This window comes from Methanosarcina subterranea, assembly GCF_055385895.1.
On the sequence record NZ_AP042426.1, the window covers coordinates 4,382,842 to 5,061,919 of the forward strand.

General features: G+C 41.8%; 550 protein-coding genes, 6 tRNA genes and 13 pseudogenes (1 of these 569 cut by a window edge). 293 read left to right on the plus strand and 276 right to left on the minus strand.

The features are described 5' to 3' along the window. On the minus strand, positions 1-956 hold the 5' portion of the coding sequence (locus tag ACZ5A8_RS19150; RefSeq protein WP_464530948.1) for a Single-stranded DNA binding protein. It extends 406 nt beyond the left edge of the window; 956 of the gene's 1,362 nt are visible here — the first part of the coding sequence; its start codon is at positions 954-956; its stop codon lies off the left edge, out of view. A 508-nt stretch (positions 957-1,464) separates the two neighbouring features. Here ACZ5A8_RS19150 and ACZ5A8_RS19155 point away from each other — a divergent pair. Beyond that, on the plus strand, positions 1,465-2,571 hold the full coding sequence (locus ACZ5A8_RS19155; protein ID WP_464530949.1) for a NosD domain-containing protein: 1,107 nt from the start codon (positions 1,465-1,467) through the stop codon (positions 2,569-2,571). Positions 2,572-2,720: 149 nt separating this feature from the next. Here the strand turns inward: ACZ5A8_RS19155 and ACZ5A8_RS19160 are convergent, their stop codons facing one another. From ACZ5A8_RS19160 to ACZ5A8_RS19230, 15 genes are all read right to left on the minus strand, one after another. Then, a complete protein-coding gene (locus tag ACZ5A8_RS19160) occupies positions 2,721-3,689 on the minus strand; it encodes a glycosyl hydrolase family 28-related protein (protein WP_464530951.1) in 969 nt (322 codons plus the stop codon). Positions 3,690-4,647: 958 nt separating this feature from the next. Next, positions 4,648-6,363, minus strand: a complete 1,716-nt coding sequence (locus ACZ5A8_RS19165; RefSeq protein ID WP_464530953.1) for a glutamate--tRNA ligase — start codon at positions 6,361-6,363, stop codon at positions 4,648-4,650. A 254-nt stretch (positions 6,364-6,617) separates the two neighbouring features. Further along, the gene (locus tag ACZ5A8_RS19170; RefSeq protein WP_229390789.1) at positions 6,618-6,923 is read right to left on the minus strand and encodes a hypothetical protein; all 306 of its coding nucleotides are present in this window, start codon (positions 6,921-6,923) and stop codon (positions 6,618-6,620) included. Next, a complete protein-coding gene (locus tag ACZ5A8_RS19175) occupies positions 6,923-7,657 on the minus strand; it encodes a fumarylacetoacetate hydrolase family protein (protein WP_464530954.1) in 735 nt (244 codons plus the stop codon). Before ACZ5A8_RS19175 ends, ACZ5A8_RS19170 begins: the two co-directional genes overlap by 1 nt. A gap of 77 nt (positions 7,658-7,734) precedes the next feature. Further along, positions 7,735-8,514, minus strand: coding sequence for a dihydroorotate dehydrogenase electron transfer subunit (locus ACZ5A8_RS19180; protein WP_464530956.1), 780 nt, complete (start codon positions 8,512-8,514; stop codon positions 7,735-7,737). After that, complete coding sequence (locus ACZ5A8_RS19185; RefSeq protein ID WP_464534208.1) at positions 8,514-9,419, minus strand: dihydroorotate dehydrogenase; 906 nt, start codon at positions 9,417-9,419, stop codon at positions 8,514-8,516. Before ACZ5A8_RS19185 ends, ACZ5A8_RS19180 begins: the two co-directional genes overlap by 1 nt. A 37-nt stretch (positions 9,420-9,456) precedes the next feature. Then, positions 9,457-10,410 (minus strand): hydroxymethylbilane synthase, encoded by a 954-nt coding sequence (hemC, locus tag ACZ5A8_RS19190; RefSeq protein WP_464530957.1) that lies wholly within the window; start codon positions 10,408-10,410, stop codon positions 9,457-9,459. Between the two features lie 51 nt (positions 10,411-10,461). Next, positions 10,462-11,736: a glutamate-1-semialdehyde 2,1-aminomutase gene (gene hemL / locus ACZ5A8_RS19195; protein WP_464530959.1), complete on the minus strand. Its 1,275-nt coding sequence runs from the start codon at positions 11,734-11,736 to the stop codon at positions 10,462-10,464. Between the two features lie 431 nt (positions 11,737-12,167). Further along, positions 12,168-13,142, minus strand: a complete 975-nt coding sequence (gene hemB / locus ACZ5A8_RS19200; RefSeq protein WP_464530960.1) for a porphobilinogen synthase — start codon at positions 13,140-13,142, stop codon at positions 12,168-12,170. Positions 13,143-13,306: 164 nt separating this feature from the next. Further along, positions 13,307-14,647: a glutamyl-tRNA reductase gene (gene hemA / locus ACZ5A8_RS19205; protein WP_464530961.1), complete on the minus strand. Its 1,341-nt coding sequence runs from the start codon at positions 14,645-14,647 to the stop codon at positions 13,307-13,309. 346 nt (positions 14,648-14,993) lie between these two features. Further along, complete coding sequence (locus ACZ5A8_RS19210; protein WP_464530963.1) at positions 14,994-15,665, minus strand: precorrin-2 dehydrogenase/sirohydrochlorin ferrochelatase family protein; 672 nt, start codon at positions 15,663-15,665, stop codon at positions 14,994-14,996. A gap of 143 nt (positions 15,666-15,808) precedes the next feature. Next, on the minus strand, positions 15,809-16,267 hold the full coding sequence (gene ahbB, locus ACZ5A8_RS19215; protein WP_322225017.1) for a siroheme decarboxylase subunit beta: 459 nt from the start codon (positions 16,265-16,267) through the stop codon (positions 15,809-15,811). Positions 16,268-16,271: 4 nt separating this feature from the next. Then, positions 16,272-16,835, minus strand: coding sequence for a siroheme decarboxylase subunit alpha (gene ahbA, locus ACZ5A8_RS19220; protein ID WP_464530964.1), 564 nt, complete (start codon positions 16,833-16,835; stop codon positions 16,272-16,274). Beyond that, a complete protein-coding gene (gene ahbD / locus ACZ5A8_RS19225) occupies positions 16,832-17,881 on the minus strand; it encodes a heme b synthase (protein ID WP_464530966.1) in 1,050 nt (349 codons plus the stop codon). The genes ahbA and ahbD overlap by 4 nt, the downstream gene beginning before the upstream one ends. A 371-nt stretch (positions 17,882-18,252) precedes the next feature. After that, a complete protein-coding gene (locus tag ACZ5A8_RS19230) occupies positions 18,253-18,591 on the minus strand; it encodes a hypothetical protein (RefSeq protein ID WP_464530967.1) in 339 nt (112 codons plus the stop codon). 153 nt (positions 18,592-18,744) lie between these two features. Here ACZ5A8_RS19230 and ACZ5A8_RS19235 point away from each other — a divergent pair, with 153 nt between their 5' ends. Further along, positions 18,745-18,885 carry a hypothetical protein gene (locus tag ACZ5A8_RS19235; RefSeq protein ID WP_464534270.1) on the plus strand — a complete coding sequence of 47 codons (141 nt, stop codon included), beginning with the start codon at positions 18,745-18,747 and terminating at the stop codon, positions 18,883-18,885. Positions 18,886-19,119: 234 nt separating this feature from the next. On the opposite strand, the gene ACZ5A8_RS19240 is transcribed toward ACZ5A8_RS19235, so the two are convergent. The 14 genes from ACZ5A8_RS19240 to ACZ5A8_RS19305 form a co-directional block, all read right to left on the minus strand. After that, complete coding sequence (locus ACZ5A8_RS19240) at positions 19,120-19,785, minus strand: hypothetical protein (RefSeq protein WP_464530968.1); 666 nt, start codon at positions 19,783-19,785, stop codon at positions 19,120-19,122. 112 nt (positions 19,786-19,897) lie between these two features. Beyond that, positions 19,898-20,953, minus strand: a complete 1,056-nt coding sequence (locus tag ACZ5A8_RS19245; protein ID WP_464530970.1) for a C39 family peptidase — start codon at positions 20,951-20,953, stop codon at positions 19,898-19,900. Then, positions 20,950-21,168 (minus strand): hypothetical protein, encoded by a 219-nt coding sequence (locus tag ACZ5A8_RS19250; RefSeq protein ID WP_464530972.1) that lies wholly within the window; start codon positions 21,166-21,168, stop codon positions 20,950-20,952. Before ACZ5A8_RS19250 ends, ACZ5A8_RS19245 begins: the two co-directional genes overlap by 4 nt. A 924-nt stretch (positions 21,169-22,092) precedes the next feature. After that, positions 22,093-22,431, minus strand: a complete 339-nt coding sequence (locus ACZ5A8_RS19255; RefSeq protein WP_461651376.1) for a hypothetical protein — start codon at positions 22,429-22,431, stop codon at positions 22,093-22,095. A 238-nt stretch (positions 22,432-22,669) separates the two neighbouring features. Continuing rightward, entirely contained in the window at positions 22,670-23,080 is a 411-nt protein-coding gene (locus tag ACZ5A8_RS19260) for a hypothetical protein (RefSeq protein WP_461651377.1), read from the minus strand. Positions 23,081-23,580: 500 nt separating this feature from the next. Next, a complete protein-coding gene (locus ACZ5A8_RS19265; RefSeq protein WP_464530974.1) occupies positions 23,581-24,375 on the minus strand; it encodes a M12 family metallo-peptidase in 795 nt (264 codons plus the stop codon). Then, on the minus strand, positions 24,372-24,668 hold the full coding sequence (locus ACZ5A8_RS19270) for a hypothetical protein (RefSeq protein WP_464530975.1): 297 nt from the start codon (positions 24,666-24,668) through the stop codon (positions 24,372-24,374). The genes ACZ5A8_RS19265 and ACZ5A8_RS19270 overlap by 4 nt, the downstream gene beginning before the upstream one ends. 607 nt (positions 24,669-25,275) lie before the next feature. Beyond that, positions 25,276-25,683, minus strand: a complete 408-nt coding sequence (locus ACZ5A8_RS19275) for a hypothetical protein (protein ID WP_464530977.1) — start codon at positions 25,681-25,683, stop codon at positions 25,276-25,278. Positions 25,684-25,895: 212 nt separating this feature from the next. Further along, positions 25,896-28,175, minus strand: coding sequence for a DUF3160 domain-containing protein (locus ACZ5A8_RS19280; RefSeq protein ID WP_464530978.1), 2,280 nt, complete (start codon positions 28,173-28,175; stop codon positions 25,896-25,898). A 109-nt stretch (positions 28,176-28,284) separates the two neighbouring features. Then, positions 28,285-29,454 carry a hypothetical protein gene (locus ACZ5A8_RS19285; protein ID WP_464530979.1) on the minus strand — a complete coding sequence of 390 codons (1,170 nt, stop codon included), beginning with the start codon at positions 29,452-29,454 and terminating at the stop codon, positions 28,285-28,287. 729 nt (positions 29,455-30,183) lie between these two features. Continuing rightward, positions 30,184-31,281, minus strand: a complete 1,098-nt coding sequence (gene aroC, locus ACZ5A8_RS19290) for a chorismate synthase (protein ID WP_464530981.1) — start codon at positions 31,279-31,281, stop codon at positions 30,184-30,186. Positions 31,282-31,286: 5 nt separating this feature from the next. Then, the gene (locus ACZ5A8_RS19295) at positions 31,287-32,177 is read right to left on the minus strand and encodes a cation diffusion facilitator family transporter (RefSeq protein ID WP_464530982.1); all 891 of its coding nucleotides are present in this window, start codon (positions 32,175-32,177) and stop codon (positions 31,287-31,289) included. Positions 32,178-32,684: 507 nt separating this feature from the next. Then, entirely contained in the window at positions 32,685-33,428 is a 744-nt protein-coding gene (gene ribB / locus ACZ5A8_RS19300; RefSeq protein WP_229390807.1) for a 3,4-dihydroxy-2-butanone-4-phosphate synthase, read from the minus strand. After that, positions 33,425-34,138, minus strand: coding sequence for a winged helix-turn-helix domain-containing protein/riboflavin kinase (locus ACZ5A8_RS19305; RefSeq protein WP_464534210.1), 714 nt, complete (start codon positions 34,136-34,138; stop codon positions 33,425-33,427). Before ACZ5A8_RS19305 ends, ribB begins: the two co-directional genes overlap by 4 nt. A gap of 474 nt (positions 34,139-34,612) precedes the next feature. On the opposite strand from ACZ5A8_RS19305, the gene ACZ5A8_RS19310 reads away from it, so the two are divergent. The 11 genes from ACZ5A8_RS19310 (at position 34,613) to ACZ5A8_RS19360 (ending at position 44,347) form a co-directional block, all read left to right on the plus strand. After that, positions 34,613-34,789 (plus strand): hypothetical protein, encoded by a 177-nt coding sequence (locus ACZ5A8_RS19310; protein WP_464530983.1) that lies wholly within the window; start codon positions 34,613-34,615, stop codon positions 34,787-34,789. A gap of 421 nt (positions 34,790-35,210) precedes the next feature. Beyond that, positions 35,211-35,849: an HVO_0476 family zinc finger protein gene (locus ACZ5A8_RS19315; protein WP_229390809.1), complete on the plus strand. Its 639-nt coding sequence runs from the start codon at positions 35,211-35,213 to the stop codon at positions 35,847-35,849. Next, positions 35,788-36,543, plus strand: a complete 756-nt coding sequence (locus ACZ5A8_RS19320; RefSeq protein WP_464530985.1) for a protein-L-isoaspartate O-methyltransferase — start codon at positions 35,788-35,790, stop codon at positions 36,541-36,543. The genes ACZ5A8_RS19315 and ACZ5A8_RS19320 overlap by 62 nt, the downstream gene beginning before the upstream one ends. Positions 36,544-36,691: 148 nt before the next feature. Next, a complete protein-coding gene (locus ACZ5A8_RS19325; protein WP_464534212.1) occupies positions 36,692-37,408 on the plus strand; it encodes a protein-L-isoaspartate O-methyltransferase in 717 nt (238 codons plus the stop codon). Positions 37,409-37,521: 113 nt separating this feature from the next. Continuing rightward, positions 37,522-37,986, plus strand: a complete 465-nt coding sequence (locus ACZ5A8_RS19330; protein ID WP_229390811.1) for a bifunctional nuclease family protein — start codon at positions 37,522-37,524, stop codon at positions 37,984-37,986. Positions 37,987-38,646: 660 nt separating this feature from the next. Continuing rightward, positions 38,647-39,468, plus strand: a complete 822-nt coding sequence (gene hisF / locus ACZ5A8_RS19335) for an imidazole glycerol phosphate synthase subunit HisF (protein WP_464530987.1) — start codon at positions 38,647-38,649, stop codon at positions 39,466-39,468. A gap of 148 nt (positions 39,469-39,616) precedes the next feature. Then, positions 39,617-39,904 carry a MazG nucleotide pyrophosphohydrolase domain-containing protein gene (locus ACZ5A8_RS19340; RefSeq protein WP_464530988.1) on the plus strand — a complete coding sequence of 96 codons (288 nt, stop codon included), beginning with the start codon at positions 39,617-39,619 and terminating at the stop codon, positions 39,902-39,904. Between the two features lie 313 nt (positions 39,905-40,217). Continuing rightward, entirely contained in the window at positions 40,218-40,619 is a 402-nt protein-coding gene (locus ACZ5A8_RS19345; RefSeq protein WP_229390814.1) for a hypothetical protein, read from the plus strand. Positions 40,620-40,802: 183 nt separating this feature from the next. Continuing rightward, positions 40,803-43,397 carry a U32 family peptidase gene (locus ACZ5A8_RS19350; protein WP_464530990.1) on the plus strand — a complete coding sequence of 865 codons (2,595 nt, stop codon included), beginning with the start codon at positions 40,803-40,805 and terminating at the stop codon, positions 43,395-43,397. A 92-nt stretch (positions 43,398-43,489) separates the two neighbouring features. Beyond that, a complete protein-coding gene (locus ACZ5A8_RS19355) occupies positions 43,490-43,939 on the plus strand; it encodes a nucleoside 2-deoxyribosyltransferase (RefSeq protein WP_464530992.1) in 450 nt (149 codons plus the stop codon). Between the two features lie 150 nt (positions 43,940-44,089). Further along, positions 44,090-44,347, plus strand: a complete 258-nt coding sequence (locus ACZ5A8_RS19360) for a pro-sigmaK processing inhibitor BofA family protein (protein WP_464530994.1) — start codon at positions 44,090-44,092, stop codon at positions 44,345-44,347. Between the two features lie 96 nt (positions 44,348-44,443). Here the strand turns inward: ACZ5A8_RS19360 and ACZ5A8_RS19365 are convergent, their stop codons facing one another. Further along, the gene (locus ACZ5A8_RS19365; protein ID WP_464530996.1) at positions 44,444-45,214 is read right to left on the minus strand and encodes a class I SAM-dependent methyltransferase; all 771 of its coding nucleotides are present in this window, start codon (positions 45,212-45,214) and stop codon (positions 44,444-44,446) included. Positions 45,215-45,471: 257 nt separating this feature from the next. Here ACZ5A8_RS19365 and ACZ5A8_RS19370 point away from each other — a divergent pair, with 257 nt between their 5' ends. Further along, a complete protein-coding gene (locus ACZ5A8_RS19370; RefSeq protein ID WP_464530933.1) occupies positions 45,472-46,587 on the plus strand; it encodes an RNA-guided endonuclease TnpB family protein in 1,116 nt (371 codons plus the stop codon). 32 nt (positions 46,588-46,619) lie between these two features. On the opposite strand, the gene lysS is transcribed toward ACZ5A8_RS19370, so the two are convergent. From lysS to ACZ5A8_RS19430, 12 genes and pseudogenes are all read right to left on the minus strand, one after another. Continuing rightward, positions 46,620-48,233: a lysine--tRNA ligase gene (gene lysS / locus ACZ5A8_RS19375; RefSeq protein WP_464530998.1), complete on the minus strand. Its 1,614-nt coding sequence runs from the start codon at positions 48,231-48,233 to the stop codon at positions 46,620-46,622. 938 nt (positions 48,234-49,171) lie between these two features. Then, positions 49,172-49,384 carry a PepSY domain-containing protein gene (locus ACZ5A8_RS19380; RefSeq protein ID WP_464530999.1) on the minus strand — a complete coding sequence of 71 codons (213 nt, stop codon included), beginning with the start codon at positions 49,382-49,384 and terminating at the stop codon, positions 49,172-49,174. Positions 49,385-49,654: 270 nt separating this feature from the next. Next, a complete protein-coding gene (locus ACZ5A8_RS19385) occupies positions 49,655-49,819 on the minus strand; it encodes a hypothetical protein (RefSeq protein WP_464531000.1) in 165 nt (54 codons plus the stop codon). 434 nt (positions 49,820-50,253) lie between these two features. Beyond that, complete coding sequence (locus ACZ5A8_RS19390) at positions 50,254-50,436, minus strand: hypothetical protein (RefSeq protein WP_464531002.1); 183 nt, start codon at positions 50,434-50,436, stop codon at positions 50,254-50,256. Between the two features lies 1 nt (position 50,437). Further along, a pseudogene (mtbB, locus tag ACZ5A8_RS19395) lies at positions 50,438-51,841 on the minus strand ([dimethylamine--corrinoid protein] Co-methyltransferase). 61 nt (positions 51,842-51,902) lie between these two features. Further along, positions 51,903-52,052, minus strand: a complete 150-nt coding sequence (locus tag ACZ5A8_RS19400; protein WP_229390823.1) for a hypothetical protein — start codon at positions 52,050-52,052, stop codon at positions 51,903-51,905. A 17-nt stretch (positions 52,053-52,069) separates the two neighbouring features. Beyond that, positions 52,070-52,366: a hypothetical protein gene (locus ACZ5A8_RS19405; RefSeq protein WP_229390824.1), complete on the minus strand. Its 297-nt coding sequence runs from the start codon at positions 52,364-52,366 to the stop codon at positions 52,070-52,072. 1 nt (position 52,367) lies between these two features. Beyond that, entirely contained in the window at positions 52,368-53,429 is a 1,062-nt protein-coding gene (locus ACZ5A8_RS19410; RefSeq protein WP_322222305.1) for a DMT family transporter, read from the minus strand. Positions 53,430-53,938: 509 nt separating this feature from the next. Next, a complete protein-coding gene (locus ACZ5A8_RS19415; protein WP_464531004.1) occupies positions 53,939-54,589 on the minus strand; it encodes a methyltransferase cognate corrinoid protein in 651 nt (216 codons plus the stop codon). A gap of 28 nt (positions 54,590-54,617) precedes the next feature. Then, positions 54,618-56,105: pseudogene (gene mttB / locus ACZ5A8_RS19420) on the minus strand ([trimethylamine--corrinoid protein] Co-methyltransferase). Between the two features lie 26 nt (positions 56,106-56,131). Next, complete coding sequence (gene mtbC / locus ACZ5A8_RS19425) at positions 56,132-56,776, minus strand: dimethylamine corrinoid protein MtbC (protein WP_229390953.1); 645 nt, start codon at positions 56,774-56,776, stop codon at positions 56,132-56,134. Between the two features lie 906 nt (positions 56,777-57,682). Further along, positions 57,683-58,831: a (Fe-S)-binding protein gene (locus tag ACZ5A8_RS19430; RefSeq protein WP_464531005.1), complete on the minus strand. Its 1,149-nt coding sequence runs from the start codon at positions 58,829-58,831 to the stop codon at positions 57,683-57,685. Positions 58,832-59,171: 340 nt separating this feature from the next. Here ACZ5A8_RS19430 and ACZ5A8_RS19435 point away from each other — a divergent pair, with 340 nt between their 5' ends. Beyond that, on the plus strand, positions 59,172-59,705 hold the full coding sequence (locus tag ACZ5A8_RS19435) for a CDP-alcohol phosphatidyltransferase family protein (RefSeq protein ID WP_464534214.1): 534 nt from the start codon (positions 59,172-59,174) through the stop codon (positions 59,703-59,705). A 182-nt stretch (positions 59,706-59,887) separates the two neighbouring features. Further along, positions 59,888-59,965, plus strand: a tRNA-Pro gene (locus tag ACZ5A8_RS19440). A gap of 229 nt (positions 59,966-60,194) precedes the next feature. On the opposite strand, the gene ACZ5A8_RS19445 is transcribed toward ACZ5A8_RS19440, so the two are convergent. Beyond that, the gene (locus tag ACZ5A8_RS19445; protein WP_464531006.1) at positions 60,195-62,249 is read right to left on the minus strand and encodes an MASE3 domain-containing protein; all 2,055 of its coding nucleotides are present in this window, start codon (positions 62,247-62,249) and stop codon (positions 60,195-60,197) included. 255 nt (positions 62,250-62,504) lie between these two features. Between ACZ5A8_RS19445 and ACZ5A8_RS19450 the strand changes: the two genes are divergently transcribed. The 6 genes from ACZ5A8_RS19450 (at position 62,505) to ACZ5A8_RS19475 (ending at position 72,371) form a co-directional block, all read left to right on the plus strand. Next, positions 62,505-62,657, plus strand: a complete 153-nt coding sequence (locus ACZ5A8_RS19450) for a hypothetical protein (RefSeq protein ID WP_464531008.1) — start codon at positions 62,505-62,507, stop codon at positions 62,655-62,657. Positions 62,658-62,839: 182 nt separating this feature from the next. After that, complete coding sequence (locus tag ACZ5A8_RS19455) at positions 62,840-63,994, plus strand: acyltransferase family protein (protein WP_464531010.1); 1,155 nt, start codon at positions 62,840-62,842, stop codon at positions 63,992-63,994. Between the two features lie 720 nt (positions 63,995-64,714). After that, complete coding sequence (gene mutS, locus ACZ5A8_RS19460; RefSeq protein ID WP_464531011.1) at positions 64,715-67,423, plus strand: DNA mismatch repair protein MutS; 2,709 nt, start codon at positions 64,715-64,717, stop codon at positions 67,421-67,423. Positions 67,424-67,675: 252 nt separating this feature from the next. Then, positions 67,676-69,814: a DNA mismatch repair endonuclease MutL gene (gene mutL, locus ACZ5A8_RS19465; protein ID WP_464534216.1), complete on the plus strand. Its 2,139-nt coding sequence runs from the start codon at positions 67,676-67,678 to the stop codon at positions 69,812-69,814. A gap of 819 nt (positions 69,815-70,633) precedes the next feature. Further along, complete coding sequence (locus ACZ5A8_RS19470) at positions 70,634-71,653, plus strand: cobalt-precorrin-5B (C(1))-methyltransferase (protein WP_464531012.1); 1,020 nt, start codon at positions 70,634-70,636, stop codon at positions 71,651-71,653. Positions 71,654-71,783: 130 nt separating this feature from the next. Next, entirely contained in the window at positions 71,784-72,371 is a 588-nt protein-coding gene (locus ACZ5A8_RS19475) for a cobalt-precorrin-7 (C(5))-methyltransferase (protein ID WP_322222286.1), read from the plus strand. An 81-nt stretch (positions 72,372-72,452) separates the two neighbouring features. Here ACZ5A8_RS19475 and ACZ5A8_RS19480 read toward each other — a convergent pair whose 3' ends face one another. Continuing rightward, the gene (locus ACZ5A8_RS19480; RefSeq protein WP_464531014.1) at positions 72,453-73,217 is read right to left on the minus strand and encodes an A24 family peptidase C-terminal domain-containing protein; all 765 of its coding nucleotides are present in this window, start codon (positions 73,215-73,217) and stop codon (positions 72,453-72,455) included. A gap of 318 nt (positions 73,218-73,535) precedes the next feature. On the opposite strand from ACZ5A8_RS19480, the gene ACZ5A8_RS19485 reads away from it, so the two are divergent. From ACZ5A8_RS19485 to ACZ5A8_RS19495, 3 genes are all read left to right on the plus strand, one after another. Further along, positions 73,536-73,609 (plus strand) — tRNA-Val (locus ACZ5A8_RS19485). A 298-nt stretch (positions 73,610-73,907) separates the two neighbouring features. After that, the gene (locus ACZ5A8_RS19490) at positions 73,908-75,602 is read left to right on the plus strand and encodes a zinc ribbon domain-containing protein (RefSeq protein WP_464531016.1); all 1,695 of its coding nucleotides are present in this window, start codon (positions 73,908-73,910) and stop codon (positions 75,600-75,602) included. Then, positions 75,599-76,453, plus strand: a complete 855-nt coding sequence (locus ACZ5A8_RS19495) for a hypothetical protein (protein ID WP_464531017.1) — start codon at positions 75,599-75,601, stop codon at positions 76,451-76,453. Before ACZ5A8_RS19490 ends, ACZ5A8_RS19495 begins: the two co-directional genes overlap by 4 nt. Before the next feature lie 168 nt (positions 76,454-76,621). Here ACZ5A8_RS19495 and ACZ5A8_RS19500 read toward each other — a convergent pair whose 3' ends face one another. Beyond that, positions 76,622-77,944, minus strand: coding sequence for a pentapeptide repeat-containing protein (locus ACZ5A8_RS19500; protein WP_464531018.1), 1,323 nt, complete (start codon positions 77,942-77,944; stop codon positions 76,622-76,624). 274 nt (positions 77,945-78,218) lie between these two features. Continuing rightward, entirely contained in the window at positions 78,219-78,707 is a 489-nt protein-coding gene (locus ACZ5A8_RS19505) for a hypothetical protein (RefSeq protein ID WP_464531019.1), read from the minus strand. A gap of 690 nt (positions 78,708-79,397) precedes the next feature. On the opposite strand from ACZ5A8_RS19505, the gene ACZ5A8_RS19510 reads away from it, so the two are divergent. Continuing rightward, positions 79,398-81,347, plus strand: coding sequence for an AAA family ATPase (locus ACZ5A8_RS19510; RefSeq protein WP_464531020.1), 1,950 nt, complete (start codon positions 79,398-79,400; stop codon positions 81,345-81,347). Next, the gene (locus ACZ5A8_RS19515) at positions 81,316-82,080 is read left to right on the plus strand and encodes an AAA family ATPase (RefSeq protein ID WP_464531021.1); all 765 of its coding nucleotides are present in this window, start codon (positions 81,316-81,318) and stop codon (positions 82,078-82,080) included. The genes ACZ5A8_RS19510 and ACZ5A8_RS19515 overlap by 32 nt, the downstream gene beginning before the upstream one ends. Before the next feature lie 480 nt (positions 82,081-82,560). Here ACZ5A8_RS19515 and ACZ5A8_RS19520 read toward each other — a convergent pair whose 3' ends face one another. From ACZ5A8_RS19520 to ACZ5A8_RS19535, 4 genes are all read right to left on the minus strand, one after another. Continuing rightward, a complete protein-coding gene (locus tag ACZ5A8_RS19520) occupies positions 82,561-83,598 on the minus strand; it encodes a pentapeptide repeat-containing protein (protein ID WP_464531023.1) in 1,038 nt (345 codons plus the stop codon). A gap of 62 nt (positions 83,599-83,660) precedes the next feature. Beyond that, on the minus strand, positions 83,661-84,695 hold the full coding sequence (locus ACZ5A8_RS19525; RefSeq protein WP_464531024.1) for a pentapeptide repeat-containing protein: 1,035 nt from the start codon (positions 84,693-84,695) through the stop codon (positions 83,661-83,663). 268 nt (positions 84,696-84,963) lie between these two features. Beyond that, positions 84,964-85,344, minus strand: a complete 381-nt coding sequence (locus ACZ5A8_RS19530) for a DUF2283 domain-containing protein (RefSeq protein ID WP_322223036.1) — start codon at positions 85,342-85,344, stop codon at positions 84,964-84,966. Then, the gene (locus tag ACZ5A8_RS19535) at positions 85,341-85,682 is read right to left on the minus strand and encodes a hypothetical protein (RefSeq protein ID WP_464531026.1); all 342 of its coding nucleotides are present in this window, start codon (positions 85,680-85,682) and stop codon (positions 85,341-85,343) included. The genes ACZ5A8_RS19530 and ACZ5A8_RS19535 overlap by 4 nt, the downstream gene beginning before the upstream one ends. 1,184 nt (positions 85,683-86,866) lie before the next feature. On the opposite strand from ACZ5A8_RS19535, the gene ACZ5A8_RS19540 reads away from it, so the two are divergent. After that, a complete protein-coding gene (locus ACZ5A8_RS19540) occupies positions 86,867-87,451 on the plus strand; it encodes a sugar O-acetyltransferase (RefSeq protein ID WP_229390840.1) in 585 nt (194 codons plus the stop codon). A 239-nt stretch (positions 87,452-87,690) separates the two neighbouring features. On the opposite strand, the gene ACZ5A8_RS19545 is transcribed toward ACZ5A8_RS19540, so the two are convergent. The 3 genes from ACZ5A8_RS19545 to ACZ5A8_RS19555 all read right to left on the minus strand — a co-directional run bounded on the left by ACZ5A8_RS19545 (position 87,691) and on the right by ACZ5A8_RS19555 (position 88,748). Beyond that, positions 87,691-88,041: a hypothetical protein gene (locus ACZ5A8_RS19545; RefSeq protein WP_464531027.1), complete on the minus strand. Its 351-nt coding sequence runs from the start codon at positions 88,039-88,041 to the stop codon at positions 87,691-87,693. Beyond that, positions 88,038-88,316 (minus strand): hypothetical protein, encoded by a 279-nt coding sequence (locus ACZ5A8_RS19550; RefSeq protein WP_464531029.1) that lies wholly within the window; start codon positions 88,314-88,316, stop codon positions 88,038-88,040. Before ACZ5A8_RS19550 ends, ACZ5A8_RS19545 begins: the two co-directional genes overlap by 4 nt. Before the next feature lie 213 nt (positions 88,317-88,529). Next, a complete protein-coding gene (locus ACZ5A8_RS19555) occupies positions 88,530-88,748 on the minus strand; it encodes a hypothetical protein (protein WP_464531030.1) in 219 nt (72 codons plus the stop codon). A gap of 70 nt (positions 88,749-88,818) precedes the next feature. On the opposite strand from ACZ5A8_RS19555, the gene ACZ5A8_RS19560 reads away from it, so the two are divergent. Continuing rightward, positions 88,819-90,882, plus strand: a complete 2,064-nt coding sequence (locus tag ACZ5A8_RS19560) for a carboxypeptidase-like regulatory domain-containing protein (RefSeq protein ID WP_464531031.1) — start codon at positions 88,819-88,821, stop codon at positions 90,880-90,882. Between the two features lie 238 nt (positions 90,883-91,120). Here ACZ5A8_RS19560 and ACZ5A8_RS19565 read toward each other — a convergent pair whose 3' ends face one another. From ACZ5A8_RS19565 to ACZ5A8_RS19575, 3 genes are all read right to left on the minus strand, one after another. Further along, complete coding sequence (locus ACZ5A8_RS19565) at positions 91,121-91,771, minus strand: YggS family pyridoxal phosphate-dependent enzyme (protein WP_464531032.1); 651 nt, start codon at positions 91,769-91,771, stop codon at positions 91,121-91,123. Positions 91,772-92,325: 554 nt separating this feature from the next. Next, positions 92,326-93,573: a YVTN family beta-propeller repeat protein gene (locus ACZ5A8_RS19570; RefSeq protein ID WP_464531034.1), complete on the minus strand. Its 1,248-nt coding sequence runs from the start codon at positions 93,571-93,573 to the stop codon at positions 92,326-92,328. 228 nt (positions 93,574-93,801) lie between these two features. Continuing rightward, a complete protein-coding gene (locus ACZ5A8_RS19575) occupies positions 93,802-94,011 on the minus strand; it encodes a hypothetical protein (RefSeq protein WP_464531035.1) in 210 nt (69 codons plus the stop codon). A gap of 341 nt (positions 94,012-94,352) precedes the next feature. On the opposite strand from ACZ5A8_RS19575, the gene ACZ5A8_RS19580 reads away from it, so the two are divergent. Continuing rightward, the gene (locus ACZ5A8_RS19580) at positions 94,353-94,559 is read left to right on the plus strand and encodes a hypothetical protein (protein WP_464531036.1); all 207 of its coding nucleotides are present in this window, start codon (positions 94,353-94,355) and stop codon (positions 94,557-94,559) included. A gap of 723 nt (positions 94,560-95,282) precedes the next feature. Here ACZ5A8_RS19580 and tnpC (ACZ5A8_RS19585) read toward each other — a convergent pair. Next, a pseudogene (gene tnpC / locus ACZ5A8_RS19585) lies at positions 95,283-96,740 on the minus strand (IS66 family transposase). A 304-nt stretch (positions 96,741-97,044) separates the two neighbouring features. Between tnpC (ACZ5A8_RS19585) and ACZ5A8_RS19590 the strand changes: the two are divergent. The 5 genes from ACZ5A8_RS19590 (at position 97,045) to ACZ5A8_RS19610 (ending at position 106,293) form a co-directional block, all read left to right on the plus strand. Beyond that, positions 97,045-97,203, plus strand: coding sequence for a hypothetical protein (locus ACZ5A8_RS19590; protein WP_322223028.1), 159 nt, complete (start codon positions 97,045-97,047; stop codon positions 97,201-97,203). 1,291 nt (positions 97,204-98,494) lie between these two features. Continuing rightward, a complete protein-coding gene (locus ACZ5A8_RS19595; protein WP_229390850.1) occupies positions 98,495-98,896 on the plus strand; it encodes a PRC-barrel domain-containing protein in 402 nt (133 codons plus the stop codon). Positions 98,897-99,294: 398 nt separating this feature from the next. Beyond that, positions 99,295-99,402 (plus strand): DUF1328 family protein, encoded by a 108-nt coding sequence (locus ACZ5A8_RS19600; RefSeq protein WP_464534218.1) that lies wholly within the window; start codon positions 99,295-99,297, stop codon positions 99,400-99,402. 1,711 nt (positions 99,403-101,113) lie between these two features. Beyond that, complete coding sequence (locus ACZ5A8_RS19605) at positions 101,114-101,563, plus strand: hypothetical protein (protein WP_464531038.1); 450 nt, start codon at positions 101,114-101,116, stop codon at positions 101,561-101,563. Between the two features lie 1,139 nt (positions 101,564-102,702). Continuing rightward, positions 102,703-106,293: a PAS domain S-box protein gene (locus ACZ5A8_RS19610; protein WP_464531039.1), complete on the plus strand. Its 3,591-nt coding sequence runs from the start codon at positions 102,703-102,705 to the stop codon at positions 106,291-106,293. Positions 106,294-107,564: 1,271 nt separating this feature from the next. On the opposite strand, the gene ACZ5A8_RS19615 is transcribed toward ACZ5A8_RS19610, so the two are convergent. Beyond that, positions 107,565-110,120 (minus strand): PocR ligand-binding domain-containing protein, encoded by a 2,556-nt coding sequence (locus ACZ5A8_RS19615; protein WP_464531041.1) that lies wholly within the window; start codon positions 110,118-110,120, stop codon positions 107,565-107,567. A gap of 483 nt (positions 110,121-110,603) precedes the next feature. Then, positions 110,604-111,404, minus strand: coding sequence for an acetoacetate decarboxylase family protein (locus tag ACZ5A8_RS19620; protein ID WP_464531042.1), 801 nt, complete (start codon positions 111,402-111,404; stop codon positions 110,604-110,606). Positions 111,405-111,751: 347 nt separating this feature from the next. Between ACZ5A8_RS19620 and ACZ5A8_RS19625 the strand changes: the two genes are divergently transcribed. The 3 genes from ACZ5A8_RS19625 to ACZ5A8_RS19635 all read left to right on the plus strand — a co-directional run bounded on the left by ACZ5A8_RS19625 (position 111,752) and on the right by ACZ5A8_RS19635 (position 115,552). After that, on the plus strand, positions 111,752-114,163 hold the full coding sequence (locus ACZ5A8_RS19625; RefSeq protein WP_464531044.1) for a DUF362 domain-containing protein: 2,412 nt from the start codon (positions 111,752-111,754) through the stop codon (positions 114,161-114,163). A gap of 158 nt (positions 114,164-114,321) precedes the next feature. Beyond that, positions 114,322-114,633 (plus strand): hypothetical protein, encoded by a 312-nt coding sequence (locus ACZ5A8_RS19630; protein ID WP_464531045.1) that lies wholly within the window; start codon positions 114,322-114,324, stop codon positions 114,631-114,633. 85 nt (positions 114,634-114,718) lie between these two features. After that, a complete protein-coding gene (locus ACZ5A8_RS19635) occupies positions 114,719-115,552 on the plus strand; it encodes an SDR family NAD(P)-dependent oxidoreductase (protein WP_464531046.1) in 834 nt (277 codons plus the stop codon). A 374-nt stretch (positions 115,553-115,926) separates the two neighbouring features. Here the strand turns inward: ACZ5A8_RS19635 and ACZ5A8_RS19640 are convergent, their stop codons facing one another. Continuing rightward, entirely contained in the window at positions 115,927-117,153 is a 1,227-nt protein-coding gene (locus ACZ5A8_RS19640) for a hypothetical protein (RefSeq protein ID WP_464531048.1), read from the minus strand. Between the two features lie 793 nt (positions 117,154-117,946). Here ACZ5A8_RS19640 and ACZ5A8_RS19645 point away from each other — a divergent pair. Next, complete coding sequence (locus tag ACZ5A8_RS19645; RefSeq protein ID WP_464531050.1) at positions 117,947-118,960, plus strand: hypothetical protein; 1,014 nt, start codon at positions 117,947-117,949, stop codon at positions 118,958-118,960. A gap of 151 nt (positions 118,961-119,111) precedes the next feature. Here ACZ5A8_RS19645 and ACZ5A8_RS19650 read toward each other — a convergent pair. The 6 genes and pseudogenes from ACZ5A8_RS19650 to ACZ5A8_RS19675 form a co-directional block, all read right to left on the minus strand. Then, positions 119,112-119,462: pseudogene (locus tag ACZ5A8_RS19650) on the minus strand (SAM-dependent DNA methyltransferase); the annotation flags it as partial. 389 nt (positions 119,463-119,851) lie between these two features. Further along, a pseudogene (locus ACZ5A8_RS19655) lies at positions 119,852-121,002 on the minus strand (type I restriction-modification system subunit M); the annotation flags it as partial. Next, positions 120,995-122,512 carry an RNA-binding domain-containing protein gene (locus ACZ5A8_RS19660; RefSeq protein ID WP_464531051.1) on the minus strand — a complete coding sequence of 506 codons (1,518 nt, stop codon included), beginning with the start codon at positions 122,510-122,512 and terminating at the stop codon, positions 120,995-120,997. The gene ACZ5A8_RS19660 and the pseudogene ACZ5A8_RS19655, both read right to left, overlap by 8 nt. Positions 122,513-122,518: 6 nt before the next feature. Further along, a complete protein-coding gene (locus tag ACZ5A8_RS19665) occupies positions 122,519-122,890 on the minus strand; it encodes a restriction endonuclease subunit S domain-containing protein (RefSeq protein ID WP_464531053.1) in 372 nt (123 codons plus the stop codon). A 57-nt stretch (positions 122,891-122,947) separates the two neighbouring features. After that, positions 122,948-124,254: pseudogene (locus ACZ5A8_RS19670) on the minus strand (IS4 family transposase). A 60-nt stretch (positions 124,255-124,314) separates the two neighbouring features. Then, positions 124,315-125,118: a restriction endonuclease subunit S gene (locus ACZ5A8_RS19675; protein WP_464531054.1), complete on the minus strand. Its 804-nt coding sequence runs from the start codon at positions 125,116-125,118 to the stop codon at positions 124,315-124,317. On the opposite strand from ACZ5A8_RS19675, the gene ACZ5A8_RS19680 reads away from it, so the two are divergent. Next, positions 125,105-126,256: an ISH3 family transposase gene (locus ACZ5A8_RS19680; RefSeq protein WP_464530343.1), complete on the plus strand. Its 1,152-nt coding sequence runs from the start codon at positions 125,105-125,107 to the stop codon at positions 126,254-126,256. The genes ACZ5A8_RS19675 and ACZ5A8_RS19680 overlap by 14 nt on opposite strands. Here the strand turns inward: ACZ5A8_RS19680 and ACZ5A8_RS19685 are convergent. Together ACZ5A8_RS19685 and tnpC (ACZ5A8_RS19690) are read right to left on the minus strand one after the other, a co-directional pair. Beyond that, a complete protein-coding gene (locus ACZ5A8_RS19685) occupies positions 126,148-126,747 on the minus strand; it encodes a restriction endonuclease subunit S (RefSeq protein ID WP_464531056.1) in 600 nt (199 codons plus the stop codon). The two genes, ACZ5A8_RS19680 and ACZ5A8_RS19685, sit on opposite strands and share 109 nt — an antisense overlap. A gap of 411 nt (positions 126,748-127,158) precedes the next feature. Continuing rightward, a pseudogene (tnpC, locus tag ACZ5A8_RS19690) lies at positions 127,159-128,616 on the minus strand (IS66 family transposase). 338 nt (positions 128,617-128,954) lie between these two features. Here tnpC (ACZ5A8_RS19690) and ACZ5A8_RS19695 point away from each other — a divergent pair. The 3 genes from ACZ5A8_RS19695 to ACZ5A8_RS19705 are packed head-to-tail and all read left to right on the plus strand — an operon-like array spanning position 128,955 to position 131,124. Then, complete coding sequence (locus ACZ5A8_RS19695) at positions 128,955-129,461, plus strand: hypothetical protein (RefSeq protein ID WP_464531057.1); 507 nt, start codon at positions 128,955-128,957, stop codon at positions 129,459-129,461. Positions 129,462-129,466: 5 nt separating this feature from the next. Continuing rightward, entirely contained in the window at positions 129,467-129,964 is a 498-nt protein-coding gene (locus ACZ5A8_RS19700) for a PIN domain-containing protein (protein ID WP_322222994.1), read from the plus strand. Next, a complete protein-coding gene (locus ACZ5A8_RS19705; RefSeq protein ID WP_464531058.1) occupies positions 129,961-131,124 on the plus strand; it encodes a hypothetical protein in 1,164 nt (387 codons plus the stop codon). The genes ACZ5A8_RS19700 and ACZ5A8_RS19705 overlap by 4 nt, the downstream gene beginning before the upstream one ends. 76 nt (positions 131,125-131,200) lie before the next feature. On the opposite strand, the gene ACZ5A8_RS19710 is transcribed toward ACZ5A8_RS19705, so the two are convergent. Further along, entirely contained in the window at positions 131,201-131,425 is a 225-nt protein-coding gene (locus ACZ5A8_RS19710) for a winged helix-turn-helix transcriptional regulator (protein ID WP_464531060.1), read from the minus strand. A 145-nt stretch (positions 131,426-131,570) separates the two neighbouring features. Then, on the minus strand, positions 131,571-132,893 hold the full coding sequence (locus ACZ5A8_RS19715; RefSeq protein ID WP_464531061.1) for an RNA-binding domain-containing protein: 1,323 nt from the start codon (positions 132,891-132,893) through the stop codon (positions 131,571-131,573). Between the two features lie 425 nt (positions 132,894-133,318). On the opposite strand from ACZ5A8_RS19715, the gene ACZ5A8_RS19720 reads away from it, so the two are divergent. After that, positions 133,319-133,729: an ester cyclase gene (locus ACZ5A8_RS19720; RefSeq protein ID WP_229390863.1), complete on the plus strand. Its 411-nt coding sequence runs from the start codon at positions 133,319-133,321 to the stop codon at positions 133,727-133,729. Between the two features lie 216 nt (positions 133,730-133,945). On the opposite strand, the gene ACZ5A8_RS19725 is transcribed toward ACZ5A8_RS19720, so the two are convergent. The 4 genes from ACZ5A8_RS19725 to ACZ5A8_RS19740 all read right to left on the minus strand — a co-directional run bounded on the left by ACZ5A8_RS19725 (position 133,946) and on the right by ACZ5A8_RS19740 (position 141,033). Next, positions 133,946-134,119, minus strand: coding sequence for a hypothetical protein (locus tag ACZ5A8_RS19725; RefSeq protein ID WP_464531062.1), 174 nt, complete (start codon positions 134,117-134,119; stop codon positions 133,946-133,948). Positions 134,120-134,679: 560 nt separating this feature from the next. Next, positions 134,680-137,433, minus strand: coding sequence for a type I restriction endonuclease subunit R (locus ACZ5A8_RS19730; RefSeq protein ID WP_464531064.1), 2,754 nt, complete (start codon positions 137,431-137,433; stop codon positions 134,680-134,682). 335 nt (positions 137,434-137,768) lie between these two features. Beyond that, positions 137,769-139,775, minus strand: a complete 2,007-nt coding sequence (locus ACZ5A8_RS19735; protein ID WP_464531065.1) for a methyl-accepting chemotaxis protein — start codon at positions 139,773-139,775, stop codon at positions 137,769-137,771. A 199-nt stretch (positions 139,776-139,974) separates the two neighbouring features. Further along, positions 139,975-141,033: a transposase gene (locus ACZ5A8_RS19740; RefSeq protein WP_464529690.1), complete on the minus strand. Its 1,059-nt coding sequence runs from the start codon at positions 141,031-141,033 to the stop codon at positions 139,975-139,977. 711 nt (positions 141,034-141,744) lie between these two features. Between ACZ5A8_RS19740 and ACZ5A8_RS19745 the strand changes: the two genes are divergently transcribed. Next, a complete protein-coding gene (locus ACZ5A8_RS19745; RefSeq protein WP_464531067.1) occupies positions 141,745-142,215 on the plus strand; it encodes a hypothetical protein in 471 nt (156 codons plus the stop codon). A gap of 158 nt (positions 142,216-142,373) precedes the next feature. Here ACZ5A8_RS19745 and ACZ5A8_RS19750 read toward each other — a convergent pair whose 3' ends face one another. Beyond that, positions 142,374-144,395: a PAS domain S-box protein gene (locus tag ACZ5A8_RS19750; protein ID WP_464531068.1), complete on the minus strand. Its 2,022-nt coding sequence runs from the start codon at positions 144,393-144,395 to the stop codon at positions 142,374-142,376. A 727-nt stretch (positions 144,396-145,122) separates the two neighbouring features. Then, positions 145,123-146,196, minus strand: a complete 1,074-nt coding sequence (locus tag ACZ5A8_RS19755) for an AAA family ATPase (RefSeq protein ID WP_464531069.1) — start codon at positions 146,194-146,196, stop codon at positions 145,123-145,125. 390 nt (positions 146,197-146,586) lie between these two features. Between ACZ5A8_RS19755 and ACZ5A8_RS19760 the strand changes: the two genes are divergently transcribed. The 4 genes and pseudogenes from ACZ5A8_RS19760 to ACZ5A8_RS19775 all read left to right on the plus strand — a co-directional run bounded on the left by ACZ5A8_RS19760 (position 146,587) and on the right by ACZ5A8_RS19775 (position 152,215). Further along, entirely contained in the window at positions 146,587-148,131 is a 1,545-nt protein-coding gene (locus ACZ5A8_RS19760) for an FAD-dependent oxidoreductase (protein ID WP_464531070.1), read from the plus strand. 139 nt (positions 148,132-148,270) lie between these two features. Next, positions 148,271-149,776, plus strand: a pseudogene (locus ACZ5A8_RS19765) (FAD-dependent oxidoreductase). 51 nt (positions 149,777-149,827) lie between these two features. After that, complete coding sequence (locus ACZ5A8_RS19770) at positions 149,828-151,786, plus strand: SWIM zinc finger family protein (RefSeq protein WP_464531072.1); 1,959 nt, start codon at positions 149,828-149,830, stop codon at positions 151,784-151,786. 249 nt (positions 151,787-152,035) lie between these two features. Next, positions 152,036-152,215 (plus strand): DUF362 domain-containing protein, encoded by a 180-nt coding sequence (locus tag ACZ5A8_RS19775; RefSeq protein WP_464531073.1) that lies wholly within the window; start codon positions 152,036-152,038, stop codon positions 152,213-152,215. Positions 152,216-152,310: 95 nt separating this feature from the next. On the opposite strand, the gene ACZ5A8_RS19780 is transcribed toward ACZ5A8_RS19775, so the two are convergent. Continuing rightward, entirely contained in the window at positions 152,311-152,787 is a 477-nt protein-coding gene (locus ACZ5A8_RS19780; protein WP_464531075.1) for a DNA-deoxyinosine glycosylase, read from the minus strand. 173 nt (positions 152,788-152,960) lie between these two features. Between ACZ5A8_RS19780 and ACZ5A8_RS19785 the strand changes: the two genes are divergently transcribed. Both ACZ5A8_RS19785 and ACZ5A8_RS19790 read left to right on the plus strand, forming a co-directional pair. Next, positions 152,961-154,883, plus strand: a complete 1,923-nt coding sequence (locus tag ACZ5A8_RS19785; RefSeq protein ID WP_464531076.1) for an SWIM zinc finger family protein — start codon at positions 152,961-152,963, stop codon at positions 154,881-154,883. After that, the gene (locus ACZ5A8_RS19790) at positions 154,880-156,847 is read left to right on the plus strand and encodes an SWIM zinc finger family protein (RefSeq protein ID WP_464531077.1); all 1,968 of its coding nucleotides are present in this window, start codon (positions 154,880-154,882) and stop codon (positions 156,845-156,847) included. The genes ACZ5A8_RS19785 and ACZ5A8_RS19790 overlap by 4 nt, the downstream gene beginning before the upstream one ends. Before the next feature lie 57 nt (positions 156,848-156,904). On the opposite strand, the gene ACZ5A8_RS19795 is transcribed toward ACZ5A8_RS19790, so the two are convergent. Both ACZ5A8_RS19795 and ACZ5A8_RS19800 read right to left on the minus strand, forming a co-directional pair. Beyond that, positions 156,905-157,696 (minus strand): helix-turn-helix transcriptional regulator, encoded by a 792-nt coding sequence (locus ACZ5A8_RS19795; protein WP_464531079.1) that lies wholly within the window; start codon positions 157,694-157,696, stop codon positions 156,905-156,907. 273 nt (positions 157,697-157,969) lie between these two features. After that, positions 157,970-158,824, minus strand: coding sequence for a helix-turn-helix transcriptional regulator (locus ACZ5A8_RS19800; protein ID WP_464531080.1), 855 nt, complete (start codon positions 158,822-158,824; stop codon positions 157,970-157,972). Between the two features lie 902 nt (positions 158,825-159,726). Between ACZ5A8_RS19800 and mtaC the strand changes: the two genes are divergently transcribed. Both mtaC and mtaB read left to right on the plus strand, forming a co-directional pair. Then, positions 159,727-160,503 carry a methanol--corrinoid protein MtaC gene (gene mtaC / locus ACZ5A8_RS19805; RefSeq protein WP_464531081.1) on the plus strand — a complete coding sequence of 259 codons (777 nt, stop codon included), beginning with the start codon at positions 159,727-159,729 and terminating at the stop codon, positions 160,501-160,503. Between the two features lie 10 nt (positions 160,504-160,513). Continuing rightward, the gene (gene mtaB, locus ACZ5A8_RS19810; RefSeq protein ID WP_464531083.1) at positions 160,514-161,899 is read left to right on the plus strand and encodes a methanol--corrinoid protein co-methyltransferase MtaB; all 1,386 of its coding nucleotides are present in this window, start codon (positions 160,514-160,516) and stop codon (positions 161,897-161,899) included. Positions 161,900-162,034: 135 nt separating this feature from the next. Here the strand turns inward: mtaB and ACZ5A8_RS19815 are convergent, their stop codons facing one another. After that, positions 162,035-162,727, minus strand: a complete 693-nt coding sequence (locus tag ACZ5A8_RS19815) for a metallophosphoesterase family protein (RefSeq protein WP_464531084.1) — start codon at positions 162,725-162,727, stop codon at positions 162,035-162,037. Positions 162,728-163,712: 985 nt separating this feature from the next. On the opposite strand from ACZ5A8_RS19815, the gene ACZ5A8_RS19820 reads away from it, so the two are divergent. The 3 genes from ACZ5A8_RS19820 to ACZ5A8_RS19830 all read left to right on the plus strand — a co-directional run bounded on the left by ACZ5A8_RS19820 (position 163,713) and on the right by ACZ5A8_RS19830 (position 165,860). Then, positions 163,713-164,717, plus strand: coding sequence for a PhoU domain-containing protein (locus ACZ5A8_RS19820; RefSeq protein ID WP_464534219.1), 1,005 nt, complete (start codon positions 163,713-163,715; stop codon positions 164,715-164,717). Between the two features lie 400 nt (positions 164,718-165,117). Next, positions 165,118-165,312: a hypothetical protein gene (locus ACZ5A8_RS19825; RefSeq protein ID WP_464531085.1), complete on the plus strand. Its 195-nt coding sequence runs from the start codon at positions 165,118-165,120 to the stop codon at positions 165,310-165,312. Next, positions 165,297-165,860, plus strand: coding sequence for a phosphotransferase (locus tag ACZ5A8_RS19830; RefSeq protein WP_464534221.1), 564 nt, complete (start codon positions 165,297-165,299; stop codon positions 165,858-165,860). The genes ACZ5A8_RS19825 and ACZ5A8_RS19830 overlap by 16 nt, the downstream gene beginning before the upstream one ends. 807 nt (positions 165,861-166,667) lie before the next feature. Here ACZ5A8_RS19830 and ACZ5A8_RS19835 read toward each other — a convergent pair. After that, on the minus strand, positions 166,668-167,120 hold the full coding sequence (locus tag ACZ5A8_RS19835; RefSeq protein ID WP_464531087.1) for an arsenate reductase ArsC: 453 nt from the start codon (positions 167,118-167,120) through the stop codon (positions 166,668-166,670). Between the two features lie 1,428 nt (positions 167,121-168,548). Continuing rightward, positions 168,549-170,330, minus strand: coding sequence for an alkaline phosphatase (locus ACZ5A8_RS19840; protein ID WP_464531088.1), 1,782 nt, complete (start codon positions 170,328-170,330; stop codon positions 168,549-168,551). 611 nt (positions 170,331-170,941) lie between these two features. Between ACZ5A8_RS19840 and ACZ5A8_RS19845 the strand changes: the two genes are divergently transcribed. Both ACZ5A8_RS19845 and ACZ5A8_RS19850 read left to right on the plus strand, forming a co-directional pair. Beyond that, positions 170,942-171,442: a phosphate-starvation-inducible PsiE family protein gene (locus ACZ5A8_RS19845; protein ID WP_464531089.1), complete on the plus strand. Its 501-nt coding sequence runs from the start codon at positions 170,942-170,944 to the stop codon at positions 171,440-171,442. 40 nt (positions 171,443-171,482) lie between these two features. Then, positions 171,483-171,689, plus strand: a complete 207-nt coding sequence (locus tag ACZ5A8_RS19850) for a hypothetical protein (RefSeq protein WP_464531091.1) — start codon at positions 171,483-171,485, stop codon at positions 171,687-171,689. Between the two features lie 329 nt (positions 171,690-172,018). On the opposite strand, the gene ACZ5A8_RS19855 is transcribed toward ACZ5A8_RS19850, so the two are convergent. From ACZ5A8_RS19855 to ACZ5A8_RS19900, 10 genes and pseudogenes are all read right to left on the minus strand, one after another. Next, positions 172,019-172,231: a hypothetical protein gene (locus ACZ5A8_RS19855; protein ID WP_464531092.1), complete on the minus strand. Its 213-nt coding sequence runs from the start codon at positions 172,229-172,231 to the stop codon at positions 172,019-172,021. A 313-nt stretch (positions 172,232-172,544) separates the two neighbouring features. Next, positions 172,545-172,708 (minus strand): annotated as a pseudogene (locus tag ACZ5A8_RS19860) (IS630 family transposase); the annotation flags it as partial. 51 nt (positions 172,709-172,759) lie between these two features. After that, positions 172,760-173,410 (minus strand): phosphate signaling complex protein PhoU, encoded by a 651-nt coding sequence (gene phoU, locus ACZ5A8_RS19865; RefSeq protein ID WP_464531093.1) that lies wholly within the window; start codon positions 173,408-173,410, stop codon positions 172,760-172,762. Between the two features lie 5 nt (positions 173,411-173,415). Continuing rightward, on the minus strand, positions 173,416-174,192 hold the full coding sequence (pstB, locus tag ACZ5A8_RS19870) for a phosphate ABC transporter ATP-binding protein PstB (RefSeq protein WP_464531095.1): 777 nt from the start codon (positions 174,190-174,192) through the stop codon (positions 173,416-173,418). A 50-nt stretch (positions 174,193-174,242) separates the two neighbouring features. After that, positions 174,243-175,119: pseudogene (gene pstA / locus ACZ5A8_RS19875) on the minus strand (phosphate ABC transporter permease PstA). A gap of 50 nt (positions 175,120-175,169) precedes the next feature. Beyond that, on the minus strand, positions 175,170-176,060 hold the full coding sequence (gene pstC, locus ACZ5A8_RS19880; RefSeq protein WP_464531096.1) for a phosphate ABC transporter permease subunit PstC: 891 nt from the start codon (positions 176,058-176,060) through the stop codon (positions 175,170-175,172). A 47-nt stretch (positions 176,061-176,107) separates the two neighbouring features. Continuing rightward, positions 176,108-177,031, minus strand: a complete 924-nt coding sequence (locus ACZ5A8_RS19885; RefSeq protein WP_464531097.1) for a PstS family phosphate ABC transporter substrate-binding protein — start codon at positions 177,029-177,031, stop codon at positions 176,108-176,110. 824 nt (positions 177,032-177,855) lie between these two features. After that, positions 177,856-178,935 carry an RNA-guided endonuclease InsQ/TnpB family protein gene (locus ACZ5A8_RS19890; RefSeq protein WP_464531099.1) on the minus strand — a complete coding sequence of 360 codons (1,080 nt, stop codon included), beginning with the start codon at positions 178,933-178,935 and terminating at the stop codon, positions 177,856-177,858. Positions 178,936-179,293: 358 nt separating this feature from the next. Continuing rightward, positions 179,294-179,947, minus strand: a complete 654-nt coding sequence (locus tag ACZ5A8_RS19895; protein WP_464531100.1) for an HAD family hydrolase — start codon at positions 179,945-179,947, stop codon at positions 179,294-179,296. A gap of 349 nt (positions 179,948-180,296) precedes the next feature. Next, on the minus strand, positions 180,297-181,295 hold the full coding sequence (locus ACZ5A8_RS19900) for a PHP domain-containing protein (protein ID WP_464531102.1): 999 nt from the start codon (positions 181,293-181,295) through the stop codon (positions 180,297-180,299). A gap of 835 nt (positions 181,296-182,130) precedes the next feature. Between ACZ5A8_RS19900 and ACZ5A8_RS19905 the strand changes: the two are divergent. Together ACZ5A8_RS19905 and ACZ5A8_RS19910 are read left to right on the plus strand one after the other, a co-directional pair. Continuing rightward, positions 182,131-183,260: pseudogene (locus ACZ5A8_RS19905) on the plus strand (UDP-N-acetylglucosamine--N-acetylmuramyl-(pentapeptide) pyrophosphoryl-undecaprenol N-acetylglucosamine transferase). Between the two features lie 33 nt (positions 183,261-183,293). After that, the gene (locus ACZ5A8_RS19910; protein WP_464531103.1) at positions 183,294-184,433 is read left to right on the plus strand and encodes a UDP-N-acetylglucosamine--N-acetylmuramyl-(pentapeptide) pyrophosphoryl-undecaprenol N-acetylglucosamine transferase; all 1,140 of its coding nucleotides are present in this window, start codon (positions 183,294-183,296) and stop codon (positions 184,431-184,433) included. A gap of 94 nt (positions 184,434-184,527) precedes the next feature. On the opposite strand, the gene ACZ5A8_RS19915 is transcribed toward ACZ5A8_RS19910, so the two are convergent. Continuing rightward, positions 184,528-185,187 carry an HAD family hydrolase gene (locus ACZ5A8_RS19915; protein ID WP_464531104.1) on the minus strand — a complete coding sequence of 220 codons (660 nt, stop codon included), beginning with the start codon at positions 185,185-185,187 and terminating at the stop codon, positions 184,528-184,530. A gap of 534 nt (positions 185,188-185,721) precedes the next feature. Beyond that, positions 185,722-186,144 carry a peptide-methionine (R)-S-oxide reductase MsrB gene (gene msrB, locus ACZ5A8_RS19920; protein WP_322223047.1) on the minus strand — a complete coding sequence of 141 codons (423 nt, stop codon included), beginning with the start codon at positions 186,142-186,144 and terminating at the stop codon, positions 185,722-185,724. A gap of 200 nt (positions 186,145-186,344) precedes the next feature. Between msrB and ACZ5A8_RS19925 the strand changes: the two genes are divergently transcribed. Next, positions 186,345-186,791: a hypothetical protein gene (locus tag ACZ5A8_RS19925; RefSeq protein WP_229391868.1), complete on the plus strand. Its 447-nt coding sequence runs from the start codon at positions 186,345-186,347 to the stop codon at positions 186,789-186,791. 38 nt (positions 186,792-186,829) lie between these two features. Here the strand turns inward: ACZ5A8_RS19925 and ACZ5A8_RS19930 are convergent, their stop codons facing one another. Beyond that, positions 186,830-188,041: an ABC transporter permease gene (locus ACZ5A8_RS19930; protein ID WP_464531105.1), complete on the minus strand. Its 1,212-nt coding sequence runs from the start codon at positions 188,039-188,041 to the stop codon at positions 186,830-186,832. Between the two features lie 249 nt (positions 188,042-188,290). On the opposite strand from ACZ5A8_RS19930, the gene ACZ5A8_RS19935 reads away from it, so the two are divergent. After that, positions 188,291-188,458, plus strand: a complete 168-nt coding sequence (locus ACZ5A8_RS19935) for a hypothetical protein (protein WP_464531107.1) — start codon at positions 188,291-188,293, stop codon at positions 188,456-188,458. Positions 188,459-188,623: 165 nt separating this feature from the next. Here the strand turns inward: ACZ5A8_RS19935 and ACZ5A8_RS19940 are convergent, their stop codons facing one another. Both ACZ5A8_RS19940 and ACZ5A8_RS19945 read right to left on the minus strand, forming a co-directional pair. Beyond that, complete coding sequence (locus ACZ5A8_RS19940) at positions 188,624-190,696, minus strand: amylo-alpha-1,6-glucosidase (RefSeq protein ID WP_464531108.1); 2,073 nt, start codon at positions 190,694-190,696, stop codon at positions 188,624-188,626. Between the two features lie 627 nt (positions 190,697-191,323). After that, positions 191,324-192,310: a TIGR03885 family FMN-dependent LLM class oxidoreductase gene (locus tag ACZ5A8_RS19945; protein WP_464531109.1), complete on the minus strand. Its 987-nt coding sequence runs from the start codon at positions 192,308-192,310 to the stop codon at positions 191,324-191,326. A gap of 100 nt (positions 192,311-192,410) precedes the next feature. Here ACZ5A8_RS19945 and ACZ5A8_RS19950 point away from each other — a divergent pair, with 100 nt between their 5' ends. Next, the gene (locus tag ACZ5A8_RS19950) at positions 192,411-192,932 is read left to right on the plus strand and encodes a GNAT family N-acetyltransferase (RefSeq protein ID WP_464531111.1); all 522 of its coding nucleotides are present in this window, start codon (positions 192,411-192,413) and stop codon (positions 192,930-192,932) included. Between the two features lie 57 nt (positions 192,933-192,989). Here ACZ5A8_RS19950 and ACZ5A8_RS19955 read toward each other — a convergent pair whose 3' ends face one another. The 3 genes from ACZ5A8_RS19955 to ACZ5A8_RS19965 form a co-directional block, all read right to left on the minus strand. After that, complete coding sequence (locus ACZ5A8_RS19955; protein ID WP_464534222.1) at positions 192,990-193,595, minus strand: flavodoxin family protein; 606 nt, start codon at positions 193,593-193,595, stop codon at positions 192,990-192,992. Between the two features lie 213 nt (positions 193,596-193,808). Further along, a complete protein-coding gene (locus ACZ5A8_RS19960) occupies positions 193,809-194,564 on the minus strand; it encodes a hypothetical protein (protein WP_464531112.1) in 756 nt (251 codons plus the stop codon). A gap of 664 nt (positions 194,565-195,228) precedes the next feature. After that, entirely contained in the window at positions 195,229-197,355 is a 2,127-nt protein-coding gene (locus tag ACZ5A8_RS19965; RefSeq protein ID WP_464531113.1) for a DUF2341 domain-containing protein, read from the minus strand. An 828-nt stretch (positions 197,356-198,183) separates the two neighbouring features. Between ACZ5A8_RS19965 and ACZ5A8_RS19970 the strand changes: the two genes are divergently transcribed. Both ACZ5A8_RS19970 and ACZ5A8_RS19975 read left to right on the plus strand, forming a co-directional pair. Then, positions 198,184-198,699, plus strand: a complete 516-nt coding sequence (locus ACZ5A8_RS19970; protein ID WP_464531115.1) for a deoxyuridine 5'-triphosphate nucleotidohydrolase — start codon at positions 198,184-198,186, stop codon at positions 198,697-198,699. A gap of 97 nt (positions 198,700-198,796) precedes the next feature. Then, a complete protein-coding gene (locus ACZ5A8_RS19975) occupies positions 198,797-199,600 on the plus strand; it encodes a 2-amino-3,7-dideoxy-D-threo-hept-6-ulosonate synthase (RefSeq protein ID WP_464531116.1) in 804 nt (267 codons plus the stop codon). Between the two features lie 1,555 nt (positions 199,601-201,155). Here the strand turns inward: ACZ5A8_RS19975 and ACZ5A8_RS19980 are convergent. Then, on the minus strand, positions 201,156-202,151 hold the full coding sequence (locus tag ACZ5A8_RS19980) for a radical SAM protein (protein ID WP_464531117.1): 996 nt from the start codon (positions 202,149-202,151) through the stop codon (positions 201,156-201,158). 261 nt (positions 202,152-202,412) lie between these two features. On the opposite strand from ACZ5A8_RS19980, the gene ACZ5A8_RS19985 reads away from it, so the two are divergent. Both ACZ5A8_RS19985 and ACZ5A8_RS19990 read left to right on the plus strand, forming a co-directional pair. Beyond that, complete coding sequence (locus tag ACZ5A8_RS19985; RefSeq protein WP_464531119.1) at positions 202,413-202,916, plus strand: hypothetical protein; 504 nt, start codon at positions 202,413-202,415, stop codon at positions 202,914-202,916. A 1,034-nt stretch (positions 202,917-203,950) separates the two neighbouring features. Beyond that, positions 203,951-204,256 carry a hypothetical protein gene (locus ACZ5A8_RS19990; RefSeq protein WP_464531120.1) on the plus strand — a complete coding sequence of 102 codons (306 nt, stop codon included), beginning with the start codon at positions 203,951-203,953 and terminating at the stop codon, positions 204,254-204,256. Between the two features lie 29 nt (positions 204,257-204,285). Here ACZ5A8_RS19990 and ACZ5A8_RS19995 read toward each other — a convergent pair whose 3' ends face one another. Next, positions 204,286-204,429, minus strand: coding sequence for a hypothetical protein (locus ACZ5A8_RS19995; RefSeq protein WP_464531122.1), 144 nt, complete (start codon positions 204,427-204,429; stop codon positions 204,286-204,288). A 366-nt stretch (positions 204,430-204,795) separates the two neighbouring features. Here ACZ5A8_RS19995 and ACZ5A8_RS20000 point away from each other — a divergent pair, with 366 nt between their 5' ends. The 4 genes from ACZ5A8_RS20000 (at position 204,796) to asd (ending at position 207,834) form a co-directional block, all read left to right on the plus strand. After that, positions 204,796-205,854 (plus strand): CobW family GTP-binding protein, encoded by a 1,059-nt coding sequence (locus tag ACZ5A8_RS20000; protein WP_464531123.1) that lies wholly within the window; start codon positions 204,796-204,798, stop codon positions 205,852-205,854. A gap of 127 nt (positions 205,855-205,981) precedes the next feature. Continuing rightward, the gene (locus ACZ5A8_RS20005) at positions 205,982-206,290 is read left to right on the plus strand and encodes a hypothetical protein (protein ID WP_464531124.1); all 309 of its coding nucleotides are present in this window, start codon (positions 205,982-205,984) and stop codon (positions 206,288-206,290) included. 239 nt (positions 206,291-206,529) lie between these two features. Next, complete coding sequence (locus ACZ5A8_RS20010) at positions 206,530-206,712, plus strand: indolepyruvate ferredoxin oxidoreductase subunit alpha (RefSeq protein ID WP_229389720.1); 183 nt, start codon at positions 206,530-206,532, stop codon at positions 206,710-206,712. 93 nt (positions 206,713-206,805) lie between these two features. Further along, complete coding sequence (asd, locus tag ACZ5A8_RS20015; RefSeq protein WP_464531126.1) at positions 206,806-207,834, plus strand: aspartate-semialdehyde dehydrogenase; 1,029 nt, start codon at positions 206,806-206,808, stop codon at positions 207,832-207,834. A 340-nt stretch (positions 207,835-208,174) separates the two neighbouring features. Here asd and larC read toward each other — a convergent pair whose 3' ends face one another. From larC to ACZ5A8_RS20060, 9 genes are all read right to left on the minus strand, one after another. Continuing rightward, positions 208,175-209,365 carry a nickel pincer cofactor biosynthesis protein LarC gene (larC, locus tag ACZ5A8_RS20020; protein WP_464531127.1) on the minus strand — a complete coding sequence of 397 codons (1,191 nt, stop codon included), beginning with the start codon at positions 209,363-209,365 and terminating at the stop codon, positions 208,175-208,177. A 39-nt stretch (positions 209,366-209,404) separates the two neighbouring features. Beyond that, positions 209,405-210,238: a nickel pincer cofactor biosynthesis protein LarB gene (larB, locus tag ACZ5A8_RS20025; protein WP_464531129.1), complete on the minus strand. Its 834-nt coding sequence runs from the start codon at positions 210,236-210,238 to the stop codon at positions 209,405-209,407. 928 nt (positions 210,239-211,166) lie between these two features. Beyond that, entirely contained in the window at positions 211,167-212,306 is a 1,140-nt protein-coding gene (locus tag ACZ5A8_RS20030) for a toxic anion resistance protein (protein WP_464531130.1), read from the minus strand. 17 nt (positions 212,307-212,323) lie between these two features. After that, complete coding sequence (locus tag ACZ5A8_RS20035) at positions 212,324-214,009, minus strand: vWA domain-containing protein (protein WP_464531131.1); 1,686 nt, start codon at positions 214,007-214,009, stop codon at positions 212,324-212,326. Positions 214,010-214,078: 69 nt separating this feature from the next. Continuing rightward, positions 214,079-214,822, minus strand: a complete 744-nt coding sequence (locus ACZ5A8_RS20040) for a hypothetical protein (protein WP_464531133.1) — start codon at positions 214,820-214,822, stop codon at positions 214,079-214,081. Between the two features lie 409 nt (positions 214,823-215,231). Then, a complete protein-coding gene (locus ACZ5A8_RS20045; protein WP_464531134.1) occupies positions 215,232-216,431 on the minus strand; it encodes an aldo/keto reductase in 1,200 nt (399 codons plus the stop codon). Between the two features lie 220 nt (positions 216,432-216,651). After that, positions 216,652-217,191, minus strand: coding sequence for a flavodoxin family protein (locus tag ACZ5A8_RS20050; protein WP_464531135.1), 540 nt, complete (start codon positions 217,189-217,191; stop codon positions 216,652-216,654). A 172-nt stretch (positions 217,192-217,363) separates the two neighbouring features. After that, positions 217,364-217,903, minus strand: coding sequence for a flavodoxin (locus ACZ5A8_RS20055; protein ID WP_464531136.1), 540 nt, complete (start codon positions 217,901-217,903; stop codon positions 217,364-217,366). Positions 217,904-217,945: 42 nt separating this feature from the next. Next, entirely contained in the window at positions 217,946-218,263 is a 318-nt protein-coding gene (locus ACZ5A8_RS20060) for a cupin domain-containing protein (RefSeq protein WP_464531138.1), read from the minus strand. Between the two features lie 582 nt (positions 218,264-218,845). Here ACZ5A8_RS20060 and ACZ5A8_RS20065 point away from each other — a divergent pair. Further along, positions 218,846-219,910, plus strand: coding sequence for a phosphoribosyltransferase (locus ACZ5A8_RS20065; protein WP_464531139.1), 1,065 nt, complete (start codon positions 218,846-218,848; stop codon positions 219,908-219,910). 109 nt (positions 219,911-220,019) lie between these two features. Here the strand turns inward: ACZ5A8_RS20065 and ACZ5A8_RS20070 are convergent, their stop codons facing one another. From ACZ5A8_RS20070 to ACZ5A8_RS20080, 3 genes are all read right to left on the minus strand, one after another. After that, positions 220,020-220,325 carry a hypothetical protein gene (locus ACZ5A8_RS20070; RefSeq protein WP_464531140.1) on the minus strand — a complete coding sequence of 102 codons (306 nt, stop codon included), beginning with the start codon at positions 220,323-220,325 and terminating at the stop codon, positions 220,020-220,022. Positions 220,326-220,660: 335 nt separating this feature from the next. Continuing rightward, positions 220,661-222,073: a DUF2254 family protein gene (locus tag ACZ5A8_RS20075; protein ID WP_464531141.1), complete on the minus strand. Its 1,413-nt coding sequence runs from the start codon at positions 222,071-222,073 to the stop codon at positions 220,661-220,663. A 384-nt stretch (positions 222,074-222,457) separates the two neighbouring features. After that, positions 222,458-223,036, minus strand: coding sequence for a TetR/AcrR family transcriptional regulator (locus tag ACZ5A8_RS20080; RefSeq protein ID WP_464531143.1), 579 nt, complete (start codon positions 223,034-223,036; stop codon positions 222,458-222,460). A gap of 186 nt (positions 223,037-223,222) precedes the next feature. On the opposite strand from ACZ5A8_RS20080, the gene pyrH reads away from it, so the two are divergent. The 4 genes from pyrH to ACZ5A8_RS20100 all read left to right on the plus strand — a co-directional run bounded on the left by pyrH (position 223,223) and on the right by ACZ5A8_RS20100 (position 227,295). Then, positions 223,223-223,924 carry a UMP kinase gene (gene pyrH / locus ACZ5A8_RS20085; RefSeq protein ID WP_464531144.1) on the plus strand — a complete coding sequence of 234 codons (702 nt, stop codon included), beginning with the start codon at positions 223,223-223,225 and terminating at the stop codon, positions 223,922-223,924. A gap of 98 nt (positions 223,925-224,022) precedes the next feature. Then, complete coding sequence (locus ACZ5A8_RS20090; RefSeq protein WP_464531145.1) at positions 224,023-225,324, plus strand: hypothetical protein; 1,302 nt, start codon at positions 224,023-224,025, stop codon at positions 225,322-225,324. Positions 225,325-225,422: 98 nt separating this feature from the next. Then, on the plus strand, positions 225,423-226,538 hold the full coding sequence (locus ACZ5A8_RS20095; protein ID WP_464531146.1) for an ABC transporter permease: 1,116 nt from the start codon (positions 225,423-225,425) through the stop codon (positions 226,536-226,538). 94 nt (positions 226,539-226,632) lie between these two features. After that, positions 226,633-227,295, plus strand: coding sequence for an ABC transporter ATP-binding protein (locus ACZ5A8_RS20100; protein ID WP_464534224.1), 663 nt, complete (start codon positions 226,633-226,635; stop codon positions 227,293-227,295). 179 nt (positions 227,296-227,474) lie between these two features. Here ACZ5A8_RS20100 and ACZ5A8_RS20105 read toward each other — a convergent pair whose 3' ends face one another. The 3 genes from ACZ5A8_RS20105 to ACZ5A8_RS20115 form a co-directional block, all read right to left on the minus strand. Then, positions 227,475-228,398, minus strand: coding sequence for a ribose 1,5-bisphosphate isomerase (locus ACZ5A8_RS20105; RefSeq protein WP_464531148.1), 924 nt, complete (start codon positions 228,396-228,398; stop codon positions 227,475-227,477). A 106-nt stretch (positions 228,399-228,504) separates the two neighbouring features. Then, positions 228,505-229,293, minus strand: a complete 789-nt coding sequence (locus ACZ5A8_RS20110; RefSeq protein ID WP_464531149.1) for a helix-turn-helix transcriptional regulator — start codon at positions 229,291-229,293, stop codon at positions 228,505-228,507. A 1,175-nt stretch (positions 229,294-230,468) separates the two neighbouring features. After that, on the minus strand, positions 230,469-232,106 hold the full coding sequence (locus ACZ5A8_RS20115) for an IS1634 family transposase (protein ID WP_464531151.1): 1,638 nt from the start codon (positions 232,104-232,106) through the stop codon (positions 230,469-230,471). A gap of 651 nt (positions 232,107-232,757) precedes the next feature. On the opposite strand from ACZ5A8_RS20115, the gene ACZ5A8_RS20120 reads away from it, so the two are divergent. Together ACZ5A8_RS20120 and tsaA are read left to right on the plus strand one after the other, a co-directional pair. Beyond that, on the plus strand, positions 232,758-233,378 hold the full coding sequence (locus ACZ5A8_RS20120; RefSeq protein WP_464531152.1) for an FmdE family protein: 621 nt from the start codon (positions 232,758-232,760) through the stop codon (positions 233,376-233,378). Further along, entirely contained in the window at positions 233,371-233,808 is a 438-nt protein-coding gene (gene tsaA / locus ACZ5A8_RS20125) for a tRNA (N6-threonylcarbamoyladenosine(37)-N6)-methyltransferase TrmO (protein WP_464531153.1), read from the plus strand. Before ACZ5A8_RS20120 ends, tsaA begins: the two co-directional genes overlap by 8 nt. A 152-nt stretch (positions 233,809-233,960) precedes the next feature. Here tsaA and cobN read toward each other — a convergent pair whose 3' ends face one another. The 4 genes from cobN to ACZ5A8_RS20145 all read right to left on the minus strand — a co-directional run bounded on the left by cobN (position 233,961) and on the right by ACZ5A8_RS20145 (position 245,261). Beyond that, entirely contained in the window at positions 233,961-238,499 is a 4,539-nt protein-coding gene (cobN, locus tag ACZ5A8_RS20130; protein ID WP_464531155.1) for a cobaltochelatase subunit CobN, read from the minus strand. Between the two features lie 551 nt (positions 238,500-239,050). Next, positions 239,051-243,373, minus strand: a complete 4,323-nt coding sequence (locus ACZ5A8_RS20135; RefSeq protein ID WP_464531156.1) for a cobaltochelatase subunit CobN — start codon at positions 243,371-243,373, stop codon at positions 239,051-239,053. A 1,064-nt stretch (positions 243,374-244,437) separates the two neighbouring features. Further along, positions 244,438-244,587, minus strand: coding sequence for a hypothetical protein (locus tag ACZ5A8_RS20140; RefSeq protein WP_464531157.1), 150 nt, complete (start codon positions 244,585-244,587; stop codon positions 244,438-244,440). A gap of 392 nt (positions 244,588-244,979) precedes the next feature. Then, complete coding sequence (locus tag ACZ5A8_RS20145) at positions 244,980-245,261, minus strand: ZIP family metal transporter (RefSeq protein ID WP_464531159.1); 282 nt, start codon at positions 245,259-245,261, stop codon at positions 244,980-244,982. Positions 245,262-245,329: 68 nt separating this feature from the next. On the opposite strand from ACZ5A8_RS20145, the gene ACZ5A8_RS20150 reads away from it, so the two are divergent. Continuing rightward, positions 245,330-245,638, plus strand: coding sequence for a hypothetical protein (locus ACZ5A8_RS20150; protein WP_464531160.1), 309 nt, complete (start codon positions 245,330-245,332; stop codon positions 245,636-245,638). 120 nt (positions 245,639-245,758) lie between these two features. On the opposite strand, the gene ACZ5A8_RS20155 is transcribed toward ACZ5A8_RS20150, so the two are convergent. From ACZ5A8_RS20155 to ACZ5A8_RS20170, 4 genes are all read right to left on the minus strand, one after another. After that, complete coding sequence (locus tag ACZ5A8_RS20155; protein WP_464531161.1) at positions 245,759-250,483, minus strand: cobaltochelatase subunit CobN; 4,725 nt, start codon at positions 250,481-250,483, stop codon at positions 245,759-245,761. A gap of 401 nt (positions 250,484-250,884) precedes the next feature. Next, positions 250,885-251,280 (minus strand): DUF2149 domain-containing protein, encoded by a 396-nt coding sequence (locus ACZ5A8_RS20160; RefSeq protein ID WP_464531162.1) that lies wholly within the window; start codon positions 251,278-251,280, stop codon positions 250,885-250,887. A gap of 13 nt (positions 251,281-251,293) precedes the next feature. Then, the gene (locus ACZ5A8_RS20165; protein ID WP_322222897.1) at positions 251,294-251,923 is read right to left on the minus strand and encodes a MotA/TolQ/ExbB proton channel family protein; all 630 of its coding nucleotides are present in this window, start codon (positions 251,921-251,923) and stop codon (positions 251,294-251,296) included. Beyond that, complete coding sequence (locus tag ACZ5A8_RS20170) at positions 251,920-252,609, minus strand: DUF2162 domain-containing protein (protein WP_464531164.1); 690 nt, start codon at positions 252,607-252,609, stop codon at positions 251,920-251,922. The genes ACZ5A8_RS20165 and ACZ5A8_RS20170 overlap by 4 nt, the downstream gene beginning before the upstream one ends. A gap of 467 nt (positions 252,610-253,076) precedes the next feature. On the opposite strand from ACZ5A8_RS20170, the gene ACZ5A8_RS20175 reads away from it, so the two are divergent. Continuing rightward, positions 253,077-253,592 carry a winged helix-turn-helix domain-containing protein gene (locus ACZ5A8_RS20175; protein WP_322222893.1) on the plus strand — a complete coding sequence of 172 codons (516 nt, stop codon included), beginning with the start codon at positions 253,077-253,079 and terminating at the stop codon, positions 253,590-253,592. 260 nt (positions 253,593-253,852) lie between these two features. On the opposite strand, the gene ACZ5A8_RS20180 is transcribed toward ACZ5A8_RS20175, so the two are convergent. The 5 genes from ACZ5A8_RS20180 to ACZ5A8_RS20200 form a co-directional block, all read right to left on the minus strand. After that, positions 253,853-254,536, minus strand: coding sequence for a fibrillarin-like rRNA/tRNA 2'-O-methyltransferase (locus ACZ5A8_RS20180; protein WP_464531165.1), 684 nt, complete (start codon positions 254,534-254,536; stop codon positions 253,853-253,855). Next, positions 254,537-255,547 carry an NOP5/NOP56 family protein gene (locus ACZ5A8_RS20185; RefSeq protein WP_464531166.1) on the minus strand — a complete coding sequence of 337 codons (1,011 nt, stop codon included), beginning with the start codon at positions 255,545-255,547 and terminating at the stop codon, positions 254,537-254,539. Then, complete coding sequence (locus tag ACZ5A8_RS20190) at positions 255,544-256,509, minus strand: beta-ribofuranosylaminobenzene 5'-phosphate synthase (RefSeq protein ID WP_464534226.1); 966 nt, start codon at positions 256,507-256,509, stop codon at positions 255,544-255,546. The genes ACZ5A8_RS20185 and ACZ5A8_RS20190 overlap by 4 nt, the downstream gene beginning before the upstream one ends. Positions 256,510-256,543: 34 nt before the next feature. Continuing rightward, positions 256,544-257,554, minus strand: a complete 1,011-nt coding sequence (locus ACZ5A8_RS20195; protein ID WP_464531168.1) for a DUF2953 domain-containing protein — start codon at positions 257,552-257,554, stop codon at positions 256,544-256,546. Positions 257,555-257,660: 106 nt separating this feature from the next. After that, positions 257,661-258,128: a GerW family sporulation protein gene (locus tag ACZ5A8_RS20200; protein ID WP_464531169.1), complete on the minus strand. Its 468-nt coding sequence runs from the start codon at positions 258,126-258,128 to the stop codon at positions 257,661-257,663. 750 nt (positions 258,129-258,878) lie between these two features. Between ACZ5A8_RS20200 and ACZ5A8_RS20205 the strand changes: the two genes are divergently transcribed. Next, complete coding sequence (locus tag ACZ5A8_RS20205) at positions 258,879-261,554, plus strand: PGF-pre-PGF domain-containing protein (RefSeq protein ID WP_464531170.1); 2,676 nt, start codon at positions 258,879-258,881, stop codon at positions 261,552-261,554. Between the two features lie 326 nt (positions 261,555-261,880). Here ACZ5A8_RS20205 and ACZ5A8_RS20210 read toward each other — a convergent pair whose 3' ends face one another. Continuing rightward, a complete protein-coding gene (locus ACZ5A8_RS20210) occupies positions 261,881-263,167 on the minus strand; it encodes a transposase (RefSeq protein WP_464529292.1) in 1,287 nt (428 codons plus the stop codon). 701 nt (positions 263,168-263,868) lie between these two features. On the opposite strand from ACZ5A8_RS20210, the gene ACZ5A8_RS20215 reads away from it, so the two are divergent. Next, positions 263,869-266,844: a right-handed parallel beta-helix repeat-containing protein gene (locus ACZ5A8_RS20215; RefSeq protein WP_464531172.1), complete on the plus strand. Its 2,976-nt coding sequence runs from the start codon at positions 263,869-263,871 to the stop codon at positions 266,842-266,844. Between the two features lie 134 nt (positions 266,845-266,978). Here ACZ5A8_RS20215 and ACZ5A8_RS20220 read toward each other — a convergent pair whose 3' ends face one another. Further along, positions 266,979-269,333: an ATP-dependent DNA helicase gene (locus tag ACZ5A8_RS20220; protein ID WP_464534228.1), complete on the minus strand. Its 2,355-nt coding sequence runs from the start codon at positions 269,331-269,333 to the stop codon at positions 266,979-266,981. Between the two features lie 653 nt (positions 269,334-269,986). Here ACZ5A8_RS20220 and ACZ5A8_RS20225 point away from each other — a divergent pair. After that, positions 269,987-271,390, plus strand: a complete 1,404-nt coding sequence (locus ACZ5A8_RS20225; RefSeq protein WP_464531173.1) for an MATE family efflux transporter — start codon at positions 269,987-269,989, stop codon at positions 271,388-271,390. A 93-nt stretch (positions 271,391-271,483) separates the two neighbouring features. Here the strand turns inward: ACZ5A8_RS20225 and ACZ5A8_RS20230 are convergent, their stop codons facing one another. Continuing rightward, the gene (locus ACZ5A8_RS20230) at positions 271,484-271,834 is read right to left on the minus strand and encodes a winged helix-turn-helix transcriptional regulator (RefSeq protein WP_464531174.1); all 351 of its coding nucleotides are present in this window, start codon (positions 271,832-271,834) and stop codon (positions 271,484-271,486) included. A 160-nt stretch (positions 271,835-271,994) separates the two neighbouring features. Here ACZ5A8_RS20230 and ACZ5A8_RS20235 point away from each other — a divergent pair, with 160 nt between their 5' ends. The 11 genes from ACZ5A8_RS20235 (at position 271,995) to ACZ5A8_RS20285 (ending at position 280,672) form a co-directional block, all read left to right on the plus strand. Next, the gene (locus ACZ5A8_RS20235) at positions 271,995-272,552 is read left to right on the plus strand and encodes a flavodoxin family protein (protein ID WP_464531175.1); all 558 of its coding nucleotides are present in this window, start codon (positions 271,995-271,997) and stop codon (positions 272,550-272,552) included. 148 nt (positions 272,553-272,700) lie between these two features. After that, positions 272,701-273,225 (plus strand): nitroreductase family protein, encoded by a 525-nt coding sequence (locus ACZ5A8_RS20240; protein WP_464531177.1) that lies wholly within the window; start codon positions 272,701-272,703, stop codon positions 273,223-273,225. A 38-nt stretch (positions 273,226-273,263) separates the two neighbouring features. Beyond that, a complete protein-coding gene (locus ACZ5A8_RS20245) occupies positions 273,264-273,563 on the plus strand; it encodes a putative quinol monooxygenase (protein ID WP_464534230.1) in 300 nt (99 codons plus the stop codon). A gap of 115 nt (positions 273,564-273,678) precedes the next feature. Then, entirely contained in the window at positions 273,679-274,236 is a 558-nt protein-coding gene (locus tag ACZ5A8_RS20250) for a flavin reductase family protein (RefSeq protein WP_464531178.1), read from the plus strand. Positions 274,237-274,359: 123 nt separating this feature from the next. Then, positions 274,360-274,935, plus strand: a complete 576-nt coding sequence (locus tag ACZ5A8_RS20255) for a flavodoxin family protein (protein WP_464531179.1) — start codon at positions 274,360-274,362, stop codon at positions 274,933-274,935. Positions 274,936-275,283: 348 nt separating this feature from the next. Next, the gene (locus tag ACZ5A8_RS20260; protein ID WP_464531181.1) at positions 275,284-275,925 is read left to right on the plus strand and encodes an NAD(P)H-dependent oxidoreductase; all 642 of its coding nucleotides are present in this window, start codon (positions 275,284-275,286) and stop codon (positions 275,923-275,925) included. A gap of 171 nt (positions 275,926-276,096) precedes the next feature. Next, positions 276,097-276,915, plus strand: a complete 819-nt coding sequence (modA, locus tag ACZ5A8_RS20265) for a molybdate ABC transporter substrate-binding protein (RefSeq protein WP_464531182.1) — start codon at positions 276,097-276,099, stop codon at positions 276,913-276,915. Further along, on the plus strand, positions 276,903-277,709 hold the full coding sequence (locus ACZ5A8_RS20270; RefSeq protein WP_464531183.1) for an ABC transporter permease: 807 nt from the start codon (positions 276,903-276,905) through the stop codon (positions 277,707-277,709). Before modA ends, ACZ5A8_RS20270 begins: the two co-directional genes overlap by 13 nt. Further along, positions 277,706-278,767 (plus strand): ATP-binding cassette domain-containing protein, encoded by a 1,062-nt coding sequence (locus tag ACZ5A8_RS20275; RefSeq protein ID WP_464531184.1) that lies wholly within the window; start codon positions 277,706-277,708, stop codon positions 278,765-278,767. The genes ACZ5A8_RS20270 and ACZ5A8_RS20275 overlap by 4 nt, the downstream gene beginning before the upstream one ends. 176 nt (positions 278,768-278,943) lie before the next feature. After that, on the plus strand, positions 278,944-279,735 hold the full coding sequence (locus ACZ5A8_RS20280) for a beta/alpha barrel domain-containing protein (RefSeq protein ID WP_464531186.1): 792 nt from the start codon (positions 278,944-278,946) through the stop codon (positions 279,733-279,735). Between the two features lie 25 nt (positions 279,736-279,760). After that, positions 279,761-280,672: a Rossmann-like domain-containing protein gene (locus tag ACZ5A8_RS20285; RefSeq protein ID WP_464531187.1), complete on the plus strand. Its 912-nt coding sequence runs from the start codon at positions 279,761-279,763 to the stop codon at positions 280,670-280,672. A 68-nt stretch (positions 280,673-280,740) separates the two neighbouring features. On the opposite strand, the gene ACZ5A8_RS20290 is transcribed toward ACZ5A8_RS20285, so the two are convergent. The 3 genes from ACZ5A8_RS20290 to ACZ5A8_RS20300 form a co-directional block, all read right to left on the minus strand. Then, positions 280,741-281,016, minus strand: a complete 276-nt coding sequence (locus ACZ5A8_RS20290; protein ID WP_464531188.1) for a hypothetical protein — start codon at positions 281,014-281,016, stop codon at positions 280,741-280,743. A gap of 218 nt (positions 281,017-281,234) precedes the next feature. After that, a complete protein-coding gene (locus ACZ5A8_RS20295; protein WP_464530109.1) occupies positions 281,235-282,521 on the minus strand; it encodes a transposase in 1,287 nt (428 codons plus the stop codon). Between the two features lie 33 nt (positions 282,522-282,554). After that, a complete protein-coding gene (locus tag ACZ5A8_RS20300) occupies positions 282,555-283,340 on the minus strand; it encodes a hypothetical protein (RefSeq protein WP_464531190.1) in 786 nt (261 codons plus the stop codon). A 614-nt stretch (positions 283,341-283,954) separates the two neighbouring features. Here ACZ5A8_RS20300 and ACZ5A8_RS20305 point away from each other — a divergent pair. Together ACZ5A8_RS20305 and ACZ5A8_RS20310 are read left to right on the plus strand one after the other, a co-directional pair. Beyond that, positions 283,955-284,125 (plus strand): hypothetical protein, encoded by a 171-nt coding sequence (locus ACZ5A8_RS20305; RefSeq protein ID WP_464531191.1) that lies wholly within the window; start codon positions 283,955-283,957, stop codon positions 284,123-284,125. Positions 284,126-284,280: 155 nt separating this feature from the next. Continuing rightward, positions 284,281-285,288 carry a GNAT family N-acetyltransferase gene (locus ACZ5A8_RS20310; RefSeq protein ID WP_464531192.1) on the plus strand — a complete coding sequence of 336 codons (1,008 nt, stop codon included), beginning with the start codon at positions 284,281-284,283 and terminating at the stop codon, positions 285,286-285,288. A gap of 166 nt (positions 285,289-285,454) precedes the next feature. Here the strand turns inward: ACZ5A8_RS20310 and ACZ5A8_RS20315 are convergent, their stop codons facing one another. The 11 genes from ACZ5A8_RS20315 to ACZ5A8_RS20365 form a co-directional block, all read right to left on the minus strand. Continuing rightward, positions 285,455-286,204 (minus strand): SIMPL domain-containing protein, encoded by a 750-nt coding sequence (locus tag ACZ5A8_RS20315; protein ID WP_464531194.1) that lies wholly within the window; start codon positions 286,202-286,204, stop codon positions 285,455-285,457. Between the two features lie 267 nt (positions 286,205-286,471). Beyond that, positions 286,472-287,773, minus strand: a complete 1,302-nt coding sequence (locus ACZ5A8_RS20320; RefSeq protein WP_464531195.1) for a formylmethanofuran dehydrogenase subunit B — start codon at positions 287,771-287,773, stop codon at positions 286,472-286,474. A gap of 2 nt (positions 287,774-287,775) precedes the next feature. Then, positions 287,776-288,165, minus strand: coding sequence for a molybdopterin dinucleotide binding domain-containing protein (locus tag ACZ5A8_RS20325; RefSeq protein ID WP_464531196.1), 390 nt, complete (start codon positions 288,163-288,165; stop codon positions 287,776-287,778). Between the two features lie 10 nt (positions 288,166-288,175). Further along, positions 288,176-289,042, minus strand: a complete 867-nt coding sequence (locus tag ACZ5A8_RS20330) for a formylmethanofuran dehydrogenase subunit C (protein ID WP_464531197.1) — start codon at positions 289,040-289,042, stop codon at positions 288,176-288,178. Positions 289,043-289,046: 4 nt separating this feature from the next. Then, positions 289,047-290,801 (minus strand): formylmethanofuran dehydrogenase subunit A, encoded by a 1,755-nt coding sequence (locus tag ACZ5A8_RS20335; RefSeq protein ID WP_464531199.1) that lies wholly within the window; start codon positions 290,799-290,801, stop codon positions 289,047-289,049. 1 nt (position 290,802) lies between these two features. After that, the gene (locus tag ACZ5A8_RS20340; protein ID WP_464531200.1) at positions 290,803-291,843 is read right to left on the minus strand and encodes a 4Fe-4S binding protein; all 1,041 of its coding nucleotides are present in this window, start codon (positions 291,841-291,843) and stop codon (positions 290,803-290,805) included. Between the two features lie 18 nt (positions 291,844-291,861). Then, the gene (locus tag ACZ5A8_RS20345) at positions 291,862-292,464 is read right to left on the minus strand and encodes an FmdE family protein (RefSeq protein WP_464531201.1); all 603 of its coding nucleotides are present in this window, start codon (positions 292,462-292,464) and stop codon (positions 291,862-291,864) included. 667 nt (positions 292,465-293,131) lie between these two features. Then, on the minus strand, positions 293,132-293,410 hold the full coding sequence (locus ACZ5A8_RS20350; protein ID WP_464534232.1) for a TOBE domain-containing protein: 279 nt from the start codon (positions 293,408-293,410) through the stop codon (positions 293,132-293,134). 359 nt (positions 293,411-293,769) lie between these two features. Further along, positions 293,770-294,579, minus strand: a complete 810-nt coding sequence (locus tag ACZ5A8_RS20355) for an ABC transporter ATP-binding protein (RefSeq protein ID WP_464531203.1) — start codon at positions 294,577-294,579, stop codon at positions 293,770-293,772. A gap of 38 nt (positions 294,580-294,617) precedes the next feature. Next, positions 294,618-295,307 carry an ABC transporter permease gene (locus ACZ5A8_RS20360; protein WP_464531204.1) on the minus strand — a complete coding sequence of 230 codons (690 nt, stop codon included), beginning with the start codon at positions 295,305-295,307 and terminating at the stop codon, positions 294,618-294,620. Positions 295,308-295,434: 127 nt separating this feature from the next. Next, positions 295,435-296,643 (minus strand): IS1634 family transposase, encoded by a 1,209-nt coding sequence (locus ACZ5A8_RS20365; RefSeq protein ID WP_464531205.1) that lies wholly within the window; start codon positions 296,641-296,643, stop codon positions 295,435-295,437. Between ACZ5A8_RS20365 and ACZ5A8_RS20370 the strand changes: the two genes are divergently transcribed. After that, the gene (locus ACZ5A8_RS20370) at positions 296,630-297,781 is read left to right on the plus strand and encodes an ISH3 family transposase (RefSeq protein WP_464530343.1); all 1,152 of its coding nucleotides are present in this window, start codon (positions 296,630-296,632) and stop codon (positions 297,779-297,781) included. The genes ACZ5A8_RS20365 and ACZ5A8_RS20370 overlap by 14 nt on opposite strands. Before the next feature lie 840 nt (positions 297,782-298,621). On the opposite strand, the gene ACZ5A8_RS20375 is transcribed toward ACZ5A8_RS20370, so the two are convergent. Then, positions 298,622-299,506: an ABC transporter substrate-binding protein gene (locus tag ACZ5A8_RS20375; RefSeq protein WP_464531207.1), complete on the minus strand. Its 885-nt coding sequence runs from the start codon at positions 299,504-299,506 to the stop codon at positions 298,622-298,624. Between the two features lie 286 nt (positions 299,507-299,792). On the opposite strand from ACZ5A8_RS20375, the gene ACZ5A8_RS20380 reads away from it, so the two are divergent. From ACZ5A8_RS20380 to ACZ5A8_RS20415, 8 genes are all read left to right on the plus strand, one after another. Continuing rightward, the gene (locus ACZ5A8_RS20380) at positions 299,793-301,148 is read left to right on the plus strand and encodes a hypothetical protein (RefSeq protein ID WP_464531208.1); all 1,356 of its coding nucleotides are present in this window, start codon (positions 299,793-299,795) and stop codon (positions 301,146-301,148) included. Positions 301,149-301,351: 203 nt separating this feature from the next. Next, positions 301,352-302,119 (plus strand): class I SAM-dependent methyltransferase, encoded by a 768-nt coding sequence (locus ACZ5A8_RS20385; RefSeq protein ID WP_464531209.1) that lies wholly within the window; start codon positions 301,352-301,354, stop codon positions 302,117-302,119. A 29-nt stretch (positions 302,120-302,148) separates the two neighbouring features. Further along, entirely contained in the window at positions 302,149-303,801 is a 1,653-nt protein-coding gene (locus tag ACZ5A8_RS20390) for an ABC transporter substrate-binding protein (protein ID WP_464531211.1), read from the plus strand. A 131-nt stretch (positions 303,802-303,932) separates the two neighbouring features. After that, entirely contained in the window at positions 303,933-304,874 is a 942-nt protein-coding gene (locus tag ACZ5A8_RS20395) for an ABC transporter permease (protein WP_464531212.1), read from the plus strand. 4 nt (positions 304,875-304,878) lie between these two features. Next, positions 304,879-305,781 (plus strand): ABC transporter permease, encoded by a 903-nt coding sequence (locus ACZ5A8_RS20400; RefSeq protein WP_464531213.1) that lies wholly within the window; start codon positions 304,879-304,881, stop codon positions 305,779-305,781. Beyond that, a complete protein-coding gene (locus ACZ5A8_RS20405) occupies positions 305,778-306,710 on the plus strand; it encodes an ABC transporter ATP-binding protein (protein WP_464531214.1) in 933 nt (310 codons plus the stop codon). The genes ACZ5A8_RS20400 and ACZ5A8_RS20405 overlap by 4 nt, the downstream gene beginning before the upstream one ends. Continuing rightward, positions 306,695-307,402: an ABC transporter ATP-binding protein gene (locus ACZ5A8_RS20410; protein WP_464531216.1), complete on the plus strand. Its 708-nt coding sequence runs from the start codon at positions 306,695-306,697 to the stop codon at positions 307,400-307,402. Before ACZ5A8_RS20405 ends, ACZ5A8_RS20410 begins: the two co-directional genes overlap by 16 nt. Then, positions 307,399-308,160, plus strand: a complete 762-nt coding sequence (locus ACZ5A8_RS20415) for a class I SAM-dependent methyltransferase (RefSeq protein ID WP_464531217.1) — start codon at positions 307,399-307,401, stop codon at positions 308,158-308,160. The genes ACZ5A8_RS20410 and ACZ5A8_RS20415 overlap by 4 nt, the downstream gene beginning before the upstream one ends. Before the next feature lie 248 nt (positions 308,161-308,408). Here ACZ5A8_RS20415 and ACZ5A8_RS20420 read toward each other — a convergent pair whose 3' ends face one another. The 4 genes from ACZ5A8_RS20420 to ACZ5A8_RS20435 all read right to left on the minus strand — a co-directional run bounded on the left by ACZ5A8_RS20420 (position 308,409) and on the right by ACZ5A8_RS20435 (position 311,862). After that, complete coding sequence (locus ACZ5A8_RS20420) at positions 308,409-308,798, minus strand: hypothetical protein (protein WP_464531218.1); 390 nt, start codon at positions 308,796-308,798, stop codon at positions 308,409-308,411. 953 nt (positions 308,799-309,751) lie between these two features. Then, positions 309,752-310,438, minus strand: coding sequence for a type IV pilin domain-containing protein (locus ACZ5A8_RS20425; protein WP_464531220.1), 687 nt, complete (start codon positions 310,436-310,438; stop codon positions 309,752-309,754). A gap of 110 nt (positions 310,439-310,548) precedes the next feature. Beyond that, on the minus strand, positions 310,549-311,409 hold the full coding sequence (locus tag ACZ5A8_RS20430; protein WP_464534233.1) for a DUF5803 family protein: 861 nt from the start codon (positions 311,407-311,409) through the stop codon (positions 310,549-310,551). A 195-nt stretch (positions 311,410-311,604) separates the two neighbouring features. Further along, positions 311,605-311,862, minus strand: coding sequence for a hypothetical protein (locus tag ACZ5A8_RS20435; protein WP_464531221.1), 258 nt, complete (start codon positions 311,860-311,862; stop codon positions 311,605-311,607). A 166-nt stretch (positions 311,863-312,028) separates the two neighbouring features. On the opposite strand from ACZ5A8_RS20435, the gene ACZ5A8_RS20440 reads away from it, so the two are divergent. Continuing rightward, positions 312,029-312,334 (plus strand): signal recognition particle protein Srp19, encoded by a 306-nt coding sequence (locus ACZ5A8_RS20440; RefSeq protein WP_322225383.1) that lies wholly within the window; start codon positions 312,029-312,031, stop codon positions 312,332-312,334. A gap of 494 nt (positions 312,335-312,828) precedes the next feature. Further along, positions 312,829-313,098: a hypothetical protein gene (locus tag ACZ5A8_RS20445; RefSeq protein WP_464531222.1), complete on the plus strand. Its 270-nt coding sequence runs from the start codon at positions 312,829-312,831 to the stop codon at positions 313,096-313,098. Between the two features lie 32 nt (positions 313,099-313,130). On the opposite strand, the gene ACZ5A8_RS20450 is transcribed toward ACZ5A8_RS20445, so the two are convergent. From ACZ5A8_RS20450 to ACZ5A8_RS20460, 3 genes are all read right to left on the minus strand, one after another. Continuing rightward, positions 313,131-313,454: a ribonuclease P protein component 4 gene (locus ACZ5A8_RS20450; protein ID WP_464531224.1), complete on the minus strand. Its 324-nt coding sequence runs from the start codon at positions 313,452-313,454 to the stop codon at positions 313,131-313,133. A gap of 98 nt (positions 313,455-313,552) precedes the next feature. After that, positions 313,553-314,212: an MBL fold metallo-hydrolase gene (locus tag ACZ5A8_RS20455; RefSeq protein WP_322225361.1), complete on the minus strand. Its 660-nt coding sequence runs from the start codon at positions 314,210-314,212 to the stop codon at positions 313,553-313,555. 209 nt (positions 314,213-314,421) lie between these two features. Next, entirely contained in the window at positions 314,422-315,201 is a 780-nt protein-coding gene (locus ACZ5A8_RS20460) for a TrmB family transcriptional regulator (protein ID WP_464531225.1), read from the minus strand. A gap of 226 nt (positions 315,202-315,427) precedes the next feature. Between ACZ5A8_RS20460 and ACZ5A8_RS20465 the strand changes: the two genes are divergently transcribed. The 3 genes from ACZ5A8_RS20465 to ACZ5A8_RS20475 are packed head-to-tail and all read left to right on the plus strand — an operon-like array spanning position 315,428 to position 319,990. Then, the gene (locus tag ACZ5A8_RS20465) at positions 315,428-317,782 is read left to right on the plus strand and encodes a hydrophobe/amphiphile efflux-3 (HAE3) family transporter (protein WP_464534235.1); all 2,355 of its coding nucleotides are present in this window, start codon (positions 315,428-315,430) and stop codon (positions 317,780-317,782) included. Then, on the plus strand, positions 317,779-318,936 hold the full coding sequence (locus tag ACZ5A8_RS20470) for a COG1361 S-layer family protein (RefSeq protein ID WP_464531226.1): 1,158 nt from the start codon (positions 317,779-317,781) through the stop codon (positions 318,934-318,936). The genes ACZ5A8_RS20465 and ACZ5A8_RS20470 overlap by 4 nt, the downstream gene beginning before the upstream one ends. Continuing rightward, on the plus strand, positions 318,929-319,990 hold the full coding sequence (locus ACZ5A8_RS20475) for a COG1361 S-layer family protein (protein WP_464531228.1): 1,062 nt from the start codon (positions 318,929-318,931) through the stop codon (positions 319,988-319,990). Before ACZ5A8_RS20470 ends, ACZ5A8_RS20475 begins: the two co-directional genes overlap by 8 nt. Positions 319,991-320,248: 258 nt before the next feature. Here ACZ5A8_RS20475 and ACZ5A8_RS20480 read toward each other — a convergent pair whose 3' ends face one another. From ACZ5A8_RS20480 to wtpA, 4 genes are all read right to left on the minus strand, one after another. Further along, the gene (locus ACZ5A8_RS20480; protein WP_464531229.1) at positions 320,249-320,836 is read right to left on the minus strand and encodes a TOBE domain-containing protein; all 588 of its coding nucleotides are present in this window, start codon (positions 320,834-320,836) and stop codon (positions 320,249-320,251) included. A gap of 14 nt (positions 320,837-320,850) precedes the next feature. Further along, entirely contained in the window at positions 320,851-321,897 is a 1,047-nt protein-coding gene (locus tag ACZ5A8_RS20485; protein WP_464531230.1) for an ATP-binding cassette domain-containing protein, read from the minus strand. Next, complete coding sequence (locus ACZ5A8_RS20490) at positions 321,884-322,702, minus strand: ABC transporter permease subunit (RefSeq protein WP_464531232.1); 819 nt, start codon at positions 322,700-322,702, stop codon at positions 321,884-321,886. Before ACZ5A8_RS20490 ends, ACZ5A8_RS20485 begins: the two co-directional genes overlap by 14 nt. A 138-nt stretch (positions 322,703-322,840) precedes the next feature. Continuing rightward, entirely contained in the window at positions 322,841-323,932 is a 1,092-nt protein-coding gene (wtpA, locus tag ACZ5A8_RS20495) for a tungstate ABC transporter substrate-binding protein WtpA (RefSeq protein ID WP_464531233.1), read from the minus strand. A 529-nt stretch (positions 323,933-324,461) separates the two neighbouring features. Between wtpA and ACZ5A8_RS20500 the strand changes: the two genes are divergently transcribed. Beyond that, on the plus strand, positions 324,462-326,381 hold the full coding sequence (locus tag ACZ5A8_RS20500) for a sodium:solute symporter family protein (protein WP_322225369.1): 1,920 nt from the start codon (positions 324,462-324,464) through the stop codon (positions 326,379-326,381). Positions 326,382-326,517: 136 nt separating this feature from the next. On the opposite strand, the gene ACZ5A8_RS20505 is transcribed toward ACZ5A8_RS20500, so the two are convergent. Beyond that, entirely contained in the window at positions 326,518-327,324 is an 807-nt protein-coding gene (locus tag ACZ5A8_RS20505) for a sugar phosphate isomerase/epimerase family protein (RefSeq protein WP_464531234.1), read from the minus strand. A gap of 779 nt (positions 327,325-328,103) precedes the next feature. On the opposite strand from ACZ5A8_RS20505, the gene mtrE reads away from it, so the two are divergent. The 9 genes from mtrE to ACZ5A8_RS20550 all read left to right on the plus strand — a co-directional run bounded on the left by mtrE (position 328,104) and on the right by ACZ5A8_RS20550 (position 335,390). Then, the gene (gene mtrE, locus ACZ5A8_RS20510; protein WP_229389593.1) at positions 328,104-329,018 is read left to right on the plus strand and encodes a tetrahydromethanopterin S-methyltransferase subunit E; all 915 of its coding nucleotides are present in this window, start codon (positions 328,104-328,106) and stop codon (positions 329,016-329,018) included. Next, positions 329,015-329,764, plus strand: coding sequence for a tetrahydromethanopterin S-methyltransferase subunit D (gene mtrD, locus ACZ5A8_RS20515; protein ID WP_464531236.1), 750 nt, complete (start codon positions 329,015-329,017; stop codon positions 329,762-329,764). The genes mtrE and mtrD overlap by 4 nt, the downstream gene beginning before the upstream one ends. A gap of 1 nt (position 329,765) precedes the next feature. After that, positions 329,766-330,569, plus strand: a complete 804-nt coding sequence (gene mtrC, locus ACZ5A8_RS20520; protein WP_464531237.1) for a tetrahydromethanopterin S-methyltransferase subunit MtrC — start codon at positions 329,766-329,768, stop codon at positions 330,567-330,569. Further along, positions 330,566-330,892, plus strand: coding sequence for a tetrahydromethanopterin S-methyltransferase subunit B (locus ACZ5A8_RS20525; RefSeq protein WP_229389587.1), 327 nt, complete (start codon positions 330,566-330,568; stop codon positions 330,890-330,892). The genes mtrC and ACZ5A8_RS20525 overlap by 4 nt, the downstream gene beginning before the upstream one ends. 1 nt (position 330,893) lies before the next feature. After that, entirely contained in the window at positions 330,894-331,616 is a 723-nt protein-coding gene (mtrA, locus tag ACZ5A8_RS20530; RefSeq protein WP_229389585.1) for a tetrahydromethanopterin S-methyltransferase subunit A, read from the plus strand. Next, positions 331,616-331,840: a tetrahydromethanopterin S-methyltransferase subunit F gene (locus ACZ5A8_RS20535; protein WP_229389583.1), complete on the plus strand. Its 225-nt coding sequence runs from the start codon at positions 331,616-331,618 to the stop codon at positions 331,838-331,840. The genes mtrA and ACZ5A8_RS20535 overlap by 1 nt, the downstream gene beginning before the upstream one ends. A 17-nt stretch (positions 331,841-331,857) precedes the next feature. Next, positions 331,858-332,079 carry a tetrahydromethanopterin S-methyltransferase subunit MtrG gene (mtrG, locus tag ACZ5A8_RS20540; protein WP_229389581.1) on the plus strand — a complete coding sequence of 74 codons (222 nt, stop codon included), beginning with the start codon at positions 331,858-331,860 and terminating at the stop codon, positions 332,077-332,079. A gap of 12 nt (positions 332,080-332,091) precedes the next feature. Then, on the plus strand, positions 332,092-333,042 hold the full coding sequence (mtrH, locus tag ACZ5A8_RS20545) for a tetrahydromethanopterin S-methyltransferase subunit H (RefSeq protein WP_322225376.1): 951 nt from the start codon (positions 332,092-332,094) through the stop codon (positions 333,040-333,042). Positions 333,043-334,259: 1,217 nt separating this feature from the next. After that, entirely contained in the window at positions 334,260-335,390 is a 1,131-nt protein-coding gene (locus ACZ5A8_RS20550) for a hypothetical protein (RefSeq protein WP_464531239.1), read from the plus strand. A 71-nt stretch (positions 335,391-335,461) separates the two neighbouring features. Here the strand turns inward: ACZ5A8_RS20550 and ACZ5A8_RS20555 are convergent, their stop codons facing one another. From ACZ5A8_RS20555 to ACZ5A8_RS20570, 4 genes are all read right to left on the minus strand, one after another. Beyond that, the gene (locus ACZ5A8_RS20555; protein ID WP_464531240.1) at positions 335,462-336,964 is read right to left on the minus strand and encodes an RtcB family protein; all 1,503 of its coding nucleotides are present in this window, start codon (positions 336,962-336,964) and stop codon (positions 335,462-335,464) included. Positions 336,965-337,214: 250 nt separating this feature from the next. Then, complete coding sequence (locus tag ACZ5A8_RS20560; RefSeq protein ID WP_464531241.1) at positions 337,215-337,655, minus strand: archease; 441 nt, start codon at positions 337,653-337,655, stop codon at positions 337,215-337,217. A 133-nt stretch (positions 337,656-337,788) separates the two neighbouring features. Next, positions 337,789-338,400, minus strand: coding sequence for an archaetidylinositol phosphate synthase (gene pgsA / locus ACZ5A8_RS20565; RefSeq protein ID WP_464531243.1), 612 nt, complete (start codon positions 338,398-338,400; stop codon positions 337,789-337,791). A 215-nt stretch (positions 338,401-338,615) separates the two neighbouring features. Beyond that, positions 338,616-339,206, minus strand: coding sequence for an aldolase (locus tag ACZ5A8_RS20570; protein WP_464531244.1), 591 nt, complete (start codon positions 339,204-339,206; stop codon positions 338,616-338,618). Positions 339,207-339,360: 154 nt separating this feature from the next. Between ACZ5A8_RS20570 and ACZ5A8_RS20575 the strand changes: the two genes are divergently transcribed. The 4 genes from ACZ5A8_RS20575 (at position 339,361) to ACZ5A8_RS20590 (ending at position 346,573) form a co-directional block, all read left to right on the plus strand. Further along, a tRNA-Thr gene (locus tag ACZ5A8_RS20575) sits at positions 339,361-339,434 on the plus strand. Positions 339,435-340,133: 699 nt separating this feature from the next. Next, positions 340,134-342,605: an MEDS domain-containing protein gene (locus ACZ5A8_RS20580; protein ID WP_464531245.1), complete on the plus strand. Its 2,472-nt coding sequence runs from the start codon at positions 340,134-340,136 to the stop codon at positions 342,603-342,605. Positions 342,606-342,730: 125 nt separating this feature from the next. Continuing rightward, positions 342,731-344,359 carry an IS1634 family transposase gene (locus ACZ5A8_RS20585; protein WP_464531247.1) on the plus strand — a complete coding sequence of 543 codons (1,629 nt, stop codon included), beginning with the start codon at positions 342,731-342,733 and terminating at the stop codon, positions 344,357-344,359. Between the two features lie 345 nt (positions 344,360-344,704). Then, positions 344,705-346,573 (plus strand): PAS domain S-box protein, encoded by a 1,869-nt coding sequence (locus ACZ5A8_RS20590; RefSeq protein WP_464531248.1) that lies wholly within the window; start codon positions 344,705-344,707, stop codon positions 346,571-346,573. Positions 346,574-346,813: 240 nt separating this feature from the next. Here the strand turns inward: ACZ5A8_RS20590 and ACZ5A8_RS20595 are convergent, their stop codons facing one another. Both ACZ5A8_RS20595 and ACZ5A8_RS20600 read right to left on the minus strand, forming a co-directional pair. After that, positions 346,814-347,758, minus strand: a complete 945-nt coding sequence (locus tag ACZ5A8_RS20595; RefSeq protein ID WP_464531249.1) for a hypothetical protein — start codon at positions 347,756-347,758, stop codon at positions 346,814-346,816. Positions 347,759-347,903: 145 nt separating this feature from the next. Then, positions 347,904-348,629, minus strand: coding sequence for a HesA/MoeB/ThiF family protein (locus ACZ5A8_RS20600; RefSeq protein WP_464531250.1), 726 nt, complete (start codon positions 348,627-348,629; stop codon positions 347,904-347,906). Between the two features lie 748 nt (positions 348,630-349,377). Between ACZ5A8_RS20600 and ACZ5A8_RS20605 the strand changes: the two genes are divergently transcribed. Both ACZ5A8_RS20605 and ACZ5A8_RS20610 read left to right on the plus strand, forming a co-directional pair. Beyond that, positions 349,378-350,889, plus strand: a complete 1,512-nt coding sequence (locus tag ACZ5A8_RS20605) for an AAA family ATPase (RefSeq protein WP_464534237.1) — start codon at positions 349,378-349,380, stop codon at positions 350,887-350,889. A 40-nt stretch (positions 350,890-350,929) separates the two neighbouring features. Continuing rightward, positions 350,930-352,660: a vWA domain-containing protein gene (locus ACZ5A8_RS20610; RefSeq protein ID WP_464531252.1), complete on the plus strand. Its 1,731-nt coding sequence runs from the start codon at positions 350,930-350,932 to the stop codon at positions 352,658-352,660. A 129-nt stretch (positions 352,661-352,789) separates the two neighbouring features. Here the strand turns inward: ACZ5A8_RS20610 and ACZ5A8_RS20615 are convergent, their stop codons facing one another. After that, complete coding sequence (locus ACZ5A8_RS20615; RefSeq protein ID WP_464534238.1) at positions 352,790-353,521, minus strand: hypothetical protein; 732 nt, start codon at positions 353,519-353,521, stop codon at positions 352,790-352,792. A 433-nt stretch (positions 353,522-353,954) separates the two neighbouring features. On the opposite strand from ACZ5A8_RS20615, the gene ACZ5A8_RS20620 reads away from it, so the two are divergent. The 8 genes from ACZ5A8_RS20620 (at position 353,955) to ACZ5A8_RS20655 (ending at position 366,394) form a co-directional block, all read left to right on the plus strand. Continuing rightward, positions 353,955-355,319 carry a COG1470 family protein gene (locus tag ACZ5A8_RS20620; RefSeq protein ID WP_464531253.1) on the plus strand — a complete coding sequence of 455 codons (1,365 nt, stop codon included), beginning with the start codon at positions 353,955-353,957 and terminating at the stop codon, positions 355,317-355,319. A 751-nt stretch (positions 355,320-356,070) separates the two neighbouring features. Then, entirely contained in the window at positions 356,071-358,878 is a 2,808-nt protein-coding gene (acnA, locus tag ACZ5A8_RS20625; RefSeq protein ID WP_464531254.1) for an aconitate hydratase AcnA, read from the plus strand. A gap of 411 nt (positions 358,879-359,289) precedes the next feature. Further along, positions 359,290-360,357, plus strand: a complete 1,068-nt coding sequence (locus ACZ5A8_RS20630) for a citrate/2-methylcitrate synthase (protein WP_229389552.1) — start codon at positions 359,290-359,292, stop codon at positions 360,355-360,357. A gap of 360 nt (positions 360,358-360,717) precedes the next feature. Further along, on the plus strand, positions 360,718-361,986 hold the full coding sequence (locus ACZ5A8_RS20635) for an anhydromevalonate phosphate decarboxylase (protein WP_464531256.1): 1,269 nt from the start codon (positions 360,718-360,720) through the stop codon (positions 361,984-361,986). 232 nt (positions 361,987-362,218) lie between these two features. After that, complete coding sequence (locus ACZ5A8_RS20640; RefSeq protein ID WP_464531257.1) at positions 362,219-363,424, plus strand: phosphomevalonate dehydratase large subunit; 1,206 nt, start codon at positions 362,219-362,221, stop codon at positions 363,422-363,424. Beyond that, on the plus strand, positions 363,411-363,845 hold the full coding sequence (locus ACZ5A8_RS20645; protein WP_464531258.1) for a phosphomevalonate dehydratase small subunit: 435 nt from the start codon (positions 363,411-363,413) through the stop codon (positions 363,843-363,845). The genes ACZ5A8_RS20640 and ACZ5A8_RS20645 overlap by 14 nt, the downstream gene beginning before the upstream one ends. Positions 363,846-364,087: 242 nt before the next feature. Further along, entirely contained in the window at positions 364,088-365,206 is a 1,119-nt protein-coding gene (locus ACZ5A8_RS20650; RefSeq protein WP_464531259.1) for a site-2 protease family protein, read from the plus strand. A gap of 63 nt (positions 365,207-365,269) precedes the next feature. After that, entirely contained in the window at positions 365,270-366,394 is a 1,125-nt protein-coding gene (locus ACZ5A8_RS20655) for a TIGR04013 family B12-binding domain/radical SAM domain-containing protein (protein WP_464531261.1), read from the plus strand. A gap of 879 nt (positions 366,395-367,273) precedes the next feature. Here ACZ5A8_RS20655 and glmM read toward each other — a convergent pair. Beyond that, positions 367,274-368,620, minus strand: coding sequence for a phosphoglucosamine mutase (gene glmM / locus ACZ5A8_RS20660; RefSeq protein ID WP_464531262.1), 1,347 nt, complete (start codon positions 368,618-368,620; stop codon positions 367,274-367,276). Between the two features lie 311 nt (positions 368,621-368,931). Between glmM and larE the strand changes: the two genes are divergently transcribed. The 12 genes from larE (at position 368,932) to ACZ5A8_RS20720 (ending at position 382,233) form a co-directional block, all read left to right on the plus strand. Beyond that, positions 368,932-369,777, plus strand: coding sequence for an ATP-dependent sacrificial sulfur transferase LarE (gene larE, locus ACZ5A8_RS20665; RefSeq protein ID WP_464531263.1), 846 nt, complete (start codon positions 368,932-368,934; stop codon positions 369,775-369,777). An 82-nt stretch (positions 369,778-369,859) separates the two neighbouring features. Then, positions 369,860-370,321 (plus strand): GNAT family N-acetyltransferase, encoded by a 462-nt coding sequence (locus ACZ5A8_RS20670; protein ID WP_464531265.1) that lies wholly within the window; start codon positions 369,860-369,862, stop codon positions 370,319-370,321. 49 nt (positions 370,322-370,370) lie between these two features. Further along, positions 370,371-370,919 carry a DUF531 family protein gene (locus tag ACZ5A8_RS20675; protein ID WP_464531266.1) on the plus strand — a complete coding sequence of 183 codons (549 nt, stop codon included), beginning with the start codon at positions 370,371-370,373 and terminating at the stop codon, positions 370,917-370,919. Between the two features lie 413 nt (positions 370,920-371,332). Beyond that, entirely contained in the window at positions 371,333-371,491 is a 159-nt protein-coding gene (locus ACZ5A8_RS20680; RefSeq protein WP_229389532.1) for a hypothetical protein, read from the plus strand. A 42-nt stretch (positions 371,492-371,533) separates the two neighbouring features. Next, positions 371,534-372,715, plus strand: a complete 1,182-nt coding sequence (locus tag ACZ5A8_RS20685; protein WP_464531267.1) for a cysteine desulfurase — start codon at positions 371,534-371,536, stop codon at positions 372,713-372,715. A 224-nt stretch (positions 372,716-372,939) separates the two neighbouring features. Then, on the plus strand, positions 372,940-373,644 hold the full coding sequence (locus ACZ5A8_RS20690; protein ID WP_464531268.1) for an RAD55 family ATPase: 705 nt from the start codon (positions 372,940-372,942) through the stop codon (positions 373,642-373,644). Positions 373,645-374,383: 739 nt separating this feature from the next. Further along, positions 374,384-376,060, plus strand: coding sequence for a type II/IV secretion system ATPase subunit (locus tag ACZ5A8_RS20695; protein ID WP_464531270.1), 1,677 nt, complete (start codon positions 374,384-374,386; stop codon positions 376,058-376,060). 315 nt (positions 376,061-376,375) lie between these two features. Continuing rightward, positions 376,376-377,620: an IS110 family RNA-guided transposase gene (locus tag ACZ5A8_RS20700; RefSeq protein ID WP_464529342.1), complete on the plus strand. Its 1,245-nt coding sequence runs from the start codon at positions 376,376-376,378 to the stop codon at positions 377,618-377,620. A 23-nt stretch (positions 377,621-377,643) separates the two neighbouring features. After that, on the plus strand, positions 377,644-379,578 hold the full coding sequence (locus ACZ5A8_RS20705) for a type II secretion system F family protein (protein ID WP_464531271.1): 1,935 nt from the start codon (positions 377,644-377,646) through the stop codon (positions 379,576-379,578). Between the two features lie 9 nt (positions 379,579-379,587). Then, on the plus strand, positions 379,588-380,580 hold the full coding sequence (locus tag ACZ5A8_RS20710; protein WP_464531272.1) for a type IV pilin N-terminal domain-containing protein: 993 nt from the start codon (positions 379,588-379,590) through the stop codon (positions 380,578-380,580). A 124-nt stretch (positions 380,581-380,704) separates the two neighbouring features. Then, positions 380,705-381,178 (plus strand): type IV pilin N-terminal domain-containing protein, encoded by a 474-nt coding sequence (locus ACZ5A8_RS20715; protein ID WP_464531274.1) that lies wholly within the window; start codon positions 380,705-380,707, stop codon positions 381,176-381,178. Between the two features lie 98 nt (positions 381,179-381,276). Beyond that, complete coding sequence (locus ACZ5A8_RS20720) at positions 381,277-382,233, plus strand: DUF7289 family protein (protein ID WP_464531275.1); 957 nt, start codon at positions 381,277-381,279, stop codon at positions 382,231-382,233. 648 nt (positions 382,234-382,881) lie between these two features. Here the strand turns inward: ACZ5A8_RS20720 and ACZ5A8_RS20725 are convergent. Continuing rightward, the gene (locus ACZ5A8_RS20725) at positions 382,882-383,334 is read right to left on the minus strand and encodes a type IV pilin domain-containing protein (protein ID WP_464531276.1); all 453 of its coding nucleotides are present in this window, start codon (positions 383,332-383,334) and stop codon (positions 382,882-382,884) included. A 298-nt stretch (positions 383,335-383,632) separates the two neighbouring features. On the opposite strand from ACZ5A8_RS20725, the gene ACZ5A8_RS20730 reads away from it, so the two are divergent. The 5 genes from ACZ5A8_RS20730 (at position 383,633) to fdhD (ending at position 388,766) form a co-directional block, all read left to right on the plus strand. Further along, positions 383,633-384,124, plus strand: coding sequence for a type IV pilin N-terminal domain-containing protein (locus tag ACZ5A8_RS20730; protein ID WP_464531278.1), 492 nt, complete (start codon positions 383,633-383,635; stop codon positions 384,122-384,124). 273 nt (positions 384,125-384,397) lie between these two features. After that, positions 384,398-385,402: a type IV pilin N-terminal domain-containing protein gene (locus ACZ5A8_RS20735; RefSeq protein WP_464531279.1), complete on the plus strand. Its 1,005-nt coding sequence runs from the start codon at positions 384,398-384,400 to the stop codon at positions 385,400-385,402. A gap of 38 nt (positions 385,403-385,440) precedes the next feature. Further along, complete coding sequence (locus ACZ5A8_RS20740) at positions 385,441-386,388, plus strand: DUF7289 family protein (protein ID WP_464531280.1); 948 nt, start codon at positions 385,441-385,443, stop codon at positions 386,386-386,388. Positions 386,389-386,424: 36 nt separating this feature from the next. Next, complete coding sequence (locus ACZ5A8_RS20745; protein ID WP_464531281.1) at positions 386,425-387,918, plus strand: DUF7289 family protein; 1,494 nt, start codon at positions 386,425-386,427, stop codon at positions 387,916-387,918. Positions 387,919-388,028: 110 nt separating this feature from the next. Next, positions 388,029-388,766 (plus strand): formate dehydrogenase accessory sulfurtransferase FdhD, encoded by a 738-nt coding sequence (fdhD, locus tag ACZ5A8_RS20750; protein WP_464531283.1) that lies wholly within the window; start codon positions 388,029-388,031, stop codon positions 388,764-388,766. Positions 388,767-388,827: 61 nt separating this feature from the next. On the opposite strand, the gene hisB is transcribed toward fdhD, so the two are convergent. From hisB to hisG, 3 genes are all read right to left on the minus strand, one after another. Then, the gene (gene hisB / locus ACZ5A8_RS20755) at positions 388,828-389,403 is read right to left on the minus strand and encodes an imidazoleglycerol-phosphate dehydratase HisB (RefSeq protein WP_464531284.1); all 576 of its coding nucleotides are present in this window, start codon (positions 389,401-389,403) and stop codon (positions 388,828-388,830) included. A gap of 173 nt (positions 389,404-389,576) precedes the next feature. Continuing rightward, positions 389,577-390,314 carry a 1-(5-phosphoribosyl)-5-[(5-phosphoribosylamino)methylideneamino]imidazole-4-carboxamide isomerase gene (gene hisA / locus ACZ5A8_RS20760; RefSeq protein WP_464531285.1) on the minus strand — a complete coding sequence of 246 codons (738 nt, stop codon included), beginning with the start codon at positions 390,312-390,314 and terminating at the stop codon, positions 389,577-389,579. A 207-nt stretch (positions 390,315-390,521) separates the two neighbouring features. Beyond that, positions 390,522-391,391, minus strand: coding sequence for an ATP phosphoribosyltransferase (hisG, locus tag ACZ5A8_RS20765; RefSeq protein ID WP_464531286.1), 870 nt, complete (start codon positions 391,389-391,391; stop codon positions 390,522-390,524). 598 nt (positions 391,392-391,989) lie between these two features. On the opposite strand from hisG, the gene ACZ5A8_RS20770 reads away from it, so the two are divergent. Further along, the gene (locus tag ACZ5A8_RS20770; RefSeq protein ID WP_464531288.1) at positions 391,990-393,186 is read left to right on the plus strand and encodes a methionine adenosyltransferase; all 1,197 of its coding nucleotides are present in this window, start codon (positions 391,990-391,992) and stop codon (positions 393,184-393,186) included. Positions 393,187-393,892: 706 nt separating this feature from the next. Here ACZ5A8_RS20770 and ACZ5A8_RS20775 read toward each other — a convergent pair. Beyond that, entirely contained in the window at positions 393,893-394,231 is a 339-nt protein-coding gene (locus tag ACZ5A8_RS20775) for a protease inhibitor I42 family protein (RefSeq protein WP_229389492.1), read from the minus strand. 135 nt (positions 394,232-394,366) lie between these two features. On the opposite strand from ACZ5A8_RS20775, the gene ACZ5A8_RS20780 reads away from it, so the two are divergent. From ACZ5A8_RS20780 to ACZ5A8_RS20790, 3 genes are all read left to right on the plus strand, one after another. Beyond that, positions 394,367-394,504 (plus strand): hypothetical protein, encoded by a 138-nt coding sequence (locus ACZ5A8_RS20780; protein WP_464531289.1) that lies wholly within the window; start codon positions 394,367-394,369, stop codon positions 394,502-394,504. Beyond that, positions 394,495-394,608 (plus strand) — tRNA-Tyr (locus tag ACZ5A8_RS20785). Before ACZ5A8_RS20780 ends, ACZ5A8_RS20785 begins: the two co-directional genes overlap by 10 nt. A gap of 111 nt (positions 394,609-394,719) precedes the next feature. Continuing rightward, positions 394,720-394,792: transfer RNA gene (locus ACZ5A8_RS20790), tRNA-Asp, on the plus strand. A 101-nt stretch (positions 394,793-394,893) separates the two neighbouring features. Here ACZ5A8_RS20790 and ACZ5A8_RS20795 read toward each other — a convergent pair. Further along, the gene (locus ACZ5A8_RS20795) at positions 394,894-395,046 is read right to left on the minus strand and encodes a hypothetical protein (RefSeq protein WP_464531290.1); all 153 of its coding nucleotides are present in this window, start codon (positions 395,044-395,046) and stop codon (positions 394,894-394,896) included. A gap of 123 nt (positions 395,047-395,169) precedes the next feature. Here ACZ5A8_RS20795 and ACZ5A8_RS20800 point away from each other — a divergent pair, with 123 nt between their 5' ends. From ACZ5A8_RS20800 to ACZ5A8_RS20825, 6 genes are all read left to right on the plus strand, one after another. Next, positions 395,170-395,808, plus strand: coding sequence for a hypothetical protein (locus tag ACZ5A8_RS20800; RefSeq protein ID WP_464531292.1), 639 nt, complete (start codon positions 395,170-395,172; stop codon positions 395,806-395,808). Positions 395,809-395,987: 179 nt separating this feature from the next. Beyond that, positions 395,988-397,169, plus strand: coding sequence for a M24 family metallopeptidase (locus ACZ5A8_RS20805; RefSeq protein WP_464531293.1), 1,182 nt, complete (start codon positions 395,988-395,990; stop codon positions 397,167-397,169). Positions 397,170-397,376: 207 nt separating this feature from the next. Next, a complete protein-coding gene (map, locus tag ACZ5A8_RS20810) occupies positions 397,377-398,267 on the plus strand; it encodes a type II methionyl aminopeptidase (RefSeq protein WP_464531294.1) in 891 nt (296 codons plus the stop codon). A gap of 40 nt (positions 398,268-398,307) precedes the next feature. Beyond that, positions 398,308-399,153, plus strand: coding sequence for a hypothetical protein (locus tag ACZ5A8_RS20815; protein ID WP_464531295.1), 846 nt, complete (start codon positions 398,308-398,310; stop codon positions 399,151-399,153). 45 nt (positions 399,154-399,198) lie between these two features. After that, the gene (locus ACZ5A8_RS20820) at positions 399,199-399,486 is read left to right on the plus strand and encodes a YunC family protein (RefSeq protein ID WP_464531297.1); all 288 of its coding nucleotides are present in this window, start codon (positions 399,199-399,201) and stop codon (positions 399,484-399,486) included. A 481-nt stretch (positions 399,487-399,967) separates the two neighbouring features. Beyond that, a complete protein-coding gene (locus ACZ5A8_RS20825) occupies positions 399,968-401,038 on the plus strand; it encodes a methyltransferase domain-containing protein (protein WP_464531298.1) in 1,071 nt (356 codons plus the stop codon). A gap of 142 nt (positions 401,039-401,180) precedes the next feature. Here ACZ5A8_RS20825 and truA read toward each other — a convergent pair whose 3' ends face one another. After that, complete coding sequence (truA, locus tag ACZ5A8_RS20830; RefSeq protein ID WP_464531299.1) at positions 401,181-401,990, minus strand: tRNA pseudouridine(38-40) synthase TruA; 810 nt, start codon at positions 401,988-401,990, stop codon at positions 401,181-401,183. Positions 401,991-402,001: 11 nt separating this feature from the next. After that, positions 402,002-402,952 (minus strand): ArsR/SmtB family transcription factor, encoded by a 951-nt coding sequence (locus tag ACZ5A8_RS20835; protein WP_464531301.1) that lies wholly within the window; start codon positions 402,950-402,952, stop codon positions 402,002-402,004. Positions 402,953-403,151: 199 nt separating this feature from the next. Between ACZ5A8_RS20835 and ACZ5A8_RS20840 the strand changes: the two genes are divergently transcribed. After that, complete coding sequence (locus ACZ5A8_RS20840) at positions 403,152-404,222, plus strand: formate--phosphoribosylaminoimidazolecarboxamide ligase (protein WP_464531302.1); 1,071 nt, start codon at positions 403,152-403,154, stop codon at positions 404,220-404,222. Positions 404,223-404,416: 194 nt separating this feature from the next. On the opposite strand, the gene ACZ5A8_RS20845 is transcribed toward ACZ5A8_RS20840, so the two are convergent. Further along, the gene (locus ACZ5A8_RS20845; protein WP_464531303.1) at positions 404,417-405,280 is read right to left on the minus strand and encodes a helix-turn-helix transcriptional regulator; all 864 of its coding nucleotides are present in this window, start codon (positions 405,278-405,280) and stop codon (positions 404,417-404,419) included. 575 nt (positions 405,281-405,855) lie between these two features. Here ACZ5A8_RS20845 and ACZ5A8_RS20850 point away from each other — a divergent pair. The 7 genes from ACZ5A8_RS20850 to ACZ5A8_RS20880 all read left to right on the plus strand — a co-directional run bounded on the left by ACZ5A8_RS20850 (position 405,856) and on the right by ACZ5A8_RS20880 (position 412,637). Then, positions 405,856-407,199 carry an ATP-binding protein gene (locus tag ACZ5A8_RS20850; RefSeq protein WP_464531305.1) on the plus strand — a complete coding sequence of 448 codons (1,344 nt, stop codon included), beginning with the start codon at positions 405,856-405,858 and terminating at the stop codon, positions 407,197-407,199. Between the two features lie 211 nt (positions 407,200-407,410). Then, positions 407,411-407,899 (plus strand): 3-isopropylmalate dehydratase small subunit, encoded by a 489-nt coding sequence (locus ACZ5A8_RS20855; protein ID WP_229389466.1) that lies wholly within the window; start codon positions 407,411-407,413, stop codon positions 407,897-407,899. A gap of 95 nt (positions 407,900-407,994) precedes the next feature. After that, positions 407,995-409,122 carry an isocitrate/isopropylmalate dehydrogenase family protein gene (locus ACZ5A8_RS20860; protein WP_229389464.1) on the plus strand — a complete coding sequence of 376 codons (1,128 nt, stop codon included), beginning with the start codon at positions 407,995-407,997 and terminating at the stop codon, positions 409,120-409,122. Positions 409,123-409,618: 496 nt separating this feature from the next. Next, positions 409,619-409,990, plus strand: a complete 372-nt coding sequence (locus ACZ5A8_RS20865; RefSeq protein WP_464531306.1) for a DUF190 domain-containing protein — start codon at positions 409,619-409,621, stop codon at positions 409,988-409,990. A 57-nt stretch (positions 409,991-410,047) separates the two neighbouring features. Continuing rightward, a complete protein-coding gene (locus ACZ5A8_RS20870) occupies positions 410,048-410,746 on the plus strand; it encodes a ferredoxin--NADP reductase (RefSeq protein WP_464531308.1) in 699 nt (232 codons plus the stop codon). Between the two features lie 213 nt (positions 410,747-410,959). Then, on the plus strand, positions 410,960-411,277 hold the full coding sequence (locus tag ACZ5A8_RS20875) for a hypothetical protein (protein WP_322224298.1): 318 nt from the start codon (positions 410,960-410,962) through the stop codon (positions 411,275-411,277). 319 nt (positions 411,278-411,596) lie between these two features. Continuing rightward, on the plus strand, positions 411,597-412,637 hold the full coding sequence (locus ACZ5A8_RS20880) for a class I SAM-dependent methyltransferase (RefSeq protein ID WP_464531309.1): 1,041 nt from the start codon (positions 411,597-411,599) through the stop codon (positions 412,635-412,637). Between the two features lie 228 nt (positions 412,638-412,865). On the opposite strand, the gene alaS is transcribed toward ACZ5A8_RS20880, so the two are convergent. Further along, positions 412,866-415,643: an alanine--tRNA ligase gene (gene alaS / locus ACZ5A8_RS20885; RefSeq protein WP_464531310.1), complete on the minus strand. Its 2,778-nt coding sequence runs from the start codon at positions 415,641-415,643 to the stop codon at positions 412,866-412,868. Positions 415,644-416,329: 686 nt separating this feature from the next. Continuing rightward, positions 416,330-416,590: a YhbY family RNA-binding protein gene (locus tag ACZ5A8_RS20890; protein WP_464531312.1), complete on the minus strand. Its 261-nt coding sequence runs from the start codon at positions 416,588-416,590 to the stop codon at positions 416,330-416,332. Between the two features lie 387 nt (positions 416,591-416,977). Here ACZ5A8_RS20890 and ACZ5A8_RS20895 point away from each other — a divergent pair, with 387 nt between their 5' ends. The 4 genes from ACZ5A8_RS20895 (at position 416,978) to ACZ5A8_RS20910 (ending at position 420,621) form a co-directional block, all read left to right on the plus strand. Then, positions 416,978-417,775, plus strand: a complete 798-nt coding sequence (locus tag ACZ5A8_RS20895) for a helix-turn-helix transcriptional regulator (RefSeq protein WP_464531313.1) — start codon at positions 416,978-416,980, stop codon at positions 417,773-417,775. Positions 417,776-418,070: 295 nt separating this feature from the next. Then, positions 418,071-420,200, plus strand: a complete 2,130-nt coding sequence (gene feoB / locus ACZ5A8_RS20900; protein WP_464531314.1) for a ferrous iron transport protein B — start codon at positions 418,071-418,073, stop codon at positions 420,198-420,200. Further along, positions 420,197-420,361 carry a toprim domain-containing protein gene (locus ACZ5A8_RS20905; protein WP_229389446.1) on the plus strand — a complete coding sequence of 55 codons (165 nt, stop codon included), beginning with the start codon at positions 420,197-420,199 and terminating at the stop codon, positions 420,359-420,361. The genes feoB and ACZ5A8_RS20905 overlap by 4 nt, the downstream gene beginning before the upstream one ends. Further along, positions 420,358-420,621 (plus strand): FeoA family protein, encoded by a 264-nt coding sequence (locus ACZ5A8_RS20910; protein WP_464531316.1) that lies wholly within the window; start codon positions 420,358-420,360, stop codon positions 420,619-420,621. Before ACZ5A8_RS20905 ends, ACZ5A8_RS20910 begins: the two co-directional genes overlap by 4 nt. A gap of 244 nt (positions 420,622-420,865) precedes the next feature. On the opposite strand, the gene ACZ5A8_RS20915 is transcribed toward ACZ5A8_RS20910, so the two are convergent. Together ACZ5A8_RS20915 and ACZ5A8_RS20920 are read right to left on the minus strand one after the other, a co-directional pair. Then, on the minus strand, positions 420,866-421,804 hold the full coding sequence (locus tag ACZ5A8_RS20915; RefSeq protein ID WP_464534240.1) for an SWIM zinc finger family protein: 939 nt from the start codon (positions 421,802-421,804) through the stop codon (positions 420,866-420,868). A gap of 1 nt (position 421,805) precedes the next feature. After that, positions 421,806-424,997, minus strand: coding sequence for a DEAD/DEAH box helicase (locus tag ACZ5A8_RS20920; protein ID WP_464531317.1), 3,192 nt, complete (start codon positions 424,995-424,997; stop codon positions 421,806-421,808). A gap of 238 nt (positions 424,998-425,235) precedes the next feature. Here ACZ5A8_RS20920 and ACZ5A8_RS20925 point away from each other — a divergent pair, with 238 nt between their 5' ends. The 4 genes from ACZ5A8_RS20925 to ACZ5A8_RS20940 all read left to right on the plus strand — a co-directional run bounded on the left by ACZ5A8_RS20925 (position 425,236) and on the right by ACZ5A8_RS20940 (position 428,683). Next, positions 425,236-426,561 carry a hypothetical protein gene (locus tag ACZ5A8_RS20925; protein WP_464531319.1) on the plus strand — a complete coding sequence of 442 codons (1,326 nt, stop codon included), beginning with the start codon at positions 425,236-425,238 and terminating at the stop codon, positions 426,559-426,561. After that, complete coding sequence (locus tag ACZ5A8_RS20930; RefSeq protein ID WP_464531320.1) at positions 426,534-426,779, plus strand: hypothetical protein; 246 nt, start codon at positions 426,534-426,536, stop codon at positions 426,777-426,779. Before ACZ5A8_RS20925 ends, ACZ5A8_RS20930 begins: the two co-directional genes overlap by 28 nt. A gap of 54 nt (positions 426,780-426,833) precedes the next feature. Beyond that, positions 426,834-427,965 (plus strand): IS630 family transposase gene (locus ACZ5A8_RS20935; RefSeq protein ID WP_464531321.1). Its coding sequence is split into 2 segments (ribosomal slippage): positions 426,834-427,267 and positions 427,266-427,965, totalling 1,134 coding nucleotides; the frame shifts between segments, so codons are not numbered across the junction. Continuing rightward, positions 427,955-428,683 carry a tetratricopeptide repeat protein gene (locus ACZ5A8_RS20940; RefSeq protein WP_464531322.1) on the plus strand — a complete coding sequence of 243 codons (729 nt, stop codon included), beginning with the start codon at positions 427,955-427,957 and terminating at the stop codon, positions 428,681-428,683. Before ACZ5A8_RS20935 ends, ACZ5A8_RS20940 begins: the two co-directional genes overlap by 11 nt. Before the next feature lie 89 nt (positions 428,684-428,772). Here the strand turns inward: ACZ5A8_RS20940 and ACZ5A8_RS20945 are convergent, their stop codons facing one another. Continuing rightward, positions 428,773-429,312, minus strand: a complete 540-nt coding sequence (locus tag ACZ5A8_RS20945; protein ID WP_464531324.1) for a MogA/MoaB family molybdenum cofactor biosynthesis protein — start codon at positions 429,310-429,312, stop codon at positions 428,773-428,775. Positions 429,313-429,532: 220 nt separating this feature from the next. On the opposite strand from ACZ5A8_RS20945, the gene ACZ5A8_RS20950 reads away from it, so the two are divergent. The 10 genes from ACZ5A8_RS20950 to ACZ5A8_RS20995 all read left to right on the plus strand — a co-directional run bounded on the left by ACZ5A8_RS20950 (position 429,533) and on the right by ACZ5A8_RS20995 (position 440,529). Then, entirely contained in the window at positions 429,533-430,654 is a 1,122-nt protein-coding gene (locus tag ACZ5A8_RS20950) for a DUF1786 domain-containing protein (protein ID WP_464531325.1), read from the plus strand. Between the two features lie 611 nt (positions 430,655-431,265). Then, entirely contained in the window at positions 431,266-431,787 is a 522-nt protein-coding gene (locus ACZ5A8_RS20955; protein ID WP_229389436.1) for a 50S ribosomal protein L16, read from the plus strand. A 35-nt stretch (positions 431,788-431,822) separates the two neighbouring features. Then, positions 431,823-432,434, plus strand: a complete 612-nt coding sequence (locus ACZ5A8_RS20960; protein WP_229389434.1) for a translation initiation factor IF-2 subunit beta — start codon at positions 431,823-431,825, stop codon at positions 432,432-432,434. A gap of 393 nt (positions 432,435-432,827) precedes the next feature. Then, entirely contained in the window at positions 432,828-434,042 is a 1,215-nt protein-coding gene (locus ACZ5A8_RS20965; RefSeq protein WP_464531326.1) for a radical SAM/SPASM domain-containing protein, read from the plus strand. Between the two features lie 307 nt (positions 434,043-434,349). After that, positions 434,350-435,663 carry a tryptophan--tRNA ligase gene (locus tag ACZ5A8_RS20970; protein WP_464531328.1) on the plus strand — a complete coding sequence of 438 codons (1,314 nt, stop codon included), beginning with the start codon at positions 434,350-434,352 and terminating at the stop codon, positions 435,661-435,663. A gap of 120 nt (positions 435,664-435,783) precedes the next feature. Further along, a complete protein-coding gene (pheS, locus tag ACZ5A8_RS20975; RefSeq protein ID WP_464531329.1) occupies positions 435,784-437,262 on the plus strand; it encodes a phenylalanine--tRNA ligase subunit alpha in 1,479 nt (492 codons plus the stop codon). A gap of 364 nt (positions 437,263-437,626) precedes the next feature. Continuing rightward, positions 437,627-437,767: a hypothetical protein gene (locus ACZ5A8_RS20980; RefSeq protein WP_464531330.1), complete on the plus strand. Its 141-nt coding sequence runs from the start codon at positions 437,627-437,629 to the stop codon at positions 437,765-437,767. A 391-nt stretch (positions 437,768-438,158) separates the two neighbouring features. Then, complete coding sequence (locus ACZ5A8_RS20985; protein ID WP_464534241.1) at positions 438,159-439,481, plus strand: MFS transporter; 1,323 nt, start codon at positions 438,159-438,161, stop codon at positions 439,479-439,481. Positions 439,482-439,586: 105 nt separating this feature from the next. Continuing rightward, the gene (locus ACZ5A8_RS20990) at positions 439,587-440,039 is read left to right on the plus strand and encodes a hypothetical protein (RefSeq protein WP_464531331.1); all 453 of its coding nucleotides are present in this window, start codon (positions 439,587-439,589) and stop codon (positions 440,037-440,039) included. Positions 440,040-440,310: 271 nt separating this feature from the next. Next, positions 440,311-440,529, plus strand: coding sequence for a PLDc N-terminal domain-containing protein (locus ACZ5A8_RS20995; protein ID WP_229389424.1), 219 nt, complete (start codon positions 440,311-440,313; stop codon positions 440,527-440,529). Positions 440,530-440,680: 151 nt separating this feature from the next. Here ACZ5A8_RS20995 and ACZ5A8_RS21000 read toward each other — a convergent pair whose 3' ends face one another. Together ACZ5A8_RS21000 and ACZ5A8_RS21005 are read right to left on the minus strand one after the other, a co-directional pair. Beyond that, complete coding sequence (locus ACZ5A8_RS21000; RefSeq protein WP_464531333.1) at positions 440,681-441,214, minus strand: c-type cytochrome; 534 nt, start codon at positions 441,212-441,214, stop codon at positions 440,681-440,683. 321 nt (positions 441,215-441,535) lie between these two features. Continuing rightward, complete coding sequence (locus ACZ5A8_RS21005) at positions 441,536-443,842, minus strand: heavy metal translocating P-type ATPase (protein WP_464531334.1); 2,307 nt, start codon at positions 443,840-443,842, stop codon at positions 441,536-441,538. A gap of 526 nt (positions 443,843-444,368) precedes the next feature. Between ACZ5A8_RS21005 and ACZ5A8_RS21010 the strand changes: the two genes are divergently transcribed. Further along, positions 444,369-444,917 carry a hypothetical protein gene (locus ACZ5A8_RS21010; protein WP_464531335.1) on the plus strand — a complete coding sequence of 183 codons (549 nt, stop codon included), beginning with the start codon at positions 444,369-444,371 and terminating at the stop codon, positions 444,915-444,917. A 383-nt stretch (positions 444,918-445,300) separates the two neighbouring features. On the opposite strand, the gene ACZ5A8_RS21015 is transcribed toward ACZ5A8_RS21010, so the two are convergent. Next, complete coding sequence (locus tag ACZ5A8_RS21015; RefSeq protein WP_464531337.1) at positions 445,301-445,489, minus strand: hypothetical protein; 189 nt, start codon at positions 445,487-445,489, stop codon at positions 445,301-445,303. Between the two features lie 76 nt (positions 445,490-445,565). On the opposite strand from ACZ5A8_RS21015, the gene ACZ5A8_RS21020 reads away from it, so the two are divergent. From ACZ5A8_RS21020 to ACZ5A8_RS21040, 5 genes are all read left to right on the plus strand, one after another. Beyond that, positions 445,566-445,694 carry a hypothetical protein gene (locus tag ACZ5A8_RS21020; RefSeq protein ID WP_464531338.1) on the plus strand — a complete coding sequence of 43 codons (129 nt, stop codon included), beginning with the start codon at positions 445,566-445,568 and terminating at the stop codon, positions 445,692-445,694. 2,063 nt (positions 445,695-447,757) lie between these two features. After that, entirely contained in the window at positions 447,758-448,030 is a 273-nt protein-coding gene (locus ACZ5A8_RS21025; protein ID WP_464531339.1) for a cysteine hydrolase family protein, read from the plus strand. Continuing rightward, entirely contained in the window at positions 447,997-448,200 is a 204-nt protein-coding gene (locus tag ACZ5A8_RS21030; RefSeq protein WP_464531340.1) for a hypothetical protein, read from the plus strand. Before ACZ5A8_RS21025 ends, ACZ5A8_RS21030 begins: the two co-directional genes overlap by 34 nt. Before the next feature lie 101 nt (positions 448,201-448,301). Then, a complete protein-coding gene (locus ACZ5A8_RS21035; RefSeq protein WP_464531342.1) occupies positions 448,302-449,222 on the plus strand; it encodes a pirin family protein in 921 nt (306 codons plus the stop codon). A 263-nt stretch (positions 449,223-449,485) separates the two neighbouring features. Further along, complete coding sequence (locus ACZ5A8_RS21040) at positions 449,486-449,893, plus strand: cysteine hydrolase family protein (RefSeq protein ID WP_464534243.1); 408 nt, start codon at positions 449,486-449,488, stop codon at positions 449,891-449,893. 277 nt (positions 449,894-450,170) lie between these two features. Here ACZ5A8_RS21040 and ACZ5A8_RS21045 read toward each other — a convergent pair whose 3' ends face one another. Both ACZ5A8_RS21045 and ACZ5A8_RS21050 read right to left on the minus strand, forming a co-directional pair. Beyond that, positions 450,171-450,407, minus strand: a complete 237-nt coding sequence (locus ACZ5A8_RS21045) for a hypothetical protein (protein ID WP_229389405.1) — start codon at positions 450,405-450,407, stop codon at positions 450,171-450,173. A gap of 317 nt (positions 450,408-450,724) precedes the next feature. Beyond that, positions 450,725-450,952, minus strand: coding sequence for a YgaP family membrane protein (locus ACZ5A8_RS21050; protein ID WP_464531343.1), 228 nt, complete (start codon positions 450,950-450,952; stop codon positions 450,725-450,727). A gap of 200 nt (positions 450,953-451,152) precedes the next feature. On the opposite strand from ACZ5A8_RS21050, the gene ACZ5A8_RS21055 reads away from it, so the two are divergent. Together ACZ5A8_RS21055 and ACZ5A8_RS21060 are read left to right on the plus strand one after the other, a co-directional pair. Continuing rightward, on the plus strand, positions 451,153-452,427 hold the full coding sequence (locus ACZ5A8_RS21055) for a YcaO-related McrA-glycine thioamidation protein (protein WP_464531344.1): 1,275 nt from the start codon (positions 451,153-451,155) through the stop codon (positions 452,425-452,427). Further along, the gene (locus tag ACZ5A8_RS21060; protein ID WP_464534245.1) at positions 452,424-453,089 is read left to right on the plus strand and encodes a TfuA-related McrA-glycine thioamidation protein; all 666 of its coding nucleotides are present in this window, start codon (positions 452,424-452,426) and stop codon (positions 453,087-453,089) included. The genes ACZ5A8_RS21055 and ACZ5A8_RS21060 overlap by 4 nt, the downstream gene beginning before the upstream one ends. 138 nt (positions 453,090-453,227) lie before the next feature. Here the strand turns inward: ACZ5A8_RS21060 and ACZ5A8_RS21065 are convergent, their stop codons facing one another. From ACZ5A8_RS21065 to ACZ5A8_RS21075, 3 genes are all read right to left on the minus strand, one after another. Continuing rightward, positions 453,228-453,503, minus strand: a complete 276-nt coding sequence (locus ACZ5A8_RS21065; protein WP_464531346.1) for a hypothetical protein — start codon at positions 453,501-453,503, stop codon at positions 453,228-453,230. Next, the gene (locus tag ACZ5A8_RS21070; RefSeq protein WP_464531347.1) at positions 453,500-454,462 is read right to left on the minus strand and encodes a DUF7490 domain-containing protein; all 963 of its coding nucleotides are present in this window, start codon (positions 454,460-454,462) and stop codon (positions 453,500-453,502) included. Before ACZ5A8_RS21070 ends, ACZ5A8_RS21065 begins: the two co-directional genes overlap by 4 nt. Positions 454,463-454,875: 413 nt before the next feature. After that, positions 454,876-455,097 carry a hypothetical protein gene (locus tag ACZ5A8_RS21075; RefSeq protein WP_464531348.1) on the minus strand — a complete coding sequence of 74 codons (222 nt, stop codon included), beginning with the start codon at positions 455,095-455,097 and terminating at the stop codon, positions 454,876-454,878. A gap of 152 nt (positions 455,098-455,249) precedes the next feature. On the opposite strand from ACZ5A8_RS21075, the gene ACZ5A8_RS21080 reads away from it, so the two are divergent. From ACZ5A8_RS21080 to pylD, 5 genes are all read left to right on the plus strand, one after another. Next, positions 455,250-455,990, plus strand: a complete 741-nt coding sequence (locus ACZ5A8_RS21080) for a prenyltransferase/squalene oxidase repeat-containing protein (protein WP_464531349.1) — start codon at positions 455,250-455,252, stop codon at positions 455,988-455,990. Positions 455,991-456,572: 582 nt separating this feature from the next. Further along, the gene (gene pylS, locus ACZ5A8_RS21085; RefSeq protein ID WP_464531351.1) at positions 456,573-457,955 is read left to right on the plus strand and encodes a pyrrolysine--tRNA(Pyl) ligase; all 1,383 of its coding nucleotides are present in this window, start codon (positions 456,573-456,575) and stop codon (positions 457,953-457,955) included. 288 nt (positions 457,956-458,243) lie between these two features. Continuing rightward, entirely contained in the window at positions 458,244-459,296 is a 1,053-nt protein-coding gene (gene pylB, locus ACZ5A8_RS21090) for a methylornithine synthase PylB (protein ID WP_464531352.1), read from the plus strand. Continuing rightward, positions 459,274-460,389, plus strand: a complete 1,116-nt coding sequence (gene pylC / locus ACZ5A8_RS21095) for a 3-methylornithine--L-lysine ligase PylC (protein ID WP_464531353.1) — start codon at positions 459,274-459,276, stop codon at positions 460,387-460,389. The genes pylB and pylC overlap by 23 nt, the downstream gene beginning before the upstream one ends. A gap of 57 nt (positions 460,390-460,446) precedes the next feature. After that, on the plus strand, positions 460,447-461,226 hold the full coding sequence (gene pylD, locus ACZ5A8_RS21100; RefSeq protein ID WP_229389381.1) for a 3-methylornithyl-N6-L-lysine dehydrogenase PylD: 780 nt from the start codon (positions 460,447-460,449) through the stop codon (positions 461,224-461,226). 233 nt (positions 461,227-461,459) lie between these two features. Here pylD and ACZ5A8_RS21105 read toward each other — a convergent pair whose 3' ends face one another. Further along, positions 461,460-463,082 (minus strand): methylamine methyltransferase corrinoid protein reductive activase, encoded by a 1,623-nt coding sequence (locus ACZ5A8_RS21105; RefSeq protein ID WP_464531355.1) that lies wholly within the window; start codon positions 463,080-463,082, stop codon positions 461,460-461,462. 1,187 nt (positions 463,083-464,269) lie between these two features. On the opposite strand from ACZ5A8_RS21105, the gene mtbA reads away from it, so the two are divergent. The 20 genes and pseudogenes from mtbA to ACZ5A8_RS21205 all read left to right on the plus strand — a co-directional run bounded on the left by mtbA (position 464,270) and on the right by ACZ5A8_RS21205 (position 485,968). Next, a complete protein-coding gene (gene mtbA / locus ACZ5A8_RS21110; protein ID WP_229389375.1) occupies positions 464,270-465,289 on the plus strand; it encodes a methylcobamide:CoM methyltransferase MtbA in 1,020 nt (339 codons plus the stop codon). A gap of 939 nt (positions 465,290-466,228) precedes the next feature. After that, the gene (locus ACZ5A8_RS21115; protein ID WP_464531356.1) at positions 466,229-466,885 is read left to right on the plus strand and encodes a methyltransferase cognate corrinoid protein; all 657 of its coding nucleotides are present in this window, start codon (positions 466,229-466,231) and stop codon (positions 466,883-466,885) included. 19 nt (positions 466,886-466,904) lie between these two features. After that, positions 466,905-468,281: pseudogene (locus tag ACZ5A8_RS21120) on the plus strand (monomethylamine:corrinoid methyltransferase). A gap of 298 nt (positions 468,282-468,579) precedes the next feature. Continuing rightward, positions 468,580-469,986 carry an APC family permease gene (locus ACZ5A8_RS21125; protein ID WP_464531357.1) on the plus strand — a complete coding sequence of 469 codons (1,407 nt, stop codon included), beginning with the start codon at positions 468,580-468,582 and terminating at the stop codon, positions 469,984-469,986. Then, positions 469,973-470,242, plus strand: coding sequence for a monomethylamine permease (locus ACZ5A8_RS21130; protein ID WP_464531359.1), 270 nt, complete (start codon positions 469,973-469,975; stop codon positions 470,240-470,242). Before ACZ5A8_RS21125 ends, ACZ5A8_RS21130 begins: the two co-directional genes overlap by 14 nt. A 13-nt stretch (positions 470,243-470,255) precedes the next feature. Beyond that, the gene (locus ACZ5A8_RS21135) at positions 470,256-470,492 is read left to right on the plus strand and encodes an AcrB/AcrD/AcrF family protein (RefSeq protein ID WP_464531360.1); all 237 of its coding nucleotides are present in this window, start codon (positions 470,256-470,258) and stop codon (positions 470,490-470,492) included. A gap of 180 nt (positions 470,493-470,672) precedes the next feature. Further along, entirely contained in the window at positions 470,673-470,825 is a 153-nt protein-coding gene (locus ACZ5A8_RS21140) for a hypothetical protein (RefSeq protein ID WP_464531361.1), read from the plus strand. 654 nt (positions 470,826-471,479) lie between these two features. Next, positions 471,480-472,937 (plus strand): annotated as a pseudogene (gene tnpC, locus ACZ5A8_RS21145) (IS66 family transposase). Positions 472,938-473,308: 371 nt separating this feature from the next. Beyond that, positions 473,309-473,761 carry a hypothetical protein gene (locus ACZ5A8_RS21150; RefSeq protein ID WP_464531362.1) on the plus strand — a complete coding sequence of 151 codons (453 nt, stop codon included), beginning with the start codon at positions 473,309-473,311 and terminating at the stop codon, positions 473,759-473,761. A gap of 244 nt (positions 473,762-474,005) precedes the next feature. After that, positions 474,006-474,383, plus strand: coding sequence for a hypothetical protein (locus ACZ5A8_RS21155; RefSeq protein ID WP_464531364.1), 378 nt, complete (start codon positions 474,006-474,008; stop codon positions 474,381-474,383). A 215-nt stretch (positions 474,384-474,598) separates the two neighbouring features. After that, positions 474,599-475,132, plus strand: coding sequence for an ABC transporter permease (locus ACZ5A8_RS21160; RefSeq protein ID WP_464534246.1), 534 nt, complete (start codon positions 474,599-474,601; stop codon positions 475,130-475,132). Positions 475,133-475,188: 56 nt separating this feature from the next. Then, positions 475,189-476,064 carry an ABC transporter ATP-binding protein gene (locus ACZ5A8_RS21165; RefSeq protein ID WP_464534248.1) on the plus strand — a complete coding sequence of 292 codons (876 nt, stop codon included), beginning with the start codon at positions 475,189-475,191 and terminating at the stop codon, positions 476,062-476,064. A gap of 366 nt (positions 476,065-476,430) precedes the next feature. Next, positions 476,431-476,640, plus strand: coding sequence for a hypothetical protein (locus tag ACZ5A8_RS21170; protein ID WP_464531365.1), 210 nt, complete (start codon positions 476,431-476,433; stop codon positions 476,638-476,640). Between the two features lie 549 nt (positions 476,641-477,189). Next, positions 477,190-477,621, plus strand: coding sequence for a hypothetical protein (locus ACZ5A8_RS21175; RefSeq protein WP_464531366.1), 432 nt, complete (start codon positions 477,190-477,192; stop codon positions 477,619-477,621). Positions 477,622-477,658: 37 nt separating this feature from the next. Beyond that, a complete protein-coding gene (locus ACZ5A8_RS21180; protein ID WP_464531367.1) occupies positions 477,659-478,273 on the plus strand; it encodes a phospholipase C/P1 nuclease family protein in 615 nt (204 codons plus the stop codon). A gap of 211 nt (positions 478,274-478,484) precedes the next feature. Continuing rightward, positions 478,485-479,363 (plus strand): hypothetical protein, encoded by an 879-nt coding sequence (locus tag ACZ5A8_RS21185; protein WP_464531369.1) that lies wholly within the window; start codon positions 478,485-478,487, stop codon positions 479,361-479,363. A 557-nt stretch (positions 479,364-479,920) separates the two neighbouring features. Next, on the plus strand, positions 479,921-480,811 hold the full coding sequence (locus tag ACZ5A8_RS21190) for a hypothetical protein (protein WP_464531370.1): 891 nt from the start codon (positions 479,921-479,923) through the stop codon (positions 480,809-480,811). 917 nt (positions 480,812-481,728) lie between these two features. After that, positions 481,729-482,748, plus strand: a complete 1,020-nt coding sequence (locus ACZ5A8_RS21195) for a phospholipase C/P1 nuclease family protein (RefSeq protein WP_464531371.1) — start codon at positions 481,729-481,731, stop codon at positions 482,746-482,748. 40 nt (positions 482,749-482,788) lie between these two features. Next, a complete protein-coding gene (locus ACZ5A8_RS21200) occupies positions 482,789-483,679 on the plus strand; it encodes a hypothetical protein (RefSeq protein ID WP_464531372.1) in 891 nt (296 codons plus the stop codon). 330 nt (positions 483,680-484,009) lie between these two features. Then, complete coding sequence (locus ACZ5A8_RS21205; protein ID WP_464531374.1) at positions 484,010-485,968, plus strand: S8 family serine peptidase; 1,959 nt, start codon at positions 484,010-484,012, stop codon at positions 485,966-485,968. A gap of 456 nt (positions 485,969-486,424) precedes the next feature. On the opposite strand, the gene ACZ5A8_RS21210 is transcribed toward ACZ5A8_RS21205, so the two are convergent. From ACZ5A8_RS21210 to ACZ5A8_RS21220, 3 genes are all read right to left on the minus strand, one after another. Further along, positions 486,425-487,450, minus strand: coding sequence for an AAA family ATPase (locus ACZ5A8_RS21210; RefSeq protein ID WP_464531375.1), 1,026 nt, complete (start codon positions 487,448-487,450; stop codon positions 486,425-486,427). 68 nt (positions 487,451-487,518) lie between these two features. Further along, positions 487,519-489,237 (minus strand): preprotein translocase subunit SecD, encoded by a 1,719-nt coding sequence (locus ACZ5A8_RS21215; RefSeq protein WP_464531376.1) that lies wholly within the window; start codon positions 489,235-489,237, stop codon positions 487,519-487,521. Continuing rightward, positions 489,234-490,139 (minus strand): protein translocase subunit SecF, encoded by a 906-nt coding sequence (locus ACZ5A8_RS21220; protein WP_464531378.1) that lies wholly within the window; start codon positions 490,137-490,139, stop codon positions 489,234-489,236. Before ACZ5A8_RS21220 ends, ACZ5A8_RS21215 begins: the two co-directional genes overlap by 4 nt. Positions 490,140-490,534: 395 nt before the next feature. On the opposite strand from ACZ5A8_RS21220, the gene ACZ5A8_RS21225 reads away from it, so the two are divergent. Continuing rightward, positions 490,535-490,996, plus strand: coding sequence for a deoxycytidylate deaminase (locus tag ACZ5A8_RS21225; protein ID WP_464531379.1), 462 nt, complete (start codon positions 490,535-490,537; stop codon positions 490,994-490,996). A 60-nt stretch (positions 490,997-491,056) separates the two neighbouring features. Further along, a complete protein-coding gene (locus tag ACZ5A8_RS21230; RefSeq protein ID WP_464531381.1) occupies positions 491,057-491,380 on the plus strand; it encodes a cupin domain-containing protein in 324 nt (107 codons plus the stop codon). Positions 491,381-491,564: 184 nt separating this feature from the next. Here ACZ5A8_RS21230 and ACZ5A8_RS21235 read toward each other — a convergent pair whose 3' ends face one another. The 3 genes from ACZ5A8_RS21235 to ACZ5A8_RS21245 all read right to left on the minus strand — a co-directional run bounded on the left by ACZ5A8_RS21235 (position 491,565) and on the right by ACZ5A8_RS21245 (position 493,066). After that, positions 491,565-492,329 carry a coenzyme F420-0:L-glutamate ligase gene (locus ACZ5A8_RS21235; RefSeq protein ID WP_464531382.1) on the minus strand — a complete coding sequence of 255 codons (765 nt, stop codon included), beginning with the start codon at positions 492,327-492,329 and terminating at the stop codon, positions 491,565-491,567. 18 nt (positions 492,330-492,347) lie between these two features. Next, positions 492,348-492,710, minus strand: a complete 363-nt coding sequence (locus ACZ5A8_RS21240; protein WP_464531384.1) for a hypothetical protein — start codon at positions 492,708-492,710, stop codon at positions 492,348-492,350. Between the two features lie 92 nt (positions 492,711-492,802). Beyond that, positions 492,803-493,066: a hypothetical protein gene (locus ACZ5A8_RS21245; protein WP_464531386.1), complete on the minus strand. Its 264-nt coding sequence runs from the start codon at positions 493,064-493,066 to the stop codon at positions 492,803-492,805. 15 nt (positions 493,067-493,081) lie between these two features. Between ACZ5A8_RS21245 and ACZ5A8_RS21250 the strand changes: the two genes are divergently transcribed. Continuing rightward, positions 493,082-493,231 (plus strand): hypothetical protein, encoded by a 150-nt coding sequence (locus ACZ5A8_RS21250; RefSeq protein WP_464531387.1) that lies wholly within the window; start codon positions 493,082-493,084, stop codon positions 493,229-493,231. 212 nt (positions 493,232-493,443) lie between these two features. On the opposite strand, the gene ACZ5A8_RS21255 is transcribed toward ACZ5A8_RS21250, so the two are convergent. Beyond that, on the minus strand, positions 493,444-493,905 hold the full coding sequence (locus ACZ5A8_RS21255; RefSeq protein WP_229389346.1) for an Hsp20/alpha crystallin family protein: 462 nt from the start codon (positions 493,903-493,905) through the stop codon (positions 493,444-493,446). Positions 493,906-494,263: 358 nt separating this feature from the next. Continuing rightward, on the minus strand, positions 494,264-495,457 hold the full coding sequence (locus ACZ5A8_RS21260; protein WP_464534250.1) for a cofactor-independent phosphoglycerate mutase: 1,194 nt from the start codon (positions 495,455-495,457) through the stop codon (positions 494,264-494,266). Positions 495,458-495,899: 442 nt separating this feature from the next. Here ACZ5A8_RS21260 and ACZ5A8_RS21265 point away from each other — a divergent pair, with 442 nt between their 5' ends. After that, entirely contained in the window at positions 495,900-497,318 is a 1,419-nt protein-coding gene (locus ACZ5A8_RS21265; protein WP_322225527.1) for an aspartate kinase, read from the plus strand. Positions 497,319-497,340: 22 nt separating this feature from the next. Then, a complete protein-coding gene (purM, locus tag ACZ5A8_RS21270; RefSeq protein ID WP_464534252.1) occupies positions 497,341-498,342 on the plus strand; it encodes a phosphoribosylformylglycinamidine cyclo-ligase in 1,002 nt (333 codons plus the stop codon). Between the two features lie 245 nt (positions 498,343-498,587). Here the strand turns inward: purM and ACZ5A8_RS21275 are convergent, their stop codons facing one another. Continuing rightward, positions 498,588-498,962 carry a DUF1894 domain-containing protein gene (locus ACZ5A8_RS21275; protein ID WP_464531389.1) on the minus strand — a complete coding sequence of 125 codons (375 nt, stop codon included), beginning with the start codon at positions 498,960-498,962 and terminating at the stop codon, positions 498,588-498,590. After that, positions 498,959-499,417, minus strand: coding sequence for a DUF1890 family protein (locus ACZ5A8_RS21280; protein ID WP_464531391.1), 459 nt, complete (start codon positions 499,415-499,417; stop codon positions 498,959-498,961). The genes ACZ5A8_RS21275 and ACZ5A8_RS21280 overlap by 4 nt, the downstream gene beginning before the upstream one ends. A 613-nt stretch (positions 499,418-500,030) precedes the next feature. On the opposite strand from ACZ5A8_RS21280, the gene ACZ5A8_RS21285 reads away from it, so the two are divergent. Next, complete coding sequence (locus tag ACZ5A8_RS21285) at positions 500,031-500,333, plus strand: DUF1894 domain-containing protein (RefSeq protein WP_464531393.1); 303 nt, start codon at positions 500,031-500,033, stop codon at positions 500,331-500,333. Positions 500,334-500,506: 173 nt separating this feature from the next. Here the strand turns inward: ACZ5A8_RS21285 and ACZ5A8_RS21290 are convergent, their stop codons facing one another. From ACZ5A8_RS21290 to ACZ5A8_RS21310, 5 genes are all read right to left on the minus strand, one after another. Further along, complete coding sequence (locus ACZ5A8_RS21290) at positions 500,507-501,073, minus strand: hypothetical protein (RefSeq protein ID WP_464531395.1); 567 nt, start codon at positions 501,071-501,073, stop codon at positions 500,507-500,509. Positions 501,074-501,124: 51 nt separating this feature from the next. Further along, positions 501,125-502,258, minus strand: coding sequence for a hypothetical protein (locus ACZ5A8_RS21295; RefSeq protein ID WP_464531396.1), 1,134 nt, complete (start codon positions 502,256-502,258; stop codon positions 501,125-501,127). Between the two features lie 361 nt (positions 502,259-502,619). Then, positions 502,620-503,237, minus strand: coding sequence for a hypothetical protein (locus ACZ5A8_RS21300; RefSeq protein ID WP_322225505.1), 618 nt, complete (start codon positions 503,235-503,237; stop codon positions 502,620-502,622). A gap of 21 nt (positions 503,238-503,258) precedes the next feature. After that, positions 503,259-503,648, minus strand: coding sequence for a hypothetical protein (locus ACZ5A8_RS21305; protein WP_464531399.1), 390 nt, complete (start codon positions 503,646-503,648; stop codon positions 503,259-503,261). A 148-nt stretch (positions 503,649-503,796) separates the two neighbouring features. Next, positions 503,797-504,903, minus strand: coding sequence for a hypothetical protein (locus ACZ5A8_RS21310; protein ID WP_464531401.1), 1,107 nt, complete (start codon positions 504,901-504,903; stop codon positions 503,797-503,799). A gap of 316 nt (positions 504,904-505,219) precedes the next feature. Between ACZ5A8_RS21310 and ACZ5A8_RS21315 the strand changes: the two genes are divergently transcribed. The 4 genes from ACZ5A8_RS21315 (at position 505,220) to hisC (ending at position 510,139) form a co-directional block, all read left to right on the plus strand. Next, entirely contained in the window at positions 505,220-505,702 is a 483-nt protein-coding gene (locus ACZ5A8_RS21315; RefSeq protein WP_464531403.1) for a PUA domain-containing protein, read from the plus strand. Between the two features lie 411 nt (positions 505,703-506,113). Further along, a complete protein-coding gene (locus tag ACZ5A8_RS21320) occupies positions 506,114-507,262 on the plus strand; it encodes a polymer-forming cytoskeletal protein (protein ID WP_464531405.1) in 1,149 nt (382 codons plus the stop codon). Positions 507,263-507,870: 608 nt separating this feature from the next. Beyond that, entirely contained in the window at positions 507,871-509,058 is a 1,188-nt protein-coding gene (locus ACZ5A8_RS21325; protein ID WP_464531407.1) for an acetylornithine transaminase, read from the plus strand. After that, positions 509,039-510,139 (plus strand): histidinol-phosphate transaminase, encoded by a 1,101-nt coding sequence (gene hisC / locus ACZ5A8_RS21330; protein WP_464531409.1) that lies wholly within the window; start codon positions 509,039-509,041, stop codon positions 510,137-510,139. Before ACZ5A8_RS21325 ends, hisC begins: the two co-directional genes overlap by 20 nt. A gap of 50 nt (positions 510,140-510,189) precedes the next feature. Here the strand turns inward: hisC and ACZ5A8_RS21335 are convergent, their stop codons facing one another. From ACZ5A8_RS21335 to artA, 4 genes are all read right to left on the minus strand, one after another. Next, positions 510,190-510,546, minus strand: coding sequence for a dihydroneopterin aldolase family protein (locus ACZ5A8_RS21335; RefSeq protein ID WP_464531411.1), 357 nt, complete (start codon positions 510,544-510,546; stop codon positions 510,190-510,192). Positions 510,547-510,607: 61 nt separating this feature from the next. Further along, the gene (locus ACZ5A8_RS21340) at positions 510,608-511,336 is read right to left on the minus strand and encodes an archaetidylserine synthase (RefSeq protein WP_416182833.1); all 729 of its coding nucleotides are present in this window, start codon (positions 511,334-511,336) and stop codon (positions 510,608-510,610) included. Positions 511,337-511,353: 17 nt separating this feature from the next. Then, entirely contained in the window at positions 511,354-511,980 is a 627-nt protein-coding gene (locus tag ACZ5A8_RS21345; protein WP_464531413.1) for a phosphatidylserine decarboxylase, read from the minus strand. Between the two features lie 5 nt (positions 511,981-511,985). Next, positions 511,986-512,855 carry an archaeosortase A gene (gene artA, locus ACZ5A8_RS21350; protein WP_464531415.1) on the minus strand — a complete coding sequence of 290 codons (870 nt, stop codon included), beginning with the start codon at positions 512,853-512,855 and terminating at the stop codon, positions 511,986-511,988. Positions 512,856-513,696: 841 nt separating this feature from the next. Between artA and ACZ5A8_RS21355 the strand changes: the two genes are divergently transcribed. The 4 genes from ACZ5A8_RS21355 to priL all read left to right on the plus strand — a co-directional run bounded on the left by ACZ5A8_RS21355 (position 513,697) and on the right by priL (position 516,588). Beyond that, positions 513,697-514,131, plus strand: coding sequence for an NUDIX domain-containing protein (locus tag ACZ5A8_RS21355; protein WP_464531417.1), 435 nt, complete (start codon positions 513,697-513,699; stop codon positions 514,129-514,131). Then, complete coding sequence (locus ACZ5A8_RS21360; RefSeq protein WP_229389308.1) at positions 514,091-514,405, plus strand: transcription factor S; 315 nt, start codon at positions 514,091-514,093, stop codon at positions 514,403-514,405. The genes ACZ5A8_RS21355 and ACZ5A8_RS21360 overlap by 41 nt, the downstream gene beginning before the upstream one ends. A gap of 328 nt (positions 514,406-514,733) precedes the next feature. Next, on the plus strand, positions 514,734-515,471 hold the full coding sequence (locus ACZ5A8_RS21365) for a DNA polymerase sliding clamp (RefSeq protein WP_229389306.1): 738 nt from the start codon (positions 514,734-514,736) through the stop codon (positions 515,469-515,471). Between the two features lie 7 nt (positions 515,472-515,478). Further along, entirely contained in the window at positions 515,479-516,588 is a 1,110-nt protein-coding gene (gene priL / locus ACZ5A8_RS21370) for a DNA primase regulatory subunit PriL (RefSeq protein ID WP_464531418.1), read from the plus strand. A 43-nt stretch (positions 516,589-516,631) separates the two neighbouring features. Here the strand turns inward: priL and ACZ5A8_RS21375 are convergent, their stop codons facing one another. Both ACZ5A8_RS21375 and ACZ5A8_RS21380 read right to left on the minus strand, forming a co-directional pair. Next, positions 516,632-517,096: a glyoxalase/bleomycin resistance/dioxygenase family protein gene (locus ACZ5A8_RS21375; protein WP_464531419.1), complete on the minus strand. Its 465-nt coding sequence runs from the start codon at positions 517,094-517,096 to the stop codon at positions 516,632-516,634. Between the two features lie 393 nt (positions 517,097-517,489). Further along, positions 517,490-518,809, minus strand: coding sequence for a cobyrinate a,c-diamide synthase (locus ACZ5A8_RS21380; protein ID WP_464531421.1), 1,320 nt, complete (start codon positions 518,807-518,809; stop codon positions 517,490-517,492). Between the two features lie 485 nt (positions 518,810-519,294). Here ACZ5A8_RS21380 and ACZ5A8_RS21385 point away from each other — a divergent pair, with 485 nt between their 5' ends. The 3 genes from ACZ5A8_RS21385 (at position 519,295) to ACZ5A8_RS21395 (ending at position 522,997) form a co-directional block, all read left to right on the plus strand. Continuing rightward, positions 519,295-520,884 carry a hypothetical protein gene (locus tag ACZ5A8_RS21385; protein WP_464531423.1) on the plus strand — a complete coding sequence of 530 codons (1,590 nt, stop codon included), beginning with the start codon at positions 519,295-519,297 and terminating at the stop codon, positions 520,882-520,884. A gap of 917 nt (positions 520,885-521,801) precedes the next feature. Next, positions 521,802-522,806, plus strand: coding sequence for a GTP 3',8-cyclase MoaA (moaA, locus tag ACZ5A8_RS21390; RefSeq protein WP_464531425.1), 1,005 nt, complete (start codon positions 521,802-521,804; stop codon positions 522,804-522,806). A 29-nt stretch (positions 522,807-522,835) separates the two neighbouring features. After that, positions 522,836-522,997, plus strand: coding sequence for a hypothetical protein (locus tag ACZ5A8_RS21395; RefSeq protein WP_464531427.1), 162 nt, complete (start codon positions 522,836-522,838; stop codon positions 522,995-522,997). A gap of 112 nt (positions 522,998-523,109) precedes the next feature. Here ACZ5A8_RS21395 and surE read toward each other — a convergent pair whose 3' ends face one another. Next, complete coding sequence (gene surE / locus ACZ5A8_RS21400; protein WP_464531428.1) at positions 523,110-523,913, minus strand: 5'/3'-nucleotidase SurE; 804 nt, start codon at positions 523,911-523,913, stop codon at positions 523,110-523,112. A gap of 484 nt (positions 523,914-524,397) precedes the next feature. Here surE and ACZ5A8_RS21405 point away from each other — a divergent pair, with 484 nt between their 5' ends. After that, positions 524,398-524,988 (plus strand): acetate uptake transporter, encoded by a 591-nt coding sequence (locus ACZ5A8_RS21405; RefSeq protein WP_464531429.1) that lies wholly within the window; start codon positions 524,398-524,400, stop codon positions 524,986-524,988. 306 nt (positions 524,989-525,294) lie between these two features. Then, the gene (locus ACZ5A8_RS21410) at positions 525,295-525,453 is read left to right on the plus strand and encodes a hypothetical protein (RefSeq protein ID WP_464531430.1); all 159 of its coding nucleotides are present in this window, start codon (positions 525,295-525,297) and stop codon (positions 525,451-525,453) included. 486 nt (positions 525,454-525,939) lie between these two features. Here ACZ5A8_RS21410 and ACZ5A8_RS21415 read toward each other — a convergent pair whose 3' ends face one another. After that, the gene (locus ACZ5A8_RS21415) at positions 525,940-526,086 is read right to left on the minus strand and encodes a hypothetical protein (protein ID WP_464531432.1); all 147 of its coding nucleotides are present in this window, start codon (positions 526,084-526,086) and stop codon (positions 525,940-525,942) included. A gap of 547 nt (positions 526,087-526,633) precedes the next feature. On the opposite strand from ACZ5A8_RS21415, the gene ACZ5A8_RS21420 reads away from it, so the two are divergent. The 3 genes from ACZ5A8_RS21420 to ACZ5A8_RS21430 all read left to right on the plus strand — a co-directional run bounded on the left by ACZ5A8_RS21420 (position 526,634) and on the right by ACZ5A8_RS21430 (position 532,106). Next, positions 526,634-526,918: a non-histone chromosomal MC1 family protein gene (locus tag ACZ5A8_RS21420; RefSeq protein ID WP_229389283.1), complete on the plus strand. Its 285-nt coding sequence runs from the start codon at positions 526,634-526,636 to the stop codon at positions 526,916-526,918. A gap of 571 nt (positions 526,919-527,489) precedes the next feature. Next, positions 527,490-529,337, plus strand: coding sequence for a glycine--tRNA ligase (gene glyS / locus ACZ5A8_RS21425; protein WP_464531434.1), 1,848 nt, complete (start codon positions 527,490-527,492; stop codon positions 529,335-529,337). 240 nt (positions 529,338-529,577) lie between these two features. Then, positions 529,578-532,106, plus strand: a complete 2,529-nt coding sequence (locus tag ACZ5A8_RS21430) for a DEAD/DEAH box helicase (RefSeq protein ID WP_464531435.1) — start codon at positions 529,578-529,580, stop codon at positions 532,104-532,106. Between the two features lie 83 nt (positions 532,107-532,189). Here ACZ5A8_RS21430 and ACZ5A8_RS21435 read toward each other — a convergent pair whose 3' ends face one another. From ACZ5A8_RS21435 to ACZ5A8_RS21445, 3 genes are all read right to left on the minus strand, one after another. Beyond that, positions 532,190-533,182, minus strand: a complete 993-nt coding sequence (locus ACZ5A8_RS21435; RefSeq protein WP_464531437.1) for an IS701 family transposase — start codon at positions 533,180-533,182, stop codon at positions 532,190-532,192. Between the two features lie 595 nt (positions 533,183-533,777). Further along, positions 533,778-533,960: a hypothetical protein gene (locus ACZ5A8_RS21440; RefSeq protein ID WP_229389277.1), complete on the minus strand. Its 183-nt coding sequence runs from the start codon at positions 533,958-533,960 to the stop codon at positions 533,778-533,780. Between the two features lie 1,003 nt (positions 533,961-534,963). Beyond that, positions 534,964-535,575 carry an Sjogren's syndrome/scleroderma autoantigen 1 family protein gene (locus tag ACZ5A8_RS21445; RefSeq protein WP_464531438.1) on the minus strand — a complete coding sequence of 204 codons (612 nt, stop codon included), beginning with the start codon at positions 535,573-535,575 and terminating at the stop codon, positions 534,964-534,966. Between the two features lie 243 nt (positions 535,576-535,818). On the opposite strand from ACZ5A8_RS21445, the gene ACZ5A8_RS21450 reads away from it, so the two are divergent. The 4 genes from ACZ5A8_RS21450 to ACZ5A8_RS21465 all read left to right on the plus strand — a co-directional run bounded on the left by ACZ5A8_RS21450 (position 535,819) and on the right by ACZ5A8_RS21465 (position 540,240). After that, positions 535,819-536,091, plus strand: a complete 273-nt coding sequence (locus ACZ5A8_RS21450) for a UPF0147 family protein (protein ID WP_322225262.1) — start codon at positions 535,819-535,821, stop codon at positions 536,089-536,091. Positions 536,092-536,855: 764 nt separating this feature from the next. Further along, complete coding sequence (locus ACZ5A8_RS21455; protein ID WP_464531440.1) at positions 536,856-537,488, plus strand: translin family protein; 633 nt, start codon at positions 536,856-536,858, stop codon at positions 537,486-537,488. A 317-nt stretch (positions 537,489-537,805) separates the two neighbouring features. Further along, positions 537,806-539,425, plus strand: a complete 1,620-nt coding sequence (gene sepS / locus ACZ5A8_RS21460; protein WP_464531441.1) for an O-phosphoserine--tRNA ligase — start codon at positions 537,806-537,808, stop codon at positions 539,423-539,425. A gap of 38 nt (positions 539,426-539,463) precedes the next feature. Then, positions 539,464-540,240, plus strand: a complete 777-nt coding sequence (locus tag ACZ5A8_RS21465) for a DUF169 domain-containing protein (protein WP_464531442.1) — start codon at positions 539,464-539,466, stop codon at positions 540,238-540,240. A 113-nt stretch (positions 540,241-540,353) separates the two neighbouring features. Here ACZ5A8_RS21465 and ACZ5A8_RS21470 read toward each other — a convergent pair whose 3' ends face one another. Together ACZ5A8_RS21470 and dnaK are read right to left on the minus strand one after the other, a co-directional pair. Continuing rightward, positions 540,354-541,067 carry a J domain-containing protein gene (locus ACZ5A8_RS21470; protein ID WP_464531444.1) on the minus strand — a complete coding sequence of 238 codons (714 nt, stop codon included), beginning with the start codon at positions 541,065-541,067 and terminating at the stop codon, positions 540,354-540,356. Positions 541,068-541,185: 118 nt separating this feature from the next. Then, a complete protein-coding gene (gene dnaK / locus ACZ5A8_RS21475; protein ID WP_464531445.1) occupies positions 541,186-542,664 on the minus strand; it encodes a molecular chaperone DnaK in 1,479 nt (492 codons plus the stop codon). Between the two features lie 1,063 nt (positions 542,665-543,727). Between dnaK and thsB the strand changes: the two genes are divergently transcribed. Further along, entirely contained in the window at positions 543,728-545,383 is a 1,656-nt protein-coding gene (gene thsB, locus ACZ5A8_RS21480; protein ID WP_464531446.1) for a thermosome subunit beta, read from the plus strand. A 296-nt stretch (positions 545,384-545,679) separates the two neighbouring features. Here the strand turns inward: thsB and ACZ5A8_RS21485 are convergent, their stop codons facing one another. Next, a complete protein-coding gene (locus tag ACZ5A8_RS21485; protein ID WP_464531448.1) occupies positions 545,680-546,801 on the minus strand; it encodes an ORC1-type DNA replication protein in 1,122 nt (373 codons plus the stop codon). Positions 546,802-547,540: 739 nt separating this feature from the next. Here ACZ5A8_RS21485 and ACZ5A8_RS21490 point away from each other — a divergent pair. Together ACZ5A8_RS21490 and ACZ5A8_RS21495 are read left to right on the plus strand one after the other, a co-directional pair. Next, positions 547,541-550,180, plus strand: a complete 2,640-nt coding sequence (locus ACZ5A8_RS21490) for a CYTH and CHAD domain-containing protein (RefSeq protein WP_464531449.1) — start codon at positions 547,541-547,543, stop codon at positions 550,178-550,180. Further along, entirely contained in the window at positions 550,167-550,292 is a 126-nt protein-coding gene (locus ACZ5A8_RS21495) for a hypothetical protein (protein WP_464531450.1), read from the plus strand. The genes ACZ5A8_RS21490 and ACZ5A8_RS21495 overlap by 14 nt, the downstream gene beginning before the upstream one ends. A 25-nt stretch (positions 550,293-550,317) precedes the next feature. On the opposite strand, the gene ACZ5A8_RS21500 is transcribed toward ACZ5A8_RS21495, so the two are convergent. From ACZ5A8_RS21500 to ACZ5A8_RS21530, 7 genes are all read right to left on the minus strand, one after another. Next, positions 550,318-551,949, minus strand: coding sequence for a Ppx/GppA phosphatase family protein (locus tag ACZ5A8_RS21500; RefSeq protein WP_464531452.1), 1,632 nt, complete (start codon positions 551,947-551,949; stop codon positions 550,318-550,320). A 427-nt stretch (positions 551,950-552,376) separates the two neighbouring features. Continuing rightward, positions 552,377-554,566: a polyphosphate kinase 1 gene (ppk1, locus tag ACZ5A8_RS21505; protein WP_464534254.1), complete on the minus strand. Its 2,190-nt coding sequence runs from the start codon at positions 554,564-554,566 to the stop codon at positions 552,377-552,379. Positions 554,567-555,258: 692 nt separating this feature from the next. Further along, the gene (locus tag ACZ5A8_RS21510) at positions 555,259-557,382 is read right to left on the minus strand and encodes a MutS-related protein (RefSeq protein ID WP_464531453.1); all 2,124 of its coding nucleotides are present in this window, start codon (positions 557,380-557,382) and stop codon (positions 555,259-555,261) included. Between the two features lie 62 nt (positions 557,383-557,444). Then, positions 557,445-558,419: an alpha/beta hydrolase gene (locus ACZ5A8_RS21515; RefSeq protein ID WP_464531454.1), complete on the minus strand. Its 975-nt coding sequence runs from the start codon at positions 558,417-558,419 to the stop codon at positions 557,445-557,447. A gap of 24 nt (positions 558,420-558,443) precedes the next feature. Then, positions 558,444-558,611, minus strand: a complete 168-nt coding sequence (locus ACZ5A8_RS21520; RefSeq protein ID WP_229391584.1) for a preprotein translocase subunit Sec61beta — start codon at positions 558,609-558,611, stop codon at positions 558,444-558,446. A gap of 472 nt (positions 558,612-559,083) precedes the next feature. Continuing rightward, a complete protein-coding gene (locus tag ACZ5A8_RS21525; protein ID WP_464531456.1) occupies positions 559,084-560,103 on the minus strand; it encodes an S-methyl-5-thioribose-1-phosphate isomerase in 1,020 nt (339 codons plus the stop codon). A 109-nt stretch (positions 560,104-560,212) separates the two neighbouring features. Next, entirely contained in the window at positions 560,213-561,382 is a 1,170-nt protein-coding gene (locus tag ACZ5A8_RS21530) for an RNA-guided endonuclease TnpB family protein (RefSeq protein WP_464531457.1), read from the minus strand. A gap of 667 nt (positions 561,383-562,049) precedes the next feature. On the opposite strand from ACZ5A8_RS21530, the gene ACZ5A8_RS21535 reads away from it, so the two are divergent. Next, complete coding sequence (locus ACZ5A8_RS21535) at positions 562,050-563,150, plus strand: inositol-3-phosphate synthase (protein WP_464531458.1); 1,101 nt, start codon at positions 562,050-562,052, stop codon at positions 563,148-563,150. A 209-nt stretch (positions 563,151-563,359) separates the two neighbouring features. On the opposite strand, the gene radB is transcribed toward ACZ5A8_RS21535, so the two are convergent. Beyond that, positions 563,360-564,028: a DNA repair and recombination protein RadB gene (gene radB, locus ACZ5A8_RS21540; protein ID WP_464534256.1), complete on the minus strand. Its 669-nt coding sequence runs from the start codon at positions 564,026-564,028 to the stop codon at positions 563,360-563,362. A gap of 1,037 nt (positions 564,029-565,065) precedes the next feature. Between radB and ACZ5A8_RS21545 the strand changes: the two genes are divergently transcribed. The 3 genes from ACZ5A8_RS21545 (at position 565,066) to ACZ5A8_RS21555 (ending at position 568,636) form a co-directional block, all read left to right on the plus strand. Further along, on the plus strand, positions 565,066-565,320 hold the full coding sequence (locus tag ACZ5A8_RS21545; RefSeq protein ID WP_464531460.1) for a glutaredoxin family protein: 255 nt from the start codon (positions 565,066-565,068) through the stop codon (positions 565,318-565,320). Between the two features lie 80 nt (positions 565,321-565,400). Continuing rightward, on the plus strand, positions 565,401-567,785 hold the full coding sequence (gene nrdD, locus ACZ5A8_RS21550; RefSeq protein ID WP_464534258.1) for an anaerobic ribonucleoside-triphosphate reductase: 2,385 nt from the start codon (positions 565,401-565,403) through the stop codon (positions 567,783-567,785). Positions 567,786-567,853: 68 nt separating this feature from the next. Then, positions 567,854-568,636 (plus strand): anaerobic ribonucleoside-triphosphate reductase activating protein, encoded by a 783-nt coding sequence (locus tag ACZ5A8_RS21555; protein ID WP_464531461.1) that lies wholly within the window; start codon positions 567,854-567,856, stop codon positions 568,634-568,636. Between the two features lie 358 nt (positions 568,637-568,994). Here the strand turns inward: ACZ5A8_RS21555 and ACZ5A8_RS21560 are convergent, their stop codons facing one another. Continuing rightward, complete coding sequence (locus ACZ5A8_RS21560) at positions 568,995-569,135, minus strand: hypothetical protein (protein ID WP_464531462.1); 141 nt, start codon at positions 569,133-569,135, stop codon at positions 568,995-568,997. 134 nt (positions 569,136-569,269) lie between these two features. Here ACZ5A8_RS21560 and thiL point away from each other — a divergent pair, with 134 nt between their 5' ends. Together thiL and ACZ5A8_RS21570 are read left to right on the plus strand one after the other, a co-directional pair. Further along, the gene (gene thiL / locus ACZ5A8_RS21565; RefSeq protein WP_464531464.1) at positions 569,270-570,283 is read left to right on the plus strand and encodes a thiamine-phosphate kinase; all 1,014 of its coding nucleotides are present in this window, start codon (positions 569,270-569,272) and stop codon (positions 570,281-570,283) included. Positions 570,284-570,460: 177 nt separating this feature from the next. Next, complete coding sequence (locus tag ACZ5A8_RS21570; protein ID WP_464531465.1) at positions 570,461-573,958, plus strand: S-layer protein domain-containing protein; 3,498 nt, start codon at positions 570,461-570,463, stop codon at positions 573,956-573,958. A gap of 171 nt (positions 573,959-574,129) precedes the next feature. Here ACZ5A8_RS21570 and ACZ5A8_RS21575 read toward each other — a convergent pair whose 3' ends face one another. Next, complete coding sequence (locus ACZ5A8_RS21575; RefSeq protein ID WP_229390757.1) at positions 574,130-574,651, minus strand: helix-turn-helix domain-containing protein; 522 nt, start codon at positions 574,649-574,651, stop codon at positions 574,130-574,132. Positions 574,652-575,046: 395 nt separating this feature from the next. On the opposite strand from ACZ5A8_RS21575, the gene ACZ5A8_RS21580 reads away from it, so the two are divergent. From ACZ5A8_RS21580 to ACZ5A8_RS21590, 3 genes are all read left to right on the plus strand, one after another. Beyond that, complete coding sequence (locus ACZ5A8_RS21580; RefSeq protein ID WP_464531466.1) at positions 575,047-576,069, plus strand: ABC transporter substrate-binding protein; 1,023 nt, start codon at positions 575,047-575,049, stop codon at positions 576,067-576,069. Between the two features lie 144 nt (positions 576,070-576,213). Next, positions 576,214-577,002 carry an ABC transporter permease gene (locus ACZ5A8_RS21585; protein ID WP_229390759.1) on the plus strand — a complete coding sequence of 263 codons (789 nt, stop codon included), beginning with the start codon at positions 576,214-576,216 and terminating at the stop codon, positions 577,000-577,002. Between the two features lies 1 nt (position 577,003). Then, entirely contained in the window at positions 577,004-577,768 is a 765-nt protein-coding gene (locus tag ACZ5A8_RS21590) for an ABC transporter ATP-binding protein (protein WP_229390760.1), read from the plus strand. Between the two features lie 312 nt (positions 577,769-578,080). On the opposite strand, the gene ACZ5A8_RS21595 is transcribed toward ACZ5A8_RS21590, so the two are convergent. From ACZ5A8_RS21595 to ACZ5A8_RS21615, 5 genes are all read right to left on the minus strand, one after another. Further along, positions 578,081-578,509, minus strand: a complete 429-nt coding sequence (locus tag ACZ5A8_RS21595; protein ID WP_229390761.1) for a bactofilin family protein — start codon at positions 578,507-578,509, stop codon at positions 578,081-578,083. A 382-nt stretch (positions 578,510-578,891) separates the two neighbouring features. Beyond that, on the minus strand, positions 578,892-579,098 hold the full coding sequence (locus ACZ5A8_RS21600) for a TRAM domain-containing protein (protein WP_229390762.1): 207 nt from the start codon (positions 579,096-579,098) through the stop codon (positions 578,892-578,894). A gap of 59 nt (positions 579,099-579,157) precedes the next feature. After that, complete coding sequence (locus ACZ5A8_RS21605) at positions 579,158-579,364, minus strand: TRAM domain-containing protein (RefSeq protein WP_011033303.1); 207 nt, start codon at positions 579,362-579,364, stop codon at positions 579,158-579,160. Positions 579,365-579,428: 64 nt separating this feature from the next. Then, positions 579,429-579,635 (minus strand): TRAM domain-containing protein, encoded by a 207-nt coding sequence (locus tag ACZ5A8_RS21610; protein WP_048130082.1) that lies wholly within the window; start codon positions 579,633-579,635, stop codon positions 579,429-579,431. A gap of 64 nt (positions 579,636-579,699) precedes the next feature. Further along, on the minus strand, positions 579,700-579,906 hold the full coding sequence (locus ACZ5A8_RS21615) for a TRAM domain-containing protein (protein ID WP_229390786.1): 207 nt from the start codon (positions 579,904-579,906) through the stop codon (positions 579,700-579,702). A gap of 553 nt (positions 579,907-580,459) precedes the next feature. Here ACZ5A8_RS21615 and ACZ5A8_RS21620 point away from each other — a divergent pair. Both ACZ5A8_RS21620 and ACZ5A8_RS21625 read left to right on the plus strand, forming a co-directional pair. Further along, positions 580,460-580,533 (plus strand) — tRNA-Lys (locus tag ACZ5A8_RS21620). Positions 580,534-580,968: 435 nt separating this feature from the next. Beyond that, positions 580,969-581,139 (plus strand): ribbon-helix-helix domain-containing protein, encoded by a 171-nt coding sequence (locus ACZ5A8_RS21625; protein ID WP_048128601.1) that lies wholly within the window; start codon positions 580,969-580,971, stop codon positions 581,137-581,139. Between the two features lie 335 nt (positions 581,140-581,474). Here ACZ5A8_RS21625 and ACZ5A8_RS21630 read toward each other — a convergent pair whose 3' ends face one another. Together ACZ5A8_RS21630 and ACZ5A8_RS21635 are read right to left on the minus strand one after the other, a co-directional pair. Next, on the minus strand, positions 581,475-582,515 hold the full coding sequence (locus ACZ5A8_RS21630; RefSeq protein ID WP_464531469.1) for a methionine synthase: 1,041 nt from the start codon (positions 582,513-582,515) through the stop codon (positions 581,475-581,477). 166 nt (positions 582,516-582,681) lie between these two features. Beyond that, positions 582,682-583,725: a methionine synthase gene (locus tag ACZ5A8_RS21635; RefSeq protein ID WP_464531470.1), complete on the minus strand. Its 1,044-nt coding sequence runs from the start codon at positions 583,723-583,725 to the stop codon at positions 582,682-582,684. A gap of 662 nt (positions 583,726-584,387) precedes the next feature. Here ACZ5A8_RS21635 and ACZ5A8_RS21640 point away from each other — a divergent pair. Both ACZ5A8_RS21640 and ACZ5A8_RS21645 read left to right on the plus strand, forming a co-directional pair. Further along, a complete protein-coding gene (locus ACZ5A8_RS21640; protein ID WP_464531471.1) occupies positions 584,388-586,157 on the plus strand; it encodes an asparagine synthase-related protein in 1,770 nt (589 codons plus the stop codon). Between the two features lie 906 nt (positions 586,158-587,063). Beyond that, complete coding sequence (locus ACZ5A8_RS21645; RefSeq protein WP_464529078.1) at positions 587,064-588,059, plus strand: hypothetical protein; 996 nt, start codon at positions 587,064-587,066, stop codon at positions 588,057-588,059. Positions 588,060-588,537: 478 nt separating this feature from the next. On the opposite strand, the gene ACZ5A8_RS21650 is transcribed toward ACZ5A8_RS21645, so the two are convergent. From ACZ5A8_RS21650 to ACZ5A8_RS21670, 5 genes are all read right to left on the minus strand, one after another. Further along, a complete protein-coding gene (locus tag ACZ5A8_RS21650; RefSeq protein WP_464531473.1) occupies positions 588,538-588,948 on the minus strand; it encodes a hypothetical protein in 411 nt (136 codons plus the stop codon). Between the two features lie 488 nt (positions 588,949-589,436). Beyond that, positions 589,437-591,146, minus strand: coding sequence for an arginine--tRNA ligase (gene argS / locus ACZ5A8_RS21655; RefSeq protein ID WP_464531474.1), 1,710 nt, complete (start codon positions 591,144-591,146; stop codon positions 589,437-589,439). A gap of 253 nt (positions 591,147-591,399) precedes the next feature. Further along, the gene (gene prf1 / locus ACZ5A8_RS21660) at positions 591,400-592,647 is read right to left on the minus strand and encodes a peptide chain release factor aRF-1 (RefSeq protein ID WP_464531475.1); all 1,248 of its coding nucleotides are present in this window, start codon (positions 592,645-592,647) and stop codon (positions 591,400-591,402) included. An 880-nt stretch (positions 592,648-593,527) separates the two neighbouring features. After that, positions 593,528-594,574 carry a 4-demethylwyosine synthase TYW1 gene (gene twy1, locus ACZ5A8_RS21665; protein ID WP_464531477.1) on the minus strand — a complete coding sequence of 349 codons (1,047 nt, stop codon included), beginning with the start codon at positions 594,572-594,574 and terminating at the stop codon, positions 593,528-593,530. Between the two features lie 188 nt (positions 594,575-594,762). Beyond that, entirely contained in the window at positions 594,763-596,733 is a 1,971-nt protein-coding gene (locus tag ACZ5A8_RS21670) for a DNA-directed DNA polymerase II small subunit (RefSeq protein WP_464531478.1), read from the minus strand. 957 nt (positions 596,734-597,690) lie between these two features. On the opposite strand from ACZ5A8_RS21670, the gene ACZ5A8_RS21675 reads away from it, so the two are divergent. Further along, positions 597,691-598,248 carry a S26 family signal peptidase gene (locus tag ACZ5A8_RS21675; protein ID WP_464531479.1) on the plus strand — a complete coding sequence of 186 codons (558 nt, stop codon included), beginning with the start codon at positions 597,691-597,693 and terminating at the stop codon, positions 598,246-598,248. Positions 598,249-598,361: 113 nt separating this feature from the next. On the opposite strand, the gene ACZ5A8_RS21680 is transcribed toward ACZ5A8_RS21675, so the two are convergent. Next, positions 598,362-598,508: a hypothetical protein gene (locus ACZ5A8_RS21680; protein WP_464531481.1), complete on the minus strand. Its 147-nt coding sequence runs from the start codon at positions 598,506-598,508 to the stop codon at positions 598,362-598,364. 164 nt (positions 598,509-598,672) lie between these two features. After that, positions 598,673-598,801 (minus strand): hypothetical protein, encoded by a 129-nt coding sequence (locus ACZ5A8_RS21685; protein ID WP_255679860.1) that lies wholly within the window; start codon positions 598,799-598,801, stop codon positions 598,673-598,675. Positions 598,802-599,220: 419 nt separating this feature from the next. On the opposite strand from ACZ5A8_RS21685, the gene ACZ5A8_RS21690 reads away from it, so the two are divergent. From ACZ5A8_RS21690 to ACZ5A8_RS21725, 8 genes are all read left to right on the plus strand, one after another. Continuing rightward, on the plus strand, positions 599,221-600,036 hold the full coding sequence (locus tag ACZ5A8_RS21690) for an IS5 family transposase (RefSeq protein ID WP_464531482.1): 816 nt from the start codon (positions 599,221-599,223) through the stop codon (positions 600,034-600,036). A 304-nt stretch (positions 600,037-600,340) separates the two neighbouring features. Then, positions 600,341-601,312, plus strand: coding sequence for a tRNA dihydrouridine synthase (locus tag ACZ5A8_RS21695; protein ID WP_464531484.1), 972 nt, complete (start codon positions 600,341-600,343; stop codon positions 601,310-601,312). Between the two features lie 577 nt (positions 601,313-601,889). Next, positions 601,890-602,438, plus strand: a complete 549-nt coding sequence (locus tag ACZ5A8_RS21700) for a pyruvate ferredoxin oxidoreductase subunit gamma (RefSeq protein WP_322222412.1) — start codon at positions 601,890-601,892, stop codon at positions 602,436-602,438. Between the two features lie 41 nt (positions 602,439-602,479). Beyond that, positions 602,480-602,767, plus strand: coding sequence for a pyruvate synthase subunit PorD (porD, locus tag ACZ5A8_RS21705; protein WP_229390787.1), 288 nt, complete (start codon positions 602,480-602,482; stop codon positions 602,765-602,767). After that, complete coding sequence (porA, locus tag ACZ5A8_RS21710) at positions 602,768-603,976, plus strand: pyruvate synthase subunit PorA (protein ID WP_322222410.1); 1,209 nt, start codon at positions 602,768-602,770, stop codon at positions 603,974-603,976. It begins immediately after the preceding gene. Then, a complete protein-coding gene (locus ACZ5A8_RS21715) occupies positions 603,973-604,863 on the plus strand; it encodes a thiamine pyrophosphate-dependent enzyme (protein ID WP_464531486.1) in 891 nt (296 codons plus the stop codon). The genes porA and ACZ5A8_RS21715 overlap by 4 nt, the downstream gene beginning before the upstream one ends. 766 nt (positions 604,864-605,629) lie before the next feature. Then, a complete protein-coding gene (locus tag ACZ5A8_RS21720) occupies positions 605,630-607,354 on the plus strand; it encodes a DUF7507 domain-containing protein (RefSeq protein WP_464531487.1) in 1,725 nt (574 codons plus the stop codon). Between the two features lie 389 nt (positions 607,355-607,743). Then, entirely contained in the window at positions 607,744-609,705 is a 1,962-nt protein-coding gene (locus ACZ5A8_RS21725; protein ID WP_464531488.1) for a DUF7507 domain-containing protein, read from the plus strand. Positions 609,706-610,604: 899 nt separating this feature from the next. Here the strand turns inward: ACZ5A8_RS21725 and ACZ5A8_RS21730 are convergent. The 9 genes from ACZ5A8_RS21730 to ACZ5A8_RS21770 form a co-directional block, all read right to left on the minus strand. Then, positions 610,605-611,060: a hypothetical protein gene (locus ACZ5A8_RS21730; protein ID WP_229392182.1), complete on the minus strand. Its 456-nt coding sequence runs from the start codon at positions 611,058-611,060 to the stop codon at positions 610,605-610,607. A 776-nt stretch (positions 611,061-611,836) separates the two neighbouring features. Further along, on the minus strand, positions 611,837-612,661 hold the full coding sequence (locus ACZ5A8_RS21735) for a metal ABC transporter permease (RefSeq protein ID WP_229392184.1): 825 nt from the start codon (positions 612,659-612,661) through the stop codon (positions 611,837-611,839). 48 nt (positions 612,662-612,709) lie between these two features. Continuing rightward, positions 612,710-613,474, minus strand: coding sequence for a metal ABC transporter ATP-binding protein (locus tag ACZ5A8_RS21740; RefSeq protein ID WP_229392185.1), 765 nt, complete (start codon positions 613,472-613,474; stop codon positions 612,710-612,712). Positions 613,475-613,558: 84 nt separating this feature from the next. Then, entirely contained in the window at positions 613,559-614,524 is a 966-nt protein-coding gene (locus tag ACZ5A8_RS21745) for a metal ABC transporter solute-binding protein, Zn/Mn family (protein ID WP_464531491.1), read from the minus strand. Positions 614,525-614,748: 224 nt separating this feature from the next. Further along, entirely contained in the window at positions 614,749-615,198 is a 450-nt protein-coding gene (locus ACZ5A8_RS21750) for a metal-dependent transcriptional regulator (protein WP_464531492.1), read from the minus strand. 55 nt (positions 615,199-615,253) lie between these two features. Continuing rightward, a complete protein-coding gene (locus ACZ5A8_RS21755; protein WP_464531493.1) occupies positions 615,254-615,544 on the minus strand; it encodes a GntT/GntP/DsdX family permease in 291 nt (96 codons plus the stop codon). A gap of 518 nt (positions 615,545-616,062) precedes the next feature. Then, positions 616,063-616,626 carry a chemotaxis protein CheW gene (locus ACZ5A8_RS21760; RefSeq protein ID WP_464531494.1) on the minus strand — a complete coding sequence of 188 codons (564 nt, stop codon included), beginning with the start codon at positions 616,624-616,626 and terminating at the stop codon, positions 616,063-616,065. Positions 616,627-616,809: 183 nt separating this feature from the next. Then, positions 616,810-618,879, minus strand: coding sequence for a methyl-accepting chemotaxis protein (locus tag ACZ5A8_RS21765; RefSeq protein ID WP_464531496.1), 2,070 nt, complete (start codon positions 618,877-618,879; stop codon positions 616,810-616,812). A gap of 296 nt (positions 618,880-619,175) precedes the next feature. Continuing rightward, the gene (locus ACZ5A8_RS21770) at positions 619,176-619,565 is read right to left on the minus strand and encodes a response regulator (protein WP_322222047.1); all 390 of its coding nucleotides are present in this window, start codon (positions 619,563-619,565) and stop codon (positions 619,176-619,178) included. Positions 619,566-620,778: 1,213 nt separating this feature from the next. Here ACZ5A8_RS21770 and ACZ5A8_RS21775 point away from each other — a divergent pair. The 8 genes from ACZ5A8_RS21775 (at position 620,779) to ACZ5A8_RS21810 (ending at position 629,988) form a co-directional block, all read left to right on the plus strand. Beyond that, a complete protein-coding gene (locus tag ACZ5A8_RS21775) occupies positions 620,779-621,144 on the plus strand; it encodes a response regulator (RefSeq protein WP_229392192.1) in 366 nt (121 codons plus the stop codon). 387 nt (positions 621,145-621,531) lie between these two features. Continuing rightward, positions 621,532-622,602, plus strand: coding sequence for a protein-glutamate methylesterase/protein-glutamine glutaminase (locus ACZ5A8_RS21780; RefSeq protein WP_464534260.1), 1,071 nt, complete (start codon positions 621,532-621,534; stop codon positions 622,600-622,602). Positions 622,603-622,794: 192 nt separating this feature from the next. After that, positions 622,795-624,786: a chemotaxis protein CheA gene (locus ACZ5A8_RS21785; protein ID WP_464531497.1), complete on the plus strand. Its 1,992-nt coding sequence runs from the start codon at positions 622,795-622,797 to the stop codon at positions 624,784-624,786. A gap of 28 nt (positions 624,787-624,814) precedes the next feature. Continuing rightward, positions 624,815-625,912, plus strand: a complete 1,098-nt coding sequence (locus tag ACZ5A8_RS21790; RefSeq protein ID WP_464531499.1) for a CheR family methyltransferase — start codon at positions 624,815-624,817, stop codon at positions 625,910-625,912. 470 nt (positions 625,913-626,382) lie between these two features. After that, positions 626,383-627,009 carry a chemotaxis protein CheC gene (locus ACZ5A8_RS21795; protein WP_464531500.1) on the plus strand — a complete coding sequence of 209 codons (627 nt, stop codon included), beginning with the start codon at positions 626,383-626,385 and terminating at the stop codon, positions 627,007-627,009. Positions 627,010-627,074: 65 nt separating this feature from the next. Beyond that, the gene (locus ACZ5A8_RS21800) at positions 627,075-627,554 is read left to right on the plus strand and encodes a chemotaxis protein CheD (protein WP_464531502.1); all 480 of its coding nucleotides are present in this window, start codon (positions 627,075-627,077) and stop codon (positions 627,552-627,554) included. Between the two features lie 638 nt (positions 627,555-628,192). Next, positions 628,193-629,086, plus strand: coding sequence for a formylmethanofuran--tetrahydromethanopterin N-formyltransferase (gene fhcD, locus ACZ5A8_RS21805; protein WP_464531503.1), 894 nt, complete (start codon positions 628,193-628,195; stop codon positions 629,084-629,086). A gap of 701 nt (positions 629,087-629,787) precedes the next feature. After that, on the plus strand, positions 629,788-629,988 hold the full coding sequence (locus ACZ5A8_RS21810; RefSeq protein ID WP_322222058.1) for a DUF4405 domain-containing protein: 201 nt from the start codon (positions 629,788-629,790) through the stop codon (positions 629,986-629,988). Positions 629,989-630,162: 174 nt separating this feature from the next. Here the strand turns inward: ACZ5A8_RS21810 and ACZ5A8_RS21815 are convergent, their stop codons facing one another. The 3 genes from ACZ5A8_RS21815 to mfnA form a co-directional block, all read right to left on the minus strand. After that, positions 630,163-631,707, minus strand: a complete 1,545-nt coding sequence (locus ACZ5A8_RS21815; RefSeq protein WP_464531505.1) for a TraB/GumN family protein — start codon at positions 631,705-631,707, stop codon at positions 630,163-630,165. A gap of 1,159 nt (positions 631,708-632,866) precedes the next feature. Beyond that, a complete protein-coding gene (locus ACZ5A8_RS21820; protein ID WP_464531507.1) occupies positions 632,867-633,961 on the minus strand; it encodes a CBS domain-containing protein in 1,095 nt (364 codons plus the stop codon). A 504-nt stretch (positions 633,962-634,465) separates the two neighbouring features. Then, the gene (gene mfnA, locus ACZ5A8_RS21825; protein ID WP_464531508.1) at positions 634,466-635,653 is read right to left on the minus strand and encodes a tyrosine decarboxylase MfnA; all 1,188 of its coding nucleotides are present in this window, start codon (positions 635,651-635,653) and stop codon (positions 634,466-634,468) included. Between the two features lie 331 nt (positions 635,654-635,984). On the opposite strand from mfnA, the gene ACZ5A8_RS21830 reads away from it, so the two are divergent. After that, entirely contained in the window at positions 635,985-636,134 is a 150-nt protein-coding gene (locus tag ACZ5A8_RS21830) for a hypothetical protein (protein ID WP_464531509.1), read from the plus strand. Positions 636,135-637,444: 1,310 nt separating this feature from the next. Here ACZ5A8_RS21830 and putP read toward each other — a convergent pair. Beyond that, the gene (putP, locus tag ACZ5A8_RS21835; protein ID WP_464531511.1) at positions 637,445-638,974 is read right to left on the minus strand and encodes a sodium/proline symporter PutP; all 1,530 of its coding nucleotides are present in this window, start codon (positions 638,972-638,974) and stop codon (positions 637,445-637,447) included. Between the two features lie 726 nt (positions 638,975-639,700). After that, positions 639,701-639,829: a hypothetical protein gene (locus ACZ5A8_RS21840; protein WP_464531512.1), complete on the minus strand. Its 129-nt coding sequence runs from the start codon at positions 639,827-639,829 to the stop codon at positions 639,701-639,703. A 1,287-nt stretch (positions 639,830-641,116) separates the two neighbouring features. On the opposite strand from ACZ5A8_RS21840, the gene ACZ5A8_RS21845 reads away from it, so the two are divergent. The 4 genes from ACZ5A8_RS21845 (at position 641,117) to ACZ5A8_RS21860 (ending at position 645,123) form a co-directional block, all read left to right on the plus strand. Next, entirely contained in the window at positions 641,117-642,361 is a 1,245-nt protein-coding gene (locus ACZ5A8_RS21845; RefSeq protein ID WP_229392203.1) for an ORC1-type DNA replication protein, read from the plus strand. A gap of 488 nt (positions 642,362-642,849) precedes the next feature. Next, positions 642,850-643,395, plus strand: coding sequence for a dephospho-CoA kinase (locus tag ACZ5A8_RS21850; RefSeq protein ID WP_229392205.1), 546 nt, complete (start codon positions 642,850-642,852; stop codon positions 643,393-643,395). A gap of 209 nt (positions 643,396-643,604) precedes the next feature. Continuing rightward, on the plus strand, positions 643,605-644,084 hold the full coding sequence (locus ACZ5A8_RS21855; RefSeq protein WP_229392206.1) for an RNA-binding domain-containing protein: 480 nt from the start codon (positions 643,605-643,607) through the stop codon (positions 644,082-644,084). A gap of 265 nt (positions 644,085-644,349) precedes the next feature. Beyond that, a complete protein-coding gene (locus ACZ5A8_RS21860; protein WP_464531514.1) occupies positions 644,350-645,123 on the plus strand; it encodes a sugar phosphate isomerase/epimerase family protein in 774 nt (257 codons plus the stop codon). A 108-nt stretch (positions 645,124-645,231) separates the two neighbouring features. On the opposite strand, the gene ACZ5A8_RS21865 is transcribed toward ACZ5A8_RS21860, so the two are convergent. The 3 genes from ACZ5A8_RS21865 to ACZ5A8_RS21875 all read right to left on the minus strand — a co-directional run bounded on the left by ACZ5A8_RS21865 (position 645,232) and on the right by ACZ5A8_RS21875 (position 648,388). Continuing rightward, the gene (locus tag ACZ5A8_RS21865) at positions 645,232-645,720 is read right to left on the minus strand and encodes a gamma-glutamylcyclotransferase family protein (protein WP_464531515.1); all 489 of its coding nucleotides are present in this window, start codon (positions 645,718-645,720) and stop codon (positions 645,232-645,234) included. Between the two features lie 109 nt (positions 645,721-645,829). Next, positions 645,830-646,882 (minus strand): elongation factor Tu, encoded by a 1,053-nt coding sequence (locus ACZ5A8_RS21870; protein ID WP_464531517.1) that lies wholly within the window; start codon positions 646,880-646,882, stop codon positions 645,830-645,832. A gap of 333 nt (positions 646,883-647,215) precedes the next feature. Further along, complete coding sequence (locus tag ACZ5A8_RS21875; protein WP_464531518.1) at positions 647,216-648,388, minus strand: RNA ligase; 1,173 nt, start codon at positions 648,386-648,388, stop codon at positions 647,216-647,218. A gap of 182 nt (positions 648,389-648,570) precedes the next feature. Between ACZ5A8_RS21875 and ACZ5A8_RS21880 the strand changes: the two genes are divergently transcribed. Further along, entirely contained in the window at positions 648,571-649,362 is a 792-nt protein-coding gene (locus ACZ5A8_RS21880; protein ID WP_464531519.1) for a TIGR00266 family protein, read from the plus strand. 271 nt (positions 649,363-649,633) lie between these two features. Here ACZ5A8_RS21880 and ACZ5A8_RS21885 read toward each other — a convergent pair whose 3' ends face one another. The 6 genes from ACZ5A8_RS21885 to ACZ5A8_RS21910 all read right to left on the minus strand — a co-directional run bounded on the left by ACZ5A8_RS21885 (position 649,634) and on the right by ACZ5A8_RS21910 (position 657,479). Next, complete coding sequence (locus ACZ5A8_RS21885) at positions 649,634-650,410, minus strand: CBS domain-containing protein (protein ID WP_229392212.1); 777 nt, start codon at positions 650,408-650,410, stop codon at positions 649,634-649,636. 330 nt (positions 650,411-650,740) lie between these two features. Further along, a complete protein-coding gene (locus ACZ5A8_RS21890) occupies positions 650,741-651,586 on the minus strand; it encodes a CBS domain-containing protein (RefSeq protein WP_229392214.1) in 846 nt (281 codons plus the stop codon). A gap of 332 nt (positions 651,587-651,918) precedes the next feature. Beyond that, positions 651,919-652,920, minus strand: coding sequence for a CBS domain-containing protein (locus tag ACZ5A8_RS21895; RefSeq protein ID WP_464531521.1), 1,002 nt, complete (start codon positions 652,918-652,920; stop codon positions 651,919-651,921). 270 nt (positions 652,921-653,190) lie between these two features. After that, positions 653,191-653,985, minus strand: a complete 795-nt coding sequence (locus tag ACZ5A8_RS21900; protein WP_464531522.1) for a CBS domain-containing protein — start codon at positions 653,983-653,985, stop codon at positions 653,191-653,193. A 79-nt stretch (positions 653,986-654,064) separates the two neighbouring features. Next, a complete protein-coding gene (locus ACZ5A8_RS21905) occupies positions 654,065-654,823 on the minus strand; it encodes a CBS domain-containing protein (protein WP_464531524.1) in 759 nt (252 codons plus the stop codon). Positions 654,824-656,024: 1,201 nt separating this feature from the next. Beyond that, complete coding sequence (locus ACZ5A8_RS21910) at positions 656,025-657,479, minus strand: OB-fold nucleic acid binding domain-containing protein (protein ID WP_464531525.1); 1,455 nt, start codon at positions 657,477-657,479, stop codon at positions 656,025-656,027. 596 nt (positions 657,480-658,075) lie between these two features. Between ACZ5A8_RS21910 and ACZ5A8_RS21915 the strand changes: the two genes are divergently transcribed. Further along, a complete protein-coding gene (locus tag ACZ5A8_RS21915; RefSeq protein WP_464531526.1) occupies positions 658,076-659,158 on the plus strand; it encodes an MFS transporter in 1,083 nt (360 codons plus the stop codon). A 128-nt stretch (positions 659,159-659,286) separates the two neighbouring features. After that, positions 659,287-659,910, plus strand: coding sequence for an RNA 2'-phosphotransferase (locus tag ACZ5A8_RS21920; RefSeq protein ID WP_322221984.1), 624 nt, complete (start codon positions 659,287-659,289; stop codon positions 659,908-659,910). Between the two features lie 159 nt (positions 659,911-660,069). Here ACZ5A8_RS21920 and rtcA read toward each other — a convergent pair whose 3' ends face one another. Together rtcA and ACZ5A8_RS21930 are read right to left on the minus strand one after the other, a co-directional pair. After that, positions 660,070-661,131 (minus strand): RNA 3'-terminal phosphate cyclase, encoded by a 1,062-nt coding sequence (rtcA, locus tag ACZ5A8_RS21925; protein ID WP_464531528.1) that lies wholly within the window; start codon positions 661,129-661,131, stop codon positions 660,070-660,072. A 120-nt stretch (positions 661,132-661,251) separates the two neighbouring features. Continuing rightward, complete coding sequence (locus ACZ5A8_RS21930; protein WP_464531529.1) at positions 661,252-662,718, minus strand: NAD(P)/FAD-dependent oxidoreductase; 1,467 nt, start codon at positions 662,716-662,718, stop codon at positions 661,252-661,254. Positions 662,719-664,415: 1,697 nt separating this feature from the next. Between ACZ5A8_RS21930 and dnaG the strand changes: the two genes are divergently transcribed. Beyond that, positions 664,416-665,960, plus strand: a complete 1,545-nt coding sequence (gene dnaG, locus ACZ5A8_RS21935) for a DNA primase DnaG (protein ID WP_464531530.1) — start codon at positions 664,416-664,418, stop codon at positions 665,958-665,960. Between the two features lie 362 nt (positions 665,961-666,322). Next, positions 666,323-666,601 (plus strand): UPF0058 family protein, encoded by a 279-nt coding sequence (locus tag ACZ5A8_RS21940; protein ID WP_011024502.1) that lies wholly within the window; start codon positions 666,323-666,325, stop codon positions 666,599-666,601. Here the strand turns inward: ACZ5A8_RS21940 and rimI are convergent. Together rimI and arcS are read right to left on the minus strand one after the other, a co-directional pair. Then, positions 666,585-667,271 carry a ribosomal protein S18-alanine N-acetyltransferase gene (gene rimI / locus ACZ5A8_RS21945; RefSeq protein ID WP_464531532.1) on the minus strand — a complete coding sequence of 229 codons (687 nt, stop codon included), beginning with the start codon at positions 667,269-667,271 and terminating at the stop codon, positions 666,585-666,587. The two genes, ACZ5A8_RS21940 and rimI, sit on opposite strands and share 17 nt — an antisense overlap. Before the next feature lie 2 nt (positions 667,272-667,273). Then, positions 667,274-669,151, minus strand: coding sequence for an archaeosine synthase subunit alpha (gene arcS, locus ACZ5A8_RS21950; RefSeq protein WP_464531533.1), 1,878 nt, complete (start codon positions 669,149-669,151; stop codon positions 667,274-667,276). A 277-nt stretch (positions 669,152-669,428) separates the two neighbouring features. Here arcS and ACZ5A8_RS21955 point away from each other — a divergent pair, with 277 nt between their 5' ends. The 4 genes from ACZ5A8_RS21955 (at position 669,429) to ACZ5A8_RS21970 (ending at position 672,762) form a co-directional block, all read left to right on the plus strand. Next, the gene (locus tag ACZ5A8_RS21955) at positions 669,429-670,799 is read left to right on the plus strand and encodes an FAD-binding oxidoreductase (RefSeq protein ID WP_464531534.1); all 1,371 of its coding nucleotides are present in this window, start codon (positions 669,429-669,431) and stop codon (positions 670,797-670,799) included. A 5-nt stretch (positions 670,800-670,804) separates the two neighbouring features. Next, a complete protein-coding gene (locus ACZ5A8_RS21960) occupies positions 670,805-671,956 on the plus strand; it encodes a (Fe-S)-binding protein (RefSeq protein WP_464531536.1) in 1,152 nt (383 codons plus the stop codon). Between the two features lie 248 nt (positions 671,957-672,204). Continuing rightward, positions 672,205-672,477: a hypothetical protein gene (locus tag ACZ5A8_RS21965; protein WP_464531537.1), complete on the plus strand. Its 273-nt coding sequence runs from the start codon at positions 672,205-672,207 to the stop codon at positions 672,475-672,477. Between the two features lie 3 nt (positions 672,478-672,480). Continuing rightward, on the plus strand, positions 672,481-672,762 hold the full coding sequence (locus ACZ5A8_RS21970; protein ID WP_464531538.1) for a hypothetical protein: 282 nt from the start codon (positions 672,481-672,483) through the stop codon (positions 672,760-672,762). A 66-nt stretch (positions 672,763-672,828) separates the two neighbouring features. Here ACZ5A8_RS21970 and ACZ5A8_RS21975 read toward each other — a convergent pair whose 3' ends face one another. The 4 genes from ACZ5A8_RS21975 to ACZ5A8_RS21990 all read right to left on the minus strand — a co-directional run bounded on the left by ACZ5A8_RS21975 (position 672,829) and on the right by ACZ5A8_RS21990 (position 678,400). Next, positions 672,829-674,760: a YgiQ family radical SAM protein gene (locus tag ACZ5A8_RS21975; protein WP_464534262.1), complete on the minus strand. Its 1,932-nt coding sequence runs from the start codon at positions 674,758-674,760 to the stop codon at positions 672,829-672,831. A 385-nt stretch (positions 674,761-675,145) separates the two neighbouring features. Next, complete coding sequence (locus tag ACZ5A8_RS21980; RefSeq protein WP_464531540.1) at positions 675,146-675,787, minus strand: MBL fold metallo-hydrolase; 642 nt, start codon at positions 675,785-675,787, stop codon at positions 675,146-675,148. Positions 675,788-675,922: 135 nt separating this feature from the next. Beyond that, a complete protein-coding gene (locus ACZ5A8_RS21985; protein WP_464531541.1) occupies positions 675,923-676,705 on the minus strand; it encodes a TatD family hydrolase in 783 nt (260 codons plus the stop codon). Positions 676,706-676,891: 186 nt separating this feature from the next. Continuing rightward, positions 676,892-678,400 carry a 2-isopropylmalate synthase gene (locus tag ACZ5A8_RS21990; protein ID WP_464531542.1) on the minus strand — a complete coding sequence of 503 codons (1,509 nt, stop codon included), beginning with the start codon at positions 678,398-678,400 and terminating at the stop codon, positions 676,892-676,894. Positions 678,401-679,078: the final 678 nt, after the last annotated feature.

Consider the following 679,078-nt stretch of genomic DNA (forward strand, 5'->3'; position numbering starts at 1 on the left):
ACACGGCTGCACTCCGGACAGCGGGAAATAATTCCTGAGCCCGGCCTGACAGAAACGACATTGCCTGCGGCAGCTATATCGAACATGCTGTCTTTTGAGGCTATTTCTTCAATTTTCATGGGGGCAGGATCTTTTGCTACGGACTCGAAAGTGAAAGCAAGCTTTTCAGCTTCTTCAGGCCCCACTGAAGAGACTTTAGTACTGCTGAGGATATTGATCGAAGGCATTCCTCTGAACATGCGGATCTGAGCCCCTTCGATCCTGATTATGCTTCCTATATCAATGCCCGGAAGTTCTACCCAGGCAGTAAAGGGCAATCTGGCAGTCTCATCTCCAAGCACGCCGGAAATCACTTTTGACTGTCTGCCCCTGACCAGGACTTCCCTGTGAGAGAGTTGAAGTATGCAGGCTACGGTGCCTATAGAGAAATCTGCAGCACCTACACCAATCAGTTTCTTTGCAGGGCTCTGGGAAAGCTCGGAAAGCTGGGGGAGTGAAGAGTCCGAAACTTTAGATACCAGAGATTGTTCCCCTATGGAAAGCCTGATCCTGTTCTGCCAGAGGCGAGTATAGGCATTTCTGATATTGATTACATCCCCAACTGAGCCTGGCAGTTCTTTCCAGGAAGAAAACACGACTGAACCCGTTTCGTCTGCAAGAACCCCGGTATACAGTTTTGAAGGGCCCTCCTTAACTCCCTCCTGAGGGCGGATTGCCTTTTCCCCGATATCCAGGATTCTGCCTGTTATTTCAAAATTCTTAAGGGCAGCTGAAAGGTCTTTTACCTTCAGAATTTTTCTTTTTCCACCAAACTTACGGAGTATGCTCTCCTTCGCAACCTCCGGCGGGACACGAAAAGCAAGAAGTTTGTCGAATTCTGCACGGATGCCAGTCTTTTCAATATCTCCAAGCGCCCTGGTTAGCTCTTCAAGATGGGGCGCAATTTTTTCATCCATTTTAAGCCTCCATTCGAGACAATAATAAAACAATTCAAATATAAGGGTTTTAGGTTTACTTTACGATTGCAGTAATTTACAACTGCGGGCATTTATAGGTAGTCAGGGTTCAGGACTTTATATTTCCGGTACCTGACATAGACAGATACTTGATTCATAGCAATAAGATATTAGAAAATCATTAACGGTTAGATTAAACAAATTTCGTCCCAGTTAATCTTTTCTTTTATCTTAGTCTATTATTTAATCTTTTAAACATCACTTTTAAAGGACAATTGTTCAGAAATTGTGATCCCAAAGATATATCTCTTCAGGACAAAATCTTTTCCCTGACAAAATATTGAAAGAATTATCTTTGAAAAAACAAACAAGATTCGTGCCAGAAAAACAGATAAGATCCGTTCCTGAAAAGCAGATAAAATCCGAAAAATAGAAATTAACGGCTTCCAAAAAGATAGAACCGAATAAAAAGTCGGAAAGAAATAGAAGAGTAAAAGGGGAACTAAGTATGGAAAGTATAAAAGAAAGGGATTTACAGGTATTAAAAATAGCGACAGCTACATTTATGCTGGCAGTCATATTCACATGCTCTGCAGGTTCTGCAGCAAATCTACAGGTGAACCCTGCAGCAGACGGAGGCTATACCACAATACAGGCTGCAGTAGACGCCGCAAATGCCGGAGATACTATTTTTGTAAGCCAGGGAACTTATGTTGAAAACCTCAAAATAGACAGAGAGATGAGAATCTGGTCTGACTCGAGAAACCCTGAGAATACGATTGTAAAGGCAGCCGACCCTGCCGAAAGTACCGTTGAAATAACTGCTGCCCGGGTAACCTTCAGCGGATTTGGGGTTGAAGATTCGGATAAAGCAGGGATTTTGCTGACAGGAACTAATTACTGTTATATCAACAATAACCGGGCCAGAAACACAGAAAACGGGATTCTTCTGCAGGATGCGGGAAGTAATAACATAAACGGCAACATTATAACCCTGAATGAAATCGGGATAAGGCTCGAAGGCTCAGACTCAAACACAATCCAGGACAATCTCGTTGCTTATAATTACGGACCCGGGATCTCACTTGAAGAAAGCAGCAGGAACATTATCTTTAACAATTACTTCAAGAATGCCGAAAATGTAGAAGACAACGCCGTAAACGCGGATAACACCTGGCAGAGCACCCTCACAACAAAAATCAACCTCGTCCGCGGTCCCTTTATAGGCGGGAATTTCTGGGCAGACCTTGAAGGCACAGGTTACAGCGAGACCTGCGTGGATGAAAACAGTAATGGGATATGTGATTCCGCATACTCCGTAACCGGAGGCGGGTCCGATAACTCCCCGCTTTTCCCGAGAGTTCCGGGTGCAATTACAGCCCTCGATAACAAATTAGATGCCGAAGCTTATGAACAGGGCATGGCAGCCAGAGAAGAGGCAGGAAATGAGACTGAAACCCCTCTGGAAGAAGCAACAGAAGAAGCAACAGAACCCACTGAAGGAGAAGAAACTCCCGAAACTGAGCCTGAAGAAGAAAACGGAGCTCCAGCACCAGGTCTCGGATTTACGGTTCTTGCAGCAGGAGCGGCTTACTTACTGAAGAGGAGAAAGTGAAGAGAAGAGAAAAATAAGGAGTAAAAAGCTCTTAAATATTAAAAAGAGATAAGAAGAACGGCCAGTTAGAGCCGTTCTTTTTACTCGTGAACTTATTTTACTATATTTGGTTTTTTTAATATTGAATGTATTCCATCGCGCTTTTTGAATTAGTTGCTAATAGAGCCATATCCATAGCCCTGCGCTACCCAGTTTTCAACATTGTGATCAGACGGTCCCAATGTGTTTGAGCCTGAGCCTACCTCAACGTAAGGGGATACGTTCCACATAACGTTATCACGAACACTGATCGACCCTTTTGCATTCCAGTTACCAATGCCTGCACTGCTGCTTGATCCTTTGTAATCATGCATAATGTTGTGATGGACATCCACGTTCGTCAGTGTATTTTCCAGCTCAACACAGCACCAGCCAGAGCCTGCACTGCCTGTGAAGGTGTTATGGTCAACCTCAATATTTGCACAGTTGTCCACCCTGACACCTGTGTTGGTCTGAACCTCAACATAACAGTTGTACATTCTGGAGTCTTTAGTGCCGGACAAAAATGACACGCCATCATGTCCTGAGGACTGCATTCTGCAGTTATAGACCTCTATTCCGGAACTTTTACTGATTCTGACACCGTCACTATACAGATAGCGAGTTAGTAAGATATCGTGTACTTTACTATTGGTTACGGATGTGAATTTTATGCAGTTTCGATATGCTCCGTGACCTCCATCTTTAGGTCCGGTTGCTGTACTTTGGAATTGAAGATGAGATACTTCAACGTTAGAAACACCTGACCCGAATATATATGCAGGTGATCCCTCGGAGTTGCAGACTGAACCGGTAGCATAGATTATTGTATCGTCACCTGCACCTTTCAGTACTACATTAGATTTCAAAATTATAGGTGCACTTATCTTATAAGTGCCAGCAGTAAGGAGAACAACTCCCGGGTTACTTGCTGTTGCTCCTGATGCTGCAGAATTTATTGCATTGTTAATTGCAGTCTGGGCATCTGATCCAGATGTCGGACTTACGGTTATTGTATTTTGTGCGCCTAATGCCGCGGGTACGGTTGTTAAAATAAGGCATGCTGCTAGGAATAGGGTTCCTATCTGTCTTTTTAGCATCGTATCACCTTTGGGTTGGATTGGAACTTGAGTAGACTCAAAAAATCATAGAGTTAGAGTCTATTTTTCCCAAAAGCATACACAGCTGTTAAACTAAGACATGTGGTCAGGAATAGGGTTTCCTGTTTGACTTTTAGCATCGTATCACCTTTGGGTTGGATTCAGAATTTTGGGTAAACTCAAAAACTATGGCAGTTATAGCTCTCCAAAAGTTGATACGGTTGTCATAATAAGACATGCTGTCAGGAATAGGGTTCCTAAATTCGTTTTAAGCATCGTATCGCCTCTGGATTGGATTTAGAATTTGAGTAAACTCAAAAACTCCAGGAAAATCGTAAATCTTCCAGGATATTCTCAAAATTCCATATTACGTCGTACTCGTAATGTTTTTTCCGAACTATCTAATTAGACCGAGTATATTCCAAATATCTAATTATGTCGGATCTATACGGTAATTCAAAAATTCTAATTACGTCTGCGTAATATTTTTGAATCTATCCAATTCTATTCTCTGCGTTTTGTGGGACGAACACGGTGCAGAGGATTTTCCACTCTCCAATTACTTATAGGGATCAGTCACTGGAGTAGAGTCGAACATAAAATTTTGCCTTAAAGCATTCAAACTTCGATGCTGATCACAGGATGCTGCTCCTTCTGATCAATACTGTCTATTCACTAAATATAGCGTCTAGCCAGGTCAACTCTTGTGAGGAATTTTCGCTATTTACTATTCATTGTTTAATTGCTGAGTTGACATCTAAGATTCATAAGGGTTATATTATAAAAGATTTTGCATTAATAGACAGAACGTTGAGAAAAATAGTACTTAATATTAAAATGTGTTTAAAAAATAACAGGTTTTAAGTAAATAACTGAAAAAAACGAAAAAGCTAACGAAAAAGCTAACGAAAGTAGATAAAAGAAAAAGGGCAGTTCTCCACCCTTTTCTTTCTGAGAATCATTTGTGGGCAAAATAAGCCACTACTTTTTCTCCATCTACGGCGTCAATCCTGCAGAAGCCGAAACGTTCGAACTGAACTATTTTGTCAAGTTCAGTTGCAATTCCGTGTTCTCCAATTCCTTCAATATCGCCTTCAGGACCACGTACCTTAACAGATATACCGTCAACAGGAGCCCAGTGGATAATTTTTGCCTTTGCTTTTTTAAGGGCTTCAAGCGAAATATCAGAGTGTTTTGCCTGAAGTGGAGAAAGGGAAGTGATTTCAATGTTGCAGAAATCTTTTAAGCGGAGGATGGAGCCAACTTCCAGCTTTTCGATATCATCCTTACAGACAAGCACCTTATTTCTTACGGCAATTTCCCGAACCCCTCTGGAATGGTCAGTAGGGTGGAGAGAAAGTTTAGCAACTGTAGGCTCGGCATCTATAAGTTCTAATTCTACCGGGTCCCAGACAAAGAAGTACCTGTTTGCAATGGGATCTACAATCTTGCGGTTTTCTGCATAGAGGGACTCCATGCTTATACTTACGTCAGTCATCCCGACTCCCATCTCTATCATGAACTTCCTGAGAGCTTCAGCCATTATTCCGCGGCGCCTGATTGCCCGGATTGTTGGCAGGCGAGGGTCATCCCAGCCGCTGTATTCTCCGGCTTCAATGGATTTGCGCAGGGTGCTTGTGCTGAACTTTCCGAACTCGTGGATCTTGACCCTCCCCCAGTGGGTTGTTTTCGGGTACGTCCAACCGAAATACTTATAGATATATGTCTGCCTCTTTTCACTATCTATAAGATCTTTACCCCGGATGATGTGAGTCATGCCGAGCTCGTGGTCTTCGATAGCGCCTGCAAAATCCAGGAGGGGCCAGACAATGTATTTATTTCCAATTTCAGAGCGGGGATGGGACATTTTTCTAATCCTGAATGCCCCCCAGTCCCTCAGAGCAGGGTCTTTATGGTCTATATCTGTCTTTATACGCAGTACAGCCTGCTGGTCTTCATATTCCCCGGCAAGCATCTTTTCCCAGTGCCTGAGGTTTTCTTCCGGGCTTTCATCCCTGTGCGGGCAGGACTGTTTGGCATCCTTTAACTGCTTGAAGTCCTCTCCTTTACAGAAACAGACATAGGCTTTGCCCATCTCGATCAGCTTTTTTGCATAATCGTAATAGATAGGGAAATGGTCAGAGGCATAGACAACCTGATCAGGCACAACTCCGAGCCATTTGAAGTCATCCAGGTACCATTCGTAGGCTTCAAGCATAGGGCGCTTTATATCAGGATCGGTATCGTCAAAGCGCAGGATAAACTTGCCTTTATATATTTTTACATATTCGGAATTGACTACCATGCCCCTTGCGCTGCCTATAGTTGCGGGTCCGTTAGGGTTAGGGGCAAAGCGCATCACGACTTTACCGGTCTCTGCCCCTTCGAGGGGTTTTAAACCTTTGTCAGGTTCCTTCTTCACACTCAGGGCTTCTATAAGCTCGGGAGCAATTTCTGACAGCCGGGTTTCCCAGGCTTCTGGATTCCCTTTAGTAATTTCGGAAACAATAGTTTCAAGGGCAATGGATACTCCATTGGGGTCAGCCCTTAGCTGGGGATATTCCCCCATTACTTTGCCCATTACAGCTTTGGGCTGAGGGGCTTTTCCGTATTTTACAGCGTTTTGAAGGGCGTATTTTTCGATTATTTTAATATCTTCAGGATCTAAGGTCATAGAAGCTTCTCCAGAGGTAAACCTTGATTAAATCACCATTGATAAGATGAGAATATTACACGAGTCAGACTGTATGGATAAACCTACGGTAAGGTAGACAGCTCCATGAGCTGCACTGAATTCGAGGATTGCAGGAAAAACATGTAAATAGGGTTATAAAAAGCCACCGAAGCCCGGAACTCCACAGAAAGAACCGAGAAAAAAATATGATAACAAAAAAGCACATCCGTAAAAGGCTTTTAAGGGCAAAGCCTTTACTTCGGAATGGAGGCTTCAATTTCCCGGATGAGAATTATTTTTTCATTGATTTTGCCCAGATCTCGTTCAAAGTCCTGCAGGAATTTAGGGACAGCATCTCCTGGCACGGCGCCCTGAGCTGAAGGCTTGATAAGATTTGCCTGTTCAAGGACTCTAAGGGAATAACGTACCTTATGGTTCTGCATCCCTGTAACCTCTGCAAGTTTAAGGATTCCTATGGGACCTTCTTCAATTACCTTTTTGAGCACAATCAGGTGGCGCTCTGTAAGGTCAAGTTCAGTTCCAATATGCTCAAGAAGCATCAGACAACCTCGTTTCTAAGTGTTCCGATTCCCTGGATCTCGACTTCCACGGTATCTCCCCTTTGCAGTTCTCCAACTCCGGGGGGAGTACCGGTAGCGATTACATCTCCTACTTCCAAGGTCATAATCTCGGTGATGAATTCAATAAGGTGAGGAATGTCAAAAATAAGGTTTGAAGTGTTAGATTCCTGCCTGGTTTCCCCGTTTACTCTACAGACGATCTTTGCATCGCTAACATCAATCTCTTCTGCAGAGACGATATAGGGCCCGAATGCCGCAAAGGTATCAAAACTCTTTGCCCTCGTCCACTGCCCGTCCTTTTGCTGGATATCACGTGCAGTCACATCATTAAAGCACGTATAACCTGCAATCACGTCCTCAGCCTTTTCAGCTGAAATATTCTTGCAGCGCTTTCCGATTACGACCGCGAGTTCGGCTTCATAATCCACCCTCGAACTGGATGCAGGGTAGATTATCTTATCTCCATGCCCTATAACTGCAGACGGAGGCTTTAAAAAGAGAATAGGGGTTTCAGGAACTTCCATGTAAAGCTCCCCGGCATGGTCCTTATAGTTCAGGCCAACACAGACGATTTTAGAGGGAAAAGAGGGCGGTAGAACGCGAAGTTCCGAAAGTTCAAATGTCCCGGCAGAGATCCCTCCATTGGGATACACCTTCCCGTCTTCGATTTCTCCATAAAAAATATTATCTCCCGACCTGAACCTTCCAATCATAGCTTTGCCTTCCTTATTCTATTTTCGAGGAGCTTTTTACCTGCTCTCTTTCATTTTTTAAAAGGATATATCGAAACTTAAATTTTAACTCTTCGCCCACTGGCATCCCGTGAATATTTTCCGAGCTCAGAACCAATGAGTTGAACCCCGGAAAACACAGGCCCGTCCTTGCAAACCCGAAGACCGGACTGGTCTATGCAGCATGCCCCGCAGACTCCGATGCCGCATTTAAAATAGCGGTGGAGGCTGAACTCTGACTTTTCCAGAACCTGTCTCTCTTCCAGGAGCCTGAAAACCGAAGACATCATTATTTCAGGACCACAGACTGCAATTCTGTCATAGGCTGCGACATCAAGGTTTTTGAGGACATCGGTCACAAATCCTTTAACTCCTTTTGAGCCGTCATCGGTAGAGACATAAACCTTTCCAAGGGCTTCAAATCTACCCTCAAAAAGCAGGTCTCCGGCGCTCCGTGCCCCAAGAATTGTATTCACTTCAGCACCTGCAGCACAGGCTGCCTCGGCATAGGGAGACAGGGGAGCAGCTCCGACCCCTCCAGCTATAACAAGTACTTTTTCACCTTTAGCAGGAAGGGTAAAGCCCTTTCCGAATGGGCCCCTGAGCCCGAAAGAGTCTCCTTCTTTTAACTCAAAGAGCTTTAAGGTTGCCTCCCCTACCTTCTGGACAGTTATGGAGTTATTTCTGGAGAGGCCCATGGGAACTTCGTCCACGCCCCTGATCCAGACCATCACAAACTGGCCTGGCTCCATGTCCTCAAACATGTGGTTAAAGAAAAAAGTCCTGACAGCAGGAGATTCTTCAGTTATCTGTGTTATTGTAGCATTAAGAGGAAGCATCAGACCATCTCATGGGCAAGCCCTATAATTTTCTTTATATCCGAATAACCTTTCCTCTCGAGGAAAGCTTCTATCCCTGCACCGATTTCAGAGAATACATCCACCCTGTTGTATACCGCAGACCCGACCTGAACAGCTGCTGCTCCTGCCATCATCATTTCCACAGCGTCTTCCCAGGAAGAAATCCCTCCAACTCCGATTACCGGAATTTCGAGGGCGGTGTAGAGGTCATAAACGCATTTGACAGCTACTGGCTTGACAGCTTTTCCGGAAAGCCCTCCTGAGCGGTTTCCAAGAACAGGGTATCCTGATTCAATGTCAATAGCCATTCCTTTTAAAGTATTGATTGCAACGACAGCATCCGCGCCCCCGGATTCTGCTGCATTTCCGATGCATGTGATATCTGCAACATTGGGCGTCAGCTTAACCCAGACAGGAACATTAACAACATCCTTAACCGCCGCTGTAACTGCCTCTACCAGGCAGGGGTTCGAACCTATTGCAGCCCCATACCCTTCGGCATGCGGGCAACTCACATTAAGCTCGAAAGCGTCAGGCTTTGCAGGAAGCAGGCCCTCTGCAACTTCAGCAAACTCAGAGGGATTTCCGCCGAAAATGCTTGCAATTACAGGCGCTTCAGAGTTTTTTTTTGCAAACTCGAGCTCCTGCAGGAAGCCGGGATAGGAAGGGTTCGGAAGCCCCATTGCATTTAAAAAGCCGCAGTCCAGCCTGACCATGCTGGGGTTGGGGTGTCCGGTCTTGGGAGCAGGACCTATGGATTTGGTCACAACTGCGCCTGCTCCCCCTTCACGCGCGACTCTGTAGAGGGAAGCGCCGGTGGTCCCGAGCACCCCGGCTGCAAGAATGGTCGAGTTTTTTAATTTAAGTCCGGTGAGAGTATACATTGAATAACTCCGTTTCCTGCCCGCAGGCAGTTTTGTATCAATAATCGTAAGAATCCCCGGAATCGCACGCATCTCTGGAGATCTGAAGGAGCGCTTCTTCAGCCAGCCTCTTGCCGCCCATTTTCACAAGCCTGTGCCCGAGTTCCCTGGCTTTTTCAACACCACCCCTCATCGGGATAAACTCATCAATCCGAACATCTTCCCTGCCGTCAAGGGAAAGGACTTCAGCCCGGACATGGATTTCTTTCCTATCAGGTGTAAGCTCTGCATAGGAACCAATAGGAGTTGTACAGCCCCCTCCTAGTTCGGAAATAAGGATGCGTTCAATTTCAGTAACAATCCGGCTCTCGGTATGGTCAAGCCTGGCAACGGCGGCTTCAGCTTCAGTACCTGCTCTTGTTACAACTGCAACCGTGCCCTGGTTCGGGGAGGGGCAGAAAAAGTCAGGGGAAAGAATTTCTCCTTCAAGCTCCCAGCCCATGCGTTCAAGCCCTGCTTTTGCAAGCAGGATACCATCATACAGTCCCTCTTTAAGCTTCCTGAGCCTGGTATCGATATTGCCTCTGAGGTCCTGGGTGATAAGGTCAGGCCTGTAACGCCTGATCTGTGCAGTCCTTCTCAGGGAACTGGTGCCTATAATGGCCTGGTCGGGCAATTCGTCAAGAGTACTCCCATCGTACGTAAGCAGGATATCAAAAGGGGTATCCCGTTTCAGAACTGCAACAGTAGGAAGTACTGGCGGGCGGATCGTGGGCATATCCTTCATCGAATGGACAGCGATGTCGATTTCTCCTGCAAGCATGACATCATCCAGTTCCCGGACAAAAGCCCCGACTCCTCCGGATACGGCATGCAGAGGGCGGTCAGTAAACCGGTCTCCGCTTGTTTTTATTATCTTAATACTGGTTTCAACGCCCTGCTCTTTAAGAAGGCGGGCGACATTCTCGGTCTGGGCAAGCGCAAGCTGGCTGCCCCGGGTACCTATGATCATGTGGAATCCTCAAACGTTTTCAAAGATAAATCTTGAGAGAAGATAAAATCCTCAGAGATTTTCCATATAAGCTTCAAGGGTCTTTTCAATGTCCTCTTCGCTGTGGGCTGCAGATATGAAGTTGGTCTCAAACTGGGACGGAGGCAGGAAGACCCCGCTTGCAAGCATCCTGTGGAAGAAAGCAAGGTAACCTTCCTTATCGCACTTCAGGACCTCCTGGTAGTTGTGAGGCTCTGCCCCGAAGAAGATCTTGAACATGGAAGCAATTCCGCATACATTATAGTCAAGCCCTTCGTCCTCAACGATTTCTGAGAGTACAGCCCTCATGTAATCTCCGGTTGAATTCAGCTTCGCGTGAATATTTGCCTCTTTCAGGTAATCAAGCACGGCAATGCCCGCAGCCACAGAACATGGGCTCCCGCTGAAGGTCCCTGCCTGATAAACAGCTCCGGAAGGTGAGATCATTTCCATAATTTCGCGGCGGCCGCCAAAGACCCCTATAGGTAGACCTCCGCCCACAATCTTTCCAAGGGTGGTCATGTCAGGCACTACCCCGAAATATTCCTGCGCCCCACCCATTGCAAGCCTGAAACCGGTAATAACCTCGTCGAAAATGAGAAGTACATCATTTTCTTCCGTGAGTTTTCTGAGCTCTTTAAGGTATCCAGGTAGCGGGAGAACAGGACCTATATTCCCGAGTACGGGCTCTATTATCACTGCTGCAAGGTCGTCCCTGTTCTTTTCCACAAGCGTGGCCATTGTTTCCATATCGTTATATGGGGCCTGCAGGGTATGTTTGGTAAAATCTGCAGGGATGCCGAGGGAATCAGGCTCTCCAAGGGTAGTAGCTCCTGAACCTGCCTTTACGAGCACAGCATCATGGGCGCCGTGAAACCCTCCTTCAATCTTGATGAATTTATTCTTGCGTGTAAAGCCGCGAGCGAGGCGGAGGGCGCTCATAGTAGCTTCCGTGCCTGTGGACACGAAACGGAGCATATCAATGCTGGGATAATAGCTTGCAATTTTTTCTGCAAGGGTCACCTCAAGCTCGGTAGGAGTTCCGTAGAGCCAGCCTTTATCGAGCTGCTGTTTGATTGCCTCCTTTATTACAGGATGGTTGTGCCCGAGGATAGCAGGACCGTAGGCAAGACAATAGTCAATATATTCATTTCCGTCAAGGTCCCTTATCTTCGAACCATCCGCAGAAGCGGTATAGAAAGGATAGGGTTTGATTGCTCTCACCGGACTGCTAACCCCGCCCGGAATAAGGGTCTTTGCTTTCTCATACATCTGTCTGGACTTATCAAGTGTTACCTCAAACGTCATGGGAATCTCACCGGATGGACTTAAATGTTCGATAAAGGACTGTAAGTAGATTAAATTGATTAGATTTTAGTAAATTAAATTGATTAAGCAAATTGGAACAGGTTTTGACTTAACCGGAAATTGAATTAAACGGAGATTTGTTAATGTTAATATATGAATGACATGAACTCCCGGGTTAATATGTAAACCTTGAAGTGAAGCAAGCTTTCGTTTTCCAGTGAGCTTCTGGATTAAGATAATGCTCTTTTCTGTGCTTCTTATTTATCTTTATAACAGAGCCTTCACCTATTAAGCAGTTATTGATGGAAACAACCATTGAAGATAGCATACAGGCAAAAGACAGGCTTAAAAACAAAAGGTAAGAAAGGGATGCGGGAAAGAAAGCCCTGACTGAATCCCCTTAAAAGCAGAAGTGCCTGGAAAGAAAGCAGTTACTTAAGCATTCGGGCAGCATCCTTCGCAAAGTAGGTAATAATGAAATCCGCCCCTGCCCTTTTGATCGAGATCAGGGACTCGTAAATAGCTTTATTCTCATCAATCCATCCATTAGCTGCAGCTGCCTTGATCATAGAATACTCCCCGCTTACATTGTATGCTGCTGTTGGCATTCCAAATTCACTCTTGACCCTGTATATGATATCCAGGTAGGGGAGGGCAGGCTTTACCATAAGGATATCTGCCCCTTCTGCCACATCAAGGGTTACTTCCCTGAGAGCTTCGTCGCTGTTTGCAGGGTCCATCTGGTAGGTCGAGCGGTCCCCGAAGGAATACCCCGATTCGGCAGCTTCCCTGAAAGGTCCGTAGAAACAGGAATGGTACTTTGCGGCATAGGACATAATGGGAATGTTTTCAAATCCGCTGAAATCAAGCGCCTGTCGGATTGCGTCTACCATCCCGTCCATCATTCCCGAAGGAGCCACCATATCAGCTCCGGCTTTTGCATGGCTGATGGCAATTTTTCCCAGGACTTCAAGAGTAGGGTCGTTAAGGACTTCCTTAGTCTCAAAGTCGATTATCCCACAGTGCCCGTGGCTTGTATATTCACACATGCAGATGTCAGTGATCACTACAAGCCTGTCTCCGAGTTCGGCTTTGATTCTCCTTACAGCTTCCTGAACGACATCTGTTTCCCCACAGGAAGAGCTGCCCTCAGCATCTTTAAATGCTGGCACTCCGAAAAGAATCACTGCAGGAATCCCGAGCTCTGCAATCTCTCTTGCCTCTTTTACAACCTCTGAGAGAGGAAGATTATATATTCCCGGCATGGAAGAAATCTCAACAGGGGAATCAATATTCTCGTTCACAAAAATAGGCTGGACCAGGTCATCCACGGATAAAGTGGTCTCCCGCATAAGGTCCCTGATCTTTCCCCTTCTCAACCTTCTTAACCTGACTTCTGGAAACATGTGATCACTCCTGATTAGAAACTATTTTTGAAATATGAACTGCTTTATTTGTGAATAGATTTATCCGTGAATTGATTTATCCGTGAATTGATTTATCCGTGAATTGATTTAATCTGGAAATTCTTCTGCCTGTAAATTGTTTCTTTTTTCCCGTGCGCCTCAGCTTAATCTTTTACAGCGTAATGTTCTTTAACTGTTGTCTGTTCTTTAACGGTAGTCTGCTCTTTGTTACATCCGGGCTTTATTTTCTCAACCCTTACTCTGTCTTTATCGAGACAAAAGACTCTTGAAACCACATCAAGAAACTCTTCATTTCCGAGTTCTGCAGCCTGGCGGAGAACTTTGGTAGGCTCTGCCAGGATCTTGTTAACGATTGAATGAGTGAGATCGTCAAGCACCTCGGTTTCGATCTCCCCGATAGTATGATAGGCACAGAGCCTGTTGACTGCTTTTTCCCTTTCCCTTACGCGGACATCGTAGACCTGCCGGTAAAGCTCGGAAATCAAACGGTCAGCTTTCTGGCGCTTGTACTGGAGGTTTAAGAGCCTGATTTCTTCCTGGATAATAGCTTCAGCTTTTTTTGCTTCTTCTTTTCGCATCTTAAGGGTTCTTTCACTTATGACCCTGAGATTATCGATATTGCAGAGCTCGACACTTTCCAGTTCCACAACAGATTCCTCGATATCCCTGGGATTTGCAATATCGATAAGAAGGAGCTTTCTATCTCTACCCCGAATAGCTTCTTCAACTATCTCTCGTGTAAGGATATAATGGGGAGCTCCAGTGCCACTGATCACGACATCCGCACCCGGTAGATAGCCCCTGATATCATCAAGCCTGACCGCGTGCCCTCCGAGCTCGTAGGCGATTTCTTCGGCTTTCTTAAAAGTGCGGTTTGCAATGTAAATAGCTTCGATATCCTTTTCGGCAAGAGCTTTTGCGACCAGGACTCCTATTTCTCCGGCTCCGATTACAAGCACGGATTTTCCTGTGAGCCCCCCGAAAATATCTTCGGCGAGGTCCACAGCCGCAGAGCCTATGGAGACCGAACCCTTATTGATCCGGGTCTCGTTCCTGATCCTTTTGCCTACCTGAATGGCCTTTTCAAAAGCCGTATCAAGGATCTTGCCAGTTGTTCCGGCTTTCTTTGAATAGGCGTAGAGGTCTTTTATCTGCCCGAGGATCTGGTCTTCTCCTACAATCATGGACTCAAGCCCACCTGAAAGCCTGAGCAGGTGCTCCAGGGACTCATCGTGCCCGTAAAAGTCAATGATATGGGTGGAAGCTCCCATTTCCTTTGCAAAAGAGAAAAGTACACTGCTGCTCTTGGGGGAAACAACGTAGATTTCAACACGGTTGCATGTTTTTAAGACAACGCACTCGTACACATACTCACGGCTGTACAGGTTATGGAGCAGCCCGTCCAGATCTCCGTGCCAGGCGGACTCCATTTCCTCAACCTTCGCTTTTTTATGGGATATAACCATACTTGAGATTTCTGTCACAGAGAGCCTCCGGATAGAATGAATACAGGAAATAGAATGAATAATATAAGGAGTTATAAATTAAACTTTGTCCAGAAATCCTCAGCCATTTTTCACTAAAGGGTTTCCATTTAATGGTTAGTTATTCAAGGTTAATCACTCAAGATTAATTATTCAAGGGAAGATATTAATGAGTAATTATTAAAAGGTAGTTATTAAAGAGGATTATTACAAACATTTTTATCACAGAAGGTTTATTTTCATAGATTAATTATTTTCCTTTCAATATGCTCTGCATGTTACTCTGCATAGGCCTTTGAGCCTCCAGCCAGATTTTACAGTTGGAAGTTCCCGAAATTGTCCTAGATTATCCGAATTGTCCTAGATTATCCGAAATTATTGCATATGCTTCTTCTGTTGCCTTTTCATACGATTCAGAAAAGCCACTCCAGACACTTTCGCTTTCAAGGACTTTCCAGAGAAGGGCTTTTCTTTTTCTCTGTTCTTTCACATGCAACTTGAGGTAACTCCTCAATTCGTCCTGAAGCCTGATCATATCGGAATATGCAGGAGTTATCACCCCTTCGATCCGCCTGCGAGTGTATTTCGAGACCGCAGGGCTATGCCCAAGGGTAGAGATCCCTATTACCAGGTCTCCTCTTTTGATGACTGATGGGATTACAACACTACCTAAAGCATCCACCTGATTAATCAAAATATCGCTTTCCCCTGCAATATCAGTGATTTTCCGGTTAAGTTCGGAACTGCTGGTTGCAGGAATAACAAGAAAAGCCCCTGAAATGATTTCCCTGAGTTCGGAGTCCGCTGCTGCCGTGAGGTCAAGCATAAGCAGCCGAACCTGTCCCGAGACCTCAAGTTCCTGCAGCCTTTCGGAAAAGCCGAGGCTGACAACAACAGTGTCTGCGCAGCCGCAGAAAAGTTCAGCCTTGCGTTCCCCGACAGAGCCACCCCCGAAAATTACGATTTTCCTGCCTGAAAGGTCAAGCATGAGGGGGAGAAAGTTATTAGTTCCAGTCATTTCCAGGGACCTCGCAAATTAAAGTTTAAATAAACGCTTAATAAATGGGCGATAAACGCCTAATAAATACCTGATAGACGATTAATGATTGATAACAAACGATAATAGATGCCTTAAAAGCAGTTTTTACAGCCATCGCATCCTTAAAGCCTAACTCCTGTTTTCTTGAACTCTCTGTCACTGAAGAAAAGGGTATAATCCTTAACTCCGGTAGCTTCCGAGATCCTTTCAGCCACTCTTTCACAGTCTTCGGGGTTATAGGAATGGACCATTGTAAACAGGTTATACTGCCAGTCAGGATAGCGGGGGCGTTCATAACAGTGCGTAACTTCGGGAAATTCAGCCATGATATTCCCTATCTTTTCGATCTGCTCATCAGGAACGTTCCAAACGCACATTGCATTTGCTGTTATGCCTATAGCCCTATGCCCGATTGAAGCCGCAAAGCGACGGATCTTCCCAGCTTTCTGGAGGTTTTTAAGCCTGTCAACAACCTCCTGTTCACTAATTCCAAGCTCAGAAGCAAACCCTTTGAAAGGAGAATGAGTGATTGGAATTCCGTCCTGCACGAGTTTTAGCAGTTTTACATCCGTTTTGTCCATAATTTCACCTGATATCAAACTTTACCTGAATCTTAAAGAGGTGCTTTGTAGGAAGATCAAGAAGAGGACAGCCTGTTTTCTCTCTAATCTCGCTGAGAATCTCCTCAAGCCTATTTTTGCTTGGAGCAGAAAGCGTGAACCAGAGATTATATTGCGCAGCACTTCTGAGATAATTATGGGAAACTTCGGGATACTCGTTAACAAAAATAGCAATTTCCTCTATGCGGGATTCGGGCACTTTCAGGGCTACAAGAGTACTTACGCCCCCCATATTTCTCGTGCTGAGGACCGGGCCTACCCTTCTTACTGCCCCTTTCCTGTTGAGTTCACGCAGCCTTTCAATTACCTCAATTTCCGGAAGCCCGAGAATCTCGCCTAACCTTGCAAAAGGTTCGATATCAAGGGGGACTTCCTGCTGGATAAGGTTGAGGATTCTTTTGTCGGTCTCATCAAGTTCTATTACCGGAATTTCCCTGTCATTAGGATCCATATCACAGGAAAAATCGACAGCCTCTTTCCGGAGCTGATCTTTTAAATTATCAATGCCAATCATCTCGATCACTATCATTTTTTTCCGGGACTGTATATACAGTAAGGCTCTTCTCCGAGATAGTCGCCTGTAGCAGCATAGGCTCTTGCCCTGCAGCCTGCGCAGACCTTTTTATATTCACATATCCCGCACTTACCTTTAAGCTCTTCGGGATCTCTCAACTTTCTGAAGACCTCAGAGTTTTCCCAGACGTCCTTAAAAGGCTGTTCCCTTATATTTCCGGCAAGCATGGGAAGGTAGCCGCATGGATAGACCTCACCAACGCTTGATACGAAGCAGAAACCAGTCCCCCCAAGGCAACCCTTTGTCATGGCTTCATAGCCGTGGGTCTTTACGGAGAGCTCGATGCCTTCTTTTTTTGCCCGCTGGCGCATGATTCTGAAATAATGAGGAGCACAGGTCGCTTTCAGCTGGATTTCCGATTCTTTCTGCATATCGTAGAACCAGTGAAGGAGACGCTCGTAGTCTGCAGGGGAAACCTCATCGGATTCTTCTCCCCTGCCTGTGGGTACAAGGAAAAAGACATGGTAAGCAACTGCCCCGAGCTCTTTTGCAAGCTCAAAGGTCTTCGGGATTTCCTCAAGGTTGCGCCTTGAAATCGTTGTGTTGATCTGGAAGGGAAAATCTGTTTTCCTGAGGACTTCGATGCCTGCAAGCGTCCTTTCAAAAGCCCCGGGCATGCCCCTGAACTCATCGTGAGTCTTTGCAACCGCTCCGTCAAGGCTGATGCTAAGCCGCTGGACTCCTGAAGCTTTCAGCTTTTCAACAATCTCAGGGGTTAGAAGAGTGCCGTTTGTTGCGAGCACAACTCTGAGCCCGGCATCAGTCCCATATCTGGCAATCTCGAAGACATCCGCTCTGGTGAGAGGTTCGCCTCCGCTCAGGATGAGGATGGGCTTTCCAAGCTCTACAACCTCATCGATGAAATGCTTAGCTTCTTCGGTTGTAAGCTCCCCTTCGGGAACCGAGGAAGTGGAAGACCCCCTGCAGTGCACGCAGTTCAGGTTGCAGCCCGCAGTAAGTTCCCATGCGATAAGCCTTGGTGCATTTGTCATGGTAATCATAAATTAAGGGTTTCTGTTAATAGAAATCAGAGTTTATGAGATTTATAAATTAACGATTCAGGGATTTGCACTACTATCAGATAACTGAGTATAGGTCAGAACCAATATTACTTAAAGTTAGTATAATTGAAATGTGACAGGTCATATTAATAAAGTAATATTAATATTCTGCCATTTCAAACGAGAACCTATAAAAAGAGAAGAGGAAGTAAAGCTTGTCTTGCCGGAAAATTGAAGATTTTTGATGAGATCTTATTAAGCAGCAGAGAAAATTTCAAATCTACTGACGACTTTTATCCTGAAAATTATGCTTTATATTTAAGTAGTTAAGGAGTGAGATTTCCCGATTTTAGCAACTCTCCACCATTCAATTAATCAGCAGATTCATAATGCATGTCATAATACTCATTATTAACTTTTATATAATTAGTTCCGTTATTGGATGTTATTTCGCCGAATTCCGATACACTTTCACGATAATCGGAAGGAACCTTAATATTTTCCCCAGGGTTCATTACTGCTTCTTTAACATAAGGATACTTCTCAAGATCTGCTAAACTGAATTCCACATATTTCTCTGGCGTTTCTTGAAGTTTATCTACTCTAATGTACATACCAGCTCCAGGCTGATAAATCACTAAAAAGAAAACGAGAAGTAGTGCTAAAAAGGCAAAAGAAATAATCATTAAAGCTGTTGTTCTTGAGTTCATATAACACTCTCTCCAAACATACCATAAAAATAAAGTACAGGATTTAATCCTGCACAAAATAATTTAAAAATGATTCCATACGTCATCGGTTAAGCGTCAGGGGATCACTCTCGTATTTGTTTTGATAATAATAATCTAAATATTAGTGCATCTATGTCTCCTCGTCCCCCACCTACTCTTGAAGACTCTCTTCGGGAAATGTTTCCCGAAGAGTGGTTAAGACAAACTGCCAAAGAAACTGGCCTTATAAAACGTGAACGTAAAATTGATCCTCATGCGTCTTCGGTTAAGTAAGGAATCGTGATATATTGCATCCATTTCCACAACAGGTGTTCAAAATTTTAACGTATAAGGAGATGAAACAGGGGTCGATTTTAGGAAAAAATTGGGCAAAATTGAGGCAGACTTCTGGTACAAAATCGATAGCTTTCGGGCAAGAAAATTCCTTAGCTGATGACCAATGAAGTCATATATTGAATTTTGGGATATGCTCATCGAAAAAAATGCAAGTGAGGACTAACCTTTTTGTTAAAACCATGGAAGTAACGAATTGCCTGTTCCTTTTTTATTCCCCATCTTTAAACCGTCAACTTTTCCTTCTTCATTAGACATATAATAGGATTTTGCAATCAATTTTTTCAGCGCAGGTGCTTCTTCAGTGAGATTTGTTGTACCCATGATTCCGTAATAAACTATGAAATAGTCTTCTCTACCTTTAAGGAAGGGCCTCTCATACACTAGAAAGTATCCAGATGTTTCAGGGCTTTCATACCCTGTTGAGTTAAAAGATGTGAGATTAGGGAAATTTTCAACTTCACGTCTTTCAGTTTCTTCTTGAAGTTCTGTACTAATATTCAGTTCCCGATGGAACATATTACCGTTTTCTTCCAGATGGCGATAAAGCAGATCTTCTCCTTTTAAAAATTCAGATTCATCATCAAAATACCAAACATTTATAAATTTTCCTCCAGAATAGTTTCCTGCATTACAATAAGGTGAAATTTCCGGAAAAGATGAAGTACAGTTCTCTACATTTCCTTGCCAGGCTCCAGGGATGTACCATCCTGGCATGCCCTCTGAGGAGGGCAGTCCTGGGCCTATTTTAATGAGGTCAAGCACAAGCCATACTCCGATAAGAACAACTATCAAAAATATTAAAAATATTATCTTTTTATTCACTTTCTTATAAAACATTTACATTCCCCATTCAAAAAAATATAATGGGCGATTAAGGTCTCACCCTTATTGTCATATCTTCCAGTCTAGCCCCCAAACGGCATCTAGTGAGTTCATGAACTCACACACTTCACCCAGTCACATACTTGACCCATGTTGCCATAGCTCCGGTCCAGCTTCCAAAAGCCAGGTAGCGTGTAGTGGTTGTACTCCATGTATCATGTAAAAGTACGTAATCAGTACTCCCCTCATAATATCCCATACAAGTAACACTATGCTCACCATAGTCCTGACTGCAACCAATAGCTGTCCCGCCGTTTAACATGCTAAGTACGAAAGGTCTATTTGCATTCACTTCGGTTTTTACCTCGCTCCATGAGACATAATAATCATTACTTGCCTGAAACCTGGGATAATTGTACGTATCACAAACCGTCTCTATGCCATCATCAATATTCCATGGCCAAGTTGCTCCATTTCCTGGCCAATCTGTACCCATTGCTTCCGCTAATTCATCTATTAGAGAATCTCTTGATGGGAAATTAGAATACCCATGAGTATCCCAATATCCTAATACCATTCCAGCCGCAGTTGGAGAACAGCCATCGCGCCAGGGATAATATGGCACACCACTGATCGAGTATTCTACACTGGAAGAGGCAGAATAACTTGAGGAATCAACCATTTCTTTTTCTAAGGCAGTCCATTGTGCATTTGCATTTTGTATTCTCATTTCTTGTTGCTGTTGTAAATATGTGTTGTTAAAAAAGTAGTCTTCACCTACAGGAACATTCACATTTGATTCATTAAAGTTTACTATAGTCGAAAATGGCAAATCCACTATTACTTTTTCTTTGATATTACCTTTAGTATCGGTTAGGGTATACTCTGCATAGTAAAATGTTGGGCCTAAGTAAAGAGGTTTCATCTTTCCAATAGTCAGCTCTTCTTTAGAATTATTTTCAGATATTAGTTTGTTAGCATGTTCTTGTACCAGTGATTCAGAACGAGTTGTAAATTCTGGAATTTCATTAGGTATCTTACCTTTTGAAAACTCCAGAACTGGGCAATTATCCTTTGTCGCTGAAATAAAAATATGACCTATTTGTTGCTTATTTTCCATAATATTAAATGAATAGGCTGACTTTTTACCATCAAGATCGTAGTAGACAGTAGAAAGATTCACTGTTGCATCCCCCATTCTGAAAAATTAGATAAAGATCCAGAAATCTCTTTTATAGAGAAAGACGCAACTTCCTCAGCTTGTTTTACGCTGACTACATTTAATGTGTCAGTCCCATTTAATGATTCTTCCTGTGCACTCGCAGCCGACACAATCGCCATGCTCACCAGCAGCATTGCCAAAATTAGCGTTCCTATTCCAAATTTCTTTGTTATCATCGATTTCTCTCCGGTTCATTTCCCAGGAGACAGAATCAGGCAAGCCTTAAATAACCGCAAAGCTAACACTAACCATGCCTCCGGGCACAATGGGGTTCAAATCTACTCTGGAAGGTTCGTTTGAACTCTATAAAGTATTCTAGCATATCCTATATAAACCGTAAAGTTTTTAGACACATCATCAAACAATTCATGCTTAATTTGTGATCATTTTTTTCAGTAGTAATACTTCATATAACGAATTGCTTGATATCCTGACAGAAAGAACAGTGCACCTATAGCTACGGCCAGTATTTTCTAAGAAAGAAAAAAGCGTTTGGAGACTTTACAATCCTCTACCTTGAAATCCCAAATAACCAATCTGAAACCTGAACGGTGCATCTGGATCTGGCAGATCGATTCAAATTTGAGAATCTTTACAGATGGCACTCCTCCTGAAAATTATACATCATAATTACGCACTTCAGGAATGAAACTCCTCACTCTTGTTTGTATTATCAACAGATTCATAAAAAGAAAAAGTGGATGAAAAAGATAATTATCCAGGATAGCATCTTTTACGCCTTAAAAGACTCTACCCATTCCGGCCTTTCAGGAGCATTGCTTTTCATACTCATTTCGAGTACGCAGTTATTCCCTGATCTTTTATTTGAGACTTTGGATAGGAAGTTTATATTAACCATACCTGCCGCATGTATTTTCCACTATTTGGATAAAAAAGGCCTACGAGACCTGCCATCCTTTGAATCGGCACCCTTACCAGTCCATAGAAATTTGGACGGCTAAATAAAGGATAGCTATCACTCTCAAGTTGGGTTCATGGGAGAATCATTAATCGGACCTTAAAAGTAGCACATTCTCCATGTTTGGATAAAAGAAGAGGAATTCTTGTACTTATGGTTTTTAGTTACTCCCATCATTCAATTAATCAGCAGATTCATAATGGATATCATAGTATTCATTATTAACTTTTATATAATTAGTTCCGTTATTGGATGTTATTTCGCCAAATTCTGATACACTTTCATGATAATCGGAAGGAACCTTAATATTTTTCCCAGGGTTCATTACTGCTTCTTTAACATAAGAATATTTCTCAAGATCAGCTAAACTAAATTCAATATACTCCTCAGGCGGATGCTGAAGTTTATCTGCTCTAATATACATACCAGCTCCAGACTGGTAAATCACTAAAAAGAACACTAGAAGTAATGCTAAAACAGCAAAAGAAATAATCATTAAAGCTGTTGTTCTTGAGTTCATATAACACTCTCTCCAAACATACCATAAAAATAAAGAATTCGGGAGTGAGATTTCTCACTTTTATTTGTATTATCAACGCGGATACTTAAAAAGAAAAAATATACAGTTGTGACTTCAGGTTTATGTCACCAGTAGGGTTTGAGAAAACTACATTTTTGGAAGAGCTAGTTCCCTGTCACGCAAAAATATAATTCCAATGATGTAAAAACTGTCAGAGAATACCTGGATAAGTTTCCTCTCAAACCGTTTCTATCATAATCATTATTGGATCCTCATTTTCCGAATTTATATCTATGACAGCGGTGCTCCAACGATGTAAGGATACTGAAATGGTTTTTTCTTCAATTCCGTTATCCAGTGTAATCTTGAACGTATATTTTTTCATTCCAATAGAATATAGAAGACCGGACGGTTTTGCTTCTGAAGCTCCTTCACCCGGATAAAGCTTGTATGATTCTTTGAGCATAGAACTGTTGTGTGAGTCCAATATTTCTACAGTTACTTCATGGGTCCCTGCATCATTATTTCTGATTTCAAAAAAATTAGGTAAGGCTGGACCGCCTAGAAGAAATATCAATGCATAATAACCCACAATTGCAACTATGGGTATGATCATCAAGAAGAGAAGTATTTTTCTGATATTTTGCATTTGAAATCCCTCTATAATAGAAAGAGATTAGTAAATCTCCTTCTTAGCCAGTATTCATTTTGTGGATAATTCTTGTTACTCTGCGAATATATTCCTGTTGATTTCTCGGATACCATTGATCGGCAATTTTGGAATACGATCAATCAACATTTTTATACCGAGGTTATCCCAAAACCAATTTTGTTCCTATCCCAATAAGAATTTTAGAACCATTTCCAAGAGGGACTCAAATTATTATTTGAAAGTAGATATTTTGAGTTGAATACATTGGTCATCGGTTAAGGAATTTTCTTGCCTGAAAGCTATCGATTTTACACCAAAAGGCTGCCTTAAATTTTGGCCTTTTTACAGAAATCGATACCCAGTTCCAGCCCACAACACATTAAAATTATTGGCAACTGTTGTGAGAATGGAGGCAATTTATCACGATTCCTCACTTAACCGAAGACGCATTGAGTTGAATATTGAGTTTTGGGATTTGCTCACTTAGAACTGAAGACTCAGTTGTATATGCCATTATTTACTGTATTCCAGCACGAATTGCACCATATATTTGTTCCAGCATAAGCCCATGCATAATTCATAATACACTGTGGGTGAACAGGAGAGTTTTGATCGAGGGCATCAAAATTATGAGATACTTCATGTTGAACAATACTGTCGTGCGGCCACTCGACACTACTTGCATATACAGTGTCAGCACATACCGCATAAGCCCCTCCCCGATAGGTATCATCATCAATTTTATACATTAGAGCTATGCCATTATGGTTTAATTCATGTGCCCAACCTAATACTAAATCACTTGCCGAGTAGCGAACCCAGCTCTCATCTTCTCGAAGATCTGTAAGAACAGCTGATGCATCCCAGGATGGAGATACATCACTTGCATCCCAAGAGCTCCAGTACCACCATGTATAGACATCGATTCCAAAATCTTCAAATCTGGATAACGCATTAGCAGTATCTTGTTGAAATGATTCTGTTGGTTCATGGGCACTGTCTGTTGCTACAAAAATATGGACATCTATAGCATCATTTATTGCGTAAGGATTAGTCGTTACACGTGTAGATGTCTTGAGCTCGGCTACACCTTCTGATCCACACGACAAAATTCCTTTTTCAACCAGTTTTTTCACTTCTTCTTTGGGTATAAGATACCCATTTACTTTCTCTAATATAGGATTTCCTGGATCCACGCCATATAATTCTATGTATTTTTGCCTTGCATTGTCTATGATATCAAACATTTCCTCAGTGGTTATTAAAAGATCATAGTTTTCACCTTTTATCATACCTCATGAGGTCTGCCAGTATCACTCGCTACAACTCTTTTATCGCTACGCAAAATAGTTCCTTCTAAGTAGTTTGGAAGTTCATCATTTGCAAATTTTATATCGTTTTCACTTATGTTGTATTTGATATACAAATCTTGCAATTCTGCATCTGTATAAGTGATACTGTTTTCTAATGAAACTTCATTAAAATTCTTTTCAGTTTGAGCGTTCACAGCCGGCACAAACGCCATGCTCACAATAAATATTGCAGCAAGTAACGCGCCAATCCCAAATTTTCTGTTTGCAATCATTCTTTTACCTCTTTACTTTACTCCAGAGGTAGAATCAGGCAAGCCTTAAATAATCGCAAAGCTAACACTAACTCATGCCTCCGGGCACAATGGGGTTCAAATCTACTCTGGAGGGTTCGTTTGAACTCCATAAATTACTACTAACACATCCTATATAAACCATAAAGTTTTTAGACACATCATCAAACAATTCATGCTTAATTTATGATTTCGTTTTTCAATAATAATACTTAATATGACGAATTAGTTGATACCCTGGACAGAAAGATTATATGCTCCTAAATGCTGCCAGTATTTTTTCCACACTGAAAAACACTAAAATCTTTGTATTTTACCGCCCTTTAATCCGATTTATCACGAAAATTAATCAGAAGCTTGGAGAGCTTACACCAGCCCAATAATTCGAACTCTAGCAGGACAGAATTTCCTAGACAGCGCCCCCGGAAAGCGAGATTACTGGCAAGAACCTAAGCATAGGTGGGGAGGTCAGCCTCGGAGTTACTAAAAAGTTTGCAAAGAAATAGCCTGCAAGAAAACAGGAAAAGTTACTTTAAAATAGTTTTTAATTGAAGTCTATCCCCATCTTTATTCTTTATTTTTCCTGCTTTTACGTAATTTCTGTAATGGACACGTTGAATTCTCCACTTTCATTGATTAGTTCAAAGATTACAGTGTTTGTAAGGTGTGGAGTTGAATAATAGATTGCTGACATATTTTCAGATACAATATGGTAATGATAATCCCCAGATGCGTAATACAAATACCCATCTTTAAATGGGTTTGACCATTTTAGTAAAAGCTTTTTTGGTTTTTCTACACTTACAGTTTGTCCTGAATTGAGCTGATAATCTGTTTCTTCAAAATACTCTCCATTATATCCAGTAATTCTGACAGTTGCATTATGTGGGTGTTCATCATAATTCTTGATTGTATAAAGTGGTTCTATCGTCGTGAACGCCAATGGTGCTATAATAAGAAACATCATAAAGAAAAAGAAAATTAAAACTACTGCCATTATTTTATTAAATAGATTCACCTTATCACTCCTTTGTAAAGTAGCAAAATAACAATTTTTGTTCGGTATATGTGCGAAGGCGTTCCTTCTGAAAATTATGCTTCATAATTGCATACTTCAGGAGAGATTCCTCGCTTTGTTTGTATTATCAACGCGTATTCTTAACAAGAAAAAAATGGATGAAAAAGATAAGCTATCCAGTATAGCATCTTTTACACCTTAAAAGACTCAACCCATTCCGGCCTTTCAGGAGGATCATTTGTCAGCATTTCTCTCCATTCTTCATCCGTTAACCGTTCCCCCGAGGGCTGCCAGAATTCGTAATAACTCATTACAGGGCCTGCCCCTAGCACGATCCTGCCATCAGGCTGTTTGTAGGCTACAATTAGAAGGTCCAGTTTTCCGGTCCCTTCTTCCAGCACTCCAGCAGGAGAGGTGTAAACATCCGCAACCAGAATGGAGCTCTGGGACTTTATATCCACGTTTTCAAGCATTGGAGATATGTTCTGGCCGAAATTTCTGATGAACTCATACTCTTCATCTGTCAGCTCTTTGTTTTCAAGCTCTTTAATTGAGATTTTCAGCACCTTTTCAAGGGTATTTTCAAGAGTTATAAAATCTCTATCTGATTGTTCATCGAGAACTTCCATTTCAGCCAGCCCGCTATGCGCCATTTTTGTAAGGGCAAGCATTCTGGCATAGAACTCAGGTACTGGCTCAACATATCCCTGAACAGGCTTTTCTTCCGGAATATGGGGAGCACCCATGAAGTAGGTCTGCTTTGCATAGAGGATAGTATCGTGTCTGAGCTCGGTCCAGGAAGCAAGGGCCGTGTTAAGCTGTTTATCTTCCCAGGCTTCGGTCTGCATAAAGGTAGGATAACCCTCTGGATAGCTTACAAGGAGAGGCTTTAGAGCGTATAACTGTGCCCAATAAAGGTTTTTATTCCAATCCTCTTCATCAAAAGCTCCAAATTCATTTTCCAGAGATAGGTGACGCTCTCTGTATTCTTCATTTTCGGAAATGTTCAGGTTTTTCAGGTGTTCTTTGGCTCTTTCAGAGCCGAGAAGATCCATGATATTCAGGGCGGGAGGGTTGAGCTGCTGGAGGATATACGAGTCAGGAGTGTAGCGTTGACCCATGAACCTGAAACCTTTTGTGGCATCAAGGATTTTGCTTTCAGTTTCAGAGCCTGCAGGAATTATTTCCCCTGTTCCGCCGTAGATTTTCGGACTTTCATATCTTTCCAGCTCTGTTTCCAGTTCTGCCAGGCTTTCGTTATCGAAACTCACTCCGTATCTCTTATCCCCAAAGACGGAATCCAGGGCTTTTGCATATTCATAAGGCCCGAGGTCGTCGGAATAACCGACGTAAAAAGCCGTCACCTCATAAATTATGTCCCATTTGGCCCGGAGCTCTTTATCCCTGTCAAAATGGTCGGAAATTAAAAAGGCCTGAATAGTCTGAATTTGTGCTTCCTTTTCCGGGGCTTCTGCAGAAACCAGGTCCATTTGGAGCAGCATGCTCATTCTGCCGTGCCACATCATGGCCTTAAAATAGTTCTTAAGTTTCTCTGATCGAGTGTAATGCCCCCTCGGAGTGTACTGAGAGTAATCTTCCCCGTACTTGAAAATTGGAGATATTCCTCCTTCCTGAGCTTCTATTAAACGTAGTTCAGCATCTACATCGGTCTTTACAAAAGAGGGGACTTCGACACTGTATTGTTTTGCTTCCTGAGAATCAAAGAGTATGATTTTCCCCAAATCTTCCCGTGATTGCCCTATCTGATCAGGTTCCGGTTCAAGAAGTCGCAAAGCCACTGCAAAGTATGCAACATTTCTTCTTGCGGCTTCCTTTTCTTGCCCTGAGGCGCTGTCATAATCTTCTATGGAGGCTTCAAGGAGAGCTTTGTCAAGATTCCAGAGATCGTCGTAAAATTCCTTTTCCTCTACCTGCTTCAAGGTCTCATCAAACTGGATATGGTAAAGGTGAAGAAGAGAATCGGATGTAATGAAGATAGGAACATCAGCTGTTTTCAGATCCCTGTAAGTATAATTTACCAGTATCTGCCCTGCTGTATATAGGTTTTCAGTAGTTCCATTTTCAATCACAACAAACCCATTTTTGTACAATAAATCCTTGCTTGCGTTCGTAAGGGGAACTTTTTGGGTGAAATTGTCATAATTTGCAATTTCGGAGGCCTGTAGAGGTAAAGAATAAGGGGAAACATTTGCTTCAAACCGTAGATTTTCTTTACTATAATATTTGGAAAAAGAGCTTTGTCTTTCAGGTTCGAGGGTATCTTTGCTCTTTTCGAAGTAATTCTCTACAGGAGCTATTTCTACTGTAGCATTGAGTGAACTGTCCTGATTGTCTGTTACTTCATCAAGTTTAGCTTCTTTTACTGGTTCGCTGCTGCTATCAATACAGCCTGATCCAGGTATTAGTGATACTGCCAGCAAGCAGATTACTATCAATGCCTTTATTTTCAAGTCAAATCCCTCACATTTTGATTTTGGTTTTAGCAGGTAAATTCATAAAAAATTAGAAAATTTAAGAACTGAGAAATTTAAGGTATACGGCAACCGGAGAATGTAAGGTTTAATTTTTTACTATTATAATTCCAAAAATTACCAATAATGTTGCGCATAACCCAATCGCTGCGACATGATGAATATCTTCTATTGGAAAAATAGTATGTCCTACTGGAAATGTCGTACTTTCCGTATTGTTTAATTCAGTAGAGCTGTTTAATGTAGAATTCTCTATTCTGCCATTACTCCCTGATGTCGGACCACTGGGCAGGAAATATGTTTCGTTATAATAATTATCAAAACGTACTGTACCTTCCTGGTTGTAAAACAGAACCGAGACGCCCCCAAGACCGGCTTTATCCGCATATCCTTTCACGATGTTGCAGATTTCGTCAAGTTCGCTCAGGGAATAAACTGTTTCGTTTTCTTGATAATAGAGTTCTATCAAAAAAGTTTGCTCCATAGTTTCGGAACCGTATTTAATTATAGGTCCTTCTGGATAGAGATAAGGTTGTATTTCATTGAGAGAACCGTTTTTTATAATTTGTAAAGATGACGAATTGGATATATAGTAAAAACACGTCGGGAATTCAACATCTACTAACTGGACAACGTCTTTGTTGAATCGAGGTTTATTTTCAGGAAAATAAAACATTGCTGTCTTATCCCAGAGACAGAATATGACCGGGATTTCATCAACCCCAGCTTTAATTGCATTCTTTTCCACAACCCTGTAGATTTCATTTAACTCGGTTTCGGAATAGACAGTTTTGTTACCTCCATAGTCATAGAGTTTGATCAAAAAGTACCCGGGCATAGGACCGACACCGTAGTTAACTATCGGGCCATCAGGATAAAGATAAGGCTTTACATCACGGATAGAACTGTCTCTTATAACCTGCAGGGTTGAACTGAATTCAGACAGCTGGGAAGCGTTTTTAACTGCCGGAACACTTCCATACGCTTTTAGTACATTGGGGTCATATACAGGACTTTCAGGATTTGTACAGTTTTTAAGGGATTCTTCATTTAATTTTGAGAGCAGAGAGATTGTTTCCTCCGGATTATTATGCCAGGCATAGTATGGCACATCATATACGGGTATCTCTGACCAGCCAATCGTTTTCTCTATAATTTCATTCTTGTCAGGCAAATGGAAACTATCTGCAAGTACGGTTCCTGAAAGCAGGACTAAAATCAAAAAAAAGATAAGTAGCTTTACTGGCTTTCTACTCATATTATCACCAAGATTCCTCAAAAATTGTAATGTTATAAAGTGAAAAAAGGCACGACTAGCAACTATTCAAATAGCGACCATTCAAATTTACAAAATTTCCTCCACCGGTAATCCCTCTGCTTCAGTAATCATCCATGGCTTCGTAACTACCATAACGGTTGTTTTTCAGTTAGTATTTCAGCACCCGAAAAACGGCACAAATATATTTTAGCAATATTGCCGAAATTAGCGTCTCGATTCCAAGTTTATTCTTTGTTATCACGCCTTTGATCTTTCTTACTCCAGAGACAGGACTATGCAAGCCTAAGAACCCTCAAAACTGGCATAATCATGCCCCGGAAGCGTGGAGTTCAGGCGAGTCTGGAAAGTATATTTGAACTCCATAATTGACTTTGAATAGACTCTATATAAGTTTTCTAGCCAGATCATCAAACTGACATTCTTTCATACTCTTTTGGAGTATACAATTATTCTCTGACCTTTGATTGTTTGATACCCTGGACAGAAAACTTATAAGGCTACAGTTGCCACAGTTGTTTTCCACAATATAAAAAAACGAACCTTATCACTCTACAAGTATCTACATCGAAATTCAAGCCAGTTCATCTGGATTCGGATGATTACATACCTGATCGCTCTTTAATAGAATTAAAAAAAAGTGATTTGCGGCGGCAGTATTTATGATTGGGATGGATTCCAGGGAGAGAAGCCGCACTCGCTGTATTTCCTTTATTTCAGCAGGGTTCTGGGATTGATAAAGCCGCTCCTGAGCATATGGTCTGCAAGCACAAGGGCAACCATGGCTTCGGCAACCGGCACCATACGCGGGGGAATCGTCGGGTCATGCCTTCCTTTAATTGAGATTTCAGCATTTTCATGGGTTATAAGGTCGACAGTTTGCTGGAGTTTCCCTATGGAAGGGGTGGGTTTTACTGCTGCACGGCAAACAATATCCAGGCCTGTTGAAATTCCTCCAAGGACCCCGCCTGCATTATTGCTCGGACAGGTTACTTCTCCTTCTTCAATGCGGAAGGAATCATTCATTTCACTTCCGCGCATGCGGGCAGCCTCAAACCCTGCTCCGATTTCAAAGCCTTTGACTGCCGGGATACTCATAAGAGCTTTTGCAAGGTCTGCATCAAGTCTGTCAAATACGGGTTCTCCGAGGCCTGCAGGCGCGCCTTTCACAATAACCTCGACAATTCCGCCGACACTGTCCCCTTCCTGCCGCAGGTTTGCAACCTTTTCAAGCATTTTCTTTGCAGCTTCAGTGTCTGCGCAGCGAACAGGGGTTTTTTCAACATTTTCAAGGATTTCTTCAAAAGAGAGAGGTTTTGCCCGGATTCCGCCAAGTTCCAGGACATGCCCTGCTATCCGGACTCCGGAGTGAGAAAGCAAAAGCTTTGCCAGGGCTCCACCTGCAACCCTGCCTATTGTCTCCCTCGCAGAGGATCTCCCTCCTCCGCGGTGGTCTCTTATTCCATAGCGGATCATGTACGTAAAATCAGCGTGTCCGGGGCGGGGATTATTTTTAATGGCATCATAAGAAGAAGATTTGGCATCCGAATTCCAGACCAGCATGGAAATGGGAGTGCCTGTACTCATGCCTTCGAAAATTCCGGAAAGTATCTCCACCCTGTCAGCTTCATTTCTAGGTGTGGAGACTTCACTCTGTCCGGGGCGCCGCCTGTCCAGTTCTTTCTGGATATCGGCTTCAGAAAAAGGAAGTCCTGCAGGCAATCCGTCGACAACAACACCTACAGCCCTGCCGTGAGACTCGCCCCATGTCGTGATACGAAACATCTGCCCGAAAACGTTTCCAGCCATGCATCTTAACTGGTTTTTTTGCTATTTGATCCTTGGGGTAAGGCGGGCTCGAGGTGCACAACCACATCAGTAACGTCTTTATATTCAGCCTTCAGCATTTTGCTTACCCTGTGAGCGATAAGGTGTGCTTCTTCAAGAGGCAAGTCAGGCTGCACAAGCACGTGCATATCTATCCGAATATCGCCCATGCCGCCGCGCGTCCGGATCTTATGGCAGCCGATTACTCCTTCAACTCCTATAACAAGGTTGCAGATCTCCTCTTCTTCAAGCCGGGACATATCGAGCAGAATCTTTGAATTCTCCTTCATAATCCTGAACCCGGCTCTGAAGATAATAAAAGATATGAGAAGAGCGATTAAAGGGTCCAGAAGAGGAAAACCCAGTTTTATAGCAACCAGGCTTACTATTACCGAAAGAGAGACATAAATATCGCTTTTCGTGTGCAGAGAGTCTGCAATAAGAACCTGGCTTCTCAGGGATATGCCCTGCCTGTATTCATAGTGAGTGACCAGATAGTTAATGCACATCGTGCCCAGGATTACGAGGAAACTGATAGCTGTAACTTCAGGCACGCTCCGGATAAGAAAACGGTCAAGTGCATGCCGGAAAATCTCAAAACCTACATAAAGTAGAAGTAAGGCAATAAAAATAGAGGCTACGGTTTCATACTTCTGATGGCCGTAAGGGTGTTCTTTGTCTGGAGGGCGCGCTGCAATAAAACTTCCCACAAGCCCCACAATGTTCGAGACCCCGTCAAATAAGGAGTGGTAGCCGTCCGCGGTCATACTGAGGGTATTGGTAAAAGTGCCGTAAATGATTTTAGCAAAAGCTACGGCGAGATTCAGGAAAAGTACAAGGACAAGGACTCGCTGGACTTTTTTAAACCTGTGTATCACCGGACGACACTCCTAACTGCAACCTGCGAAATATCAGGACAGAAAATGAAAAAATCAAAGGCTATGTAAGTCAGAATAATGCTATTATTGTATACTAACTTGCGTTGTTTGATATTATAATATTCTGCTGTCTTTAACATGCAGATTATCCAAGGTCAAGAAGTAATACTTTGTCACTCTATTTTTCCAGTGCGGTTGAAAATGGATCCGTATTTTGATTGAAGCCGACCTGCCAAGCCGCGCTCGACGTTTACAAAAAAAGGTTGAAATATGCCATTCAGGCTGCCCTATAGTAATATCAACCAGCTAACTATGGACCGCCAGCGTTCAAATAAGAGAAAAAGAAAAATGAAAAAGAAAAAGAAAAATGAAAAAGAAAAAGAAAAATGAAAAAGAAAAAGAAAAATGAAAAAGAAAAAGAAAAATGAAAAAGAAAAAGAAAAATGAAAAAGAAATCAAAAGCAAAAAAGAAAAGACAAAAAGAGAAATAAAAAGGAAAGATGGATTTCAGCACTCTGAGCCTGTCCAGATCATGTAGGCTTCAACTATTTCCTGCCCTTCGAGAAAGATAAGCCCGTGTTCTTCGCCGTACTCTTTTGACATTTCTTTTGAGAGGGCCTTCCCGCTCTCATCGTCCAGCATTTCACAGACAACCATTGCAGGGGTGATTCCTGCCATGCGGGCAAGTGCGACTGAAAGCTCTGTCTGGCCCATGCGCTCTTCGAGAAGTCCTTCGGCAGCCCTGAGGAGAGCTACATGACCAGGAGTCCTGAATTCGTTTCCAAAACGGACTCCGTTTCCGGAAAGGGAGTTTTCCGTGATTTCCCCGATTTTCCTGATTGTAAGGGCTCTTTCAAGGTCAGGGATGCCTGTTCTTGTATCCCTGTGGTTGACCCAGAGGGAAAAAGATGAGTGTGAATCGTACTTAAGATCCCCGTCCTTTTCAACAACTTCTCCGAGAGACTCACTGGTTTTGCTGGCCTCCCGGACAAGGTCTGCCATAAAAGGCAGCCTGAGCTGTTTTGACGCCACAGGATCTACTGCCACGCAGATAAGCCCGCCTGCATCTTTTCGCATCCACTTAACATCCGTGTAAGTAACAACCTTTGCAGGGATCACAAGATCTGTTTCTCCTTCCCTGGAGTCAGAGTCATAGATCTGGATCATTTTTCCGGCACGCAGGGCTTCCAGTGCCCTGTTGATGTTCTCATTACCATACTTCAGGCATTCATATACCATGCTCTCGCTCATTCCTGTCCCTCCATACCCTGTTTTTTTACCCGTGTCACAATTCTATCTCCATCTTTCAATTTCAGGGCATCCCTGAGTTTTAGCGGTGCAATAATCTCAATTAAATCCAAGGGGTAATGTGTCCTGTCAGGGACGATCACAGCAGCTTCTATACCCCCTACTCTGATAGGATAACAGTTCCCGCCTCCGAAGGTGCGTTCCCCGTCATTGAAACCGTCTATCCGGACAGCAGGCATTTCTCGAAGCCGGTTTCTAAGAGCCGAGCTACTTTCCGAAAGCTGCACATTCAGTGTACCCGGGAAAGGTACAAAGTGCAGTTTTTCTTCAAATTGTTTCCGGTATCCTGGAATGTTTATATAGTACTGACCTTCGCCAAGGCCTTTAAGCACATTTCCTTCGAGTTCCAGAGTATCGGGTTCTGAGGAAAAGATCCTGCTGTATTCAACGTATTCGTTCTTTAGGATTTCAATCCCTTTTTCTGTCATTTTTATCAACTGGCCACCGGGAACTATCTTTCTTTCGATTAACCGCTCTTCCTCAAGCTGTTTTAGCTTTCGTGCTGCGGTTTTAGAGCTGTCCCCCGTATGCTTGTGAAACTCACTAGAAGAGACCTTAACAGTTTTATTCACTGCCCCTATAAGGGCAAGTTTCTTCAGATATTCAATGTCCGGCACTGTCGGCACCTGTATTGCCTTAATTTTGAGACGCATCTCATAATTGAGATGTAAGACTACGCATTTCATTATAATAAAACTTTTGATATCGGGCGGGGACAGAGGAGAACGGAAGAAGTTTTCCTAATAATATTATAAAAGGTTTTACCAAACAATTAAGTAGAATAAAGAGAATTAGAAAACGGACCTGCCATAACACAGCATATCAATATCGAATGCCCCTCATGTTCGCCTGAGGAAGAAGTCTTGCATGAACTGGTAAAATTTGAGAAAAGTCCTATAGTGCACTGTCTTGAGTGAGGGCTTGTCTATGTTGTCTCAGGAATAAAAATCCCGAACAAAATAAGCGTAAGGGTTTTTGTAAACAGGATAGAATACCCTTTCACCCAATGGGAAAAACTGGACACAGGAGAGCTTCTTTACGAAAACGAGGAGATAGTTCTGGATACGCGAAAAACCAGTGAAGAAAATCCATTTATTATAACCTTGCTGCAGGCAGGAGTCAGACGCGTGTCTTCTGCTTTTGCTGAGGAACTTGATACAATCCGGGCAAGGCCTCTTGAAGAAATCACCTTCGGAAAGAAAAGGAAAATGAGACAAAAACACCCTGTATCCCCAGAGAATATGAAACCCGCAATTGAAGTTTCTGCTTCTTCAAAAGGTTTCAAAGCAGTTCAGGAAACATGATTTGCAGGCCCACAAAAAAAATTAGTTGGTGTTGTCCAAAACACCGGTAAATGGTGTATAGCGCCTTCTTTCCCGTACGCCAAATGAATCTTGGGTCTGCTGGATATAGTAAAAAAACAAATCATTAGCCGGGCTGGAAAAACTTAAATTCAGTCTACTAACCATAAAACCGGAGATGGTTGATTTCCAGGATAATGGATGATAAATGGATGATAGTAGGATAACAGTGTCCAGATTCCGGGCTCAATCGCAGGAACCATTTGCTTTTTTACTCTTTTCTGAGCCTTTTATTTTTATCTCGAATTTATTTTAAATGGGGCTTTTTTGTCCGGACTTATTCTGAAAGTAAAGATATGGCAGGCGAAGACGTCACCGGAGAAGTTAAGTATTTAGTATCTTGAATCCATGTACTGATTAGACCATGACAAGAGAAATTGATATTGAGTGCCCTTCCTGTTCCCCGCGGGAGGAAGTTGCGCACGAAGTTCTGAAAGAAGGACAGAGCCCGCTTGTCCGCTGTATGAAGTGCGGCCAGGTGCACCCTGCAAAGATGAAAACCCCGAAAAACGTCAGCTTGAGGGTCATTGTTAGCAAGATGGACGTCTCAAATACCTTCAAAACCGATCTGGACTCCGAGACCGTCCTTCATGTGGATGACGAGCTCGTCGTTGATGACGAGGAAACGGGAATGGTATGCCCTATCCTGATCACCTCCATTGAAGCAGGGGGAAAACGTGTCAATGCAGGCAAGGCAGAAGGAATAGAAACAGTGTGGGGCAGGGCAATTGATGAAGTAACTGTAAAATTTTCCGCACAGGAAGGTACTGACAAAACGGAAGTAATAGAAAAACGTGTTCCCGGAGACTATGAGTTTGTAGTGGGAGCAGAGGAGAAAGTTGGAAACACCAGGCTTTTCATCACCAAAATAAAGGTAAGGGATGGACTGTTCAGGTCAAGAAAAGGCGATGTTGTATTTGCAAAATATGTAAAACGTATATTTGCCAGAAAGGGAAGAAGAGAAGGGTCAATACAGGGTGGGATCAGAAGAGGACCGTGGTAAAGAAAGCCACATCGAAAAAAAGGGAAGAAAAAAACAGGAAGACAAGGAAGAACTGCATAAACTCGAAGAGATGCGCGAGCGTCTCATAAGAGGGCTTGAGATCCAGGGAACGAGCGAAAGAGTCCTCAAAGCCATGCTCAGGGTCCCAAGGCATATGTTTGTACCTGAATACGCGAAAAAGGGGGCTTACATTGATACGCCTCTGGATATCGGTTTCGGACAAACTATTTCTGCCCCTCATATGGTTGCCATCATGTGTGATCTCCTCGAACTTTCGGAAGGACATAAAGTCCTGGAGATAGGGACAGGATCGGGATATAACGCAGCTGTAATGGGGGAACTTGTAGGGAAGAGTGGGCATGTATACACTATTGAACGAATAGAATCACTTGTTAATTTTGCAAGGGAAAACCTGAATAAAGCAGGCTACGAAAATGTTACCGTACTGCTCGAAGACGGGTCCATTGGCTATTCCGGATATGCCCCTTACGACAGGGTAGCTGTGACATGCGCAGCTCCCGATATACCCAAACCTCTACTTGAGCAGTTGAAACCCGGAGGGATAATGGTAATTCCTGTTGGGAATTATGTTCAGGATCTTATACGGATTAAAAAAGATAACGAAGGCAATGTACACAAAGAGACAAGAGGCGGGGTTGTTTTCGTACCGTTGAGAGGCAAATTCGGATTCTAAAAAACCGAGGATATGGTTCAGACAGAAAAAATTGGAATACATGCCTTTTAATTAATAAAATAAAAGTTAGGGTGGGGTACTGAGGTCCAGAAAAGGCGACATTGTGCTTACAAAATATGTGAAACGAATCTTTGCCAGAAAGAAGGGGATGGTTCTGGTCAATACGATTTCTGAAAAGGACTATGGTAGGGACAGCAAGAGAAGAAAAAAAGAAGAAAAAGAATTCGAAAAGCTTCGCAAACTCCTTGTAGAAAGGCTTAAGGATATCGTATTGGAAGAAAAAGTGCTCAAGGCTATGCTCCGTGTTCCCAGGCACAGGTTCGTTCCGGAGTATGAGCAAAGAGCAGCTTATACGGACAGACCTCTGGAAATCGGCTACGGGCAAACAATATCTGCCCCTCATATGGTTGCTATTATGTGTAAAATCCTGGAGCTTTCCGAAGGACATAAAGTCCTGGAAATTGGGGCAGGCTCCGGATATAATGCTGCAGTGATGGCAGAGCTCGTAGGAAAAACCGGACATGTATACACCGTGGAACGTATAGAACCTCTTGTAAATTTCGCAAGGAAGAACCTGGAGGGTACAGGGTACGATAATGTTACAGTATTACTTAAGAATGGATTAATGGGTTATCCCAGGTATGCGCCTTATGACAGGATAGCTGTAACGTGTGCAGCTCCATCTATCCCTGAGACTCTGCTGGAACAGTTGAAGCCCGGGGGCATAATGGTGATTCCTGTAGGGAACTATTCTCAGGAACTTATAAGGGTTAAAAAAGACAGCAATGGCAATATACATAAAAAAAGAAAAGGTGAAGTTATCTTCGTGCCTATGCTCGGTAAACATGGCTTTCCAAAAAATTGAGAATGCAAAAATTTGATATTAGAAAAAGTCTGAAGCAAGGCTATAAGCATCTCTTTTAATAATCTTTAAAGAATTAAATAAGGTATTAATATATGTGAAATTAACTACTGGATATGGACATCGATAACTACGAGGATTTTGAAGAGATTCATGTCAAGGATGTCTATATAGTCGATGTTTTCAGTGACCCTACCCCTGTTGTACTTCTAGAGAATTTGAAAGGCGAGATGCTTCCCATATATATTGGACATCTGGAGGCTCTTTCAATAGGAAACGTGCTTAAGAATATATCTCCTCCTCGCCCGATGGCCCACGACCTCATGGTCAATATTTTCGACCGCCTGGAAATAAAGGTAGAGGGCGTAATGATCGATGATAAGGTGGACAAGGTTTATTATGCACGTCTCCTGGTAAGAAAGGACAATAACATAATGCAGTTCGATGCAAGACCAAGCGACTGCATTGCCCTCGCCCTCAGGGTGGGAGCTCCAATAAGGATTAGAAAAAAAGTGCTTGAATGTTCCGAAATAGAGATGTCCAGACTTGAAGGCGCACGTGTGATGAATATTTTCGGTTAGATCTCCCGAGTTTCGCTTCGGGATCGCAGGAAATCGGAGATTTTCTAGGAGTTGCACTGCACGTGCAACAGCCCGCCGTCCTTTTCGCCCCACTTCGTTTCGTTCAAGAAGATTAACTTATGGATGAGTAACGTTACTTTTCTCTTCGCTCAGAGGGACTAAATTATAGATATTTTTACACGTGCAATTATTCACTACCATGTGTTGTTCCTATCACGCTCGACGCAGGAAAGTGATCTTTCCCCAAGGTAAAAAAAGAAGAAAATAAAGAGAATAAAGAAAATAAAAGCAGGAAAGTAAAAACTGCTGAGGACTTTTGTGTAAGAACGATAATTTAACATATCAAATCGGCATAAATTTAGGTCTAATCTCTCTTTCAAATCTGTTTTTCTTCTTTTTTCGATTCTTCAGACAAGCTGGTGGAGGTGCTGATGTTTACCTGAATTAAAAACGGTTTCCGGGGTAAAGGAAAATATTCTCCTGGTTCGGAAGATATTCCTCCAGTATCCGTCTTTTAATTACGGTGCCGTCCTTTGGATCGCTTTTTATCTGGCTGGCAGGTCGGCCCAAGCCCGAGCGGCGCGAAAGAGAAATACGAAATCTCTTCTTCCGTTCAATTTCAATAAGCTTTTAATAACAGTTAACTTCATTATCCCTTAGATGCTCACCAAAAGAATCATACCATGCCTTGATGTGACCCTTGACAGGGCAGGCGGCTGTGTTGTCAAGGGCGTGGAGTTTGTGGACCTGAAAGAGGCCGGAGACCCTGTGGAGCTCGCCAAGCGCTATAATGAAGACGGCGCAGACGAACTTGTTTTCCTGGACATCACAGCTTCAGCTCACGGCAGGGAAACCATGATCGATGTGATTGAAAGGACTGCAGATGAGGTCTTTATCCCTCTTACAGTGGGAGGCGGGATCGGTTCGATTGATGCTATCCGCCAGATCCTCAGGGCAGGCGCGGATAAAGTTTCGGTCAACACTTCAGCAGTAAAGAACCCTGATTTTATCAAAGAGTCTTCTGACATATTTGGAGCCCAATGTATTGTTACTGCTATTGACTGCAGGCGAAATACAGATATAAAGAACAATCCCGGAAAAACTGTTCTGGAGCTGGAAGACGGGACCCCTGCCTGGTATGAAGTGGTAATTTATGGAGGCAGGGAAGCTACAGGGATTGATGCCGTGCAGTGGGCAAAAAGAGCAGAAGAACTGGGCTCGGGAGAAATCCTGCTTACAAGTATGGACAGAGATGGAACCTGTGCAGGCTACGATCTCCCCATTACAAGAAAGCTCTCTGAAGAGCTGGATGTACCAATCATCGCCTCTGGCGGAGTTGGAAACCCACAGCACATCTATGAAGGTTTTTCAAAAGGAAAAGCAGATGCCGCCCTTGCAGCAAGCATATTCCACTTCAGCGAATATTCAATACATCAAGTAAAAGAATACTTGAAAGAGAGGGAAATCCCTGTAAGGCTCTGAATTCGGAGAAAAAAACAGCAGGACACTTATCCGGCAGGATACTTTATTCAGAGGATACTTTATTCAGAGGATACTTTATTCAGAGGATACTTTATTCAGGTTGTCGGTTCGCTTTAACAGAATAGAGGCAGGAAACAGGAGAGAGAATATGGAAATTTCTGAGTTTCAGAAGCTTATGTATGAACTCTACGCCCATAACGACAAAAGGAGAGGTGGAAAGGCTACGATGCTCTGGTTGGTTGAGGAAGTAGGAGAACTTGCCGAAGCTATTCGCAGAGAAGAACCTGAAAATATAGAGGAGGAACTTGCGGACTGCTTTGCCTGGATAGGGGCTCTTGCCAACCTCTATGGAGTCGATCTTGAAGAAGCCTTCCTTAAAAAGTATCCCGGTGTCTGCCCTACTTGCAGGCAAAAGCCCTGCGTCTGCATTGACTGAGTACGCATAAATGCAGAGTGGGGTATTTTCAAGCATTTATTTTGTTCAAGCAGAAGATCCTGATAATTGGAACCTTGCAGTCAAGAGCAATAATCCGATAATTCCTATGACTATAATCTTTCAAGGTCCCTGATTATCCAGGAAATATATTTTTAAGAACTTTAGTTTATCCGGCGCCTCTATTATTTCAACTGTTACGTATTCTATCAGGTAGAGGCTCACTTTCAGATATTTTGAGATACTTTTTTATTTATTAGAGGCAATCTCTTGTTCGGAATTTATCTGGATTGTTTATTTATCGGGGTAATCGAAGATGTCAGAAACAGAAACTATCGAAACTCTTGAAGGGTTGCAGTTGAAGATCCTGAACAACACCGGTGAGAACTTTGTGCTTCAGGCTCAGAAAATTGAGAAGGGAAAATACAAAAAAGGCCACCTTGCTCCGGAAAAAGTCGGATCTTATGAGGAAGAGATCTTTGAACTCATTGCATGCGAAGGAAGTTGTGAGGGTGGGGCGGATATCGAAGGCTGGATTAAATACGGGATAGGGTGCTCAGAAGGGTTCTTCAAGATACACTTCAAGTACATTGGAAAGCAAGATAAAGTCAGCTATTCCTGTGAATCCCATATGCACGATGGAAAAATACTTTGCGAAACCTCAAAAGATAAGAAGAGCGATAGGATTGTGACCTGGATAATAGGACCAAAGGCATAACTCGAAAAAACGTTATATCGGACTTGTCCGGTAATTCTTTAATCTACACCTGTTATTATTTTTTCCTTTTATTATTTTTCCTTTTCATTTTTTATCTTCCCAATTTTAATTTCAGTACCTTAAATCTTCCAGCAGGAAAGGATGCCAAAGATTAATTAAGAGCATACTCTGTAATCCCATCTGATGAAGCCTGCAAAACCTGAACTGCTGGCTCCAGCCGGCGGCATGGAAGCCCTTATGGCAGCCGTAGAAAACGGAGCCGATGCTGTGTATCTCGGAGCCAGGGCTTTTAGCGCCCGGGGATATGCATCCAATTTTTCAGAGGAAGAACTTGAAAAAGTCATTGATTATGCCCATCTAAGGGGCGTGAAAATATACGTAACTGTAAACACCCTCCTCAAAGAAAGTGAAATGGAAAGTGCTCTTATATTGCTTTCCCGTCTGAGAGAAATGGGGACAGATGCGATTATCATTCAGGACATTGGGCTTATTTCCCTTTCCCAAAAATACCTGCCTGACCTTCCCCTGCACGCAAGTACACAGATGACTTTGCACAATAGCGAAGGAATCGGGTTTGTAAAAGAGCTGGGAATCGAAAGGGTTGTGCTCTCAAGGGAAGTTTCGCTTGAAGACATAAGAAAGATAAAAGAAAAAAATGATGTGGAGATAGAGGTTTTCGTACACGGAGCCCTCTGCATTTCCTATTCAGGGCAGTGCCTCCTGAGCAGCCTTATAGGGGGAAGAAGCGGAAACAGGGGATACTGTGCCCAGCCGTGCCGCAAAAAGTACAGGCTGTACTGTGCAGGAAAGCAGATAAAAACAGCCGGCAGTTATCTTTTAAGCCCTAAGGACCTTAACACGACCTCAGGCCTCGGAGCCCTTATAGAAGCCGGGATAGAGTCCTTCAAAATAGAGGGTAGGATGAAAAGGCCGGAATATGTTGCAGGTGTTGTCAGGATCTACAGCCGCCTGATTGACAGTTATCTGAAAAACCCTGCCGATTATTCGGTTTCTGAAGACGAGCAGGAAACCCTTACCCAGCTTTTTAACCGCGGCTTTACCTCAGGATATTTTTTTGGAAACCCGCGCGGAAAACTTATGAGTCGGGAAAATCCACATAACCGCGGCATTCCTGCAGGCACGGTTATTAGCTATGACAGGCGTACGGAACGCATCCGTGTAAAACTTTCGAACTCCCTTCGACTGGGAGACGGTATAATGGTCGAAAATGCCGAGACAAGGCCTGAAGACAAAGGAAAAATAATATCCTCAATGTATTCTGAAAAGGGCCCTGTATACAGTGCAGGAAAAGGAGAAGTCATAGAGATCCCCTTTGATTCGAGGGCGCCATCAGGAAGCATGGTTTACAGGACCCATGACAAGAAGCTTATGGATTCCCTTAAAAAAGAAAGCGAATCCGGATCTTTGAGGCCCAGGATTCCGTTATCTCTCACGGTAACCCTTTCCCCGGGAAAACCTGCCAGGCTCGAGATAAAGGACAGCGATTCAAATACAGTGACAGTTGAATCCGAATATCTGGTCGAGAAGGCTGAGAAACTGCCAACCTCAAAAGCCCAGGTAGAAAAACAGCTTACAAAACTTGGAAATACGATTTTTGAGGCATCAGAACTTAATGTGAATATGGATAAGGATATTTTTATTCCAGTAGGGAAGCTGAACGATCTGAGGACGAAAGCGGTTTTACAGCTTGAAAACCTGCGCGTATCAAAGTGGAAGCGGAAACCTCTCGAAAATCTGCAGCTCCTTGCACCTGGAGAAAGAAAGGCAAAGGAAACAGAGGGAACAACGGAGACAGAGGAAATAGAGGAAATAAAGGAATTAAAATCCCAAAAACTTCCGGGAAAGCCTTTGCTCTCAGTTTCCGTTTATTCCCTCGAAGGGCTTGAAGGGGCTCTTGCAGGCGGAGCAGACTGCGTTTACTTCGGAGAGGGGCTTTTTAGAAGGCCACAAACAACAGGAAAAGAGAAAAACTCCGAAGTGGAGGAATCCTCCTTTAGATGCCTTGATTCCAGATTTGAAAGTGCTGTTCTGAAAGCCAAATCTGCAGGCAGAAAAATCTATTTCAATACTCCTAAAATAGCGAAGGATTCCGAGATGAAGCAGGTTGATGAAACCCTTTCCAATGTCTTAAAGTTAGGAGCTGACGGTGTCCTTGTTTCAAACCTGGGTACATTTAACCTCGCAAAAGAAAAAAAGATCCCGTTTATTGCAGACAGTCCCCTGAATATCTATAACGGTCATACCTTTGCCCTTCTCTTGCAGAAAGGAGCAGAAATGGCTGTGATTTCTCCAGAATTGACGCTTGAAGAGCTCAAAGAAGTGGCTCCTCACGGACCTGCAGAGTGTGTTGTCCACGGCCGTCTCGAACTGATGGAATCCGAACACTGCCTCCCAGACGGGCTGCTCGGGAAAGAAGGAAATCATTGCAGTGCTCCCTGCACCTCAGGAGATTTTACGCTAGTAGATGAGAAGAATTACGAATTTCCCTTGCTCATGGACTATCAGTGCAGAACCCATCTCCTGAACTCAAGATCCCTCTGCATGCTTGAATATATCCCTGCATTTATAGAAAGTGGAATCTCAAGCCTGAGAATTGAGACTCTCGGAATGGATAATGCAGAAGAAATCAGGAGAATTACAGGAAAATACAGGAAAGCAATTGATGCATTTAGTGAGACCGGAGATAGGGCAAAGGAAAAATGTGAGGATATCGGAAAAGGTTTTACCACAGGACATTACTTCAGAGGCGTGCAATAAGAGGACTGAAACAGATAAAAAACAAACAAAAACAATCCGAAAAACAGACAAAAAAGCTGTGTGGTATAGCAGATAAAAAGGGTGGTAGGATAATGGAAAAAAAGAAAGTTGCAGAACGGCAGAGCCCGAAAATTTTCCTGTCAGGCTCGATCAGGGGAGGAAGACAGCTTCTTGAGACATACCGGTTTATGTACGCTGCCCTCGAGGAAGCAGGAGCAGAAGTACTTAGCTGGCATGTTGCAGATCCCGATCTGGAAGAAAACGAATCAAAAATGACTGAACAGGACATTTATGATAGAGATATGGGGCTGCTTGCAAAAAGCGATGCTCTGATTGCAGAGGTGACAGTACCATCTACGGGCGTGGGCTATGAAATATGCAGGGCGCTTGACCGGAAAATTCCTGTGCTCTGCCTGCATAGGCCCGATGCTGTAGTCTCTGCAATGGTGCTTGGGAACCCTTACCCTTCGCTGGATATACGAGCTTATTCAAACGAGTCAGTACTTAATGAAATTATTATAAAATTTGTCCGGGCTCTATGAAGGAAAAAATGCCGTAAAATAGTGTACCTCTCTCAAATAAAAAAGATCAGTAGCCTTTTCAAGTATGTCTGGCACAAATTCCCAAAAAGCCATAACTGGTTCAGAAAACTCAGTGATAAATATAAATAATTTGAACACTATGTATAATCTATGGTAGTCGGAGTTCCCGAAATCTCAGTATTGATCCTGGCAGCTGTAGTAGCGTTTGTGCTGTACAAAATGCTCAAGACTGCCACCAGCCTTGCAATAAATGCAGTGCTTGGGATCTTAGCCCTGATAGTAGCAAAATTTTTGCTAGGACTTGAAATCGCAATCACCTGGGTAGCAGTCCTGGTCTGCGCAATAGGAGGTATCTTCGGAGCCCTTGTAATAATTGTGCTTAATTACCTTAAGCTAGCTTTTATATGAAAATAAAAATAAAGTATTCAGGTTGTTTTTAAAGTTGTATAGAGGGTCTGGAACGGCAAAAAACAGATGAGTAGAAAGATTCAGAGAAAGTATGAGTTAAGTTCGAAGTTTCCGGAAAACTCCCCTGACCATATGCCGTTGATAAGATTTCCCTCTAAAAGTTTTCTCTTTTATTACATTTTCCAGTTCAAGGACTTCAAACCCGCAGAAAAGTTCCTTTACCTCTTCTTCGGTAAAATAATGGTAAATTATCCCGTTTTGACGGACAAAAGTTTTTTCTTCAAATGGGCTTGAAGGCTCTCCTCCACAGCGCATATCCTCACAGCCGAACGCCTCGAAAAAAACGAAACCTTCACAGCAGAGAAGGCGCAAGAATTCCCTGACAGCAGCTTGCCGCTCTCCTTTAAAAAGATGTTGGAGTACACCATAACAGAGAATTCCGTCAAATGAGCCGGATTTGAAAGGAAGAGCATGCACACTTGCTCCAAGATGTTCTGCAAACCTGCCGCTTCTTGCAAGCTGCGTACGGGAACTTCCGAGAGCGGTTAAGGAAATATCAGCCCCGACCGCAGTATAATGCCTCGAAAGCTCTCCAAGGTACCTTCCATTCCCCGAACCTGCATCCAGGACTCTCACTTCTGGCGCAAGATAAGCCTGCAGACTCCGGATAGATGCTGGGCCCCCCCATTTTAGGTGGACATATTCCTTATCCCATGCAAGGAAGTGCTCTTTTGAAGAGCCTGCAGGCTTTTTCACCGGTTCATCTGTATTATTTGGTTCATCTGTATCCTTTGTATCTACCGTGCCGGTCATCTCTGTGTCCGTAATACCCATATCTTTTATGATCTCTGCATCATCTATTTCCATATTTGCCTGTCTTTTTCCACGTTTACCTTTCTTTTTTCATACCCATCTGACTTTATTTATCTCGTAAGGCGAGAAGACCCCCTCCTCAGGAGATCCGGTTTACCGGATCGAACAGATGTGGGATGGAAGCCGTCAACTTCCAGATATTATATCGATAGTAAATCTGTTAATCTTAACATAGTTTCAAAACATATATAATGCCAATGAAACGAGGAAACCGATACAGGATTTACCCTAACAAAGAACAAAAAGTTCTTATGGAAAAACACTTCGGTAGTACTCGGTTCGTCTATAACAAACTTCTAAATATTAAATCTACATTATATAGAAAGTGTAGAATAAGTATTTCTGAATTTGATCTTAATAATCACTTGTTAGTTCTAAAAGAAATATATCCCTGGCTAAAAGAGATTAACGCCGGGGCACTTCAGCAAGCAAGCCGAAATCTAAATAAAGCTTTCACAAACTTTTTCAATTTCGGATTCGGTTATCCTCAAAGAAAAAGCAAAAAGGATCATCATTTTTCTTTCCAGCTTCCACAACATTATGATCTTAATGTAGAAAAGTTAGAAATTAAGTTGCCTAAATTCGGTTGGATAAAAGTTAAGATGCACAGAGACATTTTTCAAGGAAAGATGAAAACATTAACAGTATCGAGAACTCCTACTGGAAAATACTATATAAGCGTCTTAACGGATGATGGAATAGAACTACCAGAACCCGAACCTTTTTCTCATGCTACTCTCATCGGAGTAGACGTAGGACTCAAAACATTTGCTGCACTATCAACAGGAGAGAAAATTGATAATCCTAAATTCCTGAAGAATTCTCTTGAAAGGCTGAAGTGTTTGCAGAGGAGAGTTTCGGGAAAAGTAATCGGTTCTAAAAACAGAAGAAAGGCAGTATATAAGCTTGCTAAACTGCACGAACTAATCTCAACTCAAAGACATGACTTCCAACACAATGTCTCAAAAAAGCTCATAAGCAACAACCAAGCGATAGCTATTGAGACATTGAATATCAAGGGAATGATGAAAAACCACAATCGTGCTCAATCAACCGGAGATGCAGGTTGGTATAGTTTTGTCCTGAAATTACAGTATAAAGCAGAATGGTTAGGAAAAACTATATTGAAGATAGGGCAATGGGAACCTTCATCAAAGACCTGTAACGTTTGTGGATACAAATATCAAGATCTAACTGAAGAAATAAGAGAGTGGCAGTGTCCCGATTGCGGAACTAACCACGATCGAGACATTAATGCCGCTATTAACATCAAAAAATTTGCACTCCTGGGACAAGAGGTAGAGCCTGTGGACTCGCAGAGGTTGCTCTGGAGAATGAAGCAGGAAGCACCTTCCTCAAAAGCTTGAGCCATTAGGCCAGAGCTTTAGGGAGGGGTAGTTCACGAGCGTTTTTCAGGGATGTATGTTGAAGCTTCTCTGAACCGGGTTATAAGGAAGTCCTTCTCAAAAGAAGATAAGAACCAGCCTGCTTTTGGGCCCGAGCTCTGCCCGAGAATTGAGGTATAGATCGCTTTGAAAAGGTCTTTAGGGTCTACCTGTGGGACCGGTTCATTTAACTTTTCCGTGATCAGCCCGTTCAGTTCAGAACCTTCATCTTTTGCGGAATATACCAGCATATGGTATTCCTCTCCGCTGATCTCTCCTCTCGCTTCAATAAGGTCTGCAAAAGCCCCAAGGAAGGCTTTCTGGAGTTCCGAAAGGGTAGCTGCCTGCACAGACACTCTCTCTTTTACACTGAACCTGGCAAAAGGCGGAGCATAGAGTTCAAGCCATCTGGAGACATTATCTACAAGTTCCCTGATACACTTTTCATCTTCAATTGAAAAGCCTGAACGTTTTACGATCTTCAGCACCTGCTCGAAATCCCCCCTGGCAACCTGGTAGATTGTTACCATCTGCTTGAAAGGAATTTCCGGATGGCAGATGCCAGTTGCCCTGGAGAGTTCGTAAATCTTCTTTTCAAAGTCTCCAAGGGAGGGGTCATTTTCCCGGAACTTCTCTCTGAGCCGCTCGTATTCGTCCACCATTGTAAGGAGAGGCTGCCCGGGGTCGAACTGGATATGTTTTTCAGGTTTTGTACGGATAATCAGGTAACGGAGGACTTCGGGAGGCACCACCTCAAGCATATCAGAAATCGAGACAACCACTCCCGTAGAAGAAGACATAGCCCCTTGCTTTCCAAGCATTATCCACTCGTAGACTATAGGATAGGGAGGTTCGTGTCCGTAGATTTCCCTTACTATTCTCTTTCCTGTATCATAGGAGCCGCCTCTTGAGGCGTGGTCTTTTCCAAAAGGCTCAACAGTTACCCCGAGAACAGCCCAGCGGGCAGGCCAGTCCACTCTCCAGGTAAGCTTTCCCCCTCCTGTCATCGGCACCGTCCCTGAGTGCCCGCAGGCACAGACGTAGTCCACAGTTTCGGCTTCCAGATCAAACCCTGTGACTTTTGTGGTCGTTATTTTCCCGCACTCGTTACAGCGGGGGTTAAAAGGGCTCCATTCTTCTGCGACTGTTTTTCCAGAAACCTCTTCAAGGATTTTTGCAATTTCGTCCCTTTTCACAAGGGCGGACTTTATCGCTCCGGTATACATTCCTGCCCTGTACATTTCGGCCGCCCTGTAGACCTCGGGGTTGATGCCAAGGCGTCTGAGTGCTTCAAGGAAAGGCTTCAGGAAATGCTCAGCGTAATTTGCACATTCCCCGCATGGGCAGGGAACCTCGGAAATGGGTTTTCCCACATGCTCGGCATAACTTTCTGGAAGGAAAGGATAAACCTTACGCAGCGGGTCATAATTATCGGCAATGTAGATAAAACGGGCATCTGCTCCCCTGTCAAGGAGAGCACGATAAGCAGCATCAGCAGTCACTACCTCCCTCATATTGCCTATATGGATGTGTCCGGAGGGAGTGATTCCAGTGGCAACAAGGTGCTTGCCACTCTTATTTAACGCGTCTTCGGCTATGACGTCTGCCCAGTGAATTGTATCAGCCATGGTTCTCACCAAAATATAAGATAAACCGTAGAATCAGGTATGAAGACAAGAAATCAGGATCTTTTCATGCATATCTACAGGTTTGGATTTCCTGCATAATTATCGTATCAACGGATAAACTTTGGGCTGGCAATGAAAACCCTGAAAGTACTTGATTTCTTTCCATTTCAAGACACAGGGAACCAAAGAGAATGAAAGACAGAAAAACAGAAAAAAGGTAGAGACTGGTAAATTAAAGAAGGAAAGGATGAAACAGGGAAAAAAGGAAGAGAGAATCAACTCAGGGAGACAAAAAAAGGAAAAAAAGTAATGGAGGTTCAAAGGCAAATTGTTTCAGGAGTCTACAGAATTACGGAGATTTAAAATGGCGCTTTACAAGGCAAATCAAGTAAATTTGATTTACCAATAAATAAAAGCACGTATAAATATATAAATTTATCGCATTTAGTCGATTACGTCCTTAAAAAAAAGATAATTACAGAACAACCAGACTAAAAACAACTAAAACGGAAATCCGAAATGAAAACTGTTCAGACCTGAAAGAAAAACTGCAAATTGGAAAAACAAAGAAGAATGACTGCAAAAAAATAAAATGGGTTTGAAATATAATAATCCGTTGAAATAGCAGTTTCTAAAACCCGGGCTTCAGTACAGTTTTATAAAAAAACTCTGTTGAAACCAATCAAATCGTGGTGCTTTCTTTTTTAACTCTCAGTTAAGCAGTGTAAACCTATTTTACCATTAATGCAGAAAGATAACCGTTCCTGTAAAAAATAAGGCTAAAAAACAGCACTTAAGGCTAAAAACAGCATTTTTTCAAAGAAAAGAACATATACAGGCGTAAATCTCCCATAATGCCCCAATTAACCGTTTATGCGCATGAATCGTCCTGCCAGATCCTTTATTTACAATTAAAAGTTATATTTTTCCCCTGAGAATCAATCATCAAAAACGGATTCGGCATTCCAACTAACAATTGTTCCAGTAGCCGCATCAATTTCAAATTCATATTCCATATTGTCAAAAATGATAGACCCTTCATATACTGCTATTCCATCTTCATAATCCAGATAAAGACGAACGTTGGATTCAGTTGCTCCATAAACTTTTGCAAGTGCTGTGGATTTTGCCTTTTCTTGACCAGTATACATATTGTTATCACCTGACTGTGTACTGGAATGCCGCATAGTTTTCCGCATCATAGTCGTAGCTTAAAATTCTCCCGTAGATGCATCAATATCATAATCATATTCATTTGTATTCGGTTAAGGATTTTGAGCTGCGGATCTCGATTTCGACGGAAAAACTCAAACCCAAATGTTTAGTGTTTAAATTGAAATCGATATCAGATTCCAGTTTTGCATTTGATGAATAATTTAACAAATTTTATGAAAATCAATGCAAGTGATAACGATTTTTCCTTAACCGATGACCAATGTAATCATATTCAGTGTTACACCATAAAACTCGATTTCATACTCCGGTCTGCCATCATCTGCGTCAGGTTTTACCGTGAAAAAAGTGACATTAGCTTCTGCAAGTCCGGCATGAACAGGAGCGATTTCCTTTGCGCTGTCTGCAGTCATACTACCCGTACTGTTAATATTTTCATATATATAGGAGTTTATAGAAACTATAGGGAATATTACTTCATCAGCAGTGCCGGGGTCGTATCGTCTGTAGCCGCACAACCAGCAGCACTTATTGCTAATACACTGACCATTAATATCGTAAATAGTGTTTTTTCACTAAAATACTTCGAGATATAATTTTGTTTTCGTAGAAAGAGTAGTTTTTAATTTTAGAAACATAAGTGTTACTATTTAAATCAAAATTTGTACTTCAAGATCAAAAATCAATTGTTATCTGATACCTGTCGAAAGCAGTATGTGAACATGAAGACCTGTTTTCAAAAGAAAAAGGCATGAACCAGGAGCCCTTTCCTCGCTTCAGAAGGAAGCAGGCAGGAGTAAGTCACCAGAGATCAAAAGAAACAAGCGAAAAGAATCCAATAAGACATTCAATAAAAAGAAAATGGAAAGAACGGCAGAGATTCATCCCCGGAATACGGATCGGGAAGGAAATTTCCAGAGCGGTTTTCCGGAGATATGGAAGCATTTTCGAGGGCTGTTCCCGTTTTTTGCTTCCTGCCGTTTTTCCATTTCATGGACGAAGGTACAGGCCAGAGCCTGAACCAGTCCATCTTAAGCAATCTGTCTTCTGAAAAGATTACAGGAGTTTATCTTGACATCAAGAACCTTCTCGATATTCATTTTTGCAGCAATGCCCTTTGCGGCACCCGGGACTGAGGTGATCACGCCAATATCGAGCTCTTCACGGAGTTCGCGCATAACGTGCTCATCTGAGAGATCCATTGTGTCAACACTGAGCTTCTTTGCCACATACTCTTTTGCTTCTTTTATCCTCATGTTCTTTGAGAATTCCATCCTTGCTACAAGGTCTCCGGCTGCTCTCATACCTGTCATACCTGAAGCCATTATGTGGGAGATCGGCATACCCAGAGGGTCGCCGACCCCGACCTATATGCCGTCTACGCCGGCAATCTCGACCATTGCCTTGCTTGCCCTTGTAACGGCATCGATTGGAGGAGTCTCAAGCATCGGAATTCCGCCTACACCCATACCCATATCAACGTGACAGGGGATAGTGGAGGCTTCAACCGCTGCCTTCATGAAAGTTACTGCCCGTGCCAGGTTCCATGGAGAAGTCTTGCTGGTGTTTGTGTTGCATACAGGCCCAAAGACATTTGCGCCTGCTTTTGCAACAAGTGGAGCCTGCTGGTGTGGCCAGAGCCCTGCAAGGGTCACGCCGTCATACTGCAGGTTCCCGTGCATCCCAAGCACCATTTCTCCAGCCATACCGGCTTCGATGTACATGTCAGGGAATTCCTTCCTGAGAGCTTCGATTGCGTGCAGGGTCCCGTACATGTCAGCGTCGCCTGCTGCAGCTGTTGTGTCAAAGTTAATACCATCCGCACCCGAGGCAAAGAGCTTCTGCATAACCCAGACAGTGTCCCTTGTAAGGTGCTCGGCTGCATGTTCCATGGAGTCCCAGGCTTCCTGAATTTTGAAAGCCTTCATCAAGTCACCGGGGTTTTCGAAAGGCCCGTCAGGAGTATAATAAAGCCCCATGTTAGGCATTGCACCGTAGAAGAGAGGGATAACCATGTTCTGCTGGCAGACTTCCATTGCCTGGCATTCGTTTGAGACCACGGGTTTTACAGGTTTGTAGCTGTAGTCAATATGCCCGAGTTCCATGGTGTCGGCACCAAAAGCCCTCTCGTGCATCATGCAGCCGACAAGCCGGCTTGAGGGAATACCTACACCACTGTTACCCTGGTCGCCGTCAAGCCTCAGAGTCCCGATATCGTGAGTTACAGGCACTTCCATGCCGTGTTCCACACTGACTGCCTTTCCGGGCATCATAAGGATTTCTGCAAGCTTGTCGACTTCATCGGCACTCAGACCGGAGATCTCACCAAGGTCGGCGGCATTTGCCACACCTGCCTCAAGTTCCTCAATGATCTTTTCTTTCGTAAGGAAGATACGTTTCCCGTCTCCCATTCTCAAAGCATATTCAGTTGCCATTTCTTCACCATTTATGTTGTTTATTAGTATTAGATCTGGAATAGCTATATTCTGTTGGGGTTCAGAACTTAGATACGAAAGTCCTTGCCTGCCATAGAGCAATTACTGCCAGAACCAGAATCAGGACCATCCACATGACATGCCCGGCGGGTATGAAGGAATTTGCCCAGTAAGCGTTGTAAGCTTCAAGAGCTGCTGCTGTTTGTGTCATTTTTTATCCTCCGTTGATTACACATACCTCAGGCAGGCGTCAGAGCCACGGGCTTTTCCAAAATCGGTGATCATATATTTGTGCAGTAGGAAATCTTTTTTGTAGACCCCTGCCTCATCGACTTTCTGCTCGACATCTTTTAGCATCCCTCCGGATGCCAGTTCAATAATATCGAAGTTGATGCTGTCCCTGCCATATGCACTCTTCATATTGTATTCTTCCTGGATCTTTGAGACAATCTCATAGTTCCAGTGTTCCTTTCCATCCAGCAAAAGTTCCAGGATCCTGAACTTAATAGGTCGGTTTCCACTCATCTTATTCGCCTCTTAGAGTTTCGAGTTCACTTGCATCTTCAGTGAACATAATGAAGCTGCCAGCAATACAGAGCGTGCCGCCGACAAGAATAGTCCACTGCGGAACATCCCCGAAGAAGAGGAAAATAAATATGACCGCGCAGAACCCGTAAAGGTTTCCTATACCCTGACCTCTTCCAACCCCGATAAGTGGGAAAGATTTGTACCAGGTAACATAACAGAAACCAAATGTTATACCTGCAAAGACCAGGACCAGCAGAGTTAGAGGTTCAAAAGCCTGGAATGCAAAGGAATACATAGGGAACCCAATAAGTGCCAGGATAGGCACAATAATGATCCACCAGATGACATTTTCTCCGAGGAAACGTAGAGTCAATCCTGCATCAGGCTCTGCAATATCAAGCCCTTTGCCTGCGATAGCGCCTTCAATGCCCCAGCCAGCAGCGGCCATCAAACCTCCGAGGTATCCGATCCACTGAACGTTGCCCGACGAAAGTTCTGTAAGAAGTCCGCCACCGTAGATAGAAATACCTCCGAGGACAATAACCCCGATACCGATTGCTGCCCTCTTTGAAATCTTTTCTCCATACCAGTAGTAGGCAAGAATCGAGCCCACGACAGGGTAAAGAAGTCCGGCAACAGCTGCAAATGCTCCACCTATAAATCCCATGGCAATAAAAGAACCGAGGATTGCCAGAGGACCGCCGAAAATAGAGGCAAGGAAGAACCATTTGGAACACGGGTGGAATTCCTTGAGAGTTCGGCCAAGTTCCCCGTATTTACCAAGCACTCCGTTCCAGAGCATAAGAGCGACCATAACGGCAAGCGCATTGAAAGCAGTAATCAGCACAGCAGTTACAACCAGGGATACACCGTCCCCATTTGTTGCGGCAATAGCACTGTACATTTCATCGAACGGGTTAAGAACCCACACAACGGTCCCTGGCAAATACCAGACACCCCAGAATAAAGCACAGAAAAAGGCCCACATGTACCCTTTACTGATCTTTCGTTTATTTTCCTGTTTTTTTAAGGCTTTTAAATCCACGGAAAATCCCTCCATTTTTCAAAGTGCTGTAGAATTCCCTCAGGGCAGGAGTCCGTCTCAGCCCTATTCCACAGCCTGAAAGCACAGTTTGCGAACCCTTTACGGGCATATTATATCTCAGGGAATTATACTTACTGTAATATTTAATTTAGGAACTATACTCTCTGGCTTACTGCATATAAATTTAACTACAGTATTTGCTTGCCATTTTTTATTCCGTTTTTTATCCGTTTTAACTGCAGTTTTCAGGCATTTTGACAATTGCTTTAAGCTTTCATTTTAAACAATTGTTAATAGCTTTAAAATCGTCAGTTTGTTGCCGCAGATCAGCATATCTACCTGATATAATAATTAACAGGCTCACTGCACAGCCTTTTCATAATTGCTTATTCCCGTGAGTTATGACCGGATTTGCAGAGTTTTTTGCCTATATCCTCAGCTATCGGTTTCGCAAAACTGTACAAAATAAAATGGACAGAAAATGCAAAAGATTTGATCTTTTGCATTTCTGCTTATTGAGCCTTTTAAAGTAAGGCTGCTTTTACCTTGCTGACGACATCAGTGGCACTTTCCCCATAGAGATCTGCGCCGATCTTGTCAGCCCAGTCCTGAGTAACGGGTGCGCCTCCGACCATGGTCTTGATCTGTCCGCGGATACCTGCTTCTTTCAGCTGTTCCTCGATCTGGATCTGGTTGACCATGGTTGTGGTCATAAGGGCGGAGGATGCGACTATCTGTGGTTTGAGTTCCTTTGCCTTCTCGACAAATGTCTTTATTGGGACGTCTCTTCCGAGGTCCACTACTTTGAAACCTGCAATATTGAGCATGGAAGCAACAATATCCTTTCCGATGGAGTGGATGTCACCTTCGATGGTCCCGATGACAACTGTTCCGAGGCTCTTGGTCTGGGATTTGCGCCTTTCCATTTCCGGCTTGATGACTTCCATGCCTGCATTCATTGCTTCTGCGGCTGCGAGCACGTGAGGAAGGAAAAGGGTTCCCTGTTCGAACTGCTCTCCTACTTCCTGCATGCCTGCGGTAAAGCCCTTTTCAATGAGCTCTACGGGGTCGATTCCTGCGACAAGGGCTTCCTCTGCAACTTCTGCTGCGAGTTCATCATCAAAATCTGTAATTGCGTCTTTTGCTCTTGCAATAATGTCTTCTTTGCTTGCCATTTTTAGATCTCCTGATATCCTGATATAATTACTCGCCTCTGAAAGCTTTGTCAGCTCTGTCAACGACGGCCTTCATGTTCTTGAGGGTGTCTGCATCAACCGGTTTGACTACATGGTTCTTGAGAACATCTACTACTTTGTCATGTGCAGCGGCTGCGAGGTCCTTTGATCCGGCTGCTGCCCAGTCCCCGAACATGCGCCTGTCTATGAGCATTGGGTCAGACGGATAGTTCACAAGCATCCTGGTCTGTTTGAGTGCAAGGAAGTTGTTTCCGATGCCTACTTTCTGGATAGACTCGACTGCAAGGGTTTCCTCATTTACAGGGACTCCCTGAAGGACTTTTTTGGTCATCTTGATGATGTCGTTGTCAATAACGAGCTGTTCCATGGAGAAAGTCATACCAAGCTCAAGCATCCCGGCGCCGTAGAGGGTGTTTGCCCCTGCGAGGGCGGGAAGGAGGCAGGTAAGAGTCTTCTCGTGTCCAGCCTGGCTGTCCGGGACCTTTGCATCAGACTAGGTGCCTGCCACGAATGCGGGGAGGCCATAGAACTGGGCGAGCTTTGCGACGGATGCGCTAATCAGACCGAGTTCGGGAGATCCAACGGGAGCAGTACCCTTCTTCAGGTCGAAGGTGGTAGTGGAACTTCCGTACCATACTTTGGTTCCGGGTACTGTAAGCTGAGCGAGAGTGATACCTGAGAGTACTTCGGCGTTGTGGGTAACAAGGGTTCCTGCAAGGTATACAGGAGAAGAACCACCTGACATTGCCATACTCAGGACGTTTACAGGCATTCCGAAACGTGCGCCTTTGATAATGACCTGGCATGCGTTAACGCTGAGCTCAAGGGGGCTTGTCGGGCAGACCAGCATGGAGAAGATTGGCTTTTTCCTTGCTTCTTCTTCATTGCCGCCGTAATAGGCATTTACGATGTCCCGGTAGTATTCGACATTTTCGCCGACAGGGTCAATGTGGTGGAAGTGTTTTGAAGTGTTGGTGATAGAGGTGAAGGTCTCGTGAACATCCTGGGCACCCTGACCTGCAATATCTCTTGCAGAGACCGGGAGAGAGAAGTAGTCGATATTTTCTGCCCAGTCACAGAGCTTTGCAATGTCTGCAATATCCTGTTCCACGGAGTCAACAGTTACGTATTTGCCGTCTTCGTACTTGCACATCTTAACGCCAGTACCGAAACAGGTCCAGTGCACTTTACCGCCGGCTTCCTGGACGGTATTGTGCTTCTTGTCGCGGCCCCAGAGGACAAACCTGGAGGGGGCGAGCTGAAGAGCTCTTCTTACAAGATATTCAGGGATTTTTACAATATTGGTCTGTTCGTTTACTTCACAGCCATTTTCCTTGAAGATCTGCCTTGCCTCGGGGTCAGAGACCTGGATACCGGGGTCCATCAGAACTTCCATTGTGGCGTAGTGAATCGCTTTGAGTTCGTCAGTAGTAAAAAGATTTAATTCCACACCGTTAAGTGCGTTAAATCCTGCAACTGCATTACATTTTGCCATTTTTGTAACCTCCGAATAAGAATAATTTAGACGAGCAGTTCTTTTGCCTTTGCAACGGCTTCACTTGCGTTTTCTGCATAGCAATCTGCGCCGATCTTGTCAGCCCATGCCTGGGTTGCGGGTGCGCCTCCGATCATGACCTTTACTTTTTCTCTCATACCTTCTTCTTTGAGGAGTTCAATAACTCCTCTCTGACCTGGAAGAGTTGTGGTCATAAGGGCAGAAAGTCCGATCATGTTAGCATTGACTTCTTTTGCCTTCTGGACAAAGTTCTTGATCGGGACATCACGGCCGATGTCATGCACTTCAAAACCGGCAGACTGGAGCATTGTGGACACAATAGATTTGCCAATGTCATGGACATCGCCTTCTACGGTACCGTTCACAATGACGCCCATCTTTGAGCTGGCAGAGCTTTCAGGCATAAGATCCTTAAGGGCTGCAACTCCGGCAGTCATTGCATCGGCAGCCATCATCACATGGGGTAAGAAAAGTTTGCCTCTTTCAAAGAGGACCCCAACCTGGTTCATGCCTGCTGCAAGTCCGTTTTCAATTATTTCGGAGGGATCCAGTTCTCCTTTTGCCTTTTCGACGGCAGCGAGTACCGCATCCTTTTTACAGGTGATAACAGCGCCTGCAAGTTCCTGAAGCAATTCTTCTTTGCTAATAATGCATCCTCCGTGTTAGTTTTTAAACTATGGAGACCTCTCGACCAAAACTATCACGAATAACCATGATCATTTGGACTGCAAGCTCACGCTATATGAGTCATGAGATGCACGAGAAGTAACTCATGATTACCATGGGTGGGAAACCAGGATTACCACAAGCGAAACTACAAAATCATGAAGGATTCATGATTGTCATGATTGGGGTTCATGAGTATTTTAGCAGAGGGAGTATTTTTGGTGCCATTTTAAATCCCGTCTGTTTAACTCATCTTCACAGATGTCTCCAGATTAAACTTCTCTTTACTGGTATAAATATTTTGTTAAAAAAGAGAACTCAAAACCAAGGGTTCTATATATAATTTTTGGTTTTAACTTTTTGAAAGGAGTATTTGGGAAAGAATTTAAGAGAATAAACGAAAAATATAAATATCAAACATTAAAGATGGCCTTTTAAAGGTATATGAAAGAAGGAAAATGAAGGAAATCATTGTAAGAGATTAGAGAAACTACAAACATAATATAATTTTCGTTCTTCGATGTACAAGATAAAAATTAAGGCTACTGAGATTGTTTTCTACAAGAAATTCAAACAATATGTTAGATTGGCGATTAATTATTTCTTTTTTTGAATATTGTTTTTTTATTTCCCGGAGTCTGAACACAATTGAGGTAAGGGAACAGGAAGAAAGAGAAAATAATATATAATAGAAATTTTACTGAGCCAGATTTTGATTACAATTCGTGCCTATAGGAGAAAAGAACGATCTAAAACTCTGGTATGCCAGAAAGGAATACTTTACCAATAAAAAGTAGAAGACAGACGAAATAATGAATGGAAGAAATAATGACTTGAAACCCAGGTGTATAAAATAAGAGGAAAATTTGAAAGAAAAGAGTAAAGAGGACTTATGAAAAGTCCGGTTCTTTATAATCCGAAATACATAAGCTGTAAGCCCTATTTACAAACTCGGACATTTTCTGATCTTCCCGTCGTATTTTTACACCGCAAGCAAGGGCAAGGTATTCAGCAAGGTCAAAGACCTTTGTTTTCCCATCCTTTCCGGCTTCGATAAGGTTCTGCATGCAACCCCCGCAGTTAGTTATGATCACGTCACACCCTAGTTTCTCGGCAACTCGGTAGCGGTCCGAAGCCACTGACAGGGACTCGGAAGAATAATTTACCCTTACCCCTCCACCAAAACCGCAGCAGGCTGAATTTTCAGGGGTTTTATTTGAAAGCTCAGTGCCCGGGATATTCTCGAGAACGTTTCTTGCTTCCCTGTAGACCCCCATGCCCCTGGTAAGGTGACAGGGATCATGGTAAAAAGCTCTGTGTTTGAGAGTAGTTTCCGGAATAAGTTTGCCCTCCTTTAAAAGACGTGCTAGGTACTGCGAGACCTGCAGCACCTCAAAGTCCAGTTCCCCAAACATCCTGGGGTAGATATCCTTAAAAGCCCTGAAACATCCCGGACAGGCAGTGATAAGGATTTTCGCCCCTCTTCTCCTGACCTCATCGATATTTTGCTGCCCGTGCCTGCGGATAGGGCCCGAATCTCCTGTGCCTGCAGATACTGCCCCGCAGCAGTACTCAAGCCCGCTAAGGACAGTGTAATTGATCCCTGCCTTTTCTAGAAGAGCAACTGAAGCCTGTGCCATGCATTTGTTAATATAGGTGCCTGCGCAACCAGGGAAATACACAACAGAGCCCGGACCACTCCTGTGTTCGGGTATTTCATCCATTTCTGCAATTTTTTTGAAGATATTATTTTCAGCCTCAGGATCCACTATAGTCTGCCTGTCCGTAAGGCCATTTTCACTTACCCATTTCTGCCGGGCAGGAGAGATCAGTGGCTTGATTCCCAGTTCTTCAGGGCAGGCAGAAACACAGAGCCCACAGGTAAGGCAGCGCAGCAGAGATTCGGGATCGATATTTGAAGATCCGTCCAGATACCTGTAAAGTCGGTCAAGCAAACTGAAGTCATCATACCGAGGGCAGACTTCAAAGCACTGCCTGCATTGCGTGCATTTTTCCCTGTGTTCTTCCACTATATTCATATTTTAACTCCATATCATTTTAAACTCATGAGACTTTATTCTTATAGCGATCCTTAAAACCTCTTTCTGGAGAATTCCATCCCTGCAGACCATTAAATCCTGAAAGCCGCCCTGGAAAAACATAAAGGAACCTCTCAATAGAACTCAGAGCCCCGGAATTGAACTTAGAACCCGGAGTCGAGAGATCTTTCAAAAGAAGATAAGACTAATATCCAAAGGCGCAGTAACAATAGCCAGATAAAAGGAAGGGATTGAAATATTTGACGACTTAAAAAACAGTGCAAGAGAAATTGTAATTCCTCTAGCCCGTACAATACCACTCTCTCCAAACACCCTTACCCTGCTGGGTTTTGCAGTAAGCGTAGCTGCCGGAGCTGCATTTGCCCTGGGAAAACCTTTTGAAGGAGGGCTCCTGATCCTCTTCAGCGGAGTTTTTGACATCCTTGACGGGGGAGTCGCAAGAGCAAAAGGCAGGATCACTCCTTTCGGAGGCGTTCTTGACTCGGTATGCGACCGTTATTCAGACGGGCTCATGTTTCTCGGAATAATGGCAGGAGCGATAAACGGGAGGCTTATACTTCCCCAGATCATGGGAATTGACGGATGGCTCTGGTCAGGTTATGCCCTCATAGGTTCTTTTCTGGTAAGCTACACTCGCGCCCGTGCCGAATCCGCAGGCTGCAGGAAGCTGTCTGTCGGAATTGCCGAACGCACGGAAAGGATGCTCATCCTGGCTTTCGGCGCCCTTTCAGGATTTCTTGGTTGGGCGCTTCTTATGATAGCGATATTCTCGCACATCACCATGATCCAGAGAGTCCTGCGGGCAAAAAGCATATTGAGCAAGCCGTTGGAACCCGGTATCCAGAAACCATAAGCTGAAAAATCCCTGAAAGAGCTCGTGTAAAAAACACAGGTTAATAATTGGAAAAACAGCAAGAGTAAAATGCTGGCTATTCTCTACCGATACTCATTTATACTACATGTTTAATTACAATAGTTGGTTGATGGCAAGTAAGGTAAAATCCTTTGTCATCGAAGAAATATAATCTGCTCTGCGGGGCCGTAGGGTAGCTTGGTCCATCCTGCAAGACTGGGGGTCTTGCGACTTGAGTTCGAATCTCAACGGCCCCACCAAACTCCATTCCGCTATTTTAGATATTCTGTTCTAGACACCATTACATATTTTACTCCAGATTTTACAATTACCTTTCCTTTTATGCAATTATTATCCTATTATGCAATTTCATTTTTCAGAATCCACCTCTTATTGTACTTCATAGTCAGCTTTTTGTATCAGCATAAATGTTTGAAAAACGGAAAAAAAGAGCAATTATATTTAAGTGAAATTATATTTGAAGCTGAATCAAGGATTTGAACTTAGTATGCTGTTGAAGCTAATTTTGAATTCAGCCCCGTTCTCTTTTTTAAGCTCCAGATAGCCTTCTATCTGGCTTACAAGAACATCTATAAGTTGAAGCCCGAGAGAATCCGTATTTTCGAGATCTATTTCTTTCGGAATTCCAGGACCATTATCAGCTACTATCAAAGTGTACTTAAACTGCTTTTTACTTTCGCTTTTTCTTGTTACGGTTTCTGCAGGACTTTCGTGCATTATGTCGTAGTTTTCATTTTCGTAGAGACTTATGCGAATTTCTCCTTCCTGTCCTGGCTGAAAGGCATGTTTCAAAGAATTTGATATTAATTCGTTTACAATGATGCCCAAAGGTATTGCGGTATCCACACCAAAGTAAACCTGCTCGGTGCTCAATTTCAGGTTTATATTATCTTGGTCCACAGTATACGAATTGACAATGTCTGCAGTTAGTTTCTGGAGGTAAGCGCCAAAATCTAAAGTAGCCATATCTTTGGATTTGTATAGTTCTTCATGAATGAGAGCCATAGAAATTACACGGTTCTGGCTTTCCCTGAAAGCTTCGATAACTTTCGAGGTGTCACATACTTTGAGGTCAGAGAATGTTCCTGCCTGAAGGTCAAGCAGGGATGAAATTACCTGCAGATTATTTTTTATTCTATGATGAATCTCTTTTATCCGGGCCTCTTCATGCTTTTTCACGGATTCTTCAATCATTTTGCGCTCAGTAATATCATAAATCAAACCCTGGAATTTTTCCCTTTTACTGGAGTTTTCGTTAATTTTCGGAATTGTCACCCTTACCCATCTTACCTCTCCATCTTTCTTCCTTATACGATATTCCAGCTCCATAGACGATTTGCGACCGGATAGGAAATCAGCCGTCTTTTTAGAGACATATGGAAAGTCCTCAGGTTCGATAAGCTCCTCCCATTTCACATTTCCCGAAAGAAAGTCCTCCCTGTTATAACCCGTAATATCCTGTGATCCCTCTGTAAAAATTGGTGAAAGGTTTTTATCCAGTTGAAACAGTCTTCCACTAAAATGTGTTATAAGCGACTGATACTCTTCATTTTCTCTCTGTAAATCTTCTATTACAATCTTTTTTTTAAAAGTGCTTTTATTTACTCCAAGAATAGTATAGATGAGCATCTGTTCACTCGTAAGGAAAGTTGTTTCTTCTGTTAAAGCTTTTTCTTTTTGTTTAAGTTCCCTGAAAAGAATGCTGTAAGGCTCTTCAAAACCGGTCACTACAATTGCTCTATAAATAAAGTAATAGGACAGAACTTTAAACAGGTGGCCCATAGAACTTGGAAAAATATCCATATGACTATAAACCATAAAAGGCAGTCCTTCGAGAATTGCCAGGAATATGGATACTGCAATTAAAATGAAAACGCCTTTGTCGAACCTTTCTCTTTTTGCATATAGAATAACCAGTGAGAGAATGAAGATTAAAGTTACAACTTGCTCGCTTATTAATTTAAAAGAAGTAGGACCTGAACCTTCGATATGAGAAGCGGGAAAATTTTTAAAGTGCAGAACTGAGGTAAGAAGATATGCGGCAATTAGAGCATATATAAAGAATGTTCTCCTGGCAAATCGATAACTATCAAAGGGTATTGAGCTATTCTTTTCATTTTTTCTACCCTGAACCAGGAACAATGAGGCTATTAGAAAAGAAAAGCCTTCTATGTACCTTCCAATTATCCAGAATTGAATAGGGAGATTTGAATCAAATCCAGGGAATAGCCCGAATTCTTCGAATGATAGAGTATGCAAGAGGTCAAAGCTTCCTATAAAAAGATAGGAGGTCCCTATTAAAAGCAAATATCTATTTAATAGAGAATTTTTTGATTTCCATATTACAAGAAAGACAATATATGCGATTAGAACATTGAATAACTCCGCAAGTGTATGAGAAAGAAGATGGTTTTCAAGACTAATTATGTAAAGTGAAAATGTAATAACTGCCCCGACTATTAGATCGTTTAAGTCTAATCCATATCTTGTTTTTCCTGTTTCTTCTATTTTTACACAACCCAATTATGGTAGTATTCTTCTATGTGTCCTTTCTCATATAATAATTTACAAAATACTCAGTCTGCTATTAAGAATTTCAGAATTCCTGTTTACAGGAATGACACGAAGATGCCAAGCAGGTTACTCAGGAAAATAGATCGATTAACCATGAAATATCAGGTGTTTTACATATTTTGCAAACGTCTGTTTTGTTGCGTAATTCCATTTTTCAGCCTCTTTCATTTTTTGAGTTTATAACTTAAAGTTGGGGTCACATTTTTGAATTCGCTTTTTAGTCTTCGGGCTCTCAACGACTACGAAGCAGGCGGCCTTTCCAAAACAGAACATAAGAATGAAACAGGATACAGGCAATTTATGACCAGCAAACACAACGACGGAGAATATACGGAAGCTAAAGAAGAACATGCATAAACAATTGCCAGATTCAGATCTTTATTCAGGAGAACAGAGGGTTAAATATCCGGCTGTTGACGGAGAAACTGGAAAGCAAGAAATCAGCGCACAAGTTCGGATAACGTCCAAAAATAACATTAACTGAAGGCAGGTACCAAACCTATTTTATAATGTAAACACTGTTTACATTTGGGGTTAATATGAGGCTTCACTGGATTGACGCTTTAAAAGGTATTGGGATTATTCTTGTAGTGTTTGCACACCACAGCTTGCCGGTAGAGCTTGACACTTACATATTTTCATTTCATATGCCACTCTTCTTTTTCATTTCCGGATTTCTATTTGACTTTGGGAAATATGCAGGATCAGCTGCAGATTTTGTTAGAGGGAGGTTCAGGTCTCTTATCGTGCCTTACTTTGCTTTTGCAGTGCTTACCTGCCTGTTCTACTTTTTGCTGGATACGGGATTTCAGCCAGGGGTCACAAATATCGAGTTTTTCGAAGCTACTGCTCTTTATGGCATTTATTCCATCCTGTATGCATTAGGACCCCTTGTCTCCTATAATCCGCCTCTCTGGTTCCTGACCTGCCTTTTCGTAACAGAACTTCTCTTTTACGGACTTGCGAAGAACTACTACGGGAAATCGGGTAAGCTTGTATTCTGGCTTACTGCAGCCGGAGTGATCGGGTATCTTTATTCGGTATATATACCTTTCAGGCTGCCCTGGAATGCTGATGTGGCTCTCTCTGCGGTGGTATTTTACGGAGCTGGAAATCTATTTAGAAAATTTACAGAGCCGGAAAAAGAGTCAGGATCAGGTTTCAATCCGGAGGTAGATTCGGTTATGGAGCCGGGTTCGAGGTTCAGGGAAGGGTTCGCCAGAGCTGAGAGATTTTTCCCTGGAGTATTTATCCTTTTGAACCTGCTTTATTTAGTTTACCTCCTGGAGTTTCCTGCATTGGATAAGGTCAATATGAACGTGCTGAAATATAGGGGTTTCTTCTCGTATTACTTCTTTGCTTTCTCGGGGACTTTTGCCTTTGTTTACCTTTTCAAAAAAATCGGAAGTTCAAAGATCCTGGAATATTACGGGAGAAACAGCCTGATTGTGCTTGCGTTTCACTTTCCTATCAAGGATATCCTGACAAAACTGGCAGTTCTCAGTTTCGGGGTCGAGATTGAGTATTTCTATTACAATACCGCTTTTGCTCTGAGCTTAACGGTGCTGAACCTCCTGCTCCTGGTACCTGTGATTTTCCTTACCAACAATTATTTTCCCTTCCTGCTTGGAAAAAAGAGAACTTCTGCGAAACTTGAAGGTTTTAAAGCTCGCTTCAGAAGAACCGTAAATTAATAAGGCTGATATCTGATCAAAGAAAAATAGCAGATTAAATACCCGGATATCATGTGAAAACACGGCGGGTAAAAGTGAATATTCGGGTAGTCCTCCAACGTAGGAGATAGTAAAACTTCTGCAGCAGATGATCTAAAATTGTGGAAAAATAAGACAGGTTCCCAAAAGTAATTTAAAGAATTAAAGCATATATAAAATACAAAATACAATTAACTTTATTGCTCTTCTTTCTCTCTTTCACGCTTATATTTTTCCTTGATTTTCTCAATCATTTCTTCATTGGCTTCAATAACAAAAGCTCCAACATACCCACATTCTTTACAGTGGTAGACCGCGCCTGCGTACCCGCCAACTTCATAGTATATATCCGAATTCCCGCAGACAGGACAGACTTCAACTAACTTTTCCCGACTCAGGCAATTCCCTCCTTTGATAAGGCTTACAATGCCGAATTATTAAATTATATATAAGAAGCATGAATCAAGATAAAGACATAGTATTTTAAACGGATATTCAAACAGTATACAGACTGATATTCAGACTGATATTCAAACTGTATACAAAATGATATTCAAATTGTGCAAAATGATACTAAAACTGATATACAACTGACACGCGGAAAGAAATATCACTGGCCAGTTGAAACAACAAGCCGTTTATTCACACTCTCCCGACCCAGATTCAGATATTAAAAAGTTAAGGCTTAAAGTGAGTTAAAAAATGACTGAAATGATGACACCTGCAATGCGCCAGTACTACGAAGCCAAACAGGCATACCCTGACACCCTGATCTTCTTCCGGATGGGAGATTTTTACGAATCCTTTGGAGAAGACGCAAAAACCATTGCAAAAGAACTCGGAATTACCCTGACAGCCAGGGGAAAGGACAAATCAGGGGAAAGAATGCCACTTGCAGGAATTCCCTACCATGCTATTGACACATACCTGCCCAGGCTAATAAATAAGGGGTACAAGGTAGCCATCTGCGAACAACTCGAAGACCCGAAGCAGGCAAAAGGGGTTGTGAAACGGGGAGTTGTCAGGGTGGTAACCCCGGGAACAGCAATAGACTCATCCATGTTTTCGGATGCCTCAAACAATTACCTTATGGCAGTTGCAGGAAAGGAAACAGGAAAGACCGGAAAAAGTGGGGAAAAGGAAAAGGAAATGGAGTTCGGGCTTTCCTTCCTGGATATCTCGACAGGAGAGTTCCTAACAACCCAGTTTACGGACTCTGAAAACTTTGAAAAGCTCCTTAGCGAACTTGCCCGTATGCACCCTGCAGAATGCATCCTGCCCCCGTCCCTGTATGGAAATTCGCAACTGGTGGACAGATTAAAGGACCAGACAATTGTGCAGGAATTTGCTCCTGAGATTTTCGGAACCGAGGAAGCCGGGGAAAAACTGAAATCCCATTTCGGAGTCGCAACTCTCGAGGGTATGGGCTGCGAAAAACTGGAGTTTGCAGTTTACTCTGCCTGGACTGCCCTTGAGTATGCAAAGACTACCCAGATGAGAGACCTTGACCATATCAATACCCTCAGGACTTACTCAAACACCGAATTTATGGTTCTCGATTCTGTTACCCTGCGCAACCTTGAAATCGTGAAAAACGTGAGGGATGAAGGAGATCAAAATTCCCTTTACAGGACCCTGAACTGTACACGGACACCTATGGGGAGCCGGATCCTGAAAAAATGGCTCCTAAAACCGCTCCTCTCCGTAGAAAAAATCAACCTGAGGTTGAATGCAGTAGAAGAGCTGGCAGAAACACCTCTGCTCCGCTACGATATACGGGACTGGCTCTCAGACGTGAGGGACATCGAACGCCTGGTAGGCAGGATAGTTTACGGAAACGCAAATGCAAGGGACCTCATAGCCCTGAAAAAATCCCTTGATGCCATACCCTCTATTCGGGACTGTCTTCTGGAAAAGGCCGGGGCAGAGATTTTAAAAGAGATTGCGGAAGGACTTGCAACTTTTTCGGAACTTGAAAACCTGGCTGAAATAATTGAAAAGGCAATTGTTGAAGAGCCTCCTTTAACTGTCCGGGAAGGGGGAATGATAAAGCCCGGATACAGTGCAGAACTTGACGAGCTCCGCGATATTGCAAGCAACAGCAAGCAGTGGATTGCGGCTTTTCAGCAAAAAGAAAAAGAGAGAAGCGGGATCAAGTCCCTTAAAGTCGGATACAATAAGGTCTTTGGATATTATATCGAGATTACCAATGCAAACAGCAGCCAGGTGCCTGAAGATTACATAAGAAAGCAGACCATGACAAATGCCGAGCGCTTCTTTACGCCGGAACTTAAAGAAAAAGAAAGCCTGATCCTGACAGCAAATGATAAAGCTGTGGCTCTGGAATATGAAATCTTCACTGAAATTACACAGGCCCTTTCAGAGCATTCAAGGGAACTCCAGGAAACAGCAGAAAGAATAGGAACCCTAGATGTCCTGGCAGACCTTGCCGAGGTTGCAGAAAATAACAACTATACACGTCCGCAGCTCACGGAGGATTGCATCATCCTTGTCAGGGACGGAAGGCATCCGGTAGTTGAAAGTACTGTATCAGGAGGCTTTGTTCCAAACGATACTGAAATGGACTGCAAGGAAGACCAATTTTTACTGGTAACAGGCCCGAACATGGCAGGAAAGTCCACCTATATGCGCCAGACTGCCCTCATTGCAATTATGGCTCAGGCAGGCTCCTTTGTCCCGGCATCCTATGCCTCCATAGGCGTTATTGACCAGGTCTTTACAAGGATAGGGGCTTTTGATGACCTTGCAAGCGGACAGAGCACTTTTATGGTCGAGATGGTAGAACTTGCAAATATCCTGAACAATGCAAGTCCGAAAAGCCTTGTACTGCTCGACGAAATCGGCAGGGGGACCAGCACTTATGACGGATACAGCATTGCAAAAGCTGTTGTTGAGTTTCTGCATAACAGGGGAAAGGTCGGTGTAAGGGCTCTTTTTGCAACTCATTACCACCAGCTCACAGCCCTTGAAGAGAAATTAAAAAGGGTAAAAAATTATCATATTGCAGTAAAAGAAGAAGGTCACGAGTTAATTTTCCTGCGGAAAATAGTGCCGGGAGCAACCGACAGGAGTTACGGGATCCAGGTTGCAAGGCTTGCAGGAGTTCCGGAAAAGGTTATAGAAAGGGCAAACGAGATCCTCAAGGAACTGGAAAGGGAAAACGTGCTTGAGGAAGCAGAAGACAGCGAAAACGGAAAAAAAAGGAAAAGCAAAGTAAGTGCACGCTACACCCAGATGATGCTTTTCGATCCCGGGAATGGCAGTGGGAATTCGGAGAGGGCAAAAGGGTTGAGCCCTGTGGAAGTAGCCCTTAAAAAAATAGATGTGGACGAGATGACGCCAATAGAAGCCATGAACAAGCTCCATGAGCTGAAAAAGCTGCTTGGTTAAAGGCAACAGATAGAAAAACGGATAGAAGAAGAGACGGGAAGTCGGGTAAAAAAGCAGATAGAAAGGAAGATGGAAGGGCAGATGAAAGAGCTAGTTGAAGAAAAGCTGGAAAAGCAGATGAAGAAGCGATCTGAAGAAAAGTTGGAAGAAGAGCTAGAAGAACTGGAAAAGAAGATGAAGAAGCAATCTGAAGAAAAGTTGGAAGAAGAGCTAGAAGAACTGGAAGAGCTGCAAGAAGAGCTGGAAGAGAAAATGGAAAAGCAGGTAAATAAAATCCGGATCCTTGACAGGGACACGATAAATAAGATCGCAGCCGGGGAAGTAATAGAACGTCCTGCGTCCGTGGTAAAGGAACTTGTGGACAACTCAATAGATGCCGGAGCAACGGAAATCCGCATCGAAATTGAAAAAGGAGGAAAACATTCGATCCTTATCCGCGACAACGGCAGTGGAATGAGCAGAGCTGATGCTCTCCTTGCGTATAAAAAACACGCAACCAGCAAACTTACACGGATAGAAGATCTGGATACGATCTCTACGATGGGCTTCAGGGGAGAAGCTCTTGCTTCCATAACTGCTATTGCAAAGGTAGAAATCCTTACCCGCCCTCCGGAAGAAATTGCAGGCACGAAAATTGTAATTCACGGAGGAAAAGTAGAGGAGACATCGGATGCAGGCACGGCTCCGGGAACATCAGTGCATGTAAAAGAACTATTCTATAACACACCTGCAAGGCGCAAGTACCTGAAAACCGACCGTACCGAACTTGCCCATATCACTGACACCATTATGAGACTGGCTCTGGCAAATCCGGGAATTTCTTTTACCCTGCTCAACGAAGGAAAGCCAGTTCTCAGAAACACGGGCTCAAATGACCTATTTAACAGTATGGTAAACCTGCTCGGGCCTGATACTGCGCGTTCAATGCTTCCTCTTGAGTACCGGACAGAAGATTTTCAGATCCTGGGCTATGTCTCTAAACCTGAACTGAATAGAGGAGATAGTGACCAGCTCTTCCTTTTCGTAAATACCCGTCCTGTAACTTCAAACACTATCAATAAAGCCATCCGGGAAGGGTATTACACAAAAATGCCTAAGGGCCGCTATCCCGTTGCAGTTCTTGCTCTTGCCCTCGATCCGGGAGAAGTGGATGTAAATGTACACCCCCGCAAAGCCGAAGTCCGCTTCAGCCGGGAAAAGGAGGTCGGGGATGCAGTCGTTCATGCAGTTGAGAAGGTTCTCTCGGAACACGGACTTGCCCCCGAGATAAGGGAAAAAGAGGGAAAAAGGTTTCAGAAAACCTTTGAGGAACCCGGATCATCAGGAAAAATTCAGGTATCGGATATCCCGGGAGCACTGCCTGAGAAGGGAGTGGCAGAGGGAATTGGGAAAGTAGCCGGAAAAGAAGTCGGAAAAGAAACTGGAAACGAAGCAGAGGTTCCAGCGGAAGTGAGGGTTCAGGAAAGCGGGGTCAGATTCCTGAGAGATAAGTCCGAAACTTACACTTACCCGATAAAGGATACTGAGAGAAGGCTAAAGAAATCCGAGCGCCTCCTGGATTTTAAAGAAAAGTCAGGAACGGTGGAAGCCCCGGAAACCCTGCAGGAAAAAGGGCAGGACAGTAAAAAGAGAGAAGAGAAGAAAGGAGAACGTGAAGAGAAGAAGACAGGAGAGAGTGAAGAGAGAAAGGCGGGAGAGAAAGAGGAAAAGAGAGAAGGAGAGCTGCTAAGCAAAAAGACAGTTGAGAAGGCAAGTGAAAGAATAAACATAGAGGAAACACAAATCCAGAAGCCGAAGCAAAAAGCAAATACTGACCTTCTCGAAGACTTGCGGATTATAGGTCAGGTTTCCAGAATGTATATCCTTGCCGAAAAAGGAGAAGACCTTATAATTATCGACCAGCATGCAGCCCATGAGCGTGTTCTTTACGAGCAGGTTCTCAAAACTAAAAAATCCAGGGTGCAGGAATTGATTACCCCTGTAATGATAGAACTTACCCCCAAAGAAAAGGTGCTTATGGAGGAATATATCCCCTGCCTGGAAGAGTACGGCTTCGGAATCTCGGAATTTGGGGACAACACCTATGTCGTTACCTTTGTCCCCGAGGTTTTCGGACGGCTCGAGGATACGAGTGTAATCCATGATGTGATATCTGACCTGCTTGCTGAAGGAAAGGTCAAAAAAGATACAGGGATCTCGGAAAAGGTAAGCAAGACCCTTGCCTGCAGGGCAGCAATCAAAGGAGGGGCAGCCTGTAACGCAAGGCAGATGGAAGAGCTGATAGAACAGCTCAAAGCAGCTGAAAACCCTTACTCCTGTCCGCACGGAAGGCCAACGATTATAACCTTTACGAAAGGCGAACTGGACCGCATGTTTGCAAGGACTCAGTAAACAGTGTTCACTAAAAAAAGAAAATTCTGAAAAAAATCCGGAAAAAAAGGCTGTTCAAGACAGTGGAAATCCTCATGAAAACCGCGATCTGTCAAGAGAATAAATAGAAAAAATACCTATTTATTATTCAGTAAGGAATAAAAAGGGTTTCCATTAGAAATCCACCTTTAGTTTCCTATAGTTTTATATAATATAACTGAAATGTAGAGTAGGTGTCAGGCGAGTACTGACATCTAAGAGGCATCATTCCACAAGGCTATTTTTCACACACCAACCCCCAAACCCCAACAAAGAATGGTAACCCCCCATTCAAACCCCAAGAGAAATACCCCAACTTCCAGAAAAACGAAAAAATCCCCACTCCTGGAATGATGCCACTCTTTTCTATTATTGTTCTTTTTCTATTATTGTTCTGTTATTTTTACGCCGCTTAATGATGCTTCTATCTCGATAAGTCGAGAGGACTCCTTCCTCGGAGCGGAAGCGAAAGAGAGGGTAGTTCACAGCGCACTGACTGTTTACTATTACCCGCTGACTTTTCTAGATTGAGTAACCTTCTTTCCGGAGTCCAGCACTCTTTTTTCCCGGAGCCTTGCAGTCTGTTAGAACTCCGCAGTCTCTTTTCCAGAAACCGTTCTTTTACCATGGTTTATCCTGATTTATCCTGGTTTATCCTAATTCTTATGGCGGCTATACAGGTTCTGAGTATACGGGTCCTGAGTAAGTATAGGTGGTGTTTTGGTGAGGCTTTGTTTTTCTAATTCTTTTCCGGTTTTCAGGTCAATACATTTATAATAAAAAACCTCCGAGTATTCTTCCATGATAGATCCTGTTAACAATTTCAAGATCCCTGAAGAATGGATTGCCCGGACAGGGCTGCTCAGGGAAGAGCTTGAAAAAAACGTATCATCCGGGATGATCGTGGTCCTGAGCGACGGGTCCGTACTCAAGAGAGGATATACTACAGGAACCACAGCCAGTGCCGCTGCAAAAGCCGCTGTCCTTTCCCTTAAAAAAACAGTTGACAGCGTATCCGTCCCTACCCCGGTCGGACTAAGAGCCTACCTTGAAGTCAGCGAGTCCTCTCCAGGGCGTGCAGTCGTAAAGAAGATTCCTAACGACCATGAATCCGATATTACGCGAGGGCTTGAATTTGTTGGCGAAGCCAGGGAAGCCGAAGGAGTCAGTGTTCTCGGAGGAAAGGGCATAGGTGTTGTAAGAAGGGACGGACTTCAGGTTTCGAAGGGCAATCCAGCCATCAACCCAAAACCCATGGAACAGATCCGGGCTGCAGTGCAGGAAGCTGTTGAGGAACTGGGCTTACAGGGAGCCGAGGTCACAATATCAATCCCTGAAGGTGAAAGGATAGGAAAAGAGACTCTAAACAGCAGGATAGGAGTCGAAGGCGGAATTTCCGTCCTCGGGAGTACAGGCTTTGTCGAGCCCTGGAACGACCACCTCGGAGAGATGAGAGGAGACCTGATCCGCTGCACGGATAAAGTGGTCCTGACTACAGGCAGAATAGGGATGCGCTACTCCCACATGCTCTTCCCTGACTACACCGTTGTTATGGTCGGGAGCAGGATTTCAGAAGGGCTTAATAACGCTTCAGGCGATGTAGTTATCTGTGGGCTTCCCGGCCTTGTCCTGAAATGGGGAAACCCTGAGATGCTTGAGGGCAGCGGGTATGCAACCGTTGTTGAAATGCTTGAAAAGGCTCCGGATCACGAGCGCCTGAAAGAAGCCTTTGAGATGGCAGTTGAAAAAGGTAAGGGTGCGAGAATCGTTGTAATTGATAGGGATGGGTCTGTCCTTATGGACAGCAAACCTGGGAAGTAAAAGTGGATTAAACTGAAGAAACGGACCAAAAGTGAAATTCAAGTATTGAAATCAAAAATGTAAAAATTCAAAAATGTAAAATTTAAAATTGAAATTTAAGAGATTTAACCGTATAAGGGGACGAAAAACTATGATAGTGGTAGGAGTCGGGGTCGGACCCGGAATGCTTACGGAAGAAGGGATAAAGGCAATAAGGAAGGCTTCAGTGGTTTACGGGGCAAAGCGAGCCCTTGAACTCGCACAGGAACATATTACCTGCGAAGCAAAGACTATTAAGGACTATAAGTCTCTCCACCTCCTGCCCGCAGACGCTGTTATCCTGTCCACAGGAGACCCAATGTTTTCGGGGCTCGGGAAATTTGCAGGGGAAAAAGATACCGTAATTCCCGGAATTTCCTCAATGCAGGCAGCCTGTGCCCGCACGAAGGTAAACCTGACCAACCTCTGTGCAATAACAGCCCACGGAAGGGACTTTGAGCCTGCAAAAGCCGAGCTGATCCAGGAGTTGAAGAACGGAAGAAATATATTCCTGCTGCCGGAAGAAACATTTGGCTCCCGCGAAGTTGCGGAAGTTCTTAAAGAACTCGGAGTAGAAGCCAAGCTTTATACCTGCGAAAACCTCGGCTATCCGGAAGAAAGGATCGCAGAAGGTACACCTGATAACCCTCCGATTGCGGAAACTATTCTCTACGGGCTGCTTGTCGTGCAGAAAAGATAAAAAAGTTAAAAGAGAAAATTCTTACAGGCTTTCGGTTTATTTCAGAGGTTTTCGGTTTACTCCGTAACCGTAAATTTTCGGTTAGCCCCCGATAAAGCTAAAGACGGCATAAAAGATCAAATCCCCGAAAACGACTGCGGTTATAAAGCCTGCTGTAATTGAGAGCATAAAAGGCAGGCCAGGAGTAACCCAGACTTCTTTTTCAATTAACCCTTTTTTTGCATATTCCTCAAGTTCTGGCTTCAGGTTCGCATCAAAATCGAGCCCTGTCCGCGCAAACTTCCTGATAACCGTTCCGTTTTCGTTAAGCTCGAACTTTTCAAGCAGACCGAGATGTTCTTTATTTTTCAAGGAGGAAACTTCAGTCCTGTACCCGATAAACATGTAGAAGGGTTTTTTGAGCATTTCAGGCGAGTAATGCAGGAGGTTGTAGCAAAACATCCCGAGAGGCACAAGGACAGTTACAAGGAGAGCGTTTTCCAGCACTGTGAAAGTAAAGAGCCCTATCGGAGGCAGCCCGAGCAGAGGATAGACTTCTCCCGAGAACAGAAAAACCGGATAGAGAGGAAATAAAATGGAAAGCACTATCAGCCCTTTTGCATCCCCGCCCCCGAAGGCCCCAAGCTGGAAAAGGATATAAATCGAGATGAAAACAATAACTCCGGAAAAAATAAGAGATTTAAGGTAAGGAATCCCTCCGGTAAAAACTTCGTAAGCTACAAATACCGAACCCGATGCAAGCATGTATTTCCACACCTTATTTGAGACTCTACGTTCCTTCAGGTCGGTATAGCATGCATAGAGCAAAAACGGCATGGTGAAAAGGATTTTCAGGATTTCTATCATACAAACCAGGCAATTAAATTATTTCTATAGTTATTTACATTATTACTTCTCTACTTTTTTACCTTATCGCCTGAATGAAAATTCTCGATATAAAACTGGAAATTTCAGCCGTGGACTGAAAAATTCAGGTTGGCGGCTCTCCCCCCTTCAAAACCCCAAAAATATACAAAAAAACTGAAAGTCCTGCGGCAAAAACACGAAAATCAATTACATAACAGGTCCGGGTAAGCCCAAAATCAGCCCGCAAGCGATAAGCTTATACATAAGAAGTTCTATTTTATGGTTGCTTAACCCTATTAATTTTCAAATGCAATCCATGGGCTCGTGGTCTAGACGGTTATGACGTCGCCTTCACACGGCGGAGGTCCTGAGTTCGAATCTCAGCGGGCCCACCTTTATTTTTCTGATTCTAAACGTATATAGAGTTTTTTCTAATAATTCTATTCTACGATCTCACAAAATCTTGTTTTGAATATTGCGACCCAAGTGATTTCACTGAATAGAAAGTAAACAGCATTAAAAGGCAAAGTTAGGGACTTACTTCTAAAGATTATTTATGTAAGAGATTAAAAGACAATTTTCTTATAAGTTCCCAATGAATGATTGTTAAATTTCGTTCTCTGTAGAGAGTATTAGCTTTACTCTAACGTTCAAATTCATTTATTTTTCTTAACTTTAGGGATGTCGTTCATGGATCATGATAATCTATTTGTTGAACAGGCAGAATATAATCAATTTGTTGAACAGGCAGAATATATAGAGAGCGACTTATTTAACAAGTTGAGTATAGAACATCCAGAGGAAGAAGCAATAATCAAAAAATTGTCTCAGGGTGGAGCTAAACTGATTATTGGACCTCGAGGATGTGGCAAAACAACACTAATGCTTAAAACTTACCATAAGCTATGCTCTTCAAAGAGCTCTAAGACACTTCCAATATATGTAAACTTTAAATCATCTCTAAAACTCGAGCCATTTTATGTTAAAGATGTGAATGCTGTCTTTTGGTTTAAACAATGGTTATTGCTTAAAATTTATCTCGGTTTGTTTGATACGTTAAATGAAATTATAAATGATCCTCCAACTAATTTAATTTACTCTTATGAATACATAAAAAGAATCACTGATCAATTAGAAATGAGTAGGACTGTAGAAGAAGGCGAGTTATTATCAATCTCTATCTTAGAAGATGAAGTTAATAAAGTTTTGAAAGCTCTTAACAGAAAAAGGTGTGTATTACTTTTGGATGATGCCGCACATTCTTTTTCACCTGAGCAACAAAGAGATTTTTTTGATTTTTTCAGGCAGATAAAAAGTAGATCTATTTCGCCAAAGGCTGCGATTTATCCCGGAGTAACAACTTATTCTTCAACATTCCATGCTGGACACGATGCGGAAGAAATTGATGTATGGATAAAGCCAGATTCGCCTAAATATATAGAATTTATGTTCAGCTTGTTAGAGAAGCGTTTATCAGATGAAAATTACCGCAAACTCCGCTCTGAAGAACACCTGCTTAAACTGATGTGCTTTGCAGCATTTGGAATTCCAAGAGCCCTTCTAAATATGATTAGAGATCTAATAAAGAAAGATGGATCAGTTGATGTCAAAAGAAGTTCAGTGTTAAGATCAATTAACAGAAATTATGAACAAACAATGAAAATTTATACTTCTCTAAAGGTTAAACTTCCTCTTTACGAACGTTTCGTAATTGAAGGAAATACTATTTTTATCAAAATCATAGAGAGCCTAAAAGAGTATAATAAAAATAAACAAGTTAGTAATCAAAGTGTTATGACAGCTATAAAACAGCCTTTAGCCCCAGAGATCTCCAAAGTAATAGGTTTTTTCCAATATTGTGGTCTTTTGCTTCCAAAAGGAGAAATTAGTAAAGGGGAAAAAGGTGTTTTTGAACAATATGTTGTACACTATGCGGCTTTAATTAATCGAAATGTACTATTAGGGACAACAAGCGTTAACGCGGCTAATTACGTTGAAGCTTTTGAAAAAAGAAATGCTCATGAATACAATCGTGTTTCATTAGATAGATTAATACCCTCAGAAGAAATCCGAGGGAAATTTTCCTTATCTCTCCCTCCTTGTAAAAAATGTTCGGCTCCTCGAATTTCTGAACATGCTAAGTTTTGTTCAAACTGTGGTGCTGCACTCCAGAGTGGATCCATCTATGAGGCTTTATTAAATACAGATATTTCCGTACTTAATCTGACTGAGAATCGGGTTAAAAGTATAAAGAAATATTCGAAGATCAGAACTATAAAAGATATTATAATGGATACTGATAACCGTGAACTGAGAAGTGTACCTCGCATAGGTCCGTATTGGGCAGGGACAATAACTTCTTACGCAAAGGAGTTTATTGAATGAATTGGAAAGATTGCGTTAACCAAAAATTAGGACCTGCAAGAATTTCGGATCTTTATTCGTATATACAACCTTCTCATTTACCTGAAAATTATTCCGCAATAGATAGGTTTTATTCAAATACCCAAGAATTACTAAAGGTATCAACTCCCGATTTTTTAGAAAATAATCCTCTGATAGGACCTTTAATTCTCGTTGGATTTATTTCGGCAACAGAAGACTATTTTAGGGAGATTTTTTCTCGATTAATTCACATTTGTCCAGTTGAAAAAGATAATTTTACAGATAGAAAAGTTAGTATAGCTTCTGCTCTTTGGTGCGGAAGAAATTCTATGGCAAGGGCAGCTTTTGAAGATTACTCATTTGCTAGTACAAATGCAATAACAAAAACTTGTAAAGAGTATATTGGTTACGACATTATATGTGCAAAAAATGAAGATTCAATTTTCAAAGAGTTTGACAAAATTTGTGAGTTAAGGCATTGCATAGTTCATTCAAGCTCGATTATGGCTGGTAAGAATGCAATTAAACTAGGGTTAAAAAATAAAAAAGATAAACCTATTGAAATCTCGATAGATTATCCAAAACTTCAAGAGTGTGGACTTATTTGTACTTGCCTTGTAACTAGCGTAAACTTAGAATTGTTTGAATATATTATCACTAGATGGGCGGTAAGTTGGCCTAATTTGCCCTCTTGGGATCCGAAAGATGAGTATGCCCTTTTTAAAAAGATTTGGAACTTATTCCATTCTGAAAAAGATTCCAAAAATAATCCCATTGAATGTGTACTAACTTTAAGAAAACGTATGAATCTTGCAAAGAAAACATTCCAAAATAAGAACCCTAGAAAATGATTTCCTTTTTTAAATTCACAGCAGAAGTACTGAGTTCAAAGTTGGCAAACAAATAAACATTGTCATTTTACTCAAAGGAGAGCAAAAGTATATAAAAGGTAAAATAAGTTAGCGAAGATAGCATTTTCTTATAAAGTAATGAATTTACGGATTGACAAATGAAATTTATCATGGTTTATCCTTTGGTTCTTCAAAAAGGGCAGGAAACTTTTCTCTTAATTCTTTTCCTAGCTCGGGGTCTAGTTTAGGTTCATCCAAAAGGTAAGAGTAGTTATTCGCTCTTAATTCTTCTTCTAGCTCTGGGTCTAATTCTGCCTCGTAAAGTGTTTCCGCTTTGGAAAGCTGATCAACTGTTAAGTTCTTTGCTCCGATAAGGATAGCTTCTTCAAGATTTGCTTTTGTAAGATTAGCACCTGAAAGGTCTGATCCTTCCATATTAGCTCTAATTAATATAGCATTTTCAAGATTAGCTTCCATAAGGTAAGCTCCTGAAAGGTCAGCATCCTCTAGATGAGCCATGTAAAGATAAGCTCCTTCAAGATGAGCCTCCACAAAGTCAGCGTCAAGGTAAGCTCCATGAAGGTAAGCCTTTTTGAGGTTAGCTCCATCAAGGCAAGCTCCTGAAAAGTAAGCCCCTAGAAGGACCGCTTCTTGAAGTTTAGATCTATCAAGGCGAGCCAATTCAAGGTGAGCTTCCATAAGGTTAGCTCTATCAAGATGAGCGTCTATAAGGTTAGCCATTTCGAGATGAACATATGCAAGGTCAGCATCTTCAAAATGAGCCTTCCTAAGGTAAGCTCCTTCAAGACGTGTTCCGTGCAAATTAATACAATTTGATTCTTCATTTTTAAAATGATTTTTTTGTTTCCCGAGGACTGCAAGAATTGCTTGAATGTCTAATGATACTGTTCTTACGTTAGAAACTTCGCATTTCGTGCTCTCATTAGCTTGAATATCCATTGATATATGAGTAACTTTGTTATTATCACCGACTTCGATACTTGAGTTTTTCCGAACATAAGCTGTTAAAATTTCCATAATGGGCCAGTAGTCTTTATCAGATTCATTTGCTATTCTTTCAAGGGCGTATATTCCACCTAATCTAATCTCTATTGCTGGATTTCCTGATTGATCAATAGCTCCTAATTGATCTACAGCTCTAGTAAAACGTTCGGTAATCTGGCCTTCTCTAGCAGTTACGAGATTTCCCCAAGCAAAATAAATTCCAATCCCTACAGCAACCCCACCCAGTATTTGAGCAAGAGTAGCACGATAGCTATTTTCGGCATTAGCTAAGTCCTTAGGATCCGTTATTCCAAAATGAGCTACTTGCAAGTAGGGAATATATTGCAGTGCTAAAGCCAAAAGCACTACAAAAATAACAACAATAAGCAGACACGTTTTTGAGTATTGACCTGCCTTCTCACAAATTATAGATAAAGAAGGAATCTTAGATTGTTTATATTTTTCAATCGCTTCTCTTAAATCCATATACTTTTTCCTTTACCATGAAGTGTTTATCTGTCCTTAATCAAATTTGAACTAAAATAAACATTATCATTTATACTCAAAGGATAACCTGGTCGAGAAGCTAAACGAGAATATGCATAAACAGGCGGTCCACATTCAAACCTTAATCCACGAGAATAGCAGGTTAAACATCAAACTGCTTTCAGAGAATACGGAAAGTAGTAAACCTTGGTGGAAATTTTGGTGATTTATGGAGGATCTTAGATTTCTGCTTCTCTGGTTATCTAAGTTATTCTTATTTGGTTAGGACTGTTGAATTTCCATTGAAGGCTTTTGTTGATCGTTCTTCTTTTGCTTCAAGTGGTTGACTTATTTTGTTTTCCTTAGTTATCGTGTTTACATAAATGATTGTGATTATAAGAATGATTATTCCTAGAAGTGTCCAGTAAATATCTTTTGTTATCATTATTACAATACTGTATGAGATTGCCATTATTCCTATCATGAGCGATGTATGTGATAATTCTAGCAATTTTTCAGGGTTATTGTTCCCGATGCCTATTTGATGTATTTTAGCAAATGCTAGTGTTCCGCATATGACGCATGTTGTGATACCGAGAGTGGATACTAAAAACATGATTTTTAAGGCATTTTTTAGGCCATTTTCCATTGCAAGGTTGTCGATATTGATTGTGCTTATTGTATTTGCCAATATGCCGAGTAATACTCCTGCGAACCCTGTGATTGTTGTTATTTTGATTTGTGTTGTTTTCTTTGTCATCATAATTTATAAGTTTGCATTTGGCTATCAATCTATGGGCATTTTATTATACTGTTGTGTTTCTGGGATGGTGTGTTCCAAAGGAATATGCTGCGAGTATGCAGTTAATCTGGCATGCCTTCAGGCAATTTGGCTTAACTGTGCACGAGCCGTTTTATTTGAAAAGTATTTAATTCTTCGGCGTTGTAAAGGTAGCTCATTTCCATTCAGTCGACATTATATTATTAGGACTTACGCACTTGAAGTACAAAATCAAGAACAATAGACGTTGATACCAAAGGCTTGATTTATACCGATGAAGGTTCATTGCTATTGACTCTCAGTTCAACCGCGTAAGTCCTAGTGAATAATCTATTTTTTTGACCACAATGGAAAATATGCTCCTAACGATAAAAAAGGTTTTTAGATCACTCTTACTTCACAGAGCGAAATACAAAAGAAAACATTTATAACTGCCACTTCCTTAATTTTTCATTATTTAATGAACTATTGTTGAAATTTTGGAAAAACCATGAATAATTATCGTTGTGTAAATCAAGAAGACTATAGAGTATGGGAAATATTCGGCAACCTTATAAGGATTTAAATTAAGAAAATAAATGTAAAAAATTTAAGTCATTGTAGGTTTGGAAGATAGTTATTGATTAATAAAAATCGAACGTTTCTAAATAGTGTTTCTCGCTGGTGGGAATAATGCAAGAAATAGAAATCCATAGTAATACTATTATAGGAGAAGTGACCGAAGTTAACAATTTTGAGATAGGAGCTGAATATTTAAAAGCGGATTTTCATTTGCATACTAAATCAGACAAAGAATTCAAGACTAGTATTAAAGACGAAAATGAATTTATTGAGAAATATATTGATGAATTGAAAAAAAAGGGAATAAAGATAGGGGCAATAACAAATCATAATAAATTCAATAGAGACGAGTTCAAACTGCTTAAAGAAGCCGCAATTAAAGAAAACATATTTTTATTGCCTGGAATAGAGCTCTCGATTCAAGATGGAAAAAGAGGACTACATGCATTAATAATTTTTTCATCTGAAGATTGTGAACATACCGAGTCTAACCAGTCGAAAATAGATGTATTTCTCAATATAGCTTTTGGAACCGACTCTCGTTTTGATAGTGATGGAAACCCAGCCAGATGTAACTTGAATTTAGAAGAAACAATCGAAAAATTACAAGACTTAAAGTGCCATCACTTTATAATTCTTGCACATGTTGATAATAACTGTGGATTCTTCCAAGAATTCAAGGGAGGAAGAATTACAGATTACTTAAAAAAAGGTTTTTTTAGGAACCAAATATTAGCTTGTCAAGACGCAAACGAAAGCACGAAAAGCACTTTTTTGAATAATTGGGTAAAAAAGGTTGCAAAAGAAACGGGCAAGCCCGAAAAAAATTATATTCCAGCTTTTATTTCAGCATCAGATCCAAAAAGTATTGATCAAGTTGGAAATAAGTATACTTGTCTGAAAATCGGAAATCTCGATTTTGATGCAATAAGGTTTTCACTTATAAATCACGAGATACGTGTAAGAAATGAACTTTTAGAGTTTAACCATCCTCGTATCGCTAGACTTCTCGTTGAGACTAAACTATCCATGTCCAATATTGACATCAATCTAAATAGTGATATGACTAATTTAATCGGAATACGAGGTTCAGGAAAATCAGCATTTATAGAAGCGATAAGGTATGCTTTGGAACTGAGCCCAAAAGAGGATTCAGAGTATAAAGAAAACCTTGTGAGTCATGTCGTAGGATCAGGTGGGAAAATTGTTCTGGAAGTACGAACCTCTACACAGAGCTACAGAATTGAGAGAATTTTTAATGAGAAACCGAAAATATATCGAGACGGTGAATATAAGCCTGATCTTCTCCCCTCTTCAATCTTCCGTGTCATATATTATGGACAGAAAGATATTCAAAAACAATCAATGGAAAGGGGAACTCAAATAGAATTAATAGATCAGTTTATAGGAGAAGAATTACGACATCTCCAAGAAAAAATAGATGAAAAAGAAACTGAAATTAAAAATATATTAAAAAAATCTAGTGAGCTTCAAGGACAAATAGATAGAGAAGATTATTACAAAACAAAAAAAGCGGCTTTAGATGACAAAATACGCACCTTTGAAGAAATGAAGATAGCAGAAAAACTTCAAAAAGAGGCAAACTTCAAAAAAGATGAAGTTTTACTCCAGAAGATTAATTCATCACTAAATAATTCAAAAAATCATGTATCTGGATTCAAAGACAAAATTACAAATGAGTTCTCCTTTATAAGTTCGATAACTTCTGAAGAAAATCCAATTATATTCAATTCGATAAAAGATAATCTAGAAGAATTAAAAGCTACTTGGTTAAATGAAATACAAGATATAGAGAATGCTGAGGAGAATTCGTCTGAAATAATAAAACAGTTCGAAAACAAATTTATTGAAGAAAAAAATAAAGTGGAAGAAGAAATAGCAAGAATTAAGCGTGAAATTAACGTCACTGAAGTATCTCCCGATGATTATGGAAAGCATATTCAAGAAATTGAAGAAACAAAATTAAAGATCTCAGAACTTGAACAGCATAAAAGAGAAACTATAGTCGTTGAACAAAAGAAAAAAAATTCTTTACTCTAGTCTGCAAGATTTATGGCACCAACAGTGGTGTATAAGGGAACAAAAGAAAGAAGAAATTAACTCTTCACAAGAATTAGTTCATATTGATATTAAATATAAACAATCAAAGAAGCGTTATGAAGAATTCATGATAGAGTTTTTCAAAGGAAGTAGATTAAAATCAAAACTTCAAAAGTTAACCCAGATATTTCAAGATAACATCGAATTATTTAATTCTTTAGAAGACAACGAAAAATTCCAATCTGTTGGTTTTACTGATAATGAATGGACAAAATTCAAAGAGAAAATTTTTGAGTCCGAAGCTGAATTTTGCCTTTTTAGGGTTCCTGACTTAATTGAAATTAAATACAAAGAAAAGTGCATACAAAATCTCTCGTTAGGTCAGAGAGCTTCAGCATTACTGATGCTACTTCTCACCCAGGAAAATATACCAGTGATAATGGATCAACCAGAAGACGATCTTGATAATCAAACGATATATGAAGGTTTGATTAAGAGAATCATTGAATTAAAAGGAAAACGACAGATAATTTTTGCAACGCATAATCCAAATATTCCAGTTCTTGGAGACTGTGAAAAAATTATCGTTTTCGCAAATGAAACAGATAAAATCGAAACTGAATTTGGAAGTATAGACAAAGTTCAAATACAAAAGAAAATCGTAGATATTATGGAAGGGGGAGAAGAAGCTTTCAATAGGCGTAAGAAAATTTATAATCAATGGATTGTTTAATCCGCTTAATGTATCGAGATTTCATAAACGAGCTCATCAGAAAACCAATTTTTACTTCCACATAAATAAGGATTTCAGAACCATTTTGGGATCAGAAATTCGATTGATTATTCGGAATGCATAACCAAGAGAAGCAGTTTTAAGTTTTGGGATCAGCTCAACCAGTAATTTATTTAGAAAACTCTTTGGCGGTAAATAGTTTTAATTTGAAAAATATTGATTAAAGGCATAGCGTCCGTCTTCCCCGCTGTTTAACTAACGCACTGAACCAAGCCTTCACGCGGCAAAGATCCTAAGTTCGAATCTCAGCGGGCCCACTTTCTATTAATCTTTTTTCTGAATTCGAAGATTTAGAAACTTCCTTTTTCTAATTTTTCAAGTCTTATTCAAGGTCGGATTTTAATACAGCTATCATTAATCAGAAATCTATAGAGGCACCCGAAGCAAAGAAACAATAGTGGAAGTTCTGGTAATATCTGATCACTCGTCTTTATCAGGTTTCTCAAAAAGGGCAGGATACTTCTCTTTTAATGGTATAAGAAGTTCTTCGTCTAATTGTGCCTCATAAAGCGTTTTCACTTTAGAGAGCTGGTCAATTGTTAGGTTCTTAGCTCCTTTAAGGTTAGCACCTCTTAGATCCGCTCCTTCAAGATGGATTCCTTCAAGATTAGCTATTTCAAGATGAATTCCTTTGAGGTGAGCATCATTAAGGTAAGCTCCTTTGAGGTGAGAATATTCAAGGTGAGCTCCTTCAAGGTAGGCTCTATCAAGGTGAGTTTCTTCAAGGAATGCTCTTACAAGAACAGAATTTTCAAGATGGGCATCTTCAAGATGAGCATCTATAAGAGTAGCATCTTTAAGATCAATTCCTTGAAGAGAAGCTCTTTCAAGATGTGCTTCTAGCATGTCAGCGTTTTCAAGATGAGCCCTTATAAGGATGGCATCTTCAAGATGAGCCTTATATAATTGAGTGGATTCAAGGTGAGCCTCTACAAGGTCAGCTCCCCAAATGTCAGCCCCACTAAGATCAGCCCACTCAAGGTGAGCTCTAATAAGTCGGGCTTTCCGTATATTTGAGTTTCGTAGATCCAATTTCTCATTGAAGGAGTGCTCGCGATTACATATAACTTCAAGAATGGTTTGAATATCAGTAGAGAGTGTCTTATCCTTCTCTTGCTTCTCAGAATCTTTAGTTTCCGTATTTTCCCTTTTAACAGGTGATTTTTCCCTAATATACGCAGCTAGAATTTTCATTATTGGCCAGTAGTCTTTCTCAGATTTGTCTGCAATTCTTGCAAGTGAAGATATAGCACCTAATCGAATCTCTATTTTCTCGCTTCCTAACTGATCAATAGCCCGACTATAACTTTCAGTAATCTGTCCTTCCTGTGCAATACTTACACTTTTCTCAGCAGCAGAGGCTTGATTCACCGAAACAATAGTTTGTTTATGAGAATAATATAAAGTGATAACAGCTACTATGACACTTATGATGCCTATTATTAAACTCAAATCCATATTTGTATCTCTGAATCCACATCTCTTTTAGTAAAGTTAGCATTTTTTAAGGAGGGATAAATTCAAGTTTCATCTATGAAGTCTTCTAATGTTATAGGATATCTAGGGAATTTAAAAAGGTGAGGATACTTAGTTTTTAATTCTTCTTCTAGTTCTTCATCTAATTTAGCAGCATGGAGTGTTTTAGCTTTGGAAAGCTGTTTAACTGTTAGACATTCAGTTTCTTTAAGGTTAGCCCCATAAAAGTCAGCTCCTTCAAGATTAGCTCCCCCAAAGTTTGCTCCTTCAAAGTTAGCCCCTTTAAGATCAGCCCAATTAAGGTAAGCCCCATCGAGGGGAGCTTCTTTAAGGTTAGCTTTTTCGAGATCAGCTCCTATAAGGTCAGTATTTTGTAGATAAGCTCCTTCCAAGTGAGCCCCTTTAAAATTAACCATTCTTAAATGTGTATCATTTATTTTTAAACCAATTAGTTCTCCAGATTTAAAGGAATATTTACGTCTTCCAATAATAGTCAGAATAGCTTGCGTATCGGGGAGCACTGCAAATTTATTATCAAAAGACTCTTCATTTAGGTTTTTAATCTCTTGAATTTTTATATGTCTATTTTCTATGCGTGAGTTTTTCCTAACATAAGCCGTTAAAATTTCCATAATCGGCCAGTAATCTTTTTCAGATTCATTTGAAATTCTTTCAAGGGCATATATTCCACCTAATCGAATCTCTGTTGCTGGATTTCCTGATTGATCAATTGCTCCTAACTGGTCGATAGCTCTAGTAAAACGTTCAGTAATCTGGCCTTCTCTAGCAATTGTGAGATTTCCCCAAGCGAAATAAATTCCAATCCCGACAGCAATGCCACCTAATATTTGGGCTAATGTAGCAATGAATTGAATTGAAGTTGTACGATATTGATTAATTAAATTAGCTTTTTCTGTTGCATTAGTTATTCCATATTGAGATACTTGATTTACAGGATATGTGAATACTAAATAACTAAGGAATAAGGCAATAAGTACAAAAGAAACAGCAAAAACAATAGTAACCCAGATCAATAATTTATGTTGTCTTGCCTTTTCATATGCATCCCTTAGTGCCATAACCTATGTCCTTTATTTGAAATATTAAATTGTCCTTAAACGATTGTAAACTAAAATAAACATTATCATTTATACGCAAAGGATGACCAGATTGAGAAGTTAAACGAGAACATACACAAACAAGCTGTCCACATTCAAACCTTGATTCAGAAAAATAGCAGGTTAAATATTAAGTTGCTTCCGGAAAATACGGAAAATAGAAAAGCCATGGTGAAAGTTTTGGTAATGTCTAAACAGAAAAGTAAGAATATAAAATGAATTCAAAGAATTAATAAGCCATGGCTATCTGCGCAGAAGGAATGTTTATATCATTGATTCCCTGTGAAACGGCTATCTTCTCCGTCTTACGATTTCTTAAAGGAACAGTGATAGTACATTTTATTTCAATAACTTCTTCTGAAATAGAAATATCTGCACCGAATTTTACGAAATTCTTAATCGCGGATTTTGGTACACCAAACATTCTTGAAACGTGGAGCAGTTCAAATCCCATAGGTCTGCCGTCTACATCCATATCCAATATTATGTTTCCCAAATCAATCGAAGATTCGTATTGTAAGCCCTTACAATTAAAGAGAAGACTATCGTTCTCAAAATCGTAGTCATAAAAATCTATTGGAATTGGACTAGAATTAACTCCTTCTGTCATCTACTCAACCTTCTATTCACATTCTGTTGATATAATGTTATAAATTTAATTTTTATAGGGCTGCAGGAAACCAACGATAAAACAACAACGAGATCATATTTTTCAGTAATGTTATAGAATACTCTATATTCGTTTTCATCTTTAAGTTCATTGTTCTCTTGATAATCTACATATACAGGACATCTATTTAAGAGTATTTTCTTGAATTCTGCTATATCATTAGGTATAATATCACTAATTCTTGCTCGTGTTTCAAGTCTTTTTACAAAATGTACCCTATATTCAATGTTTTTCTCGTTTGTTATACATAATAATTCGTAAATTTCTTCTGCAGTCAACAAACACGACCATTTCCTTCATAATTTATTTTTGTGAATAGAAGTGAAGATATAAAAGGATTTCAAAATTGATTTATATCAGATTGCTCTTCAAAAATCTGCATATCAGAACGCGTTTTACTATAAAACTTTAGATAAATATATAGCTTTAGTTATTTTTGAATTGGGAAGCTAATAGAGCCCATTTAAACTATTCTTAGACTTAAGACTGTTATTGGAGAAAAAAAGCCTTAGAAAGGCAGGAATTTTGATGCAAAATACGTATAGTTTTGAATAAACAAATTTGATAGGTTCTTATGATGCTGTTTTTCCAATTATATTTTTTATTTTATTTATATATTTAGTATAAGACATATTTTTATTTTAATAAGTTTCCACTGGATAATAATGATCAGAAATTGAAGGCATGTCAAGCCAATGAATTTAATCTTATTCTGATTAGATTATGAAAGCCATTTGTTTACTCAATCATTACAAACATGTAGGAATAGACAGTACTCCATTGATTACATAGATGGAATGCAAAAACCATTAACTATCCAGTCTGGGAAAAACAACATCTATAGACATTTTTATTAAGATTCATTAAGCAAAGCTACATATTTTTTTCATTTCTTTGTACATGCAACATCCCGCAAAAAAGTTATGGAAGGGCCTGCAAGCGGATAGGTGTTTAATCATTCGAGAACACGTCCGTTATTTGATTCCAAAATTACGATACCTTTAGTCATAATGGTCGAGGCTCAAGATAGACTGATAGAGCGGTCAAAAAGGAAGAAGACACGAAGGAAGAGAAGAGGTGAGGAAAACCGTGCCATACCCTATAGAAAGATCTGTTTTCTTGACACTGACATAGTTATTAAGATAGTAAATTTTTGAGAAATCACCGGTTTCGAGAGATTAAAAATATAATATTCGCTCTATACAGGCTCTTTTTCGAAATATACGGGCTTAAAATCGCCTTCACACGGCGGAGGTCCTGAGTTCGAATCTCAGCGGGCCCACTCCCTTTATTTTATTTCATTTCGGATTCTAAGAGCGTAGATAGCTTCTTTTCTAATGCTTCAAGTCTTGCTTCAAGATCAGATTTCATTTCTTGTTGTACAACTTTAAATTTCGCATTAGTTCTTGATCAAGAGCAATTAAATAAACAGGTTCACTATTTTACTAAGAGGAAAACAACAATGACTGAAATGACTGAAAAAGAAAAAGCAGCCCAGGGTTTATTATATAATGCAATCTATGATAAAGAGCTGAACGATGAACGAGATTATTGTAAAGCCCTTTGCTACGAATATAATCAGCTTCATCCAGCAAAAATTGGGGAAAGGACATCTTTAATTCAGAAACTTTTTGGCAAAACCAGGGGTTCTTTTCTTATTGAGCCGCCATTTATATGCGACTATGGTTACAACATCGAAATAGGAAGCAATTTCTTTGCAAATCACAACTGTATCATCCTTGACGGAGCAAAGGTTGTTTTTGGTGATAATGTGATGATTGCTCCACACTGTGGCTTCTATACAGATGGACATCCGCTTGATGCAGAACGTCGTAACGCAGGACTGGAGTATGCTTATCCCATTAAAGTCGGTAGCAATGTATGGATAGGCGGCAATGTTGTTGTACTGCCTGGAATAACTATCGGAGATAATACTGTTATCGGCGCTGGAAGTGTTGTGACAAAAGATATTCCGCCTGGCGTTGTCGCCGTTGGGAATCCTTGCAGGGTTATTCGTGAGATTATCGATGAAGATAAGAAGTTTTAATCCTTATTTTTGTGTATTTCAGACTCTGTTTCTTTTATATTTGTGACAATGGCAATATACAGAATATTGTCCTTTCTGCCTCTGTACAGCCTTCACACGGCGGAGGTCCTGAGTTCGAATCTCAGCGGGCCCACTTTGTTTTAGTCTTATTTTTTGGTTTTAGAGTATATAGAGCATCTTTTCTGACTTTTTGAAAAAATTAGACCGGATTATAGAATCCTATAAATCACAGCTAAAACTTACTTTTTATAACCGAATTTTTTATCGTACTTTCTATGGTCAATTATGTCAAGCACCAATACGATAATCTCAATACCTGAACTTCCTGCTGTAAGCGTGTAAAGCATTCTCCAAAAATTAGGAAGCTCAACTCTAAAAAGATTCACTATCCCGTACCTTGTTTTGTATTCCGCAGGAATCAGTTTTTTGGCAATTGGTTGTCCATAGTGGATATTTTCCTTTATCAGTTCCACTTTTTGAAGAAAAGCATTAAAGATTATCTCTTCCTGCTTTGATTGTTGTGCTTTATTCATGAGAGAATTATATGTATCTGCGGCTTCCGGTGATAAGATCACTCGAACATGTTTCATAGTTCAAGTCCCTGAACCACTGCCTTTCTCAGGTTTTCATTCCTGCTGTGAATCCAGGTTATTCCCTTAAGCCCGACAGCAATTTTATTACTCTGCTCCAGATAGTCCAGAATAACCATCAGAGTATTATGATTTACCTGTCTTGGCAACATTTTTTTGAGTTCGGCAATTGTTACAACACTGTTCGGGCTGTTTTTCAGAGTGTCTTCGACCATAAGAATAGTATTAAGAGTTGGGGAAGGCTTTGCTTTATCAGAACTTAATGCTTCTGTCATTTCTGCGTCTCCAGTAGATTTGTAACAGCTCTTAGTGTTTTGAATTTCATAAATGATTACGTAATAAAAAGTTATTGATTAATAACTAATTGATATTTATAGATACTTATGTTTTCTGGAGTAAGATTTTTTTGGGTTACTACAACCTTGAACAGAATTCAAGAGCTCATATTTTATTTACATTGCTAAAATTGAAATTTTGAAACCTTTCTTTTAACTTTGAGAATAAAAGGGTGGATACAAAAAATAGAATAAATTATAAATGTAAAAGAGTTTAGTGATAAATATGAATACTAAAACTCTTTTCATTTCTTTTATTTTATTTATCTGTTTTTTTTCAGCAAATTGTTCAGGTGCGGTTATCAATGTAGGCCCAGGAACTTCCTTTAACCCTACAGGCTCAAATGACCAGAATGTCATTAATGCTGCCATACAATCAGCGAATTCAGGTGACACTGTACAGCTTGCACCGACTATGTTTCACATAAGTTCGCCAATAATCATGAAATCAGGGGTAACCCTTAATGGAAATGGGATTGGTGCGACTGTTATCTATTGTGACAATCCGAGCTCTAATTTTGCAACTCAAAATATTATTCTCTGTGAAGGTATTTCTGATATTGAAATTTCAAATTTCTTAATTGATGGTGGTTGGGAATCTTTAAGTAAAATGCATGCGGCAAGCAACAAGTATCGGGAGTATGAAAAAGGAGTTTATTTGTCTGGCTGCTCAAATGTAGATATTCACGACTTAAAAATGCAGTACAGTATGGGTGACTTTATTTTCTGTAAAAAAAATACCAGCAATGTTCAGGTTTATAATACAGTCTGTAAACCCGGTCATGACAGTTTTGATGCGTGGTCTGCCGGTAATGGAATTTCAATATTTAATAATTGCTGGGGCACTTTCATAAATTCTTGCATTAAAATTCATAATACGAAAAACGTTCAAATTTACAGGAATACTTTCTACTCTGATGCTGGTTCTGGTAATGCTGGCGTAGAAGTAATGGGAGGAGATGTAACAGGTCTTAATATTCATAATAATATATTTTCAGCACTTCAATTAAATACAGTCTACCAAGATCCGGCTGATGGTGCCTGTTCAGGCAGAGGTACTGTTTCGAATAACATATTCTATAACAGCCCTGCATATAATGGAATTAATGGAATGTATATTGCATCGACTGGCAATATTGTAACCAGCTCCTATTCAAGCTCCAGGGGCACAAAAGATTATGGATATGTTGCAGAAAATGGTACAAGAAATTTACCTGTTTACAACGGTTCTGAGGTACCTTCCGTTACTTTTCCAGCTAATGGCAGTACAATTTCAACTGTTAACGGATACGTAAGCATAAGCTGGACTTATTTAAATGCAACCAGTTATTCTATCAATGTATATAACAGTACATCGAAATTCGATTCTTTTCACTTAATATATAGTCTTAACACTTCACAAACATCTGCAAATGTACCGATAAACCACAACGGGTTGTTTGCTATTAAAATCGGGGCACGCGATGACGTTCATAATTTATGGGTATACAGCAGTCCTGCACGTTCGTTCACAGTAAATGGCAGAAAATCGGCTACAGTTAATTCTGGTATATTTGGATATTTAACAGATGCAACTACGGGTCAACCTGTTCAGAGTGCTGTAATAACATTATCAAATAATACGTGGGATAGTACTCAGATTACCGATGTTGATGGGCTTTATCAATTCAATATGGACAGTGGAAAAGGCACGTACTGTTTAACTGCTTTAGCAATAGGCTATCTTAACAGTCCTGAATTACCAGTAAATTTGACAGGTATAAATACAGAAATAAATTTGAAAATGGCAAAAGCACCTGATTATTTAGAACCGCACTATGTACGGTTATATGTCTGTACTAATTCAAACGAGAAGGTACCTGGGTGCGAAGTTCAGATTTATACGCCAAATAATGACCCAAGTAATGAAAAACCGAATTTTTGTGCCTGGACAAATAACGACGGTAGAGCAAATTTCCATTTGACTAAAGATGTCACATATAAAATTGTAACAATTACTTTAGATGGACAAAAGTACACCAGCACATTGACACCTAATCTGGATCAATATACTATCACAATACCTGCAGGTGACACATCTGCAATACCTGCAATGCAGACTGTGATTAGTGCAAATTGTACATATAAACAGATAAACAATACAGCAACTTATATTAATGCAAGCTATTATGATTCTTCATCACAGTCTAGCAACCTAACTTTTGTCCTGGGGACTATGAGTGGTGGAAAAACGTTTGTACCTTCTGGAATCTCAGGTACTAATGACAACATAAGTAACCCTACAGGAGTAGTAACTGACTCTTTTATGGTCACTAATTATTCTGGAAAAACATACATTGTCAGAATTACTGCTCAGTCTCAAACTTATGGTTCTGTGTGTAAAACTGTTAATGTATCATTTCCAGGTAGTAATGTACCGGATGTAGGGTCTAATATGAGTTATTTCTGTGTTTTAATCTTAGTTATTGCAGGACTCATATTGTCAAAAACCCGTAAGGCGCATTAATCATCTGCGCCTTATTCTGGATTTTTCATTTTATAGAACAGTGTTCTGGTGATTTGACCTCGTTTAATGAAAAAGAAAGGTCTACCGCATTTGACTAGTCATAACGATGCATACGTCGTATGTTCCAGCCTTCACACGGCGGAGGTCATGAGTTCGAATCTCAGCGGGCCCACCATACATTTCACTCTTCTTCTTCGCCTTTTTTTGAGTGATGGGTTTTTTCCACAAACCAGCACTTTCAGTACTTTCTCTTCCCGAATATGGCAGAACCCACACGTATCGTTGTGGCACCTTCCTCGATGGCAATCCTGTAGTCACTGGACATGCCCATGGATAGCGTCCTGATATCGATGTTGTCCCGGTTTTCCTGCTTCATTTCATCAAAAAGGGCCTTCATCTTCCTGAAATAGGAACGGGTTTGTTCAGGGGGTACAAAAGGAGGGATGCACATGAGACCTTCCACACGGACATTCCTTAAAGAGCGAATCTCTGTTATTGCATTTTTTATCTCATCAGGTCGGAATCCATATTTTTGTGGCTCATTGCCGATGTTAACCTGAAGATAGACCCTCTGTACTTTGCCAATATCCCTGGCTATCCTGTCAATATTCCTTATCAACTTCAGGGAGTCAATTGACTGAATAACATCAAATAGATGTGCGGCTTTTTTGATTTTATTTGTCTGTAGATGGCCTATAAAGTGTGTCTCACAGGGCAGTATATCATCACGTTTATCCTCGTACTCCTGAACCCGGTTCTCTCCAATGATAGTGGCTCCGGCCCGAATGGCTTCGTTTATCCGTTCAGGTTCAATCGTCTTTGTAATGCAAACCAGTGTTGTGCTTCCGATCTTTTCAAGGATAAACTTTGTATTTTCATAGACTGGCATTGCTGTCCCTAAATCTGTTTTTATTCAAAAGTAGTTGTATTTAAATGATTCCAATTATGGCTTTATGGAGTGAGAATATAATCCATCCTATAGACTATGCTGAGATATTTTTCAGGCTGTTTTTTACTTTTGTCTTAGCTTTCTTTTTCGGGTTGAAAAGCAGAGATCACATAAACCGATTGGCTTTGGCACTTTTGTATATGTGTCTGTGAGCGCTTGCTATCACTGCTACGATAAATTGTTAAGAGCCTGACCTTTTTGTTCGTCAGTATTCTGTTGATTAAATTGCTCATTCAATAAAAAGGAAGACTGATCGAAGTTGGCTCGTCATTTACGGTGCATATCTCATTTTCCAGCCTTCACACGGCGGAGGTCCTGAGTTCGAATCTCAGCGAACCCACTTAATTTCTCAGCTTTTTTTCTAAATTCGAGTCTTTATAATCTCCTTTTCTAATGCTTCAATTCCTGCTTCAAGATCAGATTTGGCATTTGGTTTTACTTTGTGTTTTATAACTTTAGACTTCCCTAATAGTTTCATTTTTCATTTTGTTGTCTTAATTACCTTTCCTACTTTCTCTTCGTAGAAACACGGCAAGTAAGCTAACTATCCCACCAATCGCTTCAAAGCCAGGTGTATTTGTACTTTGAGTTTTCTCAGGCTTCGGTTCAAAGTTTGCTACGGTAGTTACATTCTTTTGTTCAAGATCCTGAGTGCCATTTTCAGGCTTTATTGAAGTCTCGACTTCAGTGTTCTTATCCATTGAGTTGCCGGTTGTATTAGTGCTGACAATGATTGTACTATTGTCTTTGCTATGAGAGGCAGGAACTATAAACTGCCCAAATCCACAAGGCCAGGTTCCGACTTCCACAGTGGCTGTAACAGTGTTTGTAGCCGTGTCAATTACAGAGACAGTATGGCTTGCAGAGTTCGCTACATATACCTTTGTTCCATCTGGAGTGACTGCAATACCCTCGGGCCATATTCCTACATCTATCATAGCTGTAACAGTGTCCGTTGCTATGTCAATTATAGAAACAGTGTTAAAGTTCGTCACATATGCCTTTTTCCCATCTGGAGTGACTGTAACCCCAACAGGATCTACTACATCCATTGTGGTTATGACGGTATCTGTGTTTGTGTCAATTACGGAGACAGTTGTGCGCGCAAAGTTCGCCACATATACCTTTTTCCCATCTGGAGTAACTGCAATACCCCGAGGACTACGTCCTACTTTCACTGTGGCTATAACAGTGTTTGTTGCTGTATCAATTACAGAGATAGTGTTTCTGTTAGCATTCGATACATATACCTTTGTTCCATCAGGGGTGACTGCAACCCCAAAGGGTCCATCACCTGCATTTATCGTGGCTACAACAGTACTGGCTTCAGTGTCAATTACAGAGATAGTATTATCCCCGTAGTTCGCCACATACGCCTTTACCCCATCAGAGATGAATGCAATTCCCCGAGGATTTGCTCCTACTTTCACCGTGGTTGTCACAGTGTTTGTTGCTGTGTCGATCACATAGACAGTATTACTGTCTCTATTAGCAACATATGCCTTTGTTCCATCAGGAGTGACCGCAACTCCATCAGGTGTGTCTCCTACTTTCACCGTGGCTGTAACAGTGTCTGTTACGGTGTCAATTACAGAAACATCGTTGGTGCGTGAGTTTGTAATATATGCAAATGGCTCCGCTCCTGCGATACTCACCAGTGTTAAAAGCACCAGCAACACCACTCCTAAAACTCTAGTGAAAGCACAATCTCTTCTTGTTTTGTCACGTTTCATTTCTCTCATTTTAAACCTCAGTAAATGAAATTTTTGTACTTCTAATGGAAAAAAGTTAAAAATGTGACATAATATAATGTGTTTCTAAAAAGAGAATTCTTAGTATAAAAACGGTATTTTTCGATATGATTAGAAAATTTTTAGATTATTTTCAATCGCTTCTATAATAGAAACATTCTCTGACTTATCAAAAATTACAAGGCCTCAGAAACATACACAGTAACCACCTCAATATCATCAAACTGCAGGGAGAAGGTCCCTAGTTCGAATCTCAGCGAACCCACTCTTCTTTTTTGTCTTTAGTTTCTTTGTTTTCGGACTTAGAGGTTCATAGAGATTCATTTCTAATGCTTCAAATCTTGTTTCGAGGTCAAATTTTGCTTCTGGTTGTGTAACTTTAAGTTCACATTTAAGCTTTTCATCAAAGACGGTTACATAAACAGGCATTCCTTTTCTCTTAAACTTGAAGGAATAGCCTCAGTAAAGGCTGAAGATAAATGAAGAAACTGATCAAAGTTATTAATTAAAACATTAAAAATAATTTTTGAAAAAATATTCATTAGACATTGTAGCGAAGACCAAAAAATAATACATAAATGAGCTGTCGTCATTTATTTTTCCGGCTTTTATACCCATCTGACTAATATGATATCACCAATATCTCAGAAATACCGTTTAACTAATATTAGTTCAATGAGATAACTATTTATAGAAAGTATTTGTACTTACTATCAAAGAAGTACAATCAAAAAGAACTTTACAGTGGGGAAAAACAGTAGGGGAAATATATGAAACAGAATGAGACATATTTCAGGCAGTTTGACAGCGCAATATGTTATGATGGTACTGTAATCCGCGGGGGAAACAGCATTGAAGTTCGGATGATGAGAGGTCTGAGCTCGCTTGGATTTTTTCTGTACATGTTTCTAGCATCATTGCCAATAGCTTACGTGCTGATAAAAATAACCTCAATGATCTTTGGAAAAATAATGTAAATATATGTTTCCAAGTAAAAAGGTGTGAATCTTGAGACCACACTGGAGATTGGATTGCACAACTCATCGATTCCAAATCACCTTTATCTGATCTCCAACTTAACATTTTTTTATGGCTTTTAGGAGTGTCCATTCTTTGAATTTGTCTTTATGCTCAGCCCATATATTGTTAAGAGCATTACCCTTTTGTTCATCATTGTTCTGTTGATTTAATCATTCGATCAAAGAGAAAGAAAGTGCTATCATACTTGGCTCATCAAACACGGTGCTTGTGTCCTTATTCCCCAACCTTCACACGGCGGAGGTCCTGAGTTCGAATCTCAGCGGACCCAATTTTCTTTTTTGTCTTTTACTCTGATTTTAAGAATGTATTGAGCCTCTTTTCCAGCTATTTATTTTATTTCGAGATAAGATTTTATTCCTTGATGGCAACACTATTTAGTTTATTATTCATTCTCAATTATCTTGAGGTTTGCATGCAATCAAACTTGGAATCAACCTGAGCTCAGGATGAACGAGATATTCTGGATATAATTTCATTTACTAAAAATATTCATGAGTATAGATTACATTAAAATTAAAAGAGTACTTTTTTAAAAAACTTATTAATTATTCAGGATTTATATTATCAAATATATGAAGAGAGGAACATAAAGAATAGATGGGATATTTCTAGTATTTAATCCACAGGAGGAATGAAAATATATGATATATCGTAACTACTCAGGGTATAGTTAGCGGTGCTCCGCTGAGCGCCGCGAGAATACCTTCTATAACAGGTAAATCGTTCTTTTTAATGGTCGAAATATAAGCTCTAATTCTGCAGAAAGCTTCCGCTCCTTGTATAGTTCTGAAAGTTCCTGATATTTTCTGCTGTAATTTCATCATCCTTATGTCTCTTTCTGCCTGGTTATTTTCAAATGGAACTCTCAAATCATTGAGGAATCTCAGGATCTGTTCTTTGTTTTCTATAAACCTGTCAAGTAGGTTCCTTGCTTTTGTTTTTGGATTTTTACCACGTTTTCCATGTTTTTCAGGGTTTAGAGAAGGTGGATTTTCTTCAATCCCTTTCATGACGATAGCATTGAACCTCTCTTCCAACGCTTTAATTTGTTCAAAATCCAGATCTTTGACTTGCTCTTTGCATTCATCAGTATACTTTTTCATTTCTGTTAACAGTTCATTCATCTCTTTAGCCCATTGCTGTTTATAGTTCTCCTCAATTCCAGTAAGTTCTCTCTGGAGATGAGCGTTGCAAAGAGCATGATCACATTCATAACTGTTATAGGGTTTCCATCCGTCATGAACTGCTATTCCTTTAAACTCTGGAAGAATTCCCATGGCATTAATTGCTTTTGATCCTCTTTTTGAGTGAGCAAAATAACAGGTGTATTTGTCATTAGAAGCTACATGAAGCCAATGCCTTTTTCCTTCAATTTTCATCCCAGTTTCATCACAATGGATAACAGGAGAAGTTATTAACTTCTCCTTACTCATATTTTCAAACTCCTCTAAATTCCGGAAGCATTCTTTTTCTGCTCTGATTATCGTAGCAGAACAGATTTTTATCCCCATAACGTCATCAAAAAACTCTAAAATCCTTTTATAGGGAATAAACTGGTAGTTTTTACAGTAAATTGCTGAAGCTAAAATATTAGGACCATACTGGACGGGATATTTCACAGATTCTGGAAAAGAAGCTTTATTTGATTTTCCACAGTGAGTACAGGTCTTAATCTGACTTCGATGTTCCGTAACAATTAGATTTACAGGAGGAATATCAAAAATTTGTCTTCTCTCATAAGCTTCAACTTCAACATCCTCAAGAGTATGTCCACATTCTTTGCAGCAGGTCAAAGAATGTTCAATTACCTAATCAGGATCATTAACCATATCAAGAGTTGTGCCTGGATGACCTTCTTGACCTCCAGGTTTCTTCCCACTCTTTTTCCGGAGACTCTTGGGATTAGGTTTTTCTTTGACTAAAAAGTCAGTAGAAGGAGGTTTACTGCTGTTTCTGCTATTTTGATTTAAGCGAGATTCTAAAATCCTTACACGTTCTTCTAGTTCAGCAATTCGAATAGCTTGTTCTTCTATGATAGTTTCAAGTCTCTGGATTACAGAAATTACAGCTTCAGGACCAGCTTCATAGATAACGAGGATCTCTTCACGTGTAAGCATAATAACGAAACAAAATAGGATTTAATTTATATGCAATTTTTCCTCGAAAAGAGGAAAAATTGTAGCCTTTCAAAGGCCACCTGAATTGTTACGATATATCTTTTCTTTTTCTCCTCTTCTGTATTTACGCTATTTCTTAAAAGTGTTATAACTGTTCCAAATGCTCCCGATTAATTTTGAGATCTTCCTTTCTCTGGCATGTTAATGAATAGATCTAGTATCAATAAATAGAATATGTAACGATTGATACTTAAAAAAAATATGTATATATTTCAACAACCATGTTAGTAATGGGAGGTCCAAAATGATATTCGAAAAAGGATATACGGTTAGAAAAGTGAAAACCTCGCATGGCCTGGATATGTACATCTCCAGATTTGGTGAGATTGTAAGCATTCTGCCATACAATCCAAGAGCTAATATTTCTAACTTGATTAAAAGAATAGAATCAATGAATTATTAAAAGTCGAGTATGCGAAGTTAACAAAACTTCAGCTATCTCTTTTTTCCTCTGGATGTCTCTATAACCTTTTGATTCATTAATGTCTGAACCTGCATAAAATAACCATTATATATGGTCCTAAGGTCCTCTTTGTCCGGCTCTGCTTTACCCATCTCTTTTTATGCATAAGCAAGCTGCCCATATTTAAACCCTGATTCAGGAAAATAGCAGGTTAAACGCAAGCTGCTTCCGGATAATACGGAAAATAAAAGCCCCAGTGGAGAATCTGGTGATATCTAGAAGGTCTTATTTTTAGGATATGATTTATGGATTGAGCCGGCTTTTATTTATCCGAATATTAATATTAATATTTAAAATAAGCCAGTATTTTGGCATCATAACGATTTTTTTGGCACCATAACGGTATATAGTTTTTTGCATTGACCCTATAATGGGTCCCAAAGGTTCGGATCGGGGCCACATTTTCTGCTACGCCTTTCACCTTTTTCATTACATCTTAACCACTAAATTTTGATTGTTTTATACATATGAAATAAGTTTGAAATATACATGCCTATTTATAGGTTTAAATACTGTTATGTCATGCAGGATATTTGGGGAATACAAGTATATAACTCACCTGCATGAAAGGTGATATGGAATATGGGAGAAAGCTGAAATATATTTGGAGAGCTAAATTTATAGATCACCTGTCTGAAAAATATAAAGAGGTGAAGCCATGAGTGAAACAGACAAAATTATTGCACCGGAAGCTGCAGACAAAACTAATGCAGCGCTAAAAGACGAGAAAGTACCAAATCCAGAAATCAAAATGAAAACACCTAAATAATTCATGACTCATCCGCATAAAAAGATAAAGAGGTAAAAACCATGAGTAAAACAGACAAAATTATTGCACCAGAAGTTATTAAAGAAGCAGTAAAAGACGAGAAAGTATCAAATCCGGATGTCAAAGTAGAGATATCTAAATAATAATTCTTGTCTGTGAGTTATTAATTAAATCTGGAAAACCAGGCACAATTTACATGTTTGGGGAATATAAAAAGATTCTTATGTTCATGGTTTTCAGTAACTCACCCACTACCCGATTTTGGTAATTGCCGTTGATAAAAGTCAGGGTAGTCATCCTACAAAACTGAAAATTGCTGTTATCTTATTTTGATCTGGAATTTTATCTGGATCCAGATTCTGGTAGTAATGGGGAAGGAGATTTTGAAGTTGTGCTGAGAGCACAGGCTTTAATATATCTCCTGAAATTTGAGGAGTTAGAAAAATTATAGGAGCTGGAAATATGGAAAGTACAGAGAATTCGCATTTTTTGTCAGCAAGCACGATAAAAGGGGATAAGGTAGTCAATAGAGCCGGAGAGGACCTCGGGAAGATTGAAGAGTTAATGATCGATCTCGAAGATGGAAGAGTAGCATATGCAGTACTCTCTTTTGGCGGATTCCTGGGTATGGGTAACAAACTATTCGCTATTCCCTGGAAGGCTCTTTCACTGAAGCCGCATGAGCACTCCTTCATCCTTAATGTCGATAAAGAAATCCTGGAAAAGGCAGAGGGTTTTGATAAAGACCATTGGCCTGTAATTGACCGCGGGTGGCTTGGCAGCATGTACATTTATTATGGCCACAAACCTTACTGGCAGGTAGAGTTGCCAGAGCAGACAGAGATCACACAACCGCTTAATTAAAAAGGAAAATATCTTTAGGAAGCTGTTTTAAAGTTCAAGTCATTCGTACAATTGGGTAATGAACAATATCAACTTTAAAAATCGTACTGTAAATTTTTTTCGAAATTCAGGTACATGTCGCCCTTAAAGATAGTATTTTATTTCATAGGAATTACGCACTCGATATATGAAATCAAATGCATTAACCATTGTGGTTTAAATTTGCATTTCAGACATTTGACAGCTTAATGAGACTATTTTTCGGTTCAAATGCGTAAATTCTATCCCAATTGTATCCTCAAATTAAATTTTAATACGGGCGCTAAATTATCGGTTAAATACCACTGGGGGAATGAAACATAATTGACTTGATAGGACTTGCAATATTCTTTTTAATATTAGCATTGATTGCATATATATTGGGCGCAAGAGGAATTGCCGGTTTCTCTATGCAGATTGCAAAATGGCTCATCATAATCTTTGTCATACTCGCTATTATCTCGATTTTATTTATCTCGAATTTATGAGGCGTGTTTAAAAAACTAAACCTTCAATTTTTGATAAGTTCGGGAAGTTCCTATTGTATAAAGAACTAAAGAATATAAAATCTCCAAAATCAATTTTAGAAGCAGATAATTTGAGAGCAGAACTTACCATAACATATTCTTCCAGAAAGTAATCTGAAAAATTAATTGGCAATACAATCTTCACTCAGTAAATCTGCTAAGAAAGTGCATAAAAATAAACACTCTTAAAATTAAATAAACACTCTTAAAATTAGATCAAATTGAACGAAAATTAGAACTAAAGATACAATAGGATAACAACTGAATAGGATAATGACTGATGGGAAATAAAATATTTGACAGAATTAAAAAGGTACTGACTGCTAAAAAGATGCTGAGTATTTTTGTGGTGCCTTTTTTTGTAGCGTCAATAACAGCTATAGTAGTAATCTCATTGACATATAACATGGGAATAAAATTTGCCAATAATCTATTCTTCCAAAAATGAATCTGGAAGATTAATTGTAAAAATAATCTCTACATTTAAGTTTTTTATCCATCAATAATTTCTGTGTTCAACTCATTGAGAACAGCAACGTTTTACCTAAAATGGTACTATTTCCTAGTTTTCAGGTTTTTTTTGGAATTAAAGGCTTTCGATACTTCCTTTTCGAACGCTTTAACTTTTGTTTCAAGATAAGATTCGCTTCCGGTTTGCACAACTTTAAGTTCGCCATTAAATTCTTCATTAAGGGAAATCACAGACAAAGACTTGCCATTATATTTTGTTTTGAAAACATAAGCAGTTTCTCCGACAAGATTAATTTCCGATTGCTGTAAACTTATAAAAGGGTATTTGATATGTGGTTTTGCCCTGTGTTTTATGGCTCTTCGTAGTATTTTGAATCCATTATGTTTACTTTAAATATCATTCGTACAGTACGAAAACTATAAATAGTATACGTCTGGATGGTCAGATAGACATAGTAATTATATTAAAACAAAAAAGAACTCGCAAGAATCAAAGTGAACCAAATAAACTTTATTGTTAAAGATGAGGGAGACCCATATTTTTTATTTAACCGGTTTGTGGGCAAGGGTATCGGTTATCATGGGTAAAGGTATTGGTTATATGAGTAATACAAGGAGATATTAAGAAAATGATAGAAGATATATCTTTTTTTGGATACTTTATTTTCTTTTTTTTATTCAGTAGGGTCATACTTCAAATTGTGTCAAGTATTATTCGGCTGCTTTTGAAAAAAGGCGGAACCCCCGTAGAAAATGAATACCACAAATTGTATGAAGAAAGTATGGAATGGGTAAGGAAATCATGAGCTCAAAACTTTCAAATAAACCTAGCAAAACGGGAGTACAAAAAGAATACCTCCCTAAATAAAAGAATATCCCCTGAATAACAGAATGTCTCTCTAAATAAGAGAATATCCCCTAAATAATCCTTTGGATTTTTTTCGAAACTCTGACTATTGTGCTCCTGTGATCACAGAAAATGTTACAACATAGTACATGCGATTGGCGAAGGATTCGTCAATACTTCTGATTTTCACGTAACCAAAATTATGATTAATTGAAGTTCTGATTAATCTCAAGAGACTGCTTGAATACGTAGAGATTGAAATGATTGGTTGAAATGATTGATTGAAATGATTGATTGAAATGATTGATTGAAATGATTGATAGATACCTGGGAATAGATACATGGAGTTAAAAAATGAGTGAAAAACCGTCAAACAAACCATCAAAATCGGTTTTATGGCCGGTTAATCACTGGCGGATTATCATTATTCTTGAATCAGTTAACGAAGTGCTCCATCGAACTGTGATGGCGAGGGGAATACCCACAAATGTAGGTATCGCTAATGCAGGAAAACATTGTATAGTGATTTTAGGGCATAAAGAGATAAAGGATCACAAAATAGAATTGCTTGCAGATGATACGGTTTATACTTGTGTGGCTGATTCGAAGGGGAGATTATCATCTATAGGGCCTAAGAACGTGGGAAAGGATGTTACTGTTCTCTTGGGTTTGGAATTACATAAAGAGGATAAAAAGGGCACAGGGAAAGAAGAAAAATTGAAGAATCTTAAAGAGGATCTGGCTGAAAAACAAGAACAGCTTAACTGGCTGGCAAAGCAGACTGAAGAATTAGAGAGGGAATGATGATAAAACCCAAAATCGATGACCAAAAGTAAGATATATCGATCTATCATTATTATATATGGTAATTGGAGTGTATGAACTAGGAAGAGTTCGAGTAAGAATTGGCCCGGTCATACTCAACCTTTTGATTCTTTTATTTTTGGTACTGCTTGGGTTGTTTACAGCTGAGTTGGTTCTCAAAAGTTTGATAATTTATAGTTTTTTTTGAAAAGCCTCGGCTTTTCTTTTGTTTTTCTTATTTTTCTCTTATTTTTCTCTTATTCTTCTCTTATTCTTCTCTTATTTTACTATTTTTTCATATTTTTTAATCTAGCTTAATTTCAGTCTCTACATTCGACTTTCTCAGGTATTCCTTTGTTCCCGTATTCAAAAAAAAAGACAGTCTAAAATATCATAATTAACTCCTAAAATCAAGTTATGCGCGGTCACCCCGCAAAAAAGGCAGAAGATATGGAGAAAGAGAAGTGGCGAGGAAAACTGTGCCATGCCCTGTGAGAACTACCTGTTTTCTGCACAATGGCATGGTTACTCGAGAGTAATTTTGAGGAAATACCTATTTTGAGAAATTAAAAATATAATATTCACCCGATACCGGGCTTTTTTTGAAATCTATGAATTTAACGTCGCCTTCAAACGGAGGAGGTCCTGAGTTCGAATCTCAGCGGACCCATCATGCTTGTTTTACGATTTTAATGTTAAAGAGAGGTTCTGTTCTACAACTTCAAGCCTTGATTCAAAGTTGATGGTTCTTCAAACTGTGCTAGATTTGTGTTATTATCAATCTGAGTGTTGCATATTGATCACATTCCAGTTCCTTAGAACAGTTTAAATTCAAAATTTATTATATTAATAGAGTGGCCTTTGCATAGTATTTGTGAGGTCATCCCGCCCTGTAGATACGTTTACAATACTACTGTTATCCGGAATTTCATTAGAATGCCTGGGGAACACAGTTAATCAAAAGCAAAAACTTATGAGAGACAGCAATTAAAACGAAGGAAATTATGGCAAAATCTAATGAACTAAAAAACAGAAACAAAAATAATTTAATAAAATATATATATTACATTATACTAAAATAATAATGAAAGCTATCCACAATATATGGTATTTTGATCACTGGAATTTAACTGAAAAACATGACCGAAGAGTATCACAACCATACCACTGAGCCTTCAGACCTGTCGGCAAAACACCACGAATGTTTTGAGAACCTCATTGACGACCTACCCCTTGGAATACTTTCATGTGATAGAGAAGGAAATATTACCGCACTAAATGATTTTCTGTTGAATCTACTTGGGTCCCCTTCCGCGGATTTCACAAAGCAATTCAACTTATTGACTTTTCTACCTCTGGTTGAATGTGGCATATCAGCTGCTATTGAAGAAACATTTACAACAGGCAGGAACTCTTCGATAGAAACGCTTTACAGATCGGTCCGGAATAAGGAACTTTTTCTAAGTTTTAAGGTCTTTCCCCGAAAAGATGAGAAAGGATTCGTTTACGGATGTCATGCGATTATTGAAGACCTTACTACTAAAAAAAGAGAAAGAGCTGAACTTGAGCAAAGTACACGCAAGGACAAACTGATATCACAGATATCTGATCGTTTTATAAATAGTAACTTTAAAAATATCGACAGGGACATCAATAAGACTTTAAAAGACCTGGCGGATTTCATAGGTGCAGATCGAGCGTTTCTGTTCAATGTTGCTGAAAACATAGACTACATCATCAAAACACATGAGTGGTGTGCAGATGGTGCAATTTCCAAAATACAACTTAACGAGAAATCGGATACTAAAAAGCTTGTATTTGAACGACTGAGTAATTTTCAGATTATTAATATTCCTGACATTGATAAAATTCCGAAAGAAAAAGAGTATCTACAGAAGATACTACAGGATCTGAATATTAAATCCGTTGCAATGATTCCTCTTTCACGCTACGGCACTTTTAAAGGCTTTATCGGAATCGGTTCGAAAAGTAAAAGGTGTAATTGGGATAATAAAGAACTTAATGTTATGAAGATTGCCGGGGGTATGATAGCAAATATCCTCGAACGCAAAAATACAGAGTCGATGCTACTTAAAAGGGAAAAGGAATATGAAGAGATTGTTAATTCCCTGGATGCAGCGATCTGGAAAGCTACCTTTGACAAAGAAGGAAATGTACTGAATACCTATATTTCCAAACCTGTGAATAAAGTACTGAGACTCCCGGATGGCACCATAGAAGATGACTGGGATAAGCTTTTTGCGCATATCGATCCGGAAGATATGGCGAAAGTAATGGAAGCACTTGAACAGTCTTTTAAGCAACCTGATACTCCTCTGAGTATAGATTACAGAATGGCCTCTAACGACGGCAGACCCATCTGGATAAACACCATAGGATCTTCTCACCGCCTTGATGATGGAACCTATATTACATACGGAACATCGGTGAACATTACCGATAAGAAAATGGTTGAGGAAGAAGTCATTCGTAGCGAGAAACGATACAGATTTCTAATAGAACAATTAAACGATGCTGTTTTTATAAATACTCTCGAAGGGCAGATACTGGAAGTGAACGATAGCGCCTCTAAGATGCTCGGATATTCAAAGGAAGAATTACAAAAAATGAATGTTCATGACCTGTTGATCCCGGAAAATCTGAAGAAAGGTCAGGAGGTAATGAAAAGATTAGAAATTGAAAGGGCTGTACGGGGTGATACTAAATGTCTCACTGCAAATGGGGATATTCTAGATGTAGAGATAAGTGCCAGACTCCTTGAAGGATATCATGGCATAGCCCAGGCGGTTGTCAGAGATATTACACATCGCAAGCAGACAGAAAATAAACTGCGTGAAAGTGAGGCTCTTCTGAGTGAAGTCGGCAGAATAGCCAAAATCGGAGGATGGGAGCTTGATATAGTGTCCGGTGTGATTATATGGACACCTGAAATTGCAAGGCTCCATGGAAGAGACGAGTCTGCTAATCCAGAGGACAGGTTGTATAGTTTTCCCTCCGGCTCAAGAGAAATCTTTGGAAAAGCAATTAATGATGCTGTGAAAAAAGGTAAATCATTTGATCAGGAACTGGAATTCATTTCAGCAAAAGGTAAACATAAATGGGTAAGGACAATTGTCAGTCCGGTAATAAAAGATGATAAAGTTATAAAATTAGTTGGTACACTGCAGGATGTAACAGAGCGTAGAGAAGCCCAGGAAGAACTGAAGCGCAATGAGGAAAGATACAGGGCACTTTTCGAACAATCAAATGACGCCATATTCCTGAATCGGCTTGACGGCCAGATAGTGGAAGTAAGTAAGAAAACATGTGAGATGTTTGGATATACAGGGGAAGAACTTCAGGCAATGAATGTGGTAGATCTCTTGCCTCCTGACCAGAGAGATGCCGGTACTCTGGCAATGGAGAGATTAAGAAAAAAGAGGTTTATTCATATCAATACAGTGTACGAAAAAGCAGATGGTGAGACCTTTGATGCAGAAGGCAGTTCCAAGGTGCTTGAGGGACACCCTAACCTTGCCCTTGCCGTGGTGAGAAATGTCAGTGAGCAGAAGAAAGCAGAAGAAAAAATAGCCAGAAGTGAAATTAAATACAGGAGCGTTTTTGAGAAGTCGAATGACGCCATAATAATCCATAACTTTATCGGACGGATACTTGAAGCAAACAAAATGACCTGTGAAATATTGGGTTATAGTGAAGAAGAATTAAAACAAAAATCAATAAAAGAACTGATTTCCCCAGAAGAAAGGGAAGAAGCCAGATCCGAAATGATAAAAGTAAGGACAACAGGTTCCACACGTAAGGAATTCAGAATGATACGATCAGACGGATCTTTTATCTTTACGGATATTAGTGCTTCACTACTCCAGACGCAAAATAATACCATCCAGACTGTGATAAGAGATATAACCGACCGTATACAGGCAGAAGCAGCTATGCTCAATGCCAGGATAGAAGCAGAAACTGCCAACCGCACAAAGAGTGAGTTCCTTGCTAATATGAGTCACGAACTGCGGACGCCTCTGAATTCCATCATCGGTTTTTCGGATATTCTCATTGAGAGAATTTTTGGGGAACTCAACGAAAAACAGCTGAAGTACATTAAGAATATATCTGTAAGCGGAAGACACCTCCTGGGACTTATAAACGATATTCTTGACCTCTCAAAAGTGGAAGCTGGAAAAATGGAGATACATTACAGTGAGTTTTCTGTTGTCTCGGTTTTCGAAGAGGTGAACTCCACTCTCTTTCCCCTTGCCCAGGACAAATCCCTTGAAATAGACTTTAAAGTAGAACCGGGCTCTGGAGATATTCAGGCTGATAGAAACTATCTTATCCAGATCCTTTATAATCTTGTTAGCAATGCAATTAAGTTTACTCCGGAAGGAGGCAGGGTCTCGGCCCACTGTGAAAAGAGCGGAAACAGAGCTCTTTTTTCCGTAAAGGATACGGGAATAGGTATTTCTTCTGAGGACCAGAAAAAACTTTTTCAATCATTTACTCAGATCGACTCCTCATCCGCCAGGCAGTACTGCGGGACAGGGCTTGGGCTTGTTCTCGTGAAGAAACTTGTAGAACTTCACGGTGGGAAGATCTGGATTGAAAGCGAAGTTGGACAGGGAAGCAGTTTCACATTTGAATTACCAGTAGGAAATGAAGACGACATCAAATTAGAATTTGATTTTAAAAATTTAACCAGTGCACAAAAATAATCACGAATCGCGACTTTTAGAGATATTTTTAGAATAGAGCCAATCCTTAAATGAATCAATGCGCTGTAACCGGGTGTCATTAAGAGTTGGATTGTCGTTTTTTTCCTGATCTGCCTGAGATATTTCTCATGGCATTGCTGTTGCAATTACATTGGCCTTCACATGTCGGAGGTCCTGAGTTCAAATCTTAGCGGGACCATAATTACGTACTTTTTCAACGTACTTTTTTTAAGGAAATATATCATAAGACTAAATATGGTCCGGAAAATGGACATAATATGATTTTCTTTCAGAAAAAATGAAAATTTGATCCACATACACCAGTAGATGAAGAAGTTGGGATGTTTATGTCAGCGGGAGAGACATTAGAGTATTGTCCGGGAAATTGAATTGCCCTTTATCACACGCGATGGAAACCCTGAACTTGCCGGGGGTTATGAATATTTAGAGCCAAAAAATGTATTTTTTTCCTAACAAACATTTCCTGAATGAACCAGATAATAAATACTTATTGAAAGGCGAAAAAGTGCCTACACTGCGATGTAAATGTGTGACTCTGGCGGTTTCCATCCACTCCATACAAAGATCACTGTCCAGAAAGACAGGGTAATATGGAGTAATTTTGAAAACCCATGGAATAGATCAGAATAGATGAAAGAGTTCTGGGATTACTCCACTTTATACTTTATTTTCAATAGGGACCAGTACGAAACCCAGCTATTCGTAATAGGAAAAGAGTGTTAACGTTCCAGTTATTGCTGACATCTAAAGTTATTGCTGACATCTAAAGTTGTTGCTGGCATCTAAAGCTTGAACGTCAAAAACATTAAAAAGAAAGGCTCTTTGCTGTTTTTAATGGGTAGCTTACATCCGTTTCCAAATATCATATTCAATCTCTTTATTTTCTTTATTTCTCTTTTTTGATTGGAAACTTACGACGATCAATATTCAAAAGTTGATCTAAGATAACAGCAGGTTAAGCATCAATCTGCTTCCGGAGAATACAGAGAATAAAAAGCTATAATGGAAGTATTGGTAAACAATTCCACAATTTCAAGATTCCACAATTTCAAGAATCGAAAATATTACCATCAGGGTTTTCCACTCAAATACTGCATCTCTGCAGTTGGTCTATTTGAGTTAAACCAAACGAATTAACATAGCCACTTCGAGTATATATCACGCTTTGAAGCTAAAAACAAGTTCCTTTAAACCCGACAGCAATTTTATTGCTCTGGTTCGCTTCCGATTCAAGTAGACATGACTCAAGTTTATACATTTCCAAACCGGATAGCGAATTTTGTTCCACGATTCTTTTTGAGTTCTATACAACCATTTATTTGCTCAACAAGAAGATTTACAAGCTGAAGTCCAAGGGAGTCCGTGTTTGAAAACTCAATTTCTTCGGGAATGCCTTTTCCGTTATCCTCTACAGTGAGTATGTAATGTAAACCGTTTTTTCCCATGCAAGAAGTGCACGGACCTGGGGTGTCAGAGTTTGCGGCAAAACTTTCTTTTTTGAAGAAGCTTATGTGAATTTCGTCTGCTTTTCCAGAGGGGAAGGCATGTTTCAGGGAATTTGAGACCAGCTCGTTTACAATAATGCCAAGGGGTATTGCAATATCCATATCAAGATGGATATTCTCAAGGTCCAGCTTCAGGCTGATACTACTATTTCTAAGATTATATGAATCGAAAAGATCTGCAGTCAGCTTCTGAAGATAAGCTGCAAAATCAAGGGTATCGATTTCGTTTCCCTTATAAAGCTCTTCGTGGATAAGAGCCATCGAAGCTACACGGTTCCGACTTTCCCTGAAGGCTTCAAGTATTTTTGCATCGCTAAACTTATCAGCTTCAAGACTAAGCAGGGAAGAGATTACCTGCAGGTTATTTTTAATCCGGTGGTGTATTTCTTTTATGTAGGTTTCCTGTATTTTTTCCAGAGCTTCTTCGGCTTTTTTGCGCTCAGTAATATCCTGAATTATCCCCTTGGCTCGAACAGGGATATTATTCTGATCAAAAATAATTTCTCTCTCCGCATGAACTGTGCGTTCTTCCCCATTATCCAAGACGATTCGATAATCAATACCATGGCGCTCCCCTGTTAATTTTCCCTTAATTATATTAATCACATAATCTCGGTCATCGGGGTGCACATAGTTTAAAAGCTCGTCATAACTTGCACCGGGCTCTTGAGGGTCACGTCCGAAAATATTGTAAAGTTCGTCAGACCAGTGCACTTTACCGGTCATAAGGTCCCAGTCCCAGTTTCCAATGTGTGCCATTTTTTGAGCTTCAGAGAGGCTTTTCTCGTTTTCTTTCAATAATTTATAAGCGCATTCAAGCTGTCTTGTTCGTTCTTCAACTAATTTTTCTAAATTATCATGTGCTTTTTTTAGAGCTTTTTCTGCCCTTTTAAGTTTGGTGATATCACGTGCAGCAGCAAAGACTCCGATAACCTCACCGGATTCGCCCTTATAAACCGAAGCATTATACAAAACAGGAGTTATGTGTCCGTCCTTATGCTGAATCTCGAGAGGATAATCCCGTACAAATCCTTCCTGGAATACATGCCGATAACCTTCTTTTGCTTTCTCAGGCTCAGTAAAATAGTCTGAGAAATCGGTACCTATGAGTTCGTCTCGGGAATAGCCGGTAACTGTTTCAGTAGAATTATTGACATCGGTTATTTTTCCGTCCTGCCCGATGGTTACAAGGGGATCCGGACTGGCTTCAATCAAACTGCGGTTATAAATATTTGATATTCTCAGAGCTTCTTCTGCTTTTTTGCGCTTGGTGATGTCCTGCGTTATGCCAAAACCACCGATCAGCGTTCCGTCTTTTTCAAATTCAAGATATGCTTTTTCACGTACCCACTTGATCTTACCGTCCACGATAATACGGTGCTCTATGTCGTATGGTTCCCCCTCCAACCCTGCCTTCCATTCCTTGTCGACATATTCCCTGTCATCCGGATGAATCGTTGAAAGAAAAGTCTCATAGTTCAAAGGGGTACCTTTTGGGATGCCGAAGATAAGATGATTTTCATCGGACCACGTCAATTTATTTTTACGCACATCCAGACGCCAGCTTCCGATATTTCCCACAGCTTGGGCACGATTGAAATCTTCCCTATTTTCTTCCAGCGCATTCACAAGGGCGTCGCGTTCCGTCAGCGCCTGGGCCAGTTTGATGTTGCTGTAGCTTAGCTGTGAGAGCATATTGGCAAAGGTCATGAAGAAGCCCATGCCAGTGTCCACAGCCTCCCTGCTTAACCGAGGAACTTTTTCAAGCGCTTCTATGTATTCCTCTTCATTGAAACCGTATCGTTTAGCCTGAGACCGGAAAAGCTCATAGTCAAGAGGCTCGTCCTCAAAAAAGAATTGCCCTGCGAAGACATAGCCGACGTGCCGCCCGCCCACGATGATAGGGGTTACTACGTCCCACATATTGTTCCTGCACCTGTACAGCTTGAACTCTCCCGGAGAAATGCCCTCCGAGAGCTTTATGTTGCTTTCTACGCAATGTTTGCAGGTTTCGGGATGAACCCTGTGGAATCTGGTGCAGATATCCTGCCATCCAACGCCTACCAGAACATTGCCTTTGAGATCGTTTAAGCCCATGGGGATGTGAGTAAGTTTATAAAAATTATCCATCAGGGGCTGGATAGCCTCGACATCAAGGATCTCGGCCAGCTCCAGGTTCTCTATCGTCCGGGCAGGAGAGAGACTGTTCTTCGACTTCAGCCTGAAACATTGTTCACTCTGGCTCAGAACTTCCTCTACTCGCTTTCTATCCACGCCAGAATTATTCAGTTTTTCTCTCATTTCATATCTTCTCCAACCAGGAAGAGTTAACTTGTCTGTCGCGTCAAGCAGGAAGATCCAACCATATATTTTCCTATTTTCCAGGAAGATTGTGTCTGCCTGCGATTGTCACAATATATTATTAATAGGTTTTTATATAAAAATTGCATATAAGTTTTCTCAGGCAATTGATAATCTAAAAGCTATTACAATAAGTAGTATGTGTTTTCGATGAATGATATTAAACACAGAATTGTTTTCTGATCAAGTATAAGATATGACAGAAAACACGGTTTTGTGAATCAACTTAAATTAATGTCTCGTACCTTAAAAAAAGTAGGCAGTCAGAAGTCAGAAACACCAAAGACATGGAACTAAATTTTGAAAACCCTGAAAAAAAACTGATCCTGGAATTGCCATTGAATACCTGAGTGTGACTTTGACTACATCATCCCACAAAAAAAGATTATGAAAAAACCTGCAGACTGCAGGACAGGCGTTGAATTACTCCAGAACACGTCCGCTACTGGGTTTCAAAATAACGACCCCTTTCGTCATTATGGCTGGAGCCACCTCGAGCATGGGCAATTCAGCAAGTGCCTTGATGATATGCCACTGTCCAGGGTTCTGTTCCCAGCTCAGTTGTGTCCATTTGACAGTGCCACTGCCTGCCCAGGCGCTGTGGATCTCGGCACCCTGGGGATAAAGTATAGGCTGGCTCAAATCCGCTCCTGAACCACCGACTTTTGGAATATAGCGCCACCCAAGGGCATTGATTGTGGCTGCAGAAGCCTGCATCTCCGCCAATCTCTGCCTGTCCACAGGTTCTGCCCCGAGCATTTCCAGACGCAAAAATGTGCTTCCTTCGTAGCTGGCGTTGGTATAGTAGTTTGGTTGGATGGTGTGCAGGTCCTCGATATCGGCATAGATTTTTGGGATACCGGTCTCTTCCCTTCCCCCAAGGATCGGCCAGGTCTTATTCTCCCAGACTACCAGAATAAACTGCCCTTCCAACTGGTCACGTTTGCCGTTGAAACGGGCTGGCACACTGACCTGGACGAGATTATACGCCCCTCCCGCCATCCAGTCGATTTCTCGAAACTGATTGTAGGAGATGTTTAATTCAGGTCTTAACAGCTCAAAACCTTCGGGAACATAGCTTTCCAGCTGGTTTTCATCCGTAGTATATGCAAAGGTTACAGAAACTGCATCCCTATAATACAGCGCTGCGTCAGGGCCAGGACAGTCAAAACCGCCAAAATGGGCCGGCATTCTATAACATTTATTTTCTTCAAATCGGAACATGGTTAAACCCCCCAATATTCGGATTATAACATATGATACAATAGAATATATACGATATTGGTAATAAATATAAGATACATTGTTTGTATTATATGATATTTAAATAAAGTTTAGAATATAATATAAAACCAGGAACATTGGGCATCGCGAGTATACAGCAAAAAAGGGTCAAAAAAGGGTCAAAAAAGGTCAAAAAAAGGTCAAAAAAAGGGTTAAAAATATCACAACAGGCACGGAAAGCACGGAATCTACCGTTTTATTAAGGAGCTTTTATTGAGGAATGTTTATCGTTTTATTGAAGAATTTTTGATGCCGCCTTGTCCGGTTCGCATGAATGGGGGAAAAAGATGAGCGCCATAAATGAAGATTACTCAAACGGTGCAGTTGTAGATTCACATCTGGGGAAGAGGGAGATTGATTCAGAGGGATCGCCTGTCGCTGGCAGCAGGATGGATGTCTCAAAGGCATATTCCGGAGTTCCAGGTTTGCTCCAGAAAGTAATTAATGAAAATGATACCGCAGCCTGGACAGAGATAGTCGAAAAAATCGATTATATTTACTCCAAGCTGGATTATTCTCTGGGTGGGCTGGACCGGGAGACGGGGTTTGCCAGCCAGGTGAAATCACAAATACGAGCCGGTAAGAAATTGTTATTCAAACCTAACCTGGTAGGCCCTGTCGCCATTGACGCAGGGACTCATTGTGAAGGTCTGGGTGCTTCTATCTGTACCGAATGGCCCCTGATGGCCGCTCTGATAAGGTGGTTCCACGACAGGCTTGACGTACACTATTATCAGATGGCTCTGGGGGAGGCTTCAACTTCCGCCCTGCTGATGACAGTCTCTTTCAGGTTAACCTCTGGAAAAGACATCACCACGGAAGCCCTTTTTGAAGGACGGAGTGAAGATTTCTACGGTGGCTGGGGTTTTTTCTTCGTCCGCAGGTACCTGTCAGAACGTCATCTCCCCTCCCATGAAGATGACCCCATGAAAGGGTACGAGGACAGCGTTGCCGGAAGGTACCTCCCTCCAGGCAAATCCGGAGACAGGTTGATGGTCTACGACCTGAATAAACTTGACGAAGATGTATCCAGAGGAAGAACGGTTGAAGTTCCTGATGGAGCCAACTACAAAGAGATTACATTGCACAAAGTGATAGTCGGTGGGGACCCTGGCGACAGTGAAGACCTGAAAGACTACCCCGGCTGCGTCCTTGTCAATGTCCCCAAGCTGAAGATCCATGCTCAGGACCTTATCACAAACGCTATCAAGAACCTGGGTATTGGCCTTTATCCCACGCAGGCCCCCTGCGAGGAGAAGGGCAGCGGAGATGATATGAAATGGAAATATGCATGCCCTTCCAGATCAGTCCCATCTTACAAAGGTGAATTGCCGCATATGCCGTGGGTTACAAAGATGGACGACGATACCAACCTGCCTTTGAAAGATGAGAACGGAGAGTACATCACAACAAAAACAGCAGGAATGCCGGGGACTCAGGCGGATATCATCAGGGCAGTGCAGAACCAGAACGTGTTCATGGTGCATGTCAGTGATGGAATCGATATGGTCAATATCTGCCATAATCCGGACGGCAGAGCTGTCAGAGTTCCTGAAGGCTACGTCTGGGCGTCCCTGGACTGTGTGGCACTCGACCTCCTCTGTGCCAGATACTGTTTCAAGACGGTCCCTATGCATGAAGCATTGAAGCTCAAGGAAGAGAAAGGCTGGCCTACAGAGTTTGTCCACCACGTACCTGTGGCAAGAATTGACGGGACAAATATCACAACCGAAGAAGGCATCGATTCACCTCTTTTCAGGTATAACCTGTACCGTTATGCTGAAGCGAGAGGTGTGGGACAGCAGAAATATCATGTCATCGGCTGGGACGCCCTGACGGAAACGCCAATGGCTTCCCTGGAAGGTCATCTGGGCAGGATAGAGGATGGGAAATTCCTGGAGATGATGACGAAAACGATGTATTATAACCCTTCATGCATGCTCTGGGACATGCAGAAGACCCTCTTGAGCTATGCAGAAGCCCACGATAAGCTGACCGGTTCCTCAATTTTAAAGGAATTTATGGACGGCTTCGACGAGAACAATGACGGGATAATAGATTACGACGAGAACGGACGGAAGGGATTCTGGACCCCGGGTTTCAGAATACTGAATCGTTCCTATGACATTATGCTAACCGAAGAGTACGGCCAGCTCAGAGGGACTTTTTATTCCATTGCCGATTTCGGCCTCAAACCTTCCCGTAAAAATTGGAATCCTCAGGGGCATGATTTCGGGCAGGAGTATGCGCTCGTGACGATAGCTACTCAGGCTTTTGACATGTCACGGTCTGAAAAGGAAGGTGAAGATCCTTTCGTCCCGGGAATGAACTGGGGCAAAGGCATGTGGCCGAGCTGGCAGCTGGCTACCTATATCCAGCTCACTAACGGGATCTATGGTTCTCAGTCACCTGAGAGTATCAACTTCCCATCTCTATACGGCGCAGCATTCCAGTACGCAGATAAAACTCGAAACGAAGGAAAGTATACCGGAAGCACGGACCAGATGGCAAGCAATCCCGCATCTATTAAAAATTATTTCCATGCCGTCTCCGAGGGTGCAAAACCTCTCGATTTTACACTGTATGTTCCTGCAGGATACGGGAACCTGGAAGCATACAGGATACCGAACGTACAGGAGACAGACGACCCGGGCAAGGTCTTCACTGCCCACTTTGGCAGTGGAGCGGAGGTCTGGTAAGCCTGAGCTCGATTGATTCATATATTCACAAACAGGCCCTGACAGCTGCCCTTATTAATATGGTGGTAAACCCCCTCCTGGCATTTCTCATCAACAGGAATGTGGACAGCGTTGCTTTATCCGGGATTCTGGTTGATACAATAATCACTTCAATCGTAATGACCTGGCTTGTGACAGTCTTCTCGGCAGCTGATATAAATCGCCAGCTTCGTGCCGGCCGTTTCAAAGGTGAAGATTTGCCCCAGCCAGGGCCAATACTGTCGCGGTTGCCGAGACGAGGGGTATTACTGGGTACTGTACTGTTTATCTGTGCGGTATTGATCATGGTGACTTTAACCGTTTCTGTTTTCTCGCTATTCGGCATTGAAGAGCTTTCGGTGGACAGCCTGGCACTGTTCAAGGTAATTTATACCGGGCCGGTTGCCTATGTCGTCGCCCGGCTGGCGATAATTAAACAGCTCGGATTTTAATCCAGAGATAAAAGAAAGTAAATCAAAAAGAGTCAGAAAGAATCAATTAAAACGGAACCGATAAAAAGTATAAGGGGGAATGAAAATGGGGGCTGAAGAGTATTTCAAGGATAAACGCTGTCTGGTAACCGGTGCAAACTCCGGAATCGGTTATGCGATAAGTGAAGCGCTGCTGGAGAAGGGAGCAATAGTTTTCATGGCTGGCCGGAGTGCAGAAAGCCTGGAATCAGCAGCTAAGAGTCTTGATGCATATTCCGGACAGATTCATATTCTACTTGTTGATGTGACAAAACAGCCGGAAGTGGATAAGGCTATTCAGGACATGATTGCCCTGGAAGGCAGAATTGACTTCTTATTTAATAATGCAGGGATCGGGGGTACGATGCCGACTGTCGAGGCCACACTTGAACACTGGCAGTCTATCATTGATGTCAACCTCTGGAGTGTAATTTACGGAATTAACGCCGCGCTGCCAGTTATGCTCCTCCAGGGCAGAGGACATATCGTTAATACGGCTTCCATTGCAGGACTGATACCGTTCCCGTTCCAGGCTCTATATTGCGCCACCAAATATGCAGTGGTCGGGATGAGTGAAAGCATGAGGTACGAATTTGCAGAAGAGGGCATTCATTTCTCAGTGGCATGTCCTGCAGCTGTCGTTTCGCGCATCTGGAAAAAGCCGATACTCGGCCCTGTTCATGAAGAAGTAGAAGCCCCTGAAGATGCAATTCCAGCAGAAGAAGCCGCGAGGATAATCCTTGAGGGTGTTGCAGAGAAAAAAGGAATCATTGTGGTACCAGAAGAGCCGGGGGGCTGGCTCTGGCATGAATATTGTATTTCTTCTGAAGCTGCAGAGGACTTCCTGATGAAAATGGCTCGCGAGCGGCGGATAGAATGGTCAAAAAAACAGAAAGTATGAAGGAGAAGGTGTGAAGAAATAGAAACGCGGCACCTGATTGCTTTCGGAATCCGGGGGTTTAAAACCACCTTCACATGGAGGAGGGCGGGAGTTCAAGTCTCAACGAGCCCTTTTCTATTTAATCTTTGTTCATTATTTTCCGGCTTTTTATTTTCCGGTTTTTTCGTGCTTAATCATTTCATAAATAAGTATAGTAGTGGAGAAGTCACTGAATTTGATCAATAACTCTCCAATACTTATTATAATTCAATCTGTTTTTTAATCTGTTTTTCAATCTGTTATTCAATGTGTTTTTTAATATGTTTTTTAATATGTTATTCAATGTGTTATTCAATGTGTTTTTAAATATGTTTTTTAATATATTTCGATCTGTTTTACCTTCTCCTATCAAGGACACACCAAGCAAACCGATGATAAGAAATAATTTCAAACCCTGTGATATTTTTGCTTGTGCTTTCTTCCCTCTCCGGCTCGGGGTTAACCTCTAATCCAGATGCCGGGTTAACTTCTGACCTTATTTCGGGTTCAACTTCTGACTTTGCATCCTTCCCTGAAACAGTACACACATAGATGTCATTGTTTCCATTGCGGTGGTCCCGCCACATGATCCTGTTCCCCCAGATATCAAGCTTCCCCCATTGGTTTGATTCGTTGGTTGTTATCTGAGTTTCAGTGGAGGTGAAAAGGTCATACATGTAGATATCCAGGTTTTCCCACCCTTTGCGATAATCCACCCACACTATCCTGTCTCCGTAGACTGCAGGCCCATAATCCACTGATCCGCTTGCGGTTATTTGAGATTCGACGGAGTTGGAAACATTATACATGTATATGTCTGCTTTTCCGTTGCGGGCATCAGTCCAGATTATTCTGTCCCCGTAGATGGCAGGAGAGTACTGTGCTGCAGGGTCGGTGGTGATTTGAGTCTCTCTGGAAGTTGAGAGGTCGTAAAGGTAAATATCCAGATTTCCATTGCGGGAATCCTGCCACACTATCCTGTCCTCGTAGATGGCAGGGTATTCCTGCATTGACTCATTGGTGGTAATCTGGTATTCAGTGGAGGTGGAAAGGTCATACATGTAGATATCCCAATTTCCAGCCCTGTTACCCTCTTTATCCCAACCTCCTCCGTTGCGTGTATCCTCCCAAACTATCCTATCCTCATAAATGTCGGGGGCATATTGACCTGACATGTTTGTTGTAATTTGAGTTTCAGTGGAAGTGGTTAGATAATACATGCAAATATCCGCATTTTGATAGCTATTGCATGTATCCTCCCATACTATTCGATTCCCGTAAATAACAGGGTTCCTGTGATCGAAACTACTATTTGTAATCCGGGTTTCCTCTTGAGTCGAAAGATTGTACATGTAGATGTCCCAGTTCTTCCCGTTGCGCAAATCCTGCCACACTACCCTGTCCTCGTAGATTGAAGGACAGGCTTCATCCGAAATGTTTGTGGTGATTTGAGTCTCATTTATGGTAAGCCGATTACTGTGTAGAGAAAATGCTAGCGCCACAGGTAAAGTGGAAATAAACAAAACAAAAACCAGAGCTGTTAAAGCTAAAAATATTAGGTACCGATCTTCCCTATTTTCCATTTACTATTCCCCTTAACAATGTAATATCTGAACTTCAGGTAATTTTAAATGTTTTCATTTGAATCCAGATTTTATAGAAGTCCTCTATTTTAGGACGATTTGCAGGGGATAGTGAGCGGATTAAAGATTTCCGGAATAAAAAAGAGTGTTAACGTTCCCGGTCATTGCTGGAATCTGATTTTGTCGCTGATATCCCTGTAGTAGGATTCAGCATAAAAATATGAGTGTCAACTTTTTTGTGGAGAGATAATTTACGCATGGTTTCCATGAAGTGTATATTGTTTGTATTGTTTGAGACTAAAAATATGAAAAAAATACTGAGAGAAAGTAAGATATATTTAAAAAAATAAAAATGTGTCTTCATAGGCAGAAATTGTTTCAATAAAGTTTTCCAGGTCTGAAAACTTCATCGGATTTTTCTTCAATGTATGGTGCACATTGGTGAGGTAGTCGTAGGTCCACACTTTTTTGTCCAGGGTTCTTTAGCCGCAGATTTTGCTTCCAAGAAGATCACATTTGCTTTTACGCCGTTTGCGAATTGAAGTCTGCAATTTTACTTAATAACAAAAATTTATATGTAACAAAGGTTGGAAAATATTTTATTCGCAAAATTATATAATTGCTTAGTCTCTTTACTAATATATCACATAATTTATTGGGTAAATAGTCCAGATTTGGATTAATATGCCTTTAGTAATAAATGATTCAGATATTATTACAGAATCTGAAAAATATCCGAGTCATATAAACTGTACATTAACTTTGAAAAATAAAGCTACCTGGGGGAAAATAAATGAAAAATAAGGGGAAGCTATGTTCAATAACTTTAGCTTCATTATTTCTGGTTTTTGTTTTTTTGATTTTAATTTCAGCCGCAGCTTCAGCGGCTCAAGTTACGAAAATTGGCACAGGATACGATCCTGCTGTTTATGGTAACGAGGTAGTATGGACAAATGGGGTTGTTATTCATCTATACAACCTGACCGACGGGACAGACATTAAGGTTAGCTCTTCTGGAGCATCCAGTCCAGATATTTACGACAACAAATTAGTGTGGCATGATGAAAGCAGCGGAGCACCAAGGCTTGCTGTGTATGATATTCCTACAGCCACAAAAAGTTACATCACGCAGGATGTAGACCAATATAGTAAACCTGCTATTTACGGCGACAGAATCGTCTGGAGTGCAAATGATAGTGTATATCTGATGAACATGTCTACATCCACACAGACAAAAATAGGAAACGGTAGTAATCCTGACATATATGACACAAAAGTGGTGTATTACTCATATTCAGAAGACCCGGAAGCGGATATAACTATCAGAATGTATGACATCAATACCGGGGAAAGAATAACTGTCGGTTCATATGGAGATCCAAACATACCGCGTATATGGGACACCAAGGTCATCTGGTCTGACGTATATAATCATCTGGGATATGTTGTGATGTACGATACGTCAACAAATGAAACTATAGACGTCACACGTCCACTTGACACCGATCCAGATGGAAATGAATATGGCGCCAGTACAGGGACACATATTGCCATACAAAATGATAAAATTGTATACAATAAAGTTGTTGATGATTATGAAGGCAAACCTGGAGTATATGTATATAACATAACTACAGGACAAAGCACACTGATATATGGCTATCTTGAAGATGTTTATACGACACCAGAAATATACAATAACACTGTTGTATGGGGAATGGATAAGAACTACGTTGATGGTTCGGAAAGCAATGACATCTATTTATACAACTTTTCAGAACAACCCGAAAATCTCACAGTAAGGTGAGTGGTGGACATCCACCACAACATTTTACTGAAAAACATCTGAATTTTTGGATTTGGCGAGGATAGAAAAGGATATTAGAATATTCTATAATCTGCAGACAAAAGAATATCAGAACTTCTTTTTATCTTCAGACATATTCGGAATTTATTTTTTAATTCTCTTCACTTTCACCGTTAATAGTAACCATAATCTCCTTAAAACTCGCTAGTGAAGCTTCCATATTTTCTATTATTTCATTTGCAAGAATATCAGGGTCAGGCAGATTGTCCAGGTCAGCGAGGCTTTTGTCTTTGAGCCAGAAGATATCCAGGTTAGTTTTATCCCTTGATACAATTTCGTCATAGCCGAATTTTCGGAACCTGCCTTCGGGAGTTTCTTCACTCCATGTTTCTTTGCGGCTGTGGCGGTTTTCGGGGTTGTAGCATTTGATGAAGTCTTCCAGATCTGAAAATTTCATTGGGTTTTTCTTCAATGTGTGGTGCACATTTGTGCGGTAGTCATACCGGAGTTTATACTTTATAGTATAAAGCCACATCAAGCGACATGATCTACTTAGGGTCTAACAAAAAATTAATTATGTTGGGTAACAATTCCAAGCATTTTAATATAAAACCGACAAATATAGAACCAATTAAATAAATCGGTGTGGCACAAAAATAGTTAATTTCCCACTATATGGGGTCTAACACAGGATCTCTGTAACAAGACGCCCTATTATGGTTTCTTTAGTATAATATGGTGAAAATCATATAAGTATCAATCGGTGAGCTAGTTCAATATGTGGTGACGCCAAAATTGAACGAAACGAGTTTGGAACTTAATTAATTTCTTGTTAGACCTACATAATATCCATAGCTGTACCACGATTTTTATGAGATCTTATAAACTCCGGTCATAGATCCATACCTCTTTTGTCCAGGGTTCTTTAGCTGCGGATTTAGCTTCAAAGAAAAGCACGTTTGCCTTTACACCATTTGCATAGAAAATGCCTGTCGGCAGGCGCAGAATTATGTGCAGGTCGGTAGTTTCAAGAAGCTTTTTGCGGATAGTCTCTCCTGCCCCGCCTTCAAACAGGACATTATCCGGCAAAACTACTGCTGCCTGCCCACCTGTTTAGAGGATGGTATGGATGTGCTGCACAAAATTGAGCTGCTTGTTGCTTGTGGTTGTCCAGAAGTCCTGCCGGTTGTAGGTAAGATCTTCTTTTCCTGCGCGCCTTCTTCGTTGGTGAAGGTCATGCTGCTCTTTTTTCCAAAAGGCGGGTTTGTGAGGATGTAATCGTAACGATAACCCGGATCGGCTATGAGAGCATCGGAATTAGAGATCATGGGTTCCCCGTCTATTTCCCCGATGTTGTGCAGGAACATGTTCATCAAAGCAAGCCGTCGGGTCCCTGCGACGATTTCATTCCCACCAAAAGTTTTGTTTTTCAGGAAGCGGCTCTGTTCCCGGTCCAGCCTGTGGTGTGATGTAAGGAAATCATAAGCTGCTAAAAAGAACCCGCCTGTGCCGCAGCAGGGGTCTCCGATTGTCTTCAGGGGTTCGGGCTGAAGGCACTGCACCATTGCCCTGATGAGCGGCCTTGGGGTAAAGTACTGCCCGGCTCCGCTTTTTGTGTCCTCTGCATTCTTTTGCAGGAGCCCTTCGTATATTTCTCCTTTCGTATCCACACCCATCATGACCCAGCTTTCTTTGTCGATCATATCAATGACCTTGTACAGCATGGCAGGGTCGCTGACCTTGTTCTGAGCTTTGAGGAAGATCTGCCCGAGCATCCCCGGCTTTTTCCCGAGCTCTTCTAACAGCTTCTTGTAGTGAATATCGAGTTCTGCTCCACGCTGCTGTTTCAATCTATCCCAGGTATATTCCTCCGGGATGCCGATATCTCTGTTATACGGCGGCTTCCTGTACTCTTCAGCCATTTTCAGGAATATAAGGTAGGTCAATTGTTCCAGATAATCGCCATAGCTCACGCCCCCATCCCTCAGGACGTTGCAGAAGCTCCAGACTTTTGAAACAATGGATGAGGTGTTTTCAGACATGGTTTGGATCCTTGAGATGAGAGTAATATTTTTGATTCGGGCTTGTTGGTTTTTCAGGGATTGTAAGTAAGAGTTTTCCTTCTTGAATGAGCGGATTCAGAATTTCCAGCCTGAAGTATTCTCTGTCTTTCAATCCCATAAACTCTTGAATTTCAATTCTGCTTCTTGGTTCAATGCAATATTCCAAGAGTGCAGCGATTTTATTTGTTTCATTTTCCGGAGTAGCTTGCGAGGTAGCTTGCGGGGTGGCTTGCGGGGTGGCTTGCGGGGTAGCTTGCGGGGTAGCTTGCGGGGTGGCTTGCGGGGTAGCTTGCGGGGTAACTTGCGGGGTAGCTTGCGGGGTAACAGGAACAATTATCTTAAAAATATCTCCTTCAAGAAGCTGCGGGTCAGCTCCACCGGAATAAATTCTTGTGTAGTTGTAGAGGTTCCTGACACCTGAGCCTAACTCATCCGCCCTCCCGATTTCTTTGAAAAATCGAGCAATCACCGGATTCTTAGGATACGGTGTGAAATTGGAAGGATTTATTCTGCCATGTCCATGTGGACGGTTCGCATTCTCTGTAAGAACCTGATTATTTCCTATTATGAACTTTGCAGGAAAGCCGTTTGTATACTCTCTGTGGATGAGCATGTTTGCAACGACTTCTCTGAAAACATGATCTCTCAGGCTGATTCTCTGATCCTTTTCCAGATAGAACGGATCTGGCAGATGTTTTGCAACAAAAGCCATCAACCTGTCATAGCTTTCTATCAGGTTGGTCCGGATGTCGTCCCTGTCGTCATAACGGTCAAGGTTTATTCTGCGAAGGATGGCATCAGTTTTGAAATGCGGCAGTATGATCTGGATAACTTCGTCTTTGCCCAGCAAAAGAACAGCAGCAAGAGTATACCCTTCTTTACCGGTCTGGTAGTCATGCTGATATAATCTGGCACTACTTAAGAATTCCTCATCGGTCATTATTCCCCATGGGTGGTTGGGGTTTTCGGCGCGGACCATTTTCCGTACCCTCTGGATAAGGTCGCCCCTGAGGTCTTCAAGCCTGACATAGGGGTAAATGCGGCTCTCGGAAAAAGAGCTCTGTTTTCGAATATAGAGATGAGCCACAGCATCAGGATGGTTGGTTATATCGAGATCCCCATCTTCATTTCTGTCAAATATCTTACCATTACAGCGGTGAACCTGAGAGCTTTCAGGAATGCTGAGATAAAGAAGGGTTTTTCCTTCAATGATCATTGTTTCCGGCAAGATGTACAAAGGCGGATTGATCTTTTGGGAGTTATTCAGTGTAGTGACCAGGTCCTTTTTGATTTGCAGCAGAGCATCCGCATCAATTCCTGTAATATTTCCATTGTCATCAACCCCAAGGACAATATGCCCTCCACTGCGATTTAAGAAAGCGCAGACAGTCTCGTACACATCCTTGTTCACCTGATCCCTGCACTCCTTGAATTCCACAGTCAGCCCTTCACCATCCCGGATGATGCTTTTCAATTGTTCAGAGATCATGTTTCTTCACTTTTTCCCATTCTCTGCTCTTTCCGCCCTTATTCTTTCCAGCAAAACCTCAGCTGGTTCCCAATCCTCTGCCCTTCGAACCTCTGCCAGCTCCCTTTCATTAAGCAACTTCCCCTCAAACGCCTTTTTCAAAATACTCTGCCGCAGTGCTTCGGCTTTTTCCAGATTCTCTTTTATATCCTGCTCTATCTTATCGCAGACTGAAAGGCGGGTCTCGATTTCCTGAACGATGGCTTGTTGTTCAGGAGGGGAACAAATAGGAATTATTAAAGATTGTAATTCCCCTGAATTGATGTTATTAACTCCACTTGTTGATTTTGCTTTTGACTCTATTTGATGACGTAAATCTATTGAGGAAAGACAATTCATTGGTCATCGGTTAAGAACTTACTTCCCTCTACCAATAGTGTTTTTCATTTTATTTTTTCATTCAAACCATTCTTCCCTGAACCTCTCTCTGTTTACATGTGGGTCCAATGCTTGACTTTCGTATACACTCATTATAGTTTCAAAAGTTCTTTGAATTCCACATCTCTGAAGAATTACTGTCAATAAATCTGATGCATTCTCCGCAAATATTGTGCTCCAACGTAACTGCGTATATTGAGCCATTTTTTCAGGATGAGCTATTGAGTTTCTTACAAGAGAATAAGTTCTTCTGCTAACGATTAGTGTTAACATTGCTGTCCATATTAGAGCCTCAATTACCTGCACATTCTTTGTTTCAAGAACGTCAAGAGCGTATTTGCTTTTTAACTCCTTAAACAACAGTTCTATGTCCCATCTTGCACCATATAATTTTGCAATATCTTTTGCATTCAAAACATCTTTAGGAATATTTGTGATATATATGTGATGCTTTTCGTCCTCATCATTATATACCGCAACAAGACGTACAAGCATCTCATCCTGCTTTTGTTTGCCTTTATATGCTCTTCTTTTGAATGATATTTTTACAACTGCATCAATATCTTTTCCAGAAAGTTGCTTAATGCATTCACTAACAGGTTTTTCTATGAAATCTTTGCACTTGTTATAGGTACTCCTTCCTCGATTGAAACAACAACAGGATCCATATTCTTCCTTATTCTTGAAACAAAATATCTTCCATTTTCCTCAACCCTTGCAAACATTTGAGTTTTGTAAAAACCAAGATCAACAAGAAGAATACGGTCTTTGATCCAGGGACCGATTTTCAATGTTTTGATCTCAGCTGTTTTTTCAGAGTATAAAGCAACGGTTTTAGGTCCGTTAGCAACTGCACTTACCATAACTCCCACTTTTATGCCAGCAGCTACTGTTCTTGCTCTTGCTGCTGGAAACTTGTCTGCTAAAGAGGAGTGAAGACGAACAATTGTGCTGTCTTGAATGAGAACATCCTGGAAGTTTTCGAGTTTTTTGCTAAGTTTTCTACCAGGTTCTTTTGCAAGTTCTTCTATGCCGTGAATTACACATCGATGAAGAAACTCGACAAGTTCTGGAGTGAATCTATAGTACCAGCTGCTATCACTTATGGTTTTACTGGATTCGGTTTCATATTCTCGTTTCAAACTGGCAAGTGTACGCTGTAAGCGTACACCAAAACCAAGAGTTAAAACCCAAAAGATTGTGACAGGGTCAATTTTACGCTCACGTACTATTAGATCAGTTTCTTTGGCAGTTTGCCTTAACCACTCTTCGGGAAACATTTCCCGAAGAGAGTCTTCAAGAGTAGGTGGGGGACGAGGAGACATAGATGCACTAATATTTAGATTATTAATATAAAAACACATACAAGAGTAGCTCTCTAAAGCTTAACCGATGACGCATGAAAGACAATTTAACAGGTACTTTGAATTAATTAATGAGCTGATGGGTCTGAGTTTAATTAAATAACCTGCATACAGATACTTTTCATCTTTTGTGCTAACCAATGCACATTTCCCAACTAAATCAACACTTCCATTAGACCGAATTGTAAGAATGTCCCCAGTTTTCAATCGGTAATTTTCAATTTCAGTAGAATCAAATTGGGCATATTTCAGGTCAGAATCATTAACTAAACCATTTGAAATATTTGGTATACGAAGTACTCCTATGCCATTTACGTTGTAGTCACATTTTTTTGAAGTTCCATATTTAGGTTCTTCAACTAAATTACCCAACCTAATCCAACCCCATCCTTTAGGTAAATTTAGCAATTCAGCTTCTGTGAGTGGCTTAATGGATTTCTGTTTTTTACCAGTTTTTGCAGTTTCTTCTCTTTCCTTCCGGATCTGTTCCAGCAAATCCCCTGCATCCGGCAAACCAATCTGCTGCTCCCGCCATTTTTTCGTGAGTTCTCCCTCAAATGCTTTCTTCAACACCGCCTGCCGGTAAACTTTGAGCTGTTCCTGTGTCAGTTTGAGATTGGCAATGCCGTTGTCCAGTTCGCTGAAGAGAAGCTCGATTTTGGAGACTATGGCACGTTGTTCGGGTAGAGGAGGGAATGGAATATTTATTTGCTTTATTCTAAACAAAGCTAATTTCAGTACTTCGCTAATTTTGATTTCCTCATTACGGAAGCTTCTCGATACCTTTATATGTAATGAAAAATGCCTCTCTATGTCTTTTTTCACAAATAAGTTCAGAAATAGGTTTAAAATCGAATTAAAGTCAAAGTACTGTATTGATTCTGTATTACAACCTCTCACATCTCATGTAATCCTCAAGATCAATGGTTCACTTACAAGTGAAGACATTATTCGTACTGTTGTGAGTTTGGCAGTCGATAAGAGTTCAGTCCATTCTGTCTCAAAACAGTATTCTGCTGTTGCTTGTGAAACATCTTTACGTTACCATCTTAAGAAACTAAACATGGACGAATTGATCCTATCCAATGAAAAGATTCTTCTTCAAAATCCCCTAAAAACTCTCAAAACAGGTAAGAGCTATGAGTTTGCCATTGATTTAACCAACGATCCTTATTACGGGAAAACAGATTCGTCTAACGAGAAATATGTAATTCGTAGCCAAGCTAAAAAGTCAACAAACTCTTTTTACTCATATATCTCCCTCTACATCACTAACAAGAACGAAAGGTTTACTGTATCTGTTCTTCCTGTAGAAAAGAAAAAACCAATGGTTGAATACCTCTCCTATTTTCTCTATCTCATCAAAAGACTGAATTTTAAAATCAAGGTTCTCTGCCTTGATAGAGAGTTTTATTCTATAGATGTGTTTGAATTTTTGCAAAGTAATGGTGTTCCTCACATAGTTCCTGTTGTCAAGAAAGGAGAGAAGATGAAGCAACTTATGAATGGGAATAAGGCTCGGAGTACACAATATGTCATGAAGAATTCTAAGAAAAAGATTCTTTTAGACATTATCATTGATGTTAAGTATCTGAAAGGAAAGAGAGGTAAAAAGGGATGTGAGAACCTTGGTTTTGTTGTTTTTGGAGTTAAATGGTCTCCAAGAAAGGTCAGTACAGTTTACAGAAGAAGATTTGCTATTGAATCGTCATACAGGATGAGGAATGTGGTTAGACCAAAGACATCATCTAAAAACGCAACTATAAGGTACTTTTATGCATTGGTATCCTTTCTACTAAAAAATATATGGCTATACATTCAGAATAAACATTTTACTATTGTCAAAAGAGGACCTCAGGTCATAGATGAGGATAAGTTCAGATTTGAAGTATTTATACTTATTATTAAGGAATGGATAAGAAGAAAGTTAAGAGTGAGGACAACAGTGTGGTGTTTGAGATAAATGAAGGTAGAGTAAAAGTGGAGGAAAGATTTTAGCGAACTACTGAATTTGGGTTGATTTGATGAAATAGTGAATTTTGTAATTTGTTCTTGGGATGCTAAAGAAGTGAGAACATAACACAAAAACTTCCTATCTATGCTTTCGATATCAGTAATTTTGGCTGCATTTTCGGTTAAATTTGACCCATTTAATTTTTCAGGAATTAGCCCGACTTTCCCAATTGATCCTGCAATGGAAATGTAGATATCATTTTTTGAAATTGTATAATTACTGATATGCTTTTGGGTAGAAGGATTCAAAAATTTTAGAGATTCCAGATTGATACTAATATTTTCAAAATCTGTAACTCTTATATATGGAAAAAGTGTAGGAGTTTCAGAATAGTCATGTCCTTTTGGTAGACGTTTACCACCTTTTACCTCACTAATATCTCCAATGGTTGTCCAGCACCACCCCATAGGGGGCGTCTGTAGGTTTTCAGTATCAGTCATCTGAGTTCTCCGTGAGTTTTTAAAAGAACTTAATTTATATAACAGTTCTCTTTTGGGAAATTTCACTGAACTAACAATGGTTTTACTATCAACTTGGGAGTAGTTTCAAGATTGTCAGTTGATCGAGCTCATCCCAAAAACAATTTTACTTTCGCATTAATAAGAGTTTCAGAATCAGTTTCAGGATCAGAAACTCGATTAATTGTTCGAACTACATGATCAAGAGAAGCAACTTTGAGTTTTGGGATGAGCTCGATTAAATAATTGTCTACTTGTGCCTTTCAGAGACTTAATAAAAAATTTAAACTGGATAAGAAATATTATGTCTGTATTAGAACCGTAAATGAAAAACATCTTGAAAGTAGAGTGAAATCAGTATTCATAGTGAAATAATAGAAAATTTGTAACTACTCAGGGTATAGTTAGCGGTGCTCCGCTGAGCGCCGCGAGAATACCTTCTATAACAGGTAAATCGTTCTTTTTAATGGTCGAAATATAAGCTCTAATTCTGCAGAAAGCTTCCGCTCCTTGTATAGTTCTGAAAGTTCCTGATATTTTCTGCTGTAATTTCATCATCCTTATGTCTCTTTCTGCCTGGTTATTTTCAAATGGAACTCTCAAATCATTGAGGAATCTCAGGATCTGTTCTTTGTTTTCTATAAACCTGTCAAGTAGGTTCCTTGCTTTTGTTTTTGGATTTTTACCACGTTTTCCATGTTTTTCAGGGTTTAGAGAAGGTGGATTTTCTTCAATCCCTTTCATGACGATAGCATTGAACCTCTCTTCCAACGCTTTAATTTGTTCAAAATCCAGATCTTTGACTTGCTCTTTGCATTCATCAGTATACTTTTTCATTTCTGTTAACAGTTCATTCATCTCTTTAGCCCATTGCTGTTTATAGTTCTCCTCAATTCCAGTAAGTTCTCTCTGGAGATGAGCGTTGCAAAGAGCATGATCACATTCATAACTGTTATAGGGTTTCCATCCGTCATGAACTGCTATTCCTTTAAACTCTGGAAGAATTCCCATGGCATTAATTGCTTTTGATCCTCTTTTTGAGTGAGCAAAATAACAGGTGTATTTGTCATTAGAAGCTACATGAAGCCAATGCCTTTTTCCTTCAATTTTCATCCCAGTTTCATCACAATGGATAACAGGAGAAGTTATTAACTTCTCCTTACTCATATTTTCAAACTCCTCTAAATTCCGGAAGCATTCTTTTTCTGCTCTGATTATCGTAGCAGAACAGATTTTTATCCCCATAACGTCATCAAAAAACTCTAAAATCCTTTTATAGGGAATAAACTGGTAGTTTTTACAGTAAATTGCTGAAGCTAAAATATTAGGACCATACTGGACGGGATATTTCACAGATTCTGGAAAAGAAGCTTTATTTGATTTTCCACAGTGAGTACAGGTCTTAATCTGACTTCGATGTTCCGTAACAATTAGATTTACAGGAGGAATATCAAAAATTTGTCTTCTCTCATAAGCTTCAACTTCAACATCCTCAAGAGTATGTCCACATTCTTTGCAGCAGGTCAAAGAATGTTCAATTACCTAATCAGGACCATTAACCATATCAAGAGTTGTGCCTGGATGACCTTCTTGACCTCCAGGTTTCTTCCCACTCTTTTTCCGGAGACTCTTGGGATTAGGTTTTTCTTTGACTAAAAAGTCAGTAGAAGGAGGTTTACTGCTGTTTCTGCTATTTTGATTTAAGCGAGATTCTAAAATCCTTACACGTTCTTCTAGTTCAGCAATTCGAATAGCTTGTTCTTCTATGATAGTTTCAAGTCTCTGGATTACAGAAATTACAGCTTCAGGACCAGCTTCATAGATAACGAGGATCTCTTCACGTGTAAGCATAATAACGAAACAAAATAGGATTTAATTTATATGCAATTTTTCCTCGAAAAGAGGAAAAATTGTAGCCTTTCAAAGGCCACCTGAATTGTTACGAAAATTTTTGGAAAACAAATAATTTATAATTCTAGAATATTTGATTTTGTTTCCGTTCAAGAGTTTATGAGAGATATTATAATAAGAAGTGTTATACAATATAGTTGCATATCCTTTGAAAAAAGAACATTATTCCACATAGCAGCAAGTATTGAATTAAAAGCTAAGGGGGAAACAGACTGAGATTTTCATTAGATAATATTGCAGAGGACCTTTCTCCTTTAAGCGTTGCTATACTTGAATTATTGAAAGTAAATGATGAGAAACCTGTAAAGGGAAAGGTTGCTTTTCAAAAAGAGATGTTTCTGATATCAAATTACATTGATAAAGTGGATGAACGGGCGGAATTCATTCCTCATTCCCTCGGCCCATATAGTGAAGCTTCAGAGGTTAGTATGGATAACCTAGTATCAATGGGTCTTGTTGAAAAAAAAGAGGGCAATACTTACAAAATTACTTTTTCAGGTATCAAGGTATTGGGACTAAAGCAGGACATTTTCTCTTCAGAAGAAAAAGAATCAATTGCCGACTTTAAAGAATTTATCAGTAATCTTACCAATGACGAAATTCTTCTTTTTATCTATACATCATATCCGGAATATACTATTGAATCAACTGAATATCGCAGAATAATGAAATCAAGGGTTAAAAACTCGATTTCCATCTACAAAAAAGGCATCGTCAGTTTAGAAAAAGCTGCTTCTCTTGCAGGTGTAAATATAGAGACTTTTCTTGATTTGCAGAGGAGGTAAAAAGATTGAAAATATTTGATGCCTCCTCAATTGTCTGTTTGCTTCGGGAAGCTAACTTTCCTAAAGCTTTTGAAATCTGCAAAAAACATGGCTATGATTTATCCGTCACAAAACAGGTATATGAAGAGCTTGAAAAAAATCCTGAAACATTCGAGTCATTTAAGGCTTGCAAAGGTTTTTCGGTAATAGATAATGTTGATGAGCAGTGTTTATCAAGAATTTCGAAACGGTATCCCTGGTTGCATGAAGGGGAAATCAGTGTTCTCTGTGCCGGCATAGAAAAAGAACAATCCGGAGACAATTATCGCTGTATCATTGATGAAAGAGCAAGGCAGTTGAAGTCAAAGTATGGCATAAAAGTAAATGGGACTATTGGCTTACTTTTATGGCAAAAAGAAAAACTTAAGGAACTCACAAGTACCGATTGTAATGAAATATATAATAGCATAAAATGTTCTTCTTTCTGGATAAAAGAAGATATCCTCAAGGAACTGTTAAGATGACCAAAGAAACTAAAATACATCTTTGTTCAATTGCAGATGATACTGATCTAAGAAGTTTACAGGTGCAAATAGGGAACAAAGAACTGAAAACACCAACTAAAGCGATTGCAACAAACAGTTTCTATAAAGATACTTCTTTCCCAAAAGAACTCTGTGACTTACAGGAGCTTTTTTTGAAATTTGATGAAGGATCTCTAATAAAAAAAGACCAGGACTTAAAATTTTCATCAGACAAAAACAAGCAATTAAAAAGGGAGAAAGAAAAAGCTAATGGCTGTCCTTACTTTTGTCTGTTGGAATTTAAGAATAAGGGAGAAAATTGGAGATACCCCACAGAGAAAGAAATTGACATCTTGACTAACGTTGCATATTCACATTCGGATATTACTCCAGTTCCTTCAGTTCCTAAAGTAGCCAGGAATTTGAACGTTGAAAACTTTGATGCCTTTATAAAATATTTGGATTCATGTTACAACAGCATAGAAATCAGAAACAAGAAAAATATTATGGGATATATACCTGCAACCGTCCCTCTGTTCGGCAGGGAACTCATAAATTATTACCTTGACAAAGGAATCAATGCTTACTATGTTGATTTTGACGGCAACATGATTACAACTCATATAGATATGTTAAATGCAATGAAAAGAGAACTTGCTAAAAGAGGATACGAAGAGAATCATCTATTTCATTTTGTAAATGTTAGTTATGGCAAATCGATTAATGACCAGAAAGTGATGTCAGCAAGGGATATTTTAGGATTTGGTTATGGTCTGGATAGTCTCGGAGGAATCCATTCCGGTCCCAAAAGAAGCCCCGAATTTTACGAAAAACTCAAAGCTATGAAGGATATTTCAAGAAACACAAAGAGATTACTGAATGTGGATGATTACGGATACTATCGTTTTGATTCAGTGAAAGATAATTTGCAAAGCATTTATCCAGCTGATGCTTTAATCTCGATAGATGAGCTTAATACCATTACTGAGAGCAGGTTAGAAAAATATCTAAAAATTGTCAATTTGCAGCAGCAATGTATTGAAGCTGATAAACTTGCACAAGTCACAACTGAAGAACCGGATAAGTCCTTGGAATATTTTAAATCAAAGAAAAATGTGCTGAAGAACGATTTGAAGTATCTTTCCAAATCAAGTAACTAATTTTCACCCAACCTTTCACGCAATCTTTCTCCGAACTTTTCTCCGACCTTCACAATTCCGACGCGTCGTCAATATTTTAATTCATTGACTCATTAATTATTTCCCAATGGCCGCCTTTAGCAGGACCTACACGCTTCAAAATGCCTTTTTCTTTGAATTTTGCGATGTTGTTTTCAATAGCTGTGGTACCGAGTCCTATTCTTTGGCTTAGTTCCACAATTGAGATCTGCGGGTCGTTTATTATCTCTCTAATTATTTCCAATTGTGTTTCTCCCCACTTTTCACCCCACTTTTCTCCCAACCTGTTTTCCTCATTTATACCAAGTTTTCAACAGCATGCTGCTTATGTTTTTACATTTCCCCCAACTTTTCTCCCAACTTTTCTCCCAACTTTTCTCCCAACTTACCCTCAGGAATTAAGTTCTGTTAAGGGCGGTTGCAAGTTCTTAATCAACTTCCCAATATCCGCCTTTATCTGGCCCAATCCTCTTCAAAATACCTTTTTCTTTTAGTTTCGCTATGTTGTTTTCAATGGCAGTAGTGCTAATTCCTACAATTTGACTTAACTCTGCAATTGTTACATTTGGATCGTTACTTATTTCTTTTACAATTGCCAATTCATTTTCTCCCAACTTTTCTCCCAACCCCATTTCTGGAGTTATTTCATGTTTTCGGAAAATAACGGAAAAGCCACTATTAAATGAGAATTCCACCGAGGATTTATCACTTTCAGCCACAGCTTGTTTAATACGGTTTATTCCGGTCCCGACCTTTTCGATGTAATTTATGCGATTTAAGAGGGAGGCAGTAAGAGGATTGCGGGCAACGCTCTTGCGTCCGAAATCAGAAGGTTTTAAGCCGCTGGGCAATCCGCCAGGATTGGATATTTCAACCCTGTCGTCAAAAACTTCAATAAGCACATTTGCGCTCTTATCAAAATAATCGCGGTGACAAACGGCATTTATAATAGCTTCCCTGAGTGCTACGTCCGGAATATCGGGAATCTCTTCCCGCTGCAATTTCTCAATCTTGTACTGCACGTTTGTGTGCCGTTTGACGAAAAGAATGGCATTGTTGATGTTTTCAACAATATTCCCCTTGAAATCCTTTTTGTCAAGGATATTCACTTTTTCTATTCCCTTATACAAAACACAGACAACAATGGCATGGTTTAACAGGAAATCGATATCTCTGGCAAAGAACAAAACTCCGGCATTGGTGAACTTGTTATCATCAGTGATGCAATCTAAATTCCTCAGCAAAGACATCTTGTCAATAGAATGAGTGATTCCTGCCAGATTCAGGAAATTCTCAAATGCCCTCTCATCAAAATCGTTTTCAAAAATCGCTTTATCATTTTTCAGCTCATCAAAACGAACCCGACCTTCTTTCTGGAAAAACTTAATAATCTCATTGCGGGTAAGTTTCTGGGAGTTTGCTCCGTTTCGAATAAAGAACCCTCTGGAACAGGCGTAAGGTTTGTCATTACCATCCGGCACGTCAACTACGATAAGATTGTCTTTGATTTCCATACCAACATCAATATAGGGTTGCAATTGCCGTAGGGAATCCTGAACTCTTGATCTAAAACTGTTATCGGTATTTATTCCCTTTATAATTCCTTTATCGGAGACTCCGAGGATAACCTTACCTCCGCTGGAATTGGCAAAAGCACAAACCTCCTCGATAAATGATTTATCAAGAGATTCTTTAAACTCTATGTGATACCCTTCTCCAGCTTCAATAATTTCCTCTATCCATTTATTCATATTCACGCCGCCAGTGGCTCATTTAATTTTGTATTCAAACTTTCTCTGAATATTTATCCTAACTTTCTCCAAACCTTTTATTATCAGCTTTGGAGTACTTTTAAGATGTCAGTGGATTAAATAATTGTCTACTTGTGCTCTTCTGGATCATCTTCTATAAATTGGTTGATGCTGTTTCAGAAAAGCCCTTTATGTCGTCTCAATACCTTTCTTCTGCGCTTCAATGGGGTTGTCGCGGATTCTATTATCAAGATACGCACATTAATTTATACTTCAAAATTAGATACTATTCTGATCGAATCGGGGAAATTTTTGAGCGGTGGCTAAAAAAATATTGCGACTATTTTGAGCTGTTTTTCATCGTATCGGAGATCAAAAAGACTCAGAGGCATAGAATCAAAGAGTATAGGATCAGGAGGTATAGTATGTCAGCCGAAGAAAATAAAGCATCAGATCGTCGTTTCTGGGAAGAGGTCTTCAATGGGAGGAAGCTTTCTCTGATGGACGAATTTATAGCCCCTGACTGGGTCTATCACGGGCCAGCAGGTCAGGAGATGCACGGGCCTGAAGAGCTCAAGCAGTTGTTTTCCATGTATTTCAATGCTTTTCCCGACTTACATGCTGACATCGAAGATATCATTGCCGAAGGGGATAAAGTAGCTATCAGAGTAATGTGCCGTGGAACACATAAAGGAGAAATCATGGGGATAGCTCCGACCGGCAGGCAAATAAAAGTTCCTTTGATGGGCATCAATCGTTTTAAAGACCATCAGGCGGTAGAAACCTTTGAGCTTATTGACATATTTGGGATGCTACAGCAGCTGGGGTCAGCCTGACAGCCGGGCAGAGCTAAAGTTTGTTAAACATAAAATGAAAAGAGGAGAAAAGCAGTAAAAGAAGAGAGAACAATATCTATACGCTTTAACTTTGATTGAAAGAACGAATAAAGGGTTCACAAGGTTTGGCCTGCAACAATGAAGTTTATTGCGGGATCAGATTTCACCCGTTCCTGAATCTGCTTCATTTTACAGCTTAATATATCAATGAAGGTATCACGGAATCAGATTTACTCTGTCCTGAATTTGCTTCATTTTAAGCTCGTACATCAATGAAGTAATTACGGGATCAGCTTTCGGACTGTCCTGAATTTGCTTCATCTCGCAGTTCACGCCATAAATGAAGGATACTACGGGATCGGTTTTCAAGCCGTCCTGAATTTGCTCCACCTTATAGCTACGCGTCAATGAAGTATATTGGATCAGCTTTCAAACTGTCCTGAATTTGCTCCATTTTAAGCTTACACGTCAATGAAGTAGATTTCGAGATCGGTTCTCAAGCCGTCTTGAATTTGCTTCATTTTAAGCTCGTACGTCAATGAAGTTCATTACGGGATCAGGTTTTACTCTGTCCTGAATTTGCTTCATTTTACAGCTTAGTTCCTTGTGAACAATATATAATATGTAAGTTCTTGTATAAAACACTGGTGGTTATATTACTCCGGGTAATATAAACAGTTCGTTTTTTTGCTAAGTCTGCCTGTAAATCATCAGTCATATACTATGTAGATACTTTTCCCCGCAATTTCCCCGCAATTTCCCCGCAATTTCCCCACAGTTTCCCACCGTTTTCTCCGAACTTATCTCCGAACATTCCTCTTAATTGTTCTCCGAACCTTATTTCGAGCTTTTACTCGTGATTTCACCCAGTTTTTCACCAGAGATTTCACCAAACTTTTTATCCGACCGCTACCCAAATTTTCACCAAGCCAATTCGTCTCATTATATTTTCATGCCGCCAGCGCCTCGTTTAATTCGCTGAGAACCACATTCATCTCGTCCCCGAAAAGCTGGTACATCCTGCCGCGCCCGCCGAGAGCATCAAAGGGAGTGTAATCAAGGTCATCTATTTCCAGGTGGAAACTGTTAGCCACATAATCTTTTATCATGCGGAGCCAGTTCATCTGGTCATCATTGAATTTCAGGGTTCCTGCCTGTTTTTTAAATACCCAGTCCTGGAAGTTGCGGTTTACGGTCTGGTCGTAGGAGGTCAGCACAGGGTCGATTTCGGTTATCCTGCGTATCAAGGAAACCAGGGCTGTGAGTTCGTTTTTCGGAGAATTTCCGTTCACTTTTTCCAGCTGCTCGTAAGCCTGCCATATCCTGAAGGGTGCGAAATATGGCTTTTCCAGTTTCAGTTTATCCAGCACTTCTTTTATCATCGTAAAGGTAACTTCCCTGCGCTGGTAGGGCTGGTTGTAGAAGAGTCTCAGGGCTGTGATCTCGTCTTTGTTAGCTTCCATATATGCTTTAAAGTCGTTGACCAGCTCATCTGCCTTTACAACAGCGTCTTTGTCCCATTCGGCTCTGAGAAGGACATCGGTGTTTACGGTATCAATTATCTGCTCATGGACTCTGCGGACATTTTCGATATAATCATTCAGCTCTCCGGAAAAAGTGGACCTGGCAACATCAAGCAGGTTCTCCTGTGCCTTTTTCTTTGCATCGGCTTCCTGAATTTCCGGCTGGCTCTGTTTAAGCTCAAAAGCCCCGGAATCAATGATATCTGGGTTATATGCACTGAGCAAATCCTTCACGGTCTGATTGATAGTTTTTCCGTTAGCCTTCTCAGCAAAAGTGGCTCTTTCATCCTCACTTATCTGCCGGTTCAGCCTTGCCAGTCGGGAAGCCAGGGAAATGTAAAGGTCTTCGTCCTGAGCACCAAAGGTTACTGCTGCCAGCAGGTCTTTCAGCGGCGTATTTTTCTTGCGTTCCAGAGGCCGGCTGTCGGTTTTCATCGTTTTTGTAACGCCCACGGCATCCACAATCACAAAATGTGTCTTAGCCGAAACAGCCGATTCAGTCACCTTTTTCAGGTCATCATAGCCCAGTGTCCGTGTGCCTCGCCCCTTCATCTGCTCAAAATAGTTCAGACTCTTGACGTCCCTCATAAACAGCAGGCATTCCAATGGCTTAACGTCCGTTCCCGTGGCAATCATATCCACTGTAACTGCTATCCTGGGATTGTAATCATTGCGAAAAGCTGACAACACTGATTTTGGATCTTCTTCCGCTTTATAGGTAACTTTCTTGCAAAAAGCATTGCCTTCTCCAAACTCTTCCCGCAGTATATTGATAATATCATCTGCATGGCTGTCATTCTTGGCAAAGACCAGGGTTTTTGGAACTTCTCTTCTGCCGGGGAAAATCTCGGGCAGCTTTTCCTTGAATGTCCGTATCACATGGCGTATCTGGCTGGGATTGACCACATCCCTGTCCAGCTTTTTGGAAGTATAGGTGAAATCTTCGTCAAGCTGTTCCCAGCGTTTTTTGCGGGTAAGTTTCTCCCTTCTGTCCACGAACTCCCGCGCATTTATTTTTGCCCCGTTTTTGCTAATTTCAGTCTCGATTGTATAGACGTCATAACCCACATTCACGCCATCTGCCACTGCTTCTTCGTGGCTGTACTCGCTCACCACATTTTCATTGAAAAACCCGAAAGTACGTTTATCAGGTGTCGCTGTCAGACCTATCAAAAATGCATCGAAATAGTCCAGTACCTGCTGCCACAGGTTGTATATGGAGCGGTGGCACTCGTCTATGACTACAAAATCAAACTCTTCAATGGGAATCTTCTCATTATACACAACAGGAAGCGGTTCCTTTGGTTGCCAGCCCCTCTCAGCAGGGTTTTCTTCCTCGATTTTTTCGTCCAGCTCCTCGCCCTTCAAAATCGAGTAAAGCCGCTGGATTGTGGAAATGCACACCTGGCTATCCGAGGAGATGTAACTGGAACGCAGGCGCTGCACGTTGTACAGCTCGGTAAATTTGCGGTTATCATCATTCGGCACATAAGCCATGAATTCCTGCTCTGCCTGCTCGCCCAGGTTTCTGGTATCGACAAGGAACAGCACTTTTTTAGCATCCGCAAATTTTAGTAAGCGGTAAATGAAGGTTATGGCAGTATAGGTTTTTCCAGAGCCCGTTGCCATCTGGACCAGAGCCCTTGGGCGGTTTTCCTTAAACGATTTTTCAAGGTTTGAAATCGCTATTATTTGGCAGTCCCGCAGCCTTTCGGCCCGCAATTCCGGAATATTAAGTAACCTTTCCCTCAAAGGTTTCTTTCTGAGCCATTCCTCAAAAGTCTCAGGTCGGAGAAAAGAAAAAACAGGTTTTGACCTTGGCTTCGGGTCACGGAAGTCTGTAAAGCGTGTAAGTGCGCCGGTGCTCTCGTATACAAAAGGAAGCGGGTCATTATTCAGGTACTTTAGCTTGCTTGCAGCGTATTCGGCTGATTGTTCTTCAACAACGGTTAACCGGTGGCCTTCTTCGTCCCTTTTCGCCTCAATAATCCCGACGGGTCTTTTATCAACAAATAATACATAATCAGCCGGCCCCACATCAGTCAGGTATTCTTTAATTGCAATACCCCTGGAAGCGCTCCAATCGATCCTGCTCTTTTCCTGAACTACCCAGCCAGAGTCATTTAGTTTTCCATCGATTCCATTTCTGGCTTTTTGCTCCGGGGTCTGGTTGTTGCTCATTATTTTTACCCACAATTCATTTTCATCTTTCTGTTCCTGGATTAGAATGTCGAGGCTGCATTCTTATTGTAACAAAAACTGGAGATTCACAAAGAATAGAGAGATCTTTTCATAGTCACTGCACCTTGAATTTAATTATCGCAACCTGCTAATAATATTCCAATCCATCATTTATAATTTTGTTTTTAATCTTTCAATTTTAGAAGAGCCTTACTAAAGTAACCTAAAAACGACTTAAAGAAACTTATTAATAATTTACATCGTACTAAATAAAAAGAGTATTTTCAGGACACGATGGAGGGAGTATCATATCCTGATATCGCAGGACTTAATATTCAACGCATTTTAGAATTCTTAAGATTCTTTTTCCCGTGGAAATTTTGTGGTTTTCCAGAAGAGGGTTGATTGTTTTTCTCTTCTCCTGAGATTTCGAAATTTTCGAAGAGGGTGTGGACTGTCTTCTGGGCAAGCTCGCTGACGTCCTGTACGGCACTACTTACTTGCTGCATGGCGGCGGTCTGTTCTTCGATTGCGGCAGAGGTTTCTTCACTGCTTGCTGCGTTTTCTTCAGCTGTGGATGCGGTTTCACTGATGCTTCTTTCGACGTTTTCGATTTTGTTCAGGCCTTCTTCTGCAAGCCTATCCAGTTCGGCAAGCATGGAGTTTATAGTGGCAACAGCAGTGGCAATTTCATGGCCTTTATTCAAAGCCTGTTTAATGCTCTTGCTGCCATTTTTAGCCTGACTGTCAGCGGTATTGATGGCTTCGGTCACTTTCTTGGTCTCTTTCTGAACGTTTGTAACAATCTCATTTATTTCATCAGTACTTTTCCTTGAATCGGCAGCAAGTTTTCGGACCTCATCGGCAACAACGGCAAATCCCCTGCCGTATTCACCTGCTCGTGCAGCTTCAATGGCAGCATTCAATGCGAGAAGGTTGGTCTGGTCAGCAATAGATTTGATTTTCCCTGTAACAGCACCTATGTTGTTGACAGCGTCATCCAGAGAGTGAACTATGTCTCCAAGTTTGGAGATTTCTGCAACAAGCTGCTCGACTTCTTCCAGAGCCATATTACTGAGACCCTGGGCTTCTTCGCTTGTTTTGCCTGCCTGGAAAGCATAGCTGGAAGATTTGGTGGAAGATTCGCTGAGCTTTTTGAAAATTTCTTCGGAAGCTTTTATGTCAGAAGCTGCTGTGCCTGCATGCCTCGAAAGGTTCTCTGAACCGGTTGCGATCTGTTCTGCTGCGGTTGAAATCTGCTGCATGCCGGTATTCATCTGCCCGACAGCTTCTTCGGACTGCTGGGCTTCCTCAAGGGTTGTAAGCATGTCTGCGAGGATGTCCTCGATAACTGATTTCAGGTTAATAACAAGCCTGTTGAACTCGTCAAAGGTGTCACCAAAATCATCGTCCTTGATCTTTTCCAGATGAGCGTCAAGTTTCCCCTCACTGATTTGCCTGATGCCTCCGCCAAGCTCCTCCAGACAGCTATTAGTATAATTTAAAAGATCCTCAACTTCTTTTTCTCTATCTTTCATTTCGGTCATGTCAGTTATAACAGTGAGGCTGCCAGCAATAACGCCATTCTCATCTGTTATTGGCACAGCTGAGAGGACTGTGAAGAGTGGTTTGTCTAAAGCCTTAAATTTGAATGACTTTTCAAGATTGTAAACACCTTCTCCGGTTTCCATCACTTTCTCAGCAAGCGTTTTTTTGGAATTTGTCTCCAGTAATTCGGAAGGGGATTTTCCGACTGCTTCGTCCATATTTTTAAACTTACAGACTTTCGCAAAGTAATCATTAATGTATTTTATTTTTCCAGAAGAATCTACGTAAAGTGCAAGTGACGGAGCAGGTATACTGCTGACAATTACCCTTTGAGATTCTTCTCGTCGTTTAACCTGCAGAGTTACATCCAGAAATGTACCGTCAATATAAGCCATGTTTCCGTGATCATCGTTCACCAGGCTAGCCTGCTCCTGAATGAATACTGTCTCGCCATCGGATTTTTTGATTCTATATTCAACCTGATAAGGGGTTCTGTTTCTTACCGCTGTCTCTATAACCTTATCGATTACAGGAACGTCCTCCGGAAAAACAATATCTGACCAGGATAACCTTTGAGAAATAAAATCCGTTGTAGAATAACCGGTGAGTTCTTCCACATTTTTATTTATGTAACGTATAGGCCACGAAGAGTCATTCGAGATTCTGAAAACAGTTACTGGAAGATTATCTATTATCCAGCTTATCTCTTTTGCTGCTAGGCCTATACCTTCAACAAATTTTTTACTGGAGTCCACCGACTCCATCTGTTTTAAATCGGAATCTACTAAAGCCATAAGCAATCTAGTCCCTATTTAGATATATAATGACTATGATTATAAATGCAAGGAGTATTTAAGTGTATAGGGGAAGTACAGGAAATCTTTAACCCGCCATTAAGAACGTAGACTGAGTAAATATTTATAGAAAGAGAGCCTATTCTAAGTATGTTTCAACTTGATACCGAATCAAAGGTATTTATGGTGCTTTTTTTTCTTAACTCTCAGCCAAGCGTTGTAATCCCTTTTTATCGCTAATAAAGAAAGCTGTAACTGCCCCTGTCAAAAATACAGCCAAAGAACAGTACTTTTTTACAGAACGCATCGTATATCTGTGTAAATTCTCCATATTGCATGCTTTTTTGGCTAATTTAAATACGTCCTCAATGAGAGATCTAATAGACTTAAGTGCTCCCCAATTTTCCATCAAAGATTTAAATTTTGCTACAAGTCTTTTATATATTTTCTTTTCCTCTTCCGTATTTCTTTTTGAATCAAATATGTTCAAAGGATAGCTTAGCATGTCGAAAAGTTTATTGTAATTGCAATTTATCCTTGGAAAAATAATCGGAACTATTTTGTATTTTGCTATTCCTATTACATAATTTTCATATGAAAAATAACCTTTATCGAAATAAAGTACATCTCCTGGTCTTATTTTCTTTCTTCTCTTTAGCTCTTCTAGAATCTGGGGATAAACCGTGTATTCACTAACATTTGCTTCATTAACGACGAAAGCTAACGGTTTTAAGCTTGGATATTCCATGGCAAGACTCAGTTTCATCCCTATGAAATAACCTCGATGTTTAGAGTGTCCCCATTTAAATTCTCGATCTTCTAACATCTTTTTGCTAATTTTTCTCTTAAACCAATTAAGATCAAGATTGATGTCTGTGCTATCGATTATGATATGATTTAAACCTCTTTTACGCCGAGAACAAACGCTGTTAAGTAATACGATAATGAAGTTGATAAACTGCTCCGGATCAAAGCTGCTCATAATACTGTATACTTCATTTTCAGAAGGTACTGACTTTATTCTCATAAATTTTCGTAATTTTTTCTTTTCTTCCAGTTCTCTGACTACATAGGAAATTTCAAGGCAAAAATACATGCTTAGAATGACGATTTTCAGAACAGGTATTGATTTCTCAAGAGGTAAGATTCCATATTGTGAAAGGATTTGCCTGGTAGATCGTAAATCAAAAACGTTTAATATCTCTGAAAGCAATTTCCATTTGTAATCTTCGTTTATTGGGATAAGCGGAGGTTTCACAAACAAACACCAGAGGAGGATTATACGCCCTCCTCAATAAATTTTACGATTTTTAACGAGGTAAAATTGAATTTTAGACAAAAATATGCTGTATTTTTTAAAGGGGAACTAAATTTAATGTCATTTGATTGAATAAAACACTTATATCACTTATTTTTTTCATAAAATTTTTCAGGTCCCTAAAAGGTATTAGCAATCTGTATACTTATTCTAATTACGTATATTGTATACAGGCTCATTCCGATCATATAATAATTCTGATTTTAGTATAATACTGTTCTTATAATAATTCTGATCTTATAGTAACAGTTAAAAGCATTCAGCCAAATGTATTACTTTTTCTAAGAAGTTAATTACTTTTTTGACAATTACATTTCTTTTATAAGTAATATTTACTATCACCAGATAGGTATACAGTGCAAAATCAAAATTCGAAACGTACAGGAATTGAGAGAGTTCACTGAGTTATTTTCCTCTGGTCCCAAGTATTCTTTAAATTCCCTTGGATAACCAGTAGAAATACTGATTACAAAGAAATCCTGGCAATTTAGAAGATTGAGCTATCTCATCATAAATTCTGGCACAAAAATCAATCCCGGAACTGAAGAGAAAAACCGAGAGACCTGAATATTACTGATCCGTCAGTATCAAGCAGGACAAAAATTACATAATTACCTGAAAGCATAGTAGGAGATAGGGGAAGTATATTTTATGCCTACTATAAGTGAAATGTATCCTGTTCCTGCTGAGATGAAGAAGCTCCATGTGTTTCTGGGGGAATGGAGTGTGGAAGGAACTATTAAAACCGGGGGCAGCGTGATGAGACTGAAAGGGGAATGGAATTTTGGCACAGCTGCAGGTGGCTGGGGCCTGAAGTCATCAAATAAGTTTGAAGTGAAAGAACTTGGTACCTATGAGCTGGACAACTTATTTGGCTTCGATAAGGAGACTGGAAGACTGCATATCTATAGCATCACCAATATGGCAGAAACACATGACCATACGGCTGCCTGGTCTGACGAAAATACGCTGAAAGGGGAATATGACGGGCTCAAGGACGGCAAAAAATTTCGGGAAGATTTTACAATTAAGCTGGTGAACCCCGAGGAGATTACAATTGATTATGTAGAGAAGGTAAATGGGCAGATAGATTCGATTATGAACCTGAAATTAAGGAAGTAATCCTGGGGACAGCTGATAGAGACAAATCAGGCAGAAAGAGATGAGGAGAGGGAAAAATAAAAGGGAAAAGAAATAGAGAGGGAAAAACAAGGAGGGAAGAAATAAAGGGGGAAAAAATAATAAAACTGTTTAAACTTCAGGTTCTTAAAGTCCGGATCTTAAAGTAATTTACTGCAGTCCTGCGCAGTAAATTCGATGATGAACTCTGTCCCATTTTCCCTGTTAAGCTTGACCTTTCCATCCAGCTGGTCTATAAGGACATGTATGAGTTGAAGCCCCAGGCTGTCAGATTTTTCGATATTGAAAGTTTCGGGAATACCCACTCCATTATCAGAGATAGTAAGAATAAACCTGGTACCTCCTTCCAGACCTTTGTTTTTTCTTTCATGCAGGGAATTACTCTCAAACTTTCCTGGATTTTTCCTTACAAGGCTGATACGAATCTCTCCGGGTTTTCTATCCGGAAAAGCGTACTTCAAGGAGTTGGAAAAGATCTCATTGATTATAATGCCCAGCGGGACTGCAGTGTCGATATCAAGGAGAACATTTTCTTCGAGATCTATGTACAGAATGACTCTGGAATCACCAATTTTGTAAGTTTCCAGAAGATTTTCAGCCAGTTCCCGAAGGTAGGTCGAGAAATTCACATTATTCGTTCCCCTGTCCCTGTAAAGCTCTCTATGGATAAGAGCAATTGACATTATTCGGTTCTGGCTTTCCCTGAGGATTTCTTTTACCTGTTCATCGTCCAGATTATCAGCCTGGAGGTCAAGCAGAGATGAAATTACCTGCAGGTTGTTTTTTATCCTGTGGTGAACTTCTTTTTTTCGAGCCATCTCAACCTTTGAAAGGGTTTCTTCAGCTTCTTTTTTCTCAGTGATGTCGTATATTAGACCATTATATACGTCCTGCTTTCCGTCTTTGGCCGGGACTTTCCGATAAGTCTCATGCACCCATTTTATTTTCCCGTCCCTACACCTGATCCTGTAGTTAATCTCTCCCTGGCAGTTAATATCCGGACATTGCTTTGCTTTAGTCTCTTCTTCAAGAAAGACAGGGAGATCTTCAGGTTCGATAAGTTTTGTCCATAGTCTTGAAGAGACCAGTTCCTCTTCGCTATATCCGGTTATTTCCTCAACAGCGCCATGCATGAATTTCAGTTTAAAGTCCCTGTCAAACTGGAAAGCGATTCCTTTAAGATTATGCACAAAAGAACGGTACTTATCCTCACTTTCCTGGATCTTCTCTTCAGCGATTTTCCTTTCAGTGATATCTTTCATTGCACCGAGAGATCTGACAGGCTTACCTGATTTATCCGTAAGGTAAATACCATTGTTTTCCAGATAGATGTATGATCCGTCTTTTCTTCTGACCCTGAACTCTACCCGGTAGCTTTTCCCATTCTTCCTGGTTTCCATAAATTCTTTTATCACAGGGTCCCTGTCAGCAGGGTGGATATTTTTGACCCAGGCATCTCTGCCCATATTCTGGAATTCTTCTTTACAATACCCTGTAACTTTTTCTATGGCACCAGCCCAGCTGCCCTCATCCGTTGTTAAATCAAAATCGTAAACGAGCTGTCCGGTCTGCTCTGTAACAATTCTATATTTTTCATCGTCTTCTTCAAGGGCATTTTCCGATTCTCTGAGTTCGGTAATGTCCTGCAGAACAGTAACCAGTCCTTGAATTTCCTCATTTTTATCATTGAAAGCAGAAAGGTTTACAAGAAAAACCCTTTTTATTCCATCTGCACATTCTATTTCCTGCTCAAAGATCCTGGCACCTTCAGAAGCGAAGGATTCCGTATCAATGCGGTCCCATTCGTCAAAGGTTTGCTGGAAATAGCCTTCGAAATATCCTTCTTTTATAGCAGTTATTTTCTGAGCTTTTTCATAAATCTTTTTGGCTATCTCAGGCCTGATACATCCTATAATTTCTTTGGCCGGGAGCCCAACAAGTTTTTCAAAAGCCCTGTTTACGAAAAGGTACATGCCGTTTTTATCCTTACATACAACAGGATTTACCATTACATTGAGAACTCTATTAAAAAAGAAATTTTCCTGCAGTATATTCTCGAATCTGTGATTTCCATAAACCTGACTGCAGAATTTAGGCGTGCTTTTAATATTTACAGTGCTTTTATTCTCCTGCTTGCCGGATCCATGACAGCCTTTACTCATTTTTGTTCCTCTATCTCCCACCGACCATAAACACTTAAAAGATAATTAATATCCAGGTTTAATGCCCATGTTTAATATTCGGATAGCCTACCTTATCCTGATAGTCATAATATAAACCTGCGATTAAAGAAAACTTCATAAGCCTCTACAGGCTATAAATTTCCGCGTTTTATATAAATTGAAGATTATTAAATCAGATAGCCTAAAGAAAGATTCAATGGTATAATTTATTAAAGGTACTAATAATACTTATTTTTAATCAGCTAAAGAAAATACATGAATGAAGAAATCCGCCGGGGCAATCTTCAAGCCTTCGATACATTATCAGAAGGCTTAAAACTCTCGACCTACCTGGCAGGGGATATAAAAATGTTTGAATATATTGAGTAAGATGCCGGGACAGGGTACTGAACTCATTAGAATTTTTTTACTTAGATGAACTGAAGCTACTTTATAAATTTGAGAAAACACTATTCAATCCAGCAGGCTCAGAATATTGGACCTGTAGCTTTCGGAATGTGGGCCTGTAACTAGACTAAGTGAACCTGAACTAGATTAAGGGAACCTGAACTAGATTAAGGGAACCTGAACTAGACTAAGTGAACCTGTAACTCGACTAACTTTCTTTCCGGATATAATGATCATGAAACCCTTCATTATTCAGAGTAAGGACTCGAAGGGATTTTCCGTTCTGGTTTTCATCGCATAAATTGAACGTTCTGCCATTTTAAACCGGGAGGTTTTCAGGATTCCTGTGGCTGTGAATTTGAAATGTATTCTCACTCGTGTTTTTATTAAAACTCTCAGCAATCAGAGATGCATCTTCAGGCTCACCCACACCTTTAATCATTTGTTCGGTCCCTATGAATACCAGGTTTTCAGGAAGGCTGCTCAGCCCTCCGTGCGTTACGAGCACATGTTCTGTATGGAATTTATAATAAATGCAAGGTACCGTTTTCCGGTATAATTCAAGGATATCATTCTTTGTAATTCCTGCCTGATCGAGTTCTGGCATGAGGTATAAGGTATCTCCAAACTCTGAGATATGGGTTTGTTCTTCACCAGTCGGATTGCAAAGGCACTTTTCATTGTCCCCTTCGAGCAGGACCACATTATCTCTGCACATGACTGAGATCAGGAACTTAATGACCCTGGCATTTTCAGCCCCGCTACCTGCGTAATCTCCAAGGAAAATATACAGGTCTCTGTCGTTCAGTCCGCATGCCAGGTATTTCATCAGCGCTGTATAACTGCCGTTTATATCTCCGATGTGATGAATTGTTCTGTAGTAAGAAAAGTCAGTGACTCTGTACTGCAGTTTCTCATGGAATTCGTAAGGCTTTATTACCGAAACAAATGACGGCACACTCTGCCTGCTTATTATACAGTGCATATCTTCAATTACAGCCTCCGGCACAACCTCGTATACAGGCCTTTTCATGTTTCTTTCTTTTGCAACCTCAAGAGGCACATCCGAAAAATCAACACAGAACGCTTTATACCTGTAAGCTTTGACGAGCTGCCTGTACTTTGCTAGATCTGCATTTCCCGCATTGGTCGCATCAAGGATTGTGAATTCCCCCTCTTCCATACGGCATTTAATAAGCGAGTAAATAAGCCCCCAGACTCTGCGGTTGATTTTCTGGGAGATTGTGGTTTGTCCGGTAACGGAGAGTACCGGAGGCTTTAAGAGAAGCCTGACCTGGTCTGAGGAAATTGTATAGGGCTCGAGCCTGTTTTCTTTAACGAAAGTTGATTTGCCGGATCCGGGTATTCCTCTCAAAAATACTAAATACCTCATATGATGCCCCATAGCTAATTTTGAAACATAGCTCAATCCCTATCAACAGGTATGATAATCTCTGTCAACAGGCATGGTAAATCTCTATCAACAGGCATGGCTTGAGCAAACCTGTCCAGAGACAGATAATCCTGAAATTCCAATCTTTTTGGTTAATTCTGCTTAAACGAAGAATACCTGAGTTAATATTACTATTGATTTTTATAATATTTAGTTGGATAAATTTATAATATTTACTCGAGGACATGCTCGAGAATATGTACGGGGGAGAGTTGTGAGTGGGGGTGCCGTACTGACTTGAGCGAGCTCCTGGAGACTTGCCTTTAGAGTTAGTCAATAAGAAAAGGCTCAAGGAAGAGGGAACCCTGAAAATTAATATTGGTGAAAGCTATGGCAAACCAGAAGGAATTCGATTATATCCTGCCCGGCAGGGCAGAATCATACTGGCTGGCAACTACACCTGAGTCCAATTATCCTGCACTTCACGGAGACATTCACGTTGACATTGCGATAATTGGAGGGGGAATAGTTGGGCTCACTACGGCTTACCTGTTAAAAGAAGCAGGGTTTTCGTCAATTGCAATTATTGAAGCAGGTCGTATCCTGAGAGGTGTTACAGGGCACACTACAGCCAAAGTTACATCCCAGCACCACCTGATCTATGACCGCCTGATCTCAAAGTTCGGAAAAAGGCAGGCACAGCAGTACGCAGAATCCAATCAGGCAGCCATAGAGAAGATAGATTCTATAGTAAACTCAAGGCAGATAGACTGTGACTTTGTCCGTAAGCCTGCCTATGTTTATGCAGGCTCTGGAGATTCGACCGGGAAAATTCGAAACGAGGTGCAGGCAGCCCGACAACTCGGGCTTCCGGCTTCTTTTGAAGAGAAACTGCCCCTGCCCTTTGAAACATATGGCGCAGTCCGTTTCAGTAATCAGGCGCAATTCCATCCCACAAAGTACCTCAATGCACTGGCAGGGGAGATTCATGGGGACGGATGCCATATATTTGAGAAGACAAGGGCATTGAAGATAGAAGGGGAAAATCCCACAACCGTAACAACGGATAAAGGAACCGTGACAGCACAGAAGGTTATCCAGGCAACGCATTATCCGATTCATGACAAGCCCGGGATGTTTTTCCAGCGCCTTTACCAGTCCCGTTCATATGTACTTGGCATTCGAATTCGGGATCCTTTCCCTGACGGGATGTTCATAAATGTCGAAGAGCCTGCCAGATCCCTGCGCTCGCAGCGTACAGATGGAGGAGAACTTGTCCTTGTAACCGGGGAGGGACACCGAACAGGTGAAGAAGAAAACGAAACTGTTCGTTATCAAAACCTTGAGAAATGGGTGAGGTCAGTCTATTCTGTCAATTCCGTCGATTACCGCTGGTCTACCCAGGATACTATAAGCGTTGATCACGTCCCCTATATTGGCAGGTTAACTTCAGGTAATGATAATATATTCCTTGCAACGGGATTCAAAAAATGGGGTATGACCACAGGTACGGTTGCAGCAATGATCATTACGGATATGATCCTCGGAAGGTCAAACCCCTGGGAGGAGGTATATGACCCTTCACGATTCAAACCGGTAGAGTCAGCAAAGACTTTTGTTTCACAGGCCATTGAGGCTACTAAAGGTCTTGTGGGTGACCGTATACTCCCCACTCATAAAGAGGCATCAGATATTGCGCCGGGGGGAGGTGCGATTGTCAAAATAGAAGGCGAAAGAGTGGCAGCCTACAGAGACCAGAATGGGGCGCTTCATACTCTTGACCCCTCCTGCAAGCACATGGGATGTATCGTTTCTTGGAACGATGCGGAAAGGACATGGGATTGTCCCTGTCACGGTTCTCGTTATAACGCAACAGGAGAGGTCATTCACAGTCCTGCCGTTTCCGGGCTTTCGGAAAAGAAAGTTAAAAAATGAGAGCCTGCGCGAAAAATAGAGAGTTCAGGGGCAGAGAACAGTCAGTTGAAAGGGTTCCGGTAAAAGAATCCCGAGCTGGTAGCTGGTGATGATTCTACAAGTAAAGGAAAAAAGCAAAGTAAATGAAGAGGGAATAGTGATGCCAGATCAGAATAAAACTGATTATGCCCTGCCTGGAAAGGCGAAATCTTACTGGGTGGCAACCACCCCGGAATCCAATTATCCTGCTCTTTCTGGAGACATCAGGGTTGATGTGGCAATAATTGGAGGAGGAATAGCTGGAATTACCTCAGCTTTTCTTTTAAAGGAAGCCGGAGTGTCTGTTGCAGTTATCGAAGCAGACAGAATCATCACAGGGACAACCGGGAACACGACTGCAAAAATAACCTCCCAGCACAGCCTTATCTATGACCGTCTTATATCGGAATTTGGGAGAGGGCAGGCAAAACAGTAAGCTGACTCCAATCAGGCAGCAATCGATAAGATTGAGTATATAGTCCGTTCATGGGACATTGACTGCGACTTTTCTCACAAACCCGCTTATGTGTATGCAGGCTCTGAGGATTCTGCACAAAAGATCCTGGACGAAGTTCGAGCAGCCCGGAGCCTGGGCCTTCCAGCTTCATTTGAAGGAGATCTGCCACTTCCTTTTAAAACCTACGGTTCAGTCCGGTTCAGCCATCAGGCACAGTTTCATCCCAGAAAATACCTATGTGCCCTTGCAAAAGAGATTCCGGGAAATGGCTGCCACATCTTTGAGAAGACCAGGGCTCTCGGAATCGAAGGAGGGGACCCCGCTGTTGTAAAAACGGACAAAGGAACCGTAATTACAGAAAACGTAATCCAGGCAACAAATTTCCCTATTATTGATAAGCCCGGAGAGTTATTCAAAAAGCTGAAACAATCGATGTCATACGTGCTCGGAACATACATTGAAGAGCCATTCCCTGAGGGGATATTCATTAACGCTGAGGAACCTGTGAGGTCTCTGCGCTCGCAGCCCACGGAAAGAGGCGAAATGGTACTGGTAGTTGGGGATGGGCATCCTACCGGGAACGGAAACCCCACGCATGAGCACTACAGGCACCTTGAGGACTGGGTAAGGTCAATCTATAAAGTACGCTCCATTGACTACCACTGGTTGACCGAGGATGTTATATCTGAAGATAAAATTCCGCTTATAGGCAGGCTTACCCCGGAAAGTGAGCACCTGTATCTGGCAACCGGCTTTAAGAAATGGGGCATGACTGCAGGCACTGCCGCAGCAATGATTCTCACGGATACGATCCTTGGAAGGGATAACCCATGGACTGAAGTATATGACCCTTCAAGATCCGGACAGGGACCTCAGTTTTCCATGGAAAATGTATCCGGAATTGAACCGGGGCAGGGGACTATTATTGAGAAAGGGGAAGAAGAGAAGGTAGCAGTATACAGGGATCAGCAGGGCGTACTCTATACTCTCAATCCAGCCTGCAGGCATATGGGCTGTTTTGTCTCCTGGAATGATGCTGAGAAAACCTGGGACTGCCACTGCCATGGTTCCCGCTATAATGCTCGAGGAGAAGTTATTCAGAGCCCTGCAGTATACGGGCTCCTTGAGAAGAAAGTAAGGGGGCAGGACGAAAACCATATTCGTACATAAAAAAAGGTTCGTAATTCCTATTTTTATATTACGTAGTCGAAATGATAGTTTATGCAATTAAAAAGTGAAAATTCTGATCCCTTTAAAGAATTAAAGTGGAGTGACCTGCAGGACTGGGCAGGAGGAAAGGCGACTGCAAAGGGGATAAAGTACCAGGAAGACGAGCGGGTAAAAGAGCTTAAGCGAACCCAGGAAGGCAGCCTCGTAGCCCGGGTAGAAGGAACAAAAGAATATTTCACAGAAATTTTGATGGAAAACGGAAACTTGAGCTCAATCTGTACCTGCCCTGTAGGGCACGACTGTAAGCATGGGGTTGCAGCCGTGCTCGAATATTTGGAACTGACAGAGCAGGGAGAGGAAATTCCCGTTATTTCCGAGGGAGATACACTCATTGCGAGAGCCAGGCAGGGGTATACGGAAGCTGAAACCGCAGGCGCTGGCAAAGGTGAGGAATCCTCAACCCGGGCTCTCCGTGAATACCTGGGACAGCTGACAAAACCGGAACTGATCGAGGTACTGGTGGCGTTTGCAGAGAAAGATACCATGCTTGGCAGGTACCTCAGAGACCGGCAGAACCTTGCAGCAGAAAGCGTGGAAGGAATTATCGAAGGAGTTTACTCCGAACTTGACGAGCTCCTGGAAGAAGCCGGTCACCCTGACTATCCGGGTTATGAAAATGATGTACCAGATTTTTTAGACGTGCAGGTCAGGCTGGAAAGCCTGCTTGATGCGGGACATCCTGATGAGTTGCTTGATATCGGAAAAGAGCTCATGGACAGATACGAAGGAATAGCAGAATACGATAAAGAAGGGGATATAGGAACAAAAATATCCTTCTGCATGGATGTGGTGTTTGAAGCTCTGTCCCGATCTTCCCTCCCTGCTCATGAGAAAATGCTCTATATGTTTGAAATCGAGTTAAGAGATAACTACAATATTCTTGATGAAACCACTTTCTGGGAAGAAGATTTCACTCCCGAAGAATGGAGACGTTTTGCAGAAGCCCTGAAAGTTAAATTACAGGAAACTGATCGGGCAGAAGATACCTTCTATAGCTCCTCCTGGCAGAGGGATTACGCCGTTGACAGGCTGATTGATGCCCTTCTAAAAGCCGGGCTTTCTGAAGAGATAATCCCGATCTGTGAACGCGAAGCCGAAAAAACAGGCAATTATGCCCGGCTTGTCAATGTGCTGCTTGACTCCGGACAAAAGAAGAAAGCAGAAGAATGGATTTACAGGGGAATCAAAGAAACAAGGGAATACCAGCCCGGAATCGCCCGCGAGCTCTGGCAGATCCTGCTTGAGACCAGAGAAGAAGAAGGAAACTGGCTTTTTGCAGCTGCCCTTGAAGCAGAAGAGTTCTTCAGGGCTCCTGATATGGCTCATTATCTTGGCATGCGGGAAGCAGCCAGAAATTCAGGAAAATGGCAGGAAGTCCGGGAGGCTGCACTCAGATACCTGAAAACAGGAGAGCTGCCAGCTGTTCAGGCTAAAGCCGGCCAGGTAAAAAATAAAGAAGAAATCTCAGGTAAAGAAGAAATTTCAATTCTTCCCGGTGTTCTCCCGAAAACAGGGCTTCTGGAGCCAGACTCAATACAGAAAATCAAGGCTCCTGCCCTTGACCTTTTAATAAAAGTAGCAATTCAGGAAGAAGACCCAGAAGAAGTGGTTCACTGGTATAAAGAGCTTAAAACAGGCGGAGAGGAAGCTGAAAGGTACTGGCATTCGATTTCTGAAAGTGAAGTTGCAAACGCAGTGAAAGAGAAACATCCGGAAATTGCGCTTGAGATATGGAAAAAACTTGTAGAGAGGTTGATTTCCGAAACGAAAGTAAGCTCATATGAAGAGGCGTCTACATACCTCCGAAAGATAAAGGAAACACTCGAAACCAGAGGGAAAAAAGAAAACTGGGAAGCCTATTTATCAGGGATAAAGGAAGCAAATAGACGCAAAAGAAGGCTGCTTGAGATTCTGGACATGCTTGGAGAAGACAGGATCATAAGTGAGTAAGGAGAGAATGGGTCGTCAGCGAGTGAGAAATTTAGGGTGAGAGATCAGAGAATAGGAAAAATGATCGTAAGGAAAGGAAGAATGGGAAAGAAAAGTAGAATTGGGAAAGACAAAAACAAATTTTTATATATAAAAAGAGATAAATAAAAATAGAGTTTGGTGAGATACCTGTATCCTGAGCTCTAACTTCGCTTCAAAATACGGATACAAATACGGTAGACAGAAAAATGAAATAGGGAGTTGAAACCAATGCCACCTAAAATCAACAAAGAAGAATGTACAGGCTGCGGGACCTGCGTAGAAGAGTGCCCTGTAGAAGCAATTACTATTGATGAGGATGAAAGTTGTGCGGTTGTGGATGAAGACGAATGTGTGGACTGCGGAGCCTGTGAAGAAGCCTGTCCTATAGGTGCAATAAAGAACGAATGATCCGGGGAACTGGAATTCACAGCTTAAGGTCCGTTCTTAAACGAAAACTACTACTTGAAAAGGGGAAAGAGTGAGAGGGCTGAAAAGGATAGCTTTTATTGCTTTAGAGTGGCTTCCCACTCCTCTTCCCTGATTTTTACAGATCTTCGGTTTATTCCACTTGAAGAGGGCAGGACTTTTGTCTTATAGCCCATTGCTCTCAGAAGCGGTTCATATTTTCCTGATTTTTTGCCGTTAAAACAGACCAGCTTCAGCCCCGGAGCTATCTCTTTTAATATCGAAAACTGGTTTACCTCTTCTTCCCTGATTTTTGAGTCCTCGCTTCCTTCTCTTTTTCCGGCTTTAAACACATCCCAGAGTCCGATTCGGTTGCGTTTCAAAGTCTCAAGCCTCGTTTCATAATCCGTGTCCTGAAGATTCTCTCCGATGGCGCGGCCGACCAGCCTCCAGAAATCATTGCCAGGGTGCCCGTAGTACTGCTGCCTCCTTATTGACTCGTCGCCGGGAAGCGAGCCCAGAATAAGGATCTCAGTATTTTCATCAAGAACAGGAGGAAAACCTCGCTTTATCATGTGGAGGAAACTGGGTTTGAGGCTATTTCAAGTTATGGAAAGCAAAAGCTCCTTTCGCTGAAACGGGTTTCTGGAAGAGAGAGTCAAGATAGAGGGAAGGCCAGAGAAAAAAAATCTTTCAGAGTTAGGGATTTTTCTGCTGTTATTTATAATAATTCTCCCAATAGTTATTCATGGTTTCAGAGAGAGAAAACGCCGACTCGTTCCGAGCCCTCAAATGGAGCGAACTCGATAAATGGGCCGGCTCAAGGACCACTTCAAAGGGAAAGGACTACCAGCAAACAGGGCGGGTAAAGGAGATAAAACGTACCCCGGAAAGAAAACTGCTTGCAATGGTGCAGGGAAGAAAGGAATATTTCACAGAGGTCACTCTGGAAAACGGGGTACTTAGCTCTATATGCACCTGTCCTGTGGGCCGCGACTGTAAACATGGGGTTGCAGTTGTCCTGGAGTATCTTGAGCTCCTGAAACAGGGAAAAGAAGTCCCTGTCCTTTCCGAGGGAGACCCGTTCCTCCTGAGGGTCAGGCGCATGCAGGAGGGAACCGAAACTTTTGAAAGCCTCAAACCCGGTAAAAGCCCCCGACCGCCCCTGCGGGAATGGCTCGAAGGATTGAATAAAGGGGAATTGATAGATATCCTGATGGAGTTTTCGGAAAAAAGTCCCGTTCTCGGCAGCTACTTCCGGGACAGGCAAGACCTTGAAGTGGAAAACATAGGGGGAATTCTCGAAAGCATCCTTTCCGAACTAGATGTACTCTGGGAAGAAGCGCAGGAGTACGACCCATGGGGTTATGAAAGTAAAAGACCTGATTTTTCAAAAGTGCAGGTCAGGATGGAAATCCTGCTTGATGCAGAGCACTACAATGAGCTGATAAGTATCGGGAAAGAAATCATGGACCGGTATGAATACATTGTGGAGTATGATTCGGAAGGGGAAATCGGAATGGAAATTTCCGACTGTATGAGCATTGTATTCGAAGCCCTTTCCGCGTCCTCTCGCCCGGCCCACAAAAGGATGCTTGAAGCCTTAGAGTTTGAATTAAAGGACGAATACGACATCATTGGCGAGAATGAGTTCTGGGAAGAGAAATTTTCCCCGGAAGAGTGGAAAAGCTTTGCAGAGATCCTGAAAACTCGCCTGCATGAAATTGAAGAAGGGTACTTCCCTGACTATTCAAGATCGGATAGGGACTACGTGATTGACCGGCTGGTTCAGGCCCTGCAAAACGCAGAGCTTTTTGAAGAAATTATCCCTCTTTGTGAACGCGAAGCCGAAGAGAAGGGAAGCTATGTCCGATTGGTGGGAGTGCTGCTCGAATCAGGACAAAAAGAGAAGGCAAAAGAATGGATCTACCGGGGAATCAGGGAAACCCGGAAAGAAAAACCCAGAATTGCCAGACAACTCCGTCAGACCCTTCTCGAAATCAAAGAAAAAGAAGGAGATCTCTATTTTGTAGCGGCCCTTCAGGCGGAAGATTTTTTCAGAGCTCCGGAACTTTCTTCCTATCTTGACATGTGGATAGCAGCCGAAAAAGCCGGGATCTGGCAGGAAGTCAGGAAAAAAGCTCATAGATACCTTGAAAATGGAGAAATGCCCTTAATCAGGCTCAAAAACCTTGCCGAAATTTCAATCATCCCCGGGACTCTTCCCGCAACAGGGCTTCTTGATCCCGACGACTTCAGAGAGATTAAACCTCCTGTTCTTGACCTGCTGATCAAAATATCTATCGAAGAAAAAGCTCCGGATGAGGTTGTCAGGTGGTACGGAGAACTAAAAAAGGGAGGGGAAGCAGCAAAACGCTACGCATATCATATCGACGAAAACAAAATCGCAAACACCGTGCATGAGAAATACCCCGATATTGCGATAGAAATATGGAAAAAGCTTGCTGAAGAGCTTATTTCAAAAACAAATGTGAATGCTTACGGAGAGGCTGCCATACACCTCCGGAAGATCAAAGAGACCATGGAAGCCGTGGGACAAAAAAGAGAATGGGAAATATATCTCCGTGGGATCAGGGAGGAAAATAAACGCAAAAAGAGACTTATTGAAATCCTTGATACGCTGGGAAAAGACCGAATTATGGAGGGATGACAGACCCCCTTATTTATATCACCTCCTCGAAACACTATTCTATGCCATCAAAAAGCAAAAACGCCGACCCGTTCAGGGCCCTCAAGTGGAGCGACCTCCAGGCCTGGGCGGGAGAGAAAGCCACCGCGAAGGGAATGAAGTACCAGGACGAAGAAAGGGTAAAGGACATAAAACGCACTCCTGAAGGAGGGCTGGTTGCCCGGGTGCTGGGGACAAAGCCATATCTCACGGAAGTTTCCCTGGAAAGCGGAAAACTGAGTTCCACCTGCACATGTCCGGTTGGAGGGGACTGCAAACACGGAGTTGCAGTCGTGCTTGAATATCTGGAACTTGCAGAGCAGGGAAAAGAAGTACCCATTGCTACCGAAGGGGACATACTCCTTATAATGGCCAGACAAAGCCCTGCCCTGAAAGGAAAGGAGGCCCCGGACTCTTATCAGGTTTTCCGGAAAGAACTGAGGGAGTACCTGGAACTGATGAAAAAAGAGGAGCTTATCGACCTTTTGATGAATTTGTCAGATAGGGACTCCCTGCTTTCCAGACACCTCTGGGACATGCTGAACCTTGCATCGGGAGATACGAAGGGGACGGTCGCGGACATATATTCAGAATTGGAAGAGCTCTGGGAGGAAGCCAGAAGCTATGATTACAGGGATTATGAATCCACACCTCCTGATTTTTCGGATATAAAGAACCGCCTGGAAAGCCTTCTTGAAGCAGGACATGCGGGGGAGGTTGCAGACCTGGGGATGAGAATTCTGGAAGGGTATGAAGAAATAGCCCCTTATGATGAAGAGGGAGACATCGGCATGAAAGTTGGCGAATGCATGGGGGTTGTGATCAAAGCCCTTCTGCAATCCGGAAGCCCGGCCCACGAAAAGATGCTCAGGGTCCTGGGCTTTGAATCAAAAGACGAATACGGGATTTTTGACGAAGAAACCTTCTGGAATTCGGATTTTCCTGTTGAGGAATGGCGCCGCTTCTCCGAAATCCTTAAAGACAAGCTGGATACAAGCGATAGCGAGAAAACTCCTTCAGATTCCAGCTGGGACCGGGAACATCTTGTTGAACGGCTTGCCCTGTCGCTCGAAAAAGCCGGTAATTATGAAGAAGCTATTTCTCTTTGCGAAGAGGAAGCAGAAGCTGGAGCTGATTGGAGCTACATCCGGCTGGTCAAAGTGTTGCTTGCCGCGGGGCAAAAAGAAAAAGCTGAAGAATATATCTACCGGGAAATAAAAGAAACCAGAAGTTCATACCCCGGAATTGCCTATGAACTCTTCCGGATCCTCCTTGAAATCAAGGAAAAAGAAGGAAACTGGCTTTTTGCAACAGCCCTGCAAGCCGAAGAGTTTTTCAGGCACCCTTCGCTGCAAATTTACACGGACCTGCGGGAATCGGCAAAAAAAGCTGGGGTCTGGGAAGAAGTAAGGGAAGCTGTCCATGAGTACCTGGAAAGCGGGAACCTTCCCGCGGACAGGGCCAGGCTTGGCGAAGAACCCTCGAGCCTGCCCGGGATCCTCCCAAAGACAGGCCTGACAGACAGAGATTCTTTCAAAAAAATTGATGCACTTGACTTTGAACTCTTGATCGACATCGCCATTGAAGAAAAGAATCCCGATGAAGTGGCCAGGTGGTACAACAAGTTAAAAATAAGGGGAAAAAAGGGGGAAGACAGGTATTTTACCAGGAGAGATAAAATTGCCCGCACCGTACAGGAGAAATATCCGGAAATTGCGATCGATATATGGAAAACGATTGCAGAGGAACTCATCTCCAGGACAAAGGTAGATGCGTACGAATCGGCTTCCATCTATCTCAGGATGGTCAGAAATGCTATGGAATCCCGGGGACAAAAAGCCGGATGGGAGTCTTATTTAAGGAAAATCCGGGAAAAGAATAAGCTCAAAAGAAAGCTGCTTGAAATCCTTGATATGCTGGGAAAAGAGCGGATCATTGAGGAGTAAGGGCAGATTCCCCTAAACAAAATTTCCTTTACCTCTCTCAGATCTCCTTTACTTTCCTTAGATTTCCGTTATCTCTTCCGACATGTCCCTGTAATAGGTGTAAAGTTCCTGCCCCCATTCAAGGGCGCTTTTTTCAAAGCTTACCATTTCATGGTTGTAGTATCTTCCGTCCTTAGATATCATGGATATCGAGATAAAGCGGTCAGTAACAAGGCTGGAAGCAAGTTCGATTTTATTGTCGCAGACAAATATCTGTGTATTTCCCATGTTTATGAATTCTTCTACTTCCTGCCTGTAATCAGTGATCAACTTCCTGTATATGGGTCTTTCAAGAACCAGAGAGACTTCTATTCCCTTATTTGCAAGATCCAGATAGAGTCCAGGATATCCGGGGCGGAAAAATGAAGAGACTTCCATCACAGTTTTTGACCTGTAGAGTGGATCCATTATTTCGGGAGGGTAGTCAAAAATATGAGTTCTATCAGGCACGAGTTCCATGCACTTGCCGAGCTCCCCGATCCGGTCAAGCAGGTGCGGAGGAAGGGTGCGAAGGTCCTGCCTTGCCCAGTAATCATGGTTTTCATCAAAGACCCGGAATGTGGAGAGGAGGGGTTCCATTTTGGGAACTATAAGTTTACCTTTTACAGAAAGTTCGTAACTGTCATCTTTCTGTACTAGCAGACCGTCTTTAAGCAGAATGCGGATCTGAGCCATTATAGGACTGGAACTGACTTCAAGTTCGGTCTTGATTTCTTCAATTGTCTTTGGTCCGTTCTTCAGGAATAAAAGCAAATTTTTCCTTTTGTCCGAAAAAAAAATAGTATCTATTAACTGCAGTTCCATACTCATTCGATTCAGCCTCCCTCCGGAAAAGAGTTTGAGATTAAATAAGGCGTTAATAAAGATTATCTGAGTTATTTTGAATTGAAGAGCAATTTTCCAGCTAATAGAATAACTTCAGTTACTCGAACAATTTTAGCTACTCCGGATAATCTTAATTGCTTCAGTTACTTCGGATTAAACCTCAAACCTATCTTAAATCTGTTGATACATAGTATTATCAGTATGTCAGTAAATGTTGGTGTATCAGCAAATATCAGTATATCAGTAAATATTAGTATATCAGTGAAGGCTCAACAGTAGAGATTCTGAGAAAGCTCTGTTTTCGGACGTGCATGTAAAATTGTCAATGCTCTTCTCGCCTTCAACTTTTAATGCCCTTGATTTATAGAAATCAAAGAGCTCTCTTGCCCAGGAAATAGCTTGAGGTTCGGAACAGCACATATACTCATGATAGAACCTGCCCTGGCTGTCAAAGAGGGAGACCATCATCCCGAGATCAGAAACAATAAGTTCGGCAATTTTTGCACCATCCTTACAGACAGACAGTTCGGTATTCTTCATTGTTGAAAGTTTCCTTATTTTCCGTTCATAGTTGTACAGGAACTTCTCGAGTACCGATTCCGTAAAAATAAGGGAGACCTCTGACTCAAGTCTTCCGAGCTTTGAATAAAGGGGCAGGAACTCAGGCCTGTAGAAGGATGAAAAAACCATGAGATAACGTGAAGAGGAAAAGAATTTCAAAAGCTCAGTACTGGGTTCGAATATCTGGCTGGGATCGGCTTTGACCCGATTGCAGTCCTTAAGGTCCCCTATCCTGTCAAGAAGATACTGCGGGATTCCGCCCAAGTCGTGTTCGGTCCAGTAGTCATTTTTTTCAACAAGAGTAAGAACATCGACAAGGGACCTGACTTTTTTGAATACCTGCTCTCCCATATCTGTCAGTTCATAGCTGCCATTTTTTTGAATAACCAGGTTGCTGTCTGTAAGCCTTTTGATCTGGGGTAAGATAGCTGTGGGAGAAACATCGAGGAGGATTTTAATGTCTTCAATTGTTCTGGGTTCTTCTCCCAGGAGTAAGAGAAGGTCTCTTCTTTTCTGGGAACGAAATACTATATCTATTAACTCAGGTTGCATTAAACCACTTCTATCTCTTTTTTTTGTAAATATAGGATATCTGCGTTACGCGGTACTAACAGATTCGCACAAGAGCGAATAAAAATTTGAGTTCTGTTCAGGTCATGTAAGACCCTAATTAAAGGAAGAGCTTGCGCCATATACTGGAGGTAACCGATATGTACATTTATATAAAAGGGTTTGGATGAATAATTTAAAACGTAAGATGGTCTCAGTAATATGATTTTGTAAGTTAGGAAGTGAGCAAAATTTAAGAGGAAAACAATACCATTAGCCAGAGTCCAGCAAGGCAACGACTTTCCCAGTTTCTGAATAAATATAATATGTTAAGCTAAAAAAGGAAATATGAACATTGAAATTTTTGACAGGCTTTATCTAAATAATGTCATTGTTCAAAAAAAGTAAGGCTGTTCAAAAATAAAAAAGTGGTAAAAAATGTTGAGGAGGATACCCCATATTTGCCTCAAAAATTTGCAGCTCTTTTATCAGGAAAGAGGGACTAAAAAAATCAGAAGCCAGAAAGTCAAATAATAGCCTCAAAAATTTAGACCCCATATTGCCCCGTAAAAATCAGGAAAAAATTTCCGTCGGTTATGGTATATGTGATGATTTCCCCTAATTAAGCTGTAAAGACATGTCAGCATGCAGGCATGAAATACACTAAAAAAGGAAAAGTTCCGGTAACAGGAGAAAGAAATTCTTTTACCGGTATGTATTGCAGAAATCTGAATTTATGCCTTCAAAACTAAATAAACTTCAGATTTATCTCAGAATACTACCACAAAAAGAAAAAGCTTTACAAAGGCAAAACCGGAACCTCCCCCACGCCTTATAAATCCGGAAAACTACAGATCCGGAGTGGCAAGGACCTTTTTATCTAATCTAAATGGAGGTTTAGAAATATGTTGGACTTTACAGAGGCAAGTCTGAAAAAGGTATTAACAAGATACAATGTGGCTCTGGAAAAGGCAATGACGCCTGAAGACGCCGCAGAAGAGCTCTATCCTAAAGACGAACTTATTTACCCGATTGCAAAAGCCATCTTCGAAGGAGAAGAAGATGACGTAGTCGAGGGTCTCCAGGCAGCAATGGATGCAGGCAAGGACCCGATCACCCTCATCGACGATGCCCTCATGGTCGGTATGGGCGTTGTCACCAAGCTCTACGATGAAGGTATAATTTTCCTCCCCAATGTCATGATGTCTGCTGACGCCATGCTCAATGGTATCGAATTCTGTAAGGAAAACTCCGAAACTGCCCCTGTAACAAAGGGAACCGTTGTCTGCCACGTCGCAGAAGGTGACGTTCACGACATCGGAAAGAACATTGTTACCGCTCTCCTCAGGGCAAACGGCTATGATGTTGTTGACCTTGGAAGGGATGTCCCTATTGACGAAGTTGTTGCATCAGTTGTTGCAAACAAGCCCCTCATGGTCACAGGTACTGCACTCATGACCACCACCATGTACGCATTCAAGGAAGTTAACGACAAGCTCCTTGAGAAGGGAATAAAGATCCCATTCGCATGCGGTGGCGGCGCAGTTAACCAGGACTTCGTGTCCCAGTATGCACTCGGTGTGTACGGTGAAGAAGCAGCTGACGCACCCAAGATTGCTGACGCAATCATTGCAGGTACCACAGATATTGCAGCATTAAGAAACAAATTCCACAAGCACTGAGGTGAGTGAAATGGCAGCAACAAGATTCACTAAGATGGCATATGCAAGCGCAGACGAAATGAGCTTCGGCGTATCCAAGCACCCCGTAAAAGCAGGCCTTGGCCTTGAGATCGGTGCTGGCTACACAATTCCTGAAGTTAACTATGCCCCGAGACCTGAAGCAGGTGCATCCAAGGAAAAACTCGTAAAGGAATACGAGAGGATCACAACCGACATTATGTCAAGAATGGTCCAGGTCGGTTTCCCGGCAGTTATCCTTGAAACAGAACACGTTCAGCAGATGTCCAACAACCCCTCCTGGGGAGCAGAAGTTGCACACGCCCAGAAAACCATCATGGAAGAATACCACGATGAATACGGCATAAAGTGCGCACTCCGCCACACAATCGGTGACATCCGTGAGAACAGAGACTTCCTCCAGCTCAGAGGCGACAAGTATTCCGTCTTCCTCGAAGCCTTCGAGCAGTGTGCAAAGTCCGGTGCAGACCTGCTTTCCGTAGAGAGCATGGGTGGTAAGGAAGTATTCGACCACGCAGTTCTCAGGAACGACATCCCCGGTATGCTCTACGCAATCGGCTGCCTCGGTTCAATGGACATGGAAATGATCTGGTCCGACATTGCAGCAATTGCAAAGAAGACCGGCACTGTAGCAGCTGGTGACACCGACTGCGCCCAGGCAAACACAGCAATGTTCATTGCAGGCGGTCTGCTTGACAAAAACCTAGCCCACACCCTCGCAATCCTCGCAAGGGCAATCTCCGCCCCCAGGTCCCTCGTTGCATACGAATGCGGCGCAATGGGCCCGGGTAAGGACTGCGGCTATGAAAACATCATCATCAAAGCCATCACAGGCAAGCCGATGACTCAGGAAGGTAAGACTTCCACCTGCGCTCACTCTGACGTAATGGGCAACCTCATTATGCAGTGCTGTGACTGCTGGTCCAACGAGTCTGTCGAATACCACGGTGAATTCGGTGGTACCACAGTTCAGTGCTGGTCCGAGACCCTCGCATACGACTGTGCCCTCATGAACACAGCTCTTGAAACCAAGAACGAAAAAGTTCTCAGGGACCTTTTCATGCTCTCCGACAGGTACAGAGACCCCCAGTCCTACGTGCTTGCATACGACAACGCATACAAGGTCGGCCAGGCAATTGTTAAAGACGGGAACAACATCTACCTCAGAGCAAAGAACGCTGCAATCGCATGCTGCGACATCGTCAGCGAAGGTGCTGCAGGCAAGCTCGAGCTCTCCAGGTTCGAAACCAAAGCCCTCGCAGACGCAAAGGCATCCCTGGACTCCCTTACGGACGACATGGACAAATTCATGGACGACAGCCTCACAAAGTACAAGAGTGAAGTTAAAGTCTTCCTTCCGGAGAACTACGGCCTCTGAGCCCTCGGTTCTCTTTTTATTTTTTCGTTAACTTCACGTACTGCACTTTTATCCTCACTTTTTTAGTTTAGAATTATAGGTAATGGACGTGAGTTATTGAAACCAAATTAATGAGCATACGTTAGACTCAATCCTTTAGATTATATTGTCAACAGCTAGTTCTTTTCCTCCAGATGAGAAAATTCTAGTGATTCGCAGGTGCCAGCGCGTACATTCAGACTCAGGCATGTCAAGCTCAATCAAGTTGTAACATTGAGAGATCTTTCCACGAATTTTGGAAGAGCAAACAGTTCCCGCACTGACGATAAACATATCGTTTAATCTCCACACCCAAGGGATGTGCCAGTGCCCGCAGAGCACAAGGTTCACACCTGAGCGGTCCAGAAGTTCCAGAACGTCTCCTGCATCTACAAGCACATTATTTCCTCTACCAGTCTTTGGTATTGGGATAAGGTGGTGGTGCAGGGCAAAAACCTTGAAACTGCCTACTGAGAAAGTACTCTCTATCCAGCCGTAGTTTTCCCTTCCGATGTGCCCCTCTTCAAGTTCCGGCTGGGAAGAATCAAGCCCTACCACAGTAACCTCACCAAAGTGCTCAAAGGAAGATCTGGCCTTGAAAATGTCCTCAAAGAAAAGGTAACCTGCGTTTCTGGAGTCATGGTTTCCCGGAACTACTACCTTGTTTTTACATTCGATCCTGTCGATGAAATTTTTTGCTCCGTTATACTCGGCTGCAAGCCCGTTTTCTGTAAAGTCGCCTGTAATTACAACAATATCCGGGTTATCCTGATTTATTTTTTCAATCATTGAATCTGCAATCTCAGGCATGTAATATTCTTCTGAGAAATGAATATCTGAAAAATGTGCCATTTTTATAATATCTAATTCCTCCGTCCTGCTAATTTGCTATTTTGACTTTTCTCAGAATCAAGATGGATTAAGCAACGTATATAGTTATTCGATTTAGTCTATATAAATATGATTAAATAAATGATTAGTAAATAATCTATATTTTTATATGCAAAAAGCACCTTGAAACAAAAAACTAAAAAATTAGGTAATGGAGATGAGTTATCGAAAAATGCAAGAATTAGAATCTCTCTACATTTACTCAAACATGATGTGTACACTCATTAGTTAGAATTGACTAATGACTCAAGGACACGACCCAGAATCCAAATGAATTATAATAAATTTTGTTGGCAGCAGCGTAGCTGAAAAGAGTATGCCTGAAGCCAATGTTTTTTGTTCTAAATTCTTGTACACTATATATAAGATATTATCGGCTCTTCGTCATTCCCTATGGATAAGATGATTTTCACTTCCAGCCCGCGTTGGTTTTTATGAGAATATCCACACAAAACAACGAAGAGCCATATTCACATTCGAATACACAATTACAATAATTCTTTTTTTCCAGGACTTACATAATGTGCAGTTATGGATCAAGAGCTGCCAACTATATCTGTGGAGTAATCCAGATTGAAAATAATTTATTAGTCAAACAGCTGCCCATCCATTGAAATTATCGAACTTGAATGTGGTTTTCAACAACAAATATTTTTAAATATTATGCATGTTACTCATATTAGAAATAGATTTAAATTACGGATTCGAAATATCTAAGAGACCTCTACATTTTAACATAACTATATGTTTCTATATGATTCAATGACTGATTCTATACACTATATTTAAACTAGATTATCAAAGATTATATCATTCGTTAGCTTTATATCTACAAGATATATGTATATATTACTTCTATATATATAGCTCAAAATAAATTAGAACATTTTCAGGGGAGTTATTTATTATCAAGGATAAAAGAAAAGTTCAGTTTACAGGAAATTCTACTTATATTGTATCCCTTCCCATAAAATGGGTCCGGGATATAGGGCTTGCAGCAGGAGATACACTTACTCTCACACCCATGCCTAACAAAACCATGCTTATTTCTTCCAGTTCGGTTTCAAAGGAATCTTCTGTTTCCAGGGCAACAATAGATTATGTCCATTCGGATAGTGCAGAAAACAACCTCAGAATTCTTATTTCTTATTATCTTGTGGGTTGTGACTCAATCAGGCTGACTGCTAAAGAGGGCTTCAGTGCTTATGACCGCAAGTTTATCAAGGATTCTGTACGTCAGAAATTGATAGGTCTTGAACTTGTGGAAGAGTCAAGGAATGAACTGGTCTTCCAGTGCTTGCTTAATTACGATGATCTTCCTCTTGACAGAGTAATAAAAAATACGTATGGACTTGTCCTCTCCATGCTTGAGGACTCCATGACCGCCCTTAAGGACCACAATCTGGAAATCGCCGAAGACGTTATCCAGAGAGATGACGATGTAGATCGCTTCTACCTTCTTGCTGTCCGCCAGCTCAAAGCCGCAATCGAGGATATCGAAATCTCTGAAAAGATAGGGATGAGGAGTCCACGAGATTGCCTGGGATACAGGATTATTACAAAGAGTATCGAGCGCGTAGGGGATCACGCGGTCAAGATAGCTAGAAACGTTCTGAAAATGGACAATGGAGTCAGTGCTGATGACCCCATTTTCAAGATGGCTGAACTCTCTCGAAAAGTTTTTGAAAGCTCAATATACTCAATGGCAGAAGAAGACCTGCAGGCGATCAACAAAATTGTTGTGGAGGCCAAAAAAGTTTCCCAGTTTGGAATTTCCCTAGAGTCAAAGGATGTTGAAAACGAAGACAGTACCGAACTCAGCATGGTTCTTGAAAGCCTGCGAAGAGTAGCCGAATACAGCGCCGATATCGCAGAAGTTTCAATCAATATGAATGTAAAGAAGATCTAATAAATTTTGGGATTAGCTTGTTATATTGGAAAATAATTCATATAGGTTTATTTGAAGTGCATAATCGTTATGATTTAGTTCATTAAATTAATGTCTTATACAGTTGGGGGTTTAATGCTGTCGATTTATCAGTTTGAGCGCGTATAGTCCTATGGGGATTTAAGTTTTATCAAGAATCACGGGAGGGGGATTTGTAGCATCTTTTGAATATGTTCGGACAGTAAAGCCAGGTGATACTTTCAGTAACTGGCTTGTCGAGGTACTTGGGGATAGGATTCAGAACAAGGACTATAAAGTTCGTGTATTTAAATTAAGTCATGCATCGCATAGGGTCTGCAGATATGAATTCAAAGGGGAAAGATTCAGTGTTATAGCTAAATTTTTCGGGATACCCACGGGAATGATCGAAAAATACGATAGATACAGTTTGATGAAAAAGGAATATGAATATCTTAAAAAAGCTCGAAAGATAATTGATGTCCCAGAACCTATCGCGATAAATAAAGATTTTAAATATGTCCTGGTACCGAGTACGTACCTGGAAAGTCCCTTTTCTGGTATTTTAAGCACAGGGAGAAGCTGGATGAAAAGTTGAAACTCGTGGCTTTAATGCTCAGAAAGCTTCACAAAAATACCCAGACATATTATGATAGGGAGAATGAATTTTCAAAGTTTTATTATGTTTTAAATCACGTTAAGATCAGCCATCGAAGAAAAAAAGAGTATAAAATCTTACTTGAGAAATGGTGGCACAGTTCCCTTCTGGACAAAAAACACGGCTGTATGATTCACAACGATGCTACTCCCGTAAACTATATATTCCATAAGGGGAAGCCTTTTGCCCTTGATTTTGAGCTTGCTTCCTACCATGGGAATCCAGTTTGCGACCTCGGGATACTTTGCGCCGAGCTTAAACATTATTTTGCACGGGAAGGAGCAGACTGGGAATCAGAGCCCTACATCCGTCACTTCCTCTACTGTTACTGCAGGGATGAAAAGGAGTTCCTTGAAATTACCCGGATTCTTCCATTTTACATGGCTTACGACCTTTTGAGAATTGCAGTATTGAAATGGGATCCAGGTTACAAGAACTATCTTCTAAGGGAAGCCATAAAGTGTTTAGAGTCAATAGAGAAAATCTAAAGTCTGGAAAAACAATATTTTTTCCATCGGCCATTACAAGATTAAACCTACTTTCCACACCATTTTTTCACACAGAGCCTACCTCGAAACTGGTGCATCGATTCCGAAATAGGAAGATCAATAAAGATAGATTGGGACGAGTTCAAAAAGAAGAGCACAATAGAAAGGTTTTTTAGAATAATTTAATATATTTATACTATAAAAAACCTATAGAGCACTAAAAATATATAGTAAACACATATCGAATTCAAAACCCCTTCATTTCCATTGGAAATTCCATATGCGTTTCACCTTTGATATATTTATTGCGATAAAGCTAAACAAGAAATGCATAAGCATTCGGTCGCAGCAGGTTAAATAGCAAGTTGTTTCCGAAGAGTTTGGAAAATAAAAAGCCTTAGCATTTGGACTCAACTAAGGTCAAAAACGTCAAAAAGTGTTATTTTTATGCTATATAAGAATTATATTGGGAAAACGCCACAATGATATTCGGAGTTGTGCATAAAATTCGTTAACATTGCAAAAGCAGAGAGTTAAGAGATTTTATAAGCCTTCGGGGCTTAGAGTTTTTTAGGCTACCATCGAACCTATGGAATTATCCATTTCCTTAAGGCCAAGGACTTACATACTTAAAGTACAAAAACAAGTGTAACATACATTATAGTTTTAAATTCATATTATGGACAGCGAACGGTTTGATATTATTTATCATTTCAACTGCATAAGTCCTATAAAGAAAAAGATCAAATAAAAGAGGTTTAATCCTAAATCTTTAAAGTTGTCATTTATATCATCTTGAAAGTAGAGTTATTCCCCGAATATCTGCAAGATCCAATCTTTTATCTCATCTCTGACCCGTCGAAAGATCTTGACCTGTTCTTCCTCTGGTCCCACAGCTGCAGCAGGGTCCTCAAAACTTTTGTGAATTACTTCTCTTGCTCTGGGAGATTCGGTAAGAAGCTCTAGATTCGTGCTGCAGATAGGACATGACACTTTAGCCCGATCGCAAACTGTGACCGCCATATCAAAAATGGTATCCTGAAATTCCTGGGGAGTTTTGGAGTGCTGACCGGAGATATCGATACCTATTTCCTTCATGACCAGAACAGCGTAAGGGTTAACAGTTGTGGCTTTGACGCCGGCGCTGTAAGCCTCGTATCGATCTCCGTAAATAGTCCTCAAAAGCCCTTCGGCCATCTGGGACCTGGCTGAGTTGTGGGTGCATAGAAAGAGAACCTTCTTCTTTTCTTGTGATATCATGCTATTACCATCTTATTACGCTCTAATAAACTATTATGGTATTTGTTTTGATACTCTTTTCCTTCTCGTTATACTGGATAGGATAACATTCATGCACACGATCATGACCATGTTCATCTACTACCAGTTAGTTTAAAACTTTAATATATAGAATATATGCAGAAACTATATAAATGATCGTATTCATTTAGATTCTTACTAATATTGGTAGTAAATCACAATGATATAAAAGTAAAAAAGCGACAAGTTTGGTTATGCATATGAATTCGGATAGTGTAACTATGTTTCAATCAATGGTTCCAACGATTCCACAACGCGTTTTAGACGATCTTGAGAGGTTCATATCTGAAAATTACCACAAGGCTTTACCACATTCCCTAATTATTTCACAAGCTTTTTGTTTGAGGTTTCAAGATTATGGAAAACTTTTTGGTATGCCTGCAATAACCTGTGCGGTAGAATATATGAAAACTTATCAATCTTAAGTTCTACTGTTTACTTTTCTTTTGGGCTAGGACTACTAACTTTTATATATTATAGTTTAAATTAATTCCATATAAAAGATATAAGAGTAATCCAACAGTTCCTGTCCAGTTATTGCTTAGCCGATATAGTTATTACTTAGAGTTTTTCACTACTTTCAAACAGACCTTAGGGCCGCAACTCACAAGAATTCACTAATGTTTTCTGTTCTAATCAAGAGTGTAAATTTTATAGTATTCCTAGAAAAATATCATAGGAAAAGATAAATATCAAATCAAAAGCAAGAGCGTTCAAAAATATATCTGCTATAAATACTGCAAAATGTTCAATGATCGAACCAACACCTTTTCTTTAATCATCTCAAAGATGAATTCATTATCCACTTAGCTTAAAAATGGCTATCAAGGAAATGTCAATATAAGCCATTGTGGAAATACTAGAAGTTCAACCAGCTACAGTTGGTAACTGGTCGTTTCGCTGCACGAGACAGCGTCATATGTAGTGGCTAACAAAAAACTGAGATATGCTCAAGTAATCAACAATAGACAAGTAAGGAAGCTCCAGAAAGTTGAAAACAGAGTCATCTTTGGTTAAATAGATTAAAGTAAGATCTGGATGAGTTTACTTGAGAGATAGGATCTTAACTTTAGACCGGATAACACCAGAACCTAAGAAAGACAATAAATTTTTTTCAAAAAAGTTAAATAATTGTATAATCAAATGAGGCTTTACTGCACTCAACTTAACTTTTTCGTGAGTTCTAGAGAATTAACAAAAAAATTGAGGTTTGAAAAAGAAAATACCTGAAAAAGAATGTGGAATTGCTAAGAATAAATGGACATTAACAGATTTGTTAAATTACGTTTTTTCTAAAAATGAAGACTAATTAATGAGGGAGCACCAAAAATAAGAAAAGGAAATAATCCCTTTTAATTAACTCAAATTTTAGGCAGCTTTTGCCTCCTTAGTTCTATTTACTTTTGTCCCATTAACAAGTGAAAGCACTTCAGAGGGAATATAGACCTTATTGGTTACTGGAGCATAGATAACTGTTCCTTTAAGTTTATGGGTTATGCCGTCTTTAATTAGAATGTTCTTGCTCACCGGTAATTCGGCACTTCCGATCTTCAGAACAGGATTTGAGGAGTCTGCCATGTCCAGTAAATACTCTTTTTCGTCCAGCTGATCGTCTCTATTGTCTATAGAGAAAACCTCACCTACTTCTACAAATAGACACGAATTGGTCTCGTTAAGGTCAAATCCGAGTTCTTCAGCGATATACCCCGCAATCTCGGTATTGTCTATGTGGCCTGCAGGATAATCAGGGCCATAAGCCCACAGAGGAACGTCTTCCCCACAATGCCCATGAGTGGTCCATCCAATAACGGTATGATTTCGACTGATTACTTCGCTGATTGCATAGTCGAGGGAGAGACCTTCTCCATTGTTATACAGCTCAAGAATTTCAGTTACATCATCATCAGTTGCATCAATCCCCCACCAGGTTTTTAGCTGGGATTTAATGTTTTCGGAGGAGACATCTGTTCCTATTTTTTCCGCAACACCTGCAGAGCTGAGCTTCATACCTTTGAGAGGATCAATGACGTCTTCTACGGTTGTAGAAGTATAATTGGCATCAGAATCACTGCCAATGGTCATCCCGCCGGTATTGTGGTCAGGGAAAGTCAGGACAAGGGTATGTCTATCTTTTTCTGCAAATTCGACTGCAACCTTAACAGCTTCGTCAAAAGCCAGGAAATCCGTGACAGCATAAGCAGGGTCATTAGCATGATTTGCCCAATCTACCTGGCTCCCTTCTACCATGAGGAAGAAGCCATCTTTGTCCTGAGAAAGCAGTTCAATGGCTTTTCCGGTCATCTCTGCAAGAGAAGGTTCTTCAGGTGCAAGTTCGGCACGGTCGATATCCGGTGCCATGTGACTGCTAGCAAAAAGTCCCCATGTTTTTCCCGAGGACAGATTCAACATTTCATCTCTGCTGTCAACATACTGGTAGCCCCTATCAAGAAGCACTTCTGTCAGGTTTTCTCCATCAGTCCTTTTTCCACCTTCGGCTTCAGGCACGAGATGGCGGGAACCTCCTCCAAAGACTACATCAATATCTTCATAGACCATCTGTTCCATAATCTCGTTTTCATTATCCCTATTATCTACATGAGAAGCAAAAGCCGCAGGTGTGGCATGGGTAACTCGGGAAGTTGCTACAAGCCCTGTAGCCTTGCCTTCAAGTTTTGACCCTTCAAGCACGGTTGCAAGCGGGCTGTATTGCAAGTCTTCAGAAGGGCTTTCTAGTATACTTAAAACAGAAGCATTACTTGGCCCGACACTTACAAAGCCGTTAGTTGTCTTATATCCGGTGGCAAAAGCAGTTGCAGCTGATGAAGAATCGGTAATAACCGAGTCTGTGCTGTAAGTAGAGACCAGTCCAGCTACCATTTCGTCAAGCATCAGAGGATTTCCACTGTACCATCGGGCAAGGGTCTGGACACTCTGAGAACATCCATCAGGGACTAGAATAATCACGTTTTTAATTTTAGCTTCCGACCCTGGACAAGATTTGCAGTTTACGGAATCAGTGAAATCAGTATAATTACCTGAGTAATCTTCATTACTCAAATCAACTTCCACAGCTACTGCAGAACCAATATTTCCCAGCAGCAGAAGCCCTACGACGAGGGTTAGTAGAACGTTTGTTTCTTTAGTATCCATGAAAACTACCTCAAATTGAGAACAGATTTTGAAGAGCAGGCCCAATATCAAACCATACTCCAATTTTTAATCTCAATTTTGAAGAGGTAGCCAGACTATATGAATTTTTCACATATAAAATATGTATCACTGCATATTTAATATGTAAAAAGTATGACTATATAACACTATTTTTGGTACCAGCAGTTTGCCAAAATATTTACCGTATATATTTCACTTATATAGCGGATCTCAAAACTGATCCATTTTCAATGAGTAAGAGTTTTCAGAACTGTTTTTCATGATCAGAAACTCAATTCATTATTCCGAAAAACAGGATTTAGAGAGGCGATTTTGAGTTTTGGGATAAGCTTTATAATAAAAGATAATGGATAAAGAATCATTTATGTTTCAGATTTTTTTCGGTATGTTGCCGAACAGTATAATTTCATAAATTATTGAAGTAGCAATTGTACAACAGTAAGAACAAATTTCACATTGAGCAAATAACAAAGAATTAAGTTATTTATACATAAAATACAGTACTTAGAGTTATACTATATAGACTAATACGAAAAACTATATATGCTTTGAAAAAATAGAGATAGAGCAGTCGATATTAGGAGGAAGAGATGGATAGCATAAAGTTATTCAAAAAAGCCACAGATACAATTAGTACAATCTTTCTTTATATATTGCTGCTGGCGTTAATTGTAGGAATGGCAAAAACCTTACTCGACATTCGCTTTATTATTTTTGAGTCCCTTGAAAGCGGCTTCAACCACATGGTAACAAGTGTGTTAACGGTCTTTATTGTTATTGACCTTTTCAAAGCTTTTGTTGATTATCACGAACATGACAGAATCAAGCTTACGGATATAACGGATGCTACAATTTTAATAGTCCTGCGTGAGATCGCTGTGGGCCTTTATTCCCAAGAGTTTGAATATGAATTTGTTTTAAGTTTGGCGACTTTACTGCTCGTACTGGGTATAATGAGAGTACTTGCTGTTAAATATTCTCCAGCAAAAACCCAAGCATCTTATATTTTTGATCAGGGAGAAGGGCAACCTTCAAAAGCAGGCTTGAAAACCATATTTGATTATTGCAGTCCTGTTCATGACAATAATTAACCTTTTATAATCCCAGAACTGCTGGCTTTAACCAAACTCCATGAAAGTGGAAGAACAAATCCCACAAAATACGTTCTTTCAAGATGAAACGTTGTTGTTAAGGCTTATTATTCCATTTAAGAAGAGAAATATGGAAATTATGTTTAATGCGGCAAATAAAAAAGAGATTTCAAAGTTTCAATGCCAGATAATTAGGGTTAATTCATCTAAAATTTGGAACGTATCAGGGGGTATTATGTTCTTGTGAAAGATAGCAAAAGACATAATCAGAAAAAAGGACATCTATGAAAAATACTTATTTTTTGAAATTGCAGGATTAAAAGATTTTAAGGGAAAAAGAAGTTGGTTACTGGCGAAATTTCAGATGAAACTCTCGCAATGTATCTCTTTATCCTGTTTAAACACTCGGCTCAGTGGCCGATACTTAATCAAAGGACTGAACATTCGGTTATATTCTTAAACACTCAGTCAAATTCAGCATTTCTGAATAATTTTTGATGTATCAATTTAATTCTTTATGTCGTTATGCAGTGTTTCGTGATTTCCAGTTTATTTTTTTGCTGAACAGCAATATTCTTATAAGATCTTTATTCCATCCCAATCAGAAAGTTCTGCATCAAGAACTCCTTCGTGGACCATCTTCTCGATTTCATTTTCGACCTGGCAGTAAGTGAACTGGTAGTCATGTGAGATCGCGGAAATGACATCTGGGCTATGGCAGAACCTATTGGGAAAGGCTGCATTAAACATTGCTACGTTTTCAATAATCAAACTTCTCAGTTGTTCCATTTTTTATCACCTCTTTTAAAGTCTGTATTTAGTTTGTTATTATTTCTATTTCTGTTTGTTCTCTTCGACACACTATAGTTATCTGCCAGCTATTTATAGCTTTTCGCTATAAAATATATAGAAAATGTATTTATAAATAATCATGTGCAACTTGGATTCAAACGTTAGCTCTCTAGAAGTCCTGTTCTTGTTTAGATTTTCGAATTCTCAAACAAATTCATAAAGAAAAATAAGTTAGTGATAAGCTTGTTCCAAAACTGCCTGCATTTCCTTCGAGCTGGTACTCCTCTGAAATAAATCAAGGTTAATCGTATTCGAGATCCATCATATTGATCTCTATTTGCACGGCATTAAGCCAACTTGAGTGTTTTCGCACATGATGAAATTCTATCTTGTTAAGAATCTACTTTGCCTCATATTCATTGAATGTTTCATAGAATGACTTTTCTTCATGGATATGAGATTGTCCGTAATTAATATGTTAAAAATAATTAAATTGCTGAGACACTAGGTGATCAAAAAATCTGTTTAGTTAAGTTTGACATGCTCAGCCGTTGTAAGGTAAACAACGCTTTCACAGATATTACAGCAATGATCTGCAATCCTCTCAATATAACGAATCAGGAAAAGCAAATATGTGGCTCTGGAAATAATGTTTGTATCTTTTGCCATCATTTCTATCAGCTCAACCCAGACTGCGTAAAAGAGCTTGTCGACCTCATCATCTCGGGCTGCTGTCGCTCTTGCAAGTTCTGCATCCTGAGTCAAGAAGGCTTTCATAGAGTTTTCAATCATATATGCTGCAATATCAGCCATTCTTTTTGTATCTATAAGTGGCTTTATATGGCCACCTTCAATCTTTCCGGGTATTTTGGCAATATTGATTGAGAGTCCTACGATTCTTTTAAGATCTGCTTCAATCTTAAGTGCAGACACGACAAGCCGAAGATCACTTGCCATAGGCTGCTGAAGCGCAAGAAGATCAAAAATTGAAGCCTCAATTCCCTCCTCAAGCTTGTCCACTCCAGGTTCAAGGGCAAGAGTCTTATTGGCAAGCACAACATTGAGGTCTATAACTGCTTCCATTGAGTCTTTGAATATCAGTTCAGACATTTCCCCTAGAGAAAGTACGGACCCTTTGAGAAGGCCCAGTTGCTGAAGGTATCGTTCTTGAACCATTTTAATCACCCAAACCTGCCAGTAATGTAACCCTCAGTACTTTTTTCCCTGGGATTTTGAAAAATCTGCCTTGTCTGACCGAACTCAATCAGTTTTCCCATAAGGAAAAATCCCGTATAGTCCGAAATCCTTGCTGCCTGCTGCATATTATGAGTTACAATTACTATTGTATAGTCATTTTTAAGGTTCATGATAAGATCTTCAATCCTTGAAGTGGAAATCGGGTCAAGAGCGCTACAGGGCTCATCAAAAAGAATGATTTCGGGTTTTACTGCCAGAGTCCTGGCAATGCAAAGTCTCTGCTGCTGCCCACCGCTCAGGGAAAGAGCAGAAGACTCGAGCCGATCTGAGACTTCATTCCAGATAGCAGCCGAACGAAGGGCACCCTCAACAACCCCATCCATATCCTTTTTACTCACACCATGGAGACGCGGTCCGTAGGCAATATTATCATAAATGGACATAGGGAAAGGATTTGGCTTCTGGAAAACCATTCCCACATGTCTTCGAAGGTTAACTACATCTACGTCTTTTCCGTAGAGATTCTTACCTTCAATTGAAACTTTACCTTCGACCCTGCAGTTTTTTACAAGATCATTCATCCTGTTTAAACACCGGATGAAGGTGGATTTACCGCAGCCAGAGGGACCTATAAGAGCAGTTACGCTGTTTTTGGGGATATGCATTGAGATATTATTAAGAGCCTGTTTTTCCCCATACCACAGATTTAGATTTTCTACTATTATATGAGGCTGAGTTACGTTTTGAACAATTTCAGTCATTTATGGACCTCAATTATCACATAAGCATTGAAAGATTAGTAAAAAGTCAGTCAGATTTTCAATTTTTGCCTGTAATGCCTGCGGATCAAAACCGCGATGATGTTTAATCCCAGCACAATCATCAAAAGAACAAGAGCTGTCCCATACTGAAGATGTCGGGTTTGAGTGATGTTTGTCCCAGAAGTAGCCAGCACGAAGAGGTGGTAAGGGAGAGCCATAAATTCAGAATAAATCGAGTCAGGTAGTCTTGGCAGGAAGTAGGCCGCACCTGTTAGAAGGATAGGAGCGGTTTCACCTGCAACTCTTCCGATACTCAGAATAGAACCTGTAACAATTCCGAGGATAGCCGAAGGCAGTACCACATGCCTTATAGTCTGCCATTTGCTGATCCCAAGTGCAAGTGAAGAATCTCGATATTCATTTGGAACTGCGATCAGTGCTTCCTGGGTAGAACGGATAATTACCGGGATAATTAGAAGGGAAAGGGTGAGGCAAGCCGACAGTAAAGAAGAACCAAAACCAAAGTACTTAACAAATAGAGCCAGCCCAAAAAGCCCGAACACTACAGAAGGAGTTCCTGCAAGGTTATTGATTGCCATTTCTATAAGCCAGGTGGTGCGGGTTTCTCCTGCGTACTCGTTAAGATAGATGGCAGCCATAATCCCGGTAGGAAGAGCTACACCCATTGACCCTATGATGAGGAAAACAGTACCTACAATTGCCAGATAAATCCCTCCCCTGAGTCATCCTCATACGGGGCATTTCAGTAAGAAACTTAACGCTAATTGCACTGTACCCATTATAAATAATGTAAGCGAGGATAACGACCACAAACCCGGCTACAGTCATTGCTGAAAGGGTGAGCAGTGCAAAGGCGACTTTTTCAGCTGTTTTTGCACTCAATCCTATGCTAAGTCCACCCTGCATCCAAATAGATTTATGATCATTTTCATTTACTTTTGAACTTAGTTCCACGCTCAGTCCACCTTAAATCTGTATCGTTTTTTGATCATATCCGCAATCAGGTTAATCAGAAAAGTTATGATGAAAAGAACGGTTCCGACTGCAAAGAGGGCATGAAAATGAGCACTTCCCTGAGGGACCTCTCCCATTTCAAGTGCGATTGTGGCAGTCATTGTCCTTACAGGATCCAGAATGCCTCCGGGAAAAGAAGGAATTACTGCAGTATTTCCGGTTACCATCATGAGAGTCATTGTCTCCCCTATAGCCCTTCCTATGCCGAGCATTACGGCGGCCGAAATTCCGGAAAGGGCTGCAGGGACTATGACCTTGTATATAGTTTGCCATCTTGTGGCGCCCAGAGCAAGTGAACCCTGCTTGATAGTGCTGGAAACCGCACTTATGGCATCCTCGGAAATCGTAATTATCGTGGGAAGCGCCATAATTCCAAGCATAATGGAACCTGTAAGAGCAGTTTGTCCGGTAGGCAGGTTAAAGGTATTCTGCACAACCGGAACCAGAATAACAAGCCCGAAAAACCCGAATACAACAGAGGGAATCCCTGCCAGGATCTCGATAAAGGGTTTCAGGGCATCTGCAACCTTCGGGTGTGCAATTTCAGAAATATAAATAGCAGAAGCAATCCCCAGAGGTACTGCAAAAAGAATTGCTCCGGCAGTAACAATAAGAGAACCGAAAAACAGAGGCAATAGCCCGAACTGTCTGTTCACGGATGTTGGGTACCAGAATTTCCCTGTGAGAAAGTCCAGAAGGGACGTGTCTTTAAAGAGAAGTAAACTATCCCTGAATAAAAATAGGCATATAAGGAAAAGGATGACAACCGTAAGGGCGCTTACTGAGAAAAGCACCGATTCGATTGTTTTTTCCTTATAGTTCCTGTTAAACATGTTTTTACCTTGAAATAACTTTTACCGCCACTACTGATTTACCTTTATTACTGATCTACCGGGAAGTATCCGACTTCAGTGACCAGACTCTGTCCTGTTTCGCTGAGTACAAAGTCTATGAATTCCTTTGTGAGACCTGCGGGTTCCCCGTTGGTGTAGAAGTAGAGAGATCTCGAAAGCGGGTATGCACCGCTGAGAATGTTTTCAGAGCTTGGAGCTTCAGAGCCGTTTCCGGCATCCAGACTTAAGGCTTTTACACTCTCATCAAGATATGCAACACCTATGTAACCGATTGCATTGGGATTTTGAGAAACCTCCCCCACAATTCCGCCCGTTGCAGGTTGTGTAAGTGCATCAGGCCGATATTCGTCCCCCTGTAAAACTTCTTCCTTGAAGTATTCATAAGTCCCGGAACTGCTGTCCCTGGAAATTACTACAATTTCTAAATCCTTACCGCCAACATCCTTCCAGTTGCTGATGCTTCCGTTATAGATGCCGCGCAGCTGATCAAATGTAAGTTCAGAAACAGAGTTTTCGGGGTTTACAACAACTGAAATGCCGTCATAAGCAATAGTAGTCTCCACCGGATTGATGCCGTTAGCTTGAGCAGCTTCTATTTCTTCAGCTTTCATTTCTCTGGATGCCGTAGCAATATCCACCTCACCGTCAATGAGAGCTGTAATCCCAACACCTGATTCGCCACCGGTAACGGTTACACTTTTATCAGAATTTTCAAGCATAAATTCTTCAGCTTCAGCCTGAGCAAGGGGGAGAACCGTATCTGAACCTTTCAGAGTAATACTCTGCGATTCGGCTACAGGGGCTTCGGCTGCAGGAGCTCCATCGGAGGAGGTTTCCTCAACCTGGGAAGAACCTTCACTATTTTCATTTCCAGTACATCCAATTCCCAGAAATACAAGTCCAAGCACCAGTAGCGTGAGGACCGCGTATGTTTTGAAATTATTTACCATGTCACACATACTCCTTTAAAAAATGCAACTAATCAATGATCTACATCCTAACTGATACAGTACAATACACAATTAAAAAAAGCGTATATAAAGATTATCAACATAATCTATTTGGAACCACATATGAGTATAGGCATATATAGTCAAACCGTATAATATATAGTTACTGTGTAAAGAATATAACGATTAGTTGCAGTATGAAAAGATCATTATAATATTCTTTAATATTAGACTATCCCAAACCCATTTATGTTCTCATATCCACAAGAGTCTCACAACTGCTTTTCTGACCAGTAACTCGATTGATTAGTTATAAATCGAGATCTAAAGAAATAGTTTTTGACTTTTTTGGATCAGCTTATGAAATCCTTACTCTAAGATTAACTTCAATATAACTTTATTATTTGTCCTTAAACTTCTTTAATTCATATTACGATAAAATAGATTGAGTATTTAGATGTACACAGTACTATGACGGAAATATATAGATATTTGGACAATATACAAATACAAGAAAAAACCATCCCTTTATGCAAGAAGAATTTAACCCATTAACGCCCTCACCACACCACAAACCCATCTAGAATTCTCTGCCCTGAAATAGTACCCTTCTTATAAGTAACGGGTGAAAACCGGGCTTTTTTCTTCTTCTAACTAAGTAGCTACCTATTGTTGAAATTTTGCTATATCCTAAAAACTTTGAAGGCGAATCTCCGCTGAAAGAAAAAGAAATTCTCGAATCTCGGTTAATATGCTTATTTCTTCAACTTGAAACCTTACAGGCTCAAGAGGTTCGCAAGCTTCAATTTACAAGAGGTAAGGTCTTAAGTTAAAAACTGACATACTTCCCATGCAAACTGTGGAGAAGTTTTTTCTCTGACTGCACGTTTACTGAAGATAGTACGAGCCAGGATCTTTTGAGGGGTATCAGTGCACCCTTTCCCTGCATCTCTTTCTACAGAGAATTGACCACTGTCTTTTGGCGTCAACGCTATGTTAAAGGCAGCATTGGCATCGGCATGGTCAACGTGCCCGCAATCTGGGCACTCAAATCGCTTGCTGTGTCGGTTGCCTGTATGTCCGCAGCGACTGCACTTCTTGCTTGTCGCATAGGGATCAATATAGACTACCTCTACTCCCCGCAACCTGGCCTTATATTCGATAAACTGCTGGAGCTGGTGAAAAGACCAGTTGTTCAAAGAGTATTCATTTGAACAAGTAAGTTTTTTGTCTTTGTTTTTATTTGGCTTACATTTTCCTGAGCCATTGGTCTTACTATTGAGTTTCCGAATTCCTTTTAGATTTTCGAGTTTAATCCCACATCCGTTATACAGAGCAATGTCTACAATCTTTCGGCTTATTTTATGGTTCAAGTCTTTTACAATATTCTTTTCTCTTTGTTTGACAGCTTCTAGTTGTTTGTTTTTGCCTCTATTCTTGAGCCGGTTTTTTATATTCTCGTATTTTTTATGTGTGTGGTAGCGCATTTTTCCCAACTTCCAAATTTTACCGGAATTTGGGTCAGCTACAACTGCTATATGCCCCCTGGTATTTCGATCGACACCTATATAGCGTCCGGTGCTTTCTGGCTCTTCGTCTGGAAAGACAACCGCTACGTAAGCATAGATGTTGTCGATTTCAATCTGGGAGACCTTTTTAAAGTTGTTAGAAAACTTATAATTCAACAGGAGTTTCAAGCAGGAAATGAAAAGGGTTCTTTCATCCCTATTGACAATTATTGCTCTCGAAGGTATGATTAATTTCATACTTTTTGCGGATCTGAGGTTCTGGTTCTGAGAATATTTCTTGAGAATCTGACTAGAAATAATTGATTTCAAACCTATATGCTTGACATCTTCAGGAGAAAGAGATCCAGAAGCATGAGAAGAATCATTTGTGGGCAAAGAATCGCGAATAGGAGGAACAGAGTAAGCAGTTGAGAATTCATGAAAGGTCTCAAAAGAGGTAGAAAACGAGGGTGATAGCGAAGACAAAGGAGAAGAAATGGAGAAATGAGGATAAGAGGGAACAGTTTTTTGTGCAGGAGGCGGATTAAAGCTAGGTTTTTGAGTCCGAGATTTAATACAGAACTCAGCAACCTTTTGTGCCTTTTTTAACTCCTCTGAAAAGTTTCTATTATGTTTGACTTTATAAGTCAGTATCATTCAGTTTACTGCTCCAAGGTCGATATTTATTATTCATATTTCAGGTTTGTAAGTCCTATGGCATTCAGATTTTAAAAAAATCAGCTCTGCAGTAAGATTATACACATCTCCAAGCATCACGGATATGCATTGCATTCATCCCAAGGCTTTGAGGGGCATATATATCATTTTCTGGGGTGTCTCCAATTGATAGCACTTCCCAGGGTTCAAGTCCAAGACCATCGAGAGCCATTTTGAAAAGCCTTGTATCAGGTTTTTTGATTCTGTGGTCTGAAGACATTATAACAAAATTGAAGCGATCATATAAGCCCAGGAAGCGGAGTTCCTGTTCAGTAAAAACTCTCTGGGCATTCGAAACAATGCACTTAGGAATATTTCTGTATTTCTCAAGCAGGCGAAGGCTCTGAGGGTAAGCCTCAAGTTTCTTTAAAGATGCAGTTCTAAAAACCTTTGCGGTTTCAATGCCAAGCCAGAATGGATCGATTTTCCTGAAAGCATTTTCTGCACAGATCTCGGCAAAAATTTCTTCTATACGGATATCAGGGTACTTCTGACCCGAATTGCCCAGTCTGCTTATTACTTTCCACTTATATTCTTCTCTTAGCCTACCAGGTTCGATCCTTACTCCCTGATAGAGTAACCATTTGCTGACCTTTTCATTTGTTTCCCAGCTTCCCTCATCAGTTTTAATATCAATGAGAGTTTTATAACAGTCAAAGATTAAACCTTTAATGTTTCCATTTTGGAGCATGGGAAGTCTCCTATTTAGCTATTAATTACATAGATTTTTATTTATGTATAAGATATTTCATTAATACTAGAATTAACCTTCAATTATATATACATTATCTCAATATGTATAGTATGTGCAATAATATCTATATAGAAGGGGATTCTACATATAAAAGAATAATTAAGAACTAAAATATTAAAAAGGAGAAGATACAAGCCTAATTGTTTATTAGCCGTCGCATATTATCCTTCCAAGGCACTTATATTTCCCAGCTTTTTGAAGTGAGAGATGTATAGGATTTCAGCGCCAGACTTTAGCCAGGCAAGTCTAGATTTCTCATCTTATTTTCGAATATTGGGTAATAGCTTTACGCCGTCAGGTTAACTACTTTTTCTATTCTGGAAACCAGTAACTTTTCAGATCTAATATACATATAAGCAGGAAACCCCGATCTCGAAAAATTCTGGAAAAACTTCATTGCCAGACTATTAATTCTGGGAAACTCTCTAATCCTCTCATTTGCAAAGAAACCTATCAGCTTGTCAAAAGTCTTTACATTTGTGGTAAAATCCCTTTCTTCCCTCGCATTCCGATCCATTGAAAAAACCAGCTCTACCCAGGCATTCAGCTCTTTTGTAAGGTGGCGCTGGGCTCCTCCTTCAATTACCATATAGGACCTGCCATTTTTGATATTATCAAAATACTCTCTGAAAGAATCTCCTTTTGCAAGGGTATATACTGCACCCATACCTCCTGTATGGCTGTCCGTAGTGGCAGCAAGACCTTTCCCATATTTTCGAGCAAGAGCAGAAGTAATCAGGTTCTTTTCCGTTAAGTCCTGCATGTTATATTCAATAACAGGAAACTGCTTTATAAGCTCAGGCACAGCCCAGAGATTGGGACGGTCTCCTATGGCAAACCAGAAGGGATGGTTGTATATGTGCGGGAGGTCGTGAACCCTGAGGTAACGGATAAAACTTTTGAAATCATGTTCCTGGCTGGCTATAGACTCAAGTTCTCCGAACTCTTCCGAGTCAAGCTCAAAAACATTAACATGAAGGGTATGCCCTGCATTTTCGAGGTCTTTGATTGAAATCTCAACCCCCGGAACCAGCCCCTCTTTATCCCAGCCGAGAAGGTCATATGCTTTGACAGTATCATGGTCGGTAAAGGTCACATAATCAAGTCCTTTAGCCTTCGTTTTTTCAAAAAGAACTGCAGGATGCATCGCCTTTGCCGGAGGGACGTCATAGGAACAGGAGGAGTGAACGTGCAGGTCCATCTTTTTCCATCCTTCCCGAAGCAGAGTTTCTGCAAGCTCAGAACTTACCGTTGCTTTAGGATTATTTTCGGGTTTTTCTCGCATTAACAAGCACGACCATTTTATTCTGATTTCTTTATGTGCGAAATATTCGAGAAATTCTTATCCAGTTAAAAGGACGTCGGCAGAAATATAAAGATATTTCGCTAAAAAACTATTTTTTTACAATAAATCCATATGTTATTGGACAAATAAAAAGTTAGCTCGAAAAAAATAGAGACAAGAAATTCATAGGAAAAAAGACCCTTAAAAAGAAAAAATCAGAAAAGGGAGGAAAAATAAGCCCTTAAAGCATTATTTTTAAGTTTGTATGAATGAAATAAACAAAATAAAAAGAAAAGAAATATAGAGCATATAAATCCTCCTTTTGTAAAAATCATCTTTTTGAAGGGCAAAATACTTTGAAAAATAACCGAAGCGGAAGGACCAGAGAAAAATCAGAAGTATAGATATATAAAACAAATAACAATACTTAAGAGAATTGACACATAGAAAAAAGAAAAAATATATATACATGAGATGAGTATCTACTAACTAGTAGCGTGGGACCAAAAAAGAACAACTGGAATATACGAACACCCAAATTATACGAACAGACCAAAAAGCGTGCCATCAGTAAAAAGTTTATCAAAGTCTCCCTCCCATGTTACTTCCCTTTAAACGGATTTTACCTCAAATCTCTTCTTTTTATTTTTCAATTCACACAGATTGTTTTTGAAGCTTTTAGACTCATTTTTGAAGCTTTTATAAATCTGCAGGAAAGTGTTTAACTTAAAAAAGATATTTATCCCTATAAATTACGGCAGGGAAGAGCGATAGGTATATGAAAATCTTACTGTTCATATGAGAAGGGCTTGGACATACAGGCCGCTGCCTTGCGCTGGGGAAAGAACTGCTTGCTGCAGGACATGAAGTGAGCTTTGGAGCTTATGGTTACTCAAAGGAACTGGTGAAAAAAACAGGCTATTCGGCATATGAGACCCATCCGGAAATCAAGCTGATTGGAAAGACCGGGACCTTTGACATCGGAAAATCCATCAAAGAATCCCTGAGTAATCTCTCCCCCGCAGGGTTCAGGCGGCTCCTTAAGCTGATTGAAGACCTGAAGCCCGATGTTGTACTTTCGGACGGGTACTACTCAGGCATCCTTGCTACCCGGTTAAAGAAAGTCCCTGTTTACTTCATAGGGCACCAATTCAATATGGAAGAGTTTTTTCAGAAAAAGGGCTCTCTTGTAGGAGCGGCAGGAAAGCTTGTCAAAAGATTTTACAAATACATATTTAGCAGCGTTGACGGGATGATAGTTCCCGATTATCCGCTCCCTTATTCAGTAAACCGGAAAAATTTTACCATTTCAAGGAATATCAATAATAATATCTTTTTCAGCGGCCCCCTCATCCGGTGCAGATACCGGGAAGTCAAGGCAAAACCCTTCAAGCACCCGAATGTCCTTTCAACAATCGGAGCCTTCGGGTACAGGGCAGCCATATTCCGAAAAGTTCTTGAGGCTGCGAAACTGGACCAGGACATTCACTATACTTTTATTTCAGGACCCGAAATCGATCCCGAACAGTTTCCTGAAATCCTTGACAACGTGGAGTTTACTGGTTTTACGATAACCCCTTTCCTTACTACAGAGGCTCGGACCTGGTAATTACTGCCGGAGGGCACGGAACTATTATGGAGAGCCTTGCCTTCGGGCTTCCTGTGCTTTCCTTTCCGGACGAAAAACATACAGAGCAGGAAAATAATGCCACCGTGCTCGAAGAGGCAGGATACGGAAAGCGGATGAGTTACCTGACGCCCCCAGAGGTTATCCTTGCCTGTATCCGGGAAGTCCTGGAAGATGAGAATTACAGTAAAAAAACCCGGAGGCTAATGGAACTTGCCGAAGTGCTGGACGGGCCTGCAGCTGTCAGAAAATTTCTTGAAGAAAAGATTGAAGGCAGACATGATGGAGAAGAAAACTCAAAGGAAGAAGAATCGAGGTCAAGGAGAAAAAGCAAATAGAAGTAAACACATCCTAAAAATGAGGGATAAAGGATGAAAATAATGATTTTTATATGCGGGGAAGGGCTTGGCCATACCAGCCGCTGCCTTGCGCTGGGAAAAGAGCTTCTTAATACAGGGCATGAGATTAAATTCGGGGCTTACGGTTACTCGAAGGACCTGGTCGAAAAGACTGGGTATACTGCACAGGAAATACCCTCGGAAATAAAACTGGTTGGGAAGGCTGGGGGCCTTGATTTGACAGGATCAATCGAAGCAACCTTCAAAAACGCCCAGCTTCTCGGAGGCCCGAAGGTCCTGAAGCTTATCAGGGACTTTGGACCGGATGTGGTGGTTTCGGACAGCTATTACCTGGGGGCTCTTGCTGCTATGGTCCTTAAGATTCCTGTGTATCTTATTATCAACCAGTCAAATATGGAAGAGTTTTTCAAGGACCGGGGAGTTCCAATCAGGATTCTCGGAGGGCTGACAAAAAAGTTCTACAAAGGGGTCTTTGAAAAAACCGATAAAATAATTATTCCGGATTATCCCCTGCCCTACACAGTCTGCAAGAAAAATCTGGATTTTGCTCCCAAACTCCGGGAAAAGCTGTTTTATAGCGGCCCGCTTTTAAGGGAAAAATATGAAGACGTAGACAGAATCCCTCTGGAAAAACCTCATGTCGCTTCCCTTATCGGAGGCTTCGGATACAGGGAGCCAATTTTCAGGAATGTGCTCACAACTGCTATGCTTGATCCCGGAATTAACTATACACTCATTTCAGGCCCTAACCTTGATCCTTCAAAGTTCAGAGACACTCCGAAAAATGTTCAGCTTCTCAGGTTTGTAGAAGATACTTATCCGTATATCAGGAGTTCGGATGCCGTGATAGCTCCTGGCGGGCACAGCACGATCATGGAAGCTTTAAGCTTCGGGGTTCCTGTCCTCTCTTTCCCGGACGAAGGGCACAACGAGCAGGAGAATAATGCTGCAGTAATTGAAGAGGAAGGCTACGGAAGAATGCTCAGTTACTCCACCCCACCCGAGGTCATCCTCGAATGCATACGTGAGGTCCTTGAAGATGAAGAGTATAGAAATAAAGTAGAAAGGCTGCAGAGGCTTGCAACTGAGCTGGACGGCCCAAAAGCTATCAGAGAAATGCTGGAAAAAGAAATTGGAAAAAAGGCTCCCTGAAAAACTTCTTCAGCGTCCTTTCAGTATCCTTTTGAGTGCCACTGTAAAATTCCTGCAGGTTATGCAGGCTAGGGTTATCAGAAAAATCCGAAGCTTATTTCGCTTGCGATTCCTCAGATATGAGGCTTTTAAGGTAGTCGAGCAGGGCAGCATGGTCTTCGAGTACGAGATCTGCGTGTTGCACCTTATCCGGTTCAAGCATGCTTGCAACTGCAACGCAGTAAAGCCCCGCCCTTTTGGCAGCCGTAATGCCGAGAGGTGCATTTTCAATTACAATGCATTCGTTTTTTGTCAGGTCAAGCATCTCAAGCGCTTTGAGATAAGGGTCAGGATCAGGTTTCCCACGCTCCAGATCACTCCCGTTAATAATGACGTCAAAATAGCCTGGAAAAAATTTGTCTACTATTTTTCCGACTGTCTTGCGGTTTGACCCTGAAACCATGGCAAGCTTGAAATGCCGTTTCAACTCATCGAGGCAGTCCGGAATGCCTTCAAAGGGTTTTATGCTATCGAATTCCAGAGCCTCGCGCTTTCTTTCAGGCAGCTCCTCAAAGTACTCGGGCTCAGGCTCTTTTTCGGATTTTTCGAAAATCGATTTGATCAATCTTTTATCGTTTGAACCTTCGAGCTCGTAGATATCTTCCCTGCTTATAGTAATACCGACATCCTGAAAAGCTTTTGCCCATGCGTCGGCCTGGAAACGCATGGAGTCCACAAGAACCCCATCCACATCGAAAATGATTGCTTTTAACATATATTCAATAGATTGTTATGATTTATGATAAATATTATGAAAAATTGAACTTACTAAAATTTATATAGAGAGATGTCCAGGCCTCAATAAACTTTAACAAAGTTCAGAAAGTTATTTCCTTTTTTCTCCCTTCCCTTTTACCACTACCAAAATTTTCATCTCAGATACTTATCATAGAAATATCCGCCCAGCCAGTACCCGAAAAAAGCAAATATAAGAGTTCCGGGAGCGTAAATAGGATATCCGGATCCTTCAAATCGGAAAAAAAGATTGAAAAAAATAAGATAGAGGAACAGAAAAACTAAAAATCCCCCGATTTCAGCCTGCTTTTTCGTGAAGTTCAAACTTACCAGGACCTCCTTGATTTAACCCTTTTCTTGATCTGGGACTAATCTGATCGGGACTAATCTGATCGGGACTAATCTGAAACTTCCCTGAACTCCGGATTCTGTGTATGCTTTAGGGTTTTACAGCTTGATCAGAAAACCTTTAGACAAACTTTATCTTCTCCATATGCTTTCGGATTTCACTTTTTTACTCTTTTTCCCCTCCTGTTTTTTCGTCCTTATTGAAACCAAGAGAAACGGAATTGATGCAGTAACGTTTTCCAGTTGGCCCGGGCCCGTCTTCAAAAACATGCCCAAGGTGGCTTCCGCAGCGAGAACAGACCACTTCGATCCTGTTCATAAAATGGCTGGTATCCTCCTGAAGCCTGACTTTGTCACTGGAAATCACATCAGAAAAACTTGGCCACCCGGTGCCGGACTCGAATTTGGTATCGGAAGAAAAGAGTTCCTGCCCGCAGGCAGCACAGGTATAGACCCCTTTTTCTTTGTTATAATAAAGGTTGCCGGAAAAGGGCCTTTCCGTGCCTTTCTGTCTCAAGACTTGATATTGCTCGGGAGTGAGAACCTTTTTCCACTCTTCTTCGGACTTCTCAATTTTATTCTGTTCCAGATATAAACCCCCTTTATGTATATAATTGAATTATGCAGGAAATATTATTATCCTTCGGGTCAGAGTAAATTTTGACTTTCCCTCAAGGTGGAGTATTGAGTGCTATTAGAGCATTGCGTGCCAAATAATTATAAAGAAGAATATATAATATTCAACAGGAATAAATTGTAAGAATAAGAACTCTTTATTCTGAGGGCGTCATGGAGGAAAACTGGGAGAAAAGAAAAGACCACAGCATAATAACAGCTGCCCTTGTGTTTCTTCTTCTTGCGGCGGTATTTGCCCTGGTAGTTTCCATGCAGATCCACCTGGGAAAGTTTACTCTCCCATTTTATATCGTTGTCTCAGGAATGTTTCTTTTTGCTACTTCCCTGGAAACAGAAAGTCGTATTGGAGAATGGATTGCTTCCCTTGGCTGGACTCTTAACATGTTTGGCCTGCTCCTTTTTTACCAGTATGGAACTGGAAACTGGGAAAGCTGGGCTTACGCCTGGCCTCTTGTATTCCCTGTCGGACCCGGACTGGGACAGCTGAGCTACGGGGTGGTAAAAGCCCGGAGAGATCCTTTTGAACGGGGAAAGGTTCTTCTCCAGCTTGGACTTGGGCTTTTTGTTCTAATCCTGATAGTTTTCAAGCTCTTTTTTTAATAATCCGGAAATTCCATTCGGAATGGGTTCCAGCAGTCTTAGTCGTACCTTAATGAGTCCACGGGTTTCATTTTTGCGGCTTTTCGTGCAGGGTAGACGCCAGAAACAAAACCGACAGCGACCGCAACGATAAATCCGGCAGCTATCAGGCTTATCGGGAAGACCACAGGCAGGTTAAGGAGGCTTTCTACACTGTATGCGCCTGCAATTCCAACAGCACTTCCGAGAATGCCTCCGAAAACTCCAAGCATGATTGACTCGATCATGAAAAGGAAAAGGATATCAAAGCCTGTGAACCCAAGGGACTTGAGCACCCCTATCTCCCTTGTCCTTTCGGTCACGCTTACGAGCATAATGTTCATGATCCCTATTGAACCTACCAGAAGAGAAATCAGGGCAACTGCTGTCAGGAAAGAACTGAGTGCAGCTGCCATCATGTCAGTCTGCTCTAAAATCTCAGCCTGGTTTATGAGCATGTAGGGCCTTGAATCTTTGTCCTCAAGATCCCTTTCTGAAATCCCGAAGCTTCGCGCAAGGCGCCTGTCCACCTCATCCGAGATATCCTGAATAGCTGCAGGGTCATCAGCCATTGCAAAAGCCCCTCCGTAGTCCTTTTCACCAAGAACATCATTCATAACGTCGATAGGGATCAGGACAGCTTCGTTGTCATCATACGCCTGAACCATGGTATTTTCCGGGTTCTCGATTATTCCCTTAACCTTGAAAGTCTTTGTAATTTTCTCGTCTTCCCCTATCCTGAAGGTTATATCTATGGAGTTTCGGGCCGAGATGTTCCTGCCGAACTTCTCATCTGCAATATCATGTCCTATAACTGCAACATACCCGTCATTGTCATTAATAAAGGTGCCTTCCCGGAGCTGGGTATTTGCAACTTCATCATATGCTTTTCCCACCCCGCTTACCATGACATTTTTGGTCTCGGACATATACGTAACTTCAGCAGTCTGTGACTTCAAAGGCGAAACTCCCGAGATTCCAGGCGTATTCTCAATTATCTTCAGCTGGTTGTCGTAAAAGAGCTTTGGCTGCATCCCCTGAATATAAATGAAATTTGAGCCGAGGTTGGACACCTCATTTGTAAAATGCTGGTTGAAACTTGCCCCAAGGGACACATTTGCAATCACAGCCGCAACTCCGATAACGATTCCAAGCACTGTAAGGGTTGAACGCATTTTTGCACTTTTAATGCTTCCAAGAGCTATTTTTCCTGCATTGAAAAAGGGGATCATGAATGGGGACTCCGTTTTGAACCGGATTTCAGCGGTACGGATAAAACTAAGAATTAAAGATCAAAACTCATTTGCTTAAACTTTATTTAGATGAATACATCAAGCATATAAATTCTGCTAAGGAAGAAGGAAGAATATACTCTGATAAAGAGAATTTTAAGAAAAGAATTTTGAATTTATTCCCTGAAAGTGTCCATAAAGCCGACTGTCTTATACCTGTAATCTCTAAAGAGGTTGGAGGCTATATTATTGTCAATTAACATTAATGGTACTTGCAGGATTCTTAACAACAGAATTAGCTATTATGAAGGTGAACTTTGCAATGGCATTGGAAGGCTTATAGCGGTTCTTCTCGAAATCACACTTCTTGTTAATCTGTTCCCTGATACTGTAATTTACGGCTTATTCAAGAATTGAATGTTTATTCATGAATTGAATGATTATTCAGGAATTGAATGATTATTCAGGAATTGAATGATTATTCAGGAATTGAATGATTATTCAGGAATTACATGCTTGCTCGGAAACTATGTGTCTATTGGGAATTGTACATTAACAGGATCAAAACTGGTTAATCCGCGACTATTGGTCTGATAATTCAACTTCTGAATGGCCTTTTCGCACATATATTGAAAAATTTTTATTGAACAGCCTAACGTTTTCCACGCAAATATCCTCAATCGCTGCAGGGAGATATGGATTTATTATTATATTCTGGTTTTTATGGTCGGGTTCCAGTCCTAAAATCATCCGTAAAAATAATACGCTTGCACCGGCAGCCCATGCCTGTGGTGAGGATGAAGTCGGATAGGGCACGGGAAAATCAACTTCGGTTCTCTGGTAACCTGCAAATACCTCAGGAAATCTGTTATCGAAATATTGAGATGCTTCTAACAGATTTATTATTATTTGATTTGCTTCATCTTTATATCCGTACTTTATGAGTCCCTCTGCAATTAAACTATTATCATGCGGCCATACCGTTCCATTGTGATATTCTATAGGATTGTATCCTCTATCCTGAACAGATAATGTGCGAATTCCCCAGCCACTATAAAGGTGACTGCTCATTAATTGTTTAACAATAATATCAGCCTTATCATCATTTACGATTCCGCTCCAGAGAAGATGTCCCATATTTGAGGTCATAGAATCAATTTTTTTCTTGTTTTTATCCAGTCCAAGAGCAAAATAGCCTCCTCTATCTTCAATCCAGAAATCCTTATTAAAGTGCCGTTTTAACTCTTTAGCCTGATTCCTCAGTTTTTCTGCAAGGGCGGGATCATTCCAGACTTCTTCTGCCAGTTCAGCAAGCCTTAGCTTTGCATCATAAACATATCCCTGGAACTCAACCGTAGCTATAGGGGCTTCGGCAAGACTTGCATCACTGAAGATCATACTTGTCCCTGAATCTTTCCAGCAGTGATTACCAAGTCCTTCTTTTGATCTTTTTTGATATTCTATGTACCCGTCCCCATCCATATCTCCGTAATTGTCAATCCAGTCAAGGGCTTTTAACGCTGGCTCCTTAAGCTCATTAACTAATTCTCTGTTATCCGTCCACTTAAACGCTTCATGGAGCAGAATAAGGAATAACTGGCAGGAATCAGCAGTTCCGAAATACGGGCTGTACGGTTTTTCTCCCAATAGGGTTTTCTCTCCAAACCTCAGTTCATGAAGGATTTTTCCGGGCTCTTCATCTCTAAAATCATTATATTCTTTTCCCTGAAGCCTTGCTAGATTCCTTAATGTAGTAAACGCAATATCCGGAGCAATAAAACAGCATTGATAAGCTGTAATTAAACTATCACGGCCGAATAAAGCCATATACCAAGGCATGCCTGCTGCAATTACAGGTTTATTTTCCGAGTCTATGTAAAACCTGAGTGCGGCTAAATCCATTAAACTATGTTCATATGTTTTCGATAATATGCTGCAATGTCCGGTTAACCTTGGGACCTGATTTTTCCATTGTTGCAGAGGTTTATGTATAACTGGTTTATTTTTATCAAGATCTTCACATAAATATTCTGGCTCTTTAACTTGATCTTCCCAAACAGGCCGAATTGTCAGGCAGGTTTTCCAGACATCTTTTGCAGGAATATTGATTTTAAAACTTACCTTTTTATTTTCTATTTGTGCTCCGGCTTCACATTGAATTATAGTTTTCCTGCACATTCCATTAACCTGGTATACGAAAATATGCTGATTTTCTTCGGAATTAATCTCAATAACAGGTTTTCCTTCCGCGCCCTGTGCTCTTTTTAACTCAATTATATCTACAAAATCAGCATCAAGCTGTATTGATAAGGTTAAATCTATAGACTCAGTTTTATAATTATGTATTACAATTTCTTCTCTGGCTCCGTTACCTGCTGCACGTTTTCTAATAATTGTAATAGGATGAGCTTCAAATATAGATTCAAATGGGAGAGTAGCATAATGGGTTGACCAGAAATAGTTTATCTCTTTTGCGCTAAGTATAGATAAATCCTGATCATTTATTTTCAAAATTAGCTCCGATAAAAATCGTGTGTCTCTGAAGAAAAAACCAAAATTACCCGTATTCTCCTGATGTATATTCCCAACAGCATCTGAGATAATGAATGTTTCTCCGTTGACGATTCGTATTTCAGATTTTGTTTGATAGGTCATAGTTCTGTCTCCTTACAGTCCTAATCTTTATTAATGGTTCAATATGCAGTGAAAAGCAAAGCGGAATTCCGGCAAAAGAGTTTTACCACTCAGGGTCACCTGAATCATAAGCCTGAGCAAATCTTTTCACTTTATCATTCCGGGCTTTTTCCGGAATTCTTCCTTTATTGGCTGTTGAGTTTCAGACATTCGTCATCTTTATCCGGCTTACAGAAGATCTAAAACTTTTACTTTCCTTATTACCCCCCTCTACGAACTGCAATCCACTCATTACTTTCAAGAAAAACATTATGGAGAAATCCTGACGGAATTCCCAATGACGGATTCCTAAATTTCGATAAAAGATAGTAAAATCATTTAGCCGGTATAAAAAATTGAATAATGACAGGTATAATAAACAAATTTATATAAGCAATTATTATCTTGCCTTTTAACGTTTAATATTTAACCTGATCTCTAAACCGAAGCAAAAATAAGGAGCTCATCCCAAAAACAATTTTATTCTCAAAAATAAGTAAAGTTTCAGAACTGCTTTCCATGATCTTAAACTCGATTGATTACTCGGAATACTGGATTCAGAGAAGCAATTTTGAGTTTTGGGATCTGCTCAAGAATAATCTAAATATTTTATGAGCTGAATTCTTTTTTAAGTACAGGAAGAACTTTCTCTCCAAAATCCTTAATAAATCTCTCCTGTTCAACATTGGCATTATGCAGAATAATATTACTGAAGCCAAGCTCGATATCTTTTCGAATCCAGTCTATATGATTTTTCGGCTCGGAAGAAATCCTGATATGGTCATCCAGGTCATCGGGTCTTATGTACTTTGCAGCTGCATCAAACTGTTCAGGAGTATAGATCTCTTCTTCAACAATACTTTCAATAGTATTGTTTTTCCATTGTTCATAAGCCCCTTTACGAGCTCTTTCATCAGTATTGGAATATGAAAGGTGAACCTGCAGATACATGGGTTTGCCTTCCCCACCGCCTGCATGAAAAGCATCCACCATTTTCCGAAGTTTTTCATAAGGCTGGGATACTGTTACCATTCCATCTGCCCAGCTACCTACCCATTTTGCAGTCTCGGGAGTGAGAGCCGCACCAAAAATTTGTGGTACAGTTTCAGGTTGAACGTACAGCTTTGCTTCTTCTACAGTTATATAGGACCCGTAATAAGTCACTGCCTCTCCTGCAAACAATGATCTAATTACATCTACGCATTCCTGTAGCCTTTTATTTCTTTCAAATTTGATCGGATATAAATCTCCGGTTATTCGCTCATTTAAAGCCTGACCGCTTCCAAGCGCCATCCAGAACCTCCCAGGAAACATTTCAGCTAAAGTTGTTGCAGCCTGTGCAATAATTGCAGGATGATACCTTTGTCCGGGAGCATTTACAACTCCAAATTCAAGTGATGTAGCTTGCATAGCTGCTCCCAGCCAGGACCATGCAAAACCATTTCCACCCTGTTCAGCCTGCTTACAACTCCAGGGTTTAAAATGATCCGAAGATAAAGCTCCGGTAAATCCGGCTTTTTCAGCTAATTGAACCCAATTTAAAAGCTCACGAGGCTTAAACTGCTCATGAGAAACATGATACGAGAACCCCACCATAAAAATATCCTTATTGCTTATTACTGATATAGGTAACTATTCAGAGTATAATTATCTGCACTCTTTTAAGCGCCATAAAAATACACAGGAAGATTTATAGATGCCCCTTAAAATTCACCCTGAAACCCCTTCCGACTACCCGGCAATAACCGAAGTAAACGACCTTGCCTTCGGGCAGCCTGCTGAAGGAAAACTCGTTGAAAACCTCAGGAAAAACCCGGAATTTGTTCCCGAACTTTCGCTTGTAGCTGAAGCTGACGGAAAAATTGTGGGCCATATCCTGTTTTTCCCGATAAAAATCAAATCTGCGGAAGGAAAAGAAAAAGAGACCATCTCGCTTGCTCCGGTCGCAGTCATGTCTGAGTTTCAGAAACAGGGCATCGGAGGCGAACTTATAAGAGAAGGGTTCAAAGCCTGCGGAAAAATAGGATACGATTCGGTCATAGTCCTCGGGCATCCTGAATATTATCCGAAATTCGGATTTGAGCCGACAGGAAAGTGGAGAATAAAAGATCCTTTTGGCGCGCCGGCTGAGGCTTTCATGCCGCTGGAATTGAAGAAAGGAGCGCTCGAAGGTGCCGGCGGGGTTGTGGAGTATCCAGATGAGTTCCTTGACGTTTAAAAAAGAAAGAAGATTTAAAAAAGGAAAAAAAATGGAAGAAAAAGGAAACAGGAAAACTTAGAGAGACGGTGTCAGGCTTGATTCGGCTCTTCTATACTCCGGGCCCGGAAGGTGCGAAACCGATATCAAGTTCCCGAAATCCCTAGCTTTTTCCAACAACTGTGGCCTGAATGTAACTTCAAGTTTATCCGTGCCTGCTGCAACAATTGTATCCAGGACATCAAAGCCCAGATAGTAAAGAAGACCTGCTGTGTATTCGAAATACGGTTTAAAGGCATCTCTGTCAGGAACTCCCTGAGTAAATACAAGAATTAGTTTTTTATGGTCAAGCCTGCTCGAGAAATTCGGCCTTAAGAAAGCGGTCATGCGGTCAATAAGTAGTTTTGTCTGGGCTGTCATCTGCCACATATATACAGGAGATCCGAGTACAACAGCATCTGCTTCCTGAATTTCTTGATAAAGTTTTTGCATATCATCATCTATAACGCAGCAGCCATGCTCATGGCACCTGCCGCAGGCATCACAGCCTTTGATGTCAAGAGAAGCAAGGTTATAGATTACAGTTTCTGCCCCTTTTTCCGCTGCTCCCTCAAGAAATGCATTTACAAGTTTTGAGGTATTACCATCAACTTTAGGACTACCCACCAATCCGAGAACTTTAATGTTAGAACCCCCATTCAAATTTTAAATACACGATATAAAACATTTTACACAAAGGTATAAACGTCTGATCAGAATAAATACGTTTCTCTTATAGAAAAAAGTAAGCCAGTTTGTATAGAATAGCCAGGAAAAGTAAATAAAGAGAAAAAGAAAAAGAGAAAAATAATTCTGCTGATTTAGTTTTACCGGTTAGTCTGTTAGCTGGCTTGCTGGTCACCTTCTAGCTACCATGAATGCACCAAAAAGAGCTGCAATAAAAACCAATGCTGTGAAGACTGTTGAATGACCTGCATCTTCAGCACCTTCAGCACCTTCAGCACCTTCAATACCCTCTGCCCCTTCAGCATCCTCAACATTTTCACTTTCCTCATCATCTTCTTGAGAGACAGGGCCTTGTGCATGGACAATTCCATCTTCCTCTTCATCATTAACATCTGCATCAGAATAATCGTCAGCCTCTTCAGGGGCTTCAGATCCGGCAGTGCCTTTTTTCACGACCCTGGCTTCACCTTTTGCATCATTACTGCTACCTGAACTTGGGGCTCCCTCACTGGAGGAAGTAGAGGATGCTATGTCAACTTCAGCAATCGAGCCAGGCGTTTTGTCCCCAATTGTCTCCATCTGAGAAGCAGGGATCTCAAAACTGGCTTGATCGCCGTTGATATAAAGCTCCATGTTCTCAATATTAGAATAATTCTCAGGAGTGAGATTCAGGTTCAAGTTATATTTACCATCTTCTCCTACGGTGCTTTTTGCGATTAGCTCTCCTTCATAATATGCAAGAATCTCAGAGCCTTCAGAAACAGGCTCTCCGTTTACGTCCAGCCCGCCATGCAGTACGAGCGGCAGGTCGGGCACGTCTCCAATCGAATCATTTTCTTCAGATAAAGCAGTCACACTTACCGCTGCAAACACAGACAGTATCATCAGGCTTAAAATAAGCACTCCGAACTTTCGATACTTAGTCAAAACTATTCCCCCTACTCCATTTAGGTTAATGTGAAACTTACAAAACCACTATTCAGATTGGATTCCTGCCCTGTCCAGACAATAGCTACAACAGCCGCAGTTTTCTATTAAGAAATGGTTTTGTTTACAGGTATTTTTTGTCCCCTTTTGTTTGGCAGGATGTTCCCACCTACAAACCCAACAAATACTTGATTTGAAAATATTTCCTGCCCAGCAGTGTAAGAAGGCAAGAATTATTGAAATATAATATTATTAGATATTATATATATCAATATATTGAAAAATATTAATTATTGAATAATAATCAGCTCAGTCTCAAGTCAAAGTCAATATCAACCGGATTAATCCAGAATATTTAAAGCCCTGTCTTAATATCAAAATTTTAAAATACCTGTTTTAACAACAGTACATCAGTTTTAAATTTGAAATGATCAAACACGTCGCGCAATGAAAGAATCTAAATGACGTAAATACTGGTTAATATAAAAAGGTATAAAGGAAAAAATTTAAAAAAGGGAAGAAGAAAAAGGGAAGAAGAAAAAGGAAAAAAGAAAAAGGGAAAAAAGGGGACAGATTTCTTTACGCTTGTTTCTCTTACTCTTTTTTCGCTTTATTCTTTATTTTTACATCATTTTTTACCAGGTTTCTATCTCCCGATTTTGTTTCACTTTTTCTTCGCCTTAAGAAAAGCAAATGCTCCAAGCCCTGCAAACAGCACGGAAAGTGTTTCAAATCCTGGTAATGCTTTCTGTTCTTTGGGCTCAGCCTTCACAGGCAGGTCTTTGTAGGTATCATAATTGGAAATTGAAACTCCCACAAAAGCTGAGTCTTCAGCATAATATTCTGCCATGGTAGCAAAGAGATCCTGTATCGAATATTTGTCTTCGAAGCCTTCTTCTACGGAAATTTCTATAATTCCTTTTGAGTTTACACCTCTTATTTCACCCATCTCGAGTGCAACAGAGTCAACAATAACCGATCCAGAGTTAAGGTTTTTAGTTTCACGGTCATAAGCCCTGATAATAAAGAAGTCTACTGAAGGGGCAATTTTTTCAATATTTGATGCAGCATATCCGGGTGGAAGACTTGCCGAAATGGACAATTTGTCTCCGGCTTTTTCCCGGGAAGACACAAAAAGGGTTACATAGTCCATGCAATCATTTTCGGAGTAGGAATCATTAGAAGCTGTCACGTAGATATTGATTCCATCAAAGGGTGCAAGTGACTTTTCATTATAGTCAATGATAGTGTTCAAGGAAGAACGGGAGGTGTTCATAGCACCTTCTGCTGTGCAGTTGAGATCTTCAAAAAGTACTGCATGCACTGTCATTCCTTCCTGATGAGCCATTTTTACAAAGCGTTCATACTGCCAGACATCTTCACCATTCATGCTCAGGAAGATAGTGTCAATTCTTGAAGATTCAAGATCTTTTACCAGTACAGGAAAATCGAATCTGTATGGAGAAGAGAGCTTAACTCCGGAAACATTGACACTGTACCTGGGAAACAGAATTTCCGGGGCTTTAATCTCATTTCCACTCTGGTTTTCCTGTATCTGTACTGGTATTTCAGGGGTTTCCTCTGTAACTGAAACCTCAGGGATAGGAGTTTCAATCTCAGGAGTGGCTTGAGAGTCGGAAATGACTTCAGAGTCGGAAGTGGAATCAGAATCGGAAATGGAATCAGAGTCGGAAGTGGAATTTTCTGTAGAGATTTCAGTTTTAATCTGATCCGACATGAACTTGACAGTTGGCTCGGATTCAACAAATTTGCGGACAAAAGCATAGTCTACAGCCATATAGCCTGTGTTCTTCGAGGCGTCGGAATAAGAGGCTGCATAAAGGTAAACATGCATCGGGAGGGTTGTAATATAATCATTTGAAGCGTAATCCATCTTTGTATCCCGAATTCCATTCTTAAACCAGGACACCTTACGCGTATCGTTTTCTTCGTACCAGGCAACTCCCGACGTATACCATTCCCCTTCAGAAACGCGGACATTGGTCAGGTCAAAGGAATTATACCTTTCCTTCCTGTAAGATGTCTCCCAGCGCACACGGCTCTCATTAGCAAATTCGGTCTCGTGCTTAATTTCATTTTTCCTGCTGCTTATCTGATCTATAAAACCCTGCCTCAGCAGAGGACCTCTCTCATCCGTTCCTGTGGTAACTTTCATTCTTTTGACAACGAACATGGAATTAATGTCAAAACTATCTTTGCTGTAGATCAGAGAAGAGTCATAAGCATGAACCTTAGGAGCTGACACTTTACATATGCCGCTTTTGACTTCAACGAGACCTCCACCTGCGCTTTCGGAGTTCCATACAAGCCCCTGGAGTTTATCTCCTTCAAAATCATCGAAAAATTCGAAGGTCTTGCCTCCATTACTCACTGCCGTAGCCGTCGAATTTCCGTACTTCATAAGAAGCGTACTATTTCCGTTTGCAGACAGGAAAGGAATCCTGACCCAGATAAGAGCTTCTTCAGCTTCTGCGTCCCAGGTCTCAATCCAGTAACTGAGTATTTTTCCTCCGGAAAAGAAACGAAGATCAGATCCATCTGTTTTCGCCTGTGAAAAATTAAAGTTAGAATAATTCAGGTTGATAGGAACCTGATAGCCGGTCAGATTTTTTCCGGAATTTTCAGTAATTACTATCTTCTGGGAATAGGTTCCCGTATCATTTATTGTAGATAGAGCCCCTAGATCATTCGCTGTAGCCAGAGCAAAGCCTGTGATCAAAACCAGGAAAAAAATAGAAACAATCCCATACGTGAGCAGTCTCTTTTTCATTTTTAGCAGCCTCTTTTAAGCTCTTTTATCAAAGACGATAAAAAATATTATTCAGACATTATCAAAATTATAGGTATAACTCAGAGGAAAAAGTGTGAAACCTGTAGATCTTTAGCCCAGAGGTATTAATGCTAACTTTCTCCCAATTTTTTGCTAATATTAAATATCACATACATTCGATTCAATACTCTATTGGTCGCTGGTTTTGAAAACCAGAAAGCCAGTAAAGTGTATTCAACCCTCAGGCTCACGAGGTCGTGAATATGTTTTTTTCTTGCTCGAAACCACGTAAAGCCGAATCGAGATGAAAACGAAGACATAGTAGGGCAGAGACTGCCCGATTTCAAGCCTGTAGAGATGCCGAGGGTAATCTGTGGAGCAGGAAACCGCAAATCTTTAGATTTAGCGGACAGTTCACTTTACCTACTTATTAACCCACAAACAATAAAGCTTTTCATAAGTACATGTTCAAAATAATAATTATAATATAATAGCAATTTGGATAAAAATGAAGGAAAAGAGAAAAGACCTCAAGTTCAAAAAAATCTGATCAATTTCTCAGTTGAAAAAATATTGCTGGTACACCAGTAAAATGCAGACGTGGTAATGAGAAATTACTGTAAAAGTGAGAAAAATTGTTAAATTGAGGAGAAAATTGTTAAAGAAATGAGAAAATTTTAAAGAAATAAGAAAATTGTTGAAGAAATAAGAAAATTGCTATAGAAGTAAGTAAATTGCTATTTTAAAAAACAGAAAAATAAAAAGTATACGTAGAGAAAGTAGAGAGTCCGAAACTGTAATAAAGACTCTTTACAATTACAGTTTCCAATGACTCTTTTATCCAGCAATGAACTGAAAAAACTTATACGGGCAAACCCTCCTTTGCTTGAAAACGCAGTTGATATCGAAACCCAGATCCAGCCAAACGGGCTTGAGCTTACTCTGAAAGAGATAAAAACAATAGAAGGCGTTGGAGCTGTCGACTTTGACAACTCAGAAAGAAAGGTTCCTGATGCAGAGCTTCTTGAGTTCGGGAGCGACGACTGGGTTCACCTTCCCCAGGGGATTTATAAAGTAATATTTAATGAAATTGTAAATATTCCCAGGAACCTGGCTGCAATTGCAAAGCCCAGATCAAGTCTTATTCGCTGTGGGGCAACCCTTGAGACTGCAGTATGGGATGCTGGTTATAGTGGACGCAGCGAATCTATGCTTGTAGTCTATAATTCAGCGGGTTTCAGGTTGAAGAAAAACGCCAGAATTATGCAACTCCTTTTCTATACCCTTAACAGCGAAGTAGAAAAAGGATATTCCGGAATCTACCAGAACGAAAATACAAAGTGAATTATGGAAAAAAGAATGTATTTTGAAGTCCGAAGAGAGGTATCTTTTGAAAATATATAGATAAAGTATATATTACCTGATCCGTATATCACAGCCTATGAGTACTATAGGAAAATCCGTTAGGATGGAGCGTATTTTCAACAGAAATACAGGTAATGCCATTATTATCCCCATGGACCATGGAGTAGGTGCAGGTCCCATCTCAGGGCTTACAAACCTTCAGGACGCTGTAAATAGAGTTGCCGAGGGTGGAGCAAATGCCGTACTGGGGCATATGGGGCTTGCCAAACACGGACATAGAGGATACGGGCATGATGTGGGCCTGATAATCCACCTTTCAGCCTCAACCTCGCTTGCCCTTGATCCTAACCATAAAGTTCTTGTAACTACTGTGGAAGAAGCCATAAAAGTAGGAGCTGACGCTGTATCTGTTCACATTAACATAGGAGCTGAAGATGAATTTGAGATGCTGCAGGGGCTTGGATATGTTGCAGGAAAATGCGATGAATGGGGAATTCCTCTCCTTGCAATGATGTATCCGCGCGGAAAGAAGGTCCGTTCCGAATACGATGTAGACGTAGTAAAGCATGCAGCAAGGATCGGAGCTGAGCTCGGGGCAGATATTGTCAAAACAAACTATACAGGAAACCCGGAAACTTTCAAAGAAGTTGTCAATGGATGTCCTGTACCTGTAATTATCGCAGGCGGCCCCAAGATGGGCTCGGAAAAAGAACTGCTGGAAATGATTGAAGGTTCCCTTGAATCAGGCGGTCGTGGTGTTGCGATAGGAAGAAACGTATTCCAGGCGGAAGACCCTACAGGTCTTGTGCGGAGAATTGCAAAAATCGTCCACGAAGGTATGACTGCCGAAGAAGTGACAAAACTGGGTAAAAATGCCTGAAACCCGGAAACTTAAAGAGAGTAAGTTAAGTAAATAAGTTAAGCAAATAAGTTAGGTGAATAAGCTAATTAAGTTAAAGGCTAAATAATAACTTAAAAAAATAATGGGCTTAATTAAGGCTTCAGTTTCAGACTGACAGAGCGGGAAATTTACTTTTCAGGAAATTTCCCATCACCTTTTCCATTGGAAATGGAGAAGGAGCCATTTTTAGAAGAAATAATCCTTTAGAAACATGAAGAACAAAACTTAGGGGTTGACGTCTGACTTCAACTAAGTTTTAGAAAAAAATAATACTTAAGCAGAATTTTAATTTTAAGCTCAGAATACATTCAGGTGCCCCTAACCTGATAGTAGTTTCCAATGCTTTTTTGCTTATCTTTTCCTTTGCTTTTCTATTCCTTTGCTTTTCTATTCTTTTATTTTTCTATTCCTTTATTTTTCTATTCCTTTATTTTTCTATTCCTTTATTTTTCTATTCCTTTAATATAAATCTTGAGTAATAATAAATGGAACTATATTGGAGGCATTTTCGGGATCATGCTAATGCATTGATATCAAAACAAATATCTTGTTTAGCGGGAAATTCATTGATCTATGAGTCTATTCAAAAGCCAGGATTGCGAACATACTTTAGAATTGTAGTACTAAATGCATATACGAGATTATATTAGATAGACTCTTAAATAAAATTGAGAACTTATTAACCATACTTGTGCCTAATCAAAATAGGTAGATGATCGTCCCCTAAAAGTCTTAACTTATTTCCAGAATAAAGTCCCAATCCATTGAAAGATTGCAGATTGAAGATATATTCCTGTATATACCAGTCAAAGAAAACTCTGTTTACATATAGATTCCAGTGGAAATAAAAGTGTTTGTGGATTTGTACCAGCAAGAGAAAAAATATTAGATTGACATCTATGGAGAGGATTGAGAAGAGATAAATTTCAAATCCATTTGAAAAGCATGAGCAGGACAATAAAATTAATACCGGATAGCAAAGAGCCGGATAAGATAAAGCGGGTAAATAAAGGACAGCTAACTGGGCAAAGCAATAAAATTGACTAAATAAGGAATGTACAAAGCTACGGTAAAAAAGTAAAATAAATAAAATAAATAAAAATAAATAAAATAAAATAAAATAAAATAGACTAGCACAAAGCATGGATATCCTAGAAATACGGCTGTGAGGAAGAACTTCAATACCGTAAATCAATACAAAAAAAGAGAAAAGGGGGTTCAATTTCATAGAGATAAAATCAAGAAAATGATTAAAAGTATATAGGAAAAAATAAAAAGATATAAATTAAAAAGAAATATTAATAGTAAAAAATTTCCCCACAAATGTTTCCAGTGGAAACGAAGGGGTTCCTGTTTAGAGAACAGCAGGAATTGAAAAACACAAAAAAAGGACTCTTAGAATTATAAAAGCAAACGAATTTTCAAAACCGCAAAAATTAATAACCTGATTCTGGAACTAAAGGAAGACTGCCCTCTGACCAGAAACATATTCGGCATAAAAAATTATACTTTTACATGAGAGGTCATGCCTTAATCAGAAGTCCACAAATGGCACAAGGTCACAACCTGTGCATTTGAGGCACATTGTCATTGCAAGCGAAGTGTCAAGCCCATACTTCCGGAGGATTTCTGCCTCCATTTTTGCGAGTTTTAAAAGTCGCTCAGGAGACGGACGTTCGGTAAAACAGTCTCCGGACCTGAGGGGATGCGGGTTTACAGGGCGCAGGACGGGAATTACTCCTATCTTTGCAAGGGTTTCAACTCCTTCCCGGACAGAAGTATCGCTTTCACCAAGCCCGATTATGAAGTTGCTGAAGACCCTGTTTTTTCCAAAAATCTCCACAGCTTCTTTAAGCCTGTCCAGGATATATTCAAGGGAAAGATCCCCACAGACCTTCTGAAAAATCTCCCTGTCCATGGTTTCAACGTTATATTTGACTTCGACAACCCCGGCATCATAGAATTTCCTGGAACAGCCTTCTGTCGGATATACCGAAACACCTATGGGGACATCATACTTTTTGAGGATGGGGAGCAGTTTGAGCACTCTTTCCACCTCTCCTTCGATTGAGTCTTCGACGCCTGAGGTAAGGGAGATAGCTTTGAGAGTTCCTGCCCGCAGGACATCATCCACTATCTTCAGGACTTCCTCTTCATTCTTGACATGACCCTGAAGTTTGGGTACAGGACAGTATTTGCAGTCAAAAATGCACCTCTCACAGAGCGTAATAAAAGCCTGTTCAGGGCAGTGGGCAGGGGCAGGCTCAAGTTTTCCCCTGGCAAGTTCCCTTCCTTCGTGCAAAAGCGTGACTGTCCTGTCTTCTCCTGCTGCTTCAATGGAAAGGGGAGAGTTCTTACTTACACTGAGCCTGACCCGCCTCTCCCCTGACCTGAAAAAAACGGAGCTGGTACCTGCCCCTGGACCTGCAGTAGAACCTCTAGCCCTGGGAATAAGTAACGGGTCCACAGAAACAGAACCTATTGAGATAAGGAAAGCTTTTAATTCCGGCGTGATTGGTGTGTCTTGCATCTAAATGTCCCTCAAAGAGAATATTTCCTTGTAGTTCCGGCCTTTTTTCATCTTCGTCAGATAGTATATAAATTCTTCTGAAAATATAATTTAAACAGTTCGAATCTGACTTCGAAATAAGGAAGTTTTTTTCTTTACACATTAATTTATTTTTTCAAAACGTAAAAAAAGCCTTTTCATCCCGAAAAAGCCAAAATAAGCACATATAAATAAAAGAAATACGATTTAAAGTTTAAAATTAATCAAGGAGGAATAGGAGTTATGTTGAATAAATGGTTTGCAATACTTGTAATACTCATATTTGCTATTTCTGCTGCTTCTTCAGGTTGCAGTGAAAACAGCGAAGAGGACATGAATGTCCCTGAAGAGCAAGTTGAAGTCGACGAAGAAGAGATTTCTGCTGAGGGTGCGGGAGAAGAGGAAGTTAAAGTGGAAATGGTATCCACCGGAAGTTCCAGTGACTGGTGCCCTGTAGGTTCATCCTGGAAATCAACAAACCCCCAGACAGGCGAAGAGGTCATAATGAAGATCACGGGGACCGAAACAGTTGATGGAGTTCCGATGTGCAAAGCTGTTTATGAGACAAACCTTGAAGATGAGGAATTCTCTAAAATTGAATATTTGTGGTCCGAAAATGGAGAAACCTATTTCTGGACTGCTTATGACATGTCAGGAGAAATCGTTTCCAAGATGAGTATGAAAGACGGAAACATGAAAATCGTTGATGAAGAAGGCAATGTAATGGAATATTCTCAGGGTCAATGAAATAAAGACAGGGATCCTAAAATAAGGCAAGGGACCATAAATTCTGCTGGGTTTTCCAGCATGCTCCGTTTTTTTTCTGAGATTCTTTTCCTGAGATTCTTTTCCTGAGATTCTTTTCCTGAGATTCTTTTTCTGAGATTCTGTATCTATAAGTTATTCTGCACCTGCCCGGTTCCTGGGTACGTGTTTCAAGAGCTCCACCCTTCTTATACCTAACTTTACCTGACAACTTCTAAATTTAAAGAGAAGTGTTGTGTAGAGGGAACACGGTTCTGATTGCTGAAGGTATTTCAGGGGTATTATACAGGTTCTGTTATGTTAGTTATGTGGATTAAAGTTAGAATAATGATATAATAATGCACAAATAAAATAACATTATGTGTTACATAAATTTACAAAAGTGTTATATACATGAAATGCATAGTATAATTTGCGTTCTCATCCCTTCAACACCCCTCAAATACAAGATCTACTCCACACAAGTAAAGGGATAAAGAAGAAAATAGAGAAATTAAGCTAAAACTCGCAACCCGTGAGTCCAGTGACCTCAATATCTCTTCCCAGACAAAAAGAAAAGCATCTCTTAATGCCGTTCGGAACTTCCAGGTTTTTGGATGGGAACGCAAATCTATTTTTCAAAAGATTTTTTCAGGGAAAGGAAATTTTTGGTACTTTCTGGTAATTTACTTGTATCTGGTAATTAGTGGTATTTTTCCCGGATTATTGGATATTGTTTTCGTGATTTCTTTACATGCCCCGCATGACACTTGAGCCTGCCTGCTATATTGAAAGAAAAAATGAAAGCGTAGCCTCGGGAACTATGGTATCAGCATATCAACCGCATGCTTAGAGAAATACATGCTTCTGGACAAAAATTAATTTATAGACAAAAGAATATTGCCTGGATTACCAATTATACGTACATTTTAAAAAAGATATCCTTAAACCCAGAGCCCGGAAAACAAAATCAAAATAATTATATATTTACCCTTCTAATTTTTAAAAATTAGTTTTTACGGCGAAGGAGGTTGTTAATGATAGAAGAGAAAGATGAAATTGACCTTTTTCTGGATTCACAGGTAAAAACCGAAAAAGAGCTGCTGCAGGAAAAATGTGAGAGGATTTACTATGTAGCATCCAGCCAGATTCGCAGGGATATAATGCGAGCGGTTTGCTTTCTCGGAAAAAGAAAAGAAGAGCTCCTTAAAGAAACTGGCCTTGACGAAGTCGCTTTAAAATTCCATACCGAAATTCTGATAAGCACTGATTTTCTTCTCCTGGACGAAAAAGATGTAGACAGACTGACAGAACTCGGACTTCAGGTGCTTCCGAAGCTTTAAAAGATTTTTGTGCGGAATGGAAAAATAGGTTAGTCCGAAATAGAAATTATGTTAATTTCTGCTGTAATTTCTGCTGTAATTTCTGCTGTAATTTCTGCTGTAATTTCTGCTGTAATTTCTGCTATAATTTCTGCTATTATTTGCGGCGCACAATTAGAATTAATAATATTCAATCAATAATATTTGGGCTAAACCTATTTATCTCTTCGTAAAGGCCATAAACAATTATATTTTGGAACTCTAAAGAACCTACCTTAAAAAATATCTCCTGAAAATTCACATATTTCCAGAGGTATTCAGTTTTGAAATCTTATCAAATAGTCTCTATTCTGCGGGTTAAAAAACTGAAATATTCTCCTGATGCAGATCCCTAGCAGACCTGTCAAATCCCATGGCTGGAAGAGGAAAAGTCCTTTGCAGAAGCATTCATAAAATAAGCTTCGGATAGAAGGCTTTGCCAATTTTATATATACAAGTAAATATTATATTTGTCAGCCCGACATAGAATTTTTTTTCAGGACAATAAGGACAGGAAAAACATGAAAGTCATGATCATAGGAGGTTTTCTCGGAAGCGGGAAAACAACAGCCATTAAAAAGATCAGCAGGCAGCTTAGCGATGCCGGAAAACGGACTGCGATTATTGTAAACGAGATTGGGGAAATAGGGCTTGACGGAGAGACGCTCAAAAGCCCTGGAATCATAACTGAAGAATTGACAAGCGGCTGTATCTGCTGTACACTCAGAATCAGCATGCAGTATACGCTTCAGACCCTTGAAGAAGAATTCAAGCCCGATATTGTAATTATCGAGCCAACAGGAATTGCTTTTCCCGGGCAGATAAGAGAAGAAATCGAAGTGATGGGGCTTTCCGAGCTATCCTTTGCTCCGGTTGTGACCCTTGTAGACCCCGGGCGCTTCGGCACTGAGGCAAAAGAAATTCCAAGGTTTATCGAGACCCAGGTGAAGGAAGCTGAAATCCTCGGCATAAACAAGGTGGATGTAGTGCCTGCAGGAATAGTCACGGCAACAGAACAGATGCTTGCTGAACTGAACCCTGAAGCCAGGATCCTGAAATTTTCAGCAAAGCTAGGAGATGAACAGTTCGAAAACCTCCTCATCCACCTTGCAGTTCCAGGGATTGAGAAGCCTCCTCAGAAAAAGAAAAATTCTGTTGAGATCTCTGAAGTCTCAGCTCACTCAGTCCTCTACACCCTCGCGTCCTGCAACCTTAATCCTGAAAAAGGCGCGCTCCTTGTAGAAGAGAGCCTTCAAACCATAAGGGACCAGATGAAGGGAATTAACCCTGATTTTATAGGGCATGTTAAACTATCCCTGAAACTCCCGGACTTCATGGTCAAGGGCAGTGTGACTTCATCAGAAGAAGCTCCGCAGGTGGAATTTATTCCCCGCAAAAATGAAAAGCTCGAACTCAGACTGCTTTCCGCAATTACAAAGGTCCCTAAAGATAGGCTTATAGGAATAGTAGAGAGTACACTTGAAGAGAAGTTGAGGGGAACAGATACTTCTTTTGAGAAAAAAGAACAGCAGCATCAAGACACGCTTACAAAAATAAGCGGGATCACGAAAAGGAAATAAGTGTGGAGATAAATACTGGCACAAACGTGGGAAAAATGAATACAAATAAGAGTCCGGTTTCAGTCAGTAAAGAAAACAAAATATTAGAAAACTGAGATATTAAAGGATAAAGAAGCGGAGTTTCAATATGCATGATGAAATTGACGAACTTGATGCCTACTTCTCCTCGAAGGGAGAAACTACGGAAGGCGAAGCTGTCAAGCTGGAACATATGATGATGGAAAAGGTTTCCATAAACCCTGCGAGAAGGAAACTTCTCAGAGTAGTCGGCATCTTCGGGAAAACTGAAAAACAGCTAAAGGAAGAGTCAGGATTAAACGATTTCTTCTTTAAGTTTCACATGGATTTCCTGCTCAAAGAAGGGTTTCTCAAGTTAGAAGACGGGATGTACCGCCTTACTGACCAGGGTATTGCAATGCATGATTCCGTATGTTAAAAATCATATTTTCTCATATTCCTACTTCTTTTTGAATATATTCAAAAAATTAATTTAGGAATTTGAGCCTTGACTCCTTCCGATTCATAAAATGGATATTTGCTAAAAAGCGATAAGTTTTTATGTTTATCTGAGTAATGGCGTTATGACCAAACTTTTCGATATTCTATGGAAGTTTCAAAACGCCCCGATATAATTTCCTGGTACATATCGAGCAAACAAAAGGAGTGTGAAAAAATATGCCAGCATTAGTTAACGCAGATGAATGTTCCGGATGTGGAAGCTGTGTCGATGAATGTCCTTCTGAAGCAATCACCCTTGATGAAGAAAAGGGCTGTGCAGTTGTCGACCAGGACGAATGTGTAGAGTGCGGTGCATGTGAAGAAGCATGCCCGAACCAGGCAATCAAAGTACAAGAGTAAAAACAGAGATCAAGATGGAATAATTTTTTATTCCATTTTTTCTTTTTCCCTTTTATAAAATTATTCCTTATCTCTCCGGAGGTAGCTTTTTAGATGGCAGCAGTTAAAGCGGGTATTTTAGGCGCTACAGGCGCTGTAGGGCAGAGATTTGTAGAAGCACTTGCAAACCATCCCTGGTTTGAGATTACAGCCCTTGCAGCGTCCGAAAGAAGCGCCGGCAAAACGTATAGAGAAGCGGCAGGATGGAGGCTGGATACAGCCATGCCGGAAAGTGTCGAAAACATAGAGGTTGTCCCTGTAGACCCAAAAGCCGTTGATGCGGATGTGGTCTTTTCGGCTCTTCCTGCAGATCTTGCCCTTACAGTGGAACCCGAGTTTGCAAAAGCCGGGTTTGCAGTTGCAAGTAATGCATCGTCCTACAGGATGGAAAAGGATATACCTCTGGTAATCCCTGAAGTCAACCCCGAGCACCTGGGACTTATCGAGGTCCAGCAGGACACCAGGGGCTGGGACGGATACATTATTACAAACCCTAACTGCTCCACAATTGTCATGACAATTACCTTAAAGCCCCTCATGGGGTTCGGGCTCGAAACCATACAGGTAGCTACAATGCAGGCGATTTCCGGAGCAGGATTTTCCGGAGTTTCAGCCATGGCAATTTACGATAATGTAATCCCCTACATAGGGAGCGAAGAAAAGAAGATGGAGACTGAAACCTTAAAACTCCTAGGGGAATTTAACGGCTCCGAAATTGTGCCTGCGGATATAAAGGTCAGTGCTTCCTGTCACAGGGTGCCTGTGATTGATGGGCACACGGAAGCTATCTGGGCAGGCATGAGGAATAAACCCACGCCTGAAGAGGTAAGGGAAGCTTTCCTCAAATTCGATCCTAAGCTTGGAGAACTCCCATCAGAGCCGGGTAAAGCCCTTATAGTGCGGGACGAAGTTGACAGGCCCCAGCCGCGCCTTGACCGTAATATGGGAAAAGGCATGAGTGTTTCCGTGGGCAGAATCAGAGAAGGAATTCGTTACATTGCAATGGGGCACAATACAATCCGAGGAGCTGCAGGTGCAAGTGTCCTGAATGCAGAACTCCTGCACTCTATAGGCAAGATCTGAGTTTAAGATAAACGCTTCAGCAATAATAAATAGCAAGAAATAAATAGCAAGATTAGAGGTGTGGAGCTCAGTAAAAAATAGTAAAGAACAGGAATGAGAAGTAAAAAGTCTGAAACCTGGACTTTTACTTTTCTTTAAAACTCCTTGTTTTAGTTTAGTTTAGTTTAGTTTAGTTTAGGTTATTTTATTTTGAGTTTTGAATCTCTTTTTCCTGAGCTGTTTTGCGTTTTAGCCTGGAGAGCTATTTTTTTCAGGCACTCCCGCTTTTAAGCCATATGTTTTCAGACAATTTTCAGGCAATTTTCAGGCAATTTTCAGGCAATATCATTTTCAGCAGTTATCAGGAGAACAGTTTTCTTGCAACCTCTTCTGCCCTGCGCATGACCTCTCTTACAGGAACTCCGCTGTATTTTGCAATCTTTTTGCAGTCCTCAAACTCCGCAGAGATATTGAGCAGAACCCCTTCCGAGTCCCTGGCAATCTTGACCGCGGTTTCAAACTCCTGACCTTCAATCTCTATTTTTATCCTTTCGATGTTTCGGGCAGCCATGAGCCTGTGTCGCGCAGGCATAACCCTAACTCCAAGAGACCCTGTTTCAATAATGATTTTCCGGGCGAGTTTTGCACTGTCTTCAGGCTTTGCAATGACCTTGATAATATGGGCAGGCCTTCCTTTTTTCATGGTTGCGGGTATGATCGCAACATCCCTGGCTCCCATCGAGAGCAGTTCCTCAAAAAGGTTGCCCAGGACTTCCCCACTTACATCGTCGGCATTGGTCTCGAGCACCTCGATTATATCCGAAATCAGGTGGGCGTCAGGTTCAAGAAGCACTCCCTGAAGCACATTGGGACCCTGAAGTTCGGCATCTCCTGCCCCATATCCAACAGCAATTGCCCTGCCCTGAGGAAAAGCCTCAACAGGCTTTGCAAAATGTGAGAGAATTGCAGCCCCGGTAGGGGTGAGCAGCTCCTTGTTCACATTTCCTCCCCTGAAATAGAGTTTCCCCCTCCTGAGAATTTCAAGGGTTGCAGGAGCAGGCACAGGAAGGGTACCGTGGGCACATTCTATTGTGCCGCTGCCCACGCTGATAGGGGTGCAGAAAATCGAATCACAATGAAGGGAATTAATGGCTGCAGAAGAACCTATGACATCAGCAAGGGCATCGCTCTGCCCCACTTCATGAAAATGAAGCTTTTCAAGATCGGGCTGACCATGGACTGCGGCTTCGGCTTCTGCCACTTTCAAAAAGATATCAAGAGTGCTTGCCTCCACTTTAGAGGGCAATTTTGCAGCCTTCACAAGGTCCACGATTTCAGAGTATGTTCGGACATGCTCTTTTTCAGGCACGTTTATACGAACATCCAGGGCTCTTATTCCCTTTTTCATCACTTCCCTGATATCCACGGACACGGGTGCCGAAGCTTCAATCAATTCCTTTACCGCTTCTCTGTCAGCTCCGAGATCGAGAGCACATGCCATAATCATATCCCCAGCTGCCCCTGAAAATGGATTAAAAACCAGTGTTTTCATAAAGTTCCTCCCTGATTCCTGCTTTGAACTTATCCACAGTTATTTTTCTTCCAGTCCTGTTTCCTGTCCTTCTTCCGGCCCCACCTCTTCAGTTTTTTTCTTTGTTCCAGCAGCTGCAGCAATCATATTGGCAATCCTGGCTGCATAAGCCCCTGCAACAAATCCTGCATCAATATTTACCACAGCAAGGGTCGAGCAGGACTGAAGCATTGACAATAGAGCGGCTTTTCCTCCGCCACCTGCCCCGTAACCGGTGGATACGGGAAGTCCTATTACCGGCACATCGACAAGCCCGGAGACTATGGTTGGAAGCGTCCCCTCTCTTCCGGCTGCAACAACGATTGCTCCGGGGTTCCTGAGTTTGAGTTTATGGAGTTCAGGGATCAGCCTGTGGATGCCGGCAACCCCAACATCGTACACGGCAACGGTTTCACATCCCATTTCGGAAGCAATAACCCTTGCTTCTTCTGCAGCAGGGATATCTGCCGTACCTGCCGATATGACACCAACAACCCCGCCTGTAATTGGGGCAGGAGTGCCGTCGTGGATAACCACCGTACGTGCCCGGCTGTTCCATTCGAGTTTATCAGGACCAAAAGCCTTCCTTAAGGCTTCAAGATGTGAGGCAGAAACACGGGTAATCAGAGCCCTTTTACTTTCTCCTGCCATTGTCCTTGCAATCTCCACCACATCTTCAGGTTCCTTGCAGTCAGCAAGAATAGCTTCGATTACTCCAGTTCTGCTTTTCCTGTGGGAGTCAAGTTTTGCAATGTTCGAATAGGAAACAAAACCCAGACTGCATACCTGCTTTTCTGCAGTTTCAAGATCAATTTTTCCTTCTTTAACAGCCTTTAATATATGAGTAAGATCCATGCGCCACCCTTAATCGAGAAGAATTGAATGCTTTATCAATAAACGGCTTAAATACAAGGTTACCGAGAAATAATTATTAGTTTGGAGGCTCTTTAGAGTTTCGTGCCATACTCATATAGATTTGATTTATAATTATTTGGGTTATTGCTTTACAATTGAGAGAAAATTCAAAATTTTAAAGCTGCATGAATGTAATTAACTGAATTTGAGGATAAGCAGCGGAAAATGAGATATTGTTTAATCTTTCAATAAAAGTCAGCCTAAACAATATCTTCATTTTGCTTTTTTGGCGCTTCGAATCGTTCTCGCGGCAGTGTACCAAAATTTCTGTAATTTTTTGTCAACTCCGCAATTAATTACATCTTTAAACCAGTTTATCGCTTAAAATCATTAAATTTTAAAGTTAGCACTAATCGTGTTTTTTGTCAATACAAACTTTTTCTTCTGTAATCCCAAGTTCACACAGCTACCTGGGTACCTGATTCTGCGCATTTTTTACGTCTCTGTCCCTGACTGCAAGACTATCCAGAATGGTTGACTTTGGGCAAAGCTTGGCCATATCCGTAACGCTTTGCCCCAGACAGCTTCCCTAGTGTATACAAAACGGTAAAATGGTTTTCCCGGAGAAACCTTCATGACTTAAGGTCGCCCATGAGAATGAAAATGGGCAAAGCCTATCTAGCCTTAATCCGTTTCCATAATTATGAGGCGAATGACTCCGGTCAGTGTTTATTTGGCGGTTGATACTAATCCCGAGGAAAAACTGACCTGGCAACCTTAAGCACCCATGATTGTTGCTCCAGCAAGAGAGCACGTGTACCAAATTTTGCTTTCTCACAGTTGTTCACTCGCCTCAAGGAGCTTACATATTGCATATCTACCCACCCATTCAAGCCTGAGCAGCCCAGCATGCATCGGCTTTCTTCAGTTACATCTCCAGTTTACGACCCTTCTCTAGCTGCTGAATCTGTTCTTCGCTTTTGGCGGCCAATTCCTTGAACTGATTGATAGTATCCCGCATTTTGGGCAGAGCTTCCTGCTTATAGGTGCTGATGGAATCCAGCGCTTCCATGACATCGGCAAAGGCAGTCTTTAGCGTCTCGACAGATATATTGGCTTCCATTGATTGCGCCTGGATTTCCGCCCCTTGTTCCTTCAACATTTTCGAGGTGCTGCTGATGATATCATTCGTGGTCTCATTGAGCATTTGAATCTTCTTCAGGACAATCTTCTGATTATAGAGAGCGCCAGCAACCATCACTGAGGTCTTCAAAGCGGAAATAGTTACATTTTTGGCCCTTTCCACCCCGCGCATCAGTTCCTTATTATTTCTTATCACAAGCTCTGTCGCCATTACGCCCTGCTGATTGACAACGATCATCTGCTGCATATCCATAATCCGCTGCCGCAGCGGAAATAGGACTTCTTCAGTGACAAATTTAACGTTTTCCGGGTCTTCGTTCCTGGCTTTGGCCTCTTCGATTTGCGTTTCAATCAATTCATCCATTAGGGTACCTAGCTGGACCTCTTTCATCAGCTTTTTAGTCAAATTGCGCAATGCCTGCTGTTCGATCTCCAGAGTAGTATTATCGTTTTTCAGAATTGTTTTCCCTTTGTCAAGAGAGATAATGATATCCGCAATCGCCGAATCTGCTTTCTGGTATCTGGCAAAATAATCCCTGACCGGGTTGAACACCTTGCCTAAGATGCCGGTCTTGGTGAAATCAATCAGGCTGGGGTCCAGGTCTTTTAATTCCCTGTTCAAATCGATTAAACTTTCTGCCGCAACACCGCCTTCGTCGCCATCTTTGGACAGTTTCCCGACTGTCACCTGCAGCAAAGAATTTTTAGCTGCCGAGCTTTTCATCGAGGCAGCCCCAAAAGACTCGATCGACTGAAGGATATACTTCTTTTTGGCAAACTCATCGATATCCAGGGTCAGAATTTCCGCAACATTTCTCTCCGCTACAGCCTGAAGCTGGGCTATTTCCTCCGATACCGGTTTTACTTGCTCCTCTACCTCACTCTTGATCGCCGCTTCATCGGGCACTTCCATAGTAAAAGCCATCTTAGCCCCTCATGTATTTACATTTCAGCATTGAACAGATTGCCCAGCTTATAAACAACGTCATCAGTATCGGCGTTAATGCTGGCAGCCTCATTGATGCTGGAGATAGCCTGCAGGGCCGGGATATCCGCATTATAGCCAATTGTGTATATAGGTATTCCAAGGTCCTCCACGATATCTTTAATATCGTTCAGCGAATGGCCTTCATTGGTCTCGCCATCGCTGAGAACAAAGATAATCGGTCTCAGATTGGGATCTGTAGCCTGCTGATCCTGGATCATTTTCATAGCGACAGCAATCCCATCAAAGGTTGCTGTGCCACCGTTGGCCTGCAAATCATTAACCGCTCCGGCAAATGAAGCTCTCTGGTCCAGATCGAATTTGGCAATCGGCAGATCGATATTGACATTACTGGAATATGATACCAGGCCAACCATATTGTCCTCGCCGATGTAGTATTGACCTTTGAGCAATGAATCTTTCAAATTGTTCAGCGGCTCGCCCATCATGCTGCCGGAGACATCAACCACAAATACTGCGCAAATACCGACATTTTTCTTTTCTTTCCAGAGCTTTTGGGCCTGGATGATCACATCGCCGCTGACCGGTCCAGCTTCGGATTGGTATTCATTAAAGCCGTTAAAACCATATTCGGTAGCCAGGATCTGGTACTTTTCCTGCTGGGAGAATTCAACGAATTCGTTCAGGATTTTCACTTTCTCTGCAGATAGTTCGCCGATCGCATACATCGGACTGTCATGTCTGGATCCAAAGGGAGTAAATTCGTAATATCTGATATCCGGTGTATTCACATAGGTCTGGTATTCCAGGACAAAACCGTCCAGAACACCTGATTTGGCAGATTCCCTCATTTGCAGAGTAGTATAGGCGACCACGGGAATATTGGCCTGGAAGCTCTCAAATCCTGCTTTTGCTTTGTCGCTCAATAAGTTGCTGCTGTCAAAGGTATATAAAGCTGAGATCAGGAAGTTCAGCCCGGTGGAACTGGCAAAAGGATTGGTGTAGCCCATATCCAGTTCGTCGTTCGCGACAGCATCGGTAATCGTCTTGGTATTGATTGCCCCGTATTTGTTTACCAGCTCGTCTTTCTTATCTTTAGTGAGCAGGATTCCGGCCGCATTGCCGGCAAGTCTTTTTTGCACTAAATCGGCTTTAACCCCTCGGGAGATGATCATCTCGCCCCAGAGTTCATTGGACGGCGTATAGGCATCCGGCAAATACTTCCCGGAAGTAATGTAATCGGCGCCTTCCCCGGAGGGGATTCCTCTGAGCCTTACCGAGATCTGCTTGCCGTCAATCTTTATGCCCTCGTTATTGAAGTCTCTGGCCACTTCTGTCAGCCAGCCATCAGTACCGCTGCCAGCTTTCTCCGTTGAGGAAAATATTTCGATGTAGCTGGATGTGCTTTCCTCAACCTGCGGCGGGTAATTGGAGATATCGGGCAGGATATCTTCCGGGTTCATGGGCGTAATATCAACCGGAACCTTAGAATGCGTGACTGTATTGACATCGATTTCTTTGATGATGGACTGCAGCGATTCATTCGCATTTTCAATGATAATCTCACCTGGGGGTTTATCCCAATCTGTGGTTAACTTAATCCCCAGATAAACTAGGATAAATACTACAACTGCTGCTCCGATTATCTTCAAAATTACTTTTTTGTTGCTTTCGTTCAGCATGCCGATACTTCCCTCTTCAATTCTATTACTTTTTTGTTACTTTCGTTCAGCATGCCGATGCTCCCCTCTTCAATTCTTATAGTATTTTGCCTGTTTGATCAGATTATCGATCTCGATCATGCCGGACATTTGCTCCAGTTGGCCACTCTCTACACTGTTTAAGCCTGAGATCTCCAGCAGCAACTTATCAAGCTTTAGCAGGATCTGCTCATTATCTTCAGTGGCAGCTTTCACAAAATTAATATACTCACTAAAAATTTTAAACTTTTCTTCTATAAATTGCTGTGAAAAGGCCCCTTCTTCGTATTTCTTTCTAACGAAATTATAGTCTTCTTCATCGAATGCATCCAATTTATTGAGGATGCTGCGGACATTAATGAAGAATATCTTCTCCACCTCGGCGATGACCGTATCAAATTTCTTATAGCTCATCTCTGAGGCACTGAAGATCTGCAGAAGGATATCCCGAATAGTTTTATTCTTTTTCTGCAGCCGCTCAATCTGATCGAGCAGCAAGTCAACGGTTTTTTTGAATGTTTTGAGCTCCCTGTAAATATTCAGTGCTTCAATATAATCTTCCACCGTCCTGATTTTATTGGTTTGAATCCCTTTCTTCGGTCCGGTAAGGAGCTCATAATTACCGTAGGTTAACCCGGCGCCGCTTAAGAAGATGAATGTGATACTAAGGGCTGTTTCCAATGCACTTGCCCCTAAAAACTCTAGTCCGATCAATCCTGGAGAGAAGGTAATTATGTTGGCGGCGGCAATGCCTAAATTCAGACCCGATAGTTTAATCAGCTTTTTTCTGTCCATGTACTCTTACCCCCAGATTCGGGGAACGCCTTGAAGGAGTTGAGCGCAAACTCGGTGTGAGCCTCCAATCCGATCTGGTCGGGCTGCGCGGAGCATGAACGATGACGTCTTTCGTATGCCGATTCGCAAAAATCTTTAGGTCCTGTGCATTCCAGGCATCATCCGCCGTCTGAAACAACATCATGTTGTACTGTTCAGTTCCCATGTTCTACCCTCCGTTTATTTCGATTTCATTCTCAGTAGAACGTTAACATATATGAACAGTTTACTAATAAACCTTGTGAAGTGGGCCAAGTATCTTTTGAAGCCTTACCTCTTAATCAGTAGGGAATAATTAAGTTTCAGCCTTCTTCTCAAGCTCGACTAAATTCGCCTCTGTTATATTCAGCACTTTGAATCGTTCTAGCTTTTAAGTCCGCTTAAATATCTGTTTTGCCATGGCAACTCTCTTCTCAAAGTCGGGTCCTTCCAGTTCTTTTACAACGGATTCGAGCATCGTTGGTATATCAATGTGCTGAGGACATTTTTCAAGGCACTGTCCGCACTGGACGCACAGGGATGCAAATTCAGGCTCTCCGCCGGATAAGATGCCCCCCAACCTTGCAGCATACATGAACTTTGTCTCGTCTGCGTTACCGGACATGTACAGGTTATTGTATGTTTCGAAACATAATGGAATATTCACCCCTCCTGGACAGGGCGTACAGTATCTGCAGCCTGTACAGCCTACTTTCATCAGTTCACGGTACTTCCGCTCTACTTTCTTTATTAGCTGTAGTTCAGCTTCAGTCAGAGAATCCGGGTATGCTTTGTTTGCTACTGCAAGGTTTTCCTCAATATGTGTTTCTTCATTCATGCCGGAAAGGACGACCGTGACCTCCGGGTGGTTCCATACCCAGCGAAGAGCCCATTCTGCAGCGGTCCTCTTCGTCGGGGCCTCATCCCAGATCTCTTTCACGGCAGGAGGCACGGGGCTTGCGAGGTTCCCTCCACGGAGCGGCTCCATAATGATTACTCCAAGGCCTTTTGAAGCTGCATATTCCAAACCCTCGGTACAAGCCTGGTTCTTTTCGTCCAGGAAGTTGTACTGGATCTGGCAAAAGTCCCAGTCATAGGCATCCACTATCCGATTGAAATCCTCTCCCGAGCCGTGGAAGGAAAAACCTGCGTTAATTATTCGGCCGTCAGCTTTGGCTTTGTCAAGGAAATCGGCTACATCTAGCTTTTCAACATTGTCCCACAGTTCACCAACGAGAGCATGGATTAGATAATAGTCGATATGGTCTGTATTGAGTTTCTCCAGCTGAGCATTCAGAAACTTATCCATATCCTCCCGGCTCTCTATAAGCCAGGATGGGAGTTTCGTAGCGAGTTTAACCTTTTCTCGATACCCGTCAGCAAGAGCACGACCTAAAAAAGGCTCGCTCTGCTCCATATGATAAGGCCAGGCCGTATCAATATAGTTTACTCCGTAATCAATTGCATAGCGTACCTGCCTGGTAGCTCTCTCTTCATCTATAGTACCATATTCTTTTATGGGAAGGCGCATACACCCAAATCCAAGTATCGAAAGTTCGTCTCCTTTCGTAGGCATTTTTCTATACAGCATTTTTCTTTCTCCTGAATTTTTGAATTGTTTTACTTGCTCTTGATTGATCTATCATTGGCTGCTTATTTTTGCGAGAGATCAATAAGTTATCTACGGAATATGATTGACCAATCACTCACAAAAAGAGTGAAAAAATTAGTTTTTAGTTAGACCTCTCCAGATAATTCTTCAAATCCCTGTTCGCATGATTCTGCTCTGCTCATTGCATCTTATCCCTCGATCAAACCGCTTTTCCCATATCATATGCCTGTTCTATTGCTTTGCTTCCTTTGATGTCTCCAATGTTCCAGGCACCGGTTCCATAAATAATACCCTTTTCCTTTGCTCCCTCAAGGCAGGAAGTAAATCCCCGGAATCCTTCAAATGTTCTCTCCATAGCCTGCTTACTATCGTCGGCTGCCGTTGCAATAAAATAAAAATCCTTATCGTTGATTTCTGTGTAACGGGAGCAGGTGCGGTCAATTAGAGTCTTCATTTGTCCATTCATCGTGTAGAAGTACACCGGCGTTGCCATTACGATCGCATCTGCCGCAATCATTTTCTCTAAGACTTCAGCCATATCATCTTCTTGAGGGCAGCTATTTCCCATGCTATTACAGGTTCCACATCCTGTACAGTAATTGATTTCCTTGTCCCTCAAGAATATCTTCTCTACGGTATGTCCGGCTTCTTTTGCTCCAAGCATAAACTGATCGCACAGCAGGTCGGAGTTTCCGCCTTTTCTCGGGCTGCCGGAAAGTATCAATACTTTTTTACTCACTTGTATCATCCTCATATTTTGAGTTACGCGAATTTATCAAAATAATTTGTTTTGTTTCCAGCATCCTGCTTTCACTCTAAGAGGACATTGCCTATCCACCTATCTAATCCTCATAACTATATTCATCTTTATTTATCAAGCAAAGATGCTAAAAAAATGCTACTCGAATAGCTTATGAAATCATGCCAAGTTTGTTCAACCAATCTGCAACATCTTTTTTCGCTGCACTTACATGAAAGCCACGGATAGGGAGCCCTTTCAAAAGTATTGCCTTCGGACAAAGTTTTGCAATGTCTTTTTCACTGCGGCCTAATCCGCTTCCTTCATGTGTACAAAACGGAACAATAGTTTTTCCGGAAAAATCATATTCTTCCAGAAATGTAAACACCGGCGTCGGCATCGTTCCCCACCAGTTAGGATATCCCAGAAATATCACATCATAAGAGTCCATATTTTCCACATGGCTGGAAAGCTCCGGTCTGGAATTGTCATTCAATTCTTTTTTTGCCACGTTGGTGGTTTCCGTATACTCCTCAGGATAAGACTTTACGGTATCAATACGGAAAAGATCGCCTCCTGTTATTTCCCGGATCATGTCAGCTATTACTTTTGTGTTACCGATTGGCAAATTCACAATCTTTCCACTGACATAGTTATCTCTCTCACGTGAAAAATAGGCTATCAGACATTTCTTTTCTTTTAAATTCGTCATTTCTTGTCCCTTCCCTTTCATAAGTTGTTGCTACCTTATTTTTCAAAGCAAGGTATTCTTCATCCGTACGGGTTCCAGCCATTCGGCCGGACCTGTGTTAGCATTTGTCTCAACGGAAAGATATACAAACCAGCTGTCAGATGCTGCTCCATGCCAGTGTTTCACATTCGGATGAATTTTTACTACATCACCTGGATTAAGTTCCTGTGCCGGCTTTCCTTCTTCTTGATAGTAACCACGCCCACCTGTTACTAACAGAATCTGTCCACCAGGATGCCTATGCCAGTTATTCCGACAGCCTGGCTCAAATGTAACATTGCCTGTTGGACAATTAAACTCATTATCCCTCGGCACCAGCATACTAAGCTATGCATTACCTGTAAAATACTTACGAACTTGTTCCGGAAGTTTTTCACCTTTCGGGAAAATAACACTTTTACTTAAATTGTTTGATTTGTCCATATTTTGCGCTCCCTTAGAATTTTCCATGATACCTAATTTCTTGAATGTCTAATATTCTTACTGAAAAGTCTACTAGCTGTGGACTGTCGTTAATACCGATAACTTTCATAATGGTATCTCTGATTTTATTTCCTTCAAAATTTTCACGATATTCTTTCTTAATTGTATACTCGATCAATTTTTATGATTGACTGATCAGTCAGCATATAAGATTTGATGTATATAAAATTAAGCCATACCAAGAAAGGCAGAATGTAAAAAAATTGAAAACCATTTCTAACATGCCTAAGATTCTTCTCCTTTGATCAAACTGCTTTTCCTATCTCTTATGCTTGTTTCCTTTGATGTCCTTAATATTTCTAGGCAGCAGTTCTGTAGATGATTTTTTCTCCTCAGCTCTCCCAGGGAGCAAGCAAATTTACGAAAAAAATCGAATAATATTGTGAAACATGTCGTTAAATACGATATTTATTTTCTTAAATGGAAAAAGCTTTAAATGAAGCTTTATTTATTGCATATATGAGTCCCCTTACTCGATTAAAAAAACAAATAACTATAGATCAGCTACGTGAATTTAGAGCTCAGCTATTAGACTTTATTGATGAAGAAATTGTAGAGCTTTTTGAAAGTTCATATCGCTGGGATATAATAGTAACCATTCATCGAAAAGGGGGGTTTGTTTTTAAAGATTTAACCTCAAATTCAAGATTCTCAACAAATTTATTAGTAATTGGAGATCATCAAGTTAGTGAATATAAAAGTTACTTTGAAGATAAAAATGTCCTGTTATTTGATGATTCTATAAATACAACTGAAACAATTCAAAACATGATAAATAAAATTAAAACTTACAATATCAATTCTCTCTCAGTTGCTACAATATTAGTCAATGCAAATACTTATCAGAAACTCATTGAAACTAATAAAAATATAAAATTTATAGCCTACGAAATTTCCTATGATTATATGAATTATTTTTTAAAATTTATGTGCCCTTATTTTGATTATATATGTTTACCAGCAACAAAAGACTTAATAGTAGAGAAAATTACTATCTTTAAAAAATTGTCTTGTCTAGAAATAATTGAATTATTTAGTACCAATTACTTCATTTTAGAAAGAGAAGAATCTTTATTTCAATATAAAGATCGATTCAAATTAATACTTGATTTATTTAATGAACCTTACAGTTCAAGCACTTTATTCTCAGAATTCCTCGCTCGTTATGATCTCCCAGAACAAAGTATAGGTCAAGCTAAAATCCGATTTTTTGTTCATATGTCAGATTCAATTACTCAAATATATGTAGAGTATATTGTTGAGCCAGTAAGACCAAATTTTGAAAAATGTATTAAGAATTTTGAACGGATTTGGTGTAATCAAAGTCAAGATAAACAAACCAACTGTTTAGTATGTCTCCAATATAATTTAACGGAATTTCTGAAGAATTATATAAGGAATAGCTTAATGTCTAATAATATGGCTTATGAATTAGATTCGCTCCCATGGATATTTTGTGGACTTCAGATTAATACAGAAATATAAAAAGAGATCTATAGGCCGTATAGATAACTATTTAAATCAACGCCAAGGAAAAAAGTTGGATAAGCAATAATACCTCATACTATATTTCAGAAGTTTCTACAAACCCGCTTTATTCTGTCTGATATAAATTTTCGTATAAATTTTTAAAAAATTCTTTATACTCTCCAGAGATATAAAGTGATCTTATCCATCCATCTTGATTTTCCCATTGAGCGTTAATCATCCCAAGATCAAATAACTTATCTATAATTTTGCTAACTGTAGAACGGCTAATTTTACCTTCTAATTGTCCTACAAGTTTAGAGAAGTAGATTGGCTTTTTTTCAATATAGTTATATTTATAGATCTCTAGGACAACTTTTTCTTCTTGAGATAGTATATTTTCTTGATTTAATATAATTTCTTGAGGTTGCATGAATACCAACTCACTAACATTTTATAAAATTATCAACATAAGTTCAAAAATTCACAGTTTTCCTTTAAGATATCAGCTTGAACTCAGTCCACTTTTAATAAAGTTGTTTGACAAATATATAAGTAAAGTGCTATATTTTTGGATAAGTGTAGAATACGGGTTCCACGATACATCTCTTTTTTATAGAAAATACCCGTGTATAACTTCTATACTGCAATATACTAAACTATGTCATATTTAAATCATTCGAATCTCTGTTGCTTATAGAAGGGAATTGTTCTAAAGTAATAAAGTTTTCAGAATTTAGTTGCTTTTCAAGAATCAAACTTTAAATTTTAGAGCGAACTTTTTATAGAACATTTCCATGCTTCCACTTTTCGAATAATCTTTTTTTTGTTTAATTTTGATTCTTCTTCTTTGTTAATTATCTCTTCAAAAGTATCATATGATTTAAGTGTCGTTATTACACAGTGTTTAAATCCATTACTCGAACATAAGATAGCCATTTTTCCTATTATGTCTATTGTCAAATCTGTTATATTGTGTTCTTTTTGGTTCATTGTTTCTATTAATATTCTAAAGAGAACTGCTAAGGTTTTTTCACATGGGATTTCTAGCCTATTTTCAGCACAATTTAGACCTATAACACCTATTTTTGTCAATAACTTCATATTTATTTCGTTTTTATTAGCTATTATATCTTTAATTATATCATCTATAAATGTTATAGCATAGCTCGTAGATTTTTCGAGTTTCATCTCTGAAGAAATTTTTCCAATATTCGCTAATGCACCTAGCATATTAGTTTGATCTACTATATTGGATTCTATGTTCGAAAAAATGTTGTATAATCGTGTTATTCCTAAAATTGTAGTTCTTTCAAGTTCATTTCTTGTGCAATAAGCTATAAACTCGGATGTCTGGTCTAAGGTATTTAAGAAATAGTTTCTTTCATTATTTTTATTTTGGAAAATTAGAAATATATCGAAAATAGTATCTACTAAATATAAAGTGGCCACGTCATTTTTTGCTGAACTAGTAATATTTCCCACTAGAATAAATTCTGAAACTATATTATTAAATTCATCCTCAAAAGTTTCTTTATTTATTTCATTGTTACTATCTTCATTTATTCTCTTGTTAATATAATCATTGTTTAACTTATTATTATAATATAATGATAGTCCTTTTTTATATGAATTATAATCATATCTGTTTAACGAACCAACAATAAAATCGAAAATTTCAACATTTATATTATTATCATTTTCATTTTCACCCTTACCATTATGACTCTCACTTAATTTACTTATAAGCGTTATTGGGTCTAAAAAAATAGTGATTTTATCCTGAATATATTTGACCATATAATTGTAAGCAAACATAGCAAAAACTATTGCAAGCATCACAGGAACATAATGAATTCTTTCGAAAGAATTAGGCAGCACAGTTAATAGAATAAGATCATAAAATATTGAAAATCCAAAAAGTCCCCATAAAAATTTAGTGTCTTCTGTGAAAATCTTTGTTACCCTAGAAGAGTAGTTTGTAGCTGTTTGTTGTAATGCTATTGAGTTCAATCCAATTACTATAGCAAAAACAGCTGCTTGACTTTGAGCTAATGAACTCAGTAGATATAGTGAAGGGTCGGCAGATTTAGAAAATGTAAGAGAATATGTTGAAAGCAAAAAGACTATCAATATTCCCATTAAGACTGGATAAGTCCAATCTTCTCTACTTTTCTTCATGTATCTTTAACTGAATAATAAATATTTAAAATCTTTTAGTTTATGAGTCTATCCCAAAACCAATTTTTATTTCTCAATTCGTAAGAGTTTCAGAACTATTTCCAAATCGGTAGCCCGGCTAATTATTTGAGCTCATCCCAAAACTCAGTTTTAATCTCAATTCTCAGAATTATTCAGGATTGGTTTCATAATTAGATGCTTTATTGACCACAAAAAATACGCGATTCAAAGAAGCAAATTTTGAGTTTTGGGATTGGCTCATAAATATAAATCCTTCAAGTAATGCCCAATAAGATGCCTTTGATTTCCTGTTTATTTTTTAGATAGCAGATTTCTTAATTCAATATCTGATTGACTGGTCACTCATGTGCGGAGTGAAAAAAATTATTCTTTAGCCAGACCTCTCCAAATAATCTGGAATCCATCCTCTGAAACCTGATTTATATCCTGTGATGGATCTGAATCAAGGATAAAATTCACTATCGTCCTGCTACCCTGATAAAACATTGCAATGATCAGCTCCGCAGGAAGTTCTCTGATTTCTCCCGTTTTAATTCCTTCATCCACTAGATTATGAAGGAAGACATACTCTTTCATCACTTCTTCACGAGTAAATTTTGTGATATAAGGGGATGAACAGAACTGCCCGACAAAAAGGAATTCTTCCTGATCTTCCACACCCCAATTAATTAAATTTGACCAGAGTTTTTTCAACTTGTCCTGGAAAGTGTTTTCGGTCTCAATCCCTTTTCCCATATTGCGGCTTAACTTTCCTTTTACCTCAAAATACAGACTATTGATAAGATCTTCTTTCGTAGGAAAATAGTTGAAAAGGGTGCCTGTGGCTACACCTGCATCTTTTGAGATTTGTGCAGTGGAGGTGCCGTGGAAGCCTTTTTCGGTGAAGAGCTTCAGGGCTGCTTTCATAATGGCTGTTTTTTTGTCTTTGACCTGTTCTTTCATGCATTATCTCTACTATTGACTGATTAGTCAGTGATGTTGTAATATTAAGTTATTATAAATACTTTATGGCATTTTATTCTTGGCTCTCAGCCAGGTATTGTAATACATAATGGATTTTTGGGAACTTATGGAAAAAATACCAGCGATACATTTAAAAATCCGCATTGTTAATGTGTAGAGATCATCATGCTCATAGTACTCTCATTAGGCGGTTCAATTCTCGCAAAAGATCTTGACTCGGCTCGTTTTTTAAAATACGCAAAAGTCCTGCAAGACATATCGAAAAAACATACACTGCTTGTAGTAACTGGCGGGGGAGAAGCAGCACGGAACTACATAGAGGCTGCGCGGGCCATGGGAGCAGATGAAGTAACCTGCGACTACATAGGCATTGAGATTACCCGTCTGAATGCGAGATTGCTTATTGCGGCTCTCGGATCCGATGGGTACCCTGAGGTTCCTTCAAACTATCTTGAAGCTTCAAAGGCTATGAACTCAGGAAAAGTTGTGGTAATGGGAGGAGTTACACCAGGCCAGACAACTGATGCCGTAGCTGCAATCCTTGCCGAGTACCTGCGCGCAGACCTGCTGACAATTGCAACCTCAATTGACGGAGTTTATTCCTCAGACCCTAACTGCGACCCGAGCGCAATCAAATATGACACGATATCTCCTGAAAAACTCATAAACATAGTTATGGCAATCGAGATGAAAGCAGGCTCGAAATCTCCGGTGGACCCTGTAGCCGCAAAAATAATAGAACGCTGCAAGCTAGACGCCCTTGTCATGGATGCCCGGGACCCTTCCCTACTTGGAGAAATTCTGGGCGGAGAGGCAGCCAAAAAATCTCCGGTATCCTGCGGAACCTGGATTACAAAAAGAAAATAAAAACCTGAAGCAGGGTTACAGCCTTTCTCCGGCATATTAAAACTGAAAAATGTAGAAAACATAAAAACTTAAACATAGAGGTTCCTACATACTTCATATTGCAGAGAGCCAGATCAGGTTACCAGCTCTGGTTCCAGGCAGTTTTTGGAAATAAGGAGGAACCGGGCTTGAGCCTGCCAGAAAAAAAGAACTGTTTAAAGCAGAGAGAGTTTACCTTCCATTTATTTTCTTTAATTTTATTCCTGATTTTCTTATGTGTTCAGGCAAGTCCTGTTTCAGGGGCGATGAACGGGACAACTGCCGGAGAAGAGAATAAAAGTATAATTATTATTGACTTTTTTTCAGACCATGACCTGAGTGATGCAACGGTCAGGTTTGAGCAGCCCTTTAAAAATGTTTCTCTTGTTTTTACCCTGAGCTCGGGAAAAGAAATTTTGAAATCAGAAACCTTTAATCTGGGCTCCGTAAATGAAGGGCAGGAAATCGCAAAAATCCTTTTCTGGGGGCTTGAAGAGGACTTTGGAAAAGATAGGGATTCTTATACAGCACAGCTTCTTGTAAAGGACGGCAGCCAGACCATTGAGTCCCGGAAACTTTCTTTTTCTTACCGAAACCCGCATCTTTCAAACCTCAAAGTTGTGGATTTCTCTGCAGACTCCGAAAAAGCTTCCGTTCTGATAACCCTTACGAGCTCCGCAAACCTCAGACTCGTTCAGGTACCTGAGCCGGGAATGGCAGATATGGACCTTAAGCTCCTTTCCGGCACAGATATCATATACTCCGAAAATATGGAAAATGTCCCTGTAACGGATGCCTATTATAAAGCGATGTACTGGCCTTTCCTTCTCGAAAAAGACAGAAATTATACGGCTCTCCTGAAAGTGCGTTCCCATTCCCCTGCTCTTACTACAGCTTATACATCGAAATTCAGAGCAGAAGAAAAAGTAGAAATCCTTGATGCGGACATCGACGTGGATGAATACGGGGCAAGCGTTACAGTCATTGGAAAATCCCAGGTGCCTTTCAATGGAATTATCAGGGTTGTGTTGACTCCTGAGAAAGGAGAGGTACAGGTTTTTGAAGAAACTGCCGATATCCTGACCGCAGGGAAGGAAGACACTGTAGGAATTATCTGGCAGGGGGTTCCCAGGGGGGACTATAATGTAAAGGTTTATGCAGTAAACCTGGAAGATGAAGTCCTTGACAGCCATGAAACGGTTCTGCGAGTTTTTGAGCCCGTAGCCGAGATAAATCCCTCTGAGGAATCACCAGCCTTTAGCTTTCAGGCAGCACTTGGGATTTTCCTGTGTTTTGCGGTTTTGAGGGGAGAAAAAAGAGAGAGAAAAAAGAAGTGCGCTAATTGTCTCAATAAGCTCAAAGTCAATATTCCACGCCAGTAGCCTAAGCCGATAGCTTAAAAGACAATAACCTCAAAATCAACAACCTCAAAGCTATTTAAAGTTAGCCGGGATTAGACGCATTCGCACGTGGGATCACTATGTTTGACCTGATCATCCGAAACATAACGAACAGGAAAGTCCGGAGCGCACTGACAATTTGTGGAATAGCCCTCGGGATTTTTGCAGTTATAGTTATGGGCGCCATGTCTGAGAATTTCCACCAGACTTTTGAACGTTCCATGAGTGTGACCAGTGACAAGATCCGGGTCTTTGCCGAAAGCGGGGTTTTTGGAGGAGGGCTTACAGATAATAAGGTAAGTGATGTCTTGAGAGTAGCCGGGGTAAAAGATGCCTACGGGCTTTTAATGACTACCTTTGATGAAGATAAGATGGGCATGACAGGAAAACAGATCCTTGGTGTCCCTCCTGAAAAGTCCAGCGTTGCCCTTAACCCTGTGGAGCTGAAAGCAGGTCGCTTCCTCAATCCGGGAGATTCCTATAGCGTTGTCGTCGGGAACAATATCAAAAGAGAATATGGACTTGAGGTAGGCAGCAAATTTGAAATCCATGACAAATATTTTACCGTTGTCGGAATCCTTGAGTATACAGGTTCCATCTTTGATAATGCCGTAATTATTCCCCTTGAAACTGCCCAGGGCCTGTATAATGTGGGGGATTCGATATCCTATATCTTTGCCGTGCCTGATGAGAGGGTGGATGCTGAGATGCTATCCAAGCGTATAGAGTTAAGCGTAAAAGGCACAAGCACCCTTTCTCCAGGGGAACTTGAGGTGCAGGCAAGGCAGTCCTTTATGATTTTCAGTGTAATAACCATCAGTTCCGGGCTCCTTGCAGCAATTATAGGCGGGCTTTGTGTGATGAATACAATGCTCATGTCCGTTGCCGAGAGGACAAGGGAGTTTGGGATTTTGAAAGCAATAGGCGCAGAAACACGGGATATCCTGCTCCTGACATTGGGGGAAGCTTCATTCATGGGTTTATTAGGTGGAATTCTCGGAATTCTGGTTGGCGTTGGGGCAGTCTATATCATGAATGCTTGGCTTGCAACGACAAGGATCGTCCTTTTCCTGATAACTCCCAGGCTTCTTATAATTGCCATGGTTTTTGCTCTGCTGATTGGCGCTCTTTCCGGGCTTTATCCTGCGTACAGGGCTTCGAAGATGAGTCCTATGGAGGCTTTGAAGCATGCATGAAATGGGAATTGAAGAAAAAAGACTTGAAACTGCGGAAAAGCCGAAAAAAGAAGGAAATAAGCCCAATTTGGGAAACGAAGGGCAGAAAGTCATAATGCAGGTTGAAAATCTTTCCAAGACCTATATACAGGGTAAAATTCCAGTTCATGCCCTTCGCTGCGCCTGCATAACCGTAAGAAAAGGGGAACTTCTTGCGATAATGGGGCCTTCGGGTTCAGGGAAATCAACTCTGCTTGCCCTGATCGGCACGCTTGAAAAAGCCACGGAAGGCAAAATAATTCTCGACGGGACAGACCTTACCTCAGTGCCCGAAAAGCTGCTTCCGGAAGTTAGAAGAGAGAAAATAGGTTTTATTTTCCAGCACTACAACCTGATACCTACACTTTCAGCTCTTGAGAACGTTGAACTTGCTATGCGCTTTTCCGGGGTGCCAAAAAAAGAGAGAAAAGAAAGAGCAAAAGCCCTGCTTGATGACCTGGGCCTTGGAGACCGCCTCAATCATAAACCTACGGAGTTATCCGGGGGAGAGCAGCAGCGGGTCTCTATTGCCAGGGCGCTTGCGAACAGGCCTGCCCTGATTCTTGCAGATGAGCCAACAGGCGAGGTGGACAGTAAAACCCGGGACTCTATTGTCCGTACATTCAAGGAATTGAGCGAAAAAGGACAAACAATTCTTGTGGTTACCCACGACCCAGAGGTTGCAAAAGAATGTTCAAGGGTACTCAGGATCACGGACGGGATGATAAAAGATTATTAAAGACACTATCAACCAGGAAAATTAAAAAGAAGGAATTATAAGCAGATGCATCCAGGCTGAGAAAGATTTATTTTGATCAGGAAGCCGGCTTTCCATTCACATTCGATAAGATATGCACCAGCTTACCCGGACCCGCCAAAAGAAACAAAGCAGGGGACAGAGACCAGAAAGTATGTTCTTTAAATTTCCCCAAACTCCCATCCAAGGTGCTCTTTTATTACGGTATATGCCATGGCGGGCGGAATAATTCCGATATCTGTTACGATCATATCGATGTACTCAGCAGGGGTAAAATCAAAAGCCGGATTTTTTACCTGCACATGAGAGAGGTCTGCAATAATCGCAGGATCGACTATTTCATCTGTATTCCTTTCTTCGATTTCTATAGGGTTTCCCACAATCGTGCTCGGGCTGAACTTGAAGGTCTCGGCGGCTACCATAAAACTCTTTCTGGCTTCATGGGCAGCAAGGGCAAGCTGAGACGTCCCGATCTTATTAACAAGAGCTCCGTTGGCTGCAATCGCATCAGCTCCGACTATTACCTTATCCACTTCTTTCATGTAGTAGCGTACAGCAGAGTCTACAATCAGGGTTGAAGGGATGCCAAAGCTGTTAAGGTGCCGGACAGTTAACAAACCCTGGCGCCGGGGCCGGCTCTCAGTGGCAATAACCGATATGTCCTTTCCTTCTTCAAAAGCTGCTGTAATGATGGAAAGGGCAGCGTGGGAGTTGCAGTGAGTCATTATTACGTCCCCGTCCCGAACTCTTCTTGACCCTATTTTACCTATTCTTCCAAGGGCCTTATCTGCTTTCTCGATAAAGGAATTTGCGTTTTCGATAACTTCCTGTCTTGCTTCTTCTACATTTCCTGAAGAATACCTCGAAGCAAGTTTTACAGCATTCGGAAGGGAAACAGCTGTAGGGCGGGTACTGATAAGAAAACTCGAAACTTCCTGGATACCGGCACTAAATTCCTCCATTGAAGCTGCCTCCAGACCTGCAGCATAATCTCTGATGGCTTCTGAAGCAGCTTTTGCAATCCTGCCTGCGCCCCGGATTTCCATCGTTCGAATCTTTTCTGCGGTTTCCTTAACTTTTTCCATAATATAAAGGATAGTCAGAGCTCGATTTATAGCTATCTTTCCCCGATTTATAGCCAGCCCCCGGAAGTTCCCGAATTCAGGCGATAAAGACTGAATTTAGTTAAATTCAGATTTCAGTTATTTCTTCGGATCTGTCCCTGTAGTAAACAAAAAGGTCTTCTCCCCACCGAAGGGCACCCAGGTCGAAACACATGACGTCCTGCTTATGGTCAAAAATGCCGTCAGAAAAAGGAAGGCTTAGAGAGAGGAACCTGTCAGTAACAACATGAGAAAATTCTATTTTTTCGTCACATACATAGAAACATGTATTCTCTAAATTCAGAAATTCTCTAAATTCAGTTCGATATTCCTCTTTTATCCTCTCATAAACCGGACGGGTTACAAGAAGAGAGATGTCAGCTCCTTTTTTTGCGAAAGAAAGAAAAAGAGACGGGTAAAGAGGATGGAAAATGGAGGCAGTACCTTTTATTCGTCTTGATATCGCAAGGTTTTCCACAAATTCCCTGTGAGGTTCAAAAAGGCGTGTCCTGTCAGGAGGTTCGGAGAATGTACAGTTTTTCAGATCTCCAATCCTGCTCCTCAAAAGGGTAGGTATGCACTCAATTGAATGGTTTGCCCAGTACTTATAGCAGTTACCAAAAACGTTTAACAAACTGACCATTGCCTGCATTCTCCCAGCTACAGCTATACCAAGAGGAGACAGGATGTAAACATCTTCAGTCCTGAATACCAGAGAGTCATCCCTTAGCTTTTTTAACTGAGGAAGGACAGCTACAGCACTGGCATTTAAATGTATTTTTATTTCGTTGATAGTTTTTGGCCCTTCCTTTAAAAATAAAAGAAGATCTTTTCTTTTCTCAGAGAGGAAAATTAATTCGAGAAGCTGGCTGTTCATGTTTTTGAGATATACGTAAGCACTTGATAAGTATCTTTCGTATTTTTCAGTATCTTTCCTTCCAAAAATATTCAATTAGTTAACATTTTCCATTAATCTGTATGAAAAAAATTTAACACATTGCACCGATGGAAAAGTATAAATTTGAATAAATATTACAGAGTAAAAAATCATAGAAATTGAGAATGTAAGAAATCGCTTTTAAGTCAGAGTAACTTGATTTTGAGGCAGCTAAATAATTTAATGGGAAGTAAATTTTAAGGTCGTATAGGTTATATACCTCTATAACATAAAGAGGAAGTTGACGATTAAGAGTTAAGGGGTTTTTCTCTTAATCGTAGGGGTTGAATCACACAATTGGGAGCCAAATCAGAGGTGGCAAAAGGCTCCCAATTCTAATACCAGTATTTTTGAAGAGTTTTCATCCGTAAAAAATATTTAATCCCGAATTATTCGGACATCTAACTTTTAAAAAATTGTTTAGTTTGATTCCAATAATTTTAGGTAGTGACGTCCAGATTGGAGAGGTTATGAATTGGGAAGGCTCTGATTGAAAAAATTGTAAGCCAAAAAACCAGATTTGAACTTCATGAATTGAAAAAAACTTGATTGTAGATTTTCAGATCCTGAAATAAATTTTCAGGAGGATAAAAGAAATGAAGAAATGAGGCATCTTTTGATCTTCTCTGAAAGTTTTAACGTAGATGAAATATATAATGTGAACAAATTTTTCAAAGCCATATAAGAAAAATAAGAACGTCCATAATTTGAATCATAACCAATATTTCATGTCGTTTATGTTATATAATTAGAAACCGTAAAAAGTGATAGAGATTGAGAGTAAAGGGTTTCCTCTCAGTCCAATGGGGTTGGATCATCAGTAGGGACCTCTGGACAAATATGGTCCCTATTATCCTTATAGAAAATAATCATAAAGCTTGAATTCTCTGAAAGTCTGATTCTCTCAAAATCTAATTTTCTTAAAGTCTGAGTTTTCTTTTAAAGACTGATTCTTTTAAAACCTGAATTTTCTTTTCTAAAAGGAAAATATTTCTTAACTGCTGGTTTTAAATAGTCAACTGATTCTCAAACCGGAGTTTCTAAGATATTAAAAAAGAAAGGCTCTTGGCTATGATTATTCACAGTCTAACAAAAAATTAATTAAGTTGACGACTTCAACTTGGGATATACTCCCCAAGTTGAAGTTTTGTAAAGATCTCCGCAGTTTCTTTGTTCATTTCCTCTACGACAAACTCTGCGTTTTCCCCTCCTTTTCCATTGTATACTAATCCTATTCTTATCTTTTCAAGATTCTCGGCCAGCTTTTGAATTGTTAGCTCCTGGTCATCGATCAAATGAAGCAAATAATTGTGTAGCAGTAACCCCATTACACAGAGAAACACATGGGCTCTGATCTTCATATCCTTTCTGACATACACAGGCTTTACCGGTATCAGTAACTTGTCTTTCAGCCACTTTATATCCTCTTCAATCATGTTTCGGGAATCGTACATGTCCACAATTTCTTTTGTTGCAATATTATCCTTATCAGTAAACACAACAGTCTTTCCCATCCCTAAAAGAAACTCTTTTTCCTGATCATCATTTAAACTGAAATAAAGTTGTAACTCTCCCTCTTTTTCAACGACATTGTAATCAAAGAGACCTCTATATTGCTTTGGAATTGTATCAACAATACGATTCATGAGACCTTTTGATGTCATTTTTCTGCCTTTTCCTTTACGGTTAAGTTTTGAGCTTATTTCTCCAATCTTCTCCAGGATATCAAATTTTTTAACTTCCCACTCATGCATCTGTTTTCGACTAGTAATTTCAGTGTATTTTATGACTCCAGTAAATTCTTTATCATACCAGTTTCCGTTTACACGATGAGCTTTGATGATATTCTTTTTTCCATTCTCCCATTTTTCTTCAAAATCGGACAAAGGAACATGGAATAAATCTTTGCACATCGAAGAAGGTAAAGCCCCAACAACGTGCATTTTATCCAAAATATGTTCTATGTTATCTGTAGAGTTCATTCCTCTATCAAAAACAATTGTTATTTCCTTAAGAGGAATCCCTATCTCTTCTATACGTTTGCAGATACTGTCAATCAGATCGGAGAACAGAGTTACATCAGGAACGTTTGCTGGATACGTAATTGTCTGAAAAGGAAGGTTTCCGTTTGAAGTTGTCAAACCAACTCCGATGAGGTTCTTATCATATCGTTTATCTTTGGAAAAACCTTTTTTTGGAAGATCCTCCCCATGCTCGATGTGAGTATAAAAGTTAGTTGTATCAAATGTTAGCTTCGTTGGCCTTATTCCTTTTTTGATCAATGTTTGAGAGATATCAAGTTCGATTTTGCGGATTGTTTCTTCATCCAATTTTTCCATGTAATTCAGGAAGTTCTGACTTGAGAGTTTGTACTTTGGCTTCATGAAAAATTGAAGTGAACTTTCTTTAAAATAGTCATCAAGAACGTTTCTGCTTAAGGAATGTTCGGATCTACCAATGATGATTAGGAGAATATATTCTGCTGGGGTGAGACCTTTTATGTTTTTCCGATCAATGTGTTTGTTCAGACTTTTGATTAACCCCACGTCTTCAGCTGCCTTGAGTAAGGCAGCTGGTTTACCAAAAGAGTAGGAAGCTACCTTTTTTTCAGTGTTTTTTGTTATGAGCTCATAAACATGGTCCGCGGTTCCAACATATTTTTGAATTGTTTGAACTACTTTTCCATCGATCCATTCATTCTTGATGACATAAAGATATTTATTGCCTTTTATAGTTTTGATCTTGAAATGCATGAGATTTATTAGACCCTAAATACATATAAATTCTTTGAATTATTCTATTATTAATTTTGCCATAAATAATCCTATTGATATTTTTATTTTTTATGTAATATGAGTAAGATTTGGTGACAAATAATTAAAATTAGTTAGACCCTATGAAAAATAAGCCGAATGATATCACTTTTAATCATAAAGTATAAACTCCGGTCAAATGAGTCTTTGTATGTTGGTTTTTGGACGGTTTTTGGATGGTTTTTAGATGGTTTAGATTTCTGAGAATAATTATTACAGGCAGCAGGCAAGCTGCCTGTAAAAGGATTTACGTCGTTTACTATCTGGTTTTCACTTCGTTTGTACTTTGAAGGCTGAACTTACTTTGAAGGTAAAACTGATTATCCGTAGAGCATCATAATATAAATATTAATTTAGATAGAAAAAGATTGAGGGAAGGTTTGATGACCTGATATCTGCAGCATATGGAGAAAAGAATAAGAGAGACAAATTAATATCATAACTTTACAGCTTTTTAAAATAATACCGATGTCGATCCGTGGTTAATACTTCAGATTTTTTTTGTAATAATAATTAAATACAAAATTTATAAATAGTATTCGAAGAATATGAAACTGAGTAATTAAATTAATCTGATATATCAGAAATGTATTGGAAGTAGGAGCTGAGAACCTGGATTTCAATAATGCTAATTTCGATACCGCTGTAAAGTTCCACGGACACGTCTGCCCCGGCCTTTCTTTAGGGTACAGAGTGGCTATGCTGGCTGCCGAGCGTTTCAGGGACCGGAGCGAAGATGAAGAACTTGTTGCAGTTGTGGAAAACAGATCATGTGCAGTAGATGCAATTCAGGCAATCAACGGCTGCACCTGCGGGAAAGGAAATCTCATATTTAAAGAACACGGGAAGCATGTATACACATTTTTCAAGAGAGGGGACAAAAAAGCCCTGAGAATTTCCCTGAAACCTGACGTTCTCCCACAGGACGAAAAACACACTGCGCTCTTCGCAAAACTGAGGGCAGGCACTGCAAACCCCGAAGAAGCAAAAGAGTTTCGGGCTTCGCATGAAGCAAAAAGTCAGAGAGTACTGGAAATGCCAGAAGAGAAACTCTTCAGTATCAGTGAAGTGGAAATCGAGCCTCCGGAAAAAGCCATAATCTATCCTACCCTCATCTGCAGCAAGTGCGGAGAAGGCTTTATGGAACCCCTGGGAAGAGTGAAAAAGGGGGAAATCGTCTGCATCTCCTGTTTTGAGGCAAAAGATGAATGAAAATGCGGAGATAATCCCCAAAAAAGTAGAGTTTACCCCTATAGGCTATGTTGAGAATGACTACCTTGAGCCGAAGCATAATGAAGAGATCTACGAAAAGGTTTCAAAAATTATCATTAAAAAAGACCTGATGGACGGGCTTTACAGAGTAGAAGAGCTTGAAAAACTGTATATCCTCTTTTATTTCAGCAAATCAAAAGGATACAAACTAATCCACCGCCGCCGCTATGACGGGGAGATGTCAGGAGTTTTTGCAAGCAGGAGCCCGTACCGCCCTAACGGGATAGGACTCACCCTTGTAGAGCTCTTGAAAGTAGAGGGCAACGTGCTCCATGTAAAAGGCCTTGATGCCATCAACGGGACGCCTGTGCTGGATATTAAGCCATATATGAAAGATATAGAAGAAAAGGAAGAAGAAAGTACGGACTGAAAAAAGGTCTTAACAACCAGAAAAATCAGGTATTCAGGAGCAAAACATAGGACTGGAAAAGACCTGACCTGTATAAAAAAGAAAGGAAAGAGGGAACCCCCCTTTTTCCAGACATTAAAGCTGTTTTTAAGAATTCAAGCTATTATATATCGTTAAAACTTTTTCTTCCGCATTCCCAGATAAATTCCGCCGGCTGCGACCACCACAAAGAGGGTCCCTAAGATATCGGCGCCAGAGAAGGACATGCCTCCACTTTCGGTTTCCTCGACAGGCTCTTTCTGCATCTCATAGCCCTCTACATAATTGGAATCTGCAGCTTGTCGGACCTCCGGAGCGGGTTCCGGAGAATCCACACCATAACCGGCATCTGAATTCTGGACAGTCTGGTTGCTAGCTGATTCCCCGGTGCTTGCAGTCTGGTTGAGTTTTTCGGCAACACTCGTCTGGTGCCCTTTGCTGCTGCTGTGCTTTTCAGGCTCCTTCTGCTCAAGAGATTCCTGCGTAGCTTCTTCAATTGCTTCGGTGAAACCGGGTACTGAGACCATGCCTGATACGTAGCTGTTGAGGAGAGGATTCCCACAGGTGTGATGGCAGCAGGTGACCCCTTCTTCGACCACGGACTCTGCGTATTCCGCAGCCAGGCTTTCAAGTACCTCGTCCGAGGCGTCCCAGTTGCCCTTGCGGGAGGTCTCCAGCATCCGGGCTGTCATGGACTGGTACGCATAGGGGTTGTTTTGTTTTATCCAGGCGCTTAATTCCTGGTCTGCCATATAGGTCTGATATACCTGATTCCACATCTTATCACTGATCAAATCCGGGTTTGTGGCTTCCCAGCCCCAGAGGTTCTCAATGAAGTCCGACATTTCCCTGGCCCCTGCATAACCATGCCCCTGCATACCGTCGATCCATCTGGGGTTGAAATAGCGGGAATAAGTTTCCCTTGTTAGGAACTCTGCCAGAGTTTCGACTTGCTCGTCTCCTCCGGTCAGCATGTTCGTTATAAACGAATCCGGATATTCTCCTCCCGAAACGGAGCTGACTGCGAGATTCAGCCCTCCCAGGTACTGGAAGAAGTCGTCGTTGTCCAGAGTCCCGTAGAGGTTTGTGCTCCGGCTGTGCACTGTGGCTTCAACCCCTTCAAGGTTCTTTTCGAAAAGCTCCCTCAGGTTTTCGCCCCAGACGTATTCTCCGTAGGCATTGCACATCTTGCTGATGTAAAGCTCTGCAAGCTCGTCGTTGCTCTCCCAGGTATTACTTGCAGAGACCGCGTTGGGAAGGCCTGTCCCGTAAGCTCCGTCCGAAGACCCGAAAATCCTGAGCAGGGCCAGGTCCAGAGCCTCACTTTCATTCAGTGAACCTTCACTCATCAAAGAGGCTTTCAGGACATCAGCATTTTCCCGCACATAGTTAGGAGAGTCTTCCTGGGCGTAAGCCAGTTTTACAGCTTTGTCCAGCAGGCGCACCTTGTCAGGATACATGTCCCTGTAAAGGCCTGAGATCTGGACCACAACATCAACTCTGGGTCTGCCCAGGGTCTCCATGGGGATAGCTTCCACATCAACTACCCTGCCGCTGTTCCACACAGGCTTGACCCCGAGCAGGTAGAGGATCTCTGCCTCCATAACCCCTTCGTGCCTTGTGGTTTCCCCTGCCCAGAGGACATAAGCCACCTTTCTCGGGTAGGTCCCATGTTCGGCAACATAGGCATCAAGCATCTGGTCCGCCATCTCCTGCCCTAAAGTCCAGGCAGCCTCTGTTGGCACTATCCGCTGGTCAAAAGCGTAGAAGTTTCTTCCCGAAGGCAGTGCTTCCGGATTTCTAACAGGGTCGCCTCCCGGGTTTCCGGGGATGAACCTGCCGTCCAGGGCATTAAGGACCTGCTGGATTTCCTCTTCCCCAAGAGCCAGGTTTGCAGCGTATTCTTCCGCACTGGAAAGGAAGGTACTGACAGTTTCATTGCCTGCTCCGAGCACCTGCGTCTGAGCCTCCGTGGAATTGCCTCCCTGGTTCAGGACCAGGTCAAGCAGATAGAGCTGGGCACCTTCGGTTCCATTGAATTCATGAACCGAATCGGCAAAGTCAGCGCCTAGCATGGAATTTACCATACCCACAAGCTGCTCTCCTTTCGGGCTTGTGCCCAGGGTGTGCAGCCCGTAAGGCATGGACTGGCTCTTATATTCATCCAGAAGCTCTTCAAGCCCTTCCAGGAAAACGGTATTAAAGTAAGTCTCGTTGTTTTCCGCCTCTGTCATGTTGAATTCTTTATCCAGGGAAAGGGACAGGGTCAGGTTTAAAACTTCAGACCTGTGAGCCGCTTTAAGGGAAGCGTCTACCTCTGCCTGTTCATAGTTCTGTATAGCTTCGCTCAGGTTTGCATAGTCCCCGTAGCTTCCTGCTGAAATAATCGGTGGGACAAGGTGGTCGACGATGACTGCCCCACCTCTGCGTTTTGCCTCATTGCCTTCTCCAAGCCCGTCCATAACGTAAGGGTAAATCACGGGCAGGTCCCCGATCATCAGGGAAGGCCAGTCGTACCTCGAAAGCCCGAACTCTTTTCCAGGCAGCCATTCCTGAGTCCCATGCCTGCCGAAATGGACCAGAGCATCACTGCCAAACCCGCCTTCCTCTTCAGAATGCTGGAGCCAGAGATAGAAAGCAATATACTGGTGGTGGGGAGGCAGTTCTGAATCATGATAAAGAGCCTCACTGTCATCAAGCCAGCCTCTCGAAGGCTGCGGAGCCAGAAGCACGTTCTCCCCAACCTCGATTCTGGGGATCACGAGGTATTTTCCACTCTCGTTTTCCCAGACCATGATCTCCCCCGGAGCCGGGCCCCACTGGTCAGTAACCTCCTGCTGCCTCTCTTCAGGGAGTCCAAGGAACCATTCTTCATAGGTACTTTCAGGAAGGAGAATGACCTTGCCTGTAGCAACCATCTTCTCGAGTTCCCCCGGAGCCCAGGTCCCTATATTGATGCCCTGAGTAAGCATCAGGTTAAGGAGTTCGGTCTCGTTCGGGGCCTGGCTTTCATTCAGGGCATATCCGCCGACAGCCATAGCGTCAAGCAGGCTGGACAGACTGGGGACGATATCAAGATAGGAAGCCCCTATGTTGTCCTTTCCCCCTCCGTGGTTATAATAAATTATAGCAATTTTTTTATCGGATTCAGGAATTTCCCCGAGATTCACCCAGCTTTCGACCCGGTCAATGAGCCAGCCTACCTGGTAATCTATGGAAACTGAAGTCTCGGTCTCAGTTTCGGGATCTATTTCCGTTGCAGCCATTATTACCGGGTCAATAGCCCCCCAGAGTTCCTGCAAATCGAGTTTCATCATCTTATCCGCAGGAAGCGGTCTGCTGCTGGCTTCGTACTCGGTCCTGTTCATGTAATTGTTAACAATGCCGTTGATTATAGGCACATCAAGCTCTTCGGCATCAAACTTGTTGCCAAAGTACGTAAAAGAGATGATTGCGTCCACAAGGACTTCGTCTCCCTGCTTGAAAAAGTCTCCAGAGGAAAGGGAATCCGACCCGTAAGTGGCAATAACATTGTAGTCCCTTGCTTCCAGTTCCGAAATCAAAGCGTCAATGGGCTCAATCTGAAAGGGGAAATAGCTCTGGTACATGGTAATTGCAACTGTGGGCTTTGCCGGATCGTAGACGTGTCCTCCGTCGCTTCTGTTCGAGTACCAGGCAATGTAGGCATCAAGGGAATCGGTGAAGTAACCTGTCATGTTCGTATGGTAGATCGCCCTTTCTGGAAGCGTATGAGGGTCTTCGTACAGGAGGTCAGACCTGTCGCAGCAGTCGCTGGCGATGCAGAATACAAGGTTTTTCAGGTTGCTCTGGTCGTAAGCCCCGTTAAGCCAGTAATTGTTTAGTTTTTCTCTGTAGCTCTCTATCTGGTCTTCAGAAAGCGGGATGCTCTCGTTCAGCAGAGTATCGTCATCAATAACCACACATCCATTAGCAATCGCCACATCCACCGTGGGTGTGAGCTTCTGGACAGTTGACGGGCTTAGCATGTTGATGTAAATAATGTCCATCCCACTCAGGTCAACGTCATTTTCCATCACGTAGTCAGCCATAAAACAGCTGAGAGTAAGGTTCAGGCTACTGTTACTGTTGATATCCTGTACAAGGTTTTTGAGGGGGAGCTCATGGCTCCGGTATCCTGTAACAATAGCAATATCCAGATGCTGGCCGGTGCTGGAATTCACCGGAGTTTCTGTTACCACTTCCCTCAACAAAAGAACATCTGTGTATCCCAGAGATATAGGGTCCCCGTTCATCTGTTTCTGGCGGGTGAGCCCGCTGATTGTAGCACTGCCGTCAACTCCACTGCCCTTAAGGTCAAGAATAGCCTGGGACCCATTTGCATCGACATCTCTGCTTGAAGTATCAAGATTAATCGAAAGGTCCGTCCCCTGGACCTGGATTTGTTCGTCAGCGCGGCGCCATTTGTCCTCGCTGTAAAGAGCGACAAGCGTATAGTTTCCGTCCGGAATCCCGGAAAGCAGGTAATTACCTTCAGCATCACTGGTAGTGTTGGCAACAAGTTCATACTGAAATGCTTCACTTCCTGCCGCCGGGGAGGCAGAAAACAGCATTAAAAGAATTAAAATTGTCAATCCGGAAGCTTTAATTTTTTTATTCAAAGGGTCTATTTCTTTATTCGACTGTTCTTTCATAATCCCTACTCCAGAAAATTATTAAGTTCAGCGCTGTGAAAACCCCGCATATTAATCTTGCTTCTGTATGCTGCTTTCAGGAAACTCCTGAAATTTCAACTTTGAAGTTCCACCAGCAGACACGGCAAATCAAATCAACAGAGAAAATAAAATTACACAGCGAACCAATAACAAAAGTAAACTTTACTTATTAATGCAGAGAAAAAACATCATTCGATATGAATTATTGAATGATGTTTTAGATAGCTATAGCCTTAATAAACCATCAGCCTTTCACCTCAAAATATAAACAATACCAGATTATTCGAACGCAATTTTACTTTATTTACATAAAAACCTGCGATTTTTGATAATAGTTATTAGCCATAAAGATAACAAAAATAGGGGAGCAGTAGAAAGGACGGAATAAGGTGCCTTATTATTCGATCCAAATATTAGAAAAAATTGAACTACAGGTTAAAAAAAGGAAGAGAACAAAAAAGGAAGAGAACAAAAAGGAGGGAAATGAGAAGAAAAGAGCATGAAATAAAAGCTCCCTTCTTCCACCGTATTTACATTTTCTTTTTACGGAACCCGAGATAGATACCTCCAACTGCCACTATCACGAAGAGAATTCCGACAATATCAGAGCCCGAGAAGGACATACCTCCAGTTTCGGCTTCTTCGACGGATTCTTTCTGCATTTCATAGCCTTCCACATAATCAGATTCAGAACTCTGCCGGACCTCAGGAGCAGGTTCTGGAGAATCTGTTCCGTATCCCGTGTTAGAGTCCTGAACAGTCTGATTGCTGTCCTGGGATTCGGAATTTGCTCTGGCTGTCTGGTTCAGTTTTTCGTCAACACTCGTCTGATGCCCTTTACTGCTACTGCTGCTGCTCTGAGTCTCTTCAGTTGTTTTCTGAGTTTCGACCTGGGTTGCAGCTTCTATTTGCTCAGAGTAGCCCGGAACAGATACCATTCCGCTTACGAACTCATGAAGCAGGGGATTTCCGCAGGTATGGTGACAGCATGAAGCCCCATTCTCAGCCACGGACTCTTCATATGCTGTTGCAAGGCTCTCGATAACCTCGTCCGAAGGTGTCCAGTAATCGTGCCTGACAGCTTCAAGCATCCTGGCAGTGATTGACTGGTAAGCGTCCGGATTATTCTGTTTGAACCACTCTCTCATAGAAGCATCACTGGCATAGGTCTCGTACACCTGCTGCCAGACAGTGTCGTCTACAAGGTCAGGATCACTGACTTCCCATCCAAAGAGGTTGTCCACAAATTCTGACATCATGCTGCCGCCTGAATATCCTGAGCTTTGCATCCCCTCGATCCATTTGTCATTGAAATATCTGGCCCGCAGGTCCTTGCTGAGGTACTCCTGCATTCCCACCATCTGAGCCCCGTCCAGGTCACTTGTGTCCGAGATATACATCTCCGGAGTGTTGCCGCTAATATACCTTGTTGCCAGGTTCATGCCGCCGAAATACTGGAAAAGGTCATCATTGTCAAGGGAGTCGTAAAGATTTGAAGAGGACGAATGCACGGAAGCTTCAACGTTTTTCAGGTTGCCTTCAAGGAGTTCTCTGGACTGTATGCCCCAGAAATCCTCTCCGTAAGCGTATCCCATTTTGTCCAGGTATACATTTGCAATAGCTTCTTCGTCGTCCCATGTCCCGCTTGCACTGACCGCATCTGAGACTCCGATATCATAAGTACCGTCCATTACCGCAAAGCAGCGCATTGTAGAGAGTTTTGCTGCAGTTTCACTGTCATACCCTGCGGAGACAAGGGTATCGTAGAGTGTAAGGGAACTCTGATTAACGTAGTTGGAGTAGTTTTCGCCAGGAAGAGAACTTGCAAGTTTTACAGCGCTATCTACCATCTTAATCTTATCCGGGAAAGCATCCCTCATTCCTGCGGTTGTGTAGACAATATCAATACGCGGTCTCCCCGGTTTTGACGTATCATAGTTTGGCAGCAATTCTTCTTCAGGGATAGCTTCAACTCCGGTCACATACCCGTACTCGTCCCAGACAGGCTGTACTCCGAGCATGTAAAGCACTTCTGCTTCCAGAGTTCCGTGGTCTGCAATAAACTCCACCCCGAACCTTGAGAATGAAACCTTTTCAGGATATTCCCCATGCTCGCTATAGTAGTCCTCAAGCATCTGGATTGCAAGAGATTTTCCGATCTCCCATGTTGCTTTTGAAGGATAGAGCTTCGAATTTATGCTGTAATAGTTGCGCCCTGTAGGCACAGCATCCGGATTCATTATCGGGTCCAGTCCAGAACCTGGAGAGATGAAGCCTCCGTTTAAGGCTGAAAGAATTTTGTCAATTTCCACATCACAGTCAAGAAGCCGGTCCCTGTATTCCAGTCCAAGTTCAAGGTCGAGTGTAACCGAACTGTTTGTTTCTCCGTAAACTTCAAGCTGCGCCGCGGAAACGCCAGTATTATTGGTTACGACCTCCCAGACAAGTCTGGTAACTTTTGTATCATTTAACGGAATTCCGAGAGGATAAACAGATTCCGGATAGAAGGCAGTAACATTATTCTCAAAGCTTCCTTCAAGCATAGCCCTTACCATTGCAGAGAGTTCATCTTTTTCAGGATCTGTCATGTTCGTTCCGGGAACACGGCTGAGAACGTGCATCCCGTATGGAATATTTTCATTTCCTACATCTTCCAGATACTCATGAAGGACATTTTTGACGAAATTTTCAAATTCCTCTTCACTGTAATTCTGGAGAGCGGTTACATTCTCCATTCCAAGATCGACACCAAGGTTAAGTGCCGTTATCTCATCGATTATTGCCTGCCTGTATCCTGCCCTCGTCTGGGAAGTAATGCTGGGATCGTAGTACTGCTGGACATCAATTGAGAGGTTCAGCAAGCCTCCATAAAGCCCGCTGCGTTCGAGAGTTGGAGTCAGGTGATCAATGATCAGGGCATTGCCCCTGTACTCCGCAGTTATTCCTTCTCCCACGTTGGCAACTATATAGGGGTAGATATTCGGAAGGTCCTGAAGAAGCAGAGGAGACCAGTCAGAAGTCCTATTCATACCATAAGTAGAACCCGGAAGCCATTCATGCGTACCGTGAGTACCCATATGAATAAGCGCATCAGGCTGCCAGTCATGATTCAGCCAGAGGTAGAAAGCTATGTACTGGTGTGTTGGAGGTACAACACTGCTGTGGTAAAGGGTGTCATTGTTTTGCCCTGTCCCCCTGGCAGGCTGAGGCATGAGCCAGACGTCTCCGAAACGCACTGCAGGAATTACAATGTACTTTCCGGTTTCATTCTCATAGACCATAACACTCTTATCCTGAGGCAGATCTTCAGACCAGGGTTCTCCCCATTCGGCTGTTACGTTGGCTCTCAGGTCTTCCGGAATTTCAGACTCAAACCACCCTCTGTAGGTCTCCATGGGTATGAGGTGAACTCCCCACTCCGTCTTATTTTCTACCATTTCATTCAAAGCACCCGGAGCCCAGGAACCGATATTGATACCCTGAGCCTGAAGCATTTCCATGAGTGCACTGCTATTATCAGGAATTCCGGAGACCTCATACCCGCTTTCATTCATTGAATTGAGAAGATCAAGCATGCTCTGGGTGGTGTTGAGGTAATTTGCCACTATATTGTCTTTTCCTGAAGGGTAATTGTAATAGATGACAGCTACTTTCTTGTCTTCATTCTCTTTTAGCTTCAGTTCTGCCCAGTTGATCGACCTATTTGCCATCCAGTCGACCTGTACAGGCAGTGGCTCATAATTGCTTTCTCCGGTTTCGGAGTCGTAATTATCAAACCCTATTACAATGTATTCAAAAATCCCATCAATACTCGGAAGCAGGGTCTTATACACAACTTCACTGCTGGGAATACCCCTGTTGTTGTCAGCTATGTCTGTAGAATCAGCAGGGTTTGAAACAACCAATCCCGTGAGGACAGGAACGTCAAGGTCTTCAAGCTCCTGTACACCTTTATCAGGATCTTCGTAATTCAAACGGAAGCTCTTAAGAGAAATTACACACTGGACAAGAGGTTCTCCATTTTCGTCAAAGTAAAACTTGTGGATATCATTGAAGGTATCAAAGCCTGCAATTACATTGCAGCCCTTTCCTTCCAGATCACGAATAAGGGCGTCTATGACTTCAAGGTTATCACCTGTATAATCGGAAGCGTGGAACCAGATCCCTATAGTGGGCTTACTCTTGTCGTAAATATGTCGTGACTCAGTTGTGTTAGAGTACCATTCAAGGTAATCGGTGGTATTTTCAAACCAATCGGGCTGAGATTCGTTTGTAGAAGAACGAGCATCCGGATGATAGAGCGCAGCTTCGGGGAATTCTACAGGGTCCTGATAAACCCAGCTGTCAGTAAGTTCGGGTTTATCTCCGTAAGTTTTTGCGAGATAAATAAGGAAGTTTTCAGCGTTTTTCTTCAGGACTCCCCTAGAACCCATATTGTAGAAGAATTTCTCTTCAGTAGAATTATATGGGCTAGTTCCGGTAAAGATCTGATCATAAGTTGAAGTGTTAATATATGTCGGATCCATCATTGATGTAATGTCTATTAGTGCAGTCCCATTTTCATGAGCACTTTCAAGGTCATCCCCGATATCTTCGAACTGCGACCAGAGCATGTAAGAAAATATTACATCCTGGTTTTCAAAGGTGATGTCAGTGAAGTTGGCATACCCGGAAATATATGTTACATTTATACTTGCATTGTATGGATTGGACTGCTCTGCCGCAGCAAGGGCGCTCCCATCATAACAGATAAAAGTGAGATTCACCTGATTTTCATCAGCCGATACATTCTGTGCCAGCAGTAGAAGAACCACCGCACATAAAACCAATAACCTGCTTTGTGCCGTACGCATCTTATCCCCAGTCAATCTATCATGAAATCTGGGGCACCCCGGGAGAAAAATAATCAGGATGCCCAGCTCATCAGACTATTTTATTTTAAAAGTTTGCGAATTTTCGGAACTTACATTAAAACAGCCGTCAAGTTTTGAATCTGAGATTGGAAGCTCTCGATCATAACTCTTAATTCAACCTCAGAACTTCCACAAATAAATGAGCAGCCGATTCTGTTTAATACCTTCAACATTCGGAGCATAAGGGAATAAAATACATAAAAGACGGTTTTTGGCTCACAATTGTTAGCTATTCGGGTAAAATGAAAAGAAAATAGATTTTTAGATAAGAAAGAAATAAAAATGGGATACATTGGTCATCGGTTAAGGAAAAATCGTTATCACTTGCATTGATTTTCATAAAATTTGTTAAATTATTCATCAAATGCAAAACTGGAATCTGATATCGATTTCAATTTAAACACTAAACATTTGGGTTTGAGTTTTTCCGTCGAAATCGAGATCCGCAGCTCAAAATCCTTAACCGAATACAAATGAAATGGGATATAATTCCAGAAAAACCAGATTAAGTATTCTTTCTAAAAAAGAGTCACATTAACCAAAAAATGAAGTATATTGTTTTGTACCTATTTTTAAAAACAATTTTAAAATTCTTAGTTCTGAATCCGAGGCAACCTCCACCAGTACAGGATGTTCGATAACGATGTCAATAAGAACAGAACAAAAACCACTATCATTATAAATTTTTCTTGCATTTTTATCCCCGGATCGTTCATCGTGAACCCTGGAACCCAGGAGAAAAAGTGCCCAGGATTCTGGCTCATCAGCCTGTTTTAGTCAAAAAATTTACAAATTTTAGGAAATTACAGAGAAATAACTTTTAAGACTAGCAGTGGAATTAAAAGTTCTCAATTCTAATTTTTAATTCAAACCGGAAATCTCCTGAAATATAGGAGCTTCCGGTGCTGTTTAAATGGCTCAGCACCGAATAAGGAGAGAAAATATATAAAATAAGGTTTTTAGCTCATGATTATTAGCTTTTTGGATAAAAAGTCTCAAAAACCTCAATGGATAAGATAGAGGCTCAGGGCAATCACAACCATTCCCGAAAGCACCCCCAGAAAAGTGAGATGCTCGTTTCCATACTTTATGGAGATTGGCAGCAGCTCATCAAAACATATAAAGACCATGACCCCGCCGACCGAAGCGAGCATAAGAAAGAGTGTCTCAGTACTCAGGCCGGAGTTTATACTTTATAGTATAAAGCCACATCAAGCGACATGATCTACTTAGGGTCTAACAAAAAATTAATTATGTTGGGTAACAATTCCAAGCATTTTAATATAAAACCGACAAATATAGAACCAATTAAATAAATCGGTGTGGCACAAAAATAGTTAATTTCCCACTATATGGGGTCTAACACAGGATCTCTGTAACAAGACGCCCTATTATGGTTTCTTTAGTATAATATGGTGAAAATCATATAAGTATCAATCGGTGAGCTAGTTCAATATGTGGTGACGCCAAAATTGAACGAAACGAGTTTGGAACTTAATTAATTTCTTGTTAGACCTACATAATATCCATAGCTGTACCACGATTTTTATGAGATCTTATAAACTCCGGTCAGGAAGCGGAAAAGAAGAAAATATCCGAACCCTGCACCCAGAGGTTTGGTAAGCCCTACAAAGACGGAATAAACAAAAGCTTTTTTTCTGTTGCCACTGGCACAATAGATAGGGATCGAAACCGCAATCCCTTCAGGAATGTTATGGATTGCTATAGCTATTGCAATCGAAAAACCTAGATAAGGTGAAATGAGAGATGAAACCAGAACCGCCATTCCTTCTGGGAAATTATGCATTGCAATCCCTATCGCAGTCAACAGGCCGGTTTTCTGAAGATTACGGTTTTCACATGTGAAAAAGAGCTTTCATCAGGAAGGGTATCCATATGGATGTGCTCAACCGCGCAATCCAGAAGCCCCATCCCGAACATCCCAGGAAAAAAACGGTATTTGCCTGGAAAAAACCCACAACTTCAATAGACTCAGCAAGTAGTTCCACGAACGATAGATATGTCATGGCACCTGCCGCAAAACCAAGAAGCAGAGACAGCCACGTAAACTTCAGATTGGGAACTAAAAAGGCTATAAGACTGCCAAGCCCGGTGGAAATTCCTGCAAATGTTGTAAGAAAAAAGCAATTGTTACATCCCCCATGCCGCTTCCCCAATAAAGAAAATATGCGGGATAAGATTTAAAATACGTAGAAAAAAGATCAAGGACTCAATATTCTGTAGATATGCGCAGATGAAGAATTAATTTGCCTTATCCCAAAAAAAAATACGGCGTTTATATTGCGCCGTATTTCACACAGGAACTTAAAACTTTTTTTTCCGGAACCCCATATAAATTCCACCAGCTGCCACTAACACGAATAGGGTCCCCAGGATGTCAGCGCCTGAGAACGACATGCCACCACTTTCACTTTTCTCGACAGGCTCTTTCTGCATCTCATACCCTTCCACGTAATTGGAATCTGCAGCTTGTCGGGCCTCTGGAGCAGGTTCTGGAGAATCCACGCCATACCCTGCGTCGGAATCCTGAACAGTCTGGTTGCTGACTGATTCTTCGGTGTTTGTAGCAGTCTGGTTGAGTTTTTCTTCAACACTTGTCTGGTGCCCTTTACTTCTATGGCTGCTGCTCTCACTGGACTGCTGCTGAGAAGATTCCGTAGCTTCCTGCATCAGTTTCGTATATTCGTCTGCAGTCTCCTGGTCAACAACACCCGGAACAGATATTACACCCTGGACGTACTCGTTAAGAAGGGCATTTCCACATGTGTGGTGACAGCAGGTTACACCATTTTCGGCCACAGATTCAACATACTCTTTGACCAGGTTCTGCAGCACCCCATCTGAAGCATCCCAGGATTCTTTCCTTATGGTTTCGATCATCCTCGCTGTTATGGACTGGTACTGGTATGCATTTTCTTTAAGGAATTCGTCCACACCAACATCCTGTGAGTCCAGTATCATGGTCTCATACATTTTATCCCAGTCCGAATCCGTTACCAGGTCAGGGGTAGTTGCTTCCCAGCCCCACATATACTCAACAGCCTTCATCATTTCCCTGGCACCGGCATAATCGTACTCCATCATTCCGTTAAGCCAGTTCGGATTGAGGTATCTGGCTGTCAGTTCTTTACTGAAGGCCTCTCCAAGGGTGATTATCTCAGGGTTATCAACACTTGTAAAGTCTGCAACAAACATTGAAGGGGACACACCACTCAGCGTTTTTACGGCAAGCCCGAGCCCGCCGAGATACTGATAGTAATCATCGTTGTCCATGAGACCATAGAGATTAGATGTATCACTATGAATAGCTGCATTTACGTCCACCAGGTTGAGCTTGAACACATCCTCATAATTGTCTCCCCACACATCCGCTCCATAAACATTTGACATCCTGGAAATGAACAGGTCAGCAACCTTGGAGGTATTTTCCCATGTATCGCTTGCTTCTACGGCTTCCGTCACTCCGGTACCGTAAGTGCCTGGGGCTTCACTGAAGATTCTGGATCTTGAGATATTATGAGTTACATTTTCATCATAGCCGCTTTCCAGCATTGCAGCTTCAATTTTTAGGGAATTCATCCTGACGTAATTTGTCTCATTCGTCTCATTGAGGTCGGCAACCATGCGGACCGCAGTGTCCATCAGTTCGAGCTGGTACGGGAAGGTGTCGCGGTACAGGCCAGACGGCACAAGCAACACATCAATTCTCGGGTGTGTCATCTCTTCCTCAGGAATAACTTCAAATCCTGTTATCCTTCCACTGGTTCTATTGAGTTTCACACCCAGTAGCTCGTAAATCTGTGCTTCCATCAGTCCTTCATGGCGCATGGTTTCAACAGACCAGAGGACAAAGGCCACCTTGTTGGGATAGGTGCCGTTTTCTGCATAATATGAGTCAAGCCATGTGTTGATAACTGCACGCCCCATGGCTTCGGTCTCTTCATCCGGAATGGTCCTCTGGTCAAAGCTGTAGAAGTTCTTTCCTGTGGGCAGCGCATCAGGATTACGTATCGGATCGTTACCGGTTCCAGGTTCAATGTATTCCGAATTGAGTGCTCTCAGGGTCTGATCTATCTCCCTAGTCGTCTGGGCCAGATTATTGGCATACACTGTTGCCAGTTCAAGGTCCGATGTGATGGTATCATTGGTAAGGCCGAGAATTCCAAGCTGGGCTTCTGACACGTTTGTCCCGTTGAGCAAAGTAGCGTTAAGAAGTAAAAGAGCATCTGAGTTAGCTTTGCTTTCCCGCTTTTCTTCATCTTCGGGTAATACAGTATAGATATGGTCTGTGAAGTCACCACCAAGCATGGATTTGACCATGCAGACAAGTTTCTCGTCTTCCGGTGCAACACCAAATACATGAAGGCCGTAAGGTATGAGTTCTGATTTCAGTTCATCAAGGTACTCTTCCAGCACGCTCTCCAGGAAGTTCTCAAACTCATCGTCTGTCATGGCAGACAATTCTGCGGTTGAAACGTCTAGGTCTTCTCCGAGGGTGAGGTTTTCATATAGCTCTATTGTACTGTTGCGGTAGAGTGCCATCATTCCGGTATCATTGTCTGCTTTTGCATCAAGATAGTTTCCAGTCTTCTCCTGCATTGTAGCAAGGTCGCCATAGAGGCCGGCTTCAACAATTGGCGGCGTCAGGTGGTCGATTATAACTGCATTCCCGCGGCGTTTTGCCTGCGTACCTTCTCCGACGTTATCCATGATATATGGATAAACAACCGGTGTTTCATTTACCATGATAGAAGGATAGTCATATCTCCACAGGCCTACTTCACTGCCCGGTAACCATTCCTGTGTACCGTGGGTACCGAAGTGGATCATGGCGTCTGCATCATATATGTTGTTGATCCAGAAGTAAGCTGCAAGGTACTGGTGTGTCGGAGGTATCGAGGAATTATGATAGGTGAGCGATTCCTCGGAAAGTTTTGACCTTGTTGGCTGGGGAATGAAATTGATGTTGCCAAGCTGTATTGTAGGTATTACAAAATATTGCCCGCTTTCGTTCTCATAGGTCATGACGTCCCCGGGCGCTTCTCCCCATGTTTCCTCAACTTCTGCGCGGACACTTTCAGGCAGCGTGCTGTACCATTCAAGGTATTCCTCTGCAGGGAGAAGGGTTACATAGCCCGACTCTACGACTTTCTCAAGTTCTCCGGGCGCCCATGTTCCTACGTTTCTGCTTGTTATGAAAAGGTCAATAAACTCGCTGCCATTTGGAATGCTGTTATTTCCAAGGTCATACCCGGCTGCCTGCATATCCTCTAACAGGAGAGTGAAGCTTGAACTTATGTCAAGGTAGCTGGCGCCGATGTTATTCTTACCGCCTTCATGATTGTAGTAAATGATAGTGATTTTTTTATCAGAATTATCCATTTCTCCAAGTTCTGCCCAGGAAATTGCTCTATCGCATATCCATTCGACCTGACACATGAGAGGTTCATAGTAATATGTTCCTTCATCGTTTTGAGTCCTTCCTGCTATCCATATGTAGTCTGTTAGTCCGTCTATTTCCGGTTGTGTGACCTGGGAAGGTATGGAAGTGGAGCTAAGTCCCTGTACATTCTCAAGGTATTCTCCAGGAGATTGATAATAATCAGTGATAGCTTTTAATACAGGGACATTGTACGTTTCCTGCAGGTATTCCACTGCTTTCTCATGGTCATCATAATTGAGGTAGAAACCTTTCATTGAAATGATTGCATCAACCAGCACTTCTCCGTCTCTTGTAAAAATATCCATATTTCCGGCGCAAACATCATCTGTCGTGTGAATGACATTGCATCCTCTTGACTCGAGTTCCCGGATGAGCGCATTCTCAGCTGTGAAAGAAATATTAGTCTGTCCAAAATCGTTACTGATAATACCTATTGTGATGGCAGAAGGATCATATCCATTCTCAGCATACCATTCAAGGTATTCCGTACAGTTCTCAAATATCATTGGGAAGGCATCCGGGTGGTATATACCGTTCTTCGGAACGTCAGGTGACTGTGCAGGAGCGTATTGTATATAAACATCCTCAAGCATCGCACCGGTACACCTGATCCAGTTCTCCATATTCGCGTACCCGCTGTTTACGCGATATTCTTTCAACACATCATATGGCGATGCTTCCATGTCGAACGTTGCTATCCCGTACACATCCGCCAGCATTCCGAACATCCCTATCTGTGCACCGTTTGCCTGTGCTTCAAGAAGTTTATCTTTCAGTTCAGGAAGTTCGTTCGCCCCCACCATGTAGAGTATTATTACATCATCGTTTGATACGTCAGTATCATTGTTTATGGCTCCCATGCCTGTCATAACTTTGACATTGAACCTGTCTGTTATCACCTGTCTTTCGGCAAGGACATCTTCCATGAAAGATATTTCAACGTCTGAATTGATGATGTAAGTTAAATTCGTCTTTGGTTGCACTATCTCTGGTGTAAAGGTATCAGTTGTCCATAAACCTGCGAACTTCTGGCCCATGAATTTGAGCATGTTCACCATGTTTGTTTCGCCGCCCTGCACCCAGTACCTTTCGATTTCTGTGTAGTTCTCAGAATACAGGTCAACATTGGAGAAGGTGAAATTGGACGAGAGGTTGTAGCCTATGACCATGGAGCCGTTTGCTTCGGCAGAAGCCAGGCTTGTCCCCCAACCTTCCATTGCGGACTCTCCCTGAGACTCGATAAAGATCACTGAATATTCGGAGAAATCAAACCCCTCAGGAACCGAATTGTTCTTTGCGAAAATAGTTAGATCCAGTTCCGATAAAATGTCGGAGTTCGATGCAGCATTGCTAAGGGCAGGTTCATTAAAGTCCGTACCCAGGATGAATAAAAACATATTGCCCGTGCCAGCTTTTGTACTGTTAGACTCGGTAGCGGGATCAGTATTATTCTCAAGAGAAGAGTCACTGCTAGAGTTTGTATTTGTGTAATTTATGTCACTCGTAATTTCATCAGCAGCCAATGCATTTTGTGCCAGCAGTAAAAGAACCACTGCACATAAAACCAGTAACCTACTTCGTGTCATAAGCATCTTATCCCTAGACAATATAATGAACCCGGGAACAGCCAAGGAAAAAAAATAACCAGGATATCGGGCTCACAATATAATTCTAATTTTAAATTATCCTAATATCAGAACTTGCACAGAAACGGCCTTCATTTTTTAAAACTGGAAGTGAAGCTCTCGACTTTGACATTTAATTCTGGCAAGGAACTTCCTCAAATAAATGAGCCGTTGACTCTGTTTAATAGATTTAATATTCGGAGCATTAGGGGATAAAACAGATAAAATGAAGTTTTTGAGTCACAGTTATTAGCCATCCAGGTAAAAAGGAAATTTTATAGTGTTTTTATTGAGTTCAGGACGATGTATATCTCAACTCGAAAAAACAAGAAACAATTAAACTTATGAAAATGTTTAAAAAATTAATCGGAAGCAGATGCATCAGTTGATGTGGATGTATCATTTCCTTCAGAACCTTCGGGCACGTAAATCACCCTGCCGTCAGCCAGCTTATAAGCCGTACCCAGAGCTTCTCCTGTACCTCCTCCGATATTGTCGGTCATGTTCAGGACCTCTATTGGCTTCCCCTGATCCTTGATGATTATCTTCATATCCTCGGCTCCGGGATTCTTTACAATTGTAATATCCTCGTTCGAGCTCAAAAGTTCGGGGAGATGGTATGACATCACAAGGGCTACAAGTAGCGCCACGGAAAAGACCATTGCAACGTCAAAAAGATTGGCAACCCCGGTCATGGGGTTTTGCTCATCAGGGTCATTTAAAAGTCCGGTTCGCCTGTACCGTCTAGGTTTTCTCATAATATTCCTCCTGTCAATTTCCGCTCTTCTCCTCGATTATATCCAGGATGTAATCGATATCCGACATATCCTCCCAGTACCAGCGCCTTCTGACCTGGGTTAATACGTAGGCTATTCCGGCAGAAAAGAGACCTACGACAGTAGTTGCAAAAGCAATCATCAGGTTCTGTGCAAGGGTTTCGAGGTCTCCCTGTGAAAGCCCTATCAGTGCAGGTCCGAGAGGGATAAGGGTCCCCATAAGTCCGAGCATGGGAGCGACCGTCGAACTGATCTTTGTATTCTCAAGCCGCTTTGCCATTTTTATCTCGTATTCCTCAGAGAGTTTCTCGATTGCAGGAAAATTTCGCTCCTCGAGGTATTTTGCAGCTTCTTTTGCAAAAGATGTGACCAGATAATTCTGTTTTATATTCTGAAGAGCCCCTGATGCTTCCGAAAAAGTCGAATTCAGAAGACTGTGCCGAATTTTATTGCAATTCGTTTCCAGGCTGTGCAGGTCCCTATTCCTTTTCGAATATTCGGAAAGGAATTCCCCTAACTGAATAAGTGATAGAAAGGCAAGAAGAGTCAGAAGGATCATTACCGGATACAGCAAAGCCGATGAAAAGACGTACATCGTTTGTGATAAAAGGTCCATATTACTCATTGATTAGACCTCACGTGCCCAAGGAAAAAACCTGCAAGGACTAAAATCCCGAGAACCAGAAGGGGAAAAATGTCTGTTTCTCCAGTTTGCATAGGAGCCAGGTTCATCTGTTTTGTTTTCATATATGCAGGAATGAGCAGAGCCCCTAAAAGATAATAAATCCCGAGAAGCATCATGGCACTTCCCATAGTTTCGGGGGTCTTTCCCAACCGGGTCTTCCCAAACCTGAAAAGAAAAGAAGAAGCTACCACTGCAGTAAAAAAAGAAATCCCTACAAGAAGCCCTATTGTTATCCCGGAAAAGTTGAGGCTTTCTGAAAGCAGCATACAGGATACCGCAAGAGCTCCAAGGCAGACAGGACAGGGCATGGATATAGCCAGGAAAGTATGTCTGGAAACATCCTTTCCGGAATTCCATTTTTTCTGGGTGTAGATACCTGCCCATATAAGCAAAATAGATACAAGAACATGAATTCCCATGCCCATCGAAGAAAGACGCTCAAAGACTTCCAGGCTCATGTGGTCAGCAACACTTCCGAATAAAATGGCAAGAAAAAAATAACTGCCGGCAATTGTAAGAATTTCTCGCTTATTAATATTTGAAAATCCACAACCTAATCCTGTTTTAATCCCGAAGATAAGAATACCTATCATAATTCCAATAACAGTTAATGTCGAAGAGTCCATAGTACCTTCTGAGCATCTATAGTAGAATTAAATAAAAACTGGTTTTTGGGTAATAATCGTTATCTTTCAGGATAACAAGCCTATTGATGACATTTTTTGGAATAAGAAAAAAATTCCCGGCTCTCAGTCACAAGAGTACAGCGAAAATAATTATAGAAGTGAAGTAATAGTCATGAAAGTGTGCTAATATAGAACCAATTAAAAATAAGATTGCGCAGGTTGAATAACAAATAAAAAGCAGAATTTAACAAAAATTATGCAATAATTCACTCTGTTAACTAAGAAATATTTTTGAAAAAAAGGAAACAATGAACAAGAAGTAAAGTTAATTTGTTAGAATAATAAATAAAAAGAGCAACTCTAAGACAGGATAATATATGTTACTTGTTTTAGATAAGGCAATAATTATAAGTAATGGAGGTAAAATAGAGAACCACCATGGTAGTAAGTATTAGAGGGATCAAGGAATGAATTGCGGCGGAGAAAACCTCTTCAAGGCGATCTCAAGCGACACACGCCTTTCTATTCTCGAAAGCCTGACTGAAGGAGATAAGCATATCTCCGGTCTTGCAAGAGAAATAGGAATATCCGTGCCCGTAGCTGCAAAACATGTGAAAGTCCTGGAAAAAGCCGAGCTTATAGAGAGGAAAAAGTTCGGAAATACTCATATGATAGGCATAAAAATGAACAATGTCTATTCTTTTCTGGACCGCTTTGCAGAAAACAGGAAGCTTGAGGTAGAGAAGGGTACTAGTCTGCTTGAAGCCCTGAAAAGTGTAGCCGCTGTCGAGGTAAGGAAAATGGGAGACAGGGTAAAAGTTGTCTCTACGGACGGAGAAGAGGGCTTTTATGTATATGAAGTGGACGGCAAATTCTCGGATAAGACTGTGGAAGAGTACACATTTTACGAAGATGCCATCGTTGAGTGGAAGAAGCTAATTCCGATCACGAAAAAAAGGTTGTTTGTGAATATAAAGAGATAAAGCAATTCTTACCAGAGCAACTTTTACTAGAGCTTATCAGAGCAGCTTTAACTAAAATTTACCAGAGCAACTTTAACTCAAGTTTACCAGAGCAACTTTTACTAAAGGTTACCAGAGCAACTTTTACTAAAGGTTACCAGAAAAGCTTTTACTAAAATAATCTTCATGAAAGTAACCTCTGTGAAAGTAACTTATACTATCATTCAGAGAATCCCGATCAAATGAATTCTCGAAAAATTCAGCTTCCTGAAGAGAAGGATTTACTCCTTTAACTTTGCCAGGACTCCAAGGTGGTCTTCATGGTAAGGCACAAGGTCCCTGGCAGTCAGGATTTCGAATCCGGGTTCGAAAGCCTTCTCAAGCTTTTTTACTTCTTCGGTGAAAATCTCTTTTGGGCTTGCCGCAGTGTCAATACTGCGAGCTTTGATAGAAAGCAGGAGATAACCATCTCTTTTCAAAAACCGGATAGCATTTCTTGCAGCGATTTCTGCCTGGTTGGGCTGGGCAACGTCCTGAAAAATGAGATCCACAGGCTCAACAATATGGGCGTAACTGTCCGGTTTTCCCGCGTCAGCAAGAATAGGGAAAATGTTTTTCCGCCTGGAAGCAAGCCCTACAAAGTCGCGCATGCTTCTTGGAGCAAATTCAACAGAGTATACTGCCCCTTCAGAGACGATATCAGAGACGTGGCTGACCGTTGTACCTGAAGCAGCGCCCAGATAGAGAACCTTTGAATCCTTTCTCAAAGGGATATTGAATTTTTTGAGAACCATGGCTCCAAGCTTGCTTCTGCGAGGGTCCCAGGTCCTGTATTCCGTCCCTTCAACAGAGATAAGCTTTTCTCCGTAAACCACCTTTCCGGGATCAAGGTTAGGGGTAGCAAGCTGCCTTTTATCTTTTGTGATCTCGAAAATCCCTTCGGAAAGCAGCCTTATTTCAGCCATTTACTTCCTCCTTTTCTTTTGTGGCTTTGCCCCACCTTCCTGACGCTTTTGAGGAGGTCTGGGGTTTGCAGCCCTGATCTTCCGGATTTTTTCTTCCAGTGCACCTTCAAGGGAAATGTCTTTTTTTGCAGAATAAAAGTCAATTCTTGCAGCAAGAGAAAGTTTTGCTGCGAGGGCTCTTGCGACTTTTCCCCGCACCCACCAGGGTGAAGTGTTGATAAGAGGATGACTGAAGATTACACCATGCTTTGGGGACGGAGCCCGGGAACGCAGGTGTTTGAAGAGGGCTTTACTTGCCCCAATTACCTGAATGGTACTTGAAGGAAAAGCAGCGAGTTTTTCGAGGCTTCCAGCAATGCTTATGAGCCTTGCCCCTAGCATGGGTCCCGCTATCGTGGTAAGGTTGGGAGCAAGGGCTTCCATGCTGCCTTCGATGTAAGCTTCAATCTGCTTCCTCCGGTCATAGAGACTGCATACGCTCTCTGCAAAACATTTAAGAAGCATTTCATCTTCAGCTTCAAGTTTTGCGCCCATAGAATCCCTGGATTTTAAGTAAAGGAGATCATCAGGAGTAACATTTTCACGGGAGCCGTATTTTACGATAAAAAGTGCAAGAGCTTCACCATTGAGCCCGCTTTCAGGAAAATAGCCCCCATACCACTCAAAAAGTCTTTCTGAGAGAGAATTTGTGGTTTCATTGATGTCATCAAGAGCTTCTACTGCCTGAATGATGCGCTGGTCAGGGGTAAGAGACCCCGAAATCTGAATTTTTACAGTATCTAGAGTTACTTCATGTAAAAGAGAATAATATTCCGAAAGAGAATCTACAAACCTGCACTCGACAGCTGCAGTTTTCAGGTCAAAACCTTCGGGAGGGAGATTTTGCCTGCTGTCCCTCAGGGAAAGAGAATGGAGTGCAAGCTCTCTTATATCTTTTGGAAAAAGCTCGGAGGCAAGGACTTCTCCTTTACCGCCTATCTCAAGGACTCCAAACCAGGTACTGATTTTCAAGAGGAGCCTCCGAAAATATCCGCGCCCCGATTCTTTGCCTTCGTAAGCAGTACTTCTCCGCCAAGGGATTCGTTAAGCATACGTTGGACTTCTTTCTGGAGCTTTTTGCCTTCTTCCGGACTTCCGACAATCCCGTAAACAACAGGCCCGAAAGAACTGACTCCTGAACCGCTGGCTCCGTTGTCCTGCATATATTTCATGGCATCGAGTACAGCTTGGGGCTGAAGTTCAACTTCCCGCTTTTTGAAACCTACAGTCTGAAAATGGTTGACTGCCCTGCCGAAACTTTCCAAATCTTCTTCGATAAGCGCAGGGAGCATCTGCATAAGGATTACATGAGATATTTCCTGAACTTCCTTAAGAGGGATGGGACAGACTTTTTTGAAAATATCGACTTCTTCTGCATCATGAACACCTTTGGTATTGGGAATTGCAAGCACAATATTCCAGTCAGGGAAGTCCTTCCTGAAAAGCACAGGACCCGGAGGCATATGGCTGGCTGCGGAAGGAGAAAATGCACCTTTATCCCTGAACCTGTGCCCTCCATCCAGGATAAAGCCTCCTTTTTCAAAGGCAGCAACTCCTATTCCGGAAGTTCCTCCTCTACCCACGGCAACTGCCAGTTCCCGGACACTTTTTCCGAGCCCGTAAATCTCATTTACGGCTGCTGCAACCGAAAGAGCGGCCTGGGTTCCGGAGCCAAGCCCTACATGGTCAGGAAGGTCCCTTTTAATATGAATCCTGATACCTTTCCCTGCCGGAAGCAGAGCTTTTGCTGCTTTTCGCATTCTGCCTGCGAGAAGAGAATCCCCCACCACTTCGACAGCATCCGCTTCCGCTGCCGAAATTTCCAGGCTGGGTGACTCGAGAGTAATTCCTACTCCCCCATCGACCCTGCCGATCTCTGCATTGAGATCAATAAGGGTGAGATGCAGTCTGGACGGAGACACTACATTAATCATATTCATTTGTATCCTCATTGCTTATTCATAAAGCTTAGGAGTTAACCTTCGAACTACCCCGAAGTTTTTCCTTAACAATCGAATAAGTAAAAGATAAAGTTTTCCCGTTAAATATAAATTTAATGAATGGGAAAATCAGCGAATATATTTTTATACGGATCTCCGCACTCCCCCGGAAATCCAGCAGTGATTCCATAAACACAGGACATACAGAAAAACTGCAACTCCGACAGCGGCTGTAAACCATCCCCAGAATAGCATGTATAAATCCGCAAAGCATCCCTGTATCTGCAGGATCGGAAAGCCCGAAGGTAAGGTCAGCTTTCAGATTTTTGATTTTTATTGCATTAAGCATATCGGAAAACAGACGAAATAGAGGCTTTCGAAGGGCTTTATAAGCTTCCAGACCCCAGTGAAGTTTTTCCCTGGTGGTCATTCCCTTCTTTCTCTCCACCTCACCTTCCGTATTAACTTTTTCTTCCGTACTAACTCTTTTTTTTCCTCTTATCCAGTCAAATATCCCTCTTTTCTTTTTACCCTGAGATTTTTCTTTAACCTCAATTCTCTCTTTACCCTCAATAATTATTGTTTCCTCTCCAGGTCTCTGTTCTTCGGGTCTCCTGCATTCTTCTACCTGCATTTTTTGTTCTGCTTTGTATTCTGCTTCGGATTCTACTTCGGATTCTACTTCGGATTCTGCTTCGGATTCTGCTTCGGATTCTGCTTCGGATTCTGCTTTTAGGAGGTCCAAGTCTCTGTTTTCAGTTTGCTCAGATCCTTTTCTGTCCCGCTGAGCTCCTGTTTCCACTATAATTTCGTTTTCCTTTTCTGTTCTGGCTGATTCCTCAAGAATAGGTTTTTTTTCATTCGGCTCGCCGATTAAAAAAGTATGAGAAAAAAACAGCCATTTTACAGTAAATATGCCCCCCAGTTCTTTCTTTTCTTCTACACTCAGGACCTTGAGCTTGAAGGTGAGGACTATAGCTGTAAAAAGTATGAATAAGACAAGCAGAAAAATCAGAATGATTAGATATATGGCAAGCATGCTAAACAAGTTGAGGGAAAAAGGATAGTCTTGACTATCCTGAAGACCCTGACCTTTTATTTCCGCTTCCTGGAAAATCCCTTAAACGGGTTTAACCCGAAGGAATTTAGTGGAAACAGCCCCCTTTCTCAGAGTAGGTTTCCGTGTGCTCTTTGACTTCCGTTTCGCGGATTTCCGGCTCTTTACTCTCTTTTTCTTCCGGTTTTTCTTCTTTTTTATGTTTACCTTTCATGCCTTTGATTTTATCTATAACATCAGGCATGACATCCTGTATGGAACTGAAGATTGATCCAACATCGCCTTTTTCAGAGATCCGGAAGATTCTGGCTTCATCTTCGGAGATCATAATAAAAGCTACAGGCTCGATCTTCGCACCTGCACCTCCACCTCCACCATATCCGGACTCGTGTTCCTTTTTGCCTTCTCCGCCTCCGCCTCCAAAGCCCATTGTAAGTTTAGAAACGGGAATAATTGTTTTTCCGGCAGCTGTAATAGGCTCTCCAACAACAGTTTTTGTAGTTGCAATTTTTTCAAGTTCGCTTGCAATTTGTCTAATGGTTTCTTCTACACCCATCTATTTTATCCCCCGATGTGTATGGTATCATTTGTTTATATGGATAATAAATGTTATCTATCTTCTTCTATATTTCCAGTCCTGTTTTATTAAATATTAGCTTCATTATATTTGAGTAATCCTGTATTCACAGTTTCAGGCGTAACACCCACCATTCAAAACATGGTTCTTTGAACTAGTGTCCTGCCAACCAAGTAATGTCGTATGAAATAGATTACAGTAATTCATTACTATTCAATACTTGGTGATTGACTCAACACTAGGGCTATACTTCTTTTTTTGGATAAACTCTTAGAGTCAGTATTTGTCTCTCTATCTCCTCCCCTGGTTTCTAATTAATACCGGCATCACTTTTAATGGATTTCTTTCGAAGATATGGTGCTCTTTTTATTATTAAACATAGACAGTAAGAAACAGCTAAAAAAATGAAGTGAAACGACGAAGTAATATCTTTCGGCAGGTCGACATTATGAATTAGAATATATTACTTGAAATCATTAGTCCTTTTTTATATCTATTTAAAAGTATTAATCTAAATCAGTATATTTATATTGTTTCACATTTTCTCCAATCTAGTTAAAATAAGTTTTATAAATAATTAAACCTGAGATAATAAATTCATTTATTAGATATTTATACTTATAGTTATATATTTTTTTGAGTATGGAAAAAAATGAAAGTTAATTATTGGTAAATTAATTTCATCCGTGATCCAGATTTTACCCCTACTTTCTTGAATGGACGGAGGAATTGGAAATTAGAAATAAATCCATCACTTTACCAGGAATTTTTCTCATTTTAGTATTAATTTCAGGTATTGGAGCAGCGGCTGAGATTACTGTCGAGCCGGGGAATTCAATACAGGATGCCGTAAATAATGCAAGTTCAGGGGATACAATAATCATAAAGCCCGGAACTTATACCGAAAATGTCAAAATATATACAGATAGCCTCGCTATCAGGTCGGCGTCCGGAAACCCTGATGATACAATGATTAAAGCTAAAAACACAATAGACAACGCGATTTTAGTGAAGGCGGCTAATGTCAAAATTAGCGGCGTTAAAGCTGTTGCAGCAACCGGGTCCAGCGCTTCAGGGATCTGCCTTTCCGGATGCAATAACTGTATAGTCGAGAATAACAAGCTCACGAGCAATGGGCAAGGAATTTATCTCGTGAGTTCTACAGGGTGCACGGTCTCAGGTAATACAGTTATAAATTGCGGTTATTTTGGAATTGTGCTTGGAAGTTCCAAAAACAATACCATTACCGGAAATACAGTTACCAATTCCGCACGTGGCATCTATATAGGCAACTCTGACGATAATACCGTTTCAGGCAATACTGTCACTTTGAACAATGTTTTAGGGTACTATAGTTGTAGTTTGTGTGACCGAAACCGGATTTATAATAACTACTTCAATAACACCGAGATATCCGTTAAAAGCGGATCAGGAAATTCCTATAATACTACAAAAACCCCAGGCACAAATATCATTGGCGGCTCTTATATCGGAGGGAACTACTGGGGAAAACCAGATAGAACAGGCTTCTCCGACACAGCAGTAGATAAGGATGGAGATGGAATTTCCGACTCCGCATACAGTCTGCCGGGCAGCTCATACTTAGATTACCTGCCTCTTGTATACCCGTCCAATTCTCCTGAGCCTGTACTCCCTGTTGCGGACTTCAGCAGCGATGTTACTTCAGGGAATGCACCGCTGACTGTAACCTTTAAAGACAGAAGCACAGGAGATCCCACTGAATGGGACTGGGATTTCGGAGACGGAAATGTTTCAACAGAACAGAGCCCTGTACACACATACACCTCAGCAGGGACTTACACGGTAAAGTTTACAGTAAGCAATGCAGACGGAGCAGCTTCAAAAGACGGTAAGATAACTGTGTTTCAAAAACCTGAACCTATCATTGAACCAGTACTTCCTGTTGCGGACTTCAGCAGCAATGTTACCTCAGGGGATGCACCACTGAATGTAAGTTTTGCTGACAAAAGCACAGGAGCTCCCACTGCATGGAACTGGAATTTCGGAGACGGAACTAATTCAGAAGTCCAGAACCCCGTACACACATACCCTTCAGCAGGAGATTATACTGTTAACCTGACTGTAAGCAATGCAAATGGTACGGCTTCAAAAACAGGTGCAATAAATGTTCTTCAAAACCCTGAGCCTTACCCTGATCCGGTACTTCCTGCTGCAGATTTCGGAACCAATGCTACTCAGGGCCCTGCTCCTCTTGTGATTCAGTTTACCGATCTTTCACAAAATGCAGTTTCATGGAGCTGGGACTTTGACAATAACGGACAGCCTGACTCTACGATCCAGAGTCCGGTTTATGTGTATACTTCTACAGGGACTTATACCGTTAACATGACAGCAAGGAATGCAAACGGTACGGCTTCAAAAACTCTAGAAATAAAGGTGCTGGAGGCAGAAAAGGATACAGGTCTTCCTGTTGCAGACTTCAATGCGAACGTTACTAGCGGCTATGCTCCCCTCTCTGTTCTGTTTACAGACAACTCGCAAAATGCAACTGAGATAGGCTGGGATTTTAACAATGATGGAGCAGCTGATGTGGGTTCCAGTCCAGTAGTTTATGTGTACACATCTCCGGGAACCTATACTGTAAACCTTCTCGCAACCAATGAAAATGGCACGGTTTCAAAAGCTCTCGAAATAAACGTGCTGGAAGAGAGAAGTTCTGGAGGAAGCAGCCACAGCAGCGGCGGTGGCGGTGGTTCCCCTGAGCCTGCAAGAAACGTTGAAGTGAAAGAACTTTCCCAGGTCTTCATTACAAATGGCAAGGCTGTAAAGTTTGATTTTACAAAGAATGCAACCTGCGTTGTATATGTGGGCTTTGATGCAATAAAGAATGTAGGCAAGACCACAACCATTGTTGAACAATTAAAGAATAAATCTGCACTTGTTTCAGAACTGCCTGACGGAGAGGTATACAAATCCTTTAACGTGTGGGTAGGAAACAGCGGATATGCAACCTCAAAGAACATCGAAAATCCTGTAGTCTGCTTCAAGGTTGAAAAGGCCTGGATACAGGATAAAAAGATAGACCGAGCCTCCGTTGCCCTGAACAGGTACAGCAACAAAACATGGGAGCAGCTACCAGTTAGCCTGTCAGGGGAAGACAATCAATTCCTGTACTTTGAAACCGAAGTCCCGGGCTTCTCTTCCTTTGCAATAACAGGAAAGGCAGAAAACATCTTAGGAGAAGGCATAACAGACCCTGAGCCTGAACAGGAAATTCGATCTATTGAAAGAGAAGATACGAAAAATATAGAGTCTAAAGTCGAACAGAACTATGAGCAGGGAGAAGATACGACGGTCCCAGGGTTTGAACTAATCTACGGGATAGTCTGCCTGTCTGTCATTTTCCTGTATAAAAGAAAATAGAAAAGCTAAAAGAATCAAAAGAAAGACAATCAAATCAAAGCAGGTATCAAGTTTAAATACAGAATTAGATATAAAAAAAGGCTGATGAGGGGTTTATCCCTTCATCTTGTTTTCTGAGTCTTTTTAATTTTTTATGGTTCTTCTCCAATTTTAAAAAAACAATTGAATTTCACCCAAATCCCTTAACATTTTTCCTCATTTTGGAAAAGTCGCTCCACTAATATCTAGATTTTGTACATCAATTTCTTATTTTTGCCATAATTATTCGATAGCTACCGCTGTAAAGCTGCAGATTAAAACTGAAAGTTTCCATTTACTCTTTACTTTTATCCATACTGGAATCTTGCCCTCATTAAGGGTGAGAATCCTTTCCATTTACCAGTACTGAAACACCGTTTGTTGAAATAAGTAAATAAATTGTAACAAAAATTAGTTAGGCCACTATCGGTTTTAAATGATCTTGCTTTGTCTACGATATCACCTATCAAAGAAAATATCTGTTCCATTGTATTATCTGTCTCAGGTGTAAACCCTTTTTTCAAGAAGCTTACATTTTTCTTGAAAATCTCTTCTGCATAAGAAATCGCTTTCTGAGACGCTTTTGAAAGTTCCAGATTAGAGTAGAATTCTCGTATCTTTTGAATACATACAACAGCACTGATGACCGTATCAGAACGTATCAACTGATATATTTCATTGGACACAACCTTATCATTATCTGGAATATCTTCAACAGAGTTGAATTCTTCATAGTATCTCTTGCTAACGTTTTTTAATTGATGAAACACACAAAAGGAGTGAGCTACTTCAGGGAAGACACTCTTTACAGCTCCAATGATTGCTTTATCTTCATCAGAAACAATTTTTTGTATTTTGCCTTCAGGAAATCGGTTTTTTATTCGTCTGAAAAGAGGAATCAGAGCTTCAATCGTTGGTAATCTGTCAGTTACCTCAAAATCCAAAACTACCTTTTCTTTAGTAGCAATAACGTAAACAGATTGATATCGCATTTTTTTCCATTCTTTTTCTGTAAGCTTTCTTCCAATCAACTCTTCAAGTCTCTTTTTCCAGCCTTTTTTGATCCAATCCCCATCAACATACAATGTTTCATCAAAGCCAATCTCTTGATCTAAAAGTTCTTGCTTTGAAAGTTCTGCATGTTTCTGTTCATATAACCATAATGAAGTTGCACAAGGAGCTCTACCACAGAAGGCTGTCAAGCCTTCTGTATATGTTTCTCCAATTTGCCGAGAATTGTGTAGACTGCATCGTCCATCATATCTAACATTCATTTGTTTATCATAATATTCAGAACTGTAATTTGCAGAACCAGGAACACCAATAATCTGATCATGAAAAGGTTTCTTACAAACAGGACAAAACCAGTATGTAACATTGAGAGCTATAGTGCCGTGACTTGATAAAATAAAACGAGTGTAGTGAGAGTTCACATGTAACTTATTGCCACAATCAGCACAATGAGTAGGAGATAATACGGAAAACATAGGATAGTATCGATTTCCAACCAAAACTTTTGGCAAAGGAATCATTATTTTACCGTCAACTACCGTTTTTATCATTGACTTATCTATTGCGACATTTCCTTTTCCCATAAATAGAAAATTTATCTCAATATAATTAAAATTTTATTGTTTTGCATGATTTATGGAGAAAATATGAAGACCAGAAAATAATAAAAAGTCTCTGTTTTCTACACGTATCATTTATATATAGACTCAGTTTTCTAGCTTTTTCTCTTGATTTTATAATCCATGTAATTTCTTAATGAGCTCATCCCAAAAACAATTTTATTTCTACATCAATAAGAGTTTCAGGAATATTTTCCTGATCAGAAGATCGATTAATTAGTCCAAATTCGAGATATAAGGACGTAATTTTGGATGTTGGTATAGTTCAATCTATTTGATATAGGAATGGTAAGAGAAGATTATTGATTGTTTTGAAAGAGGCTGACAGCTCATTAAATGGAATATAGAAATGATAAAGGTAATTTTTAAGGAAGTTAAAAAACGAATTATTGCCTTACAATTAAACTATACTTTATCGATCTGTAAGCTGTTTTTTATTATTATAGAAGTATTAATTTAAAATCAGTATATTTATATTACTTCATATACATTCCCGCTTAGTTAAAGTGACTCATGCAGGGATCTTACTCTGGATTTTAGATAAATTCAGCGCAAACTCAGAGCTTTACATTTGTACATTCATTGGACATTGAGTATATGTTTTTATGAATTACTAATAACACAATTTTTACCCCTGATACAGACTTCATCCCTAACTTTCTTTAATGGACGGAGGAATTGAAATTAGAAATAAGCTGGTCATTTTATTAGGAATCGTTCTCATTTTAGCATTAATTTCGGGTACTGGAGCAGCAGCTGAAATTATTGTCCAGCCAGGAAACTCAATACAGGCTGCCATAAACAGTTCAAGCTCAGGTGATATAATAACTATAAAGCCCGGGACTTACACCGAAAATGTAAAAATAACTACAGGTAATCTTACAATCAGGTCCGAGTCAGGAAACCCTGATAATACAATAATAAAAGCTAAAAGCTCAACAGTCAATGTGATTTCAGTGCAGGCAGATAATGTTAAGATTAGCGGGATCAGAGCTGTTGGAGCAAGCGGATCCAGTTATTCAGGGATTTATCTGTCCGGATGCAATAAATGCGTAATTGAAAACAACAAACTTTTGAGCAACGGGCGTGGAATTTATCTCGTGAGTTCCAAAGGGTGCACTATCTCGAAAAACACAATTACAAATAATGGGTATTATGGAATTGTGCTTGGGAGCTCCAGCGGCAATACTATTTCCGGAAATACGGCTTCTAATGATGCCCGCGGCATTCATCTGGGTTCTTCTGACGACAATAAAGTTTCAGGTAACACCGTCGCTTCGAACAGTGCTTACGGCATGTATGTCTGCGGGCTCAGTGACAGGAACCTCATTTATAATAACTACTTCAATAATACCAATATGACCATTAAAAACGGGACCGGGAACGCCTACAACACCACAAAAACCGCAGGTAAAAACATTATCAGTGGGACCTATATCGGCGGGAACTTCTGGGGAAAACCTGATGGTTCAGGCTTTTCCGATACCGCAGTGGACAAGGACGGAAACGGAATTTCCGACTCCGCATACACCAGTATATCAGGCAGCATATACTCAGACTACTTGCCTCTTGTAACCCCTTCCAACCCGGCAGCCCCTGATGCGGATTTCAGCAGCAATGTTACCTCAGGAAATGCGCCTCTTGCTATATTATTTACCGATACCAGCATAGGAACGGCCACTGCATGGAACTGGAGTTTTGGAGATGGGACATACTCAGCTCAGAAAAATCCGGTACATACCTATCCAACGGCAGGTAACTACACTGTAACACTTACAGCAGGCAATGCAGCTGGTAACGACACAAAAACAAAAGAGAATTATATAAAGGTAACAACCGCACAAAAACCAGTTGTAAGCTACTGGGGCACTCCAAGATCAGGAGATGCACCACTGACTGTAACCTTTAAGGATAATTCCTCGGGCTCCCCCACAGCATGGAACTGGAGTTTCGGAGATGGAACATATTCAACAGATCAGAGTCCAAAGCACACTTATTCAGCGGCAGGAACTTACACGATAGCCCTTACAGCAACCAATGCAGCAGGAAGTACTACATCAACAAAGTACAATTACATAACAGTGACAGGAACGGCTGCACAAACGCCAGTTGCGAGCTTCAGTGGTAATGTCACGTCAGGAAAAGCCCCGCTAAATGTCCTGTTTACTGATACAAGTACAGGAACTCCAACTGCATGGAACTGGAGCTTTGGAGATGGAACATATTCAGCAGTCCAGAACCCTGTACATACATACTCCTCAGCAGGAAATTACACAGTAATGCTTACAGCAAGTAATGTTGCAGGTAATACTACGGTAACAAAGACGAACTATATAAGCGTAGGAACGGATGCGGCGCAAATGCCGGTTGCTTCATTTTCGGCATCTCCAACTTCCGGGAATGCACCACTTAGTGTGATCTTCACTGACAGCAGTACAGGAACGCCAACTGCATGGAAATGGGACTTTGGGGATGGAAACAATTCAGCAGTCCAGAGCCCGGTACATGCATACTCTACAGCAGGGAATCATACAGTGACGCTTACAGTAACCAATGCTGCAGGCAGCAATACGGTGACAAAATCAAACTACATAAAAGTGACAGGAACAACTGCACAAAAGCCGGTTGCTGCGTTCTCGGTATCTCCAACCTCAGGAAATGCACCCCTGAATGTGACCTTCACTGACAGCAGCTCAGGTTCACCTGCAACATGGAGCTGGAATTTTGGTGATGGAACCAATTCAACTCAGAAGAACCCAACGCATACATATTCAACAGCAGGAAACTACACCGTAACGCTTACAGTAACCAATACTGCAGGCAGCAATACGGCAACAAAATCCAGTTATATAAATGTAGGGACAACTGCACAAAAACCGGTTATGAACTATTGGGGTACTCCGAGATCGGGAAGTGCACCACTGACTGTAACTTTTAAGGATAATTCCTCGGGCTCCCCCACAGCATGGAACTGGAGTTTCGGAGACGGAACATATTCAACAGTCCAGAATCCAAAGCACACTTATTCAACGGCAGGAACTTACACGATAGCCCTTACAGCAACCAATGCAGCAGGAAGTACTACATCAACAAAGTACAATTACATAACAGTGACAGGAACGGCTGCACAAACGCCGGTTGCAAGCTTCAGCAGCAATGCGACCTCAGGAAGTGCACCGTTTAATGTCCTGTTTACTGATACAAGTACAGGAACCCCCACCGCGTGGAACTGGAATTTCGGAGACGGGACAGCCTCAACAGCCAAGAGTCCTGCACACACCTATTCTGCGGCAGGGAATTATACGGTAGCCCTTACAGTAACCAGTGCTGCAGGCAGCAATACGGTAACAAAATCAAATTATATAACAGTGACAGGAATAGCTGCACAAACACCAGTAATAAACTGCTGGGGCACTCCGAGGTCAGGAACTGCGCCCCTGACTGTAACCTTTAAGGACAACTCTACAGGATCGCCTACTGCATGGAACTGGAGTTTTGGAGACGGAACGTACGCAACAGTCCAGAATCCAAAGCATACATATTCGGCAGCAGGTAGTTACACGATAAAGCTGACGGTAACCAATGCAGCAGGCAGCACGACGACAACAAAGTACAATTATATAGTAGTGTCAAAGGCCTGAGCACGCCTTGAAAGTCAGTAATGAAGAAAAGAACAATAAAAGCGATAGTAAGAAAAATAAAAAATAAGATAAGACCAGGAGTTTAATAAAAATTCATTTCAAGAGTTGGGCTGGAGTGCTGGAGCTCTTTTCTTTCAGAGCTTTTCTGCAAGGCTCCCGAACTCCAGACGACCTGAAACCGGAGATTCTTGATCCTCTTTTCCAGTCTTTTTGATTTCAGCTTCATTTTTTTCAGGAGTGTAAGGTACTATATTTGCAAAAAACTCTTTTACCAGGCTTCCCACATCCTTTGGAGCTACATCAAGAAACTCTTTACTCTCTTCAGGTGGGAAGTATCCGAAGACCGAAAATTTGCCAAGTTTACGCATCTGAGAGCCCTGGTAGCGGGCATCAAGGAGAATCCTTACTCCGAAATCTCCCGGAGAACGAACAACCCTTCCCATAGCCTGCCTTACTTTCCTGATAGTCGGCACCTGAACTGCAAACTCCCAGCCATCTCCGCAGTTGAAAACAGTATCGTAGGCCGACTCTACAGCTTTTATCCTGTCATTCAGGGCAGGATATCCCACACCTACGACAATCACGGTCCTGCCCCGGGAATCTCTGAAATCTACACCTTCGCTCAATGTTCCCCACAGATAGGTTATAAGCACAGCTTTTCCTCCCTGCTCCCCTATTTTGAAAAATTCCTGCCTGACCTCATGGGCTGAAACCCCGACCTCATCAAGGAGAATCGGAACCGAAAGCTCAGGCTCAAGGAGTTTTGTATAGCGAAGGGCTTCTGCATAACTCTGGAAGTAAATGGTTACATTCCCTGGTGATGCAGCAATAGCAGCGAGAAGCGCCTCTTTCAAACTGTCCAGGGTCTCAGGACTGTCCCTGTTTTTTGCAAAGAGGGGAGGAACTGAAACCGCAAGAGTAAGCCTTCGTTCCTGTGGGAAAGTGGTCCCATAGGTGATTTCTTCAACTTCCCGGGTAATGCCCAGTGTGGATTTTACCATCTCGAAAGGCCGGAGAGTAGCCGACATCAGCACTGCAGAATAAACGGAATCAAACAAAGGCTGGGTCACATTCTTGGGAATACAGGTGAAAAGTTCAAGCCTGCCGACCACCCTGTCGCTTTTAAAATCTCTGCGCATATTCAGGATCGGATAATAGTTCTGCCTGTCCGAAAGAACAAGATAGGAAGAAAGGAAATCTGCAACATAACGGATCTGGGAACGCTTGGGAACGGAAAGAAGCCCTTTCTTGTAGTTTTCAGCATAAATCTCTTCCAGCCTGCCTCCGAACTCCCCGATTTCCCGCAACCGGATCAGCACATTTTCTTCATCTGCAAACCCTTCTTTCTTTGCGTCCCGCAAAAAGCGAGCTTTCAGGATGTCAAGGCGCTCATAAGGGTCACTGATCTGGATGTCCTGCCAGTGTTTTCCAAGCCGGTTTCTCTCTCCGAACTTCAGCTTTGAGTCGTAAGTATCTCTGATAGAGGTCAGCAAACAGGAAAAAAGCCTTTTAGCATAGAGCCTGGAAGCATAGTCCTGGTCAAGAGGGAGCCCGATACTCGATCCGGAGCCTCCCCCGAACACAGGAGAGTTGTCAGGCTCTGGAATCTCCCCCACCTCGGAAAGGGCTTTCTCAATGGTCAGCTCTGAGAGCATTATGGAGGAATGGGAACGGGCTGAAGCCTCAATGTTGTGAGCTTCGTCAAAGATAAGAATTATGTCTTCAGGATCTTTCTCAAGCCATTTAAGAAGGGTCATGAAGATATCAGCACTGAGCACATGATGGAAGTTGCAGATAAGGAGCTCCGTATTTTTAAGTTCCTTTTTAAGCAGCTCATACCCGCACATGCCCCGGTCTTCAGCATATTCCATGACTTCTTCCGGACTTCTAACATCAGAAAAGATCCAGGAAGAAAATTCATTTCCTTCAAACTTGAGGACCTCATAAAGCTTTGGGCAGGAGTGATTTCTCAGGGATTGAGCCTTTTTTCGGGCTTCCTCGATTTCGTTTTCAAGCTCGTTCCTGAGGGCGTAGAGGGCAGGGTCTTTTGTCCTTTTGTGTTTTTCGGAGGCATCTTTGAGTTCTTTTTCCTTTGAAGAAACTTCCCTCTCAAACTCAAGGAGGTCATAGGTATTTTCCCCTTTTAGCTTGCACTCTTCATAGTCGAGGTTCTCGGGACACATGGAGGTCTTGCCCTTGAAAACAATTGTTTTTATGCTGTTGTCCCTGTTGATATCCCTGGTCTCATGGATAAACTGGACCATCTGCTGGTGGACATTCGTGACTATGATTACGACCTTGTTGAGTTTCTTCCCCACGTGAAGGGCAGGAGCAAGTGAACTCAGAGTTTTGCCTGTCCCACATGCCCCCTCAAAAAGCACTATTTTCTCATGCTGGAGGGAAGAGTGAATCTTCTCCATAGCTTCTGCCTGATTTGGGTAGCAGCTTTTTTTCGTAAAATATCGCATGTATCCGTTGTTCTGCATCATACGCTTAATCCTGATATCTCTCCGGTTTCCTGAACCCTGAAAAGTGTATAGAACTCTATTCATTTATTTTTATGCCAGTAAACATACAGTCCCTCTGAATATTTTTCTGAGAACTGGCATTACCATCTTTAGTGACCTTAATTAATTCTCCCAATCAACAGTAATTAAATATTTCGAGACCCATTCTGGGATATTTCAAAGGACTATTTCCGAGAATCATTTTTCCGAGAACCATATCTCTGAGATCATTTTTCCGAGAATCATTTTTCTGAGAACCATTTTCAGAAAATTATCAAATGATTTGTACTGTTCACCGGATAAGCCAGATAAAAACGAATTCCTGGTACTATATAAACTTAGAGGGAGAAGATTTATTTTACTTGTTGAATGGGATGCTACTGTATTCCAAGTGATGAGTACAAACTAAACACAGATGAAACATAGCAGATAAAGTTTTCCGGCTTTATCTTCCCAATTCACGGTATAAACCATAAAGCCGATAAGACTATATTCGATTAACTGTTCTTGTAAGTTTCATATCTTAATATAAAATTAATTATTAATTCCCCTGTTATAAAAGCAATTAAAATTAATTCGCCCTAAATAAAAACAACTAAAATGAATACGTCAACACAATTTAGAGGAATTAAAGGATGGACGAAAGAAGCCGGATGCTGGCAGACGAAAATATCGGAAAACTTCTTTTTAAGCTGTCAGTACCCGCCATTATAGGAATGCTGGTGCAGGCCTTCTATAACCTTGTGGACACATTATTCGTAGGCAGGGCCTATGGAGCCGAGAGTATTCAGGCAATCGGGGGCATTGCAGTCGCATTCCCAATCCAGATGATCGGAATGGCTGTAAGTCTTGCTATCGGCATCGGAGGCGCGTCCATCATATCTCGCCGTCTAGGGGAAAGAGAACAGAAAAAAGCCGAAAAAATTTTCGCAAATCTGATCTTTCTTTCCCTGTTTTCGAGCTTACTGATAACAGGGGCAGGGCTTATCTTTATCGTGCCACTCCTGAAAACATTCGGGGCAACTGATACTATTCTTCCTTATGCCCTTGAATATCTGGAAGTGATTCTTTACGGTACTGTCCTTTTTTCCCTTGCAATGGTGACAAACGCTGTGATCCGTTCGGAAGGAAACGCGAAGGTCGCCATGAACTCCATGCTCATCTCCGGCGGCCTCAATGTTATACTTGATCCGATCTTTATTTTTAGCTTCGGGATGGGGATCAGAGGAGCTGCCATTGCTACCGTGCTGGCACAGGCAATAGGAGTACTTTATGTTATCCGTTATTTCCTCAGTGGAAAAAGTACACTCAGGTTCCGCCCTTCAGACCTCAAACCGGACAGCAAAATAATAACAGAAGCCCTTGCTATAGGGGTGTCTCCTTTTACCAGAAACGTTTCAGGGAGCCTCATGATTATAATCTTGAATAACCTTCTCGCTTTCTACGGAGGGGATATAGCCATTGCCGTATTCGGGATAATTAACAGGCTCCTGATGTTTACGCTCATGCCCATGTTCGGAATTATCCAGGGGTTCCAACCCATAGTGGGCTTTAATTACGGGGCAAAAAACTTTGAACGGGTCAAGGATACTGTGAAGCTTGCCATTCTTACTACCACAGTTATGTCCATTGCGGGTTTCCTTATACTTTATCTGTTCCCGGAGCAGCTTTTCGGAATTTTCAGTGGAGACCACCAGCTGATAGTTGAAGGAAAGAGTGCTGTAAGAATAGTCGTGCTTGCAACCCCGCTTGTGGGTTTCCAGGTAGTAGGAGCAGCTCTTTACCAGGCTATCGGCAAAGCAAAGCCCTCTCTATTTCTGTCCATGTGCAGGCAGATGCTTTTCCTGATTCCGCTTGTGCTGATTCTCCCAAAATACCTGGATCTGCCAGGTGTCTGGGCAGCCTTCCCGCTTGCAGATTTTCTGGCTTTTACGGTAACTCTAATTATGGTTATTCGAGAGTTCAGATCGCTTGCTGAAAAAGGAAAAAACGTGCGAAATGACCCAGCTACAGGGAATTTACCCGCTCGCGGGGATTGAACGGCTGCTAAAAGTAGTTACTGCAAAATAACTACAAGAAGTAGCTACGAGAAATAGTTACTGTAAAGTGGGGCCGTCGGCGGCTTTAAAGTCCTAATTTTTACCAAAAGAGCATTCTCGGTCAAGATATTTACTTCCCCATTCACAGAGCGCATCCAGAACAGGGAGCACGGTTTTTCCAAACTCAGTCAGAGAATATTCAACCCTTGGCGGGATTTCAGGAAAACTCTCTCTGAAGACGAGCCCAGCTTCTTCAAGTTCCCTGAGCTGTTTTGTGAGCATTTTAGGAGAAATACCCTGCATGCTTTGCTGTAGCCCTGAAAAACGCAGTTTTTCTGATCTCAACTGCCAGAGAATCAGAGGTTTCCATTTGCCGCCGATTACGTCCAGAGTTGTTTCAACAGGACAGTGATAGTGTTTACTGTTTTTTGCCTCACTTGCCATAATCTTCCATTCTATCCTTTTTGTTACTAAGTATCCGGATTGTATGTATGGTATATAAGTATAGTTGCTGTAGATTAAATATCAATAAACTTACGTTACTAACAGAAGAGACTCTATTTAGCCAAAAGAGGCTCAAATCAACAGATAAAAGGTGTAAAAGATGAAAGTCATAGGTATTGTTGGAAGTCCCCGAAAGAATGGAAATACAAATATCCTTGTCCAGCAGGTCCTTGAAGGAGCAGCAGAAGAAGGTGCCGAAACCCGGACCTTCATCCTCAACGAGATGAATTACAGAGGCTGCCAGGCCTGTAACTATTGCAAAAGCCATGATCAGTGCAAGCTTGAAGACGACCTTATGGAATTATTCAATGAGCTTGCAGTAGCCGATGGTGTTGTCTTTGGTTCTCCTATCTACTTTGGTCAGTTTACAGGTCAGATGCGACTCTTCCTTGACCGCTGCTATTCCCTTATAAACGCTGACTTCTCTCCCCGCCTCCCTGCCGGGAAAAAAGCAGTAATTATAGGGACCCAGGGAGCGCCTGATGCAGCAGCTTTCAAAGGAGTCTATGAAGAATTCGGAGGGCAAATTTCCAGCTTCATGCGCATGGATGTGAAGGATACGATAGTAGGAGTTGGATATCACGCTCCGGGAGAAGTTAAGGATGATATCGAGCTTATGGAAAAAGCAAAAAACACAGGCTTTAACCTCTTCAAATAAAGAGAGATTAAAGAAAAATAAGGCAAGGAAAGAAAATAAAGTCTGAAAAGAGAATAGAAAAGGGAAAGAAAATAAAAATAGGGTTAGGGAAGCCTGGAGGGAGGTTTCTCGCCCAGACTTTTCAGGAATAAATTGGAGGAGTCTGAATATGGAAACTCTTGAAGCGATACATACTCGCCGAAGCGTTCGAAAATACACTGACAGACCAGTTCCGAGAGAGCTTGTTACCGAACTGCTCAGGGCTGCAATGAGTGCTCCATCTGCAGTTAATGCTCAGCCCTGGGTCTTCATTGTAGTTGATGACAGAAAAATTCTGGACGAGATTCCCACATTCAGCCCTTATGCCGGCATGTGCAGGGAAGCTCCTCTCGCAATTCTGATCTGCGGGGATACGACTCAGGAAAAAGCGCCTGGTTACTGGGTTCAGGACTGCTCGGCAGCCATTCAGAACCTCCTACTTGCAGCCCACGATTTCGGGCTTGGGGCGGTCTGGACAGGGATTTTTCCCATGACAGATAGGGTCAAAGGCTTCCGGAAAACTTTTGGACTACCGGACCATATATTTCCTCTGGGGCTTGTACCTATTGGCTACCCTGCCCAGCAACCCGAACCTCAGGACCGGTACAGGAAAGAGAAAGTTTATCACAACAGGTACGGTCAGAAGAAAGAATAATACTGTTATACTGGCAGAGTCAAGCATTGTACAGGCTGGTGATTTTATTGACGATAAGAGTTGTTGCAAAAAATCAGGTCAAACCTGAAAAAATTCAAGAATTTATGGATTTGTGTGAAAAACTTGTTGAAGGATCAATAAAAGAAGAGGGTTGCATAGAATATGGAGTGTATCAGGAATTGGAGAATTCAGGAATCCTGACGATGCTAGAAGAGTGGAAAGATGAAAGCAGCCTGGATGAACATTTAAACTCCAGTCATTTTAGAGAAATATTTCCTTTGCTTTCAGAATGTCTTGAGAGAGAAACCGAGATTAACATATACAGAAAAAAGCTGTAATTTATCATTTTCTCCACAAATTTACTCCCATTCGTTTTTGAAGGGGCCTATCAAACCCGGTATCATCAAACCAGATAGAGACATGAATGTATAAGCTGGCTGGGGGAAAGTAGCCATGGCAGAGAAAATCAAGATAAATAACAACGTATTCATCTATCCGATGCCTGTTACCCTCCTCGGGGCAAATGTGAAAGGAAAAGCTAATTTCATGGCCCTGGGCTGGGTAAGCCGTGTGAATGCAAACCCACCCATGCTTGGAGTGGGAGTCCACAAATCCCATTACACGCCAGAGGATATCATGAAGAACAGAAGCTTCAGCATAAATTTCCCTTATTCTGAAATGGTGGAAAAAACCGACTACTGTGGACTTGTCTCCGGAGAAAAGATTGACAAGTCAGGCCTGTTTAAAGTATTCTACGGGGAGCTCGAAACCGCTCCCATGATCAAAGATTGCACACTGAACCTTGAGTGCAGGCTTATCGAAACCCTGGAGTTTCCAACAAACTACTTCTTTGTGGGAGAAATTATTGCCGCTTATTCGGAAGAGCAGTATCTGACTCAGGGGAAGCCGGATATCAAAAAGATGGAACCCTGCTACTTACCATGCCGGATAACAGCTACTGGACCGTGGGGGATTACGGGGGAGAAGCCTGGAAAACAGGTAAAAGTCTGATTGACAAAAAAGGAACTGGAGAGGGTTAACCAGCCGAGAAGGATTAACCAGCTGAAAAGGATTAATTAACTGAAGGAATAAACTGAGAATAAATAATTAAAGATTGATCGGGGTAGATTAACAATGAAAGTCGTTGCATTTAACGGAAGCCCGCGGAAGGAAGGCAATACGGCTTCTCTCATAAAACACGCCCTTGCAGAGCTTGAAAAAGAGGGGATCGAAACCGAGACCGTGCAGATAGGGGGAAAGAGTATCCACGGCTGTATTGCCTGCTCAAAATGTTTTGAAAACAGAGACCACAGGTGTGTAATTGACAAAGACATCGTCAACGAATGCATTGAAAAAATGCTTGAAGCCGACGGCATAATCCTTGCCTCGCCTACATATTTCGCAGACCTGACGCCTGAGCTCAAAGCCCTTATAGACAGGGCAGGGTTTGTTGCCAAAGCCAATAGTGAAATGTTCAGGTACAAAGTTGGAGCTGCCGTCGTTGCAGTAAGGAGAGCCGGATCAGTCCATGTCTTTGATTCCATTAACCATTTCTTCACGATTTCCCAGATGATAATTCCCGGGTCCAGTTACTGGAACGTAGGAATAGGGCTTGCTGAGGGGGACGTTGAAAAAGACGAAGAAGGTATCCGGACCATGCAGGTCCTGGGCCAGAACATGGCATGGCTTTTGAAAAAGATCAATGCATAACTCTTAGTTCAAGGTATAAAATTTAGTTTAAGATTTAATTAATAGTGTTCTCCGAAAAGCTGGTTTACGTTATCCGAAAGACTGTACACCTCATTTCAAATTTTCTTTTTAATGCGCCATATGCCGCCCAATCCCGCCTGCATACAGTAGACAAAAAAGAAAGTATTAACCGGGCTGGAATTCGTGATATAATAATATTAACCATCAACGGGAGAAGGCATTTTTGGCTCGAAGCGTAATTTTTAACCATGAATATAATTTTATGTATATTTTTGTCTCAACGAGAGAGGCAGCTTTACTTATATATTAAGGGAAACGAATTTCATGGATAGAATTAGGGGGAATAAAATGAAAATTCTTTATGTTTATGCACACCCTGAGCCCAAATCCTTCAATGCTGCCCTGAAAGACACAGCTCTTGCTGCCCTGAAGGAAAAGGGCAACGAAGTAAGACTGTCAGACCTTTACGCGATGAACTTCAATCCCGTGCTCAATGCGGAAGACTTCACAGAACGAAAAAAGCCGGATGTTTTCAAGCCTTTCTTTGAAGCGATCCAGGCCTCCAAAAACGGGGCTTTTGCGCCTGACATAAAAGAGGAGATGGAAAAAGTAAAGTGGGCAGATCTCCTCGTCTTTCAGTTCCCTATTTACTTCACGTCCATGCCTGCAATCATGAAAGGCTGGATAGACAGGGTCCTGGCTCCGGGTTTTGGCTTCAACCCTATCACAAACAGCGCCTACGAAACCGGGCTCCTGAAAGGAAAATCTGCAATGCTTGCCACTACTACAGGAGCTTCAAAAGAATGGTATTCCGAAGGAGGGGCACATGGGGACCTCAACAGGCATCTTGAATCGGTTACTCACTGCGTCTTTGAGTATATGGGGATGAAGGTTCTGCCGTCCCATATTATCTACGAGGTGAGCAGCCTTTCAAAGGAAAAAGGGGCTGAAGAACTTGAGAAATATAGAAAGAGAATATTTGAACTTTAAATAAAAAGGAAAACGCCTGTTTTTATTTTTTGAGATTTCAGGACTGGAAAGCAGCCTGAATCTCATTCTACTTTTAAACAAAATCTGCATTGAATATTTTTGTAAAAAACTTTATTAACCGTTATGTATGTTCAGACATATCATTGAACTTCCATCTGAAGAGGTTTTTGAATGAAAAAAGTCTGCACATTCATAATTATCATGGTACTGGCAGTGGCTCTTGCAGGTTCAGGGTGTACTGAAAAAGGAGCATCTGCACCTGTTTTGAAAAACCAGGAAAAAGCATTTGAGGGGAGACATCTCACGGTTTGTTCCGGAGCGGGGCTGATAAAACCCATGAACGAATTGATTGAGAGCTTTGAAAACGAAACCGGAGCAGACGTAGAGGTCCGCTACGGAGGGAGCGCCGAAATCTTCGGAATCCTGACCTCAAAAGAGTGTGACATTTTTATCCCCGGAGATTACTACTACACCGGACAGGCTATGGACAGGAATTATGTTTTCAATGAAAGCGTGGAAAACCTGACCCTGCATGTTCCGGTAATTGCAGTTCCTGCGGGAAATCCCGAAAATATAAGCAAGCTCGAAGAGCTGGCGAAACCCGGAGTAAAACTGGCTCTCGGAGACCCTAACGGGCCTGCAATAGGCAAGGTCTCGGAAACGATCTGTACACAGGCAGGCATTCTTCCCGAAGTCGATAATAACACAATTGTCAGGACTGCGACCGTAAACCAGCTTCTCATTTACGTTGTATCCGAAGAGGTAGATGCGACAATTATCTGGGAAGACATGGCAAGCTGGGGTGAAGCCAGCGGAAAACTCAAAATTATCCAGATTCCTGAAGAACAAAATAAAATAAAGACCATACCTACAGCGGTTTCCGTATACACCAAAGACCCTGAACTGGCAGAGGTTTTTAACACTTATATTGCAGGAGCAGAGGCAAAAGAGATCTGGGAAAAATGGGGCTTTGAGCCATGCAGCCCTTAAAATACGCCAGTATTAACCACTCTTGGTTCAGAAACCTAACTGTAGGTGTTACCTTCTTCTTCACTTTTTTGCTATTCATAGCTGTAGGAGCTCTGCTCTTTGTCCTTAAACCCTCGGAAATTTTATCAGCCCTGCTTTCGGAAGAGATGTTCTATTCCATGAAGCTTTCCATGCTGACCTCTTCGGCTTCGACACTTTCTGTCATGTGCTTTTCAATCCCGACAGCCTATGCCCTTTCACGTTTTTCTTTTCAGGGGAAAAACCTCATAAAGGCAATACTTGGGCTTCCGATGGCGTTCCCTGAACTGGTAATGGGCCTTGCACTCCTGCTCCTTTTCGGGCACGGTTTTCTTGGGCCTTACCTTGAGGCGGCAGGGATAAAGGTAACCTTCAGCAAGCTTGGAATAGTTGTTGCCCAGTTTTTTGTCGCCTTTCCGTACGCTGTAAGGGTCATCTTCTCTACCTTCGAAGACGTCAACCCGCGATACGAACAGGTCTCAAGGAGCTTCGGTTATGGAGAGTTCGAGACCTTCAGGCACGTAACTCTTCCGATGGCAAGAAGTGGGCTCTTTGCTTCGAGCGTAATTACCTTTGCCCGCTGCATAGGAGCTTTTGGGGCCGTGCTTGTGCTTGCAGGAGGCTCTTACATGAATACTGAAGTTCTGCCCGTGACCCTTTACCTTAACATCTCATACGGAAACCTGGAAATGGCAGTGACAAGCGGGATTTTACTCATGGGAATTGCTTTTCTTGTAATCCTCAGCTTCGAAAGGTTCGAAGGAGGAAGGCTGTGAGTTTCCTTGAGGTAAGGGGTCTCTGCCTTGACGCTGGAGATTTCCAGCTCAGCGATATGGGACTTAAAGCCGAAAAAGGGGATTACCTGGCGCTGATAGGCCCCTCAGGCAGCGGAAAGTCCCTGCTTCTTGAAACCGTAATCGGATTTTACGGGCCCGAGAAAGGCAGAATTATTCTGGAAGGAAAAGATATCACCGACCTTCCTCCCGATATGAGGCAGATCAGCATAGTGTACCAGGACCACATGCTTTTTCCCCACATGAACGTGTTTGAAAACATAGCGTATGCCCTCCGGAAAAAGATCAGGGATAAAAAGCAGATAGAGACCGAAGTAAAGCAGATTGCCGGAGTCCTCGGGATAAACGAACTGCTGCACAGGAAACCGGAAACCCTGAGCGGAGGAGAGAAACAGAGAGCAGCCCTTGCAAGGAGCCTGGTTGCCAGACCAAAGCTGCTCCTTCTGGACGAGCCCTTCAGCGCCCTTGATGCAAGAACAAGGGAAAAGCTCAGGGAGATGCTGAAAAAGGCAATTGCAGATTACAGCACCACTGTCATGCACGTGACCCACGATTTCGAAGATGTCTGGACCCTGGCAAACCGGGTTGTAGTGATAAGAAAAGGGGAAGTTATGCAGGCAGGAGATCCGGAATCCGTTTTCAGGCGCCCGTCTCCGGATTTCGTGGCTGAGTTTCTGGGCACCAATATGCTGAAAGGAAAGGTAAAGGCGCTCGAAGGAAAACTCACGGTGATCGAAGCCGAAGGTCTGGAAATCTATTCAGCAGACCCGGCCGAACCAGGAGAAGAGGTCACGGTCTCCATCCGCCCTGAAGAAGTCATCCTTGCCAGAGGGGCTATGGAAAGTTCGGCCCGGAATACTTTGAGGGGAAGGGTTTCAGGAGTTTTCAAGAAGGAACACCTTTTCGTGGTCGAGCTGAAGATGGGAAGTGCAGAAATTAAAGCAATAATCACACCTACTTCATGTGAAATGCTTGATCTTGAACCAGGCAGAGAAATCTATGCCGTGTTCAAGGCTTCAAATGCCAGGATAATAAGGTAAATTTATAAAGTAAATTCGAAGCCGAAGTAAAGTTAACGCAGATCGGGAATAAGATTAACAGAACCAGAAGTGAAGTGAAGATGGACCGGGAGAAAAAAAATGATATGAAAAGCCGGCAGCAAAGGAAATAGAAACATAAAATAAGTGATATGTAAAGGAAATTTTTGAGGCAAAGCATGATAGACCTTTTTGAGCTTTACTTTTACGAAGATTGCCCCTATCAGGATGAAAGCGCGGAACTGCTCAAACTTGAAGGCAGAGGAAAAATGAGAATTATTTCAAGAGAAAACGGGACCTGTGCCTGCGCCGGGGAGCTGGCGGAATATTACGAACGAAAAGGCCTGAAAAACCTGAATTGCCTCGGAGACGGCATGACTTTCGAGCCAGGAGATACAATTTTCGAAGCCGAAGGAGACCTCAAACTCCTGTTCAAACTCTGGAGGGTCTCCCAGACCTTTCTTTCCCTCATGTGTGCCATTGCCACAAAAACAGCCTCTATGGTAAGTGCGGGCCGAAAGGCAAACCCGGACATCATAATTGCAACAAGCCGAAAGACTCATCCCGGATCCCGCATGTTTGAGCTTAAAGCAGTCCGGGCAGGCGGAGGAGACATCCACAGAAATTCCCTCAGCGACTCAATCCAGCTAAGCCAGAACCACCTAGAAGTTGCCGGGAACCTGGAAAAGCTCAGGGCTATGAAAAAGATAGAAATCGAACCCAGATCGAGGGAAGAAGCATTCAAATATGCCGAAGTGGCAGATATAATGCTCCTTGACCACCTTTCCCCCGAAGGACTGCGGGAACTCGGGCCCGAACTTAAGAAGCTCAACCCGAAGCTTGAACTTGCAGTAGGAGGGATCGAGGCAAAAAGGATCCCTGGATATGCCCCTCTTGTTGACATTATCGTTATAAGCGCTCCCTATTACGCAAACCCCCTTGACTTTACAACGAAGATTGAAAGGATATGAGGAACAAGAAGAAAAAGGTAGCAATATGCCGGAAACAAAATATCTCAAAGACGTAAAATTCCCGGAAAAAGAAGAAAAAAAGGGAAAAAAGGAGGGAGGAATAACAGGAATAGAAAGAATGACAGAGGAAGGAGAAGAAGAAACTGGAATCCTGCCCGCCCTCGTAAGTGCGCTTAAAAAAGACCTGGGCCCTGCCCTTGAAGAAATTGAGGTAGAAGACATGAGAATAGGGCTCGCCTATACCGGAGTCCTGCTTTCCGAAAACTATGGAGGTGTCGCCTGCACCCCACTTTACGAATTTTCCTGCTGCCCTGCCCTGGGTTTTACGGAAACCCTGAGAGGGAAAACTGCGGATAAGATGCTTGAGCTTGCCCTGTCAGAAAACCTCCTTGAAGCAGCAGTCGGGATTGCAACCGTAAATGCACTTTCCCACATGCTCCGAGATCTGGAACCCGAAAACTTCCAGCATTCATCCTCGGACATCCTGGACCTTATAAAACCCGGGGATAGAGTTGCAATGATTGGCTATTTCGGTCCTCTCGTCCCGAAAATCATGAAAGTAACCGATAAACTCACTGTCCTCGAAAAGCGTAAAATCGAATCCCCTCAAACAAGAACCCTGTCCTCAGAAAGAGCCGAAGAAATCCTCCCTGCTTCGGATGTGATTATTCTTAGTGCAAGCACTCTAGCCAACAGGACTTTTGATGAACTCCTTTCTCTCCGGGGTGCAGCAAGGGAAGTTGTCCTGCTCGGCCCAAGCGCACCTCTCTACCCGGCCCCGTTTTTCGAGAGAGGAATTACTGCAATAATGGGAACCCGAATTATTGATCCCTTTACAATGCTTACGGTGATCAGCGAAGCTGGAGGAACAAAAAAGCTGCACCAGTACTGTGGGGAGAAGGTTGCGTTTAGAAGAAGCGAATTGAAAAGAGAATAAATTTACTTTAAATAAGAAAAAGGGCAGGATCGATGTAATAAGGAAAACATCGATCTTATGCATTTACATTATGAGCGCTTAACAATAAAAAGCGATAAAAGCCCTAAAACGACCATTATTGAAGTAAAGCCAGGCATTTGATTGGTTGTTTTATTACTGGCAATCCCTTCTTCATTACCTAATAAGCTAACATCATTAGCTTCGTTCACATCTGGTACATCATTTACTGGTAAAAGTTCTTCGCATTCTATTGGCATTTCTCCCCACTCAAAAACTACTGGTGGTTCACTTACGCCTTCCTGTTCACAGTGATTCTCAATTATTAGATATATTTCATCAATCATAGATTCAGAGTCTTTTTAATTTTTTATGGTTCTTCTCCAATTTTAAAAAAACAATTGAATTTCACCCAAATCCCTTAACATTTTTCCTCATTTTGGAAAAGTCGCTCCACTAATATCTAGATTTTGTACATCAATTTCTTATTTTTGCCATAATTATTCGATAGCTACCGCTGTAAAGCTGCAGATTAAAACTGAAAGTTTCCATTTACTCTTTACTTTTATCCATACTGGAATCTTGCCCTCATTAAGGGTGAGAATCCTTTCCATTTACCAGTACTGAAACACCGTTTGTTGAAATAAGTAAATAAATTGTAACAAAAATTAGTTAGGCCACTATCGGTTTTAAATGATCTTGCTTTGTCTACGATATCACCTATCAAAGAAAATATCTGTTCCATTGTATTATCTGTCTCAGGTGTAAACCCTTTTTTCAAGAAGCTTACATTTTTCTTGAAAATCTCTTCTGCATAAGAAATCGCTTTCTGAGACGCTTTTGAAAGTTCCAGATTAGAGTAGAATTCTCGTATCTTTTGAATACATACAACAGCACTGATGACCGTATCAGAACGTATCAACTGATATATTTCATTGGACACAACCTTATCATTATCTGGAATATCTTCAACAGAGTTGAATTCTTCATAGTATCTCTTGCTAACGTTTTTTAATTGATGAAACACACAAAAGGAGTGAGCTACTTCAGGGAAGACACTCTTTACAGCTCCAATGATTGCTTTATCTTCATCAGAAACAATTTTTTGTATTTTGCCTTCAGGAAATCGGTTTTTTATTCGTCTGAAAAGAGGAATCAGAGCTTCAATCGTTGGTAATCTGTCAGTTACCTCAAAATCCAAAACTACCTTTTCTTTAGTAGCAATAACGTAAACAGATTGATATCGCATTTTTTTCCATTCTTTTTCTGTAAGCTTTCTTCCAATCAACTCTTCAAGTCTCTTTTTCCAGCCTTTTTTGATCCAATCCCCATCAACATACAATGTTTCATCAAAGCCAATCTTTTGATCTAAAAGTTCTTGCTTTGAAAGTTCTGCATGTTTCTGTTCATATAACCATAATGAAGTTGCACAAGGAGCTCTACCACAGAAGGCTGTCAAGCCTTCTGTATATGTTTCTCCAATTTGCCGAGAATTGTGTAGACTGCATCGTCCATCATATCTAACATTCATTTGTTTATCATAATATTCAGAACTGTAATTTGCAGAACCAGGAACACCAATAATCTGATCATGAAAAGGTTTCTTACAAACAGGACAAAACCAGTATGTAACATTGAGAGCTATAGTGCCGTGACTTGATAAAATAAAACGAGTGTAGTGAGAGTTCACATGTAACTTATTGCCACAATCAGCACAATGAGTAGGAGATAATACGGAAAACATAGGATAGTATCGATTTCCAACCAAAACTTTTGGCAAAGGAATCATTATTTTACCGTCAACTACCGTTTTTATCATTGACTTATCTATTGAGACATTTCCTTTTCCCATAAATAGAAAATTTATCTCAATATAATTAAAATTTTATTGTTTTGCATGATTTATGGAGAAAATATGAAGACCAGAAAATAATAAAAAGTCTCTAGATTCATTAACGCTTTCCAGCGAGTCTTTATCAAATTCCACAAATATATATCCCCTATAGTCATAACCAAAACTAATCATTGGCCCACCATATGATTTCATATAGGGAAGAAGTTCATCTCTGAAACTATGAATACAATCCCCTGCTGTCTCTCCCCATTCCACTTTTTCACTGGAGTCTGTAATTACAGGCATTGTTCCTCGAGTGGCTATGAACCCGGGCTCATTTTTAATTTCCTCGAAAATCTGAGGACCATAATCAGGTAATGGAAGATCGTCTTCATCCTGTGCCCACATAAAGACCACAGGAATTTTACTTATCCCTTCCTGCTTTTCACAGTACTCCTCAATTTTCTGATACATCTCATCAATTCTGGAGTCATCTATTTCTCCTTTATAGGCAGAGCCCAGTTCAATTATTATTACATCACTGGCAGCAACACTTTTTATAGAAATGTCAAATTCGGAATATGAAGGCCCTATTCGGTTAAGATTTAACCAGCAATCTGAAATTGAATTTTCCCAGTCCTGATCAATTGTTTCGGGTATTGTTCCCCTGTAGGCTATGAAAGAGGCATCATTTGCAAATTCTTTGATAAAATCAGAGATTTCATTAGATTCGGAATCATTTAATTCGAGATCATCCGCACTTACAGAACCAGATAACAAAAAACAAATAAATAATGTAAGCATCAGCCATCTGCCAATATTCCTTCTTTTGAGCATTTAAATCAGACCGTATTAGTTATTTTAGAGCCCCAAATCTTACTTTGTTTTAAATTGATCACAAAACCAAGCATCTGCGCATTTGTGCAAAACAGCATAATTAGATAGTTGAGAGTTTTATGCTGCTGGCACCAGAGCTAAACTGCGCAAGTTCCTTACATAAGACACTGGTAAAGCATAAAATACTTTTTAAATTTTCTAATTTTATACTTGTTCGCTTAAACAAGTAACCATGATTCAAAGGCTACATAATTTTTTTAGAAACCATATGGATTCAAATTTGGAATGAATCGGGAAGAGATTCACATTTATGAACGGAAAGAAAGATAGAACCGGAAAGTAGTATATTAAAAAACAAATTTGAAGAAGCTTCTGCCGTCAGTGAAATTTATATATAGACATGAAAATAGAATTCTTTAATAATTTTATACAGTTTTGAATTTTTTGGGGAAAAATAACTAAGAGAACCCATAATTTAGCAAACCAGATAATGTAGCTAATTTCAGATTGCATAGCGAGAGGTATAGAAAAAAGCAATAATTAGGGGTTAAGAAAAAAGCAATAATTAGGGGTTAAGAAAAAAGCAATAATTAGGGGTTAAGAAAAATATGGTGGTGGGATATGAAATAAACATTTCAGGGGAATATGAAAAGAAGGTATTGAAACCAAAAAACATACGGGAAGAGTTTTTGCAGATAAGAGGAGGATATAGATCTTCAGCTGAAGGGTTTCTTGCTATGGAGGCAGGGAAAATATGGTCAAGCATAGTTTTGAGACAGCCTTAGTAGGATTCACAGTTACCATTGTTTGTCTCTTAACGTCAGTAAATAATTATAAAAAATATATTTCATGCAGGGATGTTACATTCAGTTTAATAATAAATTTTGGAGCTGAGTTATTCATCATAGAAAAATAACTATCTATTTTCACGGGGATTAAAATGGACGGAATTGAAGCCAGAGAATTATTGCCATCCGAATACAAAGAATGGGATTTGCTTGTAGAAAAAGCTCAACCCGGCACACTTTTTCATACCAGTGAATGGCTTGAAATTTGCAGAGATATCCTGTCAAAAGAGCTTAAAATATACGGTTGTTTCAGAAACGGTGAACTTGTGGGAGGATGCCCCCTTTTTGTAAAAAATATCAAGGGAATATTGAAAGTGGCAACTTCAACCTGTAGAATGACCAGCTACAGTGGGCCTCTTATAAAAGAGGGAGCAAGTTCTAAGGCAAGTAAACGGGTACAGGAAACTCATGAAATCCTCAATCCCCTCAGGGAATTTCTCTGCAAGCAGGGATTTGACAGCATTCATCTTACGTTCTCCCCAGGCTTTGAGGATATAAGACCGTTCACGTGGAATGGATGGGATTCTGCCGTACATTATACCCATTATCTGAATCTGAAAGAAAACATAGACAGCAACCTTTCAGGGGAAATGCGGATGGAACTTAAAGCTGCAACTGAGGCAGGACTTAAAACCAGAGTATTGAATGATCCTGAAACATATTACCGTTTGCTTTCACTGGCCTACGAAAAGCAAAATTTAGAGCCTCCTTTACCCAGAGGGTTCTTTGGAAGGCTATTTAAGCTGATTCAGGAAAAAAACATTGGATACATGTTTGTCTCAGAGACTCCCGAGGGTGAAGCTATTGCAGCTCACTTAAATCTGTATGGAAAAAAATGCGCTGTAATCTGGACCTCAGCCCTGAACCCTGATTTTGGTCGTTTGGGCCCCATTGCTCTTCTGTATTATAATGAATTTCTTGACCTGAAGTCTCGAGACTTCAAATACATGAACGTAATGGCAGCAAATATTCCTGCATTTGTGGATTTTATTATGGGCTTTTCTCCTGAGCTAATTCCATACTACAGTGTGACCCTGGAGAGCAAAAAATATTCAATCGCGAAAACCTTATACAAAACCATTCATAAGGAAACTTATTGATAGAGAAAGAAATTTCCTTAAAAAGTAAAAAGAGAAGCCCATAGGCGTTAACCGATGGGTGATTCATAGAAGACACACTGGTTTGAGAAGTTGCAAACAACATTTATCATCTGCAACTCCTGATCACTTATATACTTCAGCGTTCAAACTGCTTAGCCCAAATTTCTTATTCAATGTAGTACGTGACCTGTACTGACATTGAAACAGTAGACTCTCCCGGCTGAATAGGAGTGGAAACTGCTCCTGAGGCCTCTTCTGCTGCTACCATATCATATTCGTAGTATACTCTGGGACCACTGTTCTCACTTATAGATGAGGTTTGCACGCCAGTTATCTCAACGCCCAGGCTCTTAGCAAGCGTAGAGGCTTTTAATGATGCATCAGCGACCGCTTCATTCATCAGGTCTTCACGAAGCTGCTTTTGCATATCATCGGACACTGAGAAGGAAATGCTTCCAATCTCATTAGCTCCGGCGGCTGTGGACCTGTCAATGATCTCACTCAGCTTGTCGAGATTCGTGGTTGTGATCTGCACGCTATTGGATGCAGAATAACCTGTGATTGTTTGTTCTTTATCATAGTTGTATACAGGGTACACGGAAACATAGGATGTCTGCATTTCCCTGTCCTGCAATCCTATTGCTTTGAGTTCTGCTATTACAGCACTCATAAGGGCTGCATTTTCATCGGACGCTTCCTTTGCAGTTGCAGACTGGACTACAACACCTATTCTCAATGTTGCTGTGTCAGGGACAACCTTCTGTTCAGCATACCCACTCATGGAAATAGTACTTTCCGTATCCTTTTCGGACCCATTCTGTGAAATAGCGTATATTGTTGCTGACATCAGCACCAGAACAATTGATAGCGCAATGATACTGTAATAAGACTTATCGTTTTTATTTTCCTGCGACATTTTCACCTACTCCCTGTCCAATGCTTTGTTAATTGTGATTCGGTCAATTCTAACAAGTTATAAATGTACATGCACATATTAAAGAATTGCTTAAACTTCAACTACGGTCGCAGTTATGATCATCACATAATATTGAAGGAAAAAATACATAAAGTGATAAAAAGAGGAAGGATTGAAAGATAAAAAAGGTGAGAGCTTTATATCACTCTCACGTCATCTGTTTGTTTTGTCTATCCTTAGACTGAGAATCTGTGAAACAGACTTGACTTATTTCCTTGCTTTAATCTTTTCAAAGAGCTGCTTCAGTGTATCTTCGTTGCTCTTCGTAAACTCGAAGGGTGAAGTAGTAAAAGGTTCGAAGTGTACAGCCACGTCGTCGAGCCTGTAGAAAGTTCCGTCGCATTCCATGGCGTCAATGACTCCCGGGAGCACGATATCCGAAGCAGCTGTGGTCGGGCAGGGAGCAATATCCAGGCAGACCATGGGGATTTCGGCAAGATAAGAAGCACAGTCTGCAGGGATGTGGCAGACAAGGTCAGCACACATTACAAAAGCTGCATCTACATCTTTCTCTCTCAGCACATCAACGGTTGTATATTCTCCTGGGTTATAACGCGGGTATCCGCGTGTGAAATCAAGCCCGAATGGATAGCCGTACATGTAGGAAGCAACCTGATTAAAGCCTGCTACATTGCAGTGACCTCGAAGAGCTCCGAGAGTGAACTTGGCATAGTTGTTCAGCTCCTTCACAAGGTTCATGGCAATTTCAGCGTTCCTGTGCTTTCCAATGGATGAGGAGAGCCCGAGCCCAACGGAGATGGCCCCGAAGTTGCAGTTCTTCATCATGTCAAGCATCTCTTCCATGACCTGGATAGGGACTCCTGTGATTTCTTCCACCGACGGGTGGGGAGTCTTACCGTGGAGAAGGGTGAGAAGTGCACTTATCAGTTCATAATCCGAGCCGGGCTTGAGCTGCACGTGCAGGTCGGAAGCTTCGGTGGTAGGGGTTTTTCTTGGGTCTACAGTGATGACTGTCCTGTCAAAACGCCCGCGCTTGGTCCAGTAGCCCCTCGGGAAAACTCCATACCTGGACATCTGCCTGGGCATGGATTCGAGAGGGTTGGTCCCCCAGTAGACTATGAGGTCACCTCTGTTTTTCTTCTGACCTTCGGTTGCACCGACTTTTCCGGACTCCTGGATTCCCATGGCTGTCGGGCCGTGGCAGATAGTAGCATTGGAGTCGACAATAGCACCAAGGTATTCCCCTATCTTGAGCCCTACTTCATGCGCTTCACAGGAGGTTTCGCTGCCCATAAAGAGGAGGGGGCGTTTTGCCGAAACAAGGATATCGGCAGCTTTTTCAAGAGCTTCGTCCCAGGCTGCATGGGTCAGTTTTCCTTCGACTTTTATAAGGGGCTGCCTGAGCCTGTGGGAACTTACAACCTCCTTGAACTTGGCGTTTCCCATTTTACATGCATTTTTAGCTTCAACCTTTCCGTCCCCGAATTCAACCTGAATGTCATCACAGGCTGCCCCACAGACCGGACAGACTATGTTTTTGTAAATCATACTCACTGTCCCCCGACATAAACTTTCAGCACTATATCTTCAGCGCTAAGAATCTCTTCTTCTGAGGGCTCAATGTTTACAGGAGCTCCTTTATAGAGTGGAGAACCCGTAGAAAGGGTATCAGGATCGATAATAACATTCGACCAGATAGCCCTAGGCATGAACACCTGCCCTGGCTGGACTGAGTCCGTACATTTCGTATAAACTATGATTGAATGTTTTCCGTTCCGGCTTGTTACTTTTACTTTATCAGGAGAACAGAGTAACGCGAAATCCGCAGGAGAAATCCAGCAGGACGCACACTCCATAGTGTACTCTTCAGTGAACTTATCCCCGCCTTTGGCAAGCCTGCCTTCATCGATCGTACTTCCGGTAATGAGTATTACTTCCATGCTTTTCACCTCAGAGCTCCGGGTTTACATCTGCAACCACATAGAGAGCTCCTTTTGCCCGCTTGCTAATCGCATAGTCCCCTGTGAATTTCTTGAATTCGCCAATTAGTTCAATATCGCCAGACCTGACCCTATTTTCCATAGATACAAATTCGAACCCCGGAGAGAAACGCTCAATTTTGCCCCCGATAATTATGGTTCCACCTGCCATTTCTGCACCCACTCCGCGGAGAGCTTTGCCTTTTACAACAATGAGCCCGCCGTTCTGGTGGATCCCGCAGAAACCTTCAACATTGCCTTCCACAAGGATTTCCCCACCGTCCATGCCGCCTCCGAGCTGGTGCCTTGCAGAACCTTCGATAACGATACGACCACCTTTCATGCCGTGCCACTTTCCTCTGTAAGCACAACCCACGTGGTCTCCGGCATTGCCTTTAATGTGCAGGAGTCCACCTGTCATTTCCATGCCTGCCCAGGAATCGGCATCTCCGTAAACGACGATCTCTCCTCCTTTCATTCCGGTCCCGACATGCATGCCTGCAGAACCTTCAATTTCAATTTTTCCTGCACTCATGCCTTCCCCGATCCTTTTAACCCTCGTTGCATCACCTTTTATGCGGATCAGGGTCTCAGCTGCAGAACTGCCTGCACTGCCTACGACTTCAAAGAAATCGGAAAGAGGATAGGTCTTTGGGCCCTGCCAGACGAACAGCTTTCCTATTTCTTCGGCACTTTTACCTGCAAAGGAATCAGGAGTTATAACATCTGCTTCCAGTTTAATGTCAATCGTTTTTTTAGGAATGAGCGTCACTTCTTCCATTTCTCCGGCACTTTTTCCGGCATCTGTCATTTTATGAGTAAGTACTCCCTCTGTCATCACTTCACCTCTCACCGTTAACCTGTATGGGAGTCGGGTTTGCCAGGTATTTTTCTGGAGTCGGATAGTTGGCAAAGCCAAGGGTGTAGTACCTGAACCACTCCTTCACGTCAGCCAGCATCTCTTTTTCCCGCTCGTTTTCGACATGCACTTCGGAATAGTAAGTCCGTTTCTCGGGCAGGGAAACAATCTCTCCTTTAACAGCCACGATTTCGCCGCCCTTCACGGTGTATTCTGCCTTTCTGAAGGTCCTGAGGAGAGCTTCGTAATTGTTTGCGTCAAGCTGCTGCGGGTTTATGTTATAGACTGTAACATCTCCGTCTGCACCCACGCCAAAAGAACCTTTTCTATGGACCATGCCAATCGTCTTTGCAGGGTTGGCCCTTGTCAGGATCGCAAGATCATAGAGGGAGAGCTCCCGGTTTACGCCTCCGAGTTCGCTCCGGTCATTTGCCCACTTGTGGCACTCACCGAAGGTCTGCTTTCTGAAAGCTTCGGACATGAGCCAGGTCATAACCTCAGGGTATTTTGTGAACGGTCCGCCGTTGGGGCTATCTGTGGTCATTATGGTTTTCCAGGGGTCGTTGATGAGCAGGAGACATTCAAGCCCCATTGCCCACTGCAGGCTATGTACGGGGTTGGACTTGAGATAGGTAAAGGGAATGACACCTGAGCCGCATTCCATTTCAACGTCAGTGTTCGACCACTTGTTTCCCGTAAGAGTGTAAAGATCGTGGATAGCAGGCCCGTCTCCGGTCATAACTGTTGCTTCTCCGAAGGGAGTACATCCACTGTCGATTACCACATGATCCCTGTTGTTAATGTAGTCTGCAATATCCTTAACACCGGATTCACAGTCCCCCCAGGTTGTGCCTGCAAAACTGTTGAACATCAGATGGGTAAGGTATACAGAACGGTCCCTTGAAGGGTCCATTTTGGTTTCTGCCCATTCCACGTTCATGTTCTGCTTTGTCTTTACCCCATCAGGGATTTTGAGGGAGTCCTTGGTAATCGTATAGCAGCCCGGGTGGCCCAGGTTGTTTGCATGCAGGTGGACTGGCATTGGCATTCCGAGGGTTTCGTTGATCTCAGTAAGCCCTTTGATAGTCTCTCTTGGAGTAATCTCGAAATGGATGTTGGTCTCGTCAAGAGAACTAATGTTCTTGCCCCATGCCCAGTTTTCGACCCCAGCAGGATTGACGCATTTGATCCCGTAGGTCTTGTGGGTCTTCATCATCCAGGCGACATAAGCAGCAGCCTTTTCCATGTCCCCGTCCCTGAGGTAGCGCATCAAAAAGAAGTTGTTTCCAAGCACAAGGTACCCGCCCATATCCAGAAGGGGAGTTGCACGCATCTCTTCATGAGTGTGGCGGGCTTCAAGAGGAGGAACCGCAGCTTCGAAAACAGTTGTATAGCCCATTGCTGCGTAACCATACCCCTGTTTGTAGACCGAGGGGACGGTGTATCCTGAACCGGAATGGGTGAGTGAAGTTTTCTTAAGATTTGATTTATAATGGTCTTCGGGACGCATTGACCTGCCGGCGTTAACCTTTGCGCCTGCAACGTGAGAATGGGAGTCAACCCCTCCTGGCATAACAGTCATGCCTGAGGCGTCAATAACCTTTGATGTTTTCATTTCGGCTGCAGAAAGCTCTTTTACGACTTTTCCGTCCCTGATGAAGACATCCATAATCTCCCCGTTTATTTCATTGAGGGGGTCAAAGACGTATCCGTTCTTGATTGCAATTGTTCCTGCCATTTTATTCCACCTCTTTTTTCACAAGCCGAATAGCATTAACAGGGCAGATAAGGGCGCAAGCTCCGTCTGCTCCGCAGAGGTCCTGGTTTACGACTGAAATTTTTCCGTTCTTAACCTCAAGGAGAGCTTTTTCGTCCATGTCGTTCAGGTATCCTGCAGCAAGTTCACGGTTATTGAGAGCATTTACCGGACAGACGATCACACAGTTCCCACAGCCCAGGCAAGCAGCTTCATCGGTTTCCAGGCGGGTACGGAGCAGAACCTCCGGGACAGGGGCTTCGAGCAGCTTTTTCTCGAGAGGACCCTTTTTCTCAACATCCGGCAGAATTGAGGTTTTTCTGACATCAATGGCATTAACAGGACAGGAAACAGCACAGGCCCCGCAGTAAATGCAGGCATCCGGACGGTGACTGATCTTTTCGACTCTTTCTCCGGGTTTAGCCCTTTTATTGAAAATGGCATTTGCAGGACAGACTTCCACACATGTATGGCAGGTCTGACAGACAGTCTCATCCCGAGTCCAGCGTCCTTCAAAGGGTTTTTCCACGGAAATAGCGTTCACAGGACAGACTGCAGCACACCAGCCGCAGTGGATACAGCACTCAGTATCAATGAGGGTCTTTCCGACAAGCTTCAGCCTTCCGTCCGTTGAAATCTCTCTGGTGACTTCAATACAGCCTCTGGGACAGATATCCTCACAAAGCCCGCAGTGGACGCAGTTTTCATTTACTGTTGTTGGCTTCATGGCCTCGAAAATATAGGATTTGTCGTTGAGGGTTTTTCCTTCCTGCCTCAACTCAAGAGCCCCTGTGGGACAGACTCTCGCACAAATCCCGCAGACAATGCAGTTTTCACTTTCTTTCATTTCCAGGAAATCAGCATCAAGGAGCCTTCTAGCTACAGCTCCCACGGCGCCCACTGAAAGAGTGCCTTTGGGGCATGCCTGTACGCAGGTTCCACAGCCAATGCATTTTTCAGGCTTATAGACCAGCTGCCTATCTTTTTTTTCGGAAAAGACAGACAATCGCATCTCATCTTGCATTTTATTTACCTCTCAACGTTATTCTGTGCATCCGCCGCACAGCAGCTCATTATCATGTTGAATGAACATTTCACCGCAATTTTTACAGCATTGTATCCGCTTTTTCTTCCGAACCGGAACTTCCATGTCCACAGGTTTCCAGGAATACACCTTTTCTCCTGCCGCCAGCAGGATGGGCACAACCTCTTCATGGGGAAGCTTTTCGGTGTTCAGGTACCACGCGTGGAGTTTGGGATAGTCTTTTGTCTTCTCAGGGTCGAGGAGAATCCGGACACCTTTTATGCTGTGCACTCCTTCGGGCGCCTGTTTGTTTACCGTGACAGCCATCTTACCCAGGTTATTGATCTTCAACCCGTTGTTTCCGATGGTAGCTCCGGCAAGAATCTGGAAGGGGTCAGGCATGCAGCTTTTCGTTTCGCAGGTCACGTATATGCGCTCCCCGTCCCGGGCATCGAGCTCCCTTCTTGCAATATTGAGCATCTGGATGCCGATTAATGCCCCTGAGGTAAGGAATCCGTGAAAGGGGACGACCTTTTCAATCTGTGAAAGCAACTCAGGATCCTTTACCTGTTTCAGAATTGTTTCCAGATTGTGTTTCTCTTGATCAGAATTTTTATGCAATGTGTTCACCACCATGGGTTTCATCGTTATGTTTAATAAAACATAATGCTATTAAATGCAGTTGCAAACATGATCAAATGTCAGACAACCGTGATAATGGGAGGATTACATTATGTAAATTTCAACATAACGCAGAAGGATACACTGTATTTATAGGTAACTTTTTGACAGGAACTTATTAATTTGCAATATGGTGCAGGGGCGAAATTTCAATGGAAGGGACAGAACCCCTCGTAATTGGCCGGACACAGAAAAAAACACCAGCCAGAACTCTATAGCTCCCAGATATGTAAAGCTCAACATATCTATAAAAACGGAAGACAGGGCTTTCGCGCTTAAAATATATAAATAGGTATTTTATAAAATTATCGATCAAAAAGAGATTTTCCTTCAAAAAACAGGAGAATAATAGAACAAAGAAAATGCCATTCCGGAAACGTATAACTTATAATACAGTTTCCATTTGAAAGGAGAAGTATGCTTTGGGCTGCCAGCTCGATCTTTCGGGATCTTGGTTACAGTTAAGCGAATAAAAAACAGCCAGTAAGGGTTCGTTTCTGACAAATATGGCGACTGGATTTATTGCAGGGCTGATTAGCCATTATTTTATAAAAAGTATATTTTCAAAAGATGAAGTATTCTAAAAAATCAAGTTAATCATTTATGATTAAAATACATGAACAGCAGATGATTTAAAATATAACCAAATACTGGTTCCTATAGAAATATTGAGTTCATTGAGAGATTCGCGAGTTATAAAAACAGTGAATAATTCACCAGTGTCTACTAATAGTTTTATAAGTGACCCGGTGTCAATTATTTCATAAACTTTACCTTGAATTGTATTTCTAGCACTGGTTTGTACCTTTTCCCTGGATATTGTTATTTCATCAGGCCTTATAGTAAAATGAACTTTACCTTCTTTTTCCGTTAAACCGGAGTTTATAAGATCTCATAAAAATCGTGGTACAGCTATGGATATTATGTAGGTCTAACAAGAAATTAATTAAGTTCCAAACTCGTTTCGTTCAATTTTGGCGTCACCACATATTGAACTAGCTCACCGATTGATACTTATATGATTTTCACCATATTATACTAAAGAAACCATAATAGGGCGTCTTGTTACAGAGATCCTGTGTTAGACCCCATATAGTGGGAAATTAACTATTTTTGTGCCACACCGATTTATTTAATTGGTTCTATATTTGTCGGTTTTATATTAAAATGCTTGGAATTGTTACCCAACATAATTAATTTTTTGTTAGACCCTAAGTAGATCATGTCGCTTGATGTGGCTTTATACTATAAAGTATAAACTCCGGTTAAAGTAAATAAAGTTATGGAATCTGTTTTAATTTTTGCTAAACCATTTGAACGGTCCTCAATTTTACCACTCATTATATTTTCAATACCAACAAAATCAGCCACAAATCTATTTTTCGGTTTTCTAAATATCTGATCAGGCGTTCCAGACTGCAGGATCTGGCCATTATAAAGTATAACCATCCTGTCTGCAAGCTTTTGACCCTGTAAAAGGTCATGAGTAGTCATTATAATGGTTGTTTCAGATTCACGGTTAATTTTTAGGATTAGTTCCTCCAGTTTCTTTTTAGAGATAGGGTCAAGATTTGCAGTTGGTTCATCCAGCAATAGTAACTTGGGATCCGTAATCATTGCCCGCGCAAGTGCAAGCCTTTGAGTTTCTCCACCCGATAATTTAAGCGCATTTCTATTCTCGTAACCTTGAAGACCAATCAACTCAAGGAGTTCTTTGATCCTCCCCTCCATATTCTCTTTTCGTCCCCTGATTTTCAAACCATAAACAATATTATCATAAACGCTGGCCTTAAAAGCAAGCGGCTTTTGAAAAACCATTCCGATTTGCCTTCTTATATTCAGCCCAGTATTATTAGATTCATTGGCATCAGTACCTTCAAAATATACAGTTCCAGAGGATGGCTTTTCCAATAAATCAATTAATCTGAGCATTACAGTTTTTCCAGATCCAGTTGGTCCAACAAGAGCAGTACTGGTTCCCTTTTTTATTTGCAGGTTAATATTTTTGAGAACCTGGAGATTTTCATAATTTTTGTAAATTTCTTCCAATTCCACTATGTGCATTGTTAAACCTAAACTAACTGTTTATCGAATTAATCTTTACCCTGCAGATAATTCAATAATAAATTGATTATTAGAGAAAGAGAAAGAAGTATAAATCCTAATGCTATTGAAAGTACCAGATTACCTCTGGAAGTTTCAAGAGATATGGCAGTGGTAAAAGTTCTTGTAAAACCTCTGATATTACCCCCAATAAGTATGGCAACTCCTACTTCTGATATAGCCCTTCCAAAGCCAAGTATTACAGTACCCATTATAGCATAACGAGCTTCCTTTATGATGGTAATTATTGTTTGAGATGTACTAGCCCCCAAAGATACTGCTAATTCTTTTATTTGGGTGCTAACCCCAACAAGAGCAGTGATAGTAAATCCGATGAGAATAGGCAATATTAGTAATATCTGCCCTATTATCATTCCAGTGGGAGTAAAAAGAATTTTCAAAAATCCGAAAGGACCCTGTTGAGATATCAGCAGGAAAAGAAAAAGCCCTACCAAGACTGTAGGAACACTGTAAAGGGTTTGAATGAGATTTATTATGGTTCGTTTTCCCCGAAACTCATAGTAGTAGATCATTCCACCGAGGGGAATCGATATTAATGAGCCTATCAGTGTTGCAGTTAACGAAATATAAAGGCTTAATTTCGTTATTTGAATCAGTTTTGGATCAAGTTCTACTATTAGTTCTATTGCCTGAAAAATTGCCTGGATAATTTCATTCAAACGACCACCTGAACTTGATACACCTTGTAATTTAGTGATCTTACCGGAGTTTCTAAGATATTAAAAAAGAAAGGCTCTTGGCTATGATTATTCACAGTCTAACAAAAAATTAATTAAGTTGACGACTTCAACTTGGGATATACTCCCCAAGTTGAAGTTTTGTAAAGATCTCCGCAGTTTCTTTGTTCATTTCCTCTACGACAAACTCTGCGTTTTCCCCTCCTTTTCCATTGTATACTAATCCCATTCTTATCTTTTCAAGATTCTCGGCCAGCTTTTGAATTGTTAGCTCCTGGTCATCGATCAAATGAAGCAAATAATTGTGTAGCAGTAACCCCATTACACAGAGAAACACATGGGCTCTGATCTTCATATCCTTTCTGACATACACAGGCTTTACCGGTATCAGTAACTTGTCTTTCAGCCACTTTATATCCTCTTCAATCATGTTTCGGGAATCGTACATGTCCACAATTTCTTTTGTTGCAATATTATCCTTATCAGTAAACACAACAGTCTTTCCCATCCCTAAAAGAAACTCTTTTTCCTGATCATCATTTAAACTGAAATAAAGTTGTAACTCTCCCTCTTTTTCAACGACATTGTAATCAAAGAGACCTCTATATTGCTTTGGAATTGTATCAACAATACGATTCATGAGACCTTTTGATGTCATTTTTCTGCCTTTTCCTTTACGGTTAAGTTTTGAGCTTATTTCTCCAATCTTCTCCAGGATATCAAATTTTTTAACTTCCCACTCATGCATCTGTTTTCGACTAGTAATTTCAGTGTATTTTATGACTCCAGTAAACTCTTTATCATACCAGTTTCCGTTTACACGATGAGCTTTGATGATATTCTTTTTTCCATTCTCCCATTTTTCTTCAAAATCGGACAAAGGAACATGGAATAAATCTTTGCACATCGAAGAAGGTAAAGCCCCAACAACGTGCATTTTATCCAAAATATGTTCTATGTTATCTGTAGAGTTCATTCCTCTATCAAAAACAATTGTTATTTCCTTAAGAGGAATCCCTATCTCTTCTATACGTTTGCAGATACTGTCAATCAGATCGGAGAACAGAGTTACATCAGGAACGTTTGCTGGATACGTAATTGTCTGAAAAGGAAGGTTTCCGTTTGAAGTTGTCAAACCAACTCCGATGAGGTTCTTATCATATCGTTTATCTTTGGAAAAACCTTTTTTTGGAAGATCCTCCCCATGCTCGATGTGAGTATAAAAGTTCAGTACTTCGCTAATTTTGATTTCCTCATTACGGAAGCTTCTCGATACCTTTATATGTAATGAAAAATGCCTCTCTATGTCTTTTTTCACAAATAAGTTCAGAAATAGGTTTAAAATCGAATTAAAGTCAAAGTACTGTATTGATTCTGTATTACAACCTCTCACATCTCATGTAATCCTCAAGATCAATGGTTCACTTACAAGTGAAGACATTATTCGTACTGTTGTGAGTTTGGCAGTCGATAAGAGTTCAGTCCATTCTGTCTCAAAACAGTATTCTGCTGTTGCTTGTGAAACATCTTTACGTTACCATCTTAAGAAACTAAACATGGACGAATTGATCCTATCCAATGAAAAGATTCTTCTTCAAAATCCCCTAAAAACTCTCAAAACAGGTAAGAGCTATGAGTTTGCCATTGATTTAACCAACGATCCTTATTACGGGAAAACAGATTCGTCTAACGAGAAATATGTAATTCGTAGCCAAGCTAAAAAGTCAACAAACTCTTTTTACTCATATATCTCCCTCTACATCACTAACAAGAACGAAAGGTTTACTGTATCTGTTCTTCCTGTAGAAAAGAAAAAACCAATGGTTGAATACCTCTCCTATTTTCTCTATCTCATCAAAAGACTGAATTTTAAAATCAAGGTTCTCTGCCTTGATAGAGAGTTTTATTCTATAGATGTGTTTGAATTTTTGCAAAGTAATGGTGTTCCTCACATAGTTCCTGTTGTCAAGAAAGGAGAGAAGATGAAGCAACTTATGAATGGGAATAAGGCTCGGAGTACACAATATGTCATGAAGAATTCTAAGAAAAAGATTCTTTTAGACATTATCATTGATGTTAAGTATCTGAAAGGAAAGAGAGGTAAAAAGGGATGTGAGAACCTTGGTTTTGTTGTTTTTGGAGTTAAATGGTCTCCAAGAAAGGTCAGTACAGTTTACAGAAGAAGATTTGCTATTGAATCGTCATACAGGATGAGGAATGTGGTTAGACCAAAGACATCATCTAAAAACGCAACTATAAGGTACTTTTATGCATTGGTATCCTTTCTACTAAAAAATATATGGCTATACATTCAGAATAAACATTTTACTATTGTCAAAAGAGGACCTCAGGTCATAGATGAGGATAAGTTCAGATTTGAAGTATTTATACTTATTATTAAGGAATGGATAAGAAGAAAGTTAAGAGTGAGGACAACAGTGTGGTGTTTGAGATAAATGAAGGTAGAGTAAAAGTGGAGGAAAGATTTTAGCGAACTACTGAAGTTAGTTGTATCAAATGTTAGCTTCGTTGGCCTTATTCCTTTTTTGATCAATGTTTGAGAGATATCAAGTTCGATTTTGCGGATTGTTTCTTCATCCAATTTTTCCATGTAATTCAGGAAGTTCTGACTTGAGAGTTTGTACTTTGGCTTCATGAAAAATTGAAGTGAACTTTCTTTAAAATAGTAATCAAGAACGTTTCTGCTTAAGGAATGTTCGGATCTACCAATGATGATTAGGAGAAGATATTCTGCTGGGGTGAGACCTTTTATGTTTTTCCGATCAATGTGTTTGTTCAGACTTTTGATTAACCCCACGTCTTCAGCTGCCTTGAGTAAGGCAGCTGGTTTACCAAAAGAGTAGGAAGCTACCTTTTTTTCAGTGTTTTTTGTTATGAGCTCATAAACATGGTCCGCGGTTCCAACATATTTTTGAATTGTTTGAACTACTTTTCCATCGATCCGTTCATTCTTGATGACATAAAGATATTTATTGCCTTTTATAGTTTTGATCTTGAAATGCATGGGATTTATTAGACCCTAAATACATATAAATTCTTTGAATTATTCTATTATTAATTTTGCCATAAATAATCCTATTGATATTTTTATTTTTTATGTAATATGAGTAAGATTTGGTGACAAATAATTAAAATTAGTTAGACCCTATGAAAAATAAGCCGAATGATATCACTTTTAATCATAAAGTATAAACTCCGGTCTTATAGTTTATGCGATTATGTCAGTTCTTTCGAGTTATTTTAGCTAAAAAAATAATTAAGAGTTTAATCCATCCTCAGGATGGTAAACCTTCAGAGATTGGAGTGAAAAGCGGTTGCTCATATTGTTCTCTACCAAAGTTTCCGATTATTTCCTGCCCTTCCGAAGAAATGAGGAAATCTACGAAATTTTGAGCACCTTCATAATTAACATCTGGATGTTTTTCTGGATTCACTGGCATAGCTGCATAAACATTAAGCAGTTCATCGCCTGTTGTTACTATTGGTACAATCTGGATTCTTCCGTCGTTTGTATGTGCAAGAAATGTTCCAGAATCAGTTAAAGTATAGGCATTCTGTTCATTGGCAAGTAAAAGAGTTTCTCCCATACCTCTACCACTTTCAATGTACCATTCACCCGAACTATTAACCTCATCATAACTTACTCCAGTACTTTCCCATATTTTTTTCTCCCTTGCATGTGTACCTGAATCATCTCCACGAGATGCAAATTTAACCTGATCAGGATTATTTTGACCCTCTTCCATTATCTTACTAAATGCTTCTGTAGCAGTAAGGCTCTTTATTCCTGCGGGATCATTTTCAGGTCCGACAATCCAGAAATAATTATATGCTATTTCCGTACGATTTGTACCGAATCCACTATTTACAAATTGTTCTTCTCGACTTTTGTCATGAGTAAGAAGAACATCAGCATCTCCTCTTTCACCGTATTGTATAGCTATACCTGTACCTCCGGATATAACTAATACGTCTACTCCAGGATATTTATCCTCAAATGCTGCCTCTATCTCTTCTAAAAGCCCTGTATCCTCCAAACTGGTTGTAGTAGAAACTATTAGTCGTGTATCTGGTTGTGTAGATGCTGTATATGCATAAATACCACCAGCTACAATCAATATAGCCAGTATACCAATAATTGCAATGCTTCTTCTATTCATTTTATCCCCCGATTAAGATCTTCTTAATGTTTATTCCGATATGTGCATTTAACCACATCGGTTATAACCTTTCAGTTAGTTGTATTAACACGGTCAAAAAAAAATTACTGGTAGTTATACTCCGACCCGGCTGAAACTTTAACCCTGTTCAGAAAAGCAGACTTTAAACAAAATAACATTCGAGATAACCAGGAAAAGAAAAAAGAAGTCAAAATTTCACTGAAGTGATTAAATAAAAACATAATTAAGTCTACGCTGACAATTAAAAAAATAGAGGAAATTCTTCATGTTAGGATGTAGAGGAAGGAATATTAAGCTTCTCAAATTTCTGGCGCTTACCTTTCTTGTAGCAGGTTTTCTATACGGATGGTATGAGTACAGGGAGTTCACAGCTGTACCCACTGAACGGCTTGCTGCAGGCAGCTATTATCTCGAAATGCCGCCAGACAGCCACCACCATTATTTACAGCTACCCATTGACCATAACGACCCTTCAAGAGGAAATTTTACAGCCTTCTATATTCTTAGTCCCAATTTCGAGCCAGGTGAGAACGTGATTTTCTGGTTGTTTGACAACCAGCAGGAAGCGGTGGGAATGATTACTTCCCCCAAGGACTTTGAGTATTTTGAAAATAAGCTTGGGGGACTTTCGTATGTACTCATAGGTAACCGGGGAGTAAACCCAACACTATTTCCGGAAGTCTATAATGAAGATGGATCGGTTAACCATAGTCTGGCTGTGAAGTTATATGGTTCGGCACAGCAAATAGAAGATATAGAAGCTGTGCGGCGGGACATGCAGAGTAAAGGGCTCCTATCCCCGGAAGGCAAAATAATGCTTTATGGGGGGTCAGGCGGGGGATTTCTGGTTCAGCAATACCTGGACAGATATGGTCCACATGTTTCCCGCGCACTGATCGAATTCAGTGGAGCTCCCGACCTTGCCCGACAAAATAACGCTACTTTTGCCAGCAATTTATACGAATCAAATCCTGAAGCTGCAAACATATATTTTGCTCTGCCTCAGAATGAATCCAGACCTTCCATGGCATTTATGATGTTCAAACTTGGCTTGCAGGGCGATACAGAATCGCAGATAAGGGTTGCTGAAAGCCAGGTTGAAGGGGCTACTTTCAGAAACAAATATTTGTACTTTAAAAAATGGATCCTTCCACCTAACAACTTTCCTTTTGTCAGTTTTATTATCAATATTCCCTCTGAAGTAGAAGTGAAAGTGCGGATATATGAACTGACATGTACGGACCTGCTTGATTATGATCCGACCTCTCCCGAAGAAGTAAACCTGATGTACGAATGGACCCGGGTTGTGATTGCCGATTTTTTGAAAGCAAATGCAGAAGGTGCAATCTCCACATCATACTTTGACCTGAATCGATCAAATTATACGGGTGAGGTTATGGTCTGGTCCGGCACCAGAGACCAGGACTTTAGCACACAGACAGGACAGTGGATTAGCGATTCCTATCCTCACTCCCAGCAGACAGTATTTAATGACACCCATACAAGAGAGCAGTATAATGACTATTACCTTAATTTCCGGAAAGCATTCTTTACTACCGGGCTGGAATCGTTAGAGACACAGTCTTATTTCCAGGATTCCAGGCAATTGAATAGGAAATAACTTTCGAATTCTTGAAACTGACATTAGAAATAGACAATCTCTTTTTTATGAGGCGTCTGGTAAGACATACGCAAAGATCCTTATTCTAATTGTATTTATCAAAATAAGTATACTAAAACTTAATGTTACTAATTTTTAGTTTAATTATAATTCGTATTACAAAATAGAAAATTATTAATCATAAGATAGGCAAGTACTGGTTGATGTCTTCTTCAGAAACTCAGATCAAAGAGATGGTAGCCCATAAATGGGACCTTGCATCCGAGACTTTTGATACCCATGTAGGACACGGGATCCAGAGCAAGAAAGAAAGAGATGCCTGGAAACGTGCTTTTCAGGAAGTTTTTCCGAAAAAAGGTTTGAAAATTCTTGATGTTGGCTGTGGAACAGGAGAGTTAAGTTTACTATTTGCTGAGATGGGGCATAAGGTTACTGGAATTGATATTTCCAGACAGATGCTGAAAACAGCAAAATCAAAGGCTGAAACCTGTGAAGCTGATATAACTTTTGGAGAGGGAGACGCAGAAAACCCTCCTTATGATCCGTCTTCTTTTGACATTGTGTTCAGTCGCCATCTTTTATGGACCCTTCCGAACCCAAAAACAGCTGTAGAGAACTGGAACAGGGTTCTACGGAAAAATGGGAAGGTTGTAATTATCGATGGAGTGTGGGACAGAGGGACCCTGGAGTCCAGAGTCCGCAGAGGTGCAGGCGCCCTTTTAACCCTTTTTCTTGAGAGAAAAGATCCCAGAAAAGGACACGCCGGGTATTCCGACGAACTTAAAGCCCAGCTCCCGCACGCTGGAGGAGCTCCACTTGAAAAAGTAAAGGAGTACCTGTCGAATACGGGTTTTGAAAAGATCCAGGTTTTTGACCTGAAAGAGGTGAGAGAGGCCCAGAAAGAGAACATGCCGTTAGGCGAACGGATTGTACGCAGTTACCAGTATTACCTTATCTGCGGCCGGAAGTAAAAAACATTAAAAAAGATGGAGGTTCCGAAATGAAAAATAAAAGCTCCCCCCTGTTTATGTTGTTAATTATCCTGCTGATCTGCTCCTTTCTGGTGATTTCCGGGTGCAGCAGTACAGAAGAAAGCGAAAAAGAAGAAGCAGTCTCCGGGATTGAAATGGCATCGGGATCTGATGCCGCCTCCCAGGCGGAAGGAAGCTATGAAGCTGGCTCTGAAACCAGTACACTTATACTTGCAGAAATGTGGGATATTGAATCGATAAATACCATTGATGGAGACGGTGGAACGCTTATCTGTGAAAAAGCTGCGGTAACCGAAACCCTCGTTGGCGCTAGTGAAGATTTCTCCCTGAAGCCCGGGCTTGCAACTTCCTGGAAACAGCTTGATGAGAATATCTGGGAATTTAAGCTAAGAGAAAATGTTACTTTCCATGACGGAAGCAGGATGACTGCAGAGGAAGTAAAGTTCACCCTGGAGAACGTCATTGAAGCAAACACGAAAGTCGCTTCCATGCTCAAGGTCGATACTATAGAAGCAGTCGACGACTATACCCTCAAAATCAAAACCACGGAAATCAACCCTATCCTGCCCGGAATTCTCCATTACCCTGATACTGCCATAATAAGCCCCTCTTCTTTTGACGAAGCTGGAGAGTTCGTAAAGCCTGTAGGGACAGGGCCGTATAAGTTTGAGTCTTTTGACGAGAGAACCAGGGTTCTGACAGTTGTTAAGAACGAAAACTGGTGGGGAGGAGAAGTCGGGCTTGACAAAATGATCCTTAAAGGGATACCTGACCCGAACACAAGAGCAATGGCAATCGAAAATGGTGAAGTTGACTTTACAGTTGATGTGCCCTATAGTGAAACGGAAAGGATTGACGCTATAGATGGCATTACTGTGGAGAAGTACAGGACTCCAAGGGTTTACAAGCTCGACGTCAACCTGAAACATGAGCCTCTTGAAGATGTAAGAGTCAGGCAGGCTATGTCCTATGCTATTGACAGGTCTGAAATTGCCGAGCATGTACTTTACAACGTAGGAGAAGCTGCTGCAGGTCCCTTCCTGCCCACGATGGTCTGGGCAAATAAGAGCCTGAGCCCTTACACCAGAGACCTGGAAAAAGCCGATGAACTCCTGACAGCCGCAGGCTGGGTGGACACTGACGGAGACGGGATAAGGGACAAAGATGGAAAATCCCTCAAACTCAACCTGATGACCTATTCCGCAAGGCCGGGCCTCCCACCAATGGCTGAAGCTATGGCTGCCCAGTTAAGGGAGGCAGGTATAGCTGTCGAAACAGAAGTAATGGAGATGGGGTCAATCAATGACAGGAAAGAAAAAGGCAGCTGGGACCTGTACCTTGCCGCATACAACATTGCGATGGTCCCGGACCCCGAATATATTCTTACGAACTGGTACACGACAGAAGGGGTTGATAACGGGCCCGGTTATTCCAGTCCCGAAGTAGATGCCCTGATAAAAGAAGCAAGGCAGGTCACGGACCTGAAAGAACGTTATAAGAAGTTCAATGAGGTTGAAGCCATAGTGAATGACGAACAACCTATGATTATAGTAGCTTACTACGGCTGTGCAATCGTGAAGAAAGACTATGTAAAAGGATATGTGTTCGACCCGACAGCCCACGACTACCGCATAAATGCAGGAATGTACCTCGAAAAGTGAAAACAACAGGATTCTCGTGAAGGTACAGAGCTCATGCCTGTGCCCTTTAATTTCCTTTTGAATTTCCTTTCACCCAGAGTAACACTGGACAGATAGGCATTCTTGCCTTCTGTCTGTTTTGAGGAGGAAACATGAAGTATTTCTTGAAAAAGGCAGGTTTCATGGCATTTACGGTTTTTGCGGTCTGTGCCCTGACTTTTTTCCTTATGAACGTGATTCCGGGGGGCACAGCTGAGTTAATTCTCAAACATACCCTTGTCGGCTTGGAGGAAAGCGCAACCGAAGAACAGCTCAGCCAGATCTCAAGCAAGTATAACCTGGATGACCCTCTTTACCTTCAGTTTTTCAGGTGGATAAAAGAAGCAGTATTGAGAGGGGACATAGGGACCTCCTATGTTTATAAAAAACCGGTCTTTTACCTCCTGGCTCTGCGCCTTCCGGAAACTGTCCAGCTTGCAGGAGCAAGTATGGCGCTTTCAGTGGTTGTGGGAGTAAGCCTTGGGATTTATTCTGCCCTCCGAGAAAACCGGATTTCGGACCACATCATCAGGGTTGTAACGCTTTTTGGGGTTTCGATGCCAGGTTTCTGGGTAGCCCTGCTCCTTATCCTGATATTTTCCCTGAAGCTGAAACTTGTGCCTGTAGCAGGGTATGGAAGCCTCGAAAACCTGTTTTTGCCCGCCGCAGCCCTTTCCCTTCATTCCGTTGCTTCGGTTATGAGAGTCACCAGGACAAGCATGCTTGAAACCCTGGGGCAGGAGTACATCAGGTTTGCAAAAGCCAAAGGGCTTCCTTTATGGAAAATCATAAGCAGGCACGCTCTTAAAAACGCAATGCTCCCTGTCATCACAGTAATTGGTTTTCAGATGGGAAGCCTGCTTGGAGGAGCTGTTGTGATTGAAAAGATCTTTGCCTGGCCTGGAATAGGAAGCCTGCTTGTGGACTCGATTTCGGCCAGGGATTTGCCTGTGGTCCAGGGCTGTGTGCTTGCGATTGTTACGATGTTCCTACTTGTGCATTTCCTTGTGGATATGCTCTATACGCATCTGGACCCGCGGATAAGGTACGGCTGATACTATGGATAATGCATTTGCTGACAGATTAAGAAAAAAAAGCTTCTTACTGCCGGAAGCTTACGGAAATGAATTTGCAAAAAGAGTCTTCCAGAGAAAAGACATGATTTTTGCTCTGGCAGTCCTTCTACTTTTTATCGGGATTGCCATTTTTGCTCCCCTTATTTCTCCTTACGAACCTAATGCCATTGACCTGAAAAACAAAAACCTCAGCCCATCGGGAGAACACCTTCTGGGTACAGATTACCTTGGAAGGGATCTGCTCAGCAGAATCCTGATAGGAGCCCGGACTTCTCTTTCCATTGCCTCAGGGGTGGTGCTTATTTCCCTGTTTCTGGGAACTGCAGCGGGCTGTGCAGCAGGATATTATGGTGGAGTTGTGGACGAAAGCATATCTAGAATAATTGATATCTTCCTTTCTTTTCCCGGAGTCATCTTTGCCCTCACCGTTATGGGGGTGCTTGGGAGCGGGGTTTTCAACCTGATGCTTGCCCTCTCGATCGTTCACTGGGCAAAGTACGCAAGGATGATGAGGGGACAGGTCCTTTCCATCAAAAAACAGGAATTTATCCTTTCCGCTATAACAGGCGGAGCCGGAGACTTCTACATAATCAGGAAGCATATCGTGCCCAATGCCATAGCCACTCTCCTCGTGCTTGCCGCAATCGACTTCGGACATGTGATTCTCTCAATTGCCACGCTAAGTTTTCTCGGAATAGGGCTGCCTGCAGATGTGCCTGAATGGGGAGCAATGCTTTCCGCAGGAAAGGAATTCATGAGGACGGCCCCTTACCAAACAATCTTTCCAGGGCTTGCTATAACCCTCATTGTGGTCGTCTTCAGCGTCCTGGGAGACGGCATGAGGGATATTCTTGACCCGAACCACGAAGGGGGCGAAATCTATTGAGCCTGCTTGAAATAAGAGACCTCTCTATCGAATTTCCTGCAGGAGAGAGTACTGTAAAAGCAGTATCTCATGTCTCTTTTGAGGTGAGAGAAGGAGAGACCTTCGGGATAATCGGGGAAAGCGGATCAGGAAAATCCGTAATAGGACTTGCCGTGCTAAGGCTTCTTCAGACAAATGCAAATGTTTCTGGGAAGATATTTTTTCATGGACAGAACCTTCTTTCCCTTAAACCTTCAGAACTCCGAAAAATCCGGGGAAAAAGAATTTCTTTAATGCCCCAGAACCCGGCTAGAGCCCTTAACCCTGTCCTGAGAAACGGGATTCAACTGGAGGAGGTTTTTGAGGGGAACAGGAATGAAAAAAAAGAGGGAATGAAAAAAGCCCTTAAGCTCATGGAACAGCTCTTTTTGAGAGATCCAGAAAAACTTTGCAGTCTCTATCCTCACCAGCTATCAGGAGGCATGAAGCAGCGGCTAATTGCCTGTATGTCTCTTTCTTTTGATCCCGAGCTTCTGATTGCGGATGAGCCCACAAAGGGGCTGGACCCTGAGGCAAAGGCAGGCGCAGTTGACCTTTTCACTAAAATAAAAAAAGAATACGGAAAGACAATGCTCCTGATTACGCATGACCTTGACCTAGCTCTTGAGGTCTGTGACCGCATAGCCGTAATGTATGCGGGAGAGATCGTGGAACTGGACGAGGCTTCAAAAATCCTCAGCACACCATTTCACCCATATACAAAAGGGCTTGTCCGGGCTCAGCCCAGAAACGGACTTGTCTCCCTGAGTGGGCAGACACCCAGCAGGATCAGGCTTCCTGAAGGTTGTCTTTTTCATGAGAGGTGCAGGTACTCAGGTGTAGAGTGTTCCAGAAAGCATCCAGAAATGAAAAGCTACAAAGGAGGCATGGTAAGGTGCCACTTCCAGTAATAGCAATAGACGGGCTGGCAATGAGATTTGGGGCTTCGGAAGTGCTCAAAAATGTCAGTTTCTCAGTAGCTCGCGGAGAAACCCTGGGGCTTTTCGGGAAAAGCGGGTCAGGAAAAACCACTGTAGGCAGATGTATTGTAGGGCTTGAAAGACCCACAGGGGGAGAAATCCGGGTCCAGGGAGTGGATATACTGGGTATGGGAAAAAAAGAGTTTCGGAAACTGCGCCCTAAGATCCAGATGATTTTCCAGCACCCTGAAACTTCCCTTGACCCCCGCATGAAAGCCTTTGAAAACCTTATAGAGCCCCTGAAACTTCATTCCGGGCTCAGAAAGGATGCCCTCCTGAAGCGAGGAGAAGAACTGGCAGAACTCACAGGCCTCCTTCCAGAACACCTTGCCCGTTATCCGGGTCACCTCAGCGGAGGAGAGATCCAGAGGATAGTGCTCGCAAGGATCATGGCGTTATCTCCTGATTTTGTAGTAGCTGACGAGCCCACTTCCATGCTTGATGTTTCAGTCCAGGCCCAGATACTGCGCCTTATGCAGAAGCTACAGCGAGAAACAGGCGTTTCCTACCTTCTAATCTCACATGACCTTGAGGTGTTAAGGAAAGTCTGCCACAGGATCGCTTACCTTGAAAACGGGACCATTACCTCAATTGAAAATATAAACAGAGGAATTAAAACATGACAACTCAGGAAAACCAGATCAAACAGACTATTACCCGTGTATGGGATATCTCATCTGAGACCTATGACAGCTATGAGGGGCACGGGATCCAGAGTGAAACCGAGAGGGAAGCCTGGAAAAATGTATTTAAAAGCCTGCTTCCCTCAGGAAAGCTGAAAGTGCTTGATGTCGGCTGCGGGACCTGTGAAATAGGGCTGCTGTTTGCTGAAATGGGACACCAGGTTACAGGCCTTGACCTTTCGGAAAAAATGCTTGCAAAAGCCCGGGAAAAAGCTTCCAGAAGAGGGTTTGACAGTGTTTTCAAAAAAGGAGATGCTGAAGCTCCTCCTTTTGAGGCGGATACATTTGATGTTGTGGTCAACCGCCACCTCCTCTGGACCCTTCCGCACCCTGATACCGCAGTCCAGAACTGGAAAAAGGTGCTCATAAAAGGAGGAGTGCTTATTGTCATTGATGGGGTCTGGAATGACGGTTCGCTGGAAACCAGGGTAAGGAGGCTTGTAAGTGAGTTCTGCATTTTGCTTGTTGAAAGAAGGAATCCCAGAAAAGGGCACTACTCCAGAGAAATAGACAGTGAACTTCCCAACCGGCACGGGGTCCCGCCTGAAAAGATGTTTGAATATTTCAGGGCAGCAGGATTAAAAAATATAAGAGACCTGGACCTGAAAGACATCATGGGACTTCAGAAAAAGAAGATGCCGTTCCGGAAACGGATAGCCTACAACTACAATTACCATTTGATCTGCGGAGAAAAATAAATCTAAAGGGAAAACTCCGTGAAAATTGAACAAACGGAATTAAAGGGAGAGGAGTTTATATTTAAATAGGACTTACGCACCTGAAATGAGAACAGGTAGCATGAAATGTCAAAGACTCTAAATTACACTATGAGTCTAAATTACATTGTATGACATATCTTCGTGCTTTATTTTTGTTTCTCAGGCGCGTAAATCCTATCAGGAAACCATTTACGTTATAGCACTGGATAATATTATACAGTTGATTCTTAACGGCTGTTCATACAGTTATTATAGTTTACCTGCCATGCCTGATTTCTGGTGGACCATTTCCTGTGCTTGGCTTCCCATTTCTGATATTTGCTTAGCCATCTGTTGTAATTATTAAGCCAGTTCTGATATTCTTTGTCATTTTTCTTTTTGTTGCCCAATTTTTTCTTCTTTTCTTCTAATGTCTTCTTCTCTGCATTCAGGTTCAGTCTTTCTTTTTCTAAATCAGTCTTCTGTACATCCAGCTGCGTTCTCTCATTGTTTAATGTCTGTAATTTCTGATCACTTGACTCTGCGCTTACTGACGTAGCTGTAAATGACATCACAAAAAAAATCAGTGTAAACATGCACGTGATCCTTTTTAGTCTGTCAAATATTAGTTTACCCATATGTCCTAATCCCCTAATTTTTGTTATGTTCAATATAATTTAGAGCGATTTTTATCTCTTAGGACCTAGATACCATGAGGTCAAAAAGATAGCATAGACAATTCTGTCACAAATACTATGATTTAGATTTTTTGGAGTCTCATGCTACTGTTTTCTTAGCTCAAAAGCATAAGTCCTGCTTTGCTCTAATCGTCTTCTCTAATTGTCCTGTCGACTATCCGCCGACTGACATTCCTGAAATTAGCGGGCTTAGATAAAAGCATACTTATAAAAATGCCGGGTTTTAATTCGGCGAATTTATAAAAGAAGCTTTATATAACATTTAATCCAGGATATGATTTCAAATAACATGATTAACCCTTATCGGAACCCTTAAGAGCCGTGTATTTGAACAGGAAAAATGAGCTAGAGTTTAAAAAAGTAAATTTTAAAGTTCAGGACAAGAACTTAAATTCAGTATTAATTGCTTACTTAAGGCGCAAAATCAAGTACAATCAACTTTGCAGGTCAAATCTCTTAATTCAACAGGTAATTATTAGTGCTATTGATTTCTCATCCTTGTCGTACGAGCCAGATTTAAAAAAACTCAAAATAAGATCAATGAAGCTTTTTAGGATAAATTTATTTAAAAAACTCTATATTAAAGAGGATTAAATAGTTGGATTAAGGAAAAAGACGTTTCTTAAAGAGTAAATATTAAATTTGATCCGAAAACAGACCTGAAAAAGAAAGAATAACCTTATTTTCAAATATAGATACAGTATCGTTATCAGAAACAAGCAGAATTTCCGACCAATACCCTTACATGAACCGATACAAAGTGAACAAGAACAAAGCTGAAGCTGGCATAATGCTTCACAATGGGTGTCCGACAATTAAACAGAAAATGAAAAAGGAGTCGGTTTCATCATTATTACTTAAATCATTTAACTACCGACATAGATTTTGTTTAATCAGTCAGCGAGCTTTACAACCGCCTTTCGTTCAGCAATAACATTCCTACCTTTACGGTCAATGATCTTTAGAGTTATTTCGGTGCCTGCTTTAAAACCGTAATTGTCGGAAGTTTTATTGTCCCCATTTACACTAACTTTTACGCTGGATTCTCTTGTCCCTACTGCACTGTCCTGTCCGCAGAGCACAAGCCTTTCCCCGACATCCCATGAGCCGTCTTCAAGAGTGGCGTTATTATTCACAACGTAGTACTTTTGATTCTTTCCATTTTGGCTCAGGTCCATGTAAATAACCTCTACATTTCCTTCAGCTCTTTTTCCAGTTCCATTAGAAATATTTCCCTGGAAAGAATTTCCATATCCGGAAATCCTTATCGAAATAGAGTCTAATGAAAGAGAATCTCCTCCCTCATGTATAAGGACAATATGATTTTCCTTAAACGTGACCCATTGGCTTACCTTCCCAGTTCCGTAAATCCCCCCTTCACAGGATTCAAGAGTAATTTTTGCCAGAGGTGGTTGGAAATTAGTTCTGCTGCCGGAGAGACTGATGCTGCTAGCAACTATACCTACAAGTGCGAACGTAATTAGCAGAAGGAGAAGGGAGCCAACAACAGGAGAGAGACCCTCAGATGCAGATTTTAAGGAATAAGGGTATTTATGCCGGAGACTTCCCAACGCCTTCACCAAGGTGATAATAGGTGAAGCTTGAATAAATAGATTCCTGTTTGACTAAAAATAGATAGCTTGTTCAAGAAATGGAAAAAGAAGTGGTAGGGAGGAAACTTTACCTGTGGTTATTTTTTCTTTCGTTGTTCTTTCTCTTCATATTCCTTTTCGAGCTCGAAGATTTCCCTAACGCTTTCCAGTTCTTTTTTACTTCGGGAATAACGCGAAAGCACCATAGCGACCCCGAAAAGTAAGGCTACAATTGCGGCGAAGAAATACATGGGTGCAGATTCAGCATAGTATTTAACCTGAATAGCTTCTTCCCGTTCCCCCATCTTAGAAGAAATCCACAGAAGAGTTTGCCTCCCTTTTTCATCGAAATTTATGTCATAAGGTTCAGGCCTTGCTATCCCGAATACCCTATTGCCTGTAGCATAGCCTTCCGGAAGAACTACGCGGATGAATTCGGAGTCAGGTTTCATAAAGGTAAAACTCTGAGTTCCGGGCATATCAAGAGTATATGCGATAAAACCTGTAACAGGCTCTTCAAATTCAAGATTTATTAACTTCACGTTCCGCGTAATTTCCTGCGTAAGAGTATAATTGATGTCCGAAACGTTGCTACTGTTTGAGAGCCTCATAAAAGTTCTTGAACTTGCTACAGTTTCATTTGCAGGCTCTACCAGAAGTACGAAATTTCTAATAGGGTCTTCATTGGAATTGCCACCAAGGGAATCGGGAGGGAAGATTTCAAGCTTGCTGCTATTTATAATGATATGGACGACCTGCAACTCTGTCTTGTCTTCCAGAATATAATATGTGGTAGTATTTGCTGGAATTTCGTTATCCCACTCATCCAGAAAAACCTCAAATTCATAATTAGAGATATTGCCAGGCTCATCCAGAATGATCTCCTTTTTTTGATCAATACAGCCCGACATGAAGACCACCAGCAGGGCAAGGAGTATAAATATATCTTTTGTTTTCATTTTCACGGAAGAATTCTCCCTTGGGCTTGAAGAGATCTTTTTTCAGCTGCAGCAATTTCCTACTATTTTGAGCGAAGCTTGCAGGATCTGTAACAGGTCAGCTTTATCCTATGCTCTCTCTTCTTAATAAACAAAACGGATAACCTGCAAGAAAAAAATGCGAACTGCCCCTCCCCAATCCCCTGTGCTGAAAGCTCAGGTTTTTGATTCTCCTGAATAGCTCAAATACCTTTCTACCATAGGCCAGTCAATTTTTTTGATATATTTTGCCTGAAGTTTGGAAACGTAAAGAATATTGCTGCCAATAAGAATTTTCATATCAGAGGGCTTGGGGGAGGACTCCCCAAGAGGAAGAAGGATAGGACCATCCGGAGAAGTGGAAAGCCTGAAGTCCTGCCCGCTCTTTCTGATGTAAGCCCTGACTTTTTCATCAATTGAAAATACCGGGATCATATAATGCACCGTGCAGAAATTATCAGGGAAAGATAAATAATTACAGGTTATGAGATTGTAGAAAAACCTGAAATTTTAAATTAATAAAAAGAAACTCCGAAACTGCGGAAATTGCCGGGCAGTTTTAAATTCCATGAAAACAATTTAGGACGAAGATAGCATGATGATGAAAGATAAGGGAAAACTTGTAATCTGGCCTGCGTATATTGACCAGACAAAATCTAGAAGCAGCGGAAGGATCATCTCCCGAAAAAATGCAATTAAAGAGCCGCATCTGAATGAAATCAAAGAAGCTGCAAAGCAGATGGGCCTTAACCCTGAAGTAGAGCCTGAGAAAGCTTACCCTAAAACATGGTGGGAAGTTAGCGGAAGAGTGCTCGTGGATGATAAGGGTCCAAAATCCGTTATTGCAAAGCAGATAGCTTTAGCAATAAAAAAAATGAGAGGGCAGGAAGCACCTGCACGAACATGAATTATAATAAATGTAAACTAATAATAAATGTAAACTAATAATAAATGTAAGTTATGTTGAATGTAAATTATAACGAACCCGAATTATGAGTATCTCTGGTCAAGAAGAAAGGGCATTTAGAAAGGGCATTTAGAAAGGGCATTTAGAAAGGGCATTTAGAAAGGGCATTTAGAAAGGGCATTTAGAAAGGAGCTCCTGAACAGACATTAGTCTCACAAACTTATTTTCGAACCACACTAGTGACTTTAAAAGAGTCAAGAGCATCCTATTTTGCATTATCTGTTTTGAATAAACCTGTACAACTCTTAAAGACAAAATATTCTAACCGAATATAATATATAGAATAATTAATATATATTAGATTGGAATAATAATAAAACAAAAGACTCTGGTTAGAGATAACAACTGAAACTCTAGCTAGAGGCCATGGATAATGAAACTGTATTGAGAATTAAAAAGAACGTTTATATCATTTGAAAACAAAACCTGCAGATATGTCCGAAAATAACAAAAAAACGCTACCTGTCATAAATAATGGATCAGGTAGTTCCAAAAAAATAATCCAGAACCCATACAAAGAAATAAATGTCGGTTGCGGATGTGGAGCAGCTTCCTGTGAAAACTGTCCCGGAGCCCTTGGAATGAAGGCAGGATCAGACAGGGATTTGGTTTACAGAAACGTTTTTGCATACCTGATGATCGTGGTAGTGATCCTCGTTACTACTTACGTTGTAAAAGAAGCTTTAACGTCGCTGCTTATTTGATCCGCCAGTATAAGGTAGCACATCATTAGGCTTTACCTTAACTTTTTATAAGGATATCTCATTTCTTTTCCGCAGTGTGCACAGGATACAACAATAAACCCTCCTTTCAATCTGTACCTGGCATTATGTCCAGGCATAAGGAGCGCATAGCAGTGTTTGCAGATCCTGCCTTTAATTTCCCTTGGAATGCTCATCCGGTTCCTCATAGAGATATTTCGTATGAGCTGCACGTAACGCCTGCTGCGCTCAGGATTTTCTGGAAACTCAGCCTTCGCAAGCTCAAAAAGCCGCCACATACGCTGGGCTGCTACATTCTGAATAAGGTTTTTCTGCTTTTTCCTGGCTACTTTAGGCATTGATAGACCTATCCCCTGGTATTTCTACTATATTTCACTGGTACGGGAATCCTGTTTCAGTATGGGGGTCCGTTTAGCCCTTCTCTCGAAAAATGAAATCAGGAGTCAAGAATAATTACATTAATATCTGGGTTCTTGCTGTGTACAAGGGTTTTAAACCTTTCGGGATCTCCCTCGATTCCTTCTGAACCGTAGTGCATTGGAATGACAGAATTCGGAGAGATTACTGCTGCTGCTCTGGCAGCTTCCTCTTCATTCATGGTATATGTGCCCCCAACAGGCAGAAAGGCTACATCGGCACTGATAGTTTCCATCTCAGGAATAAAATCGGTGTCTCCTGCATGATAAATTCTCAATCCCCCAAGTTCTACAATATATCCTACTCCAAGTCCCCTGGGGTGATTAGGCTTATCAAGGTTATAGGCCGGAACCACTTCAATCCGAACCCCTTTGATTTCAAGTCCGTCAGCCAGAATATCGCCCTCAGCAACCCTTCTTGCATCTCCCCTGAATTCAAGGGAACAGCTCTCAGGGACAATGGTTGTAGAATCAGACCTCCGGACCTTCCGGATATCCTCAGGACTGCAATGGTCAAAGTGCTCGTGTGTAATAAGAAGGATATCTGCCTTGTCATCAAAAGCCGGTTCTTCACCGATCTGATACGGGTCGATATAAATTTTTTTGCCATCCCCTTCAAGCAAAAAACCAGAATTTCCCAACCATTGAATACTAACGCCTTCAATTTTTACGCCATTCATTTATACACCTGCTGAGCTCGGTTTCCTGCATCTGCGAAAAGAGTCCTGTTAGAGAACTCTACTTTCAGACCATTAGCCTACTTTCAGACCATTAGCCTACTTTCAGACCATTAGCCTACTTTCAGATTAGCTCTACTTTCAGATCATATTGGATCATATTAATAGTATCCTGAAGCACTGCCCTTCTTTAGAGCAGACCTGTTAGACCCTTAGACAGATTTAAGATCTTTTTTAATAAAACTTGGCTCAAGCACCCTATCATAAATCATTTTCTGCATGTAACAAACAACTGGCAGTTTGATTACGACTGCTTCCCTTTTGTTTCCTGCACTGTGAACTCCTATTGATTCTTTTCCATCCGCAATTATAAAGAATTCTTCGTCATACCGGATTCCATCAATCACAATATTAGTTATGAAGTCCGTAAACTCTTTTGTAGTCTCTCTAAACTCAAAAGGCAGCAGTTTGAACCTCTCGAGTTCATTCACAATAAGGGTTATGCGGCAGGTTTTTTCCAATTTTTTCAGTTCTGCCTCAAACTCCTGCAAGAATTCGGGGCTTGACGAGAAAACAATCAATTCTTCCTTTACCCCGCTAAGAATTTCACGGATTCTGTTTTTTATTCCCCACTCACTCTGAATACACCAGACAGGAGAAGTTTTTGGAAGTTCATAACTTAATTCATTGAGCTGGTCAAGCGCTTCGATTGCGCAGTTAATGAATTCGTCTTTTATCTTGCCTATTACCTGCTTGGGATCAACTGCACGGAAATAGGTCGGAAAACCCTGGCGGACTTCCAGATAACCTTTTTTTGTCAGCACTTTAAGGACTTCGTATATTTTGGCTCTTGGTACATTCGTAAGTTCATGGACTTCCCTGGCTGTAGCCTCTCTCAAACTGACGACCCCGACATATACTTTAGCCTCGTTTTCAGTTAGCCCTAGCCTCTCCAGATTACGAATTAACTGAGGATTAAGTTGTGAAAACATTTGTTACCCCTAAAGTAACAATAAATTTAAATCTTTTCCACATATAATACCAAACAAATGTCGAACATTAAATAACTATTCATACAGTAGAAAAGGGAAAAAATGTATATTACTAAGTAAAGTCTTGAATGGTAAAACTCCGACCCAAAGGGAAACCTGCAGGTTGAAGATATGCATCAAAATCCCTAAATTGTACTTCATATTAAAATTATGAGGGGAATCCACTATTAAAAATATTTTTGAAAAACTGGGATTTTTTATTCAGAACAACCGTTTTTCCGTACTCATGATAGCTTTCCTGTTCATAGTCATATCAATGCAGGGCGCGCAGAAAATAGAAATGGCTTCAGGAACAGAGACCTTTGTAGGCAAAGACTCCCCTCTCTACCAGGACTATGACCACCTTTTTCAACGAATATTCCAGACACAGTCAATTGTGGTGATGGTAGAGGGCAACGAGGTGAAAAACGCTGACCTGATGAAAGCCGTAGACAGGCTCGAACACCAGCTCCAGGCTACCGAGGGGGTCATAGAAACCACAAGCCCTGCTTCCCTGATCAAATCGGTTAATTACCAGACGACAGGAAGGTACACAATTCCCGAAACCGATGAAGAAATTGGGGTTATTATAGATGAAAATCCTGATATTTTTAGCCAGATAGTTCCTGACAATACCCACATGTTAATTTCGGTGGTTATGGCCGGCTCAGCCAGTGAAACTGCGCAGGAAGATATCCTTCATGCTACTGAAGATGCGGTCTCATTTGCAGAATTTCCACCTTCTTACAGCATCATTGTTACAGGTGATCCGGCTTTCAGCGTCTCCATGAACTACGAAATGAATTCGAGCATGGGTACACTTCTGGGGCTTTCCGGCATTTTCATGGTTATTGTACTTTTTTTCGTGTTCAAGCATGTCCGTTGGGGCCTTCTTCCTCTCCCAGTAGTTCTTCTCGGGATCGTTTACACCTTCGGAGCCATGGGTTATATCGGGATTCCTCTTTCCATGGTTTCGATGGCTGCGTTCCCGATTCTCATAGGCGTAGGGATTGATTATGCTATCCAGTTCCATAACAGGCTTGAAGAAGAACTGCATAGAAACGGGAGTAAAGGAAGAGCAGTTGTAGAAACCGTAAAGAACACGGGTCCTGCGGTCTTAATAGCCCTTGTAATGACAGCTCTTGGTTTTGTGTCTCTCTTTACATCCTCAGTACCAATGATCCAGGACTTTGGAAAACTACTCCTGATAGGCATTATCATGTGTTATCTATCGTCCATATTTGTAGGGATTGTAACAGTTTCACTATTTGATAGTTATTCAGATAAAAATCCTTTAAAGAAATTTACGAATCGGAGAAAACCGGCAGGTTTAGAGAAAAAGAAAAAAACAGAAAAACGGAACGGAGGCGGACACAAAACAGAGAAACTCCTCCAGAAAGCTACAGATCTAACGATCAAATACGATATTATTGTCCTGGGAATAGCAAGCCTGCTATGTCTTGGTGGTCTTTATGCAGATCAGTCCGTGGAGATTCAGACTGACGTGCAAACTTTCGTGCCCCAGGATATGCCTGCCCTTATGGATCTCCAGCATATGGGAGACATCATGGGGGGAACTGATGAATTGAATCTTATCATCAAGGTTGAAGACACAGCTAATCCGGATGTCCTGAAATGGATGGATCAGTTTTCCGAGCATGAAGTAGAAGGAAGAAAGCATATATACAGCGCTTCAAGCATCGTATCCCTGGTAAAGGAAAAGAACGGGGGCACAATTCCTGACACGAGCCAGGAAGTAGAAAATATTTATGCTGAGATCCCTGAATGGCAGAAAGAGCGATACATGTACGGGAAAAATATGCTTCTCCTGAACTTCAATATCGGAAACGCGGTTGCAGATATCAAAGTAACAGGTATCCAGGAACTAACGGATATTGTCAAGCAGGACATGCAGTGGATGCCAGCTCCCCCGGGCACAACAGTCACGATTACCGGGAACAATGTCGTCTTTACGGAAGTTATTACCGCCCTTACCAGTGGGAGAGTAGCTATGACTTTCCTTGGGCTTGGACTTGTGCTTATGGGGCTTTTTGCTGTTTACAGAGACTGGCTGAAAGCAATAGTCCCGATTATTCCGATGGTAATAGTAATCGGCTGGTCAGGAGGAGTCATGTATTATCTTAACATCGAATACACTCCCATGACAGCAACCCTGGGAGCTCTGATTCTTGGAGTAGGTTCTGAATATGCGATCCTTATGATGGAACGCTACTTTGAAGAAAAAGAGGCTGGCGCAACTCCTATGGAAGCAATCCATATGACCAGTTCAAAAATAGGAACTGCAATCATTGCTTCAGGAGCTACTACTGTGTTTGGATTCCTGGCCCTGGTCGCTTCTCCATTCCCGATGATTAGCAATTTCGGAAAAGTTACGGTTATTGATGTCCTGCTGGCTCTCCTGGCAACCTTTGTAGTCTTCCCGCCACTTATAGTAATCCTTGATACCTGGCGAGAGAAGAAAAGAGGGAACACGGCGGCAGAAAAAGAGGCAAAAAAACAAATTCAGGGGGCAGAGATATGACACGAGTGCCCATAAAAAAATTAAGGCAAAAGATAATGAAAAGAGCTCCTTTAGTTGCGTTAATCCTGTTAATAGTATCAATGACTGCATTTCCAGCCCTCGGAAACGATGACGATGATGAAACAAACTTCATTATTCCAGACTATGGGTACACCGTAGACTATTACAGGAGTTACGGTGAACCGGTCATGCAGGCATCAGTCACAGGAAATCCCGAGCTCAGCAGGGGAGAGACTGCAGACCTGCAGATAAAAATTGTGAATAAAGGAGTAATAGAAGGTTTTCAGAGACTGAACGTAAATCAGGCTGGGATAAGCGATTCTGCTGAAGAGATGCTTGCAGTTGCTGAGATGGAAGAGGAAAAAGAGTCCACGACAGCGAAAAACATCAACGCCTTCCTTGTTTCCGGAACAGAGTACATTGAGGTCGAATCCGCGACCAATATCCAGGATGTGGAAGAGCTTGAAACAGGGCATACCGCAAACCTAAGATATACGATAAGGATCGACAGTGACACCCCTGCTGGAAATTATGAACTCTTCCTGCCTGTAAGCTATGACTACCAGGCGAATGTCCGGACCGCAACCGGAGAAGTAATAAACCTGGGGCTTACGGATACGGACTATACCAGAGAATATAAGACGAAAGAAGAGACGCTCAGGATACCTATTTCCATAAAAAGCAAACCGAAGTTAGAGGTAACTGAAATTTCAGGCAACCTGAAACAGGGAGAAAATAGAGTCATTGAAATCACCTATACGAACACAAGAGAAAGCATTGCGCAGGATGCTATGGCCCGAATAATCATAATGAGCCCTCTTAGCGCGGAGAAGTCCACAGTGAGACTCGGAGATATAGGGCCTGGAGAGAACAGGACTGCCAGATTCGAAATCGCTGCAAGTAAGGATGCTACTGTAAAAAGCTATGGAATCGATAGCGAGATAAAATATGTTGATGAGGATGGAGAAACCTCCTTTTCAGATAACCTGAAAGTACATGTGCCTCTTGAAGCCACAGAGAAAAAAATCAGCCCAGCCGGCATAGCAATTATACTGATTATCCTTATCGCCCTTTACCAGATCGTAAATATGCACCGGAAAAGAAAGAAGAATAATGAGAATGATGAGAACGCGTCAGGTGATGAAAATGAATAAAAATGGATTTTTTGCTACTATTACAACCCTTCTGATCCTTTGCTCTGCTGCCCTGCCCGCACAGGCAGCTTTACCCAAGAACTTCGACATCAGTAAGAATTATTACACCGTATACGGAGGGCCTGACCTTAATGCGACACTTGTCGGAAACAATGAATATTCAAGGGGAGATACGGTAACTCTGAACATAAATATGATGAATAAAGGTGCAATCACCGGATTTAAGTCCGAAAATGAGGTAGATATGGGGGACTATGTGGCTGAGATGCTCCAGCAGGCTGAAATGCAGTACGAAGCCCAGGCCATAACAGCAGTAGGTATCCTTGCAACCCTCAAATCCGACGACCCGCATATAAAGGTGAAATCCGGGCCTCAGGAAGCAGGTACCCTCAAACAGGGTAAACAGAGTTCAAGCCCAACAAAATTCACTATTGAGGTTAACAAGAATACCCCCGCCGGAACTTATCCCTTAACCCTTGAGCTTTCGTATATGTACCAGCATAATGTGCAGGTAGGCGGGGATGAATTTGACAGTGCTATAGGCCTTGTAACAAACAAAGAAGTAGGCATCTGGTACGAAAACAAGACCCAGACCCAGACCATAGAGGTAAAAGTCAAAAAAGAACCTTACTTTGAAGTTACAAATGTAACAGGCGACCTTTACCCTGACGAAGGCGGACTGCTTTATGTTACATACAAGAACTCAGGAGAAGAACCTGCAAAGGATGCAACAGTCAGGGTTAGTGCAGGTGACCCCTTCAGCACAACCGATGACCAGGCTTACCTTGGAACCCTGAACCCGGGAAAAACCGCTGTTGCCATTTTCGATATGGATGTAGATGGAGATGCAACATCCAAACTATATTCCCTTAACAGCGAAATTCTCTATGAAGATGCTGACGGGCACGACCAGATTTCGGACAGCATAAAGGTCAATGTAGAGGTTCTGCCTGCCAAAGAAAGCCTTCCGGGGTACCAGTTCGGAACAAGCATTGCTTTCGTGGCTCTTGCAGCCTGCTTTGTCCTTTTCAGGAAAAAGCAGCAGAAGGACTGAACAAAAAAGCTAAAGAATTGAAAAATTGAGAAATTAGATAATCGAAAGTAAATAAAAAAATGCCTGTGAACGATAAGTTTTACAGGCATTCCAGCCTTTTTGATAAAGGATTTTACACTTACAGATTTTACACTTATGGATTTTACATTTACAGATCTTAAATTTACTTAAATTTAAAGATTTTAAATTTAAAGATCTTAAATTTGAAGATCTCAACATGATAATCTTTAAAGTATATCTTACGTAAAAAAGTAATATTCAGCCTGAGATATCAGATTCTTTCAAATCGAGGTTTACAGATTCTTTTTTACTGACAGCTTTTGCGACCATTACCTCGGTGGATTTTATGACTGCATAAATCCGGTCTCCAGGTTTTATATCCAGCTTTTCCACTGCTTCTTCCGTAACTACAGAGGTAAGGACTGAAGGTTCGAGTTCAATAGTGATCTTGGAAACAAGCCCGCTTTTTTCGACTTTAAGTACCCTTCCTGGAAGCTTATTTCGAGCTGAAAGCTTAAAACTTACGTTTTCCCAGGAGGTTTCATCCCCTACGGCTTCATTAATCATTTTTTTGTTCATATCGTATTCAACCAGCAGTTTCCTTCCGAGATCGGTCAGGAAGGTGCCCTGGTCTTTTCCCCCGCGCACGGTAACTACCGCAGGTTCGCCTAGCGCTTCATTCATTTTTTTAAGCATCATCCAGGCATGCTTATACGAGATTCCGAGTTTCTGGCAGGCTTTTCGAAGGGAGCGTTCTTCGTCAATTGTTTTCAACAACTCGGCTCTGCCAGCACCCATTACCGTCTTTCCATCTTCAGTAAACCAGAGCTTTGTTTTCGCTTTCACAGACTTTCACCTTTTTATCGGAGAACATGGACAGAACTTGCCTTAAACTGGACATAGACAGGAACACCCGGAGAAATATTCATCTCTTCTGCCGACTGCCGGGTTATGAGGACATTCACGGGGATCCCACAATCAACCTTCACCCGCACAAGAGCTCCAAGTATCCAGACTTCCGTAACCCTGCCCTGTAGAGAGTTTCTGATGCTGGATTGTGTGGAAGTTTTACTTAAAGCTATGTTTTCGGGTCTCAGGAAGGCATATACCTGATCTCCTGTTTTCATATCCCCTGAGGCGTCGATCACCGCGTCCCTGACCTCGATCCTTAGAAGTCCGCGGTCAGCAGAGATAACCCTGCCTTTCAGCACATTCTCAAACCCTACAAAGCTGGCTACCTGGCTATCAACAGGTTTTTCGAAAATAGCCTCAGGAGTCCCTGCCTGCACAAGCTTTCCGTCCATTATGATTGCGATCCTGTCAGCCATTATGCGGGCTTCAGTCTGGTCATGCGTGATATGCAGCACAGTCAGTTTTTTATTTTTATGGAGAGCTGAAAGCAGTTCTCTGGCACTTTCCTGAGTACGGGGATCAAGCGCGCTCAGAGGCTCATCCAGCAGCAATATTTTAGGGTCGGTAACAAGTGCTCTTGCAAGGGCGACCCTTTGCTGTTCTCCTCCGGAAAGCGTAAGAGGATTGCGATCAAGAAGATGGGTGATCTTCAGGTCTCTGGCAGTTTCCAGAACCCTTTCTGGATCTTTTATTTTCTTCATCCGCATCCCGAACTCGATATTCTTTTTCACGTTCATATGAGGAAAAAGAGAATAATTCTGGTAGACAAAAGCAAGGTCGTGTTTTTCCGGAGGCAGGTGTGTTACTTCTTTTCCGTCAACCATAATCTTTCCGGAATCGGGGACATGAAAACCTGCAATCAGTTCAAGAAGCAGGGTTTTTCCGGCTCCTGTGGGTCCAAGGATCACAAAGTATTCGCCGGATTCAACTTTAAGGCTAAGATCGTCCAGGGCAAAAGTTCTCCATTTCCGGGAAAGGGATTCAATCTCTATCATATATACTCCAGCCTGCGGAAAGGATTCTTATTACAAGGAATATAGAAAGAGTGACCAGTATAAGAAGTACGGCTATGGGTCTGGATGCCGAAAGCCCGTAAGAGATAAAACGGTCATAGATAAGTGTGGGCCCTATCATGGGGTAGTAGGCGATAATCACAACAGCCCCGAACTCACTTATAGCCCTTGCCCAGGTCATGACCGCGCCTATTAAGAGATGTCTTGCCGAAAGAGGGAGAGTTACAAAGAAAAATGCTTTCCAGAGAGGAGCTCCCAGAGAACGGGCTGCATTTTCAAGCCTCGGGTCCACACTTTTGAAGCCTTCCCTTGCAGAATTTGCCAGATAGGGAAGGGATACGAAAAGCATTGCGACTACAATTCCCGGAAGAGCGTCGCGGAACTGGATATAAGATGCGAGAGGTTCCCCAATAAGCCCTCGAGATCCGAAAACAGTAAGAAGGGCAATCCCTGCTACCGTATGCGGGACCACTACAGGCACATCAATTATGCTCTCAACTAGCCTCTTACCGGGAAAATCGAACCTTGCTAGGATGTAACCCGCCGGAGCTCCGAGGAAAAGGGCAAGCAGTGTTGCAATAAAACCCGCATAAAGTGAGAGAAAAATAGCGCCCATCACTGAACGGTTTCCTGCAGCTTTCATCAGGCCCGAAAAATCCTCCAGGATTTGCCCGAAGATCATGTTTGAAAGGGTCAGGAAAATAAAAAGGAAAAGAATGATCAGTATAAGGGAAAAGATGAAAGTCAGAGGCTCAATTCTGCGGATTTTTTGGATTGTGGAATTCATTCTTATACCTTTTTACTGCCGTTTTTGTTTTTAAGTAATTCCCTGAATCCTGCTTTCTGAAATTCGTTATACCAGGGTGTTTAAAGTAGTTTTAAGACCAGGGAAAGAGCTCATCTTTATTCTATAAGAGCCTGTAATTTATTCCACAAAAGCCTGTAATTCTTCAGGCATTGCTTCTTTTCCTTCAGAGAAGGCAGGAACGATCGGGGGCTGTCCGTTCTCTATGAAAATCTGCTGGCCGGACTCGTCAAGGAGCAGTTTTACGAATTCCGCTGCAAGTTCCGGATTTTCGGCATTTTTAGGGATTGTCACTCCATATACGATAGGAGAGCCGGTAACTACTTCTCCGTTTGCCATTTCAACCTGGACCTTTGAGTAATCGTCAGCATATTCGATTGAACTCAGATCAATTTCAGGCGGGAGCTCTACATATTTAAAGCCATGCTGCTCAGCTACACTCCTGTAGATATAAAAGTAGTCGATTTCTCCCATTTCCAGAGCAGAGGAAAGCTCGACTTCCATACTCCTGAGCATAATCTTACTGGTATCAGGGGAAAGGGCTTCAGATTCAGGAACACTCACGAGAACTGTCCCGTTTTCCTCTTTTGTGGCAATCATACCGGTCTTATCCAGAATAAGGTCATCATAAATCTGGTTGTCATTATAATAGAACTCTGCAAGCTGGGTAACCATCTGGGTCCTGTAGCCGCATGGGTCATCGTTAGGGTTGGAAAAGCCATAATTTACCCCCGGGCGCCTGAGGATTTCATACCAGTTACCTGCATTGATCTCATCACTATACAGGCTTTCATTAGTGTAAGCGATTACGATCTGGTTTCTTGCAAAAGCCGCATACCAATCCGCATATTCCGGAATCATCATGGACGGAATCAAGGCATAATCTGCAGACGCCAGAACATCTGCCTCTTTTCCAAGCTCTGTGATCTTTCTCACGCTTTGTGCACTCCCTGCAGCTTCTCTCTGAACATCAACTCCAGGATGTTTAGCTTCGAACTCAGCTTCAAGCTCTTCAAAGGGTACACTCAGGCTTCCTGCGTGAAAAACCGTAAGGACAGTGCCTTCGCTTGTGGTAATATTTTCAGAACTGTCTTCCATAGCTCCTATATTCTCGTCCTCTGCCTGATTGTCAACACAGCCAAGGCCGGCAAATATAGTAATCAAGGTTAAGAGAACAGAGATTACCTTGAAAACTTTGATTTTACCTTTCATAGTTATGTGGTCTTAAACATAACAAATATAAATCTTTTGAGTAAAACCTCTGCATTTTCACGTGATGTAAATTATGATGAACAAAAAAGAAGGAAGTGAAGCCTAAAATAGCGTTTTCCCCGGGAAAAATCGGTTTATGTAAAAATAATGAAATTGGGAGTCAAGAATCAAAGTAAGAATCTAGGGATCAAAATAAGAATCTAGGGATCAAAATAAGAATCTAGGGATCAAAATAAGAATCTAGGGATCAAAATAAGAATCTAAGGATCAAAATAAGAATCCATGAATAAAAATAAGGAGATTAAAATGAATAAACCCAAGTTAACTTGCATTTATTTGTAAAAAGAAGTTCGTAAAGCATCTGAGGAATAAATAAATAGTAGAATTAAAGTAAAGTTTACTTATTCAGATTTAATAATATGAGAATATATAAAAGCAAAGTATCCCTGAATGATTGTAATATTTCAGGAAAATTTCTATAAAATGGTAATACTTATATAAATTATTTGATCCTTTTAAAGGTGCCCTTATGGATGGTTATAATATTTTCTTGGTGTTGCTTGCGGTCTACATAGCCGTACTTGTGGCTATTGGCTGGTACTTCAATAAAAAACAGAAATCCGTTACTGACTTCTGGCTCGCAGGACGCAGGATAGGACCTTCAGCTCTTGGGTTTTCAGCTGCTGCCTCCTGGCTGACAGCCGGAGGAATCCTTGCGGTTATAGGGTATTACATGCTGCAGGGAATGGGCTCTGTATGGGCCTTTGTTGCCCCGAACATCCTCGCTCTCCTTATTATTGCGATGCTTGTGGGGAAGATCAAGAACCTGCCTGCAATCACACAACCCGAACTTCTGGAACAGCGCTATGGCAGCGCAGTTCGGTGGCCGATCGCTCTGATCATTACTGTAGTGATGATTCTTTTTGCGGTAGCAGATGTTACAGGGCTCTCCCTGGTACTTCAGGTCTTTTACGGCCTCGATCCTCTTTATGCTGCAGCTATTGTTGCGATTGCAGTCTCCCTTTACGTAACCCTGGGAGGGCTTTCGGCAGTAGTCTGGACAGATGTAATTCAGTTTGCTTTCCTTGCAATCTTCACAATAGCAATGGCTTTTGCCGCAGTAGGTGCAGTAGCTGACGGAGGCCTTAATACTCCTGCAATAAGCAGCTCAGAGCTTTTCGGAAACGTACCGGATGTATGGTGGAATCCCTTCTCAATTGGTATTCCCATGGTCCTTATCTTTGTCCTGGCGATTGTTCCGGGCTGGATTACGGAACAGGATCCCTGGCAAAAGGTATGGGCTGCAAGGGATGCAAAATCAGCCCGGCTTGGGATGATCATAGGGTCCCTTATGATAACTGTAGTTTTCGCGGCATGTGCTGTAATTGCAATAGCCCTTAACACCATTTACCCTGAGATCGCAGGAATGGGTTTTCCTGCAGGAATGGCTCTGGCAGAACCTGCGCTTCTTGCCTTTGTCAGCGAACGTTTCGCCTCAACTCCCCTGATAATAGCTCTCAGCGCAATCGGACTTGCAGCAGCCTCCATGTCATGTGCAGACACCTTTGCAACCTCAGGAGCTTCCTGTATCTCAAGGGACATTTACCAGAGATACATAAAGCCTGATGCTACAATGAAGGAGATGATGGTTGTAAACAGGATAAGTGTGCTCATCATTGTACTTGCTGCAACCGCAGGCTCATTTGTAATCCCCAATATTATCGATGCAATTCATATTGCAACCTTTATTGCAAGCGCTTCCTACTTCTTCCCTCTCATGGGAGGTCTGTACTGGAGAAGAGCTACGAAAGAAGGAGCGTTTGCCGGGATGCTGGTAGGATTTACAGTTCAGGTAACCCTTGTAGCCCTGGACCTTATAAAGACTCCTCCCCTGGCACCTTACTACCTTGAAGCAGTCCACCCGGCCCTGATGGCTCACGGTGTTATTGTGGGAATGGGTCTGAGCGCCATTGCCTTCTTCGGGATTTCCCTTATGACAAAGCCCTCAAATAGGGTTAACCTTGCGCCCTTTTTTGAAGAGGAAGCTGAAGAGCTTGCCCGTTACGAGGCACGTGAGATCAACGAGACAGATCCCTCATACAGTGCTTTCCTCAAAAATATTGATGAAAAAGTCGCAGGGGAGCGCACCCACCTTCAGCTTAACCTCCGGGCTTCGGGGGCTCTCAACTGGCATGAACTCGTGGACAGGCTGAAAACCAGTTCTCCGGCATGGGTTACTCCAACAGGGCTTGATTCAGTATACCGGCTGACCCATGGTGATATGCTTGCATGCGTTGCTGTTACAAGAGGAAGCGGAGAGAAAGATATCTGGCTCAAAGCCGAACCAAAACTTGAAACCGTGGGAAGGCAGAGGAAAGAGCTTTTTACTGCTTATGAAGAACTCAAAAAAGTGCTTGGCCAGAAAGGAGTTAAACTGGATTTCTATTAAAAAGATAATTAAGAAGGTAGAAGTATTGAAAAAGGCTGAGATTCTGAACGAATCCGGCCATTAATTTCTTTTTCTGGACTTAGTTATGAAGTTAAATTCGAGTTCTGGAGTTAAATTCAAACTCCAAGATTTAATTTTAATATAGAGCTTTCTCGATGACTTGCTTTCCAAGCTGAACATCTTCCACGGAGAAAACTTCCAGATTATAGACACCCCGGTAGTCGGAAAGCAGTTTAAGAACCGAGAAGTCAACACATCCCTTTCCTGGTACCATATGTTCGTCCCCATCATATTTTTCTGTCCACTGTCCACTGTTATCATGCAGATGAAGGTGAATAATATGTTTCTGCAGGGTCCTGATAAAAACCCTGAGCTTTTCGGAATTCCCCCCGCAGGTAAGGTTTGCGTGCCCGATATCAAAAGTAGCCTTAAGATGCTCTGAATCTACAATTTCGATAGCCTGGGAAAGTTCTTCTACTTCACAGCAAAAATTTGAAAGATCTGTTCCTTCTTTATTTTCAAGCCCCAGCATAACTCCATAGTCCTCAGCAAGAGAGGCAAGGGATCCTAGGTTATTGATCATAGAAGCAAAGGATTTTTCTCTATCTGGTCCAATCCTGCCAGGGTGGAGCACCACTACACTGGCTCCTATCCTGTTTGCAATTGCCATGGACTCTTCAAGGAGAGTAAATTCCCGGTCTCCCATTTTTGCAGTATCCACCTGCAGGGCTGCAGGGTACCTTGGGTCTGCTGCAGAGTAAGGGGCGTGAACAGTGCCTGTGAAACAATATGTTGACATTTCATCAAGGATACGTTCAAGTTCTTTCTTTTCAAGTACTGAACCATTGTAAATTCCCAGCTTAGGGACATATAATTCTATAGACCCTACATTTTCCTTCAGCTCCTGAAGGGAACCAGCAAAGGATGATGCTCCGAAAATCACGCATTAAGCAAGGAGACCAGATATAAATTCCTTTTGCGGCATCAATAACAATCAGAACACACCCAACTGTATATATTTATTAAAATGCTTGAGTGAAAAAGGGGAAAAAAATGAGATTTACATTTAATCCGTGGCAGAAGGCGTTAAGTTCCTGTAAAGATGGAAATATAGCCAACATATTTATATATAATAAATTGTTATCCGACCTTCATTTTAAAAGAATTAATAAATAGTTCCTTAAGAAAAGTATAGAATTATCTTTAGCAATATATTTTCATTGAAAATAGAGGCAGTAAAAAATAATTAGAATTCCTGAACCAGAAAAAAATATCCATATTATCCCTGAAGAAATCAGAAAATTGATGAGATATACATTATATAAAATTTAGTAATATAAAAACCACATCAGGATAACTAATTATTATAAAAATAGTTAATATATTTTTAAAAATAAATAAAAAAATTCATTAGTAAGAATCGGAATCTTTATATGATACTGAAAGAAGTATAATTTATTTTCTTATATATATTTAGGATTTTGCTTATTTTAACGGGTACAATACATCTTATAAAATTGATTGTATAATATATAATCATATAATAATATTTTAAAAGCGCCCTTATTTCGAAAGGTTTATGAATGATCCTCTCTAATCCAAATTTTAACGCTCGTCATCATCATTTTTATTTGCAATGATGTGGCAGACGATTCTAAAAAAATGTATAACGTTTTTGAATCCAGCTTATTAACATGTTAATAACATAAAGGAGGAAAATGAATGGAACCACTCATAGGCATGGGAGTGCTGGCACTTATTGGCGTAGCTGCAACCATTGCAGGTGCCTCAGAAGACCTAGAATCCGATGTCGGATCCCAGAGTAATCCCAACTCACAGGTCCAGTTAGCTCCCCAAATGATGTTTCCGCACAGAATATATAATAAAGCGGTATCGGGGGAACCACCCTCAAATGCATTGATGTGCTCGGTCGGTGCAGCCGTAGCTACAGTATTAATAAGTGAATTTACATTATCTCCGCTCTTTGCACTGGTAATCGGTGCTCTTGTTGCAGCATGCGTTCACGGCACTTTTGCCGTCACATCTACAATGGGGCGTGCAGCCAGCCAGAGGCGTTTCAAGCAACCAGTTTATCTGGATATGATAAGAAGTCACACCCCGGTAATCATGGGATACGCCTTCATAACGACTTTCTGTATCCTTATCGTGTCTTATCTGATGACCGTCGTTCTCGGACACCCCTTCCCATTAACCATGCTCGCATTTATCTGGGGTATTACAGTGGGTGCAATTGGTTCATCTACAGGTGACGTCCACTACGGTGCAGAGCGTGAATTCCAGCAGTTCGAGTTCGGTTCCGGGCTCAACGCTTCAAACTCGGGAAACATTGTCAGATATGGAGAATCCGGTGTCAGGAACGGGTATGATAACTCCTGGTTCTGTGCCAAATTCGGAGGCCCTGTTACAGGTATTGCCTTTGGTATGACTGTATTCCTTGGAAGCTGGGTAACAACTGTTTTTGATCCTGCAGTAAGCCTTACAAGAGGCTGGTTCTCTGTTGTCGCAGGTGTCATCATTGTCCTTATTTTAATTATCTGGAACTGGAAAATTGAAGTCAAAGCCCGTAACGCTTTCGGACCTTACAAAGAAGACAAGACCGAGGAGGCCTCAGCATGATCGACGCTCTCTTGGATAACATCGTGTCGATGATATACATTATATTGGGTGGCGTCCTGATTTCCTGGAGTGTACACTTCGTGCCTGTAGGTGGCGCACCTGCAGCTATGGCTCAGGCAACTGGTATCGGTACAGGTACCGTGCAGCTGGCAGCCGGAGCAGGCCTGACAGGGCTTGTAAGTGCCGGATTCATGATGAACGTAACAGATAACCTTCCACTGATTCTCGCATCGGGCGCAGTGGGAGCAATGATCATGATCGGCGTAACCATGATTGTCGGAACCTGGGTCTACGTTTATGGTGTGGGCTGTGTGCCTTCCTCAGCAAAGGTAAAAGTCGACCCCATTACAAAATACAGACAGGACCTGTATGTGTCCCAGGGTACTGAGGGGCACGGGCTTCCAACAGTTTCTTTCGTCAGTGGCATTATTGGTGGCTTACTTGGTGGAATAGGTGGAGCCCTCGTATACTACGCTCTTATAGAAGTTGGACTTAAGGCAGGCCTCACCGCAGGCACAAGCTCTTCTGTTACAGGGCATGAACTTGTAGGAATTGCTGCAATGTTCGCAATAGGCATCTTCTTCGTGAACGCTGTGATCCCCTCCTATAACATCGGAGGTACAATCGAAGGGTTCCACGACCCGAAATGGAAGAAGTGGCCAAAGGCGGTAATATCTTCCTTTGTCGCAACTATACTCTGTGCCGTTGTGGCAGTAATCGCAATCTCACAGCTTGGAGTGATCTAAAATGTCTGCAGGTGGATCAGGAGGAGGAGCAAAAGCCGCGTATCCTCCACAAACAATAATGGCTATAGGTGCAGTCGGCGGTCTCGCAGGAATTTACCTGGGTCACTTCTTGCCTCCAATGTTTTCATTCTTCGGAGGCCTGGGAGCAATCTGTGCTATTGTCTGGGGTGCTGATGCGGTTCGCCGTGTTGCAAGCTACGGACTTGGTACAGGTGTCCCATCTATTGGTATGATCGCCCTTGGTATGGGAATCGTCGCTGCCCTGTTCGGGCTTTCCGTGGGAGGCATTGCTGGACCCATAGTATCCTTCATTGCAGCAGCAATTATAGGTGCTGTTATCGGTGTCCTTGCAAACAAAGTAATCGGGATGGGTATTCCTATTATGGAACAGGCCATGGTGGAAATCGCAGGTGCAGGTACTCTTGCAATTATAGGATTAAGCGTTGTCATTGCAGGAGAATTCACATATGGCGCAGTTATTGAGAACGTAGTCGCCAACGGATACATTGCACTAATCTTTATCATAGGCGGTATGGGAATCCTTCACCCCTTCAACGCAAATCTCGGCCCTGACGAGAAGCAGGACAGGACACTGTCTGTAGCTGTTGAAAAGGCAGCCATTGCATTGGTTATCACAGGTTTTGCGTCTTCACTCCATGAAGGATTGATGGCAGCAGGACTAAACATTCTTGTAGGGCTTGTTATCTGGGCTGTTGCCTTTATGAAGTACTATGGGTTTGTCAAGAGAGATGCACATTCGGTCGTTGGAACTGGGCTGTTGCCAAGTGCGGAGGAATTGCAATGAGCATGATTCGCATAGCTCCCGAAGTACATCTGGTCATGGACCCTGACACTGCAACTGTAGCAGAAGAAAGGGCGGACTCGGTTCTTTATTCCATGGAACCTGTCTTTGAGAGAATGGACAAACTTGATGGGGTTGCAGATGATCTGCTGAACTCACTTTCACCCAGCAAACCACTCCTTAACTCATGGCCTGGCCGTGAGAACACCTCCTATATGGCAGGAATTTATGGAAACGCGTTCTACGGAATCGTTGTAGGTCTTGCCTTCAGCGGGCTGCTTGCCCTGATCATATTCATACAGAGACTGATCGAGGGAGGTATGTAAAATGGTAAATAAAAGAGAACCCGCACCTGGATGGCCCATCCTGAAAGGAGAGTACGAAGTAGGCGATGTAAAGGGCTGTGTTGCAGTCATTACCTGCGCATCACACCTTCCTGGAAAGCCTATTCTCGATGCAGGAGCAGCAATTACAGGATCCTGTAAAACCGAAAATCTGGGTATAGAAAAGGTCGTTGCCGACATAATTGCAAACCCCAATATCAGATTCCTGATCGTAACAGGAGCTGAAGTTAAAGGGCACGTTACAGGACAGGCAATGCTCGCGGTCCATGAAAATGGTGTAAAAGATCACAGAATTGTAGGTGCAGTAGGTGCTATTCCGTACGTAGAAAACCTGAACGATGAGGTAATTGCCCGCTTCCAGCAGCAGGTCCAGACCGTAAACCTGCTGGATACAGAAGACATGGGTGCAATCACAGCCAAGGTAAGGGAACTCGTGGCAAAGGACCCTGGTGCCTTTGATGCAGAACCAATGGTCGTAGTAATCAGCGACGAGGGAGAAGAAGAAGAAGAGGCTGGAGTCATCAGACCAGTCTCCGGTGAGATTGCAGTCATTCGCAGCAGACTGAAAGGCATCGAAGCCCGGATGCTTGATATAGGAAACTTGAATAAGTTCCACTCAGGGATTCATGCAGGAAAGATTGAAGGTGCCATGATCGGGTTGACAGTAACCATATCCCTGCTTGGGTTGTTACTGCTCGGGAGGTAATGAGAATGGCAGAAGAATACGGAAAAGGAGTCCCAATGGTGCTCAACCCCCAGATGGGCGCAATTGACGCTACTGTTGAGAGCATTCGGTACAGAGCACAGCTGATCGCGAGGAACCAGAAGCTGGATTCCGGGGTAATGGCTACCGGAATGATTGGCTTTGCAGCAGGCTTCCTCTTTTCACTGCTGATGGTAATCATACTCCCGTTAATGGCCGGTCTCTAAGCTTGAGAGGTGAAACAATGGATGGAAAAGCACCAGCAGCATTTGTAGATCCAGCTGAGTTTAACGAAGTAATGAAAAGGCTCGAAAAGATCGATGAAAAGGTTGAGTTCGTCAACAGTGAAGTTGCACAGAGAATCGGAAAGAAAGTAGGAAGAGACATAGGAATTCTGTACGGGGCAGTGGTAGGACTGCTTCTCTTCCTGATCTATGCCACGATATCATCAATGTTCACAATATAATGAGGGATCAAAATGTTCAAGTTTGACAGGAAACAGGAAGTTTACGAGATAGGTGGAGTTAAGTTCGGCGGACAACCGGGCGAAAACCCGACCGTGTTAGTCAGTACTATGTTCTACGCAAGGCACAAAATCGTGACCGACGAGGACAAGGGTCTCTTTGACAAAGCCGCTGCAGAAACTCTGTGGAACACCCAGGTGTCAATGAGCGATGCCACCGGAAACCCCTACGTAAACCAGATCGTGGGTGAAACCCCCGAAGCAATCAGGCGTTACATCGACTGGTTCGTTGGAATTGATAACAGGACCCCCTTCCTGATCGACTCCTCAGCCGGAGAAGTGCGTGCAGAAGCAGCCAGGTACTGTACTGAAATCGGAGTTGCAAACAGGGCAATCCACAACTCCATCAACGCAAGTATTGAACAGGCAGAAATGGACGTGCTCGCAGAGAGCGATGTAGAAGCCGCAATAGTTCTGGCTTTCAATGCAACCGACCCAACCGTAAAAGGAAAAATGGACATTCTTGAAGTCGGTGGCTCCGGGCAGACCAAAGGTATGCTCCAGGTCGCCAAGGACTGTGGGATCAAGATTCCACTTATCGATGTCGCTGCAATGCCCCTTGGCGCAGGTTCTGGCGCAACAATCCGCTCAATTCCAACAATCAAAGGAAAGCTCGGCTTGCCTGTAGGCGGCGGATACCACAACATGGCTTCTGCCTGGGACTGGCTCCGCAAGTTCAAGAAGACCCAGCCTGACCCCAAGGCAATCTATATGCCTGCTGATATAGGTACCAACCTTGTTGCCCAAATTGCAGGTTCTGACTTCCTGCTCTACGGTCCGATCGAAAACGTGAGCCAGATCTTCCCTGCTGTGGCCATGGTGGACATCATGCTTGGCGAAACCGCAAAGGAACTTGGCGTCGAGATCTCAGATCTGGAAAACCACCCTGTGAGCAAACTTACGTAAGCTCAAAAATTATTGAAAGGATCGCAAGACCCAGAAGCAAAGAGGAGTTTTCCCTTTGCTTTTTCTTTTTTTGTTTCACTATCGATTTTGTAGCTTATTTCAAAATTTTCTCATCGTTATATCCAAGAGTCCTTAATAGAGGTGACTGTAAAGTTACATCCTCCGGGGCATTTCTCTCTTGTAGTTATTTTCCCTTGAATAGTTAAAAAATTAAGGGGGAAATAACGTAACTAAAATAGAGATAAAAACAATAAAGAACAACTGAATAATTGTACTACAGAAGAATAGCAGAATAAAATAACATCGAAGAATAACACCCAGGAATAGTATCAGAGGAATAGTATCAGAGGAATAGTATCAGAGAGAAAGCAACCGAAAAACAATAGAGAAAAGACGTTAAAGAAACTTATTGATTCTTATGAATATTTGGAAGGAAAGTACCTGGCGGACGAGGAAGTATAAAGAGCCCGCCAGGTACGATGAATCCACTCCCAACTCGCTTTCAATGGGGAACAAATATACCTGTAGATATCAGATTAAGGATGTGTAAAGGCCTGACTGAGTGTTTATACAGGACCCCCACCTGTCAGGAGTTATACAAATCCATTTCCAGACTCACCATTTGTCAGAGAGTTAACCCGTGTCTTCCGAAACTAGAGAGGACAACAAAGACATACAAACTGTGAGTATACAGGAAATCAGTAACCTGATTCTCAAGGCTATTCTAGCCCCATTCACATTCTAATTTATTTGATTTACATCTCGTACACTGTCTTACATATATATATAAAGAATTGTGAACCGATATTACCTGTTTTGGACACGTTGTCACTTCCCCACTTCAGTACATCGGGGGAAAGTTCTACCTGAGACAGGCAGTAGAATATGAAGAGAAAACCGTGGATTAGAGGAAGTTGTCAGAAATAAAAAACAGGAGATATTTATGAAACTGCAAATTAATTGATCTCACAGAAGAATAATATAAATTGACAAAAATTCTCAAAAAATGGCACTAAACAGAAAGATTTAATATTCGGTAGCACTTACCAATATATAAACTACTGATAAAGTTTTTTGGGTGCCAGAATAATATTACATTTGATAAAACAAATTTTTTAAGTTTTTAGTATGAAGAGATAAAAACCATTGGTATCAGGGGTACAGATTATGGATCGAAGCATAAGAAACCAGAAAACCAGATCACCTTGGGGGAAAATATGCTGATCAGAAAAAATATATCCCTTGATGATAAGTACCTTAAAAAATTGCAGCCTCTTCTGGATGCCAATGATGGGAATCTTAGCGCTGCAGTCAGGGACACAATTGAAGTTGCAGATACAGCACTTACATATCATAAAAGTATTGATGAAGCAATCAAATTTTTAAAAGAAACCCCCGCAAAAGAAGAGTTGAGCGATACAATCAAAAACGGGGAAAATATCATTATAAATAAAACGATGCTCGAATGGCTTTTCAGGTATACCAAGGGAAGACTCACTGACGAAGAGCTGGTTAATGAACTCATCAATCCTTTTGAGATCAGTGATATGAAAGGACTGGAGGACTACCTGAACCGGGTCTCCAGAAACTATCAGTGGACGATCAGAACTTCAATCAAGTGTGAGGACATACACAACCCCGAGTCTGCCCTTATACTCCTTTCCAATGCCACCATAAATAGTAGAGAATTCTTTGCCCAGCTTATTGCTCATTTTCTGGCAAGATGGAAACAGCTGGATGTCGAACATATTTTCAGGCGGGCAAATTCGACCCAGATATCATTCAAAAAGAATCTGTCAGTTTCTCTTAATGAGACCATGCCAGGGATCAGGAAACATTTTGGCTATCTTGACATCGTATGCAGAGAACTCGACGACAACACGGAGTTCTGGACCCAGTTAATGTATACATATAATGTTGAAAGGTACAATCTTGTAACTCTGCATAGAAGTCAGTTCGAAACTTTTGCAGCCGGAGATATCCCGAACCCGACAAAGATACTGGAACGCCTGTGCAAACAATCGGTAAGCGAAATGACTCTTCCAGATTTACTTGTGTATTTTAGGAAGATGTACATGGCAACCCAGCTCGTAAAGAATATAGATATATGTCTTGAACCGGGAAAAGAATCCGTAACCATCTTTCATGATTTCAAAAATGAGGAAGTTATCCATACCCTTGTCGAATACTTTTCGAATATATTCAGAGAAAATGGCATGCCTTTTGTAACTTCTTCGTATTCGAGTATGATTGTATTCAGGTTCTATAAGGAACATGAACCTGCAGATAGCTTAGATTCATACAGGGCTGAAGAATTCACTGAATCAGATTTCTATTCTAAAGAATAAAATTCCTCAGAAAGACTGGTTGCTCAAGAGGATTAAGAAATAAAGAAAAAGAAGGTTAAATTTCTATCTGTTTAACCTTTTGTAACCCCAAGAGGGATAACTCTTGCAACCTTGCGGGCAATACCAAGCTCGTGCACAACATTTACTACCTCGCTGCTGGACTTATACACGCCAGGAGCTTCTTCAGCAATTACGGAAGGGTGAGTTGCCCTTACAGTAATTCCGTGGGCTTCAAGGTTCTCTTTTACGCTCTGCCCGTGAAACTCTCTCTTTGCATGCGCCCTGCTCATAATCCTCCCGGCTCCATGACAGGCGCTGCCGAAAGAAACATCCATGGCCCCTTCTGCACCACATAGTATGAAAGAAGGAGTTCCCATACTTCCAGGAATTAGAACGGGCTGTCCTACATCTCTATATGCGGAAGGAACTTCCGGATGTCCGGGGGGAAATGCCCTTGTTGCCCCTTTTCTGTGTACGTAAACCTCTTTTTTCCTGCCGTCGATATTATGTTCTTCAAGCTTTGCTACATTGTGGGCAACATCATACAGGAGGCTCATTCCCATATCATCGGCATCCCTGCCAAATACCTTTTCGAAAGACTCACGTGTCCAGTGAGTAATCATCTGCCTGTTTGCCCAGGCATAGTTTGCAGCACAGAGCATCGCCTTGAAATAATTCTGGGCTTCCCTCGACTGAGCCGGGGCACAGGCAAGCTGCTTGTCCGGAATCTCAATTCCGTACTTCTTTACAGCTTGAGAGAGTTCTTTTAGATGGTCCGTGCAGATCTGATGCCCTGCACCCCTTGACCCACAGTGGACCATTACCGTAACCTGACCTTTTTCAAGCCCGAATGTTGAAGCCGCTTCCTGATCATAAATCTCGTCCACATACTGGATTTCAAGGAAGTGGTTGCCGCTCCCGAGAGTTCCTAACTGAGGTTTTCCGCGGTTCCTTGCTTTTGTGCTCACCTGAGAAGTGTCTGCTCCTTCCAGGTAACCACTCCCCTCACAGTGTACCACATCGGCTTCCACACCGTATCCGGCGTCTACTGCCCATTTCGCGCCCTCAAGGAATGCACTGTCCAGTTCTTTATCAGAGGCTTTGAACCGGCTTTTTGAGCCGACACCTGCAGGCACATTATTAAACAGCTCGTCAGTAAGCCTCTTTATGTGAGGAACGACATCTTCTTTTCGAAGGTTTGTGCGGATGAGTCTTACACCGCAGTTAATATCAAAGCCCACTCCTCCGGGGCTGATAATTCCTTCTTCGGCATCGAAAGCTGCAACGCCCCCTATAGCAAAACCATAGCCAAGGTGGGCATCAGGCATTGCCATGGAATATTTCTGAATTCCAGGGAGAGTTGCCACGTTTGCAATCTGGTCAATAGTGCCGGCATCAATGCCTCCAAGCAAATTTTCAGATACAAACAGGCGCCCTGGAACTCTCATGTTGGGGATATGCCCCTGCGGGATATCCCATTCGTTATCGGAAAGCTTCCGGACCATACTTTTTATATCTCTCTGTACATCTTCCATACCCAATTCCTCAATAGCGGTATCTTCACTCTCTACCATAACTGATCCTCCCTGCTCCTTATATAGTGCAAATGTGATTTTGAATATTATTCCCTATATCAATATAATTCTGAAATTATTCATGTACCTTATGTTTCCTAAATGATCGTAAATTACTCTGAAATATAGTAAAACACTGTTTGAGACTGTATAAAAGGCCAGACGCTACAGTCATACATAACAGCATACATAAAAGCCATACATAAAAGCAATGTATAGAATTCCCAAAAACCCCAAAAGCTTATGATTTTTAAATATCGACAACAACCTGAGCTTTCCAGCCGCTGGCAGTTTTTTCGAGTTCCAGCTGATTATATGTGACAGCCTTAATCTCAGTTTCAAAAGGATGGCTTTCAGGATAGTACTTTTCACCTGATGCCAGGGCTTTTATTGAGTACTCCCCTGCTTCTTCGCTTACTTCCTCTACCCGGAACTTCCAGAAAACGATCTCATCGACCTCAAAAAGATATAAAAGTTCAGAAAGCCAGTCTACAAGCAGGGACTCTGGATCAGGAGATGTGAGGAAAACTTCTCTTGTCGTCTCTCCTGAAACTTTCCCGGTATCAATAATAACATTAAACATGGCGAGAGCTGCATTTTCAAATACCTCTTCCAGGGTATTACCATAAGCCAGGAACTTTATATCTGCAGTATGTTCCAGATACTCATACTTTTTTCCTTGAGACGGCATAGCGCAGTATTGGATTTTGTCTTACATTAACCTATCCGCGTCAGAAGCCTGTTTCCAGGTATCAAAAAGACTTAAAAGAGGCTTAGCCGGCTAAACTCGGAAAACAGCTGGAATCAAAAAGTACTGAAAAATATCAGTCCAGCCTTTTCCAGATATAAACAATCCGCTGGATTGCAGTAATATGGCTGGTTACAGCGATCAGGATGACAGCCCAGCCCAGGATGGTAAAACCTACAATCGAAGCCGGATAAACTGAATTGGCAAAAGCGGCAAGGATTATGACCACAAGACGGTCAGCCCTGCCCATGATCCCTCCGTAATACCTTCCGAGATTGAGGGCCTGAGCCTGGGTCCCCAGATAACTTGTAAGAAGCACACCCACGATTGCCGCAACCCCTATCTGCCAGGACACATAACCTGCAAAAAAGATACTGCAGATAATGAACACATCAGAATAGCGGTCGATCACGTGGTCGAGGAAATCGCCCCTCGGGGTTGCCCTATTGGACTTGCGTGCAATTACCCCGTCCAGGGCATCAAAAAGAGAGTTAAACACCACCAGGATGCCTGCGAGAAGGATGAGTTCCTTATATTCGGGAGAATAATAAAAACTGAGCCCCGCAAAGAAAGCAAAGATCAAGGAAACTATTGAAACCGTATCAGGCGAGACCTCGCATTTAATGAAAAAATCTGCCAGCGGGTCAATAACTCTCGAGGCAACGGGTCTCAGGGCATTAAATGTCATGGTACTTGGGATCTTCCTTTTAATTGTATATCCGTTATAGAAGACAGGCCTGAAAGAATGGCAGGTTATCCTGCTTCTTATGCCGATTTGAATCTACTTATTTATATTATTTCTTTGTTTACCTGTCTTTTGATATTTATACTTAAGGCTGTATGTTGAATTATCAGCGCACTCCATAGATAATACTTACTTATTTCCCTTTTTACTTCTTGTTTTCACTTTTTTACGGCTGCAAGATCGTACAGGTACTTTACTCTACAGGAATGTTCAAGCTGTGTGGTCACGATGTACGCCTCTGCCAGGGTTCTTCCGATAGCAAAAGTCCCATGGCTGAAAACCACAGCACCCCTATGTCCCAAAAGCGCCTCTGCAAGGTTTCCGGCAAGTTCCCGGCTTCCGATCCCGCCGCCTACTACCGGGATATTCCCGAGAAAATACTGACCTTCACTATCCACAGGAACAATCACCCTCCCCGGGCCGGCAAGCAGAGACTCTACCACTGCATAGGGACAGTGAGCGTGAATTATTGCAAGGGCGGAAGTCTTTCTGTAAATCTCCCTGTGCACTACAGTCTCGGAAGATGCAATTATATCCAGAGACGAGGTATCCTGAATGTCAACTTCAACAACATTATCGCCTGTGATCTCGTCAAGGGCAGTTCCGCTCCGCGTAATAAGCATCCTGTCCCCGGCCGTGACGCTGATATTCCCGAAATTTGATTCCACAAGCCCATGTTCCACCAGCTTGCGCCCATATTTTGCCATTTCCTGCCACATCTTATCCGAGATATAGAGAAAGAATGCCATAAGGCTTATGCACCGCCCCAAATGAAGAATACTGCAAAAGCGGATTGGAAGACCACAGTTAAAATAGTTTGTAAAATGTAAGAGAGTGAGAATTCTGCCATAAAGTTTATCTGTGAGTATTGTAATTAGATAAGTCTGCAATCAGCTTCATTGCGCCTCGTTGGCTCAGCCCGGTAGAGCGAGTGACTTGTAATCACTAGGTCGCGTGTTCGAATCACGCACGAGGCTTCCGAATTTATTTAAATTGTTTGTTTTTTGAATTGTTTGATCTGAATTTAGAATCTTTTTTGAGTTGTAGAGGATGAGGATTTTTGCTCCGGAATCACTCACGGACCTGAAGGCAAGGCAAAAGTTAATTGTGGAAAAAATTCCGCTCTTCAAAAAGGGACAGCCTACTTGTTATGAAAACTCTCCCTAACGATTATTCCTGTAAAGAACCTCTCATTATGAGCCCGATGTCCCAATTTCAGACTTACTGCTACTGACCGGAGCAATTGATTGACAAAGGTGACAGCTCAATCTCTGAGACTTCAACAGCCATGTTTTTGAATACATTATATACGCAAATGGATATTGACGAAGCTGTTATTTACCGGTGGGAATTTGGTAATTAACAATGATTAAGATAAATTAAGAAATATATAAATAGCTCATGAGATTTTAAGCAATAAGTAAGTCTTTTACCTTTTAGAAAGCAGCTAGAATCTGCTTTCACTAAAAAATGAATATGCTGGAAAAAGGATTAAGAATTTGGGGAACATGAAGTTGACACTTCCCAGCTAATCTTCTGGATACAAAGAGAAGTTGGCATGAAAATCAGCTTTTCTTTATCAAAAGTATTCCCAGTACAGTGCCAGACACTGTTTATAGACGGTGAATGAACCTGAGAAATGGATTATTTGCTTCTCAAAGCCGGAGAAAAAAGAAATGAAAGAAAATGTTAGAAATTCCGGGATTGATGTTATTGGAGATGTGCCCTGGGGAACACATTTCTGCCAGTTCTACCGGACAAAAGAAGATTTGATGGATATACTTGTCCCTTATTTCAAAGCAGGGCTGGAAAATAATGAACTCTGCGTATGGATCACACCGCATCCCCAGGGAGTAGAAGAAGCAAAACAGGCCCTGAAAAAAACTGTTCCTGATATTGATGTTTATCTGGAAAAAGGGCAAATCGAAATTATCCCTTACACTCAGGGATATATAAAAGAGGGTATTTTCGATCCAGAGAGAGTCGTAAATAATTGGGTTGGAAAAATTAATCAGGCTCTGGCAAGGGGCTATGATGGACTGAGAGCTACAGGGGACAACCGCTGGCTGGAAAAAGAAGGTTGGGAGGGTTTTGTTGATTATGAGAAAAAAGTGGATGCTATTGTCGACAAACACCACATGATAGCTTTATGCCCATATCATCTTAACATTTGCAACACAGCCGAGATTATTGATGTAATCTCTAACCATCAATTTTCTTTGATCAAAAAGAACGGAAAATGGGAACGGATAGAAAATTCCGGAAGGAAGAGGGCAGAAGAAGCAGCTGTTCAGGCTGCAAAAGACTGGGAACAAACCTTTGATGCGGTACCAGACCTGATAGCTGTGATTGATAAAGAATACAGGATTGTCCGTGCAAACAGGGCCATGGCAGCAAGATTGAGGATGATACCAGAAGAGTGTATAGGGTTAACCTGCTATCGCGTTGTGCACGGGACTACAGAACCTCCTTCTTTTTGCCCGCAGCGGCAGTTGCTTGAGGATGGGCTCGAGAACACTACAGAGGTTTGCGAGGATTGCCTGGGCGGTTATTTCTTAGTAAGCGTTTCGCCGCTTCATGATTCAAAAGGAAATCTCATTGGGAGTGTTCACGTTGCCCGCGACATCAGGGAACGCAAAAAGGCAGAAGAAGCTCTTAAAAAGGCACACGGCAACCTGGAAGAGAGAGTTAAAGAACGTACAGCTGAACTTGAAGAAGCTTACAGAGCATTAATGGAAAACGAAAGAAGACTCTATGAAGCCCAAAAAATGGCTCATATAGGAAACTGGGATTGGAATATTATGACCAATAAATCATACTGGTCTGATGAAATGTATCGCATTTTTGGACTTGATATCCAAAAATCCGGTTTACTTTATGATGAAGTTTTAAGCTATATACATCCTGACGATAGGGACTATGTAAATAGTGCCGTTAAAAGAGCTTTAAACGGAGAGCCCTATGACATTGATTATAGAATAATCCGTGCTGATGGAGAAAAGCGTGTAGTCCATGCACAGGGAGAAGTCATATTTTATGAGAAAAATACTCCTGTCCGGATAAGAGGCACGCTTCAGGACATTACAGAGCGCAAAAAGACTGAGAGAGCACTTGAATTAAGTAAAGAAAGGTACCGTTCTTTCATACAGAATTTTAAAGGGATTGCTTTTCAGGCAGATAAGGATTTTAACCTGGAATATATGAAAGGAAACGTAAAAGAAATTACCGGATACAGTGAAGAGGAATTTATATCTGAAAAGCTGTGGAGAAAGCTTATTGAACCGGAAGACCTGCCTTTGTTCCTTAAAAAAGAAAGAGAAGCAAAAAGCTCTCCTTCTGTATGTGACGGGGAGCTTGACTATAGAATAAGATGCAGAGACGGGAAAATAAAGTGGGTGCACGAAATTTATCAGAAGATTCCGGGTACGAATGGAAACCCCATGACTTATCAGGGCGCAATATATGATATTACTGAGAGAAAAGAGACTGAAGAAGCCCTGGCAAAAGCTGAAGAAGCCAGAAAAAAAGAGATTCATCACAGAATTAAGAATAATTTGCAGGTAATCTCTTCTCTGCTGGATCTGCAGGTTGAAAAGTTCAGTGAAAAGGAATCCATCCAAACTCAGGAGATTCTCGAAGCTTTCAGGGAAAGCCAGAACCGGGTAATCTCAATGTCGCTTATTCATGAAGAACTTTATAAAGGTAAAGAAACCGACACCCTGGACTTTTCAGCATATCTTCGAAAGCTAGCCGAAAGCCTTTTCCAAACTTATAGTCTCGGAAACGAGAATATTTGCCTGTGCATAGACCTGGAAGAAAATGCATTTTTTAATATGGACACTGCTGTCCCGCTGGGAATAATTGTTAATGAACTAGTATCGAATTCTCTCAAACATGCATTTACTGAAGGAGAAGGAGAAATTCGAATTAAGCTCTGCAGGGAACAAAAGGACAATGAAATCGATAGATCCCGTTTCATTATGACAGTTTCGGATAACGGAAAAGGAATTTCTGAAAACATAGAGCTGGAAAATCTTGAAACTCTCGGGCTGCAGTTAGTGAGCACCCTTGTTGACCAGCTGGATGGAAAAATCGAGATTAAACGAGGCCATGGAACGGAATTCAAAATAATGCTCGATGCAGTGTAGAACTGCGCTTCAGGATAAAAAGATGCCACATAATCAAAATGCTTTTTTTAAACATTTACCCTGCTTTCGGCAGGTAAACCTATAAATTAATATCATTAATTTTATATCTCTTTCTTGGTTATCCCATGGCAGAGAAAAACAGTAGTAGAAGAGTTGAATCCTCCTTAAAACGTACACGGTTCTTAGGTCACCTAGGTCTTATGGCTGGAGTTTTCCGAGAACTTGAAGTTGACAAACTGATCGATGAGAAACTTCCCAAAGAACGGAATCATAATGTTCCTCACTCAGTCTGCATCCTTGCCATGGTACTCAATGGTCTAGGTTTCATAGGGCAACGTCTGTACCTGTTTCCTGATTTTTTCAAAAACATTTCTACTGAAAGGCTTTTTGGAGACGGTATAACAAAAGAAGACCTGAATCAATATGCTATCGGAGAGACTCTTGACAAAATCGTAAAATATGGCCCTACAAAACTGTTTACGGAAATTACCCTTCACATTATGGCTCGTCTACCTATTCCTGGTCACTGTTTACACTCTGACACTACAAGTGTCAGCGTTTATGGTGATTATGAAGACGAAGAAACTGAGTCTATTGATATTACTTTTGGAATTCCCAAAAACGGAAGATGGGACCTCAAACAATTTGTACTGAGCTTGATTGTTAATCAGCATGGAATACCTCTTTTCATGAACACACATTCAGGAAATGCTTCCGACAAAAACACAATTCTGGATGCAATAACGTCTCTCAAATCAGTTTTAAGACCTGAAAGCAAAGTGTACTATGTCGCTGATAGTTCCTTTTACACAGACAATAATATCCAGAATATCGGAAAATCATTCTGGATCAGTCGTGTTCCTGCAACAATTTCCGAGGCAAAGGAACTGCTAACTGCAAATCTGAACCTGAAAACGCTAAAAAGTGATGAGAGGTACTCTTTTTATCAAACCTTTGTGGAATATGGCGGAGTCAAACAAAAGTGGGTTTTGCTGCTTTCTCACAAGATGAAGGAGAAGAAAGAGAAAACTCTCAGGACGAAACTTGACAAAGAGGTTGAAAAAGCAGAGAAGGCTTTTAAAAAGCTGAAAGGAGAGGACTTCTTCTGCGAAGAGGATGCATCAAAAGCTGCAGAGAAATGGATTAAAGAATTCCCTTCTATTGTTTTTGAAAAAGTTGATTTGAAATCCATTAAAAAACGTGAATCAGGTAAAAGAGGCAGACCTTCTAAAGATGAGGAATTAAAGACTTATTTCAGGATTGATGGAAGCATAAAGGTTAATGATGCTTTTGTTTTGAATGAAATGGAGAAAATGGGACTTTTCATTCTTGCGAGTAATGATATCACTCTTTCTCCGGGAGAGATGCTGAAGTATTACAAAGGACAGGACAATGTAGAAAAAGGATTCCGATTCTTGAAAAGTGATACATTTAGCATATCGAAAGTCTACCTAAAGAATAAAAGCAGAATTGAAGCACTGGCTATGACAATGGTTCTCTGCTTAATGATTTATTCAATTGCAGAATGGAAATTAAGGACAAAATTAGAGGAAGAAAATGAAACGGTTCCAGATCAAAAAGGAAAGCCAACAAAAAGACCTACGATGAGATGGATATTTGTCAATTTCCAGGGAATTACAGAACTTATTTCTCAGAAAGAAGGTGAAGTAAATTCAGAAATACTGAATATGGAGGATCTTCACTGGAAGATATTGGGTCTCATGGGAGAGAAATATGAAAATATCTATCTCTAATTACGTTAACCTGCCGAATGTAGGTTTACTGCAGTTCCCTTGAGAGGGCACATATAATATATGATCACTTTTTATAAGTTACATAAAACAATAAAAATAGTTATAACCAGGTAATTATAACTGACTTAATCGACTTTTGAAAGTCGGCAAATAGAGTATGTAGAACCTGCATTTGAAAATAAGGGCAGGACTACGAGAGAAGATCTTGGGGGTAAAACGCTGGCTGATGAAGATAAAAAACCGGATATTACGAATCAAAACTTTTGCTGCCAGATTCCCGGATTTGAAAGGGGAGAGCATGCAGTTGAAGCTACTTTTTCCGTAATTAAAGGCATGCTAAATACTATGTTAAATCCTGTCCTATATACGGACAGAACCGGAGTAATTCTTGGTGCTAACAAATCTTTTTCCAGACAAATTGCAGGCCTCCCGGAAGAGAAGATAATCGGGCACACCCTGACTGAAGTGGCAGGTAGCGTCTTAGAAAAGTTTCCAGGAAAACTTCCAGAAAGCGAACAGCAAAGTATTCTCAGCTGTTTTGAAGAATGGGATAAAACAGACAGGCAGCTTCTAAAATCCGGAGAAAGCTTTACCCTCGAATGTGAGGGAACCTGTGCCGACGGGATAAAAAGGTCTTTCCTGGTAAACAAATCAGCCTTCAGTGACGAAAAGGGAGAAATTTTCGGACTTGTTACAGTTATGCAGGATATTACTGAAATCAAGCAGACTGAGAAAGATCTGAGAGAAAACCTGGAATTTAAGAAAAGAATGCTCGATGGAATTCCGGTTCCTGTTTTTTATAAAAACACTGAGGGCAGGTATACAGGCTGTAACAAGCTTTTTACAAAGGAAATTATAGGCCTTCCTGAAGAAGAGATAACGGGGAGAGTCTATGGTGAACTTACATATCAGGCACCTGAAGACTTGATTAAAAAATATGATGAAACGGATGTCCAGGTATACAGGGACGGAATAGAGCACTGCTGTGAATTAAAAAGCCGATACCTTCCAAACTGCCTTGGAAAGGAATTTATCGTTATCAAAGCTCCATGCTTTAATGAAGACGGTAAAATAAGCGGACTTGTAGGTGCCGTTCTCGATGTTACCGAACGCAATAAGGCTCAGAGAGAACTTCAGGAAAGTGAGGAGAAATACCGTTCATTCATAAAAAACTTTAAAGGAATTGCTTTTCAGGCAGATGAGAACTTCGTTCCTGTGTTCCTCCACGGGACTGTCGAAGAGATTACAGGATACAGTGAAGAAGAACTCATGTCCGAACAGCCCTGGAAAAACATAATTCATCCTGAAGACCTGCCCCGTATGTATGAGGAAGAGAAAAGGATTCAAAATTCGCCAGGTGCAGGCTATGGAGAAATTGACTTCAGGATAATACACAGAAAGGGGACAATAAAATGGGTCCATGAAATTTATCAGAAGATTCCGGGCAATAGCGGGAAGCCTGATATGTACCAGGGTACAATGTATGACATAACCGAAAGGAAAGAGGCAGAAGAGTCGCTGGCAACGCTTGAGCTTGCCCGCAAAAAAGAAATTCACCACAGGATCAAAAACAACCTGCAGGTAATTTCCTCTCTGCTCGACCTTCAGGCTGAAAGGTTCAGGAACAGAAGGGCTGTTAAAACCTCGGAAGTCCTTGAAGCATTTCTGGAAAGCCAGAATCGGGTTATATCCATGGCTCTTATCCATGAGGAACTGCACAAGGGCGGGCAGGTAGATACATTAAATTTTTCGAAGTACCTGCAAAAGCTCACTGAAAATCTTTTCGAGACAAACAGGATTGGAAATTCAGATATCAGCCTGAACATGGATGTGGAAGAAAATGTTTTCTTTGATATGGATACCGCTGTTCCTTTAGGAATAATTGTTAACGAACTCGTTTCAAATTCCTTTAAACATGCATTTCCAGGGAGAGTGAAAGGAGAAATTAAGATCAAACTCTATAGAGAAAAAACCTGGGAACGTAAAAACTGCAGGGAAGAGAATCAAAAAGAAAGTTGCAAAAACACAGGGTTTATGCTGTCAGTTACGGATAACGGAACAGGCATTCCTCAGAGCTTTAACATCGCAAACCCTGAAACCTTGGGTCTGCAACTTGTAACCACACTTGTAGATCAGTTAAATGGTAAACTCGAACTGAGAAAAGAGCGCGGAACTGAGTTTCGCATAACATTTGCGGTTACAAAAAAGCAATGAAGCTTTTTCTGCAACAACTTATCCTGTAGCATTTCTGCCATATCTTCATTGTAAATATTCGTTTTTAGATAATCCCTCAGTCCAATTATTCCGGTTCAATAAAGATCGAATTTGGTAGATTTCGGGTTTAGCATAGCAAATTTAACTAAACCCAGACGCAACTAATCAAGATTAAACTGAATCCTGGTTCGGTCACTATAGTTTTATTCTCTCATTAATCGAAGAATGAAACCCTTGATTTCAGGCTTTTTCCCGTAACAGAGCATCAATCCCATCATATAGTGATCTCAATGCTATGCTCAGTCTGCGGACTTCAACCTGCCATACCCTTTTACTGATCTGCCCGTTCCCCCCGGCTTTAACCGCTGCTACCCAGGCATATTTCCGTGCTAACTTTGAGTTGCGTAAAGGAGAGTGGAAGACCTGTCCTGTTTTCTGGTTGCTGTACTTTTCATTAATAAGAAATTCATAGATTTCCTGAACCCTTTCGAGCAATTTTTGCTCACTTTCAGAACCCGATGCCCCGAAAACAACCAGGTTCCAGAGACGGAACTGAACTTCATGCATTTCGGTAACAAGCTTCCTGGAGTTTGCAATATCCAGCATTTCCCTGAATTCAAGGAAGATATCCGTACTACCGGAAGGTGAAGGCAGTGTCTTACCAAGTGAAATCATAACATGGATGCACTCATGAAAAAGGATTCTGGCTATAAGGAACTCGACTCTCTCCTGAATATTCCAGAACCTATTTACAAGGGACGCATCCCAGAGTTGATACGGATTAACCAGAATCAAAGACCTGTAAACGATCCTTTTCTCTTTTTCTGAAACCGAACGCTTCGGGTACAGAGCCACACCCTGCATTTTTCCAAAAAACTGAACCCTGACTGCCAGATCCCAACAGCACTCCCACTCTCCGTTTCGTACGCACTTTACCCTGCAATAGTTACCGTCAAAATGAACATTTTCAAGCAGGTGGTACATATCCTTGCTGTGTGCTTTGATGATTGACTTCACCCTGGATTCCCGATAAATGCTAAGATCAAGATAAGGAATACACGGGACAGAAGTGAAAGAGAAACAGGGGGCAGACGGGTCCAGGTCATAAAAGCCCAGAAACCAGGAACCTGAGTAGTCCTGTGAGATGTTTTCCTTTTGTTCAACTGGTCGGGTTTTTTTTTTCATGCCATCTTCCCTCCAACATACCCTATAGGATATTATCACTGAGGATATATAAAAATTGATCAACAGGAAATATAATTAAACACGGGCAGTGAAGCTGAAATAAGGCGTATCCTGCTGAAAGGAGGGAAAAGACTTAGTTAAATTTTTAGGGGCTACTTCCGCAAACAGGGCAGTTGTTCAGCTTTGCGAGTGAAATTTCACTGAAGCTCCCTGAAAGCCCGTTCCAGAATAAAAGTCGGCCCTCCAGAAGTTTCCCTTTTCCAGTCAGAAACTTAATTGCCTCACTTACCTGAATGGAGCCGATAACTCCAGGAGTTGCTCCAAGAACCGGGAAAACCTCTTTTCTCGAAATGCGTGGGAAAATACAGTAAAAGCAGGGAGTTTTTCCGGGAATTATTGTTGTGACCTGCCCGTCATAACCCGTAACTGCTCCATGAATTAAAGGAATACCTCTCTTGATTGAAAGCCTGTTAAGAATATGCCTTGTTTCCAGGTTATCCAGGGCATCAATTATAATATCGCACTGGGGGACCAATGAATCAATATTTGATTCGGTAAGCATCTCTTTAATTGTTTCAACTTCAATTAAAGAGTTCATTGAAAGAAGTTTTTCCTTTGCGGACTCGATCTTTAACTTCCCAATGTCTTTTTCGTGGTGAAGGAACTGCCTGTTCAGATTGGTAGGATCCACAAAGTCAAAATCTGCAAGGATTATTTTTCCTATCCCAGCAATTGCAAGATATGTGGATACCGGGGACCCGAGCCCTCCGGCACCGGCAACAAATACTTTTGCAGCCTTCAGTTTGTCCTGACCTTCTTCTCCAAAGAGAAGAATCTGCCGACTATACTTTTCTCGTTCCAGATTATCCATATAGGTCCCTTCCAGAATGTTAATTTAAGTAAATTTGATTTAAAGGATACTGAGTTCAAGAACACCGATTTTTAAGAGTTGATTCTTAAGTAACTCATTTATAAATTAAGGAACTTATTTCTAAATTGAGTGATTAATTTCTAAATTAAGTAAGTTATTTATAAATAAAGTAAGAAATTTTTAAATTAAGTAAGTTATTTTCTAAACTGATTTTTAATATTCTGATCCCTGTTAACTGTTCAGGATACTGGTTTCCAGGAATGGTAACTCGTTCAGGAGTGCTAAATTATGATGTACCAGTATCTGTAGAGCCCCATAGTGCTCTATTTCATAGAGGTCCGTACCCTTTTCTCAGTAGATTGACTTCTTTATGCATAACATCTTCGGAGAGCTGAAATAGAACGGAAACCTTCGCAGAAGTTAAATATCAAACAATAGGGGGCAAGAACTTACCTGAAGACACGAAGAAGGTGTAAAACGGGGATAAAAAAGATAATGAAAAGATATAAAAAAGAGACAAGAGAAGATATATCTATGAGAAAGTGCATTTTCGGGGCAAGAAGCGTTTAAAAGCTTGAAAGGCAGAAAATTTTTTTTTGGAAAAATTAATTAAGGCAAGACCCATAAAAATAGTTACATAATTTTTAACATTACTGGAATCGGGTACTACTGCTCATCATTATAAAGACCTTTTTAAGGGATACGGATGAGGGGCTGGAAAATATAAATATATAAAGGTTTGGAATTTATGAAAGTTCTGGATTTAAAAAATACTATCCTCAATATCAAACAGGAATTCTCTGGCTACTTTAAAGAGCGAGATTCTGAGATCAACGGTTCTCTTCTGGCTCTCCTTTCAGGAGAACACGTACTTTTGCTGGGTCCTCCGGGAACTGCAAAAACCCTGCTTGCAAACAAAATTTGCGAAACCATCGAGGGAGGAAACTTTTTTCATTATCTCCTTACTCGTTTTTCCACTCCGGAAGAAGTGTTCGGGCCCCTTTCTTTAAAGGCACTCGAAAGGGATGAATTCAGCCGGAGAGTGGAGGGCTACCTGCCAACTGCACACATCGCCCTTCTTGACGAGATTTTCAAGGCGAACAGTTCTATATTGAACAGTCTTCTGACAGTCCTGAACGAGAGAAAATATCATAACGGCAAGGAGGTTATGGATGTTCCTCTCTTTTCCGTTTTCGGAGCTTCCAATGAACTGCCTGAAGAAGATGAAAGCCTTGAAGCCCTTTATGACAGGTTCCTCTTCAGGTACAGTGTGGACTATATCCAGCACGAAGAAAATCTAGAAGCTCTCATTTTCGAAAATACGGAAGATTTCCTGCCTTCAACAAAGCTCTCGATTGAAAATATAAGAGAAATTCAGAAGAAAGCAAGGGAAATGCCTGTAGATCCCGAAGTCAGGACAATTATTCGAGGGTTGAGAAGAGAGCTTAAGAACTCTAACATTTTCGTTTCAGACAGGCGCTGGAAGAAGATCATAAATGTACTCAGAGTAGCTTCAGCCGTAAACGGACACACAAGCGTAAACAGGATGACTATTGTTCTGCTGCAGCATATGCTCTGGGACCTGCCGGAACAGAAAGAAACTATCAGGAAACTTATCCTTGACAGGGTTGTCTCAGGAGGCACTGATACTGGAAAGCTAAAGCAGAATGTGCTTGACCTTAGAAACTCTGTCTATATTTGCCTGCAGCAGGAGCTTCCGGACACTGTATCCTGCAATAAGTGCTTTGAGGAGGAGAAAAAGGCAACTGGGAGTATGAAAAGCTCCAGATTTACGGGAATGAAAGCTCCGAAGAGCCTCACTTTCAGTAATGCCCTTGATTTGTTAAAACACCATACGGAATTTCCTGTTCATACCTATAGTCTCGGGCTTGACTATGGAAATATCAATGGTTCACTGAGTTTTGAAGCCGTGGCAGAACAGTTCCGTCGCAGGTACGGGTTTGAGTTCAAGCTGAGCCTGGACTACGGAGACAAAAAACTCTACGAAAAAGAGTATGAAAACCTTGAGGAAAAATTGAACTACTTCAGAAAGCAGGTGCAAGAAGAAGAAAAAGCTCTCGAAGAAACCCTCAGAGAAAATATCTGGATTTCCGGACAGGACAGCAGAGAAATTCTGATGAAATATCACTCCAAAAATACGGATATTTACGAGATAGCAAGTCATCTGAATGAAATCCGGGCCCTTCTAGAAAAACCGAAAATATTCGATGTCGAAATCGAAGAAGCAGAAGTTGCTTGAGCCGAAAAATTTCTGAAAGCTCAAAAAGGAAACAAAGAGTATGCAGAATCTGAAAAGCTCAAAAAAAGGTTTCGAAAATCTATTCGAATTAGATAGGACATCTTTTGATCGGGACTTTAATCCTTCTACTATATTGAATATAGAACTGCGGGAATTTCTGGCAACTCCCCGAAAAGTACCTCACAGGCTCAGAGAAGAGATTGCAGAGGTTCTCATTTATGAGCTTCTTTCAGGAAAAAGCTACGAAATAAAGGATGAAAAGCGTTTTATAGGAAAATTTGGAGTTTTTTATCCTGTATTTCTTAGCATGAGAAATCAGCAGGTCTGGGAAGAAATAAAAATTCTCGCCGGAGCAAACCGTATGGCAGGGATTTTTATCCTGAGAACTCTGCTCGAAGAACTTTTTACGCTCCTTGAAGATTATGGAAAAGTGGAGAAAGAGCTCTTCAGGAAATCACAGAAGGGACTGGAAAAAGCTCTGAAAGCCCTGAAAGAGCTGATCAATGGAACTCAGGCTTTGTGGGAAAAAAATAGACTGGAAAGGAATGAGAGCCTGAGAAACTACGAGTGGCAGAGAAATTTGAACGAATTCCAGGAAAGAAAAGGAGCGGAAGAGAGCAACCAGAGTAGCCAGGGAAGTTTCCTTAAAAGGCTGGAAGACAGGACAGAGGATTATCAGGATCAGGAGTCTGAAGACCTGGAAGCATCGGAAAGAATAGCCTCAATGACCAGGGAATTTATGTTCAGCGAAAAGGCTGGCGAGGCTGTTGACCTGATCACAGGGGAGAAGATAGCTACAAAACTTGAGGAGCTTATTTCTCTACTTGAAGATCACCTTGAGATGCTTGAGATACTGTCCATGCTTTTTCCAGGAAGAGCATGGGACTATTCCTTACAGGCCCTACACAGAGAATATTTCGAAAATCTTGACAGGTATGCATCCCTTTTCAGGAAAAGTTCTGACCTCCATGAAATTCTTGAGCAGGTAGGCAGAATTGAACTTGAGTACGGCTCAAAAAGACTGCGATTATCGCCCCACAGTAAAAGCGAAGTGCACACAGTCACCTTTTCAGGCGATATCCAGACCCTGCTTCCGATAGAAACCGTAAAACTTAAAAATCCCGTGCTGAAGCGCAAGTTCTATGCTGACATGATTGAAGAAAAACTCCTCACATACCAGTTAAGAGGAGAAAACTGGAACTCGGACCTTGCAGGAAAAAAGAGAAAGGGACCTGTTGTTGCCCTTGTCGACACCTCTGCTTCCATGCGGGGAGCTCCTGAGCTTCTTGCAAAAGCCGTGGTTCTGGCAATTGCAAGGAGGATGTTAAGAGAAAGCAGAGATGTCAAAGTAATTCTTTTTTCATCAAAATGGCAGACCGTTGAGATTGAACTTACGGACAAAAAGCGTATGGGAAAGGAGTTTCTTGAATTTCTCAAGTATACATTTGGCGGGGGTACAGATTTCAATACGGCACTCAGGGCAGGGCTAAAAGCAGTAAAAGAGGAAAAAGTCTTCCAGGGAGCAGATCTCCTTTTCCTTACTGACGGGAGTTCAGAACTGTCAGAGAGACCTCTTATCCGTGAATGGAATGAAATAAAAGTAGAAAGAAAAGCCCGCATCTTTTCCCTGATAATAGGAAATTATGATGCTGGAGGTCTGGACAAGGTCTCAGACCATACTTATATTATCCATAATGCCGGAGACTGGCAGATTGAGGAAAGTCCTGCAAGGTTTATAAAATCAGTTAGTAAGCCTGCGCGGATGTTCTAATCAGGAGATACGGGAATATTAACTGACTGGGTAAATTGAGAGAACAATTTCCAAACAGAGAGGGATTTTTCAAAATCTCAGGGCTTATTATAAAAACAAGACAAATAAAAAAGAGCAGGATACAAACAATTAACGTCTGCGCTTAAGGCGCCTGCTCACCTCTTCTATGAACTCTTCCATATCTCTTCTACCTGGCGTTTGATGTTTGTAAATACTTGACAGAACAACAAATGCCGCCTTTTTACCTCTGGTAGAATTCTTGAGCAAACCGAGTTCTATCACCGTAATTATGGTTTCAGAAATCAGCTTGCGGTCCCTGGGGCTTAAATTACTCCACCTGTCATTGAGTATTTTGGAAGAGGCTTTTACTGACTCTCTGCCTTCGGAAGCTATTGCAGAGGCTTTCGAAGAGACGGTCTTTGAGATTTTAAGAATCTGATCCTTTCCGCAGCATGCGGTTTTGGAAAATGTCCTGAAAGCTTTTCCCGAAATATCTTTCATGCGCGTCTTTTCGTAAGCAGGGGCATCTTCCCAGCGATTTCCCGAAAATCCGCTTTTGGAAGTTCTATCTTCAAGGGTTTTACGAATTTCTTCAAAAATTTCAGTGATTTCCTCATTGGACCTCGTTCTAAGGTATTCTCTGAGATTTTCCAGCAGTTCGGAGTCCAGTTCGGTAGAATAAGCTTCTTCAGAAGCAGGATCTTCGCTAACCTCGACAAATTTGGCATCAATTACGGGGCAGGACCCTATGAGAGAGTCACGTAATGAATCCTTCCCGAGTCCCGGGCTCCTCCCAAACCTGCATCCAGAGTTTGAGAATCTCCTGAAAATGTCCTGTTTGTTTTTGAGCAAGAAAATCACATCCATGACTGTTTAGAAATGAGAACTATTCGATTTTTACTAAAAATATTCATAGCCTGAGGTAGTTTCAGTCACTTTTTTCACATTACATCTTTGTTACATATATGGTTCGTAATAACATAAACAGGTTTCATCCTGGGATTTAATATCTTTTTCTGTTTAAGTTCCGCTAACCTGAAGCTATCTTTCCGGAACACAGGTAATCCAGTTATGAGATTGAGACCCTGTAGTATCGAAAAACAATACTAAGAGAGAAATTAATCCTAAAAATATAGAAACCTGCATTTCCCTCGAATAAGGATATAAAAAGCCTACCGATACAAAAAAACGCTTAGAACTTCTATTTTTTAAAAATAACTGCAGATTGATTCGTAGTTTAAGTAATTCTTTTATAAGTCTCATGCCTTAGTGAGTATTAGGCGAGGTGAAAAGTATGAGTATGCTTGATATTAAAAAATTGAAGTTAATCATATGCGGGCTCCTTATCTTATCTGTTCTTTCGATTGCCTGTGCAGGGGCAGCCAATAAAGCTGAGCCTGCGGAGATTGTAGTAATGGAGAAGAAAGTGGCAGCCAGTTCTATCGCTTCATCTGGAATGGATGCTGGATATTATTACCCCGAGTTTGAAAAAATCAGTGTAGATCCGGCTTATCAGTACCTTGAACTGAAACCCGGAGATAGTAAAAACTTTACTGTTACTGTTGGAAACAAAGACAATAAAACTATTGTATTGAACCCCAGGCTTTTAATTATCCCTTATACTGAAAACTTCATAAATGAAAGCTGGATCAGCATAAGCCCGTCCGCAAAGGACCTGAAGCCAGGAGAAAAAGAGGAGTTTGAAGTAGAGGTAAATATCCCTGAGAATGCTGACCTCGGGAACTACGCCGTACTCATAGCCTTTACAGAAAACGTACCTGAAGGAGACGTAGCAGGCTATTATCCGAGTTTCCCGGGCACAATGCAGCTAAACCTGCAGGTATGGGTCCCACCGACAGTCCAGATCCTTACACCTTATGTCAACGACCTTGTAGAAGCCGGAGAAACCTATACTTATGAGGTAAAACTGAGGAACACGGGTAGTAAGGATATTGCAATCTCCCCTGAACTTACAGAAGGAGGCAACGTCATATATTACGATAGCATCTCCCCTTACGGAGGAGTAACATATGCCTTCGGAAATGACGCAATAAGTGTCGAAGCTCCGGAAAAAGTAAAAGCAGGACAGACAGCTATCGTAAAGCTGACACTAAAAGTTCCGGCGGACTCAAAAGGCAGCTACACCGGAAGCCTTGACCTCAACATCGATGACCCTGGAATCAGAGAATACGAAGGTAAAGTCTCCCTGAATTTCCGCATCCTTCCGGTTCCCGAAGAACCTTATGAAACTACCTTCAAAGCCGGGACTAACGGTACTATCAACATAGAGGTTAGCGCCTATCAGTATGGATATGGACTGTACGCCACAGGAGAGAATCGGGACCTTACTCCTTCTTTTGAGATGAACCTGAAAGATCCCTCGGGAAAAGAGGTAATACCTGCTCTCATGAGCACAAAGCAAAGCGGCTCGATAAATATAATAAATAATGCATACCCGCAGCCTTATCTTCCATACGTATCCGCAAAAATTGCAGGCGGGATGGAAACCTATAACCAGGGAAGCTACCAGGGTGGAATTACAACCTTTGTAGAGACCTATACAGTCCCGGGAGCTGCAGGAGATTGGACACTTTCAATCCTTCCCAAGAATACAGAAAACTTTGAGTATTCCATCACAGTCGGAGCTGCCGAAGAATAAACAACTGCCTTAGGTTTGACAGCAGTTCAGCTTTAACAACCCTTTCTCTTTTTTTCCTTTTATTCGTGAGACTCCGGACATGATGGAGGCCAGGAATCTATTATTATTTTTCTTAAAAATCAAGCTTCTGAGAAACCAGTATCTTTCGGGCGTCTGAGTAACATTTTAATAAACCCACCTTGAGAAGAGTTTGATAAAACTGCCGTCTATTCTTCCTTTTCCAGGAAAAAGAGTCACCACTAATAAAAAGTGGATATTCTGGAAGATAGCTCCCGATGTGGCTATATCTCGGTTTTATCTATTGCGCAGGCAGTCTCAAATGGCACGCAGTGCTGCAACTAATAAAGAGCGGAATATCCAGATAAACATAGATAAAAAGAAAACCTGACTTATAACAGGACAGGTCTTATCAGAAGAAGTATGTGAGTATATGAAGATACAACCTGAGCCTGTAATGTAATCTGAAGTAATTGAAGGCCTGGTAAGGTTCAGAGATTTAGAGGTCTATTGCCTGGGCAAATTACTTTAAGCATCCTCATGAATATGCATCTTAGAAAATAGAGAAGAGGACAGGAACAAAACTGCTCCCCGAAAACATGAAGATAATAAAGAGCCCGAAGGAATAAAATAGTCTAAGGATAAGATGGGGCTTTCACAGGATAAAGAAAAAGTGAGACACTAACTCATAAAAAGTAATCTATAAAAAGTTCATCATTTTAATTTCACACTTTTGCTGGAGGTAAAAAGTACAATGAGAGAAGGTACGGACCCCTTTGGGGTAAGAGACAGCATCGAAACAACCGCCGGAAAAGCTACAATTTACAGACTGGGTAAACTTGAAGAAAAGGGCTTTGAAGGGATTTCCCTGCTCCCCTACTCCATAAGAGTCCTGCTGGAATCCCTGCTCCGGCATGCGGATACTGAAAAGCGGATAATAACTGCAGAAGATGTGGAAGCCCTTGCCCGCTGGAGTCCAGAGAATATAAACGAAAAGGATATTCCATTTATTCCTTCAAGGGTAATCATGCAGGACTTTACAGGTGTTCCTGCGGTAGTTGACCTGGCTGCCCTTCGCTCGGCAATGGAGCGCCTTGGAGGAGATCCTGCTAAAATTAACCCGGTAATCCCTGCTGATCTGGTTATCGATCATTCTGTTCAGGTTGACTCCTACGGGACAGCATATGCCCTTGAGGAGAATGAGAAAAAAGAGTTTGAGCGCAACAGGGAGCGCTATACGGTTCTTCGCTGGGCACAGAAAGCCTTTGATAACTTCAGGGTCGTACCCCCTGGAAGAGGAATTATCCATCAAGTGAACCTTGAATACCTGACCCCACTCGTGCACCTGAAAGAGAAAGATGGAGAACTATTTGCGTTCCCGGATACCCTTGTAGGGACTGACTCCCATACCACAATGATCAATGGGATAGGAGTGCTTGGTTGGGGAGTAGGCGGCATTGAAGCCGAAGCTGTGATGCTCGGGCAGCCTTACTATATGCCCGTTCCTGAGGTTGTCGGATTTAAACTCTACGGAAAACCGGGACCCGGAGTTACTGCCACAGACCTTGTCCTCACGATTACTAAAATGTTAAGGAAGCACGGCGTGGTCGGCAAGTTTGTCGAGTTCTATGGGCCCGGCCTGAACTCCCTGAGTCTTCCTGATAGGGCAACAATTTCAAACATGGCTCCGGAATATGGGGCAACTCTCGGGATTTTCCCTCCTGACATGGAGACCTTAAACTACCTGAAGAGAACAGGCAGGAGCGACGAACAGGTCGACCTTGTGAAAAAGTACCTTGAAGCACAGGGCTTTCTTTACTCCGTCCATAAACCCGAGCCTGTTTTCAGCAGCACTCTCGAACTTGACATGGGTACTGTAAAGCCCTGCCTTGCAGGCCCCAAACGCCCGCAGGACCAGCTCTTCCTGAACGAAGTCTCAGAGAATTTCTGTGAAATAATGAGGCAGACATTTATAAGAAAAAAAGAAGGGAGCGTTGAGCTTGCCAGAGACCCCGCCTATCTGCGCTGGATAGGAGAAGGGGGGGCACCTGTAGAAGAGTCCGAAGTATCGGGCAGGGAAGAGGCAGAAAAGGTTGATTCCTCTGAGAGAAACTTCAGGGTCACGCATGGTTCCATTGTAATAGCATCCATTACTTCATGTACCAATACCTCCAACCCATCAGTCCTTATAGGAGCCGGGCTGCTCGCAAAAAAGGCTGTTGAAAGGGGTCTGAAGGTTAAACCCTTTGTGAAAACAAGCCTGTCTCCGGGGTCAAGAGTGGCTACTGAGTATCTTGGAGCCGCATGCCTTCTGCCCTATCTTGAGGCTCTGGGTTTCCACCAGGTTGGATACGGTTGTACGACCTGTATTGGGAACAGCGGACCTCTTCCCGAGCATGTTGCAAAAGAAATTGAAGAAGGAGACCTTACAGTTGCAGCCGTGCTCAGTGGAAACAGGAACTTCGAAGGCAGGATTAACCCGCTTGTTAAAGCAAACTACCTCGCCTCCCCTCCGCTTGTTGTTGCATATGCAATTGCGGGTACGGTAAGCATTAACTTTGAGACTGATCCCCTTGCTTATGACCCGAACGGGCTCCCTGTTTATCTCAAAGACATCTGGCCCGGAGACGAAGAAATAAGGGAAGCAGAAAAGAACAGCGTTAAGCCTTCAATGTTCAAAAAAGAGTACTCAGGTGTTCTGGAAGGGGCCAAGCTCTGGAAAGACCTTGATGTTCCCGAAGGCACTCTTTATGACTGGAGCCCGACCTCCACTTACATTCAGGAACCGCCTTATTTTGTAGATTTCCCGCTTACTGTGCCTCTGCCCGGAGATATACAAAATGCCAGGATACTTGCCCTTTTCGGGGACAGCATCACTACAGACCACATCTCTCCTGCAGGAGACATTCCGGCAGACAGCCCGGCAGGCAGATACCTGATATCCTGGGGCGTGGACCAAAAAGATTTTAATTCCTACGGCTCACGTCGGGGCAACCATGAGGTAATGATGCGCGGGACCTTTGCAAACATCCGGCTCAGGAACAGGCTTGTAACCAGGGAAGGAGGCTGGACTGCCGTCCATCTCAAAGGAGAAGACTTCCCGCAGGAATCCTGTGAAGGAATCCCGATTTACGATGCATCTCTGCTCTATGCGGATAACAATGTCCCCCTGATTGTTCTCGCAGGAAAAGAGTACGGGACAGGCAGTTCCCGCGACTGGGCAGCAAAAGGAACATTCCTCCTTGGAGTAAAGGCAGTTATTGCCGAGTCCTTTGAACGCATCCATAGAAGCAATCTTGTTGGCATGGGAGTTCTTCCCCTGCAGTTTAAAGCAGGAGAAAGCGCAGATACTCTCGGTCTAACAGGAAAGGAAAAATACGATATCCTTGGCATTGAGAAAATGAAACCCCACGGCGATCTTACCGTAAAGGCGAAAGACGATAACGGGAGAGAAACAGAGTTTAAGGTATCATTGAGGCTGGACTCTGCTGTGGAAATAGAGTACTACAGGAACGGTGGGATTTTACATAAGTTCCTGCGTGATTCAGTGAAGAAAAAATAACAGGTTACTTACACCGAAATGGAGTAAGAGTTTTTTAAGGAGGTCCTTCATGCCTTAATAAGGCTTCATATTTTTATGGGACCTCTCTTATTATCCGGACCGGATACGGGATAATTCTTGTTCGGATAGATATTTTAAGGATATCTTCATTCTGAGAATATTGTATTTCACATTCGAAAAGGTTAAAAGGTTAAAGAGACATAGCCCTTTACTTTAAAAAATATATTTAAAATGATTTAAATTTACAATTTCAACAAATTTAATATACTTATTCGATGATAATACAATTGCATTGTCACCCTATTTTTGGACCCAAAAAGATCCTTCGTGTTAAATCTTTCACGTCTAATCAGAGGATTCCCCAATTTCAAAGTTTTTTGAAAATCCTCTAGCATAACTGCGAGGTAGAAAATGAGTAAAAATATATGTTTCATAGACGGGCTGGAGGGCATTCTGAAATACAGGGAAGTAGACATCAACGAACTCGTCGAACTTCCCTATGATGCGGTCTCCTATCTCCTGATCCGGGGAGAGCTCCCTGGAGAACAGGAACTTGCCGAGTATTCAGCCCGCCTGCATGCGCAACGCGGAATCAACAGGGAGGTAATGGATGTTATCCGCATGTGCAATTTCAATATCGATGCTATGGAAGCGTTACGTACAGTTGTTTCTTTCATATCGCAATTCGATCCGGACCTGAACGACAGCTCTCAAGAAGGGAATATGAGAAAAGCCATACGGTTAATTGCTATAGTCCCAACCATTGTTGCTGCTTATTATAGAATGGCAAACGGAAAGGAACCCGTACCTCCTGACCCCTCCCTTTCCCATGGAGCCAATTTCCTGTACATGTTAAAAGGAAGCAAGCCAGACCCACTGGAAGCCGAAGTCATGGAAAAAGACTTTATTCTCAGTGCGGAGCATGAGCTGAATGCGTCTACCTTTTCATCCAGAGTTACAGCTTCAACCCTCTCCGATCTCTATTCAGCAGTTGTTTCAGGGCTCTGCACACTTAAAGGCCCCCTTCATGGAGGAGCAAGGGCAGAAGTTATGAATATGCTTGAAGAAATTGCCAGCCCTGAAAATGCAGAGAAATTTGTTCTTGAGAAAATCGAAAAGAGAGAAAAAATAATGGGCTTCGGGCATAGAGTGTACAAGACATATGACCCGAGAGGCACAGTATTCAAGCAGCTCTCAAGAAAACTGGCTGAAGCTAAAGGAGATATGCACTGGTACGCGACAGCCGAAGCGATTGAAAATACTGTTGTCCGCGAGATTGTGGAGAAAAGAGAGAAGCCGATTTATCCAAATGTGGACTTTTATTCGGGAGTTATCTATAAATATATGGAAATTCCTCCGCAGCTTGCAACCTCGATTTTTGCAATCGGAAGAATCTCAGGCTGGATAGCCCATTGCTTCGACCAGTACGAGAAGAAAAAGATCATAAGGCCCAGAGCCTTCATGCTCGATGAATGTTAAAATCTCAGAAAAAACCTTGTTATGCCTGAAAACCGACAGAAATAAACGAAATCGAAAAAGCAGAAGAATAAAGGCAGATGCTAAGCCAGGTTTGACAGAGCAAATCTGACAAACCGAGACTGAAAACCAGAAATTAAGCTGAATTTTCAGGCAAAACAGGTTCATAAATAGAATGTAAATTCAAAAGGAAATAAGGTTTATAAAAATAAGGTTTATAAAAATAAGGTTTTCAGGATAAAGGTCCTCTTTTATCACTTTAATCATATATCACTTATATTGGTTAACAGGGCATAGAGATTTTTAGCCCTGGAATCAGATAATCTTTTTATCATCTGACAGCTTTTTGATATCCAGATACCCATGAGTTATAGAGATTTTATAGACCGGTTAAAAGAAAACGGAAAATTGGTAGAAGTTCAGCAGCCCATTTCCCCGAGGTTCGAGGCTTCAAGAATTGCAAAAAAAACAAAAGCTCCGGTTCTCTTCCATGACATTTCAGGCTCAAAGGTTATTATGAACCTTCTTGGGTCCAGGGACGAACTTGCTTCCATGCTCAGAGTCCCCAAAGAGGAGATTATAAAGAAGCTTTCGGAAGTTTCCCCGGAGGGTGAAGTGCGGCTGGTTTCAGAGTCTCCTACCCTTGAGATCATAGAAGATGAAGTTGACCTGACAAAACTTCCTATCCTTACCCATTTTGAAAAGGATGGAGCCCCCTACATAACTGCAGGAATTGTTGTTTCCGAATACGGGGGAGTAATGAATGCTTCAATTCACCGCCTTATGCTCGTGGGGAAGGACAAACTCGCAGCCCGCCTTGTTCCCCCGAGGCATACCTATCTCCTCCATAAAAAAGCTGCAGAAAAAGGTGAGCTCCTGCCAGTTGCAATCGTCCTTGGCTGCGATCCTACGATTATTTACGCAACCTCTACGAGGGTCCCTGTCGGAAAGGAGTTTGAATACGCAGCTGCCCTGCGGGGAGCTCCGATAGAACTTTTTGAGTGCTCAAACGGGATAAAAGTACCACACTCCGAGATCGTTCTCGAGGGATACGTTGACCCGATAGAAAAGGTTGATGAAGGACCTTTTGTGGACATTACGGGAACATACGATGTGGTAAGGAAAGAACCTGTAATCCGCATTACCAGAATTATCCACAGAAAAGACCCTATTTATCACGGGATATTGCCTGCCGGGCCCGAACACCTTTTGATGATGGGAGTGCCTTATGAACCAAGGATATACAGGGCTGTAGGGGAAGTTACAACTGTCAAGAACGTGGTCTTAACAGAGGGAGGATGCTGTTATCTTCATGCAGTCGTGCAGATAGAAAAGCAGACTGAAGGGGATGCGAAAAACGCTATTATGGCAGCCTTTGCCGCCCACACGAGCCTGAAACATGTCGTTGTTGTGGATGAAGACATAAATATCTTTGACCCGAACGATGTCGAGTTTGCAATTGCTACCAGAGTAAAAGGGGATATGGATATCCTGATTATTCCTAACGTCCGAGGCAGTTCCCTGGATCCCAGAGGCGCCCCTGACGGGACAACTACGAAAGTGGGAGTTGATGCTACAAAGATTCTTATTGAAAAAGAGAACTTTGAAAGAGCAATAATTCCTGAGGAATGATTATACCGGGTTTTTAAAATACGGAGCTTTTAAACAGCAGGGAAAATTAAAGGACTGAAATCTAGGGTATGGAAGGACCCGCACCATGTCTTAATATTTCAACCCGTCCTTAACATTTTATACGCGTCTTAATATTCTGTATTTGCCTTAATAGTTTATATGTGCCATATTATACTTGCCTCAATATTTTGTACTCTGCATTTACTATATGGCAGTTAAAGAGTGAATTTTCATGTATCTTACAAAAGAAGAAGAACAAATCCAGAGCGGAGAAGCCGGAGAGACTCTCAGGAAGGCAATTGAGATCCTTGTGGCTCTCGGGGACATATACGGCGCAGACAGGCTGATCCCCATCAAAAGTGCCCAGATTGCAGGCGTCTCTTATAAGACTATAGGCGATGCCGGACTTGAATGGATTTCGGACCTTGAGGGGCAGGTTAAGGTCCCCGCAATCCTTAACCCGGCAGGAATGGATATGGAAGACTGGGAAAGGCTGAGAATTTCTCCTGAATTTGCAGAAAAGCAGAAAAGAATTGTTCAGGCTTATAAAAAACTCGGAATTCGCTGCGAATGCACCTGCACTCCTTATACTCTCGAAGGCTTTTCAGCGGGCTACGGCGACCATCTGGCGTGGAGCGAATCGTCAGCCATTTCTTATGCAAATTCCGTAATAGGAGCCCGGACAAACAGGGAGGGAGGACCATCAGCCCTTTCGGCAGCACTTCTGGGAAAAACTGCAAACTATGGGTTCCATCTTGATGAAAACCGAGTGCCTGAAGTCTCTATCAGAGTGGAATGCTCACTTACAGAATCGGATTACGGAGCACTTGGATATGTAGCAGGCAAAATCATTGGAAGTCGGGTGCCTATTTTTCGTATAAAGGATACTCCGGAAAAGGATGACCTTAAAGCACTTGGAGCTGCAATGGCAGCATCCGGTTCAGTAGCCCTTTATCATGTGAAAGGAGTGACGCCTGAAGCCTGCAGGCGGGATTTTAGAGAGCCTGAGGAAAAAATAATTATCGAGAGGAGCCAGCTGGATGAAGTTTATGAGAGTAGAAAAAGAGCTGGAAAAGAGCCAGAGCTGATTACTATTGGCTGCCCTCACTGTTCTGCGGCTGAACTTAAAAAGGTGGCTGAACTCCTGGGTGGAAAAACGGTTTCAAAGGAAACCTGGATTTTTACCTCAAGGGAACTTAAAAACCGCTACCCTGAGTATATCCGGAGCATTGAAGAAAGTGGGGCTAAGATTGTTTGCGATACGTGTATGGTGGTTTCTCCGGCAACCAACAGTTACTCCTGCGTTATGGTTAATTCGGGAAAAGCTTTTGCCTACGTGCCCGGGATGTGCGGGGCTGAAAGTGTATACGGAGATATGGAAGCCTGCATCGAAGAAGCAACCGGAGGGAAAGGAAAAAAAGCAGGTGGTTCCCATTAAACTCAAAGGCAGAACAATTTCCAGGGGATGTGCAAAAGGGGAAGTTCTTCTTTCCAGAGATCCTATATCCTTCCTTGGCAGTGTAGACCCTGAAACCGGGATTGTAGTTGAAGAAAAACACTCTCTAGCAGGAAAATCAATTAAAGGAAAGGTCCTTGTTTTTCCCTACGGAAAAGGCTCTACTGTTGGCTCTTATGTGATGTACCAGCTGAAGAAAAATGACGCTGCTCCAGTGGCGATTATTAATCTGGAAACCGAACCGATTGTAGCAGTAGGAGCAATCATATCTGAAATTCCGCTCGTTGATATGCTAGAAAAAAGCCCATACGAGTTTTTAAAGGATGGAGACATTGTCCTGGTAAACGGTAGTGAGGGGTATATCGAATTACTTAAACCGGAAGGCGGTAAGACCGAAGGATGATGCAGATTAAACTTTAAACCTGAATACCGTGCCTCTTAAAGATTGAAATATGAAAATAGCATTGATACCGCCTGAAAAACTGTAAGAAACGCTCTAAAAGCGGACAAGAAATAAAGGCACGGATTGAAAAAATGCAAATTAAAAAAATGCAAATTAAAAAGATGCAAATCAAATTATAAAACCAGAAAGGCTAAGTGTAAACGCTAAGAGAAACCTCAAGCTTCAGAGACGTGAAACCTAAAATGAAACCGGGAATCGAAGACCATAGAAAAGGCAATGGGAAGGCAGATGTTGAAGAATCGATTTCACGCATATACCCTTTCATAACCAAGGTATTTAATGTATATGAAATCCAAAAATCCGGAGAGATACTTTATTTTTTCGGCACCCCTAAAACAGATGCCGAAAATGTAATGGGAGAACTCTGGGCTCCTCTCGAACAGCAAGGGCTTGGAGTTACCCTGAGGTACGAGCTTGGGGAACACGTTCTTATTGTTGCTCCTGTAAAGAAGGCAAAGGAAAAAGTCTGGATAAATCTCGTACTTTTCATAGCAACAGTATTTACAACCATGATCTGCGGAGCCTGGATGTTCGGGGTTGACCTCTGGAGTGATCCCCTGCAGGTTTTCCAAGGTTTGCCCTTCACCTTTGCAATACTGGCTGTGCTCGGCTCTCATGAGATGGCTCACTATGCAATGGCGAGATACCATGGAATGAAAACTTCCCTTCCCTACTTCATCCCGTTTCCGACTTTTATAGGCACAATGGGAGCGGTAATCCGTTACAGAGGACCTATCCCCAACCGAAAAGTTCTCTTTGATGTTGGAATTGCGGGTCCTCTGGTGGGGCTTTTTGTCTCAATTGCGGTCACCATAATAGGGCTAAATCTTGATGCGCCTGCGATCAAACCATTGCCCGATTCCCTGATGTTTGAGCTTGGTCTCCCACCTCTTTTTATAATGGTCCAGAAGCTTGTCGGTGTTACTGGGAGCAACCTGCACCCCGTAGCTTTTGCAGGCTGGGTGGGGATGTTTGTAACCCTCCTGAATCTCCTGCCTGCAGGGCAACTTGACGGAGGGCACGTGCTCAGGGCAATGCTCGGCAAAAAAGCGGACAGGGTTTCTACGATGATGCCGCGTATCCTCTTCTTGATAGGTTTTTATGTGGTTTACTGGTTAGAGGGAGATGGATTTATATGGATATTCTGGGCTCTCTTCCTCTGGGCTTTTGCAGCAGCCGGGCATCCTTCCCCTCTTCACGACAAAGTGAAGCTGGATAGAAAGCGCATCCTCATAGGGATAATTACCTTTATACTTGGCCTGCTTTGCTTCACTCTGATCCCTTTTAAGCCCATAATCTGAAGAGAATCGAAATCTGAAGAGGATAGAAACCTGAAAAAAGCACTGAAAAAAGGAGAAAAAATAATGAACGTGCATTTCCGGTATAGCAAAAAGAACTCTTACAGTTTTGCGGTCCTTTCACCTTTGCTTCCTGAAGCCGGATTTACGGACATGCCCCTGGACGGGATCATGATCTACAGTTTTACTACAAAGCAGGCAGAGAAAGTATTTAGAGAAGTAAAAAATGCAGAAACCGACTCAATCTTCGTTGCAGGCGGACCTCACCCTTCCGGGTCTCCGGAAGAGACGCTTGAGTATTTTGATTATGTAGTGCTTGGTGAAGGGGAAGAAACGCTTCCAGAACTTGTTAAGGTCCTGAAGGAGGGAAGAGACCCGGGAGTGGTAAAGGGAATTGCTTATAAAACCTCGGATACCGGCAAGATAACAATAACTCCTGAAAGGCCGCATGTGAACCTGGATATATATCCCTGTTTTGACCCTAAAAAGCTTCGGGCTCCCGTTGAGATCAGCCGCGGCTGCCCCTGGGGCTGTAAGTACTGCCAGACTCCGAGGCTTTTTGGAAGAGAGGTCAGGCACAGAAGCGTTGATTCCATCCTGAAGAATGCACAGCACTATGATGACCTCCGTTTCATAGCTTCAAATGCTTTCGCTTACGGAAGCGATGGGATTCACCCGAGGTTCGATAAGGTAGAAAAACTGCTCTCTGCCCTTTATGAACTACCTGATAAAAAGATTTTTTTCGGGACTTTCCCTTCCGAGGTCCGTCCAGAGTTCGTGACCGAGGAATCTGCCGAACTTGTGAGAAAATACTGTGCAAACGACAGCCTTAGCCTGGGAGCTCAGTCAGGAAGTGACCGCATCCTTAAAGAAATAAGGAGAGGGCATACGGTTGAGGACAGCATCTCAGCTGTTGAGTGTTGCCTTGAACATGAGATCGTCCCGGCAGTTGATTTTATCTTCGGGCTTCCCACCGAAACCCAAGAAGACCAGGAAAAAAGCCTGGACCTGGTGCGCTGGGTCTGCAAAAAAGGAGGGACTGTCCGGGCTCACTACATGACCCCGCTTCCTGGAACTCCTTATGCATCATCAGTCCCCTCGGAAGTTAGCGACCATGTACGGCGGGAGCTTGGGAAACTTGCCCTTGGGGGAAAACTAACAGGTTACTGGGAAAAATACAGGAAAACCTAAAATAAAAATCTAAAAAAAGGAAGGAGAAACGGATTAAAGAAAGCCGACGATGTTACTCCATACCGGCTTCTAAACTTTAATCCTGCTTTTTGCAATAAATCTGTTTTGAACTAACCGCACAAGGAGACCTTTATTTTGATCCTGTTACTCACTCCTCTGTCAATCCTTTAATCGGAATTAAACTCCGGTCTGTATCGTTTTCAAAGATGTTATTTTATTTGCAGGTTTGATCTATGCCTGTTTTTAAAGTATGCTCACTAATTTCTCAGCTTTAATGGTTCGTGTACTTTAAAGGATATCTTTGATCTCGTACTCAGTCCTCTTTTTGATATATGCTTATTGATCTTGTATTGGTCTCATTCATCTTAGCAGGTGACTTCGAACCTTCTGATACTTTTATTATTTAGGAGGCATATGTTTTTCAGATTAGGAGGCTCTAATGCTGGCACATTTATTTACGGGAAAAATGCACCTCGTTTTCATTCCCATATGTAAGAAATACTTTAAACTATTTATAATTTATTGTTACTTATTTTCTATTAACTCATACTCAGTGTTAATTACGTGAGTAGAAGCCATAAAAACAGAATAGATAAAAAGAAATTTTACAAAAAAGCGATCTATAAAATAGGTTCAAAAAGAAGATGATTTTTGGTGAAGGACAGAAAATTTATTAGAAACTCATAGCCAGTCATTTTTTTGGCTCCAGTTCTATGTCAAGTAATATGAAATTAAGAGAGGCAGATCAAGGCCCAATTTAACTTGAACCTCATCTGCATTTTTATCTATCCTGTAGATTCACTATCATTACTCGAATACATTACTCCGGGCTCTGTTGAGAATCTGCATGCCGAAAAAATGGTGCTGGTAAAATTGCTTTCAGACCATTTCCGCCTTCAAAACCATTTCCAGACCTGCCTGCATTAATTCTTCGGCTCTTTCCTGTTTTTTTGCCTCGGCAAAGATCCGGAAAATAGGCTCCGTACCTGAAGGACGGATAAGGACCCACCCATCATCGTACCAGATCTTGACCCCATCAATAGTATCTGTTACGAGTCCCATGCTTGAGGTCTCATACCTGATTCTCCCCATAGTACCTATGACATCCCTGGAAGGCGTTTTGGTCTTTGCATTGAAGTATACAGGCACACTTTTAGTTAATTCGGAAAACTTTTTCCCTCCGGCAAGGATCTCAAGGATTTTAGCACATGCCATGGCTCCGTCCCGGCAGTACTGGTGCTTGGGGAAAATAAGGCCTCCATTGCCCTCGCCCCCGAAAACGGCATTTACGTCCATCATTTTTCTGGCGACATTGATTGAACCGACAGCTGTCCAGTAAAGTTCAACCCCTTCTTCCTTTGCGACATCAGCCATGCGCTGGGAAGAACTGACAGGAGTGACTACAGGCCCTTTTTCATTCTCAAGCATGTATTTCGTCATCATGGCAAGCAGGATTTCCTCGTTTACAAATTCCCCATTTTCATCCATAAAGACTATTCTGTCCGCATCCCCGTCATGTGCTGCCCCGAAGGCTGCCCCTGTCTTTTTAACAAGGTCCGAAAGCTCTGTCAGGGCTTCAGGTGTGGGTTCGGGATTCCTCCATGGAAAGGTCCCGTCAGGCTGAGCTCCGAGTGTCAATACTTCACAGCCAAGTTCCCTGAGCAGGAAAGGAAGGGTAAGGGAACCAGCTCCGCAGCCCGTATCCACCACTACTTTAAACCTCCGGCTGCGTATGGTCTCAGCATTTACTGCACGGATTACGTTTTTTATATAATAATCATTAACTGACAGGTCAGTCCTGAAACTTCCCGTCTTTTCCCATGAGACCACTGAGAATTTGCCTGAAAAATAAATTTTTTCAATTTCTCTCTCTCCTTCCCTCGGGAACTCTGAACCGTCTCCTGCAATTAGCTTGATCCCGTTGTATTCCCTGGGATTGTGAGATGCCGTGATAACGATCCCGGCGTCAGCATAGTCGCGCACATAGTATTGGATAGAGGGAGTAGGGACAGTTCCTACATCAATCACACTCAGACCTGTTGCAAGAGCTCCGGCAATTGCTGCAGATTTCAGCATCTGGCCCGAAATCCGGGTATCACAGCCTATTGCGACCGTACCTTTTGAGCCCATATACGTGCCAAGGCTTTTAGCTAAATTGACTGCCAGTTCAGGCGTTACAAATTCATTGGCGATGCCACGCACACCATTAGTTCCGAATAATTCCATTTAAGATCTCCATCTCATTATTTGCATCAAAATTATACTACTATAAGGAAACCAGGTATAAGGAAATTAGGTCCTAATTAGATTTATTATTGTAACCAGAGCTCTGATAGGAAAACAAAGCTTCGATACGAAATTAAAACATCTTTGAAGTTAAGTAAACAACTTTTGAAACGGCGTCATTTCGAGAGCCTTTATAACTCAGGAAAAAGCACCATTAAGTATCCCCATATCCCCTTATTATGACTGTTGCAAGACAACTGACTATAGGGTTGGAAAATACATATATCTTATTAGCTGAAAACTCGTTATTAATGGACATTGTAAAGGTCGAAATGATAAGAGAGGCTATTAGAGCCAGAGAAAGCGCGATTATTGCATTTTCAGGGGGAGTGGATAGTACAACTCTTGCAGCTCTTGCATTTGAAGAGCTTGGGAAAAAAGCCCTTGCCGTAACTATAGATTCTCCGCTTTTTCCCAGGCAGCAGCTCGAAACAGCTTCCCAGACAGCCTGTGAAATAGGTATTCAGCATAAGATACTCCCGTTCTCCCTGAACAGCGTGCCCTATTTTTCCGCAAATACAATTAACAGGTGCTATTTCTGTAAAAAAGCCCTTCTTGAAACCCTGGTAGAGCTCGCAGATAAAGCCGGATATAATGTCGTGCTTGAAGGGACAAACGCTTCAGAGATAAAAGGAGAAAACCGCCCCGGGTATAGAGCAATCGAGGAAGCAGGTGAAAAGATATTTTCCCCATTTGTGGAGTTTAACGTTACAAAGGAGGAGATCAGGGAGATTGCCTCAAACCGCTCCCTTTCCGCAGCCAGCAGACCATCTGCAGCCTGTCTTGCCACACGCATTGCTTACGGACAGCCTATCACTACCGAAGCTCTTGAGAAAATAGAAAAAGCTGAAGAATATCTTTTATATCTGGGTTTTACACAGTTCAGAGTCAGAATGCATTCCAACCTTGCCAGGATAGAGGTTGCTGGCGAAGAGTTTGAGGATGCACTCCGCAAAAAAGAAAAAATATCCAGACATCTTAAATCTCTTGGCTTTGACTATGTAACCCTCGATCTTGAGGGGTTTCGTTCAGGAAGTATGGATGAGCCCTTCATGCGGAAAAAGGCTGAGGAAGGGAGAAAAACAGAAGAAGAATGAAACAGAAGAATAAAATACCAAAGTAACAAGATTGGTAGGATAAGTCTTATTGATCATAAAAAGACTGACTGCTGGAAAAAACATGACAGAAATTCTAATCCGAAAAGCCGAAGAAAAAGATCTCCTTTCAATTCAGAGACTACTATCTACTTATTTTCTGGATATGGAAGAGCTTGAACCCGGAGATTTTGTGCTGGCTGAGATGGAAGGAAAGGTTATCGGATGTGCTGCGTTTATCAGGGACACAGCCGGAGAGAAGAATTTTCTGGAGCTTCATTCCATCGCCGTACACCCGAACTTTCGGGGAAAAGGGGTCGGAACCAGGCTTATGGAGTACCTTATAAATACTATTAGTTGCCCTGATACTCCCGGAGCTCCTGACTGTGAATTATATGTGAGGACAACTGCTCCTGGCTTTTTTGAAAAACTTGGATTTATAGGATTGAAGGATGCTGAGAAGTTAATTCTCTGGGAAGACTGCAGAAAGTGCGAGCATTTTGAGAAGTGTACACAGCACGCTATGAAGTTTTCTCTAGTTTCCTGAAGAAACTGGGCTGATAGGGTTAACGAAACATTATTTTACAAAAAGCATAATGAAGCAGTTTATGCTCACTCTTGGAATCGTTAATACCTATGATAAGATAAAAGTCCTCGATGCCCACTACCGTGCAATTGCCAGAGCTGCGCCAATCTGTCATGCTTTTGGGTTCCACCTTGCCCTTTATGACTTTCCATTCAAAATGACTGCAGAAGAGCTTGTCGCGTTCGTAATGGAGAAAACCACAATAGGAGAATCGGGAAGTTACTTAAGGATTCTTTACGAAAAAAATCATCTTTCGGTGTCCGACCTCCCAAAAAAAGGTTTTCCATCCCATTTTGGAGAAATAGTTATTACCACTTCAAAGCCGGACCCAAAAAGACAGGTTACGCCTGTAAAAATAGCTGAAGAAGCGTTACGCAACCGTTCATTTTTATTTCTTGTGGGCCTCGGGCATAAAGGGCTTCCGAAAGAGCTCTTTGAAAGAGGAAAATATCACCTTGATATCACCCGCAAAGGGCTTTCCCTTGAAACGTGCACTGCAATAGGGGCTATTCCTGCCCACCTCTCGGGGCTAATGGAAAATCTGGAATATAAAAAATAAGCTTAAGCTAAATTTATGAACAGGGAAAAATAACCGTTTTAAGCACATTTATTTGAGAATATGATATAACCCAAAAAATTTTAGAAGAAATCAAAAAATATTCCGGAATAGATATATATTACGAATTACAATTAATAATTTGTTGTGGGTAAGAACAACGCCTGTTGCGCTGTTATGGGGTTTGCAACCTGAAGGACTTAGGATTCTGACCTTCATTTCAGAATTTCATCCTGAAGGACCGGGAATTCCAGTTCGAGGAATTTCACCGGAAAGATTTGAGCTCTGACCTGCAGTACAGTTTACCCTTTCGAAATGGGCAAGAATTCTGCCCTGACCGCAGGGACCTGTGTCTGGAAGGAGTGAAGTTTTAACCCTGACAGAGCGCAAACATTGAAGAGACAGGAGGAAAACTTATGAGTGAGCTAAATCACGAAGACAGAAAAAGAAGTGAATATAGATACAAACACCGCAAAAACGGTTACCATACCGTTGTAAAAGGCTGTACAGACAGCCTCGACTCAGATGAATTAGACCTTTACCGCTTTATGATAGGCGGTGTGCAGGGTAAATAACCTGCATAAGCTTTTTTTATTTCTCGTTCCTAAAAAAGAAGCATGTACGATGTATATGCGGTCCGTGAAGATTTCCCTGTTTTAAAAGAAGTTGTGTACCTTGACAGCACAGCCACTACTCAGACACCAATTCCTGCAGTTGAAGCCATGGTCGAATACTTTTACAGGTATGCCGGCAACCACGGAAGAGGAGCGCACCGCCTTGCCAGGGAGACCACAAACCGCTATGAAGATGCGCGGGAAATTGTTGCCCGTTTCCTGAATGCAGAATCTTCAAATACGGTATTTACGAAAAATACAACCGAAGGGATCAACCTTGTTGCAAACAGCTATCCCTGGCAGGCAGGGGACCACATCGTGACAACCATGCTCGAGCACCATTCAGACCTCCTGCCCTGGCTGCGCCTGCAGAAGAAAGGGGTAAAGGTAACAGTTGTAAGCCCGGACCGCAAAGGCATAATTGACCCGCAGGTGATAGAAAATGCTCTCACAGACAGGACAAAGATTATCGCCATAACCCAGGTTTCAAACGTTTTCGGCTCTATCCAGGATGTTAACAGGATTACTAAACTTGCCCGCAGAAACGGGGTAAAAACTCTTATTGACGGCGCCCAGTCTGCAGGACATATGCCAGTAGACCTGAAAGACCTTCGATGCGACTTTTTTGCAACCGCGGGGCACAAAGGTCTGCTTGGCCCGCAGGGAACTGGTGTACTCTATATAAGAGAACCGGAAGTGCTGGAAAGTGCCTCAGTGGGGGGAGGTACGGTTTCGGATGTCAGCGGACTTGCGTACACGCTTGAGCCATCACCGGCATGTTTTGAAGCCGGCACTCCGAATATTCCCGGGGTTATCGGGCTTGGCAGAGCAGTAGAATATGTGGAAAAAATAGGGGTTTCTGAGATTGAAAAATATGAAGCGAAACTTTCCGGGCAAGCTGCAGAGAAGCTCTCAGAACTCGAGCACGTAGAGGTTTACGGGCCTGAAAATCGGGCAGGAATTGTGCCTTTTAATGTGAAAGGGCTTCATGCTCACGATGTTGCCCTGATCCTTGACCAGACAAGAAAAATTTGCGTCCGCAGTGGTCACCACTGTGCAATTCCGATTACCCGCTTCCTTGAAGTTGACAGCACTGTGAGGGCTTCCTTTGCGCTCTACAATACAGAAGAAGAAGTAGATATACTTATAAATGCAGTTAACGCGCTTAAAGCACTTGTATCCTGAAAAATACCTGTACTTGAAACACCTTCTAAAAAGACATATGAAAGTCTTATCCTGAAAAATTTCATTCGATACTTAAATAGAAGTTAAGTGAAGATATGTTATTTCCTGGCATATGTTTCTTACTTTTTAGAGATTGATATTAATACAGGTACTGGAGAATATCAGTACATAATAGGAGATTTAAGTAAGTTACTTTAATCTAATTCTTTTCAGGAGCAAGATAAATGGAACGAATAACGAGTGGAATAGAATCCCTTGATTTAATCCTTGGAGGGGGCTATCCCAGAGGAAAAGGAATACTCATCACAGGATCTACAGGTTCAGGAAAGACAATAATGGGCATACATTTCCTGTACAGCAACTGCTCCGGAGGAAAGAGGGGGCTTTTGATCCTTACAAGAGCACTTCTGGAAGATGTTATACTCCAGTCAAAATCGCTGGGAATGGATCTTGAACCTTTTATTGGTTCCGGGATGCTTGTGGTAGAAAATGTGTTTCAGAGCAGAATTCAGGAGACTCTCTGTTCTTCCCACCTGGGAAAAGGGCTTGAAGCAGCAGAAAAAGATAGGGTTGAGATGATCAAGGATCTGGCTGAAAATATAGATATTGTGGTTCTGGACAGCCTTGGAGCTCTTACCAGAACACGTAATTGTGTGGGCAATGAAGCCCTTAGCAAGTTTGACGCTCTTTACAGTATTTTGGCAAGATATGGTTGCACTTCGCTTTTTCTCATGGACGACCGTGCCCACAATCAGCATCAGGGTTTTGCAGATTATCTTGTGTTCGGGAAAATAGAACTGAAACTGAGAGAAGATACAGCAAACGGAAAATTATTGCGTATGCTTTCAGTTACAAAAATGAAGGGTACATACCTATCCGGTGACAAGCTCTTCTTTGAGCTTACTCCTTCAGGGATGAGAGAGAAGTAAAGCTTCGAGACTATTTTCAGAGCTGAGAACCTGTTCTCTAAAAATCTTTTTCTTGAATCTTAATCGTCCACGGTCAAGCAGTTGATATTTGACACTATATTTTTTTAGTGCGGTTGAAGATTGATCCTTAATTTGATCGAAGCCAATCGATCAGGACCCGCACGATGTCTATAAAGAAAGGTTGAAAGAAAGGTTGAAAGATGCCATTAAGGCTGCCCTGTAATAATATCAACCGGCTAACTGTGGACCACCTGAATCTTCAGCTTTACAAAAAGCCAGGCATACTGATTAATTTGTATCAGATTTTACAGTCCTGAAGGATCTAATTTAGAATTATTTTAATTAGAATTATTTTTATTAGAATTATTTTTATTAGAATTATTTTTATTAGAATTATTTTCAGAACTATGAGTATGTAATTTTAACTTTTCCCAAATTGTTCCCATTTTAACTTAAACCATGTTTTTGATTCTGTTTTTAACCTTAATTCTGTTTCTAACTTTAACTCTATTCTTAACTTAGCCCCATATATCTTAATGAAAAAATTTATTATTTACTGTATAATTAAATTTTTTCATTAATTACCTTTAAACCTTACTAGAAGATTTTTAGAGGAGAAATAATCATTTTATTAGCTTATATGGAAAGTTAAAATTTAGTAAGACACCGGCATATTGTAGGAAGATTTTATAAGATGTTGTTCCCTATATACCGTAAGGAGAAATCTGAAGGCGAGAGTATGGATGAAGTGACAGAAATCTCGGAAAAGAGAAGTTTTATTTCGGGGTTATTCGGGAAAACAGGCGATAGTAACTCCATCTCAGATGTACTAAAAAGGGCTAAAAGTTATTTTGATAAGCCTTTAAGAAGCATGCCTATGTACGACCAGGAAAAAGAAGGACCTGTTGTAGAGTTTGAAGTGCCTGAAGGCTTAAAAGAAATAGAAAGGTACTGGCTTCAAGAACCTTATGCTCTGGTATCGATCCTAGAAGACCGCAGAACAAGATACTACAGGCTGGTTGAACCTTCCCTCACAAAGTTTGAAAAAGAGCTGCTTGAAAGGCTTTATGAGGATTTTCAGGATATTTTGGTTTTGAACCCTACAACTTCTAAAATAGAGAAAGATGCGCTCCTTGTAGATAAAACGCTTTTCCTTCTTGAGCGTTATAAAGCTGAAATTCCGTCATCAGCTGTTCACAGGATTATGTATTACCTCAAAAGGAACCTGCTTGGTTACGAAAAAATTAATTCTCTTCTTTACGACCCTTATATAGAAGACATATCATGTGACGGTGTCGGAGTTCCGCTCTATATTTATCATACCAGGTATCTCAATATTGAAAGTAATATTTCTTTTGAAGAAGAAGAACTTGACTCACTTGTAATCAAGATGTGTCAGCTGAATAACAAGCACATTTCCGTCAGCCAGCCAATTGTGGATGCAACGATCCAGGACGGATCAAGGCTTCAGGCAATGTTAGGGAGAGAAATCACTCCCCGCGGCAGTTCGTTTACTATCCGTAAGTTCAGAAAAGATCCGATAACACCTATTGACCTGCTAGGCTTTAAGACGTGTGATATGGAAATGCTGGTATACCTCTGGCTGGTCATTGAAAACGGATACAATATGCTTTTTGCAGGAGGAACGGCTTCAGGAAAAACCTCAATGCTTAATGCCACATCCCTTTTCATGCCTTCTACAGCCAAGATAGTATCTATAGAGGACACAAGGGAACTCTTACTCTATCACAACAACTGGGTCTCGGGTATTTCAAGGGAAAGCTTTGCTGCAGACGCTACAGGGGAAGTTTCCATGTACGACCTTTTAAGGGCTTCCCTGAGACAGCGTCCGGACTTCATCATCGTAGGTGAAGTAAGAGGCAGTGAAGCCCTTACTCTGTTCCAGGCAATGTCAACGGGGCATGCAACAAGCTCGACAATGCACGCAGGAGATGTGCAGACCGTTATAAACAGGCTTACCCACGAACCCATAAATGTGCCTCATATTATGCTGCAGTCGCTTGATGTGCTCTGTATCCAGGAACAGGTGTACATCGAAGATAAAAGAGTAAGGAGAACAAGAAGCCTTGTCGAAGTCCTTAACGTTGACAGTGAGACAGGAGACCTTGGCATAAACGAACTTTTCAACTGGGAACCTTCTGAAGACTGTTTCCTGAAAGTTGGGGACTCCCATCTCATGCAGGAAATCATGCACGTTAGAGGATGGGATACAGGCCAGTTGAGAAATGAGATAGAGAGCCGAAGACAGATTCTTACCTACCTGTATGAGAAAAATATGAGGAGTTATGTCCAGGTATCTCTTGTAGTGCAGGCATATCAGAGTTATCCGAAAATGGTCATGGAAGGCATAGAAAACGACACCCTGCACAGTATGATACAGGATATGGTTGCTTAAGAGGGGGGAGCATGACTTACACTTCTGTGGACGAACTGGCATACAGAACTTTTGGGGACTTTTTCTACAAAAACGCACATGATATTCTTCGAATAACATGCCCAAAAAGATGAAAGTCCTTTTATACCTAACTTTTTTGTTTATTAACTCCATCATTACCTTAGGACAGTAAGGTTGTCTTTTCTTTGGTTCTGTGAAACCGTCAAAAAACTAATCAGCGAATTGCCATCGAAGGCCCAGATGTGACTTTGATCACGGATGCCAAATTGCCTTTGAGGCAATTCCACTGTCCTTGAAATGATGGAGTAATGTAAATTGGAAGGAGAAATAAACAAATCTTGTGGTTTAGACATTCACAAACATTTTGTCATTGCTACTATTCTCAGCAGATCCGGTGAAAAACAGCTACAACGTTTTGATAGAGATGATGATGGAATTTTAAACCTTAAAAATTGGGTGACATCAGAAGAATGTGATGTTGTTGCCTGTGAATCAACAAGTGACTTCTGGGTTCCGATTTATGAGTCATTGATAGATCATTTGCCTGTTATAGTTGGAAATGCGCGAGATATGAAAGCATTTACACATAAAAAGACCGATAAGATAGATTCGGAAGTCATTGCACAACTTGCATTGAATAAAATGATTCAACCGTCAAGAGTTTTTCCTAAAAAGCACAGGGAATTCAGGTCGTATGTCAGGCTCAGGTTAACTCTTGTAAGAAAAAGGACAGATATAAAAAATGAAGCTCATGCTATTCTTTCTTCTGAAATGTTACATCTAGGTGATGTGCTAACAGACATTTTCGGAAAAAATGGAAGAGCAATTCTATCAGGAATTTCTTCAGGAAAAAATATTGATCAGATTATAGAATCACTTTCTCCAAATGTTCGGAAGAAAGCTGGTCAGATAAGAGAGATTCTGAACAGAGAAATATCTCAGAGTGCTGCAATAAGGCTTCAGATGTGCCTGAACATTATAAAACATCTGGATGAAGAAATCGAAATTCTGGAAAGAGAAATTTTCAATTACGCTTATAGAAATCATAAACATGAAATGGAAATTTTAATGTCAGTTCCTGGGATTGGAGAACTGAGTGCGGCAACTTTAATTGCTGAGATAGGAAACTTCAAAGACTTTTCTTCAGGGGATAAACTTGCTTCATGGCTTGGGATAGTTCCGAATGTGTATCAATCTGCAGATAAATACCATAATGGAAGAATCACAAAGAGAGGATCAAAAGTAGCAAGGTGGATTCTGACACAGATTGCTCAAGCAGCAGCAAGAAAGAAGAATAGCAGGTTAAAAGAGTTTTTTAACAGAAAAAAGAAGTCAATTGGATATGCAAAGGCGATTATTGCCCTGGCAAGGAAAATTGCAACGATAATATGGCATCTTATCACAAGTGATGAGATGTATGAAGATGAGACAGGGTATGAAAAGGGAGAAGTTCAAAAGAGAAAGATTGTTGAAACTGAAATATTTTCGGCTGATGAACGGATCAAAATAATTAGTGGAATATTCGCAATTATGGGAAAAGAAGACAGAGAGAGTACGTGAGGAAGATATCCTCATGTACTTTCATGCCAAATAAGGAAAGCTTCCAGGAGCTCAAAGTAAAGATACGTCACTCCCATATTCCAGTGTCAGTAGACCAGTACCTGGCATCGGCCTTTATGTACTCGATCTTCGCAGGCATAATTGGAGGAGTTTTCGGGCTATGGCTCGGGCTGAAAACTTTTGGAGACCCTATTTCTCGTCTCAGCCTTTTTGTGGATTCCACAAGGGCAGGATTTGTAGAAGAGTACTTTTATTTACTTGCTATTTTAGTTGCCCTTTTATTATTCGTTATAAGTTTTCTTACAGTCTTTGGTATTGCATACATCTACCCTTATTTTCAGGCAGATACCCGGAAAGCCTGCATTGATAAATCAATGCTGCCGGCGGTAACTTACATGTACGCCCTGACAAAGGGAGGCATGTCAATCTATGATGTTTTCAGGTCTCTTAGTAGGTATACCCATATATTTGGTACAAGCGCGGAAGAAATTTCCTATATTGTGCGCGATATGGATTACCTGGGAAAGGATTTTATAAGTGCCCTTAAAGAAGCAAAGGAACGCACCCCTTCGGAAAGTTTTAAGGATTTTGTTGACGGCCTGATCCTTGTTTCAAGCAGCGGAGTCATAACCGACTATATAAAAAATAAATCCGAGCAGTACCAGGATATGGCGGAACTGGCAAACCGTAACCTGTTAAAGAGGCTGGACGTCCTTGCAGAAGTCTATGTAACCGTGCTTGTTGCAGGCCCGTTATTCATAATGGTAACCCTTGTAGTGCTGCAGTTTTTCAGGCCGGCTTCAGCCCAGATCCTTTACATGTTAATTTATTTTATAATACCCCTTGCAACCTTGCTCTTCATAGTGCTTCTTGATACGGTAGGAGAACTCTCCATGAGCCCGGAAAAGGGAAATGCTTCTGGTTATCCCATAAACCTTTCCGATATCCCGGAACTCAGCTCAGAGCTCAGTTTAGAAGAGGAGGAAAAAAGAGACAAAAAGTTAAAGCTATACAGGCAGCTTTACAATATCAAGGACCTTATTTTCAATCCGTACAGGACTATCCGGGACGAACCCAGATATACGTTCTTTTTAGGCGTCCCTCTTGGGCTTTATTATCTTACCCATCTTCCTGAAACTCTCAAAGACAGTATCAATTTCAATTTCCACTGGAACCCGAACTTTGCCCATATCAGCGACAGCAGTGTTCAATTTATCAGCGCAATTGATGATTATCTGGTCATTTTTATCATTATCGCACTCATTCCGTTCCTCATATTTTACGAAATCAGGGCATGGAGGATGCGAAAAATTGATGAGAGAATGCCTGATCTGCTGAGAAACCTCTCAAGTATGAACGATTCGGGCATCTTGCTCTCTAATTCCTTAAAAATAATTGCAGAATCCAAGATGGGACTCCTCAGCAAAGAACTCAAAAAGCTAAAGGAAGACCTCTCATGGGGGACTTCCACTTCAAGAGCCCTCATAAAACTGGAAAACAACATCCGGACTGCATCATCAAGCCGGATTCTCCATACCCTCATAAAAGCAAATGAATCCACAAGCGACCTTAAAACTGTTCTCTCCATTACGGCAGAACAGGTAAAGGGCGAAGAGAGGCTAAAAAAAGAGCGTTCTTCGGAAATGGTCGTCTATGTTGTTACCATCTACGTAGCCTTTTTCGTCTTCCTTTTCATCGTTTACATCCTGGCTGTGCAATTCTTCCCGGAAAGTGCATCATTCAAGAATTCGTCCCAGGGAATGGGATCCGGAGGGATAGGAAACGGCTACTTCAACGTAGAGGAGTACACTATGCTCATGTACCACTCGGCTCTTGTCCAGGCTATAACTTCCGGGCTTATTGCCGGAAAGATGGGGCAGGGTTCGGTATACATGGGCCTGAAGTACAGCGTAAGCATGATGATGATTACCTACGCAGTCTTTACAATGTTCGTTTAAGGTGTTCTTATGCAAGAAACTCCTGGGAAAGGAACCACAAAAGAGGCTGCCGTTTCAGAAATAATGGGTGTCGTACTCCTTACAGGTATAGTAGTTATCATGCTCAGCGCCCTTGGAGTAACTGTTTTCTCGATGGAAGGACCTGACGATGTTCCTCATACAAGGCTGCAAGCATGGATGGACAGCCCGGAAAATAAGATTTACCTGAAGCACAGTGGGGGAGAATTTCTTGATACAAAAGATTGTGAGATCTTGCTTAATTTCAAGGGGGAGAAGTATGTCTACTCTTCGGAGAGAATCTTCGAAGGCCTTGGAAACGAAACCGTCTGGAGACTCGGAGAGGTTCTAACAATCGATACCCGAAATGTATGGGGAATTGACATTAAAAACGATGATGAGATAGAGCTATTTCTGGTTGACATTCCCTCGAAACAGCCGATCCAGATAGCCAGGCTAACAAAGAAGTACGAAACAAGACCCAGTTTAAGGATATGGATTACGCCGAAAGGAAAAATAGTTGATACTTCAGGAGGTTATGGAGAACTTAACCAGATCAAATATGTGGATAGTGAAACTCCTTATGATGTACTATCGAATATGAACGATAAGGAAAGATCTTGCACAGTCTATCACCCATCATTAAATAAAATAAATTCAAGCGAATATCATGAATTTAATTTTGACATCAACCCATTAGAATATGGATTAGATCCAGGGTATACTTTTTCAAACGTGACCTTAAAAATTGTATATCATTCGCATGATATAGCTACTAAACAGATTAGAGTAAAGATTTATGACGCAGGCGAACCCGATGGATGGATTTATCTCACAAAAGACCTGCCGCCACGGACCAGTACTTTTGAAGCTGAATATTATAATCTCACAGACTACATCCAGAATGCCCAAGAACTTAAGAGTTTTGATGTAAGAATTGAAGCCTGGGCAGAAAATACTCAAAAAAGTATATACATTGATTATATCGGTTTATGGATAGAATAATTTTTTAAGGGAGTAAAAATATTCTGAAAAATGTGGAATACTCCTACATCAATCCATAAAAAAGTAATAAGTTTTTGTGAGTTTAAAGGACTTATCAAATAAGAGAGGAATAGAGGAATCGGTTTTGCCGAATATAAAAGAATTAATAAAAAGCCGCTCCGCGGTTTCGGATGTCGTAGGAGAAATGCTCATGACTACAATTGCGGTAATCCTTATAAGTTCAATTGCAGTTTTCATTTTTTCTTATGATGGAGCCGCTGATGTACCCCGTGCCCAGGTAAAAGGATGGATGAACGCACAGACAGATACAATCTACCTGGAACATGGCGGAGGAGAATTCATCGATACGGAAGCTCTTGAAATTGCGGTAAATATCAACGGAGATCGATATACTTATTCCTCGCCCCAAATTTATGCAAACCTGGGAAATAAAAACAGCTGGGAACTGGGAGATAGAATAGAGATCGATACCTATAGCGCGTGGACTCGTGATATAAAAGAGGAAGACGAGGTAAACGTATACCTGATCGATAAACCCTCAAAGAAAGTATTCCAGAACCTTCGGCTTTCCACCGGAGAGATTGCGGATTTCGGCTGATAGTTATGAGAGACGCTTGTGTAAACATACAAATCTCCATGTTGAATACATGGTGCTGCATGTAAGTCAAAAACTAAAAAGCAGGAAAGGGAAAAAAGATGAAAATCAGGTTCTTTGAATCAATCTCTCCTTTTTGCAGATCCTCTTCTTTTTGCAAATCCGAATCAGGAGTGTCCGTCGCTGTTGCTGCAGCCCTGCTGCTTGGAATAATAGTTGCCACAATGACAACAGTCCAGCTTAACTATGTGCCTGTCTGGAAAGAAGATGCAGAATACGCACATACTTCCGACGTCTGGCAGGATATGTCCAGGCTTAAGTCTAATGTTGATATACTGGCTGCAGGGCTTGAAATAAACCCCAATGCAAAAATTGTAATTAACAGCCCGGTCCAGGTAGGAGGAGCCGATGTACCATTTATCGGAGGCACGACGACAGGCGGCACTCTTTCCATAAATAATGACGTTTCGGGCCTTTTGATAAATGTAACCACCAATACGTCCACCGGAGGATATGACAGTGGTGCAGACCTTTATTACACAGGCACGGTCACATACCGCCCGACAAACACATATTATGTAGATGAGACTTACAGCTATGAGAACGGGGCTTTGATTGTAGCCAGAGAAGGTAGATCTATGATGAAACTCGCTCCGGGAATCGTGCTTGAAGAAGGATCCAGAGCAAACCGCAGTGCAGTAAACCTCTCAATTCATGCCGTAGTCCTCGAAGGTCCCAGGGGAGTTGTGTCCAGCAACACCGTAGAAGATATCAAGCTAACCTCAAAAAGCTTCAACCGCGTCTACACTTACAGCGAGCTTGAAAAATCGATCTACAACAACACCATTAAATCTGCCTCGATTACGGTTTATACGGAAAATACAGAAGCATGGGAAAAATATTTTAAAATCTCAGCCGATAAAACTACCCTGCAGAAAGGTACGGATTATAACCTGACCAAAAACGCACACAACGTAACATTTTCCCTTTCCCCTGTCAATAAAGACCTCTATGTTGATGTCAGTAAAGCGGTTATAAAAGTCGGAGCCGGAGTATAATCAAAATTGTGAAGGCATACTACGATACTCGGCGTGGTATGTCTGCACCTTTTCTTCTGTTATATAGAATTTATCCAGTCATTAATTCTGTTCGAGTTTATGGTGACCCTTATTACAGTGAAATTTAAAAGACTGAATATTTTCATTTGTTTTTATGATTCTTTTTTCTTAAATCTGATCTTCAGTACAACATATAAAGCGAGTTTTTCAATTATATAGAATTCAATGGATAAACTCAAATTATCCAAAGTCTGTATTTTAGTCTCAGAACTCTTTAAGGCATGATTTAGTTTTTTAATCTATATCTTTAAGAGATACTTTCATACCAATAAAATGGATATTTAACTATTGAATCAAACTTAAAAGACTTTATTAATCTCAAACCAAACATTCTTCAAGAAGTTAATGGTTTCTATACCAAAGAGCTGTCTGTACTTCACAACAGAAACCAAATCTATTCATCGAAATATTGTATTGTCAATTTAAAGTACAAAAATAGTTTAGGAAATCAAATCATTTAAGGATTATTGGGGAAATGCTTCATTCCTCAGTACTGAGTATTCAACTGAAGCAGGTTAAAAAAGAAAGAGAAAAAGCACCTGAAAAGGTGCGAGCGTTTTTAAGAATTGAGATTCGTATTCAGTGTATTTAAGTCCTCAATTTTTTATCACAGATCAGCTGGCTAGTAACATTGTCAGCAATTTTGAGATTAAACACTTGTCCAGTAGGTAATGGATTGGTACTCACCGAGAAAGTTTCAATCGACCCAACAGAGAATTGCCCGGAAGGTTTTGTAATAGGCAAGAGATCAGTAGTACTACCATTCTCATAGGTAAAGCGGATTTGTGTATTTTCCCAAACAAGGGTATCCCCGCCAAGGTGCTCAATCGTCACATTATGATTATTATCTGCAAGTTTTGCATTGATGTTCGCCTGCGGTGCAGATTTAGTAGGCCCCTGGCCGAAGACGGACGAACCGATTGCAGCGGCGAGAATGACGGTGATTGCAACCATCAGCACGACACCGATTACCGGGGACACTGCTTTATTATTATTATTATTATTATTATTATTATTATTAAATATTTTTTTGAGATCCATATGATTCTCCCTCCTGAGTTAAATACCTCCAGACAGGACAACCTGCCTGAATTTTAACACTTTAATCACATAATTACAATTATTACTTTTTATAACTGCACTCAAAGATATTCTTCAGTCGTATATAAATTTTTGCTGACACTTTCTTATATTATTAAGTAACTATGGTTCTTATTTTTTATAAATGTTTCCCGGCAAACTCAAAGAATGAAGGCAATTATATTCAGACAGTCAAGTTAATATTCAATCAATAATATTGTAGAGAATTAGATAAAAATTATGGAAGGTGACTGTTACCGTGGAGGGTAAAAAATATAGGGCACTTGGTCAGGACTGCCAGGCAGTTTCAGAGGTAATAGGGCAGGTGCTCATGATAGCTGTAGTTGTTCTGGCTTTTTCTTCAATCGCTCTTACAGTGTTTTCCGATGAGGGGGCAATGAGACCACTACACGTTCCGCGCACCGACCTGCAGGAAAATATCGGTGCCGAAAGAGATACCGTGCAGATTTTTCACAGCGGAGGAGAGGCAATTGACCTTAAGGATATCAAGATAATACTCAGTGTTGATGGAAAGCAGGAAGAATTCAAAATGTCTGACCCGGATATATACGGCCACACTGTCACAGTTTTTGATCCCAAAGGCAAAGGGTTATCGCTTAATGACGTTTTTACTCTCGGGGATTGCATTGAAATCGCCCCCAGCAGTGTTGATATTAAAAATGCAAGCTCCGTCGATCTGTATTTTGTGCATACGGCGTCCAAACAGGTGATTAAGAAAGCAATGCTCTGAAGAGATTTCGAGGATTGGTAAAATTCTTTTTAGTTTCAGAGGTTTTTTGATAGAAAAGTTAATAACTTAATAATAATTATATAGAAGTTTATATTAACGCAAGGTACAAACGTTTCTAAAATAATTTAGAATTTTGATTGTGTAAATTATTTAACTGATTACCGAATACTCTTTATATTTTTTAAATAAAAATCTAATAGAAATAACGCTCAATAAATAACAGTATAATAGCATAGAGAATCGGATATAGTTTTATGGTTGGTGACTTTTATCGTGGCGGGGAATAAAAAGTTAAGGGAACTTACCCGGGACTGTCGGGCGGTTTCAGAGATAATAGGACAGGTTCTTATAATGGCAGTAGTGGTGCTTGCTCTTTCTGCAGTGGCTGTTGTTGTATTCTCAGACAAAGTAGCAATGGACTCCCCACATGCTCCACGTACCAATCTGCAGGAAAACATTGATAGATCAAAAAACACCCTGGAGATTTTTCACAGTGGAGGAGAAGCTATTGACCTTAAAGATATCAAGATAATACTCAGTGTTGATGGGGAGCGGGCAGAATTAGATATGTCTGACCCAGAAATCTATGACAATGCTGTTACAGTACTTGATCATGAAGGCAAAGAACTGTCTTCTGATGGAGTATTTGCACTCAGGGACTGCATTATAATCAACTCCAGCAATCAGGTTGATATTAAAAATGCAAGCTCCATCGATCTGTATTTTGTGCACACGGCGTCCAGCCAGGTGATTCAGAAAACAAAACTCTGGGTAGAGGGCAAGGAGTTCCCTGATTGGATAACTCCTCATACATTTCCTGGTGGAACAGCATATGACAATTACACTGATAAATGGCTGGATACTGAGTTAGTCGATAAAATCAACGATAGTAAATCCACAAGCACCCATATACCACAAGACCAACTGATATACGAAAATTTTACTTTTGCTATAAATACAGAGGAGCTGGAAATTCCAGATAATACATTGTTTACCAATATTACCCTGAAAATTATCTGTACACGACACGACAACAGTCCGAAGAAGACGGTGATTAGACCGGAAATTTATAATGGGTCCCAGTGGACACCTCTTGATCCTATCCCTTTTGAGGGTTCAGATGTCTATGTGGTGACAGAACGAGACATAACTAAATATGTGAAAAACACCACGGAACTCGAAAATCTCGAAGTTAAGATAACAGCTGACGGAAATGCAGCCGACCCTAGTGGAAAATATTTCAGAGTAGATTTTATAGGCATCCACCTGGATTATTAAATTATAAAGAAGGGAATTCAATCATAGGGTTTGAAGATATGACAGAAAAGATTTTAAAAAATTCACAGGTAAGCAAGCCCTTTTCTTTCCGTTCGGAATCTGCGTCATCAACTGTCATAGGGGCAGTTTTGTTGCTTGCGATCATTGTTAGCGTATTTTCGGTGGTAAGAATTGGTTATATCCCGGAATGGAAAAATGATGCGGAATATTCACACATGAATGATGTCTGGGAGGATATGGCGGACCTCAAATCAAAAATCGACTTGATGACCATAGCCCTGGCATCAGACCCAGATTCCCAGAATACTGAAATTACTATGAGTGTACCTTTCCATATGGGAGGGGGAGATGTCCCGCTTATTGGTACCATAAAGTCCAGCGGAACTCTTTCAGTAAACAAGGATGAATGTGAAATAAACATAAATACAGACTCTGATGGGGATTGGAGCAATATAATCACTTGTGGCGCTGTAAGCTACACTTCACAAAACAGGTATTATGTAGACCAGGACTTCACATACGAAGGAGGGGCTTTGATCCTTTCTCAGGGGGAACGATCTTCTATGATGCTCTACCCTTCGATTCGCTTCTCCAGAGCACCGACAAATGGATACAATGCTTCGATACACATTGTGGAGATCGATAAATATAAGTTTGCGCCATCCGACACCATATCCTCGAATACAGGGTGCTCTCTCCGCCTCACTGGCGAAAAGTTTGAGCCCCTTTACGACAGCGAGAAGGACAGTTTGGGCAACATAACTTCCTTCACTTTAACAGTTAATACTGATTATCCTGAAGCCTGGTATCTGTACCTGAAAGAAACAATGGAAGATGCACGGATAAAAGATTCTGATTATACCCTTCCATCACCGACAAATAATACTGTGATTTTAACCTTCCCCTCTGAATCAAGTGGTAAGGACCTGAACAGGCTCTATGTGAGTAAGACAAAAGTAAAGGTGGAACCGGGAATAGGAATCTAAGCTGACATTATGAACCATGAAACGAAGGGAAAAGAAATGGCTCGGAAAAACCTGTTAAAATCCGAATCTGCAGCCGCAATCGCAGTTGTAGCTGTACTACTTTTGGGGCTTGCATTCACTATAATTTCCGTGGTTAAACTAAACTATACTCCAGAATGGAAAATTGATGCGGAGAGAGACTATAGTTATGATTCATGGAGCAATATGGAGGACGTAAAAACCAGAGTAGATATGTTCACCCGGTTTATGGGTTCGGACATTGATTACCCATACGGGCTTTCCGCAACAGTTCCTTTCAGAATGGGAGGGGGAGAGGTCCCGGTATTCGAGCCCTCTAAATCCAACAGTAAGCTTGCAGTAAACACCGAAAAATGTACAATGGTTATAACTCTTGACAAGCATCCTGATGATCCTCGCACAGTTGACTGTGGGGGTGTCACCTATTATTCAAAAAACCGACAATATCCAGATCAGGTTTTCAGGTACGAGAACGGAGCCCTTATCCTTTCCCAGGGAGAAAATTCTCAGATGAAGCGTAACCCTTCATTCAATATAAATAAAACTGTGGGCAATAATTATACAGTCACCATTAATGCCGTCAACCTTACAGGAGAACCTGAATCCATATCTTCCAGCTCCCCAACTGCCCTGCGCCTTACCGGATGCTCAACAAACCATATTCTCAACAGTTACGATTACCTGAACGAAAGCGTAGACTCTTTTAACCTGAACATTTCCACCCACTATACGGATGCCTGGGTTACTTACCTTAACGACACGGCAAAGAATGCAGGCCTCGCATACGGCACTGATTACACCATTGAATCCATCCCGTATGACTACGTGTGTATATCTTTCCTCTCTACGGGCAGTAACAAACTAGAAGATCTCTACGCCAGCGAATCTGTTATCCAGGCGGAACTGGGAGCAGGAGGCTGTCTGGACAATGGAGAGGTTGACTATTCCGAATCCGACGAAGACGAGGATGAATCCGAAAAAGAACTGACTCATGGAAACAGAATTATATTAAATAAACCTGAAATCGGAGGATTTATTCTTTCGGGAACTTATATTCAATTTAAAAATAATGGACAATGGGACTATATAGAGATAGACAACAAAAAGAAAAATCTTGGAAAAGGTCAAACTGTAAAGCTTGTGATAAATGGAAACCAGACGGCCGGGTCTGCAGATATGAACGCAGGCGACATCTCAAACTTTAATTTTAATGTCGAGGTATACATTGATGGCAAATCCGAGGGTCAAGGTAAAGTCACTGGAATATGGATGGACGGTTATTCAGACTATAAATCGAATTTAACATACAAGCTTCCATCATATTTATCCGGTATAAAATTCCAGGTTGACGACAAAATCCTGATAGATGGCTGGTGGCCAGAAAATGCTTCTGCAGTCAATCTATACAATATAGGACCATCACCCACCAATAATAAGTTCCTAAGAATTGATTTCACGTCAGGAAAAACCTACTTTGACTGCAGTGCAGACTATGAAATAATTAACACCTAAGAGAAGAAGGAAGAAGTTTCAGGGACATCCCAAAACAAATAGACAATAAACAATGTATCCTATCAATGGAATAATAAGTATGGAAAATGTATCGGAATATCAGAACGAAAATGCCTGAGAAATACACCACACCTTACCCTGCCAGAAGAATCCATTCTAATGGCAGGGCTGAAGACACTGAATTGCTGCTCGCAAGGGAAGTCCCTGTTAAACTTTTTCTCGACGGAAAGCAGCTTACAACTCTTTTTTCCTCCCCGCTTGAACTGAAAGAGCTTGGAGTAGGCTATATCATAACCGAAGGAATTCTCAACTTCAGGGAGATTGCAGGGATTGAGGTGGAAGGCAATGAGGTTCACGTCCTGACGAGAAAGGAAAAAACAACCCATAACGGCAAAATATCCGGGAAAACGGGGGCAGACAAGCCGAAAATATTTGTGGATTCGGATGCTGTTTTTGACCCGAAAGCTCTTTTTGCAGGCACAGGACATCTCGAATCCGAGACATACAAACTTACCAGAGGCACCCATCTTGCCGCCCTGATAGACGGAAAAGGAAAACTCGCAGTCCGGATTGTTGATGTAGGCAGACATAATGCCGTAGACAAGGTGGTAGGTGCCGCCCTTCTCAGGGGGCTTGACATCTCACACCTGTACATGCTCTCCACAGGCAGACAACCCGCTTACATGATTACAAAAGCAGCTCGCGCAGGAATCCCCCTTGTCGCTACCAAAGCAATGCCCTTTGACTCCGGGGTTGAAGCTGCAAAAAAAGCAAATATATGCCTTGTTGGGCAACTAAGGCAGGAATCAATGCTTGTCTTTGCCGGCGAGTGGCGGGTCCGGATTTAAGCGCGTCACTTCCGAAAATAAAAGGGACCTTCAGAGCTTAAAAAATTAGAATGGGAATTATTCACAGTGTCCCTTTCGTGCTTTTTACTTCTTTGCCTTCAATTTTTACAGCCCTTTTCATCGCATAAGCAAAAGCCTTGAAGAGAGCTTCGATTTTGTGGTGGTCGTTATCCCCGTAGACACTGGCATGTATGGTGATTTTTGCATTTGAGGCAAGGGTCTCGAAGAAATGCTTCACCAGCTGGGTACTGAATTGGCCTACCTGTGGGGCAACAAAATCGGCTTTCAGGACAAGATAGCTGCGCCCGCCAACGTCAAGGGCAACTTCGGCAAGGGCTTCGTCCATTGGGATTCTGGCTTCCCCAAAACGGGCGATTCCTGCCATATCCCCGAGAGCTTCGGAGAGAGCTTTTCCAAGGACTATCCCGACGTCTTCTATCAGGTGGTGCTCGTCCACATAAAGGTCGCCTTCGGCACGTATTTTAAGGTCAAACTCGGCGTGCCTTGCAAAAGAAGTAAGCATATGATCGAAAAATCCAATCCCTGTACTGACATCTGCAGCGCCCTTACCGTCAAGGGAAAGCTCAAGCTGGATGTCGGTTTCCTTTGTCTTGCGGGAGATTTTGCCTGTTCTCATACAGCATCACATTCTCCTTTAAAATAATTAAATACTTTGTATCTAAATACCCGGTATCTGGCTGCTTGCTCCTTATATTCGGTTTGCTCCGAAAAATTAAGGAAACAGGCTGAGGAAGAAAGCCTGTTCGGGAGTGAAAACAGGCAGCCTGATGTAAAAACAGGAAGCCTTAATCAGTCCCCGAGGGCAGCCTCGATCGCCTCTTCAAGGGTAAACCTGCCTGTATAAAGAGCACTGCCTACCACAACGCCCGCAGCTCCGGTCTTCTTCAGGACCTGAAGGTCTTCCAGGGAGCTTACCCCTCCGGATGCGATTACAGGAATGCTGACAGATTCCACAAGTTCCCTTGTTGGAATGGGGTTTACTCCCTGCATCAGGCCTTCGGAATCGATATTCGTAAAAAGAAGGCTCCCTGCTCCAAGCTCTTCAAACTTCTTGCCCATTTCAACAGGAGTTTGCGAACATGCCTCAGTCCAGCCTTTGATTGAGATTTTCCCGTTCTTTGCATCCAGTGCAACGTTTACATATGAGCTTCCAAAGGCATTGGCAAGCTGTTTTACAAGTTCGGGGTTCTGGAGGGCAGCGGTTCCGAGAATTACCCTTGAGACCCCAAGCTCAAGAAGGGAGGCTGCATCTTCAAAGCTCCGGATCCCTCCTCCAACCTGGATACTTACACCTTTCTCCCTGCAGGTCCGGACTATTTTTTCAATAATCGGGGCGTTTTTGCGTTCCCCATCAATTGCCCCGTCAAGGTCTACCAGATGGAGGGTCTTTGCCCCTTTACCTACCCAATCAAGGGCAACTGCAAGAGGATCATCCAGGGATACGATCTCACTGCCAGGCACACCCTGCACCAGCTGAACGCACTTTCCTCCTCTCATATCCACTGCAGGAATCACTTCAAAAACCATAGAAAGCCACATCTCCGGCATATATGCAAGAAAAACATCTTCTGTTTCCTATATATTTTACGCCATTACTAATTCATTACTAATTTCTTGCTATTTCTTTACAATTCCTTACTATTTCTTTACTAATTTTTTTACTAATTTCTTTACTAATTTCTTACTAATTTCTTACTAATTTCTTACTAATACGAATCCCAGATCTTTTCCCTCTCAGGGCATGATCCTTTCGATAGGAACGACCAGTACATCCCTAGCCCCGACTTTCCTGAGCTTGTTTACGATGGTAAAAATAAGGTCAGCGTCCACAACGGAATGGACAGCAACGAATGATTCTTCAGACAATTTGCTGGATTCAACCTTCATGACTGTTGGGCCTGACATTCCTGGAAGGACTTCTTTTACTGCTTGAAGGGAGGCTTCGGGGACATTCATCATCAAATAGCGCTTTTTCTTTGCATTAAGCACACTTTCGAGTGCAGTTTTTATGTCCAGGATTTTGTCCTTTTCCATGAGGCTTTTTTTATTAGCAATCAGATGGACAGTGGAAGAAAAGACTGTGTCGATAGGTTTCAGGTGGTTTATCAGGAGAGTTGTCCCGGAGCTTGAAATATCTACAATGGCGTCCGCAATTCCTACATGAGGGGTCATCTCGCAGGCCCCGCTGACCTTTATAACTTCAACGTTAACTCCAAGGCCCTGGAAGTACTGGCGCGTGATCTCTGGAAACTCGGTTGCCACCTTTTTGCCTTCAAGGTCCTGGGCTTTCTGGAAAACAGAGTCCTCAGGAACAGCGAGAACAAGGCTCGCTTTCCCGAATTTAAGGTCCAGAAGAGACTCAACACTTGCCCCTCTTTCCTTAATCAGGTCCATGCCTGTAATACCTACGTCTGCAGCTCCGTCCTGTACATACTCAGGTATATCAGCAGCCCTGGCAAAGAGGATATGAATATCAGGGTCTGTAGTTTTTGCAAAAAGTATTCGGCTCTCGGCTCCTCCGCTAATGGGAAGCCCTGCATCTTTAAAAAGAGACATTGTGGGTTCGTGAAGGCGCCCTTTATTGGGTATTGCAATTCGAATCATCTGCTCTGTCCTCTAATAAGTGATCTAACTGATCTCTAATAAGTAATTTAAGTGACTTCTAATATGTGGTTTGTAAGTGATTTAAGTGATCTGCCGGGAAGCTTACCCCGGGTATGCTCATTCCGTATAAAACATTTATCCAGAATACTCTTGTATAATATAGACTTCACGGTAAGGCTCTTTGTGAACCTTTTTTCCTCAAACCTGTTGTTAAGGCTGATTCTGTTCAGATTACGGTCAATTTTTATATAAAAGGAAAGGACTGGTTTTTTGGTGCTAAAGCCTAAAGACAGCCTTATTAAAAAATATTACCTGCAGTAATGAAGACATGGGAATCATTATATATCCGTAGTAATTTAATAGAAACAGACTATCGAGTCATATAAATAATATTATAGATGTTGTAATAGCGTAAGTAATTAATTTGGGAATTAGTGATAAGAAAGTAAACTGATTACGACAACAGACTAAAGATTAATAAAGCGGTAATATTAACATCTAGCAATAAAAGTAACAATAATTCTGATCCCATAGTGAAGTACCAATAATTCTGATCTAGCAATAAAATTATCAATAATTTTGAAAAAAGAGGATCCAAATGGCCCGAAATATAAAAGTGGAAGAGCTCTTGCAAACCCCCATTGAAAAGCAGCGGATAGAGCTTGTAGAACGCAAAGGAATAGGGCACCCTGACAGCATATCGGACGGACTTGCCGAAGCCGTAAGCCGAGCGCTATGCAGGGAATACATAAACAAATGTGGAACCGTACTCCACCACAACACTGATGAAACCCAGATAGTAGCCGGAAGATCCAGCCCGAAATTCGGAGGAGGAGAGGTACTGCAGCCCATATACATGCTCCTGGTAGGCAGAGCTACTAAGGAGTTCGAAGGCACTGAACTCGCCACTGAGTCCGTAGCCCTCCAGGCTGCACGGAAATACCTGAGAAATACTCTGGTGAATATGGACCTCGAAAGAGACGTGATCATGGACTGCAAACTCGGAACAGGATCTTCAGATCTCAGAGACGTCTTCAAGAGAGACAGAGTACCGGTTGCAAATGATACTTCTTTCGGAGTTGGACATGCCCCATTTTCGGAACTTGAAAACATCGTATACAATACAGAGAGGCAACTCCTTACTGACCTGAAGTCCCGCATGCCTGCAATAGGAGAAGATATGAAGGTTATGGGGCTAAGGGATGGGGAAGACATCACCCTCACTATATGCAGCGGCATGATCGGGAGGTACATTGACGACCTGGACAGTTACATAAGCATGACCGAAGAAATGAAGAACTATGTAGAAGAGCTTGCAACTCGCTATACTGAGCGGGACGTGAAGGTCCAGATTAACACAGGAGATAACCTGAAAACAAGCTGCATCTTCCTTACAGTCACCGGAACCTCAGCTGAAATGGGAGATGACGGTTCGGTGGGGCGCGGAAATCGCTGCAATGGGTTGATCACACCTAACAGGCCCATGAGTATGGAGGCAACCAGTGGAAAGAACCCGATTAACCATATCGGAAAAATCTACAACCTCCTCTCGACACAGATGGCCCGGGATATCGTAAAGCAGGTTCCTGACGTACAGGACGTCTATATCAGGCTGCTCTCCCAGATAGGAAAGCCCATCGACCAGCCGCTTGTGGCAAGCGCTCAGATCATTCCAAAAGAAGGCACCTCCTTTGCAAATGTAAAATCGGAAACCGAAGTTGTAATTGATGACTGGCTCTCCAATGTGACAAAAATCACGGAAATGGTTATCAGGGGAGAACTGAACACCTTCTGATAAAACCGAAGTATCTGAGTCCAGAAAACATCGAGGGGAACCTTCGGGTTTCTTTTCACATCTTTTTTACGTATCTGTCTTAACAGTTAGTCATTGAAAGCCTAAGATCTAAATGGGGTTTTTAAACGGGATTTGCCGTTTAGAAAGGAATTTTTGAACTATTCAGGTTTGCCGAACTCAGGTATTTTAATTATTCTCAGCTGGCAAGGTTATATTTTCAGCTATTTGAGGCAGATTTTTCATTATCTCAGGGAGCTTAGTTCTCTCTGAAAGCTTCAGAAAAATCAAATTGCGGGCGGCCACCCCACCCTAAACAGGCTGTCCGATAATTCAATTTCAGGGCAAAAATATGTAAAATTGAGGCATCTAAAGCCTTAAAATGCTCAAAAGAAGGAGATCAGTTATTACTGACAGTAATTGTTGGACAGCCTCTAAAGAATGAGGTATGATTCTGGCCGCCCGCCCGGTTACTTAGGTATAGATAGTTAAGTATTCTTTAACAAGATTTCCTTGACATAAGTGATTGAAACTTCAATTTCGCTTTCCTATCCAATTCCCTATCTTTATACAAAGAGGCTATGATTTAGATGTTTAAATCGAAAACGAAAAGAGGCGAGGGTTCACTTCACCCCGACTTTAAATTCAGGGTATTCGTGACCTTCCGCACTCCCGTTGTAATAAAAATAGTTTAATTCAAGGAGATTTTTTAGATAACCTTGACAGTTAGTTTGAACTTCTCCTCTCCTCCAAAACGGATAATACTATAACTGCCTTCAACCTCCCAGGTGCCTGGTTTTACAGCCTCGTATTCCCATTCATGAACTCCCGGAACTGTCTTTGTATCCGGGATATCCGGAATAAACTGTTCCCTGAGCAGTCTGAGACCCTCCTCAGCCTCCATCTTCCATACGGTTTCGGCAACAGATTCTTCTTTACTGTACAGGTGCTCTCCGGGTTGATCCCTGAGTTTTATCACAAAGGTATCTCCAAGATTAATACTGACCGTATCGAAACTATTGGCGTTTGTAAAAATTTGGGCGACCATATTCCCTACCCCTTCTGTATGTGATATCTGTTGTTTTGAATTTTGATATTTGTTGTATATTCCGAGATCCATTTATTTTCTTACTGTAATTATGCTATATGTTCTCTGTAATATACAAAAGTATTTTTGATAAATATGGAAAAGGTTATAAATGTCAGTTATTATCCTTCCTATCCAGCGAAAAAGATAAATACCATCACCATATATGGAGATGGTGCACTGAAGCAGTGTAGCCTTGTGCAGCACTGGATCAGTATCATTGTCCCGCCTTAACTCAGTGGTAGAGTGCGCGGCTGTAGTTCGGCTCGTGCGGGTATCCTCCCGTACATCTCTGCGCAGGCACCGCGATGTCCCCGGTTCGAGTCTGGGAGGCGGGACCTGAAACATTCGCCAGAATCGGAATCAGTCAACGGGAACATTTATATATCAGAGAGACATTTAAGGTTTGCTCGCAGCGCGGGCAAAACAGCAACTAAAAAGACCGAAGTGTCCGGATAGTGTAGAGGCCTATCATGGAGCCCTGTCGAGGCTCCGACTCGGGTTCGAATCCCGGTCCGGGCGCTTCTTTTTTTTCAATTTGATAACTTTACAAAATTTGTTTTAAACATGGCATACGTGCCTGCTTTTTATAAATTATACTTTTTCTTTAGACTACCTTTAGATTAATCAATCCTCAGTCCTGAAATTCCTGAAGCCCGATTTTCTATTCTTCTCTCTACTTTTCTGAAGTCCCCTGCTTTGTCCTTCGGCTTTGCCCTTCTGCTCTGCCTTCCTGAAGTTCCCTCATGACTTCTCTGGGCTTTTTTAACATCCATATTCCCAATGTCACAACCACAATCTCGAAGCCCCGGAAACCTTTCCCGTAAAAAACATGTGACCCATAAAAGCATGTAAAATGAGAAAGATAAAGGAATAAACTAAAGCAGGAGGCTACAAAAATGGGGATTGAATCCCATACTCTGGATTATTCCGAGGAGAAAGCCAGCAGAGTCAGCAGTCTCTGCCAGAAGATGAAGAGTACCAGAGAAAAAATGGAAAAAGAAACCCGTATTTTTATCGAAGCTGCAAAAAATTTCTCTCTTGAGTGGGTTCAAAGGGAAATGAACATAAACGCACCTCCTCTGAAAAGTGAAGGTTACTCTGGAACTGAAGAAACTGGCAAAGACAGGTTGAGTGGACTGCCGCGCCTTGAGGACTTACCCTTCCGCATACAGGGGATTGTCGAAGAGCACCTCAACCGGGATGATTACTGGATACACAGAAGCGAGTTGCTACATGCAGATGTTTCACGTGACTACATTGAGTTTAAAAAGGAAAAAATCCGGAAGGATCTGACATCAAGCATTCGAATGATTCTGGGCTGCGCTGCAGAAATTTTCGCTGACCAGAAAAATGAAAATTCTGAAGGTAGAGTGTGGGTAAAAGAGCGGGGAAGAAGAAAATACATATGTATTCTCAGGTTTTCGAGCGAGATGACAGTTTCCCTTGATCATTATTTCACAATGCTCGAGGAACTTCTTATTCTTGGGTATGAGATGAAAGAGATAGAAAATGAGGTAGAGAAGAGGGGAAGATAAAAGAGAAATAAGAAAGCCAATTCGGAAAAAAGCGAAGCAGATGACGCTTATATGACACTGATATGACACTTAGACTAGAAAATCAGTTTAGACCTGTGTTCCACATTCAGCAACCATATACAGGCCTGCCTGCAAGCTGACGATAATAACTTTATCTACCAGCGCCAGAATTATCTTGCATGAAAGAGCCAGACTTCAGCATAAAAAAAGCCCTGGAAGAAGCAAGGACAGATGCTTACCTGATGACAGGGAATATTCATAATGCCGATATTTACTATGTAACCCGCTTCCTGGCATCGGATGATTTTGTGTACCTGCAAACAGGAGCCGGGAAAGAAGTCCTTTTTATTTCGGAGATGGAGCGCGGAAGGGCTGAAATTGAGTCAAGGGTTTTGACTATAAAGACAATCCAGGAATTTGACTATCGTGAGAAAATTAAGGAGAAAAAGGATCCATCTATTGCCTATGCAGCCTGCATATCCGAACTGCTCCTCGAAGAGAAGGTGAAAAAGGTTGCAGTTCCCTACGATTTTCCGGTCTTTTATTCAAGCTATCTTATAGGAGCAGGTTTTACTGTAGTGCCTGTAAAAAGCCCTTTCAGGAAAATGAGAAGCTTGAAGAGGCAGGAAGAGATTGAAGCCATAAAGTATGCCCAGATAGCAGGAGAAAAGGCTATGGAGGCAGCGATTGCCCTGATAGCAGGAGCAGAAGAAAAAGAAGGCGTTCTCTATTTTGAAGGACAGGCACTTACAGGGGCTAAAGTAAACTCAGTCATTGATCATACTCTACTCGATTTCGGGTGCGAAGCCGAAGAAACTATTGTTTCCTGCGGAGAGGATACTGCAAATCCGCATGGGACTACTGACGGCCCTCTCAGGGCAAATGCCCCGATTATTCTTGACATCTTCCCGAAGAGCAAAAAGAAGCGCTATTTTGCGGACATGACGCGCACCGTGTTAAAGGGTGAGGCTTCGGAAAAACTGAGAACGATGTATGAAACCGTATTTGCAGCCCAGGAAAAGGCGCTCGGCATGGTTAAGCCCGGTGTACCGGCATCTGAAATACATAACGCAGTTTGCAACCTGTTTGAAGCACGGGGTTATCATACTTACAGAAGCGGGTCAAAAGCCGGGTTCACACACTCCACAGGGCACGGTGTAGGGCTTGATATCCACGAGCTCCCCGGGGTAGGAGAAAACGGTGCACTTCTTGAAGCGGGCAACGTGATAACTATCGAGCCAGGATTATATTATCCGGGAATCGGAGGAATCCGACTCGAAGATATGGTACTGGTTACCGAAAAGGGATGCGAGAACCTTACACGATTGGAAAAGAAATTTGTATTAAAACCTTTTTTATAAATTAAGCAACAGATTATAATCATTATTCAACCTTAAATGCCCGAAACTACAGTAGAATAGGCAGTAAAAGGGTAGAAAAGATAATATACCCGGGATTTATGGATAGAAACTCATAACTAGGGTTGCTGGCGAAATATAGCTATAATAAGGCTTACAAATAAGTATAGTCAGGATACGTCTATCACTGATTATCCAGGTGGGGTTAACATGACAGATAATGTATACAATAAAGAAGATGTCCTTGAAAAGTACAGAGAAGCAGGCAGGATACTGAAGATTGTCAGGACCGAAGCCGCAGATATGGTCAGAATCGGGAACAGCCTGCTTGAAGTTGCAGAATTTGTTGAAAAGAAAACTATAGAACTTGGAGGCAGGCCTGCATTCCCCTGTAATATCTCAAGAAACCAGGAAGCTGCCCATGCAACTCCGAAAGCAGGGGATAAAGATGTCTTTGCAAAAGATATAGTGAAGCTGGATATCGGAGTCCATGTTGACGGGTACATAGCAGACTCGGCAGTAACTGTGGACCTTTCAGGTAATTCCGATCTCGTAAAAGCTTCTGAAGAAGCCCTTGCAGCAGCTATTGACCTTATGAAGCCCGGGGTCAGCACAGGAGAGGTTGGGGCTGCAATAGAAGAGAGTATCCGCAGCTACGGTTTAAGCCCTATTATGAACCTCTCAGGTCATGGGCTTTCTCAGTACGAAGCTCACGATGACCCTTCAGTACCCAATAAACGGGTAGAAGGCGGGGTTGCTCTGAAAGAAGGAGATGTGCTTGCAATAGAACCCTTTGCAACTAACGGGACAGGGCTTGTACATGACGGAAGCTGGTCAGAGATATTCAGTATTATAAAGAAAAAGCCTGTCCGCATGCCAGCAGTCAGAAACGTCCTGAAGCAGGCAGAAGAGTACAGGGAACTCCCCTTTGCAAAGCGCTGGCTCGATTCAGACAAGCTCGAATTTTCGTTAATCCAGCTGGAAAAAGCCGGAATCTTCCATTCTTACCCCGTACTTATCGAGAGTGCCGGAGGGCTTGTGTCTCAGGCAGAACATACAGTAATAATAACCCGGGACGGATGTGAGGTCACAACAAAATAAGTTCTCAAAAAGAAAAACAGAAAAACGAATAAGATAAAGGATGAATAAAAAAGAGTTGACACCTTTGAAACTGTATCACCTCCCCTTAGCCAGTCTTTTACTGGCAACTCTCCTTACTCCTGCCCTCCTGGCAGAACCCTGTTCTGCAGCCTTTATTCCTGACAATAACATTACACTGGAAAGAAGTGAAATTACATGGAATTACGACGAAAAAATTACAGATAACGAAGCTATTTTTTTCAGAAATCTAATAGACAAAGAAACAGGTAATAACGACAATTTTGTTAATGCCTGGGAAATTCTGAAAATGGAGGTTCTTTTAAAGGACAGAATGGAGAAAGCCATAAAAGAAGAACCTGATGTAAGGCTCAACGCGACTTCAGATACTGTTGAATTAAGGGAAGTAGAGTTCTGGATCTCAAAAGAAGCTCTTGGAAGAACTGAAAAGAGCCCGTCAATTACAAACCTTGCCAGTGTAAGCTACAGTTTCAAAGAAGAAGCAGGTCCCGGAACAGACATAAGGCTAATGGGCACTCCGAACTCAAGTGTTACAATTACTCTCCCGCAAGGCCTTAATGCAGAATTAACCGAAGGGCTTGAAAACAAAAGCCTTGGATTTGAAAATAACCGTACATTACTGAAAGGAAATTTCGGTCCTGAAAAAAACATTACTTTATGGCTTTCGGAAAATGAAAGCTTTAAAGCCGAACTGCTGAACATGGAAATGAATAAGGATCAGAGCAAGGAGAATAAAAGTGCGGAAAACGAGAACGGAACCGGAGAAAACAAAACTCTGGCTGCTGGAGAAAAAACTGGAGCCAGTTACTCCTCAGGGTTTTTCAAAAATATCTTCAAAGAAATTAACCGGAGCCTGACCGCAGCCTGAACTGAGCCCAAAAGTTAATCTTGCTTGAAGCTTATTCAGAAAAACATGCTCATCGAACAGATTCCACTTAAAAACGGATGCGTACTTGGCCTCCGATTTGAAATGCAGAAGTATCCTCTGATGACCATAAGGGCAGAAAAGGGTTTTCTGATGTGCGGCTACCTGAATGTCAGTGCTGCGGAAACACTCGGAGATGTGGCAGCAAAAGTGAAAGGTGTACAGAGTTTCGAAGATATGCTCAAAGCCACTGTTGTTGAGGTAACAAAATTTGCCAGAGAGCTTGGAATTGAGATAGGGATGACTGGTAGGGAAGCCCTGGAAAAAATGTTTTGAAGAATATAACCCGCTTCACTGATAGAGGTTTTACATATTGGAATCCTGAATATGGGACCCTATACCTGATATATTACGATTAATATCTCAAAGGCTGCCACTGTTCAGGCAACTTTTTCTTACATATACTGTTTTTGATCTCAACATTCCTCAAAGAATCCGCAAATAGCCCGCAGGTTTAAACACGAATTAAAAACGAAATTAAACACGAATTAAAAACGAAATTAAAAACGAGATTAAAAACGAGATTAAAAACGAAATTAAAAACGAGATTAAAAACGAGATTAAAAACGAAATTAAACACAGACCTAAATGAAACACAGTTTTAACACAACTTTAAATTCATGATATTTTGTATTTTATTCCCTAACCCGCAAGAAATTATTTTGAATCGCTTCAAGCATTTTCAATCGAGTCAAGCTATTTCAAACTGCCTGAAGATTATTTCGAACGATATAAACCAACTTATTTCTGATCATCAATGCTATACGCTTTTGAACTCTCTGGAGAACACGAAGAACTGCCAGCTGCCGAAGTCACTGCCTGCCTCAAAATAGAAGGGCTTGATTTCCGGCCCCATATAAGGGTTGACCAGTGCCTTATAGTGGACATAGCAGGCAAAGAAGAGGATGTTGAAAAAACCCTGACAGGCACTGTGACCGAAAGGCTGGCAATGACTCACCATGTACTGAAAGTTGTCGGGATTGCCGAAAACAATCCTGATGCCATTCTGGAGCTTGCTGAGACCTTCGAACCTGCAAGATATATAAAAGAAAGGGAAAGCTTTGTTGTTAGGGCAAAGAGGATCAAACATCACGTTGACTTTCCGTGCGAGTACCTGGAACAGAAGATTGGAGGGTGTATTTACAAGAAAGGCTTCAGGGCAAACCTGAAGAGCCCTGATGTGGAATTTCGGCTTATCCTGAGTGAAAAAGCCGTACTCGGGACTCTCCTGTCCTCAGTTGACAGGAGCGCATATGAAGCCAGGACTCCCCAGAACAAGCCTTTTTTTCACCCTGGCGTACTTATGCCAAGAGTTGCCCGAGCCCTTACAAATTTATCCGGGATAAAGCCGGGAGAGCTTTTCCTTGACCCTTTCTGCGGTACTGCGGGAATACTTGTAGAAGCCGGGCTTGTAGGTGCAAGGGTCATAGGGGTTGATGCCCAGGAAAAACTTGTCCTCGGGGCTCACATGAACCTTGAAGCCTATAAACTGGACTACATACTGATGGAGGGGGATGCCTGCAGGATTCCGTTAAAAGATTCCACAGTCGACGCAGTTGTCACTGATCCACCCTACGGCAGGTCGGCAGCAATACTTGCCGGGTCCTTAGAAGAGCTATATTCCGGCGCTCTTATAGAAATCCAGCGTGTCCTGAAACCCGGAGGTATTGCGGTGGTTGTCTCGGATAAGACGGCATTCGAGTACGGGGAGAAGGCTGGACTTAAGGTTCTTGAGATCTATGTCCAGAGAGTGCACAGGAGCCTTACACGAATAATAACTATTTTCCAGAAAGATAAGGATCTGTATTCCGGAGAAATGAAAGAGTAAAAAGCGGTAAAAGGAAAAAACCTGGCAAAGGCAAAAAATGGAAATAATGAAAACTAAGGGCGAAAAGAATAGAGTAAGGTAGAAATGATTAAAAAAGGAGAGTAAAGATAGAAAGGTGAGAAATCACCTTTAAAGGAACTTTTCACTCACGGGAAATCAATTCCCCAAGCACTTCAGCCATGACCCTGTGCCTGAGAATACGTTTATGGTTGTGCTCACCTGCCCGCCTGATTGAGTAATTGTCTTCGATCCATTCTATATTTTCTCCGTAGTTTACTCCCATAAGGGTTAACCCATAGGCAGGAGCCGGCTCAATTCCTTCTTCATAAATGTCGGGATTCAGCATCTGGAGCAGCCAGTCATTATCACGCACACCTTTTCCGATCATTGAAAGAGCGGTCACTATTTTTCGTACCATGTTCCAGAGAAAACTGTTGCCGACGACGTCAATCTTTGTAAGTTCACCATCTACACGGGCATTGATTCTCTCCAGAGTACGGACCGTACTTTTTTCTCCGTTTGACCTGGAGAAATTTTCAAAATCATGGGTTCCGAGCAGCAATTTTGAAGCTTCCCTGATCTTCGAAATGTCGTAACCTTCACCGCTCATCACGTAACGGTAGTGTCTGGAAACCGCACTCCTCCTGGCATCGAAATCAAAGGGAACTTCCGAATGAGCCCATGCCCACACGGTTGGAGGAAGTTCGGAGTTGATAACTCTGGGAATTGCCAGATTGGGTTTATCCGTATCAAAAGCGACGACCTGTCCGAGGGCATGAACCCCGGCATCAGTCCTGCCCGCACATGTATAGTTAGCAGATTTGGGGCTTTCGATAAGCCTGAGGTTCCGAAGAGCTTTGAAGAGTTCTTTCTCCACGGTCTCGATATTCGGCTGAATCTGGGACCCATGAAACTCGGTGCCTATGTATGCAAGTTTTAAAGCGACTCTCATACAATCCCTGATTACTTGGTCTTTTTCTTATAATAGACTTCTCTTACAATCATTAAAAATATTACAAAAGTACACCCGAAAAGGAACCAGACACCTGGGTGAAGAGAAAGTGAGTCATAAAGCCCGTGTACCCCTCCGAAATGTGTAAGCCCTTCGGGAGGGACTGGGGGTAGTCCCTGACCAGAATCCAGTTCTTCAGGAATGGAAACTTCAGCACTCTCTGCCTCCAGAGTAGTTTCCACTCCCGAAGAAAGGTTTTCTGCGCCTGCGCCATCCATTGCCTGCTCTCCTGCAAATGTATCAGTGCTTACATTCATCACTTCCTCTTCTGGAACTGACTGGTCAAAAGTAGAATCCGGGCTCTCTGCCTTCGGGCTCAGGCTCTCATCTCTAACATTCTCCATAATTGTTGCTTCGGGATAAGTCTCATTTACCGGCCCCTTAACCCCCATCCGCAAAGGAGCAGTAGCATCAATGATACTTTTTGCCCTCAGATAGGCTGAGAGGTACTCTATGCCTGCAGCTGCAAAGACGGCTGCTCCTATAACTCCGATGTATTTCTGCAGCAGACTTATAATGGAAAGCTTATCCATTGAGCTCCTGGAGGGGACAAGCACAATTAATTTTTCCATTGATTCATAAATCTTGATCTGTCGTCCTTTCTGGCTCCATTTTATCTGTTTTACCTTAATCAGGTCGGATTCAACCAGAGAATCAAGGTTATATTTGACCGTGGTGAGGGGGAGATTCAGCTCCTCTGCAATATTTGTTGCAGACATGCTTTTTTTTCCGAGAAGTTCGAGGATCTTCAATGATGTTTCATTGGAAAGGATCTGAGTGAGTTTTCTGGAGTCTCCGTTCACAGGGAGAACAAGTACCCTGTTGTCCTGCTCCCCGAGTACAGGTCCCTGGGGAGGCTCGCCGGTTTCAGATAAACCGTCTCTATCTTCAAGCCCGTTCATGCGTATTTCCTGAGTTAAAAACCTTCTTATAAGTAATTTTTAATTATACTCTATACTGTACTTTGGACCGATCTTAATATAAAGTTTTATTTTTTACGGGTTATTATAGATCCACTACTATATTTATATATAGAATCCTGCCCTTAACCTTAAATACAACATTGTATATTCTAATCTAAATTTTCCGCTGGTAGCAATCATGATAACAAAACAGCAGGTTCTTGAATTTCTGAAAAATTACGATTTAGAAAACATTACTATTGCAACAGTCTGTTCTCACTCAAGCCTTCAAATCTTTGACGGGGCGCGAAAAGAAGGCTTCAAAACTCTGGGGATCTGTGTTGGCAAACCACCCAAGTTCTACGAAGCATTTCCCAAAGCAAAACCTGACGAGTACCTTATTGTTGAAAGCTATGCGGACATAATGAATAAGGCTGAGGAACTCAGAAAGAAAAATGTGATCATTATCGCACATGGTTCGTTTGTTGCTTACCTGGGTACGGAGAATTTTGCAAAGATAGCTGTGCCTACCTTCGGGAACCGGGCTGTACTGGAATGGGAGTCGGACCGGGATAAAGAACGGGAATGGCTGCTTGGAGCAGGCATCCACATGCCCGGAAAAATAGATGACCCTCACGATATCAACGGGCCTGTAATGGTCAAGTACAACGGTGCAAAAGGAGGCAAAGGTTTCTTCGTTGCAAAGACCTATGAAGAATTCGACGAGCTCGTAGACCGTACCCAGAAGTACACAATCCAGGAATTCATTACCGGGACCCGTTACTACCTGCACTACTTTTACTCCCCGATCCGGGATGAAGGCTATACTTTAAGCGAAGGCAGTCTTGAGCTTCTCAGCATGGACCGCAGGGTAGAATCCAATGCCGATGAAATCTTCAGGCTTGGCTCTCCCAAAGAACTTGTAGAAGCAGGTATCCGTCCGACATACGTGGTTACAGGAAACGTGCCTCTCGTTGCAAGGGAGTCCCTCCTGCCTCTGATCTTCTCCCTTGGAGAAAGAGTGGTTGAAGAATCCCTTGGCCTTTTCGGCGGGATGATAGGGGCTTTCTGCCTTGAAACCGTCTTCACGGATGAGCTTGAGATCAAGGTGTTTGAGATTTCAGCCAGAATCGTTGCAGGGACAAACCTTTACATTTCAGGTTCCCCTTATGCGGACTTGATTCAGGAAGATCTCTCTACCGGAAGAAGAATAGCTCAGGAAATAAAAGAGGCAGCCCGGACAAACCAGCTGGATAAAATAATATCCTGAAGTTGCTGAAGTATTTCGAAATTGCTGAAATATTCCAAAGTTGCTGAAATACTCTGAAGCTACTGAAGTAATCTGAAATTGCCGGAATCTTCAAAAGCTTCCAAATAATTATATTTTTCATTAGGTTTTCAGGATTGAAATGCTTTTTTAATCCTGAATCTCCCTGATTTCTCAAATAGGAGATTTTTCACAGATCAGAGTGTTTTCCATATCTGAGTTATTTCCATATCAGAGTTATTTCCAGAGATCGGGAAATTATTTTTCTCTCTTGAGACCTTTCTGGAAAGTCCCCTGTAGTACATAAAAAGTTCTTTACCCCACTCTATCGCCTCACTTTCGGAACTTATCAGAAGATTTCGGTCAAGTTTTCCTTTTTTATTGAGGAGCAATAATGCCATAAACCTCTCAGTCACAGTAAGTGAAACTACGGACGAAGTATTGTAATATATATAGAGGTTCGAGTTTTTCGGCAGCAGTAAATCTTCGGTTTCCTCAAGATGAGGACTGAAAACCCTTTCAAAAAGATTTTTTGTAAAAATAAAGGTAGAATCCGTTTTTTTCTTCAAAAAATTCTGATCAAACCCTGAACAAGAAGGCTGGAAAAACGAAGAAAAATACATAACTTCTGTTGATTGTTTAAGGTTATTTACGAATTCTTCAGGCGGCTCAAACATCCTGTTAAGCTGGGGTTCAATCACCTTATATTGAGACAACTTCCCAAGTTTCAAACGTAAAAAAGAAGGGATTCCTGTAAGATCTTTGTGTGCCCAGTAATCAAGATTATCTTCAAAAACCTCGAAAGCCCCTATCAGGGGAGCCATTTTTTCAGTGATAATCAATCCAATCGTAGAAAGTTCGTAATTTTTATTTTCCTGCTCGATCAGCCCCTTTTCCGTTAATCTTTTTATTTGAGGAAGGACTGCGGTACAGGAAGAGCCCAGAAGCTCCGTAATTTCCTCAATATTTTTTGATCCGTCCTTGAGAAAAAGCAGAATTTTTCTTCTTTTATCCGACCTCAAAAGCAGATCTATCAGCGTAGATTTCTGAAGAGAATCCACATCTACCACCACCAGACTATAGTAAATACACGGCTGTTACACAGACATGACTATACACAGACATTAGGCTGATTCCTGCCGGGGCAGCAAAACCCTGTCTCAGCCTTTTGCCCAAAACCGGATGCCTATCTCTGTTATGAACTATAACTCCCCTTAAGTAATATCTGTCAGGCTGCAAGATTTCTCCCGTGTTTTCTTGAAGCCGACATAGAAATTTTGGCACAAATTGCCAGCAAATTAATAATTGCGCAGAATCAAGCGTACATTCTGCGGAACTTACTTTTATCCCGCGAATAAATAAATATTTCTATTCAGAAAAAACACACATCGGGTTTTTCGTTTCGACCTGAGCATTTTTGAAAAAATAGGAGCATCAAGAAGAAGACCGGTAATCAAATAAATAGTAAAACCATATTCAACAATATAATGAGGCGGAAACTCAAAGCAACATTTAAAACGAGATTAAAAAATACTAAGAACAAAATTCAGGTCTGAAAAACTTAAAAATCAGGATTTTTATCTCATCCAATCTAAACAAATTATTTTAAGTAGTTGCCAGTCCGATACTATTAAAGATGCCTAAAGGTGAAAATAAAGAGTTCAGGCCTGCTTTTGAGGGAAAATTCAGCGGGTCATTGCGTGTGTTTGGTAATGAAGAAAATGATGGAGAAGGGCTCCTGTTTCTTGGAAATTATATGGCGCTTGACCATTCGAGGGGAGCTGCCGTTTATCTGGATGCGCTTAAACCTCATGCTGTTTTGATCTGTGGGAAAAGAGGATACGGGAAATCCTATACCATGGGGTGCATGCTGGAAGAACTAGCCATTCTCCCTCCTGCGATCAGGGGAAAACTTGCATCCCTTATCATCGATACTATGGGAATATTCTGGACAATGATTTATCCAAATACTTCCGAAACGGGGAGACTGAAAAGCTGGAGTATTGTGCCCACTGGGCTCAAGACTGAGGTCTTCGTGCCATCAGGAAAGGTTGAGGCTTATAAAAAGCGAAACATAGAAGTAAAGCCTTTTTCAATTTCAATTCGGGAACTCTCCGGAAGCCAGTGGTGCAGGACCCTCAAGATTGAAGAAGTTTCTCCTCTCGGGATTCTGCTTGTAAGGACTGTTGAATCCCTCCGGGAGAAAGGCGAGACGTATTCTTTTGAGGATATTATCAGTGAGATATTCCTGGATACGCGTTCGGATTCAGCATCAAAAGGGGCTGCTGAAAACTATTTCAGAGCTGTGAAGTCATGGGGCCTGTTTTCAAAGGAAGGGACCCTTCTGTCAGAACTAATATCAGGGGGCAGGACAACAGTCCTTGATGTAAGCTCCCTTGAAAATGAAAACGTCTGCGCTGCGGCAGTATCAATTCTTGCGGGCAGGCTTTATGCAGAGAGGCTTGAAGCAAGAAGAGCTTATGAAAAAAAGCAGATGGGAGAAAAAACAGAGGGAGAAGAGTTTCCGATGGTCTGGCTTTTCATAGATGAAGCCCATATCTTCGTTCCCGCCGGGAGAGAAAGCCTTGCTTCGGAAGTGCTTATTAATCGCTGCCTCAGGCAGGGTAGGCAGCCCGGACTCTCTCTTGTACTGGCAACCCAGAGACCAGCAAGCCTTCACCCTGATGTTGTCTCGCAGAGCGACCTTCTTATCTGCCACCGCCTCACTTCAAGTGATGATATCCTTGCCCTTGAAACCTCCAGACCCCTTTATATGCAGGAGAGCCTCAGGGCATACCTGAAGAAAATGGGGAGTGAAAGGGGAGCTGCATTGATAGTAGATGACCATTCAGAGTCTGTCCATATGGTACGTATCCGCCCCAGAAGAAGCTGGCACGGAGGAGGAGAGCCAAGTGCCCTTGAGCCGTGCAGAGAGGAAAAAGAAGAGACAGCAGCTCAAAACCCGGATCAATTAACTTAAGGCAGAGCATTTGTTTACCAAAGTTTTTCGGGTAAGAGAAGTCACAAAAAGGCAGAAATTGTTAACCTGTTCTGTAACCTGTCAGAAAATAATTTTAAATATTACCTGTGATACTTCAACCCTGTAAGTTTAGCTGAGTTACAGGCTGTGAGCATTTTATCAACAGCATTTATATCAACAGCACTAATTACAGCAAATTACTGGTGATTTTATGAAAGGAAGAGCCTGGAAATTCGGAGATGACGTGGATACGGATGCAGTAATTTCCGGAAGGTACCTGATTTTCAATACCCCGGAAGAGCTTGCTAAGTATACATTTGAAGGTGTACGCCCTGATTTTGCAAAAAATGTTCATGAAAATGATATCGTGGTCGCAGGAAGCAATTTCGGGTGCGGATCCTCGCGCGAACATGCACCCCTTGCCCTTAAAGGGTCAAAGGTATCCTGTGTGATCGCAAAATCTTTTGCAAGGATCTTTTTCAGGAATGCAATCAACATCGGAGTCCCGGTCCTTGAATGCCCTGATACGGACAGGATCGATGACGGAGACGAACTTGAAGTAGACCTTTCAACAGGGGTCATTCAAAACAAAACAAAAGGAGAGACCTATCAAGCAACCCCCCTTCCGGATTTTGTCCGCGAGATAGTGGATAAGGGAGGGCTTATAGAGTATGCCCGGAAAATGGTCTCTGAGCGCTGAGAAACAGGAAATCTGTCCAGAGACAGACCTGATCCACGTTTGACATCTCGCAGTAAGAAGGCAGTTTTGCCTGTAAATTTGAAAGGAGTACAAACATGACGCAGTATAAGATTCCGGTCCTCCCCGGAGATGGGATAGGCCCAGAAATCATCGCCGAAGGTAAAAAAGTAATAGATGCCGCGGGCGAGAGATTCGGTTTTGATGTAGAATGGATTGAATATCCGCATGGAGCAGACCATTACCTGGAAACGGGAGAACTGATTTCGGAAGAGACCTTAAAGGAATTATCCGGCTACCCTGCCATTTACCTTGGCTCCATCGGAGACCCGAGGATTGCCCCCGGGATTCTTGAAAAGGGAATCTTATTAACTGCGCGCTTTTATTTTGACCAGTACGTCAACCTGCGCCCGATAAAACTCCTGGAAGGAGTCTGGACCCCAATCAAGGACAAGACCTCAAAAGACATCGACTTTGTCGTGGTCAGAGAAAACACCGAAGACTTTTATGTAGGAATCGGCGGCAGGGCAAAAAAAGGAGAGAGTAAAGACCTCCTTGAAGTCAAAAGAACACTTTACTCCGCAAAATTCGGCCTTGATATAGAGACCGACAGCGAAGAAATAGGGTACCAGATCGGCCTGATCTCCAAAGAAGGTACAAAAAGGGTTATCGAGTACGCCTTTGACCTTGCCGAAAACCAGAAAAAACACGTCTCATCTGTTGATAAGGCAAACGTTCTTTCCGATATCTACGGCTTATGGAGAGAAGAGTTCAGTGCAGTTGCTGAAAAGCATCCTGGCGTTACCACGGACTTCAACTTCGTTGACGCCATTACAATGTGGTTTGTGAAAAACCCTGAATGGTTCGATGTAGTCGTAACCCCGAACATGTTCGGAGACATTATCACCGACCTTGGCGCCATGATCCAGGGCGGCCTCGGCCTTGCCCCGGGCGGAAACATCAACCCGAACGGCACAAGCATGTTTGAGCCAATCCACGGTTCAGCCCCGAAATACAAGGGACTCAACAAAGTCAACCCGATTGCCACAATCTGGGCAGGCTCAATGCTCATAGAACAGCTCGGAGAAAAGGAAGCTGCAGACAACATAGTCAATGCAATCCAGAGAAATATCCTGGACAGTAAAGTCAAAACCTATGACATGGGCGGCAGAAGCAGCACTTCCGATGTAGGGAATGATATTGCAAGGATAATAAAGGGAGAATAATTCAAATCTCCCCCATTACATTTTCTTTTCGAATTAACGTAGAATTGCCGGAATTTTCCGACTCTTTTTTGAGAATTCAGAGCTATTTTTGGGATTCAGAATCATTTTTGAGATTCAGAATCATTTTTGATCAAATTTATCTCCTGTATGGGAAAATAAAAAATAAAATTAGTTTTTTCAAAAGACTCACACTCACCTTCAAGTTTAAAGCACGATTAAAAAATGAGGTTTAAACATGTCTTCCACACTTCTCCGCATATACCTGAAACCCACTTTCCGCAGATGTTCTTTCAATTTCCATAATTTTTCCTGCTATCGTTTTTTCTGAAAACCGTCCTGGTTACTCAAACATGTGTTTTTGAAATATCCCACAATTTTCGCTCTTTTGCCTGCATTGAAAACTTCCAGCACCCATTTCCCTAAGCTTCAATTGGGATAATACCTACAGATTTTTGAATAATTCTCCAAAAACGATAACAGGAAAAATGTTATTTTTTTGAAGACATCTGCGGAAGGTCGGCTGAAACAAAACTCAACCTACCACGGCAAATCTGTCCATGAAGCAGTCCTCAAACTTTTGCGCGATTCCAGCATTAGCGGCGCAACTCTGCCCAGAGGAATTGAAGGTTACGAAACGGATGGGAAGATTCACACCTTAAAAATCCTGGAGTGGAGCAATGAACTTCCAGTAGTTGTGGAGGCGGTTGGCGATGAAGAAAAAGTCAGGGCTCTTGTTCCGAAACTGCGAGAAATTGTAGGAAAAGAGCTTATGACGATGCAGGCGGCAGAGATTCTTAAACCGGCCTGTATTTTTTGTTTTTCGAATTCTAAAAGAGGAGTCGATAACCTTTATTATTTATCGACTTAATATGATTATAGAGAGATACGCCTTTCAGGTAACCGTCAATTAGCATGGGTGAAGAAAATGACTTTTGAAACTATTGTAGTTGAGACCATCCAGAGAACACCTGATATAAAGAGTATAAGGTTTGAAAAGCCTCAGAGGTTCCATTACCTTGCTGGCCAGTATGTATTCATAACTCTAGGCGACGGTCCTGACAGGATTACAAAACATTTTACATTATCCAGTAGCCCTACTGAAGGCTTCCTTGAGATAACTAAGAGGCTGACAGGCCATCCCTTCTCGAATGCTCTGGCAGGCCTGAATTTGGGTGACAGGGTTTCTATAAAAGGGCCTTATGGCGCCTTCACTTTCCAGGGAGAGTATGATAAGGTAGGCATGCTCTCAGGAGGCATAGGTATAGCTCCACTGCGAAGCATGATCAAATATTCGGTCGACCAGGAGTTGAATGCCAGCATAATCCTGTTTTACTCTAATAGCCGTGAGAGTGATATAGCCTTCAGGGATGAGCTGGAAGGTATGCAGAGGGAGAACCCTAATATAAAAGTAATTGAAACGATTACCAGACCCGGACTGGACTGGAAGGGAGTGATGGGAAGGATCAATGCCGAAATGGTAAAAAAATTTATGCCAGATTATATAGAACGCACATTCTATACAAGCGGCCCACAGAAGATGGTAGATGCAATGGTCTCGCTTTTAAGGGAGATGGGAATACCGAAGGAGCAGATAAAGCAAGAACGTTTTCCCGGCTATGATTGATTCGTCAGCAGGGTCCACTAAAGCAAAGATTGAAATTCTTTTTTCAAAGACGCAGAATTATACTGAGATATTCGAGAGCAAAGTCCACCAGAACAGGGATCGAGAGAAAAAAGGATCTGGACTATAGACAAAAGAGATATATGCAACAGAATATATAATATTATACGAATATTTAGAAGGGCTGGAATTTTTTCCGGTCATACAGGGGGAAACATGGACAATAAAGAGGATCAGAGAATGATTGGGGTCTGTCCGAACTGTGGAAAACCTTTCAGGATAGAGTCAGAAGGTGGCGGAGAGGAATGGCGCTACTGTGCGGATGTCTGCATAAATCCTGCAGCAATACCGACAGGTGCGAGGCTTATGGCGGATCAGGCTACATTACGCTTTGTAGATGGAAATATGAATGAGTACATGCGGGATGAATACATCAAAACTCACGGTATTGATCCTCTGCCTATCTGGAGAGCGATCGAAAAATGGCGTGAAGAACAGATGGAGAAATGGAAAACGGAATCCAGTATTTGCTAATTCTAAGCTATTTTCACTTTTTTAATTTTTATTATTATTATTATTATTATTATTAGTTATTTAGTTATTTACTTATTTATTTAGTTATTTACTTATTTATTTAGTTATTTACTTATTTATTTAGTTATTTACTTATTTATTTATTTATTTATTTATTTATTTGTCATCCATGATCAATTGAAAACATATGTGAAGACAGAAATGTTGGATTTACAAGTAATCTCTACTAAAATATGGTATGTGATTTAGGAAGAAGTACATCTCTCGCTTTTCAGTTGCCTTTAAATCTCATAAAATTCCTACTACTCCTCTGATCGATGTGGCACGGAGAAAACAATTTGAAAAACCCCTGCACGGGGATAAGGAAAGCGTGCGCTTTGCAACACCTGAGCCTATTGCCCGCTACAGAGCGCAGCGCCTGAGATGCAGGACTCTTGCTGATATTAGCTGCGGGATAGGAGGACAAACCGTCTTTTTTGCGCAGCAGTGCGAGTTCGTGTATGCAGTGGAAATCGACCCTAAAAAAATCGAGTATGCAAAACAGAACTGCGCAATGTACGGGCTTGACAATGTAAAATTCATCTGCGGGGACGCCCTTGACCCGAAAGTTATCGAGCAGATCCCGGCAGTAGATGTGGTTTTTTCAGACCCTTTCCGCCCTGCCGAAGAGGATGAGAGACATGTTTCAAGCCTTGAGCCTGGAATCCCGAATGTGCTTTCGGCTTATGGGGAAAAGACAGAGAATTTCGCCTTCGAAGCTCCTCCCCAGATGCCTCCGGAAAGGATTCCTTTTGATTGCGAAAAAGAGTATATTTCCCTGGAGGGGCAGCTCAACCGCCTGACTCTTTACTTCGGCGGGTTAAAACAATATGACCGGCTCGCTGTGGCTCTTCCTGCAGGCGAAGGACTGGTCTCAAAGAATATGCCGCTCCCGCAGATAAGGGAAACGGAAAGGATGAAACTCTGCGCCTATGAACCCGAACCCTCAGTAGTCGCAGCAGGGCTGTTGCCTGAGCTTATTGAATCTATGATGCAGATGGCAGGACCTATTATGGGAGCTTTTGAACTTTTCAGGGTTGATAAAAAGAGGCTTTTACTGACATCCGATGCCCTGATCAAGCAATCAATGATCAAACACCATTACCTGGTCCTGAAGGTCAGCCCCTTTGAGCCCCGAGAGATCAATAAGTTCCTGAAGGACAGGAATGTAGGAAGTGTCGTACTTCGGGCAGGCGTAAAGCCTGAGGACTACTGGGAAGTTCGAAATGAAGTAGAAAAAGGTCTTGAAGGGAAAAAAACCGTACACCTTTTTGTGAAAGATGACGTTGCGATCCTCTGTGAAGTGCTTTTTAAGGTCTGAAAAAGATAAAGAATGATAAAGAAGACAAATGAAGGTAAATGAAGGTAAAAAAAGATAAAAAACCGGGCTTTAAAACCCGGTGACAGTTTTTGGTTTGGGGCTCAATCCATTTTGATTGGCTCAATCTACTTTGACTATCTGTTTTAATCGGACCATTCGGCTGGGTTGATTTGCTAATTTTATTGAGCCGCTCAACCTGATATCGATCTGATTGATCTGTTTGATTTCTTAAGCTTCTTTGCAGGTGTCTTTCACAAGCTCAAGCCCTCTGGCAAGAGCGTCCTGAATTCTTGTGGGGTCAGTTCCGCCGCCCATTGCAAGAGCAGGCTTCCCGCCTCCGCCTCCGCCGACAATCTTTGACATCTCGCGGACAAGGTTACCGGCATTAATTCCATATTTCAGGGCTTTTTCTCCAGCAGAAGCTACAAGCTTGACACCTTCAACATCGCTTGCAAGAAGAGCGACTACGTTTTCGTGTTTCAGGAGTTCCGTAGCCATCTTCTGAAGCTCAAGAGAGTCTGCTCCGAGAACAGGTTCGGCAACAACCCTGAGGCCTGCAACCTCAGAAGCATCCCCGAGCATTCTGTAAACCCTGGACCGGGCAAGTTCTTCTTTAAGCCTTTCGTTTTCTTTCTTGAGGTCTTTCCATTCCCCGAAGAAACGTTCTACACTTACCGGGAGGTGTTCCGGAGGTACACTCAGGGTCTTTGCTGAATCAACAAGAAGCGATTCCATTTTTTGCATGGCACGCACTGCTGCAGCTCCGGCTGCAAACTCGATCCTCTCCACACCATCCTGAATCCTTTCTGCCTTCAGGATTTTGATAGGACCGATGATACCAGTACTCAGGCAGTGGGTCCCACCGCAGGCTTCCACATCATCTCCGACCTTTACAATCCTGATCTTTTCTCCAGGAGGCACTCCACCCTGATAGAGCCCGAAACCATATACCTGCTCAGCTTCAGTCCTCGGCATCCATTCCGTAACCACACGTTTGTTTTCCATAACCATGCGATTGGCAAGAAGCTCGATTTGCCTGATTTCCTGAGGAGAGATGTGTCTATAATGAGAAAGGTCAAGCCTGGAGTGGTCCTCAAACTTCTGGGCACCGGCCTGCCAGATATGTTTGCCTAGAACCTTTCGGGCGGCATCATTAACAATATGAGTTGCTGTGTGGTGCCTTGCAAGAGCCATCCTGCGCTTTTCATCGACCTTGCCGGTGATAATATCGCCTTTGGTGATCTCAAGTTCCCTGCCTGGAATATCAACTGTATGTACGATTACACCCTCATATACCTGAACATCCACAACTCTGTACACGGCATCTCCGGCAGTGATAGTTCCGATATCTGCAGGCTGCCCTCCGCCTTCCGCATAGAAGAATGTGTTGTCCATTACTATATGATTATCAAACACATCAAGGACAACCGCCTCGAATTCCAGACGGGTGGGCTCGTCATAGAAGCGGCGTTTGGTCTTAGGAAGGTGTTTGAGCCTTTCTGCAAAAGGAATTACCTGTTCTTCCTTTTCTTCAGCCTTGTTGTGCAGTTCACCAATGATGGAATAGAAATTGTCAGGGAACTCTACTTCTACCCCAATCTCGGCTGCAACTTCTTTTGCCATCTCTGGCGGTATGCCGTGTGAGTCGTAGAGTTCGGTTAACTGGGACAGAGGAACTTTTTCTCCAGTCTTCTTGAAATGGGATGCCGATTTCTGGATGATCCTGCGCCCCCTCTCCATGGTAGCGTTGAACTTTTCCTCCTCGGATTCCAGAATTTCCTGAATGACAGGGAAGTTATTCTTGAACTCAGGATACTCGGGCATATTCTTTATGTGCATATCCACGATTTCAGAGAGCGGGAGCCTGATATCAAGGTCTTTCATCATGCGAAGCGTCCTTCTCAATACAAGGCGTGCCAGGTATCCTGCTTTAACATTGGAAGGGATAATTCCGTCTCCGAGCATGAAGGTCAGGCATCGGGTGTGGTCGGTGATTGCATAGACCTTCTCTACGGGTTCCATAATAGCCGAGAGTTTGTCTACTGTCATCCCGATGCTTGAGGCAACCTTTTTCCTGAGTTCCATAAGGTTTGCCTTTTCACTGACATCCATAAACCCTGCAAGACGGGCATTCTGCGCCAGAATGTTTGCATACTCGGAGTTATTCAGTTCATGTTCAAGCCCTGCAAGCCCCATGAGCTCGTTTACTATGCCAGGGAAAAGCGCATCATAGATGGTGGGAGAACCTTTGGAAGCCCAGACAAAACGCTCGAGACCATACCCGGTGTCCACGATGTAATTGTCCATCTTCGAGTAGGTCTCTCCTTTAATCAGGATATCTCCTTTTTTGTCGGTCTTCAGGTCCATGAAAACAAGGGTAGCAAGTTCGAGCCCATGAACGATAACCTCCACACAGGGCCCGGCGTTGCCTCCGCCTGCCCACGGCTCTTCTTTGTAGGTCACGGCAAAGGGGTCGACCTTGAGAGATGTCAGGAGCTCGTCGCAGAGTTCCAGGGTATGTTCTTTCCAGTAAATTTCATTGTCCCTTTTGTTGAAAGCATGATGCGCCATCATCTCAAAGTTTGTCAGGTGGCGCCCGCTCCTGCCCACGGAGTCAAGGTCATTTAACCTGATGCAGGGCTGCGAAATTGTCAGGGGATTTGCGGGAGGTGGTACCTGTCCTGAAGTTACGAAAGGCTGGAAGTCTGCAATTGAAGCTATGGTGAGGTAAATATCATCCCTCCAGCGGGCGACCACAGGATAGCGAGCAATCCTTGTATGCCCTCTTGCTTCAAAGAAGGAAAGGTAATATTCGCGCATCTCTGAGATATCAAATTCCCTGGAAAAGACAGGGCTTCCTATGAAGGAATAAGGATCACAGGGCGCATCTCCGCATGTATTTCTTTCAGGGTCACGCGTCCAGAAGAATTTGCCGCATTTGTGGCACTGTTTCCGGACGAAACCGTTGTTTTTGAAAAAGTCAAGTTGATACTCATCTTCAAGCATAATAATCTCTCCGGATGGTGGGTGCGGTCTGCCCCGCTGCATCTCAAAATAAAAAGAAAGCAGAAGTAACCCAGCTCAACCGTCTCAGGGGGGTTTCAGGCACTTTAGTGCTTATGATGATCTAAATCGTTTATCCGTTAATTTTTATGTACAGCGGTATGGGATCAATCTCAAATAGTGAGATCCTGTGGGCTTGTGTACGAATAAACTTTTAAACTTTTACAGCTAATTTTTTCAACATAAGTAACATATAAGTAACTTACATAATACTGGGGAAATATATAATAATGTTATATAATAATTTATATTTAAACGGCCCACACTTACGAACCTTAACTATTAGAGGCACTTCTACAGAAAAACTTTGTTCTTCATTATAAAAGATAAGAATGTGTTTTTTACCTATGAAGATAAACTTCTCGCCTGTAAAATAACTCGAAAAAACGATACTTCAGGGAGAAGGTTAAATGTGGAGTATTTCGATTACTCAGACATTTTCAATTATGATACTTACATTATAATACTTACTACAATACTATTAAGGTTCCAACTTGAACAGCGCTAATCAAGTACCTTTAATCGAGTACCTTTAATCAAGTACCTTTAATCAAGTACCTTTAATCAAGCACCTTTAATCAAGTACCTTTAATCGAGTACTGCTAATTAGCCGCTTCTCCCTGAAATTATTACCTATACAGCACAACTGTCCTGCCACGTACGTCAATCAGTGTGGATCTTGTAGCTTCGGCAATCTCATCTGCAATAGTTTTCAGATCTTTTCCTTCTTCTGCGCTCTTAAGTACCCTGACCTTTACAAGCCTGTTAGCTTTTAATTTTTTATTCAGTTCTTCGATCAGAGTTTCAGTGACCCCATTCTTTCCAATATTAAGAATAGGACTTATCTTGTTTGCATCGGATTTCAGCTGATATAGTTTTTCTTTCTCCATTGCCCTTCCTCACATTGTTAATGATAAAACTCGCCTGCTAATTATAAAAAGCTCACATCATCAATGTGATTAGAAATGCACAACATCGATGAAATAATTCCTTCTACCTTGAAGCTAGTTTACCCTTGAGTATGATTTCACCCATTCTCACCAGCATCTATATCAAAGTTTCCCGGTGAGCCCAATTTAAGGTTACATCCGGTTCCCGGTTTCTTTATCAGTTACTTCATATTCACCGTACTACAGGCTTTTCGTGCTGATGGAACGGACCTGAACATGGATTCAAATAATTTCGACATCTTTATTATCGGCTTGATATTCATTAACTCTATAGAGAACCAAAACCGGAAAATAAACCCTTCTTTCACTTCCGGGCGGCGAGAGTAAATGAACCCAAACTTGCTTGATTTGATCCTGTTTTCAGAAAAGAGAAAAGCTTTTCTCCTGCTATTGAAGGAAGGACCAAAGAATACCCAGGAGATCCTTGACAGGCTTCAAGTTCCAAGAACCGCTCTCCTTCCCCAGATAAAGAAGCTGAAGGAGCAGAACCTTGTAATCCACGAAAACGGCGTGTATCGCCTCAGCCTGATAGGAGAAATTGTAATAGAAAAAATGCAGCCTCTTCTTGAGACCCTGGAGGTTTTTGAGAAAAATGAGGAATTCTGGGCAGACAGAAGGCTCACACCTATTCCCCTTCATCTTATGAAACGGATCAGCGAGCTTGGAAATTATCGCCTGATAGAACCGGACCTGAGCCATACTTTTGATCTTAACCCGGAATTCGTGAAGCATACTTCTAACTCGAACCATATCCTCATGTTTTTCTCTTATTTTCACCCGCAATTCCCTGCCTTTTTCCTGGAGCTTGCCAGAAGAGGTATTGAGATCTCCCTTGTCCTGAGCGAATCCGTATACTTACGGCTTGCAGAGGATTTCAAAAAAGAAGGGAAAGAATTTCTCAGAATGAAGAACGCGAGTCTCTTTATTCTGGACAAAAAAGAAGCGGATATCCCTGCAGTCGTTGTGTCTTCTGATAAAATAATGCTTCTGGGGTTGTTTAATGAAAGCGGAAGGTTTGATCGCCAGTATATAATTAGCTTCGAACCAGGGGCAATCGAATGGGGAAAAGATCTGTTCGAATACTTCAGAGACATGAGCAGAGAAATAAAAATTAAAGAAAAATAGGAGTTTGAGAAATAACTGTGAAAACATAATCTCAGGCTAAAAGCTATTTTTAGCTGCTCCTTTTTTAGCTGCTCCTTTTTTAGAGAATCCTTTTTTAGAGAATCCTGGTTTTTAGCCTTCTCAAATAAGGACTTTTTAGAGGATATATTCTTAAATGAAGCATTTTTAACGACTCTGTTTTTAATCAAGGCGATTATATAAAAAGTCAAGAGGATCTTCATTAACTTTAAATATTAGGTGTACCTAAATATGGCTAAAATAGAGATTTAGGTCTGCCTAAAAATGAGAGTTAAAGATGAAACTGCCACTTATCTGTCCTGAAAAAGAGTGTTGCCGTGGAAAAAAGGAGTGCATGCCAGGTAAAGGGCTACCTAAAATAGTACTTGTAGGAAGCCCTAATGTGGGAAAAAGCAGCCTTTTTAATGCCCTTTCCGGAAGTTATACTATAGTTTCTAATTATCCAGGAACCTCAGTTGAGATCAGCCGGGGAAAAGGCAGGATAGGAGAGATGGAATATGAATTTATTGATACACCCGGAATGTATTCCCTTCTCCCTGTAAGCGAAGAAGAAAGAGTCTCACAGCGCCTGCTTTTTGAAGAGAAAGCCTTTGTCTGCCTGCATGTAGTGGATGCAAGAAATCTCAGGCGCATGCTCTCTTTCACACTCCAGCTCCTTGAAGCCGGGACTCCCCTTATCCTTGTCCTGAATATGATGGACGAAGCTGAGGAAAGGGGAATAGAAATTGATATACAGGGGCTCAGCAAAGCCCTCGGAATTCCGGTAGTAGGCACGGTTTCAAGTGAAGGAAAAGGAATTGAAGAACTCAAAACTTCAATTATGGAATTCACTCATAAGAAATACGAGAGAATTTCGCAGGAAACTGATTACGGGCAGGAAATAGAGCCATACATCTCGGAAGCAGAAGGCTTGTTAAAAACTGCAGAGGAAACTGGAATATCAAAAAGATCCCTTTCCCTCCTGCTTCTTCAGGGAGATAGGACAGCACTTGATGTTGTATGCAGTCCTGAAGAGGCATACAGGGACAAAAACGAGAAAAATGAAAGCAGAAGAAACAGCTTTGAGGAGTTTCAGAGACTTGCAGAAACGGCTTCGGAAAAGGCTGGAATCCCTCTTTCCTACCTTTTCACCCTCAAGAGGCAGGAAATTGTAAACAGAATAGTGGAACAGGTAATGGAAGTACAGGATACGGATAAAGAAACTAAGGAAAGAGAGACCGGGCAAAAAGAAAAAACCGAAAAGAGGGAAAAGGCCCGGAAAAAGGTCCTGCTCGCAGAAAAAATCGACAGCGTGCTGACTCATCCCTTGTTTGGTATCCCGGTGCTGCTTCTTGTACTCTATTTAGGACTTTACCGTTTCGTAGGCGTTTTTGCAGCAGGCATTCTTGTTGACTTCCTGGAGAATACAGTATTCGGAGAGCATATAAACCCCCTGGTGACCGCATGGTTCACATCCCTTGTACCCTACCCTGCCCTGCAGGACCTTTTTGTAGGGGAGTATGGAATATTTACGCAGGCAGTAACCTATGCAATTGCTCTTATTTTGCCGATAGTGGGAGCTTTCTTCCTTGTGTTCTCAATTATCGAGGATACGGGATATCTCCCCAGGCTGGGCCTGCTCCTGGACAGTATGTTCAAAAAAATAGGGCTCAGTGGAAGAGCGGTAATTCCAATGGTACTCGGCTTTGGTTGTTCCACAATGGCTACCATGGTCACGCGGACCCTTGAAACAAGAAGGGAAAGGCTTATTTCAACCATCCTGCTGGCTCTTGCCATCCCCTGCTCGGCACAGCTTGGCATTATTCTTTCCATCCTATCTGGAAACCCGAATGGACTGCTTATCTGGGCAGGTGTGATAGTGCTTGAGTTTGTTTTCATAGGATACCTGGCTGCGAGAATCCTGCCAGGAGAGGCTCCGACATTCATTCTCGAGATGCCTCCTCTCAGGATTCCGCGGCTTTCAAACATAGCCGTGAAGACTTACTCAAGAATGCACTGGTACTTCCTTGAAGTCCTGCCTCTCTTTGTGCTGGCAAGCGTACTGATCTGGATAGGCAGGCTTACAGGGATTTTTGCCATTGCCCTGAAAGCAATGGAATACCCGACCGTCTGGATCGGGCTTCCTTCTGATGCTGCCGATATTTTTCTCTTCGGCTTTTTCAGGAGAGATTTCGGGGCAGCAGGGCTTTACGGAATGCATGATGCCGGGTTGCTTACAGGCGTGCAGCTTGTAGTTGCGGCAGTCACTCTCACCCTCTTTATGCCCTGTATTGCCCAGTTCATGATGACCATAAAGGAGAGAGGATTTAAAATGGCCCTTGCGATCTCAGGATTCATCTTCCCCTCTGCCTTCCTCGTAGGCTTTATAGTAAACACTCTCCTGACAGCGCTGGGGGTGAGCCTGTGAACTGCCCTCTCTGCGGAAGCGAATTTGAAAAAGCAAATGAATCGAAATGTACCGGCTGCGGAAAACTGCACAACTGCAGCAAACAGTGCTGCCCTTCCTGCGGGTACGAACTTGTAAAAGAAGCAAAGATAATACAGCTAATAAGGAGCCTCTTTAAATGATAGCAGAAAATTCACATATCTCCCTGAATAACACCTTGAAAACTACCACACTTTCGTCAATGGAACCCCGAAAAGCCGGAAAGATCTCCAGTCTGGAAACAAAAAATGCAGGGATTTTACAGAAACTGATAGCAATGGGTATCCTGCCCGGTATGCCTGTCACACTGCTCAGGCGCTCCCCCTCCTATCTCTTTGAGGTAGACCAGACCCGGTATGCCGTGGACAGGGAAATTGCAAACCATATTTATGTCAGCTACTGATTTGCCGCCAATAAAAGACAAAAATACGGCACAGAAGAGTAGCCTGCCTGACACTTCCATGCAAGAAGAAGCCCGTAAGAAGTAAGAGGGCCGTTGTAGAGCGCAGGATGTATGATTTCAGTAGTCATTTAATATCAACAAATTCCGTACCTGATTGTAAATGGACCATAATTGTATACAGAACGTTAATTTTGCTTGTCAGCGTAAAATTTTGCTTACTTTGAAGAAAAATATGCAAAAGCATTCATTTACGTTCTCCAAGGAAAATCATCATCCCTGCAGGTGAAGCTTTTTTGTAGATTTCCTCCAGCACTTCAAGCAAATCTTCTTCGCCGCACCAGAAGGGGAATTTTCCAAGCCTTTTTGGAAGGGCAGCTGGAGCCTGAGGGATGTGAGCCTCAAGGGAAGGGCTTTTTCCCTCTCCAGGACTTTCAGGGAGCCTGCCCCAGAAAACTTCCGGGTCAATGGGCAGAGGCTCAGGAAAAACAGGAGAGATTTCAGCTTCGAGTGCAGCTCCGGTTTTATCATCAGGCCTTTCTTTAAGAACCCCCGCTTCTGCTACCCGGTCCGCAGTTTCCGGAACAAAGCCCTTTCCAAGAATGGACATAAAATCCTCCATGTCCACACCTCTTAGCTTAAAGATAAGGAAGGGATCCCTATCAAATTCTTCCCCGAGTAGATAGTAAACGGCTGCAATGTGCTTACATGGATTTGACCAGTCAGGGCAGGAGCAGTCGGTTTCAAGGTCATCGAGTGTTTCAGGAAAAAGGGAAAGACCTGTTTCCCTGAATGCGGAGTCAATATCTTCCGGCATCTCGCCTGCGAGAAGCTTTGCCGCAAAGATAGGTTTCATGGCAATTTTTTCTGCAAGTAGTTCCCATTCGGAACCTGTTAGGGTCCGGACTTTGATCGTTACTGAGTAAGGTGTGGGGTTTGAACCCTGGACTTTGGCCCTCACGAGCCCGGCCTCTATTTTAATGGAAGTTACCTGACCTTTACGTGCATAGCTTTTTCCGCGGCCCAACCTGGCCCCCATATTAAAGCTTTCAAGAGTTTTGATCCAGCGTTTTGCCCACCAGCTCTGGGCAAAGCTTCCGCGTTTGGATTTTGCCTTGATGCCCCCTTTGACCTCGATTGGCTTTGTGGGCTCGTAATTACCATAGCCATCCCAGTAAGTTGCCATTTTATTCACCTACCGCTTCTTCTCGAAGGGCAAGAATGTCCTTCAATTCCTCATCGGAAAGTTCTGTTAGCCAATCTTCACCTGTTCCGACAACATTCTCTGCAATCTGCACTTTGCGCTCGATAATCTCATCTATTTTTTCTTCAAGCGTGCCTGCACAGATGAACTTATGCACCTCAACGTTTTTCGTCTGGCCTATACGGAACGCCCTGTCGGTTGCCTGATTTTCTACAGCCGGGTTCCACCAGCGGTCGAAGTGAAAAACATGGTTGGCCCCTGTAAGGTTAAGCCCCGTTCCTCCGGCTTTGAGAGAGAGGACAAAGATAGGGAGGTACTCTTTTCCCTCTTGGAAGCGTTCAAGCATCATGTCCCTCTGCTTTCTCGGAACTCCGCCGTGCAGGAAAAGGACTTCACAGCCAAAACTTGCCTGTAAGTGCTCTTTTAGCATTCTGCCCATCTCAGCAAACTGGGTAAAAATAAGGGCTTTTTCCCTGTTTTCCAGAACTACATCCAGTATTTCGGTAAGTCTTACAAGTTTTCCTGACCTTCCCGGGATGCCGGAGTTATCCTTCAAAAACTGTGCCGGGTGGTTGCAGACCTGCTTAAGTCTGGAAAGAGCAGATAGAATTATACCTTTTCTCTGGATGCCTTCTTCAGCTTCTTCCATTGTCTCTTCGATGTCTTCAAGGACCGCAGCATAGAGAGAAGCCTGTTCTTTTGTCAGAGTACAATAGGTTTTCATCTCCATTTTTTCCGGAAGGTCGGAGATAATTGAAGTATCGGTCTTCAAGCGGCGCAGGATGAAAGGACCCGTAATTTCTTTCAGCCTCCTTGCAGCTTCCGGATCCCTTTCGGCCTGAATGGGAATAAAGAAATTCCGCTTGAAACCAGCCTGGCTGCCAAGGAAACCGGGGTTTAAAAACTCCATAATGGACCAGAGGTCACCTACATTGTTTTCAACCGGAGTCCCTGTTAGAGCTATGCGGTAATCGGCTTTCAGAGCCCTGGCCGCCTTTGCCTGTTTAGTTTCCGGGTTTTTGATGTTCTGGGCTTCATCAAGTACTGCTCCGGCCCAGGGAACCCCTTTTAAAAACTTAACGTCCCGCTGCAGAAGCCCATAGCTTGAGATAACAATAGCATGGTTCATTGCTTCCATTCTAAATTCCTCTTCCTTTTTCCGGCTGGTCCCGTGGTGAACCATTACCGAAAGTTCCGGGGTAAAGCGAGCAGCCTCTTTTTTCCAGTTGTTGATAACAGAGGTCGGACAGACCAGAAGAACCGGTTTTGTGGCTTTACGTCCATCAACCTTTTCTTCAACCTGTTCCAGGTCATGCTGGATAAGAGCAAGAGTCTGGACTGTTTTACCAAGCCCCATGTCATCTGCAAGGCAAGCTCCTATGCCCCATTGCCTCAGGAAAGCCAGCCAGGAGTAACCTCGAAATTGGTAGGGCCGAAGGGTTCCTGAAAATCCATTGGGAGCCGGAAGTTCTTCAAATCCGGCTTTATCCTTTAAGCGGTTAATTAATTCTCCAATCCAGCCGGTCGCATTGAGCCCTTCAACGTCCACACCGTCGGCTTTTTCGGAAGCGCCCACAGCTAGCTTTATAACTTCGCGCAGGCTTGCTTCCCCATGAGGGTTCTTCTGCCAGAACTCTAGAGCAGCCCGGATTTCCGCATCGTTTACCTCGACCCACTGCCCACGGACTTTCACAAGCGGAGCTTTAAGCTTTGCAAGAGCCTGCAGTTCTTTGATTGTTAGTACCCTGTCCCCCAGGGCGATTTCCCAGTCAAAGCTGACAACCTTTTCAAGGGTCAGCCCGCTTCCGGCCTGTAACTTCTTGCCCTTAACCTTAGCCTGGGCTTTTAAGTGAGTTTTTGTACCTTTACGGGTCCACCAGCCAGGGAGAAGCAACCCAAAACCGGCCTGGCTTAAATTCACTGCACTTTCAGTCAGGAAGCGGTAAGCCTCTTTCGTATCAAGGGAATATCCGGATGGGTCGGGAGCTTCAAGGCTGGAAGCAATTCCTGCACTGATACTGGAAGCCTGCCCGAGGGAAGATAACAGAAACTGGCGAATGTTTTTCACATCATATCTTTTCAACGGGCTGCCCTTCTTTGGCTTCCAGGCTTCTTTTACAGGGATCAGAAGGCTCGGGTCTTCGTAGGACTGGAGCAGGTAGCGGACATACCAGTGTCCTTCGGGAACTTCGATATCAGCTATTCCTTCCCTGCCTTTTTTAGTATCTCCTCTCCCATCTTCATTTTCTTCGGTTTCTTCTTCCGCAGCTGGTTCTTCCAGACGGAAACAGAACCTGAAAGGGGAAGTAGTAAGGATATTGAGAGGGCGCTGCCATTCACGGGTCCGGGCCGCAAGTTGCAAAAGTTCTTTTTCGTCTCCATAGATTAGCCCGTCAGGACTTTTAAGAGCAGAAACCCAGGCATCGTGGACACTATCAAAGGATTTTCTTTTGCGGATCTCTTTTGTAAGCTTTTTTTCTCCGATCTCAGACCGGACTATCCAGTCAAGAGAATCTTCGATAAACTGCCTGGCCACTAAAGAAGCAGGCATTTCCGGCAGCATGGAAGAAGCTTCAGGAGTAAGAGCCCTTGCAGCAGGGGGCATTTGCTTTACCAGCTTTGCCAGTTCTCCTGCATCTTCTCCGGAAAATACGGGTTCCCAGAAAGCCCTGTATTCTCCTTCCTCCCCCCGGACGCCAGGCAGGTATTTTTGTCCTGCTACCAGCGAGCCTGCAAATTTCAGGGCTTCTGCCCACCAGATAAGGTCATTTCCCGGGATTACGCCGGGAGCCAGAACCCTTTTTCCCATACAGGCACAGAGGAGAACAATAGCTTCTTCAGCTTCCAGAGGATATGCGTGAACAGTCCAGGGAGCCAGTGCAGGTTCTGCTTTCGAGTCAGGAATTTCAGCAACAAGAGGGCTGGAAGGGACCGGATTCCCACCTGTTGTCGGAATCCAGACACTAATTTTCTCCACCTCTTTCCGGCCAGCGCTGTCCAGCAGTAGCTCAAGAGCAGGAGACAGGTTTTCAGAGTCGGAATCGTAGGGATAAGGTTTTACAACCGGCTTTTTAGGCTTTCTCCCACGCCGAACAACCGGAGTTTCACTTTCGGCCGGGCTTTCACCCCATAAGAAAAACTGTTTTCCAACTCTTCCCGCATGAAGAATTATCATATATTTGTATAAAGAGAGAAGATATATTAAAAATGATGTGGAGTAGGCTGTTTTGAAACTCCGTTGATTCTACAATTGAGATTCCGGAAAATTTCCGGCTTATTATTGATGAGCCTCTTTTGTCTGATTTTTGAAATTGAAAGATTTCAGCAATGTAATATAATAGTAAGGACAAGTTGAAAATATGTAATAGGCTGAAAATTTAAGCTGACAAAGAACTAAGTTTCGGAGGAATTGAGTGTCAGTTTGTCCTACAAATTTTGATGAAAAAGTAGAATGTCCATTCGTTGACAGGAAAGAGTTCATTGAAGCTTTTGAGAAAGCCTCCCAAAACATCAATCAACAGAATTACAGTATCTTAGTCTATTATGGCGTTGCCGGAATTGGAAAAACCAGCCTTAGAAAGAAACTTCCAACCTTGCTCGAAAAACACAACGAATCGGACAGACATATGAAAATTTTATGGACTTCAATAGACTTCGCAACCGAACAATACAGACAGCATTATAAATTCCTTGAAGTTCTTTCCAGCCAACTACGCCAGAAATACGACATCAAATTTAACTCTTTTGACATTGCCCTTGCCACTTACTGGAAAAAAGTCAATCCCAATGTTCCCCTTGTAAAAGAAAGCTACTCAGAGGAAAGCGTTGTTCGTGATGTTCTGGACATCTGTAACGAATTTGTTCCTGTAAACCTGATACCAAATGTGCTTAACCTTGCCAAAAGTTTACCTGAACGGTATCAAAAATGGGCTCTGAAACGCAAAGAAGATATTTCCAGACTTCCTGATCTTGAACCGACAGAGATAGATGAATGGCTACCTGTTTACTGGGCATATGACCTTGCTGACCACCTGCAGAACACTTCAGAATCCGCAGTCATTTTCATAGACACATACGAAGCTCTCTGGGAAAAAGAAAGAGAAAAAGGAAGTTTTAATGACCGCGATAAATGGCTCAGAAAACTTATTGAAAACATACAAAAGTCCTGTCTGTGGGTAATCTACGGAAGAGAACCCCTTCGCTGGGAAGAAGTGGATGAAGACTGGAAAAATTACCTTGACCAGCGTAAAATTGAAAAACTTCCAGAAAAAGATGCTCTCGACCTGTTAAAACGGTGCGGAATCACTGAAGAGGATATCCATAAATTACTCATTGAAAGCAGTGAAGGCGTACCCTACTATCTTGAACTCTCCATTGATACCTACAGAAAAATAAAGAAAAAAAAGCAGCCTTCTCCGGAAAACTTTGCAAAGGTTCCGGACGGTATTTTCTGCGGATTTGTCAAATACCTTGACAGGGAAGAAAAAGAGACACTGAAGGTCTTATCGGTTCCCAGATACTGGGACCGTGAACTATTCGAAATTCTGGTTGAGAAATTTAAAACCGGATACCCTGCAACCAGTTTTTCAGAATTGCATAGCTTCTCTTTTATGGACATTGACGATAAAGGAAAGTGTTTCATGCACCAGCTTATGAGAAAAAGCCTGCAAGAATATCAGGATCAAGATTTGAAAAAAAAGTTCATAATTTCATGCTTGACTTCTACAGCAATCAACTAAAAGATCTCGATATTAAATCAATAACCCCAGAACACGAAATAACGTTGAATGAAGCCTTCTACCATGCAAAAGAGGCACTTGAAAACAAAGATTTGATCAATTGGTTTATTGCTGCCTCAGATCCCTTCAACAGAGCAGCATTCTGGCAATTAATTACCCCAATATATGAAGAAATGCTACAAATTCTTGAAGCGGAACTAGTGTCTCGTCAGCATTAAAATGTCGTAAGAATTATATTGTATAATATTCATAAAGAATCTCAGGGATTCCTTATGAATAGATACACTGTGACACTTACCAAAGAGGAACGTGAAACTCTTTGTGAACTTACCTCAAAGGGTAAACACAACTCCCAAAAAATTCTCAATGCTCTGATCTTACTTAATTGTGATAAAGGTGAATGGAATGTCAACCATTCAATCAACGAAGAAATCTCACGTGTCCTGAATATCAGTATGAAAAAAATTGATCGTGTTAAAAAGCGATTTGTTGAAGAAGGTCTTGAAGTTGCCCTCAATGGAGAAACAAGAGATCGGATTTATGCTAAAAAAGTTGATGGTGATTTAGAAGCCCATTTAGTTGCATTGAGTTGCAGTGAACCTCCTGAAGGTTTTGCAAGATGGTCTTTGAGATTGTTAGCTGATAAGGTTGTAGATCTTGGCTATATCGAAAATATTTCTCATGAAACAATACGTCGTACTTTAAAAAAACGAAATCAAACCCTGGCAAAGGAAAGAATGGGTAATTCCTCCGGAACAAAACAGTAGCTTTGTTGCAAATATGGAAATGGTTCTGGATATTTATAAGCGTCCATTTGATCTACGAAATCCTGTTATATGTATGGATGAATCCCCAAAACAACTTATTGGAGAAACCAGGATTCCAGTCCCCTGCTTACCCGGAAAACCAGCCAGGTATGATTACGAATACAAACGTTGTGGGATGTGCAATATATTCCTTGCCTGTGAACCATTGACAGGAAAAAGAATGGTGAAAATTACTGAAAGAAAAACCAAGAAGGACTGGGCTTGTTTTCTGGAAGAAATTGCACTTCAACAGGAAAATGCAGATAAAATTACGCTGGTAATGGACAATCTAAACACACATGTTCCGGGATCTCTCTATGAAGTATTTCCACCAGCAAAGGCGAAGGCAATATGGGATAGGTTTGAGTTTGTGTACACACCAAAACATGGAAGCTGGTTGAATATGGCAGAGATTGAATTGAATGTACTCACAGGTCAGTGCTTAAAAAGGAGAATGAATAACATTGACACTGTTAAGAAGGAGGCATTGGCCTGGCAAAAGTTCAGAAACAACAAAAATGCAAAGGTTAATTGGCAATTCACAACAGAAGATGCAAGGGTAAAATTAGCACGTCTTTATCCGACAATTGAGGATTGACGAGACACTAGGACCTCAACATCCAGATTTTGCAGCTATTCTGAACGATCTCGCAGAACTTTATCGTCATAGAGGAGATTACGAAAAAGCGCTTCCACTTTATCAAAGGGCGCTTGAAATAAATGAAAAGATCTTGGGGCCGCAACATTCAGATATTGCAGCAACATTAAACAACTTAGCCTTAATCTATCGTTATATCGAAGATTATGAAAAAGCCCTTCAATTTAATCAAAGGGCCCTTGATATTCGTGAAGAGGTGCTGGGGTCACAACATCCAGACGTTGCACAAACTCTAAACAATCTCGCATCAGTTTATTTTGATATAGAAGATTACGAAAAAGCTCTACCACTTTATCAAAGAGCACTTGAAATAGTCGAAAAGGTGCTGGGACCACAACACCCATCTGTTGCAGCAAAACTAAACAATCTCGCAGGAATCTATTGTCAGATGAGAAATTACGAAAAAGCACTGCCACTTTATCAAAGGGTACTTGAAATAAATGAAAAGGTGTTGGGCCCTCAACATCCGGATGTTGCAATAACACTAAACAACTTTGCCGGACTCTGTGAGAATATGGAAGATTACGGAAAAGCATCCTTACTTTATCAAAGAGCACTTGAAATAGTCGAAAAGAAGTTGGGACAGAAACATCCAACTACAATGGCAATAAAAAATAATTATAATGGGTTTCTTTCAGAGATGAGCGAAGAGAAATGATTTTTGAGATTTCATAGTACAGTATTTAAATCGCTGCCTCTTCAAGCTTATTTATCTCATAAGAAACTCATCTAACAAACGTATAAGAGTTATTCCCTTACGTGCCTAACAATGTGCCCGGCTTCAGGAATGATAATTTTAGAGAGGGCTAGCTTCACTGCATTTGGAGACCCTGGCAGGCAGAATACAGCCTTTCCTTTCATTACGCCTGCTGAAGCTCTGGTCAGGATCACGGAAGTGCCTATTTCTTCAAGGCTTTTGTACCTGAAAAGTTCCCCGAAACCAGGAATTTCTTTCTCAAAAAGAGGGATTACGGACTCGATAGTAAGGTCTTTTGGAGCAATCCCTGTGCCTCCGCTTGTAATAACGATGTCCGCAGAGCTGTCAAGTGCGGCAAAAAGAGCATCAAGAATTGAATCTTTTTCATCAGACACAAGCCTATAAAAAGAAACGCTATTGCCTGCAATCTCAAGAAGGTCTTTTATGGCTTTTCCTGAAAGGTCTTCCGCTTCTTCAGGAGAAAACGGATTTCCGTACTTTTCGTACCTTGAGGTTGAAATCGTAATTATGGCAAAAGAATAAGATTTTCTGGCATCTTTTTTGTGAATTTCTGGTATGGATTCTTTCATGAAAACAGCACTCTCCAATATATCAGATTAATTTCCTGTCCTGGGTATCCTGTTCAGTTGTTACATTATAGTTTTCACATTACAGTTTTCATATTATGATATTCACATTATGATTTTCATATTACGGTTTTCCATTATGACTATTCTTCCTGTTACCCTGTATCCTGTAATGTTACTTGCCTGCCCATATTTTAATAACTTATCAGCCCAATGCTCGGGTATGCACATACTTGCAGCGGATATAGGTACAGGTACGCAGGATATCCTGCTCTTTGATTCGGGAAAAGAGGTTGAAAACAGCCTGATAATGGTCATGCCTTCTCCCACGCAGGTTGTTGCGGAAAGGGTGCGGAGGGCAACAAAGGCAGGAAAGGCACTTGTGCTTACCGGGACCATAATGGGAGGGGGTCCCTCTGCATGGGCTGTCCGCACTCACCTGAAAGCAGGGTTCCCTGCATATGCTACTGAAGAAGCTGCTCTGACCATTCATGACAACCTTGAGAAAGTGAAGGCTTTCGGGGTCCGAATTGTCTCAAATGAGGAGGCAAAGAAACTTGCAGGTTCTGGGGAAGCACTGGAAGTTGTTATGAAGGACTTTGACCCCTGCGCCGTTTCATGCGCACTTTCAAATTTTGAAGTAAGGATGCCGGAAAATTATGCAGTGGCAGTCCAGGACCATGGAAACGCTCCGGATAAGAGCAACCGGGTATACAGGTTTGAACTTCTAAAGGAACTTATCGAGAAAGGGGGAAAGCTCGAAAATTTTGTTTTCCGGCCAGAAGAAGTCCCGCAGGCGTTTACCCGCATGAAAGCCCAGGCAGATTCACTTCTTAAATCAACGACAGTACTTAAGACGAGAGCAGTACTCATGGATACGGGACCTGCAGCCATATTCGGAGCCCTTACCGATTCTGCAGCCGTCCAGCCTGCCATCGTGATCAATATAGGAAATGGGCATACTCTTGGGGCGCTTGTAAACGAAAACAGGATCACAGCTATTTTTGAGCACCACAGCTCCAGCATGAACCCGGAAAAACTTCAGGACTATATTATCAGGCTTGCTGACGGAACGCTTGGCTTTGAAGAAGTCTTTGCAGACGGAGGGCACGGTGCATATATAAAGGAAGCTTCGGGCTTTGAGGAAGTTAGATCTATAATGGTTACAGGCCCGAAAAGGGAGATGCTCGAAAAGCTTTCAGGTTCAGAGCTCAGGCAGGAAATTTCAAAAAAATTGCATTTTGCCGCACCCTTCGGGAGTATGATGCTTTCAGGCTGCTTCGGGCTTCTCGCAGGATTCTTTGAAAAATACCCGGAAACATCAATAAAACTTATAAACCACTAAGTAGTAGGGAGTAAGTCACGTGACAGCTCCCACGAATAAATTCGTAGGCATCTATGGTATTTCAACCAACGCTATACTGCCCTAGAGCAACTATTTATTCGTGTCTCGCTTCCATCGTTTCAAGTTTTACCTTTGAAACTACTTCAAAGAACCCTATACTTGGAGTTTTAGAGCAGAGTTAAGCGGCTTCTGTAGCGTTTACATCTCCCAGAACAAAACTTAACAATAAAGTATAGATTTGTAAGTAGAAAAACGTAATCTGTAATCAAATTATAGGAGAGGTGACGGCTGTATCCCGCCATTAAAATGATGGGGATTAGCCTTAGAAGCTCCTAAGCCCGGGATATATAAAATTTTAGGGACTGTAGAACTTCAGATATGAGATTCCCTATCGGAGAACCCGGGGATGCAGATATTCTCTGCCAGAACCCGCAAGGGCCGGTTTACAGATAAATGTAAATACAGGCAGGTATCTCTATATGCACATATCTCCATATCCAACGGTTTGCTAAACGATTTTTTGCGAACGTGATGCAAACATTTATATGCGGAAACAAATCCGTTACAACGAATTTCTATTAAAATTATTATCTTTCAGGAGAATCAAGCTAATGGTACGAAAGCCAGGAAGTATGTACAGAAACGTGAGGCAGCGCTCATTTACCAGAAAGAAATACATGGGCGGTGTTCCCGGAAGTCAGGTTATTCATTACGACATGGGAGACAAAGCAAATACCACTTTCCCGATTAAAGTTTCCCTGATTGTTGAAGAAAAATGTCAGATAAGGCATGTTGCTCTTGAAGCAGCCCGTATTACAGCAAACAGGCACCTGAGTACAGATGCCGGAAAGATGGGCTTTTACATGAAGCTCCGTGTTTACCCACACGAAGTACTCAGGGAAAACAAGCAGGCAACAGGCGCTGGTGCTGACCGTGTATCCAGTGGGATGCGCAGGGCTTTTGGGAAGAACGTAGGTACTGCAGCAAGAGTAGAAGCAATGCAGAAGATCTTTACAGTAGCTGTTGAAAAGCAGAACTTCCAGGCTGCAAAGAAAGCTCTCTGGCATGCAGGACAGAAGCTGCCTACCCCTTGCAGGATCGTTGTTGATCAAGGGGCAGAACTGGTACAGTAACCAGTTAAACTGTTAAAATCAAAGGGAGTATAATAATGTACGATTACGAAGAGCTTTTGAACCGTGCAATGGCAAAGATGCCTGACACCGAGACTACGGACGCTCGATTCGTAATCCCTGAGCCGAGAATATTTTCCGAAGGCAAAACCACAATTCTGGATAACTTCGGAAATATTGCAGATATCCTTAACCGGGACCCTGACCACCTGATGAAATATCTCACCAGGGAACTGGGAACTGCAGGGAAGATAGAAGGCACACGTGCGGTCTTCCAGGGAAGGTTTACGAGAGCTCAGATCGCTGACAACATTCAGGCCTATGTGGACGAATACGTTATGTGTTCGGAATGCGAACGCCCGGACACCCAGCTTGTAAGGACGGATAGGGTTCTTGTCCTGAAATGTTCTGCTTGCGGGGCTCACAGACCTGTCAAAAAGAGAAAAGTAAGCAATGTGGTTGTCAGGGATGCCATTGAAGAAGGCGGAACCTACGAACTCCGGATAGATGCCGTTGGGTCCAAAGGTGACGGGATAGCAAAAATAGATAAGTATACTGTCTTCGTGCCCGGAGCCTCAAAAGGCGATGTGGTCAAAGTAAAGATAAAGAAAATCAGCGGAAACCTTGCCTTCTCAGAAAGGGCGGTTTAAGCTTTTTTAATATTTCAAGAGGCAGTCCAGGCCGACTACTAATATCAGTTCTCGTGCCCGGACAACTTAAGCCCCATTTTCAAGACTGATATTCTCAAACTGATATCTCAGATTAAACAGAGTATTCATGTTCAGCATTATATTCGGATATTATTTATTTTATATTCGGATATTATTTATTTTATATTCGGATATTGTCTATTTTTTAAAGAGTTTACGGCTTGTTGAGGCTGGTTTAGAGTGAATTTCTCGAATAAAAATACTTATACTTAGCTTCTGGAAAGAAAAGGAGCGCTTTAGTGAGCTTGTTTAAACGAGCTGTTTAACCAGAGACGGTTTTAAATATTTACCAGTCAAATCAAGAACCCGTAAGAAAATTACCTGTGAGAAAAAATGACTCCCGAAAAAAAGAATGTGCCGGACTTTTCTGCGAGAGACATAAATATAGAACTTCTCTCTATTCCAGGGCTGTCTGTGAACCTTCAGCGACATAAAGAAGAAACCTTGAAACTTACGGCAAGTGGAACACTTAAAGCAGTCTGCAGCCCTATCCTGAAAAAGATTAACTCACGCCTGCAGGAGGAAAAACCGGCTCTTGCACAGGAGGACAGGGTTATTCCTTCAGCCTGGTTGCCTCCCATCCCGAGTCCTGTTTTCAAGCGCCTCATTTTTGCAGAAGTCCAGATAGCTCTGGGAAAATATGTTCCTGAAACCGTTTCCATTGAGCTTACACGCCAGAACAGTTCAAGGTACCCGCCGGGAACAGATGCTGACGAATTGGATACGGATACAATTAAAAGAATAATAGATGAAGCCCTGGAACTTGGCACATTAATAATTAGTTTTACTGAGAATGACCCTCTGCTGCACGAAGAGATTTTTGAGCTTGTTGAGTATGTGGACAAAAAACGCGCTATAGTTAATTGTTCCACCTGGGGCACGGACTTCTCAAAAGAAACTGCTCTCCGCCTGAAAGAAGCCGGACTTCACTCCCTCATGGTCGGCGTTTATTCAACTGATCCCAAAAAACATGACGCTATCCGAAAATCCGAAGGAGCTTACGAGCGGGCAATCTCAACCATAAAAATGGCTCTTGAAGCCGGACTCCTGGTTGTAATGACAACGCATGCCTCTTTCTCAAACATGAAGGAACTTCCTGCCCTCTACGCGCTTGCATCGGAACTTGGAGTACATGAATTTTCGGTATGGGAATCAATGCCAAAAAAAAGAGGCGAACCTGTGATTACTGACAGGGATCGGAGGACAATTCTTGAAATGTATCACAGGATAAACTCGGACCCGGAAGGTCCCCGAATGTTTTCAAACACCTATTTCGAAGGACAGATGCTGGGTGCAATGGCAGGCAGGCGCTGGATGCATGTAACTGCAGATGGAGATGTAAAACCAAGCCCTTATCCTCCTTTCAGGTTCGGGAATGTAAAAGAAATACCCTTAAAAGAAATCTGGCATAGGATCAGGAGCTATCCGTATTTCCAGCGGCAGAAGAGTTTGAGCCCTATGCATGATCCTGAATTTATGGAACTAGTCGATAAAATCCCTGAAGAGGCAAAACTGCCCTATCCGTTTGAAGATATTTGCGAGAAATAACCGGGTCTTATTACATAATTACCCTGAATTTACTGCAGAATTGCAGAATTACTCTAAATCTACTGGCAGCCGGATGAGGATAGTAAAGGGACGAAAACAGGCAGTTAATAAGGGATAATAGGTGGATGATAGGTGGATGACAGTATCCGGGGCTGCCAGAAGATAAACATTTACATATGAGCAGGTATTTTTAAAGAGCAATTTAGCCGGAACGGAGTTTACACTCTTAATTACTTTACCCTTATTTATGTAGCAAAAAAAAGCTGCCTTCAGCGCTTTCGGGAAAAGGCAGCCCATGAGGGACTTTATGAATACTAAACTTGACCCGTGGAGTTCAAGCGATATCACTGACTATTCCAAGTTATTCGAAGAATTCGGGATTTCTCCTTTTGAAAATGTACTTCCGGAAATCCCTTGCCCGCATAGGTACATGCGGAGAAAAGTTATCTTCGGGCACCGCGACTACGAACAGATTGCAGAGGCTATGCGGACAGGTGCCCCTTTTTCAGTTATGGACGGTTTTATGCCTTCAGGAAAGGTCCACCTCGGGCATAAGATGGTCATGGACCAGATAGTCTGGCACCAGGAAATGGGAGCTTCAGCCTTTGTAGGGATCGCGGACAGGGAAGCTTTTTCGGTGCGCGGTTTTTCCTGGCAGAAGTGCAGGGAAATAGGGGTAGAAGAATACATATTAAGCCTGATTGCCCTTGGTTTCAAACCCGAAGGCCTCATTTACTTCCAGTCAGGTTGCGGGAGCGTTAAAGACCTTGCATTTGAACTCGGCGCTAAAGTCAATTTCTCAGAATTGAGTGCCATTTACGGCTTTTCAGGAGAAACAAGCCTCTCCCATATGCTCAGCGTGGCAACCCAGGCTGCAGATATCCTCCAGCCCCAGCTCGAAGAATTCAGTGGACCGAAGCCTGTTGTGGTTCCCGTAGGTCCGGACCAGGACCCTCACCTCCGCCTTACAAGAGGGCTTGCAGGCAAAATGAATATGTTCAGGGTAGAAGAGCGAGAAGATGTAAAGACAGGAAGGAAATACCTGAGTGTCCGGGGAAAAAACGCCCAAAAAGAAGCTTTGCAGGAGCTCAAGAAACGAATTCCCGGAAAAATAAAGCTCTACGAAGAGCATATTGACGTGCTCGAATATCCCGATCTTGCAGGGCTTGAAAAGATTGTCAGGGAGGTTGCAGTCGAGTTCGAAGGCTACGCTTTCATTCCTCCGGCATCCACATACCACCGTTTCATGAGCGGACTACAGGGCGGGAAAATGTCCAGCAGCATCCCTGAAAGTCAGATTGCCCTCACGGATAACCCGAAAGAAGGGGCAAAGAAGGTAAAAAGGGCAAAGACCGGAGGCTGTGTAACCCTCGAAGAGCAGAAGAAGCTTGGCGGAAAGCCTGAAGAGTGTTCTGTCTTCGAGCTGATGCTTTTCCACCTGCTTGATGATGATAAAGAATTGCTGGAGATAAGGCAAGAATGTGTCTCAGGCACAAGGATGTGCGGCTCATGCAAACAGCTTGCAGCCGAAAAAATGCATGAATTCCTTAAAGATCATCAGGAAAAACGGGAACTTGCGCGGGAACAGCTTGATGAGTACAGAATTATCTACAAAAACTGAATTGTTCAAATTAAGCTGTTCAAATTAAATTATTCAAACTAAATTAACCATAAACTTATCAAATTCTTATAAATAATCGATTTCTCAATCATTTCAGGAAGATCAGGATGTGGTCACAGTATGAGTGCTCAGGAAAACCTTACAATTAACGAGAAAAAGGTCTTGCTCGCCCTTGAGGAATTGGGGTCGGCAGCCCCCAATAAACTGGAAGAGGAATCAGGACTGCAGGTGGATGCGGCAATGCAGGCAGCCTTCATGCTCCAGGAAAAAGAGCTTGCTTCCGTTTCCGAAAAAGTGCTCGAACGCTACTCCCTTACGAAGGAAGGGGAAGAATATACGAAAACCGGGCTTCCGGAGCGCCAGATAATTGGTACCCTGAAAGCCCCTGAATCCCTTGAAGAACTGAGGAACCGTTTTTCTCCTCAAACCGTGGGAATTGCAACCGGCTGGCTAGTAAAAAAAGGATGGGCAAAGGTTGAAAACGGATTGATGGTGCCTTCGGGAGAACCCCCTGCTGGCAAAGATGAAGAAGCCCTTGCATCTTTTGCAGGCAAGGCAAAGACTCTCGAAGAGCTTGCAGCTGACGAAAGGACTGTAAAGGACCTGCTAAAGCGCAAACTTGTTGTAAAACACGAAGAGAAGTTCAGGACGGTTTCAATAACGAGTGCAGGAAGTGCTCTTGCAGCACAGGGTATTGTCCTTGAAGAAGAAATTGCTCAGATTACATCCGACCTGCTGAAGAGCGGTTCATGGAAAGGAAAAAAATTCAGGCCCTACCGACTCGACATCACTCCGAAACCTCTTTACGGGACCAAAATTCACCCTTACAGGCGCCTGATCGAACAGATGCGCCAGATCTTCCTGGAGATGGGCTTTACAGAGATCAAAGGCGGCATAATCCAGAGCTCTTTCTGGAACTTTGACGCCCTCTTCCAGCCCCAGGACCACCCTGCAAGAGATATGCAGGATACATTCCACCTCGGCAGCACCTGCCAGATCCCAGCTGAATACTCAGATAAGGTAGCAGCTATGCACGAGAGTGGAGGGGACATTGACTCCTGTGGCTGGGGAGGGATATGGGACAGGGAACTTGCCGGGCGTAATGTACTCAGGACCCATACCACTTCAGTAACCATAAAGTATCTCGCAGACCACCCCGAACCTCCTGCAAAAGCCTTCTGTATTGACAGGGCTTACCGCAGGGAAACAATTGACCCGACCCATACCCCCGAGTTCGAACAGCTTGAAGGCGTGGTCATGGGTAAAGATATGTCTTTTGCAGACCTCCTCGGGCTGCTTGCAGAGTTCTACTACAGGATGGGGTTCGAAGAAGTCCGCTTCCGCCCCGGCTATTTCCCCTATACAGAACCTAGCGTGGAACCTGAGGTTTATGTGGACGGCCTCGGTTGGGTTGAACTCGGAGGTGCAGGTGTCTTCAGAAAAGAAGTCACAGAACCTTTCGGGATCAAAGAACCCGTCCTTGCCTGGGGGCTCGGGGTAAGCCGGCTTGCCATGCTGAAACTCGGACTTAAAGACCTGAGACTCCTCTATCAGTCTGATATTGACTGGCTCAGGAGGAGCGAGGTTTGCAAGATCTGAAAACTTAAAGCGAAGTATGCAGCATCTAAAAACTTAAGTGACTCATGGGCTGTAAAAACTGCCTGCTCCAGCCCACAGGCAATTTCTTTTTTCATATTTCTCTTTCACGATAAGAGGTTGGTATTTTGATACTCGATTTTTGACACTCGATTTTACCAGTGCGGTTGAAGATTACTCGCTAATTTCCCCGAAGCCGATAGGCCATGCTGCGCACAAGTTTGGGAAAAAAAATAGGACTGAAAAGCGCCTTCAAGGCTGCCCCTGGAAACTTCACCGAGAAACAAATGTTAAGCAGCTCCAGAACCTTATTTCTCACACGAAAATTTAAAACCGAAAAGAACGAACACAAAAGAGAAGACCAATCATGAACGCAAAAAAATATGGAGAAACTACTAAAAGGGACTGGTACAGGACATCTCTCATACTTCTTCTATTTATTGCAATAACGGCTCTTTCCTCTGTATTTCTGCTTCCTGACTACTGGTATCTCTGGCTACTCTGGTAATAATCATAGGAATTCTGCTGCTTGTTATCTGGCACGCTAAAAATTTCGCTTACCGCTGCCCGGAATGCGGAGAGTTCTTTGAGGTTTCAACTCTAGAGAACTTCCTTGGCCCCAATTGCCTAAATAAAAAGTACCTGAAGTGTCCCAAATGTGGAAAACGGGGCTGGGCTAAAATTCTCAAGATTAAAAGATAAATCGTCTCAGGAATAAACGTTACCTGAGAATTGTTATCTGGAAATTGTTATCTGGAAATTGTTGTTTGAAACGCGGCCTTTATTTGATGAACCTGAAATCTTACTTGAAAAAGGGAGGGGAAAAGATTTCTGAAGAGTCGACGAAAAAAGCTTCAGGAGATAAACCGGAAAATACTGGAGCAGGTCAGGAGAATATGATGCAGAAAAATAGTCCCAACCCTCCGACAGGGGAGAGAATCTCCCTTCTCCCTCTCCTTACTGTCAATTTCATAGGTACGCTCGGGTTCAGCATAGTTCTCCCCTTCCTTGTATTTCTCGTGAACAGGCTTGGAGGAAATGCTTTCATTTACGGGCTTGCAAGTTCGATGTACCCTGCTTTCCAGCTCATAGGCGCCCCTATTCTCGGCAGGTGGTCTGACATTTACGGGCGTAAAAAGGTCCTGCTCTTAAGCCAGCTAGGGACCCTGCTCTCATGGATCATCTTTTTTGCAGCCCTCTTTCTTCCGGTCTCTACTTTGTTTAAAGTTGATTCCGAAGTCCTGGGAGCTTTTGCCTTTACCCTGCCCCTTGCAGTGCTCTTCTTTGCCCGGGCTCTTGACGGGCTGACCGGAGGGAACGTGTCCGTAGCCAATGCTTACCTGGCAGACATTACTGAAGAAAAAGACAGAAACCGAAATTTCGGGAAAATGTCGATTTCCTCAAACCTCGGGTTCATAGTTGGCCCTGCCCTTGCCGGGCTTTTGAGCGTAACAGAATACGGAGAAGCGGCTCCTGTCCTTGGGGCAGTAGTGATTTCACTTATAGGGACAGCACTTATTGTGTATTATATCCCCGAAAAGAAAGAGTGTTCTCTTGAGGGACCTGCAAATATTGAAAATGTGAGAAAAGTATTTGGTTACGAGATAAAGGAATGCAGGGCTGCACAGGAAACAGGGAAACCTTCCTTCAGGGAGGTTTTAAAGCTTCCTGATGTCCCTTATATGCTCAGCCTTTACTTCCTCATTTTTCTCGGCTTCAATATTTTCTACACCGCCTTTCCACTGCATGCGATTGCAGCTCTTGACTGGGACATCATGGAAATGGGTGTCTACTTTACTGTCCTGAGCGCACTTCTGATAATTGTACAGGGCTCTATACTCCCAGGGCTTTCAAAAAGATATTCGGATGCCTCACTTATAATATTCGGAAGCCTGATGCTCGGCACAAATTTTCTGCTGCTTATCCCGGGAGACCTCTTTCTGACCTATCTTGCAACAGGGTTTTTCGCACTGGGTGACGGGCTTATGTGGCCTTCATTTCTCTCCCTGTTATCAAAAATTGCAGGGAAGAACTACCAGGGAACCGTACAGGGGTTTGCTAGCAGCTTCGGAGGGCTTGCAAGTATAACCGGACTGATCCTGGGCGGGCTTTTATATGAACTGTTTGCAGGAAGAGCCTTTTTGCTTGCAGGTATGGTAATTTATATCGTATTTTTGCTCAATTTCAGGCTCAGGAAATTTGAGAAAGAGCTAAAATACTGAGTCCGGCATCTTAATCTTCTGGCTCAACTGTTTATAAGAAATAAACATTCAGGCACTCATTTAACAACCAGAAAAAGGTAAGGTTTAATTTCCGGAGGAATTAGCATGAATAACGTATTCAAAGTTTTAATATCTATTTTAGCGATCATTCTATTATTAGGGGTTGTAGTGATAGTGGGGGGGCTCGCTTATTTCCTTCCCGTGGAAAGAAGTAGCGAAGTAGAACAGACAGTTGTCTGGGAAGAAAGTTCGCAGGATACATTCGTGAGCGAATTACACAGCTATGAAAACAGTTTTGAGTTAATCTACAGTCCGATAAATCCAGGCACTATAATCGACTGTTACGTGAGCTATCACTTTCAGGAAAATGGAAACACGCTGGAAAATATTGACAGAAAGTTATATGAAAATGTATCAGTTAAAGATCCGATTTTGCTTGAGTTTCCGAGAAAAAAAGAATCCGTATACAAACTTGATATAATAATACAGGATAAAACCGGAGACGTATTGCATAGAAGTGGGATGGAAGTTCACTCCAGCTCAGAGAATACGAAATGAAAGGCAGGCGGAAAAACCAAACTGTTTAAGTAACTAGGGCTATATATTGAAAATACCATCAGTTCAAATAGAGAATTCCGCAATGCATCTTCAAAATGAAAAAACATCAAGTAAAAAAAGCATTAAGTAAAGAAGATTATCAAGGTAAAGAAGGTTATCAAGTAAAGAAATATCAAGGTAAAGAAAGTAATCAAGGAAGAAGACTATCAAGGTAAAGAAAAGCAGGGCTAAAAAGCACAGGTAATAAAAAGCCAAAAAAGGAAACAGTAAAATGTTCGGTAACTCCCTTATTCTCATTATATTCGGATTTATTTTTCTTCTTTCTTTTATTCTCTGGGCCTGGACCCTTGTTGACTGCCTCCGAAAGGAGACGGATGAAGGGAATACACGCCTTATCTGGGTCATAGTTATTGTTTTTACATATATTTTAGGAGCTTTTCTTTATTACCTTATCAGGCAGCCTAAAAGAGTCAAAGAACTTGGGCGGTAACCTGGAGAGAGCCCTGGTAGCTCCTGAAAAGTCTAAGAGATTTCCTGAAAAGATTCAAGAGAGATCGGGAAAATTTTCAGGGAATATAGAAGGATCGTATTTGAAGAATAGAGAATTCAAATATATGAAGAAAAGAGAGAGGATTTCCCTCTCATAACGTTTTAAGGTATTCAACAACATCATCTACATCTTCATCGGTCATTTTCCACCTGGGCATCGTCAGGTCAAGAGGCTCCCCTGAGGGATCAATGCCTACCAGGATTGCCCTTTTGATGGTCTCTTCCGTGTACGGAGGGTGTTCTTCCTCTTCTTCATGGTCTTCAGAAACAAGGCTTTCATACCTGATATCCGAAGGGGTTTCATAACCCATCATTATCGGATAGCCTCCTCTACCGTCAGTCCGGTGGCAGTCAACGCAGCTCCCTCCATGAACGTACAGCCAGCGAGGGCCGTACTCGATCTCGATAATCTCACCGCTTTCGTTAAATCCTGTATAATAGATTAACTCCCCGTTTGACTCAAAATCAGTTATGTTATAGGAAGGAGAAATCCTGCCTGGGTACATTCCACTACCTGGGTACATTCCGCTTCCAGGATACATACCTCTACCAGGATATGAAGTCCTGTTTTCCGGAGAAGTACCAGGCCGGCCGAAGCCGTCTCCGGAACGAGAAAAATCCCACATTGTCCCCAACATAAAAATAAGGATAGCTATCCCCGCAATTAATAAAACCAGCAGGATATTCAGAAACGGACTTCTTTTGCTTTCCCCATCTGCGATAATTCAACCCCCTTCAAATCAGATCTGATTCGATTAGCAGACCTGTTGATCCTATTAGTCAATAAAGTTAACATACCTTATTCATCAGTCAAGAAGCCAGGCTTTCTACACCGATTTTATCTTCTTTTTCCCCTTGTGCGCTTTGAAATGAATCTGGTCGCTGCAGAAACTAAGGCTACCAGAGCCAGTATCTTTCTCAAGCTGCGAAATATTCCGAACATTAAATCACCCCATCTTTAAAGCTCTTGCATTTATCGCTACGATTACGGTACTCAGGCTCATGAGAACTGCACCTATGGCAGGACTCAGTAAAATGCCATATCCATAAAGCACCCCTGCTGCAAGCGGAATTGCAAAAACGTTGTACCCGGTTGCCCAGAGCAGGTTCTGATACATCTTGGAATATGTCCTTCTGGAAAGCTCAATAATGTACAGCACGTCCCTCGGGTCATTTTTGACCAGCACAATATCAGCGGTTTCGATTGCAACATCCGTACCTGCCCCGATAGCTATTCCCACATCAGCCTGAGCAAGCGCAGGAGCATCATTGACACCGTCCCCAACCATGCCGGTAACATACTGCTTCTGGACTTCTATGACCTTTGCTGCCTTTTCGTGAGGAAGGACCTCTGCAAAGTAGTCGTCAAGATCAAGCTCCCTGGATACCCAGGCAGCAACATACCGGTTGTCCCCTGTAAGCATCAGGCATTTTATGCCCATTCCTTTGAGTTTTGAAATCGCTTCCCTTGACTCCTTCCTGACAATATCGGCAAGGGCAAGGGCTCCGAGTACCCTATCCCCTTCAAGCAGAAATACAACTGTTTTTCCCTGCTCCTTAATTTCGTCAATTTTCTTATCTTTCAGGCCGATTCCGGCTTCCTCAAGGTAGCCGGGGCTTACTACGAAGTATTTCTTTCCTTCAATTATGCCCTCGATTCCTTTCCCCGGAATGGAACTGAACTTTTCGACCGTTACAGAATCTATCCCTTTTTCCCTTGCACTGTCAAGAATCCCTCTTGCAATCGGGTGTTCTGAACTGGCTTCAAGGGAAACTGCAAGACTGAGAATCCTTTTGTCATTTATTTTGTCGTTTGTTTCTCCACCTTCACCTCCGAGAGAAACCACATCCGTTACCCCAAACCGACCTTCAGTGAGAGTACCTGTTTTATCAAAGATTACAGCCTCAAGGCTGCGAGCTTTTTCAAACGCCTGCCTGTCCCTGATAAGGAGTCCGGACTTTGCTGCCATCGAAGTTGAAACCGCAACCACTAGAGGGATTGCAAGCCCAAGGGCATGCGGGCAGGTGATGACCATTACGGTAACCGCTCTTTCAAGGGCAAAGACAAGTGCCTGCCCGAAAAGGGTCCAGAAGACAAAAGTGAAGGTCCCGACAGTCAGGGCTATGATCGTGAGGTACAGTGCAGCCCTATTTGCCAGGTCCTGAGTTTTTGATTTGCTTTCTTGCGCTGTCCTGACGAGTTCGACGACCTGGTTGAGGTAGGTGTCCTTCCCTGTTTTTTTGACCTCCACGACAAAAGCCGCCTCTCCATTGATAGAGCCTCCTATAACCTCATTTCCCGGATTTTTCGTGACAGGCTTTGACTCCCCTGTAAGCATCGATTCATTTACGTTGCTTGTTCCCTCTATTACAGTCCCGTCAACAGGTACTTTTTCCCCAGGCTTGACCAGAACCCTGTCCCCGATTTTCAACTGGTCAACAGGCACGTCAACAGTTTCGCCGTTTTTTCTCAGATGAGCAACCGAAGGCATGATTTTAACCAGCTCTTCAAGCGCCCTTGAAGCCCCCATTACAGAGCGCATCTCAAGCCAGTGCCCGAGCAGCATGATATCGATAAGGGTTACCAGTTCCCAGAAAAACACCTCTCCCATGAGCCCAAAGACCACAGCAGAACTGTAAAAATAAGCTACACTTATAGCGATAGCTATAAGGGTCATCATTCCAGGCGATTTTTCAGCAAGCTCCTGTTTTATCCCTTTGAGAAACGGATAGCCGCCGTAGAAGTAGACGACCGAGGAAAGCAAAAAGATGATGAAATCCGCACCAGGGACAAGAAACTCAAAGCCAAAAAAACCCTGGATCATAGGAGAGAGCAGCAAAACTGGGAAAGTTAACACGAGAGAAACGATAAATCTTCTTTTGAAATCTTCAAGCATATGGGTATGATGATTTCCGTGGTCTTTCCCGCCGGAAGGTCCATGGCCCTCATGCTCCATTCCTTCATGCTGCTCATGGCCTTGATCTTTCACTCCCTCATACTGTTCATAACCCTTATGTTTCATCTCTCCATGCTGCCCGTGATCCGTCGCTTTCTCTTCAGTAAGCATTGTCTGGTCTTCCGGATGACCTTCATGCAACACGTTTTCTGCAGGCTCATTCCTACCTTCTTTATGAGATTCATGGGAATTTCCTGACATTTCCCTGCCAGAGTTGTCTTTTTTATCGTGAAGAGAGGGCTCATTTACCTGAATTTTAGAGCTATCAGTATTTGCCCCTTTATCCTCAGCCTGCATAATCCCTCATACCCCTGATTTTAATTTTATTTAAGATATTATAGTTCCTTAATATTATTTTAAAATAAGGGAATCAAATGTCCTGAGTCGGGAAAAAGGTATGACTTTTAAGCACACTCAGATAAACTCATTGAAATGTACCACAACTTCATAAAATACATAAAGATGAATAGGTAGCCTATAGTGTAGATTGTAGAGAATGGAATTTATAGAGAATGAAATTTATAGAGAATGGAATGAGAAAGGATGAAGTTCGACATCTAAAAACTCAGGTACAGCCACTAGGAACATTCGCGTACGAGGAAGGAGCAGATCGAAAAACTAGATGAGAGTATCATCAGCAAATAGTGCACATCCAGATCCTGATACAGGAAAAAAGTAGGTTAAACATTAAGCTGCTTCCGAAGAATTCGCAAACAAAAACTATGGGAGAAGTTCTGGTGAGATAACACAAATTGAAGTTATAACAGGTCTATTCAAAATACTTAAATATGTTACTGTCGTTTATTTTTAAGGAGGCAGCAAAATGTTGGGTCAACAAAAAGAAATTGAGTGCGAACTATTTGAAATATATAATAAGAATCTGGATCGATTTTTTTCACTAATAAAATTTGTATTTGTAATATTTGGGCTATATACTTTAACATTATCTAACGTATACGGTAAACTCAATATACATGCACTTGACAACGTACAAATTATTTCGATGTATTCTCTTCTTGCATGTTTACTTTTCATTAGCATAGCCTTTATTGTTCCATTTTCACAGCTGATAGTGCCAAAGGAATACAAGTTAAAACAAATCGGAAGTTCTATTCAATTTAGAGAGGAAGACGAACTTAAAATACACAATAGAAAATTGCATGTAGTGGTTCGACAACAAGAAAACTATTATGTAAACTCATTTTTGCTGGTTTTGCTCTCTCTTATTTTCTTTTGTGGCCATTTTGTACCGTTTGTAATTTGTGTCGCCATTCCGGTTTTCATGATTTCCGTTTTATACCATCTTACATTTTCCGAATGGATGAAAAAAGAAAACAAAAGTATCAAAGTTGCAAAGCCTTACAAAGGATAAAAATCAACTTTTTCTTCAATTCTTATATTTCTTATTTTCCTTCGACATATGCTTTTTTTAATTCAATTATTCGATATAATTTATAAATTAGAGATATTTGACCGACTATACTCAAATTAAATATTAAGCTGCTCCCGAAAAACATGAAAAGAATTAAAACTATGGTGAAGACAAATCACTGTGAGACCAATTTTTTGACATTATTTTGTTATCATTTTAAAGCTTAAAAGAGTAATTAATAAAGGAGTCAGAAACTAATTGTACAAAAGAAGATAACTAAGGTTGTTATAGTGAGGGTTAAAAGTCACGGATTTATCTTCACTCATGTTTTTTTGACTTTGTAAAACTCCTCAGTTTAAATCAAAACCACAACCTCTTTACCTTTATTTTGTATAGTTACTATATACAACCTCTTCGGAAGCTCTCTTCTTCAAATTCTTCGACTTCGAAATTTTCATGTCCTTTTGCCAGGCGTTTAACCCTTTCTCTACTAAAAAGTGCACTATAAACCCGCCCGCAATCTCGTACATACCCTCTTCTCTGTGAATTCTTGTTCTATGCTTAAAAGCCATAAGAGATTTAAATCAATATAGATTTCAGAACTTTAAAAAAATCCGGTTTAAACTCTCAAAAGGATGGATTTTTGATATGAAAGAAAACATCGATGAAATTGATGCCTATTTTAACAAAAAAGGGGAACCGACTGAAGCTGAAAATGTCAAACAGGGACATTGGGCAATGGAAAAGGCTTCTATAACCGGAGTTTATACTTTATAGTATAAAGCCACATCAAGCGACATGATCTACATAGGGTCTAACAAAAAATTAATTATGTTGGGTAACAATTCCAAGCATTTTAATATAAAACCGACAAATATAGAACCAATTAAATAAATCGGTGTGGCACAAAAATAGTTAATTTCCCACTATATGGGGTCTAACACAGGATCTCTGTAACAAGACGCCCTATTATGGTTTCTTTAGTATAATATGGTGAAAATCATATAAGTATCAATCGGTGGGCTAGTTCAATATGTGGCGACGCCAAAATTGAACGAAACAAGTTTGGAACTTAATTAATTTCTTGTTAGACCTACATAATATCCATAGCTGCACCACGATTTTTATGAGATCTTATAAACTCCGGTATAAATCCTACAAGAAGAAAACTTCTCAGGCTAGTTGGAGTCTTTGGGAAGACTGAAGAACAGTTAAAGGAAGAGTCAGGGTTAAACGATTTCTTCTTTAAGTTTCATATGGATCTTCTGTTAAACGATAAATTCTTGAAATTAGAAAATGGAATGTACCGTCTTACAGATACCGGAATTTCTCTACATGACTCTGTGTGTTGAATAAATAAAAACGAATTAAATATCCAGAATCAAAGCAAGTAAAGGCGACTGTGTGCAAGATAATGAGGCAGTACAGAAACAACTCCCCTGGATATTCCAGTGCTCAGGATCCTCAAATTCAGGGCAGGCAACGAATGATGCATGTAGGCTTCTTCATTGGAATAAAAGGCGAAAATTGAGTGCATCCCCTCAATAGGTACTCACATCGAGAATTTTATCGCGCCTAACAGGTCAGGCCGGAAGGTTATCTGCGTCGACAGATATTCGAACAACTGCACCCTTAAAACGCTAGAACAGGCGGAATTAACCTAAGGTCTGCCTGATCGTCACCGAGTTAGGTATCAAGAAGAGCATGGACATGAAGTACGGGCAGGAAAAGATACAGAAAGTGAAATCAGAGTTGGAGAAGCATGTCTAACCCCTCATTTATCATATTTTCCTTTTCCGATTCATATCAGGTTTTTCTCTTTTATCCCTGAAGCTGAGTAAATATTTAATTTCTTTTAAATATTTAACTCGTTATATCTCTTCTGAATATGTTTTTTAGTTCTATTCTGCGTCAGATATAATACGCAATTGAGGAACAGAATTAATACAGCATTTTTAGTTAATCTACTACTATTTTACTATTCCAGATAGTTTCCAAGATTAGAATTAATAATAAAGCCTGCAAAAACTTAGAACTGAGACATAAATTATTCAATCATATGAAAGAAAGTACTTGCAATGCCAGAACCTATCTAACTGGGGCTTGTTCTTGAAGAAGATGAAAAAACACTTAGTTTTTTAAAAGAGACTAACTGCAAGACTTTTACTATGACGCGAATATAATTGAAAAGAAAGAAAGAAAGAAAAGAGAACATGGAGGTAAGAATTTTCTCTCTTCTCATTAAAAAGTAAACGGCCTCATTACTTAAAAAACTTTTTAGAGTTTGGTTTACATTGTCTGGAAGCCCTCATGAATCCAAAGACGTGGCTGAAGAACTGAAGACGTCTTTTTTAATGATCTGTGATCTCGGAAAACTGCTCTTAGCGACTGGCTGAGGACGACAGGAAAAGCCAGGGAGCCTGAAAGCTTAAGCTTATCGCCACTTTTAGTAATGCAAATAAAATAGCAGACTCTATAGTACTTCAATCCCATCAAGAAGCCTCTTAAACTGTCTTTCTACAATTACTCGATCCGACTGCACTTAAGTATCCTTAGTTTGTATATCACATCATGGCGTGAGTTCACGGATCCTTGGGGACTTTGAGAACTGGCCTGGTAATATTTTGATTATTGAAGATTATTGAAGCCTGACGAGCCGATTGAAAGCATTTTAAATTCTCAAGCGTGTGTAAGTCAGGTTTCGTCCATGGGGAAAAAGGTGGCAAACTTAAAAGATGGAAAATTAGAGCTATTAACAGATAAAAAATAGTTTTCGGGTTCTGGTAGATTACCAGCCTTCAATATTTAAAAGCATCGGTTCAGGACATAAGAGCCTGATCATGAATGCAGTTGTCGGAGCAGCGAAAGCTGCGAATATCCTGGATGTCCCTGTTGTTCTATCTTCTATTAACCGTAAAGCAATGGGCGAGTTTATCCCGGAAGTTAGCAAAATGTTCCCGAATCAGGAAGTGTTTGCACGGGGAGGTCCGAGTTTTGATGCTTTCGAAAATGAAAAAACCCGGATGCCATTAAGAAGCTGGATAGAAATAAAATGGTCATTTCAGGACTATGGACCAGCATGTGCTTTACATATACTGCTCTACACGCCTTAAAGGAAGGGTATGAAGTTTACGGATTGATCGATGCTGCTGGGACTCGACTCCAGATGCGCATAAATATGGAGTCAAGAGAATGCTACAGGCAGGAGTCATCCCGATTACGACCGAATCGCTGGTCTCGGAATGGATGCATGATTGGAATAATCCAAAGGCAGGCGAGCTGATAAAAGAGGTTTATTCAAAATATGGTGCAATGATCGGGTTTCAATAATTTTCCAGGAAGAATAGAGTATCAAATAACAACTTCATAGCAACGGAGAATATCATGATTGAAACTAGAAAGATAGCAAAGGTCCTGAAGAGTAAGCCCACAATTGAAGGAGCAGGGGTCCACCTCAAAAGAGCATTTGGGTTCAGCCAGGTTCCTATTTTCGACCCCTTTTTGCTCCTTGATGATTTTAGGTCCGATAATCCGGAACACTACATCAAAGGTTTTCCCTGGCATCCTCACCGTGGCATAGAGACAATCACGTATGTTCTTCGTGGTGATGTCGAACATGGGGACAGCATGAGAAACAGAGGAATTATTTCATCAGGTGATGTGCAATGGATGACTGCCGGAAATGGAATTATTCATCAGGAAATGCCCAAAGGAGATCAGGAAGGTTTGATGTATGGATTTCAACTATGGGCTAACCTACCTAAATCTCACAAAATGATGGACCCGCGATACAGGGACGTGAAAAATGACCAGATCCCGACGCTATCGCTGGAGAATGGCACAAAGATAAGGGTCATTTGCGGAACCGTCGGAAGTAAACAGGGGCCAGTTAGAGATATAGTCACTGATCCAGAATATCTTGATGTAACTGTTCCAGCTGGATCGGAATTCTTTCACCCTACCAGACGTGGACACACAGTGCTGGCTTACGTCATTGAGGGAAAGGGATACTTCTGCAAGGAAAAGGATCCGTTTTCCTACGAGATACACGGTATCAACTATTTTGATATGAAGCGAGACCCTTTCCTGGAAAACGGAGATGTTGTTCTCTTTAGTGATGGTGATCAGGTTATGGTTTCAACCGAAGGAGATCATGTCAGGTTCTTGCTAATATCTGGAAAGCCTATTGGTGAACCGGTCGCCTGGTATGGTCCTATTGTAATGAACACTCAAGAGGAGTTGCGTATCGCTTTTGATGAACTGAACAACAGGACTTTTATAAAGCAACATAGAAAGGAGAGGTAACTAAAATGAGCAAGTATCAAGAGCATGGGGGCCTCATGATGCTCTTACTCCAGAAAATTCGGCGCTACTGCTTATCGATCACCAGGTAAGTCTCATGCAACTTGTGCGAGAATGACTCAGGAAGAGTTTAAGAATAATGTCATAGATATGGCCAAGACGGCAAAGATATTTGATCTCCCCGTGATCCTCACCACGAGCTTGGACTGGGGACCGAACGGCACTATTCTTCCTGAATTGAGTACATTATTCCCGATGTTAAGGTAATCCACCGTCCCGGTATTATTAACGCATGGCACTGGCAGGAATTTAGAGAGGCTGTAAATAATACGGGAAGAAAAAAGTTCATAATTGCAGGAATCAGCGATTCAACTTGCTTGCAATTTCCGTCATTAGATGCAGTTCTTGATGGGGGTGACGTCCACGCAGTCATCGATGCGAGTGGGCCTGTAAGCATTTTTGAACGTGAAGCTACCATAGCTACTCTTGCCCAAGCGGGTGTGAAGATGCGCAACTGGTGGTCGGTTGGTGCAGAACTTCAGGCAGATTGGCGCATAGACGAAGCAAAAGGATGGCTATATACAAGGTATTCAGAGAGCATCTGCCTAGCTGGGGGTCACCTGCTCGATACTGCGATGGCGTATGGCAATGGAAAGATGGTCACACCAAAGTGAACACGGACAGAGTAAGAGGCATGCGGCAATTATTACACAAGATTCCTTTTTTACTTAGATCCTCTTATACGAAGCCGTTTCTGGACTTGTCTAGTACATGATACTGCAGTAGAATCGAAAAAGATGAAATATTTGCTGAAAAATGGTTTCTATGAAACCAATTAAATCAGCTGTAAGAAACCGAAAATAAACAAGTAAAGATTTACCAGGTCATTCGGTCTAGTTAATGGTAATTCGTTATTATGGGGTTTGTTATTTCAGGATATTTTTGCAGAGCTTAAAAATTATATATGCACCTGGTTTCTTTGATAACTTTACCAGTGTTATCTTTTTCTAAGAATCTCATGATTTCTTTGTCATGGGAAATCATTGTCTTACAATACGGGCATGGTTCTGCGTTTTTGTATGTTATAGCGTGCTTAAATGTTTCTGCATCTTCAAATTGAGCAATTTTTGAGCTGAACCATTTTTTACAGTTTGGACACCTAACTTCACAGATTTTTATCTCGCTCATTTTCCCATCATCTTTACATTTAATTTCAGATTGTATAAAGAAATATAGAACTTATATATAAAGTAGAGTGGCAAAAATTAGTCATTTTGTGGCACTAAAAGGACAGGTTCTCCCAATATATTTTTCGTGCATTTACAAAATAAATGGCTGTTACAGAATATAGTCCAACTGTTAAAAAAAGAAGAAATCAAGTAGAACCCGGAGAAAAAAACCAGAAACTAACAGCTTAGTTTTTAAGAGAAGGATCTGAAAAAAGAAACTGAAAAACAGATATTTCTTTAAACATAGTGAATCAGGATAGTCTTCTACACATATTTTCATTTTTTCTTTGCAGTGTTGATCCCAAGAATAGTATAAGGAGTGCAGTGTCTAAGGATCGAGCTATAGAGTCCGGTAAAAGCTATAAGCGCGACGATCCACTTTAAAGGAGAACTCTTTACAAGGTTCATTGCAAGAGCAAGAGTTGCAACCACTCCAAGTATGGTTCGGATGACGAGGTCAAAGCCTCCTACGTTTTGTTCCAGAAATAATCGTTTGATATTCATCGGACAAAACCCCCTTATAAACCCTCTTACATACTTATAGATCCCCTCAATATATAGCGTTATTCTGTTTGTATTCTGTTTATATTTCGCTTGTCAAAAAAGTCCTGAACAGGGAAACTATGAGAACCCCCTGTAAAAAAGGTCCGTAAATTCCCGAAAAATCACAAAATATATAACAAGAGATGAGAAGGTTTCTAGCTATGCCCGAAATAAAAATTGACAGGTCTCTCTCATACATCGAAGGCACCCAGCGCGTGTATGATGAAGCCACGACCCTTGAAAATACAAAAGATCAGATAAAAAAGATAGGTGTTACCCGAATTGCAGATATCACAAACCTGGACAGGCTCGGGATTCCGATCTTCTCGGCAATCCGCCCCAGTGCCGCCCCGGGAGCGATCAGCATCTACTCAGGTAAAGGCTCAACCGAGCAAAGAGCCAGGATTTCGGCAATAATGGAGAGTTTTGAGCGCTGCCTGGCAGAAAGACCCGGCCTGAACGCAAACATTCCGGGAGACATTTCTGCTCCGGCCCTTGTAGAGTCTTATTTAAATGCCAGGGAAAACTGCAGCGTGCTTGACCCCGGTTCCCTGCTCCTGGCCCAGCCCTTTAACCCAAGCTCTCTGCTTGAGTGGGTAGGAGCGCACGATTTGCTGAGCGGAGAAGAAGTATTCGTGAGCGCAAATGCTGTCTACCACCCCTATGACGCCCCGGGGCAGTGCCAGAAGTTTTTCCTGAGCAATACCAACGGGCTGGCTTCAGGAAATGTGCTTGAGGAAGCTATCCTGCACGGGCTTCTTGAGGTTATAGAAAGGGATGCAATCAGCATAGCCCAGTTTACCCGAGACCTTGGAAAAGAGATTGTGCTGACCGAAGAAGACGGATACCTGTATGATCTTGCCCGGAAGTTCAAAGATGCCGGAATAAACCTGAAAGTCTGGCTTGTCCCCACGGATACCGGAATCCCTACAGTTATTGCGGCGACTGATGACGCAAAATTGAAAGATCCGGCTCTTCTGGTTATGGGGGCAGGCTCCCACCCTAAACCTGAGATCGCAGTTGCAAGGGCAATAACTGAAGCTGCACAGTCGAGGGTTGTCCAGATTCAGGGCGCAAGGGAAGACACGGACAGGGAAGGCTTTATCAGAAGCGTAGGGTACGACCGCATGAAGCGCCTGAACTGGTTCTGGTTCCAAGAAGGAGAAAAGATTTCCCTTTCCGAAGTGCAGGACCTCTCCAGAAAGAGCCCTGCAGAAAATATAGACGTGATACTTGAAAATCTAAAGAGCCTTGCTGAAAGGGTGCTTGTAGTGGACCTCTCAAGAGAAGAAATCGCAGTGCCTGTAGTCAGGGTAATCATACCGGGCTTTGAACTTTTCACGATCGACCGTGACCGCAAAGGAAAGAGAATTAACGCAGGGAAGAAGAGAGAGTTTTCCAGGGACATAAACGATAAGCCGTGGAAAAGAAGATGAAAGCAAGAGCAGTCATTTTCACAGGAAATAGCATCAGCCATGAAGATGCAAAAAAAATCCTCAGGGCAAACTACCAGCCCCCCGTACGCAGGTTCCAGCTTGAAAAATTCGTCCAGCAGGGGTATACGGTCATGGGGATCATAGACGGGATTTTCTTTGACCGGGCTGCAGTAGGACACAGAGAGATAATGTCTGCCCTTAGTGCAGGAGTGAAAGTTGTGGGTGGTGCCAGCATGGGAGCCCTTCGGGCTTCGGAACTGGACACACATGGCATGATAGGCGTCGGGAAAGTCTATGAATGGTACCGGGATGGCATTATCGAGTCCGATGATGAAGTAGCCGTAAGCACCAATCCTGATACGTTTGAGCCCATCTCCGTGCCCCTGGTAAATATCCGGGAAACCTTTAAAGCCGCTAATGCTGCCGGACTTGTAAGTGAAAAAGAACACGATGACCTTCTGGAACTTGCAATCAATACTTACTACCCTGACAGGAGCTATCTCGGACTTACAAAGGAAGGGGCAAAAAAGGGTCTGATGCCGGAAGAAAAAAGAAAGAAACTTCTTGATTTTTGCATTAACAGCGAAGTTGATGTAAAGAGGCAGGATGCAGTCCTTGTGCTTGAAACCGTAAAAAAACTGGTTGAAGAGGCTGAAACTTAAGGTCTTATAAAATCAACGGTTTCAGCTCTTCAAACCTATTTTTTGAGATTATAGCTTCTTCAAGCCTGTTTTTTCAGATTTTCTTCTGTGAGTCTCCTTTTATATTTCGGGGCTGGTCTTCAGCCTTTCAGGCAAATTTCAGCGCTTTATTATGTACAGCCTGATGATGTACAGGCTTACGAGCAGGACAATGAAATTATATGCAGCCGTGAAAATGTGGATATACTGATACTCGAACCACATATTGATTACCCGCGATATGGAGAAATAGAGCTGGAAGGTTGCCACAAGCAGAAGCAACATGGCAATCAAAAAAACTCCTTTCTTGAAGTTCTCCCCGAGATCTGGCGCCTTTGCCTTTATTGTCTCTGGTCTGAGATCCTCTGTATTACTGAGGTCTTCTGTTTCACTCATCCAAACCGCCTCCTTAAAACTGCTGCCGAACAAAGCAGGACTGCTGACAGGAGCAGGCTGAACCCTGGAGTAGGTTCTTCTTCATATTCCTCTTCAGGGACCATTTCATATTCGTCCACATTTTCGAATTCACTGGTCTGAATCTTTTTTGTCTCAGTTGCAGTCTTATCCTTAACCTCTATTTCCGGATGGAGCTGGATATAATCTTCTCCACGCCTAACGATAGTATCATTGTTCCAGATCAACACTTCGACAGCATAGTTGTACTGGTCCGGCATTGTCAGGTTAACACTCCGGATAACTGTTGCCTCGGGCTTGATTTCCCCGGTCTGAATCCAGACCTTATCTGCAAGGAGACCTGCATCCATTTCCCGGACCTTGACAAGTGTACGAAAATCCTGACTGGTTTTCTTGCCCTCGTTTGTCAGGTAAATATCGCTTTCAATGAGGACTTTTCCGTCCTCCACCTTCCTGACCCTGAAATCCATTTCGGAAATTTCGATCCCTATTTCCTGCACGTCAGCAGGCAGAAAATCCAGGTTGTAAACTTTGATTTCCCCGCTGCCCTTCTGGATTTTGTCTTCGAAGATAACCGAACGTATATTATATCCTCCGGTCTTGGGCAGGCTCAGGCTCTGACTTACGGCTCTTGTTTCCCCTGCTTTCAGCTTTCCGAGCTTCAATTCCTCCTGTACTTCAAGCAGCCCGCTCTCTCTGCTGTAAACTTTCAGAATAAGAGAGGTGTTTTTATCTGTGTCCCCCTGATATTTTTCTACGTATGTAGTGACGTTGAGGTCTACAAAAGAAGTCCCTGCACGATCTGCTGAAATGTCCATATCCCTGATGTTGTAGTAGCTTTCCTCTTCAAAACTCCGGATGCAACCGCTTCCTGAGGTAAAAAGGAGGATAATGGACATCAAAATTAACATATGGGTTGGTTTGATCCTCTGTTTTCCCAAGGTCTATCCTCCTCTTCATTAATTGCATTAAGGAGTATATGCTTTTTGCCTTTATGGACATTTTTCCCTTTCCGTAGGAATTATTTGATAAAAATTATTAATATATACCCATTAAAGCTCGAGTATGGAGTAAAACTCAGATTATTTGATCATGGAGAGTAGACTATAGGGAAATTTCCACTCGCGACAGAAGGTTCATAAAAAGCAAAAAGTGCATCTTGTTCAGAGAATCGCGGAAGCATAGTTCTTCTGGACTTTGTGGAAAGGAACGATATGATTATGATGGGACACTGGAAAAAGCTAGAGTCGACCGGTTCTTGATTGGAGAAATGATGGAAAAAGTAGGACGGCATGCAAAAGCCGAAGTCTTATCGTGCGTGCACTCTGTCCCTAATAGAAACCTTAATTTTGGATCATTTCCTTCTCATCGAACTTCCGCAACTCCCGCATTCCATTTCATTGCAGGGTACCCCCGGCTTGTGGGGAGCTTCGAGCCCGCACTGAGGACAAATACACGTGCCTCCGGGACCACCCGAGGCTTTTGCACTCCTGACCCTGCACCGTTCTTTACCTTCATTACTTTTGCCTATCCCTGGACCCTGACCTGCAGGACCATTACCGTCTCCTCCTGGCATTTGTAAGTTTCTCCTCAGTAAATTGACTCTTTATTCGACTTTCTATTCAAAATCTGCACATGGATTTATATATATGTATCAACCTCCGAGAGGCAATTACCTGAAAACAGGCTAAAACGGTCCCGATCAGGTTTTCGGTCAGGTTTTAATAAATGGAGTCTGAAAAGCACCCAGAAACGTTAAGCAGAGTAGAATTCGATATCGTGAAAAAAGGCTTCGAATGGCTCTTTGCCCAGCAAATTCAGTCCGTAAAGGAACTTGCAAGTACAGTATCGGCTCATGCTTTATGGGGACTCCCGAACCCCTATATTACCCGCCTAATCCGTAAAAAAGAAGGTGACTGCTGGAACTCCTCAGTAAGAGACACGGCGAGAGCCTGTTCAGCCCTTTCGGTTGAAGGGATTATATTCAGGGCACCGGAAAAGTGGCTGCTTTCCATGAAAAAAGAAGGCTCATGGAACGAAGATGTCTATGATACTGCCTATAGTCTTGCGGCTCTCGCTGATATGGAGGTTGCCGATATAGAGGGATGTAACTGGCTATACGAAAACTACGGTCCTGCCTGGGAGCAGGTTGGCACTACTTCCCTCATTATCTCGGCCCTCAAAAAACAGGAAAACCTGACAGAAAGCAGGAATTTTGAAGCTTTTATCCGGGAAAAGGCTGAATGGATTCTTTCAAAAAAAGGACAGGATGGAGGCTGGGAATATATTTCCACAAGCAATCTGGCAATTCAGGCTCTTCTCCTTGCAGGTTTCAAAAAGGAAATTGGGAATTCAATCGATTGGCTCCTTGGAAAAGCCCGGAAAAGTGGAGCCTGGGGAAACAAAGAAGACGACATAAACGCAACTTCCCTGGCTCTGAGCACACTCGGGATGTACGAACGGTCCTGAACAGGCAAACTTGATTTATTTCTTTATCCTTTTTTATTTTTATCCTGAGACTTTTCTCCTTCTCTTTCATCCGGTTTTTATATTGGCTTTTTTTCTTTTCAGTCTTTTATCAGGATCTACTTACAGAAAGCTGTTTCCCAAAAAATATAAATTAAAACCCAGATTTAGGCAGTTTTTCACCAATAAACATATATATTAAAGAATATTATTTTATCTTATCAATTAAGATTGCTATAGAGAAAAAAACAACAAATCAAATTTTTATTCTATTTTGTCGAGGAGGAAACCTGATCATGTAGATCGAATGGACTCTAAATCCGTTCAGCCGGGTTAGATTCCCGGGGTTTCCGCCACGTTTCTGAATCCCGGAATGGCACTTGCATAACATTCCACTGAGATTTTTTATAGAATCAGGAAACACTTTCCAGAGTCTATAAACTATTCTATTGCCTGGGATCATCTCAATCTCTTTTCCGGGTAGCTGTCAGCAATTGCTGGCTCCACGCTTATGTTCTGTAAGCCGGGGTTCTGAATACTGTTCTTGGAAATTATCCGGGTTTTAGTTCACCGAGGGGTAACACTATGGATAAAAAACCACTAGACACTCTGATATCTGCAACCGGACTCTGGATGTCCAGGACCGGAATAATTCACAAAATCAAGCACCATGAAGTCTCAAGAAGGAAGATATATATCGAAATGGCATGCGGAGACAGGCTTGTTGTAAATAATTCCAGGAGCAGCAGGACCGCAAGGGCGCTCAGGCACCACAAATACAGGAAGACTTGTAAGCACTGCAGGGTTTCGGATGATGAAATTAATAACTTCCTCACAAAGACAAGCGTAGATCAGACCAGCGTGAAAGTCAAGGTAGTTTCTGCTCCTAGAGTCAGGAAGGCCATGCCAAAATCCGTTGCAAGAGCCCCAAAATCGCTTGAAAACATGGCAACGGCACAGGCTCTGCCTTCGGAACCTCAACCTGTACCTGCAGCAATGGACAGATCTGTATCTACATCAGCACAGGTTTCTGAATCATCAAATGTTTCCGAGTCAGCACATGCTTCCGCATCAACAACAGGCTCTGCTCCGGCAACCTCCGCATCAGCAAAGGGAATGACAGATTCAACTGTATCTTCAGCTACTCCCGTTCCTGTGAGTATTCCTGCACTTACAAAGAGCCAGATCGACAGACTTGAAGGCCTGTTAAGCCCGACGGATGAGATTACCCTGGACTCCGGAACACCTTTCAGGGAACTTGAGTCCGAATTGCTCTCCCGGAGAAGAAAAGACCTGCAGCAGATATATGCCGAAGAAAGGGAAAATTACCTAGGGAAACTCGAACGCGAGACTACAAAGTTCTTTGTGGAAAGGGGTTTTCTGGAAATCAAGTCTCCGATTCTGATTCCTCTTGAATATATCGAAAAGATGGGCATTGACAACGATAAGGAACTTTCAAAGCAGATCTTCAGGGTTGATAAAAACTTCTGCTTAAGGCCCATGCTTGCCCCAAATCTTTACAATTACCTGCGAAAGCTTGATAGATCCCTACCTGACCCGATAAAAATCTTCGAGATTGGGCCCTGTTACCGGAAAGAATCTGATGGCAAAGAGCACCTGGAAGAGTTTACCATGCTGAACTTCTGCCAGATGGGATCAGGCTGCACGCGAGAAAACCTTGAAGCCATTATTAAAGATTTTCTGGACTATCTTGGGATCGACTTCGAGATTGTAGGGGACTCCTGTATGGTCTACGGGGATACTCTTGATGTCATGCACGGTGACCTGGAACTTTCCTCAGCAGTTGTTGGGCCCGTACCCATGGACCGGGACTGGGGAATTAATAAGCCCTGGATAGGCGCAGGTTTCGGGCTAGAACGCCTGCTGAAGGTTATGCACGATTTCAAGAACATTAAGCGTGCTTCAAGATCCGAATCATACTACAACGGGATTTCCACTAACCTCTGAATCGGGAATTCCCTTAAGATATACAGTGAACTGCCTTGAGTGTACCGGGCAGAGATATCAGATGACAATAATTGAAGAATATCAATAAACGGCAACAGACAGCAATAAAAACTTAAAATGGCAGAAGACCGGCCACACGACTTGAAATGGCAAAGCAGGGCTTGAAAATGGCAAACTGGTCCTGAAGGGTCTGGACTGGAAAAATATGGAAAAAATATGAGAGAAAAGCTGTAAAAAAGCTGTAAAAAGTTAGAAAGGAAAAAGCTGCAAGCATGAGAGGGTGAAATTTTGATCCAAAAAATGGCAACCGAAGAACTTGACAGGTTCGGAGAGAAAATCATTGAGGGCCTTGAATTGTCTGATGATGACCTGAGGGCTCTTCTTTCCCTTGAATCCGAAGAAGAGCTCGAAAAGCTATACCATGTAGCTCGAAAGGTCAGAGACCATTATTTCGGCAACAGGGTGTTTCTTAACTGCTTTATCTATTTCTCTACTTACTGTAAAAACCAGTGTGCTTTTTGTTACTATAACTGTAAAAATGAAATCAACCGCTACCGCCTGACCGGGAAAGAGATCAAAGAGATGTGTAAAGCCTTAAAAGGAGCGGGCTTTCACATGATTGACCTGACAATGGGAGAAGACCCGTATTATTATGAAGAGCCGGACCGCTTTGTTGATCTTGTCCGGACAGTAAAGGAAGAACTCGGGCTTCCAATTATGATTTCTCCGGGAGTGATGGACAACAGCACTCTTCTCAAAGCAAAGAAGAAAGGGGCAAACTTTTTCGCCCTCTACCAGGAAACCTATGATCCTGAGCTTTACAAAAATCTCAGAGTCGGACAGTCCTTCGAAGAACGGTTTAATGCCCGCCTCTTTGCAAAGGAACAAGGATACTGTGTAGAAGACGGAATTCTTACCGGCGTCGGGAACGATATAGAATCGACTGTTATTTCTATCAGGGGAATGAAATCAAATAACCCTGATATGGTCAGGGTTATGACCTTCCTGCCTCAAGAAGGGACCCCACTTGAGGGTTTCAGGGAAAATTCAAAACTTTCGGAACTGAAGATTATTTCAATTCTCAGGCTTATGTTCCCGAAATGCCTGATCCCGGCTTCCCTTGACCTGGAAGGTATCGATGGCATGGTATACCGCTTAAATGCCGGAGCAAACATTGTTACCTCTATCCTGCCCCCCGATTCCCGATTAGAGGGAGTTGCCAATTACGACCGCGGCATGGAAGAGCGGGACAGAGATATTACAAGCGTTATCAAAAAGCTGAAGGTCATGGGAATGGAACCCGCACCGCAGGCTGAGTTTGAGAAAATCCTGGGGTGCTAGCCTGAAAACAATATGCCTTATAGGCGGGAAACTCCAGGGCTTCGAAGCTGCGTATCTCTCTAAGAAAGCCGGAATGAAAGTAGTTGCGATAGACAAAAATCCACAGGCACTTATCAGAAACTATGTTGACGATTTCCACTGTTTTGATGTAATAAAAGAGCCGGAAAAACTTCTGGAGATCTCAAAAAAGGTTGATGCCGTACTCCCGGTAAATGAAAATCTTGAGTGCATTGAGTTTCTGAGTGCCATAAAGGAAAAATTTTCCTGCCCCATGCTCTTCGATTTTGAAGCTTACTGGATCAGCAGAGATAAGAAGAAATCAAAAGAATACTTTGCGACCATAAGAATCCCCACCCCGCAGGATAAACCATCTGAGCCACCTTATTTTGTAAAACCCTCCTGTGAAAGCAGCAGTGTGGGAACCAGGATAATTTATGACGAAAAGGAACTTGGGGATCTTGAGCTTGGCATGCTTATCGAAGAATATGTGGAAGGGGAAGTGGTTTCCCTTGAAGTGATAGGAGACGGAAGCCATTTTGCTGTGGTAAAGGAAACTCTTGTACACATTGACGAAACCTATGACTGCCATATGGTAACCCCTCTCCCTCTCGATTCCTCCTTCAGGGAGATATCCTATTCCCTTGCAGCAAACCTTTCCTTAAAAGGGATTATGGATGTGGAAGCAATCTCCGGTCCCATGGGGTTGAAAGTAATAGAAATCGATGCCCGTTTCCCGAGCCAGACCCCAACTGTAGTCTATCATTCTTCAGGGGTTAACCTCATAGAGCTTTTGTTCCGTGCCTTCGGAGAGGGTGTTGAAGAGATCAAAACCCTTCCTGAAGACAGATGCTGCATTTATGAACACCTCATGCTTGCGGAAAACGGAGCCCTTATCCCTGTGGGAGAACAGGTGCTTTCCATGGGGAGTGATTACGGTAAGTATTATGAGGAGCTCGGCATTGAGATTTTCCTGTGTAAAGGAGAGGACCCTGTATTTACTCTGGTTTTCTGGGGCAAGGATAGGGAAGAAGCCGAGTCTAAAAAGAGTAAAGGGCTTTCAATCCTGAAAGAACGTTTCGGAGCTATTTTGTAAAGCAGTAAGAATTTTTTAGAATAAAAATGTGTTCAAAAACAGAAAAGGAAGATAAAAATGGCACTTTTAACCCCAGAAGATCTTGAAAATATTAACAGACAACTTCAGGAAGCTGATTCTGCTGTACGGAGAGTTACAGGCCTTGATATAAAAGGAGTCTGTAAAGACTTCTACGGCACAACCCCATGCTGTGAAAAGATAGGCATCGTACCTGTGACCTCGGGAAACGGGATCATAGGGAACTTTTCGGCTTCTTTGCACGCAATTACCGAGTATTTTGGGTTTGATAGCTTCGTTACGGATATGCCTGACGTAAGTGGCTATTACGAAGCAGTAAGGAATGGAGCGCAAATTATCCTTATGGCAGATGACAATACCTTCCTTGCACACAACCTCAAAAACGGAAAAATAGCCAACAATCAGCCCTGTACAGGCATAATATATGCTGAAATAGCCTCCAGGCACCTGAAAGCCGATTCAAAGGACGTGCTCGCCGTGGGACTGGGAAAAGTAGGATTCCCGGGAGCGGCACATTTTGTACACAAGGGTTTCAGGGTTTACGGATACGATGCAGACAGAGATCTTCTCGAAAAAAGCGTTTCCAGCCTTGGAATTATTCCTTTCGACCCCGACAATCCCAAAAAATTCTCCATTATTTTCGAGGCGACGCCCTGTGAGGACACAATTCCCGAAGCGGTACTTTCCGAAAACTGTGTGATCTCTACCCCTGGGATTCCCTGCGCAATTTCCAGGGAGCTTCAAAAGAAGTATGGAGTTGAACTTGTAATGGAACCTCTCGGGATAGGGACTGCATCCATGCTGTATTCTGTCCTGTAAAAAAGTAAAGAAAAAGTGAGGAGACCTTTCCTCACGAACCTTATTCTGCTTTGATTTTGAGTTCCCGAATTACGTATTGCCTGAATTGCGTCTCGCCCGAATTGCGCCTCGGGAGTACGCGTCCTTTTCGCTCCGCTCAAGAGGACTAAATTATAGCGCAGAATTACGCTTTGCTCTGGTGGGTTGAGTGAAGAGCAAGTAAAAAAATAGTGGGAGAATAAATCCCACGAGCCTTATTTTTCCTTTATTTTGAGTTTTGTAATGTCGATGGCATTTTCAGGGCAAACACTGACACAGCGCCGGCAGCTCGTGCCAAGGCATTTCTGGCTGTCGTATTTTGCGATCCTTATGCCGTCGGTTTCGACGATTTCAAGGGCGTCTTCAGGGCATTCATTTACGCAGGTCTGGCAGTATACACACTTCTCTACAGGAACTTCGAGGATTATACCTATTTCTTTGAGGATGGCAAGCCCGCCGACTCCTACCTGTTCGATATCCTTACTGACCCGTTTTTCTATGTCAGCATGTTCAAGTATTTTTGGGAGTTTTGGCAGACCGTAGAGTTCAAGCATCTGGTCATACATTTCAAGGGGCATGCCCATGGTCCAGTAGGAGAGCTCACATAAGTAAAAATTATTGAAAGTATCGCTTGTTGCCATCATGAGGTGGTCGGCGGTAATTCTTTTTGCAACCTCGATAACATCATCCAGCCTCGACCTGTTCAGCACAAGTTCCCGTGCAAGGGCAAGAGAAGTGTTTCCAAACTGGACTATTTTTTTTGCATAACCAGGAGCGGCTCCGAGCCTGCGGGCAGCTTCAGCGTCTACATAGGCTCCGGAAGCTCCTGACATATAGGCATACTCAAGGTCTTCGTATTTAATCCCGGATTCTACTATAAGGGTCATGTGAGCAGCACGAATCGCTCCGATGGCTTTTCCGGCTTCTTCGACATCTTTTTCATTAATTTCGATTCCAGTGCCCAGAATCAGTTTTCCATTGGGGAGTTTTGGAGGCTTTTCAATGAGCCCGCTTTTCAGAGCAAGTGCAAAAACCGAGATAACTCCTGTCCCTGTGATACCTGCAGCTTCGTACCCGTAGGATTCTTTCATTTCGCCTGTTACAGGGTTGATGAGATAGGCATCCTGTTTTTCCATTTCCTTATCGAGCACTATAATTTTCCAGTATTCGCCTTCAGGTTTTATATCACAGATTGCCCCCGGGCTTGCAAGCATCCCTGAACTTATGCCCTGCCCTTCAATTGCAGGACCTGCGGCAGCGCTTGCCGTTATAATCCTATCTCCTACTTTGAGAGCCATTTCTGCATTTGTCCCGTAATCGGTCACGAGTGCAGGTTCGGTCTGAATAAGAAAATCAGTTTCGAGCATCATTGCAAGGGCGTCAGCCCCTATCTCGTGTTTGATTGCGGGAGGCACGATTACTTCACAGTTCGGAAGATCTTTATCCCCGAAAAGTTCTGAAGCTGGGAATACACGAGCATCTCTTTTTACGTTCTGGACTCCGAGCATTTTCTGCTTGTTTTCTCCGGCATATGCCAGGTCTCTTATCTCGATATTCTGGAAAAGAGAAAGCTGGATAGGATTTCCGCAGACAGCAAGTCTTTCTACTTTCGAAAGATCCGCATCGAATTTCAGGAACATCCTCCTGATAGTTTCGATAATTACTCCGTGAGCCACGTCCTCACCTGTAGTGATTGCGAAATCCAGGTGGTCCATGACGTTCCCTCCTGGGAGGGGGTGACCCATGGTTATAACTGTCTTCAAGGTCTCGTTTGTTTCAAGGTCAATAAGCTGGGCTCTAAAACCGCTGGTACCCAGATCAAGTGCTATTCCGTACATTTTTTAGATCCTCCGGGAGTATCATTGTCGAGGCGTCCCGGCACCATGGACTGCCCCGGAAAAGAATGGGATATGAAGAGTAGATTCTTCTAATTCGATGCAGGGAAGAGAATAATAATTTATAACTTATACAATATATAGACTATTCCTCCCGAGTTGCTCATTCCAAGTCTCGCTGCCCGAGTTTCGCGTCGGGAGCACGAAGTCCGTTTCACTCGCTTCGCTCGCTCAAGCAGACTAACTTATAAAATTAAAGCTTTTACTTCCCGAGTTTCGCGTCGGGAGCACGAAGTCCGTTTCACTCGCTTCGCTCGCTCAAGCAGACTAACTTATAAAATTAAAGCTTTTACTTCCCGAGTTTCGCGTCGGGAGCACGAAGTCCGTTTCACTCGCTTCGCTCGCTCAAGCAGACTAACTTATAAAATTAAAGCTTTTACTTCCCGAGTTTCGCGTCGGGAGCACGAAGTCCGTTTCACTCGCTTCGCTCGCTCAAGCAGACTAACTTATAAAATTAAAGCTTTTACTTCCCGAGTTTCGCGTCGGGAGCACGAAGTCCGTTTCACTCGCTTCGCTCGCTCAAGCAGACTAACTTATAAAATTAAAGCTTTTACTTCCCGAGTTTCGCGTCGGGAGCACGAAGTCCGTTTCACTCGCTTCGCTCGCTCAAGCAGACTAACTTATAAAATTAAAGCTTTTACTTCCCGAGTTTCGCGTCGGGAGCACGAAGTCCGTTTCACTCGCTTCGCTCGCTCAAGCAGACTAACTTATAAAATTAAAGCTTTTACTTTCCAAATTGTGCCTCGCCCGATTGCGTCTCGGGAGTTCGCTGTCCTTTTCGCTGCGCTCAGGAAGACTAACTAAAAAGATATTGTAGCTTTTCCTTATTTTTCAGGTTTTCTGTGGTTCATCTCTCGGTCTGAGATTGGGGAAGAAATTTTGAACCGGACTATACTCTAGAGAAGTTAACCTTAATTAAATCCCCGAGCCTCTATATACATTAAAGTTTCCCCGGGGCATGAAGAATAAAACAAATTTACTTGTTTTGAGAGGATATTCAGCCGTTTCCGCCAGATTAATTGATAGTTTTTTATAATAAAATCTTTAATTAAGAAATAATAATACATATTTATTTATAGTATGGATTTTTGAAATTAGGGCTGTCTATAGAACTTAGAGAGGGATTATAGATGACAGAATATACACCAAAAGAACGATTATACCGAGCACTGAGAAAACAGCCAGTAGACAGAATGCCTGCTGTATGTTTCACACAGACCGCAACTATTGAACAGATGGAAGCCTCCGGAGCCTACTGGCCTGACGCCCATGCAGACGCAGAAAAAATGGCAACACTCGCAGAAGCAGGACACACAGTAATTGGCTTTGAAGCAGTTAGAGTTCCCTTCGACATTACAGCCGAAGCAGAACTTTTTGGCTGCGGAATAAAGGCTGGCGACTTGAAGCAGCAGCCTTCTGTGATAAAACACAGCGTAAAGAATCTGGAAGACCTGGACAAGATTAAGGAATACAGCTTGAATGAAGGCAGAGTGGGCTTAATCCTTGAAGCTATCAAGATCCTTTCCGACAAATATGGAAAAGAACTTCCTGTTATAGGGTCTATGATCGGTCCCTTCTCCCTTGCCCAGCATATCAACGGAGATGCCTGGTTTGGAAACCTTTTCACAGGTGAGGAAATTGTCCCTGCACTTCTGGATTTCTGCTCGGATTTCAACGTAGCATATGCAAAAGCAATGGTTGAAAACGGGGCAGATACGATAGCCATTATTGACCCGACAGCAAGCTATGAGCTAATTGGTGGAGAATTCTACGAGAAATATGCTCTCCCCTACCAGAAAAAGATCATTGACGCTATGAAGGAACTCGATGTCGGCACCATACTCCACATCTGTGGAAATACGACCAATGGCCTTGCAATTATGGACAAGACCGGCGTAAATGGCATAAGTGTAGACCAGAGAGTGGATATCAAGACCGCAACAGGCAACGTGGAAAATGCAATCATTATCGGAAACGTTGACCCGGTAGCTGTACTCTGGAATGGGACCCCTGAGGATGTTGCAGAAGCCTCAAAGAAAGTACTTGACGCTGGTGTAGGACTTCTTTCACCCGGATGCGGAATTGTGAGCATGACACCTAGTGCCAATCTCCAGAAAATGGTTGACTGTGCTAAAAACTATAAATATTAAACAATACGGACGAAATTACCGGACTAAAAAATAAAAGAATAATAATAAGAAATTAAAATGCCGGCACTCAAGCCGGTTTCTCTTTTTTGATAATATCACTGCAATCCATCCTGAGAAATGGCTTTTTCTTATTATTCTGATCGATTCCGCTGATCCCTGGTTTTTCAGACGAACTGGATGTATTCAGGGTTGAACCGGATTTAGTATTTAAGTTTTTCTATTAGAGGAGAAAATCAATAAACAGACTTTGAAGCCACAGATTCCATATATTAAGCTCAAGTCAAAAAACGTCCGATAGATTATATTTATACTTTTTGTTCAACTGCCCTGAGCTGAGACAATTAGGAGAAAAAAGTGAGAAATAACCTGAATTTCAAAAGGCATAGCCTGAAAAAAATCTCACTTAAAATTTTCTATTATAATATATAATAAAGAAATATAGTGTTCGTTTATATACTAGAATTTCCATCTTTATTTTAGGAATTTGTATCTGAATATTCAGGACAATTCCAGGCAGTTCCAGCAGGCATACTGTTTGGAAATTTGGGATATGAGCGCTAATTCGACTGGGAAACAAACAAATTTGCAGTCTCCAGCAAACTTCCCAGGTAGCAATCAGGAGAAAAGAAATTATTCACAAAGAACCTGAAAAATCGGGTAAGAAATGGCAAATGATAGTGAATAATTTCCGTAATAGGCAATTAGGATTCATACTGTGAAGGCATTCCCTACGCCTAATGGCTGAATATAAGGCGCAGGGCTTGTAATATAGTGAAAACCCCATGCAAACGCTTTTTTTACCTAGCGGAGCTTGGGCATACTTGAGCAATAAACCTTTGCAAGATCCGTTGTCTATTGAGATCCTGTATTGACACATTGTACTGCCCAACTAATACTGGCAGAACAGCCAGTTTCAACGGAAATGGAGGTTTAAAAAAAATGGCAAACCAAGAGATTTTTGATAAGTTGACCAACGCGATCGTAACTCAAAACGTCGCAGGTTGCGCACAGTTAGCCCAGGAAGCCCTGGATGCGGGAATTTCACCTGTTGACATTATCACAAAGGGTCTTTCCCCCGGAATGAAGATTATCGGTGACAAGTTCGAAGCTGCCGAGGTTTTTCTGCCTCAGATTATGATGTCTGCAAAAACCATGGAAGCTGCAATGAAGGTCCTTACTCCCGAACTTGAGAGAACTAAAGTGGAAGGAGATGAAGGAACCGGGCTTGCAATCACTTTTGTTGCAGAAGGAGATATCCACGATATCGGACACCGTCTTGTCTCAACCATGCTCGGGGCAAACGGATTTGAGATCCTTGATCTCGGAACTGATGTCCTCAACGAGACCGTTGTAGATGAAGCTGCAAAACGCAAAGGGCAAAAGATCATCCTTGTTGGCTCAGCCCTTATGACAACCTCCATGCTCGGCCAGAAAGACCTCATGGACAGGCTCAGGGAAGAAAACCTCAGAGACAGCGTAAAGTGCATGTTCGGAGGAGCCCCGGTATCCAAAAAGTGGATCGATGAGATCGGTGCGGATGCAACCGCAGAAAACGCTGCAGAAGCTGCAAAAGTTGCACTTAATGTAATGAAATAATCCTGGGAGGCAAAAGGACATGACATTTAGAAAATCATTTGACTGCTACGACTTCTACGACAGGGCAAAAGTAGGAGAAAAGTGCACCCAGGATGACTGGGACCTTATGAGGATCCCAATGAAGGCAATGGAGCTCAAGCAGAAATACGGGCTTGACTTCAAAGGAGAGTTTGTCCCTACAGACAAGGACATGATGGAAAAGCTCTTCCAGGCAGGATTTGAGATGCTGCTTGAGAGCGGTATCTACTGTACTGACACCCACAGGGTCGTAAAGTATACCGAAGACGAGATCTGGGACGCAATTAACAATGTCCAGAAAGAGTTTACCCTCGGTACCGGCAGGGATGCAGTAAATGTAAAGAAGAGAAGTGTCGGCGACAAGAAAAAACCCATTATCCAGGGAGGTCCTACTGGTTCTCCTATTTCAGAAGAAGTATTCATGCCTGTCCATATGAGCTATGCCCTTGAAAGGGAAGTAGACACAATTGTAGACGGTGTGATGACTTCAGTCCGAGGCAAACCACCAATTCCAAAAAGCCCTTACGAAGTCCTTGCAGCAAAGACAGAAACCCGCCTTATAAAGCAGGCATGCGCAATGGCAGGTCGCCCTGGAATGGGCATATAGGGCCCGGAGACTTCCCTGTCCGCTCAGGGAAATATAGCATCTGACTGCGTTGGCGGCCAGATAAGCTCGGACAGCCACGAAGTCTCTCAACTAAACGAACTCAAAATCGACCTCGATGCAATTGCAGTGATTGCCCACTACAAAGGAAACAGCAACATCATCATGGATGAGCAGATGCCCATCTTCGGAGGATACGCAGGCGGCATTGAGGAAACCACAATTGTTGACATTGCAACCCACATCAACGCCTTTATCATGAGCAGCGCAAGCTGGCACCTGGACGGTCCTGTCCACATCCGCTGGGGCTCAACCAACACAAGGGAAACCCTTACTATCGCAGGCTGGGCATGTGCAACCATTTCCGAGTTTACAGACATGCTCTCAGGAAACCAGTACTACCCATGTGCAGGACCATGTACCGAGATGTGCCTCCTCGAGGCTTCAGCTCAGTCTATTACTGACACGGCATCAGGAAGAGAAATTCTCTCAGGTGTTGCAGCAGCAAAGGGTGTTGTAACAGACAAGACAACAGGTATGGAAGCCAGAATGATGGGAGAAGTAGCAAGGGCAACTGCAGGTATGGAAATCTCAGAGGTCAACAGGATACTCGGCGCTCTTGTGCCACTTTATGAGAAGAACTATGCAAGCGCACCAGCTGGAAAGACTTTCCAGGAATGCTACGATGTAAAGACAATAACCCCAACTGACGAATACATGCAGGTATATGACGGAGCAAGAAAGAAGCTCGAAGACCTGGGACTTGTATTCTAAGCCGAAGTTCTGAGCCTGAAGTTTATACTGAATGAACAGCAAGCCAGCGAGAGCTCGCTGGCTAATTTTTTTTGAAAAACTTCAGGCGAAACAATTATAAATATACATTACGAGTTATGCGGAAAATTCTTCACGAATAGGGGAACGTATACAAAAACTCTGTATGTAAAAAGAAGGGGATATAAAAATGGATATCTGGACTGTTATAAACGGACTAATATATCTTCTGGCTTTCGGGCTGATGGCCTGGGTTTTACTGGACGCCAGCAGGGTTTCAAAAAAAAGGGGCTGATATGGCGTGTCTGAACACCATGAGTCTACCAGCCTTGTAAAGACTCTGCGGCCCTTCCACGTCTGGGCACTCGGAGTAGGAATTGTGCTGGTCGGAGAGTACATGGGCTGGAACTTTACTGTCGCAAAAGGAGGAATCCTGGGTTCCCTGCTTGCGATGCTGGTTGCAGGGACAATGTACGTCATAATCTCCCTCTGTGCCAGTGAACTCGGGTCAGCAACCAAACTCGCAGGAGGACCCTATGACTGGGCAAGGTTATTTATCGGGCCCGGAGCAGCTGCCAGTGTAGGGCTTGCAGTTTATATGGAATACATAGCTCTTGAAGCGGCAGACGCTATCGTTGTCGCATTCATCGCACAAAGTATCTTCCCGGAGCTGCAAGTTTTTCCTGTGACTTTGCTTGTTATTGCACTTCTGACCTTTATTAACTACCGCGGCGTTGTTGCGGCTCTAACCCTGAACTTTGTCCTGACCATGATCGCTTTCATTGCAATAGTGATCTTCTTCTTCACAACTGCTTTTGGCGGCGTGGATATTCACCCTGAATACCTTTTCCAAGGGGCACTGCCAAACGGGATGATAGGACTCTTTGCGGCGCTGCAATTCGGGCCATGGTTCTACTTAGGGATAGAAGGAGCAGCAATGTGTGCTGAAGAGTGTAAACACCCCTCAAGGGCAGTACCTCTCGGACAACAAGCCGGCATGATTACCCTGCTTATAGGAGCGGCAATGACCCTCTACCTATGTGCAGTGCTAATCCCTACGGACCTGCTCGGAGTTTCCGTGTATCCGCTTTTTGAGGCTGCACAGAACAGTGGGATCTTTATCTTTGTTGCCCTGCTGGGACTCGGAACCTTCCTGACCTGCATTGCCAGTGCAAACGGCTGCGTCTGTGATTCCTCACGCTCCTGGTTTGCCCTTTCCAGAGACAATTATGTGTCTTCCTGGTTCTCGGCAGTGCACCCGAGGTATAATACCCCATACAGGGCAGTAATCTTCACTGTGCCTGTTGCAATTGGCTTTGCATTCAGCGGTTTCCTTGACCAGGTAATTACCTTCTCAATTATTTCAGGGTTGCTCTGCTATGTGCTGATTCCTTTCTCCCTGATCCGTTTCAGGAACCTCTTCCCGCAGTCCACAAGCAAAGTCAGGCCTTTTGTAGGCCCTCTTCAGCCGTATATTGCTTACTTTGCAATTGCAATCGCAATTACGATTCTTTCAACGCTGTTCTGGGGCTACAAGTATAACCTGATCTTCGCCTTTGTGTTCTACGGAATTGCGTACTTCTATTTCAGCCATAGGCACAAGAGTTCGAACATAAAAAACAACTGGGCTGAAATGGGCTGGCCTTTACCCAATGGCTCGGAAAATGGAAGGATAGGAAAGGAGGCGGTGGGCATTGGAGACAAATAACAAGGCACTGGAAAGCAAATATCATAGCAAACTTAACGGGGATACGGTTCTCGTTGTAGGCATGCTTGCTTTGCTTGTAGGTGTGGAAGGATTCATAATATACAAGATCCTCGCCGAAACATGGGAAATTGCTTCCGGTTTCTTCTACCTTTACGTAATCTTTCTCGGACTGATCTTTTTGATCGAGACCATAGGGTGCCTGAGGGTAAGAGACTCCATCAAAAACCACATGTTCGAGTTCAAATATTACGATTAAGGAGGCAGAAGACATGGCAGAAAAGAACATCTTTGTAGAGGTCTTTGATATTGTATTTATCTTTATCCTTGCCTTCGCCTGTGTGGTTATTCCCACAGTGCTCCAGGGAGCTGTGCTCGTTTCCTGGGGAGAAGGAGGGGCAGGAATAGGCTTTGTCTGGGACCCTGTAGGTTTCTTCAGTTTCTTGCTTGTCATAATTGCTTTCTTTGTGGTGATCCTGTATCACTCTGTAAAGCACTACAAATACTGAGAGACCGAAAGAAACTGGAAATAATACAGAAACTGAAAATAATAAAAAACTGAAAAAAGGTTTAACCTTATGTCTGCCTGGAGGAGAAGTCAGGCAGACAATACTTTTTAAAAAGCCTCAAAACATGGCAGGTTATCTCGTTTTTAAATTAAGATTATAATAGAATTCTACCGTATGAGCATGATCTCCCTGAAAAGAGGGATCATTCAGGGAGCAATGGAGGGATTTTTTTGTGGATTTGTTCAGAAGACCCGAATCCGACTTCTGCTCGAGGGAGTACAGGCTCCGACTCTCTATAGAGGGTACAGGCACACCACCAGGGATGTATCCTGAAATCTCAGGTCTGTACCTCGTTTAGAAAGTATAATTAAGCCCCTAAACTCCTGAGAAGCATGAGCTTCTGGTCTACTTACAATAAAAGATAAAAACTAATTGTATATATAATTTGCTGCCCTAATTCCAATTAAAGGACTGTAATATATATATTTTGGTATTTGGAGAGAATATATAATAGAAGTATTTATATAACACAGCTCAAGAGGAATTTAAAAAAGGGAAAGGTATAAAAGAAAGTTCCTCACATCTAAAACAAATTGAAGTGAAAACAAAAATTACAATCAGGATATATTTAAAGCCAATTTCACAGTTTCTTATGATGAATTATTTAAGGCTAATCTCATTTTCATTCAAATGATGCGATTAAAGTTTGGTAACTCCTACTTTCTTCAATTAAATTCTTCTTTTTCTCAAGAGATAAGTTAGAAAAAAGATTATAATTTAAAATTTAACTTTGCATTAGTAGCATATTGTCCATCAAATATTTTTTTTACCACATCCCCGAATATTCAATTAATAGACGTCTATATTCAAGACATCATGTTTATATATAAACGTAGTAACAATTCAGGTGGCCTTTGAAAGGCTACAATTTTTCCTCTTTTCGAGGAAAAATTGCATATAAATTAAATCCTATTTTGTTTCGTTATTATGCTTACACGTGAAGAGATCCTCGTTATCTATGAAGCTGGTCCTGAAGCTGTAATTTCTGTAATCCAGAGACTTGAAACTATCATAGAAGAACAAGCTATTCGAATTGCTGAACTAGAAGAACGTGTAAGGATTTTAGAATCTCGCTTAAATCAAAATAGCAGAAACAGCAGTAAACCTCCTTCTACTGACTTTTTAGTCAAAGAAAAACCTAATCCCAAGAGTCTCCGGAAAAAGAGTGGGAAGAAACCTGGAGGTCAAGAAGGTCATCCAGGCACAACTCTTGATATGGTTAATGATCCTGATTAGGTAATTGAACATTCTTTGACCTGCTGCAAAGAATGTGGACATACTCTTGAGGATGTTGAAGTTGAAGCTTATGAGAGAAGACAAATTTTTGATATTCCTCCTGTAAATCTAATTGTTACGGAACATCGAAGTCAGATTAAGACCTGTACTCACTGTGGAAAATCAAATAAAGCTTCTTTTCCAGAATCTGTGAAATATCCCGTCCAGTATGGTCCTAATATTTTAGCTTCAGCAATTTACTGTAAAAACTACCAGTTTATTCCCTATAAAAGGATTTTAGAGTTTTTTGATGACGTTATGGGGATAAAAATCTGTTCTGCTACGATAATCAGAGCAGAAAAAGAATGCTTCCGGAATTTAGAGGAGTTTGAAAATATGAGTAAGGAGAAGTTAATAACTTCTCCTGTTATCCATTGTGATGAAACTGGGATGAAAATTGAAGGAAAAAGGCATTGGCTTCATGTAGCTTCTAATGACAAATACACCTGTTATTTTGCTCACTCAAAAAGAGGATCAAAAGCAATTAATGCCATGGGAATTCTTCCAGAGTTTAAAGGAATAGCAGTTCATGACGGATGGAAACCCTATAACAGTTATGAATGTGATCATGCTCTTTGCAACGCTCATCTCCAGAGAGAACTTACTGGAATTGAGGAGAACTATAAACAGCAATGGGCTAAAGAGATGAATGAACTGTTAACAGAAATGAAAAAGTATACTGATGAATGCAAAGAGCAAGTCAAAGATCTGGATTTTGAACAAATTAAAGCGTTGGAAGAGAGGTTCAATGCTATCGTCATGAAAGGGATTGAAGAAAATCCACCTTCTCTAAACCCTGAAAAACATGGAAAACGTGGTAAAAATCCAAAAACAAAAGCAAGGAACCTACTTGACAGGTTTATAGAAAACAAAGAACAGATCCTGAGATTCCTCAATGATTTGAGAGTTCCATTTGAAAATAACCAGGCAGAAAGAGACATAAGGATGATGAAATTACAGCAGAAAATATCAGGAACTTTCAGAACTATACAAGGAGCGGAAGCTTTCTGCAGAATTAGAGCTTATATTTCGACCATTAAAAAGAACGATTTACCTGTTATAGAAGGTATTCTCGCGGCGCTCAGCGGAGCACCGCTAACTATACCCTGAGTAGTTACTAAACGTAAAAGTTTATACATTTTTATGTGTTTCTTTTTTATTAAATGCTTGGAAAGTCTTACGGCATCTATGATCATATAAGTTTTACGGCCAAACTCTCTAACAATCAAAGATCAGAGAATATCACTAATTTGAAAAGAATATGCAAAAAGTATGAAAAACAATTAGTTTGAGAATTTACACAGAACGTTTATAAAGAGTCCTCAGAAAGTGACGTATGGAGTTCAAAAAGATTTTCCAGAATCACCCGAACTCCATAACACATGCCCTAGGAGGCACAATTAAGTTAGCTTAGCGTATATTTAAGGCTTAGCTTGGCTTACCTGATTTTGCCTCCTAGGGAAAACTAGGAGTGAAGTAGAATGATTAAGAACAAAATTGGAATCGGTGCAATATTTGCAGCATTGCTTCTTGTGAGTATTGCTTTTGTTCCGGCTGTGAGTGCACAGGCGGAGAAAGAATTGGCAGACAAATTCGAAACGATCATTGATATCAATGGTCAAATAACACCAACATCAACGATTTCAGTACTTGGCGAAGAGGCTTGTGATGTGCTGACTGCAGCACTTTGGACGCTAGATCAGTATGTAGATGATAGTAGAATTGGCACGGCTCAAAATAAACTGTCTCAAGGTGCTAGTGCATTTAGAAATAACAACATTGTAACAGGGTGCAATTATTTAAAACAAGGCGTAGTCATCTCATTGAACCTAGCAGCTTATTGGGCTTCAGTTCTTGCCACATGGGTATACAACAAACTAGTCAGCGCGGCAAATAGCGCGAAAAGCTTTCTTATTCAATATGGATACTGGTAATTCACTAGTTGATTGATACTACCCCAAAGAAATCAAAATGCAGTTTATAGCCTCATTTTTTCCCAGATTTTGGGCATTACTGGAGCTAGCTTGTTGTATTAGCATATAAACACAAGCAAAAACTGTGTGGAGATGATGTCTGAAAATATAAGTAGTGTATTAGTGAATGACCTAGATAATAAAAATCTTTAAATTGAATACATCTTGCTGGGTTCAAACCCAGCATTTTTTTAAGAGTGATATTATGAAAACTGGGAATTTATTGTTTATAGGAATAGTGATTGGGCTTGTATTATTCGGATTTTTTGAATTTTTAGGGTTTGATCCAACATATGGAGGGATTATAAGTGCGGTTACTGTAGGCACATTAATTGGTAAAAAAATAGGCAAAGGCTCGGAGAAATATGCTTTTTTTTCAATATTTACGTATAACCTGATTGGCTGGATTCTAGTATTTTTGTTTACTTCCGATGGAAAGCTTGCGTTACAATATGGGGGTATAGCTTTATTTGCTCTCATCGGCTTTGCGCTCATTATGGTCTTTCTCTATTCAATAATCGGGTCTTTTGGGGCATTTGTTGCCTCCAACTTGAGCAGGAATAAACAGGATGAAGGGTTATGAATTTTTCGGAAGTACAGATTATTGGGGAAGATGAAACATTTAGGGGTTCAAAAAGTAGATATGTATGGCTTTTTGGCGGAATACTTATCTTTCTTTGTTTCCTGGCAATGCACTATAGTACTAGCTATCTATTCCTTTTCTTTTCAAATTCCGGCGGCATCCCGTATACTCTGATTTCTTATCAGATTATATTGTCTATCGGACCATTTATGACTATGATAGCATCTTTTGATATCGTAAGCAGTGAAACTGAAACCGGGTCGGTAAGATACATTCTCTCCAAGGTCCACAGATCATCTTTTATCTTAGGAAAATTTTTCTTTCTATTTCTGGTATTTATGTCCGTTTCCTCCGGAATTGCACTTATAAGCCTGATATATCAATATTCCGCAGGAAATGTCATTCAGTTCGAAAGTATCATCTTATTCTGGATTTCCTCAAGCCTTTATCTGGGATGCTTCATAGGTATTTTTTTATTCATCTCAACATTGTCTGCAAACAATAAAATTTCATTTACAATGTCTGTAGTCTTTCTTGGGATTTTGATATTTTTCATTTTACAGGGAAATGAGAGTTATCTTAAATATATCACCCCCTTTTTTTACGGGATTAAAAATATGGAGTTCATGAAAGGCTTCCCGGTTGAAGCTGGATACCTCACGGTTTTTGAAAGCCTGTTTTCAATGTTCCTGTACATACTGTTCTTTTTGTCCATGAGTTTGCTGGCCATTAAAAGGAGGGATTTATAATTACTGTAGCTATTTCTACTAAAAACCTGTACAAAAAATATGGCTCTCGCTTTGTTCTGGAAAATCTTTCCTTGAATGTAGAAAAAGAGAGTATCTACGGTTTTTTGGGCCAGAATGGTGCCGGAAAAACAACTACAATAAAATTACTGTCAGGGCTTTCAACACCTACGCAAGGACAAATTTTTGTTGGTGGTATGGACCTGTCTTCCGAATCAGGAAAGATCAAACAGATTCTGGGGCTGGTCCCCCAGGATTCCGGTTTTTATGATGAGAGGACAGCCTTAAGCCACATGGTCTATTACGGCAGATTAAAAGGCCTGAGCAAAAAAGAGAGCCTGGAACAATCCAAGGTTTTGTTGGACCAGGTTGGGCTTGGCAATGAGATGTTCAAAAGAGTGGGCTATTTTTCCCATGGTATGAAAACACGGCTAGGGATTGCTCAGGCTCTTTTGAATAATCCAAAAATATTAATTCTTGATGAACCCACAAATGGCCTCGACCCTGTTGGAATTCGGCAAATCCGGCAAATTCTTCGTGAGTGCAATAACAAGGGAATCACGATATTTCTTTCGTCCCATAACCTTCTGGAAATACAGGAGATTTGTACCCATGTCGGAATTCTGGATAAAGGCAAGCTTATCGCCGAAAGTACAATTGAAAAAATCCGTCACCTTGAGTCAAACGGGGTTATTACGGTTGGAGTCTACAATCTCTCTTCTGAGATGATTTCTTTAATCGAGAATCTGGAGTTTGTCGTAAAAACCGAATTGAAAGCCGAACATACTCTTGAAGTTTTCGTAAACTCCAGGACAGATGTAAAACCGGAAATCAACAGGTTAATTGTTGAAAGTGGAGGTCGGGTTTTCAAACTTATAGAAAATTCTCTCTCATTGGAAGATGCGTTTCTTGATGCCACCGGAATAAACCTTTAATCTTCAGGTGGAGAGATCACATTTTCACCTCTAAAAGATGCAGGGTTCCAAACCATAAATGTAAAGATTGGATCACATAATGAGCTGATCCCAAAATCAAATTGAGACTCCAAATTTTCGAATTTCAAATGATCAACCAAATTTCGAATTATGAATAATGGTTCAAAAATTCATACAATAGAGAATACAAAGATTTAAACAGGAACTAAATCCCGATAGCAGCTTAGAGGTAAAAGTACCTTATATAAAAAAATAGCCTCATACTATTAACAGATCAGAGCTACATAAAAATTGGTATTCATCGGTATACGAGTAATTGAGCCTTGGTGAATAAAAAAGGTCAGCCATTTTTTATTTGGTGATAAAATGGAAAGAAGACAGACATTAAGGGTTTTAATTCCAGTTTTTACGGTTATTGCTATGACCTTACTTGCGCAAGTTATATCCCAGAAACTTGGAGAAGCTGTAACTAAAAATGGAGTACACGACTATCCATTAATAACAATATCACTAATTGGATTTTTTCTCTTTGGGTTTTTTGCCTACTGGACTTTAGTGAAGTTAGGAATTGATTAAAGAGAAGTTAAAGAGGACTTGCTAAATCTCTGTTTTTAATCGGTTGCTATAATGAGTTTATATATCGGTTTGCAAGAATCCTCAATTAAAAATTTCTACAACATCAACTTCAAAGATATTAGCGAAGTGGTCAAAAACAAACCTGTTGTCCTGTAATGAGTTGTAAGGCTTTTTTTCGAATGCGACTGAGCAGTTCGTATCTATTTTAAAAACGACATCTCTCAATTTTTAAGTATAAAAAAGCACTTGCGCTGGGCATAAACATATAAGTTTTCTCTCCAAGGTCTCGAACAATTCGTCCTATTAAGTAATACTTCTGGAAAAGAGAATCATAAATCCAACGCCTTTTCTGATTGTTCGAGAACCTGGCCATAAAGCTTATAAGGAGTTCGATAAGAGGAATTTATGGAGTTCAACAGTATTTTCCAGATCACCTGAACTCCATAATATCCGCCCTAACAGGCATAATTAATTTAGCTTTGCGTATATTTAAGGCTTAGCTTGGCTTAACTGATTCTGCCTCCTAGGGAAAACTAGGAGTGAAGTAGAATGATTAAGAAAAAGTTTGGAATAGGAATGTTAATTTTGGCAATGCTGCTGGTGAGCATGGCGTTTGTGCCAGCAGCGAGTGCAAAGACCGAAAAGACAGATGCAAACAATTTCTCTGACAGTGAGGTTGAAACTTATGGCATCGAAGGTCTTACTCCTGAAAAGGTGAAAGAAATAGAAGCTAGTGCCAGTTATGTCAGGAGCTTACCAGATACCGTCAAGAAGGCTCCTTATCTAGGCCTGGTTACTGCAGATGATGAGACGAAAAAGGTTGTTTTAGGGTATATTGACAATTTTTCAGTATCAGACTCTGAGAAAAAGGAAATGAAAAAAGAATTGAAAGATATCTGGAGTCGTGTTCCAGACAAAATCACGGAAGAAGATTATCCGGTGATTCAAAAAAATAGGAGATGCAGTAACCAATTATGTTGAAGAAACTTATTGGGCAGATAATCAAGATGCAAAATGGGTGTCAAAAGCACACAAAGGTTTAATTTATGCCGGTGTCAATCTGGTATATAAAAATTCTCAATGGGCAGACTGGGCTGCTGCTACTGCCCCTCAACCTGATTATACAGACACAGGTGCCAACAGGTATTGGTACCATTATTATAACCCTAGCGTCGGAGGGGGAGCTCCAGATGCTTGCAGCGCTTGCGCAGGAGTTGCAAAAACATATTATTCCATGGGTAGTTCATATAGGCAAAAAGCTTTTGAAAATCTCGGAAACGCCAGTCATTATCTTTCGGACGTAGGAAATCCAATGCATACTGGTTTAAGTTTTGATACTTTCAAAAAGGATCCACATTTAAAATACGAACAATATGTAGATAGTAATTGGACCTCTGGCTGCAAATATTCTCAATATGTTGATAACAACGCCGGTATTAAATCGGTAACTGATCCCTCTCAAGCGGTAAAAGACATGGCAGCATTTAGCAAGTCTTATTACAGTCAGTTGTGGGGAGAAATTAGCAACAATCCAAATAACTTTAACACGACTACTACACGATATATAACGGCTCAGGTTTTGATTGAGACAGCAAAGTATAATGCAGGTCTGGCAAAGTATATCAGTACATAATTAAAAGCAGATATTTGAAACTGAAATATCAGTTTCTATTCTTCTATTTTTAAGCACCATTATAATATTAAACAGTTCTAATGGATCGGATATCAGTGAGTAGACAGGCTGTCCAGTGACAGGTTTAGTAACACAAACAAATTCCTACGTATGAACTCTACATGAAGAACAGACGTCATCCAGCTACTTAAAAATACCAGGCGGGATAAAATTGAGAAAAAGAAATCTTCTGTTTATTCTTATATTTTTTGTTCTTTTAATTGTGGGCATATTTGTCCATGGCATTTACAGGGATCAAGTAGATTGGAGAAATCCGGGTCAAAGATATCACTGTTTTTATACTATCGAAGTAACAGGTCTTTCCGGAAGGGAAGTACAGGGAACAACCATAATAATGGTTCCTATTCCCGCATCTAAGGAAGGAAAATTTTTTACTCCGCCTGCCCAGAAAGATATTTATTTTAGCCAGAAACTGACACACAGAGTCTTTAATTGGCCTAATCAAAGTGGAAAAGGCCCCTATTTTGAAAATGCAACTGAAATTTTTGATAAACAACAGGAAATAATAGGAAACTGGATACCTTTTATTGTAGAGACCGATAAAGGCTATATGCTTGGGTTCAGGACAAACGAAACCAGGCTCAAAGATTTTGAATATGGTGCCGGGTTTGTTGCAGATTATTTCGATATTTTTGATCCTATAAATAATGGAAGCCCGGTGTTGTTCCCTGTTGAAAATGTATCTAATATTTCTTCTATCCCTTATGGAGAATACACTAAGTATGCCTCAAATCCGACATATGATACCTACGTCTATTTAAGCGATAATCTAAAGGGAGGAGAAAATGTGTCTTTCATGATAATTTTGGATGCAAATAACGACCCAACGGAGTGGTCTGGAGAATACCTTGGGTGGTACGATAATCTACTGGCAGCAAAAGTTAATGATACAGGCTACGTAAAAGTCAGGGCTATTTTGGGACAGAAGCTGGGTGGAAACGACAGTCTTAATGTATTGGGTAGTCGATATGCTTTTGACTATTATGAGAATAAAGATTCTCATGTTGTAAACGAAACCCGCAGTCAATGACCCGATTAATAAAGCCCAAAACTTTGTGCTTATGAAACTCCTTAACGGTAATATGAAGCAGAGCATCCGGTATGAACCGTATTAGTTTTTGGGAAGCTTTGGCGATATATGAACAGACAATCTCAGTTGGATAAGATCGTAACTTATAGCAATCACAAGGAAAGTTCTGCGTGAAACAGCGGTGTATAATGCAGGTTTGGCAAAGTATATCAGTACATAATTAAAAGCAAATGTTGGAAACTAAAAACAGAATGCCACCTACCTAGTGGTTGAAGAATTAGTTTCCATTCTTTTTATTTATTAACACTATTTTACATTATGAAGCTATACTAATGAGCCGATTCTTAATATCAGACAAACTATCCAGCGATAGGGTAGGGATGCAAATGCGTTCCTTATACAGACTCAGTATAAGGTAGTATATGTCCATTTTTTGGAATCAGATCCTAACGTAATATCAATCGCAAAGGACATTCCCTAGACGACAGAAAATACAATATGTAACTGTAAGAGTGATAAGTAAATTTTTATGTTATAAAAATACAAGGTGGGATAAAGTGAGAAAAAGAAATCTGCTGCTCATTCCTATATTTTTTGTTCTTTTAATTATAGGCATATTTGCCTATGCCGTTTGCATGGATTTAAAAGATTGGAGGGAAGACGCTACCAGATATCACTGTGACTATGATGTTAAAGTGACAGGCCTTTCAGGAAGAGAAGTAAATGGAATGACCATGATAATGGTTCCTATACCCGCATCTAAGGAAGGAAAATTTTTTACTCCAGCTACTCAGAAAGATACTCGTACACTGAAGTTATTGCACATATTTTTTAATTGGCCTGAGCCAGATCGCAGTGGCCCTTATTATCATTATCAAAATATGACTGAACTTGTTGACAACAAAGAGATAATTGGAAATTGGACGACTTTCATTGCAGAAACCGACAAAGGCTATATGCTCGGATTCAGGACAAATGAGACCAGGCTCGAAGACATTAATTTTGGTGGTAGCTTTGTTGCAGATTATTTTGATATTTTTGATCCCATAAATAATAGAAGCCCTGTATTATTCCCGATTGAAAACGTTTCAAACAATTCTACGATCCCTTATGGAGACTACACTAGGTATGCCTCATATCCTACATATGATACCTACGTCTACTTAAGCGATAATCTAAAAGGAAGAGAAACATCTTTCATGATAATTTTGAATGCAAATAATGACGTAACGGAGTGGCCTAGAAAATACTATGGTTTGTATACTAATCTACTATCCGCAAAAGTTAATGACACAGGTTATGTAAAAGTCAGGGCTATTCTAGGACAGGATCTGCCTTTAGGAAATAACTCTGCTGCTATATTAACTGGTCAATATGCTAGAGATTTTTATGCTGATGAAACATCTGACAATGTGAACGAAACTCCCAGCCACACGGAAGTTGCATGAAATCCTTAAATTGGTCAGGTTTCTGTGAAATCTTCGTACCTGGCCATTTTAATAGCCCGAACTTGATTGCGATGATCAATCTAAAGATGAAAAAGACGCTATAAAATGCAATATTTTGGAACTTGTGTGAATATTTTTATATTTACTGCATTTTGAAATAAAAATGAGTAACTGTGAAGTTGACTTTCCGCAGATGTGTCCGTAATTTGATATTTTTCTGAATATCAATTATTCAATTCCCAAGTAAGACAAAATCACATATTGATCCTACTTTTGATACAAATATCCAGATAGGACTATATTTAAAGCCAATTTTAGTTTCCTACAATGAAGTATTCAAGATTAATCTCATTTTCATCAAATGGTACTATCCAAATTTGGTAACTTTTGCTTTTTCCAGTTAACTCCTTCTTTTTCTCAAAAGATAAGTTAGAAAAAAGATTATAATCTAAAATTTAACTTTGCATTAGTAGCATATTGTCCATCAAATATTTTTTTTACCATATCTCCGAATATTCAATTAATAGACGTCTATATTCAAGACATCATGTTTATATATAAACGTAAAAGTTTATACATTTTTATGTGTTTCTTTTTTATTAAATACTTGGAAAGTCTTACGGCATCTATGATCATATAAGTTTTACGGCCAAACTCTCTAACAATCAAAGATCAGAGAATATCACTAATTTGAAAAGAATATGCAAAAAGTATGAAAAACAATTAGTTTGAGAATTTACACAGAACGTTTATAAAGAGTCCTCAGAAAGTGACGTATGGAGTTCAAAAAGATTTTCCAGAATCACCCGAACTCCATAACACATGCCCTAGAAGGCATAATTAAGTTAGCTTAGCGTATATTTAAGGCTTAGCTTAGCTTACCTGATTTTGCCTCCTAGGGACTAGGAGGATGTAGAATGATTAAGAAAAAGTTTGGAATAGGAATGTTAGTTTTGGCAATGTTGCTGGTGAGTATAGCATTTATGCCAGCAGCGAGTGCTGAAACACTATCTAAGGACGAAGCTGATATTGCGGTTGAAGAACCAATTACGACGCTTGACACAGCACCTAAATCGCCCTATTGGTACTTGCTCGAAGCAGACGATGAAGAACAAAAAATTTTATTCATTTACATTGACAATTGCTATGTTTCCGACAAAGAAAAGAAAGAAATGAAAAAAGCAATGAAAGATATCTGGAAAAGATATCCTGATCAAATAACTGAGCAGGATAATCTAACGCTTGACAAAGTTGCTAAAGCAACGGCTGAATATCTTAATGATGAGTATGGAACCTCTGATGTTGGGATAAAATGGTATGGGAATACTCATAAAAATATCATGCTAATTTCATGCACAAAGATGGGCGTCAGTTCAACTTATGCAAATTATGCAAGTTCCTATGCAGATGATCCGGACACTTGGGCGAATAGTCAAATCTGGCAATCTTATAGTCACTACTATGATCCTGTTATGCAAATTGGCGATGCACCAGAAAATTGTGATGGTTTCGCAGTTTATGCCAAAACGAACTTTAACAACGGAGCATATTATACCGCATATGAAAATCTTGGATATGCAAGCCATTACATGTGTGATTTAGGGAACCCTATGCATACAGGTTATGCAATTCTGCAGGGTTCACATCAGAGTGTTCATTCTGCATACGAGTCATATGTGCTTAATAACTGGACTACAGGACATAAATTTCAAGATGTGATTCAAAACTGTAACACTCACTACACAGTAACAGATCCAGAAGAATCTGCGAAAAACTTGGCAATTGCTACACGTGTCGAATTAGATACTATATATAATGCAGTATATTATCATCCAAGTACTTTTGGATCAGACCCTAATGTGATAGAGCTCACAAAAAGAGTTTTGGAGAAGACAGCAAAGTACGATAAAGGACTTGTAAAGTATGTGAAAGGGTAACTCCCTTTCTATCTTTTTAAACATAATCGGGTGGATAAAAGTGAGAAAAAGAAATTTGTTACTTATTGCTTCACTAATCATCCTTCTTGTTGGAGGCATATTTGCTCACGCTATTTACATTGACGCAAAAGATTGGAGAGACCCAGGTCGAAGATATAATTGTATATATGATATCAGTGTTTGCGGTCTTTCTGGAAGGGAAGTAATTGGAACTACTGTGATAATGGTTCCGATTCCTGCAACAAAAGAAGGTCAATTTTTTACTCCACCTGCTCAGAAAGACCCTTATTTTAGCCAAAGACTGATGCACGAAATCCTTAACTGGCCTGAACAACATCGCAAAGGACCCTATTTTAGTAATATGACTGAAATTGTTGATAACAAAGAGACAATTGGAAACTGGACAACGTTCATTGCAGAAACTGATAATGGGTATATGCTTGGATTCAGGACAAACGAGACCGAGCTTGAAGATATCTCTTATGGTACTGAATTTATTGCTGACTACTTCGACATTTTCGATCCCATAAATAACGGAAGCCCTATATTGTACCCTGTTGAAAACATTTCTGAAATCTCTGTAGTTCCTTATAGAGACTACATTAAGTATGCCTCAAATCCGACATATGATACCTATGTTTACGTAAGCAATAATCTGGAAGGAGGAGAAACGGTATCTTTCGATATTAAGTTGGAGGCAAATAACGACCCAACGGAGTGGCCTAGAGAATACTGTGGTTATTACACTAATCTACTATTCGCAAAAGTTAATGACACAGGCTATGTAAAAGTCAGGGCTATTCTTGGACAGGTAGTGCCACGGGGGAATGACTCTATTTCGTTATGGAGCAGTCAATATGTTTTAGATTTTTATGCTGATGAAACATCTGACAATGTAAATGAGACTCCCAGCTACACAGAAGTTGTATGAAATCCTTAAATTGGCCAGGTTTTTGTGAAGTTTTCGTTATCCGGCCAATTTAATAGCTTCACTTGATTCGATGATCAACCTAAAAATAATAGAGATGTACAATATTTTGGAATCTTTGCATATTCTTAGATATACCGAATTTTGAAATAAAATAAATAACTACGAAGCTGACTTTTCACAGGTGTGTCCATAATGATATTTTTATGAGTACTAACTATTTATCCCAGCTAGTAATACAAAAATTAAAATATATGTTATTTTTGATGATGAAATTACTGAGTTTATATGTAAAATTTCGTGATAGAAGAAGAATGTCGGTTTTTTGAAGGTATGTCAGAAAGTCAGGTAAAGAATACCCTGAAATGGAGTGTAGTGAACATGCGGAAAAAAATAGGAAAATCTTCAAAGAAAATACGGATGGAATTACTAAGCATAAGCTGTATAATATTATTAATATCGTTGTTCTCATTTACGGCATTAGCTGAGAACATAAGTGTATATGACAAAACCAGTACGGATGACAAGACCTCAGCAACGTTATCTTCAAAAATTGCTGAAACTTCAGCAACTGAGCAAATTTCTGTAATTATTCTATTGAAAAATCAGAGTATTCCATTTAATACTGTAAAAGGGAGATCTCAAATCGAGAACGAGCAGAGAAATCTGATAAACTTTCTTAAGGATGCTGAATCTGGTAAAAAAGCACAAAAAATCAAATCCATCAAAATTGTTAACGCTGTTGCAGCTAATGTAACGCCGGATGTGATAGCTTCCCTTACTGAGAGACCCGAAGTTTCGATAATTGAGCTTGATGAAGTTGTTTCCATAGCAGAAGGCCATGGATTCTTTGTAAAAGAAATAGAAACATCAGATGTCGTGCAAAATAATGCATGGGGAGTTGATAAAATTGGAGTGCCGGCAGTATGGCAGCAAGGCATAACTGGAAAAGGAATTATCGTTGCTGTTATGGATACGGGAATCGATTTGCAGCATCCCGGTCTTGATGATCTCGATGACAATCAAGGTACAAACGATCCGAAGGTCGTAGGTTGGATTGATTATATAAATGGAAGAAGCTCCCCCTATGATGATTGCGGGCACGGGACCCATGTAGCCGGAACCATCTCAGGAACCGGTGTTAACGGGCTGCATACCGGAGTTGCGCCGGGTGCTGAGCTGATTGCAGCAAAAGTGCTTGACGAATCCGGTTCGGGTCGTGCATCCAATGTCATTCTTGCGTTTGAGTGGGCAGTGGATAACGGTGCTCGTGTTATAAGTTACAGTTGTGGGGGATTACGCCATTATTCTCCGTATACAATTGCCGTAGATAGCCTCGTGGTAGCAGGTGTAATTCCTGTTGTGGCTGCTGGCAACTCCGGGATGGAGTCTTACACAATAGAATGTCCGGGTGACGAAATCAATTCTACGACTGTCGGCGCAACTGATTTTTCTGACACTATAGCGGATTTTAGTAGCCGCGGTCCTGTCGACCTTTACGGGCAGAATTATATCAAACCTGATGTTTCTGCGCCCGGAGTAGATGTCGAGTCAACATATCCGGGTGGTTCCTACAAGATTGCAAGTGGGACTTCTATGGCTACACCACATGTCTCCGGTACTGTGGCTTTAATGCTGGAAAAAAACCCTGCTCTGAAGCCATCTGAGATAAAACAGATATTAGAAAGTACAGCTGTGGACCTCGGGCCGGCAGGAAAGGATAATGAGTATGGCTCAGGCCGGATAGATGCATATGAAGCAGTATTCTATAAAGAAGAGAAATCGGTCCTTCCTGTAGCGGATTTCAGCGGCAATGTAACCAGTGGTTATGCTCCTCTCTCTATCCAGTTTACAGATTTATCCGAAAACACAATTGGATGGAACTGGGATTTTGAAAGTGATGGGATGGTAGATTCAAGCCTTCAGAATCCGGTTCATTTGTATGCAACTCCAGGAACCTATACAGTTAACTTAACAGCAGTGAACGCAAACGGTACAGACTCAAAACTTGCTACAATAACTGTTTTAGAGCAAAGATTTCTTCCCGTAGCGGATTTCAGCGGCAATGTAACCAGTGGTTATGCTCCCCTTACCGTACAATTTACAGACCTATCAGAAAATGCAGTAGAAAGGAGCTGGGATTTTGGAGACAGGACGTATTCAGTGGATATGAATCCCATACACACTTACAGTAAAGCCGGAAAGTATATCGTTAGCTTAACAGTAAAGAATGCAAACGGAATGGATATGGAGGAAAAGTCCAAATATATTATAGTTTCAAAAAGAAAATGAACAATTATTGAAAGAACAATAAAAAGTCAAAGCGACAGAGTAGTATGGAAGTTATTAATTAAATTCAATAACCTCTACTACAATCATTTAAAGAATTTCAGCTAACTTTTTGAGTTAAAGTAATGGAATACAGTTTTTTTCTTAAAAAATTTTCGAATATAAATAGGTTCTCGATAAGGATTATATAAGCTGCAATTCAAATCGAGCTAGTGCATTCTCTTATAATCAAGAAGTGAAATAATCCGAAAAATAGACTGGATTCTAAATCGAATTGGCTGAATCCTAAATTAAAGTTGGCAATTCCAAAATAAATCCATTTGGATTCGATTAAGGAACAAGATGTCAAAAAATGCTATTTTTTATGCAACATCTAAGAGGATTTTGTTGGAAAATCGCTATATGTGGTATTCGAAGTTGTGCATAAAATTAGTTAACCGATGACAAAAGAAAAACAAATCAGGAAAAAGTAGAAATTAGTTTTTCGAGCTGAATTCTCTCGCTGGTAGCGTCTGTAAGCCTGGCATCGGTTTTTGAGATTTTCACGATAAGACGCGCAACATCCTTATCGGTTTCTCCCGAGTCTATAAGAGCCTCAGTAAGCCCTTCAAGGATATCAGTTCCAGAGAGTCCTTTTTCAATAATCATTTCATCTATAAGCTGCCGCCCTCTGGAGAAGTCCCCCGCAAGAGCCGCATTAAGCAGCATGTCTACGGTTTCATCCCTGCCCTTCATGGTAGCCTCATATACAATTTCTTCCGTTATTTCAGCAACCTCTGTCCTCAGGGCAGCAAGCTGGAGAGTCTGGACAGCTCTTGCAACGTTTCCTTTAGAAAGATAAAGGATTGCATCAAGTGCGCCATCTGAAAGTTTCAGCTTTTCAGAAAGGGCGATTCTCTCAAGGTAAGTTTTCAGGAGAGAATCCGGAACATAGGTAAAAAAGACCTGAAGGCCCCTTGAACGGAGGGGAGAAATGAGTTTTGAAGGTCTTGTAGTGGAAAGAATGAACCTGCAGGTTGCACTGTACTTTTCCATGATCCGCCTGAGCGCATGCTGCGCATCTGAGCTCAGGGACTCTGCGTTATCGATATAGATGACCTTGTAATCGGCATCAAGGGGAGCCATTCCGGCGTATTCGTTAATAATTTCCTTGAAAATGTCGATCACGCTTTTGTAGATTTTTTTAGGATCATCAGTGCCCAGAATGCGGACAAAACGTTTGTCCCGTACAAGATAGCGTTTTCCCTGGTCGAAAAAGTCAGAGGCATTAAAGTATGCAAAGTTGTTTTTCCAGGTCTCTCCGTAGAGCTGCCTGGCAAGGGCAAGAGAAGCCGTTGTTTTTCCTGAATTTTCAGGGCCGTAAAAAATTAGATGGGGCAGGGTCCTGGACTGAACCAGTTCGGAAAGAGTGTTCACGGCATGTTCGTTTCCAAGCATCCCTTTAAGAGTATCTGCCCTGTATTTTAGAGTCCAGAGATCCTGCATTAATTCCACCTTGTTTTTTAGTTTTTGAATACTCAGTTGTTTTCAGGATTTTTATCTTTTTCCGGCACTTACTCAGTCAGACCTTCGCTTTCCGAGGTACCGTTTCCTTCTCTTTCAAGCAGTTCCTTGATAACCACGCCATAAACAGGTCTTGCAATGACCACACCAATAAAAACACCAATGATGGTGGTGATGGCAAATCCTTTCAGGGTTCCGAAACCCATGATCACCAGTGGAGACATGGCAATAATCGTTGTGGCAGCTGCCCCGAAAATGATTGCGAAGGCTTTCCCTATCCTGGAAAGGAAGACCTTTGTTGGCGGAAGCTTTCCTTCGTAAAGCACCTCATCCGTGATGATTACAAGGTGGTCAATGCCTGTCCCTATTGCGGCAATTATACCTGCAATTGCTGCAAGGTCAAGCTGCCAGCCGATAGCTGCTGCAACTCCAAGGATCATAATAACTTCACTGATAGAAGTCCCGACCATTGGAACCAGAATTTCGGGTCTCCTGTACCTGTAGAACACAACTGCAGCAACCGCTAACAGGGAGATAAAACCTGCGACCACAGCTTCGGTTTTGAACTGTTCTCCAAGGGTTGCATCAACATGTCCTGAACCTACAAGCACCACATTTACAGGTAGAGCCCCTGCCCTGAGATGAATCTGGAGTGTTTCGGCTTCGATCTTGGCTGCCTCGTCGGAGCCCGTGGAAGCCTCCCAGGAATAGATGGGAGTTTCTTTTAGTCTGGAAGCTGCAGAGTAACTGAGGGGAGCCCCATAGATCTTGTTTTCATCCAGATACATGTTCAGGTAGTGAGCATCTGGATTGTCTGTAGCCCCAGTCTCAATTGCAACTTTCTGGAGAGTCCGTGCTCCTTCTTCATTCAGGGTAAAAGGAGTGTGCCACTGGTTATCGTGGTAAGTAGGGATCCCCACACTTACAATGGATTCTCCGTAAAGGACATGCTGGGTCTCATTTCCTGTAGTCTGTATGCGAATCTCAAATTTCCCGGGCTTTTCAGCAATATCCTTTGCCGTTGCAAGGTCGATTCCTGCAAAATCAATGAGAATATAATCTTCTCCGACGGTCCTGACAGGGATATCTTTCAAGCCAAGTGAGTTAAGTTTGTCATTCAGAATGTCTCTGGTCAGGTCCCTTGTGTCGGTGCTGACTCCTTCTTGATAAGTCGAGGCCCCATCTTCATTTCTGAGGATTGTACCTCCGACCTTTTCCATAAGGGCTTCAAGCTCTTCTTCTGAGGCTTCAGTCCTTATTTCATAGACAATACCATCATCAGTACTGATAGGAAGCACTTCTGCATCAAAGGCCTGTGAGAGGTAAGCCTGGATAAGGGATTCTTTACTGGTAGTTAGAGTTACCTGGGTCGTGTTCTGGTTCAGTCTATCAACGCTTACAGTGCCAAGCTCCATAAGCTCAAGTTGGGTTGCGCTAACAGGAACAGACGTTGTGAACGTGATGGATTTTTCGGATGAACTCACTCCACTGGCTTCCAGGTTGTTACTTGTGATCTGGATAGGAGCGCCGATGACAGGTTCTACCATTTGACTTACTATCATTCCAGGGTCTGCATCTACCTGGACGAGAGCTCCCTGTAGTTTGATCTGAAGCCAGGAGCCACCTTCAAGGTCAAGCCCGTAATTCAGGTTAGTGGTGACCCCTTCTCCTGAAGTATAACCCGGCTGGATAAGCACGATCGAGGCGAGCAGAGCAAGTATGAAGATGATAACTCTTACACTTTTAAAGAGGCTTTTTTTATCGCTCATCTGTTATACCTCCCTCTGAATTCGGGTTTCATCACATGCCACCGCAGGATCCCGGTGTTGAGAAGCCATGTGTTCATAATATCTGCAAGGAGTCCCACGATCAACACGCTTGAAATCTGCGAAAGCAGGGCAATCCCTGTAAATGATGGAATTATCAGGTAAGGGAAAGTCGAAACCAGGTACATAACCACAAGGGCTGCAAGGGTTGTTGTGGTCATGGTAATCCCGGTCTGCATCGCCCTTGAAACCTTTTCTTCCAACGTACCCCTGCGCTTGAGTACCCTGTTTGTTAGCAAAATATCACTGTCTACGGAATAACCGATGAGCATAAGCAGGGCTGCAATCGTTCCAAGAGAAAGTTCGATCCCTGCAACCCGCATAAAAGCAGAGGCAATTATGATGTCCGAAAGGGCTGAGAATACCACCGCAAAAGAGGGCACAACGCTCCGGAAGATCAGGAAAACCACAATTGACATTCCTATAAAGGATATAAAAAGAGCCTGAAGAGCCTGAACCTGCAGTTCCCGGCCGTAAACGGGCCCTATTTGTTTGATTTCTACGCTAGAATAGCGGCTCATTATATCTTCTTCAAGCTGGCGCTGTTCTTCATTATCCATAATTCCGAACTGCATGATGACCCTGCTTCCGGTCTGCCGAGCATCAGAGATAGGGTAAGAAGAGTACATTTCTTCAAGTGTAGCTGGAGAGTTAGTTGTCTCTACTGAAATCTGGGTACCACCCTGAAACTCCATTCCCAGGGTTACCGGCGACCCACTGCTTGCAAAAGAAACCAGTAGTACAGCTAAAGAAAGTGCAAGTACTGCAAGAGGGATTGCCAGCAACTGGCGATTATCGTGATTTTTCACGAAATTATCTAAAAATTCGGTCAAACCTGTTGCCATAATTAAATACTCCGGATGAATGCATCTATTTTTTTGAACTTATCCGAGCTTATTTTTGTCCGGATTTACAATCCAGAAACATTCAGCTTCACAACACGGAAGTGTCCATATTTACAGCCAGAACCATCCGGACTTTATAGTCCGGAACATGCCTGGTAACCTGAGATATAAGTCCTTGTTGAACTCTGGTTCCGGGGGAAAATTTTTCACATTCCTTATAGTGTAAATAAGTTAATCAATCTCAGTTCTATATTCTATAGATTATATTAATTATTCCTCGAAAAACAATTCTTTCTCTATATAGCGTTAATTCATTTCATTTAAAATTTATTGTTAGAAGTGATACAAGTTCTAACGTTATAACTATATATACCAGTTACTGTTCATTAAAAATAATGACCGAAAGACCTTCCCTTGACGAATATTTCCTTGAAATTGCCTTCGTGGTATGCAAACGGGCAACCTGCCTCCGGAACAATGTAGGGGCAGTAATTGTCCGGGATAAACGAATTCTTTCAACCGGATACAACGGAGCTCCAAGAGGCATGGAGCACTGCCTTGAGACAGGATGTATCCGGGACCTTGAAAAGATTCCTTCAGGCACACGACAGGAGAAGTGCCGGGCAGTACATGCGGAGCAGAATGCCATTATCCAGGCTGCAATCCATGGGGTTAGCATCTCCGGAGCAACCATTTACTGTACGCACCAGCCATGCATCCTGTGTGCAAAGATGATCATAAACTCAAACATCAGAAGAGTAGTATACTCAACACCTTATCCTGACACGGATTCCCTGGATTTCTTCAGAAGCGCAGGTGTGGAAGTAGAATATGTGCCTTTTGAGCTGAAATATTGAATACCTGGAGAAGCCATATTAATTTATCGAACAGGAATAAGGACAATAATAGGTGGAATAATGTCTGAAGAATTAAAAGCCAGGACACTAAAAGTGGAAGATTTGATTGAATACCAGGAAGGAGCTGTTGTAAGCAGAGAAATTATCCGTAAAGGGACCGGAACAGTTACTATATTTGCCTTCGACAAGGGAGAAGGACTGAGCGAGCATACAGCCCCCTTCGATGCCATGGTACAGGTAATAGACGGGAAGGCAGAAATCACGATTTCCGGGAGTAAACATATTCTGGAGAAAGGAGACATGATTATAATGCCTGCCAATGAATCCCATGCGCTCCATGCCATGGAAAGGTTCAAAATGGTTCTAACTATGATCCGCTCTTAATACTGTCATTTCTAAATTAGTTCTCAATTTAGGTTTGTCTCACTTTAAGTTTGGAAAAGTTATTTTTTAGGAAGGAGCTAAGCTATCCCCATATTTGCAAGATCTTTTAAATAGATGTTTCAGATAATCTCAGAATTCTGTTTTTAAACAAGTAGCTGAGCTCCGGAGTTCGTATTTTTTTAATTCAATTTTTTTCTCGCAGGCATCGAAGCCCTTTTTTGATAATATCCATATTTTCAGGGCGATATGTATCTTTTATAGACGCATCCCCCTCAAAGTAATAATCAAGCCCGCGAATTACTACAACAGGGATCCCGCCTGCCCCTTCTCCCATCAAAAGGTTGGCAGCGCCTGCAAGCTCATCCGCAACTGCTTCCTCTGTAATCTCCAGGATTTTGCCGAAAAGATCTTTTTCCCCTATCCAGCGTTTTATTGGTTTTATTTTGTAGATCCCTATAGCAACTCCGGTCTGCCCGATCTTAAAGGCTCTTCCGTTTGTGTCCGTAATAATGACACTTAACCGTTTCCCGCTGAGCCTTTCAAGTTTTTCTCCGAGTTGTGAGGCACTGGTATCCGGTTCTTCAGGAGAGTAAAGCAAAAAGCCGTGTTCAATATTAGACTCGTCAACCCCTGCGTTTACACATGTATGCCCTGAAATTGTGGTCACAAGCATGAAAGGAGTTTCAACAAAAACCTCCCTGCTCCTGGCAAGGACAGCCTGAGTAAAACGTGCATCTTTCCCTGTTCGGGCTGCTATCTCAAGAGCCTGTTCTCCCGGGATGATATCTTCGAGCCTGAAGATTTCACCTTCAGCTTTTGCAACAATAGTTGAGGCAATAATAACAATGTCTCTGTCCTGAAGTTCAATCCTCTCACAGATAATGGAGGAGAGGTTGTCCCCCTTCTGTATAATGGGGATCTTTTCTACGGCAATTGCTTCAAATTTCAAGAGGCTTCCTCAAAAATTTTAAAGATTATAAGATACAGGATAATAAAAATATGTAATAATCCCTCTTTTCCGGTGTTCGGTTAGAATAATGAGATTGATTTGAGATTGATTTGAGATTGATTTGAGATTGATTTGAGATTGATTTTGACCACATTGACTTCGTCGAGTCATAGAAATAATTCCATAAATGAATAATTTACAGCAGAAAAGGCAGTAACCATAAATAAGACCACCGATATACTGGATTTTGCGGCGATGATGAAAGTTACCCCAACTGAGCAAAAGATGATGAGAACAATTTCCTGATGCCGCACTTTTCACTTTGTTTTTTGATTTATTTTGATTTTCGGTTACTGCGTTTTTTCTATCTTCTGCTTGCATAAATTAGTTTTTCAATTTCTGTTTGAACTAATTAATTTTCAATCTCTCTGCTTTAATATCGGCTCTTTTCAAGGCAAATTGAGAGTTTTTATCTAGTTTGGAAACCAGATTTCTTCAGGGGTGTTAGTATTAGTCAGTACGACCTGAACGAAATTATACAGAAAATAAAGCAGAAAAGCCCTTTTGAGATAAAAGACAATGAACGAAGCAGACCCTGGAGTATAAGGGTCATCATAAGTAAACTGTATTACTCTCTGGATTATGAGAACGAGCCTCAGGAAACCCGGAGAAAAGTAACTGAACTCCTTCTTTATCACGGGCAGTTCAGCAGGGAAGAGATAGATGAAACCTTCCAATCATCTGCAAAAGAAATGACTTCTTATTCAAGAGAATTTTTGAAAAAACACCCTGAAGTTGCAATGGCTGAAGCCAGGAAAAGTAAGGAGTTTCCGGATGAAGATGAGGGAGAGGAAGGAGAGAAACCTAGGGAGATAAGATACATCTTTCCACACTATGGCTGAACTTTAGCGAAAAGTTTTTGAAAAAATTAACAAAAGTCGAAAAAATAAGACCAGAAGAAATTAGCTGGGAAGAGAGATTAGCTGGAAAGACATCAAAAAGATAAGCTAACCGGTTATAAGAAGCAAAAGTAAAAAGACTGCGAGTTTTTTCGCAGTCCTTCTCAGTTAGTATTTAGCCCTTCTATAATAGAATTTACTTTTCTTAAGAATGATTACTCAATTTCTATTTTCTTCGTTGGCTCTTCAATTCTCGCTTTTGGTAGTGATATTGTCAGGACACCATTTTCCATTTTTGCGGTAGATCCCTCCTCCCTGACACTGGCAGGTAGACGGATTGCACGGTAAAATTGTGTATATGCTCTTTCCTTGCGCAGGTATCCTTCTTCTTCTGATTCTTTTTCCTTGCCGGACTTTGCGCTGATCTCAAGCATATCTTCTTTGAGGTTAATTTCTACATCTTCTTTATTAATCCCTGGAAGGTCTGTGGTGACCAGAAGTTTGTCCTCTTCCTCTTTGATGTCAATGGCAGGAGTGTACACTTTTCCGCCTCCCCATTCTTCCATTGGCATAAAGTCTTCAAACAGCTGGTTCAGACGCTCCTGTGTCCTTCTGATCTCTTCAAACGGGTCCCATCTTGCGGGTCCTGAAAATGATCTTTTAGCAGGCCATTTCATCTTAATATTCCCCCTTAAGTAAAAAAATAATGCAGAATAATATGTGCTATTTTGAATATATTGAGGAAGGATATATACGTTTTCTTAGATAATTTTACTAAAGTGTATGGGAGAAATAGATTCTGAAAAATAAAAATAAAAAACATAAAAGAAGAAGAAAGAACAAATAGAAAAAAATAAAGAAATATTAAGAGGAAAATCAGAGAAAAACCTCCGAAAACCCCGGTTAAAAAGATTTCCGGAGGAAATTGAAAGCCTTCGGGCATTGAAATCAGTAATAAATTTCATAAAGAGCCTGAATACGGATTTTAAATACGGATTTTAATATGGATTTTAAATACGGATTTTGAATGCAGGTTTAACCCCTTACAAGCAATCCTATCAGATCCGAGGCTTTTACGAGCCCCATGGAACCATTTTTAACCGATTCCTCATCAAAGGTTTTCACACTATCCGGATCAGGTTTATCAGTTCTATAAACTGCAAACGGAATGGGGTCCTTTGTATGGGTTTTTATCGAGACCGGAGTCGGATGGTCCGGAAGTATAAGAATCGTAAACGGCTCATCCGAGGTCTCGGCATGTTTGAGGATAGGAGCAACTATCCGGCTGTCAAAATCCTCAACTGCTTTCAGTTTTTTCTCAGTACTACCTTCATGCCCTGCCTCATCGGGGGCTTCGACATGCACAAAGACAAGATCCCTCGTCTTCAGGGCTTCAATAGCTGCACTGGCTTTTCCTTCATAATTGGTATCCAAGTAACCGGTTGCCCCGGGAACCTCAATTACATCCAGCCCTGCATAAATTCCAATACCCTTGAGTAGATCCACTGCCGAAATGATAGCTCCTTTTTTCCTGTAAAGTTCCCGAAAAGACGTGAACTTCGGGGCATAACCCTGTCCCCAGACCCAGATCGAATTTGCCGGGTTTTTTCCCTCCTGTACTCTTTTCAGGTTAACAGGATGTAGTTCCAGAACAACCATAGATGCTTCAATTAACCCTGAAAAAAACTCTCCATCTTTTCCTCTGGGAAGATAGCTGTCTTTTCTTTCTCCTGTAATATCATGCGGAGGCGTACACTCCGTTTCTGCTCCAAGATTATTTCCGGCAACAATAAGGTGCCTGTAACTTATACCCGGATAGAATCTGACTTTCTCGGTCCTGAGTTCGGAATCAAGTGTTTCTATAAGAATTTCTGCTTCATCACTGCTGATATGCCCTGCACTGTAGTCTTTTATCGTCCCGTTTTCTATCGTAATAAGATTGCACCTGAAAGCCACATCATCAGCTTCAAGAGCAACTCCCATGCTCGCAGCTTCCAGAGGAGCCCTTCCTGAGTAATAGGCTGCCGGATCATACCCGAGAATTGACATATTCGCAACGTCGCTTCCGGGAGGAAAACCATCAGGTACGGTCTTTGCAAGCCCGGTTTTTCCGCGCGCTGCAATGGAATCCATCGCAGGCGTTCGAGCTGCCTGTAGAATAGTCCTGCCACCCAGTTTCTCTATAGGGTAATCCGCCATTCCGTCTCCTATAAGTACGGCATATTTCATTGCTTCACCTTTTTCCAACTGCTTTACCCCATTCATCTTGCAGATAAAATATATTACTTTCTACCAGATGCCTTCTATGGCGTTTTTCTGGCATTTTCAGCAGGCTTTTTATGCCGATGCTAACGTCTCAATCCTTATACCCATTTTACACAAACATTATAATATAGTATTCATATCCTATACACGACAGGTTATCAGCGTAAATTATATTAGGCAGCAGGAGAGCCGGAGCATACTGTTCTTTACGGGCAGGAATATATATAAAGAGGCGACCTGTAAGCGTAACAGAATTTATTTCGTACTATAATTGATGCTAATGTCAGATTAACCTCAGTACTGACTATAATGGTCAAAGTTAATTAATATCAAAATACTAAGAGAACATATTACGAAAAAGAAAGATGTCAGAATATCCTACTTAATGCCAAAACGTGATCCGATCATGAAAATTGTAATGAAATTTGGAGGAACTTCCGTTGGAGACGGAAAAAAAATCCGTCACGTTGCCCATCTCCTTAAAAGGTATCATGAGGAGGGCGACCAGATCGTGGTGGTAACCTCGGCACTCGGTGGAGTAACCGATAAGCTTCTGGAAAATGCTCGCTTTGCCTCAACAAAAGGCAAAGTTTCTCTTGTAAAAGAGTTTAAAACAGAGCTTACAAACAAACACCATGAAGCTGTGAGGGATGCCATTGATGATCCCAATGTTGCAAAAGAAGTCCTCCAGATCCTTGACCTCCGGATTGAGGAGCTCGAAAAAGCCCTGATCGGGATCTGCTATCTGGGTGAACTTACCTACAGGTCAATTGACTATATCTCCTCCTATGGAGAACGGCTGGCGGCTCCGATAGTTTCAGGTGCTGTGCGTTCCCTTGGAATCCCATCAATAGAATACACAGGAGGAGAGGCAGGGATTGTAACTACATCGGATTACGGGAATGCACGTCCTCTTGAAAAGACATACGAGCTTGTATCAAAAAGGCTTGGATGCAGGATTGAATCCAATGTACTTGTGGTTACAGGCTTTATAGGGGAAAATGAGGACGGGATAATCACCACCCTTGGCAGAAGCGGGTCTGATTTCTCGGCTTCTATCCTTGGTGCGGCCCTGAAAGCCGACGAGATATGGCTCTGGAAAGAAGTTAACGGGATCATGACAACGGACCCAAGAATCGTGCCCGAAGCAAAGACCATCCCGCAGATCTCCTATGCAGAAGCCATGGAGCTCTCTTATTTTGGAGCAAACGTGCTGCACCCGCGTACCATTGAACCTGCAATGCGCGAACATATTCCTGTACGCGTCAAGAACACCTTTGACCCGGAGTTACCAGGTACACTCGTGGTGGCAGAGAAGTTTCAATGCAAGCACGTGGTAAAAGCAGTAAGCCTGATTAAAAATGTGGCCCTCATCAACATTGCAGGCGCCGAAATGGCAGGGACAGTAGGAACAGTGGCGAGACTATTTACCGCACTTGCAAGGGCAGGAGTAAACATCGTTATGATCAGCCAGGGGTCTTCAGAGTCGAATCTCTCTTTTGTGGTCAGTGAGTCACATGTTGAGAATGCATTAAATTCCCTCCATGCCGAGTTCAACCGTGAAATCGTAAAGGAAATCACTTCGGATAGAAATGTCTGTGTGGTCGCAGTTGTGGGTGCAGGTATGGCAGGAACCCCCGGAGTGGCAAAAAGGGTATTCGGAGCACTTGGAAATTCAATGATTAATATCATTATGATCAGCCAGGGGTCTTCCCAGTACAATATCTCTTTCGTGGTAAGGGAAGATGACGCATTCGCTGCAGTCAAAACCCTGCATGACGAATTCGAACTCTACAATGGAAATGGAATTGAAAAACAGCTATGAAGCAGGCAGGATGGATCAGAGAGTGAGCGAAAAGCACCTAACATACGCGGACTCGGGCGTAAATATCACAGAGGAAGAAAAAACCGTCAAAACCCTTATCGAAAAACTGAGTTATGTTCGAAAAGGGATTGGAGCCCCTCTTACAGATATAGGTCACTATGCAGGGCTCCTGGACTTCGGAGAATATGCCCTTGCCATGACAACGGATGGGGTTGGCTCAAAAGTTCTTATTGCAAACGAGATGCAGCGCTGGAACACTGTAGGAATAGACTGTATCGCAATGAATGTTAACGACTTGCTGGCTATAGGGGCTGAACCTGTAGCTTTTGTGGACTACCTTGCCCTGGAAAAGCATGAAGAAGGTTTTGCCGCACAGATAGGAGAAGGGCTGCTTAAAGGAGCCGAAATATCCAGGATGTCCATTGTGGGCGGGGAAACCGCAACCCTCCCTGATATCATCAAAGGTTTTGACCTTGCAGGCACATGTCTTGGGTTTGTCAAAAAAGAAGATGTTATTGAAGGAGGAAAGGTCCAGGCAGGAGACGCTATTGTCGGCATTCCGAGTACAGGTGTCCACAGTAACGGTTACACTCTGGTAAGAAAGATTATAGAGGAATCCGGATACTCTTACCATGACCTATGCCCCTATGATAGTTCAAAGACCATAGGAGACGACCTCCTCGAACCCACCAGGATTTATATCGAAGTCCTTGATGTCCTTAAAACGTGCGAAGTCCACGGGCTTGCCCATATAACAGGCAGCGGACTTTTAAAACTGAGAAGGGTAACAAAGCTCGGTTTTGATTTTTGTGACCCTCTGGAACCCCAGGAGATTTTCAAGTTCTTGCAGAAAGAGGGCGGAGTTGAGGATCTTGAAATGTACAGGACCTTCAATATGGGAATGGGCTTTTTGATCATCCTGCCGGAAAAAGATGCCGCAAAAGCTGCAGAAATAACAGGCGGAAAAATCGTAGGAAAAATCGTGGAAAAAGGAATCAGGGTTAAAGACCTGATAATAGAGTGAAAAAGTGCAAGCCCGGTTTTGGTATAAGACCAGGTTTTGGTGTCAACTTAGAGGGAAATGAGGTAAAGCTCTATTCCCCTTATGTTGAAATACCCTATTGGATACTCTGTTGAAATACCTCATTGGATACTCCGTTGAAATACCTCATTGGATACTCCGTTGAAGTGCCCGTTAAAACCCTTTTTTGTGGTCTTGATCAAGGCAGCCTTTCTCTTATAGTTCACTTTTTCATAAATTTTTATAACTCATTTTTTCCACATATCCTGATAGCTGGTCGATGATGCCTTTGAGCTTTCAGGAGTCTTGCCCTTCTTCAATGAGGTAATTACTTTTTCATTCTCCATCTCCCTGACCCGATCTATCTCCTTTGTGCTGTCCTCGTTGTCTATGGTCAGGACAAAAGTTCCATAGCAAGGCTTTGTGTAGGTGAAGATCAAAGCATTGCCTTTAGCCCCTAGAGCAATGGGAGGCACTCCTATTATGTGGTAGTCCTTGAAGATCTTGTAGCCGGGGGATACATAGTAAACCTCATCCGAGTTTTTCTCAATATACTCTCTGGCAGCCTTGTAGGTCGTCTTATCCAGGAGGATCTCGTACTTCATCTGTTCAATGCAGCTCATTTGACTATCTCCTCCACCACTTTGTCCAGCTTGTTCTTGAGACGAACAGGGTTGTGAACGTCAGTTGAGATGATCTTTTCGCTATCGAACTCGATGGTTTCGGCCAGAGCCTCGGCGTTCCTGCCGAAGACTATGGAGTACAGCCTGGACTGAGAAATAGCGCTCATAGTCGCAGCATAGGTCATTCCGGCATCGTTATGCATAAAGGCGAAACAGATGTCGAAATCCGCTCTTTTCTCAATAATGTCCTCCAGAGTATTATCGAGATTAACCAGCTTTTTTGCATAATAGCCGTCGGAATCAGATACCTTCAAAAGCTGGGTTGCTGCACCTGTCCCGGCAACGGTTACATCGAATCCCAATTTAGTCAGCTTATGGGAAAGATACAGAGCAATGCTGGTTTGAATTGGGACCTCCGGACATCCCATCATGAGAAGTACTTTTGCGCCGGTCATAACATTTCATCTCTCACGTATTTTACTGTTGCACTTTATTTGATGCGCTTTATCTGATGCATATTAGTTGGCATATTTTATATGAGGTGTCTTACCTCATGTATTTTATCTGTAAGGATGGGATATGACTAATCCTGAATTTCAATCTTTGCAATTGAGATTCGGCGGAAATCCTTGAAAACGAGACAACGTTTTAATCAACCATGTAACCAATAGGTCCACGTTCAATCCCTTTAAGGTCTAATTTTAACCACCCTAATGTTATCATTAATTTAATATATAAATTGTCGAGTCAGTCTCGAATCAATCATAAAACTGTTCGATCTCCCCTGATAACTTTTTATTCGCAAAAGTGTTTCAGAAATTTACCAGATATATTTTACCTATGTAATTATGCCGGCATCATTTTTTGCTCTGGTTTTATACGAGTACCTGGAGTAATTCGAAGTTTCTATAGAATTCCCTGTTTCTCTTTTCAAAATGTTACCTCTATATATCATCCCTTGCTAATTTTGATTTATAAATTTAATTGGTGGTTAGCGGTCACTTGAGGCAGTAAAAATATCGGAACTTCTCTGGCTTGATTTAAGAAAAAAACATAGAAGGTACAAAAATGGTATGCTTAAGCGAGTTTGACTATGAGATCCTCCTGAAAAACGCAACCCTCAAAGAGTGTGAAAACCTTATTAAGGAACATTCGGAAGAGGTGTACCTGGTACCCGGAGGGTACAACGTAAAAGGCATTTTCCTTCTGGGCACAGCTATCCCTGTTGGTTTTTCAGGAGATACCATTCAATTCCAATTCATAAAGCCCTGCTTCGGCCTCTTTGTAATCAGGATGAAAAATGAATCAGAGGAGATCAAGAAACTTAGAGATCAGTATAAAAAAGATAAAGACGTAAGGAAAATAAAATAAAGGCTGACAAAATAACTATCGTCTGTAGCTGTTTGTTTTCCTTTAAAACTCTCTTTATATTTAGTATCAAGTTCTTTTTAAGTTGATTTTTCCTGCATCTCTTTATTTTCAGATTACATGGTTGCATTATACAGAGAGAAGTTTCTACAAAGCGAAACTTTGATCTAAGGCTTTCAGGCTTTTACTTTTCTCGTACATTCAGCCCTGCACTCAAAGAACCCGGCTGCAGGCAGTTCATGGATTGTAGTTGCGACAATCATTCCTTCCCCGATTTCTTTTACGACCATGATGGGCCTGCCTCTGTCGTCTTCGAGGACAACCTGAGCATCGGTTTCTGAAAAATAGCCGTCGCATCCTGCAGGAGGAATAATGTTTTCGATAAGCTTTTGAGCCTCATGTTCGTCTACAGGATTAGGTGTGCAGGGGTTTTCTTCCATTACGTATTTCAGAGAGAAAGGCAGCCACTCGTACTCATATTCTGGTACAAGAGGACTGAAAACGAGAAGAGTCCCGCCTTTTTCCACAAATCTTTCAAGGGAACGTTTGCTGCGCTCAAGTCCGACTCCTGTTTTTGTATACAGTTTATTTGCAAAACCGGTAGGCAGGACAAGAATTTTACAGGCAGGCAAATAAGGAGTACCGAGAGATGTTGAGAGCGCACGGGTGCACTCAAGCCCGTATTCTACAAACAGTTTTTCAAAAAGAAGAGGAGAGTCCCACAGCAGAATTACGTCACTCATGAAAAAGGATAGGAAATTCCAGCATATGAATGTATCCTTCGGACTAAAAACTCATGGAGTAAAGGAGGGCTCAGATCCCGTGCTTGCCAATCCGGATTCGGAAATGCAGCTGATCTCCATATTCTTTCCGAATTCGAAAACAATCATATGGGGACTGGAAGTGACTGTAAATGGATGACCAATACATTTGAAAATACTTGAATAATAAGATGTAACGCGTTCACATACCCTCCTATCGGAATAATCGTGAATTAATCTTACATATTCATTGCCTTTATCGGTACAGACTTCAATTTCTGTTCCTATACTGTCAATAAGGTAAAACTCTTTGAAAACCATTATGTGCTCTGCAAGGGTGAAGGCTTCAGAGGGTTTGCCTGCAAATAATTCGAATTCTCTTGCCATATCTTCAACCGAAGGTAGATTTCCGGAAACAAAGGCTTCGAAAACTTTTTTGTTCATGCTGAGCCGCTGATAGTTCTGCTGTTTGTAGATCTTGACAAGGTTTTTCCAGAATTCCGGTTTCCTCTGGATCTCTTTAAAAATTCCTTCCATCTGACCGAAGTGTTCTTCAAGTCCCTTAGGAACCTTTTCGTAATTAAGAAACTCAAACTTTTTAAGGTAGACTTTAGTTACATTTGACCTGCTGAATAGTCCCTGTACATCCAGTTTCATCTGTTTTGCCAGGTAGAGGGCAAGGCTGTGAGCAATTATTCCTCTAAAGCAAGGGTTGCCATTTGAAAGAGTAAGAATTACAGATTCCGGTTCCGGGCTTCCTATGCACTCTGCATCAACTTTAATTTTCCAGCCAATTCTCTCATTGAGTGCATTTACGTAACTAACAAAATCAGGAATTTTTCTAATAGAATAGGGATTTATTAACTCGTATACGGTCGATTCTTCAATAAGCAAACCTGAGGTTTTCCTGATAAACCACTCAAGCATAGTATGATGAATAAGTAGAAATTCTTCGTCTTCAACCATTCTGTTACGGGATTCTGCGTTTTTAAAATCTTGGCTTGAGTTTTGTCCTTTTTTTTCGCTCTTTTCTCCATTAATAGCCTGAGAGGCAGTTTCGATAGAGTCCCTTATTGCGGCACTTAAATTTCCATTGTTTTTATCCAGAAAGGGCTTTAATTTATCTATGTAGCATTGATCAATCGAGATGTTTTTTCGGACTATCAAGCGGACATCCTCTTCTCCCTTTTTGAAAGTACAGGAGGGTTGAGCTTTCTTAACCTCCAGACTTTTTCATACTTATAAACAAGTATTAAATTGTAGTTCATACTTATTAATTTTTTTGCTAGAGAGTAGAACCGAAGGTTTATATTCAAGAATTTAAGGCATAAAGGAAAGAAAATAAAAAACATAGACAAGCAAAACAAAAATAATTGAAAAATAAAAGGTGAAAAGTTCATTCACATCTATAATTCATTTGAGTAGTTGTTGTATTGAGAGAACAGGGAAAAAATAAGTATCAGTAGTGAAGAAGCTAAGGAATTAGCATTTAACGTATCAATATTAGCGGCTACGGGAAAGATAGACTTTAACATATGTCTGCAAACTCGATAATAATAAGATTTGATACGGTCCTGACCTCAAATACATAACCTGCAGCTTGGAATAGCTTTGAGATAAGCTCTACAAATTTCTCAATAGCAATTTCTTCGGAGAATTGATGTCGAATTTTTATATTTATTTTTCCCTTCTCAACTGTCCTTTCAATATCATTTGCAAGCTGGGTGACAGAAATTAATTTTTTGCAAATAGCAAACATTTCGCAAAGCGGAATTTCCTTAATAGGCTTGCCTGCAGACACTTCAAAAAAGCTTGTCACATCAGGGATCTTTCCGGAAAGAAATGTTTCAAAGACATCCCTGTTGAGATTTATCCGTTGATATCTCTGCAGCCTGTATCTTTCCACCAGAGAGATCCAGAATTCCGGTTTGCTTTTAATTTCTTTAAAAGTATAGTCAAGAGTTCCAAAATTCTTCCTGATCCCTGGAGGAACGTCCATGTCGAATCTGTGTTCCATAAGGAAGATGCGGATTGAATTAGATTTCCGATGGACAAAGGGAATATCAAGGTTAAGGTAGTGACCGAGAAAGATAGAGATTGCCTCAGCAAGATAAGCTCTTAAATTTGGGTCCCCGTTTTCAAGCACTATTACCTCGGTCTTATCCTCCTAGCTACTGACGGAAACTCCAATTCCCCATCCCATATTCCGACTGCGTGCATTTATATACTCGAGAAGGTCTGAAACGTTCTTTATCTTATATGGGTTAAAAAGTTCACTTACCAGTTCATCGTCTACGAGTATCCCATCGGTATTTTCAATAAGCCACCTGAATGAAAGCTGGCTAATCAATATGCATTCTCCGCTTTCTATCAAACTGTTTCGGATTTCAGGGTACTTTGTTGAACTCTGCGTAAAATATTCCAGGGCACCTTCTACGGATTCGTGACCCTGAAGGGCAGCATCTGCGAGTTCTATTGCATCCCTTATTGCAGCACTCAGATTCCCGTTATTTTTATCCAGGAAGGGCTGCAGTTTCTGAAGATATTCATCTTCCATAGAAACGTTTTTGCGAATCAAAGGTTATCCCCTGTTTTATACAAATTGTTATTCAGCAAACAGCCTGGCAGTGCAGGCACAGTATAAATTTGAAGACCATAAACAAGATTACAGGATCAGCGCAGATATATAAAAGTTGTTATTTTTATTAAAAATCCAGACGCGGGGAGACTTTTACAGCGCCTTGTATTGAAGTGTTAGGAAGAGAAAAATCAAATATTATGAGCTCGGAGACAGAATTTACAGTAAACCTGTGTAGGCCAGCCTCAAATAAATTGGAAAACAGCTGGATCAGTTTTAAAACCACACTCTCATCAGAATAGTCGTGCCTGATTTTGATGCACTCTTTTCCTTTCTCGGGATATATTTCCACATCACTCACAAGCTGTGAGGCAACTACAAGGTATTTAAAAAGGGGAAGCAGTTCAGAAAGAGGGATCTCACGGAGTGAGCGGTCAGCTTTAATCTCAAAATATTTTGTTATATCAGGAAGCTTTCCTGCTAACAGGGCTTCAAAAAGACTCTTGTCCAGATTTACCCTCTGGTAATTGAACTTTATATAGAGTTCCGCAAGCGTTATCCAGAAAGCGGATTTTCTCTCAATTTCCCTGTACAGGATGTCTCTGGAACCGAAATGTTTCCTCACCCCAGGAGCTGTTTTCTGCAGGTCATGCCGAACAAAACTTCTCAGGTATACGGTAATTGAATTAGATTTTCGATGAAGCGCCTCTGCATCCATATCCATCCAGCGCGAGAGGAAAATGCAGACGGCTTCTACAAGAAACTCACGAAGGTCTCTGTCCCCGCCAGTGAAATCCATAGTTGAATACTCTTTTTGAAGGCTTTCTTTACAGGAACACGAGACATTAATTTTCCATCCCATCTGTTTACTGATGTAGTTAAAGTACTCTTCCAGCTCAGAAATTGTGGTAATCAGGTACGGATTTATAATCTCATAGACAAGATCTATATCAATAAGCTTGCCAGCACTGCTTTTTACAAGCCATTTCATCATTTGCTGGCTTATCATGACACATTCTCCGCTCGCGAGAAGTCGTTCCCTTGTTTCTGGGAAACTTTCCTTTTTCCTTATATTTTCAGAGGTCTCATCTGAAGTACCATGGATTTCAGGGTCAGGGCTAACCAGGTCAATGGCTTCCCGTATTGCTGCACTTAAATTTCCCCCGTTTTTTTCCAGCAGAGGCTGGAGTTTCTGGAGGTGAGCTTCATCTAAAGAAACGTTTTTGCGAATCAACAAAATCCTCCATCTATTTTTTTAAAGTTGTGGCCGGATCCGAAGAAATTTCCATCTGCAGGATTAATTATCTGAAGGTTCGTGAGGTTCCTGAGAGTTAGATCTACATATCTCTTTCAAATCAGGTAGTAACCAATTTTTTATTTACATTATTACGAAATTAGCACTTCCAGACAGTTACTGGTTAAAAGATACAAAATATAAATAATTTATTATTTCGTCTTGAAAATATAAATTTATGTATTTCGTGGTAGTTTATTTACGAAAGTATGCATGACCGGAACGGCTTTAAGGTCTGCATATATTATCTAGCCTCATGAACTGCAACGTAGAGAAACTTTCGAGGGTCCGTATGATTGCGGATTACCAGTTCGGGAAAGGAATAGGAAAAGAACTTTTCCCTGAAGGATCAACATTCCAGCTATCCAGAACAAAAAGAGTACGCCAGGTCTTCTACTCAGGTAAAAGAATTGCAACGGCGAGAGCAAAGGATGGTTTTTTCACGCTCAGTATTGAAGGAGCTTCTATAGTCCACAGGCTTCTTCCCGGAGAAAAGCTAAGGGTAGTTGTTTCGGAAGATGCTGCTCCGTTTGTGGAGGCAGGCAAAACAGCTTTTGCAAAACACATAGTTGAGATTGATCCGGAACTCAGAGCTGGAGAAGAAGTACTCGTCACAGATAATACAGACAGGCTGCTTGCAACAGGGCAGTTGCTCTTATCCCCTGCAGAGATCCTTTCTCTTGACAGCGGAGCAGCTGTAGATGTACGGGTAGGAATTACTTTGAAAAAAGAAGAATAAATATTCCAGTTTAGGAAAGCCAGTAAATTATCTGTCGGTCATCGCTCTTTTAGTCGATAAATCATAAGTATCGAATTAAAAAGGACGATGGATCAGAAATTAAGATAAAGAAATAAGTAAAGAAAAATAAATTTTAAACTTTATACAGAAGGGCAAAAGGTATTTTTACGTTTTATACAAATTCTCATATAACTAGATATAATATATAAGGTGTTATCCCCTACTGCTCAAAAAAGAAAAATGAGCGGAAAAAATGGATAAGAATATATCATAGATAGTTATTTTTGAATGAATACCACTCATAAGATAAATAATCGTATTTCAGTATTGCAGTTTAAAAACTTCATTCTGAAAATTTAAAGCTGAACCTGAAGCCTTTACGCCAGATAGCAGGAAACAGTTTCCCGGAGAGTGAAAAATATCTCAGAGCCAGAGCAGATCCTGAAGTACTTTCTGGTTCCCGATAATACCAGAATAGAAACAAACAGGATTATAGTAGAGGGAGACGTTATTGTCGGCAACCACTCCAGTATCCAGTACGGTATATCTGGAGACACGGTCATAATAGGAGAAGGAGTGGACGTTTCCGGAGACATTGTAGCTTGCTCTGACGCCAGGATTGACATGTGGTCTAAAATGGGGAGCAGGGTAGAGGTCGGTAGAAACGCCTATCTGGGAGAATTTGTTACCATTGATGGAAAACTGACCGTAGAAGGGGACCTGGACGTAGGAAAGGAAGTTAAAATCAAGGGCGGGTTTGAAGCCAAAGGCTGGATTGTTGTCAGGAACCCTGTTCCGGTAATAATGTTTTTGCTTCTTTATATAAGGGAAATGATGCGCCTCGGCAGAGGAGAGGAAGTAGAAAAAGCAATTGAAGAGCTTTTTGATGACTCTGAGGAAAATCAGGAACCTGATGGAAAAGAACCGGGTGAAAAAGTACTTATCATACCCGAAGACGCAAAAATGTCTCCTGAAGCCATTGAAGCTGGTGGAGAAGCAGTTATAGGGAACAACTGCTATCTGATAGGGACCCTCAGGGTACAGTCTGTCGAAACCGGAAAAGGCCTGACCCTCAAAGGGAGCGTTTTTTCGGAAGGAAATGTAACCATAGGAGAAAGCAGTACTGTCTATGGAAACCTTGTTTCAAAAGGGCAGATACACATTGGCAGGAACAGTAGAGTCTTCGGAGGAATAAAGGCTGATTCCGTGATCCTTCATGAAAATGCAAGAGTTGACGGTACGATAAAAGCGCCTTCCGGAGTTTCTTTCTTGCGGGAAGCAGGAGAAAAGCCAGTTCTTGCAGAGGTTAACGCTTTAGGGAAAGTAATCATAGTTGAGGCAGAGAAACAGTTAGTAAATGTGCCTGAAGAAGGACTCATGAAGGCTGTGGATCTGGTCGAAATCGATTATCTCATCAAAGTAAATCCAAAAGCCAAAAATGGTTTTGTGCCTGGCATGGAAAGAAAGTCTGCAAGGACCAGGGCTCTCGCAAGAACCCGACGTCTTACAGGATCCAGATCACTTAAAAAAAGACAGGAGACTGGAGAACACCAGAGCTAATTAGACCCTGATAAGCCAGGACTCCCGGAAGTGGCATTCTATCCGTAATATTTCAGACAGGTTGCTCCCGGAATATTAAGTTTTTCTGTGGATTCTGATTTTCTGTGGATCCTGATTTTCTGTGGATCCTGATTTTCTGTGGATCCTGATTTTCTGTGGATCCTGATTTTCTGTGAGTCTTGATTTCTTCTTATGGCAGAGAAACGTCACAGGATACGGAAAAAACAGTGCAGAGAACTTTCTTTTCCGGAAAGCAGCAGATAATCGGTAGTATTCTTAGGAAACCATTGAGGAACCCTCAGAGAATCAGGGAATTATCCGATTTATATTGAAGAGGGGGAAAAATTTAAACTAAGAGATTAGTTAATCAGGAAATCATAAAATTCAGGATACATTCTGTAGAAACCAGCGGTCTATTAAGGCAGGAAACAAATCGAAATATCAGTAATTGACTATAAACTCATGTAAACTCATGAAGAATACCCTGCTTTCGATATAAGTTTCAATAAACTTTCAATTTTGAAGTTTCAACGTTAAACTTTAGATAATCTTTCACTATTAAACTCTAAGACAAACTTATGATCACAGCTTTAAGGAAAGGAATTCACTTGACAGAAGATATTATTGAATCCGGAGACCTGCAGGCAAGGTACAATTCCGTTATAGAAAAAGACTCAAAGTATGTAATGCAGACCTATGGGCACCAGCCCCTTGTGCTTTCAAAAGGCAAAGGAGCGGTTGTCCAGGATATTTACGGTAAAGAGTATATCGACTGCGTAGCAGGCATTGCGGTAAACAATGTAGGGCACTGCCACCCGACAGTTGTTAAAGCCATTCAGGCGCAGGTTGAGAAATTAATCCATGTATCCAATATCTATTATACTGAAATCCAGGCAGAACTTGCGGAAACCCTCGCCTCGGTTACGGGTATGGAGCGCGTCTTTTTCTGCAACTCGGGAGCTGAATCCGTAGAAGCTGCAATGAAGCTGGCTCGTGTGACTACCGGAAAAAGCGCTTTTGTAGCAGCCGAACACTCCTTCCACGGCAGGACTATAGGAGCCCTAAGCGTGACCCACAAAAGCATGTACAGGGACCCTTTCATGCCGCCAGTCAGTTCGAAAACTACCTTTGTCCCATACTCCGATGCCGATGCTATCAGGCAAGCAATTTCCGGAAATACCGCAGCAGTAATCCTTGAGCCCATTCAGGGGGAGGGCGGAGTAAACATACCAGACCCCGGATACTTAAAAGAAGTAAGGGAAATCTGTGATGAAACCGGCGCCCTCCTTATCTTTGATGAAGTGCAGACAGGTTTTGGAAGGACAGGAACCTGGTTCTGCAAAGAGCAGTTTGGGATAGAGCCTGATATTATGAGCATGGCAAAAGCCATAGGAGGAGGTTTCCCCATGGGTGCCATTGCGGCTCGCAGCGGGCTCAGCTTTGGGCGCGGGCAGCATGCTTCTACCTTCGGAGGCGGGCCTCTTGCATGTGCAGCCGCTCTTGCTTCAATTAAGGCAATAAAAGAAGAAAAGCTTCTGGCGCGCTCAAAGGAAATGGGAGCTTATTTCATGGAAAAGCTCACGGGTATGACAAGGGACGACGTTGTGGAAGTCCGCGGGAAAGGGCTTATGATAGGGATTGAGATCAAATACCCCTGCGGCAAATTTGTTGACTTTGCAAGGGAACACGGCGTGCTTGTAAACTGCACCTCGGACTCGGTACTCCGTCTTGTCCCTCCACTGGTGATTACAAAAGAGCAGATAGATACGGTAGTTGATGTCCTTGAGCAGGCGTGAACTGATAAAAAAGGAAATTTTTGATATTGCAGAGTACGTTCCTGGAAAGTCCATAGAAGAAATAGCTTCAGCCTACGGGATTGATCCGGCCTCAATTATTAAACTGGGCTCAAACGAAAACCCTCTCGGGCCCTCACCAAAAGCTGTCCGGGCTCTCGTAGAGGCAGCTCCCGGAGCAAATATTTACCCCTCGGCAGATGCACGGGAACTGAGAGAAGCCCTCTCAAAATATACAGGGTTTCCGGTATCGAACATTGTCGCTTCGGGACCTGGAATGGACGGACTTCTTGATGGACTTTGCAGGATAATCATTGAGAAGGGAGACGAGGTTATTGTCCCTACCCCGACCTTTGCCTATTATGAACTGCCTGCCAGAGCCTGCGGTGGAAAACCGATATTTGTCAGGCGGAATCTCGATTTTTCCCTTGACCCGGAAAAGATCCTTGAAGCCTTATCTTCCAGGACAAAGATAATCTTCCTGTGTTCCCCCAATAACCCCTCAGGCAACCTTCTTCCCGAAGCTGACCTGAGGAGAATTGTTGAAAATACGCGCTCCCTTGTGTTTATAGATGAAGCGTATGTAGAATTTGCGGACAGGAACCTTGCAGGGCTTGTAAAGGAATATGACAACCTTGTGATTGGGAGAACCTTCTCCAAGGTATTCGGGCTTGCAGGGCTGCGCCTGGGCTATGGGATAATGCCTGAATGGCTTGTGACAGAGTATTCAAGGGCAGCCACTCCGTTTTCAGTAAGTCTTCCGGCTTTAAAGGCAGGAATAGCCGCACTTTCAGATGCAGAACACCTGAGTAAAAGCATAAATCTTGCAAGAGAAGGAAGGAAATACCTGAAAAAAAATATCCCATTTACGGTTTACCTTTCACAGGCAAACTTCGTGCTTGTAGACGTTGCTCCTTTAAAAGCAAAAAAGATCACGGAGAGCCTTTTAAAGAAAGGGATAATCGTGCGTTCATGTGATTCTTTCAGGGAGGCTGGAGATTCTCTTATCAGGGTAACAGTCGGCACGCCTGAGCAGAATGAAAAGGTTGTCAGGGCTTTTGAAATTTCAAAAATTGAGGCTTAAAACCCTGCTCCTTTACTTTAATCTAATTTTTGAAGACTCAAATCGCTAAATTACTGTATGCTTTCAATTTTCATCAATGGGTAACTCAGTTCAGAGTTATATTCCATCGCGACTTTTACCCGGGAAGAACCGTATTTTACAGTGATTTTAACTTCAAGCATGGAGCCCTGGAGTTCGGTGTACCCAAATTCGCTATTTAACTTACTTTTTAAGAGGTCACGGTCTATTCTCACAGAAATGTTTTCCACAAACGGCTGGACTGAAATGCTTTCCTGAATAGCGTGCTCAAGGCTTGAAGCTGTTTTCAGGTTTACAGGGGAACCCGTAAACTGGTGATAGAGGGCTCCCAGTTTTATTCCTGCTTCGAAGAGTGCATTATCCCTATCTGTTATTTCTTTTTCTGTCAAATAATCTTCTCCTTGCTTATTTCATGTAGTGCGCCGAAATCAGGTAATCTTCGAAATAGCTTTACTGCTTTTCTTTCCTTCCTCCAGCTTTAATCCCCTTCTTATTCCCGTATTCTTTATTGCTAACAACACTGATCAGAGGAATTTTCAAAAAAGGAGAAAACAGGTAAGTAAGCATCAGGATAAACGGCAGGAAAGAAAAGAGCCTCATATACTGCACATCAATAAAATAGAGGAACACAGTTATCCCGAAAACAGCAGCTACAAAAGCCAGGATCTTGATATTCCTTATTTTCGGATAATTTACAGTACTCACCATAAGGATAGAGAGAGCAAGAGTGAGAGCCAGCAAGACGTCTATCCCTACTATACTTTTGCCAAGCAAGAGGTATGTAACAAGCATTATGCAACCTGCGGTTATAGGAAGCCCTTCAAATCCTGCCTTCGGGGTGGATACAGTAGAATTGAAACGGGCGAGCCTGAGCACACCGCAGATAGCATAAAAAGCTGCAAACATCGCGACAAGAGGGTCTTTTTCTCCGAACTCCAGGAATATAAGGAGGGCAGGAGCGACCCCAAAAGAGACTGCATCTGCCAGGGAATCAAGTTGCTCCCCTAGTTCTCCCCCTTTAAATCTGCGGGCAATGTATCCGTCCGCCCCATCTGCAACTGCCGCAATCAGGAGTAAGATCAAAGCAAAACCAAAAGAGTCGCTCTGGGCAGCTATTGCAATGGAGCCAATCCCGCAGATCAGGTTCAAAAGAGAGACCAGGTCCGGGAGTCTTAACATTTGAAAAACATTCATATTCAAAAGTCCCTGTCATTTTTTATTGTTGCTATAACGGTCTTGCCTGCAAGTACCCGCTCCCCTTTTTGAACTGTAATATCAAAATCATGAGGAATTGTTACGTCAACTCTTGACCCAAAACGGATCATTCCGATACGCTGTCCTTGTTCTACAATGTCATTCACACCGGAATATGAGACAATCCTGCGGGCAATGGTGCCTGCAATTTGTGTGACCCGTACATCCCCGTACTTGCTGTGGATAATAAACTCGTTTCTTTCATTCCTTTCCGAGTCCTTACAAAAAGCCGGGAGATAACCACCTTTCTTGTAGGTGATTGCCCTGATTCTTCCGGAAATCGGAGCTCTGTTAACATGTACGTTCTGAAGAAACATAAAAATGCAAATCTTCCTATCCCTGATGTCGATAATCGTACCGTCGGCAGGGGAAATCATATAAGAATCAGAGATTTCTACCTTTCTTTCGGGGTCCCTGAAAAAGACGACCATAAAGAAAGTTAATGCCATTCCCATATGAGCTGCATGATTAAGGTAGGGTAAACTATCCGTTGCCATAGATAGAATTGCAAATAGAGCAGTTACAGACGCAGCTGTGAAAAGCCAGGGTTCAGATCCTTTTGCAATCATTGATCTCAGTCCCTAGCAAATCTATGTAGAAGATATTTCAATTCTTCGGAAAGTATGACCCAGAGGCCGTCGATCATTGCCAGCAACTCAGGAAGAACCTTGAGTACTACATAAGAAATCACAAAGAGAGCGATTCCTGATCCCGCCTTTGCGATATAGTTATGTGCAATTATGAAACTGTCAGTACCAAACCACTGTTCTCCGTAAGCCACAACCACAAAGATATCCCTGATAAGGTTGAGCACATAGATCACGGGTACGGACACGATGAAAGCCGTAACCAGACGATTAAGAGGGGCTTTGACCGCACCTATTAGCCCCATGAAAAGAGCAATGCTTTCAATTGCAGTACAGGCCAGGATGATCTCAACCGTATACCCGTTAAGGGTTATCATATTCCAGTCTTTCATGTATGCCGGAATCTCGAAGTACTGGAGGACCCAGATGACCTGTGAGGTAACGTTTCCAATGATCCATGTATTCAGGGAAGAGAAGTTTGCAAACGGGAAATAAACAAGAGCTCCAAGAGCACTTGCACTTGTAAGCATTGAAGTTATGTCAAGAGAATCTCCCTCAATCTGAGCTGAAACTTCCGAGTGCATCATTTCTCTATTCTTTTTTAGGACAATAGGACCTTCCCTGTACTCACGAAACATTATATATGCCACAAGCAAGCAAAACAGGGCAAATGCAAATGTAAGGACTGCATTGGCATAGTCCAGGGTCTCTATGTAGTGGAGAGGCTGGTAACCCCAATGGATGGAAAACACACCCCACCCTACTCCCCCTACCAGTTTACGAATTCTTAAGGTTCTGGGGATGACGGATGACGCAATCATTAACCCGACTGCGAGCCAGAGTACACTTTCTATCATTTTTCACGCACCTTTTTGCCCGGGATTAAGACACTCCAGATTCTATATTTATTCTGTGATGTTGGAAAATTCCGAGCAAGTTCTGAAATTTCCGGAAAGTAAAACATGAAATTCCCTAAAATAATTAATAGATTTCCATAGAGCTTCTACAAAGGATTTAAAGTTTTCATAACCATAAGTATTAAGGGATTCAAAGGTTATGGATTTTACTTTAATATGCGATTAAAAATCTTGCTAATTATTACCCCCTGAAGAGTCATGATAGGGCACTGGCAAATACCTACATGAAAGTGATTCGACATGGTAAGGCAAGTCCAGGTACTATGATATAGAAGGCCTCATGCCAGATATCTATGAGCGTTACGGATTACATATCTGACCTGACTCAAGACGTATAAATACCTGTCTGGATTTATGCAGTCAGGTACTGATATTTTAAGAGTTATGTAGATAGATAATAAATTCCTATTATAGAAAAATAACGGATTGTAAAGCACCCCTATTTATAAGAAAAATAATCCAGATGAAAGCTTTTGGAAAAAAATAGATAAAGAGCTTTTTGGTTATCCATAAAAGAGAAACCTTTAATAAAGACTACTGCGTAAGTGACTTTTTTGCTTGATGGAGGCTCGACTCATATAACAGCGAACTGGAAAATAACGCAAAAAGAATTAATAAGAATAAAAAAATTGAGAAGAATAATTGAAATATGATGACGAGTTTCTAGAATACGCACAATACTAATATATTATTTTACCTGGCAAAACGCCAGAAAAAGCTAATCAGGAAAGAGATTAGTAAAGGGAAAAGTCTCCCGGAAAGTGAGTTGCGAAGGCGTTTTATGAAATATAATACCCCCAGCCTAACTGTTGACACTGTAATTCTCTTTAAAAACAAGCTTGTTCTGGTGAAGAGAAAAAACCCTCCATATGAGGGAAAATTTGCCCTTCCTGGAGGCTTCGTCGAAATCGGAGAAAGTACAGAAAAAGCAGCTTTCAGGGAAGCTTTTGAAGAAACGGGCCTTTCTGTAGAGATTCTCAAGCTTATCGGTGTCTATTCCGATCCTGAACGCGACCCCAGGAGGCACACAGTCTCAGTGTGCTACCTTGCGAAAGGATGCGGAGATTTAAAACCAGGCTCTGATGCTGATTCCGTTGAACTTTTTGAACTTAACTCGATTCCTGAGCTGGCTTTCGACCATAACAAAATGATAGATGATGCAAAAAGTGATATTAATGCAGTTCTGTACCAAATGCAAAAGTATGATGTTTCCTAAAGATGGTAATTACCAGTGCAGAAAGTGTGGAAACATAATACCGATTGAAAATAACGCAAAGAATTTCGTCTCCAAAGCCAAGATTGACGATCATGAAGTAGTGGTACTCGAGGGTGAACAGACTTCAGGCCTGCCAACAACGAGTGTAAAGTGCCCGGAATGCGGGAACAATACTGCAGCCTGGTGGCTCAGACAGCTCAGGTCTGCAGACGAGTCCGAAACCCGTTTCCTCAAATGCACGAAGTGCGGGTATACATGGAGAGAATACGACTAAATTTCACAGCTTTTCTTTCCGGGCCCTTCTTAAAAACGTGCCTCTGAAAAATGTGTTTCTGAAAAACTTATTTCTGGAAAACGAATTTTCAGCTCAGAATTTCTTTTATGTTTCAGGCAGAGCCTGAAGCTTCCTGATTTTCTGACCAAGATTTATATAGTTGCCGGGGCTTTGAATCTAATAGTTTAGCCCAATTCCATATGGCTATTTATCCTGATTCGGAAAGTTTTTCCTCAAAAGGATGGAAAGTCCCAAATTGTAAAGAAATTTATATAACGAAGGATAGATAAGGAGTTTAAGGCTTAAATTTATTTAATGGAGAAGAATCATGTTCAAGGCAGCGATTAATGCAGAGCTTCTGAAAGACGCGATTGCCGCACTGGCCGTAATTGTAGATGAGGTTAGATTCAAGATTAAACCCGAAGGTATTTCGGTAAAAGCAGTAGATCCTGCCAACGTTGCAATGGGGATTTTTGAGCTTGGATCTTCGGCTTTTGACGAATACAGCGCTGATGAGAGTGAGATTGGACTTGACCTGAATAAAATTATGGACCTTCTGGGAATCGCTGATAGGAGCGATACAGTCCGAATGCAGCTTGAAGAAGGAAGCAATAAACTCTTGATTGATGTAGGAGGACTGTCTTATACTCTTTCTCTTCTGGACCCTTCAACAATCCGTGCAGAACCCAGAGTTCCTCAGCTCGAGCTGCCTGCCAAAGTTGTTCTGAACGGTGCAGACCTCAGGCGTGCCGTGAAAGCCGCAGAAAAAATAAGCGACCATATGCTTATGGGAGTTTCCGGCGATACTTTCTATATGGAAGCAAAGGGCGATACCGATCAGGTCCGCCTGGAAATGGGTAGAGACCAGTTAATTGATCTTAAAGCAGGTGAAGCCTGTTCGCTCTTTTCCCTGGACTATCTGTCAGATATAGTCAAGCCCACAAACAAGGTAAATGAGGTTACTCTCTCCCTTGGAAGAGACTTTCCTATCCTTATTGACTTTGAAATTGCAAACGGGGCAGGAAGAATATCCTATCTCCTGGCTCCGAGAATAGAATCGGACTAAGGGTGGCATGCAGGCTGAAAAACTTGCATATTACCCGTTTACTTCAGAAGCATCTGCCCATGTTGGAAACCTGGGAATTTCCCTGGAAAGCCTGCTTAATTCAAGGGCTTACAGGGCTGCAAGAGCCCGTGGAATAGATAGAGTAAAAGAGGCTCTTGAAGGAGAAATTAAAAAACCCCCTATGTCAGGGGAAGCCCAGGTGCTTTCAGAACTCCTTTCCTATCCCTTTGCCAGGATGCTGGTTGCCTGCGTGGATGACCAGCTATTTACCCGGCGCTATGCTCTGGCAGAAGCCAAGGCTGCCTATACTTTTATGAGAAACGAAAACCCGGACTTTCTGCTTGAATTCGGGGAAGATTTTGGAATCCAGGCAGATTTTCAGGACTCCTATTTTAACATGCATTTTACGGATTATATCCGATTTTCAAATTCCCTCAAAGAACCTTCCTGGAAACTGACAAACCGCCAGCTCAGGGCAGGTAAGATAAAAATAACACGGGAAGAGTTTGCAAGGCTTCTTGAGGAAGCAGTCAGGGAAAGAATTGAACAGTCCTTTCCTATCCCGGAAATTCCCCCAGAAGTTTCCAGTTTCTGTGTTCCCTATGTTGCCGAGATAAAGGAACAGTTTGAAGTCCAGAAAAAGAAATTCGGAGCTACAGACTTCGGGGCTGTTGAGCCAGAGCTCTTTCCTCCCTGTATCGCTCATGCACTTGCAAACGCACAGGGTGGGGTGAATCTCGCTCATTCGATGCGTTTTGCAATGACTTCTTTCTTACTCAATGTGGGTATGTCAGTGGATGAGATCCTTAATCTATTCAATATCTCCCCTGATTTTGATGCGGAAAAGACCCTCTACCAGATAGAGCATATTGCGGGCGCCACAGGCAATACATATAAACCCCCTGCCTGCGACACAATGAGGACTTACGGCAACTGCGTGGGAAAAGACAGGCTCTGCGAAAAAATCAGCCATCCTCTTGGGTACTACGAGAAAAAAGTATTCATAAGAAATAAAGAACAGGGAGAGGTAGAAGGAGAGGAAAAAAGAAAAGAGAACGAAAAGGAAAATGAAAGTGAAAAACCAGGTAAAATGCCACCTGAAAAAGACCCCAAATAAAGGAATTTAAAAAGAGGTATACAGGCTGCCAGCCCTCGACTATTCACAAAAACTGCCTGACAAATTCCTCTGGCATTAAAGTGCGTTTTGAGGCTTCTTCGACCGATGATCCTTCACTCAAGAGCCTTTTTACTACGCTTTCCATGGGTTCGCCAACTTCAACAATATGCATATCAGGATCATAAAATCTGATAACCCGCTGTCCCCAGGGCTGTTCTTTTAATCCGTGTACATACTCAACGAAATCCATATTTTTCAGCTTTTGAAGGAAACTATCCAAATCGTCTTCTTCAAAATATAATTCACAATTGTTTGATTTTTGAACTATGTCGTTTTTGTTTATATTTATTAAATCTGAAAAATGTGATTTTAAATGTATCGCAAAGCCGCCCTCAAACGATACATTCTCGCCAAAATCGTACTGTGCTTTTTGATCGAGAACTTTTTCGTAAAAGTTCCTGGAAAGTTCCATATTGTTGACAACAATAAGCGGGCATATAAATCTCATTCAATTTCCTCCTTTTGTAAGTATAGTATTGATACTGGATACGAGTCGTTGTTCCAAATTATCGTTCACAATGGTAAAAACCCATTCAATTAATCCTCTCAGTATCCGTTCCAATACATTGCCTCTGTTCCTAAAAATTACTTTGGTATTTATTAATCTCGGCCTAGAAAGCTGAAAGTGTTTTTTTCATGGAGTTTCGGGTAAAAATATCACAAAAAATCATTAAACGGAAAAATCAGCTAAAAAGTCCAGAGAGGCATGTTTCAATACAAGAATGATAAAATGATGAAAAGTAAAAATTGCCTGTTTTACAGGCAATTGCGTAAGCTCTTAAACTTTTACCTGAGTCCTGAACCTTCCCTAAGTCCTGAACCTTACCTGAGTCCTGAACATTTACCGTCTTTTGTATTCCCTGCATTTTTGCACGAACTTTTCTACCGGGAAGCTGGCAGGATGAGAATGCATGTATCCTGCAAGGGTATTGTGTTCCACAAGCCCGTCAAAACCGTCCTGTATACCTTTTCCGCGGATCATTTCATATGCAAACCTGGCATCTCTGTCGCATTCCGTAAGAGAGTAATGGAACTCATGGCCTTTGATATTGTGGGAAGAGAAGTTTTTGTCAAGGGGGCGGGCTTCGGTATATCCCAGAGCCTTCAGACGGTTTGTCATGCGAGTATTTGCAGGCACGACATCAGCCAGTTTATAAGTCCTATCGTCAACTTCGTAAGTTCCGCATAGATAGAGCAAGCCGCCGCATTCCGCATAGATGGGCAGGCCGTCGGCTGCAAGCCCTTTCAGTTTCCGGGTGGTCTCTGAGTTTTCAAGGGTTTCTGCGTAGAGCTCGGGGTAGCCACCTCCAAAGTAAATTCCTTCTACATCCGGAACATCACCTGCCATAGGGCTGAAAAATACAACTTCTGCTCCGTTATCTTCGAATGCATCGAACATATCCCGATAATAGAAACAGAAAGCAGGGTCCCAAGCAACTCCGATCCTGATATCTGTTCCAGGTTTCTGAATTGCCTCAGCTTCCGGAACCGAACAGGGCTCAGCAAGTTCAAGCACCGCATCAAGGTCAACATTTTCTTCAATAAAGGCTGCCATTTCCGCGGTGTTATAGTCCTTTTCATGTGCCATGTAAAGTCCAAGGTGCCTTGAAGGGACCTCAATATCTTTTCTTCGGGGAATTGTGCCTATAACAGGAATATTGCCCGGGAGCGCATTTTTTACAAGTTCTGCATGGCGGGGGCTTCCGACCTGGTTCAGGATAACACCTGCAACCCTGACTTCCGCATCGAACTCGGAATAGCCCTTCAGGAGAGCTGCGGCACTTCTTGACATGCCGTGGACATTGATTACCAGAATCACCGGAATATCAAGAGTCTTTGCAACATGCGCCGAGCTTGCAATTTCCGTAGAATCAATTCCGTCAAAAAGACCCATTACACCTTCGACGACAGCAATATCAGCGTCTGCAGATGTGCGAGCAACTGTCTGCCTCACCCCTTCCGTACCCATCATGTAGGTGTCCAGGTTCCTAGAAGAGCGCCCGCAGATAGCTGTGTGATGAGAAGGGTCAATGTAATCCGGTCCTACCTTGTAAGGCTGGACTTTTAGCTGCCTGTGCTTGAGTGCAGCCATAATACCCATGGAGACTGTGGTTTTTCCAACTCCGCTGTGGGTTCCTGCGATAAGTATTCCTTTTGTCATTTGGTAACTATTGTACAGATTAATATATATAAGGTTATTAATCAAGCCGTTTCGAGTTTTTTATGCCATTTTCAAGAAAGGAATGAAAAAAATGAAAAGAATTTTTGAGAATTTACTAAAATAGTATGAACAAATCATATTCTTCAGGAGAAATTAAGATTACACAGAATCAATTAATATCAACATTTATAATGAATTAATTAATATTCAATTCAACCTCTTATGAACCATTATAAAATAAAATAAAGTATTATCAAGTTTTAAATTTACTTTTATCAGAGCATATAGCATAATCAAGTATTAAATGCAGATTTTAGACCTTATTTTCGCATATAAAGGCTTAAAAACATTTTTTTATTCTGGTTTCTGGCAGCCAATGTAAGTATTGTTATACATTTAACTGTACCGATACTTTTGGGTTCCAGATCTTCTCATATAAAAGGAGTAAGATCAGACGAAATCGTTGGAACAATTGGAGGGACAAAATGCACTTCAGTGAAAAACCAATTATAAAAATTCTGGCATGTGCTTCTATTATAATAATGATGTCAAGTTTAATTACTGCAGGAGCAGTTTCCTGTACTGCTCTTACAAAATCTGCAGAAAACCCTGCAGCTTCCTGTGATACTCTTGCAAGTTGTGAACAGGCAAACTGTGAATGCGACTCATGCGACTGCGAATCTATTGAAGACTGCAACCGGTCAAACTGTGACTGTGATTCATGTGATTGCGTATCTATTGCAGATTGTGATCAAGTAAGCTGTAATTCATGTGGCTGCGAATCTGTTGAAGACTGTGATCAGGCAAACTGTGGCTGTGACTCATGTGACTGCGCATTTATTACAAATTGTGGACAGGCAAGCTGTGATTCATGTGGCTGCGAATCTGTTGAAGACTGTGATCAGGCAAACTGTGGCTGTGATTCATGTGACTGCGATTATATTGCAGACTGTGGACAGAAAAACTCTGACAACGGAGAAGAGACACCAGCAGACGACTATGATGAAACTCCAGTAAAAGAAGTCTGTGAAGACGGAGAAGAAACTCCAGTTAAAGAATGTGATAAAACTCCAGTAAAAGAAGCCTGTGAAGAGATTGAAGAAGCTTCAGTAGAAAAAAGCTGTAACAAAGCTGTAGAAACTCCAGCAGATAACTATGATGAAACTCCAGTTAAAGAATGTGACAAAGCTGTAGAGATTCCAGTTAAAGTATGTGACAAAACTGTAGAAACTTCAGTAAAAGACTGTAGCGATAGTGTAGAAATTCCCTGTGAAGAGGAAGTACCTGAAGAAACTCCAGCAGATGAATCCGAAGAAGTCTGTGAAGGCAATGAAGAAATTCCAGTAGACTGTGAAGATGTTGTAGAAACTCCAGTAGACTGTGAAGATGTTGTAGAAACTCCAGTGGACTGTGAAGACGGGGAAGAAACTCCAGCAGAAGAAGTATGTGAAGATGTTGTAGAAACTCCAGCAGAAGAAGTATGTGAAGATGTTGTAGAAACTCCAGTAGACTGTGAAGAGGAAGTATCTGAAGAAACTCCAGCAAAAGAATCCGAAGAAGTCTGTGAAAGCAATGAAGAAATTCCAGTAGACTGTGAAGATGTTGTAGAAACTCCAGTGGACTGTGAAGACGGGGAAGAAACTCCAGCAGAAGAAGTATGTGAAGATGTTGTAGAAACTCCAGCAGAAGAAGTATGTGAAGATGTTGTAGAAACTCCAGTAGACTGTGAAGATGTTGTAGAAACTCCAGTGGACTGTGAAGACGGGGAAGAAACTCCAGCAGAAGAAGTATGTGAAGATGTTGTAGAAACTCCAGCAGAAGAAGTATGTGAAGATGTTGTAGAAACTCCAGTAGACTGTGAAGAGGAAGTATCTGAAGAAACTCCAGCAGAAGAATCCGAAGAAGTCTGTGAAAGCAATGAAGAAATTCCAGTAGACTGTGAAGATGTTGTAGAAACTCCAGTAGACTGTGAAGAGGAAGTATCTGAAGAAACTCCAGCAGATAAATCCGAAGAAGTCTATGAAGACGGAGAAGAAACTCCAGCAGATGACTCAAAAGACTGTGGAGAGATCTGAACAGGTAAGTCCTGCGAATATAATATAAGGCCAGTAGATAAGTATAATCAGTGGGCCAAAAAATAACTTATGTGCGGAGAGTTAAATATACTCTCACTTTCCGCACAAAATGTTAAAATGAAATCGATGAATGCACTATTTTTCAGATAGCTTTTTTAACATTTTTGAAACGGCAAAATTACTATTTTTGGATAATTATGCAACAATAATTCGAACTCAATACACAGAGCGCTATTTTTTAGAAAATCTCTTTACTGGATCCCAGGTTTTAACCGGTGTATTCTAATTCTCAAATTTATTCTAATTCTCAAATCTATTATGTCAATTGATTGTTAATTTGAAAAAGATTGACCAGACAACCTATTTAGGGACATGGCAAAGCGGTAAAAATATAACCTCTATTTGGCAGGCCGACATTCAATTTTTGATAATTTTTACTGATGGTGATTTTGAAATAATGCTCCACAATTGTGTGTAGTTATAAGGTTTACATATGACCAACTATTAATCTCTCATACCAAAATTTAATTAAAAAATGATTCAGTGTTTATATAGGTCGTGAGAGTTGAGCCACAAGTTAACCGGTTTTATACCTAATAAATAGTTGGCTAATATTCTAAAACGGTATCGAGAAAAATATTCTAAACTATAATGTCGACCTGCCGAAAGTGGGATATAAAAAATAGACTTAAAGAAGACCAGAGTAAAGAATTAAATTTCATTATTTTTATTCCTGGAACTCCGAAATAATATGCGCTATCGATTTATATTAGCTGTAATTATGTATTATATTAACTGGAACATATCGCTAGCAGATATCCTTTTTAGCCATGATACTTTTGATTATTCAAAAATGACCAGATCAGGATTCTACCAAAAATATTATAACTTCGATTATATAAATACGCCGGGGAAATATGAAGGAAAATAATTCTGGGAAAAATTCTCTGTTTCCCGAAGAAAAAGAAGAAAAAATTCTGGTTGACCCTTACGGGCGCAAAGTAACCGGGCTTCGCATATCCATTACTGACAGGTGTAACCTTTCCTGTATGTACTGCCATAATGAAGGAGCAGACTGTTGCACCTGCGGCCCCTTAGGGCACGAGATGAGCCCGGAACTTATCTGCGGGATTGTCCGGGAAGCAGCGAAATTCGGAGTTCGTAAAGTAAAGTTCTCTGGAGGAGAACCGCTTTTCAGAAAAGACTTTGAAGAAATCCTCGCATGTCTCCCTCCTTTGAAAGAGGTCTCGGCAACTACAAATGGCATCTTGCTTGAAAAACGCGCAAAGGCCCTCAAAGCTTCCGGACTCGATAGGGTAAATGTAAGCCTGGACTCCCTTGACCCCGAAAAGTATGAGGCGATTACCGGGGCTTCGCCAGGCACTCTTGAGCGAGTTATCAAAGGCATTGATAGCGCAGTTGAAGCCGGGCTGACCCCTGTAAAGCTGAATATGGTGCTTCTGAAAGGCATAAACGAGAATGAAATTGATGCCATGATGGATTTTATCCGCCCTTATGAAGGAAAAGTTATCCTTCAGATAATCGAGCTCATGAATATTGACCCAGGGCTTTCAAAGTACACTATTGACTCAAAAACCCTTGAAAAAAGCCTTGAAGAACGGGCAAGCGAGGTAAGAGTCCGACACCTGCACCATCGGAAAAAGTACATTATCGACGGGGTGGAAGTGGAGTTTGTGCGGCCGATGGACAACTCGGAGTTCTGCGCTCACTGTAGCAGGCTCAGGGTCACAGCCGATGGAAAACTCAAGCCCTGTCTGCTTGTGCATGATAACCTGGTTGACATCAGGGAAGCAAAAGGTCCCGAAGAGATAGAAAAACTGCTCAGGCTCGCAGTAAGCCGGAGGAGACCCTATTGTACGCCGGTTATAGGGATCGAAAAATTAGAGAAAATAAAAGAATAAGAAAAAAGCTTACAATAAGGAGGAAAAAAATGAAAATCGAACTTATGGTAGACGGCAGGAAAATCCCAATGAATGAGTTTGTCCAGACAATAGTAGGAAATGTTACCAAAGCAATGGTCGAGACTCTTCACACAATCGATAGCGACTGGAAGGAAATTTCTATACGTATAGAACAGGACGAAGTAAATTAAAAAAGTAAATTAAAAACAGAAAACGTGTTTTCGGAATTAAAAAGTCGGTATTTATCCGGCGCAGAATTCTATTCTTTTTTTAGACAAGATACATAGAACAGCGTTATTGTGTTCAAAGGTATTTTTCGATCTCTGAAAATTCTATTCTTGCGGTTGAGTCCAGCGAGATCGGAGTTATTGAGACGTGCCCTTTCTGCATGATGGCGTGCACATCGGTCCCCTCTTCTTCTTCGCGGATAAGATCTCCTGCAATCCAGTAATAAGACCTGCCCCTGGGGTCACGGCGTTCTTCAACGTCGGTTTTAAAGACCTTTCGCGCAAGGCGCGTTATCTCCACCGGAGTATCTTCTTCCGCATGGTAGGGAATGTTAATGTTCAGAAGATCCACATTATCCGGCATACCGTGCTTGAGCACGTTTCTGGCTATTCTGTTAACGACTTTTATCCCTGTTTCGAAGCGCTCTCTGTGGTAATCTCTTGGATCGTCGAATTTCTGTCCTTCGTCAAGCACCTGCATGGAAGCGGCAATTGCCGGAACGCCATAGCTTGCAGCTTCAAGGGCTCCTCCGATAGTCCCTGAGGTAGTGATCGTATCCGTGCTGATATTCTCTCCAATGTTAAATCCCGAAAGCACCAAGTCTGGCATCTGCTTGAGAATGGTAAAAATGCCCAGAATTACAGAATCCGTAGGAGTCCCTCCCACAGCATACGCAGGTATACCTCCTACATCTGTTTTCGTTATCCTGAGAGGCTCAAAAATAGAAATCGAACGCCCTACCCCACTCTGCTGGACAGCAGGAGCCGAGATTGTAACCTCCCCGAGATCCGAAACACTGTCAAAGGCAGCTTTCAGGCCTGTCGAATAAACACCGTCATCATTTGTAACAAGAATTTTTGGGACCATCAGCTTTCCCATAAGTTTCCGGATAATTTAAAATTTATGGAAACGCTGCGCCGAATTAACCCTATTTACAGATAAATTGTTTTCAGGCCCGATTTTCATTTAGATAATTTTATAGAAACAAAAATAATATATTAGAGGACATATATTAATTATAAAGCGTTTAGCGGGGGTGAAAATGAGCACGGAAGTCCCGATATAAGAAAATAAAAGGGGAGCTAGCCCGAATTATTTTTGTTTTTTTATATTCAGGGTTAAAAGATTTTTTTGCTTGACTTCCAGTGTTACTGGCGATTGAGTATTATTGACATTGGTGATAATTATTATAACCCAAAAATAAACCAATCACGATTAAAACCAGCGACAGTATTCTAAATTGCACTTATAAAAGTCAGACAGCTATAAAAGTCAGCCAGATTCTGTCAAAAAAGCAAAATAAGCAGAGTGAAATATTTCAGTTAAACAGTTAAAATCCGGAGGAATCCGGGGAGTGGTATTGATGGTAGAAACACAGGAAATAGTAACAGATGTACATGTAAGGGATAAAACCGCAAACCCTTCACCTCTGGGATTTACGGGTCTTGGCCTTTCAGCAGTTCTCCTGAGCCTTAGTTATATAGGACTTTACCCTGTGGATTCAATGATCGTGTCCATGGCAATATTCTTGGGGGGCTTTGCCCAGGTCTTTGCAGGAATCATGGCATGGAAGAAAGGGAGCGTATTTGGAGGCACGGCGTTCTGTGCATTCGGGCTTTTCTGGTTCTCTCTTGCAGGACTGATACTTATGCCAGCAATTGGCTGGATTGAAGGCCCGGAGCCTCTAGCACTTGCAGCCTATCTCTTTCTCTGGGGAGTCTATACCTTCGTCATGCTTCTGGCAACCCTGAAGCTGGGCAGCAAAGCGATAATGTTCGTATTCGTGACCCTTTTCTTGCTGTTTATACTACTGGCTATTGTAAACGCCACAGGAAATACAGGCCTTCTCGTCATAGCCGGTTATGTGGGACTCATTATGGGGCTTGGAGCTCTGTACACTGCCCTCGGGGAAGTGCTTAATGATGCATATGGCAGGAAAGTTGTTCCGATCTAAACTATAAAAAAAGCGAAAAAAAAGAAAACTAAGAAATAAAAGCAATAATTGAAAAATCTAGAAATTTAGATAAAGAATACAGGAACATAAGATTAAATTTGAAAAAAATACAACGGCAGAAATGCCGAAGCAAGAGATAAAACGCAGGGCTGTTTGTTTAGTATTTGCTGAGCCCTGGTTCTTTTTAATCTGAGAATTCTCCTTTTGGATCTGGTAATGCTTCCTTTTATGGCTTAACTGGTTATTTTTATTCCAGTCCGCTTTTTTAACCTGAGGATTTTGAAACAGGCGGGGTATTAGAGAAGGATGCTTAAGCCACCCAGTACGGATTATTTCAACCCCAGGCGTTTTGAAGCCAGACTTGAAGCAAAGCCTCCTTTTCTACGGATACGACTTACACAGAAACGAAACGAAAATGAAGCGAAACGCAACAGACCTGAGTTTTGGAAAAGCAATTCGCTTTAACATTTGGGGCCTCGGATTTACTGTTCTCATTTTATTCCGATTCTCATTCCTCGTTTCATATGTTTATAGTTGACCTGCATAAGTCCTGCCATACCAAAAAGGCAGCCGTCTGTCTGCTTTAACTGACAATTGATGTCTTACCGGGTTACCCTTATATTTAGCCCGGAGATATTCTTTCTCAGTAGAAAGCAGATTTTTCAATTTAACCTCGAAAGGAGGCAAACCTGCAGTACCATATTAACTGCAGTTTTAAAGACATTTTAAAATACATTTTTAATTGTATATTCATACAGGTGATAAACACTTAAAGAAAACATTATCACCTTCATTGTTAGAAACTCCAGACTGTGAAGCCATTCCCCTATCTCCACAATCGTTTCCGGTTGTAAACTTTTCTTTTCTAGTACAGTTTTTATGATTTCGTGTAAACCTTTTGCTAACATTTTATCGTAACCCCACTGATAATGTATTCTATCAGACGTTAACTCAAAGCATTTTCTGTTTGAAAATGCCCTGTGCGAGATATTTTTTATCCAACATAGTCTCAAAAGGAGCCTTCTGTTTGAAGACATCCTGTATAGTATACACTATCCGACGTAGTCTTAAAGAGGCATCCCCGTATTGAAATGCCATATTTTACCCCACCGACTCTAGCTTTAGAAGCTTGTCATATTAAAGGTTGTTGAGCTTGTATAAGAGAATTTTATATGAAGGCTTTAATAATTAACAGGCTCTTCTATCAACTTTTTTGTCGAAAAAAAAGAGAAAGAAGCTGAATATTGATAGCAAAAGAGGAAAGGCTACGAAAACAAAATAGAGCTTATAAACTCGAGATCGAAAAAAGAAGGTATTACCGGGTATTTATTCCTGATAAGAATATATTATACAAAACGATACTTGAGCGCAAATACGGCTGAAGATCAGAGAAAAGAGAATTCACTCTCTATTTAAGAATCAAAAGCAAACAGCCGAATCTAGTGCGTTCCGATTCAAGAATATATGTTCACGCCAGACCTCTCATAGAATGTAATTTTTCTATGGTTTTGAGTGGTTTTTATCGCAGCAAACTACAGGTTACTCAATTAAAAGAAAGCAATAACTACAGGCAACATTATAAGAAAATTATATATACTTTAAAAATTAATCATTCTCTAATAATATACTTTGAGAGATGACCCTTATGACTGATACACGAAATTTTGTTTTACGAGATGCAGAAGGTAATGAACATGGAGTTTTCACTGGGAAACAGCCTCGTCAGGCTGCCTTGAAAGCTGCTAACCGGGGCACAGGAACTAAATCAAAACCGGATATTATCCGACTCAGGGAACGCGGGACAAAGAAGGTCCATGTTTTCAAGGCATGGAAGCAACTTGTCAAAGCCCCGAAAAACAAGCCTGAATGGATGCCAGATAAAATCAGCAAACCCTTTGTCAAGAAAGAGAAAATAGAAACAATCGAGTAAAATATAATTTTCCTTATATACCTTGAAATTCAAGGTTCCTTCATTTTTTCGATATCATAAAAGGAATTAGCTTTGTCTATCTTTAATTTTTAGGACTTACGCACTTGAGGCGCAAAATCAATTATGGAGTTCATCCAAAAACTCAGAGTTAGTTCTCTAAACCTCTAATTTGAAATAATCACCAAAGTTTCTGATTACGTAAGATATTTCAAAAATTTAGTGATGTGGGAATAAAATTGGTTTTGGGATGAGCTCATGAATATATGCTAGAGACGAAGCAATTTTATATTTTTTAACTTTGGTTTTAATTTTTAGAATATTTAGTTATTTAATACAGTAACTGAATGATACAAAAACTATTGATAACTTAAAATGATTTTTAAATTCATATATTCATATAGATCTTGAAATAACTCTGTTTGCTCATTCACCGTCACTTTTGTATTTTCCAATTGATGCAGAGCAGTGCAAATTTAATATAATGATTCCCTTTATCCATCTAATATTTCAAACAAATCATAAATTCACAATTACCCAATATCCCCCGATCAATTTCACGAGGACTTATAAAATGGATAAATACGAAAAAGTATTCGAGCTGGCAAAGCGCCGCGGCTTTTTGTGGAACTCTTTTGAGCTGTATGGCGGAAGCCGTGGGTTTTATGATTACGGGCCGCTCGGGAGCACGCTGAAAAGGCGGATTGAGCAGACCTGGAGAGAGTTTTACGTTATCCAGGAAGGGCATATGGAAATCGAGTGCCCGACCATAGGGATCGAGGAAGTATTTATCGCATCCGGGCACGTTGGAGGCTTTTCCGATCCTCTATGTGAGTGCATGAACTGTAAAGAGGCTTTCAGGGCTGACCATCTTGTGGAAAACGTAACGGATGCGGCAGGAACTCTCAGTGCAGAAGACCTTACGAAGGTCATAAGGGAAAAAGGAGTTAAATGTCCCGAGTGCGGTGGAGAATTCGGGGAAGCCTATGAATTTAACCTGATGTTCAAGACTACAATCGGGCCCGGGACCGGAAGGCAGGGGTACCTCAGGCCGGAAACGGCACAGGGGATGTTCGTGGACTTCCAGAGGCTGTCCCGCTTCTACAGGGATAAGCTGCCTTTTGGGGCAGTGCAGATCGGCAAGTCTTACAGGAATGAGATTGCGCCAAGGCAGGGCGTAATAAGGCTCAGGGAGTTCACGCAGGCTGAGTGTGAGATTTTCGTTGATCCCAGGAACAAGAAACACCCGAATTTTGAGCGTTTCGCAGATAGAGAACTTGCTCTTTATTCGCAGAAGGGGCAGCAGCAGGGAGAGACTATCAGGATGACCGTGAGGGAAGCTGTAGAGACCGGGGTTATTGCCCATGAGGTTCTGGGTTACAATATTGCGCTTACCAACGAGTTCCTGACAAAGGTAGGGATGAATCCCGCAAAGCTCAGGTTTAGGCAGCACCTGAAGGACGAGATGGCGCATTATGCAATTGATTGCTGGGACGCTGAGATCGAGACCGAGCGCTTTGGCTGGGTTGAAATAGTAGGAATTGCCGACAGGACGGACTACGACCTCAAAGCCCATGCAAGAGTCAGCAAGACCGATCTTTACGTTTATGTGGAATATGACGAACCAAAAATGGTTACCCGCTTTGTTGTAAAGCCAAACATGGGCAAACTCGGTCCCCTCTTCAAGGGCAAAGCAAAAGCCGTTGCAGATGCCTTAAAACAGCTTTCAGAGGAAGAGCTTTCACTCTCAAAAGATCAAATTAAAGTGACTGTGGATGGGGAAGAATTGACAGTCAGTTCAGACGTGGTGGACTTTGCAGAGGAAACCGTAAAAGTCAGCGGTGAAAACGTTATTCCCCACGTCATTGAGCCTTCCTACGGGATTGACAGGATCTTTTACGGCGTAATGGAGCATGCCTTTGATGAAGAAAACGTTGCTCAGAAGGCAGCCGAATCCGGACTTAAAGGTGCAGAAGAGGTAGAAAAGGCAGAAGAAACAAAAAAAGAACTCGAAGCCGGAAAGGGTGAAAGTGAAGGAGAAAGCGAAGAAGAAGCTCGCCTTGTTATGCATTTCACAAGTGCAGTCGCCCCTGTGCAGGTAGCAGTCCTTCCGCTCCTAACCAGGAAAGAGCTTGCAGATCCGGCAAAGGAGATTATTTCAAGACTCAGGGAAAAGAGCCTGCTCGTCAATTATGACGACTCAGGGACTATCGGGCGTCGCTACAGAAGAAATGACGAAATCGGGACCCCTTATTCGGTTACTGTGGACTATGACACCCTTGAAGATGGGACTGTTACAATCAGGGACAGAGACTCAATGCGCCAGATAAGGGCTCCTATCAATGGAATCGAAAACATGCTCTATGAGCTGATCTACAGGGGCAGAAATTTCGAATCCGCAGGCAAGTCCTTTAACTTTTAAATTAAGGGATTAAGGATACTGCTAAATTTCTAAGCTGTGGGCTAAAGTGCCTGCAGCAAAATTTTTAGTTTTATTAATTTTCTATTGCTTTTTTATAATTGAATTAAAGCCCTGAAACAAAACAGCATTGAAACAAAACGGCATTAAAATAAAACAATATTGAAATAAAACAATATTGAAATAAAACAACGTTGAAACGAAATAACTTAAAAGATAATCTTGAAAAAACCTTGAATCAAAATGAACAAAAGTCTTTTTCCTGAGAAACAGGCATGTATGAAACATCCACTGATAAAGCCCGATACAGTTGAGCAGAGGCTTTACCAGCTCAACCTTGCAGGAAAAGCCCTTGAAGGGTCAAGCCTGGTTGTACTTCCCACGGGGCTTGGAAAAACCATTATAGCTCTTTTTGTGATTGCATCCCGACTCCAGCGCTTCGGAGGAAAAGCTCTGATACTTTCTCCTACAAAACCCCTTGTAGACCAGCACGCAGCTTTTTTTAAAAAGGTAATGACCCTCCCCGAAGAAGAAATTCTGGCTTTTACAGGCAGCATTGCCCCTGCTGAGCGGGAAAAGCTCTGGGCACAGGGAAAATTGATAGTATCCACACCCCAGGTTATCGAAAACGACCTTCTTACGAAACGGATCAGCCTTGAGGATGTAAGCCACATAACCTTTGACGAAGCCCACCGGGCAGTTGGAAATTATGCTTATACCTTTATTGCGGAAAAGTATTTTGAGAGTGCCAAAAATCCTCACGTACTGGGAATTACTGCAAGTCCGGGCAGCTCAGACGAGAAAATCTCTGAGGTATGTCAGGCTTTACATGTTGAAAACGTAGCTGTAAAAACAGAGAAAGACAGGGATGTTCGCCCTTATGTGCAGGAAAAAGAAATAGAATGGCTTCAGGTCCTGCTTCCTGCCGAAATGGCTGAAATTCGTAGCTATCTGGAAAAGATCTTCGATGATAGGCTAGGGACCGTAAGAGAACTGGGCTTTTCTGCAGGCAGTGGAAAATACATCTCCAAAAAAGACCTCCTGCTTCTCCAGAAACAACTCCAGGGTGAAATTCGTATGGGTGGAGACCCTGCAATTTTTTCTGCCATGTCTGTGGTTGCTGAGATGATGAAGGTGAACCATGCTGTGGAAATGGTGGAGACGCAGGGGCTTGAGACTCTAAGAAAGTACCTGGAGAAACTGGACGCAGAAGCGTCTTCAAGCAGCGCAAGTAAGGCTGCAAAAAGGCTCATGGATGACCTTTACATGAGAAAAGCCCTGTACAGGGTAAAGGAATGCGATATTGAGCACCCTAAACTCGAACTTGCAAGGAAAATAGTATCCGAACAGTTAGAAGAAAACCCTGATTCCCGGGTAATTGTGTTTACTAACTACAGGGATACTGCAGAGATAGTGGCAAACGCCCTTTCTGACGCTCCGGGAATTGTTCCTATTCGTTTTGTGGGGCAGGGTTCGCGTCATAAAGACAAAGGACTTACACAGAAGCAGCAGGCAGAAATCCTTGACAAATTCAGGGCAGGAGAATATAATGTCCTCGTAGCCACTTCAGTTGCTGAAGAAGGGCTTGATATTCCTTCTACGGACATGGTGCTATTTTACGAACCTATCCCCTCGGAAATTCGCAGCATCCAGCGTAAGGGCAGGACAGGCAGGCAGCAAAAAGGCAGAGTAATTGTGCTTGTGACAAAAGGCACGCGGGACGAAGCTTATTACTGGAGCAGCAAAAGTAAGGAAAAAAGGATGCTGAACAGTATGCACGGGCTTGAGGCTATCCTTACCCCAAAGGCTCCAAAGAAAAGTTCAGAACTTTCGGATTTCGAAGGCTTATCCTGTATTTCAGAACTGAAGTTAGAACTAGAAGAAGTAGGACTGAAGGTAATAGGAAGCGAAAATAGAGACGAAAATGAGGATGGCGACAACAACAGTCTTGCAAATTCCAGGAAAAATGGAGATGAAAGGGAAGAAGATAAAAACATAAATCTGGAAAGAAGCTCAGATGAGAGTGGAAAGAAAGATGGAAACGAAGAAACAGATGGAAACGTAAAAGAAAGGCAAAAAACCCTTGTAGATTTCGGAGCCGCATCAGGAGAAAGCATAAAAAAGTCACTCAGAATAGTAATCGACCACAGGGAGACAAAATGTGGAGTTGCAAAAACCCTGGACAGGCTCGGTATGGAACTCAGCTTTGTGGCTCTCGAAGTAGGGGACTATGTTGTAAGTGATCGCCTTGCAGTGGAAAGAAAGCGTACGGATGACTTTGCAAGTTCTCTGATCGACGGAAAACGCAACCTTTTTGCCCAGCTATCAGATCTTGCAAGAGTATACGAAAAACCAGTCCTGATAATTGAAGGGGAAGATCTCTTCACTTCCAGGCAGATCAACCCAAACGCTATTTACGGTTCTCTGGTTTCCATTGCAATTGATTTTGGGGTATCCATTCTATATTCCCGGGATGAGGAAGAAACAGCTTCTATTTTAAAGGTGCTCGCAAAGCGTGAGCAGACAGAGAACAAACGTGAAATCAATCCTCACGGGAAGAAATCTGCCAGCACTCTTGCAGAGCAGCAGGAATACCTTATTTCTTCTATTTCGAATATAGGGCCAAAAGCTGCAAGAAATCTCCTTTTGCACTTCGGCTCGGTAGAAGCTATTATGCGAGCTGATACCGAAGAATTGAAAGGCGTAAAGCTAATCGGACCTAAAACGGCAGCCAGAATAAGAGAAGTCCTTGAAAGCCCGTATAAAGGATGAGTCATAAAAAGGAAATTAATAGAATAGGAGTTACGCAGTTGGCTCTTAGCACATCGTTTTTTCCCACTCCCCGAACATATAAATTAATTTAATGTGTACAGAGGATTATTTAAATATGCTGTCACTGCCACTCTTCTAATTTTCATAGCACTTTCAAACCAGGATATTCCACTTTTGATTCTTTGTAATTCCAGTCTGAGAAAAGCTCTTAATGAGAACATTATATGTGCTCTCTGTGACTCATCCTTTCTTGCCTGACATTTTTCGACACCACAGAACTGCTTAATCCCTCTATGGTATTCCTCAATTTTCCATGACTTCTTTGCCAAATCTTCACGTTTTGATTCATCCATATCCTGCATATCTGTAACCCAGTGTTGCGTGTCTCCATCTTTTGAAACTATCCGAAACACCTTTACAAATCCATATGCTTTTAGGTGAACCACAATTCCTTTTGGAGGAATTTCTACTGTTTCAAGTGGCACATTTCCTTTGTTGTCAGGATTTACCAAACGATTATTTTTTAGCCTTGTAAGGAAATGCCATTCTTTCTTCGTTATTGCTTTAAGGTTTTTCACACTTGCATACCATGTATCAAACAAAACAAATTCGGGATTAAAACCACGTTCTTCGGCTTTGTCAAGCATATCAAGGAAATGATCATTCTTTGTTTTGTCGTCTTCATCGATGTTATAAATTCGAAAATCAACAGGTATAACGGTTGTACCGTCTGTCCAAACTAAGGTAACCAGGCCTATCCCCTTTACAGTATGATGATGTTTTCCACTCCACATACGACGAACAAAAGCCATTTCTTTTGCGTATGGTTTATCTAATGTTGAATCGTCAACAATTAGGTAGCCTTCCTCAAGCTTGACATAATTTTTTACTTCCTCCCATAACGCTTCTGTGTCTGGAGGTTGCCTTTGAAGGCAACGAGTGAAAGCGTCATGAGAAGGAGCATTAGCTACGTTTGGATAACATCTAGCAGCTTCAGTGCAACTAAAAACGTTAGAAGCTGCAATGAGAAAATTAATGTATTCAATGTCGTTACATTTGGGTGGATTTATATCCATAACTCCGTACGTTTTTGGGGAATCAATAAAATATAATTATATTTTAAATGACATTAAGTTGTCGGCATTTCAAGTGCGTAAGTCCTATAGAAATAAAGCTAAAGTTCGATACCTCATAAATTACAGTCAAAACTGATGAAAAACAAGTAAAAAGATAAATAAAAAACTAATAAAAAGACAAATGAGGATATATTAAAAAATAGATGCTACTTTTTTGATTGATTGGCATTTATTCCGAAATGCCTGTAAATAATATCTCAACTTCTCTATCTCAACTTCTCTTTTTCCATGCTCCGTACGCGGCTTGAGCCAGCCTGCATACAATTGAGAAAAAACGAAATCATACCTGACTGGGTACTCCGATCCCATATCTCAGCTGTAGGGCAGGGGACGACTAAAAATAAAAAATAAATTTTCCCGAGAGTCAAGCTGAAAAAGACCTTTTATGATCATAGGAGGATAGCTGATAACAGTATTCGAGGAAAACCGCATACTATAAGCCTGAAATAATAGTGCTCAACCTGCAGGTTCCGGGAAAAAACCGTTTTTTAAAGAGGAATTCCCAAGGGAATCCCCGCGAGAAAAACCTGTCCTATCAGTGCCTTTTGACGCTGCAGAATATTTTTTCGAGATGCCGCCTGTGAACCGTGCACTTTGGCTCAGGCAGCACACCGAGGAGAATGAAAATCCATCCAAACGGAAAAAGAAGGATCATCGCTCCAAGCAACCTCAAAAAGGTAATCAGACATGAAAGCAGGTTTCTGTATATCTCTCGCATGCTTTCATCACCTCTAAATATACATTTATCAGGTCATAAAATATAAACACACCTAAAAGAAATTTATGATAAATCGTGATAGATCCATACAGCTTCAAAGTGCCAATGTTTAAAGAAAGGGCAGAATCCATCATGATAAATAGTTATAGAAAAACTCTCATCTAAAATTGCCTCACGAAAGTTAACAAAGTTAAAGAGGAAAACGAAATCATGCGGCAAAGATATTTACTACGGCAAAATACATGTTCAGTGAAATTGAAAACAGGAAAGAGGATTCCTGTAATCAAAAAGTGCAGAAACTGTAATGAAAGATCAGGAAGTATGAGAAAAATAAAATTCATTAAATATATAACAAATGTATACCATGATTATAATAAAAGCAGCCACATAAAAAAGGGAGAAATGCCTTAAAAGATGCCTTACATAGCAAAATCGGCATCATGCGAAGTTTGCCGCAGGCGTGTGGGAGAAATATTACACATTAAGACCAAAGTTTTCTGAAAGAAACTCCTAGTTTCTCGGGGAAATTCCCGCAGTCAGGGCATACTAAACTTCTTAAAGATGAAAAAGGAACAGAGAAACTTAGATTTTTCAGGCAGGTTTTCAGAAGAACTGCTTTTTTCGTATTTTGCCCGGAAAAACATTTCTTTTGCTTTTAACCCTCTTTAAAAGTTTATTTCCCTACAAAATCTATCTTATTGCAATATTTTCTTCCGGATTTCCTCTTCTCAGGAACCTTTTTCAAGACATAGTTAATCCTTCACATTCTCAATACTATTTTTATCTGTTTGTACTATTTTATATCTGTAGGACTTACGCACTTGAAGTACAAAATCAAGCACATTCGGCATTGTGGCTTGTATAATGTATTATACAGTTAGAGGTTTATTGCTATTGATTTCTCAGTTCAACAGCGTAAGTCCTAATCTGTTATTAATTTGAATTTATTTCTGGCTCGCCCATCCCTGACCGGGCTGTTTCAGCTTTCCCTGCAATTAAGGTTTTATACCTGCCTCAGCCGCTCTATCAAACTGATACCTTTTTCGATCAGCTCAAACTGCTCAGCAATACTGCGCGGATTTTTTTCACCCTGAAGGGAAGACGCAATACTGACCATCTTTTTGAAGAGAAGATTTTCCAGCACCCTGGAGTCTTCATGCGCTGTAGAAACTGTGGATAATTCCGTCTTTTTCCCTGCCCGGACTGCAGGAGCAGTCTGAACTTTAGAAGCCTTCCCTCCTGCTTCTTCGACCTCATAAGGTGTCTCTGGAATCTCTTCTTCCACAAAATCAAGGATATCATCCTCTTCAGCTTCCGGAGTCCTTTGCCCGAACCCAGGCTTCTGTCTGCGTGCCTGTACTTTCTTTCTGGTATCAAAAGAGGGCCTGTCTCTCTCAATAGAAGATCTGGCTTCCGGAGCCTGGACTTCTGCCGCAGGTTCTGAAGCCGGAGTTTCTTCATCTTCTTCCCGGACATCACATACAGGGCAGATTACCGTGCCCTGGTAACGAAATTTTGGGGCTCCGCATACTTTGCAGTGTTCGGCAAGCATTGTGCCCCCGAGTTCCAGGAAACGGGCTATTCGCTTTACTTTTCGGTCTTTCTCAGAATCCATACGCCTAACCTTCCTTTTTGCATAGCTTTTTACTTGTTTTATAAGATTTTTCCTGTAGCTCCCTCTATATGAAACTACCTTATAATTCACAAAGCGGAAAAAGAGCCGCATGCAAAATCGGAAAGAGAAGGCACTGAAGCAATCGGGTTCAAGAATTACCGATAATATTTTATATAACAAGCCTGTCTTACACTAATTTATTAGCTCTAATTTTTATCATAATTGACTGCGCAGGTGATTCAGATGTCATCAAATGATTCAGCAGAAGTTATCAGACAATGCCTTCAGGTCTTAGACAGCATAACAAGTGACTCTTCAGTTCCAAGAAATATCAGGCGTTCTGTGAATGAAATCATAGATATCCTGAACAACGAATCCGAACCTCTCTTCCTTAGAGCAGCATCAAGCATTTCCATTCTTGAAGATATAAGCAATGATCCAAACCTTCCTCTACACACAAGGACTCTAATCTGGAATCTCTCAAGCCAGCTCGAAACCATTCCAGTAGACGAGTAAAACCAGAAAAAGTAAAAGATTTTTCTAATCCCGTAAAAAGGATTTTTTCCGAGAGCGCCTGAAAAATTATTCGGCTCCCGGAAAGAAAAAAGCTCAGATGCGTTTCTTGAGACGATTCTGTTAAAAAATCCCGAACTTTACCTTATTCTAGAAAAAGTCGGAAAGGAAGCGACCTGATAATTTTGTAGTCTCCTCCGCCTGATTTTATAATTAAGCGAAAGGTAAGGGATAACGACAACGTAATATCTTAAGGTAAAAAACCTTTTTTATCTTTTTCCTTCTTTTCTCTATCTTTTCTCTATCCTTTCTATCTTTTCTATCTTTTCTTACCTTATTTTTCCGGACCGAATTTTAAATTATATCAAATTTTACTTTATATCAAGGCAATAAATATTAGGAAGTGCATGTATAAAAAAAGGATGAAAAGAGAGATAAAAATATAAAGGACCTCAGAGTCATTTTATACAGGATAAAAAAATTAAGTCAACAAATTAAGTCAATAAATTAAGTCAATAAATTAAGTCAACAAATTAAGTCAATAAATTAAGTCAATAAATTAAGACAATTAATTGGGGAGATGAATCGGAGCTATAGACATAATACAATTACAAAGGAATTATGAGATAGAGGCATAGAAGTTTGAAAAAGCATAAAAACGGAAAACACATAAAAATACGTAACAAATAGCGAATAGCATAATGCAGGTAGAAAACCGGTATCACAGAAATATAAACAGCTTAGAAAGCTTATTGGGGGGAAAAATAATGCTGGAAGAAATTTCTATCCGGATAAGGGAGAATTTCGAAGTTAAAGATAAGATAAGGGAAGAAGGACTGAAAATCTCAAGGGAAATTGTCAGGGAATGCAGGACAGCAAGTTTTGCCCTGCATGGGAAGGACTTTGAAAAGGCGGGTAAGAGCATAGAGGCAGCTGGAAGAGCTTTAAAAAAACTTGAAGCCAGATTCGAAGGACATGCTGACATTTATCACGCCGGATTTGTAGAACATTCCCAGCAGGAATATTCGGAAGTTGCAATTGTCTACAGCCTGCTTAAAGATGAAGGAGATCCGCAAAATATTCCGTCTCCGGATGAGCTTGGGGTTGAGTATGCTGCATACCTTAACGGGCTTGGAGATGTAGTAGGAGAGCTCAGGAGGCATGTTCTTGACCTTATAAGGGAAGAGTCTTTTGAAAAAGCCGAAGTTTTTTTGGGAATTATGGAAAATATCCATGCAGTCCTTATGGACTTTGACTACCCTGATGCAATAACCAGAGGGCTCAGACGAAAGACAGATGTATCCCGCTCCTTAATAGAAAAAACACGCGGCGACGTTGTAAACTCAATTCAGCAGAAAAAACTTGAGCTTGCAATGCAGAGCCTGAAATCCAGACTTTAAGAGGAATCCGGACTTTAAGAGGAATCCGGGCTTTAAAAGGAATCCCGGCTTAAGACAATTGGACTTTAAGGCAGTCTCTCCTTCAGCGGCCTGGTGGAGATACAGACTGAGAAAGAGAGATAAATAATTTCACAATAACCACTAAAATCATTTACTATTTAGTGCAGTTACATTACAATTTAGCACTCATTTACCTGAAGCCCGTTATCCTGTTTACTTCACCGGGCTGCCAGACAGTTCAACATATGCATATAAACGATAAAACCGTAAGGGTCTGATAGATCCGGAATTTCGGTATCAGTTACAAGAGGATATCCATGAGATTTGATCCAGAAAAAATAAAAAAGGATGCAAAGGAGAATTTTGACCTTGCCTGGAACGAGGGCAAAAAAATGGTCAAAACACCTACACTTAACGAGCGCTACCCGAGAACCACTCTGAGATACGGGAAGGCTCATCCTGTTTATGATACGATCCAGAGACTGAGAGAAGCTTATCTGCGTATGGGTTTTGAAGAGATGATGAACCCACTTATAGTTGATGAAAAAGAGGTTCACAAACAGTTCGGAAGCGAAGCCCTCGCAGTCCTTGACCGTTGCTTCTATCTTGCAGGCCTGCCCCGCCCCAATGTAGGAATTTCTGACGAGCGCATTGCACAGGTAATAGAAATCCTGGGTGACATCGGGGACGAAGGCATAGATAAAATCAGGAAGGTCCTTCACGGTTACAAAAAAGGGAAGGTTGAAGGAGATGACCTGGTTCCCGAAATCTCAGCAGCCCTTGGAGTTTCGGATGCCCTTGTAGCCGATATGATTGACAGGGTTTTTCCTGAATTCAAAGAGCTTGTACCCCAGGCAAGCACAAAAACACTGCGCAGCCACATGACAAGCGGCTGGTTCATTTCCCTCAGCTCCCTCCTTGAACGGGAAGAGCCTCCTTTCAACTTCTTCTCGATTGACCGCTGTTTCAGGAGAGAGCAGCAGGAAGATGCCTCAAGGCTCATGACCTACTACTCAGCTTCCTGTGTTATTATGGACGAGGACGTGACCGTAGACCACGGAAAAGCTGTTGCCCAGGGACTCCTTTCCCAGTTCGGCTTTGAAAAATTCCTCTTCAGGCCCGATGAAAAGCGCAGCAAGTATTATGTGCCTGACACCCAGATAGAGGTCTTTGCCTTCCACCCAAAACTCGTGGGCTCGAACTCCAAGTATTCGGACGGCTGGATTGAGGTTGCAACTTTCGGCATATACTCTCCGACAGCCCTTGCAGAGTATGATATTCCATACCCTGTGATGAACCTAGGGCTCGGGGTCGAAAGGCTTGCCATGATCCTGCATGATGCCCCTGATGTCCGCTCCCTGACCTACCCGCAGATCCCGCAGTACAGCGAATGGGAGTTGCCTGACAGCGAACTTGCAAAGCAGGTCTTTGTAGATAAAACACCTGAGACTCCGGAGGGTCAGGCAATTGCAGATGCCATAGTTTCCCAGTGCGAATTGCACGGAGAACAGCCAAGTCCCTGTGAATTCCCTGCCTGGGAAGGGGAGATTTGCGGAAGAAAGGTTAAGGTTTCCGTAATCGAGCCTGAAGAGAATACAAAGCTTTGCGGTCCTGCAGCCTTTAATGAGGTCGTTGCCTATCAAGGAGATATTCTGGGAATCCCGAATAACAAGAAATGGCAGAAAGCCTTTGAAAACCACTCTGCAAGGGCAGGCATACAATTTATAGAGTCTTTTGCTGCCCAGGCTGCACGGGAAATTGAAGAGGCTGCAATGTCCGGAGCAGATGAGCACATTGTAAGAGTACGGATTGTCAAGGTTCCCTCTGAAGTTAACCTGAAGATAGGTTCTACTGCCCAGCGGTATATCACTGGTAAAAATAAAAAGATCGATATCAGGGGCCCGATCTTCACCTCTGTAAAAGCGGATTTCAAGTGAAATAAAAGTAAAAACAGGGACGAGCAGCAAAAAGAGGAATGGGCTATATGCAAAAAGAAGGAGTACCGTTTTCAGGATACTCAGAGCTCAGACGGTTGATGGAAACTGGAGAGCCGGTGTGTGTGACCTTCGAAACAGAAGAACAGGACACAAAAAAAGAATTCTGGGGAGCGGTACCAGCCAGTGGAGCGGTACCAGTCCAGAAAACAGTGCCATGTCACGAAGTAATGCCCAAAGAAAAAGTAACCGGAAAAGCAAGTGAAGAGCTTCCCGAGAAATCCGGCTTCCTTTTTTGCGAACTTGTGCAGAAAGCCCGTATGGGAGAGAAGTTTCGGATCTCCGGACAGGGCTGCTCTCCCGGAGACTATGTTCTGGGATTCTCTGAAGAGAGTCCTGCTGAATATTATCTTAAATCCGGAAGGTACAGGACTATACAGGCTGCAGAAAAAGCAGCCCTATCCCTTCCAAGATTAAAGAAAAAATTTTGCTCCATAGTGATCGAACCTCTGTCCCTTAACAGGGGTAACTTTGATGTGTTAATTTTTTTCCTTAAATCCGAGAAAGCTATGCGCGTTGTCCAGGCAAATGCCTATTCCGAAGGAAATAGAACAGTAATGGATACAATGGGAGCGGCTTCAATCTGTGGAGACTGCACTGTACTGGCTCTTGAAAAAGGCATAGGCTTATCTTTCGGGTGTAAAGGGTCAAGAAAACATAGCGGCTATGAAGACTTCGAAGTTCCTCTGGGTATTGCTTTTAAGAAAATTGAGGAAATTGAAGAAGGACTTTTGAAGCTTCCCGAAACAACGCAGTAAAAGGCGCTGGATAAAAAACGAAGAAATAAACGAAGTAATAACAGGCGCCTTTCAGCTTTAGTTGCCTACCAGTTTTAGTCGTCTATAACCTTCAGTCATCTGTTAACTTTTTTTCATATTACTTTAGCGAAGAAGTCCACCACACTTTCGAGCCCTATAGCTTTTAACTGACCTGGTGAAACAACTGCAACTGTTGCCAGGAGAAAGATAATAACGAGAGCAAAGATAAAAGTCTTCAGTAAAAAAGAGCCAGCTGAAAAACGCTTTTTTTGTTTGCTGTCGTCAACTTCTTCTACCAGCCCCTGATACTTGACTTTTACACTTGACCAGTCGGCACTATCCCCTTTTGATTTTCCTGATGGATCTTCGTCTTCAGAACCCTGATGTTTTCCGGAATAAACATATTTGGACCAGTCAACAGCCTCGGCTTCTGGAGAGGAAGTGGACTGAAAGGGGCTCAGGGGATCACTGGCAGATTTGAATGAAACATATGATATAGTAGTCGTTCGGAAAGGGGATTTAGAGCCTGACGGCATATCGGGAACTTCTGGTACCGGTGATTCCTGGGTAACCTCTTGGTTTGAATTCTGAGAAGTAGCATAAACCTCCGTTGCCTTCTCTTCTGGGGGCAAAGACCTATCGTATGTCTCTCTTTTTTGAGGGTCTTTAAGAGTTTCGTAAGCCTCTTTGATCTGTATGAACTTTTCATGTGCATCCGGGGACCTGGCTCTGTCCGGATGGTATTTTTTTGCAAAATAATGATATCTGTCTTCGATTTCCTCAGGGCTTGCACTTCTGGGAATGTCGAAAAGCTGATAATAATCCACTGCATTTCACCCTCTGAACCTGCATCTCTGAACTGTATATCTAAACTGTACCTAAACTGTACATCTGACAGGTATCTGAACTGTATATCTGTTATTGAGACATTAATCGATTAAGCAATTAATCGTTAAGACCCTCTGGCCTTTCTATAGTCACGCTTCTCATGATCCCGGTCCCAAGGTCTTTAGCCGTAGCATTTATTATTCCGTTAGCGTCAATATCAAAAGTAACCTCTATACGCGGGATACCTTTTGGAGCAGAGGGGATATTATCGAGAATAATCATTCCCAGGGTAACATTTTTTGATGCAACTCGTTCTTCCCCCTGGAGGATTTTACCTCTTACAACCCTCTGGTTGTCGTAATGTGTGGTGAAGGTTTTACTATTTCTTGTAGGAATTGTTGTATTCCTTGGAATTATTGGCGCCATCAAATCTCCGACGGTTTCAAACCCTAGTGTAAGAGAGGTCACGTCAAGAAGCACAAGGTTGCCCGTGTCAACCTCCTCCCTGGAAGATTTAAGATATTCATTTCCAAGGATTCCTGCCTGAACAGCAGCCCCCATTGCTACTACTTCATCAGGATTAATGTTCTGAAGAGCTTTTTTTCCCATGAACTCTTCTACAGCTTTCACTACAGCAGGTATTCTGGTAGAGCCCCCTACAAAAATAACTTCATCGACCTCGGCAGGAGAAAGCTTTCCATCCTGCAGGATTTTTTCCATAATTGATAAAGTTTTCTTAATGAGGTCCTCTGTCATCCCGTCGAACTGATCTCTTGTTACATCTATATCTAGGGTTTTATTTTCAAAAATATAGGGCAGATTAACATTTGTAGTTGTGAGAGTGGACAGGTCAATCTTGCAGCGTTCTGCAGCCTCCCTAATGCGTTGCATCGCCTGAGACATATCTGAGAGGTCTTTACCTTCAGTTTCCTGGAACTTGGCAAGTAAGTGTTCAACGACTCTCCTGTCGAAATCATCGCCGCCTAGTTCGGTATCTCCGCTTGTAGCCAGTACTTCGAAAATTCCGTTTTTAATCTTAAGAATTGAAACATCAAAAGTACCGCCTCCAATGTCGTAAACCAGAATTTTTCGGTTATCAATTCCATCTTTTAGGCCGTAAGCGAGCGCAGCCGCTGTAGGTTCGTTTATGACTCTAAGTACTTCCAGGCCTGCAAGTTCGCCTGCCTTTTTTGTTGCAAAACGTTGGGAATCATTAAAATAAGCAGGAACAGTAATTACCGCTTTTTCAATGGCATCACCTAAATATTTCTCAGCATCATGTTTTAGTTTTTGAAGGATTTTTGCTGAAATTCCATGAGGAGTATATTTCTCATTATTCAGTGATACTCTGTAATCGGGTTTTCCCATATGCCTCTTTATGGATTGGACAGTGTTTTCAGGGTTGGAAACCATCTGCCTTTTGGCAAGATCGCCTACAAGTAACTCATTCTTCTTTGAAAAACCTACAACTGAAGGCGTAAGCCTTTTTCCTTCCGAATTGGTGATAACCTTGGGTTCACCAAGCTCAATTATCGCCATACAAGAATTGGTGGTTCCCAGGTCGATGCCCAGTACTTTTCCTCTGATATTTGCCATTGGCGCACCCCCAAAATTTTTATAACGTTTCTAAGAGATATTAATTTTTCTATTGCAGTTGTAACATATACATATAAAATTAAAATGTAGAGATATAGTAAAGATAAAATATAATATTCACTTAGATATAAAAAGTTCTTCTTGATATTTTTTAGTATTACAAAGGAGATGAGATTAAAAAAGGTTTTCGCTAGAGAGAAATAATATGGAGTCAAAATTTTAATCCATCTCAAACAGAGGTGAAGAATTAAAAGAAATTACACAGGTTATAAAAATAAAAAGGGTAGACGAGCACCATTCACGGCATCCTGAAATATGTTGACAGTTACAGAAAAGAAAAGGTACTATATGGAATTAGTCTTATATTCAGAATTACAGCTAGAAAATACTAAAAGAAAAAATACGAAGACATATTGAAATGTTTTATAATTGTAGATGAGTAAGATTCATTATAGTTGATGAAATAAATTTCAGAGAAGTTCAGAAGACTAATGGAATAATTTCAGGAAACTTCAGAGAACTAATACAATAAATTTCAGGATACTGTTGAAATAAGGATTATAGGTTCTCTGGAAAAAAATAATTTTGTTTTAAGAGTTATACATTAAATACATCCCTTAGTATTGCTTAAATTGCCTGACAGCTTTAACTTGACAATTTTAATGTTTACCCGATATTATTACAGATATCATCTTGGTATCATCTAATATTTCTATGCCAGATTGTATGTTACTTTTTCCTGTTATAAGCTGAAATTAACTTTTCACGTTGTTTCCATGTAATTTTCCGGGTTATTTGCTCAGGTTGTTCTGAAAATAGGTCGAATGCTGAACTGTTTATAGTCTTTTAAGTGCATATCCAGCCTTTTTAATCTGTCCTTTTCTCTTAAAAAAATCCGGTATAAAACGGGTTCATTCCGGGTTGTTATTTAAGGGAAGCAAACATCAAAGCACATTTATTCTAGATAGACCTGCGGGATGAGTTTATATAGAAGTACAAACATGTAAAATGCGATTTTAATTACAGAGACATTCCAAATTCACACTAATGGAGGATTTAAATTATGGCAGGACAGCCAATATTCATTTTGAAAGAAGGAAGTAAGAGAACCAGAGGCAGAGATGCCCAGAGTAACAACATCATGGCTGCAAAGGCAGTAGCCGAAGCAGTCAGAACCACCCTTGGTCCCAAAGGTATGGACAAGATGCTCGTGGACTCAATGGGGGATGTGGTTATCACAAACGACGGGGCAACCATTCTCAAAGAGATGGACATCGAGCACCCTGCAGCAAAGATGGTTGTAGAAGTCGCCAAGACCCAGGACGATGAAGTAGGCGACGGAACCACCAGTGCAGCCGTGGTCGCAGGCGAGCTCTTAAAGAAAGCTGAGGATTTAATAGAACAGGAGATTCACCCGACAATCATTGCATCCGGGTACAGGCTGGCAGCCGAGAAAGCTGTTGAAGTCCTTAACTCCCTGGCAATGTATGTGGATATGTCTAACCGTGACCTTCTGGTCAGCATCGCCGAAACCGCCATGACCGGAAAAGGTGCAGAGGCCTCCAAGAGACTCCTCTCCGAAATTGCCGTGGACGCTGTCACAAGCGTTGTCGACACAAACGGTAAAAAGACAGTTGACAGGGAAAACATCAGCGTTATCAAGAAAGTAGGCGGCAGAGTTGAAGATTCAGAGCTTATTCAGGGCATGATTATTGACAAGGAAAGAATTCACTCCAATATGCCTGAGAAAGTCAAAGACGCAAAGCTCCTCCTCCTTAACAGTGCAATCGAACTCAAAGATACTGAAGTAGACGCTGAAATCTCAATCACCTCTCCTGACCAGCTCCAGTCCTTCCTAGACCAGGAAGAACAGATGCTCAAGAAGATTGTTCAGAAGGTAATCGGCAGCGGTGCAAACGTCGTCTTCTGCCAGAAGGGCATTGAAGACCTTGCCCAGCACTACCTCGCAAAGGCAGGCATCTTTGCCATCCGCAGAGTCAAGAAGAGCGACATGGAAAAACTCGCGAGAGCAACAGGCGGCAAACTTATCACCAACCTGGACGAAGTCACCTCCGAAGACCTCGGATATGCAGGGCTCGTGGAAGAGAAGAAGGTTGGCGGCGACAACATGACCTTTGTCACAGGCTGCAACAACCCGAAAGCTGTTACCATCCTCCTGCGCGGCGGCACAGAACATGTGGTTGACAGCATCGACAGTGCCCTTGAAGATGCTCTCCGTGTTGTAGGCGTTGCAATCGAAGACGAAAAACTCGTTGCAGGCGGCGGCTCCCCTGAAGTTGAGGTTGCTCTCAGACTCCAGGAATACGCAGCAACACTCGAAGGCAGGGAACAGCTTGCAGTTAAGGCCTATGCCGAAGCTCTCGAAGTTATCCCCAGAACCCTTGCAGAAAATGCAGGACTTGACCCTATCGACATGCTCATGGAGCTGCGCTCCCAGCACGAGAAAGGCATGAAGACCGCAGGACTCAATGTTTACGAGGGTAAGGTCGTTGACATGTGGAAGGAGTTTGTAGTTGAGCCTCTCAGAGTCAAGACCCAGGTAATCAATGCAGCCACAGAATCTGCAGTCATGATCCTCAGGATCGATGACATCATCGCTTCTACCCGTGCAGCCCCTGGCCCTGAAGAAATGGGCGGAATGCCACCAGGAATGGGCGGAATGCCCGGAATGGGCGGAATGCCACCAGGAATGATGTAAGTTCCTGAAAAATAGATAGACCAAACATTGATTGAATCCAGAGAAAGGGGCAGTTTTTTACTGCTCCTTTTTTAAAGTTCAGTCAGAAAATACTTAAGCCTGAAAGCCTGTTTTCCGGCCTCTCACCGGAAAAGCCATGTGAATCTCCGTTCTCTTTTTTCTTTCAGGCTTTTTCAGGTTTTTTTGAGCAATCAGGCTATTTTTGCAACAAAATCTTATAAACGAATTTATAAACGAATTTATAAATGAGTTTATAAAAGAATTTATAAAAGAATGTATTCGAATTAAATCAGTATTCAGCCTTTTTTAAGGCAGTTAAGGATATCAGCAGCTTCATACTTTGTTTTTATTATTCGTGTCCTGCCTCGCTTGCCTTTGCCTGTAAAGTCCGCATCTACATAGTTTAAAGCCTGAAGCCTGTTGACCATGCCATAGAAACGGGTGTATCCGAGCTGTGTCAGCTCGTGGAAGGATTTGTAGAGTTCTCCAGCCTTAACATCATCTGTCTTTGCTATCAGTTCGAGCAGCTGTTTTTCAGAGTCTGAGAGGAGACTTATGCCCCTGCACAGATGGAGAAGCTTGGAAGCCTCGTAGGCTTTTTCCACATCTTCTGATAGGACCATACGGCTTCCCCTGCGCTCGGCATTGAAACCTGAACGTCTGAGCAGGTCGATCCCAACCCTCAAATCTCCTGTTTTTTCCACATACGATCCAATAAGTTCCAGCACTTCGTCAGAAATTACTTTCGGGTAAAAGCCGTATCTAACCCTATCCTTAAGAATGTCCAGAATCTCTGCCTCCCCATATCTCGGAAAGGATATTTCTTCAGGCAGGAAAACAGAGTTAACCCTTGAGTCCAGGCAATAAAGGTCAGATGCATCATTTACAATCCCGATGACACCTATCTTTGCTCCAGGGTATTGCTCGTGAGCTCTGAGCAGGGAATACATTACTTCATTGGCGTGTCCTTCACAACAGAGATAATTAAGGTCATCCAGCGCCACAATCAGAACTTTTTCCGAAGAAATAAGGAAATTTACAACCGTTTCAAAGAGTTTCCGAAAAGCAACCCCGGAATTAGGAGGGGAAATCCCAAACAACTGCCTGTAAATCCTGGAAATTACGGCAAAACGCGTGGAATCGATCTGGCAGTTGACCTTTACAACTACAACACCTGGGGCATGGATCTCAACTTCTCTGAAAACCTTCATAACCGCACTGGTTTTTCCTGTTCCTGGAGGCCCAACCAGCAAACAATTTAAAGGCCGCACACCACGCAGGGCTGGCCTGAGCGCAAACCTGAGCGCATTTAACTGTGAATCCCTGTGGGGAAAATATTCCGGGAGATAATCCGGCTCAAGTACCGAAAGGTCCTTAAATAGGGTTTCATCCCAGAGTAGTATATCGTTGCCTGTCAAGGAAACTTACTCCTTTTTTATTGATGTATCCTTTATAATGTATCACTTTTTGCTGCTGGATTTTCGTTACCCGATATCTTACAATTGCTGGATACTATTGATTGAGTGCTGATCTGTAAAAGTATTTGAAGGGCTGGATCTCAATAGTGCATACTGCAATTAAATATTTATGAGCTTTAAAGTTTGAACACAGGTTTTAAAAGGTCAAACTCCCGGTTTGATATAAATAAGTTAAATTTTGCTAAATATATCTATTGCTCTGTTTAAATTTTTAATAAATATGTTTTATTACGTTTTAGCTTTTTTGAATTATTACTGGCTTAATAAGCTCATCCTGAACCATTACTTTGCGGTTCGGGTTATCATCCGGGAAAACTAATAATCCGGTAATATAGAACCAATCCCCGGGTAAAGAAAAAACTTATGATTTAACCCTGTTATTGTGTTTAAGACGCTTTATATTAAAGCCGCTTTAGATTAAGTTGCTTTAGATTAAGTTGCTTTAGATTAAGTTGCTTTAGATTAAGTTGCTTTAGATTAAAGAGCAGTATAAGATTAATGAACGAATAATTAGAGGACAACTAAAAAATATAATAGATTCCTGAGTACATATTTGAAGGTTGGCCACATATTTGAAATAAGGTTACATACTTGAAATAAGGCTACATGTTTGAAATAAGGCTATATTTGAAATAAGTAAGATATAATCGGAATTCATAGCGGGGCGGGGAGGAAAAAAGTGGAAATTGAATCGAAATTTCTGGTACCGGAAGAGACAGATTTTAAAGCGCTTGAAAATCTCTCCAGGCTTGCCTCTTACACAATTTCTGAAGCTCAGATCCAGCTAATCGAGGACGCTTTTCTTGATACTGAAAATAAAGACATTATGGCTGCAGGGTACTACCTGAGGGTTAGAAAAGCCTCAGGAGAAAAAGGTAAATGGGTTACCATCAAAAGCCTTGGAGGTTTTGAAGGCGGAACCCACAGGAGAGAGGAACACGTCAGTTTTTTGCCCGAAGGGCTTTCCGTACTTGAGTGCCCTGACCTCCGGATCAGAAATATGATTTTCGAATTTACTTCAGGGCTTAACCTGTCTCCATTTATTACTCTTAAACAGAAAAGAATAATTCGCCAGTTAAAGCTTGAAGAAAAGCAAATAGCTGACCTCTATCTGGACAGGGTAAACCTCAAAAGCGAAAGCAGGAAAAAAACTTACAATGAATTTGAAGTTGAACTTAAAAGCGGGGGGACTATTGATGAACTTGAGGATATCCGGGATTTCCTGCTCAGTCATTACAAACTTGTAGAGAGCCCTTTTTCCAAGTTTGAAAGAGCCTGTATTTTCAGGGAGAATCTTCCGGAAAAAACTCTCCTGGACCTGAGGGAAAGAGCTGTCTGTACTCAGCTGGCAAACCACAAGAACATCTACGGCAAATATGCCAAGATTCTTCTTTTAATTGATAGAGGCAGTAGTCCTGCAGAACTCAGCCTTTTACTTAAAGTTCCGGAACCGGAGATTGAAGCTTTGCTCTCGCGGTTTGAAAAAGAAAGGCTTTCAGTCTTTCCTTTCACAAGAACTAAAGAAAAGCTTCCTGGGAAAATGGTATTTTATTTCCAGTCCGGAAGAGGAGGCCCGGAAAGGGGCTGGACAGAAATCGGTTACGAGGAATGGACTCCTGAAGCCCTTTTGAAGTTCTATGGAGCTGACGGAGAAAGGGCAGAAAATATAAAAAAAGGAGCTTTCGCCCTTTTTGATGGGCTTTCAGCCTATCACGGGCTCGGAAAGGAGGAAAGAGAACTGCTTGGGCTTGCAGCTCTCCTGCAGAACATTGGAAGTACTGCATCAGGGGAAGAAAAAACACTGATCAGCAGGGAGATTATTCTCACACATCCATTGAAAGGTCTGAAACTTAATGAATTGAAGATGCTGGCTCTGATCACGGAACTTCAGGACTTCTCAATAAATGAGAAAAATCTCTATCTCGCGCTTGAAGAAATAAATACGGGTCTTTCTCCTGCTTTCCAGAACAAAGCCCTTACTCTTGGGGCTTTTCTCCGGACTGCCAGTACTTTAGAAACCGAAAATCAAAGGTTTTTGCCTTTCAGATTCAGACAGCTTGCTGGATCAGTTGAGATAGAACTTCTGGGACCTGATGCAGAAAAAACTGCAAAAAAGGCGGAAAAAAGAAGCGAACTCTGGGAATATCTCTTCAGCACCGAACTACGATTTACACAGGCCAGGGAATCTCACGAATCCGAAGGCTCAGAAAGAGCTTCAGAAAAAACACAACAACAAGAAGAAGCTGAAGAAAAGGGAGAGGGAAAAAACCGGGAAAAAATTGAGGACAAAGTTGAAAAAAAAATTGAGAGGAAAAAAAGAAAAGAAACTCAGAAATTCACCGTCATCCCGGAAGATTCGATGGCTTTTGTTGCGCACAGGATCTTTGCATACCAGTTCTCCCAGATGCTCGCCCATGAAAAAGGAGCCCGAAAAGGAGGGGACATCGAAGAATTGCATGACATGCGCGTTGCAGTCCGCAGGTTGAGGGCGGCAGCAATAGTTTTTGATGAATACCTTGAATCCGAAAAACTGGAACCTCACCTTAAAGGACTCAGGAGAACCCTTGGTGCTCTGGGAGGAGTCCGGGACCTGGACGTTTTCCGCGAAAAAGCGGAAACTTACCTGAAAACCCTGCCTTCGGGGCATGAACATGACCTTGACCCCCTTTTTATTACACTTTCAGAGGAGAGAGAAAAAGCCAGGGAAAACATGCTTGATTACCTTGACAGTGAAAAATACAGCCGTTTTAAGAAAGACTTTTCGGAATTTCTTGATTTTCCGGAAACCTGGGCTCTCCCCACAACTACAGAGAAACATGACTCTCTGCCTTACAGGGTAAAGGATGTGCTTCCTTCGATTCTATATGCCCGTTTAGCCGACATAAATGCTTACTCAGAATGGGTGGAAGGGCCATATGTTTCGGTTGAGAGGTTACACAGGCTCAGAATTGCAGCCAAAGGGCTGCGTTATACTCTGGAGTTCTTTGAGAGCGTACTCGGGAAAGATGCTGAGACCTTAATCAAAGATTTCAAAGTTTTGCAGGACCACCTTGGAGATCTCCATGATGCAGCAGTTGCAACCGGAATGCTGGGTTCTTACCTGAGGACAGGGACCTGGGAACCTTCGGAAAATGAAAAGGTATCGAGTGAAACGCAAATTTCCGAAAGACCTGGAGGAGTGGAAGCCTACCTTGAGTACAGGGAAGAAGAACTCTTAACCCTGCTCAACACTTTTTCGGACGCCTGGGAAAAAGTCCGAACCGAAGAGTTTAGAAAGAGAATTGAAAGTTCAGTCCGAAGCCTATATGAGAGCCTCTGACAGACTTTCAATTTGCTTTAAAAATCAATTTAAATTTGAAGAAGCTCCGATTTTTGAAGGAGATAAAACTCTTGAAGAAAACATTATCTTTAAAGAAGAATTTGATTTTTAAAGAAGGATTTAATTCTTAAAGGACTTCAGTCCCGTGGGATTTCCTCAACCTCGACACTTCCTTCAAAAACTAAGGGGGCACCCGCAGCCTGTTCTATAAGAACTTTGGATTGGAGAGAATACCCAAACATCTTTTTGAAGTACCTCTTCTGTTTTTCAACCTCCCAGATTTCGAGCTGGCATTCCCGCTGGGCATGCATCTCAAGCACAAGGCTCTCAGTAGAGGCAATATAAAAGCGGACGTGAGAGATAACTCCTGTATGGGAACGGTCAAGCCCTTCGGCAATACGGAGCAGGGCACTGAGCAGCCTCACACTTTTCACAGCTTCTTTGCTGATCCCTGCAAGGTTGGGATGCTTCTTTTTAGGGGTGTTTTTCCTGTGGAAATACGCAAGGTTTGAAATGATTTCGATCTCTTCAGGCTGGAAGCCAGGAAGACTGCTCTCTCTTATGAGGTGATAGGCGTGTGCCTGATGGGTATCGTATGAGAGAAATGTCCCTATGTCATGCAGGGTTGCGCCGTATTCGAGAAGCTCTCTTTCACTCTCCTGAAACTCATAGATCCCAAGAGCCTGAATGCTGTCAAAGAGTTCAAGGGCGAGTCTGGTAACTATATGGGCATGCTCCTCATCAAAGTTGCAGGCAAGGCCAAGCTGCATAATGCTGCGTTTTCTTACCGACATTTGCGTGACCATGTAAGAGAACTCACTCTTTGAAATATAATCTACGAGCAGCCCTTCCCTGAGCCCGCGCTTGCTGACCGTAATCTCTGAAAGTTCGAGCTCCTCCATGAGAGTCTCGATAATTGCAGCGCCTGCAAGAATGATGTCTGCCCTTTGAGAGTTTATCCCCGGGAATTTGCGCCTTTCTTCGAGAGATAGAGCGCACATTGCCCTGACAATTTTTTTCAGGTCTTCGTATTCCAGCTTCTCGAAGCTTTCATGGGTTGTCTTATGTAAATAAACAAAAGCGATTTTTGCAAGATTTTCGATAGTACCCGAGCTTCCAACCGCATATCCTACCCTGTACCTGGAAAGCTCTTTTATTATATCCGCACTTTTGCGCTTGATATGTGACTTGATCTGCTCATAACGCTCCTCGGAAACAGGGCCTGTTTCATCAGGAAGGAATATATTTGTCAGGCGAATTGCCCCGAGATTAAGGGAGTGAAGGAAATAACACTGGCTCTGGTCCCCCACGGACACTTCAGTACTTCCGCCGCCGATATCAATAAAAAGAGCTTTTGAATAACCAAGGCGGAGTCCGCTTGAGACTCCCAGGTAAATCAGACGGGCTTCTTCGGACCCTGAAATCGTGCAGACCTCAAGGTTTGATTCCTTTTTAATCATTTCAAGAAACTGTACCTTATTGCTCGCGTCCCGGGTTGCAGAGGTTGCCACAGCTATAATCTCTTCTGCCCTGTAAGCCCTTGCAAGCTCCATGAATTTTTTACAGACAACTGTTGCCCGTTCCATTGCTTTTGGCTGCAGGATCCTGTCTATAAACTCCTGTTCTCCAAGCCGCACCGTTTCCTTCTGCTTGGTCAGGGGCTGGTAAGACCCGTTGGGATTGATCCGGACCAGAAGGAGCCGGACCGAGTTAGTCCCTATATCAATAAACGCGACAACCCTGCCTTCGGAAATTTTCTCGGGTTCCATTCACAACCACCTGAAAGCCCTGCCTTTCGTTTTTCTAGAAGAATTCGAGAGCTTTATAAGCTTCACCATATCAGTTCACATTTTTATTCTATTTGAGATTTGTTTTTCGGTTTCTCATTTTTCTGATTTCTATCTTTCTATATATGTAAAATTGTAAGTTCAAAAACCCTGCCCATGTGAAACTCTGGAGAGCAGTATAAAAGCTTTAAGTAAAACTTCAGGTAGAAAAAGATAACATAACAAACCAAAGAAAGGAAAAATAAAAAGGAGGAAGAAAAGAGAAAAAAGAGAGGACAGGAAGAATAAAGAGAAAAAAGAGAGGACAGGAAGAATAAAGAGAAAAAAGAGAGGACAGGAAGAATAAAGAGAAAAAAGAAGAGAGAAATCAAAAAGTAAGGAAGAAGAAAAAAGAAAATGAAAGTCCTCTTTAGCTTTTTTCCGTTTTAAGCTCCCAGGCTTCTCTGTTCTCAAGCATCCAGAGCTGAGAATCCAGTTCTTCTTCTTCGGGCTGCGGGTAAATCCTTTCAGTCCTGCCGTTAGGGAGGAGAAGGCGGGCTTTTATGTTATCTTTCAGATGGGTACCGAGGATGATGTCGCGAACGACAGGAATGTATTCCGAGGATACCGGAAAGAGGACTTCAACCCGGTTGTCAAGGTTGCGGGGCATAAGGTCAGCACTGCCCATAAAGATCTCTTCTTTTCCACCGTTCCTGAAGTAGTATACCCTCGAGTGCTCGAGAAAACGCCCGACTATGGAAATGACTCTGATATTTTCGCTCAACCCGTAAATGCCAGGCCTGAGGCAGCAGATGCCCCTGACAATGAGGTCTACCTTTACTCCAACCCGTGAAGCCCTGTAAAGTTCCCTGATGCACTGGTAATCCACAAGGGAATTCATCTTGAAGAGCAGGTGACCATCCCCAAATTTCTCGTGCATATCAATCTCGCGCCTGATGCGTTCAAGGATCTGATGCCTCATATTTTGTGGAGCTACCAGGAGCTTGATATAATGGTCCTTTCTTGAATACCCTGTAAGGGCATTGAAAAGGTCAGATATATCTTTGCCTATGAATGAGTCGCTTGTGAGGTAGCCGAAGTCGGTATAGAGCCTTCCTGTGACAGCATTATAGTTTCCGGTGCTCATATGAACGTAGTACCTGATGCCTCCTTCTTTTTCGGCTCTTACAATCAGGCACATCTTGGCATGGGTTTTGCGTCCTGGAAAGCCGTAGGCTACATGAACACCTTTACGTTCGAGTTCCTTTGCCCAGCCAATGTTATTCTCTTCGTCAAAACGGGCTTTGAGTTCAACGAGGACTACAACCTGCTTGTTCCGGTCCGCAGCTTTCATAAGAGCCTGGATAATCCTGGAATTATCATCTACCCTGTATAATGTCATTTTGATCGCCAGGACATCAGGATCATCAGCGGCTTCTTCCACCAGATCGGTTACCGATTCAAAACTGTCATAAGGATGGTAGAGAAGGATATCTTTCTTTTTTAAGGCTGCAAAAATGTTTTCTTTATCAGCCATCCTAGAATGTTTACTCGGCTTAAAAGGTTCGTATTTAAGCTCAGGGCGGTTAATTTGAGCAAGCTTAGTAAGGCTTGAGAGGCCCAGAGGCGATGCTGACCTGAACATAAGAGGAGGGGTTAACTCCAGGTTCTTAAGGAGGATATTAGAGACTCTCTCGGGCATCGTATAATCGGTTTCAAGCCTGACAGCAGGTCCGAAATAGTTTCTGCCTACCCTCTGCTTAACAGCAGTCAGAAGATCTTTATCCCCATCTTCATCAAAGCCAAGATCCGCATCCCGCGTGATCCTGAATGGATAGGCTCCAAGGATGCGCTGTCCGGGGAACAGCAAATCGAGGTTTGCAGCAATCAACTGTTCGAGCCATACAAAGCGCCCTGATTTTAGTTCTTCAAAACTGGAAATTATTTTTTCCTGGCCTTCTTCGGGAACTACTATCAACCTTGTGAACATAGGAGGGATCTTGACCCTGGCAAAACGTTCTCCGTAGTCCGGGTCGTCGATAAGCACGGCAAGGTTAAGACTGAGATTTGAAATATGGGGGAAAGGATGTCCGGAGTCGAAACCAAGGGGAGTCAGTAGCGGAAAAATATTTCTTTCGAAATAGTCCCTGAGTTTTTCCCGATCTTCTCCGGAAAGCTCAAAGTAATTAAGGACTTGAATTCCTTTTTCTCTTAGGGCAGGTTCGAGCGCTTCATTCCAGCAGCTATCATTGAGAGGAAGCTGCCTTAGAAGTTCTTCCCGGATGACCTGCAGCTGTTCCTGAGCCAGTACGTCTGTACGGTCTTCTTTCGTCCCTTCTGTAATACGTTTCTGGACTCCGGAAACCCTGACCATGAAGAACTCGTCAAGGTTGCTCCCAAAGATTGAAAGAAACTTGACTCTCTCAAGCAAAGGATTGCGTTCATCCAGAGCTTCTTCAAGTACTCTGTCGTTGAACTGTAGCCAGCTGTATTCCCGGTCCGCATAAAGACACGGGTCGCTCAGGTCAGGCATGCCTGATATTTCAACCCGGAGCCCATCAACACTATCCGTAACCAATCTATCAAAATCTGCACACTGAATTGGGAAGTTCCGCTCCATTCCTATCACGCGTGGCCTGGGTTTTGTGTTTGTTCAGATCCATCCTCAAAAATATAAGAAGATCGAAATATAAGATTTTTGCCTGTTTTATTATTTGACATTATTACCAGATGTTTGTTCAGTATAATTATAAGGGTTGAAAAGAAGACAGCTTCGAATCCACTCAACAGCCAAAATAGCCAGTTTTCGGGAAAATTTTCCCTGAACTGCGTATCAACCCTTTCAATAACCCATTTAGCCGGCTGGAGTTTTCAGTTTCCTATCCAAGGTAGGGCACATCTTCTTATAAAGTGATCGGAGATGCATTGACACTAAGACGTATATAGACTTTTGGATTAACAGAAATGTAAGAACTGTCCGAAACCTTAGCCAACTCACTACTATTTATTGATATATAGTACTAAAGATTTATAATATTATCTCTTAGAAAACAGAAAAAAATAAACAAAAAAAGAATATGGGGTATTTACAAAAACGGAAATAACAGATATTATCAGGAAAAGCCGTAAAAATAGTCAGAAAATGCTTCATTTGCTCGAGATCAAGTTATTTTGAAAGAAATTTAGAAATTATCCTGATAGTGGAACATGAAATATAAATCTATATAAATTATAGATTTTAGCTTTAAAAAAGTCCGTTAAGATTTAAAAGTCCTTTAAGATTCAAAAGTCCGTTAAGATTCAAATTGCTTTTTAACTTTTAAATTTGTCTTTTAAATGGGCATAAAACTCCTGCTCTTTTCCCGTGGTCTTCCTCAGCAATCTTTCCACAATTAACTCGGGAGTGCTTCTTGCCACGCGATTGTATACAGGGTTTCGGTTTACTATCAGTTCCAGGCTGGAATCCAGACCCTCGGCCTCTATTCCGTCCACCCTGATATCTGTCCCGGTATTTTCAAGAATCAGTTCCGAAAGGTGGGAGACAAAAACCCCAAGGCTCTCTTCGCTCCGGGCGAGGTATTCAAGAATCCCTGCTATGATTCGGGCTGAAGCTCCTGGTTCGGTAATTGATTCCAGCTCATCGGCAAGCACAAGTTTTCCGGAAGCTTCGGAAAGCACCGAAAATTGCTTGAGGGTGGTTTCAAAGGCTCCTGCATCAAGAGTCCCTTTTGACTTCCCGAAGTAATAAAGCTCTTCTACAGACCCCAGCTCAAGTCTTTTTGCAGGGACAGGAAATCCCATATGCCCGAGGATTACGCACTGAGCTAACAGTTCAAGCAGGGAGGTTTTGCCTCCAGAATTCACACCGCTCAGAAGCACAACCCGGCTTTCCAGACCTTCCGGTGAAAAGCTTGTTCTCCCGATGGAATAACTGACAGGGTCAATCTCTCCGTACCTGGCTTTCAGGAAAAGGTTTTCTCCCTTTTCAAAACCAATTCCGGCTTCAGGGACTGTCTCCGGCATGCTTAGCCGGAATTGCGCGGCAAAGCAGGCTATGGAAAATCCAAGGTCAAAGTCAAGGACCTCCCTGACAAGCCTTTCTACAGGCTGACGGAAGATTGAAAGACCTTTTGCAAGTTCCCTTTTGCGGGAAAGCCTTACTTTTCCGAGGGACATATTCAATTTTTGCCTGAGAAGCTGCAGCTGAGACTGTTCTGCCTTGAGGGGATAAGAGATTTCGTCGGAAAAAAGGGAGTCAAGCATCAGTTTTTCCTGTTTCTGGAAATTGAGCTTTTCTGCAAGTTCCTCTTTTACAGCTTCAATCTCACCCGTATAGACCCTGTGAAGTTCTTTTGCAAGCAGATCTTTAATTTCCATTCCCCCACTCACAAGCTTTATGAGTTCCTGCCCGCTCAGGGTAAGGGAGCTTGCTTCGAGAGTCCGGTTCATACGCTGGTTTGCCTCGTTTAAGGCAAAGGTCAGTACGGGATCGAGGTTTTTCAGGGCAGCCCCAAGCCTGTCAAGTTCGGGATCAAAACCTTCAGCAGGCTTTCCATCATCTCCCACTTTTAGGAGGGCTGTTTTAAGAGCCTCAAGATCTTCTTCTGAGAGTTCCTCAAAGAAATCGAAGCCTGCAGACCGCAGAGTTGATGTTATATTCAGACATGCAAGAATGCAGTCCAGGTTTCTTGCAAAAAAAGCCAGCTCTACTTCTGGCAGGATCTGCCAGAATTCCGCTCTTGAAGGGTCCTGGAAGAACTCGGGCTCAAGGTCTTCAGGAAGGTCAAAGCTAAGATAAGTATCATCAAAAACAATCACGTTAGAGTAACCTCTCGCGAGATCTACGAACTCGGAAAAATTCTCTACTGCCTGGATAGGTAAAAATGCCTGAAATCTTTCCTTAGCTGCGTCCAGAATTTTCTGTTCCCCTGAAAGGATAATCCTGTCTCTTACCCTCAAGTTTCCAGGTATCGACCTGAGCTTTTTCACACTGGAAAGGAGATTCAGAAACACCGTATCCGCAGAGAGGACGTCCGCCAGCTCCAGATACTCTCCTACAAAAGCCCTCCTCTCCTGAATAAGGTCCATGCGGGATGCAGGAAACGGGTAAAAGAGGTCCAGCTTGTCCCTCGCATGCGAAGTGTGAGCAAACGTTTTTATCAGCTCAAGCAGGCGAGAGTACAGGTCAAGGGCTTCTTTTGTTTTCAGAAAATCTGAAATTGCACACCCTTCAGCCCGAGCCCTGACATCCCTGGCAAGAGAAAGGGCAAACGCATGACTGACCCCGTTGACCTCAGAAAGCGAAGCTATATCTCCTTCAAGGATTGCCTGGAGAGCTGTGTCCTCGCTCCCGAAGTGCTCGACAAGCCTGCCGGCTACTCGCTCACCTATTCCATGAAGTTCCCGTAATCCTGAGAGTTGCTGAGAAGATGCCATATTCAAAACACTTTTAATCAGATTAGTTGAGTTCAGGGTTAAAACCGTATTTTTATATTTTTTTATTTCAGGAGAAGAGCAAGTTCTTTTTCAAGGTAGAGACGCATGGAAGCTGTATATCCGTGCGCTTCTTCAGTAGCATTATACATTGCCTTTGGCTCTTTTGCAAGGTCAAAAGTCCTGAGTGCCAGTTCGTGGGAGATTACAGTATCATTAAAAGAGTGTATCAGCACAAGCCTTGAAGGCGGTAGAGCACTCAGATAAGTGTCCGGGTCAATTGAACGGTAGAACCGATAAGCTTCAGAGTCAGCTACCCCGGCAGAACCAATCTCTTCAGTGCCGTACCCTGAAGTGCTGATTCCTATAACTCCTCTAAGGGAAGGATCAAGGGCGCAGACAATAATTGCAAATCTGCCGCCATTACTTTCCCCGAGGATCGCAAGCCTTTCGGAATCTATTTCCGGCTGGATGGAAAGTACGTCTGCGGCTTTGAGGGCGTCATAAACCATAAGGTATTCAACAGGTTCAAGACCTGCCCTGAAAAGTTCGAGGTCTTTTTCAACATTTACTGAACCCTGATTGCGCTGGTCAAGGGTAAGGGTTGCATATCCCATTTTAGAGAGCTCTGCAGCCAGTCCCTGTTCACTTTCTTTGCTAACTCCTGCTCCCGGAAGCAGAACGATGCCAGGGGGAGAAGGGCTTGAAGAAATCCTCAATAGCGCCTGGACTTTATCGCCATTGCTCTCAAAAGATACCATTTTTAGAATATCCGGATCTTCAGGAGAATAGAGGTCTTCAATTTCCTGAACCGTAAAAACAGGTTCTTCTCTCTGGGAAAAAGATAATGTGCCTGTCTCCGAAATCTCCCACGGAAGAGTTTCTTTTATGGAATTGGAAGGATTATACAGGACCCCGAAGATACCCACGACTATCAGGAGAAAGCCCAGGAGAAAAATTGCGGGTTTCGAAGTTCTGGAGCCTGAAGAAAGTCTCTTCGTATTTTTGATCTCTTTTTTTCCAGAACTATGACTGCTCAAGGGAACCCTGCCAGAAAACTGTAGTTACGGCCAGAAGCCGTTTACAGCACTTAAGAATAATACTGCTATGCCGGCAAGGGCGCCGACAATCAGCACTGTTTTGGGCTGAATATGAACCGCGTTTTTGTCAGCTTCGTAGTAGCGCATGAGCCCTGCTGAGGACTGAAGTCCGGAACCTGATTTTTTAGCCATAGTAAAACACCTTTACGAATGCAATGTGATGTTGATTAATTGATTAAAAGCTACGTTCTTGATTGGAAATCGAGTTCAATTAGAAATTTGATTTAATGTTTATATTCGCAATATCAATATTCGGTATCAATATTAAATTTCAATGTCCGACATTGATATTCGTTGTTGGTAAATCTGTAATAATTAATCTGTAATAATTATACGGAATAATATTTTTGGAATATTTGTTTTTGAAATATTATCTTGAGATTAGGAAATATAACTAACTATAAATTTATCGCTTTTTTTGAATTATTCATTAATTTGAATTACTCATTGGATAGTTACCAGATAATTTACAGTTTTCATATAATTTACATTTCTCATATATAAATCCTGCAGAGCTATTCCGGATAAGTCTTATTCTGATAAGTCCTGCGCCAGGAAATGAAGCCTGTAATCTTAAGAATCTGAAAAATCAGGGACGAGGGGCTCAGACGAGTACCTCATCCAGCAGGAAAGGCGGATAAAATACGCCTCTTTCAGTGATTACTGCAGTCACGTTTTCCATGGGAGTTGCATCAAAAGCAGGGTTGTAAACCTCAACATCTCTCGGGGCAAGCTGTTCACAGCCTGAGAACCGTAGTTCGTCAGGATTTCGCATTTCAATCTTTACACTTCCTTCCCAGCCTTTGAAATCGAATGTAGAAACCGGGGCTGCCACGTAAAAAGGAATTTCATGCTCTTTTGCAAGGATAGAGTGGGTATAGGTACCTATCTTGTTAAAAACAACATCCTGAGTAATTCTGTCAGCTCCTACGAGCACGCTGTTTACAAGTCCCTGGCGCATTGCCCAGCCAGCCATGGAATCTGCAATAAGGGTTACAGGGATTTTGTCCTGCATGAGTTCCCAGGCAGTGATCCTGCTCCCCTGGTTCAGAGGTCTTGTCTCGCAGGCAATAACTTTGATATTTTTGCCATCGGCAATAGCCGAACGTACAACTCCGAGAGCTGTACCCCAATCAACACAGGCAAGCCTTCCTGCATTGCAGTGTGTGAGTACGGTATCTCCATCTTTCAGGAATTTTGCTCCGTATTTGCCTATCAACTTATTGGTTTCGATATCCTCTTCTGCAATATCCCTGGCTTCCTGGAGCGTGATATCCCGCACTCCCTGAACATCGAAGGCATCCGAAATTGCTTTTAAGGCCCTGTCCACACCCCATGCAAGGTTTACGGCCGTAGGGCGGGTTAATTTAAGTGCTTTTGCCGCAGCCTCAAGGTCTCTGGTTATGGCTTCGATATTTTTTGCCCCGCTAAGGGAAGCTGCCAGGGCAATTCCAAAGCCTCCTGCAGCACCGAGTGCAGGCGCACCCCTGATCCTGAGAGATTTTATAGCCTCACATAGTGAACTCAGGGTTTTGCACTCTATTACTCTGTACTCTTGCGGGAGTAAGGTCTGGTCTACCAGAACCACAGAATTGGACTCTTCGTTCCAGTCAATTGTCCTCATTAAATCACTTTCCGATGTGAACATCAGGTTCTGCCGGAAAATCTTCCGACTTTCATTTCAAGCAACCCATCCGGTGAACTACCCCTCCCTAAAGTTCTGGCCTAATGGCTCAAGCTTTTGAGGGAGGTGCTTCCTGCTTCATTCTCCAGAGCAACCTCTGCGAGTCCACAGGCTCTACCTCTTGTCCCAAGAGTGCAAATTTTTTGATGTTAATAGCGGCATTAATGTCTCTATCGTGGTTAGTTCCGCAATCGGGACACTGCCACTCTCTTATTTCTTCAGTTAGATCGTGATATTTGTATCCACAAACGTTACAGGTCTTTGATGAAGGTTCCCATTGTCCTATCTTCAATATAGTTTTTCCTAACCATTCTGCTTTATACTGTAATTTCAGGACAAAACTATACCAACCTGCATCTACGGTTGATTGAGCACGATTGTGGTTTTTCATTATTCCCTTGATATTCAATGTCTCAATAGCTATTGCTTGGTTATCGCTTATGAGCTTTTTTGAAAAATTGTGTTGGAAGTCATGTCTTTGAGTTGAGATTAGTTCGTGCAGTTTTGCAAGCTTATGTACTGCCTTTCTTCTGTTTTTAGAGCCGATTACTTTTCCCGAAACTCTCCTCTGCAAACAATTCAGCCTTTCAAGAGAATTCTTCAGGAATTTAGGATTATCAATTTTCTCTCCTGTTGATAGTGCAGCAAATGTTTTGAGTCCTACGTCTACTCCGATGAGAGTAGCATGAGAAAAAGGTTCGGGTTCTGGTAGTTCTATTCCATCATCCGTTAAGACGCTTATATAGTATTTTCCAGTAGGAGTTCTCGATACTGTTAATGTTTTCATCTTTCCTTGAAAAATGTCTCTGTGCATCTTAACTTTTATCCAGCCGAATTTAGGCAACTTAATTTCTAACTTTTCTACATTAAGATCATAGTGTTGTGGAAGCTGGAAGGAAAAATGGTGATCCTTTTTGCTTTTTCTTTGAGGATAACCGAATCCGAAATTGAAAAAGTTTGTGAAAACTTTATTAAGATTTCGGTTTGCTTGCTGAAGTGCCCCGGCGTTAATCTCTTTTAGCCAGGGATATATTTCTTTTAGAACTAACAAGTGATTATTAAGATCAAATTCAGAAATACTTATTCTACACTTTCTATATAATGTAGATTTAATATTTAGAAGTTTGTTATAGACGAACCGAGTACTACCGAAGTGTTTTTCCATAAGAACTTTTTGTTCTTTGTTAGGGTAAATCCTGTATCGGTTTCCTCGTTTCATTAGCATTATATATGTTTTGAAACTATGTTAAAATTAACAGATTTACTATCTATAGGATGTCGGGAAGTTGACGGCTTCCATCCCCCACCTGTTCGATCCGGTAAACCGGATCTCCTGAGGAGGGGGTCTTCTCGCCTTAAGAGATAAAAACCTATTCGAGCTTTCCTTTTACAGAGGGTGAATGTTTCGCTTCCAGATCATTATCAGACAACCTGAAAACCTGGAAACCTAAAAACCTTAATAAGGAAGTTTAAATTAAAAAACCTGTGTCTGGGATTAAAAATTCTAGTAAAAATAGATATAAGTTAGCTGTTCAGAAGCCGGACATCAGGTTAATAATTTTGTTCCATTATAAGCTAGTAAATTTTGGATACATTTTAGAGGTATATAAAGAAATGTAAAATTTCTTTCATGAGGGGCAAAGTTAGATATAATAGATTTATAAAGTTACAGTACAAATAAGAGAAGATTTTAAATCCATAGCTGAGATACAGGAAGATTTGTAATTTCAGAAATTTATACTTTCATAACTTCAAGGACCTTGAATCCGTAAATCCTTGGGTCCGTAAATATTTGGATCCGTAAATTTTGAAGGTTTTGAGAATCTGTCGTTTCGTGCAAGTTGTGGTTTATGAGAGTCAGGGTATTCATCGGAGAGTAAGCGCTTATGACAAAAATAAAAATAGCAATTGCAGGAATCGGGAACTGTGCAAGCTCTTTGATACAGGGCATCGAGTACTATAAAACCGAGGATAAAGATCCCATAGGACTTATGCACAGGGACATCGGAGGGTACAGGCCCGGCGATATCGAAGTTGTTGCTGCCTTCGACATTGATGCCAGGAAGGTAGGAAAGGATGTTTCCGAGGCGATATTTGCTCCCCCGAACTGCACAGCAGTTTTTTGTCCTGATATCCCTCCCGCAGGTGTGAAGGTTAAGATGGGCAGGGTTCTTGACGGGGTCTCCGACCACATGAAGAACTACGGGGAAAATTACACGTTTGTCGTCAGCAGGGAGCCTGAAGCCACAAAAGCAGAAGTTGTAAAAGAGCTGAAAGATTCAGGCGCTGAAATGCTTCTTAATTATCTCCCTGTCGGTTCTGAAGAAGCTGTCCGTTTCTATGCCGAATGCGCCCTTGAAGCCGGAGTGGCTTTAATCAATAATATGCCTGTTTTCATTGCAAGCAACCCCGAGTGGGCAGAGAAGTTTGAAGAAAAGAATATTCCTATTATAGGCGATGATATCAAAGCCCAGCTTGGGGCAACGATTACCCACAGAGTCCTTGCAGACCTGTTCGAAAAGCGTGGTGTAAAGCTCGAAAGGACATATCAGCTGAACACTGGAGGAAACACCGATTTCCTCAATATGCTCAACAGGAACAGACTTGCTTCCAAGCGTGAATCAAAGACTGAAGCAGTCCAGTCCGTGCTCTCTCATAAGCTTGCGGATGAAAATATTCACATAGGACCTAGCGACTACGTTGCCTGGCAGAAAGACAACAAGGTCTGCTTCCTCCGAATGGAAGGCAAGCTCTTTGGAGATGTACCTATGAATATAGAACTCCGGCTTTCTGTGGAAGATTCCCCCAACTCTGCAGGCGTAGTTATTGATGCTGTCCGCTGTTGCAAGCTTGCTCTTGACCGCGGGATAGGAGGCGTACTATACTCCCCGGCTTCCTACTTCATGAAACATCCGGCTATCCAGTACCCTGATGATGTGGCATATCGCAGAACTGAAGAATTTATAGCTGGTACAAGGGAGCGTTAAAGCAGGAGGTAGAAAAACTCCAGAAGGAAAAAATTACAGAAGGAAGAAAATTCCTATAAAAGCGATTTTAATGCCAGAAAATCCCGGAGACATCCGGGACTTTTACTTTTTCAGGACTTTTACTTTTTCAGGACTTTTATTTTTTCTGTTCCGAAATGTTTTTTATTAAATGAAATTTTCTACGGAATTCACTCAATCTTTTTACCGATTTAACGAATCCCTTCTGCTGTAATTGTAAATTCTGCGCTTGAGCCTTCAGGACGTGAGCGGTGTTTATAGAGAATGGCGCGTCTTGTACCTGTACCTGTTTTTTCCAGCTGGATGATTGCCTTTGAAATGTGTTCCAGAGAAGTTCCCCCCAATGGGCGCACTCCTCCTGCAGTCATGTCTGAATATACCTGATTTGTTATAATTGCGGTAAAACCGTATTTACGGGAAAGGGCATGCAAGAACCCTATCTGGTTAGCAAGTTCTCTACGGTTTTTTATGCCGGTCTCCTCATCTTCGAGTTCAAACCTATAATATGAAGTCGCAGAGTCCAGAACCACGAGTCCGATATTCTCACCTGCTATTCTCTCCACCTCTCTTACAGCTGCATACTGCTCTTCAAAACTCAGGGGTTCATAGATAATTATGCTCCTAGCTATTTCCTTTGCATTTTCTCCTGCGATCTGTTTGAAACGAACAGGAGAAAGCCCTTCAGTATCTATGAAAATGACTTTCTGCCCCTGCTTTACACATTCCACTGCAAGCTGAATGCAGATGTTTGTTTTTCCGGTCCCTGCGGCTCCGAAGACCTGAGTTACGATCCCTCTCTCGAAACCTCCTCCCAGGAGGTCGTCAAGGGGCTTACAACCGGAAGGTAATAGTTTCTCTATGACGTGACACCTCTTTTTGCACTAGAGAGAGGTATGAAAGACCAATGATATAATGCTTTTTTCGTCATTTTTTGTCTTTTTCTAAAAATAAAGCTGCGGAGACATAAAAAGGTAAAAGAAACAGGAGAAGAGAAGATAGAGAGGGGGAAAAGAAGAACATGAAACCATAAAAAGAGGAACATTGAACCGAATAGTTAAAAAAGAGGGAGTTTAAGAAATGGAGAATAAAATTCAGGATCTAAATTAGGAAACCCGAAAGATTCAAAGGTTCTATAGCGAAATAAAACTACGGAAGACATATAAAAGAATCTGTCATAAAAGAGTCTCTCTTTATTTATAACCATAGTCTTTTGCTACAGGTCACGTCTTTTTACGCGGCAAAAATATACTGGAGACATCCTTCACTAATATATTATAATGTTCTCAAGGAATAAAGCCATATAGATGATATCCATAACTATATCCATTAAAGTGCCTTCCACACCAGATAAAGCCTTCTGTACTTGAAAATGTTTTCACAAATCAGGCATTTTTTTAAAAACAGAAGCCCTTAAGTTTGTCACCAGATCTGATAACAAATAACTATCTTTGTATACAAAGTAAGAGGGTCATTATATCCAAAGATGGGTTGAAAAACCATTATAAGTAAGATCGGGCATTTAGAATAATTACCTGGAAATAAAGATAACCTCACTCAATAGAGTGAAAAATGATATCTAAAGGGCACTCTTTGGAAACTGCATGCCCTGTTCCGATATTGCTGACTAGTTTGGGAGAGTTATTATACGATTAATAGGGTTGGCTAAGGAATGGTACCCGTGTGGAGTTTTGTTTTATTGTTGCGATGCTCTGCACCAGCATACTCATTCCCCACACACTGAAAATAAAAGAGATATGTCAGAAAGATGCATGTAAAAAACATGCAAAATACGAGAAAAAAATGCAAAAATATACTGTACCATAAATACTGTACCATAAATACTGTACCATAAATACTGTACCATAAATACTGTACAATAAATAGAGGGGCGCAAAGCATGGCAAAAATAATAGTATACACAACGGAACGTTGTCCTAAGTGCAATAAATTGAAGAAATTTCTGGAATCAAATTCAGTACCTTTCGAAGTAGCAGATATGTCTACACCGGAAGCCCTGACTGAACTGCGCTTCAATGGAGTCTTTACAGTGACAGCACCTGTTTTACAGATTAATAATGACATGTTCCTGACACATGAAGAGCTCTTCCGCGGGGAAGAAGTGAACTCGGAAAAACTCCTGGGAATTGTATAATGCAGGCATCTGAAAATATAAAAACAATTAAAAACTTTGCAGATTCCATCCTATCCTATACAACTGCTGAAGATGAGAAAATGACAGGCGAGATTTTCTTAACCAATGACGAATTATCTGACAGCCAGCCAGTGCAACAGGCACTTATCGGGCTCTCAACCTCTTCCCTCCCCAAAAATGACCAGTTATCTGACAATCAGCCCGTACAAAAGACACTTGATGGGCTGTCCGTCTCTCCTCTCCCCAGAGTCAGGACAACAGAAGGTTTCATTCTTAACTGGGACAGGAATATCATTGTAAGCCAGCTCCTGAAAGAAACAAAATTAAGCGAGATCTTCTATAATAAACCCTCAATCACAAAAGAAGAAGCCGTTGATATTGCAAAAGAAGCGGAAAGAATCATCCGAAAGATGAATATTAAGTTCCTGTCAGGGCCTCTTATCCGTGAAATAGTAAACAATATTCTTCTTGACAGAGGGCATGTGGAATGGAGAAATATAATGACAAGAGTCGGGGCGTCTGTTTACGATGCCTATGAAATCGACTCCGGATACGGCTTTGGGGCAAACGATAATGCAAACCAGCTGAACAATGCTGAGACTTCGCATAAAAGAAAAGCCGACAAAATGTCCAAAGAGCAAAATCTCCTACTGATGCCAAAAGAGCTTGCAGACCTGCACCTTAATGGCGACTTCCACATCCATGACCTCGAATACATGGGCACAAGACCTTTTTGCCAGGACTGGGACCTTCGCTACTTCTTTTATTACGGGCTTATGCCTGACGGAGTAGGAACACAATCAAGTGTTGCAAAACCCGCAAAGAATGCCGAAGTAGCTTTCCTTCATGCTGTAAAGGCGATGGGCTCAGCCCAGACTAATTTCGCAGGCGGGCAGGGCTTTTACAATTTTCTGACCTTTATTGCCCCTTATCTGGAAGGCAAGTCCGAAGTTGAGATCAGGCAGCTTATGCAGATGTTCGTTTATGAAATGATGCAGATGATGTGTGCAAGAGGCGGACAGACTGTCTTTTCTTCTGTGCAGCTTTCCCCCGGAGTTCCGAGGCTCTGGAAAAACATTCCTATCGTGGCCATGGGCAAAGTCTGGGACGGAAAGCAGGCTCCTTTCAGAACCTACGGAGAATTCGAAAAAGAGGTCCGTCTCGGGTTCAGGGCTCTTATGGATGTCATGCTTGAAGGAGACGCCTGGGGCAAACCTTTCAGCTTCCCGAAACCAGAAATCTCTCTCGAACCCGACTTCATGGAAGAGGACGAGAGTTTTAACAGGGTTCACCCCGAGCTTCCGACTTACAAAGAACTTTACAGGATGACCTTTGAACTGGCTGCCAAATTCGGAACTCCCTATTTTGATAACCAGCTTCCGGAGTACAGAGGCGCAGGAGAAGGAATTTCATGCTACCAGTGCTGTGCCTACCAGTTCTCTGCAAACCCTACCGATGATAAAGAATTCGGTGATAAGCTTCGTTTCAAGGATGGAAAACATTTCTCCATGGGCTCGTGGATGGTCCTGTCTTTAAACTGTCCCAGGGCAGCATACAGAGCTGAATATGATGACGAAAAACTATTCAATGAGCTTAAGACCCTGATGAACAGAGGTGTGGAAGTCTTCAAGATCAAGAGAAGATGGATGAACAGCCTGATCAAGAAAAACAGGATTCCCTTTGCAGCCCAGTGCCCCAAGGACCCGAACACCGGTGAGAAAGGGGCAATGGCTGTGGACTTCGACAGCCTTGTGTATACTATTGGAATAGTAGGGATCAATGAGATGGTCCAGTACCACACTGGCTACCAGATCCATGAGTCTCCTGCTGCGTATAAGCTTGCCATCAGGGCTATGTTCGAAATGAAAATGCATGCTCAGAAGCTCTCGAAGGAAAATGGCATGGAAATTGCCCTTGCAAGGACTCCTGCAGAAACTACAGCCCAGCGTTTTGCAGTTTCAGACCTCCTGCACAGGGAATACGCTGACAAAGCCGAACTCACAATTAAAGGGGATTTGAAGACCGCAATGAAGGAGTTCAACGAGACGCGTGATCTGCCAATTTACTATACCAACGGGACTCACATTCCTCCCGGAGCCGATATTTCCCTGCCTGAAAGGATAAAGTACGAACACACTTTCTTCCCGATAGTAGATGGCGGAAATATCATGCATATCTGGCTTGGAGAAGGGAAACCTGACCCTGACGGCCTGCAGGAGCTTGCCATGCATATAGCAAAGAACACACAGACGGGTTACTTTGCCTTCACAAGGGACATGACAGTATGCACTGACGAGGGATATGTAGCCACTGGCCTGCTGGACAAATGCCCGAAATGCGGGTCTGAAAACGTGCAGCACCTCTCAAGGATCACTGGCTATCTCCAGTCCGTAGAAGGCTGGAACAGGGGCAAGCGCCAGGAACTTAAGGACAGGAAGCGCTACAACACAGGGGAACTCAAGTGAGTTCCCTTAAACTCTTTTTTTACGCAAAATAGAAATCGTAATTATGTAAATTGGAAATGGTAACTGCTATGAAAGTGAATTACGCAGGCACTGTCCCGATCTCAACTCTTGACTGGACAGGAAAGGCTGCGATCACCATCTTTTTTCGAGGATGTCCTCTTCGCTGCCCTTACTGCCAGAACCATCCGTACCTTGAAAGATCGAGTCTGGTAGAACTTGACTTTGTGAAGGAGGAAATTAAAACATCAAAACCTTTTGTAAGCACGGTTGTTTTTTCGGGAGGGGAGCCTCTTATGCAGGAAGCTGTTATTCCCCTGGCTGAGTTTGCAAAGAGTCTCGGGCTTTTAGTTGGAATCCACACAAACGGCTGCTACCCTGAAAGAGTGAATGAGCTTGTTGAGCGAAAACTGGTTGATAAGTTATTTATCGACATAAAAGCCCCTCTTGATGATCCAGAGCTCTATGGAAAGGTCGCAGGATGGAAGGAATATAAAGGGGCAAGCAGTGTCTTCAAAAAAACTCCAGAGGAGATCATTGTAGCCGTTGCAAAAACGATAGAGACTGCAGATGCCAGTGGCGTGGAACTGGAGCTACGGACGACAGTAATAAGGGGTTTAATCGGAAGCGAAGAAGACATTGCCAGTGTAGTTGCCTGGATTTCGAAAAACGTGAAAAACAGGGAAGTTACCTATGTATTGCAGCAGGGAATCCCGGAACACAGCCTTCAGGAGGATCTCAGGAAAATCAGGGCTCTGGAAAGGGAAGAACTTCTAAAACTTGGAGAAATAGCAAAAGGCTTCCTGGGAAAAGTAAGGATAAGGACAAAAGAAGAAGGAGAAGAAATTGTTTGATTCGATTTGGAATCATCAAATAACCTTACTCTAATCTGATCATCAAGTAACTTTATCCTGACCTGATCATCAAGCAATTTTACTGGCAGCTGATAATTTACCAAAATTTATTATATATTTATGGTATTTTTCGCTGCATTCTACTGCATTTTTCTCTTTTTGCTTATATTCTTCTAAACATATTTTGATCCATTAACCCTTTCCACCTTTTCATTGATTTCTATCTCATTGATTTTACCTACCAAGTTTTTACCTACAGGTTTCTACATACCAATTTTTACAGAAAAAATATGCTTAGGTTCAAATTCATTTGAAGTTTACAAAAGTCTTATACATGCCAAAGCATAAAAGACACTGATTAAACCCCTGGTAAAACCCCACTTGCCTGGAATTCAATACACTGTACCGGAAAGTACAGATATCCGGAAAGTTTCCCTATAGTTTCTCCGGCAATATCCCTTCTGTACTCCTGTATAATACCGAAAACTCCTGTATGCACGCCACCAAACTTTTGTGTAACCTTCAGGGTTACAAAAGTTAAATAAAGGAGAGGAACTCAGTCCATTTTAACCCGGAGAAAGGGACGTATCTATAAAAAAGGAAAGCAGAAGTAATCGCTCCCAAAAAATGACCATGAAAGAAATAAAAGTATCTTCCGTCGGAGAGCGCGCTCTAATCTCCCGCTTATCTGAGATTTTCAATGCCCCTGAAGGAAAGGATAGAGGACAGAAAGGAATCATTATAGGTGCCGGTTCCGATGACTGTGCTGTCCTTGACCTGAAAGGTGAAGACTGCCTGGTTGCTACGACTGATATGCTGCACAGGACCACGGATTTTCCGGCAGAGATGACTCCCTGGCAGATGGGCTGGATGTCCGCAGCCGTAAACCTGAGCGATATTGCAGCTATGGGTGCAGAGCCTGCAGGGCTCCTGATGGCTATAGGCATGCCTGCAGATACTGAAATTGCTTTTGTCGAAGATCTTGCAAGAGGCATACAGGCGTGTGCCGAGTTCTGCGGTACTGCTGTTATCGGAGGTGACCTCGATACCCATGCAGAACTGACAATTACAGGGACAGCCCTGGGAAGAGTTAAAAAAAGCCAGCTCCTCCTTCGAAAAGGGGCAAAGCCCGGAGACCTTGTCTGCGTTACAGGATATACAGGGTCAGCTGGAGCCGCCCTTAAGGCGATTCAGTCAAAAAAGTCGGTCAGCGAAACTGTCCTGAAGGCTCTTTTTGAACCCATTCCCCGAACGCAGGAAGCCTGGAAACTGGCTGAGTCGGGTGCAGTCACATCCATGATGGATACAAGTGACGGACTTGCTATGTCTCTTTATGACCTTGCCAGGCAGAGTAAAATAGGTTTCAAGATCAGGGAAAATGCCCTTCCCATCCTCCCGGAAGTTAGAGAGTTTGCCTCAGGTCCGGGGGAACTGCTGGAATTTGCCCTTTACACAGGCGGAGACTTCGAACTTATTTTCACAGTTGACCCTGAACGGCTGAAAAAAGTACAAAATATATGTAACTTGACTATCATAGGGGAATGCACAAAGTATGAAACGGGCATTATGCTCGAATCCCCGGAATTCAGGCTGACAGCTATAGAACAGCGGGGATACCAGCAGCTAAAAGCTGAAACGGCTAATTAGCCTTCCTGAATAAACTGACGTTAACCCCCATAAACTAAAAGCCTGGAGTGAGAGAAGGAAAATTAAAAATTATTGGCTGATAAAATTCACACGATCACAAAAATAGAACAAACTTCAGGTTAAACGGACTAAATTCGTAACTATATAATTTATGCACAAGGTTCAGAAGGATAGAATATGAAAAAAACTAGTCTACAAATATTTACAGCAATTATGGCGCTCGGGCTATTGTTCTGCGGGACTGCAAGTGCAGTTCCAAGTATAGTAGCAGTATCGCCCTCGGCGAATTCGACTGTGCCAGGGACGGTGGGCGACACTCAAACGTTCAGCATCACAACAAACGAAAATGCAACTGTCTTATGGACTGAAGACGGCGTGTCCAAAACAATACAAACTGATGGAAGCAATATTTCAACTCTCAGCCATGTCATCAAATCGAGTTCGTACCATGTGACAGCTTCCATAGACGGTGTAGGACAAATATCAGACTGGAACGTGGTAGGTACAACAGGAGTTCCTGTGATTACCTTATCCTCACCCTCGAATTCAAATTTCACCAGTGACGTTGGAGTACCACAGACATTCACCGCGGATGTGAGCCCGGCAGCGGATATGAAATGGTACCTTAACAACGTCGAAGTCCATAGTGATACCTCAGTAATTTCATCCACGTATACCAATAATTCTGCAGTAGCAGGTTCATACACACTTGAAGTAAGAGCAGAGAACGCTAATGGGACAGATTCAGAATCCTGGACATGGACAGTAGGTTCTTCCTCAGGTAACAGTGAAGTTCCTGTAGAAGTTAATCCTTCAAAGGAAAAAGTTGAGATGTCTCAGGGAGCAAACCAGACTTTCTATGTCAATTCTACAAATAGCCAGAATATCAACGTACAATGGATTGTCGGGAACGAGACGAAGAAAACAGACAGCGGAAGCGGTATAACCTCATCCTCATATGACTTCAAGGGAGACACCTCCGGAACCTATAATCTTAGCGCAGTGGTTACCGATCCAAGCGGTAATTATGATTCATTGACAAAAACATGGAATGTAACAGTCCAGTCAAAATATTATTCAAGCGGGAACAGGATCTGGGATGAAGACCTTGGGTTATCCACTACATACACATGGAACGCTCAGAGTTACTCAGGTTTCTACTATGACCTTGATACCGGAGAGTCTTCTGAAGAAATGACCATTACGGGAATAGGCAGAAACATAGATGACGGAGACATCGAGTACATCACAAAACCTACCGAAACTGCGTTTGAATACGGGAGCTGGGGTTCATACCAGATAATAGGATTCATGGCAGAGAAATATTTCGCAGGTTACAGTAAAACTAACTCCACTGTTATAGGGGAAGATGTAAGCCTGATATCCGACGGCGTACTTTCCAAGATCCTGATCGACAGTGATGATAAAGAGTCCGCATATTCAGGAGATTCCTTTGAACTTGAAGACGGTTATGCCCTGAATATTGTAGAAGTTGATATCAATGGAAAAAGCGTCTGGGTCCAGCTTGAAAAGGACGGAGACGTGGTAGATGATGATTTCATCACCTCGGATAGTAATTACATCTATGAAACCGAAGTAGGAGAATCAGAAGACGTACCCATAATTATTGTCCATTTCGGTACGGTTTTTGCAGGCGCTGAAACTTCTGCTGTCTTCATACAGGGTATCTTCCAGGTCTCAGACACCTATATAGAACTTACAAAAGACGATTCCTATGGGGAAATGGAAGTAACGTCCATCAGTAGCAGTGAAATAAGAATGAAGAATGAGGACGATATAAGCCTTGATAAAGGGGACACAATCGACCTTATGGGCAAGATACAGATTCAGGTGGCTGATGACAGCAAACTGCGCTTTGCCCCGGTCCTTGATACCTCGGAAGAAGGAATTTATGAACTGCGCGGGACTGTCTATGATAAAGATGTCGATGGAGACTCTCTTCCAACATGGACTCCCTACAACTTTGAAGGCTTCTATTACAACATAGATGAGGGAATAGGAACCGAAAAGCTGGAAATCCAGCAGTTAGATGGCAGGGAAATTCCCTCGGGAAAACTTGTCTACACATCCACACCTCAACCTGTTCAGTTTGAACACAAGGCATGGGGCAATTTCACAGTTGTCGGGTTCAAGGCAGAGAAATACTTTGCAGGATATCCCGATAATACCGTCAATGGAGAAATTGATGGTGTAAGCCTCCTCTCAGATAATGTCCTTTCCAAAGTCCTTACAGATAGCGATGACAAAGAGTCCATGTACTCGGGTTCTGCCCTTGTGCTTGAGGACGGCTATTCTCTGAACATTCTGGAAGTAGATATTAACGGGGATACCGTATGGGTCCAGCTTAAAAAGGACGGAAAAGTTGTAGATGACGAATTCATCACCTCGAATGACGACTACATATATGAAACCGAAGTCGGAGAAGCAGAAGACGTACCCATAATCATTGTCCATTTCGGTACGGTTTTTGCAGGTACTGAGACCTCTGCTGTCTTCACCCAGGGTATCTTCCAGATCTCGGATGATTATATTGAGATTAATAACGGAGATACCTTCGATGAGATGGAAATCAGCAGCGTCTCCTCTGAAAATGGCATTACAATGAAGAACGATGATGGCATCGGGCTTGATGACGACGAAACCATTGATATTATGGGCGATGTCAAGTTCAAGACAGCTGATTCCAACACTCTCAGGTTCTACCCATTCGTTGAAGTTGAAACTGCAAGTGGAGAAAGCAGGGAACTCAAGATAAATTTGCCTGATGAGATTATTGTAGGCGACACTTTTGATATTGAAGTGACTGCAGGTGAAAACCCGATAGAAGGCATTACCGTAAAGGTCAACTCAACAAGTACGGGCAAAACCAACGCCGATGGGATTGTTGAGTACACTGCCGAAAAGGAAGGAACTTTCAAGGTTACTGCAGAGAAAGATGGGTACACTACAGCAAACAAGAACATGAAGGTCATTCCTCCGAAAGAGAAAATGAGCCTCAATATCTCTCCTGAAACAGTATATGTGGGAGATGAGATTACTATAGAGGCCTTAAAAACAATCGGAGGAGACCCTATTGAAGGTGCAAACGTCTCAATTAATAGTAAAGCTCTTGGGAAAACCGGATCCGACGGAAAAATTACGTACACTGCTGAGGAAGTCGGCAAGTTAAAAATAAGCGCCACCGGAGAGGGTTTCCTTGATAAGAGTGTTGAGGTTAATGTAAAGGACTACGAAGCTGTCTTCGAGTTCTCCAACCTGGTAATCGACCCGATAGAAGTCAGAGCCGGGAAGGAAGCAACAATCACTATTGATGCCGAAAATACAGGTAATGCTGCAGGAGAATACGACGTAGAACTGTTTGTGAACGGAAGTTCGGTTGATTCGCAGCAGATTTCCCTTGATGTGGGTGAAAGCACAATAGTGACTTTCGAACACAGCGAAGAAGTACCAGGCACCTATACTGTCAAAGTAGGAGGGCAGGAAGCCACCTATACGGTAAAAGAAAAGTCTTCTATGCTGCTTTATGCCCTGCTGACTATTATCCTGTTACTGGGCGGCGGGATGGCTTACATGTTTACCAAAGGCGGCTGGACTGTGGCAACCCTGCAGGCAAAGATGAATGAACTTGTTAAATCAGCGAACCTTAAAAAGTAAGATTAACAGAAAGCTGAGAAAGAAAACTGAGAAAGAAAGCTGAGAAAGAAAACTGAGAAAGAAAGCTGAGAAAGAAAGCTGAGAAAACAGGAAGCTCAAACAAAAACGAAATTCAGATTCCCGCGTTAACTGAAAAACGCGGGTTTTTTTCTATTTTAAAAATATCCGGTTTTACTCCATTTTCTTAATCGCACGTTCGATGGCATCTATCAAGCTGTTCTTCGGGGCGATGGTTGTGACGGGTATATTCAGGATTTTTTCCACTGTAGGGCCCACGATGGGGGCACATACCAGGGCTTTTGCTCCGTCCCTTTCAGCATTTACGGCTGAAATAATTGCTTCTTCCATAGAGATCGCCGAGTATTCCCTGATGGTTATAAGCCTGCCGCCAATCTTTTTCTTCGTCTCAACGATGTTATCGAGCACCGAGCGGGCAGCAATTACGGCGATAAAGTCCCCACTATCTGACTCCTTGATATCACGGATCGTTTTTACAATCTGGCGGAGGGTTTTGATGTTAGGGTCCCGGTTTCCCGATAGGATCTTATAGAGGGTACTCGGAGGGATGTTTGCCTTTTTCGCAAAATCCACGGCAGTAAGGTTAAGATCTTCCTTAATTACAGCGGAAAGTGTTTTCTGAAACACTTCATCGGACTCGAATGCGGATTTGATGACCTTCTCTGCAACATTCATTAAAATTCAACCTCTGATCCTGTAAAAGATTTCAATAAATGTTAAGGATTTACGTTTTACAGGAGTTTTGTTCCTGAATGAGAAATATCTCCAGATGTATTAATACATTTGGGTTATAATGGAAAGGTATTTGAGAAAGTATATATAGTAAATTTCAAAGAATATTAACGCGTAAGAGACTGACCTTTATTTTCACGGGAATTTCATTTCAAGCAAGAAATGAAAGAATGGGATGGGATGGCTTTTTTAACAAATTTGTGAAAAGCCAGCAAAGAAAGGGTGGAAAAACCTGCAGATTTTCCCGAAGAAAACTCAATCCCAGTATATCTTATTTAGCAGGTAAGATCTATTATTGATAGAAGAATTGATAGAAGAGGCAATATTGAGGTGAAGTTTTGAGAAAATCAAGCATATTTATTCTTGCTTTACTGCTGATCGCATCTATCTTCGCATCCGGTTGTGTATCCGAGGATGAAGATACAGATGAAAACGTAACTGGAGAAGCCCCTGCAATTACCCAGCTGAACATTGGCTACCAGCCGAGTACCCACCAGATTGCATACATGACTGCCTATGAAAAAGGATGGTGGCAGGAAGACCTTGCACCTTACGGAATTACAAAAATAACCGAACGCCAGTTTCCAACAGGCGCTCCAGAAATGCAGGCTATGATGATTGGAGAACTGGATGTAGCTTATGTTGGAGCAGCCCCTGTAATTCCAGCTCTTAGCCAGGGTCTTGATGCAAAGATTGTTGTGCCTGTACAGATAAATGGTTCAAGCCTTGTCCTTAGACCCGAATACGAGTATGAAAGCCCTGAAGACCTGAGGGGGCTTACAATCGCTACATTCCAAACAGGAACAATTCAGGACACTCTGCTTAGAGAATGGCTCAAGGAAAACGGACTTGACCCTGAAAAAGATGTGACAATCCGTGGAATGACCCCTGGAGACGCTGTCACAGCTATCTCAGCCAAACAGGTTGCTGCTGTGTTCCTGCCTCATCCTTCTCCAACAGTTGTCGAAGAAGAAGGTAACGGACGTACCATTGTACAATCTGGAGAGATGAGTCCGAACCATGCCTGCTGTGTGCTCGTGGTGAGTGGAAAACTTATCAGAGAGCACCCAGATCTTGTAGAGCAGATAGTAAAAACCCATATTAAGGCAACTGAATACAATCAGGCAAACGAAGATGAAGCCGCCCAGATCTATTCAAATAAGACTACAGAGAATGTGGAAGTTGTCAGGAAATCTATCGAGGAATGGGATGGAGCCTGGATTACAGACCCTTCACTGATTGAAGACTCAACTGTCAATTACTCAAACATTCAGTATGAGCTTGGATACACTCAGAAACCTCTGACAGAGGAAGAAATCTTTGATACAAGCTTTTACGAGAAAGCAGTCAACGAAGAGTAAACCAGCAGTAAGTAAAAAATGAAGATTTAACGAAAAAAAGGAGTCATCTGCTTCTTGCTTTATAAGGAGCAGTTTGGACTCAAATTTATTTGAAAAGTGAAACATGCCGGAAAGATAAAAAACTAAGAATCCTTTTAATAAGACATGAAAATTAATTTCATAAAAACAATCGAAGAAAAAGGCGTTGAAGCATTATCTCTTATATTCGCAGTTGCTATATGGCAGCTTGCAGCGGACAGGATCGTACAGAACAAATTGCTTCTGCCGAGTTTTTATGACGTGGTAATCTCTTTTTTCGTTATTGTCAAAAACGGATTACTTTATACGGATACCCTGACAAGTTTACTTCACTTTTCAATTGGTATTGCTGCTGCGTTTATACTCGGAATCCCTCTGGGAATTGTCATGGGATGGTTTAAAGCAGCAAACAGGGCACTAGACCCTATAATAGAAATCCTGCGTCCGATTCCTCCTCTTGCCTGGATTCCCTTTGCAATAGTATGGTTGGGGCTTACCCATCGGGCAGCAGGTTTTGTTGTATTTGCAGGAATGATCTTTCCCATTATCATCAATACCTATACGGGTCTCAAAAATGTACCGAGAGTTTATGTTGAAGCAGCAAAGGTTCTTGGCTGTACCCGAAACATAGACCTCATCCGGTTTGTTGCGATTCCCTCAGCCATGCCTTCAATTGCTGCAGGGATCAGGATTGCAATGGGCGTAGGCTGGATGTGCCTTGTAGCTGCAGAGATGTTCGGGGTCAGCAATAGTGGGCTTGGCTACCAGATATGGCACAATTATTATCTGCACAGGATGGATTTTGTACTTGTTTATATGCTCCTGCTGGGATTCATAGGTCTTTTGATCGACCGCTTCTTCAGGAATTATGTAGACTCAAAGCTACTCAGATGGAGTTCAGGAACTGTGGTATAAAATGGGTAGAGTAAGCGTAAAAAACGTTTCACGTATCTTCAGTAAAAAAGAAGATGGATCCGGAACCGAAGCTCTGCATAATATAAGTTTTGATGTGCAGGATGGGGAGTTTATCTGCCTCCTCGGACCTTCGGGCTGCGGGAAGACAACACTGCTCCGAATAACCGCAGGGCTTGAGACCCTGACTTCAGGAGAGATCACACTCAATGGAGTTCCTATAACAGGCCCTGACCCCAAAAGAGGCATGGTTTTCCAGCAATATTCCCTCTTTCCCTGGAGGACAGTTATAGATAATATCACTTTTGGACTGGAAATGCAGGGGATAAAAAAGAGTGAAGCCCGGAAACAGGTAGAGAAATATGTAGAGCTTGTGGGCCTGAGGCAGTTCAAAAACAGCTACCCGCACGAACTCTCAGGAGGTATGCAGCAGAGAGCAGCCATTGCAAGAGCCCTTGCTAACGAGCCGGAGGTTCTTCTGATGGACGAACCCTTCGGAGCTCTTGATGCTCAGACTCGAAATGTACTCCAGGATGAACTCCTGAGGATATGGGAACAAAAACATGTAACATTCCTTTTTGTAACGCATAGTGTGGATGAAGCTGTCGTCCTCTCTGACAGGATAGTGGTCATGACTTCAAGACCTGGAAGAATAAAGGAGATTGTAACTGTGGACCTGCCTCGCCCGCGAAGCCGCACCAGTCAGGAAGTAAACCGTTTAAGAGACCATGTCCTCAAACTTCTGGAAGAAGAAAGATTCAGCAAGTGAATTGTTGAAAAAAGTGCAGGCTATGAAGAGAGTAAGCTGTCGAAAGAGAGTTACCAAAAGAAGTTGTGTAGAAAAAGTAATCAAAGAAGTTGTGTAGAAAAGTAATCAAAAGAAGTTGTATAGAAAAAGTAATCAAAAGAAGTTGTATAGAAAAAGTAATCAAAAGAAGTTGTGTAGAAAAGTAATCAAAAAAAGAGTTATCGAAGAAGGGGTCCTTCAAAGGAAAGCAGCTGTTAAAAGAAATCTGCTAAAGAGAAATTTTCTAAAAAAAGTAAGAATAAGTCATTAACATGAGATATAAGCGAACCGAAATCATTGTTCGGCACGAATAATCACTTTTGTTAGCGGCTCTACTCTTTTTACGGCAACTTTTCCCACAAGTTCAAGAGTCCCTCCCGCTTTAACTGAACCGAGAGAGCAGCCAGGTCTTACACGGATATCCCCTTCGCAGGCTGCAAAATTTACCTTCGCTCCGTCAAGAAGGACGAGTTCGGAGACTGTTTCCATACTGCCCAGAATTTTTGCTGCCGCACAAACAAGGGCACTTTCGGCTTTCACATTGCCCTGAACAATCGAACCTTTCCCGAGTTCAAGCCTTCCAGACACAGTGAGACTTTTCCAGAACTTTACTTCCTGCCCGACAATAACATTGCCGTCCAGAATAACGTCCTCTTCGAGAAAAACTTTTTTTTCAATCACATAAGTGTTGGACCGGGGGTGGTACTTGATAAAGCGCATCATTAAAAATCACTCCGGGTTAATGTCCCCGGCTATCGATAGAAGAAAGCCGTAAACAACTGATTCTTAAGGCATTTATAAAAACTTTGCCAATTCGATTTCAAAGTATGATTGAATACTTATTATATAATAGCATCGAATGTTCATATCAGAAAACCTCAGAAATCCCAACTTAGAGCCTCAGCAAAAGATTGGTAAAGGACTATATATAAATAAAATATGAATAAAAAAACCAGATCATGAAAATAGGACTGCAGAAAAAGAGATTCCGGCACATCAGGAGGCCGGAAATTATTAAGAATATTTGAAATTAGCCATAAAAAGACTGAAAAATGATTTATTCATAATTTTTCAGTCCTGTTTTTCTTATTTTAAATTGTCCTGCTTACTCAACAAGGCTGGCAAAACCGTATTTGGGAAGTACCCTTTCGATTTTGATCCTGACTTCGTCGCCGACCTTGGTGCCCGGGACAAAGACTACAAAGCCCTCTATGCGGGCAATGCCGTCTCCCTGGCGGGCGATGTCCTGAATTGTAACATCGTAGACTTCGCCTTCTTCAACAGGAACAGAACCACTTTCTTCTCTGAACATGAAAACCATTCCTTTAAAGGTTAAAGTTTATTATAACCAGGTAATTCTCTCAAATGCATTTACTCGACAACGCTTGCAAATGCAAATTTCGGAAGTACCCTTTCGACTTTAATGCGAACTTCATCGCCGACCTTGGTGCCCGGGACAAAGATTACAAAACCCTCAATACGAGCGATGCCGTCTCCCTGACGAGCAATGTCCTGAATTGTAACATCGTAGACTTCACCCTCTTCGACAGGGACTGAGCGACTTTCTTCTCTGAACATGAAAAACCATTCCTTTAATTTACTTTAGTTAAATCTTTAGTATTAATTTAATTCCCTTGCGGAATTACTCGACAACACTTGCAAATGCAAACTTGGGAAGAACCCTTTCGACCTTAATCTGGACTTCGTCTCCAACACTGGTGTTAGGGACAAAGACTACAAAACCCTCAATACGAGCAATGCCGTCTCCCTGGCGAGCAATGTCCTGAATTGTAACATCGTAGACTTCACCCTCTTCGACAGGGACTGAGCGACTTTCTTCTCTGAACATTAAAATCATTCCTTTAATTTACTTTAATTAAAACTTGTATAGTAATTAACTTCTCAACCCAAACTTACTCGACAACGCTTGCAAATGCAAATTTCGAAAGTACCCTTTCGACTTTAATCTGGACTTCGTCGCCAACACTTGTATTCGGGACAAAAACTACAAAGCCTTCGATACGGGCGATGCCGTCTCCCTGGCGAGCGATGTCCTGAATAGTTACGTCGTAAGTTTCGCCCTCTTCAACGGGCACAGAATTACTTTCATCTCTAAACATCAGATTCATTCCTTTGACTTCTATTAATCAGCTTACGAAAACTCCATCTATAAAACAGAAAAGAGTAAAAACAGTACTTAACAGGCCAAACTTGAAAAACCAAATTTAGGAAGTACGCATTCTACTTAATCTATTACGGTGAACTAGTCCCCAATAGAGCCTCGAATAAGTCAATTAATTGGTCATACTCATATCCGCTTGTATATAATATTTTGCTTTAATGCATGGTAAAAAAGAAAAATAAAAGAGTTAGGAAATTATCTGAAACCCGATTTTCGGAGTTATTAGTTCTTATTTCAAAAACATAATAAGTAGTGGCAAATTAAGAATAAAACAGCATGAAAAATAAAACTATCCAGAATAAAATTCAGTTCACTATAAAAAGCAATTGTTTCAGATGAAAGTAGAATTCTTCAGGACCTCAAAGGAAATACAGTAAAAGTTCTGTACACATATGCAGAAAAACTATAGAGAGTACCCCTCCCGGGCGCAACCTATAAATATTTGAAAATACATTCTGAGAGTCGCTCATTAAATGAGAACAACAGTGCGTGGGCCCGTAGCTTAGTCAGGCAGAGCGATGGACTCTTAATCCATAGGCCGGGGGTTCAAATCCCTTCGGGCCCGCTAATCTCATCAATTTTTTTCACAATATTCTTTTTTTATAATTTTTTTATTCTAATTTTATTTTCCTATAATTTTATTTTTTCACAATTCTTTTGGAAAACAATTTTAAACCTTCATCTGGCTCTTTTATTCAGTCTCAGGCGATTCAGATAACCTGGCTAAAGAATGTTTTGAAACCTGAGCAATGTTTGATGAGAAACCTTATGCTATATGCTCCCCTAATCATTACACAGCTCTCCAGGCATTGTATAACTCTAGCAGATCTTAACTGTTCTAAACAGGCATACTGCTTTAAACGATTTCTGTGAAACCCTGTCCGGTAAAAGAACTGATCAGGTCCATAAGAGGCGAAGATAAGTTGAAGGAAGAAGTTATCAACCAGGAAAGACAAAAAATTCAAAACAAAGAGAAGAAAAACAATGGAGTGTAACCCTGATGCCAAAAGTAAGTGTTGAAATCCCACAGGAGCTACTGGATGACCTCAACAGGCATGTAGGAGATAACAAAAAATTCGTCAGCCAATCTGATGCCATCCGGACTTCTATTCGAAAAATGCTGGATATGATGGATGACATAGACAGAAGGCGTGGAAGGTTGAATGAGTAAACAAATGATGAGTTAATGAATAAACTCATAAAAACTCAAAGACAGAAAGGTATGTAAAAACATAAATAAAACGTAAATAAAACATAAATAAAACATAAATAAAACATAAATAAAACATAAACTTAACCAGAAACCTTATCCAACCGGAAAAGCGCTGAAAAATGCCGAAAAAGACCACCCCTTTATTTCTACTGTGCTTTGACATCAGTGGACTAATTTTAGGAAATTCCCATTGTCCAGCAGAATTTCCACTGGAGAGAAAAATGAGGGCTGACCCGGATATAGTTCAGAGAATTTCCGAATATTTCCGGCTGGACTATCAAAAAGAAATGGTTTCAGGATTGGCAACTTTCCCTGAAATCCCTGATACCCTGCGCAACATTTGAAAGCAGGATAAAAGCTATCCTCTGGTTAGGCCAGGAGCCCAGACCGCAGTCAGGACCAACATATTTTATCAGGCTGCCAAAACGTCTGTAAGCCAGCCTCAGCCTTTTCTCAATTACAGCCGGAGTTTCGAGCTGCGTAACAATTTCGGGAAGGTACTGCTGGTCTTTCCAGATATTGGTGCAATATCTCTCATTAAGGATTCCTGCTAGGGAAAAAATATCTGTTCTTGCAATTCCGAGCCTCAGAAAAGAATCCGTATCTTCAAGCACTTTTTTGTCAATAAGCTCCAGGTAGGAAGGAGTGCCCGCAGATTCTACCCCTATCACATTGATCGTAGGGGTCTCGCAGGCAAAATTGTAATAAAGGGCGGAATGAAGGTGTATCTCCACATCAGCCCCTCGCTTACTCGCTGACTTGGAAGCATCGGTAAGGGCAGAGACGACATCGTTCTCATCAAAGGCAAGTTCAGGGTTTAGCCCTATGCTCGGCTCGTCAATTGAAACCGTTGCAATCTTGAAATGCTTTGCAGATTTCATTGAATTCCGGACGAATTTATTTACGTTTTTTGCAAAAAGAGAATATATGTCCGTATACCGTGTACCCCCAAACTCCTTCAGGTAAAGTTCGGTTGGGCCGGTTACGCAGATCCGGACCTTTAGGGTTTCCCCGAATTTTTCTTTATAGGCTTTTGCGACAGTTTCCAGAGCCTCAAGCTCTTCAATTCTTGCGCACTCCAGTTTTACCTCAAAGGGACTTTCGGTGCACTCAGAGTCCCGGATAACCTTCAGGAACTGTTCATTCATGTCCTGGTACTGAGGGTAAGTAGGGATCTCTACACCTGCATCGATTTTCTGCTGAAAGGCATCGTTGATTACAGTAAAGAGTTTCTCATCTTCTGCTCTCGTTTTAAAGGCATTTCGGATCCACTCCTTACTAACTCCTTCAGGAAGTGGATAGCTTCCGATATCGTCAAAGATGATTTCTTGCATGCTCTCTTAGTAGACCTGTAAGAATTTATCATTATTGGAAAGACAATAGAATTATAAAAAAACAGATGGGAAATGCCAGGAGTTATCCTGCTCATATCCCAAGATTATTTATAAGATTATTTATGAGATTATTTCCCGAATTATTTTTCAGAGTTATTTTTCAGAGTTATTCTTGATTCTTCATTTCTGCATTAAATGCGCTGATGCCTTTTGCCGTGTTTTCAAGCAGCCTGAAAGCAAGTTCCTGGTCCGGCCAGAATGCCAGACCGCAGTCAGGACTTGCATATTTTATGCGGTCTCCGAGAATAGAAGAGGCTTTTTCCAGTCGTTTTTTTACGACATCAGGAGTTTCCATGTCAGTAACAATTTTTTGCATATACTCTTTTTCCTTCCAGGCATTGACCCCATAATTCTCGTTAACCATACCTATAAGGCTGGAAATATCAGTCCTCGAGACTCCGAGCCTTATGTAAGTGTTCGAGTCCTCCAGGACTTTTTTATCCATAAGGTCTATGTAAGAGGGAGTTGCAGCATACTCAAACCCGATAACGTTGATTGGGGTCTCACAAACGAGTTTGTACTTTAATGGAGAGTGCAGATGGATCTCCATGTCGGCTCCCTGTTTTCGCGCGTAGGTAGAAGCCAGAGTAAGGGCAGAGATAATATCAGAGTCAGTCAACTGGATTCTATCGTTCATCCCGAGGCTCGGTTCATCCAGAGCAATAATCCTGATTTTGAAATTCTTTGCAGCTTTAAACGCCTGCTTTATGAAACTCTCGATATCCAGAGCCATTACATGGTATGCATCTGCAAAAGCAGTTGCTCCGAAAGCCTGAAGGTAAAGGTCCGTAGGACCGGCAATGCAAACTCTCACTCCCAGAGTTTCCCCTGTCTCTTCTCTGTACCTCTTCGCAACCTCATCAATTATTTCTAGCTCAAGGATTTTTGCGTTTTCCTCTTTTACTACATAAGGCTCATAACAATTCTTTTCATCTCTAATAATATCCAGAAACTGCCCGATCATGTCCCGGAACTGGGGATAAGTAGGAACGTGTATTCCAACATCGATTTTTCTCTGGAAAGTCTCCCTTACCAGGGAGAAGAGTTTTTCGTCCTCGTTCCGGTTTTCAGCTGCAGCTTTCACCCATTCCCTTGTGAGTCCTTCAGGTAAGGGGAGGCTGCCTCCGTCGATAAAAGTGATGTCCTGCATGTGTGTTATGTAAGACAGATCGAGTATTATAACTATTGGAATTACTCGGGAGAATAAATTAAGAAGAATTGACACTAAGCTTTTTTAATTAAAGAATAGATACTGAGACTTTTTAAAGTAAAACAACATAAAATATTTTACTTACTAAATATAAAAAGAAATTTAAGGCATTGAAGTTCATATAATGAAAGGAAGTTTCAGGAGATTATGCCCTGAAAAGTTCTGAGTGGGAAAAAGATGGCAATTAAAGGGAAATAAATAAAGACTTGATTGGGGGCAAACAGCTGGATAGGACTCTAACTGGTCTAAATTAGAACATGTGTTACTTCATTAGAAGCGCACGACCTTATAGGAAAATAAAAAATCCTCTTGAAATTACTTCTGAGAAATGGATCAAAAAGATTAGTTAGTGTCTGAATTGACTAAAAAAAGTTCCCCAGAAGAAGGGGTTCCAAAAACTGAGTTTTCCAAAGACTGGACCAGAAATAAGATCAAGAGCTAGATTAAAAACTAGATCCAGAAATAAGATCCAGAAATAAGATCCAGAGCTAGATCCAGAACTAGAATCTCACATTTTCCAGCCTTTTCCTGATGTTGTTAAAATAATCCTTAGAATTCAACCAATTACTTTCTGCAAAATGTCCAATTTGGGGGTCTAAACTATGAGAAATGAAATAAAGTTACTGAATGAGTATTATCCCTGGAGAGAAGTAAAACTTAAGGAAGCCAGATGTTATTTAAAAGGAAACATATTTTTTGAGGATAAACTCCTGAGTGAGGAAAAACTTGCCGAGTTGATATCCCCTTTAATATTTGAAGAGAATCAGGGAAAGGAAAAAGGAACCGGAGATTTTCTCGAAAAGTTAAATGGGGAGTTTGCTCTTGTTGTCGAGACTAAAAACACTATATTTTGTGCTGTTGATAAAACAAGAAGCATTCCTTTGTTTTACATAAAAACAAAAAGCAGTTTTATTGTATCAGATAGTGCCTACTATTTAAAAGATAAAATAAATCCGCGCCTGAATGAGAAAAATGCAGCAGAGTTTATGGTTGCAGGATATGTAACAGGCAATGAAACACTTTTTGATGACATAAAGCAGGTAAGGAACGGGGAGTTTTTAATTTATCAGAAAAATGAAAAGCGTCTAAAATCCTGTTGTTACTTCAGATTTTTACATGGAGACTACTGCGAACTGCCTGAGACCGGATTAATTAAGATGCTGGACCAGACCCTTGTAAATGCCTTCACAAGGCTTATAGAAAGCACCAGCAAGCAGGGAAAGAGGCTAATAGTGCCTTTAAGCGGTGGGCTTGATTCGCGCATCATTGTTGCAATGCTGAAAAGACTTGGAGTTAATAATGTTATATGCATGAGCTATGGAAAAAAAGGCAGCCGGGAATCAGATATAAGCAAACACGTAGCAGAAGCTCTTGGATATGAGTGGCTTTTTGTAGAATATACAGCGAAAAAATGGCGTGAGTGTTATAATTCAAAAGAAGCGGATTTATTCCGGATATGGGCTGGAAACCTGTCATCTCTCCCGCATATGCAGGACTTTCTGGCAGTAAAAGAATTAAAAATCCAGGGGAAAATTCCGGAAAATTCAGTATTCATTCCCGGGCACAGCGGAGATATGCTTGCAGGCAGCCATATTCCTCTAAATTGCCTCGATGATTCAGCGGATTTCAGTTCGGAAGCCTATCTGGCAGCCTCCCTGAAAAAACATTATAATCTCTGGCAGTGGCCTTATGAGCAGGGATTTGAAGATATCTTCAAACAGAAGATAAGCAAATCAACATCAGGATTGGAAATTAAAGATAATGAAACATTTGCAAATGCAATAGAATACTTTGATTTTAATGAAAGGCAGGCAAAATTTATTATCAATTCAGTCAGGGTCTACGAGTTTTTTAGATGTGAGTGGAGAATTCCATTCTGGGACACCGAATTGATTAAGTTCTTCTTAAAAGTCCCGATAAAATATAGAGTAAACCAGTTGCTCTACAAGAAACATGCCAGAGATTGTCTATTTTCAGGAGATTTGGAGATACTTAAAAAGATAGACTGTACTACTGATATCCTGAACCTCAAAACCCTGGATAAGCGTTCAAGGTATGAAAGACTCCTTTATTACAGGACATTCGTTCACAGTTACTATGATGAAAGAATGAATCCCGTATGGGGAAGGTACTTTGAAAACCCTCTTATCTCAAGACTTTTAATTAAAGTTTCCAGATATGATAATGAAAATATTAAGGAATATCCGCTGCTAAAAACGATTCTGGAATATAGAAATGAAGAAAAGTATCCAATGTCAGTAAACGGAATAAGTGCTCTGGAATATCTAGCAGGCATCAAAGGAGAAACTTATTCGCCCAGAAGCAAGAAGGTGCTGAAGCCAGTCGGTTCCCCGGCAAAAAGGCCTCTTTAATGAAACTCTGATAGAACTTGAAAAATACAGGTAAAGCAAAATCTATTATCAAGTTTGATAAAAGGTAAGCAGAGAAATTTGCTTACCCTATTCGATCTCTTTTCTGGCCTGTATACTCTTTTTCTTTGTTTTTTCGTTTAATTCCTTTTTCATCTTCGCTGTTATTAGACTCTTTTTCGAATAAACTGAGCTTATGCCATTTTAGTTAATAGCCCTTATTTTGGAATAATGGATGTTAAAAAGATCTATTTTTTTAAAAAATTAGACTAAAACACTTTAATTTCAATTTAAAGGTAAATAGAAAGGATTATACCTAATTAAACCAATATTATGTCGCCAAACAAATAATTGGGCTTTAAAAAGGTATAATCCATGATAAAGATTATTACAAAAGGATATAAGTACTTATTGACTCAAATCGACGATTTTTTAGGGTCTGCACGTACCATTGTTATAAGTCTTAAGAGTATTAAAGGCAGAAAAGAATACGAACAGCTTTTTGGTCGAAAATTGGACGATCAAAAGACAAATATTAAAATCCGTATCATATCTCTAAAACAGTCAAGACTCACAGATTTTATAAGCAATCTTTTTGAAAAATCGATGTCTATATACTCTATTTTCGATCCGATGTTGAGTGAATATTCTAACTTAAAGATCCTTTTCATTGAGAAAATTACTAAAAACAAAAGACATTGTAAAGTACGTAATGTGCTCCCTATTTTTCAAAAAGTGCTTTCAGACTTTTTTGGTGAAGGATTTACTTTTCTCAAAAGGAAAATTTGCATTCCTTATAAAATTAATCTTCTAGTTGTACATAGCAAAGATTATATGGAAAGTGTATTGCCCTGGAATCAAGTACTTGCCTTTCAACACTTCAAAACGTTTCATGGGTATATAGGAGACATGTTTGCATTAAATCCTTCGCTGGATAACTTTTTCATTGAATTACAGGCTTCAATGGAGTACCATCCTCAGCATGAATCGTTAAATTTCAACAACATTCTCAAGTTAGAAATTGCAAGATGTAAGATGGGGTATTCAAATTTTGAATCATTCATTAGAGAATTTAACCAGAATAAAGCTCTAAGAAAGGAATTAAATATTGAAAATCGTGATCGAATCACTCTTTCATCATATCGTAGAAATCTGAAATGTATTTATCCATATTTCGTGGAATATGCTCAATTACTGATACAAGAATGTAGAAATCTAAATCTTATAGGAGATAAAATCTGGATATGGGATAGAAGGTTCTTTGAGTGCAACTGCAGTGGATTAAAAAATAAAGAAACTGGTATGCTCTCAGATCCTGATGCAGGACATTATGTTAAAAAAACCGGAAAGTATAGTGTCCTATCTGGAACGGGGTATACTGATACATGTGTTGTTGATAGTTGGTGGGGTTTACCAGTTTATTGGGATGCAGTAAACGCAAGTAAAAATGACAACACTATATTTCAAGAAACTATCATTCAGTGCATGAAATCGGAAACTCATAAACCACTTTTTATGATTGCAGATGCTGGACCTGATAGTCATCCTTCTAACCAGGTGGTTATTGATCATGGAGTTATTCCAATTATAGCAGCCAGAGCTAACAGTGCAGGAACTATTCTTAAAACAGAAACAGGAACCCACTTCAGAGGAATATATATACCAAGGAAATTTCATAGACTCCTTGGTAAAATATACAATCTTAGAACCACTGTTGAAAGAAAGAACTCAAATGAAGTAGTGGGATACAATCGCTCGAAAACACCTACAAGAAGAATTGAATGGGCTAAAATGTTTGTCTCTATAGGCAACATTGCCGCTTTACTTACGGCATTAACGGCTTTTAAAGTTGGAAGAAAAGATTTGATAAGGGCACCAACTGCTTTTAGAAGGTTGCATTTTTAAGCTATTTAAGGAAATTTTTCCGGAAAATATAGAATTGAGTGCTTTTATTTGGGATTTAAAGCATTTTAAATGATTTTGGCATAAGCTCAACTATCCTTCGTTTACTAATATATACCCTCGAGTTAAAAACTGAAAACTCATTACAAGTAAAAGGTACCAGTCTTCAGCCATCCAGCTCGATTTTGCTAGAATATATTTTGGAATATTGAAGCAGTATACTTTGGAATAATATACTTGAGAATATATTCTTAATTCCTGAAGATTTTCTTAATTTCTGGCAACTCTGGAAAATTTTTGGACCGTTTTCAAAATAACGGAATGGCATACTTTACTGTTTTTTGTTCTGTTAGCTTGGGAACGGGCTTCCCCTGTATAAAACCAAAATAAAAAGAAAGGATAAATGGATCAAAAATAAGAGAAACGAAGCAGCTACCTACAGCAGGCTACTTAAAAACAAGCATCACCTCAGTTTCCAGAATCAATACCTTTTCCTGTACTTCGCGAGGACTTCGCTATTTGCTTCAAAAGCTTTTTCTTCAATGTAACCCTTTTCCCGGGACCATTCAAAAAAGCTCTGGAGGACCTTTGCAGCTGTCCCGATGAATTTTTTACCTCCTCCTACTTCAACCACGTAGTCGTCAAGGAAGTCCTTAATTCCGACGGGACTGAGGTCTTCGGGGCCAAAAACATCAAAGTAATTTTTGTTTTCTCGTTCGGGCCCTGTGGTGTGAAGAGCCCTGTCTTCTTCTGACAGGTAGTCCTCAGCACTGAGTTCAAGGAATTCCTCGTAAAGAAGAATTACATCTTCACAATCCAGGAAGGCATCAGGCTTTAAACAGGCTTCCTGTTCACTCAAGAATGTTCGAAAAGCTTCATTTATTGTGATCATACTTATCGCTGCAACGGTAATTTGTAGAATATTATCAGTTTGCTATAAAAATCATATATTTTCTGGAAGAAATTATGTACAAAATTTTGTCGTTGTTTCTATATAATAGTGTTTCAAATAACAAACTAAAAAGCAACTAATAACAGGAAATTATTAACAGAAATTAGTAATAAGAAATAAGCAACAGGAAACTAGTGTCGAGTCCACAGTAAAGTGTCGTATAAGATCAATTAAACTATTCAGAATGTCAATCCTTGAGGATTGATGCGACACTAGTAACCGAAAACCAGTAACCGAAAACCAGTAACCGAAAACCAGTAACCGAAAACCAGTAACCGAAAACCAATAATGGGAAATTATAAAAAGAAAAAGGATAAAAAGAAAAAGGAGAGGGGAAAGAATGCTTTATCACTATTTTCCCTTTTTTTCTTTTCCCATTCTTTCTTTTTCCTTTTTCTCTTTACTACTCTCGTTTTCCTTAATCTTTTTCACATTGATTCGGGGGCACCTATCCCCAGGGTATCAAGAGAGTTTGCAAGGACAATTCTTGCGCAGTCTACAAGAGCAAGCCTTGCAGCCCTGACATTCTCATCCTCGGCTGCGATAACCGGAACGAAGCGGTAGAACTGGTTGAAGGCATCGGCGAGTTCACGGGCATATATGGCAAGAACATGAGGCTTGAGTTCGCGGGCTCCAAGGTCGATTACACTGTCAAATGTTGCCATTTTCTTGATAAGATCAATTTCACTGTCCTCAATAAGGAGAGACGGATTAATCTCTTCTGCAGGATTCCAGGCTGCTTCTTCTTTTGCTTTCTCAAGGATGCTGCAGGCACGGGCATGGGAGTACTGGATGTAAGGGGCGCCCTGCTTCTCAAAATCAAGGGCTTCTTTCCAATTGAAGACTGTGGATTTTTCGGGAGAAACCCTTACAATGTCATAACGGACTGCGCCTACTCCGACCATTTCCGCAACCTGTTTTTTAAATTCGGCTGAGGTTTCGGGGCGCCGAGTTTCAACCTGCTCAAAAGCGGCTTTAGTGACCCTGTCAAAGAGGTCATCTGCACTTATGAACTGGCCGCGACGGGTACTCATAGAGCCTTCAGGCAGTGAGACGAACTCAAAAATTACGACTTCAGGTTCCTTGATCCCGATTGAGTTCAGTGTAGCCCTTAGCTGGCCGGAAATAAGCTTGTGGTCGGCTCCAAACACATCAATTATTCGGTCTGCCTGTTCGGCTTTCCATTCGTGATAGGCGAGATCGCGGGTTGTGTAAAGGGAGGTGCCGTTTGAGCGCTGGATAACAAGGGTTTTTTCATACCCGTAATCCGAAAGGTCAACCACAAGGGCGCCTTTGTCCATCTTAGTCCTACCGGTAGCCTTGATGCGTTCGACAATATCATGCACTGCCCCGGATTTAAGGAAATGCGACTCACTGACGAATTTATCATGAACAACATTCAGACGGAGCAGAGTCTCTTTTATTCCTTCAACAGCCAGCGAAACTGCCTTATCAAAGCGTTCAATTGTCCTGACATCCCCGGTCTCCACCTTTTCCATGAGGGCATCAATTTCCTTTATATACTCAGGGGTTTTGTCCAGTTCGACATTGGCTTTGATGTATACGTCAGCAATTGCAGAGTCAGACTTCCTGGAAAGGTCAAGCTCAAAGCGCTCGCACGCCCAGGAAACTACTGCAATCTGTCTCCCCATGTCATTAACATAGTATTGGACCTCCACATCGTACCCTGCGCGCCTGAGAATGCGAGCAAGAGTATCTCCGATAATTGAGTTTCGGATATGCCCGACATGAAGAGGACCATTAGGATTTGCCGAGGTGTGCTCAAGGAGAATCCTATCCTTTGGAGCTCCACAACCGAATTTCTCTTTTTCTCCCCGTACAGAAGTTACGGTCCTGTCAAGATAGTGTCTGCCTGCAAAGAAGTTGATGTAAGGACCTGCAGCGCTCACTTTTCCGATATACGAGCCGTCAGGGATTTCGATTGCAGAAACGATACGGGATGCAAGCTCTTTTGGGTTTTGTTTGTGAATGCCTGCAAGCCTGAAGGCGGCTCTGCTCGCAAGGTCAGCATGGGGAGAGGTTTCGAATTGAAGTTCAGAATCTTCAACTTCAAACCCGACCTTTCTGATAGCTTCTTTTAAGATTGATGTAGCCTGCGCTTTGAGTTCCAGGAACAAGATAAATCACCTATAAATTATTTGTATAAATATCTGTAAAAAACTAAAAATCCTTAGCGTACTTTTCATGTTAATATTAAAACTGTCAAACTCTGATAATCTGTCGAATCCTGAAAGCCTGTCAAATTCTGATCTATTGATGATTGATATAGACTTTATTTACCAGCTTCTGATCCACTGATCTAAAGGACAATTTAATTAAAAAAGTATTGGGTAAAAATTACTGGATAGGGGACCTTGCCCCTGAGTAAGATCAGACTCCAGTATTGTATCTCAGGATTGCAGCTATGCCTCCGAAGGCGTTCATGAGCTGGGAACCCTCGTCAAAGTCGGTAGACACAAAGACTACCTTTGCATTACTCTTGTCGGCAAGCTCTGAGAATTCGTCTACAACATCCGTAACATCCGTGACATCAAGGGAAGAGCCGCATTTAGGACAGTTCCCGGCTGTGGGAGCGGGTTCTCCGGGTTTCCATCGCCGCGTCCACTTATTTTCGTATTCGCAGACACTGCACTTCGTGGTTACCCTTTCTGCCCGCAGGTCTTCAGAGAGCAGGAGTACGTCTACTGAATTGATCTCAAGATTTGCCCTGACCTGTGCTTCTCCATAGGCCACTTTGCCAGAATCAGCAATCAGTTCCTTGAAAAAGGCTCTGACAGCATTCTTCTGTCCCATGAGCTCAATGTCCTGGAGCTTGTCCCCTGCAGCATTAACAAGCTCGGAAAGCCCGGATTCGTCAGTATATGCCGTATCAAAGAGCCCAAGGATTTTCTTCAGGAGTTCGTGGTGAAGGAACTCCCCTGCATAGAACTCTTCCTTTGTCGGAGAGGGACCTCCTATCAGGACACCTTTAAGGTCTTTATGATCTACACCCATGAAGATCTCACTTGCAGCATCTCCTATCCTCTTGTAGAACTCATGAATTGCAATGAGTCTGAGCTGCTGAAAACGGTGTGCACTCTGACCGCCTTTCCTCTGCTTTCCAGGAACTGTTGAGGTCAGGTTTCGGAAAGCCTGGATTCGGTTTCCTATCAGAAGCCCTACAGTTGCTTCTCTGCGGTCAAGAACCAGAAGCCCGTAGGTGTTCTTATCCTTGAGCATATCCTCAAGAGGCTCAAGGTAGAAAGATGAGTCACAGTGGTACTTGTAGACGGTAATGGGATCTGGAGGGACAATTACTTCGCTTTCCATACTCGTCTTATTGGCCCCGATATCCACAGCCCCTGTAAAATATACTATCCCATTCTCAGGTACTTTATCCAGATATCTGAGCCTTGAGAGTAGAGACTCGATTGCTCCCTGCACATTCGTTCTCGTAAGCTTGGACTTGATGTTCGCAGCCTGTCCGTGCTCGTCTTTTAACTGGTTTGTAACATCGAAAATCTGCTTGTCAGCAGGGATATAAAGGGAAATAAGCTCCGTACTCCTTCCTTTTTTATTCCTGAGGCCTTCAAGCTTCTTTTTAAATTCATATTTTTCATGTGCGGATTGTTCAGTCATTTTAAAAATTCCCCGATGATAAATTGATAAGATTCGCGATTATCGCGGTCTGATAGTAAATTGAAATTTGAAATTCGAAGTTTAGATTTGAAATAAGTAAGCTAATTTTCAAACTAACAAATCTGAGATCAATGGAATAGATCAATGGAATAGATCAATGGAATAGATCAATGGAATAGATCAATGGAATAGATCAATGGTGTAAGGTCAATAGACCTGATCTGTTTAACTCAATTTGCAATTACCGGATGTGGTTTAAGGTTTTCAATAAGAAGTTATCAAATCCGACATCGTAACAAATTTAATTATTCAGTGGATATTTGTTCAGCATATCGGTTGCATACAACGGATAACCGGTGGATTTGATAAGAAGAAATCACACAGTGAGTTCCTGTCTCACCCGAAATCCGGGTATAAAAACCGCCTGGAATGCGAAGAACCTGAGAGAAGTACACCTTTCAGAAGCCGGCATCTCAGCAAGCCGCTACATTAGTTGCTAAAGCTTGCATTTATGCTGCGCAAACCTGCCAGGTTTCGCATTCTTTTGATCGCACTAGATATGAGACATAATCTTACTCAGACTGCGTATAATAATTAAAGGTTTGTTTAATTTAAGATTGGATTAACCCATGACGGGATCATATCCTAATTGAAACTTAGGTTTATATTTGTTTCCATCCCCGACTTATTTTATATATTCATAAGACTATAAAAATCTTCCTGTACATTGGCCTCTACTTTAGAGTTCACCTCCGGACAGAAGAGAAGTAGAGAAAACTAGGGAAAAAGAATATGGAAAAGCAAGCCAAAAAGGTTAGATAAAAAGCAAGCCAAAAAGGTTAGATAAAAAGGAAGTAAAAAAAGGTTAGATAATATTCATTTAATCCAAGCAGGAGGCCTTTTTTACAGGAGATTCTTTTCCGTCCTTTGAGAGGAGAACAACCCGGCTGATTTCGGACTCATCTGCGACCTCGTACCCAAGGTGCTTTGCAAGCTCTTTTGAAAACTGAAGCACCTCTGCATGTGTTGGCATGGCAGAGCGATCCAGGCGAAGGCGTGAAAAACCAAGATGCATATAGGCTTTTATTTCCACGAAATCTGGGGAAGCTTTTTTGATTAGTTCGGCGTAACCTTCCGGACCGAACATATTTTCGCCTTTGACCAGCGTAGTTCGGATGACTGTTCTTGAGCATTTCTCTCTCATAATGTCCAGAGACTCGTTAATCCTGTCCCAGAGTGCAGGAGATTTTGGCTGGCAGACCCGGAGGTAGGTCTCGAGATCAGGAGCATCAAGGCTCATGTATAACTGGGAAGGGTTGACCTTTGCAAGCATCGAAGGAACCGTTCCGTTTGTTACCAGAAATGTAGTAAAACCTCTCTTTTCGTATTCCGTAATGAGTTCCGGAAGGTAAGGGTAAAAGGTCGGCTCTCCGGACAGGGAAATTGCAACGTTATTGGGTTCATTGCCTTCAAGCCAGCGTTCCCTGAGTGCATTTGGAGAGCCACCGAAGCCAGTAATTAATTTGCGCTGGCAGGCAATGCTTTCCTCTACTATTTTTTCAGGAGAGTCCCATTCCCCAGGCGCAGGAACCGGTACCTCGGTCGGACGCCAGCAGAAAAGGCAGCGTTGATTGCACAGGAGAGTAGGAGTCATCTGAAGGCAGCGGTGGGACTGGACTCCATAAAACTTCGATTTGTAACAAAAACCCTCGTCATTCATAGCTTTTCTGAGCCAGAGGCAGGTCTTTACTGCTGAATGGGAGCCTGCAAGGGCATAGCCCTGTTTCTTCAGGAGAGTTGCAAAGTCAGGGATATCGAAAGGAAGAGAGGTCTGCTCTTTATCCCGGTTTTTTTCCTGGACTTCCGAAAAACTTTCCCCGAAATATTCCTTTTCTTCTTTCTCTTTCTTTTTTTCTTTAAGAGGCATTTCCCGAATATTAAATCTTTGTGGTATATATAAGGATCGGAAAATAATTTTAGAGAATTCGCATGGTTGGAGGATTTAGAGAAAAGGAAAATTTCATGGACTATAGGACTGATCAGAAGTTTTTGAGACGAACTTGGCTATCCTGACAGTCGCCCGAATTAACCGGATCTGAATTTTCAGGCCCGGAATTAATCAAATGCCAGGATCTTTACATCAAAGTCCGCAAGATCCACAACCGGTACCCTGGCTGGCACTGGCATCAGGTTCACACGTTTCTGGAACTCTGTCTGAGCCTGCCAGGTTCCGGAATTGACCAGGAGGACATTTTTGTATCGCTGGACTCCCAGAGTATGGACGTGCCCTGTATGAATGATGTCCGGGACAGGGTCAATTATAAAGTAATCTTTTTTCTCTGGGGATATGGAAACTCTGCTCCCGTAAGTTGGAGCAAGATGCCTGCGTTTAAGCATCTCAAGGACTGCGCCTGCAGGCTCCTGGTACGAGACACCGGGAACGCTTGCCACCAGATCGTCAATCGACCTGCCGTGGTAGATAAGGATCTGAACGCCGTCAAGATCTACAAGAGCAGGGTTGCCCACAAAGGTGACATTCTCCGGAAAGTCCGCGCAGATCCTCTCAGGAAGGGAAGGCTGTGGTTCGGCCTGGCGTACAGCATCGTGGTTTCCAGGGCTTATGATCACACGTATGTGCTCAGGCACTTCTCTGAAGTACTCTGCTGCTTTTTTGTACTGTTCATAGATGTCCAGGATGTCCAGTTCCATTTCCTGATCAGGATAAATCCCTATACCGTCCACAAGGTCTCCTGCAACAACGAGATAACGGACCTGGGACGCAATCTCCCGCATGTCTTCCGAGTCCGATTCTCCTTTCAAAAAATCCAGAAAGTCTAGCCAGGCATCTTCCATGAACTGGGAACTGCCCACGTGGACATCCGAGATTAGCACGGCTTTTCCGTGGCTCCCTGTTCTGCGCTGAACGCTGTTCGGGACATCTGGCTGGATTACCTTTGTGGCAAGCATAAGCTTCCCATCGTTAGTAACCGCGCCTGTTACTCCTATGACTTCGTCCAGAAGAAGCCGGCAAGCAAGCTCAAAAAGTTCCTTGTCGCTGTTTCGGATGAGAACTGAAAAAGAACCTGTCGGGTCTTCAAGAGAAAGGATTTTGTGCCCGTTGGTAGTGCTGCTGATATCAGAAACCATCCCTATAATCGATAGTTCCTCAGTTTCTCCGCCTGATCCGCGGCGAAAACTCTTCCTTTTCAAACTCTCTATAGGGCGTGCATTTATTCTGTTCCGGATGATTTCAGAGAGCCTGCTGTACCTGTCCCTGAAATACTGAACAAACTGCATATATTCTCCTACACAGGTCGAATGCCCGGTAATGTCAGAGAAAACGGTGACCGGGTTGCGGCCTGGAATATGCCTGACTCCTTCGTCCCTGGATTTTGAAGGAAAAGCATTCCCCTGGTTTGAAAAAAGAGAATCTGTACTGGATACACGGTTAGAAGAAGGAACAGAAGGAGAACCTGGATGTCCGAAAAAACCGGAGGGGGGCTTTTCCGCACTTCTTGAAGAAGAGGAATAAACCGGATTGGAAACAGAGCCAGGAACGGGATCAATGACAGAACCAGCAACAGAGCCAGCAATAGAACCAGTAATAGAAGCAGGAACAGTGTTAGTAATAGAATTAGTAATGGAATCAGGAGCAAAATCTTTAGAAGAAAGGATATTCGGTTCAATCTTCGTATTGGATCCCGATATTTCAAATGCTGAAGCCGCGTCCGATTCAACTCTTGAGATTAATCCTGATCCTTTAAGTGCATCCAGAGAAGGATCAAAAGCTTTCACCATGTAAGGATCTGAAGGTTCTAAGGCAGGAGAGGAAGTTTTACCTGAAGCTATCTGGGAACCTGTCCCGGGAGATGTTCCAGAAACCATCCCGAAAACCGTTTTAGAAGCTTCAAAACCCTTCAGGTCAACATGTTCGGATTCAATAACGAAAACACAGTCATCAACAGTTGAAAGGATATATTTTAGAAGGCTTTCAGGGGAGTTACTTGATTTGATTAGTTCTACTGCTTGCGGGCTTATCTGGTACCCTTCTTCTGTAACTGCCCGTACAATATCGATTTCATTCATAATTCCGACCTGACTTTCTCGACCTGACCTTATGACTGCCAAGGTCTGTTGAACCTTATTTGACCCGAATCAATTAGCTTGAGATCAAAAAGATTTAAGGCAAAAACCCACTTAAAATATAAAAACTAAACACATACAAAACTGCTTTGATGCTAACAAAATAATATCATACAGTTTTAGTAAGGTTTTTTGTTTCGAAATCGATTGAGAACTGATGAATATTCTCATGATTACCAGTTAACTATCAGTAGATTACTGACAATACCCTAATATAGGCATTGATAACACTCTGATAATTATAGACTATACATCATAATATTACTTATTGACAATTTTAGAGTTCATGCATCAATATTCATTTAAACTTTATAATTAACGTTTGAAACCTTTCCCTTAAATGCCTGTAGCACTGTTATATTAATCGCAGTGTGATGCCCTCATAGTGGTTCGTATTTTTCCGGCAATTAAAAAGTTAATTTTGAGAAGTTAATTTAAAAGCGTCTAATATCCTTGATATTACATATTGTTTGCGTGAGAATAATCTATCGACAGGACTGATAATTTTATATCTGAATTAACAGCTTATCTTTGTTATTTCCTGATCATGCCAGCAATTAGGCTTCTAAACAACTCATTCAACTAGACAATTTACTTGACTAAACAATTTGTTCGAATTCTATAGAATTTCAGACTATTTTTTAAATAGTTGCTCATATAAATATCATAGCCCGATGATAAATTGTAAATTAATATAGGATAAAGACAAATCGTATAGGTAAGTATACTGAAAAGAATTTTACAGTAAAACAAAGAGTCCAGTACACTTAAAAATGAGATAGCGGGATTTATACAAAAATATAAATTGCATAGCTGATGAAGTGCTGGCACAGACAATACAGACCGAATGAAATATAAAACAGTACCGGAAGAATAAGATAAAGAGAATAAAGGCTTACTATGAGCAAAACTAATACACAAAACAGTGCCCAGGAGGAGGAAAGCTTCCTGGTTTCCCTTGGAAAGGATTTGCTGTCGGTTGCGGCTGTCCTGATAGCCTTTATGGTTCTTTCCAAACTGGCGTTCGGGCTCTGGACACCTATGGTCGCAGTGGAGTCCGGAAGTATGGAACCTCATATGCAGGTAGGAGATATTATCTTCATCAAAAATATCGATCGAGTTGATCTTGTTACCAATAAGGAAGGAAAAGGTTCAAGCTATGTGACCTTTGGCGACTACGGAGACGTGATTCTTTATCGACCCTATGGGCAGGAAAGCATAACTCCTATAATACATAGAGCGATGTACAGGGTTGAAGCCGGAGAGCCAATGTGGGAAAACGGCCCTGCTGCCCCTTACTCGGGATACATTACCAAAGGAGATAACCCCGTGACCAACAGGCACTATGACCAGGAAGGACAGATAAGCTACTATGTGCCTGTCAAAGATGAATGGGTAATAGGAGTTGCAAGATACAGGATTCCTTATCTTGGACACATAAGGCTGCTCTTTTCATAAGATTTTTAGCAGGCCCATGAAATCGTTGAGCATATAACAATCAGTAACTGTCAGGAAATAGTATCTTCAAATTATATGACTAAGGGATATATTCTCTTTAGGGACATATCTCTTTAAGTTGTATAATCGTTTGACCTATATTCAACTTTAACTATAAGGCGGGAAGTCCCCTTCCTCAACAATTCCGGTTTACCGGAAGTGGCAGGTGGGGGATGAAAGCCGTCAACTTCCACACCTTCTGTTTTTATTGAATCTGACAAATTTCTTCTTCCTTGAAACCATATAGCTCTTGTTGCATTGTCACCCCAATATGAAGCGAGAACCAAGCTAGGAAGTGGGCAAACAGGATGTGACAACTCCCGAAGGGATCGGGAACAAGGCGGAGAAAGCCGCAAGCCGTTGTGCATCTCAAGCATCATCACACTCATATCTTCCACTTTGATTTTTCTTCACCTGCGGAACGCAGGGTAGAGCCTCTGGACTCGCTCTCATTAGAGAGGGGGATGAAGGAAGAAGATCGCTCAGATATTGTTTTTAGGCTGAGTAGTCTCAAGGAAGCCCCTCCCTCAGACGATCCGGTTTGCCGGATTGGACAGGGAGGAGTAGTTCACTTAACTACCGTACTCTGCATCGAGATCCTGAACCGGATTTTTAATGCCTATTCAGTTATCTTACTTTTAATTTATTTTTATTCAAATAGTTGTAATTCATTCTTTCAGTTGAATTTGTTTCTCTTTTCTTCGCTCTCATATAGTATCTTCAAATATTCACCTTCTAATAATCACCCAAACCTTTACTTTACTAACAGTTACCTGAAATTCATCTTTTAGCAGTCATTCTCCTCAGCAGTCGTTTCTCTAAACAACCATTCCTCTAAGCAGTTATTCCTCTAAGAAGCCATTTCCCTCAGTAGTCGTTTCTCTAAGAGGCTGTCTTAAAATTAAATAATCCTTGTACCTTGATGGTTCGTTAATGTTAAAACGATCTCGAAGACTTCCTTATCCTAGCGATTTATCCTATCGAGAATGGCAACTAATTAGACCTCATTTTCCGAATCCAAGAACGAATCGAGGTAGAAAACGCGTTCATTCCTATCGAGAAATACTGAATGCCATCTTCTATTTGTTACGTTCTGGTTGTGCCTGGCGAATGTTACCCCACGAATTTCCACCATGGAAAACTGTTTACCATTATTTCCGCCTTTGGCGACTTAAAGGAATTTGGGAACATATCAACATTGTACTGAGAACTGAACTGAGAATTGCAAATGGCAGAGAACCGGAGCCGAGTGCAGCGATTTTAGATAGTCAGTCCGTTAAAACTACAGAAACGCCTGGAGTACGCGGTTATGATGCTGGAAAGAAAGTAAAAGGGAGAAAGCGCCACATTCTAGTGGATACAACAGGGCTACTATTGATGGTTGTAGTTCATGCCGCGAATATCCAAGATCGAGATGGAGCTAAACTTGTTCTGGAACAAATTAAGGGAACATTTTCTCGATTGCAGCTTATTTGGGCTGATGCTGGTTATGCTGGTCAACTGATTGATTGGGTCAAAGTAACGTGTGGTTGGGTATTGGAAATAGTGAGGCGAAGCGATGACGTCAAAGGTTTTAAGGTACTTCCTCACAGATGGGTAGTAGAACGTACATTTGGATGGCTGGGTCGATATCGACGTTTGAGTAAAGATTACGAAGGATTGACAGAATCAAGTCAAGCCTTCATATATGCTGCTATGATTTGTATAATGAGTAAACGACTGGCTAAGATCAAACCTTCATCCGAATGAAGAATGAATATTCAGACAGCCTCTAAGCAGTCATCTATTCTTCTCCAAATATTTCTACGAAATCTTTTTGACCTCCAACGAATCAGGATAGACCATAAGTACCAGATTAGGCCGCAATGCAAGTCGCAGGTGAATCTAAATTGAAGATGAACCTGAAGACAGAAGCAAATTAAATACGTGAAGGTAAGGGATCAGAAATAAAATGTGAATAACGAGAAGAATAAAAAACGGCTAAAAGTTATAAATACAACTAAAAGCTATAAAAACGGCTAAAGGTTATAAAACGGTTAAAATAGTAAGAAATATGAGACTTAAAAAACTGAAAATTGGCAGGACAGAACTTCCTGGAAATCTTCTCCTTGCACCTATGGCAGATGTAACAAATCTGGCTTTCAGGCTTCTTTGCAGACGGTACGGAGCTGACCTGACATATACCGAGATGATCAATGTAGATGCCCTGTTAAATGAGAACAGGAGATCTTTCATTAAAGGGCTGAGTTCACCAGACGATAGGCCCTTTGGAGTTCAGCTTGTAGGAAGTTGCCCTGAGAAACTCAGGGAGGCTGCGCTTTTTGTTGAAGAAGAATTCAAGCCTGAGGTTATAGATGTTAACTTAGGCTGTCCCTCACGATGCATCATAGGGGCTGGCTGTGGTTCAGCTCTCCTCAATTCTCCGGAACTTGTCCATGCAATAATCTCGGAACTGACAGGCACCCTGAAAACCCCGGTAAGCGCAAAGATCCGCCTCCTTGGAAGAGAGGAAAAAACTCTTGAAATTGCCCGCCGGATAGAAGAAGCGGGAGCGTCAGCTTTGACCGTGCACGGTAGGACGGCAGCGCAGATGTATTCAGGCAACTCGGACCTTATGAGTATAAAGGCTGTCAAAAATGAGCTTTCGATCCCTGTCATTGCAAATGGGGACATAAAGAACGAGGAATCGGCAGAAAGAACGCTGGAACTGACAGGCTGCGACGGGCTGATGATAGGACGCGCGGCGATGGGAAACCCTTTCATTTTCAAAAGGATCAGGCACTATCTGGAAACCGGTGAAAAGCTTGAAGTAGATAAGCAGTCCAGGCAACTGGAGGATTTTGACGCTTATGTATCTCTCCTTGAGGAACACAACCTGATCTCATCCATAAACCTCAGGATGCACGCCCACTGGTTTACCAAAGGGTTGCGCGGCTCGCGGCAGGTTAGGGAAAAACTTAATGGTTTGAAGGATGGAAAGGCCATAACTGAACTGATAAGGAGTTCCTGCCAGGAACAATATTAAAATCTCCTGAATTTTTAAAAGTGGGCTTTGTTTACGTCAACATTAATGAAAAAACGTCATCAATAGACAGGTTAACCTGAAAATAATAATTATAAGACATCTAAAAAATAATTTTGAATTATAAGTATTTATAAACGATTTCTCGACTTTCACCGAAAAACTAATAATAATCTACACTATTATCCATGAACTATCAGGCACCAAACAGTGTGAACATATAATTGAAAATATATTACACTCGGGATAACCATGATCCATCAATTATGAATACGTTCAGGTTAACAATCTTGCCGTTCAAAATATTGAATTGCTAAAATCCGCCTTTGACATTCAGAGGTGCCTGAAGAAAAAGCCAGATCGACCCGTACAGGGGTCAGGTGCGGGGTCCTTAATCTGGCGAGAATAAATATAGGATTAACATCAGGTTAACTCAATTAACAGCAGTGTGCCGACAACTAATTATAAGTATGCCATACAGACTGCCGAGAACAGCGAAAGTATTAGAAAAAACAATAAAAAACGTAGAAAAACGTAAAAAAATAATAAATAAAAACCGCATTTAAGAAGGAGAATCCAGATGAAGGAAATCAGAATACACGGTCGAGGAGGCCAGGGTTCTGTTACTGCAGCTGAAATGCTTTCCATTGCAGCTTTTGAAGACGGAAAGTTCAGCCAGGCCTTCCCCGCTTTTGGGGTAGAGCGTAGGGGCGCCCCTGTGCAGGCATTCACCAGAATCAATGACAATCCAATCAGGCTCCGAAGTCAAATTTACACCCCGGATTATGTTATTGTCCAGGATGCCACACTGCTTGAAACGGTTAATGTTGCAAGCGGGATAAAAGATGATGGAGTCATCATAATTAACACCACAGAAAAGCCGGAGAGCCTGAAGCTTGACACAAAAGCCAGGGTCATGACCGTGGACGCTACAAAGGTGGCAATGGACGTTATGGGCATCCCCATCGTTAATACTGTCCTCCTTGGAGCTTTTGCGGGCGCAACCGGAGAGATTAATGTGGAATCCATCCAGAAAGCCATCAGGGCTCGCTTTGCCGGAAAGGTTGGAGAAAAGAATGCACAGGCAATTCAGAAAGCCTATCACCTTATCAGGGGAGAAGAAGAATGAGCTCTGAAACCGAACAGGACCGCAAGATTCGTCCGGAAGTCCTGAAAACCGATCAGGAAAAAGATGGCTTAAACATCACACGCTGCAATATTTGTAAGCCCGGCTCAACCCTTAAGAACAAGACCGGGGGCTGGAGAAACTTCCGTCCTGTATATATATATGAAAAGTGTACCAAGTGCGGAATCTGTGAGATTGTGTGCCCTGACATGTCTGTCAAGCCCAGAGAAGATGGCTTTTTTGAGTATGATTATGATTATTGCAAAGGTTGCGGCATCTGTGCAAACGAATGTCCTGCAGATGCAATTGAAATGATTCTGGAGGAGAAATAAATGATTAACCCGGCTCATAAGGGGAAAATGGTGGTAGTGGAAGGCTCCTATGCTGTAGCCCATTCAGCAAAAATATGCCGTCCAAATGTCATCTCAGCATACCCGATTACTCCTCAGACCCATATTGTTGAAGACCTGTCTCAGTTTATAGCGGATGGAGAAATCCCCAACTGTGAGTACATTAACGTGGAGTCAGAGTTCTCGGCAATTTCTGCCCTGGTAGGAGCAGCCGCAGTAGGTGCAAGAACCTATTCAGCTACTACTTCACAGGGGCTTTTGCTCATGCATGAGGTGCTTTTTAACGCTTCAGGAATGAGACTCCCGATTATAATGACAGTGGCAAATAGAGCTGTTGGCGCGCCAATTAACATATGGAACGACCATCAGGACTCAATTGCTCAAAGAGATACAGGCTGGATTCAACTCTATGTAGAAGATGTTCAGGAAGCATCTGACACCCTACCTCAGCTCTACAAGATTGCAGAAGACAATGAAATCATGATGCCAGGTATGGTCTGCATGGATGGTTTCATCCTGTCTCACGTTTATGAGCCTGTTGTCCTGCTTGAGCAGGAACTGACCGACAGCTTCCTCCCTGCATTCCAGCCAGAAAATGTTCTTGACCCTGAAGACCCAAAGACTTTCGGAGCCTTTGCAGCCCCGGATACCTATGAAGAGTTCAGATACCTGCAGGAGCAGGCAATGCAAAAAGCTCTTCCGAAGATTGAAGCCGCGGCAAAGGAGTTCGAGGAAGTCTTCGGTAGGTTCCATGGAGGACTTGTTGACGGGTACAAACTCGATGACGCTGAAATTATAGTCATGTCTATGGGTTCGATTCTTGGGACTATTAAGGATGTTGTTGACCAGTACAGGGCAAGAGGAGAAAAAATCGGCGTCTTAAAGGTCAGGTCCTTCAGGCCCTTCCCTGTGGAGCAGGTCCGTGAGGCTATCAAGAATGCCCATGCAGTTGTCGTGCTTGACAAGAACATCTCCATAGGTACAAATGAAGGAGCTCTCTTTACCGAAACGAAATCCTGCCTCTACAATAGTAAGATCCGTGTACCTGTAATGGGCTATACTGTGGGGCACGGAGGCCGTGACATCCGCGCGGAAAGCATTGCTAAGGTTATTGAAGAAACCAAGAAAGCTGCAAAATCCGGAATATCGGTTGAAAGCCAGTTCCTGGATCTCAGGGAGGAGTTGCTATGAGTAAACCCGCACCGAAAACATATATTACCTCCGGGCACAGCGGCTGTGCAGGCTGTTGTGATGCCTTTGCTGCAAAGTTCACACTCATGGGCGCAGGCCCCAACTGTATTGTAGTCAACCCTACAGGCTGCCTTGAAGTGATGTCCACTCCTTTCCCGCTGTCCTCATGGCAGGTCCCCTGGATCCACTCTCTCTTTGAAAACGCAGGCGCAGTGGCATCAGGTGTGGAAGCAGCCTTAAAAGCTCTTGGAAAGAAAGACGACATTAAGGTTGTAGCAATCGGAGGCGACGGTTCTACTATGGATATAGGAATCAGGTCCCTCTCAGGAGCTTTTGAGCGCGGCCATGACTTTACCTATGTGTGTATGGACAACGAAGCCTATATGAACACGGGAATCCAGCGCAGCAGCGGAACTCCTTTCGATGCCAGCACCACAACGACTCCCCCTGGAAAATTCTCTTTCGGGAACCCGCGTCCAAAAAAGAATATGGTTGCGATTATGGTAGCCCACGGATCTCCATACGTGGCTACAACGTCAATCGGCTACCCGAGAGATATGATGCGCAAGGTTAAGAAAGGCACCGAGATTGTGGGCCCTACTTACATCCACGCCCATGCCCCCTGTACCACAGGCTGGGGTTTTGATACCTCCAAGACCCTGGAAGTTGCCAAACTTGCAGTAGAGACATGTCTCTGGCCCATGTATGAAATGGAAAACGGAGAAATCACGCAGGTTAGAAAGGTTAAGGACCCGAGACCGGTCGAGGATTACCTGAGAGTTCAAAAACGCTTCAAACACCTCTTCACAATGGAAGGCGGCGAAGAAGAAATAAAGAAAATCCAGGCTACCGCAGACTGGAACATAAAACATTTCGGACTTCAGTAAAAAACTGAAGTTCTACTTTTTTATTTTTCTTTAATTTTTTTAGTAATTCTTGCATTTCTTTTAGATTTTATGTATTCAGAGCATTGTTCCTGGATACTACTTTTTGATCCTATATCTTTTAGTATTTTTTTATTTTAGGCTATTGAGATTATTTGAGGAATGGTCTTGTCTTTTTTTGGGTTTCGGTCTTTTCATGTATAGGAAGTTATTAAGCTGTGTCAAAATTTTAAAACTATAATATGGAAATTTCATTTAAAAAAATATTTATTTCCTCCTCCATAGACAATGTGAATTAAATTAAGATTATTCAAGACGGAAAAAAAGAAACAGTACAAACAAAATGAATTTTGAAAAACATTAATAAGCTTTAGAAATCAAAAATAAGGGTTTTTGAGCATTAGATAACGGACTAAATTCCTTCAAATACTTCCGATCCTAAGATATATCACTGAGAATCTAATAGTAATATTGTCAGGAGTATTGTACCAGTAAATGCAATAAGTCTGGCAATTAAAGACTCAATGGGAAGGGAAAAAAGAGTAAAAATTTAGAATTTGTTTATCTCAGGCTTTACGGTTTAAAAAAGCCGAGTTTCTAAATTCATTTACTATCAATATTATTTATAAAATATATTCAATGGGGAGTGGGGGATTAAAGATTGGTATTTGTCCAGCTTAGGCTACCTTTTCGACAAATGCTAATTTTTTTGATTTCACTTCTGAAATATAGATTCAAATTTTTGGGGAGAAAATTTGGAAGTGAAAAAATGAGAAAGAATAATACAGACCTTGTGGAGAAGACATTAAAACTGCTGGATAGGATTCCAGAAATATTCAATACCACACGAAGGAATACATTGAAGAACAGACAGCGCAGGGTCGGACAGCCTCTAAAGCGTCAGATATTCTCATTTATGTTTTCATTAATGATTTGCATGTCTACTGCAGCTCCGTTTGTGCCAGTAGCAGCAGCTTCTGGAGGCTCATATACATTGAAATGGTCCGCTGCAGACCCTGAAGTGGGCAAAGCTCCATATTTGCCTACCTATGAGAAGCTAACGACAGCCCAGCTAGTCTGTCCAGGAAATGCTGGGAGATATCCAGATCCGCTTAAGGATGCTGTGGCTTATGGGCCTACTAACAGTTCTTCTGATCTTGATGCTGTGGCTTCACTGGCACTAAAGTGTATGGCTCTCGGACAGATTGTGCCTTTCGAGGTAGAGATTAATGTCGACGGCAGCACAAGTCCAGAGAACGGTACCATTAATTTCACCGCTGAATGGTTAACAAAAACAACAGCAGGTAATGATTTCGGCTACGACCCAGCATACATGGTGTACTGTGCTTTCGTTGACACCGCAGATGCCGGCACGTATGATCCTGGAGAGAATGCGAAAGTGGATTCTTTCACTTCCACACTTGTTAATCTAGGCACATCAAACGAAGCTATACAGGGCACATTTACCGTTTCGGGTCTCGATGATGGCGATAAGGTGATCGTTGAGATTTGGGTTGTACTCAAAGATCAGATCCCCGAAAGGGCCACAGGTAACGTTCAGACAAGCTTAGTCAGCGCACAAACTGCAACTAACGATACAATACGGACCGGTCAAAAGACAATTCCTCTTTTGAGAGTACAGGAATTTTTCTCAGCAGATGCCGATATCTCAGTTACAAAGAACGACAGCCCTGACCCTGTAACCCAGGGAGATCAGCTTACTTACAGCCTCATAGTTACAAGCAATGGTCCTGCTGTTGCAAATAATGTTGTGGTCACAGATACTCTTGATGCCAATACAAACTTTGTTTCAGCTTCAGGCGCTACTTACACAATTAGTGGAAATACTATAACCTTCACTGTTGGTTCTTTGAGCCCAGGTGAATCGATGACTCTCACTATTGTCACTACGGTCTCCGATACAGCCCCAACTGAGAACGACATATCTACAAACCCGGAGGCAGGTTCTGCGACTCCACCTACTATACTGTATGACCTGCTTAATTTCGTCTCGGTGACTGTTATCACCGATGATCCCACTCCTGCTAACAATACCTACTACCAGCCGACAAATGTTTTGTCGGCATTCTTGCCTAATCCGTCTTACACTATTGATAAAATAGTGACAGATGTTGCAGGAAACGGACCAACAGGAAATGTGACAAAAGCTGGAGATGTGATCAGCTACCAGATTAACGTAACAAACACTGGAAATGTTGATCTGACTAATGTAAGCGTTACAGATCCTCTGATTGGAAATCTTACAGGTCCAATTGAGTCTATAAATTCAAATGAGATTCTTGAAGTTGGAGAAACCTGGACATACACTGGAACTTACACGGTAACTCAGCAGGACATAAACAGTAACGGTGATGGAGATGGAGACATCGACAACACAGCTACGGTTGATTCGGAAGAGTTACCTCCACAGGAAGACAGTGAAGAGGTGCCAATTCAGCAGAACGCTTCTTACACCGGAGTTTATACTTTATAGTATAAAGCCACATCAAGCGACATGATCTACATAGGGTCTAACAAAAAATTAATTATGTTGGGTAACAATTCCAAGCATTTTAATATAAAACCGACAAATATAGAACCAATTAAATAAATCGGTGTGGCACAAAAATAGTTAATTTCCCACTATATGGGGTCTAACACAGGATCTCTGTAACAAGACGCCCTATTATGGTTTCTTTAGTATAATATGGTGAAAATCATATAAGTATCAATCGGTGGGCTAGTTCAATATGTGGCGACGCCAAAATTGAACGAAACAAGTTTGGAACTTAATTAATTTCTTGTTAGACCTACATAATATCCATAGCTGCACCACGATTTTTATGAGATCTTATAAACTCCGGTTACACTATTGATAAAATAGTGACAGATGTTGCAGGAAATGGACCAACAGGAAATGTGACAAAAGCTGAAGATGTGATCAGCTACCAGATTAACGTAACAAACACTGGAAATGTTGATCTGACTAATGTAAGCGTTACAGATCCTCTGATTGGAAAACTTACAGGTCCAACAGGAGATAATGAACCACTAAACATTCTCAATGTTGGAGAAACCTGGACGTACACTGGAACTTACACAGCAACCCTGATAGACGTTATTACGAATGGCGGTGGGGACGGATTTATAGAGAATATAGCAACAGTTGATTCTGATCAGCTTGGACCGAAAAGTGACAGTGCAGCTGTGACCATAAAAATAATTCCAGTTTATGAGCCCAATCCGGCATATGAAATTGACAAATCTATCATGGATGTGGACTCCAGAGGGCCGGCAGCCAGCGTAAAAGAAGCTGGAGATGTAATCACATACTCAATAGTGGTGGCTAACACCGGAGATGCCGACCTGACAAACGTGGCCGTCACTGACTCACTGATTAATCTGGCAGGGCCAGTGGAGTCAAAGAATAAGGACAATGTACTGGAAGTTGGGGAAACCTGGACATACACAGGAATATACACGGTTACGCAGCAAGACATTGACACAGAGGGTGGATTCGATGGATACATCGATAATGTGGCGACGGTAGACTGCGACCAGCTGGATTCGAAATCCGACAGCGTAAGAGCTCCTATAGAGGCACCTCCGGTGTTTGAGCCCTGCCCGGCATACAAGATCGAAAAATGCGTCACAGATGTTGACTGCAGAGGACCGACTGCAAGTGTCACAGAGGCTGGAGATGTCATAACATACCGGATAACAGTAGTAAACACCGGAAATATTGACCTGACTAATGTAGCTGTCACTGACCCGCTGATTGCAAATCTAAAAGGACCAGCGGAGTCAAAGAATGCCAATGGAGTCCTGGATACGGGAGAGAAGTGGACCTACACAGGCTGCTACGTTGTGACCCAGGAAGACATAGATGTAAACAGAGTATGTGATGGACACATCAATACTGTGGCAATGGTAAACTGTGATATAGACACCAGCAACGATTGTGATGGATACATCGACAACGTAGCAACGGTAGACTGCGACCAGATAGAGCCGAAATCTGACAGTGTAAGAGTCATGATAGAAAAAGTATCCACAGGAAAAGACTCAACAGAGGAAGATTCGACAGAAGAAGATTCGACAGAAGAAGATCCAATAAAAGAAGTACCGACAGAAAAGAAACAGGATTATTGCATATACAAATCAATAATTGGAGTCGATCAGGCTGGAGATCATATAATCAACAAACCTGGAGACATAATAGAATACCAGATACTGGTGAAGAATGAAGGCAACATGGATCTGACTGGAGTTTCAGTAAGCGACCCGATGATTACACTGACAGGACCTACCGAAGATGGAATCGGACCGGGAATCTTGAATCCAGAGGAGACATGGAAATTCGTCGGGAACTATACGGTAACTCAGGAGGACATAAACGGCAACGGTGGGGGGGACGGGTTTATTGACAATACTGCAACGGTAAGCTGCAACGAGCTTCCGGACGAAAGCAGCAGTGTAAAACAGCCGATTGTCCTCACCTCAACTGATAGCGCCAACAGTAATGATGATGCCAACAGTAATGATGGTGCCAACAATGGTGGCAATGGTGGCAATGATGGCAATGGTGGTACTGGAAGTGTCCATGTCGTCTCTAAACCTGCCAAATACGTTGAAATGAATGAAAATAACGCAGGAGAGACTGGCACTGAAATATTGCTTGAACCTGAAATTAAAAGCTTTGAACAAAACATCGGAAATGCAGAAGCAAATGTTGAAAAGGTACCAGAACAGGAAGAAAGCAAAGGTATTCCTGGATTTGTAATCTATGGTATAATCGGGCTGCTTGCAATACTCCTGTTTATATTCCTCAATAAGAGAAAGTAAAAACAGAGGGAATTACGTAAAAAAGAATTAATCGAACTTGATTCAGAAAACAATTAGATGAAGGCTTAATTCCTTCATCTAATTTATACACTTTTATTCTCAATCTTGTTCTCAATCCAAAAAGAAACGTTCAACAACAGTAAGGTTTTTTTGGTTCATTCAAATGGCAGCAAGCCAAAAAAATAGAAATAAAAGTATTTTTCCGAGAGTTAGTTTTAGAAGGCCTCACGATGAAATTAAGGTAGTTAAGATGGTATAGACTCACAAAAACTCCTATTTTAATGTGAGAGCTTAGAAAGTATTAAACAATTAAAACAAAGAGTCAACCACGTTTGAAGCTAACTAATCTAAAAAAGATTTACATATCGAATTAATAGGCATCTGTTTTTTAATGCCGTTTTTATGTCGTTTTTTAATGCCGTTTTTATGTCGTTTTTTAATGCCGTTTTTTAATGCTGTTTTTATGTCGTTTTTTAATCATCGTTTTTTAATCATCGTTTTTTAATCATCGTTTTTTAATCATCGTTTTTTAATCATCGTTTTTTAGGCTGCCGTTTTTCACAGATGCCTTGCACGCCAAATATCTTTTCATAAATATAAGATTACGGATGTACTGAAAATTGGATATAAACTTTCAGAGGTACTGTAAATTATCCAGAAAGTTGGAGACAAAAATAATAAAACAGAAGAACTTATTCTATAATTATTAAAAGTAGTTGATAAGGTTTCAGCCCTTTAAAAAGCTTTAGATTTTAATCAACTTTAATTACAAAGTCTGGATTTTATAAAATCTGGATTTTATGGAACTTGAGAGTCCTAGCAAAAAAACGCTATAGAAATGAAAATGAAATGGAAAAAAGAATAGAAAAAAGAATAGAAAAAAGTAAGCTCCCAGATAGTTAAATATCAACTAGTGGCAGCTGTCTTCTGAGATCTGGCAAATAACCTTCTCGATGCAGGGCAATCTTATAATCACTTATTGATCTGCACACTCTGTGTGTGTATTTTATGCAGTCAGTACCAACTTCCCCTTTAAACAGCAGCTTTTCTGTTTTTTCTATGAATTCAGGGTAGGTAAACACGAGTTCTTCTTTGGTGTGTAGAAAAAGGGCTGTAAAGTCCCTGTGAATACCCATGCTTCTTTTAAGCAACTCGACATTGAGGTGGTCTTCGGCGAGGTAGCTGTTGAATTTCACAAACGTATAAAAGTCTGCGATATTCTGATTTAAAGAGTTCAGAATTGAATATAACACATTATCTGTTTCCGGAAGGGGAATATCCGGAAGATTGAGGTTTTCACCGTCAAAAGTTTCGTTTTCTTCAATATTTTGATCCCGGGTTGTCTCACGGTCCATTTTATCACCCTGGTATGACGTTTTATATTCTATCGTTTATCTTTTCAGAGGTAGATCTGGCGGTTTCCGTATATAATAACGGAACCTATCTTTTACCTTTTTGAGGTGGCTTTCAGATACACCTACGGCTTGATATGGAAGCGTAAGTGTATCAACTGAAGTGCATCCAAGTGATATCTGTCCTGTGCAGGCTATCTTAACCTGCTGCAAGTGCATCGCTTCCCCACTAGAAGCGGCTTTGCGGCATTTCACATGGAGGTCTGGACTCCGTTTTTGAATTCCGCTTTTCAATTCCGTTTTGGACTCCGTTTTTCTATTACTAATTCACTCAGGAGGTGCTGATTTTGCGGTGCTGATCCTGAAGTTGTACAAATAAATTTGATTCAACGATAGGCTTCTTGCATTTTACTATATATAAAATTATGTCTTAATAAAACTGACAAAATATAATTATATAGAAGCTTGCGTTTAGTTCTACCTAAAATTTACTTAAATACATCATATATTGAGGAATGCTAGAATATATACCTGAGCCCCTAACCCGGACCTATAAGACCTGTAAACTGTGGGACTTGTGGGACCTGTAAACTGTGAGATTTGTAAGTTGTGGAATCTGTAGACTATAGGAGATCTGTAAACTATAATGAATCAACTTACCGAATCCCGGAAAAAAGAATTTCGAGCTTTTAGTGAACAGGTTTAACTGTCATTAAATGCGCCCGTAATAAAGATACCGATAGGTTCAAAAGATGTCTGTAAACCTGATTTGCATGCTTTTAACTATTCGAAACGCGTCTGCCCTCAAACATATCCATCCCGACAGCTACGAACCCATATACAAGGCTCAGCACCAGAATAATAGTAGCTCCTGATGGGACATCAAGAGCATAGGAAAGGCCTATTCCGGTAACACTGATAGCTGTCCCGAAGGCGATGGAGATAAGCATCATGTGCTTCAGGTTATTGGTGAATTTACGGCTCAGGGTGGCAGGAATTGTCAGGAGGGCAATCACAAGGATAATGCCCACGACTTTGATAAGAACAACAATTGTAAGGGCAATAATACAGAGCAGGAAAAGGTAGAGCTTTTCGGTAGGAACCCCCTGTACAGTTGTGAACTCTTCGTCAAAGCATAAAGCAAGAAACTCCTTATAGAACAGATAAACTGCGCCCACTATGATGAGGTCAAGGGCAAGCATCAGATATAGATCAATACGAGGGACTGTAAGAATATTTCCAAAGAGGTAGGTCATCAAGTCAGGAGCATATCCTGGAGTAAGGTAGACAAAGATAACTCCCAGAGCCATTCCAAGAGACCAGAGTATGCCTATTGCACTGTCTTCCGGAATTTTTGATTTCTTGCTAACGGTACCCATAACAAGAGCTGCTAACAGGCTAAAAGGAAGAACTCCGTACATAGGGTTGATTCCAAGATAATACCCAAGTCCTACGCCTCCGAAAGAAGCATGGGCAATCCCGCCACTGATGAAAACAATCTTTTTGACGACAACATAGGCGCCTATGATTCCGCAGGCAACGCTTGCAAGGATTGCTGCTGCAAGGGCGTTCTGGATAAAAGTATATTGCAGAAGATCAAACATTTTTTATTTCTCCTTGAGAGACTGTTTTTCGAACCCAATCCTTGATCTTCAGGAACTCCCTTTGTGCTGCTCCAGCACTCTATGGGGTACCCCATGAGCAATCAGTTCGACAGGGCACTGATAGGTGGCTTCCAGATCCTCAGCCGGAATTTCTCTCGAGTTATGGTAGTGAAGTGTGCGGTTCAGGCAGGCTATCCTGTCCACATAGACAGAAACCGCACTGAGATCATGTGTGACCATAATAACTGCCATTTCATGCTTGAGCCGGTCCAGGAGCCGGTAAAGTTCATCCTGCATGTGAGGGTCAAGCCCGGAGTTGGGTTCGTCCAGAAGCAGGAGTTTAGGATTTGTGGCAAGAGCTCGGGCAATAAACACCCTCTGCCGTTGGCCTCCAGAGAGCTGCCCTATCTGCCGATCCTTAAGCTGGAACATCTCAACTGTTCTCAGAGCTTCTTCCGCAGCCTTCTTGTCTTCTTCACTATACTTTTTCAAAAAGCCCGTATGGCTCATTCTGCCTGTCAGGACCACTTCCCAGACACTAATCGGAAAATCAAAGTCAAAACCTTTGTACTGGGGAACGTACCCTACAAGGTCCCTACTTTTTTCCGGAGATTTCCCAAATATTTTCACGCTGCCTTTATAGGGTTTCAAGAGCCCGAGGAGCACTTTGAGAAATGTGGTCTTTCCTCCACCATTAGGTCCAATAATTCCGAGCAGTCCATTGGGCTCTTTTAATTCCAGATTTATGGCTTCAAGGATTGTCTGGTTTCCGTAACGGACCCAGACATCCTCTAGCTCTATAACCTTCTCCATTACCCTTCCTTCATAATATCGTTTTTTTATCTTACCCCGAATTATGTTCTTTTTATATTTAGATATAGAACCTGAATACAGGTTTTACACAAGGTTTCTGGCAAAAATATCGGATACGTTATCCATATTTGTGATGTAATCTTTTGCAATGGGATCAACAGCCACTACCTCACCGCCAATCTCCTGAGCTAAAACTTCCGCACTCCGCGTACTGAACTGAGACTGGACAAAGATAACTTTAACATTCTTTTCCTTTGCAAGATCCACAAGCTTCGCGAGATCCTGCGCACTCGGCTCTTTTCCTTCAATCTCAACGGAAATCATGTTAAGCCCGTAGTCCGCGGCAAAATAGCCCCATGATGGGTGATAAACCATGAAATTACTTCCCTCGCTTCCTTCTAGCTTTTCGCGGATTCTCTCATCCAGAGCATCCAGCTCTTCAAGGTAAGCATCTTTATTCTGGGCATAATAAGCTTCGTTTTCAGGATCAAGTTCTACAAGTCCTTCATAAATATCTTCGACCATTATCTTTGCGTTTGCAGGAGATGTCCAGATATGTGGGTCCAATTCTTCGTGATCCTCATCACTTTCGTCATCATGATCTCCTTCTTCTTCCTCTTCATGGTCGTGTTCCTCAAGCTCTCTCAGTTCTAGCCCTTTGGAGCAATTTACAATAAGAGTGCCACTATTAGTGGTCTCGAATTTGTCAACCCAGACCTCTTCGAAAGGCATACCGACTCCGACTGTCACTAACATGCTGGCTTTGCTAATTTTCTGGACTTCCTTTGGAGAAAGTTCATATGTATGGGGGTCCGCTCCGGGAGGGATTATGACAACGGTTTTTACTTTATCTCCCCCAACTTTTTCTACAAATTCAGCCTGAGGAACAACACTTACAGCAACTAGTATTGGCTCGTCAGTTTCTGACATTTCGGCTTCCTGTCCTGTATTCTTATCATCCCCTGAGTTGCCGGCATCTGTACAACCGCTGACAAAAATGCTCAGACCAACAATCAAAAGTACTAATATAGTTATGATTTTTAGCTTCATAGTTGAACTCCTGTTTTTTCACTTTCATTTTTATTTTATTGCTTCAATTAGTTTTATTTCTGGAAGGGACTGAAATAGAATTGATATGCGTAAGATAAATTTGACATATGCCCAAAAACTGAAATTGTTTTTGAGTTTTTTTGGCATCACCCCAAATTAGTCTCAAAGCCAGACGCGGATTTCATTCAACTCTTTATCATTCAACTCTTTATTAATGCTGGAAATTAATGATAATGCCCTTCATGGAAGCATTTCTCGTGGCTTATTTCTCCGCATACGCCGATCATCGGATGGCCCATCGAGTTGCAGATTTTGTTTACAGCATCCCTGGAAACAAAAGTTTCAAAACGAGAAACCTCAGCACATGCTTCCTCCGTCGAGAGGCCATAGTGAGTAAAGAGAAGGCTCAAAATCCTGTGCCTCCGGACAAGAAATTCCGCATATGCCTTTCCCATTTCTGTCAGATCCACACCCCTGTATGGGACATGGTTCAGGTAGCCAGCCGTTGCAAGTTCGCTTAAAGTCTTGGTTGTTGTTGAAGGATCGACCTGCAGACAGGAGGAAATTTCAGTAGTTTTTACAGTGCCTCTTTTTTCAAGAATAAGCTTGAGATAATCTGCCTTTCTCGGAGAGAGCTCAAGGCCTGTAAACTCAGGATAATTTTGCTCATTCATGTAGAGAAATATAAAAAACTTGTATTTATTGTTTGTCATATACCAAATTACAAGTTTATATTTGCAGTATATCAAACTTAGAGGCAAAACCCATCAGAGGGCTTCCAAGAGTATTTGATCTGAAAATCTTGGCGGGTTCAAATTTTGCCAGCTCTCCGAAAATCCAGAAGAATGGGTCATTAATATGTGAGATCATGAAAGTGCTTGGAGCCATTGCAAGGACCAGGATTTCCGCAGGAAACCCAAGTTCCGGAACCAATGAATGCGGAAGAGATGATACAATAAGCATGGTTACGACTCTTGACCCCTGAACGATTTGAAGGCTGCTGCAACAAGAAAAAAGCACAAGGATATAAAGAAAAAGGTTAAGCTGCAGGAAAAGCCTGCCGAGGGCCTCTCCTGTCTCGTTCTTTTGTGTAACTTATACAACTTCTGTAAGTTCTGTTTCTGTAAATCCTGACTGAACCTGCTCTAATTCTTGTTTCCAGAAATTCTGGCAGTTTCGATCTTTTCCAATCCTTGGCATAGAGTTAACTGCAGTAGAAGTGGGAACAGTGTTAAAAAATTTTGAAAATAGTAAGCGTATCTGTATTTGCTAAAAGTTCTTCTGCTGCAGAAATAGCCACAGGGAAGTGTATACCAGATTAAATGAGGAAATTAAATGAGGCAACAGCCCAGAATGTAAGGGCGGTTGCAGTGGAAATGGAGGGGTTATTAAATTTGGTAGCAACTTTTTTGCTATCGGAATAAAGATGACATAGAAAAGGAAAATAGAGAACAGGATACATATATTGAAACTTTTCAGAAATTATCAACTATCGGCGATGGAATGTCGTCTATCGACAAGGTCTTACTTATAAGCTTTTAAGTATTCTTCTCTGGAAATTCTTCCATCGGAGAAGAAGAAGAAAGAGAGGGGGAAGGGGAAGAGGAAGAAAGCTGATTCAGTTCATCAATTTCTTCTTCTCCAAGTACTCTTGCAAGGTTCAGAAGAATAAGAAGTCTGTTCCCCGCTTTTCCGACCCCAGTTAGATATTCAGAGTTAATTTTCGATTTAATCATATCCGGAGTCGGTTCAATAGAAGAAAAAGGTAGTTTGAATATTCCGTTTACCGAGTTTACAATCATTCCAATCGTCGTATCCCTGACCCCTACTATAATAATTCTGGACAGGCTGTCATTTTCTCTGGAACTGAAGCCAAGACGCCTGTTGAGATCTATTACTACAATAATTTTTCCTCGAAGGTTGATTAGTCCTTTTACGCATTCAGGAGCCTGGGGGACACGCGTAATTTTTGAAATCGGTATGATCTCGGAGACCTGCATAATATCGACCCCGAATTCTTCTCCTGATAATTCAAAAACCACCAGCTGAAGTGATTCTTCAGAAAGTGATGAGTCTTCCTTTTCTGCTTTTTCCTCAAACATTTCAATTCCCCAAGGTCGATCCAAGATTTTAACCAGTTTATTTAAAACCAACCGTACATTTACCAATGTAACTTACCAACCATACATTTACCAACTGTAATTTACCAACCGTTATCTAACGATATTATTTAGCTAACCATACTAGCAGCCGTATTTAATCAACCGTTATTTAACTAGCCATACTTAGCCAATAATGCTTTCTGGTTCCTCTTTTAAACTGCCCAGCCTGAACTTTTCAGTGGCTTTTTTCATCTTTTCCCCAAGTAAAGAGAGATCATTTGCCATACTGGCAAGCTCAGACATCGATGCACTCTGTTCTTCAAGAGCTGCGGCGGTTTCCTGGGTTCCCGCAGCGGACTGCTCCGATATAGAGGATATGTCTTCCAGCGTAGAGGTAATTTCTTCGATAGATGCAGACTGTTCTTCTGTAGCAGCTGCTACGTCCTCTATCATATTTGTGATTTCATTGATTGTAGAGACAATTCCAGTAACCATCTCAACTTCTTCACTAACCGATAATGAGCCATTCTCCACATTCTTTTTACTTGCTTCTATGCTTTTCACTGTATCACCGATACTGTTCCTGATCTCGTCAATCAGCCTGGAAATACTCTTGGCTGCACTTCCGGACTCTTCGGCGAGTTTGCGGACTTCATCGGCTACAACAGAGAATCCTCTTCCGTGTTCGCCTGCACGTGCAGCTTCAATTGCGGCGTTCAGTGCAAGCATATTGGTCTGGTCTGCAATTCTGGTTATAACAGTTATGATCTCATTGATTTGCTGAGACTTGGAATCAAGTTCCTTAATAACAACATCAGTTTCATCTACAGAAAAGCGGATAAGGTTCATCTTTAACAGGACATCCCTTGACACGTTTCCGATATTGTGAACGGTATCATTTACCAGATTTGTGCTTTTAGAAACTTTCTGAGTATTATCCGCAACTTCCTGGATATTGTGAGTCATATCCTGCATTGCATGAGTTATATCAATAATTTTTGTGCTCTGCACCTCCGCCCCATTAGAGATTTCAGCTGCGGTTTCTGAAATCCTCCTTGATGCAGATGCCACTTCTTCGGAAGAGGCGGACATTTCTTCAGAAAGTATGGCAAGGTGCAGTGAACCTTCCTGAATTTCCTTTATCAGACTGCACAGGTTTCCAACCATTGCCTTAAAAGCCTCTGAAAGCTGAGAGATCTCGCTTCTCGAGGAGCCTTTAATGTCAACGTCAAGGTTTCCTTCCGAGACCATATCAGCAGCTTCAAGCAGTTCGTAAATGGGCTTTCTGTAGATGCTCAAAATGACAAAAACAAGTAAAGCACCAACGAGCATTGAAAGAAAAGTTACTAGAAAGATCTTGTTTATGGAGTTTGCAATAAGTGTGTCCAGTTTTCCTTTCTGGTCGGCACTGGAAGCTGCAGCTACTTCTCCAACCCGGGCAGCTATAGCTGTCATATTTTTCTCTTCAATTGTTTTTCTTTCTTCCAGAATCTTAAACTGCTCGAAATCAGCCTGAAAATTTTCCGCACTTGTAAGTATTTCCTTTCCTGCGGCAATATTTTCAGGCCTTTCCATTCGCCCGTTTAAGTCTGTGGAAAGTTCAATAATATCTTCCATAAAGGTATCGAAGTTATCTGCATATTGCTGCTCAGGGCTCACAGCATAATTTTGATACTCACTTTGGGCTTTCATTGTCAATACAATGATCTGCTGAGCGCTCTCGGCATTGGCAAATTTTTTCTCGAGAGTTTCATTTGGATAACCAGCTTCGAATTCCTCCCTATACTGAACCATCTGGTTTTTAGAAAGTTCATCTGCATTTGTTATTAGAATTTCACTATTTACAGCCAGTTTGTTTCTTATATCTGCCTGTTCGTCATCTGCATCAACGTATTTATCAAAAGCCTCCCGGAAACCACTGGAAGCTGCTAGAACAATATCCATCCTGTCGCGGTTCACAGGATCAAGGTAGCCTATGTATATTTCTTTGGATATCGCTGCCTGTGTGGGCACATGATCAAGATAATAGTAAACTTTTCCTTTATAATCCGGATCGCCATGAATAATGTAACTTTCCTCGGCTTGCAGGGCGCCCTGCATATTATTCATAATAAAAGTCATATTCTGGATAGCCCGGCTCTTTTTCTCAACTTCGTTCATACCTTGATAACCTGTATACCCCACGAAAAAAATCAAAACTAGGAGTAGGGCAAATCCTATTACCACGTGCCCTATTTTTGTGCTTTTATACATCTTTTTTCACCCGTACTTCCAGCTTTTTCGTCTTTAAGCCCTTTCTATCCTGTAACCGAAATACAATTGCATGCGGTACCTGTTTAAATGAGTAGAAAGATATAAACGACTATAAAAGATTTTTATCCAGATTTCCCAACTAGTATTCGATGTAGATTGTTTAAGATTTGATATAGATTGTTTAAGTAGATTATTTAAGGATTCATAAATTTTCTGATTCTTGAAAAGAGTAAGAGCCTCAAATATTAGGACCGGAAGTCCACGCTCATCAACGATACTTCTTCTGAAGATTTCATTCAGGAAAATTCAGTAAGATAACTCGTTACTGTAAGAAACTCTTTGACCTGCGATCCAAAAATATCAAAATTTATGGGTTTGGAAAGGACAGCGTAACATCCGGCTTTAAGAAATTTCTGTTTACTTTCGGAATCACAATGTCCTGTGACAGCAACCACTCTTATGCTTTGTGTATCAGGATTACATTTTATTATTTGTAGCAGTTCAAGACCATGCATCTTTGGAAGCTCCATGTCCATCAGTACAAGATCAACTTTGACCTTACTTAGAACTTCCAGCGCTTCAAAGCCGTTTTTTGCCTTCTTCGGATCATATCCGCAGGACTTCAGAAGATCAGCTTCAACAACAAGGTTAAGCAGGTTATCCTCAACGATAAGGATTTCAGGCATTTGATCAACTCCTGTGCTTGCTTAAAGGGCTCTATGAACGAAATCTGTCTTACAGAAGTGCCGTTCTTACAGAGATATCGTTTTTACTGGGGGATATTTTGTGAAACGATTTTTACTATAGGGAACAGGTAAATGGCCTAATTGTATGGAATATTTTACCCACATCTTAGCAAAAATTCCATTATATACTCGCATAAATTTTCTATCGCAAGCAAACTTTCTCTTATATTTACACATCTGAACATAATTTGTATGATTTGAAGGCAAATTGGTGGGAATCTGCAGGCTGGCGCTCAAACACTTACAACTAAATTTTAACACCAAATAAAACGGGTTTCAGTGACAAAAAAAAGACATTTAGTTCCCAGTGTCGATCCTTTGCATAGCGGTATAGCAAACAGCAGTAAATTCCCTGACTTAATAAAGATACTATGAATTCCCGTCTCATATAAAGTTATTTATTAAGATTTATACCACTATATCAATATATAAATTAAAAATAAAAGCATTCTGTTTTATTTTAATATGTTTTCAGAAAAAGGTCAGCCCTACAGCGGTATGAAAACACCACTATCAAACCTTTTAAGGTTATTCTATGCATGAGCAAGCCCTGACAATTTAAATAGGGATTTTTAAACTTAACAAACTTTTAGAAACGTTTGTCAACATGGGGACATTCCAAAATTGAGACGGGTTTAAAGCTATATAATTTACTAAAGATAATTAAAAAAGTTTAATATAGCAGGTCTCGTATATACTTTTTCATATTATCAGGAGAGACCTGATTAAAAAGAGAACTTGTGTTATCCATTTATATCAACCTTATGTGTACCTTCACAGGACTCCTCTGATTTTAGCTTTAACGGGATGCTTTAGTTAGCTGCCCCACTAAGAATCCTCTAGCTAACAGTTTTAATAGAAATTCTATAGTTGGCAGTTTCAGTGTGATCTTTATTCGGCAGCACAGACGCTGAAAGAACAGATTACGGCGAACCTAGCTACAAGGAATAGAGCCATAGTTAGCACGATATTCTGAAATTCTGAGTACTCTTAAATTACCCTCAAAAAAAGAAATTGTGTGTATTCCAGAAGAAGTTATGAGGGCAGATGATTTTAGGGCGGTTTCAAATATAAAGTAGAACGCAATCGTCCCATAATATATCTTCATAAAAATGGTGTCACTTACTTAGTAAAAATAAAGGAAGGTAAATCGATGGCAAGAGTAATGATCGTGGACGATGCCGAGTTTATGCGAATGGTAATTAGAGATATCCTTCTAAAGCACGGACACGAGGTGGTTGCCGAGGTAGGTGATGGGGAAGAAGCAGTTCAAACATACCTGGAGGTAAAACCTGACCTTGTGTTAATGGATATAATAATGCCAGATATGGATGGTAAAGAGGCACTGCAAAAACTTCTTGTGATGGACCCTGACGCGAAAGTAGTAATGTGCTCTTCTCTTGGGCAGCAGGCTTTGATAACGGAATCCATGAAAATAGGTGCCATGGGTTTCATAGTAAAACCTTTTGAGCCCAATGGCATGCTCGATGTGATCAAAAAAATTGCTGAGCCAAATTAACTGAAAAATTGCTGAGCCAAATTAACTTAACTGGTAGCAAATTTGGGGATCGGGATAATTTAGTTCCGGATTAAATGATTTGTGTCTCAATAAGATAATTGATTATTAAAGTTAAGCATCAATTCCGAATTAAATATCCGAATTTTAGGTGAAAGATTTTTGATAATGGTTCAAATGTAAAACCTCTCGATTAAATATAATATGACTTGATTAATTAGAAAATATTTGCATTAAATTAAAAATTACCGGTTGAGTATTAAGTTACCGGATTAAACACCGTTTCTGGATTACGTAACTGGGTTCTGGATCAAGACAGACTGAATCGAAATACTTGAGTTAAATAAAAACGAGTTTTAAATAAAACGATTCAACAAAAAAGTGCTTGAGATGACTATCCGTGCACTCATAGTAGATGATTCTGCTTTAATTCGCAGGGTTCTTTCCGATATTCTCAACGAAGACCCGAAGATCAAAGTCGTCGGAACGGCAGTCAACGGAAAGGACGGTCTTGAAAAAGTCAAGAAACTCAGGCCCGATGTAGTACTTCTGGACAATGTAATGCCTGTTCTTGATGGTCTTACGACTCTTGCCCGTATCATGAGGGAATGCCCGACGCCTGCAGTTATAGTGTCGGCTCTGGGAGAAAAAGCTGAAGAGATTACCCTTACAGCTTTTGAGTATGGGGCAGTAGATGTAATCGAAAAACCCTCGGGTATTCTCAGTCAAAGTATGCCTGAAATGACAGAGGAAATTTGCAGAAATGTCAGGACAGCTTCAAAAGCTAACCTTAAAAACCTGGAGTGCATGCGAGATTTAGAACTGCGAAATCCTGAGAAAGGTGAGAAGAAAGAGACTAGGTTTAGGAAGAAAGCGGCTTCTGTAAGAAATATACTTGCGATAGGCGCGTCCACAGGAGGCCCAAGGGCTCTGGAAAAACTTATAAGTTCATTTCCCGCTGAGATTCCAGCTGCAGTTCTCGTAGTACAGCATATGCCGCCGGGTTTTACAGCATCTCTTTCTAAAAGGCTTGATGCAAAGTCAGCCCTGAGGGTAAAAGAAGCACAGGAAGGAGATAGAGTAGAAGAAGGAACTGTGCTTATAGCCCCGGGTAATTATCATATGGAAATTGTACGAAATAAAGTAAACGGCCCTGAAGAAGAAGTACATTTGTCCTGCAGCCCTAAAGAACTGGGATCCAGACCTTCAGTAAATGTTCTTTTCAGATCAGTTGCACAGGTTTACGGCTCTAGAGTTATTTCCCTTGTCCTTACGGGAATGAACTGCGATGGAGCAGATGGAGCTGAAGAGATTAAAAAAATGGGTGGCAAAATAATCGCAGAAGCCAGGAGTTCATGTGTGGTATACGGAATGCCGGGAGAGATTGTAAGGCGAAATCTGGCAGACTTCGTACTTCCTCTGGACAAAATAGCTGAAGAAATTATCAGACTAATAGAATGAAGTTAAAGATGAATTTTTATTTACCTTTAGATTAGCCTGAAAAAGCAAACTAGCCGGAAAAGTAAAAAGTAGAAATAAGACAAAAAACAAAGGAAAAAGAAAAAAGAGAGTAAAGAGTTAAAAAATTTTTTAGAAATTTTTAAAATACTTAGGAATTCCAGGTATCTCAGGACTTAAAAGGCAGGGAAAATCATGGATATGTCAAAATATATAGGCATTTTCAGATCAGAGTCTGAAAAAAATATTAAAGAAATAAGTGATTCCCTGCTCGTGCTTGAACAGGATCCTGAAAATATGGAGCAAATGAATGTAATGTTCCGTGCAGCCCATACTTTCAAAGGTATGGCTGCGACCATGGGATTCAAGCAGATTGTCGAATTAACACATGAGATGGAAAGCCTGATCGACAGGACCCGTACTGGACGTTTAAACATTGATTCTTCTTTAATTGATATCTTCTTCGAATGTCTGGATGCTCTGGAAGGACTTATTGAAGATGTCTGCAAGGATATGCAGAGTAAAAGCGAAGAGAAAAAAAACAGTCGAAGTGAAAACAGTAAATCTTATCCTGATGCCGGAGAAGTTCTAAAAACTCTCAGGACTATAAATAACTCTTCAGAAAAAGTTATTTATCAAAAAAGTGAGTCCGATTCCTTTTCTGCAGACCGAAAAATAAAGGAAAAAATCGAAAAAGGAGAAGAAAGGGAAAGAATAGAAGAAGAAAAAGAGGAAAAAATAGAAGGGAAAAAGGAAAAACAGGAAGATAGAAAGGAAGAAGAAAATGAACTCAAAAATATAAATGATGAACTAAAAGAAAAGAAAGGTTTCACTTATTCTGAGTCTGATTCCAGAGTAAAAAATGAGCAGAGCTCAAGAATACAGGATTTGAAAATACAGGATTCGAAAATACAGGATCCAAAAACACAGAGCTCGAACATACGGGGTCAGAAAAAGCAGGATTCAAAACAACAGAATTCAAAACAACAGGATTTAAAGATACAGGGTTCAAAGACGCAAGATTCAAAGATGCAGGGCCCAAAGATACAGAGTTCAAGGATCAGCACGGAACAGTTAGATAAACTGATGAATCTTGTAGGTGAGCTCGTAATTAACAGAAGCAGGGTAAAAGAGCTTACAGGAGAATCGAAATCAAAGGATCTGGAGCTTGCACTTTCCGATTTTCAGAAACTGACCAGGGAGCTTCAGGAAGAAGTGTTAGAAATTAGAATGGTGCCTCTGGATCATATAACCAATATTTTTCCCAGAATGATAAGGGATCTTTCAAGGACGCAAAATAAAAAAATCGACTTTATAATAAGGGGAAAAGAAATCAAGCTCGATAGAGCTATTATGGAAGAGATCGGAGACCCTCTGGTGCACCTGTTAAGAAATGCAGTGGACCATGGAATAGAAATTCCTGAAAAACGTGTGGAACTCGGAAAAGAGGAAAACGGCACTATAATAATTACGGCTTCAAGGCAGCAAAATTATGCTCTTATCAAAATAGAAGATGATGGAAGAGGAATAAATACAGAAGAAATTCGGAAAACTGCGCTGGAAAAAAGACTTATTTCAAGAGAGGAAGCTGAACAGCTTTCGGAGAGAGAAGCAATACAGCTGATCTTTACACCAGGATTCAGTACTGCCAGCGTGGTTACAGATCTTTCAGGCAGAGGAGTAGGAATGGATATCGTAAAGAACCGGATTGAACGCCTTGGAGGATCTGTAAAAGTAGAATCAAAATCCGGATTAGGCTCAAAGTTCGAATTGAGATTACCCATAACAATCGCTCTTTATCAGGCTATGCTTGTCAAGGTCGGAATGGAAAGATATGCAATTCCTTTCACCAGTATAGTAAAAAGTATCTCGGTCAGTAAAGAAGAAATCCGGCATATCAGGGGTGAAGAGGTCATTATCGTGTACGAAAAAGCGATCCCTCTCCTGAGACTGCGTAAGTTATTTCAGTTACCTGCTGTTCAGAGAGAAGAAAGCCTGGTCGTCGTTATAGTAGAAAAAGCAGGGCAATATATAGGATTTGTTGTAGATGCGCTGCTTGGAAAGCAGGAAGTGATTATAAAAAGCTTTAAAAGCAGGCTGCTGGAAAGAACTCGGGGATTTGCAGGAGCGACAATTATGGGAGATGGGAGTGTTATTTTAATTCTCGATGTTAACTCCATAATCTGAGTCTTAGTTACAGGTAAAAAGAAAATGAATGGAGATAAACAAAGGTGGAGTAAAGATAAATGAAGAAGGAGTAGGAAGAAAAAAAGGAATAAAAGTAAATAAAGAGAGAGTAAAGAGCAATAAAGATGGAATAAAGAGCAATAAAGATGGAATAAAAGATGGTAAAGATGGAACAAAAACAAGTAGAGAAGAAGTAAAAACGAGTAGAGAAGAAGTAAAAATAAACAAAGAGAGCATACAGACAGGTGAAGATAGAACAAAAGCAGATAAAAATCTAAAGGCAGATAGAAATCTAAAGGCAGACAGGAATCTCGAAGAATATCCTGGATTCGAACTGTTAAAAAAAGTAATTACGGAAAGTACCGGTTTTAACTGTGAGCAATATAAAGAAGCTCATTTCAAGCGTAGAGTGAATGTCCGGGTCAGAGCTACCAATTCAGAGAACTATGAAGAGTACCTCAGGCTGCTAAAGAAGAACTCAGCAGAACACGAGTATCTGATTAAAGCCCTTACCATAAATGTTAGTGAGTTTTTCCGAAACCCGGAAACCTTCGGAGTAATTGAAAAAGAAGTTATTCCTTTTCTGATAAAATCCAGATCAGATTCACTTGTAAAATCAATCCGTATCTGGAGTGCGGGCTGTGCAACAGGAGAAGAGGTCTATTCTCTTGCCATTTTGCTACACAGGGTCCTTGGGAGAGACTGGGACAGCTATAGAATAAGCATTACAGGCACTGATATTGATAATTTAAGCCTTGAAAAAGCCCGAAAAGGGGTTTACCGTGAAAATGTGCTTAAAAATGTAGACGCCAGTACAAAAGAAAGCTATTTCGTAAGGCAGGGTGAGATGTATCATGTTTCCGATCAGTTAAAAAGTATGATACGTTTTAAACGGCATGATATGATATCTGAATCCTGTACAAACCGTTTTGACCTTATAATCTGCCGAAACGTCATGATATATTTTAAAAAAGAGATTCAGGAACAGTTACAGCTTAATTTTAATCACTCATTAAATAGAGGAGGTTTCTTTGTAATAGGAAAGGCAGAGACACTACTGGGAACCGCTTCAAACCGTTTTAAGCCATACAACGCAAGAGAACGCCTGTACATAAAAGAAACTTAGTATGTTTAAAAGATTTGAAGGTTTTGAAAAACCTGAAAACCTGAAAACCTGAAAACCTGAAAACCTGAAAACCTGAAAACCTGAAAACCTGAAAACCTGAAAACCTGAAAACCTGAAAACCTGAAAACCTGAAAACCTGAAAACCTGAAAACCTGAAAACCTGAAAACCTGAAAACCTGAAAACCTGAAAACCTGAAAACCTGAAAACCTGAAAACCTGAAAACCTGAAAACCTGAAAACCTGAAAACCTGAAAACCTGAAAACCTGAAAACCTGAAAACCTGAAAACCTGAAAACCTGAAAACCTGAAAACCTGAAAAGTCTGGGGCTTAAAAACTAAAAGGATTAAAAAACCTAAAAAAATTAAAAAAACTGAGAGAACTGAATAAACTTAAAAGACTTGGAAAAACTGAGAGACCTGAAAAAACTTAAAAAATCTCAAAAATCTGAAGGGAATTAAAGGGGAAGCTCATGGAAAAGATTAAAAACTTGAGTGAATTTGAGTATGGAGCACTTAAAGAGATAGGAAATATAGGGATCGGAAATTCAGCAATTTCTCTTTCCAGACTAGTAAACAGTCTTGTCTGTACCAGAGTTATCGATACAAAATTTGGGTTAATCGAAAATATACCGAAAATTGCAGGCTTTTCAGAGTCACCTGTGCTGGGTACATTAATGAGTATTAAAGATGACCTCAATGGTTATATCCTTGTCTTTTTTTCTGAAAATAGCGCAGAAAGCCTCTACCTTACCCTTTCGGGTGAAAGGAGGAGCAGAGATTTGACAGATCCTATAAATCTGTCTTTAATTGAAGAAGTTAGTCATATCCTGGCAAGAACCTATGTAACTTCTCTTGAGAAATTTTTGAAGCTTAACATTTCGATTTCAGCGCCTTATGTGACATACGATATGTCTGATTCCATTTTCAATTCAACGGTTACAGAGATGAGTTATATAGCAGATTTTGCACTCATCCTTGATGCAGAGTTTCTAATAAAAGAAAAGAAAATTAACGGAAACATATTGATTTTGCTTGATCCTGAGTCTCTGAACCATCTGTTAGAAAAAATTAGTACAATGGTTGATCAAAACTCCTGACTTACCGAATACGAACCAGTACATTATGAAAGGCCATCAGCAAACCATAAGGAGGCTTTTATAAATTGACCGATTCAGGCATATTTATAGTGGGTATAGGGGACTGTGCAATAGCTAAAAGCCCTGCAAAAATTAAAACCTCCGGACTGGGTTCCTGCCTGGGCATAACACTCTATGACAGGCAGAAAAAAATAGGAGGCCTTCTTCATACCATGCTTCCGAATATAGAAAAAGCAAAGATAAAGGATAATCCTGCCAAATTTACAGATGCAGGAATAGAGTACCTTGTAAATGAAATTATAAAAAAAGGTGGTTCCAGAGAAAAACTTGAGGCAAAAATAGTTGGAGGAGCAAGCATGTTCGAAAATTCATATATGAATATAGGTGAGAGAAACATAAAGTGCGCGAGAGAAACCCTGATAAAACTTGGAGTATCAATCATAGCTGAAGACACAGGGGAAAACTACGGACGCACGATAATACTTGATACCTTTACTGGCGATCTTCTTATAAAGACAATTCTCAGAGGCGATAAAGTAATCTGAGAACGGTAAATTAAAGCCTTCATCTTTTAAAATCTTCTTCTAACTAATCTATAGATTATCTGGCATACCGAATTTTTTGATTCATTTCAATACTATCCAACCTTTTTATTTCCTGATTTACTTTAACATATCCAGCCCTTCGATTTCCAATCTTGTTCTACCACACCTTTTCTTATCTTGTTCTACCACACCTTTCTAACTTTTTCAGAATTCTTTTCTTTGAAAAATTATATATTTGATATAAATATTATAATAGACATTCATTCGCTAATTGTGAAACCGATTAATTAAATCAACGAAAATAAAAGTACCATAAAACTTTAAATGTATGCCTGAGATTAAGTAACGCTACGATTATGTGACTTTTTCTGTACGGCATAAACAATCCAGCAGAGCGTGAGCGACCAGTATAAAAAAGATAATTTAAACTAATATAAATAGCTCAAAATTATTAAAGCAGGCTAAAAAATGATTTATTATGCTGGACTGTGCTGGATTATACTGGAATATACCAAAATACGCTATACGCTAAAATACGCTATACGCTAAAATACGCTATACGCTAAAATACGCTAATTTATAGCAGACATCAAGCCTGGATACCAAACTAATAATGAAAAGTAAACTAGGGGATTTTCATGGAAATCAATGGAGTAGAAATCGAAGATACATATGCAGAAGCGTTTCCGATCAAAATTTCAAGAGTGCTCATAACAGCTGTTACAAAACGCTGGGCCCAGGTAGCGGCCACTGAAGCCACCGGCTTCGGGACATCAGTTATAATGTGTCCTGCAGAGGCTGGAATTGAAAGGTTCGCAAGCCCCAGCGAGACCCCTGACGGGAGACCTGGAGTCTATATCCAGATCTGTACTTTCAAATATGAAGCTCTCGAAGAACAGCTGCTTGAGAGGATAGGGCAATGCGTACTTACCGCTCCTACAACTGCAGTCTTTAACGGGCTCCCTGACGCTGAGAAACAATTTAATATTGGCTTTAAACTCAAGTTCTTCGGAGACGGTATGGAGTCCGAGGCTCAGGTCGCAGGCCGCAGAGTATACAAAGTCCCGATCATGGAAGGAGACTTTGTGACTGAAGACAATATAGGAGCTATAGCCGGAATTGCAGGCGGAAACTTCTTTATCTTCGGAGATTCACAGATGAGCGCCCTGACTGCAGCCGAGGTTGCTGTTGATGCAATTGCAGAACTTGAAGGCACAATTACCCCATTCCCAGGCGGCATTGTCTCAAGTGGATCCAAGGCCGGAGCGAATAAGTATAAATTCCTGAAAGCTACTGCGAATGAAAAATTCTGCCCCTCCATAAAAGACAAAGTGGAAAATACTGAAATTCCTGCCGATGTTAATGCTGTTTATGAAATTGTTATTAACGGGCTTGACGAAGAAAGCATAAAAGCAGCCATGAAAACCGGAATAAAAGCTGCAGTAACTGTCCCCGGAATCAAGAAGATATCTGCAGGTAATTACGGCGGCAAACTGGGTAAGTATCAATTCAAACTTCACGAGCTCTTCTGAGCTCAAAATTTTCTCTTTTTAGTAATTCAGTTTTCTTTTTGTCTATACATCTCTCTCGCATATCTTTCACATACCTTTTTATTTTCCAGACCAGAATACTTTTCAGGAAAATAACTACTGATGAAACTTGGAAAGCCGCATTCTTAAGAAACCTAGTTTTTAGAAATTTTTGTTATTAAGAAACTATTTTTCGGATTCAGAGAAACAGACGCGAGAGTGGAAAACCTGAACAGACAAAAAATCAATTATTTAGTAGACTTTGCTCTGACCGGAGTTTATACTTTATAGTATAAAGCCACATCAAGCGACATGATCTACATAGGGTCTAACAAAAAATTAATTATGTTGGGTAACAATTCCAAGCATTTTAATATAAAACCGACAAATATAGAACCAATTAAATAAATCGGTGTGGCACAAAAATAGTTAATTTCCCACTATATGGGGTCTAACACAGGATCTCTGTAACAAGACGCCCTATTATGGTTTCTTTAGTATAATATGGTGAAAATCATATAAGTATCAATCGGTGGGCTAGTTCAATATGTGGCGACGCCAAAATTGAACGAAACAAGTTTGGAACTTAATTAATTTCTTGTTAGACCTACATAATATCCATAGCTGCACCACGATTTTTATGAGATCTTATAAACTCCGGTCTGACAACCTTATTTTTTGGAGGCGCAGGCGCGGGTTTTTTGATGTATTTTTTCATGCCTTCGGGAGTTCAAAGGGGCAGATACCTTGTATACATGGGATTAACGAAAGCTACCTGGGTCTGGATACACAGTAGAATTGGAATTCTGATGTCAATTCTTGTGGTCATTCATTTAGTCCTTCATTGGAAGTGGATTACACGCACTACGAAGAGTTTCTTCAGGAAAGAAAAGTGTAAGTTATAAAACATAATTTATAAAAAGAATAAAATGTAGTAAAGACGTTTATAAGAGAAAAAAGCCGATTTACAAAAGAGTGCGAATCGTAAAAGAACAGGGATCTTCAAGAAGCGAACAAAAAATAAAAAATCGGAAAAACCTGGAAAGCAAAGACATCGTCCAGCTACCAGGGAATTATCCTTAAAGTCCGAGCGCACTGATCCCTGAACGGAGAAGATCCTGCGGGTCGAGACCTGTAACCTGCATCATTACATATGCCCCAAGGAAAGTGCCTATTACACTTCCTATATTGGCAAAGCTGGCTACAAGTAGAACACGCATGAACCTGTTTTTGAACATTTCTTTGAAGGTTTCTATACCTGCAAGGGCTTTAATGTCGTCAGTGGTAGGATTTCGCTGTTTTGCTTCTACCAGCCCTGCAAACCAGCCTGCAGCCATCATAGGGTTCAGAGAGGTTAACCAGGCAACCGAAAAGGCAGTAAGAGCAGAGTATGGATGTCCCCCCGCCAGTAGGGCACCGGCTGCGCTCAAAACCCCGTTAATCAGGAACCACCATCCGAAAGCTATCAAGAGGAGTTTCAGAGGAGTGCCCGATGCGAGCAGCAGCAAAAAAACAAGGATCGCGAGACCAACGATTCCAAAACCGATAACTTTACCGATTCCAATGCGCTTTTTCGGAACCTCCATAAGAGTATTGAGAGGCGGGATGCTCTTTGGGTGTTTCAGGTGATTAATTACTCCTGGCTTATGTCCTGCTCCAATAACTGCAACAATCGTTTTATTTCCGCCAGCAGCCACCTTGAGGATGCTCCCTGCAAGGTATGCATCCCGCTCATCTATTAGAGTTTCAGCTGCAGTTGGGGCAAATTCTCTGAGCTCGCTGACAAGGGCTGTGACAACATCCTGTTGAGTAATCTGATCGATGTCGATATCGACTCCTCTTCCTATTCCTATAAGGCCGCCTATGAGAGAGCCGAGCATCTTTATTTTTTCCAGGAATTTCATGCGGCCCCAGAACCGCTGGAGAGTAACCTGAATATCTCTGTCAATTAAAGCTACTCTGGCTCCTGACGCTTCTGCTTCCTCAATTGCAGAAATCATCTCAGAGCCGGGTTTTACACCCATGTCTTCACCGATCTTTTTCTGCACATAGGCTAGCAGCCAGTGGACAAGGTAAAAGTACACCTTTCCTTCAGCGAGAATTTCCTTTATTGGAAGCTGGTTTGTCTGCTGGACGTTTCCTTTAAGAGAGTCATAACGTGCACGGCAGAGCTCAATGGCTACAATATCGGGTTTAAGCTTCCTGATAGTATCCCTGACTTCAGCCACGCTCTTTTCAGAAACATGTGCCGTACCTATGAGCACAACCTTTGAAGGCTGAAACTTGATAGCCGGATTGTTCCCATCCGCAGACGGAGGCTGGAAAGAAGAAGGAACTGAGACTTCTGAAGCTGAGTCAGGAAGAGGTTCTGCAATAAGCTCGGAACTTATATCGAGCTTCACTTCAACCTCTTCGACTTCCACTGCAGACACCGGCACAGAAGCCCTGGTTTCCTCGGGCTTGTTGATCGAAGAATCGGAAAGTTTAGACTTCCCGACAGAAACGCTATCTTCTGTGGATTTTGTTATAAGTTTGTCCATAGAGTATATTGACTCCTGAGATGAACTATGAAAATTGTATTCAGGATCCTTGTCCTGAGAATCTGTAATTTCAGACCTATCCATTATCAGTCTCTCTTCTGCGGTAGATTAGAAGTAACGGATAAAAGTGTATAGAGCAAAGCATTCCACTGTATTGCTACATACTGCTGTCCAGAGCACATTACTTTACTTCAAGCCCATTGCCAGAATATGTAATTTATCCATCATATTTATGATATAAACATTCACTGCCGCGAATTAGAAGATATCAACTAATGATTTAGTACACAGGTAATTCAATACATGGTATAATTAATCCATACACATTAAATAAGTTACATATGTTATATAACTGATCCGTAAGTAACTGATCCTTAAATAAATGATCCGTAAATAATTGGTCCTTAAATAGCTGATAATAAATAACTGATCTTAAACGTCTGGCCTGTTAATAACTGATCTATTAATAGCCATCTATCATAATCAATCTATACATTATAGCCAATTTATAGATATCCAATATGTAAAATTTATAGATATCCAATATGTAAGACTCCAAATGTAAGATAGGTTATATTTATTGAATTGTCCACGGTCAAGTAATTGATGTTTTGGCACTCCATTTATCCAGTGCGGTTGAAGATTGATCCCTAATTTGATTGAAGCCGATTGGCAAGGTCACGCGCAGCGTCTATAAAGAAAGTCAAAAGATGCCATAAGGCTGCCCTGCAGTAATATCGACCTTCTAGCTATGTACCACCGTTTATTGTGAATAATTAACTTATAATTGCCTTATAATTGCCTTATACCAAACTACGTATCTAAAGCGTTAAGATATATTTCAAAGTATTAAACCATGTATTCAAGATTAAACTATACTTCAAAGATATTAAATTATACATCTGAAACAGCCCGAACATACACGTGGCAGACAGTACAAATAAGCTATAAAAGAATTTAGTTCAGGCAGATAATTAGCCAGTACGATTACCTGCCAGAAATTCACACTTTGCTATTTACAGTTCTCCTTTAATAATTTAGTTTAGATTCTCCGTGTGCATTTATATAATTCTTTTTAGGCTCACATTTTTCTTCAGATGCGCTCCTCTTCAGATACGCCTTCCTTCAGATGTACACTTCTCTTCGGATTCACATCCTTCTTCTGACGCACATCCTTCTTCTGATGCACATCCTTCTTCTGATCCTTCTTCGATGTATATTTGCAGGAAGGAATATTAGTGCATCATTCTGATCTAAGCCTCAATGTCCGGACCAGATCTGTTCTGGAAAGTACTCCTACAAGAGACCCGTTATCAATGACCAGGACTCTTCCTATGTTTCTAGACGTAACCAGTTTGAGGACGTCACTCGCCTGTGCACTGGAAGGAACGGATAGGACATCCCTGGTCATAATATCCGAGACCCGGGTTACAGGGCGGTCAAGAATAGAAACGCGCTGGATGTCGGTAAAAGTTACAATACCTTTCAGGCTTCCCCCGTCTATTACAGGATAACCCATATGCTTATTTTCAAACATGAAATGAACCAGTTCTTCGATATTCATGGAAGAGGGTACGGAAACTACATCTTTCGTCATTATATCTCTTACCAGGACATTTTCTAGAGTTACGGATGCCTGAGTGGAACGCTCTTCCTCGGATGCACCAACGTAAATGAAGAGAGCAATCAAAGGGAACCAGAGGTTTCCTACGAGAATTCCGAAGATCGCCATCAGAATAGCAAAAAACTTCCCTACCGCAGCTGCACTTTGTGTAGCTTTAACGTAAGACATTCTCCTGGCATAGAAAGAACGTAGCACCCTGCCCCCATCCATTGGAAATGCGGGCAACAGATTGAAAATTGCGAGCACTATATTCATGGCTCCAAGAATCCAGATTGTCAGATAAACAGGATTTCCAGAAAGCGCAGGATTTGGCGCAATTATATTTCCGTATACGAGAAGGCAGGCAGCACCTATAATCAGGCTTGTTAGAGGCCCTGCAAAAGCCATCTTTGCTTCCTGTCCGGGGTCCCTTGGCATCTCTTCCATTGAAGATACTCCTCCGAAGAGGAAGAGCGTGATGCTCTCAATATTGACTCCATATCGCTTTGCCAAATATGAATGTGCAAGCTCATGCAAAAGAATTGACGCGAAGAGCAGAATTGCAGTGAGAGCGGAAAGCGCGTATTTTGTCGCAGGCGGTTCAACCCCCTGAAAGCCATAAGGATATGGATTGATTGCAAATACATATGCAAAAATGGGAAGTATCAAAAGAAAAGTGATATGCAGTCTTATAGGTATGCCCAGTACACTTCCGATTTTCAGTGCAGATTTCATGAAACAAAATACCCCCTATTTAGTTTATATAAACACAAGTACTTGATAAGTTATATACAATTTAACCTACTTAAGAGACAGGAATCAAAGGTTAAAAACGTGTATTATATTATTTTAAATAGTATAATTATTTTTGCATCATATCCGAATCGGTAAATATGTACAGCAAACCTGAATAAACAGACTTGATAAATGCTTGTAACAAACTTGATGAATATGTATAACAAATCTGATAAGAATTATTAGTGGATAAAGTAGTCTGACAAAAAAGTAGTCTGACAAAAGAATTCTGAATCATACGTTGGACTGTTATATAAAAGACTGTCACGTAAAAATAAGATAAAGAAAAAGTGAATGGCTTGCAACAAATGACAACTTTAATTTTTAATATCTAAATTTTTAATATCTGAATTTTAATAGCTAAACTTTAATAGTAAATTTTTAACAGCTAAATTTTAATAGCTAAACTTTAATAGCTAAATTTTAATAGCAAACTTAATATCTTTAAATTTCTGCTGTCACTGTTTTAAGATCCCGCAAAAATATTTCGATATCTTCTGGATTATTGTGGGGCATCAGGACAAGGCGAAGGGCCCTTGGAATGCGGGTGATTGAGACATTCCAGCCAAATCTTTCAAGAAGCTGTTCTCTGACAAGGTCAGGATTCGGGACTTTCAGAGCAACTACATTCATTACAGGTTCGAGCAGGGGTTCGAAACCGATTTTCCGAGCTTCTGCAACCATTTTTGCAGTAAGTTGCATGCAATACTGTACATTTTTTCTGTAACCTTCGTGACCAAGATATTTCATGACCGCGCAGGTAGCGGCAGCTGAAGCTCCACTGCGGGTACCTGTAAGTGTGAACTGAGACTTTGTAGTAAGATATGGGGTATTTACCTTGAGGGAGTCCAGGAAAGAAGGGGACCTGAAAAGCAGAGCTCCTGATGGAATTGTGGACAGGCCCATCTTGTGGGGGTCTATAGCGATAGAAGTAACTCCTGGCACTTTGAAATCAAAAGGTTGGGGCTTTTCCAGGAAAGGAATTACGAAGCCTCCGAACGCCGCATCAACATGCAGGAAAAGTTCGTTTTCAAGAGCTAGTTCCGAGAGTTTATCGATAGGGTCCACCTGGCCAAACTCAGTGTTCCCTGCTATTCCTACAAGTCCTATGGTATTCTTATTTATATGACTTTCAACAGATGTCAGGTCTACCCTGAACTCCGACTCAAGAGAAGCCCTTCTGACTTCTATACCCATCATGTCGGCAACCTTATCAAAAGAAAAATGAGCCGATTCGGGAATTACAATATTTGGAGTTCCTTTTAATCCTTCCTTTCCTGTGGTTACAAGATTTTTCATTCCTCTTACAGCCTGAATATTCGATTCAGTACCTCCTGTGGTAAGGTAGCCGCAAACCGAACTCTCACACGAGTCTCCAGAAGGAATATTGATTGAAGGAGCGTGAAGGAGCTCCCCGAGCATTCTGACAACCTCCTGCTCAAGCCTATGGGCTCCGGCAAAAAGCCCGAGATCGCCTAGGTTAGCCTCAATAAAGAGCCTGTGACCTTCAACTGCAATCTTATGAGGGTGAGTACACATAGAACTTAAAACCCGATAATAATCCGTATCTTCTGACTTTGCATTTTCCAGATAGGAAAATATCTCTCTTTCAGAAAGACCCTGCTCATTCATACAGATAAAGTAAAACTAGTTTTATTTAAAAGACTTATGGAATAAACCTCGAAAAACTAACTTTCCACACTTCCTGGAAGTCCAATATGGTTTTAATTAGCTACCTGTTTGGGATATATTTGAATTCATTCAAATAAAAAAAGCAGGGTTAATAAATGAAAAACAAAGTGATTAAAAAAATAAGAATAGTAGAATGATTTAAAAAATCTAAAAACAAGGAAAAAAGAACTGAAAACTAAAAAAACATAAGAAAAAGGAAAGGAAAAAAAAGAACAAGAAAAAATTAAAATAAAAGAAAGACTTTGAGAAATACTCAAAAAATCATAAACTTTTGAAAATAAATAAAGCTAATAGAAGGAGAAAAGAGAAAGAAGAAGGAAAAGAAGAAAGAGGAAAAGAAGAAAGAGGAAAAGAAGAAAGAGGAAAAAGAAAGAAGAAGGAAAAGAAGAAGGAAAAGCAACTATATAGGTTCTTAAATTAGTTCTTAACTAGTTTAAAAACAGTTTAGCTTATAACTCGAAAGAGATTCAATAGTTTTGATTAGTAGTTTTTGAGTACTTTTTTATATATTTTCTAGTCACTGCATAGGGTTTTCCAGTAAATGGAGAACCTGAATGACCAGATTATCAAGGATATTTTGATACAAAGAAGTGTTTTATTTGAGAGGGACCCCTTCATTTCTACTGGAGAGGGATAAAGTGGTTGAAGTATAAATTTTGTTGACTAATTAATAAATTTAATTAAAAAATTGTAAATTTATTTTAATTCTTATATAAATCCTTTTTATTTTCGTTTAGCTCGTAAAAACCTCTACATTTTTATACCTTAATAATAAACTATATATACAATTAGAATTATAACTAAACAACATTATTTTTTGTTATATCAAAAATAAAATACAATTTTATTTTGTTATTCAAATCCCTGAAACCTTTCAGTAGAAACCATGGGGTCCGGGGGTTATATAAACGTTCCAGTGGAAATAAAGGGGGGTTCATATTTCTTTCTTCTCTCCTCTTTCTTCTAGTATTTCACCCAGATTTTATACAATAGACAAAGCACTTCAGAACATGTAAACTCCTGGAAACAAACTATTAACTACTAAATCTTAAACTATCGAATCTTACCATTAATTCAAAATCTAATTTTTTAAGTTATGATTCCTAAAGCTCGCTCTACTTTCTGAAACTTAGTCCTTTAGGAAATCTGACCTATTCTCTAAAACTTAGCCTTTCATATTAATTTGGAAACCAATATTCAAAATTAAGTCTCAAAATCCTGAAAATCCAATCCTTAAATCCAATCCTTAAATCCAATCCTTAAATCCAATCCTTAAATCCAATCCTTAAATCCAATCCTGAAAATCCTAATCTAACCTTTAAATCCTTGGGTTTACGAAGTTCAATTTGAAGCTTCAATTTATTTCAATTTTTTGACTATGTATCCCATCTTTTTGGTCATCGACTTTCATCTGATTACATTTTTAAGCAAATATAAATCACAAAATTCTGGCTCGAAATCTTGTTGGGAGCCGTACAATGATCTCGAGTCCAGAGCCGTACAATGGTATTCGTAATCTTGTGTCATTTTTGTCTTCGGGAATCAGTTCGGCCTTTGTCTTCGGAAGTTAGTCCGGTCTTTCAGAGTAAAAAAAGAAGAGAATGGAATTAAAGAGAAAAGAGAAAAAATTAAGGAAGTAGTGCCAGGCTAACTGGCGGAGGAACTCTTATAGAGTCTGGATTAAAAGTGATTTACAGGGTCTAGAGAAGTAATTCTCAGACCCTACTCAGATCAGGTTTCGAAAGGTTCCGTATCTTCTCTGTGAATGGTCTTTCCATGGAGAGCTACATGATTTACGCGGTCGAATTCTTTGAGGATTTCTTTTGCAGGGCCTTCCTTATCCAGAATGCTGATGGTATAGATTGTTATGCATGAGAGGAAGAATCCAGGGACGATTTCATACAGGTCAAAAATTCCACCCGAGAGCTGCTTCCAGATGATAACGACGAGGCCGCCAACAACCATTCCACCGAGTGCTCCGTTTCTGGTTGTTTTTCTCCAAAAAAGAGAGAAGAGAACAACAGGCCCAAAGGCAGCTCCAAATCCTGCCCATGCATATGAGACCAGACCCATAACCGAGTTATTCGGGTCCCTTGCTATTAGATAGGCAATTGCTGAAATTACAATAACTGCAAACCTGCCCATCCAGACAAGTTCCTTTTCACTTGCGCTTTTTTTCATGGCTATCCTGTAAATGTCTTCAGTAAAGGCAGATGCGGCAACAAGGAGCTGGGAATCAGCAGTACTCATGATGGCTGCAAGGATAGCCGCAAGGAGGACTCCTGCAATAATGGGCGTGAATAAGGTATTTACCATTACCATAAAGATGGTCTCGCTTCCAGCTGCTCCAAGAAACTCAGGATACAGGTAAGCTCTTCCAACAATCCCGATCGCTACGGCAAAGAAAAGGGAAATAATGACCCAGACCATTGCAATAATTCTTGCCTGCTTAATTTTGTCAGGGGATTCTATAGCCATAAAACGGACCAGGATGTGCGGCATACCAAAGTATCCCAGGCCCCAGGCAAGGTTTGAGATAAGAGGAATTGCACCACCAGCAAGAGCAGTCCAGGGATTAAGCATTTGTGGGTCTATACTCTCAATCAGGCTCACGGTCGAGTCGTAACCTCCAATTCCTTTCATAGCTGCAAGAGGCACAAAAATAATGGCACAGAGCATTAGCATACCCTGGAAAAAATCAGTCCAGCAAACAGCCATGAAACCTCCGAGGAACGTATAGCTGATAATCACCAGTACACCGATAAGAAGAGCTTGCTGATAAGGGATTTCAAAAACGGTATTAAAAAGCTTTCCACTTGCAACAAGTCCTGAAGATGTGTAAAGCAGGAAGAAAACCAGAATCAGTATAGATGAGATAATCCTCAAAACATGGCTTTTATCTCTGAACCTGTTTTCAAAGTACACGGGAATAGTAATGGAATCCCCTGCAATCTCGGTATACTCGCGTAATTTTTTTGCAACAAATTTCCAGTTCAGGTAAGTTCCAGCAGCCAATCCCAGTGCTAACCAGATAGATTCCATTCCTGACAGGTAAGCATACCCGGGTAATCCCAGTAGCAACCAGCCACTCATATCCGATGCCTGAGAACTCAGCGCGGTAACCCAGCTGTTTAGCTTTCTTCCTCCTAAAATATAATCCGCAAGATTATCCGTTTTCCGATAATAGAGAACTCCGATGGAGAGCATGAAAAGCAGATATATTGCGAAAACAAGTATAATACTAAAATTATCCGATACCATTGTTTAACTCCATTTTTAAGAAAATTCCATTTTTAAGTAAAACTTTATTTTTAAGTAAACTTCGTTTTTAGTAGGCTTTTTGGAAGTTATTTATATCTAACAAAATATTCTATGCTTCGGCTAAAATTACTTGTGTTAGCATCATTTCCTTTAAAATTTCTGTTAGACTTCTGTTAGACTTCTGTTAGACTTCAGTTAGACTTCAGTTAGATTTCCTGCTAGAAATTCTGTTAGAAATTCTATTACAATTTTTGTTAGATTATTTCCTTTAAGATACTTCTGCTAACGTTAATTCCATCTTCATATTTACTAGTTAAACCAATTCTGTCGGCGATTGTGTCTTCAGAAATGTAATTATTTGTCACACACCTTTTATAGTAGGCTACTTATATTATTGTATATAATTTATAACAGTTCTATAGCAATATCCTGTTATCCAGATATTATTAAAGCAGCTCGTTTTATTTCGGCTCATTGAACTAATTATTAACGGATTGTCACTTTTAATTTATTTTTCAAAAAATTCTTTGTTATCATAAATGTACATGAAATTCTTCGAATAACAGGCACAAAAATATGAAAGTACTTTTCAAGTTGCAGTACTTTCATGCTAAATTAGTAAGCAAAACTATAGTAATAATTAAATTAATAACTTCAAAAAGCCGGTTTTCTAAAACAGAATATTTTGAAAAATATATATTCTAAATAAAAATTCATAAGTTAATATCAAAACATATCTAATTTTTTGCTCATCAAGACTTCATCAGTATATTTGTTATTAGAATCAATCTTCATTTTTCTTCCTTCTCTTTGTATTTTTTTACTAATTAATTTATTGTCAATGGTTTTATTCATAACAAAACTGTTTTTGTTTTTGATGCATCCACTTTCGTTTCAACACAGTCATTTATTTCCCTTTTATTATTATTCTCTAATAAAATTTTTAGTCATTGAATGGAAATAAAGGGGTTCAAAAACTCTTGATCTTCTTCCACGCGAAAAAGAGGATTTAAATCTTACCTTCGGGGGGTTCTGGAACTATTTACTCTTCATTTTTTTATAAATGAGTCTGATGATGTTGATTTCTTCAATAGATATTTAAGGTAAACATCAGTTCCAGTGGAACTAAAGGGGTCTTTACCATAACTATTAATACGGTGTACTTCCATTGCATCTACTGCAAACCTACCTTGAAATCAGGTGTTTGTATACAAATTTAACTTAAAATTTTAGCTAAAGAATGTTCCGAGTACAGATTTATCAGGGTTTAAGAGATGGCTTAAAGTGCGCAACCGAATTTTCAGCTTACCCCCAGCCTGCTGGAAATAAAATTTCAGGCATAAACTTTAAGAAATATGCATTTATCTATCCATCTCCCTTTGTGAATCCCTAATTCACATGGTTTAGCTTATCAAAATTATACAAAATAACAAACCTGATTTCCAGAGTTATTGAGAATCAGGAGTGAAAGACACCTTGAAAATTCACAGTCAAGTCTTTCAATATATCTTTTCCATGTTTGGATAACGTTTTGAGCTTCCAGCATGCGGAATTCCAAATGATAAAAACGATCGAAAACATTTTCAGAATTTGATTTAAACTTTGAGAATTTAATTTAAACTTTGAGAATTTGATTAAACTTTGCAGTTTTCTCTCCCATCTTCCATCTTGATACATATAAATGATAATCTAGCTCCTTAAGCAGGGCTTTCAATGCCTAAATTTACTCCAATACTTGGGATCGAAAATTAGGACTCCAAAGTAAAAGTCACTCCAAAGTAAAAACCACTCCAAAGTAAAAGCCATTCCAAAGTAAAAGCCATTCCAAAGTAAAAGCCATTCCAAAGTAAAAGCCATTCCAAAGTAAAAACCACTCCAAAGTAAAAACCACTCCAAAGTAAAAAATTCACACCAGGCAGATTAAACTAAAAAGCTAAACTAAATCACTAAACTAAAAACTGAACTGGACTATGAAATACGAAAATTTGAAATTACAGGAAGGGCAAAAATTTTGCGGTTCGTTAATTCCTTAAGTATTTTCAACTTTGAATACCAACACACGCATTAACTGTTAATTGTCCACATAGACTGTCTTAACCCGTTACATTTGCGATATTATAACTTTTATGAAGAGGGTCATTTATGATAAAAGCTCAATCATTAGACGGCTTATTCGAAAAATTACTTGACGGAAAGTCAATTTTCAAAAACAAAGAGGTTCTTCGTCCTTCTTATACACCGGACCTGTTATTACACAGGAATGAACAGATAAACAGTCTTGCGACTATCCTGGTTTCCGCACTCCGTGGAGAGACCCCTTCGAATGTCCTGATTTACGGAAAAACAGGGACAGGGAAGACTGCAGTGACCAGGTATGTAGGAAAAGAACTCGAAAGAGTAAGTGAAGACAAGTCAATTTTCTGTTCTGTTGTTTATATTAACTGCGAAGTAATCGATACCCAGTACAGGCTTCTTGCAAATCTTGCCAGGCATTTCGAAGAAGAGGTGCCCATGACCGGGTGGCCTACAGACCAGGTTTTCATGAAATTTAAGGAAGCGATCGATGCAAGAGACCAGGTTATTATTATCATTCTGGATGAAATTGACAAACTGATCAAGAAGGGCGATGATGTACTCTACAACCTTTCAAGGATCAATACAGATCTCAAGAAAGCCAAGGTCAGCATGATCGGGGTTTCCAATGACCTCAAATTCACGGAGTTTCTGGATCCCAGAGTAAAAAGTTCCCTGGGTGAAGAGGAGTTAATCTTTCCACCTTATGACGCCGAGCAGATAAGTGATATCCTGAAGCAAAGGGCAAAAATGGCTTACAATGATGGGGTGCTTGGCGAAATGGTAATCCCGCTCTGTGCAGCTTTTGCAGCCCAGGAACACGGCGATGCCCGCAGGGCACTTGATCTTCTGCGCGTTTCTGGAGAAATTGCAGAGAGAGAAAACCTGCCTCAGGTTCTTGAGGAACACGTAAGGCGCGCACAAGAAAAAATCGAAATAGACCGCGTAGTGGAAGTCGTGCGTACTCTCCCGACCCAATCCAAACTTGTGCTTTACAGTATCATCCTGCTCAGGAACCGCGGAAGAGAGGGCAAGAATATCACAACCGGCGAGATGTATAATGTTTATCGCCAGCTCTGCCATCATATTGATGTGGACATCCTTACTCAGCGCAGGGTCACTGACCTGATGTCAGAACTTGACATGCTGGGTATAGTCAATGCAGTAGTAGTAAGTAAGGGACGGTACGGAAGGACAAAAGAAATCTCTTTGAGCGTTCCTGTGGAAAACACTCGCAAAGTCCTCCTCGAAGACTACAGGCTCAAACCTCTTGTAGATTTTAAAGCCTCCGTTTTCAACAAGATGTTCTCTTAAATTTCTATAGATTTCTTTTTAAAGCCCGGATTATCTTTTTGATCCGGCCTTTCTGGCTTTTCTATGCATTCGATAAGCTTTTTCATGCACTCAATAATTTTCATGTTTTTACTCAGAAGCTCTTTTCTCATAATTTTCTTTCCTGAGGCTTTTCCTTCAATTTTTCAGAAATAGCCTTATTTTTTCAGGAAATAATATATATGATCCTGTGGTTTGACTAGGATCATATCATAATTCACATGCCAGGTATATGTCAGGTATAGATCTATATTATTCAGTAATATTCAGTAATATTCACTAATTTCAGAGTCCATACTGCTCAAGCTTCTATCATATCTTATGGTCTAAAGATTATTTCATGGTCTAAAGTTATAACTTGAGGTTCCACTGAAATTCTAAGTGAGATTCCTATCTAAACTTCTACTCAGATTTATAGTTCAGGCTTATAATTAAAATCCAAGGATTCAGGTTTAAAAAGGTAATTTTTGATGAAGATAATAGCGTTCGTAGGCATGCCAGCTTCGGGAAAATCCGAAGCTTCAAGGATTGCCACTGAGATAGGCATTCCTGTTATTATTATGGGTGATGTGATCCGGAAGGAAGTTCTGAAGCGTGGGCTTGAACCCAACGATTCAAACACCGGAATGGTTGCAACGGACCTTCGCAAGTGTGAGGGTATGGATGCTGTTGCTAGACGTTGCATTTCTCAAATAAAAGAAACAGGCTCTGAACTTGTGGTTGTTGACGGTGTACGCGGGATTGCTGAAGTAGAGTGTTTCAGGCAGGAATTCGGAAGAGGCTTCATCCTTATTTCCATTTATGCTCCCATTGAGATCCGCTTTTCCAGAGTCCAGAAAAGAGGAAGAAGCGATGATATGAACAGTATCGAAGGTCTCCGCCACAGGGACGAACGAGAACTTGGCTGGGGCATGGGAGAAGCCATAGAAGCTTCCAATGTGGAAATTGAAAATAACTCCACGCTTGAGATCTTCAGAAAAGATGTTGTCGAGGTTTTGAGGAATTATTTACCATAAGTCCGGAGAGGCTGCATTTTGAGAGCCCTGATAGGACAACGTTCAAGAACAAACCCTGCAAATGATGGTTTAATAAGTTATGTAAATTAACTTTCCCGAAGAGAGCAAGTTAAGACAATTATCAATTTCTGTTGAGCAATGCCGAAAAAGCAATTCAACTGAAAACCTTCCAGAACAATAACATTTGAAAGTATAAATGGAGTAAATTTATGATAAGTGTAAAGGTTTCAGCAGCTGTATACCCAACGGAAGACCCTGAAAAAGTCATTAAAGCAGTTTCGGGCCTTTTTACAGGAATAGAACTTCAACAAGAACCTATTGATGCAACGGAACCCGAAAAAGGAGTTTCTCCTTCTTTTCTCCTTACAGGCAAGGGAGGGCTTGATCTCCTGCTTACACTGCACGGACTTATTCGTAGAGAACAGATTATAGATAGTATCCGCAACAAGGCTTTCAATAAAGGATTATCCAGGGATGAGCTCTCGGTCCGTTTTTTACTCAACAAGCAGGCAGCTTTTGTCGGAATTCCTAGCGTTCCTGCTGAAGAAGAATACATGGGATCTATTGAAGTCATTATCAGGGCAGACTCTTCTGAGGAAATGGAGAGGCTTTTTGAGTGGCTTTTGCCTCTTACCGAAGAAGGGGTGCCAGTTGTTGAAATGGGAATCGACTATGTGGAAATGGGCTGAAGTTCTCGAGTTTTTAGTTAATACGGAATTAGTTGATACGGAATTAGTTAATGTGGAATTAATTAATTATTAAATCAGTTAATAATTAAATTAGTGACTATTGTTCCAGTTACTTGCGAATCTCGGCTAAGAAATTCAGTTAATCATTAAAGTTTAGTTAATTATATTTCAATTCCCGCCCCAAATTTATCTTAAACAGGATGAATTAAGAGAATGAATTAAAAAGGATGAATAAAGGACGAATTAAAGGGGATGAATTACAACCATGCAGTTGCAAAGAATCAGTTTCTCATCGCGTGCGGTCGTTGAGGATCCCTTTAAATGGGCATACAAGCTCGAAGATAGTGGGTATACGGGCTGGGAGATCGTACAGGAAGGATCTCAGTGCCTGAGTAGCAAGACTGTTCAGAACCTGAAGAATATTTATGATACTACCAGTCTGGAGTTAACCCTGCATTTGCCTTTTTCGGACATGAACCTTGCAGGCCTGAATAACTCAATCCGCACGGAAGTCCTCAGGCAGATGAAGCATTACCTGACCCTTGCCTCTAATTATGTTAATCTGGCTGTAGTACATCCCGGATACCTCTCTCCCTATGGGGTACAGGTTCCGCAGCAAGCCTATATGACAAACCTTGCCTCTATCCGGGAATTATGTGACTTTGCAGCCGATCTCGGAGTTCTGATAGCTGTTGAGAATATGCCCGATCTTCCAAAGATTTTCGGCAAATATCCTGATGAAATGCAGGAAATGCTTGATGCTGTCGGAAGTCACAACATAGGTTTCACCTTTGATGTAGGGCACGCAAATACAGTTGGACTTACAGATGAATTTCTGGACCAGCTTGGAGATCGGATTTCCCATATACACATCCACGACAATATGGGCAAAAAAGATGAACATCTACCTCTTGGAGAGGGTAATATAAACTGGAAGCAGGTTATGGAAAAACTCTCAAACTACAAAGGAATCTTTGTTACCGAAATGGCTTCAGTAGAAGAAGGGATCAAAAGTCTCGAGTTTTTAAGAAAACTGTAATCATCTGTAGTTTCTTGTCTGTTTTTCTTCTCAGCTCTTACAGTCTTTTCTTTTATTTTTTTCCTTATTTTTTCCTTATTTTTATTTAATTTTTTCCTCATTCCTTTTTCAATTTTTTCCTTTGAGTTCTTTTTCTTTAAGATAATGGACCCAATCACCGTGCTCGATTATTTCAGCTTCGGGTTTTTCATCGTAAACGTATATAAAACCCTTTAATTTTTGTTTCTCTATTTCAAGGTCCACATATTCTCTGTGATATCCCCCGAAAAGCTCCATATAATCAATGGATTTTGCAACTTCGAGCTGCTGTTTCCCGGAAAATCTACGCACTTCTGCAATCACATAACTGTTCTCAGCCGGGTAGACAGCCGGATAAGGGCCCAGGGAGTAAAGGGCATACCCCTCGATTCTTGTTATTCCCAAGAAATCTGATCTTTTTGGGAGGTTTAAACGGCGATTATTATATAGTCCATTTCTGAGACTACCATAGAGAGCTATTGTAATCTCTTCGCTTTCCACCCTTTCGTATGAACGCTGCCAGCAAACATTCCTGTGAAAGACCCTGCCATAGAGAGTCCTGTCTGTCTCCTGAGCCATGTTTTTCCCTTCTGAACTCTTTCCTTTCTGGACTCGTTTCTTTTTACCCAATAATTTTTAATTCGATTTCTTTTAATTCGACTTCTTTTTATCCAGTTTTAAAATTATCTTATTTAGAAAAGCCGTAAGCTGCAAAGCGCTGAGTCAGGTCAAGGTTTGCAAGCAGGAAACGGTCTTCTTTGCTGTAGGCAACCTTTTTGTTTCCAGAAAGTTCCAGCACGCAGGTAGTGCCTGGCTTTGCTTCTTTTACTTCTTTTTCATTAAACAGTATTTTTTCAACGCGCACAGGTTCGGACTGAAGCCCAACAAAAAGGTGAAGTACACTTGCGGGCTCTATTTTTTTCGTAAATTTTGAGATCGTGCATTCCAGGATATAGTCGGTAGTAACGATTTCCTTATCGGAAATGATGAAGCCTCTCTCTATGTCCTTTGCCTGGACGTTTTTCAGGCGCATCCCGACCCTTGTGCCGGTTGGAGCTTCAGTTATATCTACATCATGGCTCTGGATTGACTTAATTTCGATATCTCTGTCCAGTGGGAAAATTTTGGTCTTATCCTTATCCTTTGAGATGCCCTGCTTGACAACCCCGAGGACAACACATCCTTTTCCCATCACATTAAAAGCGTGGTCTATAAAGATCCTTGCAGGCAGATTGTTGAGTTCCGTGTGTTCGATTTCTATTTTCTCTGCCATTTCATTTATTCTGGCTTTAAGATCGTCCACACCTTCAAAAGGATTCTTTGCACTTTTATTTGTGTTCAGGGCGATACATTCCCAGTCCTGGAGCGCGGTTCCTGCAGTGATTACTTTTATCTTTGCCTTCAGTTCATCAATTGCATGCATGTGGGTACTGTCCGACCTTGTCAGGGCAATAATTCCATGTTTAAAGCCCAGAAGGTCCAGTGCAATAATACATTCTCCGGTGTGGGCGTCCAGGCCCTGGGAGGGGATGCACAGGACGGCTATATCGGAAATATTCAGTACTGTGACAAGGGATTTCAAGGTTTTCGGATAGCTTTGAGCATCCACAAAAACCATATTCTTGCCTTCTTTCTCGTTGTTATACATCGTTATATCGGAAACTGTTCCTTTTTTCCCGAGGTTTGCGGCAAGGGAGGTCCTGCCGCTTTTTTCTGTCCCTATGATTGCAACGTTTACCATTGTGAGTCCCCTTTTCTGAACCAATATTCATAAATGATATTTACGGATTATTTCCAGATCTGTTGAATTTGTTTTGAATGTAAGGATTAATTGAACTCTAAAGTTTGGTATTTCTCAAATAGCAGCTTTTTGAAACTCAACTCTCTTTAAAGCTGCGACTTTTAGAATATGGCTTTCACTAACTTTGTATCTGCCACTGGTATTAATATACTGTAATATATTTCTTTTCGCACTGTTACTAAGAAAACCGATCAGGAAAAAATAGCTCGATCAGGAAAAAGAAAATCAATCCAAAAATAGCCAGAAATAATTCTTAAGGACAGGTAAATACTATCACCAGAGATCTCCTTCCAGGATTGCCTGAGTTTTATCATTGGTACTCTTATTTACTTTTTTAATAACTATCAGATACTCGTTTCCGATCTGTTGCGGTTCTTCAAAAATCGCATCAATCCCAAGTCTTTTCAGATAATTCTCAAATTCTGTGGCGGTTTTGAGATCCTTTACTCTGATTCTGGCTTCCTCATAAAGTCTCTGACCGTTCTTTACACTCCGGATTGACTCTCTTAGAGGGTTCAGGATGCTTTCCCCAAGCTGCATAAAACGCTTTTTGAACTCGATTTCATTTTCGTTCCATTCCACTGTCTGGAATCCTTCTCTAACAATTCTGGAGAGCATATAGTCCCTGCCCGCTTCATTGTAGAACTTGAAAGCGTGCCTGAGGTCCGAACAGTTGCTCTGGGAAGAGGTATATTTCAGGGGGGCAAGGACCATTTCGGGATCCTTTATAACCACGCCTTCGTACTCTTTTTCTCCAAGCTCCCTGATAATTTTAGCAATCTCCTCTGCCGCTGTCTGCAGGGGAGTTTCTCCGAAGCATCGAACTTGCAGAAAGCCGTATTTTTCCAGAATTTCATGTTTTCTGGCTATGGAAAGGGGGTGGCCGCTGTTTTTCTCCCGAATATCGAAGATATAGAACTCCACGGATTCGATACCATAGATTTCCTTTGGAACATAAGGATTGTCAGGACCCAGCATTTCCCCATAAAGTACGAGTTCGGGAAAGTCGTCAAAAAATGTCAGGTCAAGTTTCTCTTTTGCCCTTTCAGTCGTGTAAGGGCAGACGTAGCCGCTACGAGTTATTGCCAGGATCTCACCTTTTACGGTCGCTACCCTGACGTTATACCCGTTCATCTTTTCTTCAACAGCTACCTTTTCAAGTCCGCTGAAATGTTTTTTCAATGTAGGATCGAGTACCATTGCTCTCCGGATTTTAGGAAAACCCATAATTACTTCAAACGAATCCTCTTTTTCATAAAGCACTGTTCCCCTTTCTATCCGGGAGATTTCTTTATCGAAACGGAAAAGATAGTCATGCTTTCCCCAGTTCCTGGCAAGATAATTTTTTTCGAAGAGGTGTTGAACTCTCCCTTCATCAAATCCTAGGTAGCCAGCCAGCCGCGCAACAAAGTCAGGGCTTATTTCCCAATTTTCCCCTCTGTTCATATTTGTTAATCTGTTTTCAGGCATGAAATAAGTTATCATTCCTTTATTGAGTTTCAGAGCAAGTCAGTCCACAGGAAACCGGTTGGTCTATGAAGAATAAGCCAGTCTATCAAAAATCTTTTTAAGTATGTTGCTCCTAATTTCTTCTACTTAAATTTCAATGTAAACCAGAAGGCTACAAAATGGCTGACGATATCGACTACGAGATTATTGGCAACGATATGCAGATCGTTGAAATTGAGCTTGATCCAGGCGAAGCTGTTCAGGCAGAGGCTGGGGCTATGGCATATATGGGGCCCGGAATCCAGATGCAGACGGGTATGGGTAATGAAGGCGGCGGACTCCTGGGAGGTCTGAAAAAGGGACTGAAACGAGCCCTGACAGGCGAGAGTTTCTTTATTACAAGCTTTACTCACAAGGGTTCCGGAAAAGGGCATGTAGCCTTTGCGGCTCCTTACCCGGGCAAGATCCTCCCCCTTGACCTCTCCAAATTTGGAGGCAGTATTCTCTGCCAGAAAGATGCTTTTCTCTGTGCTGCTCGGGGCGTGGAAGTAGAATTAGCTTTTACCCGCAAACTGGGGGCAGGGCTTTTCGGCGGTGAGGGATTCATTCTTCAGAGGCTCCGGGGTAACGGATTGGCTTTTGTGCATATCGGAGGCACGGTTATAAGAAAAGACCTGGCTCCAGGTGAGACTTACCATGTTGATACAGGTTGTGTAGCAGCTTTTACCGAAACTGTAACTTATGACATAACATGGTCAAAAGACTTTAAAAATGCCCTGTTTGGTGGTGAAGGAGTCGTCCTTGCTACCCTGACGGGTCCGGGCACTGTGTACATGCAGAGCCTGCCTTTCTCACGCCTTGCAGACAGGATTTTTGCAGCTTCTGCTTACGGCCGCAATCGGGATGAACAGACTGGCATTGGTGGCAGTGGGGTTCTGGGAGGCCTGCTTGGCGGAGACAGGTCATTCTAAAACAGAAGCAATTACTAAGTATAGTCGTAAGTATAGTTGCAGGCAAGTGAAAACTGTTAACAGGAATCAAGAATTAACATGTTAATTTAAACTGATAACGGATAAAACAGGAAATAAAACAGTAAATAGAATAAGAAATTAGAACAGGAAAGAACAAGAAATATAACAAGAAATAGAACAGGAAATATTAAAAGATAGGAAGGTCTGTCCTTCAAGGAGCAGACCTTTTATATCCTTCTCTTTCTTCTTTTTTCTTTTTTCCTCTCAGATTTTATTCCTGGATTGTGTTTATGATATTCCTGCGTGCGAGGAAACCAACCAGTTCTTCTTCCAGATTGAGGACAGGAACACCTCCAACATCATGTTCCATCATGGTATTAACCGCATCTGAAAGTGGGGTGTTGGTGTACACACTGACAACGCTCCGGGTCATAATGTCTCCAACAAGCAGGTTTTTAATTCTGGAATCCTGCTGATTATCAGCTACCAAGTCCCTGAAAGAGCGCATTGCAAAAGCAATGTCATCTTCTGCAACGATCCCTACAAGCTTCCCGTTTTCGATTACAGGCAGCCTTCCCACATTCTTGTCAAGGATAAGGCGTCTGGCGTGGCTTACACGGTCTGAGGGACTGATAGTGATCGGATCTTTTTCCATTACTTCCCCGGCAAAGCCCGTGAAACGGTTTGCTTTCATGAACTCCTGTGGGGTCACCCAGCCCATTGCGTTTCCATTATCAGTGACAATGATCACGCCTCCCTTCTTTTTCATCAGGGTGAGGGCATCTTTAACGTCGGTATCTGGCAAAATCTTTACAAAGTTGTCGGATACGGCTGTTGCAACATGCAAAGAGGATGCGGGTTTGCTCTGTTTCCTGCGAGTTCCGAGCTGCTCTGTCAGACTTCTCATGGTAAGTACCCCGAGCACCTGGTTATCGTGAACTACCAGCAGGCGCTTTGTATCCTTCTTTTCCATGATATCAAGGGCGTGAGATATGGTGTCTGACTTATCAATCTTGTGTGGTTGTACCATTATGTCTTTAACTTGCATGCATTTCACCTCATGCGTATCCAGAATTTTAGTTTCAGTTCTCCACATTCCCGTTTTTACAGACCTTTTCTGTTCTTACAGGCCTTAATACATCCATTTTTCTAATTTTTATTTTGCATCCTTCTTTTGCGTCCAACAACCTTTTCCGTTTCTTTTTTGCCGTATATACCTCCGTAATGTACATGCTGCAGTGTACTTACTTAGTTAATTAATCATTACCATCTTAAAGGTATTTTGCTCCTCTTTTACTTTCAATTTCTTTTATTTTTGATTTTTACCGGATTTTGATCTGAATTAGGTTTTCAGAGCATCCTTTTTAGAGCACCTTTTTTAAATCACGGCTTTCATAATGTCTGTCCTGCTCAGTATTCCTACTATTTCTTCACCTTCACTGACAGGCAGGGCCGTTATACCTTCTTCAATCAATTGTTTTGCAGCACTGCTAATTTTCTCGTTTATATCGATGGATACTATTGGAGAAACCATGATGTCCTCTGCTGTTAAGGGTACTTCTTTTACATACCTGTAAGTTTTCTGGCCTCCGGGCGAGGACCTCCGGGTCATCTTGATGCTTTTTGTTGAAAGTTTGCCTTCGTTATCTGTTAAGAGGTTTAAGGCAAGGCTTCTGCTTGAAATGATTCCCACAGGTTTTCCTGTATCATCTTTAACGACTACTCTTTCAATTTCATTTTTGTTCATTTCGTCTATGACATGGTTGATTGTGTGGTGTCTGTGAACAGAAATGATATCTTCGGTCATCAGTCTGGGAATCTTTGTATCTATTTCATCCGCATGTTCGGAAACATAGCGCACGATATCTGTCCTGGTGACAATGCCTACAATATCATTTTTTACCACCGGAATGTTATGTACTCCGTTCTCAAGCATCAAGGCGACTGCCTGGGAAATAGAGGCCTCGGGATAAATGGTGATTACGGACTCTGTCATCAGCAACTTGATTGGGATCTGGTCAATAGGCCGTCTCCTCCAGAGGGGTTCGGCTTGAGCCAGGCGGTTGGTGATGTCTGACTTCGTGACGATTCCCACCATTTTGCCCTCGTTAAGGACAAGCAATGTACTGATTCTATGTCTTAACATCAGATTTCTTGCATGTGACACGGGTTCATCCACGTTTATAATATACACAGGTGAACTCATGATGTCCGCCACATTCATGGAATACCTCCTACATTTTTACAATATATAAGTATTAACAATTATAGTTTGTGAATCAGATGTGGACTTTGTAATTTTCAGCTATTTTGAATCTTTATTTTAAGACAGGCTCCGCTCTGAAATATCAGAGAAATCAGAGCACAGAATTATTCTGGTCTGTCCAGCCAAGAAGTTTGTCCCCTATCTAACTCTTTAAGTTACCCGGATTCCTTTTCATGAGTTCTCCGGATTTAATTCTGGCTTATTCAGCTCTGGTTCGGTTTAGCAGAAGTTTGTTTAGCAGAAGTTTAATCTTGCTTAGAATGTTTATTCCAGCCTTATCCAGACCCCTATTAAAAGTCAAAACCTCGAAGGAAATCGCTCTCTGTGATAATACCATGTAGCATTCCCTCTTCCAATATCGGAAGTGAACCTATCTTTTTCTCGAGCATAATTTCCATAGCTTTCCCCATATCTGTGCCAGGGCTGGTCCAGATCAGTTCTTTTGAAACGATAGAGCCTACAGGCTGGTCCAGAGCCTCATGAATATTTCCTGTTGTCAATTTGTTGAACGCATCCCCTCTCCCAAGGAAATGGACAATATCGGAGGCAGTGACTATTCCCGCAAAAATTCCGTCCTTTACTACGGGAAGTCTTCGGAACCTGTTCTGTACCATTACTTTTGCTGCATGTCCGATGGGTGTGTCTGTTGTTACCATTGTAACGTTTTTGGTCATATATTCATCAACAGTTTTATTTGTCACAAGCCCACCCATCAGTTCCACAGCGTTTCTTTCAGTAAAGATCGCGACAACCTGCATTTCATTATTTACTATTGGCAGGCCTCCTGTCCTCCTTTCAAGCATTGTTGTGACGGCTTCTTTAAAATCTGCCCGCTCATGAATGTACGCAACATCAGTCTCCATAATTTGCCGTACTTCCTCGTTTATTGCAGCCAGAAGGTTGCCTTTGAAACGATTTTCAACAAGGAGATTCCTACTGCCCCCTCCCAGGAAATCAATGATATCAACAGAGGTAACCACTCCTTCCAGTCTCCCTGTCCCTGCGTCTGTGATCGGGATACGCCTGAATCTTCTTTCGGTCATAATCCTGACTGCTTCCATAATTGTTGCAGTAGGAGGAAGGGTTACTACATTTCTTGTTGCCAGAGCAAGAATTTTTCCCTCATGTTCCGCAATGCGGGACTTGAAACTGGGGCCTATTCTCATTGTGCCCATGCTGCTGACCATATGTGAGTCTTTCTGCTGAGCTTTTTTGCTTGATTTGTTCAGTTTTGGCTGAACATTCATTTTTTCGACTGGTACAAATGTCGTATTTTTGTTCAATAGGATCACCGAATCGAGTTGCAGTTAATTGCTTTTTTCATATTCCGTTTTTCATCTACCTGCATTTTGCAGGAATCTTTTCCCTGAACCTGCAATTCACATTTTAGCAGCCTCATGGTTTACTGCCGGAAACAAACAAAACCTCATAGCAACTTCTCTCGAATCTTTCTGAACACTTACTTTTGTTTGTCAATCTGTAATCGTTACTAATTATAATCTTTAATCATTATAATCCTTTTGCGCGATAACGTGTCCATTACCTTTCTGCAACCTGAGAATTTACTCAGACCACCCATTGACCATGGACTCCAGGAGGTCTTGCCTATCAGCGATTCCGGATATTTTCCCCTGGTCATTTACTATAGTAACTCTTCCGATATCATGATAAATAATCATTTCAATCGCACGCTCGACGGAATCGTTCTCTGAAAGCGTGTATGCAGGAGTTGACATAATCCTCTCAACTTTGGGACTTTCGTTTGGCCTTATTGCCCGTTCGTCTTCTATAGACATCCTCAAAATACCTGATTTAATTATGTCTCTTCTTGTTATCATTCCAATGGGATCTCCTTTCTTTGAAACTACTGGAATGCCGGTATAATCTGTCTCTATCATGTAATTCCAGACCCTGGAGACCTTTTCATCAGGAGAACAGGTTTTGACTTTTTTTGTCATAATGGCTTCTATGGTTTTCGAAACGTTTCTGGGGAGTTCCACGTTTTTGAGAATATCAACATCACTCAGGACTCCTACGACTGTACGATCTGTTGTTGATTTGACAACCGGAACCCTGTTCTGTTTCGATTGTACCATTAGTTTTGCAGCTTTGCCAACATCCATATCCGGAGTGACCGTCGGGGACTGCCTTGCATATCCGCCTACCGTAACGTTCGAGCGAGTGGATGTCACATTCATGATATCCTGGTCATTTAACATTCCCACAAGCCTGTTTCCTTCATCAACAACGACAAGACCCCGAAAGAAGTAATCGCGCATCAGTTGACGAGCGTGAGTCACAAACTCACTCTCTTTGATACTTACAGGCTCTTCTGACATAATCTCGTTGACAATCATTGTTTACCTTCCTATATTCTTTTTAAAACAGAAAGCTTAAACGTTGGAAAGATAGAAAGTCGAAACCTCAATGTTATATTTATTCGTAGTTCTCCCCTTCTTCCTGCCGGCAGTTTGCACATAAATACCTGCCATCTACGAATTTAAGGTCCACTGAAAAAACATCACAGGATTCACATATTCCCGTGCTGAATTCCTCTGAAACCTCCTCAATTGAGGGAATGGAAAGGAGAGCCTCCCGATTCATATCAATAAGGTCTTTGAGAATGGTGTTGAGACCTGGTGATATCATTAAGATATCAGTGTTCGAAATCATTCCAACTATTGTATCGTCTTCTAGAACTGGAAGCCTTTTTATATTGGCTTTCAACATGATCCTGGAGGCTTTAATTACACTGGTTGTAGGTTCAACAGTTATCAACGGAGTAGAGAGGATTTTGCTCGCTTCGATCTCACTTGGTCTTTTATCCTCTGTAATAATACTTTTTACAAGGTCCCTTTCAGTTATGATCCCCATGGCCTTTCCATCTTCCGTGATGATGACGCTTCCCGCATCACGGCTGACCATTTCCTTTGCAATGGCAGGAATATCTGAGTCGATATCCATTACTATAACTGCTTTATTCATAGCTTCAGAAACCGAGACCTCTCTCTCAAGCTCTCTACTGTGAATGCCAGAGCCTTCCGCCCTATCAACATTTATTTCTCTTGTAGAGTCGCCTACTGTGTAAACACCAGTGTCTCTATCTCTATCAATGTTCCTCTCCCTATCAGCATCTCTCCCCCTATCAATATTTTTTTCCCTTTTAGGGTCATCTCTTTTAGGGTCATCTATCATTGAATGCCGTCCCCCTTTACTTTCAGCGCCTTTAAACCTACGATTCACAAAATAAGTTTTTTCAAGCTTCCAGCTTCCTTTAAAAACATTCCAGCTTACTTTAATTTTTCTTTTTAATCAATATTAAAAATTTAGCTTTTGAAAACTGGAGTTCTGGTGGAGCTTGCCATTTTAGACTCATTATCTTGTCCGCTCCCCTAATGTGTCTTCCCAACACTTTTCGGACGTTTTTATAACACTTATATATACGAGTCAATGGTACATAATGATAACGGCATTTCTTTTTTTTTGCAAATATCTCAAATTTATACAAAGTAGGCAGAGCAGCCTTTTTTTGAACCAAAGACCTTTATTTTCTTCACGAGAGCTTTATGTAAGTCCGGCAGGAATTTTTTCAGAACCCCCTCATTTCCACTGGAGATTTTTGCTCATAATGAATAATATCGAATTTTCTGGAAAAAATATCAGGGAGAAATAGCAGAAGCAAAATATACTTCTGGAAAAAATCTCAAATCGAATAAAACATTCTTAATTATATTTTTAATGCTATTGATTTTTCTCACAGGAAATTTTTTAGACCCCTTTATTTCCACTGGAACTTACTTTCCAGACTTTTTGCCTTCAAATTTCTGAGTTTCAAGCTGCTAATATTTCCTATGAAGAATAAAATGATACTAATGTCGCGACAATTTAATTATTAAACATAATATTTTGATAGTTTGTTATCGGTATAAAGGGATTCATAGCTTATTAAGTGATCAATAATTAAATTTCCATGATACTAGTGCATCGATTCCAAAACAAGCCCCTTGTTCAGTAGTGGGAAATTCGTTGACCTATAGGTCTATTCAAAATTCAGGATTGTGAATATACTTTGGAATCACAGTACTAGTGTTGGGGGAATTTATTTCTGAGCCATCATAATTACGAAAAAAGACTACGTGTGAGGGGTAATCTAAATATTAATGCCCCATAATTAAGTTGTCATGACACTAGATAAAAATTAAACAGCACATAAAGTAATGATCAGATGAAGTTAAAAAAATCTGGACAAATTTCGTAAATCCAGAAAATACAAAAAAAACCAAACTGAAGCCAACAATTATCCAATAAAGACGTGAAAGGCAGATGAAAATAAAAACGGGAATAGATCAAAAAAATGAAACAGTAAAGAATAAAAATAGGTAAAAATAAGGAATAATTATAGAATAATCACTCTACTCCTGTTCCCAACACTCAATTCCATCTCTTCGTTCAGCCCATACTTGGCATAAGCGTCAATGATCTGGATTTCGGAGTCGATATCCAGATCCTCTATCACATAGGCCTGTTCACCCCAGAGGGTTAGCCGGATATTGCCTGTTTCGTCCTTAAGTTGCAGGTTCGCGACCACATTTTCAGTTCCGTCTTCCTTCTCAAATTCTCTGAGTTCCCCGATTTCGGTAACCTTACCCTGAACAGAATAACTTTCTCCAGGAATAATGTCAGCTATGTCAGTAAACTTTTCCCTGTACTCAACCTTTTTTTCACTTTTTTGAATTATCCCTCTGGCTCCCAGGCTGAGTTCAACTTGCTGGCTGAAAGTGTTTTCCCGGGAATAAGCGTTAAGAACCTCAACGGTTTCGTCAAAATCAATCTCTTCAAGAAAATCGGTTTTTTCATCCCAGAGTGTAAGTCTTATTTTGCCTGTAGAATCACCCAGAAGAATGTTTCCAACCCTGCCGGCAGATCCGTCTTTTTTCTCAAAAGCCCGGACTTCTGAGATATCAAGCACCCTTCCTGAGATGTTAACATTATTCATTTCGGCCTTTATTTCTGCAATTGGGGTAAATTCCTCTTTGTATTCGACTTTCTTTTCACTTTTCCTGATTATGCTCCGGTTTCCTATCTGCAGTTCCACTTTCTGGGTAAAGGCATTCTCCCGGGCGTAAGCATTGATCAGCTCAACTATATCCCCATACTCAAGCTGGCTTAGAAAATCGGTTTTTTCATCCCAGAGCGTTACTCTGAGTGTACCTGTTTCATCCCCAAGCAGCAGGTTCCCCACCCTTCCGCTGTTACCATCCTTGCGCTGGAAGGTCCTGATTTCAGAAACCTCAAGTACCTTTCCTGTAAGGTTGAGGTCTCCCATCCCATCTTTTATGTCCTTTATTTTCTGGCTGCTCGAAGCCACATCAACTTCCTCTTCACTTTCGGTCAGGACTCCATTGTTGCCGATATTAACTTCCACTCCGGAATAGCCCTGCTTTGCAAATCCGCTGACCTGAACTGTTTGCCCTATCTTTACTTTTCCGATTTTAATCAGGTCTGCCATGTTATCCCACAGGGTTAACTTTATTTTTCCGGTCTCGTCTCCAACGATAAGGTTTCCTACTCTGCCTATAGTGCCGTCGTTCCGGGTAAACTCTTTAATATCGAAAATTGAAACAATCCTTGCGATGAAATTAACAGGTCCGCTCTCCGGGGTAATATTTTCTACTTTTATGCTGTCTCTGCCCGCATCCGAGAATCCCAGTTCATTGGCAACTAGCATGGCAGCCATTGCCTCATCACACAGTCCTCCCATGTTCTCGACCTTTTCCTGTGTGCGCTGGAGGAAATCCTCTTTACTGATGACATGGCTGAGCTTCTTGTAAATAGTATCAATATCGGTCATGTTACTCCCTTGAATTGTTGATATTTACTTTCAGTGTTCTTTAGTCTTTGGTGATGTTTTCTTCAATATAGTCTTCAATGTAATTTGACTTAAATGTCAGGCATTTTTTTCCTGAAAAAACACTGCTGCGAGTGTTATTTTAAGACATCACGCTATTTTAAGACGTTAAGCGTTTTGGAAATGTGATATATTTCAGGTGAAAGCTTGAGATAAAATTTAGATTAAATATTTTCAAATTAAAATAAAATATTTTTCAATCTTATATGAGAATTACTAGATTCTATACGTCCTTTAGTTGATGCATAATAAGAATATCCCTGAAAACGCATAATAAGAATATCCCTGAAAATTAAATATGATTTGGTAAGTTTTTTCTTTTTTCGGCTATTTTTTAAAGATCCCTTGATACCGTATGTAAGGTGTCTTACTAAAGATTACTGTATGCAGGGTGAAAGTATTCGAGATGCGGAATGAGATCATTTTATGCGGTGAGTGTACCTTGAGAGCGAGTATCTCGAGTGAATAACTCTACCTTACTTCACATTTAGGAAAATATAATAAGTTATGGAGATGCTCTTATAGTGTGAATCGGCTTGATGAGGGTAAACAACATCCAGTTTTTTTCAAACATGGCCAATGTTCTCTCATTGCTTTTTATTCCCGTTTTTGCTGCATCTCTTGGTGCCTCTTACATTGATATCGGATTTATAGTAGGGATCTACTCTGCCACAACCCTTCTTTCCTCCTTTATTTTCGGAAGGCTTGCTGACCTTTATCACCTGCGTACAGTGCTTCTGGGAGGTTTTGGATTTGCTATAGCCTCTTTTTTACTTCAGGCTTTTGCCACCGATCCTTCTACCCTCATGCTTGCAAGAGCTTTAGCCGGCTTCAGTGTTGGGATTCATCCGGGAGCCCTGATAGCCTATGTCCATTATCAGAAGCAAAGCTTGGGAAGGTTTATTTCTCTGGGTTCTCTCGGCTGGATGGCGGGCTTTCTCGTAGCAGGGCTGATAGGGGTAAGAATGGACATGCTTTTTATATTTTCATCCCTCTGTTATGCCTTCTGTTTCTTACAGGCCTTCATGTTAAAAGACATTAAAAAGCCGAAGCTGAGTGACTCTTACTTTTCCCTGAATACCTTGCTGAAGAACTCAGGGGTTTATTTCTCCCTCTTCCTGCGGCATACAGGAGCTGTCGGAATCTGGACTATTTTTCCCCTTTACCTCAGGGAGCTTGGGGCAAGTGCCTTCTGGATAGGAGTTATTTATGCTATAAATCCCGCAGTCCAGTTTCTAATTATGCGTATGCTTGACCCGTTTGAAAATGAAAAGCTGATCCGTGCAGGCTACCTGCTCTCAGAGGTCGGTTTTATCAGTTTCTTTTTTGCCCCCTCTTATCTTTACGTCATTCCGGGGATGTTCATCATTGCCTGTTCCTGGTCTTTTCTCTATGTTGGCTCAACCCGCAGGGTTGTGGAGCTGAACCCTGATAAAGCTACGGCAGCAGGTCTTATTAACTCAATGATCGGGGCTGCAGGAGTTGCTGGAGCTCTCTTCGGAGGAGTCCTTTCCCAGTTTTTCGGTGTCAGGGCAGCAATCCTTGGAGCTGCCGTGTTCTCTATTTCAGGCTTCCTTCTCTACAAAACCCTGGAAAAAGCTGCAGGCATGCGGGGTCATTAAGGGATAGAAAAATATCGTTTTTCAAAGTAAGGACTTAAAATTTTCTTATGAAAAAACTAGTTTTAAGAAATAAAGTTAATTAAAACAAAACCTTATTTATGGTAAAGTTTCATTATGTACGTGATACCATGATTCGAAAATGCACTGAGCACGGCTATTTTAGAGGAGTCAGCTGTCAGCAGTGTAAACACCCTGGTAGATACGTGCTGGACGATGGAAGGGAGGAAAAGCTCGGCAGGTTTGTATCAGGTACTCTCAGGCACTTCCCGGCATCTGCAGGGGTTAAAATGGACGAGTGCGGCTGGGTGGACCTTAACGCTTTTTGTGATGTTATGAAGAAGCGTTATAACTGGATGAGAAAAGAGTACCTTTATGCGCTTGTGGAGTCCGATGAAAAAGGAAGATATCAGATCAGTGGGCCCATGATCAGAGCACGTTACGGACATTCTGTTAATGTTGATCTTGATTACGAAGAAAGCGATACTCCATACGTGTACTATGGAGCAAGCCCGGAGGAAGTCGATGTCCTGCTTGAGAACGGAATTTTCCCTATCAAACAGCGCTATGTTCACCTTAGCACTTCGTATGACAAGGCAGCTGAAGTTGCCCTGATCCATACCGAAAATCCCGTGATCCTGCAGGTTGATGCCTTTAGAGCTCAGGAAGATGGAATTTCTCTAAAGCTTGCAACGGATTACATCGTACTTGCGGAAAAGATACCTCCCGAGTATTTGTTTGTACTCGAGGACTAATTCTTTTTCACTCGTTTTTCTAGTTTTTTCTGATTCTTTTTTCCACTATTTTTTTCTGGTTTTTTTCCTCTGAATTTCTTCTTACTATTTCTTCTTACTAATTCTCATCAATTATTTCTTTCGTTATATTTTTCTATTTTTCCTAATTTATTAATTTTTTCAGTCAACAGATACTTCAAAAAGCCCTTCTTTTTCCTCTATCCTGAACTTCACATCCAGAAACTGTTCTGTGACCCAGATGTTTGTTGCCGCATGAAGGGTTAGCTCTCGGACAGTGTAAGAACTGTTTCCTGCGAGTGCCATATACGGAATCAATTGGTCTGCCAGATGTATATCCACGGCGGCGCTTGTTCTGAATTCTGAGATAACTTCTTCTGCAGCGCGCCTACCCACTTTTTCAGCAGGCAGCCCCCTCTCTCCAAGGGCACTTCCTCCACAGTAACCTGTCCAGAGGGTTATTCCGCTTCCTGTGGAAAATGATTCGTGTGACTGGACATCGATCCTGGAACCATATCCGGCTTCAAAAAGAAGGGATTCGGCAGCTTTGGCCTGGCGTGCTGGCACATGGGCTGGAAGGTTCGATGCATGTGAAATTCCCGTGATTTCTCCCTCCTGGATCTGCCCTCCATGCAGATCCTCCTCACTTATTAGGTTCTTCCCAGCTCTTTTCTTTTCTTGTGTCTTCCGGAAATGAAAACCATGAAGCCTGCAGGGTTCAAAAACAGCTGAGACCTTTCCTCCTCCCCTGGGATAATAACCGCGCTCTTTCAGGGTTACGCTGCCTGCATATCCAAGCTGTTCAAGTGCCCCGAAAGTTACATGCTGAAGGTAGTCCGTTGTCGGAGACCAGGCAACGTCAGTCCCCCCTATAATCGTTAACTCAACTTTTTCTTTTGCAAAAGGCAGGGCAGGCATAAGGCATTGTAAAAGCAGGGTTATGCTTCCTGCGGTCCCGATATCAATATCATACTTGCCCCCCTTTATTTCCACTGGAGCAAAAAATAACTCTGAAGAACCCGGAGAAAGCCCTGAAACCCGTGCCCCGCAGATCCTGGCTGCAGTTTCCAGCGCTTTCAGGTGCTGCTGTTTCAGGCCGGGATTTGGTCTGTTTTTCCTTATATTCGTAACCTTCACTTCTTTCCCGGTAACTGCAGAAAGGGCAACAGCCGTTCTGACTAACTGCCCTCCTCCTTCCCCGTAAGAACCATTTATTTCTATCATTTCCCTCTCCCCTTTTTCATTCAGCTTTTCACCCAGTTTTATCATTTTGTGATTTAATCGTATCTTTAATCGTATCTTTCATCTGATCTCTCGTCTGGACCCTCTTAATTCGTTTTAGTTTCAATTTGTTTTAGTTTCCCGCATATTTCTGACTGCGGCTTTTACAGCCGGCACAAGAGGGTCAACAAGCATGGAAACCGGAGGAGCATAGCAGGTTTCAAGGCTAAGAAAGTCTCTAATTGTCGTTTTCTTTCTTATCGCAAGGGAGAGGGCATCAATTCTTTCCTTTATACCTTCTCCTCCTGCGAGTTGCGCTCCTGCAAGGCAGCTGTCTTTAAAAAGAAGTTTTATGTAGAGATCTTTTCGTCCTGGATAGTAAGAAGCTCTTGTGCGCCCATGGGAAAATCCTGTTACAACTTTTATTCTCTGTTTTTCCGCCTGTCCGGATGTGAGCCCTACTCCTCCGAATTGCAGGTCTCCAGCAACAGCTACCCAGGGGTCAGCAAGAGGTCCGAAAGTGGAGTATTTACCTGTAATATTATTTCCTATGACATCTGCCATGCGTCGCGCTGTTGTGCCCAGCTGACTTAGCCTGATTTCCCCGGTTACGAGGTCAGTAACTTCCGCACATTCGCCGCCTGCGTATATATGCAGGAGAACCTCCCCTCCTGCCTTTACCTGAAGCATTTCATTTACGACTATTCCTCCTGCCTTTCCAATATCTAATCCTGCTTCTCTGGCAAGGCAGGTTTCAGGCATTACACCTGTTGCCAGGAGCACAAGGTCTGCAGGAAAATACCTGTCCTTTATAAATACAGTTCTCTGTTTCCAGAAATTTTCAGGCAAAATCACAGGTTCCCCGGTGATAACCTCCACACCAAGCGTTTCAAGGTGTGCTCTCACAATTGCAGACATATCGAAATCAAACTGTCTGGAAAGAAGGTCTTTGCTTCTGGTTATAAGGATAGTTTTAATTCCCCTCTTTGTGATTTCTGAAGCACATTCAATTCCTATCGTACCTCCACCTACGATGCATACTGTTTGGGCAGTTTCCAGTGCTTTTCCAAAGAGCATGCCATCAGCAAGGCTCCTCATAGTAAAAATTCCGTAAGGTAGAATATTTGCCTGGCTTTCGCGGGATATGAAGGGCAGGCTCCCTGTAGCAATCACCAATTTGTCAAAAGGATAGACTCCTTCTCCTGTCTGGACAACCTGCCCGGTCAGGTTTATTGACATTACTTTCTCGTTCAGTTTCACATCTATGTTTTTTTCCCTGAAAAAACCAGGAGTTTTTACAATCAGTTTTTCAAAACTTTCAATTTCCCTGCCCAATACAAAAGGAATTCCGCAGTGGCTGTAAGCAGTGTGGGAGTCCCATGAAAGCACGGTTATATCAAAGTCGCTCTGCCTTCGAATTTTAGTAGCAGCTGCCATCCCACAGGCTCCCCCTCCTATAATGACCACCCTCGTAAGGTTTTTCTCTGTCCAAGCCTGTGCCGGGACTTTTCTAAAAACCTCTTCCTGAATTTCACCTGCTGTTCGAGAACTTTCACCTGGGGCACCTTTTATGCTGAAATCGCTTCCCATGTTTTTTATATGGCGTTTTGCGCCTATTATAGGTTTTTAAAAACAAAAGAATTCCAGTACACGAGGTACTTCAGACGATATGGAGAGATTTTCAGATGATATGAAAAGACTTTCAGTTGGTATGGAAAAACTTTCAGTTCATTAAGTTTAATCAAACTGGTTTAATCAAGCTGTTAATCCTTTATTCTCAAAATTGTTTAACTAAAATTAGTTTTTCTCGAAAATAAATTCTATTTTGAACCTTTTTCCTGAATGCCTATTTCCAGAAGTTCTTTTTCCTGAAGATCTCTTTCCTGAAATATCATTTGAAGGCGTTTTCCAGAAAATTAAAAAGGGTGATGACGGTTTTCAAAAGAGGTTGATGTCGGTTTTAGTGGGGGTCTGAACGAGCGAGTTGGGAGTGGGGGGGTTAATACATAAAACAGTGTATTTGTCTCGCTCGTTCAAATTTTTAGACGTCTTTTGTTTTATATATACTTTTCTAAATTTTTCTAATTAGTCATTCTTTTTGAATTTTAAGAGCTTCCCAGAAGGTCACTATCGTTAGATTTATCGATAATGGATTAAAATAATTCAGGTTTAACGGACCCTTTAAATAACCACAAAGTTCTTAAAGCCTGCAGGCATTAAACATATGAATTTAATACATGTGACGTACAAGATTCCTGTTTTGCCGAAATTGCTTTAAGGCGGGCGGGAGCTGTTCTGTCAGATCATATTATAAATTAACAATTTCATCCATTCATCACTACTGGATTCGTAAAGAATTTCGCGTAATTAAACGTATGCAAATTTAATAGAAATTTCAGACTATACTTTATTACCAATTCAGGGCTAATATCATTAAGTCCAAAATAAACCTTATACATATCACCCATGAAGCGAAAGTCAAAAAGTGCTTTCAATAAACCTGATGCATTCCATTCACTGCTTACCACTTATCACTTAGGGATACTTGTTTAAGATTAAATAGGCGTCTGGCATACTTCAGTCACTTACGCCTCAGGTTTATCCCATCTCTGGGAATACCCTGGAAATCTTCAGATCAGGCTATTGAATGGTAAACACATTATTTGACTTACGGCTCTGAGAGTTATTTCAGATCCATTAATAAGCTTATGTTAGGGCGAAGATTTTCGGGCAGGTACAGAAAACCTCCGATATTGTGGGGGGTATACTGTTCACTTTGACCGAAAGTCAGGAATAGCTCTATCTGTGAGAGCTTTAAAACCAGGCTGGTGCTGATCTGGCATTTGCCTTGCAGGTAGAGCTTTCGTCAAGCAACAGTCAGGAAGTATCCGCCGGTTTAATCATCCTGGCATAAGCATAACAGGCAGTTGCAAGCAGGTTAGGAAGTTTTCTTCCCGGTTCATAGTAACCTTCAATTACGAAATCTGCTTTTTCAAGGGTGTATTATCCCTGATCTGGTTTTAAATCTGATTTTTACTACTATTTTTGCATTTTCTGGCCTTTATGGTTTCCAGCCGTTTCCAGGATATAAAGGATAATTTGGACTACCAGAAAGGTACTGTGAGCCGGCAGTCGGAAAAAGAATTGTGTTCCGAATTTGTTCGAGTGTATAAAGAGTATTCCTATCGAATAATTAAAAAAATATCTAAAGAAAAAATCATCCAAAATAAACCATTCATAATAAATCGTTCATAATAAATCATTATATTAGTTCTGGGAGAATTCACATGCAAAATACTGATACCACAAAATACATTATTCACTCTAAAATCAATGCTGATGGGGTAATTGAGCGTCCTGATATTGTAGGCGCAATTTTTGGTCAGACCGAGGGGCTGCTTGGAGCTGATCTTGATCTGCGTGATCTGCAGAAGACCGGAAGGATCGGAAGGATCGAGGTAATGGTTACTGCCAAAGGGGGAAAGACTAAAGGAAATATCTTTGTCCCTTCGAGCCTCGATAAGGTAGAGACATCGATTCTTGCAGCGTCTCTGGAAACCATCGATAGGGTAGGTCCCTGCAGTGCCAAGATTGAGGTTTTCCAGGTAGAAGATGTAAGGGCTGTAAAGCGTAAAAAAATTATTGAAAGGGCAAAACTCATCTTCACGAAAATGTTCGATGAGACTGTGCCAGAATCTCAGGAACTTGCCGATGAAGTCCGGCAATCAGTAAGGGTTGACGAATTGACTTATTATGGCAAGTCAAGGATACCCTGCGGACCGAATGTGCTTAACTCGGATGCTATCATTATTGTTGAAGGCAGGGCAGACATACTGAATCTGCTTCGCTACGGTATAAAAAACACCATATGTGTGGGCGGAACTAATATTCCACCTGAGGTCGCTGAACTTACTAAAAAGAAGACCGTAACTGCTTTTACGGATGGAGATCGAGGTGGAGAACTCATTATACGTGAACTCCTGCAGGTGGCAGACATAGACTATGTTGCCCGTGCTCCGGATGGCAAGGGTGTGGAAGATCTTGTCCAGAAGGAAATCATCAGAGCCCTCCGTCGTAAGGTTCCGGTGGAACAAATTATTGAGAAATACGGGATCCAGGAAAAAGAAAGCGAGGACAGCGCCTGCAGGCTGGAACGTATTTCTAAAAGAAAGATGAGAGCACCGGAAGTTGTTCCCAGGACTGCTGAAAAGAAACTGCACAAACGTGTGAAGGTTCACAGGGTATCTCCAAAGACTGACACTTATGAAGAGGAGTTTCCTGAAGAAATAGAAGAGACGGGCCCCGAAAAAGTTACAGAAAAAGCTCCCGAAAGACCCACTGAAAAAACTCCCGCAACGACAGAAAAAGTTGAGGCAAGACAGGCTGTTTCAAAGCCTGCAGTTATGACAAGGACAGTTCCAGCAGCCAGAGTTCCCAGAGGAAAGCCCTCAGCTGAAAAGGTTTCAGCTGTAAAGGTTCCTGGTGGAGAGGCAGTAAGGGTTTCCCCTGCTCCTGCCAGACAGCCTCCAGCTCCAATTTCTCCGGAGGCAGTGAGGTTCAGACCGCATGTAGATGCCCTTAAAGGAACGTTGACAGCGAGAATTCTGGATTCTGAAGACAGAGTAATAGAAGAAATCGCAGTCAGAGACCTTGCAAGCCGGTTAAAAACCTACAGAGACAACGTGAAAAGTGTTGTTTTCGATGGTGTAATTACTCAAAGACTTGTTGATATTGCTTCGAGCAACGCAATCAAGAACCTTGTAGGAGTAAAGATCGGAAACCTCGCTAAAGTTCCTGCAGATATGGAAGTTTTGACCTCCAGCATGCTCTGAGAAGGTCTTTTTCCTTCCCTTCTTTTTTTTATTTCTTTTTTGATTGGTTTAGAAAAGACCGGTTATTTGCAGAATTTTCATCATAGAGAAATTATTCTCCTGTTCAGGGACTAATTATCTCATTGTTATTATTTTATGTGTACCATTTATGTATGTATTCGGTGAAATCACTACGATTTGGTATGATTTCACACTATAACACTAAAATTCACACTTTGCCCTATAATCCTTCATTATTTATCATATACATTATATGAAAAAGTTTATTAACAAAAACTAGGAAGCTAATTTCCTCAGGTAATTCTTTTATTCGGTTCAAGATAATATTTAATTGATCTTGTAAAATTGTAGGTCTGTTCGCTATGCACAAGGAAGAACTAATACAACTCCACACATATATGGCTCAAATGAAGAGATACTTTGAGAGGCACGGTGTAACGCACGAGTTCGACGACTACAAGGCTTTATCGATAAGCCCCGTCCACATCCACAGGAGTAAGGCGGATCACAAGCGCGCAATTTTTATTTTAGGAGGCGAGCTTGCCACTCTCATGTCACGGGATGACCCCATCTTTGAAGAAGCGTCTACCCATATGAGAGATTCTCTGAATTCCGTCATTAAGCTTATCGGTAATAACTGATAGGGCCCCTGATTGTGGTAAAGAATTCGTTGTCCGAAAATACGGGTTCGAGATATTTTTGTTTTGAGATCAAGAGGCGGTATGGATGCAGATGCATTTTCATAACCATACCGTCTTCTCCATCTGAATAATACTTTTTTTCAGTCCAGCAGGGTATGAATCCTATTGATCTGTATAATTTTTGTGCTCCAGTATTACTGTTTCTTACTTCCAGTCTCGCGTATTTAAGCCCGTTTGCAACAAAAATATCACATATGGCATGAATAAGTTCAGTGCCTATTCCCCTTCCCCGATATTCTTTTTTTACGCCAACGGAAAAGATATGCCCTTCGTTTTCCGCGGAACGGTAGCCTACTACATACCCCACGACTCTTCCATCCTGTTCCGCAACAAGGAAGCCATCTCCAACCATCTCGTAAAAATTCATATACACCAGGGAATTGTGCTCCGAAAAAGCCTCTTCTTCGATTTCAACTATTTCCTCGAAGTCCTCAGGTGTGAAACGTCTTATCATAATATCATTATATATTCCTGCCATTTTATTACTTCTTCGAAGGAAGGACAACTCTATCGCGGAAGCCTGTATGGTTTTTTTAAATATTTTTCCATTCAGGAACACCTTTTTCTGGTGCCTGTTCCGCGTTTCTTTAATGTCTTTCCGGACTTTCATGTTTAAAGCTTTTTAACGTGACGGACGTCTACTGCGACACCCCTACCTGATTTCTCCATTTCTCTCCCGCTCATCATAGCCCTTCCTACACAGAGGGCTTTTTTCCCGATAACTATTACCTCATCGTTTGGTCGTATTTCGGGATCTGCCTCAAGCACACCGGGGGCAAGAATAGAGCCTCGTGGGATAAAATCATCGATCTTTACCACATATTTCTCACTTTTTAGCACCAGTTCCGCTCCTTCAGGAGAGAGGGCAAGCATCCCATACTGCGGAATTAAAGTTGCAAGCTGTTTTTTCCCGGTAAAGAGCTGGTACTTAGGGAAACGGCCTTTAACCACAGGGTTTCCGCCCTCTCCCGAAAAGAGAAGCTCTGCACCCTCTCCAAACTGATAGCCTGCAACCGCCTTTACGAAATTCTTCTTCTCTTCTTCAGCATTCTGTTTTTTCTGGCTGAAATTCTCGGATGTACAGATAGATTCAACGGTATTTTTCAGGTTCAAAAGAGACTCGTAGGATGTGAGACTTTCCCCTGCAGTATAGACTATGTCAATCCCCAGCTTTTCAGCTACCCTTTCACAGATCTCCCTGTATGCCCCTTCCACATGGGCAACTACTGCCTTATACCTGTGTTTTGAGAGATAGGCTTCAAGGCAGCCGGAAACCCAGGCTTTTTCTTCTTCGTCCCAGTGCCCGGTAACTGCAGTATCGTAATGGGCTGCCGGGTAGGTAAGTTCGAGTTCTCTGGGCACGATTCCCAGGGGTGAGGTTATGACCACTTCATGGACAAACTTCCGGTATTTGCCAAGAGTAAGGATAAACTTCTGGTGGGACTGGGAAATTGAATAGGGTTTTTTAGCTGCACACGGGAGGAGCAGGAGGATATCAAGATCTGGAGGTGCATACCTTTCCTGCACTCGCTGCGCAAACCTGACTACTTCGATCCTTGAAAGGGCTTCGGAAGTATCTGCAAGGAGCTGGTTTTGCCGGAAAGCAGGAACCCTTTCTTCAAGGTAGGAGTATTCGAAGTCCCCAAGACGGAGCAGGGCTGTAAGCCATGGCCTGACTCTGCACTGCCCTTCCACATACTCGCGCAGCGTTCCTGCCCGAATCTTTTCGCGGACAAGAGCAAGTTCGGCGTCAAGGGCGTCCCTGTTATGAGCTGAAAGAAGCTTTGCCCTGTCGGCTCTCGGAAGAGTTAGAAGCTCTGCAGGCGTGGTGGAGGTACATACCCTGCACCTGCAGGGAAACTCTACAAGGGAGTCAAGATAAAAACTGCCTGCAGCTGTAAGGTAAACATCAGAATAAGCTGCAATCTCTGCCTTTGTATCGTCCATAACATCGATCCCGATGTAGGCAAGCATTGCTGCATTTTCAGGACGTGCCAGGTTGGGAGCATAGAGAGCAGTGTCCGGAGGAATTTGGTTTTTCAGGCCTATTAAGGCTTCCAGAAACTTTCGAGCGTTATTTTCCAGAGTCCCTGCCCCTTCAATTATATAAAGGTCGCTCTTCTGAATCTTTCCTCCTGCTCTTAGAAGCGAACCTGTAGGACCTTCATTTTCAGGATTTCCATCAGTTGTGACAGTAAATGTTTCTACTTTTCCGATAGATTCGGCTGGAATGGCAGGCGAATAAACCTGATGGGGAAGAATTATGAGAGTTCCTTTACCTGTCTTTTCGCGGATTTCCTTTATGCGTGCTTCAAGCTCTTCCCGGCCAAAAGTCCAGAGGCTGCCTGCATCAACAATAGGTCCGGGGTTCTCAAGGTCTCCGAGTGCTGCCGTATGCAGGGCACAAGGAGTGCGGAGTTCGGGAGCGAGCAGGAGTTTTCCTATACGGGCTGCTCCGTCTCTATTTTCTATTTCAAAGTATTGTGTCATGTTTGTCCTCTTATGTCTATCAGGATGTAAAGGTTTGCCCTGCATTTTTTTCTGAAAAAGTTCTTATTTATCTTTCTTTTTCCTTTAATTTATCTTCACTTTTTTGAAAGCCTGTAAATTCTTTCCAGATTTTAAATGGGTCTCAGGAGGAAGGAGGATGGTATATTCTTATATATTATTAATATTGATTATCTGCTGCAACTTATCTTTCATTTCTGTCCCAACCATGGCAGAACTTTCTATTTTTCACATCCGAATCCCATATTTGAGGTCTATAATGGATATAACTGCAGAGCTTCGAAAAATCGTTGGCGAGCGGCTCTCGGTCTCGCCTTCTGAACTTTATTGTTATTCTTCTGATGCATCCCAGGTCAAAGGGATGCCTGATTACGTGGTACGCCCGAAAAGCACGGAGGAAGTCAGCCGGATTGTCAGGCTTGCTTATGAAAATGAAATTCCTGTGACTGCAAGGGGAGCAGGCACCGGACTTGCCGGGGGCGCTGTCCCTGTTGAAGGGGGTATTGTGCTGGATATGTCAGGGATGAACAGCATTCTTGAAATCGATATTGACAATATCCAGGTAGTCGTTGAACCTGGAATAATCCAGGACGCCCTTAATGACGTCTTAAAGCCATACGGCTTTTTCTTTCCCCCCAACCCTGGCAGTTCTGCAATGTGTACTATCGGGGGAATGATAGCTTATAATGCAAGCGGGATGCGTTGTGTCAAGTACGGCACCACCAGGAATTATGTGCGCGACCTGGAAGTGGTGCTTGCGGACGGGACTGTCGTTCACACAGGTTCAAAGATGCTGAAATCCGCTGCAGGCTATGACCTTACCCAGCTCATTATAGGCTCTGAAGGCACGCTAGGGATTGTTACCAAAGCCAGCCTGAAGATCGCTCCTCTCCCGAAGACCCGGAAACTTGTAATTGCTTCCTTTAAAAGTGCGGAAATTGCGGGGCAGGCGGTTGTAAAAACCTTCTCAAACGGGGTCATCCCCTCTGCCTGCGAGATCCTTGACAGGGTTTCCCTGCAGGTGCTTAAACGCTGCGACCCGAAACTTGCGCTCCCTTCAGAGGGTGATGTAATCCTTTTTGAGGTAGATGGCACTGAAAATTCGGCGCATGAAGCTGCAGAGCAGATAATAGAGGTCTGTTCCCCCCTTGCCATTTCTATAAAGCTTGCAGAAAGTGAGAAGGAAATGGCAGATATCTGGGCAGCCAGAAAACTTGTAGGAGCTGCAGTTTCCCGCCTAGATCCCACGAAAACCAGAATTTACGTGGGAGAAGATGTAGGAGTCCCTATAAAGAAGGTTCCGGAACTGCTCAGGAAAGCACAGGAGATTTCTGAGAAATTCAACCTGCCTGCCATGAAATATGGGCATATTGGAGACGGAAACCTGCACCTTGCCCTTTTCATTGATGTCCTGGATAAGGACGAGTGGGACCGCCTTAACAGGGCTGCAGACCTTATCCACAGGACTGCAATCGAGCTTGGGGGCACTGTCAGTTCCGAACACGGCGTGGGTGCAGCCAGGGCTGAATACATGGAAGCTCAGTGGGGTTCTGCTCTTGAAGTAATGCGTGCAATCAAAAAAGCCCTTGACCCGAAAGGCATCCTGAACCCGGGCAAGCTGGGGCTGTGAGATATATGAAAAACGAAGGAAAAAAGGAAACCGGAAGGGCAGAAGAATTGAATGAAAATGAAATAAGCGAGAAAAGCAGCAAAAAGCTTCCCTTTGAAATTGACCGCCGTTCGGTTTATAAATGCGTGCAGTGCGGAACCTGCCGCTCAGTCTGCCCTGTCTTTGATGTAGTCGGCTGGGAATCTGCCAATACACGCGGAAGGATGCTTATCATTAAAAGCCTGCTAGAAGGAAGGCCGCCATCCGAAGATGTTCTCTCAAGCCTGGCTTCCTGCACAACCTGTGGGATCTGTGCTGCCAAATGCCCTGCCGGAGCAAATCCTCCTGAAGTAGTGGAAGCTGCCCGCGCCCAGCTGGTAAAATGCGGTGTGACAACTGAAGCCCAGGAAAAATTGAAAACTGCAGTTATGACCAGCGGCAATTCCTTTGGAGAAACAAGAAATCGTCTTCACTGGCTTTCCGATACCGAACGTTCAAAACTCCCGCAGAAGTCCGACTATGTATACTTTGTAGGCTGTTTCGACTCTTACCGCTATCCCGAATTTGCAAAAAAGACTTTTGAGGTTTTGCAGCGTTTTGGAGTTACCCTCCTGCCGGATGAGCAGTGCTGTGCTTCTCCCCTCCTCCGTACGGGTTTTAGAGAAGATGCGGGAAAGGTTATGGAGCACAACCTTGAACAGATTCGGAAAGTGGGAGCCCACACCGTCATTACGGGTTGCGCAGGTTGCTACACCACTCTCAAGAACAACTACCCCGAAGAGCTAAGAGTCATCAGTCTCCCCGAGTTCCTTGCCGAGCATCTTGCAGAGCTAAACCTGAAGCGCCTTGACCTCACAGTTACTTACCATGACCCCTGCCACCTGGGAAGGCACAACAAGGTCTATGACGCTCCCAGGAAGGTTATTCAGGCTATCTGTACCCTCAAAGAAATGAAAAATATAAAAGAAAACTCCCGCTGCTGCGGCGGTGGGGGCGGAGTCAGGATAGGATATCCCGACATCTCCCTTGAGCTTGCCAGAAAAAGGCTTGAAGACGTGCCCGAAGACGTGGACTACATTGTTACCTCCTGCCCTCTCTGCGTGAGGAACCTCAGAGATGCAGGCAGAGATATCGAGATTATAGATATTGTAGAACTCGTGGCAATGGCAATGAAGTGAGTTTAGCTTCCTCTAAGTTTAGCCACAATAGTCAGCTACCTGTTTCTCAGTTAATTTTCACTACTGACCGTTTTTATTTGGTCAGTTAATTTTTTCTCATGAGAATAGCTTTTACGTTTTTGAAATATAATGGTAAGAACGGTAAGTAATCCATCTTCTATCTAAACGATATTTTTATTTCTTGAAAATGACTTTTGTTTATAGGATTTTCTGATAATGAGCTTTAGAGGTAGGTTAGGAGGAGGATTGTGAGCAAAAAAATAACTTTTCATAACATTTCACCTGCTGCGTTTAGATGCATGAAAAAGAAGCTTCAGGATATGTCTATCCATGTCCCTCCAGGCAACAAAGGGGAACTTTCAGGCCAGGGAGTTGCTGCGGATTTCAAATGGGATGGAGGGTCCGAACTTACCATCACAATCACGAAAAAGCCATTTATTGTCAGTTACGAGACCGTAGCCTTCAAGATAAAGGATTTTGTCAAAGAGTGTCACGGTTCGCTTGGAAAAGGCCCGGGATGAAATATGGGCGGAAGGAAACTGGATAGTGAAGGTTGCCAGGGAATTAAGTTTAAAAACGTGACTCCTGATGTTTTTTCCTGCATGAAGAAAAAACTCCAGGATTATGGGATAGAAACTTCACCTGGAAATTCCGGAATACTTGAAGGAAATGGCATAGTTGCCCATTTTAGCTGGGATGGGGAAGCAAACCTGGTAATTGAGGTCCAGGAAAGGCCCTTAACTACTTACTGCGGACAGGTAAGCGGAAAATTGAGGGCTTTTCTGCGCGAGTGTCATGGAGACTGAGGAAATCAGCAAAATCTGCTCATTCCTGCATCCCAAACTCAGGACAAAAAAGTCTATTAAGCTGTTTCAATAAAATTTGTTCTTTCTTCTTATTAAGCACTTATGGGCATTTCCCACAAGATCGAGCCGTCCTGCTTTTTCCAGGGCCTCATATACAAGCTCGTAATTTGCAGGGTTCCTGTAATGCATAAGGGCTCTCTGCATAGTTTTTTCTTTTTTACCCTTTGCAACGTACACTTTTTTGCCTGTGAACGGGTCAAGCCCTGTGTAATACATACAGGTAGAGACGGTCATAGGAGTTGGGGTGAAGTCCTGCACCTGTTCGGTATACCCCCCATGGTCCCGCACATACTCTGCCATTTCGATCATATCTTCAAGAGTGCAGCCAGGGTGTCCTGACATCAGGTAGTTTACAATGTACTGTTCCTTGCCGTATTTTTTGTTAAGGGCAGTAAACTTTTCGGCGAATCTTTCATAGACTTCCTTTCCGGGCTTGGACATTGCATCAGTTACCCGTTTTGAGAAGTGTTCAGGCGCAACCCGCAGCTGTCCGCTGATATGGTGGGAGCAGAGTTCCTCTAAATATTCCTCATCCTCAAGGGCAAGGTCATAGCGCACACCATAACCTGTAAAGACATGCTTGACCCGGGGAAGTTCGCGCAGGCGCTGCATTAATTCGAGCAGTTTTTTATGGCTTGTATCAAGAGAAGGGCAGGTACGCGGGTAAAGACAGGCTTTATCCAGGCAGGCCCCTTTCTTTTCCCAGGACCTGCACTCCATGCCATACATATTGGCAGTAGGGCCTCCGACTCCGTTGATTATGCCTTTGAAGTCCGGCTTTTCAGTAAGCTTTTTTGCCTCACGCAGGACGGACTCGATGCTTCGGCTTGAAATCATGCGTCCCTGGTGCTGGGTGATAGCGCAAAAAGAACAGCCTCCGAAGCAGCCCCTGTGCGTTGTCAGGGAGAACTTAACCATCTCAAGAGCAGGTACGGGTTCAGTATAGGAAGGGTGGGCTTCGCCAGTAAAAGGTAACTCGTAGACGTGGTCAAGTTCCTCCTCTGTCAGGAGGCGCATTGGCTTGTTCTGTACAATAACGGTTTTTGGGTGAGGCTGGACAACGTCTTTTCCGGTAATCGGATTCTGTTCCAGGAAGTACATGCGGAAAGCTTTTGCAAAGGCCGTTTTATCCTGAGAAACTTCGAAAAATGAAGGGATTTCAATGTATTCCTTGAAAAATTCGGCTGCGTCCATGGCTACGTCTCGAGCTATATCCTCGGCCGTATTCTCGGATTCACTCTCTTCTGATTCTTTCTCCCCCTTTTGTTCCTGTTTGCCCTGTTCCTGCCTATCCTGTTCCTCAGCAGTCCCTCTTCTTTTTTTCTTGAGCTCTTTCCAGGCTTTGACTTCCATCTTCCAGACCGTGCCCGGGATATCTCTGATCTTCCTGATGCCCTCTCCAGCTTGAAGGCGCTTTGCAATTTCTACAATCTGAAGTTCTCCCATGCCGTAGACAACAAGGTCCGCAGGGGCGTCAGCCATAATTGACTGCCTTACCTTATCCGAAAGATAATCATAATGGGCAAAGCGCCGTAAGGAAGCTTCAATTCCTCCAAGTATTATCGGCACATCAGGGAAGACTTCTTTTATCCTGTTTGAATAGATTATTATGGCACGATTCGGACGAAGACCTGTTTTGCCTCCCGGGGAGTATGCGTCCTTATCTCGAGGCTTAAGGCCCGGGGTCAGGTTGCTGACCATCGAGTCGGTGTTTCCGGCGCTTACGGAAAAAAAGAGCCTGGGCTTTCCAAATTTTTTGAAATCTTCAGGACTGTCCCAGCGAGGCTGGGCAATTATTCCTACCCTGAAGCCGGCATCTTCAAGGACCCTGCCAATAATCGCAGTCCCGAAACTGGAGTGGTCCACATAAGCGTCTCCGGTAACCAGAATAATGTCAAGTTCTTTCCAGCCGCGGGCTTTTACTTCTTCAGGGCTCATCGGGAGAAACTTTGATACAGGGAGAGATGGAGAAAAGCTTTTTTTCTGCTTTTTTTCTTTCTTCCCGGCTTTAGTCTCAGGCCTGGATTCAGGTTTTTTTTCCGGTTCGGATTTTTTTCCTTTTCCTGCTGAGGCTACTGGCTCTGTCTTTTCGGGTTTTATTGAAGCCCTGGTCCAGGATTTTACTTCTTTTCCGGTTTCTATTTTTTTTGGAACGAAGGAGCTGGTTTTCCTGCTAGATTCTTCCCTATCCGGCTTTTCATCCCTTTCTTTATCTGTTTTTTTCCGGTTGAATTTTTTATTTTCTGTTGGGACTGCTGTATCTTTTACCATAATCTACTTCCGGACTTCTAATCTTTTAATCCCTGTTTCTTATTCACTGCCCTCATGCTCCCATCATCATCTTTAGCATTGTATATGATGCTATAATCTGTTTGTTTCCGTCCCGGTCATTCGGGGCTCCGTGTCCGGAATACAGGATTTTTACATCGAGTTTTGTAAGTTTTTCTATGGAGCCGAGCATCATGTCAGGTTCTGAGCCTTCAAAGTCCATTCTTCCGAACCCTCCTCCCGGAAATATAGTATCTCCGGAAAAAAGACTCTTCGAGACCGGTTCATAGAGGCAGATGCTCCCTTTTGAGTGTCCCGGAGTGTGAATAACTTCGAGGTATTCCCCCTCTCCTATGTCGATTTTATCTCCCTCTTCATATGTAATCGTGGGTTTGACTGCAGGTGCGCGGTCTCCAAAGAGCACGGAGACGCTCATATATTCATCGTTTACGCTCTCAAGGTCGGCTTTATGTATCCCAACTTCCGCCCCGCTCTTTTCTGCAATTGCTGCTGCTGCTGCTGTATGGTCATAATGGCAGTGAGTCAGGATGATGAGTTTCAGATCTGTAAGTTTGATGTACTTTTCAAGTTGTTTAATGATCAGATCACTGCTCATTCCCGCATCAATAAGGACTTTCCCGTTTACTAGATAGACACTGGAATCGTAAGCTGTGGGGCAAATGTATCGGACTTCCATATTTTTCCTCCTTGTTCCTCTTTCTGTTTTTTCATTTTCCTTATTCTTCCCTTGTTTTTTTCACTTTTTATTTCCTTTCTTTTTCCGCTTCTTTTTTCTTTTTTCCCTCTTTTTCCTTGAAACTATTTTAAAACATTATATCTTGAAGGCTCTGCGTGCATTTTCGGTTGCAAATTTAGAAATTTCTGCAGGTTCCATTTCCTTAAGTTGCGCTATCACGGGAATCGAATCTACAATAAAAGCAGGCTCATTTCTACCCTTGCGCGGGGAGAGAAAAGGGCTGTCAGTTTCCAGGAGCAGGTTTTCAAGGGGTACTTCTGCTGCAAGGGTCTGGTGATGTTTGGAAAAACAGACAAGGGTAGCCAGGGAAATATAGTAACCCGCGTCCATGATTTCCCTCATGGTCTCAACAGGGCCACTATAGCAATGGTAAATTACAGTGTCCACGCCTCTTACAAGCTTCAAAACTTCTGCTTCAGCCAGTCGGGCATGCACCACAAGAGGTTTTTCTATATCCTTTGCAAGCTCGACTACTTTTTTAAACGAAGCTGTTTGCCTGGCACGTTCTTCATTTGTTTTGCAGTCCTGAAAGTCGAGACCTGCTTCTCCTATCCCGACTGCATTTCCTGCATTGGCTTCTATCTGGGCAATGATAGCATCTATATCTTTATCACTGCCTTCCCTGCCAATGTCAGGGCTCAGTCCCAGTACGGCATGAATATCTTCATTCTTTTCCGCAAGCTCAAGACTTATGCGGTTGCCTTTAAGGGAAATTCCGGAGTTGACCATTCCGATAACTCCTGCCTTCCGAGCGCGGAGGATAGTCTCTTCCCGATCGGGGTTGAACTTAGGAAAATCAAGGTGACAGTGAGAATCAATAATTGGATGAATTGGATAAGGCATGGGTTTGTATTCCATTTCATTTTATTTTACTTTATACATGCTTGAGGAATACAAACCCGAAAAACGAACGGGATATTACAGGCCTTATCCGGTTTAAGGTTTAGAGCTGTTAGTTTCGATATTATTTTTCCGGTTTTCCATATGTTGTTTTCCGGTTTTCAGCTCTTTTCTTTTTTCTTTTTAGTTTTTTCTTTTCGCCTTTCAGCTTTTTTCTTCTTTTTTATACAGCAGGTTCATAGCATTTACAAGGGCTTCCACGGAAGCCATAACAATGTCCGGGTTTGCGGACCTTGCTGTTACAATCCTGCCTTTTTCGTTTTCGAGACCTATGTATACATCGGCAAGAGCATCTGCCCCGCCGGTGATGGCATCGATCCTGAAATCCTGGAGTTTGAAGTGGTTGCTCTCGCCGAGGATATCTCTTACAGCTTTGAGAGCTGCATCCACTGGTCCGACTCCGGTTCTTGCTGCAATAATTTCTTTTCCTTCGATATCTGCCTTGACTACAGCCGTAGGTGTTAGGATGTTTCCTGTCATGACGGATACTTCTTTGAGCTTTATCAGCTCTTCATCAGAACTTGCTTTTCCGAGCACTGCAGAGGCGACTGCATAGAGATCGGCATCTGTTATCTGTTTACCTTTGTTTGCGATTTCTTTGATCCTGAGCACAATCTCATCGAGCTGCTTTTCATTGGTTTTTATGCCAGCAGACTCCAGGGACTGTTTGACTGCATGTTTGCCTGTGTGCTTTCCAAGGACAATGCGCCGCCTGTGCCCAACCATTTCCGGGGTCATAATACCTGGTTCGAAGGTGTCGGATTTTTCAAGTACTCCCTGACTGTGGATTCCCGATTCATGGGAAAAGGCATTTTGCCCTACCACAGGCGTGTTTGGTGGGAGCCTGATTCCTGTATAGTTTTCAACCATCTTCGAGGTTTCTACAAGATATTCTGTCCGGATATTGGTTTTTGCACCATAGATTGACCTGAGGCTCATCACTGTCTGGGAAAGGTCAGCATTTCCTGCCCTCTCACCAATACCGTTTATAGTGACCTGTACCTGAGATGCCCCGGCTTCAACAGCCATAAGGCTGTTTGCTACTGCAAGCCCGAAATCATTGTGGCAGTGTACATCTATCGGAATCGTTATTTCGGCTGCAATGTCTCTTATCTGTCTGTACATTGCAGATGGAACCATAATTCCGACAGTGTCCGGCACATTAATGATATCGCATCCTGCCTCCTGGACCGCCTTGAAAACCTCTATGAGGTATGCAGGGTCGGTTCTTGTGGCATCCATCGCGGAAAACATGCACTTCATTCCGTGGTCTTTGATGTACTGGACAGCTTCTATAGCCAGTTGAATGACTTCTTCCTGGCTCTTCTTAATTGTATAGATCCGCTGTACATCCGAGGTCGGAACGAAAGTATGCACAAGGCCAACATCACTTTCAAAACAGGCATCGATATCTTTTTTCAGCACACGAGCTAGCCCACAGACTGTGGTATCAAGCCCAGCATTAGAAATCGATTTTACGGATTCTTTATCTCCTTCTGAAGATATGGGAAATCCGGCTTCTATTATGTCTACCCCGAGTTTGTCAAGTTGACGAGCAATTTCCAGCTTCTGGGAAGAAGTCAGGGATACGCCCGGGGTTTGTTCTCCGTCACGCAGTGTTGTGTCAAAAATAGTTACTTTTTTATTCTGCATGGGTTCGATGTAAAAATCGATCCCTTCTTTCAGTGTGTACGTCCATAGTAATCATCAACTTGAATGTACACTTCTGGTATATAAACACCATGTTTATTTTTAAATGTTTTATTAGAATTTTACATTCTTGAGCTTTTGATAAAAAAGTATTTATAGTAGATGTCCCATTCTAGGGTTGCTTCTAAGGGTGTCACAAGACATCCCGAAGGTGAAAAACGGAATTTGAAAAACAGAGTTCGAAAAACGGAACAGGTACTTAAAAACGAAACCTGAAAAACGGAATAAAAAGTGCCTGAGCGGTTTGTTTTTACAAACGATCGCTAATAAAAACGGACGAAGATAAGGATTCAAACGGATAACTCCCTTGAAATCTTTTAACCATTCACTTTCCATCTTTCAATTTGTTCAACCTTCTTTGAAGGAAAAAGCTTATATACAAGACACGTCTTGTATGTATCCCTCACACATCAATTGTGCGAGACTCACCTGCTTCCGATCTTTAATGATTGGAGCTGTAGTATCTCTGTAGGTTCAAGCAAAATTCGTTTTGCGTCGGATCTGCTTTGAAAAACTGCGGGGTGGGAAAAAGCTTATATACAAGAAATACCTTGTATGTATCCCTCACACAGAACAATTGTGTGGGTTGAATTTCAAAAATCTCTTTCATCTTTTAATGGA

Coding starts and splice junctions, on each gene's coding strand:
- ACZ5A8_RS19825 (WP_464531085.1), top strand. CDS start 165,118: ATGATCGAAAAATACGATAGATACAGTTTGATGAAAAAGGAATATGAA.
- ACZ5A8_RS20995 (WP_229389424.1), top strand. CDS start 440,311: ATGTTCGGTAACTCCCTTATTCTCATTATATTCGGATTTATTTTTCTT.
- ACZ5A8_RS19570 (WP_464531034.1), bottom strand. CDS start 93,573: ATGAGAGAAATGAAACGTGACAAAACAAGAAGAGATTGTGCTTTCACT.
- ACZ5A8_RS21645 (WP_464529078.1), top strand. CDS start 587,064: ATGTTTGCATTAAATCCTTCGCTGGATAACTTTTTCATTGAATTACAG.
- ACZ5A8_RS20155 (WP_464531161.1), bottom strand. CDS start 250,483: ATGACACGAAGTAGGTTACTGGTTTTATGTGCAGTGGTTCTTTTACTG.
- hemL (WP_464530959.1), bottom strand. CDS start 11,736: ATGACGTTTGAGGTAACACTTGATAAGTCCAGACAGATGTATGAGAAA.
- ACZ5A8_RS19780 (WP_464531075.1), bottom strand. CDS start 152,787: ATGATAAAGCGAGGTTTTCCTCCTGTTCTTGATGAAAATACTGAGATC.
- feoB (WP_464531314.1), top strand. CDS start 418,071: ATGAAACTGCCACTTATCTGTCCTGAAAAAGAGTGTTGCCGTGGAAAA.
- ACZ5A8_RS21815 (WP_464531505.1), bottom strand. CDS start 631,707: ATGGATAGGTCTGAAATTACAGATTCTCAGGACAAGGATCCTGAATAC.
- ACZ5A8_RS20150 (WP_464531160.1), top strand. CDS start 245,330: ATGGATGTGCTCAACCGCGCAATCCAGAAGCCCCATCCCGAACATCCC.
- ACZ5A8_RS21595 (WP_229390761.1), bottom strand. CDS start 578,509: ATGATGCGCTTTATCAAGTACCACCCCCGGTCCAACACTTATGTGATT.
- ACZ5A8_RS19895 (WP_464531100.1), bottom strand. CDS start 179,947: ATGCTCCAAAATGGAAACATTAAAGGTTTAATCTTTGACTGTTATAAA.
- mtrD (WP_464531236.1), top strand. CDS start 329,015: ATGATCGACGCTCTCTTGGATAACATCGTGTCGATGATATACATTATA.
- ACZ5A8_RS20235 (WP_464531175.1), top strand. CDS start 271,995: ATGAAAGTCATAGGTATTGTTGGAAGTCCCCGAAAGAATGGAAATACA.
- ACZ5A8_RS19315 (WP_229390809.1), top strand. CDS start 35,211: ATGACAAGAGAAATTGATATTGAGTGCCCTTCCTGTTCCCCGCGGGAG.
- ACZ5A8_RS19530 (WP_322223036.1), bottom strand. CDS start 85,344: ATGACAGAAGGAGTTAATTCTAGTCCAATTCCAATAGATTTTTATGAC.
- ACZ5A8_RS21625 (WP_048128601.1), top strand. CDS start 580,969: ATGCCAAAAGTAAGTGTTGAAATCCCACAGGAGCTACTGGATGACCTC.
- arcS (WP_464531533.1), bottom strand. CDS start 669,151: ATGACACAATACTTTGAAATAGAAAATAGAGACGGAGCAGCCCGTATA.
- ACZ5A8_RS21135 (WP_464531360.1), top strand. CDS start 470,256: ATGGCAGAAAAGAACATCTTTGTAGAGGTCTTTGATATTGTATTTATC.
- wtpA (WP_464531233.1), bottom strand. CDS start 323,932: ATGAAAGGTAAAATCAAAGTTTTCAAGGTAATCTCTGTTCTCTTAACC.
- ACZ5A8_RS19480 (WP_464531014.1), bottom strand. CDS start 73,217: ATGATAGAAATCCTGAAAATCCTTTTCACCATGCCGTTTTTGCTCTAT.
- ACZ5A8_RS20040 (WP_464531133.1), bottom strand. CDS start 214,822: ATGGACAGAAAAAAGCTGATTAAACTATCGGGTCTGAATTTAGGCATT.
- ACZ5A8_RS20080 (WP_464531143.1), bottom strand. CDS start 223,036: ATGAAAGAACAGGTCAAAGACAAAAAAACAGCCATTATGAAAGCAGCC.
- fdhD (WP_464531283.1), top strand. CDS start 388,029: ATGCCTGAGAAATACACCACACCTTACCCTGCCAGAAGAATCCATTCT.
- ACZ5A8_RS19390 (WP_464531002.1), bottom strand. CDS start 50,436: ATGGACTGGTTCAGGCTCTGGCCTGTACCTTCGTCCATGAAATGGAAA.
- ACZ5A8_RS21780 (WP_464534260.1), top strand. CDS start 621,532: ATGACTATCCGTGCACTCATAGTAGATGATTCTGCTTTAATTCGCAGG.
- hisA (WP_464531285.1), bottom strand. CDS start 390,314: ATGGTTTTTGAAGTGATTCCTGCAGTGGATATGAGAGGAGGAAAGTGC.
- ACZ5A8_RS20115 (WP_464531151.1), bottom strand. CDS start 232,106: ATGCATTTCAAGATCAAAACTATAAAAGGCAATAAATATCTTTATGTC.
- ACZ5A8_RS19720 (WP_229390863.1), top strand. CDS start 133,319: ATGTCAGCCGAAGAAAATAAAGCATCAGATCGTCGTTTCTGGGAAGAG.
- ACZ5A8_RS20680 (WP_229389532.1), top strand. CDS start 371,333: ATGAGTGAGCTAAATCACGAAGACAGAAAAAGAAGTGAATATAGATAC.
- pyrH (WP_464531144.1), top strand. CDS start 223,223: ATGCTCATAGTACTCTCATTAGGCGGTTCAATTCTCGCAAAAGATCTT.
- ACZ5A8_RS21455 (WP_464531440.1), top strand. CDS start 536,856: ATGCTGGAAGAAATTTCTATCCGGATAAGGGAGAATTTCGAAGTTAAA.
- ACZ5A8_RS21530 (WP_464531457.1), bottom strand. CDS start 561,382: ATGAAACGAGGAAACCGATACAGGATTTACCCTAACAAAGAACAAAAA.
- ACZ5A8_RS20850 (WP_464531305.1), top strand. CDS start 405,856: ATGCCTAAAGGTGAAAATAAAGAGTTCAGGCCTGCTTTTGAGGGAAAA.
- ACZ5A8_RS21770 (WP_322222047.1), bottom strand. CDS start 619,565: ATGCCTGAAATCCTTATCGTTGAGGATAACCTGCTTAACCTTGTTGTT.
- ACZ5A8_RS21265 (WP_322225527.1), top strand. CDS start 495,900: ATGAAAATTGTAATGAAATTTGGAGGAACTTCCGTTGGAGACGGAAAA.
- ACZ5A8_RS20175 (WP_322222893.1), top strand. CDS start 253,077: ATGAATTGCGGCGGAGAAAACCTCTTCAAGGCGATCTCAAGCGACACA.
- ahbB (WP_322225017.1), bottom strand. CDS start 16,267: ATGGACAAAACGGATGTAAAACTGCTAAAACTCGTGCAGGACGGAATT.
- ACZ5A8_RS20980 (WP_464531330.1), top strand. CDS start 437,627: ATGAACGCAAAAAAATATGGAGAAACTACTAAAAGGGACTGGTACAGG.
- mtrH (WP_322225376.1), top strand. CDS start 332,092: ATGTTCAAGTTTGACAGGAAACAGGAAGTTTACGAGATAGGTGGAGTT.
- ACZ5A8_RS19270 (WP_464530975.1), bottom strand. CDS start 24,668: ATGATTGCAAACAGAAAATTTGGGATTGGCGCGTTACTTGCTGCAATA.
- ACZ5A8_RS21115 (WP_464531356.1), top strand. CDS start 466,229: ATGGCAAACCAAGAGATTTTTGATAAGTTGACCAACGCGATCGTAACT.
- rimI (WP_464531532.1), bottom strand. CDS start 667,271: ATGAAAGTCCGGAAAGACATTAAAGAAACGCGGAACAGGCACCAGAAA.
- ACZ5A8_RS21280 (WP_464531391.1), bottom strand. CDS start 499,417: ATGACCGGCGCAAAAGTACTTCTCATGATGGGATGTCCGGAGGTCCCA.
- pylS (WP_464531351.1), top strand. CDS start 456,573: ATGGATAAAAAACCACTAGACACTCTGATATCTGCAACCGGACTCTGG.
- ACZ5A8_RS21735 (WP_229392184.1), bottom strand. CDS start 612,661: ATGTTTGATCTTCTGCAATATACTTTTATCCAGAACGCCCTTGCAGCA.
- ACZ5A8_RS21955 (WP_464531534.1), top strand. CDS start 669,429: ATGGATATAACTGCAGAGCTTCGAAAAATCGTTGGCGAGCGGCTCTCG.
- ACZ5A8_RS19605 (WP_464531038.1), top strand. CDS start 101,114: ATGAGTGAAAAACCGTCAAACAAACCATCAAAATCGGTTTTATGGCCG.
- ACZ5A8_RS20920 (WP_464531317.1), bottom strand. CDS start 424,997: ATGATAATTCTTCATGCGGGAAGAGTTGGAAAACAGTTTTTCTTATGG.
- ACZ5A8_RS21195 (WP_464531371.1), top strand. CDS start 481,729: ATGATTAAGAAAAAGTTTGGAATAGGAATGTTAGTTTTGGCAATGTTG.
- ACZ5A8_RS21820 (WP_464531507.1), bottom strand. CDS start 633,961: ATGAAATCTGCACTGAAAATCGGAAGTGTACTGGGCATACCTATAAGA.
- ACZ5A8_RS20055 (WP_464531136.1), bottom strand. CDS start 217,903: ATGACGAATTTAAAAGAAAAGAAATGTCTGATAGCCTATTTTTCACGT.
- ACZ5A8_RS19490 (WP_464531016.1), top strand. CDS start 73,908: ATGGATCATGATAATCTATTTGTTGAACAGGCAGAATATAATCAATTT.
- mutL (WP_464534216.1), top strand. CDS start 67,676: ATGGAAAAGCAGGTAAATAAAATCCGGATCCTTGACAGGGACACGATA.
- ACZ5A8_RS19170 (WP_229390789.1), bottom strand. CDS start 6,923: ATGCTTCTTGAGCATATTGGAACTGAACTTGACCTTACAGAGCGCCAC.
- mtaC (WP_464531081.1), top strand. CDS start 159,727: ATGTTGGACTTTACAGAGGCAAGTCTGAAAAAGGTATTAACAAGATAC.
- hemB (WP_464530960.1), bottom strand. CDS start 13,142: ATGTTTCCAGAAGTCAGGTTAAGAAGGTTGAGAAGGGGAAAGATCAGG.
- ACZ5A8_RS20035 (WP_464531131.1), bottom strand. CDS start 214,009: ATGCTGAACGAAAGCAACAAAAAAGTAATTTTGAAGATAATCGGAGCA.
- ACZ5A8_RS19380 (WP_464530999.1), bottom strand. CDS start 49,384: ATGTATACTGGTCAAGAAAAGGCAAAATCCACAGCACTTGCAAAAGTT.
- ACZ5A8_RS21610 (WP_048130082.1), bottom strand. CDS start 579,635: ATGTTCAGAGAAGAAAGTCGCTCAGTCCCTGTCGAAGAGGGTGAAGTC.
- ACZ5A8_RS21045 (WP_229389405.1), bottom strand. CDS start 450,407: ATGAGCGAGATAAAAATCTGTGAAGTTAGGTGTCCAAACTGTAAAAAA.
- ACZ5A8_RS21450 (WP_322225262.1), top strand. CDS start 535,819: ATGTCATCAAATGATTCAGCAGAAGTTATCAGACAATGCCTTCAGGTC.
- ACZ5A8_RS21765 (WP_464531496.1), bottom strand. CDS start 618,879: ATGTATAAAAGCACAAAAATAGGGCACGTGGTAATAGGATTTGCCCTA.
- larC (WP_464531127.1), bottom strand. CDS start 209,365: ATGAAAACACTGGTTTTTAATCCATTTTCAGGGGCAGCTGGGGATATG.
- ACZ5A8_RS21055 (WP_464531344.1), top strand. CDS start 451,153: ATGCCCGAAATAAAAATTGACAGGTCTCTCTCATACATCGAAGGCACC.
- ACZ5A8_RS19990 (WP_464531120.1), top strand. CDS start 203,951: ATGATAGAAGAGAAAGATGAAATTGACCTTTTTCTGGATTCACAGGTA.
- ACZ5A8_RS19545 (WP_464531027.1), bottom strand. CDS start 88,041: ATGAAACATGTTCGAGTGATCTTATCACCGGAAGCCGCAGATACATAT.
- ACZ5A8_RS21890 (WP_229392214.1), bottom strand. CDS start 651,586: ATGAATGTGGCGGACATCATGAGTTCACCTGTGTATATTATAAACGTG.
- ACZ5A8_RS20270 (WP_464531183.1), top strand. CDS start 276,903: ATGCAGCCCTTAAAATACGCCAGTATTAACCACTCTTGGTTCAGAAAC.
- surE (WP_464531428.1), bottom strand. CDS start 523,913: ATGGGAAAGCTGATGGTCCCAAAAATTCTTGTTACAAATGATGACGGT.
- ACZ5A8_RS20985 (WP_464534241.1), top strand. CDS start 438,159: ATGCAGAAAAATAGTCCCAACCCTCCGACAGGGGAGAGAATCTCCCTT.
- ACZ5A8_RS21500 (WP_464531452.1), bottom strand. CDS start 551,949: ATGGAACCCGAGAAAATTTCCGAAGGCAGGGTTGTCGCGTTTATTGAT.
- cobN (WP_464531155.1), bottom strand. CDS start 238,499: ATGAAAGAACAGTCGAATAAAGAAATAGACCCTTTGAATAAAAAAATT.
- ACZ5A8_RS20300 (WP_464531190.1), bottom strand. CDS start 283,340: ATGCTCAAAAGAAGGAATATTGGCAGATGGCTGATGCTTACATTATTT.
- ACZ5A8_RS21465 (WP_464531442.1), top strand. CDS start 539,464: ATGGGCTATATGCAAAAAGAAGGAGTACCGTTTTCAGGATACTCAGAG.
- ACZ5A8_RS19350 (WP_464530990.1), top strand. CDS start 40,803: ATGAAGCCTGCAAAACCTGAACTGCTGGCTCCAGCCGGCGGCATGGAA.
- ACZ5A8_RS19965 (WP_464531113.1), bottom strand. CDS start 197,355: ATGAAAAAGAGACTGCTCACGTATGGGATTGTTTCTATTTTTTTCCTG.
- ACZ5A8_RS20590 (WP_464531248.1), top strand. CDS start 344,705: ATGTTAAATCCTGTCCTATATACGGACAGAACCGGAGTAATTCTTGGT.
- ACZ5A8_RS20140 (WP_464531157.1), bottom strand. CDS start 244,587: ATGCTCGCTTCGGTCGGCGGGGTCATGGTCTTTATATGTTTTGATGAG.
- ACZ5A8_RS20870 (WP_464531308.1), top strand. CDS start 410,048: ATGACTTTTGAAACTATTGTAGTTGAGACCATCCAGAGAACACCTGAT.
- prf1 (WP_464531475.1), bottom strand. CDS start 592,647: ATGACTGAACAATCCGCACATGAAAAATATGAATTTAAAAAGAAGCTT.
- ACZ5A8_RS19760 (WP_464531070.1), top strand. CDS start 146,587: ATGGCAAACCAGAAGGAATTCGATTATATCCTGCCCGGCAGGGCAGAA.
- porA (WP_322222410.1), top strand. CDS start 602,768: ATGATTAACCCGGCTCATAAGGGGAAAATGGTGGTAGTGGAAGGCTCC.
- ACZ5A8_RS21075 (WP_464531348.1), bottom strand. CDS start 455,097: ATGCCAGGAGGAGACGGTAATGGTCCTGCAGGTCAGGGTCCAGGGATA.
- mtrC (WP_464531237.1), top strand. CDS start 329,766: ATGTCTGCAGGTGGATCAGGAGGAGGAGCAAAAGCCGCGTATCCTCCA.
- ACZ5A8_RS19155 (WP_464530949.1), top strand. CDS start 1,465: ATGGAAAGTATAAAAGAAAGGGATTTACAGGTATTAAAAATAGCGACA.
- ACZ5A8_RS21170 (WP_464531365.1), top strand. CDS start 476,431: ATGGAAAGAAGACAGACATTAAGGGTTTTAATTCCAGTTTTTACGGTT.
- ACZ5A8_RS19540 (WP_229390840.1), top strand. CDS start 86,867: ATGACTGAAATGACTGAAAAAGAAAAAGCAGCCCAGGGTTTATTATAT.
- ACZ5A8_RS20390 (WP_464531211.1), top strand. CDS start 302,149: ATGAAAAATAAAAGCTCCCCCCTGTTTATGTTGTTAATTATCCTGCTG.
- ACZ5A8_RS21840 (WP_464531512.1), bottom strand. CDS start 639,829: ATGAATAAAACCATTGACAATAAATTAATTAGTAAAAAAATACAAAGA.
- ppk1 (WP_464534254.1), bottom strand. CDS start 554,566: ATGGAGCGGAACTTCCCAATTCAGTGTGCAGATTTTGATAGATTGGTT.
- ACZ5A8_RS19505 (WP_464531019.1), bottom strand. CDS start 78,707: ATGATGACAAAGAAAACAACACAAATCAAAATAACAACAATCACAGGG.
- ACZ5A8_RS20435 (WP_464531221.1), bottom strand. CDS start 311,862: ATGATCCCGGTATTTTCAATTGATGAAAAAGTCAGGGCTTACATCAGA.
- ACZ5A8_RS20110 (WP_464531149.1), bottom strand. CDS start 229,293: ATGAACAGCCAGCTTCTCGAATTAATTTTCCTCTCTGAGAAAAGAAAA.
- ACZ5A8_RS20910 (WP_464531316.1), top strand. CDS start 420,358: ATGATAGCAGAAAATTCACATATCTCCCTGAATAACACCTTGAAAACT.
- ACZ5A8_RS20740 (WP_464531280.1), top strand. CDS start 385,441: ATGACAGAAAAGATTTTAAAAAATTCACAGGTAAGCAAGCCCTTTTCT.
- ACZ5A8_RS20835 (WP_464531301.1), bottom strand. CDS start 402,952: ATGAACGGGCTTGAAGATAGAGACGGTTTATCTGAAACCGGCGAGCCT.
- ACZ5A8_RS20500 (WP_322225369.1), top strand. CDS start 324,462: ATGGATGGTTATAATATTTTCTTGGTGTTGCTTGCGGTCTACATAGCC.
- ACZ5A8_RS21775 (WP_229392192.1), top strand. CDS start 620,779: ATGGCAAGAGTAATGATCGTGGACGATGCCGAGTTTATGCGAATGGTA.
- ACZ5A8_RS21260 (WP_464534250.1), bottom strand. CDS start 495,457: ATGAAATATGCCGTACTTATAGGAGACGGAATGGCGGATTACCCTATA.
- ACZ5A8_RS20165 (WP_322222897.1), bottom strand. CDS start 251,923: ATGAGTAATATGGACCTTTTATCACAAACGATGTACGTCTTTTCATCG.
- ACZ5A8_RS19665 (WP_464531053.1), bottom strand. CDS start 122,890: ATGAATTGTCTTTCCTCAATAGATTTACGTCATCAAATAGAGTCAAAA.
- mtbA (WP_229389375.1), top strand. CDS start 464,270: ATGACAGAATATACACCAAAAGAACGATTATACCGAGCACTGAGAAAA.
- ACZ5A8_RS21790 (WP_464531499.1), top strand. CDS start 624,815: ATGGAGATAAACAAAGGTGGAGTAAAGATAAATGAAGAAGGAGTAGGA.
- ACZ5A8_RS20420 (WP_464531218.1), bottom strand. CDS start 308,798: ATGGGTAAACTAATATTTGACAGACTAAAAAGGATCACGTGCATGTTT.
- ACZ5A8_RS21010 (WP_464531335.1), top strand. CDS start 444,369: ATGTTGGGTCAACAAAAAGAAATTGAGTGCGAACTATTTGAAATATAT.
- mfnA (WP_464531508.1), bottom strand. CDS start 635,653: ATGAATGAGCAGGGTCTTTCTGAAAGAGAGATATTTTCCTATCTGGAA.
- ACZ5A8_RS21240 (WP_464531384.1), bottom strand. CDS start 492,710: ATGCAAGCAGAAGATAGAAAAAACGCAGTAACCGAAAATCAAAATAAA.
- ACZ5A8_RS21900 (WP_464531522.1), bottom strand. CDS start 653,985: ATGATTGTCAACGAGATTATGTCAGAAGAGCCTGTAAGTATCAAAGAG.
- ACZ5A8_RS20675 (WP_464531266.1), top strand. CDS start 370,371: ATGAAGCAGTTTATGCTCACTCTTGGAATCGTTAATACCTATGATAAG.
- alaS (WP_464531310.1), bottom strand. CDS start 415,643: ATGCTTGAAGATGAGTATCAACTTGACTTTTTCAAAAACAACGGTTTC.
- ACZ5A8_RS20400 (WP_464531213.1), top strand. CDS start 304,879: ATGGATAATGCATTTGCTGACAGATTAAGAAAAAAAAGCTTCTTACTG.
- ACZ5A8_RS21305 (WP_464531399.1), bottom strand. CDS start 503,648: ATGGAAGATGAATATCTTCAGAAACTGCAGCCCTTCCTGGATAAAAAT.
- ACZ5A8_RS20820 (WP_464531297.1), top strand. CDS start 399,199: ATGCTCATCGAACAGATTCCACTTAAAAACGGATGCGTACTTGGCCTC.
- ACZ5A8_RS19430 (WP_464531005.1), bottom strand. CDS start 58,831: ATGAATATAGTGGAAGAACACAGGGAAAAATGCACGCAATGCAGGCAG.
- ACZ5A8_RS21785 (WP_464531497.1), top strand. CDS start 622,795: ATGGATATGTCAAAATATATAGGCATTTTCAGATCAGAGTCTGAAAAA.
- ACZ5A8_RS20325 (WP_464531196.1), bottom strand. CDS start 288,165: ATGGAAGTAATACTCATTACCGGAAGTACGATCGATGAAGGCAGGCTT.
- ACZ5A8_RS19345 (WP_229390814.1), top strand. CDS start 40,218: ATGTCAGAAACAGAAACTATCGAAACTCTTGAAGGGTTGCAGTTGAAG.
- ACZ5A8_RS19410 (WP_322222305.1), bottom strand. CDS start 53,429: ATGGAGGGATTTTCCGTGGATTTAAAAGCCTTAAAAAAACAGGAAAAT.
- ACZ5A8_RS20570 (WP_464531244.1), bottom strand. CDS start 339,206: ATGGCATTCTTTCTCTATATCTCGGATAAGATGTGGCAGGAAATGGCA.
- ACZ5A8_RS20290 (WP_464531188.1), bottom strand. CDS start 281,016: ATGATTGATGAAATATATCTAATAATTGAGAATCACTGTGAACAGGAA.
- ACZ5A8_RS21760 (WP_464531494.1), bottom strand. CDS start 616,626: ATGTTTGAGGAAAAAGCAGAAAAGGAAGACTCATCACTTTCTGAAGAA.
- ACZ5A8_RS19610 (WP_464531039.1), top strand. CDS start 102,703: ATGACCGAAGAGTATCACAACCATACCACTGAGCCTTCAGACCTGTCG.
- ACZ5A8_RS20825 (WP_464531298.1), top strand. CDS start 399,968: ATGCTATACGCTTTTGAACTCTCTGGAGAACACGAAGAACTGCCAGCT.
- ACZ5A8_RS20005 (WP_464531124.1), top strand. CDS start 205,982: ATGCATGATGAAATTGACGAACTTGATGCCTACTTCTCCTCGAAGGGA.
- ACZ5A8_RS19230 (WP_464530967.1), bottom strand. CDS start 18,591: ATGAACTCAAGAACAACAGCTTTAATGATTATTTCTTTTGCCTTTTTA.
- ACZ5A8_RS19840 (WP_464531088.1), bottom strand. CDS start 170,330: ATGGATACTAAAGAAACAAACGTTCTACTAACCCTCGTCGTAGGGCTT.
- ACZ5A8_RS21015 (WP_464531337.1), bottom strand. CDS start 445,489: ATGGCTTTTAAGCATAGAACAAGAATTCACAGAGAAGAGGGTATGTAC.
- ACZ5A8_RS19790 (WP_464531077.1), top strand. CDS start 154,880: ATGACAGACCCCCTTATTTATATCACCTCCTCGAAACACTATTCTATG.
- ACZ5A8_RS20095 (WP_464531146.1), top strand. CDS start 225,423: ATGTTTGACCTGATCATCCGAAACATAACGAACAGGAAAGTCCGGAGC.
- ACZ5A8_RS19970 (WP_464531115.1), top strand. CDS start 198,184: ATGACTCTTTTATCCAGCAATGAACTGAAAAAACTTATACGGGCAAAC.
- ACZ5A8_RS21640 (WP_464531471.1), top strand. CDS start 584,388: ATGAGAAATGAAATAAAGTTACTGAATGAGTATTATCCCTGGAGAGAA.
- ACZ5A8_RS20190 (WP_464534226.1), bottom strand. CDS start 256,509: ATGATTAATGTAGTGTCTCCGTCCAGACTGCATCTCACCCTTATTGAT.
- ACZ5A8_RS20370 (WP_464530343.1), top strand. CDS start 296,630: ATGTCTTTTTTCACAAATAAGTTCAGAAATAGGTTTAAAATCGAATTA.
- ACZ5A8_RS19715 (WP_464531061.1), bottom strand. CDS start 132,893: ATGAATAAATGGATAGAGGAAATTATTGAAGCTGGAGAAGGGTATCAC.
- ACZ5A8_RS20955 (WP_229389436.1), top strand. CDS start 431,266: ATGGTACGAAAGCCAGGAAGTATGTACAGAAACGTGAGGCAGCGCTCA.
- ACZ5A8_RS20215 (WP_464531172.1), top strand. CDS start 263,869: ATGGACGGAGGAATTGAAATTAGAAATAAGCTGGTCATTTTATTAGGA.
- ACZ5A8_RS20635 (WP_464531256.1), top strand. CDS start 360,718: ATGAGTTATAGAGATTTTATAGACCGGTTAAAAGAAAACGGAAAATTG.
- ACZ5A8_RS20840 (WP_464531302.1), top strand. CDS start 403,152: ATGATAACAAAACAGCAGGTTCTTGAATTTCTGAAAAATTACGATTTA.
- ACZ5A8_RS21810 (WP_322222058.1), top strand. CDS start 629,788: ATGTATTTTTTCATGCCTTCGGGAGTTCAAAGGGGCAGATACCTTGTA.
- ACZ5A8_RS21860 (WP_464531514.1), top strand. CDS start 644,350: ATGCAGTTGCAAAGAATCAGTTTCTCATCGCGTGCGGTCGTTGAGGAT.
- ACZ5A8_RS19855 (WP_464531092.1), bottom strand. CDS start 172,231: ATGGAACAACTGAGAAGTTTGATTATTGAAAACGTAGCAATGTTTAAT.
- ACZ5A8_RS21275 (WP_464531389.1), bottom strand. CDS start 498,962: ATGAGCTGCATTGAACAGATGAAGTACGAGATCCTCCTGGATAAGACG.
- ACZ5A8_RS21435 (WP_464531437.1), bottom strand. CDS start 533,182: ATGGATATAAATCCACCCAAATGTAACGACATTGAATACATTAATTTT.
- ACZ5A8_RS19745 (WP_464531067.1), top strand. CDS start 141,745: ATGCCTACTATAAGTGAAATGTATCCTGTTCCTGCTGAGATGAAGAAG.
- ACZ5A8_RS20950 (WP_464531325.1), top strand. CDS start 429,533: ATGCACATACTTGCAGCGGATATAGGTACAGGTACGCAGGATATCCTG.
- ACZ5A8_RS20960 (WP_229389434.1), top strand. CDS start 431,823: ATGTACGATTACGAAGAGCTTTTGAACCGTGCAATGGCAAAGATGCCT.
- priL (WP_464531418.1), top strand. CDS start 515,479: ATGCAGGCTGAAAAACTTGCATATTACCCGTTTACTTCAGAAGCATCT.
- ACZ5A8_RS20780 (WP_464531289.1), top strand. CDS start 394,367: ATGGAAAAGGTTATAAATGTCAGTTATTATCCTTCCTATCCAGCGAAA.
- ACZ5A8_RS19885 (WP_464531097.1), bottom strand. CDS start 177,031: ATGGTAAATAATTTCAAAACATACGCGGTCCTCACGCTACTGGTGCTT.
- thiL (WP_464531464.1), top strand. CDS start 569,270: ATGAAAGAAATAAAAGTATCTTCCGTCGGAGAGCGCGCTCTAATCTCC.
- ACZ5A8_RS21865 (WP_464531515.1), bottom strand. CDS start 645,720: ATGGCTCAGGAGACAGACAGGACTCTCTATGGCAGGGTCTTTCACAGG.
- ACZ5A8_RS19685 (WP_464531056.1), bottom strand. CDS start 126,747: ATGACTGATACTGAAAACCTACAGACGCCCCCTATGGGGTGGTGCTGG.
- ACZ5A8_RS20230 (WP_464531174.1), bottom strand. CDS start 271,834: ATGGCAAGTGAGGCAAAAAACAGTAAACACTATCACTGTCCTGTTGAA.
- ACZ5A8_RS21405 (WP_464531429.1), top strand. CDS start 524,398: ATGGTAGAAACACAGGAAATAGTAACAGATGTACATGTAAGGGATAAA.
- ACZ5A8_RS21960 (WP_464531536.1), top strand. CDS start 670,805: ATGAAAAACGAAGGAAAAAAGGAAACCGGAAGGGCAGAAGAATTGAAT.
- ACZ5A8_RS19265 (WP_464530974.1), bottom strand. CDS start 24,375: ATGATAAAAGGTGAAAACTATGATCTTTTAATAACCACTGAGGAAATG.
- ACZ5A8_RS20460 (WP_464531225.1), bottom strand. CDS start 315,201: ATGTTTTCACAACTTAATCCTCAGTTAATTCGTAATCTGGAGAGGCTA.
- ACZ5A8_RS20295 (WP_464530109.1), bottom strand. CDS start 282,521: ATGGGAAAAGGAAATGTCTCAATAGATAAGTCAATGATAAAAACGGTA.
- ACZ5A8_RS20800 (WP_464531292.1), top strand. CDS start 395,170: ATGGGGATTGAATCCCATACTCTGGATTATTCCGAGGAGAAAGCCAGC.
- ACZ5A8_RS19660 (WP_464531051.1), bottom strand. CDS start 122,512: ATGATCTCTGAACAATTGAAAAGCATCATCCGGGATGGTGAAGGGCTG.
- ACZ5A8_RS19235 (WP_464534270.1), top strand. CDS start 18,745: ATGTCTCCTCGTCCCCCACCTACTCTTGAAGACTCTCTTCGGGAAATG.
- ACZ5A8_RS19415 (WP_464531004.1), bottom strand. CDS start 54,589: ATGGCAAGCAAAGAAGACATTATTGCAAGAGCAAAAGACGCAATTACA.
- fhcD (WP_464531503.1), top strand. CDS start 628,193: ATGGAAATCAATGGAGTAGAAATCGAAGATACATATGCAGAAGCGTTT.
- ACZ5A8_RS21590 (WP_229390760.1), top strand. CDS start 577,004: ATGGGTAGAGTAAGCGTAAAAAACGTTTCACGTATCTTCAGTAAAAAA.
- ACZ5A8_RS20260 (WP_464531181.1), top strand. CDS start 275,284: ATGAAAATTCTTTATGTTTATGCACACCCTGAGCCCAAATCCTTCAAT.
- ACZ5A8_RS20065 (WP_464531139.1), top strand. CDS start 218,846: ATGGAAAAAGCTTTAAATGAAGCTTTATTTATTGCATATATGAGTCCC.
- ACZ5A8_RS19455 (WP_464531010.1), top strand. CDS start 62,840: ATGAGGCTTCACTGGATTGACGCTTTAAAAGGTATTGGGATTATTCTT.
- ACZ5A8_RS20710 (WP_464531272.1), top strand. CDS start 379,588: ATGCAAGAAACTCCTGGGAAAGGAACCACAAAAGAGGCTGCCGTTTCA.
- ACZ5A8_RS19520 (WP_464531023.1), bottom strand. CDS start 83,598: ATGGATTTGAGTTTAATAATAGGCATCATAAGTGTCATAGTAGCTGTT.
- ACZ5A8_RS20310 (WP_464531192.1), top strand. CDS start 284,281: ATGGACGGAATTGAAGCCAGAGAATTATTGCCATCCGAATACAAAGAA.
- ACZ5A8_RS20250 (WP_464531178.1), top strand. CDS start 273,679: ATGGCAGAGAAAATCAAGATAAATAACAACGTATTCATCTATCCGATG.
- ACZ5A8_RS21285 (WP_464531393.1), top strand. CDS start 500,031: ATGGTATGCTTAAGCGAGTTTGACTATGAGATCCTCCTGAAAAACGCA.
- ACZ5A8_RS21910 (WP_464531525.1), bottom strand. CDS start 657,479: ATGACCGATATTGATACTATTTACAAGAAGCTCAGCCATGTCATCAGT.
- ACZ5A8_RS20315 (WP_464531194.1), bottom strand. CDS start 286,204: ATGTCGCAGGAAAATAAAAACGATAAGTCTTATTACAGTATCATTGCG.
- ACZ5A8_RS20775 (WP_229389492.1), bottom strand. CDS start 394,231: ATGGTCGCCCAAATTTTTACAAACGCCAATAGTTTCGATACGGTCAGT.
- ACZ5A8_RS21670 (WP_464531478.1), bottom strand. CDS start 596,733: ATGAATGAAATCGATATTGTACGGGCAGTTACAGAAGAAGGGTACCAG.
- ACZ5A8_RS21105 (WP_464531355.1), bottom strand. CDS start 463,082: ATGTACGGAATAGCACTTGATCTGGGTACCAGCGGTTTTAGAGCCCAG.
- ACZ5A8_RS20720 (WP_464531275.1), top strand. CDS start 381,277: ATGAAAATCAGGTTCTTTGAATCAATCTCTCCTTTTTGCAGATCCTCT.
- ACZ5A8_RS19945 (WP_464531109.1), bottom strand. CDS start 192,310: ATGGTGGGGTTCTCGTATCATGTTTCTCATGAGCAGTTTAAGCCTCGT.
- ACZ5A8_RS19400 (WP_229390823.1), bottom strand. CDS start 52,052: ATGACACAAACAGCAGCAGCTCTTGAAGCTTACAACGCTTACTGGGCA.
- ACZ5A8_RS19750 (WP_464531068.1), bottom strand. CDS start 144,395: ATGAGTAAAGGCTGTCATGGATCCGGCAAGCAGGAGAATAAAAGCACT.
- ACZ5A8_RS21940 (WP_011024502.1), top strand. CDS start 666,323: ATGCACAAGGAAGAACTAATACAACTCCACACATATATGGCTCAAATG.
- ACZ5A8_RS19240 (WP_464530968.1), bottom strand. CDS start 19,785: ATGTTTTATAAGAAAGTGAATAAAAAGATAATATTTTTAATATTTTTG.
- ACZ5A8_RS21205 (WP_464531374.1), top strand. CDS start 484,010: ATGTCAGAAAGTCAGGTAAAGAATACCCTGAAATGGAGTGTAGTGAAC.
- ACZ5A8_RS21495 (WP_464531450.1), top strand. CDS start 550,167: ATGAGAGCCTCTGACAGACTTTCAATTTGCTTTAAAAATCAATTTAAA.
- ACZ5A8_RS20945 (WP_464531324.1), bottom strand. CDS start 429,312: ATGAAAGAATCCATACCAGAAATTCACAAAAAAGATGCCAGAAAATCT.
- ACZ5A8_RS20970 (WP_464531328.1), top strand. CDS start 434,350: ATGAATACTAAACTTGACCCGTGGAGTTCAAGCGATATCACTGACTAT.
- ACZ5A8_RS21005 (WP_464531334.1), bottom strand. CDS start 443,842: ATGCAGGCTGAGGATAAAGGGGCAAATACTGATAGCTCTAAAATTCAG.
- ACZ5A8_RS21290 (WP_464531395.1), bottom strand. CDS start 501,073: ATGAGTGACGTAATTCTGCTGTGGGACTCTCCTCTTCTTTTTGAAAAA.
- ACZ5A8_RS19615 (WP_464531041.1), bottom strand. CDS start 110,120: ATGAGAGAAAAACTGAATAATTCTGGCGTGGATAGAAAGCGAGTAGAG.
- ACZ5A8_RS21750 (WP_464531492.1), bottom strand. CDS start 615,198: ATGAATGAGCAAAATTATCCTGAGTTTACAGGCCTTGAGCTCTCTCCG.
- ACZ5A8_RS19785 (WP_464531076.1), top strand. CDS start 152,961: ATGGTTTCAGAGAGAGAAAACGCCGACTCGTTCCGAGCCCTCAAATGG.
- ACZ5A8_RS20610 (WP_464531252.1), top strand. CDS start 350,930: ATGCAGAATCTGAAAAGCTCAAAAAAAGGTTTCGAAAATCTATTCGAA.
- map (WP_464531294.1), top strand. CDS start 397,377: ATGACAGATAATGTATACAATAAAGAAGATGTCCTTGAAAAGTACAGA.
- ACZ5A8_RS19940 (WP_464531108.1), bottom strand. CDS start 190,696: ATGACCTATCAAACAAAATCTGAAATACGAATCGTCAACGGAGAAACA.
- phoU (WP_464531093.1), bottom strand. CDS start 173,410: ATGGTTCAAGAACGATACCTTCAGCAACTGGGCCTTCTCAAAGGGTCC.
- ACZ5A8_RS19980 (WP_464531117.1), bottom strand. CDS start 202,151: ATGCAAGACACACCAATCACGCCGGAATTAAAAGCTTTCCTTATCTCA.
- ACZ5A8_RS21155 (WP_464531364.1), top strand. CDS start 474,006: ATGAAAACTGGGAATTTATTGTTTATAGGAATAGTGATTGGGCTTGTA.
- dnaK (WP_464531445.1), bottom strand. CDS start 542,664: ATGGCAAATATCAGAGGAAAAGTACTGGGCATCGACCTGGGAACCACC.
- ACZ5A8_RS20585 (WP_464531247.1), top strand. CDS start 342,731: ATGGCAGAGAAAAACAGTAGTAGAAGAGTTGAATCCTCCTTAAAACGT.
- ACZ5A8_RS20640 (WP_464531257.1), top strand. CDS start 362,219: ATGTATCTTACAAAAGAAGAAGAACAAATCCAGAGCGGAGAAGCCGGA.
- ACZ5A8_RS20170 (WP_464531164.1), bottom strand. CDS start 252,609: ATGGACTCTTCGACATTAACTGTTATTGGAATTATGATAGGTATTCTT.
- twy1 (WP_464531477.1), bottom strand. CDS start 594,574: ATGCCTCTTAAAGAAAAAAAGAAAGAGAAAGAAGAAAAGGAATATTTC.
- ACZ5A8_RS20440 (WP_322225383.1), top strand. CDS start 312,029: ATGAAAGATAAGGGAAAACTTGTAATCTGGCCTGCGTATATTGACCAG.
- artA (WP_464531415.1), bottom strand. CDS start 512,855: ATGATAGAAAGTGTACTCTGGCTCGCAGTCGGGTTAATGATTGCGTCA.
- ACZ5A8_RS21340 (WP_416182833.1), bottom strand. CDS start 511,336: ATGTTAAGACTCCCGGACCTGGTCTCTCTTTTGAACCTGATCTGCGGG.
- ACZ5A8_RS19565 (WP_464531032.1), bottom strand. CDS start 91,771: ATGCCAGTCTATGAAAATACAAAGTTTATCCTTGAAAAGATCGGAAGC.
- ACZ5A8_RS20705 (WP_464531271.1), top strand. CDS start 377,644: ATGCCAAATAAGGAAAGCTTCCAGGAGCTCAAAGTAAAGATACGTCAC.
- ACZ5A8_RS21315 (WP_464531403.1), top strand. CDS start 505,220: ATGAACTGCAACGTAGAGAAACTTTCGAGGGTCCGTATGATTGCGGAT.
- ACZ5A8_RS20630 (WP_229389552.1), top strand. CDS start 359,290: ATGAGTAAAAATATATGTTTCATAGACGGGCTGGAGGGCATTCTGAAA.
- ACZ5A8_RS20075 (WP_464531141.1), bottom strand. CDS start 222,073: ATGAAGAAAAGTAGAGAAGATTGGACTTATCCAGTCTTAATGGGAATA.
- ACZ5A8_RS21525 (WP_464531456.1), bottom strand. CDS start 560,103: ATGAGGACAATTGACTGGAACGAAGAGTCCAATTCTGTGGTTCTGGTA.
- ACZ5A8_RS20965 (WP_464531326.1), top strand. CDS start 432,828: ATGACTCCCGAAAAAAAGAATGTGCCGGACTTTTCTGCGAGAGACATA.
- ACZ5A8_RS21875 (WP_464531518.1), bottom strand. CDS start 648,388: ATGAACAGAGGGGAAAATTGGGAAATAAGCCCTGACTTTGTTGCGCGG.
- ACZ5A8_RS21065 (WP_464531346.1), bottom strand. CDS start 453,503: ATGAGTGAAACAGAAGACCTCAGTAATACAGAGGATCTCAGACCAGAG.
- ACZ5A8_RS19680 (WP_464530343.1), top strand. CDS start 125,105: ATGTCTTTTTTCACAAATAAGTTCAGAAATAGGTTTAAAATCGAATTA.
- ACZ5A8_RS21365 (WP_229389306.1), top strand. CDS start 514,734: ATGTTCAAGGCAGCGATTAATGCAGAGCTTCTGAAAGACGCGATTGCC.
- ACZ5A8_RS21795 (WP_464531500.1), top strand. CDS start 626,383: ATGGAAAAGATTAAAAACTTGAGTGAATTTGAGTATGGAGCACTTAAA.
- ACZ5A8_RS20695 (WP_464531270.1), top strand. CDS start 374,384: ATGGATGAAGTGACAGAAATCTCGGAAAAGAGAAGTTTTATTTCGGGG.
- ACZ5A8_RS20455 (WP_322225361.1), bottom strand. CDS start 314,212: ATGAATGGCGTAAAAATTGAAGGCGTTAGTATTCAATGGTTGGGAAAT.
- ACZ5A8_RS20490 (WP_464531232.1), bottom strand. CDS start 322,702: ATGAATTCCACAATCCAAAAAATCCGCAGAATTGAGCCTCTGACTTTC.
- moaA (WP_464531425.1), top strand. CDS start 521,802: ATGAAGGAAAATAATTCTGGGAAAAATTCTCTGTTTCCCGAAGAAAAA.
- hisB (WP_464531284.1), bottom strand. CDS start 389,403: ATGAGAACAGGCAAAATCTCCCGCAAGACAAAGGAAACCGACATCCAG.
- ACZ5A8_RS19635 (WP_464531046.1), top strand. CDS start 114,719: ATGGGGGCTGAAGAGTATTTCAAGGATAAACGCTGTCTGGTAACCGGT.
- ACZ5A8_RS21000 (WP_464531333.1), bottom strand. CDS start 441,214: ATGTGGGATTTTTCTCGTTCCGGAGACGGCTTCGGCCGGCCTGGTACT.
- truA (WP_464531299.1), bottom strand. CDS start 401,990: ATGAGAGTCGCTTTAAAACTTGCATACATAGGCACCGAGTTTCATGGG.
- ACZ5A8_RS20485 (WP_464531230.1), bottom strand. CDS start 321,897: ATGATAGAGATTGAATCCCTTTCCCGGAAATGGAGAACTTTTGCCCTG.
- ACZ5A8_RS20200 (WP_464531169.1), bottom strand. CDS start 258,128: ATGGGTGTAGAAGAAACCATTAGACAAATTGCAAGCGAACTTGAAAAA.
- ACZ5A8_RS20770 (WP_464531288.1), top strand. CDS start 391,990: ATGGCCCGAAATATAAAAGTGGAAGAGCTCTTGCAAACCCCCATTGAA.
- ACZ5A8_RS19340 (WP_464530988.1), top strand. CDS start 39,617: ATGGAAATTTCTGAGTTTCAGAAGCTTATGTATGAACTCTACGCCCAT.
- larE (WP_464531263.1), top strand. CDS start 368,932: ATGGACATTGTAAAGGTCGAAATGATAAGAGAGGCTATTAGAGCCAGA.
- ACZ5A8_RS20385 (WP_464531209.1), top strand. CDS start 301,352: ATGTCTTCTTCAGAAACTCAGATCAAAGAGATGGTAGCCCATAAATGG.
- ACZ5A8_RS21855 (WP_229392206.1), top strand. CDS start 643,605: ATGATAAGTGTAAAGGTTTCAGCAGCTGTATACCCAACGGAAGACCCT.
- ACZ5A8_RS20100 (WP_464534224.1), top strand. CDS start 226,633: ATGCAGGTTGAAAATCTTTCCAAGACCTATATACAGGGTAAAATTCCA.
- ACZ5A8_RS21345 (WP_464531413.1), bottom strand. CDS start 511,980: ATGATTGCAAAAGGATCTGAACCCTGGCTTTTCACAGCTGCGTCTGTA.
- ACZ5A8_RS20930 (WP_464531320.1), top strand. CDS start 426,534: ATGCTTGACTTCTACAGCAATCAACTAAAAGATCTCGATATTAAATCA.
- ACZ5A8_RS20220 (WP_464534228.1), bottom strand. CDS start 269,333: ATGATGCAGAACAACGGATACATGCGATATTTTACGAAAAAAAGCTGC.
- ACZ5A8_RS21255 (WP_229389346.1), bottom strand. CDS start 493,905: ATGAAATGGCCTGCTAAAAGATCATTTTCAGGACCCGCAAGATGGGAC.
- ACZ5A8_RS21555 (WP_464531461.1), top strand. CDS start 567,854: ATGAAAGTGAATTACGCAGGCACTGTCCCGATCTCAACTCTTGACTGG.
- ACZ5A8_RS19180 (WP_464530956.1), bottom strand. CDS start 8,514: ATGCTTCCTCTTAATGCTACAATAACACAGATAACTGAAGAATCTCCT.
- ACZ5A8_RS21985 (WP_464531541.1), bottom strand. CDS start 676,705: ATGGAATACAAACCCATGCCTTATCCAATTCATCCAATTATTGATTCT.
- ACZ5A8_RS21600 (WP_229390762.1), bottom strand. CDS start 579,098: ATGTTCAGAGAAGAAAGTGGTTCTGTTCCTGTTGAAGAAGGCGAAGTC.
- ACZ5A8_RS19555 (WP_464531030.1), bottom strand. CDS start 88,748: ATGGCAGCATTAATGACATTCTGGTCATTTGAGCCTGTAGGGTTAAAG.
- ACZ5A8_RS19470 (WP_464531012.1), top strand. CDS start 70,634: ATGATAGATCCTGTTAACAATTTCAAGATCCCTGAAGAATGGATTGCC.
- ACZ5A8_RS20605 (WP_464534237.1), top strand. CDS start 349,378: ATGAAAGTTCTGGATTTAAAAAATACTATCCTCAATATCAAACAGGAA.
- mtaB (WP_464531083.1), top strand. CDS start 160,514: ATGGCAGCAACAAGATTCACTAAGATGGCATATGCAAGCGCAGACGAA.
- ACZ5A8_RS20875 (WP_322224298.1), top strand. CDS start 410,960: ATGGACAATAAAGAGGATCAGAGAATGATTGGGGTCTGTCCGAACTGT.
- ACZ5A8_RS20330 (WP_464531197.1), bottom strand. CDS start 289,042: ATGACAGAGGGAGTACTTACTCATAAAATGACAGATGCCGGAAAAAGT.
- ACZ5A8_RS19985 (WP_464531119.1), top strand. CDS start 202,413: ATGTTGAATAAATGGTTTGCAATACTTGTAATACTCATATTTGCTATT.
- ACZ5A8_RS19495 (WP_464531017.1), top strand. CDS start 75,599: ATGAATTGGAAAGATTGCGTTAACCAAAAATTAGGACCTGCAAGAATT.
- ACZ5A8_RS19580 (WP_464531036.1), top strand. CDS start 94,353: ATGAAACAGAATGAGACATATTTCAGGCAGTTTGACAGCGCAATATGT.
- ACZ5A8_RS21150 (WP_464531362.1), top strand. CDS start 473,309: ATGATTAAGAACAAAATTGGAATCGGTGCAATATTTGCAGCATTGCTT.
- ACZ5A8_RS20430 (WP_464534233.1), bottom strand. CDS start 311,409: ATGAAAACAAAAGATATATTTATACTCCTTGCCCTGCTGGTGGTCTTC.
- ACZ5A8_RS21650 (WP_464531473.1), bottom strand. CDS start 588,948: ATGATCACAATAAATGAAGCTTTTCGAACATTCTTGAGTGAACAGGAA.
- hemC (WP_464530957.1), bottom strand. CDS start 10,410: ATGATCATAGGTACCCGGGGCAGCCAGCTTGCGCTTGCCCAGACCGAG.
- ACZ5A8_RS21520 (WP_229391584.1), bottom strand. CDS start 558,611: ATGGCTAAAAAATCAGGTTCCGGACTTCAGTCCTCAGCAGGGCTCATG.
- pstB (WP_464531095.1), bottom strand. CDS start 174,192: ATGACTGAAATTGTTCAAAACGTAACTCAGCCTCATATAATAGTAGAA.
- ACZ5A8_RS19385 (WP_464531000.1), bottom strand. CDS start 49,819: ATGACTGCAGACAGCGCAAAGGAAATCGCTCCTGTTCATGCCGGACTT.
- ACZ5A8_RS19330 (WP_229390811.1), top strand. CDS start 37,522: ATGGACATCGATAACTACGAGGATTTTGAAGAGATTCATGTCAAGGAT.
- ACZ5A8_RS19370 (WP_464530933.1), top strand. CDS start 45,472: ATGGAAAAACACTTCGGTAGTACTCGGTTCGTCTATAACAAACTTCTA.
- ACZ5A8_RS19275 (WP_464530977.1), bottom strand. CDS start 25,683: ATGGCAGTAGTTTTAATTTTCTTTTTCTTTATGATGTTTCTTATTATA.
- ACZ5A8_RS19630 (WP_464531045.1), top strand. CDS start 114,322: ATGACCTGGCTTGTGACAGTCTTCTCGGCAGCTGATATAAATCGCCAG.
- acnA (WP_464531254.1), top strand. CDS start 356,071: ATGAGAGAAGGTACGGACCCCTTTGGGGTAAGAGACAGCATCGAAACA.
- ACZ5A8_RS20105 (WP_464531148.1), bottom strand. CDS start 228,398: ATGGAAAAAGTTAAGGAAACCGCAGAAAAGATTCGAACGATGGAAATC.
- ACZ5A8_RS20445 (WP_464531222.1), top strand. CDS start 312,829: ATGTCCGAAAATAACAAAAAAACGCTACCTGTCATAAATAATGGATCA.
- ACZ5A8_RS20340 (WP_464531200.1), bottom strand. CDS start 291,843: ATGCAAGATGAGATGCGATTGTCTGTCTTTTCCGAAAAAAAAGATAGG.
- ACZ5A8_RS21535 (WP_464531458.1), top strand. CDS start 562,050: ATGACAAAAATAAAAATAGCAATTGCAGGAATCGGGAACTGTGCAAGC.
- ACZ5A8_RS20580 (WP_464531245.1), top strand. CDS start 340,134: ATGAAAGAAAATGTTAGAAATTCCGGGATTGATGTTATTGGAGATGTG.
- pheS (WP_464531329.1), top strand. CDS start 435,784: ATGAGTGCTCAGGAAAACCTTACAATTAACGAGAAAAAGGTCTTGCTC.
- ACZ5A8_RS19575 (WP_464531035.1), bottom strand. CDS start 94,011: ATGCCTGTTTATGTAACCGTCTTTGATGAAAAGCTTAAATGTGAACTT.
- ACZ5A8_RS19500 (WP_464531018.1), bottom strand. CDS start 77,944: ATGGATTTAAGAGAAGCGATTGAAAAATATAAACAATCTAAGATTCCT.
- ACZ5A8_RS20745 (WP_464531281.1), top strand. CDS start 386,425: ATGGCTCGGAAAAACCTGTTAAAATCCGAATCTGCAGCCGCAATCGCA.
- ACZ5A8_RS19705 (WP_464531058.1), top strand. CDS start 129,961: ATGACCAAAGAAACTAAAATACATCTTTGTTCAATTGCAGATGATACT.
- ACZ5A8_RS21975 (WP_464534262.1), bottom strand. CDS start 674,760: ATGAGCCCTGAAGAAGTAAAAGCCCGCGGCTGGAAAGAACTTGACATT.
- ACZ5A8_RS21380 (WP_464531421.1), bottom strand. CDS start 518,809: ATGACAAAAGGAATACTTATCGCAGGAACCCACAGCGGAGTTGGAAAA.
- ACZ5A8_RS19365 (WP_464530996.1), bottom strand. CDS start 45,214: ATGGAAATAGATGATGCAGAGATCATAAAAGATATGGGTATTACGGAC.
- nrdD (WP_464534258.1), top strand. CDS start 565,401: ATGACAGGCGAGATTTTCTTAACCAATGACGAATTATCTGACAGCCAG.
- ACZ5A8_RS20450 (WP_464531224.1), bottom strand. CDS start 313,454: ATGCCTAAAGTAGCCAGGAAAAAGCAGAAAAACCTTATTCAGAATGTA.
- ACZ5A8_RS21020 (WP_464531338.1), top strand. CDS start 445,566: ATGAAAGAAAACATCGATGAAATTGATGCCTATTTTAACAAAAAAGGG.
- tsaA (WP_464531153.1), top strand. CDS start 233,371: ATGAATGAAAATGCGGAGATAATCCCCAAAAAAGTAGAGTTTACCCCT.
- ACZ5A8_RS21920 (WP_322221984.1), top strand. CDS start 659,287: ATGATTCGAAAATGCACTGAGCACGGCTATTTTAGAGGAGTCAGCTGT.
- ACZ5A8_RS20335 (WP_464531199.1), bottom strand. CDS start 290,801: ATGGCAGGAACAATTGCAATCAAGAACGGATACGTCTTTGACCCCCTC.
- ACZ5A8_RS19175 (WP_464530954.1), bottom strand. CDS start 7,657: ATGATTGGAAGGTTCAGGTCGGGAGATAATATTTTTTATGGAGAAATC.
- ACZ5A8_RS19260 (WP_461651377.1), bottom strand. CDS start 23,080: ATGCAAAATATCAGAAAAATACTTCTCTTCTTGATGATCATACCCATA.
- ACZ5A8_RS19475 (WP_322222286.1), top strand. CDS start 71,784: ATGATAGTGGTAGGAGTCGGGGTCGGACCCGGAATGCTTACGGAAGAA.
- ACZ5A8_RS19160 (WP_464530951.1), bottom strand. CDS start 3,689: ATGCTAAAAAGACAGATAGGAACCCTATTCCTAGCAGCATGCCTTATT.
- ACZ5A8_RS19770 (WP_464531072.1), top strand. CDS start 149,828: ATGCAATTAAAAAGTGAAAATTCTGATCCCTTTAAAGAATTAAAGTGG.
- ACZ5A8_RS19645 (WP_464531050.1), top strand. CDS start 117,947: ATGAAAAATAAGGGGAAGCTATGTTCAATAACTTTAGCTTCATTATTT.
- hisF (WP_464530987.1), top strand. CDS start 38,647: ATGCTCACCAAAAGAATCATACCATGCCTTGATGTGACCCTTGACAGG.
- mtrG (WP_229389581.1), top strand. CDS start 331,858: ATGGATGGAAAAGCACCAGCAGCATTTGTAGATCCAGCTGAGTTTAAC.
- ACZ5A8_RS21395 (WP_464531427.1), top strand. CDS start 522,836: ATGAAAATCGAACTTATGGTAGACGGCAGGAAAATCCCAATGAATGAG.
- ACZ5A8_RS19975 (WP_464531116.1), top strand. CDS start 198,797: ATGAGTACTATAGGAAAATCCGTTAGGATGGAGCGTATTTTCAACAGA.
- ACZ5A8_RS20915 (WP_464534240.1), bottom strand. CDS start 421,804: ATGGCAACTTACTGGGATGGCTATGGTAATTACGAGCCCACAAAGCCA.
- ACZ5A8_RS21050 (WP_464531343.1), bottom strand. CDS start 450,952: ATGAATATCAAACGATTATTTCTGGAACAAAACGTAGGAGGCTTTGAC.
- ACZ5A8_RS20620 (WP_464531253.1), top strand. CDS start 353,955: ATGAGTATGCTTGATATTAAAAAATTGAAGTTAATCATATGCGGGCTC.
- ACZ5A8_RS20285 (WP_464531187.1), top strand. CDS start 279,761: ATGCCGGAAACAAAATATCTCAAAGACGTAAAATTCCCGGAAAAAGAA.
- ACZ5A8_RS19360 (WP_464530994.1), top strand. CDS start 44,090: ATGGTAGTCGGAGTTCCCGAAATCTCAGTATTGATCCTGGCAGCTGTA.
- ACZ5A8_RS21745 (WP_464531491.1), bottom strand. CDS start 614,524: ATGAAGCTAAAAATCATAACTATATTAGTACTTTTGATTGTTGGTCTG.
- ACZ5A8_RS21905 (WP_464531524.1), bottom strand. CDS start 654,823: ATGATAGATGACCCTAAAAGAGATGACCCTAAAAGGGAAAAAAATATT.
- ACZ5A8_RS21870 (WP_464531517.1), bottom strand. CDS start 646,882: ATGGTAAACGTTGCAATCATAGGGACAGAAAAAAGCGGCAGGACCTCC.
- glmM (WP_464531262.1), bottom strand. CDS start 368,620: ATGGAATTATTCGGAACTAATGGTGTGCGTGGCATCGCCAATGAATTT.
- ACZ5A8_RS20855 (WP_229389466.1), top strand. CDS start 407,411: ATGAAAGGAAGAGCCTGGAAATTCGGAGATGACGTGGATACGGATGCA.
- ACZ5A8_RS21630 (WP_464531469.1), bottom strand. CDS start 582,515: ATGCAAGAAATCATCTTTGACGATATCGGAAGCTATCCACTTCCTGAA.
- ACZ5A8_RS19590 (WP_322223028.1), top strand. CDS start 97,045: ATGATATTCGAAAAAGGATATACGGTTAGAAAAGTGAAAACCTCGCAT.
- ACZ5A8_RS19845 (WP_464531089.1), top strand. CDS start 170,942: ATGGATAGCATAAAGTTATTCAAAAAAGCCACAGATACAATTAGTACA.
- ACZ5A8_RS19525 (WP_464531024.1), bottom strand. CDS start 84,695: ATGGCACTAAGGGATGCATATGAAAAGGCAAGACAACATAAATTATTG.
- ACZ5A8_RS20160 (WP_464531162.1), bottom strand. CDS start 251,280: ATGAGAAAACCTAGACGGTACAGGCGAACCGGACTTTTAAATGACCCT.
- ACZ5A8_RS20990 (WP_464531331.1), top strand. CDS start 439,587: ATGAATAACGTATTCAAAGTTTTAATATCTATTTTAGCGATCATTCTA.
- ACZ5A8_RS21445 (WP_464531438.1), bottom strand. CDS start 535,575: ATGGATTCTGAGAAAGACCGAAAAGTAAAGCGAATAGCCCGTTTCCTG.
- ahbD (WP_464530966.1), bottom strand. CDS start 17,881: ATGATTACCATGACAAATGCACCAAGGCTTATCGCATGGGAACTTACT.
- dnaG (WP_464531530.1), top strand. CDS start 664,416: ATGCAAAATACTGATACCACAAAATACATTATTCACTCTAAAATCAAT.
- ACZ5A8_RS20470 (WP_464531226.1), top strand. CDS start 317,779: ATGACACGAGTGCCCATAAAAAAATTAAGGCAAAAGATAATGAAAAGA.
- ACZ5A8_RS21230 (WP_464531381.1), top strand. CDS start 491,057: ATGTCTGAAGAATTAAAAGCCAGGACACTAAAAGTGGAAGATTTGATT.
- ACZ5A8_RS21880 (WP_464531519.1), top strand. CDS start 648,571: ATGGCTGACGATATCGACTACGAGATTATTGGCAACGATATGCAGATC.
- ACZ5A8_RS19560 (WP_464531031.1), top strand. CDS start 88,819: ATGAAATCAGGGGTAACCCTTAATGGAAATGGGATTGGTGCGACTGTT.
- ACZ5A8_RS20135 (WP_464531156.1), bottom strand. CDS start 243,373: ATGCGTACGGCACAAAGCAGGTTATTGGTTTTATGTGCGGTGGTTCTT.
- ACZ5A8_RS19210 (WP_464530963.1), bottom strand. CDS start 15,665: ATGACTGGAACTAATAACTTTCTCCCCCTCATGCTTGACCTTTCAGGC.
- ACZ5A8_RS21215 (WP_464531376.1), bottom strand. CDS start 489,237: ATGAGCGATAAAAAAAGCCTCTTTAAAAGTGTAAGAGTTATCATCTTC.
- ACZ5A8_RS21585 (WP_229390759.1), top strand. CDS start 576,214: ATGAAAATTAATTTCATAAAAACAATCGAAGAAAAAGGCGTTGAAGCA.
- ACZ5A8_RS19915 (WP_464531104.1), bottom strand. CDS start 185,187: ATGTTAAAAGCAATCATTTTCGATGTGGATGGGGTTCTTGTGGACTCC.
- modA (WP_464531182.1), top strand. CDS start 276,097: ATGAAAAAAGTCTGCACATTCATAATTATCATGGTACTGGCAGTGGCT.
- ACZ5A8_RS21385 (WP_464531423.1), top strand. CDS start 519,295: ATGCACTTCAGTGAAAAACCAATTATAAAAATTCTGGCATGTGCTTCT.
- ACZ5A8_RS21575 (WP_229390757.1), bottom strand. CDS start 574,651: ATGAATGTTGCAGAGAAGGTCATCAAATCCGCATTCGAGTCCGATGAA.
- ACZ5A8_RS20600 (WP_464531250.1), bottom strand. CDS start 348,629: ATGGATAATCTGGAACGAGAAAAGTATAGTCGGCAGATTCTTCTCTTT.
- ACZ5A8_RS20380 (WP_464531208.1), top strand. CDS start 299,793: ATGTTAGGATGTAGAGGAAGGAATATTAAGCTTCTCAAATTTCTGGCG.
- ACZ5A8_RS21715 (WP_464531486.1), top strand. CDS start 603,973: ATGAGTAAACCCGCACCGAAAACATATATTACCTCCGGGCACAGCGGC.
- mtrA (WP_229389585.1), top strand. CDS start 330,894: ATGGTAAATAAAAGAGAACCCGCACCTGGATGGCCCATCCTGAAAGGA.
- ACZ5A8_RS20375 (WP_464531207.1), bottom strand. CDS start 299,506: ATGAATAGAAGAAGCATTGCAATTATTGGTATACTGGCTATATTGATT.
- ACZ5A8_RS21220 (WP_464531378.1), bottom strand. CDS start 490,139: ATGGCAACAGGTTTGACCGAATTTTTAGATAATTTCGTGAAAAATCAC.
- rtcA (WP_464531528.1), bottom strand. CDS start 661,131: ATGATAGAAATAAATGGTTCTTACGGGGAAGGAGGAGGGCAGTTAGTC.
- ACZ5A8_RS21915 (WP_464531526.1), top strand. CDS start 658,076: ATGAGGGTAAACAACATCCAGTTTTTTTCAAACATGGCCAATGTTCTC.
- ahbA (WP_464530964.1), bottom strand. CDS start 16,835: ATGATAGTGATCGAGATGATTGGCATTGATAATTTAAAAGATCAGCTC.
- mtrE (WP_229389593.1), top strand. CDS start 328,104: ATGGAACCACTCATAGGCATGGGAGTGCTGGCACTTATTGGCGTAGCT.
- ACZ5A8_RS20060 (WP_464531138.1), bottom strand. CDS start 218,263: ATGCTGGTGCCGAGGGATAATGAGTTTAATTGTCCAACAGGCAATGTT.
- ACZ5A8_RS20525 (WP_229389587.1), top strand. CDS start 330,566: ATGAGCATGATTCGCATAGCTCCCGAAGTACATCTGGTCATGGACCCT.
- ACZ5A8_RS21930 (WP_464531529.1), bottom strand. CDS start 662,718: ATGGGAAGCGATTTCAGCATAAAAGGTGCCCCAGGTGAAAGTTCTCGA.
- ACZ5A8_RS20670 (WP_464531265.1), top strand. CDS start 369,860: ATGACAGAAATTCTAATCCGAAAAGCCGAAGAAAAAGATCTCCTTTCA.
- ACZ5A8_RS19755 (WP_464531069.1), bottom strand. CDS start 146,196: ATGAGGTATTTAGTATTTTTGAGAGGAATACCCGGATCCGGCAAATCA.
- ACZ5A8_RS21375 (WP_464531419.1), bottom strand. CDS start 517,096: ATGAGATTTATATGCCCGCTTATTGTTGTCAACAATATGGAACTTTCC.
- ACZ5A8_RS21210 (WP_464531375.1), bottom strand. CDS start 487,450: ATGCAGGATCTCTGGACTCTAAAATACAGGGCAGATACTCTTAAAGGG.
- larB (WP_464531129.1), bottom strand. CDS start 210,238: ATGGATCTTACTCATATATTAAAGGCTGTTAAAGAAGGAAAAATTGAT.
- ACZ5A8_RS21740 (WP_229392185.1), bottom strand. CDS start 613,474: ATGGAGAAGGTTATAGAGCTAGAGGATGTCTGGGTCCGTTACGGAAAC.
- ACZ5A8_RS19925 (WP_229391868.1), top strand. CDS start 186,345: ATGGAGGAAAACTGGGAGAAAAGAAAAGACCACAGCATAATAACAGCT.
- ACZ5A8_RS20895 (WP_464531313.1), top strand. CDS start 416,978: ATGAACCCAAACTTGCTTGATTTGATCCTGTTTTCAGAAAAGAGAAAA.
- pstC (WP_464531096.1), bottom strand. CDS start 176,060: ATGTTTAACAGGAACTATAAGGAAAAAACAATCGAATCGGTGCTTTTC.
- ACZ5A8_RS21845 (WP_229392203.1), top strand. CDS start 641,117: ATGATAAAAGCTCAATCATTAGACGGCTTATTCGAAAAATTACTTGAC.
- ACZ5A8_RS19950 (WP_464531111.1), top strand. CDS start 192,411: ATGCCCCTTAAAATTCACCCTGAAACCCCTTCCGACTACCCGGCAATA.
- ACZ5A8_RS19510 (WP_464531020.1), top strand. CDS start 79,398: ATGCAAGAAATAGAAATCCATAGTAATACTATTATAGGAGAAGTGACC.
- ACZ5A8_RS21060 (WP_464534245.1), top strand. CDS start 452,424: ATGAAAGCAAGAGCAGTCATTTTCACAGGAAATAGCATCAGCCATGAA.
- ACZ5A8_RS20395 (WP_464531212.1), top strand. CDS start 303,933: ATGAAGTATTTCTTGAAAAAGGCAGGTTTCATGGCATTTACGGTTTTT.
- ACZ5A8_RS21605 (WP_011033303.1), bottom strand. CDS start 579,364: ATGTTCAGAGAAGAAAGTCGCTCAGTCCCTGTCGAAGAGGGTGAAGTC.
- ACZ5A8_RS21990 (WP_464531542.1), bottom strand. CDS start 678,400: ATGCAGAATAAAAAAGTAACTATTTTTGACACAACACTGCGTGACGGA.
- ACZ5A8_RS19815 (WP_464531084.1), bottom strand. CDS start 162,727: ATGCCTGAGATTGCAGATTCAATGATTGAAAAAATAAATCAGGATAAC.
- ACZ5A8_RS21140 (WP_464531361.1), top strand. CDS start 470,673: ATGATCTCCCTGAAAAGAGGGATCATTCAGGGAGCAATGGAGGGATTT.
- pylD (WP_229389381.1), top strand. CDS start 460,447: ATGGCACTTTTAACCCCAGAAGATCTTGAAAATATTAACAGACAACTT.
- ACZ5A8_RS20180 (WP_464531165.1), bottom strand. CDS start 254,536: ATGGCTGAAATAAGGCTGCTTTCCGAAGGGATTTTCGAGATCACAAAA.
- ACZ5A8_RS19620 (WP_464531042.1), bottom strand. CDS start 111,404: ATGTTCCGATTTGAAGAAAATAAATGTTATAGAATGCCGGCCCATTTT.
- ACZ5A8_RS20320 (WP_464531195.1), bottom strand. CDS start 287,773: ATGATTTACAAAAACATAGTCTGTCCGGTCTGTGGGGCAGCCTGTGAT.
- glyS (WP_464531434.1), top strand. CDS start 527,490: ATGGATAAATACGAAAAAGTATTCGAGCTGGCAAAGCGCCGCGGCTTT.
- ACZ5A8_RS19900 (WP_464531102.1), bottom strand. CDS start 181,295: ATGCGAGAAAAACCCGAAAATAATCCTAAAGCAACGGTAAGTTCTGAG.
- ACZ5A8_RS21160 (WP_464534246.1), top strand. CDS start 474,599: ATGATAGCATCTTTTGATATCGTAAGCAGTGAAACTGAAACCGGGTCG.
- ACZ5A8_RS20240 (WP_464531177.1), top strand. CDS start 272,701: ATGGAAACTCTTGAAGCGATACATACTCGCCGAAGCGTTCGAAAATAC.
- ACZ5A8_RS20475 (WP_464531228.1), top strand. CDS start 318,929: ATGAATAAAAATGGATTTTTTGCTACTATTACAACCCTTCTGATCCTT.
- ACZ5A8_RS19930 (WP_464531105.1), bottom strand. CDS start 188,041: ATGATCCCCTTTTTCAATGCAGGAAAAATAGCTCTTGGAAGCATTAAA.
- ACZ5A8_RS21355 (WP_464531417.1), top strand. CDS start 513,697: ATGAAATATAATACCCCCAGCCTAACTGTTGACACTGTAATTCTCTTT.
- ACZ5A8_RS21035 (WP_464531342.1), top strand. CDS start 448,302: ATGATTGAAACTAGAAAGATAGCAAAGGTCCTGAAGAGTAAGCCCACA.
- ACZ5A8_RS20595 (WP_464531249.1), bottom strand. CDS start 347,758: ATGAAAAAAAAAACCCGACCAGTTGAACAAAAGGAAAACATCTCACAG.
- ACZ5A8_RS20860 (WP_229389464.1), top strand. CDS start 407,995: ATGACGCAGTATAAGATTCCGGTCCTCCCCGGAGATGGGATAGGCCCA.
- ACZ5A8_RS19910 (WP_464531103.1), top strand. CDS start 183,294: ATGAAAATAATGATTTTTATATGCGGGGAAGGGCTTGGCCATACCAGC.
- ACZ5A8_RS19595 (WP_229390850.1), top strand. CDS start 98,495: ATGGAAAGTACAGAGAATTCGCATTTTTTGTCAGCAAGCACGATAAAA.
- ACZ5A8_RS21410 (WP_464531430.1), top strand. CDS start 525,295: ATGCTTAAGCCACCCAGTACGGATTATTTCAACCCCAGGCGTTTTGAA.
- ACZ5A8_RS21570 (WP_464531465.1), top strand. CDS start 570,461: ATGAAAAAAACTAGTCTACAAATATTTACAGCAATTATGGCGCTCGGG.
- ACZ5A8_RS19355 (WP_464530992.1), top strand. CDS start 43,490: ATGGAAAAAAAGAAAGTTGCAGAACGGCAGAGCCCGAAAATTTTCCTG.
- ACZ5A8_RS19285 (WP_464530979.1), bottom strand. CDS start 29,454: ATGAGTAGAAAGCCAGTAAAGCTACTTATCTTTTTTTTGATTTTAGTC.
- ACZ5A8_RS20795 (WP_464531290.1), bottom strand. CDS start 395,046: ATGGATGTTAAAAAAGCCCAGAGAAGTCATGAGGGAACTTCAGGAAGG.
- ACZ5A8_RS21545 (WP_464531460.1), top strand. CDS start 565,066: ATGGCAAAAATAATAGTATACACAACGGAACGTTGTCCTAAGTGCAAT.
- ACZ5A8_RS19835 (WP_464531087.1), bottom strand. CDS start 167,120: ATGATATCACAAGAAAAGAAGAAGGTTCTCTTTCTATGCACCCACAAC.
- ACZ5A8_RS21885 (WP_229392212.1), bottom strand. CDS start 650,410: ATGCAAGTTAAAGACATAATGGTACAACCACACAAGATTGATAAGTCA.
- ACZ5A8_RS19185 (WP_464534208.1), bottom strand. CDS start 9,419: ATGTATACTCTCACCGGACTTAAATTAAAAAACTCGACCATTCTTGCA.
- ACZ5A8_RS20225 (WP_464531173.1), top strand. CDS start 269,987: ATGGACGAAAGAAGCCGGATGCTGGCAGACGAAAATATCGGAAAACTT.
- thsB (WP_464531446.1), top strand. CDS start 543,728: ATGGCAGGACAGCCAATATTCATTTTGAAAGAAGGAAGTAAGAGAACC.
- ACZ5A8_RS20010 (WP_229389720.1), top strand. CDS start 206,530: ATGCCAGCATTAGTTAACGCAGATGAATGTTCCGGATGTGGAAGCTGT.
- ACZ5A8_RS20890 (WP_464531312.1), bottom strand. CDS start 416,590: ATGGAGAAAGAAAAACTATATCAGCTGAAATCCGATGCAAACAAGATA.
- ACZ5A8_RS19730 (WP_464531064.1), bottom strand. CDS start 137,433: ATGAGCAACAACCAGACCCCGGAGCAAAAAGCCAGAAATGGAATCGAT.
- ACZ5A8_RS21635 (WP_464531470.1), bottom strand. CDS start 583,725: ATGCAGGACATCACTTTTATCGACGGAGGCAGCCTCCCCTTACCTGAA.
- ACZ5A8_RS21360 (WP_229389308.1), top strand. CDS start 514,091: ATGCAGTTCTGTACCAAATGCAAAAGTATGATGTTTCCTAAAGATGGT.
- ACZ5A8_RS20210 (WP_464529292.1), bottom strand. CDS start 263,167: ATGGGAAAAGGAAATGTCGCAATAGATAAGTCAATGATAAAAACGGTA.
- ACZ5A8_RS19640 (WP_464531048.1), bottom strand. CDS start 117,153: ATGGAAAATAGGGAAGATCGGTACCTAATATTTTTAGCTTTAACAGCT.
- ACZ5A8_RS21615 (WP_229390786.1), bottom strand. CDS start 579,906: ATGTTTAGAGATGAAAGTAATTCTGTGCCCGTTGAAGAGGGCGAAACT.
- ACZ5A8_RS19550 (WP_464531029.1), bottom strand. CDS start 88,316: ATGACAGAAGCATTAAGTTCTGATAAAGCAAAGCCTTCCCCAACTCTT.
- ACZ5A8_RS20070 (WP_464531140.1), bottom strand. CDS start 220,325: ATGCAACCTCAAGAAATTATATTAAATCAAGAAAATATACTATCTCAA.
- ACZ5A8_RS20280 (WP_464531186.1), top strand. CDS start 278,944: ATGATAGACCTTTTTGAGCTTTACTTTTACGAAGATTGCCCCTATCAG.
- ACZ5A8_RS19735 (WP_464531065.1), bottom strand. CDS start 139,775: ATGGCTTTAGTAGATTCCGATTTAAAACAGATGGAGTCGGTGGACTCC.
- ACZ5A8_RS21440 (WP_229389277.1), bottom strand. CDS start 533,960: ATGCGAGAGATATACAGAAACCTGCTTTCATGTCTGATTACCTTTTTG.
- ACZ5A8_RS20045 (WP_464531134.1), bottom strand. CDS start 216,431: ATGCTGTATAGAAAAATGCCTACGAAAGGAGACGAACTTTCGATACTT.
- ACZ5A8_RS19625 (WP_464531044.1), top strand. CDS start 111,752: ATGAGCGCCATAAATGAAGATTACTCAAACGGTGCAGTTGTAGATTCA.
- ribB (WP_229390807.1), bottom strand. CDS start 33,428: ATGAGCGAGAGCATGGTATATGAATGCCTGAAGTATGGTAATGAGAAC.
- ACZ5A8_RS21695 (WP_464531484.1), top strand. CDS start 600,341: ATGAGACTTAAAAAACTGAAAATTGGCAGGACAGAACTTCCTGGAAAT.
- ACZ5A8_RS21970 (WP_464531538.1), top strand. CDS start 672,481: ATGGGCGGAAGGAAACTGGATAGTGAAGGTTGCCAGGGAATTAAGTTT.
- ACZ5A8_RS19165 (WP_464530953.1), bottom strand. CDS start 6,363: ATGACCTTAGATCCTGAAGATATTAAAATAATCGAAAAATACGCCCTT.
- ACZ5A8_RS19250 (WP_464530972.1), bottom strand. CDS start 21,168: ATGATAACAAAGAAATTTGGAATAGGAACGCTAATTTTGGCAATGCTG.
- ACZ5A8_RS21850 (WP_229392205.1), top strand. CDS start 642,850: ATGAAGATAATAGCGTTCGTAGGCATGCCAGCTTCGGGAAAATCCGAA.
- ACZ5A8_RS21720 (WP_464531487.1), top strand. CDS start 605,630: ATGAGAAAGAATAATACAGACCTTGTGGAGAAGACATTAAAACTGCTG.
- ACZ5A8_RS19325 (WP_464534212.1), top strand. CDS start 36,692: ATGGTTCTGGTCAATACGATTTCTGAAAAGGACTATGGTAGGGACAGC.
- ACZ5A8_RS20000 (WP_464531123.1), top strand. CDS start 204,796: ATGAAAGTCATGATCATAGGAGGTTTTCTCGGAAGCGGGAAAACAACA.
- ACZ5A8_RS19775 (WP_464531073.1), top strand. CDS start 152,036: ATGCCACCTAAAATCAACAAAGAAGAATGTACAGGCTGCGGGACCTGC.
- ACZ5A8_RS19800 (WP_464531080.1), bottom strand. CDS start 158,824: ATGCAACCTGAGTTAATAGATATAGTATTTCGTTCCCAGAAAAGAAGA.
- asd (WP_464531126.1), top strand. CDS start 206,806: ATGGCAGCAGTTAAAGCGGGTATTTTAGGCGCTACAGGCGCTGTAGGG.
- hisG (WP_464531286.1), bottom strand. CDS start 391,391: ATGATTCGAATTGCAATACCCAATAAAGGGCGCCTTCACGAACCCACA.
- ACZ5A8_RS21690 (WP_464531482.1), top strand. CDS start 599,221: ATGTTAAAACGATCTCGAAGACTTCCTTATCCTAGCGATTTATCCTAT.
- ACZ5A8_RS19305 (WP_464534210.1), bottom strand. CDS start 34,138: ATGCGTCTCAAAATTAAGGCAATACAGGTGCCGACAGTGCCGGACATT.
- ACZ5A8_RS21430 (WP_464531435.1), top strand. CDS start 529,578: ATGAACAAAAGTCTTTTTCCTGAGAAACAGGCATGTATGAAACATCCA.
- ACZ5A8_RS21510 (WP_464531453.1), bottom strand. CDS start 557,382: ATGGCATCTTCTCAGCAACTCTCAGGATTACGGGAACTTCATGGAATA.
- pgsA (WP_464531243.1), bottom strand. CDS start 338,400: ATGACATTTAATGCCCTGAGACCCGTTGCCTCGAGAGTTATTGACCCG.
- hisC (WP_464531409.1), top strand. CDS start 509,039: ATGTCCTTGAGCAGGCGTGAACTGATAAAAAAGGAAATTTTTGATATT.
- ACZ5A8_RS20030 (WP_464531130.1), bottom strand. CDS start 212,306: ATGGCTTTTACTATGGAAGTGCCCGATGAAGCGGCGATCAAGAGTGAG.
- ACZ5A8_RS21175 (WP_464531366.1), top strand. CDS start 477,190: ATGATTAAGAAAAAGTTTGGAATAGGAATGTTAATTTTGGCAATGCTG.
- ACZ5A8_RS21030 (WP_464531340.1), top strand. CDS start 447,997: ATGTGCTTTACATATACTGCTCTACACGCCTTAAAGGAAGGGTATGAA.
- ACZ5A8_RS19795 (WP_464531079.1), bottom strand. CDS start 157,696: ATGAGTATGGAACTGCAGTTAATAGATACTATTTTTTTTTCGGACAAA.
- ACZ5A8_RS20725 (WP_464531276.1), bottom strand. CDS start 383,334: ATGGATCTCAAAAAAATATTTAATAATAATAATAATAATAATAATAAT.
- putP (WP_464531511.1), bottom strand. CDS start 638,974: ATGGTATCGGATAATTTTAGTATTATACTTGTTTTCGCAATATATCTG.
- ACZ5A8_RS20690 (WP_464531268.1), top strand. CDS start 372,940: ATGGAACGAATAACGAGTGGAATAGAATCCCTTGATTTAATCCTTGGA.
- ACZ5A8_RS20195 (WP_464531168.1), bottom strand. CDS start 257,554: ATGCTTGCCATATATCTAATCATTCTGATTTTTCTGCTTGTCTTATTC.
- ACZ5A8_RS20535 (WP_229389583.1), top strand. CDS start 331,616: ATGAGAATGGCAGAAGAATACGGAAAAGGAGTCCCAATGGTGCTCAAC.
- ACZ5A8_RS21080 (WP_464531349.1), top strand. CDS start 455,250: ATGGAGTCTGAAAAGCACCCAGAAACGTTAAGCAGAGTAGAATTCGAT.
- ACZ5A8_RS20555 (WP_464531240.1), bottom strand. CDS start 336,964: ATGGTAGAGAGTGAAGATACCGCTATTGAGGAATTGGGTATGGAAGAT.
- ACZ5A8_RS20415 (WP_464531217.1), top strand. CDS start 307,399: ATGACAACTCAGGAAAACCAGATCAAACAGACTATTACCCGTGTATGG.
- ACZ5A8_RS21420 (WP_229389283.1), top strand. CDS start 526,634: ATGACTGATACACGAAATTTTGTTTTACGAGATGCAGAAGGTAATGAA.
- ACZ5A8_RS20805 (WP_464531293.1), top strand. CDS start 395,988: ATGAAAGAGCCAGACTTCAGCATAAAAAAAGCCCTGGAAGAAGCAAGG.
- ACZ5A8_RS20650 (WP_464531259.1), top strand. CDS start 364,088: ATGAAACCGGGAATCGAAGACCATAGAAAAGGCAATGGGAAGGCAGAT.
- aroC (WP_464530981.1), bottom strand. CDS start 31,281: ATGGCTGGAAACGTTTTCGGGCAGATGTTTCGTATCACGACATGGGGC.
- ACZ5A8_RS20685 (WP_464531267.1), top strand. CDS start 371,534: ATGTACGATGTATATGCGGTCCGTGAAGATTTCCCTGTTTTAAAAGAA.
- mutS (WP_464531011.1), top strand. CDS start 64,715: ATGACTGAAATGATGACACCTGCAATGCGCCAGTACTACGAAGCCAAA.
- ACZ5A8_RS21025 (WP_464531339.1), top strand. CDS start 447,758: ATGAATGCAGTTGTCGGAGCAGCGAAAGCTGCGAATATCCTGGATGTC.
- ACZ5A8_RS20815 (WP_464531295.1), top strand. CDS start 398,308: ATGAATAAAAAAGAGTTGACACCTTTGAAACTGTATCACCTCCCCTTA.
- ACZ5A8_RS20255 (WP_464531179.1), top strand. CDS start 274,360: ATGAAAGTCGTTGCATTTAACGGAAGCCCGCGGAAGGAAGGCAATACG.
- ACZ5A8_RS21730 (WP_229392182.1), bottom strand. CDS start 611,060: ATGGACCGTGAGACAACCCGGGATCAAAATATTGAAGAAAACGAAACT.
- ACZ5A8_RS21675 (WP_464531479.1), top strand. CDS start 597,691: ATGAGCAAAACTAATACACAAAACAGTGCCCAGGAGGAGGAAAGCTTC.
- ACZ5A8_RS20655 (WP_464531261.1), top strand. CDS start 365,270: ATGAACGTGCATTTCCGGTATAGCAAAAAGAACTCTTACAGTTTTGCG.
- ACZ5A8_RS19405 (WP_229390824.1), bottom strand. CDS start 52,366: ATGAGTGGAAACCGACCTATTAAGTTCAGGATCCTGGAACTTTTGCTG.
- ACZ5A8_RS21250 (WP_464531387.1), top strand. CDS start 493,082: ATGACTTCTTATTCAAGAGAATTTTTGAAAAAACACCCTGAAGTTGCA.
- ACZ5A8_RS21415 (WP_464531432.1), bottom strand. CDS start 526,086: ATGGCATTTCAATACGGGGATGCCTCTTTAAGACTACGTCGGATAGTG.
- lysS (WP_464530998.1), bottom strand. CDS start 48,233: ATGGCTGATACAATTCACTGGGCAGACGTCATAGCCGAAGACGCGTTA.
- sepS (WP_464531441.1), top strand. CDS start 537,806: ATGAGATTTGATCCAGAAAAAATAAAAAAGGATGCAAAGGAGAATTTT.
- ACZ5A8_RS21225 (WP_464531379.1), top strand. CDS start 490,535: ATGACCGAAAGACCTTCCCTTGACGAATATTTCCTTGAAATTGCCTTC.
- ACZ5A8_RS21700 (WP_322222412.1), top strand. CDS start 601,890: ATGAAGGAAATCAGAATACACGGTCGAGGAGGCCAGGGTTCTGTTACT.
- ACZ5A8_RS20560 (WP_464531241.1), bottom strand. CDS start 337,655: ATGCCGTCTCAAGGAAAAAAGTATGAGTATCTGGAACATACTGCAGAT.
- ACZ5A8_RS19850 (WP_464531091.1), top strand. CDS start 171,483: ATGAAAGTGGAAGAACAAATCCCACAAAATACGTTCTTTCAAGATGAA.
- ACZ5A8_RS21980 (WP_464531540.1), bottom strand. CDS start 675,787: ATGGAAGTCCGATACATTTGCCCCACAGCTTACGATTCCAGTGTCTAT.
- ACZ5A8_RS19255 (WP_461651376.1), bottom strand. CDS start 22,431: ATGAACTCAAGAACAACAGCTTTAATGATTATTTCTTTTGCTGTTTTA.
- ACZ5A8_RS20550 (WP_464531239.1), top strand. CDS start 334,260: ATGCTGATCAGAAAAAATATATCCCTTGATGATAAGTACCTTAAAAAA.